This is a genomic window from Pectobacterium versatile (genome assembly GCF_003932035.1).
Classification (GTDB): Bacteria; Pseudomonadota; Gammaproteobacteria; order Enterobacterales; family Enterobacteriaceae; genus Pectobacterium; species Pectobacterium versatile.
The window spans coordinates 2,533,991-3,456,736 of record NZ_CP034276.1; the positions used below are offsets into that span (position 1 = coordinate 2,533,991).

A 922,746-nucleotide genomic window follows, 5' to 3' on the forward strand; every position below is an offset into this window, starting at 1 on the left:
GTCAATACGGACTTTATCCGTCATCATATCTCTCCTACAACCGTGTGCTCGCAGGCAACCACAGTTGAATAAATGAATTAAACATGTAACTGCTATAAGAAAAACGCGGCCAATATAGGGTTTTTCAGTCACCGACTCAATGATTTATTTCGTTTCGAAACTTTTATTTTTTTACATAAAAATCAAACAGTTGATTGGTTTTTTACGAATCATGATGCCATGGCTATTTTACATGCTTATTAAATAAGCAAAAAAAATCCGCCTACCGCAGAATTCTTGAACCGAAAAAGCGGCAATAAGAGGGGTAAACAGCACGTTTAGCTAGAGCGATCAAAGAGAAAACGACAAGTGAGAGAGGTATGATGATGCTTCACATATTGTTTTCAGTCTATATAAAGACTAAATTAAGACTGAATTCGATATCAGGAGGAAAGCATCATGAAGATCGAGACGATTAGCTATATAAAGAAAAACGCAGCCACGCTTGACCTCGTTGAACCCATTCTGGTGACTCAGAATGGCGTTCCTGCCTACGTTATTGAATCCTACGATCAACAGCAGGAACGGGAAAATGCCATTGCATTGCTGAAGCTTTTAACGTTGTCTGAAAAAGACAACGTTGAAGGAAAAGTGTTCAGCAGGGAGCAATTGCTGGATGGGCTGGAATTCTGAACTGACAATGTCATTAGGAAGGGACGCTAAATGGAAGAATCGAGAGTAACGATAGAATACACCTCGACGGTCAGAGTCTGTATCAGCGATATTGTCAGCCATCTCCGCCGTGTTGATGTAGAACCCGGCTCGGTGATCAATGAAATTCTGGACCAATTTGAGAGTAAAATCCGGCAGTTTCCTTTGAGCTGTCAGCTCAGCCCAGAACTGTTGAAAATTGGGTGCGGAAAATACAGGGAATATAATACTCCAGGAGGATATCGAGTCCTCTATTCAATCGAAAATAATCTGGTTACCGTCCATGCTCTTCTTGCTCACCGACAAGATATTCAGCAATTATTATTTAAGCGCTTGATTCAGGCGTGAATCAGCACCAGAGGAAGGGGCAGAGATTTTGAAGCCTCTGCCGTTTGTTAAATCGGATTCCAGCGATTTCTGAGGTAATTAACCGCGTCCTGGGTCTGTGGTTGATTGAGATAGTTCTCTCTGAACAGAATCGTCCCGTTAATTTGCGGCATAGACTCGTTCAAATCGAGCTGCTTTTTCAGCTCCGGCACGCCGCCATTTATCGTCCAGTCAGGTTCATTCTTTGACGGTTCACCCACTTTATACAGTGCAACGCCAATATAGAGGCGCGTGTTCGTCGGCTTCACCACATCAGCCCACCATTTTGCCAATACGTCATAGCGAGCCGCGTCGCGCGCGAAGGGCCAGTATATCTGTGGGGCAATGTAATCCAGCAACCCTTTCTGCACCCACAGGCGAGTATCGGCATAAGCTTCATCGTAAGCCGCCGCGCCTCGCGTGTCGGAGCCTGCTGCGTCGTGTGAGCGGTTACGCCATACGCCTGCTGGGCTGACGCCAAATTCAACCTCGGGTTTCAACTGCTTGATAGTGCGCGACACCTGCTCAATCAATAGCTGTGTATTGTGCCGCCGCCAGTCAGCCTTTGAGCCAAATCCCTGCCCCTGTTTTTTAAAGGTTTCACCATCGTTAAGCATTGAGCCGGATGACTCAGCATAGAAGTAATCATCGAACTGCACACCATCAATCGGGTAACGCGCCACGACTTCGGCCACGATACTGGTGATCCAGTTTCGCGCTTCTGGGATGCCTGGGTCGAGCACAAAGCGATCGCCTGCCGTGCGGATCCAGTCACGATGCAACACAAATACGCTAGCCGGATTTTGCGACAAGGTACGATTGAGCTCCGTCACTGTTGACGGCTTAGTGTTAACGGAGACGCGATAGGGATTAAACCAAGCATGGACTTTCATACCGCGTTTGTGCGCCTCATCCAGCATGAACTGGAGCGGATCGTAGCCAGGATTCTCACCAATATTGCCCGTTAACATATCTGACCAAGGCAATATTTTAGAGGGCCAAAGCGCGGTACCATCAGGCTTAACCTGGAAAAATACAGTATTGATACCGAGACTTTTCAATTTATCCAGCTTGCCTTTCAGTGCGTCCTGCTGCTGAGTTATGCGGCTAGCAGGGCTGCTGACATTGACGGATGCCACCGGCGGCCAATCCAAGCGGGAGACGGTCGCCAGCCAGACACCGCGCATGGGTTCCTTATTCTGCTGAGATTTCGCCGGAAGCGGCTGTTTAACCGGAGGAAGGGGGGTGACAAGCGAACTCGGTGGTTTAGACGCGCAACTGACAAGTAGAAGCGCAGCAGCAATGAGTACGACTGGCTTTTTCACGTTGGTTAGCTCTTATTTCTGCGGCTATTAGCCCAGGGATCAACAGCGCTATCATCTGGTTTTACGGGAGCTGAACCGTCCAGAGAATCAAGGTACAGTGCTTCAACTTCGGCACGCGCCCAGGGTGTCCGACGCAGAAACTTTAAACTGGATTTAACGCTTGGATCGCTTTTAAAGCAATTGATGTTAATCCGTTTACCCAACTCAACCCAGCCAAAACGGGCAACCAGCGCATTGACTTGCATTTCAAGCGTGACGCCATGCAAAGGATCTTTAGAAGTATGAGCTGTCATGTAACGTCCAGTAGTTTCAGGTTTTTGTGTTCAGGATTCGGCGTGTAGCAAGGGAAGGTTACAAGAAAGCGGGGCGAGCGGCAATGTTGTACAGCTATATGGGGAATTTCTTACGTAGCGATGTCCGCGAGTATTATCTTGCATAAAGATAGTGTGCGGAGCGAGTCCTGATGAAACCACGGTCTGGCTACTGTAAAAAACGATTAATGCAGTGGGCTAGGTGGATAATGGAGGTTACAAAGTCTGGTACGTAGCCGAACATCTAATTTAACATAATATACATTATGCGAACCAATGAAGACACAGGCAGGAACTGGCCGTTCCGTTGAACAAATTCCCCACATCCACAAAACACCTAGCTAACAAAAGAAAAACCAAGCTGTATTAATAAGCCCGTTATCTACCTCAAAGACAGCAACGCTTTCTATTGGCTCTGCTGAAAGCCCATGAATTAACTCATGGTCAAATACCTTATTGCCTAGCACGGTACGAGATACCAACTCCGCTCTCAGTTCTGGGTTGTTGAATCGGTTATTCACGTAGAACTCTCTCAGCGCCTCTTTTCCTACCATCGACGGTATTTCTGCCGGCATGCGGTACGCTTTGAAATCTGGTGCAAAGCATGACACGAATGCATCGATGTCATGTTCGTTATAGGCCTTAAACTGTGCCGCTACGGCCGATTCTGGTGACATCATTTCTCTCCACTATGTGTTTTCTACTATGCCTGAATAAATAAGTTGGGTGCCAATTATCAAGAAATCAGGAAGGCTCGCGGTACGATTTATCTGGGCCTCAGAGCGTTTTCCTCTACAATGTATTTTCTAGCCCGCTTATCAGGTCCATTCCCATGCCAAGACTGACTCAGAAAGACATGACAGAAAGTGAACAACGTCAGCTTAAGACGTTACTCGATCAGGCGAGAAAAAAACAGGACCGCCCGCTGACCAACTCTGAGAGTAATCATATTAAAGACGATTACATCGATAAGCTTATGAAGGAACGCGAAATCGTAGCAAAACAGGCCAAGGCCGAGAAGAAGAAAAATAAATTTAAACCTGATTCCTCAGCGAATTATGAATGGTCAGCCAGTACAAATCTACGAGGTCGCCGCTAGCGTTTACATCGCGGTTGCTCGTGTCCTTGGCTTGACACCATTACCGAAAAAGATGCCGAGCGGCCGCCGTTCGCACGCTCTGGCTTAACGCTTCCAGCGATGCAGAACGGATATTCCAACGGTGCCAGTACAGTAGAATATCGATAGGATTTCCGGCTTGAAATGGTACTAATTCGCCTTTTTCCGTATGCGATGATGCCATATGTTCTGGGATCATCCCCCACCCTAGCCCTCTGAAAATGGCACCGACAAAGGCCGCCGTTGAAGGAACGAATTGCTGTGGCGGTTCGATCGCGGTTGGAACCAGCGATGCTATAAATAAGGATTGTAATCTGTCCTTATTGTTAAATATCAGAAGCGGCGCTTTTTGCAAACTGTCCGCATTGATGCCATCCGCAAAGTACGTCTCGTGAAAAATCGGTGAGCAATACGCGCGGTAACGCATCGTTCCTAAATACTCTACGCCACAGCCCTGAATCGGTTCCGAGCTGGCGCTGACCGCTGCCATGACCCGACCTTCACGTAGCAAGGTTGCAGAATGTTCCTGATCCTCAACGAGAATGTCGAGCAAAATATTGGATTGATGACAGGCATCTTCCATCGCATCCAGAAACCATCCGTCTATTGAATCCGCATTCACAGCCACTGAAATACTCGGTCTGACAGGCATTTCAAGCGTGCTGAAAAGCTCGCTCTCCAACATATCTATCTGTTCTGCGTGCCGAAGTAACGCTTGCCCCGTCGGCGTTGCTCGACAGGGGTTACCCCTTATGATCAGTACCTGACCAAGCTGATCTTCTAACTGCTTGATACGCTGGCTGATGGCAGACGGCGTAACGTGGAGTTTACGAGCTGCAATTTCAAAACTGCCGCTACGGACAATCTCCATGAACGCTCTCAGACAGGGGTAATTCAGGTGCATGGTTATTTTTTCTTAATAATATCAGGATGATTTAATTTGCCTTAATTAAAGGCTCGATACAACTTTCGCGAAGTGGCGAGGTATCAGGGGGGATGTGGAGCAAAAATCACGGAAGGATTAAAGATGTCACCCAGCAACCTCATGGTCACCGGGTGACGCCGTCACTTTTTACTTTAACAGCGCACGGGGTGACACGTGCTGCTGTTCCAAACGAAAATGCTCTATCGCCTGCGCTAACGACATGGACTGATCTTCCAGCGAACTGGCAGCAGCTGACATCTGCTGTACCAGTGCGGAGTTTTGCTGCGTCACACCATCCATTTCATTAACGGCAATCGTGACCTGACTAATGCCCTTCGCCTGCTCATCCGATGCCGTGACAATCTCACCGATGATACTTTGTACCGAGCTGACGGCGTGTGTCATATCCTGCATGGTTTTACCGGCATCGTTCACCAGTTTAACGCCGCTTTCAACGCGCTGGCTGGATTCCTCAATCAGTGCGGCAATCTCTTTCACCGCACTGGCGCTGCGCTGGGCAAGACTACGAACTTCCGATGCCACGACAGCGAATCCTCTTCCCTGCTCACCCGCTCGTGCCGCTTCTACCGCGGCGTTCAGCGCCAGAATATTGGTCTGGAAAGCGATGCTGTTAATCATGGTGGTAATATCGCCAATCTTCTTCGCACTCTCATCAATCTGCGACATCGTCTGAACCACCTGACTGACCAGCGATTCACCGCGCTGAGCAATCTTCGTGGCATTCTCTGTCAGCGTCGTGGCCTGATGAGCATTGTTGGCATTGTGTTTCACCGTTGCGGTGATCTCTTCCATACTCGCTGCGGTTTGTTCCAACGCAGCAGCCTGCTGTTCCGTACGCGATGCAAGGTTGAGGTTGCCGCTGGCAATTTCCGCTGCGCCTTGTCGCACGGAATCACTGGCATCTTTGATCTGTCCGACCACCTGACGCAGCTGTGACTGCATCGTATTCAGTGCGAAGAACAGACTACTACGATCGTTGGGTTGCACGTCAATCACATTACTCAGTCGACCTTCCGCAACAGCCAGCGCGATGGTGGCTGCCTCACGTGGTTCACCACCCAGTGGCTTAAGCACTTTACGGCTGAATACCCAGCCCAGCAGCGCGCTCACCAGCAGGATACTGATCACCATCATGATGACGGCATTCATTAACTGACGTTCAGAAGCGGCCATCACTTGGCTCACTGGCGCAACAATCCCCAGATACCATTTCTCCGTGCTGTTGCCGATGGTGACTGGTTGCCAGGTAATCAACGCTTGTTCACCCAGAATGGCATCGTCGTGTTGTACCACTGCGGACGTGAAATTGTCCGTCGGCCCTTGCCAGGCTTTGCTTGTCTGAGATTTATCAGGATAAGAGATGACTTTACTCGCACTGGATAGCAGCATCGCGTAACCGCCACCTTCCCAAGGCTTAATCCGGTTAATTTTTTCCTGTAATGACGCAAGCGAAATGTCTGAAGTCACGACGCCCCACAGTTTACCCTGACTGACAATCGGTGCGGCGACTGACGTCAGCAGCGTTGGAACGCCATTGTAAGCATAAGAGTAGGGTTCGATGAGCGTATCTTTCTGGCTCTTTTGTGGCAACAGGTAGTAATCGCCCTGGCCGGGAGTCAGGAAGGACTGCAGAGGGTGCATCTTGTAGTTGCCTGCCTGATCGCGATCGACAAACCAGGCGTAGCGGCCTTTAGGTGCCTGGCCGGGCTGTTCGGCAAACTCGGCATCCCGACCGTCAAACACATTCTCTTCAAAGATGACTGAAATCGAGAGATATTCTGGGTTATCCCGCAGGGCATATTCCGTCATTTTATCGACCACGGCGCGGTCTTTAATGCCTGCTGCGGGCAACGCAACCAGCCCTTGTCCAAGGTTATGCGCCACATCCCGGGCGTAGTTGAGTTCCTGTTGAATTCTTAATGCTTCGCTTTGGGCTATTTGCTGTAAATAGCGTTCGGCCAGAGATTTTTGTTCACGACTAGACTGCCAGCTGAGCACACCAATAGTGACAGCGAAACCGAGTGCGATGGTTAATGCGCCAGTTAGCAGGACTTGAGCGCGGGTACTCATTGTTTTTTTTTGTATTAATTGTTTGGCCATTATGGCTCCCCTAGAGTTGATACTTAGCGTAATCAACATTCCGTTGCAATGAGCTCCTACTATTTGTTTATCGGCGTCTTTTTTTTGAACTTTAGCGGCGCAGAGGTGAGCAAGAAAGGAGTTGGGGGCCAGTGGTCGTTGGGGGGCGCTTGTCCTATTTCATTGGGTTAATGGCGATCTGATGAAGGGTTCGGTTCCAGACTTTTATGCATGTTAAAACCGGTTACCTGAAACCCTTGTTTTTCATATAACGTCTTAGCAACCGGATTATGTGCAGCCACTCTCAGCCCGATTTCGCCAATACCTAACGCGGTGAGCGCGATATCCAACGCAGCAAGCGAGGCCTTACCGAAACCACGGCCCCGCCACGCGGGCAGAAGGCAAAAATCAGAGACCCAGGCGGCGTTTTCTTTCAAAACGACCCACAAGTAGCCGATGATGCCGTCTGCGTTATCTGCGGAATGAATGCACCATAACTTATTAGCTGCGGTGTGAACGCCCTGCGGTAACGCAATATCGATCGATTGCGTGGCGATCGCCCTCGCCTTTTCTGCGTCATATCCCCGGGATTCCTGTAGATCCTGCGCATATTCAAGAATAAAAAACTGGCGATATTCGGGGTAATCCCCCTCAGCCATATCCGTTAAATTTACCATTGTGTTTATTTTTCCAAATCCGAGTGATGGTCAGCCTCGCTGACTGTGATGCATCACACCATTTATTATCAATGTAATCAATAGCGTGGAAGACACTACGCAGTTCCGGTGACACGAAACGGAACCGCACAGAAACGTCAGGATGGGGTTTCAGATGCCGTTTTGGCCGCACGTTCACGGGCGGAAGACGAACAGATAAAGGCAAGAATCACCATGACAAGCACCGGCAGCATGGCGATGCGTAACCCTGCAACCTCGCCAAGGAAGCCCAACGCAGGCGGGCCGACGAGAAAAGCAAAGTAGCCCAACGTTGCGGCAATCGTGACGCGAACGGCACTGTTTTCTCCGCTTCCTGCGGCGGAAATGGTGAGCGGGAAGCCCAGCGAGGCGCCAATACCCCAGAAAATAACCGCAGCGGCGGCCAGCAGTGGATCATTAGAGAAAATGACCAACGTCAGCCCAAGTGCGGCGGAAGCGGCGCTGAAACGGAGTACATTAACCTTGCCAAAGCGATCGACAAAATATCCTCCGGCAAAACGGCCCAGCGTCATACCAGCAGTGAATCCGACATAAACCAGCGTCCCCGACGTGTGACCAAAGTTGTGGCCATCGATCATCAATAACGGTAGCCAGTCGTTGGCAGAACCTTCTGCAAGCGCCATCGCAAGAATAACCACGCCGAGAATCAACAGGCGGCTGTCTTTGAGCTCGTTGAAGACCTGCGTCTTGTAGTCGCCCTTTTCTTCTTGCTCAGAACGGGCCAGATCGCTCAGCCACGGCATTTGGCGCATCAGCAACATTGCAGTGAGTATCGACAGTGTTACGGCCACCACAAAATGCAGCGTAGTATTGATACCAAACGCCGTCATCGCCATCCCAGTCAGCGCGCCGACCAGCGTTCCGAGACTAAAAAAACCGTGCAGCGTAGTCATCAGGCTTTTATTCAGGTGCTGTTCAAACGCCGCGCCTTCAATGTTGATAGCGATATCAACCAAGCCGACTCCCGCGCCGAAAATCAACAATCCCATAAAAGCGCTGGGCGTACTTTGAATCGAAAGCGACGCAGCAAGCATAAGTAGCCCAAGCAGAAGCAACAGGAATCCACCGGCCATGGTTTTACGAATGCCGAGAACGTTAATGACTTTTCCTGCACCCAATACGCCGAGCATGGAACCACATGAAAAACCAAATAGAATCATGCCCATCGTTTCCGTTGAGGCATTCAGAACGTCACGCATAACGGGGGTTCGAGTCACCCAAGTTGCCCACGTAAAACCGGGAATGAACATCAGCCCGAACAGGGAAAATTTATTGATAACGGGTTTTGTGATCATGGTTCTCGTCGTCTTTATTTAAACCAATTCGTACATATGTACGAATAACTATCGCACGAATATGCACCACTTTGCACCTGTTTCACTACGTTCTTTTTTAATGGGAGATGGCTGACACGATCGTGTCAGGCAGAATCAAGAGGTCAGTTTGATTACCGTATTGAGAATATCTTCTCGGCTGACGGCTTCATTATTGAGATAGTTATGAATCGTATATCCTTCAATCATCGCATCCAATGAGCACGCGGTTGCGATACTGAAATGGAGGTGAAGCGATGTTCTGCTGCGCGTCATCCACTCCTGCAATATCAGCCGATACTCTTCTTTCCGCGATGCCAGCGCGTACAGTTCAAAACTTAATGTAAGGTGACGCGGCGTTGCCCAGATGTCTCCACAGATCAGGTCAACTACCGCTTCGCGCGCGCTGTCGATATCCTTTGCCTGCTTGAGGCGAACACGGAATGCGTGTGAGATCCCATCGACCATATAGATGAACGCGCTGCTCAACAGCAATTCAATACTGCTGTAGCGATAGGTTAGCGTCCCCGGCGACAATCCAGCCTGCTGCGCTATTTTTCGGTAGGTTGCCCCTCTCACGCCGTGATCCAGTATGACTTCCAGCGCGGCCTCAAGAATTCTGCTTTGTGTATCTTTGCCATCATGCGTTGCATCGTGTGATGGTGACATCATCTTGTTTCCCCTTGGCTGGCAATCCTGACTGTCGTAACATTTATAATAAAAAAAGCCGCCAGTGAGTGCGATCCCACTGGCGGCTTATGGTAAACGAAAAGCGACTTAGCCTCTCAATTTACTGTGATATTCGCCTTTCAAAGTATTGATTTCAGCTAACACCGCTTTGGCTTCGCTCAGTTTACCGGCATCCGCCAGAGCCTGTGCGCTGTCCACTTTTTGCAAAATCTTATCTAGACCTTCCACATAGGCTTTTCTGTCTGGGCCATCGGCAGGCTGTTTGGCAAAATCAGGCGGCACCTGCGTTTTAGCATGCTCAACGTGCTCACGGAATGTGCTCAGCGCGGTTTTCAGCGCAGCGGCATCATCCGCTTTAGTGGCGGCGGTATAACTTTTCTGCATACCGCGCATATCTTCCGACGTGGTGGCATTTGCCAAAACAGGGGTCAGCAAACTACCAGCCAACAGCACAGAAAAACAGATCTTGGTCATTTTATTCATCTTGAACTCTCGCTTGTGTTCCACAGCACGACATACTCAGAGAATCTGACCACCACAAACCGGCCAGCCCAATATTGCTCTTGTTATATTGCGTCCTACGCCATAGCCCGCATCATGCAGCAATGACTATGCTAATTTTATGGTTATTATCGTAAAGATGTTAAATTATTTTTAATCGTTTCGTTGTTTTTAATTGTATAAATGTAAAAAAAGCTTACCAGCACGACGCCGGTAAGCCTTTTTATCAACATCAGTTTTATCGGTAAAGCGTGGAACAGCCTTAGTTCAGCGGCTTGTCCTTAATTCAACTGCTGTCCTTAATTCAACTGATAGGCCAGCGTAATCTCGGCCTTGAGCACTTTTGACACGGGGCAGCCCGCTTTCGCTTTTTGGATGATGCTATCGAACGTAGCTTCATCAATACCCGGCAGTTTCACCGTGCTGTGCAGCGCGATTTTGGTGATGGCGAACCCGCCATCGACTTTATCCAGCGCCACATCCGCCGTGGTATCGATCGACTCAGGTTTATGCCCTTCTTCGCCTAACATCAGCGAGAGCGCCATAGAGAAACAGGCCGCATGCGCTGCGCCAATGAGTTCTTCCGGATTCGTGCCGGGTTTGCCCTCAAAACGGGTATTGAAGCCGTAAGGTTGCTGTTGCAGTGCACCGCTTTCCGTTGAGACGGTGCCTTTTCCCTGTTTGATATCCCCTTCCCAATGCGCTTGTCCTTTCTTATGAATGGTCATGCTGTCTCCTCTTCATCGTTATATACCCGTCATACTTCAAGTTGAATGCGCGAAATAATGTTGTCACCCTTTAAACCGTAGAACACATTCTGAATAAATCCAAATCGATTATTCACGCATATAATTATTTCACTCTATAGAAATAAACCCAGTGATATATTCAATGCTTTACTATTTTAAGATAAAACCGATTTACCTATTTATACAAAACCCCTATTATCAATAGGCCAAAAAATGGATTTCCGTTTTGGTTTTTTATTTTACCACTCACCTATGTTATTAATCTTGAATCATATTGGATGTGAAACATGAATAAAATAACCTCATTAGCCTTGTCTGCATTATGCGTTATTCCTCTGATTAACACCGCCCACGCCCAGTGGGAACTGGACGACATCTGTTACGGCTACGCCACTGCGACGGGTTCTGGCTATCAGGGCGGTGCCCTTTTACTGGATCCGATCCCGCAGAACATGGAGATCACGGCGTTAAACCGAAACCAGCTGGATTATCGCGGCGTGAAGGCGTCGCTGGCTGGGGCCTACCTGAAAGTGAATGGACCAAAAGGCAGTACGGTGGTGTATGTCACCGACCTCTATCCTGAAGGTGGTGATTGTGCGCTGGATTTATCGTTTAACGCTTTTGAGAAAATAGGCGATCTGCGAGATGGGAAAATTAATATCGACTGGACGCTAATCGAAGCGCCGGTAAAGGGCAACGTTATTTATCGTATAAAGGAAGGTTCAAATCCTTATTGGGCTGCGGTGCAATTCAGGAACGTAAAATATCCCGTTATTGAAATGAAATATATGCGCAATAACCAATGGATTGCTGCACAGAAAACCGATTATAACCACTTTATTGTTGAGCACGTTGGAATGAACGATATTCCCATTGAATTTACCGACGTAAAAGGCAATGTTCTAAGTGATACACTGCCGCCGATGTCACAAAGCACCTCATCCGCTTACCTGATCACGGGTAACGTCCAGCTTTAATTCTCACTGCCTTGAGGGAGGCTGACATCGCTCAGCATCCCTCGTTTCTGTAAATCACGCCTGAAAGAGAAGGCATCATTTTTATCAGTGTTTTCATCATATTATCTGGACGTCATCTGCTGCACGTGCGTACACTTCTCATTTCCCACTTTTTCTATTGCTCAAATATTTGTTAGTTTTATCACTTCTTTAAGCGTTTGATTCGCCATCATTCGCACTACAGTATACCCTGTCGCAGATTACACTCTATTTTCTGCTTTAGGCATCATTACAAAAGGTCTCTTTTGCGTGGCAAAATTATTTTTACGTAGTGGAAGTTTGGATGATTTTCTGGCGCTGGGTGAGAACGGGCAGCCAGTTTACGCATCAGCACTTCAATTGCGCGAAACGTTACGTCTCAGAAAACAGCAGCAGATTGCCGATTGCCTGGCGATTCCCCAACCCAACGAGCATGGCGACCGCATTGACTGGTATTCGCCGGTTGACGGTAAAGTCACCTCCTGGATTGCCGCAAGCGAAGAAGAACGAGAAAAGGCGCTGGCGTTACTGGAAACTTATCAAGCTGCTGTTGCCGACATCAGCCAACGTGCGCAAAATGCAGAAAAAGCCGGGCAGAAACTTTTCGGTGTCCTGCTGGCAAAAGCGATACAGTTCCCTGGAGCGAACCACGTCTATCTGGTTGATGGTAAACCGGTCTTAACGTTCTGGGGCTTCGTCAATCTCGATAAGAAATCCCGTCTTGATGCATTGGACTGCCTGCGACCGCTCATCAAGGAAACGGAACCGCTTTTTGTTGCACCCACCCCCGCAGCAAGCGCCCCAACATTACCGCTGGTTGAACCCGTTCCCGAGCCAGAACCCGAACCACAGCCTGTCAGCGCATCCGAACCAACGCCTGCGCCTGTCGCCGCTGCGGCAGTGCCTGCTCGCTCGCCGTTCTTCCGCCTGTGGTGGCTATTACCTGCCGCCGCACTATTAGCGATTTTGTCACTGCAAATACGTGGCTGCGTGTCAGGACAAGACGACAAGCCAACATCCGATTTAGCCGCGACGGTCAAGCCAGAAAAACGTGCCCTGCCTTCTTCTACTCCGGCTGAATCTGCGCCACCGCAAGAAAGCACACCTGTTCCACCTGCCGCAGAAAAAGAAGTCGTGAAAGCCGCTGAGCCACCAATCGCTACGGTACCTGTAGCAGATGCGGCCAAACCGGAAGCGCCTGCGGTCACGGAACCGAAAGAACCTGCTGCACCGGCAGTTGAGCCCGTTGTGGAGCAAGTGCCAGCGATTCCTGCAGGCAAAGATGATTTAGTCATGCCAGCCGACGCGGTGAAAATTGGCTCCATCAAGTTCCTGAACGGCAACTGGCGCGTCATCGTTGATAGCAAAGCCCCGATTACTGGCAGACCGCCTAGCCTGCGTTACCAGATTCAAAATGGAAAAGGTACCGCGCGCATCACTCATGGTGACGGTGTCACGTGTCGCGCCAATATTGAGGCAGGATTAATGAGTTCCGGCAATCTGATCATCAACAGTCGTTCCGGTGCCCGCTGCTCTGATAATTCTCGTTTCCAAATGCCTGAACTGGTCTGTAAGCAAGGCGCGTCTGGCACCGCTGCGGAGTGTATTGGTCGTTATGACGAAGACACTGTTTTCCCGATGACGATAAAGCGCGAGAGTAAATAATCATGCTGGCGACGATTACCGATTATAAACAACGCATTACGTTGATTCAGGACAGCGGAATTCAGTTTCTGGATTTTGCTTTAAAGCCGCAATTTTCGGCTGAACAACCTAACCGCTATGTACGTAAAAGTGCTAACGGCCCCCTGCTGCACCTGCTGTACGATGAACAGTCGGATAAGTTCCTGCTGCCTTCTGCAACGGGTATGCCGCCTGAAGTCGTGAAGCCTGAGTTAAGCGTTTCGCTTGAGCAATCGCTGAAGCTGCTGGAGAACATCTGGCTGCCGTTACCCTTCTTCCGCTTTAATCCGCCGCGCACCTTCATGGGCGGGCCAGATAACTGGGCGCGGATGCAGATTCTTGCATTGGATAAGCCCGATCAGGACGGCAATACGCACCGCATTTGTCTGGCATTCGATACCAAAACCTACCCAGAAGGCCACGAATTCGAGTCGCTGGCACCTAATGCCAATGACATCAAAACTGGCGGGAACTTCGCACTGGCTTACCACAGCGATGAGCTGGGTGAATTCCTTGACGAAACCTGGGTCGACGGTTGGCTGCGCGAAGTTTTTGCCCAACAGGTCAAAAAACAGGAAAACCGTGACAGCCATGATGTGAAAGTGGCGCTCAGAGGCTTTGAGTATCAGGCACATTACCTGAATGTGTTGGATATGCTGGGTAACCAACTCGAAATACCAGAAATTCGCATCAATACCAGCACGTTGCAGGAACCCGCAGTCAACGTTGACCTGATTTTGGATGTCGGTAACTCGCACACCTGCGGCATTCTGGTTGAGGACCATGCGGACGAAAGCAACGGCCTGAAGCAGACCTATGAACTGCAGTTGCGCGATCTGAGTGAGCCACATTATCTGTACAACGAACTGTTTGAGAGCCGCGTTGAGTTCTCGCAGGCAAAATTCGGTAAAGACAACTTCTCCGTGGAAAGCGGTCGTGATGACGCGTTCATCTGGCCGTCAATCACCCGCGTCGGACGCGAAGCCAGCCACATGGCGCTGCTGCGTCAGGGAACGGAAGGATCGAGCGGTATTTCCAGCCCGCGCCGCTATCTGTGGGATGAAGAAAGCTATGCACCTGGCTGGCGTTTCAGCCAGACCGACGCCCATTCGCAGACTGAACCGTTAGCGACAGCCATGCCGTTGACCATCATGCTGAATGATGAAGGCCAGCCGCTCTATAACCAGCCGTTGGAAGAGCGCTTACCGGTGTTTTCACCGCATTACAGCCGCAGTTCGATCATGACATTCATGCTCTCCGAACTGCTGGCCCAAGCGCTGATGCAGATGAACAGCGCCGCTCAGCGGTTGAAGATGATCCACAGCAGCGCACCGCGCCAATTACGAAATATCATTCTGACGTTGCCTTCCGCGATGCCGAAACCCGAGCGTGAAATTTTCCGCCGCCGCATGCATGAAGCGATCGCGCTGGTCTGGAAAGCGATGGACTGGCACCCGATGGATGAGGATTTCACCACGCCAGCCGACAAGCAGCAGAGCCGAGTTCCGGTGCCTGACGTGCAAATCGAATGGGATGAAGCCACATGCGGACAGATGGTTTATCTGTATAACGAAGCGCAGGTGAACTTTGGTGGCCGTGCGGAAGATTTCTTCGCCAGCATGGCGCGCCCCGATAAAGAACTCGATGAAGGTGAACCCGCAGGTAAAACGCTGCGTATTGCCTCAATCGACATCGGCGGCGGCACCACCGACCTCGCCATTACGCAATATCTGCTCGATGACGGCGTCGGCAACAACGTTAAAATTATTCCGCGCCTGCTGTTCCGTGAAGGCTTTAAGGTCGCGGGCGACGATATCTTGCTGGATGTGATTCAGCTTTATATCCTCCCCGCGCTACAGACTGCGCTAAAAACCGCCGGAATGGCCAGCCCAGATGCGCTAATGGCGAAACTGTTTGGCAATGAAGGCCGTATGGACGCGCAGCTCACGCTGCGTCAACAGGTAACGTTGCAGGTCTTCATCCCGATTGGTCGCGCGATTCTGGAAGCCTATGAGCGCTTTGACCCGCTGGACACCAGCGCCGAGATCGAATCGACCTTCGGCGAATTGCTGGAACAGGCACCAACGGAAAAAGTGCTGGAATACATCAATACGGAAGTGCAGCGCGAGCTGCCAGTCAGCGACAAGGTCTTCGATATTTTGCAGGTGCCGCTGATTCTTAAACTGAGCAAGCTGCACGGCGAATTCCTGTCTAACAAGATGAACATCACGCAGAATCTGCGCCTGATGTCTGAAGTGGTGTCGCTGTATTCGTGCGATGTGCTGCTGCTGACGGGTCGCCCTTCGCGCTTCCCAGGGATTCAGGCGCTGTTCCGCCACCTGCAACCGCTGCCGATTAACCGGATGCTATCGCTGGATGGCTATCACACCAATGACTGGTATCCGTTTAACAAACGTGGGCGCATTGATAACCCGAAATCCACCGCTGCCGTCGGCGCGATGCTGTGCCTGCTGGCGCTCGATCTGCGCCTGCCGGGCTTTTACTTTAAGGTTGGTGATTTCCAACCTTATTCTACGGTGCGCTACCTCGGCATGATGGACAGCAGCAACGCGCTGACGCTGGATAACGTTTACTACAGCGATATCGATCTGGATGCGCCGGATTTCGAGCTTGATCCGAAACTCAGTTTCCAGGTGCGTGGTTCACTCTGCCTCGGCTTCCGCCAGTTGGACAACGAACGCTGGCCTGCGTCTTCGCTCTATATGCTCTCAATCGTCGATCAGGATTTAGCGCGTAAGGTCGTCGGCGACAGTAAGCTGCGCGTCCGGTTGGCCGTGACGAAAAGCGACGATCAAGACAGCCCCGAGCGCTTTGAGATTGCCGATGCTGTGCTGGAAGACGGCACGCGCGTTCCACCACATCATTTACGACTAAAATTGAACACATTATCCGCTAACGGCTCAGGTGCGACCCATTATTGGATCGATAGTGGGAGTGTATTTAAAAAATGAAACGATTAACGCCCAAACAGCTCTCTACCCGACTTCACGGCCAGCTACAGGACGTCACGCAAGGTGTTGAACAGGCCATCGACTGGGTTGACAGCACACGCCAGAACGCCCCGCGTCTGGATATCGAAGCTGACCGTCTGATCGTCAAACTGCGCCGTAATCACAATAAAGCACAGCACCTGTCCGACGTGGCGCAGAAAGACATTGCCATCGGCTTTTTTGGCCTGTCTCAGGCGGGAAAGTCCTACCTGATCACATCGCTGGCGGGCGGCGAAAACGGCAAGCTGGAAACATCGTTTGAGGGGCAACAGCTGGATTTTATCGATCATATTAATCCGTCCGACCGGGCAACCGCGCTCGTTACGCGGTTTAGCCGACAGTCGGGCGTGAAGAACAAATCGTTCCCCGTTCAGCTGCAACTGCTCAGCGAGTTGGATATCGGCAAGATCATGGCCAACGCGTTTTTAAACGATCTCAATCAAGAGACCACGTTTGAAGAGCTGGACGAGCGCCATATTGCCGAACACATTAAAACCCTGTTGATGCACCGTCAGCCAGAACCCGTTGAAGGGATGAACCGCGATGAAGTCGTCGAACTTTGGGACTATCTCGCGCGTCATGATGTCAAACGGCAAAAACAGCTGGAAGCCCACTTCTGGCCGGTTGCGATTGAATTAGCGCCTTATCTCACCGTTGACGATCGCGCCCAGCTCTTCTCCGTACTGTGGGGCGAGCTGAATTCGCTGACCACCGCCTATCGTCATTTCAGCCACACGCTGCAACATCTGGCCGGTACGCGCAAGCTGTTAGCACCGCTGCGGATACTGGTGGATGATGAGTTAAATCCGGCAGACGGTCTGATCGACGGTTCGGCGCTGGAACGCTTGCACAGTGCTGACGATCCCGGCGTGCTGGTGCGACCGGTTCAGAATGGCCGCGCGGGGAAAACGACGGAGCTTTCGCTGGCTGAGTTAACGATGCTGACGGCGGAGTTGCTTATCCCGCTGCATTTGCCGCCTAAAGAAGCGCTGTTCGAGCAGGTCGATGTGCTGGACTTCCCCGGTTTTGGTGAGATCCGCGAGACGCGGAACGAGCCACCAGCAAAACAGCAAAGCACACAGCATCCACTGGCACACACGCTATTGCGTGCGAAACGCGCCTATCTGCTGGAGCGCTATACCGATAATCAGGAAATGAACGTACTGATGGTATGCAGCGCCGCAGGCAATCGCGCCGACGTTAAAGTGGTTGGCAAAGCGCTGGATCACTGGGTTAAACAGACTCAAGGTGAAAATGCACAGGTTCGTAGCCACCGTAAACCGGGGCTGATTTGGGCGGTCACCCGCCACGATCGTCGTATTACGCACGGGCAAAACTATGATGCCGCGGTACAACGCTATGTGGGTAATCCGGGCGATGCATGGGGAACGATGCTGGCGATGGATAAACGCGGCGTAGCGCGGATGGCAACGTGGCTGGGCGCGGAAGTTCACCGGGATGTAAAACTGGGGCGCATCAGCGAACAGCTTAGCGAACTCCAACGTGAACTCAGCGATAACCTGCTGGGTAACTGGTATCTGCCCGTTGATGTTGACGATCCGGCAGAAAAACAGCGCATCGCAGAGACCTTGCTCAAATCGCTCCAGACCCGAACCGGTGTACACGGTGAACTGCTGGAACGGCTGCTGCCTTCGCGTGATGAGCTGCGCCGTCTGTATCTGCAGCAGAAAGGGGCAAGCTATGGCGGTTTCCACGCTGATGCCGAAGACCTCTCCGCCCCGTCCGCTCATAGCGATCCGTTTGGTGTCGGGATCGAAATCGATCTGTTTGCCGATGAACCGATCGCTATCGATCAACCTGCTCCGCCGATTTTGACGGTCGACCACAGCTATGAGGCGGACTACGCACACGGTGTTTATCGTTATTGGATTAACTATTTGCGTGGCCTGCCGGAAAATGCCCCGCTTCTCGATTTGCTGAACGTGCCGAAAGCGACGATCGAAATGCTGGTTGAAGAATTGATTACCGGCAGTATCCGCTTACGGATCGAAGAGGCGCTGGTCGATATGTTGGTCGACGGCGAGCAGTTGGGCATCAACCGCGAGAATAAGGCAGACCGTCAGGTTTCACGCGTGCTGACTATTCTCGGTGACTTCGTTGCCTGGCTCGGTTTCCAGCAGCTTGATGAATCCCTGCGCCCTGCCAGCCGTATCAATCGCGGTCATAAAATTTTCGCTAAACCCGAAAAACAGGCGGTCAGCTTTGGTGCTTCACAGCGCTTAACCAAGCTGTCGCTGACGCCGACCAACAATACGGCGTTTTATATCTATGACTGGCTGGTGGGTCTGAATGAGATGATTATTCAGAATGCGGGCTATTCCGCTGCACGAGAAGTCAGTGCGGAACAGCGTGAACAGCTAGGCACGATTCTGACGTTAATTAAGCCTGCTGAGAAATAATATTCAGTCTACCGCTGTCAATTCAGGAAACATGGCGTGACATTGTCACTACATTTTGCGCCATGTTTTCTTTTTTCTGCAATACCATCCCTCCGTATGTACTTCTCACCCTTACCCATTCCTCAAAATCTTATTTGACGAACGGTGGATTCAATCTATACCTAAGTTGATATCTTTCAATTAATAAGCGTTGATGTTCCTCTATCTGTTAGCCATTTCCACCACGTGGGAGTGGGTGACCTTAACAGGAGTGGTTATGACGATAGAAAAAGCGCGTGAGGAAGACGACATCTCGGTAGAGAATGATGAATATGAGCCTATTCTGCTGAAAATAAGGGCATTTTATCGAGAGCTGACAGCCGAGAGATTAACGGAGCTGAGTGATATCTATCATCAGGATATTCACTTCATCGACCCCGTTTCCAGCCATCATGGGTTGAGTGCTTTGCATCGCTACTTTTCTCATTCACTCGATAATCTGAGCTACTGTCAGTTCGAGATCGCCGATATCCATACCTTCCGCGGCGGTGCGACAATGTTCTGGACGATGCACTATGCGCATCCGTCGTTAAAGCGCAACGCGCCGCTGACATTAGCTGGCTGTAGCCACCTGCTCTTCGCCGACAACAAAGTTATCTATCACCGTGATTATTACGACATGGGCGCAATGCTTTATCAGCATGTTCCCCTGCTTGGCTCGCTCATCAGCCACCTGAAGTCGAGACTTCAGACATGAAACGCGTATTGATTACTGGGGCGAGTTCTGGAATCGGCCAGCAATTGGCGCTGGATTATGCCAGAGACGGCTGGGACGTCCTCGCCTGCGGGCGCGATGAACAACGGCTTAACGCATTAACTGCCGCCTTCCCAACCATTCGCACGATAGCATTTGATATGACGAATCTGGCAGATACACAGCAGGCGTTGGACGGCGTCACGGTCGATCTGGTGATTCTCAGTGCGGGAACCTGTGAGTATCTGGATAACGGCATCGTTGAAGCGGAAAAAGTCAGTCGGGTGCTGACAACCAACGTGATCGGCCCGGTGAATTGCCTGTCGGTGTTATTGCCACAGCTTGCCAACGGTAGCCATCTGGCGCTGGTTGGTTCGACCGCCAGCCTCGTTGCGCTGCCAAGAGCGGAAGCCTATGGCGCGTCAAAGGCAGCGCTGGCCTACTTCGCCCGCAGTCTGTCGCTGGATTTGCAGGCTCGCAATATCACCGTGTCCCTGATCTTACCCGGTTTTGTCGATACCCCGTTGACCGCACGTAATGACTTCCCGATGCCGATGCTAATTTCCGTATCACAAGCCTCAGCAACTATTCGCCGTGGTCTGGCAAAGAAAAAACGTGAGATCGCTTTTCCTCTGCGCTTTGCGCTGTTGCTCAACGCGATTTCAGTGCTCCCACAGTCATGGCAACGTCTGCTCGCCAGCCGGTTAGTAAGGTAAAACGTATGAAGATTGCCATTATTGGTAGCGGTATTGCTGGCTTAACCTGCGCGCTCAGATTATCCGATCGCTTTCAGGTGTCGGTGTTTGAGGCGAACGATTATCTGGGTGGTCACACGGCAACGATTGATGTCGTTCAGGATGGCGTCCCCTACGCCATCGATACGGGATTTATTGTCTACAACGAGCGGACCTATCCCCATTTTATTGCGCTGCTGGATGAGCTGGGGTTAACCGGTCAGCCGACAGAAATGAGCTTTTCGGTTAGCAATCCAGTTTCGGGTCTGGAATATAACGGCCATACGTTAAATACGCTATTCGCCCAGCGCGGCAACCTGATCCGCCCCAGTTTCTATCGTTTCGTTGCGGAGATTGTGCGCTTTAACCGCGTCTGCAAACGGTATCTTGCCAACGACGATTATCAGAGGCTGACGCTAAGCCATTTGTTGCAGCAGGAAAAATTCTCGCCGTTCTTTGCCCAGCACTATCTTTTGCCGATGGGCGCAGCAATCTGGTCGTCGTCGCTTGAGGATATGCGGCATTTTCCGCTGTCGCTTTTCCTGACCTTCTTCAACCATCACGGGTTACTGGATTTGGTCAATCGCCCGCAATGGATGGTGGTTCCCGGTGGTTCACGGGAGTACGTGCGGCGAATCGCAGAACGCATCCACGATCGGGCGACGATCCACATCCAGACGCCCGTCAGTCAGGTAACACGCGATGATGCAGGTGCTACGGTGCATACCACCGGGCAGACGTATCGGTTCGATCAGGTGATTTTCGCCTGCCACTCCGATCAGGCACTGGCGCTGCTGGAAACGAGTACGCCCGATGAGCAGCGTATCCTCGGCGGCATACGCTATCAGCCTAACCGCGTGGTTTTGCATACCGACACCCGACTTCTTCCCCATAATCAGCGAGCGTGGGCAAGCTGGAATTACCGTCTGCCGGTCGATCAGGCGTTTAGCCGCGTGCGGGCCTCCGTGACCTATAACATGAACATCCTGCAAGGTATTCGTTCATCCACCACCTTCTGTGTCTCGCTAAACCCCCAGCAGGATATTGACCCGAATAAAATACTGCACCACGCAATTTATCATCACCCCGTGTTTACTCAACAGACGACAGAGTACCAGCAGCAGCGTGAACGTATTAATGGGCACAACCGCAGTTGGTTTTGTGGTGCCTATTGGTACAACGGTTTTCATGAAGATGGTGTCAAAAGCGCGCTGGATGTCGTCAACCTCCTCCATCAGAGTGTGCAAGATGAATAGCGCCTTGTATGTTGGCAAGGTTCGCCACCGACGCTTCATGCCCGTCACACATCGTTTCGATTATGCGTTATTCATGACGTTAATCGATTTAGATGAGATCCCCGCCTTGCCGCATGTGGGGATTGCGCTGGAGCGCTTTTCCCCTGCGTCATTTTGTCGCGGCGATTACCTCGGTGGCGGCGACATCAAAACCAAAGCGCAGGATCGGATTGCGGAACTGACTGGGGAACGCCTCACGGGGAAGGTCTTGCTGCTGTGTCAGCTACGCTATCTGGGCTGTTATTTCAATCCGGTCAATTTCTATTATTTGTACGATGAGCATAACGAACTACGCTGGTTATTGGCAGAAGTGCGTAATACCCCCTGGAACGAACGTCATACCTATGCTGTCGTCCCCGATGGTTCTACGCCTGTTTCCAAAGCGTTTCATGTGTCGCCTTTTAACCCGATGGATATGGTGTATCACTGGCGACTCACGCCGCCCGACGCGCGTCTGAGGATCCAAATCGAGAATCACAGACAAGGACGCGAGTTTGATGCGACGCTGGTGCTGCATCGTCAGCCACTTACTCGCGCCACCCTGCGTGCTCAGCTTTGGTCTCTGCCGTTAATGACGATGAAAACCGCCTGCACCATATATTGGCAGGCTTTGAAACTGTGGATTAAACGCTCGCCCGTTTATCCTCATCCGCAGTCTGGAAAGAAGGACACCCCATGAGTTCAACGGAAACACAGTTGGTGCGTCACCCGAGCAATACCGCTCGCTATAATCGGGCCAGAAAAGTGGTGTTTCTTCTGCTTAGTCGAATAGGCGGCGGAGGGTTGCGCCTTCGCGAACCAGAAGGCAATGAAACGTTATTCGGGGATCAACACGCGACGCTGCAAGGTGAAATCACGATACATAACCACCGCGTTTATCGCCGTGTCTTGCTGGGGGGAAGTATCGCTGCCGGCGAAAGCTATATCGATGGTGATTGGAGCTCAACCAACCTCACGCTCGTTCTCCAGCTTTTGGCGCAAAATCAGGCGCTAATCGATACGCTTGAAACGCGTTTTGGCTGGTTGACGGGGCCATTTCACCGGTTTATCCACTGGTGCCGCCGTAACCGCCCACAGCAGGCGCAGAAAAATATCGCCGCTCACTACGATCTGGGCAACCATTTTTATCGCAGCTTTCTCGATAGCGAGATGCTCTACTCTAGTGCCTGGTATCAGCAACCCGAAATGACGTTGGAAGACGCACAGCGCGCCAAGTTGCGCCGTCTCTGCAAACAGTTGGCGCTCTGTGAAACGGATCATTTACTGGAAATTGGCACCGGCTGGGGGGGATTAGCCGAACTGGCCGCGCGTGAATATGGCTGTCACGTCACCACGACCACGTTGTCACAACAGCAGTATGACTACGCGGTTGAGCGCATTCAGCAAGCAGGCCTGAGCCATAAAGTGACCGTGCTGTTACAGGATTACCGCGCGTTGACCGGTCAGTATGACAAGCTGGTGTCGGTCGAAATGATCGAAGCCGTCGGAAAAGCCTATTTACCCACCTTCTTCAAACGCTGCCAGCAATTGCTGCGTCCACAAGGCCGCATGGTGCTTCAGGCGATCACGATTGCCGACCAGCGTTACAGCCACTACTGCCGCAATGTCGATTTTATCCAACGCTACATTTTTCCCGGCGGTTTTCTGCCCTCAATTACCGCGATGACGACCACCATGACGCGGCATACCGATTTTATCACCCGCGATCTGTTTGATATCGGTCAGGACTATGCCCGCACCCTCAGCGAATGGCGGCAGCGCTTTTATCAGCAGTGGCATATGCTGAATGCTCAGGGTTTTGATGAACCTTTCCAGCGCCTGTGGGTGTTTTACCTTTGCTATTGTGAAGCGGGTTTTCGCGCACGCACCATCAGCACGGTACAGCTCACCGCAGAAAGGCCATGAGCAAAAAGCATCGCAACTGAACCTTTACACTCAACCCCTAAGAGGCAAAAGACAATGAAACTGAAGGCACTTATCCTGACAGGCGTGTTCTTTTCCTGTTCCACCTTCGCGGCAAGCACCACGGTGACGCTGAATGAAGCGCTGCCAACGGGCACAGGTGGAAGTATCGGTGAGGTATCCATTACGGAAACGCCGTACGGCCTGCTTTTCACGTCGAGTCTGAAAGGACTGAAAGCGGGTATTCACGGGTTCCACGTGCATGAAAATGCCAGCTGTGAACCCGCAGAACAAGACGGCAAACCAGTTCCTGCCTTGGCGGCGGGAGGCCACCTCGATCCGAAAAAAACCGGTAAACACCTTGGCCCTTATAACGATCAGGGGCATTTGGGCGACCTGCCCGGTCTGGTCGTGAATGCGGACGGCACGTCAACTTATCCACTGTTGGCTCCACGGATAAAATCGCTGTCTGAGGTAAAAAATCATGCGTTGATGGTTCACGTCGACGGGGATAACTATGCTGACACACCAGCAAAACTGGGCGGTGGCGGAGCCAGGATGGCGTGCGGTGTGATTAAGTAAGGCGTAACGTTCGAGACGTGCGATGCCATATCGTTTGCGACATGGCATCGCACATTAATAATTAACAACTGTGGTTAGCGGATAGCACGCTTTAATATACGGTTAGCGCTGTTCAGGAAATCATCGGCAACCTTATTCACTTCTCCGTTACCGTAATCCAGTTTTTGCAGACTGCTCGTCCACAGTTGAACCAGTTCCTGATTTTCCATAAACGGTGAAACAGGCACCTTAGACGCAGGTTGCTCCGCGGCCGCCCGATAGGCATTCGCTAACAGATTACCGGGGTTAATCACGCCGATATCTTCCAGCAATTTTTGCGCTTTCGGGTTAGCAGGCATCCCATTTTGCAATCCTAATGCCTTCACGCCCTCCGGGTTACTCAGCATGAAACTCATCAGCATCGCCGCTTCCTTAGGATGCTTGCTGTTCTTGCTGATGGCAAACAGCGAAGACGGTTTGGTGGTCAGCCCAGAATCTTTAGCATTGGGCATGGTGAGGAACGGCCCCGTTTCCAACACGGCATCCTTTGGCATATTGCTGGAGTAGGTATAGATAGCAGAATCCCATAAATACATCCCAGCTAATTCGCCGTTAATCCAAGGGCGAATTTCATAGACGTTAGTGCGGCCGAACGAGGAGAAATAGCGCTGATCGGGTATCACATGGGAATCAACCAGCTTTTTATAAAAACCGAAGAGTTCCCGTACTTGATCGCGGCTATAGGCAATGCTCTGCTTCTTCTCATCGATCATATCAATGCCATATTTTTGTGCTAGGTAACTACGGCCGAGCGTCAGAATATCCAGCACATCGCTTGAACCTTGAGCAACGCCAAGCGGGTAATAATTGTCGCCCAGTTTTTGTTTAAACACCGGGCCGGCGGCAAACAGCTCATCCCAGGTTTGCGGATAGGCGACACCTGCTTTATCCCAGGTGGTTTTGTTGTAAATCATGCTACGGGACGTCATAGAAATCGGGAGACCTTGCAGCTTCCCTTTTACGTCCGCCGTTTTCAGGGCATTAGGCGAAAAATCTCCCAGCCCCAGAATGTCTTTTTGCTTATTCAAATCATAAAAGCCGTCGCCGTTGCGGGAAAACTGCGGCAGCCAGTTCCAGTCGATACGAATGACATCAGGCTCTTGTCCCCCAGCCATCTGCGTTGACAAGCGGGAAAGGTAGCCGTCCCAGCCAGCATATTCGGCTTTGACGGTAATCGTCGGGTTGGCTTTTTGGAACGCGTTAATAGCAGCGAGTGTCGCCTCATGCCGCTGGTTGCCACCCCACCAGGAGATCCGGATCTCGGCGGCATCAGCAGAGTGAGAGAATGCCGCGCCCACGGGAAGCGCAGCACAGAGCAGGAGTAGGTGAGATAATTTGTTCCGTGTTTTCGCCATAATAGAACCCTTATAATAGTATTCGGTGGTTTCCACCTGCTGCCCTTTTAGGGGCAAACAGGTACTACGGATGCGGAAGCGTTTGCTGCCTGAAATGGCAGGTACTCTGATTAATTCCCTCTTTTCAGGTTAACGGCCAGTTCGCTTATTTTCACTGGCAGTTCGGTGCGTAATGATCGATTGGCAGCGATGCCAGTTAAAATAGACATTGCCCCATCACGATAATCTGCTGCGCGATGTAATGGATCGGGTTCCGGTGTACCAAACAGATCGTTTAACATGACCTGATCGCCGCCGCCGTGTCCGCCCGCTTTAAATTCAACCGGTACGACATAAGGCTCGTCGAACATCGGATAGATCTTTATTTCACATTCATTCAGCGCACCTTCATCCTCTTTTTGTCCGCCTCCGTTTACATAAGATTTTTCTACCAGTTTCATTTCTAACCGGCCCTTGCTGCCATTAAACACCACGTTCAGCCCTTCCCAGGGCAAATAGGCATTTAATGAGTACGTCATGATGGCTTTGCTCTTATAGCGCACCATCACACCCAACACATCTTCAATATTAATCCCGTCATCGAACACGCTTTTATCACGGTAATAGCCATCTTCATGTTCGGCATCTAAATATAAGGCGGTCAGCTGTTCGCTTTTATTCATATGCAGTGCAAACGGATCGTTTTCTGCCGCCTCGCTATTATGTGACCGGGAATAAAATTCTGTGACACCGCGCGCTTCCGCATTCGCTTTACCGTAAAAACGTAAATCGCCCTGCGCATAGACCGTTTCCGGTTCGCTATTCAGCCAGAAATTCACCAGATCAAAATGGTGTGTGGATTTGTGTACCAACAGCCCGCCGCTATTGCGTTTGTCACGGTGCCAGCGACGGAAATAATCCGCCCCGTGCTCGGTATTCAGCAGCCACTCAAAGTGAACAGAATAGACTTCACCAATCACGCCAGCGGCAATTAATTCACGGACTTTGCTGTGATGCGGTGCGTAGCGGTAATTAAAGGTCACGCGTAATTTACGGCCGGTACGATTAATTGCATCAATAATCGCCTGACATTTTTCTTCATCAATCGTCATCGGCTTTTCACTGATGACATCACAGCCTAATTCCATTGCCCGGATAATATAGTGATGATGCGTCCGATCCAGAGACGTCACAATAACCACATCCGGCTTGGTTTCCGCGATCATCTGCTCGAACTGTTCGGCGCGGTACGTCGGCACATTATCGTGTCCATATTTATGGACAATCTGGTTGGCGTAATTCATTCGCGTCTGGTTTGTATCGCAAAAAGCCACAAACTGCCCCTGATCCTGATAATCCCTGGCGATCGACTCCAGATAAAGGCCCGCGCGGCCTCCCGTTCCCACTACGGCATATTTTTTTTTCATTCTGCGCATTTCCTCCAAATAACGTAGGACACATAGCTATTCGTACATAAAAACAGGACGCTAAAACGTTCACCGGATTGACTGGCACATATCGATTAAGCGGCTGGTAGAGTGATTTGGACTATGACAAGCCATACCCACACGCTTATGCCTTTGCCATAAAAAAATAGAACATCCCAACATCGTTCACCTTCATATTATTGCCATGCGATGGTGTTATCTGGCAGTAGGATGAAGATTGGCATGCTCCAGTTCTCATAAATACAAATCAATCGTTTATCATATTAATGATTGATTTTATTGATAATGTTAGACGAGTCAAATCTTCATACCTCACGTTGGGTGTGCATTGCCTCTCTTAAGGGTTCGTACGTCGATGGGATTCGTTCTAACGTGGTACCGATCGTCACATTCAAACTTTATTTTCAATCCGTCTGAGGATGCCGGATAATCGGCACGTCACTCATGAGAGAAGCAAGAAAGCGATAAGCGCGTAAGGAATCACTATGCAGACTTTTTTTCAGGACACTATGGCAACTCCGCTCGGGGAGTTATTGATTATTGCGGATGAAAATAATCATTTGCGTGCCGTCGAGTGGCGCGAGTATGAAGACGATTTATTTCGCTCACTCAATCGCAGTTATCGAAATGATCCCTTTTCGTTACAATCGCGTCATAATCCCGGTGGTCTGACAGACGGCCTGCAACGCTATTTTGATGGTGAATTAGCGATTATTGATACGCTGCCCGTCGCTTCCGTAGGGACCGAATTTCAACAGCAGGTCTGGCGGGAATTACGTCGAATCCCCTGCGGAGAAATTACCACATACGGCGAACTTGCAACGCTACTGGGGCGCACTGGCGCAGCGCGTGCGGTCGGTATGGCAAACGGCTCCAACCCTGTCAGCATCGTGGTTCCCTGCCATCGTGTCATCGGTACTGGCGGTGCGCTGACGGGCTATGCGGGTGGCATTCACCGTAAGCAGTGGCTGCTCGCTCACGAAGGTTATTTACCTAAACAGCTCTTTACTTCAACAGAATAGTTTACCGTTATAATTTTTGCGCTTCGCGACACACGAAATTGCCCTCCGAATTGCTGATCATCGTGAGCGATTCGGATTAATCAACGTGTTAACCGTTCAGTAACGTAATGGACGAAAATATTATCTCCGCACAGGTCTTATATATCGAAATATTTCCCAGAAAAATCGAAAAATTATAGTTAGTTCACTATTTATTGGTCTATTCCGGTGATTACCGGTCTTATCAGAGCCGATAAAAGCTGTTAAAATTGACCAATATCAATTATTGCCTGAGCAAAGCCTATGATCCCGGAAAAGCGAATTATCCGACGCATCCAGTCTGGCGGTTGTGCAATCCACTGTCAGGATTGCAGTATCAGTCAGCTATGCATCCCTTTCACCCTGAATGAACACGAGCTCGATCAGCTCGACAACATCATTGAAAGGAAGAAGCCTATCCAGAAGGGGCAGGCGCTGTTTAAGGCTGGCGATGAACTGAGATCGCTCTACGCCATCCGCTCCGGGACGATAAAAAGCTATACCATCACGGAACAAGGCGACGAGCAGATCACTGGTTTTCATCTGGCGGGTGACTTGGTGGGCTTTGATGCTATCGGTACGGCTCAACATCCGAGCTTTGCGCAGGCGCTGGAAACGTCAATGGTCTGCGAAATTCCTTTCGAGACGCTGGACGATCTCTCCGGGAAAATGCCTAACCTGCGTCAGCAGATGATGCGCCTGATGAGCGGTGAAATCCGTGGCGATCAGGACATGATTCTGCTGCTGTCGAAGAAGAACGCTGAAGAGCGTCTGGCAGCGTTTGTCTACAACCTTTCCCGTCGTTTCGCTCAGCGTGGCTTCTCGCCGCGTGAGTTCCGTCTGACCATGACGCGCGGTGATATCGGCAACTATCTGGGGCTAACCGTTGAAACCATCAGCCGTCTACTGGGGCGTTTCCAGAAAAGCGGTACGCTGGCGGTAAAAGGAAAATACATCACGATCGAGAATATTGATGCGCTTTCCGAATTAGCCGGTTCCTCGCGAAAATAATCTTTCCAGCCTAACCATTTGACGTTGCCGCTTTTTTTACTGTGGCAACGTCAATTTTATCCTCTCTTTTCCGCCCCATCCGTGATATTTCCTATTTTGTTATTCTGCGGCTTATCTCTGTTGTCCAAAACGATTCCATTGCGGTACTCTTGAATGACAGGCTGTGGAGTAACAGCTGTTTGGAGGAGCTATGGCAAAGTATCAGAACTTACTGGTAGCTATTGACCCAAATCAGGATGACCAACCAGCGCTGCGTCGGGCGGTTTACCTGGTTCAGCGACTTGGCGGCCGTATCAAGGCATTTCTGCCGATTTATGATTTCTCTTATGAAATGACAACCCTGCTTTCTCCCGATGAGCGGGTGGAAATGCGTCAGGGCGTTATTCAACAACGGACCGAGTGGATTGCGGAACAGTGCAAATACTACCTTGACGCTGGCGTTTCGATAGAAATCAAAGTGGTGTGGCACAATAAGCCTTTTGAAGCCATTATTCGGGAAGTCATTTCCGGACAACATGACCTGTTGTTGAAAATGGCACATCAGCACGATCGGCTGGAAGCGGTTATCTTTACGCCAACCGACTGGCAGCTACTGCGCAAATGCCCCTGCCCCGTGTGGATGGTGAAAGATCAGCCTTGGCCAGTCGAAGGCCGTGCGCTGGTTGCTGTCAATCTGGCTAGCGAAGACCCTTATCACGACCCACTCAATATCAAACTGGTATCGGAAACGCTGGAGCTGGCGCAGCAGGTTGATCAGACCGAGGTTCATCTGGTCGGAGCCTACCCCGTTACCCCCATCAATATCGCCATTGAACTGCCTGATTTCGATCCCAGCGTCTACAACGATGCGATTCGAGGCCAGCACCTTATCGCCATGAAATCCTTACGGCAGAAGTTCAGTCTGGATGAACGCGTGACGCACGTAGAAAAAGGGTTGCCGGAAGAAGTGATTCCCGATCTGGCGGAGCATTTGCAGGCGGGCGTCGTGGTGTTAGGCTCGCTGGGTAGAACCGGCCTTTCCGCTGCCTTTATCGGCAATACCGTCGAGCATGTGATCGATCACTTGAAGTGCGATTTACTTGCGATCAAACCCGATGATTTCGTGTCACCGATTACGTTAGAAGAGAGCGGTAACAGCTGATTGCTCGTTTCATCTCGCTCAGCACCAAATAATGCCAGCCTCAACGCTGGCATTATTTTTTGGCGATGCCACGTATCGCTATATTTGAGATGTAAAAAAGGGGCGAAATCGCCCCTTTCGTTTTCTACTTCCAGTCACGCTTACAGTGCTTTCAGAATCGCCTCAACGCTGTCTTTGGCATCGCCAAACAGCATCTGCGTGTTCTCTTTAAAGAACAACGGGTTCTGTACGCCAGCGTAACCGGTATTCATGGAACGCTTGAACACGATGACATTCTGCGCTTTCCACACTTCCAGCACTGGCATACCAGCGATTGGGCTGTGTGGATCTTCTTGCGCCGCTGGGTTAACGGTGTCATTCGCGCCAATGACCAGTACAGTATCGGTATCGGTGAAATCGTCATTAATTTCATCCATTTCCAACACGATGTCGTAAGGGACTTTTGCTTCAGCCAACAGCACGTTCATATGACCTGGTAGACGCCCTGCGACTGGGTGAATACCAAAGCGAACGTTGATGCCACGCGCACGCAGTTTTGCGGTGATGTCATGCACAGGGTACTGCGCCTGCGCGACGGCCATACCGTATCCCGGTGTGATGATGACTGAAGTTGAGTTCTTGAGTAAATCAGCCACGTCTTCCGCTGAAGCCTCACGGTATTCACCCACCTCTTCACTCTCACTAGAGGAAACGCCATCTGTACCAAAACCACCGGCAATCACGCTGATAAAGGAACGGTTCATCGCTTTACACATGATGTAAGACAGAATCGCACCAGAAGAACCCACCAGAGCACCGGTCACGATCAGCAGGTCATTGCTCAGCATGAAGCCCGCTGCCGCTGCCGCCCAACCAGAGTAGGAGTTCAGCATAGAAACGACGACTGGCATGTCCGCACCGCCAATCGATGCAACCAGGTGCCAGCCAAATACCAGTGCAATCGCTGTCATCAGAATCAGCGCCAGTACCTGCAACGCTACGCTGCCCGTATTGACGAAAACCAGCAACAGCAGGAAGGACACAACCAGCGCCGCCAGATTCATTTTATGGCGATGAGGCAGCATCAATGGCTTGGAGGAGATATTGCCACGCAGTTTACCGAACGCGATGACCGAGCCCGTGAAGGTCACAGCACCGATGAAGATACCCAGGAAGACTTCCGTTAAATGGATGTTAACCATCACCGGATCGGTAATTTCACCGTGGTCGAGGAAGCTATTAAAGCCAACTAATACCGCAGCCAAGCCCACAAAGCTGTGAAGAATCGCGACCAGTTCTGGCATTTCGGTCATTTCAACCTTACGCGCCAGATAAATACCGATTGATCCACCGATCGCCATCGCGACGATAATCCAACCCACGTTGCCAGAATCCGGTCCCAGAATCGTCGCGATCAGCGCAAGCGCCATACCGCTGATACCAAAGATGTTTCCTTGTTGCGACGTTTCGTGCTTGGACAACCCAGCCAAACTGAAAATAAAGAGAATTGCGGCAACAATGTATGCAGCAGTTACTAATCCACCAGACATGTGTTACCCCTTAGTTTTTACGGAACATTTTCAGCATGCGCTGAGTCACGGTGAAACCACCGAAAATATTGATGCTGGCGATCAATACGGCAATGAACGAGAAGAACGACACCCATCCGCCGTGGCCGATCTGCAACAATGCTCCGACAACGATAATGCCTGATATTGCGTTAGTGACTGACATTAATGGCGTGTGCAATGCGTGGCTGACATTCCAGACAACGTAATAGCCCACCACGCAGGACAGCGCAAAAACGGTAAAGTGAGACAAGAACTCTTTAGGCGCGACATCGGCCAGCCAGCCAAACAGCAGGATAGCGATTACGAGGAACGCATATTTCTTCCATGGCGACGTCGGTTTGGCAGCTTCCTTCACCACCGCAGCGGCAGGTTTTGCCTGCTGTGGCTGTGCAGAAACCTGAATCGGCGGTGCTGGCCAGGTAATTTCACCTTCTTTAATGACGGTCACACCGCGAATCACGGTATCGTCAAAATCGACGTCGATTTCGCCATTTTTCTCTTTGCAGAGTAATTTCAGCAGGTTAACTAGGTTCGTGCCGTAAAGCTGTGAAGATTGTGTCGGCAGACGGCTAGGCAAATCGGTGTAACCGATAATTTTGACGCCGTTTTCCGTCACGGTGACGCGATCGGCTACGGTCAGTTCGCAGTTCCCGCCCGTTTGCGCCGCTAAATCGACAATCACGCTGCCGGGCTTCATGCTCAGCACCATTTCTTTGGTGATCAGACGTGGCGCCGGTTTTCCAGGGATCAGGGCTGTAGTGACGATAATGTCGACTTCTTTTGCCTGAGCGGCAAACAGTTCCATTTCCGCTTTGATAAAGGCTTCGGACATGACTTTAGCATAGCCGTCGCCGCTACCCGCTTCTTCTTCAAAGTCGAGTTCGAGGAACTCAGCCCCCATGCTCTTAACCTGCTCTTTTACTTCAGGGCGGGTATCAAAAGCACGAACGATAGCGCCTAAACTACCTGCGGCACCGATCGCGGCCAAACCGGCCACGCCTGCACCGATAATCATAACCTTGGCAGGCGGAACCTTACCTGCAGCGGTAATCTGTCCGGTAAAGAAGCGGCCAAATTCGTGTGCGGCTTCAACGATGGCACGGTAACCCGCGATGTTGGCCATCGAGCTGAGCGCATCAAGTGACTGCGCGCGCGAAATACGCGGGACGGAATCCATCGCCATCACCGTCACCTGACGGGCAGCCAGCTTCGCCAGCAGCTCTGGGTTCTGCGCTGGCCAGATAAAGCTGACAACCGTACTGCCCGCGCGGGTCAGTTCGATTTCATCATCCTGCGGCGCATTCACCTTCAGGACGATATCGGCTTGCCAGACTTCCGAACTGTCAACAATCGACGCACCGACTTCTTCGAATGCCGCATCATCAAAACTTGCCAGTTTTCCCGCTTCACGTTCTATCGAGACCGTAAAACCCAGTTTCAGCAGCTGTTCAACCGTTTTCGGCGTCGCTGCTACACGGGCTTCATTGGCCAACCGCTCTCTTGGTACACCAATACGCATGCTGATACCCTTTTCGCTTATTTTTAACGAAGGTTATTATTCTCACCCTATTCTGTTATACGAATTCGCCGAGACCTACTGCACCCTGTAACCCCACATTCACGCGGTAGGAAGAGGGTCTTATCATCTTCTTACCACACGTTTTTTGAGGCGTCTCACTGTAGGCGAATTCATTTATAACGTACTGAAAATGTGATCGATGATCCATAAATAAAATGAATTTCACAGAAAAGCCGAGTTATCACAGGTTCTGTCAGCCTTTCTTGGTCGAAAATCATGGTCTTCTCTGCCTTTTGTAGCATTATTACAGAAGTATTTTTCTGGGATGTTTCACAAAAACGATGTGTTACAAGGTTGTTAATGCGATAATTTGTATAAATATCCCTTATGATGTCAAAACAATCATTAACCGTTATTATTAGCACTTTTCTTGTTCCAAGCCGAAGTATCACGGCTTTTTAGCCCGCTGAAAATGCTAAAGCACAAGAATTTATTCCGTGCGATAATCAGCCCTATTCCGTTACAGGTTGATTGCTATACCTTAAATAATTCGAGTGGCAGGAAGGCGAAAGGATTTTTTATGAAGCTGAAGACTACTGTTATTGCATCCACATTGTTGTTATCACTCTCGGCATTTTCAGCGCAGGCTGCACAGGAACTTACGCCTGAGCAGGCAGAATCCCTGCAACCCTTTGAACGAATTACGTTTAAAGGACGTTTTAACGCGATCAATGAAGCGGTAGCCGCAGCCTCAAAACGCGCCGACAAGCTGGGTGCAGAGTCGTTTTATGTACAAGCGATGGATGACGCTAATTCGAGCGGCAACTGGAATGTTACGGTCGACCTGTATCGCAAAGATGCACCAAAAGCGAATCAAGACACCCAATTCCGCACATTCTACGGCGTGAAAGAGCTGCCGAAAGATGTGGCTTACGGGCTGGAACCGTATGACACGGTAACCGTTGGTGGATTTTTCCGTAGTCAGCCGGACGTAAATGACGCCATTGCGAAAGCAGCAAAAGAGAAAAATGCCGATTCGTTCTACATCGTCCGTCAGGTCGATGTGAACTCGAATAGTGCCAACCAGAAAGTCACTGCATACATTTATAAAGCCGATGCGCCGAAGCGCCAGACCCAGAGCACGGACGTGATTCCAGCGGATTCTGATGCAGGCCGCGCCGCGTTGGCTGCAGGTGGTGCAGAAGCTGCTAAAGTGGAAATCCCAGGTGTCGCCAACTCCGGCAGCCCTAGCCGCAACGTAGGTAATTTCTTCGAAACACAATCGTCAAAAGGTGGGCGTTACACGGTAACATTATCTGATGGCACCCAAATTCAGGAACTGAACAACGCCACGGCAGCGCAGATGGTGCCTTTCGATTCGGTTAAATTCCGCGGCAACTACACCAACATGACACAGGTGTCCGAAGCCGTTGCTAAACGCGCGGGCGAGAAAGGTGCCAAGTACTACCACATCACCAGACAGTGGGAAGGTAAAGGCAACAACCTCACGATCAGCGCCGATCTTTATAAATAACAGTCATCATGCTGTCTGTGTCGTAGAAAACGCCGAACGTTATAAACACAAAAACCCGCGATATCGCGGGTTTTTTTATGACGAGCTTCCTGCCCGCCACTCTGCTGGTCGTCGCAAGCGACGTTGAAAAACGTTCCCTACGTTTTTTACGTCAGCAAGTAATCTACTGTGAGTATGGTTACTTGCTGGTATCCAGTTCTGGGAAGTTTTTCACCAGATCGTCAATCGCTTTGATCTGTTGCAGGAACGGTTCCAGCTTATCCAGCGGCAGCGCAGACGGGCCATCACACTTCGCATTCGCAGGATCCGGATGAGCTTCAATGAATAGCCCCGCCAGACCGACGGCCATACCGGCACGCGCCAGTTCAGTGACCTGTCCACGACGGCCACCAGACGCCGCACCAAACGGGTCGCGGCACTGCAACGCATGCGTCACGTCAAAAATCACTGGCGCACCGTTGGACGCGTGCTTCATGACATTGAAACCCAGCATATCGACAACCAGATTGTCGTAACCGAAGTTGCTACCGCGATCGCACAGAATCACCTGATCGTTGCCACCTTCGATAAATTTATCGACGATGTTACCCATTTGCCCCGGGCTGACGAACTGCGGTTTTTTCACGTTGATTACCGCACCGGTTTTCGCCATCGCTTCCACAAGATCGGTTTGGCGTGCCAAAAACGCAGGAAGCTGGATCACATCAACCACATCGGCAACAGGCTGTGCCTGATGCGATTCATGCACGTCAGTGATAATTTTTACGCCAAAGGTCTGTTTCAGTTCCTGGAAGATTTTCATCCCTTCTTCCAGACCGGGACCGCGGTAAGAGTGAATCGAGGAGCGGTTAGCCTTATCGAATGACGCCTTGAACACGTAAGGAATGCCCAACTTCTGCGTGACCGTGACGTAATGCTCACAAATGCGCATCGCCAGATCGCGTGATTCAAGAACATTCATGCCGCCAAACAGCACAAAAGGCAGATCGTTGGCGACTGGGATATCCCCTATCTTGACCACTTTATTCGTCATACTTTTACCTTCATGTCGGGAAATAAATTAACGTAGCATTACTGCAAAACGGTTTCTTAATGTAAGACCGTTTTTTTTAATGCAAGACAATCTGTTTCTGCTCTATCGAGTGAATCTGCACTTTTATCATTTCACTCACCGGATCTTCCGGGCACTGTTCAACGAAATAGTTGAGATCGGACAGCGCAATATGGTCGCAATCCAGTTGAGCATAAATCAGGCCGCGATCGCGGATTTCATAGGGATCATCCGGGTCAAACTGCAGCACCGCTTCGCTGGCTCTCAGCGCCAGCTCCATCTGTTTCTCTTCCATCAGGGCGACTTTCAGCGTGTCGAGCATCTTACGCACGATCAGGACATTCTCGGCTTCATCCAGATCTTCATCCAGCAGGCGAGTTGACGGGCCAATATTACCTTTAAGCCACACTTCCAGCACATGCTCGCTCAGCGTATCGCCATTTAGCGGATTGATCAGCCACATCTCTTCATCAAGCCAGTCAGCGCGCAGAATCAACTGCGTCGGGAAAATCACCGGCATCAGCGGCAGACCGAGTTCATTGGCGATATGCAGAAAGATGATACCCAGCGACACGGGCAGGCCCTGACGAGATTCAAGCACCTGATCCAGCCACAGCGCATCAGAGAGGCGATAAACGCCGCCCGCACCACCGAATCCCCAGGTGTGATAAAACAGCTCAATCAGTTTTTCAAGCTGAAGATCTTGCTCAAGACCGTCAGGAATAGCGGCTCGGGCGCTCTCAACCAGCTGTTGCAGATTTTGCCGCACATCCTGAGCGGGAAAGTCGCGGCGAATCGCCTGTGAAACCAACACGACACCGTCACTTAGCAGTGACTGGTTGAATTCAAAATCAGCAATAGCACTCATAATTATTCCATCAGCAACGGTGACTGCGTCAGTGCCAACAGCACGACCACACCAAAGCATATTAAAGCAGATACAAACGCCAGCCAGCGAACGTTCTGACTACGGGGGCGTTTCCCCAAGGCGATAGCGCCAAGAAGGATATAAATGATAACGCCAAACAGTTTTTCCGTCAGCCAGCTTTGCTCGGGAGTAAACGGATACGTATGGCTGAGAACGATTAAACCAATACCGCTGATTAATAACAAGGTGTCGTTAATATGCGGCAGGATTTTCACCCAGCGCTGTTGCAGCATAGCGGATTGCTGGCACAGCCAAAAAAAACGAATCACAAACAGGGAAATACTGATACCAACCGTTGCCAGATGCAGATATATCGTGGCTGGGTAAAGAGTTATCACGTCCATTGCTCCTAATAAATTGGGGTATCCAACCAGCGTCCTAACGACACGCGGTCATTGCCACCATAGTCCTGACAGGTTTCTATTTGTGTAAATCCTCGGGCCTGCAATAGCTGACGCACCGCGTCAGCCTGCTGCCAGCCATGTTCCAGCAGCAGCCAGGCACCGTCGTCTAAATAATGCGGAGCGGATTCAATAATCGTGCGTAAATCCGCCAGTCCGTTGTCGGCGGCAATCAGTGCGCTGGCAGGTTCAAAACGGACATCTCCCTGCGACAGATGCACATCATCCGCATCGATATACGGTGGGTTACTGGCGATAAGCGCAAAGCGCGTGTGATCAAGCGGTGAATACCAACTTCCTGACAGGAAACTCGCGTTGTCGAGCCCCAATTGCTGGGCATTTTTTGTCGCTAACGTAACGGCATCCGGTTGAACATCAACGCCAGTCACCCGACAATCACGCCGTTCGCTCGCCAGCGCCAGCGCGATCGCGCCGGTTCCGGTGCCCAGATCCAGCACGGCACACGGCGTTTGAGGCAAGCGTAGCAAGGCTTGTTCGACCAGACATTCGGTATCAGGTCGAGGAATCAGCGTGGCGGGCGAAACAGCCAGCGACAGTGACCAGAACTCGCGCACGCCGATCAAATAAGCGATGGGTTCTCCCTGTTCACGACGCGCCAGCAGTTCAGTTAATTGCTGCTGTTCAGGCGCGTTCAGCTCAATTTCACCAAACGCCAGCAGGAACGTGCGGGACTTACCAGTCACAAAGCCCAGCAAAATCTCCGCATCTCGCTTCGGGCTTTCTCCCGCCACGAGCTGTGCCGTGGCCGAGATTAACCAATCCTGATACGTCATTATTCCTGCTCGGACAACGCAGCAAGCTGATCGGCCTGGTATTCCTGCACGACTGGTTGAATCAGCGTGTCCAGTTTCCCTTCCATGACTTCATCCAGCCGGTAAAGTGTCAGGTTAATGCGGTGATCGGTCACCCTTCCCTGCGGGAAATTGTAAGTACGAATACGGTCAGAGCGATCGCCGCTGCCGAGCAGGTTACGGCGGGTTGACGCTTCTTCCAACTGACGTTTCTGCACTTCTGCGGCACGAATACGCGCCCCCAACACCGATAGCGCTTTGGCTTTGTTTTTGTGCTGTGAACGCTCATCCTGACACTCCACGACAATACCGGTTGGCAAGTGGGTAATACGGATGGCGGAATCGGTGGTGTTAACGTGCTGACCGCCCGCGCCAGAAGAGCGGAAGGTATCAATGCGCAAATCCGCTGGGTTGATGTCCGGCATCTCCGCTTCCGGCACTTCCGCCATAACGGCGACCGTACAGGCCGAGGTATGAATGCGCCCTTGAGATTCAGTCGCAGGAACACGCTGAACGCGATGGCCACCGGATTCAAACTTGAGCTGGCCGTAAACACCATCACCAGAGATTTTGGCGATAACTTCTTTATAGCCGCCATGTTCACCATCGCTGGCGCTCACCACCTCAACACGCCAACGGCGTGCTTCAGCATAACGGCTATACATACGGAACAGATCGCCGGCAAAGATTGCCGCTTCGTCACCGCCGGTTCCGGCGCGTACTTCCAGAAAACAGCCGCGCTCATCGTCGGGATCTTTCGGCAACAACAACACCTGAAGCTGCTGCTCCAGTGCTTCAATCGTCGCTTTGCTTTCCTTCAGCTCTTCCTGTGCCATATCGCGCATTTCAGGATCGTCCAGCATCATTTCTGCGGTTTGCTGATCCTCTTGCGCCTGCTGCCATTGCTGGAAACAGCGGGTAATATCAGTGAGCTGCGCATATTCTCGCGACAACGCGCGAAAGCGATCCATATCAGCGATGACGCTGGGCTCACCGAGTAACGCCTGGACTTCTTCATGGCGTTCTTGTAACGCTTCCAGTTTAGCAACAATAGAAGGCTTCATGCGGGCGGTTAAATCCTGTAATAGAGATGAATGCTAGTCCAGCCCAAGGCTGTCACGTAAAATTTGTAACCGGTGTTGGTCGCCGTCACGAGCGGCTTGCTGAAGGGATTTGGTCGGCGCGTGAATCAGACGGTTGGTTAAACGGTGTGTCAGTTCCTGAATCACCGCTTCAACGTCATTGCCTTGTTGAATGGCAGCCAGCGCCTTGGCCGTCATTTCCGCACGCAATTCATCGGCCTGAGCACGATAATCACGAATGGTCTCCACCGCGGACTGCGCACGCAGCCACGCCATGAAGTCGGAGCTTTCCTGCTGCACGATAGATTCAGCCTGTACCGCCGCCGCTTTGCGCTGCGCGAGGTTATGTTGAATGATCGCATGCAGATCGTCCACGCTGTAGAGATAAACGTTAGGTAATTTGCCAACTTCCGGCTCAATATCACGCGGTACCGCAATATCTACCATCAGCATTGGCTGATTCCGTCTCGCTTTCAGCGTCCGTTCCATCATCCCTTTTCCGATAATCGGCAGTGTACTTGCCGTTGAACTGATCACGATATCAGCATGGACGAGCTGTTCGTCCAGCTCTGCCAGCGTGATGACTTCTGCACCGACTTCCGTTGCCAGCGCCTGCGCGCGTTCACGGGTGCGGTTCGCGATCACCATTTTCTGCACTTTGTGTTCGCGAAGATAGCGAGCGACCAGTTCAATGGTTTCTCCGGCACCAACCAGCAGCACCGTGACATCTGACAGTGATTCAAAAATCTGCCGCGCCAGCGTACAGGCGGCAAATGCCACCGACACCGCACTGGCACCGATATCCGTTTCTGTACGAACCCGCTTGGCAACGGTAAAAGATTTCTGAAACAGCCGCTCCAGCTCGCTGGACAAGGAATGACCACGCTGTGATTCGGCAAACGCCTTCTTCACCTGCCCCAAAATCTGCGGTTCGCCTAACACCAAAGAATCCAGACCGCTGGCAACGCGCATCAAATGGCTAACGGCGGCATTATCCTGATGCCAGTACAGGCTGCCGTTGACTTCTTCCGGGCGCAATTGATGATATTCACACAGCCAGCGAATCAGTTGCTCACGCTGGTTTTCCTGTTCGTCAACGCTAAGGTAGAGTTCCGTACGATTGCAGGTAGACAGCACAACGCCGCCCTGCACCAGCGGTTGCTGTAGCAGACTGTCGAGGGCCACGCCGAGTTTATCTGGTGAGAACACAACGCGTTCACGCAGAGAAACCGGTGCGGTTTTGTGATTAATACCAAGCGCAAGCAGGGTCATTAGGCTGTTTCTGAGTAATACCGGTCTTAGTATGGATTTCGTTTGAATCGCATTCTACTTGATGCAGGAGAGCAAGAAAAGCGACAGCACGCGATACACCTCGTCTGAGGTATACACTTTTTGACAAAAAACAATAAACGCCATTAACGAATAACAATCATTGACGCTGAGCAGTAAGCCCGTTAGCGTGACGTATTTCACGGACTTTGTTCATTTACAGGATACGACCGACATGCCAACCAAAACCGTCCGATGCCTGCGTTTACTGCCTTTAGCCAGCATATTGCTCGCTGCCTGTAGCGTTAATCAACCGACTCAAACGGGTAAAAGTGCCACCTCGCCAGAGTGGCAACAGCACCAGCAAAAGGTCCAGCAGCTCAGCCAATATCAGACGCGCGGCGCTTTTGCCTATATCTCCGATAGTAAAAGAGTATCAGCCAATTTCTTCTGGCAGGACACACCGCCGCAGCGTTATCGGCTGCTGTTGACCAACCCGCTCGGCAGCACCGAATTAGAACTGCGAGCCCAACCTGACGGCGTGCAAATCACCGACAATCAGGGCAAGCGTTACGTGGGTAAGGATGCCGAATACATGATTCAGCAACTGACTGGCATGGCGATCCCACTGAACAATCTGCGCCAGTGGATTCTCGGCATCCCAGGCGACGCGACCGAATTCACGCTGGATGAACGCTACCTGCTGAAAACCATCACCTATCGCCAAGGCAATCAAAACTGGAATGTCAGCTATCAGAGCTACAACACTGAGCTGACACCTCCGCTGCCAACCAGTCTGGAGCTGGTACAGGGTGAACAGCGTATTAAGCTGAAGATGAATAACTGGATGGTTAAATAAGCGATGCAACCGACGGTTATCGAGACATGGCCTGCCCCCGCCAAACTGAACCTGTTTCTTTACATTACCGGTCAGAGAGAGGACGGGTATCACCTGCTGCAAACGCTATTCCAGTTTCTGGATTATGGTGACACTCTGACGATTCGGCCGCGTGATGACGACCAGATTAACCTGCTTACTCCTGTCGACGGGGTAGAGAACGAGCAAAACCTGATCGTCCGCGCCGCACGCTTATTACAGCAACACTGCGAACGCCATGCACTTCGCCCTGCCCAGTTCGGCGCAGACATCAGTATCGATAAGTGCCTGCCAATGGGTGGCGGGCTGGGCGGCGGATCATCCAATGCAGCTACCGTTTTGGTCGCTCTCAACCATTTGTGGCAAAGCGGGCTGAACGTTGATACGTTGGCCGAACTGGGCCTGCAATTAGGTGCGGATGTACCCGTCTTTGTTCGTGGGCATGCCGCCTTTGCCGAGGGTATCGGCGAACAGTTAACACCTGCAAATCCGCCAGAGAAATGGTATCTGGTCGCCCACCCTGGTGTTAGTATCGCCACGCCGTTGATTTTTGGCGATCCTGAGTTGATGCGGAATTCGCCAATTCGTGATTTAGAAACTTTATTAAACCAGACCTTCGTCAATGATTGTGAAGCTATCGCAAGAAAACGTTTTCGTGAGGTTGAACAGCTACTTTCATGGCTGCTAGAATATGCCCCGGCGCGCCTGACTGGAACGGGGGCTTGTGTGTTTGCAGAGTTTGACACCGAGTTCGCAGCCCGTCAGGTGCTTGACCAGGCCCCGGAATGGTTAAACGGTTTCGTCGCAAGAGGTGTTAATATCTCTCCGCTACAACGTACGCTTTCTGGGCAACGTTAGGTTTTGCCACACACCGGCTGCCACGCGGCCAGTCTGTAGCAAACTTAATTCATACACCCGTATGCATGTTGTACCTGTTGTTTTTCCTTGCTTGGCAGGTGCAATATTTCTCTGGACGCAAGCCTGAGGTTCTTCTCGTGCCTGATATGAAGCTTTTTGCTGGTAACGCCATCCCGGAACTAGCACAACGTATTGCCAACCGTTTGTACACTAGCCTTGGCGACGCCGCTGTCGGTCGTTTTAGCGATGGCGAAGTCAGCGTGCAAATCAATGAAAATGTACGCGGTGGTGATATTTTCATCATCCAGTCCACCTGTGCACCCACCAATGACAACCTGATGGAACTGGTTGTGATGGTCGATGCTCTGCGTCGCGCTTCCGCGGGACGTATTACCGCCGTTATCCCCTACTTCGGCTATGCCCGTCAGGATCGTCGCGTGCGTTCCGCACGTGTGCCAATCACCGCGAAAGTCGTTGCTGACTTCCTGTCCAGCGTGGGTGTTGACCGTGTTCTGACTGTTGATCTGCACGCTGAGCAGATTCAGGGTTTCTTCGATGTCCCGGTAGATAACGTATTCGGTAGCCCGATCCTGCTGGAAGATATGTTGCAACAGAATCTGGAAAACCCGATCGTGGTTTCTCCTGATATCGGTGGCGTTGTGCGTGCTCGCGCAATCGCTAAACTGCTGAACGATACCGACATGGCGATCATTGACAAGCGCCGTCCGCGTGCCAACGTTTCTCAGGTGATGCACATCATCGGTGACGTCGCTGGCCGTGACTGTGTGCTGGTTGACGATATGATCGACACCGGTGGCACGCTGTGCAAAGCGGCGGAAGCGCTGAAGGAACGTGGGGCTAAACGTGTATTCGCGTATGCCACACACCCGATCTTCTCAGGCAATGCTTACGAGAACATCAAGAACTCTGTAATTGATGAAGTGATTGTCTGCGATACCATTCCGCTGGCGGAAAACATTCGTTCACTGCCGAATGTTCGTACGCTGACGCTGTCCGGGATGTTGGCCGAAGCGATTCGTCGTATCAGCAACGAAGAATCCATTTCTGCGATGTTTGAACATTAATCGCCGCTGATCGGATAACCGATCACAAACGATAATGATGGAGCCACCTGTAACAAGGTGGCTTTCTTATTTCTATACACGTCATACTTCACGTTGCATGTGCGTTGGCTTCGTTCACTCACCCGAATCACTTACTTGAGTAAGCTCATCGGGATGAAATGAGAGACATCCTGTCTCTCACCGAAGGCCAGCCTTTGGCTGGTCAAATTCGTTCCCGACGAATTTGTCCTTCCCTTGCCGCCTGCCTGAAACTCGAATTATTTAGTGTATACCACTATAAAAAACAAAAAACCGCCATAGCGAGGCTACAGCGGCTCTATTGTTCAATGTACATAACGCCTATGACTTCATTAACGGTTATGGATGACGCTGGCGGCGGCAACGCTTATCAAAGTGCTTAACCCACCAATAACGGTCTGCAACTTCTTCACGCCCGCTAATACGCGCCCCCGCCAACCAAAATATTGCGCCAGAAAAAATACTGACCAGATCAATGTAAGTCATATATTCAGGAACATTCAGTTTCGGGAACTGGCTGGCGATAGAAAAACCGATGCCGCCAATCATCATGATCATCCCGATACCCATCAATACATTACCTAGTACTGTCACGTTCTTGCGTTTCATCTGCCACCTCCAGATTAATTCTGTGGATGAATCGGAGTGCCATTACTGTTTACTGTCTTATTATTGATGTAATTATAGACAATAATATACTTAGATGATTGCGGGAGGGATCACAGATAAGGGGAATGATTAATATTTTTTTACGTTTAAACAAACAAATAGACAAAAATCCGAATAATCACACCACTAAATAAATAACAATGTTTTCACATTCCAACACCGATATACCCTAAATAATTCGAGTTGCAGGAAGGCGGCAACGCAGTGAATCCCCAGGAGCTTACTCAAGTAAGTGACTGGGGTGAGCGAGGAAAGCCAACGCACGTGCAGCTTGAAGTATGACGTGTATATTTGGCTATACCTCATGCGGTGTGTAAACTAGCGTTCTCATTATCACACTACCCTGCGTAAGTTTAAGCACGTAATCTGGAATATACCGTGAGCAGCATTAAATTAATTGTCGGCCTGGCTAATCCTGGCGCGGAATATGCCGCCACTCGTCATAATGCGGGTGCCTGGTTTGTCGATCGTCTGGCGGACGCTTACCGTCAGCCGCTGAAAGAAGAAAGCAAATTTTTTGGTTACACCTCTCGCCTGAATCTGGCTGGGCAAGATGTACGCCTGCTGGTTCCCACCACGTTCATGAACCTGAGCGGCAAAGCCGTCGCGGCAATGGCCACTTTCTACCGAATCCAACCTGATGAAATTCTGGTTGCGCATGATGAACTGGATTTATTACCGGGAATTGCCAAACTTAAGTTGGGCGGCGGACACGGCGGCCATAACGGTCTGAAAGACATCATCAGTAAATTGGGCAACAACCCGAACTTCCATCGTTTACGCATTGGTATCGGTCATCCGGGTGATAAAAGCAAAGTGACCGGTTTTGTGCTGGGCAAACCGCCGACGAGCGAGCAGACGCTGATCGACGATGCCATTGACGAAGCCGTACGCTGCACAGAAATCCTGATGAAAGAAGACATGATCAAAGCGATGAACCGCTTGCATGCCTTCAAAGCGGCATAATCTGGTCAGAATGCGGATGGCAGATCGAGATAAATCGCCATTCCGTGTATAATCGGCCGAAATATTTCCATTCTGACAGGCAAGAGATAGTAATTGCCTGATTAATAAGTTATTTAAGGTGATATAAACATGGGATTCAAATGCGGTATCGTTGGGCTGCCTAACGTCGGTAAATCCACTCTGTTCAATGCGTTGACCAAAGCCGGCATCGAAGCGGCCAACTTCCCGTTTTGTACCATCGAGCCGAACACTGGCGTAGTGCCGATGCCCGATCCACGTCTGGACAAGCTGGCTGAGATCGTTAAGCCGCAGCGTATCCTTCCTACCACCATGGAATTTGTTGATATCGCCGGTCTGGTAAAAGGCGCGTCCAAAGGTGAAGGTTTGGGTAACCAGTTCCTGACCAACATTCGTGAAACGGAAGCCATCGGCCACGTTGTACGCTGCTTCGAAAACGACAACATTATCCACGTAAACAACAAAGTTGATCCAGCTGATGACATCGAAGTCATCAACACTGAATTAGCACTGTCTGACCTCGACACCTGCGAACGCGCCATTCATCGCGTGCAGAAGAGAGCGAAAGGCGGCGATAAAGATGCTAAAGCTGAGCTGGCCGCGCTGGAGAAATGTTTACCTCAGTTGGAAAACGCTGGCATGCTGCGCTCGCTGGATTTAAGCGATGAAGACAAAGCAGCTATCCGCTACCTGAGCTTCCTGACGCTGAAACCAACGATGTACATCGCCAACGTCAACGAAGACGGTTTCGAAAACAATCCATACCTCGATAAAGTGCGCGAAATCGCAGCCGCTGAAGGGTCTGTCGTTGTGGCCGTCTGCGCCGCCGTTGAATCCGATATTGCGGAACTGGATGATGCAGATCGTGAAGAATTCATGGCTGAGTTAGGATTAGAAGAGCCGGGCCTGAACCGCGTAATCCGCGCGGGCTATGAACTGCTGGATCTGCAAACCTACTTCACCGCTGGCGTGAAAGAAGTTCGTGCCTGGACGATCCCTGTCGGCGCCACCGCACCACAGGCCGCCGGTAAGATCCACACCGACTTCGAAAAAGGCTTCATCCGCGCACAGACTATCGCCTATGACGATTTCATCACCTACAAAGGTGAACAAGGCGCGAAAGAAGCCGGAAAAATGCGTTCAGAAGGCAAGGAATACATCGTAAAAGATGGCGACGTGATGAACTTCCTGTTCAACGTCTAAATCATTTCTGTTGTCTCATGGGATCTCATAGCATCGCATGAAGACTAACAAACCCTTTAAAATCCACGCAACTGCGTGGATTTTTGTTTTCCTGACGTCTCATTTAATCTCGCTACAGCGCAACTAAAAATGAGTACATAGGTGGGTACAATAACGGTATAAGAATCGTTATGCTCACTGGTACGCAATGGCGCACAGCAAAACTCAAAGAAAAGTGATCTCTTCCCTTTGTTCAGTACCGGCGTAAAGTAGAGTTTTCGGCCTCTCTTCTCCGTCAAAAAGAGGTCATCCGGCATGAAAAAGAGACGTTATACCGAAGAGCAGATTGCGTTTGCCCTGAAGCAGGCTGAAACCGGCATACGGGTGGAGGAGGTCTGCAGAAAGATGGGGATTTCTGAAGCCACCTTTTACATCTATAGACTACCTCCGTTTTGCAAGTATTGAATCTAGTTTTGGGTTGGCGTCCGTTACATCTGGCTGCGCGATAATATGAATACGATGGCACTTAGGTTAGCCAAAGTGGAATCGCTATCTAATGCGATTAAATAAGAAAGCTATTCATCACCATCTAAATAGCTTTCGTTATCTCATGCAATCTCTCAAATACTAAAAAATAATAAGATACAATATCTTTAATTTTCCCCTTAAAGAATGAATACCGTTTTTTACCCTAACACTGGCGTACGTGTTTCTTTTGGTAGTTCCGGTTTCAATCGTTCTGGCGCAATTTGGCAAACCATACCTGCGATAAGCCCCATCATTGACTCTTTATGAAATGGCTCCCATTGCCCTATTTCATCCACTATTGCTATTACATCACCAAGTGCATAAGGCTGCGAAAAATAGACACGTTCGAATACCGCTCTTTCAAGAGAGTCGCAATTGATGACGTTAATAGCACGGGAACTCGCGACATAAATATCGGGGTTTTTACCGATCTTTTTACTTTCAGTATAATTATTGATCGTATATAGCCGACGAAGACGGTTATTACCCTGATAGGATGAGACATTACGCAAGTCCGCAAAGGTCAGAACTTGCTCATCGCTCATAATTTTTATCACTCCTGCTGGAGGGTTACTTACATTTTCTTTCTTCAGTTGGCTGTGGCTGGTGCAGCCAGCCAGCAAAGCTAATACTGCAAATAGCCCAAAAGACTTAATCATTTTTCGTTCCCTATCAAGTCAGGGCGAAGAGGCAGTAAAATCTCATCAGTCACACTACCTTGTACCGAGCAGAGTAATTGTGCTTTACCCCCGCTGTCACTTAACAAGGCAAGTTTTTCCACACTTCCTTTCGCTGGAGCAATACCGCTTGCAGCACCAGAGTTAAGTTTCCACATCTGGTCTCCGGGGCGTTTTATCATAGGATTAGCGAAATACTCATCTCCCGCTTTTTGCCAATTTACTTTGGATAAAGCAGCAGCAACCTCTGCGGCTGAACCATCAATAATCAAGCCCCAGAAGTAGTATTTTCCCATTTCATCTAAATCATTCTGACGCATGAAATAGCCAGAAAACACTAAGTTGTCAGATTTTACTGGCTGGGAAAACCAGATAATGTCTCCTCCATTTTTGGGAGGGACAAACCAGGCATGGTGTTTATTATCAGTCTTCAGAAGGGCAGAACCGATGAATGTTTTCTGCTGGACATAAAGTTCGCTGAAGAAACGGTTATCACAATGCAATAAACTTTCCTGGAGAGATTCTGCCTGTACTGACCCCATCACACTTAATGTCAGAAAGGTGAGAGGAAAAACCACACGTCTCATAAAACATCCTTATCATTTAAATAAAATCATAACGCTAAATCAATTTCTACGTTATTTTAAATACCAGAACATGCAAGTATATTGACGGAGATCGTGAAAAACGAGCATATAATGACATCACCATCTTTGTAGCAAAATGCTAAAAATTTACTATGGTCTATACCGCACAGTTTCTCGATACTGAAATTTATCCTGAAAGCACCATTCTCAGGATTGATATCAATCCGTTTCCTCATGGTGCCAAGCAGCGACAGAGCGTACTCATCTGCAAGCATGACGAACCCATCATCATTCTCTGTATTTACGTTGAGATTGATGATAACGGTTATCTACTCGAGCAGTGCTTTCGCGATCTTCTTCTTAACGAAAATAAGATTGCATTATTGTATGGTCAGCATGTTCACCTATTCGACACCGTATCGCATGAAGTAAAAAGCATACATTTACACGATTATGTCGGTCATCTTTATCCAGTCCCAGACATCACCTCTGGCGTGCTCGGCAGCACCTTTCTTGTCACAACGTTTTTATACACATTTCTCATTAACGTAGACTCTGGAATCATCTGGCAATCAAAGCAATGTGCTATCGATGTCGTGATTATTAATGAGATTCAGAATAATGTGATTTATGGTTCGGGTGAATGGGACCCACCAGGTGGATGGGAACCATTCTGCCTATCACTCAGCACGGGTCATTTCATTAAGACCACCGAATGGTGAAACCCCACACTATGTCCGCTGCGCGGTACTCGCACCTGCTGGCTGCTCACGCAGCACGCGAACGCTGGCATTGACCGCCGAAGGTGAAAAATTCCTTGAGCGCTGTCGCCGTATTCTGAGCGAGGTCGAAGCTGCTGAACTCGAAATGACGCAGGCCAGCGAGACGCCACACGGTAAATTGCGCGTCAGCCTGCCCAGACACAGCAGCCTGTTCGAGCCTGTCATCGCAGATTTTATGCGGCGCTATCCGGCGGTAGAACTGGATCTGGATTTCTCCGACCGTCTGGTGGATGTCATTGGTGATAGTTTTGATGCCGCTGTACGCACCGGAACCCTGGCGGATTCAGGACTCAAGCGCCGTCAGTTGGGCACGTTCCGCCGCGTGCTGGTCGGTGCGCCAGAATATTTTAAGGAACACGGGCAGCCACAGCATCCGATAGATCTTCAGACGCATATCTGCCTACATTACCGCTTTCCCAGCTCCGGCCGCCTCGAACCGTGGCCGCTCCCGCTAACAGCAGAGGAAAATACCTACGACCTTCCACTCTCGCTAGTCTGCAACAGCATAGAAATGCGCATCCATCTGGCCCGACAGGCCCAAGGCATTGCCTGCCTGCCAGATTTCAGCGTGGCGAAATACCTGCGTGATGGCCGATTGCAGACCATCCTTGATGACTTCACTCAAAATAGCAGCCCAATGTGGATTCTCTGGCCGGCCAGTCGCGACCTGTCTCCCAAACTCCGGGCATTCATTGACTGCCTGAGTGAGAAAACGTTTGGTTAATAGCGCTCCGTGGCGGAGGAATGCGAGCTTTACTCTCGTTTCGCCCCGCTACCACCACTGACTAAACGTCTGCTGCGGATTATCAACCTGAACGCGTTCGCCAATGCGGGGTGTCATCAGTCGCCAGTCTTGGTTTTCGCTGGCTTGCGCAATACGTTCCAACGGATCGTTCCAGCGGTGGTGCGCTAGCTTAAATTTGCTGTTATGGCTCGGCAATACCGCTTTAGCCTGCAAATCACTGGCCGCCTGCGCGCTCTCTTCCGGCGTCATATGCACGTGTGGCCAGTCCCGATCGTATTGCCCGCATTCCAGTATCGCGATATCGAACCCGCCCAGACGCTCAGCGATCTCCTTGTAATGCGCGCCATAGCCGCTGTCCCCGCCGAGATACAGACGATACTGTGGCGTGATCAGCGCAAATGAGCCCCACAGCGTTTGGTTATGTTTGAGGAGCCGGCCAGAAAAATGCTGTGTCGGAAGCACATGGATGTCGACCCCGTTCTCTTTCAGGCAACTGAACCAGCCGCCTTCCGTAATGTCTTTCTGCGGGAAACCCCATTTTACAAAATAGGAACCTACGCCCGTTGGCGTGACGATGCGGCGGATTTTCCCGCGTAGCGCGTTCAGCGTGGGGTAATCCAGATGATCCCAGTGATCGTGGGTGATCAGCAGATAGTCGATTTCGGGAACATCGTCCGGTGAATACACATTGCTGCCCTTGAAAGCGACGTTGGTGCGCGGCACTGGCGAAGCGTTGTCGCTAAACACCGGATCCAGCAGGAACGTTTTCCCTTCCAGTTGAATAAAATAGCTGGAGTGTCCCATCCAGATGATGACGTTATCCGTTTTACTCAACTGATGCAGATTGGTTTTTTCCGACGGCAGCCGGGTATCTGGTAACGCGCCAGCGTCTTTCTCGAAAAGAAAGCGGTACAGCAGCGCGAATCGGTTCTGGCTATCGACCGTCGGGCGAGCCACTGGGTTATGAAACGCGCCATCGCGAAAGAGTGGGTTTTCCGGCTGGGGCTTGACCTCTGGTGATACATACTGCGGCTGTTTTAACCAGCCGTAAACGGCGACTACAATCACAGCCAAAACGAGTAACAAAAGCATAGCGTTTATCCGGTGTCGTTTCGTGATGAATATATTTCGTAATGAATGTCGTTTCGCCATGCCCGATTTCAGGCATCGGCCCTTTGGCACCGGCAGTTATGCACGAACGCTAAGAATCTGGCAAGGGAGAACCGGGGGATTTTTGGTGCAAAAAAAGCGAAGGTGTTCGCCTTCGCTCAGAAATGTTGATGAGAAACAGTGGTGGTCTGTCACCGCTGACGCCCATTCTGGTGCGTTAGTACGGATTACTTTTTAAGCGCCAGCATCGTTTTTCCCATCCCAACAACAAACTCATTTTGTTGCCCGATGACCTTATTCAGCGCGGCTTCATCCTGAATATTTTCGACCGTGTTGATCGCCTGTACTTCCAGCACGCGCCCTTTAATCAGCGTCGAGCACAGCGAATGCAGAACCTTATTATTCAGAATCGTTTGTAAGCAGCGAAAAGGCGTCGCATCATCAATATTTCCCGCACGCTGGTCAGGTTTGATGCGCTGGCGCAGCATCTCTTTTTCGGTACTGGCGATCACCGCATCCAGATCGCTGGGCTTGGAAGCAATCGGGACATTGCCATCTCTATCTGGCGGCAGCATGAACAATGAAACCAGCGCCTTATTGCCTGTCGCAGGGTCAACATACTCGGTCTGCACCATGTGGTTTGCCGCATCGACCACTTTTTCTCGCTGAATCATGTTCAACAGCTGCGCAGGTAATGCATCGGTAAGATCCTGCGTGGTATAGCCGACGAACAAATCTGGATCTTTTGTCTCTGCGACACCGTACAACGGCAGTACCAGTAAAAGACCCGCAATCCCTTTCTTTATCACACTGATTTTCATTATATTCCTCGACTCTTCATTGTGTGCATTCCCCTATCTCACCACTCGCTATTCTTATCACGCTGACGTCGATAGCCTCAGGCCTTTTTACCACGTTTACACGCGACAGTGCATTCTACAACGACAGGAAAGAATAGCATTTTTTATACAAAAACTTGTTGTCGGAGAATTCCTTCGCTAGAATCGCGCCGTTTACTCACCCCCAATGTGTCATGTGGAGCCCTAAAGTGCCCTTTACGTCAGCCCCCCTCTAACCGCCGACGACTGCATTAAGCAGCCTCGATTCGGCGCAGTCTGCGCCAGCGTTGGCTGCGGTACGAGTTCCCTGTTTTCTCCGCTATTGTGCGGAGCAGAAAACGAACCTCCCGCTTCCTCCCCCGCGACTCTGACCTCTGGAATGCCAGTGGACAGTCTATAGACTCGCGCCAGAACACGTTCGTCGGCCCTCTTTTTTTCATAGATGGGCCTGGCTGCGCCAATAACGCAGCAGGCGAAAAACATGTATTTACATTCAATACCGTTATTAAAATATCCGCGTACCCCTCATCTGGAAGGTTCGCGTTTACAGCCCGGCGATGATGCGTCGGATCAAATTGCACTGAAAGCGCTGGCAGGCCGTTACGTCGTGATCGAAGAAAAGATCGACGGCGCGAACAGCGGCGTGTCCTTCAATGAAACGGCGGAACTCCTGCTCCAGTCACGTGGCCACTATCTGGCTGGCGGTTCGCGGGAACGGCAGTTCAACCAGTTCAAGCTCTGGGCCACCGCGCACGAAATGCGTTTTCTTGAGCTGCTGGAAGACCGTTTCGTGATGTACGGCGAATGGGCGTACAGCAAGCATTCCGTGTTTTATGACAGGTTGCCGCACTATTTTCACGAATTTGATCTTTACGATCGTCGTGACGGCATTTTTTTATCGACGGCGCGCCGACACGCGATGCTGGCCGGTTCGCCCGTGCTGTCCGTTCCGGTACTTTACGCCGGGGAAATGCCAACGAATCCGGCATTGCTGTGGAAGCTGGTGTTCCGTTCGCTGGCAAAAAGCCAGAACTGGAAGACTGCGTTTGAATCTACCGTACAGCGTGAAGGTTTACCGCTCGCGTTGTGCTGGCAGCAAACCGATAAATCGGATCGTTCGGAAGGCCTGTATCTGAAGGTTGAAGATGATGAACAGGTACTGGCACGTTACAAGCTGGTACGCCATGACTTTATCCAGACCATTTTGGACAGTGGATCGCATCATTCCCGACGCCCTATTTTGCCGAACCAACTGGCTGAAGGCGTTGATCTGTACGCGCCTTGTCCACAAGTATCCTGGGAAATGCTGGGGCTGAATACGCTGCGTTCTTTGGACGCGCTCGCCGCCGCCATGCCCGATAAGCAAGGAGTATGATTATCATGGATTGGAATACCATCAGGGGATTGGTCCCCGTCTCTGGCACACAGCCAGATTTTGCTGATTGTCTGGATTCGTTCCCGGTGCTTCAACGCGCCAAAGAGACGCCGCAGGAGCCGCGCTATCACGGCGAAGGCGATGTCTGGACACACACCATCATGGTTGTCGAGTCGCTATTGCAGCTTCCCGATTACCAGAACGCTACGCGTGAGCAACAGGAAATCTTGTTTTTTGCTGCGTTGCTGCATGACGTTGCAAAGTACCGCACGACGGTAATTGACCCGGTAACGGGTCAGATTGGTCAACCGGGGCATTCGCGCAAAGGCGCTATCGACGCACGGGTGCTGCTGTGGGATGCCGGCGTTCCGTTTGCGATTCGGGAAGCGATTTGCCGCTTAATTTCGGTGCATCAGGTGCCGTTTTATTGCCTTGAGGATGAGCGACGTCGGGTGTCGCCGATCTTTACGATTCGCGAACTGTCATGGCAGTTGAGCATTCCGCTGCTGGCAACGCTGGCGGAAGCCGATATGCGTGGGCGTATCTGTCAGGATCAAGCGCGCGTGCTCGACAGTATTGAGCTGTTTCGCGAGCTGGCACGGGAGGAAGGCTGTTACGGTCAGCCGAGATCGTTTGTCGATGCCCACACGCGCCTGAATTATTTTCGCGGAGCCGATGTTCATCCAGACTACCCACTGTTTCAGGAACCGGGTTCAAAGGTCACCGTGATGTGCGGTTTGCCGGCTTCGGGAAAAGACACCTGGGTGCGAACACATCGGCCCAATTTACCCGTGGTGTCTTTCGACGATGCGCGAACAGAGTTGGGGCTGAAACACGGTGAAAATGAAGGGAAAGCGGTGCACTGGGCGACCGATAAAGCGCGTTCACTGCTGCGAACGCACGAACCGTTCGTGTGGAATGCCACGCATCTCAGCCAGCAAATGCGCACCCGCACGTTGGATCTGTGCTACGCCTACGGCGCAGAAGTGGAGATCGTTTATCTGGAGCGTCCGCGTCAGGAATTGCTGCGCCGCAACGGGAAACGGGACACCACATTGAGCAACAAAACGCTGCAAGGTATGCTGACGAAATGGGAACTTCCTTCGCCGACAGAAGCACATGATGTTCGCTATGAAAGCTAACGCCGCCGTAGCGCACTTCAACGTGGAAGCGCGGTAAACGGGATCTCGTACTCTGTGAGACCGTTTCTTCCTGCATCAACATACTGTTTTTCATAGATCGGTTTATCGTCCTCGAAACGTACGGGGACGATAAATCCCCCTGCCGCCTGAGCAATCAGGCCTTTTCTAGATTCCCCACACGTTATGACGCGAACCAGGGCTCTATCGGGTCCGGATAATCTAGCCACAGCGCCAGACCTTCTGCCATTTCTTTGTCCGTCAGCAATGCGGCTTCCAGACGGGTTCGCAGCGCGTATTCATCCATATCGATACCGATAAACACCAGTTCTTGCCGCGCATCACCCACGCCATCCACCCATATGGAACGAATGTAATCTAGCGATTCACTATCTGTCGGCCATCTTTCTTTTGGCGCACTGACCCACCATGAACCAGCCAGCCCCTGACGCGCCACGCCGCCTGCCTGAGACCACGATCCGGCATATTCCGGACGGCTTGCCAACCAAAAATAGCCTTTGGATCTGACAACCCCGGCGAGCGAATTTTCCATGACCTGCGCGAAGCGGGCAGGATGAAACGGCCGACGCGCGCGGAAAACAAAACTGGCGATGCCATATTCCTCCGTTTCAGGCGTATGCTCGCCGCGTAGCTCTTTCAACCATCCGGGGGCCTGCGCCGCTTTGTCGAAATCAAACAATCCCGTATCGAGCACCTCGTTCAACGGCACAACGCCAAACTGTGCATGAAGTATTTTTGCGCCCGGATTCAGTGAACGAATAATCGCAACCAACTTCTGCTGTTGCGTCGCATCAATAAGGTCCGTCTTGTTGAGGATAATGACATCGCAGAATTCGATCTGGTCGATCAACAAATCCACCACGCTGCGCTCGTCCCCCTCTCCTAACGATTCTCCGCGTGAATGGATACTGTCCACCGACGTGTAATCGTTTAAGAAATTATAGCCGTCGACAACGGTCACCATCGTATCCAGCCGAGCGACTTCAGAGAGGCTTTCCCCATCGTCACCCGCAAACGTGAATGTCTCCGCGACCGGAAGCGGTTCCGCGATACCGGTTGATTCAATGACTAACTGATCAAAACGCCCTTCTTTCGCCAGCCGATTAACCTCGATCAGGAGATCTTCACGCAGCGTGCAACAGATACAGCCGTTACTCATCTCCACCAATTTTTCGTCCGTCCGTGAAAGCTCAGCGCCGCCCTCCCTCACCAGTGCAGCATCAATATTCACTTCTGACATGTCATTGACGATCACCGCGACGCGTCGGCCAGCGCGATTATTCAGAATATGGTTAAGTAACGTGGTCTTTCCCGCACCGAGAAAGCCGGATAGTACGGTCACAGGTAGTCTTGCATCTGCTTTCTGTCGAGCTACAACGTCAGCCATATTTCACACTCTCTAATGATTTGCATTTTTACTTTTCTGCTTTGGAATGATTCATCACCACGAATGTTTAGCTTTTAAACCTTCATCGCGATAAGCTCCCTACGCATCACATGATATGTTATAACATAACAATTCATGCATGAAAAATCATTGAGGGTTTGGTTTGGTCTAATACAGCGCGCCCCAGCGCGGAAGTGTGGTAAACGGGATCTCGTATTCTGTGATACCGTTTTTTTCTGCACCAAAATACTGTTTCTCATAGACCAATTTATCGTCCTCGAAACGTACGGGGACGATAAATCCCCCCGCCGCCTGAGAAACCTGACATTGCCGTTCTTCGAGCACATCAATACAGAGTAAAGCCGTTTGCGGGCCGTCGCGTTCCGCCGTAGAGAGCCACTCTTGCACTGCAAGATAACGCGAATCCGGCGACCACAGCATGTCCTTGCCAAAAACGCGCCCTTCCAGTTCTTTTCCGTCGATGGAGAGCGAAAAATAAAGAGGGCCGAACCGGATTTCACCGGCACAAATCAACATCGCGCTATGTTGTCGATCGAATGAGGGCAATTTGTGCAGCATACGAAAGGGTTCCGAATCAGTCTGACGTTATCTCAATCAGATTACCATCAGGGTCGCTGACGATCGCTTCATAAAATCCGTCCCCTGTCATTCGAGGCTGGGCAACCAAAATGCCGCGTTCTGCCGCTTTGCTGGCTAATGCCTCGACATCCGCTTTGCTCCCGACCGAAATCGCGACGTGTGCCCAGCCGCAAACTTCTTTATTAGTTAAGGCTTCTGCCAGCACCGGCAGCGTCATCAGCTCAATAGATGCGCCTTCACTCAGTTGAACGAAATGCGATTCAAAACCGGGGCGATTCCGGCTCACATACTTTTCTCCCACCTGAGCGGAGAAGAATTCCTGCCAAAATGCTGCCTGCGTGGCCAGATCGGCCGTCCATAACGCCACGTGTGCCACTTTCATCATGATTCCTTCTCAGCAGTTGTCTTTTGCTGGTGATACAAACCAACGGTTATGACCGCGTTCCGTTCAGAATGGCTAACACCTGTTGGTGCAGAGCCGGGTTACCGGTCGCGACTACCGTGCCGCCCGCTTCCGCTCGCTGCCCGTTGAGATCGGTAATGATGCCGCCCGCCTGCTCAATAATCGGAATCAGCGCAACAATGTCGTAGGGCTGCAATGCAAATTCCACGCAGATATCAATCTGGCCTGCTGCCAGCATCGCCATCGCGTAACACTCGCCGCCGTAGCGTGTCATGAGCGTGCTTTCAGCTAGATCTGCGAAGCGAACCGCGGGGTGCATAGCCAGCGCTTCCGGGGCGGTAGTGTGAAGAATTGCCTGTTCGAGCGACACGCCTTTGCGCGTGCTTAAGCGCTTTTCTCCCTGCCGATCGCTACGCCAGGCCTGTGAACCATCGGCCCAGAAACGCTCTCCGGTAAACGGCTGGCTCATCATCCCCATCACGGCGCGTTCATGGTGCAGCAGGCCGATAAGCGTTCCCCACACGGGTAAGCCACATAAGAAAGGCCGGGTTCCATCAACCGGATCCAAGACCCAACGCACCGGACCTTCCCCGCTCAGGCCAAATTCTTCGCCCATAATCGCGTGATCGGGGTAATGGCGCGTGATGTGCTCACTGATGACCCGCTCAGCCTCTCGGTCGGCTGCCGTGACCGGATCAAAACGAAAACCCTCTTTCGGCTTCGTCTCAATTTGGTTTGCGGTAAGGGCACGAAAACGCGGTAACGTTTCCTGACTGGCCCGCGTGGCGAGTTCATGAAAAAAGGCAATATCGGGAAGCGACTGACTCATGGTGTTTTACCTTCCTATCGCGTTGGCATGATGACATCGTTGGGCATTGACGATGATAAGCTGCGATGCTCACTATAGCTCGATTGTGCGTTATTATGCGTTATTTACTCGCTCGATTATGCATGAAGCAGTAGACCACCACAATTCACATTCTTCGCATTGTTGGAAAAAAATAGCCCCCAAACGTCTCCGTCAGGGGGCTATCGTAGGAATCGCTGAGCAACCTTATTGCCTTTAGCTCAGGTCAGATCCGTTGCTGGCGATAACCTTCTTATACCAGTAGAACGATTTCTTTTTCTTTCTGGCTAACGTCCCTTCGCCACGGTCGTCGCGATCGACGTAGATGAAACCATAGCGTTTGCTCATTTCACCGGTAGAAGCAGCGACCAGATCGATGCAGCCCCATGAGGTGTAGCCAATGACGGGAATACCGTCACCAATCGCATCCGCCATCGCGCTGATGTGTTCGCGCAGGTAGCTGATGCGATAGTCATCATCAATCTCGCCCTGTGCGTTAATCTCATCCTTCGCACCCAGCCCGTTTTCTACCAAAAACAGCGGCTTCTGGTAGCGGTCATACATCATGTTCATGGTGATGCGCAGACCCAGCGGATCGATTCCCCAGCCCCATTCGCTTGCCTTGATATGCGGGTTCTTTAACGATTTCACGATGTTCGCCGCGCTGCTATTCTGCTCGTTCATATCCGCCGAGGCGCAGCGAGAGGCGTAATAGCTGAAGGACACAAAATCCACCGTGTTCTTGAGAATCTCATCATCGCCCGGCTCTGACGCAATCGTGATGCCCTTCTCTTTAAACAAACGGCCGGTATACGCCGGGTAGGTGCCGCGTGCCTGCACATCGATAAAGAACAGGTTCTCTCGATCTTTATTCAGCGCCGCCCAGACATCTTCCGGTTTGCACGACCACGGATAGAAATTGCCGCCAGCCAGCATGCAGCCGACCTGATTCTCCGGGTTAACCTCATGCGCAATCTTCGTCGCCAGCGCGCTCGCCACCAGTTCATGGTGCGCAGCCTGGTATTTCACCTGCTCCTGATTTTCCCCGTCGGCAAACACCAGTCCCGCGCCGGAAAACGGACTATGCAGCAAGATATTGATTTCATTGAACGTCAGCCAGTATTTCACCAGCCCGTCAAAGGCTTCAAAACAGGTTCGGGCATAGCGGGCGAAGAACTCCACCATTTTCCGGTTACGCCATGAGCCATACTCGGTGACCAAATGCATCGGTACATCGAAATGGCACAGTGTCACCAGCGGCTCAATGTTGTACTTCTTGCACTCGGCAAACACATCGCGATAAAAGGCGATGCCGTCCGCGTTGGGCGTCAGCTCATCGCCGTTCGGATAGAGCCGGCTCCAGGCGATAGAGGTACGGAACACCGTGAACCCCATTTCCGCCATCAGCGCGATATCTTCCTTATAGCGATGGTAGAAATCGATCGCCTGATGGCTGGGATAGAACTCATCCTCACGCAACGCAAAGCGCGGTTCTTGCCCCAGTTTAACCGGCAGACGATTCACGCCGTGGGGAATCATATCCACCGTCGTCAGCCCTTTACCGCCTTCGAGGTACGCACCTTCTGCCTGATTGGCCGCAATCGCGCCCCCCCATAAGAACCCATTGGGAAATGTTGATGCAGACATACGCTATTCTCCTTCGTACTCATTAGTGCTTCATTTAATTCGTGTTCGCTGCGTGCTGCGGCGCGGAAACCTTGTCGCTCTGCACGCGTTTCTCTTCCGGTTGTTCTTCTACCGGGATGTCTTCAAAGCCCAGCAGCAAGGTGACGAAGAAGGAAATCACGACGGACAGAATCATGACGCCGAATACCCAAGCAATGCTCATCGGATTGGTCGGATCGAAGAACTGCACGCTGGTAAACAGCCCCGGCGAGGCCATTGAATGGCTTGCCAGCCCGCCAATACCGGCAACGGCACCACAGATAAAACCGGTAATTAAACAGGCGATCAGCGGACGCTTCAGACGCAAAGCCACACCGTACAGCGCAGGTTCAGAGATCCCAGCAACAATGGCCGATGCCGCCGCCGCCAGCGCCGTCTGGCGCAGTTCCGGGTTTTTGGTACGCCAGGCGACCGCCAGTGAAGAGCCACCCAGCGACAGGTTTGCACCGATTTCAGACGGCATCACCATGCCTTCTTTGCCCGTCTCGGCGATGGTTTGAATGATAGTCGGAGTAAACACACGGTGCATACCGGTCATCACCAGCAGCGGCCAGATCGCGCCCATGATGGCAACGGACAGCCAGCCCAGATAATCATGCACGGTGTACACCACCGCAGAAATGCCGCTACCGATCCAGATCCCAATCGGGCCGATCAGCATGATGGCAATCGGGGAAGCAATCAGCACGATTAACATCGGCTTCAGGAAGTTTTTGGTCACCGCTGGCGTAATGCGGTCTACCCATTTTTCAATGTAAGACAGAATCCAGGTCATACACAGCGCGGGAATGACGGTGTAGGTATACTTCACCGCCGTGACGGTCAACCCCATAAACACCACCTGCTGACCCTGCGCCGCTTTTGCCATCAGATCGATAAACGTCGGATGCACCAGCACCCCAGCGATAGCAATCGCCAGCGACATGTTGGTTTTGAATTTTACCGCAGCAGACGCCGCCACCATGATCGGCAGGAAGAAGAACGCGCCGTCGCCAATCACGTTCAGAATCGTTATCGTCGATGCGCCCTTCTCAAACAACCCGGTCATATCGAGGATCATGGCAAGCAATTTCACCATCGAGCCGCCGATAATTGCCGGAATGAGCGGTGACATCGTGCCAATCAGCGCATCCAGAATCCCCGCGCCGATGCGTCGCAGCGTAATTTTATTGTTCACTGGTACGGCTTTTTCAGCCTCCGCGCCTTCCGGCAGCAGTTTCACCACTTCGGCGTAGGCCTGAGAAACGGTGTTGCCGATGATGACCTGACACTGGTTATCATTTTTCACGACACCCAACACGCCGCTTATGGCCTTCAATTCGGCCACATTCGCGGCATCATTATCTTTCAGCACAAAGCGCAGACGGGTCATACAGTGCGTCACGGCAGCGATGTTATCAGCACCACCGATGGCATCGACGATCGAACGGGATACAGCCGCATAATTCTTTGACATGGATAAACAATCTCTCGTAATCGCGCACGCTACACCCAATTCAACACACCGCTCAACGCGTCCAAAACGGGAATGTCACTTGATGCGCACACATTTATTATTCAATTTCATACAGTTATGAAAGTATTCATGCCGGTATCCCTGCTCCATGCAACGTGATGAAACGCCGATGGGTAACCGGTTCCACATGATAGTGTTTATATGTGAATGTAATTTCAATAGATGAATTGTTAATATTTTGCTTATGTGACCACGATCGCCATAGAAATGTGATCCTTCTCTCGATCGCACCCGCACTCATCCCCTTGCGGCCAACACACAGGCAACTTGACGTATGACGGATATAAAGTGTGTAAAATGATGGGAGTATTCAACGTCTCAGGATGTCTCATGTCGACAATGCAGGAAGTGGCGAAGAAAGCAGGCGTATCAAAAGCGACGGTGTCGCGCGTGCTATCGGGCAAAGGCTATACCAGTGAAGAAACCAAAACGCTGGTCTATCAGGCCATTGAGGAGACGGGATATCGGCCCAATTTACTGGCGCGGAATCTGGCGACCAGCAAATCAGCCTGTATTGGTTTGGTGGTGACCAACACGCTCTATAACGGCAGCTATTTTAACGAACTGCTGTCACAGGCCGCCAAGAAACTGGAAGATAACGGGCGTCAGTTGATTCTGGTCGACGGCAAACACAGCGCCGATGAAGAAAGAGCCGCGATTCAATTCCTGCTGGGATTGCGCTGTGATGCGATCATCATCTATCCCCGTTTTCTCAACGTGGATGAAATGGACGACATCATCGAGAAGCACAAGCAGCCGATCATGGTGGTCAACCGTAAACTGCGTAAACACCAGAGCCACTGCATCTGCTGCGATCACAAAGGTTCCAGCTATAACGCCACGCAGCATCTGATCGCGCGCGGCCATAGAGATATCGCTTTTATCACCGGTTCGCTGGATTCGCCGACGGCTATCGAACGCCTTTCCGGCTATAAAGATGCCCTGACGGCGGCCAATATTGCGGTACGGGACGAGCTGATTGTGAGAGGTAAATGGACACCGCGCAGCGGCTCGCTCGCCATTAACGCCCTGCGCGATAACCGGGTATCGTTCAGCGCCGTTCTCGCCAGCAATGACGATATGGCGATTGGCGCAATAAAAGCGCTGGATGAGGCTGGCGTTGCCGTCCCGCACGACGTTTCTGTCGTCGGGTTCGACGATATTCCCACCGCCCCGTTTTTGAAACCATCGCTCTCCAGCGTCAAAGATCCTGTGAGCGATATGATCAACGAAGTGATTAACCGCCTGATCGCGATGCTGGACGGCGGCTATTTCTCGAAAGAAAATCTGTTCTTGTCGGAATTGCAGGTCAGAGATTCCATTCAGAACGGGCCGTACGGTAATCAGCCCGTTTGAATCCGCTACGGGGTCATTTCAGACCCCGCTTTAACGGCTTATTTTTTCCCGTTCTTTACGGCAACAGACTTAGAATTGCCATTGTACGCCCACGCTGTAACGCGTTTGATCGCCATCCCGATGACCGAAACGGCTACCGACTTCGGAATATAGATTGAGATTTTTTGCTGCAAGCCACTGTACGCCGACCTTCGCCTGACCAAAATTCTTATCCTGTTCCCCTACCGCAACGCGACGGTTTGCACCATCGACGCGATCTTTCACCGTAAAGCTGGGATCAAGCCCATCAGCCAATTCACGCACCCACGCCACTGTGGCATAAGGTTGCAGCGACATTTTATTGCTGAATTCCATATTGCCACGCACGCGCCAGCCCAGAGTGGCTTCCAGAGAATCAATATCCTGTTTTTCATACCGTACGCCAGTCCGCAGGTTGCCTTTATCATCAAACGCATTGATGCGATAACGTGCGTAATCCAGCCCAACAACCGGACCAGTACTCAAGTCACCCAGCGGGAAATCATAGCCGCCGGTGACGCGAGCACCGATGAACTGCGCTTCGGTGTTACCATCCAGCGTGTTGTCCAACAGAACCGAGCCACCCGCAGATTGCAGATAAACCGAACGGCGTGACGCAATCGCCGCCCGACCCGCAGTCACTTCGCTGCCTAGCCAGGCTGGCCCGCCCTGATTCAGCAAACCGTAGACGCCAGCTTGCCAGGTATCGCTTTCAATATGTCCATTCCGTTCAAGTTTATCTTTACTACGCAGCAGGCTCAGACTGCCACCAACAGTGACACCGTCACGTAATTGATAATCCACCAGTGCATAAGCCATCGCTTGACGAGAGCGCTGCTGCGGTGCGCGGTCAAAACCGTTTGACGGCATCACATCGCCCTCAACCCCAATCGCGGTATCCAACGTGCCCGCGCGGCGAGGGGTATTTTGCAGCAGCAACCAGCGCTGATTATGCAAATCGCTTAGTGACTGGCGTTGACGCTTCAGGCTCTCTTCCATCGCCTGCTGCATCGCGGCAGCAGAATACGCCGAATGCAGCAAATCGGTATTGGAGATCTCCAGCAGCAGCCGTGTCACTAGCCGTGAAACATCGCTCAGGCGCTGATCGATACGTTCCTGACCCAGCACACTGGTCAGAAAGGCCTCGTTATCAACTGTAGGGTTATGCCATGTCGCCCCTCCCGGCACCGCGGGGTTCGTGGTTTGCTCATAACCATCCTGATCGCCAATATCCCAGTTGGTCGCCTCCATATAGAGCACAGGAATATCAAACGCTTCATTAAAGCTATCGCCGTCGCTACAGCAGCCGGTTCCTGCCGGATAACTCGCATTCAGCCCTGGATTGGTGAACAGTTCGATACCCAGTTCGTTCGCAATACGCAGCGTCTGTTGACGCAGGCTGGCTAACTCAGGATTCGCCACGCTGTTATCGCCGGCGTGGGCGTAGAGTTTGTCACCGGTAATCATGCTGTCCATGTTAATCATGGCCTTAAGGCCACCCGCGGTTCCCTGAGCGATCAATTCATTAACCATCGCGCGCGAACCGCGCAGCCCTTCTTCTTCCGCACCAAAGGCTGCAAAGACCAGCGTTTTTTCCGTCTGAATACCGCTAAAATTACGTGCCACTTCCGTCAGGATTGCGGCACCAGACGCGTTGTCGTCTAAACCTTGCAACGTTGGCCGCCCGAAGAAGGTATCAAAGTGCGCGCCGGTAATAATGTACTCACTGCTCAGTCCAGTATTATAAGCCAGTACGTTTTGTGACGAACGCGTCGTACCACCTGCCGTCCAGGAAAAGTCCTGCCTGACCGTGGTATAGCCAAACGCCATACGCTGCGTCATCCAGTCCGCCGCGCCGATAAAATTTGCCGTACCGCGATAGCGTCCCGGATAATCATTAATAAGCGTATCCACTGTCTCTTTCGCATAATCACCGTAATCATAAGCCCAGGTCGGTACACATAAACACGCCATCCCTACCGCCACTGCCACTTGCTTAAACATGCACACCACTCCCTTTTCTCATTATTAACATTGGCTATTCTCGCCATTTATCATTCTTAACAACGACGCCAGAGGAACCTTATCCAGGTCATGTCTTTGTTAAAGAAAGAAAAATAGCAGCAATATTCATTCCAATGCTATGGAGCAGAAGAAAATGTGATGAAGTGTGTCAATAAACAACAAGATGAAAATAATTATTCTTGATTGTGTAATACTGATTAATCATAGGGTTAAGCATGAATGACATCGGTGACGAGCAAGTGACTAACAGGGAAGGAAAAAGGATGGAAATGCAGAGAATTTGAGGAGGATATGTTGATGAAGAGACTTTAATGAAAATAAAAAAGGCAACACACGCACCGAAAACGATCGTTTACAGTACGTGATTGCCCATTTTTATCCGCTTGATACCGTCTTAAACGTAAACATTAAGCTGGTTATTTTCCGTTGGGCGATTAACTCCATCGGCTATCGGTGGCTTAAAGACCGACGCGCTATTGTCGTACGTCGTCCGGGTTCGAGTAGACGCGTCCTGATTAGGGTAACCAGACAGCTGAGACGAGCGGGAAATGCCCTGAACATGATCAGGTTTGTCAGGCATGGTGCTATATGACACTGGATAAACTAGGTTGAGACCAATCATTTTTCTTCCCCCTATTCATCTTCTCTGCCAGTAAAACTTATCTTGCTTATTACTGAGTATAGAACAGTCAAGCGGGGGGAATATGTAAGGTTTTGTCTGAAAAAAACCGCTAACGCGGCCCTCATGAGAGAAAAGGTAAGATTCAAAATCAGCAATGTATTTTTTGATTTTATATCAAAGCGTTATTTGTTTTTCTCCCACGCACGCAGCCGCCCAGCGGCATTTTTATAAGGCGAGGCAGTGTTAAACTGAATCATCCGACCACGCGTCCACTTACCGTACCAACATTCACCATAGAGTTGCGCATTGGTATAGCGCTCCACCAGCGCGATAAGCGCCCGTTTATTTGCGGTAAGCAGCGCGACCATTTCAGACCAATCGGTAATATGAGCGAAGTCCTGATAGAATTTTTGCGCCAGTAAACCAAGCTGATTCCACTGGTAGCCCGTCTCGGGGAAATCAATGGGGTTACCCTGCTCTTCCTGCTGATGCCATTTCAGCACCAGATTGCCCCAGCCCAGCAAATACGCCACCAGATTGGCCGCGCTCATCTGCGTTCCCTGCGCATGCCCTGCCATTTCTGGCAAAAATGCGCGTTCGGCAGGAACGGCCTCGATTTTCTTCATTAACAGCGCAAACTGACTGTTGATTGCCTTGATCAAGGCTTCCTTGCTTTCTGGCACCGCCATCATCTCCCCCCGACTATTCTGCTATCCCCGTCATACTTCAAGTTGCATGTGCGTTGTTCAAAACGCTAATGTTTTGTCCTGAAATTCGAATTATTTAGGGTATATATACAGAATCAGGTTACCGATCAAACGGCGCCACCGCCTTGTCATCGCTCACGTTTTCAGCGCTGTGCTAGCAGCCGAATCGACGCTTCACGCTCGCGGGGTAACGTTACAGGCGTATGGATGATGAACTCATCCACGCCAAAGCGCTGATGGTAGCTATCCAAACGCTGATGAATATGTTCCGGCGTGCCGTAAAGCACATGACGCGGCTCCTGTACGATACGGAAATCCGTCGCACCCGCTTGCCGAACGAAGTTATCAGCCTGTTCCTGACTGCCTACCGTCAGCGGCGGCTTGTTCTCAATATAAACTTTATAATTATGCTGCGTGCTGGCCAGTGCCTCTGCATCCTCATGACGTTCGGCGGCAATCACCGACAGTGACAGCAGCGTCTGAGCGCTGGCGGGCTTCAACTCCCGATAGCTCAGGAGAGACTCCGTCAGCAGCGTTTCACTGGCGTTAATGAACCCGGCGAACACAAAATTCCAACCCAGTGAGGCAGCTAACCGCGCACTTTCCTGACTGGCACCCAGCAGAAAGCGCTGTGGCGTCTGTTCAGGTAATGGCGTCGCGTTCAGGCGTTCGGCTGTCTCGTCATGACTATCGAGAAAGCGGTTTAGCTGATGTAGCTTCTCCGTAAAGGCAACCCGCTGCGTCTCACCGATTTCCTGCTGTAGCGCCCGCGTCGCCAGCGGCAGCCCACCCGGTGCTTTGCCGATCCCCAAATCCACACGCCCACCCGCCAGTGCGCTGATCACATGGAAATTCTCCGCAACTTTATACGGACTGTAGTGCTGCAACATCACGCCGCCGGAGCCAATACGCAGCGTTGTGGTGTGCGCCAATAGCCAGGTGATCAAGACCTCGGGAGATGATCCCGCCAATTCATCGGAATTATGATGCTCGGAAACCCAAAAGCGATGATAGCCAAGCGCTTCCGCCACTTTCGCCAGCGACACGGTTTGCGCCAACGCCTGCGCCGCACTCATTCCTTCGGCGATGGGGCTTTGATCTAATAAACTGAGTTTATATCCCACGATGTTTCCTTATTTTCAGCGACTATCCGTTAGCGTGCTAGCGCTATTCACAGCAATAAATAGTCATAACAAAAACAACAGCCATAGCAAAAAATAGAATAAGAAGAATGTTGCATAAAGGTGTAAAAAATAAATATTAATAACAGATTTTGTTAGCTGAAATATTCATAATAAATGAATACAAAAAAGCGCCATCATAAAAAGACATGAAATATAACCAGATGGTATTTATCCATTGCGTTGCTATCGGCTACCTTTAGCATGTTTAAGTTTTGTTAAGGAGGTGTATTGATATGGCTGAATCTATCCCCTGTTGTGATACGTCATTTGAGCAACAGTTAATTAACTGGCGACGGCACTTGCATCAGTACCCGGAATTGTCCAATCAGGAACACCAAACCACCGCGCACATTACCCGCTGGCTACAAGAGAAAGACATCCGCCTGTTGCCCCTTGCGTTAACCACAGGCGTCGTTGCCGAAATCGGTCACGGCAGCGGCCCGACGATTGCGCTGCGGGCCGATATTGATGCGCTGCCGATTGAAGAGTTAGTCGATGTGCCGTTTCGCTCTCAGCACGCGGGCGTCATGCATGCCTGTGGCCACGATTTCCACACCGCCGTGATGCTGGGTGCTGCCTGTTTGTTGAAAAAACGCGAATCTGTCTTACCGGGTAAAGTCAGGCTGTTTTTCCAACCTGCAGAAGAGGTCTCGACTGGCGCCAAACAGTTCATCCGCGCCGGCGCGCTCGCCGATGTCGCGGCCGTTTTCGGCCTGCACAACGCGCCTGAACTCCCCGCTGGCACCTTCGCTACACGCAGCGGCCCGTTTTATGCCAACGTGGATCGCTTCGCCATTCACATTACCGGCAAAGGCGCACACGCGGCCAAACCCGAACAGGGCATCGACAGCATCGTCACCGCCTGCAATATCGTCAATGCGCTGCAAACGCTGCCCAGCCGTAGCTTCAGCTCGCTGGAGTCGTTGGTCATCAGCGTCACGCGTATTCAGGGCGGCAACACCTGGAACGTCCTGCCGCAAACGGTAGAGTTGGAAGGGACAGTTCGTACCTACAATGCCGCGATTCGCGCGGAGATACCGGAACGAATAGAGCAGTTGATTGGCGGCATCGCCCTTGCGCTGGGTGCAAAAGCGGAACTGAAATGGTATCCCGGCCCGCCTGCGGTTGTGAACACCAGTGAATGGGCCGATTTCAGCAAGCAAATTGCCAGAGACGCGGGCTATCAGGTAGAAAACGCCGAGCTGCAAATGAGCGGTGAGGACTTTGCGCTTTATCTTCAGGACGTGCCAGGCACGTTCGTCAGCATTGGTTCAGACAGCGAATTTGGTTTGCACCATCCTCAATTCAACCCAGATGAAAGCGCGATTGCGCCCGCTTCTCGCTATTTCGCACAGTTAGCGGAAGCGGCACTGCATCGCCTGAGCACCACGAAAGCCACCTCACCACAGGCCGTACTGTCTTCATCGTAAAAACACAATCACCTCCGCACGATCAATTCGGCGGAGGTGTATTGATTACATTAATCCGATATTAGGAGAGACACGGGGATGAGGTTCCCGCAGGGACGCCTCACCCCGTGGTTGCTCCGGGTATCTCGATCGTCAAACGATCGGGATTAGGTGAGAAAGCGGTATGGGTTAACCGCGAACAGCATGATAACGACGGGAAAAATACACCAGACCATCCGTGCCTTCGCCCTGCTTAATCGCTAATACCCGGCAAATAAAGATATCGTGCGTCGCCGCGCTCACCACCTCTTCAACCTGACAGTCAAACGCTACCAGCGCGTCCCGCAACACCGGTGAACCCGTGTGTAACACGTCCCACTCCGCTGCTGCAAACCGTTCTTCGGTAGACGACGGGCTCCCAAACAGCGACGACAGCGCTTCATGATGGGCCGCCAGCGTATTGATGCACAAATGCGTATTCGCCTGAAACGTGGGATACACCGACGAACCGCGATTTAGACACACCAGCAGCGTACCCGGCGAATCACTGACGCTGGACACGGCGGACGCCGTAAAACCAGCCTTACCTGCTGGGCCATCCGTCGTAACGACATTGACCGCCGCGCTCAGCCTTGCCATCGCATCACGAAACGCCTGCCGGTCAACCGTGGCAACCGCCGCAGAGAGAATCGCGTCATTCGCGGTGACGTGTCGTTCAGCTATCAAATCAGACATTAAATACTTCCTTTAGATACGGCGAGAAACATGGTTATTAACATCATACTAACAAAACAAGCCATATCATAATCTGAAATTTTTGAATTTCATTATCCATTTTTGTTGTTTTACATCACGCCTCGCCTCATCAATAGTGAAAACACACTATTAACGTCTTATTAACCTTTCATTGAATACGTGAATGCCTATTGATGGCTTGTTTATTGGCTGACGGTTTATTGATGGACTGTTTTCACTTTCATGGAAGTTCGTTTAATTAACAATAAGTACGCTCAATTAATAATAAGCACATTCAATTAATAAAAAGGTTTCTGACAATGAGTAAAAAACAAACATCTGCAAATCGACAATTAAGACTGGGTTTAATATTACAGGGCGCAGCGGGAAATATGTCCGCGTGGCGGCATAAAAACGTCGTACCCGACGCCAGCATTAATTTTGGCTTTGTTTTAGATGCGGTAAAAAAAGCCGAACAAGGGAAATTTGATTTTGTCTTCGTGGCAGACGGCCTGTATATCAATGAAAAATCTATCCCCCACTTTCTCAATCGCTTTGAACCGCTGACACTGTTGTCCGCGCTGGCTACCGTCACCACACATATTGGTCTGGTTGGCACACTCTCGACGTCGTATTCCGAACCGTTTACCACCGCCCGGCAGTTCGCCAGCCTCGACCATCTCAGCAACGGCCGCGCAGGCTGGAACGTTGTGACATCGCCGCTGGAAGGATCGGCGAAAAACTTTTCCCGTCAACAGCACCCGGAACACGCGTTGCGCTACCGTATTGCCGATGAGTTCCTTCAGGTGGCGAAAGGCCTGTGGGATTCCTGGGAAGACGATGCCTTTATTCGTGACAAAGCCAGCGGACAATTCTTCGATCCTGAGAAGCTGCACACGCTGAATCATCAGGGAGAATTCTTCTCGGTACAGGGGCCGCTAAATATTGGCCGATCCGCGCAAGGCCGCCCGATTGTGTTTCAGGCTGGTGCGTCTGAAGACGGGCAAAAATTGGCCGCCAAACACGCCGATGCCATCTTCACCCATCAACACACGCTGGAAGACTCACAGCGCTATTACCGCGAAGTGAAACAGAAGCTGGAAGAAAATGGTCGCCGGGCCGATCAATTGCACGTTTTTCAGGGCGTCAGCGTGATTGTCGGCAACGACGCGGAAGACGTAGAGCGTCAGTATCAGGAAACCGCGCAGTTGGTGACGATTGAGGACGCTCTCAATTATCTGGGACGCTATTTTGAGCACTATGACTTCTCACAACACCCGCTGGATGAGCCCTTCCCCGATATCGGCGATCTAGGGAAAAACAGTTTCCGCAGCACCACCGATGAAATCAAACGCAACGCGCAGGAAAAAGGCTTAACGCTACGGCAGGTCGCGCTAGAGGCGGCATCACCGCGTCCCGTCTTCAGCGGCACGCCTGAGCAGGTGGCGGATGGTTTACAGCTCTGGTTTGAAAACGGTGCAGCCGACGGTTTCATCATTCAGGGCGGCACGCCGGAGACGCTCAACCACTTTGTCGATCGCGTCGTTCCGCTGCTACAACAGCGCGGCCTGTTCCGTCAGGAATACCCCGGCTACACGCTGCGGGAAAATCTGGCGCTGGATTATCCGGTGAATCAATTTACGCGCTAGTTCGCGCAACAGGAGATTCACTGTGAAACGTTCCCCTTTTATCACGGTAACCCGCGTGGCGGCACTATTGAGTGCCACGCTGGTGGCAAACGTGCAGGCGCAAGACGCGGGATTCGTGAGCCGTATCGATCTGAAGGCCAACCAAACGCCTATTCGTACTGATAAAAATGCTGAGGCCATCGCGCAGATCCCGGCTCATTTCAAATTCGTCACGCCGGGTAAGCTGACGATTGCCGTTTCAGCGCTCAGCTCACCGCCGCTGTCGCTGCTGGCTGACGATAACAAAACGCTTATCGGCAGCGATGCCGATATTGCGCGACTGGTAGCCGACGGCCTCGGGCTGGAGCTAAAGCTGGTGCCCGCTTCCTGGGAAGACTGGCCGCTGGGCATCACGGCAGGGAAATACGACGCCGCCATTTTTAATATCGCGGTGACGAAACTGCGCAAAGAAAAGTTCGACTTCGCCACGTATCGCATTGATACGCTCGGTTTCTACGTGAAATCGACCAGCAAGATTACGTCAATTAACAAGCCAGAAGACGTCGCGGGTCTGAAAGTGATTGTCGGCTCCGGCACTAATCAGGAAAACATTCTGCTGGGCTGGGGTCGGCAAAACCGCGCCAGTGGTCTACCTCCCGTACAGCCCGTTTACGTCACCGACGATGCCGCCGCCAACCTGAGCATCCAGTCCGGGCGCGTCGATACGTTTTTCGGCCCCCATTCCATCGGGGCTTATAAAGCGGCGCTGACGAGCAAGACACGCATGGTAGGCAAAGGCCCGACGGTCGCTTACGTCGCAGTCACCACGCAGAAAGGCAACGGTCTGGCGCAGCCAATCAGCACCGCCATCAATGGCGCGATCCACAACGGCAGTTACGCACAGGTTCTGGATCGCTGGGGTGAAGACGATGAAAAAATCACGCAATCCGTGGTGAACCCGCCGGGTATCGGCGATTAAGTAAACGCGACACATTCACAAAAGTGACAGCGTCACGAAAACCATTATAAATAGTCACCTGCAAGGGAAAAAAAATGCAAAAAGAGATCGCATATTCATCCAACTCACATCGCATGCGCCCATCGCTGCTGACAAGGCTACTGACGGGATCGCTGCTGCTCGGGACGCTGTCTGTCACGACCGGCGCACAGGCAGCCATCGACCTGAAAGCCAACCAACAGCCGATCCATGCACCGAAAAATGCGGAGGCGATTGCGCAGATTCCGGCCGATTTTACATTCGTCACGCCGGGTAAACTCACCGTCGCGATTGCCGCGTTGGGGTCGTCACCGCCGCTGGCGTTTCTGGCCGACGACAACAAAACCGTGGTGGGCAGCGAGCCGGATATCGCCCGACTGGTAGCCGACAGTCTCGGGCTGGAACTGAATATCGTTCCAACCTCATGGGAAGACTGGCCGCTCGGCGTGGCCTCCGGTAAGTATGATGCCGCCATCATCAACATTACCGTCACCAAAGCGCGCAAGGAAAAGTTCGATTTCGCCACCTACCGCATCGACTCGCTCGGCTTCTACGTGAAATCCACCAGTAAGATTCAGTCCATTAAAGAAGCGAAGGACATCGCCGGGCTGAAGATTATTGTTGGTTCCGGCACCAATCAGGAAGCGGTGCTGCTGGCGTGGGATAAACAGAATCGCGCCAACGGCCTGCCCGCCTTTCAGCCGGTTTATGTCACGGATGATGCGGCTGCCAACCTGAGCCTTCAATCCGGCCGTTCCGATGCCTATTTCGGTCCCAACGTGATCGGTGCCTACAAAGCAGAGCTGACGGGCAAAGTTAAGCATGTCGGTACGGTCAACGGCGGTTACCCCAACGTCGCCCATATCGCGGTCACCACGCGCAAAGGCAGCGGGCTGGTACAGCCGATTAACACCGCGCTGAACGGCGTAATTAAAAGCGGCGAATACGACAAAGTGCTGAACCGCTGGGGCGAAAGTATCGAACGTATCGACCGTTCAGAAATCAATCCGCCAGGGCTGGGCGATTAATACCGCCCGATGGCTATCGGGACGCCATGATCGACACGTCATGGTTACCGATAGCCCGTATACGCTAATGAATCAGGAGTACCTCATGTCCGACGACATTTTCATTGTTACCCAGCCCGAGGATCCCATCGTGGCTCCCATTATCGACGGCCTGTTCGCGGAATATGAACAGCGCTATGGCGGCTTTTTTGGTGAGCGGGAAAGCGATCCACCGGGCATCTACCAGCAGCCGCACGGTATTTTTATTGCACTGCTGCGTCAGGGCGTACCGATTGCCACCGGTGCGTTTAAACGCTACGACAGCACCACTGCCGAAATTAAGCGGGTATGGACGGATAACTCGCTGCGCCGTCAGGGGCTCGCGGGGAAAGTGATGCAAGAGCTGGAACAACACGCCCAGCGATTAGGCTACCAGCATTTTTTCCTGACGACCGGTTTCCGCCAGCCTGAAGCGGTGAGTTTATATCTGAGCCACGGGTATACCCCTCAGTTCGATATCACCGTCGATCCAGTGACCTACAGCATTCCACCTTACGACGGGCGTTTACCGTTTAAGAAAGCCCTGTTCGCCACGGCGACGCCACAGGTTGCACGGCAAACGGAAGTCGAGCTTATCACCCGCCATTTGAATGTGTGTTGACCCTTGCGCACGGTAATAGCCCTATGCACTAACAACAAAACGCTATTTTTCAGCATCACATTCAACGGGTATCGATCATGACGCAATCTCTACACACGTCTTCTCAACAACCACCGCTGAGCCAGACACAGGAACCGCCGTTGAACATTGTTCCCGCGCGTTACCCTTTTCGCTTTGCCGGCGCGCTGTTTTCGCTATTTATTTTTGCCGGAATTATTCAGTCAATCGCGCTGAACCCGCGTTGGGAGTGGTCGGTCTTTGCCGAGTGGTTTTTTAATCCGGTGATCCTTGCCGGACTGGGACAAACGCTGCTGTTGACCGCGCTGGGTACGTTGTTCAGTATTTTTTTCGGCACCGCGCTAGCGCTGGCCCGGCTTTCGCCGTCTTATTTGCTCTCCACCCTGTCGTGGCTGTATATCTGGCTGTTCCGATCGCTGCCGCTGATTCTGGTGCTGATCATTCTGTACAATTTCTCGTATCTCTATGACGAGCTGGCGCTGGGGATTCCCTTCACCTCAATCGTCTTCCTGAACTATCCGACGATTGATCTTCTGGATCAATTTTCCGTTGCCGTACTTGGCCTGACGCTGGTGCAATCCGCGTATACGGCGGAGATTATTCGCGGCGGTATTCTTGGCGTGGACGCGGGTCAGTTTGAAGCCTCTGCGGCACTCGGCCTGCCCGGCGGTCGCCGTACGGTACGCATCATTCTGCCGCAGGCGCTGCGTTCGATTCTGCCTACCGGTTTTAACGAGATCATCAGCCTCGCTAAAGGTACCTCAATTGTCTATGTGCTGGCGCTGCCAGAGCTGTTTTATACCGTTCAGGTTATCTACAACCGTACGCAGCAGGTTATTCCGCTGCTGATGGTCGCCACCATCTGGTATCTACTGATCACCACGGTGCTATCCGTCATCCAATACTACGTGGAACGCTATGTGTCCCGCGGTGCGGTGCGTGAAATGCCGCTAACACCGCGCCAGAGACTCGTCCGTTTCCTGACGCGCAAGCGCGCACGTTAACCCCCCAGATTCTGGAGATTCACCATGTCTGAAGCTATCGATTATTTTGCTCATGCCCGCACCACCGCCCAGCCACAGGCAGAAAATGCCCTTGGGCTGATCGAAATCCGTAATGTAGCGAAATATTTCGGCCAGCATAAAGCGCTGGAGGATATCAATCTGACGCTGGCTCCCGGCTCCGTCACCGTGATCCTTGGCCCGTCCGGCTCAGGGAAATCCACGCTGCTGCGCACCATTAACCATCTTGAACGCGTAGACGAAGGATTTATCCGCATCGACGGCGATTACATCGGCTACCGTCGCAAAGGGAATACGCTCTATGAGTTAAAAGAAAAGGACGTGCTACGTCAACGCATCAACGTCGGCTATGTATTCCAGAATTTTAATCTGTTCCCCCACCTTTCCGTGTTGGAAAACATCATTGAAGCCCCGCTGGCGCATAAGCTGTATTCGCGTCAGGAAGCGGAAGATATTGCCTTTACTCTGCTGGAAAGCGTCGGCCTGCGCCATAAAGCACAGTCTTATCCCCGTCACCTTTCTGGCGGCCAGCAACAGCGCGTCGCCATCGCTCGCGCGCTGGCACTTAAGCCGAAAGTGATGCTGTTTGATGAACCGACGTCCGCGCTCGATCCCGAACTGGTTGGGGAAGTGTTGGATGTCATCAAATCACTCGCCCAATCTGGTGTGACGCTGGTTGTCGTCACACATGAAATCGGCTTTGCGCGCGAAGTCGCTGACCGCGTCGTATTTATGGTAGACGGAAAAATTGTCGAAAGCGGCGATTCCTGGCAGGTGCTGAACCATCCTCGCCACCCGCGAACGATCAACTTTTTGAATAAGGTGCTGTGAGAAAACGCATAGAGCCAGATGACCCCTTCTGGCTCTATTTCACGCGTTGACCCAATTTATCAGTGATTTTTTCACCATCTTCTTTGGTGAATTCGCCTCGCTGCGGATCGGGGAGAATATCCAGCACCTGCTCTGATGGACGACATAGTCGGGTTCCCAACGGAGTAACGACAATCGGACGGTTTATCAGGATCGGATATTGCAACATGAAATCAATGAGCTGTTCGTCAGTAAATCTTTCTTCAGCAAGCCCCAGTTGTGTGTAAGGTTCTACGTTCTTGCGCAGCAAGGTACGAACCGTCATTCCCATGTCGCCAATCAGTGTGACCAATTCATCACGCGAAGGCGGCGTATCAAGATAGTAAATAATCGTGGGTTCTGCGCCGCTATTACGGATCATCTCCAGCGTATTACGCGAAGTGCCGCAGTCGGGGTTGTGGTAAATCGTTATTTTGCTCATATCAATATCTCATTACAACGTGATGGATAGCCGCAGCGCCAGCGCAACCAGCGTGACAAGCAGCACAGGCAGTGTCATGACAATTCCGATACGGAAATAGTATCCCCAACCGATCGTCATGTTTTTCTGTGATAACACATGTAACCAAAGCAGTGTCGCCAGGCTGCCAATAGGCGTAATTTTGGGTCCTAAATCGCAACCAATGACGTTGGCATAAATCATTGCGTCTTTAACAACACCAGATGCGGTGCTGCCGTCGATAGATAAGGCACCAATCAACACGGTGGGCATATTGTTCATGATTGAGGAAAGCAGCGCGGCCATAAAGCCAGTGCCAAGTGTGGCAGTCCACAATCCTTTCTCCGCAAACAGATTCAGAATACTGGAAAGATATTCCGTTAACCCCGCGTTGCGCAGGCCATAGACCACTAAATACATACCGAGTGAGAAAATTACGATCTGCCATGGCGCACCACGCAGTACCTTACCCGTATTGATGGCATGACCTTTTTTTGCCACTGCGAGCAGAATAGTTGCGCCCACGGCCGCAATAGCACTGACGGGAATCCCCAAAGGTTCGAGGACGAAAAATCCGGTAAGCAGAAGCACCAAAACAATCCAACCCGCTCTGAACGTTGCCAGATCCTTAATGGCACTTGCCGGTACTTTTAACCGAGATACGTCGTAGGTTGCAGGGATATCCTTGCGAAAAAACAGGTGTAACATAATCAACGTCGCGATAATCGCTGCAATATCGACGGGAACCATAACCGATGCATATTCAGCAAACCCAAGGTTGAAAAAATCGGCAGACACAATGTTAACCAGATTAGAAACAATCAGCGGCAGGCTAGCCGTATCAGCAATAAATCCGGCAGCCATAACAAACGCCAACGTCGTACCTTTACTGAAGCCCAAAGCCAACAGCATCGCAATCACAATCGGCGTGAGGATCAGCGCGGCGCCGTCGTTGGCAAACAACGCAGAAACGGCAGCGCCCAGTAAGACAATCCAGGTAAACAGCAGACGCCCGCGCCCGTTTCCCCATCGCGATACGTGCAGTGCCGCCCATTCAAAAAATCCCGACTCATCAAGCAGCAGGCTGATGATAATCACCGCAATAAACGTCGCCGTCGCGTTCCAGACAATATTCCAAACAACCGGAATATCGCTGAGGTGAATAACCCCGCAGAACAGCGCGAATACGGCCCCGATGCTGGCACTCCATCCGATACTGAGACCTCTGGGTTGCCAAATCACCAGGATCAAGGTCAGTAAAAATATGATTCCTGCCAATAACATTTCAAACCTCATCATATATGGAAAAAAGAATATACCCCTTCCTATTTCAGCATGAAGAAGAAGCAGATTTAGCCAGACACCGACGCACGTCATCACGCAGGCATTGCCATGCGGTATGAATCGTTTCTGCAGCCCAGGCAGGCATGTGTGGAGACAATCGATAATGAATCCATTTTCCTTCACGGCGGTCTAGAACCAAACCTGACTCACGTAATATCGCCATATGGCGGGAAATTTTAGGCTGAGATTCCGTAGTCGCAGTACAGATATCACAGACGCACAATTCTCCCGCTTCTCTAAGCAGCAAGATGATGGATAGCCGAGTATCATCGGAAAGGATTTTGAAAAGTTGGACGGGCTGTAACATTTTTGGTCCCAACGCACTCAAGATACACATATGATAATTCATATGTGTTAGCTTTGAAATCACCCAATGAAAAATACAGTAAGGCAAAGCAGAAATGACACTATGATTTGCGTCGTTACACGGTTATTCCGGCGGTAGTGGCGCAGTAGACGGACTGCTGTAAACCTGAACCATCACGCTTTTATCGGTATCAAACGTCGCAACCGTCACGACGTCCTTAGTGCCCGCCGCTCGCCAGCATTCAGCCTCAACATCGCAATGATCCTGTTTCTCATAACCCATCGATGTCAGGTAAGTATGAACCTTGCTGGTATCGTCAGTGCCATAAAAATTTACCGTCCATACTTTAGCTTCCGGGCCCGTTACGTTTGAAAAATTGAAGTCATAGCGATCGGTAATACGCGGCATTGCTTTTAGAAAGTCGGGGGTATAGAACGCATATTCCCTTTTGTCCTGCTCGGTATAATGTGCACTTCCAGCAAAATTCATTTTGATGTAGGGCCATAGAGAACCGACCGCAGCAGCAATAACGGTGATGCCAAACACAGCAAAAATTTTCAGCGATGTACTCATCCTTAAGTTCCCTTTCCTTTTTAGCTGAAGATAAACAATGAACTATCTTCTTAAAGCTATATCTTACACAGCTAGCTTGAGCGGCCCGAAACTTTTGTCCTGGCGGCGTAGGGTTAAAGTAATCACATTCAAATCGCGACCAGCCCCCGCACACCGTCCTGTTCCATCGTTTCTCCTCGTCCACGCTGGATGATTTCTCCACGGGACATCACCAGATAGCTGTCGGCCAGCTCGGCGGCGAAGTCGTAAAATTGCTCGACCAGCAGAATCGCCATATCGCCACGCTGTGCCAGTTGGCGAATCACCGCGCCGATCTCTTTAATCACCGACGGCTGTATGCCTTCGGTTGGCTCATCCAGAATCAGCAACTGTGGTTTACAGGCCAGCGCACGACCAATCGCCAATTGCTGCTGTTGCCCGCCGGACAAATCGCCGCCGCGCCGCTGTTTCATCTCATCCAGCACGGGGAAAAGCTGGTAGATCTCATCCGGCACCTGCCGCGCCTGTTTGCCCGGAAAGCGCGACAGTCCCATCAACAGGTTTTCTTCCACCGTCAACCGAGGAAATATTTCCCGCCCCTGTGGCACGTAGGCAATGCCAGACTGCACGCGCTGATAGGGTTTGCGCGAGTTAATCGCTTCCCCCTGCCAGCGAATCGTGCCGGACTTCGCGGGAATCAACCCCATCAGGCATTTCAGCAGCGTAGTTTTCCCCACGCCGTTGCGCCCTAGCAGACAGGTAATCTCGCCGGGTTTGACCTCAAACGACAGGCCGCGCAAGATGTGGCTGCCGCCATAATATTGATTCAGTTCTGCAATCTCTAACATGTTAGCGCCCCAGATAAACGTCAATCACCTGTTCATTTGCCTGTACTTCGCGTAGCGATCCTTCCGCCAGCACCTGCCCCTGATGTAGCACGGTGACGCGGTCGGCGATGCTCTCGACAAAGCCCATGTCGTGCTCCACGACCATCAGCGAGTGTTTGCCAGCCAGACTGCGGAACAGCTCGGCGGTATAGGCCGTTTCTGCGTCCGTCATCCCGGCGGCGGGTTCATCGAGCAGCAGCAGATGCGGCTCCTGTACCAGTAACATGCCGATTTCCAGAAACTGCTTTTGCCCATGTGATAACAGCCCCGCGGGCCGTTGCCGTTCGTGGCCTAGCCGCAGCAGCGCCAACGTGTCGTCAATCCGGTCACGCTGCTCGCTGTTCAGTCTGGCACGCAGGCTTGCCCACACTGATTTGTCAGTTTTCAGCGCGATTTCAAGGTTTTCAAACACCGTCAGCGCTTCAAACACCGTTGGCTTCTGGAATTTCCGGCCGATTCCCGCGCGGGCGATATCTACCGGCGATAGCGTCGTCAGGTCGGTATACTGATCGTAAAACGCTTTGCCGCTATCCGGTCGCGTTTTACCGGTGATGACATCCATCAGCGTGGTTTTTCCCGCGCCGTTTGGGCCGATGATGCAACGCAGTTCCCCGACACCAATCTGCAACGAGAGATCGGTGAGCGCGCGGAAACCGTCAAAGCTCACGTTAATCTTGTCGAGTTGCAGCACCGGATCGGTCTGATGCCTATGGCGATCCGACGGATGCGGCTGCGCGAACTTTGGCTCCATCAATACGGGCTGAGTCGCGACAGTTTGTGCAGGCGCGGGAACCGATGGCACAGATAGAGGCTCAGTCATGTTTCTTCCTCGTCAGCAATCCAATCACGCCACGCGGCAAAAACAGCGTGACGAGAATAAACATCAGCCCCAAAAAGAACAGCCAGTATTCGGGAAAAGCCACGGTAAACCAGCTTTTCGCCCCGTTGACGATACCTGCGCCGAGTAGCGGTCCGATCAGCGTCCCGCGCCCACCCAGCGCCACCCAAATGGCGGCTTCGATGGAGTTGGTCGGCGACATTTCACCCGGATTGATGATGCCGATCTGCGGCACATAGAGTGCGCCCGCCAGCCCGCACAGCACAGCGGAAAGTGTCCAGACAAACAGCTTGAAGCCTTTCGGGTCGTAACCGCAGAACATCAGACGGTTTTCCGCATCGCGCACCGCCGTCAGCACGCGCCCAAATTTACTGCGCGCCAGCGCAAATCCCACGAGCAGGCTGGCGATCAACAACAGCACGGTGGCGACAAACAGCCCAATGCGTGTACCGGTGGCCGTAATAGGGAAACCCAGCAGCGTCGTAAAGCCGGTAAACCCGTTATTGCCGCCAAAGCCGGTTTCGTTACGGAAGAACAGCAGCATCCCAGCGTAGGTCAGTGCCTGCGTCATGATCGAGAAATACACGCCTTTGATTTTGGAGCGGAACGCAAACCAGCCGAACACAAACGCCAGCACGCCCGGTACCAGCACAATCAGGCACAGCGCCCAGACGAAATACTGGGTTCCCGCCCAGAACCACGGTAGTTCCGTCCACGACAGAAATGACATAAATGCAGGCATTCCCTCACCCGCCGCCTGCCGCATCAGGTACATGCCCATCGCGTAACCGCCCAGCGCGAAAAACAGGCCGTGACCGAGCGACAGCAGCCCGGCATAGCCCCACACCAGATCCAACGCAACGGCGACAATCGCATAGCACAGGATTTTGCCGATCAGCGTCAGCGTATAAGTGGAGATCGCCAGCGGATCCTCTGCGGGCAACAGCGCGAGAAACGGCAGGATCAGCAAGGCCAGAAACGCGATAGAACCCAGGCCAAGCATGAGTCGCGGTGCGCGCTGCGTCAGGGTTATCGTCATGGGTTGCGTAATAGATTGCGTCATCAGTCAATCACCCGTCCTTTGAATGCAAACAGCCCCTGTGGCCGTTTCTGAATAAACAGCACGATCAGTACCAGAATGACGATTTTACCCAGCACCGCACCAATCTGCGGTTCCAGCACTTTGTTGAGAATGCCAAGGCTGAAGGCGGCGACCACCGTCCCTGCAAGCTGCCCGACGCCGCCCAGTACGACGACAAGGAATGAATCGATGATGTAGCCCTGTCCCAGCTCCGGCCCGACATTGCCCAGTTGCGACAGCGCTACGCCGCCCAAACCAGCGATGCCGGAGCCCAGCCCGAAGGCCAGCATATCAACGCGGCCTGTCGGCACGCCGCAACAGTCCGCCATCGCCCGGTTTTGCGTCACTGCCCGCACATTCATGCCAAGGCGGGTTTTATTGAGGAGTAACCAGGTGAGCAGCAGCACGCCGAGGACGAACACAATCACCGCGATGCGGTTATACGGCAGCACCAGATTTGGCAGCAGGCGCAGCCCGCCAGACAGCCATGCGGGATTGGCGACTTCCAGATTTTGGGTACCGAACAGCATACGCACCAGTTGGATCAGCATCAGGCTGATACCCCAGGTCGCCAGCAGCGTTTCCAGCGGGCGGCCGTAAAGATGACGAATCACCGTGCGTTCCAGCACCATACCGACGCCAGCGGTGATAAAGAAGGCAACAGGCAGCGCCAGCAGCGGATAATACGCCAGCCAGCTCGGCGCAAACTGCTGGCACAGCGACTGCACCAACCAGGTTGCGTACGCGCCCAGCATCAACATTTCGCCGTGCGCCATGTTGATAACGCCAAGTAGCCCATAGGTGATCGCCAGACCCAGCGCCGCCAGCAACAGGATTGACCCGAGCGACAGCCCGGTAAACGCCTGCCCCAGCAGATCGCCGACGATCAAACTTTGCTTAATCTGATCCAGACTCTCCTGCGCCGCCGCTCGCACGCCGGTATCCGGCTCGTTCTGTACCTGCGTCAACGGCTGTAAGCGCGCCTGCATCTGCGGGTCGCCGGTCTGCCCTAAGCGTTTGACCGCCTCAAGGCGCACCAGCGGATTGTGATCGCTTAATTGCCGGGTCGCAATAGCGGTATTCAGCGCATCGTGTACCTGCGCATCTTTCTCTACGTTAAGTCGCTGTACCAACAGCGGCAGCTGTTCCGTACTGCTGTCGCTCTGTAGCTGCCGTACCGCATTCAGGCGCGTTGCGGCGTCATCGCTGACAAGCTGATGCGCGGCCAGCGCGGTGGCAACCAGACTGCGCAGGCGGTTATTCATAAACAGTTTTTTGGTCGCACCAACCGGTTCCGCGTTCCCGTCCAGCGGCGTTAATGTGCCCTGCACATCCCTAAACGGCTGCTGGTTCCGATCAAGCACAACCGACTCGTCGCGCAGCGCCTGTAACAGCGGCAAGCGTGCGGGTTCTGGCGCGGCGGCCCATTGTTGCAGCAGTTCAGCCTGCTGCGTGCGGCTGGCGGTGGCGAAATCGGCCGCAGGCCCGGCCTGTGCCAGCAGCGGAAACATCAGACACAGCGACAGCACAAACGTAGATAATCGATGACTCATCATCGCAATGTCCGCCATATAAGAGAGATAATATCTATTCGGCACCATTTATTTTGCCTTATATATCCAGCAGTCTCACAGCCACGTTTTTATGCTGGCACAGTGAGTATTTCGTGCGCTATAACGCCGCCATTCATATGCAATACCGTATGCGCGCCCGACGCAGGGCGCTCAATCGCCGCAGCCCTGCGAACCCAGGCTTCCGGCTAAATTATGCCGCTGCGCGGTGCCATCGGTATTATGACCGCTAATCGAGCCGCCAGTGACGCGATTACTCGCCCCATAAATGGGACTCGCCCTTCGGGCCAGCATACGTGCTGTTCAAAAACGTCTCTGACGTTTTTGTCCTACGCGGCACTGACTTTCGCGGCATCCATGCCGCTCACTCGGCGGTCATACCTACCGATGCATAATTTTTTACGCCGGATAACAAAACGATTAAGGCCTGAAACTCAAATTTACTGCGCTGCTTTTATTGGATGATCGGGCTTCTTATCGTTACCGGCGATGTACGGGCTCCACGGCTGGGCTCGAACCGGCTGATCGGTTTGCCAGACCACGTTGAACTGACCGTTTTCCTCGATTTCGCCAATCATCACCGGTTTGTGCAGATGGTGATTGGTGCTGTCCATCGTCAGCGTAAAGCCATCCGGTGCGGTAAAGGTTTGGCCGGCCATCGCAGCGCGCACTTTATCCACGTCCGTAGTGCCCGCTTTCTCTACCGCCTGCGCCCACATATGAATGCCGACATAGGTCGCTTCCATCGGATCGTTAGTCACCACCGTGCCCGCGTTCGGCAGGTTTTTCGCTTTGGCATAGGCTCTGTAGGCTTCCACGAAGTCGGCATTGGTGGGGTTATCTACCGACTCAAAGTAGTTCCACGCGGCTAAATGGCCGACCAGCGGCTTGGTGTCGATCCCGCGCAGTTCCTCTTCACCGACCGAGAACGCGACAACCGGCACATCGGTCGCTTTGATTCCCTGATTTGCCAGCTCTTTATAGAACGGTACGTTGGAATCGCCGTTGATGGTGGAAACCACCGCCGTCTTACCGCCCGTCGAGAATTTCTTGATGTTGGAAACGATGGTCTGGTAATCGCTGTGGCCAAACGGCGTATAGACTTCCTCGATATCTTTGTCCTGCACGCCTTTCGAATGCAGGAACGCGCGCAGGATCTTGTTGGTAGTACGCGGATACACATAGTCAGTACCCAGCAAGAAGAAACGCTTCGCCGCCCCGCCGTCTTCACTTATCAGGTATTCCACAGCTGGGATCGCCTGCTGATTCGGTGCCGCGCCGGTGTAGAACACGTTCGGCGACATCTCTTCACCTTCATACTGCACCGGGTAGAACAACAGCCCGTTTAACTCTTCAAACACCGGCAGAACCGATTTACGCGATACCGATGTCCAGCACCCAAACACCACCGCCGCTTTGTCCTGCGTCAGCAGTTGACGCGCCTTCTCGGCAAATAGCGGCCAGTTCGAGGCCGGATCGACCACCACCGGCTCCAGTTTTTTACCCAACACGCCGCCTTTGGCGTTGATTTCATCAATCGTCATCAGCGCCACATCCTTCAGCGGCGTTTCTGAAATCGCCATCGTGCCGGACAGCGAATGCATAATGCCGACTTTGATGGTTTCTGCTGCCTGCACGCTCCAGGACAACCCCATACCAACCACTGTCGCAGAAAGCGCAAAAACTTTTAGCAATGAACGTCTTTTCATTTATTAGCCCTTAAGTCGTGTTGAGTGAGAATGGAATCGTGTGATGCATCAGGTGAAACACGTTCAGTAGAAACAGATGTCGTTGAAATAGATTGGGTAGAAATAGATTGAGGCCGCGCCTGCTGTAGCATGTGTAAGGTGATCTTCCTGACTTCGGCCTTACTGACGGCAATGTGGTCGGTCAGAATGCGCTGCGCCTCCTCGGTGTGCTGTTGCAATATCGCCAGCAAAATGCGGGCATGTTCTTTATAGGTCGCGTCAATACGATCTTCGCGGGTGAAATCGAGGCGGCGAATAATGCGGATTTTCTCCGTCAGTTCGCTATGAACCCGTGCCATTTCGCTGTTGCCTGCCGCCATCACCAGCCCACGGTGAAACCCTTCGTCGTAGCGGGAGACGATCTTGCCGTCGTCCAGACGCGGTTCTTCAATCCAGAAGCGTTTTAGGTCCGCCAATAGCTCGGCGCAGCGCCCCGGCGGCATCCCGCACAGCCGCCGAATAGCTTCGCGCTCCAGCACGATGCGGAAGTCATACAGTTCCTCGAAATATTCAAAATCAAACGGACGAACCTGCCAGCCGCTGCGGAAATAAACTTCGACATAGCCTTCCCGCTCCAGCCAGAACAGCGCCTGACGCACTGGCGTACGGCTGACCGACATCCGTTCGGCAATTTCATTTTCACTAAAGCGGTCGCCCGGCATCAGGCGAAAGTCGAAAATGTCGTTTTTCAGCGTTTGATACACCCGCTCCGCCAGCGCTTCCGGGCGATCTTTGCTGCTCTTTTGTGTGCCTGCTCGCATCGTTTTCTCCGCCTCGCCGTTTATTCAGCCAGCCCTTTTATTCCAATATCTATTCCAACCACAGCAAGGCATCACCGGGGCTGACCGGTCGCCCCGGCTGGCAGCCGATGCGTTTCACCCGACCAGACTGCGGCGCGCTAATCGTCAGCTCCATCTTCATGGCTTCGACGATAATCAGTGGCTGTCCGGTTTCGATGACATCCCCCACGTTCACCAGCACTTTCCAGATGTTGCCGTTCATATCTGCACTGACCTGAAACGCGTCTTCGTCGTTCTCCACGGGGGCAATTGAAACCTCCTCCTGCGGCGTGCTGTCATCTTCCTGCTGCCACAGCGCCACTTCCGTTTCAAACGCCGAGGCCTGACGCTGGCGGAACGCGGTAATATCGTCGGCCTGCTCCGTCAGAAAACGCGAGTGCTCAGCAAAATCAAACTCGGTTTCGTCGATGCGGATCGCCGCGCGTCCTTCGCGGAAGTCATCGCGCAGCGCCGTGAGTTCGGCTTCGCTGACCGGATAAAACCGCACCTGATCGAAGAAGCGCAGCAACCACGGTTCACCCGCGATGAACTGATCGTTTTTGAGGAATTTGTTCCAGATAGGCAGCGTGCGCCCCACCAGTTGATAGCCACCCGGCGAATCCATGCCATAGATGCACATGTACATCCCGCCGATACCGACCGTGCCTTCGGCGGTGAAAGTACGCGCCGGATTGTATTTGGAACTCAGCAGACGGTGGCGCGGATCGATCGGTACCGCACAGGGGGCACCGAGATAAACGTCACCTAATCCCAGAATCAGATAGCTGGCATCGAAAATAATGTCGCGCACGTCATCACGGCGTGGTAACCCGTTAATGCGCTGAATGAAATCGACGTTATTCGGCAGCCAGGGCGCGCTGGCACGCACGGTTTCGCGGTAGCGTTCCACCGCGCCGAGCGTGGCGGTGTCTTCAAACGCCATCGGTAAATAGACGATGCGCGATGGCACTTTCATTTGGCTTACGTCGCCAAGCTGACGTTCCAGATGCAACAGCACGTCCAACAGCGCCCGCTGGCGGATAATCCGGCTGTCGTAGCGCACCTGTAGCGAACGCACGCCGGGCGACAGTTCTTCTATTCCCACCGTCTCAGCAGCGCGGATCGCCACCATCAGCAGATGAATACGCAGCCGCAACGCCAGATCCAGCACGTTATCGCCGTATTCGATCAGAATGTAGTTATCTCCCGCCTGACGATACACGGCGGCTGGCGTGGTCGCAGTTGCCGGTACCGCATCCAGCACCGTGGCGGAGCCAAATTCTGTTGTCGCCAGCGAGGGGACGTCAAATGCAGGCGTATGCGCCGTACCCAGCGTAGAAACGCTGTCAGACTGCGCCTTTTCCAGCGCCAGCGCTTCATCCGCGCTGATCGGGTGGAAACGAATACGATCACCCGGCTTAACCTGACCGACTTTCCACAGTTCCGCTTTGGCAATGGTGACCGGACAGACAAACCCGCCCAGACTCGGCCCGTCCCGCGTGAGGATCACCGGAAAGTCACCGGTAAAATTCACTGCGCCGATGGCGTATTCACAGTCGTGAACGTTGGAAGGATGGAGACCCGCCTCACCGCCGTTCGCCCGCGTCCAGCTTGGCTTTGGCCCCACCAGACGCACGCCGAGTCGGTTCGAGTTGTAATGCACCTGCCATTCCGCCGCGAAAAATTCATCAATCGCCGCGTGGGTAAAGAAATCCGGCGTACCGTGCGGGCCGTAGAGCACGCCAATGCGCCATTCGTTGCCATACTGCGGAATCAGCGCGGCGTCCACGGCCTGTGGTACGCTCACGGGCGCGGGTGTGGTGCAGGCTGGTAAGTCGGGTTGAGAAATAGCCAGCATATCCGCCACGCGCAGCGTTCGTCCGGCGTGGCCGCCAAATTCCCCGAGCGCGAAGGTCGAACGACTGCCGAGATACTGCGGCACATCGATACCGTTACGCACCGCCAGATAGGTACGACAGCCGGACTGCGCACGCCCCACCGTCAGCGTTTGTCCGGCCTTTACCGTCAGCGGCTGCCAGTATGGCACCGTTTCGCCATCCAGCGTCGCCGGACAATCTGCTCCCGTCAGCGCAATCACCGCTTCATGATGAAAACGCAGCGTCGGGCCTTGCAGCGTAAACTCCAGCCCTGCCGCGGATTCATCGTTGCCGACGATACGGTTTGCCAGACGGAACGCGAAATCGTCCATCGGGCCAGATGGCGGCACGCCGATATCCCAATAGCCGAGGCGTCCGGGATAGTCCTGCACGCTGCTCCAGGTACCGGGTTGAATCACCTCAATCACCGACGCGGACGGCGTAAAGCTGTCGAGCATCCGCGTCCAGACCGTCCCGTTGCGGAACGCATCGGTAGCAATAATCTGACGCAGGTAATCGAGGTTAGTGGCAATACCGTGCAAACGCGTGGCATTCAGCGCCTGCTGCATCTTCTCCAGCGCCAGGTCACGGGTTTCTGCATGGACAATCAGTTTGGCGACCATCGGATCGTAATACGCCGACACCTCGGTGCCAGTGCTCACCCAACCATCAACCCGCACGCCATCAGGAAACGCCACTTCGGTCAGCACGCCGGGGCTAGGCTGGAAGTTTTTCAGCGGATCTTCCGCATAAATGCGCACCTCAATCGCGGCACCACGCGGTGCCTGCGTCAATTGTGTCCAGTCCAGCGGTTCATCCGCCGCAACGCGCAGCATACATTCGACCAAATCCAGTCCGGTGACACACTCCGTCACCGGGTGTTCAACCTGCAAACGGGTATTCACTTCGAGGAAAAAGAACGCATCGCGCTCGGCATCGTAGATATATTCCACCGTTCCCGCGCTGCGGTAGCTGACCAGTTCGCCCAGCTTCACCGCGGAGGCCAGCAACGCCGCGCGCGTGGCGTCTGGCAAATGCGGTGCGGGTGTTTCTTCCACGACCTTCTGGTTGCGCCGCTGCAATGAGCAGTCGCGTTCGCCCAGCGCGACCACGCGACCTTTACCATCGCCAAAAATCTGTACTTCGACGTGACGCGCCCGATCGATACAGCGTTCGATGAAAACACCTGCATCGCTGAAGAACTGTTCGCCCAAACGACGCACGCTCTCCCACGCCGCGCGTAACGCCACCGCATCTGCACAGCGCGTCAGGCCAATGCCGCCACCTCCGGCAGTGCTTTTGAGCATTATCGGATAGCCAATGTCTTCGGCGGCGGCCAGCGCGTCCTCCAACGAGGCCAGCAGCGGCGTTCCCGGCGTCATCGGTACACCGGCGGCAGCGGCTAATTCACGGGCGCGGTGTTTCAGGCCAAACTCACCAATTTGCTGCGCGGTTGGCCCGACAAACGCGATGCCCGCCTTTTCACAGGCGGCGGCAAACGGCAGGCTCTCTGACAGAAAACCGTAGCCCGGCCAGATCGCCTCAGCCCCCGTTTGCTGCGCGGCGGCAAGCACTTTATCGATACACAGATAGCTGTCGCTGGCCTTCTCGCCGCCAATCGGTACGGCGATGTCTGCATCCTTCACATGCTGCGCGTTTTTATCCGCATCGGAATAAATCGCCACACTGGTTATTCCCAACCGCTTCAGCGTGCGTATGGCACGACAGGCAATTTCGCCGCGGTTAGCGATCAGCACGGTCTTAAACATGGGATGCCTCCTGACGGGCAAGCCAGTGACGCCAGCCGCCGAACTCGGTGATATCTACGGCGTCGCTCAGCGCAGCCGGTTCGCAGATAAAGCCTTTCACCTGCCGTCCGTCGAGTAACGTCAGCGTGCCGATGCCCAACGGCGCAGGAATTTCTGCGACAAACTCACCAAAGCGCGCCAGCGGGATGTCCCACAGTTCGACGATAATCGCTGCGCCGTCAGTGCTTTTCGCTAAACCGGGCTTGGCCGGTTGCGTATTCGCCAGTGCATAAAGGCGATAATTTTCCGCCGTGCGCGTCTCTTCCACCCGCACCGCATCGCGGCGGGTCAGTTGATGGTTCAGCGGCATGCCCGTCAGGTGCGCGCCGACAACGGCAAGACGGACGTGTAATACCGAAGGAGGCAAGGTGGCCTGTCCCGCAGGCAGCGTTTTTCCCGTTGCACCCAGCGTGAGCGCCAACTGAGCCTGCCAGCGCAGACCAAAACTCGCTAATGCACGGTCGTGCCAGGCAGGCGCAATCAGCGTGATACCCGCTGGTAAACCATCGGTACGGAAAGGTGCCGGCAGCGCCAGCGCCGAAAGATCGGCCAGATTGGTAAAGTTGGTGTAGGTACCTAACTGAGAGTTGTAGCGCACCGGTTCCTGCTTCATCGCCTCACGCGTGTGGATCGTCGGCGAGGTCGGCACGACTAACGCATCGAACGACGCCAGCGTCTGCTGAATCTGTCGCGCCAGTTCGGCACGCAGGTACTCCGCTTTAAAGGCCTCTACCGCGCTGAAACGCTCGCCGCTCGCCACAATGCCGTGCACTACCGGATCCATGTTTTCTGGCTGCTGTAGCATGTCGCCCACCGCAACCGTGCGTTCTGCCACCCAGGGGCCTTGATAAAGCTGATCGGCTAATTGCGTGAAAATGCTGAAATCGATGGGATGCAGCGTCGCGCCCGTCGCTTCTAATTCGACCAGCGCCTGCTGCCATGCCGCCTGTGCGACAGCGTCAGCAAAAAAGGTCGGATCGCTGGGGATAGCAAAGCGCGGCTTCGCTGGCAGCGCAGCCGGTGACCGCCCCGGATGACAGCGCGAGTAGGCATCCGTCTCATCGTACCCGCCAGCCAGTTCGGCGACGGTAAACGCATCCTCGACGGTCAGTGCAAACACGGAAATCGTGTCATTCAGGCGACAGGCCGGTACGACACCGCTTGCCGATAGCCACCCTTTCGTCGGCTTCAGGCCGACAATATTGTTAAACCCAGCGGGAACGCGCCCCGACCCGGCAGTATCCGTTCCCAGCGAAAAAGCAACCAGCCCGCGCGCCAGCACTGAAGCCGAGCCCGAACTGGAACCCCCGCTGATGTATTCACCATTAAAGGTATTCGGCACCGCACCAAACGGCGAGCGCGTGCCGACCAAACCGGTCGCAAACTGATCGAGGTTGGTTTTGCCTACGACAATCGCCCCCGCCGCTTTCAGTTTGGCAACGGCAGTCGCATCCTTATCAGCCAGATAGGTAAAGGCCGGACACGCCGCGCTCGTCGGTAAGCCCGCGACATCAATATTGTCTTTGACGGCAAAGGGAACGCCGAACAGCGGTAGTGCGTCTGGGTTTTCACGATACTGAGGCAATAACGCCGCGATCTGCGCCTGAAGGTGCTCAGGTGTCGCCAGCGCGATCCAGGCCGGATCGTCCGGCGACAAACTGGCGAGCAGCGCGCCTAGCGTCTCGCCCACGCGATCGGCCTGCTGTTGGTAATGCTGTTTCCATTCCTGAAGCGTGAGTCCTGTCATTATTGGCATGATGTGAATCCCATCTGGTATACAAGATTGAATTCACTAAAGCGAAAACCATGCCAGCTTTTACCCTGTTGATTTTTATGTAATTAAATAGGAAAGAATGATTGCCATGCACAAAAAAGGAACAACCGTGCGCCATCGCAGAGCACGGTTGCAAAAAAGAGTGGGTCATTGATATACGGATAATACTACTCTCAGGCGATCTTTTTCGCGGCCTGCTGCGCCAAAATTGACAGTTCTGTCGCCTTGAAGATATGCGCTTGCGACATCGCGGTTTCGGTGCGCTCACGGCAATCACGAAGAAAATCTGGGAAAAAGGGGCGTTCGACGCTGCCTGCGGGGGTGAAGCGCTGTTCGCCCTTGCCATTCACCAGATAAACGACGTTGCTTTCTCCGCGCGTTAGATCGACATATTTCCTGATTTCGATATAGCCTTCCGTCCCTAGTATCGTCAAACGACCGTCGCCCCAGACGCTCAAGCCATCCGGCGTAAACCAGTCACAGCGGAAATAGCCGGTTGCCCCATTGTCGCCCAGCAGCATAGCGTCGCCAAAATCCTCAAACTCTGGCTGGTGCGGATGGTGATAATTCGCCGTTTGGCTGGTCACCACTCGCGCGTTGGTATTGCCGGTAAAATAGAGAAACTGTTCAATCTGGTGGATACCGATATCGCAGAGGATCCCACCGTACTGACGCTTCTGATAAAACCAGTCAGGCCGCGCGCCGCGTTCACGGTGTGGGCCAACGCCGATTGTCTGAATCACTCGCCCGATTTCGCCCCGTTGCACCAGTTCACCAGCAAACAGCGCGCTATCCACATTGATTCGTTCATTAAAGTACACGGCAAACTTGCGGCCGGTTTCCGCTACACGACGCTGGACGGCATCCAACTGCTCCAACGTGGTTAGCGGCGGTTTGGCGGTGAAGAAATCTTTGCCAGCATCCAACGTGCGCAGCGCCAGTTCAGCTCGATCGCTGGGAATGACCGCACAGGCAATAAGATCGATAGACGCGTCGGCAATCAGCTGTTCCGCAGAGTCAGCAAAAGGAACGGAGGGGAAAAGCGAGATGAATTTTTCCCGATGATTAAGATCGGACTCGAACACGCCGACCAGTTCCGCGCCCGCATCAACCAACTGCCGACACATGTCATAAATGTGGTTGTGCGCTAATCCAATCGCTGCAAATCGCCTCTTTTTCATCTTCACTTCCGCCGATATCGTCATGCCGAACGATTACAATAAGGCGGAAACCGAGCGGACTAAAGACAAAAGCCGCGTAACGCGTTAGAATTTTTCCTGTTTTTTTAACATATCCACATTTTCCGCAACGCAACTAAAGATAACCATGAAAAGAAAACGTATCCTTATCCCCCTCATCATTCTGATCCTGTTTGTGCTCTATCTGAATCGCGATGCGTTGAATCCGTTTGCGCCGGACTGTAAAAATCTTCCGGCGAATCAACCCAAACCGGAAGAGTGTAAAAAACCGGTGAAAGAAGTCGCACCAGGTTTTGAAATCTAACGTTTTGAAATTTAAAGTTTTGAAATTTAAGCTGGCGCATTAGCGCGGTTTGGGAATATTGAACTGTTCCAGCGCGGGATTAACCGTTTTGGCAAAATCTTCCCGCCGGTGTTTGAGTTTGCTTTTGGCGTTGAAGAAATTCACCAGTTCCGCAATCCCCATACCGATGCTGAGCGCCCCGCTCACCGCCCAACCCACCGGCCCTGCGGCAGCGCCAACGGCAGAGGCGGCAGCCGCCCCGGCAGCCTCACCCGCGATGGCACCGACCACCTTCCCGGCAATCGCTGCGCCAGCTTTGCCAGCCAGACCAATGGCCGTTTTGCTCCCTGCTGCTTTGGTTAAATCCTCTGCGTGCAGCGACGATTTGGCAAAACTCATCACGCTGCGTCCGGCCTCTTTCACCGCCTGCGCATCGCTTTTTGCTCCGGCCCCCGCGTGTGTTACAGCCGAAGGCGAGGCATCCAGCCCAACAGATCGTGGGGTGGTCGGTGACGCTGCGGAGAAACGTTGGCTCATCGCCGCCTGTGCCAGCAGCGGATCAGACCGTAAAATGGTGTTTATCTCGCGCGGTACTGCCTGCTCAAAATGCTGAATCACATCCCCGTCTTGCTGTAGCGCTTCAATACGTTGATTCAGCACCTTTTCGGTTTCTTCGGTATTGCGGTATTCGCGCCCTGCCATCACCTGTTCCAGTGTCTGTTGCAGCTTGACCAGCGTCGCCGACTTTTGCGCCCCGCTGTACTGCTGCGGTTGGGTAAAAACCGCCTCATTCAGCTTGCTGATATCCGTTTTCGTCGCCAACCCCAGTGCCGCCGCGTTGTGCAGCGTATCCGCCGCTTCCTGACTGTCCGCTGGAGCCTGTTCACGAATCCAACTTTTCATGTCCTTCATCATCAGTTTGCCATCATGTGGGACTCGCGCCAGTTTCTCTCCTTTGACGTCCGCATGTTCCAGAATCCCGAATAGCCCAGGATGCGACCACAGTTGAGCCGCCGCTTTTAGCTGAGGCGACAGCGTCGGGTTATCGGTCATGATCGCGTGCAGATCGGTCAACGTGCTGGTGCGATCATTCTTCTGCGGCGGGGAATGCGTATAGGATTTTTGAGGATCGGCGGCATTAAGCAGCGGCTCGTTAGCCAGCAACAGCGCGGAAGATTGTACTAACCGCAGCGATTGCGCATCGGCTGCCGGATTTTTCTCCCTATATTCCTTCACGGCGTGGCTGGCATCGCTGGCGCGTCGCTCCATATTTTTAATAAAGGATTTGGTATCCCGATTAGAGATATGTCCGTCGGCTCTGCCACCGTCTTTTGCGGTATCCATCGCCGTGTAGATCGCGGGATTTTCACGCAGGTAGACGAGCGCTTTTTCCGCGTTCTCCCCGCCATCCTGTAGCATTTTCGCCGCCGCCAGCGGCCGGTTCAGTTCCTTTGCCGCCTTCTCGCGTTCATTTTCTGGTAGATCGCTTAATAGCGGCGACCACTTTTCCAATGCTCCGGCATTACTGTGCGCCGAGCTATCGATCGCCTGAAGATCGACGGGCGGTTTGGGTTCCGCAATGAGTGAACGGTCTGCAACGTTCGGCACCGCGGGCAAAACACGAGTGGGTGCCGTCGTAGTGCGCTCAGTGGAAACCGGCGGCACGTTCGGCGACGCCTCGCCAAAATCGATTGAACGCGAGCCTGACCGCATCGCTGGCGATACGCCCTGCTGTCCACCCGGCCGACTCGCCTCGGTATTATGCTGTGCAGCCGAAGACGCGGCACTTCCCCAACGGCTTCCGCCCTCAATACGATTGATCATTCACGTCCCCATTCTGCTGTTGTCAGGCTTAACAAACGGATCTCCCGCATCATCCGAACACAGAAAGGCCTGCAAATTTGCCGATCGCGGTATGGCGGGTATGGAGATGAGTGGCGTAAAAATACGATAAGTTCCTGACAATATTCAGGGGCGTTTGATGGCTATTGGCGGCTTATTCATTTTTATGGAAATCGCTTTCCACAGAATATGCTCGGCATGATGGCGGGAATAAGTCAGATAACAGGTTAACGGTTTTTCAATTACATATCATTATCATCACTAACGTTCAAGAGATATCTCCTACGGCCTGACAACCCTGAGCTCCGCCACACCTACTCCTGACTCTTACAATAATCAGACGAAATGATTACAAAAAATTTCAAAGAGTAACCAAATGTGTGATCAGCATAAATGAAACAGTGTTTTCTTTTCACCATAATGCCACTCACCCTAATTATCAAGTCTACTGATAATTAGATTAACCAGTAAACGGTGGGAATTATCAACATTCACTCAACAGCATAAGCCATTTCGCTGATTGAAATACTCATAAGCCACGTCATATATAAGGAGTCATCGATGCATTGATAGCAAGCTGATTTACCAGGGAGAAAGCCCTGCCTGACATTATAAATGGCGTCATCATCATTCCTGGTGATTCTATTTTTACGCCCAAAAAATGACATCCACTGTCTGGTTTTAAAGATAGAGACTGCGCTCGTCAATAATATTATTTATTCATCAAAAAAGAGAAAGATAGAATGAAAGTATACACACGTAACCTACTCATCGTTTGTGCCGGATTCACGCCTTTCCTCACCCAGGCAGAAACCGACGGCAAAACCACTTTCCAATATGAACATAATTGGAAGACAGAAGACCGCCGCCACTCAGACTCCATTAAGCTCATTCATAAGAAAACCAACGGCTGGTCGTACGAAGTCAAATTCAGTACGTCAGCAGGCGGGAACAGCAACTACGACGTTGCCTATGATGACATGCAGGGCGGCTCTGGCGGCATGGTGGTTGGGAAGGACTTCAAGCTAAGCAAGGCCGCAACCTTAACGCCTAGCTTTGAATTCTCCATCGGCAATGCCACCATGATGTATCAACCGGGGCTGAAATATAACTACCGCATTAACAGCGACTGGTCCACTTATGGCCGCTACCGCTATGAATATAAAAAGCCCTCTCGCAGCTCACGCTATTCAACCATTTCCACGTCTGACAAATATGGTTACGCAGGGGAATCTTATTTATCAAAATCCGACACCGGTCGTCATCGTCTGGATGCAGGGGTAACGTATTCTGGCTTGGATAATATTAACCTGACTTACGTCTTTAACTACTACATCGGTGATAACACCACAAAATCGTATAAATATAGCAAGGGTGAATTCACGGAAAGAGAATACGCGGTTTACGATAATGGGAAAACGGATTATGAACATCAGTTCAAAGTTCAATATAAGTTAAACAAACAGCTAACTCCTTACATTGAGTATGATGATATTAGCCAATCCAGCACATCATCAAGCCGTCAGGGGAAAATCAAAGTTGGTTTCAACTACGTTTTCTAAGAAAAACAGAATTTTATAAAAGAAATACGCCGTATTTCCTACCGTGTTGGTGAAAAAATGAATTCATGAATGAATTTTGTCTATCAGCGCACAGTTTTCATAATTAACGATCAATATTAATGGTGCCCATAATGAAAAAACGCTACCTTGTGGCCGGTATTCTCTTTGCCCAAATTTATGCTATTTCCGCGTCAGCCTCTGATACCAAACTCAGCTATGAACATAGCTGGGGAACCATGAATCGCTATCACGGTGATGAAATTGGTATGCGGCATTTTATGGATAATGGCCTGTACGTTGGCGTTGAGTTGAATTTTTATAATAAGAATAAAGATCTGACCATCGATGATGTCGTCTCGAATTCTTATGCTTTTTATACCGGCTATGCCTACAGCTTAACGCCTGAATTAACCCTGACGCCTAATCTGGAAGCGCGCTTCTATTCCGGCGGTACCAGCGGTGAAGGCACGGTAGGCGACATCGGCGCTAGCCAGAGTTCCGGCGCCCGCTATACGCCAGGTTTGAAACTGACCTGGGCGGTTACTGATAAGACGGATCTTCATGCGCAGTATCGCTACGACCTCAGAAAAATCACCCGCAGTAAACGTACCAGCACGGATGATGACACTCACCGTCACCGCTATGAAGCGGGCGTTGCCTACAAAGGTTTCGACAATTTCACGCTGGCGTACACCGCTTACTACTATCACGCGGATTACGTGCTGCAAAACAACAAAAAACATGACTATCAACAGGATTTCGACGTGGCTTACACCATCAACGACAACTGGACAGCCCACGTTGGCGTTGAAGATGTCGCCAGCGGGCGCGATGTGAAATCGCGTGAAGGGAAAGGAAAGGTCGGCTTCACCTATACGTTCTAACAACGACTTACCTTTCTAAAACAGCTTACTGCTGCACCATATTTCTCGGGGATCCTGTTCATCAATCGAGATCCCTTTATTACAAGCATGAATCATCACAGGTAAATAAAATGAAAAGATTTGCGCTGTCGCTCCTTGCGGGTCTGGTCGCTTTACAGGCCAGCGCCGCGACGCCTGACCGCCTCACCATCGTCAATCAGTATGTGGATAACGTGCTGACAAAAGCCGGTGACCACTATCACGGTCAGTCGCCTACGCCATTACTTGCTGATGGTGTCGATCCTCGCACGGGCAAACAGATGGAGTGGATCTTCCCCGATGGTCGCCACGCCGTGTTATCCAACTTTTCCGCACAGCAGAACCTGATGCGCGTGCTGGTCGGGCTCAGTAACCTGAGCGGCAACCCCAGCTATAAGCAACGTGCCGAAGCGATTGTGAAATACCATTTTCAACATTATCAGGATGAGAGCGGTCTGCTGATTTGGGGCGGCCACCGTTTTGTGGATCTAAAAACGCTGCAACCGGAAGGCCCCAGCGAAAAAGAGATGGTGCATGAGCTGAAAAATGCCTATCCCTACTACGATTTGATGTTCAGCGTCGATAAAGACGCAACCGCACGCTTTATTCGCGGTTTCTGGAATGCGCACGTTTATGACTGGAAGATTATGGAAACCAGTCGTCACGGTAAATACGGGCAAAAAATAGGTGCGCTCTGGCAAAGTCCGTTTGAGCAACAACCGCCCTTCTTCGCCACCAAAGGCCTCAGCTTCCTGAATGCGGGGAACGATCTGATATATTCCGCATCGATGCTGTACAAATACAATAAAGAAGACGGCGCGCTGGTCTGGGCAAAACGTCTGGCACAGCAGTACGTTTTACCGCGCGACAAAGCAACCGGGCTCGGCGTGTATCAGTTTACGCAGGCGCTGAAGCGCGATGAAACTACCGACGATGCCGATACGCATTCCAAATACGGCGATCGCGCCCAGCGTCAGTTTGGCCCAGAGTTCGGCCCCACTGCGCTGGAAGGCAATATGATGCTGAAAGGACGCACCAGTACGATCTATTCCGAAAATGCGCTCATGCAGCTCCAGTTGGGTAAAGATTTAGGTGCGGAAGGCAAAGAACTTCTGGCGTGGACAACCGATGGCCTGAAAGCCTTTGCCAAATATGCCTATAACGAGTCGGATAACACATTCCGCCCGATGCTGGCTAACGGCAAAGATCTCTCCAACTACGTTCTGCCGCGTGACGGTTACTACGGCAAAAAAGGCACCGTGATCAAGCCTTATCCTGCGGACAATTCATTCCTGCTTTCCTATGCTCGCGCCTATACCGTGTTACCGGACGCCGAGCTGTGGCGTGTCGCACGCGGCATCGCTCGCGCACAGGGGTTGGGTGAGTTAGGTTCAGCACCGGGTAAAGACGTTAAAGTGGATCTCGCCACTAAGAACAACGATCCTTACGCTCTGTTCGCGCTGCTGGATCTGTATCAGGCGAGTAAAGTGAAAGACTATCTGTCGCTGGCGGAAAAAGTGGGCGATAACATTATCAGCACGCGTTATCAAAACGGCTTCTTTATGGCCGAGCCCAACAGACAATATGCCGATGTCGATACCATCGAGCCTTATGCCCTGTTAGCGTTGGAAGCTGCGGTGCGCAATCAGCCACAGTCCGTTGCACCGTTCCTGAATGGTGCGGGCTTCACCGAAGGTGGCTACCGTATGGAAGATGGCTCAACACGTGTGTCCACTCGCGATAACGAGATCTTCCTGTTGAACGTTGGCGAAACGTTGAAACCCAACAACAAGAAGTAAGCATTAATTCTCAACACGCCAATGGTGGTTCGCTGCCATTGGCAACTTACTCATAAAATTGGACACGGTAACTACCTTGAAAGTTATCGATACCAGGTATCCCCGTCGAATTTTCAGCTCTCTATTACTATTTTTGGTTGCCTACAATTCAAATTATTTAGGGTATATATTTATCACAGCTTAAAATAGGCTTGTTTGACTAAATTTCCTGGGTGCCAACAAGCTGTTTTACGACGATTACCACCATCATTTAATGATGTCGCATAAAAATATTCAGCATACCGTCTATTTTTTATAATAAACATATCACCCACTCTAGATATATACCACATGCATGCATCATCAATTTCATTCTGAACTCCAGGTATCCAACTGCATACAGATCTTCTATTATCTGTAACATAATAACTTGCGTACATAAACTCTTTATAGAATGTATTGAATAAATAAACACCTTCATCTGCCTGTATGACTTTCCACCTTCCCTGTGAGACTTGCTGTCCTACTGTTTCCCAACCAACAATCTTTCTCATATTATTAGCATTATTTTTTACAACATCATCAAGTAATGATGAGGCGTAAATATAATTATTATATTCCGTGTTATATATATCAATCAAGTTTGCATTGTTAATGATTGTATGATCGTTAAATTTAACTATCGCATGAACAATATATTTACAGTTATCGGGAAAATCCATCGGAATTATTCCCAAGTAAGGAGTGTCATTAATAGTAAGTTCCGAGTTTATACCAACACCATCCATTAAATACGTATATATTGATTCATTTATATAGTTAGATAACTTGAAATTTGTTTCAAAAATGTCACTGGTTGGATTTATACTCAAGAAAGTAACGAATGTAACTGTAGTCCCTCCGGTTTTTAGTACCACCGCCAATGAGGATCTCCGGCCAGTTTTTGCCGCGCATAGATAACAGGTGGCATATCACCCAGTGAGCTATGCGGGCGTTCTTCGTTATATTCTGTGCGCCAGTCCTCTGTGAGTTCACGCACTTCAGACAAGGTTCTGAACAGATACATATCGAGTATTTCTGTTCGTAGCGTTTTGTTAAATCGCTCGATAAATCCGTTCTGCATCGGCTTTCCGGGCTGAATAAAATCGAGTTTCACACCGTGGCGTTCTGCCCATTCGGCTAAGACTGCGGCGGTGAGCTCTGGCCCATTATCACTTCGTATAAAAGCCGGGTAGCCTCGTTCTGCGCTTAATCGTTCCAGAATTCGCACAACACGATGAGCCGGTATATTCAAATCAACATCGATGGCCAGCGCTTCCCGATTAAAGTCATCAACGACGTTAAATAACCTGAATCGCCGCCCGTCGCTCAAGGCATCACTCATAAAATCAACTGACCAACAGTGGTTCATTTTATGCGGTATAACTAACGGCTGTGGATGCCTGTTAGGTAAACGTTTTTTCCCTTTGCGCCGAAAGTTGAGTTTCAACAATCGATAGATCCGGTAAACCCGCTTTGCATTCCACAGTAACCCTGCCTGTCGTAACTTATTGAACATAAGTCCAAAACCATAGGCCGGATACTGATGCGCCAGTTTTTGTAGCGCCTCGACTACAGGCAGATCCCGCGCCGTATTCGGGCAATAATGCAACAGACTTCGACTGATACCGATAATCCGGCACCCGCGTCGTTCGCTGGCCTGATGTTCCGTCATAACATAATGCACCAGTTCACGCTTCTCAGGCACCGTTAAAGTTTTTTTGAAACAACATCCTTAAGAATTTCATGATCTAAGCTCAGGGATGCGTACATTTGCTTTAACCGGCGATTTTCCTCTTCCAACTCTTTCATCCGTTTGATATCAGAGGACTCCATGCCGCCGTATTTAGATTTCCAGTTGTAATAGCTGGCTTCCGACACACCGTTTTCACGGCACACATCCTTCACATGCCGACCACCTTCAACTTCTTTCAAAACCCGCAGGATCTGAGTTTCAGTGAAACGCGCTTTCTTCATGATGAGCCTCCATTGGTTGTATTTTAACCAGAGAACTCCATTAAGCGGTAAGACTAAATTTAGGGGGGACTACACTATCTTCATCTGGTCCCATTGAAGTCCATCTAATCCATTAACTCGAGAAACGATTACCATTTTCTTTCTAACATCGACTAATTTGGGTGTTCTACTCTGTTGCCATATATATTGCTCATACCCTCTAATATTAGAATTAAAGCAATCTCTGAATTCAGAGTCGGTAACTCCACGATAGCTGTTATATTCTTTCTGTATAGATAACAGTATTGTTTCCAATGGATGTTTCTCTAAAAAAATCTTACAAATTGATAGTACATCAGTCAATTTTATGTTTAAATCATATTCTCCATGATACATCCAAATTATACAATCGCTACTGTTCTTGATGCTACAACGAAGATCTAAAAATCGAATACCATTATTAAGTTGGTCTTCTATGCTCCAATTCTGGGTTCTCACCCATCCTTTTTTTACAGCGTTAGTATATGTGTATGTACAACTGTCGTGAGTTCCTGGTATCGACATCTTATTTAATGATGTATTATCTGGAATACTAGACATCCAATCTGTTAGACCCAGATTAAATCCTCCTAAAAATTTCCAATTTGCATTGTTTTCAGGTTTTGTCGGGAAATAGCGATAACCAACTGATGGATTCCCTGAACTCAAAAACTGAAAATAGTACCTATATTCCGGATAATAATAGATATCGCCAAAAAAACCTGCCTCATTCCACATTTTGGGATTTTGATATGAACCTCTTGGATAAATTCCTATGGCACTACATTGAATATTTTGTTTTTCATTATTATTCATTTTTTACCTTTTTATATTATTCTTGAACTCATTAAACGTCTGAAATTACATCTATTTATTGGAGAAGAAACTAATTGGTAAGGTTTTGTGTGCATCACTATTTAAAAAATTTAAACGGTAAGACTAAACCCTAAGAGAACTAAAAACCGCCCAACTTCTGCTATGTTCCTTACCATGCTTGTCAAAGCAGATAGAAAATCAGCTATCCAGTTGATCAATAAAAGATATTATCTCTACAAGATCGGCGTCATCATTATTTATATCATCTTTCATGTTTTCTATTTTTGCATTGAGCGGGGTAAGTATTTGGTTAATATCAATGATATTAACCACGGTTCCATCCAAAGTCTTTTCCGTAAAATTCAATCGATTTATCAAATAACCATCACAAAGCCATTCCTCATAAGAATCCGGCCCCATACAAGCCATAATATATACACTAGGATCCATAATAAATGGTGATGAAGAAGGTGCTGACTTAACACAGCCTTCATATTTTTTCGTAAGCAAGTCATATTCATAATTAAGTTTATTAAGTTCTGATTTTATATCTGAAACCCCATGGGTGAGCTCCACTCTAATATCTTTAAGCTTACTATCACATAAATTTATAATGGGGATTTGTTCTTGACAAAACGTCAGAACATAAGATAACAAATTATTATAAACATCCTTTGATCTGTTTTTTTTGTACTCCGAAATTAAATTATTTGAATTGTTTATGAAGTAGATTAATTTGTTAGGCAATGCATTAAGCAAAGGAAATTGATTGATATTATAATCTAAAATCACCATATATGTACCAATATCAGAAAACATTATCTTCAACGAGTATTCTTTCCATTGCTCACAATACTCTTTTAGGCTATTTATTGTATTTCCTGGCATAACTCCCCCATTAATAAATGGATAGTATTAAGTAAGCACCAACATACACGGTGCTTACTTATTAAAATATTATTATGCGGCAGATGCTTTCGTTGCTTGTTCTAACTGGTCAGAAACAGAGGTTGTTTTATCTGTTGTCGGTTGAACTTGCATATACTGGCTTTTAAGAAGCTTAGCAGATTCTTCTATCGGTTGATTCGCCGATTTATAAGCAATAAGATGTTCTGTGAAACTCTCATCACTATCAGCATCGTTAAGATTTTTGTTTAGAATTTCAAGATTTGATGCCAAATCAGTCCATTGCTTTGAGATGTCAACCAGCGCTGTGGCCGCATCATTTGCGTGCTGAACTAAGCTTAGTAGTTGACCATTTACCGCTGTGGCTTGGGAGCTTTCTTGCTTCAAGCTATAGATTTCAGCTAGAAGTGTATTTTTTTGTTTATAGCAGTCAACCAGCGAAATAGTTGATGCTGCCTCCCCTGCAATGCTAGTCCCCACCACTCCCACACCTACCACAATAGCTGCGGTTGCCGCCCCTCCCGTAAATACCTCTGTCGCTGCACCAACACAAATCAAGACTGCACCACCAAGGATGCCGATTGCACTCAGAACTGATCCAGCAGTTAATTCATTAATTCTTTTATCAAGATCGGCGACCTGATTATTCAAATCGGTTATTTCACCTTTGTCTCCCGTAACAGCCGCTTGTACCTTATCGTTAGCACCAGAAAAATCACCAGACGATTTGGTAATATTTTCTCTGAAATCATCACATTGCTTTTTATAGTCTTCAGACTGATTCTGATATACTCCGCATTTTTTATGGATGCTATTTATAGATTCTACAACATCCTCTCTAGCAATAGAGTTGGGATAGAGTTTAATCGTCTCATCCGTGCGGTTAAAAACATCTAAAAGATTGTTCAAAGTGACTAAACATTGATTTTGGACGTTATTTATATAATCATTCGCATGATTGATGGCATCAGCTAAACTATCATTTAGATCTTTCTGTAAACTTTTTAAATGAGGATCAGCACTAAAATCAAATTTAGGCTGCTCGGTTAAGGCTAAACAATAACCGTTTACAATTAGAGCACTACTGACTTGATTATTACTATCGTTAATCTGCTGATCTGCTCTTTGACGCATATCAACGTATTGTAAAACGTGTTGAGTTTTCATATATTTATCCTTTTGTTTAATTTAGTTATTACTTATGTACATTTGATCACTGACATATTTTGCATAAACACTTAAATCAGCCCATAATTTAGATAATGCATTAGAATCACTCTCACTCATATTTAACAAACTATCTTTTAGATCACTATACTTAGAGTAAACATCCAACCACGCTTTTTCTGTATCCTCAGCCTTTGGATGAATCTCTTTATAATAATTATTAAAATCATTTGACTGTAACTCAATCGTTGTTGCCATAGCTATGGCTGCATTTTCCTTTGCAAGGGTTTGGTATAATCTGTCTAATTCAACAATATTTTCATTTATATCATCAAATATCTTTTTAACCTCGACCTCATCAGATCCAATATCTGCAATTATTTTTATATCGTCTGTCGGATCTTTTTTTAGCCCGTTCTCCCCTCTGGAAAGATTACGTTTTTCCACGCTATTATCTTTCATTTTTTTATTTGCCTGAAGTGGCATAACGGCATCTTTCAAATATTTAACGACTATCTTACTAATGTTTTTTCCAATGTCTTTATTTATTTCTAGTATTTTGTCAAGATCTTCTGACATTTTTTCCTGACACTTTTTAATCTCCGCCCTTGTTTTTTCTATTCCGTCAGAACCTTGTAATTCAGATATTCTATTTTGAATGTTATTAGAAAAAAAATTCGTAATATCACTATAATCATTATTAAATTCAGCTGTAACGGTGACAGAGTTCTCGTAGATATCATTGATTTTCTTTATAATAGATGATGCTAATTTAGCGTCATCAGCGATACACTGAAAACCGATTGATATATAATTACTGTTAATTCTAATTAACTGAAGAAAACTTGAAACTTTAGAATAAGAAATATTATTAAAATCATGAGCATAATTTTTAAATGAACTCTGCGTAAATATCAGAGAATTTTTTAAATTCAGATCAGTTACGTAAAGATCCACATTCTCTTGCTCTTCAATCAACAAAGATTGCTTGGTGTTCTTTATTGTCTTACTCATTAACGAAAAAATCGCATTTTTAACCGACTCAAAATCTAAGTCAATAAGATTATTATCTTCACTCATTTCATTCACCATAAACATGATTAAGCATTACCAGAAGGATAAATGCATTAATAATTTCACTGCTATTTATTTATTTTGATTTAATTCTTTTGATAATGGATATTTGAAAGTTCGATATATCTCCTTTAGCCATGAGCTAACCATGAATCAAACCCAGCCCCATATCAGCCACTTTTATTTTACGGAAAAATAAAAACCAACATCCCTAGAGACATTAGTTTCGATTAAATGAGAATGCTTCTGGATATTACCAAACATGGTGAATTAATCAATAGAGCAATAAGACATTTGCTAAATTTTAGGTACAATTATAATGAGGCTGCTAAGTGAAGTGATTTATTAACCGTAAATAGCTTTGAATACTCTGCGGATAATCAAATAAATTAAATGGCCTGTAGCAGTTAATAACTTCATCCTTAACTGTAGTTTCTCGAAAAATCAATAGGTGCTGGCTTCAATCTGCTTGAGAATGGTGATGGTCTGGCACCAGTAAAGCAGGATCTTTTCATAAAGAATCTCCTGTATTCAGATTACGAGAAAGTTCCACTTATAAACACTCTGCTTTTTCGGGGGGATTCCCTCCCCAGCTTTACCATTCACAGAACGAGAGCACCATAACAAAGTGTGATGTTATGCTTATACATAGTGCAATGCTGACCACTATTAATGTGATCAGCATAGGTTAAAGGTTCTCAAGTGCTAGTTAACCAGAGGCACCTCTGGGTTCACACCAAGCCAGCCCGGCGTGGGTTCGCCTTTCGCTTCACCGACATACAGGCTCATCTGTGCGCGGAAGCGCTCGACCGCACCGCGATCGTACATGAAATCAGCAAATGCCTGCGGACGAGTGTTACGGTATTCCCAGATATGTTTGTAACCTACTGGCGGCTCAACGTCGGTGCGCACCGACCACATACGCGAGACCTGAGTCTGCGTTTGCGGATCCAGCACCCAGCTCAGGTACAGCTTGGCACTTTCCGGGTGTTTCGCCTGTTTGAAGATGGCGGCACGTTGCGCCCAGGAGACAAAAGGATCGGACTTCGGCAGCACAAAGCGGGTCACAGCATCGGCTGCTGGCACAAGTGCACCGGAACTGGTAAAGGTCGCGCTGTATTTTCCTGTCGCGATTTCAGCGCCGGGCACGTTGGTGCCGCGCACATAGACGGGATCCTGCTCCTGCAATTTTTTCACAAAATCCCAGCCGTATTTATCCACGACCAGCTTGTACCAGAACAGTACCGCATCGTCGTCGTTCGGATAAGCCAGAATCAAATTGCCTCTCAGGTTGGGACGAAGGTAGTCATTAACTTCACGCGGCCAGGATTTTTCATCCAGAAGCTGGGTATTGACCAAATTACTGAATGCGATGACATAGGCACCGGTCCAGGCACCATCTGCATCACGAAATTCCGGATAAATTTTGTCCCAGCCACGCGCTTTGTAGTTCAGTAGCACACCTTCTTTTTTCCAGCGTGGGAAATTCTGCACCGTTTGCAGTTGCACCACATCAGGAATCAGGGTGCCAGTCGCCAGTTGGTTATCAATACGGGCGTCATGGTATTTGCTGTAATCGACAATCACATTCAGTTTCATGCCGGGAAAACGTGTCTCAAACGCCCGCTTGAAACCAGCCTGCTGTGACTGCACGTCGCCACCAGCATAAACGGTAACCGTACCGCCTTCTCTCAACGCACTCTGATAGATTTGATCCAGCGAGCGCGTCTCAATTTCAACGCCCGCCTGACTTTGCCCGACGCTGAGCCCGGCCATCATGGCCAGCATCAGCACTGTTTTCTTCAGGTACTTCCCAGTGTATTGCATTGTGATTTCCTTCACTTAATGAATAAAACCCGTACCGACAAACGACAGATAGCAGCCGTTAAAACGGCAACGGTCTAACCAGCGGATCGCAAGCCAGCGACACGCAGGATCGGATCGACGAGGTGGAATCGTCAAAAATAAATCAGAATAGAAAGCGCATAGTCCTTCATTAATATATCTCCCGCCCGAGGATAATCTCCCCGATTCCATTAGGACATTTAGCCTTGAGTTTACAGGATTAAATAAAAACACATACGAAGAAAAAGCGAACAATATAGTTAAAAATATTGAATGGATAAAATGAGATTACGCTTTCATGCGGGATAGATGCAATATCAAAAAAAGATAGGATGAGATTATTTATCTTATGAAATGATTTCAATTTTAATGATATTAATTAATACCATACCAAAATGATAATATTAATATTGCAATTTATTTTTACACAGAGGGAAGAGCTGAACCGGAGAATGCATTTTCTGGAATCACGTCAAGATAATCTGGGAGCAGACCATATCCATCCAAAAACACCCGATGCTGCACAATAATTGCGAACGCTTGCTGCAACGGCGCTTTTATTTGTTCCGCACTGGCAATCCACTGTTGGTTATACTGTAAAAATTCCGCCGCTTTTTCCAATTCCTCTAACGACCATTGATCGACAGGATCGTAAGTCAATTCAAGCTCGGCGATATAGGCTCGAAACTCAGATAAATAACGCTGAAACAGATCAAGATCAGCCACCATGGCACAGGCAGTCCGATTAAAAAAAGCGTTAAATGCCTGTTGAACCAATCCCCTATTCATATCGTACGCATCCTTAACCTACTGATTTTTCATAACGTATTCTATATCAAACTATTGCATGTCCGGCACCGAATACACCGCAAATATCCTGCAAGGCCCCGGCTCACAGCCGTGAAAGACGCCACTTTCCAAATGTTTTTTCGCTTCATCAAAAGACGCCAGCAGGCAATGTTCATTGACCTCCAGATCCTGCGCCATATGGTTGCAGGATAAGTAGGAACACTCTGGCGATTGCTCCAAATGAAAAGAGACAATATCAAAACCCTGCAACTCTTTTTGCCGTGGTATCTTCACGTCGGTATCAAAAGAGGCTTCCGGCTCGAACAGGTTCCATTCTGCTGTATCTTCATCATACTGATATTCGTATGCCTCGTAATAAAACATCGTGGTATCGGCCAGATCAATTCCTTCTTCTTTCGCCAGAGAATAAATTACCTCCGGCGAATCAAAAAGCCAGTAGCCGTTATGATACCAAAAATGAATATATTCACAAAAGGCATCAGAGACACAGCAACTGACCGAGTAAATGTCTTTTACCTGCTCGGCGTTAAGCCAGTCAGGTTTTAGTGCGACTCTTTTAGCTAAATATCCTACGGGGATTATGGATTTTTCTCCTTCGTGTTTTTTGGTGAGCGTTATTGTTTGATCCCTTTGTTATAAAATTTCATTTTGGATAGGAGGCCGCAACCTTATATTCATCACATATAAATCCTTCATTGGCTTCATTATGCGGTGTTCTATCCGTGGAAAAATATCTTAACCTTGGCTATTTTTATTTCAACACGTAATTCTTGAGGAATTTTTTAGAAAAATATCATTTGAGAAAAACAGTTCCATCCATCTGAAATATCCTTTACTGAGTTATCTTCAGCAAGAGATAATTCAATGTTCGTTGCGCGTTGGCCGAGCGACATTTACCGCCGGAGTGCCTTACCCGAACAAGGCAAGCGTCGCGCCACGGACGGCGCCGAGTTTGCCCTTCACCGTCCTGCGGCCTCACAGAGAACTGGCTAACTTTTGTGGCCGTCTGGCATCCCAGAGAACAGATTGTCGATGTCACGCGCACCGTGCAGAACACGCTCGATCCTCACTTCAACATCCGTCGTGCCGTATAGGATAAGATAACGACCATAGGCACAACTTCGGATGGATTGTCCCAACTCCGGACGCTCACGGTAGAGCCAGGGATTGTCGCCTATTACACAACACTGCCGATACAGCTCTTCAGTAAAGCTCAGCGCCCGTACTGGGTTATCTTCCGCGATATAATCGCCTATCGCTTCGATATCCTGCTCTGCCAGCGGTGATACGGTCAGTTTCATTCCTCGTTATCACCTTCTGCCATGCGTCGGTATTTCTGCGACAGACGCCCGAACACCACTTCGGCATCCTTGCCCTTTCCGCTGTTCACGCCCAACTCGACCGCCGTCCGTAATGCATCAAGCTTTACCTGTTGCTCTCGCTCCTCCAGTGCCCGCAACCCTGCACGGATGACCTCGCTGACATTGTTGTAACGACCACTTTCGATTTGTTCACGGATAAATTGCTCGAAGTAAGGACTTAACGCGATGCTGGTTGCCATCATTTCCTCCAACCACACAGGATAGTATCTATTATTATCTGTTAGTATTTCCTTCCTCTCCCGTTCCGTCAACTCCTTCTTTCTGATGTGCGCCATCGCGTTGGCTGCGATATCCGACGCCGTGATTTTGCTTTCATCCTTCGGTATCGTGACATCTTTCACCAGTTGTGCCAGATACGGCGATGCACCGCTGGCAATCGCTTTCTGGATATCTCCACCCGCCAGTGCCTGAATCGCCGCCGTCGCTGCCTGTGCCGCTCGCTGGAAGTCACTGCCCGTGCCGTATTTCTGCATCTCGGCTTTGTAGGTCGGCGATTCTGTCAGCGCCTTTTTATAGTCCTCCCACATCGCGACCGAATCACCGTCCTGCGGACGTTTGACTTTGGCGTCGCCCTTGGCTTCTGCGGCTTTCTGCGCTTTCAGCTCGCCTTCCGTGCGCACGATATCCATCACCTGCGCGCCGATTTCACCAATCAGCTGCGCCTGTTTCAGGCGTTTTTGCTCTTTCTCTTTGTTAAAGATCGGGCTGAGCGCGTTGTTCGCGTGTTCAACGTCACGGCTCAGCGTGGTGATATCCTGCACCTGTTTCGCCGTATCCCGCAACAACAAGGTGCCATCGCTCACCGCCGCATAGGTGGTGGCTTGAAAAACTCGGTTTTAATACCGGACAGCCCGTTATCGTCACCGTTGAGCGCGGGCGACTGGTGATTGAGACTGAGCTAAGGTTCTGACCGGTAAAAACAAAAATCCCGGCCTGTTTTAGCCGGGGCCGTTATGTGAATAGAAGAATGGCAAATTAATTGCCATTTTCTTCAATACCATTCAAGAGCTTTACTAAAGTTTCTATGGCTTTCAACTGCTCCTCATCAGGGCCTAACAATAAATTGAGCCTTTGGTCATCGAGTACAAGGTCATATATATCAATGCTTATCCAACCTTTTGACCAAAAATCAACAGTTCCAACTTTATTGTGCCCCTCGAATTCAACTCGTTCTAGATCGCCAAAATCACCATCAAGAAAAGAAGTGTATTGAAAGCTATATCCCACTAAAATTGGCTCTATTTTTTTCTTAAAAAAGTTAATATCCATAATTTAAATAACCATCTATTTTTATCTATAATTGAAATATTTTTCACATCAGGCAATTGTGTGCCTCCTTGCTTATTCAGCATAAATTGCTGTGACTTACTTGCATCTGGACCGATTAATTTAAACCAACCGTCTTTCCCACCTTGCAACAAGCTTTTAGTAGAAACATCAAATTCAGCATAAACTGACCCTGTTGGTGCAGTACCTTTAAAGTCCGAGGCTCCATTAATGGAAATGAATGTTTGTCCCCCACCACCTTGAATAACTTTGCCACTATTTTGCATTTGAGCTAGTTCATCAGGGGACATCCATCTACCTACCCTCGTCACATTTATCCCATCAATAACTCTGCTTTCACCGACTTTTAATGAAGTAGCAGCATTACTCGTAGTGACCCCTTGAGAATTGGTTGTCGGGTTGGTCGGCTCCACCGTCTGCCCAGGCTTCGTCAAACTACCCGTACCTAACGCCCCATACACAGCATTAGTCAGGCCATCTGCGGCTGTCTTCGCCAGCGCTGACTCCGGCCAGCCACATTTACCTGCGCATTGTTCGATGATATCAGCATACCAGTTCGCACTGTTTTCATAGCTACGTCCCGCCAGTGCATCCTGTACACCAAGTTGAGCGTAAGCTTTTCCATCAGTTTCTATCTGGCTGCGCATTGCTGCAACACAGGCGCTATCACCTGCTTCCCAGCAAGACTTCAGCTTCTGGATATTTTCTGCCGACTCCTTTGCCATGTCCTTGCGCACGCCCTGCTCGCAGGATGGCTCACCGCTACACACTTTCAGTTTTTCAGCAAACTCAACCGGCCTCCCTTTGTTTAGGAAGTTATTCTCCACCGCATTACGCCCAGACTGCGCGCCGCTGGCGGCAGACGCAGTGCTGTTGCCTGCCAGACCGGATACCAGCCCAGAGGCCAGCGTGGAAAGCGCGCTGACTGACTGCTTTTCCTCTTCCGTCAGGTCGTTTGCCGTCTTGCCGGGGTATTGATCGGCCATGATGGCGCGGGCGATCAGTTCACCGCTGTAGGCACCAATCGCCCCCGCAGCCGCATCCTGACCCGACAGCTGGGCGACCACAGCCCCCACCACGGCGTGCGCCATCGCGTTGGCTGCGATATCCGACGCCGTGATTTTGCTTTCATCCTTCGGTATCGTGACATCTTTCACCAACTGTGCCAGATACGGCGATGCACCACTGGCAATCGCTTTCTGGATGTCCCCACCCGCCAGTGCCTGAATCGCCGCCGTCGCTGCCTGTGCCGCACGTTGGAAATCACTGCCCGTGCCGTATTTCTGCATCTCGGCTTTGTAGGTCGACGATTCCGTCAGCGCTTTTTTATAGTCCTCCCACATCGCGACCGAATCACCGTCTTGCGGACGGTTGACTTTGGCGTCGCCCTTGGCTTCTGCGGCTTTCTGCGCTTTCAGCTCGCCTTCCGTACGTACGATATCCATCACCTGCGCGCCGATCTCACCAATCAGCTGCGCCTGTTTCAGGCGTTTTTGCTCTTTCTCTTTGTTAAAGATCGGGCTGAGCGCGTTGTTCGCGTGTTCAACGTCACGGCTCAGCGTAGTGATATCCTGCACCTGTTTCGCCGTATCCCGCAACAACAAGGTGCCTTCGTCACGCCGACCGCAACGATATGACGCGCTATTACAGCCGCAGCCCCAGCCTGCACCTTCAGGGCAACTGGCTGGAGGCGGCAGGATTTGCGACCGATACACCGGTTATCGTTACCGTTGAACACGGCCAACTGGTGATACGGCCTGCGGCTGAGTGACAGGCAAAAAAATCCCGGCCTGTTTTAAGAGCCGGGAACGTTATTTTTACATCTGTAGTTTCCAAAAATTCATACCACTAATAAGCCAGTATTGCTCTTTGTCTGGCACTAACAAGCCAAAATCACTATTCGCCTGGGCGCTCCAATCAGATGGTACAGACGTCTCATGACTTCGATCCCAATCAGTATGGCGATATATTTTTTTGTCAAAATTGATGTAAAACTTAGGTAGCCGCATTCTCCAACTATCCCACTCAACTGACACAGGCTCTGTTAATGTGGACAAAAAACGCTCAATGTAATCATAAAAACTTACAAGGCGTTCATTATCTCTGCCTAATATAAAGAATGACCTCATCCAGTCCACTGTATAAACAGCAACATCATTTCTGGTTATGTAATCTTTAAAAGTATCCTTAGATAACACAGGAACTCCATTCCTGAATGAGCTAACTGCCTCGTCATAGAGAGACTCTTTCATCCATCCTTTAGCTATATATTCCTTATACTCAGACCTAACATCAATACAGTAATTATCTTTATTATCAACAATATAGTAATGAATACTATCTACAACAAAGATAGCAATATCTTTATCACCATTAAAAATGGCATCGAGTAAATTCTGATAGTCATTTTCCGAATTCATTCAGAAATTCCTCTTTCGTTAATACGCGAGCTTTCGATGAGTTTTGTTCTATCAATCTATCCCTGTAGTGGTCAACAAAAACTGGCCACGGCTTTAGAGTTTTTCCAGAACAATCTTTCTGATTCATTCGGCGTCAAACCACCATTATATTGATGAGGTCTGAGCTGGCTGTAATATCCTGTGATGTAATTCGTTATTGCCGTGCTGGCTTGGCTAAAATTCGCGTAGCCATTATCCGGTACCCACTCTGTTTTCAGGCTTCTGAAGAACCGTTCCATTGGGCTGTTATCCCAGCAATTTCCCCGGCGACTCAGACTTTGCTTTATCTGATATCTCCACAGTAACTGCCTGAAATTCCTGCTGGTATAGTGACTGCCTTGATCCGAGTGATACAGTAAATTAGCCGGTTTTCCCCGTGCTTCCCAGGCCATCGACAGGGCTTTACCTGTCAGTGCTGAATCAGGGAAAAATGACATCGCCCAGCCAACCGGTTTACGGGAAAACAAATCGAGTACTACAGCCAGATAAGCCCAGCGTTTTCCCGTCCAGATATAAGTCACATCACCGCACCAGGCCTGATTAGGCTCGGTAACAGCAAACTGGCGATCCAGATAATTAGGGATCTCAATGTGTTCCTTAGACGCCTTCTTATAACGATGGCCAGGTTGGGTTGCTGACAGCTGATAATATTGAGCGCTTTCATCAGCTTTGTTGCCCGCCAGCGGCTCAGTTTTATACCTTTAGTGGTGACCATCGCGGCAATGCTTCGCGCTCCTGCTGAGCCGTTACTTTCGCGATAAACTTCACGCACAAGGCTCAGTAATGCCACTCTCGTGGCGTCAGGCTTCCTGGGCTGCCGCCAGTATTTATAACTGCTGCGATGAACCCCAAACACGTTGCACACAACGGCAACAGGAAACCGCGCCCTGAGTTTCTCAACTAATGAGAATTGTTCAGGGAGTCTGACATCAAGAGCGCGGTAGCCTTTTTTAAGGTTCATCGCGCTTAAGCGTGAACCAATAGAAAACGGCGGTAAAAGTGGTTAGTTTTGTATTCGCCAAAACACTAACCGACCACTCAACCGCCGTCTGCCATGAATGCTAACCTCTCTTCCCTTTTCTGGGAAGGCTTTACCGTTGACTCCTTTTCCCATTCCTCATCTGATGCGCTGCTTATTACGCTTCGCCCAGAACCCAGTTTTACACCCCAGTGCCGCCGGTGTGGCCGAAGAGACTGTGCCGTTCATGATGTCTCTGTACGTCAGGTTCGTGAGCGGGATTTGCTGCACTGGCGCGTCACGCTTCTGGTTCCTGTTCGTCGTCTTCGCTGCGCCTGCTGCGGTGTTGCCACCGAACGTATCTCCTGGTTGCCTGAGAGGCAGCGTTACACCTCTACATTATCAGTCTGGGTTGAGTCTCTTAGCCGTCTACTCCCCGTGAAGCACGTAGCACAGCTGACTGGCCTGCACTGGCACACCATCAAGAATATCGACCTCCGCCGTTTGCGTCGGGAATTGCAGGAGCCAGAGCGACATACACTTCGTCGCCTGATAATGGATGAGTTCGCCCTGTTTAAAGGTCATCGCTATGCCACTGTGGTCGTGGACGCTGATACGCAGCAGGTGCTGTGGGTCGGGGAAGGTCGCAGCCGCGCGGCCTTCCGCCCGTTCTTCACCTGGCTGGGACCGGAAGGCTGCGCGGCTATCGAGTCTGTCGCAATGGACATGAACACGGCGCTGGACCTTGAAGTCAGGGAGCAATGCCCACAGGCGGAAGTGGTCTATGACTTGTTCCACGTGGTGGCGAAGTTCGGTCGCGAGGTCATCGACAGGGTGCGGGTTGACCAGGCGAATCAGCTACGTGACAACGCGAAAGCCCGGAAGGTTATCAAGCGCAGTCGCTGGCTGTTGCTGCGTAACGCTGAAAATCTGCCAGCAGGTCATGATGTAAAGCTAGCAGAGTTGCTGGAGGCAAACCAGCCGCTGAACACCGTGTACGTGATGAAAACTGCGCTGAAAGAGCTGTGGTATGCGCCGGATAAGGAGGTCGCCCGGCATCGCTGGGATGAATGGTACAGGCAGTCTCAGGAGAGCGATATAAAAGCGCTGCAGCAGTTTGCAGATAAGCTCAAGGGCTACGTGAGCGGGATAATCGCCAGTGCTGAACATCGTCTGAATACGAGTGTGCTGGAGGGGATGAATAACAAAATCAAGGTACTAAAGCGAATGGCTTATGGATACCGGGATAACGACTACTTCTTCCTGAAAATTAAAGCAGCGTTCCCCGGTAAAGCGCGATGAACCTTTTTTAATATATCCCTTTCCATTTCAACGCGTTGAAGTCTTTTCTTTAGCTCACGTATTTCAATCTGCTCAGGTGTCATGGGTGAAGCAGTGGGTGATTTTCCCGCTCGCTCTTCTTTCAGTTGTCGAACCCATTTGTCCATCGTGGATTTGCCGACATTCATTGCCGTAGCAGCGGCGGCAACGGTGTAGTGCTGATCGAGTACAAGCTGGGCAGCTTCGAGGCGAAACTCGGGGCTAAAATTACGTCTGTTACGTCCGGTCATAATGTCACCTGTTTTGACTGTGAGGTGATGATATCACCTCTATTCAGGTGGCCAAATTCAGTGTGCCACTACATGAGAACTTATAGGTTAACGTTTCTGTGAACTTGCCTGCCTGATATGAAGAGTTTTTTAATGAATTGCCACTAAGAAACATATTTCCATTGGTTGATATTGAAGAGGCATCGTTTATCAATAAACCAACAGTAGAGAAAAGATCTTTTCCCGAATATATCGTTGCAATATCGCCATTCGCTCTTACATTAACGTCTTGGGAAGAGACTACTATTTTTTGTACTTTGTATTCATCCAGAGGGACATACCATACATCGTAATAGCCATATATGGACGTAGCGTCGAACTCATAATAGACACCATATTCATAGCCCTGTGCATCGAAATAGCTAAGTGGGATATTTACATTTTGCCCTTTAGCCCAATCCGGCACCGATTCCGCAGTAGATTCACTTTCCGTCACCACCAACCCTTCACGCTGATTGGTCAGCGTGCCGGTATTAATCGTGATATCGCCGGATTGCGTTTCGATGGTGCCGGAGCTGTTGAGCAGCGAGGTGCTGGCGTTGCCCTGCGCATCGCGCTGCACCCACAGGTTATTGCCTGCCAGAATGGTGCCGAACACGTTGGTCAGGGAATCCGACAGCAAGCGCATATTGCCGCCCGCATACAGCATGCTGCTGTTATGCAACACGCTCCCCGCCTGAATCAGCAGGTCACCGGTGGTGCCAATCAGCCCTTTGTTATTCAGCGTATTGTCGCTCACCAGTGCCAGATTACCGCCGGTCTGAACGCTACCTGCTTCTGCCTGTACAATGTCTTTTGCGCTGATCCGCGAGTCTCCACCGCCTGCCAGAATGCGGCCCTGATTGGTCAGCGTGCCAGTGCTGGTCAACTGGACGGATTGACCCTGTAACGTCCCGCGCTGGTCGAGATCGCCCGCCACGTTTAGCGCCAGCTGTTGCCCGGCGGCCATGGTTTGCGTGAAGGTCAGCGGCCCGGTGAGTTCAGCGCTCAGGTTGCCCAGCGCCACCAGTTGCCCGTCCTGTTGCAGTTCCTGGGTTTTCAGGCGCAGATCCTGCGCGCTGTAGAGCTTCGCGCCCTGACGGTTGATGAGACGCTGCGTCTGCAGCGCCAGCTGTGTCAGCCCCAGCAGCGTGCCGTGGTTATCCAGTTCATCGGCGATAATCTCCAGTTCACCGGCCTGCACCAGCCCGTGATTCACCCACCGCGGGAGGGACAGCGTCAGTTTGTCCTGCGCCATCAGGCTGCCCTGCTGGGTCAACTGCGCGGTGTTGAGCACCAGTCCACGCCCCTGCAGCCAGCCGAGGTTGTCCACCACGGGCGCATTGAGCGTGGTGGTGCCGTCGGATAACAGCTGCCCCGCCTGCTGGTTGACAATCTTCTCTTTTCCATCCAGTTGCAGCGCGGCGGTGCCCTGTACCGTGCCGCCGTTGGTGATGGTGCTCCCCGTCAGCGTGGTGGTCACGGCTTTGATGTCGCCCTGATTATTCAACGTGGCCGCCTGCACGCTCAGCGTGCCGTCGCTGCTTAAACGCGCCTGCGGCGCATGGCTGAACTGGCTGGTGACGGTGGTGTTAATCGCACGGTCGCCGCGCAGGGTGCCGTGGTTAGTGAGTGCCTCCGCATCCAGCGTCAGCGTGCGGCCCTGCACCTGACCGCGGTTAGTAATATCGTGCGCCGTCAGGCTCAGCTCACCGCCGCTAACCAGTTGGCTGCCCTGCGCGCCCTGATAGGCACCGGTCAGCTGCAGCGTCCCACGTTGGACGCCCAGCAGATTGCCCTGCTGATCGAGGTCACGGGCGGTCAGGTGCAGGTCATCCGATTGCCACAGCCCCTGATTGCTCAGTACGCCGGTCGTGAGTTGGCCCACGCCACCGCTGAGCAATCGCCCCGTGGCCAGGTTATCGACGCGGTCGGTGAGATTCAGCGTAAAGCCACCCACGTCCGTCAGCGTGCCGCCGTTCTCCAGCGCCGTGCCGATCAACGTCACCGCGCCCTGCGAGAACAACTCGCCCTGATTTTTCAGCACGTCGCCATTGAGCGACAAACTGTTCAGCCCCGCCACGGTGCCGCTATTGCTGAACATGTCGCCGTTCAGCGTCAGCGTACCCGCCTGCCATAAACCGGCGTTATCTGCCTGTTTAGCCTGGAGCGTGGCCACGCCTTTGCTGAGCAGTTGGCTGCTTTTATTGCCGACATAGCGCAGCACGTCGAGCAGGCGCAGCGCGTCGGTGCCCTGAATGCGACCCTGATTATCCATCTCGCGGGCACGCAGTTGCAGATCGTTAGCCTGTAGCGTACCGGCATTGTTCAGCGTGCCGCTATCGAGACGGCCCGCGCCGTTGGTCAGCAGTTCCGCCCCGGCACGGTTAATCAGTTCATCCCGGTTTGTGACCGTCAGGCCGTTGCTGCCCAGCACGCGCCCGCCGTTATCCAACGTGCCGGTGGTCAGGCTCAGCGTGCCCGCGACTACCTCACCGCGCTGCGTCAGGCGGTCGGCCGTGATAACGGCGTCGCCGTCGCTCAGCAAACGAGACAGGGCGCTTCCCTGATAGGTGTTCAGTAAATCAAGACGCAGACCGTCCTGACCGATCAACGACCCGCCGTTTGTCAGGTTGTTCGCCGTCAGGGTCAGCGTGTTGCCCTGCCAGAATCCGTCGTTAGTGACATCACCAGCCTGCGCCTGCAGGGCACCGTTGGTCAGCAGTTGACCGGTGCCGCCGACCGTCAGGCCGTCACGCAGTTCCAGTGTGATGCTGCGCTCACCGATAACCGTGCCGGTGTTGTCGAACGCACCGCCGTTCAGCGCCAGCGTCCGGCTCTCCCAGCGCCCGCTATTGCGCAGCTGATTGCCACGTAACGTCAGGGTGTCGGCGGTATGCAGCAGGCCCGCGCCCTGATAGTCGCCGTCAAGCGTCAACGCCCCGTCAGCAATCACGTTGCCCGCATTGTTTATCGCGCCACTGTCGAGCGTCAGCTTACCGACGCCGGACACGGTGCCCTGATTGTCGAGCAGGCTGGCGCTCAGCCAGCTGTCGCCGCCGGAGAGCAGCGTGCCCTGATTGGTTAACCGGCTGGCGGGGTTGGCGCGGTCCAGCGTGATGGCTAACCCGTGGTCCCCCTGCATCCGCCCGCGGTTGGTCAGTTGCTGCGCGTCAAACGTCAGGCGGTCTGCCTGCGCATCGCCGTCGTTTGTCACGCCCGCAGCGCGTAAAACAGCCATCCCCTGCGACAGGAGTTTCCCATTCTGCTGATTAGTCAGGTCGTGGGTGGTCGTCAGCGACAGGGCGTTGAGACCAAAAATCTGTCCACGGTTGGTCAGATCGTTGGCCTGCAGCGTGATATCGCTCGCCTGCCACTGCCCGTGATTGTCCACCTGACCCGCCGTCAGCGTGCTGGTCCCCTGACTCAGCCATTTGCCCTGATTGCGTGCCGTCCCCGCAATCGCCAGCGTCAGTGCATCCACGCCCAGCATCTTGCCCTGATTGTTCAGCGTCCCGGCGTCGACCGTCAGCGTGCGCGCTTCCAGCGTGCCCAGTTGGTCGATATGGTTCGCTACCACGCCCAGCGTGGTGCTGCCGCTGATCAGTCCGCGGTTATCCAGTGTGTTGCGCGCATTCAGTTGCAGATCGTCCGAGCCCAGCATCTGACCGTGGTTGAGCACGTCCTCAGCGGTGATGCCTGTCCGCTGGCTGGTGAGTTCACCGGTGTTGGTTAGGGTGCCGTCCAGCGTCAGTTGCAAACTACGCGTGCCGTTCAGCTGTCCGCCGTTGGTCACATCGCGGGCGGCAAGGGTCAGCGCCTGGCTGTTCAGCGCGCCCTGATTATCAAGCTGATTGCCGAGATCCAGCGTCAGCCCGTTCACGCCCGTCAGGGTGCCCTGATTGAATACATCTCTGGACTTGAGCGTCAGCGCGTTACTGCCGATGTCACGCGTATTATTCAGCGCCCCATTCAGATGTAGATTCAGGCTGTCGACGCCGGTGAGCGTGCCGTAGTTGGTCAGGTCGCTGGCGGTCAGCGTCACCGCCGCCCCGTACAGCATGCCGCGGTTGGTGAGGCTGTTGCCGGTTGTCAGTTCAAGGCGGTCGAGGCCGTTGATTTTCCCGCGGTTGTCCAGTCTGTCGGCCTGCGCAGTCAGTTGATAGCTGCTCAGCGTGCCCTGATTGGTTAACGCGTCATCCAGCGTCAGTTGAAGACCGTCAACGCCGGTGAGGGTGCCTTCGTTGGTCAGCGTACGGGCAGCAACAGTGGCGAGCTTGCTCCACAGCGTCCCCTGATTGGTGACGTCTCCATTCGCCAGCGTCATCTTCAGTGATTTGTCGCCCTGAATGTGCCCGCGGTTGTTCAGGTTTTGCGCGTCCAGCGTCAGGCTGTCCGCCTGCCACTCGCCCTCGTTGCTTGCCTCGGCCGCGTTCAGCACCGCCAGGCCCTGAGTGAGCAGCGTGCCAGTTTGCGTATTGCTCAGCGTATTTTTCGCCGTCAGCGTCAGCGCCGACAGTCCCAGCAGTTGGCCGGCATTCCCGACGTCATCCGCCGTCAGCGTCAGCGTGTTGCCCTGCCAGAATCCGTCGTTCGTGACCGTGTCTGCCTGCGCCTGCAGGGCACCGTTGGTCAGCAACTGACCGGTACCGCCGACTGTCAGGCCATCGCGCAGCTCTAGCGTGATGCCACGCTCACCGATAACCGTGCCGGTGTTGTTGAACGCACCACCGTCCAGCGCCAGCGCCCGGCTTTCCCAGCGCCCGCTATTGCGCAACTGGTTACCGCGCAGCATCAGCGTATCGGCAGTATGCAGCAGGCCCGTGCCCTGATAGTCGCCATCAAGCGACAGCGCCCCGTCAGCAATCACGCTGCCCGCATTGTTTATCGCACCACTGTCGAGCGTCAGCTTACCCACGCCGGACACGGTACCCTGATTGTCGAGCTGGCTGGCGCTCAGCCAGCTGTCGCCGCCGGAGAGCAGCGTGCCCTGATTGGTTAACCGGCTGGCGGGGTTGGCGCGGTCCAGCACGATGGCTAACCCGTTGTCACCCTGAATGCGCCCGCGGTTGGTCAGTTGCTGGGCTTCAAACGTCAGGCGGTCCGCCTGCGCGTTGCCGTCGTTTGCCACCGTCGCCGCGCGTAAAACAGCAATACCCTGCGACAGGAGTGTCCCATTCTGCTGATTAGTCAGGCCGTTGGCGGCGGTCAATGACAACGCATTGAGACCAAAAATCTGCCCACGGTTGGTCAGGTCAGCCGCCTGCAGCGTGATGTCGCCCGCCTGCCACTGCCCGTGATTCTCAACCTGATCTGCCGTCAGCGTGCTGCTGCCCTGACTCAGCCATTTACCCTGATTGCGTGCCGTTCCCGCAATTGCCAACGTCAGTGCATCCACGCCCAGCATTTTGCCCTGATTATCCAGCGTCTGCGCGTCCACCTTCAGCTTACGGGCTTCCAGCGTGCCCTGCTGGTCGATATGGTTCGCCACCACGCCCAGCGTGGTGCTGCCGCTGATAAGCCCGCGGTTATCCAGTTTATTACGCACATTCAGTTGCAGATCGTCCGAGCCCAGCATCTGACCGTGGTTGAGCACGTCCGCCGCGGTGATGCCTGCTCGTTGGCTGGTGAGATCACCGGTGTTGGTCAGGGTGCCGTCCAGCGTCAGCTGCAGGTCGCGTGCGCCGTTCAGTTGACCGTCGTTGGTCACATCGCGGGCGGTAATGGTCAGCGCCTGGCTGTTCAGCGCGCCCTGATTATCAAGATGATTGCCGAGATCCAGCTTCAGCCCGTTCACGCCCGTCAGGGTGCCGTGGTTAACGACGTCATTGGCCTTGAGCGTCAGCGCAGTACTGCTGATGTCACGCGTGTTATTCAGCGTCCCATTCAGATGTAGATTCAGGCTGTCGACGCCGGTGAGCGTGCCGTGGTTGGTCAGGTCGCTGGCGTTCAGCGTCACCGCCGCCCCGTACAGCGTGCCGCGGTTGGTGAGGCTATTGCCGGTTGTCAGTTCAAGACGGTCGAGGCCGTTGATTTTCCCACTGTTGTCCAGTCTGTCGGCCTGCGCAGTCAGTTGATGGCTGTTCAGCGTGCCCTGATTGGTTAACGCGTCATCCAGCGTCAGTTGCAGCCCGGTCGCGCCAGTGAGGGTGCCGTCGTTAGTCAGCGTACGGGCAGCAACAGTGGCGAGCTTGCTCCACAGCGTGCCCTTATTGTGCAATTCACCGTTTGCCAGCGTCATCTTCAGTGATTTGTCGCCCTGAATATGGCCGACGTTGGTCAGTTGCTGTGCGTCCAGCGTCAGGCTGTCCGCCTGCCACTCGCCCTCGTTGCTCGCCTCGGCCGCGTTCAGCACCGCCAGGCCCTGCGTGAGCAGCGTGCCGGTTTGCGTATTGCTCAGCGTATTTTTCGCCGTCAGCGACAGCGCCGACAGTCCCAGCAGTTGGCTGGCATTCTCGACGTCATCCGCCATCAGCGTCAGCGTCTTCGCCTGCCATTGCCCACGGTTTTCCAGTCGGTTGGCGGTCAGCGTGCTGTCGCCCTGGCTCAGCCATTTTCCGCTGTTACGCGCCGTGGTGTGAATGGCCAGCGTCAGCGCATCCGCGCCCAGCATCGTGCCCTGATTGTCCAGCGCGTTCGCCTGCACATGTAGTTGGCGGCTTTCGAGCGAACCTAATTGTTCGACCTGATCCGCCTCAAGCTGCACCCGCTGGCTGCCGCTCATCAGGCCGCGATTGTGTACCGTTTCCAGCAGCGTCAGATGCAGCGCGTCACCAGAAACCTCACCCTGATTGAACAGGTCAGTCGCCGACAGCCCCAGCGTCGCCCCATAAAGCTGGCCCTGATTGGTCAGACGGTCAGCAACGGTCAGTTGCAGTGCATCAATGCCGGCAATCTCGCCGCCGTTAAACAGGGTATCGGCCGTAATCGCTGTCCGCTGCCCCAGCAGCGTGCCCTGATTCTCCAGCGCGTGCCCTTGCAGCTGGATAGCGTTCGCCTGCCACCGCCCGCGGTTGGTGAGCGTGGTGCCGGACCAGTCCAGCAACCCGTCCGTCTGCAGCGACCCGCTGCCCTGATAATTTCCCGCCAGTGACAGCGAGGTGACGGCCAGCACGGTTCCGGCATTCTCCACCGTCTCGCCGATAAGGGTTGCCGCGCCGTTACTGGCGAGTGAGCCCTGATGGGTTATCTGCGTCGCGCGCAGCTGCGTGTCGCCTCCAGATACCAGCGTGCCGCGGTTGTCCAGCACACCGTCTGTTGCTCCGCCACGCTGGCGTGAGGATGACGCGTTGAGTTGCTGAACATCTGCCGCCAGCGACAGCGCCATCGGCAGGAGTGCGTGCTGGCGCACAGCGCGCACAGGCGCGACCGTGATGTCGATATCACCTTCGGCCTGCACCCGTCCCACGTTGGTGAAACTGGCCGCCTGCAGCATCAGGTTATCTGCCCGCCACTCGCCGTGGTTCTCTGCCCGAGCGGCCTGTAACACCGCCGCGCCCTGCGTAAACAGTGTCCCGTTTTGTTGATTGTTAAACCCGTTTTGCGCGGTTATGAACAGCGCGTCAATTCCCAGCAGTTGCCCGGCGTTGGTGACCTCATCCGCGTCAAGCAAGAGGGACCCGGCCTGCACCAGACCGCTATTGTCCACCTGCTGTGCAGTTACCACGCTGGCTTTTTGTGTCAGCAGGCTACCGTCATTGGACAGGTTACCGGCAATCGACAACGTCAGCGCGTCCACACCCAGCATCTTGCCCTGATTGACCAGTGATGCGGCATCCAGCGTGACGGCTTTCCCTTCCAGCGTGCCTTTCTCGCGCTGGTTGACGTCGCCAGCCGTCACCGCCAGCGTGTTGCTGGCGCTGATTATCCCTGCGTTATCCAATAACCCCGCCACATCCAGTTGCAAATGCTTGATGCCCTGCAACTCGCCACGGTTGTTCACGTCCACCGCCGCAACAGACAGGCTATCGCTGCGCAACGCACCGGTATTGTAAAGGTTGTCGCCGAGCGACAGCGTTAGCGTATCGACACCGGTGATGTCGCCGTGGTTAAACAGGTGCTCCACGGACATCGCGACCGTATTGCCCAGCACCGTCCCCTGATTGGTCAACGTCAGGCCTCGCAGGGACAGCGCCCGGCTTTCCCAGTGCCCGTGATTCACCAGCGTGTCGCCGTGCAGCGTCAGCGTACCCGCCGTATTCAGCAGGCCGCGGCCCTGATAGTCGCCGCGCAGCGACAGCCCTGTTGCCGCCACCAGACGGCCGTCGTTAATCAGCGACGCGCCAGTCAGTTCAGTGCGCCCCAGGCTGGACAGCGTGCCCTGGTTATCCATCAGGCGCGCGAACAACGTGGCGTCCCCGCCTGTCGTCACGGTGCCACGGTTAACGACTGTGCCCTTGCCGTCAGTGGTGGGCAGCGTCAGAGATAAGGAGGCATCCCCCTGGATCTGACCGTCATTGGTCAGATTCTCTGCCGCCAGCGTCAGAGCTTTCGCCTGCCATTCGCCGGCATTAACGACCCCTTTCGCCGCTAACGTCGCCGCGCCCTGAGACAGCAGTTTACCCGCTTGCCGGTTGGTGAGCCCGTGGGTCGCCGTCAGCGCCAGCGAGGACACACCAAAGATTTTCCCCGCGTTATCCAGTTCATTCACCTGCAGCGCGACATTTTTCGCCTGCAAGGTCCCCTGATTATCAACCCGGTGTGCCGACGTGGTGCTGTCGCCCTCACTCAGCAACTCCCCCTGATTCGACAGGTTGCCGGTTATCGCCAGCGTCAGCGCATCGGTGCCGTGAAGCGTGCCCTGATTGGTAAGACGTGCCGCTTCCGCACGAAGCTGGTTGCCCTGCAGCGTACCGGCGTTATCCAGACTGCCAGTTAAGAAGAGCGACAGGTTATTGATACCGCTCATCGTGCCGCGGTTGTTGAGTGACTCACCGTCTGCCGTCAGGGTTAACGCCTGCAACGATCCCCGGTTCTCGGCCTTCGTGGCCTGAAGGCGCAGCGCCTCCCCGCTGAGCCAGTCGCCACTATTGGTAAAGGTATCAGAGACAGTCAGGTTCACCGCGCCAAGCGCCTGTGCCTGCCCGCTGCTGGTGAGGGTCGTCGCCTGAATAGCCAGAGCATGGCCCTGTAACACCCCGGCATGGCTGGCAGCCTCGCTGTTAATCGTCCAGTTTCCGGTGGCCAGCAGGCTGCCGCGGTTGTCCAGTTGCGTAGCGGTAATCTGTCCGTCGCCGGTAATACTGGTTTTGCCCGCATTAAGCCAGCGCGCGGCATTGAGCAGGAACTGCTGCGCCTGAATCGCACCATCGGTCTCCACCTGTACCGCATTTATCGTCAGGTCGGTGCCCGCCAGCAGCGTGCCGCGAGCGGATTGCGTCAGCGAACGCGTGGCATCAAGCTGCAGCGCGTGGTCGGCCTGCAGCGTGCCCTGATTGGCGAGCGTGCCAGTATGCAGCTGTAAGGCGGGGGCAGTAAGCGTACCGTCATTGCTGAGACGGTCGGCGGTAACCTGCAGGGTTTGACCGGACTGCATCAGGCCGCGGTTATCCAGCGTGCCGCCCAATGTCAGCGCCAGCTTTTCACCCGCGCTGAGCGTACCGCGGTTCACCAGACTGCCACCGTGCAGCGACAGCATCTGTTGGGCGTTGATAACACCGTGGTTTTCGGTCGTCTGGCTGGTCAGGTCGAGTGTGTTTGCCGTGACGTCGCCCTGACTGGTGAACCGGGTGGCCTGCGCAGTCAGCGTCGCAGCCTTCAATGTGCCACCGTTGGTGAGGTGGTCGGCCAGCAAAAACAGCTGATTATCCGTCAGGATGTTGCCCTGATTGTTCAGCACCGTTTGCAGTTCAAGTTTCACGTCATTCCGGGCGCTGAGTAATCCGCTGTTGTCCAGACGCTGCGCGTTAACCGTCAACCGTTCTGCCGCCGCCAGCGTGCCGCTGTTCGTCAATACGTTGCCGCTGAACGTCAGGCCCTGCAGCGCGGCAATATCGCCGCGGTTGTCCAGCGTATCCAGCGTCAGCGTGAGGCTCTTCCCTGCCAGCGTGCCGCGTTGCACCAGACGTCCGCCGTCAATGACCAGCGCATTACCGGCGGTCAGGCTCCCCTGCCAGTCGCCCTGCTGCGTCACGCGCACCGTGGCATTGTTCTTCGCCTGAAATTGCGCGCTGCCAGTGCCGTTAAGGGTAGTCGCCTCCAGCCGCACCTCTTCAGCGCCCGCGCTGCCTGCCAGCGACACGGTGTCCCCGCGCATCTCAAGCACCGACTCCGCCTTGAGGCCGCTTTGCGCATCCTGCTGCAGCGATTGCCCTGCATCGATCGTCATTTTTCCCGCGGCAAGCTGGGCAGCCGCAAGCGTGACGCCGTCACTGTTTATCGATAATTGGTTCGCTGACTTGACCTTGCCCTGCGCATCGACGCCGGCACTGATGACGCTGTTTTGCGCTTTGAGTCCTCCACCCGATGCCAATTCGATATTTTGTCCAGCACGCAGCGTCGCGTCCTGCAGCGTGATGTCCTGTCTGGCTTTCAGCGTCAGGGCCTCGCCCGCCTGCTGTTTGCCCCGCAGCGCCAGCGTGTCCGCTTCGGCCTGAATAGCGCCCTGCGCTACCGCATCGCCGAGGCTGAGTTTACCGTTCGCCGACAGCGTGATATCGCCGCTGCGCGCGCTCAGATTGCCGACGTTAACGCCCACGCCTTTCTCACTGGACACCAGCGTGATGCGGTTGGTGTACATGCCACCCAGTGCGCCCGTATCCAGCGCGACTTTCACATTACTGCCAGCCACACCGCTGTCCGCCGCCTGTGCCGTCACCTTGCCCGTCGCATCAACCTGATTGGCCCCTAGCACAATCCGGGTATCGTTGGCATTCAGCCCGGCATCAATCTGCGCGGTGCGGGCTATCAGGCTGAGGTAATCACTCTTGCTCGCGTCCAGACCCTGCCCGGTCAGCGTGATATCGCCGCGCTTCACGTCGATATGTTGCAGGTTCCCCTGCGCGTCCAGTTGCGGTTTTCCGGTGGTCAGCATCACCTGCGGGGTATTGATAAAGCCGCAGCCGTCGCAGGTAATGCCGTTCGGGTTGGCAACAATCACGCTGGCCTGCTTGCCACCGACTTCCAGGTAGCCCGCCAGTGTACTGCGGTTGGTGGAGACCACTTCGTTGATAATGGCGTCGGCGGCTTTGCCTTTCAGATTGGGGTTGTTCTGGATCAGCCCGCCGAGCTGGGTCGGATTGAGCTGTTCCGTGCCGTTATTCAGGATCAGGCCGGGTTTGTCGACGTTAAAATCGCGGTACTGGTTGTGGGAGATCCCCGCGCTGTTTGGCGTGGCAATATTAATGACCGGTACGCCGTTGCCAGCCTGATCCAGCGCGGTATTGCCCGTCGCAACCTGCACGCCCGCGGCCATCGCCGGCAGCAGCGGCTGAAACGCAATCAGGTTGATCAGCGTATACGCCAGCAGGCGCTGTGTGGTTTTTACTGGTTTCATCCCTGATCCCCGGCCTTAATGACTAATGATGAACAACAAAAAGTTAAAAACTAAAAAGAAAGCCCAACGCGGTAATACGCCACGGCGCTATCCGGTTTTAGCCAATCGGGGTGTGCCAACGGCCAGCCAAGCGTGATTTGTTGTGATAGATATTGATTCGCGACACCCACGCCTACCGCGGCTCCCCAGAGCGTACCCGCCGATTCACTGTCCGCCTGATGCGAGAAGAGGTGCCCGCCGTCGACCGCTGCCGTCAGGGTGACGCTGCCCAGCTGCGGCAACTGCGCCGCCCGCCAGTTGACTTCGTTGCGCCAGTAGCCACCGCGATTGCCTGAGAGATACTGCTCTTTGAAACCACGCACGGAGGTTTCCCCGCCCAGCGTTACCTGTTCGCTGCCATACAGGCGCTGCGGTGAATACTGACCGTAGACGTTGGTGAGGTAATGAAGGTTGTCAGCAATCGGGTAGTAATAACTGGCCGCCAACGTCACCTTGTTAAATTCGGCGCGCAGCGCATCATCAGATTTCCCTTCATCGCTTTCCGCGCCGAACCAGCGCGTTCCTCTGCTGTAAGCCGGGTTGAACGTCGCCAGCCCGCCCCACAGTTTCTGGCTGTGGTTGATGCCGATAATCGCGCTGCTGAGTTTACGGCTGCTGGATTGCAGCAGGACATCGTTGAGGTAATTCTGTCCGATACGGTGCGACAGGCCCGCCGAGAGGCTGGTTTTCATGTCGCCGTTGCGAAACACCACGCGTGACAGCGTGGCGCGGTGCGTCTGGCTGTCGCCGGTTGAATGCCAGACAAAATCCCGGTTGATGAAATCGTTGCGATAACGGCTTTGGGAGTAGTCGTAGCTGAGCGTCCAGTAACCATAGGGCAGCGACACGCCGGCCTGTAAGCTCTCGACATTACGGCTATCGCGAAACTCGCTGCTGTGCCCGCCGTTGACAAACCACTGGTCGGCCAGCCCCAGCACGTTATCCGCCCACAGGCCGCCACTGAGCTGGCGTTCTCCGGTACTTTTCTGTCCGCTATTATCAAAACCGATATTTGCCGTCAGCGGAATTTGCTTTTTACTGGTAAGGTTCACGATGGAATAGCCAGGCTGGCTGCCGGGCTGAATTCGATGCTTACCTGCTGCGTCGGCATGCGGTTGAGCTGTTCCATGCCCTGCTCAATATCCCGAAGATTGAGAATGTCACCTTCCAACCCCGGAAAAACCTGTTTTAATGCCCACGTTGATTGATTATTAATATTAATAGATTCGAGACGGCCTTCCAGAATATCGATCTGCAATACACCGCCAGAAAGATCTTGCTCAGCAATAAAGGCTCGGCTAGTGATATACCCCCGCTCGATATACCAATTACTGACATCATGAATCAGCTGATTTATATCGTTAACATTAAGACAACGATTAATATAATCTTTATTTAACTTATTTTTATCTTTTTCACGCAGCAAGGAGCTATTGTGATAATTAATATCCTTAATGAAAAAGCAGTGTCCGGCATCGCTTCCGCTAGTTGGATTTATCGTCGTTTGAGGTTGATTTAACTGCAATAATTCATCACGCTGTTGCCGAGACTGATCAATTACCTCGGCCTGCCGCTGCTGAATGTCATTTCTGTCTGCCGGATTAAGCGGCGCGGAAAATACGGTATAAGAAAATAGCGCAGGCATGATAACGATCAGCCTGAAAAAACCACGCATGGCTTCATCCCTGATGATAATAATTTTTTCGGCATAGTAGAACCGTTAATTACCAAGCTCAATATGTCAGGTAATATATAATTTTATGACAATCGGTTTGCGTTAAGTCGCGATAAAATACTTCCTTAACCAATAATTTTAGATTGGTTACACCTCGTCATACGATACTGCGTATTTCATGACCTTTTCTTGTCGATTCTTCACCCGTGCGATATCTCCCCCCCATAGCGTCGTTGATGCATCATATTGTATATTAACGCCTCATCGCCGCGGGTCGTTGCGGTATCAACCCACATCTCTATCTCATTACGTTGCGCAGCGCTTCTCTCTGGGGGAACAGTGAATTATCCAATTGGTCAGATCAATCACAGCTATCTGGGCTCCAGCGTTTATACCATGCTGCGTGAGGCGTTAATTACCGGCCAACTCAAACCGGACGATCGGCTGAGAATACGGGAGCTTGCCGCACAGGTTGGTACCAGCGTCACGCCAGTACGAGATGCGATCCTGCAACTGGCGAAAGAACAGGCGCTGGTGCTCAAGACGCCACGCGATATTCGCGTTCCTCAATTGACCGAGGCCCAGTTTATTGAGATCCGCACATTGCGGCTGGCGCTGGAAGGCACGGGAGCCGAGCAGGCTGCTGCATACATTACGCCGAAGATGCTGGAGCAGATTGAAGAGAATATTCGCCAGAATCGTCTGGCGATTGACGCGAAAAATCTACGCGAAGCGCTGCGGTTAAATAGCGAATTTCACCTGTTTCTGGCGCAGGCGGCGCGTATGCCGCTATTGACGCAGTTTATCGGCAGCCTGTGGATGCGCACCGGCCCGCTAATTGCACAGGCCTATGCGCATTTTTCCGTGCAGATGGCGATCGAACATCACGAAGAGGTCTTCGCGGCGCTAAAGCAGCGTGATGCCAGCGCCGCTCGACAGGCTATCCAATCCGATATTCTGGACGGCAGCGAAACGATGCTGGCTTTTATTGCCATCGACCAATAGCGTGCCGTGGCTCAATCACGTTACGCCGCGATGAACCGTGGTAATAAGCCGCGAATCAACAGTCGGGTCTCTTTGGCCTGACTGATAAAGGCAGGCAGCAACGCAGTAAAACTCGGCTCGTCCAGCGATTCTGCGGTGTGCTGAGTGCACAAACGCAGCGTCGCGTTCTCATCCAGCGCCAGCCAGCAGCCTTTCATCGCCGCCATTTCAAAGTTAAGCATCAGCATGAACTGATACACCGCCGTGCTAACCTCCCCCTGAAATCGCATCACATCGCTGTGTAATAGCAGCACGCCGCTGCTGGCGGGGACTTCCAACACCACCGCCTCCTGACCGTCAGGTTCGCGTAGCGAGCAGATGCCGTCCTGCAAGCCCAATTGAGTACGGCTGAGCGCACCGTAATGGCGTAATAGCCGAGTAATATGCTGTTGTGTGGGTGTCATCCTGTTCTCCTTTAATCACCGCATGTTATTTACGATTAACCGTTAAGCTGTAGGCCTTCCTGCTGGAGCTGCTGCAACGCGTTAGCGGTAGCAGAATTGGCTTTGGCAATCTCGCCGCTCAGTTTGTAACTTTGCGGCACGGTTTGATCCTGTCCGTAGCTAAAGCTGACGTTGCCGAGCAGTTTATTCATACTGACGCCCGCGCTGCTTGACGCGTTGATGATGACCGCCGGGGTATTGAACCCTTCGCTCTTCTTCACCGCCTTCGAGACTTCAATACTGGCAAGTCGCAAATTATTGCCGTCTTTAAACAGCGCGATGACGTCATCCTTACCGTGCGTCTTGTTCTGAATGCCCTTCTCGATCTTTTCCCGCACATCGTCTTTCAGTTCCAGCGAGACCGTCACCGAGGCTCTGTCGTTATCCTGCAAGCGGCCCACAATGTCCTTCAGCGCCGGATTGTCGGCGATCAATTGATTAATGCGGTCGGCATTGCTTGGCGGCAACGAAGAGAACAAGTGGTTACCGATCACCTGAAACAGCCCGTTTTCCGTCAGTTTGCTGAGATTGGTATAGGACGTCGTGTGTTTGACGCTATCCAATGTAGCGCCGTCACGCTGTGCAACATCCTGCCGCACGTTAAGCTTTTTCAAGCTCATCAATCCCTGATGTTGATCGTCGGTTTTTGCCGTTTTATCCGCAAAATGTTCATTCAGGATGGCGAGCTGATCGTCCGGCTCTGCCATCTTTTTCACACCGTCAATTAAGAGCTGGCTGGCTGGGTCGTTAAAGGCAGAGTTCAGCGTTTTAGTCAGCGCGTCGATATCCTTTTTCTCCAGCGGCTCGGCTTTCTTCATACCCAAACTAATCGATTGGTTAGTACGCGAGTCAGCCGCCACATTTACTCCAATGCTGGCCGAGGTGAAGAACGGGACAGTGCCATCAGGCGTGGTTCTGGCGGCTCCGGCGCTGAGCGTCGCGTTTGCCCCCATTGCAGCCTGATTCATGAAGCGCAAACGGTTGTCGGATTCCGTATAGGTGGTGGATTTCTCGCCTTGCGCGACGCTGGAGGAACTGGTGGCAGACAGCACATTGGCACTCGCCGTCACGCCAACCGATCCGCGTAACGTGGCGCTGGTTGGGGCCGCGCCTTTTTCCGTCAGATTGATGCCGCCGCGCAGTTCCAGCGCCGCATTGCCATCCAGATTGAAGCTGACCGTTTTACCCGCCTTCACGCTGTGCTGTTCCCCTTTATCCAACAGGGCAAGCGGGTTGATGGTGCCGCTCGACAGGCCGTCAATAAATCCGGGTAGTTCTTCTTCACTAAGGGTAAAGTTCAGGGCGTTTTGTTGTGCGACTTGCAGGCTGGCGGATACGCCGAAGGAGGCACGGACATCCGGTGCAAAACTGTGTTTACTGTTAATATTTTGTGTCATCTGCGCCGAAGTTTTTCCTGTCAGATACTCGCTGACGTCATATCCGCCGGAATAGCTCACTTTCCCGGTAATGCCGCCCGAACGCTCGAAAGCGACATTGATGCCGTTTTCACCGCGAGAAAAACTCAGGTTGTAATTTCGTTCGCCGCTGACGCCGCCACCCGGCACCGGCGGGAAAGGCAACGGTGTGCCGCTGACCACAAACGACATGGATGCCCCGCCGCCATAGGTTCGGTTAAAGGCAATGCTTTCGTTGCTATCCAGCGACAGCACGGTCGACTTCATTTTATCGATCATGTCCGTCTGGCTGGCCGCCTGCATCACGGTTTTTGAGGTGACGCTGACGGCGTTCTCTTCTTTCCTGAACGCTTTCATAAAGGTTTTAACCGAATCGTAATCCGCCTCCAGCGACTTATGATTGGTGAACCCCATGTCGGTCATCTTCTTCACTGGGTTTTCGCCGTAATCTCCCTGCCGCATCGCGTTAAGTTCCTTCATCATCGATGCCAGCGCCGCCTCACCCGGCGACGTGCCGGATAGCGCACCGATTCGATCCGTCAGCTTATGCAAGTCCCCCAGCGCCAGGGTATCCAGCACCAACCGCGTTTTCGCCAGTGACAGTGCATCGCTGGTATCCCGCTGCTGCCCAAACGCTTCGCTGTTCGGCTTTTGGGCTATTGGCGTTTTACTGTCTACAAAGGTTTTTAGCAGCGTCGCAGCGGTACTCGTTTTCGATGACGGATGGCTTTCCATCGCCGCCAGCAACACCGGAGCCAGATCTTTTTCTCTGCTATGCAGGCTGGCAGGCTTGCCTTCCGTGTTCATCACGCCGTTATCATTCACCACGCCCTGCTGTCTGCCGATAAGCAGCGCCGCCTTGGACGAACTGCTTTCCAGTTCGGTATGGAACTGCTTTAACAGGTTCACCAGCGGTTTCCCTTTATCCCCCAGATCCAGCTTGTCGATCTTCGTCGCCAGATCTGTCACCGTTCCCTGTGGTTGACTGGTCGTCGTGTCCAGCTTTTTCAGTAATTCAGTCTGCATGTCGTACACCGGTTTCAGGCCTTCACGCCCGTTGAGCTGGTGCTGAACATGGTCGGCAAAGGTTTTTATCGGTCGCGGCATATCCAACGTGAACGAGACAATGTGGGCCCTGACCAGATCGGACAGCTTACTTTTAACCTGCTGCGACTCTTCACCCGTTTTACCCAAAACCTGAACATCGGCTTTAACCGTTACCCCGGTTAACGGTATTTTCATTCCCTTTGTCGCCACATCCAGTCGGCCAAACACCGTTTCTGCGTCACGAGGCTCTGCGGGTAACGGCGCCTCCCCTTTTGGCACGGTCGTTTTCCACGCGTTCCCTTGCTGGGTGTGTAATTCATGGTCGTCATGCGCAATCTGCAAATGATGCTGTGCGTCCGTGCCCAACGAACTCACTTTGCCTTCTACCGGCGTCTTCACCGGCTGCCATTGTGCACTGTCGTGATTCGCCGCATTTTGCCAGTCGGTTTTCGGCAGTTGGAAAAGCTGCCCGTCTTTATTCAGGGCAAAGAGCGTCTGCTGGTGATCCAGCGTGATGTCCTGTATCTCACCGGACAAGCCATTTTTAGGCAACGCCAGCGGTGGCGCGGCGATCTTATCCGTTCCCGGCTTGATTTGGTGGAAATGCAGATCGCCCTGTTTATCGACGGCAATAAATTTATTACGGTTGATCACCGCCATCGCCGAGACGCCATCGTCCTTGTCGATGCCAGGGAGCGCGGTGCCCGCCGACGGCGTCATACGCACCTGTGGCAACGCAAACACAGTATTGTCGCCGTGCGCAAACGTATCGGATTTCTGGTTGATGGACAGCGGCTTGATTTCACCGTCTTTTAGCGTGTAAGCCTGATTGTCCAGCCCGCGCTTGAGCTGGCTGGCTTCAACGCTGGATGCCTCCCAGTTTTTGGTATTGCCGTTGTAAAAATGGACTTTGCCTTCCTGTAGCCCGATCTGCCCCAGTCGTCCCAGATCTAAGGTGTCTTTCGCCTCGGGCGCTGCCGTGGTCAGCCCCAGCTTATTATCCACCACCAGACTGTCGCTCAGGTTCCACCCCGGCGTTGGCGACAGCCCATTTTGCCCCAGCGGGGCGACGTGCTTTTGTCCCTGACGATCGGTGGCAAGCGCCTGCGTCTGGCCATGTTCATCATGGGCAAATCCGGTAATACGATGGTCGTCGCCCAGCACTGCATTCAGTTCCGGCGTGCTGGCTGAGGTTAATGTGGCGTGCGGTTCACCCGCCTTTGGCAGCGGTGCGTGGTAAAGTTTGCCGTCATTATCGGCAATCAGCAGATGTTCAGCGGTTAAGCTCACCGCTTTCGCAAACACGGGCTCGCCATTTTCCAGCTTAAGAGCCACCGGCTGCGGCGTGGCATCCAACTTGCTCATCAGATGCAACTGCGTAAGGTGATCCTGCTCGGTCAGCACGGCAGATTGCCCGTTCTGATTGGCAGAAAACGCCGTAATTTTATCGCTGAAGGTTGATGACGCCGTCCCCGACGACAAATTGCTCAACGTGTGGTCGTCTTTGACGGCATACAGCTGACCATCCCCCTGCCGGGATAACTGGCTGTGAGCGACATCGCTGCTTTGCTGCCAGACGCCAAACTCGGTATTCAATGCAAAGAGCTTGCCGTCATGAAGACGCAGTTGCTCACCCGCGCCTGACGCAGAAGCGGGCTGTCGGTGGACACCGGTCAGCAGCTCGTGGTTCATACGACCGGATAGCGGCACACTCGTAGATTCGCCAGCGGTTGTTTTCAGAGCAATACGCTCCGGCGTGGACTCCAGCTGTACGTTACCCGCACTCAGTTTGCCCGCTGGCATCGCGCTACGGCCGCTGCTGTGAAGCGCAATATGCTGATTGTCATCGCTTTGAATAACGAACAGCCGCCCTGATTTGTCGGCTAGCGCGTGCTGCTGCGCATCCTGATTTTCATGGTGGGCCACGAACGGCTGGCTATTCTTCCCGATAGTCTGTTGTAGCAGCGTGGTTAAGGCTTCCGGCAAGCCTTTGCCGAACTGAAGTTTACCGTGGCTGTCCAGCGTGATATCGGATTTCGCGGCGGGTGTAGAGGTCGTACTACCGCTTATTTTGATCTCAGCAGCTTCGGTAGAGGCAAAACGCGGCAGGCTCTGGATCGGCCCACCCGATGCCAGTGAATCACGCGACGCGCGCGGTACACTCTGACTCGCGCCTTCCGATGAAAAGAGCTCGCGCAAGGTGGTCGAACGCGAGTCCTGGCTCTTCACTGAACTGCCATTTCCCTGCTCCAGCTCGGGCGGTTTGTTTTTATCATGCAAACCTTGCTGAATCAGGGACTGCGCACCTTTCTGGCTCGCGCTGGTGCTAGTGCCCTGCGATAACGATGTTTTCGCTAACGTGGCAGGTGCAATTTCCGACGTGGATAGACCGGGCTGAACATGCTGGATTTTCTGCATAACAGGTTCCAAGGATGATGAAGTGATCGTGTCGGTTAAGTGGTCATGTTCTCCTTTCAGTTCCCGACATCTTTCGCTTCCCCGATCGGGAACCACATCACACCTTCCCTCACTTAATACGCAACAGACGTAAGCCTGTTAATGACTCATCACTATTCACTTCACTTTCAAGGAAATGTTATGGCTGATATGACGATTACGCTCAGCATACAACCCGGCGCAGGACTGTCATCGACAGGTCTTAATTCCCCGCTTTCGGGCAGCAACAGCGGGGCTTCACCGCGTTCTGCGCAGCAGGATAGCCAACTTATGGAAGCGCTGGGCACATTGCTTAGCGCGCTCTTGCCTAATGCACAGGGCAATACGCCATCCTCAACCGATGGCGGCCCGTTGGGTCAGGCCGGCGCGGGCAACGGTGGCAGCTCGGCGTTAGGGCAAAACGGCAGCCCTGCCGATATACTGATGAAACTGCTAGAAACGCTGATTCAGGGCAAAAATGGTCAGGAAGCGGGGAATCCACTCTCTTCCGGTTCGTCGGGTGCAGCAGGCGGCAACGGCGGTGCCTCACCGCTGGCGGGTTCATCCGGCACGGGTGGCGCAGGCGGTACACAAAATCCAGAAGATCTGAGCCGTTCCCTACTGCAAGATTCGGCAGGCAGCGCATTAGATAATGCGATTAGCCCAACGGCAGACGGCGGTGGTCAACTGAGCGGTAACGATCTGCTAAAAGCGCTGCTGGAATTGATCGGCAATCTGATGGATTCACAGAAAGGTGAATTCGGTCAGCCGCAAGAAAAAGGACAATCACAAGGCGGTGGATCGCCGTCAGTGGGCGCGCCGCAGGCTTCATCCGGCGGTGGCTCGCCTGCCGCACCGTCTGCTCCCTCTGCTGGCGGCGGTGGTTCACCTGCTGCACCATCAGCGCCGTCTTCACCCGTTGGTGGTAGCGGCGGCGGCGCGTCTGCTCCACTAACAGCCGCCCCAACTGGCGTTGATGGCGGCTCGGCGACATCCCCCGCGACGTCAACAGCAGGTGCTGGCCCGGTTGCATTCCCAAAGGCCAGCGGTGATGCCACCGTGGTAAATGACACCATCAAAGTCGGCCCCGGCGAAGTCTTTGACGGCGGTGGTAAAACCTTTACCGCAGGCAGCAAGTTAGGCGACGGCGGCCAGGCTGAAGGCCAGAAGCCGCTATTTGAGCTGGCTCCAGGCGCAACGCTGAAAAACGTGGTGTTTGGTGACAATGCGGCAGATGGCGTACACGTGCGCGGCGATGCCAAAATTGATAACGTGCATTGGACCAACGTGGGTGAAGATGCGCTGACGGTGAAATCCAATACTGGTAAGCCTGCCAACGTTGAAATCACCAACAGTAGCGCTCAGGGCGCTTCCGATAAGATTTTCCAGTTGAACGCGGATGCCAACCTGACCATCGATAATTTCAAAGCGAAAGATTTCGGTACGTTTGTTCGCACCAACGGCGGACAACAAGGTAACTGGAACTTGAATCTGAGCAACATTGACGCAGAAAACGGCAAGTTCTCGTTCGTGAAAAGCGACAGTGAAGGGCTGAACGTCAAAGGCAGCAATATCAACCTGACGAACGTCAATAATCACTACAAAGTGCCGGATTCCGCCAACTTACAGGTGAAGTAAGATGCCAACCACGATGACCTCTCCCGCACCGACACGCTGGGCGGATATCGCCAGACAAGGCGGATACATTACGCCGACGCAACGTGAATCGTTCACGCAGGCGATCCATTTAGTGAGAACACAGTTGAACACGGTACTCAGCCAGTCAGGATCGCTGCGACGGGGTGAGTTCGAGTTCGATGCCTTTGTGGACTCGCTGGAGCAGGATTTCCTGCATCAGGCCGACATCCATACGAAGAACGGGCTACATAGCGACGTGGCACAGACCTCGTTCTGGGTCGCCCGCCTGATCGCCGATCGTTTTATTGCGGTGCGTCAACTGTAATACGTGCGCCATACCGCACCGGGGAAAAGCCAGCCTGGGAAACCTGTGCTGGCTTTTTGTGGCTCGATTAGCTAGACATCAGGCGTCAGTAAACCCTCACCCAATGGTGACGGTTCCTCCCCCAATCAACACACCACCGCAACTCACACCATCCCCCGTTCGCGCCGCGGGTTTACCGTCAACGAGTACGCTGGATGAACCGCTGCTAATGCTCCGGTCATGGCCGTGAGGAGCCAGCGGATCGCCTTGTCGGGCCAACGGCATACCATCAACCTTAACCGTTGATGAACCCGCCGCGACGGGCGTCGGCAGATGGTTACCGTGCCCGGTGTCGCTATCGCCTAATTTAACTGCGTTTCCCATTTTTAGTCCCTTCTTAATCCGTTGAGCACACACCGAGAGATAAATCACGTTATTTAATCGGCTGCTGGTCCGTTTTAGGCTGGTTGGCACGATAGGCATCCATGATCGGTGCCCAGTCCATGCCTAATGGGATAGGGTGCTGTTTAAACAGTTCGCCGTATTTTTTGTCGAAATCATCAATGCCGTATTGTCTGGCTACGGGTACCTTTTTATCATACCAATCATCGGTGACCTCTTCGGCAATGCCACGGGTAAGCAAGAGATCTGGACTAACGCCAAGCCCGCGTCCCATCAAGACCACCTCATAATAACCGCCGGGTGCCAAGCCAAAATAGAGCCGATTTCGTTGATCAAGACGTTCACCAATCTGATAACGCTGTTGCATCTGCTGCGCCAAATCGGCCGGTAAATCAACCTTGATGCGGTAGCGTTTGCGATCATAGGAGGACACCATCTCTATAATCGCCCTGTCGGGAACAGGCATGCCGTCTACCGGTAAGCCGCCACCTCCCGCCCAGTAATAGCGCTTTTGCGTAATCCTTTTTACACTAACGCCAGGTCCTACGCCTCCTCCTGGATAGCCGCCGATAAACGTCCCACCACGATAAAACTCAACGTTGGTCGTCCACGTTTCATCAATATTGCTGCCCGTACCATAACGCCAGCTAACCGGAGTTTTGAAATTCGGGGTTGAGCAGGCGGCCAGCGAAATGCATAACCCCAACGCCATAATAAACGCTCTTAACATCATGCCTCCACATTGCCGATGATATGCCGTCGTTCCTTGCTGACGGTGGTTTCTTGTTTGTGGGTTCCCGCCGGACTGGATATGCCCTGATTGCCAGAAGGCAACGCAACAGGCCCTCGTCCAGTCTGTTGCGTTAGTGACATCGTGTTAGTTAATCGGCTGTTGATCGGTTTTAGGCTGCTTAGCGCGGTAGGCATCCATAATCGGTGCCCAGTCCATACCTAAGGGGATAGGGTGTTGTTTAAATAGCTCGCCGTATTCTTTGTCAAAGTTTTGAAGCGTCACTGTGTATTGACTCACGCCGATTGGAAATTTTTTATCATACCAATTGTCGGTCACTTCTTCGGCAATGCCACGGGCAAGCAAGAGGTCTGGTTTGACAAGCAACTTATCGCCTTTCAATAGCACCTCATAATAACCGCCGGGGGCTAAGCCAAAATAGAGCCAGCTACGTTGGTCTATGCGCTCACCAATTTGGTAACGCTGCCGCATCTTTTGGGTCAAATCGGCAGGCAAATCAACCTTAATGCGGTAGCGTTTGCGGTCATAGAAGGACACCATCTCTATCGAAGCCTTATCAGGGATGGGAACACCATCGGTAGGTAATCCCCCGCCGCCCGCCCAATAGTATTTTCTATCAATGATATATTTGTACGGCGCACCGGCGTTACATCCCCCTCCGGGATAGCTGAATACAATTTCACCTTTATGGTAAAAGGTGGCTTTTGTTGTACAAAAACTGTCAATATTGCTGCCTGAACCATAAGACCAGTTAATGATTTTTTTGGGGTTCGGTGTTGAGCAGGCAACCAACGAAACACACAGCCCTGCTGCCATAATAAACGCTCTTAACATCATGCCTCCAGATTGCCGATGATATGCCGCCGTTCCTTGCTCACGGTGGTTTCCTGTTTATGGATTCCCGCCGGACTGGATATGCCCTGATTGCTGGCACTGCGGTGCACATAGTCACGGCGCAGCGCCCGATACACAGCTGCCGGAAGCTGCTGGCTCAGATTTTTTATCACGCCCTGCTCGGTGGCCGCCAACGCCCAGTTCTCATCCAGTTTGGTCAGATTCACCGCTGGCAATTTGATGGCTCCAGACTCAAGACTCAGTGTACTTACTGTAGGATCCCAGTCCTTAAACGGCACGCCAACAGCGCGTCCCGCTTCCACCATCATATGTAATGGAATGCGGGAATACTCGCCTTCGACCACCCGACTCATCACCACTTCCACATAAACCGCCTTTTTAGGCCATGCATCATCCTTACCGCGCCGCCGGATAAATGAATAGGGGATCAGGCTAATTGCCCCTACGGGTGGTGTGGTGGCACGCGCTAAATGTGGGTGAAGCCGATCAACCCAGCCTTGCGCGATCTTTTCCTCGGCATAGGCGCGTGCCTGACGATAGGCTCGGCTTTCCGTATCCAGCGTCGTCGGCGCTTCCTCGCTCATAAAGCGTTCCAGCTCAAGGCATTCCGTCAGTGCCGGGTCGCTGTTCGGGTTAGGCAGACTCCAGCGGCTATAGTACCCGCCACCAATATCCGAGTGTGCACCCGGCAGCGCCAGTTCAGTAAAGTGCGGGGGGATGCTGGTGCCAATCGCCGTAGGAGTGATGCGCGTTAACGGGAAGTACTTTCGCACCTCATCCAACGCCGTCAGATGCACCACCCGTTCGGCACAGTCATCCTGCAAACGGATATTGAGGCTGGGATGGTACGATGAGGCCACCGTATCAAAAATCCCGACAAAGGTGGTACGCACATAGTCCCGGTTTGCCCAGTCAAATCCCGCCTTCAGGCGGATGGTGGGGGTATTGGCCACCGCCTGCACCAGCGGATGATCGGCCTTTTGGTCGATGACGTTAACAAAATGGCGTGCCGCCGCCGCTCCGCGGCTGAAGCCAAAGACATCGAACACAATCCGGTGAATACATTCAATATTGGATAACGAATCTTCCAAGTCGCGTATAACCGCAGCAACAATCCCTTGTTCACAGGCCTGATTCACCTTGCCCACGATAGAGGTATTTTCACCACCAAAATCGAGATCCAGCCCCTTCGTCAACATATCGTCCGTTTGGTATTCCATGCCATCTTTGCCCGCAACCGGATCGCGGGTGCCGATACCGCTGATATAGCTATGAGCACTGAATGTCTTTGCCCCAAAAAGATATTGATCGTACAGTTTTCCTACGTTTGTAATATCGTTAGCCGCACTGTCACTCACCGGAAGCCGTCCCATCTGGCAGCCGCGTAGCTCTTTCTCCCGTTGTGCCGGATCGGAACAGGTTTCTGCCAGCCATTGCTCCACTTTTTTAAGACCGGATTCAGCGTTATAAGTGTTATTCCCCGTACCATCGAAGAACACACCAATACGCAATACGTTGATCTGGTAGCCTTTTACTTCGATGACGTAGGAATGTTTAGTAAATAAGCGAACGTTTCCGGATTTTCCTTCCTGATGCGCTTCTGGCAACGGTTGTTCAGGCGCGGTAAGGCACAGGTCACCCGTGGTCGCCTTAATATGTTCACGTGGCGTGTCATCATGTCCGACTTTTTCTGCCACATAGCTAGGCACGGCACTTTGCCCTTCCTTCAAGGCCTCATGCGATTGCGCCGCCTTGAGCCAAGGTTGCGTCTCCAGTTTGACCGCTATCGGGCCAACGGCAAAACCGCGCACCAGCGTCGGCCCGTCGTTAAGCTTCACCGTTTCGGCCTTGCCGGTATCGTCGGTTAGTGTCGCTTTTAGCCCCTTAAACGAACGGTTGTGTTCATCACGAACATCAATCTCTATCCAGCCATCGTAATGTTCGCAGGGGATGCAATAAGGATCGGCTGCCATCAATTAACTCCTATTAACGCATTATGCTGCACCATCCAGTGGTTAACCTGAGCGAATTCTGCTTCAGTCAGCATAAGCGGCGCTCGAATACTCTCCAGAGGAAGCCCGACCTGCAAGGTCAAGGCTCCCGCCACCACGCCATCAAGCACGTCACCCTGAATTCCCTCCGCATTGGCTTGCCTGAGAACTAGCAAAATAGTGCCTGCCGGGTCGGGATGACGCTCCATCATGCTCGTCATGACCTGCCACAGACGCCGACGAAGAATATAGGCGTGACGTTCGTCGTCATACAGCGCTGCCAGATGATGCGAACGAATATGAAACCAGGGCGTTTCTAACGAGGGATGAAACGGGGTATCAGGGTTACGCGTAAACCCACTGCCGTTGATCCAGAGTCCAGTGCAAGGCCCCAGAATGGCAGTCTGCTCTTCCTGGCTCATGGCACAGAACATCGGCAGGAAGATACGAGGTTCAGAGAAACGGAAACAGACAACCTCCCCTTCACGGATAACCTGTATCAGGCTTTGCCAGTGGCGGCGAACCATGTCAGTTGGCTGTTCACTGACCAGATAAAAACCGTGCAACTCGGGAGAATCCGCCACAAACTCGAGAGAAGGATTAAGTAGTAGCCAAGGGCCTAGTGCGGCTTGATCACTAAACGGCGTACCAGCAAAGAGCGGAAAAGCTTCTCCCTCGCTGAGTTCATAGAAACGCGCCACCGCCGAGTAATCCGCCGCCCCATCGACGATCGCAAAGAGTGTCCCTCCATGCTCTGCTCGCCAGGTATTCAGGCTCATGCTTTACCTCCCTTTGCGAGCGGGCAAGGCTTAACAAGCGGAGACATTGATTCCATGCTTTTATGAATAGCAGGGGCGGGTAACGTTGCTGGTGGTGCCGGAGGCACTGCAACACTACCCGGCAGGATGGGTATCTGCCCTGCCCAGCCAGAACCATTGCCAGCACTGCCGCCGGAGTTAATATTAATAGCCGCCCCGACCACACTCACGCCGCTGGGATCGATCTTGATGAAGCTTCCCCCAACTTTCAGCGTCAACTCTGCGCCAGCTTCAAGCACTATCTTGACCCCAGCTTTCACATGCACTTCCTCACCAGCCTCAACCAGCAGTGCCTGCCCCAGTTTCTGGTGCATTGAGGCATCAACGGTCAGCGAGTGCTCCCCTTTAATGTGGTCACGTTTCTCATTCTCAACCGTCAGGTGATCGTTGGCTTTGATGCGGGTCACTCGCTCATTATCAATATCCGTATGCGCGTCGTGTTTGATGTGCCAGACGACGTCATTTTCAACAAGCGCGTTGAGATCTTTCTGCCCGTGAATATAAATCTCCTCCTGCCCGGCTTGATCTTCAAAGCGCAGCTCGTTGAATCCTTCTCCCTGATGCGTTTCCGTGCGTAGTACGGTGCGTGTCTTGTGGGCAGGCAGATCGTAAGGAGGGCGGTTAGTCGCATGAAAGGTTCTGCCCGTCACAATCGGCTGATCCGGATCGCCCTCAAGGAAGCTGACGATCACTTCATGGCCGATACGTGGGATCGCGATCATGCCGTACTGGCCGCCTGCCCAGCCTTGGCTGACACGCACCCAGCAGGAACTCTGGTCGTTACTCGCGCCGTAGCGGTCCCACGGGAATTGCAGTTTTACCCGACCGTACTGGTCGCAGTAAATCTCTTCACCTGCTGGGCCAACCACCGTCGCAATTTGCGGGCCGTCCACCATCGGATTGTACGGCATAGCAGCACGCCACGTCGTCGTGCCTTTCACCACGGCAAAACTGTTGCTCATGGTCGTCGGTTCGCCGCCGCTTTCCTCTTCCAGCGCCTGCGGCTGTTGCCCGACGTGCGTCACGCTCACCGTCTGCCACACCGCATTCAGCGTCGTATTTGGATGCTCCGTCAGCGTGAAGGTGTTGCCCGGCATCAGCCCCGCGCAGTTAGATTCCCCTTCGCTCGTCACCGCTCCTGAGCGCAGCGCATCCAGCCGGTAACCGCTGAACGCCTTGCCGCTCGGGTCTTGCTTATAGCGCCCCGGATAGTCGTAGTGCTGGTAACTTTCGCGCTGGTGTTCTAGTTCGCCGCTCGTTTTCTTGTGCGACAACCCATAAGCCGGCGTCTTGAAGCTGTAATCCTTCAGCTCCACGTCCGATGTGCTTACCCGCTCCGCGTAGTGGAAGCGCCGGACGTATTCGCCCTCGCTTAGCCCTTGTGTCGCCAGATTGAAGAACAGCTCGGGGCCTTTGGTCAGTGCACCCGCATCGTCGGCAAACACCACCCGGTGTTTGCCCTCTTCGTATTCGTGGAAGAAGTACATTCCCTCCTCGGCAGCCAGACGGGTGATAAAGGCTAAATCGCTTTCCCGATACTGCACACAATATTCGCGCACTGCGTGCTCGTTACGCAGCGCAAAGGCGTAGTCGGTAATGCCCGCTTCTTCCAGCAGTACACCGATAATCGCCTCCGGCTTTTGGGCCTGAAAGATGCGGGCGTTGGTACGCAACCCTAGCCGCCACAGGGCTGGACGGACTTCCGCCTGATAGCGTGTGCGCCGGAATCCGGTGTCGCCCTGCGTGAAGCCGCTGATAATCCCGCTGACCCGACGCTTTAGCTCACCCTCATACCAAATCATCAGCTCGCACGGTTGGTCCAGCACCGCGCCAAAATCGACATCCGGCAACGCGCTCGCCAGACTCAGCGACAGACTGAAAGGCCGGTTCAGCCATTCATCCAGCCTGAAATCCACCACCGCGAAAGTGCCTGCTTCCAGGGCACCAACCTTTACGGTGAACTGTAATCCTGTACTGTTTGCCATCGGCTTTCTCCTTATTGTTATTCTTATCCTGCTGCCATAGCTACTGCATGCGCCGATGCGTTTCGCCGCTACCCTGATGAAAAGCAAAATGCTTAAACTGTGGTCTGAGTCTGCTCACACCACAGTTCAGATTGATAAAGCATCACATTGATAAGACAAGACGTTATAAAGACGCCCTATTGGCTAAAAACACCACGCTAGAGAAAAATGTAGAAAATTCAGGGCGAGTAGAGATTCGGTGTGTTCATCACACAGTAGGAGGCAAGAAAGTCGCGGGTATTAAGCGATAGGCAGAATAATGAGAACGTTCCCTGTAACATCCTTAATGCGAGTCCTGTTGATAAAAATGGCGCATAAAGGATAGCAAGCGAAGTGAAAACTCAATAGTGCGAAGAAAGGGCTGAAAACAGGCCAATCAATTGATTAATAGTGAAATAGTTTTTCTGCAATTAATAACAAGAGAGCAAGACTTCCGCCCTGCTCTCCTCAATCTTCCGTTTAGCTGGAGAGCTTCTTCAACCCCATATTGACGATACGGTCGCCAATCATCGCCGCATCAATGCCCAGAGACGCACCGCCGTTGCCGCGAGCGCTCAGGTTAGTGTTGCCGGTATCACCCGCCACCGCGCTCTTGATCATGCCAACCGCCTTCATGAATTTATCCATGCTGCCCTTGGTCATACCGTCGTCATCCGGCTTGCTCAGCGCTTTAGCCCAGGATTTGTCATCTTGCTTCGCTGTCTGCCAGTTATCTTTTTGGTATTCCGGCTTGCCGAAGACTTCAGGATATTGATCCATAAACTGACCAATCTCTTTCGCCATTCCGCGATCTTCTTTATCGACGAAATAACGCGTTGGGCTGTCATTGTGTGTGCTGATGTTGTTCAGTTCCTGCAAACCGGCTTTTTGCCCAACACTCATCCCCAGCGTGCTGCCCAGTTGATTAAACGCACCCGCGCCGCTCAAGCCTTGCAGACCGTTATTGCCCAATTGCAGCGGTGACGTTTGCCCTTTCGTCTGGCTCAGGCCGTTGCCCAAAATAGCAGACAGTGCATCGTTAACGCCTTGGGTATAGGCAGAAATTTCCGGCGACGACGGCTGTTTGTTGCCGAAAAGCCCACCCTGCTGCTGTGACATGCCGCCGCCCAGCAGATCTTCCAGCGCGCTAAACAGCAGGCTGCCCATCATGGCCGATGGATTCATGGCATTCATACCGGCACCCAGCGCGCCGCCCAAGCCACCGCCGAGCGCACTTCCCAACCCGCTGCCAAGGCTGCTGCCGAGACCGCCCCCCAGACCACCGCCCAGTAAACCGCCACCGAGTCCGCCCAGACTGCTACCCAAACCGCCAAGGCCACCGCTCATGCCGCCGCCCATCATGCTGCCCATGAACATCATGGTCGTCATGATATCGGACAGCTGTTCTGCGATGTTGCTACGCTGGCCACCAAACGCAGACTGCGACGGCGATCCGCCATTTTGTGAAGACTGAGATGGAAATAAACCGCCGTTACCGCCCGCTTTGATCGTGATTTGCAGAGAAGCTCCGCCACCAAGAGAATTAAGCATAATGTTTCCTCAATGAGTAAATGGGTTATGAAAGCGCCAATGATGTGCGGTCAGCCCGCGTGATTGTGACACTCCCCCATTAAGTGATTTTCTTGCCTGCTCAGTTCCCATCGTACGCACGAAAACGCATGACTTTTTCACGGTTCAGCGCGGCGACAGACCGGCCAAACGCCACAGTTCGTCGATTGCCGCAACTGAATCAGTCAATGTGGATAATGCCCGATGTAACCGCAGATGTTGCTGTTCATCCAGGCTCAGGCTAATGGCAAACAGCACGTCAGCCTCCAGAAAGCGGCGTTGTAAAATTTGCCGCAGCATACCGGGGTAATGTCGAGCGGGAGCCAGCGTTAAGGTAAGCGTCGCCTGCCGCTCTGGCACTGCCGTAAACCACAGCGTGACGCCCGGTTGTACCGTCCAACAAGCGGCCGGCGCCGTTTCCAGCGCCGTGAGAAAGTCATGCTGATTGTCGAATTCCACCGCGGGCTCACTCATCCACGCTGACCCTGCTGTAATCCGCCGGGCCACTACGCAAATCGGGCTGCCACCAGATGATTAATTGCCGCGTTTCAGGTTGCGGGCGACAGGTCACCGAGGCGCAGTTGGCGACCTGCCGCGGGGCATTGCAAGCGCTCAGCAGGAGTACTATCAGCGCGACGGACAGTGCTTTATGATTCATGACAACTTCCTGTTTTAATTGAGATCGCTACCGAGATATCAGCAGGTTACGTCGGGCTGGCTGGGGCGTCAGCGCGGGCTGCAAAGCCAGGAAAACCTCGCTGGATTCTCCCGGTGCCAGTGTGGTTTTCGGCCACACGGCCACCGCTAACGTGCGGCTACTGGCACAGGCGGCTTCATCAAAACGCTGCGGCTGTGTGCCGCCGTTACGCACGACGCCAACGCTCAGACGCACCTGACCGTTGCCGTACCACTGATAGCGCGAACTGTCGTAGATCAGGCCCGACTGCGAGCGGCACACCTCTCCCAATCGCGCACCTTTGCTGTCGGCCTGAAACCCGGCGGGAAGCTGGCGGCTGGCAAGATCGCGAAACGCGCCTTCAATCAGGCTGTAGAGATCCGTTTTACCGTTGCGTTGCGCGACGCGGTTCATCGCACCGTTCAACTGCTGGCGATTGGCGGAGGAAACATAGCGCGTGGGATCGGTTTGATCGCCGACCAGATGCGGCGTCAGAATAAACAGGCGCTCACGGCGCGAGACTTCATGACGCGTCGAGGTAAACAGTTGTCCCAGCAGCGGGATATCTCCGAGGATCGGAATGCGACGATCGCGGTCACCGCTTTCTTCAACGTGAAAACCGCCCAACACCAGCGCACGGTTCTCACCAATCAGCGCCTGCGTGCTGACGGTACCGCGTTTCACACCGGAGGCCTCACCTTCACGCCCCGTCTCCACCTGACCGTCTTCGATGTCAATAACCAGTTGGATGCTGCGCTGCGCGCCTTCGCCGATCACACGCGGCGTCACTTGCAGGCTAGTCCCCGCCGTCACGGGCTGAATGTCCGCGACACGCTCGCCCGTGGCCGTGATAAATGCCGTCCGGCTGAAATCGACAATCGCGGGCTGATTTTCCAGCGTCAGCACGGAAGGATTCGCAACAATGGAAGCCGTTCCTTCCCCCTCCAGCGCCTGAATGTCGGCGAAGAAGCGTTTGAAATCGCTGACAAACAGGGTACTCCGCCCCATCATCATCGTGCTACCCGCGCTCACATTGCCGAGCTGTGCCTGCCAGTTCGCTTCCAGCCGCGACATGGCGGTCCGGTCCACATCCAGAATAATGGCATCAATGTTGACCAGATTTTGCGGTACGTCGATATGCTCGACGAGCTGCTGATACTCCGCCCGGCGTTTTTCATCATCCCGAATCAACAGCGCGTTATTACGCACATCGGCGGAAATCTTGCCGCTCAGCGTCACACGGCCTGATGCCTCACCGTTGCGACCTGGGTTGTTACGCGTTGCCAGCCGGGTCATCAGCGAACGCGTACTGTCCCGCATCGCTTCCATGCCGTTATCCGGCTGCACGGGCATCGGGCCGGATGCGCCCGCTGGTGCGGCACGCTGACCATCCATCAACTCATTGAGAATGGTCGCGACGCCGGGAATCGTGACTTTTTGATCGCGATATTGCAGCGTCCGGTCAGATACCGAGGCATAGCGCAACGGAAAAATCATCACCTTGCGCCGTTCATCCTGCTTTTCCCGCTGCTGGCTAAAATTACGGATCAGATCGATATACGCCTGCGGGCCGGTGACCAGCACCACGCCCTCTTCTGGCAATTCCCCCCAGCCGAAGCGCGCATCGAGCAGCCCGATACCGCTGAGCGCCTGTTTGATATCGGGCGCGGCGTCCGGGGAAATTTCCAGCCGCACCGACGCCTGTTCATCCTGCGGACTGACATAGAGCGCATTGTTATACACAAACCACTGAAAGCGATGCTCCAGCGCCAGCCTGTCGAGAAACAGCGCGGGGTTATCCGCCCGAATTTTCGCCGTAACCTCATTGTCCGCAATATTACCCAGTACCAAATCCACACCGTGGCTGTTGGCAAAACCCGTCAAAATCGCAGACAGTGGCGTTTGCTCGGCAGAATAGGCATACGCGCCCTTATTCCAGTCGGGTGGCGTGGCGGCGTGCGCCAGCGAAATGATCCCGTTCACTGGGATAATCCCCATCAGCACCACCGCCCAGCAAAACCAGCGATAGACCGCCAGCAACGTGCTATACGATCGATGACGTATCAATCCCTTACGCATGTCGTTCTCCTTGCAAAAAAGCGAGCGTGTTCAGATTCAGTGGCGCGGAAACGGGTGCTTTCGCACGCGGCGTGAGCAGGCTCAGCCAGACATCCCGTTGATTCAGTAAGGTTTCCAGGCTGCGGCACAGCTGCATGACGTCATCGGCATCGGGCCGCATCCAGAGCCAGAACTGTTCATCCTGTGGGGAAAGCGACAGTATGGCGGTGTCATCCTGAAACTGGGCGTGGGCGGCGTCAGCCAGCTGTAATGCGCGCGCCAGCATCGGCTCATCGGGTGTGGCACGCTGCGGAATGGCCGCGCTGCACGCCACGCCCGAAGATTGTCGCACCATCGTCACCGCGCCACCGTCAATGTCCAACTTTAGCGTCGGCGTCCCGCCGTTTAGCCAACGCTCCAGCATCGCGGCCAACTCAGTTGAAGTCATTGATGATGGCCTTTGCCAAGCCGTGTTTAACGCTCAACAGTTGCCCGACTGCCCAACTGGCATTGGAATAATCCATACTGGCTTCAAAAAAGGCGTAACTGTCCGCCTGACTGGCTCCGCCTTCGGCAACATTCAGTGCAATATCATCCAGTTGCTGCTGCGAATCGACCAGGTGCGCGTCAAGGCGACGCTGAATGGGGTTAAGGGACATAGCACGCTCTCCTATAAGGTATTTTCCTCACAAACGGTTTGGGTCGTTGACTTGACGTTTTGGCCGTTACCTAAACGTCATGTCATTGACTCAATAGTGAGTGGTTAACCTAAGCGGGCAGTTCCCAGTGGCGGGCAGTGATTTCACATCGCGGCGGGATATTCAGGAGGAATCAGTTGCGCCGTCGCCTGTCGCCAGCTCAGCGACATCACGCCATGCGCCGTAATCAGCTTCATGGCATCGCTATCCAGCGCCTCATCGCTGGCGAGACGCCACTCCAGATGCGCATATGCATCCAGCCAGTGCTGCACGTCGGCAAGCTGGGCGGGATGGCAGTACAGCGTTCCCCGGCTTTCTCCCTGCTGTTGCTTCAGCAGTTGCCGCAATAAAGCGTGATGACGCGACGGTGCGGGCGTTTTGTCCAGCAAATGCGCCAACGCATCGCGCAGCAGCTGTCCGGCTTGCGTAATCATGATTTTTTCCAGATCCATCCGCTCTTGCTGAACACCCTGTAATAGCGCATTCGCCTGCTGCCAGAATCCCGCTTCTGCGTGTTCTACCGCCTGCTCACAGAGCGTTCGGGCACGGTCGTGCGCTTGCGCCACAATCGTCTCGGCCTGCGCATTAGCCTCTTCCCAGAGTGTCCGACTGCGCCGATGCGCTGCGATGCGCTCCGCCGGAATAATCACCGTTTCATCCCGACTCGCGCCGGGTAATGTCACAAACGTCTTCGTTGTCAGCATTAGTCATCCTTACTGTGCAAGGTGAAATCGATTCTAGGTCGGTGCCGATGCCTTCCAGATCAGGGCATCGCACAGCGCATTCAGCCGTGCGGCGGGCAATGACATCGTCGGGGTATCGCAATGATGTTCCCAGTCACGGGGCCAATCGCGAGGAAAAAGCAGCCGCAGACGCGGCCAGCACGTTTCACCATAGCGAATGCGCAGCAGCGCCAACGCATCCTGATAGCCCGCAGCGGAGGGCGCCGACGATGATGAAACAGAAAAGGTGATTGATGACGGTAGCCATAAGCCCGGCCGCAGCGCCTTTGCCAGCCGCTCGCACCATATGCCCTCCGCGTCCGAGCGATCTGGATTACGCACGGGCTGACACACCCGAGCCATCAGCCGCAGTACCGTTTCCCGCTGCGCCGTATCCAGCGCGCTCATTTGTATCAGTGAGGCAAGCGGATCCGGCGGCAGCACTGGCGGCAGAGAAAAATGGCGATGAAGTTGCGCGGCGTTCACATGCAGCCAGTCGCGCCGCGACGGCGAATCAGGCAACCTCACATTCCCGCCCCACCAACTGGGATCGGCCTGTAACAGGCAGTCTTCTGCCCACCAGATCAGCCAGGCAAACGGTGTGATGTCACCCGATTCGCGCCCCAGCTTTTGCGCTTGTGTGGTCATGGTGACGACGACGCCCCCGCTTTTTTCTGCTGCCACTGCCGCAGGTAAGGCGTGCCAACGCGCCAGCCTAATAGCCCAGCCAGTAGCAAACCGAACAACCCCGCACTCCACTGCCAGCGCCGCATCTCATCCGGCGTGAGCGTAAACGGCCCCAGCGTGACGACGGGGATCGTGTCCTGATACGGTTCCGCCGGAACAAAGACGATCGCCAGTTCTTTATCATCCTTGCCAGACAGGCCGGGGATGCTGCTGGCGACCATACGACGGATACGTTGCTCCATCCCATCAGGCTCCAGTTCAGCACGATATTTGATAAACACCGCCGCCGAGGCTGGCTGAACCGGCTCGCCGGGGGCAATACGTTCGGGCAGCACCACGTGCACCCGCGCCACCAGCACGCCGTCGATCTGCGCCAGCGTCGCCTCCACTTCCTGCGACAAGGCGTAGATATAGCGGGCGCGCTCTTCCAGCGGCGTCGAGATCACACCGCTTTTCTGAAAAACCTCGCCCAGATTGGTACGCGACTGCTTCGGTAAACCCGCCGCATTAAGAATATTGACGGCACGTTCCATGTTTTTCGCATCGATCACCAGCGTGACGCCGGTTTTGTCCATCCGTTTCTCCGCGCCGATCTGATAGCGGCCAAGCATCGAAATCGCTTCGTTGGCATCGTTCTCCGACAGCCCGCGATTCAGCTCAATCGGCTCGCCACAGCCAGCCACTAGCCCGATCAGCAGAAGAAACACTCGCTTATCGATTTTCATAGGCCGCTACTGTAAGTTGGTGAGTTTTTCCAGACTTTGTACACTTTTCGCCACCAGTTTGGCGCTCAGCAGACTTTCCAGATAGAACGACGATAGCGTTCGGGTCGCATCCAGCACATCCTTTGGATTATTGGAGCGCATCGACTGGCTTACATCGCGTTCGGCAGATTTAAAAACGCCGTTCAATCCCTGAGATTTTTCCGCCAGTGCGCCCAGCCACTGGCTGTTGCCGCTTTCTGCCGTCATCGGTGCCGACGACAGCGCCGCGCTAAACCAGGACACATCCTGATTGGTGGCAGAAGAGGAAAAAGACGTACCGTTGTCCGCCAGCGGAGCATCCCCCGGCTGGGGCAGCGTAGTAGCGTGGTTGATTTTCATGGTGTGAATTCCATCGCGGACGGGATAAAAATAAAGCCGGAGCAAGGCTCCGGCTCGTTGCATCACGATCAGAACTGGATGGCTTTCGCCGCTTTCTGCCCGGAGTTCAGTGATTTGGACGCGGAATCCATCTGACCATCCAGAATGGAGTTTTCCGTATCCAGCGCAATTTTCTGTGCCTGAGCGCCCGCAGCACGGGTCAAAGAACCGGCCATCGCGGTATCCAGAGTCTGAGAAGCCGCCTGAGATGCAACCTGAGAAAGTCCTAAAGCCATGATATATCTCCAAATATAATGAATGTTTACGGTGGTGAACTGTCATGCTGTACATACAGTCATCTTGTTCATTCATTAAGTGGGAGAGCGGGTCAGTGAGTTCCAACTAAAAGGAAATTCTTTCTGTAATGTCATTCGAGAGGAAGAACTAGCCTAGTTTTATCTGTGTTTCCGACCGTTAGTCATGATGGATTTTCTTTTAGAATAATAGAAAGCGTTATTACCTTACCGAAAGGCCGTACGTTGTTTCTGATTTTCAGAAACGTTTTTATGCTGTGCAACTGGCAAGGATGCGATACCTGAACCCATGCCGTACTATTCCCGTCACGCTGCCAAATGGTCGCTATGCTCACCTTAACTACCAACACCGGATTGTGGCTCAGACTTGTTTTGATTTCATTTGGCAGCGCATTGCTGGCTCTGTTTATTGGGCAAGGGATTCTAGCCAGGCTGGAGCAAACACAACTGCTGAACTACAGCCAGGAAGTGCTCAAGCAGGGAACCGACGTCGCTCATGAAGGTCGGGAAACGATTAACCGAGTGCTGACGCTGGGTAACACCCCGTGCTCCAGTGCCGATCTGAAAGAATTGCGCCTGATCTCTTTTTATTCTGTTTATCTGCGGGATATTGGGCGTATCAAAGACAACTATCTTATCTGTTCAGCAGGCTGGGGAATCCTTAACCCACCGATTTATCTGCTGCCACCGAACCTGACGACCCCCGATGGCGTACAGCTGTGGACAGCAATGAAAGATGTGATTGACCCGCGAATTACCGCAGATATGGCAAGCCTCAACGGTGTGGTCACCATCACCGCCGCCGCCGCATTCCGCCGTTTTATTCAGCCGCCCGCCGACTACAGCGCCATGTTGACAACGCATAATCTGGATCACGTCTATCAAACGTTTGGCAACATCGATCTCCCTGTATTCAAGAAGACGCAACATCAGGATAATTCATGGCTGGCCATGGGAAAACGGCAGACGTTTTTCTGCGCATCGAATGTGAATATCTGTGTACTGGCTCAGTTGGATTCCGCAGGAATCCTATATCGTCCGTGGTATATCATCGCCTTGCTGTTTTTTGTCGGTGCGTTAGTCGGTGCCAGTTTTACCCTGTCCTATCAGCTCTACTACGATCGGCACCATGCTTTACCCTCACAGCTAAAACGCGCGATTAAACACCAGCGGTTTCAGGTGCATTATCAGCCGCTGATCAGCCTGCCACAGCGCGCGATTATTGGCGTAGAGGCACTGGCGCGTTGGAAAAACGAGCGCGGCAACAACGTCTCGCCAGAATTTTTCATCAGCCTTGCTGAAAAAATGGGCTACTCAGACGAACTCACCCGCATCATTACCCGTCAGGCGCTGCACGACATGCGGCCGTACCTCACGCAGGAGACGCCGTTTCTTCTCAGCATTAACCTGTCCGTTTCCGACATTGTTTCGCCTGATTATCATCGCTTCCTACAGCAGATGTGTGACGAGTTAGCCATCGATAAAACGCGCGTCATGCTGGAACTCACCGAACGGTCGAGCACATCCCATAAGACGCTGGCAGACGGCCTTGAGGCCTTACGACATTCGGGCTATAAGGTCGCGCTTGATGATTTCGGCACGGGATACTCTAACCTCGACTATCTAAGCAACTTACCGTTCGATATGATCAAGATCGACAAAATTTTTGTCGGTGCCATCGGCACAGATTCGGTTAATGCCGCGATGGCCGATCTGCTATTTACCCTGATCAAAAAGCTGGACGTCTCGGTGATCTTCGAAGGAGTAGAAACACGCGAGCAAGCCGCCTACATCCTGCAACAGTGCCCGTCGGCGATTATTCAAGGATGGTATTTCAGCAAAGCGGTGGCATTGCACGATCTACCGGATATCCATCACTATCCGTGCCCGCCGATAGAAGCGGTGTAGAGAGAAACGGTGTAACCCGAAGGCAGGCCTCTCCCCAAAACAGGCCTGCCATCTTCGGCCCTCATGCCTGACAGGCTTCCCCGCCCCCTGCGCACATTTCTCGCGCCGTCACGTTCAGCACTTTCAGGCGGTGATAGAGCGTCCGCTTGGGGATCCCCAGCTCCACAATCACATCGTCAATGCAGTGGTCGTGACGGCGCAGTGCATCCTGAATCAGAAATTTTTCAATCCTCTTTAAGCGGTCTTTCAGTTGCAAAGGACGCGGGTGCAGCAGTGGCTGAATTTCAGCCAAAGGCGACAACCCCAGCGCCCAGCGATCCGCCGCTGCTTTCAGCTCGCGGATATTGCCCGGCCAACTGTGGGTCAGCAGCTGTTCGTAAATTTCCGCCGTCATCGGCGGCAGCGTCATTTTCAGGCGTACCGCCGCTTCCTGACTAAAACGCTGAAACAGCGGCAGAATAAGATCGCTGCGGGAACGCAGCGTCGGCAGTTGAATCTTTACCGTATCCAGACGGAAATAGAGATCGCGGCGAAACAGCCCTTTTTCCACCAGTTGCAGCAACGGCGTTTGCGTCGCCACAATTACGCGCATATCCACGGGCGTGAACTGGGTGCTTCCCAGCCGCTTTACGCCACGGCTTTCCAACACGCGCAGCATCTTGGCTTGCAGCGTCATGGGCATACTGTCGATCTCATCCAGAAACAGAATCCCCTTATCTGCACTTTCCAGATAGCCGGCGCGGGAACGGTTTGCGCCGGTATAAGCCCCCGACACCACGCCAAACAATTCACTTTCGGCCAGATTTTCCGGCACGGCGGCGCAGTTCACCGCCACCAGCGGGCCGCTGCATCGAGAAAGTTGATGGATACGATTTGCCAATGTGTCTTTGCCCGTACCGGTTTCACCTTCCAGCACGATATCGACATTGAGGGGAGCAATAACATTGATGATAGGCAAGAGCGATGAGTGAATATCATCTGCCGTGTGTGTGGAATGTCCCGACAATGACGGGAAATAGTCTACTGATGGTGGTGCTTTTTCTAATGGTGAAGGCTCTGATAACGAATGCTCTAATGAAGAATCGTGCTGTCTGTCCTGACGGTAATAATAACTCATTAACTACTCCTGAAGCCCAGACGGGCTAACTGACTGCCTTCCATAACGTGGCGCCCTACCATGCATTTGCCGCGTTTCTCCGCATAACACAGGCCAATACCTCTCCAGTAGAACGATGATAAGCATTACCGCCATTGAATAATGAAACCATCAGGCATCGCTGAACATCAGGTAGGAATTCCAGAGGAATTTGTAGGGAAATACCTACAAAAAACGACCAACATAAGCAAAAACAGTCCGTTACCTTCCTAAACAATTAGCAGGAAAACGAAAGGATGTCGTAAGGAAAGCGTAAGCTTCAGCAAAAGGGATTCGCCGACTGTTGAATCCCTTTTATCTGTTGTTTTCGCACAGCGTATTCCCGCGATTAGGGAATGAGCTTCTTGCTAACGACGTATTTCACGATTTCCACATTGGTACTGAACTGCATTTTTTCCATCAGACGTGCCTTGTGGGTGCTGACCGTTTTGTTGCTGATGGCCAACTCATTGGCAATGGCGTTGATGCCCATCCCCTGCGCAAACATAATCATGATTTGGTGCTCTCTGGCCGTCAGTACATCGTGCTCGGCTCTGCCGCCCTCCGCGTAGTTGGAAAACACCAACTGCTCGGCAATCGTATGATCGATATAGCGAGCGCCCTGCGCCACGCGCCGGATCGCTGCTAGCAGCGCTTCCGGGTCTTTATCTTTGGTGATGTAACCTCTGGCACCACTCTTCAGCGCATGCTGCGCAATTTGCGCTTCGCTGTACATGCTGAGCACCAGAATCGGCAGACGCGGATATTGCGCCACCACGCGTGAAATCAGCGCTTCACCGCTGATACCGGGCATCGACATATCCAGCAGCAGCAAATCGGGCGTCACGCTGCGCAGCTGCGCCAGCACCTGTGCGCCATTTCCCGCTTCGGCGACGACGCTCAACGAATCATCCAGCGCAAAGATCTGCTTGAGTCCTTCCCGCATGATGACGTGATCGTCTGCGATCATTAAACGTATTGGTTTGCACATCGCTCATCCCTTCCTTTTGTTATTCTTATCCCGCGGTTAGCGGGTATAGCCATGTTTAGGAAACGTTAGCTGCACCAACGTGCCTTTTCCGGGCGCACTTTCAATAACCACTTCACCTCCCAGCATCCGTCCACGCTCTTTCATGCTCATGAGTCCGAAGGCATTTTTATTTTTAGCGCGAGAATCAAAACCTTTACCATTGTCCTTGGTGCACAGCACCACGCAGTCCGGCTGGTTATCCAGCGTAATGATTACCTGTGTGGCGGCGGCGTAACGCGCCACGTTAGTCAACGACTCCTGCACGACGCGAAAGGCCGCCGTGGTGCTTTCGTCATTAAGCGCCAGCGGTTCTCCCAACGTTCGCAGCAGACAGGTTGCGCTGTAATGCCGGTTAAATTCGTCGCACAGCCATTCCAGCGCAGGCGTCAGCCCCATATTCAATACATTCGGCCTGAGCCGAGTCGAAACGTTACGCACCACCTGGATCGTTTGGTCCGCCAACTGCATCAGCTTTTGCAAATGCGCCTGCATCTCTGGATTTTCCTTGGCAAAACACATCCGCATGAGCGACAGGCTTATGCGGATCGTGGTCAGGTGCTGCCCCAGCTCATCGTGAATTTCCTGAGCGATATGCTTACGCTCTTCTTCGCGTGAAATCTCACGCTGGCGCGCCAGCAATCGCAATTGCATATGCGAATCGGCCAGTTTTTTCTCCGCATAGCGAATCGCCGTAATGTCCCGTCCGACGGTCAGAATGGAAACCAGCGCGCCGTGCTGATCGAATTCGGGCACACAGCGAATATGGTGAATATGATGATGACGCTGCTCACCTCTCCCCAGCTCTTCCATGACTTCGCCTTCCGCACTGCTGCGGGTATCGACAACCAGCCGCACCAGCTGTTCCATGCGAATCGCACAGCCCACACCGGGCATCAGTTCCGTAATCATACGACCCCGAAGTTGCTCTATGGTGAAATCCAGATGTTTCAGACTGGCGGGGTTGGCGTACAGGCAGTTCAGGTTGGGATCGAAGCGGATAATCAAATCCGGTGTGTTCTCAACCAGCGCGCGAAATTCCTGTTCTCGCGCGTAAGCCAACTGTTCAATATGTCTACGTTCCCTGATATCTCTGACTACACACATGTTGTAGCTACGTCCTCTGTGTTGGAAATGCGTGAGATTAACTTCGACCGGAATAGTTATGCCATTGCGAGTAAGGTGCTTGGTTTCAAACGTGGTGCCGACGCCCGATGCGTATTCCTGAAACCAGTCGGGCGAGCTATGCTCAGCGACCCAGTCGGGATCGATATCGGCAACGCTCAAATGCATGAATTCCGTAATGCTGTAGCCCAGTGTCTGGCTGGCTGCTTCATTGGCGTAACAAAAACGCTGATCTTCATTGACGATATAAATCGCGTCCTTGATGCGGCCAAATGCAAAATCCACCAGTTCAAGCTCGGGGGCTTTGGTTTTCTCATCGGAACGAAAAGGTTGGGTGAACATCATTGCCATCTCCTTATTTGAATTAAGACTGTTGTGCAGCCACCCGCCGTGCAGGTAGCGCAATACGGCGTCTCAACATTCCAGAAGATGGACAGGGAACCCTGCAACGGCATCAATGCGACCTGATATCACGGCGTGCGACCACGAACTGAACGGCAACCGCCATCATTAAATAAAGCGGTCACCACCTCAGTCAGTGAAAAACGGCGGGTGCAGGTGCGTCCTTTCGCCCCGTGAAATGCCGTCAGGATTCTACGGCCTGACGGATCACACTTCGGGCACGAGACAGCCGTGACCGCACCGTACCGATCGGAATCTCCAACTGCAGCGCGAGATCCTGATAGCTGGCATCGGTATCCAGCAATTGCATCAGCATCTGACGGGTATCTTCAGGCAGTGAGACGATGGCATCCATCGCGCGTTTCAATGCCCGCTGGCTTTCGGTGATAGCGCCAGGATCGAGATCTATCGCGATATGTTCCAGCATCTCATCGCCCATTTCCTGAGCGCGCTGGCGTGCCTGCTTGAAATAATTGCGAACCAGGTTGAGGGCAATACCGAATACCCACGTCTCCGGCCGCGATGCTCCCGCAAATTTATCCTGATGTTTGAGCACTTCCAGATAGGTCATTTGCTGTAAATCCTCAACGTCGTCACGGTTGCTGACGCGCTTGCGGATAAAGTTATGCAATTTCTTTCCGTGTTGACGAAACACCTGTTCCCAATCGACAGATAACGCTGGGTAAAGCGAAGGGGTCTGTTCGATGTGTTTCAGGGTAGACATTTCCATTTGCTGACTCTCCGTTGTTGTGCCCCATTGGCAAAAACGGAAGAGCAAGCCTTGTGCCAGCCCGGAATAATTTTTATCACACTGATTTTTAATCAGTTATTTTTCACTTTGCTTTTTATCACGCCACTTGTTGCCAACGCCAACAGCGTGAAATTGCAAGTTATTGCAATCAGTAAAACGACATTTACGCCAATCCGCCATCAAATTCGGCCTGCTCCGATGACTTCACATCGGGGAACCCATTCTTTTCTGCGTCCACACAGCAATACATTCATACCGCTGCACGTTCACACCACGACACGTAGCCGATTTATTCAGGATGACATCATGATCAAAATGCCGACTGTCCTTCCCTCCAGCAGCGCCCTGCCGCGCCCAGTCGTCGTGGATGACGATCCTGTGCCACAGGCTGCGGTGCAGCAGACGAGTTCTCACCCTGCCTCCCCCGGTTCGCCGTTATCCACCTCGATGGAAGAAGTGGCGATGGCATTTGGCGAGCAAGCTGAGCGAAGAAGCAAATCGCTGAATCGGCGCCACATCGCCCAGCAGCCGGACGCACGCGCGACCGCCAATGTCGAACGGATTGAGAAACTGACAGAACTGTTCAGGATGCTGGAAAATCCGTCGCAAAGTACGCTCGATCAGCAGTTGAGCCGCCTGCGCGATCTGCTGATGCAGCAAGGTTCGCCGTCGCTTGAAGCGGTGTTGGAAGCCGCAGGCAACGATCCGGCGCGCGGCGATATCCTGCTGCGCCACATCCAGCAGCAGTCTCCCCAACAGCCCGAGCTAACGGCGGCGGTAGAAAGTGCGCTACAGCAGTTGCATCAGGAGAGAGGGCCGGAAGTCCGGGCCGGCCTGAATACGGCAACGGCGATTGCGCTGTTCAGCACCCAGCCGGAACAAAAACAGGCGATGCGTGAGCTGTATTACCAAAAAATCGTGCATCAGCAGTCGGCCAGCGCACTGCTGGATTCCCTGCTGGAACGCTTTGACGCCGCGACCTTTTCCATTGGGCTGCGCACGTTGCAGCGGGCGCTGGCGGCGGATATTGCCTCGCTGACGCCGTCGATTCCGAAAGCCGTACTCAGCAAAATGCTGAGCAATCTCAACGATTCCCGCCACCTGAGCCATACACTGTCATCCAGCCAGACGCTGCTCACTCGGCTAGCGAACAAAGTGCCCGCCTTTACGCTCGGTGCCGTGGAGCTAACCCGCCGCCTGATTGGCCTGAGCGCCAACGGTGCCTATGCCCGCGACCTGCATAATCTCGGGCGGGAAGTGGCCGGCACCCAAGTGCAACATCAGGCGATGTTTTTCAGCGCCCTGCTGCCGCTCGTCAGCGACCTGCCGCATCCGCTGTGGCGAGACAGTAAAAACCGGCAAACGGCGATCCAACTGATACGCGGCATGATTGGCGATATCGCTCAATATGAAAAACAGCAGGCCAAAAGCACTCAGCATGATGAACTGACGCAGCGTGATACCGCATCGCGGCACAAACAGAATACGCGCGACTCGGATAAGGAGCAGCCATGAATCTGTTGATTATCTGGCTGAACCGCATTGCGCTGAGCGCGATGCAGCGTTCGGAGGTCGTTGGCGCGGTCATCGTGATGTCCATCGTCTTCATGATGATCATCCCGCTGCCCACAGGACTGATCGATGTGCTGATCGCGCTCAATATCTGCGTCTCTTCCCTGCTGATCGTGCTGGCGATGTATCTGCCCAAGCCGCTGGCTTTCTCGACGTTTCCGGCCGTGCTGCTGCTGACCACCATGTTCCGGCTGGCGATCTCCATTTCCACCACGCGCCAGATTTTGCTCCAGCAGGACGGCGGCCATATTGTCGAAGCCTTCGGTAACTACGTGGTGGGCGGGAATCTGGCGGTCGGTCTGGTAATTTTCCTGATTCTGACGGTGGTGAACTTTCTGGTGATCACCAAAGGCTCCGAGCGCGTGGCCGAAGTGGCGGCACGCTTCACGCTTGATGCGATGCCCGGTAAACAGATGTCCATCGACAGCGATCTGCGTGCCGGATTAATCGAAGCCCATCAGGCACGGCAGCGGCGGGAAAATCTGGCGAAAGAAAGCCAGCTATTCGGGGCAATGGACGGCGCGATGAAGTTCGTTAAAGGCGATGCCATTGCGTCGCTGGTGATCGTGTTCATCAACATGATCGGCGGCTTCGCCATCGGCGTGTTGCAGCACAACATGGCCGCGTCCGATGCGATGCACGTCTACTCGGTCTTGACCATCGGCGACGGCCTGATCGCCCAGATTCCGGCCCTGCTGATCTCGCTGACCGCTGGGATGATCATCACCCGCGTCTCAGCCGACGGGCAAAAAGTGGATGCCAATATTGGTCGTGAAATTGCCGAACAGCTCACCAGCCAGCCCAAAGCGTGGATCATCTCCTCCCTCGGCATGTTTGGCTTTGCGCTGCTGCCGGGGATGCCGACGCTGGTGTTTGTCACCATCAGTCTGGCCTCACTCGGCAGCGGTCTGTTCCAGCTCTGGCGCATCAAACAACAGGGCCAGCTCGATGCCAACCAGTTGGAAGCGGACAATATGCCCGCTGAACAGAACGGCTATCAGGATCTGCGGCGCTTCAACCCCACGCGCGCCTATTTGCTGCTGTTTCATCCGGTCTGGCAAGGGCAGCCAACGGCAACGGCGCTGGTCCAGAATATCCGCCGTCTGCGTAACAAGCTGGTCTATCGTTTTGGCTTTACGCTGCCGTCCTTTGATATCGAATTCAGCGATCGGCTAGCGGAAGATGAATTTCAGTTTTGCGTCTATGAGATTCCCTACGTTAAAGCCACGTTTGTCACCGACCGGCTGGCCGTTGCCAGCGGTGCCGTCGAACCGACGGATGCCGCCCTCGCCACGCCCGGCCCCACGCTACGGGATGAAAGTCAGTGGCTCTGGCTGCCTCTGGCACATATCACGCAGCAGCCCGACGACGTGCCGCGCTGGACGGCGGGTGAGCTGATTCTGGCGCGCATGGAACAGGCCATTCACCGCACCGGTTCACAGTTTATTGGTTTGCAGGAAACCAAATCCATTCTGGCCTGGCTGGAGAGCGAACAGCCTGAATTGGCGCAAGAGCTTCAGCGCATCATGCCGCTCTCGCGTTTTGCCAGCGTGCTGCAACGGCTGGCTTCCGAACGCGTACCCCTGCGGTCGGTGCGCCCCATCGCCGAGGCGCTGATTGAAGTCGGTCAGCACGAACGGGACACGCTGGCGCTGACCGACTACGTGCGTCTGGCACTCAAATCGCAAATCTGCCACCAGTACAGCGACGAAAACAACCTTGCCGTCTGGCTGCTAACGCCGGAAAGCGAAGAGCTGCTGCGTGATGCGCTGCGCCAGACGCAGAACGAAACTTTCTTCGCCCTGACGCAGGACTACGCCTCCACGCTACTCGGCCAGCTGCGGCAGGCGTTTCCGCCGTTTTCGTCGCATCGCAGTCTGGTACTGGTGGCGCAGGATTTACGCAGCCCGCTGCGCACGCTGTTGCAGGACGAATTTCACCACGTTCCGGTGCTGTCCTTCACCGAACTGGAATCCACCCTGTCGATCAACGTCATTGGACGTCTCGATCTGTACGACTCCCCCGATCCCTTTAGCGCATAGGAAACATCATGTTTGAATTACGCGTGCTGACTGGTTTACATCGCGGTGCGGCGCTGCCGCTCTGCGGAAACGCCTGGCGCATCGGTGCAGCCGATGACGCCGATCTCGTGCTTTACGATCCCGGCATTGCGCCGTATCACAGCCAGTTGGAGAAGACCGCTGACGGCTGGGCGCTCAGCGCACAGGATGGCGCGTTGTGTAATGCGGAAGGCCATACCGTCGAGCAAATTGACGCTCTGCCACCCGGCACGCCGTTTGCGCTGGGGCAGATTTGGCTCTGCATTGTCGCGGCCGATACCCCTTGGCCTGACGATAACGAAGCCCCTCCGACTGCGGAAGAACACGTTCCCCCGGCGGATATGCCTATCGACGAACCACCAGTTCATACCATAGCGCCGCTTCCTACACCAGCACCCGTGACACGCCTGCCGCTGTGGGCTAAAGCCAGCTATCTGCTGCTTGGCGCGTTGCTGCTGGTGATGGTCGGCAGTTGGCAGCTACAGGAAAGCGTCGCGATGCCCGCCGCTCCGTCGCCGCAGGATACCCGTAAGCCGCTCGGCACGTTGCCACAGTTGGAAAGCACGCTGCGCATTATGTTGCAGGAGCGGGAACTGAGCACGGCCGTGAAAGTAGCGGCGTATCAAGATCGCCTCACGCTCACCGGGCAAGTCACGCCGGACGATCAAAAAAAGCTGGAACGGATGCTCGCTCAACTCCACCAACGTTATAGAACCGCGCTGTCCGTGGATAACCGCACGCAGTTGAAAACGGAGCAACTGCCGTTTCAGATCGTTCAGGTGACCAGCGGGTCGCGCGCCAACGTCGTCACGGCGGACGGTCAGCGCTTTTTCATCGGCGATGAGGTAGACAACCTGCGTCTGGTGAGAATTGATGAGCACCAGATTGAATTCAGCGGCAGACAACAGATAACGGTGAACTGGTAATGCAGACGCAACCTTCTTCTTTTCCACTGCTCGACCAGTGGGTCGCACAGCAGCGCCAGCATCTGGCGAACTACGCGCCCGTGGAGAAAAAAGGCCGCGTCATGGCCGTCAGCGGCATCTTGCTGGAGTGCAGCCTGCCGCAGGCGCGTATTGGCGATCTGTGCTGGGTAGCCCGTCAGGACGACAGCCAGATGATGGCCGAAGTCGTAGGGTTCAGCCCGGACAACACCTTTCTCTCCGCGCTCGGTGCACTGGACGGCATCGCTCAGGGTGCCGCCGTGACGCCGCTGTATCAGCCGCACTGCATTCAGGTGTCGGATCGTTTGCTGGGCAGCGTGCTGGACGGGTTTGGGCGGGCATTGGAAGACGGCGGCGAGAGCGCATTTGTCGAGCCGGGCCATGCCACGGGACGCACGCAGCCGGTGCTGGGCGATGCCCCGCCGCCGACCTCCCGCCCCCGCATCAGCCAGCCGCTCCCTACCGGATTACGCGCCGTCGATGGCCTGCTGACCATCGGTCAAGGGCAGCGCGTCGGCATTTTCGCCGGTGCAGGCTGTGGTAAAACCACGCTGCTGGCCGAACTGGCGCGTAATACGCCGTGCGACGCCATCGTTTTCGGGCTGATTGGCGAACGTGGCCGCGAACTACGCGAGTTTCTCGATCACGAACTGGACGATGAACTGCGCAGCCGCACCGTGCTGGTGTGTTCCACCTCCGACCGCAGCAGCATGGAACGCGCCCGCGCGGCGTTCACCGCCACCGCCATCGCTGAGGCTTACCGTGCCGAAGGCCGTCAGGTGCTGCTGATTATTGACTCCCTGACGCGTTTCGCCCGCGCCCAGCGTGAAATCGGTCTGGCGCTCGGGGAACCGCAGGGGCGCGGCGGGCTGCCGCCGTCGGTTTATACGCTGCTGCCGCGTCTGGTCGAACGCGCCGGACAAACGGAAGACGGTGCCATCACGGCACTCTATTCCGTGCTGATCGAGCAGGACTCCATGAACGATCCGGTCGCCGACGAAGTGCGTTCGCTGATCGACGGGCACATCGTGCTCGCCCGACGGCTGGCGGAACAGGGGCACTATCCCGCTATCGACGTGTTAGCCAGCCTGAGCCGCACCATGAGTAACGTCGTGGATACCGAACACACCCACAACGCGGGCGGTGTACGGCGTCTGATGGCGGCGTACAAGCAGGTTGAAATGCTGATCCGTCTCGGCGAATACCAACCCGGCCATGACGAACTGACCGATTCTGCCGTCAACGCCCAGGCAGAAATCACGCAGTTCCTGCGTCAGTCGATGCGTGAACCGATGCCGTATGGCGTGATTCAACAACAGCTCGCCGGAGTCAGCCGCTATGCCCCATAACACCGAACGCGATGCGGAGTTACAGACCGTGTTGAACCTGTTGATGCCGATACGCCGCCAGCGCTTAAGCCGCAGCGAACGTCAGCAGCGGCAGGAAGAACAGCAGTTGATCCGAATTGCGGAGCAGCAACGCCATCATCAGCAGCAGGTCGAGGTGCTGCGACAAGCCAGCCAGACGCAGCGCGACCAGTTTGCCCAAGAAACCCAGGGGCAATGCCAAACGCTGGAAAACTTAAAAACGCGCCTTGCCGCCGAACAGCGCTTACTCGGCGAGATAGCGACAGAAATGCAGCAGGCGCAGGCCACACAGCAGCAACACCACGACCAGCAGCGTCAGGTTGATCACGCCCGAGATGCCACTCGCCAATGCCAGAAAGCAGTGGAGAAGCTGGAATATCTGCTTACGTTACCTCAGGAGCACGTATGAATAACCGACAGATTGCGTCCCCCGAATCCAAGGCGACGCAGAACGCGCAGGCCACGCTGCACGGCAAATCCTCACGCGCAGACGATTCATCGCACGATCTACACCATAAGGATTTCTGGGAGGCCTTCACATTTTCAGACGGCTTTGAGGACGCGTTTTATCAGGAAGCGCCTTTCGCCTTAGCGCCAGGCGGCCCCATCAATGCCCCACCGCTGTTGCAGAGTGAGGCACCGGACAGCCCACAAAATGTGACACCGTCACAGTGGCAGCCGCTGCAATGTGAGCTGATTGAAGCGATGGACAACATCTGCGCCCCGCCGTTTGCTTTTAGCCTGCAACTGCCGCAGTTGGGCGACATCGATGCGCGGTTAGCCACGCTGGTGCCGCGCGGCTGGGATATTTCCCTGCGTTTCAGCCGGGAAAGCTACCACCAGCTAAAAGATCGGCGTGAAGCCTGCCGTCATTTGCTCTCCAGCGCGCTGGACTGCCCGATAAATCTGCGTTTTGACGCCAGAGAGTATGAGCGATGAATCCGAATCTACAGCACATCAGACCGCTGACGCTGCCGACCCTGTGCGCCCAGCACGCCCGCGTCCGATCGACGTTGGCTGCCGGATTATCGCTGCCATTTACCCGCGACGGACGGGCTGGCCGCCTGCACCTTCAACTGGCGAATGCACGCGAGCAGGAAGAGGACTCGTTCACCACACAGGCAAGCCGTTGGCAGAGCGATATCGGCAATTTCTCACTGACCGATCCGTTTCCTGTACTCAGCCTGCTGTCGGACTGCCCGCTGCTGCCTCTCACAGAAGACAATGACGCGGCACAGGAATGGTACTGGACGCTCTACAACCAGTCGCTTAACCCCGTGCTGCGGACGCTGATCGGGGAAATCTATCCGCTGGGCCTTTCTCAGAAAGAACAGGATTCAACAGAGCAGAATCACAATGCTGCCCGGCTCAGTGTGAGCTGGAACGGCATGACCGTGCGCAGCCGGATGCAGGCCGCTGACGCCGTCTGGCTGGCGCTATTTTCCCGCGCCGACTGGCACCACCAACGCCGTGCGCTACCCGCTGGAATGACTATCGCTATCCCGCTCACGCTGGCTGATGCCGTGCTGCCGCTGTCCGCGTTACGCCGTTTGCGTACGGGCGATCTTATTCTGCCCAACCGCCCGTGGTTTACCCCTTCCGGCGAGGGAACGCTGTCATCCGGCACGCTGCGCCTGCGCGGCACGCTACAGCTCACGGCGCTCGCGCCCTACACCTTTACCGTTACTGACATGGAGACTGTCTCAATGCCCGCTACCGATACGATGCTAGCCGTTCCCCACTCAGATGCGTCAGCGCTTGAGCACACGCCAACGAGTGACAACGTCACCGAAAACTTACCGCCGCTGCCGGTCACCTTACACATTCGCTGTGGCAGCCTGACGATGACGCTGACGGAATTGCAGCATCTTGCCAGCGGTAGCGTGCTGACGCTGCGCGACGTGGTGCCGGGGCAAGCCTGGCTGTATCACGGCGATATCGCCCTGGCGAGCGGCGATCTGGTCGATGTGGAAGGCCGACTGGGGCTACAGATTACCCAATGCTTTTCCGCACCCGCGCACGAACTGCCGATAGCGGATGAAGAGTACGCCGCCGAACCGGAGCTGGCGCCATGACCTCCGGCGCGTTCGATCCGTTGATGTTTGCGCTCTTTCTGGGTGCGCTCTCCCTGATTCCACTGATGATGATTGTCTGCACCTGCTTTCTGAAGATTGCGATTGTGCTGCTGATTACCCGCAACGCCATCGGGGTGCAACAAGTACCTCCCAACATGGCGCTGTACGGTATCGCGCTCGCGGCAACGTTGTTTGTGATGGCACCGGTGTTTCAGGACATCAGCAAGCGCGTGCAGGAAAAGCCGCTGGATATGACCGACATCACATCGCTTCAGGCCAGCGTGACCTACGGGCTGGAGCCGCTGCAAACCTTTATGTCACGCAACGTTGACCCAGATATCCTCACCCACCTGCATGAAAACAGCCTGCAAATGTGGCCTGCATCGCTATCCGAAAAGGTGAATACGCAGAATCTGCTGTTGGTGATCCCGGCTTTCGTGCTGTCGGAGCTACAGGCCGGGTTCAAAATCGGCTTCCTGATCTATATCCCGTTTATCGTCATCGACCTCATTGTCTCAAACGTGCTGCTGGCGCTGGGGATGCAGATGGTCGCGCCGATGACGCTCTCGCTGCCGTTAAAGCTGCTGCTGTTCGTGCTGGTCAACGGCTGGACGCGACTGCTGGACGGCTTGTTCTACAGCTACCTGTGAGGCCACGATGGAAATAATCACGCTTTTCCGTCAGGCCATGGTGATGGTCGTGCTGCTCTCTGCGCCGCCGCTGTTGGTTGCGGTGATCGTCGGCGTGCTGATTTCGCTGCTACAAGCAGTGATGCAGTTGCAGGATCAGACGCTGCCCTTTGCCGTCAAACTGATTTCCGTCGGGCTGGCGCTGGCGCTCTGCGGACGCTGGATTGGCGTAGAACTGATGCAGTTGGCTATCACCGCATTCAACATGATTGCGCACACCGGGGTATAAATCCGCATGATCGCCACCATTCAGCACGTTTACGATTTTATCATCGCCATTACGCTCGGTATCGCCCGGCTGTATCCCTGCTTTATTCTGGTGCCGGTTTTTTCACTCAACGTGCTGAAAGGCATGACACGTAACGCCGTGGTGATTTCCCTGACGCTGCTGCCCGCCCCCATCGTGCAGCAGCAGCTTCTGCTGACGCCGCTGTCCTGGCCGATGCTGCCCGGCCTGTTGCTGAAAGAGATCCTTGTCGGGCTTCTCATTGCGTTGATTTTGGCTATGCCATTCTGGCTGTTTGAATCCGTCGGTGCCCTGTTCGATAACCAGCGCGGTGCGCTCATGGGCGGCCAGCTCAACCCTGCGCTGGGCTCGGACGCCACGCCGCTCGGCCATCTGCTGAAACAGACGCTGATTCTGCTGTTGATTATCGGTATCGGCCTGAAAGGGCTCACGCAGCTGATTTGGGACAGCTACCAGATCTGGCCGGTCCTGTCCTGGCTGCCCGCGCCGGGCGAACAAGGGTTTGAGGTTTATCTCAGCCTGCTGGCCGACACTTTCACTCATCTGGTGGTGTACGCTGGGCCGCTGGTCGCGCTGCTGTTGCTGTTGGAATTCAGCATTGCGTTACTCAGCCTGTATAGCCCGCAGCTTCAGGTTTTCGTCCTCGCTATTCCAGCCAAGTGTCTGGTCGGGATGGCCTTTTTCATCATCTACCTGCCTATATTGCAATATTTAGGCGACCACAGACTTCAGGGGCTACCGGATCTCAAACACCTGCTCCCGCTGATTTTTACGGCATCGAACAGCGAATAAGGCGGAGCTGATGAGCGAGAAAACGGAAGAACCCACAGAGAAAAAACTCGAAGACGCGCGCCGTAAAGGGGAAGTCGGGCAAAGTCAGGATGTGCCCAAGCTGCTGATCTGCGTCGGCCTGCTGGAATGCGTATTGGCGCTGGCAGACAGCACGATGGGGAAACTGCAAACGCTGGTACAACTGCCGCTGCAACGGCTGGATGCCCCGTTTGCGCAGGTGGCGAAAGAGGTGTTCCACGATGCTGCTGTGCTGGCCGGTACGCTCTGCCTGTTAGCCGCCGCCATTGCCGTGCTGCTGCGCGTGGTCGGCGGCTGGCTCCAGTATGGTCCGCTGTTTGCGCCCGAAGCGCTGAAGCTCGATCTCAACCGTCTGAACCCCATCAACCAGTTCAAGCAGATGTTTTCGATGCGCAAGCTGGTGGAAATGTTGACCAATATCCTGAAGGCGGTGGTGATTGGTACGGTCTTTTATAAAGTGGTGGTACCGGAGCTGGAAGCGCTGGTTGAATTGTCCTATGGCGATCTACACGGCTTCTGGCAAGGGGTTAAAGCGCTGCTCACGCGCATTGCCCGCACCACGCTGACGGCGTTGCTCGTGCTGTCCGCACTGGATTTCGGCCTGCAAAAGTATTTCTTTCTCAAGCAGCAGCGGATGAGCCACGAGGATTTACGCAACGAACACAAGGATTCCGAAGGCGATCCGCATATGAAAGGTCACCGCAAATCGCTGGCACACGAATTGATGAACGAGCCTGCCGCCCCGCGTCCCAAAGCCAACATAGAAGACGCTGATATGCTGCTGGTCAACCCAACGCACTATGCGGTGGGGCTCTACTATCGCCCTGGTAAAACGCCGTTACCGCGTATTTTGTTTAAGGGGGAAAACCAAGCCGCACGCGATCTCATCGCGCAGGCGCAAAAAGCGGACATTCCGGTGATTCGTTTCATCTGGCTGACCCGTACACTGTATCGCACCACGCCGGAAGGCCATTACATTCCGCGCGAAACACTTCAGGCCGTCGCACAAGTGTATCGCGTCCTGCGACAGCTCGAAGACGAGCAAAAGCGCGACATTATTGAGATGGAGTGAGGGTAAAACAAAGACGTAAAATCGCTCGCGGAAAGATCGAGATACCCGGAGCGACCACGGGGCGAGGCATCCCTGCGGGAACCTCATCCCCGTGTTTCTCCTAATCAGCAACAGCAATGAACCGTATCAAACCGTATCGGTAGCGATCTGGCTCAGATAATACGCTTCTCCCTGACGCAGCTCCGCTATCATGAAATCAAGGAAAGCCTGCTGCTGCGGCGCATGCGCTTTACCTGCCAGCGTTTGAATCTGAAGCGAGCGCTGGTCAAGCTGCTTAATATTCAGCGGTTTCAGGCGCATTGGTTGCTGTAAACACTTGTACATCACGGAATAGAAACTACAGGCGGTGACCGCCCTCGGCGTGCTCATTGCATAGTAATACAGCGTGGTGAAATTGTTGCAGCACAGCGTCGGTTCCAGAAAGGTACCATTCATGCGGCATGAGAGGTCGAACAGCTGCCGCAACGTGGTAGAGGATTCCGGCAAGGCCAGCGGGAAAGGATGCAGATCCGCCAGTTGGATAGACTGCTGCGCCAGCGGGTGATCGTCAGACATCAGCAGCAGCAGCGGTGCAGGCAGCGCCAGTTCCACATTCACGCCCTGTTCGGGCGCCAGCGCAAACTGGAGCGCGATATCCACTTCGCCATTGCGGATCATCTGGGACACCTGCATCGCCGACTCGACTTTCAACGCAAAGGTGGTATCTGGATCATGTTGGCGGAAACGCGCAAATAGCGTCGGCAGCAGATCAAACGCCATCCCTTCCGTACAGCCGATGCGCAGCAGCGCCCGACGGCTGGCTTTCAGCCCCTGAATCTCCGCCACGGCGGCATCCATGTCCATCATGCTCTTGCGCACATGATTTTCCAAAATCCGCCCTGCATCATTCAGAACCATGCCGCGCGCATGACGTTCAAACAGCGGCACGCCAATGCGTTCTTCCAGCCGCTGGATTTGGCGGCTGATCGCAGAAACGGCCACAAACAGGTGCTGACTGGCGGCGCTGAGCGAACCGGTGGTGGCAACCACTAGAAAATAACGAATCTCGGAGCTGTGCATGGCGGCGTTCCTTTCAGACATCACGGGGGGATTCGCAGGTTTATATTAAAAGCAAAGCTTAATTGCAATTTTTATTATTGTTGCAAAGCTCGTTTTTTCTTTAAATATCGGTAACTTCGGCACATTATCCAGCAAGGAAAGGCATGACCAACGCAGACCTTATTCGTATCGCCTGTGAACGTTTCGATCGCGGAGAATTTAAACGAACGCTGGCCCGGCGTATTGCCTACGCTAGCGAGAGCCAAAAAGCCGGTAACCATCCCGCGCTGAACCGCTATCTGACTGACGAGATCCAGCCCGCGTTGCAGGCGATGGGATTCAGCGTAAGGCTGATTGCTTCGTCGGATGAACGCCATCCCCCTTTTTTGCTGGCCGAACGTATTGAAGATCCCAACCTGCCGACCGTGCTGTCTTACGGCCACGGCGACGTGGTTTTCGGTGATGAAGAAAACTGGCGCGATGGGCTAAAACCGTGGGAGTTGGTGGAAGAAGGTGACCACTGGTACGGGCGCGGCAGTGCCGATAACAAAGGTCAGCACAGCATCAACCTGATGGCGCTGGAGCAGGTGTTTCAGGCTCGCGGACAGCGTTTAGGCTTCAACTGCAAACTGCTGTTCGAGATGGGGGAAGAAATTGGCTCACCGGGGCTGGCCGAGCTGTGCCAGCAGCACAAGCAGGCGCTGGCGGCCGATATCTTTATCGCCTCCGACGGCCCGCGTCTCAGCGCAGAGCGTCCGACGCTGTTCCTCGGCTCTCGCGGCTGCATCAATTTCCGTTTGCGCATCCAGGCGCGCGATCAGGCATACCACTCTGGCAACTGGGGCGGCCTGCTGAGCAATCCGGGCACCCAGATGGCGAACGCCGTGGCGAGTCTGGTGGATGGGCAAGGACGGATGAAGATCGATGCCCTGCTGCCACCGCCGTTAACGCCCGCGCTGCGGGAGATCCTCAGCACCATCGACCCCGCAGGCAGCGAGGGCGATCCGGCGATTGATGAAAACTGGGGTGAAGACGGTCTCACACCTGCCGAACGGCTATTTGGCTGGAACACGCTGGAAGTGCTGTCGTTCATTACCGGCAACCCACACAAACCGGTGAACGCGATCCCCGCCGACGCGACGGCGATTTGCCAACTGCGTTTTGTGGTCGGCACCGACTGGCAGCATCTGGCGCAACATGTGCGTCAACACCTCGACCAGCACGGCTTTAAACAGGTGGAGGTTGAGGTACTTAATACGTCTCCGGCGACGCGTTTTAACCCAGAAGATCCGCTGGTAAACTGGACGCTGGCACTGATGCAGCAAATCAGCGGTAAACAGCCCGCGCTGTTACCGAATTTGGGCGGATCGCTGCCTAATGACGTTTTCGCTGACATCCTCGGCCTGCCGACGCTGTGGATCCCCCACTCCTATCCGGCATGCGGCCAGCACGCGGTCAACGAACACCTGCTGAAATCCGTCGCCCGAGAAGGGTTAGCGATCATGACTGGCTTGTTCTGGGAACTGGGGGAGCAAGGAGATGCGTTACTAGACGAACACAGAGGGTATGCACATCAGAAGTGATGTTTAGTGCTTATCTTCTCTGTCTTTCACTGGCATTAAAAATTAGGCTGAGGTGGAGATGACCGCCGAGTGAGCGGCATGGACGCCGCGAAAGCCAGTGCCGCGTCGGACAAAAACGCCAACGACGTTTTTGAACAGCACTTGTGCTGGCCCGAAGGGCGAGCCCCATTAATGGGGCGAGTAATCGCGTCACTGGCGGCTCGGAATACGGTCATGGACACCGAAGGAACCGCGTAAGCGGCATAATTTCAGCCATTAGCTTGGGTTCATAGGGCAAGCGGCGTTTGAGCTGCCCTATGTCGGGCGGGATACAGTGTTATAAACTAGCACTCATACCAATACGCACGAAACGTTCCCTTTACTTACATAGATTAAGGGCTTAGTTACAAACAAAACCGTAATTACTTCTTCATCCATTCCGGCTTCTGGAACGCGTGGAACATGGAGTTTTTGTCCTCAAAGAACGCGGCGAATTCTGGGGATTGAACGGCCACTTTCAGATCCTGAGCGAACGGTTTATCGGCATCTTCCGCACGTACAACGATCATGTTTTTCAGATCTTCCGGCAGCACATCCAGTTGAATGGCGTCAGACAGGTTCAGGCCAGCGGAAATCGCGAAGTTGGCGTTAATCAGCGAACCGGTTACGCCGCCCAGCGCGCGCGGTAACTGTGCGGCTTCCAGCGGTTTAAAGACCAGCCCTTTCGGGTTTTCTGTGATGTCACGCAGCGAGGCTTTGGTCGGCGTAATGTCTGGATTGATCTTGATCAGGCCGTATTTTTGCAGGAAATCCAGTGAACGCGCCAGGTTTGATGGATCGTTTGGCAGCGTCACGATATCGCCCGCTTTCAACTCATCCAACGAGCGTACTTTGTTGGAGTAAAAGCCCATGCTGGCCGTCGGCACGGTGATCACTTCCGCCAGTTTCAGTCCTTTATCCGCGCTGAAACGATCAAGATAGCGGCGATTTTGGAACAGGTTGGCATCGATACTGTTGTTCGACAGCGCCAGATTCGGCTGGATGTAGTCGCTGAATTCACGCACTTTTACGTCGTAGCCTTTTTTCACCATTTCCGGCTTGATCGCTTTCGTGACCATATCGCCATACGGCCCCGGCGAGACGCCGATGATGATTTCTTTGCCTGGATCTGCTGCGTAAGCCTGAGAGATGCCCAACACCAGCATGAGTGGAATGAGTTTTTTCAATCGCATCGTCGCGTTCCTGTCTGTCCGATTTAGTCAGTATTAGCCGTTTTGCTAACGGCATTCTCGTTATGTTAGGCGTCTGTAGCCACGGTTAAGATCGAGATACCGGGAGCGACCACGGTGCGAGGCATCCCTGCGGGAACCTCATCACCGTGTTTCTCCCTAAATCCCTACCCTTACGCGCGGTGCAACATCGCTCATTATTTTTCTCTATTTTGATAACGTTATTCCCTGGTGTTGGATAACGTTTTACTGCTCACACTTATACCCGTCATACTTCAAGTTGCATGTGCGTTGGCTACGTTCACTCACCCGAATCACTTACCAATGTAAGCTCATCGGGATTCCTTCTCTTGCCGCCTTCATGAAACTCGAATTATTTAGGGTATATGATTTAAAATTTCTGATTAAAGAATCAGTTAAAACAAAAAGGTTTCCTGTCCGTAGCAATATTTTTCGTACAGTTCAGGGTTAATATCGAAGCCGATTCCCGGTTTATTTGGCACCGCAACACAGCTGTCTTTGTCTAATTCGACAAACGGCAGCATGAAGTCTTCATGCCAGTAGCGGGAAGATGGCGGAATATCGTGCGCGTAGATAAAGTTCGGCAGCGTAGACACCGCAATGTTGTGCGCTTTACCGACCGCCGTATCCAGCATACCGCCGCACCACACCGGAATATTGTGGGCCTGGCAGTAATCATGAATCAGTTTGGTTTCAGTAATACCGCCCACGCGCGCGACTTTAATATTGATGATTTTGGCGCTGCCCAGCTCTATCGCTTTACGCGCATCTTCTACCGACGCAATACTTTCATCCAGACAGATCGGCGTATTCACCGCTGCCTGAAGTTTGCGGTGGTCGATAATATCGTCATGCGCTAGCGGTTGTTCGATCATCAACAGATTGAATTTATCGATGCGCTTAAAGAAATCGATATCGTCCAGCGTATAGGCGGAATTAGCATCCACCATCAGCGTGATATCACCAAACGTCTGACGCAGTGCCGCAATATAGTCGTAATCTTTTCCCGGCTTGATCTTTATTTTGATGCGCTTGTAGCCTTCGTTCAGGAAATTATCGACCACGCTGACTAATTGATCCGGCGTATCCTGAATACCAATACTCACACCCGCTTCGACGTTATTCCGCACGCCGCCCAGTAATTGATGTAGCGGTACGCCTTTTATCTTCGCGTAAGCATCCCAAATACCGCCTTCGATTGCCGCTTTAGCGCAGTTATTACGCTTTACCGGGGCGAAAATATCGCGCACCTGTGAAGGATGCTCAATATCCCCAACCTGCTTAATCATCGGGATCAGGAAGTCACGCATAATGTGCCAGGCGGTGACGTTGGTCTCTTCGTTATAAAACGGCAGCGAAATGGCCGAGCAATCGCCGTAACCAATCTGCCCGTCAGCGTGCACTTCCGCGATGGAGAAGTGTTTCTCCGTCTGCGTCGCAAAGCTGGTGGTAAACGGCGTTTTCAGCGCCATTTTCATTTTTCTTAATACAATTTTATCTATTTTCATGACATCTCTCTGCTGCCCTGAATACCTTATCCTGCCGTGGTTTAGCGGCGTTCGCGCTTATTCGCCCGACGCGATAGCATATCACCCAGCGTTTGTACGACCTGTACCAGCACCACCAACGCAATCACGGTCACCACCATCACTTCGGTTTCATAGCGGTAATAGCCGAAGCGGATCGCCAGATCGCCGACACCGCCGCCGCCAACAATTCCGGCCATCGCCGAGTAGCCAATCAGGCTGACCAGCGTAATCGTCAGGCCGCGTAGCAATCCTGCCAACGCTTCCGGTAACAGCACGGTCGCAATGATACGCGTTGGGCTAGCGCCAAAAGCTTCAGCCGCTTCCACAATGCCCGGATCGACTTCACGCAGCGCGGAATCCACCAGACGCGCATAAAACGCAATCGCCGCAACCGACATCGGCACCGCCGCTGCAACCGGCCCTATCGTGTTCCCCAGCAGTAGCTGCGTTAATGGCAACAGCAGCACCAGCAGGATCACAAACGGGATCGAGCGGATGATATTCACCAGAATGGTTGAGATCAGATAGATAAAACGGTTCTGCCAGAATAAATGACGATCGGTCACATAAATCGCGATACCTAACGGCAGGCCGAATACCACCGCACAGAGCGTTGAAATACATACCATCGTGAAGGTTTCACCGAAGGCGAAAATTAATTCACCGAATAACTCAGTCATTGATGACCTCCACCCCAAAGGTATTCTGTCGAATATAAGCAATAGCTGCGGCTACGTTATCCGCCGCCGGATCGTCACGGTATGAAATCTGAGCGATAATATGCCCCAGCGCGCGATCGTTAATGTATTCAATATTGCCGTGCAGAATATTGACCGATACCTGAAACTGCTGCGCCACGTCGGATAATATCGGTTGTTCTACCGAATCATCGGCGAAGAGTATTTTCAGCAAGACGCCTTTATTATTCTGCTTAAAGCGTTCAGGTAATTCGACCGGACTGGTATGGCTAACCAGCTGTTTGGTGTAGGCGTGCTGCGGTGCAGAGAAGATCGTAAAGACGTCACCCTCTTCCACAATATTTCCGCCCGTCATCACCGCCATACGCTGACAAATACTTTTAATCACGCTCATTTCATGGGAAATAAGCACGATCGTGATACCTAACCGGACATTGATGCTTTTCAATAGCGCCAGAATAGATGCCGACGTTTCTAAATCTAGCGCAGAGGTCGGTTCATCACACAGCAGCACTTCGGGATGGTTGGCAATGGCGCGGGCGATACCCACACGCTGTTTCTGCCCACCGCTCAACTGCGCTGGATAGGAGGTTCCTTTATCCTGCAACCCGACCAGCACCAAGATTTCCGGCACGCGCGTTGCAATCTCTTCCTTACTCTTTCCCGCCGCACGCAGGCTGAACGCCACGTTGTCATACACATTGCGGGTATGCATCAGATTAAAATGCTGGAATATCATCCCGATACGCTGCCGATGCTGACGCAGTTCACGGCCGGACGCATCGCTAATCAGCGTATCACCCAGAAATACACGCCCTTCGGTGGGGCGCTGCAATAAATTAATCGTCCGCAGCAGCGTACTCTTTCCCGCGCCGCTGGTGCCGACAATCCCAAAAACTTCACCCTGTTGAATGGTCAGGTTGACGTTGTTTACCGCCCTGGACTGTGCTGCTTTACCGGCGGGAAAATCAACGCTCACGTTTTCTAACCGAATCATTACCTGACTCACTCCTGCTGTTACAGACTATTTATCAGCATACGCAAACGTATACCTGTTTGATGTTGGGAAACCATTGTTCGTGGTAAAACTGTTCGTAGGTAAAACATGTTCGTGGGTAAAATCATTTCGCATTAGTGGACGTTGAACCTATCCCACAGGACTGTTTCACTTGCCATTTTGAACAGGGATAGGCTCGCCATCGCCTTTTTGCGTTGAGGAATAACCGGGCTATTGATGTCTGCCATTTTTGTTATAATTAGATTAATTACTTATAAATCAATAAAATATTAAAAAATAATCGTCTGTTTAAAGTAGAGAGAAATGAGCTTTGCGTCAATGATAAAAAAAGCAAATCACCTTTCCATTTTTTAGAAACTTTTTTATGTCTTTTTCTTCTATATAAGCAACAAAATAAGCAACAAACGCCCTCGGTTATCGCATGAAGCTCACCACGTCACCAAACATAACAAATCATGATAATGCGTTGATAAGCATCTCAAAATATATCCTGAAACATGACCGTCACAATCAGCACCTAGCCTGATCCCGCACCGACAAGCATTTATCCTCCCAATTAAGGATGCCACTATGCGTTATCGCTCTATGCTGTTCCCGGCGACGGCAACCAACGTGTTACCCGCGCTCAAACTGCTGCCTGTTTTCAGTCTTTTCCTGTTGCCGTTTTCTGGGTTTGCCGCAGCGCCTGAACCGGATAGCGCCAGTCTCCGCAACATTATCGATTCCACTACGCAGGCCAGTAGCAGCCCTCGCGTTGTTGAACTGGAACAATCCATTCAGGCTGCGCTGCGCAAGGCAATCCAAGGCGATGCACCGAAACTGACCCGCTCGCAGCTAGAGCAGGCGAAACAGACGTCGCTGATGGCAGATACCGAGTGGTTAAACGCCAGCGGTTATGACTTTGCGGTGAAGGCCAACCAGCAGGCTGGCATTGCTTTGCTGGATTCCTTCTCACATCTTTCTACCGATGTGTTGCAGCAAAATATGGCTATCGTGACGCGCATTAATCGCGAAGCGACCAAGGGGCAACGCGAACAGGCACTGGTAGATGCCGAGAGTCAGGGATATCTCTACTATCTGGCCGATGCACTGGGCCCAAAGCTCGGTCATGCGTTTATCAGCGCTTATAATCGCGGTGAACTGCGCAAAGCAGCAGCCTTAATCAAGGCTTCTGAAGTCAGTACGTCCGCCGCTAAACAGCATTTCGACTACCCTCGACCTTTCCTACAGCCGAATAACACCATTCATCTGGTGCCGGATACCGCCGTGATTGGCGATAACAAGCCCTACACCGCTTCCGGCGGCGCATTTCCTAGCGGGCATACCAACACGGGTTACACCGATGCGCTGCTGTTAGCGGAAATGATCCCCGAGCGCTTCGTCCCGCTGATCAATCGCGGCGCGCGCTATGGCTATTCGCGCATCGTGCTGGGCGTGCATTATCCATTAGACGTGATCGGTTCGCGGATGATCGCCGAACGCAATGTGGCGCACTACCTCAACGATCCACAGTATCGTCGGCTGTTTGAACAGGCGAAGACGGCGTTGCGCAGCGCATTAGAGAAAGCCTGTGGCACGACGTTGAGCGCCTGTGCTCAGAATGCGCCACAGGACGATCCCTACGCCGCACCGGAGATGAAGACGTTTTATCGCTACACGATGACGTACGGTCTGCCAGCCCAACCTGGCGCGGCGTCTCCGGTTAGCGTTCCCGAAGGTGCAGAAGTTCTGCTCGACCCCGTGCTTCCGCATCTCTCCGTTACCGAGCGCAGAAGCCTGATGGTGAAAACCGCGCTGGCCGACGGCTACCCGCTCTCCGGCGCACCGGGCGATAAAGGCCCACAGAATTTCTGGCAGCGCCTCAATCTGCATGACGCCGTGCAGTTAGCTCAGCACCGCTAACCTTTCTCCTCTTCCCCACGCAGGAAAACGCGGGGAAGAGGACGATTACAAAAAAAATGACATGTAATAACGGAAATAAATTACCTCCGTTATTATCCTCGTTATTTTGTTTCATTTTTTTTAAAAAATCACCAGCTCTGGTTTTTTAAAAATTATCCTTATGGCGTTATCTTAAATATTATCGTCCTCAGTTAGCTGTAACGGTAACTTTCCGGTCAGGATAATATTTTAATGATTACCCATCCAACCAGCATAGAATGCCGAACGCTTTGTAAACCAATGTAAATCGATGCTATTGCAAGTCCCCTGATACCACTTTTAAATTTTAGTTTATCTCAACATAAACATTCTCTTTATTCCGTCGATATAAGAATACCGCTCCTTATCCGGGAGTAATTAGAGGTATTTATGAGTATTAAATTTAAATTAATTTCGGTTATGTTGTTAATGGCATTATTGCTGTTGGTTGTCTCCCTTATCGGGCTGTTTGGCATGAACAACACCAACCAATCGATGAAAACCCTGTATCAGGATCGGCTGATAGCACTGGGGTATCTGGACAACATCACTAGACAGGTGAACACCGTGATGTTTGAAATCGCCAGCGTTGATCTCTCACAGCCGAACAATGTCAAGACCGGGTTGGAGCACATCGCAGAAGCACAAAAAATTTATGATGTGCAATAGGATTTATACAGCAAGACGTATTTAACGGGCGACGAGAAGTTATTAGAAGAACAGTTTGCAGTGTTATACAAGCAGTACAACGATAAAGTCGTTACCCCCGCCATTAATGCAATACAGAAAAATGATAAAAATGCATTAGAATATATTATTAATCATACCTTAAAAAGCGAATACGCACCGCTGCAAAAGACGGCTGACCAGTTGATTAAATTACAATCTGATGTAGGTCAGGAACTCTATTTGGAATCACAAAGTAGTTTCAGTAATATATTACTTTCCGTAGTGATTACCCTTCTGGCGGGGATCGTTATCGTTGCCTTATCCGGCTGGCGATTGATTATATCGATTGCCGTACCGATAAAAAATGCCGTGGATTTAGCCAGAAAAGTGGCAGATGGCGATTTGACGCATCGCATCGAAATTACGTCGAACGATGAAATGGGACAGTTGCAAACCGCACTGCGGGAAATGGTGCTGAACCTGACCGATATCGTCGAGCGTGTACACGGTAACGCCGACATTATTGCGACCGCATCCAGCCAGATCAGCAATGGCAATATCGATCTCTCCTCTCGTACCGAGCAGCAGGCCAGTTCACTGGAAGAGACGGCGGCATCAATGGAACAGATGACGTCCTCGGTCAAACAGAATGCCACCCATGCCGCTCACGCCAGCCAGTTGGCAACCACCGCCTCACAGCGCGCAGTTGACGGCGGCAAGATGATGGGCGATGTGACATCAGCAATGCAGCAAATGGTGTCATCCGCAGAGAAAATCACCAATATCATCGGCGTGATCGACGGCATCGCGTTCCAGACCAACATCCTCGCGCTGAACGCCGCCGTGGAAGCCGCTCGAGCGGGCGAACAGGGCCGAGGCTTTGCGGTGGTCGCGGGAGAAGTACGCACGCTGGCACAGCGCAGTGCCAACGCGGCGAAAGAGATCAAAGAACTGATCGGGACGTCCGTCGAACAGGCAAACCATGGACACCATGCCGTCATCGATGCGGGCAGCACAATTCAAAGCGTGGTGGAAGACATCAAACGCGTGGCCTCGATCGTGACCGAAATTTCTACCGCCAGCAATGAACAAAGTCTGGGCATCGGGCAGATTAATACCGCGATTTCACAGATGGAAACGGTCACGCAGCAAAACGCCGCGTTGGTAAACGAAGCCGCCGCAGCAGCCAGTTCGCTGTCCGAACGTGCGGGTGAACTCAGCCATGCCGTCGCGGCGTTCCGTATCTAATCCCCTCGCCTTTTTCACGGCACCTGCACGCGATTGATTATTCCCACGTGCGGGTGTCGATGACCTTTAACACGTCGCTCAATGTGGTTAAAAACACATCGGCGTGCTCTTCCTGAAACACCAGCGGCGGGCGGATTTTCAGCACGTTCGCTGCTGGCCCCGTTGCGCTGATCAGCACACCGCGCTGACGCATGGCATTCACCACCTGCGACGCCGATTCACTTGCCGGCGCTTTACTTTCACGATCGCTGACCAGCTCTACGCCAATAAACAAACCGTAAGCCCGAATATCACCAATCAGCGGGAAATCCTGCGCCAGTTGCTGTACCCCTTGCCGCAGATAATCACCAACCCGCTGGGCATTCTGCTGCAACTGCTCTTCGCGAATCACCCGCAGCACCGCGTGCGCCGCCTGACAGGACACCGGATTGCCGCCGAACGTATTGAAATAGCGGACATCTCGCCCAAATGCATCGAACAGCGCGGAACGTCCAACCAATCCGGCGATAGGATGCCCGTTGCCCATCGGTTTCCCTAAACTCACCAGATCCGGGACGATGCCGTGGCGCGCAAAGCCCCATAGCGATTCCCCCGTGCGTCCAAAACCCGGCTGTACTTCATCCGCAATAAACAGCCCGCCCGCCTGACGGATCAGCGCCGCCGCCTGCGCCATTTCGCCTTCCGGCACGCTGAACACGCCATCGCTGGAAAAAATCGTATCCACTAGCAGCGCGGCAGGACGAATCCCCTCCTGCTGCATCTGCGCCAACGCTTCACGAATGCTGGTAAGAAATGCGCCGGGCTGACGATAGGTATCCGGTGCGTCAATCAGCTTCACGTGATTGCCACGCGCAACACCTTCCCCCAGCGACGGCGACAGCTCTGCCAGCGCGCTGGTCACGCCATGATACGCCCAGCGTGTCACCAACATGCCCGTTCCTCCTGTAGCATGTCGGGCAATGCGCAATGCCAGATCGTTGGCTTCACTGCCGGTACAGGTCAGCATTACGTTATTCAACTCAGCAGGAAACTCACTCAGCAGATCTTCTGCAAAATCGACAATTGCATGATGCAGATACCGCGTATGGGTATTGAGCTGTGCACTCTGTCGCGCCATCGCTTCCACCACCGCGGGATGGCAATGCCCAACCGAAGCCACATTGTTATAGACGTCCAGATAGCGCTTTCCCTGATGATCGAACAGCCACACGCCTTCGCCGCGCGCGACGTGCAGTGGTTCGTTATAAAACAGGCGGTAGCCGCTACCCAATACCCGCTGACGGCGTGCCAGCAAATCTTCTGTCATCGTCATTTCAGGCGTGATTTCTCTCTGATTCATCGTACGTTCTCCGGGCAAACCTGCTGTAGGCGAGTCACAAACTGCGCATGAGAATAGGTCGCGATGCGCTGCAAACTGTGCCAACAACGCGGCACATTGCGCAGCAGATACTCTCGATTATCGGGGTAGCGCGATGCACGCCACTGCGCAATGGTCAGGGTGAGCGCCATGCGGGTCGCTATCAAATCGGGCAGCAGTGCGATCTCCGCCGATGTCAGCGGCCTGTGCTGGTGATACGCGGCAATAAACGGCACAACCTGTTCCAGCAGATCCGCCCCATCGCCAATTTGATACGCCAGCGCCGTTGCCACTTCGCAGATTAATGGGGCAAAGACGGCGTCGCCAAAATCGATAATGCCAGTGACCCGCGTCGGCGACGTGCCATCGACCAGCACATTATGCGGATTCAGATCGTTATGAATGACCTGACGACGTAGCGTCGTCAATTCGGGCGCGACGTGGCTGTCATAGCGGTCAAAAACACGCTGAAGATGCTGGTACTGCTGCGGTTCAGGAACGAAATCGAGATAAGGACGCACCTGTTCCGCGCGGCTGATATCCCAGAGCAGCGAACGGTTCGCCGCCGGATGCGTAAAGCCGTGAAGTGCATTGTCCAACTGCGCCAGCGAGCCTCCCAACTGCGGCATCAGTGCCGTTGAAGGCGAGGTCAGATATTGCGGCATACCCGCCAGATAGCTCACCAGACGCACGCGCAGCAGTACGCCATCAATCTCAACGCTCGTTTCCGCCAGACCCGCCGTTGTCGGCCTGATACGCGGGACGGGCAATTCGGGTGCCCGCAGAGCAAGGTGCAACAGCAACGCGGTCTGAAAGTCGCTGACCTCGGCAGGTTCCGCTGCATTGATGACTTTCAGCATGTAGCGTTCATCTGGCGTGACCATCAGACAGAAATTTACATCTCGCTCGCCCTGAAGCAGCGCAATCTGCCCAGTCAATCCATATTCTTGCTGCGCGATAGCCAAGGCCTGCTGGCAGGAAACCTGCGGGACGGCCTGCGTCATTAACTCATCGCCGTGCGGTGAAGCCTCAACAAAAACGGGCTGATTAGACGCCAGACGTGGGAATGAAGGAAAAAGTGCGCTGAGTCGTCCGTCAGACATGCTGTCCTCCGTTTATGTGAATTTCTGCGCCGTTGACATAAGAGGCACCGGAAGTGCAGAGAAAATAGATCAGGCTGGCGACTTCTTCGGGTTTGCCTAAACGCTGCATCGGCACCTGCCGTTCAATGATGTCGCCCGTACCGGGTGACAGAATCGAGGTTTCAATTTCCCCCGGCGCAATCGCATTTACGCGCACGCCGTGTGGGCCGAAATCAAACGCCATTTCCCGCGTCAGCGCAGACAATGCCGCCTTTGACGTGGCGTAAGCCACGCCGGCAAAGGGGTGAACGCGCGATCCGGCAATCGAGGTCACATTGATCACACAGCCTTGTGAGGCCTTGAGTTCATCGAACAAGCCGTTCGCCAGCAGCGCACAGGAAAACAGATTGACGTTGAAGACCCGCAGCCAGGTCGCATAGTCCGTATCGCGGACGCCCAAGCGCTGCCCATCAGCGCCTTTTGGCGAAATGCCCGCGTTATCGACCAACGCATCCAGCCGCCCGCCCAGCTTTTCCTTAATCAGCGGTAACGTCTGTTGCAGGCTGTCGATATCTTCCAAATCAAGATGAATGTGATTAAGCAACTTTTCCGCCCACGGGCACTCTTCCGCCCAGTTCTGGCGCGACGCGGTAAAAATCCGCCATCCTGCCGCATGAAAATGCTTCACGGTGGCATGCCCGATTCCCCGGCTGGCACCGGTCAGCAGTAGTGTTTTTTGCGCTGTCATACCGAACCTCCTGAGTCCTTTTGTACAAAATTCATCAAATTGGTGTTTGATGCATCATGATTTGAGTTTTAAAAAAAGCTGAAAAAATATCCAGCGAAATTTAGTCTTTTCTCTTAACGAAGCGCACTCTTAAACACATTTTTATGCCGAATCAGAGAGCGTTTCGTGCGCTACAGTACTGTTATTTCATGCTACCTCGTAGCACGTGCCCGACGCAGGGCGGCTCACTCGCCGTCGCCCTGCGAACCCTGGCTTTTCGGCGCTAATTATGTCGCTGCGCGATGCCTTCGTCGGTATCAGGCTTAACGGACCGCTTGCGACACGTTCCCTACGTGGCGCAAGCTTTCGCAGCATCCATGCCGCTCATCCTAAGCCTGCTATCTCCTAAGCATAATTTCTTACGCCGGATAACAACCGAGCCGCTTACACTGGTTGTTTTTTGATGATGTTTGCCAGATTAGTTCCCACTCCGTAACCGCTCCGAACGGCGGCGTAAAATCTCCATCACGATTAGCAGGATAAGCGCAGCACCCACCATCATGGTGGCGGCGGCGGCTATCGTCGGGTCGAGGTTTTCACGGATGCCAGCAAACATCTGTAGCGGCAGCGTGCGCTGGCGCGGGCTGGCAAGAAACAGCGTGACGATCACCTCATCAAACGAGGTCGCAAAAGCAAACAGCGCACCGGAGAACACGCCGGGGGCAATCAGCGGGAACGTGACCTTGCGAAAAGCCAGCAGCGGCGAAGCGCCCAGGCTGGCGGCGGCGCGCGTCAGGTTGTGATCGTAGTTCTTCAATACCGCCGTGACCGTAATCACCACGAACGGCACACCGAGCATCGCATGGGCCAATACCAGCCCCAGATAGCTATTCAGCAGCGACAGTTTGGCGAAGAAAAAAAACATCCCTACCGCGACAATCACCACCGGCGCAATCATCGGTGAAATCAGCACCGCCATCACCAGTGACTTACCGCGAAATTCACCGCGCACCAGCCCGACTGAGGCCAGCACACCAAGCACCGTCGCCAGCAACGTGGCAAGCGGCGCAATCAGCAGGCTGTTGCCCAACGCACCCAGCCACTCGCTGGAGTTGAAAAATTCGCGATACCAGCGCAGGGAAAATCCCGTCAACGGATAGCTCAGAAACGAACCGGCATTGAATGAGAGCGGAACAATCACCAGCACGGGCACGATTAAAAACAACAGCATCGCCGCCCCGTAGAAATTAAAGAACGTGTTCCACAGACGGATAACCACTTCACCCTGCTGTCTCATTTGTTATCTCCCCAATATAAGGTGTGCTTAGTGCGCCGCGGCTTCCGCATTGGTGCGCGTTACACGGATGTACACGACATACAGCAGCGTCACGATGATCAGCAACTGCGTCCCCAGCGCTGCCGCCATTCCCCAGTTCATGGTGGTATTGGTGAAGAACGCGACAAAATAACTCAGCATCTGGTCACTCGGCCCGCCCAGCAGCGCAGGCGTAATGTAGTAGCCAATCGCCATCATAAAGACCAGCAGCGCTCCCGCCGTCACGCCCGCGTACGTTTGCGGCACGTAAACCCGCCAGAAGGCGATAAACGGATGCGCACCCAGCGAAATCGCCGCGCGTACGTAGTTTGGGGAAATACCTTTCATCACCGCGTACAGCGGCAGAATGAAGAACGGCAGCAAAATGTGAGTCATTGAGATGTAGACACCGATGCGGTTGAACACCAGCACCAGCGGCTCGTCGATAATGCCGATGTGCATCAGCGAACGGTTGATCAAGCCACCGGACTGCAACAGCACAATCCAGCTTGCCGTCCGCACGATCAGCGATGTCCAGAACGGCAACAGCACCAGAATCAGCAACAGGTTTGCGCGGTTAGAAGGCTGTTTCGCCAGCCAATAGGCCAGCGGATATCCCAGCCCAACGCACAGCAGCGTCACCACACCCGCCATCAGCAGCGTACGCAGCAGCACATCGACATACAGCGCCTGATCGGCAGGCTGCGGGACAATCTGCTGCGTGGTGGCATCGACTTTGTGGTCAAACACCGCCAGCAGGTAATAGCTGGTAAAAGGCCGCGCCGCGCGATCGAACGTTTGCCAGGTCGCCAACTCACCCCACATCGGCTGTTCACGTATCAGTTGGTCACGAATATCGCTGCTGCCCTCAGCGGGCAGCTTACGCAATGTGCGGGTAATCAGCGTGCGATATTCCGACCCTTCATACCCCAATCGTTTGGTGATCGTGCTTAACTTACCGCTGCTGCGAGCATCGCGCAGATCGCCGACTAACGCCCGAAAGACCGCCTCATCCGGCACATCGTTGCCCGACCAGAGCCGCATCGCGGCAATGGTCTGTGGCATATTGTCGCGCAATTCCGGGTTGGAGACGCTTTTCCCCAAAATCGAGGTGATCGGGAAGAGAAAACTCACCACGATAAACAGAAACAGCGGCGCAATCAGCAGCAGAGAGCGTTTTTTATAGGCTTTCTGCGCCACCGACAATTGCTGTTTCAGTGTCGAATAATCCTCGTTTCCGCCAGATGGTGCAGCGGTTACGATATCGCTCTGGGACATAGGCTCTTTCTCCATCATCACGTACGGTCACTCACTGCGGCTTTACTGCGCGGCCCAGGCGTTAAAACGTTGTTCCAGCTCTTCACCATGATCGATCCAAAACTCAGTATCGACTTGCAAGGCCTGTGCCAGATTATCCGGTGCGGTCGGCAGATTGGCCGCAACGGCCGGTGCCAGCAGGCTGGTGGTTTTGACGTGCGTTGGGCCATACGGAATATTCTCGGCGAACACCTTCTGGTTTTCCGGCTGGTTGGCAAACGCGATAAACTGCTCCGCCAGTGCCTTGTGCTTGGAGCCTTTTACGATCGCCCAACTGTCCAGATCGTAAATGCTATCGGCCCAGACAATCTTGAAGTCATGCCCTTCTTTCTGTGCCGCCGCGACGCGGCCGTTATAGGCAGACGTCATCACCACATCGCCCGACACCAGCCATTGCAGCGGCTGTGCGCCGGATTCCCACCACTGGATATTCGATTTGATCTGATTCAGTTTCTTGAAAGCGCGCTCGACACCTTCTGGCGTCGCCAACACCGTGTAGAGATCCTCACGCTTCACGCCATCGGCCAGCAGCGCGATTTCCAACGTAAATTTGGCACTTTTACGCAGCGCACGTTTGCCGGGGTAATCTTTCACATTCCAGAAGTCTGCCCAGCTTTTCGGTGCCTGTTTCAGCTTCTGTGCGTTATAGGTCAGCACGGTAGACCACAGGAAGATCCCCGCACCGCACTCGGTCACCGCGCCTTTAACAAACTGAGATTGATCGCCCAGTTTTGACCAGTCCAGCGGTTCAAACAGTCCTTCACTACAGCCGCGCATCAGTTCAGGGCCTTCGACTTCCACGACGTCCCAACCTACCTGTCCGGTTTCCACCATCGCCCGGATACGCGCCATTTCACCGTTATACTCACCGGCTTCCACCGTGCCTTTTCCCGCCGCGGCGAACGGTTTGTAAAATGCCTTATCCTGCGCATCTTTGTTCAACCCGCCGAATGAAATCACCGTGACGGATTCCGCCTGCGCCTGACAGGCCATCGTCACCAGAAAAGCCGTCGCCGCTATTTTCTTCAGTACCGGACGGTTGCAGAGGCCTTTCGCTTTGGATGTGTTGGTAAGTTTGGACATGGCGTTGAATAGGGTCATAGTTTTGCTCCTGGAGTGTTAGCCAACGTATAAGGTCAAATACGAACCACAATTTTGCAGACTGCCATTTTGATGCATCATGTATCATGATAATCATGCAAAAAAATATGAGCATAAATTGTGCCAATTCAAAAATTTTATTGATGTTTTACTGCCGCGGCGGCGGGAACGGTGATAAGAAGCATCAGGGATACACGACCTCACTCTCCACCTGATGCCATTTCACCATTTTTGCCATGTTGTGGTGCAAGCCAGCATTGCCTTGCACCACCAAGACACATTGCGCGTCTGGTGTGCGCGTGCAGATAGGGGCTATCGACACGCGTTTCTTACCGACGATCTATCGTGAAAGATCGACGCAGAGATATTTCATTTCCAGATAGTCTTCAATACCGAAACGTGACCCTTCACGCCCCAGCCCAGACTGCTTCACCCCGCCAAACGGCGCGACTTCATTCGAGATCAACCCGGTATTAATGCCGACCATGCCGTAGTCCAGCGCTTCCGGCACCGTCCACTGACGCACGGCATCACGCGTGTAGACATAGGCCGCCAGCCCAAATTCGGTATCGTTCGCCATCGCTATCGCCTCGGCCTCATCACTAAAGCGGAACAGCGGTGCCACAGGTCCGAACGTCTCTTCGCGGGCGAAACGCATTTCGCGCGTCACCCCGCCGACGATGGTTGGCGTGAAGAACGTGCCGCCCAGTTCGTGGCGTTTACCGCCCAGCAGCAGCGTTGCGCCGTGCGATAACGCATCAGCAATGTGCTGCTCAACCTTTTTCACCGCATCGGCATCAATCAGCGGCCCCTGCGTCACGCCCGGCTGCGTACCGTCGCCGACGTTCAACTTGCGCACTTCCTCAACCAGCCGTTCGACCAGCGTTGGGTAAATACCGTTCTGCACGTAGATCCGGTTGGCACAAACGCAGGTCTGCCCGCTGTTGCGGAACTTGGAGGCCAGAATGCCTTTCACCGCCTGATCCACATCGGCATCATCGAACACGATAAACGGCGCGTTGCCGCCCAACTCCAGCGACAGCTTTTTCACCGTTGGCGCACTCTGCGCCATCAGGATGCGGCCCACTTCCGTCGAGCCGGTAAAACTCAGCTTACGCACCACCGGGCTATCACACAGCACTTTACCGACCGACTGCGCATCACCGACGATGACCTGCAATACGCCGCGCGGAATACCAGCCTGCTGCGCCAGTTCCGCCAGCGCCAGCGCGGTAAACGGCGTTTGCTCGGCGGGTTTAACGATCATCGTGCAGCCTGCCGCCAGCGCGGGCCCGACCTTACGTGTAATCATCGCCGCCGGGAAATTCCACGGCGTAATCGCGGCACATACGCCAATGGGCTGCTTAATAACCAGCAGACGCTGCTGCCCCTGCGGGGATTGCAGCACGCTGCCTTCAATGCGCTTAGCTTCTTCCGCAAACCAGTCGATAAAGCTGGTCGCGTAGGCGATTTCACCCCGTGCTTCCGCAAGCGGTTTTCCCTGCTCCGCCGTCAGCAGCGCAGCCAGATCTTCCTGATTCTCCATAATCAGGCGCGCCCACGCCTGCAATAGCGCGGCACGTTCTTTTCCCGTCTTCTTACGCCATTCAACTAACGCCAACTCTGCGGCGACAATCGCCTGCTCAGTTTGTGACACCGTCACCAGTGGCACCGACCCCAGCACCTCGCCCGTCGCCGGATTGGTGACATCCAGACGTTCACCGTTTTGGCTGTCTTGCCACTCGCCGTCAATCAGGCAGTGTTGACGGAATAAGGTTTGTTGTTTCAATGAAATGGATGATTTCAGTTGCATAGCTTCTCTTCTATCGTGTTAATACGCGCGTCAGGATGCTCATGGCCTTGCTGAACTGATCGTCAGGCACCGTTAACGGGTACAGGAAACGGATCACGTTGCCATGTACGCCACAGGTCAGCAGCAGCAGACCGGCTTCCAACGCGCTTTTCTGAAATTGACGGGTAATTTCTGCTGACGGTTTACCCGTATTCGGATCGTTAAATTCTGCCGCCACCATCGACCCCTGTGCACGAATCGCCACCAGTGCCGGACACTGCGCTTTGATTTTCTCCAGCGTTTCCACCAGTGCAGCCCCCAGACGCTGTGCTCGTTGGCACAATTTTTCCTCTTCAATTACGTCCAATACCGCCAGCGCCGAAGCAACCGACAATGGGTTACCTGCATAGGTGCCGCCCAATCCGCCCGGCGAGGGAGCGTCCATGACGTCAGCGCGACCAACGACACCGGAGATCGGGAAGCCGCCGCCTAGGCTTTTCGCCATGGTGATCAGATCCGCTTTTTCCGCGTAATATTCCATCGCAAACAGCTTGCCGGTACGGGCAAAGCCGGTCTGCACTTCGTCAGCAATCAGCAGGATGCCATGCTCGTCACACAGTTTACGCAGCCCGCTGATAAAGGCCGGCGGCGCGACGTGGAAACCGCCTTCGCCCTGTACCGGCTCCAGCAGAATGGCGGCAACCTGATCGGCGGCGATATCGGTATGCATCAGACGTTCAACGCTTTCCAACGCCTGTTCAACGGTGATGCCTTGCTTCTCATTCGGATAAAGCGCATGAAAAATAGAGCCGGGGAACGGGCCGAACCCTGTGGAATACGGTGCCACTTTGCCCGTCAGCGTCATAGTCAGCAACGTGCGGCCGTGAAACGCCGCGTTGAAGGCGATCACGCCGGGGCGTTTGGTGTATGCACGAGCGATTTTCACCGCGTTTTCTACCGCTTCAGCACCGGTGGTAAAGAACGTGGTCTTTGCCGCACCGTCAATGGGTGCCAGCGCATTGATGCGCTCTGCCAACGTGACATAACTGCCGTAAGGCACAATCTGGTAAGCCGTGTGGGTAAAGCGATCTAACTGCTCGCGCACCGCCGCGACAATCTTCGGGTGGCGGTGGCCGGTGTTCAGTACCGCAATCCCGGCTGCAAAATCGATAAATTCCCGTCCTTCAACATCCCACAGGGTGCTGTTTTCCGCACGCTCGGCATAGAAATCACACATGACACCCACACCACGCGGTGTGGCGGCCAGACGGCGTTGATTCAGTTCGCTATTCTTCATGGTCTGCTCCGGTATCCCAAACACATCTGCTAGTCGTTAAGCGATGCTGTAGTTGAATAATGATCTAGTTGAACAATGATCTAGTTGAACGATGCTTTCGTTGAACGATGACAGGTTGTCGAAAGATGATGATGTCATTTAGACGCGAGATGGTTCTATAATCCAGTGCCAGTTTTGAATATTTGAAGGATCCACTTTTGCGCTCACTTCTGACCGACTTATTGCTTCAGCGTTTAGCGAACCAGCAAGACGGCGCGCTGAACAAGCGTTTGTACGACTGCATTCGGCTAGCGATTCTTGATGGCGCGATTGCCGCTGGCGAGCGCCTGCCGTCGTCGCGCGATCTGGCGCAGCAGCTGTCGCTGTCGCGCAATACCGTGCTGACGGCTTACGAACAGCTACTGGCAGAAGGCTATATTGAAGCACGCAAAGGAAGCGGGACTTTCGTCACGGAACAGTTACCCGATGGCAATATGCAGCCGGTGAACAGCGACAACGCCGGGGAGATACGTGAGCCTAAGCATGAGCTTTCGCGTCGCGGTATGCATCTGCTGGGTTATGCCGGTGCTTCCGTCCGGCAATGGGGAGCGTTTATGCCCGGCATTCCCGATATCGCCAGCTTCCCTCATGATTTATGGCGGCGTATTCAAACGCGCCTGACAAAGCGTGTTCGCCCCGAACAGCTCTCCTATTCGCCGATTGGCGGTTGCCCCGAACTCCAGTTGGCACTGGTAGATTACCTGCGCGTCGCCCGTTCTGTGGAGTGTACGCCGGAGCAGATTCTGATTACCGAAGGCACCCATCAGGCGATGGATTTGCTAGCTAAAATGCTGTGTAACCCTGGCGATTTGGCGTGGATTGAAGATCCCTGCTATTGGGGCATTCGTAATGTTTTGACGATTAACGGCCTGCGCATTGCTCCCGTCGATGTCGATGAGCAAGGGCTGGCACCGCCAGAAACGCTCTCACCTGACGTCGCCCCGCGCTTGATTTGCGTGACACCGTCACATCAATATCCGCTGGGTGCGGTGATGAGCCTGGCACGCCGTCAACGGTTGCTGGCACTGGCGCAGGAGCACGGCTGCTGGGTGGTGGAGGATGACTACGACAGTGAATTTCGCTTTTCCGGCAGCCCGATCCCCGCGCTGCAAGGGCTACAGACGCAATCACCGGTGATCTACATCGGTACATTCAGCAAAACGCTCTACCCTGGCCTGCGCGTGAGTTACATGGTGCTACCGCCGCTGCTGGCGCAGTCGCTGAAGACGGCACATTCCGAACTCTATCGCGGCGGACACTGGCTCACGCAGGCGACGCTCGCGCAGTTTATCCGCGAAGGCCACTACGCCGCGCATATCCGCCGCATGCGCCTGCTATATGCCAAGCGTCGCGCGCTATTGACGTCCCTGATCGAACAACATCTGGGCGCAGATTACGTCGGGGACAACAGCAACGCCGGGCTGCATATGCTGCTCAGCCTGCCTTCCCACATCGATGATGTCGTGCTGAGCGCCGCGATTTTGCGCCGTGGCGTGATGGTCAAACCGCTTTCCAGTTACTACCTGCAACCGACACAGCAGCGCGGTTTATTACTGGGCTACGCCAGCGTGGAAGAGAGCCAAATGACGCAGGCTTTTTCCGTGATTGTGGCCTGTATTCAGGCGCTACATACACGTCATTCCGGTGCCTGACAGCCCCCCGTTTTTATACGCGCCCATTCGCACCGTTACGGTGCCATCTTCCATCAATACGCCCCATTACGGCGCACCCGTTGTGGTAAACAATGGCGTGATGGCGCATTGCAGCGCGGTATTTTCTGCTCGCTAAGCATCCGGCATGGTTTATGCATTCTTATGAATAACAGTGACTGCCGGAGAGTGAAAAATGAGAAATTATGTCAGCTTCAGGAATGTTCAGAAGACCTATGATGGCGACCGCCTGATCGTTAAAAACCTCAATCTGGATATCCGTGAAGGTGAATTTCTGACCCTGCTTGGGCCATCCGGCTCGGGAAAAACTACCAGTTTGATGATGCTCGCCGGGTTTGAAACCCCGACGCAGGGGGAAATTATGCTGCGCGACGCCCCGCTGCACCATCTCCCACCGCACCAGCGCGACATCGGTATGGTGTTTCAGAACTACGCCCTGTTTCCACACATGACCGTGGCGGAGAATCTGGCGTTTCCACTCTCCATCCGTCGCCTGAACCGTGCCGATATCAAAGAGAAAGTGGATCGGGTACTGGATCGCGTGAAGCTCACCAGCCTGGCCGATCGCTACCCTGCCCAGATGTCCGGCGGCCAGCAGCAGCGTGTAGCGCTGGCTCGCGCACTGGTTTTCGAGCCAAAGCTGGTGCTGATGGATGAACCTTTGGGCGCGTTGGATAAGCAACTACGCGAGCATATGCAGTTGGAAATCAAAGAGCTGCATCAGTCGCTGGAACTAACCGTGGTGTACGTCACCCATGACCAGAGCGAAGCGATGACCATGTCCAACCGTGTCGCGGTGTTTAACGATGGCGTGATTCAGCAGATGGACAGCCCCAGCGATATCTACGAAAAACCGGAGAATGCGTTTGTGGCGCAGTTTATCGGCGAAAACAATACGTTACTCGCCACACGCACCGAGGCCGAAGGCGCATTCTATCGGGCAACACTGGACGATGGCACCTCGCTGCGCGCGCTGAAAGTCCGCCCAAGCTCACCGGGTCGAAAAATCACGCTCTGCATCCGCCCCGAACGCATTCACGTCAACGCGGCTCACATCGATGACGGCATGCAGCACGTCAAAGCCCGCATTCAACAGTTCATCTATCTGGGCGATCACGTCAGGATGATGACGGAAGTGGCAGGTCAGCCGCAGTTTATGGTGAAACTCCCCGCCAGCGAGATTCAGCCGCACTGGAAAGCGGGTACCGAAGTCAATCTGTCATGGCAACCGGAGCACCTGCGCGCACTGGATAGCATCATTACGCATTAATAGTGCTCTGGCAGCATCAAGAGATGTGAAAAGCCGAACAGAAAAAATAAATACGTTGCCCTGAATAAGGGCAACAGATACTGAATTAATATAGTGGGAACAGAGAAAATAATTAGCGCCATAGGGTATAATTTTTATTTAGGTAATTAATGCGTGACCACTCACAACTCAAAAACATCCTGTTTATTAATGACAGAATATCGCTGGAATTTTTTCCTGATATCTATTTACACTCAATGCAGTTGCTCGTGCTAACCCTTCCTATTTTAAGTTTCAGCCACGTTATTCAATAATAACGATTTATTCTGTAACTTGAATTAATAAGGGCACATTCTAATGGACAGAGATCTCATATAAGGGAATACGTATGGATACGCCGCACTTCTTTGATCTGTCTGGAAAAACGGCCCTCATCACCGGAGGATCGCGTGGATTAGGGCTACAAATTGCTGAAGCACTCGGCGCACAAGGGGCTCACATAATCCTCTCAGCGCGCCACGCCGATGAATTGCAGACAGCACAGTCACACCTCTCCTCATTGGGTATTCGTGCCGAATGGATTGCCGCCGACAATGCGCAGGATCGCGATATTGAGCACCTCGCAGAGGAAGCCATCGCCAAGACGGGCCAGATAGATATTCTCGTCAATAATGCCGGTACAGCATTCGGTTCCCCAGCGGAAGACCATGCGATTGCTGACTGGGATCGCGTCATGAACCTGAACATCCGCAGCCTGTTTTTATTAACGCAGAAAATCGGCAAAGGCAGCATGATCCCCCGCCGCTATGGGAAAGTTATCAACGTGGCGTCGCTTGCTGGCTTACAGGGCAATCTGCCCGGCTGGCTGGAAGGCATCGCGTACAGCACCAGCAAAGGTGCCGTGGTGAACTTTACCCGTGCATTGGCGGGTGAATGGGGTGAATTTAATATCACCGTCAATGCGCTCGCCCCCGGTTTCTTCCCTTCCGCCATGACACAGAATTTGCTAAATCGCCTTGGTGTTGATGCACTGGCGCAAAAATCCCCGCTGCGGCGTATTGGGGATGATCAAGACTTAAAAGGTGCGGCGATCCTATTTGCTTCTGATGCCAGTAAATATATTACGGGTCAAATACTCTCCATTGACGGAGGCATGAGCGCCATATAATACCTCTCACATCATTATTAGCTATTTAATCATTCCAAATTAACGAGGCTCATGGAGGAGGCGCGTAATACAGCCAATAGGCATGCAACTTGAAGTATGACGGATATAAATTCATGTGCGTTTTCAGTCGAGCTAATTACAGGAGTAATAGCGATGAAAAGTTGCTTTGATGGATGGTCACCACAAGTCATTGATAGTGAAGATAAGAAGGCAGTCATTGCGCATATCGAAAAATATCGCTTTGCCGTCGTTACCCGCGAATGGAAATACGATGATTCCGATTTCCAAAAAATGTCAGCGCTTTATTCATTGGGTGATATTTATCAGTCAGCCTTTAACCGTCAGGAACACAAAGAGGGCGTATCCACATCCGGGGTGAATCAGATTGGCGGGCTCTCACACGGCACGCATATGGTTTTCAACAGTACCTCACACCTTTCTCTTCATACCGATGGCTCTTATATCCCGATTGGAAGCATAAAAACATCGATCCTCCTTTGTAAACAACATGCAAGCCAAGGGGGTGGAACCGTACTGTTTGATAGCGTATCCGCGTTTCAGAAACTCCGGGCTGAGCACCCTGACTTAGCGAATATTCTGCTTGAAGAACAGATTTTCAGACGCCGTTCAACTGGGACACAATCCGGGACACAGTACGCCCATATCGGTCCAGTTTTTCGTCCCGATCGGGACGGCGGATATATTGGCGGGTTTACGCTGGATGTGACCGCCGACTGGGACTATTCACGCAATATCAATCCGCGCGTTGTCGAGGCTGTCGAGTACATGTCGCAGTTGGCCGCTGAAGGTAGCCGCTATCACCTGACATTCCCTCTCTATCGCGGACAGGCCTTGATCATGCGTAACGATAAAATCTCCCACGGACGCCACTCCTATACGGACGATCCCGCCTCCCCAAGAACCCTGCTGCGAGGCATGTTCACCCGCGCACCTACCCTGATCGCATAATCAAGGAGAGATCATGACCGATCGTTCAATGACGGAATCTGCGTTAGCGGCGCGTTGGGATGGCTGGCTGACGTGCCCGCAAGAGCATCTTCAAGCCCGGATGCGGGATGAGTTAGCCGAGCTACCGATAAGCGAGAAAACGCGGGCAGCAATGCTGACCTTCGTTCATGAATACCGTCTCAACGGCGTCAACTGGAGCGTTCAGGGAATACGCGGAGACGAAGTTCAGGCGCAGCTACAGGATCTTCAACATGACGCGCCGCCTTATTTTGCGTGGTTCTGCGAAAAAATTGCCCTTGCTGAAAAATACAAATGGGTAGGCGGCAGCGTGGATGCGGACGTGCTGGCGGCACAAACCCGCTATCAGAAATTTGCCATCATCTCTACGCCCAGAGCGGGTACCCACCTGCTCCGCACGCTGTTAGGTTCCCATCCGAATATTGAAATGCACGGTGAAGCCTTCAACCGGTTTGGCCAACATTTACTGCCCTATTCCGTTAAAGACACCGCTATCGAAACGATCCTGCATCGCCACCTGTTCAGACCCTATTTTGAATATGTCGAAGCGGTCGGTTTCGTGCTGTTTCGGGATCTTGATACTAACTGGGGCGATGCGCCGATCTGGCCTGCCTTGCTGGCAATTCCCGACCTGAAACTGATCCTGCTGGAAAGAAGAAGCCGGCTACAGCAATTCGTGTCGTTGAAGAAAAGCCTGCGCGACCGCATCTGGTACGTCGGCCAGCATGATAGTCGCCCGATTTCTCACGAAAAAATGGCCGTGTCGATCGATGAGCTAACGGCGTTCATCGATAGCAATCTGGAAAATCAGGCCGCGTTTTATCAGGCTTTTCAGCACCATGACACCCTCACCCTTGACTACGAAGAAGTGATGTCAGCACCCGATATGGCTTCCAGCACGGTGCTGTCTTTCCTGGGGATTTCCGATTCCAGGCTCTGTGCCGGTACAGGAAAAAAAGAGACCCGAACGCTTGATTCGATCGTGAGTAACGTTGACGACATCAGAACCGCGCTGACAGGGACACAATATGAATCCTACCTCTAACCCATACTGGCCACCTTATACGGCTCTTGCTGAAAAAGACGAACGCCCGATTATTCACCGTGGCGAAGGTGTTTATCTTTATGATGAACGCGGGCAGCGCTACTTTGACGGGATGTCGGGCTGTTATAACCATTGCCTGGGGCATTCTCACCCTGAATTCATTGCCGCTCTGCAACAGCAATTATCCACGCTGATTCATGCCTGCAATATCTATTCAAACACCCAACTCCCCGGCGAACTGGCCGAAAAACTCGCCGCTAAGCTACTCGGTACAGGCCTTCGCAAAACGTTCATCGTCGGGAGCGGCAGCGAAGGTGTTGAAAGCGCACTCAAAATGGCCTGGCAATATCAGGTCAACCGTTCCCGTCCAGCACGAACGAAAATCGTGGCGATTAACGGCGCGTACCACGGCTGTACGCTCGGCGCGATGATGGCGACAAGACGCCCTTTTATCAACGAGGGTATTTTACCGTCTCTGCTCGACAGCAATACGATCACGATGCCCCCACCTGAACACCTCAGCGATATTCGCAGCTGGGAAACGCTGCTGGAGGAGCAGGAAGCGACCATCGCCGCCGTCATTATTGAACCGATCATGGCAATGGAAGGCACCCGATTGCTGCCTGAAGGCTTCCTGCAACAGCTTTCGCAGTTAACAAAAAAACACGACATTCCGCTGATCTGTGACGAGGTTTACTGCGGCGTTGGCCGTGCGGGGACGTTCTGTAAATCGGTATCACAAGGTGCACAGCCTGACATTGTCATTTTCAGCAAGTGTCTGGGCGGTGGCGTTCCCATTACCGCCGTGGTTGCCACGGAGGCAATTACCGACAGCTTCAAAAGGCAAATGCCGCCGTTTTTCCGCCACGGCCACACGCAATCCGGCAACCTGCTGGGCTGCCGCGCGGCGCTGTTTGTCATGGATTATCTGGATGCGCATCACCTCTACGATGAGGTCACGGCAAAAGGAAGGACGATCCTCCAGCTTGCCAAACAGCATTTCCCTCAAACCGAGGGGCTGATCAGCCTGCAAGGTAAAGGACTGATGCTATCGATGACGTTTGAGTCCCTCGAACAGTGTGGCCGTGCGCAGGCGGCGATACGCCAACATGGCGTCATCGTTGGCGCAGCGGGCCCGTACTTAAAACTGGCACCCGCTTTCACGATTTCAGCCAACGAAACAGAGGAACTGATTCAACGTATGACTACCGCACTGGGAAGCCTCTGATAGGCGTTAACCGCCACTATCCGTCAGGTGTGATTAATAACAGGGAGTGAAAAGATGTCCGACTATTTTGATCTTGAACGCATCATCCACGGCAAACGGCATGAAACCCCTTTCCAGTGGGGAGAACTAACCCAGATATGGCGCAACAGTACCGTCGCCTCAACGCTTGCTCACGAGTTCCCGACCGACGGGTTTAACTATCGTGAACGTAACGGCGGCTACTTTTATCGTCGTACCCTTATTCCTTTAGCCTCCGGCAAGGTGAGCGACACCACGACGCTGTCCGACGCCTGGCAGGGAATGTGCAACGACTTGGTTTCTGACGACTTTACTGCTGCCCTGTCCGCCTTCTGCGGTGCCGACCTTTCCGAATTCAAAATGGAAGCGGTGGCCTTTCGCGGCGGCCGGGACACGCACTACCTTCCCCATGTCGACGCATCCCTGAAACGCGGATTCCGCCTGATTATCTATTTTAACGCCGAATGGGAAGAAAGTTGGGGTGGTGCCTTTCAGATCCTCAATCCAGAGAATCATGCTGACGTCTGCCATTCCGTTCTTCCGATTATGGGCAACGCCAGCGTCATCATCCGCAACGGGTTTTATGAAACCTGGCATGCAGTCATGCCGCTAACCGGCGTTTCCGTCAAAACACGTAATGCGCTGAACATCACGTATTACGAACCCGGCACGACGAGTACGGCGCAGTGAAGAAGCTTATTTTTCTCTACGGGCCGCCTGCGGTGGGGAAACTCACTATCAGTCGCCTGCTGGCAGAGAAAATGGGGGCAACGCTATTTCATAATCATCTGACGTATGATTTAGCGATGGCGGTGCTCCCGCCGGATAGTGCATTTAGCACGCTCCGGCGCTTCGCCTGTCAGCTAAGGCTCTATGCCATCACGCTGCTTTTTGCAGAGGATGAGCGCGATTTGATCACGACTTTCTGCTATGAGGGAAGCAAAGACGACGGGTACATTGAGGCGATAAAGACACTGTGCGCGGAACATGGCGTGACGCCATTTTTCGTTCAACTCTGTAGCGACGAAGCGCACCTCTTAAATCGCGTAGAAAACGCTGACCGACATCAGTTCGGTAAGGTGAATACGCAGGAGAAACTCAAAGAAATTCTGAGGAATTACGACTACGCCGACACGATCGATGCAACCCATCATCGTTCACTGCACACCTCTGCGCTGGCGCCTCACGAAGCCGCAGAACAGTTACTCGACTGGTTTTATTCATCTTCATATTGACGCAACAGAAGGTCCGTTGCCCCTGAACAGGGGCAACGGATACAAAATTAATCCCGAATCTTGCGGTATACCCACAGCACGACAATCGCGCCGACAACCGCCACTACAAAACTGCCGAAATTAAAGCCATCGACCCGGCCGAACCCAAAGAAAACGCTGATATAGCCGCCCACAACCGCACCGACAATCCCGAGCAACACCGTCAGGATAAAGCCACCGCCGTCTTTACCGGGCATAATCCACTTAGCCAAAATCCCCGCAATTAAGCCAAAAATAATCCAGGACAGAATACCCATACCTACTCCTCGCGTTTTCGTTTCACCACACCCGCTCTCTCGCCACTCATCGGCAAAGCGGGCCGTTAAGCAAGTATAGGTTAGGATTGGGGAAATGGTGGGTGGGCGCTTCATGATGTAACACTGCGCATCACTCACTGAAGAATACAAAAATTCGCTCGTCGATACTCAAGGTCACAGTGTTTAGGGGAAAATAACTTCGATAGCGATCTCAACTTCATTAATAAAAAACCAATTAACCATAAAATATCTTATTTTCAATATATTAAATGGATTCATCCGATTAGGATAAATTATTGAATCGATCTCAACATCGGAGAGGGAAATGCCGGATGCACTATATATTTTAGATGCTGGCGTAAGAGCACTAGCATCTACAAATGAGATATTGGGCCTTGCAGACAAGGATTTTCGTGTTGCACAATTGACTGCTATAGATTTGGAGTGGTGTATTGCCCATACACGAAATACTATTAATATCCATCAGCTCCCTTGGGATCAAAACGGTGGAATATTAGAAAGCCCGAATGCTTTTAACTTCAGTTTTAAACTTCTGGTTACAGAAGACAGGCCAGCAGCCGCTTGCATGTGCAGCTTTTGTCCGCGAACTGAATGGGAAGAAGATGGAGAGCACTTTGAGGAAGGTCCAACGCTAAATGTTGAAATGTTACAAAATTTCCATCTGCGTGATTCAGAACTGGATGGGAATACCCTAAAGTATGCACTCTACGCCATACTATTTTTCATAATAGAGACACAGTGCACCGGAGTCCGCTTAATCGAACCGATTAATGATAGTGTTGCTAACTATTATATTACACAAGGTTTTGAGGATATAACGGGAGGTAGCAAAACGATACTGTGGCGCTCTTCAGAAAATCTTCTTCAATGGCTTCGTGAAGACATTCAGGTAGTAAACGACGGCGTTGAAGGTGAGTATTTTTTAGGCGATAATGAGCTCAATGAGAACGAATCTAATGGAGGTGAAAATGGCAACTAACAGAAAAAAAACCTATGCTCCGTCTCTAATCGCAAATAGTCATGATATTGATTTTAATGAAGATAAAATTGGATCAATGCATATGGGAAGTATAAAATATACACAGGAAGAACTTGCTCGCATAACACCACACGGGAAATGCATTACTGCTACTAAAGAAGAGGTTTTTTCTATCGTCTTAGCCTCCGCTAAAAGAACTAAGCGCCAGAAAGATCCTATAATTGAGGCAATTGGGTCAGTTTATAAACCCGCTAAATAACTTCTAATGGTCGTATACATTTCTTGATTTACGACCATTTTACTTAAAAAATTCAGCCACCATCACATCAGTAACTTGGCGTCTCAAAACAATCTGGCATTAAACGCTGCCCTTTACTTACTCCTTCGCATACAAATACACCGACGCCCGCGATACGCCGAGGTGCTGCGCAATGGTTTCCATCGATTTTTTGACTTCCAGCAGGCCGTTGTCTTTCAGTTCCTGAAGCAGGATTTTTCTGTCCTGCGCTTTTAGCGCTCGTGGCGTGGTAGCAAGCCGGGCGGCGAAGTGATCGATGTGCTGTCTGATGGCTGCTGCGCCGTTTGGTTCTAGATGCTCCGTTACGGAGTCCGACGCGAGCTGGGTGAACTGCGCCAGCGCATTTTGCATGCCTCGAAAGAGCGTCATGTCGACGTTCAGGCACAGCGCGGCGACGTATTCACCTTCCGCATTTTTGATGCCGACCGAGGTGCTTTTTACCGGACGCCCATCAGCAAACTGGTTGGCGTAGTTCGCTAAAATATTGGGAAATTCGGGCGAAGCGATTCGGGCAAGGCCCAGTTCTGTCGCAGGCGCGCCAATCTCCCTGCCGGAGAGGTTATTGTGAATCGAAAGTATCGCGTGTTCCGGGTTTTTCAGATCGTGCACGACCACTTCACAGAATGGCGCGAACGTTTCGCTTAACCCTTTGGCTATCGCATCTAACTGCGTCAGCAGTAGACCTTCTCCAGATGCAGACATATTCCTCTCCATTCCTCTACCCATGCTCGCGCAAGCGCGTTTTCTGGCGCTGAGTGTACTGTAAATACACCTGATTTAGTACATACGCGGTGCCGTCAGTGGTCTCGCCTTGCTCCGTGACACGTACTCGTTCCGCCTTTTTTCAGCAGCATACGACGCACCTCACGTCGACCGAGAAGCTAAAGATAAATCAAATTAGACAATTTATCTAATTTTATATATTTTGTTTATTAGGCATTCGACAGCATCGGGCCAATGGCCACGATATTCATAATCACTAACATCGGATTATCCAGATATGAGCGACTTACGCCTCCCAACCTACGACGATGTGGTAGCCGCAGCGGAACGTATTGATGGCTATGCCAATAAAACGCCCGTGATGACATCGCGCACGGTCAATGACGCATTCGGTGCAGAGTTTTTCTTTAAGTGTGAAAACTTGCAACGCATGGGCGCATTCAAGTTTCGCGGTGCGATGAACGCACTGTTACAGTTCTCGGACGAGCAGAAAGCCGCTGGCGTGGTCACCTTTTCTTCCGGCAACCATGCGCAGGCGATTGCGCTGGCCGCCAAATTACTCGGCATTCCCGCAACGATTGTCATGCCACACGATGCCCCGGCGGCAAAGGTCGCAGCCACGCGCGGTTACGGCGGGAACGTGGTGGAATACAACCGATATACCGAAGATCGTGAGCAGATCGGCAACGATCTGGCGAAAAAGTATGGCCTGACGCTCATTCCCCCTTACGACCACCCGCACGTTATTGCTGGGCAAGGCACCGCCGCGAAAGAGTTGCAGGAAGAAACCGGTGAACTGGACGCCCTATTCGTCTGTCTGGGCGGCGGCGGATTGCTGTCAGGCTGTGCGCTTGCCACCCGTCAGCTATCCCCACAGTGCAAAATTTATGGCGTCGAACCCCTCGCAGGCAACGACGGACAACAATCTTTCCGCAGCGGCAACATTGTGCATATCGATACACCCAAAACCATCGCCGATGGCGCACAAACTCAGCATTTAGGTAACTATACCTTCCCTCTGATTCGTCAGAATGTCGACGATATCCTGACCGTGACGGATGACGACCTGATTGACACGATGCGGTTTTACGCCGAACGCATGAAGATCGTCGTGGAGCCGACGGGATGCCTCAGCTTTGCGGCGGCACGCAATCTCAGGGAATCGCTACGCGGTAAACGCATCGGCATTATTATCAGCGGCGGGAACGTCGATATCACCCGCTACGGCGCATTTCTGACTGGCAATGCCTAAGGAAAAAACGATGATCTTTATTTCTGAAGCGGAATCAGCGGAACTCATCAACCATGAGCTGGCTTATGACGCTGTGCGTGAAGCCCTGCTCGCCGCCAGCGAACCGGAAGCACGCAGTTTTCCGGTGGTACACGGGCAAGGCTCCGATCCGGTCAATACCTTCAGTATCAAGGCCTCAGCAACCGGTGAACTCGCGGGGCTAAAAGTCGGTTCGTTCTGGCCGGGAAACCCCGCTAATGGGCTGCCTCGCCATAATTCCCTCATTCTGCTGTTCGATCAGCAAATCGGCAAAATCGCCGTTGCGATTGAGGCCGGAAAGGTGAATGCTTTTCGTACCGCCGCCGCCAACGCCGTTGCAGCCGATTTACTGGCAAGACCCGATGCCTCGGTGCTGACCGTATTCGGGACCGGCCATCAGGCCCGCTATGAGTGCGCCGCGCTAGCAAGAATACGGCCAATTCGTACCGTGCTGATTGTCGGGCGCGATAGCAGCAAATCCGCAGACATGGCGCGAGATCTCCAGGCTGCCGGGTTGAATGCGCAAATCAGCGATGCAGAAAGCGCGTGCCGCGCAGCGGATATCATCGTGACCGCAACGCCCTCACGCGCGCCGCTGTTTAACGCCGAATGGGTTAACGCCGGAACGCACGTTGTCAGCATGGGATCGGATGCCGTCGGCAAGCAGGAATTGCCGCCCGAGCTGTTTACCGCAGGCCGCCTGTTTTGCGATCTGCCTTCCCAGTCCCGAATGATTGGTGACTTCCAGCACGCGCCATCCCATGTGACGCTGACCGCCATTGGCGATGTGATTAGCGCAAGCGCCGCAGGACGACAAACACCGAACGACATCACCATTTTTGACAGCTCCGGCTTGTCCATTCAGGACTTATATATTGGCCAGCGTATTCTTGCCGCCTGGCAACAGGCTAAACGAAATGAAGGTGCACAATGAACAAGAGTGAATGGTTTAACGCGCTGGAAACGCCCTTTTTGCTAATTGATGAGTTCCGCTTTCAACGCAATATCGACAGGCTTTATCAGCGTACAGAAAAATTAGGCAGCCAGATTCGACCGCACCTCAAAACGCTACGCTCGATTGAAGCCGGTCGCTATCTACTTAAAGACGCTGCATCACCCGCGACAGTTTCGACGCTGGCAGAAGCAGAGGCCTTTGCCAACGCGGGTTACACCAACCTGCTCTACGCCGTGGGGATCGCCCCGCACAAGTTGCCGCGCATCGCCAACTTAATCCGTAAAGGCGTGAATGTTCATATTCTGCTGGATAGCGCAGAACAGGCGCACGCAGTGACCGATTTCGCACTCACCAATAGCGTGGCGTTTTCGGTGTTTATTGAGATCGACTGTGACGGGCATCGCGGCGGCATCCCGCCGGAAAGTGACGCGTTGCTTGACTTGGCAAAGCAGATCGACGGCAACGGCGCGACGCTTACCGGCCTGCTGGCACACGCGGGAGAATCCTACGCCTGCCGCACGGACGAGGCGATCAGAGCCGCCGCACGTGCCGAGTGCAAAGCCATCAATACTGCCGGACAGCGTGTACGAGCGCTGGGAATTGCCTGCCCCGTGCTCAGCGTCGGTGCTACGCCGACAGCGCACTTTGCCGAGGATTTAACGGGTGTTACCGAAGTCAGAGCGGGCGTGTTCACCACGTTCGATCTGGTGATGAAAAATGTTGGGGTTTGTTCGCTGGATGATATCGCGCTGTCGGTCGTTAGCACCGTGATTGGGCATAACCGCGAAAAAGGCTGGGTGTTCATTGATGCTGGCTGGATGGCGCTCTCCCGCGATCGCGGCACGGCATCTCAGGCAAAAGATTACGGTTACGGGCTGGTTTGCGACCTGAACGGCCGCCCTTACGACGATCTCTGCGTAACAATCACCAATCAGGAACACGGCATTATCGCACTACCCGCCGACAGCGGTCTTTCTGTGGATAATTTCCCCGTCGGCACCCGACTGCGGATATTGCCTAACCACGCCTGTGCGACGGCTGCAATGCATCAGCACTATCAGGTACTGAAATCACACACGCATGAGCAAGGAACCTGGCAGCGTATTACTGGCTGGTGATGATTTGCTGAACATCACCGATCATACCGCCCGATCTGAATGCGTCGGGCGGTCGTTTTCGTACTACTCGCGGTTATCTTTCCGCATCGACAACCCGTTCGGCTCAGCCTAACGTCGGCTCGCAGTTCACTGGGAAATTCACCGAGTGAGCGATGTAGCAGGCATCGTGCGCCAGTTCGTGCAATTCGGCATATTGCTCGGCGGTAGGCTGCTTCTCACCGCTGAATGTCACCTGCGGACGCAGCGTAACGTCCAGCATCGCCATTTTTCCCGCCGCGTTCACCCCCATCGTCCCCACCGCGTGGTCCTGATAGTCATCCACGCAGAAGCGTTTCTTGGCCGCAATGGAAAGAAACCACAGCATATGGCAGCTGGACAGCGAGGCTACCAGCGCTTCTTCGGGATCGACCGCATCCTCCAGCGAAAAAGGCAGCGGAACGACATGAGGTGACGACGAGGCACGCAGCGTAATCCCACCGTCAAACTGCCACTGATGCAGTCGACTGTAGCGGTTATCAATAAAATCTTGCCCATCGCGTTGCCAGCAGATTGAAGCACGGTATTCAGACATGGCCCAGTTCCAAGTGTTGTGACAGATTAAGTGTTGTGACAGATTCAGCGTTATGAAAAATTCAGGTGTTGTCCGACGACTTAACGCTTCTCTTTCGGCGCAGCACGCCCAACGTGACTCTCCAGCCCTCTCAATAGCGCAGCAAGGTTAGCATCAAGAGAAGCCAGAACCTCGGCAGGCAGCACCGATAACACCTGACGCTCATTCTCAATGTGTGCTTCAACGGCGCGGTTAATCAGTTCAAGCCCCGTGCCGGTGAGTTGCACGAGCATGCTGCGCGCATCCTGTTCGTTCTGCACGCGTTCAATAAAGCCGCGGGTTTCAAGGCGTTTGAGTCGATGAGTCATGGTGCCTGATGTCACCATCAGCGCGGAGAACAGCTCCGTCGGGCTAAGGCAATGCGGCGCACCTGCACGCCGCAGCGTAGCCAGCATATCAAATTCCCAACTGCTCAGTTCAAATCTGGAGAAACAGGCTTCCAGTCGCAGTTCGATGAACGCGGCACATCGTCTGAGGCGTCCAATCGGTCCCATGGGGCTGGCATCCAGATCGGGCCGTTCGCGCCGCCACTGTTCAAGGATGGCATCTACCGCATCATATTCGCGTTCGCTGGTTTGATTTTTCATTTATCTTGACTTCAAGGTAATTAATCAACACTATCATAATATCTTGAATTGAAGGTAAAGTCATGAACACTACATCCTCACCACACTATTGGCGTGACGTCATACTCACGGCGCTGGCTCCCGCGATTTGGGGATCTACCTACATTGTGACATCAGAAATTCTGCCACCGGATCGTCCCTTTACGGCGGCGCTTATCCGCGTGCTGCCTGCGGGTCTACTGCTGCTCTTATTCACTCGCCGCTTCCCCGCCCGGCGAGACTGGTGGCGCGTGCTTGTGCTCGGCGCTTTGAATATCGGCGTTTTTCAGGCACTGCTGTTTGTCGCCGCTTATCGCTTGCCTGGTGGGCTGGCGGCGGTACTTGGTGCGATCCAACCGCTGCTGGTGATGGTGTTGGTCTGGGCCGTGGATCATCGCGCGCCCAGACTGGCTACGCTGTGGTCGGCGATAATCGGTGTGGTCGGCATGGCTATTTTACTGCTGTCGCCGCAGACGACATTTGAGCCCGTGGGCGTTGCGGCCGCACTGCTGGGCGCGGTCTGTATGGCGACGGGAGTCTGGTTAACACGTCGCTGGCAACTTGATTTACCCGTGCTGCCACTGACCGGCTGGCAACTCTTCCTCGGCGGATTGATGCTGGCACCCGTTGCGTGGGTAGTCGATGCGCCTCTGCCTGCGTTAACGCTGTCGCAATACGCCGCCTATATCTATCTCTGCTTGGCTGGTGCTGTGATCTCTTATGGGCTGTGGTTTCGTGGCATAACCCGTCTGCCGACAATTGCCGTTGCCTCATTGGGATTATTGAGTCCGTTAACTGCCGTCGTGCTGGGTTGGGTGTTACTTTCACAGTCGATGGCCGGTACGGCGTTTCTGGGTTTGGCAATCGTCTTAGCCAGCGTCTTCGCCGTGCAATGGACGACGGTACGAAGCAAGTAATCGACTGAGCAGCCGATGACGATCGTTGTTGGTGGGGAAAGATGAAAAGGAAGGCATTAAAATGGCGGCGTTATGATAACGCCGCCATTTTTATCATACTTAGCGACGGTTACGTACTAACTGGTAGCGACGCGTCAGGTACTCGACCGGTGCGCTCCAGATGTGAACCAGACGGCAGAACGGGAACAGAACGAACAGCGTCAGACCCAACACGATGTGCAGCTTGAAGATCAGCGCGACACCCGCCAGATGCTCAGATGCTCCACCCTGGAAGAACGCCACGCTCTGCGCCCAACCGACCAGTTTTAGCATTTCACTGCCGTCCATATGCTGTGCAGAGAACGGGATGGTCAGCAGACCCAAACCCGCCTGAATCACCAGCAGAGACAGAATGAGAATGTCGCCAACGCTGGACGTGGCACGAATGCGTGGGTTGGTCAGACGGCGTTTTAACAGCAGCACGCCTCCGACAAACGTCAGCAAACCTGCCGCACCACCGCCGAACATCGCCATTTTCTGTTTTACATCCATTGGCAGGAAGGCTTCGTACATCCAGTGCGGCGTCAGCATACCGAGGAAGTGCCCAGCAAATACGCCCAGAATCCCCAGATGGAACAGGTTAGACGCCAGACGCATCCCTTTCTTATCCAGCATTTGGCTCGAACCTGCGCGCCAACTGTACTGGCCGTAGTCATAACGCAACCAACTGCCAATCAGGAAAATCGCCATCGCCAAGTAGGGATAGATATCAAAAAAGAACACATTAAAATAGTTCGTGATTGCACTCATTAGCGTTGCCCTCCCGCCGATGTCGCGTCAAGATTCAGATATTGCGGCACCACCGCGCCAGCGAAGCGGCGTTGGTGTTGCGTTTGTTGGGCCGATGCGCAGCCTTCTTCGCCGAGGAACTTAACCTGTTCCTCTTCCCACACGGCATCCAGCGCCTGCGGCGTGTCGTCACGCGCTTCGTCAGCCACCTGATGTGTGACATCGTCACTTTTCAGTTCACTACCGGACAACGCCAACAACAGATCGAACAGCACGGCATAGCTGCTGTCACGCTGCTGCAAACGCGCGCCAATCAACGCCAGAATCGGCGCGATGTCGAGTAAACCCGCGCGACTCTGCGCGGGCTCCAGACGAGAAAGGTACTCAAGATACAGCGGCAGGTAGTCCGGCAGCTCACGGCAATCCAGTGCCAGACCAGCGTCCTGATACTGCTGCATGAGATCGACCATCGCCTGACCACGATCGCGAGACTCACCGTGAACGTGTTCGAACAACAGCAGCGAGGTCGCCCGACCGCGGTCAAACAGGCCGCTATACTCCGCCTGTTTGTCCAACAGATCCTGCGCACACAGCGTGTTGATGAACTGCATGAGCTGATGACCCTCACGCAACGGTAAAGCATCAGCCTGCTCTACCGCTTCGATCAGCTCAGCTCTGTTTTCCCACAGCTCGCTATCGGGATAGTCCAGCAGGCGGGCAATAATCCGCAGGCTAATCATGGTTCGTCTCCCGCATGATTTTGCTGTTCATGTCCCGCGTTTTACTGCTGACATCAATGGCATCAATACGCTTGCTGTTGAACAGGTTGAATTTAGTATCGCTGCCGTGGCAACCATCGCCAAAGCTGAAACCGCAGCCTTTGCTTTCAGGGAAGGCTTCACGCGCCAGTTCACGATGGCTTGATGGAATCACGAAACGGTCTTCGTAGTTAGCAATCGCCAGATAGCGGTACATTTCCTGCGCCTGCGCTTCAGTCAGCCCAACCTGCTCCAGCGCGCTGGTGTCGATTTTGCCTTCTACGGTTTCTGCTCGTTTGTAGTGGCGCATCGCCAGCATACGTTTCAGCGCCAGCAATACGGGCTCGGTATCGCCTGCGGTCAGCAGGTTCGCCAGATATTGCACTGGGATACGCAGGCTTTCGACGTCCGGCAATACGCCAGTGTGCGCCAATTGACCCGCATCCGCGGCAGACTGAATCGGTGACAACGGCGGCACGTACCACACCATCGGCAGCGTGCGGTATTCTGGGTGCAGCGGCAGCGCCAACTTCCAGTCCATCGCCATTTTGTACACCGGTGACTGCTGTGCCGCTTCAATGACGCTGTTTGGAATGCCATCTTTCAGGGCTTGTTCAATGACTTTCGGGTCGTGCGGGTCAAGGAACACATCCAGTTGGCTCTGGTACAGATCTTTCTCGTTTTCCACAGAGGCCGCTTGCTCGATGCGGTCTGCATCATAGAGCAACACGCCCAGATAGCGGATACGCCCAACGCAGGTTTCTGAACAGAGCGTTGGTTGACCGCTTTCGATACGCGGGTAGCAGAAAATACATTTTTCTGATTTGCCGCTCTTCCAGTTGAAGTAGATTTTCTTGTACGGACAACCGGTCAAGCACATACGCCAGCCGCGACACTTGTCCTGATCGATCAGGACGATACCGTCTTCGCCACGTTTGTAGATCGCGCCGCTCGGACAGGTCGCCACACACGCTGGGTTCAGGCAATGTTCGCACAGACGCGGTAGATACATCATGAACGTGTTTTCGAACTGGCCGTACATCTCTTTCTGCACATCATTGAAATGGACAGGATCGAAGTTCTTATCCTTGGAGCGTTTGCTGAATTCGCCGCCCAGATCGTCTTCCCAGTTCGGGCCGTTCTCGATTTTCTTCATCCGCTGACCGGTAATCAGCGAGCGCGGACGGGCGACAGGCTGATGCTTGCCTTCCGGCGCTTTACGCAGGTTCTGATAGTCGTAGTCGAACGGCTCATAGTAGTCGTCGATTTCCGGTACATCTGGGTTAGCGAAGATTTTGGACAACACGCTGATGCGGTTACCCATACGCGGTTCGAGCTTACCGCTGATTTTACGGATCCAGCCGCCCTTCCATTTTTCCTGATCTTCCCAGGCATGGGGATAACCCACGCCCGGTTTGGTTTCGACGTTGTTGAACCAGGCGTATTCCATCCCTTCACGGCTGGTCCAGACGTTTTTACAGCTAACGGAGCAGGTGTGACAGCCGATGCATTTGTCCAGATTCAGCACCATGCCCACTTGTGAACGAATTTTCATCAGGCTTTCTCCTGCTGTACCGCTTTCTGTACATAGTCCTGACCTTCATCATCCAGCCAGTCGATGCGTTTCATTTTACGAACCACGACGAACTCATCACGGTTTGACCCGACGGTGCCGTAGTAGTTAAAGCCATAAGCCAATTGGGCATAGCCGCCGATCATATGGGTCGGTTTCGGCGTGATACGGGTTACCGAGTTGTGAATACCGCCGCGCTGCTGGGTAATTTCCGATCCCGGCAGGTTAATAATGCGTTCCTGCGCGTGGTACATCATGGTCATTCCCGCTGGCACACGCTGGCTGACAACCGCACGCGCCGTCAGCGCACCGTTGGCGTTGAACGCTTCTATCCAGTCGTTATCCTCAATACCCAAATCTCTTGCATCGTCTTCGCTCAGCCAGATAATCGGGCCACCGCGACCCAACGTCAGCATCAACAGGTTGTCGCTGTACGTGGAGTGAATGCCCCATTTTTGGTGCGGCGTCAGGAAGTTCAACGCTTTTTCTGGGTTGCCGTTAGGTTTCTGATTCATCACCGGTGCAGCAGCACGGGTATCGACCGGCGGACGGTATACCAGCAGGCTTTCACCGAAGGCACGCATCCATTCATGGTCTTGATACAGCTGTTGGCGACCGGACAGCGTACGCCACGGAATCAGCTCGTGAACGTTGGTATAACAGGCGTTATAGGAAACGTGTTCGTCTTCCAAACCAGACCAGGTCGGGCTGGAGATGATCTTGCGCGGCTGCGCCTGAATGTCGCGGAAGCGAATTTTCTCGTCTTCTTTATTCAGTGCCAGATGCGCGTGGTCACGACCGGTGAATTTGCTCAGCGCTTCCCACGCTTTCACAGCCACCTGACCATTGGTTTCTGGGGCCAGAGACAGAATCACTTCTGCCGCATCGATCGCCGTTTCAATCTTCGGACGACCCGCCGCCGCACCTTCAGTCTTGGTGTAGTTCAGCTTTTTGAGGAAATCGACTTCGGTCTGCGTGTTCCAGCCGATGCCTTTACCACCGTTACCCAGCTTGTCCATCAACGGACCAAGCGAGGTGAAACGCTCGTACAGGTTCGGGTAATCGCGCTCCACCACCATCAGGTGTGGTGCGGTTTTGCCCGGAATCAGATCGCATTCGCCTTTTTTCCAGTCATCCACGCCGAACGGCTGCGCCATTTCTGCTGGGGAATCGTGTTGGATTGGCAAGGTAACCAGATCAGTTTCCTGACCAAGGTGTCCCTGACAGACGCGGGAGAAGGTTTTCGCGATGCCTTTGTAGATTTCCCAGTCGCTTTTGGAATCCCACGCCGGATCGACAGCCGCAGATAGCGGGTGAATAAACGGATGCATATCCGAAGTATTCATATCGTCTTTTTCGTACCAAGTTGCCGTTGGCAGGACGATGTCGGAATACAGACAGGTACTGGACATACGGAAATCAAGCGTCACCACCAGATCCAGTTTGCCTTCAACGCCTTGATCGCGCCATTCCACTTCTTCCGGCTTCACGCTGCCCGCCGTGCCCAGATCTTGCCCTTGAATACCGTGCTCCGTACCCAGCAGGTACTTCAGCATGTATTCGTGACCTTTACCGGAGGAACCCAGCAGGTTAGAACGCCAGATGAACAGGTTGCGCGGGTAGTTTTGCGGACTATCCGGCTGTTCAGCGGCAAATTTGATTTCGCCTGATTTCAACGCGGCAACGGTATATTCCTGCGGCGTGACACCGGCGGCACGCGCTTTTTCTGCGATATCCAGCGGGTTAACGTTCAACTGCGGTGCAGATGGCAGCCAGCCCATACGTTCGGCACGCACGTTGAAGTCAATCATGCTGCCAGTAAAGCGGGATTTATCCGCCAGCGGTGACAGCAATTCCTGCGGCGCGACAGTTTCATAACGCCACTGGCTGGAATGGTTATAGAAGAACGACGTACTGTTCATGTGACGAGGCGGACGCTGCCAGTCCAGACCAAACGCCAGCGGCGTCCAACCGGTTTGCGGACGCAGTTTTTCTTGTCCGACGTAGTGCGCCCAACCGCCACCGCTCTGACCGACACAGCCGCAGAAGACCAGCATGTTGATGATGCCGCGGTAGTTCATGTCCATGTGATACCAGTGGTTGATACCGGCACCGACGATGATCATGGAACGACCGTGCGTTTTATCGGCGTTATCCGCGAATTCACGCGCAATGCGGATGATGTTCTGACGAGAAACGCCAGTAATTTTCTCAGCCCAGGCTGGGCTGTACGCTTTCACATCGTCGTAATCGCGCGCGCAGTTGTCGTCGCCCAGACCACGATCCAGGCCGTAGTTCGCCATTGTCAGGTCATACACGCAGGCAACCAGCGCTTCGCTACCGTCAACCAGCGTCAAACGCTTAACCGGCAGTTTGTGCAGCAGGATTTCTTCTAGCGCAACGTTGTTGAAATGTTCGCTGACCGCGCCGCCAAAATACGGGAAGCCGACATCAACCACATCGTCGTGCGACCCCAGCAGGCTCAAGCGCAGCTTCACTTCTTCGCCGCTCACGCCGTCACGCTGTTCCAGGTTCCATTTGCCCTGATCGCCCCAACGGTAGCCGATCGACCCTTGCGGTGCCGTCAGGTTGCCGCTTTCATCGTCAATCGCAATGGTTTTCCACTGCGGATTGTTGTCTTGGCCGAGGTTGTCCACCAGATCGGAAGCACGCAGCATACGACCCGCCGCGTAGTAGCCATCTTCACGCGGTTCCAGCAGCACCAGCATCGGTAAGTCCGTGTATTGACGAACGTACTCGCTGAAATACTGGCTCGGTTTGTCGAGGTGGAACTCTTTCAGAATAACGTGGCCCATTGCCAGCGCCATCGCGCTGTCGGTACCTTGTTTCGGGTTCAGCCAGTGGTCGCACAGCTTGGCGATTTCAGCGTAGTCCGGCGTGACCGCAACGGTTTTGGTACCTTTGTAGCGAACTTCCGTAAAGAAGTGGGCATCCGGCGTACGGGTTTGCGGAACGTTAGAGCCCCAGGCAATAATGTAAGAGGAGTTATACCAGTCTGCCGATTCCGGTACGTCAGTCTGCTCACCCCAGGTCATTGGTGACGCAGGTGGTAAGTCACAGTACCAGTCATAGAAGCTCAGGCACACGCCGCCGAGCAGAGAAAGGTAACGCGCACCGGCTGCGTAGGACACCATCGACATTGCAGGAATCGGTGAGAAACCGATAACGCGGTCTGGGCCATAGGTTTTGGCGGTGTAAACGTTAGAGGCAGCGATCAGCTCGTTAACTTCGTTCCAGTCAGAACGAACGAAACCACCACGGCCACGAATTTGTTTGTAGTATTTGGTTTTTTCGGGGTCATTGACGATGGACGCCCAGGCATCAACCGGATCGCTGTGCGTCAGTTTCGCTTCACGCCATAGCTTCATCAGGCGCTTACGCATCATCGGGTATTTCAGGCGGTTAGCGCTGTAGAGATACCAGGAGTAGCTGGCACCGCGCGGGCAACCGCGAGGTTCATGGTTAGGCAGGTCCGGGCGGGTACGCGGGTAGTCAGTCTGCTGCGTTTCCCACGTCACCAGACCATTTTTCACATAAATCTTCCAGCTACATGAACCGGTACAGTTTACCCCGTGGGTAGAACGTACGATTTTGTCATGCTGCCAGCGACTGCGATAGCCGTCTTCCCAGTCACGATTGGTATTGAGGGTCTGGCCATGACCATCAGAAAACGGTTCGGCCAGTTGTTTGAAGTAACGTAACCGGTCAAGGAATTTGCTCATCCGGACTCTCCTGCTGCGAAGCCTGCTGGCCCCTGTCGTTATGAAATGCTCGTAGCAGACATCTGTTTTTGCTTACGACACATCGCTCAAGTTGGCGCTAGGGTATCCAGCAACCGCGTTGCCAAACTTGATAACGATCAAGAGTGTCACCCTGTGAAAAATGGAGTACACCGCCAACTACCACCAAAGAACTATTATGAAAAAATTACGTAATTAAATGATTTTAAAAGATAAAAATAAAACCATTCGTTTTGTGCTTATACTGAATTCATACACACGACTATTTAGAGGTAGTAGTCGAAAGGCGACGGGAAATTGTGCGCAAAAGAGAGATTACCTATTAGTTCTCTGTCCTTATTTTTCTGGCGTAAAAATTATGCTGAGGAGAGATCGGACTTAGGATGAGCCGCAGGGATGCGGCGAAAGCTTGCGCCACGTCGGGAACGTGTCGCAAGCGATCCGCAAAGTCCGATACCGACGAAGGCACCGCGTCAGCGGCATAATTTCCGCCGAAAGCCTGGGGTCACGGGGCGAGCGGCGTGTGAGCCGTCCCGTGTCGGGCGCGTGCTACGGAGTAGCATGAACATGACGGTATTACCGCGCACGAAACCGTCTCTTAGCCAGCATAAATAAAAATGTGGCTAAGAGACACCCAACAAAGGGAGGAACGAGGAGGCTCAACGCTTAGCGTTGCTTTCTGGCATAGAACAGCCAGGTCACCAATACGCACACTACGTAGCACACCACAAACACCTTCATCGCACCGGTAGGTGAACCCGTTAACTCAAGCGACATCCCAAAGGCTTGAGGAATGAAGAAACCGCCGATAGCGCCAATGGCCGAAATAAAGCCCAGAGCCGCTGCAGTATCTGTGGCTGCTGCACGCTGTGCGTCAGAATCATTGCCGCCTTCCGATTTAACGCGATCTGCCGTTAATTTACGGAAAATCACGGCGATCATCTGGAACGTGGATCCACTACCCAAACCGGCCGTCAGGAACAGCATCATGAAGATGCCAAAGAACATCCCGAATGAACCCGCAGAGTTCGCACTCGGCAGAGACAGGAACAACAACACCGAGAAAATCGACATCAGGATGAAGTTAATCAGCGTAACTTTTACACCGCCAAAGCGGTCAGACAGCATTCCGCCAACCGGACGCGCCAACGCCCCCAGCAGCGGCCCAAAGAACGCATAGTACAGAATCACGATGTCTGGGAACTGCGTTCTGGACAGCATGCCGAAGCCTGCTGAAAAACCGATAAATGAGCCAAATGTGGACAGATACAGGAAGCTGAGTACCCACAGGTGCATTTGCTTCAAAACCGGCAACTGCTTGCGTATCGACGCATTGGCCGTCGACAGATCGTTCATACCAAACCAGGCAGCGGTTGCAGCAATAACCAAAAATGGTACCCACATCCAGGCGGCATGATGCAGCCAAATCTGGTTGCCGTCAGGTTGCACAACGCCATTGCCGGAGAATCCCAGAATCGGCAGGAAAATCACCACTGGCACCAGCAACTGCATCACGCTCACGCCGAGGTTGCCCAGTCCACCGTTAATACCTAACGCACTGCCCTGACGTGATTTTGGGAAGAAGAAGCTGATGTTCGCCATGCTGGACGCGAAATTAGCGCCCGCGAAGCCACACATCAGAGAAATTGTGACGAAAACTCTGTAAGGCGTCTGCGGATTTTGTACGGCAAACCCGAGCCAGATACACGGGATAACCAGAATAATGGTACTTAACGTCGTCCAACGGCGACCGCCAACCATGGGGATAACGAAGGAGTAAGGGACGCGCAACAGCGCGCCGGAGACGGAAGGCAGCGCAGTAAGCAAAAATAACTGGTCTGTGGTAAAACTAAATCCGACCTTGTTTAGGTTAACGGCTACGGTACTGAAAATCATCCAGACACAAAACGACAACAGCAGGCATGGTACAGAGATCCAAAGATTACGCTGTGCTATCCGTTGTCCGCCAGATTGCCAGAATTTTGTATCTTCAGGATTCCATTCCCTTATCAGCGTGCTTTGCGATACTTTTTCGGGTGATGAAGGCTGCGTCATAAAAACCTCGATAAATAAAAACGCGGTAGAATTAAGGCGCAACATTAGGGATTACACCGCAGGTAAAGTTGATGCAAATCAACACGCTGTCAGGTAAAAAAATCGTGTAAAAATAACCACACTCCTTAATGAGTAATAAAAATAGAAAAATAAGCAACGATAATTCAAGCTGTTATATCTCTATTTTTTCTTACTGTCATATCCCCTTTCAAGGCATGGATATTCGGTGGTACTCACTAGTGGGTATGGGGTTATCATGTAGGATCGGGAAAAATGCCAAAAGGGTTATCCTTCTCGGTACTGGTTTTCTACTCCTCCAGCAGAGGTCGCTTTATTATGTTGAAACGTTTCCTGCTGCCGCTGTCGCTCGTCAATCAGGTTGCCTTATTGATGCTGCTACTCGGTTTGCTGGGTATTGCAGGTATGTCGGTCTCCAGTTGGATGTCTCAAAGCACCCAAGGGAACGCGCACGCCATTAATAAAGCGGGTTCGCTGCGTATGCAGAGTTACCGCCTGCTCTCGATGGTGCCGCTCTCTGCCGAGAATGAAATTTACCTGCGAGAACTGGAAGAAGACGAAATCAGCAGTGACCTACAGCAGGCAGTACGTCGGGAAGGGCTGAGTGAGCAATTCACTGCACTGCGCGTTTTCTGGTTGGAGAGCCTGCAACCACATCTAAGGCAGGCAACGAATTCTGCTGATGCCTCGGCGGATGTCGCCCGCTTTGTGAAACAGCTGGACGATCTGGTTTCCGCCATCGATCATAAAACCGAACAGCGGTTGAGGATGGTCACGCTGGTACAGCGCATCTTCATCGGCATCATGTTTATTCTGCTGGTCACCACGTTCTTTTACCTGCGTCGCCGCCTGTTGAGACCGTGGCGACGTCTGGTCTCGATGGGACAAGCTATTGGGCAAGGTGATTTCACCCAGCGCGTCGCCATCAACGGCCAAGATGAAATGAGTACGCTGGGACAGGTGCTGAACGGCATGTCGGACGAACTTTCCGCCATGTACCACAGTCTGGAACAACGCGTCGCCGAGAAAACAGCCGACCTGCAACAAAAAAACGATCTGCTTTCTTTCCTCTATCGCGCCAGTAGACGCCTGCATACCGGTGCACCGCTGTGCAGCCGACTGATGCCGATCCTGAACGAACTGCCGTCGTTGACCCCGCTGCGCAATATTCAACTGCGGCTGTATGAAGATAACAATCAGGAACAGTTTCACCAGTTTAGCGATTGCAGCCAGTCGCAGCCGGATCACTGCCCGGATAACAGCTGTCAGAGTTGCGGTATGCAGGTAAAGCGGGAAGAACTGCCAGGTGAGCCTCACTGCTGGGATCTGCATGACAAGCACGGACAATACGGCGTCGTGTTAGCCACGCTGCCGGGCAATACTGTACTAAGCCGCGATCAAAATCAGTTACTGAATACGTTGTTGGAACAGTTGACCAGCACGCTGGCGCTGGAGCGTCAATCCAACCATCAACAGCAGTTGATGCTCATGGAAGAACGCGCCACGATTGCCCGCGAGCTGCACGATTCTATCGCCCAGTCCCTCTCCTGCTTGAAAATTCAGGTGAGCTGCCTGCAAATGCAGGGCGGCGATTTGCCACCCGCATCGCAGCAGCTGTTGACAGAAATGCGGGAAGAGTTGAATACCGCCTATCGCCAACTGCGTGAGCTGCTGACGACGTTCCGGCTGAAGCTGTCGGAATCTGGTTTACTTGCCGCGCTGCGAGCGTCGGTCGATGAATTCGGCAAGCGACTGGGTTATCCCATCGAATTACATTACCGCCTGCCGCCGCAGTCGGTCTCCGCTCATCAAGGCATTCACGTCCTGCAAATTGTGCGTGAAGCGCTGAGCAATATTTATAAACACGCGCAGGCCACACAGGTCGATATTACGCTGCAACTGCGTCAGGGTTACATTGAACTCAGCGTAGCCGACAACGGCATCGGTATTCCTGATGATGCTAGCCGCGCCAACCACTATGGACTTATTATCATGCGCGACCGTGCACGGGGTTTGCACGGCGAATGCATTGTTCGACGCCGGCCGTCGGGGGGTACTGAAGTCAATGTCAACTTCCTCTCCGAATACCGTCACCGGCTGCCATTAACAGGAGAAACTCATGATTAACGAAGATGCCGCCACCCTACTGCTGATTGACGACCATCCCATGTTGCGGAATGGTGTTAAGCAACTCATCAGCATGGACCCAGAATTACAGGTGGCCGGTGAAGCCAGTCACGGCGAACAGGGTGTCGAGCTAGCGGAACAGCTGGACCCAGATTTGATTCTGCTCGATTTGAACATGCCTGGCATGAATGGCTTGGAAACCTTGAATCGTCTGCGGGAAAAATCGCTGTCTGGCCGTATTGTCGTCTTTAGCGTATCCAACCATGAAGACGATGTGGTCAATGCCTTGAAAAATGGTGCCGATGGTTACCTGCTGAAAGATATGGAGCCGGAAGATTTACTGGCCGCGCTGCATCAGGCTGCGTCAGGGAAAATGGTGCTGAGTGAAACATTGACGCCAATTCTGGCCGCCAGCCTGCGCGAAAGCCGCCACAGCAGTGACCGAGACATTCAACTGCTCACGCCGCGCGAACGCGATATTCTGAAGCTGCTAGCCCAGGGATTGTCCAATAAAGTGATCGCCCGCAAGCTCACAATTACCGAAAGTACCGTTAAGGTTCACGTCAAACACCTGCTGAAAAAAATGAAGTTAAAATCACGGGTTGAAGCGGCTGTCTGGGTATTACAAGAAAAAGTGATTTAATCACATTGTCACAAGATACCGCGATTGTCAGCGGTACGGATAAGGCGCTCTGGCGCCCTTCCGTCCGAGCTTATCCTCGCGTGAGCGAGGATGCCGCCGTAGTTAATGAAAACAGCGTTGATGAAAATAATTGTTGGAAATACCACCAACGTCCCGCCCAATCTAAACGGTTGCTAAACGGCACCGGCATTTATAGCCATTATCCTAATTAATGTGACGTTGCTCTCGTCTAAACTAGTTAGTAATCGCATTTTTCAGCTTTTACACCGAGTTTAACGTTGAGGAACAACATGAAAAAGGTCAGTAAGGAGCGGTTTATCGGCCTGGAATGGTTACGATTTTTGCTAGGCTGCTATGTGATGATTTATCACACAGTCCACGTTTATCCCCAGCGTGAGCGCATTCCTTTCTTAAGCGAACTCACCAGCATGGGATTCTTCGCGACCAGCACGTTCTTTGTCCTGTCTGGCTTTTTGCTAGCGCATGTTTACATCAAGGACGGACGTCTGCGTGAACCTGTTCGCCAGTTCTGGGCCAAACGTTTCTTTAATCTTTATCCCATCCATATCATTGCCCTGCTGTCTTCGATTGCCGTTGTCACGCTGATGCAGTGGCTGGCCGTGCCACCGGAAGGACAAGTCGCCAGCGCGCGTTTCGTCATTTATGACACCAACGATCCCGCAGCCGATCCCGAAACGCTGCGCCATTACATGACGAATGCGCAGTTGGCGTTCAACGGGTTATTGCAGGTACTGATGTTGCAGGCATGGAATCCTTACTTCCTGACCTTCAATGCCCCGTTATGGTCGCTTTCCACGCTGTTCTTTTTCTATCTGGCGTTCCCGCTGTTGGCACCGCGTCTGTTGAACAGCCGCCATCCGTGGCTGTGGATGGGGATCGTCTGCCTGCTGTATCTGCTGCCACCGATTTGGGTAATTTGGCAACAGCAGTTCGGTATGCCGTACACCGGGCTGTTGCAGCGTGGGCCAATCTTCCGCCTGCCGGAATTCCTGGCTGGGATATTAGGCTATGCGCTGTTCCGCCATTATCGTCAAAAAGATCGCTTACCGTTGACCAAAGGCCAGCGCTACGCACTCGCCCTCTTTATTGGTGTGAATTTCCTTGTCGCCACCTGGCTGTTCACAAAAGGCGAAGCCTATTGGTACTTCTTGCTGCACAACGGCTTGCTTCTGCCGGCTCAGGTCGGTCTAGTCTGTCTCAGTGCGCTGGCACGTGAGCCTAACAGTGAATGGCTGCGGCATTGGTCTCCCCGCTTGGGCGCAGCCTCGCTGTCTATCTTTGCGCTACACGTTCCGCTCTTTAATCTGTTCCGTACGCTGGAACAGTTGGTGCGCGGTAATCCGATGGCCTGCTTCAGCGATTGGGACCAGTGCATTACCGCAGCAGGTCAGGTGCAGCTGTCCATGACGGGCTATATCATTTTCCTGCTCAGCACCGTGACGCTCTGTGTTCTCTTCCAGGAACGGATCGTGTTCCGCGTAAGGACGTTCCTGACCTCACGTTTCCTGAGCAATAACAGCGCATCCCGCACGCAGCGCACCGCATAGCGTCATCTATCGTTACACGCTCTCTGGCCTGAAACAGGCTGGGCCAGAGAGCCCCATCCCCCACACGACTCATCCCCTTTCCACCAGCCGAAAATGTGACAGCCATCGCGTTATAGCTGTTAATCATCAATAGCCACTTTTATAACTATTTACATTCTAATCAATTTTCGTTTTCGGGTAGAGCATCACTACGATTCCTGTTAATGTTTGCCGTTCCGGACTAAACCGGTTCGTTATCATCGGCTGTACGTCTTTGACGGACATCTCAATACCTGTCACCACTGTTTACTTGGCAATAATGACACTATCCAAACACGCACTCTCTTCCCTCAGCTTGGTTATCGCCCTCTCTGCTGGCATTACACAGAGCCGCGCTGACACCATTTGGCTGACCAATGGCGACCAGCTCACAGGGAAAATCACGCTGCTTGACGGCGGAAAACTCTTTATCAACACCGACTATGCAGGCTCTATTTCTGTTGCCTGGGACAAGGTGAAAACCTTTGAATCCGACCATGGTCTGGTGATTCAAGGCGAACGCTACGAAAAAGGCGTACTGTATCCGACGATCAAAGCTGGCGAAAACCGCGCCATCGTCGCGAACCCGTCGCTGGCTAACGAAGCCGCTGGCCCGCAAACATTGCCGCTTTCCGAAATCACGTCCATCGTCGCGCAGAAGCCGCTGGTGACCGATTTAGCCTGGAAAGGCAACATTGACGCCGGCATGTCGCATAAGAAAAGCTCGACAGAAACCGACAACTACGATGTGACGCTGAACACCAAAGCGCGTCACGATACGTGGCGACACAACCTTGATGCCAGCTACCATTTGGCAAAAGAGGATAAAGTCGAGAGCACCAAGAATGCGGCTGGCGAATATGCACTGGATAAGTTCGTGGATGAGAACTGGTTCTGGCAGGGTCGTTATCAGTACAAACGCGACTGGATTGAAAGCATTAAAATCAACCGCTCTTTCGGTCTCGGTCCCGGTTATCAGTTCTGGGATAACGATTTAGGCGCGTTCTCACTGACGTCGCTGGTCAACTCCCAAACCTTCGTCTACCGCGATCAGGGCGATGATGACTTCTACTCCGGTGCGATTAAGTGGGCGTACAACCGCTACCTGTTCAGCAAATCGGTTGAAGCCTTCACCAACGGTGAATTGGGTCGTTCATTTGATGGCACTGCGCCAATCTATCTGAAAGCGGATGCGGGCCTGCGCTTCAAGCTGACCGACTGGTCTTCTATGAGCATGAAAGTGTCACGTACTCGTATCGAAAGTAATCAGGGGAATGTTGACGACACGCTGTACACCATGGGTGTTGGCGTCGGCTGGTAAGTCAGTTGCTTCACATTGTCTCAAGGTGAACGGCGATCTCGTCGTTCACCTCAATACTTCCACTCATCGCGGTTTCGTTATTAACCGTTCCCTGCTGCCGCAGAACACGACTGTTGCAGGATTCTCACCCGCTGTGCCAATTCACTCACGCTTTCATCTTCCGTTCCGTGATTCTTCAGCTCTTGCTCGAGTGCAAACAGATATTGCGCATTGGTGCCGAGCGGACCGCTCGCGCACGCAATCAGCGGTGCAACGCTCTGAATGCAGGTATCATTTTCGTTGAGGGGATGCTCCGGTTCGGAGACAAACACCAGCGCCGTCAGCGGTGCGCCGTTCTTGCGATGCAGTTCGCACCAGAGCGGACGATAACAGCCCGTCAGCATTTCACGCTTCCACAGCAGCTCCAAATCTTCACGCAATGAGGTTTCCGGCAGTCGGAAAGCCAACCCCGTCGTTTGCCCGCCGGGTTTCAGCGCCAGCATCCGCCCTGGCTGCGTTAGCGTGCCGCGGCCGATGGTGAGGCGCAGGCAAAAGGCACGCTGCCACCCTGCCAACGTAGCAAGGCAGGTTTCTTCGGCGTCAAAAACCGGGTTCCACATGAGTGAACCATAGCCAAATACCCAGACAGGACAGCTATTTGGCCGGAGCGCCAGCGTCCTGTCCAACGAGTCAGCCCGCTGTTGCGGGGTGAGCAATAAGGTTTCTTCAATACAACCAAAAGACGTTCTACAATCTGCTTTCTGCAAAAAATCGCGTGTTAACACTACTTACTACCCCCAACCTTACTCTTTTGCTGCTCGTCAGATCGGCTCTCGCCCTGCGTGTAAAAACCTAACTGCTTCATCTGCTTAATTTTACAACACTATCTATATTGAGGTTATTCATTTATGGCTTTGCGATCAAGTTTGATACTAGTCACAAAAACTGAAAAAGTTCGTGATAATGTTTCAGTCACACAAGATTCAGCTTTTGTACCCTAAATAATTCGAGTTTCATGAAGGCGGCAAGAGAAGGCATCCCGATGAGCTTACATAAGTAAGTGATTCGGGTGCGTGACAAACCTGCCTTTGGCAGGTTTGAACGCTGCTTGCAGCGGCCCCAACGGGGCGAGGCACACGCCAGTGTGCTGAGTAGCGCAGCCAACGCACATGCAACTTGAAGTATGACGGGTATATCAACTAATCGGCAACTCACCGCTAGACTTGACGTATTCCTGATACAAACCTCATTTTTGTGACGTCAGGAACCTGACGAAAGCCGTATGCTTGACGTGAAAGCTCTCGACTTCAATAAAAAGTATCCACTACGACAAGAATAATAACGGGCAGACATCAAATGATAATAATTATCATCTCGTGTTATTATCATCCTTAATTTGGAATCGACTATCCACGGAGACACTGAATGGCAACGCCGCGTCAGCCTGTTTTAGTTCAGGTTAAACACATCCACGATATTTCCCCTCATTTACGCTGCATTACGTTCCATCACGACGCGCTGCGCGATTATCCGACCGAGCGATACGGTGCACACATCAAACTCTTTTTGCCTCAGGCTAGGCAGCAAAAACCGGCTCTGCCTACGATTGGCGAACGCGGCCCGATCTGGCCAGAGGGCGAAGCCCGCCCCATCGTTCGCACCTATAGCGTCCGTGCGGTGCGCCCGGAGGATGCGGAGCTGGATATGGTTTTCGCGCTGCATGAGCACGCCGGCCCTGCCGTCACCTTTGCCCGTCAGGCCAAGCTCGGCGACTGGGTCGGCATTTCGCAACCCGGTGGCCCGCTCCCGATGCTGCCGCCAGCCGCCGCTTATTATCTGGCTGCTGACCCATCATCGTTCCCCGCACTCATGGCACTGCTGGAGAACCTGCCTGATGACGCAACGGGGCATGCGGTAATCCGTGTCGACAGCGAGGCGGATAAACTTGATATCGCTAAACCAGCACAGCTTCAGTTGCACTGGATTGTCGGCGGAACGGACGCGACCGATGTATTGTTGCAGCAGTTTCAGGCACTTCCGTCGGCTGAAAATGCGTTTTACTGGTTAGCCGGTGAGGATCGCATCGTGGTTCAGCTTCGCCGCCACGTGCGTCGCGAACGCGGGTGTGAGCGAAATCAGATGTATGCTGTGCCTTATTGGCGAGAAGGGTTAAATGAAGAGGATTATCATCATAAACGTCACGATATCATGGACAATCCTGACGCATAACCACAAAAAAAACATTTGATATTATCATGATAGGGAGAAGACACGCAGATTCTCCCTTTTCATTTAAATTTCATCTCAAAGCGTAAAAATCCGTAAAAAAAACCGCACCAGCATGACAATCTGTTATCATATTGTTCGTTTTATTACGTTATAACTACTTTTTAGTAACATTTTGCTGTTTATTGTTGTTCTACGTCTTTAATAAATGGTTTACGCCCTGAATAAAGGGGTTCACGACCTCAATAAATTGCTTTATGCCCTAAATAGTTCGAGTTACCAGTAGGCTGGCTTGAAATATGACGGGGATATTTTGCCGTATCATTCCTCTGGATAAGGAGAACTCCCGCAATGAAGTCTCATGCTGAGGTGGTCAAAACTCGCCATCACGAATACTCACTCATTTTTCCTGTTATTGCGCTGGCCGTGCTCTACATGTGGGGCAGCTCACAAGATTTTGTCGCCATTCTCGGCATCAACGCCATCGCGCTAGCCGGGATACTGTTCAGCGCCTTCAGCGTAGTACGTCACGCCGACGTGCTCGCACACCGTCTGGGTGAACCCTACGGTTCATTGATCCTCAGCCTGTCCGTCGTCATTCTTGAAGTCAGCCTGATTTCTGCGCTGATGGCAACCGGTGACGCTGGCCCGGACCTGATGCGTGACACCCTCTATTCCATTATCGTGATTGTCACTGGTGGTTTGGTCGGTTTCGCCCTCTTACTCGGCGGCCGTAAATTCGCCACACAGTACGTCAACCTCAGCGGCATCAAGCAGTACCTGATGGCGATCTTCCCATTGGCCGTAATTGTGCTGGTTTTCCCCAGCGCCTTGCCCGGTGGTAATTTCAGCGTAGCGCAATCGCTGATTATTGCCGCTATTTCTGCGGCGATGTATGGCGTATTCCTGTTGATTCAAACGCGTACGCACCAAAGCCTGTTTGTCTATGAGCATGAAGACGAAGGGGACGGTGACGATCCGCACCATGGTAAACCGTCCGCGCACAGTTCACTGTGGCACACCGCCTGGCTGCTGGTTCACCTGATTGCTGTTATCGCGGTCACCAAGACGAACTCCATGCCGCTGGAAACGCTGCTGACCGAAATGAACGCGCCGACGCAGTTTACGGGCTTCCTGGTCGCGCTGTTAATCCTCTCTCCTGAAGGGCTGGGAGCGATTCGCGCCGTTCTGAAAAATCAGGTACAGCGTGCTATGAACCTGTTTTTCGGTTCCGTGCTGGCAACCATTTCACTGACGGTCCCTACCGTTACGATCATCGCTATGTTGACCGGCCGCACGCTGAATTTCGGTTTGGATATGCCACACATTGTGGTAATGCTGTCGGTACTGGTGCTGTGCCACATTACGTTCTCTACCGGTAGGACCAATGTGTTGAGCGGTAGCGCGCATCTGGCGCTCTTTGCCGCCTATCTGATCACCATCACGCTGTAAAATTCCCCTGCCGACGCGGTTTTCATCGCGTCGGCCTCACCAAAACTCACTTCTCTTGATGTATATCTGGATCTTCTGAGCGCGTCCGGCGTATCGTAAGGCTGTCGTCGACGGACCGGCAGGCCCGCCATATTGATTTACTTCCTTACTTTGGTTTCTGCTTAGATGAAAACGCACGGAATTAACGGCGTCAGGCCGTTCAGCGCGCTGATCGATGCGTGCTGGCGCGAAAAATATACGCTGCAACGTTTTACCCATGACATTATCGCTGGCGTGACCGTCGGCATCATCGCCATACCACTGGCGATGGCTCTGGCCATTGCCAGCGGCGTTCCTCCGCAGTACGGACTGTATACGTCAGCCATTGCCGGGATTGTCATCGCCGTCAGCGGCGGCTCACGCTACAGCGTCTCAGGCCCGACGGCCGCCTTCGTCGTCATTTTGTATCCGGTGTCGCAACAGTTCGGGCTATCCGGTCTGCTGGTTGCCACCTTGCTGTCCGGCGTCTTTCTGCTGCTGATGGGGCTCTGCCGCTTTGGCCGCCTGATTGAATATATTCCGCTTTCCGTGACGCTGGGGTTCACCTCCGGGATCGCTATCACCATCGGTACCATGCAAATCAAGGATTTCTTCGGCTTGCAGATGGCGGTAGTCCCCGAGCATTACGTCGAAAAAGTGGCAGCGCTGGCGCAATCGCTACCTACCCTGCATCTTGCTGATACGCTGATTGGCGCAACGACGCTTTTAGTTCTCATCGTCTGGCCCAGACTCGGTATTCGCTTGCCCGGTCACTTGCCTGCGCTGCTGGCAGGCGTCGCGGTGATGGGAATCATGTCGCTGCTTGGTGAAAATGTGGCCACCATTGGTTCCCGGTTCAGCTATATGCTGGCCGACGGTTCGCAGGGGCAAGGGATTCCGCCTATCCTGCCGCAGCTCATTCTGCCGTGGGATATTCCGTCGCCGGATGGGAAGACGATGACGCTGGATTGGCAAAGCATTTCCGCTCTGCTGCCTGCGGCGTTCTCGATGGCGATGCTGGGGGCGATTGAGTCGCTGCTGTGCGCCGTCGTGCTGGACGGGATGACGGGCAAAAAACACAATTCTAATGCAGAGCTGATGGGTCAGGGCTTCGGTAACATCATTGCACCGTTCTTTGGCGGCATTACCGCGACCGCTGCGATTGCCCGCTCCGCCGCCAACGTGCGCGCAGGAGCAAACTCGCCGATCTCCGCGGTGATCCATGCGCTGCTGGTGTTACTGGCGTTGCTGATACTGGCGCCGTGGCTGTCTTATCTGCCGCTGGCAGCAATGGCGTCGCTGTTGCTGATCGTCGCCTGGAATATGAGTGAAGCGCACAAAGTGGTGGATTTGCTACGCCACGGGCCGAAAGACGACATTATCGTGATGCTGCTCTGTATGTCGCTGACCGTGCTGTTCGATATGGTGATCGCGATTACCGTCGGCATCGTGCTGGCATCCCTGCTCTTCATGCGTCGCATCGCACAGATGACCCGCCTGAGCGAGCTACCGGACACCAAAATCCCGGATCATCTGGTGCTGCGCATTAACGGCCCGCTGTTTTTCGCCGCGGCGGAGCGCATCTTCAACGAACTGACCGTACGCAGCGAAGGCTACCAAAATATCATCTTACAGTGGGATGCCGTGCCGGTGCTGGATGCTGGCGGGCTCAATGCGTTCCTGCGTTTTAGCGAAACGCTGCCCGAGGGCAAACAGCTCATCATCACCGACATTCCCTTCCAGCCGCTAAAAACGCTGGCGAGGGCGAAGGTTCATCCTATTGAAGGGCGGCTCAGCTTCTACGGTTCATTAGCGCAGGCCATTGAGGCGACGACTGTGCGCTCTGCGTAGCGGAAACAGAATAAAAATAGTGTGCAGGCCACGCCGTGCTAATGCTGCACGGCTGGCATGTTGAATCGGACGGACAAGCGTTCGTCCCGCAGCGTTAAATCCAGCGCGTCGTCACATTCGTTGCTAATGGCGTTCAGTTGCTCGTTCGTCAGCGAATAAGGCAGTTGGATATCAAATGCGGCCAGACCTTGCTGACGTGCCAGCGTAATCAGCCTGATGATGTTGGTTTCGTCACTCACCTGCGTAGAAAGCACCTGTAGCGCCAGTCCCTTCAGCCGCTCTTTCGGTGCACTCTGCCGAGACGGCGCCATCTTGGTTACCATGCCAAAAATCGGCATCACGCCGTACATTGCATCCACGAAACGCCAACGTTTCTTGCACAGTGCCGCTAAATAATCCGTGTAGTCCAGACAGAGTGGCTCGCTGGAACTTGTAGACTCAGGGGACTTTTCCATATTCCCTTTTCTCCTCTTCGCCAGTGGTTTGCCGCGCACTACCCTGACGGGTATAAAACCGTAAACTACATAGTGGTTAATTCAGGTATATTGTCACGCTTCGCCCCCTTTTGACTAGCGTGTTGAGGAGACCTAATTGTGACAACTTTTTCTTCTGCTCCCGTGTTAATTACCGGCGGCGCACGGCGTATTGGGCTGGCGCTGGCGCGTTCGTTTCTGGCCAAGTCGATTCCGGTCATCATCAGCTATCGCACACCTTATCCTGAGTTGGAAACGCTACAGCAAGATGGCGCCGTTTGTCTGACCGCCGATTTTTCCACCACGGAAAATATCTATGCGTTTGCGGAACAAATCCAGTCGCTCACGCCGCAGCTGCGCGCCATTATTCACAATGCCAGCCGCTGGGAGCCCGAAAACCCCACCACACCGCCAGAAAAAACGCTGGCCGATATGCTGCAAATTCATGTCTATACGCCCTACTTACTCAACCAACTGCTGGAGCCCTGCCTGCGTGGGCAAGGCATCGCTGGTGCAGATATCATTCATCTGACGGATTACGTGGTAGAAAAAGGCAGCGATAAACACATTGCCTATGCCGCCAGCAAAGCGGCACTGGATAACATGACGCGGTCGTTTGCCCGCAAACTGGCACCCGAGGTGAAAGTCAACGCGATCGCCCCCAGTCTAATCCTGTTTAATGAAAAGGATGACGAATCCTATCGTCAGCAGGCGCTGGAAAAGTCATTGATGAAAATTGCCCCCGGTGAAGAAGAAATTGTCCAGTTGGTGGATTACCTGCTCAGCAGCCGTTACGTCACCGGGAAAACGCTAGGCGTTGATGGTGGACGGACTTTGCGTTAATTCCCTGAGTATCAATGTGAGGATAAACCAATCACCACCAGCGAAGTTCGCCAGCAGCTTACTGCTCATTTGACGCGCCTGTGGCGCTATGGACTGGTGCTGTCGCGCAGCCATGAGGTGGCCGAAGAGCTCGTCCAGTCCACCTGTGTTCGCGCGCTTGAAAAAAGCGGGCAATTTACCCCGGGCACTCGAATCGACAAATGGCTGTTCTCCATTCTCCACTCGATATGGATTTCCGAACTGCGCGCACGCCGCGTGCGTCTGGGCCAAGGTTTTGTCGAAAGCGAAGCCCTATTGGCGCCAGATACCCGAGAGCGGAATGATGATTGTCGGCATTACCAGAAAATAATGCAGCGCGTTAGCGCCTTGCCAGAAGCGCAGCGCAATACCGTATTTTTAGTTTATGTCGAAGGATTTACCTATCAGGAAGCAGCAGACACGCTATCAGTACCCATCGGCACCATTATGAGCCGGCTGGCCACAGCACGAAGTACGCTGGCAAAATCAGTTGATGCTCTGCCCGCGGCAAAGGAGAAACGGTCTTGAAACCCATGCGTTTTACGCCCCCCTACGGTGATGAAGCCATCGTTGCCTGGTTGGATGGTGAGATGGATGACGACGATGCGCAACAATTCGCGACACAGTTGGAAAAAGACGAACAACTTGCCGAGCGCACCGCCGAGCTGATGAAAAGCCAACTCGATTTTGAAGAGGCCTTCGCGCCATTACTCAACAAAGCACCTCAGGCGAAGATGCAGGCCCGGCTTGAGGAACTGCTGACGACGCATCCGGCATCCGTAGAACCGCCATCGCATGCCGGTGTCAGCCGCCGCTCGCTCATTGCAGCCTCACTCAGTTTCTTGGTGATAGGATCGGGGCTAGGCTACCTCACGCGTCCTGTTTCGGTTGTTCGCAACGACAGTGAGAAAATTCGCGATCTTGAAGCGCAGTACATGTCACTGTACAGCACCGAAACCTTGCTTGATGCGGACAGTTCCTTACCCACCTTACAACGCGGGCTGTCTCGCGCCGCTCAAGACATTGGGTTGCCACTCAATGAACAGCAGCTGACGCTTCAAGGCGCGGAGCTGAAAATAGTGCGTATGCTGCGCTACGACAGCACCGCCATTGCACAGATTGCCTGGATGCATGCCAAGTATGGCCCTATGGCGTTGTGCATTTCTCCCGATCGTGGGGCAACCGCCTCAGCACTTAACAATGAGCAGCGCCATAATATGCATGTCGTTTGGTGGCACAATCGTGGCTATCAGTTCGTATTAATTGGCCGTAATCCTGCGCCGCAACTGACTGAAAGCGCGCTCAGGTTACAGACGGCGCTGGCATAGCCTGTTCACTGCCCTCCACACACGGACACTCCGCGTGTGGAGGGCAAATATTTATACTGCGCGCCGAGCTTTCGCCTGAATTTCAATATTAATCGCTACGCGATCGTCCACCACCCCGGTAAAGCGATCCATATTAAAGGCCGAGCGAGAAATCGCCGTGGTGGCATGGAGAGACAACGCTTCTTCGCCAGATACGCTTCCGCCATGTTCTTCCAGCGTAGCGTCCAGAATGACCGGACGTTGAACGTTTTTTACCGACAGTGAACCAAAAACCCGAAAGTGACCATGTCCCAACGCCACCACCCTACTGCTGGTGAACGTAATATCGGGATAGTGCTCAGCATCAAAAAACAGGCTGCTTTTTAACTGGTAGGTCAGCAGGCCATTGGAAGCATGCAGCGTCGTAATGGGGATTTTCACATCAATACGGTCATCCATTTCCTTTTCAGCATCCAGTGTGATGTTGCCCGTCACGCCGTCGAGAGAAGCTTGTGAAAGGTGACCAAATGCTTGCCATGAAAGCGCAATGGCGGTTTTATCCGTGGCAATGGTGTAGTTGAGAGGCATAGCGTGCAACAGTGGGCTGATGAGCAGCCCGGCGGCCAAAACGGGAACGATGCGCGTCATAACAGGATTCTCCTAAAAGTAGACAATGTGTAAACGCATCAACGAACGAATCTATTCGGCCAATTTTCATTATTTTTATCAATGTGGAAGAAATTTGTCAGACGGTGGGCATCCCTTTCACCTCTGGCATTCTCCCCCCGAGGAAAAACCCAGTGCTGATGGTAAGCGGGCATGCCGCTACCTCCCGCCAAACGCGACGAGAGGACGAATACTATTTCGTCTCTTTTTTCTTCACTCGCGCCTTACGCTGGTAAGCTTTATTACTGGCGACATACGTCAGGTAGGCTACGCGCGTCAGCCCGCCAGTACGCTGGGCGAAGGCATCGTAGGTCGTATCGGGTGGAAAGCCAAACTCAGCCAATGCCCGTTCCCACGCTTCACGATGTGCCGGTTTGTGCAACGTTTTATCGTAGTCAGGGAAACCTTTATCAGCGAAGGATTCGGCTGACACGCTGCTATAAGCCCCATTGTTCATATAGTTACGCCCAGCTTTAAAAACTGTATCTTGACTGGCTTTCACGATCGAACTGGGTCCCCAAGACAAACGGTAGTCGCTTCTCTTTGTGCTGATGTTGGGGCCATAGCCAACAGGAAACAGAATGTCTTCTTCCGACAACACTTTCGAGCCCACATACTCGTAATTACCGCGCAGGAAAGCATTATCCATGACAATCCAGCATTTTTCAGACAAAGGAGATGCCACAATCTCCGACAGAGAGGGATTACGCTCGGTTGTGCGAAGCAGATAAGGTCGAACAAACAGCGGCATCGTCATCACATCATTCCAGATGCTGTGTTCCGCAAACAGCTCGTCCTTTTGCATCTGACGCAGGTTACCAATCACCAGAACATAGCCATCGGTATGCAAATCTATTTCGACCCGAAAGATATCGCCCGGAACCGTTTTATGCTGCTGGTTTTTCGCACTCATCAAGCGTTCCAGCTTGTGCGCATAATCCGCTGGCAATCGCTCGCGATAAGATCGCAACCAGTCGACAATCTCTTCTTTAGTGGTCAAATGACGGCATTCCGGCAACGGTAGTCCGATTGAGTTGCGGTAATTGCTGGCGTTGATATAACCGTAGCTTCCCGAGTTCAGCGTTCTGACGCCCGCAGAAAACACAATGCCATCGGCCATCACGCTGGAAACGCTGGTGTACGTCAGCTTCTTTTCTTTACCGCGCGCGGTTCTCGGCAGAATAACGTCACGTTCGCGCGTGTGAATAATGACATCTTCTTCCTGATAGTTTAACTCGGTGGCGGTAATGCGCTTACGGACCGTATCGCCATCGAAGCAGATAAAATAGCCGTCACGCACGGTGATAATATCCCATTCCGACGACAACGGTTCTAGCCCGAAATAAGGGCGTAAGGCTTCCTGCATCCAGCTGTTTATTTGGTCAATCGGTTTCATCTTAAGCGCGGTTCCCAGTGGAATAATTAATTATTATGTCGTGACTGCTCTCGGTAAACGCCGAGAATCAGGCGCAATATCGCCTAAAAAGCACGCCTCGCAGCTTATCTAATTTGAGCAAATAAACAAACACTTAACACCCATTTACGCTTCACTTCTCGTTTATCGCCTATCATCAGGCTATGCTAGCAACAGTGAGTTGGGGATGACGTAGAGACCATGCATAAAATTGTTTTTATAGAAGATGATACCGAGGTGGGGAAATTGATCGCCGCCTACCTTGGCAAGCATGACATTGATGTTCAGGTTGAGGCTCGGGGCGATCAGGCATTGGCCTTTATTGAACAGCAGCAGCCCGACCTTGTGCTGTTGGACATCATGCTGCCCGGTAAAGACGGTATGACCATCTGTCGGGAGTTGCGGCCACAGTACACAGGCCCGATTGTGCTGCTGACCTCGCTGGACAGCGATATGAATCATATTCTGGCGCTAGAAATGGGTGCCGATGATTACATTCTGAAAACCACGCCGCCCGCCGTGTTGCTCGCCCGCCTGCGCCTGCATTTGCGGCAATACGCTACTGCGCCCCAGGCCGTGACCGAAAACGCGGCGCCCGCCGCGTTGCAGGTGCATAAATCCCTGCACTTCGGCCTGCTCTGTATCGATCCGGTCAACCGGGAAGTGACATTAGGGCAAGAGCACATCGTGTTATCCACCGCGGATTTCGATCTGCTCTGGCAGTTGGCGACCCATGCGGGTCACATTATGGATCGGGATGCACTGCTGAAAAATCTGCGCGGCGTGACCTACGACGGCATGGATCGCAGCATTGACGTCGCGATTTCCCGTCTGCGTAAGAAACTGTACGACAACCCGCTGGAGCCGTTCCGTATTAAAACGGTGCGCAACAAAGGGTATCTGTTTGCCCCCAATACCTGGGAGAGCGTCACGCTATGAGAAAGCTGTTCGTCCAGTTTTTTCTATTGCTGTTCGCCTGCTTTGTCGTCATGACACTTCTGGTCGGGCTGGTCTATAAAGTCACGGCCGAACGTGCCGGACGTCAGTCCATGGATGACCTGATGAAAAGCTCGCTGTATCTCATTCGTAATGAGTTGCGCGCAATTCCGCCCCGCGACTGGCATAAAACCATCAGCCAGCTTGATTTAAACCTGTCATTCAAACTGCACATCGAACCGGTGAGCAAATATGCGCTGAGCCCCAAGAACCGGCAGCGTCTGAATCAGGGGGAAATTATCGCGCTGGATGATGAATACACGTTTATCCAACGCATTCCCCGCAGCCACTATGTTCTTGCCGTTGGCCCTATTCCTTATTTGTTCTTCCTGCACGAAATGCGGCTGCTGGATTTACTGCTGGTGATGCTCATCGGGCTGTCGCTGGCGTTGCCGGTTTTCCTCTGGATGCGCCCACACTGGCAGGCCATGCTAAAACTGGAAAATGCCGCACAACGCCTGGGAGATGGTCATCTGGAGGAGCGCATTCACTTCGATAGCACTTCAAGCCTGTACCGGCTTGGCATCGCCTTTAACCTCATGGCAGATAACCTGAACCAGCTCATCAACAGTAAAAAGCAGCTGATTGACAACATTGCGCACGAACTGCGTACGCCGCTGGTCAGGCTGCGCTATCGGCTGGCGATGAGCGACAACCTGACAGAAGACGAGCAACAGGCGTTAAACCGGGATATTGGTCAACTCGAAGCGCTGATTGACGAGCTGCTGACGTATGCCAGACTCGACCGTCCACAGGTGATGTTGCATCTTGCCGATATTGATATTCCGTCGTGGCTACAGGCAAAAGTTGACGATTTCCGCCTGATCCACCCTGACAAACACATCTCGCTGGACATGCCTCATTCAGCCCAGATTGGGGCGCTCGATTTACGCCTGATGGAGCGGGTACTGAATAACCTGATCGGCAATGGGTTGCGTTTCTGCCACAGCAGATTGCATGTCAGCCTGACGTCCGACGCTGGGCATATCGCCTGTCTGCAAGTCGAAGATGACGGCCCCGGTATTCCACCCGAAAGCCGGGAAAGCGTGTTTGAACCGTTTGTCCGTCTGGAAGCGGGTATCGAGAACAGCAGCGGCGGATGTGGGCTGGGGCTGGCGATTGTTCATGCTATCGCCCGGGCTTACGATGGCAGCATTACCGTGGATGATAGCCCGCTCGGCGGTGCCCGTTTCCGTTTTTGCTGGCCAGTAAAAACCGCGACAGCACAGACCGCAATCGCCATTCAGCACTAGCACCGAGACGGCGGTAACCCCGCCGTTTATCCCTGTCTTTCCCACTTTTTCTGGCTTGTACATTAGGTTACACGCCGAAACCAATCACTCACTGAAGCCGCCCTCTGTTTCTCCTATTCTCTCTCTACCGGCCCAACTGAGGGCTACGAAACGTGAATGAGATAACGAGGAAATGATGATGAATAAAGTATTAGTTATGATCGCAGGTGCGGCACTGGGTCTGTCCTCTGTAGCGTTTGCCGCGGATACCGTAACCAGCGCACCAGCTCAGCCTACGGCGACCACTTCTGCGCCGGCTAAAGCCGTTCACCATAAAAAATCGGTGAAGAAAGCCAAACCCGCTCCTGCTCAGAAAGCGCAGGCTGCCAAGAAACACGTGAAGAAAGCTAAACCCGCTCCTGCTCAGAAAGCACAGGCTGCCAAGAAACACGTGAAGAAAGCGAAAACAGTAAAACCAGCTGCTACCACGCCAGCGGCGTAATCGGTAATCACCCTCTCCTTCCCCCACTGGGAAGGAGTTATCTGGGGTAAGCCCCATCACTAAAGGGCTTACCACGATAGGGCAACCATCAAACACCCGGTTTACCGGGTGTTTATTTCATAGGGGGACAGGAGAATGATGCGGCGTTACTCATTTGAAATTATGTTATCTCTTGTTCTACTCTGTGGCGTTATCACCCTGAGTTTTTTTCTCTAGTCACAGGGCCTGCATCACGCAGTGATTAATCGCAGCGCTATTAATCACGAGAGGGTTACATGTCAAAACATTGAACGTCAAAAATGTAGACCGCTAGCCAAATAAAGATTGTGGAGTAGTAAAGTTTTATCACTCAGCGCCGTTTATATCATTACACTCCGGGCAATACCGAGAACTGTATAATGAAAAGAACCCTGCAAATATCTGCCCTATTGCTGAGCACGCTGGCTGCAACATCGTATACCTTCGCCTCTTCCTCTTCGTCGACCGGTATCATTCGCTTTTCGGGTGCCATCGTCGAACCCGTCTGTGATGTGGCAACACGGTCAAATAATGTGACCGTCAGTTGTGAACGACAAGGTGAAATACAAACGCTACACATAAAAAACAGCTCGCAACACGCTGTTTTGCCGCAAGGCATCGGTTCTGTGAGTTCGAAAGCGTTAAGTCCAGATGCGCGTGTCGTGATCGTCAGCTACGAATAAAACGGGTGTCATTCGCTGTACTGTTGATGTGAAAACGCGACGCCACTTCAGATCGTGGCGTCGCGTTTTGAGCATAGGGGTATTATGATGAAATAAGCGCAGTGATGTTATCCGGCGCCTTTACACTCGATAACATTTTAATTTTCAGTCCCTCACCAACAAATACATCTATAGTTAATTCAACGCGCTATATTTAGCGCCTCAAGATGACTTCTCTCATAAGGTTTATTCACTGCATGCGCATATCAGCCTGGTTGTTATGTTCATTATCATTTATCGCCCCGCTCAGTTGGGCGGAATCCTCACCGACAGACACCGCCGAGCAGAAGCAGCAACAAATCTTATTTTTCAACCATGACGATCGGGATATCGTTCCCGACACATCGGTCTGGCCGTGGCAAGCGATTGGGCAGTTGGAAACCGCCAGCGGCAACCTCTGTACCGCAACATTGATTTCCCCGCATCTGGCGCTGACAGCCGGGCACTGCGTGGTCACACCACCGAAAGGTGAGATAGATAAACCCGTCGCGCTGCGCTTTCTGGCGACAGAAAATGGCTGGCGTTATGAAACAACAGAAATTGAAGCGCTGGCGAATAAAACGCTCGCCAAAAAATTGAAAGCCGACGGCGAGGGGTGGATCGTTCCGCCTTCAGCAGCACCGCTGGATTATGCCCTGATTCGGCTAAAGCAAACGCCACCTGACATTCGCCCACTCCCACTCTGGCAAGGCAGCCGTCAGGAGTTGATGCAGGCCTTGAAGGATAATGGCCAGCGCGTCACGCAAGCGGGTTACCCGGAAGATCATCAGGAAACGCTTTATCGCCATCAAAACTGTTTGATCACCGGCTGGGTTCATACTGCCGTTATGGCGCACCAGTGCGACACGCTGCCTGGCGATAGCGGCTCCCCGCTGATGCTGAATTCAGCAGCAGGCTGGGTACTCATGGGCATCCAAAGTTCCGCGCCCGATGCCAGTGAACGCGATAGAGCCGATAATCGCGCCGTTTCCGTTACCGCCATTCGTCAGCAGTTAGAAACGTTGGCAAAACTAAGCTCACCAAAATCGGGTTCACCAAAACTCAGCTCACCCAAATAACGCTAACGCCCCGCAGCAACCCACTGTCAGGCGGAAATCATTATTCAGAATACCGCCTGACATCATCGTTTTCCGCCAATTTCATGGTATAAAAAGATATCTGTTCTATTCTTATCAGAGGGATAGGTTAATCATCCATATTGTCACCCCACAATGGGTATAACAATTATCAGGGTGCTATTTTTATCTTATGGAAGCGACCATTTTTTATAATTAAATCCCCCCCTTTATTTGCAGAGTGCTTTCTCAGCCAGACCGCTTACCTCTACTTGTAACTTACGGGGAAATATCATAAATCCATACAGCACACTGAAAACCGAAAACATGATTTAAGACAAAAAAACGTCTGAACCTTAACGTAAAGATAAAGGCGATATAATAAGTTACCTCAATTTTTAGCCTCTATGTTATTGTGTCGCCGTTAAATTAAATTGATGTTGTCGCGATTATTATTGCGGAAAGGAAGAGTCTACATGTTAAAACATTTGAGCCATGACGAAAAAAAACGCATGCAGACTCTCGACGAATTACAGAAAACCGATACATCTCAAGACGATATTCTTCACAAACTCACGAAACTGGCCTGCCAACTCCTTGAAACTCCGACGGCTCTCGTGACGCTAACCGGCTCCAAATCTCTGCATGTTAAAGCGAAAACCCATTTTCCTTTGGATGATATGGATAAAATCGGTTCCTTCGATCATTTTACCGTACAAACGGGTCAATCCTTTATCTGCCCCGATGCCACTCAGGACGACCGCTTTAAAGACGGCCCTTACGTAACAGGCGAACCTTTTATCCGTTTTTATGCGGGTGTGCCGCTGAAAACCAAAGACGGCTATTCCATTGGGACGTTCAGCGTCATCGATTACCTCCCACGCAGTTTCAGCAAGGTCCAACTACGACTACTGCATGATTTAGCGACAATTGCGATGGTGTTAATGGAATACCGCAACGCAATTGGGCTGATTGATGCCGTCACGCTGTTGCCTAATCGCCAACGTCTGATTGACGACATTAGCCACATTACCGACATTCACGAGCCCTACCTGCTTATTCTGATTGATACCATCGACATTTCTTACGCCTATGAAATGGGGTGTGCGCTGGGTATGCCGACCGTAGAAGGCCTGCTGAAAGATATCGGGGTCTTTTTACGTCTTAGCTTAAATTCATCAGACAATTTGTACTCTGCCGCCGTAGGCCGTTTCGCCCTGCTGGTGAAGGCCGATAGGAAAGAGCAAGTTCTGGCGGAACTCGACGCCTGTGCTGAGCGGATTCATGAAAGTATCACCAGCCATATACCGCTCAAGCTGGAGTTCTTCGTTGGCTACACCGAATTCCAGATTCCGGCCAAAGAGCCGCAGCAAATCTTGCGTGAATCAATGAGTGCACTGCGCACCGCCATCACCAAAAATATTCGCCAGTTTGCCTACGACCCAGAGGCCGATAAAGCGCAGCAAATCGCCTTTACCTTGCTCAATGAGCTGGCCGATGTGCTACAGAACAAGAAGCAGGGCCTCTATTTGGTTTATCAGCCGAAATTAAACATCAAGAGCAACACTGTCATTGGTGCAGAAGCGCTAATTCGCTGGCGCCACCCTGAGTTAGGTGAGATTTATCCCGACCAGTTTATTCCGCTCGCGGAAGGTACAACGCTGATGCGCCCGTTAACGGACTGGGTCACCCGAGAAGCGGCATGTCAGGTGAAGCAGTGGCGTCAGAAGGGGTTAACGTTCCCCGTGTCGATTAACGTTTCCGCCAGAAATTTTTCCGAGAATGACTTTATCCCACGTCTCATCACCATTCTGGAGAACCACGGCCTCACTCCCCAGGACATTGACATTGAGTGTGTCGAAACGCAGAAAATCATTGAAAGCACAGAAACGCTCGCTACAATCCAAACGCTGCAACAGCTCGGATTTACTATCGCGCTTGATGATTTCGGTACGGGATATAGCAACTTAAGCTATTTGCGCAATATTCCCTCTACGGTGATCAAGCTGGATAAATCGCTGATTAAAGATATAAAAACTGACCACAAAAGCCGCGTCATTGTGCAATCCATTATCAGCATGCTGCACAAACTGAATTACATTGTGCTGGCGGAAGGGGTGGAAAATAAGGAAACACTCGACTATCTGGCTCATTTTGGGTGTGATGAAGTACAAGGCTACTATTTTTCCCGACCGATCCCGCCCGATGCGTTTACCGCTTGGCTAACGGCTCGCTCGTCACAAACGTCTGCATAATCTACCCCGTCAGGCTAGCTATTCAATCAACGGTACGGAGAACGCATATGACTCTTCTTACTCAGCAGGATGCGCTCGCCATCAGGCATGCCATGGCGCTGCTGGAAGCCCCCTCTTTTACCATACAGGCAGCGAATCTGGTTGGAAAACCGATTGAATGGAGCCTGTCGAAGCTACCCGCTCTGGTGAAAAACAAAATACAGGATGTCGTTCATTCCGCGCTCTACAAAGCGGTAGACGCCGCACTCTATACGTTGGACGATGATCCTGCTCGCGTAGCATCACCCAAGACACATAAGCTGGCCGTCGCCGCTTCCGGTGCAGTTAGCGGTTTTTTTGGCGCGGCGGGTCTGCTGGTTGAACTGCCTATCAGCACCACCATCATGATGCGTTCCGTGGCGGATATTGCCCGCAGCGAAGGTTTCTCCCTCAGTGATTTTTCCGTCAAAGCCGCCTGTGTAGAAGTTTTTGCGCTCGGAGGGACACAAGAAAGCGACGACGCTGCCGATTCTGCTTATTACACGTCACGCGCCGTTCTGGCCGATATCACCCGACATGCCAGCCGCGAATTAATCGGCATTGCCAGCAAAAAAAGCGCGGGGAAAGCGTCTGCCAGAATGAGCACCTCACAGGCAGGAAAAACGCTGGCAAAATTGATTGATGCGGTCGCCACCAGGCTGGGCGTAACCATGACGGAAAAAATGGCCGCGCAGATTGTCCCTGTGATCGGTGCCGCCAGCGGTGCGGCCATTAATACGCTGTTTATTCACCACTACCAAAACATGGCGAAAGGTCATTTCATCATAAAACGTCTTGAACAGCAGTATGGTGAAGAAGCCATCAGGTCGGCTTACCTTGAGATCAAAAAGCAGCCCTTGCCGACCTGATGTGATACCGAGAAAATTACCCTTCTACCTGCTCCATCGCCTGCAATACGCGCTTATCCGAGATCGGAAAAGGCGTCCCTAGCTGCTGAGCAAAGTAGCTGACACGTAGTTCTTCAAGCATCCAGCGCACCGCTTTCACATCGTCGTCATCACGTCGCTCCGCAGGCAGTTTATTCCACCACTGTTGCCACGCTTGTTGAACGTGCTCCACTTTCAGCATCTGCGCCCGGTCACGGTGAACATCCTGCGCCAGTTTCTCCAGACGCCGTTCTATCGCTTGCAGATAACGCAGCACGTCCGGCAGGCGCTGCCAGCCGTTTGCGGTCACAAAACCACGGAACACCAGACCGGTCATCTGGCTCTTGATATCACTTAACGCCAGCGCCATCGCCATATCTACACGCCCTTTCAGACGCTTGTTAATGGTGAAGACCGCCGTCAGGATTTGCTCAACCTGTTTGGCGATATCAACCACCGTATCGTTCAGTTCCGCACGCACTTTTTCATGCAACTGCTGGAAGGCCTCTTCCTGCCAGACCGGACCACCGGATGATTCAATCAGCTTATCCACCGCGCAAGCGATGCAGTCATCGATGAGATCCAACACCTTTCCGTACGGGTTGAAATAGAGGCCGAGTTTCGCCTTGTTAGGCAGCTTTTCATGCAGATATTTGATCGGCGACGGAATGTTTAGCAGTAACAGACGGCGCAGCCCTTGCCGCATGACCTGCTGCTGCTGGTGCGGCGTGTCGAACAGGCGAATCGCCACGCTATCCTTTTCATCCACCAACGCCGGATAGGCTTTAACCGAGTAGCCGCCCCGCTTCTGCTCATAGCAATCCGGCAGCGAACCGAAGCTCCAGACGTGCAGACCGCACTGCTCCAGCCCGTAATCCACTACGGATGACAGCGTTTGCTGCACTTTATCCTTGAGTTGCTCTTTCAGCGCATTCAGATCTTTACCTTCCCGCTGCGTCCGATTCTTCTCATCGATAACGCGGAACGTGATTTTCAGATGATCGGGCACCTGATCCCACTGCCACGCCTCACGCGGCACCGTGACGCCCGTCATCAGCCGTAGTTCACGTTCCAGCGCATCCAATAGCCCCTTCTCTAATGGCGTGGTACGGGCCAGAAACGCTTCGGCATAGTTCGGCGCGGGTACAAAATTACGACGTAATGGCTTAGGTAACGATTTAATCAGCGCGATCGTCAGTTCGCGGCGCACGCCGGGAATCTGCCACTCGAAACCCTCTTCACGCACCTGATTGAGAATAGGCAGCGGAATATGTACCGTGACGCCATCCGCATCCGCCCCCGGTTCAAACTGATAGGACAAGCGTAATTTCAGGCTGCCCTGATGCCAGAAGTTCGGGTAGTCCAGCGCGCTCACCTTCTCCGCGCCGTCTTTAATCAACATGCTCTTTTCAAAATTAAGCAGGTCGGCGTTATCCCGGCTGGCCGCTTTCCACCATGTATCAAAATGACGTGACGACACCACATCGTGCGGCAAGCGCTGGTCATAGAAAGCAAACAGCGTCTCGTCATCCACCAAAATGTCGCGGCGGCGCGATTTATGCTCGAGATCTTCCACTTCCGCCAACAGTTTGAGGTTGGCACGGAAAAAGGCGTGATGCGTTTGCCAGTCACCTTCCACCAGCGCATGGCGGATGAACATCTCACGCGCCAGCGTCGGATCGATTTGGCTGTAGTTCACCTTGCGCGCCGCGACAATCGGCAGCCCGAAGAGCGTCACCTTCTCCTGTGCCATCACCGTGCCCTGCGCTTTCTCCCAGTGAGGATCGCTGTAGCTCCGCTTAATCAGGTGCTGAGCCAGCGGTTCGATCCATTCGGGTTCAATACGCGCGGCAATGCGTCCCCACAGGCGGCTGGTTTCCACCAGTTCAGCGACCATCGTCCACTTAGGCGGCTTTTTGAATAGCCCGGAACCAGGGAAAATCGCAAACCGTGCGTTACGCGCGCCGCTGAACTCCTGTTTTTCAATATCTTTCTGCCCGACATGCGACAACAAGCCAGTGAGCAACGCACAGTGAATACTCAGGTAATCGGCCGGTTCACTGTTGACCGGCAGCCCCAATTCTTTCACCACCTGACGCAGCTGCGTGTAGATATCCTGCCATTCACGCACGCGCAGATAGTTAAGGAAATCCGTGCGGCACTGGCGGCGGAACTGGCTGGAAGACAGCGCCTTTTGCTGATCGCGCAGATAATCCCACAGATTGACGAAAGCCAGAAAATCGGAGTCTTTATCGGCAAAACGACGGTGCTTCTCATCCGATGCCTGCTTCTTATCCATCGGCCTTTCGCGTGGATCCTGAATCGACAGCGCAGCGGTGATGATCATCACTTCACGCACACAGCCAGTTTTACGCGCTTCCAGCACCATTCGCGCTAAACGCGGATCGATCGGCAATTGCGCCAGCTGTTGCCCCTGCGGCGTCAGGCGATAATGCCCGTTCTCGGCCAGATTAATCGCGCCTAACTCTTCCAGCAACCGCACGCCGTCCTGAATATTGCGCTTATCCGGTGCTTCGACAAACGGGAACGCAGCGATATCGCCTAGCCCCAACGACGTCATTTGCAGAATAACGGAAGCCAGATTGGTGCGAAGAATTTCGGGATCGGTAAATTCAGGCCGTGACAGGAAATCCTGTTCGGAATAGAGACGAATACACACCCCGGCAGCGACACGGCCGCAGCGTCCTTTACGCTGATTCGCCGACGCCTGCGAGACAGGTTCAATCGGCAGACGCTGTACCTTGGTGCGGAAACTGTAGCGACTGATGCGCGCGGTACCGGGGTCGATCACATAGCGAATCCCCGGCACAGTTAGCGAAGTTTCCGCCACGTTGGTCGCCAGCACAATGCGGCGGCCGTGATGTGACTGAAAGACGCGGTTCTGTTCCTGATTCGACAGGCGCGCGTACAGCGGGAGGATTTCGGTATGCGGCAAATCCAGACGGGTCAACGCCTCTGCCGTATCGCGAATTTCACGTTCACCGCTCATGAAGACCAGAATATCCCCCGGCCCTTCGCGCGTCAGTTCATCGACCGCATCAAAAATCGCCTGTAGCTGATCGCGCTCGCTGTCATCCGCATCTTCCACCACGGGACGATAGCGCACGTCCACCGGATACGTCCGGCCGGACACTTCAATGATCGGCGCGTTATTAAAATGGCGAGAGAAACGCTGGGGATCGATGGTAGCCGATGTAATAATCACTTTTAAATCAGGGCGTTTTGGCAACAGCTGGCACAAATAGCCCATGATAAAATCGATATTCAGGCTGCGCTCATGCGCTTCATCGATGATCAGCGTGTCGTACTGCATCAACAGGCGATCCTGCTGAATTTCAGCCAGCAGAATACCGTCGGTCATCAGTTTGACCAGCGTATTGTCACTCACCTGATCGTTAAAACGGACTTTATAACCGACACTGCCACCCAGCGGTGTTTCCAGTTCGGCAGCAATGCGGTCAGCAACGGTTCTGGCTGCCAGACGACGCGGCTGCGTGTGGCCGATCAGGCCGTGCACGCCACGCCCCAGTTCGAGACAGATTTTCGGCAGCTGCGTGGTCTTACCCGATCCCGTTTCACCTGCGACGATAATCACCTGATGATGACGCAGCGCCTCCAGTATCTCGTCTTTTTTCTGGCTAACAGGAAGCTGTTCAGGATAGTGAATCGCCGGACAGCTTGCCCGTCGGTTCTCGACTTTCTGGCGCGCGGCGGCGATTTCCCCCTCAATTTCCTGAGCGATCGCCGCCTGAGCCTGCGGGCTACTGACCTTCGCCGCGCCCTGTAAACGGCGGCGCAGACGTTGCCGATCGCGAAGCATTAGCTCACTTAACTGCGTAGATAATGCACTGAGAGGTGATTTCACGTTGCTCTTCCTTAATCGTTTTCTCTAATTCTTGTCTCTGCCGGGGCGATGCTCGCCGCCGAATCTGGCTCAATGGAGCCTAACCTGATTTTAAGGTACTGAATTTTTAAGCCGTGGATAGTAGCACATTGTCATAGACGGCTCTAATCGCCCCTGCCCGGTCTTAGTCAAACATCGTCTTATTCAATAAAATCGAATAAAGACCTCGAATATTTGCACTTTTCTCTTTCTAGATCACCGCATAAGATGTGACGCATCAAGGGGCGTTATGTTGTCGCCCACTTCAATCACTAAAGGAATTGGCAATGAGCAAAGTATTGGTTCTGAAATCAAGCATTCTGGCAGGTTATTCTCAGTCAAACCAACTGGCCGATCACTTCACCGCCGAGTGGCAGTCTGCACATCCAAACGACAGTATCACCGTCCGCGACCTGGCCGCTCAACCGATTCCGGTTCTTGATGGCGAATTAGTTGGCGCGCTGCGTCCTTCCGATGCCGCCCTGACTCCTCGTCAACAGGAAGCCCTGAAACTGTCCGACGAACTGATCGCCGAACTGCAAGCACATGACGTTATCGTAATCGCTGCACCAATGTATAACTTCAACATTCCGACTCAGTTGAAGAACTACTTCGACCTGGTGGCTCGCGCGGGTGTAACGTTCCGCTACACCGAACAAGGTCCAGAAGGGCTGGTGAAAGGTAAACGCGCTATCGTATTAACCAGCCGTGGTGGCATCCATAAAGGCACACCAACCGACCTGCTGGAACCGTACCTGCGCGTCTTCCTGGGCTTCCTCGGTCTGACTGACCTTGAGTTCGTGTTCGCAGAAGGCTATGGCTACGGCCCAGATGTGGCACAGAAAGCCACCGAAACGGCAAAAACTCAGCTGTCTCAGTTGGTCACCGCATAAAGATTCATCATTACCGACCTTGCCATTGGTTTACTTGGCTTGACTATTGCGCGCCCTCTGGCGCGCTTTTCTTTATCTCATCGCCAGCCGCATTGTCCGATCTTTCCAGCAGTTGCGTCGCTTCTTTATCCGCTTTGATGTGAATCTCATGCTCGATCTTCACGTTCATATTGATGGTAATCGGCTCTTTGGGCGCAGCCACTTCAATACGCGGCACGCATCCCGTCAGGAAAGCGACCATGCAACATGCCGCCAGCAATGTCTCGCACTTGTTCATTGTTCTACCTTGAGTTTATTCATTTGCCTGCTGCTCCAGCGTATCCCGCAAGTTATCGCCAAAACGCAAGCTGCGCCATAGCTGGAAGATATTCTCCTGATGGCGATAGTTAAGAATAACCTGTCGTTTCGCACTGAGCTGTGGGTTTTTCCCCTGCACCCGCGACGTTAATGTCAATTCGCCCTGATTAGTCAGGTCAAGCGTGGCATAGGAACGCCCAATTTCCAGATAGCGCAGCCAGCCAATCGCCGCCCCGCCTGCCAGATTTTTACTCGCTAACTCATCGGCCAGTTGGTTATCCAGCCGCAGCGTCAGGGAACCGTCATTGGTAATTCGTCCGTCTTCAATCAGCATGGTCGGGTGATTAAAATTCAGCGGAAGCGTGCCGCTCACGCGCCCGGACAGGGCAAACTGTTTTTGCTTTAACACGGTTATCAGTTCGCTGAGATCCACACTCTTAACGGTGAACAGCGCCGGTTCCCGCTGCGGCCAGCGCAATGTGGACAGGCCAATATGCCCATCCAAGACGTCCATGTCGGCCTGAGACATAACCAGCGGCTGTCGCTCACTGTACGGGTAAAAGCCCTGGAGATCGACGCGGATATTGCTCATCCGAAACAGGTTATCCAGCACGTCAATTCGCAGCGCAACGGGCTGCTTGACGCCCAGTTGCCAGCGCTGATCTTTCAAACGGTAAGGCAGGACAAAGTTAACGCCGCTAACTTCACCATCCTGTAGCCACAGTCCGCCATTTTTCACGACCCAATGTCCGCCCGCGCTGAATCCTTCTTTACGTGCGGCGGAAAATGCGGCCTGTGCGTAAAACTGTCCGGCGCGAATGTTCATTTTCAACAGCGGGGAAAGCAGAGGCTGAAACACCTTAAGTGGCTGTGTCGGCCACCACGCGCCACCACGCAGTCGTTCACCATCCCAGCGGCCACGCAGCCTGACCGGCCCGATATCCTCAGCCTGTAGCTGCCCCTGTAACTGGAAATCATCCGGGCTACGCCCCTGCATCGCCAGCGTTAGCAACGAAGGCGGCAAGTAGCCCCCGTTGCTGAAGTGTGCCCGTTCGGAGGCCAGTTGCAGCGCGCCTTGAAAATGTTCACCGGAACGGGCGCGCTGCCAACGGATCGGCTCAGTAATGGTCAGTCGGGGCTGGTGCACCGTCACAATGCCGTAGCCCAACTGATCCAAACCGCTCGACAGTTGGCTGACTTCAATCAGGGTATCCTGCCACTGGCCTCGGCCAGCTACGTCCCACTGACCTTTCAGCGGCGGTAGCTGGCCATTGCCCCAATAACGCCATTGCCACTGCCCTTGATCCGGCCAGAAATCCTGGGCCTGACCGTCAAGGTGCAGGCTAAAGCGCCCCCAGTATGCTTCCCGCGCCTTCACAATCGCCTGTAGTCGCCCATTCACGCCCGTTGCACTGACTCGGACACCCGCCAGCGGCCAGCGTGCTTCTTCAAGATAAATTTGCGGCGCAGGCCTTCCCCAGGCACGCAGCAGCGCCCCCGGTAAAAGAGAGAATTCGGGATTGAGAATCGAGCCCTGCAACACCCCTGGCAACGTTGCCGTCAAGGAGAGTGCGGGTAAGTTTGCCTGCCCGGTAAGCTGAAAGCGCAATTCGCTATTGAGCAGGCCGATGTTGCCCGGCCCCAGCACCAGCACGGCGTTCGCCTTGCCATTATGCCCTTGCGTCAGCATGTTCAACCGCGCGTTAATCGTGGTGGCATCCAACCCTTGTCGCCAATGTTGTAATGTCATTGCCACCTGCCCGGAGAGTGGCTGATCGGCATAAGGCCAGCGCCAGACACCATTAGTGACCTGAATCACCTCATCCGTAAGTTGCCACGGCAGCGATATCAGCGGCGTCTCGTCATTCGCCGCCTTCAGTACCAGCTCACCAACTTGATGATGCCAGTCCAGCAGGAGCGAAAGCGGATCGGGTGTCTGCCCTGAATCCAGTTTTCCGGTGAGCCGCCCCTGCACTGGTGCAGCATCCAACGTATCGGCCAGTTCCATCTCACCACTGACTTGCAGGCGCGCGAACCCCGCTGGCGTTGCGAGCATGCTTTCATGCAGGGTCAGACGCTTATCGTTCAGCGCTGCCTTAAACGCCAGTTGATCGCCCTGATAATCCAGCGTTTGTTGCCGTTTGCCGTCGCTGCTGAGTCGCACCTGCCCGGCATAATCCTGCCAGGGCTGTAGCGTAAACGTCTTCACCTGAATATCGGCAGCAGGCAATCGCTGTTGCCATTGCGCTAACTGCGCCGCTGGTTCGGTGCTGCTGCTTGCTGGCACATATTGCAGACAGTCGCTGTTTAACGTCACGGCATCAATATCGACATGCCATCGCCAGCTATGCCAACGCAGCGTCATATCCCGTACGTCAACTAGCGTGCACTCCCCGGCCATAAGACGGAACCCCGCGCTATGCAGCCCGCCGCCCTGCCAGCCAGGCGTCCCATCCACGGTCAAAGACATCTCCGTCGGGAGCCAGATGTTAGCAAGGCGTGGTAGCCACTGCGGCAGTGCTCGCCAGGAAAGAAACAGCAATGCGGCGAGCAGGAAAGCGACTGAAAGTGCTCGTTTTTTAATCATTAGCGCGAGTTAAGCATCCTGTTCAATAGCGGTAAAATTCGTCCGGTATAACTCTGCCGATTATTCATTCACAAATCGCTCTTTTTGTTAACAAACAAACCCATCCAGCTCACATTTACCACTATTGTGCGTACGTACTCATTACCCTTTCGTGGTAAAATGTTTAATTGAGGTTATATTTTGTAATGAATCACGTTATCTCATCATGAACAAAGCGTTTACGGGTGAATATCAGGATTATCTCCTTCTGCCCGACCGCCTTAAAAAAAGCAATGAGCAAACCTGAACCATTACCGCTATCCGCTGATTCATTGCCGTGGGTATGCCTCATGTTAAATCAGTATTCGGACACAGCATATCAAGGACTGCTTTATGCGTAACAACACCCCTGTAACCGACCGCCAGCTCCCTCTTTCTGAAAAAACCAGACTCATGTCGGTCACCACGCCAGAAAGCCATATTACCTACGCAAACAAAGATTTTATTGATGTCAGCGGCTATACCACTGATGAGCTGATGGGGCAGCCCCATAATCTTATCCGACACCCGGATATGCCACCAGCCGCCTTCGCGGATATGTGGAAAACGCTGCGTGCAGGCAATATCTGGACGGGGATTGTGAAAAATCGGTGCAAAAATGGCGACCATTACTGGGTAAAATCCAGCACCACGCCACTGAGAAAAGGCGGTGAAATTGCCGGTTATATGTCTGTGCGAACCGCCGCCTCACCCGAAGAGATTCGTCAGGCCGAGGGGCTCTATGCCAGTGCAAATGAAGGTAAACTGAAATATCGCACCTTCCATCATGGTCTGCTTATTTATACTGGGCCATTGCGCATCCTGAGTCTTTTTAAAACCATGCCATTACGCTGGCGCATCCGCAGCTATTTTCTACTCTTTAGCCTGATTCCGCTCATCGCCGCCTATTCTTTGCTGGCGGGAACGGCATTGGCCTCCGTACTCTTTCCTCTGCTCATCGCCTGTTGTTTTGTCAGTGGCGAGCTTCTGGTGCACCATGTTGCCCGTCCTATTGAGCAAATCCTGGCTCAGGCCATGCGTTCCGCTGCCGGACAGGCGGACAACCTGACGCAGCTTAATCGCGTGGATGAAATTGGCATGTTAATGCGCGCGGTAAATCAGTCCGGTATGAATTTCCGCACCTTCGTGGACGATGTGAACACCAATCTGAGCGAGCTGAAAAACGCCTGTAATGAAATCGCGCAAGGCAACCATACCTTGGCGCAGTGCTGCGAGGAAACGGAAGAGAGCCTGCAACAAACTGCGGCGTCCGTCGAACAGCTTACTGCAACAATAAAAAGTAATGCGGAAGCCTCGCTTCAGGCCTCACTCTATACGCAGGATGTGAATCAGGCGGTGAACTCTGGCGAACAGGCTGTCAGCCAGGTTTCCGATACGATGGAGACGATCACCCGTTCCAGCGAACGGATTACGGATATCGTCAGCGTAATGGATAATCTCGCGTTCCAGACCAATATTCTGGCCGTGAACGCCGCCGTCGAAGCCGCACATGCCGGAGAACAGGGTAAGAGCTTTGCGGTGGTCGCCAGTGAAGTGCGTTCGTTGGCACAGCGTAGCGCCTCTTCTTCCAGCGATATTTCGACCATCATTGACGAAACGCTGAATAGCATTCGTACCGGTGAACAGCAGGTTTCACACACGCATAAATCCATGAGCAATATTCTGCTGCAGGTTCAGCACGTTACCAATTTGATGAATGAGATCAGCCTCGCAACGCAGGAACAATCTCAAGGGCTGGAGCAAATTAATGAAGCGGTAAACCGCATCGATGAGCTCACACATCAGAATACCGCGCTGGCGAGTCAGTCACATTCGGCCACCGATCACCTGCAACAGCAGATCTCGAGTATGGTACAAGCAGCTTCTGTCTTTAGCCTTTCCCGCTAGTTAATCTCATCTTCACGGACGCTCATATCAGGGCGTCCGTCGCCTTATCCCCTCGCCATTTTTCCCGTACTTCAACCTGCATTGCCCACCGTGCAAATTCGCAGAGTCATAATATACTTAGCAAATGAATGCTTTTGGTCACTGGCGCAGGCTCTTGCAGCGAGTCGGGCTAGGCAACGACTTTCCTGAAGAAAAAATAACGGTTTCCTAAAGAAAAAATAACGGGCGGAACTAGTAAGAATATATAAGTCTACTCGCTAAGTATTTCGTGAAGATTGCCGTTAATTAAATAGCATTAATCGCTTTTCAGTTAGCTAATGGATCTAAAAACATTATGTTTATGCTTGCTTATACTAAAAGGATCAATAAATGCGTAAGAATTTTCCAGTCAGTGATATTCAGTATTTATTAGATGAAAAAGCAAAGCTAATGTCGGTTACCACTACCGATAGCCATATCACTTATGCCAATGACGATTTTATTGATGCCAGTGGTTACGACTTTGAGGAAATCCTCCACCAACCTCACAATATCGTGCGCCACCCGGACATGCCCCCGCAGGCGTTTGCCGACATGTGGGCAACGCTGAAGGCAGGTAAAATCTGGACGGCCGTCGTCAAGAACCGCCGCAAGAGTGGCGACTACTATTGGGTAAAAGCCAGTACGACACCGCTGATGAAGGAAGGGAAAATCACAGGATATATGTCGGTGAGAACCCGCGTTTCACAGGAAGAGATTCGGCAAGCAGAAGCGCTTTACCACCAAATGAACGAGAATAAATTAAAAAACCGCCGACTCTTTCAGGGACTATTGATTTATAAAGGGCCGCTAAAACTTCTTAGCTTATTTACCGTCATCCCCATACGGTGGCGGATAAGAAGCTACGTTTTCCTTTTCATGCTATTTGCGCTTCTTTTCTTATTGGCGACCCTTCCACTCACCACACCGCTATTAACTTTTGTTCTGGCACTACTCGCTGGCGCGACAATAACCAGTGAATTATTAGTTCAACATCTGGCAAAACCACTGGAAAAGATTCTACGCCAGGCTATTAATTCCGCATCCGGGCAGGCGGACAACTCGTTTCAACTTAATCGCGTGGATGAAGTTGGCATGTTATTACGCGCCGTCAACCAATCCGGCATGAATTTCCGCACGTTTGTCGATGATGTTAACGGCAAGCTGGCTGAACTACGCAACGCCTGCGGCGAGATTGCTTCTGGGAATTACACACTCAGCCAGCGCTGTGAAGATACCGCGCAAAGCTTACAATCCACCGCGTCATCAATGGAAGAACTGACGGCGACAATCCAAAGTAATGCGTCTGCCACGCAGTTAGCAACGCGTTGTGCGAATGATGCCAATCAGGCTGTCAATGCAGGAGAGAAAGCGGTCAATCAGGTAACCGATACCATGGCGACCATGACCCGTTCCAGCAAAGAGATCACCGACATCATTAGCGTGCTGGATAATCTGGCGTTCCAGACCAACATTCTGGCGCTTAATGCGGCAGTAGAGGCCGCTCACGCCGGAGAACAGGGCAAGAGTTTCGCCGTGGTCGCGGGAGAAGTCCGTATTCTGGCGCAGCGTAGCGCCGCTGCCGCAAAAGACATCGCAGCGATTATCGATGCCACAATCGCGAACATTCACACCAGCGATAAATTGGTCAACCATACCAGTCAGTCAATGAACAACATTCTGGCTCAGGTACAGCAGGTCTCGCAGCTTGTGAATCAAATCAGCCTGGCGACACAAGAGCAATCGCAAGGGCTGGGGCAGATTAATTCTGCGGTGAACAACATTGATGAATTGACGCGCCAGAACACCATTTTGGCTACGCACTCCAGTTCTGCCATTAACAGTCTGGAACAGCAGATCTCCACGATGTCCGAAGCCGTGTCAGTTTTCAGTACGTCTCGCTAAATCCGCTATTACCGTCTCTCAATTTCAAACCGTTACTGTCAGTCAGGTAACGGTTTGTCACCGCCCGATTTTCTGATAGCTTAATCTAAGGATTTTTCGGAGAAACTATCAATGAAACTGGCAATTTACAGCACTAAGCAGTATGACCGTAAATATCTGGAACAGGTCAATCAGCAGTTTGGCTATGAGCTGGAGTTTTTTGATTTCATGCTGACATCGCGCACCGCGAAAACAGCCACGGGCTGTCAGGCCGTCTGCATCTTTGTAAACGATGACGGTGGACGCGAAGTGTTGACCGAACTGGCAGCGTTGGGCATTAAAACGCTCGCGCTGCGCTGTGCAGGCTTTAACAATGTCGATTTGGAAGCCGCTAAAGAACTGGGTATCAGCGTAGTACGCGTTCCCGCGTATTCCCCTGAGGCCGTCGCCGAACACGCCGTCGGCCTGATGCTGACGCTTAACCGCCGCATTCACCGCGCCTATCAGCGTACTCGCGACGCGAACTTCTCTCTGGAAGGGTTGATTGGCTTCAATATGCACAACCGGACGGCGGGCATTATTGGCACCGGAAAAATCGGCATCGCCACGATGCGCATTCTGAAAGGCTTCGGGATGCGGCTGCTGGCCTTCGATCCCTACCCGAACCCACAGGCCTTGGAATTAGGGGCGGAGTATGTCGATCTAAAAACGCTGTACGCCAACGCGGACGTCATCTCCCTGCACTGTCCACTGACGCCAGAGAATCATCACCTGCTGAATCAGGCGGCCTTTGCGCAAATGAAAAACGGCGTCATGATCGTCAATACCAGCCGTGGTGGCCTGATCGACTCGCAGGCCGCTATCGACGCGTTGAAGCAACAGAAAATTGGCGCACTGGGCATGGATGTTTATGAAAACGAGCGCGATCTCTTCTTCGCCGATAAATCCAACGATGTGATTCAGGACGACATCTTCCGCCGCTTATCCGCGTGCCACAACGTACTGTTCACTGGGCATCAGGCGTTCCTGACGGAAGAAGCACTAATCAGCATTTCCCAAACCACGCTACAAAACCTCAAAGACATCAGCCAGAACGCGTCTTGTGTAAATCTGGTTACATCTTGACCTTCTATACCCTAAATAATTCGAGTTTCAGGCAGGCGGCAAGGGAAGGCATCCCGATGAGCTTACTCAGGTAAGTGATTCGGGTGACAAATCTGCCGGGAGCAGATTTGAACGCTGCTTGCAGCGGCCCTTTAGGGCGAGGCCCACGACGGGCCGAGTATTTGAACGCAGCCAACGCACATGCAACTTGAAGTATGACGGGTATGTTGCGGCAGTGCAGACTGCCGCGACACTCACCCTGCCGGGCAACTTCCATTCATCAGCGATTGCTCGCTACAGCGCTTACCATTGGCTAACTGACAGGCCCCCACGTTCGCACCATCAAGCTGTCTAGAGATCGCCATCGTTCCGCCAATCAGCGTACAGTTGACGTCAACTGGCGAACTGCTTTTCAGCAACACGACGGCGTTCTTATCATCGTTTTGCGTGGCGTCTTGCTGGGCAGCGGCAGTGTTCTCACTATGATTACTGCATCCCGCCAGCAGGAGCGCGGCGGCAGTACATAGCCATGGCAATAATTTCATGTTGTAGCCTCGGGTCGGGGAGTGAAGGTTCTGACACCACGTTTGGCATCAACACCTATCAAATAGACTTTTCAGACAAGGACTATATCTACCACGCCGCACTTCGGCAACACATCTCCAGGGTAAAAGAGACGTCAATCACCTAGAATCCTCGTCATAGAAAGACGATAAGGTCATCGCTTGTAATCAGAAAAGATGTCGTGAACGCCTCATTTATTCGTGTTCAATGATCTTCTATACGCTGATATTTAGAGTGCGTAATAACTAAAAAATAATGCGGTATTTTTATTGAGGAAATGCAGACAACACCATTAATTTCAATAAAAATAATTTTAAATAAAATGATTTATATTCAACTTACAGCATCTCTTTGTTTTTAATATTAATTACCACACCAAAATCCAATACTTTCCTTTATTTATTTTTTTGATATTTTTTCCTTTTATTTATATAAACAAAGCATCACGTTATCATTGATAAACAAAAACAAATACCATAGTCTTAATTCACTGCTCTCTGAAAGGCTAATAGAGCATCACAGCGATTATATTATCAATCAAATTAAATGAGGTGACATAATGTCAGATCAACTTCTTGGTGGATGGACCGCTTTCCGTGATTTGAATGATGCAGATAAAGAGATTTTTAAATCCACCGTACATTTGCTGGGTGTGACCTACACACCTTTGTTTGTCGCAACACAGGTGGTGTCTGGTACGAACTACTCCTTTCTGACGAAAGGTACGGTAACGTCCCCTGAAGCACCGCTGAAAATTGTCAAAATCCATATTTATAAACCGCTAAGCGGCGATGCGCATATTACTAAAATTGAAGATGTTCTCCCGTAATAATATATAAGCAAAGAGATGACACCACGGATAAATTATTTCTCTAGCCGTGGTGTCATCTTATAATTCAGTCGTTTTATAGAATAACTTTTACCTTCCTGGTTACCCAGACCTTCCTGTTTTACTCGAATATCCACTCGAAGACGTTTTGACGCCGTTTCTTTAGATATATATTGATGGATCATTTATCAAAAAAATCTATATGCTCAGAAAACCAGTAACGCAAAGACTATAATAAACCCATTAAAGATCGCCGAGATTCCCACTATTACACAAACAGCAGCTAAAATACGCAGAAGAAATATCTTAACCTCTCCTGATAGTTTCCGCACCAGACGCCAGAATCCCATGCCAATATTAGCGACATAAATGCCATAAAAAATCATAGCGGCTATCGCAAGGTATCCCATACTAACACTGCCGTCTGTAATATATGGGGCTAAAAGATAATCGATAACAGCCAGAAGCAACGCAATAGCAAGATGCCCAAATGTACCTTCTACGCCGCAGTCTCCACGCGCAATCTTCGCCAGCCAGTGGTGACTTTTGATATTTTCTGAACGAACAAAAATCATAACTCTTCCTTAAGTTCATAACGCCATCAACCAATCTAAACGATGCTTATACACCGAAATATCTCTTATTTTCAACAATAAAGAACACATAGAGTCAACATGAAGCGCGCGGCGAGCCATAACTTCACAGCATGAAACCATCGGTGCCGAACACGAAGTTATGACACCGCTGTAAAACGATCTGGCATTCGTCGCCGTAATCCGTACCATACACGCAATGATCGTGCAGACCGTGTTGGCGTCTGCGCTGAACCGTTTTCCATCCGCAATGCCTTTTGCAACGAGCACAGATAAAAATGTCAGAAAATCAACAAATTAATCAGAAACAGCAATACAACTTGAACAAATTGCAAAAGCGCCTGCGTCGTAACGTTGGCGAAGCTATCGCTGATTTCAATATGATCGAAGAAGGCGACCGCATTATGGTGTGCCTGTCTGGCGGGAAAGATAGCTTCACCATGCTGGAAATTTTGCGCAATCTGCAACAGAGCGCGCCGATTAACTTTTCTCTGGTCGCGGTGAATCTGGATCAGAAGCAGCCTGGATTCCCTGAGCACGTTCTTCCGCAGTACCTTGATAGCATCGACGTGGAATACAAGATCGTCGAAGAAAATACCTACGGGATTGTGAAAGACAAGATTCCAGAAGGGAAAACCACCTGCTCGCTGTGTTCACGCCTGCGCCGCGGGATTTTGTATCGTACCGCGACGGAGCTCGGCGCAACGAAAATCGCCCTCGGTCACCACCGTGACGATATTCTGCAAACGCTGTTCCTGAACATGTTCTATGGCGGAAAGCTGAAAGGCATGCCGCCGAAGCTGATGAGCGACGACGGTAAACATATCGTCATCCGCCCTCTTGCTTACTGCCGTGAGAAAGATATCGAACGCTTTGCTGAAGCCCGTCAATATCCGATTATTCCGTGCAACCTGTGCGGGTCGCAGCCAAACCTGCAACGTCAGGTGATTAAAGACATGCTGCGCGACTGGGACAAACGCTATCCTGGCCGTATTGAGACCATGTTTAGCGCCATGCAGAACGTTGTGCCATCTCATCTTGCAGATCATGCGCTGTTCGATTTTAAAAGCATTCGTCACGGTAGCGACGTGGTGGATGGTGGCGATTTGGCTTTTGACCGTGAAGAACTGCCGTTGCAGCCCGTTGGTTGGCAGCCGGAAGAAGATGACGACGCGCCATCCGTGACTCGTCTTGACGTGCTGGAAATAAAATAAGCGCGACATTCCCGTGAGGGAATGGCATTACCATAACGAATAGAGACACGGTGGCAAGAAGCAGCGGCTGCTGTTTCACCACCGTGTTTTTTATTGCCGTTTTCTGCCGCGTAGAGTACCGCTATCGATCTTGCGGTGGTTCAGTGACGGGTTCGTGTTCCGGCCCTGTCGGCGGCGGATCAGGAATGGGCGGTGGATCGGGAAGCGGACGAGGTGTCGGGTCGTTCGGTATAATGGGTATCGGTTCAACCGGAACCGTGTCGGCTTGCAGATAATCCGTGGCGTCTTGAGTGAGCATATTTTCCTCCTCGGTGTTGGATACTGTTAAGGCAAATCCAGCTACTGAAGCAGTACAGACATGCGTTACGGCTGACCAAACAGCGCCAGCGCTTCCCTTTAAGCGTAGTAAGCTAATGAATAAAATGCCAAAGGCATTTTACAACATCGCTTGCGACGGCCCGGAGGGTGTGGCGCGATAGCCCACCATAATAAAATGCCAAAGGCATTTGGCAACGTCGCTTGAGGAATAGCGGAAAAGGCCAGGATCGAGGGGCAAAAAAAAGCCGACAAAACTGTCGGCATGGTGTGAATCAATTGTGCTATGCAGTAATTCAAAAAAGGAAGTAAGACAATATGGAGCGCAACGCCCATCGCTTGACGTTGCATTCACCTGCGGGAATGATAGTGCCGCACAACAGGGTAAAAAATGTTGATATTGCTCAATTTACGCGTGGTTTTTTAGCTGTTCACGACAGTTTGTGATTATCTGCGCACCCGTTCGGCACGAGTCGTTATAGCCATTTACTGCGTTTTAACCACCATGCAACGCCGCCCACCAATATCACCAACATCAGGCAGAACGTGAAAAAACCAAACGGCGCATCGCCGCCGGGAATTCCCCCTAAGTTGACGCCAAATAAGCCAGTTAAGAACGTCGTCGGCAGGAAAACCATCGCCAAAAGCGACATCGTATAGGTACGGCGGTTCATCGCTTCGGTCATCAAGGCGGTGATTTCATCCGAAAGTACCGTGGTACGCGCAATACTGGCATCCAGATCTTCCAGCCCGCGCCCTAATCGATCGGCGATTTCCTGCATTCTGCGACGATCGTCATCCTGCATCCAGGGCAGTTTCTCGCCGGAAATACGCGAGAACACATCGCGCTGTGGCGTCATATAGCGGCGTAACACGATAAGCTGTTTGCGGATCAGCGCCAGCTCACCGCGCGGTGGAATTTTTTGCTCCAGCAAATCCTCTTCCAGATCGATGATTTTCTCATGCAAATCATCAATAAACTCGCTGGTATGATCGGTCAACGATTCCGCAATGGAGACCAACCAGCTTCCGCTGTCCGTCGGGCCATTGCCTTCCTTCAGGTCGGTAAGAATTTCGTCGATAGCCAGAATCTTACGACGTCGGGTAGAAATGATCAGCTTGTCGGTAATGAACACCCGAACGGCCACCAGTTGATCTGGCCGCGCATTGGCATTCAGGTTAATGCTGCGCAGCGTGATCAGCGTACCTTCCCCCAAACGCGTGACTCTGGGGCGAGCGCTCTCCCCCGCCAACGCATTGCGTACGCTATCCGGCACCAGCGTCGTTTTATTCAGCCAACGCACGCTGGCGGGCAATGTAGAATCCAGGTGTAGCCAGCAGGGTTTTTCGCTGTTAACCACATCCTGCTCACCAATCGGGGTCACGCCCCCCTTCCCATCCAACTGATACGCATGAACCGCACCGCTGTGTTGCAACTCTTTTCCTGCAAAGGATTCCACGTCTTGCCTCCAACGGTTTTTACTATCAGCGCTTTTGCTATCAGTTTTGCACGCTACCAGCCGGAGTGACCATCACGATCGCTCCGGCTTTATCGCCACATCATTCGATGTATTAATACGGTACTTAATGTTTTTCGATGTAAAGCATGTGGCTGTACGCCACGTCTTCAGGGTTAGTAATGGGATAGCCCTTCACCCACGGCTTGATCAAGCGTCCGTTGGTATATTGATAGATCGGTGCAATCGGTGCTTCATCCATCAAGATCTGCTCAGCCCGGTTGTAGTCCGCATTCAGCGCCTGCGGGTTAGTCTGATTGCCTGCTTCATCCAGGACGCGATCGTAATTCGCATTTTTAAAGCGTGCGATATTTCCGCTGTGATGTGAGGCCAGCAGCGAGAGGAATGTCGACGGTTCGTTGTAATCACCGACCCAAGACGCCCGCACGACGTCAAAATTACCGCTATTGCGGCTGTCGATGTAGGTTTGCCACTCTTGGTTAGACAGGCGCACATCTACACCCAGCGTTTTCTTCCACATGGAGGCTACAGCAATCGCGATCTTCTGGTGACTTTCCGACGTGTTGTACAACAGCGATAATTTCAACGGATTATTTGGGCCATAACCTGCGGCTGCCATCAGCGCTTTTGCCTGCGCATCCAGCTCATCCTGAGAATATTGCTGCAACAGGCTTTCCGTCGGTTTGAAGCCCGCGGTGACATCCGGCGTAAAGTGCCAAGCCGGTTTTTCCCCCGTGCCTAATACTTTTTCCGCAATCACTTTACGATCGATGGCGTAAGACAGCGCTTTTCGCACTCGTACGTCATTGGTCGGCGCACGCTGCGTGTTAAACGCGTAGTAGTAGGTGCCAAGCTGATCCGGCGTATAAACCTGACCGGGCAAGTCTTTCAGCAGCTTCTGGTACAGGTTTTTAGGAAATGACTCGGTGATATCGATATCCCCGGACAGATAGCGTTTTGTCGCGTTCGATTCCTGATTGATGGGAACAAAGGTTACCTTCGTCAGGCGCGTGTTAGCGTTATCCCAATAATATTGATTCTGCGTGAGCACCAGCTTCTCATTCACAACGCGATGATCCAGCTTAAACGCGCCATTCCCGACCAGATTTCCCAGCTTCGTCCAGTCGTTTCCGAATTTTTCTACCGTAGCCTGATGTACCGGAAACAGGCTGAAATTCGCCGTCAGACTGACAAAATAAGGTACAGGCTTACTCAGTTGCACTTTCAGCGTGTGATCATTGACGACCGTCACGCCAAGCTGATCAACGGGCAGCTTGCCCGCAAGAATCTGCTCGGCGTTCTGAATCCCCGCAAGTCGGGCAAACCAGGCGAATGACGAGCTGTTTTCAGGTGTGACCAGACGACGCCAGCTGTAGACAAAATCCTTTGCCGTAACGGGTTCACCGTTAGACCAACGGGCATTATCTCGCAGGGTAAAGATAAACGTGCGGTTATCTGTCGTCTGCCAGCGTAGCGCTACGCCAGGAACAATGTTTCCCTTGGCATCCTGATTGACCAGCCCTTCAAATAGATCGCGCGCCACCTGTGCTTCCGGCAGCCCTACCGCTTTTATCGGATCGAGAGAAGCCGGTTCATCTTTAATGTGGCGGACGATTTCTTGCTTTTCAGCCAGAATCGTTCCCGCCGGAACCTGCGCCGCGACAGCATTGCCCGTCATGGCCGCCATCAACGCGGCATAAAATGCAGAATATCCATAGTGCATGATGATTTGACCTGAAAGCGTAATGAATTGATTGAAGAATATAATAGTCAGAAATCAGCGCTATCATCCAGCGATACCCCGCAATTTGTCAGCCTGCATCGCCGTTTGCGTCTCCGGGCCGATTTTTTTATGATGAAACGCATAGGCAATCACAGGGCGGTATCATGGAAAACACAATCATTCCTCTTCAGGCGCGCCAGCAACGAGGTAATTTGCCGTCGCTGGGCGAACCGTATGGGAAATCGCTGCTGGGCGCACCGCTGCTGTATTTCCCCGCCGAATTATCCCCTTCAGAGAGCGGGCTGATTATTGCCGGAACACACGGTGATGAGACTGCGGCAGTGGTAGCGCTTTCCTGCGCGCTGCGTACCCTCTTTTCAGGCCAGCGTCGCCACCATGTGATTCTTGCGGTGAACCCGGATGGCTGTCAATTGGGGCTGCGTGCCAACGCTAACGGCGTCGATCTCAATCGCAATTTTCCGGCCAGTAACTGGCAGCCGGGGAAGACGGTCTACCGCTGGAATAGCGCCGCAGATGAACGTGATGTCGAGCTATCTACCGGTGAAACCGCGGGTTCAGAGCCGGAAACAAAAGCCCTTTGCACGCTGATTGAGAAACTTAATCCTCACTGGGTTGTCTCTTTTCATGAGCCACTCGCCTGCATTGAGGATCCACATCGTTCCGAACTGGGTCGATGGTTGGCGCAACAGTGCGAGCTGCCGTTAGTATCGAGTATCGGTTACGACACACCTGGCTCTTTCGGAAGTTGGTGCGCCGATCGTTCGCTTCATTGCATTACCGCTGAGCTTCCGCCAATCTCGGCAGATGCCGCCAGCGAATGCTACCTGAAAGCGATGGTGGCATTGCTAAGCCAGCAATTTTAATCGTAATTTTTATACCAATGTTGCTAATGTTGCCCTAAACTGAGCAGCGTGTTAATCACCTGTAATTAAGGACGCAAACATGTCACAGAACGTACATTTTCAAGGCAATCCTGTGCCAGTAGCAGGGTCATTCCCAGCCAAAGGAAGCAAAGCCCCAGCATTTACTCTGGTGGCTAAAGATCTGTCCGATACCCCGCTGAGCAACTATGCTGGCAAGCGCAAAATCCTGAATATTTTCCCAAGCATCGATACCGGTGTTTGTGCCGCGTCCGTGCGCAAATTCAACCAACTGGGTTCTGAACTGGATAACACCGTTGTTCTGTGTATCTCTTCCGATCTGCCGTTCGCGCAGTCCCGTTTTTGCGGTGCGGAAGGTCTGAACAACGTCGTTGTGCTGTCTACCCTGCGTGGCGGTGAGTTCAAAGAGAGCTATGGCGTTGCTATCGCCGATGGCGCGCTGAAAGGTCTGACCGCTCGCGCGGTTGTCGTACTAGATGAAAACGACAACGTGCTGCACAGCGAACTGGTGAACGAAATCACCACTGAACCAGACTACGACGCAGCACTGGCTGTTCTGAAATAAGCCATACTGGCATTACGTGAAAAACGGCTGCGCAAGCAGCCGTTTTGTTATTTTGGTTAGAGTCGATGGGAATTAGCAATCCATTGATAACGAACTGGCCGCTCGTGTTTGCTAATAACACCTTCATCAACAGCCCGCTGTAACCAAACGGTAAGCTGCGATTTGTGTAACACAGTGAGGCGGATGAGCTCATCCAAACTTACCGCGTCTACCGCCAGCCGACTAAGCTCCCGCAAAAACAGTGCATAAAAATCAACGGGTTCATCCTTCATAACATTGATTTCGGTTTCTTCTGCTGTAGCAACACTCTCCTCGATCGTCGAAGCGATATTTTCCGCGCATGCCTTTTGCGAGTCAGACTGATCCGACGGTGCTGTTTGTATTTCCTCGCGTAAAAACAGGCTACCTTGCCCCGCTAGGGCAACGGACGTCGATACGGGATTAACCTGCTCGAGTAATCCGGCAATACTTAAAGATCGCCAGTCCATATCACACCAGCGACCTCCGGCAACCACCAGATCTGCGTTACCCGCAGACTCTTCGTCTGTTTGCTTTACCCACAGCGGTACCCAGCCTTTCTTTAGGTTTTCCTGCGCGCCGCTGAACGTCCCCCCATTCTTACCTGAGTGAACGACTAAGGCACTTTCAGCAAGGCAATAAATGTATTTATTCCGCGCCATCGCATTGCCTGTACTGAAACCCGCTTCAGGATGGAAAGGAGACACCAGCACCGCCAGCCCTTCCATCAATCCTTTACGCCATTTTGTACTCGTACTCGCCTTAAGCAAGCTATCAGCCATCACGCCGATGACAACGCCCCCTTGACTCATGGCACCCAGCATCGCTGTTTCATCCACGCCTCTGGCCCCGCCAGAAACGATGGCAATATTTTCAGTGGCGGCCTGTATACCGACCTGATTTGCAAACGATAAATCCATGGCATTAGCATTACGCGAACCGACTACCGCCAGCCCTCTGGTATTTAATAGCGCACGGTTGCCACAGCCAAATAATACGGGGGGAGAATCACTTTTCAGCTGCTGTTTTAAGCGTTTCGGATAATCATAATCCGAACGCGTAACGACCCATAATCCCGCCCTTTGCCACTTTTCAATTGCCAGAGCCAGACTATGTCCTCGGCTCAGCAGTTGAACAATTCGGGCAATACTCACACGTGAATCATGCCAACCGCTGAGCAGAGTCGCAGGGGCCGGCACAAGGAGATCCGCAGGGCTCAGTGATTTTTCTTTCAACCACAATGCAAAGCGCCCCCACTCCGTATTGGTGAGTGGCTTGAGATCGCCAGCACTTGCCTTGCTGAAATAGCAGGTAAGAAGCAGTGTCGCTTGTGCAGTGGGGGATAAATTCATGCATTACTCACCGAAGCAGACGCGAGCGCGGCCGGATAAACATAGCCACTGCCCGCTTGTTGTAATAAGGCAGCAATCACCGCCAACGTCCAGCCAGAATCAACAATATCATCAATCAGCAACACTGCACCTTCTGGTATCGAGGAGATGACGGCAAACGCACCGTCCAGATTACGGCACTGATGGAAGCGGTTTTGTTGACCTTTCTGTGGCTGATTGTCACGTACTTTATGAATAGCATCCACAAACGATAGGTTCAACCGTGCTGCCAGACGCCGAGCAAAATCAGGCACCAATGTAGGATGATTACGTGAAGGGACACAGCAAACCCATTCAGGTGCGGGTTCGGGCTGCCAGCGTTGTTGAATCATCTCCGCCATCGCTGCAACCAATTCGTCACTAAAATGGCCCGCATATTTACTGTCTGCCACCCTCCTTCCCCATCCTGCATCCCCCCAGCGGGACAAGACACGCCCTTCTTGAGCACGTAAGTTCTGCGCCAGATTTCCGCGAAAACCATATTCAGTAAAAGCATTAGCGGCGACTTGTATATTTGGCCGAATAATAGTTTCAGTCTGTTTGAGAAACGTTCCTGCCCGATGAATAAGCTCAGCATTAGGCAAAATAGCGACCACCGGACGTCCAAGGCAGGAAGTACACTTACCACACGGCTCCGTATGTCGGTCATCCAGTGCGTGACGCAAAAACGTCATCTTGCAGCTGGTCTCCGCCAGATACGCTTGCATCTCCTGCCATTCCCGTTCGCGTTGTCCGGTCAGATGTGCAATACGAGCACGATCCATCGCATACGGAACGGGCGTTCTACGCCACTTCCGGTCAACGTTTATCACTGGCGCGGGGCTATCGACGCTGAGAAACTTCAAGACTTTCTCAATCTGCCCATGACGAAGATTGGTTTGTTCTTCAATGCCTCGCAATGTCAGGCCATCCGCATTGGCAAGCGCCTGCAAAATTTCAGTCACCTGCGTCTCCGCAGGAAAAGCCGATCTCCTGAAAAATTCGTGAATCTCTCTATCTTCAACGCCAGACATCAGGATACCAACAGCATAATCGATACCGCGTCCAGCACGGCCCACCTGCTGGTAATACGCGACTATCGATCCCGGCATCTGGTAATGAATCACAAAGCCCAGATCGGGTTTGTCATAACCCATCCCCAATGCGGTCGTTGCCACTAACACTTTAATTTGGTTATTCAGCAGCAATGACTCAAGGTGTTGTCGATAACTGTCTGAATCAGCCGTCCCAGGTGACGCGACAAGATCGTCATGTGTTACACCGCTGTAATAAGGTCGCGCAACGATGCCTGAGCGATTCAACCAGCGAGAAACCATCTCCGCATCACGCTGCGTTAGCACATAAACAATCCCCGTACCCGGCAAGGTTGGAATAGCTTGTGCCAGCCAAGCCAGACGCGATGATTGGTCAGGCAATCTCATCGTCTGTAACCACAAGCTTTCACGAATGAGTGAGCCACGCTGAATGTGGATATTGCCTAGTTGTGCCTGAATATCCTCAATCACGCGATTATTGGCCGTAGCCGTCGTACCCAGAACGGGAATATTCGCAGGCAGTTGACGCAAAATATTCACAATACGCCGATAGTCTGGGCGAAAATCATGCCCCCAATCTGAAATACAGTGTGCTTCGTCAATCACCATTAGGGCAATACGATCGGCAATGGGCTGCAATACCGTTTCAACAAATGAATCATTCGCCAGACGCTCAGGTGAAATCAATAAACAATCAACCTGATTGCTGATGATTCGTTGCGTCACGCTATTCCAATCATCTTTATTGGTCGAGTTCAGCGTTTCTGCCACAATCCCTAATCGTCCAGCAGAATCTATCTGGTTGCGCATCAACGCCAGCAAGGGCGAAACAATGATAGTTGGCCCCATACCTCGGTCACGGAAAATTTTCGTACTGATAAAATAAACCGAACTCTTTCCCCAGCCAGTACGCTGTACTACCAGTAATTTCTGCTGGCGGTTAACCAACGCGTCAATCGCTTCCCACTGCCCGTCACGAAACTGTGCGGCGGGGTCAGCCAATGCCGTCTGTAGCAGTTGCCGAGCCTGTTCTTGATCCATAATCACTCCTTTGATTAACCAAGCCGCTGCGCATATACCAAGCGCCGCGATTACTCCTCGTCATCCCCCGCGGGTTTGCGTTGGCTGAGTCCATATTCCCGGAGCTTGTTGGCTATCGCCGTGTGCGATACTCCTAAGCGTTTCGCCAGTTTGCGTGTGCTTGGATAAGATTGATAAAGGCGGGTCAGCACGGAGCGCTCGAAGCGTTTGTTGATGTCGTCCAGCGAGCCATCAAGCAGGGTTTCATCTTGCGGCACATCAATCGAAAACGCTGGGAGATCGATATCCTGCATATGCAGTTCGTTACCTTCCAACTGCGTCAGTGCCCGATAAATAGTGTTTCTCAACTGCCGAACGTTACCCGGCCAGCCGTACTGCGGCAGGAAATGTTCCACATCTGCGGCCAATTTGGGACGTGAAATCCCCTGTTCGTCGGCAAAACGCGCCACGAAAAGCTCGACCAGCGGCATAATATCCGCCGGACGCTCGCGCAGCGGCGGTAACATCAGCGAGAGCACATTGAGACGATAATAAAGATCCTCCCGGAACTCACCGCGCTGCACCAGCTCCAATAAATTTTTCTTGGTCGCGCAAATCACCCGCACGTCAACATGGACTTCGTGATCTTCACCGACGCGGCGGAATGTTCCGTCATTCAGAAAACGCAGCAATTTGGTCTGCATCTGTGCCGACATTTCACCAACTTCATCCAGCAGAACCGACCCACCGTTCGCCTGTTCGAAGAAGCCTTTCTTGCCTTCCTGCGCATTGAGATACGCGCCGGGCGCATGGCCGAACAGCTCGCTCTCCATCACATCATCGGGTAACGCCGCGCAGTTCAGTGCCAGAAAAGGATTCTTGCCGCGTGGTCCGCGCAAGTGGCAGGCACGCGCCAGCATATCTTTGCCCGTCCCCGTGTCGCCCACGATCAGCAGCGGGGCATCCAGCATTGCTAATTTGCGAGCCTGCTCAACCACCTGACGCATTTTCGGGCTAACGGCAACGATGTGATCGAATTCATTTTCATCGTTCACGGCGAGATTCTGCAACTGTCGGCCCATGCGAGCAGCCGATTTCAGCATCACCAATGCGCCCGCCGTTGCCACTTTACCGGCATCATCTTCCAGACGGACTGGCGTCATTTCCAGCAAGAAATCCTGACCACGAAGCACCACACGCTCCGCCACGACGGCGCTACTCTTCTCCAGCCAACTGGCGAAATTGAAGCCGGGGATCATGCTGCCAATCGTCAGTTCGCTGATGGTCTCTGCCGACTGTTCAAACAGCGCCAGCGCGGCGGGGTTAAACAGCTCCAACTTTCCTTTCATATCCAGCGAGAATACGGGTTCAGGCATCGATTCCAGCAGTGCATTCAACGCCCGATGTTCGCGCTCTGACGGCATAAAGGCCACGGTACGCACATCGCTAACGCTTTCAATACGGCGGATTTCCGTCATCAGCAGACGGAAATCATCAAAATCGAGGGTGGCAAAATTGAGGTATATACGACCAATAGACGCAATTTCAATGCCGCGTAAATCAATATTGCGTGACGCAAGTAGATCTAACAGTTCACGGACCATACCAATGCGGTCTTCACAAATCACTTCCAGATGCATCAACGGCTACCTTCTTCAAGAGACACGACATGGCTATTGCTACTGATAATACCCTTTCGTTTGCACCGGATGAAGTAAGGTGGCAGCAAAAGTTGACACATCTGTACGTTTTTTCCACGTCAACAACGAAACGGGGCTAAGACAGCGGCGTCGTTGCCATCGCCACAATGGTTCGAATGCCTTCCAGATAGTTACCGAGGCGTAAATTCTCATCAAAACTATGCTGATTATTATCGGCATTCACCAGAGGAACGATGACGTAAGGCACTTTCAATACGCTGACCGCGCCGCTCATCGGCAGCGTCCCGCCCATCATACGGTTCTTCTCCGGTGCGATGCCGCGCGGTGCGGTTGTCGTCGCGACGGCCCAGTGACCCAACGGGGAGTCGATCTCCGTTCTCGCCGCATAGGCACTGCTCGGATAGGCCGTCAGGCTCAGGGAAATCAGGTGCGGATACTGTTCGCGTTCGGCCTGTGTTGGTGCCTCACCAGCAATGATATGAAAGCCTTTGCTGGCGATATACTGGCGTAACAACGCATACATATCATCCGGCGGCGTTTCCGGCACGGTGCGAATATTCACGCTGGCCGTTGCGGTTGACGGAATGGCGTTCGACGCTTTTTTGCCCGTATCGCCCGCTTTAATACCGAGAATATCCAGCGAAGGATATTGCACCGCTTCTGCCGCATTGCTGGCGACATTATCTAGCCGCGCAACACCAAAGCGTTTCTCCAACGCGCCAGCGGGAGGTGCGGTCTCCGCCACCTGTTTTTTATCGCTATCGCTAAGTGTGACTCGGTCATAGTAACCGGGGATGGTGACCTTACCATCCGCATCTTTCATGCTGGCCAACAGCGTAGCCAAGTTTTGCACCGGATTGGGAATGACATTGCCATAGCCGCCACTGTGCGCCGCCGCGTTCGCACCGAAAACGGTCATATCGATCTGGATTGAGCCACGATTGCCAAAGTTAATGCCAGGGCGGTTGTTAGACGGCATCGCACCATCATAAATCACCATACCGTCGCTTTTCAGCAGCGCCAGATGGTCGGCCATGACCGTCGTCAGCCCGGGCGAACCTTTTTCCTCTTCAGAATCCAGCAGCACTTTGATGTTGACCGCAGGTTCAACGCCCTTATCTTTCATCGCGTCCATGGCGGCGAGAAACATAACAATCGGCCCTTTATCATCAGCCGAGGCACGGGCAAAGAGGCGCCATTCTGGATTGATATCCCCTGCCAGAAGACGTGATTCAGGCAGCGTTTGCCATTTGCCCGCCGCGTCTTTTTCTTTCAGCACGGGCTGCCACGGCGGCGTTTGCCATTCGGTCGGATTTACAGGCTGGCCGTCAAAATGCATGTAGAACAAAATGGTTTTACGATCGGCTTTTGGCGTACCCAACTCAGCATAAACCAGCGGTTTATCACCATTCGTCAGCTGCTGCGTGGTGAAGCCACGCTTCTGAAAAGCCTTTTCCAGCCAGTCGGCATTACGCTGGATATCCGCAGGCACGGCAGCATCATTTGGCAGCGTGAGTAATTCGAGATATTCAGGGAAGCTGTTTTGCGCGTAACGTTCCGCATCGGTGGGTGCCAGTACCAGCTGTGCGCTGGCAGGTAAGCAGAGAATGGCTGCCGACAGCGACATCGCCGCCAGCGTCAATTTTTTACCGGGAATCATAAAAACGTCCTGTTATACAGAAATGAGGAGTGTTAATCCTACACACGATTCTGTAACAACGGTACTGCTAGCCAGAGTAGCATACGGCTTGTACTGCCTTTCCCCGTTAAGCAACGATAACACGACGATGGCACACTATCTGCACCATCGTCTTCACCCCTAACGTCCTTTTTGCAGTGTTTCTTTTACCTGCCCAATCAGTTCGCGGCGGAAATCACCGAGGCGCGGTTTGTCATCGAGCCACGGTAACGGGCGACATAATTCCATCGCTTTGATACCCAAGCGCGCGGTCAGCAGGCCTGCGCCAATACCCTGTGCAGCACGGGTTGATAGCCGCGCTGCAAGATCCTGCGACATCCAGTCCATGCCAATTTCCCGCACCAGCTCCGATGCGCCAGCAAACGCGATATTAACCAGCACCAAGCGGAACAGGCGAATGCGGCTGAAATAGCCGAGTTCGATGCCGTACAGCGCGGCAATACGATTAATCAGGCGCAGGTTGCGCCAGGCAATAAAGGCCATATCCACCAGCGCCAGCGGACTGACGGCAATCATTAAGGTAGATTCTGCCGCCGAGCGACTGATTTCACGCCGCGCCTGCGTGTCCAGTACGGGCTGAACCAGACGTGCATAAAGCTCCAGCACTTCGCGGTCATTGTGAGTTTCGTGGAGTGAAGCCTGCCAACGCTGTATCGCCGGATGGCCGCTATCCAGCCCCGCCTGTCGCGCCAGCTTTTCACAGAATTCACGCCCGCGCCCCACGCCGTGGCTATGTAACAGATCGCGGGCCACATCACGCTCTTCCGCACGTTCTCTCAAGCGATAGAGGCGTCGCCACTCAACAGCCAGCGAACCGACGCCCGCCGCCACAATCAGGCTGCCTGCGGTAATGCCGCCCAGCGCAATCCAATCCTGCTGTACCCAGGCGTTATGCAGCGACTGCACGCCCTGCGCCAGCGCGCTGACGCCAAACAGCCCGATCCCCGCCATCACCATACGCCGCCACAGGCTACGCTTCGGCCTCAGCGCCGCGCTGATCGCCTCTTCTGCTGCGCCTTCTTCTGGTACTTCTTCTTCGCGGCTGATAGGAGAAAACGGCGTGCCGCTCTGCTCGTCAAATGCCAACCCGGCACGCAACTGCGGCTGTGGCTCTTGCGGTGAGACGTCATCGAACGTGACGCGGGGTTTCAGTGGCTCGTTCATCGCAATTTATCCTTTAACAGAAAGTCCATGACCGTATCCAACCGGATATGCGGCAACGGCGTGTCTACCGTCATTTCTCGCGGACGAAATTGATCGAAATGGAAGCCCTGCGTTTGCCAGAATGCGGCACCCGGTAAACGCGCGGGCACCTCACCGGGGTAGACCGTCAATGGCTGACCGTCGCTGAGTCGATGTCCTTTCAGCGCCGGAATTTTCTGGCCCTGATGATCGACTACCCCGCTCTGCGTTGACTGGATCGACGCAATGCCTTCACAGCGCATATCGATGCCTTCAAACGCGGCGTTCTGCCACGCCTCTTGCACCAGTTGCTGAAGCAACGACACCAGATTGGCGTGCTGATCAGCGGTAATGTGATCCGCTTTACTCGCCGCAAACATCAGCTTGTCGATGCAAGGCGAGAACAAACGCCGGAACAGCGTACGCTTCCCGTAATGAAAACTTTGCATCAGTTGGGTCAGCGCCAGCCGCATATCGTTAAACGCATGAATGCCGCTATTGAGCGGTTGCAGGCAATCGACCAGAACAATCTGCCGGTCGAAGCGCACAAAGTGATCCTTATAAAATCCTTTGACGACCGACTGACAGTAATAATCAAAACGCTTACGCAGCATGCCGATGTTGGTTTTCTCATCCGCCTGCGCCAGCTTGGCTTCACCGATATTATTCACCTGCGGCCAAGGGAAGAATTGCAGCACCGGCGCGCCCGCCAGATCGCCCGGCAGCACAAATCGACCCGGCTGAATAAAGTGCAGCCCTTCCTGTTTGCAACGGTGCAGATAGTCGGTGTAGGCCTGTGCCACCTCGGCAAGCAGGTTTTCATCGGCCGGGGCCAACGGATCGATTTTCTCGCACAGCGCCAGCCAGGGTTTCGCCCATTCAATGCGTCCCCCTTGCAGCAAGCCGCTCATCTGCTGTGACCAACCCAAATAGGTTTGCTCCAGCAGCGGCAGATCCAGCAACCACTCGCCGGGGTAATCGACAATTTCCAGATAGAGCGTCGACGTGTCTTTAAAGTGACGCAGCAGCGAATCCTTGGAGCGATAGCGCAGCGCCAGACGAATCTCACTCACGCCACGCGTCGGCGTCGGCCAAGCCGGCGGCGAGCCATACAGCGCCGCCATGCCTTCATCATAGGCAAAACGTGGCACGCCCAGATCGCGCTGGGGCACGCGTTTCACACCCAGCAAGCGCTCTTCGCGCACGGGGGAAAACATCGGCAGATGTGCACCACTGTGCGTATTCAATAATTGATTGACGAACGCGGTGATAAACGCGGTTTTGCCACTGCGGCTCAACCCAGTGACGGCAATCCGCAGGTGGCGATCCACGCCGCGATTGACCAGAGAGTTAATTTCGTTCTGTAGTCGACTCATCGAATGAACCATCACTCCTTTGGTTGAGAGATATACTGTTGAGGACTCTATGTCGTTGAAAAATTTATGTCGTTGAAAACTGTATGTCGTTGAAAAACATATCTCATTGAGAAATATATCGTATCAATATAATAAAATCAGACAAACACCTCACTCACGCCGACATAAATTCAACCGCGCTCACCTATCTCATACCGTATTTTTACCGCCAAAATGTAAAGAAACGATAATTTTAAGACAACTCTTAGCAAGCAATAGGACAACTCTTAGCAAACAAATTGTTAACGTATATAACCTGAAATTGTACCAAGTAACCAATTGTTTCTGGAAACGAATGGTGTCCCAATAACAATTAATAATTCAGGTTAATTAATTATGCTACGGAATGCGTCGTTCACTGACGGGTATCAACCTGCGCGTCTCAGCCAGCTTGCGCTATTTATTTTATTGACCACCTCAGCAAGCAGCTGGGCGGCAGATAATAATCTGACGCCTCTTGCCGCACCGGACCGGGTGGATGAACAGCTAAATATCAACCAGCAGGATCGCCAGCGTGCGATGCAGCAGCAATTAGCACCACAAACTCCCGATGTGCGTTTGCAGGCTCCCTCTTCATTCTTTACTAAGCTGCAATTTCCTCAGGAACAACAGTGTTTTAAGCTGTATCACATTATCCTGACCGGCAAAGAAGATTTCCCCTCCTGGCTACGTATCCCGCTGCAACAGCTGGCCGATCAGGGTAAAGGTCAGTGCCTGGGCGCACAGGGTGTCAACCTGCTGATGAGCGCACTGCAAAACCGTCTGATCGACCATGGCTACGTCACCGCGCGCGTGATGGCACCACCGCAAAACCTGAAAACCGGCACCCTGCATATCACCCTGATTCCAGGCAAAACGCGCCAGATCACATTGACCAAAGAGAGAGATCGCTACGTGAGCCTCTGGAGCGCCCTGCCAGCGCGTGAAGGCGAACTGCTGGATCTGCGTGATATCGAGCAGGGGCTGGAAAACCTGCAGCGCGTGCCAACCGTACAGGCAGAAATGGCGATTGTTCCAGGCGAACAGCCAGGCGAAAGCGACATTAACGTGACCTGGAAACAGGAAAAAATGTGGCGTCTCGGCGCGACGCTCGATGACTCCGGCACAGAAACCACCGGTCGTTATCAAGGCGGCCTGACACTGTATATCGATAATCCCTTCGCGCTCAGCGATCTGTTCTACATTTCCGGCAACCATGACCTGGAATCCGGCAGCGAAAAAGGCAGCAAGAACTACATGCTGCACTACTCTGTGCCGTTCGGTTACTGGATGGCGGGCGTCACCGCCAGCGGCTACGACTACAACCAGAATGTGGCGGGCGCGTATGAAGATTACAACTACAGCGGCAACAGCAAAAACCTTAACTTCCAGCTGAGCCGGGTGCTGTACCGCAGCGGCAGTCAGAAAACCTCGATGAGCTATGAAATTTTGACGCGCGAATCACAGAACTTTGTCAACGATACCGAAGTGGATGTGCAGCGGCGTAAAACCAGCGCCTGGCGTCTGGGCCTGCAGCACCGCCACTACTTTGGTGCCACCACGCTTGATGCCGCAGTGAGCTACCAGCGCGGCACTCGCTGGTTCGGCGCTATTCCGGCGCAGGAAGAGTATTTCGATGAAGGCACCGCGCTGGCGAAAATTATCCAGCTCAATGCCCAATTGGATATGCCGTTTACAATAGGAAATCAGACCTTCCGCTACAACGTGCAGTATCTGCGCCAGATCAACCACACCAAACTAACGCCTCAAGATCAACTGTCGATTGGTAACCGTTGGACCGTGCGCGGCTTCGACGGTGAACGCACTCTGACGGCCGACCGCGGCTGGTTCGTGCGCAACGATCTGGCCTGGCGCACGCCGCTGCCTAATCAGGAACTGTATCTCGGCGCTGACTACGGCGAAGTTGACGGCACGCGTGATTACCTCGCCGGAAAACATCTGGCGGGCGGCATCCTTGGCCTGCGCGGCAACGCCTTTAACACCGGCTACGACCTGTTTGTCGGTGTGCCGTTCTCCAAACCGGAAGGTTTCCACACCAGCCCAGTCACCCTCGGTTTCAACCTCAGCTGGCAGTACTAAGGAGGCGCGTGATGAAGATTCCTGTTAATGGCTATCAGTTAACCGCCCCGCTGCTCGGCGGTCAGTTCAGCGAAGCGGAAGCGCTTGGCGCGGCGGTCTGGCTGTGGATGCATTCGGAACAGCACCGCGATATTCCGCTCAGTGTGCTGCCGACGTTGCTGTTGCCCGCCATCAAACATCAGCAGTTTGTTATCGCCAGCCGCGATGATAAGCCCATGTTTTTCCTTAGCTGGGCGTGGATGGATGAAGAAGCGGAACAGCGCTACCTCACCGGCCCCGGCATTCTGGTGCAGCCGCAGGACTGGACCAGCGGCAACCGCCTGTGGTTCCGCGACTGGGTCGCGCCATTCGGCGACCAGCAGGCGTTTCGCCGCATCGTCGGCGGCACGCTGTTTCCCCACTTATGTGGCCGTGCGCTGTACCACAAAGGGGCGGAACGCGGACAACGGGTACTGCAGTTCCGTGGCGATGATGTCACACAACAACAATTCAGACTCTGGCAGCAGAACACGCCGCTGGTTGCTTAACATCACTTTTAGCAGGGATAACTTTTCGTGAATAAGAACCTCTATCGCATCATTTTCAACAAGGCTCGCGGCCTGTTAATGGTGGTTTCCGAAATCAACCGTGGCCAGGGTAAAAACGGCGCAAACGGCGTCGGCCATACGCTGAGCCAGCTGATTGGCCGCATGAAGCCTACCGCCTTCCTGACCATGACCGCACTCGGTCTGGTCACGCTCGCGCCACAGGCGCTGGCAGCAGGGATTGTTGCCGACAAGAGCGCCCCAGGCGGCCAGCAGCCGAATGTCATGCAGAGCGCCAACGGCACGCCGCAGGTCAATATCCAGACGCCGAGCGCGGGTGGTGTTTCGCACAACAAGTACACCCAGTTTGACGTCGATAACAAAGGTGCCATCCTCAATAACTCGCATAAGCAAGTACAAACCCAGATGGGCGGCTGGGTGGCGGGTAACCCATGGCTGGCGAAAGGCGAAGCCAAAATCATTCTTAACGAGGTCAACTCGCGCGACCCAAGCAAGCTGAATGGCTACGTCGAAGTCGCAGGCCGTAAGGCGCAGGTGGTCATTGCCAACCCGGCGGGCATCAGTTGCGACGGCTGTGGCTTCATTAACGCCAACCGCGCCACCCTGACCACCGGCACGCCGCAAATCACCAACGGTGAACTGCGCGGTTACCGCGTGGGCAATGGCGAGATCGTGGTTGAAGGCGCTGGCATGGACAGCAGCCAGCAAGACTACACCGATCTGATTGCCCGCACCGTGAAAGTTAATGCCGGTATCTGGGCGAAAGATGTGACCGTCACCACCGGTAAAAACGAAGTGGCCGCCGATAACAATAAGGTTGTCGATAACAATAAGCTTGTCGATAACGACAGCGCCACCGCCAGCAGTGCAACGGAGAGCGACAGCAGTGACGTCAAGCCGACACTGGCGATCGACGTAGCCCAACTGGGCGGGATGTATGCCGGTAAAATCCGTCTGGTGGCGACCGAGCAAGGGGTCGGCGTCAGCAACAAAGGTACGCTCGGCACGCAGGCGGGCGATATCACCATTAACGCTAATGGTGATATCGTCAACAGCGGCACAGTCAATGCCGGACAGGATCTGCTGCTGGGCGGTAAAAAAGTCGATAACAGCGGCACGCTGTTTGCCCAGCGCGACCACAGCACCACCGCCAGCGATGAGGTGACCAACAGCGGCCTGATCGCCGCCAAAGGCAACACCAGCGTGCGCGGTGCCACCATCCGCAACAGCAAAGGCGCGGCCATTGCCGCCGGGATGAAAACCGATGGCACGCTGGCCGACAGCGGCAATCTGACACTCGCCAGCGACGGTAAGCTGACCAGCCAGGGTCAGGCGCTGGCCGGTGGCGATCTGAACGCCAGCGCTAACCAGATTGATCTCAGCGGCAGCGATACCGCCGCGCATCACGCCACACTGACCAGCAGCAGCGATATCATCACCGACGACGCGCAGTTGCTGGCAAGTGGCGATTTGAAACTCTCCGCTGCCGGTAAACTCAGCAACGATCGCGGCGTGATTAACGCCAATGCGCTTCAGGTCAGTACGCCAGTTATCAGCAACCGTGGCGGCCAGTTACTGCAAAGCGGCGACCGCGATCTGCAACTCAGCAGCGACAGTATTAATAACCAGAGTGGCCGCATCGCGGCCAATGCCAAAAAATTCAGCGTGCAGAGCGCCAGCCTGAATAACCAGAGCGGCACCATCATGGCGGCCGGTTCCGGCTCGCTGGATGTTGCGGCCAGCAGTGAACTGAATAACCAGAACGGTACGCTTGCCGCCGCCAGCGATCTGGCCATCGCCACGCCGGTGCTGCACAACAATCTGGGGCAGATCTCCGCCAATAAACAGCTGACGCTCGATCAGCAAAGCACCAGCGCCCTCTCCCGCGCCGCAGCCACCAGCAGCGATCTGCGTATCAGCAATGAAGGGGGTCGTCTGGTGGCAGGTCAGCAGTTGATCTTCCGCGGTCGCGAGATTAATGGCAGCGGTGAAATTCTGTCGCTTGGTGATATGGATCTCAGCTTCGCGGACGGCTTCAGTAACAACAATAAAACGCTAGCAAATGGCGATCTGACTCTGAATGTAAACAATAGTCTGATCAATACCGCGCTGCTTGGCGCAGGCGGTAAGCTGAATGTGCAGGCCAGCAACATCGACAACCAAGTCACAGGCGAACTGAGCGCGCAGCAGACCACGCTGAACGCCAGCGATACGCTGAGCAACCGTGGCCTGATCGACGGCGTGCTGACCCGCATCAATGCCAGCACCGTCAACAATATCGGTACTGGTCGTATTTATGGTGACAGCTTGGCGATCAACGCCGCGACACTGAATAACCTGGCGGAAAATAACAGCAGCGCCACCATTGCGGCGCGTCAGCGTCTCAATCTGGGCGTCGGCACGCTGAATAACCATACTCACTCCCTGATCTACAGTGGTGGCGATCTGGCCATCGGTGGCAACCTCGATGAAAACGGTGTGGCCAGCGGCAAAGCGGGCAGCCTTAACAACCACAGTGCCACAATAGAGTCTGTCGGCAATATGGCGCTCAGCTTCACCGCACTGAACAATATCAACGACAATTTTGTCACCCGCTTCGTACAGCTGTCACAGAAGCAGAAAAATGAGTATATGGTGGTCGACCTGAATAATGGCGTTCACTATAGCCCTGACGACTACAACATCAGTTTCTACAAAAATGAAGTGCGTCATATCTGTATTGAAGGTGTGGTGTGTGGTCGTGACCACTATTATCAGTACAGCTACACCGAAACGGTGCGCGAAGAACAGATCGCACAGAGCGATCCAGCAAAAATTATCGCTGGCGGTCAGATTTCGCTCTCCGGCGATAAGCTGCTGAACGACAAGAGCCAGATTATTGCGGGCGGCACTCTGCTGACGGCGGTGAAGGAACTGGTGAACACCGAAGTCACCGGTCAGAAACTGACGGAAAAAGTCGGACAGATGATCGAATGGGATCGTATCCACCGTAAAGGCAGTGACGACCAGAAAGCCAGAGCGTCTGCCTATACCCCGCCAACGGAAATTCAGTCCATCAGCCTCAGCCCGAGCGTGATGAAGGAGAATACTCAGGCGACCAGCAGCGCGCCATCGCTGGCGGATTATGCCGCACAGCGCGTGGAAATGGCCGGACAGAACACCGATGTGATTCGTTCCATGACGCCGGACGCTTCCCTGCCAACCGGCAGCCTGTTCACTACCCTGCCGGACGCCACCAGCAGCTATCTGATCGAAACCGATCCACGTTTCACCAACCAGAGAACCTGGCTGAGTTCCGACTATATGCTGAGACAGTTGCAAGCCGATCCGTCGATTACGCAAAAACGTCTCGGCGATGGCTTCTACGAGCAGCGTCTGGTGCGTGAGCAGATTGTTGAGTTGGTCGGTCAGCGTTATCTGGCCGATTACACCAGCGATGAAGATCAATACAAAGGCCTGATGGAAGCGGGCGTCAGCTTCGCGAAAAAATTCAGCCTGGTGCCGGGCGTGGCGCTCACCGCCGAGCAGATGAAACAGATCACTCAGGATATGGTGTGGCTGGTGGCGCAGGATGTGAAGATGCCGGACGGCACCACCCAGAATGTGCTGGTACCGCAGGTGTATGCGCAGGTGCAGCAAGGCGATATGGACGGCAGCGGTGCGCTGCTGGCGGGTAAAAATATCAGCATTGGCGTCAGCGGCGGCATGCTGAACAGCGGTCGCATCAGCGCCACCCAACTGGTCAGCGTTTCCGGCGACGATATCGTCAATGTGGGCGGCATCATCGCTGGTAAATCCGTGTCGCTGCAGGCGACCAACGACATCACCAATACCGGTGGCACGATACGTGCGACCGATACCCTGCTGGCGCAGGCCGGACGTGATATCACCGTCGCCAGCGAGACCAACCACGCTGAAAGCCAGAACGGCAGCAACCGCTTCAGCCGTGACAATATCGATCGCGTGGCGGGCATGTATGTGCAGGGTGACGACGGTAAACTGCTGCTACAGGCAGGCCGTGATGTCAATCTGCAGGCCGCGCAGGTGGTCAGTTCCGGTGAAAACAGCCAGACGCAGATCGCCGCTACCCGCGATATCAACATGACCACCATTACCATCGGCAGCAGCGACAAGGTGGTATGGGATAAAGATAACCACGTCACGCAGAGGCTGACTCAGGTTCAGGGCAGTGACGTCACCAGCGACGGCAATATCACGCTGAATGCCGGCAATAATATTAACGCTCAGGCGGCGAAACTGAATGCCGATCGGCAGCTTGCGCTGACGGCCACCAATGATATCAACCTCGGCAGCGCCAGCAGTCAGGAATATCTGGATATGAACTCCAAGGTGAAAGGTTCCGGCTTCCTGTCGAAACGCACCACTACCACCCGCGCTGGCTACGATGCCACGCTGGCGAACGGCAGCAGCCTCGGCGGGGAAAATATCTCCGTCACAGCGGGTAACAATCTGAATATCACCGGCAGCGATGTGGCGGCGGATCGGGATCTGGTATTGCGTGCCGGGAATGACCTCAATGTCACGGCGGCTGAAGAGAGCCGCGACAGCTGGTCGATGAAGAAAACCACCAAGTCAGGCCTAATGAGCAGCGGCGGCATTGGCTTCTTTGTCGGCTCGATCAAAGAGAGTTCGACCTCCGATACCGCGGCGCTGACCCACAATAACAGCACGCTGGGCAGCGTCGATGGCGATACCAGCCTGGTGGCGGGCAATAATATTGCCGTGCAGGGTTCTGACGTGATCGCTGGTAACGACATCAATATGGTGGCGAACAATATCACCATTGATGCCGCGAATAACCAGAGCACCACCGACACCACTTACGAGCGCAAACAGACGGGTCTGACGTTGGCGCTGTCCGGCGCGATTGGCAGCGCGATCAATACCGCTTACACCAGCGCGAAAGCCGCCGATGAGCAGCAGGATGGCCGTATGGCATCGCTGCAGAAGCTGAAATCCGGTCTGGCAGGCGTACAGGCCGCTCAGGCGACGGTACTGGCGGCGCAGAACACCACCGACCAGAACGCCATTGGTGTCAGCCTGTCGCTGAGTACCTCGAAGTCGAAGAGCGAGAGCCACAGCGAAGCGGTCAACGCCTCCGGCAGCACCGTGCAGGCGGGCAACAATATCAACCTGGTGGCGACCGGTTCAGAGAATGGCACCGATGGCGATCTGACCATCGGCGGCAGCCAACTGAAAGCGGGCAACGATGTGCTGCTGTCGGCAAACCGCGATATCAACCTGCTGTCAGCACAGAATACCCAGTTGCAGACCGGCAAGAACAGCAGCAGCGGCGGCGGCGTGGGCATCAGCATAGGTGCGGGCCAGGGTGGCGCGGGGATCAGCGTGTTTGCCAACGCCAGTAAAGGTTCCGGTAACGAGAATGGCGATGGCCTGACCCATACTGAAACCACCGTCGACGCCGGTAATAAGCTGACGGTCAACAGCGGGCGTGACACCACCCTGCGCGGCGCACAGCTGAGTGCCGATCAGGTAGTCGCCAATGTCGGCCGTAATCTGACGTTGCAGAGTGAGCAGGACGTTAACAACTACGACTCGAAGCAGAAGAACAGCTCAGCAGGCGCCAGCTTTACCTTTGGCAGCATGACAGGCAGCGTCAGCGCCAACGTGGCGAAGGACAAAATCCACAGCACCTATAACAGTGTGCAGGAACAAACCGGCATCTTCGCGGGTGACGGCGGCTTCGATATCAACGTCGGTAACCATACGCAGTTGGACGGCGCCGTGATTGGCAGCACCGCCAGCGAAGATAAAAACCGTCTCAGTACTGGCACGCTGGGCTTCAGCAATATCGACAACAGTGCAGAGTTTGAAGTATCGCACAGCAGCGTTGGTATCAGCACTGGCGGGCTGGGCGCGCAGGATCTGCTGAAAAATGCCGTACAGAATCTGGCGGCTAATGGTCTGGGAGCGGGTGGCAGCGATGGGAATGCCTCCGGCACCACCTATGCCGCCGTTTCGCCGGGATCGCTGATTATCCGAGATCAGGCGAACCAGCAGCAGGATGTCAGCGAACTAAGCCGCGATGTCGAGCACGCCAACCAGAGCATCAGCCCGATCTTCGATAAGGCAAAGGAGCAGCAGCGCCTAAGCCAGCTTCGTTTGATTGGTGACGTTGTGAATCAGGGCGTGGATATCACCCTCAGCCAGGGCCAGATTATGGCGAACAACGCGGGAATGAAAGCGGCTGGTGAGTGGGATGAGACCAAGGAGACGCGTCAGGAGTACTGGGCTCGTGTACAAAATACCGCCGCGTATAAGGACATCAACGATCAATATAAAACGGGTGGTGAGCTTAATAAAGGCATTCGTGCCGCAGCGGCAGCCATCACTGCACTAGCGGGTGGTGATCCACTGAAAGCACTGGCACAGGGTGCTGCACCTTATCTGTCCAGCACAGTGCGCGATTTGACTCTGCAGAATAGCGACAATCCAACTGCCGCGCAGATCGCGGCAAATGCCATCGGTCACGCTATCGTTGGCGGCGTAGTGGCTGAGCTTTCCGGTTCCAACGCCACTTCAGGGGCAGTGGGTGCAGCAGGCGGTGAGCTGGCCGCACGAGCGATCGTCAACTATCTCTATCCAAACAGAACGGTTGAGTCACTGACTGATGATGAACGGGCGAAAATCAGTAATCTGGCGTCTCTGGCTGCCACCATGGCGGCAGGCCTGGCGAGCGATTCTTCGGCAGGCGCGGTGGCAGGACATGACGCGGGTAAAAATGCCGTTGATTATAACCTGCTATCAAATAAGTACGGCGTTGAGAAACTGAGTAAAGAAGGCCGCGCGCTGTATGAAAAACTAAAAGCCGCCGGCATCGGGGGCATGGATGAACTACAGGAACGCTTTACCGCCTGTGGTTCTAATGGTAAATGCCAGACCGAGATCCGCAATGAGTACCGTAAACGGGAAAAAGAAGCGGGTGAAAAGCTGGTCGCGATGTATCAATCTGGGGCAATAACGGCTGATGAGTTCGGCTATCTCGTAACCGATTATGCCAGAACGATGATGCGTGGTGCGCAACAGGGCCAGCTAAATTCTGATTACTCTGGATTCATCGGTGACATCTATACACAGACAGGCATTGACTGGACACCGATGGGCGTCGCTGGCAATCCTTATGTCGCCGCCATTAAGGGCAGTGAACAACTTACCGAATGGAAAGCACAGGGACTGAGCGATGAGAAAATCCGTGAGCTGGCGCGGAAAAACGATATCATTACCTCAGCGATGACGCCTGTTGATATCAATGGGATCCTCAGCTTATACGATAATGGTGCATCGGCGCAGGAAGTTGTAAAATTTGCTGCTGGCATGGCGTTCAATAAAGTCATACAAAAAACGCAGTCAGGCAACAAAGGGACGTCGGGTACCATTGGTACTCCTGTGACGACAGCTAAAAATCCGCTAAGTCCCGTTCAGCAACGTGATGTTCATGGCAATGAAATTGTTTATCGGACGATGTCACCTGAGCAATTCAGGCAGTTTGAAAGAACAGGTGTGATGCCAGCGACCACTGAAACATCAGTTTCTCCAGTGCTATCATACTCTTCTAAGTACGATGGTATAACAGTGAAAATCACTGTTAAGTCAGGCACTTTCTCCGAACTGGAAAAAATTGGTATTGCCGCAAACAGTGCTGCAGCTAAAGAATTGCCCAATATGTCCACCCAAACGGGTAAATGGATGGAAACCAATACTCGCTTCAAGGTTGAAGGAGGACAGATGACGACACAACTTGGACAAGGCAAAGGAATGGAGATTTTTAATAAAAACATCGTCCATTTTGAACAGGTTAAATAACAGGAAAGCATTATGCTGTTAAATCTTGAAAACTCGAAACACCCTATGAAAATTGTCTATCTTCTTTCAGAAGAACTCAGAGGGGACCCTGATCAAGTGGCTTTAACGCAGGCTCTGACTCTCGATCCATCAAGACCAGCCATGGGCCTGAAGGGAGCCAATGGTCTTTTTGGCTCATCCGAGTGGTGGAGTAGCATTGAACAGGGAAAAATGCGTTTACTGCACAGATCTGGCACGATCACAAGAACCTATGTGGCAGGGCAAGATCCCTCTCCGGTAGATAATTGTTTCAGTTTGCTGCTGGATGATGGTTCTGTCATTGAAGAAAGCATTTATAGCCATATCGATGATGAAGATAAAAAGCTATTCCGCCCGGGAGCCAGGGTGGATATCGTTTATGCACTTGATGAACTTAAGAGAACATCAGCCAATGGCGATAAATGCTATTCTGATATAGTGCTGGAAATAGCGATTTCTTTACAACCAATTAAATGATAACGAAATACGCTAATTAAAATAATGACGCCTTTATAATATCGCACTCCCCACCTCTGGTGGGGAGTTGTTAGTCTTAAAAACTGAGCGCAGCGTTACTGTAAAATACTCATTACTTTTCAAACCCCTTAGGAATGAAACAAGTGAAAAAGTTACTGCGAAATAATCTGGCAATGATAACACTCCTCTCTTCAGGCTGTTCGATTATGCCAAACAACTCTTTTTTCATTCCGCCCCATGAAACCAATAACTCCCCGTGGGTACGTATCGTAGACAACACAGAACAGACGAGTATTTACCAGACGTTAAACGGCAAACGCACTGGCGGTCTTATTCGTTCCAGTGAATGGGTATTACAAAACACCCAGGATCGCGGAATGCCAAAAGTATCCGGAGAGAAATACGATATTGACTACTACGAAACACCATTAGTGCCTGGTGTTGAAACAGCGATTATCAACGTTTATGTTGAAAGCAAATACTCATGCCTTATTACCACTCACTTTGTTCCGGAAAAAGGCAAAAAATATCAGTTCCAGTTGGAGACTGATGCGCTGCATTATCAATGTCGTGCGATTGCCAGCGAAATCGTGCAGGACAGCAATGGCCAGTGGCAGCGCATACCACTGCAAAACGTGCGCTACAGCACGAAAGAAGGAAATGGCTGGCATCCGATGCACAGTGGGATCGGATCATAGAGATTGCAGCGAAAAAACAGCGCGACATTATCCACTCTCGACTCAAGTCGTACGGTGGATAATGTCAGCGAAAGAGTATAACCGATGACAAATTACAGGTGGCGAAAGCGGTTCTGAACGCCATACGTATCCGAGGTGACATAGCGTTCAATGTTGCGCAGGCGCTGTTCGCTGGCCTGCAAGGTCGCATCCGCTTCATTCAGCAGTTGGCTGGGTGTGCGAGCCGCTTTTTCATCCTCAAACCCCATTCCCGCCGGAGCCGGGTCGAGCATAAAGGTCAGAATGATGTAGGCCACCATGGTGAAAAAGAACAGGCCGAAAAATATCGACAGCACCGCAATCAGCCGCACGAGTTTCACTGGCACGTCAAAGTAACGTGCTAAACCAGCGCAAACCCCTTTCAGCATGCCTTCTTCCGGTATGCGGTATAACGTTTTACCTGACCACGTATTTTTCATTACGACTTTCTCCAGTCCGGGTGTTCTGCATCCAGAATGTCTTCCAGCGCTCTGATACGCTCACGCATACGGGTGGATTCTTCCGTTAAACGTGTGAGACGTTGCATATCGTTTTGTCCCAGTTGAGCACTGTTTTTACGCTGACTGTAATGTAGCCAAAGCCATATCGGTGCCACAAACAACATGAAAATGGTCAGCGGAATGGCAAGAAACAACGCACTCATTGTGTCTCCTTAGTTATTATTCACACGTCGGTGGCTGCCGTTTTCTAACGACAGCCCATCCGATAGCGTTTACGCGCTTATGACTCTTTACTCTGCTGGCTTAACTTTAGCCTTAAGTGCCGCCAACTGCGCGCTGATTTCATCGTCCGCTTTCAGTTCAGCAAACTGCTGATCCAGCGATTTTTGTTTCCCTAACCCGTGGCTTTCAGCTTCCGCTTCCATTGTATCGATGCGGCGTTCAAACTGATCGAAACGTGCCATAGCTTCATCCAGCTTACCGCTATCCAACTGGCGACGCACATCACGCGATGATGCCGCCGCCTGATGGCGCAGTGTCAGCGCCTGCTGGCGAGCACGGGTTTCGCTCAATTTGTTTTCCAGCTCGCCGATTTCACGCTTCATGCGCTCCAGCGTTTCATCCACGCTTTCGGCTTCATGCTGCAACACCGCGATCAGGTCGGTCAGCTTCTGCTTTTCAATCAGCGCCGCACGGGCCAGATCGTCTTTATCTTTACGCAGCGCCAGCTCGGCTTTTTCCTGCCACTGCTCCTGCTGACCGTGCGCTTGTTCAATACGACGGGCAATCTGTTTCTTTTCTGCCAACGCCCGCGCCGAGGTTGAACGCACTTCAACCAGCGTATCTTCCATTTCCTGAATCATCAGCCGCACCAATTTCTGCGGATCTTCAGCTTTATCCAGCAAAGAATTGATGTTGGCGTTCACGATGTCGGCAAAACGAGAAAAAATACCCATAATTACATCCTCTTCATGATTTCCAGCGTCTGATTACGCCTGATTTATCACCGTGACCAGCTGAGCCAGTCGCGATCTCACTATAGGTATATCAATAAGTATGCCAACTTTTAATTCTATTTAACTAACTGAAAATTAAAGAATAGATAATTTTGACTATTTTCCCTTTTCCGCTAGATTAGTCAAATACACTAACAGTTAGTAAAAATAACACGGTGAAACATCATGCTTCAGGAAAAAGAGAATTTGCTGGGTGAAGCCAACAGCTTTCTGGAGGTACTGGAACAGGTGTCGCAGTTGGCACAGTTGAATAAACCCGTACTGGTGATTGGTGAACGCGGTACCGGTAAAGAGCTGATCGCCAGCCGTCTGCATTATCTTTCCCCACGTTGGCAAGGGCCGTTCGTTTCCCTCAACTGTGCGGCGCTCAACGAGAATCTGCTCGACTCCGAGCTATTTGGTCATGAGGCGGGGGCTTTTACCGGGGCGCAGAAACGCCATCTGGGACGCTTCGAACGCGCTGACGGCGGAACGCTGTTTTTGGATGAACTGGCTACTGCGCCGATGCTGGTGCAGGAAAAATTACTGCGAGTGATCGAATATGGCATGCTGGAGCGTGTCGGTGGCCGAGATCAGCTACAGGTTGATGTGCGTCTGGTGTGCGCGACTAACGACGATCTGCCTGCGCTTGCCGCCAGCGGTAAATTCCGCGCGGACCTGCTCGACCGTTTGGCCTTTGACGTTGTCCAGCTCCCGCCGCTGCGGGAACGCCAGCAGGACATCATGTTGCTGGCAGATAACTTTGCGATTCAGATGTGCCGCGAATTGCATCTGCCGCTCTTTCCCGGTTTTACGCCAGCCGCACGCGAGACGCTGCTGAATTACGACTGGCCGGGCAATATTCGTGAGCTGAAAAACGTGGTTGAACGTTCGGTGTACCGCCACGGCGACAGCGATCGGCCCCTTGATGCCATCATTTTGAATCCTTTCCGCCGCACTCCCGCCGTTCAGGAAACACCGCCGCGTGCGGCAACCGGCCAGCCGGATTTACCGCTGGAGATGAAACCGTGGCTGCTGGAACAGGAGAAAAGCTTGATCGATCGGGCATTGAATCAGGCAAAATTTAACCAGCGTAAGGCTGCTGAACTGCTGGGATTAACCTATCACCAACTGCGTGGATTGCTAAAGAAACACGATATTGTGGTGAATGAGTAAGAGGCGGGAAAGAAAATGCGGGCGAATTAACGCCCGCAGAGGAAATGGATTAATAGGTTAACAGGCTCGATTACGGCTCCGTTCCCCATACCAGCGTGCCTTTATCGTGCACGGTGATCTTATCCCAGTTAGCGTAGCTCGTGACGTTAGCGCCGTATGAATAGTCGTTGGTTTCATTCACATTGCTCCAGTCACCGGCGTGGATACGCACCTGCACTTCACCCGTTTCCGCGCCCGGCTGAAGGGAACCGGCTCCGCTGCTGAAGGTCACCAGAACATAGCGGTTGGCTTTGTCGGTGCTGGCGGCTGGCGTCCCTGTGCTGGTCACGATGTTGTTAGGGCCGACGTTCGCCCAGTCAACAAAGAGGTTCGCGCCGGGTTTGCCATCATCATGGAAGTAGTAACGCACTTGCAGATCGCTCAGTTTGATCGGCGTACTGCCGGTATTTTTGATGTTGACGGCCATACGAATCGCATCATCGGACGGGTTGTTATCCACATTACGATATTGCAGCACGACGTCACCCGTTGTTCCGTTACCCGGGTTAGTCGGCTCCGTTGGCGTGGTCGGGGTAGTCGGCGTATCGCCACCGCCCAGATTCGCACCTGCACGAATCTGCTCTCTGACAAATTTGCCTGACGTCGACAGATTCTGCTCCGTCCAGCCACCTGATTTGCTCGCCCCCGGAGCCAACGCGGCGGACGCCTCTGACTTATCGGTAAGCGACCAGTTCACCCAGCTTACGCCACGGTTATTCAGGAAATCGATCCAGGTCTGCGATTCTGGCAGGAACGGTCCACCGTTGCCGGATGCATCGCTGGTGCCCCACTCGCTGACGAAAATCGCCGCGCCACGGCTTTGCGCATAGTCAATACGATCGCGCAGGAATTGCCCGTGCGTGCCCGCATAGAAATGCAGCGCGTAAAGGGTATTAGGATCGGGGAGCTGATTATCCGCCGCATCATGGATATCCTGACTCCAGGTGCCCGTACCAACGATAATAAGGTTATCGGGATCTTTGCTACGGATGGTGTCAGTCACTTCCAGCGCATAAGGCCGAATCTGTCCGTTCCAGGTCACGCCACCGTTTGGCTCATTGGCGATTTCATAAATCACGTTCGGTGAGCTGCCATACAGCCCAGCCATTTCGGCAAAGAAGGTTTTTGCCTGTGCTTTATAAATATTAGGATCGTTATCCGACAAGATATGCCAGTCGATGATGATGTAAACGCCGAGACTTTGCGCCGCCGCAACGGCCTCTTTTACCTTATTGGCGAGGGAAGGATTCGAAATATAACCATCCGCCGCCGTGTACATGGCGACGCGGAATACATTAATCCCCCAGTCATCACGCAGCCACTTCATCGAGTCTTTGTTGACATAGTCGCCAAACCACTGCAAACCGTGCGAACTGACCCCTCTCAGTTGCACCCTTTTCCCCTGTTCATCCACCAGTCGCCCGTTTTCGATGGACAGCTGACCATGCGTTTCTACTGGCGTGGCGGATAATGCTGAAAAACTGAGTGACATCCCCAGCACTGTTGTTACCACACCTAACGTCAATTTCCTGACGATTTGATTCCTTCTCATCCACATATTCCTTATCTCCATTGTGAACCCATGATCTTGGGTATAGGCATGATAAGGGAGATTTATGTTCCCGCAAACAATTTAGGACATATCCCAACCATATTGATTTTATTAATTATTTACAGAGAAATAGAAAGCAAGATAAGTATCTGGCGAGGTCATTTTTCAGGCAAAAAAAAGCCAGCACGTCGGCTGGCTAAAATAATACTGGAAGCAATGTGAGCAATGTCGTGCTCTCCTTCAGTGCCTGCGAGAAGCCACTGCCGAAGTGCGAAAGTGATGATAATAGTTATCAGTATCATCTGTAAAGCACTTTGTTGAGAATTTTTCTCATTACCATACTGACTATGGGGTTCCTGCCAGCCTCATTGCTGCTGATAGCAGACCTAGTGTCCGATCGGGTTAAACAGCCTATGACTGTAAAAATCGGGGATCGCCTCAATCAGACGTAGCTGGCTTAACGCGGGATGTAGCGGATTAATCAGCGCATTACGCATGCTGCCAAACGGCTTAACCGTGCTGGTCGGTACCCAAATCACCAGCGATTGCCCTGCGTTCAGGCAGCGCGATCCCAGTGCCTGCACATCCGGCATAAATGGATAGCGGTGCCAGTCTTCAGGCAACATGTCCAATGTAATGGATTCTTGCGGGACATCGTCCGGCAGTTCGTACACGCCCAAACGATAGCTGGCGGGCAGCAACTGCGGCGAAGGGAGATAATTGCCCATTTCCAGCATCGCGACAGCGGGCGTTTCACTGAAATATAACACTGGCGTGTTGGGCTGATTGAAACGCGCACCGTGCTGGAAACTTACGCCCGTTTGTCCTGAAAATGCCTCCAGCCAGACCGCTTTGGTGATGCGGTAAAGCCTCATATAAATTCGCCGTATTCAATACGATTCAGCGCGTTATCAACCAACTGACGCCCTTTGTGCGTATCCAGCATTTCCGCCGGCGTTTTTCCGCCAAAGGCCGGAATACCGCTCTCCATCCACAACTGCGCTTTCGCTTCATCTTCAAACGTCGTCATGGCTTTCAGCCACAGGCGGAACGTCTCCAGCGCGGCCTCCCCCTGCTCCAGCGTTAAATGCTTACGGCGAAACAAACGGGAGATATTAGACGGATCAACGGACAGTGCCGAGCCAATCAGCTTACGGCTTAGCCCGCTGGCATCCGCCCCGCGTTTCAGCATCGCGCCGGAGATCCCGCTGCGCACCACATTAACGAACATCAACGGGTCATGGAAAACGCCATCAGGCAACTCGGCTTCACGAGCAAAGTTTTCAACTTTAAGACTGATTTCTGCATTCATGGTTATCTCCTCGTCATTATGACTTAACTATAGCATTCATTATGACGCTTTCCATTATTCATCTGGTGGCTCAAACGGTTGGAAAGTCGCCAGACGCGCATAACAAGAGTGGGGAGGATGCCAAGAGTGCGATACACTCTGTATATAACCGTCTTGACTGAAAAATCCCGTATGTTCGGAAAAACCTGTTTCGCACTGGCACTCACCTGGCTGGCTTTGCCTGCACTGGCTGCACCACCGTCCGTGCCAACGCCGCCTGCTCCGCTGGAAAATATTCGCCAGAGCGGTTTTGTCTATTGCGTCAATGATGTCCTGAACACGTTTAACCCGCAAATGGCGCGCAGCGGTGTCACCATTGATACGCTGGCGGCGCAGCTTTACGATCGCCTGCTGGATGTCGATCCTTATACCTATCGTCTGATGCCAGAACTGGCTCAGCGTTGGGAAGTCTTGGACAACGGTTCGACATACCGTTTCTACCTGCGCCGCGATGTGCCGTTTCAGCACACCGCCTGGTTCAGCCCAACCCGCAATATGAACGCTGACGACGTGATATTCAGCTTCCAGCGCATGCTGGACGAAAAACACCCGTATCATGATGTCAACGGCGGCGAATATCCCTACTTCGACAGCCTGCAATTCGCCGATTCGGTGCAAAGCATCCGCAAGCTGGGCGAATACAGCATTGAGATCCGGCTCAACAGCCCGGACGCCTCTTTCCTCTGGCATCTGGCCACGCACTACGCGCCGATTCTGTCCGCAGAATACGCGCAACGTCTGACGAAAGAAGACAAGAAAGAGCTGCTGGATCGCGAACCGGTCGGCACCGGCCCTTATCTGCTCAATGAATACCGCAACGGGCAATATATCCGGCTGACGCGCAACAGTGATTATTGGCGTGGCCTGCCACGCATGCGGCAGGTAGTTGTCGATCTCGGTTCCGGCGGTACGGGTCGCTTATCCAAACTGCTGACAGGCGAATGTGATGTCCTCGCGTATCCGGCGGCGAGCCAGTTAACGATCCTGCGTAACGATCCGCGCCTGCGTCTTTCGCTACGCCCCGGCATGAACGTCGCCTATCTGGCCTTCAACGTGCGTAAACCGCCGTTGGACGACCGGCGCGTGCGGGAAGCCATCGCACTAGCGATCAATAACGACAGGCTGATGCAGTCGATCTATTACGGCACGGCGGAAACGGCGGCGTCTATTTTGCCCCGCGCGTCGTGGGCGTACGACAACGAATCGCAGATTACGGAATATAACCCGCAAAAAGCGCGACAAATTTTGCAGGAACTGGGGCTGACTAACCTAAACCTGCGCCTGTGGGTACCCAGCGCGTCACAGTCCTACAACCCCAGTCCGCTGAAAACGGCAGAGCTGATACAGGCCGATCTGGCGCAAATTGGCGTCACAGTGACCATCGTTCCGGTGGAAGGCCGTTTTCAGGAAGCCCGTCTGATGGAACTCAGCCACGATTTAACGCTGGCGGGATGGGCAACGGACAGTAACGACCCGGACAGCTTTTTCCGACCGCTGTTAAGCTGCGCGGCTATTCGCTCCCAGAGCAACTACGCGCACTGGTGCGATCCTACTTTTGATGAAGTGCTGCAAAACGCGCTCTCGTCACAGCAGCTTTCTAAGCGGATTGACTATTATCAGCAGGCACAGCGCATTCTGGCGGAACAGTTACCTGTTCTGCCGCTGGCGTCGTCATTACGGCTGCTGGCCTACCGCTATGACATGAAAGGGCTGGTATTGAGTCCCTTCGGCAATGCCTCGTTCGCGGGCGTCTTCCGCGAGGACCAACAGGCGCAGCAGAAGCCTTCTGCACCGGAAACCGTGGAGGAAGCACAGCCGTGATTATCTTTACCTTGCGACGTCTGGTGTTACTGATTGTGACCTTGTCACTGCTGACGCTGGTTGGCTTTAGCCTCAGTTATTACACGCCTAACGCCCCGCTCAACGGCGCAGCGCTGTTTGATGCCTATCACTTTTACCTCACCAGCCTGCTTCAGGGGGATTTCGGTCGCTCCAGTATTAACGGACAGGCCATCAGCGAATTGCTGAAAGAAGTGTTCCCGGCCACGATCGAGCTTTGTCTGCTGGCCTTTGCGCTCTCGCTGCTGGTCGGTATTCCGCTGGGTATTACCGCCGGCGTAATGCAGAATCGCGGCGCGGACATTGTAATTAGCACGTTGGCGCTCATCGGCTTTTCCCTACCGGTGTTCTGGCTGGCGCTACTGTTGACGCTTTTCTTCTCGCTGCACCTCGGTTGGCTGCCGGTTTCAGGCCGCTTCGATCTGCTCTATCAAGTGAAAACCGTCACCGGATTTGCGCTGATTGACGCTTGGCTGTCAGATTCGCCACATCGCGGTGAAATGATCGTCAGCGCCATCCGCCACCTGATTCTGCCGATTACCGTGCTGGCCGTCGGGCCGACGACTGAAGTGATTCGCCTGATGCGCGTCAGCACTACGGAAATTATCAGCAAAAACTACATTAAAGCGGCAGCCACCCGCGGACTGTCGCGCTTTACGATCATTCGTCGCCACCTGATTCATAACGCGCTGCCGCCGATCATTCCCAAATTGGGATTACAATTTTCCACCATGCTGACGCTGACGATGATTACCGAAGTGGTCTTTAACTGGCCGGGTATCGGTCGCTGGCTGGTGAATGCCATTCGTCAGCAGGATTTTGCTGCAATTTCTGCGGGCGTGATGGTGGTCGGTGCAATGGTCATCACGGTTAACATCCTGTCCGATATTTGGGGTGCCATGGCAAATCCGTTGAAACACAAGGAATGGTATGCCCTACGATAACGTTTATAGCGAAAAGCGGCTGCCTAGCCGACTAGGCGATACCTGGCGGGCATTCAACCAGGATATGCTGGCTATGATCGGGCTATACGGCTTTCTGATCCTGATCGGTCTGTGCCTGTTCGGCAAATTTCTCGTACCTTATGAAGTTGACCAGCAATTCTTGGGCTATCAGTTGCTGCCCCCTTCCTGGTCTCACTACGGTGAAGTCTCGTTCTTTCTCGGCACCGACGATTTAGGTCGCGACCAGCTAAGCCGCCTGCTGAGCGGTGCAGCACCGACCGTCGGCGCCTCGCTCATCGTCACCTACGCGGCAGCGCTATGCGGCATCGTGTTGGGCGTTTTTGCGGGCGTCACACGCGGGCTGCGCTCTGCGATGCTCAACCATATTCTGGATACGCTGCTGTCTATTCCGTCGCTGCTGCTGGCGATTGTAGTCATCGCCTTTATCGGCCCTAAGCTCGAACACGCGATGCTCGCCGTCTGGCTGGCGCTGTTGCCGCGTATGGTGCGCACCATCTACAACGCTGTGCACGATGAAATGGACAAAGAGTACGTGATCGCTGCCCGCCTCGACGGCGCTTCCACGCTTTATCTGGTCTGGTACGTCGTGCTGCCAAACATCGCTGCATTGCTGGTCTCCGAATTTACCCGCGCGTTGTCGATCGCCATTCTGGATATCGCCGCACTGGGTTTTCTCGATTTGGGCGCGCAGTTACCGACAACCGAATGGGGTGCCCTGCTTGGCAACTCGCTGGAGCTGGTTTATGCCGCACCGTGGACCGTGATGCTGCCCGGCGCGGCTATCGCACTGAGCGTGTTAATCGTCAACCTGCTGGGCGACGGCATCCGCCGCGCGCTCGTCGCGGAAACGGAATAAGAGGCGACGACTCCCTATGCCATTACTTGATATCCGTAACCTGACGATTGAATTTCTGACTGCAGACGGCGCGGTAAAAGCCGTCGACCGCGTCAGTATGACGCTGAGCGAAGGCGAAATTCGCGGGTTGGTAGGCGAATCCGGCTCCGGTAAAAGCCTGATAGCTAAAGCCATCTGTGGGATCACCAAAGAAAACTGGCGCGTGACCGCCGATCGCTTCCGCTTTGATGATATCGACCTGCTGCAACTGTCGTCACGCGAGCGACGTAAGCTGGTCGGCCATAACGTCTCCATGATTTTCCAGGAGCCGCAATCCTGTCTCGATCCGTCCGAAAGTGTCGGTAAGCAACTGGTGCAGGCGATTCCCGGCTGGACGTATAAAGGCCGCTGGTGGCAGCGATTTAACTGGCGCAAGCGCCGCGCGATCGAACTGCTGCACCGCGTCGGGATTAAAGATCACAAAGACATTATGGGCAGCTATCCCTATGAGCTGAGCGACGGCGAGTGTCAGAAAGTGATGATTGCCATCGCGCTAGCGAACCAGCCGCGCCTGCTGATTGCCGATGAACCAACCAACGCGATGGAATCGACCACGCAGGCGCAGATTTTCCGCCTGCTGTCGCGCCTGAACCAGAACAATAACACCACGATTCTGCTGATCAGCCATGACCTGCAAACCATGAGCAAATGGGCCGATCGGATTAACGTGCTCTATTGCGGTCAAACGGTGGAAAGCGCCACCAGTGAAGATTTGATCGCCGCGCCGCATCATCCTTATACGCAGGCGCTGATTCGCGCAATGCCCGATTTCGGCCGCTCGCTGCCGCACAAAAGCCGGTTAAACACCTTGAACGGTGCGATTCCCTCGCTGGAACACCTGCCGATTGGCTGCCGGCTCGGCCCACGTTGCCCTTATTCACAAAAACAGTGTATGCAAACGCCGCCGCTGCTCTCCGTTAAGAACCACTTATATGCCTGCCACTTTCCGCTCAACATGGAGGAACCGTGATGGTTGAGATGCTGCTTGAAGCCCGCAACCTGACCAAGACATTCCGCTATCGGACCGGGCTGTTCCGTCGTCAGCATGTTGAGGCGGTAAAATCCGTCAGCTTTACGCTGCGTGAGCGGCAAACGCTCGCCATCATCGGCGAGAACGGTTCAGGAAAATCGACGCTGGCTAAAATGCTGTCAGGCATGATTGCCCCGACGTCCGGCGAGCTGGTTATCGATGACCATCCGCTGCACTACGGCGATTACCGCTACCGCAGCCAGCGCATCCGCATGATCTTTCAGGATGCGAGCAATGCGCTCAATCCGCGTCAGCGCATCGGGCAACTGCTGGATGTCCCGCTGCGACTGAATACCGATCTCAGCGCAGAAGCGCGTGAAAGAGCGATTAATCAGGCGCTGCATCAGGTTGGGCTACGTCCCGATCACGCCTATTACTATCCGCATGCGCTCGCGCCGGGGCAAAAACAGCGTGTCGGTCTGGCACGTGCATTAATCCTGCAACCGAAAGTGATTGTCGCCGATGAGGCGCTGGCGTCACTGGATATGTCTATGCGGTCACAGATTATTAATCTGATGCTGGAGTTACAGGAAAAGCACGGTATCTCTTATATTTACGTGACACAGCATCTGGGCATGATGAAACACATCAGCGACCAGATTCTGGTGATGCAGGCAGGCGAAGTGGTCGAACGCGGCAGTACCGCCGATGTGTTGTCCGCCCCGCTACATGACCTGACGAAACGTTTGATTGCCAGCCACTTCGGCGAAGCGCTCAGCGCCGACGCCTGGCGACGCGACGGCGCACAACGTTAATCTCCGCGCACCACGGCAGCATCCCCGCGACGGCCACAGGACTGTGGAAAAAGGGGGATACTGCTCGGAGTACCCCTACCGTCCCCAACATGGTAGAATCGCGCGGTTTATTCATCTCGGTCGTCACTTGCCGCGTACGTTTACGGGCACAGAAGTGGCGATCGCAGCAACAATGATCACAAGGATTACTGCTATGGGTTTTCTTACCGGTAAGCGCATTCTGGTAACAGGTGTTGCCAGCAACCGTTCTATTGCCTACGGTATTGCACAAGCAATGCAGCGCGAAGGTGCCGAACTGGCCTTCACGTATCAGAACGACAAATTGAAAGCACGCGTTGAAGGCTTTGCCAGCGAACTGGGTTCCAGCATCGTTCTGCCGTGTGATGTCGCTGAAGATGCCAGCATCGAAGCACTGTTTACCGAACTGGCTAACGTATGGCCGAACTTTGATGGCTTCGTGCACTCCATTGCTTACGCACCGGGCGACCAACTGGACGGTGACTACGTTGATGCCGTTACCCGTGAAGGTTTCAGCATTTCTCACGATATCAGCTCTTACAGCTTCGTCGCGATGGCGAAAGCCTGCCGTAAGATGCTGAACCCGAACTCTGCGCTGGTTACCCTGTCCTACCTGGGTGCTGAGCGTGCTATCCCTAACTACAACGTGATGGGCCTGGCAAAAGCGTCTCTGGAAGCGAACGTACGTTACATGGCGAATGCCATGGGTGCTCAGGGCGTGCGCGTCAACGCCATCTCTGCGGGCCCGATTCGTACACTGGCTGCCTCCGGCATCAAAGACTTCAAGAAAATGCTGTCGCATTGCGAAGCCGTTACGCCAATCCGCCGTGTCGTTACCATTGAAGATGTGGGCAACTCTGCCGCGTTCCTGTGTTCCGATCTGGCTGCCGGTATCTCCGGTGAAGTTCTGCACGTTGACGGCGGTTTCAGCATCGCCGCAATGAACGAGCTGGAACTGAAGTAAGTCATCAAAAGTAGCCTATCATTGATAGGCTGCTTTCTTTTTTTCGGGGTTTAATTAGGTTATTAATTAAAAAAACAAGTTATATTAAATATAAAATCATTCCAGTTAAAATAATAATAAAAAATAAAATAACTCGGTTAATAATGGAATTCTCTTATTAGATAAACATATAAGATACTCTAATTTCATTCTTGTAAAAACAAAACAACATAATTACTATCAATGGCTGAGTAAGTTAAGACTTGCTCTAAAAAATCATCACTTGCTATGCAGCTTTTTACATATTCCATTTATTATTAAAAATAAGGATATTTCATGAGTAACATCAATCAACTCAACTCGAGCAATAACGTTATTAACGTTATTAACGTTATTAACGTTATTGTCATTATTGATACAGACCGTATTATCAATGACCCCTCAATCAAATCTGTTAGTAAAGATCAAGCCCACCCGACGCCGATTGGCCACCAATACTCTTACATGGTTGCACCAAATCAATCAGCCATATCAGGAGAGGGAACGGGCGACCTCAATATTAGAGCAAACCGTGATGATGTTATTCGCTGGACAGGTATTTCAGAATCTGCCAACTCCGACTCAAGCGTTTTAATTTATGGGCTACCTCGATATGCAGGTGATACCGTTTTTACCCAAGTTGAATTCGTTAATAGCAGCCGTTTAGAAGCAGAACCTGCACCAACGAATAACACCTCACCGTTCCCTGTTACGTTCACCGAACAAAAACATTGGTACACTCAGGCAACTATAACTAAATTAGGAACAGAGCAGTATCAGGTACAGTTCGCGTTGTACCATAGACCACACGGCGGAAATCAAGAACTTTATGGTTACTTCCAGTGGGACCCGACAATTACAGTCAAAGAGTAATTATATAATTAGTTAGATAATACATTCATTGATTAACTACATTCGAAATATACCAACACGCACGTCGTTAATCGCCCCCTCAATTTCCACCCTCTGGAGACTGACTTTTATTAGTCATAATTCGCGTTTACATAACTCTTCCAACATGAACCAAATAACTACCATCCAGCAATTCGAACACATAATGCCGCTGAGAAGAAAAAATAATCTCTCGGTTTTTCGTCACAAAGATGGCTTCAATGTCCGGTTGATCTTGTAGAAACTCAATACCCGCGTTCACGCCCATACCATAGAGCAGCGTGGTGTAGATATCGCCGTCGAGAGAGTCATTCGAGATAACCGTCACGCTGTGCAATTCATTATCCAGCGGATATCCCGTCCGAGGATCGAGAATATGATGATAGATATGGTCATCCACGGTAAAAAAGCGTTCATAGACGCCAGATGTCACCACGGATTTGTTCTTCACCTTAATAATGCCCAGCAGGCTATCACGATCCGCGAAAGGCTTCTGTAACCCGACGCTCCATAGCCCTTGCTCATCCGTCAACGCGCTGCCGATAGCCAGCACGTTCCCCCCCAGATTGATCAATGCATCCTGAATTGCATGTTGATGCAAAACGTCTCGAACGATATCGGCAATATAACCTTTCGCAATCGCGCCCAGATCGATCTCCATTCCGGCGCTTTCTAGCATCACAGCGTGATCCTGCTCTCTGAGAATAATGCGCTCGGGGTGCGTTAATGCCAGCGCCCGCTGTATCGATTCCTGATCAGGCACCGTACTGCCGCTAAAACCGATTTTCCATAGCTTGACGACAGGGCCAATCGCCACGTTAAAACCGCTATTTTCAATCAGGCTCACCGCTCTGGCGCGCTTAATCAGCTCAAAGACAACCGGGCTGACCGACACATAATCGTTCCCCGCCGCGTGGTTGATGCTCATGACTTCCGACTGCACCCGATTAACGGTTAGCTGGTCTTCGAGCTGCTTGATGCGTTGAAAAACCTGCCTGACGGCGGTTTCATCATGGACGAACAGTTTGAGCAGGATGGGGCTGCCCATCAGATGAACGGAGTAGACATAAGCGTTATCGACAGAAGGCATACGGTGACTCCTATGATCGAATGGCGGTACAGAGAGGAAACGACCAGACAATGGCGAGCGCCCTTTCAGACGCCCGCCATCGGCCTTACCCTTTTATCACGTTCTCTTCTATCACTTACTCTTCTACCAGCATGGGTTGATTTTCAGCCGTTTTCACCACAGCTTTCGCGAACTTTGCCTTGCGCGCCTTTGTCGGGAATGCGCCAGAATGACGCGGTGCTCGCGCATAGGTCGCTGCCTGAATCCCCGCCTGAATACCGAAGATAATAATATCCGCGACAGCGTTGCCACCAATGCGGTTCGCCCCGTGAATACCGCCGACCACTTCCCCTGCGGCATAAGCCCCGGAGATCGTCTCTTTATGGCGATTCAGCACTTCCGCTTTTTCGTTAATGGTCACCCCGCCCATCGTATGATGCACGCCCGGCGCCACCTTAATCGCGTAGTAAGGTGCCTGATTCAGCGGATCGCGCATCCCCGTGGTTCGGCCAAAGTCTTCATCGTTTTTGTCGGCAATAAAGGCATTGTAACGTTCGAGCGAGGCGTGCAGCGCCGCTTGTGGCATGTCGAGCGTGTCGGCCAGTTCAGCGATGCTGTCCGCGCTGACGGTCAGCCCTTGTGCGACATACTCTTCAACTGCCCGATTGCGATTTCTTACCTGCTCATCGAACAGGATGTACGCATACTCTTCCGGCAGGTTGACGATGGCAGACGAGACGTTATCCCGCGTCTCCATTTCGTTAAAGAAGCGTTCCCCGCGCTGCGATACCAGAATGGCTCCGCCGCCGCGAATAGATTCGGAGATCAGATAAGAGGTGGTCTGCTCAACCGTCGGATGGGTTTGAATTTCCCCCATGTCCACCGTATTCGCGCCAATCTGTTCCAGCAGGCGAATACCTCCGCCCGTTGCGCCCTTGTGGTTGGTGGTGACAAAGCCTTTCAGGTCTGGGCGGTATGACTCCACCATCGCCTGATTGGCACTAAAACCGCCTGTGGCAACAATCACCGCTTTTGTCGCAATCAGGCTCTCTTCGTGCTCATCATTAACGACTCTAACAGCGGTCACTTTGCCCTTCTCTTGCACAATTTCGGTCACCGACGTTTCCAGCAGCACCTCAATATTGTATTTATTGAGGTTCTTAATCAGCCCGCTGACCAAATAGCCGCCCACCGCTGCGCCATTGGCAGGGCGATGCGTTCTGTCAACGCTCATGCCGCCCGTCGTGGTGATATCGCCCAGTTCGATGTCGTGCTGCGCCAGCCAGTTAATCGCGTCAGACGCGTGATCGACAAAATACTGCACCAGCGCCGGGTTATTTTTCTGCTTTCCGCTTTTCAGGGTTTCGTTATAGAACAGCGTGTGGCTATCTTCGATGCCCCTGTTTTGTTGGAAGACGGTTCCCGCCGCGTTCATACCGGCAGAGGCTTTGATGGTGTTGCCGCCAATGACTGGCATCTTTTCAATGACGATAACGCGCGCACCCTCTTCGCTGGCCTGAATAGCCGCCGCCAGCCCCGCGCCGCCGCTACCAATCACCACCACGTCCGCCTCGCGGCGCGCATCCGGGTTACCACCATCGGCGATAATAGCGTCTTTGCTCGATTTCACCATCGCCTTGGTGACGGCCTTTTTAATCGCCTCACTCTGCGCCGTTGCGCCCGTTACGGCGTCGACGTGTGGGCTATTGGTATCCAGAATACGTTCGCGGATAATCTCAAAACTGATTTTCAGTGAATCATCAATATCGCTATTATCCAACGCAATGTCGGCGACCCGATTCTGCTCAAAATGAACATGAATTCGCAGTTCGCCACCTTCATCCTGAACGCGTTCCTGATAAACCCCGGATTTAAATTTCTTACCCGTTAAATTCACGTCCCGAATCATGGCTTCAACTAATGAAAAACGCCACAGCGGTTCAGGAATCGTTAATGTTTCGCGTTTATCGCTGGCAATATAAAGCTCAAGTTTTTCCTGCTCGGCAATGCGATCCGTCCAGTCTGGATAAGCAATACAGGCTCTGCCAACGGCAATCAGGTCATAACCATTCTCTAACGCCGCGTCTGCATCTGCCTGGTTGACAATATCCCCCACGCCAATTACCGGAATCGCGGCTAATGTCGCAGAACGACGGGCAACATATTTTTTAATCAGCGGCGTCGGATCGTTTGTTTCGACAATCGATGAACGCAGAATATTTCCCATAGAGAAGTGGACATAATCCAGCCCGCGTGCCGCTAATTTTTCCAGCAGATAGAGCGAATCATCAAAATGAATGCCGGGTTCTTCGATCTCTTCTGGCGAGAAACGATAGCCGATGATAAACGAAGGAGCGGCGTATTTATCCGCGACCTCGTGGGTGATATCCAACACTGCCAGCGGGAAGGCGGCACGTTTGTCACGGCTGCCACCCCATTTATCTGAGCGCTGATTAGAGTGGGGAGAATAGAATTGCTGAATCAGGTAGGTATTCGCGCCGTGAATTTCCACACCATCGAAACCCGCCTGAATGGCGCGATGGACGGCATCGCCAAACTTGCCGATCATGTCGTCAACCTCATCGCCCGACAGGGCAACAGGAACGATGGCTCCCGCACGCGGCGCGGCAATCGCGCTCGGGGCAACCGGCGTCGCACCACCGATAAAACGGGGTTCGACCATACGGCCGCCGTGATAAATTTGCAGGATCGCCGTCGACCCTTTTTCTTTAATCGCCGTCGCTATTTTGGTCAGTCCGGCAATTTTGTCGTCGTTGTCTATCCCTATCGCGCCGGGAAAGGCCAACCCTTTGTCATCAATAAAACAGCATTCCACAATCACGGTGCCGATGCTGCCTGCTCTGGCCTGGTAATATTCCACCAGCTCTTTGGTCACGCTCCCATCGTAAAAACCGCTACAGGTGGTCATAGGTGCCATCAGTACCCGGTTTTTCAGCATCGCGCCGTTGGGGAGAGTAAAAGCAGCAAATAAATCATGGTGACTATTCTTCATAATGAATACTCCACTTAAAATAAAATCTTGTTCGAAAAGGCCATGTTTTTCTTTTAATCATTAATTCTTCTGGCTGATAATTTGCGAACTTATTACTTACCAAGTATCTATTTTTTTTGATGTTATAAAATGTTTTCTTAGTATTTAAACTATTTTGTAGATCCGCTTTTATTAGGGGTATTGGCACAACTCTTTTTTATATTTAATATTCCATTCACTTCATTAACATTTTCTTATCCTTAAAATAACCAATCGGATATTGTTTATATTCTGCATAACAAAAAAACGCCCCGGTAAACAAATAAGACCGGGGCATCAGACCGTTGACAAACCTATTTTCTGAACGAGAACGGGAGTAACGGAATAGAAGAGTAAAGCGTTTGCGCCATGGATGGCGCAATCCGAGCGTACATGGATGTATTTACAGCGTCTTTACGATCTATCCGTTACCCCCGCCCTGCGGACTTCGTCAGCAACCTCACGCCCCAGTAAACAATAAAACCGGGGCGCAACAGGAAGAAATAGGATGACTATTGGTGTTGATAAGTCGTCGTGCGGACACCGTTAATGTACAGCTGGCGCTGCTCGCCCGCCGGCAGGCGCAGCGTCGCGTGCCGCCAGGCGGGCTGATATCGCCCTTCCGATGTGAACGTCACGTCAATGCGCTGGCTATCCGCACGGATTTCCCAGCGTAGCCACAGCGCGTTTCCTTCACGCCATTGCCACGTCTCGCCATCGTCCTCAAACAGCAGCCCGCAATCCGTACCGCCTGCGACAGGCGGAAAAAGCAGGAATTCACGCTGGTCATCTTCATGCGGGCTGACGTGCGCCGTTCGCCCCGACAACGGAATCATCGCACCGGCTCTGACCAACAGCGGGAGACGTTCCAACGGCGAATCCAGCACGATAGTCTGCCCACCGCTGAACCATTGGCCGGAATGAAAATCGTACCAGCCCGATGTATTCGCTGGCAGGTACACCGTACGCTGGCGCTGCCCCTGCTCGACTACGCTGGCGACCAGAATGTCTCGCCCCAGCATGAAATCGTCGGTTTCTTCTAGCGTCGCGCTGTCCTGCTCGTGGTCGAGGAACGTCGGGCGCAGCATCGGTTCATCGTCCGCGCTGGCCTGCCACAGCAAAGTATAAAAGTACGGCAACAGGCGATAGCGCAGTTCGATGGCGCTGCGAATCGCAGGCGTTACCGCGGGATACATCCACGGTTCGTTTACCGTCTGGTCGTCATTCCAGGAGTGAATGGTGAAACGCGGGTGCATCACACCGTTTTGAACCCAGCGCACAAAAAGTTCGGCGTCCGGCTTGTCGCCCGAAAACCCGCCGACGTCGTGTCCGACATTAAACAGGCCGGACAGGCTCATCCCGACTCCCATCCGGGTGTTGTAGCGTAGCGTCTGCCAGTTGGTGCGGTTATCGCCGCTCCAGGTCTGCACATAGCGCTGCATTCCCGCACAGCCGGAACGAGAGATCAGATAAGGGCGCAGCGTCGGGGCAAAGCGCTGCTGTGCCTCCAGCGAGGCGCGCATCATCAACAGCGGCATCAGCGGGCGAATGTGTTTGATCGCCATCGTTTCGCCGAATCCGTGACAGCGGGCTTCACCATCCCAAACTTCATACTCGTTATTGTCATTCCACGTCGAATCAATCCCTTTCTCCAGCAACTGCCGGGTGACGTTCTCCTGCCACCATGCCACCGTTGCCGGATTGGTGAAATCAAGGTGCGAACCTTCATCGTCCCAAAAGCTGGAACGCTCTGGGACATCGGATTCAGAATCACGGATAAACAGCCCTTGCGCCGACACCTCGTCGTATTTCGGGTGATCTTGCAGTAAACAGGGTTTGATATTGGCCGCCAGTTTGAGGCCCGCCTCGTGGAAAGCCTGCGACATCACTTCCGGTTGGGGGACTTTGTCGTTATTCCAGTTAAACACATAGCGCTTATTGTTGATCGACGTGTAGCCCGACGAGAGTTGGAACGAATCACACGGGATATGATGTTCCCGGCACAGCGCGATAAATTTCATCAGTTGCTGCTGCGCATCCGGTGCATCGGTGTAATGCATGGTGGAACCGCTGTAGCCCAAGCTCCATTTTGGCCCAAAGAGCGTTTTCCCCGTCAGACGCACGAACGCTTTCGTCACATCCAACACGCGCGGCCCGATGAACAGGTAATAGTCGAGATCGCCCGCCTCCGCCTGATAGCGCCGATAAGCCAGATGATAGTTATCGATCTCATTGCCGAGATCGAGCCAGGTCGTGCTCAGGTTATCGTAAAACAGGCCGAAGCTGACATCGTCGCGTCGGGTAATGGTAAACGGAACATGCTTATACAGCGGATCGGTGCTCGCCGCGTTGTAGCCCATCGCGTCCAGATTGCGGAACTCAAACCGACGTCCGGTGCGTTCAAGATCGCCCGCTTTTTCACCCAGCCCGTAATAGCGCTCCGTCGGGAAACGGCGCTGATAGTGCGCCACGCCGTCACCGTGTGGATTGAGAAGATAGGCACTGGTGGGTCGATCGGCGGCAAACGGCTGCCATTCTCCCTGTTCATCGCAATATTCCCACGCCAGCCACAGCGGCTGATGAATCGTAATTCGCATCCGTGCGGTGCTGATACGCAGCGCATTATCCAGCTGTTCCAGTGAGAATTCTGGCAGGCTGAAACCTTCGCTACTTTCACGGCTGCGCCCCTGCCAAGGGACATCCTGCTGCGGCGCGATGCTCCAGGTGCGGTTCAGCTTCAGCTCGTCATTCTGTTTAACCAGCACGCGGGCCAACATCGGTTCCAGCACGTACAGGCGAAACACATGTTTGTCGTCCACCAACAGTTCAACATGGTCGGCGCTCTGGTGACGGAACACCCAATTTTTCAACGTTTTCATACAGCGTCCTTTTCAGGAAAAAATAAATGAGCCGTTATGCCTGCGACCACGTTTTCCCACGACGTTCAGCAATAAATGCGATCAGGAAGATGGCACCGATCAGATCGAAGAATCCCATCGCGACAAACAGCGGGTTGAACCCGATTTTGTCGGCGGTGACACCAATCAACAGCGAGAACAGGAAGCTGGCAATCCAGGCAAATGAGCCACGCATCCCGTTCACGGTTGCCATCTGGCCTTTATCGAACGATTCCACCACCAGTGCGCTCAACATGCAGGAAATCACCTGATGGCCAAACCCACCGATGGAAATCAGCAAAATCGCCACCCACGGATCTTTGCTGATAGCAACCAGCGCCAGCGACAGCATCAGAAACGCGCCCGTGACCGAACTCGCCACAATCGAGTTGACGCGCGAACAGCCGAACCAGCGGGTATAAAGTCGGGTGAGATAGCCACTGGCGATACTGCCGAGATCGGCAGCAAGAAACGGCAGCCACGCGAACATCGCAATTTGCTTCAGATCCATACCGCGTTCATTCGCCAGATAGAGCGGTACCCAAAAACTGAGCACGGCCCACGCGGGCTCCGCCATAAATGCTGGAATCGCGATACCGTAAAAGCGTTTGTTTTTTGAGACAGTTTTCAGTGCGGTGAAGAAAGGCAGTTTGACTGGCGGTGCCTCATTGTCCTGACGGATGAAATCCAGTTCCTCGCGGCTTAAATTGGGGTGGTCTTCGGGGTTGTGATAAAACAGCCACCACAGAATCACCCACAGCAGCGCCAGCCCACCGCTGAACATAAACGCGCCCTGCCAACCCAGATAAGCATGCGCCACAACGATAATCGGCGGTGCCAGCATCGCGCCGATAGAGAAACCAACACCAGCCCAGCCTGCCGCAATCGGACGTTCCTTTTTAGGGAACCACTCGCCCAGCGTTTTGGCATTCGCCGGTGTCGCTGCCGCTTCGGACGCACCCATAAAGAAACGCAAGATCGCCAGATGCAACCAGCTTCCCGCGCCCGCGTGGAAGATGCACATCAGCGCCCAGATCACTGCGCAGATCATAAAGCCAATTTTCAGACCGATAACATCGATCAGCCAGCCGCAAATCGGCTGAAAAATGGTATACGCCAGTTGGAATGCACCGACAATCCAGGAGTATTGCTCGGTGGTGATGCCCATACTGGTTTTCAGTTCTGGTGCCAGAATGCCCAGCGAATTACGGGTGATGTAATTCACGGTAACGCCGAGCAGGAACAGGCTCAGCACCCACCAGCGTAAATTTCTGAATGTCCGTTTACCTTTGGTAGCGATGGAGGACGAATTGATGTCGAGACTCATGGTGACTCCTTTACAGGAAAGTAGGGTTACATTGGTCTGATATCTCGACGGCATTTTTGTATTTATAGCCTATCGAATAATCAAACCATTTTCATATCATTGTATTTATTGAGTTAAATCCTTTTTTATTCCATCTAATCACTGAAATTGGTTTACCAAAATGAGAGTAGAACAATTGAAAATCGTGAAACACTCACTTTTTTGAAAACATTTTCATGCTATGGTCAAAATCAAGACAAAAAATGGTCTATAGCGCCTGAAAATAGGTAATAGATAGCAATGAAAACTTTGTCATTTTCGAAGGTGAACGGGATCACAAAATGAAAGGAAACCTGAAAATACGCGAAATTGCGCAGCGGACGGGCTACTCGATCAGTACGGTCTCACGCGTGCTGTCTGGTCAGTCCAATACCAGCGAGCAGGCAAAAACGGACATTCTCAACTGCGCCCGCCAGTGCGGCGTACTGGCCGATCTCGCCAACGGCCGCCTGCTCTTGAATGGACTCACTATTTTCGCCCCGCCGCGCGCGTTTGATATTCGGTCCGACATCTTCTATCACAAGGTGGTACAGAGCATCATTGATGCCCTGAAGCCACACGATGTGCGAGTGCGCTACTGCGGGCTGGAGGAAAATGACAGCGATGCGGCGCTATTTTTAGACAAAATGCGCGATTCGGCTACGGAGGCGGCGCTGCTGATCGGCATCGACGATCCCTATATTCACGCGCTGGCGGCGGACAGCGGTAAGCCCTGCATATTGATTAACTGCATTGACCGCAAGATGCGCTTACCGGGTGTGGCACCCGCACATCGCTTGATAGGCGAGTTCTCCGCCCACTATCTCTTTGAGCAAGGGCACCATAACGTGTTGACTCTGCTGTGCCTGCGTCGCTACACGATGGAGTTACGTCTGGACGGGATTCGGGATGCCTATCAGCACCATAATCTGCCGTTTTCCCCCGAGGACAACTTGCTGGCATTAGATAATTTCAGCACGACGGACGCCGAACAGACGATGACGGCCTTTTTAGCCCGCTGTCCGCAGGATAAGCGACCTACAGCGATTTTGGCAGGTGGTGATTTCATCGCGGTTGGGGTGGTCAATGCTTTGACCAAAGCAGGATTGCGCGTGCCGCAAGATGTCTCGGTGATGAGCATGGATGGATTCAATCTCTCAGCCATTCACGACGTCCCGCTCACATCGGTACATGTGCCGCGTGAGGCGCTGGGCGAAGAGGCGATAAGGCTGCTGCAATATCGTCTAATCCGCCCCGAAGCCCCGGTTGGCAACCTGCTACTAAACGGTACACTGGTGGTTCACCAGTCCGTCAGGCGACTGCGCGCCAGTAAATCGGTTGTACCGGTACAGGACGAAAGCCTTTACGACTGAGCTTGCAACCACTGCTGTGCCGTATCAAAGAAGTTCTGCGCCAGCGGCGTTGCTCGGCCAGCCTGTGCAACAACGACGGCAGCGCGGCGGCGCATTGGCGGAAACAGCAGCGGTCGCAATTTTAACGCGGGCGTCATGTCTGGGATCAGGCTGCCGTGAGGCACAATGCCGCACCCAAGCCCGACATAGGTGCTTTGGATCAGTTGCAGGACGGAAGCGCTTTCCACCTTAACCCACGGCGAAACCCCCATTTCGCGGAAATGGCTATCGAGATAGCGACGGAAATAGCGGCTGGCCTCCGCCAGACAGAGCGGAACCTCAGAAAGCGCATCGAGAGGCAGCGGCGTCTCTCCCACCAGCTGTGGGAAATAGTGCGGATGGAACAAGAGATCAACGCCCTGCTCCTTCAGCGGCGACGCCTGAAAGTGCAGTTCCTGTAGCGTAGAGAATTCAAAAAAGCCAATGCCGACATCCACCGAATGCGCATTTAACGCTTCCAGCAGTTGATCCGCACTGAACAGCGAGATCTGAAAATCCAGCTGCGGGTAAACCTTGTTCACCGCCGCCAGCAGGCTCGACAGCGCGATACTGCTTTGCGGCACTGCGCCGATGCGCAATACGCCGCTCACGCCACGTTTCAGCGACGCGACTTCAAGCTTTAGCCCCTGATAAACCGAGACGATTTCCCGCGCCCAGGCCAGCACGCGCTCACCTTCGGCGGTAAAGCCTTCAAAATTATTACCCCGATTGATTAACGCCAGATCCAGCTCTCGCTCCAGATTTTTCAACCGCATGGAGAGCGTGGGCTGACTGACAAAACTGGCTTCCGCTGCCCGACCAAAATGGCGCTCTTTCTCCAGATTGCACAGGTATTGCAGTTGCTTAATATCCATCGTCAGACTCTGTAGTAGGTAAGCAACAAGTATACCCTAAATAATTCGAGTTTCAGGAAGGCGGCAAGTGAGGGAATCCCGGTGAGCTTACTCAAGTAAGTGATTCGGGTGAGTGAGCGCAGCTAACGCACATGCAACTTGAAGTATGACGGGTATCCCATCGATAAATCGCCTCTATCCCACCATAGCCGCATTTGATTAGACGCGATCGCTGGTGGCACCTAAACTTCCCTTAAGAGCAAATATTTAAAATTTTGTTCACATAAAAAAAACAAAACCCTAAATAATTCGAGTTTCAGGCCGGCGGCAACGCAGCGAGTCCCCAGGAGCTTACTCAAGTAAGTGACTGGGGTGAGCGAGGCTGCCAACACACCTGCAACTTGAAGTATGACGGGTTTATTCACCTGCGGAACGTATATGAAATTCAAACCATCCATCAAGCCATACCGCAATGCGGCTGGCGGCTGGGGCTCGTTGGAAGCCACCACGCGTTTTGTTCTCGACAGCAAGCAAGCGCTGAAAAATATCCGAAACTTGTTGCGGGTCAATAAATCGAAAGGATTTGACTGCCCCGGCTGTGCCTGGGGTGATGACAACAGCAGCACGTTCAGCTTCTGTGAAAACGGCGCGAAAGCGGTCAGTTGGGAGGCAACGCGTAAAGCAGTCGATCTGGATTTTTTTGCCGCTCACAGCGTTACGACGCTGCGTCAGCAGAGCAACTATTTCCTTGAGTATCAGGGCCGCTTAACCCACCCGATGCGCTACGACCGTGCCAGCGATCGCTATGTCCCTATCAGTTGGGACGCGGCGTTTGCGCTGATCGCTCACCATATCGGTAACATGGCACACCCTAATCAGGTGGAACTTTATACGTCTGGACGTGCCAGCAATGAAGCCTCTTATCTGTATCAGCTTTTTGGTCGCATGCTGGGCACCAACAATTTCCCTGACTGCTCGAACATGTGCCATGAAGCTAGCGGAATCGGTCTGAAACAGAGTATCGGCGTGGGTAAAGGCACGATCCGGCTGGATGATTTCGAACACGCTGACGCAATTTTCGTCTTCGGGCAGAACCCCGGCACTAATCACCCGCGTATGCTGCATAGCCTTCGTCATGCCGCCGATCGCGGCGCGCACGTCGTCTCGTTTAATACGCTACGCGAGCGTGGTCTGGAACGTTTTGCCAATCCGCAGAACCCGCTGGAGCTGCTCACGCCGCTGTCTGGCACCATTAGCGAAACCTACCTGCAACCCAATCTGGGTGGCGATATGGCTGCCGTGCGCGGGATGGTAAAAGCCCTGCTGGAAACGCATCGCCAACGCCTGTCTGCCGGGGAAGCCGGTTTATTCGATCAGGATTTCCTGTCCACGCATACCCAGCAGATGGACGACTACCTTACTGTGGTTGATGCCACAAGCTGGCAGAAAATTGAACAGCAGTCCGGCCTGAGCGAAGCACAATTGCGCTATGTCGCGGCGATTTATCAGCAGTCGCCGCGTGTAATTTGCACCTGGGCGATGGGGATTACCCAGCACAAACACTCTGTCGCCACCGTGCGGGAAATCGTGAACCTGCAACTGCTATTCGGGCAGTTGGGAAAACCGGGCGCGGGGCTATGTCCAGTACGCGGTCATAGTAATGTGCAGGGCAACCGTACCATGGGGATCGACGAGAAACCGACGGCCGCGTTTCTCGATCGTCTGGCGGCACATTATGACTTCACGCCGCCTTACACAGCAGGCCACAACACGGTAGAAGCGCTGGAAGCGATGCTGCGCGACGAGATAAAAGTGCTGATCGCGCTGGGCGGTAACCTCGCCGCCGCTGCACCCGATTCGGCCCGTACTGAAGAAGCGCTCAGCCGCTGCGATCTGACCGTACACATCAGCACCAAGCTCAACCGCAGCCATCTGGTGACGGGCAAGGTCGATGCATTGATTCTGCCGACGCTCGGCCGTACCGATCTCGATATGCAGGCCAGCGGTGCGCAGTTTATTACCGTCGAAGACTCCTTCAGCATGGTGCACGCGTCACAGGGCGTCGGTCAGCCGCTTTCGCCATTGCAGCGCTCGGAAACAGCGATTGTTGCAGGGATTGCCAATGCGGTACTCGGTCATGAAAAGCTCGACTGGTTGGCGCTGGCGGACGATTACTCACGTATCCGCGACCATATCGCCGCCACCCTTCCCGGATTTACGGATTTCAATGCCAACTGCGACCTGCCGGGCGGATTCTATCTCGGTAACGCTGCCGCTGAACTGCACTTCAATACCCTCAACGGGAAAGCGCAATTCAGCCATGCCGCACTGCCCGACACGCTGTTTCCGCAGCTACAAGGCAGCGACGTGCCTTTTACGCTGCAAACCCTGCGTTCACACGACCAGTACAACACCACGATTTATGGTCTGGATGACCGCTATCGCGGCGTGTATGGTCAGCGGGAAGTGCTATTCATGCACCCGGATGATATCAGTGCGTTAGGGCTGGAAGACGGCGATAGGGTCGATATCGAAACGCTGTGGAACGACGGCATTACCCGTATCGTCAACGGTTTCAAGCTGGTGAGCTACGCGATTCCGCGCGGTAATCTGGCCGCCTATTATCCCGAAACCAACCCGCTGGTGCCGCTGTCCAGCTTCGGGGATGAAACGCACACGCCGACCTCTAAATCTGTACCGGTTAGCGTTCGTCGTAGTACGCGAGCGGAGTCTCTGCTGCGTATCGCCTAAGCATCGGTCCTCTAGGCTATTTTATTTGCCATTTTGAACCTGGGCAGTGCTCAAAATCCTCACGTACTACGTGTACGCTCCGGTTTTTCCGCGCTGTCCGTGTCCAAACTGGCTGCATCAATAACGCCTAGTGGAATAGGCTCCATTTCATAATTCGTGCCGTGAAATCAGTCGCGTGCACGGCAGGTAGATACATTCGAATCAGCGTTGACTTTACTCGGATTTATCCGCACTTCTGCTACCGATCTGCGCCTACGCCACCCCCGATTATTCTTGCCGCCAGCACCCGATTCGAGTAAAACTGTGAACTGCTAATTGGGCTACTCACAACCGTATTTCTGGACGCTATGTTTCAAGATAATCCGCTGCTTGCACAGCTAAAACAGCAACTTCACTCTCAGACACCGCGTGTTGAAGGTGTCGTCAAAGGTACCGATAAAGGATTCGGCTTCCTTGAAGCTGACGGACAAAAAAGCTATTTCATTCCCCCTCCGCACATGAAAAAAGTGATGCACGGTGACCGGATTACCGCCACCCTGCATACGGAAAAAGAGCGGGAAATTGTCGAGCCAGAAACGCTGATCGAACCCTTCCTTACCCGATTTGTTGGGCGCATCCATAAAAAAGACGATCGTTTATCCATTACGCCTGACCATCCGCTGCTGAAAGATGCCATCCCTTGCCGCGCCGCACGCGATGTCACACACGATTTTCAGGAAGGCGATTGGGCCGTAGCCGAAATGCGCCGTCACCCGTTGAAGGGCGACCGTGGATTTCATGCTGAACTGACGCAGTACATCACCACGGGCGATGACCCGCTGGTGCCGTGGTGGGTGACATTGTCACGCCATAATCTGGAGCGCTCAGCCCCAGAGGTTGAAACGACTGAGCGCCATGACGGCGAACTCGTCCGTGAAGATCTCACCGCACTGAGCTTTGTCACTATCGACAGCGCGAGCACTGAAGATATGGACGATGCGTTGTACGTGCAGGACAACGGTGATAGTTCACTGCAATTAACCATCGCGATTGCCGATCCGACCGCGTATGTCGCTGCGGGTAGCGAGTTGGACAACATTGCACGCCAGCGCGCCTTCACCAACTATCTTCCTGGCTTCAACATCCCGATGCTGCCGCGCCCGCTGTCGGACGATATCTGTTCCCTGCGTCCGGACGAGCGTCGCCCTGTTCTTGCCTGCCGCGTGACGATTGCCGCCGACGGTGCGTTGGGTGACGACATTCACTTCTTTGCCGCTTGGATCGAGTCCAAAGCCAAATTAGCCTATGACAACGTCTCTGACTGGCTGGAAAATCAAGGCGAATGGCAGCCGCAAAACGACGCGATTGCCGAACAAATTCGTTTGCTGCACCGCCTCTGTCTGGCACGCAGCGACTGGCGCACCACCCATGCGCTGGTATTTAAAGATCGCCCAGATTACCGCTTCCTGCTGGGTGAAAAAGGCGACGTGTTGGATATCGTGGTTGAACATCGCCGTATCGCCAACCGTATCGTTGAAGAATCCATGATTGCGGCCAACGTCTGTGCGGCCATTGTGCTGCGCGATAAACTGGGCTTCGGCATCTATAACGTGCATAACGGCTTCGATCCTGCCTCGATTGAACAAGCTGTTGCCGTATTGGATACCCACGGTGTTCAAGCTGACGCGCAAGCGCTGTTGACGCTGGAGGGCTTCTGCACGCTGCGCCGCGAGCTGGATGCCCAGCCGACACAGTTCCTGGACAGCCGCATTCGTCGCTTCCAATCGTTCGCGGAAGTGAGCACCACGCCGGGGCCGCACTTTGGTCTGGGGCTGGAAGCCTACGCCACCTGGACATCGCCGATCCGTAAATACGGCGACATGGTGAACCACCGTTTGTTGAAAGCGGTTATCACCGGACAGGCAGCGGAAAAACCGCAGGACGACGTCACGGTCCAGTTGGCAGAACGCCGCCGCCTTAATCGTATGGCTGAGCGCGACGTCGGCGACTGGCTGTACGCCCGCTACCTCAAAGATAAAGCCGGTACGGATAGTCGCTTCAATGCGGAAATCATTGACGTCACACGCGGTGGCCTGCGCGTTCGCCTGCTGGATAACGGCGCAGTGGCATTTATCCCGTCCTCCTTTATCCACGCCGTACGCGATGAGCTGGTGTGCAGTCAGGAAATGGGCACCCTCTCAGTGAAAGGCGATGTGGTTTATCGTCAGGGGGATACGCTGGACGTCGTCATTGCTGAAGTTCGTCTGGAAACCCGCAGCATCGTGGCAAAACCTGCCGCCTAAGTACCATGCCGCCGAGTCATCTCGGCGGACGTGCAACCCTCATCACAGGAGTGTTCCCGATGAAGAAAATGACAATCGGTACATCCGCGATACAGGCTTCCAACATTGCGTTGGGCTGTATGCGAATGGCGAAGAAAAGCACGAGTGAAGCGGCTGACATCCTCAATGCCTCCGTCGAGGCAGGCATCGATTTCTTCGATCACGCTGATATCTATGGCTCAGGTTTGTCGGAAGAGATTTTCGCCGCCGGTTTACAGAAAACCGCTATCCGCCGGGAATCAATTTTTCTGCAATCCAAATGTGGCATTCGTCAGGGCTTTTTTGACTTCTCGAAGGCGCACATCATCGCGTCCGTCGAAGGTAGTTTGCAGCGTTTAAAAACGGACTATCTTGATACGCTTCTGCTGCACCGCCCGGACACGCTGTTTGAACCCGATGAAGTCGCCGCCGCCTTTGATGAGCTGGAAAGCAGTGGAAAAGTGCGTCATTTCGGCGTCAGTAATCAGAACCCGTTGCAAATTGAGCTGCTGAAGCAATCCGTACGCCAGCCGCTGATCGCCAATCAGTTGCAGTTCAGCATTATGCACACGGGCATGATTGATGCCGGATTTAACGTGAATATGACGAATCCGGCATCGGTGAATCACGATGGCGCGATTCTGGAATACAGCCGTCTGAATACGATGACGATTCAGGCCTGGTCGCCTTTCCAGTACGGCTTTTTTGATGGCGTATTCCTCGATAACGAGAAATTCCCCAAATTGAACGCGACCCTTGATCGCCTCGCTGAGCAACATCGCGTCACCAATACTGCGATCGCCACCGCGTGGATCTTGCGTCACCCTGCTGCGATGCAGGTGATTATTGGCACCATGAGCCCAGAACGTATCCGTGACATCGCGGCGGCGTCTACCCTGTCGCTCAACCGCGAAGAATGGTACGAAATTTACCGCGCCGCTGGGAACGTTCTGCCTTAAGACGCGTGTTGCACAGCCCCTTCGTCTCTGGCAACAGGGACGCGTTACAAACTAGGGTCAGGGCCACGTTCAACGAAGGTCGACAGAACGATATAACTACGCGTGCTGTCGACACCTTCAATCTCTTGTAGCTTACCCAACAGTTCCTCTAGCCCTTCGGTATCTCGGGTGCGCACCTTGAGCATGACGCAGCTATCGCCAGCAACGGTATGAAACTCCTCAATTTCCGGTAAATCGCTCAATATCAATAAACGCTTGGTACTCAAGACACTCTTTGTGTTTACCAAAACAAAGGTCAATAAGGTTCGACCGACCTTACAGCCATCAATCTTTGCAATGGTGGCTTTGATGACCCCGTCCTTTTTTAGCCGCTTGACTCGCTCATGCACGGACGGCGCGGAAAGATGCAGCGCTTCTCCTAAATCGGCATAGCTCCGACTGCTGTCGGCTGAAAGAAGGGCTAATATTTTTCGGTCCACCTCATCCAGTTTTGCCGGGATATGCTTTTCTTGCCTAAGCGCATTCGTTTTTTCTGTTTCATTAGCCATTTTATTTCCTCACCCTAATATCATTAGGCATAATTTAGCACATGCAAAAATTGTCAGACATAGGGGATATCATGCCTATTGCTTTATGGGCTCTGGTTATTGGTGCCTTTGGGATTGGAACAACGGAATTCATCATCGCAGGTCTCTTGCCTGCCATAGCAACGGATTACGGGGTGACGATCCCCGTGGCGGCGTATATGGCAACCAGCTACGCGCTTGGGGTTTTTGTGGGGGCGCCGGTACTCATTATTTTGGGTTCCCGGTTACCCAAAAAAACCATGCTGGTTTTTCTTGCCGGGATCTTTGTTCTGGGGAATCTGGTCACCGCCCTCGCGCCGTCCATCGGTATCGCTATCGTCGGGCGAGTGATCACGTCTCTGACGCACGGGGCATTCTTCGGGATTGGCTCTGTACTCGCCGCTGAAATGGTGCCCAAAGAGAAGCGCGTCAGTGCTATCGCGTTTATGTTCTCCGGCCTTACGGTGGCTAACCTTATTGGCGTGCCAGTGGGAACCTGGATTAGCCATCAATTTTCCTGGCAAGCGACGTTTTACGCCATCACGGTTATTGGTGTAGCCACGGCGATCGGCGTACTGGTGCTTATCCCTTCCACCGCCAAACCCAAAGCCCAACATATCGGGCATGAGTTTGCCGCATTCGGAAACTCAAAAGTATTGCTGTCCATGGGCATCACCATCCTTGGGCCCGCCGCCTTCTTTACCTCAATTACGTATATCGCGCCCATGATGACGGAAGTGGCGCACTTTTCAGAGGGATCGATTACCTGGCTTTTGATGGTATTTGGTTTGGGCTTGTTCGTTGGGAATTGGCTGGGCGGCCGTTTCGCTGACAGAGCGTTAATGCCCATGTTGTATATCACGCTGTTTGGACAGGCTGCCATTTTGTTTATCTTCCACTTGACGGCCAGCAGCCAGATTGCCTCGGTATTGTGCATCTTCCTTATGGCAGCGTTTGGATTTGCGACCGTCTCTCCTATTCAAAAACTGGTGATGGACAAAGCAAGGGCCGCCGGTGCGCCAACGCTGGCTTCAGCGGTCAATATTGGTCTCTTTAATCTTGGTAATGCCCTCGGTGCCTGGGTGGGCGGGAGCGTTATCGCCAGTGGATTCGGTTTCACTGCACCAAACTGGGCTGGCGGGATCCTGTCGCTCAGTGCGCTGATTCTTGCCATCGCGGTTGGTGTGGTCGATAAACGCAGCAGTCATCTGACTGAATCTCTGGAATGCCATTGATGAAATAGGCGTAGCATGCAGAAGTGCGCGGGTTATGTCACCGCGCATTTTTAACGATGATTATCTGCATCGCCTCTCTCCATCACATGCTGAAACCGATCGTTTATCAGGCAGATCCGTCTGGTTTTTATTGCACCTATTTTTACCGCGTTAGCGCGTTAACCCTTGTTTACTCTTTAAGTTTCTTTACAGAAATTCACGTTCGCTCACATTTTCTCATCCATTCCCTTCTCTTCGCCATTAAACCCACTATTGTTAAATTGCATTAACACCTGCGCTATATACCTCAAATAATTCGAGTTGCAGGAAGGCGGCAACCGCATGAATCCCCAGGAGCTTACACAAGTAAGTGACTGGGGTGAGTAAGGGAAGCCAACGCACATGCAGCTTGAAGTATTACGGTATGCCTTTTCTGAATAACGAAGGAGCCGTTGTTATGAGTAACGTAAAGAGCATTGTGATCTGGCTGCTAGTCGGCCTGGCGGGCGCCTTTTCGTTCGCCACGCTGGCGCTAAGCCGCGGTGAACACGTCAATGCCGTGTGGTTGGTTATCGCTGCGGTATCGTGTTACAGCATCGCCTACCGGTTTTACAGCCTGTTTATCGCCAAAAAAGTGTTTGAGCTCGACGATCGCCGACTGACACCGGCGGAGCGTCATAACGACGGTCTGGATTACGTTCCCACCAATAAATGGGTACTGTTCGGCCACCACTTCGCCGCCATCGCGGGGGCCGGGCCGCTGGTCGGGCCGATTCTCGCCGCACAGATGGGCTTCCTACCCGGTACGATCTGGATTTTGGTCGGCGTGATGCTGGCGGGTGCCGTGCAGGATTTTCTGGTGCTGTTTATCTCAACCCGCCGAGACGGTCGTTCTCTGGGTGAGATGGCAAAACAGGAGCTTGGTACATTCGCGGGTATTATCACGATGCTCGGTGCACTGGGCGTGATGATCATCATTCTCTCGGCGCTGGCGCTGGTCGTCGTTAAGGCGCTGGCAGAAAGTCCGTGGGGATTGTTCACGATTGCCGCCACTATCCCTATCGCGCTCTTCATGGGCGTTTACATGCGCTTTTTACGTCCGGGCAAAATCGCTGAAGTGTCCATCATCGGCTTTGTGCTGATGATGCTGGCGATTGTCTACGGCGGCAACATCGCGGTACACCCTTACTGGGGGCCGTTCTTCACGCTGAAAGGGACGTCACTCACCTGGGTACTGGTGATTTACGGCTTCGTGGCATCCGTTCTGCCCGTCTGGCTGCTGCTGGCACCGCGTGATTATCTCTCTACGTTCCTGAAAATAGGGGTTATTGTCGGGCTGGCCTTCGGTATTGTATTCGCGATGCCGGAAATGAAAATGCCTGCCGTTTCTCGTTTTATTGACGGCAGCGGCCCGGTCTTCTCCGGTACGCTATTCCCCTTCCTGTTTATCACCATCGCCTGCGGCGCGATTTCCGGCTTCCACGCTCTGGTTTCCAGCGGCACCACGCCGAAGTTGATTGAACGAGAAAGTCATATCCGCTTCATCGGCTATGGTGCCATGCTGATGGAATCCTTCGTGGCGATTATGGCGCTGATTTGTGCCTCGGTTATCGAACCGGGTATCTACTTCGCCATGAACTCACCCGCCGCCTTGATCGGCACCACGGTTGAGAGCGCCTCATTAGCCATCAATAACTGGGGATTTGTTATTACCCCGCAGGAATTGAGTGCCATTGCCAATGACGTTGGCGAAGCCTCTATTCTTTCCCGCGCCGGTGGCGCACCGACCTTCGCGGTGGGTATGGCCTACATCATCACGGAAATTTTTAACAGCCGGGCGATGATGGCATTCTGGTATCACTTCGCGATTCTGTTTGAAGCGCTGTTCATTCTGACCGCCGTTGACGCCGGGACGCGCGCCTGTCGCTTCATGGTGCAGGATCTGGTCGGTATTGCGATTCCCAGATTAGCGAACAGCCGTTCCTGGCTGGGGAATCTGGCCGGTACGACCGTTGCCGTTTCCGGCTGGGGCTTCTTCGTCTATCAGGGCGTGATCGATCCGCTGGGCGGGATCAATACACTCTGGCCGCTGTTCGGTATCGGTAACCAGATGCTGGCCTCGATGGCGTTGATTCTCGGCACCGTGGTGTTGTTTAAGATGAAGAAGCAGCGCTATGCGTGGGTGACTATCGTGCCTACCGTCTGGCTGTTTATTACGTCGATGACGGCGGGTTGGCAGAAAATCTTCCATGAAAAACCGAGCATCGGCTTTCTGGCTCAGGCGAAACGCTTCGCGGCGGGTATTGAACAGAACACGCTGATTGCACCGGCCAAGTCGATTAAAGACATGGAAACCATTGTCTTCAGTAACCAGATCAACGCCGCGCTGTGTGGGTTCTTCATGCTGGTGGCGGTAACAATGCTGGTTTCCGCATTCTTCGTCATTCGTCGTGCGATGAATAGCGATGTCCCAACGGCAAAAGAGAGCCCGATTGTCTTACGAGACGGCGCTCAACCTTAAGCATCATCGACACATCTTCTCTAATCCCTCTCTCGCGGAGGGATTTTTTATGACCGCTACCCTTACGGATTTAGCACGGAGCTTGTGCCGTTCAGGAGCGAGGTCATCAAACCGCACAAATAACAATAGCGCCGCAAATGCGGCGCTATATGGCTTAAAGGTCATGAGGAAGGAATCGCTGCGGTTTATTGTCCGTAATACGCGTTCTTGCCGTGCTTGCGTAAGTAGTGTTTATCCAACAGCGTTTGCTGCATCTCACCCAACTGAGGCGTTAACTGGCGTGAGAAAATCCCCATGTAGGCAAGCTCTTCCAGAACAACGGCGTTGTGCACCGCGTTGTCTGCATCTTTCCCCCACGCAAAGGGGCCGTGCGAGTTAACCAATACGGCAGGGACATCCACCGGAGAAATGCCACGCTGGCGGAAGGTTTCGACGATTACCCTTCCCGTTTCCCACTCATAGCGACCGTTGATTTCCTCGTCCGTCATCAGACGTGTGCAGGGAATCGGGCCATAAAAATAGTCCGCGTGCGTTGTTCCCCAAGCGGGGATATCTTTACCGGCTTGCGCCCAGATCGTGGCATGACGGGAATGGGTATGCACAATACCGCCGATATCGGCAAATTCCAGATACAGCACGCGGTGGGTATCGGTATCTGACGACGGTTTCTTCGCCCCCTCCACCACCTTGCCACTTTCCAGCTCAACGACAACCATGTCCTCCAGCGTCATGGCAGAATACTCCACGCCGGAAGGTTTGATCACCATCAGGCCGCGCTGTCGGTCCACCGCGCTGACATTTCCCCAGGTAAACGTCACCAGATTGTGCTGCGGCAAGGCCAGATTGGCTTCCAACACCTGTTTTTTTAGCGTTTCTAACATAGTCAGCCTCCATCGGCGCGATAACACCATTCTCGCGGCCTGACGGGTTCGTCGCTATGGGCTAAATCGCTAAAGACCTAGCGGTGTTCTGCTATGGGAAAAAGAAAGAGACACTCCACAGAATTGATTAAAAAACAGCCAAATTTATCAATTATTGCTATCGTTAACATAACGCAGGGGAATTAAGAGTTTTTACCTGTTGCCGTTTTTCCCGATGATTATACTTGTCATCAAGCGGTAAAAGGCTCGGTTTCTTTATTTAATACCGTAAAAAGCACGTTGTTCGATATTTCCTCACAAGAAACGTGAGACCAAGAGCAGAAAGGGGAAAAAGATGAAATTAAACAAACGTTTTGCAACAGCCGCTCTGGCAATTACGCTTGCTGTAACGCTTGCAGGCTGTTCAAACATGTCCAAACGTGACCGTAATACCGCGATTGGTGCCGGTGCGGGTGCAGTAGGTGGGGCTATCTTAACGGATGGCGGAACATTAGGAACACTGGGCGGTGCAGCTATCGGCGGGCTGATTGGCCGTCAGGTCGATAAATAACGAATTTGTGGGCAGCAGGTTCACGGGAGTAAACCTGCTGCTTTTATACTTGTCATAGTTCAAGCCGCATGTGCTTTAGCCGCCAGCCAACTTAACCTTCATTCCTTTCGCTTCCAGCAGCTGTTTTAGCAGGTCGCGCTTATCTCCCTGGATTTCGATCACGCCGTCTTTCACTGAACCGCCACAGCCACATTTTTTCTTTAATTCAGCCGCCAGCTTATCCAGCGCAGCATCATCAAGATCGAGACCGCTAATCAGGCATACGCCTTTTCCTTTGCGCCCGCTGGTCTGACGCTGGATGCGCACAATGCCGTCGCCTTTTGGCCGAGCTGCTTGTTCTTCTTCCGGCTTAATACGCCCGGTTTCCGTGGAGTAAACCAACTGGCTATTTTCGTCACGACGCATGTTCATGATGCCGCACCGTTTAACAATGAAGCGCGAATCTCACGCAGCGTCTGTGCGGGGTCCGCTGATTGGGTGATCGGACGCCCAATCACCATATAATCCACACCCGCCTGCTGTGCCTGAACCGGTGTCATAATACGGCGCTGATCGCCGACGTCGCTGCCAGCGGGACGAATTCCCGGCGTGACCAGCTTAAATGCCTGCCCGCATACCTGCTTCAACCGCTGCGCTTCATGTGCGGAACATACCACGCCATCCAGCCCGCTGTTATGCGTTAGCACGGCCAGCTTTTCTGCCTGCTCTGCCGGGCTAAGCGTAATGCCAAGCCCGCGCAGGTCATCTTCGTCCATGCTGGTTAACACGGTTACGGCAATTAGCAGCGGCGCATCCTTACCAAACGGCACCAGCGCTTCTTTCGCCGCGGTCATCATGCGTGAACCACCGCTGGCGTGGACATTCACCATCCACACGCCAAGATCGGCCGCGGCCGCAACGGCGTGAGCGACAGTGTTTGGAATATCGTGGAATTTCAGATCGAGAAACACATCAAAGCCGCGCTGTTGTAGCGTCTGCACGAACTGTGGGCCGAATAAGGTAAACATCTCTTTACCTACCTTCAAACGGCAATCCTGCGGATCGATACGGTCAACAAACGACAGAGCGGCCTGCTGATTGGCATAGTCCAGTGCGACCACAATCGGGGATGATACCGTTTGATTCTTTTGCTGTAGATTCTCGTTTTTCATTCGTCACCCAGTCTCTTGCGAAGCCAAAATTCCCGCCGCATTCTACATGCCCCGCCCCTGAAATCCCAGCCGCCTGAAGACCAATGGCGTTAAAGAAGCCTGCTGAAACGGAAATCACATACAATCATTAGTATGTTGTAACTAAAGTGCATTAAAAAATACCCACTCGATATCGTGAGAGGTTATTGCCCGTCTAATCCACGGATTGGCTTTACGCTAGCCCAGGTGCGGCAGGAAGGACATTGCCAATAGAGTGATTGTGACGTGAAGCCACATTTGCGGCAGCTGTAGCGGGGTTTCGTGCGAATCTGTTCGCCCACCATGTCGCGCAATCCCTGAAGATTTTCTTTTGTTCGTCCGTCTTCCGCTTCATGCAGGTGAAAATCCATCAGGCGATGGAACACGCGCATCGTGGGGTGGCGTTGAAGCTGGCGGTTAATATAAGCCTGTGCAACTTCCGCCCCCTCTTCTCTTTCGAGGATGTCGGCCAGCATCAATTCGGCCGTCGCACCGGTATTTTCTTCTACGCAGCGTCTGAGGAAATTCGCCCAATCCAAAGGTTTATCTAAATGCTGATAGCACTCTTGCAGCATCGGCAGCGTTTCGCTAACCAGCTCTTTATCCTGATCGAGAACCTGTCGCAAGGCCTCCACGGCACGCGAATAATCCTGTTGCGCCATGTAGATGCGCCCCATCATGATAGACGCACGGGCGCACTGACTGTCCGCCGTCGCCCCTTTTTTCAGGAGCGTTAGCGCCTTATCCAGATCGTCGCTGCCCATCGCCAACAGCGCCAATTCACAGTAAAAATGCGCGATGTCCACGCGAAGTGGGTCTTTTCCCATCTTGACCAGCTTTTCCGCCACATCGATTGCTGTCGGCCAATCGCTGGTCGCCTGATAGATCTGTAAAAGTTGCTGCAAGGCGCTGCGCCGAAAATCCTCTTCATCCACCAACTGGTTGAAACTTTCTTCAGCGCGGTCATACAGCCCAGCGGCCATGTAGTCACGGCCCAGCTGTTGCACCGCCAGCAGGCGCTGTTCAAAGGTTAACGATGCGCTTTCGGTCAAAGCCTGATGGATGCGAATCGCACGGTCAACTTCGCCGCGCGAACGGAACAGGTTACCGAGCGTGAGGTGGGCTTCAAAGGTGTTGCTGTCATCCTTGAGCATGTCGAGGAACAGCTCAACCGCCTTATCCTGCTGATTGGACAACAGGAAGTTAACCCCGGTGACATACTCACGGGACAGGCGGTTGGATTCCTGCTCTTTGTCCTGCTGCGCACTTCTGCGCCCCATGTACCAACCGTACGCGGCGGCCACGGGCAGCAACAGAAACAGCAGTTCTAACATAGAGAGAATTCCTTAGTGGGTGACCGTCTGCACTGGCGCCACGTTCTCCTCGGTGGAGGTAGAAAGCTGTTGTTCCAGACGCTTGATTTTACGTTGTGCACGGCCAAGCGCAATGCGCTGACGCAGATAAAACAGACCACAGATAACCCAGCCAAGAGCAAAACCCAAGGCAAACAGCGTGGCGAGCAGTGTGGAGATACGATACTCCCCCTGTGCCAGCAGGTAGTTAAATGTCACAACCTGATCGTTGTGCGCACCCAGTGTGACAGAAATGATGAATATCGCCAGCACGAGTAAAAAAATCAGCAAATATTTCACATTGTCCTTCCTGTGATATCCATTAACCGGATGAATTATGCCAAATTTTGGCGAAAAACCCCATTAAATTACCATGTCCGGCGCAGACAGGGAAATCAAGAACCGCACTCCACTGCCGTCTGCGCTTGTTATTTATTCTGTGCTGAATAAAAATGACAGCAGCAAGCTAGCAAGGGGAAAAGTCATGTCAAAGCAAGACGAACAGCGATTATTGGTCAAGATCGCTACGCTCTATTATAGCGAAGGGATGAAACAAGCAGAAATTGCCGCCTCACTCCATTTATCACAGTCTTTTGTCTCCCGCGCTATCACGCGCTGTGTTAAAGAAGGTGTGGTCAAAATCAGCGTAATTCAACCCCCGAACATGTTCATGGGGCTGGAAGCGGCGATTCAGAAGCGTTACAGCATCGATCAGGCTATCGTGGTGGATGTCGCCGATAACGCCACGCTGGCGCAAATCAAGCAGGCGATTGGTTCTGCTGCCGCACACTATGTCCAAACCAGTATCCGCCCTGACGATCTGGTCGGCATTTCCTCCTGGAGCAGCACGCTGCGGGCGATGGTGGACAGCCTGCATCCGCAAAGCGTCAAGGCGCAGGGCGTCATCCAATTGTTAGGTGGCGTTGGGCCGAACGGCAACGTGCAGGCGACGATCCTGACGCAAACCTTAGCCAATCAGCTCAGTTGCCCCGCTTATCTTTTGCCCGCGCAGAGCATCGAACGGTCGGTGGAAGATCGCGCCCGTTTGGTGACCAGCGATGAGGTTTCCAGCGTGGTTGATAAGTTCAGCGAGGTGAGTCTGGCGCTTGTCGGTATTGGCGTGCTGGAACCGTCGCAGTTGCTGAAAAACTCCGGCAACTATTATCACGAAGCGATGCTGCAACAGCTGGCCGAACGCGGTGCCGTCGGGGATTTATGCCTGCATTACTACAACGCGGAAGGTGAACCGGTGCTACAGGACGATGAAGATCCGGTGATTGGTATGGCGTTGCCACAGCTGCGTCAGTGTCCACGCGTGGTAGCGTTGGCGGGTGGTATCGAGAAAAGTGCAGCTATTCGAGGCGCGCTAACGGGGCACTACGTTGATGTGTTGATTACCGATCGATTAACCGCCGAGACGCTGATCTAATTCGTTTATCACTAGCGGTTAGCGGTAATGTCAGACGCAGAATGATTCCCCTGCTCTGCGCCTGACGAACGGTGGTGGGATTACTCGCTAACGTTAATGGATGACAGCAGCGCATCCTGCACAATCCGCTGCGCCTGTAACGGGTTTTGTGCTTCCTGTGCCGCCTGAAGCGCCGGGATATCCAGCTTGTCCAACGCGCGATAGATGTGTTTCAGGAAGCGGATAGACAGCTGTGCCGCCTCAACATGGTTCTCACGGAACGGGAACTGATCGAGCTGCCAGACACCCTGCCAGTTGTTGATTTTCAGCACATAGAAGAATTCGAAGATCTCGGTCATATGCACGGTGCCGACCACCAAGTCGTCATCCCAGCCGCGCAGGTTATCGTTCACATCCATGCCGAACAGCCGGCCGCGATCGATAATCAACTGGGCAGAATCGGCCGGTGATTCGCCGCCATACAGCGCATGCCCGAAGTCCAGCAGCACGCCCACGTTATCCAGCCCGATATCTTCAATACCCAGCAGCGTTCGCGCAGCAGAATCCCAGGTCATTTTCACGCGCGGTTCACGCGGCTTGTACTCGATAGCGAATTTCACATCAGGGTTAGCGCCAGCCAGATCGCGCATACCATCAACCGCCAGCTTCCACAGGTTTTTATGGCTGACCTGGAATGGATAATCCCAGCCATCCTGACCCGGCCAAACCTTGACGTAATTCGCGCCCAGTTCACGCACAATGCCCGCAGATTCGTGCATTAATTCAAACGCCGCCGCTCGGGCCGCCGGATCGGGGTTGGTAAACGCACCACGCGACCATTTTTGCAGATAAATTTCCGGCGTGATGCCAATCGCCTTCAGTCCCGCATCTTTCAGCGCATCTTTCACTTCACTGAGCGTCACGCCCGGCGTAAAGGGATAAGGCAAGTCGACATAAGAAAGTTCGCCGACCTCTTTCGCCGCTTTGATCTGATCGATCGTGCTCAATGCCGGGCCGTAGCCGTCTACAGCGTAGCGGTCGATATAATTCGCAAAATGCCACAAACCGGCACCAAATTCAGGGTAGTTATACGTTGCCATAAAAGTCACCTCATTGATTCGTAATAGTGTTGAGCTGCTTATCTTTCGTATCGGATAGGTTCTTACTGCTAACATTTCTTACTGCTAAAAATGTCTTACGGTTAAAAATGGTTATGACTCGGGCCGCAGACGCGCACGTGCTACCGCCGTGCGCCACTGTTGATAGCTTTCCAAAATCCCGTAATTTGTCGTCGACGGCTCGATGATCTCGACTTCTCTGGGCAGCGCGGCGATCTGTTCGCGGTGTTCCCACCACCCCAGCATTTTTCCGCCCAGATAAGCCGCTCCCAGCGCCGACACTTCCGCGTTATGGTTGCGAATCAATGGGCGCTGCAAGAGGTCGGCCTGAAATTGCATCAGCCAGCGGTTTTGTGTCGCGCCGCCGTCAACACGCAGCGCGGGTAACGCAGCTTGCGATGCCTGCTCCATCGCGAAAAAAACGTCGGCAATCTGGTACGCGATGGCTTCCAGCCCGGCACGGGCGATGATGGCGGGCGTGGTGGCATCGCATAATCCACACAGCAGGCCACGCGCTTGCACATCCCAATAGGGCGCGCCCAGCCCGGATAACGCTGGAACAAAGAAAACGCCCTGATTAGACTCAGCGCTGAGCGCCAGTTCGGTGAGTTGTGTAACGGAAGGAATGCCCAGCATCTGACCAATCCAGGCAAATCCCGAACCAGTGTGGGTAATGTTGCCTTCCAGTGCGTAGCGTACTTCACCATCGTGCCAGGCGATCGTGGTGCTAAGCCCTGCGGCCTGTTGATGCGGCGTGTTGATGGTCGTCATTAGCGACGAACCGGTGCCGTATGTCGCCTTGATTTCACCGCTTTGGGTGATGCCCTGACCGTACAGCGCCGCATGAGAATCACCAATCAACGCCACAATCGGTACACCAGCGGCAAGCCCCTTGATGCCCGTCACGCCGGTGTGACCATGTAACGCCGAGGACGGCGTAACGGCAGGCAAGCACACACTGGGAATACCGAACAGCGCCAGCAGATCCTCATCCCAGCAGCCGCGGTGGATATTAAACAGTTGCGTTCTCGCCGCGTTGGAATAGTCGGTGGAATACGCTCGTCCGCCGCTAAATTGCCAGTTAAGCCAACAATCCACCGTTCCGATGCACAACTCCCCTTGCATCGCGCGAGCGGCACCGTCCGGCAATTCCGCCAGCATGGCATGAAGTTTGGCGGCGGGAAAAAGCGGATCAACCTGTAGCCCGGTGCGGGATTCAATCAGGCGCGCCTCCGCACTGCCCTGCAAGGCCTGACAGAATTTCTCCGCGCGCCGATCTTGCCAGCTGACCAACGGCGTCAACGGCTTTCCAGTTCGCCTGTCCCAAATCAGCACCGACTCACGCTGATTGCTGATCGCAACGCCCACCACCTGAGCCCGGTGTAATGACGACAGGCAGGTTTCTGCCGCCTGACAAACCGCACGCCAGATCGCCATCGCGTCCTGCTCGGCTCTGCCAGGCTGCGGGTGCGTCACCTGCAAAGCGACCGCCGCTTTAGCCAGAATGTGCCCCCGCTCATCGACGGCAATCGCTTTAGCGTTCGTCGTCCCTTCATCGATTGCCAAAATAACCGGCGTAAACATCATCAGCCTCCCGGGCAAAGACGCAGTGCCGCGTTGACAATGCCCGTCGCGTCCAGCCCGTGATGCGCCCGCATCGCGCTCCGATCGGCGGCAATCGCGTATTGGCCGTCGGGAATACCTAACCGTACGAGAGGAATTCCGCTGCCCGCTTCTGCCAGCACTTCCGCTACCAGACTGCCTGCACCGCCGTTGACGTTATGTTCTTCTACTGTGATAACGCGAGGTGTTTCACTCAGAATTTCAAGCAATTGCTGAGTATTACACGGGCGGATAGAGGAAAGATTAACCACCGTAGCGGCAAGTCCTTTTTCTGCTAATAATTCAGCCGCCGTCACAATTTCATGCACGGTCGACCCCAGCCCGACCAGCGTGATATCGCGCCCCTTGCGCAGCACATCGATCTGCCCCGGCACAAAGCGATACTGCTCATCGTGCAAGGCAGGCAGCGGTTTCCCATCGAGGCGGATATAGACTGGCCCCTGATGTTCAAACGCATAGTCGATAATCTGGCGGCACTCTTCCGGGCTAGACGGCGCATAGATCTCAATATTGCCAAACCCTCTCAACACCGCGATGTCGTCAATACTGTGGTGCGTGCTGGCAAGCGGACCGTAGCTACAGCCCGCATTCAGCCCAAACAGCTTGACGTTGCTGTTGTTGTAACAGACGTCGACTTTGAGCTGTTCATTCGCACGGGAGATCAAAAACGGTGCCGCGTTACAGGTCACCGCAATCTTGCCGCCGATGGACAGCCCTACCGCCGTCCCCACCATGGTTTGTTCTGCGATCCCCACGTTGACGATGCGGTCAGGGAAACGCTGTATGAAAGGCGAAATCTTCGCCGTTGAGCTTGAATCCGCCAACACCGGGACTAAATCAATCCCCTGTTCGACGGCCTTAATGAACTGCTCAACCATGACGGTTGCCAGATGCTCTGCGTTACTCATCTTTTAATTCCTCCAGCGCCAGTGCAATTTCCTCGCCTTTCGGCACCCGATGGTGCCATTCAGCCCGTCCCTGAATGAACGACACGCCCGCGCCTTTCTCCGTATTCGCAATCACCACGTTCGGCTTGCCGTTGCGCGGCAGATTCTCCAGCGTTTCGACCACTGAACGCATGTCATTGCCCGCGCATTCCGTGACCTCTAAACCAAAAGCCTGCCACTTCTCCGCCAGCGGATCGGTGTTCATGATGGAACTCGTCGGCCCTGCCAGTTGCAGCTTGTTCTTGTCGTTGATGATGATCAGGTTATCCAGTTGGTAATGCGCCGCCGCTAGCGCCGCTTCCCAGTTGCTGCCTTCCGCCAGTTCACCATCGCCCGTCAGAACGAACACCCGACGCGGGTTGTTATCGCGCTTCGCCGCCAGCGCAATACCGACGGCAACCGGCAGCCCGTGCCCTAGCGCACCGGTGTTCAGTTCAATCCCCGGCGTCTTGTGCTTGACCGGATGCCCTGGCAAATGCGAATCGGGGTGCTGATAAGTTGCCAGCCACGATTCCGGGAAATAGCCCGCCTCAGCCAAACAGCAGTAATAGCCGCCAACCGCATGGCCTTTTGACTGGATGTAAATGTCCCGCTGCGGATCCTGAAGGCTCTCCGGTGCACAGTTCAGAATGCGAAAATACAGTGCAGTCAGAATTTCCACCTGTGACAAATCGGCACCCGTGTGCCCACCAGCCGGGCTATTGGCATTCAGATGAATAATGCGGCGACGAATGGCGCGGGCTTTGTGCGTCAGCGCCTCCACCGACAATGCGTACGGATTCATACTTCACCTCGCTTGAATTTTTACTCAAAAACGAATATTTATTCACATTAAATCAAAAAAAATTGCGTTCAAATCGGGCCTCGGTATGCCTACCGACATCAATCCCGCCGCGACTCAACGCCCCGTGCTAGTTACGCTTAATTAACCACGCGACTGCGTACCTTCATTAACTATGTCCCTTCCGCCGCGGCCTTTTGTGACACAATTGCGGCCTTGTGCTGCATCCGGTTTTGCATCTGGTCGATAATCACAGCCACAATGATGACGATACCTTTAATCACCATCTGCCAGAATTCACTCACGCCCATCATCACCAGTCCGTCGGCAAGAATCCCGATGACAAACGCACCAATCAGCGTGCCCAGAATCGTGCCGCGCCCGCCTGCCAATGACGTTCCGCCAAGTACCACGGCAGCGATCGCGTTCATTTCAAAGGCGGTGCCGGTTGCCGGATGGCTGGCGACCAGTTGAGAGGACACCACGATGCCCGCGATAGCCGCACAGAAGCCGGAAATGGTGTAGACCCAGACTTTGACCTGACGCACTTTGACGCCGGAAAGCTCAGCGGCACGTTCGTTGTCACCAATCGCATAGACATGGCGACCAAACGGCAGGCGGCGCGCCACGTAGGCAATCGCCACGGCCAGCACCAGCATCAGCCAGATAGCCAGCGGTAATCCCAGGATCGTAGCGGAGCCAATCAGCTCAAAACCGGTATTGCCCAACTGCGGGTTACCGCCCAAGCCGGGGAACGTCTCCCCGCCAGAAATCAGCATCGATGCCCCTCGCACGATGTACATCGTTCCGAGCGTGCAGATAAAAGGCGCAACGTTATACCGCGTGATGATCCAGCCGTTGATGGCCCCGATGAGCGCGCCAATCAGCAGCACGACAGGCACGATGACCCACACGCTGGGGAAAATCGCGATGCCGAACATGGGCAGCACAATCCCCTGGGTGATCATGTAACCCGCCACCATGCCACACAGCCCCAGCGTGGCGCCGATTGACAGATCAATCCCCGCGGTGATGATGACAAAGGTGATCCCCAGCGCCAGAAACGCATTGATGGCAATGTGCTTCACCATGATGATCAGGCTACCCGTCGCCAAAAACCCGGGCACCGTGAAGGCGAAGAACCCCAAAATCAGGAACAGTGCGATAAACGTGCGCAGCCTGAGAATCAACAGCAGGATGCTCTCTCGTGAGCGTACAAACTTACCCGGTGATAGCGCGCCTGACGCTGCCGGAAGGTGAGTCGTTTTCATGTCAGAACCCTTGTGCACTTGCCGAAACCAATGCCGACTCGCTGGCCGCTTGACGCGAAATATTCGCCGTCAGTTTGCCATTCGACATCACCAAAATGCGGTCCGATACCGCCATAATTTCTTTCAGATCCGAGGTGGAAAACAGCACGCCGATGCCCTGTTCGGACAGCCCAACCATCATTTCAAACACATCAGCCTTGGCACCGACATCAATGCCCCGTGTTGGCTCGTCCAGCAACAGCACTTTAGGGCTGGTGAGCAACGAGCGGCCAATCACCACTTTTTGCTGGTTGCCACCGCTGAGCGCCTGAATTTCGACGTCGGGCGAAGACACTTTGATCGCCAACTGCCCAATCGTGCTGGCAACCACTTCCTGCTCCTGGCGCTGGAAGATCGCCATGCCGTATTTCAGCCGCCGCCACAGGCTGGCGATGGTGAGATTGGAGGCCACCGACGAGAGCGGAAAGATGCCGGTTTTTTTGCGATCTTCCGGCACCAGACTCATGCCCATACGAATGCGCTGCGCGGTAGCAAGGCGCGGATTCACCGGTTTGCTATCGAGATAAATCTTGCCCAGATAATCATTCTGAATACCCAGCAGACACTCGAAGAGTTCGGTGCGTCCCGCGCCCATCAGCCCGTAAATGCCGACGATTTCCCCTTCACGCACCATCAGCGACACATCATTAACCACCTGATGCCCGGCATCGTTGAGACAGGTAAGGTGCTCCGCTTCCAATATCGGCGCACCGAACGTTCTGCCCGGATGCAGGAAGCTGGTGACAGGGTCACCGCCGAGCATTTCCCGCACGATCCACGGCACGTCGATATCGCTGACCGCAGCTTCCGCCTGAAAACGCCCGTCGCGCAGGATGGTGATGTAGTCACCAATCGCCATCAGCTCTTCCAGCCGGTGCGAAATGTAGATGATGGAAACATTCTGGCGAGTCAGCTCGCGGATCACGCGAAACAGAATCTCCACTTCGGTTTTGCTTAGCGCGGAGGTCGGTTCGTCCAGAATCAGAATGTCAGCCTGATCCGCCAGCGCTTTGGCAATTTCCACCAGCTGTTGCTGGCCGACTTTCAGGCTGGCGACTTCGGTGCGCGGCGAAATATCCTGATCGAGACGCGCCATCAATTCCGCCGCAATACGCTCCTGCGCCAAATAATCGATAGGCGCAACGCCCTTTTGCAGTTCCCGTCCCAGGAAGATGTTCTCCGCCACGCTCAGGTTCTCGGACAGGTTAAGTTCCTGATGCACCATGCCGATGCCTTTCGCTGCCGCATCGCGGGTATCTGCTATACGTACGGCTTCGCCATTGAGCAAAATCTGGCCGGACGTCGGCTGCTGCACACCAGCCAGAATCTTCATCAGCGTCGATTTACCCGCCCCGTTTTCACCAATGATCACGTTGACCTTGCCGCGATAAACGTTGTAATCAACGTTATCCAGCGCTTTGGTGCCGGGAAACAGCATGGTGATGCCGCGGGTCGCCATGACGATATCGGGTCGGTTCACCGCGTCTGGCTGTAGCGAGACGTCTGGTTTTTCCATCATTTCGCCCCTCCGCTACTCGTGTCGGTCAGGTTTAACGTCATCGGTACCGCCTCGCTGATTCCCTGTTTGGTCACCACCAGTGCCGCCAGTACGTTAACGGGCTTACCCTGCACGCCCGCATCCAGCTCCGGCAGCGACGCGAGGGCTTTGTTATTCAACGCGCGAGCCAGTTGGGCAAACTGAACCTGATTTTTAAAGTCATCAAAGCGAATAAACCCAGCGGCATCGCGGATAGCATTGCCTTTGACGATGGGCCCTAATTGAAGCGTGACGGCGTCACCTTGCACATCAAGCATCAATTTTCCTTCGCGACTTGCCCGGTCAATTCCGCTGACCGTGCCCTGAAGCTGTGCGTAGACGGCTTTACGCGCTGAATCCTCCAGTGCTGCCTGCGTTTGCTTCACTTCATCCCAGGACAGCGCCTGCTGCTGCGCTGTTGGGAGCAGTTTTGACTGCCACAGCGCTGTCGCGATGTTCTCTGGCGTCATGGTGCTATAGCCCGGCACAGAAGCTGGGTCGACCGGAATGATCGGCTTACCGTTTTCATCCAGATCGACCACCGTACAGGCCGACAGCAGCAAGGCGCAGAGCCCCACCCAGCAGGCGCGATATCGTTCATCAAACAGCATAACGACTCCTCTATCAGCAGGAGCAGGCGCTCCCGCTGCCTCGATTACGGTTTCAACGCAAAGGTGTTGAGTTTGGTCGCGTTAGATTCGTCGATCAGAATGCAGTCCATCAGCTGTTTTTCTTCATGCTGTGCCTTGCCGTTCTTCAGGTAGTAATCCGCCTGTTCAACTGCCATCTGCGCCTGTTGCCAGCCGGGTTGCAGCACCGTGGCCTTTATATTGCTTTTATTGATGATGGAATCGCGCACGTAGTCGCTGCCGTCAAAACCCACCACAATCACGTCATGACGCCCCGCCGCTTTCAGCGCCGCTTCGGCCCCCAGCGCCATGGTGTCGTTGCCGGAAATTACGCCAGTGATATCAGGGTTTGCCTGCAAGATGGCTTCCATACGGGTAAAGGCTTCCGTCTGGCTCCAGTTCGCCGTTTGTCTGGCGACCCGCTTCATGTCGCTATATTGGTCGATCACATCGTGGTAGCCCTGCGAGCGGACGTGCGCATTGGTGTCTGACTCGCGGCCAATCAGCTCGACGTACTTGCCTTTCTGCCCCATCAGCTCGACGAATTTCTCCGCACCGAGCTGCGCGCCCTGATAGTTATTGGAAACGATCTGCGCCACGGCCACGCCGGTTTCATTGATTTCCCGGTCGATCAGGAAAGCGGGAATACCGGCGGCTTTCGCCTTTTTCAACGGGCCAATGGTGGCATCGGCTCCAGCATTATCCAGAATGATGGCTTTCGCCTTGCGGGCAATGGCGGTTTCAATCAGCTGATTTTGTTTGCTGACGTCATCGTCATGCGACGCCACCAGCGTGGTGTAACCCAGTTCGATGGCTTTGGTTCTGGCGCCTTCGGCTTCCGCTTTAAAAAATGGGTTGTCGTGTGAAGGGGTAATAATGGCGATCAACCCGTTATCTGCGGCGAACGCACCGGCAGAAAAGGAAAACATGATAGCCAGCAGGGAGGATTTCAGACGGTAAGGTTTCATTGTTATTCTCCTGTTTGAATATATATTCAATATTGAATTAACATTCAAATAAAGTTTTACAACCAACCGAAAAATTGTCCAACAACAAAAACAGGAATAGCGAAGCAGCTCACAAATTGTTTACATTTTGCGCGAGGCGATAGCGGTGATAATCGGGAAGAAACAGAGACGAGAGAAATTTTTAACGCTGCGTCAGCAACGGCCCGCAGGGTGACGGACAAGGAGGTCCGACATAAAAAATGCGGATGACGAATGCCATCCGCAGGGTACGTGCTACAGGGGATTATCTATGGAATACGATCGACAACAGGAACAACAACTCAAGGGCTACGAGGATTTATTTTCGGCGGCATCCTCCTCCGCCTGTTCTTTGATTTCTTCATACTGGAGCGAGAGCGGGCCGCACCAGCGCTGTGCCAACCAACTGGCCACCACCACCAGCAGCCAGCTAATTAACGTCGCCACCACCAAATCCTGCGGCCAATGCATGCCGAGTACCAGACGGCTACCCATCACGCCGCTGGCCCAGAGCATCAGGATCACCACCGTTTTATAATGCCGACGCGCCCACAACAGCCCGACGCCCAGCAGCGCCCAGGTTGCGGCAAACATGGTATGCCCAGAGGGGAAAGCAAAGCCGGTTTCAAACTGCCAGTGGCTGCGCAGCCATTGTGGAATCTGCGTTTGGTCCTGCAATTGCGTTTTCACCAGTTCCGAACGCTCCTTGCGCGGCAGCGAGTAGAAATAGCTGTCGTCCACCTGATGATTTTTCTCCAGCCAAACGACATAGGGCCGTGATTCCTGCACCCACTCTTTAATCGCCGATTTGATGCCCTGCCCAATCAACACCGTAATCGCCATGATGACCAACAGACCGAGCGCGGGCTTCAGGCGGAAACGCAGACACCAGAGAAACCAGAGACCTAGCACGATGCTGGTCAGAATGCCCCACGGCGATGTCACCGTTTCTGTAATCCAGAAGAGTACGCGTAACCAGAGCCCGTCATACTCCGGTTGCCACTGCCAACCGCTCATCCAGATAATCATTGGCATAATCAGTAATAACGCTGCGCCGATGGTTGTTCGTTTGGCTATTTCGTACATAATTTCTTCCCATAATTCAGTATGATGCTTTGCAACAAAACTTTCACAATTCTATCAGAAAATCCGACACGGACTGTCAGTATGGCGTAAAATAGCACTCAGTTCTGTCAACGAACCTGAAACCAGACGGCAGTCAGGCCACGTTGTAATTCAATTTTTATGACGTTCTTAAACAGGCTTTTTTGCTGGTCAAGCACGATAGGCAGCAGTAGGATTCGCCTCAGCATTCTTGTTTTTTGAACATGGTTTTTTGGACACAGCTTTTTTGGATACAGATTTTTTGGAGAAAAGTATGCAGCTAAAACGGGTGGCGGAAGCCAAGTTACCCACTCCGTGGGGCGATTTTCTGATGGTGGGTTTTGAAGAGATCGCCACGGGTCACGATCACCTTGCATTGGTCTATGGTGATATTTCCGGTTCAGTTCCCGTACTTGCTCGCGTGCATTCCGAGTGCCTGACAGGGGATGCCTTGTTTAGCCTGCGCTGTGACTGTGGTTTCCAGCTTGAGGCTGCATTAGGCCACATCGCCGAAGAAGGTCGCGGCGTGCTGTTATACCATCGTCAGGAAGGCCGTAATATCGGGCTGCTCAATAAAATCCGCGCGTATGCTTTGCAGGATCTGGGGGCTGATACGGTAGAAGCTAACCATCAGCTTGGGTTCGCCGCCGACGAGCGCGATTTCACGCTGTGCGCTGACATGTTCAAGCTGCTCGACGTTGATGAAGTTCGCCTGCTGACCAATAACCCGCAGAAAGTGAAAATACTCAACGAAGCAGGCATCAATATCGTTGAGCGCGTGCCATTAATCGTCGGGCGCAACCCGAAGAATGAGAACTATCTGGCGACCAAAGCCGCCAAAATGGGGCACCTGCTGGATATGAAATAACGATCCCGTTTCGCGTCAGGATCCTTTCTTTCAATGCTGACAGCCGGTTTTTAACCGGCTGTTTTATTGGGATCAGTGCTTGAGGATATACATGTCTTGCGTGTAATAATCACCACGCACATTGGGAGAAAAACCGCCAATATAGGTCTTAACCATCTGTGGCTGAACATAGTAGTAGATGGGCAGTAATGGAACCGTGTTATCTAAAATATCCGAGGCCTGTTGATAAATCGCCTCTTTCTCCTGCTTATCCTTCACCGTCAGCGCTTTTTTCAACAACGCATCATATTGTGCATTACTGAATTTACCGTTGTTGTTGCTGTCATTCGTTTCCAGAGTATTCAAGAACGTACTGGCTTCGTTGTAATCCCCCGTCCAGGACTGTCTGACCACCTCGAAGTTACCGGTACGTACGGTATCCAGCATCGTTTTCCATTCCTGATTTTGCAGCGTCACTTCCAACCCAAGATTCTTCTTCCACATTGAACTGGCGGCAATCGCTACGCGTAAATGCGACTCGGAGGTGTTGTAAAGCAGGTTGAATTTCAGCGGATGTTTTTCATCAAACCCAGCCTCTTTCAACAGTTTCTTCGCTTCCTCATTACGCTGTTGCTGTGTCCAGTTTGCCCACTCAGGCTCCTTGCGCTGAAAGCCGCTTACATTTTTGGGAATCAAACTGTAAGCAGGCGTCTGCCCCATACCGAGTACGTTGTTTGCGATGATATTTTTATCCAAACTGAGATCCAGTGCGCGACGGACGCGTGGATCGTCAAAAGGGGCTTTTTTCATATTGAAGCGATAGAAATAGGTAGCCAGCAGCGGCGAGACTTTCACCTCCAGTGGATACTCTTTTTGCAATGATGCGAATTGAATCGGAGACAAGATGCCCGTGACATCTATTTCGCCGGATTTATAGCGATTCAACTCCGCCGCCTGCGAGCTGATTGGTAAATACGTCACTTTATTAATCACGGTATGCGCGTTATCCCAATACTGGCTATTGCGCTTGCCGACGATGCGTTCGTTAACCACCCATTCGCTCAGCGTATAAGGGCCGCTGCTGACAAAATTCCCGACCTGCGTCCAGTTATCAGGGTGTTTTTCGAGAACCGCTTTCGGCAAAGGGACCAGAATATGGTAAGCCGACATTTCCAGGAAATACGACAGCGGGTGTTCCAGCGTGACTTCAATCGTGTGACTATCCAAGGCTTTCACACCCAGCGAATCCGGCGCTTTCTTGCCCGCCAGAATATCCGCCGCGTTCTTCACATACATACTGGCAACGTAGGTGCCGTAAGGCGACAGCGTTTTAGGGTCGCTAAGGCGTCTCCAGCTGTAAACCACATCGTCAGCAGTAATCGGTGAACCATCGGACCATTTGGCATCAGGCCGCAGGTGGAATGTCCACACCGTATTGTCTTTATTATCCCAGCGCTCGGCCAATCGCGGCTGAATGGTGCCGTCATCGCCCACACGGACCAGATTATCGAAGAAGTCATTGATAATGTGGCCTTCGACATCGCTTTCCACCTTATGCGGGTCCAATGAGGCAGGTTCTGACCCATTGCCTCGCACCAGCTCTTGCTTTTCCGCCAGCGCCGTCCCAGCAGGGACCTGTGCCGCAAAAGCCGATGTCATCGCCCCTGTTGTACACAGCGTGAGTAGCAGCAGCGAATGTTTAAAGCGTTTTTTGATCAACTCATTCATATAACCTCCTGTTATATCTCTGTCATCCTTCAAGCTACATTGGCAAGAGTGCCTCGCTCGTCTCGTCTGGGGCTTGCTCATGGAAAGTCCACGCGGCACCGAGTAAAGACGACGGCGTGTTGTCTTGCAACCTGAACGATGAGGACATGGCTGGGCAATAATTTTTACTTATTCCCCATGTAGTTAGCATCACTACAACATAACCATAATTCGCCTGAGGATACGAGAGTTTAATGTGGGAAAACGTGCGCTGGTGCATCAGGGTTAATGTATCTTTCTTAGCCGTCTGGAATGAACGTTACACTGCTGGGATTAACGCTTCATTTTTAACCGTCAATAGTCCAAGCTATAAGCCTACGTAGCGATAACAAATGGAGATTGTTATGGATAATCAAAAAGAAGGGAGCTTGCGATTGCTTACGTCTGGTGAAATCAGGCTGGCTAAATCTATTTTTGGTGATTCAATCCACTACCACAAAGTTTGGATTCATCACGGCAGTTACCTTCCTTATCAAAAAACCATGCAGTTCTTTCCCTGGAATTAACGATGACATTTACTGCAAAATTGTCTGCGTTTCTGCTTATAGTGACGAGTTTTCTTCTTGTCGGTTGCCCCGGTTCGGGTGATCGCTTGAAGCCAGACGAATTGACATCAGTCAGACAAGTGGGAAGCGATCTCTGCTTTTTAGTTAGCGATGCTCAGGATTACCAACCCACTCTTATTGCGATTAGCACAAGAGCCGCTCAGCCACAGGAATGGACGCTGTATGAAAATCCCAGCGTAGTCGTTACACAGGGCGAACTGTGCATTCCTCCTTCTTTTTACCGCTTTTTAGACGACAGCACATACGTCGTCAGGTATATCCTGCAATCGAAAAAATACGGTGATTTACGAAGAAGCGTCGTGTCTGCGATAGCGTTTACCAACGGCAGTGTCCGAAGCGTACCGCTTAGAAAGGATGAAGCCGCTTATTATTGATGTACCCGCTATATTTCGAATTGAGTGAATCCACCGAGAGCAGGCTTTCTGCCCTCGGTGGCGAGACATAAAATTACAGCATATTGCGGATAACGTAGTGCAGAATGCCGTCGTTCTGGTAGTAGGTCAGTTCGTTGCGGGTGTCGATGCGGCAGCGGGTCTTGATCGTCTGCGTATTGCCATCAGCATCAGTGATATTCACCTCGACCGTTGCCCCCGGCGTCAGCTGATTTAATCCCGTAATCGAAATCTGCTCGTCACCAGTTAATTGCAGCGTTTTACGCGTCACACCATCGGGAAATTCCAGCGGCAGAATCCCCATCCCGATCAGGTTAGAACGGTGAATACGTTCGAACGATTCAGCAATCACCACGCGAACACCCAGCAAGCGCGGGCCTTTTGCTGCCCAGTCACGGCTGGAGCCGGAGCCGTATTCTTTCCCGGCAAACAGCGCCAGCGGGACATTGTCGTCCTTATAGCGCATCGCCGCGTCATAGATCGTCATCTCATTCTGCGACGGGATATGACGGGTATAGCCACCCTCTTTACCCGGCACCATTTCATTACGGATACGGATGTTGGCAAACGTCCCACGCATCATCACTTCGTGATTACCGCGCCGTGAACCGTAAGAGTTGAACTCCGCCGTTTCGACGCCGCGCTCCAGCAAATATTTTCCTGCCGGGCTATCGCGCTTGATGTTGCCTGCTGGTGAGATATGGTCAGTTGTCACCGAATCGCCCAGCATCGCCAGAATGCGCGCGTTGTGGATATCCTGAACTGGCTCAGGTTCTTTCCCCATATCCAGGAAGAAAGGCGTCTGGCGGATATAGGTCGATTCTTCCGGCCATTGATAGGTAGGATTGTCGTCGACCTCAATATCTTGCCACTCCTGCGTGCCTTCAAACACGGCGGCATACTGTTTGTGGAACATTCCCGCGCTGACGTTCAATACCGCATCCGCCACCGCTTTAGTCGACGGCCAGATATCTTTCAGGTAGACGGCTTTCCCATCACGATCTTCACCCAGCGGTTCTTGCGTCAGATCGACGTTCATATTCCCTGCCAACGCGTACGCGACCACCAGCGGCGGTGACGCCAGCCAGTTCGTCTTCACCAGCGGATGAATACGGCCTTCAAAGTTGCGGTTGCCTGACAGCACGGCCCCGACTGTCAGATCGCCTTCTTTTATCGCCGCTTCAATCGCATCCGGCAGCGGGCCGGAGTTACCGATACAGGTAGTACAGCCGTAGCCCACCAGATTGAATCCCAGTTCGTCGAGGAACGGCGTCAATCCCGCTTTATCATAGTAATCGGTTACGACCCGCGAGCCCGGTGCCAGCGAGGTCTTAACCCACGGCTTGGTTTTCAGACCGCGCTCAACGGCATTTTTTGCCAGCAGCCCGGCCGTCATCAGCACGCTCGGGTTGGAGGTATTGGTGCAGGAAGTAATCGCGGCGATCACGACGGCCCCCTGCTGTAAACGATGCGTCTCGCCTTCCAGCGTGAATTCTTCATAGTCAGAACGGTTCTTCACCGTGCTGACTTCCAGCTCCCGGCTGGCTTTAAAGGCTTCTGGCACGCCCGCTAAAGGCACACGATCCTGTGGGCGTTTCGGCCCTGCCAGACTGGTTTCCACCGTCGCCAAATCCAGCGCAAGCTGGCTGGTAAATACCGGTTCATCACCCGCATTACGCCACAGCCCCTGCTGCTTACTGTAGGCTTCCACCAGCGCAATTTGTTCTTCCGCACGGTTGGTCAAGCGCATGTAATCCAGCGTAATTTGGTCGATAGGGAAGAAGCCACAGGTCGCACCATATTCCGGTGCCATATTGGCGATGGTCGCGCGATCCGCCAGCGGCAACGAATCCAGCCCATCACCGTAAAATTCCACAAATTTGCCGACCACGCCGTGTTTACGCAGCATCTGCGTGACCGTCAGGACCAGATCGGTTGCCGTGATCCCTTCGCGCATCTTGCCGCTTAGCTTGACGCCGACCACATCAGGGATCAGCATCGAAACAGGCTGCCCCAGCATCGCTGCCTCAGCCTCTATCCCGCCGACGCCCCAGCCGAGCACGCCTAAACCGTTAATCATCGTGGTATGCGAATCGGTTCCTACCAGCGTATCAGGATAAGCAAACTGCTTGTCGCCCTGCTTTTCGTACCAGATGGCCTTGGCGAGATACTCCAGATTCACCTGATGGCAAATCCCGGTTCCCGGCGGCACGACGCTGAAGTAGCTAAAAGCATTTTGTCCCCAGCGCAAAAACTCATAACGCTCACGGTTACGCGCCATTTCGAGCTGCGTGTTATTTGTGAGCGCCTGACGATCGCCGAAGTGGTCAACCGTCACCGAGTGGTCGATAACCAGATCGACCGGCGACAGCGGGTTAACCTTATTCACATCGCCGCCCAGTCGTTTCACCGCCGCTCGCATTGCCGCCAGATCGACCACGGCAGGCACGCCGGTAAAGTCCTGCATCAACACACGCGCGGGACGATAGGCAATTTCCCGGTCAACGTGACCCGTTTTCAGCCAGTCCACGACCGCCTGAAGATCGTCCTGCTCTACCGTGTCGCCGTCCTGATGACGCAATAAATTCTCCAACAGCACCTTGAGCGATTTCGGTAATTTATCGATGTTGCCAAGCGTTTTCGCCGCCTTCGGCAGGCTGTAATAATGGTAAATCTGCTTCTGTACCGTCAGTGTGTCCAGACAAGTGTCGCGAAGGTGTGATGACATGCTTCCTCCCAAATGAACTTGTTTTTCGGGTATGTTCGTTATTCTGCATCGGGCGATTAATCAATAACCAGCCTGAGCTTACGGTCTTATTTAAAGATAACACAAACAAAAAATAACGTTTTTGCAACAAGACGATATGAACGCAGCGATAGCCGTTAGCTATTGAAAAGAGGCAAGTCAGAATAAACGCGAGTGGAATGGAAAACAGTCACGGTAACGTATGGCAGAGAGCGAGGAGAGGAAAGAAAAACGGCCCGAAGGCCGTCTGTCTCAGTGCATTAACCTGACGTTAATTTAGACATTTCCAGTTGCCATCACGGGTGCTTCTTCGTCGGCATGGTCTTGCTCTTCCAGGTCATGGTTTCGTTCCAGTTTGGCAACAACCGCGGTCGCCATACCGTTACCAATCACATTGGTCGCCGTGCGGCCCATGTCCAGGAACTGATCGATACCAATAATCAGCAAAATGCCCGCTTCGGGTAAGCTGAACATCGGCAAGGTGGCGGCTACCACCACGACCGCGGCACGCGCCACGCCAGCCATACCTTTACTGGTGATCATCAGCGTCAGCAGAATTAAGGTCTGCTGCGTCAGGCTAAGGTGAATATTGTAAGCCTGTGCGATAAAGAGAATGGCAAAAGCCTGATAGATCATGGAGCCGACAAGGTTAAAGGAATACCCCAACGGGAGTACAAAGCTGGTGATTTTTTTGGGAACGCCAAATTCGCTCAGCGCTTCCATCGTTTTCGGGTAAGCCGCTTCGCTACTGGCGGTGGCAAATGCCAGCATACTGGGTTCGCGCAGCAGTTTGATCAGGCCCCAGGTTGCTTTCTTACCGAGGAACATCGCCCCAGCACCGAACATGAGCCCCCATAGCAGCGCCAGCCCAAGGTAAAACTCGCCAATGACCTTGCCAAAGTCGAGGAGCAGCCCTAGGCCTTCGGTCGTAATAGAAGACGCCAGCGAGGAAAATACCGCCAGAGGCGCTAACCGCATGACATAGTCTGTCACCCGGAACATCACTTTCGCCAGTTCCTCTATCATCGATTCCATCGTGACAGCATGTTTATTCTGGCCTTTCACAAAAGCCAGCGCGGAACCGAAGAACATGGAGAACACCAAGATCTGTAATATTTCATTATTCGCCATCGCTTCGACAATGCTGCGTGGGAATATATGAGCAATGAAGCTTTTCAGTGTAAATCCACCGGTACTTACACCCGTCTCTACCGCTATTGGCGTACTTGGAATAGCGAGATTCATTCCAACGCCTGGCTCGAAGATGTTTGCTAACATCATGCCAATAAAAAGGGAAACCACAGAAGAACAAATAAACCATACCATCGCCTTCAGCCCTATTCGGCCGACGGAAGAAGAGTTCCCCATGCTAGCAAGACCAGAGACCAGCGTTGCAAATACCAATGGTGCAATAATCATTTTTATCAGGCGAAGAAAAACATCGGTCACTAAATTAAAGTAGGATACGACCTCTTTGGCTTCCTGCGCCGTTAATAAAGCATGACAGGCCCCGCCGACAATAATCCCGAGAAGAATAGCCAAGGCTATAAAAAACAATAACCTGTTCTTTTTCATAGTAACCTCATGATAATAAATAGAATCAGACAATACACATTATTAGCAAACATGAGCCACCTAACACACTGGCATGGCTTATCCGATTTTTGTCAGCGTATTATCTGTGTCTTGATGTGATGATAATAATTACTCGGGAAGCGTATTGATTTTTCCATCACTGATAGAAAAAATGTCGACGAGACGTAACGTATAGTTGGAAATATCGCTATTCATTAATATTGCGCACGCTCTACGGAAACCTTTTGACATAACTACTCCTCCTTTATTACATGCAATAAATAAAGGGGTAGTATAATCAACTTCACTTTGAAATAGTTCCCCTTCATACCTTTTCCTATTTTTTATTTTAAATATCCATTAGACGCTAACCATGGGGGAATAACTTAAATCGACGGTATCATGAAAAATACGAAATCAGTCACTAATGAAATTTTTCTTATCAAGAGATTTAGTAATGATTAATTAACCGCTATAAATCATGCGTCGAAAAACATCTCCCACGCGGCTGATTTCACCGTATTGGCTTCAAAAATTAACAGCATCATTTTATTTGACGCTTCCACCCTGACCTCTCCTCTTTCCCATCTGCCTATCGCGTTCTTGCCAACCCAGAAGTCGCCTTCATAACCCATAGCGCAGCTGTTTTCGCCCCAGTCAAAAGCGGCATGTGTCACACGCGATACGGCTTTATCGATCGTCTTCGTTAAAATCAGCAAGATCGCCCCAGAATGACGTATGAAAATTTGGTTTTACGCCGCAAAAATCGCCAAAATTTCACGCGAAAATCATACATAAGGAGTATTTTGCAAGAGGCCTCACACTCTCCCGTTACGTTTTGTTGTAAAAAAACGACATGTCGTTATTCAACAATCATCAGCGCATGTGTTGGTGGAAAAATAATAATAGGAAGGGGTTTCCATGAAACTGTTTTACAAAGCTGAAAGCAGTTCTCTTTTTACACACATTGTTTTGATTGAATCCAAGCTGGAATTCAAGCTGGAGAAGGTCAATCTGAGCACGAAAAAGACAGAGCGTGGAACCGACTATACGTTCATCAACCCGAAAGGGATGGTGCCAGCGTTAGAGCTGGATGATGGGTCTGTCCTGACTGAAGGCGTCGCTATCGCTGAGTACATTGCCGATCTGGTTCCGCACTGTAACCTTATCGCCCCTACCGGCAGTATGGCGCGCTACCATACGCTCGAATGGCTGAATTACATCTCTGCTGAGCTGCACAAAACGTTTACGCCGCTCTTCCGTCCTGGTACGCCGGAAACGTATAAAGAGCTGCTGATGGAGTATTTGCAGGTCAAATTCCGTTATATCAATCTGGTGTTAAGTGAACAGAACTATCTGGTCGCCAACCGCTTCAGTATCGCCGATGCGTATTTGTTTACCGTGATGCGCTGGGCGCAGTCGCTAAAACTGGATATGTTCCGCTACCCTGCGCTGGCGGCTTACCTCGACCACATTGCCGAGCGCCCTTCCGTCGTTACCGCGCTTAAGGTTGAAAGGTTGAAAGGTTAACATGCAATAACGCCCCGAATTTCGGGGCGTTATACGTTTTACGACAGGCGAATCGCCTGGAAGTGATGACGCGGATTGGCAATCCCATCCTGAGCTGCAACCAACTGTAGCTCATATTCATTCATCTCTTTCGTCACCAGCATGACTTCATAGACCGCCGCCGTGGTGTGCTCCAAGGCTTTATCCAACGCCACGCCCTTCAGCAAGTTCACCAGCAGTAATCCACTGGTCAAATCGCCCACACCGACAGGTTGACGTTCAAACTCTACCAGCGGGCGGCTGATGTGCCAGGCATCCGTCGGCGTCACCAGCAGCATTTCAAAGCTGTCTTCACGCGTGGCCGCTCGGCTAAGGTGCTTCACCAGAACGATTTTTGGCCCTTTTTCACACAGGGCACGCGCAGTCTCCACGGCTTCTGCCACGTTATGCACGGTACGACCACCCAGCAGTTCCAGTTCAGGCAGATTCGGCGCGATAATGTCGGCCGCTAGCAGCGACTGCTGGCAGTGGAAATCAGACACACCGGGCGCGACGATACAGCCTTTCTCCGGCGTACCCATCACGGGATCGCAGAAGTACAGCGCATCAGGGTTGGCCGCTTTCACCTGACGAACAATACCCAGAATATGTTCCCCTTGCTCGGCGGAACCGATATAGCCGCTCAATACCGCATTACAGGTCTTCAGTTTGTCGATGTTCGCAATTCCCTGCACCACGTCGGTCAGGTGGCTGGCTGGCATCACACACCCCGTCCAGTGACCGTATTGGGTATGGTTCGAAAACTGCACCGTATTCAACGGCCAAACGTTTGCGCCCATCCGACGCATCGGAAACTCTGCCGCACTGTTACCAGCATGACCAAAAACGACATGTGACTGGATGGAAAGTATGTTTTTCATTAGATATGACTCAAATCCTTGCCAGCGCCTGTGCGCCTCAACTTACAAGAAGAAAGGGAGCTCGCGCTCCCTTATCGGTGATGCTTATGCTTTCCAGCAGATCAGGCAGTAGTGCTTTTTGCCGCGACGCAGCAAGGTGTAGCGATCAAACAGACGGTCAGAATCGCTGAAGGTGTATTCAGGATCGGCCTGTTTTTCGCCGTTAATGGTTACCGCATTCGAAGCGATCATCGTACGGGCCTGACCGCGTGACGGTACTAGCTCAGCACTGACCAGCGCCTGTTGTAAATCAGCACCGTTTTCCAGTTCGATAATCGGCATACCATCCTGCGCCAGCTGCGCAAAATCGTCCTGCGTCATATCCTGCAATGCGCCAGAGAACAGGCTTTGTGTAATACGACGAGCCGCTTCCAGACCCGCTTCACCGTGAACCATACGGGTCACTTCTTCCGCCAGCACATACTGCGCGCGTGGAGCTTTGCCGCTGTTTTTGTCTTCTTCTTCCAACGCATCGATGTCTTCGAGGCTCATGAACGTGAAGAATTTCAGGAAGCGGTACACATCGGCATCTGCCGTGTTGATCCAGAATTGGTAGAATTTGTAAGGACTGGTCTTGCTGGCATCTAACCAGATTGCGCCGCCTTCCGTTTTACCGAACTTCGTCCCATCAGATTTGGTGATCAGCGGCACGGTCAAACCGTAAACCTGTTTCTGGTTCATGCGGCGCGTCAAGTCGATACCAGACGTGATGTTGCCCCACTGGTCAGAACCACCGATTTGCAGCTCGACATCATGCTGCTTATTCAGCGAGGCGAAGTCGTATCCCTGCAATAGGTTGTAAGAAAACTCGGTGAACGAAATACCGACGTCATCGCGGTTTAAACGCTGTTTGACGGCTTCTTTGCTAATCATCTGATTAACGGAGAAGTGTTTGCCGATATCACGCAGGAAATCCAGCACGTTCATATTGCCGAACCAATCGTAGTTATTGGCGGCGATCGCGCTGTTTTTGCCGCAGTCAAAATCCAGGAATGGAGAAACCTGACGACGAATTTTCTCTACCCACTCACCCACGGTTTCAGCCGTGTTCAGCTTACGCTCGGTGGCTTTAAAGCTTGGGTCACCGATCAGCCCCGTGGCACCGCCAACCAGCGCAACCGGCTTGTGGCCAGACAGTTGGAAACGTTTCAGGCAGAGCAGCGGCACCAGATGCCCCAAATGCAAGCTATCAGCGGTGGGATCAAAACCGCAATACAGTGCAATTGGCCCTTGCGCCAGCCGCTCTGCTAACGCTTCCTCATCCGTCACCTGGGCAATCAAGCCCCGCTCTTGCAATTGTTTAATCAGGTTACTACTCGCCATCGATAACTCCATTTTTATAAAAATAGGCCGTTACGTTCCCATTGGGTTTACGCACAATGCCGTGAGAGATGCGCAGCATACCTGTCTGCTGTCGCATGATAATTTCGCTGCTGCATGACGTTACGCAACCGACTATGAACGCCATATCGCCGCGCAATGCCCAGTCAACGCGAAACCTCATAGGATAAAGTGCTGATGATAGGAGCGCCAGCGTTTAACACGGATATTTCGCGATTAAGGCGCTAAACGATCGATCTGCCAGCCCTCGTCCTGCCGCTGGTAGAAAAATCGGTCATGCAAGCGGTGTTCGCCGCCCTGCCAAAACTCAACAGAATCGATAACGACGCGGAAGCCACCCCAGAAGCTGGGCAAAGGTACCTCACCATTCTGGAATTTTTGCTTCAATTCCAAAAATTTGCTTTCCAGCACGCCACGCGCTGAAATCCGGCTGGACTGCTTTGATACCCACGCGCCAATCTGGCTGTCTTTCGGGCGGCTGTGAAAATATTTCAGCACCTCAAGCGCTGGCAGCTTCTCTACGCGTCCCAGCACGATTACCTGCCGCTCCAGCATATGCCAAGGGAACAGCAGGCTGATGCGTGGATTGTTTTCCAGATGATGGGCTTTGCGGCTGCCCATATTGGTATAAAACACCATGCCTTTCTCATCATAGTGTTTCAGCAGAACGATACGCTGGTAAGGCTGCCCGTGCTCATCAACGGTCGCGACGGACATCGCGGTAGGATCGGCCAGTTTTGCGTCGCAGGCCTGCTTCAGCCAGCGTTCAAATAAATCCAGCGGGTTCGCGGGAAGATCGCTACGGCGAAGCCCGCCACGCGTGTATTCACGGCGGATGTCAGCAATATCGGCGGGTTGAATAAGAGGAGAACCGTCAGAAGGGGAGCGTTCCTGAGTCATAATATCCTGCTGTCGCAATGTCGGGCCAGAAGCGGGCGAAAATCCCATTTTGCTCCCGTACCCGAAAAATCGCAATCAGCAGCGACACCACTAGCATGCGGCATCAGTTACATCGGAGCCAACACACAGTCGTCTATGATAACTCGTTCACCCCGTTGGATAAATGCATGATCGCCTTTGCTCCAGAATGTGTAGGTGTCATTGCTGTACCTGACGCCAGAAGCGGATACCACTTGAGGGAGTGTGAGACGTTCACCGTCCAGCAGGAAACTCACCTGCGAAGTCGCTTCACCGCCCTGCTGTAGCGTCACGGTTAGCGGCATGGTGCCGCACTGATAATGCAGCGTTTCCACCGTCTGTTTATGGCCAAAATAGCTGCATCCGCTCAGCAGAATCAGCGCTGTCCCCGTCAGCAATCGTTTCATTTTTTCTCCTGTCATTCTTGTCGATGGCGGCAACTGGCGCTGCCGCTCATTTAAGTTTAACAAGAGGATAACCATGAACCTCTCGGCAAAATCTGATTAATCCGCGTTGACCAGATAAATCGCGCCTAACACCGTTTCCTGACTCGCCCCCGTGACGGACGGCAGATTGCCCGGCAGCCCTGATAGCGTGCGAGAAGCCAGCCAGGCAAACGCCAGCGCTTCCATATCATCGCCACTCACGCCGCATTCATCCGTCGTGCTGACTTCGATACCCGGCAGCAGCGCCGAGAGACGCGCCATGATGAGCGGATTACGTGCGCCACCGCCACAAACCAGTAAGCGTTCGCATCCACCGACCAACAGCGCCTGTTCAGCAATGCTCATAGCCGTTAACTCAACCAGCGTCGCTTGAACATCCTGCGGCGCTATCGGCGGCAGGCCAGCCAGCATTCTTTCCAGCCAGCCCAGATTGAAATACTCACGTCCGGTACTTTTGGGCGCTCGCAACGCAAAATAAGGATCGGTCAACATTCGGCGTAGCAATAGCGGATTTATCTGACCGCTCATCGCCCACACGGCGTCTTTATCATACGGTTGCGCGCAGTGCCGCCAGATCCAAGCATCCAACAACATATTCCCGGGCCCCGTGTCGTAACCGCGCACGGGCGCACCCGGCACCAGCAGCGATAGATTGGCGATGCCACCGATGTTGAGCACGATACGTCGTTCGACAGGATGCAATAGCAACGCATGGTGGAACGATGGCACCAGCGGGGCGCCCTGCCCGCCATAAGCCAAATCGCGGCGGCGAAAATCCCCTACGGTCGTGATGCCAGTCAAGGCAGCAACGCGGTTATTATCGCCGATCTGCAACGTACAAGGCGCATCGCCCGTGGGCTCATGCCAGACCGTCTGCCCGTGGCAGCCAATCGCGGTAATATCCTGAGCCCTCAATTCCGTCTCTTTAAGCAACGTCAGCACAGCTTCGGCAAACAAGATGCCCAGACGTGTATCCAACTGCCCCAGCGCCGACAGCGTCACCGCCTGCCCCTGACACATCCCCAGGATGGCCATTTTGATATCCTGCGGTATCGGGTGACAGTAGCTGGCCTGCTGAGCAACCGTATGTTCGTCAATCGCGGCTAGCACAACATCCACACCATCAAGGCTGGTGCCGGACATTACGCCAATATATCTGCCTGATCTCATTATATAGCCTTTGCCCCTGTGGGATAAAAAGAGAACACCGATAACAACCGTTACGTCGAGAATAAAAGTAGCACGTTAACACGCTGAATTATTAAATTTTTTACGTTTTTGCCACACGGGTTAGGTTTTAACCAAATAGGGATTTTTGATAATATTTGCTACAAAAAAAGCCCTTTCTCGTACTATTTACTGCTCTGTTTATACGCAATTTAAGCGCACTATTATATTCTGAAAAAAAGAGTAAAAAGAGTGGCATACTACACTGAGCCAGACCATAATTTATTGGTATAACACTGCGTCGGCCGAGGCTGAGCCAGCCCGACATATTCGCAATTAAGGAGTTTGTATTATGATGAAGCGTTTACTTGTGGTTACCCTTGCTGGTATCACGCTGGCTGGTTGTGCTAATACCAGTACGCTTTCAGGTGATGTTTACAGCGCCTCCGAAGCTAAGCAGGTACAAACCGTGACCTACGGTACGATTGTTTCTATGCGTCCGGTTCAAATTCAGGCGGGAGAAGATTCTAACGTGATCGGCGCGCTGGGCGGTGCTGTTCTGGGTGGTTTCCTGGGCAACACTATCGGCGGCGGTTCCGGTCGTAGTCTAGCGACAGCAGCTGGCGCAGTAGCCGGTGGTGTAGCGGGACAAAGCGCCACGGGTGCGCTGAACCGCACACAGGGCGTAGAATTGGAAATTCGCCGTGATGATGGCAGTACCATTATGGTGGTACAGAAACAAGGCGATACGAAATTCAGCGCAGGTCAACGCGTTGCCATGGCCAGCAATGGCCGCAGTATTACCGTTTCCCCACGCTAATGCTGTGTGACGATCGCCATTCTCCGCGGCGATCGTCACAACGAATAATCAACTCCCGGAATAAATAACCAATAATCAGTACTGGTGATATTACCGGGATTTAATTCTCCCTCTGCGTAACCCAAATTTAGCTACGCTTGATTTTCATGTAATGCCAATATATTTTTCTCAAGACGCGAAACCAGCAGCGCTAATTCATCAACCTGCTCCGGCGTAATTCCAAATAATACTTCACTACGTGTATGGCTAATTACACCATTGACTGCCTGTATGATTGGTTCTGCTGATTCGGTCAGCATAATACGTTTTGCCCGACGATCGTGCGCACAAACGTGGCGAGTGATTAACCCTTTTTCCTCAAGCTGATCCAGTGTTCGGACTAATGAGGGTTGCTCAATACCTATCGCTTTGGCAAGTTGAATCTGCGACTGCCCAGGGGGTAGATGGTATATGTTATGCAACGTGACCCAATGCGTCTGAGTCAGTTCAAGTGGTTTTAATCGATGATCGACCAGCGCACGCCATACGCGCACCAGACGGGCTAAATCAGATCCTAATGGCAATTCCATCACCTCTCCTTATTGTTAGCACGCTAAGTTATATCCCTGGATTGCAATCAACTCTGATTTATAAGAATAAAAAATGACTTTATTGTTGTAAAAATAGCTCCATCATGGAATGGATTCTATCAAATAAAAGTCTTTTAAAAATGATCTCAGGCTTATTTTATTCAATCGAACGCTCCTGCGTTGCTTAAACAAAATTTCACGTAAATAGATCATCTAAGACAAGATAACTTAAAACAACGATGGCTGACGGGACTCTGCCGGTGTATCGGATTTCTCTGAACGCTGTGAGCGTTTCATTCTCTGCCGACACAAACGCAGCACATCCTGTTTCTGCGCATCACTCATTTGGCCCCAACTAAAGCGCTCATTACGACTGCGAAAGCAACCGCGACAATATCCGCCTTCATCCGCCTGACAAATACCACGACATGGATTAGGGACAACAAAGAGTTCAAGTTGCTCTGGCACAACACCTCCTGCGACAACTCTATTTATTGAAGCCCTGTTCTTTACCGCTGGCAAGCCCAAACGGACAGTCACAATGAAAATAATTAGGTAACCATTGTAATAACTGACGATTTTTTTTACACATCAGGCAGTCTAAAAGTGACCCAACGCGCTATTTACCCCTCCTGATAGTACGTTTTAACACAAACCTCACCGTAGTGTCGCATTTTTAGCATCATCCCAACAGCTTGGACTCGGTAGAGCCACAACGCTATACTTTCCTCTTTGTTGCACTTTTTAACGAGGACACTATGCGCTTACTTCACACCATGCTGCGTGTTGGCGATTTACAACGTTCTATCGATTTCTATACCCAAATCCTAGGTATGCGCGTGCTGCGCACCAGCGAGAATACCGAATACAAATACACGTTGGCTTTCGTCGGTTATACCGAAGAGAGCGAAGGTGCGGTTATCGAACTGACCTACAACTGGGGCGTCGACAGCTATGATCTGGGCAACGCCTATGGTCATATCGCATTGGGCGTTGACGATGTTGCCGCAACCTGTGAGCGAATCCGCAAAGCGGGTGGCAATGTAACGCGCGAAGCGGGCCCGGTTAAAGGCGGCACAACCGTGATCGCGTTCATCGAAGATCCAGACGGTTATAAAATCGAATTGATCGAGAACGCCCACGCCGGCAACGGCATCGGTCACTAATTCTCCCGCATTCTACAGGTGCTGCATCGGCACCTGTTCTTCCCCTTCTTCTGCTACCTCCGCTGTTTGAAACCACAACGGCATGCTGCATCTCCAGTCAAAATTTGCAATAATGCGCGCTGCGTTTTGCTAACAATTAAGAGAAAAATGGCTGATAAAAGTGATCTGAACGCCCTGAGCGGCCGTTTTCGTGGGTTTTACCCGGTAGTGATTGATGTTGAAACCGCCGGATTTAATGCGAAAACCGATGCCTTGCTGGAAGTTGCGGCGGTAACATTAAAAATGGATCAAGACGGTTGGTTACAGCCAGATGAAACGCTACATTTTCATGTCGAACCATTTGAGGGTGCGATTCTGGAACCCGCCGCACTGGCGTTTAACGGCATTGACCCTACCAATCCGCTGCGTGGCGCAGTGAGCGAATATGACGCGCTGCATGAAATTTTCAAAGTCGTGCGTAAAGGGATCAAAGATCAGGGCTGCAACCGCGCGATTATCGTGGCGCATAATGCCACATTCGATCATAGCTTTATGGCCGCAGCAGCGGAGCGCTGTAGCCTGAAACGTAATCCGTTCCATCCTTTCGCCACTTTCGATACCGCAGCACTTAGCGGGCTGGTGTTAGGCCAAACGGTTCTTGCTAAAGCCTGTATTACCGCAGGAATAGCGTTTGACTCCAGTCAGGCGCACTCCGCGCTGTATGACACCAACCAGACCGCATTGCTGTTCTGTGAGTTGGTGAACCGCTGGAAACGTCTGGGCGGATGGCCGATTGCACTGGAAGAAAATTCGCTGGAAGACGCCTCAGCCGAAGACTGAAAAGATTGAGATCAAAAAAACGGGTGCCATAAAAGCACCCGTTTGAAGGATTCACGCACGCATCGTAACAACATTTGACATCGTCATTACGCCAGACAAAAGCATTACTCTTGATCGGCCTGCTGCGCTTTGTATTTGTCTGCCGTTTCTTTGATCAGCGGTTGCAGTTCACCACGCTGAAACATTTCCATCACGATATCACAACCGCCAATCAGCTCACCGTCAACCCACAGCTGCGGGAATGTCGGCCAGTTCGCGTATTTCGGCAGTTCAGCACGAATGTCTGGGTTCTGCAAAATATCAACATACGCAAAACGTTCGCCACAGGCAGACAACGCCTGAACAGTCTGTGCGGAAAAGCCGCAGCTTGGCAATTTCGGGGAGCCTTTCATGTACAGCAGAATCGGGTTTTCAGCAATTTGGCGCTGAATTTTTTCAATTGTCGGTGTCGTCATCTTCTTGCTTCCTTAATTCTATAGGATGGCTAACGTCCAAAACGCTAGCCATGAGCCGCCGTCAGAGGTGCTACGACAGCGACATTGACTCAGTGATATTGTACCGATGCCACTAGCCACAAAAAAACGCCATTTTTTGTAGGGTTATTTTTCCCGAAGGTATTCATCATTGATGAAATCAACGCCAGAAAACGCTGATAAATCAATCGAAAAAATAACTATTAACGTTTTTTCACTATTCTGTATGAATAAAGCGACCGTGCCCACTTTTTTATGACGCCGTTTTCAGGAATACTGTGAGGATTGAGCGAGTTAAGGATTATGTTCGGTCACTGTTATTATGCGCTTATTTATTACTCTTTTTATATTATTTTTCAGCAACCTATCCCTGAACGTGGTTCAGGCTGCGCCGCATACCCCGCATTCTGCGCCGAAGAAAAGCGCCGTGGCAGAAACGAATAAGAAAAGCCGCCAAACAAAGGGTAATGCTAAATCCCCGACGCCGATCAAAAGCAAAAAACCAGAACCTACCGCAGTCAGCAATAAAACCAAATCCCGTACCGCGAGCAAAGTGACAGAAAAAAAACCGTCACGAACGCAAAGCAGCACGCCCGCGCTAGTGAAAAAAAATCTTAAAAAGCTGAAGCCTGAAGAAGAGAAACAAACAACCGCCCAAGCCAGAGTCAAAACAGGACTGAAGAAGACCGCACTCAAGGGGAAAGCGGATAAGAATCCAGCACCGACAGAAAAAGGAATGGCGCTAAGCGCCGCGCATAAAAAACGCTATCAACATGCCAAAACAACCGCAATGAATAAGTTGATGAGTCAGATAGGTAAGCCTTATCACTGGGGCGGTTCCTCTCCCTTTACCGGATTCGACTGTAGCGGACTGGTTTATTACGCCTACAAAGATGTCGTTAAGATCCAAATTCCACGCACCGCAAACGAAATGTATCACCTGCGTGATGCCGCTCCGATTAAAAAGAGTGAGCTGGAAAGTGGCGATCTGGTCTTCTTCCGCATCAATAATCGTGGCGCAGCCGATCACGTCGGGGTTTATCTGGGTGAAGGGAAATTTATTCAGTCGCCGCGGACAGGGTCAGATATTCGTATCAGCAAGTTGAGTGAAGATTATTGGCAGGAGCACTACGTTGGCGCGCGTCGCGTGGTCACACCGCAGACGATTCGTTAAGAGTGATAATAGATTACATACGTCGAACAGAAACGATTCAGACACGTTTTATGTAACATCAACGTGTCTGAATACCTAACCCGCACAAAATCATCGTTCGGTTAGTTCAGCACCGCTGTAAAACTAAACACGATGATCACAGCCAACGAACCAATGGTTGTCAGCAAAGACATCTTCAGATCTGTATCCATAAAATACTCCTTAATTAGCGAACAAATTTTATCTGAAAGCTTCGTCTAAAAAGCCCCCCCCTTCACAGCCAAATCCGCGTTTAGGTAGTTAAAGCTACAAATAATAGGGTTATTACGATTCTTTCATAATTCTAGCGAAAAATCTCGGACGAATGCATCACTAATAGTATAAATTAGCCCTTTCACTTTCATGATAAATCGGACACAATCCGCTGTTTATGAAAGCGCTGCGTATCAGTCGAAAAACGTCAACCCAGATCCCTTCGGTATAACATTCGGCATTCTCCTTCTGAAATCCTGTTTTTTAGCTTAGAAGAAGAACATTAAACGTAGGCAAACGATTAACAATATACTTACGTCTGTAACAGGTAAGTTCAGGAGTCATTTTTAGATGGCAACGATTAAAGATGTGGCAAAACGTGCTGGCGTTTCCACCACAACCGTATCGCACGTGATCAATAAAACACGTTTCGTCGCCGAAGAGACTAAGGCAGCCGTCAGGGCAGCAATCAAAGAATTGCACTATTCACCCAGCGCCGTCGCCCGCAGCCTCAAAGTTAATCACACTAAATCTATCGGCTTGCTGGCTACTTCCAGCGAAGCCCCCTATTTCGCCGAGATCATTGAAGCCGTTGAAAACAGCTGCTATGCCAAAGGCTACACGCTGGTGCTATGTAATTCGCATAACGACATCGGCAAGCAACGCGCCTATCTTTCCATGCTGGCGCAAAAACGCGTCGACGGCCTGTTGGTGATGTGCGCCGAATACCCACCCGAGTTATTAGGCATGCTGGAAGATTATCGCAGCATTCCGATGGTCGTGATGGACTGGGGACAGATGCACAGCGATTTTACCGATACGATTATCGATAACGCCTTTGAAGGTGGTTATATGGCAGGTCGCTACCTGATTGAACGCGGCCATCGCGATATCGGCGCCATCCCCGGTACTCAAGAACGCAACACCGGCAGCGGACGCTACCTCGGTTTTTTGAAAGCGCTGAAGGAAGCCGACATCACCGTACGCGACGAATGGGTGGTTCGGGGCGATTTCGAACCGGAATCCGGCTACAAAGCCATGCATCAAATTCTCGCACAGAAACAGCGACCTACAGCCGTATTCTGCGGTGGCGATATTATGGCGATGGGGGCTATCTGTGCGGCTGATGAACTGGGTCTGCGCGTACCGCAGGACATTTCGGTGATCGGTTATGACAACGTGCGCCACGCACGCTTCTTTACGCCTGCGCTGACCACCATCCACCAGCCAAAGGAGCGTCTGGGCCAGTCCGCGTTCTCTATGCTTCTGGATCGCATTACCAGTAAACGAGAAGATGCGCACGTCATTGAAGTACACCCGACGCTGATTGAACGTCGCTCGGTGGCAGACGGCCCCTACCTCGACTATCGCCGCTAGCCGCCGCTATTCTGTACAGACGATTTTCTTATTCCTGCCTGCTTCCTCTCTCTGCTTCAGCCAATTCTCTTGTAGGCTGGCTGAAGCCGTTATAATTCTATACCCTAAATAATTCGAGTTGCATGAAGGCGGCAAGCGAGGGAATCCCGATGAGCTTACTCAAGTAAGTGATTCGGGTGAGTGAACGTAGCCAACGTACATGCGGCTTGAAGTATGACGGGTATAATACCGTGTTTCATTTTCTCTGGTGACAGCCGATACCTCGGCTGTGATAAGTGTTGTCCAGGTGTGTTTTACGATACTTTTACATGTGAAAAGTTAAGGAGACATGATGGGTTTGCCTTATACAGAAGAATGGGATGATGAGACCGCACCCTGGTTCCACATCGTACAGGACATGTTAGCCACCGCGGATATCACCATCAACGGCACTCGCCCTTTTGACATCCGCGTGATCAACCCCAACTTCTTTAAGCGTATCCTGCGTGAGGGATCCCTAGGGCTGGGAGAAAGCTACATGGACGAATGGTGGGACTGTGAACGGCTGGATATGTTTTCCCATCGCGTTCTGCGCGCAGGGCTGGATACTCAACTGCCCCGCCGCCTGCACGACCTGACGCGTGTCGCCCTCTCCCGCATCACGAATTTGCAATCCCGCCGACGCGCTCAGGTTGTCGGTAAAGCGCATTACGATTTAGGTAATGATCTCTTTACCCTGATGCTAGATCCTTACATGCAATACTCCTGCGCTTATTGGAAACAGGCACAGACGCTGGAACAGGCGCAGGAAGATAAACTCACCATGATCTGCGAAAAGCTCCAGCTCAAATCAGGAATGACGCTGCTGGATATCGGCTGTGGTTGGGGCGGACTTGCCGAGTTCGCGGCACGCCACTACGGCGTTTCAGTTTACGGCGTCACTATTTCCAGAGAGCAGCAAATGCTGGCACAGCAGCGCTGTCAGGATCTGAACGTCACCATTGAATTACAGGATTACCGCGATCTCGATCGGCAATTTGATCGCGTGGTGTCAGTTGGCATGTTTGAACATGTCGGGCCGCGCAACTATGACAATTATTTCCGCGTCGTACGGCGTAATCTAAAACCCGATGGACTGTTTCTGCTACATACCATCGGGGCTAATAAGACCAACCCGCATATCGATCCCTGGATTCATAAATACATCTTCCCCAATGGCTGCATTCCTTCCATACAGCATATTGCGCAGGCGAGTGAGCCTTACCTGGTGATGGAAGACTGGCATAATTTCGGGTCTGATTACGATCGTACATTAATGGCCTGGCACGCTCGCTTTCAGCAGAACTCGCCACCGCTTTCCACACGCTATACGGCCCGCTTCCGCCGGATGTTCAGCTACTATCTTAACTTTTGTGCAGGGGCCTTCAGAGCAAGAAAACTTCAGCTCTGGCAGGTCGTGTTCAGCACGGATGGGATCGACGGTGGATTGCGCGTTGCGCGCTGACAGAAAAGAGAAAGCCGGACGGTAGAAACGCCGTCCGATTTACTAGAATCTGCAACGTAGGAATTACTCTTCCTTGCCGAGTTCGCTCGCCTGCTTGCTGGCTAACACTCGCTCGACGGTATCCACCACGGCCTGTGTCTGCGGATCGATTTCGATATTGATGCGATTCCCCAGACGTTTCTGGCCCAGCGTGGTGCGGTTCAGCGTTTCTGGAATTAAATGCACGCAGAAGCGCCCGCGAGTGACTTCCCCCACCGTTAGGCTGATGCCATCAATCCCAACAAAGCCTTTATGCAGCACGTATTTCATCAGCGCTTCGTCTGCCAGACGGAACCAAATCTGATGGTTATTTTCTGAAACCTGAATCTTGACCACTTCCGCCGTACACATGATGTGCCCCGACATAACATGTCCACCGATCTCATCACCGAATTTCGCGGCTCGCTCAATATTGACGACATCGCCTTCATGAATATCGCCCAGATTCGTTAATCGCAGCGTTTCCTTCATGAGATCAAAACTGACACGATCGCCGTCAATGGCGGTTACCGTCAGGCAGCAGCCATTGTGCGCCACCGATGCACCGGGCACGAGCCCAGGAAGCAGCTCGGGTGGGAGTTGGACAATGTGCGTGCGAAAGTTGGATTTTTCTTCAATCGACACCACCGGCGCGGTGCCCTGAACAATACCGGTAAACATGCGGTTTGCCTCTTAAAAACAAAGAAATGACTCTGTGCAGTGTGCCCGATATTTCGCGGAAAACCAAACCGGAATGCCGTATACCGCATAGCTATCGAAACCGTAGCGTAACAAAAAGAATATATTCTCTTCCATGCTGGTTTACTTTCGTTAAGTCGTTACAATAATGCTCGCTTTACCCCGATCTGTTTTTCATATCTGAGTCATTTATCCTGCTATTACGTTAGTCATTCAAGGAAGGTATCCGTGCAACAGTATCTGACAGAAGCGCGTAAATTATCGGCGCTTGCTGTTCCTGTCATTATTGCGCAAGTGTCCCAAACGTCGATGGGTGTGGTTGACACCATCATGGCCGGTGCTTATAGCGCCACCGATATGGCCGCTGTCGCGGTGGGAACCTCAATCTGGCTCCCCGCTATTCTTTTTGGTCATGGCCTGCTACTGGCGTTAACGCCCGTTGTCGCACAGCTCAACGGTTCCGGCCGTCGCGATCGTATTTCTCATCAGGTGCGACAGTCCTTTTTCCTCGCTGCCATCATTTCGGTGCTGACGATGCTGGTGCTGTATCAGGGGGAATACGCGATTAACCTGATGAGCGACGGTTCGCCTGAACTGGCTGCGAAAGCCATCGGCTATCTGCACGCGTTGCTGTGGGGCGTGCCCGGCTATCTGTTCTATCAGGTTTTGCGCTGCCAGTGTGAAGGGCTGTCCAAAACCTACCCCGGCATGATGATTGGATTCATCGGGCTGTTAATCAACATCCCGATTAACTACATATTCATCCACGGTAAATTTGGTATGCCCGAACTGGGCGGCGTAGGTTGCGGCGTCGCCACCGCGTCGGTTTACTGGATCATGATGCTGCTGATGATGCGCTATACCCGACGTGCCTCCTGGCTACGCGATATCCGCTTGCACCGTCCCGCATTCCGGCCGGATTTTACCGTGCTGAAGCGCCTGTTTGGCCTCGGTTTACCCATCGCGCTAGCCCTGCTTTTTGAAGTCACGCTGTTTGCCGTGGTTGCCCTATTGGTGCTACCGCTGGGTGTTGTCGATGTCGCAGGTCACCAAATTGCCCTGAACTTCAGTTCGCTGATGTTCGTCCTTCCGCTCTCTGTGGGCGTCGCTACCACCATTCGCGTCGGACATCGATTAGGGGAAGGTTCGGTTGAGAACGCCCGCATTGCCGCGCACACTGGCATCATGGCCGGCATAGCGTTAGCCTGCTGCACGGCAATCTTCACCACGCTGCTGCGTGAACCCATTGCCCTGCTCTACAATCAGGATCCGCTGGTTGTAGCGATGGCTTCTCAGCTCATGCTGTTGGCTGCCGTTTATCAAATTTCTGATGCCGTTCAGGTCATCGGCACCGGCGTATTGCGTGGCTATAAAGATACCCGTTCAATTTTCTATATTACTTTTGTCGCGTATTGGGTATTGGGATTACCGAGCGGTTACCTGCTAGCGTTGACGGATACCATCGTGCCGCGCATGGGGCCTGCGGGCTTCTGGTGTGGTTTCATCATTGGCCTGACGGCGGCGGCGGTGATGATGGTGACGCGGATTCGTTTCCTTCAACGTCAACCCGCCGCACGAATTTTAGCGCGGGCCGCCCGCTAGATAACGTTTCATCCAGTTTTATACCCTAAATAATTCGAGTTGCGTGACAAAACGTTAGCGTTTTGAACAACGCAAAGCGTTGGCCCTTTAGGGCAAGGCCCATTTATGAGCCTTGTAACGCGGCAACCGAACGAATCCCCAGGAGCTTACTCAAGTAAGTGACTGGGGTGAGTAAGGGCAGCCAACGCACAAGCAGCTTGAAGAATTACGGGTAACGTCGAAAAAAACGACGAAATGGATACAACCCCAGCAATCAAACTGGCAAGAGCACAAAATTGCATTTTTCCTCTTGCCAGTTTTCCCCTTGCTCGCTACTATTCGCCTCGCTGTCAGACAGGCAGCACGGTATCTCAATGCGTTCATAGCTCAGTTGGTTAGAGCACCACCTTGACATGGTGGGGGTCGTTGGTTCGAGTCCAATTGAACGCACCATTCCTTGTTTTACCCTTCGAATTCATTCTTCTTTGTTGTCCTTTATACCCGATTAGTACTGCCATTATCAGGGTAGCTAGCATCCTATATCAGCCAATTAGCGCCGCGTCTGTATTAACAGGCCAGAGGCTATTTATTCCTCCAGCCTGCATTTTCAGAATCGTTGATTCGCCAATCACCTCATTGTTGAGTCTATACAACAGGGCACTGTTATTCCGTCTGCGACTCGATCACCACCACGCACTGCCCTGCGCGCACAGATGCGCCGGGCTGGCAGCGGATCTCCCGCACCGTGCCGCGCTGTGGCGACACAATCGGGATTTCCATTTTCATCGATTCGAGAATCATCAACGTTTCTCCCTCGGCTACCGTTTTACCGACTTCCGTCGTCACCTGCCAGAGATTGCCGGAAATCGGGCTTTCAACGCCGACCTGTCCCGGCAGGATCGGTGCTTCACTCGCCTCTTCAATCACCACATCCACGCTATCCGTTACCGATTGGCCCGCAATACGCCAGCGCTCACGCTCTGCCTCAAACGCAGCCCGCTGACGCACGCGGAATGCTTCAATTTCTTCCGCTTCCCGCGACAGGAAATCCTGATAGGCGTTTAACGCCAATTCGCTCTGTTCGATCCGTAGCGGGTAGCGCCCTAACGGGAAATCCCGTCGAATGGATAACAATTCGTCGGCCGATACCGGATAGAAGCGAATTTGGTCAAAGAAGCGCAGCAGCCACGGTTTGCCGTCAAATGCGCCAACACCGCGATAGCGATCCCACATTTGCAACGTGCGTCCGACAAACTGGTAGCCGCCCGGCCCTTCCATGCCGTAAACGCACAGGTACGCGCCGCCGATGCCCACTGAGTTTTCCGCCGTCCAGGTACGCGCCGGATTATATTTGGTGGTGACTAAACGGTGGCGCGGATCCAGCGGCGTTGCCACCGGTGCGCCGAGGTAAACGTCGCCCAACCCCATCACCAGATAGCTGGCGTCAAAGACGGTACGGTAAACTTCATCGAGATTATCCAGTTCGTTAATACGGCGGATAAACTCAAGGTTGCTCGGGCACCAGGGCGCATCGCTGCGTACCGTGGTCATGTACTTTTGAATCGCTAGTTGGCAAGCGGGATCGTCCCAGGACAGCGGCAGATAAACCACTCGTGAGGGCACCGTCAGATTCTGCTGGGTGCAAACATCCTGCCATAGCCTGGAGAGCACATCCAACAAATGCTGTAACGAAAGCACTTCAGGGCGATAGTGCACCTGCAACGAACGAATGCCCGGCGTCACATCAATAATGCCATCGAGCGTCTGTTGCTCCAGCTCCAGCGCCAGCATCAGCGCATGGACGCGGAAACGTAGCGCGACATCCAGCTCCGCCGCGCCCACCTCCAGCAGCAAATGGGTATCACCGGACAGCCGCGCAACCAGCCTTTTATCCGCCTCACCGCTATCCAACACCACCGGAGAAATCAGAGCGGCAGGCGACCAGTCGACAGCGATCGGGGCAAGCTGCTCCACCTCCGCATGACGAGCCTGCGCCAGTGCGCGCGCCGTCCGGAGATCGACAGGAATAAAGCGAACACGGTCGCCCGCAGTAAGCTGCCCCAGCACCCACAGGTCAGCTTCGATTATCGTCACCGGACAGACGAATCCACCGAGACTCGGGCCATCTGGCCCCAGAATAACTGGCATATCACCGGTGAAATCCACCGCACCGATGGCATACGGGTTGTCGTGAATATTCGAAGGGTGCAGTCCGGCTTCTCCACCGCTATCACGAACCCACTCCGGTTTTGGCCCAATCAGGCGCACGCCCGTGCGGCTGGAGTTAAAATGCACTTCCCACTCGGTGGTGAGGAACGTTTCCATATAGGCAGGTGTGAAATAATCCGGTGCCGCATGCGGGCCGTAAATCACACGCAGTTCACGCACCGTAGACAACGTGGTGCGCAACGCGTCCGGCAGGCTGTCTCCAATACGTCGGTCAGCCAGCGGCGCAAGGTGCAAGACATCCCCCGCCCGCAGCGCTCTGCCCGCATGGCCGCCAAACTGCCCCAGCGTGAAGGTGCTTTTACTGCCGAGATAATCCGGCACATCGAACCCGCCACGCAGGCAAAGATAACTACGTACCCCCTGCGTATTCGCCGCACCTAACCGCAGCGTGGTACCTGCCAGTATCGCAAATACGCTATCCATCGGTACAGATTGACCGTCCAGTTCGATAGCCATAGCCGCACCGGTAACCGCCGCCACGGCGTCCGTATTAAAACGCAGTGTCGGCCCGTTCATCGTGATCTCCAACGCGGCCATTCCCGCCGGATTCCCCACCAGACGGTTGCCTAAACGCAGCGCGCGATCGTCCATCGGCCCCGACGGCGGCACGCCGACCGCCCAGTAGCCGAGACGGCCGGGATAATCTTGTACGGTGGTCTGCGTGCCAGCACTCACCACTTCGCAGGTTGTCGCGTTGTAGACCAACGTATCTAGACAGCGCGTCCACGGCTGGCCGCTGGCAAACGGCTCTGCCGCCAAAATCTGACGCAAATAGTCACGGTTGTGTTCAACACCGTAGAGTCGCGTGTCCGCCAGCGCCCGATCCAATCCGACTATCGCCTGTTCGCGGGTTGGCGCGCAGGCGATGATCTTAGCCAGCATCGGGTCGAAAAACGGTGGGATCTCGCATCCGGCCGTCACCCACGTATCGATGCGCAGGCTCTGTCCCTCTGACGCGGGAAATGCAACTTCCGTCAGTAATCCCGGTGACGGCTGGAACTGTTTACCCGGATCTTCAGCATACAGACGCGCCTGAATCGCATGACCCTGAGGGTTCAGTCCGGCTGCCAGCTCATGCAGCGGTGGCAGATCGCCTGCCGCCAGTTCGATCATCCAGCGCACCAGATCCACGCCCCAGACCTGTTCCGTTACGCCGTGCTCGACCTGTAGGCGTGTATTGACTTCAAGAAAGTAAAAACGGTCCGTCGCGCTGTCATACACGAATTCCACCGTTCCGGCACTGCGGTAATTCACCGCCTGTGCCAGACTGATTGCGGCAGAACAAAGTGCCTCGGCAACGTCATCTGGCAGATTGGGCGCGGGCGTTTCTTCAATCACTTTCTGGTTACGGCGCTGTACCGAGCAGTCCCGAACCCCCAGCGCCAACACGTCGCCCTGCCCATCGCCAAAAATCTGTACCTCCAGATGCCGGGCGCGTTCGATATACTTTTCGATGAAAACGCCTGCGTCGCTGAAATTGTTCTGTCCCAAACGCTTTACCGTTTCAAACGCGTCAGACAGTTCTGTGGTGCTATAGCAGACGCGCATCCCGATTCCACCGCCACCCGCCGTGCTTTTAAGCATGACCGGATAGCCGATCGCTTCCGCCGCCCGAAGGGCTGCATCAATATTTTCCAGCAACTCGGTGCCTTCCAGCAGCGGCACGTTGTGCTGCTTCGCCAACGCGCGCGCCGTATGTTTTAAGCCGAATACCCGTAGCTGCTGCGGCGTCGGCCCGACAAAGGCAATCTGTGCCGCTTCGCAGGCTTCGGCAAACGCCGCATTCTCGGACAGAAAACCATAGCCGGGATGAATCGCTTGTGCGCCGCTGCGCTGCGCCGCAGAGAGAATTTTTTCTACATCCAGATAGGTATGAGCCGCCGCGCCCTCTCCCAGACTAAGGGCTTCATCGGCGTCCTGAATATGCAGGCTACTGATATCGGCATCAGAATAAACCGCGACGCCACGGACGTTCATCTCTCGCAACGAACGCAGAATACGGCACGCAATCGCGCCACGGTTGGCAATCAGAAGTTTGTCGAACATACGCTAGACCCATGCAAGGGCGGGCCGTCCCGCCAAAATGCGATCCGCATGATGGTCGTCCATCGCGGTAAATGTCATAGGGTGCAGAGACCTGCTACCACGCTAGAATCACGGGGTTTTATCAGACGGAGAGCGGCTCGACGGCGGCATAAAATAGCGATTTGCCCTTGCCTCCAGCGCGCTCACCAGCCACGCTTTCACCCGCTGCCAGCGCGTACGTTTTTCATCGCCTCGATCTGGCATCAATTCCATATCAGCACCTCCGCGGGCGTCGGGTTCCAGCCGTTGCACGGGTTATTCAGCTGCGGACAGTTGGAAATCAGCACAATGACATCCGCTTCGGCGCGCAGCTCCACGTATTTCCCCGGCGCGGAAATACCGTCCTCAAAGGTCAGCCCACCTTCTGCCGTCACCGGCACGTTCATGAAGAAGTTGATGTTCGCGCCGATGTCCTTTTTGTTCAGGCGACTATCGTGCAGGCAGGCGCAGAGAAAGTTGTCGCGGCAGCTATGCATGTAGCGCCGGTCGAGCGCATAGCGCACGGTGTTGCTTTCCTGTGCACAGGCTCCGCCCAGCGTGTCATGGCGACCGCAGGTGTCGGCGACAATCGTCAGCAGCGGATTGCCAAGATTGGAGTACAGCACGCTGCCCGTCGTCAGGTAGACGCTATTCTGGCGGCGCAGCGTACGCTGTGGATCGTAGCGTTCACGCGGATCATCGACGCGATAAAACAGCGTATCCACCGCCTGATTGCCTTCCAGATCCAGCAGCCGTAGCGTCTGTCCCTTCTTGACCTCAAACAGATAGGGTTCTCCGGCAGGAATCACATGGCGGAATACCGCGTCCTCGGCCGTTTTATTGCTGGCAATTAACGTCATATCCGGCCTCCTTACAGGCAAAAGCGTTCGGTATTGTGAAACGCGCGTGCATTTTCCTCACGGAACGCACGGCAGTGTGCGGCAACATCCTCGCCTTCCGCCCGACTCCAGGTGAGCGCAATCGGCCGCGGCGCATACGTCGGGTTGGGATCCATCGGGTGTTGCAAGGCAGTCAGCACCACCAGCGTATCCATCGGCGCATACAGCTCGATGTAGTTCCCCGCCTGAGAATGATTAGTGTGAAAATGGAATTGCCCTTGCACATCCACGGTGACTTTGCTGAACAGGTTGATCGTCATCAGCAGATCTTGCAGATTGAGATTCCATTTCCCCATCTCAACCAGCAGGTTATCCATGCCATTACGGAAAAAACCGTTGCGCAATTCCTGATAACGCCCCTGCCCGTATTTCTCCTGCACTTCCTGCGCATTGAGCACACCGCCAAAGCTGTCGTGCCAGCCGCAGGTGTCGGTAATGATTGCCGCCAGCACGCGTCCCATATCGGAATAGAGGCAGTGCCCAGCCGTTAATTTAGCGGTATGTTGCCCTTTCAGGGTGTCCGGCAGGTTCAGGCGCTCGCTGGTCTGGTGCGCGTTAAACAGCAGCAGGCCAACGTTGCCGCCGCCTTCCAGATCTTCGATACGCAGAATCTGTCCACGTTTTAGAATGAAGGAGGTATGGCCTCCGCCCGGCACTATTTCTTCATCAAATGTTGTTCGGCCTGTCGATGTCTGTATCGCTGTCATAACCGAAAGCTCCTTAAATAGGGGATGTCGCCACGCTGGCTACAGGAGGCACTAGCGTCAGCGCACGCTGGCGCGTAGCGAGACGCTCCTGATTTAGCGGGATGTCATAGGTAATACGTGCGCCATAGGCTTCCGGCGCATGGGGATCGACGCGCACTTTGTCGAACACCAGCAAACGCGTGCCGAGATGGAAACCTTCCGGCAAATCGTGGGTGACCATAAAGACCGTTAAGCGGGTTTCTCGCCACAGCTCCAGCAGCAGCGTGTGCATATCGCCGCGAATACCTGGGTCCAGCGCCCCAAAGGGTTCATCGAGCAGCAGGATGCGCGGCTGGACAATAAACGCCTGCGCAATCGCAAGCCGTTGCTGCATGCCGCCAGAAAGCTGGTTGGGGTATTTGTGCATGGCGTGCCCCAGCCCGACGCGCTCCAGCATCCGCGCGGCACGGTCTCGCGCCGCCTGCTTACGCGCCCCAAACAGCCTGCCGAGCCAAGGGGAACGCGGGATCTCCAGCCCAATCACCACGTTTTCCAGCACGGTTAAATGTGGGAAAACCGAATAGCGCTGAAACACCACGCCGCGGCTGGCATCCGGTTCAGCGGGCAGCCGCTTCCCTTCGAGCCGCACGTCACCACGGCTGGGCGTTTCTTGCCCCAGCAGCAGGCGCAGAAAGGTGGATTTACCGCAGCCGGATGCCCCAACCATCGTGCAAAACTCCCCTTCCTCAACGTTCAGGTTGAGCCGTTCCAGCACGACGTGGTCGCCGTATTCCTGCCAGATGTTATCGATCTCGATAAAACTCATGCTTTGCTTTCCTCTGACCACGGGAACCAGCGGCGATGCAGCCACCGCAGCGCCATATCCATGAGCCATGCCAGCAGCGTGATCCACACGACGTAAGGCAGAATCACGTCCATCGCCAGATAGCGGCGTACCAGAAAGATGCGGTAACCGAGCCCTGCCGTTGCCGAAATCGCTTCGGCAGAAATCAGAAACAGCCACGCCGCGCCCAGCAGCAGCCGCAGTGAAATCAACAGCCGCGACAGCAGCTGCGGTAGGATGACGCGCAGCACCACGACCCAACTGTTCGCCCCCAGCGTCTGCGCTTTAATCAACGTTTCCTGCGGTATGTTGCGAGCGCGCTGTTCGAGGTCGCGCGCCAGCATCGGTGTAACTCCAATCACGATCAGCATCACTTTCGAGAGTTCATCCAGCCCGAAAACGATGAAGAGAATGGGTAAAATCGCCAGCGGCGGGATCATCGACAGTACGGTCATCAGCGGCGAGAGCGATGCGCGAAACAGCGGGAAAGCCCCGGCCGCAATCCCGAACAGCAGGCTCAACAGGCTGGCGATCCCCAGCCCCAGCGCGAGACGCACCAGACTGGCCTGCGTATCCAGCCAGAACAGGTAATCGCCGCTGCGTTTGTCCTCGGTCAATGCCATGCGCTGAATAGCCTCGGCCATTTGCCCGAGGCTCGGCAGAAGTTTGTCATTGGGGTTAGCCTCCAGCCGCAATGCCGACCCGATGAGGTACAGCACCAGCAGCACGACAAACGGCAGCAGAACCAGCAACAGCCGTCCGCCCCTGCTGGGGTAGCGATTGATCAAGCGCACGATAGTCTCTCCAGTTTGCGGATCAGAGTTTGTTCTCTGCGGCCAGACGCACGAAGGTGTCGTCAAAGCGCAGTTTCACATTGGCGCTGTCACCCTGCGTGACCTGACCGGGGAACGTCATACCGATAAAATCTGCGCTCTGTGCACCGGTGCCGAGCAGCCCTTTGTCGAAAGAGAAATCCGCCACTCGCTTCATGGTGTTAGGGAGATCCGGGCTGGTCAGAAACGCCAGATTGTCCTGTGGGGAATAAAACAGATGGGTGGTTTTTAACTGCGCCTGATAGCCCGCTAAATCGGTGCCGGAGGCGGCAGCCATTGACTCCAGCGCGGGTTTATCGCCTGCCTTCATCAGCGTCATCATTTCAAACCAGGCACCGGCCAGCGCTTTGCCCAACGCCGGATTGTCCTGTAACGTTTGCGTATTCACGACCATCATGTCGATCAGTTCACCGGGGATCTGACCAGACTGAAAGACTTCCGTGGTGTCCGGCTGGCTTTTGATTGCAGAAAGCTGGGGGTTCCAGGCGACGGCTGCCTGCACGCTGCGGGTGGCGAAGGCGGCGACAATATCGGCATCCGACGTGTTGACGACCGTGACATCCCGCTCACGCAATCCGGCCGTTTCCAGACCGCGTACCAGCAGGTAATGCGAGACAGAGAGTTCAGGCAGGTTAACCTTCATCCCGCGCAAGTCGCTCAGCGTTTTCCCTTTGCCTTTGAGCACGATGCCATCGTTGCCTGCGGAGAAACTGCCGAGCAACAGCGCCGTGGTATCTACACCGCCCGCGGCCGGAATCGTCAGCGCATCCATGTTGGTCATCGTGCAACCATCAAATTGCCCAGCGGTGTATTGATTAATCGATTCGACGTAGTCGTTAAGCTGCGTGACCTTAATCTTGATGCCGTACTTGTCGGCCCATTTATCGATAATGCCCTGCGTGCCGATGAAGTCCCACGGCATCCATCCGGCATAGATCGTCCAGCACACGTTGAATTGCGTTTTAGGCGCAGCCTGAGAAGGGAAGCTCAGCAACGCTGAGAGACTGAGGACGCAAACGCCCAGTAAACGAGATAGGTTCATGCCAGACCTCCGGTTGAGTAGGAAAAAAGCGGGAACAGCGCGACACCATGGGTGTTGCTGTCTCCCGGGCTTTTGTCCCGCCGTGTAACCTCAACTGGAGGTCGCCAGCTCTCGGACCAGACATCCATATGGTATGGATCGGAACCCTAGCCAGCTATTCAGGTTGTTCAGCGCCATGCGTGGTGCTGTCCCGAATAGAGAAAAGCAAGATACGTGCCAGCACCGAAAGTGCCAGTACGGCTGTCATTTATAGGAGAATTATGCGGGGAAGCACGCCGCTATCGCGCTATCTCGGTGCAGTAGCACAGCAAGTGCGCTTCACGGCAGTGCAGAGCGCATTGCCGGATGCAGAACTTAGTGTGCAGAACGGCTCGCCGCCATTTTTTCCAACAGCACACTAAACGTGGCTTGTTCGTCAGGGGATAGCGCCTGAAGCATCTGCGCCTCAATCTGCTTTTCCTGATGCAGAAAAACCTGTGTAAACGCGACACCCTTATCGGACAAACTGAGCCACACGCTGCGGCCGTCATCCGGGTTATCGATCTTGCGGACATAATCACGTTTGACCAGCTCCGCGACCATGCGGGTGATCTGAGCCTTATCCCGACAGACCCTTTTCGCCAGCGACTGAGGCGTAATGCGCCCTTCCATCGCGATGATCTTACATAAGCGGACATGCACCACATCCAGACTGATGTCATGCGCCTTCATCTGTTCCTGCATCTGTGCCTTATAGCTTTCTAATAAGGCAAAAAGGGGGTTCATCATGTTTTATTGACTCAGTCAACCAATGATCATATAGTTGATTTTATCAACTATCCATCACAAGTTCAATTTACCGAGGCCACAATGGGAAACGTCTATCAGATTACGGTGGAAGAAAAGGCTGAGCCGCAGCGCACGCTGTCGTTTGAATACTCAATTCACGATGATTTGTTCAAGATTCTGGAAAAAGTCGATGGCAAAATGGACATGACACCGGAACAGACTCAGGCCTTTATTGTGGGGTTGAAGCTGTTTAGTGAAGTGATGATGCAGAATAGAAAGCACCCGCTGTTTAAGGAATTTGCTGCCCCGTTCAGAGAATTTATGCTTAACCTCAAGAAGCAGTAATCCACACAGGGTCACGCAGCAAAAATGATGCTCCCCGCGCCGTGAAAACACCGGCGTGGGGAGCGTGACGTCTTACTCTGCCAGATCGAAGCGATCTGCATTCATCACTTTCACCCAGGCAGCAACAAAGTCATTCACAAACTTCTCTTTGCTGTCGTCCTGTGCGTAAACCTCAGCGTAGGCGCGCAGAATGGAATTGGAGCCAAAGACCAAATCCAGACGCGTCGCGGTCCATTTGACTTCACCCGTTTTACGATCGCGGATTTCATACAGGTCTTTACGGTACGGTTTCCACGTGTATTTCATATCGGTCAGGTTGACGAAGAAATCATTCGTCAGTGCCCCTTCACGATTCGTAAATACGCCGTGTTTGGTGCCGCCGTAGTTGGTCCCCAGTACACGCAGGCCGCCAACCAACACCGTCATCTCTTTCGCCGTCAGCCCCATCAGTTGGGTACGATCGAGCATCAGCTCTTCCACGCTCACGGCGTAGTCTTTCTTCAGCCAGTTACGGTAGCCATCGTGGATAGGTTCAAGGACGTCAAAAGACTCTGCATCGGTCAGGGCATCGGTGGTGTCGCCACGTCCCGGTGCAAAAGGCACGGTCACATGTACGCCAGCCGCTTTTGCTGCTTTCTCAATCCCCACATTGCCCGCCAGCACAATGGTATCGGCCACGCTGGCCCCCGTTGCAGCGGCAATACTTTCCAGAACGACTAACACACGCGCCAGACGTTCAGGTTCGTTCCCTACCCAGTCTTTCTGCGGGGCAAGGCGAATACGCGCACCGTTGGCCCCCCCGCGCATATCGGAACCACGGAACGTACGGGCGCTATCCCAGGCGGTTGAGACCAGTTCACTGATGGAAAGGCTACTTTCTGCAATGCGTGCTTTGACCACATCAACATCATAGTCGGTACGGCCAGCCGGAACCGGATCCTGCCACAGCAAATCTTCCTGCGGCACATCTGGGCCAACATAGCGTGCTTTTGGCCCCATATCGCGGTGTGTCAGTTTGAACCACGCACGGGCAAACACTTCAGAGAAATAGGCCTGATCCTGATAGAAACGCTCGGAAATCTTGCGATATTCCGGGTCAATTTTCAGCGCCATATCGGCATCGGTCATCATTGGGTTGTAGCGGATAGACGGGTCTTCAACATCAACCGGCTTGTCTTCTTCTTTAATGCTGACGGGTTCCCACTGCGATGCACCGGCTGGGCTCTTTCTCAGTTCCCATTCGTGATTCAACAGCATATGGAAGAAGCCGTTATCCCACTGCGTCGGATGCGTGGTCCAGGCACCTTCCAGCCCGCTGGTGACGGTATAGCGCCCTTTACCCGATCCCGTTGGGTTATGCCAGCCGAGACCTTGCTCTTCCACATCCGCACTTTCTGGTGCCGCACCCAGCAGGCTGGCATCGCCATTGCCGTGAGTTTTACCCACCGTGTGCCCACCCGCCGTCAGCGCAACGGTTTCTTCATCATTCATCGCCATACGGGAGAACGTTACGCGCATATCTTGTGCGGTACGCAGCGGATCGGGATTGCCATCAACGCCTTCTGGGTTAACGTAAATCAGCCCCATTTGTACGGCCGCCAGCGGATTTTCCAGCGAGGTGCGATCGTCGCTGCCATAACGTCCTGTGCTCTTCGCCAGCCACTCTTTTTCCGAGCCCCAGTAGGTATCTTTTTCCGGGTGCCAGATGTCTTCACGACCAAAGGCGAAGCCGAATGTTTTCAGCCCCATGGATTCATACGCGATATTGCCCGCCAGAATAATCAGGTCTGCCCAGCTGAGCTTATTGCCGTATTTTCTTTTGATTGGCCACAGTAAACGGCGCGCTTTATCGAGACTGACGTTATCCGGCCAGGAGTTAAGCGGTGCGAAGCGCTGGTTACCGGTTCCGCCGCCGCCGCGACCGTCGGTGGTACGGTAGGAGCCCGCCGAGTGCCAGGCCATACGAATCATCAGGCCGCCATAGTGACCCCAGTCCGCTGGCCACCACTCCTGGCTATCGGTCATCAGTGCGTGCAGATCTTTTTTGAGGGCATCGACATCAAGAGTTTTGAGGGCGTCGCGGTAGCTGAAATCGCTGCCTAACGGATTGGTCTTGGTATCATGCTGATGAAGAATGTCGAGATTGAGGGCATTTGGCCACCAGTCGGTGTTTGATGAGCCAGTAGAAGTATTTCCGCCGTGCATAACCGGACACTTGCCGGCTGGTTTCGTTTTATTCTCGTCCATCGTTATCTCCCAGTATGTTGCATTGCCTTAATCGCTGCGCAAGAAGGTGGGGTCGTTCTCCGATAGCCTTGCCTTATGGCAGCGGATCACGTCACCGATTCCTTCTTCTTGATGCAAGACAGTGCCAGAGTCTCCCTATAATTTATAATTGTATATGCTAACTTCTGCGATAGCTTAACCTGATGAAAGCGGCTCAATCGCACATTTTTCCTATCTGCATCAATAATCTCGCCGATAGAACAGCTTGCGATAATGAGCCTGCTTGTCATGGGTAGTGCTAATCGTTTAAGGATCGAGATACCGGGGGAGACCACGGTGTGAGGCATCCCTGCGGGAGCCTCATCATCGTGTTTCCCCCTAAATCCATGCTTAAGTGACCAGTATTAACTTGTAATAGAGGCGTTTTCAGGGAACTCGCGGGTATTTCGCTCCACCCAAAAACTACAGCGACGGCGAACGGAGTATGAACTGAGTAATTTCGGCTCGTTTCCCTAAGCGGATCGGAAAACCGTTCCACAGACCCGCGCCATTGCTCACGTACAGATGCATGCCATCCACGTCATAGCTGCCGGACACATAGCCTTCATTCGCCAGTTGCGTCACCCAATGCATACCCAGCACTTGGCCGCCATGCGTATGGCCAGAGAGCTGTAAATCCGCTCCGGCACGAGCATTCTCTTTCGCCCCCGTTGGCCGATGGCTAAGCAGAACGACGGCAGTATCCGGCGAAATCCCGCTAAGCGCAGCAGCGGTATCTGGCAGCAGCTGTTGAAAATCAGCAGCGGTACGATCGGTGATCCCTGCCAGCACAAACGCGGCATTATCGCGACCAATCGACACATTTTCATTGAGCAACATGCGTAAGCCCAGCGCATTCAGTCGCTGTACCCACTGCGTATATTCCACGTAATATTCATGGTTGCCCACGATGGCAAATACGCCGTGTGGCGCGGTCAGGTTACGCAGCGGTTCCATGTCATCGTGACGAGCACTGACGGTGCCGTCGGCCAGATCGCCAGTAATCACTGTCAGATCGGGCTTAAGCGCGTTGGTTTTTGCCACCACCGCCTCCATCCAGGGGCGCTGTAACAGGCGGCTGGCATGTAAATCCGTTAGCTGCACCAGTCGGAAACCATCCAGTGCGGGCGGCAGTTGCTTCAGCTCGACTTCAACCGTGCGTACTTCCGGAACACGCACCGCTTCCCAAACGCCAATCGCCGCCAGCCCCATCGCCACAACAGCCATTCCACCACGCAGCGCCATATTGTTCAGCAGAACCTGTCCAACCGAACGGGATAGCAGACGCCCTACGATGCCGAGCAGATCGACGGCCAACAGCAGGAACGCAGATATCAGCAGCGCGCCAAACGCCCATCCCAAAAACATCAGGACAAACGCGGGCACTTCCGGTGACGCCATCGTGCCAAAAAAGGTGCACGTAATCAGATGATGCTGCGAAGCTAGCAGCACTAACACTGCCAGCATGCGCTTTACGGGCACACCGACACGCAAGCGCCAGACCAGACGCCAGATAACATAGAGGGCGATGAGCCCGGTAATGACATGAAACACGGATGTTTTTCTCTCTTTATCGGTGATGTCGGTATATTGACGCGTAAATTTTACACCATGACGCACACATTGCAGATCAACGCGGTAGAGGTGTTGTGTTGCCACAAGGTGCAGATTAACATGGCGCAATTCCATGCTGTACACATCATTGACCAGAATGAAGCCTGCTCGCTGGTGGCAGGTTGTGCATCATTTTGATTAACCAAGGACATTTATGTTCGATTACACCGACTTTCCCGAGCAACGGCAATCCAAAATCAGGCAGATCCTCAGCGAGGAAGGCAAAGTCGTCTGCGCCCAGCTCTCACGTGAATTGAACGTATCCGAGCACACCATACGGCGTGATCTGAAGGAACTGTCGCAATCTGGTGCCTGCAAGCGCGTCTACGGCGGTGCGGTCAGTATGCCGCCAGAGGTGATTGATTTTGCCAGCCGAGCCACTATCGATGCCGCCCAGAAAGATCGTATTGCTCAGGCCGTCATCCCGCTGATAAAGCCCAGCAGCTGCGTCTTCTTTGACACCGGCACCACCAATCTGGCGGTGGCGAAGCAGATCCCGGCGGGCCTGAAGTTTACCGCCGTGTGTAATTCGCCCATCATCGCGGCAGAGCTGATGCTGTATCCGGATGTAGAAGTGATTTTTCTTGGCGGAAGGATTCAAAAAGAGGTCGGCGGCGCGATTGGTATCGATACGCTCAGGCAGTTAGAGAAGATGTATTTCGATCAATGCTTGTTAGGAGGCTGTGCCTTTGATGCCAATGAAGGCCTGACCGTTTTTGAATATGACGATGCCGAATTCAAAAAATGTCTAGTGACCCGCAGCAGCGAAGTGATCGTTGCTCTGACCGCCAATAAGATCTCCGCACTAACGCGCTATCGTGTGGCGACATGTGATGAAATCACCACGCTAGTAACCGATGATGAAATCTCTCCTGCCTGCCAGAGCGTATTGAGCGAAAAAAATCTGGATGTGATTATTGCCCGATAAGGCGACGGTAGCCCCAGCGGCTGCCGATTCACTTCATGAAAGCAGCAGCTTTATCGTTTTCAATACCCCATCGTCGTCATTGCTGCGGGCAATAAAATTCGCCACAGCTTTGGTTTCCTCAAACGCATTGCGCATCGCAAAGCTGTAAGCCGCACGGCTCATTAGCTCAATATCATTGTAACCATCGCCGAACACCATCGTTTCATCGGAGGTAATCGCCAATTTATCCTGAAGGATTTCTACGGTGTGTCCTTTGTGAACGCCAACGTTGGCAATATCGATCCAAGCCGCTTCGGAAACCACGATATAGACATAGTCGTGAAACGCATCGAGGTACTTCGCCGTCTCGTGACAGTGCCCTTCTGGGTCATAAACCGTGATTTTCACAAAGTCATCGGTCACGGCAGCAAAACTGGATATCAGCGTCACGTTGGTGTACGACTTTTTCACCTTTTCCAGTAAGGCAGGGCTGATCGTTTCCTTCACCATCGCACCATGTGGGGTACAGCCGATGACCACATGCTGATCGTCTACGCTTTCCAGCACACCAATCAGGCTCAAGGCAAGACGGTTTTTGATGAGCGATTGGTAAACGTAATTTCCCTGATGCTTGATGCGCGTCGCGCTGTCGCCCAGAATCCAGATATCTTTCGCTGCATCGCCAAAAAGCGCTTCGACCCGCTCGCACTGCTTGCCTGTGCAGACAGCAAACCGCACATCCTTCTCTTTCATTAGTGCATAAACGTCGGCAAACAAGGCTCTGTTGTAATCGCCATCGCTGTGAAGAAACGTGCCGTCCAGATCGGTAATTACCAACTTGATCATTCCACTCCCCTTTCAGATTGTATGTACACAGATAGCCGCGAGTCAGGCCGCAACCTGCCTGAACAAAGAGATATCACTTTTGTGCGGTGTGTTAGATGATTGACGTAATGATTAATTTTCAATGCTCGATCTAGCTCGGTAAAGTAGTGAACACACTAAAATGAGCATACCACGGACAATTATAATCACTTTTCGTCAGATTTATTGAGGTATTACGCGGAAATAAGCATAGCACTTATTGATAACACGCAACAAGAAGCAAAATCAATCAATAATGAGCAGTGAAGAAAAAGAGAGAAAAGCAGTAGCAGAGTCGCGGTAAAGATGGCTCTGCCACACGCCAGAGGTTCACATAAAGATGTGTCTGACGTTCAGACGCAATGCGTTATTCAAAAACTATACCCTAAATAATTCGAGTTGCGTGAAGGCGGCAACCGCGCGAATCCCCAGGAGCTTACTCAGGTAAGTGACTGGGGTGAGTAAGGGCAGCCAACGCACAAGCAGCTTGAAGTATGACGGGTATATACGTTATGAAGATAGCTTCATCATGACCAAGCCGCTGACGATCAACAGCGCAGCAATAATCCTCGTCGCATTTGCAGGTTCATTCAGGAAGACCAATCCCACCACAAACGCCCCCACCGCACCAATTCCCGTCCAGATGGTGTAAGCCGTGCCCAGAGGGAGAGATTTCATCGCCATGGATAACAGCGCAAAGCTGATAATCATGGCAACAATCGTGACAGCCGATGCGCCTATTTTCGTGAAGCCATCAGACAGTTTCATGCTGTAAGACCAGACAATTTCAAATAGACCGGCGAGCGCTAATAGAAACCAGGCCATACCCAGTTCTCCTTAAACAGTGAATGTGGGTCGTCCCGTGAATCCTTTTCGCGTCAGAGGTCGTCCCCTGCCAGGATGATATGCCGCGATACGATAACGTTGCGCTATCAGGGAGTAAAGCCAGTACGTTCTTTGCGTCCCTGCGGTGTTCTCTTCACTTCAGAAAGAGAAGTGTTAGAACCATTATGCGGTTCGCAACACTTAAATATCCAACCGAGATCATGTTATTCACATTTCATTAAACCCCACCGTTGACAACGCTACGGCTAAGCCATATTCATATGTACGGACAAGCAAAAATGTCCGTACATATGAATATATAACATTGGCTACAAAACACGACTTCTGACGCAGGTTGTCTTGTTAGAAATCAAAAAAATCTTGTTAGTTCATGTCGTTAGAGACATTCACTGCATGATAGCGAGTTTTGCTGGTTCAGCCTTTATCCGTACAGTTTAACCTACAAGAGATCAACACTATGTCGACAAAAACACCTGTCTGGAAAGGTCTGACATTTCAGGTTCTGGCGGCGATGGCACTGGGTATCGCCCTCGGTTTTGCCGCGCCGGAATTGGCAGCAAAGTTTAAAATACTCGGTGACATCTTTCTGAAACTCATCAAGACCGCCGTCGCGCCACTCATCTTTTTCACGGTGGTACATGGCATCGCATCCGCTGGGGATATTAAGAAAGTGGGAAAAATCGGCGTGCGCGCGCTGATCTATTTTGAACTGGTTTCTACATTCGCCCTCGCTCTCGGCCTCGGCTGGGCAAATCTCATTGATATCGGTTCAGGCATTCACGCCGGGAATATCAGCCAAACGGCCACCGCCGCCGTTGACTCTGCGATAGCAAAAGGCCACATGCCTACAACCACAATGGATTTTATCTACGGCATTTTCCCCGATAACTTCATTGGAGCCTTCGCTGGCGGGCAGCTCTTACAAGTGCTGGTGATCTCACTGATTTTTGGTTTCGCTTTACTTGCACTTCCCCATGAAAAACGCAGCGTGATTGAAAATGGCATGAACCGCATATCGGAATGCTTCTTCGAGTTCATCAATTTAATCATGAAATTAGCCCCGATTGGTGCATTCGGTTCCGTCGCATATGCCGTGGGAAGCAACGGCAGTAGCGTGCTGCTATCTCTGCTGAATCTAGTGTTAATGTTTTATGCCGCTGTCGCATTTTTCATCATCGTTATCCTGGGTAGCATCTGTCGATTTGCAGGCTTCAGCCTCACCCGCTTTCTTAAATACATCCGCGATGAAATCGTGATTGTGCTGGGCACGGCCTCGTCCGAAAGCGCGCTACCTCGGCTGTTGCAGAAATTAGAGCGTTTCGGTTGTTCACGGCAGAGCGTAGGGCTGATTCTCCCAACAGGCTATGCATTTAATCTCGACGGAACGAGTATTTACATGTCGATGTGTACGCTGTTTATCGCCAATGCCTATGGCGTCGACCTGAGTTGGCAACAGCAAATGGGCATCCTGCTCATCATGCTGGTGACCTCAAAAGGAGCCGCGGCCGTCTCTGGCGGCAGCTTCGTGGTATTCGCCGCAACGGTGGCAACGGTGGGTAACCTGCCGATAGAAGGACTGGCGTTAATTTTCGGGGTCTATCGCTTTATGTCTATGGCGATCGCGTTATACAACACAATCGGAAACAGCGTGGCCACTATCGTGGTAGCAAAATGGTGTGGGGAATATTCACCTCAGCCAGACAATACGCAAGAAAGCACGCACCTTGCTCAGGAAACCCGCCCTGCGAGCTAATATCCAGCCAGCAGCAGGCAGAAACTGAGGATTACAGACATCAGCTATGACGATCCAGCGGCGTCCTGGCTGAATAATTAACCTCAAGACACGAATTCGGCTAAACATTCAACACTTGAAAGAGGATGATAAACAAAGCACTTGCCACCAACGTCAGAGCCGTCCATAATAGCGCCCATTCCAAACGCTGGAATGAAGAAAAGCATTCTAATCAAAACGTTACTGATTAAGATGTTATCTCCTGTACGACCGTAGCTCAGTTGGTTAGAGCACCACCTTGACATGGTGGGGGTCGGTGGTTCGAGTCCACTCGGTCGTACCAATTCATGTTCTGCAATTTTAACCTGCGCCCGTAGGTTAATGAATGTGAATTGAAATTTCTCTCTTACTCGTATCCTGTTAAATTCATCAAAACCCATTCGAATTTAGTGTACTTACCCCTATTTTAAGCTCGAACTCAGCTCTGAATCCTAATCAGGAATGACAATGCTGCGACCGATACATGGGCGAGTATGCCAAGCGTGGCTGCACACATTTCCCGGCAATCGGACACGTATCGCCCTGCCCCGTCCAGCCAGTAAGAGCTTAAGACCATCGGCAAACAGGGTCTTGACCTCATCAGACTGCTGGGCACATCCACACACACGCAGCCACTTCCACGCTCACGATACCGGGTGGAGGCTTTTTTGGCCGATGTGCATACGATTGGCCTGTGCCTTGGCCCCTCATTTCAAACACCTTTTTTGTCTTATAACAATAGTTACATGCCAACACATATTAATGTCATTCATAATCAAAAATCTTGACGAAATAGATGATGACCATCATTATAAAAACCAGATTATTTTCTATAAGAGATGATAAATCATGGCTGGCTGCTTAGTTTTGTCGAAAGAGCATCTTGAAAACATCGAGAACGATTGTCCCATAGCAGCACTCGGTTCAGAAATGCCACGTCAAGCGCCCGAAGTGCGGCACGCTGCCACCTGCCAATTTACACAATCCCGACGCCGTCACGATTAGCACTTTCAAGACGCATACATCACGATGGCAAACATTAACCACTTGTCGGGTTATATCGATCCAAAGCTGCAAAAAAATTGCAATTTCTTCGCCGATTCGCACCAGCCAGTGTACTGGGGTCAGGGATCCGCAAGGAGCTGCAACTTGATGTGAAGAAGTCTTCGTAAATCAATGCATGCCAGTCATGCCGGCTGGTTTGAGCCCAGACAGGCTATATTTCCCTTGCTGGGTAGATGCACGACATAACCCAACGAATGTGAATTGGAGAAAAAAATGACGTTCAAAGCACTGCTTGCTACCAAAACTGGCGATATAGCCTCAACCCATCTCGTCAACTTCAAAGATGAAGATCTCATGCCTGGCGATGTTATCGTCTCCGTTGAGTATTCTACAGTAAATTACAAGGATGCCTTGGCCGTCACTGGCCGCAGCACCATCATCCGTCATTACCCGCTCATTCCTGGCATCGATTTCGCCGGTATTGTCGAGCGCTCAAGCTATCCGGGCATTACCGTTGGCGACCGTGTGCTGGTCAATGGTTGGGGATTGAGCCAAACCCACCACGGCGGCTTTGCACAGAAAGCACAAGTGCCCGGCGACTGGTTGATCAAGATCCCTGACGTATTTTCGACCAAAGATGCCATGGCCATCGGTACTGCTGGTTATACCGCAGCGCTATCCGTGCTGGCACTGGAACACGGCGGTCTGACGCCCGATCGCGGCGACATTCTGGTGACGGGTGCCAATGGCGGCGCAGGCTCGATAGCCATCGCGCTGCTCTCCGATCTGGGCTACCGCGTGGTCGCTTCCACCGGGCGTCCTGAGGAAGCGGATTACCTGCACAGCCTTGGCGCCGCCGAAATCATTGATCGCAGCACGCTATCTGAGCCTGATACACCAATCGGCAAAGAACGCTGGGCTGGCGTCATCGATTCAGTCGGCAGCCATACTCTGGCCAATGCTTTAGCACAAACCCAGTATCGTGGGGTAGTCACTGCCTTCGGTCTGGCTCAGGGTACAGATTTGCCTGCGTCCGTATTCCCCTTCATTCTGCGTAACGTCACCCTTGCAGGTATTGATTCGGTCAACGCGCCCCAGTCCGCGCGTTTGCAGGCGTGGGCGCATCTTGCCCGCAATTTGAATCTGGACAAACTGGCGCATACCACGCAGGTGATCGGTCTGGCCGATGTGCCCGTCATCGCCGAACGCGTACTGGAAGGCAAGGTGCGTGGGCGCACCGTTGTGGACGTGAACGCATGAGTATTCACACCGCCTCTCGCAGCTTCCGCTATCTGTCCATCCTATCGGCGCTGCTGTTCTTTGCGCTGGCTGCGATCTGGTTATTCACTCCCGCAACGCTACTCGCCAACTGGGGCGTCGCCTTCGGTGGCGGTGTCGAAGGTCTGATCGGCCGCCGTGCTGCACCGCTATATGCCGGTATCGGGGTCATGCTTTTTGCCCTGAGAAATGCGCCACCTTCCGCCGGGCGAACGGCCGCAGTCGCGGGCTTCATCACGGCCTGCCTGCTGCTGGCGTTGCTGGGTGCTGTGGAGTGGGCCGCAGGACGGGTTAATGCGGGCATCATGTCGGCAATTGTGGTCGAAATCGTTCTGCCGCTGGCCTTTGTGCTTGCCATTCGTGCGGAACGGAAAGGCCCGTCGCGCCGCTAGGCGGGCTGCAACATAGAGGGATGCACCGTCGGCGTTATCCCTACTTCAAGCGTTATTCCTCCCTCAACAGGCAAAGGACTACATCATCATGAAGGCATTTTTCATCAATCGCTACAAGGACACGGGCCAGGTTGGTCAACTGCCCGATCCCGAGGTCGGGCACAATGACGTATTGGTGCAAGTGCACGCCGCCAGCATCAACCTGCTGGACGCCAAGATCCGTAAAGGCGAATTCAAACTTATCCTACCGTATCGCCTCCCACTGGTGCTGGGCAATGATCTGGCCGGTGTGGTCGTGCGCGTCGGTCGTAATGTCCGTCAGTTCAAGGCAGGCGACAACGTTTATGCGCGCCCCCGGAGGATCGTATCGGCAGCTTTGCCGAGCTGATTGCAGTGAAAGAGGACGCGCTGGCACTCAAGCCGACTAATCTCGATATGGAACAAGCGGCTTCCATCCCGCTGGTTGCTCTGACAGCCTGGCAGGTGCTGGTCGAGACCGCACAGTTGAAGCAAGGTCAAAAGGTGCTGATTCATGCAGGTTCGGGCGGTGTAGGCACTATCGCCATCCAGCTTGCTAAGCACCTTGGTGCGTTTGTCGCGACCACCACCAGCACCAGCAATGTCGAATGGGTGAGAAATCTGGGTGCCGACGTTGTGATCGACTACAAAACACAGGCGTTCGAAAACGTGCTGAAGGATTACGATGTCGTCCTCAACAGTCTGGGCAACGACATACTCGAAAAATCACTTCAGGTACTCAAGCCCGGCGGTCGGCTTATTTCTATCTCTGGACCACCGACTCCCGCCTTCGCCGAGCAGCAAGGGTTATCCTGGTTCCTGAAGCAGGTAATGCGCCTGTTGAGCCGACGTATCCGCAAAAAATCCGACAAACACGGCGTGCGCTATGACTTCGTTTTTATGCGCGCAAACGGCAACCAGCTACGGGAAATCACTGCGCTGATTGAATCCGGTGCAATCAAACCCGTCATCGATCGTACTTTCCCACTGGCATCGACCGCAGAGGCACTGGCTTATGCCGAGCAGGGAAGATCGAAAGGCAAAGTCACCATCAGTATTCGATAGCTCGCTGGTGCTGAATAGAGGAAGACGTTTCACTCAGTACGCATTCAGGGGAACACGACAATAAGGCTAACATGACGATGCCTCATACCCTGTTCCCCTTGATCTTTACTCGATCCCTACCCAATTAATGCTTACGGACTCAGGGAGATTTAATCACGCAGAAGCAAAGCAGAAATTGACACGGTGGCACCAAAACCGGCCATCAGCAGCCACGCCAGACTGTATTGATCGGCATAGAGCGACGTTCCCGCTACCGCAACAAAGACGGAAACCCCGACCGCTGCGCCGATTTGGCGAGCCGTATTAATCATGCCAGTGCCTGTCGCATACTGTTTCTCAGGCAGCGCAGCAGTACCGCCCGCCAGAAACCCCGTTTGCCCAATACCGGCACCTGCGCCAGTCAGGAGTAATCCCGGCAGGTAGGCCACCAGATAGTCTGGTTCTGAGCCTAACATGGCATACCACCAAATCCCGGCGATCAGGAAAAGGAAACCAGCCAGCACGGTCAGCCGCTTGGGCGGAATATTCGTTTTGCCCGCCAACAGGGATGCCAGTACGGCAGTGCCTGGGCTGATACCAATGCCCGCACCGGCCATCATCGGTTCCCATTGCCACACTTGTGTCAGGTAAAGCGTGCCTCCCAGCAGCATGATCGCAAAGCCCATGTAAAAACAGGCCATCCCGAACGTCGCGAACGTGAAGGCGGGAGCCTGAAAAACGCGCAGATCCAGCGCGGGTGACAACACCGTTAGGCAGCGCCACACAAACAGCGCCAAAAATACTATCGCCGCACCGAACGCCAGCCAGAGGCTGATATGTTTCACACCCCATTCCGGCGCGTACGAAATGCCCGCGACAAGGCAACCAATTCCTGCGATAAAAAATACAGAACCCACGATATCGGGAAATACCCCACCCGTGGTCGGGCTTTCAATCAAATACCGGCTAAGCCACAGCGCCACCATAACCACGGGCAGGTTAACCAGAAAAATCAGACGCCAGTCGATCTCGACAAGCCCTCCACCCAACGTAGGTCCCAGCGCGGCAGCAACCGAACCCGTTGCAGCCCAAATGCCGACCATCTGTTTGTGTCGCGTTTTGGGATAGGCGGCAAGGAGTAAGCCAAGGCTAGTCGGGATCAGCAAGGCGGCACCCACTCCTTTTAATCCTCGCGCGAAAATCAAAGAGACAATATTAGGCGAAAAAGCGCAGGCAGCGCTGGCCACCGCGAAAATCAACAGCCCTGCGATAAAGACCCGTTTGCGCCCGTAGAGGTCAGCTAATCGGCCACTGGGTACCAGAAAAGCCGCAAACGCGATGGAATAGGCAGTCAGCACCCACGACATAACCTGATTGGTCGCGCCGGGAAAGCTGTCCCGTATTGCCGGGAAAGCCAGATTGACAACAAACAGGTCAAGCGACGACAGCACGCTGCCCGCCCCTACGGCAACCATGACCCACGGTGAAACGCGGGCGGATGGCTCTTCAGTTATGAATGTCTTCGTTGGCTGGGGCATATCCTCTCCAGACGATGGTATTTCTGGAAGAGGAGTGTGATAAATACGTCAGGACGTGTATTGGACATCTGATAAATACGCCGCAGTGTACTGCGCTGGCGTGATGCCAAATGTGCCCTTGAAGCGCCGAATGAGATGGCTCTGATCGGACAGGCCAACGGAGGCCGCGACATCGGCAGCGCAATGGCCGGATCGCAGGAGCTGTTTCGCGGCATCCAAACGTACGCCATTAAGATAGGCGTGGAGAGGAAGGCCATAAGCCGCGCTAAACAATTGATTCAGTCGAACCCGGCTAAGCGCAGCCGCTTCCGCCAACACAGACGTGGTCAACGGCTCAGAAAAGCAGGCGTGGATCAGTTCGCGTACACGTTCGATACGGGGTTCATTACGCACAGGTTGAGGTTTGACAGGGGTCGTTGAGTAACGCTGAAATAATGGATTCAGCGCGTCAATCATGCTGATTTCTCGCGCCAGCGGATCCTGCTCACTAAAAAGCACGCGATGGAGTTTCTTCAATAAGAAGACAATATCTGCATCCATAATTAACGGGCGTGTAAAGCGTGTGGGGGAAGAGACGGAAACGTCATGCGCCTGAGCGAGATCGTTAATCATCCAGGGATCGATATACACCATACTGTAGATGTAACCCTGATCATCACAGGGCTTCCCGTCATGCATTTCTCCGGGATTAATGATCATTGCACTGCCCGGAGGAGCAATGAACCCGCCCTTTTCCAGCGCAACTTTTGGCGCACCAGCATCGATCGTCCCCAACACAAAATAGTCGTGGGAATGGCGTTCGTACTGATGTTTATTGAAGTAGGCGTGCAGTCCCTGTATTCCAAGTGAAGGAACGGCAACAAATTTCATCCATTCACGCTGCTGGGATTGCATACTCACCGCCCCTGTCTGATCTGAAAATCACTCGCCCTTGGGTGTCAGATTGCTCCCTGTGACCATGATTATGGCGAGTTCGCCGCCGCAAATCATCCAGAAATTATCAGGCTTCTACCTGACTAAATGATAACGAATGTCCCACTGTATCGCGCTAAAAAGTGAGAAATTTCAACACGCCCGCATGTAACATCCCAATAACCTCCAGATAACTTACAACGCACGCTGTCTTCCCTTCACGCGCCTTCATCCGTTTTTATTCTGGCGGACGATCCGCCTAAATGATAAATTAACTCGCTGATTTTAGTCAGTTAAAAACTGTTAGCAGACGGATTCTGCCTCGCAACAAAGATAAAAATAATCACATCAGGAATGTAAATGAAACCATTCATTAAAGTTACAATGCCTTTACTTGCGCTTTCCGCCGCATTTTCGTCTCATGCCGCAGAGACCATCTCGCCAACGGCCGTATCCGATCTTTATATTAAGACTCTGGTCAACCATGACGATCAGGCTATTCGTCAGCTAAATGATTACCTTCGCCCCGACCGTCTGCGTTCAGGCCGAAGTGCCGACTATGCAAACGCGGCTGAACTGAAAGAAGCCGATAAAGCCTTTCCTGGTGAAATAGCCGAAATGGCGCAGGCCTTGTTTCCAGAACCGCTTAGAGAAGGACTCAGATCGCCTCTGGAAAGCTTGATGACGACCGTGCAGCAGGCCAGACAAAAATCCGAATGCAAATCCCTGTCAGCTGGCGAGCCAGAAAAGGACAGTAACGGCATACTAACCACTCAGGTAACATTTGAGTGCGTTCTGGTGAAAACGAATGAAACCTGGGCGGAAGGTGTGCAGCGGCTGGCAAAAAGCAATTGCAGCGCCTCACAGTGCAGCAGTGAACTGAAAAAACTACAGGATGCTTACTCAGCGCCCGTCAGTTTTACCTATCAGGGAACCTTTTCACTGAGCAAAGTGCCTCAAGATAAAGACAAGGCATGGCGCAATGATTTCGCCAGGGAGACGTTTGACGAAATGCTAAGCCAGTTCTGAGCCTGAGACCTCCAGCCCCTTTGGGGTAGAGGTTACATCGTTTAAGACACGTAAATCGTTTTTTTCGGCGGGCGACAATCCGCCGTTAACGAGCAGCGGCCTTACTGGCCGCGAGTCTCCAGATACAGCACCGTGGCGGCAACTCGGGAGCGCACATTTAGCTTGCGCAGCATGTTGCGGATATGCACCTTTACCGTCTCTTCTGAGATATACAGCACGCCAGCAATTTGTTTGTTGGACAACCCTGAAGCCACTTCCTGAAGTACATCCAATTCGCGCTCCGTCAATACGGTAAAAGGCGACGGCGTGTCCTGTATAGCAATTCGGTGGCGCAACACGTCGCGCACCTGCTCGCTGAAGGCATCACCGTTGCGAATGGCCTCCAATAAGTGTTCTGGGGCGCTGTCTTTAAGCAGATAGCCATCGGCCCCCGCATCCATCAGCGTATAAATATCGCTGGGTGCATCAGAAACCGTCAGCACAATAACGCGAGCGCAGATCCCATCACGCCGCAGCGCGTGAAGCGTATCCAACCCGCTTAATCCTTTCATGTTGAGATCGAGCAAGATGATATCAGGAGAATCCCGATTCGCGAGGCTTAACGCCTCCATGCCGTTGCTGGCTTCCCCAATCACGTCAAAGATGGCGTCAGTTGCCAGTAACTGACGGATTCCCCGGCGCATAAGCGGATGATCGTCAACGATCAGCACGCGATAAGATGGTTTTTCTGACATGCCCAGCCCCAATGTAATATGGATCTTATTATTTTTTATTTATGATTTATCCCTGTCATCTTTCAAGTTACGTGTATGCCGCTCGAATTATTCAGGGTAGAGATTGTTCGTGTTGTCGCGTTCACGCGCGGTCGTCGGCGTCGAAAAACAGACGCTAACCTGCGTCCCCCCTTCAGGGTGGAGGCCAATAGATAACTTTCCTCCTAACCGTTCGGCGCGCTCCTGCATAATATTTAAACCATAATGTCCTGCGGGTTCCTCCTGATTGATAATGCCGCAGCCGTCATCACGAATATCAACACAGTAACGCCCATCTGGCTGCGTACGACAGTTGACGGTAATCGTCGTCGCCTGCGCGTGTTTAATGGCATTCAGCACCGCTTCACGGATGATTTGCAGCAAGTGAACCTGCTGTGATGCATCCAGCGCCTGCGTAGGAATACGGCAATCGATCTCAATCGTCGCTGGCGTCTGCGCTCTTAGCGGCTCAATCATCTCCTGCATCGCCGCTGGCAAATCGGCCTGTTGCAGCGTCAGCCGGAAGGTTCCCAGCAGTTCCCTCAGTTGGCGATAAGCATCGCTTAACGCCTGTTCAAAATCTGTGATGATCTGCCGAGCCTGCGCATTTTCTTCCGATACTGCACGTTTTAATAACGCCATCTGGATATTCAGATAAGACAGCACCTGAGCCAGTGAGTCATGCAATTCACGCGCGATGGTGGCGCGCTCTTCCATCAGTAACAGCTGCTGGTAGTGCTTCTGCGCCTGATTGAAATAGAGCCCGCGACCCAGCATATTAGCGACACTTTCCATCAACTGCGCCGACGGCTGCTGCGCTGATGCCTGCCACCGCAGCTGTCCAAACTCGACCTCTTGCAAACGGATCGGCAATGCCCGCCACGCGATCTGCTCATCCGGCTGGCCTTCACACAACCGCCAGTTCTCCCCTACCCGCATTTCCAGACAAACGACCGTTTCATAGCGGTGAACAATTTGCAGAATCTGCTGAAAGCAATGCCTGTCGATCGTGCTGACGTTCATCGCCTGAGAGCAGTTGTACAGCACCTTCAGCATGCGGTTCACTTCCTGCAAGCGCAGCGTTTTCTGCCTAACCTTATCTTCCAGAGAGCGATAGAGTTTTTGCAGTTCGTCAGTCATGCTACTGAAGGTTTGCGCCAGTAATCCCAATTCGTTAGGCAGATTGACGTCCAGCCGCGAATGGGTAAAACGCCCTTTCTCGATGGACGAACAGGCCGCCATCAGCTTATTTAACGGCACGACCACCTGACGACGAATGCGGCGCAGCGTAAAGAAGATCAGTATATAGATAGTGATCGAGCCAATTATTGATGTCACAACGACTATCATCATCTTGCGTTCGGAATAGTGCTGCAACGCCAGCACAAAGAGATCGATCTGCGTGACATAGCGAACAATATTGTCCTGATACCACACCCGATCCCCCGCATTCAGGCGCTCATCCATCGTTTTCCAACTCTGTAACAGCGCCGCATAACGATCGCGCACATCGCGCGGTACATACCAGCGATCCAACAGGTGAAAAACCGGGGAATCCAGCGTTTGCGCATAGAGGCGGCGATGCGGTTCTAACGCGGCACGATCGCCCTGTAGGTCATACCCCATGCGATAGCTTTGCATACGCATCGATCCAGCAACGTTGATCGCTTCCGCATCGCGTAAACCGCTGGCTAACGTCAACAGCGCAATACCCGTCGTCAGAAATGAAAGCAACGCGATATAAAAAAACGCGCGCGCCAGACTGGTAGAAACAGGACGTTTGACCATCACAACGAATAATCCTCTTTGGCGTCATACCTACTCTAAATAAGTAGATCAGCATTTCAGCGTACTATCACGATCCCCACTTACTCCCGCAAGCCGATAAGGCGCGAATCCCACATAAGCTTGATCCGGCACCACCATTTACCTCTAAAGAGTGATTATCGCATACAGCCTAAGAGGAATAGTGTAACCCCTACAAAAACAGCGTGTTTTCTATTGGATATTTCATTGAGTGCCAGAGCGACAAACTGCCATGACTAACCTCTCCCGACGTTCCTTACTGACTGGTGGCCTACAGCGGGCAGACAACGCGTTGCGTCCGCCGTGGAGCGGTGTGGAAAGTCATTTCCTGAGCCAGTGCACTCGCTGCAACGTCTGCGTTGATGCCTGCGGCGCGGGGATTATCCAGCGTGGTTCAGGCGGTTTTCCCACTGTCGATTTCCAACGTGGTGAATGCACATTCTGCTACGACTGTGCTCGCGCGTGTCCAGAAGCGCTGTTCGCGGAGAGTCACACCTCGCCGTGGGAATACCACCTGATGATCCAGGATGCCTGTTTATCACTGCATCAGGTGGAATGCCGCAGCTGTCAGGATGCATGTGAAACAGGCGCGATACGATTTCGCCCCACCATTGGGCGCGTTGCTGCACCGTCAATCGACGACGACGCCTGTACCACCTGCGGCGCCTGCATTTCCGGCTGCCCTGTCGGCGCCATATCGATGAAAAAAATCACAGCGGGATATCACACCGCGCCAGCGCGTCTGCCGACGCAACAGGAAAACCGATGAGCACAGTCTGGCATGTTTGCAGTGTAGTAGTTCACGTCAACACGGCGCAGATGGCAGCCGTTGGCGAGGCGTTAGCGACGCAGCCCAATCTAGAAGTGGGTGCCAGCGATAGCGATACCGGAAAAATGGTCGTGGTATTGGAGTCAGATTCAGAAGACACGCTGTTAAAACAAATAGCGTCAATACGCGAGCTTACAGGCGTACTGGCGGTTTCGCTGGTTTATCACCAGCTTGATGAACAGCCTTTTGATGAACAATCTTTTGCTTTCGATGAACAACCTCTTGATCAACAAGCTCAGGGTGAGGAAATACTATGAAACTCAGTCGACGACACTTTATGAAGGCGAACGCGGTCGCAGCGGCAGCCGCGGTCGCAGGCATCACCATACCCACCGCGGTTCGTGCCGTGACCGAACAGTCGGATGCTATCCACTGGGATAAAGCCCCTTGCCGCTTCTGTGGCGTAGGGTGCGGTGTGTTGGTGGGGACGCAAAACGGCCGCATCGTCGCCAGTCAGGGCGATCCTGAAGCGCCGGTTAACCGTGGATTAAACTGCATCAAGGGCTATTTCCTGCCAAAAATCATGTATGGACAGGATCGCTTGACCCAACCGTTGCTGCGCATGCGTGACGGCAAATTCGATAAAGAAGGCGAATTTACTCCGATTTCCTGGGATCAGGCATTTGACATCATGGCGGAGAAATTCAAAACCGCGCTGAAGGAGAAAGGCCCCAACGCGATAGGCATGTTTGGCTCTGGGCAATCAACCATTTGGGAAGGCTATGCGGCCGCCAAATTGTTCAAAGCGGGCTTCCGCTCCAACAATATTGACCCCAACGCGCGCCACTGTATGGCATCGGCGGTTGTCGGCTTTATGCGTACCTTCGGTATGGATGAACCGATGGGCTGCTACGACGATATCGAGCAGACCGATGCGTTTGTCCTGTGGGGCTCTAACATGGCGGAGATGCACCCGATTCTCTGGTCGCGCATTACTGACCGCCGCCTGTCGAACAGCAATGTGACGGTCGCCGTGCTGTCCACCTACCAGCACCGCAGTTTTGAGCTGGCGGATAACGGCATGGTGTTTACGCCGCAAACCGATCTGGCCATTCTCAACTACATCGCCAACTACATTATCCAAAACAATGCGGTGAATGAGGCTTTCTTTACCCGCCACGTCAACCTGCGCCGAGGCGTGACCGATATCGGTTATGGCCTACGTCCGACACATCCGTTGGAGAAAGCGGCGAAAAATCCGGGTTCCGATGCATCTGAGCCGATGAGTTTTGAAGAGTACAAAGCCTTTGTCGCCGACTACACGCTGGAAAAAACGGTCGCGCTCAGCGGCGTTCCCGCCGATCAGTTAGAAGCGCTGGCAAAACTCTATGCCGATCCGAAGAAGAAAGTGATCTCCTACTGGACGATGGGCTTTAACCAGCACACGCGTGGCGTCTGGGCGAACAATTTGGTTTATAACATCCACCTGCTGACGGGCAAGATCTCTCAGCCGGGCTGCGGGCCGTTCTCGTTAACCGGGCAACCTTCTGCCTGCGGCACCGCGCGTGAAGTCGGCACCTTCGCCCACCGCCTGCCAGCAGACATGGTGGTGACTAACGAGAAACACCGCGCGATGGCGGAAAAGCTGTGGCAGTTACCGACAGGCACGATTCCTGAAAAAATCGGCTTACACGCCGTCGCACAGGATCGGGCGCTGAAGGACGGCACGCTGAATGCCTATTGGGTAATGTGTAACAACAACATGCAGGCCGGCCCGAACATCAATCAGGAGCGTATGCCGGGCTGGCGCGATCCGCGTAACTTCATCGTCGTTTCCGATCCCTACCCGACGATCAGCGCCTTGTCCGCTGACCTGATTTTGCCTACCGCAATGTGGGTGGAAAAAGAAGGTGCCTACGGCAATGCCGAGCGCCGGACGCAGTTCTGGCGTCAGCAGGTTAAAGCGCCGGGCGAGTCAAAATCGGATCTGTGGCAGGTGGTGAGCTTTGCCAAGCGCTTCGCCATCGAGGAAGTGTGGCCGGAAGAACTTCTGGCGCAGAAACCGGCCTACCGCGGCAAGACCCTCTACGACGTGCTGTTTGCTAACGATGTCACCACGCGCTTCCCGCTCAGCGAATTAGCGGAAAACCAGTTGAACGATGAATCTCGTGACTTCGGTTTTTACCTGCAAAAAGGCCTGTTTGAAGAATACGCCGCGTTTGGCCGTGGGCACGGTCACGACCTAGCGCCGTTCGATACCTACCACAAGGTTCGCGGGCTGCGCTGGCCGGTCGTTGACGGCAAAGAAACGCAGTGGCGTTACAGCGAAGGGCACGATCCTTACGTCAAAGCGGGAGAAGCCTACCGTTTCTACGGCAAACCGGATGGCAAGGCGGTTATTTTTGCGCTCCCGTACGAGCCTGCCGCAGAAGCGCCGGACGACGAATACGATCTTTGGCTTTCCACCGGCCGCGTATTGGAGCACTGGCACACCGGCAGCATGACGCGTCGCGTACCGGAACTGCACCGCGCCTTCCCCGAGGCCGTGCTGTTTATGCACCCGCAGGATGCCAAAGCGCGCGATCTACGTCGCGGCGAGAAAGTCCGCATTATCTCGCGCCGTGGTGAAGTCGTCTCGATTGTTGAGACACGCGGTCGCAATAAGCCACCGCGTGGGCTGGTCTATATGCCGTTCTTCGATGCCGCACAGATGACCAACGTCCTGACGCTGGATGCGACCGATCCGCTGTCGAAAGAAGCGGACTTTAAGAAGTGTGCCGTCAAGCTGGCTAAGGTGTAACGCGCATGGCACGCCCGGAGCATTCATCACCCGCTCGCCGTCGCTTTCTGCGTGACGCCGTCCGCGCCGTAGCTGGCTTATCAGTAGCGGTGACGGTTCTCGGCATCCAGCAGCGACGCGCTCAGGCAGACGTACTCCGGCTACGGCCACCGGGTGCGCTGTCTGAGGCGGCGTTTTCCGGTGCCTGCATACGCTGTGGCCAATGTGTTCAGGCCTGTCCGTACGACACACTGAAGCTGGCAACGCTGGTCTCCGGCTCCGCAGCCGGTAGCCCTTACTTTGTTGCACGCGATATCCCGTGTGAGATGTGTGAGGACATTCCCTGCGTGGTCGCCTGCCCCAGCGGTGCATTACAGCCGTTAGACGCTATCGATGATGCCCGCATGGGATTAGCGGTGCTGCTCGATCAGGAAAACTGCCTGAACTATCAGGGGTTACGCTGCGATGTCTGCTATCGCGTCTGCCCCCTCATCGATAGCGCCATCACGCTGGAACCAGAGCGCAATGCCAGAACCGGAAAACATGCCCGTTTTCTGCCGACGGTGCATAGCGATGTCTGTACCGGCTGTGGCAAATGTGAAAAAGCCTGTGTGCTGGAACAGCCAGCGATAAAGGTCTTGCCGCGCGCGCTGGCAAAAGGCGAACTCGGACACCACTACCGTTTCAGTTGGCTGGAGGCACGCGATGGCAAATCGTAAGCAAGACGCCGGACGAGAAGCCCGGGCGAAAAAAGGCTGGTGGCGTAGCCACCGCTGGCTGGTATTGCGTCGGCTGACACAGTTTCTGGTGCTGCTCATGTTCCTCAGTGGCCCGCTGTTAGGCTTCTGGATCCTGCGTGGTAACTACAGTGCCAGCCGCTTGCTCGACACCGTGCCGCTCAGCGATCCGCTGATGGTGCTGCAAAGTTTGGCTAGCGGTCATCTGCCTGCCGCCCTCGCGCTGGTCGGTGCGCTGATTATCGCGCTGAGCTATGCACTGGCGGGCAAGCGCGTGTTCTGTAGCTGGGTCTGCCCCGTGAATCCGCTCACCGATTTAGCCGCCTGGCTGCGTCGCCGTTTCGGCATCACCGCCTCGGCAACGCTCCCTCGCAATCTGCGCTATCTGCTGCTGATTATGATCGTGGCAGGGAGTGCGCTGACGGGCGGGCTACTGTGGGAATGGGTCAACCCGGTTTCACTGATGGGTCGCGGGCTGATTTTCGGGTTTGGTGCAGGTATCTGGCTGCTGCTGGCGCTATTTCTGTTTGATTTATTGGTCGTGGAACACGGCTGGTGCGGACACCTTTGTCCAACGGGCGCGCTGTATGGCGCGCTTGGCAGCAAAGGCGCACTGGTTGTGGATGCCACCGAGCGTGAACGCTGTACGCGCTGTATGGACTGCTTTCATGTCTGTCCAGAGCCACAGGTACTTCGCGCGCCCTTGCTCGATAAACACAGTCCGGTACAGGTCACTGACCGAGACTGCATAACATGCGGACGCTGTATTGATGTCTGCGCTGAAGACGTTTTTAAAATAACCCTTAGATGGAAATCGGGAGCAAAGTCATGAAAAGCCTGAGAATGGGATGGTTTCGCTGGATCACCGCCCTGGCGATAATGGGCAGTACGATAGCAACTGCACAGGTCGATTTGAGCCAATCGCCAGAAGTCGCCGCGACACAGCCGGGAAATAGCCGGATGCCGAAGCAGCAGGAGCGTATGGCGCTCAACTATGTCAACCAGCCACCGATGATCCCGCATAGCGTGGATGGCTATCAGGTCACCCCGACCTTTAACCGTTGCCTACAGTGTCACGGCGTGGAGAGCTATCGTTCCACCAGCGCCCCCCGCGTCAGCCCAACCCATTTTGTCGACAGAGACGGCAAAGTGCTGAGCAATGTCGCACCTGCACGCCATTTCTGCCTGCAATGCCACGTGCCGCAAGCGGACAGTTCGCCGATTACCGGTAACACGTTCGCCCCTTCTAAAGGCTTTGGACAGTGAGGTTTGCTATGAAACAACCAGGAAAAGTGGGACGGTTGTTGCGCCAGCTGTGGCAATGGTGGCGTCGCCCAAGTCGGCTGGCTCTGGGAACGTTGCTCATTATCGGCTTTGCGGGCGGTATTTTCTTTCTGGCGACATCCCAGAAAGGCATGGAAATGAGCAACAGCGAGGCGTTCTGCATCAGCTGTCATGAAATGCGCAATACCGTCTATCAGGAATATATGGAAACCGCGCACTACAGCAACCGCAGCGGCGTACGCGCCACCTGCCCGGACTGCCACGTTCCGCATGAGTTTGTGCCGAAAATGGTGCGTAAGATTCAGGCCAGTAAAGAGCTGTACGGCAAAATAATGGGCACGATTGATACGCCACAAAAGTTTGAAGCACACCGACTGACGATGGCGCAGAGCGAATGGCGGCGCATGAAAAATAACAATTCTCAGGAATGCCGCAACTGCCACAACGTTGACTATATGGACTTCTCAGGGCAAAAAACGGCTGCGGCAGAAAAACACAGCGAAGCAATAAAACTCGGTCAAACCTGTATCGATTGCCACAAAGGCATCGCCCACAAATTACCGGACATGCACGGCGTCAAAAGCGGGTTATAACCCGCCCCTCTTCGTCACACTCGGGACGGCGTATGCCGTCCTCAACACAAGCGGAAGCATCCGCCCTTCCCTAGTCTGATTATCGTATTTTTGTGAATACCGTGAGAGTTTCGTGCGCAATAAGTAGTGAGATCTTCTGCAACTCGCGTCGCACGCGCCCGACGCGGGGCGGTTAAAGCCGCTCTCAGTACAGACGGAAACATCCGCCCCAAAATAACAATGAACGAAGTTCAGTCTTTTGATTTTATGGGATTGGTTCGCGTAAAAAAATCGCGCAGAGGTGTACATGACCGCCGGATGAGCGGCATGGACGCCGCGAAAGCCTGCGCCGCGTCGGGAGCGCGTCGCAGGCGGTCCGAACAGCGGGCATAAACACCGACGGCACCGCGAAGCGGCGCGATTTAACGCGAAAAGCCAGGGGTCACGGGGCGACGGCAACTGAGCCGCCCCGTGTCGGGCGCGTGCTGCAACGGTTGCAGAAAAAACCGTGGGTAATGCGCACGAAACCTTCACCGTAACAACAGAAACAACAGAAACAACAAAAGGGCGATATATCGCCCTTCTGCTATTGATGATGAAGATAAAAAGAGGACTTACTTGCCGGTGGTTGCCTGCACCGACAGCGATGCTTTCGCCTGCCCGACGCTGCGTTCAATGACCGCTCGGCGCGTGTCGTTTTGCGGTAACAGCTGCAACATGGCTTCCCAGGCGTTAATCGCGTCCTGATAGCGCTGGGCTTCATAGGCATTGAAAGCCAGCAGGCTCAATACACGCACATTGGTCGAACCAGAATTCATCAGTTCACGCAGCATGTCTCCACCGCGTTGGCTATCACGCGGGTCGGTAGATCGCGACAGCAGATCGGCATAGTCCAGCGCCAGATCCGTATTCTTCGGATCGAGTTGGAACGCTTTAGCAAACGCCTGCACGGACATGTCATAGTTATTCAGCAAGCCCGCAATACGCCCCAGCATCCACCAGTCTTGTGGATTGTCTGGCTGCGTTTCCAACTGGCTACGCAATCCCAGACCGAGACGTGCGACGTCTTCAATGGTCAGTGGTTCGGCGTCAGGATCCAGCGCTCGCTTCATCAGGTCCGGCGTTAACGCCACAACCTGCTGCAATTCCTGCACCCGATTAACCGCTGAAGTCTTCCAAAACACACCGAGGCTGACAATGACCAGCAACAGCACGCCCGGCAGCAAAACCCAGCTGTTCAGCGGACGCTGTTGTGCCTTCGCACCGCCGGGAATGTCCTGCAATAGCGTATGCTGGAGTTCCTCAACCAGTTGAGCACGTTCCTGCTCATTGGCGACATCCACAGTAAGCTCACGCAGACGATCGCGATACAGCGCCTGATTGATCGCATCGCGATCGTATTCGCCTCGTGACGACCACGGCGCAAGAAGCAGCGCGGAAAGCGCAATCAGTGATAGTACAATGGTTGCGATCAGTAGCATCATTCGGATTTCCCCTCACGTTCCAACAGCGTCTGCAAGCGCTTCTTATCCTGTTCGCTCATCGGTTCTTTGGCGCTTCTGATGCGGCGGGCACGCCGAATAATCACCCATGATCCCACAGCCAGAAACAGCGCGGGCAGGAGCCACAGCAGAACCGTAAAAGGCGTGATCGGCGGTTCATACGTCACAAAATAGCCGTAACGATCCACCATATAATCGACAACCTGCTCTTTCGTTTGCCCCTGCTGCATCAGCTCGTACACTTTCTGCCGCATATCCGAAGCAATCATCGAATTGGAATCGGCAATGCTGTTGTTCTGGCATTTCGGGCAGCGCAACTGCATCGTCAACTCACGAAACTGTTGCTCCTGCGTGTCATTGTCAAAACGCAATACCTCGGAGGACGCCAGCACGCTGAACGACAGCAGCAATGCACCAAGGAAACTCAGCACTCTCATGCGCCGCCCTCCTTACTGTATTTGTCCCACAGCGGTTGCAGCGTTTCTTGCCACACCTGCATATTGAGATCGCCCGCATGGCGATAGCGAATGATACCTTTCCCGTCGATCAAGAACGTTTCCGGCGCACCGTACACGCCCAAATCCAGCCCCAGCATGCCGTCGCCATCAAACAGGCTCATCGCATAGGGATTACCCAACGTCTTCAGCCATTCAATCGCTTTAGGGCGTTCATCTTTATAATTCATGCCTACGACGCGAATTCCCTGCGCCGCCAGCGTATTGAGGAACTGGTGCTCTGCGCGGCACGTCGGGCACCAGGTCGCCCAGACGTTCAGCAGCAGCGGCTTACCATCGCTCAGCTCAGATTGGTTATAAATCTTTCCCGGCTGATCCAACGATTCAAGACGAAACGCGGGAATCGGTTTGTCGATCAGGGCTGACTCCAACCGCATCGGATCGTCGCCATCGCTGTTGCGCACCAACTGCCACAGCAAGGCAACGGCCAGCAGTAAAAACAGGGCGAGCGGAATTAACAAAATCTTTCGGCTCATGATGCTGTCTCCCGAACCGCGCGACGCAGGCGATAACGAGGATCGAACATGCACAGGATGCCCCCTAACGCCATCAGCCCCCCGCCGTACCAAATCCAGCGGATAAAGGGTTTGTAATACAGCCGCACCGCCCAGCTACCGTCATCCAGCTTTTCACCCAAAGCCGCATAGAGATCGCGCGTCACACCCGCATCAATGGCGGCTTCCGTCATGATCGCGCCACTGGTGTTGTAGAAGCGTTTTTCCGCCTTCAAGATCGCTTCCGGTTTGCCGTTGTGCGTCACCTCAATCGTCCCTTTCGCGCTTTGCCAATTCGGCCCCACGACATCACGCACGCCTTGAAACGTAAAACGGTAATCGTGGATCGCGATGCTGTCGCCAGCCCGCATCCGCACATCCCGCTCAACGCTATAATTCTGGCTGAAGGCGATCCCTACCACCGTCACCGCCAGCCCAATATGACCGCACACCATGCCCCACTGACTCAGTGAGAGCGTGGTCAAACCGCGCAGCAGACCATGACGACGGGTGGAACTGGTATGCAGCTCGTACACCGTTAAGAAGAACACCCACAGCGCCATCGATAGGCCGACCACCGTCATGGCAACAACGGAATCCTGGAACAGCCACGGCAGCAGCAGCGACAGCGCGGCGGTCACGACCAACGCAATCAGCAGTAGCTTGCGCAGCTTTTGCGGCTCGTCGCGCCGCCAGCGAACCAGCGGCCCCACGCCCAGCAGTAAGGCAAACGGTGCCATTAGCAGGGTAAACATGGTGTTAAAGAACGGCGCACCGATCGAAATGCTGCCTAAACCCAACTGCTTATGCACCAGCGGCAGCAGCGTTCCTAGCAGCACGACGAGCGTGGCCGCCATCAGGATCAGGTTATTGCCGAGCAGGAAAGTCTCACGCGACCAGAGCGAATTCGTTACCCGCGCCCGTACCCGGTTACCTTTGATGGCAAACAGCAGCAAAGAACCGCCGATAACAATGACCAGAAACGCGAGAATAAACATGCCGCGCGCCGGATCGGAGGCAAACGCATGCACCGACACCAATACACCGGAACGCACCAGAAACGTTCCCAGCAGGCAGAGCGAGAACGCGCCGATGGCCAGCAACACCGTCCAGGCCTTGAAACTGCCGCGTTTTTCGGTGACTGACAGCGAATGCAGCAGCGCCGTGCCCACCAGCCACGGCATCAATGACGCATTCTCCACCGGATCCCAGAACCACCAGCCGCCCCAGCCGAGTTCGTAATACGCCCAGCCCGAACCGAGCACGATACCTAGCGTCAGGAACGACCAGGCCGCCTGCGTCCACGGTCGGGACCAGCGTGCCCACGCGCTGTCCAGTCGTTCAGCCAGCAGCGAGGCGACCGCAAACGCAAACGCCACGGAAAACCCGACATAGCCCATGTAAAGTAGCGGAGGGTGGAAGATTAACCCGATATCCTGCAACAGCGGGTTGAGATCGCGTCCGTCAATCGGATAGTCCGGTAGCGTGCGCGTAAAGGGATTCGACGTCAGGATGATGAACAGCAAGAAGCCGACATTAATCATCCCCATCACGGCCAGCACGCGGGCGACCGCATCCAGCGACATCCCCCGGCTGAATACCGCCACGGCGAAGGTCCAGCCGCTCATCAGCAGCACCCAGAGCAGCAGCGATCCTTCATGTGCGCCCCACGCGGCTGCCACGCGATACCACACTGGCAGCGCGCGGTTTGAGTTATTGGCTACGTAGAGGACGGTGAAATCATTAATCACCAGTGCATGCACCAACACGAGGAAAGACGCCAAAATGCATGCAAACAGCGCCCAGGCAAGAGGACGCGCCAAGGCCATCAGACGAGTATCCTGACGCGATGCGCCCCACAGCGGATACACGCTGAGCAACAGCGCAACGCCTAGCGCCAGACAGAGCAGATAATTGCCCACTTCAGGCATCATAACCGTTTACCCTCTGTGGCCGCCGCTGGCGCATGACCATGCTGCCCTTCCATCGCCGCTTTGATTTCCGGTGGCGTGTAGTTTTCATCATGTCGGGCAAGCACTTCTTTCGCCATAATATGATCGTCGGTATCCAGAATGCCCTGTGCCACCACCCCTTGCCCCTCGCGGAACAGGTCCGGCAGCATCCCGTTATAGGTCACATCCACTGAACCCTGCGCATCATAAACGGTGAAGCGGACTTCCAGACTTTGGCTGTCGCGGCGCACGCTGCCCGGCATCACCATGCCACCGACGCGTAAACGCTGCCCAATCGCCGGTTTTTCCTGCGTTTCGTTCTTACCGTAAAGAATTTCACTGGGCGTATAAAAGAGATCGATATTTGAGCTCAATGCATAGAGCGTTAGCGCTATCGTCACTACCGCACCGCAGACCACAGCCACGATGGCATAGAGACGGGTTTTACGCGGTGTACTCATTGCACCACCTCCATCGTTTCCGACTGGCGGGCCGTACTCTTACGCTGCTCGCGCGCCTGCTGGCGGCGGATATCACTCAGCAATGTGCGGCGACTCAAGAGGGTATGACCGACCAATGCGCTCAGCGGTAACAGCGTTAGCACCACTGCCAGCCACACGTAAAAGGCATAGCCGCCCATCGCAAAGAAATCTTGCCAACTTGTGAAAGCGATGTTCATCGTGCTATTCCTCCTTTATTAAGCAGCGCAGCCACCCAAGGCGCGCGGCGCTGCTGCACCAGTATCAAGTTACGCAAACGCATGAGTGACAACGTCACGAATAAGCTCATAAATCCTAACATCATGATTCGCAGCGGGAGACGCATGGCGGGATCGATCGTTTTCTGCATTTTTGTCGATCCCTGATGCAGAGTATTCCACCACTCGACCGAGAAATGGATGATGGGTAAATTCACCACGCCAACCAGCACCAGAATGGCCGCCGCACGACCGGCAAGACGGCGATCGTCAAAGGCGTTGTAGAGCGCGATGATACCCACGTACAGAAACAGCAGAACGAGTTCCGACGTCAGACGCGCATCCCACACCCACCAGGTCCCCCACATCGGTTTGCCCCAGGTGGCGCCTGTCGTCAGCGCAATAAAGGTAAACACCGCACCGACCGGTGCCATCGCCGCTACGGCAAGCTCCGCCGTTTTTGACTGCCGAATCATCCCGATAAGCGCACATATCGCCATCACCGCATAGACGCCCATCGACCACACGGCCGCTGGCACGTGCAGGTACATGATGCGATACCCTTGCCCTTGCTGATAATCCGCAGGCGCAAACCCAAATCCCAGCAGACAACCGCCAATCAGCAACGCGGCGCTGATCAAGGCAACCCAGGGGATAAGCCTGCCGCAAAGGCCATAAAGGCGATCCGGCTGCGTAAGCTGATAGTTTTTTTTCAACATAATCGTGTGCTCACTTTGCGTAAAACTCATCCCAACGGGACGATGAAGGCGATCCTGAGATCGGAAAATTATTGTATGCTCACCCGCAACGCCGCCGCCGTGGCAAACGGGCTCAGGGTGGCGCTGCCCGCCAGAAAGGCACCGAGGATGGCCAGATACCCACCGACCGGCAGTTGCATCATCGCGGCCTCGACCGCCGCCGTCGCAAAAATCAACAGCGGTATGGTGAGCGGCAAAACCAGCAGGCTTAACAACACGCCGCTGCGGCGCAGCCCGACCGTTAATCCCGCGCCAATAGCACCCAGAAAACTGAGCGTTGGTGTGCAGAGCAACAGCGTTAACGCCATCACCCACCAGCCGTGGCTGTCCAACCCAAACAACAGTGCCGCCAGCGGAGAAAGCAGTAACAGCGGCAGCCCGCTGACCATCCAGTGCACCACCACTTTCGCCAACACCACTAACGGCAGCGGCAAAGGCAACAGCGTCAACTGTTCCAGGGAACCGTCCTGATAGTCATCGCGGAAAAGGCGATCCATCCCCAGCAGCGAAGCGAGCAGCGCCGCCACCCACACCACGCCGGGTGCCACACGCATCAATAGCTGCGGCTCTGGTCCAATAGCCAGAGGAAATAAGATGATGACGATCAGGAAGAACCACAGAGGGTTAAGAATTTCCGCGTTATTGCGCAACGCGACGCGCAGTTCTCGAGCAATCAGCCGCCGCATTATGGGGTTCCCTCACTCGGCGTAAGCTGGATACAGCGAATATCCTGAGCGAACGGACGCAGCGGCTGATGGGTGGTTAAAATGATGATGCCGCCACGCGCAATATGGTGTTCCATACGCTGTGTCAGCATTTCGACGCCCGCCACATCAAGCGCGGTCAGCGGCTCATCCAGAATCCACAGCGGGACGTCGGTGAGCCACAAACGCGCCAGCGCGACACGACGCTGTTGTCCCGCCGAAAGACGCGCCACGGGCACATCTTCATAGCCAGCCAGCCCGACGGCGGCCAACGCTTGCCAGAGTGCATCCTGATCCTGTTGCGGATAGAAAAAGCGCAGGTTCTCTTCACCCGTCAGGACGCTTTTTATGCCCGGCTGATGGCCTAACCACAGAAGCTGCTGATTAAACTGCTCGCGCATACGGTTGATGCGTTGCCCTTGCCAGCAGATTTCCCCCGATTCAGGCGTCGCCAGACCGCTTAAAATGCGCAACAGCGATGTTTTGCCCACCCCGTTGGCACCGGCAATCTGCACCATTTCTCCCGCGCTGGCCGTAAACGACAACGCGCTGAACAGCACATGCTCATCGCGTATGCAAACCACATCGCGCGCTTCTAACATCGGGGTGTACTCCTACTTTCTTAGTGGCTATAGAATAACATGGTGCCCTTACTCCCCCTCTTGGGGGCCGTAACCCTAAAGAGTTAATCTTTTTTATTGAGATCAATAAAATCGGCGATTCCGGTTATTCCTGTCATCGAGTCGTATCGAAAACCACGCCGACACGCTTAAACCGGAAATCTATTGGGCATATTTTTATGCAGCCGCCGAAACCGTTTCGTGCGCCACAAGACCTTCATTTCATGCTCCCGCTTAGCACGCGCCCGACGCAGGGCGGCTCAATCGCCGTCGCCCTGCGAACCCTGGCTTCCGGCTAAATTATGCCGCTACGCGGTACCATCGGTGTTCATGAGCACAACCCGAGCCACCAGTGACGCGTTCCAGACGCGGCACTGGCTTTCGCGGCGTCCATGCCGCTCACTCGGTGCTCACGCCCACCGCTGCATAATTTCTACGCCGCATGACAGTAAAACCCGTAATAAGCTGTAGCCGTACAGAATGAGAAACAGCTAAAGCAAAACGTATCACGCACTATTTCTGGCTATTATTCAGCAGCGTTGCCGTGTTGATCGCCTCAATCAACTGGACGCGATTAACCCGCGGGCTGTACGTGTCCAGTAAGCGCTGCCAAATCGTAATCGCGCGTGCATAATCGGCCTTCAAGAACGCATCGGATGCCAGCAGCATCAGCGCCGTCACTTCATTGGCATCCAGCGCCAGCGCTTTATCAACCATCTCTTGCATCGGCGGTGTGACGGCCTGACCGGCCTGGTAATACAGCACCGTTGCCAGTGCCGAATACAGCTCAGCACTGTCACCCTTCAGCGCAATCGCCTGCCGATAAGCGCGTAACGCGTTGTCATACGCGTTACGGTAAAGATAATATTCACCCAGCTCAGCCCAGAGGACGCTGTTGCCCGGCGTTTTACGAATGTTGTCCTGCAAGGCAGTAAGCTGTTTTTCCTGCTGTTGCGCGTCGCTAAAATCGTGTAGCGGATCGGCAAGTCGCTGGCGTTCTGTCTGAACCAGCGCAGCACGCGGGCTTAGCATGTAGAACGTCGCACTGCCCAATAAGATAACGATGACCGCAGCCACAACGGCAATGGCGGGCATTGGGCGCTGCGCAGAAGAAGAGGATGAGGCTAACGGCAGATCGTGGGACAGCTCTCGACCCAGCATCTTTGCCTCATGCTCGGACAGATGCTTTCCTGCCTGTTCACACTGAAAATGCCAGATGCGCTCCGCTAAACGCTGTAGCTTGCCATCCCCCTCCGACTGACGCAGGGGCAGTAGCGGCCATAGTAGCCCGGCCGCCAGAACGACAATCGCGACGGCGACGAACACCATACTCAATAGGTTCAGGTCCAACAGGCTCACGCTTAACAGGCTCATGGGCGCGCCCCTCGATTCTGCCGCCGCATCACCCGCCACGCGATAACCACAATCGCTAACAGCAAAAGCAGCGGCGTGAGCCAAAGGATGCCGGTTTGCATTTTCATTGGCGGGTTGTACTGAACAAAGTCGCCATAGCGTTGATTCATAAACGCCATAATTTCTGACCTGTCCTTGCCCTGCTCCACCATAGAAAAGACCTCATGACGCATACTCACCGCCACGGGCGAATTCGATTCCAGCAGACTCTGGTTCTGGCATTGTGGGCAGCGTAATTCGCCAGCAATCGCCATCGCAGCCTGACGCTGCGCCTGACTAGAAAACGCCCAGGTATCGACCACCTGAGCCTGTACAGAAAAAGCCAGCAGCATGAAAAGGAGCGCAATGTATTTACTCATAGGCCCTTCTCCCCCTGAACCACCCCAGCAGCGCGCCCGCGACCATCAGTAGGCCGCCGCCCCACACCCAGCGAACACCGGTTTGCACATAGAAACGCATGGCATAGCGGTTTTCGCCGGTTTTCTCTCCCATCACGGCATACCATTCTCTGATTGGCCCCCAGGCAATGCCCGGCTCAACCATCTGCTGTTTACGTGCGTTGTAATAACGACGTTCCGGCATGATGCGGGCGATCGGTGAGTCGCCACGATAAATCGCAATCACGGCCTGCTCGGCGGTGTAATTCTGCGCCGCCACTAACTCCAACTGTAAAAATCGGAAATGGTAGTCGCCCAGCGTGACCTGTTCTCCCTGACCCACATTGGCACTGATTTCCTGCTTGCTGCCCGCAGAGAACACAATCCCCAGGGCAAAGAGCGCCACGCCCGTATGCGCGAGCAGGGCAGGAAGCTGCTGACGTATCGCCGACAGCGGCTGTAACCACTGCGCGGCCATGACCCAGCCGATCAGACCTGCAGCCAGTGCGACGGCGTACCCATGCGGCCATAAGACCAGCGCGGTGATGACACCGACAGCCAGCGTCACTTCGAAACGCCGGACAGGCCATCGCGCACTGCGTTTCCAGTAGCCTCCCGCCGCTACCCCGATGAGCAACAGCATCAGGCCACCGAAGGGCAAGAGCACCTGGTTAAAATAGGGCGCGCCCACGGAGATTTTTCCCCAACCCGCCAGCCCATAGATCATTGGGTAAAGCGTGCCAAGTAATACCACCAGCGCGACGGCACTGAATAACAGCAGCACCAGCAGTATCGCCATTTCCCGCGACCAGCCAGAGAAGCGGGCCGCAGAATGGACAAGCTGAGCCCGCCAGCCATAAACCGCCAACGCCGCCATACTCAAGCAGGCGAACAGAATAAATAGAGGCACCGCACGGTCATGTTCGAGAGCGAATGCATGAACCGACACCAGTATCCCGGAGCGCACAATCAGCGTGCCCAACAGGCATAAAATGAACGTCAGCAACGCCAATATCAGCGACCAATGGCGGAAGATGCCGCGCATGCGGGTGACAGACAGGCTGTGCAGTAATGCGCTGGCTGTGAGCCACGGGAGCAGCGAGGCGTTCTCTACCGGATCCCAGAACCACCATCCCCCCCAGCCCAGTTCGTTATAGGCCCACCACGATCCGAGGATGATTCCTAGCGTCAACAGGCTCCAGGCGGGCAGCGTCCAGCGCCAGCAAATCCAGGCGGCTGGCGCAGTAAACTCACCGTGAATCAGCGCGGCTAACGCCAGCGCCGCACTCACAGTTAACCCGCCATAGCCCAGATAGAGCAACGGCGGATGAAGAATAAGGCCAATGTGTTGCAGCATGGGGTTGAGATCTCTCCCCGCCACCGCAGGCGGGAAGAGACGCACAAAAGGATCGGAGAAAAAGACAATGAACACCAGCAACGCAGTCGCGATCACGGCCAGCATCGCCAGCGTCAGCGGAAACAGATCGCTCTCCGCCTTACGATAGCGACAGGCGAACACGGCACTCCAGCCGGTTAAACATAACAGCCACAGCAGCAGCGATCCTTCATGCCCGCCCCAGACCGCCGCAATTTTTAGCCCCAGCGGTAAATCACGATGGCTATGCTGGGCGACGTAATTAACAGAAAAATCATCCTGTACCACGCTCAGCGTCAGCGCAATAAACGCGAACAACACAAGACCAAACAGTACCAACGTCCAGCACCGCGCCAGTCGGTAAGTACCCGACCAGCGCAGGGAGTAGCCTGAAAATGTCAGCAACGCCGTCGCCACACCGACGCAAACCGCCAGCGACAGCGCGACATACCCAAATTCTGGCAATAACAACATCAACAGGCCTCTTGCTGGGAATTAGACAACGGTTAACTGCCCCGCATAGAGGATAAAAAAGCGCAGTAGCAATACGCCCACCAGACTCATGCCGCAGACCGCCAGCACGCCATAAGGTGAATGCTGTCGGTTAGCCCATGACTTGAGCAGCAAGGGAAGGATTAATCCAATCCCTACCACGCCCAGCCAGAACCACACGGCCCAGAACCCACCACCCACGGCGGCCACCAACGCACGCTGCTTCCCATCGTCCCCTAAAGCAAGGCCGATAAAGAACGCAAACAGCAAGAAGATTTCTAGCCACACGACCGGCGTTTCGACACGGTGTACAAAGTGCGCTTCTTCGCTATGCGGATTGCGGCGATAGCGGCAGGCCATGGCGATCAGCGCTACTGCGGCACCGGAGGACACACCCGAAAACAGGAATAGCGCCGGTAAGATCGGGTTATTCAGCAGCGGATAGGTCTTCAGCGCGGAGAGTAAAAACCCGGTATAAGCCCCTAACATCACCGCCAGCAGTAACATCACGATATCCAGTGATTTCTGCATCGGTGCCAGCCAGCCGAGCACCTTGGGAAGCATGACCAGCTTCGGCAACCAGCGCTGTTGCAGCACGATAACCTGCTCGCTGAAAATGTTGACCAACCAGACCGCCAGCGCCGCCATATAGACCTGAAACAGCATGACCCCAACCGACATCACCGAGGTAAAGCTGTAATGGAACATGAGCTTCCAGAACGTCCAGGGGCGCGTCAGGTGGAAAACCAGAATCAGCAATCCCAGAATGATGGTGCACGGTGCAAGAATCAGCGTGGTGCGCATTAGCGTACTGTCGGCGGTTGCCTGTTCGGGGTGGTAGCGTCGCAGTAAGACCGACAGCGTCACCAGCCCCGCAGAAATGCCCACCAGGAACAGGTAAATCGCAATCGGCCAGTCCCAGACTAACGAAGCAAAATGGAATGCGCTTGAAGACACGGGCGTCATTGATGAACCTCCCCGTATTTAAACGGTACGCGATAAACCTTAGGACGAGTGCCGAGCGCGATTTTGTAGCGATACGTCGGCTGTTGACGAAGCAGGCGGGAAATCTCGCTGTCAGGATCGTCAAGGTTGCCGAACGTCAGCGCGTTCGTCGGACAAGACAACACACAGGCGGGCAGTTTTCCGGCTTTCAGGTTGGTCTTGCGGCAAAAATCGCACTTGTCCGCCGTTTTCGTCTTCGGATGAATAAAGCGCACCTGATAAGGACAGGCAGCAATACAGTATTGGCACCCTACGCACAGATCGGGATTCACATCCACAATGCCGTTTGTCGCATCACGATACGACGCCCCGGTCGGACACACGTCAACACAAGGCGCATGATCACAGTGCTGACAGGAGTGACGGAAAAAGCGGTATTTCACGTCTGGGAAGGTCCCAATCGGTTCGCTGCGAATGATCGTTAAGCGTGATACGCCTTCCGGCACCTGATTGACTTCCCGGCAAGCATCCATGCACGCCGTACAGCCGATACAGAGCGATTCATCGTGGATCATGCCATAGCGGACGCCGTTGATATTCAGCGTCTGTGCGACGACCTGCCCCGCCGTACTGGTGATGGCAATGAGCCCCCCCATACGGGCAAGAAATTGACGGCGAGAGCAACTCATGGCTGCCTCTTATTACCCAGATGAACTGAGGCTGGGTTGAAGTCTGGGTTATTGCGCTGATCGCTATGGCAATCCACGCACAGTTTGATGCGGCTCTTGTCGTTCAGCGTCTGCATACTATCCTGCGTGGGGTGCAACTGGTGGCAGCTAGCGCAGGCCACTTTCGCGACATGAACATCGTGTGGCCAAAACGATTTCTGCAACTGTTCCGGCGTATGACATGACATACAGACGCTGTTTTGTTCTTCCACCTTATACATCGGGAAGTTAAAGCGCATGACATCTCTAACGCCTTCGCGGTGCATCGGCGATGGCTTGCCGTGGCAGTTTGTGCAGGTCAGCTGTTTCTGGTTATGCGGGTTGACGGCGGAGGCATGTTTGCCCTGCATGCCATCCTCTTCCGGTTTATGGCACTGTAGACACGCCTCATCGGGATTGCGCTGTGGCATGACTTCCCAGCGCTCTCCTTTTTCCGCCTGAGGTGCGGGCTGCGTCAGCCCTGGCAATGCCCAAAGCATGCCTGATACCAGCACCCCGGCAGTCAATAACGAACGTAATACGCTCATATCCACTCCACTTTATGATCGCCCGCGTCCACGGGCGATGAGGGGTTATTAGTTCAGTCGCCCAGCTTTGCGCGCTTGCTCATCCCACTGCGGCACTACCGTATTCAGGAAATCCTGTTTTTCGGCTTTGATTTGCTGCATGTTGAGCCCAATCGCCTGCTGCGCTTTCTCTTTTGTCGAGATATCCGGCAGCTTGACTTCCCCTGTCACCCCTTTTTGTGCCAACAGACGCACCAGTTTGGTTCTCGCCTCGGCGGATTTACTCAGCGAGGTGCCGAGCATCCGTAAGCCTTCATCCGGCGCATGCATGTGGATACCGTGAGAGGCAACCGCCAGATCCCAGCGCCATTGCGCATGGCGAATATCCATCAGAATCGGCTGCATTTCTGCTTCGGTCGCACCGGCATCCCAGGCCGCTTTGGCCTCAAAGTGCGCGTGAACCAATTGCTCTTCTGCTTTCAGTTTTAAGTCCTGAATGGCCGTTTTGCGTTCAGCAACCACCTTCTGCATCGCCGCTTTATCCTGCGTGTGGCAATTGGTGCAGGTTTCGCCGTAATTGTCGAAAGGGTTGCCGATCTTGTGATCGGTATACAATTTACCGTCCGCGTTTTTCACTTTCGGCATATGGCAGTCGATACAGGTCACGTTGTTTTTACCGTGAATACCAATGCTCCAGGTTTCATATTCTGGATGTTGGGCTTTCAGCATCGGCGCGCGGGAAAGGGTATTGGTCCAGTCGGAGAAGGAAATGGCGTCATAGTATTTTTCCATGTCTTCGACTTTCGTGCCGTTATCCCATGGGAATTTCACCGCTTTGTCTTTACCGGAAAAATAATACTCAACGTGGCATTGTCCACAGACCATCGATTGCTGCCCAAACCGACTGGTTTGATCAAACGGTTTGCCAATGGCTTCCATTGCACGCTCTGCGTAAGGACGGGACAGCGTCAGCGCCGGTTTGCCCTGAGCGAAATCTGGAGACGCAGTATCATGGCAGTCCGCACAGCCGAGATCGTTAGTAATCTCCGGCCCGCCTCGCGCCCACTTGCCTTTGAAGTAGCCGTCCTCGCCTTCCTTCTGGATCAAGCGGGCGACATCCGGGCTTTTACAGCTCCAGCACGCCATCGGCAGAGGGCCATCTTCTGCCGTCTTTGGTGCACCGGTACGCAGCGTTTCACGCACGTCCGTTATGGCGTAGGCATGGCCGCGCGGCTTGTTATAGTCTCTGGAGAAGGGATAACCCGCCCAGAGGACCACCATCATGGGGTCTTCTGCCAACGCATCATGACGTTCAGACTGCTCAGTGGTCGCTTTCCACGAGTTGAACTGATCGGGGTGTTGATTGGTGAATACGGAGTTTCTTGCTTCTATCGGGGCGGGTGGTGGTGACACCGGAGCATCAGCGGAATAGGCTGGCATCATTAGAAAGAGACTGGCTACCATGCCCCACAGATAGGAGATTGACGTGCTTATCCTGACCATGCGTTTGTGTCCAAATTAAGCCGCCTACTGGCGGTCATTTTAGTTATCCATTTGACAGAAACCACAACAACTGTCGTGACATTACTCGCACTATGAATAACAAAAAGATGCATTCAAAATATTGTTTTTGATCAAAGGTAAAGAAAAGTAATGAATCGTATCGAAAGTTATATGAGGATTGTCTCAGTCACAGCGGGTGGACATAGCAGGATATGGCGAGGGGATTAAACGCTGAGGGCTTAAAAATTAATCACTTAAAAAGCGGACGCTTAAGCATCAAGGTAGGTGGCGCAAATACTGAGATGAAGTGTCCATTTCGGCAGTTCATCCCCGTGTATTTGCTGATAAAACGCGGCGTTTTGCCTGACAGAAAAAGTTCAGAAGCTCAATAAGTGGGGCTTAAGTGAAAAATAGTGCCCCAGAGTATGTCCTTCCGAGATTTTTATTTCCCTTGGCCATAGGCCAACGCTAGCTTGGCGTAGAAATCTTCCAGCGTGAAGCGGGCATCAACGGCGTTATACACTCGAATCTGGCGCGCATTCTCTTGAGGTGCATAGGTCAGGTCGTCGTTTAGCTGCGGTGCATTGACCAACGTGTAGTGGTATTCATGGTCATCCAGCAGCAGAGAAACCGAGGGGTTATCACCCAATACCCAGACTTCGCTTTTCGGCCAGGGAACGTCCTTGATGGTTTCGGAAATCGCACGGTTAAACTCGATCAGCTGTTGCCACAGATACTCCCCAACTTTCCCCTGCGGCTTAACGCGTACGGCGAGCTCAGACAGTGAGACGCGCACGGACATATAGACATTATGCGGCACCTGCCACAACGGCACCTGAGATTTAAATACGCTGTTCGCCGCGACCGGATCGTTGAACATATTGTATTCCCAGCCGCCTTTCGGATAAGGCATTCCGCCAATCCACACCACCGTCATTTTACTGGCGATCGTCGGTTCAGCCTGTAGCGCGGCGGCAATATCCGTAATCGGCCCCATGACTAACACAAACAAAGGATGCGAATCGTCTTTTAACGCTTCCTTGATCAGCATTTGCGCCCCTTCACTCAACGCAGGCGCGCCACCGTCGGCTTTCAGCGCCTGCGTCGCACCGCGATAAACGGGAATGTCCGTTTTCCCCATAACCTTCATCAGGCGTTGAAGCTCATGGTAGCTTTCCATCATGCTATTTTCGCCATCACGTTTCATCAACGGCGCAGTACGGGAGTAATGGGCGGCAATCAGCCCTTTTACCTGCATCGTTGGCGTCAGCACCGCATGGGCAACGGCAAAATCATCGTCAGCCTCGTTTTTCGCATCGGCACTGATAATGACGCGGATCTGTTTATGATCGGCTACATCAAAAGGTGAAGTTTGAGCCTGCGCAGTGAACGCACTGAGGAACGGCAATGCCACGATCAGCATGGCAAACCGGGAAAAGTACCTGTGAATAGACATGATTATCCTTAACGGTGCTTGGCAATCGTTGATATGACAGCCCGACGATTCAAGCTGCCATCAGAGAAGCAGGCATGCCACGACGCAGCCCGCAGCATGAAGACGCTATTTAAAAAGCTTCTGAACAAACTCGCTGTAGGCCGGTCGCCAGACATCCATTTCATGGCCGAGATTCGGATAATGGCGGTAGTCAAACCGGATATTTTTCTGCTCCAGTACGGTTTTCAGGCCAGCAATATCCTTACCGGTGATGTTGTCGGTTTCACCAATCACCACCGTGAAGTTCTTCAGTTGCTGATTGATCTGCTCCGGTCGCTCAAGCTGTGCAGCAACGGCCGTGTTCGGCACCGTTTCGGTGGTCACGCCGCTGAACGTTGCCAGCCAGCCGAAGTGATCCAGGTGGCTCATGCCGGATACCAGTGCCTGATAGCCGCCCTGAGACAGACCGGCCAACGCTCTGCCGTTTGCATCCTGACGGACGTTAAAGCGTTTGCCGATCTCGGGGATAATGTCATGGATGAGTTCCCTGTCCGCCGCTAACGCATTGCGCGGATAGAACACCTTACGGCGCTCCTGCGGCGGATAGTCTTCCGGAATAATGCCGGGAGCGTCCGTTTCCGTATCAGGAATGACGATCAACATCGGCTCAATCTTTTTCTCCGCCAGCAGGTTATCCATCATCTGCGGTATCCGCCCCTGCACCACGGCCGATGCGCCCGTGTCGCCAAAGCCATGATAGAAGTACAACACCGGCAGCGGTTTTGACGATTCGCTATAGCCCGGCGGCGTCCAGACATAGACCTGACGCTCTGATTTCAATGCTTTCGAGTGATAGGTCAGCGTTCTTAGCTCACCATGTGGTACCTGACGCACATCCAGAATGCTCCCCGGCACCAGAATCAGACTGGTATTCACCTGACGCTGTGGTTTAGTCAACGCCGTGCCGGTATCAATGGTGCGAAAACCATCCACGCTGAAAAAATATTCATACAGGTTCGGTGCCAGCGCTGACGTTTTGAACGACCATACGCCAGATTCATCTTTCGTCATCGCATGGGACACGATGCTATCGGGCGTCGAACCGGTAAAAACACTGACCTGCTTCGCCGTTGGCGCAAACAGGCGGAAAGTGATACTGCTATCGGCATTCACCGCCGTGACATACTGGCTCACGGGGACGGTTGCCGCGGGCATAACCGGAAAATCGGCAGGTAGCGCGAATACATGCATGGAGGCGCAGGCAAACAGACTTGTTGCCAGTATCGACACTGTTCGATTCTTTAAATTTATCAGCATATTGTTGTTCCATCTTAAAGAATGGCAGGCATTGCAGCCTGCCATATTTGCAGTAATACGTTGTTACCACCACACCTCAGCTTGAACACCAACGATAAACTGAGATTTATTTTTATCATCCGAGAATTTGTAGCCCGAAATCTCATTATCCAGAATATTTAAGTAAGTACCGTAGAAACGAATTTCCGGTCTGGAGTTCAGGATGCTGGTATCAACTTTCAGCGCATGATAAAGCGTGGTTTTATAACCAGACTCGCGGAAATTCACACCGGCTTGATTGGTATTTTTCTGCGTAAACCAGCCTAGCTCCACGCCAGTTTGGTTATAGTTATCCCAAATATAAGCGGGACGAATAACGGTACGGATACTTTCGAAATCGCTGTGCGCACCCGTTTCATAGCTATAAATATCATTACCCCAGGAGTACACCAACGCATTAGCCATGATGACGTTGTCATGCAAATACATTTCACCTTGTGAAATTACGCGAAACGCATTACCGCCCGTGTGATCGCCATAATAGTTTTCACCCTGTCCAATTGACGGATTACCGTCATTGTAACGGGCAAACCCACTGGCGATAGAGTTATTCGCTGACTGCAACGTAAATTCGTTAAATCCACCGCGTGCATCCAGCTTCTGTTTGACGATTGCCGTCGCCAGATAGCTGTCCTTCATTTTGAAGTATTCATTATTGCTTTCGTTATGTTTCTGGCTATCGTTCTTATTTGCCATCACATATTTACCAATCAACGTTAGCGCACCGTCTTCCCACAATGGTAGGTTTTTATACCGAACCTCCATCGTGTTGGTATTCATTTTGGTTTTATCCGCGTTTCTACCAATATTCGGGTTTTCGTATTCTCGGGCATAAACATTAACGTCTTCACGCGTCAAAGCGAGATCTAATTTACCCGGTCCCGCATTCATATTCTCTATACCAACCCCAGCACCGGCATAAACACGATCGCTTTTCCAGTCCAGCATTTGAATTTCATACACAGGGAGGACATGTTTCCCAACCCAAAAATCCGCTTCTGGTGCAAAAGGCAGGAAGCCGTTGGTTGTCAGGTACAAATCGGAAAACTGAAGGACGTTCTCATTACCCGTATTATCACCAAACCAGCCCGCGCTGTATTGCTGTCCAACGTTTCCGTCGAGTTTAACCACGGCGTGTGCCGTCTTGCCGTCTTTGTTATAAACGCGCTGGGTGAGAAGAAGATCGAACCAACCAGAATGTTCATTACCAAAACGACCTAAAGAACCAATGGCATAGGACTCCGGTGAACCATTCGTCCCGGTTGCCCAACCGGAACGTAAATAACCGGTATAGGAGAAACCGATGTCATCTTTAACGTATTTGCTAATTTCATCCAACGTTAGCGGTTTTTGCTGTGTATTTGCAGCCGTGACAACATCAACCGAGCTTGCCGCAGAGGCGGCTACCGTATGGTTAGCCGGAGAACTGTCAACGGATGCAACAGCCCGTGTTTTATCTTTCGCCGTTGAGTTTACGGCAACTTGGGTTTTATTCTCTGCGATCGTCTTATATTCGCGCAGCTCTTTTTTGGTTGACTGCAATTCGGCTTTATTTGCCGCCAGTTCTTTCTCCAATAGTTCCAGTCTTTCCTCTACGGTCAATTTCGCGGCCATAGCACCATTAGACAAAAACACTGACGACATCAGTAATACCATCATCTTTACAGGGAATTTTTTACGCATGATTATTATCCGAGTAGGGTACATTTTTAAATTGAAAACAACATGCCTTCGACGCTAGCCGAAAACTCGTCTATTTATAAAAGTTTGTAAAACCCAAATGACCGTTTATATGATTTAATGGCTAGTCAACACCCTCCCGTTTCATTTTATTCTCCTGCCATCTTTCCCATGGGTAGTAAAAAAATAGAGTTCGCATTCATTCCAGAATTTGTTTTTCTGAGAATGAATGCGTAAATAACGTAGCGATACGCTGATTTATTTCAACGTTTCTCCGTTAGAGGAAATAACGTCTTTATACCAGTAGAAACTTTTCTTACGTCGGCGTTCTAACGTACCGTTCCCTTCATCATCACGGTCAACATAAATGAAGCCGTAGCGTTTCGACATTTCGGCTTTTGACGCACTAACCAGATCGATCGGGCCCCAGCAGGTGTAACCCATAACCTCAACGCCATCTTCAAGAGCTTCACCCACTTGATACAGGTGATCGTTCAGGTATTTGATGCGATAGTCATCGTTAATGCTGCCATCGCTCTCAAGTTTGTCTTTAGCACCTAAGCCGTTTTCCACAATGAACAGCGGCTTTTGGTAGCGGTCATACAGATAGTTCAGCAAATAGCGCAGCCCTTCTGGGTCGATCTGCCAGCCCCACTCGGAGCTTTCCAGATGCGGGTTAGGCACCATATTCAAAATATTGCCGCGGGCTTTCAGGTTCACTTCTTCATCAGTCGTCACACAGCCCGTCATGTAATAGCTGAAAGAAATGAAATCGATGGTTTCTTTCAGCGACTGACGATCGTCTTCCGTTACTGTCAGCGTAATACCGTGCTGTGCAAAGAAGCGCTTCATGTACGCCGGGTAGTATCCTCGGGTTTGTACATCACCGAAGAACAGCCAGTCGCGGTTCTGCTGCATAGTTTCCAACACATCGCCCGGCTTACAGGTCAGCGGATACATCATCGCGCCCAGCAGCATGTTGCCGATTTTGGCATCAGGGATAAGTTCATGGCAGACTTTTACCGCTTTGGCGCTCGCAACCAACTGATGGTGAATCGCCTGATAAACCGCCTGTTTATCGCTTTCAGTGGGTAGTCCGACTCCCGTAAACGGTGCATGCAGCGCACAGTTAATTTCGTTGAACGTCAGCCAGTATTTCACTTTGTCTTTATAGCGCTGGAATACCGTGCGGGCGTAGCGTTCGAAGAACGTAATCGTTTCACGGCTTCCCCAGCCGCCGTAATTTTTCACCAGACCGTATGGCATTTCATAGTGGGACAGCGTCACCAACGGCTGAATGCCATACTTTGCCATTTCATCAAACAGGCTATCGTAAAATGCCAGTCCTGCCTCATTCGGCTGGGCTTCATCGCCCTGCGGGAAAATGCGCGTCCAGGCAATCGAGATTCTCAGGCATTTGAAGCCCATTTCAGCAAAGAGCGCGATATCTTCGGGATAGCGGTGATAAAAATCGATCGCCGTGTCTTTAATGCCGCTGTCGCCCGGCGTACGCGTGACGATCTCGCCAAAAATACCCTGTGGCTGTAAATCGGACGTTGATAGCCCTTTACCGTCCGTTAAATACGCACCTTCAACCTGATTGGCTGCGATCGCGCCGCCCCACAAGAATTCTTTCGGAAACTGATGGCTCATCTTTTCTCCTCCCAATTGGGTCATAAATTTCAATGTCAGCGGATTAACGTCAACAACGCGCCCTGTTCCTGCACGGTGTTTCCGGCGGTAGGCAGAACATCAACGTAATCTTCGCTATTGGTGATAATGACGGGCGTTGTCGTGTCATAGCCGGCTTTCTCAATCGCCTGATAATCAAACTCCACCAGAAGATCGCCCTGCTTCACGACATCGCCGGTCTTAATGTGTGCAGTGAAATACTGGCCATCTAATTTCACCGTATCGATACCAACGTGAATGAGCACCTCGGCACCGTCTTCAGACTCCAGTCCGATGGCATGATTGGTCTTGAACAGCGAGGCAACCGTCCCATTCACCGGTGAAACTACGCGTCCGGCCTGCGGTTTAATCGCGATGCCTTTTCCCATTAATCCACTGGCGAACGTTTCATCACCGACCTGCTCAAGTGGCAGCACCGTTCCCTCAATCGGGCTGTTTATTTCTTGCTTACGCGTTGCATCGTTCTGGTTCTGCGTGGCTTGCGGTACCGCTGTAGCCGCGTTTACTGCTGGCGCATTCTCTTGCGGCGGAATCCCAAATGCCCAGGTCGCTACCGCAGCGAAGGTGAATGCGATGGCCGTACCAATAATGGCAGCCCAGACCGAGTTATCGACGCCTGTCGGTGGGATAACCTGCGTAAAGGTGAAGATGCTCGGGAAGCCGAAGGAATAAATGGTGGTATGGAAATAACCCAGAACACCGGCTCCAATTGCACCGCCTAAACAGCCAAAGATGAAAGGACGCTTCAGCGGCAATGTGACGCCATATACCGCAGGTTCTGTAATACCAAAGATGGCTGCCGAGAACGCCGAACCAGAAATCCCTTTCAGCTTCATATCACGAGTACGCAGCAACACGCCCAGCACCGCCCCAGCCTGCCCTAACACCGCAGGCGTCAGCAGCGGCAGCAGTGTATCGTGCCCCAAGACGCTGAGGTTGTTGATCATCAGCGGCGTTAAGCCCCAGTGCAGACCAAAAATCACGAACACCTGCCACAACGCGCCCATCAGTGCGCCCGCAATTGTGGAGTTCAGCCCGTAGATCAGCTGGTAGCCGCCAGCCAGCATATGCCCAAGCCAAGTTGCCGCAGGCCCAATCAGCAGGAACGTAACGGGGACTGTGATACAGAGGCACAGTAGCGGCGTGAAGAAATTGCGGATGTTGATATGCAATATGGCATTCAGTGGCTTTTCCAGACGTGAAGAGAGCCAGGCCGAGAAAATAATCGGAATAACAGAAGACGCATAATTAATAAAGGTGATCGGAATACCGAGGAAATAAAGTTGCTGATAATTCGCATTCTGCATCGCGCCAAATTCAGCAATCATGGATGGGTGCACCAGCGTGGCACCAATCACCATCGTAACAAATGGATTTCCACCAAATTTCTTCCCTGCGGTATAACCTAACACCACAGGGAAGAAAAAGAATAATGCATCGCTTGCTGCAAACAGAACTTTATAGGTTCCGCTGGTTTCAACCATCCAGCCGCACACTAAACTCAGGGCTAAAAATCCTTTTAAAATACCAGAAGCAACCATGACGCCAATTAATGGCGTAAATATGCCAGATATAATATCAATGAAGCGAGAAAGAAGATTACCTTTCTTCTCATCACCGTCTTCATGACTTGAGGAGTCAGCCTGATCGCTTAATCCAGAAACATCCAGTAAACTGCGATAGACATCACTGACATGATTGCCTACAACGACCTGAAATTGTCCGCCGCTTTCAACCACCATGATCACGCCTGAATTACTTTTCAGCGCAGCGGCATCCGCTTTTTTGTTGTCTTTTAATTTAAAACGTAATCGGGTGGCGCAGTGTATTACGCTAATGATGTTGCCACGTCCGCCGACACCATCGAGTATCTCACTTGCTAATGCTTTGTATTCCATCGTCTATCCTTAATACTAAACAGACTTAAATATCAATAATTTAAGATCGCCAGTTCTGTTTGAGACAAAAAAAAACCTAAATCGCTTTTCCCAATAAACATTGAGAAAACGATTTAGGTTTTGCCTGCCCGTCTAGACTAGCCTGACAGTAACAATCCTGCTTGTTTGTCGGCACAGTAGTCGTGCTGACAATAAAACCAACTTCATCTGATAATTTGCTTTTCACATACTCTATGCTTTCACTTTCGTCGAATGCAAGGACATTTATCTTGCCACACCGTTATTTTGTGACGAAAAGCAAACTAACAGAAATTATTCTCCATCACCGGGCTCTATTTTATCCTGACCTTCTGTCCGCACACGCTCAATATGAATAGTTAAGAACATCAACTCTTCTTTCGTTAACGTGTAATGATACTTTTGAACAATATGAACCTGTATTTTTTCTGCGCAACGATAAGACAATTGATATCTTTCCTTCACGACATCATGTAATGATTCATCATCACTAAATACCGTACTTTTTCCTATTAGCCGTTGCGCGAAAAATTTCAAATGCGTCACAAAACGATGATAGCTTAACGCCTGCTCGTTATAATCTAGACTCAGCTGATATTTTACAATATTCAGTATTTCCTGCATGATTTTGGTAATCTGCAAGACTTCCGGCATTTCGCTGTCAAGCTGCGCATTCACCAAATGCAGCGCAATAAACCCTGCCTCATCTTCCGGTAATCGCACGGCAAGACGCTGCTCAATAATATCCAGCGCTTCCAGGCCAACAGCGAATTCCTTTGGATACAGCCGTTTTATTTCCCATAACAGCACATTGCGGATGTCCACCCCTTGTTTGTGGCGCTCTATCGCAAAATGGCAGTGATCCGTTAAGGAGATGTAGACGCTGTTTTGCAGTTTCCCGGGCAAACGCTCTTTTGCCAGCAGAATGATTTTGTCTGCTGTCGTGATGACATCCATCGGAATCTCTGACAGCAGTTCCTGCAAGCGCGATGTCAGCTCGCCGGATTTCATCACAAACACACGCTCAATCAGCGTTTCGTCCAGCAGATCGCCAGAGTGCTTTTTGAAGCCCAGCCCGCGTCCCATCACAACCGACTCATTATTGTTTTCGTCGATTACGGTGACGACATTATTGTTGAGTATTTTGGCAATCTTCATTTTTCAAACCCTGGAAACAAAAAAACCAGACACCCGTAACAAGAACGAGCATCTGGTTTTGCCTGCTTACGCAGTAACAATCCGCAATGGCAGGTAAACTACCACCTGCATTCAGCTTCTCAAGAAGCATGACACAAAAATGTGATACGGATCGACAGAAAAACATGCCGATTACACGTGTTTTCCTTATTTATTGTCGGCCGTTACAAGAATCAACCGCTTGCCGTCGTTCGCCGTCATACCGTATTTATACCGTGGGTTTCTTAGGCAGTTGCGCAACAAAGTTAGGTAAAAACACCAAATCGCTCAGTTTTTTGCGTAAACACGACAAAATATTCAATTTCATCCCTTTTACCACCTTGTTTCTCGTCGCTTAATAACTATAATACGAAACGTCGTTTCAATTGAATGGTTTCAGCTAAACAACGTGCCACTATCAATAACATTATTATCAACGGCATCGCCAACGCGAATCCCGCTCTCATGCGACGAGCGGCTGCGCACTTCATCACCCATTCACGACGACCATCTATACTTACCTCCTATACTGTTTCCTCATACATTCTTTCCAGCGGCTTGTCTCGCCTCGCCACTGGTTCACTCGTTTTTTTATCCATCACAACTTGTAGAAACTATCGTATGAAAAAGACAAAAATTGTTTGTACCATCGGGCCGAAAACTGAGTCGGAAGAAATGCTTGGCAACCTGCTGTCTGCTGGCATGAATGTTATGCGCCTGAATTTCTCTCACGGGGATTACGCAGAACACGGTCAACGCATCAAGAACCTGCGTGCCGTTATGGAAAAAACCGGTAAGCAAGCCGCCATCCTGCTTGACACCAAAGGCCCTGAAATTCGTACCATGAAGCTGGAAAACGGCGCTGACGTAACGCTGACCGCAGGTCAAACGTTCACGTTCACCACCGATCAAAGCATCGTGGGTAACAAAGATCGCGTTGCAGTAACCTACGCTGGATTTACTGAAGACCTTAGCGTCGGTAACACTGTTCTGGTTGATGACGGCTTGATCGGTATGCAGGTTACCGCAGTCAACGGTAACGACGTCGTTTGTAAAGTGCTGAACAATGGCGATCTGGGCGAGAATAAAGGCGTTAACCTGCCTGGCGTTTCCATCCAACTGCCTGCGCTGGCCGAAAAAGACAAACGCGACCTGATTTTCGGTTGCGAACAAGGCGTCGATTTCGTTGCCGCATCTTTTATCCGTAAACGTTCTGACGTTGAAGAGATCCGCGCTCACCTGAAAGCACACGGTGGCGAGCACATCCAGATCATCTCCAAGATCGAAAACCAGGAAGGTCTGAATAATTTCGACGAAATCCTGGAAGCGTCCGACGGCATCATGGTTGCTCGTGGCGATCTGGGCGTTGAAATCCCAGTTGAAGAAGTCATCTTCGCGCAGAAGATGATGATTGAAAAATGTAACCTGGCACGCAAAGTGGTTATCACCGCAACGCAAATGCTGGATTCCATGATCAAAAACCCACGCCCTACCCGTGCTGAAGCTGGTGACGTGGCAAACGCCATCATCGACGGCACCGATGCCGTTATGCTGTCTGGCGAAAGTGCGAAAGGTAAATACCCACTGGAATCCGTTACCATCATGGCGACGATCTGTCAGCGTACCGATTCCGTGATGAAAAGCCGTCTGGATACCATCAAAACGCCTGGCATACTGCGTATCACCGAGGCTGTCTGCCGTGGTGCGGTAGAAACTGCAGAGAAACTGGATGCGCCACTGATTGTGGTTGCGACCAGCGGCGGCAAGTCTGCCAAATCTATCCGTAAATACTTCCCGAATGCCCGTATTCTGGCGCTGACAACTAACGAAGTCACTGCACGTCAGCTTCTGCTGAGCAAAGGCATTGATACGCTGCTGGTGAAGGAAATTGCCTCTACTGATGATTTCTACCGCATCGGTAAAGAAGCCGCACTGAACACAGGTTATGCGCAAGCTGGCGATGTTGTCGTTATGGTGTCTGGTGCACTGGTTTCGAGCGGCACAACCAACACCGCTTCCGTACACCGTCTCTGATCCCAACCATCAGATCGGTAAAAAGCGCCTTAATGGCGCTTTTTTTATATTCTGAAACGACTTTATACAGTGCGATAACCTAATTAATGCGTCTGTGTAACACGTCATTTAATAGTCTAAAGCCTCAGAGTTATCCGATAAAAATAGCACTGTTTTCCTTACTTTTTTAATGAATATGTAAAACTCGCTGTTTCTTTGAGCGAACGATCAAAATTAAGCATGTTCTCATCAAAAATTTATTCTCATTAGAAAAAAGTTTGTGTAATACTTGTAACGCTACATGGAGATTAACTCAATCTAGAGGGTATTAATAATGAATCGTACTAAACTGGTACTGGGCGCGGTAATCCTGGGTTCTACTCTGCTTGCTGGTTGTTCAAGCAATGCTAAAATTGATCAGCTGTCTTCTGACGTTCAGACTCTGAACGCTAAAGTTGACCAACTGAGCAACGACGTGAACGCAATCCGCTCTGACGTACAAGCTGCTAAAGATGACGCAGCTCGTGCTAACCAGCGTCTGGACAACCAAGTTCGTACTTACAAAAAGTAATCGAACTGGTTAAGTCGTGAAAATGGCGCACAATGTGCGCCATTTTTTTTGCCTGCGTTTTACCCTTTCCGCGTTTCCTTTCAATCCTTTTTTCGCTTTATCAGGCTTCTTCATCCTTCTGCCCTATCCCTGAGCCAGCACAGATGCGCCTAAACGCATCTGGCCGATTTATTTCATGATTACCGCGCGGTGGTACTGATAGCCGTGATCGGCGCAACCTGATGCGTTTTAGGCGCTTCTGGAGCCGGTTCTACAGGCGGCTGGTAGGTATTGATGTCTTGCCCTACGCTAACCACGATTGGCATGCCAGAACGACGTACAATCGCATCAGCAACGGCTTTACTGTCCGTCTCCGCGTCCTTAACAAACTTCTGCGTCTTCGCCGTCAGCGAAATCGGCATGGTTTGTGGATCGTCCTTATCGGTCTTCGACAGAGGCTGATGCACTTCAACGTAGCGTTTGCCGTCTGGCTCAACGGAAGTTTTAATCGCATCGTTAACAATCTGCACCCGCGTACCGACTGGTACGTTGTCGAACAACGCCTTGATGTCATCCGGACGCAGACGAATACAGCCAGAGCTTACGCGCATGCCGATACCGAAGTCCGCGTTCGTACCGTGCAGCAGATAAACCCCGCCGTGCGCTGACAGACGCAACGCGTGTAACCCCATCGGGTTATCTGGGCCAGCCGGAACGACAGCAGGCAGTTTAATGCCCTGCTCTTCGAGATAATGCTTACGGATGTTCGCCGTTGGCGTCCAGGTCGGGTTTTCACGCTTCTCGCTTACGCTGGTCGTCATCAGTGGCGTATTGCGCCCCAACTGACCGATGCCTATCGGGTAAACAATGACGGTATTTTTCCCTTTCGGGTAGTAGTAGAGCCGCAGCTCCGCCAGATTGACCACAATACCTTCACGCGGGGTATCCGGCAGCAGCATTTGCGTTGGGATTGTGATCGTGGAACCCGCTGTCGGCAGGTAAGGATCCACGCCTGGATTCGCTTCCATCATGCCCAACAGACCAATCTTGAAATCCGCAGCGATAGCCTCCAGCGGACGACCATCATTGGGGACCGTATAAGCGATATTCTCGCCGATAAGGCGGCTATTAGGTGGCGGTAGCGGGTATTCCGTCGCTTTAGCGGCGGTGCTGGCCAGATATGCCGCGAAGGCCATACCAAGTAAAGTTAACGCGCGTTTCATATTAGGTTCCCTACATCACAGCTATACCCGTCATACTTCAAGCTGCTTGTGCGTTGGCAATACTCGGCTCATTTCTGAGCCTCGCCCTGAAGGGCCGCCGCAAGCGGCGTTCAAATCGGCTTAGCCGATTTGTCCTTACTCACCCCAGTCACTTACTTGTGTAAACTCCTGGGGATTCGTGCGGTTGCCGCCTTCACGCAACTCGAATTATTTTGGGTATAATATATTAATTATCAACAACATCCGGTTCTGTACCCAGAATGCAGTATCCGGCTGGCTATACCCTGTTTACCCCCGTCATACCTCAAGTTGCCTGTGCGTTCGCCCTGCTGCAACCTGAATTTTTCAGGAGATATCTGGTGTCAATGCGGCTATTTTTGCCCCTTTCCACCGAGCGTGGGTATATATTAGCATTGTTGTAACAAAAGAATATTTTATTTAAAAATCAAAGCATTGATATTCAATTCTTTACAAAGCAGAGTCAGCATAAAATTTAATGGAAAATAAATATACGGGACGAATTCTGAAATATCAGCGAGTTAATAAATCGACCAAAAAACAATAACGTGTCGCTGGTAAAAATCAGTAAGTTAAAAAACAAAAAAGCGCTGGACGTTTTTTCCGTCACAGCGCTTTTTTATACTTCAGGAAAGCAGAAAACAGGGAAGAAAATTAAAGCAGTGCGGCAGCATGCGCACGAATCGCGCGCAGCATCGCCTCAAGCCCCTGAGAGCGGGATGGCGTCAGGTGTTGATTCAACGCCAGCGATTCGAAGAATGGCCGCACATCTAGCTCAACAATCTCCTGCGCAGTCAGCCCCTGATACAGGCTGAAAACCACCGCAATCAGCCCTTTCACGATGGCGGCATCACTGTCGCCGTGCAGGGTGATAATGCCCTGTTCATCAGGCTGTGTCACAATCCAAACCTGACTTTGACACCCCGAAATCAGGTTATCTGGATTACGCCATTCGTCAGGCAGAGGGTCAAGACGCTCCCCTAGCTCGATGACATAAAGATATTTTTCTTCCCAGTCATTACAGCGCGCAAAGTTGCGCGCCAGTTTCTGCGGTTCTGGCAGACTCGCCATGTTTTCCTCCCCGAACAGATCCGCGCGTGGCGCTTAACTGCCCAGCAATCGATGGATACGTTGCAATCCGGCAACCAGCCGGTCAATTTCTTCGCGTGTAGTATAAACGGCCAGCGAGGCGCGGCACATACTAGGAACACCATAGTGTTCCATCAGCGGCATCGCGCAATGGTGGCCGGTGCGAATCGCAATACCGTACCGATCGAGGAAACTTCCAACATCATAGGCGTGGTGCTGCCCAAGATTAAATGCAATCACACCGTGGCGCTCAGCAGGACCGTAAAGCGTAAGATCGGGCACCTGCGTTAACGCTTCCAGCGCATACTGCATCAGCGAGGATTCATAACGTTGAATGTCTTCACGCCCCAGCGCCGTTACGTAGTCCAACGCGGCACCTAAGCCTATGATACCGCCCGTGTTGGGCGATCCCGCTTCAAAGCGCCACGGTGAATCAGCATAGGTGGTGCCCGTACGCAGACTCACCTGACGAATCATCGCCCCGCCGCCTTCCCACGGTGGCATAGCTTGGAGCAGGTCACGTTTGCCGTATAGCACGCCAATACCCGAAGGGCCGTAGATTTTATGTCCTGAAAAGACAAAGAAATCACAGTCCAGATCCTGCACATCGACAGGCTGATGCATAATAGACTGCGCGCCATCGATCAACACAACCGCGCCCGCCGCTTTTGCCTGCGCAATCATGGCTTTCACTGGGTTCAGCGTGCCCAATACGTTAGAGATCTGCGTCACTGCCAGCAGACGAGTACGTTCGTCCAGCAAGCCAGGAAGTTGCGCAACATCCAGCGTACCATCTTCAGCCAGCGGTAATACACGAACCTCAACGCCACGCGCTTCCGCCAGCATCTGCCAGGGAACGATATTCGCGTGGTGTTCCATCTCAGTGATGATCAGGTTGTCGCCCGGCTGGATGAAAGTGCGGCCATAGCTGTTAGCCACCAGATTGATGGCCTCCGTTGTCCCGCGTACAAAGACAATCTCTTCTGCTGAAGCGGCATTGATAAAGGATGCCACCTTTTCGCGCACCGCTTCCATCGTGCTGGTCGCCTGTGCGCTCAGCGTGTGAATGCCACGATGCACCGCAGCATATTCATGGCGATAGAATTCGGCTTCACGATCGATTACCGCACGCGGTTTTTGCGCACTCGCGGCGCTATCAAGATAGGCTAACGGCTGGCCGTTAACCTCACTTGCCAGCAACGGAAAATCGGCGCGAACCCGCTCAATAGGATAACTCATCATACCGCCTTGCCGGCATTCGCCAGCGCGTTTGGCAAACGCTGCGCGATACGTTCCAGAACCACATCTCGCAGAGACTCGTTTTCAATCGCTTCTGTGACTTCCGCCGCAAAGGCGAAGATGATCATCTGTTGCGCATCCTGCCGCGTAATACCGCGGGAACGCAGATAGAACAGCTGTTCTTCGTCCATACGCCCAATAGTGGCGCCGTGACTGCATTTCACGTCATCTGCGTAGATTTCCAACTGCGGCTTGGTATCGACTTCCGCCAGTCGGCCCAGCAGCAAGTTGTTGTTGGTCATCTGCCCGTCAGTTTTCAGCGCATGCGGCGCAACTTTGATCATGCCGTTAAACACCGCTCTGGCGCGATCGTTGACGATAACCTTATGCAGCTGGCGACTTTCGCCATAACCCTGATTGTGCTCCAGATACGTTCGCGTATCACACACTTCACTACCGACAGGCAGAATCAGGCTATTCATGGACAGATTAGTGCCTTCGCCGTTCAACTGGGCGCTGGTGTTATGACGCGTCAGCCCCGCCCCCAGCAAGAAGCTGTGGCTACGAACCCGAGCGTCACGCGCCAGAACCAGATCGTTATGCGCGAAGTGGTAGCCCGCCGCCGCTTCAAACGCCAGCTTATAATGGCTAACCTGACTATTTTCTGCCGCATTCACCGTCAGGCGCGCACCAGTAAAGTGGGCATGTTCATCCAGACTGACGTAGTGCTCGATAATTTCCGCGCTCGCGCCACGTTCAACGTTCAGATGATGACGATGGTGAACCGTGTTCAACGCCGCCGCCTGACAGCTGCTGATGTGCAACAGGTAAAGCGGTTTTTCCGCCTGCTGTCCGGCAGCCAGACGAATCAACGTACTGGTGCTAGCCAGACTTTCGGTCAGGTGCAGGAACACCTCGGACTGGATGGCCGCAGGCAGCGCGCCACGCGCACGCGACGTCTGTACATCAACCTGATAAGGGCCCCAGTCGCTGTCGCTAAGTTCGGCATTGAATACACCATCGACAAACACCAGACGCCAGCTATCCACGGCTAATGCCACGGCATCTACCGCTGCACGATCGAGAAACGGTGCCTGCGGTGCGACAAATTCGTTGCTCAGCAAGCCATCCAGCGGCGTGTATTTCCAGTGCTCATGCTTACGGTGTGGTAAACCAAGGCGCACTACGTCCTGCCAGTGTTGGTTTGCCTCTTCAGAACGGCGCGACGCATCACGCTCAAACAGGCCATGCCATTGTTGCAGCGCCTGCTCTTGCTTCTGGGCGATGCTGGTTTTACCCGTCGCGTTGTCGCTCGTCACCTTATTGCTCGTCGGTAAGCCAGCCATAGCCTTGCTCCTCCAACTGTTTCACCAGCGAGAAATCACCGGATTTCACAATACGTCCCTGATACAGAACGTGGACGTGATCCGGTTTGATGTAATCAAGAATACGCTGGTAGTGCGTTACGATGATGAACGAGCGTTTGCCGTCGCGCAGGGAGTTCACGCCGTTAGAGACGATTTTCAGTGCATCGATATCCAGCCCGGAGTCGGTTTCATCCAGAATGCACAGATCCGGCTCCAGCGCCGCCATCTGCAGAATATCGTTACGCTTCTTCTCACCGCCGGAGAAGCCCACGTTGACCGAACGGGTCAACAAATCTTCCGGCATATTCAACAACTTGATCTTTTCTTCGATAAAGTCGGCGAAGTCAAAGCGATCCAGCGGTTCTTGCTCGCGGTATTTACGCACCGCGTTAACGGAGGTTTGCAGGAAGAACTGGTTGCTGACGCCGGGGATTTCGACAGGGTACTGAAACGCCATAAAGACGCCTTCGCCCGCGCGATCTTCTGGAGACAATTCCAGCAGATCCTTCCCTTTGAAGCTGACAGAACCGTCGGTCACTTCATATTCTTCACGTCCAGCCAGCGTTGCGGAGAGCGTACTCTTTCCTGAGCCATTCGGGCCCATAATCGCGTGGACTTCACCCGGCTTAATGGTGAGATTAAGCCCTTTGATGATCTCTTTACCTTCTACGCTGACTTTTAAATTTTCGATGCTTAACATGCTTATTCCTTCCAACGCCCAATGTGGCGAGCGCTTAATGAATTCCGGGACCGATGATTCTCATTATTCGTCTGTGAAAATCCCGGTAACCGCCGAATTAACCGACGCTGTGTTCCAGGCTAATCGCCAGTAACTTTTGTGCTTCTACCGCAAATTCCAACGGCAATTCAGAGAAGACGTCCTTACAGAATCCGTTCACGATCATCGAGATGGCGTCATCTTCGCTGATACCGCGTTGTAGACAGTAGAACAGCTGGTCTTCACCAATTTTCGAGGTCGTCGCTTCGTGCTCCAACTGCGCGGTATTGTTGCGCACTTCCACGTAGGGGAAGGTATGTGCGCCGCACTCGCTGCCGATCAGCATAGAGTCACACTGGGTGAAGTTACGGGCGTTGGTCGCGCTCGGCATGATCTTCACCAGACCACGGTAGGTGTTCTCACTGCGTCCGGCGGAAATCCCTTTGGAGATGATGGTCGAACGGGTGTTTTTACCGATGTGAATCATCTTGGTGCCGGTATCGGCCTGCTGACGACCATTGGTCAAGGCAACAGAGAAGAATTCGCCGACGGAGTAGTCACCGCGCAGAATAACGCTCGGGTATTTCCAGGTGATCGCTGAGCCGGTTTCTGACTGCGTCCATGACATTTTTGAATGCTCACCAGCACACAGCGCGCGCTTGGTCACGAAGTTCAGAATCCCGCCTTCTGCGTCATCTTTACCAGAGAACCAGTTCTGCACCGTGGAGTATTTCACTTCGGCATTCTTGTTGATGATGACTTCCACCACGGCGGCGTGCAGCTGGTAGGTGTCACGAACCGGCGCGGAGCAGCCTTCAATGTAGCTAACATAACTGTCGTCATCGGCGATCAGGATCGTACGCTCGAACTGACCGGTTTTCGCCGCGTTGATGCGGAAATACGTCGACAGTTCCATCGGGCAGCGCACGCCTTTCGGGATGTACACAAACGTGCCGTCAGAGGCAACTGCCGAGTTCAGCGCCGCAAAAAAGTTGTCGTTCGCCGGTACGACCGTACCGAGATACTGACGCACCAGTTCGGGATGCTCCTGAATCGCCTCGCTGAATGAGCAGAAGATAATGCCTTTTTCAGCCAGCTCATGCCGATACGTGGTCGCAACAGATACGGAGTCGAAAATCGCATCGACAGCCACTTTCTTGCCTTCACGGACAGGAACACCCAGCTGATTAAACGCATTCTCTACCTCGCTGGTCAGGTAATTATTCACGTCCGTAATCCCGGATTGCTGCTTGGCGCCGGGCTCAGAGCCGCAGCTGTCATCGCAGTTACCGCAGGAAGGCGCGGAATAATAGCTATAGTCCTGATAGTCGAGTTTTTCGTAATGGGCTTTCAACCAATGCGGCTCTTCCATCTCCAGCCACGCTTTGTAGGCGTTGAGACGGAATTCCAACATCCACTCAGGTTCATTACGCTTCGCCGAGATCGCCCGTACGACATCTTCGTTGATGCCATGCGCCAGCTCATCGGTTTCCAACTGCGTGAAAAAACCTTCTTTATAGCGTCCATCACCCATCCAGATCTGGACATCATCAGGTACATCTACCGTGCTACGAGCCATAATTTTTCATCACTTAAATGCCAAAGCTTTCGCCACATCCACAAGCATGCTGCGCTCTGGGATTATTAAACTTGAATATCTGATTCAGCCCTTCACGGACGAAATCAAGTTCTGTGCCGTCAATGAAAGGCATCGCTTTCAGTGGGACATACAGTTTTGCGCCATCACGTTCGAAGACCAGATCGTCGGTCTCAAACTCCTGTACCAGATCCAGCACGTAGCCAAACCCTGCACAGCCTGATTGTTTAACGCCGAGCCGCAGTCCTTGCACGGCTTCATCCTGCTTCATCAGATTCTTAATCTGCTTCACGGCGCTCTCGGTCAGCGTCAGTCCTTGCCAGACATTTTCATCCAGTGAAAACGTCCCTACATTTTCCGCTTGCATATGGAATACCTCATTGCGTGTGGTACCAGTTTTAGGCTGGTTTCCCCTAATGTTAGTGATAATGAAACTAGCTTCAACCTCTTGTTTCGCAGGGCTATTCGTAACATTTCGGTTTTTAGCGAGCCAATAGCGCTATTTTACACGTCTCCGACGCGCCAAACAACGCGGCGAAAAATCGACTAACCAATTGATAATAAATGAATTAATATCATCACCCCTGCCCCTTTCGGGAAGGTAAAAATTATCATCTCATTATCATTATTATAACATTTATCGGCGATACCTATTTGTAAAACAGGGAAGGTATATGAAGATTTATGTGATTTCCGATCGGACTTTTGACGTTAAAGCACATTTTGCCCATTGATCATGGCCTTTTTTATCAATATGATAATGATTATCATTTCATATTCGGGATCGATAACCATGCTTTCCGTGAATGCCTGGCTGCACCATCAAATTGACGAATATAAATTTCAGATTCGCGATGCCACCGTTGATTTCTATATGGCGGAAGCTCGCCTGAACCGTCCAAGAAGCAATATTGACCATTTACGTCGCTATCATAACGCCTGCATGGACATGGTTGAACTCTGTCTGAGAAATGGCGATGACGACAGCTATCTGCATGCGCTGGTTAAGCTGCACAATCGGTTGATTAAAGAGATTAATAATGAAGGGCGTTGCCACCTCTTTCGAGTGCAAAGCTACTACTTTGCCCGTAACACGCTGAAATCAATTTGCCATCAGCTAAGCATGCAAGGCTCATGGGATAAAGCCACCGAGTTTCAGACAGACTTTGTTAAGCGTGTGCCGTTTCTCCCCTGAAGAGCAACTGAACCAGACACGTTAGCCGTCTGGTTCAGTGCCTCTGCTTACGGTGTAATGACCGACGTCGTCAGACGTGAAATGCAACACAAGCGATTCTGATTATCAAAAATCTCAATCTGCCACACCTGACTACGGCGGCCGACGTGAAGCGCCCGGCACACGCCCCGCACTTCCCCTTCGCGCACGGCTCGCAGATGGTTGGCATTAATTTCCAGCCCCACAACCTGCTGTTCACCTTCAGAACACAAATAGCCCGCGACGGAACCCAGCGATTCCGCCAACACGACGGACGCGCCGCCGTGCAATAAGCCAAATGGCTGGCGCGTGCGAGAATCTACCGGCATCACCGCTTCCAGAACATCCTCAGTAAGGCAGGTATAACGAATGCCAACATGACCCACCATACACGTTTGGCTCGGTTCATTAAGCTGCTCAAGCGTAACCTGTCGTTTCCATAGCATCAGATAATCTCCAGCAAGGCCTGTAGCGGATGGCGCAATGCGCGCCCTTCCATCCGTTTCACCTGACTGCGGCACGAATAGCCGGTAGTCAGGCAGCGTTTCTGCGGTAACTTCTGCAACACCTGCTGCCAGGACAGCGCATAGATTCCCTGCGAGTTAGCGAGGTTCTTGGTTTCATGCCCGTAGGTTCCCGCCATGCCGCAGCATCCGACGCTGACATTCTCCAGTTTGGCACCAAAGCGCGAGAAAATGTCTGACCACTGTTTCGTACTTATCGGCAGCGCCGTGGTTTCCGTACAGTGGCCCAGCAGATACCAGGATTCGCCAGTGGCAGACTGCGGCGTACTGTCTGCCAAAGCCGTCACCAGCCATTCATGCACCAGTTGCACCTGAAAATCGCCACGTTTCTCACCCAGAATTTCACGGTATTCGTCGCGATAACACAGCACCAGCGCGGGATCGACGCCCACCATTGGCATCCCCAGTTTGGCTACGCGGTTCAGGAAATCTGCCGTCTTCGAGGCCGTTTTGGCAAAACGCTGCAAGAAGCCTTTAATGTGCTGCGCTTTTCCGTTCGGCGAGAACGGCAACAGCACCGGTTTCAGCTTCAGTTTTTCGATCAGGTGGACGAAATCAGCCACCACTTGCGCATCGTAATAACTGGTAAACGGATCCTGCACGATTAACACATACTGTTGGCGCGCCGCTTCCGGCAACTGTTCCAGCTGTTCCAGCGTGGTGTTGACGCCGCTATGTCCGGCAAACTGCTGACGCAGCGACGGCGATGACAGCAAGGGCAAATCGACCATACCAATCTGGCTGCGGCTCAGGTTATTCAGCAGCGGCATTTTCAGGAAGAAGTTAAACGTCTTCGGGCTGCGCGCCATCAGCGGCGCATAGCTTTCGACACCGGCCACCAAATAGTCACGAACCGGACGCAGATAGCGCGTGTGGTAAAGTTGCAGGAAGCGAGAGCGGAAACCGGGCACGTCAATTTTGATAGGGCACTGCGTTGAGCAGGCTTTACACGCTAGACAGCCCGACATCGCGTCTTTGACTTCGTGCGAGAAATCGTAATCCCCTTGCTTCGCCTGCCAGGTATTGCGGGTCTTCTGGATAAACGCGCGCAGGCTCAGCTTCTGCTGCGGCAAAGCGTTCTCCAGCGCGACCGGATCGACGCCCTGTTCCGCCAGCAGGCGTAACCATTCACGAACCAGCGTCGCACGACCTTTCGGTGAATGAATGCGGTTGCCGCTGATTTTCATCGACGGGCACATTGGGCTACGGGCATCAAAGTTAAAGCACAACCCATTGCCGTTACATTCCATCGCACCACGAAACGCCGTACGCACCGTCAGCGGGATCGTGCGATCAAACGTGCCGCGCTTGACCGCATCGACTTTCATCATCGGCGCATCCACGTCCAGCGGCGCACAAATTTTCCCAGGATTAAGCCGGTTATCGGGGTCAAACGCCGCTTTGATACGGCGCAGTTCGGCATACAGCTCCGGCCCAAAGAATTCAGGGCTGTATTCGGCGCGGAAGCCTTTGCCGTGCTCACCCCACAGCAGACCGCCATATTTGGCCGTCAGCGCGACAATCTGGTCGGAAAGCTGTTTCATCAGCATTTCCTGTTGCGGGTCGCACATGTCCAGTGCGGGACGGACGTGCAACACCCCTGCGTCCACATGGCCGAACATGCCGTACGTCAGGTTATGGCTGTCCAGCAGCGCGCGGAACTCTTCAATGTAATCAGCCAGATGTTGTGGCGGCACACAGGTATCTTCCGCAAACGGGATCGGTTTAGCCTGCCCTTTACTGTTGCCCAGCAGCCCGACAGCTTTTTTCCGCATCGCGTAAATACGTTCGATGCCAGCCAGATCGTTACAAGTTTGGTAGCCAATCACCCCGCCTTCTCCGGTAGCCAGCAGCGTATCCAGTCGCTGACAGAGCGCGTCGACCTGCCCGTTAATCAGCGCTTCATCATCCCCCGCGAACTCCACGATATTCAGGCCGAGCATTTCCTGATTAGGCACATCGGTAATCAGTTCACTGACGGAGTGCCAAACGATATCTTCGCGGGCAAGGTTTAAGACTTTGGAATCCACGGTTTCAACGGATAAGGCTTTCGCTTCCACCATGAACGGCGCATTGCGCAACGCTGAGTTGAAGGAGTCGTATTTGATATTCACCAAACGACGGCTCTTCGGCAGCGGCGTGATATCGAGCTTCGCTTCGGTGATAAACGCCAGCGTGCCTTCAGCCCCAGTCAGAATACGCGTCAGGTCAAAGGTACGGAGATCGTCGCTGAACACATGGCGCAGGTCATAACCTGTCAGAAAACGATTCAGCTTAGGGAACTTGTCGATAATCAACGCACGCTGTTCGCGGCAGCGGTGCAGCACCGTATGGTAAATGCGGCCGATGGCGGAATCTTCTAACGCCAGTTTCTCTGCCAGTTCGACCGACATCGCCTGCGTATCCAGCATCTCGCCGCCCAGCAGGATCGCACGCAGCCCCAGCACATGGTCTGAGGTTTTACCGTACACCAGCGAACCTTGCCCTGATGCATCGGTATTGATCATGCCACCCAGCGTCGCCCGGTTACTGGTCGACAGTTCAGGTGCGAAAAAATAGCCGTAAGGCTTCAAATACTGGTTAAGCTGATCTTTAATCACGCCAGCTTCGACGCGCACCCAGCCTTTCTCAGGATTGATCTCCAGAATGCGGTTCATATAACGCGACATATCGACCACGATGCCGCGGTTCAGCGCCTGCCCGTTCGTTCCTGTCCCGCCACCGCGTGGCGTAAAGGTCAACCCGGAAAAACGCGTATCACCCGCCAGCCGTGAGAGGATCGCCACATCGGCGGTTGAGCGGGGGAAAACCACCGCATCCGGCAAAAGTTGGTAGATACTGTTATCCGTTGCCATCGTCAGACGATCGGCATAATTAGTCGCCGTATCGCCTGTGAATCCATTTTTCTTCAATGCTTCCAGAAAATTAAGCACCGGCTGGACCAGCCCGGGAGATTGCGTGATCTGTGGGATCATTATTTTTTGACCCTGTCCGTACATGATGTGTTTGCCAATATGTCGTGAAATGCCTGTGAAGAGTCTGCTATAGCCGCTCTGTCATCGGGGACATCACGTTTTATCACATTTCGCAATCGTGTGCGCTCCCGGATCGGCAAAAACATACAGCGTGTTGGCGAACCGTCGTTTCACCAACAAAATGTTCAACAGGCTGTCAAAACACCCGGAAATATCTCATGATGACGTTGTGATTAAATCAGTTCACCCAAACCACCTCACCTTCAGCCTTTTCTTTTGCTATTGAGGAACCATTCGTTGAGCAAATATTCTCAACCACCACGATTTGACCTGGCCAGAATCCTGTTCAGTCTGGTGTTTATTACCATCATGATTATTGCCTGTTTTTGGGTGGTGCAGCCTTTTATTCTGGGATTCGCCTGGGCATGTATGGTGGTCATTGCCACCTGGCCGATGCTGATTAAATTTCAGGCGCTATTATGGGGGCGGCGTTCTCTGGCAGTGCTGGTGATGACGTTGCTGCTTATCCTGCTATTTATTGTCCCGATTGCCGTTCTTGTCAGCAGCGTGGTGGATAACAGCTCGGCGCTAATGAGCTGGGGAGCCAGACAGGAAAACTTTTCGCCACCGACGCTGGAGTGGCTGACGTCCATTCCTTTAGTGGGAGAGAAATTATTTAACAGCTGGCAGGCGCTGTTGCAAAGCGGTGGCAGCGGTCTGTTCGCCAAAGTGCAACCCTATTTTGGTAAAACGGCGACCTGGCTGGTGGCACAGGCTGCGCATGTCGGGCGTTTTCTGATGCACTGCTCCCTGATGCTGATCTTCAGCGCCCTGCTTTATTACAAGGGCGAAGCCGTTGCGAAGGCCGTGCGACATTTCGCTATCCGGCTGGGACAGGAGCGCGGCGATGCCGCCGTGATTCTGGCAGCACAGTCAATTCGTGCCGTCGCACTGGGCGTGGTGGTAACGGCTATCGTGCAATCGGTGCTAGGCGGAATCGGTCTGGGGCTATCTGGGATTCCCTACACCACACTATTAACCGTTCTGATGTTTCTATGTTGTCTGGCGCAGTTGGGGCCACTTCCGGTATTGATTCCTGCGATTATCTGGCTGTATTGGACGGGCGATACCACTTGGGGCACCATCCTGCTGGTATGGAGCTGTTTCGTTGGCACCATCGATAACATTATCCGTCCGGTATTAATCAGAATGGGAGCCGATCTTCCTATGCTGCTGATTCTTTCTGGCGTGATTGGCGGGTTGTTGGCGTTTGGCATGATTGGGATATTTATTGGTCCGGTCGTCCTCGCTGTTTCCTACCGTCTGCTGTTTGCCTGGATGCGTGAAATCCCCGAACCGCAAAACATCCTCTCCGTTAATACGTCTAACACACCGAATAAAGAGTAAGACTGGTAATCACCGTTTTATCTTCCCGTGGGCGGTACGCCGCCCACGCATTCCCTTTCCCAGCATCGCTGCTTCGGCTCTATTTTCCGGTTCTCTTTTTTCGACACTATCATTCCCTTACTTTTTCAATAGGTAAAAGTAACTAATGATTAACCCTCTATTCCTAGGGATTAGTCCTAAAAATTTTGATATCATTTCTCTAATGCATCAATATTATTGACAATATAAAAACTCTGAGAGACCAACTCTTAAAAGATAATTAACTATTAGGATGATTCTTAATGACGAAATAGGCCATAATCCATAGGATAAATACCGGAGCTAGTATTAACCTACTGTTTGTCAATGAGGTTTCCTCCTCGTCAGAGTTAGTAACGAATTGCTGTGTGTAGTCTTTGCCCATCCCCTGAGATGGGCCTTTTTTTTCCTTTCATTTGTCTTCCATTCAATTACGCCTCATCCCTTTTTTGTTACTCTCCTGTCTGCCTACTCTCAGTTCAGTTTTTCAGGAGTTTTTCATGATGCCTCTCGCCGCGAAGAGATTGCTACTCTGTGGCTTATTCACCCTTCTGACAGCCTGCGATAATCCAACGCCGACGACACAGCGCCCTTTGTTGACCATTGAAGGCAAGACCATGGGGACGTTTTATAGCGTAAAAATTAGCGGCGACGTCACCGAAGACAAAACACAGTTGCAACGGGAAATCGATGCCCTGCTGGAGCAGGCCAATAACGACATTTCCACCTACCGTGACGATTCGGTGCTGTCGCGTTTTAATCAGTACCGGGGAACGGAACCACAGCCCATCAGCCATGGCATGGCGGATATCATTCTGGCCGCGCTGCGTATCGGTAACGCGACGCACGGCGCGATGGATATCACCGTCGGCCCGTTGGTTAATCTCTGGGGATTTGGCCCGCAGAAGCAGCCTACGCGGATTCCCAGCCAACAGCAGATTGATTTAGCGCGGCAAAATGTCGGGCTGCGCCACCTGAAACTGATCGGTGACGAAAAAGGCGAGTGGATTCAGAAAGACCTTCCGGATTTGTATGTCGATCTCTCCACGCTGGGCGAAGGCTACGGCGCAGACGTTCTCGCGCAGCTAATGACGCGTAAAGGGATCACCAATTATCTGGTTTCCGTCGGTGGTGCGATTTCCAGCCGTGGGGTGAACGCCGAGGGTACGCCGTGGCGTGTGGCGATTCAGAAGCCAACCGACCAGGAAAATGCAGCGCAGGCGGCGGTGAATTTGCAGGGTTATGCGATCAGCACCTCCGGCAGCTATCGGAATTATTTTGAGGAAGACAGCAAACGCTATTCTCACGTTATCGATCCCGAGACGGGCAGACCGATTACTCATCAGTTGGTTTCTGCAACCGTGATTGCGCCAACCGCGCTGGAAGCCGATGGCTGGGATACGGGTTTAATGGTGTTGGGAACGGAGAAAGCGTTGAAGCTGGCGGAACAGCAGGGGTTGGCGGTTTATCTGATTACCAAAACGGATAAGGGCTTTAGCGCAGTGATGACGCCACAGTTCAAATCCTTCCTGATTGCGGCACCGTAAGAAACACCAAGGCCAACGGCAGCCCCATCGTGATAAGAGCGAGATACACGGGGCGACCACGGAGTGAGGTATCCCTGCGGGAACCTCATCTCCGTGTTTCCCCTAAAATCTGACATCGCCGGCTACCATGACGCCCGCTAACTGCCGAGCATCATGGCGTACGGATTATTTGTGCTCAGCCAGATTCAGCCAGGTTTGCACCACGGTGTCTGGGTTGAGCGACAGGCTATCGATGCCCTGCTCCATCAGCCAGATCGCGAAATCTTCGTGATCTGACGGGCCCTGACCGCAAATACCGACGTATTTACCCTGTTTCTTGGCAGCTTTAATCGCCATCGACAGCAACGCCTTCACCGCATCGTTACGTTCATCAAACAGCGACGATACCACGCCGGAGTCACGATCCAGACCCAGCGCCAGCTGCGTCATGTCGTTTGAACCGATGGAGAAGCCATCAAAGTGTTGCAGGAATTCATCGGCCAACAGCGCGTTGGACGGAATTTCGCACATCATGATGATTTTCAGACCGTCTTCGCCACGGCGCAGGCCTTGATTCGCCAGTTCGGCAATCACCGCTTCCGCTTGGGCCACGGTACGCACGAACGGGATCATGATCTCGACGTTCTTCAGGCCCATCACGTTACGCACGCGTTTGACCGCTTCACATTCCAGCGCAAAACAGGCTTTGAAGTCCGGCGATACGTAGCGGCCTGCACCGCGGAAACCCAGCATCGGGTTTTCTTCTTCCGGCTCATAGCGCTCGCCGCCGACCAGATTGGCGTATTCGTTCGATTTAAAATCGGACAAACGGACGATGACGCGCTTCGGCGAGAATGCCGCTGCCAGCGTCGCAATCCCTTCCACCAGACGACCTACGTAGAATTCCACCGGATCGTCGTAGCCCTGCATCAGCGTTTTGATCTCGCGTTGCAGCTCAGGGGCTTGCTGGTCAAATTCCAGCAGCGCACGCGGGTGCACGCCAATCATGCGGTTGATGATGAATTCCAGACGCGCCAGACCGACGCCATCGTTTGGCAGACAGGCGAAATCAAATGCGCGGTCAGGGTTACCTACGTTCATCATGATTTTCAGCGGCAATGCGGGCATTTCATCAATCTGTGAACTCTTCACGGAGAAGTCCAGCAGATCCTGATACACATAACCGGTGTCGCCTTCCGCACAGGACACCGTCACTTTCTGCCCTTTGCGCAAACGCTCGGTCGCATCGCCACAGCCCACGACGGCCGGGATGCCCAGTTCGCGTGCGATAATCGCCGCGTGGCAGGTACGTCCGCCGCGATTGGTAACAATCGCCGCCGCCTTCTTCATGATCGGTTCCCAGTCTGGGTCGGTCATGTCGGTCACCAGCACATCTCCCGCGTTGATCAGGTGCATCTCGCTGATGTCCTGAATCACTTTTACTTCGCCCGCACCGATACGGTGGCCGATCGCACGACCTTCCACCAGCACCGTGCCGCTGGCAGGCAGGTGATAACGCTCCATGACCTGGCCGTTGGAACGTACGGTCTCAGGGCGTGCCTGCACGATATAGAGTTTGCCTGTGTGGCCATCTTTCGCCCACTCGATGTCCATCGGGCGGCCGTAGTGTTTCTCAATCAGCAGTGCCTGACGCGCCAGCGCCTGCACTTCGTCATCCGTCAGACTGAAACGTGTCGTTTGTTCTGTCGGCACATCTTCAATCCGTACCTGCTTGCCATGTTCCTGGCTCGCGGCATACACCATACGGATTTTTTTCGATCCCATGTTACGGCGCACAATCGCCGGTTTGTTGTTCTGCAAGGTCGGTTTGTGAACATAGAACTCATCCGGGTTCACCGCACCCTGCACCACCATTTCACCCAAACCGTAAGCCGAGGTGATGAACACCACCTGATCAAAACCAGATTCGGTATCGATGGTGAACATCACGCCTGCGGAGGCCAGATCGGAACGCACCATACGCTGCACACCCGCCGACAGCGCCACGCCACGGTGGTCATACCCCTGATGTACACGATAGGAGATCGCACGATCGTTAAACAGCGACGCAAACACGTGCTTCACCGCCACCATCACCGCGTCAATGCCCTGCACGTTCAGGAAGGTTTCCTGTTGGCCGGCAAAGGACGCATCCGGCATATCTTCTGCCGTGGCGGAAGAACGCACGGCAAACGAGGCGTCTTTCTCACCATCGGCCAGTTGCTGATAGGCGTCACTGATTGCCTTTTCCAGCTCCGGCTGGAATGGCGTATCAATAATCCACTGGCGAATCTGCGTACCGGCGCTCGCCAGTTGACTCAGATCGTCAATGTCGGTGCGATCGAGCAGCTCATAAATGCGCTGGTTGATCCCGCTTTGATTAAGAAAATCATTAAACGCCTGCGCCGTTGTCGCAAAACCGTTGGGAACGGCTACGCCCAATCCTGAAAGGTTGGTGATCATTTCACCCAGAGAGGCATTCTTGCCCCCCACCCTTTCAACGTCGTGCATACCGAGCTGGTTATACCAAAGGACATTACGCAAATCAGGGCCGTTATTGGACATCGAAAATAATCCTTTCTGCATACAATTAGGGTATGAAAGAGTTCGGTTGAGAATCGCCTCAACGCAATCAGGTTAGCATAGCGTTTTGATGAACATGGACAGGTGAATCGATCAACCTATGAAAAAAAACTGATTTCACGGCGAATGATTGCTTAACACGGTAAAAATCCAATATCGTAGAAGATTAGCATTCTTTATCATGAAGATAATGAAATGGCGTTTTAATAAAAGTATTCTTGAAACGCAATTTTTGACGAGGTTAACGTGTTCGAGCTGTCGGAAATATCACAAGGGGGTTATGTGGAAAGGAACGTATTTTATGTCTCGGACGGTACAGCCATTACGGCAGAAGTACTGGGTCATGCGGTGTTATCCCAGTTCCCCGTGAACACGGTTAGCTATACCTTACCTTTCGTGGAAAGTGAAGCTCGCGCCAAAGCCGTGTGTGAGCAAATCAATACGCTATATCAGCAAACCGGTGTGCGCCCGCTGGTGTTTTACTCCATCGTCACGCCGACCGTGCGTAACATTATTACCAGCAGCGAAGGGTTTTGCCAGGACATCGTGCAGGCGCTGGTTGCCCCCTTGCAGGAAGAATTGAACACGCCGCCTACGCCGATTGCCAACCGCACTCACGGTTTGACGGCCAATAACCTAAGCAAATACGACGCCCGTATTGCCGCCATCGATTATACGCTGGCGCACGATGACGGTATTTCGCTGCGCAACCTCGATCAGGCACAGGTTATTTTGCTGGGTGTGTCACGCTGCGGTAAAACGCCGACCAGCCTGTATCTGGCGATGCAGTTCGGCATTCGCGCTGCCAATTATCCTTTTATTGCCGATGATATGGATAACCTGCGCCTGCCTGATGCGTTAAAACCTTTCCAGCACAAGCTATTCGGGCTCACTATTGATGCCGAACGGCTGGCGGCCATTCGGGAAGAGCGTCGGGGAAACAGTCGCTACGCTTCGTTGCGCCAGTGCCGCATGGAACTCAGTGAAGTTGAAGCACTATTTCGCAAGCATCAGATTAAATATCTCAATACCACCAATTACTCTGTTGAGGAAATTTCCGCCAAAATCATCGACATTCTCGGCATGAGTCGGAGAATGTACTAGTACATGATAGATTTTTTATCCTGATGCGGTTGTAATGTGCGCCATTTCGTTTATTGTGTGCACCATCACTTCCCGGCATTTCGCCGCTGCGAAGCAACCTTTTAGTCGGAAACATAGCCTGAAAACGCTGTCTGAAAACACTGTCATGTCCATGCATTTCGGTGACGACAGGTTTTCGGCTTGACCGTATTCAGAGATAAAACATGCTGCAAACAGATGAACTGCGGAGCGCGCGCATCGAGAGTCTGGTTACGCCTCAAACGCTACTCGCCAGACTCCCGATTACCCCTGCCGTTGCCGAAAATGTCACCTCGTCACGCAAGAAAATCGAAGCCATTCTAACCGGCCAAGATCCCCGTTTACTCGTCGTGGTTGGCCCGTGTTCCATCCATGACACCGATAGCGCGTTAGATTATGCACGCCGTCTGGCTGCACTACGCACGCAGTATCAGGATCGACTGGAAGTCGTCATGCGCACCTATTTTGAAAAACCGCGCACGGTGGTGGGCTGGAAGGGACTCATTTCCGATCCCGCGCTCAATGGAACCTTCCAGGTGAATGAAGGGCTGGAAATTGCACGCCGCCTGCTGCTGGACGTCAACCAGCTTGGCTTGCCGACCGCGACGGAATTCCTCGATATGGTCACTGGCCAATATATATCCGACCTGATTAGCTGGGGCGCGATTGGCGCGAGAACTACCGAAAGCCAGATCCACCGGGAAATGGCCTCGGCGCTGTCCTGCCCTGTTGGCTTCAAGAACGGGACAGACGGTAATACGCGCATCGCCGTCGATGCCATTCGTGCCGCTCGCGCCCAGCACATGTTCCTCTCGCCGGATAAGCAGGGCTTCATGTCAGTCTACAAAACGCAGGGTAACCCGTTTGGCCACATTATTATGCGTGGCGGGAAAAAACCGAACTACCACGCGGAAGATATCGCCGCCGCCTGCGATCATCTGCGTGAATTCTCGTTGCCCGAACATCTGGTGATCGATTTTAGTCATGCCAACTGTCAGAAACAGCATCGCCGTCAGCTCGACGTTGCCGATGACATCTGCCAGCAAATTCGCGCGGGTTCACGCGCCATTGCGGGCATCATGGCGGAAAGTTTCTTAATCGAAGGCAACCAGCCGGCGATCAATCCTCTGGCATTGACGTATGGGCAATCCATTACCGATCCGTGCCTGAGCTGGCAGGATACCGAAACACTGCTGGCACGTCTGGCAGACGCCGTCGACAGTCGTTTTTAATCCGATATACGCTGGCACACTCACCTTCCCCGGTAGTGTGTCAGCCGTTTTCCTGCTTTCCCGCCGCTCATCTCGCTATCTCGCAGCACGTAAATACCTCTTACGATTCCTCTTATTCCACTTATTAAGAAAACTTCACTTGAGGTTGCGTTTTTGTTACATGAAAATGATTCTCATTCATTGCTATAATCAACACGACAACGATTAAGGGAACGAGATGCAGACGTCCATTTACCAACAATACCTCCAGGCTAAAGTAGAACATCCGCGCAAATACGCCCGCGATCTGGCTGCACAACTCGGCATCAGCGAAGCGGAATTGACGCACGCCCGCGTCGGACACGATGCACAGCGTCTACAGGGTGATGCCAAAGTTTGGCTCAGTGCACTGGAGCAGGTTGGTAATACCAAGTCGATCACGCGCAACGAATACGCCGTGCATGAGCACACCGGTTACTATCAAAACCAGACGCTTGATGGGCACGCAGGTCTTATCCTCAACCCGCGCGAGTTGGATCTGCGTTTGTTCCTTTCTCAATGGGCTTCCGCCTTTGCGCTGCGTGAAAATACCGCACGCGGTGAGCGCCAGAGCATTCAATTTTTCGATCATCAAGGTGATGCCATTCTGAAGGTCTACACGACCGACACCACGGACATGGACGCCTGGCAGTTATTTGTTGAGAAATTTACCAGCAGCGAAAACCCTGCCTTGGCACTTCGTCCAGCGAACAGCGCAGCAGCCGAGCAGGTCACTGCCCATAATCCTCAGCTTGAAGCGGACTGGCGTGCTATGACGGATGTGCATGATTTCTTCATTCTGCTCAAGCGCTATAACCTGACGCGTCAGCAGGCGTTTAACTCGGTCGCTGACGATCTGGCCTACCGCGTAGAAAACGATGCGCTGTCACAGATTCTGTTTGCCGCGCGTGAAGATCAGAACGAGATCATGGTATTCGTCGGTAATCGTGGCTGTGTGCAAATCTTCACCGGTACGCTTGAGCGTGTAGAGCGTATGGAGCAGCATGCGGAATGGATTAACATCTTTAATAAAGATTTCACCCTGCATCTGATTGAAGGCGCGATCGCTGAAAGTTGGATCACGCGTAAACCGACAGCCGACGGTATTGTGACCAGCCTCGAACTCTATGCCGCAGACGGCTCTCAAATTGCACAACTCTTTGGGCAACGTACCGAAGGCACGCCGGAACAACAGCAGTGGCGCGACCAGATCGATGCCCTGAAACCGCATAAGGATCTCGCCGCATGAAAAACTGGCTATTCCCCCTGCTATTGACACTCCCGCTGGGGGTGTCTGCTGCTGAACGTATCGTTTCTATCGGCGGCGACGTCACGGAAATCATCTATGCGCTGGGCGCAGAGAAAGATCTGGTTGCGCGCGACAGCACAAGTCTGCATCCGGAAGCGGTGAAGAAACTGCCTGACGTAGGCTACATGCGCCAGCTCAACACCGAAGGTATTCTGGCAATGAAACCGTCTCTGGTTCTCGCCAGCGATCTGTCTCAGCCATCACTCATCCTGCAGCAGGTGGCGGACAGCGGCACAAAAGTGGTTCATATAACCGCCGAGCCATCGCTGGATGCGGTGCCGAAGAAAATCGGGGCCATCGCTCAGACGCTAGGAAAGGACGCAGAAGGTAAAAAACTAACGGAAACTTATCAGCAACAGTTGGCGGCAGTAAAAACGTCACCGCTGCCGGTTAATGTGCTGTTCATTCTCAGCCACGGCGGCATGACCGCGCTGGCTGCGGGCAAAAATAGCCCGCCAGACACCATTATCCGCAGCGCCGGATTAAAAAATGCCATGCAAAACGTTGAGCGCTACCAGCCATTGTCGCAGGAAGGTGTGATCGCCAGTGCGCCGGATCTGATTCTGATCTCCAGTCAAGGATTGAAAACGTTGGGTGGTGAAGCACAGGTCTGGAAGTTACCCGGCCTGGAACTGACACCTGCGGGTAAGAACAAACGCCTGTTAGTGGTCGATGACATGGCAATGCTCGGCTTCACGCTCGATACCCCGACGCTCATGGCGACGCTGCGTCAAACAGCTGAAGCGATAAAATGACGTCACGGTTTCACCCGCGCACGTGGTTGATCGCACTGCTGTTATTGATGGTGGCGCTGATGGTGGGTGCCGCCAACATGGGTGCGCTCCCCCTATCACTCAAGATGTTATGGCAAACGCCGCTTGACGATCCGATCTGGCATATCTGGCTGAATATCCGCGTACCTCGCGTGCTGCTGGCGATCCTCGTCGGTGGCGCGCTGGCCTGTTCCGGCGCGATTATGCAGGGGTTATTTCGTAATCCGCTGGCCGATCCTGGTCTACTTGGGATCAGCAGCGGTGCCGCGCTCTGCGTCGCGCTGACTATCGTGCTGCCGCTCGGCCTTCCCCCTCTGCTGGCGCTTTACGGCCCGATGTTCGCCGCTTTCGCGGGTAGTCTGGCGATTACAGCGATCATTTTCATCCTCAGCCGCTCCGAACAGGGTGGATTAACCCGACTATTGCTGGCAGGTATTGCGCTCAATGCGCTGTGTCTTGCCCTCATCGGCGTTTTGACCTACATCAGTACCGATCAGCAACTGCGCCAGTTCTCACTGTGGGGAATGGGGAGCCTCGGACAAGCACAATGGCCAATGCTGCTCGTTGCCAGCACGCTGGTCATCCCCGCCACGATCGCCACCTTATACTACGCACACCGTCTGAACGTTTTGCAATTAGGGGACGAAGAGGCGCATTACCTTGGCGTTAATGTGAAACGCACCAAGTACACGCTGCTGCTGCTGAGTTCGCTGTTAGTTGGCGTGGCGGTGGCGGTCAGCGGCGTGATCGGGTTTATCGGGCTTATCATCCCACACCTGATGCGCATGCATCTGGGGGCCGACCATCGCTGGCTCATCCCCGGCTCTATCCTCGGCGGTGCCTGTCTGCTGTTGTTTGCGGATACACTGGCACGCACGCTGCTTTCTCCAGCAGAAATGCCTGTTGGTTTGTTAAGTAGCCTGATTGGCGGGCCGTATTTCTTATGGCTGATCGTTCAGCATAAAGGGCGAGGCAATGACTGACTCAGCGCTCGATCGGACGTTAGTCGCACGTCATCTACGCTTTCAGACCAACGGGCGTTATCTGACAGATGACGTTTCTCTGGCGCTACATCCTGGGGAAATCGTCGCGATTATCGGCCCTAACGGTGCGGGGAAATCCACCCTGCTCCGTTTACTGACCGGTTATTTGACGCCAGATGAAGGCGAGTGCCTGTTAGCCGGACAGCCTTTTTCGCACTGGCAGCCCGGCGCGCTCGCAAAAACGCGTGCGGTGATGCGTCAACATAGCAGCATGGCGTTTGCGTTTAGCGTGCGGGATGTCGTTGCGATGGGGCGATCCCCTCATGGGCGCTACCCAAAAAATGATGATGTTATTCAGCAGGTCATGGCGCAAACAGGCTGTCTGGAACTGGCTACGCGCGACTATCGTCAGCTTTCCGGCGGGGAGCAACAGCGGGTGCAACTGGCTCGCGTGCTGGCGCAGCTGTGGCATCCAGAGCCGACGCCGGGTTGGTTATTTCTCGATGAACCGACTTCGGCGCTGGATCTGTACCACCAGCAGCACCTCTTACGGCTGCTCAAGCAGCTTACACGCGAACAGCCGTTATCCGTATGCTGCGTCCTGCACGACCTGAATCTGGCCGCGCTGTATGCCGATCGCATTCTGCTGCTGCACGAAGGAAAGCTGGTCGCACAAGGCACGCCTGCGCAAGTGCTACAGGCAGAGACGTTGACCCACTGGTATCGCGCCGATCTCAGCGTCGGTTCACACCCTGACTACACCATCCCGCAGGTTTATCTGCGGCAATAGCCAAGTCCCCCTGCTCCGGTTCAACTGGAGCAGGAAATCTCCAGATGCTTACCCCACTCTGGCGGTAACGCCGCTAAATCGTTCTTCTCCGGCTGTTCATCAAACGGTTGGCACAGCGCCTGATGCAGACGCGCCAGCACACTGATGTCGTCGCTTTCCGCCCGTTCAATCGCCATTTGTGCCAGATAATTACGCAGAATATATTTCGGGTTCGTCGCATTCATCAGCCGACGGCGTTCCTCATCGCTCTGCTCTTCCTGCATCAGCCTCTGGCGATAGGTCGCAAACCAGCTATCGAACGCAGCCCTGTCAATGAATTCATCACGGAGCGGCGAGCGTGATGCCTGCTTCTCGCTGTCTGCCAGCAGACGGAACGTGCGGGTGTAATCGCTGCCTTCCTGCTGCATCAAACGCAACAGCCCGACCAGCACGTCATTATCTTCAGAACTTGCGGTAAATAAGCCCAGCTTAGCGCGCATCAGCGTACCATAGTGCTGCATCAACGCCGGTTCGTAGCGGGCAAGCGCACGCTCCAGCGTTTCAGTGTCCATCAGTCCCGACAGCGCCTGCGCCAGCCGATGCAAATTCCACAGCCCCACGGCAGGCTGATTGTCAAACGCGTAGCGCCCGCGATGGTCGGAGTGATTGCAAATGAAACCGGGCTGATAGGCATCTAAAAAGCCATAAGGGCCGTAGTCGATGGTCAGCCCTAAAATCGACATGTTGTCCGTATTCATTACGCCGTGCGCAAAACCGACGGCCTGCCAATGTGTAATCAGACGGGCAGTACGCTCTACCACATCACCGAACCACAGCTCATAACGCCGCTCGTCGTTTTCCCACTGCGGCCAGTGGCGAGCGATCACATACTCCACCAGCTGACGCACCTTTTCTGGCTCACGGCGATAGTAGAAGTGCTCAAAATGACCGAAGCGCACATGGCTCTCTGCCACGCGCAGCAGCATTGCACCCTTTTCTTCCTGCTCACGCTGGACCGGATGTGTACTGGTGACAATCGTCAGCGCCCGCGTGGTGGGAATTCCCAGATGGTGCATCGCTTCCGAGGCCAGAAATTCGCGTATTGCTGAGCGCAGCACCGCACGACCGTCGCCCATGCGCGAATACGGCGTCAGCCCCGCACCTTTCAGATGCCAGTCCATACTGCGGCCATTTGCCAGCTGTTGTTCCCCTAACAGAATGCCGCGCCCGTCACCCAACTGACCGGCCCACGCGCCAAACTGATGGCCGCTATAAACCTGCGCCAGCGGTGCCATTCCCGGCAGCAAACGCTCGCCGCTCCAGACGGCATCCTGTTCTGGCGTAAACCAGTCGGAAGACAACCCGAGCTCCGCGGCCAATCCCTCGCTGTGATAAAGCAGACGAGCGCCATGCAGCGGCGTCGGCTGTAGCGCGGTATAGAACCCCGGCAGTTGGTCAAAATAGTGATTTTTGAATAACGGTGTCTGCTGCATCCTGTCTCCCTAATACCACTCTATTCAGGTGAAGAGAGCCACGCGCTCACCACACAACAATTAACGGGTAGATAGAAAGTGTAGAGGGATGGCAATGAAATTAACACGGAGGAAACGCAGGGGTATTATTTTCACGATCGGTATTCAGGAAGCCCCTTCGCCCCCCAAGACGGTTGGCGCGATTGAGTCAGCCAATAAGTGCCGTGCGTTGCTCAAGCTTGTCAAAATGTACGGCAGGCCACATCTGTCCCTGAACGGCATCAATGTTCAGCAGTCTCATTTTATTCAGGTGCGCCATCGTATCGATCTCCTTGGCGACAACACTGATACCTGCATAGCTGTTTTTAATCGTCCGCAGTAACGGCTCCATCATCAGCGTATTGGCCGGGCGTGATAAAAGCTGCCCGATAAACTGACGATCCAATTTCACGCCACGAACGAGCCCATCGTGCAAAGGTTTAAGCGTTGTTTTTCCAGAACCAAAATTATCCAGCCATAAAGGAACGGATTGGCTTAGATTCAGCAGCGCGGCATTTTCTTTGCCCTGCGATAGCTGGGGGAAAAGCTCATTAATCTCCAACAAAACAAAATCGAGGTGTTTGATTTCGCCGCGTAGCACGTCGGATTTAATTAACATTTCGGTTATTTGATGCCCTACCTTCAGCACTAGCTGAATGTGGTTATCAATAAACCATGCGGATTTATCTTTGATAAAAAGCAGCTGTTCACAAACAAAATCATATTGTTGTCGTGGGCTTAACTGCATGAGGAGAATATCGGCAGGCATACTCAACTTGCCTGAAAGCCCATTAAAATGGCTGATCATTTCGACTGCCAACAGCGTTCCATCCAACCTGAATATCGGCCAAAAAACGTAGTCACTGGTGTAGTCAACAGCAAGATGGATGCGCATGATCCCGTACTGCATAGAGTCTATAATAATCACATTAAGTTATTATTATAGACTACGCTATAGCGCTTATCGCACAACGCACGAAAAGCGCTTTTCTGCTATGCAACGGAGTCATTAAGCGTCCGACTTCACGATCTAGCGCAAACTTTGCTCCAGCCACTCAGCCAGTTCCTGCAATTCGTTTTGCTGTTCGGGGAAAGCGGTAATCAGCGCCTGACACGCCGCCGCCAACGCTTCTGGACGATACGCCGTTCCCTGTAATGCGGAAGCTAACGCTTCTAACGGCGCGGGATTCAGACTATCGGTATAAATCTGGGCACGGACGATCACGCCGCGCTCCACATCGAAATGTAATTCAACGCCGCCCCAGATAAAGCGGTTATCCAGTAAATGCGAGAAATCCGGCGCCTGACCGAAGTTCCATTCCCAGCTACTTTGGCGCGCAAACTGCTCGCTGAATCCGGGTAGATTCGGGTGGGCAGATGGTGAGATAATTTCCGGCTCGCACTGTTCGCCAAAATAATCAAAGAAAGACTGCGTCACCGCCTGACAAATCACCTGATGATCGACAGAAGGCAGTAATTCCATCAGATTGGCAACGCGGGAACGCACGGACGTAATCCCTTTTGCCTGTAGTTTCTTAACATCCGGATTCAAATAATCGGCTAAGCGGCTGAGATCTGCGTTCAGCAGCAGCGTACCGTGATGGAACCCGCGATCTTTGGTTTCGCGGTAGGCAGAACCGGACACCTTGCGCACGCCGTCCGCAGTTTCCACCACCAGATCGTTACGCCCCGAGGCGCTGGCCTTTAACCCAAGCGAACTGAGTGCATCCAGAACAATCTGCGTTGAGACGCTTTTATCGTATTCTGGTTTGCCCGCCATGAAGGTAAAGCAGGTATTACCGAGATCATGGAAGACCGCCCCACCGCCGCTGCTGCGCCGCGCCAGCTTGATCCCATCCTCTTCCATCCGCCGCGTATTGCACTCTTTCCACGGATTCTGGGCACGACCAATGACGACGGTTTCCGCATTGCGCCATAAAAACAGTACCCGCTGCGTGGTAGGCATCTGACGAAAGATGCACTCCTCAACGGCCAGATTAAACCAGGGATCGTAAGAATCAGAGATCAATAAACGCAGAGAGGACATGAGTGGATAGCTCCATGCTGTCAACAAAACAAAATAAGGAAGGAATCAGATGCGGCGGGCTTGCCAGTACGCCCGTTTCCAGTACACGTTATCCAGCGACGAACGGATGACGCCCTGACTGGTGGAGGCATGAATAAACTGGTCGTCTTTGTCATAAATGCCGACGTGCAGCCCACTGCTGCCGCTGCCCGTTTTGAAAAAGACCAAATCGCCCGGTAACAAGTTATCGCGGTCAACGCGCTCGCCCAGTTCAGTTTGTTCTTCCGTGGTGCGCGGCAGTTGCATACCAAACCTATCGCGAAATGTCAGGTAAACAAAGCCAGAACAATCGACGCCGTTACGATCCAGCCCACCATAGCGATAAGGCGTTCTGTACCATTGCCCGAGTTGATCGTTTAGCTGCACCATCACCATGATCGAATCGCTCAGACGCGCATTCGGCGGCGGATTATTATGTCGACTACTGCTACAGCCGACCAAAATCAGGCTGGCGAGGATCAAAGCATGTCGTAAACGTATCATCGCGATTACCATAAAACCGCCGAGGCCATAGTCCTCTAGCGTTTGAAAATGCTAGGTATTGATTAATTTAGCGTTTAATCGGGGCCTCTGGCAAGTAAAGGCGATTTTTCCTATTTTCTAACGACGCCATCTCTTCGCGACAGCAGTCAGGCGCTGCGCGTGATAATCCAATTTCTGCCATCCACCACGTGCCGCTGAAACGCGACCCCGAACACAGGAGACAGCACGTCCGGCAGCATGACATCCGCCGTTTCGCCCTGCGCCACCAGAGTCCCTGCCGACAGCAGCCACACGCGATCCGCATGGTGGGCGCTGTGGTTAAGATCGTGTGCGCAAACCACGACAGCAATCCCCAAACGACAGAGTTCACTCAGTAACGCATCCAGTGCCACCTGCTGCGCCACATCCAGACTGTTAGTTGGTTCATCCAGCAGCAGCAAACGCGCATGCGGATTGATCGTCGGCCAAATCTGCAACAGCGCCGCCACCAGCCGAACGCGCTGCCACTCGCCTCCCGACAGCTGCGTGAGCGGGCGCGCCAGTTTGTCGATTAACATCAGGCGTTCTGCCAGAAAATGCACCACCTTTTCGACCGCATCTTCCTGAGCCAGCGGCGGTTGATGCCGTTGCCAATACTGGAATACTGGCATCAGCGCCAGCGGCGGTTGCTGCTGTGCAAGATAGGCGCGCCGCACGGCCAAATCTGCCGCCGTATACTGCGACATCGGCGTACCGACCAGATAAACATCACCTTCCCCCGCCAGCAAGCCAGCCGCTCTTGCCAGCAGGGTACTCTTTCCTGCGCCGTTCGGGCCGATGATGTGCAGCAACTCACCACGATGACACTCCGCATTCGTCGGCGACAAACGCGGTAAGGCGCTAGCCTGCAGCAGCTGTAATACTGGGGAAGTCTGCTGCGTCAATTATTTTGCCAACGCCTCTTCGATCGCTTTCACGATGGTGTCATGGTCAGGTGCCATATCCGGCGCAAAGCGATCAATAACCTGCCCTTCGCGATCCACCAGGAATTTTTCGAAATTCCACAGAATGTCTTCTGGATTCTTGGGTTTACGGCCTTTATTGACTAAACGCGCAAAAAAGTCACTTTTCCAGGTTCCATTGGCTTCTGGTTGCTGACGAATCAATAACTGGTACAGCGGGTGACGGTTCTCGCCATTCACTTCAATTTTGCTGAACATCGGGAACTGAACGCCAAACGTCCCACGGCAGAATTCCTGAATTTCTTCTTCCGAGCCCGGTTCCTGCCCTGCAAATTCATTGGAGGGGAATCCCAGCACGACCAGACCTTTGTCGCGATAGGTTTCGTAGAGTTTTTCCAATGCGTCATATTGTTTAGTCAGGCCGCATTGAGAGGCGACGTTGACAACTAAAGCCACCTGCCCTTTAAACGCTTCAAACGTTGTTGCTTTCCCGTCGATGGTGGTCAGCGGAATAGTATAGATTTCAGTGCTCATCGTTTTGCTCCCTTCAGTGATAAACAAGAGTGGATAGAACAAGACATCTCGCTACAGTCGATTGCGTAATAGTAGCCAGATAAACCACGGCGATCCCAGCGTAGCGGTAACCACGCCTATCGGCAACTCGGCTGAACTTAGCGCAACGCGCGCGACCGTATCCGCCAGCAGCAGCACGCCGCCGCCAGCCAATGCACATCCGGTCAATAAATAACGCTGATCGGTCAGTCCGCACAACCGTAACATGTGTGGGATCACCAGACCAATAAACGCGATGATACCAGCCAGCGCCACGCTCAGGCCAACCTGTACACCCATCACCAACACGAGAGTGGTGCGCCAGCGATAGACAGGGATACCTAACTGGCGCGCCTGAATCTCACCCAGCGTCAGCCCATTTAACACCGCCCCCTGACGACTCAACCACAGCAACAGCGGCAAGAGTGTCAACATCAACCAGCCGTGTCGCCAATCAATGCCGCTGAAGCCGCCCATCATCCAATACATCAGTTGGCGTAAATCGAGGCTGGTACTGAAATAGACGGCCCAGGTCATCACCGCGCTACAGATAATCCCGAGCGCAATGCCGATGAGTAATAAACGGGTATTGGAGATATGCCGACGGGCAAAATGGAGTAACAGAAAGGTAATCAGCAGCGCGCCAGCAATCGCGCTCAGGCTTAACATCCAGACGGGCAACAATCCCTGCCCCAGCAGTACCGTCAGCACTAAGGCCACGCCTGCGCCGTTCGCCACGCCCAGCAGCCCCGGCTCCGCCAGCGGATTATCAAAGACAGCCTGCATCACGGTGCCCGACATCGCCAGACTGGCCCCCACTAGCATCACGGCCAGCGTTCTGGGCAAACGCAGTTGCCAGACAAAGAGTTGCTGAGCCTCATCCAGCCAGGCCGTCGGCCAAATCCAGCGCTCCCCGGCGCACAGGCTTACGACCAGCGTGAGTGCGAGAAACGCCAACAGCAGTGCCAGACTCCGACGATCGCGTCTGCACTGCTGTTGTTTTAGCTGGCTGTAGTGGGGTAACGGCATAGCGTGCTTTAGCGGGATATCACCCGGCGGTAATTAAGTATTGTCATGTATGTTAAACGATTTCGCTTACCTTACACGCATTTTCCTTATTACCGCAGCACGGTCAAAACGCCGTAGTGCCGCATACCGCCCTTATTTGGTACTGCATACCGCAATATAGTTAAGCTGGTTCCGATTGCGGCGGAAGGTATGAAACATGTTGAAGAACATGCCGCGGTTTTCTTTCTTCAGCGCATTTTTTACGATGCGCGCCGCACCCGCTAGCCCTTCATCATAAATCAGCCCCTGTGGCGTCAGCAGTGTCATTGCGCCGTTATCGTAGCTGACCTTGCTAAAACCACTCTCCTGAAACAGCGTCACCCAGCGCTCGCGCAGCATCGGCTGGGCATGCACGTTGATCGCTTTATGCATCTGTTCCACCGCCTGCAACGCCCCGGTATCCTTCTCGGAAAGCAGCATGATATCGTGCGTAATCAGGCGGCCACCGGGTTTCAGCACGCGATAATATTCGGCAATAATGCGGCTCTTGGCCTTATCGGCATACATCGTCAGCATGGCTTCATTAATCACTACGTCAAAGTGATTATCGGGGAACGGCAGTTCCAGCGCATTTGCCTGCATAATCGTGACCTGCGAGGCTAAACCGTTCGCTGCCACATTTTCCTGCGCCTTCTGTAGCGCGACTTTATCCATATCCGCGCCGATAACCTGACAGCCAAATCGACGCGCAATCTCCATCGCAGTGGTGCCCATATTGCAGGCGACTTCCAATACTACGCTGTCCTGTCGGAACCCGGCCTGACTGAGCAGCCACTCGGTTGCTTTTCTGCCGCCGGGGCGAAGACGTTTTTTCCCCAGTCGGGCTAAAAATTTATGTCCAGCTTCATGATCGCTCATACTGTCACTCCTTCATTCGGTGTTATCGCAACAACTGTTTAGAGCCTAACGGGGTGGCTTTTAGTTGGTTTTCAGCGTCTTCAACATGGTCAGCAACATACGTGACGACTGCTGCGCATCAACGGCATGCGGGATATTGGCTGGCATACGCACCAGCGTGCCGGGCTGCGCGACGACGGGTTCGCCACCGATCGTCAGCAATAATTCACCTTCAAGTACCATAACCAGTGCATCATAAGGCGCACTGTGTTCACTCAACCCCTGCCCCTGATCGAAGGCAAACAGCGTGACATTGCCGCCGTCGGTACGGGCCAACACGCGACTGGCGATACCGTGTTCGGTTGGGGTTATCAATTCATGGAGAACCAGCGCCTGTGCCGCCGGAAGGGTATTTTCTTTCATGGAAACTCTCCGCTATTCTCGATTCAGCGCGCCGTGATTTTGCTTGCCGAATTCATGCAAGTGATTATTATTTTCATTTACTAGCTTGATGGTAATACCAGCCTCTGGGAGGGCAAATGACATTTGTCAAAAAAGCGCTATCGCCCGATGAATACGGCGAAGTGCTGTTTCAGCATGATTGGATGCGCGGTGAACCCAGCGACGTGGTGTGTGAGCTACTGGCAAAAAGCGAGCGTCTGTTTTTCCGGCAGGATGACATTTTGTTTCGCGAAGGCGACAAAATGCAGCACTGTTTGCTGGTTGAAACAGGAAAATTGCAGGCCTTTCGCCATACCTATGGCGGCGATGAGAAGATTTTCGGGCAGTTTGAACGCGGAGAATTTGTCGCTATTGCCGCTGTATTTATGGATCACGGTCGCTTCCCAATGAATATTCGCGCGCAGAGCGATGGCCATACGCTGATGATCCCACGGCAGGATATTCACCAGTTTTGCTTGCAGCGCCCAGAGCTGGCACTGCGTTTGCTCAACTATCTGGGCAAGAAACTCTACTCGACCATCAACCAAATCGACTGGCTGACCTCCAGCTCCGCGCCACAGCGTCTGGCAGATTATCTGCTGCGGCAGCACCACATTCAGCAAACTCAGCATCTGACATTACCAGTGAGCCGAGGCCAGCTCGCGACGTCATTAGGAATGCGCAGTGAAACGCTAAGCAGGCTAATGTCAGACTGGAAGCGGCAAGGCCACATTACCTATCGGGGTCATCAAGTGGAATTGTGCGATCTGAATTATCTAAAAGAACTGGCTGCTGAAGCCCGGCGGACATTCTGATCGTTCTAAGCCTTTGTCGATTCACGCATGGCAAGCGGATAGAACAATTTTGGATATACTTTTTGACAATTGTCATTCCCGCATCATCGGATTATCAACTACGCTTAGCTGACATTGATGAGAGTGATTTACATATGTTAATAATTCTCATTAACACATTTGTCTTTCATAAGACATCGTGAGGGTAACGCTATGCTGGGCTTTTTCCGACGAACCTTATCATTTCATGGAGCACGGCCACCGCATCCGCAGGCGGACTCGCCGACAGAAACCGTTTCGCATACTCACTGTAGCGAGAGTGAATATTGTTTCTTTAACCACGCCGCGATGTTGCCATTCGATCAGCTTGACGAATGTTGCTGCGGCAACGATCGGCAAGAGAAAACGCCATCCTCACACGATTCATGACGCTTTCTCTTTTTGCGGACGCTTAAAACTTTTTGTGGGCGCTTAAAACTTAATGCTTTGACCACGCGTCAGCCAGGCCGCGACAAACTCGGGCACCACGGTGCTAGCGGGGCCGTACATTTTTTCATCAAACTGGCTTTCTACCTGACTCGGCTCCAGATTCAGTTCCAGCGTGTAGGCACCGTGCGAATGAGCCTCATGGACAAAACCGGCGGCAGGATAGACATGCCCCGACGTGCCAATCGCAATAAAGTAATCGGCCTGCGACAGCGCATGGTAAATCTTGTCCATGTGCAGCGGCATTTCACCAAACCACACCACATGTGGGCGTAGCGGCGCGGGAAATTGACAACAGTGGCAGCGTTCACCGACAGCAAGATCGTCCGTCCACTCAAAAATCTGTCCACTTTGGCTACAGCGGATTTTCAGTAGCTCGCCGTGCATATGAATGACGCGCTTGCTGCCAGCACGTTCATGCAGGTTATCGATGTTTTGCGTAATCAGCAGGAAATTGTCTTCCAACATCGCTTCCAGATTCGCCAACGCCAGATGTGCGGCGTTGGGCACAATTTCCGGCTGCTGTAGCTGACGACGACGGGCGTTATAAAATTCCTGCACCAGCTCGGGGTTACGCTGAAAGCCTTCGGGCGTCGCAACATCCTCAACGCGGTGCTCTTCCCACAGGCCATCGGCCGCACGAAAGGTACGGATACCCGACTCTGCTGAAATACCTGCGCCCGTCAGTACCACCACGCGCGGTTTTTTCACTTCGCTTGCTGCCAGATAATCACGATGGAAAATACGCGCACGAAGACGCTGTTGCCGCATCCGCTTTCCCTTATGAAATCGCCCTAATCGTTGACGCGTATACATACTTTCTCCAGCTAGTTATCCATTAAGTGTAGCAACGCCGCACCACGTACGCCGCCCGCATCGCCATGACGCGCTTTCTCTATACGTGGCAGTTTCGCAATCGGTAAAAGTCGTGAAGGAAGGCGCGTCGGCAGAATTTGATAAATTTCATCAAAATTCGACAGGCCGCCGCCCAACACCAGCAGGTGTGGATCGAACAGGGTCAGCAGATTGCCCAAACAGGCCGCCAACAAATCCATAAAGCGATCGACAAACTCCTGCGCTTTTTCCTCTCCGCCACGATAGTGCCGGATAATCGTCACGGCAGGCAGCGCTTCACCATACAGATGTTCGTACAGCCATTCAAAACCACGGCCGGAAATATAATTCTCGATACAGCCGGATTGACCGCAGCCGCACTTCACGCGGGGAATATCCACGCCGATGATATCCAGCGCGTCGGACGGCAGGCGGAGATGGCCGAACTCTCCCGCGATGCCGTTGCGCCCGTCGACCGGACGTCCGTTAATCACCAGACCACCGCCCAGCCCCGTGCCTAAAATCATGCCCAACACGACAGGATAGGAGCGAAACTCCGCATCCCAGGCTTCCGACAGCACAAAGCAATTAGCGTCGTTACTGATGCGAATATCTCGCTGCAAACGCTGCGACAAATCCGTACGCAGCGGTTTTCCCATCGTCGCAGGCAGGTTAGCGGTGAATAGCGCACCGTCGTTACCTGTCTCCATGCCCGGTACGCCGAGACCGACCTTCCCCTGCACGCCGACCTGAGCATCGGCTTCATGCACCAGATTGACCAGCGTCGAGAGTAGGTCATCATAATTATTACGCGGCGTCGGCACTCGTTTTTGCCACACCTTGTTCAACTCCGCGTCGAACACGCCCAGCTCAATTTTCGTGCCGCCCATGTCAAAACCGTAGTACATGACTGCTCCTTAGGGTGTGATCGCTTTCCCACACGATAGGGACTATCCCCGTCATCTCTCAAGCCGCATGTGCGTTGGCTTGGCTTACTGTCCGCTCAACACGCGGGCAGGGTCAATCCGGCTGGCGCGCCGCGCCGGATACCAGCTGGCAATCAAACTCAGCACCAGCGACGTGCCTAATACGATAAAGACGTCCATCAGATGCAATTCTGACGGCAGGAAATCGATAAAATAGATGTCGCCGGACAGCAGTTTATGGCCGATGAGTGCTTCAATACCGCGAATGATCGGCGTCAATTGCAAGGCCGCAACCACGCCGACCACGGCGCCGATCACGCTGCCCAGCAGCCCGGCCAATAGCCCGTACCACACAAAGATAGCCCGAATCAGCCCATCTGACGCGCCCAGCGTACGCAAAACCGCGATATCGCTGCTTTTGTCTTTCACCGCCATCACCAGCGTTGAAACAATATTAAAACAGGCCACACCAATCACCAGGATCATCGCCAGATACATGATGGTTCTCACCATCTGAATGTCTCTGTACATATAACCATAGGTGCCAATCCAGCTGCGAATAGTGACATAGGCATTCGTGACTTCGCCCGCATCGCGCACCAGTTTATTGGCAGAAAACACGTCATTGGCTTTGATGGCGATCCCCGTTACGCTTTGCCCCATGTCCAGATATTGCTGGGCATCCGCCAACGGAATCAGCGCTAAGCCGTGATCGAGCTGGCCGCTCAGCTGTAAAATACCGCTCACGTGCAACCGGATGCGTTTCGGCTGCATCAGCTTCATTTCCGGGTCGCTGTTCGGGATCATCACCGTGACCCAGTCACCTTCAGCCACATTCAGCGCTTTCGCCACGCCTTGCCCAATGATGACCTGCTGTTCACCCGCGCGGAACCGCTGCCAGGCGTCATTAAGCACATAGTTGGGCAGCGCGCTAAGACGTTTCTCCTGCTGCGGATCGACGCCTTTTACCTGAACCGCCTGAAGTTTGGCACCGTTCTCCAGCAGCCCGGTGAAATTGATATAAGGTGCCGCGGCCGCAACGCCAGGCACCTGTTCTATTTTCGGAAGAATATCCTGCCAGCCGTCGAAAGGTTGATTGACCGGTGCGATCTCACCATGCGGCACGACGGCGAGGATGCGGTTATTCAGTTCACGTTCAAAACCATTCATCGCGCTCAGGCCAAGAATCAACACCGCTACGCCGAGGGCAATCCCGAGCGTCGAAATGACCGAAATCAGCGAAACCATGCCGCCACGCCGACGACCGCGGCTAAAGCGCAGGCCAATCAGCAACGAGAGCGGAGGAAATCTCATTGCCGCGCTCCCATCAGGGTCAATTCCTGCTGCAACTGACCGTCGCGCATTTCCAGTTGGCGGTTCAGTCGGCTAGCCAGTTGCAGGTCATGCGTCACCACCAGAAAGGCAGTGCCCTGACGGACATTCAGCTCTCCCAGCAGTTCAAAAATAGTGTCTGTCGTACGCTGATCGAGGTTCCCCGTTGGCTCATCCGCCAATACCAGCGACGGGCTGTTCACCAGCGCTCTGGCAATCGCGACACGTTGCCGCTCACCGCCGGACAGTTCAGACGAACGGTGGTGGCTGCGCGCCTCCAGCCCGACAGCCGCCAGCATTTCGCGTGCTTTATCCCGCGCCTGTGACGTCGGCACTTTACCAATCAGCAACGGCATCGCTACGTTTTCCAACGCGGTGAAATCCGGCAGCAGATGATGGAACTGATAAATAAAGCCCAGCTCGCGATTGCGTAAATCCGCTTTTGCCGCCGCTGAGAACGTATTCAACGGCTGTCCTTTAAAGATAACCTCACCTGACGTCGGCGTATCCAACCCGCCCAGAACATGCAGCAGCGTACTTTTCCCCGAACCGGAACTCCCGACGATTGCCATCATCTCGCCGCTGCTCATTTCAAATGAGACATCGCGTAACACGTCGGTAGACAGCTTGCCGTCCTGATAGCGCTTGGACAGGTTAGTACACTGCAATAACGGTAAATCACTCATAACGTAAAGCCTCAGCGGGTTGAACGGCGGCAGCGCGCCATGACGGGTAAAGTGTCGATAAGAGGGCAATCACCATCGCGGAAATGGCGATCGTCACGACCTGCACAGGGTCGATCGCCACCGGCAACGCGGCACCATCCAGCAATACGCCCAATATTGGCATCAGCGTATTCAGTTGGCTGGCCAATAACGTCCCCAGCAATGCCCCTAACAACGCGCCGATAACGCCAGCGCTGCCCCCCTGCACCATAAACACCGCCATAATTTGACGTTGAGTCAACCCCTGCGTTTGCAGAATGGCGACTTCTCCCTGTTTTTCCATCACCAGTAAACCCAGCGAGGTAATAATATTGAACGCGGCCACGGCAACGATTAGGCTGAGCAACAGCCCCATCATATTTTTCTCCATACGTACTGCCTGAAATAGCTCACCTTTACGCTCGCGCCAGTCTTTCCAGACCGTGCCTTCCGGCAGCGTTTGCGTGCTCAGCGTATCAACCGACAGCGGCTTTTCCAGCCACAAACGCCAACCGGTAATGTGGTTCGTTGGATAGCGCATCAGCCGTGAAGCATCCTGCTGATTCACCAACAGTTGGTAGCTGTCCACTTCGCTGTTAGCAGCAAAGATTCCGGCAACGGTGAAAATACGCTGACTGGGGATACGCCCCATCGGCGTCAGCTGGCTGGCGCTCGTTACCATCATGCGAACGTGATCGCCAGCGTTAACGCCCAGCTGTGCCGCCAGTTTATCGCCCAAAATGGCCTGATATTGACCGGATTGCAGCTTCTGCTGTTTGACGTTAACCAGATAGCGTGACAGCGGCTCGTGTTCGTCAGGATCAATGCCTAACATCACGCCCACGGCAACGCTGCGGGCGCTTTGTAGCACCACATCACCCGTCGTCAGCGGCGCAACGCGCGTTACGCCTTCCAGCGAGTCTAAGGAGGAAGCAGGAATCAATGCCGGGTTCAGTGAACCTTGCGGCGTAGAGATGACCGCCTGAGGCATCACGCCCAGAATATTGCCTTCCAGTTCGCGCTCGAAACCATTCATCACGGAAAGCACGGTGACCAGCGCCATCACGCCCAGCGTGATGCCAATAGCGGATAACCAGGAGACAAACCGGCCGAAGCGGTCTGATGCACGCCCACGCATGTAGCGCAGGCCAATAAATAAAGCGACAGGTTGATACATGAAATCCGTCTGGATAAGGTTGCCAAAGCAAAGTGATCAAGGATAATAAAGGGTAGTACTGCTTTATGGAACCCTAACACCCTCACTCTACGGCTTTTTCTTATTCCCAGCCGGATGCAGGGAGGCGAGACCCGATAATCAGATGATGCCTGAAAATTACCGTTATTCGCTGCCGCCCAAAGCGGGTGAGCAGCGCCTGCTGGGCCAGTTAACCGGCGCTGCCTGCGCCGTTGAATGTGCAGAAATCATTGAACGCCACGCCGGGCTGGTGGTGCTTATCGCACCTGATATGCAAAACGCTCTGCGATTGCGTGATGAAATTCAGCAATTTACCGACCAGCACGTCACTACGCTACCTGACTGGGAAACGCTGCCCTACGATAGTTTTTCTCCGCATCAGGAAATTATTTCGACCCGCCTCTCCACGCTCTATCAATTACCTAACATGACGCGCGGCGTTCTGATTCTGCCGGTCAACACGCTGATGCAGCGCGTTTGTCCGCACAGTTTCCTACACGGTTATGCGTTGGTGTTGAAAAAAGGCCAGCGCCTCTCGCGTGATAAGCTGCGTTCGCAGTTGGAGCAGGCGGGCTACCGCAGCGTCGATCAGGTCATGGAACACGGTGAATATGCCACGCGCGGCGCGCTGCTGGATCTGTTCCCGATGGGGAGCGAAGAGCCCTACCGTATCGATTTCTTTGATGACGAGATCGACAGCCTGCGCCTGTTCGATGTGGATACACAGCGCACGCTGAATGAAGTGCCGCACATTAATCTGCTGCCCGCTCACGAGTTCCCAACCGATAAAACCGCCATCGAACTTTTCCGCAGCCAGTGGCGCGAACAGTTTGAAGTACGACGCGATGCCGAGCACATTTATCAGCAGGTTAGCAAAGGCGTCTGGCCCGCTGGGATTGAATACTGGCAGCCGTTATTCTTCAGTGAACCGCTGCCGTCGCTGTTCAGCTACTTCCCGAACAACACGCTGCTCGTTAACACCGGTAATCTCGAACAGAGCGCCGAGCGTTTCTGGCAGGATATTCAGCAGCGTTTTGAAAGCCGTCGTGTCGATCCTATGCGACCGCTGTTGCCATCAGATTCACTCTGGCTGCGTGTCGACGGTCTGTTCACCGAGCTGAAAGCGTGGCCGCGCGTACAGTTAAAAACCGATACGCTGCCGGAAAAAGCCGCCAACGTTAATTTGGCCTATCTGCCGCTGCCGGAGCTGGCGATTCAGCACCAGCAGAAATCCCCGCTGGATGTGCTACGCCGTTTTATCGAACAGTTCGACGGTCAGGTCATTTTTTCCGTCGAGAGCGAAGGCCGACGCGAAACGCTGCAAGAGCTGCTGGCACGAATCAAACTGAACCCGACGCTCATCAACACGCTGGAGCAGGCTCAGGAGCGTGGCACTTACCTGATCATCGGTGCCAGCGAACACGGTTTTATCGACACGCTGCGCCAGCGCGCATTGATCTGCGAAAGCGATCTGCTGGGTGAACGCGTCAGTCGCCGCCGTCAGGATAGCCGCCGCACGATTAATACCGATACGCTGATCCGCAATTTGGCGGAACTGCGGCCCGGGCAGCCCGTCGTCCATCTCGAACACGGCGTTGGTCGCTATGCCGGGCTGACTACGTTAGAAGCTGGCGGCATCAAGGCCGAATACCTGATTTTGACCTATGCAGGTGAAGACAAGCTGTACGTTCCGGTTTCCTCGCTGCATTTGATCAGCCGCTATGCAGGCGGTGCCGATGAGAATGCCCCGCTGCATAAACTGGGTGGCGATGCCTGGTCACGCGCGCGGCAAAAAGCGGCGGAAAGGGTGCGCGATGTCGCCGCCGAACTGCTGGACATTTATGCCCAGCGTGCGGCGAAAAGCGGCTTTGCCTTTAAGCATGACAAAACACAGTATCAGCTTTTCTGCGAAAGTTTCCCCTTCGAGACCACGCCCGATCAGGCGCAGGCCATCAACGCCGTGCTAAGCGACATGTGCCAACCGCTGGCGATGGATCGTTTGGTGTGTGGCGATGTCGGCTTTGGGAAAACCGAAGTGGCGATGCGCGCCGCGTTCTTGGCCGTTGAAAACCATAAGCAGGTTGCCGTTCTGGTGCCGACAACCCTGTTGGCACAGCAGCATTTTGACAACTTCCGCGATCGCTTTGCCAACTGGCCGGTGAAGATTGAAATGATCTCCCGCTTCCGCAGCGCGCGTGAACAAACTCAGGTGCTGAAGGAAACGCAGGAAGGCAAAGTCGATATTCTGATTGGCACCCATAAGCTGTTGCAGAGCGACGTGCACTGGCGTGATTTAGGGCTGCTAATTGTGGACGAAGAGCACCGCTTCGGCGTGCGTCACAAAGAGCGCATCAAAGCGATGCGGGCAGATGTCGATATCCTGACGCTGACCGCTACGCCGATTCCGCGTACGCTCAACATGGCCATGAGTGGAATGCGCGATCTGTCGATCATCGCCACGCCGCCCGCCCGCCGTTTAGCGGTGAAAACGTTCGTGCGCGAATATGACAGTCTGGTGGTACGCGAAGCAATTCTGCGTGAGATTCTGCGCGGCGGGCAGGTGTACTACCTCTATAACGACGTCGAAAATATCGAGAAAGCCACCCAGCGACTAGCAGAACTGGTGCCAGAAGCGCGCATCGCGATCGGTCACGGTCAGATGCGCGAACGCGAGCTGGAACGGGTCATGAGCGACTTCCACCACCAGCGTTTTAACGTGCTGGTATGTACCACGATCATCGAAACGGGGATCGATATACCGAGCGCCAACACCATCATCATCGAGCGTGCCGATCACTTCGGCTTGGCCCAGTTGCACCAGTTGCGCGGTCGCGTCGGGCGTTCCCACCATCAGGCTTACGCCTACCTGCTGACGCCGAATCCTAAAGCGATGAGCACCGATGCGCAGAAGCGTCTGGAAGCGATTGCCTCATTGGAAGACCTCGGCGCTGGTTTTGCGTTGGCAACGCACGATCTGGAAATCCGTGGTGCAGGTGAACTGCTCGGGGACGATCAGAGCGGACAAATGACCAGCGTCGGTTTCTCACTGTATATGGAACTGCTGGAAAGCGCCGTCGATGCCTTAAAAGCGGGTCGGGAGCCGTCGCTGGAAGATCTGATCAACAGCCAGACCGACGTCGAACTACGTTTACCTGCCCTGCTGCCCGACGATTTCATCCCCGACGTCAATACGCGCCTGTCGTTATACAAACGTATCGCCAGCGCGAAAAGCACCGCTGAACTGGATGAGTTGAAGGTCGAACTGATCGATCGCTTCGGCCTCCTTCCCGATGCAAGCCGCTATTTGTTGCAGATTGCCGCCCTGCGTCAACAGGCACAGGCACTGGGTATTCGCCGTATTGAAGGGAACGAGAAAGGCGGTTTTATCGAATTCAGCGAGCAAAACCGCGTCGATCCCTCCCACCTTATCGGCCTGTTACAGCGCGATCCGGGCACCTACCGCCTTGATGGTCCAACCCGCCTGAAATTCATGAAAGATTTGAGCGACCGTCCGCAGCGCATCGAGTTTATCGGTTCGCTGCTGGGGAACATGGCTCAGCATACGCTGGCAGCGTAACTCACTTTCACCACACTAAACGGGAACCTTCGGGTTCCCGTTACCTACCAGCCGCCCCCGTGCTGTAGCACCGGCTACCCTGTTGCAAGCCACGCCACGTCAGAATTCACCGCATTTCCTTTTGATCTCATTGACTCTGGCGGGAGATACCGGTCGCCATACGCATGAAGCGGTCAAAGAGGCGGTCTGACAGTAGACGACGTATGCAGATCATCGGTTTTGCACCAAAGCCGACGGCATAGCGTGTTTTGGGCCGATGGGCACTCACCGCCTGAGCGATAGTGTCAGCGATCACCTGCGGGGAAGACTGGCGTTTCCGACTACTTTCACCCACCATTGAATCAGCCATCGCCTCTGCCTGTTTTACATAGGCTCCGAGCCCTGATACATCAAGCAGTTTCGCGGCGGCAATGTCTGCCCACTCGGTTTTAATACCGCCGGGTTCAATGACGACGACATCAATGCCGAAAGGCTCCACTTCCAGACGCAGGCAGTCGCTGATCGCTTCCAGGGCAAACTTAGTTCCGTGATACCAGGCACCGAGCGGGGTATAAATTTTCCCGCCCATCGAGGTGATATTTATCACCGTGCCAGAGCGTTGTGCCCGCATATGCGGCAGAACCAACTGCGTTAACCGAACTGCACCGAAGACGTTCACATCAAACTGGGCGCGGCCTTCTTCTGGAGATACCTCTTCCACGGCACCGTAGGAGCCATAGCCAGCATTGTTCACCACAACGTCGATGCGTCCACATTCAGCAATGATGGTATCCACCACCGTCTGTACCGAGACACTGTCTGTCACATCTAGCGGCAGTACCCGGATATCCGCCTCTGCCAGTTTCTGCATCCTCTCTATCCGGCGTGCAGCAGCATAAATAGTATGGCCAGAGGCCTTTAAACGCAGAGCGGTCGCTTCACCAATCCCCGAGGAGGCGCCAGTCACCAGAATAACTTTTGATTTCATATATCGGGCCCTTATTGCTGACATAATGCGGTGGCGCACGCCATGCGTTCATCACCGTCCTTGTCATGCACTTTAGGCGATAAGGTCGGCCGTTGGGGTAGCGTATTGCGCCATGTCACTTGCCTTATGCGCCAGCAGTAAGTCCCCGATATTCAGGTATGGCGATGTTGTGACGTAAGGAGGCTAATCAGTGTAACCGCGTCGTATTGCGAATACTGTCCGGCGTCTGGCCTGTCCACTCATGAAACGCTCGGTAAAAGGAATTCGGATCGTCGAATCCGAGGAGAAAAGCGATTTCACCTGCGGGCATTGATGTGCTTTCCAGATAATGTCGCGCCAGTTTTTCACGCGTGCTGTTCAGCAGCGAGCGAAAGCTTTCGCCTTCTTCTTCAAGGCGGCGCTGGAGAGTTCGCCTGCTCATCGCCAGTCGACTAGCGACGACATCCACCCCCGCCGTATTGCTGGGCAGCAATTCCAATAGCAGCGCACGGACACGCTCAGCGATACTTGCCTTTTCATCAAGTTCACTCAGGCGGCGGCGAAGTTCAGGCTCGAAAATTTTCCACATTCCGTCACTAGCCGTCAGGAAAGGACGCAAACTATCAGTCGATGAGAACGTGATTAACGGCTGTGGACCATGCAAAATGTCACACCCAAAAAAATGGGTGTAATGGCGGGAATACGGCTGCGCAGGGAGCACAGGAAGAACGACACTGCGTGCTTTTACTGATTCACGTGTACCCAGCTCTGCTAAACGAATAAAAAAGGCGAGTTCGGCAATCTGCAATGAGAGCGGCACCTCGCTCTGTGCATATAGCCAGGAAGGTACGAGCGTCATATCGCCTTCCTGATCCACCCAGATATCCAGACTCATCGGTGCCATCAACTGCTTATACTTTGCCAACCTCTGGGCCGCCTGCATCAGGCTGGTACTGCATAAGGCCGCAAAGAGAGGAGGATCAAAAAAGTCAGCGGAAACTTTTTTCACGATATCCAGAGGAAATAAAGGCGATCCGACCTCATCTTCAAGCCCCTGCCAAAAGCGAAAATATTCTGCCGTAGATAGCCCCACCGCACTTCTCGACAGTAAATCATCCGGCAGACCAGCCCTGCGCATTACATTAACAGGTCGCACACCCAGATCCTTAAACAGGATCTTCCAGCCTGCATTGAGGAAAAATATCTCGCTACGTGTCATCTTCGCTTCTTAGACCATCAGGTGATGGAATCTTCGGTGGATAAACAGGTTGTCATTCTAGGGTAAAGTAAGGGCAGAAAACTTGCTATATACGCCAGGATGGTAGCAATTCATGCCATATGAACGTGCCCTACCGCTGACCAATACATCCGCCTTTACAAGCACTGCCGTAACGCAGTAAAGTCGCCACCCTTTTTATGGCCCGCCATTCTTGGCGGCCTCCCTTCCGGGCCGTCGCGGGTGTGACGTTAAAAATTTTTCCCGGAAATTTTTTATGGCATGGGCCTCACTATGTTTATCGGTTTTGACTACGGTACAGCCAACTGTTCAGTGGCGATTATGGATGCAGGTACCCCACGGCTCCTGTCGCTGGAAAATGGCTCGCCTTATCTTTCTTCCCTGCTGTGCGCGCCCGTGCGTGAAGCGGTTAGCGAGTGGTTATGGCGACACCATCAGGTCAATGCTGAGGGTGAGAACGCGCTGCTGCTGAAGCGCGCCATCAGCTACAACCGCGAGGAAGATATTCGCGTGCAGCCTGATAGCGTGAAATTCGGACGTGATGCGTTACGCCATTATATGGATGATCCGGAAGAGACGTGGTTCGTTAAATCGCCGAAGTCCTTCCTCGGTGCCGTCGGGCTGAAAGCCCAGCAGATTGCGCTGTTTGAAGATTTGGTCTGCTCCATGATGCTGCATATCCGCACGCAGGCAGAAAGCCAGCTTGACCAGCCTATTCGTCAGGCCGTCATCGGCCGTCCGATTAACTTTCAGAGTATCGGCGGCGAAGAAGCCAACCAGCAGGCGCAAGGAATTTTAGATCGTGCAGCCCACCGTGCCGGATTTGAAGACGTCGTCTTTCAGTTTGAACCCGTGGCCGCCGGGCTGGATTTCGAATCTACGCTGACGAAAGAAACGCGTGTGCTGGTTGTGGATATCGGCGGCGGAACCACCGACTGTTCCATGCTGCTTATGGGCCCAGAGTGGCACAAACAACACGAACGCTCGCAAAGTCTGTTAGGACACAGCGGCTGCCGCGTTGGCGGTAACGATCTGGACATCATGCTCGCGTTCAAACAGTTGATGCCACTGCTTGGCATGAATAGCGAGACGGAAAAAGGCATCGCTCTGCCGATCATGACCTGGTGGAATGCGGTCGCGATTAACGATATTCCGGCGCAAAAAGAGTTTCATAGCACCGCCAGCCGCGCGTTAATCAACGAAATGATCCGCGATGCCCGTCAGCCCGAGCTGGTAAAAAGACTGCTGACCGTCTGGCAACAGCGCCTGAGCTACCGTCTGATTCAACTGGCGGAAGAGAGCAAGATTGCGCTTTCCAACCAGTCGGAAACGGCAGCCGATTTGCACTTTATCGAATCGGGTCTGGCAACGCGCATTCATGCTGATGAACTCAACGCCGCCATCGATAATCCGCTCATGCGTATTCAGCAGCAGGTGACGCTGGCGCTAGAAACCAGTCAGACTCGGCCGGAGGTGATCTACCTGACCGGCGGTAGCGCCCGTTCTCCCCTGCTGCGTCAGGCCATTCAGCAGTTGCTTCCTGATATTCCTATCGCCAGCGGCAACGATTTTGGCTCCGTTACCGCCGGACTGGCGCGCTGGGCGGAGATTATTTTCCGTCGTTAAGCCAAAGACGGGACGCCAACCACGCGTCTCGTCAGGCTATTCTTTTGATCGCTACCGTGGCTTGATTAACAGCCCACGTAGCAGCAATTCCAGTGCGGCAACGCCTTGTGCCAGCCGCGCATTACCCTCCTCTCCCTCTGCAATCCAGAACGCCGCTTCGGCCAGACTACCGTAGATTAACGATGCCAGCGCCTGTGGATCGACATCCGCTACCACGCCCTGTCGGATAAGGTTATCGATCAGCCGCTGCATCGACTCAACGCAATGGCGCTGCGAATCCGGCGACGCGCCGCCCAAAACTGCCCGGGCATCGCGCAGCACAATACGCTGAATCTCCGGCTCCCGAGCCATTTCCAGATAGGCGCGGCAGCGACACCGGAAGCCTTCCCAGGCATCTTCTGCGGTATCGGAGATGACTTGCAGTCGTTCATCCATCTCGGCATCGATCTGTTCCACCACGGCTGCCAATAATCCCTTCTTGTCCCCGAAGTGGTGATAAAGCGCCCCACGGGTCAGGCTCGCCTGCGCGGTGAGATCGTCCATTGAGGTGTCAGCATAGCCGCGTTCGCTAAAGACCTTACGAGCGGTCACCAGCAGCGTAGCGCGGGTTTCTTCCATTTCAGCACGGGTACGACGAACCATCGACACATCCTTACATACACATCGTATGATTATTTACATTCACTCCGTATGAATATATGCTTTTATTCATACGCTCTGTATGTATTGTCGCTGTGCCACAGCGCGGTGGCAAGTGGATTCACTTTGGAGAATGAGATGGTCAATCCTTATCGAGAACTTTTCACCGCACCCGGCACCAAGGGTTTTGCACTGGCTGGCCTGCTGGCGCGCATTCCACTGCCAATGACGGGCATTGGCATGATCACGATGCTGTCGCAACTGCGCGGCAGCTATGCGCTGGCGGGTGCCGTATCCGCCACCTTTGTGCTGACCTACGCGCTGCTATCGCCGCAGACCTCCCGTCTGGTCGATCGCCACGGCCAAGGCCGCGTGCTACCGATTGCAACCACCGTCAGCGTGATCGGCATGCTGCTTCTGCTCGTCAGCACCTGGTGGCAAGCACCTGACTGGAGCTTATTCATCAGTGCCTTGCTGGCGGGGTTCATGCCCAGCATGTCAGCAATGGTAAGAGCACGCTGGACAGCAATCTATCGCGGCCAGCCTCGCTTGCAGACGGCTTACTCGCTGGAGACGGTGCTCGATGAAGTCACTTTTATCGCCGGACCACCGCTGGCTGTCGGGCTGTCCGTCGCGGTGTTTCCTCAGGCTGGCCCGCTGGCAGCGGCGCTCTTGCTGATTATTGGCGTGTTTGCTCTGGTGACACAGCGCGGCACCGAACCGCCAGTAGAAGCGCAGGATGTCAGCATGGATCGTTCAGGGTCAGTGATCAAGCAGGCGAACGTGCGTTTGCTGGCGCTGTTGATGGTCGCGATGGGCGTCATCGTGGGCACCGTGGATATCGTCAGCGTGGCCTTCGCCGAACAGCATGGTCAGCCTGCTGCGGCCAGTCTGGTGCTGTCAGCTTATGCGGTCGGTTCCTGTCTGGCCGGGTTGGTGTTCGGCGCTCTCAAGCTGCGAACCGCATTGCACCAGTTGCTGTTGCTGGGCGGCTTGGCAACGGCAGCAACCACGTTGCCTCTACTACTAGTTGGCAGCATTCCCGCACTGGCTGCGGCCGTGCTGATCGCCGGGCTGTTCTTCGCCCCCACCATGATCGTGGCAATGTCACTGGTCGAACGTCTGGTGCCCGAACACCGCCTGACCGAAGGCATGACCTGGCTGCTGGCAGGGTTGAATGTTGGCGTGGCGCTGGGTGCAGCGGTATCAGGCCACGTTGTCGATGATGACGGTGCTCGAGCCGGATTCGCCGTGGCACTGGGCGCTGGCGTACTGGTGCTGCTGGTCGCGCTGTGGGGATACCAGCGTTTTCGGGCACATGCCTCTTCTCTTCCCCATGTCGCTTGACGGTTAAACCGCTTGTTCCCCCTATTAAGGACTGAACCATGAATACGTCTTCCTCTATCCCTATAGGTGCAGTTGCACAGCATCTCTGGCTGGCCGTCGTCGCCGTCGGTCTTGCGACCTTCTCTGTCGTCACGACGGAAATGCTTCCGGTCGGCTTGCTAACGCCGATTGCCGATACGTTACAGACTTCTACCGGAACCGCTGGCCTGATGATTTCACTGCCTGCACTGTTAGCCGCGTTATTCGCCCCACTCGTGGTCATCGCATCCGGTGGTATGGATAGACGCAGGATTCTATGCGGACTGCTAACGCTGCTGGTTATCGCCAACATTGCCTCTGCACTGGCACCGGACATCGGTTGGATGCTGGCGGCACGCGTGCTGGTTGGTTTCTGCATGGGCGGTATCTGGGCAATTGCCGGTGGTCTGGCGGCCCGACTCGTTCCCGAACATGCCATCGGCCTGGCGACATCTATCATCTTTGGCGGTGTCGCGGCGGCATCGGTGCTGGGTGTGCCGTTCGGCGCACTGATCGGCGATCTCGCCGGGTGGCGCTGGGCCTTCGGCTGCATGGCCGTCTTTAGCGGGCTGGTGCTAGTGCTTCATCTCGCGGTTATTCCTGCACTGCCCGTCGCCCATTCCGTCACCTTACGCCAGTTCGGCGAGCAGTTGATCAACCGTAAACTGCAAGTCGGGTTAATCCTGACGCTGTTGCTGGTAGCCGGACACTTCGTGGCTTTTACCTTCGTGCGACCGCTGCTGCTATCGGTGTCAAGGTTCGATGCGCGATGGATCGGCGCATTGCTGTTCGCCTATGGTCTGACAGGCATCATCGGCAATTTTCTGGCGGGCATCATCGCAGCGCGGCGCACGGCGTTAACCTTGATGGCAATCGCGTTGGGACTGTTGTTGACCCCAATCCTGTTCCTGACCGTCGGTGGTTCACATTTCGGCGGCAGTATAGCGCTGCTCGTCTGGGGATTAGCCTACGGCGGCGTGTCCGTCGGTTTGATGACGTGGATGATGAAGGCCGTGCCACGCGCAGTGGAGATGGCCTCTGCGCTGTATGTTGGCGTTTTTAATGTTGGCATCGCGCTTGGGTCATGGGTAGGCGGTCAGATAGTCGATAGCTCTGGCCTGATTACGACGCTTTGGCTGGCAGGTGGATTCGCTGTGGTCGCCTTGCTGCTATCCTTCAGCATGAAGCTAACCGAAAGCAGGAAGAGCGTAGAATGAAAAAACCGCGAGCACCTTCTTCAGGTGTCTCGCGGTTTTTAGAGATGGTGTCAGCGCAAAACCGTAGACGTTGGAGTCAATTAACTCTGTTGGTTCAGAATTAATTGCCCGTTTCGATCTACTGGAATTTGTGTACCAGGATCGCGATCCATGCGGATTTTACCCTGCTGGTCGCCGATTTTATAGGTGACATCATAACCCAGAACTTTTTGTGATTTGTCGTACACGGTCTGACAGCGCTGTTGCTGCGTCGTGTACGTATCATTTTCCTGCATGCCGCTTTGTACGCGGTTACCTGCATAACCACCGGCCAACGCGCCCGCTACCGTTGCAATATCTTTACCACGTCCGCCACCAATCTGGTGCCCCAACACGCCACCGGCCACGGCACCCAGTACCGAGCCAGCAATCTGGTTTTCATCCTGTACCGGACGACGGTGAGTCACATTGACATTACGGCACTCTTGACGAGGCGTTTTGACCGTTTCTTTAATGGGTGTTGCTGTTAGCACCTGTGCAAACTGAGGTTTAGAGGAAAAAACTTCCATACTCGCCACCGCTGCCACACCCAATGCCGCAGCCACACCAATACCTACACCCGCTAACATGGATTTGTTCACAGGATACCTCCCGAATCTATTCTCACGCATTCCCCACCTGCAATCCTGCCGTAAATTTTGTTTTACGCCAGCTCGCGTTTAACGCGATGAATCCGATGGTTCCTTCTGAATATCAGCATTCAGAATTTTCGACGTGCGTGCTACGCCATCTGTAAACAGTGGAAAGTCTGCACAATGTTTCACACTCTCGCAATAAGACTAATTAACCAAAAGTGTCAGATTCGTAACATAAAACCGTCATTTGAGAATTATCTTAACTGGAATTGCTAATAGGACGATATTTTATACTGCCACATCAGCAAAGTAGCCAATAACGCTACGGCTCAGAAACAGAGAAGTGAGTAGATTGACGGAAAGAGAGGGTTACTGAGTAAGTATAAGATGGTCGCTGACAGAAAAGAATACGGGCATGACATTGCGTTCACGCCCGTATCAGAAAGCGGTCAGTTGCGATGGATTAGTGCAGTTTCAGACGCGGGCGAATCACCCGGTTGATCCCACCGACCAACATCATCAAGCCAGTTTTGACATAGCCATGCAAAGCAACCTGGTGCATGCGATAGAGAGAGATATACACGAAACGCGCAATCCGACCTTCTACCATGACGGAGCCCCGCATCAGGTTCCCCATCAGGCTGCCAACCGTACTGAATTTAGACAGCGAAACCAGCGAACCGTGATCTTTATAGACGTAAGGTTTCAGCGCTTGTCCGTTCAGCAACGCGATAATATTGCTGTGGCAGCGTGATGCCATCTGATGAGCTGCCTGCGCACGCGGTGGCACAAACCCGCCGCCTTCCTGCGGACAGGAGGCACAATCGCCAATGGCGAAAATGTTGGGATCGCGCGTCGTCTGCAACGTCGGCTCAACCACCAGTTGGTTAATCCGGTTCGTTTCCAGACCTGCAATCTCTTTCATCGCATCCGGTGCTTTGATGCCCGCTGCCCAAACCATCAGGTCGGCTTCGATAAATTCTCCGTCCTTGGTATTCAGACCGCCACTTTCTGCGCTGGTCACCATGGTTTTCGTCAGCACACGGACGCCAATGTTGTTCAACTCTTGATGTGCGGCTGCTGAAATACGCGGCGGCAGCGCAGGCAGAATACGTTCGCCCGCTTCCACCAGTGTCACGTTCAGCGTTTGATTATCCAGCCCGTCAAAGCCGTAGCTGTGCAGCTGTTTCACCGCGTTATGCAATTCCGCAGACAGTTCGACCCCTGTCGCACCGCCGCCCACAATCGCGATATTCACGCGCTCTTTTTCTTCCTGATTTGCTGTGAATTTCAGGAACAGATTCAGCATTTCATTATGGAAACGGCGGGCTTGTTTCGGATTATCCAGGAAAATACAGTGATCTTTCACGCCCGGCGTGCCGAAGTCATTGGAGGCACTACCTAATGCCACCACCAAAATGTCATACGGGATACTGCGCGCCGCAACCAGTACGTCGCCTTGTTCATCACACACTTCGGCCAGTTGAATCTGCTGCTGTTCACGATCGATGTCCGTCAGCATGCCCAGTTGAAACTGGAAATTGTGATTGCGAGCGTGCGCCAGATAGCTCAGCGCATCCATATCGTCGTCCAGCGAGCCGGTTGCCACTTCATGCAGCAGCGGTTTCCACAGGTGACTGTGGTTGCGATCCACCAGCGTGATCTCCGCTTTTTTCTTGCGTCCTAACTTGTGGCCCAAACTCGTTGCGAGTTCAAGTCCGCCAGCTCCCCCGCCGACAATGACAATTTTTTTGGTTGGTGATGTCAAAATGACCCCCTAAAATGTGAACCAATCGTTAATAAAGAGTAAAAAATAATATCCTTATATAACATAGGGTTCGCGTAAGTTAAGCCTGATATCTGCTGCAAGAATAGCACGCTAGGTTATTTGGTCATACCAAAATTGATATATATCAATTTATTTTGCTGCGCAGGTTTTTAGCGAGAAAATTCCATCTTTATTTCAGTGAATTAGCGAAAGTCGGTAGGAAGAGAAAATGCTGAATCGTGCGCAAATGCGCCGTTGGATGAATTAAGAAAAGTAAATAAATTGCGTCATGCCTCCTGATCCCCTATCAAACAAGGGCATCAGAAGGAACGACAGCAGCCATTAACAGGTCATCGCTAATGCAGGGTTAACCGAGCGTTTTGAAAGCTTTTATTCGCTGTAAATGGGGGGAGATGCTTTTGAATTTATGCGTCTGAATATCGTCCCAAACGATCTCGTAATACGTTCCCAACGTCTGCGCGCTACGCTGGCTGTCGAGCATTTCATCCTGACGAGAGAGCATCACCATACAGCGATCGCGGTTCTTTTCACGAAAGTTCGCCACGCACTTCGTGGCAATATCCAGATACTCTTCCGGGCGATCGATTTTCCCGCTCATGTTTTCCTGCGGGAAAAGGTTAGGATTAACGATGACTTGTCGTATATCACACAGGAAGCCGACACGTTCGGCCCAGAATCCCCCCAATCCCACGCCACAGATCAGCGGACGATCGTCATCAGACTGCTGAATCGTCTTATCCACCTGCTTGAGCAGATGTTGCATATCATGACGCGGATGCAACGTACTGTAGCTAATCAGCCGAACATCTTCATCAATAAACTGAAGCTGTAGGACCTTTTCATGGTTGCCGGGGCTGGTCGAGTCAAAACCGTGTAAATAGATAATCATCTTTCATCCTCACCGCAGACTAAGTTGCCTATTTCTCGCCATTTTTATGCGCCTGCCAGCGCTCGCTGAGCAATGTGAGCGCCTGATTCGCCTGCTTCCAGCGTGGCGAATCCAGCAGTTCCCGACGAGAAAACGAACCCTGATGATATAAGCGCGTCAGTTGTTCCGCTTTGACCGGGGACAGGTTATCCAGCACGCTGACCGCCCCTTCACGATGGTTACAGACCAGAATCATGTCACATCCTGCCTGCAACGCCGCCTGAGCCCGCTCGGGATAGCTGCCCATCACGGCGGCACCTTCCATCGAGAGATCGTCAGAGAAAATGATGCCATCAAAACCCAGCTCTTCACGCAGCACCGTTTTGAGCCAATAGGACGAACCACTGGCAGGACGCGGATCGGCCTCTGTGTAAATCACGTGGGCAGGCATGATCGCATCCAACTGCTGGCGCTGGATCAGTTCTTTAAAAATCAGCATGTCGTGTGCGCGAATCTCCGCAAGCGGACGCGGATCGCGCGGCGTTTCTTTATGTGAGTCGGCGCTGACCGCACCGTGGCCGGGGAAGTGCTTACCCGTGACCTTCATGCCTGCGCTGTGCATGCCGCGGATAAAGCTCTGCGCCACCGCCAACGCTGTCTCCGGATTGGCATGAAATGAACGCTCACCAATCGCCGCGCTCTGGTGGCCGATATCCAGCACTGGCGCAAAGCTAATATCGATATCCATCGCGATCATTTCTGCCGCCATCAGCCAACCGCCTTCTTCCGCCAAACGCAGGGCTTCTGACTCGCTATTTAATGCCGCAAACGCCTGCGCGGCAGGCAAACGAGTAAATCCGTCACGAAAACGCTGAACGCGCCCACCTTCTTGATCCACGGACACCACAAGGCGCTCGCGCGACGCCGCGCGGATTTGACGCACCAGTTCGCGCAACTGCGCCGCGTCATGAAAATTACGGGTAAACAGAATCACGCCACCAACCAGCGGATGTTCCAGCACTTCACGATCTTCTGCATCCAGCTCATAGCTGGCAACGTCTAACATTACCGGACCCACAAAAACCTCATTCTTTAGAGTGTACTGCTTAATGAAATGATCTTTACCACAAAAGCCACACCGTCAGCCTGGCTATAGCCTGTAGCCCAGCTGTAACCGATGATATAGCGCGGGAATGTCCGCTAAAAATTCGGGGTTCTTCGTTTGCTGCCAGCGAACCTCAAACCACATCAATACCAGATAATCGACCCAGGGGAACCACTGCATCATCTGTTGCTGGAGGCGGCTCACGGAAAACCCTCGCTGATGTCGCTGGTAGCTCTGTAGAAAATGCGTTTGCGCCAGGCTTTCCATCTGGCTGGCTCGCACAATAAACGCCAGTTCAAAGGCAATATCGCCATCTGAGGCATATTCCCAGTCAATCAGCATCGTTCCTTGTGGAGTAATCAGCAGGTTTTCAGCATGCACATCAAGATGGAGAGGAGCCAGCGCCAAAGGCGTGGGTAGCGCCGCACGCTGAAAATAATGATGGGCACGCAACAACGCGGGCGAACGGCGGCGCGGATCCATCAACTGCCAGTGTTGAGCAAATAGCGTTTTGAGATCGAGAGGATGGCCGCTACGCGGCTGGCGATGAAGCTGAGACAACATTCGCGCCACTTCGCCATTAGCCAGCATCATCAGGAACTCATCAGAGGTGGCAATGCGCCCCGGCACCCATTCGACAATGAGCCAGCCATCACGCCACAACAGCGGCCGTGGCGCGAGACCTATCGCCGACATCTGCCGCAGCAGAGCGAACTCGCGCTGGCGATCGACGCCCATTTTCCGCTCGGTTGGCGATTGCCGACGCGCAAGCCATTCGATACCCGGGCCACGGATACGCCAGCTTTTACTACTCAAGCCACCAACCAGCTCAAAGCGAATATCCGCCATCTCCACGGCCGGGAAATATTTCAGGATCGTCGCAATCAGCTGCTGGTGGATGCCTGCCTGCTTAATGCTGAACGGCGCCATTGCCTGACCACACAATTTCACCGGTCTGCACCAGCATCAGTTGCATGTCGAGCTGCGGCGATTTCACATCACCACTGACATCGCTGTACAGCACATACTGCGCGCTGACATAGCGCGCCAGACCAATCGCCTTGCTGCGCGATCCTAAGCTGTCATCAACCGACAGACCCAACGTTTGTTTTGCAGCGGCCAGTTGCTCACGCGGCACCAGCGTAAACGCCTTACCGGAAGATAACGCGCTGTACAACGCGCCCGTCGCTTTCGCGATCGGCAGTGAGCCGTTGGTATTGTTTTTCACACTATCCACCAGCAGGATGCTGCCCGGCGTGACGCCATCGGCTTTCAGCATTTGCGCCACCAGCGGATTAATACTGGCTTCCCAGTTCAACGTCTGGATTTTTGGCGGTTGTGGTACGGATTCCCCTGGCGGCGGCGTTGGCGTGGTCGGCACTTGAGGCTCAACGGGCTCAATCGTCGCAGGTGGTTCGGTCGGTTCCGGCGGACGGCTGGGGCAGCCTGTCAGGACCAATACCGCCAGTATCACCCCTAGATACTTTTTCATATTTTCTCTCTCTGCACAGCATTACAAAAACAGATGAAGACGGACCTGACGCGCATTAGGACTGCTGCGCGTTGAAAAAACCGTCATTTCCGTCTGTGGCGGGATTTCAATGGACTGCACCTCTTCAAAAGGCAGCACATCCAGCCCGTTTTCGTCATACCAATAGAAACGGTAATGCACGGTCACCGCCTGTGAGGCGTCGTTGCTGACGACGGAAGACGCACGCAGTCGGCCATTTTCTGAATCCAGCGACGGGTTCCCCGCGGTAATCCCGGCCGATAACACAGGTGCATCCAATACCAGCGTTTGCCGCTCATTGATGGTCAGCACTTTTGGCGCACTACAACCCGCCAGCAGCCCAGCCATCAAACACGCGGACAGAAAAAGCATCGGGTTACGCATGATGTTCTCGCATGATGATTTTCTCGCACGACAGTCTACCCATGACTATCGAACTTAGTTCTATAAGATCTAGTTCTATAAGATCTAGTTCTATAAGATCTAGTTCTATAAGATCTAGTTCTATAAGATCTAGTTCTATAAGATCTAGTTCTATAAGATCTAGTTCTATAAGATCTAGTTCTGTAAGATCTAGTTCTGTAAGATCTAGTTCTGTAAGATCTAGTTCTATAGGATCTAGTTCGCCAGCAAAGGCCCTAATGCGCGGCCACCCAGCAGATGCATGTGGATGTGATAAACCTCCTGCCCGCCGTGTCGGTTGCAGTTAATGATCAGGCGATAGCCATCTTTTGCAATCCCTTCCTGCTGCGCAATTTTACCCGCGACCGTCACCATACGCCCCAGCGCTGCTTCATGCTCGGGGGCCGTGTCGTTAACAGTAGGGATCAGTACGTTCGGGATAATCAGGATATGGGTTGGTGTGCGAGGCGCGATGTCACGAAAGGCGGTGACCAGTTCATCCTGATACACGATATCGGCAGGAATTTCCCGGCGGATAATTTTACTAAAGATGGTTTCTTCAGCCATGATTGATTTCCTTGTTAAAGCTGGCGTTGAACGACGTCATGTAGGCAGTATGAGTGACATATTCCATTTCTTTCAACCTTCTTCGTCTATTTCTGGTGCGGGTGGTCAAAATACGACTCCCAGTAAAAACCAGAAATACGCCTGCCTTCTCCCGAAAACAGTGACGCTATCGCCGCTGCGGTAAGGATTTCGCACCGTCCATCGAAAATTTGTGCACGCGCCGTCCTATCAACTGAATGACCGTTGCGTTCTTACCAGCATCAGCAACAGGATGCAGACCAGCAGAGCCGCGATCAGGTTGTAGAGCATTCCCGCCACAAAGGCTGCAACGTATTGGCTCGCTTGTGCCACCGCACCATCGCCTGTAGCCAGCGCAGCACCAAACAGGATACCCACCACAGCCACACCCAGCGCAGCCCCAACCTGCTGAACCGTCGAGATCACGCCTGATGCCATACCAGCCTGAACCTCATCAACAAAGCCCAGTACCAGATTCAACAGCGGCGTCATGATGAAGCCTTGACCCGCCCCGACCACCACCAGCACAGGGATCAGCCGAACGGCCACCAGATCCACCCCTGCTATCTGCACCTGCATAATCAACAGGCCGATCGAGACAGCGTAAACCAACGCCCCCGCGACGATGGCAGGCGTGCCCCAGCGGGCAACCAGACGTGGTGCAGCCAGCGATGCCAGAACGAAGCCCACACTGCACGGCGCGAAAATACTGCCCGCGAGGAAAGGATCAAGCCCCAGCCCTGTTTGCACCAGTAGAGCAAAACACAGGAAAAATGAGCTGGATGTGGAATACACTAACAACACCAGCAACACGCCCAGTAGGAAGCGGCGCTGTGCGAGCAGGCGCATATCCACCAGTGGAAGATTCCCCGCCAGCTGTCGCCGTTCCTGCTGGCGATGAAAAACCGTCAACAAGAGAGTGGCTGTCGCCAACATCCACAGGCTCCATGCGGGCCAGCCTTGCCCCGGGCCTTCGATCAGCGGCACCAAGAGCAGCGTCAGCCCAACGCTGACCAACGCCACACCCGCCCAATCTAGCGAAGGGCGCTGCGGTGTGCGGGACTCAGGAATAAATCGCGCAGATGCGATAGCCAGCAGGCCAATGGGAACATTGATAAGAAAAATACTCCGCCAGCCCAGCCCGAACAGATTGGCATGCACCAGCCATCCCCCCAGTACCTGACCCGCGATAGCGGCGAGCCCCAGCGTCATACCCAGCAAACCGAAGGCACGGCGGCTATCGTCACCGTCGAAATTGACGCGGATAGAGGCATAAACCTGTGGAAACAGTAAAGCGGCCGCAAGCCCCTGCAAGATACGCGCACCAATCAGAAACCCCGCGCTGAGTGCTAAGCCACACAGCGCAGAGGCAAGCGTAAATCCGGCCATGCCCACCACAAACAGGCGACGTCGGCCAAATACATCCCCCAGTCGCCCCCCCGTAATCAGCAATACGCCGAAGGCCAGTTCGTAACCCGCCACGATAAAGCCGATCTGTGCGAAGCTAGCACCCAGATCCGCCTGCATGCTGGGAATAGCGACATTGACCACGAACAGATCGAAGATCGTGACAAAACCGGCCATCAACAGCACAGACAGGCCGAGCCACGGCGGACTATTGACAGCCGGCGTAGGCAGTGCCGACGCGCGATAATTTGAGTTCATCCTGTGTATCCTTGCATATCGAGAAGTTGCGTATCGAGAGTTTGCGTATCGAAAGTGATGACACCGTCATTCTCAAATCCTTTTTAAACAATTACAATTTAACTACTTATGCTATTACTAAAAGCAATGCGGTAAAACGATGCGAACATTGGAAAGAACTCGCCATGATCTGGCCGCCTTTTTGCGCGCGCGGCGTGAACGGGTGTCCCCCGCCGACGTGGGCTTGCCCAGCGGAGTAAGACGGCGCACGCCGGGATTACGACGTGAGGAAGTGGCTGCGTTGGCTGGCGTGGGTCTGACGTGGTACACCTGGCTCGAACAGGGACGTGATATCGGTGTATCGGCCGCATTTCTGGACAGCCTGGCACGGGTACTCAAACTCGATGCCGCTGAACGTCGCCACCTGTTCCTGCTGGCGCATGAGCGACCACCTGCCGAACCGGGTAAGACGTGGTGCGTGGTGCCACCGCTGGTACGGCGTCTGATGCACGATCTGGCTCCGCATCCTGCCTATGTACTCAACCTGCGCTGGGACGTGCTGGCCTTCAATGAACCAGCAAACCAGCTTTTCGGCTTCGATGCACATCCTCCAGAAAGACGTAATCTGCTTTGGCTGCTGTTCACCGATCCGTTGCTGCATGAGCGATTCATCGGCTGGGAGCAACAGGCTCCACAGATGCTGTCGAGTTTTCGCCGCGATTTCGCACGCGCGACGCAGGAAGCGGATATTCATGAACTGGTGGAGGAGTTGGAGCAGGTGTCACCGGACTTCAAAACGTGGTGGCGACAGCATGAGGTACAGGCTCCGTGCAGCGGCGTGCGGCAACTGATGATCGACGGCAAGGCTGAAACCTTCGAGCATACGTCGCTGATCATCGATGAAGATCGCCATCTGCGTCTGGTGGTTTACGCCCGGCAATCTCAGGGAAAGGAATGAGGTCGCGCTGACCATAAAAAAAGGGGCTTTCGCCCCTTTTTACCACTCCCCAACAACACATCAGTGGTTACGGATGTAGTCGTCCATATCGGTTTTCAGGTTGTCGGATTTGGTACCGAAAATTGCCTGAACACCGGAACCAGCCACAACAACACCTGCTGCACCCAGTTTTTTCAGGCCAGCCTGATCAACTTTAGCCACATCGCCTACGCTAACGCGCAGACGGGTGATGCATGCATCCAGGTTAGTGATGTTTTCTTTACCACCAAACGCGCTAACCAGTGCGGCAGCCATTTCAGTGCTGTCCTGTGAGGTTTGCTCAGACGCGCTATCTTCACGCCCCGGCGTTTTCAGATTCAGTTTAGTAATCAGAACGCGGAAGATGGTGTAGTAAATCAGCGCATAGCACAGACCCACAATCGGGAACAGCCACAGGTTGCTACCGTTGCCGCTCAGTACCACGAAGTCGATCAGACCGTGAGAGAAGCTTGTACCATCACGCATACCCAACAGGATACAGATTGGGAACGCCAGACCCGCCAGAATCGCATGGATCACATACAGGATCGGCGCGACAAACATGAAGGAGAACTCAATTGGCTCAGTGATACCCGTCAGGAACGAGGTCAGCGCCGCAGAGATCATGATGCCGCCCACTTTCGCACGGTTTTCTGGCTTAGCTGAATGCCAGATAGCAATAGCCGCAGCTGGCAAACCGTACATTTTAAACAGGAAACCGCCGGACAGTTTACCCGCAGTCGGGTCACCTGCAATGTAACGAGGGATATCGCCGTGGAAAACCTGACCCGCCGCATTGGTGAACTCACCAACCTGCATTTGGAAAGGTACGTTCCAGATATGGTGCAGACCAAACGGTACCAGAGAACGTTCAACGACCCCATAGATACCGAATGCCAGCATCGGGTTCTCATTCGCTGCCCAGTGAGAGAATACCTGGATCGCGCTACCAACTGGTGGCCAGATGAAGGACAACAGCGTACCTACAATGATTGCCGTCAGGCCGGAAATAATCGGCACAAAACGTTTACCGGCAAAGAAGCCCAGATACTCAGGCAGCTGAATGCGGTAGAAACGGTTAAACATATACGCGGCAATCGCACCGGCAATGATCCCGCCCAGAACACCGGTATCTGCCAGATGCTTCGCCGTGATCTCGGCAGCCGGTAGATTAAGAACCAGCGGCGCAATCGCAGCCATGGTTTTAACCATGATGCCATAAGCCACCACCGCCGCCAGTGCGGAAACACCGTCGTTATTAGTGAAGCCCAGGGCAACACCAATAGCAAAAATCAACGGCATGTTGGCAAACACCGAGTCACCGGCCTGTGCCATGACGCTGGAGACAATTTCAGGCAACCAGCTAAAATTGGCCGAACCGACACCCAGCAGGATACCTGCGATAGGGAGTACGGATACGGGCAGCATTAGCGACTTACCTACTTTTTGCAGGTTTGCGAATGCATTCTTGAACATAATTGAGTGTGCTCCTGAGTAATAGTGCTTTTACTTCTGATACTTCATATAAGCAAAGACGGGGAGGATGGCCTTTGCGAGTTGGGGTGTCTTAGCCCCCTTTAATTTTTACGCAGAGTAAAATAAATAGCGTCCACAATGTTTGATTGCTATCACGTTTCCACAAGCCAACAGGCTGAGATCGAACAGATATTGCACTTTTCTGTGATATATCGCTAAAAAACACGTCCCCCTGAAGAGGAAAAACCTAATCAAGGGGATTATGAAGCGCTATTAATTACACGGATAAAAAAAACTCGGCTATTTTCAGCCACTATTGCGCGGCGGTCAACCGAGCCTGATCGATGTGAAACAGGCGGGAGAAGTTTTCTGTCGTGGCGGCAGCGAGGGTTTCCAACGATGTGCCTTTCAGTACAGCGAGATATTCTGCCACATCGCGTACATACGCAGGCTGGTTTTCCTGGCCCCGGAACGGAACCGGCGCGAGCCAAGGGGAATCCGTCTCAATCAGCATCCGATCCAGTGGCACGTAGCGCGCGACGTCACGCAATTCTTCTGCATTACGGAACGTGACAATCCCAGAAAATGAGATATAGAACCCCATGTCCAGCAGCGCTTTTGCCGTGATCAAATCTTCCGTAAAGCAGTGCAGAACACCGCTACATTTCTCCGCCTGCTCGTCACGCAGAATTGCCAACGTATCTTCACGGGCAGCACGCGTATGCACGATGACCGGCTTGTTCAGGTCATTGCCAATACGAATGTGTTCGCGAAACGATTCTTGCTGCTGGGCTTTCGTCTCCTGCTGATAGAAATAGTCCAGACCCGTCTCCCCCATCGCCACCACACGGCTGACGCTGGCTAGCTCACGCAGCTCGGCATAATCATAAGGGGCTTCCTGATTGAGCGGATGAACGCCGCAGGAAAAAGCCACGTTATCGCGCTCGCCGATTAACTCCACCATGGCACGATAGCCAGGCAGCGTTGTCGCCACCGCCAGAAGGAAGCCGACATCGCGACGTTTCGCTTTCTCCAGCACGTCGGAGACATCTTTATGCAATGACGCATAATCCAAACCGTCAAGATGACAGTGGGAATCCACTAACAACATGATATTTACTCGATAGTAATTAAACAGAAAAAGGGTGGCTGTCGCGCTTAACCGATGAAGCAAGCGTGCGCTCTCCATCAAGCAGACGTTCCGTCAGCAGCAGTTCACGATTTACCCCCGTGACGGTCAGCAATTTTTGCCGACAAGCCAGCCACTGTTGTAGCTCATACTGCAAATGTGCGGAAGGTTCACGCGCCAGACGCTCAACCAGTTCGATCTGATCCTGATTCACCCAATGCTCACTTGCCCCCTGCTGCCATTTCATGGCATCCAGCAGTAGCGCAGCCAACCAATGAATACGAACATCAGCATCGTCATGATTTAGCTGTGGTATCAACGAGAGCTGATCTCGCGAAGCCAGAGCGGCAGAGAACGCCTGACACAGCGCGCTACGTTGCTTCCAACGCTCTGGCTGCAATAATGCCTCAGCAGCTAGCGGCGCGCCCGATTGTAATCTTAATGCCGTGCGCAATGCCTTGCTGTCATGGCGATGGCGAGCATTCAGCCACAGCACGCTCTGCGTCTCGCTAGGGACATCCAGATAGTGATACAGGCAACGGCTGCGTAACGTTGCCAACAACCGAGCGGGTTCACGGCAGCCAAATAAAAAGAAGGTATTCTGCGGTGGTTCTTCCAGCGTTTTCAGCAGTGCGTTCGCAGCGGCTTCAGTCAGTTGCTCAGCAGAAGCCAGCCAAATCACTTTTGCTCCGCCTTGTCGGGAGTGCTGATACACTTTTTCCACGACGTCACGCACCGGATCGACGCCCAGACTTTGCTTGCCTTTCTCCGGGCTCAGCACATGCCAATCTGGGTGCGTTCCTGCGGTCATCAGGTTACAAGAGTGACACTGGCCGCAGCTTTTCATTCCATCAGGCCGCTGGCAGATCAGCCAGCGACTCAGCGCATAAATCAGCGATTCATCGCCCATTCCCGGCAGCGCATGCAGCAACAGCGCATGATGCCCCCTGCCCGCTTGGTATTGGCCGATAAGCTGCCGATAGGATGCATTCAGCCACGGATACCAATCCATCAGCCCTGCCCCTGCACAACAGGCTGCAACCCTTGTTGCTGCAACCATTGCTGTAACGTCGCCTGAATATCCGCACTAACGGCATCAATAGGCTGTGAGGCATCGATCGTCAGGATGCTGTCATCCTCCGCGGCCAGTTCCTGATAGCGGGAACGAGTGCGATCAAAGAAAGCCAGCGACTCCTGCTCAATCCGATCTAGCTCGCCTCTCTGACGCGCGCGTTGCAAGCCAATGGCTGGCGGCAAATCAAGATAGAGCGTCAGGTCAGGACGAAAATCACCGAGCACAGTATCGCGCAGTGAGCGCAGCAGTTGCTGGTCGATCCCGCGTCCACCGCCCTGATAAGCCTGTGAAGAAAGATCGTGCCGATCGCCGATGACCCAGTTTCCATTCGCCAATGCAGGTTTAATGACATTATCCACCAGTTGAACCCTGGCCGCGTATAACATCAGGACTTCCGCTTTGTCAGTGACCTTCTCATCGGCCATACCTTGCTTGATGAGTTCTCGCAGCTTCTCCGCCAGCGGCGTGCCACCGGGCTCTCGTGTGAACACAACATCTTTCACACCATGTGAGCGCAGCGTTTCCACGACGATATTGCGTGCGGTGGTCTTCCCTGCACCTTCCAATCCTTCAATGACGATAAATTTACTGTTCATCCCGTTCCTTTAACGCTGAGCGGTATACCCTCACAGCACGATTATGGTCTGCAAGGTTAGTGGTAAAACTGTGTCCGCCTTTTCCATCCGCCACAAAATACAGGTATGACGTTTTGGCTGGGTGCGCAGCCGCATCCAATGAGGCTTTCCCCGGCATCGCGATTGGCGTAGGCGGTAAGCCGGAGATGACATACGTATTGTAAGGCGTCGGCGTGTCTAATGCTTTACGGGTTATCACGCCTTTATAGTCATCACCCATGCCATAAATCACCGTGGGGTCGGTCTGCAAGCGCATACCAAGCCGTAAGCGATTGACAAAAACGGAAGCAACCTGAGTACGTTCTTCATTGATCGCCGTTTCTTTTTCAATGATTGACGCCATCGTCAGCAATTCATCTGGTGTCTTATACGGTAATCCTTCTTCTCGCCCTTTCCATACCTCATCCACCGTTTTTTTCATGCGCTGATGCGCACGCTGCAACAAAGCGCTATCGCTCGTACCGGCCGTGTATGAGTAGGTATCAGGATAAAACCAGCCTTCTGGGTTCGTCTTATCGTTGATTTCCAACTGGGTGGCGACGTCCTGTTCGGTTTTATCGGCCAGTGAATGCTTGATGTAAGGCGCTTGTTGCAGCGTGACGAGCCACTCTTTCAAGCGTGAGCCTTCGACAAAACGGATGGTGAATTGCGCTTCTTTTCCGCTGGACAACAACGCCAGCATCTCGCGCACGGTCATGCCCGAAGTAAATCGATACGTACCCGCTTTGAATTTTGCCAACTCAGGTTCAAAACGCAGCAGCCACGGAAAAAATGTGTCATCAGTAATGATTTTCTGATCGAGAAGCAGCGTTTCCAGCCCTTCCCTTCCCGTACCGGCAGGAAGCGTAAAGATAGCTTCTTTTTCGATAGCCAATGGAGAATCCGCAAAACGCTGCATTTTCTGCCACGCAACCAGTAATATCAGCACAACAGCAGCGATAATCAGCAAACCAATTTTCTTTTTCTTCATAAATCAACCATCTACTAGCAGTCAGGACTTAGGAATTGATAGAGCTCTCGGGAGTGATAACGCCAGATGTGCGCCTGATTTACAGGGACGATCGGCATTAATGCATTACAAACCAGCACTTCGTCCGCATCAGACAGTGCGGTCAAGGGTTCGCTGACGATCTGTAGCTCGAAATCAGAATCTGCCAGCAAAGCAATAATATGCTGCCGGGCAACGCCATCCACACCTGACTCGGATAAATCTGGCGTATAAACCCGATGTCCTTTACGCCAGAATAAATTCGCGGCACAGCATTCCACTAGCGCACCAGAGGTGTCAAGCACGAGGGTCTCATCGGCTAAGGTCTGGTCAAGATGCGCACGAATCAGCACTTGTTCGAGCCGATTCAGATGCTTTATTCCCGCCAACAGCGGATTTTTAGCTAGCGCCACCGGGCTGAGATTCAGGCTAATACCCTGCTCACGCCAGCCGGCATAGTGCGCAGGATAGCTTACCGGCATGACGACTCGGGTTGGCTGCGCACAGCCTTGGGCACTATAACCACGTCCGCCGACACCCCGCGTTAGCATCACTTTCACTACACCGTCCGCCCGCCCCAGCGCAGCCTGCTTCATTTCAGCGATCAAATTTTCCCAATCAAGCGTCGGAAATAACAAGCGCGTAGCAGCCTGTTGCAGACGCGCGACGTGTCGATCAAGCCAGACAATCTCGCCCTCGCATACTCTGGCTGTCGTAAAACAGCCGTCACCATACTGTGTACCCCGATCGAGTACCGAAAGCTGTTTCTGTAACTGACCATTAATCCACAGCATATAAGCTCCGCATCATTCATCGTCGTCAGCTTGCCAGCAAAGCGGCGTTGCAGACAAGCAGGTGTGTCTGATTTTATGCAGGCAAAAAAAAACCCGGAGACCGGGTTTTTTTAAAACGCTATCGCAATCAAACTTTACGGAAGATCAGAGAACCGTTGGTTCCACCGAAGCCGAAAGAGTTGCAGAGCACGTATTCCAGGTTGCTGACCTGACGCGCCTCATGAGGTACGAAATCCAGATCGCAGCCTTCATCTGGATTGTCCAGATTGAGCGTTGGCGGAACAGACTGATCGCGCAGAGCAAGAATACTGAAAATAGACTCTACCGCACCTGCCGCACCGAGCAGGTGACCCGTCATGGATTTTGTCGAGCTCACCAGCACACGGCTAGCGTCTGCACCAAATACGGATTTCACTGCCTGCGTTTCAGCTTTATCACCCGCAGGTGTAGAGGTGCCATGCGCGTTGATATAACCGATCTGGCTCGTTGCCAGACCCGCGTCACGCAGCGCGTTTTCCATCGCAAGCGCAGCCCCAGAACCGTTCTCCGGCGGAGACGTCATATGATACGCGTCGCTGCTCATGCCAAATCCAACAATTTCTGCATAGATTTTCGCACCGCGTTTTTTCGCGTGTTCATACTCTTCCAGCACCATGAGGCCAGCACCGTCACCCAGTACAAAGCCATCACGGTCTTTATCCCACGGACGGCTTGCCGCCTGAGGATTGTCATTGCGCGTAGACAACGCACGAGCGGCACCGAATCCACCGACGCCCAATGGCGTACTGGCTTTTTCTGCACCACCGGCCAACATCACATCCGCATCGTTGTAAGCAATAATGCGAGCGGCCTGACCAATATTGTGCACGCCAGACGTACAGGCCGTAGCGATAGAGATGCTCGGGCCACGCAGTCCGTACATGATGGTAAGATGCCCAGCCACCATATTGACGATGGTTGACGGCACGAAGAACGGGCTGATTTTACGCGGGCCACCGTTCACCAGCGCAGTGTGGTTCTCTTCAATAAGACCCAGACCGCCGATGCCGGAACCAATAGCCGCACCGATACGCGGGGCGTTCTCTTCCGTTACTTCCAAACCGGAATCCTGCATGGCCTGAACGCCAGCAGCAACACCGTATTGAATAAAGGCATCCATTTTGCGAGCTTCTTTACGCGAAATGAATTCCTCAGAATTAAAATCCTTTACTAAGCCAGCAAAACGCGTTGCGTAGGCACTAGTATCGAAATGGTCGATCAGGCTGATACCACTCTGACCGGCAAGAAGAGCACTCCAGGTAGACTCAACTGTATTGCCGACAGGAGATAACATGCCCAGTCCGGTCACAACTACTCGACGCTTAGACACGCTTATCCTCCAGGGAGGGAAAAAAAAGACACTGCGGGACAAAAAAACTTAGGCGGTCGAATGACCGCCTAGATATGTTCGCTTACTGCTGGTTAGCCTGAATGAAATCAATGGCTGCCTGAACAGTCGTGATTTTTTCAGCTTCTTCGTCTGGAATCTCAGTATCAAATTCTTCTTCCAGAGCCATTACCAGCTCAACAGTGTCAAGAGAATCAGCGCCGAGGTCGTCAACGAAAGAAGCATTGTTTACGACTTCTTCCTGCTTAACACCAAGCTGTTCAACGATGATTTTCTTAACGCGTTCTTCGATAGTGCTCATACTCTTAAATTTCCTATCAAAACTCGCTTTCGCGATGGTTTTCGTAGTGTATAAAATGTTTGAAAAGATGCAACAAAATCTCGGCCAGTTGAACCACGATTTTGTGCTATTTTGCGGTTATCACCGCAAATAATGCAAATAGTTTTCGAGCTTTTTAGATCATATACATGCCGCCATTGACATGCAATGTTTCGCCAGTAATGTAAGCAGCTTCATCAGAGGCTAAAAATACAACAGCACTGGCGATTTCTTTAGCATCACCGAGTCGGTTAGCTGGAACCGACGTCAAAATGCCTGCTCGCTGTTCTTCTGTCAATGCCTGAGTCATATCTGTTTCGATAAAACCAGGCGCGACGACGTTGACCGTAATACCACGAGAAGCCACTTCACGCGCGAGGGATTTACTGAAGCCAATCAGTCCCGCCTTCGCTGCCGCGTAGTTAGCTTGTCCTGCATTGCCCATCGTTCCCACAACGGAACCGATGGTAATGATCCGGCCAAAACGTTTCTTCATCATGGCACGCATCACTGCTTTAGACATGCGGAATACCGACGTTAAATTGGTATCCAGAATATCGTGCCATTCATCATCTTTCATACGCATCAGCAGGTTATCACGGGTGATACCCGCGTTATTGATAAGAATATCAATTTCCCCGAATTCTGCGCGAATTTCTGCTAATACACTTTCTACTGATGCTGCATCAGCAACATTCAGCATATAACCTTTACCGTTCTCACCCAGCCAGCCGCTAATTGCTTCAGCACCTTTTTCGCTGGTTGCGGTACCAATGACTTTTGCCCCGCGGGCAACCAACGTCTCGGCGATGGCACGCCCAATACCACGGCTTGCACCGGTAACCAGTGCAATTTTCCCCTCAAAACTCATTGTCTTCTCCGTTCTTATTTCTCAATCGCCGCTGATAGAGAAGCAGGATCGTTCACCGCAGCTGCTGTCAGGGTATCGACGATTCGTTTGGTTAAGCCAGTCAATACTTTACCCGGCCCGACTTCTAGCAGCGACTCAATGCCCTGAGAAGCCATAAATTCAACACAGTCAGTCCAGCGCACTGGGCAATGAAGCTGGCGCACCAACGCATCGCGAATGGCTTCCGGCGTGGTTTCGATGCGAGCATCAACATTATTCACAACGGGGATGACCGGAGAATTAAACGTCACGGATTCCAGCGCGACAGAGAGTTTCTTCGCTGCTGGCTCCATCAGCGCACAGTGTGACGGCACGCTGACAGGCAGCGGCAGCGCACGCTTCGCACCCGCCGCTTTACACGCAGCACCAGCACGCTCAACGGCGTCTTTATTGCCCGCGATCACCACCTGACCCGGTGAGTTGAAGTTTACCGGAGACACCACCTGCCCCTGCGCGGATTCTTCACACGCTTTAGCAATGGCATCGTTATCAAGCCCGATAATGGCATACATCGCACCCGTGCCTTCCGGCACCGCTTCCTGCATCAGTTTGCCACGCAATTCAACCAGACGAACAGCCTGTTGGAAATCCAGAACACCAGCACAAACCAGTGCCGAATACTCACCAAGGCTATGACCAGACATCAGGGCAGGTGTTTTTCCGCCCTGCTGCTGCCAAGCGCGCCAGATAGCAACAGAAGCGGTCAGTAACGCAGGCTGCGTCTGCCAGGTTTTATTCAACTCTTCAGCCGGCCCTTGCTGGGTAAGCTGCCACAAATCATAACCTAACGCTTCAGAAGCCTGAGCAAACGTTTCAGTGACGATCGGGTATTCTGCAGCAAGTTCGGCCAACATCCCTACCGTCTGCGATCCCTGACCTGGGAACACCATTGCAAATTGCGTCATATCACAATCCTGTTTAATTAAAAACGAACCAGCGCGGAACCCCAGGTAAAGCCGCCACCGAAAGCTTCAAGCAGCACCAGTTGCCCTGGTTTAATTCGCCCATCGCGCACCGCTTCATCAAGCGCTGAAGGCACAGAGGCTGCGGAGGTATTACCATGACGATCCAGCGTCACAACCACCTTGTCCATCCCCATACCCAGCTTTTTCGCCGTGGCGCTGATGATGCGCAGGTTAGCCTGATGAGGCACCAGCCAGTCTAATTCACTTTTATCCAGTTGAGCCGCTTGCAGCGTTTCTTCAACGATATGTGCCAGTTCAGTCACTGCCACTTTAAAGACTTCATTACCCGCCATCGTCAGGTAAGCAGGCGTATCCGTATAATTACGATCCTGATGTGGCAACGTCAGCAGCTCGCCATAACGGCCATCGGCATGCAGATGGGTAGAAAGAATACCCGGTTGCTCTGACGGCGTTAACAGGACGGCACCCGCACCATCACCGAACAGAATCAGCGTGCCGCGATCTTCAGGATCCAATGTACGAGACAACGTATCAGAACCGATCACCAGTGCGTATTTCACCGCACCACTTTTAACGTATTGATCGGCAACGCTCAGCGCGTAGGTAAAACCTGCACACGCAGCGGCCAGATCAAAGGCGATCGTGTCTTTGATCCCTAGCAGTTGCTGAACCTGACAGGCTGAGCTAGGGAAAGCATGGCTTGATGATGTTGTAGCAACAATCAGAAGACCGACTTCAGAAGGATCGACATTCGCCATTTCCAGTGCTTTTTGCGCGGCACAGTATCCCATGGTCGCCACGTTTTCATCCGGCGCAGCAATACGGCGCTCACGGATTCCAGTACGTGTGACGATCCATTCGTCCGTCGTTTCCACCATCTTTTCTAAATCAGCGTTCGTCCTGATTTCTTCAGGCAGGTAGCTGCCCGTTCCGATTATTTTTGTATACATGTACGCTTAATCACTCTTGGGTAATACCGCTTCTAGACGGGCGGCAATCCGCTCAGGAAGCTGCCTCCGTACCGTCTGCATTGCCTGTTCAATAGCAACCGCAAACGCTCTCTGGTTTGCTGCACCATGGCTTTTGATTACAGTTCCCCGTAACCCTAGCAGGCATGCGCCATTATATTGATCGGGATTCAAATGACCGAAACGCTTTGATAAGCGTTTTTGTAGCAAACGTCCTAGCCATTTCAACCACCAGGATCGCTTTTGTTTTTGCCCTGGGCCTGAAGCTGGAGATTTCAGCAGTGACAGGAACATCCTTACCACGCCTTCCACCGTTTTCAGTGTGACATTACCCACAAAGCCGTCACAGACCATCACATCCGTTTTTCCAGTCAGCAGATCGTTGCCTTCCAGATAACCGATATAATTTATTGATGGTGCCTTTTTTAACTGTGCCGCTGCTTCACGGATAGTGCTCAGCCCTTTGCTTTCTTCTTCACCGATATTCAACAACGCGACCCGAGGATTTGTCAGTCCCAGCACTTCTTCTGCCATCACTGAGCCCATCACGGCAAACTGAACCAGCATCGTGCTGTCACAGTCAACATTCGCTCCCAGATCCAACACGACTGTTTTTCCGTGTTGCTGGTGAGGTAATACTGACACCAACGCGGGGCGCTCAATTCCGTCCAGTGGCTTAATCAGGAGCTTTGCCAGCCCCATAAGCGCACCCGTGTTGCCTGCACTTACACAGGCCTGTGCCCTGCCGTCTTTAATCAACTCAAGCGCTATGCGCATTGAGGTACCACGGCTCGCACGAATAGCCTGCGACGGCCTCGCATCACTAGCAATAACCGACTCCGCCGGAACAACTTCTAAGCGGGAAAGTAAATCAGAATCGACTTTGGCAAGTAATGGAGTAATCGCAGCAGGATCGCCGACTAATAACAAATTGAGAGCTGGATTAGAAGCCAGTGCCTGCAATGCAGCAGGCACTGTTACGCAGGGACCAAAATCCCCGCCCATCGCATCTAACGCCAGAGTTAGGCGTGTCAAGGTATTGCCTTGCAAATAATTCGCAAGAATTACTTAGCAATGACCTTGCGACCGCGGTAGTAACCATCCGCAGTGATGTGGTGACGCAGGTGAGTTTCGCCAGAAACTTTATCTACGGATACAGAAGCGGTAGTCAACGCATCATGTGAACGACGCATACCACGTTTGGAACGGCTAGGTTTGTTTTGTTGTACGGCCATGGACCTTACTCCTTATTGCTTATGCTTTAAACTGGCTAATACGGCAAATGGATTCGGTTTTTCCGCCTCTGCAGGCAGTTGACCAAATACCATATCCGCTTCGGACACTTCACAGTGTTCAGAATCATGCACCGGGGCGATAGGCAACATCAGAATAATTTCATCTTCAATCATTGCCAGCAGATCGACTTCGCCAAAACCATCGACGCCGATCGGCTCATACGCTTCCGGTAACGCTTCGGCCTGCTCATCATTGACGACCGGGCTGAAACAGAATGTCGCATGGACTTGATGTTCAAACGGCTTTCCGCAACGCTGACACATCAGAGTGACAGTAACGTCAGCGTTACCGTCAATCACCGCCAGACGCTGATTATCGATATTGAAAGATAAAGAGGCCTGAACATCACTATCCACACTCACCACTGATTCGGCAACACGCTCTACTTGTTCAGCTGAATAGATACCAACGTAATCTAAACGCTTCTGAGCAGTGCGGACCGCATCAAGGGTTAAGGGTAATTTTACCTTTTGCATAGGGCGCGCATATTAACGTCGTAACGACATAGAGTCAAAGAAAAAGGCAGTGATGCACCACCTTTCACCAATATTCGCTTCCAGAGCGGCGCACAGTTTAAAATGCCTTTCATCATTACGCTACGGTTTATCAAAAAATTATGCAGCAGATTGTCCTCGCCTCAACGTCACCTTATCGCCGAGCCTTGTTGGAAAAGCTGGCAATCCCCTTTGTTTGCGCATCGCCAGACATCGATGAAACCCCTCGCCCCGGCGAAAACGCTGTCGATCTCGTGATCCGCCTTGCTGAAAGCAAAGCGCGAGTGCTGGCCGCTCACTACCCCAATCATCTGATTATTGGTTCCGATCAGGTCTGCGTCCTTGGGAACGCGATAACAGGAAAACCGCATAATAAGGGTAACGCAACACGCCAGTTACAGCAGGCCAGCGGAAAGTGTGTTTCCTTCTTTACGGGTTTAGCGCTATTCAATAGCGCAACCCAGGAAATACAGAGCCTCGCAGAGCCATTTGACGTGCATTTTCGTACGCTAACGGAAGCGGAAATTGACGGTTATCTGGAGAAAGAGCAGCCGTGGAACTGCGCGGGCAGTTTTAAAAGCGAAGGATTGGGCATTACCCTCTTTGAACGGCTATCTGGGCGGGATCCTAATACGCTCATTGGGTTGCCACTAATCGCGTTAACGCAGATGCTACAAAAGGAAGGCGTGAATCCACTGACGATATAAAATAAACTGGGATAGCCGATAAGCGCTATCCCGACAAATAAAGTCATGTAGGTATGCGAGGTTATGCTTTTGTCTTGCGCAGCGCTTGCAGACAGCGACGCAATCCACTATCCAATGGTGCTTCGACTCTCAGCGTCTCACCTGTGTTCGGATGTTCAAAACGCAGCGCTTGTGCATGAAGGAATAGACGTTTTAGGCCTGTACCTACCAGTTGCTGATCGAATTCGCGATCGCCGTAACGGTCATCGAATGCTATCGGATGTCCGGCATACTGCGCGTGCACACGAATTTGGTGCGTACGCCCAGTAACAGGGCTAGCCCGCACCAGCGTCGCGTGTTCAAAACGCTCTTCTATTTTAAAGCGCGTTTCTGACGGTTTACCGTCGCTGTTTACCCGTACTATGCGTTCACCGCTTTGCAGGATATTTTTCAACAGTGGAGCCTGAACAACCTTGCAGTGGGACTGCCACTGGCCACGAACCAGCGCCAGATAGTCTTTTTGCATGCCTTTCAGCCGCAACTGTTCGTGCAGAGAACGTAAGGCAGAACGTTTTTTTGCAACCAGCAAAACGCCAGAGGTATCGCGATCGAGGCGGTGTACTAATTCCAGAAAACGCGCTTCAGGACGTAAAGCACGCAGCCCTTCAATCACGCCAAAACTTAAGCCACTGCCGCCATGAACGGCTGTACCCGAAGGCTTATTTAGCACCAACAGGTAGTCATCTTCATAAATAATGCACTCGGCCAACGCCGCCACTTTACCAAGACTGGCAGAAACAGGGGTTTCATCGCGTTCTGCCTGTCGAACAGGCGGAATACGAATGACATCACCATCGAGCAATTTATACTCAGGTTTGACCCGTTTCTTATTTATCCTTACCTCACCTTTTCGCAAGATACGGTAAACCATGCTTTTAGGCACACCCTTTAAGTGGGTATGCAAAAAATTATCGATGCGCTGCCCCGCTTCATCTGCGGAGATCGTCACAAATTGTACTGAAGGATTATCTGTTTTCATGATGCGCGATTCTAAATAGAGCAACCCGATAGCGCCACTTCTTTTTCTGTGCTTAACTGTGTGTCTGACTTATGAAGATATTGTTGCACTGTCGAGTAAGTGGGCGGGTGAGTTGTGCTATAGCATCAAACCCTGTCCGTTTTGGTGATAACAACAGAACTATCTTTATACAGACAGGCAAAGTCACCTTGCTATAACGGTATCAGCAGTGGAATAATGCTTTTGCGTTTCCCACGCGGATTTCCGATAGAACAAGGGGAAATTGCGAACTTATTAAGTTTGCCTGATGACGCACACACGCAGCAATGGCGTAAGACGTAATGTGAAATCAAGCAGTTAGCGGGCTGCGGATTGCAGCTTGGCCGGCAAATGGAATCAGATCTGGCGACATAATTCAGAAGCTGTTCCCTCAGTAAATGCGCTGTTTTCCATCAGGAAACACAGGCTACCGAAACATGCGTCTCTATGCAGGCGACAACCGGGAGGTTGACGTCCCTGCGATAAGCCACGAGACCATCGGTTCACTCCGGTCATGCGGTTCTTTTGTCCGCAGCTCTATCAATAATGCAAGTAAAAATAACGAGTAAGTTGAAGATGAAAAGAATGTTAATTAACGCAACTCAGCAAGAAGAGTTGCGTGTTGCCTTGGTTGATGGTCAACGGCTGTATGATTTGGATATCGAAAGTCCAGGTCATGAGCAGAAGAAAGCAAATATCTACAAAGGTAAAATCACTCGCATCGAACCCAGTCTTGAAGCGGCTTTTGTTGATTACGGCGCTGAAAGACACGGTTTCCTCCCTCTTAAAGAAATCGCTCGCGAATACTTCCCTAACAACTATTCTTCCCATGGTCGTCCTAACATCAAAGACGTGTTACGTGAAGGTCAGGAAGTCATTGTTCAGGTAGACAAAGAAGAGCGTGGCAACAAAGGCGCGGCACTGACCACCTTTATCAGCCTGGCAGGCAGCTATCTGGTCTTAATGCCGAATAACCCTCGTGCAGGCGGTATTTCACGCCGTATCGAAGGTGACGATCGTACCGAGCTCAAAGAAGCGTTGGGATCGTTGCAACTGCCCGATGGCATGGGGCTTATTGTTCGTACCGCTGGTGTGGGCAAATCCGCTGAAGCGCTGCAATGGGATCTGGCTTTCCGTCTGAAACACTGGGACGCGATCAAAAAAGCCGCTGAAGGCCGCTCTGCGCCGTTCCTGATCCATCAGGAAAGTAATGTGATCGTCCGCGCTTTCCGTGACTATCTGCGCCCGGACATTGGCGAAATCCTGATCGACAACCCAAAAATTCTCGATCTGGCGAAAGAACATATTTCTGCGCTGGGTCGCCCCGATTTCAGTAGCAAAATCAAATTGTACAGTGGCGAAATTCCGCTTTTCAGCCACTATCAAATCGAATCGCAGATCGAATCGGCTTTCCAGCGTGAAGTTCGCCTGCCGTCCGGTGGCTCTATCGTTATCGATACGACCGAAGCGCTGACAGCAATCGATATCAACTCCGCCCGTGCAACGCGCGGTGGTGATATTGAAGAAACGGCGTTCAATACCAACCTTGAAGCCGCGGACGAAATTGCCCGCCAGTTGCGCTTGCGTGACCTCGGTGGCCTGATCGTTATCGACTTCATCGATATGACACCAGTTCGTCACCAGCGTGAAGTTGAAAACCGCCTTCGCGACTCTGTACGTCAGGATCGTGCGCGTATTCAGATCGGCCGGATTTCCCGCTTTGGCTTGCTGGAAATGTCGCGTCAGCGTCTGAGCCCTTCGCTGGGCGAATCCAGCCACCACGTCTGCCCACGCTGTAGCGGCACAGGCACAATTCGTGACAATGAATCACTTTCACTGTCTATTCTTCGTTTGATCGAAGAAGAAGCGCTGAAAGAAAATACCAAAGAAGTCCACGCGATTGTTCCAGTTCAGATTGCGTCTTATCTGCTGAACGAGAAGCGTGATGCCGTTAACGCCATTGAGAAACGTCAAGGCGGCGTGCGCGCGATCATCGTGCCACACGACGGTATGCAGACACCGCACTACTCCGTTGTTCGCGTCCGTAAAGGCGAAGAAAAACCGACGCTCAGCTATTTGCTGCCTCAGCGTTTGGAAACGGAAACGCAGCAGTTGCAAGACGAACAAACGATCGAGCGTAAACAGCCTGAACAACCAGCTTTAGCAACGTTTAGCATGGCTGAAATGCCAGAGGAAACCACGCCTCCAGTGGCCAAAGCGGCGCCTGCTGTAGCAAAAGCCACAGAGGATGCTCAACCGGGCCTCTTTAGCCGTTTCCTCAGTGCCTTGAAAGGCGTATTCGCTTCTGAACCTGTTGAAAAAACAGTGGATGCTGCTGACGATAAGAAAGCAGAAGAAGAGAAATCTACTGAGGGTCAGCGTTCTGAACGTCGGAACTCACGCCGTCAGGGTAACAATCGCCGCGATCGTGGCTCACGTGACAATCGTGACAATCGTGACAATCGTGACAATCGTGACAATCGTGAACAGCGTGATGACCCGCGCCGTAATAAGCGACAAAACGAGGAAGCCGTTACTGACACACGCGCTGCGGAAAATGCGGAGAAATCCAGTTCTGAAGAACAGCCGCGTCGTGAACCACGTGCCGAGCGTCAGCGTCGTCGTCAGGATGAGCGCCGACAGGCTCCGGCTGAGGCAAAAGCACAGCCAGTCATTGATGATTCTGATGACAATGCAGCCGAGCAGGATACACCAACTCAGGTTATGCCACGCCGTCAACGCCGTCAGTTGACGCAGAAGGTACGTGTCCAGTCTGAAACTCAGCAGGATACCCTCTCTGATAACACTGCGCCTGTTGCTGAAGCATCCGAGCAGACTCAATCTTACGTCAAGCCAAACGATGCTGCGGTAGACAATAACGAGGTCGATAACGAGCAAAACGATGCAAATCGTGCCAATGCTGAGAATGGCGGTATGCCGCGTCGTTCACGTCGTTCGCCGCGTCACCTGCGCGTCAGCGGCCAGCGCCGTCGCCGCTATCGTGATGAGCGTTACCCGTCTCAGTCGCCAATGCAGTTGGAATTTGCTGCCGCATCACCGGAAATGGCATCAGGAAAAGTGTGGGTTAGCTATCCTCTTGCACAGCCGCAGCAGGCTGAAAGCCAGCATCAGCAGGACGAGAACGTTGCAGCAATTGAAACACCGCTGTTACCAGCCGTAGTCGAAACCGCCGTGACTGCACAAGCAGACACAGTGGAATCCAACGCGGTTGAAAACGTTGCGATTACTGAAGCAGTGGTTCAGGAAGAAGTCGCTGTAACCGCAACAGCACAGTCTGCCGATGTTATTCAGGATGGCAATGTAGCGGATGTCGAGGTGAGTACCGCTGGCGAAGAAACCGCCATCGAGCCAGTTACCGAGAACACCGCTATCGATGATGCTATCGCTGCAGTTGCCGTGAATGCCGTTGAGGAAGCACAAGCTGCTGATACTGTCGCGACTCAGGTCGCTGAAGATGTGCAAACCGTTGACGCTAATTCAATCGAGAAAGCCGATCTGGCAGAGCCAGTTTCTACCCCTGAGGTTCCCGCAGTACAGGAAATCAGCCCGCCGCAAAGCGTTCAGGATGAGCCTGTAACTACGACCAGCGAACAGCAGGTTGTGGAAGAGCCGGTATTGAGCGAAACAAAAGCAGCAGCGGTTGTTGATCAGCCTCGCTATAAGCTCCATGCGACAGCGCCAATGACTAAAGCGCCAGCACCGGCATACCATGCTGAGCCTGCTCGACACAGTGATTGGGTACGTCCAGACTATCCGTTCTCAGGAAAAGGTTCGGCAGGCGGTCATGCTGCAGTTAACCAATCAACTGCGCCAGCAACCAAGCCTACGCCGGTCAGCGAGTAATCCTGTTTTTTATAGACAAACACCCGCCAATTGGCGGGTGTTTTTTTATTCAGGAACTGTCGTTAGCCTAAAAAATTCAACGTCTTAATATCTACACTGTCTGTTTTACCATCCAGTTCCACCAAGAAGCGTTTAAAGTGCTCACTCTGCCCATGTGATGCCACTGCATCTTGATTCTTCCAACGCTCGAAGAACACAAACAAACCGGGTTTATCCACAACTTCATGCAGATCATACTGCACATTGCCTGCTTCCTGTCGGCTTGGCGATACCAAACGTTTTAGCGTCGCAGTAACATCTGCAATGAACTCTGCTTTTGCCTGAATAGTGGCCACAATACGAATTTCCATATACATCCCTTATTTATCAATGAAAAGATAATGCTATCAAATGCCAATCCACGGTTAATTTCAAGCATTCATCAACAAACGGATGCATTCAAATAGCTTTACGCTTATCCTTATCCCCCGCCGTATCAGTCCCAAAACCAACCGAAAGACGATGTTTTTCTACTGACCGCCGGAGCGCAATTCCATGACCGCACAGCCCACTATTCTTAAAATCCGTCGCCCTGACGATTGGCACATTCACCTGCGTGACGATCAGATGCTGGAAACCGTTCTCCCCTATACCAGCCGTTTCTTCGGCCGTGCGATTGTTATGCCTAACCTGACGCCGCCAATTACCAGCGTAGCCAGCGCTATCGCGTATCGTCAACGTATTTTGGCCGCAGTCCCACAGGGTGATGATTTTCATCCGCTGATGACGTGCTACCTGACCGATGCGCTTGATGCCAACGAAATCGTGAGTGGCTTTGAGCAAGGCGTCTTTACTGCAGCCAAACTCTATCCAGCCAATGCGACAACGAACTCTAGCCATGGGGTCACCAGCGTCGCCAATATTTCTGGCATTCTAGAAAAAATGCAGAAAATTGGCATGCCGTTACTCATCCACGGTGAAGTTACCGACTCTGCCGTTGATATTTTCGATCGGGAAGCGCGCTTCATCGAAACCGTGCTGGAACCATTACGCAAACAGTTCCCTGAGTTGAAGGTCGTCCTTGAGCACATTACGACGAAAGAAGCCGCGCAGTATGTTGTTGAAGGTAACGATTATCTCGCCGCAACCATTACACCGCAGCATCTGATGTTTAACCGCAATCATATGCTGGTTGGTGGCGTTCGCCCCCACCTATATTGCCTGCCCATCTTAAAACGCAATACGCATCAGCAGGCGCTACGTGAAGCGGTCGCTGGCGGCTGTGACCGGCTTTTCCTCGGCACTGACTCCGCGCCCCATGCAAAACACAGAAAAGAGTCCAGCTGCGGCTGTGCCGGTGTGTTCAATGCTCAGGCGGCATTAAGTACCTACGCCACCGTTTTTGAAGAAATGAACGCGCTGGATAAACTCGAAGCATTCTGCTCCCTGAACGGCCCACGTTTTTATGGCCTACCGGTAAACGACAGCTGGATTGAGCTTCATCGTGAAACCGTCACGTTCCCCGAAGAAATCGCTCTCGGCGACGAATCGCTAATCCCCTTCCTGGCTGGCCAAAGCCTCAACTGGTCAGTCCGTTAATCGACAAGCCCATCCGCATTATGCCGATGGGCTAAATTTTATTGCGTGTCTTGTTCTCCACTCACAATAACTGTATAAATAAACAGTTTAAAATTTGGAGGTCAGCATGCGCGTAGAAATCACTCTTGCAAAGACAACGCCTTTACCCGCCGGTGCAGTCGACGCACTCAGGCATGAGCTGGAAAAGCGTATTCACAAAATTTATCCCGACACCCCCATTCAAGTTCGTTATGCATCCGCAAATAACCTGACAGTCATGGGGGCAGGCAAAGAGGACAAAGATCGTATCTCTGAAATCTTGCAGGAAACGTGGGAAAGCGCCGACGACTGGTTTACCGCAGAGTAATCTAAAGCTTGAAAAATAACGAAGATATAGGCTGTAATGGCAGTTTAAAGCGGCAATTCGCCATGTGCTATGACCGAGGGTATCTGTTATGACGGTAGAAAAACCAGAAGAGGCAATGACATTCGGGGAACTGCTGGAGCTGATTGGCGAGCAACAACGCAAGATAGACGCTCTGGAACTTGCCTTTTCATCCCTGGCATTCTGCCTTGATGAAAAAGCAAACAAACTGATGATTCACAATCTGGCACTCGAATCTCAAAATGAGAACCGGGATCCTGCAATGAAGAAATACCTTGCTCGACTTGCTGCCGCATTGGAGAAAAATGCAGGATTTGGTGTGGAATAATGCTCTTTCGCCGCTGTTAACAACACCTTCGGGATGAAAATCTGTTCATCCCGATATTTCATCTAACGCATCTCCTATCCCTTAGCCATACCTGTCTGTGTAATCTTTTTTACGAAAAATTGAAAATATTTCCCATAAATTAAATAAGCAGCAGTATACTGATAATGTTCATTTAAAAATAATGAGCCACCAGAAGCCTCGTTAGTCACTCATGTTAGTAACTAGTCAATAAGGGGTATTTATGGATAGAGAAAATGAAGTTATTCAGACACATCCTCTTGTAGGTTGGGACATCAGCACCGTTGACAGTTATGACGCCATGATGATCCGTTTGCACTACTTATCCACCTCGGACCAAGCACCAGATGAAGCACATGTAGACCGGACGCTTTGGCTAACGACCGATGTTGCAAGGCAACTGATACACATACTTGAAGCCGGTATTGCAAAAATCGAATCTACAGACTGTGACGCCAGTGATTATCGAAAACATTAGTAATTGATAACGTTATTAATATTATATTCAATACCCATTGATTTTCCTAAAATAACAACACCGCCAATAGGCGGTGTTGTTATTTTAGGGCTATTCTCATTTCTTTTTATATCCATCAATCAATTAAGTCGAACCTATCTGTTCTTATACCCCCACCGGCTCTTATACTAATAATCACCTGCTACATAATTATTCAACTAATAGAGCCCATTTCCAGTGCCATTAATTTATTTCACTGTCGTCTTCATTCATCCTTCGCCTGAAAACAGGCATTAGAAATATCTATTTCCAGTAAATAACTTCAATAACCAAACTGAATAAATTATGAATTTAAATTCAAAAAAATTGCTCATGTTTATGATAATGTTGCAATTTGAAAGTTTATATTGATTTTATGTTTCTTCCTGTTAAATTTCGCCGGATTGACTACGTTACCGATCTGATAAGGAGCTATCACCATGCTTTGGCGTAATACCTCTTCTCGTTATGGCCATATCAGCATTCTTTTGCACTGGATTGCAGCGTTAACCGTTTATGGCATGTTCGCTTTAGGGCTGTGGATGGTCACATTAGGGTACTACAATATTTGGTATCACCGTGCCCCAGAGATTCACAAAGCCATTGGCGTGCTGTTCTTTGCCATCTTAATCTTTCGCGTAGTGTGGCGTTTTATCTCCCCACCGCCTCCGCCGTTGAAAAGCTACTCCACATTAACCCGCGTCAGCGCGACGCTGGCTCATATTGCGCTTTATGTCATTCTTTTCGCCATTCTCATTAGTGGATATCTCATTTCCACTGCCGAAGGGCATTCCATCTCAGTTTTTGGCTGGTTTTCTATTCCGGCCATTGTCAGCGGCTTGACGGATCAGGCCGATATAGCAGGCGACGTGCATCTTTATCTTGCATGGGCGGTGGTTGCCTTATCAGCACTGCACGGTTTAGCCGCATTAAAACACCACTTTATCGATGGTGATAACACGTTGAAACGGATGTTGGGTCGCAACGTTCCTTAACTTTCTGGATTTATGGAGAAATACCAATGCTGAAGAAAACACTACTGAGCCTGACCGCAGTATCCATGCTTGCCTCTGCCGGTTCTGCACTGGCGGCAGAGTACAAGTTCGATAAAGAAGGCCAGCACGCGTTTATTGAATTCCGCATTAAACACCTCGGTTATAGCTGGCTTTACGGCAGCTTTAACGATTTCGATGGCGCTTTTACCTTTGATGAAAAAAACCCATCAGCGGATAAAGTGAATGTCACTATCAACACCAACAGCGTTGACACTAACCACGCTGAACGTGACAAGCACCTTCGCAGTGCCGAATTTTTAAACGTTACCAAGCATCCACAGGCAACGTTTACATCCACTGAAGTGAAGAAAGACGGTGAAGAGTACGATATTACCGGCAACCTGACCTTAAATGGCGTCACCAAGCCCGTTAAGCTGGATGCCAAACTCATTGGTCAGGGTGATGACCCGTGGGGTAACTATCGTGCAGGGTTTCAAGCCGAAGGTACTATCAAGCTGAAAGACTTCAACATCACGACCGATTTGGGTCCAGCTTCACAGGATGTAGAACTGATTATTGCCGTTGAAGGCGTTCGCCAGAAATAAGGCGGCACCACGCATCAACAGTACACAGCCCTTTCCATTGGAAAGGGCTTTTTATTGCACGATGAGCCGTTAGCTATTCAGCCTTATCTTTCGCTACCGGTGCAGGAATGTGCAACGTTGACTGTAACAATCCTTTGGATTTATTGAAGATTTTCATCCCATTTTCACGCCCGCTGCGTATCGCTCTTTGCTCTTCGAGCGGCAACTTCGTTTCATCCTGACACTGCGTGCTACAGCAACCTTCGTATTTTGCGGCACAGCTCGGACATTGGATAAACAGAAGATGGCACCCTTCATTACGGCAGTTAGTGTGGCTATCACACGACGCTCCGCACTGATGGCAATGCGCGATAACATCATCAGAGATACGCTCTCCCATCCGTTCATCAAACACGAAATTCTTGCCGATAAACTTCAGCGGTAAACCCTGAGCTTTAGCCTGACGCGTATATTCGATAATACCGCCCTCGACGTGATACACGTTCTTAAAGCCATGATGCAGCATGTAGGCGCTGGCCTTCTCGCAACGAATACCGCCCGTGCAGTACATGACAATATTTTTATCACGCGCCTCATCCAGCATTTCCACAGCCATCGGTAACTGCTCACGAAACGTATCCGACGGCACTTCCAGTGCATTCTCGAAATGCCCGACTTCATATTCGTAATGATTGCGCATATCGACAAACACGGTATCAGGATCGTCAGCCATCGCATTAACCTGATCGGCTTTCAGGTATTGCCCAACATTCGCTGGGTTAAAGGTAGGATCGTCAATGCCATCGGCAACAATCCGTTCGCGTACTTTCATACGCAATACCCAGAACGATTTCCCGTCATCTTCCAGAGCGATATTTAAGCGAATCTGATCGAGTGCCGGATGCGCACTGAACAATGCAGCTTTAAAGGTATCGAACTGATTATTGGGCACGCTGATTTGGGCATTAATCCCTTCAGTGGCAATATAAATGCGCCCGAAGACCTTATATTGCTCAAGCTGAATATACAGACAATCACGAAAGGCTTTTGGATCGTCAATCGTAAAATATTTATAGAAGGAAACTGTGGTACGCGGCTCGGTTTCCGCAAGCATACGCGCCTTCAGTTCCTCATTAGAAATTCGGTTATGTAACACTGGCATGGTGTACGTTCCTGTCTTCATTGAGGTTAGCATGTGACGTTCAATATCAAGCTATCGCTCGATACATCGAATCGCCCGGCATCATACCTGATAGCGCTGAAGCTGTCAGGGCATGAAATGAATAGCGCAACGAGAAAGAGTGATCTACCGTAAACCAATGACCTCTGGGATTCATTTTCGCTTTCATGAAGTATCATCATCGAAGGATCTGTCATTATGAGTCAGCTTTTCTCCCCCGTATCACTTGGTAAACTCGAACTGTCCAACCGAATTATCATTGCCCCCATGTGCCAGTATTCGGCTGAGGACGGCAAGGCGACAGCCTGGCATACGATGCATTTAGGTAACCTGTCACATTCTGGCGCTGGGTTGCTCATTATCGAAGCTACCGCGGTTTCGCCAGAAGGTCGGATCTCCCCACACGACCTTGGTTTGTGGGATGACGCAACCGAACAAGCCCTTGCCAACGTAATTCAGTCTGTCAAAACCTATTCTGATATTCCCCTCGGCATCCAGTTGGGGCACGCAGGTCGCAAAGCCTCAACGGGCGTTCCGTGGAGCGGACGGGCATTTCTGCGCCCGGAACAGGGTGGTTGGCAGACTATCGCGCCATCGGCTGTTCCTTACAACGCCAGTGATGCGACACCACAGGCCATGTCAGAACCGCAAATCCGTGCGCTAATTGACGCGTTCGTTGAATCGGCTAAACGTGCAGACCGTCTCGGCTTTGATCTGATAGAGATTCACGCTGCTCACGGCTATTTACTGCACCAGTTCCTTTCGCCGCTGACAAATCAGCGCACGGATGGCTATGGCGGTTCGCTTCAAAATCGAATGCATCTGGTCATTGAAATTTACCGCGCGATACGCGACGTTTTCCCTGAACATAAAGCCGTTGGTGTGCGCATTTCTGCGACAGATGGTGTGGAAGGCGGCTGGGATCTGGAACAGTCCGTACAGCTCAGTAAAGCACTGCACGAATTGGGCTGCGACTTCATCCATGTTTCCAGCGGCGGGCTATCACCGTTGCAACAGATTCATCCGGCACCTAATTATCAGGTGCCGTATGCGCAGCGAATTAAGCAAGAGGTTGGCATTACGACCATCGCCGTGGGATTGATCACCGAACCGGAACAGGCTGAAGCGATCGTTGCAACCGGTGAGGCAGATGCTATCGGGCTGGCTCGCGCGATACTCTTCGATCCTCGCTGGCCGTGGCATGCGGCCGCCAGACTCGGCGCACAGGTCTACGCCCCTGCACAGTACTGGCGTAGTGAACCACGCTACGCCAGAGGCATTTTCAAACAGTAACGCTAAACATGGTGTGTCAGGCGATTCTTTCAGGGTCGCCTCTTCCCCATTTCACCACGCTCTATGCCACCAAAAGTCAAAAACCATTCTCTGGAGATGGTACGATTACTGCCGCTTTCTGTATAAAAATCAGTCAATAAGACGGCAATAGTTTGTTTTATTGGCAAAGCACCGCAATAATCTATCTTGCAGTTAATCATTAACTCGATTCTTTTTAACGGTTCGCGTGCTGACCAGCACCAAAATATTGATACTGAGGCCATGACACAAATCCCTTCTTTTAATCGTTCATTGCTACATCCGCGCTACTGGCTCACCTGGTTGGGCATCGGTATCCTTTACCTGATCGTTTTGCTGCCCTACCCCGTTATTTATCGTATCGGTACCGCGCTCGGCTATCTGGCTATGCGCCTGCTGCCAAAGCGCGTCAAGATTGCCGCTCGCAACCTTGAACTGTGCTTCCCCGACATGCCACAGGCCGAGCGTGATGAGTTAGTCAGGCAGAATTTCGAATCGGTCGGCATGGGCGTAGTTGAAACGGGTATGGCCTGGTTTTGGCCGAATTGGCGTCTCGAACGCTGGTTTACGGTAACAGGCCTTGAGCACATACGCCCTGAGAACGAACGGGAGCAAGGTGTATTGCTGATCGGACTGCATTTTTTAACGCTGGAGCTCGGTGCACGCGTTTTTGGTATGCACAATCCAGGAATCGGCGTGTATCGTCCGAATGATAACAAGCTGATTGACTGGTTACAGACGTGGGGAAGGCTGCGCTCCAATAAATCCATGCTGGACAGAAAAGATCTTAAGGGCATGATACGCGCCCTCAAACAGGGGGACATCATCTGGTATGCCCCAGATCACGATTATGGCCCGCGCAGTAGCGTATTCGCCCCGTTGTTTGCCGTAGACACCGCAGCAACCACCCGCGGGAGCTATATGCTGATAAAAACGGCGCATCCGGCAATCGTCCCATTTGTGCCACGCCGACTGCCTGAAGGAAAAGGTTATGAATTACTGATTCAGCCTGCTGAACAGGGTGCACCTGTAGAGAATGAAACCGTGACCGCAGCCTGGATGAATAAGGTTGTTGAAAAGAATATTCTGTTCGCCCCAGATCAATACATGTGGCTACATCGCCGTTTCAAAACCCGCCCAGAAGGTGAACCGTCCCTTTATTAACTAATGCACCCCTGTAGCTTCAGGAATTGCGACACCTTATGACAGACGAAAAAAAGCAACAGCGATGGATTGCCGTTGCTTTATCTTTCACACCACTAATTTTCTACACTACAAGCAGTTAGCTTTTGATATGAAGTGCGGGAAGTTTTTGGTAAGACTCAACCCACGCAGTATACGCTTCCGGTTTTTGCCACACATGGTAGTGCAAGCGCGAGATCGTAACGGGATCGCTAAGCAATGCAAGACGCTGATTATTGCTCACCTCTTCTGGCTTACGACTCAAGGCATCACGTACATTCTGCTCACGTACGTCTTCAATTGCCTGGCTAAAGCGATGACGCGCCGTTGCCATTGCACTGGCAAGGGCGTTAACTGACGGATCAAAGACAGCCTGCATAAACCCGTTATCGAGTCTACGTTGGTGGTTCAATCGGCAATATTCATCCGTAGCGACCAGTTCGCGCGGCGGATTAAACTCTTCCGGTATCATCAACAACTTCGCACGCTTACAGCTCAGTCCCAAGACCGCACGGCTCGAATAAACCGACACGAATGGCGACAGAATCAGTGAGAAGACAATCGGTGACAGCCACCACAAGAAGCGCAGATCCAACCATGCCATGCCAATCGCCCAGACCAGTCCGAGAATCAGCTGGGAACCGTGGCGCACAAATGCTTCGCTCCACGGCGTCGCATCATCGTCACGCTGTGGAGAATTCCACTGCACCGACCAGCCGAGAAACGCACTGACTACAAACACCGTATGGAACAGCATACGAACCGGTGCCAGCAGAACCGAGAACAGCATTTCCAGCAGCAGAGAAAGGAATACTCGGACAGCACCGCCGTACTCTTTTGCCCCTTTCGCCCACACCAGAATCACGCTCAACAGTTTTGGCAAGAACAGCAAGACTAATGTCGTTGAAAAGAGTGCGATAGCCAGTTCTGGCCGCCACTGTGGCCAGACGGGGAACAGCTGTCGAGGCTGCAAGAAGTACTGTGGTTCCATCAGCGTATGCACAACCTGTAAGGCTGTAGAGAGCACCAAGAACATAAACCACAGCGGTGCAGACAGATAAGACATCACACCAGTAAGGAACACGGCACGGTGAACCGGATGCATGCCTTTAACCAGGAACAACCGGAAATTCATCAGGTTACCATGGCACCAGCGGCGGTCACGTTTCAGTTCATCCAACAGGTTAGGTGGCAGCTCTTCATAGCTTCCCGGCAGGTCGTATGCGATCCACACGCCCCATCCTGCACGACGCATCAGCGCAGCTTCAACGAAGTCGTGAGACAGAATCGCACCAGCGAACGAACCTTCACCCGGCAGCGGTGCCAAGGCACAGTGCTCGATGAACGGTTTAACGCGGATAATCGCGTTATGCCCCCAGTAATGCGACTCACCCAGTTGCCAAAAATGCAGGCCAGCGGTGAACAACGGGCCGTAAACACGCGTTGCAAACTGCTGGCAACGTGCGTACAGCGTATCCATGCCAGAGGCTTTCGGCGAGGACTGGATGATACCAGCGTTCGGGTTCGCTTCCATCAGTCTGACCAGAGACGTCAGACATTCACCGCTCATCACGCTATCGGCATCCAGAATCACCATATAGCTATACTGGTTACCCCAGCGGCGGCAGAAATCATCGATATTTCCGCTCTTACGTTTGACGCGACGACGGCGACGGCGATAGAAGATACGCCCTGCTCCACCAACATCACGGCACAGTTCCATCCAGGCTTTTTGCTCTGCTACGCAGATATCGGGATCGTTACTGTCGCTCAGGACGTAAATATCAAAATGCTCAAGGTTGCCCGTCGCTTCAACTGATTCATACGTGGCACGTAATCCCGCAAACACGCGTTCTACGTCTTCGTTACAAATCGGCATGATTAACGCCGTGCGATGCTCAGGATTCAGCGCCTCGTTACCCACCGTCGTGGAAGAGATGCTGTATTTGTCTCGACCAATCAGCAGTTGCAGGAACCCCATCAGTGCGGTCCAGAACCCGGCCGACACCCAACAGAACAGCACCGCAAACAGAACGAGTATGCCGCTTTGCAACACATAAGGCAGCAGTTGCATCACCGAACGCGTCCAAGGTTGACCCGCCATTTCAAACGGATCGATCAGCGCCCACCCCTGATAAGGCAGGATGGTTTTCATGTACCAGGTTGCGATCGCCGTCTGGAACAGCGTCAACGCCAGCAGAATATAGCGGCGGATTGTCCCCACCAGACGCCAGCGGTTTTCGGAAATTTTCTCTTCCGGGCTGTAATGAGGACGAGGCGGTACAGTACGGCCCAGCAGACTTTCCCACCAGCGAATCAGTGGGTTCGTCCGCCAAACATCAGGGAACATAGAGGCACGGGTAATGACGGGCATCGCTTTTAATGCCGTCCGCCCTTCTCTGTCTGTTCCTAGCTGCTTACCGTTGTCCAGACCATCAACCCAGGCCATTTCAAGACGAGCCTGCACGGAATGCAACGCTGCATCCTCTTCAGACTGAACATTGACCTGGCTACCTTCAGGCTGGTTACCTTCAGACAAGGCCTGATGCAAAACGGCCTGATCGTTCCAGGCCGCTTGCGGTAATTTTTCGCGAAGAACCTCTGCCTGCGGAGCAGGCAGAGGTAGTTTCTCAATGTAATCGAGAGAAGAAGTTGACTTATTCATTAGCAGGCAGCTGATTGCTCCAGGTTTCAGTCAATGTCGTCTCGCCATTAACCAACGCAGCTCTCATTTCAGTCGGCTGTTTCGCATCCTTCACACGCAAACGCAGCGTCAGACGCCAGCCATGAGTTACCGGGTTATAGCGAACATTATTTTCTACAATCTCGCCGTTATCGCCAATGCTGACCTGAGAGGCTACCGGAGCGTTCTCATCCAACTCTTTTAAATTCGGTCCAATAAAGTCCACAATGTAAGCGATCGTGCCGTCAGGCTGGCGGATCAGGTTAGATTGTTTAACATCACCGGCAGAACGGCGAGTCTGTTGAACATAGGCAATGTTCGGGGAGTGCAGTTGATCTTCGTCGCGCGTAAAGTGCAGACGATATTTAATATCCAGCGGTTTGCCCGTTTCAGGCAACACATCCGGCGTCCAGAAGGCAACGATGTTGTCGTTGGTTTCATCCGCGGTAGGGATTTCAACCAGTTCAACTTTCCCTTTGCCCCACTCGCCTTTCGGCTCAATCCAGCCGCTTGGACGCAGATCGTAACGGTCGTCAAGATCTTCGTAGGCAGCGAAATCACGGCCACGCTGCAGCAGACCAAATCCTTTCGGGTTCTCTACCGCATACGTGCTCACGGACAGGTGCTTCGGATTATTCAACGGACGCCAAATCCATTCACCATTACCGGCATGGATTGACAGACCGTTAGAGTCGTTCAGCGCTGGACGATAGTTCAGCGTTGGTGACGGCTGATTCGGCCCAAACAGATACATACTGGTCAGCGGAGCGATACCCAGCTTGCCCACTTTATCACGCAGGAAGACTTTAGCCTGAACATCTACGACGCTGTCACGACCAGGATAAACGGTAAAACGGTAAGCCCCTGCGGCACGCGGAGAATCCAGCAGCGCATAAATCACCAGGTGTTTATCATTCGCTTTTGGACGTTCAATCCAGAATTCACGAAAACGCGGGAACTCTTCACCAGAAGGCAACGCGGTATCGATAGCCAGACCACGGGCGGACAAGCCATAAATCTGGCCTTTACCTACCACACGGAAATAGCTGGCACCCAACATGCTGACAATTTCATCGTTCTTATCTGCTTTATTGATCGGATAGAGAACTTTAAAACCAGCAAAGCCGAGATTTTTAACCGTTTCAGGATCGTGATTAACGGAACCAAAATCAAAATACTCAGGAGAGTATTTAATCTCATCAACCGTTGTCGCCGTCACTTCATTAATTTTTACCGGCGTATCGAAATACATGCCCTGATGGTAAAACTGGAGCTTGAAAGGCGTCTGTACATTATTCCAGTATGATTTATCGTTATTGAAACGAATCTGCTGGTAGTCCGCAAATTTCATATCACGAAATTGCGCAGGAAGATTACTTTTCGGCGCTTCAAAACCCTTTTGTGCCAGCTTTTCAGCTTGCTGTGCCACATCATCAATAGAAAATGCCCAAGCAGGCACTGCGCTTACAGACAGCATAATGGCGGCGGACAGCCAGCGAAGGCTAGCAACCCGCTGTTTAAACCCAAATTTATTATCCAGCACAGCTCCCCCTGTTGGTGTGCTTCAATCAACTAAAATCCATATTAATGGATAAGTTAGCTTTCCTACAACTTGATAAAGATATTGTTCATCATAATAGGTCAGCGTTTAAACAACGAGAACGCTAAAGCATGATAAACCGGGTTGTAAAAATGGAAAACAGCCACGGACTATAGCGAATATCGACCTGCGCGTGCGTAGGATTATTCCGTTTACGCCCGTACAATCTCCTGACGTGTCATTGATAGGAATCGGAACGAATAGCGACAGCGCTTCATATGTCACTTGCAGTATGCCGGGTATAAACATTTGTGTAACAATGCAGGGACAAGTAAAGTACACTCCTCGGCTGAACCCGGTATTGTTGAATTAAGACTGCTATGCTTTTGTCCGCGCTACGACGGCGAAGTTTCCCAGCCTGGGTCGGCATCTTCGCTATTTTGACCATCTTCATTGCCCCAGTGATTTCACAAACACTGGTGCTTCATGGGGCCCATCCTCATGAAGAGGGTACAAGCACGCTTGGTTCTACTACACATAGTGCTACGGCACATACGACCAGCGCGCATGATACAACCGCGTCCACCCGCGACAGTATAACCGAACCGCATCATAATCATACCGGACATGAGATGTCTGGGCATCACGCGACGCAATCACACCATTCTCCCTCATCACCGTCCATGATGATGGATCATGCTGCTTGCGGTTACTGCGTACTCTTTTCGTATACGCCAGCGCTGTTCGCAACAGGATCTCTCAATCCCATACTGACGGCGTCTTTATCGGAAGCGCTGGTTATTCACTTTATCTCCCGCACTGTCCTTCCTGAACGTTATGCTTCTCCTGTAGTCCGCGCCCCGCCTTTCTGAATCACGCATCATCATGCTTATGTGCATTTACAACGCATCACGCTATACCCTTTCAGGTGTGGCGTTTGATCATTTTTTTGCTAAGTGATTTCAGAGGGTTCTATGTCACACCCTAATCAGGCATCAGCCACTGCTGCCGCCTCTGGCGCGCGCCCAGCCGCAGAAACTGCGTCGGATAAACACGCGATGGATAACGTATCGCCACGTGCCGCAATCGTTGCCCTGTTCATCCGGCTTCATTTTTATATCGGTATTTTTGTCGGTCCTTTTATTTTTGTCGCTGCCCTGACAGGGACGCTGTATGTCCTGACACCGCAGATTGAAAATCGGCTGTATTCACACCAGCTTTTCACAGAAAGTCAGGGGACGACGCACTCTCTGGCTGAGCAAATCCATGCTGCACAGGCGGGGCTCACTCACCATCAGGATGCAAAATTACTGGCGATACGCCCTGCGCCTGCCGCCGGAGAAACCACCCGCGTCATGTTTGCTTTGCCGGAATTGGGGCCATCAGAAAGTCGCGCCGTTTTCATCGATCCCGTTTCGCTGGAAAATCGCGGCAGTGAGATTGTTTACGGTACCAGCGGCATTCTGCCCTTCCGTACCTGGCTTGATTACCTGCACCGCGGGCTGCTGTTAGGCGATGTCGGGCGTAATTACAGCGAACTGGCAGCATCCTGGCTATGGGTCGCAGCACTGGGCGGCATTGTTATTTGGTGGTCAACCCGACATCTGTCGTCAGCGACCAAACGACGGAAATTAAAAAATAGCCAGACAACAACAGCAAAGACGCAGCGTTTACGCCACTGGCACGCCACGATGGGGCTGACTCTTGTGCTTGGGTTGCTCTTTTTCTCTGTCACGGGGTTAACCTGGTCGCAATGGGCGGGAAGCAACATTTCTATCGCGCGTACGGCGTTAGGGTGGCAGACCCCATCGGTGAACACACAGTTGCCCGCACCGATGTCTCATCACGACATGATGCACGGTCACGATATGGCGATGACTACGGATGAGCACGCTGAACACCATGCGTCGATGCCAATGGGGGATGTTGACGCCTCTTCACCCGAGCTATTTGATGAGGTGTTGGCTACCGCACGTCATGCTGGGATTGATGCCAATAAAATCGAAATCCGCCCTGCCACCAAGCCGCACCGTGCCTGGACCGTCACTGAGATCGATCGTTCCTGGCCAACGCAGGTTGATGCCGTGTCGGTTAACCCAGATACGCTGGAGATTGTAGACAAAACCGATTTCAACACCTTCCCGCTTGCCGCCAAGCTCACCCGCTGGGGAGTGGATGCCCACATGGGTGTGTTATTCGGTTTACCAAACCAACTCATCCTCGCGGCGTTTGGTCTTGGGCTCTGTACGATGATTGTATGGGGTTACAGGATGTGGTGGATACGTCGTCCAAAATCTCACCATGACGCGAATCCAGTCAACACGCTGACGGCAGCATGGTTAATGGTTCCTGTCTTTCAGCGCGTGTTGATTGCGCTTATTACGCTACTACTGGCAGTGAGCTTGCCCGTCATGGGGATCAGCCTGCTCATCTTCCTGCTGATTGACGTTGTTCGGTGGTATATGAATAATCCTAAGCAAACTATCGCTAAAAGCTGATTTCTTCACTTCCATTCCGCTCGACACGCCAATAAAAAGACCGCCATTGTGCTACACAATTTGTGCAACATAATGGCGGTCAATCAACAATACAGGTTAACGACAAGACGTTAGAACGTCGTCCAATCCGCCAATTCACCTTTAGCAGACGTTTTTTCTGTACGGGCACTTTTAGGTGCAGCCAGTGCAGGCGCATCTGCTTTTCTACTTAACGCCGCGCTTTTATACGATGCGCCAAGATTGAACACGCTGACCGTACGCGCGAGGCTATTTGCCTGATCCTGTAAAGAGAGTGCAGCGGCGGCAGATTCTTCAACCAATGCGGCGTTTTGCTGAGTTGTGGTATCAATCTGCCCAACGGCTAAGTTGATCTGATTGATTCCATCGCTTTGCTCACGGCTGGCCTGCGCAATTTCGCTGATGATTCCCGTTACGCCCTGCACGTTCATCACCAATGAGTTCATCGTAACGCCAGTTTCTTCTACCAGCCCCATGCCATCCTGTACTTTCTTGAACGAATCATCGATAAGCTCTTTGATTTCTTTTGCCGCCGTAGCGCTGCGCTGAGCCAACGCGCGGACCTCGCTGGCGACAACGGCGAACCCTCTACCCTGTTCACCTGCTCGTGCCGCTTCAACAGCCGCATTCAGCGCCAGAATATTGGTTTGGAATGCAATGCCATCAATCACGCCAATAATTTCCGCCATACGCTGTGACGAATCGCGGATACCGCGCATTTCCTGCGTTACCGTTTCCATCATGGCACCGCTTTTTTTCACCGTTTCAGAAGCGCTGGCCGCAAGGTCTGTTGCCTGCGTCGTATTATCAGCGGTATTTCTTATTGTCGACGTCAATTGTTCCATCGATGACGCGGTTTCTTCCAGCGAGCTTGCCTGTTCTTCCGTTCGGGCAGACAAATCCTGATTCCCCGCAGCAATTTGCGATGCCGCGCTAGAGATCGTTTCTGCGCCATCGCGCACCTGGCTGACAATCTGCCTTAGGCTACTGTTCATATTATTCAAGGCAGATAACAGTTGACCGGTTTCATCTTTACGATCGGTATAAATTTCAGAGGTCAGATCGCCTTTCGCGACATTTTCGGCCACACCCAGCGCTTCTTGTATAGGCTGAGTGACGCTGCGGGTGATCAGTGAAGCAATAATCAATCCAGCCAGTGCACTGATGATAATGATCGTAGCGAGAACCATCAGCGCATTTTTATAGCTGTCACCCACCGCTTGCGCTGAGGATGACATTTTATCATCCTGTATATCGATGAACTCGCTGACTTTGCTGGTGTATTTCGCTTGAGTAACACGCGTTACATTGAAGTACTCTTCGGCAGCGGCGTCGGTGTTCCCTGCTGAGACCAGTGATGAGAGTTTATTCGCTGAACCAAGGAAATCGCGTCGGATATCGCTAATATCACGCAGTACCGCAACAGATTTATCGTCATTAACAGACTGGTTCAGATACTCCATGAGTTCAGATATTTTCCCTGAACGCTCTTTGTTCAGCGCCAGCTGTTTATTGATTTCGCTTTCTGATTTGAGTAATAACAACAGCTGCTGATTATTGAGGTAACCGTTCAGCTCATCAATGAGCTTGTTACTTTTGACGGTGAGCGGATAGTTTTGCGAAACAATCTCATCCATTTTTTCGTGAAAATCACTTAATTTTGAAATTGCAACGCTGCCAATTACCAAAAGCATTAAGACCAGAAAGGAAAACCCCGCCCCTAATCGATATCCTATACGCCAGTTGGATAAACTCATTAACATCTCCTTAATTAATTTTCTCTATCTGTATAAAAATATATAATTGAAAAATTAATATTTATTCAATAAATACAGATAGCTCCAATACTCTTTTTCATAACAAAAAATACACATCTCTGGACAGATTATTTATATGCCCTGGTGAGAAACATAAACAATATGTTGATAGGCATGGTCCATCAAACCACATCCATCACGGCGCGGTCGAACTGGTCTAGCCAGATACGGCGCTGGGTGCAAGACATCTGCACATACTGGCAGTGGAAAAAACGTCATCCTTTACACCTCATCTTTTACCGCACGTTCTCGTACCATGACTGGCTTCTTACATTCCCATGTTCCCTAAAGCCCAAGAACATTACCGTCACTAAAATTAGTGGTTAAATAGCAGCGACAAGGGTGAATAAAAACCAGAACACCTCTTCCTTACGCCGAAGGGGGTATCGGCCTTTTGTAGATAATCTTTATATTTTCTAACTTATGACATTAATATCTATTAAATCGATCATTTTTTTAAAATCTATCTATTTATAAGATATATAGACTTTAGAAAAATGAATATTGTATTTAGGATATAACAATAAAATCAAAAATAAATAATAACAATTTGTTATACATTTAAATAAATACTGTTTGAATTTATATTCAACCGCATGCAGGGAATGGCGATATATGAAAAATGAGGAAAATGGCGTGGGATAACGTGCTTTTCGGTGATATCCACGTGCTATACGAACATCAGGGGGAGCAAAAAAGACTCACCCAGACACCTTTTTATCAAGGTGTCTGGGTGATTTAATTTTGTTCTCTATTCTTTAAATCAATCAGAGATCAGAATCACATTCCAGCATTACTTTTTCTTGGAAGTCGCTTTAGATTTACCTTTCAGTAATTCCCTGAGTTTCTTGAGTTCTTTCTGCGTCAATGGCGCTTCTGCACCCACTTCCTCCGTACCTTGACTATCCACCGCTTCAGAAGACAGTTCAGAGGCCTGGTGGCTTTCATCAAAGCTTCTCAGTAACCGGGCACTGACTTCTGCACTGATAGATACTTCGTTTTCCAAGGCAGCCGCTTTGATTTTTTCTTTCAGCTCTGGGGAAATTTTCAGGGACAGGCTAGATATCTCACTCATTTTATTACCTTTCTCATGGGGTAAAATAGTAAGCTATGACAGCCAGCCTACAATGTCCATACTGAAATAAAAATTTAATATTTCTGTCACATAAATAGTTTAATTAATTTCTTAGCAAAGAGATTATTATTTCGCTATTTTTATTTTTCTGTCGAATGCTATGTATTTCCATTTTTCATTCTCCAGTCATCAATCATTTTTCTGGTCACGTCGTCTTTGTAACAAATTGGCGAATCGCCTCCTGCCCGACTCCATGCGCTACGCTTACCGCACTTGCTACCATTACGCGCTGAATTATAAGGACAAGGGCAATTACCAGAATAAGAAGAAATTGATTCCTGAATAATCTTTTCTTTGATCTGTTCATCAGAAATCCGAGAATTTTTCGCCATACTAGGTGTAGAAACAGAAAGCAGGGCAACAGCACACACCATCGCAACAGCCAGTGTTGTTTTCATACCGAAGGTCTCATTTTAACCAGAGGATAGTAACTGTAGTACAAAATACACACCGCAGAGCGATGCCTCACGACTACCCATTATGGGTTAAAAAATTGATCATAAAATATTAACAACATAAAATGCAGGCGCTTCGAGGATAAAAGGAAACAAACGTGCCACATCACTCCCTCTGGGAACTCATCAAACTTACCTACACGATCGGCTTTGTCGTTTCCCTGATCGTGACATTCTTGTTAAGTAAAGACAAATCCCTGTTCATCCGATTTTTTGCGTCATTAATAGTCGGACTAACCTGGCCGATGAGTTTTCCTGTTGTCCTGTTGTTCTCCATTTTTTGAAACGGCGTTTATCTTCCGCACAACGCGCATAATGACTCAATGCCGCAACGCCAATGCTCGCCTTTTAGAGGGAATATCCCACAATGCATAACATTCTGATCAGCGCCTGCCTGTCCGGCTTCCCTGTTCGCTATAACGGTACTGAAAAGAAATCTGTCGGCGAGTACCTTGCCCAATGGCGACAACAGGAAAGGCTGATTACGTTTTGCCCGGAACTCGCTGCGGGTTTCTCAACGCCCAGACCTTCAGCGGAGATTATTCCGGCCTCGGGTGGCAATTCGGTCATCAAGGCTGGTGCCAAAGTTGTCGAAGCAACCGGTGGTGATGTAACCGAGCGTTATATCCTGGGCGCCTGGCTAACACTGCAAATGGCACAACAGCATAACTGCCGCTTCGCTCTCCTTACAGAAGGAAGCCCATCCTGCGGCAGTCGCATCATATACAGCGGACGATTTGATGGTTCACAAACGGCAGGCAGCGGCGTCACCGCAGAATTGCTGCGCCACCACGGTATCGACGTGTTTTCCGATCGCGAGATCGAGCAGTTGATTGAACGGGTTGAGTATTGCGATAACCATGCTGACGCATAGTGTCGCTGCTGTCCCATAACCAAACGCGACAGCAGCGTTATGCAAAAACTAACGGATAACTAGCACTGACATTTTCGCATGGCGAACAATGGCGGCAGCATTTGAGCCAAGCAGATAGGTTTTCACATTCGGTCGCCGTGAACCGATGACAATTAAATCTGCATTAATCTCCTCCGCCAGCGCTAACACTTCGTCTCTGGCCGATCCGAAGCTGACGCTGCATGACAAACGCGATGCAGGAAGGTCGATCGTTTTCATCAGTGATTTCAGCTTGTCATTCGCTTTCACCACCGCCTCATTCTCAAACTCTTTTATGCCAAAAGAATAAGCAGATAAAAATGCTGACGCATCTGGGAGGGAATGAAAGAGGTGAATTGCGGCACCCGACATTTTAGCCAACCTGACGGCATGCGCAAGCGCGTGCGTGGTGAGTTCATCTTCTTCTATATCTACTGGTACCAGGATGCTCGTGTACATAATCACCTCTCCCCGTCGTGGATAACTGATTATCTGTCAGTCTGTAAGAAGCGTAGTCTGCTCCTCGTCAGCAGAATATGATCCCGTTCACTTTTACGCATGTTGCCTGCAAGTTTTAACCTGATACCGATCGCCATGAAGCAACGATGTGCTCCGTGGTTTCTACCGTAATCGTGTTGCCCGGAATAATAAAATTCCGCCACACGTCGTTGTAATGCGTGATGAGCTGTTCAGCTTTCAGTTCGCCGCGATTGGCCGTCGTGTGGGCATCAGCTGCAATCGTCAACGCATAGCCGCGGCTGGCTGCATTTTTAATGGTTGCATCAACGCAATAATCCGTCGCACATCCGCAAATCGTAAGGTGGTTAACGCCCAACTCAGCCAGCACATCGGCTAACGACGTGCGGTAAAATGCATCACACGCCGTTTTGGTGATCGACAAACTGCCCTCAGGCTGGTGCAACTCAGGTAATAACTGCCATCCCTCGCTGCCAGACAGCATGCCGTCTTCCTCATGCTGAATAAAGATCGTCCGATCTGCTGCATCTGAAAGCTGGTTTATCAATGCGACCGTCTGCGCTTGCCGCGCTCTTGGCGTTGCAAAAACCGCATTTTGCATATCAATCACTATCAAAACCTGCATCTTTTTTCCTTATTTCGACGCTTAACATCGGCACGTATTATCATCACGGAGGCAACGGCCTATCATCATACCAACCCGTCAGTTCTGGCTAGATCATATCCACTATACCATGAGGATAAAACCTGATTTCCCCTGAACGCAGCAAATCAATATCAAACCAGCGGGTAATGATCGGAACACCGTTTGTCTCTATACCATGAATGGTATCTTGTTGATAAAGCGACTCATCCTGAAAACGAGCCTCATAAACAAAGACAATCTCATGGCCCGGTTTGCCATTGTAGGAGAAAATATTCTCTGAAACGCCCAACAGCGAAAAGTCCTTGGTCGCTGCACTGATTTCCTCCTGAACTTCCCTCTCCGCCGCGGCCTGCGACAGTTCGCCAAAATCGATGCCACCCCCGAGCGGCAACACATAGTGCTCATCTTTTATTGGGTCATGCCCTTCTGCTAACAGAATCTTGCCATTATTGCGGAAAAGACAAACTGCTTTTGCTCTGATCTTTTGCATGCCAACGCTCCAAGTAAACTACAGCACTCTTTTGATAAAAATACATTTTTGGGTAAACGGACATTTTTTGACAAAAAGACATTTATTGATAAACAGCCTGTATCGCAGAAAAATGTCATCTTCTTGTACAGATCAAAATCTTATAGGATGTAATCAAAATGCATTAATAGTCTTTATGTTCAGTTAATGTTTTTCCCTGCCTCCTTTCCTCTCGTTATGTTTAACTTATTGAAGTCATGTATCTCGCATAATTATTTCAGACATAATATTGGCAGGGAACAATCAATTCATATTTATCCGCCTGACCATTGATCGCCATCATCCTTTCACGTTTGGCAGCATCGTTGAGTAACGCTGTGTTTATTTATCTTATCGACTGGTTTTATGCGTATGATCGACTAAAGTTAAGTAACCATTTCTTCATGTCTGGCGGATAACGCGTTCGTGCTGTCTGACAAGGCGTGCATTGACCACGTCAGAAAGCGCTAAAGGGAGGAAAAGCAATGCATTCAGAAGTGCCCCAAAACGAGCTCCTGATATCTGATGTCTTCAGCCTTGACTCTCAGATCAGCGATATGGAAATGCTTGGCAACATTGTGGAAGAGATCATTCAATCTGGCCATTCCGTCAGTAACAAAGCCATCATCGCTAAATTAGTCCACAAGATTGAAACAGAAGCCAATGCCGTTTTTCAGGAAAAATATCGCACATTGCTAGATCTAGTTGTTTATAAAACTCAGGATGACTTCCTGATTTAATCTGTAGTCAATACATCAATCTATCGTTTTTCAGTAACGTTTATACTTTCTAATCTGGGCATTTTATTTAATGTACGCACAGCTGACTATTAATATATGACTGCTAAATAACATCGGTATTTATATTGTTATTATTCTGGAGCAATAACTATCGATTTATTAATAATAAGTAACGCGGCGCTTATTTATTTTTTACCAATCGTTAGCATTCATTTCTGAATGAATAGTTGATGAGAGAATCCGCCTCGTGTCTTCGCTACACATTACAACATGCTCAGCGCGGACGTTGTTACGGACAATCGGCACATCAGCACCACAAGATAAAAAACGATTCTGGGATTTGATAGCAGAAACGAAAACGGGCTAGCCTAAGCTAACCCGTTGAATTTTTTTGGCGGAGGAGTAGAGATTCGAACTCTAGAACACTTTCGCGTCGCCGGTTTTCAAGACCGGTGCCTTCAACCACTCGGCCACTCCTCCGCAATGACGCGAACTATAAACAGTGTGTGAAATCTTGTAAAGCATCACAGCGCTCGATTGCCTGAAAAATAACCTAACGCAACGCAATTGTACGTAAAAACGCCACATGACAGATAAAATAGTGCAATTTATCTCGGGCACCACAAGACTTGCAGAACAAAATACGAGCGCTGGCACACAGAATGAAAAAACTTCAGCGTAAAGAAGGGTAAACCACCTTTAATAACGCCCTGCAACTATTTACTCTTTGACATTGGATAATAGCACCCTGAAGAGAGAGTCGCTGACTATGGATCGTATTGTTGTTTCCTCTACCCGTGAAAGCTCGCTACTCAGCACCCATAAAGTGCTGCGTAATACTTATTTCCTGCTGTCGCTGACACTGGGTTTTTCCGCCGTTACCGCAACGGCAAGTACCGTACTTAACCTGCCCGCACCTGGCTTAATTCTGATGCTGGTTGGGTTTTATGGTCTGATGTTCCTGACGCACAAGCTGGCTAACAGCCCTGCCGGTATTCTGGCGGCGTTCGCACTGACCGGATTCATGGGTTATACGCTGGGCCCGATTTTAAGCTCGCTGATTTCTTCCGGCGCAGGCGACATTGTCATGTTAGCGCTGGGCGGTACAGCTGTGGTGTTCTTCTGCTGTTCAGCTTATGTCTTAACAACACGTAAGGATATGTCCTTCCTGTCTGGCATGATGATGGCAGGATTCGTCGTTCTGGTTGTTGCCGTTATCGCCAATCTGTTCTTGCAGATTCCGGCCCTGCATTTGGCAATCAGTGCCCTGTTTATTCTGTTCTCTGCGGGTGCCATTCTGTGGGAAACCAGTAACATCATTCACGGTGGCGAAACCAACTACATCCGGGCAACAGTTAGCCTGTACGTCGCGATATACAATATCTTCGTTAGCCTGTTGAGCATTCTGGGCATCATGCGTAACGACTAAGTCTCGTCTATTGCCGCACCGAGAAAGCCCCATCTGGGCTGACGGCTCCCCATAAATAAAGACAGGCATAGAAGGTTGTGATCTACTTAGTGTTCCACCAAAAAGTAAGGTCACTCCTCTATGCCTGCTTCACAAGTTTGCCATAAATTTTTCAGTCAGTCCCTCAACTCACTTCATCAGTACCGTAAAAACGCCCTGCTCGATATGACCGTTGCCCTGACTCGTGGTGCTTCGCTCTCCCTTACCAGTATTGGCAGATACCTGCCTGGCTCGGCACGTGTTAAGCACAAGATTAAGCGTGTTGACCGGCATCTCAACAGCGATCTGATGTTCAGCGATATTCCCACCGTCTACCGGCAGCTTGTATCCCGCCTCACGCGCGGCCTTTCATTATGTGTTATTGCTGTGGACTGGAGCGGCTATCCATCATCGGAACTCAGCGTTTTACGGGCAAGTTTATTATGCGATGGCAGAGCTATCCCGCTGATGAGTAAAGTCGTTTCCTCTCAATACCAGAATAACTCTACCGTCCAGAACGACTTTCTCGATCAGATGGCTGCCGCCATCGGCAAAGATAAACAGGTCATTGTCGTGACCGATGCAGGCTTTCGTAGCAACTGGTTTCACCACATTCGCTCTCTGGGTTGGCATTTTGTCGGACGTGTCAGAGGTAGCCTCTATTTTCAGATAATCGGGGATGAAGGATGGCAGATGGCGCGGGATATCACGTCAGTTGCTAAGCCATGCTATCTGGGATTTGGGCGACTGGCGCGCAGCGCCTGCCGTGACTGCCTCGGGCATTTCTATACGGTTCATAAGCGGGCAACGGGCAGGAAAGGCAGCCAGCGCTTCCCTAAAACGGACAGGATGTACCGTAAAAATGCGCGCGAACCGTGGCTGCTTTTTACCAGCCTGATGGGATATAAACCCCGTGAGATAGTCAAAATTTACAGTCGCCGTATGCAGATAGAGCAGAACTTCAGAGATGAGAAAAGTGAACGTTATGGTCTGGGGCTGCGGGCAAGTAAAAGCCGGGGAGAAAAGCGACTATCCGTGCTTTGCCTGGTCGCAACGCTCTACAGCATCATCATGTGGCTGACGGGATACTACCTTGAAAGTAAGGGGATAAATCGATGGTTTCAGGCGAACAGTGAGAAATCACGAAGGGTATTGTCGTATCTGACGTTGAGTGAAAATGTCATCCGGCAGTCACCGGGACTCCTGTCGGGAATGAACCCCGACAGGGTTTATGCAGACATAGTGAGAGCCTATCGAAACATCATCATGGTGTATTGATGATGTTTCTGGGGATCCCTCAGCCCATCTGGGGCTTTTTTTAGGTTCATCGCGCTTAAGCGTGAACCAATAGAAAACGGCGGTAAAAGTGGTTAGTTTTGTATTCGCCAAAACACTAACCGACCACTCAACCGCCGTCTGCCATGAATGCTAACCTCTCTTCCCTTTTCTGGGAAGGCTTTACCGTTGACTCCTTTTCCCATTCCTCATCTGATGCGCTGCTTATTACGCTTCGCCCAGAACCCAGTTTTACACCCCAGTGCCGCCGGTGTGGCCGAAGAGACTGTGCCGTTCATGATGTCTCTGTACGTCAGGTTCGTGAGCGGGATTTGCTGCACTGGCGCGTCACGCTTCTGGTTCCTGTTCGTCGTCTTCGCTGCGCCTGCTGCGGTGTTGCCACCGAACGTATCTCCTGGTTGCCTGAGAGGCAGCGTTACACCTCTACATTATCAGTCTGGGTTGAGTCTCTTAGCCGTCTACTCCCCGTGAAGCACGTAGCACAGCTGACTGGCCTGCACTGGCACACCATCAAGAATATCGACCTCCGCCGTTTGCGTCGGGAATTGCAGGAGCCAGAGCGACATACACTTCGTCGCCTGATAATGGATGAGTTCGCCCTGTTTAAAGGTCATCGCTATGCCACTGTGGTCGTGGACGCTGATACGCAGCAGGTGCTGTGGGTCGGGGAAGGTCGCAGCCGCGCGGCCTTCCGCCCGTTCTTCACCTGGCTGGGACCGGAAGGCTGCGCGGCTATCGAGTCTGTCGCAATGGACATGAACACGGCGCTGGACCTTGAAGTCAGGGAGCAATGCCCACAGGCGGAAGTGGTCTATGACTTGTTCCACGTGGTGGCGAAGTTCGGTCGCGAGGTCATCGACAGGGTGCGGGTTGACCAGGCGAATCAGCTACGTGACAACGCGAAAGCCCGGAAGGTTATCAAGCGCAGTCGCTGGCTGTTGCTGCGTAACGCTGAAAATCTGCCAGCAGGTCATGATGTAAAGCTAGCAGAGTTGCTGGAGGCAAACCAGCCGCTGAACACCGTGTACGTGATGAAAACTGCGCTGAAAGAGCTGTGGTATGCGCCGGATAAGGAGGTCGCCCGGCATCGCTGGGATGAATGGTACAGGCAGTCTCAGGAGAGCGATATAAAAGCGCTGCAGCAGTTTGCAGATAAGCTCAAGGGCTACGTGAGCGGGATAATCGCCAGTGCTGAACATCGTCTGAATACGAGTGTGCTGGAGGGGATGAATAACAAAATCAAGGTACTAAAGCGAATGGCTTATGGATACCGGGATAACGACTACTTCTTCCTGAAAATTAAAGCAGCGTTCCCCGGTAAAGCGCGATGAACCTTTTTTTACTCCAGTGCAGACAGCAAAATTTGTTAAACTGCGGGCTGAGATATCGCAGTCGGAGAGAAGATGTTGGAGTTTGAAGGGCGAACAATCGCAACTGACGCGCAGGGTTACCTGATGGACAGCACCGTATGGAGTGAAGCATTGGCTCACGTGTTAGCGGAACAGGAAGGCATCGTGTTGACCGAACCACATTGGGAAGTCGTCCGGTTTGTGCGGAATTTTTATCAGGAATTCAATACGTCCCCCGCGATACGTATGTTGGTTAAGGCGATGGCGCAAAAATATGGTGAGGAGAAAGGAAATAGCCGCTACCTGTATAAACTGTTTCCAAAAGGGCCAGCCAAGCAGGCAACTAAAATCGCCGGCTTACCCAAACCGGTGAAATGCATCTAGCGTCACCCAGATTCAATAGCGGATCGTAAAACTTTCATAGTCCGTCTTGCCATGTGGCTCAATAAGCACCTTATCAACTCTGGCGCTTCGTGGGCCCCCTTGTTTCAACCACTCAATCAACGCGTCTACCGCATGAGCTTCACCGCTTGCGACCACCTCCACACTGCCATCATCACAATTGCGTGCATACCCATTGAGCCCAAGACGCATAGCCTGATGCTGCGTGCTGTAACGAAATCCAACGCCCTGAACCACACCATAGACATAGGCGACAGTCGCTATCTTTGTCATCTTCTCCCCCTTTTCAAGTCTAGCGATCAAACAACATTTCATTAGCAGGGCTGTATCTTCTAAAAATTTACACCATACTGTTAATAATGTGTTCAGCCAGCGATTCATCAACGAATACATTACTTGAAAAAACGCTGTACGCTAAAAGGCGTTATCGGATGCGGTTGTCTTTCCTCCACGCTATCCGCAACGAGTAGAAAGTGTAATCTATTTCCAGGGGGGTGATATGATCATCTGTAAATTTGGTATCGGACAACAGATTCGTCATAGACAGCTGGGGTTTCCAGGGGTCGTTATCGATATCGATCCCGAATACTCATTAGACACGCCCACCTGGGAAGAAATTAGCGGCAATGATACGCCGCGCGCCGAACCGTGGTATCACGTTGTGATGGAAGATGACGAAGGCCAGCCGATTCATACTTATCTGGCAGAAGCACAGTTGATGAAGGAAGAGCTTTCTGAGCATGAGCACCCTTCGCTAAACGAATTAGCCGAGGTCATTCAACGCCGTGCGCCACAGCTGCGCCATTAGTTTTTCACGACAAGCAATACTGACGATCAAAGGCAAATATTGGCGATGTTGTGGTATTCAGCATCGCCTACTATCTGCAACTTATTTTTCCAACCCCAGCCGCGGGATTTCAATTTTCGGACAGCGATCCATTACGACTTTCAGCCCAGCATCGTGAGCCAAAATTGCCGCTTGCTCATTAATAACCCCAATCTGTAGCCACAAAACGGTAGCGCCGATGGCGATGGCCTCTTTGGCTATGTCATAAGCTGCCTCCGGCTGGCGAAAGACATCGACCATATCAACCGGTTTAGGAATGTCCGCTAAGTTGGCATACCCTTTTTGACCTAAAAGTGTCTGGCCGGCCAGTTTGGGACTAACGGGGATAACCTCGTAACCCTGTTTAAGCAAATACGCCATCACACCATAACTCGGGCGGGACGGATTATCGCTGGCCCCTACTAACGCAATAGTTTTTACCGTTTTCAGTACAGACTCAATATCTCTGTCATTCATGCTATTCAACCTCTCTTGCGTGATTTATTACAGTGTATCTCACATCCTACGAATAGCAGGAAATGGCTTAAAACCACCGCCATCTGTGCCTTATAGCGCGAAAAATGCCATAACACCCTGTTTCAAATTGAAACCTTTGACACATTCAGACAATTCCTCAACAATACTCGGATTACGTGCCATCTGGGAAAATTATGAAATTCGGCTTCATCACTGTCTGCCTTTTTATTGCAGGTTTAAGTACCTCAGCAATTGCGGCAACAACGTTGAAATTAGATCAGAAGATCGATCTCCTTATAGTTGACGGGCAGAGGATGTCAGGCTCGTTGCTGAAAGGTGCCGATAGCCTCGAGCTGAGCAGTGGGCAACACCAGATTCTGTTCAAGGTAGTCGATACTGTCGACCACCAAACCGGTGCGCCAGCAACCTATTTTCCTTCAACATTCATTGCGACCTTTAATACAGAAAAAGTGGCATCGGTATCATTTAAGCTGCCGCCGCTGCAAACCCTTCAGGATCGCAAGAACTTTACCGCCCAGCCTGGATATCAATTGCTTGATGAAAAAAATCAGGCAATCCCTGTTCGTACCGATGCAATTGTGATCGCAGACAGTGAGCTACTCGATATAGAGCGAAAAATGTCCGAGTACAACGCAGCAGCGAAAGGCGCTTCGGTCGCAGGCTTTGCTGCCGCACTGAATGAATCCGTAAGCTGGTGATTTTATACGCAGTCACCATAGATTTTTGATACCCGTTCGCCTTTTCCTGCTTTTATCGCTTTGCACTGAAACTGCGTTTCCGTAATCTGTCTGTACCCTAGCGTCAGCTTTACTACACCAGATTGAAGGACGTAACCATGGAGTTCACCACCCGTACCATCCCCGCGCAAAAACATATTGCGCTGGTAGCACACGACCACTGTAAACAATCTTTACTGGATTGGGTTGGTACGAACAAACAACAGCTCACAGAGCACACGCTTTATGCTACCGGAACTACCGGTAACCTGATTCAATTGAACACGGGTCTGCCCGTAAAAAGCATGCTAAGTGGACCGATGGGGGGTGACCAGCAGGTTGGCGCACTCATTTCTGAAGGGAAAATCGATTTAATGATCTTCTTTTGGGATCCGCTTAACGCCGTGCCACATGATCCCGATGTGAAGGCGCTGCTGCGGCTGGCTACGGTTTGGAACATTCCTGTTGCCACCAACCGGGCAACGGCTGATTTCCTGATTAACTCAGCGCTATTTAAAGAACCGGTTCAAATCGCCATTCCTGATTATCAGCGCTACCTGCAAGACCGTCTGAAATAATATCAGCACATCACAATGGACCAGCGGCGCACTACATGTACTACACCGTCGACGCTGGTCTCTTCTGTTCTACATCTCTTTTTTGTTATCCCGGCTTACGCTGCGTCGGTACACCTAAACGATGAAGATGTTGAATAAACACCGATGGATTCGCCACATCTTGTAGCAACCAAACGCGATGCTTCGCCCTCGTCAACGCCACATACAGTAAACGTCGCTCTTCCGCATCGGGGAAATCCTCCGGTTCAGGTAACAGCACCGCCTCAATTACGGACTCTCTTGCCGGAGCCGGGAAACCGTCTTTCCCTTCATGCATACCCACGATAATCACATATTCCGCCTGCTGCCCTTTACTGGCGTGCACCGTCATGAAATCAATCTGCAAATTCGGCCATTTGGTCGCAGCCTTCTCTAAAATCGCCGGGCGTAAATGGTGATAACGCGCCAGCACGAGAATGCGTTCATCAGCTTTCACAAAGCCGCTCAGTTTATCCAGAAGTGGCTCAAGCTGATCCTGAGGCAGGATGGCCACCGCTTTTTTATCTCCCTTGCTCAGGCTATTAAGCGGTTTCTTCAACTGATACGGGTTTTGCTGTATGAACGTATTCGCAATTTCACCAATGCGTTCATTAAAACGGTAGGTGGTATCCAGCGCACACTGCTCGCCAACGCCGAAATGCTGTTCAAATGCTGTCGTCAACGCCAGCTCAGCACCGCTAAAACGGTAAATTGCCTGCCAGTCATCCCCTACAGCAAAAAGACAGGTACGGCTATTTTGTCGACGCAATGCTGCTAACAGTGTTGCACGCTGTGGCGAAATATCTTGAAATTCGTCCACCAGAATGTGCTTCCAGGGGCTCACAAAGCGCCCTTTATCCAGCAAGTTCACAGCCTGATGGATAAGACCGGAGAAATCGACGGCATTTTCGTCCTTAAGCGCTTTTTTCCAGGCTTTCAACAACGGCGCCATCAGGCGAACTCGTTGCTGAAACGCTGTCCGAATGGATTCTGGCGCCTGCTCAACCATTTCGCTCTGGCTGCCGCCGTGCATACGTATCAATCCTAACCAGCGCTCCAGTCGCCCGGCCAACCGCCCCGCCAGCTTCGGGTCGTTCCAGAAATCACCTTCTGGCACCTCCCATTCCAGCTCTTCCGTTAACCAACGTCGCCACCCGTTAGCCTGCGTTTTTTTCTCGGCACACTGCTGCTGCCAGTGAGAAATCAGCAGTTCGCGCCGCTGTTTCGCATCACTTTCCAGTTGGCTTATCATCGGAGCCTTGCGGCTAGCCTGCTGAATAATGTGCAATGCCAGCGCATGGAACGTCTTAGCCTGAATCTCATCCGTGTTGAGCCGCTCCTGGATGCGCTCGTTCATCTCTTCTGCCGCTTTACGCCCAAATGCCAGCAGTAAAATCTGATCGGGTGTGGCTTCTTGACGATGCATTAACCATGCTGCTCGGGCCACCAGCACGGAGGTTTTTCCGCTGCCAGCCCCGGCCAATACCAACACGCCCTCTTCGCCATTGATCACCGCTTTACTCTGCGACACATTTAATGGCGAACTCTCCACCGTTTCAAAGAAAGGCTGTTCTGCCGCCAGCGTGCGATCCATCCATGCCTGATTCACCGCAGTGCGCGTCTCATCGCCCTGCTCAAGCCAGCGCAAGCAATGCTGGTAGTGATCACGACAGTTATCAAAGGTTTCAAGACGAGACACAGGAAGAGGCAAAGCCCCCAGCGAATCGCGAATGGCATTTTGCAACGTTGCCAGAGCCTGACGGCTAAACCATTTGTCTTGCTGCGTCAGTGTTTGAATGCTGTCCGTTTGGCGCTGCAAAACTTCAGCGCTGATCAGACTCATCTCCTCGCTCCAGTCGAGCCAGGATTTAAGAAGATGGCGGTAAAAAGCCTGCGTTTCCTGCCACTCTGTTCCGTGCAAGCGCACCACTTTTCCGGCTGGCAATTCAAATTCCAGCTCTCCCCACACCAGCCCTCTTTTACAGTGAATACTCAGCAACTGATTAAAAGGGATCAGGTATTGATGTTTATCGCCACTCACTTCGACACCGGCATTCAGTAACCGCACCCGGTTGTAAGGATGCTGGGCCAGATGTTTACCTAACGAGGTAGATTTCAGTTCCATGATGTTCGCGCCATGACTATGTGAGAGGTTATTCGTCCATTTTTATCGTTTAGCTGTTCCCTAGTTTACCCGTTATCGGACTTCACGCTCTAGCCTTAAAAACAGGTTAGGATATCCTGATGCTTAATGTGATAATTCTTTTACCATCAGCGAGTTTGGGACGTTATCTGGTTACCTTACAAGTACAGGAGAGACTATGCGTACTGTGTTGAATATCCTTAATTTCGTATTAGGTGGTTTTTTCACCACGTTAGCCTGGCTTCTGGCGACAGTCGTCAGCGTGCTGCTGATTTTTACCTTACCGCTAACGCGTTCATGTTGGGAAATCACCAAACTGTCGCTCTTGCCTTATGGCAATGAAGCTATCCATGTTGATGAGCTACGCCCAGATGAAAAGAGCGCGATTCTCAGTGCAGGTGGATCGCTGCTGAATATCTTCTGGTTCATATTCTTTGGCTGGTGGCTTTGCCTGTCGCACATCATTACCGGTATCGCACAGTGTATTACGATCATTGGTATTCCTGTCGGCCTCGCCAATTTTAAAATTGCCGCCATCGCGCTGTGGCCTGTAGGGCGTCGCGTGGTTTCCGTCGAACTGGCGCAGGCTGCGCGGGAAAACAATGCCCGCCGCCACTTTCGCTAACGGCATATAAGGATATTACGTTGCTCACCTTCACCCCGGGAATTCGCCGCTATGTGTATAACAGCAGTTGGCTGTATACCATCCGTATCCTCATTGCACTGAGTGGTGCGGCGGCCGTTCCCTGGTGGCTGGGGCAGCCAACATCAACAATTCCCGTCACGCTTGGCGTCGTCGCGGCCGCCCTCACCGACCTTGACGATCGCCTCACTGGACGTCTGCGTAATTTGTTCATTACGCTGGCCTGCTTTTTTGTCGCTTCCGTTTCGATCGAATTGCTTTTCCCCCATCCCTGGCTGTTTGGCCTTGGTCTGGCGGTATCGACCTGCGGCTTTATTCTGCTCGGTGCATTAGGGCAGCGCTATGCAACCATCGCATTCGGCGCGCTGCTGATCGCGATTTACACCATGCTGGGCATATCCCTTTACGACAACTGGTATCAGCAGCCCATCATGCTGCTGATCGGGGCCTCCTGGTACAACCTGCTGACGCTATTCGGCCATCTGATATTCCCCATCCGCCCGTTGCAGGATAACCTCGCGCAGTGTTATCAGCAGTTGGCTCGCTATCTGGATGCCAAAGCCAACCTCTTCGATCCCGATATTGAAGAAGAAACCGACAAGCCCCTCATTGACGTCGCGATGGCAAACAGCCAACTGGTTGCGACACTCAACCAGACCAAGTCATCGCTGCTAACACGTCTGCGTGGCGATCGCGGCCAGCGCGGAACGCGTCAAACGCTGCACTACTATTTTGTCGCGCAGGATATTCACGAACGGGCCAGCTCATCGCATGTTTACTATCCGCAATTGCGTGAGAAACTGCGCTATAGCGACGTCCTATTTCGCTTTCAGCGTCTGCTGAGTAGGCAGGCCAAAGCCTGTCAGCAGTTGTCGCAATCCATTCTGCTGCACCAAAAATATCAGCATGACGGCCGCATTGAGCGGGCTTTTGTGCATCTTGAATCCGCTATTGCACGTATCGCTGCCAACAACATGGCAGACGCCGCACAAATCAAAGCGCTCACCTATCTCTTGAATAATCTGCGCGCCATTGATGCCCAGTTGGCGACGATCGAATCTGAACAGGCTATTGAGAAAGAAAACAACCCGGAAAACACGCTGGCAGATGACAAAATCACGGGGTGGAGCGACATCCGCTTGCGCATTAGCCGCCACCTGACACCGCAGTCAGCACTGTTTCGGCATGCCATCCGTATGTCCGTGTTGCTCTGTAGCGGCTATGCATTGATTCAGGTCACGGGCTTGCAACACGGTTATTGGATTCTACTCACCAGCCTGTTTGTTTGTCAGCCCAACTATAACGCCACTCGGCGGCGGCTGACGTTGAGAATTATCGGGACATTGACCGGTATTTTACTCGGTCTGCCCATCCTGTACTTCGTTCCTTCGCTGGAAGGACAACTGACGTTGATCGTTATCAGTGGCGTACTGTTTTTCGCCTTTCGCAACGTGCAGTACGCCCACGCGACCATGTTTATTACGCTGCTTGTCCTGCTCTGTTTCAACCTGTTGGGTGAAGGCTTTGACGTTGCGGTGCCACGTATTATTGATACCCTACTCGGGTGTGCCATTGCATGGGCTGCTGTCAGTTTTATTTGGCCGGACTGGCGTTTTCGCGGTCTGCCAACCGTCATCAATAAGACATTGGACGCCAACTGCCGTTATCTTGATGCGATCATGGTTCAATATTATCAGGGGAAAGATAATAGCTTGCCTTATCGCATTGCTCGTCGCGATGCGCATAACTGCGATGCAGAGCTGGCATCCGTCGTGTCGAATATGTCCTCAGAGCCCCATGCGACCAGAAGTAAGCTGGACAACGCATTCCGCTTCATGTGCCTGAATCATACGTTACTAAGCTATATTTCGACGCTCGGCGCACATCGCGGGAAAATTACCTCAACGGAAACGCTGCAATTGCTGGATGATGCCGTCTGTCATGTTGATGATGCGCTACACTGCAGCGAAGAGGAAAGTTTACGTATCAATCAGGGATTGAAAACCATTACCGCCAGCCTTCAATCCCTTTCACCCGAGTCAGACAGTAAAGAATCATTAATTATTCAGCAAATCGGCCTGCTGATCGGTCTCTTACCTGAACTCGTACAGCTAAAAAATGACATGATGACACAGTAAAAATATGACGTATCTCTTAGTGCTTTGGCCCTTTGGAGACGGTATTGTTTTTATACCATTCCAACAGTTCATTGCGGATACCGCGAGGGAGTGCCGCCTGATGTGTACCACAAATTGCACCAGCAAGCGCCAATAGCACATTCACACTCAGATTAGCCCGAACCTTCCGCAACTTGAGATAGCTGTTTTTTGCACCGTAATGCTGTAACTCATCGACATTCTTGATCCCCGCTTTCCACAGCAGCCGTTCGATATCATGGTTAAGATTCGGGAGATCCTTTAACCGCCCGTTGGCACTTCTGACTGCTTGATCATACTGCGCGCCTCCCAGCGCCAGATGGGCGAAATACAGTAGCTGCTCAGATTCTTGCCATAATGCCTCATCGACAAGAAAGTAATTCAACGGAACAGGCATGCCGCGCTTGGTATAAATCAGATTAGGCATATCACGCTGTTGAAAATATTTTTCATCCTTCTTACTGGCGCGCAGATAAAGTTCCCCTTCCGACACCAGTCCAAAAATCGTTTTATTTGCTGCGATGCTGTAGCCACCAAATTGGGAACGTGAAGTAATGTCCCCCCAAAGATGAAAAAGACTGCTGAGATTGCAAAATCCTTTTTTTGCATAATTGCTTCATTGCCGTAATCCTTAGTATTGAAATGATCTCTTCCTGAACAATTAAAATATTCGTAGCAGGAACAAATAATTAACCACAGCTCCGAGGTGGCTTCAAACAGTAAATGTGTTTACTGTCTCTTGCATAAGAAATATGCGAAGCGCTTTCAAAAAATCAGGTTGATTTTCACGCACACAGCATATACTGTATGTTCATACAGTAATACTATGGGTAGAACTCATTATGCGTACACAATCAATCCGCTCTCACAACATCGAGCCATCATCGTTTTCTGCAAATCAACACTCTGCGGAGCCCTCGGTTGCCACAGGTGGAATTATCAGCGAAATCGTGTACAACGCCGATCAGCCCATAGTCACACACCTGTTATTACCGCTCTTACAGCAGCTAGGCACGCAGTCTCGGTGGCTGTTATGGCTTTCGCCTCAGCAAAAATTGAGCCGCCCTTGGGTACAGCAATCTGGGCTCCCGCTGGATAAAATGGTGCAACTCCACCACATCAATCCGCTGTTTACGGTTGATGCCATGGAAAGAGCCTTGCTGACAGGGAATTACAGCGCTGTTTTATGCTGGTTACCGCACGAATTGACGGAAGAAGAGAAGGTTCGGTTGCGGCACGCCGCACAGGCAGGAAATACGTATGGCTTTATTATGCGGCCAGAAAGTGCTGGCGGTGACGCCTATAGACTGTTTCCTAGCCTTAAAATTCATTCGACATTGTATCATTAAGTAAATTAAGAATTTTCTCAGCCCCTTCAGGTTATATGTCTTATCAATCGCCGCAGAGCGGTATTCTGCGGGCTTTTTGGGTGTATTTAATACAGCTAAAAGGCGTAAGATCTGTCAAAAGCATCTACTATTTGTTAGCAAGTATGTATGAATCGTGCGATTTTCTTATGACGTAAATCACATCATACTTGTAACTTTCTCACTACGTTGTAGACTTTAACTCGCTGGAGTTGCTCTTTTATAACGTCAGTTGACTGACAGTGAGTCATAAATAAGGGCAAAGTCTCCGACCAAAGGATTTTAACCAAAGGTTTATTAGCCCTCCGGGTTAATTGCCGATTTGGATGATAATGAGGCGTAAAATGAAAAAAACAGCTATCGCAGTTGCAGTGGCACTGGCTAGCTTCGCGACCGTCGCGCAAGCAGCTCCTAAAGACAATACCTGGTACACCGGTGGTAAACTGGGTGTGTCTCAATTCCACGATACTGGTTTCTACGGAAATGGTTACACTGGTGTCAACAACAACCCAATCAAAAGCAAGTTAGGCGCTGGTGCATTTGTTGGTTATCAAGCCAACCCGTACCTGGGCTTTGAAATGGGCTACGATTGGTTGGGCCGCATGAAGTATGCAGGTTCTACTGCTAACCCAGCAGACAGTGCGAGCTTAAAGGCACAGGGCATCCAACTGGCCGCTAAACTGAGCTACCCAGTTCTGCCTGATCTGGACGTTTATACTCGTCTGGGTGGTATGGTATGGCGCGCTGACAGCCATGCAGCTACGTCAGTAAACACTGGTACAAGAGCTGACATCAACAACGACGACACTGGCGTTTCCCCGCTGGCTGCAATCGGTGTTGAATACGCTATCGACAAAAACTGGGCTACTCGTGTTGACTACCAGTGGGTAAGCAACATTGGTGACGCTGGTACCGTTGGTGCGCGTCCAGACAACATGCTGATGAGCGTTGGCCTGTCTTACCGCTTCGGCCAAGATGACCGCGTAGCGCCAGTTGTTGCTCCGGCTCCAACTCCAGCTCCAGCTCCAGTTGTTGAAACCAAGCGTTTCACGCTGAAATCTGACGTCCTGTTCAACTTCAACAAAGCAACGCTGAAAGCAGAAGGCCAGCAATCACTGGATCAACTGTACACCCAGCTGAGCTCTCTGGATCCGAAAGACGGTTCCGTTGTTGTTCTGGGCTTCACTGACCGTTTAGGTTCAGAGCAATACAACCAAGCCCTGTCTGAAAAACGTGCACAGAGCGTAGTTGATTACCTGGTTTCTAAAGGTATCCCTGCGAACAAAGTCTCTGCTCGTGGTCTGGGTAAATCTCAACCAGTTACGGGTTCTACCTGTGACAACGTTAAACCTCGTGCTGCGCTGATCGACTGCCTGGCACCAGATCGTCGCGTAGAGATCGAAGTTAAAGGCATCAAAGACGTTGTAACTCAGCCTCAGGCTTAAGTTATTAACGAAAAAAACCTCGCTCCGGCGAGGTTTTTTTATGCCGGACATCCTTGTCCGTCACCCTGTGGGCCGTTGCTACGCAACGTTGAAAAACGCTCCCTGCGTTTTTTTATGCGTGTTTGTCAGCGCAATAATGAAAAAAACGATCACGTCTCGTCTTTATTCAGAATGGCTTTAAGATCCTGTTTAAGCAGCGACATCTGGCTGGCATATTTTTCTTTGTGCTCAGCGTCTTCGATTAACTGCACAATCGTTTCTGATAAAGTCACGTCGCGTCTCTGAGCGAGAGCCGCAAGGCGCTGCCAGACCAGGTATTCCAAATCGATCGATTTCTTGCGTGTATGCTGGTGCTCTGCGTTGAAATGGCGTTTGCGCCGTGCGCGAATCGTTTGCTTCATCCGGTTTTCTAAGGTGGGATTCATACATTGCGCAATCCACTCCAGTACTTTCACCGGCTGGTTTTCCATTTTAAGCAATGCCTGTACGGCATCATCCGCAGCGCTTTGCTCGAGAAAACACGTAATCTCTTCTCCCTCCCGATGCTTCTTCACCAGGTATTTCCATTTCCACCCGCACTCAAGATTTTCTAGTTGTTGATATTTCATATTAAATTCTTCAGTGACCGCGTAACGTGACTTTCAGCATAACAGTTTTCCCTGATTTTGACCGCTTTCTGGCAGTTTTCTGACAGCTTTTAAGACGGTTAGCCAAACGTGGGCTGAGCTTCACCGTATGAAAGATGACGGAGAGATGACTCTCCTTATGTGAAGTCTAGATTATTCTTGTATAATCACGCTTTTCCTTCAGACGATTACATTGATACTTTGACCAGTAACCGACTCTCATGGCAGCATTTACTGCCCAATAATACGCCTTATCAAACGCTATTCACTCAGGCAGCTCAACTTGCTCCTGCTGAATTCTCCGCTATTCAGTCACGTCTGGCAGACAGCCTGACGCTCTTTTGCCACCCTCGCTCACCTTCGCGCTTTATGCTGTTGAAAGCGCAGGAGAATGATGAATATATGGCATTGATCGCCCGTGCGCTGAGCGCCATCAGGCCAGACTCCGGGGCGATACATGGCAGTAAATATATCATTGAGGGTCGTCATATCCGGGTCGAATCCGCCACACAGCCTGCGGATAACTTTGCCGCACAGCAATCCTGTGGCTATCAGGAATGGATTGAACCTGAACAGCTCTTCGGCTGCGTGCGCAGTTTTCACGATGAAATCACGCTGCATCCAGGGCTGATTCACCAGATTAATGGCGGTACGTTGATCCTGTCGGCCAGAGCACTGCTGGCTCAGCCTTTGATGTGGCTGCGCCTGAAACAGATTATGGCTGAAGGCATCTATCGTTGGCTGTCGCCAGACGAGCGCAAGCCACTTCCTGTTGATGTGCCACCGATGCCGCTTGATATTCGCCTGATTATTCTCGGTGACCGCGAAAGTCTGGCAGACATTCATGATATGGAGCCGGAATTAGTCGAACACGCGATTTACGGTGAGTTCGAAGCGCAATTGCAGTTGATTGAAACTGACGACATGGCGCGCTGGTGTACCTACATCAATGCACTGTGCAGCGAAAATCAACTGCCGCTGCTGGACACAGATGCCTGGCCTGCATTGGTCAATATTGCAGTGCGCTACAGCGGCGATCAAGGCAATTTGCCATTATGCCCACGTTGGCTAATCGGCCAGTTGAAATATGCATCGCTATACGCCAGAGATGGTCAGATCACGGAGCAGGCGCTGGTTGACGCCATTGCCGCTCGCCAATGGCGTGAAGGCTACCTGCGTGAACGCATGCAGGATGAAATCGAATTAGGCCAAATCCTGATCGAAACGGAAGGCGAAGTCATCGGCCAGATTAATGGACTTTCCGTATTGGAATTCCCAGGCTACCCGGTTGCCTTTGGCGAGCCGACACGTATCAGTTGCGTGGTTCACGCTGGCGACGGTGAATTCACCGATGTCGAGCGCAAAGCCGAACTGGCTGGCAATTTACACGCCAAGGGTATGATGATCATGCAGGCGTTCCTGATTACGGAACTGGAGCTTGATCAACAGCTTCCCTTCTCAGCGTCCATGGTCTTCGAACAATCGTACAGCGAAGTTGACGGTGACAGTGCCTCACTGGCAGAGCTATGTGCGCTGATTAGCGCCCTCTCCTTGCGGCCGATCAATCAGCAGTTCGCCGTGACTGGTTCCGTCGATCAATTTGGCCATGTGCAACCTATTGGCGGCGTGAATGAGAAAATCGAAGGTTTCTTTGAGGTCTGCCAGCGTCGTGGATTGACGGGAACGCAGGGCGTGATTTTACCTGCGGCTAATTTACGCCATCTGTGTTTACAGGAAGATGTCATTGAAGCGGTACGCGAAGGGAAATTCCATTTATTCCCGGTAGAAACTGCGCCGGAAGCGGTGTCATTATTGACCAACTTCGCTTATGACGATGAACAGCAACCAAACCTGTTGTCCGCCATTCGTGAGCGAATTGGACAGATTTCACCGCAGGAGCGTAGACGTTTCCCTTGGTTTTTCCGTTAAACCAACTGGTTTAACCAGACGCAACAGACTTGCCCAGCGTACAGGTGTACGCTAACCTGCGTGCTTCATTAAAACAAGGCTTACAGAGACCATGGTAGATAAACGCGAATCCTATACAAAAGAAGACCTCCTTGCCTCCAGTCGTGGTGAACTGTTCGGCCCGCAAGGCCCTCAGTTACCTGCCCCTAACATGCTAATGATGGACCGCGTCGTTAAAATGACGGAAGACGGCGGTAAGTATGGCAAAGGCTATGTGGAAGCCGAATTGGATATCACGCCTGACCTGTGGTTCTTCGGTTGCCATTTCATCGGCGATCCGGTGATGCCAGGCTGCCTCGGTCTGGATGCGATGTGGCAATTAGTCGGATTTTATCTGGGCTGGCTGGGCGGCGAAGGCAAAGGCCGCGCGCTCGGCGTGGGTGAAGTTAAATTCACCGGACAAGTGCTGCCGACAGCGAAAAAAGTGACTTATCGCATTCACTTCAAACGCGTGATCAATCGCCGTTTGGTGATGGGTATTGCTGATGGTGAAGTGTGGGTTGACGGTCACCAAATCTATACCGCTGACGAACTGAAAGTGGGTCTGTTCAAAGACACCAGCGCTTTCTAAGTATCAGATAGCACTGCGGGCGAAAACCTTTTCGCCCGCGTTATCCGTTTATTTATCCAATATTATCTCACCACAGCTTAAATCACTCGCCCTATCATGATGGACTTTTCAGTTCATTGGTGATCGACTGCCGTACATCTTGCGGTATCTTCAATTCAGTCGCTAGCGCATCCAGATAGCTTTTCTCCATGAAGTGATCGACATCAATGACCGCGCAGCTCAAGAAGTAGACCTCAAGCGCCTCTTCCTCATTCTTCACATCTTTCGCCAGCAAAATCGGGTCAAGCGGTTGTTCTATGGCTTCCTGTACCCAGCGGTGTGCTTCACTGCCCAGTTGCAGTTGCTGGATATTTTCATCAATACGCTGTTTCTCGGTTGCATCAATATGGCCGTCACTCTTGGCAGCAAAAACCAGAGCCTGAATCAAACGCCGGGCGCGAATATTGTCGCCAGAGGACTGGTTGCCAAACTGTGGATCGTCCTGATGCGTGTCGCGAACGCGTTTTTTGTACTGGTTCCACAACACCACGCCCGCCGCTGCACTACCGCCAATGATCAACGCATTTTTACCCAATGAACCCATGATTTTCCGCGTGGATTTATTCGATAACAACACACCCGCCAAACCGCCCAGCGCAGCAGGCTTCAGCATGTCACCCAAATTGCCATTTTTGCCCCCTTGATGCTGATTCCCCAGCTTGCTACCGGAGCCTAATAAGCCCTGAATCTGTTGCAGCCAATTATTCATTTTCATTCCTCAAGGAAAAGTGACATCACTGATGGCGATGTCACTCATAGTAATGGTGCGGAAGGCGTTTGTTTGTCAGATTGTGTATAGCAATGAAAAGTATGGACCGCACTGTCTCTACGGTCCATCTGGGCGATCCATCTTGCTATGCAGGAAACGTCACGACGCTGACTTCAGCGGTGCTTTTCTCACTGGGGTATTTCCGGAAACATAGTAGCGAGCCTTGCTACGCGGCAGCGGCTGGCGCCGGCGGATTCGGTCGGCAATTTTCTCGGCAATCATGATGGTTGTCGCATTCAGGTTACCGGTAATAATTTGCGGCATGATGGAAGCATCCACCACGCGTAGCCCTTCCATACCGTGAACCCGGCCTTGCCCATCAACCACCGCCATCTCATCCTCACCCATCTTACAGGAGCAGGAGGGATGGAATGCCGTCTCGGCGTGATTGCGGATAAACTCGTCCAGTTCCTCATCAGTCTGAACCTCCAGCCCAGGGCTGATCTCTCGTCCACGGTATTTATCCAGCGCAGGCTGCGCCATGATTTCACGCGTAATGCGGATCGCGTCGCGAAATTCCTGCCAATCTTGGTCCGTAGACATATAGTTGAACAAGATGCTCGGGTGCTCGCGGGCGTCTTTGGATCGCACCTGTACACGCCCCCGACTAAGTGAACGCATGGAGCCAACGTGCGCCTGAAATCCGTGCTCTTTCACCGCATTACTGCCGTTGTAATTAATCGCGACGGGCAGGAAGTGGTACTGAATATTCGGCCAGGCGAACTCATCCCGACTACGAATAAAGCCACCCGCTTCGAACTGGTTACTAGCCCCAACACCAGTGCCGTTGAACAACCATTCCGCGCCGATTTTTGGCTGATTAAACCACTGCAACGCCGGATACAGCGATACTGGCTCTTTACAGGCATACTGCAAATACATTTCCAGATGGTCCTGCAAGTTCTCACCGACGCCGGGCAAATCGTGCACCACGGCAATATCAAGACGCTGAAGCAAGTTTTTCGGCCCCACGCCGGAACGTTGCAGGATTTGCGGCGAAGCAATAGCGCCGGCACACAGCAGCACCTCACGGCGTGCCTTCGCCGTCTGCGCACTTTCCCCTTTAAAGTAAGCCACGCCAACGGCACGTTTTCCGTCGAAGAGAATCTTGTCGGTTAAGGCATGCGTCACAATGGTCAGATTCTTACGGCTTTTCGCCTGATCCAAATAACCTCTCGCGGTACTGGCGCGACGCCCTTTCGGCGTGACGGTTCTGTCCATCGGACCAAAGCCTTCCTGCTGATAGCCGTTAAGATCGTCTGTTCGCGGATAACCCGCCTGCACACCCGCTTCAACCATCGCGTGAAACAGTTCGTTGTTTCCCATCTTCGGCGTTGTCACCGAAACAGGACCGCTTGCGCCATGATAGTCATTCGATCCCACATCCCGCGTTTCCGCTTTGCGGAAATACGGCAGGCAGTCAAGGTAACTCCAGTCTTCCAGACCCGGCATGGTCGCCCAGTTATCAAAATCCATCGCATTGCCACGGATGTAGCACATGCCGTTAATCAGCGATGAACCACCCAGCCCTTTGCCGCGGCCACATTCCATGCGTCGATTATTCATGTGAGGTTCTGGGTCGGTTTCATAAGCCCAGTTATAGCGCTTCCCCTGCAATGGGAAAGCCAATGCCGCAGGCATTTGCGTGCGAAAATCCAGCCGATAGTCCGGGCCGCCCGCCTCAAGCAGTAGCACGCTTACGTCGCTTTCTTCTGTTAACCGCGTTGCCAGCACATTGCCGGCGGAACCGGCTCCGATAATGATGTAATCATATTCCATTAGGCTTTCTCCCCTTCGTTTAAAATACCGAGCGGAATTCACCCAGTTCAACCTGTACAGATTTAATTTGCGTATAGTATTCCAATGTTGTTATGCCGTTTTCACGTCCGACACCCGAATGTTTGTAGCCGCCCACAGGCATTTCAGCCGGAGACTCACCCCAGGTGTTGATCCAGCAAATTCCTGCCTCAAGCTGATGAATCACCCGATGTGCCCGATTCAGATCGCGGGTCACGATGCCAGCCGCCAGTCCATACTCGCTCTCATTGGCGCGGCAGATAACCTCATCCTCATTCTGATACGTCAGAATACTCATGACCGGGCCAAAGATTTCCTCGCGCACAATCTTCATGTCGTCCCGGCAGTCCGTGAACACCGTCGGGGCAACGAATGCACCTTGCGCATACTTATCGTCAGTCATCGGTTCGCCGCCCACCAGCACGCGGGCACCTTCACGCTTACCGCTTTCGATATAGCGCAGTACGGATTCTCTGTGCGGGAAGCTGACCAGCGGACCAAAATTCACCTGCTCGTCTGTCGGGTCACCGATACGGATGCGCTGAACGCGCGCCAGAATTTTTTCCTCAAACTGTGCCTGCAATGCCTGCGGGATAAAGACACGTGTACCGTTAGTACACACCTGACCGGCGCTGAAGAAATTCGCCATCATGGCGATATCCGCTGCTTTATCCAGATCGGCATCATCAAAAATGATCAGCGGCGATTTTCCGCCTAGCTCCATCGTGACATCTTTCAGCGTCGAGCCTGCGGCATTGGCCATTACCGTTTTCCCGCTGGCGATCCCCCCGGTGAAAGAAATTTTGGCAATGCCCGGATGTGTGGTCAGCGCCTGACCAACGGATTTCCCCGACCCCGTCAGCACGTTGAATACGCCAGCCGGTAACCCAGCCTCGGTATAGATTTCCGCCAGCTTCAGCGCGGTGAGCGACGTGACTTCGCTGGGTTTGAAGATCATCGCATTGCCTGCCGCCAGCGCAGGGGCCGATTTCCACAATGCGATCTGAATAGGATAATTCCAAGCACCGATACCCGCGACCACGCCAAGCGGTTCACGACGGGTATAGACGAATGAGGTACCGCGCAGGGGGATCTGCTGCCCTTCCAGCATAGGAATCAGCCCCGCGTAGTACTCCAAAACATCCGCGCCGGTCACGATATCGACAGTGCGTGTTTCCGAGAGTGGCTTGCCAGTATCGTGCGTTTCGAGTAACGCGAGTTCATCGTTGCGCTCACGCAGGATATCCACGGCGCGGCGTAAAATGCGTGAACGTTCCATCGCCGTCATCGCCGCCCATACTTTCTGCCCTGTGGTTGCGGCATTGACTGCACGGTCAACATCCGCGGCAGTGGCCGACTGAATGTGGGCAATGATCTCGCCATTGGCGGGGTTCACCGCATCAAACGTCTCGTCACCCGTGCTATCGACATAAGTGCCGTTGATATAAAGCTGTTGTAAACCGTAGTGAGGCATAAACTCTCCTGTCTGATGGCTGCCCAAACACAGGTTCCAGGCAGTGAAGGCAAAATGATAAAGAAGGATTACGCGCGGGCGAGCTGCTGCTCAATATAGGCGTAGGTAATGCCCAGCGCTTCTTCGCGGTTGAAGGCGTCATGGCTTAGCGCACCACGCAGCCATAGTCCATCGATCAGACCTGCCAGCCCTTTTGCCGCAATACGCGCGTTGTCCTTCGACAAGCAGCGGCTGAATTCGACACACAGGTTGGAGTAAAGCCGCCGATCGTTAACCTGCTGTAGCCGATGGAGCATGGGGGAATGCAGGCTACTGGCCCAGAACGCCAGCCAGGTTTTCATCGCTGCGCTATTCGTCTGGCTATCATCAAAATTCCCCTGAACAATCGCCCGCAAACGTGCGCGAGGCGTATTTTCTGCCAGGTTCAGCAGCCTTGATCTCACCGCCAGCCCCAGATGACTAATCAGATAGCGCATCGTCGCTTCCAGTAAGCCATTTTTATCGCGGAAGTAATGACTGATGATCCCATTCGACACTCCCGCACGTCGGGCAATCTGTACGATTGAGGCATCATGCATCCCCACATCGTTAATCGCGGCCAGCGTCGCTTCAATGAGTTGCTGCCGTCTGATGGGCTGCATTCCGACTTTAGGCACCGCATTTCCCCTTCATTTTCTTCCCTTCATTTTTGCGTGATGAATCACGGTAAAAGACACTGGCTCATGATCCGATTTGTCTCATTAAACTTTTTTTTGATTGAACGTTCAATAAAAAATGAATATCTTTTATTGCTGAAAGGTTAAAAATCTGTATCAATTATCATGAAAATCGGTGTGAGTTCAGACGATAACTCCACCTTAAAAAGAATAATTTCTTTTTTGTTCTGATGATAATCTTCAACGGAAAGCGTACTCAGCGGATGTCCTGCGCCGTGTCTTTGGTATGATATGCGCTAAGCGCGCTTCGTGGAGAGAGGAGTCGGAGTACCTATTCACGCAACGCAAGGGATAACCATGCCAGCCTCAGAAACCATCACTCAACGGGATCGCCTGAATCCTGTCGTGTTCTACACATCAGCGGGATTAATCCTGACCTTCTCGCTGATGACCATGTTGTTTAACAAAGAAGCCAATGACTGGATTACCCACGCACTTAACTGGGTTTCCGCCACATTTGGTTGGTACTACCTGCTAGCCGCCACGCTCTACATCGTTTTCGTCATCTTCATCGCGTCGTCTCGATTTGGCTCTATCAAGCTCGGGCCAGAACAGTCGAAGCCTGAATTTAGTCTGATGAGCTGGGCGGCAATGCTGTTTGCAGCGGGGATTGGTATCGATTTAATGTTCTTTTCCGTTGCGGAGCCGATCACGCAATATATGATGCCACCGGAAGGACAAGGCCAGACGATAGAAGCGGCACGGCAGGCCATGGTCTGGACGCTGTTTCACTACGGGTTAACCGGCTGGTCAATGTACGCGCTGATGGGCATTGCTCTGGGCTATTTCAGCTACCGGTATAACTTGCCGCTGACGATTCGCTCTGCCCTGTACCCTATCTTTGGTAAACGTATTAATGGCCCGATTGGCCACAGCGTTGATATCGCGGCCGTACTCGGAACCATCTTCGGTATCGCGACTACGCTGGGCATCGGCGTCGTTCAGTTGAACTACGGGCTGAAAGTCCTGTTCCAGATCCCAGAGAATCTCACCGTTCAGGCCTCGCTCATCCTGCTTTCCGTAATCATGGCGACGGTCTCCGTGACGTCCGGTGTCAATCGCGGTATTCGCTTCCTCTCCGAGCTTAACGTCCTGCTCGCACTGGGCTTGATTCTTTTTCTGCTCTTCTGGGGCGATACCGAATTTCTGCTAAACGCGTTAGTGCTCAACGTGGGGGATTACATCAATCGCTTTACCGGCATGACACTTAACAGCTTTGCCTTTGATCGTCCGACAGAATGGATGAATAGCTGGACGCTGTTCTTCTGGGCATGGTGGGTCGCATGGGCACCGTTTGTCGGACTGTTTCTGGCACGTATCTCACGCGGCAGAACGATTCGACAGTTCGTCGTCGGCACGCTGATCATTCCGTTTGTCTTTACGCTACTGTGGCTCTCCATTTTTGGCAACAGCGCGCTTTATCAGGTGCTCCACGGTAATCTGGATTTTGCCAATGAAGTCATGCAGCACCCGGAGCGCGGATTCTACAGCCTGCTGGCGCAGTACCCTGGCTTCAGCCTAAGCGCCTCTGTCGCGACGATTACCGGCTTACTGTTTTATGTCACCTCTGCCGATTCCGGCTCGCTGGTACTGGGCAACTTCACCTCTCGCCTTGGCGACATCAACAATGATGCGCCAAACTGGCTGCGAATTTTCTGGTCAGTCGCCATTGGCCTGCTAACGTTGGGGATGCTGATGACAAACGGTGTTTCCGCATTACAGAACACCACCGTTATTATGGGATTACCGTTTAGCTTTGTGATGTTCTTTATTATGGCGGGATTGTATAAATCACTGCGGGTTGAGGATTATCGTAAAGCCAGCTCCTTACAAACATCGGCACCGATGCCAATCTCCGGCGACGACCGCCTGAACTGGAAGCAACGCCTCTCACGCGTCATGAATTTCCCCGGCACAACGCATACGCAAAAAATGCTGGATAACGTCTGTAAAGCCGCCATGGATGATGTCGCGCGTGAACTGCGCCTGCGAGGTGCCAGCGTTGAAGTCAACGACTTGCCACCTGTCGAAGATGAACGCCTGAACCATCTCGAACTGTTGGTTGATTTGGGTGATGAACAGAACTTTCTTTACCAAATTTGGCCACAGCGCTATAGCGTCCCGGCGTTTACCTACCGCGCCCGCTCGGGTAAATCAGATTATTACCGCCTTGAAACCTTCCTGCTGGAAGGAAGCCAGGGGAATGATCTGATGGATTACAGCAAAGAACAGGTGATTAACGACATTTTGGATCAGTACGAACGACACCTGAATTTTCTTCATCTTAATCGAGAGGCACCGGGCAATACGCTGACCTTCCCTGACGCATAATCCCCTACGCTATGGCGCTGAAATACAGCGCCATTTTTCAATATGTTATGCATTTACCCCCCTTTTTCTTTCATCCTCTTTTTCCTGAATCTATGTGCTGTGCCGCATTCTTTGCTTCGACGATTTGCGCTTTATTTTTGAAACGGTATACTGCTCACATCAATTTGAAATACAGTTTTAAAAAATGTATTTGTCCGTCACAGAAAAGGAACGAACATGAAAATTGCACTGATTAACGAGAACAGCCAAGCTGCCAAAAACGCCATCATCGCCGAGTCTCTGACCAAAGCGGTTGCACCGTTGGGCCACACTGTACACAACTACGGCCAATACGCCGTTGAAGATGCAGCGCAGCTGACCTACATCCAGAACGGTATTTTGGCAGCTATCCTGCTGAACTCCGGCGCGGCTGATTTCGTTGTGACCGGTTGCGGTACTGGCCAGGGCGCAATGCTGGCTTGTAACTCTTTCCCAGGCGTAATCTGCGGTCTGGTTGTTGACCCATCTGATGCTTACCTGTTCTCTCAGATCAACAACGGTAACGCCGTATCTGTTCCTTACGCTAAAGGCTTCGGCTGGGGCGCTGAACTGAACCTGGAAAACCTGTTTACCCAGCTGTTCAAAGAAGAAGGCGGCCGTGGCTATCCGAGCGATCGCGTTGTTCCTCAACAACGTAACAAGAAAATCCTGGATGCCGTAAAAGCAGTGACCTACAACGATCTGATCACCATCCTGAAAGGCCTCGATCAGGATCTGGTTAAAGGCGCGATTGCTGGTCCTAAATTCCAAGAATACTTCTTCGCTAACAGCAAAGACGAAGCACTGACCAGTTACATCAAAACGCTGCTGGCGTAATCGTCCGATAGCTGACAAAAAACCACAGGCCATCATGGTCTGTGGTTTTTTTATGCCAATGATCAACTCGTTTTGCCTACATTTTAACGACACGGTTACGCAGACTATCCTTTACCGTTCAATGCTTAGCCATACGCACCGTTCGCGCTAAATACTGCTTGACCGAAGCTAGGCGACTCCCTATAGTAGCGCCCCGTTGCCCCTTGTAGGCAACCCCCGGTGAGGTGTCCGAGAGGCTGAAGGAGCACGCCTGGAAAGTGTGTATACGTGAAAACGTATCAAGGGTTCGAATCCCTTCCTCACCGCCATATAAAAGAAAACGCCGCTGATGCAAATCAGCGGCGTTTTTTATGCTGATGGCACAGAAACGTCCATTTCCATGCCACACAGACATCAGCCATAGGCATGGAGCGTACGCTGGCACAGCGCCGAACGCACACAGTCCTCTTTACCGAAAGAGACGACGCCAATCATGTCATCCTCAACAAAACGCTCCAGTGCATCGCGCAGGCCGGATTTAACTCCAGATGGCAAATCACACTGCGTCACATCACCATTGACGATAACCGTGACATTTTCGCCTAAACGCGTCAGGAACATTTTCATTTGGTTCACTGTTACGTTTTGCGCCTCATCCAGAATCACAACCGCATTTTCAAACGTCCGTCCGCGCATATACGCAAAAGGCGCAATTTCGACTTTGGCGATTTCCGGCCGCAAACAGTACTGCATGAAAGAGGCTCCCAGTCGACGCAAAAGTATGTCGTAAACCGGGCGGAAATAAGGCGCAAATTTCTCCGCAATATCTCCAGGTAAAAAGCCAAGATCTTCGTCAGCCTGTAATACTGGCCGCGTAACGATAATACGCTCAACCTCTTTATGGATTAGTGCCTCTGCCGCTTTCGCAGCGCTCAGATACGTTTTACCGCAGCCAGCTTCACCTGTGGCAAAAATCAACTGTTTATTTTCTATCGCAGACAAGTAATGTTCCTGGGCAGTTGTACGGGCTTGAATAACGGAATTATCACGATTTTCACGCGCCATTCCGATTGCTTCAATCCCGCCCATCTGTACTAGAGAAGTGACCGATTCTTCCTCACGCTGGCGATGACTACGCGAGTCACGACGAATAACGCGTTTAGCTTCACGACGAGCTTTGATCACTGCTTTTTGTCTTCCCATAGTGGCACCTTACAGTTTGTTTCACTTACCGCACTGTTCTACAGCGCGTGACGTTTAACTCACTAACGAGGTTAGGCTTCCTTATTAAGCCAATAGCGGACAGAGAATACGCATGATTCATCCACGAACTGAGTGAAAAACGGGCCGAGCATTCATGGATAGAAAAAGAAAATAAACGGAGAGTTTGGGTAAAAAGAGAATGGCGCAGTGTTGAAAATAAGTGGGAGGAAAATCCCTCGCATCGGCGAGTCAGCGGCTTAGAATCTTGGCATCGACTACAAAGTCCAGAAAAGGACATTACCATTCGCGTTCCTCACTGTGACAACGACTATTCCACTGAATAATGATTGATCGCATCGTAGAACTACTGCTAACCATTGCCTAAAAATTAGTGCCGAATGATTTCAGTAGTATGACAGTGCAATAATTTGCCTCTGCAATGCAAGCATTTTTTACACTGTCATAACATTTACGTATAGTCAGTATCCCATGATTTGGCAATGTCAGCCTGAGAACGACGCATGATGCACGTCAGAAATGCCGCTGCCAGTCCAGATATTGGTCGTATTTTCGTAAAGCGCTGCGGTATATATTTTGCTCAATGCCGGGAAGGTAGTCACATACGCGCTGCTGCACTCCATCACGGTGCCGGGAAAAGGTTTCTGCTGGATAATTATTGGCGGCCAGCAGCTCATCCAAGCGCCGCAAGCGAATGACATATTCGCGCATCGTGCTATGCCGGACTTCAGTCTGCTCAATCAGATACTGTGTGAAAGCTTTAATATCGAAATAGCTAGCAGTGGTATTGCATAATATTTCGCTACAAAAGCGGCAAAGTGGGATTAATTCCTGTTGCAGACCGGACCATATGTCATCATCGATAAGCCTGTCGATGCTGCCGATCGATTTTTTATTAATAAGCTGATTGCGAAATACCAGTGAAACGCGGTCGAGCTCTTTATCACACTGTGAACAGTTGGTTTGTCTGTGTTTGAAGTCTTTCAGATAACGGCTTAGGAGCTGTTTCTTCCGAATTGATGGGTGCATGAATCCATTCCATGACAATATATAGCTTCAATGTAAAGCGATAGCATCATTCATTACGCCAGAGAATCTGGTGTGCTAAAAACAGGTGACATTAATCATCTAAATACTGATGTAAGGCGCGCATCAATATTCAAACATTGTCATGGCCTGCTGCTTCAGTGACTGAAGATATACTTTGATAACAGTATTCCTACGCAGCGCAATTAAACATCGTTCATTAATTTCACGCGCAGGCGCTTTATCGCCTGGCTATGCAACTGACTGACTCTCGACTCTCCGACTTCAAGAACGGCACCGATCTCTTTCAGGTTCAACTCTTCCTGATAGTAAAGCGTCAACACCAACTTCTCACGCTCTGGCAGGCTTTCAATCGCATCCATTACACGATGGCGCAAATTGCCTTCCATCAGTTGATGCAATGGGTTCGCATCTTCATTGCCTTCCAGTAACGCCTCTGCGCTGTCACCATGTTCTTCACGCCATTCATCGTAAGAGAAAAGCTGGCTGTTATTCGTATCCAGCAATATCTGACGATAATCTTCAAGCGTGATATTCAGGGTCTGCGCAACTTCCTGCTCCGTTGGAGTACGACCGAGCTGCTGTTCAGCCTGTTGCATTGCTTGTGCCACTTCCCGCGCATTACGCCGTACACTGCGTGGAGCCCAATCACGACTGCGTAATTCATCCAGCATCGAACCGCGAATTCGTTGGACAGCATAGGTGGTAAACGCCGTACCTTGTAACGAATCATAACGTTCAACTGCGCTTAACAAGCCGATACCACCAGCCTGTAGCAGATCGTCAAGTTCAACACTCGCGGGGAGACGAACCTGTAAACGCAAGGCTTCATGGCGCACTAGTGGTACATAGCGCTTCCAAAGGGAATTTTTATCCATTGTGCCTTCGGCGGTATACAAATCGCTCACAGTGACAAATACCTACGATGATAATGTTATCGACACTATTATGCTTTTAGGTAGGGTAGCCAATCGCCTGAATAGGGAGGTAAAAGGAGGGTTATTTGGGATACTGCCTGAGGGACTGCTCCCAAATTAGGTGAAAAACGTCGTATATTTCGTAAAATTAGCTGGGTATCGTTCTTTAATTGCGAATTAGCTACCCAAAGCATAAGTTACAGATTGGTAAGAGGATCTTATTAATCTGAAGCTTCCTGCTCCGACAATATGGTTGAGTACTTTTACGTCTTGTTCCGGCGACGTTTCCGTTGATAACGTACGGTGATAAAATGCAGAGTAGGCGACTAACCCCTCCCCCCAGGTGATGGTTCGGGTAGGTGCAACAATCGCGCTACAAAATGATTTATGATGTGTAAATAATTTTTCTGCCCCTTTCCCTACAGAGCAACTTGAAAAACAAAGGCAAACTCCCTTTAAATATGGCCATGCCAAGGTGTCAAAATCTGCCCATGATATTTCAGTGCCGTCAGTCAAAACAAACCCCTCATCCTCTCCATGCGCACTGATATGTACATATTTTATATGTTCTTTTTGTGCCAACTTCAGAGCCTTAACAAATAGCTCCTGATTGACCACCTCAATATATTTAGCATGAACACCCTGGAGCCTTAAAATTTGCTTTAACGTTTCACCTTCATAGCGGTCATCATAAATATCCTGTGCGCTACGTGATTCAATGATCAAAACCTCTTGTTTTTTCATAAGATAGATCCATTCTTATTTTAATAATGCCAACACCGTTTGTGGAATTTGATTAGCCTGCGCCAATACCGATATCGATGCCTGCTGCAGTATCTGTTGCTTGGTCATAACAGAAATTTCTTGTGCAAAATCCGTGTCTTCTATCCGTGAGCGTGATGCTGTCAGATTCATGCTGGTCTGTGTGTTATTTTGCACAACAGACTGTAAGCGATTTTCCAATGCCCCCAATTCTCCGCGCTTGGCATCCACTCTGGCGATAGCTTGGTCGATGACAGTTAAGGGATCGGACGGATTACGTAAACGCTGTGCGACATCGGCTTCGCGCAAGGTCAATATGGTCTGATTATTTTCGACATTAGTTGAGACGGAATAGGAAAGTGGATAGTATAAAACAACTTCTGCAGCGCCATTTACAGTTTGCAGCATATATTGTCCATTTTGATTACGTACTACTTTGGCTGTTTTATACGCATCTTCTCCACCGACAAACTCATCGAGATGAAAAACATAGTTTCCATCTTCATCTGCACGCATGACATCTGAATACGATCTACCCGCCAGATCGACATAATTAACCTGAACATTATTATTTTCAGGGTCAAGGTGTGCCACCGATGAACCACCCACATACGGCTGATCGCTGACTGAAATAATCTGGCTACGATCAGAGGTCACAGTAATTGAATTTTGAGTGCCCCCAGTCTTAATAGTCACATCAGCACGGTAGTAGGCATATTGCCCTGCACTAACCTGCTCTTCCACATAGTAATAATTTCCCAATCGAACCAACGCCATATTGGCATTGTTGGTTTCATCTGAACCATCCAGTGCCAGGCTATAATCAGCGCTCGCTTTGGATACAGAAGGTGCGTACCGCAACACATCAGAAATACTGCTCGTCATGTCATTTTTTGCTATTCTCGTGGTCGACTTAGCCTGAGCAGTGATCTTATTTTGATCGCCATGAACCGTTACTTCCGCTTCATAATAATACATACCATTATTGGTTTGATGCTGGATCCAATATTTTCCTCCAGAACTAACAACCCCTGCTTGATTCAAAAACAAGGTATTACCATTACTATCCAGATAGCGGGTACTAGAAATTGACTCACTTGCCGTATTAGCGACCACACCACTGCTGACGCCTAATCGGACATCATTCAAGCGGGTATCGGTATCATGGGCGGCACTGATCGACACATTCATCAACCTTCCACCTGTACCATCCAGTTGGACCAGATTGCTACCGCGCGAGGAACGCACCAGATTAGGATTATTGTCCGGCGGTATATAAGCAACTGTCGTGTATGTCGTATCATCTAAATTGATCTGGCTCGATACACCACTTAGCGAGGATACTGGCGTCACTTTCCCTGGGGTGCCCTGCACCGTCATATCCAGCAATCCCATTTCCTGCACGCTGAACCCTGGTGGGCCGAGATCGATATCCATTGTTTCATGGTCATAAACACCAACCTGTAGCGCTTTAGTGCCGCCACTACCATTCAGTAATGGAGTACCATTAAAAGAAGCCCATAGATTCAGGCGATCGATCTCTTTCAGGTTCAGATTAATTTCGGCCTGAATACTGTCACCCACATCACCCTCATTCGTACCGTTCAGCCCTTGAACCGTCAGTTCTCGAATACGTTGCAGACGGCTATTTATTTCATCAAGCACACCTTCTGCGGTCCGCAGCATCGACATTCCATCATTGGAATTACGCGCAGCTTGATTTAGTCCTCGGATATTGGCGGTGAAACGGTTGGCAATCGCTTGCCCAGCAGCATCATCTTTAGCGCTGTTGATACGGTAGCCGGAAGAAAGACGCTCTATTGCTGAGCTCAGTGAGGAGGAAGATTTATTGCTGTTCTTTTGAGCGTTGAGCGAAGGAAGATTGGTGCTGACCACTGCCATGATACGTCCTTGCATAAAATTTCACTTAAAATCTTTTGCAGTTATCGGCATCCAAAGTCAAAACTTTAGAAAAAATCGTTACGAAACAAAAAAATGATATAGGATTTGTTATCACATTGTTATTAATCACAACCAAAGATATCTCGCGTATAAACTTTATCTTGCACATCATTTAATTCACCAGACATTCGATTCGCCAGAATGACATCCGCGCATTGCTTAAACTCGACTAAATCATGAATAACAGGAGAATGGAAAAACGCTTCTTCCTGCATTGCAGGCTCATAAACGACAACATGTATACCCTTAGCTTTTATTCTTTTCATGACACCTTGAATAGCAGATGACCTAAAGTTATCTGACTCTGCTTTCATGACAAGTCGGTAAATTCCAACGATTTTAGGATTCATTTTTATGATCGAATCAGCAATGAAATCTTTACGAGTATGATTAGCACTCACAATAGCCTGAATAATATTATTGGGCACACTGACATAATTAGCTAATAATTGCTTAGTATCTTTAGGAAGACAATACCCCCCATAACCAAATGAGGGGTTATTGTAATGATTGCCAATACGAGGATCTAATCCAACTCCCTCGATAATTTGTTTGCTGTTTAATCCTAATGATTGAGCATAAGTATCTAATTCATTAAAATAGGCGATGCGCATTGCCAAATAAGTATTTGAAAAAAGCTTAATGGCTTCTGCCTCTGTAGACTCTGTAAACAACACAGAAATATCTTTTTCTATTGCTCCTTGCAATAGCAGATTTGCGAATTTTTCAGCACGTAAGGAACGTTCACCAACGATAATACGTGACGGGTGTAAATTATCATACAACGCTTTCCCTTCTCGCAAAAATTCCGGTGAAAAAATAATATTTTTTGTATTAAATTTTTCTCTGGCCTGCTGTGTATAACCAACAGGAACTGTCGATTTAATCACAATGACCGCGAGCGGATTTAAAAGTAACACCTGGTGTATCACTTCTTCAACGGAATGCGTGTTAAATCGATTAGTCTCAGGATCATAGTCTGTTGGCGTAGCGACTATAACAAAATCAGCACCCTTATATGCATCTCTTGCATCCAACGTTGCTGTAAAACTTAATGCTTTGTGTTGAAGAAAATCCTCAATATCACTATCAACAATAGGTGATTTTTTATCATTCAACATCGCGACTCTGTCAGCAACAATGTCAACCGCAACGACTTCGTTATGTTGTGCCAGAAGCATCGCATTTGATAATCCGACATATCCTGTTCCTGCGATAGCTATTTTCATGATGACCTTAATCTATATAAAAATTAACACCTAATTTTAGATCAAGGTACCTTATCAAGGTACCTTGATTAAAATTCACTGGGCAATATACTTATATTTTTCTAGAACTTCATTAAGTGATGATATATTAATATCATTTTTAATTTTAAAAGCCCCGGCGCTTTCTGCCATTTTTAATTTTTCTAAAAATTCCAAAACAATATGATAATCAGGTCTATTCCAGAAATCATGAATAAAAATCACCGAGTCTGCTATATTCTTCTTTTTCTCTAATATATGTTTTATTGCATTAAGGGTACAGGCAACACGAAAACGGCCATCAACGAGAATAAGATTAAACGTGCGGTCATGTTTCAAAATCGTTTCACTATAGTGTGGGAATTTTTCCCGATGAATATCATCAACAGGATACCCCCATGCTTTTGTCGGTCCAATATCAACGTATTCAACTTTACACAATGGGCCAACTTCTTTTTTTAGTGTTTCCACCCATACTTTATCACTTTCTACACCAAATACTTCTACGTTATTTCTAGCTGCAAGCTTTGTCGATCCTCCACTACCGAACTCAAAATAGCACGTTGCTTGTTTAAGATAATATTCAAACAATTGAGTTTCTTTTTCTGACATTCTAGGCATATCAGGAATAGTCATCTTCGGCAACGCTGAAGATGACCTGCCAGCATTTTTTTCGGTTATATTGCGATCATCAAGATAGCTTTTAGCCCTTTCTTTAGAATCGACCTGTAGTACTGAATAGGCAAACTCCTGCATCCGATAAGCGGTATGCAGAATAAATGCCAGTTTTTCACGCTGTTCTACTGTCAGTGCGTGCACACGAACATTATCTGGAAGATAAACTGCAACAGCAGAAATCATTTTTGATGACGGTAGCATTTTTTGGTCATCAATCACGGTAGGTTTAGCATATTCAATATCTTCTAACGAATGGAAAGAAAACCCGTATTGTGTCAAAAGAGAAGTAATATCGCTAAACAGCAATTGTTCTTGGTGAGTCTGAGAAAAAGTGATTTTTACTTGAACAACAAGGCAGTCAGAGAGAATACGCTTACCATGGATAATAGCTTTGCGAATATCATAACGATTATCCAAAATCAGCCAATCCAGATGGTCCAACCCATGAATATGATCAAGTTCTGAGGTTTGGGCAATTACCTCAGCAAGCACTCTACTTCCTCCCTCAGCGGATAAAGGAGCCAAGTCACTGCTGTATTCCGGTTCAAGACACATGTAAACAGGAGAAGATTCTCCATCGCCCAAGCCATGTAATTTTATATGTTGTATGCCTTTTTTACGCAACGGTAAATGACGTTCCTCTACTTCACCGAGCATATCCATAATAATAAAATGGAAAGCATCGGTAGCTGTTAAATTAATAAAATTTTTGTTCGTTGCCAGACTACCGCCGTGATCCATGGCGATTATTTTCCCCGACAATTGGAAACTAAAGCTATCTTGCTGCTTAGTATCAACCATATTTTCAACAATAGGATGTACCAATGTAATTGGTTGACTATCATCATGAAAATAAGGCATTGAGTCATTACTCAATGTCAATGCTTCTGGTTTCTTTCCTTCACAATATCTTTGCCATACCGCACGCATAGCATCAGAGAAATTTTTCGCAAAACGTTTACCATCACAAACAGGAGAAGCCAGCAATATATCGCGTAGATGTTGACGAATAACACTTAAACTATCTACATCGTTCGCCATCCCTACAGCGATATTAATATAGTTTTCCCAGTCATTAGCCACCAGTTCCGGCATACCTGCGTTGACCAGATGAGAAGCAGAATGGCGGCCAGCAAACGTAGGCCCCGGTAATGTAACCACTGGTACGCCCATAGCCATCGCTTCACATGTCGTTAATCCGCCGGAATATGGCCATGGATCGAGTGCGATATCAACATCATTATAGCTCGCCAGAAGTTCTCTATGTGGCGAAGAAGATTCTATTCTTATACGTTCCCGAGAAATCCCATGTATTTCTAAAACAGAATAAATTCGTTCACATAACTTCTCACTAGTATATTGAAAGCTTTTCAAAAATAAACGTGAATTGGGTACTGCATTTAATATTTTAGACCATTCAATAAGCAACACATCATTTACTTTAGTTGCATTATTAAAACAACCAAACACAATATACCCGTTTTTACCTACTGGTGATTTATTTACTGGAGGTAAATAGTGCGGAGGGTCATAGCAGATGTAATCATCAGGTAAACGAATTAACTTTTCAGTATAAAGATAATCAACACCAAGAGGAGTTTCAATATGGTCACTAAGTAAATAGTCGATTTCTTCAACACCCGTACTACTAATTAGTCCTCCGACCCATTTTATCTGTATAGGCGCTGGTTTCATCATCATAGTACGCATACGGCTATTGGAGTTATAGCCACACAAATCAAACAAAATATCTATTTCATCATGAATGATAATATTAGCTAAGTCTTTACCCGATAATTCGGCCACCATTCTCCATTGTGAGCAAATATTTTCTATTTTATTAGTAACCAAATCCTCTTCGCTATTTGTACTATAGGCATAAAATTCAATTTGCTCTTCCGGTATATGTGCAAGACCAAGTGTGATCATGTTTCCAACAGGATGCACCCTAAAACCATCCGATATCATGCCTATTCTAATTTTTCTATCAGAGGTAATATTTCTATTTCGGGGTTGAAATAGCTTACTAACAGGTCTAAATTTTGATTGCCATGCTTTACATAGCTCCAGTATTTGCTCTACCGTTTTTTCAGGAGAATAATGTGCATTGACAATTCTATTAAAAAATGAGGCTGGTTTATCTGTTGAAACCTCTTCCCCTCGTTTAAAAAAATCATCGGCTTCAATTAAAAAGCCAGTGTTCATTTTAAGCAACCCCAGATTACACCAGTGAGCATAGTTATCGGGTTCTGCTTGCAATAAGCGCCTCAAAACATTCTCTGCATCGTCATATTTATTAGCGCTCTGAAAAACCCTTGATTGTAAAGAGAGAAAATCGGATCTATTTGGTGTGAGCTTGAGCGCATATTCTAGTACATCTAGGGCTACTAAATTATCTTTATTGATATAGAGGAGTTCTGCTTTTACATATAACGCATCAGCATTGTCAGGCTGAATATCAAGAGATTTATTTATGTATTTTAAAGATTCAGCGTAGTTACCTAACTCTTTTTGCGCACGACTAGCGATCAAAAACAAGAGGTGATCACTTGAATCTTCAACTAAAAAATCGGAAATAATTTCAAAAGCCTTCTCAGGTTCAGAAGACAGTAAATGAACCGCTTGCTTCATGCTGTGAAGCTTTTGAGATTTTTTCCCATCGTACTGATTACGTCTTGCAGGTGTTTTTTTCATGGTTAGCACTTAATATTGTGGTTAGTTATCAGTGAGCAATACAATTGCTGTCAGCAGAAACAACACCTCTGTGAGAATGCAGCAATATCCAGAACTATAAATACAACAATGGCGGATTTTTAAATCCGCCATTAGAGCTATAAAACGCTTTCAGTAAAACTGATTGATTAACGCAGCAGTGACAGCACAGTCTGCGGAACCTGGTTAGCCTGAGACAATACAGAAGTACCAGCCTGTTGCAGAATCTGGTTTTTGCTCATGTTGGACACTTCAGTTGCGACATCAGCATCTTCAATACGACTACGCGCTGAGGTCAGGTTATTTACCGTGCTGTTCAGGTTAGTAATTGTAGATTCAAAACGGTTTTGAATCGCACCCAAACCACTACGTTGAGAGTCGACAGTTGCAATAGCTTTATCAATTTGTTCTAACAAACCAGCATCTACTGTAGCTTTAGCAGAGACAGCAGCACCGGTAGTAGTTGCAGCCACAGCAGCACTATAACTAGCCAGAATACCAACAGACGCAGCACCTGTTGATGCTTCAGTGATACCAGTCAAACGGGCATTTCCGGTAAACAGTGTTGTGGTATCAGTCTGCTTCAGTGAGATATCAATTTTCTCACCATCATTCGCACCGACCTGGATACCCAGAGTTTGATTAGAGTCAAGAACTTTGATGCCGTTGAATTGAGTCTGGTTAGATACACGGTTGATTTCTTTCAGACGGTCAACGACTTCGTTGTTGATAGAAACTAAATCATCACCAGAGTTAGACCCGTTATTCGCTTGAACGGTCAGTTCACGGATACGCTGCAGGTTGTTGTTGATTTCGTTCAATGCGCCTTCAGTGGTTTGCGCAATAGAGATACCGTCGTTAGCGTTACGTGAAGCCTGAGTCAGGCCTTTGATGTTAGCGGTAAAACGGTTAGCAATTGCCTGACCCGCAGCATCATCTTTAGCGCTGTTGATACGGAAGCCAGAAGACAAACGCTCGATAGCCGTACCCAGAGCAGACTGAGATTTGTTCAGGTTGTTTTGAGCCGTCAGAGACAGGCTGTTAGTATTGATGACTGCCATAATTGTATTCCTTATTATGCATTAAAGTCGATTTCGGGTCGGTTTAGAGTTCGGGCTATTGCCCACGGCTTTTATCACCGTCCTAACCTGTATCGGCGCGCTTGAACGAAGCTTTAATTATTTTTAGAAATTTATTTGCTGAGATGAAATATTGTGGTGAGTCGTGGATAAAACCATATCCGCATAGGCAATACATTAGCGCAATAATGCTAAACTTTCTTCTATAGCCGCCGATAAGCAGTTTATGACATCTGAAACCCATTAAAGGAATTATTATGGCTAGCATCAGCTTTACAGGCTCCACCAGTGGTTTTACTGATATCCTGAACCAGTTGACTTCGTTTGAGCAGACACGCATCACACCTGTCAATAATCAACAAAAAATCTACAAAAACCGTGACACAGCTTTTGACACGCTGAAAACGGCACTCACGAAGCTAGATGCCGCGAATGAAGCGCTGACTAAAGCGAACGAAATCAACAAAACTGCCATTAGTAGCGAAAACAAAGCTTTTAGCGCAACGTCTTCCGGCAAAGCAGTGGCTGGCATCTATAACGTAGAAGTGCAGAATCTTGCTACCGCACATTCCGTCATCTCCGCCAAAGAAACCAACAATAAAACTGCATTAGGTGATGGCGCAAGCACACGAACACTAACAATTAAGCAAGATGGGCAAGATAAACCACTAGAAATTAAATTGACACAAGAACAAACCTCGTTGGAAGGCATTCGTGATGCCATCAATAAAGCAAATGGTGATGTGGGTGCAAGTATCATCAAAGCTGATGACAATAGCTACTACCTCTCTATTACATCTAAAAGCACGGGTACTGATTCGCAGATGACGATCAGCGTCAGTGGTGACGACGGATTAAACCAAAAGCTAGCATATACAGCTGGAGGAGCCAGCAATGGCATGAAACAACAGACCGCCGCTGAGAATGCCATTATCCAGTTGAACAGTATTCAGGTTGTCCGCCAGAGTAATACGATTGATGATGCCATAGAAGGCGTAACGTTAAATTTAAAATCGAAAACTGCGCTTGATACTCCCGAAGCATTAACGCTCACTGGAGACAATGCGCCAATGCAGAAGGCGATTCAGGAATGGGCGGATGCTTATAATTCCCTGCAAACCACTATTGGCAACCTGACGAAGTTTACACCGACCGACCCCAATTCTGATGCACCAGATTCAAGCAATGGTGTTTTGCTCGGTAACAGCACGGTACGCAGCATTCAGACTAAATTGAAGATGCAAATCTCCAGTGCGCAAAGTGGAATGGATATCAGTACATTGAATGAAATGGGGATTAAACAAAACCCCACTGATGGAAAATTGGAAGTTGATAGCAGTAAGTTGCAGAAATCATTACAAGAAAGAAATGGCTCTGTGACAGAGTTTTTCGTCGGCGACGGTAAAACAACAGGCTTTGCGACACAAATCAATACTTATCTGGATTCTGTACTAAAAGTAACCTCTGGTGATGATAAAGGTTCGATTCAAATTGCCAAAGAGAGTATCGCTGCAACACAAAAATCGTTAACAAAGACCGAAGAACGAACCAAGCTAAGTATTGACGCGAATATTGCCCGTTACAAGGCTCAGTTTACTCAGTTAGATAAATTAGTATCGCAAATGAACGGCACCAGTGATTATCTGACATCGCAGTTGGCCGCACTTAATAAGTAATAATGAAGGACAGTAACATGTATAACAAAACTGGCAGCCAGGCCTATGCGCAAGTCGGTTTGGAAAGTGCGGTAATGAGCGCCAGTCCGCATCAGCTTATCGTGATGCTGTTCGATGGTGCGCGTAGCGCAATGGTACGGGCGCGTATTCTCCTCCAGCAGGGTGATATTCAGGGCAAAGGAATGGCTTTATCCAAAGCCATTGATATCATTACCAATGGCCTGAAAGTAGGGCTAGATATGGAAAAAGGTGGGGAGTTGGTTGAAAACCTATCTGCACTCTATGACTATATGACACAACGGTTGATGATCGCTAACCTTCACAATGATGTGAAGGTTATAGAGGAAGTGGAAGTCTTACTGGAAAACATTGCTGACGCTTGGCGTCAAATTGGTCCCAACTATCAGCCGTCGCAGGAAAAATAATCATGGGCAATCTCCATCAACTCCTAAAAGATTACCAACAACTTCAAACCCTCAGCCGAAGAATTCTTGGATTGGCATCCAATAAACAATGGGACGAATTAGTTGCACAGGAGATTGCTTATATTCAAGCAGTGGAAAAATTAAGTCAAACAGCAATTCCTGATAATATCGATAGTATAATGAAGTTACATTTTCGGAAAATACTTAACGAAATCGTTGAAAATGAATCACAAATTAAAGAGCTTTTACGCAAACGCATGGATGAGCTTAGTTCGTTAATGAAAGACTCTGTCACTCAAAAAAATATTAACAGCACTTACGGCGAATTCGCTGGACATCGATTTTTACCAGGAGATGTAGGGAATCCATAATTTTACCAATAATCGGCTACATATAGGCATTGTCATATAGATCTACAAATAGATAACACAGCAGAAAAAATTTTGCGCGCCTCAGTGCTAACCAACTGAAATAGCGCGCAATAGCTTTGTTCATTACAACTCAATGTTATGAGATAACATCAAACAGACATATTCATCACTTCCTGATACGCAGATACCAGCTTATTACGCACCTGAATGCCCATCTGCATTGAAATGGATGATTTCTGTAAATCCACCATCACATCATTCAATGCTACGCCTGGCACACCCAAGGTAAATTTTTCAGCCTGCGTACGAGCCGTCTGCTGCGTGTCGCTGATCTTATCGATCGCGGCTTTCAACTCACTGGCAAAACCAGGTTCTACCGATGGTCTGGCTATTGGCATATCAGCAGCTTGCAGAGCTTTGACCTGCATTTGCTGTAAAACGCCATCAATACCTTGAACTGACATAACACCTCACTACATCATACAGAGTAGACTACTTATGCATTTTCTATGACAGCATTACCCTATCACACAGCTTTTCAGATAAATCGCACAATTAGCGCGAAAAATGCCACCTTATCGACCCATCGATTTTTCTTTTACGGAAAATAATGACATGCCGATAAATGTAGGCGAAATGTTTTATTGATTGCGCAATCAGGGAGTTCTGTTTTGTCACGTCACAACGTTAAGTATATCGTTCAACAACCAAGCAGAGATAGAGTATGAACGCCTCATTAACCGGCTCCGCTACCGGTAAAAATAGCTTTGGCGAAATACTCAACCGGTTACGCGCCAATCCGAAAATTCCGCTATTGATCGCAGCCGCTGCGACCATTGCGATCGTCGTTGCGTTGACGCTATGGGCCAAAGGTCCAGACTATAGAGTGCTTTATAGTAATATAAATGACCGTGACGGCGGTGCGATTGTCAGCGAATTAACAAAGCTGAATATACCCTATCGTTTTGCGGAAAATGGCGGCGCGATCATGATTCCCGCTGCCAATGTCTATGAGACCCGACTTCGACTGGCTCAACTGGGACTGCCAAAAGGCGGCGCAGTTGGCTTTGAATTGCTCGATCAGGAAAAGTTTGGCATCAGCCAATTCAGCGAGCAGATTAATTACCAGCGTGCGCTGGAAGGTGAACTGTCCAGAACGATAGAAACGCTCGGCCCCGTTCAGAAAGCACGAGTCCACCTTGCCATACCGAAACCTTCACTGTTCGTGCGTGAGCAAAAAGCGCCCTCTTCTTCTGTCACCCTGACATTACAGCCGGGTCGTGCATTAGACGAAGGACAAATCAATTCCATCGTTTATATGGTTTCCAGCAGTGTTGCTGGCTTGCCACCAGATAATGTTACAGTCGTCGATCAGACAGGACGCCTGTTAACCCAGGCAGGCGGCAGCAGCCGCGATCTGAATGCTGCGCAACTGAAGTACAGCAACGAAGTCGAGGCGATGTACCAACGCCGCATAGAGTCAATTATCGCACCGATGGTTGGCATGGGTAACGTACATGCCCAGGTCACCGCGCAAATCGATTTCTCTGCTCGCGAACAAACTGACGAACAGTATCAACCCAACCAACCGCCAGATAAAGCGGCTGTTCGCTCTCAGCAAACCAGCCAGAGTGAGCAAAAAGGAGGCCCGAACGTCGGTGGCGTTCCAGGTGCATTAACCAATCAGCCCGCACCGGCGCCTACAGCCCCTATCGCGACACCGCCCAATAATGCCAATGCGAACAATCAGGCTGGCCAGCAGAACCAAAACAATGCGGCAGGTGCGCAAGCTAATGCGGCAAATGCAAATACTGTTATTCAGACATCAAATGTTCGTAACGATGCAACAACCAACTATGAAGTCGACAAGACGATCTTACATACCAAACACAGTTCAGGTGGTGTGAAGCGCTTGTCTGCGGCCGTTATTGTTAACTACCAGCCTCCTGGTGAGGACGGCAAACCAGTTGCACTGACGGAAGAACAGATCAAACAGATTGAAACAGTAGCACGCGAAGCAATGGGCTTCTCCACTGAACGTGGCGATACATTAAATGTCGTGAATACGCCATTTATGGATAGCACTGACGGTTCTGGCGAACTCCCCTTCTGGCAAAAACAGGCATTTTTCGATCTCCTGATGGAAGCTGGCCGTTGGCTGCTGGTTCTGATCGTTGCTTGGATTCTGTGGCGTAAACTGGTTCGTCCACAATTGCAGAGAAAAGCACAGCAACAAGAAGCGGCGCTGGCGGCGGCGGCCCTGTCTCAAGGTACAGACAGCGATGTTATGGTCAACTTGAGTAGCTCGGAAGTTGAACAGCAGCGGAAATCGCAGCAACGCGTCAATGCAGAAATGCAAAGTAACCGCATACGTGAAATGGCAGAGAACGATCCACGCGTTGTCGCTCTGGTAATCCGTCAATGGATGAGTACTGAACTATGACCCTCACAGGAACAGAAAAAAGCGCCATCTTATTGATGACCATCGGTGAAGACCGCGCAGCGGAAGTGTTTACTCATCTTTCAACTAAAGAAGTACAACATCTCAGTTCTGCAATGGCGAACCTGAGACAGGTATCACAACAGCAGTTGCTCGAAATCCTGAGGGAGTTTGAGGCTGACTCAGAGCAATATGCCGCTCTCAGTGTGAATGCCAGCGATTACCTCCGCTCAGTGCTTATCAAAGCCCTTGGTGAAGAACGAGCGTCTAGCCTGCTGGAAGATATTCTGGAGAGCCGCGACTCTACGAGTGGAATGGAAACACTCAACTTTATGGAGCCGCAGATTGCCGCAGACCTTATTCGCGACGAACACCCGCAGATTATCGCAACAATCTTGGTGCACCTGAAGCGTGCTCAGGCTGCCGATATCTTAGCCCTGTTTGACGAACGTCTTCGTCATGACGTTATGCTACGTATCGCGACCTTCGGCGGCGTTCAGCCTTCCGCACTGGCAGAATTGACAGACGTTCTGAATGGCTTGCTGGATGGTCAGAATCTCAAACGCAGCAAAATGGGTGGTGTTCGTACTGCGGCTGAGATTATCAACCTGATGAAAACCCAGCAGGAAGAAGCGGTTATCGATGCAGTACGCGAATTCGATGGCGAACTGGCACAGAAAATCATCGACGAAATGTTCCTGTTCGAAAATCTGGTGGACGTGGACGACCGCAGTATCCAGCGCCTTCTGCAAGAAGTCGAGTCCGAGTCTCTGCTGTTGGCATTGAAAGGTGCCGAAGAGCCTTTACGCGAGAAATTCCTGCGCAATATGTCTCAGCGTGCTGCAGAAATTCTTCGCGACGACCTTTCAACTCGCGGCCCAGTGCGTATGTCGCAGGTCGAAAACGAACAGAAAGCCATTCTGCTTATCGTCCGTCGACTGGCAGACAGCGGCGAGATGATTATCGGTGGCGGCGAGGATGCTTATGTCTAACGCCCCCAAAAACCTAGCCTGGCAGCCTTGGCAGCCCAACGATCTGGCTGAACCTGTTTCAAGATCCGTTCCGGCATATCAGGTAAATAATGAACCTGAAGTGCCTGAAATGGAGCGTTTCAATGAAGAGAACGCTCCTCCTACCTTAGAGGATGAGCTAGCGTCTCTGCGTGAAAGTACGCTGCAACAGGCGCGAGAAGCGGGTTTTGCGCAAGGCCATCAACAAGGTTATGACGTAGGTTATCAGGAGGGGTTAGCCAAAGGCCAACAGCAGGGCTTACAAAACGCCTTGCAGCAGCAGCAGCCGATCATCGAACAAATGCAGCACATGGTCACCGAATTCCAACAGACGCTGGATACACTCGACAGTGTGATCCCTGCTCGTTTGATGCAGTTGGCGTTGACCGCAGCCAAGCAGATTCTGGGGCAACCTCCGGTATGCGACGGTAATGCGCTGCTCGGTCAGATACAACATCTGCTCCAGCAAGAACCTATTTTTTCAGGTAAGACGCAACTGCGCGTTCACCCTTCAGATCTGGAACGTGTTGAACAGTATTTAGGCCCGACTCTCAGCCTACATGGTTGGAGATTACTTGCTGATAGCCAACTCCATCCTGGTGGTTGCAAAGTCAGTGCGGAAGAAGGCGATCTAGATGCCAGCCTGGCAACACGCTGGCATGAACTTTGCCGCTTAGCCGCACCAGGAGAACTATGATGACTTCACGCCTCGGACGCTGGCTCTCTTCTCTCGATTCATTTGAGAAGCGTATTGACGAGACACCATCGGTGCGTCGTTACGGCCGCTTAACCCGGGCGACAGGTTTGGTGTTGGAAGCAACTGGGTTACACATGCCCCTAGGCGCCACCTGCCTCATTGAACGGCAGAATGGTTCTCAGGTTGAAGAAATCGAAAGCGAAGTGGTCGGTTTCAACGGGCAAAAACTCTTCCTCATGCCGCTGGAAGAAGTCGAAGGTATTACCCCTGGAGCACGTGTCTACGCCCGTGTCGGCCAAGATAGCAGTAGCCAGGGGAAGCAATTGCCATTAGGTCCTGAATTACTGGGTCGAGTACTGGATGGTAGCGCGAAACCGCTGGATGGTTTACCCGCACCGGATACAGGCTATCGCGCAGCGCTGATTACGCCACCGGTCAACCCATTACAAAGAACGGCTATCGACAGTGTTCTGGACGTAGGTGTCCGAGCCATAAACGCATTGCTTACCGTGGGTCGGGGGCAGCGAATGGGTCTGTTTGCGGGTTCCGGGGTAGGTAAAAGTGTGCTGTTGGGTATGATGGCGCGCTATACTCAGGCTGACGTCATCGTTGTTGGCCTTATCGGTGAACGTGGCCGAGAAGTGAAAGACTTTATCGAGAATATCCTGGGCACGGAAGGACGAGCGCGTTCCGTCGTTATTGCCGCACCGGCTGATGTTTCTCCATTATTAAGAATGCAGGGTGCCGCGTATGCCACGCGTATTGCTGAAGATTTTCGCGATCGCGGGCATCACGTTCTGCTCATCATGGATTCGCTCACGCGTTATGCCATGGCACAGCGTGAAATTGCTTTAGCGATTGGCGAACCGCCAGCAACCAAGGGTTATCCCCCTTCTGTCTTCGCTAAATTACCTGCGCTAGTAGAGCGCGCAGGGAATGGTATTCATGGAGGTGGTTCAGTCACCGCCTTCTATACTGTTCTAACAGAAGGTGACGATCAGCAGGATCCTATCGCTGACTCCGCTCGCGCCATCCTTGACGGGCATATCGTATTGTCACGTCAATTAGCTGAGTCTGGCCATTATCCGGCAATTGATATTGAAGCATCGATTAGTCGTGCGATGACAGCGCTGATCGATGAAGGTCATTATGCTTCTGTCAGGCAGTTTAAACAGTTACTATCCAGCTACCAACGTAACCGTGATTTAGTCAGTGTTGGTGCCTACGCCGCAGGCAGCGACCCTATGCTTGATAAAGCAATTCGGCTTTACCCGCACCTGGAAGCCTTCTTGCAGCAGGGTATGTTTGAACAAAGTAACTATGAAGAGTCCTGCCAGGCGTTGCACACTATTTTCCCTCGTAACGAGTAGGAGAGCAGATGAAAACCCAGTCACCGCTGGTTACACTACGCGAACTGGCGCAGAAGGACGTTGAGAAAGCAGCAGGCCAGTTGGGTCAAGTGCGTCAGGCACATCAACAGGCCGAGCAGCAGCTCAATATGCTGTTAAACTATCAGGATGACTATCGTCAAAAATTGAACTCGACGATGTCCTCTGGTATGGCAAATAATAGCTGGCAAAATTATCAGCAGTTCATCCGAACGTTGGACGGTGCAATTGAGCAACACAGGCAACAGCTCTCGCAGTGGACATCACGTTTAGATTTAGCAATGAAGACCTGGCAAGAAAAACAGCAACGCTTGAACGCATTTGAAAAACTGCAGGATCGCGAACTGACAAGACAGCTTGCTAAAGAGAACAAAATAGAACAAAAACAAATGGATGAATTTGCCCAACGGGCCTCACAGAGGAAAGCAGAATCATGAATCTGTCCGCGTTACCTATAGCTACCACTGCCAGTGATACAAGCGGTTCTTCCGCTTCGTTACTGACACAGGGTGAGCTGCCAAAAGATTTTGTTGATCTGTTGAGCAAACGCATATCACAAGTAGCCGATACTTCGGGTAAAAAAACGCTCGATAAAGTAGACGAAGAAGCCCTGCTAAGCGCGTTAGGGAAAGATAATGCTTCGCTGAGCCGTGACGATTTAAATGCCCTGCTTTCTTCCTTCAGTTCTCTCACTGGAGCAACGATTACAGCGGGTAAGCAAAATCCAGAAATTGTAGGGCAGGCGAAATTTAAGAATCTGGACAAAAAAGAGAGTGACAGCACGGCAAATGACGCTATCGCCATGCAGGCACTGCTTGCTATGTTGCAGACAACGCCGCTTCCTACACAACCTGCCGCTGATAGTATTGCAGCAACTGCCGTAAATGCAGGGGTAATGATTCCAGGGCTTATTGACGCTAAACGCCAGAATGAGGCGTCCGCATCGTTATTAAACAATACGGGTGAAAGTGCTAAAGGCACGCTGGCAAAATTACTCGACTCTTCAGTGATGCCAGATAAAGATGCTGGCATATCACGCGATCTGCATCATGCAGCCAAGCAAACCTCATCTGCAACCACCGAATCTGCGGATGAGTCTGCAAAGTTTGCGCTAACGACGCCAAACTCCCTTGCAGGCGATCGCAATGTGTCTGAATCAGTCTCTGCGTTAGGCAATGGCGCGTCTCAAACAACGCCGCCTGTCGCACAGGCTATGCATATTCAGCCGGCATCAGTGGGAACGACCACCCCAGCCCCTCAGGCAGCTAGCGCACAACTGAATGCACCATTTGGTTCACCGCAATGGCAAGATGCATTGGGCCAGCAAATCATTATGTTCAGCCGTAATGGTCAACAGACCGTAGAGTTACGTTTGAACCCACAGGAATTGGGTGCCCTGCACATCAGTCTAAAAATTGATGATAATCAGGCTCAAATTCATCTGGCTTCAGCAAGCGGTCAGGTTCGTTCAGCGCTGGAAGCTGCGCTGCCGCACCTGCGTAATGCGATGGCAGAGAGCGGAATTAACCTTGGCCAGAGCAGCGTAGGTAGTGATTCCTCTGCCTGGCAGCAGCAAATGGCGGGTAATAACAACGATGGCAACAACCGTGGCCCGTCTTACCAACAACAATTTGGCCATTCATCAGACAGCACAAGTGAATTATTAGACGTACCAGAACAGTTAAGATCAATGGCATCATCGGTCAACGGCGTTGATATCTTTGCCTGAAAGTGAAGTAAACGAATAAGTTAGCACGATTTTCCCTGCCTATTCTCTGTATTGAACATTGCAATAGGCAGGATAATCATCGACATTACGCATTTATTTATTGTTGGTTTCATCCAGCAATAAATATCGATAAGTAACGGGAACTATCTTTGGCTATGTCTGATATGCAAGTTCGACCAGGACGTAAACGGTCTATTTGGCTAATACTACTGATTATCGTTGCTCTCGCTGCAACTGGTGCTACGGGCGCCGCTTGGTGGCTATTAAGTCAGAAAAATGCGGCAACGGCTGAGCAGGAAGCACCGCCACCGCCAGAGCCTGTTTTCATGCCACTGGATACCTTTACCGTTAATCTCGTCAATGCAGATAATGACCCTGATCGCGTGTTATATGTTGGATTCACGCTGCGGTTACCCGATGAAGCCACGCGTACACGGTTTACGAATTATCTACCAGAAGTTCGCAGCAGACTATTATTACTGCTTTCTCGTCAGGACGCGATTGCGCTTGCCAATGAGCAAGGTAAACAAAAGCTGATAGAGCAAATTAAGCAAGTGCTAAGCCCACCATTAGTTCCTGGTCAACCTAACCAGGTCGTTACTGATGTTCTGTTCACGGCCTTTATACTGCGGTAACCATTATGGGCGATAGTATTCTTTCACAAGCAGAAATTGATGCATTATTAAACGGCGACAGCGGTGATAGTGACGCTGAAGCAAATGCGGCATCAAAAACGGATGGCGGCGTTAAGCCCTATGATCCGAATACTCAGCGACGCGTTATCCGCGAGCGTTTACAGGCGTTAGAGATCATTAATGAACGTTTTGCTCGCCAGTTCAGAATGTCATTATTTAACCTGTTGCGCCGTAGCCCTGATATCACCGTGGGTGGAATTAAGATCCAGCCTTATCATGAGTTTGCCAGGAACCTTCCGGTACCGACAAACCTGAACCTTATCCACTTAAAACCGCTACGCGGTACTGCATTGTTTGTGTTTTCTCCGAGCCTGGTGTTTATAGCTGTAGATAACCTTTTTGGCGGTGACGGGCGTTTTCCGACGAAAGTAGAAGGCCGCGAATTCACCCACACAGAGCAAAGAGTAATCAAACGTATGTTACGCCTGGCTCTGGAAGCCTATGGCGAAGCCTGGAATGCGATTTACAAACTTGACATCGAATACGTGCGTTCAGAAATGCAGGTCAAGTTTACCAACATCACGACGTCACCTAATGATATCGTCGTGACGACACCGTTTCATGTTGAAATCGGTTCGCTGACAGGTGAATTTAACATCTGTATTCCTTTTTCAATGATCGAGCCGTTGCGCGAATTGCTCGCCAACCCACCATTGGAAAACTCACGCCAGGAAGATCAGAGCTGGCGGGACACCTTAGCCAAGCAGGTACAACATTCTGAATTGGAATTAGTTGCAAGCTTTGTTGATATTCCGCTGCGCCTCTCCAAGATTCTGAAGCTACAGCCCGGCGATGTCTTACCGATCGACAAACCTGATAAAATAGTCGCTCATGTTGACGGCGTGCCCGTGCTGACCAGCCAATATGGCACATTGAACGGGCAATATGCCCTGCGTGTTGAACATTTGATTAACCCTATATTGAATTCTCTGGATAACGAGGAACAGCCCCATGAGTGACACCAAGAAGCCGTCCGACGACAAGGAATCAGTGGACGATCTGTGGGCTGATGCATTTAACGAGCAGCAGGCTGCAGAAAAACCGGCCCCGACAACGGAAGGTATTTTTAAGGCGCTAGAGGGTCATGATCCGTTGGGTGCTCTGCAGGATATCGACCTGATATTGGACATCCCTGTCAAACTCACCGTTGAGCTTGGCCGGACCAAAATGACAATAAAAGAATTACTGCGCCTGACTCAGGGCTCTGTTGTTGCACTTGATGGCTTAGCCGGTGAACCGTTAGATATCCTGATTAATGGCTATCTCATCGCCCAAGGCGAGGTGGTTGTGGTATCTGACAAGTACGGTGTCCGTATTACAGATATCATGACACCATCCGAACGTATGCGCCGCCTGAGTCGTTAATGGCAATAGCCTCGATATCCTCTCCGGCCCCAGTAGCAAGTCAACAGTCAACACTTGCTACTGAGCCACCACTTACCGGCAGCATGTTACTGACACAGGTTGGTAGCGTGCTCGCTGGTATTTTATTATTTATTCTGCTGATTGCCTGGCTGGCTCGCAAACTCGGCTTTGCTCCCCAAGCCAAGCAAAACAAGTTGCTAAAAGTGGTATCAAGTTGCCCTGTCGGGCAGCGTGAACGTGTCGTCATTGTAGAGGTTGATAATACCTGGCTGGTGTTAGGTGTTACGGCTCAGCAAATCACGCCACTGCATACACTGCCGGCACAACCAACCAACGACAGTTCCTCCACTGGCGATACCAAGCCGGTAGATTTCAATCAACTGTTAAAGAAAGTTTTAAAGCGTCCGGAAAAATCGGAATGAGTGCCTTGCCTAATTATTTTCGTATCACCGCCCTGCTTCGCACACTGCGCTATGGTTTAGCCATCGGTTTATTATTCATGGCACCATCCGTATGGGCACAGCTTCCTGGAATTGTGACGCAGCCGCTACCTAACGGTGGGCAGAGCTGGACGCTATCAGTACAAACGCTGGTTTTCCTCACGTCATTAACGTTTCTTCCTGCCGCACTGCTAATGATGACCAGCTTCACCCGCATCATCATTGTACTGAGTTTGTTACGTAATGCGCTGGGTACACCAACCGCACCACCGAACCAGGTATTGCTCGGGTTGACGCTTTTCCTGACATTTTTCATCATGTCGCCAGTATTAAACCGCGTTTATGACGAAGCCTATCTTCCCTTCAGTCAGGATCAAATCAGCATGGAAGTCGCCATAGAACGTGGCGCGGAACCTGTGCGTGAGTTCATGCTGCGGCAGACCCGGGAAACCGATCTGGCGTTATTTACCCGGCTGGCAGAAATTCCAGAGATTCAGGGACCTGAAGCAGTACCTATGCGTGTACTTCTCCCCGCATTTGTGACAAGTGAGCTAAAAACCGCTTTCCAAATTGGTTTCACCGTGTTCATTCCTTTCCTTATCATCGACCTTGTTGTTGCCAGTGTATTGATGGCGCTGGGTATGATGATGGTTCCTCCGGCAACAATTTCGTTGCCTTTTAAACTCATGCTTTTCGTATTAGTCGATGGCTGGCAGCTGCTACTCGGTTCATTAGCCCAAAGTTTTTATAGTTAGACGGATAGAGGAATGCGACTATGACACCAGAATCGGTGATGGCGCTTGGCTATGAAGCAATGAAAGTAGCATTGGCGTTGGCGGCGCCTCCGTTGATGGCAGCACTACTCAGCGGGTTGCTTATTAGTCTCTTGCAGGCTGCCACTCAGATAAACGAAATGACACTGTCGTTTATCCCTAAAATCCTAACAGTCTTCTTCACCTTAGTGATCGCTGGGCCCTGGATGTTAAACCTCATGCTGGACTATATGCGTACGCTATTCGGCCAGTTACCTAATATTATTGGGTAAGCATGCTGACATTTAACAGTTGGGATATGGTGAATTGGGTCAGCCAGTTTTTCTGGCCTTTTGTCAGAATTCTTGCCCTGATCAGCACCGCACCGGTCTTTAACGAAAGAGCAATTGGCAATCGGGTAAAAATCGGTTTGGGAGTAATGATTACCCTGCTTGTTGCGCCCTATTTACCGTTAAATACCACGCCTATTTTTTCCGTCATGGGCGTATGGCTGTTAATACAGCAAATTCTCATCGGTGTTACTCTCGGCCTGTCAATGCAGTTAGCATTTGCCGCTATTCGCCATGCTGGCGAACTCATTGGCTTACAAATGGGGCTCGCTTTTGCGACCTTCTTTGATCCCACTGGTGGCCCGAACATGCCAATAATTGCCCGCTTCATGAATATTCTCGCGATATTATTGTTCTTAACCTTTGATGGGCACCTCTGGCTGATTTCGTTATTAGCAGATAGTTTCTATACTCTGCCCGTCAGTGTTAATCCGATTAACAGTCATGCCTTTCTTGCTCTTGCGCGCGCTGGCGGGTTAATCTTTATTAATGGGCTGATGTTGGCATTGCCCATCATAACGCTATTACTGACCATCAACCTAGCATTAGGCATGCTTAACCGTATGGCCCCCCAACTCTCGATATTTGTCGTTGGCTTCCCGATTACTCTCACGGTGGGAATCATGACGTTAGGTTTATTACTTCCTCTTATCCCACCCTTTGCAGAGCATTTATTCAGCGAAGTATTCGATTTACTCGCTGACATTCTCACTCAACTATCAAGTTCTTAGCCGTTCCCTATATCAATCCGTAGTGGTCGAAGTGAGGCCAATACGGACACCAGGCGCATATATTTATTCCCCCAACATCCTTACAGTTTGCTACTGTAGCTCGTCCTATGGCTATACGACGCTGTGATTTTTTCAAAATCGCGCCAGGAAAGTGCGTCAGATAGCGATGCACTAAAACAGCCCATGCACTAATATAATAGGCGTTATATAAAAGAGAATGTCAGAGGGAATTGAGGATGTTGGGGGGATAAAAAATGGCATGTCATCCATTCAATATAATAAAAGGAGTGACACGCCTAAAAAATACGCCCGGTTTAAGCGTATTCAAACCGTAAAGTAGAATAGAAAAACTATTACTACTATCTCATCTGGAATAACGACATGCCTTGCATATTCTGAAAAGCCGTATAAGAAGCCTGTAGAGAAGACTGCTGCATGATGTAGGATGAAATCGCCTCATACCAGTCTGTATCCTGCAACTGTGATAATGTCGCTTTATTTGTCACATCGCGATCTTTACCAATTGCATCAAGATTATCAATCTCATTGAGCTGAATCCCTAACTCTGCACGAACAGCGGAAACATTATTTAAAGTATTGTTTAAACCGCGATTGGCCGTATCCATTGCAGCAGCAACACCGGCTTTGGTTGCATCATCAGCCCCATCAAGCGGGGTTTCAAGCGCCTTAATTGCAATGTCCAGCGTTTTAAATAAATCTTTTTGAACGGTGGTGCCATCAGGTTCTTTCTTCGCGTCTCCTGTTGCCTCAAGGAAAACGGCAGAACCGACATGGCTGACATTCATATCTCTAGCAGCATCGACACGCTGTGAAATCGCTTTATCTCCGCCGACATAGTTAACGCCTGTAGCTCCCTCAACAAAAGGCGTTTTGTCTGTTTCATAACCGGCAAAAATATAATTGCCATTGCCATCGGTGCTATTCGCCAGATTCAATAATTCAGCCTTCATACCGCGCAACGCTGTCGCATGTGATTTGCGATCATCATCACTCTTAATACCGCCGCCGCTAATCACCTCAGTTAAGGCAGAGGTAATAGTGATGACACTTTTATCTAAGATAGAATCTTCCAATGACATGCTTTGCTTAGCAAACGTACGTGCTAGCGTATATTGGCTGTTTTCCGACTGAGCCTGGCCAAGCATAATAACATTCGCTGCTGCAATCGGATCATCTGATGGGTTTACGACACGTTTACCCGTTGCTAACTGCTCACCCGTTTTTTGCCACGTTGCCTGACCATTAATAATGCCTTGCATATTTTGCTGATATATCATGCTGGTGCTTAAGCGCATGGTATTAATTCCTCTTTATTAAATGGTCAAACTAGCTACGGGCCGCTAAAAGCGCATCGAATATGGATTGGGCTGTTTTGATGACCTGAGCATTGGCCATATAGTATTGCTGATAACGCATCAGATCGCCGTATTCTTCATCCAGGTTTACACCGGATACGGACTGCTGTTCTGCTGTGAGTTGCTTAACAACGTTTTGCTGAGATGTATTATTTATCTTCAGCGTGTTGGTCTGGTTACCAATCGCACCAACCAAGCTGGCGTATGCACCGGAAACACTCGCTTTGCGACCTACTATTTTTTCATTCTGCAGAGCAAGCAATGCTTTAGCATTGGTGTTATCACTCACACCACCGAAAGGAATAGAATTACCCGTTGCATCAAAAGCAGATGCTGCTGCAATTTTATTCGGATCAGAAATAGCTACTGACATATCAATAATAGCGTCATTGACCGGCTTAAGCAGGAAGCTATCATTCGTTGCAGGTGTCCCTGTAATGCTCATTTTGATGCCATCAAAATTCAGACTGCTCTCGGGCGGAGCCCCTGCGGTTGTTACTGCGGCGGTAAATTTTGAATTATCAGATAAACGGGTCACTTGCCAATTAGCGCCATCATATTTAATCGAATAATTGGTTGCCTGTACGTCTTTGGTATCGGTATAAGATGGTGTTAGTACCGCATTACCACTGTTTTTACTGTCATTCAGGGCAACCGCTTTACCAAAAGAGAAGAAATCACCGCCTTTAACGCCATCACGGTCATAACCTTTTTGATGTTGAACATTAAATGCATCAGCAAATGACAGCGCTAACTGCCCTAGCTGATTGCGTGCCCCATCCAGCGTCTCTGAACGAAAGGAGAGCAATCCCCCTAATGAACCGCCCGTTAACGTACTCTCATTCAACGTGACAACATCGTTTGTCTGATCTTTATATCCGATGGTAAGGCGAGTCGGATCGATGCTGGAACCTATTGCGGCTAACTGATTGCTTGTGCCTGCCTGAACGAGGTTGGTACCATTCTTTAACGCAACGTTATAAACCGTTCCATCTTGAATAACGACATCAACGCCCACTAACTTATTAAGTTGATCGACTAATACATCGCGCTGATCGAGCAAATCATTAGGCATCGTGCCGCTATTTGCGCCCATTAGTTTCGTGATTTCGTTGTTTAACGATGCGATCTGATCGGTATACGTATTAATTTGGCCAACAGTACTTTGAATCTGCGTATTCAGCCCACTGTCCATGTCACGCAGATATTTATCCGTGACCTTGAATTGGTTTACCAGCCCTTCAGCTTTGCCCAATACAGTTTGACGAGTCGACGAATCACCTGCGTTACTGGTGAGATTTTGCAGGTTAGAAAAGAAGCCCTGTATGGTTGATGACAGGCTAGTCGTACTACTGGCCAGCAGATTATCAATCTTGGAAATCTGCTCGTAATAAGCGGTAACTGAACTGCTTGTCGTTTGCGCAGAACGTAGCTGGTTGGTAATAAATTGATTATATTGACGGTCAATGCTAACAACATTAACACCGTTACCCATATATCCAGCGGATGTGCTGCTGCTAATTGCTTGTTCAATTATGGTATTTTGCCGGCTATACCCAGTAACAGCTTGATTACTAATGTTGTTACTGACTGTACTAAGAGCGGCCTGTGCACCTTTTAAGCCACTCATCGCCGTATTAATTAAATTGGACATAGGGTGTTGTTCCTTTTACACAGGCTTTTCCGCCCTGCGCGATTAACCAAATGCTGAAAGCAGCAAATACGCCACATAAGTTAAATACTTTATCGGTCAGGGCGCGTAAATCTTGAATAAAAAAATCAAAATAGCCGGCTCAAATCATGAGTGTAAGCTTTTGCCACTTTCTCACCTGAATGCTTCATTTGCTGGATCATATTAACCAGTTTCTGAGCATATTGCGGATCCGTTGCATAACCCGCTTTTTGCAATGCATGTGCCGCTTGCTCAGCCGTTCCGGCACTCATCACAGCAGAGTAGCGTGGGTTATTGGTCAACAATTTCACATAATCGCCAATAGCTTCAATATAGGAATCGTAAACTCTGAAGCTGGCTTTTACCTTTTTAGCCACACCTTGCTCATATTCTGTCGTAGTTATCTCAGTGGTTGGTCCATTCCAACTGCCGCCGGCCTTAATGCCGAATAAATTGTGGCTTGGGCGCCCATCTTCGGTAGGGATTTCACGCTGTCCCCAGCCAGATTCAAGCGCAGCCTGAGCGATGATCAGGTGATGAGGGATACCGCTATGCTGGCTGGCAATCTGAGCGGGTAAGGAAATCTGAGACACAAAATTACTATCGGATAGCGGCAACGCTGAACCCGTAGTGGGCAATTTGGGCAGCGCTTTACGTACCATCTGTTCCACAGCCGCCATTGGCATGCTTTTAAGCACATCACCATCAAATGTTAATGGAACAGAGGGAACAGCGGCTTTAGCCGCCGTAGCATCTGGTGATTGCCGAGTCAATTGCTCAACCATGACATCCGCAAGCCCAAGCCCCTTGCCTTTAGTTGAGATCTCTTGAGCAATTTGCTGGTCATACATTGAGGTATACAGACGCGTCTGATCGCTGTTGAAAAGCCCGTCCTGCGGAATCGCAGAACGCATGCTTTTCATCATCAATTGTACAAACACGCCTTCCATTTGTTGCGCAACCGCGCGGATGCCCTCTTTGCTTTGAGGATTACCTGAAACTTCACGCTTCAGCGTATTCAGGGACTGCGCATCATAGGCCGCGTTATTCAGCGTCTGCATATCACTCATCAGATAATTTCCAGTTTGGCACGCAAGCAGCCAGCACTTTGCATCGCCTGCAGAATAGACATCAGCTCCATCGGCGTCGCGCCTAAGGAATTCAATGCACGCACGACATTGTTGAGGTTGGCGCTGGAATTAACACGTTGTAAAGCACCGCCGGCTTGCTGAACCGAGATCTCTGTTTGCGGAGTCACAACCGTCTGCCCCCCCCCAAATGGGGTATTAGGTTGGCTAACGTTGGCCTGCTGATTGATCGTCACGGAGAGGTTACCCTGGGCGATAGCACAGCTATCCAGCGTGACATCGCGGTTCATTACGACAGATCCGGTACGAGAATTAATAATTACCTTGGCATCCTGAATACCGACGTTGACTTCAATATTTTGGACATCGGCCAAAAAACGAACCTGAGAACTATTGCCATGCGGGGCAAGTACCTGAATGGTACGAGAATCCAGCGGCGTCGCTGTACCACCATATCCAGAACGATTGATTGCATCGCTGACTTTCTGCGCCATTGAGAAGTCGTCATTCTTCAGCTGCAGTACTATCGTATTTGACGTGCCAAACGTACTCGGTAACTCCCGCTCAATAACCGCACCGTTACTGATTCGTCCGCCTGCAAGTTGGTTAACCTGAACACTGCTCCCACCAGCGGAGGCACCAGCACCACCAACCAAAACGTTCCCCTGCGCCAGTGCATAAACCTGGTTGTCTACCCCTTTCAATGGGGTCATCAGCAGCGTTCCGCCTCGCAAGCTCTTTGCGTTACCGAGCGAAGACACAACAACATCAATATTTTGGCCTGATCTGCCAAAAGGCGGGAGTTCCGCCGTTACCATCACCGCAGCCACATTCTTCAACTGCATGTTGGTTCCAGCAGGAACGGTAATCCCTAACTGAGAAAGCATGTTAGTTAAGCTTTGCGTGGTAAACGGCGTCTGCATAGTCTGATCGCCAGAACCATCTAGGCCAACCACTAAACCGTAACCAATTAAGGCATTACCGCGTACGCCCTGGATATTCACCAGATCGCGAATTCTCTCTGCCGACGCAGGGACAATATTCAGCGTCAGTAACGTCAGCAGTACAGTGAAAAATGATGCAATCCGCATGGCAGGCCTCTTAAGCTTAGAACGGAGAAACATTGAGGAAGAACCGCTGTAACCAGCCCATGTTTTGCGCTTCGTTAATATAACCGTTACCGACATATTCAATCCGCGCATCCGCAACCTGCGTTGATGGCACCGAGTTATTACCGCTGATGGTTCTCGGATTTACTACGCCAGAGAAACGGATAAACTCTGTTCCCTGATTGATGGCAATTTGTTTTTCGCCAACGACTTGCAGGTTGCCATTAGCAAGGACTTGACCCACGGTGACCGTAATCGTACCGCTGAAGGTGTTGTTTGCATTCGCACCACCTTGCCCAGTAAATTCGTTTGTTCCAGTTGCATTCAGGGAGGCTCGGTTATTACCCAACGGCCCTTCAAGATAGCGCGGTACCGCAGTCAGGCCAAACGTGGATGAACCATCGCGACTTGCATTGGCAGACGAACTTTTACTCGCGCTCACATTTTCCTGCAGCACGATCGTCAATGTGTCGCCAATATTTCGTGGGCGACGATCCTCAAACATCGGCTGATAACCATAATTCATCGGCTGTACAGTTTGAAAAATAGAACCATTTGGCCCCGCTAATACGGGCGATCCAGGCTGAGCAGTCGTAGGCCCAGTGACAACTTTATCATGCGGAATATAGGCGCAACCGTTAAGTGCTAACATCGCGATCAATGCCAACAGACGGTGTCGGCGGAGTGGTTTGATAACCGACTTTGCATTCATTATCACTGCGGATATCGCCTTAAATTAATCTATTTCACCTATTCACGCGGTAAATCAAAACCATACTACCCACTCATCGGGTGCTTATGGCCATCATTACCTCGTTAACTGTCTATATTGCTACTATCAGGCAACCAGAGCACCCGCTCTCGCGCCTGAAATTAGTAGGCTACCTACCATTACAGCTGGGTCAATTTCTGCAACATTTGGTCAGAAGAAGAAATAGCTTTACTGTTGATTTCGTAAGCACGCTGAGTCTGAATCATCGATACCAATTCCTCTGCCACATTGACGTTGGAGGTTTCGACATATTTCTGATACAGCAGACCCGCGCCATTCAACCCTGGGTTTGTTTCATTCGGCGCGCCAGAGCTCGCGGTTTCGAGATACAAGTTTTCGCCCATGCTCTCAAGGCCGCTATCGTTAATAAAGGTTGTCAGTGTCAACTGGCCAATCTGGTTTGTTGCCGCCTGCCCCTGCAATTTAACGCTGACAATACCGTCACGGCCTATATTCAGTTCCGTCGCATTCGCTGGAACGGTAATCGCTGGCTGAACCTGATAACCACTGGACGTCACTAACTGGCCGTTACCATCAAGCTGGAAGGCGCCGTCACGCGTGTAAGCCGTTGTCCCATCAGGCAGCTGAACCTGAAAGAATCCCTGACCTTTGATCGCAACGTCTTTAGAGTTACCCGTTTCGGAAAAGGTCCCTTGAGTATGAATACGCTCTGTTGAGACCGGACGAACACCGGTACCCAGCTGCAAGCCGGACGGTAGCATGGTTTGCTCTGAAGATTGAGCCCCAGGCTGACGAACTGTTTGATACATCAAGTCTTCAAATACCGCACGCTGACGCTTGAAACCATTGGTGCTGACGTTTGCCAAGTTATTGGAAATAACGTCCATATTGGTTTGCTGAGCATTCAAGCCGGTTTTTGCAATCCACAAAGAACGGATCATTTATTCACTCCTGTGCGCACTCGGCGCTTAACCCATTGCTAATATCTGATTAGCGCGTTGTGCATTATCGTCGACGCTGCTAATGATTTTCATCTGCATTTCAAAGCGACGAGCATTGGCAATCATATCGACCATCGTATCGACCGTGTTCACATTACTGCCCTCGATCACACCTGGCATAATACGCACGGTAGGATCGTTTTGCAGAACATTACCACGTTGTTGCTGAGCCTGCTGCGTCAAGCGGAATAATCCGTCATCAGACCGCTCAACTTCTTGTCCGGTAGCCTTAACAAGCTTCAAGCGCCCCAACTGGGCAATCGTATTCGGTGGATCCCCAGCGTTAAGAGCAGAAATTGTACCATCAGCAGAAATGCTGATCTGAGCCTGCGGAGGAATGTCAATCGGTCCACCGTCGCCCATCACAACACGCCCCTGGATAGTCAACTGCCCATCAGCGCTGATCTCCATATTACCATTACGGGTGTACGCTTCACCGCCGTCAGCCGTTTGCACTGCCAGCCAACTCTCTTTCGGTAAAGCGACATCCATTGCACGGCCAGTATAATTCATCACGCCTTCAGTCATATCAGCGCCAGGCGTTGAAGCGACAACCAGCGTTCGGGTGGGCAGTGTCAGCCCATTTACCGGTACAGCACGCAGTGCGGAAAGCTGTGCCCGAAAACCCGGCGTTGAGGCGTTAGCCAAGTTGTTCGCAGTAATTGCCTGCTTTTCCAATGACTGACTCGCGCCACCCATTGCCGTATAAATCGCGTGATCCATGCAATGTCCCCGTTAGGATAATTAACGCAGGCTAACCAGCGTTTGCAGAATGGAATCCTGCGTTTTGATAGTTTGCGCGTTTGACTGGTAGTTACGCTGCGCAACAATCATGCTGACCAGTTCTTTACTCAGGTCAACGTTTGAACTTTCGGTAGATTTTCCGATCAGTTTACCCAGACTTCCGGTACCAGCCAGACCAACGACAGCCTGACCAGAGCTCGCAGTTTCAGACCAGGCGTTATCCCCTTCAGGCGATAAACCTTCTGGGTTGGCAAAGCTAGCCAGTAGGATCTGACCCAGCGCCTGCTTCTGACCGTTGCTGTAGCTACCTTCGATCGTGCCATCATCATTGATAGCAAAACCAGTCAATGATCCTGGAGCGAAACCATTCTGAGTTGGGCTCTTATAGCTGTATTCAGTGTTTTGCTGCACGCTACCAGTCAAATCGAGACTGAATTTGTTCGTTGCTGCACCATTGGTGCCTACGAGATTGAGTGTGAATGATGGAACTGGTGTCGTAGTCGGTACCGTTGCTGGAGGAACAGGCGGTGTCGTTACAGCATGAGATAACAACGCGCCATTCGCACCAAAATTCAGCGTCCCAGCATTTTGATACGAAGCTGGGGTGACAGGAGTGATGGAGTCATCCTTAGCATACGTCTGCCATGTATTGTTTGCCGTTTTAACAAAATACAGGGTGAAGTTATGCACATTACCTTGGCTATCGTAGGTTGTTAGTGCAGTTTTGCTGTTGTAGGTGCCTTCCGCACCAGGATTTGTAGCCCAAGCGTTTGTCGGAATTGGGTCTGAAGATTTCAGGTTAGCCTTAATTGATGCGATTGTCGTTGCGCTCGCCAACATGTCCCCATCAGGAACCGTCAACGGTACTGGATCGGCACCCGTTTGCACCGTTGGCGGCGTACCGGCGACCGGATAGCCCGTCAGTTGCATACCTTGCGCGTTGACGATATTACGACCGTTCAGCATGAACTGACCATTACGGCTGTAATAAGTCGAACCGTTGGTGTCTTGCAGACGGTAAAAACCACCGCCGCTAATCGCAACATCCAGGTCTCGTGAGGACGACGTCACAGTACCGTTACCAAAATCCTGCAATACCGATGCGACCTTCACACCCATACCGACTTTAGAACCCGCAAACATATCAGCGAATGTGACGGTCCCGGATTTAAAACCCACTGTCGCTGAGTTAGCGATGTTATTACCGATAACATCCAGGTTATTAGATGCCGCGTTTAAACCACTGACCGCCTGAGAAAAACCCATGTCGCTCTCCAGAGAATTGATTAAGTCATATTCCAGATAGTGAATTTCACTGGAATAACATGAAATTTACACCGTTACAGAATCTGCCGGACATCGTCCATGGTGGCTCTGCCGCGTAGTCCTAAATCCAGTAATGCACCGCCATCAGCGCGAATAACACTATTTACCACCGCATAACTCAATGGTTGAACAACCTGCTGCGCGCCGCCAGTACTGGCAGCAACAGTGAAGGTATAAGCCCCATCAGGCGCAACCGTGCCATCAGAAAGTTTACTATCCCAGTTGAATGAGTGAACGCCAGCAGAAAGCGTACCCAGTTCGATCGTACGAACAGCTTTACCTGTCGCATCATTAACGGTGACGGTAACAACCTCTGCGGCTTTTTCCAGTTCCACGCCAAAGGGGGTACTGGTTTCTTTACCAACAAGAATGTCTTTTCCAGGGATCATGACACTGTGGCCAATCAGCGTTGTTGCCTGCATGGATTGGTTGTTATTAATCTGACCAGAGATAGAACCCAATGTGGTATTCAACTTCTCAATACCGCTGACCGTATTAAGCTGAGCAAGTTGGCTTACCAACTGATCGTTGCTCATCGGATTCGTCGGGTCCTGATTCTTCAGCTGTGCAACAAGAAGTGTCAGAAACTGATTCTGTAGGTCAGCACCGCTGTTTTTCTCTACCGGTGTAGATATCGAAGTATTCGATGTGCTCTGTGTTCTCGTTGCCGAGGACGTATCATTCGTTGTTATAGACATTATCTCGTCTCCCGATTATTGCCCGATCGTTAACGTCTTCAGCATCATCGATTTTGTCGTATTCAAGACTTCGACGTTTGCCTGATAACTGCGCGATGCAGAAATGGTGTTTACCATCTCAGCCACTGGGTCAACATTCGGCATGCGAACGTATCCCTGCCCATCAGCCAGCGGATTACCCGGTTCGTAAACCAGACGAGCAGGTGATGGATCTTCAATAACATTGGAAACGCGTACGCCACCCGTAGACTGCCCCGGAGCGGCATTCACTTCGAATACAACCTGCTTGGCGCGATAAGGCTCGCCATCAGGGCCCGTCACACTGTCTGCGTTAGCCAGGTTACTGGCGCTCACATTCAGACGCTGAGATTGCGCAGAAAGCGCTGAGCCTGAAATTTCGAATATATTTAATAACGACATGAATCTTTACCTTCCTATCGCGCTACGATCACGAACCTGACTGCAGGACTGACATCATGCCTTTAATCTGTCCGCCCAGAACGGTCAGGCTGGATTGATATTTCAGGCTATTATCGGCAAAATTAGTGCGTTCGCGGTCCATATCAACCGTATTGCCATCCAACGCAGGCTGATCGGGTACGCGATAAAGCAAATCAAGTTCCGGCGGCTGAAAATTCTGTGCCGGTATATGCCGTACAGACGTGGTTTTCAGCGCGATACCCGTACCGTTCACCCGCCCTTGCTCCATCGTTTTACTGAGCTGGCTGGCAAAATCGATATCCCTGGCCTGATAGCCTGGCGTATCCGCATTAGCAATATTCGCGGCCAAGATTTCCTGCCGCTGGGCACGCAAGTTCAACGCTTCCTGCTGAAACCGCAACGAGGCGTCTAATTTATCAAGCATGCTCCCTCCGCAAGTTAGAATTTGGAGTGAGTAGGATAATTCTCATGGTGGCTATGCCATCGAACGAATAGACACCAAATGCAGCGCTATTTATTGCCTTAACCTCACGCTGACATCGTTACACTTAATGCCCGATATAATCTGAATCAGGAGAGCCGAACAGGAATGAAAACAATACATTATTACCTCTATCTGGCGGCGTCCTGTTTTTTCATCCTGTGTGCCCCTGTCAATGCGAACGACCTTCCTGCACAGATCAACCAATTTTTCGCCTCACGCTTTCAGGGAAGCACGAATACCGTAAACGTTGTGGTAAAATCGCCAGAATCGCAATGGCCACAGTGCGAAGCGCCCCAAATCACGCTGCCCGGGAATACGAAAATGTGGGGTAATGTGAGCCTGTCCATACGCTGCGGGCAACAGCGTCGCTTCATTCAAACCGAAGTTCAGGTAACAGGGAATTATGTCACCAGTGCTCGGCTTATAAATCGTGGAACCACGTTGACGGAAAAAGACATTCGTTTGACAAAAGGCCGGCTCGATTTATTACCGTTGCGCCCTATACTGACGTTACCTGGCGCACAGGGCGCAGTCCTTTTGCGCGATCTCACACCTGGCCAGGTTATTACCGCCTCCATGATCAGACGAGCCTGGGTCGTAAAGGCAGGTCAGTCAGTGCAAATTATCGCCCAAGGGGAAGGCTTCACAATTAATGGCGAAGGAAAGGCCATGAACAACGCGGCAGCCGGACAAGCGGTCAGAGTCAGAACGGCAAATGGACAAATAGTCAGCGGAATCACAAACGAAGATGGGATTATTCTGATCTCACAGTAATTAATTAAAGATTTGCTCACGTTTGCCGATGATAGTTACAGAGTCATTACTGACGACGTTTTAAAATTGAACACCAATGTGATGTGTATTTTGTAACACATTGATGATTAACCACTTATCCTCAAATTAGAGGGATGTATTATGAGTATTGATCGCACCCAGTCACTGAAGCCGGTCAGTCAAGTTCAGCAACGCGAATCTGGTGATGTCGCTAAAACCAAACGTAAACAGGCTGAGGCTCAGTCTGAAGTTAGCGCAACACAGGTAAAACTGAGCGATGCGCAGGCAAAATTGATGCAGCCGGGTACGCAGGACATAGACATGAACCGCGTTGAAACCTTGAAGCAAGCAATTCGTGATGGCTCACTTAAAATTGATGCCGGAAAAATCGCGGATGCGTTGCTTAAAGAGACGCAGGATTTTTTAGCAGGTAATTAATATTTATGGAAAATCTGCAATCGATTTTGGATCAACTGCTGAGCAACCTACGTGAGCTCGATGTTGTTATGTCCGAAGAGCAAACACTGCTTTGCGCTGGTCACATTAACAGCATTGCGTTGCAACAGGTAACAGAGAAGAAAACCTCTCTGCTGGCGACAATGCAGCATTTGGAAGCGCGGCGCCATGAAACTGAATCGACTCTTAAGCTGCAAGCACCTTATGACGGTATTGAAAAGCTGTCGGCTTACTGGCAGCAAGTGCAAGAGTTAACCAGACGTTTGAACGATCAGAATCAGCACAATGGCCTTCTGCTTAGCCGACATATTGCCTACACGAATGAAGCCATCAATATATTGAAACCTCGCCATGGCCAGGGACTGTATGGTCCGGATGGTCAGTCGAAAGGCGTGACAGTTGGTGGTAGAAAAATTACATTCTAAAAGTCTCTGCATTTCTGGCAGAGACTTTTCATCCTTTAAAACAGCCACTTATTTAAATTACTGTTTAAAAGCTTACTTGTAATTTACCGCAATATCGATCGTACGCACGCTGAAAGAATGATTAATACGTCCACTCCCTTCAATGTAGTATACAAAACGAAACTCATTGTTAGCCGCTAATCCGTCAAATGCTCGAGTTTGCCCGTCACCACTTCCGTCTAAATCAACACAGCGCTGTGGCGATTGTGAACACAGTTTCACAACAAGCCCCACAGGTATCGCTGAATCAATAACGTGCCGCCAATATATTGTCGTAATCGTTTCATCTGGATTAACAGCAATGTTAGGAACAAAAGCTGACGTCGTAACCATTTCGCCACGATGATCAAGTTTGATTCCTGGCATACTTCCGTTCCAACTACCTGGCGTCGCGGTGGCACAGAACGGGAGTGCCAACATGGCTACTGCCAGAGCGCGCATCATCTTCCTCACTTCTGAGCTTCCCCAATAACTGATGTCATGCGAATCTGGCGATGATCGCTGATTTCTAAATTAGACAGTACAGCCATGTTTGGCAGACTACGATGCAGGAATCGGGCAAGTAAAGCGCGTAAAGCATGGTTCACAAGCAGCACAGGCGGAGCACCCAACATTTCCTGTCGCTGTAGCGCTTGTTTCGCCTGTTCAAGCAGACGATCGGCAAGTCCCGGTTCGAGGCCACCGCCGCCTTGGAGTGCCTGTAACAGAAGGCGCTCCAACGATCCTTCCAAGCCGATAACCTGAAGTTCGCTGTCTCCTGGGAACCACTGCTGGGTAATCGCACGTCCCAGAGCAACCCTAACTACCGTGGTGAGTTCATAAGGGTCTGGCTGCACTGGCGCATGTTCAGCCAATGTCTCCATGATGGTACGCATATCTCTAATCGAAACTCTCTCACTAAGTAGATTTTGCAAAACCTTATGCAAGGTTGTTAACGTCACTACGCCCGGAATGAAATCTTCTGTCAGCTTTGGCATTTCCTGCGCAACGCGGTCCATCAGTTGCTGAGCTTCCTGTCGTCCAAACAGTTCACTGGCATGTAATGCAATTAAGTGGTTCAGGTGCGTTGCTACTACGGTACTTGCCTCTACGACCGTGAATCCCTGAGCTTGAGCCTGATCTTTCAAGGCATTATCAATCCAGACCGCTGGCAGCCCAAACGCAGGATCCTGCGTGATATCGCCAGATAAAGATCCAACCGCATTGCCCGGATTGATCGCCATCCAACGACCAGGATGAGCCTCACCGCTACCCACCTCGACACCTTTCATCAGTATGCGATAGCTGGCAGGCTGAAGTTCCAAATTATCTCGGATATGAACCACCGGCGGTAAGTATCCCATTTCTTGGGCAAACTTCTTCCTGATACTACGAATCCTGCCCAGTAACTCGCCATCTTGCTGTGCGTCAACCATTGGGATCAATCGATAGCCAACTTCCATACCCAGCGGGTCTTCAAGCTGTACATCAGACCAACTGGCTTCAATAATCTGATGTTTCTCCATTGATGCTGGTATAGGCTGCATAACAGGTTCTTTTTGCTGTTCACCACGTATCCACCAGGCAAGCCCTAACAAAGATGCGGTAAATAACAGAAAGACAAAGTTGGGCATTCCAGGAACAAGCCCAATAAGCCCAATAACCGCCGCACTCAGCACCATCACTCGTGGGTTATTGAATAGCTGGGTGACCATCTGCTGGCCAACGTCCTGATCGGTACTCACGCGAGTAACAATTACACCCGCTGCAGTAGAGATAATCAGAGCAGGGATCTGGGCAACCAAGCCATCACCGATGGTAAGCAGCGTATAGCTTTCAGCTGCCTGCCCTACTGGCATGTTGTGCTGTACAACACCGACGATCAATCCACCAACAATGTTGATGACCATGATAATCAGTCCCGCGACAGCGTCACCGCGTACGAACTTACTGGCACCGTCCATTGAGCCGTAGAAATCTGACTCCTGAGTGACTTCAGCACGGCGCTTTTTCGCTTCTTCTTCACCAATGATCCCAGCATTAAGATCGGCATCGATCGCCATCTGTTTACCTGGCATACCATCCAACACAAAGCGAGCACCAACTTCAGCGATACGTCCGGCACCTTTGGTGATAACCATGAAGTTGATTAAGACAAGAATGATAAAGACCACAATACCAATGGCGAAATTTCCACCTACCAGAAAGTGTCCGAATGCTTCAACGACCTTCCCTGCTGCTGCAGTCCCCGTGTGCCCTTCAAGCAAAATAATACGGGTTGATGCAACGTTGAGTGACAAGCGCAGTAAGGTAGAAAACAGAAGGATCGTAGGGAACGCAGCAAACTCGAGCGTTCGCTGCGTAAACATCGCAACCAGCAATACCATGATTGATAGCGCGATGTTAAAGGTAAATAGCAGATCCAGAATGAATGGCGGCAGCGGCAATACCATCATGGAAAGTATCAGCAGGATCAGTATTGGTCCGGCTAATATTTGCCATTGGGCACCCTTCATATTACTCGGTAAACGAAGCAAAGAGGCCAAATTAGCCATCAGTAGTATTCTCTTTAGCAAAATCCAGCGCATCTGGCACTGGTAGATGTTTCGGTTTTCTAGGAATTAATCCACCTTCTCGCTTCCAGCGTTTCAGTTGATAAACCCAGGCTAAGACTTCTGCAACGGCAGCATACAGCGCGGCCGGGATGTGCTGTCCGACCTCTGAATGACGAAATAGTGCTCGCGCCAACGGTGGTGCTTCTAAAATAGGAACACGGTGTTCTGTCCCCAATTCACGAATACGTAAAGCGACCTCGCCAGCCCCTTTAGCCAACACCTTCGGCGCATTCATTTTTTTCTCATCATAACGTAATGCTACCGCATAATGCGTCGGGTTAGTGACTATAACATCAGCTTTAGGCACATCAGCCATCATCCTACGTTGGGCCATTGCCCTTTGTTGCTGACGAATACGGCCTTTAACATGAGGATCGCCTTCACTCTGTTTATGCTCATCACGAATTTCCTGTTTCGTCATCCGTAATTTTTTGATGTGACTCCACACTTGCCAAAACACATCAAAAGCGACCATGGGAATAAGGCCCATAATGATGAGGAAACCACACATTACGGTTAATTCCAGCGCATCACCTAACGCCGCAATCGGCGCTTCGGATACAAGATGCAATATTTTTGGCCAGTTATGAATCAAGAACAAGGTACTAATGATCCCGACCATGACTGATTTCAATATCGCTTTGAAAAGCTCAGCCAATGATTGGGAAGAAAATAACCGTTTCAGCCCAGAAATAGGATCTAATTTTTTGAAGTCAACTTTTAATGACTTAGTACTAAATAATACCCCACCCAGCAGCATCGGCGCAGACAGTGCAACCAATACGGCCCCGAGCATAATCGGTACCAACGCAGATGCTGCCTGTCGCAATAATGAACCAACGTGGCGTAGCATTTGGGTATCATCGCCAATCGTTGCGTAATCAAAATTTAACGACTGTGAGACAATTCTAGCTAATCGGCCAGCCATGACATCCCCCCCTATCCATAAAATAGCCAATCCTGCGACCATCATCAGAACAGAAGTCAGCTCTCGAGATCGCGGGATTTGCCCTTCTTCTCGTGCCTTTTCCTCTTTTTGGGGAGTGGGGGCTTCTGTTTTTTCTAGATCGCTATCTTCAGCCACGATGTGTTCCTGTTACGACTTTCAGGATAGGAATTTGCTGCCTAGCATGACAAATACGAGAAAGTTTTATGGCTGGAACAAAGAGAAAAACCGACGCTTCTTTAACGAATAGTAAGGATACACAGGCGGGAAAAATCGAGTTTAGCTATTTATGGCCATAAATACTGGCCATAAATAATCGGGCGATGGTGTTCATAATTCTTTCAAAAAAGGGAATAGTTCCCTTTTTTGAAGCAAGATTCATTAGAACCCAAGGCTATCCAGAAGGTCATCAACCTGATCCTGATTGGCGACGATACCTGCTGCACCTTTATCCAACTGAGGTCCGTTCAGCAGACCATCATTTGCACGCTTAGGCGCGTCTGGTTTTTCTGGGATATTTTCCAGCAATACCATCAGCAGTTGTTTTTCAATCTCCTGGACAACATCCATCATACGCTTGATTACCTGACCAGTAAGGTCCTGGAAATCCTGCGCCATCATAATTTCCAACAGTTGGGCGTTGGTAAACGAGGTATGCTGTGGTACATCTTCAAGATAGCTACGCGTATCCGTCACTAATTCGCGCGCATCAGCCAGCTCGATTGGATTTTCAAACCATTCATCCCAACGAGTTTTCAGAGATTTGGCATCAGCTTCTAGTTGGTTTTGACGTGGCTGTGCAGCTTCTACGCAGTTAAGAGCACGCTCTGCCGCTTGCGCAGTCATCTGGACAACATAGTCAAGACGATCGCGGGCATCAGGAATAGCCTCTGCTGCTTCTGCTATCGCATTATCCAGACCCAGCTCTTTCAAGCTGTCACGCAGCATACGAGTCAATTGGCCGATACGCGAAATGATCTCGGTTGCTGAAGCTGTGTCGTTCACGGACGGCATATGTGGCGTCATAAGATCCCCTTACATACCCAATTTTTCGAAAATCTTACTCAGTTTTTCTTCAAGGGTAGCTGCAGTAAATGGTTTAACTACATAGCCGCTAGCACCTGCTTGTGCCGCAGCGATAATGTTCTCTTTCTTCGCTTCTGCCGTTACCATCAGCACGGGAAGGCTGGAAAGCGCGCCGTCAGCACGAATAGTCTGTAATAGCTCCAGTCCATCCATGTTGGGCATATTCCAGTCAGAAATGACGAAATCAAAAGCACTGGAACGAAGCTTGTTCAGTGCATCTGCACCATCTTCTGCCTCTTCTACGTTATTAAAGCCCAGTTCCTTCAGCAGGTTACGGACAATTCGGCGCATTGTCGAAAAATCATCCACTACCAAAAATCTGAGTTCTTTATCGGCCATACCTACTCCTAAAATATTTATTGCTCACCGAGAGCTGCTTATATACGTAATGCCTGTCCGGCAGAGATTTGTGCCAACATACGCTGGCTCACCTGGTGCAAATCCACCACTTCATCGACGCCACCCATCGCAATCGCTTCGCGTGGCATCCCGAAAACCACACAACTTGCTTCATTCTGGGCCAGAGTATAAGCACCAGCCTGATGGAGTTCCAACATGCCGGCCGCCCCATCATTCCCCATTCCAGTAAGGATTACCCCTACAGCATTTCGCCCGGCGTATTGCGCAACCGAACGGAATAACACATCAACTGATGGACGATGCCGATTGACGGGGGGCCCATCATTTAAACGTACTTGATAGTTTGCCCCACTACGCGCCAGTTCAAGATGGCGTGCTCCTGGAGCAATGTAGGCATGACCAGGAAGAACACGTTCACCATCCTCTGCTTCTTTCACCGTAATCTGACATAGCTTGTTCAAACGCTCGGCAAAAGACTTCGTAAAGCCCGGTGGCATATGCTGTGTGATCAGTAATGCAGGACTTGTCGGCGGCAGGGGCTGTAATACATGTCGTATCGCTTCCGTTCCCCCTGTCGATGCACCAATCGCGATCAATTTCTCACTACTGAGCAACGGCATATGCTGAATAATTCTTGTCGGTTCTGCCGCTGCACTACGTTGCGGAAGTCGCGCCTTCGCTGCCATGCGAATTTTTTCCGCAATCAGTTCGCTGTATGCCAGCATTCCCTCACGGATACCTAACTGCGGTTTGGTGACAAAATCAATCGCACCAAGCTCCAGCGCGCGAAGCGTAATCTCTGAGCCTTTTCCTGTCAGGGACGACACCATGACAACAGGCATCGGGCGCAAGCGCATAAGTTTTTCAAGAAAATCCAGCCCATCCATGCGAGGCATTTCAACATCCAGCGTTAATACCTGGGGATTGAATTTTTTAATCAAATCACGAGCAACTAATGGATCTGGCGCAGTTGCAACAACTTCCATATCAGGATGGCTATTGATTATTTCAGTCATGATCTGGCGCATTAGGGCAGAATCATCAACACATAATACTCTTATCTTGCTCATTATCTTTCCTTAGCCAGCCCATATACAGTTTGCCCACGCAAATAGAATTCACGACTAATCTGGCTGAAATTCTCTGAATGCCCAGCAAATAACAATCCGCCCGGTTTAAGCATCGGGACGAATCGACGAAGAATACGCTCTTGAGTTTCTTTATCGAAGTAAATCATTATATTACGACAAAAAATAGCATCGAATGGTGCAGGAACGGACCAATCGGGTGCAAGCAGATTTAGTTGTTGGAAATGCACCATTGATGCAAGTTCAGGACGTACACGAACTAAACCACTATGTGGTCCAGTGCCGCGCAAAAAAAACCGCTGTAGTTGTTGTGGAGAAAGAGAGCGCAATTCTTCTTGCCGATAGATGCCAGCCGTTGCTTTTTCTAACACCTGAGTATCAATATCACTGGCCCATACCTGACACCCACTCGCCTTATTACCTAAAACCTCAGCAAGTGTCATTGCCAACGAATAAGGTTCTTCCCCTGTAGAAGCCGCCGTACTCCAGATGGTGTAGCCATTTGGACGTTTTCTGACATGCTCGGCCAATATAGGAAAATGGTGGGCTTCGCGGAAAAATGCCGTCAGGTTAGTGGTTAATGCATTAACAAAGGCTTGCCACTCGGCGCTGTTAAGATCTGATTCCAGTAATGCTAAATATTGGCCGAAATCATTGATTCCGAGCAAACGGAGACGTCTAACTAAACGGTTATAAACCATTTCACGTTTGTGATCGGCAAGAACAATGCCGGCACGCTGGTATATTAATTGACTGATTCGACGGAAATGGGTATCCGACAACGGCAACCTGTCAACCATCTGCGTCAGGATAGAAGCAGATTCAGGGCGATTTTGCGACGGTGTACTTTTCATATCAAATCGCTCGAATAGTGTTTTTTGCTATGGTTTTTTTCAATCTGAACTTTCCTTTACAGCTAACGCAGGTTTTTATTGTCATTCGTCAATTACTCATCGCATTACGATTAAAACTGACACTGTATTGGTAATACACACTGCAAGTTCTGCAAACTGAACCGGTCAGCATGTTCGTTCTACCAAAGCCACATGCTGTCGGGTGGCGTTGTCCCTCTCATCACAGCTGCGCTACCTGCTTTATTCTTTGGCTTTAATACCAAAGCCAACCTCACCCCATCATATCCATAACATAAGTTACAGATTGAACAATATCATGAATTACCCTGCTTCAAAGCACCAAGTGCTGTATCACTTACAACCCCCAAGTGTGCACTGATCGATTACTCGCATGTTCATTTTTTAAATTATGGCGAGTAAACAATCACCCAGCTACCTACATGTAAGCGGCTGGGGATTAGCTCAGTAACAATATCCCTACAGCTTGGGTTATTTATAGCCTATACGACGATTCTGATCAGAACGTTTCCCAATTATCATTTGGTGAACCTTCTTTCGCTTTCTTACCACCATTCGCTGATGAAGCCAACAATGCAGGTTTTTGACCCGCTGTCGCCCGTGTCGTCCTTCTAAACGAACCGGTATCTTCAGACAGACGGAATACAGCAACCGCCTGATTCAGTACTTTCACTTGTTCTTCCAAAGCAACCGCTGCGGTCGCAGACTCTTCAACCAAGGAAGCGTTTTGCTGCGTCACGCGATCCATCTCAGTAACAGCCTGACCAACCTGATCGATACCTTTGCTTTGCTCATCAGAAGCGGAGGCGATTTCACCCATAATATCCGTTACACGAGTGACAGCACTGACGATTTCTCCCATCGTCTCGCCCGCACTTTCAACCAGTACAGAACCTTCATCAACTCGGCTGACAGAATCTTCAATCAAACTTTTAATTTCTTTCGCAGCCTGAGCACTACGCTGTGCCAAATTACGAACTTCACCTGCAACAACCGCAAACCCACGACCTTGTTCCCCTGCTCTGGCGGCTTCAACCGCTGCATTCAGCGCAAGAATGTTGGTCTGAAAAGCAATGCCATCAATCACACTAGTAATATCGGCAATTTTTTGCGAACTTCCAGCAATATTGTGCATGGTTTTGACGACATTATCGACAACCTTGCCACCCTTCTGCGCCGTCTCTGAGGCACTCAGTGCCAACTGGCTGGCCTGACGAGCATTTTCCGCATTCTGTTTAACTGTTGCGGTCAACTGTTCCATGCTTGCTGCCGTTTCTTCTAATGAAGCAGCCTGTTGCTCAGTACGCGACGAAAGATCGTTATTACCCGCGCTAATTTCTGTAGCACCCGTATAAATGGCATCAGCACCTTGTCGAACTGCACTAACTGTTGAAACAAACTCACTTTGCATATGGCGAATACTGTCAGCCAGAATTCCCATTTCATTGCTACTGTGAAAATGAGTCGTTTTTGTCAGATCGCCTTTCGCAATATGACGAATGTGTTCAACAATATTATTTAGCGGCCTTATTAATAGCTGTTGAATACCAATCCAAGAAATCAGCGCTAACGCAAAAACCAGCACGATGATGAAACCGAGTATCCAAAGCGCGGAGTCGTAAGCTTCATCATTTTTAGCTATGCCAGCCTGATAAAGTTTATCGCTTTCAGCTTTATAAGCGTAATACGCTTTTTCAAAGTTATCCTGAAAACGCTGTGTCGGTTGCTCAATAAATTTTTTAAATTCCCCTGCATTCAGAAACTGAATTAACTCAGTTAATGCAGCATTCAGAGCCACATAATTCTCTTTTACTCCCCGAGCGACGCTCTCATCCTGACGCGCATCCTGCGGCACTTTCTCATAACGGGAGAAAAAATCGTTTGCAACAGACAGTTGTTTTTGAGCCGAACCCAAAAGCTCTTTCCCGCCCGCACCGGCTCCCGTACCGTTTGCATCAAGAGCAAAACGCGTACCTGCACGGTTAAGTGTATTACGGGTCTGTAATAAATATGACCACGCAGAATCCAGTTCGGAACGCTTCTGGTTAATCACCTGCGTTGAGCTGAAGATATCCTTATCATTTTTTAATGCACTAAAGAATAAACCACCAGAAATAAGCTGAAGAGCTCCAAACAACACCAGTACAAGCATCAAACCTGTGACAACTTTTATACGGTTAAACATATAACGCCTTTTGAGTAGACCAACCACCGATGATATCGGCACTATTCTGGATATCTTTACGAATTTCTGAACTGACAAGGATACAGCTAAGGAAGGTTTTCGGGGCTACTTTCGTAGCCCCTGAAGGCCAATGGATTAGACTTTCAATACGCTATCAACCAGCGCCATTTCTTCGCTGCTCAACAGTTTTTCGATATCAACCAAAATCAGCATTCTCTCGCCCAAAGAGCCTAAACCAGTCAGGTACTCTGTTGACAGCGTTACAGCAAATTCCGGTGCAGGACGAATTTGGTCTGTAGTCAATGACAACACATCAGACACGCCATCTACGACAATCCCGACAACACGCTGGCCAAGGTTCAGAACAATAACAACCGTGTTGTCATCGTATTCAACATCCTGCTTGGCAAATTTAATGCGCAAGTCAACGATCGGTACAATGACACCGCGTAGGTTGGTTACACCTTTAATGAAGGAAGGTGTGTTGGCAATACGCGTTACCTGGTCATAACCGCGAATTTCTTGTACTTTTAAAATATCAACGCCGTACTCTTCGTCACCCAGCGTAAAAATCAGGAATTCCTGTCCTACTGTTTCGCCAGTTAATTTCGTGACGCTTGCAAGTCCAGTCATGTTTTCCACCCTTTATTAACAATCTGTTTTATTAAGCAGCAGTTTCAACCGCACGCTTTTCACGATTAAGCGCTTGTAACGCTGAAACATCCACAATCAGCGCAACGCTGCCATCACCAAGGATGGTAGCGGCTGAAACGCCTGGTACCTTGCGATAATTACTTTCCAGGTTTTTAACGACGACCTGATGTTGGCCAATCAACTGATCGACCAACAAGGCATAACGTCGACCCGCACTTTGCAGGATAACGACAATACCTTGAGTAGCATCCGTCTTAGCGCCATCCACATCAAAGATATGGAACAGTTCAACGAGAGGTAAATATTCACCACGAACCTGCAATACTCGCTCTCCGCCAGCTAACGGGTACAGGTCTTCCGACTGCGGCTGCAAGGATTCCATCACGGCGTTGAGCGGTAGAATAAAGACTTCTTTGTTAACTTTAACGGACATGCCATCGAGGATAGCGAGTGTTAATGGCAACAGGATTCTGATCGTCGTGCCTTTTCCAGCCTGGAAGTGAATTTCAACATGACCACCCATTTCCTGGATATTCCGCTTCACCACATCCATGCCGACGCCACGGCCAGAGACGTCCGTGACTTTCTCAGCGGTTGAGAAGCCTGGAGCAAAGATCAGCATGCCCACTTCTTCATCAGACATCGAGTCACTTACTGCTAGCCCTTGAGACAAGGCTTTAGCCAGAATTCTCTCGCGGTTGAGCCCGGCGCCATCGTCGATAACTTCAATACAGATGTTACCACCCTGATGTTCCGCAGAAAGCGTCAAGTTACCTACAGCAGCTTTACCTGCAGCAACGCGTTTATCTGGAGATTCGATACCGTGGTCGAGGCTGTTACGCACTAAGTGTGTCAGAGGATCGATAATACGCTCGATCAAACTCTTATCCAGCTCAGTCGAGCTCCCCATCAGCGTTAGTTCGACCTGCTTATCCAATTTCGCAGCCAAGTCACGAACCAATCGAGGGAAACGACTAAATACATATTCCATCGGCATCATACGGATGGACATAACCGATTCTTGCAGATCGCGGGCATTGCGTTCCAACTGCCCCATACTATTGAGCAGGTCGCCGTGCGCCACAGGATCGAGTTCGCTTGAGCGTTGTGCCAGCATAGATTGCGTAATCACTAATTCACCGACGAGGTTGATAAGTTGGTCAACCTTCTCAACCGCTACACGAATACTGGTATCACCGGTTTTTGCTTTATTTTTTCCATTTTCCGGTGCAGCTTGCGGTTTTGCAGCAACTGGTGCAGACGGCGCAACTGGAGCAGCGGCAACGACGGGTGCTTCAACAACAGTCAATGTTTCTACGACTTCAGCGACGGCAGATTGGCTGGCTACGGCAGACTTGAAGCTGATTTGCTCAGGCTCAAGAACAAAACACAGTACCGCACTAATATCGTCTTCGCTTTCAGACGTGACTAATGTCACTTCTACGCTAGTGTCAGTCTGGTGCGGATCTTTAACCGTCCCCAGATTACCAAGCTCTTCCAGCATCTGAGGTATTTCCTGAGACTTCAGGCCGGTTAATGCGATACGCATTTCACCTTTACCATTAGATGCTGGGCTAGTAGCAGAGTGCTGTGTTGCAGCCGACGCATCAGATTGGGCTGCATCACCATCGGCTTTAGACTCCAGAGCAAGCTGGCGCAAGGCCTGACAGATATACTCAAAGCTTTCAGCATTGGGTTCCTGTGCGGTTTTATAAGCGTCCAACTGATCCTGCATAATGTCTTTTGTTTCCAGAAACAGGTTGATGATATCAGTGCTAAGACGCATTTCGCCACGTCTTGCCCCATCGAGTAAGTTTTCTAACAGGTGCGTAGTTTCCTGCAATGCTTTAAAACCGAATGTGCCAGCACCTCCTTTTATGGAGTGCGCTGCACGGAAAATCGCATTCAATTGCTCGGTGTCGGGTTCTGACGGATCCAACAACAATAAGTGTTGTTCCATATCTGCCAGTAATTCATCTGCTTCATCAAAGAACGTTTGATAGAAAGCACTCATGTCCATGCTCACGTGGTCACCTCTGCTGTGAATCGCGGCTTATTGAGAAGGCGTCGCCTGGCTATCGGGCGCAGCAGGCAACGCGGTGGTTGGCTGTTGACGCTCTGGAGCAGGAACTCCATTAGTTGGTTGTGGCGATGCCCCACCACTTCCACTCGTATTGTTGTTATCACTATTTTCGGCAGCCGGAGTGGTAGGTTTAGGCTTATCCAACTCCATATTTTGTAAATTTTCCACCTTGTCTATATTTACAGCAGAGCTTTCTGCATTTTCTTCTTCAATATCCTTTTGAGCTTGTCTGCTCAATACCAGTAAACTGATACGTCGGTTAATCGCATCACTTCCACCTGCCGCCTGTTTGAGGCTCATTGTCGCAGCCATGCCCACAACGCGCAAAACTTTTCCATCAGACAAGCCCCCAAAAATAAGCTCTCGACGTGATGCATTCGCACGATCAGCGGACAATTCCCAGTTACTATAACCACGCTCCCCTGTCGTATACTGAACATCATCGGTATGGCCGGAGATACTCAGCTTATTGGGGAAATCGTTCATGATAGGCGCTATCGCACGCAGGATATCTCGCATATAGGGCTCAACCTGCGCGCTCCCGGTTTTAAACATGGGGCGATTTTGACTATCAATGATTTGGATACGTAACCCTTCCTCAATCATTTCAATTAACAGATGTGGGCGGAGTGCGCGTAAGCGAGGATCGGCTTCAATTAACTGATCAAGGCGTTCACGCAATCTATTGAGTCGAACCTGATCCAGCTTCTTTTCTACGTTGTCTGTCTTGATGGCCTTTTTCACTTCACCATCTTGCTGGGTGGGATCATTCCCCCCCCCCGGAATCGGGCTGGAACTGTCGCTTGATTTAGAGCCAGAAGTTAATGCAACTTTTAGCGGGGTACGAAAATACTCTGCGATTTGGGCCAACTGCATTGGCGTAGAAATTGCGATAAGCCACATTACAAGAAACAATGCCATCATTGCTGTCATAAAGTCAGCGTAGGCAATCTTCCAGGAGCCACCATGGTGGCCCCCATGTCCAGACTTACGCTTTTTGCGAATAATGGGATGCTGATGTTTCATGCGTTACTGTCCGACGCTTGCTGAGTCGGCGATTTCACACGACGAATGTGTTCTTCCAATTCGGTAAAGGAAGGACGCTCCGTTGAGTACAGCGTTTTACGACCGAATTCAACGGCAATTTGTGGAGCGTAGCCATTAAGGCTCGACAATAATGTGATTTTAATGCACTGCAGTACTTTGATTTTTTCTGCATTTTTCTGACGCAGTAAGGCGGCTAATGGGGAGACAAAGCCGTAAGCAAGTAGAATCCCCAGGAAGGTACCCACCATGGCGTGAGCGATCATCATACCCAACTCAGCAGCAGGCCGGTCAACATAGGCCAGTGAGTGAACAACCCCCATAACAGCCGCGACGATACCAAATGCAGGAAGACCGTCACCCATCATCGTCAAGCTGGATGCGGGTACTTCGCTTTCATGTTCAATTGTCTCGATCTCTTCATCCATCAGCGTTTCAATCTCAAACGCATTCATGTTACCGCTAACCATCAAACGCAAATAATCGGTAATAAATTCGACAACGGTATTGTCAGAAAGAATATTCGGATAGCTCGAGAAGATTTCACTTTCCCGAGGATTATCAATATCAAATTCCAGGGAAAGCATGCCTTGCTGGCGGGATTTGGCCATCACTCGAAAGAGCAAGGCCATGAGATCCATATACAATGCTTTGTTGTACTTGGAACTTTTGACCAAGAGAGGTAGCGCACGTAGTGTGGCTTTTATCGCCTTTCCATTGTTACCAACGATGAAAGCACCTACCGCCGCACCACCGATAATCAGCAGCTCCGAAGGTTGGTAAAGCGCACCCAAGGCCCCACCGACCATGAGATAACCGCCGAGTATCGAGGCCACAATTACGATATAACCCAATATAACCAGCACAAGAAATCCTTATAATAAAAAAGGTGGGCGGAAAGAGAGGTAAAACTGCGGAGCCGTAGCCAGGACGTTCTAGAGGAAGAAATCTATCACCGCTTTCACAACCAACAGTGATAGATTCACAAATCGCTACAGGCTCAGACTGCGTGTTTTACCTGTTCATCCAGCAGTTGAGGTATTATATCGGCAAGATTTTGCGAAAGTTTACGCCTTTTTACCGCTCTGGAAGGGGGTTGGCACAAACTACAAACAAAACTGTTTTTAGGTTGATGAGCGTGAGTAATGAACATCCCTTTACAGCAATTGCATGACGATAGTTGCAGCATACCGCTGTCAACAAACCGGACTAATGTCCAAGCACGCGTCAATGCCAACAGTGGAGAATCGCTCTGCCGCGCACACTGTTCCAAGTAAAGTCGATAAGATTTAATAACCGCTTCAACACCGCTGCACTGCCCATTCTTGATTAAAAAGCTGTACGCGTTGTAGAACATTGATGAATGAATATTCTGTTCCCAGGTCATAAACCAATCCGTTGAAAAAGGTAGCATTCCCTTTGGCGGCGGACTTCCTCTAAGTTCTTTGTACAGTTTAATCAAACGTCCGCGACTTAACTGAGTTTCACTTTCCAGCATCTGTAAACGAGCACCGAGCGAAATGAGCTCCATCGCCAATTGGATGTCTTTCGCCTCCTGAACAATACTTTTCTCCGCCATTACTTATGCCCTTTTCTTAGGCAGGTTTTCTTCTTTCGAAGTTAACTGTTGTAATAAGTTACTCGACAACAGAATCCCCGTATGAATTTGCTGTAAATCATCCACACGCGATTCCTGAGTCAAGACTTTGATTGTATTGTGATCGTTGAAGCAAAAATGGCATATCAGCTGGTTAGTTTCTGCCAATTTCACCATCTGCGGTAAAGTCAGTTGCATCAAGATATCTGCCATCTCGTCATTGATTCCAAGACGAAACATTGCAGAAGCTTTTTCATCATTAATTAAGCGTTGCGCCAGTAACAAATAAGACAGATTAATGTCATAAATGTGTTTGAGTAATTCAGAGGTACCCATATTTCCCATCCCGACAGGCTATGTTTAAAACATAAGTTAGGTGATAGACCATATCGCCCAGTTCGAAAATCACTCTCCATTGATGGCATAAAAAACTATCGGTGCCAGATACTGCGAGTTACTACTTTATCATTTCTTATTCGGGCAATCGTTACTTGCCAACTTTACGCATCACGCTGCGAATCCGTTCATCCGTTGCTTTTTCGTTCCACCCTGAAGACTTGCTCCAACCAAAGCATAGGATTAATCCTAAAACAGCGCAACTGTACCGCCTAATCCATAGCACACACAACGCGACTGAAGAATAATTTTGGCCATTATGTGATACAGATCACATAAATGAAAGCATTATGAGCTAAACCCTGTCTGGTCAGATCACTTTTATGCCTATTTTTCCGCCAAAATCGTGCACTAAACGTTACAAAAAAGAGCATTGAAAATAATAAAAAAGAAACAATTTGCTTGCTATATAAATGATAGATATACAAAAAATCTCTTGCGCCCAGAACACACTCCGTTATGTAAGTTTATACCTTTCACGAAAAACTTACACTTTTTACCCAAAAAACTCTTAACCGCATGTTATGAAGCAACATTTATCTATCCCTATCAGAACACAAACCCATGGCAACAAAACGATCGAACTAATAGCAAAAGGTAGGTAAAGAGTTAGTTCATTGATATTAAATAAATTAGTGATTTTCTGGTATTGAGTGCAGGCACTGCAGCATGAAGTGGTTCGCGGCTTCAACAAGCTCAAACATCACGCTACAAACAGTGCCTTCAGGACGATAGATGAGTTGGATCACAGAGGCGTTTTCCGATCGCTTTTCACAATTCGGTTAACCAGCCAAATACCTGAACATACCAGGACAAGTGCAAACAAATATTTCCACTCCAGAATGCTTTCATTAAGAAACAGTGCTGACAACAGTGTACCAGAGACGGGGATAAGGAAATTAAATGGCGCGACCATACCGACCCGATTATATTTCAGCAATTGGCTCCATAATGAAAAAGCAACTGAAGAAAGCAAAATAAGGTAGCCTAGCATCAGTACCGCTTTCCAATCAGGTATGATGAGTGTCCCGCCGGTACAGTATCCTGATATGGTTAAAATAATCCCGCCAATAGCCAGTTGATAACCGGTCATCACGGTTGGATCCATCGTTTGTGATATCCGCTTACCATATATAGTAGAGGCAGACAAAATAAAGGCGGCAATAACAACGAACCCATCACCTAACAACGTAAAACCAACGTTCATTCCGTTACTGTTGATATTAACAACCATCACACCAGCGAAACCTAATATACAACCAGCTAGCTTGTTGATATTTAATTTATCATTTTGGTATAAATAATGAGCAAGCAGTACGCTGAAAAAAGTACTGGTTGCATTCATGATCGAACCTTTAACGCCAGTGGTATAGGCCAGACCGATATAGAAAAAAACATATTGCAACGATGTCTGAAATATTCCCAGTGTGGTTAACTGAACTAACTGCCCACGCTGAAAGCGCCCGATAGACCGCCCGCTTAACACAGCAAGTACCAAAAGCAACAGCCCAGCAAACGCGAACCGGTAGCCTGCAAAAACGAGTTTTCCAGGAATATCATTATCTGCAATGTGAAACAGCTCATAGCCATTTTTAATTGCCGGATAAGCACTTCCCCAGAGCAAACAGCATAATGTGGCGATAAAAAAAACAACTTTTTTATCAGAAAAAAAATGCGTGCGCTTTTCCAAGAAAAATTCCTCCGAAGATAGACTCGCCATAATAGCGTTGAACCTCAGACAAATAAAGTTAGGAGGCAGACTCTCTTTATTTTTTATTATCAATCTGTATGATTTCGCATCACGTATTTCTCTTTTCTTTTTAAAGAGTTAAAAACGTGATCGGGATCGCATCGAATTTGATTAAGGTTTCTCAATATGTGCCGATTATCTTTTAGATTGGTTGTTTAGATAATGAATTGTCATTAATGTAGACACTAAAACCTAAACGCCAATGCCGCAGCGGGTGGCATGGTAAATCATAAATTCCTGAGAATGAGCGAATGGATATGAAAATAACGTCAAGGTCTGAGCAGCACGCCGAGGCCGGCATGCTGAGCAATTTACGGCTAGTTCCCTTATTCATCATTATTCTGGGTGGTATCATGCTGTTATTTGCAGCATCTATCGGCACATCCAGCTATTTTCTACAAAGCAGCAATCAGTCATTAGACGACGTCACACAAGAAATCGATACCCGAATGGGGATCTCAAACAGTTCCAACCACCTTCGCACCGCACGTCTGCTGCTAATTCAGGCCGCAGCAGCTGCCCGTATTGGTGATTCGCAGGTCTTCAACGACAACCTGAAACAGGCTGAGCAGCGTCTGGAACAATCAAAAAAAGCCTTCACTGTTTATGAACAGCGCCCAGTTAAAACACCTCAAGATATGGCGTTGGACGGCGATCTGCGTAAGTCCTATGACGCGTACGTCAACCAAGGTCTTATGCTGATGCTCACCGCAGCAAAACAAGGCTTGTTTGAAGAGGTTATCACTCTCGAATCCGAAGAAACTCGGGTTTTAGATTTGGCCTATAACAAATTTTTGCTAGAGGCTGTCGCTTACCGCACACAAAGAGCGAAAGATTTAAACGAAACCGCGCATAAAAATGCACTGCTTGGATATTCGTTAATGGGCGGCAGCTTTGCACTGGCCACCATTTTAACGCTTCTGACGTTCTTCCTGCTGCGCGGGATCCTCATCAAACCAATAAACCAATTGGTCATGAGAATTCAGCGCATTGCGCAGGGTGATTTGACTCAAATGTCGGACCGTTATGGCAAGAATGAAATTGGCACACTAGCCAGCAACGTTCAACAAATGCAGTCTTCTCTGGTCACTACCGTCACTACCGTACGGGAAAGCGCAGACTCTATTTACCAAGGTTCGACGGAGATTTCATCCGGTAACACCGACCTTTCCTCGCGAACCGAACAGCAGGCCGCAGCGCTTGAACAAACCGCGGCAAGCATGGAGCAATTAACTGCAACGGTGAAGCAAAACTCAGAAAATGCGCACCATGCCAGCCAGCTCGCGGCAAATGCCTCAGGAAAGGCCAAGCAAGGCGGTGAAATCGTTGCAAACGTTGTGAACACGATGAACAGTATTTCAGGTAGCTCAAAGAAAATATCTGAGATTACCAGCGTTATTAACAGCATTGCTTTCCAAACGAATATTCTCGCACTCAATGCGGCGGTTGAAGCAGCTAGAGCGGGAGAGCAAGGTCGCGGTTTCGCCGTCGTAGCAAGTGAAGTTCGCAGCCTCGCACAGCGCAGTGCACAAGCCGCAAAAGAGATAGAAACGCTGATTTCTGAATCGGTAAATCTGGTCAGCAGTGGTTCTGTTCTGGTTGATAACGCGGGTCAAACCATGAAAGAGATCGTCGATGCCGTCACTAACGTCACCGACATCATGGGTGAGATTGCATCTGCTTCTGACGAACAAAGTCGAGGGATTACTCAGGTCGGTCAGGCGATATCTGAAATGGACAGCGTGACACAGCAGAATGCATCGCTCGTTCAGGAAGCCAGCGCTGCGGCGGCATCGCTGGAAGAGCAAGCAGCGTTACTTACCCGTGCAGTTGCGACATTTAAATTATCCAGCCATTTGTCAGCCCCTACCCGGCCGAACGCTCTGGCCGCCAAGGGACGTTCATCGCTCGCCCTTCCCCGCCAAGCCAATACGGAAAACGGTAACTGGGAAACGTTCTAATACTGGATACCAACGTCACTGCGAGCATTGTTCATTCGGACAATGCTCGCATATTGGCATCATCTCATTTACTCTTTTTCTGGCAATATCTTTGGTTCAACAAACGTCCCGTCTTTGCTATCCACCTCATTGAAAAACCAGATGCCAGCTGGGTAATCTTTTAATGCAACTAAATACATTATCCCTTCCTGAAACGTATCTACAGCCAGAATCGTCCCTTCACGGCGCGTCTTCCCGTCGGTTTTAACCGTAACCAGATCATTAACTTTCATAAATTTATCTCAAAATAGCTTCTAACATCAAAAAAACAGCATTATCATTTACAACTACGGTAGGAATAGTACCTATATGAAATGATTAATTTTATTTGTTTTTAACAACGCCACGTTGACCCTCTCTGTCATTCAATATCGATTATTCAGGCAAAAATTGATCGTTTCTATCCTAGTACATCCGACATATTCACAAAAGAGATTAAAAGTTGAACGAACAATTGAACGTTAATGAACAGAGAGACAACGGTGAGTCGGACTACAATCAAGTCATAACATCAGAATGGACAAAACTGATAGCCACAACCTCACAAAAATCTTTTAATCTACTGCGTACCCTCGCTGCTCAGAAAGCATCGGACTTTGCTGACGAGTTCTACACCTACATGCTCAAAGATCAAGAAGCCTCGCTTTTTCTTTCCAGCCAGCAAGTCCACGATCGACTCCATGGTTCTATGAGCAAATGGATTGTAGACATTTTAACGAATACCGGAGACCGTCTAGCTGACCTGATTAACCATCAAAAGAAAATTGGTCAGATTCATGCGCGTATTGGTATTCCCGTCGATCTGGTTGAGCGCGGCGCTCGACGTTTAAAATGGCACCTTTACGAAGACATCGCAAAGGTGGCAGAGGATAAAGCGCTATGCTTTGATGCCATGCGCTTCGCTTCTATTTCCATGGATATCGCCATAGAGATAATGAGCAAGACCTATTCGCAATCGCACGATCTGGCTGCTAAAAATGAAGAGTCCTATCGGCTATTTTCTATTCTGGAAAATGCCAGTATGGAGAGAGAGCGCCATAATGCCTCGCTGCTAAATTGGGAAAATGCCTTTATTTTTAGTGTTGCCACCGGTACGCCGCTTTCCAGCATTCAGGACCTGAGTGATTCGGAGTTTGGCCTGTGGTTTAACCATAAAGGGAAATCCAGTTTCAGTAATATTCAGGGAATACGCACGATCGCCTCAATCATAACTGAAACGGATGACTACATTCGCAGCCATAGCACTACCGCACTACTGACACAGCAGGATTACGCCCCGCTACTTAAAACGGTCAGAAGCAAGATTTATAAAATAAATATGCTGCTGGGATCGCTATTTGACGAAGTCCAAAAGCTGGAAAGCGGTAAGGATACGTTGACTCTTCTGTTAAACCGTCGCTTCCTGCCAACCATTCTTCGACATGAAATATCGCTGGCAATGCACTCAAGCACCTCGCTCAGCATCGCGATGATTGATATTGACCACTTTAAATCCGTCAATGACACCTATGGTCATGCCGCTGGCGATAGCATCCTGAAAAGGATTGCGGAAATTCTGTATGAGAGCACACGAAACAGCGACTATGTGTTCCGTTATGGCGGAGAAGAATTCATGATCGTGCTCATTGAGACGCCTAAGGTTGCCGCTTACACCATCATCGAGCGACTAAGAAAGAAAATCCAGGATCACCCAATTCATCTTCAAAATGGTGGAAGCGTCACGATGACCATCAGTGCAGGTATCGCCGTGTATAGCGGCCATCCAGATTATGAATGTCTGATAAAGGCAGCGGACGATGCGCTCTATCAAGCCAAAGCCAACGGCAGAAACAGGATTGAATACGCGCCGGAATAACTATTCCATCTTATTGCAAACCTGCGTTTCAGCTCACATCTGAAAAGAATAGCGCTCTATTCATCATCGCAGGTTTACACCATATTCCTTACCAAACAGATGAATTTCCCTCCATTGAACAAATTCACAGCATGAAAACGATAAACCAACGATTTTACTAACCAACTCGCTAGAAATTTGATACATATTCAATAAATAAGCATGATCGTCGACAATGCGTCATGCAGTAAATCTTTTATACTTTGATCTTATTTTACCCTGGGGAGGAATGAGCATTGCAGCGACAGCAGGTTTCATCGTCACGAATTGATTCAATTGGGTATGACCCAAAGACGCACACGCTTGAGATAGCGTTTCATAACAAAGATATCTATCAGTATGTCAGTGTGCCTGAATCTATCTATAAAAAGTTTATTTCTGACGCTGTCGTCTCTAAGGGCCGTTTCTTTGATGGCGTGATAAAAGACAAATTCCTATGCCGAAAAAACAAGTAGGTAAAAATCTAGCGACAACCGTTCCGCTACTCTTCGCCGTCTCTTAACGGCGAGTAAAAGAGTGGCTTTACACCGCATCAATTTGCCATTCCATCCACCAGCCCTGCCTTCCAAAATCGCAACTCATCATGTGAATTAAATATAAATGGCGTCATGTAGCGATGTCGGTTAATCACGCGCATCGTTCCTTATACTACAAGAACACTTGCAGGTGGTGTTCCCCTTTCTCTAGCACAATTCCGACCTGTTTCTTCTCTGCATTGAATGGCATATCCCTGCCATCCAGTATTACCTTTGATATCCCCTGGCACTGATGGCGATCGTTCACGACCTGGATACAATAGCGGCTCTCACCCACGGCCACCTGAGCCTCAAAGCCTGGCCAATCATCGGGAATACAAGGTGACAGTATCAACTCGCTTCCTTCACGACGGATCCCTAATATCCCTTCAATACCCGCTCGATACATCCACCCTGCCGAGCCGGTATACCACGTCCAGCCTCCCCGTCCCGAATGCGGCGCCACCGAATAAACGTCTGCGGCGATAACATAAGGCTCAACACGGTAGCGGGCGATTTGTTGCGGTGTCGAGCCATGATTAATCGGATTAAGTAAAGTAAACAGATCCCTTGCCTTATTCCCCTGTCCCAATTTGGCAAACGCTAATACCGACCACATCGCAGCATGCGTGTATTGACCGCCATTTTCACGTAACCCCGGTGGATAACCTTTGATATAACCCGGGTCGTGCTCAGCACGATCAAACGGCGGCGTAAATAGCAGCGCTAGCCCCTCGTCCTGCCGAATCAGATGCTGTTCCAGCGAGGCCATGGCCGTCGCCGCTCTTTCTGCATCAGCAGCGCCAGAAAGCACTGCCCATGATTGGGCAATAGAATCAATGGCACATTCATCATTGCTGTGACTGCCCAGCCATGTCCCGTCATCAAATGTTGCCCGACGATACCAGGCACCATCCCAGGCCGAACGCTCAATAGCTTCCCTGACAGATTCGGCATGATCGCGCCAGCGGGCCGCACGAGTGGCATCATATCGTTCAGCCAACGGTGCGAAGCGTGCGATGGTATAAATCAACAGCCATCCAAGCCACACGCTCTCACCTTTACCCTTCTCACCAACGCGGTTCATACCATCGTTCCAGTCACCGCCGCCGATAAGGGGCAAGCCGTTTTGTCCGGTCAACTGTAAACATTGATCCAGACCGCGCGCGCAGTGTTCAAATAGCGTCGCCGTGTCAGCCGAAGGCATTGGCTGGAAAAATGCGTCATGCTCCCCTTCAGCGACAGGTGGCCCCTCCAGAAAACCAATTTGTTCAGTCAGCACATCATAATCCTGACTAACCTGAATATAGTTCGCCGTGGCAAACGCCAGCCAAACACGATCGTCAGAAATTCGTGTTCTCACCCCAGCTCCCGAATGCGGTAGCCACCAGTGCTGTACATCACCCTCAGCAAATTGCCGCCCCGCGGCACGTAATAGATGCTGACGCGTTTCCTCCGGACGAGAAAAGGTTAAGGCCATGCCATCCTGTAACTGATCACGGAAACCATATGCGCCGCTAGCCTGATAAAAACCACAACGCGCCTGAATACGAGAAGACAGAGTTTGATAAAGCAGCCATCCGTTAAGCATGATATCCATGGCGCTATCGGGTGTTTTCACGCGGATCGCCCCAGTTACCGATTCCCAATGCGCTTCTACGTCATGTAAAACCGCATCCAGATCGATCTGCCGGTATTTCTCCACCAGCTTTCTGACTAGCTCAACAGACGCCGCTTGCCCGATAAACCAGACAACCTCAACCTCCTCGCCGGGCGCAATCGTCACCGCCGTCTGCAACGAACAACATGGGTCAAACCCCGCAGCAGTATTCCCCGACAATGGGCTCTGGTTTACCAACGCTAAAGGCGCGCGCATATGCCCGTTACGCCCGAGAAACTCCGTTCTGTCTGCCGTCAGCGACTGCTGGCTACCCGCCAGATCGGAAAAGCCAAACCGTCCGGGAAAACTACCAGACCACGGATTCCGTACCAACACCGCGCCCGTTTGTGAATCCACATGGCTTAACAAGTAAGGCGCGCTGGCGCTACGTGATGTACCCAGCACCCATTCTGCATAAGCAGTAATCGTCAGTTGCCGCGTATACATAGAAGTATTACGCAATCGCAAACGCGAGATCTTTATCGCATCGTTCAAAGGGACATACTGCAACAACATCGACTCGATATCATTGGCGGCATGGGTAAAACGGCTATAGCCAAAACCGTGACGGGCAACATAGCATCCGCCGTCATTAATCGGCCATGCCGTAGGGGTCCACAGCACACCACTCGTCTCATCGCGGAGGTAAAGCGCCTCGCCGCCGGGATCAATCACCGCATCATTGCCCCAGGGCGTTAATTGATTTTCACGGCTATTTTCTGCCCAACTGTAGCCACTTCCCTGCGCCGAAACCTGAAAACCAAACGTTGGATTGGCAATCACATTAATCCACGGCGCGGGCGTAGTGTGTTCAGCATCCAGCACCGTGACATATTCCCTGCCTTGCCGATCAAAACCGCCAATTCCATTAAAGAATGCCAACCCTTCAGGACGGGAAGTGTTATCAGGCTGGGATTTTGGTGGGATGAGACTTACCGATCTGATGCCTTTATCAGGATGCGGAATGAGTGCCAACTGATGGGAAATCGGCCCACGACGCGCAACCAGCGAGACACGGGCGATTGATAGCAATAGCGCTCTTGCTTCTACTGACATTAAATCAGCACGTAGCGCAAAGACCTCTCCTCGTGTTGATTCACCGCCAAGGCGGGCTCTTGACTGACTGCTACGAATGGCCGTTTCAATCGCTATCTGCAAATCCTGGATATAGGATGAGGAACGTTCGTTAACGATCACCAGATCGACATTCAGTAACTTCATTCGCCAGTATTCATGGGCCCTTAATAGCTGATGTACCTGCGCTATATCGTCAATGTCATCAATACGCAACAACACAATCGGCAGGTCACCAGAAATAGACAGTGGCCACAGATCGGATTGTTTACCTGCGCCCTTCACAATCGATTCAGACGGCGCACGAAAACGGGGATCGGCATAAATAATTGGCGCAGCCAGACGCTGAAAATCTGCCGCTTCCTCAGATTTCACGCCGAGATGGCGCAACTGCACCTGAGCCTGCGTCCAGGCAAACGTTTTATCCCGCTCATAGGCGCTGCGATCGTGGTGCTTATCAATAACATCGATTAACGCTTCGCGTGAAGCCGCCACCACGGTCCAAAATGCCACTCTCACCGTTTTACCAGCAGGAATTTTTACCTGTTGACGGAGTGAGAAAATAGGATCCAGTACCGTACCGGTGGTATTTGACAAGACCTGATGACCCAGAATGGCATCGGCTGTCATCACTGACTTACCTTTGCCAATAAAACGCGCCCGGTCTGATTCATACTGCATCTTGCTGCCGATAGCCCCTTCCAGCACGACAAAATGCGCGGCCCAGACGGGGGGTTCATCCGGCGTCCGTGGGCGTCGGGTCGCAATCAGAGCAGAGAAGGCGTCCAGATAGTCTGTTTGTACGAACATGCGGGAAAATGCAGTATGTGCAGTATCAGCACTGGGCGGAGCCAACACCATTTCCGCGTAGGATGTCAGTTCGATATCGCGCTGCCGGCGTCCACTGTTTGTCAATGTGACACGGCGTACTTCCCCATCGCTCTCCCCCGATACCAACACATCAAGCGTAGTGGTCAGAGAACGTTCATGACGGATAAACGACGCGTGATCTTCACCAAAAATCACCTCATAACGATGCCTTGGTTCACTCAGCGCATTACCGATCATACCGGGAGAAACAGGGACATGGCCCACTGACTCACTTAGCTGACGTTGTTCGCCGGCGGACCAGATTCTGTTGCTGCGCATATCACGTAACAACACAAAACTTCCCCAGTTATCCTGAGTCGTGTCTTCACGCCAGCGGGTAATCGCTAATTCACGCCAGTGGCTATAGCCGGAGCCCGTCGTAGTCAGCATCACCGCATAGCGACCATTAGAGAGCAGATGAGTCATCGGTGCCCCCGTCGGCGATGCGGAGAATCGCCGCAACATGGCAGCCTCATTGCGGCTTTCGCTTCCACTGGCCTTCACCTCTTCAACCTGAGGCTCGGCGAGTGCCACCTGCGTCGGCAAACTTTCCTGTAACAGTAACTCACAGGATTGAATCATTGGTTCGCGATGGAAACGGCTGCGCATACTCCCGTCATGCAGGGTATTGGCGATCGCGATCAGCGTCATCCCCTGATGGTGCGACATAAAGCTATAAACGATAGCCACTTTTTTGTTATCCGGCAGACGAGACGGCGTGAAATCAAGCGCCTCATAGAAACCATAGCGGCCCGATGCCCCCATATCAGCCAAACGCGCATAGTTTCGGCAGGCAGCAAGCGGGTCCACCATGGTTGCCAAGCCAGTCGCATAAGGCGCGACAACCAGATTGTCTGCCAGCCCACGCTTTAAACCTAAGCCAGGCACGCCAAAATTTGAATACTGATAGGTAAAATCTATATCTCGTGCATTATAGGCCGATTCGGAAATCCCCCATGGCACGGATAACGCTCTACCATAAACCTGCTGTTGTGCCACAACCGACCGTGTGGTTTGTTCTAATAAACTCCCCACAGGAGCACGCATGACCAGCGATGGCATTAAATATTCAAACATCGATCCCGACCATGACATCAGTGCCGACCCGTGAGCAGTGCGCACAGCCGAACGCCCCAGACGGAACCAGTGACGCGTACTAACATCCCCTTTGGCAATGGCAAACAGACTGGCTAATCTGGCCTCTGAAGCCAACAAGTCGTAACAGCTCACATCCAGTTGGTTTTCAGACATCAAATAGCCAATTGATAGCAATTTGCGTTCGGGATCGACAAGGAAGGCAAAATCCATCTCTATCGCCATCTTACGGGCGCGTTCGGCCACTACACGCAGGCTTTCCATCAGAGATTCGGATGCTGTCGTAGAACCGTGCAGCTCACGCTCATGGGCGGTCAACATCGATGTCGTTGCACTAATCCAGAAGATGGACTCCGCTACCTCATCTTCATTGGCCGGCGTTAACCGCGTTTGCGTCCGCTGTAGTAGTTGCTCCAACTGCACTATCATTTCCGGTAACAGGCGATCCGATGGCAAATGGCTATTTCGCAAACTGTCGATTTTATCTAACGACCGGAGCAGGACGGATTCATTCTTCGTTGCTTGATTAACCAGCAGTGATGTACGGATCAGTTGCAGGTGGTCAGCCAAGGATTCCCGATAATCCGACAACACATTTTCTTCCCGCCAGAGTTCACAGGCATTTGCCAGAACAATCAAATTCCCTGCCAAATTGCCACTATCCACCGAGGACACATAAGCCGGTTGCAGCGTTTGTAGATCCCGCGTGTCATACCAGTTAAAAAAATGACCGCGAAAACGTGATAATCGATCCATGGTGCTCAGTGTCGCATTGAGCCGTTCAACCACCTCAGTCAGGCCAATCCAACCAAAATCGCGCGCGGCTACGGTAGACAGTAAATACAGACCGATATTGGTTGGGGAAGTCCGGTGAGCCACAACCGGTTTCGGTTGCTCCTGGAAATTATCCGGCGGCAAATTGTTTTCACCTTCAGTAACAAAGGTTTCAAAAAAGCGCCAGGTACGTCGAGCGGTCAATCGCAGCGCCTGTTTATCTGCCTCACTAATGTTTTCCTGACGCGATATTGAGCGCTCCCGACTTACTTGCAGTGCAAGAACTGGCGCCACCAGCCACACGATGCCAAGCGATAGCCAAAGTGGCCAATTCTGCGGACTCATTAACCACCCGCCTCCCACCACCGCCACACCGAGTAACACCCCGCCCAGCATTTGACGATAAAAGCCCCCCAGCGTCAGGCGGGGACGGCGACCCGACTGCGCTGCCGTCGTCCATTCAAGTAAATGCTGGCGGGTAATCGTTAACCGTATCAACGTGCGAATGAGTGCATCAAGCGCCTGCCAGCTATGATCGGCAAGAAAGACAAAAGAGAGCACGACCTGCATGAAAGCTAGCTTAAGATCGCGCAATAAATGCCGGATAGGCTGGCTTTGACTCAGCGACTGTTGTCGGGTTATGCCACGCAAACCGCGTGCGATAACATCCCACAACGCGGGCAGGCAGGAGGGAAACGCCAAGACCAGCAGGACGATAGCGATGCCCTTCCATGCCATATCAGGCGGTAGCGCCGCACATCCAATCAGCATCAATAGAAGGCTTGGAGCGAGCAACGATCGGCGCAAGTTATCAATCATTTTCCAGCGCCCCACCGCGGGTAAATGCACCGTCGTACCTGACGCCGACGGTATCCGCCCCAGAATCCATGGCAGCAACTGCCAGTCACCGCGCGTCCAGCGATGTTGTCGTTTGACGATAACATCATAACGTGAGGGAAAGGTTTCGATTAATTCAACATCAGAAGCCAGCCCCGCACGGGCATAAATACCCTCAAAGAGATCGTGGCTGAGTAGGCTGTTTTCAGGAATACGGTCTTTGAGCGCGCGTTCAAACGCATCAACATCATAGATACCTTTACCGGTATAGGACCCTTCGCCAAACAAATCCTGATACACATCAGAGATCGCCGCTTCATAAGGGTTAATTCCCCCCGGTGCCGAGAAAATCCGCTGATATAAGGAAGTTTCATGCCCAGCAGGCAGAGATGGCGTAATGCGAGGTTGTAAGATGGCATATCCCGCCACAATATGTTCCCCGTGGCGATCCCAGCGCGGTTGGTTGAGAGGATGAGCCATTTTACCAATCAGTTTTAAGGCCGTATCCCGCGGCAAACGCGTATCCGCATCCAACGTGATCACATAGCGAACATCAGCAGGAACATGAATGTGATGACCGTCTACCGAAATAAAGTGGGTATCCGTCGCGCCGCGTAATAACCGGTTAAGCTCATGCAATTTGCCCCGTTTACGCTCCCAACCCATCCACACATTTTCCGAGGGATTAAAGACCCGGCGACGATGCAATAATAAAAATCGATCGCCCGCAGGTCCTTTCCCATAACGCACATTGAGCTGTTGTATGGCGAGTAATGCCTGCGTCAACATGGGTTGATCGCCCGCAAGGTGTTCCGTTTCAGCGTCTACACCATCCGTCAACAATGCAAAGGTGATATCACCCTGCCCACCGGATAAGTAGTGAACCTCAAGCTGTTCTACCTGCTGTAGTAGATCTTGTACGCTGGACAACAGCGTTGGCACCACGACTAATGTCCGGCAATGGCTGGGCACACCTTGCAACAACTCCAGCCCAGCCAACGGTGCTGCGCCAAATAGCCAGGTGACCAGGCGATTAACCCAGGAGGTCGCGACGTCAGTGCAGGGAATGATACAGATCAGTCCCATCACCACGAGCCAGACATTCGACACCGCAGGAGAAGACAACACCATGCCGATACCCGCCAGTAAAAGCACAGTAAAAAACGCGATAGCACCAACATAACCGCGCATGCCACCACTCAGGGTAAAGCGATTGAATCGCAGTAGAGACGTGGGCTGAAAACCAATCGCCTCTTCAAGCTGTGGCCTTCCCTCCGCAATCAGATAGTAACCCGGTTCACGCTTACGTTCGGTAAGCTCGTCAGAATGTGAAGAAGCGGGCACCTGTTGTGCCAGTAAAAGCGCTTGTTCTGTAATATCCAGTTCAGAGCTGGGTGCCTGACGCGCGAGTTGTTCAATCGCGCTGCGGTATAAATTTCGAGTAGGGAAATCCATGGTCGCAAAGTCACTGTTCGACCGCAGACGTGCATCAACAAGACTCACGCTTTCGAAAAACTCAGCCCAATCGATATCCGAAATTAATCGCATACTGGTAATGACATTGCGCACAGTGACATTAGAAATGCCCAGACGCTGCTGAGCGTGTTGCACGACTTCTTCTGTTGAACTTCCCTGCTGTTTTAGCCGTTGTTCAAGCCACCCTAATGCAGGCGTTGTCTTTGGATCCTGATCGCGTAGTCGCTTGACCAACTGTGCCGCAAACGTCTCCGACAGGGGGGCATCGTTATCAGAAGAAAGAATATAAGCGGAGAGATAGCTATTTGTTATTTCATCGCCTCGAACGGCACCAGCCTCACCGGATTGCAAAAGGTCATTGGCAACCCGCTCAGCATCTGCGCGGGCCTTGCGCCCGACAGTCATCTGGTCAGCCAGACGCCGCAGATTTTCTATCAACACAATGCGCAAGGTGATAGCCACAGCCCATAGCTCACCGATCGTCAAAGGCTGAACATCCTGATAGGCCATAATGAAACGACGTAAAGCGATGGGGTCAACATGGCTGTCAGTATGGGCAATAAAGGCCCACACCAGCCCAAATACTCGTGGATAACCGGCAAAGGGGCCTTGTGACAGTTTGGGTAGTTGGCGATAGTAACGAGGCGGCAAATCTTCACGAATTTCACGAATTTGCGCGGCGACCAGATGGTAGTTATCTAGCAACCATTCAGCCGCAGGTACGACACTGCCCCCTTTATCCAGCTCTTGGGCACTGGCTCGGTAAGAGGCCAGTAATACTTTCGCATTATCATTCAAACGCTGGTGTAACGAGATCACATCAGGTGGCGATAAGGTCACAGGCTGCGCGCTGGCTAACGTGCGGCCATGTTGCTCTAAGCGATCCATGCCGAATAGATCCCCTCTGACGGGAAGAGTATCATTCCAGGGCGACGCAACATCTTGGCGGGGGAAGGAAAAGTGGCGGGAAAATATTTTCATAATCGCCTTTTGGTCTAGATGCAAAATACGCACTGACCACCTTAAAGGTAACGTTCAGAAAGCCAGGCAAACCTTATTGATCAGGATTACCGACACTTGATACAGGAACTGAATAAAAAATACGGGTCAATTACCCAAACGGTGAGAGAAAGTGGAGTCAAGAAAAGAGAGGCAAGGAAGTAAGTATAGTCGATAAACGCCAATCCATTAGGCGCGGTCAAAAAACAAAAAAAAACGTACAACGAAATAATTCAAAGATAATAAATTAAATATACAAAGAGGGTTCACCCTGGGGCCGAGTTTTAAAACGTCGATGCAACCAGAGATACTGCTCAGGGGCCCTCATGATTTCATGTTCTATCATTTTATTCAGATAATGAGCAGCTAACAGACTGTCCTCATAAGGATATTCTTCTAAGATCGGAGAAATAATAAGTTGATACCCTTTCCTATCATCCTTACGAATCACGACAGCCGTCACCAATTCAGAACGGGTCAGTTTGGCAATAATAAACGTCCCATTGCTGGTAGCTGCACGTTCTACACCCAGAAAAGGCACAAATACACTGCCTTTTACGCCATAATCCTGATCGGGTGCAAACCAAACACTGCCGCCTTGCTTCAAAGTATGCACCATGGAAATGAGTTTTTTCCGGTCAACCAATACATTTCCCGATCTCGAGCGCCCCCATTTTTGCACCAGTTCTAACACGTTATTGTTATGAGGACGATACATCACAGTCATCGGTTTACAATGGCCTAAAATACGAAAGTGCAACTCCAGCGTCATAAAATGTACGCCAACCACAATAACACCGCGTTGCTTACTTTCAGCCTCTTGCAAATGTGTAATACCAACAATATCAATCCATTTTTTTATTCGCCAATCGGGCCAAAACCATGCCATCCCAGTCTCCAGCAGTGCGATGCCGAGCGAGGAGAAATTATCAATTAGCTTATTCTCAAGCTGCTGAGATGATATGTCAGGGAAACAGAGCATCAAATTACGCCTGGCAATCGCTACTCGTCTTTTTAAAAAATGCATTGATTGACGCCCTAACCATCCTCCAAATACCACCAATGCAGGATAAGGCAGTTGAACCAGTAGAAAGAGTACTCCTAGACCAAACCATAATAACCAGTATCTAGGATGCGCATAGCTTAAAAAAGACCGACAACGATTAAACATACCTTGATCTCTACTCACTTGTGCGTGGTTAGCATTCAGCTTAAGTTACTACCATTCAGAGATGAACATAGCGAAAAAAATCCATTTAATTATTGTAATTTCTCATACTCAACAGACAATATTTCATAAATCTTACTAAAACGTTGTTGAATAATAAGTGGTTGACCTTCTCTTGCAGCAAGTACGCCAGATAGAATCACACAAGTCTGTGTAAATAAAAACACTTTAAGCTCTTCTTCAGTCAATTGGAATGTTCCTCCATTAGAGGCAATTAAGCCTACTCGATAATTTTTTGAAAACGGAAGATAAATAACATCCTCTACTCTCCCCTCGGCAAAAAATACAATCCACACTTAGGACACATGACCGTAACATTTTCACGAAATCTATTTCTTTTCTGCTCAGTGATATGCTTGCATACGGGACAACTCACTTTCACCGTTGTGCGATTAAACATCTGGAGAAAATCAAAGGTAGCCATACATTGTACCAAATAGGTGTATGAATATGCAGTGTACGCCCTAAAATCATAAATAGCACGATATCATCGTTATTAGCCTAAAATATCCAATATTAAACCTCAACACCCTGTTATTTAACAACAAACACCAAAAAATGAATTAACTAAATTAGGAGATTTAAAAAACAAGCACTATCGTGAACGCAACCGCTCAACCTCTCCTTATAGACCAGATTAAAAAACAACTCAGAATTAGATAGAAACACCTCACCGATTCAAAAAAAAAAAAAATTAACATTAATTTTGGCTATAAAATAAAAAAAACACCAGCATTAATCTGATGATTAAAACGACAAAAAGAGGGCTAAAAATAATTACTTTCATGTAACTAATTTATCAAAAATTAATATAGACATGTCAATATCTCAAATAAAAAACGTTATATCCCTTATACTTCAAGCTGCTTGTGCGTTGGCAAAGTTCAGCCTCCCAAATAACTGACTTGAATAACCGTTACACACTCAGGGGCGCTTCAATACTGTGCAGACTATCACTCACTTTATTTTCATGCAGTTACATGGACGAGAAACCTCATGCCACCTACTCGAAAAATTCTTTGCTGCAAGCCAGAGAATACAATATCAATACAGGGGCGCAGACAACTTATCAGGGTATGACTACCACCTACAGTGTTATGGACGAGTTAGTTAGGGCTGCATCGAAAGCGCGGATTTTATAACCAGGCATCGTTAAGTGCAGAAATATTTCCCTGCCATTACGATGGGTCTCCCCATGGTCAGGGCCGGAGCATACTTTGTTAATGACATTTAACATTCGCAAAAATCATTAACTCCCGATAGTCATCATCCAATAGTGCACGTTGCACTTTGCTTTTCATACTCCGGTTTTGTGTGCTCTCCATCTTTGCCAGATTGAGCGCCATCTTTCTGACTAATGACAAGACTTTTGTACCATTCTCATCGTGAATACGGCAAGCATCTTCTTTATAAACAACATCTAATACCCAGTGCAGACTGTTCTCTATGCCCCAGTGATGACGGACCGATGTCGCCATAAACTCTGCATCAATATCGTAAGATGACAGATAAAATGCCGTATCCAGCGTATTCGATTTTTTGTCTTTACGGTGTCTTTCAACCGCGACCAGTGTTTTTATTGAAGGCCATTTCTCCTGTAACTCCGGGCTCAACTCTGCCGGTATTTGAAAAGTAATACGGCGCTCCATTCGGCCATGCCCTTTATCCTGCATTTCATATTGTGCTAACGCGGTATTATCGTTAAACGCCTCATGGAATTGCGCTTTCACTGCATTAAACAATGTCGGCTGATTTCCTTTGACTTGTACAAGGTAATGACCTTTTCTCGCCACAATGCTTTCAAGCGTTTCTTTTTGTGCATGTAACGCATCAAGCGTTATCAGTGCATCCTTGATGTTAAGCATGCAAACAAGATTCTGTACTGTTTTGATTTCTTTTCCTTTTCCCTCGGCCATATCCTGATAAAGCGCAATGCCATTATTCAGGTCATAAGCATTAACAGAGTGAAAATCGTTACGACTCCACAGAGAGGCACTTTTCAGCGTCTTTCCATCAATCGCAATGAGTGGCTTGCTTGATTTGGCGCGAATGTCATTAATCCAGCTAAAAATACAGAACTGAAAGCTGTCGGGATCGACGGCTTTCATTATTCTGGCAATAGTATGACGCCGTGGTATGCCATTGGAAAATAATCGAAATTTTCTTAACCAGTCGAGGCGTAGTTCACCAAACTGTTGAATTTCAGCCCACCCATTTTGTCCACTGGCGACCGCAGCGAGAACAAGAAATAGGACATCAACAAGATGATGTTGTTGATTAATAGGAGAACGAGTTTCCTCTACCAGAGAGAGGTGGTCAAAAAGTGTCATATCAAGACCTCAAAAAGTTATTCTACTTTGAGATCAGTCTATTAGAGAATAGTTCAATTTTTTAACAAAGTGTGATCCGGCCCTGTCCCCATGGTGACGGCAATAAAAATCCACCAGCGTATACAGTGGCTTCATTAAGTTTAAGCTAATTATTTCTTAAACACGATTAAATGCAGTTAGCATTATGTTTTCTTTTGACACACCTAAATTTTTAGCTACATCTACGACATACTCCTGAGCAACTTGCTTCGCAGGTTTGTCACTTGATGTAGAAAAAACCCCCAACCACTTGTTCTTGAAACGTTTTTCTCAAGCTCAAATGCTACAAACCAATCTTGTATAATGATTCCTCTCGCATTAATGGAAAAACGTAATATACCTGCGGATTTTCTCAATAAAGCATTATCACAGGCACTCAATGAATGCTCATTTAGATATCACCGTTTTATAATTTTTATGGCATGACGCATCACAGGTAGAAATGAAATTAAAAATGATAATAACAATATAAAATAATTAGAACACTCAACATGTGCGACTGTTACATAATCCATTAGCAGGGTCATAAGGAGAAGATGCTGAATCCCTGAAAATAAAGCCAACAAAATAAAAAACGCAAAAACACTAATTAAAAAAAATCCGGCGAATTGTTTGCATGTCATCTTGTGATGACGAGAAAAAGCATTTTTGAAATTTCTGAAATAAGTACGCATAGTCATACCAACGAGTCGTTCTAGCTAGTAATCTACCTTAGCACTACTATCCATCACCTCGCTATCACACCCTGTGCCTGTAACGTCGGGTATTACAGCTCGCTAAGGCCGCATGAATATAACGGTGGGTTACCCCCAAACGAATCGGAAAACCGATACTGGAAAAACTCTAAAGCGGTGGCCAGTTTTAGTTGACCACTACAAAGTGAGCCGAGATAGATACATTACGCATGACGAGTATCAAGCACTCTACTCTGTAGCCCCGGACGTGGTAAAAATTGCCATGGAGTTGGCTTATCTCTGCTGTGCGCGACAGAACGACATTCTTGAAATGAAAAAAGGCCAAATATTGAGTGATGGCATTTTGATTAAGCAGAGCAAAACGGCTGTGGCACAGATTAAAGCATGGAGCCAACTGTAGTCCCCCCTAAATTTAGTCTTACCGCTTAATGGAGTTCTCTGGTTAAAATACAACCAATGGAGGCTCATCATGAAGAAAGCGCGTTTCACTGAAACTCAGATCCTGCGGGTTTTGAAAGAAGTTGAAGGTGGTCGGCATGTGAAGGATGTGTGCCGTGAAAACGGTGTGTCGGAAGCCAGCTATTACAACTGGAAATCTAAATACGGCGGCATGGAGTCCTCTGATATCAAACGGATGAAAGAGTTGGAAGAGGAAAATCGCCGGTTAAAGCAAATGTACGCATCCCTGAGCTTAGATCATGAAATTCTTAAGGATGTTGTTTCAAAAAAACTTTAACGGTGCCTGAGAAGCGTGAACTGGTGCATTATGTTATGACGGAACATCAGGCCAGCGAACGACGCGGGTGCCGGATTATCGGTATCAGTCGAAGTCTGTTGCATTATTGCCCGAATACGGCGCGGGATCTGCCTGTAGTCGAGGCGCTACAAAAACTGGCGCATCAGTATCCGGCCTATGGTTTTGGACTTATGTTCAATAAGTTACGACAGGCAGGGTTACTGTGGAATGCAAAGCGGGTTTACCGGATCTATCGATTGTTGAAACTCAACTTTCGGCGCAAAGGGAAAAAACGTTTACCTAACAGGCATCCACAGCCGTTAGTTATACCGCATAAAATGAACCACTGTTGGTCAGTTGATTTTATGAGTGATGCCTTGAGCGACGGGCGGCGATTCAGGTTATTTAACGTCGTTGATGACTTTAATCGGGAAGCGCTGGCCATCGATGTTGATTTGAATATACCGGCTCATCGTGTTGTGCGAATTCTGGAACGATTAAGCGCAGAACGAGGCTACCCGGCTTTTATACGAAGTGATAATGGGCCAGAGCTCACCGCCGCAGTCTTAGCCGAATGGGCAGAACGCCACGGTGTGAAACTCGATTTTATTCAGCCCGGAAAGCCGATGCAGAACGGATTTATCGAGCGATTTAACAAAACGCTACGAACAGAAATACTCGATATGTATCTGTTCAGAACCTTGTCTGAAGTGCGTGAACTCACAGAGGACTGGCGCACAGAATATAACGAAGAACGCCCGCATAGCTCACTGGGTGATATGCCACCTGTTATCTATGCGCGGCAAAAACTGGCCGGAGATCCTCATTGGCGGTGGTACTAAAAACCGGAGGGACTACACAACGACTAGAGTCTGCGATAGAACTCGCTAAAGTTTTACCTCTAAATGATGGGGTGAGCAGCTTATACATTATTCACCAGCCAACTGGGGGTAAATATACCCGTGATGGCTTTAATAGCCGCTGGCGTAAAGCCAAATTGGAGGCAAAAGAACAATTTCCTGAACTGAGTTTTGATTTCACGTTTCACGATCTAAAAGCAAAAGGAATTTCTGATCTGAAAGGGAATCTCTACGAGAAGCAAGCCATATCAGGACACAAAAATGTTGAACAAACAGCGCGGTATGATCGGAAAATTGCAATCGTTCCTGTCGTTGGGGGCCAATAGCGAAGGCAAAATATTATGAAAGGATATTATGAAATGGACTTTCAGGCACAAAAAAACCACCTTTCGGTGGTTGAATTTTATTTTATAACTTATTGTTTTTATTAAAGTTAAATTAATGGTGCCGGGGCGGGACTTGAAAAACATGAAACAAGCATTGAATTTAAAGGTTTTACCTTTAAACATAACGAGCATGTACCCACATTTGTACCCACAACCTACATTGCTTCATTCCCTACCCTGCCGTTCACTACGATTCCTAGCAGTGACGCCAGTTGTTGAACTGCAACAGCATATTACAAAGACTGGCTATTGTCAGCCTATCTACCGACCCAGTTTTCTACGCGCAATCCTGGCACACGCTCAAACTCACGCACATTGTTCGTTACCAGAATCAAACCTGCGGACCGCGCATGACCCGCTAACATGGCATCATACGGGCCGATGGGGGTTCCTTGTCTTGCCAGTTCCGCACGAATTTGCCCCGTATGTACGGCAGCGTCAAAGCCATAAGTTTGCACTTCCAGACGCGCAGAAAACCCTTCAATCACGGCAAGATTCTTTTCTGGATTTACCGATTTCTCCGCACCATAGATCAGTTCCATCAGCGTGATAGAACTGATAGCAAACTGCCCGTAATGGCGGTAAAAAGCGTCCCTGACTTCCTGCGGTTTGTTCTTGATGGTGTAAATACAAATATTGGTATCGAGCAGATATTTAAGCATCAGAAATCTTCCCTGATCTGATCATCGGGCTGCTCTCTGGTGATCATAAAGTCAGGCGTAACGCCATCCTCTTCGAACCAACTGTCCCAGCTTTCGCCTGCCGGAGTAATGATTCGTGTGCGACCAATCGCGACGATATCAACCTGCTTAACATCATCCGGCAGTGCAACGGCTTTAGGGAGTCGTACCGCCTGACTGCGATTGCTTTTAAATACTGTAGTTTTTTCCATGGCAGTCTCCTAGGAGAAATTTTGTTCTATCGATAGCATAGAATATTGATGGGATATGTCAATGGGATATACCTGCGTAGCATGATTGTTTAATCACCTCGCCGCCAACATCCCCGGATAATGTTTGGCAATAATGTCGTTCATCTGATCGATCAGGTCAGAACGTTTAAAGGTGAGATGCCCGGTGCCTTTCTGAAAGTAACGCACACTAAAGAACTCATCCTCGTATTCCTGCTGATGGGGATTATCGCGAATATGGTCCATCAGCCGGATGGTGACATCGCCTCGGTTGTCGGGGATCGGTTTGCCATCCAGCAGATACAGCATACGTTCCAGATCGGCCAGTTGATCTCTTCGCCAGCCCCAATTCAGACCAAAGCCCCAACGGTTATATGTCACCAAATTATTGATAATGACTTTCTTACCGAAATAACAAGGGTGATTGGTTTTGTAATCCCATGATAACCCTTTAAACACGTTGAGCACCCCACGCTCGAATACCTCTTGCTTGCTCTGGTGAAGTTGCTCAAACGTGCTGAGGATATTGGCTTCGCTGATGGCAGGTAGCTCGCCCTCATCCAGATTCTTGTGCCACTGGCTACGGGCTTCAGCATCCATCAGCGATAACATACCGGATTTCAGCATCAGGTCACGCCAGATATTGCGATCCAGCGTGCGGGTGATGGTAGGTATCGATTTATCAGGCATTTCTGTCAGCCAGCAATCGTAGCGGTGCCCTTGCTTTAACGCCCAGTCTTCAGCGGTGCCGCCACCTATAGACACAGTTAATGTTGAGATTGCCTGTAACTGTTTGATGAGTTGCTCTATCTGCTGTAAAGCAGCATCACGTCCGGTAACGATGCGTTCAATGTTGGTCGAGCAAATCAGCTCGGTGTGTTCGGTCAAAACCTCGGGTTCAATTTGCATAGTTTGCGGTCCATACATAAAAAGCAAATGCGCCAGCCGGTCAGGGCTGGCGCATTATGCATCGGGGAAGAGGATAAATAGATTTGGCCTGGTATTACTGGAAAGCGGCTCGCAGTCTTTATGCTTTGAGCAAGCCGGTAGCGCGTCTGGCACGGAGAACATCAACAGCAGTGAGAAATAGCGATTGCTCCTGCCAGTTAAAACCGTTGCGATCGATACGTACCAGTTCGTATTTTTCCACCAGAAAATTCACGGCATTGACCAACGTGATGCCAACATCGATATGCTCCTGAATTACGTTTTCCTCACAGAACGGTGTGTCGTTCAGCGTCAGGCCGTAGTGCTTTTCCATAAGGTAGGTCAGCAGTTGCTGCCAGGCGGCTATAGGTGACGGACAGGGGTTATCCTCCCGTGACGGGATTGCAGGTGTTGTTTGCATGGGAATACTCTCTACAGGTTAAGTCGATAAAATCAGGAAAATGCTCAGGATGGGAGAGAAGCTGCGGGTTATTGTGTTGCCGCTGAAGAGGGATAAATAGCAATATACACGTAGCCAAAACTGCCTAGCGTATCGGCTTCACAGGTCCATTCGTTGCAATGCAGTACGATGCAGCCTTGCTGACAGGGATTCAGTTCTCCCGTTCGTAGTTTCTGCTCCAACTGCTTAATCAGCTCAGGGAAGACGTGTTCCAGACTACGGGCTTCTGCCTGGCTAAAAGTACCGATAAAGCCGGCCCGGTCTGCCAGATAGTGCAGACGGTTACCTTCCTGAACCAGCCTGGCTCCGAATCGCGGCGTGACGGCACATTTTAATCCCCATTCTGGGGTATCCGATGATGGCATAATGGTTTCCTTATAAAAGCGCTGTAGTAAATGCGGTCATCACAGCCAGCCGCGTTCAGCGAATGACACTACCTCAGCGCCGCCGACGACCAGATGATCGAGTACTTTGACGTCGAGCTGTGAGAGTGAATCCTTTAGCTTATCGGTGATATGACGGTCAGCCTGGCTGGGCTCGGCCCAGCCGGATGGGTGGTTATGTGCCAGTATCACGGCAGCGGCATTATGGCGCAGTGCCGATTTAAGAATTTCACGCGGATGCACTTCGGTGCTGTTGATACCGCCCAGAGCGATAATTTCCTTTTCTATTAGGCGATGCTGGTTATCCAGATACAGCACCATAAAGACTTCACGCTCCAGGCTACTGAGCTCCAGCAGTAACCAGCGTTTGGTGTCCTCCGAGGTTTTGAACTGTCGCGCATTTTTACGCACACGTTTTTCCAGCAGGCACAGCGCCATCTGGATGATGCGCTGTTCTTTGGACGCAACGCAGCCTGCCAATGAATTACATGACATGGTAATTCCTTAAATGTTAGGATTGATATGAAGAAAAGAGAGAAAAGCCGACTCAGATTTATTCCCCCACAAACATAAGCGGGATGACATATTTCTATCTATCAAAAAAGAAAATGCTCGCTTATATAAGCGAGCACTAAAAAGTCAGGCTGTCATTGCTGCGTTGGTGGAGTTTGTTTTGATGGTTCTTCCGATAATGAAGAAGAGCCATAAATGATTTTATGTTTTGCCAATGCATCCGGCATAGCATTGATACAGTATGTAATGTAATACACGTTAAAAACAATGGTATAAAACACATTCATTTTCAGATCAAATCTGAATTCCATCAACGCATAATGTCGTAACGCTGTCCGTGCCTTAAAAGCCCATACAACATAGAGTACTGCGCAAGCTAATGAGAGTATCCCACTCAGTGCCAGCAAAGTGTCGCTGGTTGGATCGTATCCATAAATATCCGTCGACACCATTGACGCCAGTTGACGCGATATTCCGAAACATATCGCAATCCAAATAACAAATAGCTCATTGGAAAATGGATATTTGGTTATCTCACTAATTATGTTTTGCTTTTTGAAAAGCCACACGATAGGCCACACACCGCACGTAACCAGGGTCAATAAAACAAAGTTGAGCGTTTTAGTATCAAGACGCTGTTTAAGTTCGGAAATATCAGACATGTTAATTCCTAATAATTAATGGAGACTCGGTAATAAAATCATGAGAAGAGAATAAAATTAGTCATTGCTCGGTGTACATCCTGTCTTGCTATATTCTGGCAAGACGTTTTTAGCACCATTTAAGGTAAAAGCCGCGGGCTTCACTCCACTGCCAGACACAATAACGCGTTTTCCAGTGCGGAATTTATCCCACATCCAGGCAAAATTATTTGCGCCTACTCGACTCGATGTTTCACTTACACTGAATGCGTCATCATCATCGATTTTTACTTTTATGATTTCATTGGTATCTGTACTAACAGAGTGACCATTAACATCCGTAAAGATGAGCACTTCTGGGCGATAACCTGAATCTTCACAAGCCAGGTATAACCGCGATTTTCCTTTACCCAAAATGCTATACTCGGAAACACCTTGCCCCCATCCGCTCACCCATTCATTCTGGTTACCAAAGGCCTGAACGAGACTGGGTATTAATGATGCCGTCAGCAGTACAGTAATCAGTAACTTATTTTTCACTCTATCAATCCTTTTTATTTGAATCAGAAACCGGCCCATCCGCCTACCGTGTTGATGATGAAAAGCAGGCAAGCCATAAAAATCACCAGCGTGATATACCAGCGCATAAAACGTCCGAAGAGTTTTAACAGTGTTTTCATATTATTTTTCCCTGCAAATCAGGTAATAAAGCAATCCTGCCAGTAGTGGGTCGATGACCAGCCCGAGAATAAACCAGCCCCAGAATGAGCGACCGTTACTGGATGCCACGCATCCCAACACGATTGCCAGTCCAACCCAAAGCAGTAACAACGGCATCATTGCCCTCCAGACGCATACGCGCTACATGAACATGTAATTGATTCGTAAAAGTAAAAAAATCTCAGAATAGAATGTCGATTTTATAGCGGGGAGAAATAGCGGTATAACAAATCAATTCGATCGGTTCGATCGACAAAATCGATTGGTGACGATAAAGAAACCTGATGGGAAGCAGCAAAAACGTTAGTCGAAGAAGAAAGACCACACGGCATTTGCCACTCTGGCAACTGAATGGGTGACGCCATGCAGCACCTGTTTTGCCACCTGAGGCAACGGCGCGTGGTCAATGACCCAATCCACCGCACTGATTACCGTGTCGGAAAACCCAGCCTGGGCCTGCTCTATCGCGCTGTCGGTTTGGTGCTCGGCACGTAAATGAGGAATGACCGGACTACGAGCCTGCTTTGGGAGAAGGGTTATCATAGCCTCCACCATCTTTCCCAGTTGATAATGGCCTTTAACGGAAAGCGGTAAAATGTTCTCTGCCACGATACCGAGTTGTTGTCCGATAGCCGCCTGCTTTTGTGCTATATGTTCCCATTGCCTAGATGACGGCTGCGCAGAGGCCCAGCGCCATTCCTCGCTCGGTTCAATTTTGTCGACCTGATTGAGCAGCCAGAGTATCGGCGGATGCCCACCATTCACGGAACCGAACACATCACGGTAAAACTGCTCTTCGGCAGAATAGGCGCGGTCATCAGCCTTCAATACCCACAGCACCATATCCAGCTCCGGCAACAGGGATTGATACAGTGCGCGATATTCCTCATCCCGCTGCTGGCTCTCACCGACGCCCGGTAAATCAACCAGCGTGAGATAATGACGCCCAAAACGCAGACGAATACGCTGTGGTTCACGGGTACAGGCTGCGACAGCATTCACCGCACAGACCTCGCTGCGAAACAGCGCATTGCATAGGCTGGATTTTCCTACGCCGGTTTTGCCCATAATGCCAATCACCGGTTCATAGGTGACCAACCGGGTCAACTCCTGCATAAGGGCATGACGTAACGAACGGGGATAACGCCGCAGATGGCGGCGGATCAGGGAATAACCTGACGATTTTTTCATATCAGCCTCAGAATGAAAAAGGCCATCCGGGATGGATGGCCTGATGAATTGAAATAGGTGGTAATCCAATGAGGTGATATATAACTGAGATTTTTTTAGTTTTTCTGATTCAGTTCTACCCATGCTTTTTCTATCAGAAATTCGATCACATCAGCCCTGTTACGGTTAAAACGCTTCTCAAGTTTTACCAGCGTTTTTTTAGAACTTTCAGAAATACGAATATTTACTGGTGCTTTGGTGGCAACTTTCTTACGATGCTTCATATTTGCATAGCGTTTGCGCAACGTATTTAGAAAAAGCGTCTTTGTATCTCTGCGCTCATTCCATAAGTAGTAAATAAAAGGGATGGCACGAAACTTAATGTTCCGGCTAATTTCCGAGGAGCCAAAATCACTTAATAAATAATTATTTTTATTTAATTGTTCCCATACCCATTCGGTATGAACAGATTCTGCTTCAGAAAACCAGGAGAACTCATCTTTGATACTGCTCCTTATACGAGAGTATTCCTTCCGGATTTCATCGAGGATATCCTGTAGATCGCCAAGATATAATGGAAGAATATCCAAAATATATAACCCAGCGATCAAACATTGTTCGGCAGTATCTGGGGTACGAAGAGGGAGTTCGTCACGAATGATTTTATGTTTATTTCTATCTCGACGATAAAGACGTCGAGAATAGCGAGTAATTTCATCTAAAAGGGTATTTTGACAGGTGAATTTTCTGAAAATGAATAGCCAAAAATAAACACAGGCATTTTTATCATGTGCAATCCATGTTACCGAAGATTCATCAATGAAACGATTTTTGTATCGTTCCTGATACCTGATAACCCTCCGAACAATATCCATATCGCCATCGTTATCTCTTAACATCCGATCAATGCTGTTATTAATAACACTATTGCATCGGAGAAGGTCCCTCTTGCCCCCCAATGCAAATTGTCGAGCCTCATCCAAAAGATCCAGGCGCCAGAGAAGATAAACCCCCTCCCTGATGGACTTAACTTCAATATGCATACTCATCTCCTACCCTCCATTGCTGGTGTCTTCATTTTTTAATGAAACTACTACAAACATCATCAAAAAACCATGATTCATGAAGCTAAAATCAGGCTATCTAAAAGCATGAAAAAGGCATCTTTTCTTACGAATTACTGATGCGTATAGTCGTGTTTTTCAGGTTATTCATGCGTGATTCATAACAGATATCATACAATTTTATTTTAAGTAAAAAACATAAAATCAAATAGTTATAGATTTACAATGAACTTATTGAATGTGATAATTTAGTACTGTTTGATTGATTTATGGAAGAATGGATATGAACCGGCCTCATGACATGAGGGTGATTCGTCGCTGATGTGATTCATTAAGGAATAAAGTATTATTTAATAAATTCAATTTAATAAATTCAGTCATCACTGTTAGATAAATAATAACACTTTTCGCTTAGTTACTAGTCGAATTATTAAAAATATCCAAAATCGGATGTGTTAATATAAAAACAACCCATCAGTCATACTCCGTTTATCGTTAAAAATTAACGCACTGAATAATTATCATGAGATAAACCTACCGGAATAGACATCATGAAAAAACGTCAGTGTAAAAGCATCAATCCAAACTATCAGCATGACATGCATCTGAACCAAAAACTTAGAGCACATCAGGAGATGTTGTTCCTGCGTTACTCAAAGTTACTGATGTTGCGCGTAGACTTCGCGTACATTAAAACGAGTTACGAATTTAAGCACTCAGATAAAAATACCATTGTAGGGGACATGGTTAAGTTACTCCAACAAAGCTTGAATATAAAAGGACTTGTAGGGTACGTGTGGGTACTGGAATATACCGAATTTCATGGCTTTCATATCCATGCAGCATTTTACCTTAACGGTCAGAAACACCGTAAGACATGGAATACGTTTCTTTCTGTAGCTGAACTCTGGGATGATATTACCGATGATGCGGGTTATACGCATTGGTGTAACCCCCGGAAATATTATGACGTACAGGGTGAGCGCGTTACCTCCTGGGACAACAATACTGGTCGAGACGACATGCTATATATTCTGAGTTATCTCAGTAAAAAGGTTCAGAAGACAGACAGAATTATTTTTCAGTGCAGCGATATTCCTTCCCAATGTAAAAGTGGAGGACGCAACAGAAACAAACGCCGCTCTCATTTGTAAAAAATTACTCCGCTGGTGAATCATTTGAAGGAGTTCACCAATTTTATTTTTCCGGCTCCTTCTCCATTCACCAGAGGAGAAAAAACGATGAGCACCACAACCGATTACCGCCTTCTTAGAGACCAGTTCGTGGATATGTCATTTATCACGCAGTTGACCGGATTAACCGACAAATGGTTTTACAAACTGATTCAACTGGGTGAGTTTCCGAGGCCGATTAAGCTGGGCCGCAGTTCCCGATGGCTGCAAAGTGAAGTCGAAATCTGGTTACAGCAACGTATCGACCAATCTCGCCAGTAGCCACACTTTCTCAACCCTACTTATTTTCCTGCTAACAGCGATAGAACAATCTCTACGCACGCACTCCTTGTCGCCAGAAATGGAACCAATTTATGCGCTTTCTAAAATGCTATCTGGCTAATAACGCCAAAAATCGTTTTGTTAGTTCGACCGAGGCTAGCCGCCTGCCTCAAGGTCACTGGACGTGTACATCCTGTGGCTGCACGTTAATCCTGCATAAAGGTTCTCAACATGAAAGGGCCTGGTTTGAGCATGACCTGCTCAATATAAGTTCAAAAAAACTGATGGCATGTCCCTATCGAGACCCCGAAGAGAAAGAAGAGGAAAGGATTAAAAAATTACGGGAGCAGGTCTTTGCCAGTTACGTTCTCCCTAAACCGAAAAGCTGGTATTGCGTACTGTGCAAAAAAGACTATACCGGTAAGAAACTCTGCCCAACATGTAAAGACGGTATCTACAGTGTTGTCGCCAGGAAGAAGGGACATGAATCCGAGGAAGAAGATCATCAGGAATAGATAATCCAGACGCGTTATCTCTCCCATCATTTCAGACCGAAACAGCGCCGTATCCCCTCCTCCTTATTTCATTTTCCCTGGATAACAGGCTGTCATCCGACTTCTCCGGAGAACATCGGCTGTCTGTTATTCCGCATATTGGAGACATTTTCCAAATGACACGTAACACGACGCTATCTACATTGCTGGATAAGTACCAGAGTCATCTTGATGACAGTACAACGTACGCCATCCGTCAGGGTATCAGTACGAGAAAAATTCATGCCTTCCATCAGTTGAGTCTGACGACAGTGTCTCTGCCTGGCCAGCGTAAAGCGCATCTGATTATTCCCGCGAGACTAATGCAGCAATCAGATGTATCACGTATTGAAGCTGGTAGCAGAGCTATTCTGCCAGTGAAGGCTGTTCGCTATCTTCGCCGATACCCTATGCTGAACGGTATTCTGATCAGCGAATGTGACCGACTACATCTGGATGAATTGGGTTACACCCTTCAAAGACTATTTGATCGGGAAAACGATACTGGGGTTCAGGAAACGTTAACGCTACTGTGCTGGTCTGAGCTACTTGACGGCCTGTCTTATCGTGAATGGGCATCATTGGCAGATAAAACCGACAGACAGGTTCAGGTGTGGATTAACACCCGCCTGCGCACTCGGCCAACACGCCGGGCTGTGATTGACGAATACGTTTTCTTCGCCTGCTTTGGTTACTGGAGAGATTATTACCCTGCTTGATATTGATGAATTTATGAGATTCTCAGTGCCATTCATCGACAACACCTTTCAAGTAGACGGTTATCTCACACCTCTAACGAAAACTTTCAGAACAAATGCGCATTCTGCGCAACTTCTTGCTCAAATTTGACTTAGGGAAAATTTGGATTAAGTGATTATTTAGTAAAAACAATTAGATAAAAATTGGCATACGGATTGCTATACGGGACGTGAAGTTACTCATCACGTTCAACAACAAGGAGCAAGACTATGCCAACTCCATGCTATATCAGCATCGAAGGTAAAACGCAGGGCAATATCACCGCAGGTGCTTTCACGTCCGATTCTGTCGGCAACATCTATGTGGAAGGCCACGAAGATGAAATGCTGGTACAGGAATTCAAGCACGTGGTCACCGTACCGACCGACCCACAGTCTGGTCAGCCGTCTGGTCAGCGTGTCCACAAACCGTTCAAATTCACCGTCGCGCTGAACAAAGCGGTTCCGCTGATGTACAACGCCCTGGCGTCTGGCGAAATGCTGCCGAGCGTAACGCTGAAGTGGTATCGCACGTCTGTAGAAGGTAAGCAGGAGCACTTCTTCTCTACCGTGCTGACCGATGCCACCATCGTAGATATCGACTGCAAAATGCCACACTGCCAGGACCCGTCCAAACTGGACTACACCCAGTTAATCGAAGTGTCGCTGGCTTACCGCAAAATCGACTGGGAACACACCGTTGCCGGTACCTCTGGCTCTGATGACTGGCGTGCACCTGTCGAAGCGTAATTCTGTTGTATTCAACCTGGGCTTGTCCCGGGTTTTCTGCGTGTACTGCCCTGAGGTCTGATTCTCCCAGACCTGAGTGCAGACAACACGGTTTTCATCACGGGAAACGAGGGAATAAACGTGGCAAACAGTACAGGATTACAGTTCACGGTAAAGGTCGGTGCATTGCCTGCCTCAACCTTTGCCGTGGTGGATTTTCAGCTCAGCGAGGCACTTAACCAGCCGTTTGCCCTGTCGCTGAATCTGGCGAGTGCCTTGCCGGATATCGATTTTAGCGCTGTGCTCGACCAGCCCTGTGAGCTGCTGGTGTGGTATGAAGGCGAACTCCAGAGGCGCGTGAGCGGCATTATCAGTGCCTTCGCGCAGGGCGACACCGGTTTTCGCCGAACCCGCTATCAGGCAGAGGTTCGCCCGGCACTGTGGCGATTGGGGCTGCGTACCAATGCCCGTATCTTTCAGGCGCAAAAGCCGGAGGTCATTATCGGTACGTTGCTGGAAGAGTCTGGTATTACCGATTATGCCTTTGCGCTGCGTCACGAGCACGCCCCGCGCGAATACTGCGTACAGTACCGTGAAAGTGATTTGGCGTTTGTCACCCGTCTGGCAGCGGAAGAAGGGATGTACTTCTTCCATGAGTTTGAAGAAGGCAAGCACCGCGTCGTCTTTGCCGATGATGCCGGAGCGCTTAGCAAAGGCCCGGAGCTGTTCTTCAACCTCGCCACGCAGGGGCTGAGTGAAGGCGAGTATGTCAGACGTTTCCGCTACGCCGAAGCCGTCAGCACCGCCGAAGTCGCGCTCAAGGATTACAGCTTCAAAACCCCGGCGTATGGCCTGCTGCACAGCAAGATGAGTGGCGAGCTGGCGCACCAGCGCGAAAGTTATCAGCACTATGATTACCCCGGGCGCTTTAAACAAGACCCGAGCGGCAAGGCCTTTACCGGCTACCGACTGGATGCGTTAAGGGCGGGTGCCATGACTGGCTCCGGCGAATCCAATGCCGCGATGTTGATGCCGGGCAGCAGCTTTACCCTCACCGAACACCCCAATCCGGCACTCAACAGCGGCTGGCAACTGGTTGCCATCACCCACAGCGGGCAGCAACCGCAGGCGCTGGAAGAAGAAAGCGGCGGCGAACCGACTACCTACAGCAACAGCTTCGAGGTCATCAGCGCCAAAAGCACCTGGCGTGCCGACCTGCCGTACAAACCGATGGTCGATGGCCCGCAAATCGCCACCGTGGTTGGCCCCGCAGGTGAGGAAATCTACTGTGACGAATATGGCAGAATAAAACTGCAATTCCCTTGGGACCGTTACGGCTCCAGTAATGATCAGAGCTCCTGCTGGGTACGCGTTAGCCAGGGCTGGGCCGGTGGTCAGTACGGCCTGATAGCCATCCCGCGTATCGGCCATGAGGTTATTGTCAGCTTCCTCGAAGGCGACCCTGACCAGCCTATCGTGACGGGCAGAACTTTTCATGCCACCAATCCGTCACCGTACCCATTACCTGCAAACAAAACGCGTACTTCAATCCGCACCTCAACGCACAAGGGCTCAGGTTTCAATGAGCTGCGCTTTGAAGACCAGGCCGGTCAGGAAGAGGTGTTTATCCATGCCCAGAAAGACATGAACACCGTGGTGCTGAATAACCGTAGCACTACCGTGACCGCTGACCACACTGAAAGCGTCGGGGGCAATCAGGCGGTATCGGTAGTGAAAGACCAGTCCACTGAAATCCAGGGGCAGCAGAGTATCGCCGTGACCAAAAACCGCAACACGGTCGTGGATGACAACGACAGCCTTCAGGTGAAAAACAACATTGCCATCCAGTCGCAGAAGGGGGACATCCTGATAGCCACGGACAAGGGGTTTATTGGTATCGGCGCGGACGGGGTCATCAACATCAAGGGTACCCACATTGTCATCAACGGCCAGCAAATCGACCTGAACTGAATAACAAGAACAACAAGGACACGTGAACATGTACCAGATGAACGAAGGCACGCTGGCTATTCCTGCGCAGTGGCGCGATGAATCCCTGCACGTTTTTGTCTTGCCGGATGAAACCACTAACCTGGTAGTTAACCGCACCCCGACCGAATCCGGTCAGACGCCAGATGGGGTGTATCAGAAAACGCTGGAGCAGTTTTCTACCCATCTCAATGGTTATAAGGAAGTGCAATCCTGGGATCTGACACTGTCGGGCGCGCCAGCCCCGGCGCTGGAATACACCTGGCAGTCACCGGAGGGCCAGATGCATCAGGTGGTGGTGATGCAGGTACGTGGCGACCTGCTGCTGACGTTCACCATTACCGCCGCTGACGTGCTGAGTGATGATCGTAAAAAAGCATTATTGGCGGTGATCGAGACCTTCAACGCTGCTGAGCCTGCCACATCGGAGGGGATGGAGAGCGGCGATGCGTGATGACATTCTGGCCCGTATTGCGCGTGTCGGCGCTATGCACGCGGGCAATCGGCCCACGCTGCCATCGGACTTACCGACACCTGGTAGCGGCTCGCCGCCGACCTCGCCGGGCAAGCCTATCAAACACAGCAGCTTTCTGGGGGCGCTGCTCGGTGCCGTTGCCGGGGCGCTGGTTGCTGCCGCGGTCGCGGCGGTGGCCGTTGCCCTGGTGGGCGTCACCGGTGGACTGGCGATTGCCGTGGTCGGTGGGCTGGCGGTGTTGGGGGCAGGAAGCCTGATATCGGCGGTCAGTGGGCGCGTATCCGCCATGGTGGACAGTGCCTCACCGCCTGCGGGGAAAGTGGATAGCGGCTCACCGAATGTGTCGGTGGAAGGGAGTCCGGTTTCCCGTGCTGAAGTTGATGTCGTTCTCTGCACCAAACACAACGGTCCGCAACTGATTGCGCAGGGCAGCGAAACCGTCTTTGTGAACGGTCATCCGGCGGCGCGGATTGGTGATAAAACCGTGTGTGGTGCCACCATCAAGGATGGGGCATCGACGGTGTTCTTTGGCTCCGGTCAGGCTACTGTACTGGAGATACAGGACGAGTTCAGCGGCTGGCAGAAAGCGCTGCTGATTGCGGTAGAATTTCTGGTGCCGCCGACCCGTGGCCTGTTTCGCGGGTTGGGGAAGTTATTCTTTCGCGGCCCTAAGGCCGTGATGAAAGGACTGGGCGCCGGGGCACTCTGGGCGGGTAAGCGTCTCAGGCAAAAGACACGCTGTGCCACTCGTGCATTTAAGGCGAACAAGGGCCGGGCGCGGGTGACACAAGCGGCCAAAGCCTTCAAGAAAGACCCGGTGTATATCGCCAGCGGTGAGGTGATTGAAAACCGCACCGATATCGAACTGGGGCAGACTATCCCGCTGGTGTTTGAACGCACTTACCGTACCGCCTCTTCACATGCCGGATTAGTAGGCCATGGCTGGCAGGATAGCTGGAGTGAGGTTGCTACCGTCAGTCAGGATGAGGGCGACACCCATGTCACTATCACTCTGGCACAGGGCTATGACATTGATTTCACCTTCGGGCTCGGTTCCACTGTGGTGTACTGCGCCGAATACCCCGAATTCAAGCTGCTGCGGCGGCATAACGGTTTTCATCTCTGGCACCGCGACAGCCAGACCTGGCGTGCCTTTACCGCCAAACAGGATGACCAGTTGCTGTTGTCAACCATCACCGACAATCACCAGAACCGAATCGACTTTCTCCGCGACCCCAAAGGCTACCTGCGCAAGATACAGCACAGCGACGGCATCGAGCTGCTGCTGGTGTGGCAGGGTGAATTCCTGCGTCAGGTGCAGCGCATCGATGGCGGTCAGAAAACCGTGCTGGCCGAATACCGGCAGGATGAACAAGGCCGACTGGCTGAGGCGGATGCAGCCCATGCTTATCACCTGTTCTACGAGTATGACAGCCATCATCGTCTGACTCGCTGGCACGACAACGACAAAACCTGGGCGCGTTATGAGTATGACCATCAGGGCAGATGCGTCTACACCACTTGTGCCGACGGCTACCTGACGGCGAAGTTTGAGTATCTGGCCGACCGGGTGGTGATGACCGACGGGCTAGGCCAACGCAGTGAATATGGCTTCAATGACCTGCACCTGATGGCGTGGGAGACATCCCCGCTCGGCCATATCACCCGCTATGAGTATGACGATGTGGGTAACCTGCTGCGGGAAATCTCCCCGGCGGGCCGGGTGGTGGAATTTGCCTATCTGGATGATACCGGGCTGGTCAGCACCTTCACCGACGGCAGCGGCCACCAATGGCAGTACGCCTACGACGACCATGAGCGGCTTATCGGTATTACTGACCCACTCGGGCGCAACTGGGCATGGCAGTACGACAGCAAGGGCAACCCGCAGAGCCTGACCGGACCGGACAACAGCGAAGTGCACTTTGCCTGGAATCGCTACGGCCTGCTGACTGAAGTCAGCGATCATAACGGTCAGGTACAGGCCAGCCTGTTTTACGACCACCGTCAACGCCTGTTGGGCGCCACGGATGCGGAGTCCCGTACCCAGCAACTACGTTATGACCAGCAGGACAGACTGACCACCTGGACGCGCCCGGATGGCTCAACCTATCGGCTGGGTTATCGCCGTGCAAGCTGGAAGCTACCGGAGCAACTACTGCGTCCGGACGACAAGCAGGAGCAGCGCCAGTACGATAAACACAACAACCTGCTGAACTATACCGACGGTAACGGTGCGGTGTGGCGACAAACCTACGGCGCGTTTGATTTATTAACGTCACGTACTGACGCAGCAGGTCGCACCTGGCAGTACGAGTACGACAAGGAAAGCCAGCAGTTGGTGTGCGTCACGGCACCGGACGGTAACCAGTGGCAGTGGTGGCTGGATGCCGATGCGCGGGTTATCCGCGAACGGGACATGGCGGGTACGGAGACCCACTACGGCTATGACGAAGACGGTCACTGCATCACCGTTCGTAACGGCGAAGGGGAAACCCGTCACTTCCTGCACGATGGGCGTGGATTACTGATAAAAGAAACGGCACCAGACGATATGCTGCACTACTGCTACGATGCGGCAGGCAGGCTTATCGACGTGACGTCTGCTACCAGCCATATCCAGTTGGAATATGACCTCCGTGATCGAGTAGTGCGAGAGTGGCTGAACGGCACACTTATCACCCGACTGTTTGACGATACTGTACGCACGGTGACTCGGACACTGACATGGGAAGGTGAAGAAGACAGCGCGGCGCTCACCAGTACCTTCCATCACCGTGCAACGGGTGAACTGCGCCAGGTCATGTTACCGGACGGTGCGGAGCTGACGCTGGTTCATGATGCCGCTGGTCGTGAATCTATCCGCCAGAGCAATAGTGGCTTTACTCAGCACCGTGAATACGATGCTATGGGCTGGCTGACGCGGGAAATGAGCGGCCAGACAGTGGACGGTCACCTGCAACCAGTGCAGACCCGCGAATACCTCTACGACGGCACAGGCAACCTGACCGGTACCCGACGCAACCGCGAGGCGGCAGGCTATCGACTCGATGCCAGCGGGCGCGTGCTGTCAGTACTGAGCGGCGGCGCAGGACGTACCGTCAACACAGAAGAGCAATACTGCTACACCCGTAGCGGGCTGCCGCAGGACGCGACAAGGCTGACCGAATGGCAGGCCGGACGCCTGACCCAACAGGACAACACTCACTACCAGTACGACAAGGCCGGAAGGCTGATACGCAAACAGGTGGTGCAGCCGGGCTATCGACCACAGGTGTGGCACTACCGCTGGGACAGCCGCAACCAGCTCAGGGTGGTGGACACGCCGACAGGAGAGCGCTGGTCCTACCGTTACGACCCGTTCGGACGACGCATTGGCAAGCGCTGTGAGCAAACGCAGGACGAACTCCGCTACCTGTGGGATGGCGACCAGATTGCCGAAGTGCGCCACCATCGTGACGACCAGCTTATCAGCCGTCGCCACTGGGTGCATAACGGCTGGGAACTGCTGGTTCAGCAACGCCAAAATACAGACGGTAGCTGGGAGACGGGCTTTGTCACCAGCGGCCATAACGGCGAACCGCAGGCCATATTTAACCAGCAAGGTGAGCTGCGCTGGCAGGCTCCACGCACCAATTTATGGGGCCAGCGCTATACAGATAATACTGAAAATCTCGATCCGGAACTGGCCTTTGCCGGTCAATACCGTGACGCGGAAAGTGGCTTGTGCTATAACAGATTTCGGTATTATGAACCAAGTGGTGGTGGTTATATCTCGCCAGACCCTATAGGAATAGCGGGCGGCGAGAATAACTACGGTTACGTCCAGAATCCGACCTGTTGGGTTGATCCGTTTGGGTTGGCATCTTGCCGTCTTACTTATATGGGAAGAACACCTGGTAAAAAGACTAAAACAGGGCGAGCTGTTATTGAGCGAATGCGTGGAGAAGGTCGCATTCGTGGTTCAGGTGATAGGATGCAATTTAAAAGCTCAACTGATAGTAAGTGGTATCGTATTCAGGATGCTGATATGGCTCATTTAACTGATGCTGTTAAATATTGGAATCAAAAGGGTGGGTACTATGGGGCGAAATCTAAAGAGGTTAGAGCCTTTATGCGAGACCCCAAAAACTATGAGTTAGAGTATTTTGGACATAACCGTTCTCAGGGTGCAAGCCTACCTGATAGATATAGAAATCCAAGTGATTTTATTGGGCCTGCGGAAATCTCGCAATACTTTCTATGATTAAATAGGTGCGTAATGAAGATTCTTTCTGATGTAAGTCAAGAGTTAGAGGAATTAATAGTATCGGTAGTCGAAAAAGGTAATCATCTTCATGATGAAAAATCTTATGGACAGGCATTAGAAGAATATAATGAAGCTTGGAAATTACTCCCTGAACCAAAGCTAGATTGGGAAATTGCCAGTTGGATTTCTGCGTGTATATATAGTGCATATTTCGATATGGAGGATTTTCATGAGGCTAAAAAGTGGGCAGAGATTGCGTTGCAAACCAGAGGGTCGGATATAGATACAGCTCCGTTAATTGATCTTGGGATGGTTTGCTATGAGTTAGAAGAATATGATATGGCTTATAAACATTTTCATGATGCGTATAGCTACGGAAAGAAAAGAGCTTTTCAGGACCGACCTAAAAAATATCTTGATTTTTATTTGAATAAAATGTCGAAGAATTGAAGTTTCTGTAAAATTCAAATGGCATAGAATTTCTTATTCCGTAAATATCGTGATTACTAAATGAAAAATGGCAGATTTGTTTTTTGACCAGTCAAATTTTTTTAGTAAATCTGTCTTTTTTAATACGCAGGCAGGTGGCTCAACCGAGCTACCGCCCACAGGTATGGGTACCATTGGGACAGGCTAGAGGCTAATCCCCGTATCAATCACCAATCTCCCCCACTCAACCAGCACGGCGGTCGGTATCCCGGCCATAAATCCCGACTCTTTTAGCAGGCAGCCGTTAAGAATGATGAATGGTACGCCTATTCGGTCTAAAGATTACTGGGCAGACCACCAACCCGTTTAATTTTCATGCCGTTACGTGAACACTGATTCAGAGCGCTTTTGATCGGTAACGCCGATCGATACGATCGCATCGATCTATCAAAACGATTATCTTTTGATCGTCAGCGTCGATAAGCTATTGCCGAGAATAACCATAACGTAATGTTTTATCTGTTTTTATTCCCATTATCGGGAAGGGCTGACTATTGCCTTTTGTCCGGTAAATCAATAATCAGCAGATAAAAGGCATCCCGTTATTTCTGCCAAATCAGGACTGGTGCGCAATGACCCCGATTACCTCTCTTCATTTAACGATACGGAATCAACAGGATAAATCGGCCACCCGGTTGAGCCAGGCGATTGAACGGCTTTCATCGGGTCTGCGCATCAATGGTGCGAAGGATGATGCCGCTGGTCAGGCGATTGCCAACCGGATGACCGCTGATCTGAATGCCAACAACGTCATCACCAACGGAATGAAAGACGGCCTCAGCCTGATGCAAACGGCCGAGAGCGGGCTTAATGCCATCAATAATCTGCTACAACGTGGCAGGCAACTCGCGGTGCAGGCGGCAAACGGCACGTTGTCAGATACCGATCAGGCCAGCCTGAACGGCGAATATCAACAAATCAGGGAAGAGATCGACCGCATCGCTTCGTCGACACAGATCTTTGGCCGCTATCCGCTGGCTCCTGCTGAACCGGGCCCTCAGCCTGCTAAATTGGGAGAAACCTTACCACTGGCTGAAAAGTTTCCCGTCCCCAATATCAATCATCAATTTCCCTCCGGGGTAATTTCGCTGGCTTACATTCCTGCTGGCGCAAAAAATATCACTATCACCATCGACTCATTAAGCGCCGATGATGATATCCAGCTATTCGCGCGAGATGGCAGGCATCTGGCCGGTACACCCGCAGAAGGCACAGACGCCGATATCGTCTGGTCAGCAAACGGTGTGACAGACGAAAGCACCATGAATATCGCCGTGATTACGCAAGATAACGGCTTTTTACCTGGAGCCACCTACTCGGCAGATTCGCTACGGCAAGCCGGGGAATACAATATCAACACAGGGGCACAGACCACTTATCAGGGTATGACCATCACCTACAGCGGTGATGGCGACCGTTTTGAAGATGCCAACACCGGGGGATTTAACGATGGGAATGTGGGGGCAGCAAACCGACTGGAAAAAATTCACATTGATGAGGTGACAGAAGATCTGATTGTCATTGTGGTTGGCAGCGGCGTATTTAATAGCAGTGCAAGCTGGGATGAACTTCCCACACCGACAGAGCCTGCCCCGCCACTACCGCCTTCAGTACCAACCAGCAAAGAAACGACGTTTGTCGTCGGGGCGAGTTTCGGTGATCAATTGCAAACGGTCACTATCAACCCAACGCCAGCAGACAGCCAGTCGCTGGGGCTTTCCTCTGTCACGCTGGGTACACCTGAACAGGCCAGAGCGGCATTAGCCACATTCGATAACGCACTGAAAACTATGGACGGTTACCGCAGTGAATATGGCAGCCAGATGAACCGTTTTGAATCCGTCACTGCCGTACTGTCACAGGAGAAGGTTGCCATCGCTACCGCCCGCTCACGCATATTGGATGCGGATTATGCCATTGAGGTTTCCGTGATGACAAAATCCCAGATCCTACAACAAGCTTCTATGGCTGTATTGTCACAAGCCAATCAGCAGTCGGGAAACGTATTAAAGCTGTTACAGGGATGATGCGCCACCATAAACATCACGTTGCTATTTTTCTATCGAATCGCGATCGCCATGAGCATTGAAATATTCAGCCGCTGCCCTTTCACCACGGCGGCGTTTACCTGTCTGGGAAATAGGGATAACGGTAATGTGCCAATCACTGTTGTTGATATTGAACACGGTATCGACACAACACTATTGACTCACATCATTACCGCCGAACACCGGACATTCATCATTATTCTGAACAACCGCAAACATGCACCGATGATGGTGGCTAAAAAGGTATTACTGTTATCAAAGCACGCACCGATGAGCACGATTAAAAAAGTGATCTCTGCCCTATCATCATTCAGGGAAATAAAAGGCAAGACGATATCGTTATCACCGAATGAGAAAATATTCTTCGGCTATTGGCTGGACGGAATGGCAATAAAAACCATCGCAAAGAAGATGGTTATAACCCATAAAACCGCCAACAATATGAAAAACAATATCTACAGAAAATATGGCATAAAGGACCTGCTCACCTTTTTACTCATCGCCAGAATCTCACATATGCAAAGTATCACTCACGCCGAGCATCACAGGGTTATCTACGTTGATAAGGTGGCGTGAGGTAACATTCTGAGAGCAACTGGAGACTTGAATCCCACTGATTTTGCGAGCATTATTGCAATATATTCCCTTTCAGCCCGTGTTGCGTATGCCATCTGCTCAGGAACTTCAAACAGCAATTTCCAATATGTCTATATGGCGTAAAGGCGATCAACGTGCGCCTCATAAGCCATTGTTGCTGCTTTATGTTCTATCGGCCTATCAACAAGGACACCCGCGCCTGTTTCACTATGGCGACGAAATCCGTCCGCAGCTCTTGGCACTTTTGAACAGCTTTGGGCCACAGCGGCGTGCTCATTACCCTGAAATGCCTTTCTGGCGGCTGAAGGGAGATGGCTTTTGGCAGTTGCAGAACGACGAACATTGTTCACCGCAGAAAGGAAGTAAAGAGCCGCCAAATCGTGAGCTGATTCAGCACGGTGTCATGGGGGGATTTGATGAAGTCAGCTATCAACTATTATGCAAACAACCTCAACTTATCGATAAACTGGCTCAGCAGATTTTAAGCGAGCATTTTCCTGAAAGTGTTCAGGAAGTGATTGCCAACCGTCTGGAACTATCGCTAGACGATGTACGCAAGTATCGCGATCCTCATTTCCGTCAAACGGTACTACGTGCATATCAATACCGCTGTGCGGTCTGCGGTTATGATTTACGACACGATACAACGCCTGTCGGCCTGGAAGCCGCACACATCAAATGGAAGCAATACGGTGGCCCTTGCACCGTGACCAACGGATTAGCCTTGTGCTCAGTACATCATTCTGCGTTTGATATTGGTGTTATCGGTATTGATGACAGTATGAAGTTGATGGTTTCTGAAGGAGTGAACGGCAGCAAGATCGTCGAAAGGCTATTCTGGGATTTTGAGGGAAAGCCGCTGTTTCTGCCTAAAAAGCGGGAGTATTACCCACTTGATAGGTTTATTGAGTGGCATCGTGGGCAGGTTTTTAAAGGTCTCTGAGTTGCTTACTATCAGGAAAATAATACCGAGAGATTAAAAATTGCTTGGCTGCAAACCAGTTGAGAGCATTCAAAATGCTATGCCACGGTAAAAAGATTACAACGTAATAACGTTATCCAGTCGCCAGTCAAAATAGATAGCTAACTGCGACAATGTTAAATTCCAGTTCTGGATAGGCATTGTCCACTTCACCTGCTCATTCGCCAATTCCAGATAAAGCCGCTTTAATATGCTATTCTCGTAGGGAAGGTACCTTTGATTTTCGTCAATTTGCAAAATTCCTAGTGAACCGACTCAATGGTGTTAGTCGTGTGAATAGCCTTGCGAATAGGCGCAACTGCCACTATTTGAATTCAGAGATAGGGATAATCTTGTCGGTGGCGTCGCTAATCGTAGCGGTTACGATACTGAAATCGTGTAAATTTTAGACATCCTGACTGATGCTGGCGTAATTCATTCTTTGCGTGAACAGACTGATAATTTTCTGCTTAATCTCCTCTGACTGCGTAGCCTAGAACCACTTAACCAGTTGAGACTCAAAATTGCCGTTACAGTCATGCTGCGTAGCAGGTTCGACTGCCTATTGTGGCTTTGGTAATCTTCTTGTCGGAACCATTTTTACGGTTCGCGTCCACATCCTGAACCAGCTATGAGTCGAGTTCGGTGGCCAGAACTGATTCTGGTTAACTATTTCATTAATAATATTAATATGCCATTTTTTCCGGCCAATGCTTGGCTGGACTGGTGAGTTTTATCGAAATCGAAAGGCTAGGACCTGTGTCATTCATTTTTCTGAACAGATGACTGGAATGACACAGAACCTTAATTCTCTAAAATGATGATCCTGAATTAGAATTCACGTTGCTCCAAACTGTTATATATAGTTTTAATTTCACCTTTTAAGTTTTTGCCACGATATACCATTGATGTATCGTATCGCTTAAACTTCTCATCCCTGGCCGCACTGAACCAGTTAAACGACCCTATGCACAACAGCCCTTCGTCACCAATCACAATTTTACTGTGAACACGATTGACAAGCTTCATCACGATGCCCATCTCATTGAGTTTTTCCATAGCATCATTTAAGCGCCGCTGTTTCTCTTTACGCTTTTCATAATCGGCATCCTCGGTATTAAAACTTTTGTCCGTTACCACAATAATGTCGATACCACGAGCGCGTGCCTGGGCCATCGATGCAAGAAAACCGGTTTGTTCCAACTTTTGCCAAGTTAGCCAAGGAGAAACAATGGTAATACTCTTACCGATAGCGTCAAAAGTCTGGTTCAGAAACGCATCATGCTGCTCAACACCATGCAAGGTAGAGATCTGCGTTTGCGCTGTACTAAGATCCTGGCGTTCTTTGTACTCAAACTGCAAGGCATTGCTGGTGGACGCAAACAGGTATTTTGCCAGCAACCCTCTCGGCGAAGAGCCTGGCTGGATCTCAAATAGGTCCATATCACCAAAAACCAGGAAACTATCTTTAGCACGAGAAACTGCGACGTTCAGCACGCTGCTGTCGCTGTCGATAAATCCACCATCTTCATGCTTCGAATAGACCGGAGAGAAAAGTACAATTGCCCTTTCCGCCCCCTGCAATGAATGAACAGTACCCACTGTCAGCGAATGTTCATCACCATTACAATTAATATCCAGCTTACGTAATGACGATTTAATCGTGCTGACCTGCGCCGAAAATGGCGTCACAACTCCGACTAATTGATGTAAGGGCTTATCGTAATAGCGCTCAATTTCTTCTTTGTGATCCGCAAGCCATGCTGCTATCGTCTCAGCTTCAAAGGTGTTATAACGACTTCCACCGTTGGCCTGCATACCTTTACCATCAATATGCAAATAGCCCATTGACGGAAATATCGTCCCTTTTTCTTCCCCTCGTTTGGGTTGCAACTTACCGTGGTAGCAGAGGATATTACAGAAATCAATGATGTTATCGAAGCAACGACGGTGTTCGTACAGGTACATTCCCCGCGCCAGGTGCGAATCGTACTGGTAGCGCGAGTTAAACTGTGCAACCTTCATGGCACTGCCAGATGCAGCACTTTTTCCTGAGTCACACATCAGTACATAAGCTTCAGCGAGTTCCTCTTGCGTACTACCTCCAGGAAGGAGGTTCTCCTCAACCATATTGCCAATATCAATTCCTGGCAGGCTGTTCCAGATAGGCGCAATCTGTTCTGTATCGCCAATCACTAATGCTTTTTTTGCCAGTGCGAAGGATGCTGCTGCAACCTCAGGTAGCACCTGCCCCGCTTCATCGACGATCAGCAAATCGGCGAAGTTATATAAATAGCTATCATCGAACTTCTTCCCACCGACATGTTCCCTGATGAGCATATGATGAGGGAGCATAAAGCAGGTCATCACTACACAAGGGGTGAGCTTCATTCTACGCAGCCAGCGGGCTTTAATTGCTTTCGCCCCTCTGAGACCTTTTTCTTTTTGAAGATTATCGATGGCCGCCATATCCATCAGCCACCGACCTTCCCAGTAATGCGTCGCCAGCAAAAACGCAGGGAAACGGATCTGTGTATCGGCAAGCTCATCGGCCTCTCTCAGACTCAGCTCCGCCTCACCTACGTTCCCCAGCGAATGGGTAATCTCCCGCCATCGTATGGATGCTTCGCTTTCACATCGGGAAATGCCCTCAGCAAGATCAATTTGCTGCTGGAACTCAGCCTGCTCTTTAAGCGCTTGTGCAATCAGGCCATCGATAAAGGCATCAATTCCATCAGGCAGAGAGTCCTGGAATGCTGTCATTCTTGCGCCAAACGTAGCCTCCAAAAACAGCTTCATTTGATAGTGACGCTTAGTACGAACAGCGGGGAGCCAGGAGAATAGTGCAAACATGATCGACTCACCGGCTCGATATTGCTGCCACTGTTTTTTGCCCTGCGTTAATAGGGATATTTCATTTGTGCTATTGAGCAGTAACGTTCTTTTATCCTGAATATACTGGTTAAGATCGTCGCTGATGGCACGCCGCTCCTGACGGATTGCTGTTAGCCTGTCCCACGCAGGCTCGATTTGCTCAAGCTCTGTAAAGAGTTCAACTAAGCGCTTATGCAAGAGATCCAAAACGTGTTCAGGGGAACGACATTCCTCAATCGGAAAAGCCGCCCTTGCCTTTTCAAGGAAGAAGAACTGTGCATCTTCTATATATTCAAGGGATTCAACACGGTTAAAAAAGTCTTCCGTCTGGTATTTTTTTACTGCCTCGGCCCTTCGGCCCGAAGAAGGGAAGTAAGCACCAAAGCTTTTCACATCAGGTAGCCAACGCCCCGCCATGGGCCCGGTGCCAGTAGCAAAATCTTTACCGAAGGCCTCGATAATGTTGGTAACGGCCTGATTGTTGGTTGATGTCGCAATCACCACTGGCGGCTCGGTTTTGTTAAGCGCCGCCCTCGCCCACTCGGTAGCAATGATTGAGAGAACCAGAGTCGTTTTCCCGGTTCCCGGAGGACCGTTTACGGCAAGAATATCGCCCGGCTGCTGAGTGAGATAATGGCTAAGAGCATCGCGCTGTGCGACAGCCAGGGGGAATTTATCGCCAGAATGCCCCAGATGCTCACTGAACATGACATTACTGGCAAGGAGCGGCTCAATAGGAGGCTTCTCTTTTGATGCAAAGCGCGCCAGTAATGGAACCTCTTTTTTGCACGACAGCAGATGATCGTACATAGGCAAGATATGAATGCTTGCACCACCAAGCTGTTTGGCTTTAATAACATAGCCATATCTAGCCGGTTCATATTGCTCTGGTGAATCTAGCCATTTCCCGGCCACACTTTTTAAAAGTGCATTTGTCTCTTTAAGGTATTTCTGCCACAACTGCTTATAGCGAGCATGGCGCTCCGCCCGTTGTTCGTCTGTTTCCTCATGCTGTTCACCTTCATCAGCAGGACCAAAAGTGACTGAATCATTGGTGGTTTTGTATTTGTCATATTCCTCCATTTCACCAATAGAAAAGGTACCTTTGGGGAGCGGTTCAAGCAGATCACGGGGGATGGTGGCAGGAGATGTGGGGAACAAAAAGCCTTCACGGTTCAATAGTGCAGAAGTAACAAGAGGCGTAACTATACCTGGTGCGCCCGCCGTGCGTTCCTTGTCATGCTTTAACTGGCGGATCCATACCTGCGGCCGTAACAGCACCTCGACGGTCTTAATCTGATCGTCTTCGCCATCGAAAAATAATGGCACGATCTCTTCACTCAACCTTCCCTGATCGATATTCATCCATTGAGTGAATGACTCTTCATCTTTACGCTCAAATGCCCCTTTTCCAGACTCAGCATCAGCTAAGGTATTACGCCAGTATGAAGTGAATCCCTGAGTGTTACTGTCCATTCCCCATCCTGTGACTTAATGAAATTATTGATTTCGCTGATATAAAATTCTCCATGATTAAACATTGTCCACGATGCGAGTGCGATCGCAAGAATTTGTTTGTGCTGGGAGGAACATAAAATTGTCCATTGCCCTGAAGCTGTTAAAACAACCGAGGCAGAAGCCATTTATTATGGTGATACAACATGAATATCAAGCTGTCCGCTAACACCATCTTTCCATACTAGGCTGTGTCCCTTAATTGCATAACTTCTTGTAAAAGAGCCGGATGCAGCCCAGTTTCACCATCGACAGATAATTTCTCGCCGTTTTATCGTAACGAGTAGCGATGCGACGGTATTCTTTCAAGCGGCCAAAACACCGCTCAACAACGTTGCGATTTCGGTAGGCATCACGGTCGAGTTGTGAACGCCCATCCGATGCCATTTTTCATTAGATTTTCGGGGGATAACCACTTTTATCCCTTTTCGTTTCAGCTCATTGCGAAGTGCATGTCCCGAGTAAGCCTTATCAGCCAGCACCGCATGACCACGACGTTTCATACTGCCGTTCTGACGCTGAACACCAATACCATCCAGCAGGCGTAATGCGAACTGGCTTTCGTGAGCCTGTCCGGGACTCAGTACAATGTTTAACGGCAGACCGCCTGCGTCTGTCGCCAGATGGATTTTGGTGCCAAAACCACCGCGAGAGCGACCCAGCCCATTATCTGCGGTGATATCGATATGTTTTTTTGAGCGCCGGCAGCACATTTCAGCGCGCGGATATTGCTGCTATCCAGCGCCGTGGCAGACCAGTCAACAAGGCCGTTTGCATCAAGTAACGAAAGTAACCTGTTGAAAATAATGTTAATAACACCCGATTTTGACCACCGGTTAAAGCGATTATAAAGCGTTTTCCACGAACCATATCGCTCAGGTAAATCGCGCCAGGGTGCGCCAGAACACAACACCCAGAACATACCGTTAATGATTTTACGATGCTCAGCCCATGGGCGTCCGGCCCGTGGGGATGTGGGTTCAGCAGGCAGCAAGGGCTGGATGATGCTCCATGCTTCATCGGGAAGATCGTATCGGGCCATAGTTCAATGTGTTGTGGGAACAAGTAGTTACTATAGCTCAGGTGATTAAGGGACACAGCCTAGGTTAGGACTGGACTAAGGAGCGTACTTGGTTAAACTGGGGCGACTCGAAACTATCTTTGGCTGCTTGTACGTTTGTGTGAACATACCAGCAGTCATGCAGGCCAAGTTAAGCTCTTCATTTAGATATAAAATGAGCAGTGATTAGGAAGAAAAATGGATCACAGTGTACACAACAAGCTTATCTCTTTTATTTGGAACATTGCCGATGATTGCTTACGCGATGTGTACGTTCGTGGTAAATACCGCGATGTGATTTTACCTATGCCAAAAGGCAAAAGCGCAACGGCCTGAACGCTGGTCTGGCAGAACACGAAACTGGCGTCAGGTAGGCAAGGTAATGCTGAATCCAGAACGGGAAAAACAGGCAGCCTAAATCAACCGGGGGTGCCAACTACCTTGACACTTACCGAATACCCCCAAATCAGCAAAAGCTGGCGTGCGCACTGGGAAAATCTCAACACGTTCTTTGGCTACCCGCCGGATATCCGCAAGGCTATCTACACCACCAATGCCATCGAGTCGCTGAACAGTGTGATTAGGCAGGCGATAAAGAAACGTAAGGCGTTCCCGACAGATGATTCGGTACGTAAAGTGATTTATCTGGCGATACAGTCGGCCTCGAAAAAATGGAGTATGCCGATCCAGAACTGGCGGCTGGCAATGAGCCGTTTTATTATCGAGTTCGGTGACCGCCTGAGCGATCACCTTTAATACGGTGGCAATTACACAGAATTATGGACAGGCTCGAAATACGTTACAGCATTTCAATTAAACGCCCCAAACATTGACTGTTTTTGCATCAAAAATTTTCACTTTCGCGTGGAATTTTGATTGTATTGAACGAATATGTTCCTCATCATTATCAGAATAAACCCCAATATAAACACTCCATAATTTTGGTGGGATTTTATTTTGAGCATGAGTGGCTTTGTTGATCGCTTCAATGATATGCTCATCATATTCACCAAAGTTAAAACCAAAAGTAATCAAAGAGCCATCTAATGATGATAATTTATCAAAACAATGTGATAGATATCTATTGTGCCTAATATGACTAAGTTTTTCATCTCCATTCCCGGCCGTTACAAAGATTGGATAACTTCCTCTATCAAGTCTTTTTTTAATCTTCTCTAATAGAAAATTACTTTGATCATATTGTTCCTTCTCAATATCAACCCCAGAGTCAAAAATATGTAAAGCACCATGTAAATAATGAACATTCTGGTTCTCTATATTTGGCCCCCAAACAAGATCAGAATACTCTGGCGTTTCTCCACGAAGCACCTCATCAAGATTTTCAATCTCTCGACCAAAGCCATCGATAGCATTTTCGACATGATTTCGCATAAGAGCCCAATATAATAACATATCATAATTCGTAGAGAAAATATGCCCACCGCTTTTAATAAATAAATTTAAGAATTCAGCACAAGCAATTATCTTTTTCTCTGGAATTTTATATACATGCTCGGGATGAAGTTGGTGTATCGAGTTTAGCAAGCCGTCTTTCAATTTTTTGCTTGCTAAAATAATATCACCCTGCAACTTATCATCAGAGCCAAAAGCCTTTAATAAGGCTAATGTTGTGTCTAATTGCTGCATTACTAATTCAAAATTTTTAGTTTTTATCACATCAAAAAGTTTATTTATTAATTCATCATCTCTTGACGTCAAAAAATTGTAGAGGGCATTATATGAAAAGATCTTATTATCATAGGCCATACTAAAACCATTCCCCATAAGTAGGGAATATGGCCGGGACTGCTTATGTAAATACGTAATCACTTCATCAAAACTCATCATTTCCATTTAACTCCTAATTTCTTAAAAATATTTATACTTAGATGTATTCATTACGAACCAGAACACTAAGACTAAAGAGATAATGAGAAAATATCTGTAAATTTCATCACAGTTATAGGGATAAACCACTTTCAATGATTAATACATGTTTGATAAAACTAAATAATAAAATACGCACAACTAAAAATGCCGAGATAAATCGTCAAAACTATCTCAGCATTTATAATGCTACTTTTTAGCGAAGTCAAATGGACTCACCATTTTCTCCCGATTCGCATCCAGAAAATCCGCCCACCACTGCAACATCAGTTTACGTTCGTCCAGATGCTCCGCTTTATGAATGTACGCAGCGCGAACACCGTTACGTTCCTGGTGACTCATCTGCCGCTCTACCGCATCTCTAGACCACAACCCTGACTCAATTAACGAACTACAGGCCATGGTGCGAAAGCCGTGACCGCACACTTCCGTTTTAGTGTTGTAGCACATAGTTTGCAGCGCTTTGTTTACCGTTCCCTCACTGATAGGTTTTCGTGATGAGTGATCGCCAATGAAAACCAGCTCACAATGCCCGCTCACCTCCCTGATCTTTTTAAGGATATCCAGTGCCTGACGGCTTAGGGGCACAAGGTGTGGCGTGTGCATTTTTGAACCGCGTTCGGAGAATTTCACTCCTGGGATTGGTTCACGTTCTGGGGGAATCGTCCACAAAGCACGCTCGAAGTCGATTTCCGGCCAGCGGGCAAAACGGAGTTCGCTGGAACGAATGAAAATCAGTAGGGAGAGGTTAATAACCCACTTGGTAAATTCACGACCTTTGTAACCGTCAATCCGGCCAAGAAGTTCAGGCAAGCGTTCAAGCTCTAATGCCGGGCGATGTTCAACTTTGCCTGGCATAATTGCCCCTGCCATATCTTGCGCCGGGTTATAGTCAATCAGGCCGTTTTGTACGGCATAGGTCATAATGGCAGTCACGCGTTGTTTTAGGCGTTTAGCCACTTCTAAGCGTCCAGAGCGTTCGACGCTTTTAATCGGTGTCAGCAAGTCGCGTGTTTTCAGATCTGAGATGTGTTTGCTACCGATAGCGGGGAAAATATTGTCGCTGAGACTTTTCAGGATACGTTCAGCATGGGATTCCGACCACTTCTTATTATCAGTATGCCAAGCGCGAGCCACAGCCTCGAAGGTTTGCTCATCATCTTGTTGTTGCGTTTTGACTGCTTTTTTATGCTCGTTGGGATCAACGCCAGCAGCAATAAGTTTTCGTGCCTCATCGCGTTTCTGACGCGCTTCAGAAAGGGAAACCTCCGGGTAAACACCTAGCGCCAGCGTCTTTTCTTTGCCATCCGAACGATAGCGTAAGCGCCAATATTTGGACCCGTTGGTATGAACCAGAAGAAACATACCGTTTCCATCGGTAAGTTTATAAGGCTTCTCTTCCGGTTTTGCTGAACGTACCTTGATGTCCGTGAGTGCCATAATGCTTTTCCTTCAATAAATGCGTTATTGAGGGTACAAGGATTTACCATACTGAAGTATACCCGCAATTGTACCCGCACAAGCAAGTTGATGTCAGTTGAATTGTATTGACGTAGGAAGAGTATGGAATGAAGGGAAAGCCAGTAAAATCGTGGGTTTTAGGCAAAAAAATAGACGTCGGTTGACGTCTATTGATTTATCAATGGTGCCCGGGGCGGGACTTGAACCCGCACAGCGCGAACGCCGAGGGATTTTAAATCCCTTGTGTCTACCGATTTCACCACCCGGGCTTAAATATTGGAGGCGCGTTCCGGAGTCGAACCGGACTAGACGGATTTGCAATCCGCTACATAACCGCTTTGTTAACGCGCCAAAATATTCAGGTCTTAGTGACCAACATCCGCAACTGCCGATGTTTTAAATTGGAGCGGGAAACGAGACTCGAACTCGCGACCCCGACCTTGGCAAGGTCGTGCTCTACCAACTGAGCTATTCCCGCAACACAGAACTCGCTGATTCTCTTAACTTCTTACAAACCAGCGTTGCTGTTGATGCGGTGCATTCTACTGACATGACGCAGTGAGTCAATAAAATTATCAAGCAACCGCGTTCGTTTGCTGGTTTTTACGGCGCTTCGATCAAGGTTCAAGCAGATCGTGTCGAGCTGCGTTCAAATATTGAAACATGGACCAGAAAGTCAGCACAGCCGCGATGTACAACGCCACAACACCAACGCCTTCAACAATGCGTTCCGGGCGCCATAGCAAAGCAAAAAGCGCCATCATCTGGGCCGTGGTTTTAACCTTCCCTATCCACGACACGGCAACGCTACTTCTCTTGCCAATTTCAGCCATCCACTCTCGCAATGCCGAAATAATGATTTCTCGCGCGATCATTGTCGCTGCAGGCAGCGTAATCCACCAAGAATGATAGTATTCCGCAACCAGCACCAGCGCGACAGCCACCATCACTTTATCCGCAACAGGATCGAGGAAGGCACCAAAACGCGTGGTCTGTTTCCAGCGGCGGGCAAGGAAACCATCAAACCAATCCGTCACGGCAGCAAACACGAAAATCAACGCGCAGAGCAGTGGTGCCCAGACGAATGGAAGATAAAACGCCAGCACGAAAAACGGAATAAGAGCAACACGAAACAGGGTAAGCAACGTCGGTATATTAAATTGCATAGCGCTTAGGTAACTATCTGGCTGGAGTGGATACTAAGAGTATGTTGCAACATTGTCCCTAGTGTTTCAATGCATGGAAGATTTTTTCTGCCAATGCATGCGAAATTCCTGGAACATTTGCAATCTCCTCAATACTGGCATTCATCAAAGGTTGCAGCCCTCCCATGTATTTCAGCAGGGTTTGACGACGTTTAGGGCCGACACCTTCGATAAGCTCCAGCGTACTGGTATTTCTTACTTTTGCTCTCTTCTTACGATGCCCGCCAATTGCATGATCATGCGAATCATCGCGAATATGCTGGATAACGTGCAATGCGGGAGAATCAGGCGGTAGTGCCATACCCTCGCCCGTCGACTCAAAAAACAGCGTTTCCAGTCCGGCTTTACGATCGCTGCCTTTCGCGACACCAAGTAACAGCGGCTTGTTTTTATCCCATGATACTTGCAACGAGTCAAACACGGCTTGAGCCTGACCGAGCTGCCCTTTCCCGCCATCGATAACAATGACATCCGGTATTTTGCTGTCATCCAGCGCTTTACCATACCGACGTCGGAGGACTTGCGCCATGGCGGCATAATCATCGCCTGGCGTAATGCCACTGATATTATAGCGGCGATATTCCGAACGTAACGGGCCGTTGGCATCAAATACTACGCAGGATGCCACAGTCTGTTCCCCCATAGTATGACTGATGTCAAAACACTCCATTCGGTGGATTTCTGGCAACTGCAAGACGTTAGCTAACGCAGCCAAGCGCTGGTGAATGGTGGACTGTTGAGACAGTTTTGTGACCAGCGCCGTGGCAGCATTTGTCCGCGCTAATTTTAAATAGCGAGCACGATCGCCACGGGGTTTGGTTTGAATCTGTACTTTTCTTCCCGCGACCGTTGTCAGAGATTCCGTCAGCAAATCTTTATCGGGCAGAGTGAAATCAAGCAGAATTTCTGTAGGAAGCGTTCGGCCTAAGCTTCCTTGCAAATAGAATTGCCCGACAAACGTCTGCACGACTTCCCCCAATTCCGTACCGCCAGGTACTTTGGGGAAATAGCTGCGGCTGCCAAGCACTTTCCCCTGTCGGATGAACAGGACATAAACGCAGGCCATGCCAGCATCAAAAGCAACACTGATAACATCCAGATCGTCACCGTCACCGGAAACAAATTGTTTTTCCGTCACCCGCCGGACCGCCTGGATCTGATCGCGAATCCGGGCTGCATCTTCAAAATGCAGATCGCGACTAGCCGCTTCCATCCGGGAAATGAGTTGATTCAATACTTGCTGATCTTTGCCAGACAAAAACAGGCGAACATAGTCAACCTGCTGTTGATAATCCTCTTCGCTCACCAAACCGCTAACGCAAGGCCCGAGGCAGCGGCCAATTTGATATTGCAGGCAGGGGCGAGAGCGATTGCGATAGACGCTATTTTCACACTGGCGCACCGGAAACAGTTTTTGCAGCAATATTAGGGTTTCACGTACGGCATTGCCGTTAGGAAACGGGCCGAAATATTCGCCTTTTGCATGCTTAGCGCCGCGGTGAACAGCCAGACGTGGATGAGCATCACCGCTCAGGAAAATCATGGGATAGGATTTATCGTCGCGCAACAAGACGTTATAACGCGGCTGATAAAGCTTGATGTAGTTGTGTTCCAGCAGTAAAGCTTCAGTTTCTGTGTGCGTGATCGTGACATCAATATGCTTGATGCTTTTGACTAATGCCTCGGTTTTACGGCTGGCGACATGACTGCGGAAATAACTGGCAAGTCGTTTTTTTAAGTCTTTTGCCTTACCGACGTAGATGACCGTATTACTGGCGTCATACATCCGGTAGACACCGGGCTGGCTCGTTACCGTTTTTAAAAATGCCGACGCATCGAAACTCTCACTCACTACTTAACAATGTCTCCGCGGTAAAAAGCCCATGCTTGATAGCCAGATGGGTCAGCTCTACGTCGCCGTTGATATTCAGCTTGCTGAACATACGGTAGCGATAGCTGTTCACTGTTTTAGGGCTAAGATTGAGCTGATCTGAAATTTCAGTCACTTTCTGTCCCTTCGTTATCATTAGCATAATCTGTAATTCGCGTTCAGACAAACACTCAAGCGGCGCATCCGTCTGCGGCTCCAACTGACTTAATGCCATCTGTTGAGCAATATCAGAAGCAATATACCGTTTCCCTGCATGTACTGCGCGAATGGCGGAGATCACTTCCTGAGGGGCAGCAGCTTTACTCACATATCCCGCGGCACCGGCCTGCATCACTTTAGCGGGCAACGGATTCTCAGTATAAATAGTGAGCATGATGACTTTTATATCTGGCGTAAAACGCAGGATCTTGCGCGTTGCTTCAAGCCCACCGATGCCCGGCATGCTCATGTCCATCAGGACAACGTCCACATCATTGCTTCGGCACCACTTAACTGCATCTTCACCGCAGCATGCCTCACCAACCACTTTCAGACCTTTGATATCGTCAAGAATGCGTCGTATCCCTGCCCGCACCAGTTCATGGTCATCAACAAGAAAAACGCTAATCAAAGAATAATTCTCCAAAAAAGGGAGTAACACTTACATAAAAAATTGCTTGCAGGTGATACTACGTTGGTTTCAAAAAATAATGAACACAGATTTATATGAATATCTATTTTAAAATATGCCGAGAAGGAATAAAGCGCATTCCCGATCATAACAATATATCGTTAACCTGATGGTGAATGTTGATCACACTCTTAACATTTCAAATACGCCACGCAGTATAAACACTCCGCTGGCACAAAATGTATAAAAAACAATGCAAATCAAATGGCATGCAATTGGCTTTACATCTTGAATGTCAATAAAAAGTCACTATTGTAATCAGGATAGTGATTGGAAATTTTATCATCGTCAGCCACTGTATTATACAAATAATATATTCAGTGAAAAACGTCCATAGTGAACATCATATGTATTAAACGAAACACATCTATAGCCTTTACCACAAAAAAACATCTAAAATATAGACGCTATTTTAATAAGTTAAATGCATAAAAAACAGTCACTAAAATGGCTTTATCCGCGAATAATATCAATCCACAATATGCTTTATGTTATACTCCCGTCCATCTGGTTCTGTCTGTAGCGTCAGCGGTAACGCCCGCAGCAGGCGAAGGAAAACATCTTTTTCTTGTTGAGGAGAAAACATGAGCAACGCAGATTTTTCTACTGCCGCATCCGCTGAAACGCTGGCCCATGAGGTTACCTGCCTGAAGGCTATGGTTACGCTATTATTAAAAGCAATCGGCCAGGCGGATGCCGGTAAAGTTATCATCAATATGGAAAGATATATTGCCCAATTGGAAGATGCCGAGCAAGCCGCTGTCTTTGATAACACGATTAAGCAAATCAAAACCAGCTACCGTAAATAGCACTATTTGCTACACCGCCATCTTAATAATTTGATCTGGCGGTGTAGCGATATTTAGCATTGCCTTCCTGATTTAAAAAATAGAGACGCCCGTCTATTTATTTCCAATACTGATGAGTTTCAAAAGCAGTGCCTCTTCTTTCTTTTTATATTGCGTTAATTCCATCACCAACGCTTTATCCAAGAACTGTTTTCTGGAAAGTGCTTTCCTTTCATCAACCAGTTCCCTCAGCTCGGTGAAGCATTCATTTATTTTGTACTCTTTTGAACTTTCCGTACAAATTATCTCATGGATTGCCTGGCTCAGTTCAGACAATGAGATAACCGATTTTGGATCCTGGTGACTTTTTTCTATGACAGCCAGTAATTTTTCGAATCCCATATGAACCTCCGAAATCAAGCAGAAACTTGCTTATGGCTAACCAGGAAACTCCAGCTACCTCTTAACGCTGCCCCCAGTGGATATGAACACAGCCTTGTGTAAACAACTCGTAACATCATAAACGATCTGTCAACGATTCCCTCTGTTAAGCATAGCACTTTCTCGCAACTCTTCAGAAGGCATGAGGCACATTCTCACCAGGCAGAGTGATAGCTTTCAGCGATATCATCACCCCTTTTATATCTTCATCTGGCGTTAAAGCATTATATGAATAAAATATTTCCGAAACAGTCACATCTATTAAGCAAGGGAAATTGTGATAAAAATGAGATGAATAAAAAAGAGGGTATAGATTAACGCAGAATAATACGGTTAACGTTAAGAGTGGATATAATTAAAAAAATTAACTAAAGAAAAAAAACAATAACAAATTGAAATAAAATCCATAAGCTATTGAAATTGTTGGTGGGTCGTGCAGGGTTCGAACCTGCGACCAATTGATTAAGAGTCAACTGCTCTACCAACTGAGCTAACGACCCAACGGTGAGGATTATTCTCCTCCCAGGCGTGCCTGTCAAACACTTCATATTAATTTTTTATGTGTGATAATAGAATTGTTAGCAATTGGTAATTTTGCTAATCTGTTCAGCCTATTTATCTCTGCCTCTCACCAATTTATATCCTCTTCATTTTAGGGTAAAAAACATACAGCATCACGTTACATCATTATCTGCCCTCTTTATGCTTGGCTATCTCAGACATCCGCTGTAATAAGTCAGGGCCGGAGCATACTTTGTTAATGACATTTAACATTCGCAAAAATCATTAACTCCCGATAGTCATCATCCAATAGTGCACGTTGCACTTTGCTTTTCATACTCCGGTTTTGTGTGCTCTCCATCTTTGCCAGATTGAGCGCCATCTTTCTGACTAATGACAAGACTTTTGTACCATTCTCATCGTGAATACGGCAAGCATCTTCTTTATAAACAACATCTAATACCCAGTGCAGACTGTTCTCTATGCCCCAGTGATGACGGACCGATGTCGCCATAAACTCTGCATCAATATCGTAAGATGACAGATAAAATGCCGTATCCAGCGTATTCGATTTTTTGTCTTTACGGTGTCTTTCAACCGCGACCAGTGTTTTTATTGAAGGCCATTTCTCCTGTAACTCCGGGCTCAACTCTGCCGGTATTTGAAAAGTAATACGGCGCTCCATTCGGCCATGCCCTTTATCCTGCATTTCATATTGTGCTAACGCGGTATTATCGTTAAACGCCTCATGGAATTGCGCTTTCACTGCATTAAACAATGTCGGCTGATTTCCTTTGACTTGTACAAGGTAATGACCTTTTCTCGCCACAATGCTTTCAAGCGTTTCTTTTTGTGCATGTAACGCATCAAGCGTTATCAGTGCATCCTTGATGTTAAGCATGCAAACAAGATTCTGTACTGTTTTGATTTCTTTTCCTTTTCCCTCGGCCATATCCTGATAAAGCGCAATGCCATTATTCAGGTCATAAGCATTAACAGAGTGAAAATCGTTACGACTCCACAGAGAGGCACTTTTCAGCGTCTTTCCATCAATCGCAATGAGTGGCTTGCTTGATTTGGCGCGAATGTCATTAATCCAGCTAAAAATACAGAACTGAAAGCTGTCGGGATCGACGGCTTTCATTATTCTGGCAATAGTATGACGCCGTGGTATGCCATTGGAAAATAATCGAAATTTTCTTAACCAGTCGAGGCGTAGTTCACCAAACTGTTGAATTTCAGCCCACCCATTTTGTCCACTGGCGACCGCAGCGAGAACAAGAAATAGGACATCAACAAGATGATGTTGTTGATTAATAGGAGAACGAGTTTCCTCTACCAGAGAGAGGTGGTCAAAAAGTGTCATATCAAGACCTCAAAAAGTTATTCTACTTTGAGATCAGTCTATTAGAGAATAGTTCAATTTTTTAACAAAGTGTGATCCGGCCCTGTGTAATAAGTACTGCGGTTGCGCTATCTTATTCGTTTCGATTTTCGCAAATGAGAGCCGCCAAAGAGCTCAAAAAAACATCACAGACAGAAACAGGAAAGTGTACTTACATGGTCGAACAATCAAAAGAAGCCGCAGACCTTGCCCCCGAACAAGGAGAGGGACTGCAACGGAATCTGACTAATCGTCATATTCAGCTCATCGCCATCGGCGGAGCGATCGGTACTGGGTTATTCATGGGCTCGGGCAAAACAATCAGCATGGCTGGTCCTTCGATCATCTTCGTTTATATGATCATTGGCTTTATGCTGTTTTTTGTCATGCGTGCAATGGGAGAACTATTACTCTCCAACCTCAACTATAAATCATTCAGCGATTTCGCTGCTGATCTACTTGGGCCATGGGCGGGTTTCTTTACCGGCTGGACTTACTGGTTCTGCTGGGTCGTAACCGGGATCGCCGATGTCGTAGCCATTAGTGCCTACTCGCAGTTCTGGTTCCCTGATTTATCGCAGTGGGTCTCTTCCCTGCTTTGCGTTCTACTATTACTGACGCTAAATCTGGCAACCGTGAAGCTGTTTGGCGAAATGGAATTCTGGTTCGCGATGATCAAAATTGTCGCTATCGTTGCGTTAATCGTGGTCGGTGTCGCGCTGGTGATGAGCAATTCTCTTCCCCATCAGGAAACGTCGCCTCCTTTACCAACCTCTGGAATGACGGTGGCATGTTCCCTAAAGGGATAAGCGGGTTCTTTGCCGGATTCCAGATCGCCGTATTCGCATTCGTCGGCATAGAACTGGTGGGTACAACGGCTGCTGAAACTAAAAATCCGAAAGTCGTACTGCCCCGCGCCATTAACGCCATTCCAATTCGCATCATCATGTTTTATGTTTTTGCGTTAATCATGATTATGTCCGTCACACCGTGGGGTGCAATTACTGCGGATCGCAGTCCTTTCGTGGAAATGTTTGTACTGGTTGGCCTACCTGCGGCGGCCAGCATGATCAACTTTGTCGTCCTGACGTCTGCGGCATCCTCAGCTAATAGCGGCGTATTTTCCACCAGCCGCATGCTCTTTGGTCTGGCGAAACAAGGCGATGCACCGAAAAGTTTCGGTATGCTCTCTAAACGCGCGGTTCCTTCGACTGGGTTGATGTTTTCCTGCATTTGTCTGCTATCGGGTGTGGTGTTGATCTACCTGATTCCGAACGTGATGATAGTCTTTACGCTGGTGACCACCGTCTCCGCAATTTTATTCATGTTCATCTGGAGCATCATCCTGTGCTCTTACCTGACATACCGTAAAAAACGCCCTCAGCTACATGCCGAGTCATCCTATAAAATGCCGTTAGGTATTTTTATGTGCTGGATATGCTTAGCCTTTTTCGCTTTTGTTATTGTACTGTTAACATTACAGCCAGATACACGGCAGGCGCTTATTGTCACGCCGCTGTGGTTTATTGTTCTGGCTATTGCTTATCAGTTTATTCGTCGGAAAAAGCAGGCTGTTGATGTGAAGTAGAAGTAAAAAATATAAACGCAAGAAAGGCGCGGACAACGTCGGTGCCTTCAATTTTTTTCAGCAAAATCACGCATAGCACAAGTATTCTCTATTATTGGATATAAACAATTCTCAATTGTATATAAGAAAATTAATATGCGAACAATTAATGTCGTCACCATTGATATATAAGAAAGTTATTCCCGTAATGGGACGGTTGTGATTCGATTGATATTTTTTGCTAATAGTTCGAGAGCTAAGTAATTATGTTCATCCTTCCGCTGTGAAGCATCAGCAACTACACCTTCTATCTTTCTATTTAACTCATTGATTTTACTGTCATCAAGTGTTGAAACAATAGCAGAAATCAGCATCTCTAACGATTCAATCTTCGCGTTAAGCGCTTTTTCTCCAACTTCTTTTTCTGCCAGCTTTATTAAAAGATGAGAGAGAATATTATTCATTTGAACTCCTTAATCAAAAAAATAACCGTCATACACCCATAGGCAACACCTGTTCTTGGTGCACAGGATTAGAGAAAACATAACGAAGATTAATGTAACACTGTGAATGGCCTGACCGCTAGTGTCTATTACCATTTTAAGGAAATCATATTCACACGGCAGCAATAAAATGAAGTTGCAGATAAATAAACCAAATAAATAAAAAAACTAAAAACCCATTTTATTTTTAAGAGTGAAAATCCTTGTTTTGAGGAAGATCGATAATGCTATGAATGTGATGGTCTTCACAAAAAAATAAGAAAGAACACCATTTTGATAGAACATCTGACAACAAAGTCTAATGAGTAGCCAGCCATCGGGAAATGGCTGGCTCTATGGCTAACGCTTACGCACTCATTGATTGCCGTGCGCCACTCACCGCATCTTTTGCCTGTTCGCACTGTGACAATATCGTCTGTGCATGAGAATAAAGAATTTTCCCCGCTTCGGTGGGCGTAACACCACGCCGACTCCGTACCAACAGCTGTTTTTCGAGTTCACTCTCCAGCGTCGCGACCTGCTGGCTCAGCGCCGGTTGTGCAATATGCAACAACTCAGCAGCCTGTGTCAGGCTACCGATATCAACGATTTTCACAAAATACTTGAGCCGTCTAAGATTCATGTCTGCCTCCTGAGTAGTTACCCTAAAGAGGTAGCAAAAAGCGCGCCATATTATGTCCCTATGTCTAAGAAAAAGTGATACCTCATTGATAAGCCACAGGTAAAATAAGGAAAAGCAATGATTCTGCTAACCAAAACACCTGATTTTGTCTAGGAATCCCGTCATCAAACCAATGCCAACCTGCACCATATTAAAGCAACCCCTGCTATTTTAGAGTGCAAATCTACCCGTTAATCAGCGCATTTCATTGCTTTCCAGTGCTCAACTTGAGCAATAATTTCAATATGTTGGTTATTAGTTCGGCAATCAAACGCACTAGGCGATAACAGCCTTTGACAACCCGAAACGCTCCCGCTATTATCCATCGCACTTAACCGATTCCTCTGTAGTTCAGTCGGTAGAACGGCGGACTGTTAATCCGTATGTCACTGGTTCGAGTCCAGTCAGAGGAGCCAAATTTAGAAAATCCCGCTTAAGGAAACTTAAGCGGGATTTTTGTTTTTATCATTTTATTCAATGCCTTCACGTGAAAAGTATTTCCGATGCACATTCCGTTTCCCCTCTGCATCGGGAGAATTTGGTGGTCAGATTTGGGGTCAAGTTGGTTCGATGACGGAGTGACCCCCAAATGTCTCTTAACGACTCAAAAATCCGCAACTTAAAACCATCCGTAAAAACCTTCAAAATTTCCGATTCTCACGGTCTGTACCTTTTAGTTAACCCAGGCGGTTCACGTCTCTGGTATCTCAAATATCGTATCAATAGAAAAGAATCCCGCCTCAGCTTAGGTGCCTACCCTGATGTATCTCTAGCCGACGCTCGTCAACAGCGTGACGGTATTCGAAAATTACTGGCGCAGAATATCAACCCAGCACAACAGCGCTCCGCTGAACGAACCACTGCCTCACCAGAAAAAACCTTCAAGACCGTGGCATTGAGCTGGCATAAAAGTAACAGAACTTGGTCAGAGAACCATGCCGCCCGTCTGCTTGCCAGCATGAACAATCACATCTTTCCAATAATTGGACACCTGCCTATCACAGAGCTGAAAACTCGTCATTTCATCGACCTGCTGAAAGGTATTGAGAAAAAAGGTTTGCTGGAAGTGGCGGCACGTACCCGACAGCATATGTGCAACATCATGCGTCATGCCGTGCATCAGGAGTTGATAGAGCACAACCCGGCGGCAAATCTGGACGGTATAATCGCCCCGCCCGTTAAACACCACTACCCTGCCCTTCCGCTGGAGAAACTACCGGAACTGTTGACTCGCATTGAGGACTACAAGCAAGGGCGAGAATTAACCCGTTTGGCAGTATCACTTACTCTGCACCTTTTCATTCGTTCCAGCGAATTGCGCTTTGCCCGTTGGTCTGAGATCGATTTCAGAAACAAAATCTGGACCATTCCTGCCACCCGCGAGGCTATCCCCGGTGTGCGTTATTCCGGGCGTGGTGCCAAAATGTGCACGCCGCATATCGTTCCCCTCTCCCGTCAGTCCATCACTATTCTGAAACAGATACGGGAAATCTCTGGGCATCAGGAACTCATATTTCCCGGTGATCATAATCCGTATAAACCCATGTGCGAAAACACGGTCAACAAAGCGCTGCGCTTGATGGGTATGACACGAAAGATGAAATTTGCGGTCACGGATTCCGGGCAATGGCCTGTAGTGCGCTGATGGAGTCTGGACTGTGGGCACAGGATGCGGTTGAACGGCAGATGAGCCATCAAGAACGCAATAGCGTTCGAGCGGCTTACATCCATAAAGCAGAGTATCTCGATGCCCGTAAAGCGATGATGCAATGGTGGTCAAATTATCTGGATACGTGCAGGGAAGCCTATGTGCCACCGTATATCTGGGGAGTAAGGGGATAACAACATCGCGGGAAATGCTCTGCGTCTGGTGAATCTGGGGCAAAAAAACTAGCTGTGACCTGCTCCCCGTTGATTAATACACCACGATGTTAGTAATGTCTTCATAAGCCACATGAGGACATCCCCATGAAGAAGCGTTTTTCCGACGAACAGATCATCAGTATCCTCCGCGAGGCTGAAGCCGGGGTTTCTGCCCGTGAGCTCTGCCGTAAGCACGCCATTTCCGACGCCACCTTTTACACCTGGCGTAAGAAGTATGGCGGTATGGAGGTGCCCGAGGTTAAGCGCCTGAAGTCGCTTGAGGAAGAGAACGCCAGGCTCAAGAAGCTGCTTGCCGAAGCCATGCTGGATAAGGAGGCGCTTCAGGTGGCTCTGGGGCGAAAGTACTGACGACAGACCAGAAGCGGGAAGCCGTGATGTTGATGTGTGATGCGACCGGTCTGTCGCAACGTCGTGCCTGCAGGCTTACAGGTTTGTCCCTGTCGACCTGCCGTTATGATGCTCAGCGTCCGGCTGCTGATGCACATTTATCAGGGCGTATTACTGAGCTGGCGCTTGAACGCAGACGTTTTGGTTATCGGCGTATCTGGCAGTTGCTGAGTAGGGAGGGCCTTCACGTCAATCACAAGCGGGTATACCGTATTTACCACCTTAATGGACTGAGCGTAAAACGCAGACGACGCCGTAAAGGGCTGGCGACCGAACGGTTTCCGCTTCTTCGCCCGGATGCGCCGAACCTTACATGGTCGATGGATTTCGTTATGGACGCACTGGTCAACGGTCGCAGGATCAAGTGCCTGACCTGTGTGGATGATTTCACGAAGGAGTGTCTGACGATCACCGCTGCTTTCGGTATTTCAGGCGTTCAGGTCACGCGTATTCTGGACAGCATCGCGTTGTTTCGGGGCTATCCGGCGACAATAAGAACCGATCAGGGCCCGGAATTTACCTGCCGCGCGCTCGATCAATGGGCCTTTGAGCATGGTGTGGAACTACGGCTTATCCAGCCAGGTAAGCCAACGCAGAACGGATTTATTGAGAGTTTTAACGGACGCTTTCGCGATGAGTGTCTGAACGAACACTGGTTCAGCGATATCGTTCACGCCAGGAAAACCATTAACGACTGGAGGCAGGATTATAACGAGTGTCGTCCACATTCGGCACTGAATTATCTGACGCCATCAGAGTTTGCAGCACGGTGGCGAAATGGAAAATGTGAAGGTAAACAAACCGACATTACTAACTGACGGTTGTATCTAATCCTGGGGGCAGGTCAGCTGTTCTACGGCTCCGATCTCGGAGGTGAGAGAGGAGCGATGTTGTACAGACTGATAGGCAGTTGTCGACTGGACGGGTATAGATTCGGGGCACTACCTGCGCCATGTGCTGAATGACATCGCCGACTGGCTGGTGAGTTGTGACAAGGAACTGCTGGCATGGCGGGTAAAGCTATCTACGGAATAACCCTTTCAACACGGCTGTACACTTATAAATAATCAAGTTAAGCGTGGAAAAAATTCCACTTCAGTGTAATTGCTAATTTTCAGGCTGGAATGCTTGGTCGTATGGCTAAGTATTATATTAACAGGCTCTATCGCCGTCAGCCCATCGCTTGATATCACTTATATTTGGCGACCTGATGCCTGTACTCAAGATATTCTTAGTTGTATACAGACTAATCTTAGCTTTGTCGCCACCATGGTTTTCTATCTCAATTAGCGTGTTGTTGATAAACAATCCCTCTGAAAGAAGCTTTTGATTGATCTCACCTATTTTTCGATCACTGTCGAACTCGCTTAATACAATGACCGGATTTCCTGAATATGACTGATATTCCAGACACTGCCTTGCCATGTGCCTTAGGGTTCGATAAGTATCGGAGGACCCCGTCTTGCTAATGAAACTGCCGTCTAAAGATGATTTGCTGTTTTTTAAATCGCTTACGGTTATGGCACATCCGCTAAGTGATATAGAAAATAATATTGTAGCTAGGGACAAATATTTCAATTTATGCTCCATTATTCTGGTAAATGTCCTACTCAGGTTAGGATCAAAATTGCGTTTTCTTTCAGACGGAATTGTGATTTGGGAAGTCAACAATAACCATGAGCCCGCCTTCTGCAGACGTACTTAGAAAAACACTGCTATTGTGTTGCTGCGCAACCGCTTTGACTATTGCAAGCCCCAACCCACTCCCGCTTTGTATCTGATTGGGATCACGAAAAAATCTGTCGAACACCCGCTCCCTCAATTCAACCCTGATTCCGGGCCCTGCATCTGAGATACGCAATTGAGTGGATTTATCTAATGATCGTACCTCTACCTCAACCCGCCCGCCGTCAGGACTGTACTTCACAGCATTTTCAATTAAGTTGTCGATCAGCGACATCAGGCGTTCCCTGACACCTGTAATCCAGACTTCATCATGAGAGTAGAACTCAAGCTCAATTCTGCTCTCAGCAGCTAGCGGTGCCAACTCAGCCATTCGCTCTTGTATGAGCGTCGTCAACGGCACAGGCTCCATAACAGTGTCAATGCGTGCTTCACTGTGCATCAGCACCAGCAACTGATTGACGAGACGAGCAGCACGGCTATTGCTACGAATAATACCTGCAAGCAATTCCTGTTGACTAAAGTTGCTTACATCGGACTGCAAAGCCTCAACATTGACTCGCATTGCAGCCAGCGGAGTACGCAACTCGTGAGCGGCATCTGCAATGAAAGTCCGTTCCCTTTCAGTGCTTTCTCTTACCCTAGCAAGGAATATATTAATCGCGTCCACTATTTGGCGAAGCTCCTTATGCTTTGGAACTGCTTTTAAGGGAGAAATATCTTCTGGTGTTCGTAAGGAAACTTCATTTGCCACCTTGTTCCAAGGACGCATTGCTATGCGGATTGACAGCCACGCAGGAAACAAAAGAAAGGGAATGCATACCAGCAGTGGTAATATGTAATATCCGCGCGAGTTCAGGTATATGAAGAAGTTCCAGCCTCCAGCAGGAGTCAGCAATGTCACCTCTGTGTCGGAGCTACTAGACTTCAGAGTACGGCTAGTCCAAGTGCGACCATTACTCTGAATATTTTGAATCATCCCATAATCGGTGTTTGTCACGCCTACTGGAGCGCCATCAGATGAATAAATTATCTCTTTATTCTTCCGAACGATTAGGCTGATTGACATTTTTGGGTCTTCACCTCCGCCATAGCCTTCCCGCAATGCCTTGCTGAATTTTTCCAGCACATCGGTTAGATCGTGCGGGCGATCCCCCATACGATCCACCACTGTCAGAATGGTTTCATAGGTTTTGCTGCCTGATAGCATTGGAGGGCTACGTAAGTTATCCCATAAAATGTAGGTCAGAAAAATACACCAAATCAGCGTGAGTAATAGCATCTGGGCGATCATAATTCGCCGTACGAGCGTTGGGATTCTCAGATAATGCCAAAAATTACGCATCAACCTCCCCCCTTCTGAATGGGTACGGTATCAATGACAAACCCCACACCTCTCACCGTTCGCACATAGCCGTCACCGATTTTGCGACGCAAATTTCCCATATGTACATCGAGCGCATTACTCATATTTTCTTTTGCACCGAAGATTCTTTCTTCCAGAAAACTACGAGTCATAACACGGTCAGCACGCAACATTAACGTTTCAAGCAGCGCGTATTCACTTGCCGTCAAATCAACATGCCTTTCGCTCACGGTCACGCGACGAGTCGGCACATGGAGAGATAGCTCTCGGATCTCTATCACCTCATTCTGAAAACCATAACTGCGCCGCACAAGTGCTCTCACCCTGGCCAATAACTCAGCGAGAACAAAAGGTTTGACGAGATAGTCGTCTGCACCAGCATCCAGCCCAGTCAAGCGATCTTGCAGGGTGCCCCGAGCAGTCAGGATGATGACGGGGATCCCCTTGAACTGCTGACGCAGACGCGCCATCAGGCTCATGCCATCACCGTCGGGCAGGCCGAGGTCGAGCAATACAAGCTCTGGCACGCATACATCGAGTTGATGCAGAGCATCCACTTTACGGCGAACCCATATGACATCTAATCCCTGGTCTGTGAGGGCAATACGTACGCCATTGCCGAGATCGATGTCGTCTTCAATTAGGAGAATTTTCACAATAGTTACTTTATCAACAGTGAATGAAGAACGTCTGAAGAAAAAAACGGTATCAGTAAATCTATCAGGTTTGCAGAACGGGGACTTACTTCAGTATTTCTTCATTTTTGGCTCATGAGAACTTCAGGGTCAGCATTCAAACTGAGCAATCTGGCGTTTAAAACCACTTGTATCGTAGTCAGTTGAACCCACAAGGATTTCCTTAATGAGAAAGATCGAACTGAGTCGTAAGTTCCTCCATTCACTCTCGGGGCATACCCTGGGAAAATTGTTGTCAGGATTTGTCCTGGCGTTACTGGCAACCCCAATATTGGCGGCAGAACAGAAACAGGGCAACGAGTTGACCCTAGGAGGAGGAGTAGATGTTGCGCCACGTTATTCTGGTTCGGATGAAAACCGAGTCACGACGGCCCTAGTGATTGATTATTCTATGGTAAATGGTTTCTTCGTCAGCTCCACGCGTGGTATCGGTTACGGTAACAACATCGGCAAATTTGATTACAGCGCTGCGCTGAGTTATCGCGCAGGCCGAAAGGATCGTGACGTGGACAGCGACTCGCTCAGCTACGGCAGCGACTACCTGCGCGGTATGGGTGATGTTAAAGGCTCAGCTATTGGTATGCTTGGCCTAGGATACGAGGTAACCGACTGGCTTAATTTGCAATTGCAGGCTGAGGTGCCGATTTCTCAGCGAAGCAATGGTGAGGCCCTGCATTTCAGCATTGTCAGCCCGCTTTATACGTCATCGAAAAACTCTGTGACGCTGGCGCTGACCAGTAGTTGGGGAACCAGTAAGTACATGCAGACTTACTACGGAGTAAGTGCATCACAGTCGGCCGCATCGGGGTTTACTCGATATGATGCCAAGTCTGGAATTTATGCCTACTCACTGAATATGGACTGGACGCACAAGCTTAATCAAGACTGGGGCGTAGTTGCCGCAGCAGGTTTTACGCAGTTGGCTGGTGATGCACGAAATAGTCCAATTGTTCAACGAAAAACATCGCCCACTGGCAGCCTGAAGGTGACATATAGCTTCTGATCGTTGTTCGACGTGTGCTTCGCTGTAGCTTGTGGCTAGGCACTGTCAATAAATACAAATATTCGCCCCGCCCCAGTTCAGATGATGGGGCGCTACTCAACTCACCACATCGCCTCAATTATGCCATGTCACTCAGCGCTATGTTATTAACTATGCTTAATTGGAGGAGCAACAAATGAATTTAAAACTGACTGGGGAATCGGCTCTAGTAACTCGAGTCCAAACCAGAATTAGTTTTAGCATTTGCGAAAAACTAATCGCGAACTTTGAGTGCTGGATTAGTTTAATCTGGTATTTGTTCTTTTTTCCTACAGCCAGACATGGTCCGGAAACGCCGTCTGAGGTGCTTATCATTCAATAAAATTCAGACATCATAACGTTGTATGCTCACGCACCCTGAAAAAAACTCACTGAACAATTTCGTGATTTTTTGAAAACCCCAATAAAAACGATGGAGTTTATCATATCAAAAAACAAACATTTCCAAGTACAAACTCTAGTTATCCTGACTGGATGACTATAAGCGAAGCAGTTGAAATGACAAATACAAAAGGGCTAGGAATTAAAAAAAATGACATTTACAGACATGCATTACATGGTAGCATTCGTCTTTCCATTTACTTTCAATCACCAATAACATTACGGAAAATACTAAGATCAGACAACAAAGTAAAGCTTATAAAATCAGAACATTCATTAATTTATCGCTTATTTTTTTGATAAAAAATCTTCATCAACGAGTACAGATTTATTATTAGCGCTAGCGGTACATATATAACACCAACACAGAGGATTCTTGACACCCCATTAATTGGATATGAACATATTCATATACAGAAATTACTTGCCTATTCTCTTAAAATCCCTCTACCGATAACAGGAGCCATTGAATTTAATCATGGTATCACAGTAAGTTTACAGGGAGAAATATTTCAACTATTCGAAAGGGTAACATGGAAACAAAGAATAAAAAGACAAATTATGCAACTACCTAAAAGTATTGCACAAGATGTACATAAAGAAATATTTTCTCAGAGAATAAACGATTACTTGGAAAAAGAGTATTTTCCTACTCATGTTCTATCTCGTGATGCCTGTTTTGTCATTAGAAATGCTGAACTTGATAAATTAATTAACATCGTGACCAAGAAAAAAATGGACCCATTATCTTCAACACGAATATCGACACCGCTATCTCGGCTTTTCTAGCTTGCCTGTAAAAACAATGAGTCTATCAGACCATTGATCAGGCAACCTTATAAGCTTCTGTCCATATTTGAACTGTGGGCATCAGCCGAAGGCATGACCGACCGATTCAGCGGCGACACCTTAAAAACAGCGCTTGAACGGGGTTCACCTACGTCCATTTAGGTCCCCAATTAAAATGATGTTACACGCTCCAATCTGAAAACCCGTATTAAGGATCGTGGTGTCCGTAATACGGGCTCTTCTACTTTCACTCCTTCCTTCACTGTGTTTTTTTGTCATCTCCGGGCATATCCCATTTCTGCACTGAAGGTATTTATGACATCTCATCAGTTATTACGTCTGAAACAAGTTGAAGTAAAAACCGGTCTGAAACGCTCACAAATCTACCTGTACATGAAAGAAGGCTCCTTTCCCTCTTCAATAAAGATTGGACCAGCCAGTGTCGCCTGGCTGGAATCTGAAATTGACGAATGGATTAACTCCAAATTAGCTAACCGCTTAACGCGCTGAATGGAGATAACGCATCATGTTTCCCTCACTGAACTATGTGGTGTTAACAAACATTCTTGTCGCGCTAAAAGAAGGCAATTTTCGCTATTGTGAAACTTTAGGATTCACATTTGACGAATTAAATACCCTCAATCTCTTATCACTCGACGAACTGTTTATCGTCAACCGAACATCAGCGCAGTTTATGTCGATCACTGTTCGTCACGACGCTCTAAATCAGATTCTGGCGTTGTCTCGCCAAGAGGCTCAACGCCAGCAACAGATTAATCGGGCCATCAGATTGGGAGGGTCTATTGCACTCTTGAATCACTTTTTTTGGCCTCACCTCGAATGAAGTCTGCGCTCGCCGCCAGTTGCTGGGTATCACCGTCCCTTATGGTCGAAAACCTATCCCAGATGACGGAGTGGCCCCCAAACATCTCTTCTTAGCGACTGTCTATTCACAACACGAAAATCCGCAACGTAAAACCATCCGCCCCCCTTAAAACTGCCCGACTCAACAACCTATGCCTTTAATTTAAACCACAGCTCAATAGACCTTCTGTTGCCGTTGAGGCAACCATGAATACCTGATATTCATCGGGCAGTTTTGAATGAAAGTACCTCATCAAACACCAGCCAAGGTTAACAAAAATGCGACACCACTCTATAGCTAGCTTTACCAGAGTAACCGTCATTGCTGCATTGTTTGGTATCACCTTTTCTTCCATCGCCGCACCACCGAATGTTTCACTACAACATGTTTCACTACAACATCAGCAATTCGAAGGCCTGATCAGAGAGCCGCTTTCGTTGCAGGTCACACTGGATAATGGTAAGCCCGCCATACTCGATGCATTTGTCACCCGACCAATCAGCCAGACAACACTCCCTGTGGTGATAATCACGAATGGCACCGTGGGTACTGCCGAATTTGATCGCTGGGAAATGAACCCAAACCGTGCATCGTCAACGGCACTTGCCTTTGCACGCCACGGTTATGCTGCGGTCACCGTTCTGCGGGAGGGGTACGGTTACTCAAGCGGTGGTGCCGAATATTTAGGCGGCTCCTGTAAGCAGCCCCTGCATAAGCTGGCTGGTGAAAAAGACACAAGAGATCTATTGGCCGCGCTTGAGGCTATAAGACGCCAGCCCTGGGCCTCTCCGGATAAAGCGGTTCTGGCAGGTATGTCAGCAGGCGGTTTTGCTGTTCTGGCAACCAGCGCAGTTAACCCGCCCGGCGTTCAGGCTATTATCAATTTTGACGGAGGAAGGGGGTCGATCGACGGTAAATCACTTTGTGACAGAGCTGGTCTGATTCACGCATTCACAACTTATGGCGTAACAGCGCGCATCCCTTCACTGTGGCTCTATTCCCGCAATGATCAATCTTTCACGCCAGAAATGGGCAGAGCATTTTATGAGGCCTATCGCAGCGGTGGCGGTAAAGCCGAATTTATCGAAATGCCTGCTTTTGGAAAAAATGGACACGTCTTTATGGATACCGCCCCAGAAGATTTCTGGTGGAAACGCGTGGCTGGCTTCCTTGCACAGCAACACTTGCCATACGAGGAAGTCGTCACCTTACCAGTAACGCATCTTGCTTCCCCCGCAAACCTGAATAACAGCGCAGGCAAAAAGGCGTTCAGAAAATACGAGACGGCGCGACTTTATGAGAAAGCATTTGCGACAGGCAAGGACGGAGCATGGGGGACGGCATACTGGGCGCGAACTGGCCGTGAAGCAGCGGATGCAGCCATTAAGAGCTGTGAAAAATTCCAGCCTAAAGGGGCAGCCAACTGCACTGTCTACGCCATCAATGATGAGGTTGTTGCAAAGTAGATCGGCCATGGCATCGGAAACCCCTTCGGGGGTTTCCGTACCGGTTTAATCAAGCCCGTGCTTTTATAGCATTACGCCTTTGAACGTGTATTCGATCCCGCCAGCGAACTACAGCGAAACAATACCAGTGCAATCAGGCAAGTCACTGCTTGTATAGCGCCCAGCGTGGTGACGGCAGGAAACGGCAGTACCGAGCCCAGCCAGGTTGTTAGCGCCGCCATTCCCATCGTCAAAAAACCAAGCAGCGCAGATGCCAAGCCCGCTTCTTTCCCGAAGGGGCCCATGGTAATCGCCGTTCCCAGTGGATTGGCCAAGCCCATTCCCCAGAGGAAGACGACCATCGACAAGGTATACCCGCTCAGGCTTGGCGCTTCCGGCCCAAGTAGTAGCAAGCCCCCACCGGCTAACGCGGTAGCGAGCCCCGCCGACGCAATCCTTCTCGGGCCATAACGGCGAGCCAGTCGCGGCGCGGCCATGCCAGCACCAAAGACAACGAACACGGTGGAGGCAAAATAGAGCCCAGCCTGCAGTGAGGATAGACCGATCCCACTCATCAGAATCGCAGGTGCAGCGCCAAAAGAGGCAAACAAGCCGCTCATCAACAGACTCACCGACAGTGCTGGAAGGATAAACTTCCCATCCACAATCAGCTTGCCGTACGCCACGATGACGCTCGAAATGGAGTACGGTGCGCGACGCTCTGCGGGATGTGTTTCTCCCAGCCCGTGAGCATAGAAGACCGCGATGACAAAAGCGGCAAGTCCCACCAGTATAAAGATCGCTCGCCACCCCAATGTGGTAGTCAATACGCTTCCCACCAGCGGCGAGAATCCAGGAGCCGCTGCCGTCGCGATCATCGTCAGAGATAGCGCACTCGCCAGCGTTTCACCGTCAAATAAATCACGTGCAATCGCGCGCGCTAACACAGCAGCAGCACATATCCCCAGCGCCTGAATGACTCTTCCCACAATCAGCGTTTCAAGTGAGCCAGCAAGGCCGCCGACTACCGTGCCAACGATGAATATTGCCAGCCCTCCCAGAACGAGGTTCTTACGCCCGTAGCGATCCGACAACGGGCCGACAACCAATTGAGCCAGCGCGAAAGTAATGAAAAAACTGGAAAGCGTCAGACCAAGTTCACGCGCCGACGCCCCAAGCTGCTCTCCGATATCGGGAAATGCCGGAAGAATGATGTTTGTAGACAATATGCTAATAGCCGAAAGACCAGCCAATAGCGCGACAATTTTTCCGCTTAGTCGCGGGCCTTCGGAATAATGGGTTTTCGCCATAATCTCAGTACTCATGGTGGCCTCAACGCCAACGAGTGGCGTGGGAATACGCTCCACGCCCGCAGGCTGGATGGCTCTCGCCACAATGTGTGATGTGTGGCGAGTGCTTTTATATGGATTACGGTTTATACCGATACGGGTTTATCGACATGCGTCTGAGTATCGGGGCGTATTTTGAACCAGATTGCATACATCGCTGGCAGGAAGACCAGCGTCATGATGGTTCCCCCTAACGTCCCGCCAATCAGCGTGTACGCCAGTGTGCCCCAGAAGACGGAATGAGTAAGCGGAATAAATGCCAGAATCGCCGCCATCGCCGTCAGCAACACGGGCCGGGCGCGCTGCACCGTTGCTTCCACCACGGCATGGAACGGATCGAGTCCTTCCTTCTCGTTATGGTGGATTTGTCCGATCAGTATCAACGTGTTACGCATCAGGATGCCCGATAGCGCGATCAGTCCGACAAGCGCGTTGATGCCAAACGGCTGGTTGAAGAGTAGCAGCGTTGGCACCACGCCAATCAGCCCCAGCGGTGCGGTGAGGAAGACCATGACCATCGCCGACATTGAACGCACCTGTAGGATGATGATCAACAGCGTGATGGCAATCATGATAGGGAACAGCGGTGCCATTGCTTTGGTCGCTTTTGCCGATTCTTCGATCGAGCCAGTCTGCTCAATACGGTATCCGGCAGGCAACGTATCAATAATGGGCTGCAATGATTTTACAATGGTCGCGGACACATCCGGTGGTTGCAGCGTTTCGGCGATGTCACCACGAACGGTAATCGTCGGTGTGCGGTCCCGACGCCGAAGCACAGGATCTTCCATTCGTACCTCGACCTCACCGATCTGCGACAGAGGAATGCGTTGGCCAGCCGCTCCAACTAACGTAAAGCCTTCTATTTTTGCGGGATCGCGGCGAATCTCCCCTGCGGCGCGCCCCACCACCTGCACAGAACGAATATCTTCACGCACAGACGTAATCGGGGTGCCAGAGAGCAGGAACTGAAGTTGCTGAGCCACCGCGCTTGATGTCAGCCCCACCGACTGCAACCGATCCTGATCCAACGTGAAATGCAGCGTCGGCACACGCGGTCCCCAGTCGGTATTGACCGTCCTCATCATCGGGCTGGCCTGCATCACCGCTTTCACTTTATCGGCAATCTCACGTAATGTGGCAGGATCCGGCCCCATGACGCGGTAGGCAACCGGAAAAGGTGAATACGGGCCAAACACCAGTTGCGTCACACGGACACGCGCTTCGGGCGCTAGCCCGCCAGCCGCCGCTTCACGCAGCCGAAACTTGAGTGCCTCACGCGCTTCCTGACTGTCCGTCAGCACGACAACCTTCGCAAACGACGGATCGGGTAACTCAGGGGCCATCGCCAAATAAAAACGCGGTGAGCCCTGCCCGATATAGGACGTAACGATTTTTGCTTCGTCCTGTTGTTTCAGCCAGTCTTCGATCTTCGCCGTCGTGATACTGGTCTGCTCAATGGACGTGCCATAAGGCATCTGCACCTCCACCAGCACTTCAGGACGATCGGACGTTGGGAAGAATTGTTTCTTGACCATACCCATCCCGAGAATAGCCACAACAAATAAGACGATAACGGTGCTGGCAACCATCCATTTCCGCGCGATAACACGCGTCAGTAAACGGCGAAATTGGTTGTAATGGCGAGTGTCGTAGATGGCGGCATGTCCCCCCTCCACGGTTTTGATTTCCGGCAGCATCTTCACGCCTAAGTAAGGCGTAAAGACCACCGCAACCACCCAAGAGGCTATCAGCGCAATGCCAACGATCCAGAACATGTTGCTGGTGTACTCACCGGCGGTAGACTGCGCGAAACCGTTAGGCATGAACCCCACGGCGGTTACCAGCGTACCGGCCAGCATCGGGGCAGCCGTATGGCTCCAGGCATAGGCGGAGGCTTTGATGCGACCATAGCCCTCCTCCATTTTCACCACCATCATCTCGATGGCAATAATGGCGTCATCCACCAATAGTCCCAGCGCCAGAATCAGCGATCCTAACGTGATGCGATCGAAGTTCTTACCGGACGCTTCCATCACGACGAAAACAATCGCCAGCGTCAGTGGCACTGCTGCTGCGACAACAACCCCCACACGCCAGCCCATGCTGACGAAACACACCGCCATCACCACAAGCAATGCGACGAAGAACTTGATCATGAATTCATCAACGGACGAGCTAATGTTCACCGATTGATCGGTAACCTTCGACAGCGTCATCCCCAGCGGCATGCCTTCATTGATCCTGGTGGTCTCCGCATCCAGCGCTTTCCCCAACGTTAAACCGTTCCACCCTTCACGCATCACCACGCCCAGCAACAGCGCTGGCTCGCCTTGATTACGGACCAAAAAGGTCGAGGGATCTTCATAGCCACGGCTCACCGTCGCTACATCCGACAGTTTCAGTGTTCTGCTCTGTGCGATAATCGGCGTGTCACGAATTTTCTCCAGCGTGTCGAAGGCACCGTCCAAGCGAAGAAAGACCTGCGGGCCGTCTGTTTCAATCGAACCGGCAGGCGTCAGTACGTTTTGGTTGTTCAGCGCAGAGAAAATGTCCTGAGGAGAAATCCCCAGCGTCGCCAGTCGGTCATGCGAAAACGACACAAAGATCCGTTCAGACTGCTCCCCGATAATATTGACCTTCTTCACGCCCGGCACATGCAACAGACGCTGACGCAACGATTCGGCATCACGAACCAACACACGCTGAGGCTCGCCCTTCGCCTTCAGCGCAAAGAGCGCAAACGTCACATCCGAGAACTCATCGTTGACCATCGGCCCAATAACGCCCGCTGGCAGGTTTTTGGCTTCATCGCCGAGCTTTTTGCGCGCCTGATAGAATTCCGCCTGTACCTGTGAAGGAGGCGTACTATCGAGCAGCGACAGCATGGTGAAGGAGAGCCCCGGACGCGTGTAGGTTTCTGAACGGTCGTACCACTTCAGTTCCTGCATACGCTTTTCTAACGGTTCGGCCACCTGATCCTGCATTTCCTGAGCGGTCGCCCCCGGCCATGCAGAGATAATGGTCATCTGTTTGACAGTGAACGGTGGATCTTCTGCCCGTCCCAGTTCGAAGAACGAGAGAATGCCGGCCACGGTAATCAGGATAATAAGGAAGAGTGTGATGGCGCGCTCGCGCACCGCGAGCGCCGAAAGGTTGAACCGTAGCTCACTCATGGTCGGTTCCCCACCGTGTCGGCAGCACGCGATTCTGCCATGCGGATCTCTTCGCCTTCATGCAGCAGGTGTGCGCCCAACGCCACAATCTGTTCACCGGGCTGTAGGCCGCCAGTGACTCTTGCCGTGTCATCACCCAACCCAAGCACGTTGACAGGGTGCCACGACACCTTGATAGGCTCACCGGAAATACTCCACACGCCCGGCCCTTTCCCCGCATCATAAAGCGCGGCGATAGGCACCTGAAGAACCGGCTCAGATAACTTATCTTCTGCAATATTGAGTGTGACGGTGGAACCGAGCGGCGCGTTCGCCAGCGCGCCTTCAAGGACATAGCGTGCTTCAAACGTACGAGTCTGAGGGTCGGCAGCGTCGGACAGCAGTCGCAGTTTCGCGGGAATGGCGGGCTTACCAGAACCGTATCGCATCGCCATGGCTTCGCTTCCAACCACGGGGCGTAGCGTCTCAGGCAGATGTACGATGGCCTCCCGTTGCCCCGCACGCGCCAGCCGGATAACAGGCTGCCCGGCACTGACCACCTGCCCCGGTTCAGCCAGCGTGTCGACCACCACCCCATCGGCGTCGGCCATCAAAACGGCATACCCCGTCGCATTGCGTGCCACATCGGCCTGAGCCTGCGCGGCGCTCAGTTCCGCTTTCGCCGTCTCGGCAGCCGCCTTGATCTGATCGTACGCTGACGCGGAGATAGCACCTGCGGCAACCAGACCTCGATAGCGTGCTTCATCATCGGTAGCCTGTCTGGCACGAGCCCGCGCAGCGGCAACCGTCTGCTGTTGGGCTTGTGCCTGTAAGCTGAGATCGATGGGGTCCAAACGCATCAAAGGCTGACCGCGTTTGACGCTTTCGCCGGTATCAACCAGACGTTCAAGTATTTTGCCTTGCACCCGAAAACCAAGGTCGCTTTGAATGCGGGCGACAACGACGCCAGTAAACGAGCGCGACGTTTCGGCGGCACTCACCACGGTAGCCGTTCTCACTAAAGGAGGCTGATTGCGTGGATCGTCAACGTTGGTAGCGTCGCCACACGCCACCAGGGCGAGAGGCAACAGGCAAACAGCAAGAGTGGCGGATTTGAGCCGAAGCATGGGTTCCCTTCTTAAATGAGCAGGACAGAAACCGCATTCTCCGACTGGTGACCAAAATTGTCAATGGTCACTTTTTTTAATATACCAGACTTTTTAAGGTGACAGGCTACGCAATATTAACGACGACAGTAACACCGCAGCGGACACTGCCGTATCCAGGTTATATTGCAGTTGAGCGGGGACGATATAAGGGCGCATAACCAGATAGATTGCATCCGCCGTCTCATCCAGTGGCGTCTTACGTTCGAACTCCCCGGACTGCCGTCCCTCCAGAAGAATTTGCTGAATAAGCTGACGTAGTTTTTCTTCATGTGCCTCTGCCGAAGGCCACCGATCTCGGCTGGCTACAGCAGCAATATCGTATAACTTACGATCGTGAAAAAATAAGTCACTGCCCGCTTCTGTCAAGGCTCTGAACAGGCGTCTCAGTTTTTCTGACGCCGTTGGCGCATCAGCAATTGCTGAATTGACAATATCCATAATCATCGCCAGCCGGCTGGCACAGATCACCTCGCCTATCGCCTGCTTAGAATCAAAAAATTTGTAGATATATGCCTTAGAAAAACCAATCGCTTTGGCTAAATCGGACACGGTTGTTTTTTCATATCCAAAGTGTCCGAAGTGCTCTTTGGCCGCTTCCACAACCTGATCTCGAACGCTATGGTCCGACGGCCCGCGTGGGGGATGTGTATTCATATGTTTAGTCATTTTTCAAGCTTAGCTCACCGAGCCCTGATTGACAACGAGTGACCAAATGGTAATGTGGTCACAATTTTTTGACTCAAGGAATTACTATGTTATCCCTTCGTACCCTTTCCCTGGTGGTGGCCACGAGCTTAATGGCAGGTTGCGCCGTTGGGCCGGATTATCACCGCCCGGATGCGCCGCTATCGGCGCGTTATCAGGCGCAATCCGCCGCAGAACGATCTGTATCAAAGCAGCCTGTCTCAAAACAATCCGTCACAAAACAATCCGTCACAACATCAGGGAACGCGACCCAGGCTGCCGATGTGGCGGTCTGGTGGGAAAGTTTCAATGATCCCTTACTGAGCCAGTTAGTTTCAAGCGCGCTCGCACAGAATCTTGATTTAGCCCAGGCGTCCGCACGGATGAGTCAGGCCCAAGCCGGGCTTGGCGCAGCAACAGCGGCTCTTCTGCCATCGGGAAACATCAGCGGGCAAGGCGCCCGCGCCTATCAGTCGGTTGAAACGTCACAGGGCCAGCTGCTTAACGCGGTTCCTGGCTATAGTCGCTACGGCAATGCCTATGAAGCCGACCTTAACGCCAGTTGGGAGCTTGATGTATTCGGTGGTCTGAGACGCAGCCGTCAGGCGGCACTGGCTGATTATCAGGCTTCCGAGGCAGGCGTCGCGGCCACACGTCTGGCCGTCGCCGCTCAGACTGCCGATATCTATATCACCCTGCGCGGCTTACAAACGCGTCTGGCGATCGCCACTAGACAGGTCAATACGCAGCAAGAACTGCTGGATAAAGTACAGCTACTGCACAGCAAAGGACTCGCCGCAGAATATCAAATCCGCCAGACCGAAGGCACGCTTTCACAGGTTCAGGCCACCGTGCCGGTTCTCCAAACAGGGCTTGATGCCGCGATGAATGCATTAGACGTTATGCTCGGCACGCCTCCCGGCACCCATCGAGCCCAGCTGTCCACCTCACAGGCCATTCCACAGCCTCCGACGCTCATAGCAACAGGGACACCCGCCGATCTGCTGCGCCGCAGACCCGATATTATCGTGGCCGAACGCCATCTCGCGGCGTCCAACGCACGCATCGGGGTAGCCATCAGCGAGTACTATCCTAAATTCTCGCTCAGCGCCTTACTCGGCAGCGCAACGTCGGTGTCGAGCGGCAATCTGTTCTCCAACGGTGCCAGCCAATCAGCGGGCGTATTGGGACTACGCTGGCGACTCTTCGATTTTGGCCGCATTAACGCCCAGATCGATCAGGCTAAGGGACAGGAAGCCGAAGCGCTGGCGGCTTACCGCCTGTCAGTACTCCGTGCGACCGAAGATGTTGAGAACGCCTTCTCGGCCTTGGTCAATCGCGAAACGCAGGCCACAACGTTAACCGCTGGTGAGACATCGTTAGCCCGCGCGCGACAGTCGTCTTTCATCGCCTACCAGAAAGGGACAAGCAGCCTGATTGACGTCCTTCACGCCGATGAAACCCTGCTACAAACCTCCGATGCCCGGGCTCAGGCGCAAACCGAATCGGCGCGCGCAGCCGTCGCCACCTTCAAGGCTCTCGGCGGCGGTTGGCAGCCACCAGAAGTCATAGCAAAAGCGCCATAAGGTACCAATGAACCTGAGTGCAAACGCTGTCAGCAGCAATACGCCGTTACGAAAACAGAAATAATGCTACGGATGAGTGTGGTTAGTGACACTTATGTCAATGGTTGTCTGTATATTCTGACGTGTTGCTGCACTATTACTCTAAGAGAGGTTGCACGATTTCATGGTGGCGCCCGACAGCGATGATCCGGTAGTGACGTTACGGGCCTGCTTTCGATACGTCTCTATACCCTACATCATTCGAATTGCAGTGTGATGGGTATCTCTCTTATGGAACAGTCAAATGGTCAATAACAGAACGCAGGCATCATCCATGCTGTTGATGTCTAGAGTCATGGTGTTGATGCTTGGTACCGGGGTGTTGAGTTCATGCGCCCAAACGCCTCATGAATGCAAGGATATTAACGGGTTGCTGAAATCGCACGGCGTCACTGACACGCCCGCGGGTCTCCCCGTGCCCGACAAAAGTGTAGGGCAATGGAAAGCGGAACTGCGCCAGGCGGCGCTTTCTCAGGGAATCACGGCGGATACCTTTGATAAGGCGTTGGCTGGCCTGACGCTGGACAACGACGTGGTGGCAGCCACACAAAAACAGCCTGAGCTGGTCACCCCTGTGTGGACCTATCTTGAACAGCGGGCCACGCCGGAAAATATTGCGCAGGGGAAAACGCTGCTTAAGCAATACGCGGACGTCGTAACGCGCATCAATCAGCGCTATCAGGTGGATCCGCCATTGCTGTTCGCCTTTCTCTCCATTGAAAGTCATTATGGTGCCAATACTGGCAACAAAGCGGTCATCCGCTCGCTAGCCACGCTGGATTACTACAATTATCGGCGGGCGTTTAACCGGCAGAATCTGATTGCGGCATTACGTATGATTCAAAACGGCGATGCACAGCCAGATCAGATAAAAGGATCCTGGGCCGGGGCGATGGGAATGCCTCAGTTTATACCAACCTCTTACTTGCACTACGCCGTAGATTTTGATGGCGATCGCCACCCTGATATCTGGACCTCTTTCCCCGACACGTTGGCGTCGGTGGCAAATTATATGCAGCAGGCCAAATGGAAAGCGGGCGTCCCGTGGGGGGTTGAAGTGAATCTGCCCAGCGGTTTTGATTATTCCCTTTCTGGTATGGATAGCCAGAAAACCGTCGCTGACTGGCAGGCACTCGGGGTAAAAACTGCGGTACCGAGAGATCTGGCATCGCTGTCTTCTGAGAAAGCCTCAATATTGCTGCCGGTCGGGAAGAATGGCCCAGCGTTTCTGGTGACGGATAATTTCCGCGCCATTCTGCGGTATAACAATGACGTTTCCTATGCGCTTACTGTCGGCTTGCTGTCGGATAATTACCAGCACGATACGCCGGTACGCAAACCCTGGCCGCGTCAGGAAACGCCGTTAACGCGCAAAGAACGCGAGGCGCTGCAAATTCTGCTACAGGAAAAGCACCTCTATCAGGGCGCTATCGACGGCAACATTGGCCGCGGCACCACGCAGGCGGTCCGCACCTACCAGCAGCAGGAAGGGTTACCGCCGGATGGCTACCCCGACCATGCCTTGCTTAACAGGTTACGCTGCCAGTAAACACCGTGAAGACAGGTAGAATTTATGGAACATCTGTTCGGAACAGACAGGTGTTCCCTCCTCCCCTTCCTTTCCCCATCATGGTCGGTACTTCATAAAAGGACCGAAACATGGACAAATTATTTACCTCCTTCACCGTCGGCGGTACGGCACTCACTAACCGTATTGCGATGGCACCGATGACCCGTTCTCGCGCACGCCAAGGCGACACCGCTGATGAACTGACTGCGACGTATTACCAGCAGCGCGCATCTGCCGGGCTGATTATTACCGAGGGCGCTCAGATCTCCGTTCAGGGTCAGGGCTATCTTTTTACGCCGGGCATTTATAACGACGAGCAGGTGAAAGGCTGGGAAAAAACGACGCGGGCCGTTCACGAGCGCCATGGCAAAATCTTCATTCAGCTCTGGCACGTCGGCCGTATTTCTCATACCAGTTTACAGAATGATAGCAATGCGCCGGTCAGTTCTGTTGCGGTCAGAGCACAGCATTCAACCTGCTACGCCTGGGATGAAAAAGGTCAGCCCGGCCCCGTACCGGTCACGACCCCGCGCGCGCTAACAGCGGCTGAGATCGCCTCCGTGGTACAGGATTACGTCACCGCCGCAGAGAATGCCATCCGCGCAGGGTTTGACGGGGTTGAAATCCATGCGGCGAATGGTTATTTGCTGGAACAGTTCATCAATGGCGGGCTGAATACCCGTGATGATGAATACGGCGGTGCGCCTATTGAGAACCGTCTGCGCTTCGTACTGGAAGTCACGGATGCGGTATCGCGCGCTATCGGCTCGGAAAAAACAGGGATCCGGTTGGCCCCCTTCGGACGCCTCTTCGACATGCACGCCTTTGAGGGAGAGGAAGACACCTGGCTACAGCTGGCAGCCAAACTTGGTGAACGCGCGCTCGCGTATGTCCATCTCAGCGATCAGAAAACGCTCGGCCAACAGGCTATTCCTGATGGATTCGTCGAGAAATTCCGGGCAGCCTATGATGGCACGCTGGTTATCGCAGGCGGGTTCGATAAACAGAGTGCCGAAGCCTATCTGCAAGAAGGAAAGGCAGACCTGATTGCGTTTGGTCGGCCATATATTGCCAACCCTGACCTTGCCGAGCGCATGGCAAACGACTGGCCGTTAAATGACGTCAACCGCGCAACCATGTATGGCGGCACGGAGGAAGGGTATACCGATTACCCGTTCTATTCAGACCTAGCCGACGACAAAAAGTAATCAATCCAACTGGCCGTCTTCTGCCGCCTTAATCAGCGTATCCACCACGTGACGTATCTTGGGCAGCAGTTGGCGGCTTTTAGGCCACAGTGCGCTGATCGGCATTTCACCGCCAGCGTGGCGGGCAAGCACCTCTTTCAGCTCGCCACGCTCAAGGTATTGACCGACCAGCCAGCGTGGCAGTTGAGACAAGCCACATCCGGCAAGCGTAGCGGCCAGCATCGCGTCACCGTCAGCAAATTCATGCGTGGGCGGTGGCGTATAACGCGTTATCTGCCCATTATCTTCCTTCAGCAGCCAGGAAATCGGCTGATTCCGGCGAAACCCGACCACACAGCGGTGTTGGCTCAGTTCATCCACCGACACCGGCTCACCATGCTCAAGCAGATAGTCTGGGGAAGCACAGATGACCAGTTTCTGGGTTGTCAGCCGTCTTGCCACCAAACCACTGCTGTCGGCCAGTTCACCGATGCGGATGACAAGATCAATTCCGTCTTCAATCGGGTCCACAAACCGTTCGCTAAAGGTCACGGTTAACGCCAATTCAGGGTAGCTGCGGGTAATGTTCAGCAGAACGGGGAGAATGCGCTGCCTGCCGAAGGCCGCGGGCAAATCCACCCTGAGCCGCCCCGCAGGCTGACAAATGTGAGACGTCAGCTCGGCTTCTGCCTGCTCAAGAATATCCATAGCGCTCTGACAGCTGATCAGAAAGCGTTCGCCATCCGGCGTGAGGCTGAGGCGACGCGTCGATCGCTGAAACAGCTTTAGCCCGAGTCGCTCCTCAAGACGGCCGACGCTCTTCCCCACCGCAGACTTCGTCAGGCCCAGCCGTTCGGCCGCAGCGGTAAAGCTGCCTAGCTGTGCCGTGGTAACAAAGGCGTTGATACCGCCCAGATGATCGGTTGTACGCATACTCAATTGTCCATTAAACGTATCAGGTTCAGCCTGCATGCTTGATTTGAAAAATAACGTCCTGCGAACGTCGCGGGATCCAGACTGCATTTCACATCACGATACCGTTTACATCCTGTCACCATTGTTGAATTTATGTCTACATAGAGGCGAATGAAAGCCGGTTTATCATGAAATAAAAAACAATCATAGTGATTCGCTCATTTACCGCGAGGCCTCAAAGCGAAAAACCATGAGGCAACGGCAACGATGAAAGGCTCGACAGCCTCAGTTATCGCGGGAATAACCCAGAAGGCATCGACACCGGAGAACGTTATGGCAGCAGTAGCAGGTTTTAAACACGTGGGTTTTATTACCCGTAAGCAGGGTCAGAGCTTTGAAGAGTTTGTGAAACACTGGAATGAAGTCCATACCGAAATCGCCCTGCGCCTGCCCGGCTTAAAGGGATACGTTCTGAACCCTATCGATCGGGAAAAATACCCGGACTCACCGGTGGATGGCTTTTCAGAGTTGTGGTTTGATTCCATCGACGATGCGATTGCAGCTTTCAACTCGCCAACGGGTAAAGAGGCTTTTGCGGATGTTCCCAATTTTGCCGACCACGTTGCCGTCACGTATATCACGGAAATGAGAAAGCGCTGAGAGACTTCAGGTTTCGCTCTGAGAACGTGGATGTCAGAACCCAAGGCTACACCGGGAAACCCACCAGAGTGAGCTGCCCCCTGAATTCGATACCGCTTATCGCTAGCCGCGTATTTCGTTCTCGGGGATCGGCTCATATCAAGCATCATCAGTTGCCACGCTAAAATAAAACGCGCTATCATCGCCGCGGCTATTCACTTTTACATCTTTTGATTTTCATCTTCGCTGAATTTTTTCAGCGCGAATTTCTCTGTCTGTTCTCAACGTCGCACGCGATACCGAGCCAGACATCATGATGTGAAAGGCCTTTTCTATGTGTACACCTCAAATTCGTAATTTCTGCATTATTGCCCATGTCGATCATGGCAAATCCACCCTCGCCGACCGCTTTATCGAACTGACCGCAACCGTCGCCCAACGTGACATGCGTGAGCTGCTGCTGGATTCGATGGAGATAGAACGGGAACGCGGCATCACCATCAAATTGCAAACCGTGCGCATGCGCTATCAGGATGAGAAGGGTCAGCCGTATCAGTTCAATCTGGTGGATACACCGGGGCACGTCGATTTTTCTGCGGAAGTCTCCCGCAGTCTCGCCGCCTGCGACGGCGCGATTCTGCTGATTGACGCCACGCAGGGCGTTCAGGCCCAGACGATCGCCAATCTCAATCTCGCCCGACAGCAGGGGCTAACCATCCTGCCCGTCCTGAATAAAATCGACAGCCCGCAGGCTAACGTGCCGCAGGTGATGCAGCAGTTGGCGGATATTCCTTCGCTGGATATCAGCACCGTGCTGGCTGTCTCTGCCAAAACCGGCGAGGGCGTGACCGAGGTACTAAACGCGATTGCCCACCATTTCCCCGCACCGCAAGGGCTCGCCGATGCCCCGCTGCGCGCCCTGGTTTTTGATTCACATTACGATCCCTATCAGGGTGCCATCATGCATGTGCGCGTGGTGGATGGCAGTATTCGGGCGGGTTCAACGTTGCATTTCATGTCCTCAGGAACACGTTTTGAGGTCACCGAAACCGGTGCTTTTTTCCCCCATCGGCAACCTTGTACCGCGTTGGAAAACGGTGAGGTCGGTTATCTTGCTGCTGGGCTGAAGGACGCCGCGGCGATCCGAGTAGGCGATACGCTGACGTTAGCCGATCGCCCCGCGACAGAGCCGGTTGCTCGCTATCAGGACATGAAGCCGATGGTATTTTCTGGCCTCTATCCCGATGCGGACGACGATCTGAAAGGCTTGCGTAACGCCATGAATAAGCTGTCGCTTAACGATGCGGCGTTGCACAAGGTTCCCGACGTTTCCGCTTCGCTGGGTGCAGGTTTTCGCTGTGGTTTTCTTGGGATGTTACATATGGATATTGTTCGTGAACGGCTCAAGCGTGAATACGGCATCTCCGTGATTGCCACCGCACCCAGCGTGGAATACCGCGTCACGCTGCACAACGGCCACTGCCTGACCATTGATAATCCGGCACATTTCCCCGGAGAGGACGTGCTGGACTTCGTCGAAGAACCCTATGTTATCTGCACCATTAACACACCGGATGCCTACGTTGGCGCGTTGATGGAGTACTGCGCCTCGCGTCGTGGGGAGTTTATCGACATGCACTATCTCGATAACGGTAGCGTGACATTACACTGGGATCTGCCGCTCAACGAGATGATCTTCGGCTTTTTTGATGCGCTGAAATCGCTCACACAAGGCTACGCCACGCTGGATTATGAGCCAGGTCGCTACCGCCGTTCCGATTTAGTGCGCTGCGACATCTATCTCGATAGCCAGTTGATCGATGCCTTTTCCTTCATTATTGCCCGTCATAAGGCATGGGCACGGGCAACCGAGATCGTGAAAGCGTTGAAATACGTGATTCCGCGCAAACTGTACCCCGTTCCTGCTCAGGCAAAAGTCGGTCATCGCGTTATCGCACGCGAAGACATCCCTCCGCTGCGCAAAAGCGCATTGGCACAGGGTTTTCAGGGTAGCCTGTCGCAGAAACAGCGACTGATCCGTAAACAGCGGGAAAATAAAAAGCATAACGTTGGGTTCTCAAAACGAGACATTCCCCGCGAGGCATTTATGGCCATTCTGGCGATTGATGCCTAGTGATTATTGATGTCTAGCGATTAACAGAAAAAGCACAACGGTGGGCGGATAGAACGACGCGCTATCCGCCCCTTTCTTTCCCTACTGGCTTTTCTTTGCCTGCCGATGACGGACAGTATCTTTTATACTGCCGATAATTTATCCTCTCCCGCCTTTCGTTATTGACCAATAATTAAGAAAAAATCAGAGCCTGCACTTATGATTTCATCACCCGACGCAACGCCGACGCCAGTGACATCTGCTACGTCAACGCTTGCTGTATTACGCTCGCCCTCGCTGCTGATGCGCGAAGTTTTGGCGGGCACCATCACCGCGCTGGCGCTTATCCCAGAGGTGATTTCATTTTCCATCATCGCGGGGGTTGATCCCAAAGTCAGCCTGTTCGCCTCCATCGTGTTGTGTTTTACCATGTCCTTTCTCGGCGGTAGACCGGCGATGGTGACCGCCGCGGCGGGTGCCGTGGCGCTGGTGATCGGCCCGCTGGTACACGCGCACGGCGTAGCCTATATTCTGCCTGCGGTAATCATGGCGGGGATCATCCAGATTCTATTTGGGCTGGCTGGCTTGGCGAGGATGATGCGCTATATCCCGCGCTCGGTGATGATCGGTTTCGTGAACGCGCTGGGCATCCTGATTTTTGCCGCGCAGGTGCCACATGTTTATGGGCAATCCTCGCTCGTCTGGCTGCTATTTGCGCTAACGGTGGCGATCGTTTTGCTGCTGCCCTATGTGGTGAAAAGCATTCCCGCACCGCTGGTTGCCATTGTGACGGTGACCGCGATTGCCATGTTTACCGGCATCACGGTGCCTAACGTCGGCGATGCGGGCCCTATGCAACCCGGATTGCCGAGTTTCACCCAGTGGCTGGTGCCGTTCAATTTTGAAACGCTGCACATCATCTGGCCGACCGCGCTCAGTATTGCCTTCGTCGGGCTGATGGAATCGCTGTTAACCGCCAAACTGGTCGACGACATCACGGATACCCCGTCCAGCAAGCGCCGTGAATGCTGGGGACTCGGCGTTTCCAATATTTTCGCTGGGTTCTATGGTGGGATTGCCGGATGCGCGATGATCGGGCAGACCGTGGTCAACGTGGAGTTGGGTAAAGCGCGCACACGCATTTCCACCCTCGCCGCCGCACTGGTGCTGTTGCTGCTGGTGACCGGGCTGAGCGAAATCATGGCGAAGATTCCGATGGTGGTGCTGGCAGGCATTATGATGATCGTCGCACTGAAAACCATGAACTGGCATAGCCTGCACCCAACGACGCTGAAGCGTATGCCGCTATCGGAAACGCTGGTGGTTATCGTGACGGTTGTCGCGACCGTCTCGACGGGGAATCTGGCTATCGGCGTGGCGGGCGGCGTGATCTTTGCCATCCTGCTGTTTGCTCGCCGCGTGGCGCACGTCATTCACGCGGAGCGTCAGGTGAGCGAAGATGGGCAGTCGGTACATTACATGGTGCGCGGGCCGCTCTTCTTCGGCAGCAGCAACGATCTCTTCGAGCACTTTCTTTATGCGCAAGACCCGCAAGACGTCACCATCGACCTGACACACGCCCAAATCTGGGATGCTTCCAGCGTGGCAGCGCTCGACGCGATCGAAACCCGCTATCATCGCTACGATGCGAAGGTCACTATCATCGGGCTGGATACCCACAGCACCAGAATCCACCAGCGCCTGTCAGGGCATCTCTGATCGGGCGCAGGCGACGCGGTGTTCCGCATTGATCCAATATTCTTGCGTTGGATGTATGCGGCATCGCGCCGGCGTGCCGGGTGTCGGTTCGTCAAACTGACACCCGCTCTCTTGTCCTTGTTTCGTGTCCACCTGAACAGCCCGCTTTAACCGTGGATGCGCGGGCGGAATCGAAGCCAACAGGAAACGCGTATACGGATGACGCGCCTGTGAAAACAGCGTCGCCGCAGGCGCTTCTTCAACAATGCGCCCGCGATACATCACGCCAATACGGTCGGCAATATGGTGTACCACGCTCAGATCGTGCGCGATAAACAAATACGCCAGCCCCTGCTCCCGCTGTAATGCCAAAAGCAGATTCAGAATTTGCGACTGGATAGAGACATCCAGCGCCGAAACTGGCTCATCGCACACGATCAGTTTCGGTTCCAGCACCAGTGCGCGGGCAATCCCGATACGCTGACGCTGCCCGCCGGAAAACTCGTGCGGAAAGCGTCCGGCATCCGCAGCGGTGAACCCGACGCGCGTCAGCATCTTGATCACCTGCGCCTTGCGCCATTCGCTATCGCGTATGCCGTGGATAATCAGCGGTTCTTCTATGCTGTACCCGACGCTACGCTTGGGATCGAGCGAGGAAAGCGGGTCCTGAAAGATCATCTGCATGTCGCGCCGCAGTAGTCGCAACTGCTCTGCGTTCTGCTGCCGGAGATCGTGGCCAGCAAAGTGCAGCTCCCCGGCATTCGCGGGCGTCAGGCCTAAAATACTGCGCCCCGTGGTGCTTTTGCCGCTGCCCGATTCCCCAACCAGCGCATAAGTTTCACCGGGGAAAATATGGAAACTGACATCATCGAGCGCCACCAGCGTTTTTTTGCGCCATCCCTGCCCGACCCGAAAGGTTTTACGCAGGTTTTTCACCCGTAATAACGGCTCAGTCATACGGCGCTCCCGAGGCTATCTGCCTTCCAGCAGCGTACGCGATGGCCCGAACCATCAGCCACGGAAAGCACGGGGGGAGACTGGTGACAGCGTTCATCCGCCAGCGGGCAGCGCGGAGCAAAACCACAGCCGGTGGGCGGATGAGACAACGGCGGAACACTGCCAGTTATTTCCGGCAGCTCGCTTTTACGCGGCGCATCGAGGTTAGGCACCGCCCGCAGCAGCGCCTGCGTGTAAGGATGGCGTGCATTATTAAACAGCGTGAACACATCCGCCTGCTCCACCACTTCTCCCAGATACATCACGATCACGCGCTGACACATCTGCGCCACCACCGACAGATCGTGCGTAATCAGTACGATACCCATGTCGGTTTCGGCTTTTAACCTATCCAACAGCGAAAGAATCTGCGCCTGAATGGTGACATCGAGCGCCGTTGTCGGTTCATCGGCAATCAGCAATCCCGGCCCGCAGGCAATGGCGATAGCAATCATCACTCGCTGGCGCATCCCGCCAGATAGCCGATGCGGATAGCTCACGGCACAGGCGGCCGGATCGGGCATCCCAACCTGGGTTAGCAGTTCATGTACCCGCGCTTTTCGCGCCTGACGCGAGAGCGTGGTGTGCTGCCGCAGGCTTTCATCGATCTGTTCACCCACGGTATAGACCGGATTAAGGCTGGAGAGCGGATCCTGAAAAATCATAGCTAATGCATTACCCCGCAGGCGTCGCCGTTCCTCATCCGACAGCGACAGCAGCGGCTGACCGTTCAGGCTGGCCTCACCGCCGACCCGGCTAGCGCGCGCAGGCAATAATCCCATCAGCGCATCGGCGGTAACGCTTTTGCCACAGCCAGATTCACCGATGATGCCCAGCGTCTCACGCGGGTTCACTTCAAAAGAGACCCCACGGACAGGGTGCAAGAGGCCAGACGGCGCGGCAAACGTGACTCTCAGGTCTTTGACAGACAGTAGCGGCGTTTCACTCATCATATTCACTTTGGTGTCGTGACCGCTTTCAGCAGACGGGAAACCCGACGTGAGAGCGGCTTAAGCGTAGGGTCGGAGATATCGCGCAGGCCGTCTCCAATCATATTCAGAGACAGGATCAAGAGCACAATGGCCATACCGGGGAAAAAGGTCATCCACCAAGAGGTAAAAATCACCTTTTTCCCCTCCAGCAATAAATTACCAAGGCTGGGCGTCGGTGCAGGGATCCCCGAACCTAAAAAGCTCAGCGCCGCCTCGGTGAGAATCGCGACCGAGAAGATCCACGACACTTGAACGATCAGCGGCGATACCACGTTGGGCAAAATGTGCAACCAGATGATCCGGCGACTCTTTGCTCCTTGCGCACGCAGCGCCTCGATGTAATTTTTCTCCTTGATCACCAGCGCCGCCGCCCGCATCACGCGCGCCACCGACGGCACATAGACCAGCGACAGCGCCAGTACGACATTGGCGGGATTCGGGCCAAGAATACCGACGATGGAAATGGCCAGCAGCAGAGAAGGAAAGGCAAACAGCCCGTCACAAATCCGCATGATGACCATATCCAGCGGGCGATACCAGACACATAGCAGGCCGATTAGCGTGCCAATCGCGCCCGAAATCAGCGCGACCGCGCCCCCAACGGACAACGAGATCTGGACCGCAATCGCAACCCGCACAAACACATCCCGGCCAAAATTATCGGTGCCAAACCAGTGCTGCCACGTCGGTGCGGACAACCGCTCCAGAGGATTTAAGGCATAGGGATCGTAAGGACTGAGAAACGCGCCCCCCACCGCGACAATGACGATAACCAGCAGGATTGCGATGCCCGTTGTCAGGAGTTGATTGGCAAACAGCGCTTTCATGTCACTCCTTCTCCCCTGACAGGGAGAGACGCGGGTCAACGGCATGCCCCAGAATATCCACCGCCAGATTAATCAGCACATAGCTGACGGTAATCAGCAGCACCGCTCCCTGAATCACCGAGAAATCGCGGCGTTCGATGGAATCCACCACCAGCGAGCCGACACCGGGAATGCCGAACACGCTTTCAATCACAATCGTTCCCGTCACCAGCGAACCGAAAGATTCACCGCAGATGGTGAAAATAGGCAGGAGCGCATTTTTCAGGCCGTGGCGCAGTAGAACCCGGTATTCCGCTACCCCTTTGGCACGCGCCGTTTTAATGTAGTTTTCGCTCAACACATCGAGCATGACCGCGCGCGTCATGCGGGCAATCAGCGCCGCGATGCGCAGCCCCAATGCCAACGCCGGAAGCGTCATATACCACAGATTGACCAGCACATCGCCGCGCGTCGAGCTGTATCCCACAACCGGAAACCAGCGTAACTGCACGGCAAAAAAGAAAATCAGAAATAGCCCAAGTAAAAAGCCGGGAATCGACATCCCCACCGCCGCCAGCCCCATAATCAGGCGATCCAGAAACCGTCCCTGTTGCGATGCGCTAAGCACGCCAGCCGCCAGCCCAAGCAGTAGCGCCAACCCTTGCGCATAGAGCGCTAATGCCAGCGTAGGTTGCAGGTGCTGCAAGAAAAGCGACATGACACTGGCATTCATGAAGAGCGAATGGCCGAGATCGCCACGCAGCACTGCACCAAACCACACGACAAACTGAGTCAGCAGGGGCTTATCCAGCCCCATTTGTTGACGCAGCGCGGCGACATCCCCCGGACTGGCATCATTGCCCAGAATCACCAGCACCGGATCGCCCGGTGCCAGATGTACCAGACAAAACACTACGATGGAAACCACCAGCAGCACGGGTATCAGCGCCAGCAGCCGATGGAAAATAAACCATCCCATTCGCTTCTCCGCTTACGGTGTTGTGATGCTGACGTTCCACAGGACGGGGCCGATTAAATCCCGATAGCCGTGAACATGATGCTTGATCGCAACCGCATCAGGCGTGGTACGCCCCAGCACAATCACCGGCAGATAGGTCCAGGTTTGCACGTGAAGTTTATCCACCAATCCTCTTGCCGCCTGTAGCGACGGAGCCTGCTTGATATCATCCAGCAGCGCATCAATTTCCGAGCTGTTACTCAGGCCGGGGAATTTGGCGCGGGAATCTAGGAAAGGATACTGATGCAACACCTGACGCATGGAGAATTCCAGCGCACACAGGTCGAAGTTTTTAGGATCCTGACGCCGCTGTAACACCGTGGCCCAGTCATAGACATCAAGACGAGATTTCACGCCAATCTGTTTGAGCACCTGCTGTGCAACAATCGCCAGATTGTACAATTCGGCGTATTCCTTGGTGGCGATGATCACCACTTCTTCACCGTTATAGCCGGACTCTTTTACCAGCTTTCTGGCCTCGTCCAGCTTGTGCTGATTCCAGTAAGGTTTACCGGCTTCACTGTGCCAGTCCACCTGCTCAGGAAAACCTAACGACGAATCTTCCCTGAAAAAGCGTGGATCGCTGTAACCCGCCAGCAGCACCTGATGGACATCGAGCGCCAGATTGAATGCCTGACGCAGTTTCACATCGGCAAACGGTCCGCGATTCTTGTTGAACAGGTAGGTGATGAGCGATCCCCCCGCTTCGGGACGATACAGCTTCACATCGCGGGCGCTATTCAGCGCGTCAATGTTGTCTTTTGGCAAATCAAAAACGACGTCATATTCACCGGTCAATGCCCCTGCCAGCCGGGTAGACTCATCCGTGATGTAGCGGAACCAGATATCTTTCACCTCGGCCTTTTTCTGGCCCGACAGACCATTCGCCGGTTCGCTACGCGAGACATAACCGTCATAGCGCGTCAGATGCAGATAATCCCCCTGTTTGAATTCCGCTAGTTTGTAAGGACCAGTGCCAATCAGTTCACTCACCGGTTTTTTGCTGGTATTGGCTTCGTCGATCAGGCGCTTAGGCATAATCGAAGGCAGGTTCTTCAAATCGGCCAGCACGTTCAAGGTAATCAGGGACGGCGTCTGTACCGTCAGCTCTACGGTGCGATCGTCAATCCGGCTAAACTGCGCTCCCGGCAGATTGGCTTTCCCCTGCGTAGAGACGGCCAGCCAGCGGTTCATCGATGCCACCACATCGTCTGCCGTCAGCGGCTGACCATCATGAAAGCGGATGCCATCGCGCAGTACAAAGGTGTAAACCTTGCGGTCATCACTCAGCGAATAGCGTTCAACCAGTTCCGGCACCGGTTCAAACCGATCGTTAATCGTAAAAAGTTGTTCAAAAATGTGGCGTACCACGTCCGTGGTCGCACTGTTGGTTGTCAGGTAAGGATCGAGCGTACCCGGTCGTTTACCATAAGCGATATTCAGCGTTGCATCGCGATTGACGGTCTCCGCCAGCGCGATTCCCCAGGGTAAACTGGCCGCGAGCAAGAGTGCAGCGGCAGGAAAGTTAAACCATTTCATTGATGGGAAACTCCACTATTTTTATGATATTCAGCCTGTTCAGACGCCGCATCAGGCGGCGTCGGTAACCGAGCGACGGCCAGCAAACTCGTCTTTGGCATCCTGCAACGCGCGGGGATCCGTCAACAGTCGTAGACCCGTTCGAGCCAGCACCTGTGCGCCCGTCAGCAGCGCGGCATAACCAAGTGGGGAATTTGCCGCTTCACGGAATGGCACAGTGTGGCCGATCAGATCGTCAGGGCCGATTTTAATCGTGGGGTGCGCCGTCGGCACCGCATGGCTGATATCTCCGGCATCCGTCGAACCGATGCCCTCTTTCGCTTTTTGATCGACCACCTCCCCTGCGGCAGTGAATTCCTCCAGCAGGATCGCATTCAACGAGTGGTTGATCAGGAAATCACGCGGGCCAACCTGATGTTCAATTTTCACCGTGGTGCCCGTTGCCAGCGCGACGCCATCCGCAATCGCGCGAATACGCGGCTCTAACGCCACCACCTCTTCACGCGTTTTGGCACGAATGTAATAGTGGGCGGAGGCGTATTCTGGAATCACATTCGGCGCCTGCCCGCCGTTGGTAATAATGCCGTGAACCCGAACGCCGTCCGGCAGTTGCTGGCGCAGCACGCTGATCCCGTTGTAAAGCAGCACCAGCGCATCCAGCGCGTTCACGCCTTTATGCGGCGAGCTTCCTGCATGCGAGGGTTTACCGTAAAAATGAAAATAGAGGTGATTGTTTGCCAGAGACGGCCCAGTGAGCCGCGTTTTCCCTGACGGATGAACCATCAGGGCGACATCGACCCGATCAAGGAAGCCATGTTCAACAAAACGTGCCTTCACGTTGCCATTAATTCCGCCTTTCCCGCGCAGGCCGCCTTCTTCGGCTGGCGTCCCCAACACCACCACCTTGCCGCCGGTCTGATCGATAACCTCTGCCAGCGCAATCGCGGCCGCCAGACTGGTTACCCCAATGATGTTGTGGCCGCAGGCGTGACCGATATCGATTAGCGCATCGTATTCAGCGAGGTAAGCAATGGTCGGCCCCGGTTTGCCGCTGTCTTTTTCCGCATAAAAGGCCGTCTCATGTCCGGCAACGTTCAGCGTTACCGTGAAGTGATGCTTCTTTAATAACTCCGTTAATAGCCCGCTGGCGTAATATTCATTATTTCCCGTTTCGGGATGCGCATGAATATCCTGGGAAATCGCAATATATTCTTCGCGATGCTGTTCAATACTGCTACTGATACGCTGCTGTAATGCGAGAGTTCCCATCTTGCTCACCTTTTTATGTGCTATGAATATATCGCGCGATAAATATGTCTGCCTCACCGCCGCTTACGGAATACATCGCATCGTGTTGCCCCTTCATCCCTAAAAACCCGACAACATCAGTGAATCCCTTTATTTAGCGATAAAAATACCCGCCCGCCGATAACGGCAGGAAATAACAATCAATACTGTGTTTTTTACGATGACTACTCGCCACGTCGCCACGCCAGACGATGCTCAAACGACGTTAAAATAATAAGGGTGCTTCTAATTACTTATTTCACCATCACTATAACGGCAACCTGTCATTTCTTTTATAGAGATTCAGGATAAGGATATCTGATAAACGGTATTGCACCCGTTATTGGTCTTGCAGCGAAAAATGAATCATTCCTATACAGCGGGCAGGAATAACAATCGCTATATATTTTCTGTGGATATGCATGAAAGGAATCATGCTAAAGCGTGGCGGGCAGATGTTTTATGTTATTTGGTCACTTAATGGAGGAAAGTATGTCCGCAGCCCTTACCCCACAAGAAAGCGCCCTGTTACCCAAAATCGAGCACTGGATTGCCGCACAGCGTGACTCGCTGATTGATGAGCTGGCGACGTGGATTGCCATTCCCAGCGTGAGCCGCGCCGATCTCGCTCAGCCGGGCGCGCCATTTGGCCCCGAGTGCGCCCGCGTATTAGACACCGCGTTGACGTTGGCGGAACAGGCGGGGTTCCGTACCGAGCGCCATGCGGGCTACGCGGGTTCGGTGGTTTACGGCGAGCACAACGAGGATATCGGCCTGATTAGCCACCTTGATGTTGTGCCCGCGGGTGAACACTGGACGTACCCGCCGTTTGCGCTGACGCGTCGCGGTGATTTTCTGCTCGGACGTGGCGTAGCTGACAACAAAGGCCCCGCGATCCTCGATCTCTATTTGCTCAAGTTGATCCGCGCGATGGATATTCCCCTGCATCACAATCTGCGCATCGTTTATGGGCTGGCGGAAGAGACCGACATGGCCGATCTCGCCTGGTTTGCCCAACACGGGCCGGTGCCGCGTATTTCTCTGGTCACCGACGGGAAGTTTCCGGTGAACTATGCGCAGAAAGGGCAAATCGCGTTCCGCCTGCACATTGCCGACGCGGGCGTGCTGGCGAATCTGACCGCTGGCAACGCGGCCAATAGTATCCCTGCCACCGCGCAGATCACGCTCGCCAATGCGCCCCGCGATCTCAGCGTCGATAGGCTGCGTGGTCTGGGTGCCGGACGCATCACGCTGCTCCCCGCCGAACAGGGAATCACGCTACAGGCGCAGGGCATTGCCGGCCATGCGGCCTTCCCTGACGGCACGCTCAGCGCCGCCGTGGTACTGCTGGACGCATTACGCGAGCTGGAGCTGCTGCCAGAACGGGAACGCACGCTAGCCGCGCAGTTACAGCAGATTTTCGCTTCTCCCTATGGCGAGCCTATTGGGCTGGCACAGGAGGATGCGCCGTCGGGCAGGCTGACGCTGAACGCAGGTCTCTGGCAGTCGACCACTCCCGGCTCACTGACTCTCCTTGCCGACATTCGCTATCCGGTGACACGGGAAGGAAACGCGATCATCGCGGCATTACGCGATCAACTTGCCACAGTGGCAACCAACATCTCGCTGGTAGACGGCTGGCGTGACGTGCCACCGTTTTATCTGCCGGAAGAGAACAGCTCGCGGCAGGTCTTGCAGCAGAGCTGGCACGATGTGACAGGTCGTGCAGACCCTGCCTATTCAATGGGAGGCGTAACGCATTCCAAAGTGCTGCCGCGTGCGATTACGTTCGGCCCCGGCTACCTGCGTACCGAGGCCAATAGCCCAGACTTCCTACCCACAGGCCACGGCTTACCGCACGGCGCAGACGAAGTGATCCATCTGCCCTCGCTGCTGGCGGCACTGCCAGTCTATGTGATTGCGCTGATACGGCTGGATGCAGCGCTGTATGCGCAGAATCAGGAGAATCCTTCCCATGTCGGTTGACGCCCACGCCACCACGTTTGTCTTGATACACGGTGCCTGGCACGGCGGCTGGTGCTGGTCGCGAGTGACCGAGCGGCTTACCGCCGCAGGCTTTGCCTCTTCGGCATTGACGCTCACCGGGCTGGCAGAACGCCGTGACGAGCTATCGCGCGGTATTAACCTGTCCACCCACATTCACGATATTACCGACACGATCCGCCAACAGGGCTGGCGCGATGTGACGTTGGTCGGCCACAGCTACGGCGGCTTTCCCGCTACGGCCGCCGCGTATCAACTGCCTGACACCGTCAGCCACCTGATTCTGCTGGATGCGTTTTTACCCGCACCGGGCGAAAAGCTGCTGGATCACGCGCCCGATCTCATCGCCGCCTACCAGACACAGGCGGCGCGCGACCCCACATGGCACATTCCCCCGCTTCCGTCACTGCTGTTTGGCGTGAACGAAGCCGACCGCGAGTGGGTCGATTCCCGCCTGACACCGCAGCCGGTAAACACCTACTTTGAACCCGTCGCACTGGCACCCGCACCACCGACGCTGAAGAAGACCTACATCCGCTGCACGCGCGCGGCGGGCAACTATCTCACCCCCTCAGTACAACGCGCTCAGACCGATCCAACCTGGCGATTTCTGACGCTCGACAGCGACCACGATGCGATGATCGACGCACCGGATACGCTAACCACGCTGCTGACGTCAGCGTTGACAACCCGCACGCCTCTGTGATTAGACTCAATGCTAAGCAGGCTAACTTAAGGAAAGGATTGATGAAAATTACCGACGTGCGCGTGATTCTCGCGAACCGCTATATGTTTGTTGAGGTCACCACTGACGAGGGACTGACGGGCATTGGCGAATCCGGTGCCTGGGGCTTTCTCGATGCCTCTAAAGGGGCCGTTGAGGCATTGCGCACGTACCTGATTGGGCAAGATCCGCTGCGCATTGAGCATCACTGGCAGTATATGTATCGCTGCTGGCATTTCCGTGGTGCCGCGATCATGGGTGCCATCAGCGCCATCGATATCGCCCTGTGGGACATCGCGGGCAAGTATTACGACACGCCGGTTTATAACCTGCTGGGCGGCCGCTGCCGCGACAAGGCGCGCATTTATGCCCACGCGGGAGGACGAACCACGGAAGAGACCATCGCCAATCTGAAAAAAGCCAAAGCCGACGGCTTTACCGCAATTGGTCATCTCACACCGTTTCTGGATGAGTCGCGCGATACGCCTTATTTCACCACCCACGCCAAAGAGATCGGCGAAGCTATCGAGCGCATCGGCCTCTATCGGGAAGCGGTCGGTAACGATGTCGACCTGTGTATTGAAGTCCATCGCCGCCTGAAGCCCGCCGATGCCGTGGTGTTCGCCCGCGGCATTGAGCCGTTTTATCCCTATTTTATTGAAGACCCGATCGGCGCAGACAACTTCGATTCGATGGCGGAAGTGGCCGACAAAATCAATATTCCTATCGCCACCGGTGAACGCCTGAATAACCCGCAGGAGTTCGCGATGCTGATTCGCCGCAACGCCGTCGCCTATGTACGTCCTGACGTCTGCATGTGCGGCGGGATTACCGGTGCGAAAAAAGTGGCCGCATTGGCAGAAGCTAATGATCTGATGGTGGTGCCGCATAACCCGCTTAGTCCGGTGTCTACCGCCGCCTGTTTGCAGATCGCCGTCAGCATCCCGAATTTTGCGCTGCTGGAGTATCCGGGAGATGACCAACCGGCGCTGTCGGAAAAATTTGGCGCGACGGGCGTCGAGAACGGCGTGCGGAAAAAAGATGTAGTGAAGAACACGTTCAAATGCGTGGATGGCTTTATGGAAATACCGACGCAGTCCGGGATCGGCATTGAGCTGGCGGACGATCTGGAGAACCGCTTCCCCTATCGCCGTCGCGGCCTGAAAACCCGACTGCACGTCGACGGTTCCGTCGTCGATCAATAGCGGCGTATCGGCAGGTCGTGGCGACCACGCATCGCGCCACGACCTGTCGCGTTTTTCTCAGAGCGTCGTAGGATTGACGACTTTCCGCCCTTCCCACTGCATCAACAGGCTTAGCGCGGCAGGCAGTGCCAGCAGGGTCAGCAGCGTCGCCACCATCAACCCGCCGATAATCGCGTACGCCATCGGCCCCCAAAACACCTGATGTGCAATCGGGATCATGCCGAGGATCGCCGCCAGCGCCGTTAATACTATCGGGCGTGAACGATGGTGGGCGGCATTCACAATCGCCTCTGTTGCAGGCTGTCCATTTTTCACGTTCAGATCGACCTCGCCAATCAGAATGACCGCATTACGAATAATCATTCCCGCCAGTGCAATCGCTCCTAGCAGCGCCACAAACCCCATCGGCGTCCCAGTCGGCAGCATGGCGGCAACAATACCGATCAGGCCGAACGGTGCGGTCAGGAAGGCCAGTACCATGCGGGAAATACGCTGGAGCTGAATCATCAACAGCACCAGCATCACCAACAGCGTTACTGGCAACACCGCATATACGGAGCCATTGCCTTTATCAGACTCCGCCGCCACGCCGCCTTCCGTGATGTGATACCCCGCTGGCAACGCGGCGCGATAGCGTTCAATTTCAGGTGCTAGTTTTTCAGACAGAGCAGGTGCCCGCACGCCGGGTGCGACATCCATTTGCACCGTAATGAACGGTTCACGCTGACGTCGCCAGATAATCGGATCGTCAACGCCGTACGCCACGGTAGCAATCTGTCCCAGCGGGACGGAACGCCCATCTGCAATCGGGATTTGCAGATTCGCGATCGTAGCAACATCTCGTCGCTCCTGCGGCGTACCGCGAACGACCACATCCACCAGCCGATTGTCATCACGTACAGAGGTCAGCGTTGAACCTGAGAATATCGCCGCCAGCATACTAGCCACATCCTGCGAACTGATGCCAACTGCACGCGCTTCGGTCTGATTCAGCACCACGTTCACCGAACGTTCCGGCTCCCCCGCCGTCAGGTTGACCTCGCGCACATCGGTCTGGCTTCCCACCAGACTGGCAAGCCCTTGGGCGATATCTCGGACGCGATGAATATCCGGTCCCGCGACGCGATATTTAAGCGGCCAGCCCACTGGCGGCCCCAATTCCAATGCGGACACGCGCGCCACAATGTTGCTGAAATCGCGCTCAAGTACCTGATTCAGTTTTGCTGCCAGCGCGTCTCGCGCCTCCAGACTTTTTGCCACCACCACCAGTTGCGCGATATTTTCGTGACTCAGCAACACATCCATCGGGAGATAAAAGCGCACCGCCCCCGACCCAACATAGGTAGAGAAATGGTCAACGTCCGGGTCATCTTTCAGAATGGCTTCCAGTCGTTTTGCCTGCGCTTCCGTCGCCGTCTGTGAGGCGTTCGCGGGCAGCGTCAGGCTGACCAGCAACTCCGGCCTATCCGACGCGGGAAAAAACTCGCCCTCTAGTCGGGTAGCGCCAAACAGGGCAACAGCCAGCAAGAGCACTGCGATGAGTAACGTCATTCCCCGCTTTGCCAACGCCCGTTGCAACCACTGGCGATAAATGCGGCCAACTCGTCCCGGTTCGTTATGCTGGTGACGAAACGTTTTTGGCAACAGCCAGACACCGAGCAGCGGTGAAAAGAGAATCGCCACGATCCAGGAACTGAGCAAGGCGATCAGTACCACGACAAAGAGTGAAAAGCAGTATTCGCCCGCGCTTGATGAGGCAAACCCGACGGGAATAAACCCGGCAATCATCACCAGCGTCCCCGTCAGCATGGGGAAGGCTGTGCTTTCATACGCCCAGGCCGCCGCCCGTTTGCGATCCCAGCCCTCTTCCAGCCGCGACACCATCGCTTCCACCGTAATCATGGCGTCATCCACCAGCAGCCCCAGCGAAATAATCAGCGCCCCGAGTGAGATACGCTGTAAGCCAATACCGGTTATCTCCATACCAATAAAGGTCATCGCCAGCACAATCGGGATGGACGCAGCAACGACCAATCCGGCACGGCTGCCAAGAGAGACGAACGAGACCGCCAACACGATGGCAACGGCTTCCAGCAGCACTCTGATAAAACCGCCGACCGCCCCTTTCACCACTTCCGATTGATCGGCCACGCGCGTCATGTCAATCCCATGCGGCAACTGCGTCGCAATCACGTTCATTTTATCGCGAATGGCCTGACCGAAATTGAGCATGTTGCCGGTGGGTGCCATAGAGATTGCCAGCCCAATCGCTTTCTCGCCATTCACCCGAAACGTCGGCGACGGCGGCTCCGCCGTTTCACGGCTAATGGTGGCGATATCGGTCAGCGGAACAAATTTCCCACCGATGCGTAACGTAATCTGGCGCAGGCTCTGCTCGGAGGTAAACGCCCCGCTGACGCGCACGGCGACCTTCTCATCATCGGTGCGAATAATGCCGGCGGGCGTGACCGCATTCTGCGCCTTGAGTGAATCAATCACCTGTTGCGGATCTAACCCCAGCCCAGCCAGCCGTCGGGAGGAGAACGTCACCACAATCTGCTCTTCCTCCACGCCGAGCATGTCGACCTTACCAACATCCGGCACGCTCAGTAACGCAGAGCGAATATCGTCAACCTTGTCGCGCAGTTCCCGTGGTGAAAAACCGTCGGCGGTGAAGCCGTAGATGGTGCCAAACGTATCATCAAACTCGTCATTCACGGCCGGTGGGCTGACACCATCAGGCAACGAACTGGCGATATCGGTCATTTTCTTACGCACCGTATACCAGATATTCGGCACGGCGGAAGGCGGCGTATCATCACGCAGGTTAACGAAAACCACCGATTCCCCGGCGCGGGTATAGCTCTCGACATAATCGAGATACGGCGTTTCCTGTAATTTTTTCTCCAGCTTATCGGTGACGAAATTCACGGTATCGTTCACCGTGGCTCCCGGCCAGGCCGCAGACACCACGGCAGATTTGATGGTAAATGCCGGATCTTCGTTACGGGGCAAGCGTTGATAGCTCATCACGCCTGCCGCCATAATCACCAGCATCATAAACGCGACAAACTGCTGGTGCGCCAGCGCCCAGGCGGACAGATTAAAGCGTGCGGCCGATTGCGGTTCTTGTGCCATTAGCGACGCCCCTCTTCATCCAGCCGAATTTTTTCATCCGGTCGCATCTTACTGACGCCTGCGGTCACCACGCGGTCGCCTTGTTTCAGCCCCTCGGCGACGAAAATCGCCGTGTCGCTGTAGCGCGCGATGGTCACCGGCTGCAAACGCACGGTCTGAGTTTCCACGTTCACGACATAAACCGCAGGTTTGTCCCCCTGACGCGTGAGCGCAGACGCGGGAAGTTCAATGACAGCCGTGTCGGACTGCTGTATCGCACCGTTCACGCTGGCACCCAAGACCATCGCCGCCGGTGGCGAGGTTAAGGTGACTCTCACCCTGAAGGTTCGCGTAACGGGATCGGCCTGCGGACTGATATCGCGTACGCGCCCCTCTGCCTGAACGCTCGGTTCAGACAGCAGTGAAACGCGGATAACGCGCGAAGGCAGCGACGGATTGACCAGACGCTCCGGCACATCAAACACCGCATCGCGCCCGTCAAGCGAAGCCAGCCGGACCACCTCCTGCCCGGCGCTCACCACCTGACCGGGGTTCACGCTAACCGTCGTGATCACGCCATCCTGTGCTGCCGTAAGTTGCGTGTAGCTGAGGCGCTCCTGCGCACCTTTGACGATAGCCTGTGCACTTTCACGTCGGGAAACAGCGGCATCCCAGTTTGCCTGTGCTTCATCAAGCTGTACCCGCGCAATTGCCCCACCCGGTGCCAGCGCCTTCATACGGGAGAAATTGCTTTTCGCCAACCGTTCTGCCGAGGCTGCGCTGGCTAAATCCGCCTGTGCGCTGCGCAACTGGTTTTCGCTGTCGCGCGCGTCGAGCGTCGCAATCACATCGCCGCGCTTCACGGATGCACCGACATCCACCAGACGATTAAGCACGCGTCCATCCAGACGGAAACCCAGTACCGTTTCTTCGTGCGGACGAATCTCTCCCGTCAACGACACAGGTTCACGATTCATCGCCGGCATGACGAGCTGCGTTTTCACCGGCCTGACAGGCGGAGGCACGGGCGCATCATCAGCGCTGTCGCAGCCGCTCAGGAACACGGCTGACAGCAGACAGAAGGCAAAACGGCTAACCATCATTACAACCTCTCAGCAAATGGCATCAGAACGAATACAGAACGGCCAACGTGGCGCCAGTATCATTGCGTCGTTCCACAACCTGACTATCCGCCACCTTGTCGGTGAGCCAGGTTGACGTCACCGCCACGTTAGTTGACCACGCGGGGCTAAATTGATGCGTCCAGTTCGCCCCTAGCGCATAGCCATAGACGCCTTTGTCGGCACGATAGGCGGCCAAGCCAGAACGGCGGCTCTGCTGCGGCGTCACGCCGTAATAGGTTTGGTTAAAGCGTGCATCCCCTATCAGCATGTCCGCCGACAGTGCCAGCACGTCATCCTTTGCTGCTGATTGCCACACGGTACTCTTTGCCCCGACGCGATACTGATTACCACGCGCGCGCTCACTCAGTGCAAATTCGCCACTCGCCTCCAGCGCCAGCCAGGGTGCAAACTGATATCCCGCCGTGACGGTGGTAATCACCGATCCTTTAATTTTCCCCATGCCTTTCAGGTGGTTCGAACCCGCACGCCAACTACTTTTTTTGTCATCCCTTCCCATGTCATATCCCACCGCGTTATCGAAATAAAAACCGGAAGGAGACTGGTATTGCCAGCCGATGCCGTGCGAAGAATCCGCATAAAGTGCGCCACGCTGCACGGTCAGGGTAGGCATCAAACGGGTCTGACGGTCTTTGCTCCCCGAGTAACGTGGTGCATTCTGTCCAACAGCCCCCACGGTAACGTCCGTATGGTCGCCCCAAAATGACGCAGGTACATCTTCCGCCGCCTCAGCAAATGCCGCGCTGGACAGCGCGACGGTAGACAGACAGGTGGATAAAATCATTTTTGTTATGTTCACACAGCACCTCTTTTTATGCGGTAATCGTGCATCCGCCATCTTTTCCCGGATTGTCAGCACACATTTTTCAGTACACTTTTTAGTACAACAGTTATTGGCTTTTCAGCACCGTGGCGGATTATGCTGATGCATAGTCAAGAAACGCTGTGTGGTTTTTTAAGATTTCATCAAGAGGTTCGCGATGGCGGAAAAACGGGTATTGATTATTGAAGACGACATGGATGCAGCCAGCGTGCTAGAAGCCTATCTCCGGCGCGATGGCTATCAGGTGTCTATTGCGTCTGATGGACAACGAGGCCTGCACATGGCGCTGACCAGTAAACCCGATTTGATTCTGCTGGATGTGATGTTGCCGAAGATGAACGGTTCCGAGGTGCTGTCCGCCCTGCGACAGCGCAGCAATATCCCAGTGATTATGGTCTCAGCCATCGGTGACGACCCGGAAAGAATTGGCGCACTGCGTTACGGCGCGGATGATTATGTCGTCAAACCTTATAACCCGCAGGAGGTGATGGCGCGGGTGCAGGCCGTGTTGCGACGAACCGGTTACGCCATCCGGGAAGATGCCAACCTGACATTCGAAAATCTCTCGGTTGATCCGACCTCCGTGACGGCCAGCATTGCCGTCTCGCCATCAGAATCCGTCGTTCTCGACCTGACGCCGACCGAATTCAATATTCTGGTGACGCTGCTCAAAGCGCCGAACCGCGCCTTCACCCGGGGAGAATTACTCGAAGCCTGTCTGCCAGAAAGCGATGCGCTGGAACGCGTGGTGGATACGCACGTTCACAACCTGAGAAAAAAACTCAATCAGTACAACATCATCAATGTGCTCGTCACCGTCCGCTCCGTCGGCTATCGATTCCGGTGAGTATGATGAAAAAGTCGATCTTTCTGTCAGAAAACATGTCGCTGTGGCGCTGGCTGTGTTTCCGCATCATTTCTCTGCTGCTCGTCGCCGTGATCACCATCGCAGGCCTGATGTGGCTGCGCTTCGCCATCTACAACATCTATACCGAACAGCAAATGCCGGACGCGGTACGCACGGAATTTCAGCAATTCACTGCACAGAAAGATTACAGAAATCCTCGCTATCAAGAGATTATCAACCAGTATTACGGCCCGGATATGTTCGTTCCGAATATTGCCAGCAGTGACTGGCTGATACTGGCCATCATGGTGCTTATCGCCTTGCCCACCATGGTGGTTGTGGTGCTGTGGCGAGCGCGCCCGCTATCACAGCAATTTTCCAATATCGCCAACGCCGCGCGCGACGTCGCACAGGGAAAGTTCGATACCCGCACGCGGCGCGTCGAGCAGGCGCCGATGGAACTCATCACGTTGGCGGACGACTTTAATAACATGACGGCACAGCTGGAACGCTATGAGCGGGAACTGCGCGAATCCAGCGCGGCGTTAGCCCATGAACTGCGTACGCCGTTAAATGCGGCAATGGGCCGCGTTCAGGGCATGATGGATGACGTCTTCCCGCAGGATAAATCACAGTTGGCAATGGTCATTAAACAGCTCGAGCAGCTTAATCACGTGATTCAGGATCTACACTTCCTGTCACTGGCCAGAGCCGGACAGCTGCCACTGGTGCACACGCCTTTCTACTTCGACGAGCTCATTACGGAGCGGCTGACCTGGTATCGGCCTCAGTTAGAACAAGCCGGGTTTCAGACGCATGTTGATATCGAACAGAGCGACTTTTGCCTTGCCGACCGCGAACGATTGGGACAGGTGTTCTCTATCCTGATTGAAAATGCCTTAAGCTACGCCAGCGACGGCCGCTATCTGGCGATTGAAGTGCGCGAAATAGCGGGACGAGAAAGCGCACCGTGCTGGCAGATTACCGTCACCGATCGCGGCCCGGGGATTGAGCCAGAATCGCTGCCCCTGCTTTTCGACCGCTTCTGGCGTGCCGAGCATTCACGCGGAAGGCACTCCGGCGGCAGCGGGCTGGGACTCTCCATCGCGTCGGCCATTATCACCGCACATGGCGGCACGATTAAGGCTGAATCTCATGCGAAAAGTCATGCAGAACGAGGGGCGAACGGTGGACTGGTTATCATCATGACCCTGCCGCGTACGGCATGACAGAACAGCGCGCCGTCGGCAATTGCTAATAACTAAAAAGCATAGCGAAATTATTGCTATGCCCTGCCACAGAGGGAAAACACGATAAATCGTGGCAATACTCATCGGCTACATGGCGAGACAAACAGAACAACCCCAGACGCCACGCGTTACAGCGGGGGCTGACCGCGTGCCAACGTGATTTCCCTCTCAATGAATCGTTATATTTATCTGGAATGAGATAAGGCGAAAAGAACTAATTTCGCTATAAGTATTTCGCTACTCTGCATGAGCGAAATATATCGCCTCGATTAAAACTCAACCATCAGGGTAATTATAATGAAACGTTCTCTTCACCAGGTATTCATGGCGATAACGCTGATTAGCGCCTCCTTCTTTAGTCAGGCTGCGGAAACGCAAACCTCAACCTGGCAGCACATCAAACAGACCGGTGAATTACGCATCGGCGTGGCACAGGGTGAGCCGTGGTATTTTAAAAATCCCTCGACCGGAGAATGGGACGGTATCGGCTATAACATCGGCAAAGAGCTGGCAAACGATCTGGGGGTAAAACTGGTGACAGTGGAAACCACGTGGGGCAATGCCATCGCCGCCTTACAAACCGGCCAGATCGATACCATGCTGGTGCTCGACCCGACGGAAGAGCGGAAAAAAGCGGTCGATTTTCCTGAACAGCCTTTCTTTTGGTATGCGCAAGGCGTGCTGATTCGTGATGGTATCGCTGTGACCAACTGGGACGACCTCAATCGGGAAGATGTTAAGATCGGCGTGACGCTGGGTTCCAGCCCAGACCTGATTCTGACCAAACGTCTGCCCAAGGCACAGCTGGTGCGTTTCCCGAATATGGATGAAGGCGTAGCGGCGTTTTATGCCGGCCGCGTCGATGCCCTGTCTTACTTCCATCCGGCGCTGGCACTGCAACAGGCTAAAGTCGGCAAAGGCAATTTGATTCTGCCGAAACCAATTATCGAGGTCAGCACCAGCGGAGCCATCCGTAAAGAAACCGACCAGACCTTCCATAACTTCCTGAATGACGAATTTGCCAAGCTGTATAAATCCGGCAAGACGCAGCACTACTATGAACAAGCCCTCAAATTGCGCGGCGTGGACGTCAGCAAAGTGCCATCGGTCATTAAAGAAGACTGGAAATAATTGGCATCGGGTAACAGAACGGTCCTGAACGGATTCAGGACACACTTATTAGCGGAGTCAGCAGCGCGGCGACATCCTGACATTGCTCAAGGTCGGATAACGCCGCCGTTGCCTCCGCAACATGTGTTGGGGCAAGTCGGGACGATAGATTCTCCGCAAATTTCGCCATGATGCGGCTTTCCGCTAACGGATGTTCCGCACACCCCAGCGGAAACGCAATGCGCTCACCGTTCACCATCTTTCCCTGCGTGACAACATCAACCTGCAACACCGGGCGACGTTCCTGCGCCATCAGTTGGTCAAGCTCGGGAGACACCTCAACGTGAACCTTATCGGCCAGCGCCTGAAGCACCGGGTTGGCTAAGGTCTTATCTGCACTCCAGCGATGGCGCGGAATACGGTGGGCAAGACACGCCAGCGCAAACGGCAGGCTGAACTGTGCATCCGTTTCATTTTGCGGTCGCGTGTCCATAAAATCAGCGGCCAGCCTCTGGCTCCCTTTTACCCGAATAACGTCGATGTCCTGCGGTGATAACGCCTGCTCGTCCTGTAGACGCTCGAAGGATTCCAGCGCGGTATGTATCCAACGACAGGCCGGATACGCTTTGAAACTGGCGTGCTGAAGCGCCCATTGTTCTCCCAGGCCGGTAATCAATGCCGCTTCATCAAAGCGGTCAGATCCCATCATGCGCCAGAATCCCTGTTCGCCGGACAGCACATCTCTTGGGCCGATAATCCCGCCACGATGCAGCTCGACGGCACGGACGCCCGATTCTGCGGCAGGTGCGTTGTAATCCTTGAAAGACACCAGCGGCCGCTGCTGCCAGTTGTATTTGTGCAAGCTGGGCAACGGCGTCAATGACGCAGCCAGACCGATGGCGTTCTCTACTCCTTCGGCATCACACCCCGTCAGTAATCCGTAGGCCACCGCCGCCCCGATGGATTCATGCTGGCACACGCCATAGACCTGCTGAAAACGCGCCGGACTCGGTTGCTGAGACTGAATGATCCGGCCATTGATTTCATACGCCGCAGCCAGCGCACAGATCAGCATTTTGCCGTCGATCGGACGCGTTCCTAATGCCGCCAGCGCGGCGGCAACCAGCGTGGCACCGGGGTGCCCCATACCGCGTCCAGCAACTTCATAACCGTCGTCATAATCCAGCGCATTGATCGCCGCTGCATTCAAAAAGGCCGCACCGATGGCGGCTAGCGGCGCTCCACCATCCACTATTGGGCTGTTCCCTGCGGCATAGTGCAGGCGGGTGACGCGCGCGCAGTCCCGCACCACCTGACTATGTGCGCCTGCAATGCCGCAGCCCAGGTTGTCGATAAAATGCAGCACGATTTTTCGTCTTAACGCCGCGGGAATGTCCTGAATCGTCAACCGATGAGCAAAGGTCGCCAGACGCAGCGTCAGAGGTAATACGGCAGAGTGAGTCATCGAAAAATCGTCATTTGTTATACATAAAAGGAATATTAGCACCACGTTTTATTATTTATTTATCATTTTTTCGACCTGCTAAGATGCATAGGTTCTAACAAAATAAGAAACGTATTTCCTAATTCACCCTAAATAATTCGAGTTTCAGGCAGGCGGCAAGCGAAGGTGTCCCGATGAGCTTACTCAAGTAAGTGATTCGGGTGACTGAACGTAGCCAACGCACATGCAACTTGAAGTATGACGGGTATACGCACTTTTCAGGGGCGCTATATTTATGTCGTATCAGTGGGATTTTTCCGCCATCTGGCCTTACCACCAGCTGCTGCTGGAGGGGCTATGGGGAACGATAAAGATCGGTGCGACCAGCATCCTGATCGGTATGGTGGCAGGCATGGTTCTCGCCGCGATGAAAATGTCGCCTCGGCGGCTGTTGCGCCTGCCCGCCGCAATGTTGATTGGTTTTTATCGTAATACGCCCGCACTGGTGCATTTTTTCTGGATTTACTATGCCCTGCCCGTCATTACGCCGTTAACGTTTTCGCCTTTCACCGCCGCCGTGATCGCGCTGTCCGCACAGTCCGGTGCCTTTTATGCCGAAGTTTACCGTGGCGCGATCTCCTCTATTCACACGGGGCAATGGGAAGGGGCCAAAGCGCTGGGCATGTCGAAATCAACGGCACTGCGTCGGGTTATTCTCCCACAGGCGTTACGCCGGATGATCCCGCCCTTTATTGAGCGCTCGTTTGAACTCATCAAATCCACGTCGCTGGCGTCATCACTGGCCTACAGCGAACTGCTTTATCAGGCGATGCAGATCAACAGCCAAACCTACCGACCGCTGGAAGTCTACAGTCTGGTGGCAGTGATGTATTTCACCCTGCTGCTGCTGATTAGCCTGTTCAGTCAACATATTGAGAAACGGCTGTCACTGGCAGACCGTCGACTCGCGTAAGGAACAGCATGCATTATCAATGGGATTTCTCGCTGGTCTGGCACAACATTCCCGTGCTGCTGAAAGGCCTTGGCGTCACGCTCGAACTCTGGCTGCTGGCCGGCGTGCTGGGAACCGCACTGGGTCTGGTTCTCGGTCTGTTTCGCGTGTTTGGCAAGCGCTGGCTGTCATTGCCTGCCAGATGCTTTGTCGAAATCTTCCGTAATACGCCAGTGCTGATCCAACTGATCTGGTTCTATTACGCCTTTCCGGTTCTGGTTGGTTTGCAGTTCAGTACGTTCGGCGCCGCCGCACTGGCACTGACGCTCTATAGCGCGGCGTACTGTACGGAGATTTTCCGTGCCGGACTGCAATCCATCGACCACGGGCAGTGGGAAGGCGCGAAAGCGCTAGGGATGCGTCACTCGGTCATTTTACGGCGTGTGGTTCTGCCTCAGGTACTGCGCAACATGCTGCCCGCCTTAACCAACCGGATGATCGAGCTGGCTAAAGTCACCTCGCTGGCCTCGATACTGGCCGTCAACGAACTGATGTACCAAGGGCGACTACTGAGCAGCACCTATTATCGTCCGCTGGAAATTCTGACGGTGGTGGCGCTGCTCTATTTCGTTTTGATCTGGCCGGGGAGCTACCTTGCCGCACGACTTGAACGTCGTTTCCGTTCCACCCCCTAGCCTGACAGCGACACAGGATTGCTATGAGTGAAGATAAAGTTCTGCGTGAAGATATAGACCTGAATGAGGATGTCGTTCTGCGCATTCGCGGACTCCAGAAGCGCTTCGGTGCCGTTGAGGTATTGAAAGGTATCGATCTGGATGTGCGACGCGGTGAAAAAATTGCCATCATCGGCGGCAGCGGCTCGGGGAAAAGTACGCTGCTGCGCTGCCTGAATTTCATGGAGATCCCCAGCGTTGGCACCATCGAACTGGATGGTGTGGTTCTGGGGAAAACGGATGCCAAAGGCCAGCGTGATTACCCGGAAAAGCAGCTTTGCGCCGTGCGGGAACGCGTAGGGATGGTGTTTCAGCAATTCAATCTGTTTCCCCACCTGACCGTGCTGGAGAATGTGCGTGAAGCACTGCTGTCGGTAAAGAAAATGCCACGGCATGAAGCGGATATCATCGCCAAAGCACAGTTGGAAAAAGTCGGGCTTGGCAATAAGCAAGAGGCTCGCCCCGCCAGCCTGTCCGGCGGGCAGCAGCAGCGCGTGGCGATTGCCCGTGCGTTGGCGATGTCGCCGGAGATTATGCTGTTCGATGAACCCACATCATCACTGGATCCAGAACTGGTGGGCGAAGTGTTGCACACAATCCGCGCGCTCGCGGAGGAAGGTCGCACGCTGCTGCTGGTCACGCATGAACTGGGATTTGCCTATCACTTCGCCGACCGCGTCATCTTTATCGAGAATGGCGTGATCCATGAAATGGGCAGCGCCGAACAGGTGCTCAAAAACCCGCAGCAACCTCGTACGCAAGCCTTCCTTGCTCGCTTTGCCGAGCGCTCCTTTTAGCTCATCATTCACATTCAGGAACAGCACGATGCAACCCACATTATCCAGCCAGAGCAGTCAGGCCTATTTGCAAGATCCACGTAACAACGACGTACAGGTGTATGTAAATGGGGAATTTGTTCATCGCGATAACGCAGTGGTGTCGATCTTTGATTCCGGCTACGTGTGCGGTGACGGCGTATGGGAAGGATTGCGTTTGGTTAACGGCCGCCTGATTGCGCTGGAGGCGCATCTCGATCGCCTGTTTGAGGGTGCCGCCACGATCCAGTTAGATATCGGCCATAGCCGTGAAGCGCTGACCGATATTCTCTACAAGACATTAGCCGTCAATGGCATGACAGATGGCGCACATATCCGCCTGATGATTACCCGTGGGAAAAAGCATACGCCGAATCAGGATCCCCGTTTCATCATCGGCGGCGCAACCATCGTGTGCGTGGCGGAGTACAAGGTCGTCGATACCGCAGCGAAAAAGCGCGGACTGACGCTGTTTACCTCTACCTACCGCACCAGCACGCCAGACGTCTTCGATCTGCGGCTGAATTCACACAGTCGCCTCAATCTTATTCAGGCACTGCTACAGGCGTTGCAAGCCGGTGCCGATGAGGCGCTGATGCTGGATCCGCACGGTTTTGTCGCCAGTTGCAACTCCACCAACTTTTTTATCGTCCGCCGCGGTGAACTGTGGACATCATCAGGACGTTACTGCTTCAACGGCATTACCCGCCAGACCCTTATCAACCTTGCAGAGGCCAACGGGCTCAAGGTCAAGGCTCAGGATTTTACGCTGGCAGAAGCTCTCACCGCCGATGAGGCCTTCGTCACCGGCACGCTGGCGGGCATCACCCCGGTAAAAGCGCTGGATGGCCGCCCGTTTAACCCCGAACACCGCCCAGTTACCGAACAACTCAGCCGCTGGTATGAGGCGTATTTACATGCGCAGTGATTGAGGTGCATCGTCGTGAAACAACGCATTTCCCAGAAGCCCCCAGAACCTCACTATACCGGTGTTCTGCCAGCTGAATACCTTTGACGTAAACGTGAGTGACCACCGCGGCGATTTAATATCGCTAAGTTCAACAACGAATTGATTCAACGAAATATTAACCGTTAGAAACATTTCATGTAACCTAAGCGCCACTTTTTCAAAAGAGCAGGTCAGGGAATGAAAGCCGTAAAGTTACTGTTTGGCATCCTACTACTGAATATGGTCATAGGGGTCAGCACGGCTATCGCCGCCCCGGACGACACCCCACACCCTTTTTACGCGGGTAAAACGCTGGCGCATCCGATTATTTCGGGCGCACGCGACAGCAGCGCCCTTCTGGTTTTCATTCAGGAAAACCAGGTGGTCAAAGGCTATTATTGCTTCTGTAGCGAAGAGGATCACAGTGTCGATCATCTTCCCCACCTGCTCGGTACCTTCCCCGATTCCACCATCGAATCCGTATTTTATGCAGACGTGGACCAATCTGGGCAAATCACGCTGGTGTTGAGTAAAAGCCACGGCAAGTTCGCCCTGCGCAGTTGGCGTTATATTGAAGACGGCAGCTATATTCCGGTGCTAAGTTTACAGCCGGTTCTGGACACGCTGGTTCGCGAGAATAAGGATCTCAATTCAACGCTGGTGAAACGCGCCCTCGGCAAGCTTCCACCTTATGACTACAGCGCGCAGTACCCTAAGTTCGATAATCACGATTTCGATAACATCGACTTTACTCAGGGCAACGTTGTCGGCTGGTATCTTGACGATGGCACACCTTCTCATGCTGCGAAACAGCCAGCAGACAACGTCTACGCTTATAAAAAAACCTTTGCGGAAAAAGACGGTTTATTTCTCACCGTAACTTTCCGTCGCGTGGAAGACAGCGCAACCCCCGGATTTCGCGCGACAGCCATCAGTTGGCAAGCTGACCCGGCTAAATTCAGCGGCAGCGAGAATGGGCCTTATGTCTATTACTCGGCGCAATATGGCTTAGTAAAAGGGTTTTTCCTACATGGCGTTCCTGACGGAAAATGGACCACCGTCGGCGAGAACTTCGGCAGTTCAGGTAGCTATATAGCGGGACAACAGCAAGGCCAGTGGACCATCAGCGATGGACAAGAAACGGCAACGGGGTTGATGAAAGACGATGAACGTCAAGGCCGCTGGGAGGTCACCGACGGCATGGATGGCAATACACCAGAGCTGGGTGGCTTCGATACTTACCTCAATGGCCAGCGTCATGGCCCAAGCGAGCGCCGTCTGGCGGGTGTGCTGCGCTCGAAAGGCGATTATGTTGATGACCAGCCTGAAGGCATGTGGATCACCGAAAACGGCGAGGGTCCGTTTGTGAAAGGCGTGGCTAATGGTATGTGGAAACTAAAGACGGCTGACGGCGAGATCCAGCAGGTTGAACTGATCGCTGGCGTAAAGCAGGGAGAACTCCGCTGGAGTGATGAGAAAGGCCGTCTGACGCAAACCATTAATTATAAAGATAATCTTCCCCACGGTTTGTACCAGAAGTTCAACGCTACCGGAAAAATGGTTTATCAGGCTGACTATGTCATGGGCAAACTGGAGGGCCGTGAAATCGAATATTATGACGATGGCACCACTGTGCGCGCCGATCGCGGCTACCGCAATGGCGAACTCGACGGCCTGAATATCTATAATTTCCCCGACGGAAAACCGAAGTCCATATCAACCCTTGACCACGGTTATGAAGTCGGACTGATGCAGGAATTTACCGCCACTGGCGTCAAAATTACCGAGCGCAATTACTGCCCTCTGTCGATAAGCGGTCGCGGCTACTGCGGTAAACAGCAAACCTTCAACCCTGACGGCACGCCCCTCACCGAAGCCGATTATCTGTTCAACCGCCAGCAAACCAATAATACCTGGTATGCGAACGGTCAGCGTCAGGATGAAACGCGTATCGGCACCGATGACAGCTACACCCAAATCAGCTATTACCCTAACGGCCAGATGCAATGCATTAGTCGCGCGCAGGGTTTCAAACCGTTGGTGGTCGATGGCAAAGAGTACAAAGATTATCAGGGCGCGCTGCGCCAAGGCGAAAGTGCCTGTTATTACCCCGATGGCAAAGTCAAAAGCAGCGGAGTCTGGAAAGACGGCAGGCTTACAACAAGCTGTGAAACACGTTTCGATGAAAACGGAAAACAGACCGCCCCCGGCCCTAAAGGCTGCGTGATTCCGAAATGGGAGTATGAACGCTGATATCCCACACAGGAGAAACGCTCAGTAATCGATGATTCTGCACGGGTGCGGGTGATTCATATCCTTTCGAAAGTGGCACAGCATTGAGTGAGGTTACATGAAGGCAAGTGCTTTCCATGACTCACTCACTGGGATAACGATAAGTCCCAACGTCTGCTCGGGGAGATTGAGTCGCCGGAGTTTATAGGTCGTTCAGCGGCATTATTCAGCGACGCCTCAGATTTAAGATCTCGTTTGGGATTATCTGCTTCTGCCTGCAACAACCCCATCGGCAGTTATGAGCGAGGAGCAGACGTTATACAATCCGTACACACTAAGATCTTAAGAGGTGGATGGAACCACTAGTTTGGGTACACACAGCCAAATTTCTCATTTTATTTGGATCAGAAAATCCTTTTGACAAATACCACGTAACCCATGAAATGATAATATCGGCAACGTATTTTGCATGATGTAATATCCCTCAGCCGTCAGAAACATACGACGATGATGTCTGAAACCAGGCGTTCTCGTGAGAATGTGAGTACCGAATGTTGTGCTTTCTAATCTTTCAAAACTTAATGTAAACTACCAACTAATTGGTAGTTATTTTTTTCCTGAGGATTCACTGAATGGCTAAAACTGCACTTGCCCTGAAAGTATCTCTGGCCATGTTAGCTTTCGCGGCAAACTCTGTTCTTTGTCGTCTGGCACTCAAAGGGGGACATATTGATCCCTTTTCCTTCAGCAGCTTACGCTTGCTCAGCGGTGCGCTGGTCCTGCTGCCATTCCTGTTTCTTCACACCAAAAGCTCCCTATCCGTATGGCGTCCGTTAAGCGGGTTCTATCTGATGGTCTATGCGGTTTTCTTTTCAGTCGCCTACATCCATCTTGATACGGGTGCCGGGGCGCTGTTACTTTTTGGTGCAGTACAGCTTGCGATGGTGATATACGGATTATTTAAGGGAGAGTCACTGTCAGTATTGCGAGCAAGCGGTCTTATGCTCGCATTAGCGGGCATTGCCATACTTTTGTTACCTGGAGCTAAAGCGCCCCCCATTTTTAGTGCGGTTCTGATGATCGTGGCCGGGTTAGCCTGGGCTGCATATTCGATAACGGGGAGGAAGACACAAAACGCGGGTGCAGCCACGGCAGCAAACTTTGTTATGGCCGTTCCAATGGCGCTCATTCTTTCAGTACTGTCTATAAAAGAGGGTCACTACGATGCCGCGGGCATTAGTCTGTCATTGCTATCAGGAGCAGTCGCATCAGCCGGAGCCTACGTGCTGTGGTACACCCTCTTACCCTCCCTCGCCTCGATTACGGCAAGCACAATCCAGCTCAGCGTCCCTTGCCTGACCATGCTGGGAGGGGTCGTATTTCTCGGTGAATCGTTGACTTCCAGAATGGTATTTTCAGCCCTCGCCGTACTGGTTGGGATAGTGATGGTGACTCAGGAAAAGAAACCGACAGTCTGACCCTCAACGGTTGGCGGAAGTAGCGGTCTGGCGGATATTGTGATTTTCCGATGCGATAGTCAGGCGCGGGGGATCCAGCGTCAGGTCTGCAAAAAAATGCCGCCCGGTAAGGGGCGGCTCATTTGAACGTGCTTTGATTAGCGTCTGACGGCCATGATGCCGGCATCGACGTCCCAGATAGCCCCGGTGACCCATGATGCTTTATCAGACAGCAGGAACAGCATGGTATTGGCTACATCTTCCGCTGTCCCGACGCGCCCCAACGGATGGAAGTCGTTCAGAGACTTCATCGCATCGGCGATGTCGGCTTTATCCATGAACCCTTCATAAATTGGCGTATGCACGATTCCCGGTGACACGGCATTCACACGAATCCCGGCACTGGCCAGCTCTATCGCCAGATTACGCGTCAGGGCATGCAGACTCGCTTTTGCCATGGAATAGGCAGAAGACGGTGAGTCACCCAGCGCAGCCTGTGCGCCAATCGACCCGACGTTGACAATAGATCCTTCCAGCTTCGCCGCCAGCATGTTCTTTACGACGTCCTGCGTTATGAAGAACGTGGCGCGGTTAAGCGAAAGATACATGTCGTAATCGGCAAAGCTGTGCTCGGTGAAATCTTTGGGAATGAAAATCCCGGCAGCATTGACCATCAGGCTGATATCGCGGTGGTTGGTGTTGATTTCCTGACGAATGGTTTCCATGCCCTCTTCGGTCATCAGGTTTGCCGCAATAACCGCAACCGGGCCCAGTGGCCTCAGCTCTTTTTGCACGGCTTCCGCTTTGTCTTTTTTATTGCCGGTCAGAACAACACTACCGCCTGCTTCGAGCACCATGCGCGCGACAGCCAGTCCCATGCCACTGGTGCCGCCGACGACGAGTAGTTTTTTACCTTTAAAAAATTCACTCATTTTCATACTCCTCGATTTACAGGTAAGAAGTTGACGGCACGGTCAGTGCCGACGGTTGACGGGCTAAATGCTGCAGCCTTCGGTTCCGCAGGTCTGACCCGCAGTGGCTGAAAACTTAGTTTGCTGCTCATCCCATACCTGACGCAGGGCGTTCAAAAAGTTATCTGCGCTCTGAGCACCGCTGATAGCGTATTTTTCGTTCATCACAAAGACCGGGACACCGCTGACGCCGATGGAGCGTGCATGAGCTTCATCTCCGGCAACGGAAGCACGGAAATCGTCGTTTTCAAGAGCGGCTTCAGCGTCGATTTTTGCCATGCCCGCTTCAACGGCCAGTGCAACCAGTTCATTACGGTCGAAGAGAGAGCGACCCTCGGTGATACTGCCGCGGTAAAAGCGTTCTTCGACGGCATCCGCTATTCCAGCTTTACGCGCGGCAGTCAGAAGGGTGTGCGCATCTTCGGTATCACCAAACATCATGGTGTCGAAGTTGTAGGTGAGGCCTTCAGATTTACCGGCGGTCTCCACCTGATTCATCATCAGTTCTGCCGAATGCTGGCTACCCAGCTTTTTCACGATGGCCTCTCTGAAAGGCATTGTTGGGGTACCGCTAGCCAGACGGTAGCTGTGATGACGGATCACCACCTGATCGCGAAACTCAAAACTGTTCAGCCCCTGTTCAAATCGTTTTTTAGCAATCCAGCACCACGGGCAGACTAAATCTGACCAGATATCAATGGTGAGAGTAGGTTTAAGCGTTTTCATGATGACTCCTCAAGGATTGTGGGACAGACGCGTTAACTTCCCGAAGAACGGCGCCTGCACTGGATTTATTCAGCCTGCCAGACCGGATAATCGGTATAGCCTTTTTCCGGAGAACCACTGACGCCGTAGTACGTGGTACGGTCACTTTCTGCCAGCGGCCAGCCGTTTTGCATTCTTTCGACCAGATCAGGGTTGGCGATGTAAGGGACGCCAAACGCCACTAAATCCAGCTCATCGGCTTCAAGTGCCTGTTCGGCGATATCGCGAGTGAAACCACCTGCAGCGATAATGGTGCCTTTAAAAGAGTTGCGGAAACGGCGGCGGAATCCTTCCGGCAGCGGGGCTTTGGTGTACACCGGCTGATAGTAAAGGTGCACATAGGCAAGTTCGCGCTGACCGAGAGCGTCAGTGATGGCTTCCCAGGTTTCCTCTTCCCCATCATACGGCGCGAGGTCATAAATACGGCCGAAGGGAGAAAGGCGCACGGCAACGTGGCTGTTACCCACCGCGTCAGCCACGGCATCAATAGTTTCCAGCAGGAAGCGCTGACGGTTTTCCACGGAGCCGCCGTATTCATCGGTGCGGGTGTTTAATTCGCTGCTGAGGAACTGGTCAAAGATGAACCCGTTCGCCGCCATGATTTCCACGCCGTCAAAACCGGCTTCCATCGCCAGACGCGCGGAATGTACAAAGTCGGCGGTGATGCGTTTCACTTCATGGGTTTCCAGTGCGCGTGGCTGGCTTGGCACAACCGGGCCCGGCTCGCCGGATTCGGTCAGCGCAAAAACAGTAGTATTGACCGCCTGAACGGTGCCCGCTGAAACCGGTGCAATGTGGCCCGGCTGAAGAGTGGTGTGAGACATACGGCCGACGTGCCAGAGTTGGGCGAAAATACGGCCACCTTTGGCATGAACCGCTTTCGTCACCTTACGCCAGCCCTGAACGTGTGCGTCATTGTAAATGCCCGGAGTATAAAGATAGCCACGGCCTTCTTCTGAAACAGGCATACCTTCGGTGATGAGCAGACCAGCGGAAGCACGCTGTGCATAATACAAAGCCACGACCTCGTCCGGTACGTCATTCATGGTGCGGGTGCGCGTCATCGGCGCCATGATCACACGATTTTTTAATGTCATGCCAGACAGGTTGTAGGGGGTGAACAGCTTACTCATCGTGTACCTCACAAAGACAAAAATGGTTTATCCCCACAGGGGAATGACAACGTCCGGCAGACTCACCGACTGAACATCGTCGGATTGCAGTTGCGTAAACATCTGATGGCTGGCACTATACCAACCATCTAGTAGGTAGGTCAACGAAAACCATTACGATATTTGTTTAACGCAACGGCCACCTGCGTAAACGCCCGCGAACTCATTGAGGTCATCAACATGCGTAACTTAACGTCTTATAACGAAGATAATTTCCGGCAGATAGAACAGTACGAGGGGATATCAGTCGTGCGTTTTTCTGCTCCGTGGTGTCCGCCCTGCCAGGCAAGCGAAGAGATGTTCAGTCTGTTTGTAGAACGGCTCGATGATGATATCCAGACAGGAAAGGTCAATGTCGATCAGGCGCCGGTATTGACGACCAAATATGAAATATGGGGTCTACCGTCGGTACTGATATTTCATGAAGGACAACTGGTAAAACGCATACCGGGTGTGAAATCGCCTGCGGTATATGCGCAGGCAATTGCGGACATTAAAAAAGGGCAATAATGCCCTTTTAAAGAGGAAATATTTAACGCTTAACCGCGAGCCTGGCTTACTGCATCCAGGGTACGTGCTGAATAAATGACAGCCGCGCCCGCATTAAGGTTGATCGCAACGCCCAGTGCTTCGGCGATTTCCGCATCCGTTGCGCCGGCTTTCACGGCAGCGTCAGCGTGGAAGGCAATACAGCCGTCACAGCGCGTGGTAACTGCGCACGCCAGTGCAATAAGTTCGCGAACTTTAGCACCCAGAAGATCTGTTTTGTTGCCTGCATTTCCCAGAGCAACCACGCCTTTCATGGTATCCGGGGTTAGCTTGCCGAGTTCACCCAAGCGTTGCATTAAATCTGTGCGGTAATTGTTCCAGTCTAACATTTTGTCAATCTCCGGATTAACGGGTATTAAGGAGCAGCTTTATGTATTTGAGGCTGCTACTAAAAACTTCTGGCCTCGCCGTAGCACGGGCCACGACGCTTGCACCTTCGCAAAGGTTAATGATCATCAAAGCCAGGTCAGAGGGTTCACCTTGCGGCGCAATCTCACCGGCAGCAATTCCACGTGAAACAACGCTCATCAGCCACTCAATCTGCATATCGAAATAGCGCGACGTCTGGTCAGTGATGTTGCTGGGCAGATTGGCTGTCTCAGCGGACAATGCACAGCACAGCGGTAACAGTGATGCGCGATGACTCTGTGCAAAAAGGTCAACATAAGCAGCGATTCTTTGCGCTGCGGTTTTTTCTGCGGCCTCAATCTGTTCAAACACGCGTTGAGTATCCGCCAATGCCTGAATCACCACTTCTTCGCCCAGAATATCTTTGGTCGGAAAGTGGTGATGAATGCTGGCCTTGGTAATACCGACGATTTTAGACAAATCAGCATAACTGAATGCCGAATAGCCTTTTTCGCGCATCAGATGTTCGGCCTCACTGAGCAGCCTTTCCCGCGTCATGGTTGTCATAATTGCTCCATATAATCTACTAGTTGGTAGATTATATTCCTGCATTTTTGGGGTAGCAAGGTGTATCACTGACTAACTATTGTTCTGTCCTGATGGTAACGGCCATCCTGTTTTTCGTGATGGCATCGTTACGTCTTTTACATCAGATCATTTATTCACACTAAGCGTGTAATCATTTCTACAGGGTTAGCCAGCGTGTCATGGATAGGTGAAGTATTTTTCATTTCGCTGACCAGCGCTTCTAACTCCTCGCGACTTGCAGTCTTGCTCGTCAGGTGAACATCAACGCGAATGGATTTAGCACCTTTACGCACAGTGCTGTTGAGACCGAGGAAGCCATTGAGGTTGATATCGAAATTCAGATCCAACTCAATGCCGTCAAGGTCGATGCCTTTTTCAGCGGCCATCATAGTCAGGGTGGCTGTATAACAACCCGCCAGCGCCTGCATAATGTATTCGGTCGGGCTCATCCCGGTATCGGTACCCAGTAAACCTGCAGGTTCATCCCCGATATTGGAGAATTTACCCACACGGCTGTCATCAACAATACCGTTCTGAATAGTGGCGCCGGTTTCCGTGCGAACGGTTAACCCACCGTTGGAACGGGCTTTCATCTGGAAAGTCAGATTACCCAGGCCAGGCTGAGTGCGTACGGCTTCACGGGTCATGTGGATAGCATTTGCGGCTGCAGAAGGTTTAACGGTAATAGACATAATGGCTCCAGGGATTTCTTAAGGAAAGAGTGTAGTTATCGTTAGCGATAACCAATCAACTAGTAGGTAGGTTAGCGGCGTAAGCTAGACTTGTCCACTGTTTTATGAAAAAGAGTGCAGACAGCCACGACAAACACTTTATTGCACGTTGATTATGTTATTGAGCAGCCTTAACCACAAATAGCTCAATATTGTTGTACATAAATAGAAAACTCAGAAAACCCAACCCTGTTTGACTGGTTATCACGTCGATTTCAACCGACCAACTCCAGTTTATCAGCACCTCAGTTGTGCTTACTATGTCCGTTATTGGCTGTGAGTTCAACGGGTCGATGCAACGCTATCCTTAATCAAGGGGGACGTTGCCATGAAACGAAGAACTCGGATTAACTACACACCAGAACAAAAGGCGATTATCTGGGACAGATATAAGCAAGGTGATTCCCTGCATGATATCGCCAGAATGTTCGACAGATTTCATTCTTCTATCATGCCCACAATCCACCAGACAGGTGGCTACCGTCCTCCCGTACGAAAGCGGCACCGATTAGCGCTTTCGCTTGATGAAAGGGAGGAGATATCCAGAGGACTGGTAGCAAAACTCAGTATCAGGGACATCGCTGCCAAATTATCAAGAGCACCCTCAACGATTAGCCGCGAGGTCAGGAGGCACGGAGGTGCCAAACAATACCGTGCAGCAAAAGCCGATACTGCTGCGTGGGAAAATTCTCTGAGACCAAAACCTTGCAAGCTAATTGAAAGCCCCGCATTGTGTAAAATCATTGCAGAGAAGATGCATCAGGACTGGTCGCCGGAACAGATCGCCGGTTGGCTGAAGCGCTGTTATCCGGATAATCAGGAAATGCATGTGTCACACGAAACGATTTATAAAACGCTTTTTATACAAACCCGAGGGGCATTAAAAAAAGAGCTACAGCAATGCCTCAGAAGTGGAAGAGCGGTTCGTAGATCCAGAACGTCATCGCTAAAAGGAAAAGGGTTAGGATCAATCCCGGATGCGATACCAATAAGCGAAAGGCCACCTGAAGTTGCAGACAGAGCCATACCAGGTCACTGGGAAGGTGACCTGATCCAGGGCTCGAAAAACTCCTATATTGTCACCCTCGTAGAACGCCATTCCCGCTTTGTTATGCTGGCCAAAATCAGAGACAACAAGACTATAACGGTTATATCTGCACTCATCAGACAAGCCAGGGAATTACCTGTTGAACTTTATAAAACATTAACATGGGATCGTGGCGCGGAAATGACCAGCCACACTCGATTTACTGTAGCGACAGACATTCAGATTTATTTCTGTGATCCTCAATCTCCCTGGCAACGTGGCTCAAATGAAAATACGAACAGATTGCTCAGACAATATTTTCCAAAAGGAACTGACTTATCGGTTCACAGCCAGCAAAGACTTAATAGTGTTGCCACACAGCTCAACGAAAGGCCGAGAAAAACGCTAGACTATGAATCACCCGCAGAGCGGTTCAATAAGTGTGTTGCATCCATCGGTTGAACTCACAGCACGAAGCTGCCTGTCACCCATCAGACAGTTATGAGTGAGGAACAGACCTTGCAGTGGTATGTTAGACAACATGGAACCTATTTAATCTGAAACTTCAAAATGAAGTCACTTCCAGTGAAAATCAACCATTGCCTGACCTGTGGCCAGCCAATGAGCAAAACACCAGACACGCTAAATCTTGATTGTGGCGGCGATTGTTTAAGTTGTATGGCCTGGCATGGCGATCCAGACGCAATTGAGGTGGTTGAAAGACTTACTGGCGAGAAAGTTAACGTCCGCAAAATTCATATCGTTCCTGAAAGGGTTAAGGGCACTCAGCGCGAAAAGCAGAAGTGAGAACGGAAAAATGCATTCCTGGTATCAGCGAAGCTGAATGTTTCAGAATAGAACGTGGGGACTGAGTCAATTCAAGCAGGGTGAAATTTTTATTAATGAGAATCAAAACCTGAACAATGTTGTTGCAGAGGAGCAATACGGGCAGTATGGATGCTACCTGAAACAATAATAAATAAGGGATTTTAATGTTCCGAAAATCGACTCTGGTGACTTTACCTCTGCTGATGGCATCGGTATTCCTGCTGACAGGATGCCCCGCAGCACCGGATATAACACAATGGCAGCGTCCTGATACGAATATCGACGGCGTACGCGTCGCGATGGGTAAATGCGGTGTGCAACTCCCCGGCCCCGATATCCCCAAAACGGATAATGAGTCCGTTCTGTATTACCACTGCATGGAGAATATGGGGTTTACCCGTAAAGACGGATTCAAAATTTGCAGCGTTCGTGTTTACCATGATACACCAGCCTGCCGCAACCAAGAGCAGGGGCACCCCTTGAGTCAGAGCCAGCTAGAAGCACTGCCTTTTGTCGCAGACAGAGGGTTTCATCCGATTAAGTCTGATTCCGGCGTGAGCATGTTTTCCTTAATTACTTGGCGTAAAGTGGGGTCCTCTCTGCATTTTTCTCATGAAGTTGAAAACGACAAACAGGCACTGGCAGTGATGTATCAATGCGGTTATCCGCAACCTTTGGGCTCGACGCCTTACGTGCCGACGCTGCGCAAAGCCGCTAATGTTCAGCAATGCATGCTGGATAAAGGTTTCGAACCGAAAAACAAACTCAATCTAGTATGTCGCAATTATCCGCAAGTCACGGGCTGCCCAAAAACATAACGCATCCCCTGAACTTATCCCGAAGAAGTTGTATAGACACTGTCGGTATCTCCGCCAATGATTATGATGGTCTCTCAAGAGCGAGGATCGGACATAATTGATCTGCCCCAATCCAGATGAGGGTTTCTCTTAGGTTCCCAAACGCATGTGATGCCGCAAACCTTTTCTATAGTAGACATAAGCACCGAAAGAACCGCGCTATCGGTATAATCCCCGCCAAAATTCTGGGTTCTTAGGCCGCTGGCAACTAAGCGCCCTACGTCGGGCGTGGCATCAGTGCTACAGAAAAATGCCGCTGTTTATCACGCACGACACCCTATCTCTTCCTTGAAATGCGTTTTACTGCCACAACACGATTTGTTAAACCTTTCGTTGGCAGTCTATACGCCCGCACCGCTACGCCTCTGCACATCCTTACGGCCAACCAGAATATTATATTACTTAAATGCATATTCTTTGGTGATTTACTTCGTTCAGTTTCGATTTGCAGCAGATCTACTATGTGGCATCCACCATTTTCAACAGAGTGAAATGCTATGAAAAGTGCCAACGCCGTTCTCGACCTGATCGGTCATACGCCGCTGCTGGAGCTCACCCAGTTTGATACCGGCCCCTGCCGACTGTTCGTCAAACTGGAAAACCAGAACCCCGGCGGCTCGATTAAGGACCGTGTGGCGCTGTCCATGATCGAAAACGCAGAGCGTCAGGGCTGGCTAAAGCTGGGTGGCACCATCGTTGAAGCCACCGCTGGCAATACCGGACTCGGTCTGGCGCTGGTCGCCGCACTGAAGGGCTATCACCTGATTCTGGTGGTGCCGGACAAGATGAGCCGCGAGAAAATCTTTCATCTACGTGCGCTCGGTGCCGAAGTGCGGCTAACCCGCTCTGATGTCGCCAAAGGCCACCCTGATTACTATCAGGATTATGCCCGTCGTCTGGCAGAGGAAACACCTGATGCGTACTACATCGATCAGTTTAATAATCCGGCCAATCTGGAAGCGCACTACCGCACGACGGGCCCTGAACTGTGGCAGCAGATGGAAGAACAGATTGACGCTGTCGCCGTCGGTGTGGGTTCCGGCGGCACGCTGGGCGGGTTAACCCGCTACTTCGCCGAGGTGTCGCCGCAGACTGCCTTTGTGCTGGCCGACCCCGCAGGTTCGATTCTGACGGACTATCTACAGCGCGGTGAATATGGTGAGGCAGGAAGCTGGCTGGTGGAAGGGATTGGCGAAGATTTCGTGCCGGCACTAGCCGATTTCACTCAGGTTACCCACGCTTACGCGATTGATGACGCCGAGTCCTTCCACACCGCTCGGGAACTGCTGCGTAAGGAAGGCGTGCTGGCTGGCTCCTCCAGCGGCACGTTACTGGCCGCCGCCCTGCGCTACTGTCGGGCACAAACCGAGCCTAAGCGGGTCGTCACCTTCGTTTGCGACAGCGGCAATAAATACCTGTCCAAGATGTTTAACGATTACTGGATGATTGAGAAAGGACTTATCACGCGCCCGTCACACGGCGACCTGCGCGATCTCATCACCTATCGCCACGATGAAGGTGCCACGGTTTCGGTGTCACCTGACGACACGCTCAGCGTAGTACATGCCCGTATGCGGCTCTACGACATCTCCCAACTCCCCGTATTAGACAACGACCGCGTCGTCGGCGTGATCGATGAATGGGATCTGCTCAACAGTCTCAAAAACGATACCCAGCATTTTTCACTGACGGCGCGCGAGGCGATGTCCGATCAGGTCAAGACGCTGCCAAAAGAGGCGTCGCCTGACGATCTGCTGGCAATTTTTGACCGGGGATTTGTCGCCGTGATTCTCGACGGCGATCGTTTTCTCGGTTTGATCACGCGTACAGATGTCCTGAACCACTGGCGGCAGACGCTTCGCTGATACGTTGCTCACGCTTCTCTTTTCTTATCACTTAGGATGTGAACCATGCCTCAATTCGATACCCAAACCGTTCACGCGGGCTATATCCCGGACAGCACTGGCGCGGTTATGCCCGCGATTTATGCAACCTCCACATTTGCTCAGCCCGCACCCGGTGAGCATACTGGCTACGAATATTCACGCAGCGGCAACCCGACGCGTGCGGTGCTGGAGGCGGCGATTGCCGAACTGGAAGGTGGGACGCGAGGATTTGCGTTTGCCTCCGGTCTGGCCGCCAGCTCTACGTTGTTGGAACTGCTCGATCAGGGTAGCCATATTGTGGCCGTGGACGATCTCTACGGCGGCACCTGGCGTCTGTTAGAAAATGTCCGCAAACGCACAGCCGGATTACAGGTGACCTACGTTGACCCCGCCGACCTCACCGCGCTGGAACACGCCATTACGCCGCAGACAAAAATGATCTGGGTTGAAACGCCAACCAACCCACTGCTGAAACTGGCCGATCTGGCAGCCATCGCCACGCTCGCTAAAAAGCATCAGATCATCAGCGTGGCGGATAACACGTTTGCTTCACCGGCGATTCAGCGCCCGCTGGATGTGGGGTTTGATATCGTGGTGCACTCCGCAACCAAATACCTCAACGGCCATTCAGATGTGATTGCCGGGCTGGCGGTGGTCGGCAAGAACAGTGAACTGGCGTCACAGCTGGCCTATCTGCAAAATGCGATTGGCGGCGTGCTCGACCCATTCAGCAGCTTCCTGACGCTGCGCGGCATCCGCACGCTGGCGCTGCGAATTGAACGTCACAATCAAAGCGCCCTTCAACTCGCACACTGGCTGGAACTCCAGCCGCAGGTGGAGCAGGTTTACTATCCGGGGCTACCGAGTCACCCGCAGCACGGCTTGGCACAGCAGCAGATGCGCGGCTTTGGCGGCATGATCTCTGTGAGGTTGAAAGGCGATGAGGACTATGCGCGTAACGTCATTAAGCGCACGCGATTATTTACGCTGGCAGAGAGTCTGGGTGACGTGGAAAGCCTGATTAGCCAGCCCTACTCCATGACCCACGCTTCCGTGCCGTTGGAAAAAAGACGACAAAAAGGCATCACGCCACAGCTGCTGCGTTTATCCGTGGGGATTGAAAATGTGCAGGACCTGATTGATGACCTGTATCAGGCACTGAATGTGAACGCAGTGAGTTAACTGCACACAACCTAGCTGATGCAGAACACATTCCAGTGCAAGAAAGCGACAAGGTTTCGTGCGTGATAAGCAGCAGAGTTTTTCTGTGGCATTGATGCCACGCCCGACTTAGGGCGCCCAATCGCCGGCGCCCTAAGAACCCAGGCTTTTGGCGGAAATTATGCCGCTAACGCGGTTCCTTCGGCGACCATGCCCGCCTTTCGAGCCGTCAGTGACGCGTTCCTGACGCGGCACTGACTTTCGCGACGTCCTGTCGCTCACTCGGCGTTCATGTTCACCTCAGCATAATTTTTTACGCCATGCGGAGAAATACCATGAACAATACGATTTGGCTTAAGTTTGTCAGTGGTCTTAACTAACAAACACCGCCAGTCATCGTTAGCAGGGATTAATAACGCTCCAGCCAGTGGGCGTAAGGCGCTGGCAACGTCCACGAGGCGCGTTCGATGCCCAGTTCGCGGGCGGCCTGATAGCTCCAGTGTGGGTTCGCCAAATGCGCTTTACCCACCATCACCAGATCCAACTGACCCGATGCGACAGCCTGTTCAGCCAGCTCCGGCGTGCCGAAGCCCCAGGCGGAAGAGACTGGAAGATCGGCCTGCTCGCGTACCTGTTTAGCAATCGGCCCCATAAAGGCAGGTGCCCACGGCACATTCGCTGCCGGCGTAGAAAAGCCAATGCTGACGCTCAGCATATCCAGTCCTGCGGCTTTAAAGCGGCGCGTCAGTTCAATGGATTCCTGCAAGGTTTCTTCATCACGGCCGTCAAATTCAATCACGCCGAAACGGGCGGTCAGCGGCAGGTGTTGTGGCCACACATCACGAACGGCAGCCAGCGTTTCCAGCAGAAAACGGCTGCGGTTGTCAAAACTGCCGCCGTACTGATCGTTACGCTTATTGGAATGAGCGGAGAAGAAGCTCTGTGCCAGATAGCCGTGAGCAAAGTGCAGCTCCAGCCATTCAAACCCAGCTTCCAGCGCGCGGCGAGCCGCAGCGACAAAGTCATCACGAACGCGGGCGATATCTTCCAGCGTCATTTCCTGCGGTTGTTTGGACAGGTTCGCGCCGAAAGCTTCTGCGGAAGGGGCAATGGTCTGCCAACCGCGTGAATCGCCCGCGGGGATATGATCGTCACCTTCCCAGGGAATATTGGCGCTGGCTTTACGCCCGGCGTGGGCAATCTGAATTCCCGGCACGGAGCCTGCATCCTTAATAGATTTAGCAACCTTGGCAAACGCCTGCGCCTGCTCATCGTTCCAGATACCCGTGCAGTGCGGTGTGATGCGACCTTCAGGTGCAACAGCCGTCGCTTCCACGATAACCAACCCAGCACCACCGCGCGCCAGTGAGGCATAATGCACCTGATGCCACTCGTTGATCAGGCCATCATTCGCGGAATAGGTACACATCGGTGGAACAGCAATACGGTTACGTAACGTAATGTCTTTCAGCTTAAAGGGTTGAAACAGTGCGGACATAATTTCCTACCTTGTCTGGTTACTTCGATATTTCGATATTATTCGAATAATAGATTTTAGACAACCCTGACGCTATAATTCACCCATGAGACCTTTTAAGCACCCTACCCCCGATGAGTTTACCCTTGAGCGCGTCCTGTACGCCTTGAGCGATCCCCTGCGCATGGAAATCGTCCGCTGTCTGGCCGTGCAAGGAGAAGCCACATGCAGCGAGCTTGACGGGGGTCGCCCGAAATCCAGCGTGTCGCACCATTTTCGCGTCTTGCGTGACTCGGGCCTGCTGCATACCACCAACATCGGCACTACGCACATCAACCGACTACGCCGCAGCGACATGCAACAGCGCTTTCCCGGCCTGCTCGACGCCATTCTGTCTCAACCCGCCGAGTAACTTTTCGCATCAATGGCGGCCTTTCCGCCATTGCACCGCCTCCGTGATTCCAACCTCTCCGCTATTCCAGCATTGATGCTTTGCTTTGCATTTCTATGAATATAGCGACCGCCATTTTTCCATTACTCTGATGCTGATACAGGTTTTATGAGGCAGCGTGGATGGACTACTACATTGGCATTGATATCGGGACCTCAAAGGTCAAATCGGTACTATTCGATGCCGAGTTCAATGAACTGCTGATTGCGTCAGCCAACACCGTCACCTACTCTCCGCTGCCCGGCTACGCTGAGCAAGATATGTCTCATGTGTGGGACGGTGTGCTCTCTACCCTGAAAACGCTGGCTGCTTCACCGCTGCTACAACAGGGTCGCGTGCGCGCCATCGGGCTGGCCGGACAAGGTGAAGGCGTCTGGTTGAGCGATCGCCACGGGCAACCCATTCGGCAGGCCATTCTCTGGAGCGATACCCGCACAGCGGAACAGGTTCATCAGCTTAAACAGCGCCCGAATCTGGAAGCGACGCTCTTTCCGGAAACCGGTTCTCCCCTGCTCCCTTGTAACAGCGCGCAGCAGTTACGCTGGCTGACACAGCATCAACCGGATGCGCTGAACGACGCCGATTACTTCTTTTTTGCCAAAGACTGGGTTCGTTTTCGACTGACGGGACAGGCGAATCTGGAACTGACGGACGCCGGTACGTCGCTGCTGGATCTGCATAGCGAGACGCTGTCAAAAACCGTGCTGGATAAGCTCGACTTACAGGCGATTAGGCCGCTTTTTCCGCCGTTGCTTTATCCCGATGACATCGCCGGAACGCTGAGCGACGCCGTCGCCGCACAGACGGGGTTGCCCACGGGAATTCCCGTCTGTGCAGGCGCACTGGATGTGTCTGCCGCGGCACTGGGCATCGGCGCTATTCACGACGGTGACATTTTCACTATTCTCGGCACCACCTGCTGCACCGGCATTGTGTGCCGTGGCTTAACGCAGGTGAGCCTGCAAACCCGGTTTGTTGCACACGCCTGGCCGGGCCACTATCTCAACCTGTTCGCTATGCAGTCCGGCACGCCGAATATCGACTGGGCGTTGAGCACATTGGCTGACGAGGCCGATTTTCAGACGATCAACGCCCGTATTTCTCGCGTGCCACCCGGCAGCGGCGGCGTCTTCTATCAGCCTTACCTTAATGGTGAACGCGCACCGTTTTACAGCACATCGGCACGGGCGGGATTTTTTGGTATCGAACAATCCACGACCAACGCGCATTTACTGCGCGCGGTCTTTGAGGGGCTCGCCTACGCGATTACCGATTCGCTCAGCGGCTACCCTGCCCACAGCGATCTCTACATCGCTGGTGGCGGTGCGGCCTCAGCGATTTGGCTGCAAATCATCGCGGACTGCACCGGACGGCGGGTGATCGCCAGTTCGGTCAAAGAGCTCAGCGCATGCGGTGCCGCTCGCCTTGCTGCCCTGTCCGTCGGAGAAAGCGCCAACGTGGTTCCCGCCGCCAACGCGCAGGCGTCGACGTTTCTCCCCGACGCCGACGCCCATAGGCAGTATCAGACACTGTTTCCGGTTTTTCGCCAACTGCGCGACCAGCTACAGCCGCTCTGGCAGGCACGGGCTCAGGCGCTTAGAGCATTAGACCATCACAGCGCAACACACTCGCACACGGTTCCTACCTCACAGGAAAGTATTGCTTCATGAAAATCATATTTACCGCAGAATATGGCGGCAGCCTTGATGCCTTTCAGGCGCTGGGGGAGTTGGTGGTAGACGGCTGGGCTATCGGTCAGCCCAAACTGAGCGAAGCGGCGCTGATTCATCTGGCGGAGAACGCCGACGTTATCGTCACCAGCTATGACGATATTACCGCCCGCGTCATTGAGGCTTGCCCTCACCTGCGGCTCATCGCCTGTACCCGCGCCAACCCAGTAAACATCGATATCGAGGCCGCACGCCGTCGGGGAATTCCGGTCCTTTACACGCCCGGACGCAATGCCGATGCCGCAGCAGAATTAACGCTGGCGCTGATGCTGAATGCCACACGCCACATCCCTCAGGCCCATAGTGCGCTCAAACGCGGAGAGTTCACGCGCGAAACCCACAGCGCGACACAGACGCAGGCCGGATTACGTCAGGATGTGGTGTGGGACGTAGACAAGCACAGCCCGTATGAAGTGTTCAAAGGCGGCGAACTGCGTAATAAGACGCTCGGCATCATCGGCTATGGCAGTATCGGTCATCGAGTCGGGAAACTGGCGCGCGCCTTCGGTATGCAACTGCTAATTGCGGATCCGTATGTTGCCGCCGAAGAGATCGACGAACCGGGCATTCGCAAAACCACGCTGGACGAGCTTTTTTCTCAGTCCGATTTCGTCAGCCTGCACCTGAACAGCACGCCGCAAACCAAAGGGCTGGTCAACCTCGACAGGCTCAGAACCATGCGCCCCAATGCCTATCTGATCAACACCTCGCGTGCCGCCGTCGTTGTCGAAGCCGATCTGATCACGGCACTACGCGAAAAGTGGCTGGCAGGTGCCGCACTTGACGTTTATGACAGCGAACCGCTCTGGCGTCATCACCCGTTTATTACCGAATTTGATAACGTAGTACTCACGCCGCACATTGCCGGTGCAACACGCGAAACGCTGGTGAAACACACCGCGATGATCGCCGCCGACCTACAGCGATTCATTCGCGGCGAACCGCTGCTTTACGAATGGAAATAGACTCAACACTGATCTTTACTCTAAATAATTCGAGTTGCAGGACAAAACGTTAGCGTTTTGAACAACGCAAGGCGTTGACCCATAGGGCGAGGCTCATTTATGCGCCTCGTAACGCGGCAAGAGAAGGAGTCCCGATGAGCTTACTCAAGTAAGTGATTCGGGTGACTGAATGCAGCCAACGCACATGCAGCTTGAAGTATGACGAGTATAATAGGTGGGGGTTTCTGCCATAAACCGCAACGTCTGTTCCCAGTCAATCACGCCCGCATCGGAGCCCAGCCCGGTAGCCACCAGCCCAGAAACTGCCGAACCGAGCTGGCAAGCCTGTTCAAGATCCCAGCCTTTCGCCAGACCGGCAATAAAGCCGCCGCAGTAGCTGTCACCGCAGCCCGTGGTATCCGATACCGCCACGCGGTAGGCGGGAATGCGCAGCGTGACATCCTCGCTGAACACGTAAGACCCTGCCGCGCCCGCTTTGAAAATGCAGGTGCCAACGCCACGATCGAGAAAGAAAGCCGCAATCTCTGCCGGTTGCGTCAGGCCGGAGATAAACGCAGCCTCTTCCAGCGACGGCATAAAGTAGTCTACATCCGGCAGCAACGGTGTCAGCAACGACAGCGTCTCTGCATTCGGTGCAATCAGGTCGAAACTGGTCGTCAACCCTTTGGATTTGGCGTGACGAAGCAGACGCGCGCTCTGCCCCTGATCCATTTTCGCCAGCAGCCCTGTACCGCCGTGGTGTAAGAAACGCGCATTGCACACGGCGTCAAAATCCCGCTCGTCGATGAACAGGTGATCTGATGCCCCGCGATAGTGTAGCGCCGGACGCTCACCATCTGGGCGAATGGTCAGAATCGTCGCCGAGGTCGATGCCGCCGTCGTTCTCTGAACCAGAGAGCAGTCGATGCCCAGCTTGTGATAGGCTGCCAGAATAAAATCCGCTTTTTCATCCTCACCGAGACAGGCCGCCGTCGCCGTGCGGATACCTAGCTTGGCGGCGTTCATCGCCGCACCGCTGGCCGTCCCAGCAGGGTTAAGGCGAATTTCATCAATAAAGTGGACGCCGCCGCCTTCAGGCAAACCGGTCACCGGCCGACCCGCGACATCCAGAATGGTTAATCCAACAAAAACCGCATCAAATTGACTCACGCTCTCTCCTTGTTCATATTCTGCTTCTTCACATTCTGTTTTTTTATTCATGTTTGAACATTTATTGCCGCTGACGCAGCCGCCCTTGCAGGAAAGAGAGCGCCAGCGCCAGCACTAAAATCACGCCGCTCAGCGCATCTTTTACGATGAAGTTCAGCCCCATCAGGTTCAAACCGTTGGCGATCATACCGAGAAAAAGCACGCCGATTAGCGTCCCCGCCACGTTGGGTCGCCCCTGCGCATGAAACGCGGTGCCGATAAAAACGGCGGCAATCGCGTCCATCAGGTAAGCCTGTCCGGCCAGCGGCGTAAATTGACGCAGATTGGCGGATAACACCACACCGCCGATGGCGCACGTCACCGACGTGACAATCAGCAGCCAGAACATCGTGCGCCGCACATTAACACCCGCAATCAGCGCCGCTGGCGCATTCAACCCCATCGCATGGATACGTTTACCCGCAATCGTCCGTTCAAATAACAGGTAGTAGGCAAACCACAGCACCGCGACAATCACGATCGGCACCGGAATACCCCACAGGTCACCCACAGCCAGCTCGTGGTACTGCGGTGCCATCCGACGATAAGCGATCGGCCCGCCGCCCTCGGTGTAAATGCGCTCAATACTGCTGCCGATAAACCAGGTTCCTAGCGTTGCCAAGAATGGCTTAATTCGACAATGAATAATCAGCACCGCATTAACCACCCCCACCAGCGCACCACCCGCCAACGCGGCCAATACCGCAGCCTGCCACGGCAGACCATAGACTTTGAGTGCCACCAGCGCGAAGGCGGCGCCAAAATCCAGCGCAACGCCCACCGACAGATCGATCCCACCGGCCGTCACCACTAGCGTCATAGCCAGCGCCACAATCAACAGCACCGCGCTACCTTGCAGCAGGTTTCCCCAGTTGCCTAACGTCAAAAATATCGGATTTTGCAGCGAGAAAAACACCAGAAACGCCAGCAGAATGACCAGAAAACCATAGCGGATAAAGAACGACAGCCCCAGTCTGCCGCCCGGCAACGCAGGCTGCGCCGCCAAAGAAGAACTTTTCACGCGTGACTCCTTTGCCTGCGTAGCGAGGCGGCGGCGAGCACCACCAGAATCAGTACGCCCTTAATTGCGCCGACCCAGAAGATATCGACTCGCAGCAGCGCCAGACCGTTCGACAGCGCGTTCACCAGCAGCGTGCCCAGCAAGGCCCCCCAGATGGTGACCACCCAACGGCGAGAGAACGCCGCGCCAAGAAACGTCGCCAGTACCATCTCTAGCAACAGCGGTTCTGCCGTGCCGGGCGAACTGCCGGATCCTTGCGCCACCAGCGTCAGCGAGGCCAGTGCCGCCGCCAATGCACCTAACAGATACGAACCGATAACCAATGGCGTGTGGGATATGCCCGACAGTTGCGCCGCTTCGCGGTTTCCTCCGGCGGCCTGCAAATGCTGACCCCAGCGGCTATGGTGAACGATAAACTGAAACAAGAGGAAAACCAGCAGCATAAACCAGACCGCCAGCGGCAAACCTAGCAGAGTGCTATCGCGAAACGCCACAATTACCGGATCGCTCACGCTGATGCGTCGCTGCTGGGTCAGCAAATTGGTGAGCCCGATAACGGCTACGGAACAGGCTAATGTCGCCAACAGCGGCGGTAGCCGAATCGCCACCACCAGCGCCGCATTCACCGCGCCCGCCAGTAACGCGGCCCCCGCCACGCACACAATCAACCACGAATAGCTGATATCCGCGTTAGTCAAACCGTCGCTGATTATCGCTACGGCAAGTACCGCAATCGCAGGCAGCGAGAGATCGATACCGCCAGAGACCACCTCGTCACCGCCGCCCGTAATCACGCAGACGAGCCCGAAGCATAAGATCGCCAGCGGCGCGCTTTGTCGCAAAATAATGGTGATATTTTGCCAACTGAGAAAATAAGGTGCACTCAGGCAGAGAAAAAGCAGCAGCACCGCAAACAGCAGTAAGGGAATATGATTGAAAAGTCGGGCTAAATGCGGCGTAGAGCGGATGAATTGTAGGGCGCGAGTCATACCGCCTCCTGCGTGCGGCCGCTGCTGGTCAAGGCCAGCAGGCTATCCAGCGAGAGGTGTTCCGTCGGCACATCGGCGATGAGTTCACCGCGCCACATCACCAGAATGCGATCGCAAAGCCCCAGGAGTTCGCCGTCATCGCTGGAAGAGACAATAACGGCCCGCCCTTCTGCCGCGAGCTGCCGGGTAAGCTGATAAATTTCGGCTTTCGCGCCAATATCGACGCCCAGCGTCGGTTCATCAAGAATAAACAGCCGGGTATCGGTCTTTAGCCAGCGCGCCAGTATCACCTTCTGCTGGTTACCGCCGCTTAAATTGCGCACAGGAACGCTGACATCGCACGGCCGGATATCCAGCGTCTGCGCCAGATGATTCGCCTGTGCTACCGCTTGCTTACGCCGCAGCCAACCGCGCCAGGCTACCGCAGGTAAAGAAGCCAGATTGATATTGTCCGCCACCGATAGCGGTAAAATCAGCCCGTCATGACGACGATCGCGCGGCACCAGCGCCATTTTCTGTGCGATGGCCTGTACCGGAGAACGTGGTCGCAGCGTCCGATCATTGATCGTAATATGTCCCTCACGGGCAGGCGAAATACCATAGAGCGCATCAATCAGCGCCTCACGCCCCGAGCCTAACAGTCCTGCAATGCCGACGATTTCTCCCGCAGCAACCTGAAAACTTATCGGCTGAAAATGTTGTCGATCCGTGAGCTGTTCAACCTGTAGCAAAGGCGTCTCACTTTTCTCTGTCTTTCGTTTTCCGTCAAACAGGCTGACAATCTCTCGTCCCACCATCAGACGAATCATTCCATCGATATCCTTCGTCTCAGGATCGTCCAGCGTCGTCACGCCCTTACCATTGCGTAACACGGTGACGCGATCGCAGATATCCGCAATTTCATTGAGATAGTGGGAAACATAGATAATGGCGATGCCGCGCTGTTTCAGCGTCTGGAGTGTATGCAGTAGTTGCGCGGCTTCACGCGCTTCCAGCGGCGCGGTCGGTTCATCAAACACCACAAGCCGCGCCTTGCCATCAATCAGTGCCCGCGCAATCTGTACCAGTTTACGTTGCGCCAAACTTAAATCCCGAATCAGCTGGTTGGCATCTATCGATAAATTGAACGTGTGTTGAAAAAACTGTTCGGTTTCACGCCGCATCGCCCGACGATCAACGCCTCGCCAGCGGCTCACAATTTCCTGCCCGAGAAACACCGATTCCGCCACGGTAAAATGGGGAATCAGATGCAGTTCCTGATGGATAAAACGAATGCCGTGCGCGTGAATAACCGCTGGCGTCACGGCGGTCAGCCGCTGTCCATCGATAGCGATCTCGCCACTGTCCGCAGCATAGACCCCAGCCAGCACTTTGATTAAGGTCGATTTCCCCGCGCCGTTTTCCCCAATCAGGCCGAGAATTTCTCCCGGCCGAACCGTTAGTGATACGTTGTCCAGCGCGGGAATCCCCGCGAACTGCTTGCTGATGTGCGTCATTGCCAGACCGCCGCCGGACGGCGACGGGGCTGCGTGATATCCCACCATAGCGTTATTTCAGTTCGCCATAGCCAAGCTGTTTATAGACCGCTTTGGCTTCTGCCTCCCCTTTGACGGGCAACACTGGCACAAACGTCTGCGGCAGCAGCGTGGTGCCAGCGAAATAGCGGGCGACGTTTTTCGCTGATGTGGTGCCAATCAGACGCGGCTGCTGCGCAACGTTGGCAACAAACGGGCTGCCTTTCTCCGCCATAATTTCCAGCGTTTCTGGCCCGGCATCAATCGCCGTGACCTTCACATCCTTGTCACGCCCGGTTTCTTCCAATGCTTGTACCACGCCGATGGCCGGCTGATCCCAGCAGGCAACATGGATCGCATCCAGCGTGCCTTTAGGATGCTGGCTCAGCAGCTCAAGAGTTTTCTTACGCGCATCTTCCGGCGAGTTGGAATACTGCTCAGCCAGCTCAGGCTGAATGATTTTGATCCCCGGATAATCTTGCAGGACGTATTTCCACAAATCATAGCGGATACCACAGATGCGCAGCGCGTTGGAGAACGCGTTGAACACCGCAATATTGCCTTTTCCGCCCAGCGCATCTGCCGTATAGCGCCCGATCGTCGAACCGATCGCGTAGTTATCCGACGTCGTGTTATTAATGGAGTAAGACGAAACGTGATCGACGGTAAAAACCGGAATTTTCGCGTCACGCAGCGCTTTAAATTTCGGTTCTACCGCACTGTCGCCAAGAATACTGATCACCGCATCCACCTTACGCGCCAGCAGGATATCGTGGTTATTGGCATGAACCTGATTATCACGCCCGCCATCTACGCCCACGACCTGTCCACCGAGTTTCTCAATTTCTTCGGTCGCCCCTTTGTAGGCTTCACGATCCCAAAAATGCTGTGTCCCCACGACGGCGACACCAATGGTTTTTCCCTTCAATGACAGTGTCTCATCAGCCGCCTGAACAGAGGTCATAACCCCCGTAGCCAGCACGCACGCAGCAAGACGAGAAAAGCGAGTCTTCATCATTTTTATCCCGGTTTTTATAAAATTATTAGCAGTGAAAGAGATTAGCAACGGGAAAAGTTAAATCGAAATAACAAAAATGATAATGGCTAGTGATTAAATAGAAATAGCATTGATACACAGATGTAATGATTTTTACCTATTGAATTTTAAGGAATAAGTTATAAAAAAAGCATCTTGTTTTTTATCCCTATAAAGTTAATGGTTAAGGTTCTTCTATACCTAAGGGAAAGCAGACATGACAACGCTATCGATTTACCACCGTCCGCAGATCACACAGCCCGTCCAGCAGTTCACCACGTTTAATGACATCGCTTCCCTGCTCGCCAGCGCCGGGATCCAGTTAGAACATTGGCAGACCGAAGCACCTCCGCTCGACGCCAGCAGCGAAACCATTTTGACGCAGTACCGTGCCGATATTGAACGTCTCAAACAGCAGGAAGGCTACACCTCTGCCGACGTGATCAGCCTGACGCCAGATCATGCCGAGAGACTGGCGCTGCGGGAAAAGTTTCTTCAGGAACACACCCATAGTGAAGATGAAGTGCGCTTCTTCGTACGCGGTAGCGGAAGCTTCTTTGTGCCGATTGGCGAGCAGGTTTTCCAGCTTACCTGTGAGGCCGGCGATCTCTTACGCGTTCCCGCCAACACGCCGCACTGGTTTGACTGCGGCGAATTCCCTGATTTTGTCGCGATCCGTATTTTTACCAATCCAGAAGGCTGGGTTGGGCACTTTACCGGACGGGAAACGTTTCACTAATTCCACGATCGTTTCTGCATTTCTCCGCCGTTCCCTTTATACTGTGCGTTTTGTACGAAGACGAACGGCGAGACCCCCTCCGTAATGATGAACAACGATGTCCTGCGCAGCGTGCGCTATATGCTGAATTTCAATAATGACCACCTGCTGAAGATCCTGGCGCTGGTGGAGATGACCGTCCCCCCCCAGCAGTTGGCGAGCTACGTCAAAAAAGAGGGAGAGGAAGGCTATCAGCCTTGCCCGGACATCGTGATGAGTTATTTCCTGAATGGGCTGATTCTGCAAAAACGCGGTCAAGATGAAAACCAGCCTGCGCCGCAGTTTGAACGCAAGATGACCAACAATATTATTCTGAAAAAGCTGCGTGTCGCGTTTTCACTAAAAACGGATGATATTCAGGCGATCCTGCAGGCACAAAATTTTCGCATTTCAGTACCGGAAGTCACCGCGATGATGCGCGCACCTGATCATAAAAACTATCGCACCTGCGGCGATCAGGTGATCCGCTACTTCCTGAAAGGGCTAACTGCGCGAGTCCGTAAAGGCTAAAAGCAACGCGTTAGCGAAAGGACGTGAGCGCTGCCTGACTGACCTTCCTCGTAAGGGCATCAGCAACGCTCAGTTTTTAGTGCGGTATTGTTTAGCTCAGTATCAATGCTGTGTGTCATGCAGGATAGCCGTGACCAACTGCTCCAGCTCTTCTTCCTCAAGCTGAGTGACCTGCTGCACGCTGTTCTTATCCATTCCCGTTAGCAATAAATTACGGGCAATTTGTCTGGCACTGTTTTTCATCCCTTGTTCAATGCCCTGCTCCAATCCTTGCTGAATACCGCGTTGGATGCCTTCCTCGAATCCCATTTTTTTCAATTGTTCTGCAATCGTCATAATGTCCTCCTGACCGGTTGATAGCGGTGCAGCCAGTGCGTCAATGAAATCTGCGGGTTTGGATGTGTTTCCCGCTTGTGCAATATAAAATAACAGCGCCCGACGCTGCGTCAGCGGCACCGACCAGCGTTCAAATAGTAACCCAATCTCCCGCGCCAACTCCAGCATATCACGGGTACGAATATGCTTCTGTACCAGTTCCAGTAACGCCATCCGTCGGTGCGTGCGGATTTCATCGTCTGGCATGACAGTTAAATCCACCAACGGGAAAGGCTGTTCATACAGCGCTTTTGCCAGTACAGGATCGGCGAAACTGTCCAGCCAGCGGAGGCTGTAAGGATAAGGACGCGCTCTGCCATGATAAAACAGCAGCGGCACCACTAGCGGTAAGCGATCGTGTCCCTGATCCAGATGCTGCTGCATGGCAGCCAGACAATAGCGCAGCAGCCGGAAAGCCATCTGCTTTTCCGGGCGGCTTTGGTGTTCAATCACACAGTAAATATACCCTTTGCCTGCGGTGGTACGTAGCGAGTACAGCACGTCCGATATCCGCGCGCGCAGCTTTTCATCAATAAACGACGCGGATTCCAATTGCAGCGTGCTGAAATCACACCGTGCACGGATTTCATCCGGCAGATGGATAGTCAGAAAATCCCGTGCGACCGCGATATCGCTGAGAAACTGTTTGAAGATCGCATCATGCGATGGCATCTCGTCCCCTTCCCTGTAGACCATGACTAAAAATTCAGTAGGGAGGGTAACGGGGATGCGATAACAAAACAGAAGACAGCGGAGAAAGTGGAAAGCGCCTCGAAGAAAAACACGTTCTTTCACGTTAAAAAGTACTTCACATTCAAAATGAGGCGCTAATCGTCAAAAAGAATCTGTTGCCGTCAGGCGGCTTCATGTTTTTCCATCATCAAACGTGCAGGGGCTGCATCAACATGCAGCGCCGGATGACGACAGAAGCGAACGACGTCACCGACCACCAGCAGGCTCGGCGACTGTGGCTGATAGCGAGCAAGCAGTGCTGGTAAGGTTTCCAGCGTTGCCGTTAATAATCGCTGATCCGGCTGGGTGCCGCGTTCAATAATCGCGACAGGCGTCTGCGCGGACAGACCGTGTTCGATCAGGCGCTGGCACAGTCGACTGCTGTGGCTCAGCCCCATATAGAACACCAGCGTTTGCTGGCTGTCCGCCAGTGTCGGCCAGTCCAATTGCGGTTCACCATCGCGCGAATGGCCGGTCACGAAGCGTACCGACTGCGCACAGGCCCGGTGCGTCAGCGGTAACCCCACTGCTGCCGCACAGCCTGTCGCGGCAGTAATACCGGGCACCACATGACAGACAATCCCGGCCTGCTGGGCATAATCCATCTCTTCGCCGCCGCGACCAAAAATAAAGGGGTCGCCGCCCTTGAGACGAATCACCCGTTGCCCAGCCTGCGCCAGTTCAACCAACAGCTGATTGATTTTCTCCTGCGACAAACGGTGGCAGCCGCGCGTTTTTCCGACATCGATACACAGCGCCTGCTCCGGCACCAAATCCATAATCTCCGCCGACACCAGCCGATCGTAGACCACCACATCCGCCTGCTGGATTGCCCGCAACGCCTTCAGCGTCAGCAGTTCTACATCGCCCGGCCCCGCGCCTACCAGCCAGATTTCACCGCCGAGTACAGGCTGACGCCGCTGGCCCTTCGCCAATATTGATTGTGTTGTCATCATGTCACACCTCATTACGCCGTGGCGCTCAACCTGCTTTTTTCAATTCATTGACCGTTATCGGCACATGCTGACTCAATAACGCCTTCAGTTCGGGGATACAGGAACCGCAGTTGGTGCCGCATTTCAGCGTACCGCCTAACGCTGCCACGCTGTGACACCCCTTACGAATCGCACCGACGATGATCGCTTCGCCAACGCTATAACAACTGCAAATCGTAGCTCCCTGCTTCACCTGTCCTTGTGGAGCCTGACCTGCCAGCAGTGCATGGCGCTCGTGCGGTAGTTGCGGTGGAGTAGCAAACGCCTGACGCACCGCATCGCTGTCGATACGCAGCGCCTGCGCACTCACATAGCAGGCCAACACCACCCGGCCATCGCGCCAGCCAATCAGGTGAAATACGCCATTGCCCTGCGCAACCTGACACTGCATATTTTCCAACCCGTAATGTTCAGTCAGCCATGCCTGCCAGTCGTCTACCGGCACACGGTCGGCAAACAGATACTGCGTCACGCCTTCATGAGGCACTTTGCTCCAGTAGGTAGCGGGCGGCGGCAGAACGTCATGCTCTGCGGGTAAGGTTAATGGCGCAGTCGGCGGCTCGTCGGCAAAAAACAGCGTTGCCTGCCAGGCGGTATGCCAGGGTTGGATACGCACCCGGCTGTGTTTGCTTTCCGGCTGCCCGGAATACGGATCGGTAATCGGCGCAACTAAACTGTCAGCCCGCGCCTGAGCGCTGAACTGCTGATTCCAGTGCATCGGTACAAACACGCTGCCGCGCGCCTGTCCGGCATCGAGTCGTGCCCGCACCAGCATCCAGCCGTGTACCGACGACAGACGCACCAGATCGCCCGCCTGAATATCATGCGTCTGCGCATCCTGTGGATGCAGCTCGCAGTAGGGCTCGCTGATATGACGCATCAGCCGAGCCGCTTTGCCAGTCCGCGTCATGGTGTGCCACTGATCGCGAATACGCCCAGTGTTCAGTATCAGCGGATACGCCGCGCTCCACGGACTTTGCGGCAGCGACGGTGTTACCGCCACCAGACGCGCTTTACCATCGGCATGCCAGAATCGGCCATCGTCACCCAGTCGAGCGCGCCCCTGTGGATATGTCGCATTCACCGGCCACTGTATCGGCTCCAACTGCTGCCACTGCTGATTGCTGAGCGTCGCCAGCCCGCTGATATCAAACGCGCGGCTGCCATTATTCTCAAACCCAGACAGCGCCGCATGTTCACGAAAGATTTCCGCCGGATGCTGATAAGCAAATGCCTCGGCAAATCCCATACGCTGCGCCACCTGACTCAGTATCCACCAGTTGGCTTTGGCTTCCCCCGGCGCGGGCAGAAAGGCTCGCTGACGAGACACCCGGCGTTCGGAATTGGTCACCGTGCCGTCCTTTTCTCCCCAACCCAACGCGGGCAGTAAGATATCGGCGGTTTCTGCGGTATCGGTGTGACGCATCACCTCGGAGACGATCACCAGCGGGCAGCGTTCCAGCGCTTGTTTCACCCGGTCGGCATCCGGCATCGACACCACCGGATTAGTGCCCATGATCCACACCGCTTTAATATCGCCGCGTTCAACCGCGCGAAACAGTTCCACCGCATTCAGACCGGGCTGCGTCGCCACATTATCGCTCTGCCAGAAGCGCCCTACGCGCTCGATGTCCTGTGGCGTAAAACCCATGTGGCTGGCAAGCTGATTAGCTAACCCGCCGACTTCCCGTCCACCCATCGCATTTGGCTGTCCGGTTATCGAAAAGGGGCCGGAACCCGACACGCCGATTTTACCGCTCAGCAGATGCGCATTAATGATGGCATTGCATTTATCACTGCCCGAAGACGATTGGTTGACGCCCTGCGAATAGAGCGTGACCACTTTATCGCTGGTGCTGAACAGGTGATAGAAACACTCGATATCGGCTTCATCTAGCCGACAGAACTCCGCCACCTGCGCCACCGACCACGCCTGCGCTGACTGTAATGCTTCTTCCACACCGGAAAAGCGCTCGGCCAGTTCGGCGATATCGATGCGTGAATCCTGCGCAATCCAATGCAGCAGGCCGTTGAACAGCCCGGCATCGCTGCCGGGTTGCAGCGGTAAATGCAGATCGGCAATATCGCAGGTTGCGGTACGTCGTGGATCGATCACCACCACCTGCATCTGTGGCCGCTGCTGTTTCGCCTGCACCAGTCGCTGATACACCACCGGATGTGCCCAGGCGGTATTAGAACCGACCAGCACAACCACATCCGCCAGCTCGATATCTTCATAATTACAGGGAACGGCATCCGCCCCTAGTCCGCGCTTATAGCCAATCACCGCTGACGCCATACACAGCCGCGAATTGGTATCCATATTGGCGACGCCAATGAAGCCTTTCATCAGCTTGTTGGCGACGTAGTAATCTTCCGTCAACAGCTGGCCTGAACCATAAAACGCGACCGACTGCGGGCCGTGTTGCTGCATGGTCGCCAGCAGCCGTTCAGCCACCGTATCGAGCGCCTGATCCCAGCTAACGCGACGCCCTTCCACCAGCGGCCACAGCAGGCGGCCTTTCAAATCCAGCGTTTCTCCCAGCGCGGAGCCTTTGACGCACAGCCGACCTAAATTCGCCGGATGTGCGGGATCCCCGCTGATCTTTACCGCACCTTGCCCATCGTGTTCTGCCAGCACGCCACAGCCGACGCCACAATACGGGCAGGTTGTCCGACAGACGCGCGCGTTCATGATGCTTTCGCCATAGCTGTCTCTGCCAGCGAGACGCTTTCAGGCACGGCCAGCGGTTGACGGCATACCCAGATTTCATCATCTTCCACGCGCACCGGCCAGGCACGCACGTACAGCGCGCTGTCATCCGGGCTGACGCCGTCTCGCAGTTTGAAGCGTTTTTTGTACAGCGGAGAAATCACGACTGGCTCACCCGCCACGTCACCCAATAGCCCACGCGACAGCACGTTCGCCCCGCTGCCCGGCTCATGGTTTTCTAACGCGTACACCTGCTGCTCGCTACCCGGCAGGTGGAACAGCGCGATCTGCTGCTGTCCGAGGCGCGCCGCCATGCCAGCATGACGCGGAATATCGCCCAGCGTCGCCACCTGTACCCACTCCGCTTCATGCGCGGCGGGTTTTAGCACAGCGGGTTCTGCCGATACCGCTTTCTCATGATCCTGTGCCGGACGGATCTGCCCACGCTCAGGCACCATCACCACCGCTTCATCCGGGCTATCGCTGTTCAGGAAGCCGCGGAACAGCGCCAGACGTTCCGGGCTTTCCAGCGTGGTTTGCCATTCGCACTGGTAGGCATCCACCACGCGCTGCATCTCTTTATCTAACTCTTCGCCGATATTCAGGCTGTCCTCCAGAATCACCTGACGCAGATAGTCGATACCGCCCTCCAGATTATCCATCCAGGTGCTAGTGCGCTGGAGGCGATCGCCGGTGCGGATATAGAACATTAATACCCGATCGATGGTGCGCAGCAGGGTTTCCGTATCCAGATCGCTGGCGAAGAGATCCGCATGACGCGGTTTCATGCCGCCATTGCCGCACACGTACAGATTCCAGCCTTTGTCCGTGGCAATCACGCCGATGTCTTTGCTTTGTGCCTCCGCACATTCGCGAGTACAGCCAGAAACGGCCATTTTGACTTTATGCGGCGAGCGCAGCCCCTTGTAACGGTGCTCCAGTTGGATCGCCAGCCCGGTGGAATCCTGCACGCCGTAGCGGCACCAGGTCGAGCCCACGCAGGACTTCACGGTACGCAGCGATTTACCGTAGGCATGGCCGGTTTCAAATCCAGCATCGATCAGCTCACGCCAGATCTCTGGAAGCTGTTCTAAGCGAGCACCGAATAAATCCACCCGCTGGCCGCCGGTGATCTTGGTGTACAGGTTATAGCGCTGCGCGACCTGCCCGATAGCGATCAGGCCTTCTGGCGTGATCTCCCCCGCCGGAACGCGCGGCACGACGGAATACGTGCCGTCTTTTTGGATATTGGCAAAGAAACGATCGTTGGTATCCTGCAACGGCAGGTGCTGCGGTTGCAGCAGATAGTCATTCCAGCAGGAGGCCAGCATAGAACCCACCAGTGGCTTACACACTTCGCAGCCCAAACCGTGGCCGTAACGCTCAAGGAGGCTGTCGAACGAGCGGATCTCATGCACGCGAATCAGGTGGTACAGCTCCTGACGTGAATAGGCGAAGTGCTCACAGATATCCTTCTTCACTTCGACGCCCAGTTGCGTCAGTTCGTACTCCATCACCTGTTTAAGCAACGGCACACAGCCACCGCAACCCGTCCCCGCTTTGGTGCAGGTTTTCAGGGCGCCCAATTCACCGCAGCCGCCTGCCACCGCCGCCGAGATATCGCTTTTGCTGACGTTATGACAGGAGCAAATCTGTGCGCTGGCGGGTAATGCCGCCACGCCCAGCCCTTTCGGCGCATCACCGGAACGCGCGGGCAAGATCAATCCTTCCGGCTGTTTAGGCAACGGCATATCGTTGAGCATCATTTGCAACAACGTGCTGTAATCACTGCTGTCGCCGATCAATACGGCACCCAGTAAACGCTTGCCGTCGGCAGACACGACGATTTTCTTGTAGACCTCGTTCGGGCCGTCCGTCCACTGGTAGCTTTGGCTTCCCGCCGTGCGCCCATGCGCATCGCCAATCGAAGCCACTTCCACGCCCAGCAATTTCAGTTTGGTGCTCATGTCCGCGCCGGTAAATGGCGTATCGCGCTGCGCCAGCGTATCCGCCACGCTGCGTGCCATTTGGTAGCCCGGTGCCACCAGCCCGAAAATCTGCCCTTTCCACAGCGCACACTCGCCGATGGCGAAAATCGCATCATCGGAAGTCTGGCAGCGGTCATCAATCACGATGCCGCCGCGCGGCCCTTTCTCTAAATCGCAGCTATCGGCCAATTTATCGCGCGGGCGAATCCCGGCGGAAAACAGCACCAGATCGGTTTCCAACACGCTGCCGTCAGCAAAGCAGAGGCGATGCAACGCCTGCTCGCCGTCGGTGATTTCACGCGTTTCTTTGCTGAGATGAATCTGTACGCCCAGCGCTTCAATCTTGCGGCGCAGCATGGTAGCACCGCCGTCATCCAGCTGTACCGCCATCAGACGCGGAGCAAACTCCACCACATGCGTGTCCAGCCCCAGTTGACGTAAGGCGTTTGCGGCTTCCAGACCCAGCAAACCGCCGCCAATCACCACGCCAGACTTGCCCTTTTTCGCCTGTGCTGCAATCGCATCCAGATCGTCCAGCGTGCGATACACCAGACAGCCGGGGCGCGTATTGCCGGGAATCGGCGGAACAAAGGCATAAGACCCCGTCGCCAGCACCAGTTTGTCGTAGGCGGTTTCTCTGCCCTGCGCATCACACACGCACTGACGTTCACGATCGATAGCCACGATCTCGCTGGCACTGCGCAGCTCAATGCCGCTCTCGGCAAAAAAGCCGTCTTTTACCAGCGACAGCGAAGCGGCACTGCGGCCGGAGAAATATTCGGAGAGGTGAACGCGGTCATAGGCTTCATGGCGTTCTTCGCCGAATACGACGATGTGGTAATGCTGATGCAGGTCGCGTTCAACTAGCTGTTCAAGAAAATAGTGGCCGACCATACCGTGGCCGACGACCACCAAAATAGGTTTGCTCATGACAGGAATCCTTACAGCTTCAGGCTGTGGGTCAGAATCAGGGGAAGAAAGGCCGAAAAGCAGCGAGGCAGGCGGAATCATCTCGCCTTCGGTGGTGCTATCCATCGTGGCCAGCAGGCGCTGGCTGTCGTCAGTGTCGCCATACAGCAGAACACCGCTCAGCCGACCGTCGCGAACGAGCAGACGACGATAGTGCTGCGTCTGCGGATCAAAAAGGGTGTACACCTCATCATCTGGTGTAACGTTAATATCGCCGCCGCTGACCACGCCAATACCGGTGACCTTCAGTCGCGTTGCCGCCTGCTCACGCTGGTAGTCTTTCGGTGTGTGTCCGGCAAGGCGCTGCGCCACCAGCGTGGCATGGGCAATACATGGGGCAACCAGCCCAAATATTTCGCCATTGAGTTCACAGCATTCGCCGATCGCGCTGATATACGGGTCGGCGGTTTGCAGTTGTCCATCCACCAGCACGCCACGGTTGCAGGGCAAGCCGCATTCGCGCGCCAGTTGGCTAGCAGGAATCACTCCCGCCGTCACCACCACCAGACCTGCCGGAATCGTGCGGCCATCTGCCAGCGCGACCGCCGTCACCCCGCGTTCATCGCCATGCAGCGCCACCACCTGCACATCCGTCTCGCAGGCAATGCCGCGTTCGCGCAGGCTGTCGCACAGCAGGTCACTCGCCGTGGCGTCCAGTTGACGCTCCATGAGAACCGGAACGCGATGCAGCAACGTGACGTCGGCACCACGCAGTTGCAGCGCCGCGGCGGCTTCAATGCCGAGCAAACCGCCGCCAATCACCACCGCAGGAACGGACTGGCCAATCGTCGCCAACATCAGCTCGACATCATCCAGCGTGCGGAAGCCGCACACGCCCGCCAGATCGATACCGGGCATAGGCGGCATAAACGGCGTGGAGCCGGTCGCCAACACCAGATGATCGTAATGCAACTGCCGTTGCGTCGTTGTCACCTCACGCTGCTGGCGATCGATATGGGTTACCCGCTCACCCAGCAGATAATTGACCGGCAGCGCCGCATCGTCGTCGAGAGTCGCTGGCGTCAGCAGCGTATCCGTAAACGCTTTTTCGCCGCTCAATACCGGCGACAGCAGGATACGGTTATAGCTGGCACGCGGTTCATCACCAATCACGGTGATTCGATAGCGCGTTGCGGCCAGTTGGCGCAGCACATCGACGAATCGCGCACTCGCCATCCCGTTACCAATCACAATCAGATGCGGTTTCATCATCGTTCCGGCCTCGCTGTCAGGCTGCTTTAGGCTGTTTTTCATATAAGAAATGCAGCACCTGCTGACGGTAATGGTGGTAGCGTGGATCGTCGGCCAGTACGACGCGTGAACGCGGACGTTCCAGCTCAACTTTCATGATTTCACCGACCGTCGCCGCGGGGCCGTTGGTCATCATCAGCACGCGATCCGACAGCAGCACTGCTTCGTCGACATCGTGGGTAATCAGCACAATCGTGGTTTGCAACCGCTGCTGAATCTCCATCACCGCATCCTGAAGATGTGCGCGGGTCAGCGCATCCAGCGCGCCGAACGGTTCATCCATCAGCAGGACTTTCGGCTTCATGGCCAGCGCGCGGGCGATACCCACACGCTGCTTCATCCCGCCGGAGATCTCATTCGGTCGCTTGTTCAGCGCGTGCTCCATATGCACCAGTTCGAGATTGTGGGTAATCCATTCGTGCATTTCGCGCTTGTTCATCTGGCCACGAAACACCTGGCGTACCGCCAGCGCCACGTTTTCGTAGGTGGTCAGCCACGGCAGCAGCGAGTGGTTCTGAAAGACCACACCGCGCTCCGGCCCCGGGCCGTCGATTTCACGGTTGTCACACAGCAGGCCGCCGCTGCTCGGCAGCGTCAGGCCAGCAATCAGGTTCAATAACGTAGATTTACCGCAGCCGGAATGGCCGATCAGGCTGATCGTCTCACCGGTGTGAATATCAAAACTCACCTGATCCAGCGCCAGAAACTCACCGCTGGCGGTATTGAAACGCTGGCTCACCTGCTGCACTTGAATAATGGGTGTTGTACGCATCGTCGGCTCCTTAGCGGTTGTCATAGCTGAAACGGTTAGCAATCCACACTAGTCCCTGCTCAAGCAGCAGACCGATAACGCCAATCACCACGATGGCGATGATGATGTTTTCCACATTCAGGTTGTTCCACTCATTCCAAATCCAGAAGCCGATACCGACGCCGCCGGTCAGCATTTCCGCCGCCACAATGACCAGCCAGGCGACACCAATCGACAGACGCACACCGGTTAATACGTTAGGCAGCACCGCAGGCAGCAGAATCTTGCGCATGATGGTGAATTCGGAGAGCTTCAACACCCGCGCCACGTTCAGGTAATCCTGTGGGATGCGGCGCACGCCTTCGGCGGTATTGAGGATCATCGGCCAAATGGAGCAGATAAAAATGGTCCAACTGGATGCCGGTTCGGCACGTTGGAACAGCAGCAAGCCGATAGGCAGCCAGGCCAGTGGACTGACCGGACGCAGCAGCGAAATGATCGGGTTGAGCATGTTGGCCAGAAACGTAAAACGACCAATCAGGAAACCAGCAGGAATGCCGACCAGTGCCGCCAGTCCGAAGCCAATGCCAACACGTTGCAGTGAGGCCAATACGTTCCAGCCGATGCCCTGATCGTTCGGCCCTGCGATGTAAAACGGATCGGCAAAGAGGCTGAGCGCCGCAAGCCAGGTCGTCCACGGCGTCGGGAAGTTTTCGCTGTTGAGCGCGGCAATCTGCCAGACCGCAACCAGCAGCCCCAGCCCCAGTACCGCAGGGAAAAGTTGTTGAAACAGCTTGCGCAGCAGCGGGCGGTAGGCGAAAACCGGTGTCGCCGGTGCTTTTGCAGGCGTTGCGGGTTTAGTTGGCAGCGGCGTAATGTCGGCGCTGTGTACGGTTTCCGGGGCGTTATCCGCGGTAATTGGAATGACCTGGGCCTGGTTTTTCATCATCAACCTCACTTATTTCTTCACGCTAAAACTGTTGGCATAACCCGCTGGATCGCTACCATCCCAGCGACGGCCATCGATGAGCACGCTGCTGCGCATGTCGCTACCGGGCAATGGCACATTCCCCACGGCATCGGCCGCCTGCTTATAGATATCAATACGGTTAACCTGCTTCGCGACAGCCAGATAATCCGGCTCTTCGGTGAGCAAGCCCCAGCGTTTGTGCTGGGTGAGGAACCACATGCCGTCGGACAGGTACGGATAGTTCACGGAGCCGTCGTGGTAGAAACGCATCGCGTGTTCGTCTTTCCAGCTTTTCCCCAGCCCGTTCTCGTACTGGCCCAGCATACGTCCGACGATAGTTTCTTCTTTGGCATTGATGTACGCGCGTCCGGCAACCACGCCAGCTGTTTCGCGGCGGTTGTCATCCGAGGCATCAATCCAGCGCGAGGCATCGAGAATCGCGGCGGTCAGCGCACGGGCGCTATTTGGGTTGGCGTTTACCCAGTCAGCACGGGTGCCCAGCACTTTTTCCGGATGATCTGGCCAAATATCTTGCGAGGTGGCGGCGGTAAAGCCGATGTTTTCACTGATGGCACGCTGGTTCCACGGCTCGCCGACGCAATAGCCAACCATGTTGCCAATCTTCATGTTCATCACCATCTGCGGCGGCGGCACCACCACGGTGCGCACGTCGTTCAGCGGATGAATACCGGCGGAGGCCAGCCAGTAATAGAGCCACATGGCGTGCGTACCGGTTGGGAAGGTTTGCGCGAAGGTGTAAGTGCCCGCAGGACTAGCGGCAACATACTTTTGCAGCGCGGCGAGATCCGTGACGTTGGCTGCACGCAGCTGGTTCGCCAGCGTGATGCCTTGTCCATTCTGGTTGAGCGTCATCAGTGCCGCCATGTTGCTCTGTGATCCAGACAGCCCCATTTGCAGACCGTACAGCTGACCATACAGAATGTGGGCGGCGTCCAGTTCACCCGATACCAGCTTGTCGCGCACCGCGGCCCAACTGGCTTCTTTGCTGGGAACAATGGTGATGCCATATTTCTTATCGAAGCCTTTCACTGCCGCCATCACGACCGAGGCGCAGTCCGTCAACGGGATAAACCCAACCCGAATTTCCTTTTTCTCCGGTGCGTCGGAACCGGCAGCCCAGGCGCTATTCATCAACCCCGGCAGCATCAGGCTGCCTCCCAGTGCAGCACTCCCCAACAGAAACTGGCGGCGAGAGACGGTCATGCTTTTGGTTTTGGAATCACTCATCAACGACACCCTTGCGCAAAACACCTTTTCAGGCGGTAAAAACAAAAACGGCGTCCACAAGCCCATGCAGAATCTGCACGCTTATGGACGCCGTTGTCCGATTAACACCTTCCGCACCGCCGTTGGCCCGAAACGCATTATGAATGTTTGGTTGTTGCTAATGAGTTAAAGCAAGGTTTGTGCCAGCTATCACACTTTTGAGCGTTCCACTTCGCAGGAGCCGTCTCTTAGTCACATTTCTATACAGACTCAGAGACAGTTTCGTGCGCCATACCATCACCATGATATGCAATACCGTACACGCGCCCGACGCAGGGCGCTCAAGCGCCGCAGCCCTGCGAACCCTGGCTTCTGGCTAAATTATGCCGCTACGCGGTGCCATCGGTGGACATGACCGCTAATCGAGCCGCCAGTGACGCGTTCCCGACGCGGCACTGACTTTCGCGGCATCCATGCCGCTCACTCGGCGGTCATGTCCGCCGCTGCATAATTTTTACGCCATGCGAAAGTAAGACATTAATAAATAGTGATATTTTATGATTTATGACCACGACAGAAAGAGGGTAATAGTGGTTTGTCTTTTCTGTCGCGTAAATTACGCTGAGGACAAATCAGTCTCCAGGATGAGCAGCATGGACGCTGCGAAAGTGGCTGCCGCGTCGGGAACGCGTCAGCCACGGTCCGTCAGGCGACTGATTTTCCGAAGGAACCGCGCAGCGGCGTAATTTCCCGCGAAAAAGCCTCGGGTCACGGGGCGGCGGCGACTGAGCGCCCCGTGTCGTGCGTGTGCTACGACGTAGCATAGAAATGACGATATTTTTACGCACGAAACCACTTCATACTGCCATTGACTCTGAGATTTCCTCCTCACGGGACGATGCCTTGCACCGCCAACTGGCAGAACACGCACAGTTCATGTGCATATACCTCTTAAGGGGTATCACCAAATACATCGGCCACCGCGAGCATCGCCGTCGCGATGTCAATCAGCTTTTTGTTCTGGCTCATCGCCATGCGGCGCAGGGTTTTGTAGGCCTCTTCTTCGCTTAATCCACGGTGCTGCATCAGCAAGCCCTTCGCACGATCGATCTGTTTTCTTTCATTCAACGTGGCTCGCAGCGCAGCCAATTCATGATCCTGCGCCTGTAAGCGACGCGACTGTTGCTGCACCAGCGACAGCAGCGATCGCCCCAACTGTGGGCTGACACCATCGCTATGTAACCAGCCGGGCTGCGCACTTTGTCCTTCTACATCATGGCCAGCGATAAATATCGAATAACCGGGATCGTCATGCTCCTGCTGCGCCATCAGCGCGTCGAGATCCGCTCGCTGATCGCTGCATGCCTTCTCCGCTGACGCAATACGGGTACGGCAGCGCTGCATCAGCGTCTGCTCCAGTTCATCCTCCATCTGTTTCATTTCATCAATGCGCCGCGTGGCAATCGAAAACCAGTGCAGGCTATCGGCTTCCGGCAGCTTTTCTATCGGGCTGCGGGTGCAGACAATGCGGCGCAGGCGCTCAAACTCGCTGTCTACCGTGATAGCACGCCAGCGCTGCTGGTTTTCTTCATCGCTAAAACTCAGAAAGGTATCGAAACAGCGATCCTGCCGTTCAATCAAATCCAGCAACTTTTGCCGCGTTTCCTCATCGACGCTGCCTGCCGCATAGGCCGCCGCGCCGATAGCTCGCTCCTGCCCCGCCAGTTCTTTCCCCTGCATAAAGCTGAACATGGCAATCAACGCGCGGGAAATCCCCGGATCGGCCGCCGTGTCTGAGACCTCAAAAACCAGCGCCAGCAGGTTGCGGACAATGTCGTTGAAAAACGTCATCGCCTGCGGCTGAGGCAGCAAACGCTGGCGAATCTGCTGGCGCAGCGCGGGCAGCAGGCTCAGCGCATAAACCACGCTGGCAACACGGCTGAATAAACGGCTCGCCTGCGGTAATTCCGCCGTCATTTTTTCCAATCCGGCCAGATGTGTCATCAAGTGCGTCTGTGCCACCTGCGCGTCTTTCTCACGTAGCGCCAGTTCGTCGGCGAACAGTCGACCATCGGAGCAAAGAAACAGGTTGGCCGTTCCCCGTTCACGCTGCAATAGATGGACGAGTTGGCTGATTTTGCCCACCAGCTCACCGCTTTGCAGCAGGTAACGCAGGCTGTTCAGCTCACACTGGCGCGAGGCAAGTAAAAATCGAATTGTCGTTGAAGGCTCCGCCACCATTGCTGTCTCTCCTGAAAAAACCACAGTCAGGAATATGCAATTAGCGCGCCATTTGCATCAGCTCACATTTGGCGGGAAGCAAGGACATGTTGTCCGCACGATGGCTGCCGATTTCGTACACGTTTCACTTCAATTTTTAAACTCCGTTACTAAACCAGCCCCATCGCAAAAGGTACTCTCATCATCGTTACTAAAACTGTTTTATAGCCATCGGCATGATGCTGACATCGGCGTGGAAACAGAAAGAATCGCTGTAAAAGCCGCATCGTAGCGACGTCACAACCATAGGAACGCATAAGCATGGCGAATTTATCTGAACAAGAAAGCTGGATTGATGGAATTTATCAGCTTGAGACATCGGATCCCGTTGTCGCAGGCCCAGGGGGTATCTCTAACCGTCAGGCTGAGCAATTAGCCAGCCGCACGGCTTACCTGAAAAAAATGCAGGAAACCACGGGTGAGAGTTTGCAGGTACATCTCGCTGCCAGCGACCCGCATTCGCAATATGCCCCAAAAAATAGCCCGGCGCTGACGGGAACACCCACCGCGCCAACGACAGCGCAAACGGCAAACAACACGCAAATTGCCACCACAGCATTTGTGAAATCGGCCCTTGCCGCACTGGTCAATGGCTCTCCGGCAGCACTGGATACGCTGCAAGAGCTGGCGAACGCGTTGGGCAACGATCCGCACTTCAGTACCACCGTGGTGAATGCCATTGCTGATGTGAAAACTGACGTAGCCAATAAGCTGAATGCCCATGCTTCCATCCTCGATGCGCATCCTCAGTATGCCCCGAAAGCCAGCCCTGCATTCACGGGCACGCCAACCGCGCCAACGGCTGCATCCAGTTCTAATGACACACAACTGGCGACAACGGCCTTTGTGAAAGCCGCCGTAGCAGCATTGGTTAATGGTTCTCCTGCGGCGCTCGATACGCTGCAAGAGTTAGCTAACGCGCTGGGTAATGACCCGAACTTCAGCACAACGGTGTTGAATACGCTGGCGGGGAAACTGGCAAAAGACCAGAACGGCGCGGATATTTTAGATAAAGAACGGTTTCGGCAGAATGTAGGATTGGTGAAGCAAATATCTGTTGATGATACAACACTCAGGGCGCTAATGATTAACGGCGCTCATGGTCTGGGCGCAAATGCACGACCTCGTGCTAACGGGTCAACGGGTGGTGCTGCTGGTTGTGGGTTTTTCTCATATAGCGCAGGTCAGGCTGACAATCCGTTTCCGGGGACGGGTGCGTCTGGCATTCACGTTCAAGAGGCCGCTACGTATGGGTGGGATCTATTAGGCAGAGACAGTGTCAGTCTGTCGTTTAAATTTCGTCAATTTACATATGACTCAGTGAGTGACTGGGTTGATGTGTACCACTCAGGGAATCTAACTCCTTCGGCTATTGGTGCGCTATCGCTGTCTGATATTGCCGGTATCCCGCTCCCGTTCCCTACCGCCGTCGCTCCAAGCGGCTGGTTGAAATGCAACGGCCAGACATTCGATAAAATTCTGTATCCGGTTTTAGCGTCACGCTACCCGTCCGGTGTATTGCCAGATTTGCGTGGCGAATTTGTTCGCGGCTGGGACGATGATCGCAGTGTTGATGCTGGACGGGCGTTGATGTCGTCACAGAGCGATGCAATTAGAAACATTACAGGTAGCGGCGCTATGACAACTGGGGCATACCCCGGAGTATTTTCAGGTGCATTTACACACAGTGCCATTGACGTGACACAAATCACAGCAAACACATTCACATCACAAAATGGTTTTGCATTCGACGCATCCCGCGTAGTCCCGACAGCATCAGAAAACCGTCCCCGCAATATCGCCTTTAACTACATCGTGAGAGCAGCATAATGAGCAACTATTCAACACAAATTAAAAACGCAGAACTGAACGAACACGGATTAGCCATCAACACGGGGTGGATTACCGTTTATCACGTTAATCCGACTACGCGGGAATATCAGAGCGCCAGCTATGAATATGTTATGCAAGGTGTTGGCCTGCCCGCCGACAGCTACGCGGACGAACCGCAATTGCCGCCTGTCGGCCAAGCCTTGCGCCGTAGTGCAGACGGTAAGGCATGGGAACCGGTGCCAGACTATCGCGGCCAGACGGTTTACAGTACGGAAACACGACAAGCGCAGACGGTGACGCAGTTCGGCGAACTGCCGGAAAATATGACATTTCTGGCTCCAGCAACCGAGTTTGATCAGTGGAATGGGGCGGCCTGGGTGACAAACTTAGAAGCGCAACAGCTTGCCGCAACCAAAAGCCTACAGCAGGAACTGACAGCACGGCGCGCGACAGCAAATACCCGAATTGCCGAGCTGAACTACGCAGTGGATTTGGCTATTGCCACGGATGAAGAGCAAGAGCGGCTAACCCAATGGAAAATTTATCTGGTGACGTTGAACCGCATTGATCTCACCGCTGCATCCGTCGTGTGGCCAGAAGCCCCTTCCGTGTAATCGGTGTAACCCGCATCCAATTACCTCAATAATGGTGTGCCGTATTTAACGTACGGCACACGCGCATCATTTCCGCATCATTAGTAATGGGCACTCTGATAATTCCCCATTATTTTCATCGCCAAATGTAAAATTAAATAAAAAATGAAACTGTTATATTTATACATCTCAAATCTGTACTATTTTAATTAAATTAAATCCCCAACACCAATAAATACACAGAATAAAAATCCAGCAATTAAAATAAAATGAAATTAAACACCAAGAGACAATTTGAAATTAAAATATAAAACCAAAATAATGACATTAAAGATAAAAAAACCGAATCAACAAACTGTACTATTTATCCTTCAGTTTTTGCACGCTATAATCCCCGCACATTTTATTCACTATTCATTCTTATCTCACTTCAATCAGTGACGTTAATTTCTGACGGATGCAAATATCGTCGGCGGTAATTTATTCGCATTTTATTCATCACTATTTATTCCGGCAAGCATCGGAATAACAGCATTTTCCTGCCTGAAGCTAGGAGCCTAACATGTTTGATGTCGTTGAGCTGTCGCGGCTGCAATTTGCCCTGACTGCCATGTATCACTTTCTTTTCGTCCCGCTGACGCTGGGGTTGTCTTTCCTGCTGGCCATTATGAACACGACTTATGTGTTGACCGGCAAGCAAATCTATAAGGATATGACCAAATTCTGGGGCAAGCTGTTCGCCATCAACTTTGCGCTGGGCGTGGCAACCGGTCTGACGCTGGAATTCCAGTTCGGCACCAACTGGTCTTACTATTCTCACTACGTGGGCGATATTTTTGGTGCGCCGCTGGCAATGGAAGGACTCATGGCGTTCTTCCTCGAATCTACACTCATCGGCCTGTTCTTTTTCGGCTGGGATCGTCTGACCAAAGTCCAGCATATGCTGGTGACCTGGTTCGTCGCGCTAGGCTCCAACTTTTCCGCCCTGTGGATTCTGGTCGCCAACGGCTGGATGCAAAACCCGATTGCCGCCGAATTCAATTACGAAACTATGCGCATGGAAATGCTGAGCTTCGCCGAACTGGTGCTGAACCCGGTCGCGCAGGTGAAGTTTGTGCACACCGTAGCCGCGGGCTACACCGCTGGCGCGATGTTTGTACTCGGGATCAGCTCTTACTACCTGTTGAGAGGCCGCGATATCGCCTTTGCCAAACGCTCGTTCGCGATTGCCGCCAGTTTCGGTCTGGCCTCGGTGCTATCCGTGATCGTACTAGGCGATGAATCCGGCTATGTGATGGGAGACGTACAAAAAACCAAGCTGGCCGCGATCGAAGCCGAATGGGAAACGCAGCCTGCACCTGCCTCTTTCACGCTGTTCGCCATCCCCAATCAGGAAACGATGCAGAATGATTACGCGATCCACGTTCCCTACCTGCTGGGGCTCATCGCTACCCGTTCGCTCGACAAACCCGTCGTCGGCATTAAAGACCTGATGACACAGCATGAGATACGCATTCGTAACGGCATGACGGCCTATGGCCTCCTGGAGGAACTGCGCTCAGGTAACACCGACCCCGCCGTTCGCGCACAATTTGAAGCCGCCAAGCGCGATCTTGGTTACGGCCTGCTGCTTAAGCGCTATACCGATGACGTCGCCAACGCCAGCGAAAACCAGATTCAGCAGGCAACCAAAGATTCGATTCCTCGCGTCGCGCCGCTGTATATCGCTTTTCGCCTGATGGTGGGCTGCGGCGTGCTGATGCTCGGCATTTTTGCTCTGTCGTTCTGGAGCGTCATACGCGGCCGCATGGGGCAGCGCAAATGGCTGCACCGCGTGGCGCTGTACGGCATCCCCCTGCCCTGGATCGCGATTGAATCCGGCTGGTTCGTCGCCGAGTACGGCCGCCAGCCGTGGGCAGTCGGTGAAGTTCTGCCTACCGCCATCGCTAATTCGTCTCTGGAAGCACACGACATCCTGCTGTCGATGGGGCTGATTTGCGGACTGTACACGCTGTTTCTGATCGCAGAAATGTATCTGATGTTCAAATTTGCCCGACTGGGGCCAAGCAGCCTGAAAACCGGCCGCTACCACTTTGAACAGCCGACGACACAATCCCTCGCGACACCTGCAAAACCTTAACGGGAGCCATAATAATGCTGGATTATGAAACATTACGTCTGATTTGGTGGGGATTGATTGGCCTGTTGTTCATCGGCTTCGCCATCACTGACGGCTTTGACATGGGCGTGGGCATTCTGCTGCGCCTGCTGGGCAAGACCGATACCGAACGGCGGGTGATGATTAACGTGATCGCCCCGCACTGGGACGGCAATCAGGTCTGGCTGATCACCGCGGCGGGCGCACTGTTCGCCGCCTGGCCGATGGTTTATGCTGCCGCGTTTTCCGGTTTCTATTTCGCCATGATTCTGGTGCTGGCCGCTCTGTTCTTCCGGCCGGTTGGCTTTGATTATCGCTCCAAACTGGAAGATCGCCGCTGGCGCAACATGTGGGACTGGGGCATTTTCATCGGCAGCGTCGTCCCTACGCTGGTGTTCGGCATCGCATTAGGCAACTTGTTACAGGGCGTACCGCTGAGCGTCGATAAGTATTTGCGCCTCACCTACCACGGCGGGTTCTTTGGCCTGTTGAACCCGTTCGGGCTGCTGGCAGGCGTCGTAAGTGTCGCGATGATCGTCGCACACGGCGCGATTTACCTGCAAATGCGCACCACAGATGCACTTCAGCGTCGCGCGCAAAAAACCGTCCTAATAGCCAGCACTCTGATGAGCCTCACCTTCTTACTGGCTGGCCTGTGGGTCGTTACCGGAATCGACGGCTACCTGATTACCTCCACGCTGGATAAAGCGGCTCCGTCTAATCCACTGAATAAAGACGTGGTCCAGCAGGCCGGTGCCTGGTTAACCAACTTTACTGCGAATCCCGCGCTGTGGGCGATCCCCGCATTGGGTGTGGTTCTGCCGTGGTTCACCTGTCTCTTCTCGCGCGTGAACCGCTGCGGCTGGGGTTTTCTGACCTCGTCATTGACGATTGTCTGCGTGATTTTGACGGCAGGGATTACGCTGTTCCCGTTCGTGATGCCTTCCAGCTTCGATCCCAACGTCAGCCTGACCATCTGGGATGCGACGTCCAGCCAGCTTACGCTTCAGGTGATGACCATTCTGGCCTGCATTTTTGTCCCCACCATCCTGCTTTATACCAGTTGGTGTTACTACAAGATGTTCGGTCGGGTCGATGCGCGTTACATCGAAGAAAATAAGCACTCCGTTTACTAACGATTTGAGGAGAAATAAAATGTGGTATTTCGCCTGGATACTGGGCACGCTGCTGGCCTGCGCGTTCGCGCTGGTCACCGCGCTGGCCGTTGAGAACCATGAAGCGGGCAAAGACGCCCCTTGAGAGAACGAAGCGCCGCCATCGGGCGCTTCATCATTTCGTACTGAGACAGTCATCAGGGCAGACGAAACTCGCCAAGGGCGCTAGAATGCAGACGCTGCGCCCAATCGGATGCCCTCTTTTAACCTGAAATCAGACGACGACATGACAACACCCAGACAGGACAAAACGCCGTGGTGGAGTCAGGGGAAAACCCCGGACTACCGTTTTTCATTAGCGAATGAGCGCACCTTTCTAGCGTGGATTCGCACCGCGCTGGCGTTTCTTGCAGGTGCGGTGGGTATCGACCAATTTACCGTTCATCTCGATCCGCTGGTGCGTCAGGGGCTGGCTCTGCTGCTGGTCGTCTGCGCAGCATTGCTCGGCGGTCTGGCCTATCGTCGCTGGGTCAGCAATGAGAAAGCCATGCGTCAGGAAAGTGATATACCGTATACGCCAATGCTGCTGATCGTGACGCTGTTTATCACCCTCATTGCCATCGCGCTTGCCGCCATGATCCTGTTCGGGTAGCACATGGAGACAACACGCGATCCGGGGTTACAACCGCAGCGAACCGGCATGGCCTGGACACGCACCCTGTTTGTGATGTTGATAAATAGCCTGCTGTGTTTTCGTTTGAGCATGGTAGATGACAGCCGCGCCGTTTTTGCCTGCGCCATCCTGCTTTTGTGCGTCTCTGCTCTGATGTCGGTTCTGGCGATTCTGCGCTACCGCTTTAACGCCTCTTGCCAACCGGTGTTATCACGCGTCAGCCACGGGCTGATCGTCCTTACGTCATCGTCAATCGCGATAACTGCGCTGGTCTTGCTGCTGCACTTCAGCGGCGTGTGGCAAGGATAGGTTTTTTGCAAGAAAGGCGGTGAAGCCCGAACGTGCTTCACCGATTAGACTGGCTATTCGATCGAACTTTCCGGGAACAGGAAGGGATTGATGCTACTGCGAGAAAAACCTTCTTCCTCCATTTTCACATCCAGCACCAGCGATGCCAAATCGTCAGCGACGGCTTCTACACGGTGATCTTTTTCCTGATACAACAGTTTCAGATACGTGCCACAGTGACCACAGCTTTCCGCTTTGATAGCGGAATTCTCGCTATCCAGCGACCAATAGTTCAGCTCGCTCGATTCTTCACAGTTGCTGCATTTCACCCGTACCATGTGCCATTCGCTCTCGCACAGATTGCAGTGCAGATAACGCAGCCCGCTGGAGGTACCTAACTGCACCACGCCCGATACAGGAATACTGCCGCACACGGGGCAGAACTGGCGATGTTCGCCGGGTACTGCACGCGCTTTACCGGGCAGTTGGCTTGCCATCTGCGCCCAAAACAGCGACAGCGCCGCCCAGATGAACGGGGCTTTATCATTGCTCTCGGCACGAAACTCGTGTTGCAGCAGTGCTGTCGCCTGTTCTTCCAGCTCCTGCTCTGAGGCTTTTTCCAGATTCTCCAGCGTGGATAACACCTGTCCGCTAGCATCCGGTTTTAATTCTTCGATCAACGCACGCAGCAGCGTGTGCCAGTGCGCATCACGCGGGAACACCGCGATATCGAGCGGTGGACGTTCACCGGACTGTTTCAGCACATCACTCAGGTCAAGCTTCAACGGATGATCGTGCAGTACCTTCTGCTGGGCTTCCACCACGCCTGCGGCGAAGGTGAGATAATCCCCCAACGGGTGCTCTTCAGCTAACTGACGCAGACGCTCTGCGCGGCTGCTGTACAGGCTTTTCAGATTAGCAAAAAGCAGCGGAGGGATGTTCCCTTCCGGCATCGATTTTTCGTTCTGTTCTAACTGTTCCTGAGGAACAATGCGAATACTCATCAGGGTGGTTTTTCCTGTTATTTACGTTGTCTATCCGATAGGTTTCGGGGTGCAGGAAGGCCGCCAGCGCGGTCCGGGTATAATAGCTAATGCCAATCGCTTAAAGATCGAGATACACGGGGCGACCACAGGGGTGAGGCCTTCCTGCGGGAACCTCCCCCTGTGTTTCCCCTAAAAACGAGCTTAAATAATCAGCATTCGGGTATCGCTCAGCTTTAGCCGGGATTATACGCATCGTGCCTATCGACTTCCTGATTTCCGGCAAGGTTATGGCTGTTTTTCGCCATCAATGCTGCCACCTTCCGCCATGACGGAAACAGTAGCAGAAAAGCGGCAAGCATCTCCACACCTCTAAAGGGGTGATCGAGTCAGGCACTCGCCTATCTGCGCCCGAATCAGCGATGCTAAGACGATCACGCTTTGTTCACAGCGATCGTCCCATTCGTAGGACGCGTTAAAGCGGAAATAGCGATCGTATTTGTCGCCGGTCGTGAACATTTTCCCCGGCGCAATGCTGACACCCCGCTCCAGCGCACGACGGTATAGCTCCGTGCTGCTGACACCTTCAGGCAACTCCAGCCAGAGAAAATAACCGCCTTGCGAATGATTAATGCGGACTTCACCGGGAAAGTGTCGGCGTAGCGACTGTAATGCCGCATGTTTGCGCTGCTCCAGCGCTCGCCGCAGGCGGCGCAGGTGGCTGTCATAGCTGCTGGTCGCCAGATAATCCGCAATCGCCAGCTGCATCGGTGCGCTGGTTGATAATGTACTCATCAGTTGTAAACGTTGAATGCTGCCCGCATGGCTCCCTGCCGCCACCCAGCCAATACGGAACCCTGCCACCAGATTTTTAGAAAACGAGGAACAGTGCAGAATCGTGCCTTTTTTATCCAACGCTTTTGCGGGTAGCGGACGTTGCAGGCCCGTGTAAAGCTCACTGTAGACGTCATCTTCTACCAGCCCGACACCATGTTTCTCCAGCATCGCCACCAGCCGCTGTTTCTTCTCCCAGGACAGCGTGCAGCCAAGCGGGTTATGAAAATTGGTCATCAACCAACAGGCTTTGATCGGGTAATCATTCAGCGCCTGCTGCAACGCCTCAAGATCGATGCCCTGCTGCGGATCGGTCGCTATCGCAATCGCTTTGAGCTTAAGGCGTTCGATCGCCTGTAGCGCACCGTAAAAAGCCGGAGATTCGATCACCACGTAATCGCCCGGCTCCGTCAGTACCTGAAGACTGAGATTGAGGGACTCCATCGCCCCCGCCGTAATCACAATCTCATCGGGCGAGACGGCAATGCCCTGCAACGCATAGCGCTGGGCGATGTTCTTCCTCAGGCTCTCATTACCCGGCGGCAAATTATCCAGCGCGCTCTGTGGCTGCATATGACGCGCCACCGAGGCCAGCGAGCGCGTCAGTTGACGCTGTGGAAAGAGCTGCGGATCGGGAAACGCCGATCCGAACGGCATCACCGCCGGATCTTTGCTGGCCTGGAGCACATCAAAAATGAACGCATTGACGTCCACGTCTTCGGTCAACTGAACGCGCTCCTGCCCCACGGGCGAATGCAGGCTGTCTGCCGGTAATGCGGATAGCTGCGGTGCTGCGTAATACCCCGACTGCGGACGCGACACAATCAGCCCCTGACTTTCCAGCAGCTGATACGCGTGCAGCACGGTCATCAGGCTCATGCCTGAGTGCAGCGATTTTTCCCGCAGCGAGGGCAGTTTGTCGCCCGGCTGCCAGATCCCTTCCTGAAGCTGCTCACGGATTTGGTGAGCAAGCTGTTCAAACTTTGCCATAGCGCTACGGTTTCGGTGGATGAGTCTGTCATGATTTTTGGCTCGATCATCACCAATGAGTGACGATCGAGAAGGACGCTTTATCGACAATAATGCGTTGTTCGAGGGCTATTTCGCCGCGTAGCGTTGTACAAAATCCAGCAGGATCTTGCGCGCCCAAACGGGTTCCTGTGGAATATCCATCATCCGATCGACATCCCAGCCACCCTGTCGCAGGGTCGTTTCATTATGACGCAGGCACGTCAGCATGATGTCCGCGCTGAATTCCGGGTGGAATTGTACGGTCAATACTTTATCGCTGTAGCGGATAATCTGGCAGCCATCCATCTCTGAACTCGCCAGCACCTGCGCGCCCGCAGGCGGTTCCAGCACGGATTGCTGATGCGTCAGATAAGCGCCAAACTGCTGCGGATAATCACGCAGTAAGATGTCGTGCGCAGCGGCTTCATGGGTTGTCACAACCTGAACGCCGACTTCCTTGCCGTTCGGGTTATCCCCGACTTTGCCGCCCAGCGCATCGGCCAGCAGTTGATGCCCGTAGCACACGCCCAACAAAGGGACATCTGCGTAATACGCTTCACGCAGCCAGCCAGCGGTGTATTCACTCCAGTCCAGCCGATCCGTGACCATCGACCACGAGCCGGAAATCACCACCGCTGCCAGCGTATCAAACGGCGGTAACGGCTCCCCAAGATCGGGACGAACCACCTGCACCGGCTGCGTCTTACCCTGCACCGCATCGGTAAACCACTTTCCCTGCTGCCCCACCTGAGACGCGATGCCTTCCGGCGGTTGGCCCAACTGAATCACCAGCAATACCTTTTCGCTCATCGTCCTGTTCTGCCCGTATTTGAAAAACCATCAACCTGAAAAACCACAAGAATGCGGCGCTCGCTGCTTCTAACGAACGTAGCATTATGACTATATGAAAACCAGTATTCCGGCGAAAACCAACCACCATGAAAATCTGCGCATAGAAAAAGCCATGCGCATTATTTGGTCATCGCGGAATGGGCGGTTTGAGGGCAGAAAGAGCCTGCTAACGGGAAGGCTGTTGGTGGTAGGCCAGCGAGAAGACGTCGTAGAAATCAACGTCACCTTTCGTGCGTCGAATTTTCTCTATCCCCGCCTTCACGGCTGACGGCACCTGCTCGTTGTGTAACAACTTATCCTGCGTGTCCTGCGACACGTGGCGGACAGTAAACCACTCGCCGTTATAGCAAACGCGGAGATCCAAGGTATCAATGTCTTCAAAGCGATAGGTCGGGTTGATATCCACTGAGAGGGCCAGCGTCATCACCAGCAGGAAAACGGTAAAGCCTATCAGGTAGGGCAAACCAAAATAAGGGGCATAAAAAAGGATGATCGCGACCGGCACGTAGCTCACCAGCATCGCGGCAAACAGATAGGGGTGAGACTGCATGAATTTGCGGCTAAAACGTATTTTATTGTCGCGTTTTTCTTCCCGATTAATACGTTCGATCTCTTCGGTCAGAAGGCGTTTTACTTCATCCATTGTCATCACCATCGTGCTTGAGGAATACAACACTGCTTGCATCGATTAGAACATAGCCACATGAGAGATAACAGATACAGTTTTCGACAGATTGACTATAACAGTTTGACTGATGCCGGGATGAATTCTCCCGGCAACATTGACGACAAAATAGCGAGGGTTACGGAATGGCGGGCATTGTGAGATCGGGATCGATCAGATTGTAGATGTGATTGCCAAACACGGGTTGCTGCAACAGCTGATCAACCGCCAACGCGACATCCCAGCGTGACACCAATCCCAACGTAGCAGTACCCTGCGTCAGTTTTGCATTGTGTGTCGCGACCACGTCCAGCAGGCCGCCGGGACGAACGATACAGTGATCCAACGTACTGCTTTGCAACCAGCTTTCTGCCAGCGATTTCTCACGTACCGCGAAGCCAAACGCAGCTCTGGCGCGTGGCGACAACAGCGGCCAGCTATCGCCGCAGCCCAGTGACGTCACCAGCAGCATACGCTTGATGCCAGCCTGCTCTGCGCCATCGATCACCGTGCGATGACCCTGATAATTTACCGTGCCGCCGCCCATTGTTGATACCACAATGGCAGAAGGCCCCGCCACGCGGCAGGCTTCCGCTACCGTTTCCGGGTCGCAGGCATCGCCTTCCACTACCGTCATTCCCTGCTCACGCCAGTGTTTGGCCTGTTCAGGATTACGCAAGACGAGTACGACCGCCTGCTCGCACTCAATGGCGCGCTGTAATAAGCAGGCGCCGACCCCATTGCCTGCGCCGAAAAGTAACCACGTCATACCTGCTCCGGTTGTAATTCACTCGCCAGCGCGCGGAACGCCTCAACCTGAGCGCTCAGCAGCTGACGGTGGCTGTCTCGTCCAAGGAAAATTTTAAACATCGCTGCACCGCTGGCATTAAAGAACACCACGGACGCGGTGTCCATCCCCATGAACTTACGCTCAATAAATGCAATGTGCTGACAGCTCGTTGCACGGATATGCCCGCTCAGGCCATTTTTGCCGCGCAGGTTAAAGTAACCGTGACGGTGCGTACCGGTTGGCAGCTCGCTCTTGAATTCCAGAATCGCGTCTGCCGTGTGGCTGATGAGCGTCACTTCACCCCAGGTCGCAATCGTGTCCCAGACCTGATCGAAACGATCGCCCGTTGCCAGCGTACGCTGAGCCGCAGGCAAGGCCTCAACGACAGCAAACAGCGAGGTATTATACTTTCCGGCAATCTCTTCCAGTGTGCCATCAGGGTTGGTTGCCAGTAATTCATTCAGTGTCATGGTCATCGTTGCGTCTCCGGTTAGTGCGCATGCTCTTCGGCATTAAGCTGGGGGATAATTTGTTGTAATGCCTGCATCAGGTTATTCGCCCAGAAGCGGCCATCATTGGTCAGGCGCAGGCAGGTGGAATCGTCGCAGGTCAGCCCGGCCTGATGCCACTGGCTGAGTAACGGCTGAAGTTCACGGGCATGTCGAGTCAGTTGAGGCAGCTTGATACGACCGACCTCAATACCCGCCTGAAGCTGATGCTGCCACGGCCCGGTAGGACTGGCTGGTGTCATCATCATGATCGGTTTTTGCCCCTGATCGATCTGCTGGTAGTAGCGCTCCAGGCTGCGTTCCATCATGTAGGCTTGCCCGTTTATATTGCCGCCCGCACCGCTTCCCATTGCCAGACAGTCCGCGCCCTGTTTAATCAGCAGATTGTACAAGTTGCGTTCACGCGTAGTGCGCGCCCAGTGACTGTTGCTAAGCTGGTGCCAGCCAGCATCGGCCAGAAATGCCGCGCCAGTCCGGTAAAAATCACGACGGGCCACCACATCAGGCAGCGCGACACGCTGGTTTTCGGCCGCTTTCGCCAGCGGCGTGGTCGGTAACAGATTAAGCGCATACAGATCGACGCCGTCTAACGGTAAATCACTGACAATCGCCAGATCTTCGCGCCAGATTTCCGGCGTTTGTTCCGGCAGGCCGAACATCAGATCGCACACTACGGCGGCTCTGTCTCGCTCGCACAGGCGCTCAAGGAAGCGAATTGACTGCTGCTTATCTGACGTACGCGCCATACGCTGACGAATGCGAGTATCGAACGTCTGAATCCCAATGGAGAAGCGGTTCGCTCCCGCATCCAGACAGGCATCGATTCGCTCATCGTCAAAATCCATCGCCCGCCCTTCCACCGTGATTTCACAGTCCGGTGCCAGCGGCAGAGAGGTACGGATCGCGCGAATGATCTGTGACAGCTCATCGGCCGCCAGCGCCGTTGGCGTACCACCGCCAAAATACACCGCATGAATCGGCGCAGACTGATGCAGCGGGCTGTCCGCTTCCATCGCCAATTCCTGCAACAAATAGCGGGTATAGGTCGCCGTGCTGTCATCACGCAGTTTGTTTTGATAAAAACCGCAGAACGTGCAGTGCGTGGCGCAGAAAGGAATGTGCAGATAGAGCAGACGCTTACGCGCAGGCACGGTCTGCTGCTTCAGCGTCTGCCAACTGGCCGGAATCTGTTCTGGTGAAAGCGGCACATGGTTGCGCCAAGGCATTGCCATACGTCGGGCGCCAAAAGGCTGCTCACCGGGCTCGGCATAATACGGCGTCAAATCGATGTTCATTAACGGCCCCCAAATAATCAATAAAATAAATTAAATGATAATTATTTTTATTTGGCAACGTGACGGAGGCGTAAATAAACAGGCGGAATGTGAGTGCGACAAAATGACGCAGTGGATTAACAAATCGTTTTCTTTTGTGCAAACTGAAAATCATGCCGAAAAAACGTATCGCTATTTTATTTCAGAGGGTTACGATGTATCCCTCTTTGTTTTTTTAACAAGTACGAAAAAAAAACAGCGTTTATTAAAGTTCGTTAATTTGAGAGATTAATAGGCAAAATTTTTCGGCAAGCGGCACGACAACGTTATCCGAGCGATTAAACGGTTAGAGGTTGATTGTCCTCCTGAATTCAACCACCTCAATTTTGAGGAGGTTGAATATATTGATAAAAAAGGAGAAATGCGCCGTATGTACAGCATGACAAAAGACGGCTTCATGCTGGTAGTTATGGGATTCACGGGTAAAGCAGCCATGCAAAGCAAAATAACCTACATTCAGGCTTTCAACTGGATGGCTGGACAGTTACAGAACCGCCAACTAATGGGCGAAGAGGCAATGCACCAATTAGCGACAGAGGATACCAGATCGAAGCTGAAAGGCACTATCGGCAGCTGATTGATGAATGAGCGGAAGAAAAAAATACCACTATTGCGACTGGAAGAAGGTAGATGTAGAAAAGCTACCAAGAACATGGAAAAGGTTGAGAAGTGATTAAGTTACGCTATCGATTGATTGCCTTCCTGAAATCCTGATATTTGATCAGTTGTGTTGCTATGTCTCTGTGCTAACCTGTGAGAAAATGTTACCAATGGGGATAGGGATGAAGAAGATAGCGATTGCGACTTTGTTAGTTTTGCTTTCAGGTTGCGATAGAAAATCCGAAGCGCCATTTGGTGTTGAGTGGAATGATAGATCTAGAAGCGTGTCCTCATTGGGGCTTCCGACATTCAATAAAATACCATTAAGAGGTGATTGGGTAATTCTATATGTAACAACACCGCCGAAAGAATCTTTTAATATAGAAGGTGCATATAACTTTTTATATAAAAACGATAGACTTAAGAGAATAACCTTTAATACATACGATCTTACTGGCCTCGACAGTATTGATAAAAGTAAGCACATTTATAATGAGCTGAAGAAAATACTCACTGAAAGATACGGAACGCCAAAAGAAGTTAACGAACATGTATACAATGACGATTTTTCCTTTTTCCCTTGCGTAACAAACACCAACTGTGGCAAGTGGGAGTCGGTTTTTTCGCACGAGAATTATACTGGAAAACTATATATAGGAATGGGTGAGAGCAAAAGCGGATATTCTGACAGGCGCGTTTCAGGTCGAGTTCATGTTGAGTTCAGTCTTAACGGAGATAGCTTATCGCCTTGACGCTACAGCTACAAATTAGCCTGCATCCCCCCTCATCCAACCCGCTTCGGCGGGTTTCTTGCTTCCCATTGCCCACTGTTCCGTCTACGATTAACTAATATTTACCAATGGGGATAGCGATGAAGAAGATAGCGATTGCAGCGTTATTGCTGGCTTCTGGTGGGGTGAGTGCTAAAAATTATGTGATTACCATTCCAACAGACTCTAAAGCGCAGTACACAATTCTCGAAAAGGGTTCGCAAGGTGGAATGAAAACCATCGTTACAAAACGCGTAGGGCCATCGGGAACCTCTTATTCTAAACGCATTTACGATTGCAAGAATTCCACGGTTAAATACCTTGGAGATGGTGAAACACTCGAACAAATGAAGGCATCATCGCCAGACCCGCGTATGAGTGGGATAGTCTATGAATCAATAGCATATTACTTAGGCGTCGAGGCGTGTAAATAATGATGGATGATATAAACGCACTGGCTGAATAGGTGGCTCTAAGGCATACTTGTGCCGCCTGAAGCATGAAACAGATTCCGATATTGTCACCGTTAACGGAGTATCAAAACACGTCCCCCTTGAACAATTAACCCTCGGGCTGCTGGCGTGGTTCACTACAATTCGAAGACATTGCCAGATAGTGAACCGCTGAAAGATCCGCTTTCCCAAACAACTGTTTAGGAAAGCGGCTAATGGATTACTGAATACCCTGACTACGCAGGTAATCTTCATAGTTGCCGGTGAAATCGATCACTTTATTTGGCGTAATTTCCAGAATACGGGTCGCCAATGAGCTGACAAATTCACGGTCATGAGAGACGAACAGCAGCGTCCCTTCATACATTTCCAGCGCCATATTCAGCGATTCAATGGATTCCATATCAAGGTGGTTGGTTGGTTCATCCATCACCAGAATATTCGGACGCTGCATCATCAGCTTACCGAACAGCATGCGGCCTTTTTCACCACCGGATAACACCTTCACTTTCTTCTTGATATCATCCTGGCTGAACAGCAAACGACCGAGAATGCTACGCACGGCTTGCTCGTCGTCTTTTTCCTGTTTCCACTGGCTCATCCAGTCAAAAACGGTCAGCGTCTCATCGAATTCGTATTCGTGATCCTGCGCGTAGTAGCCAATTTTTGAGTTTTCAGACCATTTTACCGTACCGCTATCCGGCTCGAAATCACCGACCAGCGTTTTCAGCAATGTCGATTTACCGATACCGTTGGCACCCAGAATTGCGACTTTCTCACCCACTTCGATCATCAGACCCAGCTTGCTAAACAGCGGGCCATTATCAAAACCTTTGCTCAACGCTTCAACTTCCAGCGCATTACGGAACAATTTCTTATCCTGATCAAAACGGATAAACGGGTTTTGACGGCTGGACGCTTTCACTTCATCTAGCTGGATTTTATCAATCTGACGTGCGCGTGATGTCGCCTGCTTGGATTTAGAGGCGTTGGCGCTAAAGCGGCTGACGAACGATTGCAGTTCGGAAATCTGCGCTTTCTTTTTGGCGTTATCGGACAACAAACGCTCACGAGCCTGCGTCGCTGCCGTCATGTATTCATCATAGTTGCCGGGATAAATACGCAGCTCGCCGTAGTCCAGATCCGCCATGTGCGTACAAACCATGTTCAGGAAGTGACGGTCATGCGAGATGATGATCATGGTGCTGTTACGCTCGTTCAGCACCTGCTCCAGCCAGCGGATCGTATCGATATCCAGGTTGTTGGTCGGTTCGTCAAGCAGCAGGATATCAGGATCGGCAAACAGCGCCTGCGCCAACAGGACACGCAGTTTCCAACCGGGAGCAATTTCACTCATCAAGCCATAATGCTGCTCAACGGGAATCCCCACGCCCAGCAACAGTTCGCCTGCGCGTGACTCTGCGCTGTAGCCATCCATCTCACCGTATTGCACTTCCAGATCGGCAACTTTATAGCCGTCGGCTTCGCTCATTTCAGCCAATGAATAGATACGGTCGCGCTCTTCTTTTACCGCCCACAGCTCGCCGTGGCCCATGATAACGGTATCCAGCACGCTGTATTTTTCAAAAGCGAACTGATCCTGACGCAATTTCCCCAGACGTTCATTAGGATCGAGGAAGACGTTACCGCCGCTCGACGCCAGGTCGCCGCCGAGAATCTTCATGAATGTGGATTTGCCGCAACCATTCGCGCCAATCAAACCGTAACGGTTGCCGCCGCCAAATTTAACGGAAATGTTTTCAAACAACGGCTTGCTGCCGAACTGCATGGTGATATTGTTGGTACTTAACACAGCACTTATACTCGAGTCGGAATGTGATTTGGCGCGCATTATGCCACAAGCGCGCGATAGGATCGCGGTTAGTTTTGAGTAATATTTAAGCGATAGCGCATACAGGAGAGAAATGCGATGCCTATACTACGTCGTTTCAAACAGGTCGACGTTTTCACCCAGCAGCCTTTCAAGGGCAATCCGCTTGCCGTCATTATGGAGGCAAAGGGGTTAACCGATGCGCAAATGCAGGAGATCGCTCGCTGGACAAACCTGTCAGAAACCACGTTTGTCCTGCCAGCCACCGACCCTTTAGCGGATTACCACGTCCGCATTTTTACGCCAGAATCGGAGCTGCCCTTTGCCGGACACCCTACGCTAGGCACCGCACATGCCCTGCTGGAAGAAGGATTGCGTCCTAAATCTCCGGGCCAGTTGGTACAACAATGCGGCATTGGTCTCGTGCCAATCAACATCGGTGAGGATGCGAGCCTCGCTTTTCACGCACCTCAGGCCACCATCGTTCCATTTGACGATGAACACCTGCCACTGCTGGAAAAAACGCTGGGCATTACTGGTTTTGATCGTGCCGCTATCGATACCCGCTACCCGCCCACCGCGGTACACATGGGCATTCGCTGGCTCGTGATTCGCGTAGACAGCGCTAACACCTGCCTGAACATGACACCGGATGCAGAAGCACTCTCAGCCGTACAAAATCTCAGCCAGACCAACGGCATCGCTGTCTATGGCCCGCACGATGGCGCAACGCCTGCCGATTATGAAGTTCGCGCGTTCTACATCGAACGCGGTCATATCAAGGAAGATCCGGTTACCGGCAGCGCCAATGCCTGTCTGGCTGCACTGCTTCGCCAGCAGCACTCGACGAATAACGTCACCGCACCACTTAGCTACCTTGCGCGACAGGGCACTATGCTACAGCGCGATGGCCAGATTACCGTCACTTACCTGAACGATGAGCCGTGGATCGGCGGACACAGCGTCACGATCGTTGACGGTACGTTGCAGGGATAAGGAGGGATTTTATGGCAACGCCATTTGCCGATACGTCATTTACAGATGCACTGTATGCATTGCGTCATCAGCCCCATCTGTGCCTAACGATTCAGGAAGAAAGCGATGCCGATGCGCTCTTTACCCTGATTCAGCAGGAAAAAGCGCGTCTGCGGCGTACTTTACCCTGGCCGGATTCTGTTAAGACCGTCGATGACACGCGTGAAACCATTCGCGCCAACAGAAAGACATTCTTCGATAAAACGGCCGCTGTGTACGTTATCCGCTGGGACGACGCGCTGGCTGGCATCGTCTCCTTCAACACGATTCAGGATAAAGAAGGCGTCATCGGCTATTGGATCGCCGAAGCATTTGAAGGCAAAGGCATCGTTTCTCAGGCCGTCAGCACGCTGATAACAGCCTATACCGATGCGAGCCTCGTTGAGCGCTGCGTCATCAGAGCCTCAACCGCCAACACGCGTAGCAACACTGTCGCTCAACGACTTGGCTTCCGCTTTCACCACACGGAGAAAGACGCCGAGCAGATTGGCGAGCAGTGGTTCGATCACAATATTTATCGCTATCCTGCCTGATATTACCCCGTATACCTTCCATCGCCTGATGCGCTGACCTCCCGGCTGCGCATCAGATTCTTTCTCTTCACGATGCATGACCTTTGCCATATCGTTATATTTTTGTGACTAACATCACAAAAATGTTGAAATTCAATTTCATCTTCGCTACCATTAAAAACGTGATGAACATCACACTTAATTAACCCATTAGAGGAGCCTGATAATGAAAACGATGCGCAAAATCAGCAAATTCTTTAAAAGAATGGGAGATGTTTATGTCAGTTACTGTGAACGTATTGGGTCAATCATCAGCCCGTTCTGATTGTGATATGAACAATCTCTGAAGCCGCCTCCTACAGGCGGCTTTTGTTTTCTCATCCTCTCTCACATCCTGTTCATCCCCTTTCCTTTTTGTCTACCCACACGTCGCCGATTTGTGCAGCACACCGCATGCCTGAACATTCTCTTTTAAAAACAGCTCAATGCGTTTTCCTTTCACGGCAAAACCACCGTTAACAGACTATGCTTTTCTCTGGCTGTACTTGCTTCGCGTCCCCGACGTCTGCGCAAAAAGATAAAAAGGACATGACTATGAGTAAAGTTAAGCAACAGGATATTGACCGTCTGATCGAACTGGTCGGCGGGCGTGAGAACATCGCGGCGGTCACGCACTGCATTACTCGTCTCCGCTTCGTCTTGCACGACTCATCCAAAGCCCATCCCAAGAACATTGAAGAGCTGCGTATTGTTAAAGGGTGTTTTACCAACGCCGGACAATTTCAGGTCGTGATCGGCACCAACGTGGATGAGTATTACAAAGCGCTGCTCGCCACCACGGGAAAAGGCGAGATTAATAAAGAAGAAGCCAAAGTCGCCGCTCGCCAGAACATGAGTTGGTTTGAACGCAGCATTTCACATTTTGCAGAGATCTTTTTTCCGCTGCTTCCCGCACTCATCAGCGGGGGCTTGATCCTCGGCGCACGTAACGTAATTGGCGATATTCCGATGCGCGACGGGCAAACGCTGGTACAGCTCTACCCGACCTGGCAAACCATCTACGATTTCCTCTGGCTGCTGGGCGAAGCTATCTTCTTCTATCTTCCCGTTGCGGTCTGCTGGTCAACCGTACGCAAAATGGGCGGCACGCCCATCCTCGGCATCGTGCTCGGTATCACGCTGGTATCGCCACAGTTAATGAACGCCTATCTTATCGGCCAACAAACGCCTGAAGTGTGGAATTTCGGCTGGTTCACGATCGAGAAGATAGGCTATCAGGCACAGGTCATTCCGTCCGTCTTGGCCGGGATGGCGCTGGCCCTGATCGAAACGCGGCTGAAAAAAATCGTGCCGGATTACCTCTATCTGGTGGTCGTGCCCGTAACCTCGCTCATTCTGGCCGTTTTCCTGGCACACACGTTGATTGGTCCCTTTGGTCGTATGATTGGCGATGGCGTCGCCTGGGCCGTTAAGGCGGTAATGACAGGCAGCTTCGCTCCCATTGGCGCCGCACTGTTTGGGTTCCTGTATGCGCCGCTGGTCATCACGGGCGTGCACCAAACAACGTTAGCGATTGATATGCAGATGATTCAAAGCATGGGCGGCACCCCCGTCTGGCCGCTCATCGCACTGTCCAACATTGCACAGGCGGCTGCCGTCGTCGGGGTGATTCTCGTCAGCCGGAAAACCAACGAACGCGAAATTTCTGTCCCTGCGGCGATTTCCGCCTTTCTTGGCGTGACCGAACCCGCCATGTACGGTATCAACCTGAAATACCGCTTTCCGATGCTGTGCGCCATGATCGGCTCCGCTGCGGCTGCACTCATCTGCGGGCTGTACGGCGTAACGGCAAATGGCATCGGCGTAGGTGGGCTACCGGGTATTCTCTCCATCAAGCCACAGTTTTGGGGAATCTTCGCCCTTGCCACGCTGGTTGCCACCGTCATTCCGATTGTATTGACATCGCTGGTCTATAAACGCAAAACCCGCAATGGCACACTCGATCCTACATAGCGGTGGCATATAATTATTGTCTCAACTCAGGCTGTGCTTGCACGGCCCACTGTAATAAAGGAGCGACCTCATGACCATGAACGCCTCGCTTCCCTGGTGGCAAAACGGCGTAATTTATCAAATCTACCCGAAGAGCTTTCAGGACAGTACCGGCAATGGCATTGGCGACATCGCTGGCATCACCGCCCGGCTCGATTACCTGCAACAGCTGGGCGTCGATGCGATCTGGCTAACACCGGTTTACCTCTCTCCTCAGGTTGACAACGGCTATGACGTCGCCGACTACTGCGCCATCGACCCAGCCTATGGCACGATGGCCGATATGGAAACGTTGATCGCGGAAGCGCATCAGCGCCGTATCCGTGTCGTGATGGACATGGTGTTCAACCACACCTCTACGCAACACCACTGGTTCCAGAACGCACAGGATCGCCGTAGTCCGTACCGTCATTTTTATATCTGGCGTGATGGTAATGACGGAGCGCTACCTAATAATTGGCGTTCAAAATTTGGCGGCTCGGCCTGGCAGTGGCACGAAGAAAGCAAACAGTACTATCTGCATCTTTTCGCCACTGAACAGGCCGACCTGAATTGGGAACATCCGCGCGTACGGGATGAATTAAAGCAGGTCTGTGCATTTTGGGCGGATAAAGGTGTGGACGGACTGCGGCTGGATGTCATCAATCTGGTTTCCAAGCAGCAGGATTTCCCGTCTGATGCTCAGGGCGATGGACGCCGTTTCTATACCGATGGCCCCCTGATTCATGATTACCTACAGGAGTTCAGCCGGGATGTTTTTCAACCCCGTGGCTTGATGACCGTCGGTGAGATGTCATCAACCTCGCTGGAGCACTGCCGCCGCTACGCCGCGCTGGACGGCAATGAACTCTCCATGACGTTCAATTTCCATCATCTGAAAGTCGATTATCCAAATGGGGAGAAATGGACGCTGGCGGCACCTGATTTTATCCAGCTCAAGCAGATATTTAATCACTGGCAGCAGGGGATGCATAACCATGCCTGGAATGCGCTGTTCTGGTGTAATCACGATCAGCCACGCATCGTATCGCGCTTTGGTGACGAAGGCGAATTCCGTGTGCAATCCGCCAAGATGCTGGCGATGGTGCTTCACGGTATGCAGGGCACGCCCTATATCTATCAGGGTGAAGAACTGGGCATGACCAATCCCGGCTATACGCAGATTGCGCAATACCGCGATATTGAAAGCCTGAATCAGTGTGCTGAACAGCGCGAACGGGGTCAGCCGGACGAACAGATCTTAGCAATCCTCGCCCGCAAATCACGCGATAACGGCCGCACGCCGATGCAGTGGGATGACAGCCATCATGCTGGGTTTACGACCGGCGCGCCCTGGATAACCCCATGCCAGAATGTCGACCACATCAACGCGGCACAGGCGCTGGCGGATAAAGACTCCGTTTTCTATACCTACCAGCAGCTTATTGCTATGCGTAAAGCGCTTCCGCTGCTGACGTATGGAGACTATCAGGATTTGTTACCCGATCACCCTAACGTCTGGTGCTATCAGCGTCTCTGGGAGGGACAGCGGCTTTTGGTTCTGGCAAATCTCAGCAAACAGACTCAGCGCTGGCAGCCTCCGATTGATACCCATGACCGCCGCTGGAGACTGTTATTCAGTAATTACTCTGATGCACAGCCTCAGCCCGCCATACTGGCGCTACGCCCGTTTGAAGCTATCTATTGGGTACAAGGAATGCCAGAGAAAGAGGATAAGATTCAGGGCTAGAGGATATCGTGAGATGTAGCGGGTAACCCCGCTACATTGTCAGGTGTTTCACACAATCCATTCGGATGACATGATTTACTCGGAAATCCGCCCTATCCTGCTCATCGTTACTGAGCGATAGAGCGATTTTGACTCAGTCCAGTGTAGAAGGAACTAGCGCTTAGCCAGCAGCAATCCCAACACCAGACCGACTGTGGCACCAATACCGATACCGTGCCAGGGTTTGTCATGCACATAAACATCGGCTTTGTCGGCCACCTGCTTGGCGCGCGCATAATAACTGTCAGTCACACCAATGCGGGCTTTGACTTCCAGCAGCGCTTTTTCCGCGCCCTTCTTCAAATCAAGATAGGCTTGGTCTGCCTGATCGCCTGTATAGCGCAATACCTCGTCCAGCGTTTCAGACAGAAGTTTTAAATCATCATCGACACGAATATCTTCAGGCTGTTTTTTTGTCGCTGCCATAAAGTGCTCCCTTCTGTTATGAAAAGTCATTAGTTATAAATCGTTGCCTTCTTAACTATAGACAAGTTTGTGCGACTTCTACGGCTGCAACAGACCAGATCATTCCTAAAACGTATTTTGCTTCCATAAAAAAACGCTGGCAGAGTTTTTCAACGTCGCTTGCGACGGCCCGAAGGGTGGCGAGCAGGAAGCTCGCCATAAAAAACGCCGTTGATTCTCATCAACGGCGTTTCATTACTCAAGCAGACTCTCGTCAGTGGTTACATCATTGGCTGCGCCAATTGCACCAGAGAGATAAGCGGCTGCGGATACAAACCAAAGAACAGTACGGCGATGGAGGAGATCAGCACGACCACACCACCCGCAGTTAAAGCCCAGTTGTTTGGCGTATCACGCTGCAACACCTGCGGCGCATTCAGGAACAAACTCACCATCACGCGCAGATAGTAGTACAGACCAATGGCACTACCCAGCACGACCGCACCAGTCAGCCACCACAGTTCAGCATTAACACCGACCGCCAGCACATAGAATTTGCCGAAGAAGCCCAGCGTCATCGGGATGCCCGCCAGCGACAGCATCATCACAGTCATCACCGCAGACAGGATCGGTTTATGCCAGAACAAACCACGGTAAGAGAACAGTGAATCGGCATCCGGGCCACGGTACGGGCTAGACATCAGGCTAACCACACCGAACGCGCCCAGGCTGCTGAACAGGTAACCCACCAGATAAACACCGACGGTTTCCAGCGCCAGTTGATGGCTCTGAACCGCGATCAGGGCAACCAGCAAATAGCCCAAGTGCGCGATGGAAGAGTAACCGAGCAGACGTTTGATGTTGGTTTGCGATACCGCCATCACGTTACCGAACAGGATCGACGCAAACGCGATGACACCCAGCACGATTCTGACGGACTCGCTGTCAGCCATTGGCGCGTACAGGAACAAACGCATGACTGCGCCGAAAACGGCAATTTTACCGGCCGTCGCCAGAAACGTAGACACAGGCGCAGGTGCACCCTGATACACATCAGGCGTCCACAGCTGGAACGGAACCAGAGACAGCTTGAAGCCAAGACCGACAATCATCATCCCCAGACCTGCCAGCAACAGCGGCTCATGGATTTGGTGATCGCTCAGGCTCTTACCAAGGCTGGCAAAGCTCATATCGCCTGATTCAGCATAAATCAGCGCCATACCAAACAGCAGGAAGGAAGACGCAGCCGCAGACAGCAGCATGTATTTAATACTGGCTTCCAGCGAACGTTTCAGGCGGAAGGCATAGCCGACCAGACCAAACAGCGGGAGAGAAAGCAGTTCAATCCCGATGAACAGCGAAGCCAGATGGTTGGCGCTCGACAGCAGAATCCCACCCAACGCGGCAATGAGAACCAGCAGGTAGAACTCATCACGATTGTCTGGGTAGCCTTGCAGCCACGGATAGGCAAACGTGCTGGTAGCCAGACTGGCAAGCAGAACCAGTCCGGTATAGAACATCGAGAAGCCATCAACACGCAGCAGCGGCGTCACGTCCGTTGGGCCAACCTGACCAACAAAGTACAGTGACAGCAACGCAATATTCAGGCCGATAACCGTCATGGTTGCGTTGACAAAATGGTTGCGTCGCCACGCAATGCACAGCATCACAACCACTACCGTCAATCCGACGATCAACAGCGGCGATAGCGCAATTAGTTGTTGAAGAGTTATTGTCATGGCGAATTACGGCCTTGTTGTTGAAATAATTGAATCTGGAGCAGACGACATAAACCACTGCTGGATATTTGACATCGCGGCACTGGAGGTATCCAGAATCGGTTGCGGGTAAACCCCTAACAACACCAGTAATACCACCAGCAGCATCACGATAGACAATTCGCGGAGCGACATACTCTTCAATGGTTCATCAGATTTAGGCGTACCGTAATAAGCACGCTGAATCATGATCAGTGAGTAGACTGACGCGAATACCAGACCGAAGGTTGAGATCACCGTAATCACTGGCACAACCTGATAGCTGCCGAACAGAATCATGAATTCGCCGACAAAGTTACCTGTGCCCGGCATCCCCAAGGTTGCCACAGCAAAGAACAGAGACAGCGCAGGCAGGAACTTCAAGCGCGACCACAGGCCACCCATTTCACGCATGTCACGGGTATGCAGACGTTCGTACAGTTGACCACACAGAATGAACAGACCCGCAGCGGACAAGCCGTGCGCAATCATCTGAATTACCGCGCCCTGATAAGCCAGTTGATTACCGGAATAGATGGCAATCATCACGAAGCCCATGTGGGACACAGAGGTGTAAGCAATCAGGCGTTTGATATCCGTCTGTTTGAACGCCAACCAGGCACCGTAGAAGATACCAATCACACCCAGCCACATGGCAATCGGTGCAAAGGCATGGGAGGCATTCGGGAACAGCGGCAGACTGAAACGCAGCAGGCCATATGCCGCTGTTTTCAACAGGATCCCTGCAAGGTCAACAGAACCCGCCGTTGGCGCCTGGCTGTGTGCATCCGGCAGCCAGCCGTGCAACGGCACGACAGGCATTTTTACCGCAAACGCGATGAAGAAACCCAGCATCAGCAGATATTCAACACCGTATGACATCGGCGTCTTCAGCAGGTCTTCATAGTTGAACGTCCAAACGCCAGTGGCATTGTGATGCACAAAGACCAGCGCCAGAATCGCGATCAACATGATCAGTCCGCTTGACTGGGTATAGATGAAGAACTTGGTTGCCGCCGTAATTCTGGTTTTACCGTCGGAGCCTTTATGCCCCCACAGCGCAATCAGGAAGTACATTGGTACCAGCATCATTTCCCAGAAAAAGAAGAACAGGAACATGTCGATGGCAAGGAACACGCCGATAACGCCGCCCAGAATCCACAGCAGGTTCAGGTGGAAGAAGCCCTGATAGCGCTGAATTTCATTCCAGGAACAGAGGATTGCCAACACGCCCAGCAACCCAGTCAGCACCACCATCAGCAGTGACAGGCCGTCCAGCGCAAGATGGATGCCGATGCCGAAGCGCGGGATCCATGGCACATAAAACTCAGATTGCCATTGTGGTACGCCTGTTGGTGCGGTCAGCGAATAACCGCCTTGCAACCACAGTTGCAGAGACAGTGCGAGTGTCAGCCCCATTGCAATCAACGCTATCCAGCGCGGTACTTTCGTACCAAAACGCTCTAACTGCCAGCACAGCAGACCGCCGATAAAGGGGAGAAGAATTAGCCAAGGTAGTAGCATGGCGTTTTGTGTCCCTAAATTAAAGAAATCTGAAAACTTGCCGTGGCGGGCATCCCTATCAGCGGAATGCCCTACCTTTTATACGTTACCGGATACTGCCTTAGACCAGCAGTAACAAGGCCAGCACCAGCACGGCACCAAAGCCCATTGAAGCAACGTACCAGCGCAATTGACCATTCGCACTGAGCGCCAGCCCACGGTTACCCCAACGGGTAATTGTAGCCGGAAGCGTCATCAATGCATTTAACGGATCACGCTGCAACAGCTTCGCGATAGCCAGATACGGTTTAACAAAGACATGGTCGTACAACCAGTCGAAGCCCCACGCGTGGAACCACCAGGTCGAGAAGAAACGACCTGGAGCACTCTTCGCGATGCTATTCACCGCCTGACGTTTACCCAGCCACAGCACAGCGGCAAGCAGAATACCGGCAATCGCCACCACGCCAGAGGTAATTTCCAGCGTCATCAACTGACCGTGTTCAAGCTCAGTCGTCGCCGGCAATACACCGTGCAACGGCGGAACAATCATCGCACCAATAAAGGTGGACAGAATCATCAGCACAACCAGCGGTAAGTGGTGAGAAATGCCTTTTCCTGCATGCGCTTTGGTTTTCTCTTCACCGTGGAACACGATGAAAATCATACGGAACGTATACAGCGAGGTCATGAAAGCACCGGCCAAGCCAGCCACCATCAGATTGACGTGACCATTTGCCCATGCGCCAGCCAGAATCTCGTCTTTACTGAAGAAGCCTGCGGTAACCAGCGGCAGTGCAGCCAGCGCCGCGCCCCCGACCAGGAAGCAGACATAAACCAGCGGAATCGTTTTACGCAGGCCGCCCATCTTGAAGATGTTCTGCTCGTGGTGGCAGGCCAGAATCACCGAACCAGAAGAGAGGAACAGCAGCGCTTTAAAGAACGCGTGCGTCATCAGGTGGAAAATCGCGGCATCCCATGCCTGGACTCCCAGCGCCAGAAACATGTAACCAATCTGGCTCATGGTGGAGTAGGCCAAGACGCGCTTGATGTCGGTTTGTACCAGAGCGGCAAAACCCGCCAGCACCAGCGTGACTGCACCCACAATCCCTACCAGATGCAGAACATCCGGGGCCATCAGGAACAGGCCGTTGGTACGCGCAATCAGGTAAACACCCGCGGTAACCATCGTGGCGGCATGGATCAGTGCAGATACTGGTGTCGGACCAGCCATTGCATCTGCCAGCCAGGTTTGCAGCGGCAGCTGTGCCGATTTACCGACCGCACCACCCAGCAACATCAGCGTAGCCCAGGTGATTTCCGGTGAGCCTTCAGCCAGTTTCTGCGGTGCCAACACCATCAGCTCGCGGAAGTTAAGCGTACCCAGCTCTTTGTAAAGGATGAACAGCGCAAAGGCGAGGAAGACGTCACCCACACGCGTAACGATGAAAGCTTTCATCGCCGCCGCGCCGTTCTTCGGATTGGTGTAGTAGAAACCAATCAGCAGGTAACTGCACAGCCCTACCCCTTCCCAACCGAGGTACATCAACAACAGGTTATCTGCCAGTACCAGAACGACCATACTCGCGATGAACAGGTTGGTGTAGGCGAAGAAGCGGGAATATCCCTCTTCCCCACGCATGTACCAGGAGGCAAACAGGTGGATAAAGAAGCCGACACCCGTTACAACGGACAGCATCGTCACCGAAAGGCCATCAAGCGTCAGCGTGACGCTGATGTCGAAGTTGCCGACGGCCATCCATGTCCACAGATGTTGATTAAAGAAGGTCACGCCGCCGTGCTGTTGACCCATGAAATCAGCCACAACCCAAGCGGTAACCAACGCTGCCAGACCAATCGAGCCAACACCGACGGTCGCGGACGTATTTTCAGACCAGCGACCGCGGGAAAATGCCAGCAACAGAAAGCCGAGCAGCGGGAAGAGTATTGTTAAATAGAGTAAGTTCATCCGCGCATCTCACTGACTGTATCAATATTCAGGGTCTGACGACGACGATACATTTGCAGTAACAGAGCCAGACCAATACTGGCCTCAGCCGCTGCCAGCGTAATCGCCAGAATGTACATCACCTGACCATCCGGCTGCTGCCAGTAACTGCCTGCGACGACAAAGGCCAGCGCGGCAGCGTTGATCATAATTTCAAGACTGATCAACATAAACAGCAGGTTACGACGAATCAACAGACCAGTCAGTCCCAGAACAAACAGGATAGCGGCTAAAATTAACCCATGTTGTAACGGAATCATGCGCGTTCCCCCGTTATTTTCTTCTCAACGTCCTGGTTCGCGCCTTCTTTATTGACAACGTCACCACGTTTATCTTCACGACCAATGTGGAAAGCGACAACCAATCCCGCCAGCAGCAGCATTGATGCCAATTCAACGGCCAGAACATAAGGCCCAAACAGGCTGATACCCACGGCTTTCGCCTCAACAGGCGTACCCGTGATGCCCTGATCTTTCAGGCTAAGAATGGCATTGACGACAATCACCAGTAACGCCAGTGAAAGAATGCTAGGACCGATCCAGACGCTGGGTTTCAGCCAATTCCGCTCTTGTTCTTCTACGGAATTACCGAGGTTGAGCATCATGACCACGAACACAAACAGCACCATGATGGCACCCGCATACACGATGATGCTCAGCGCGCCGGCAAAATTAGCCCCCAGCGAGAAAAATACGCCCGCAATCGCCATGAGCGAGGTGACCATATACAACAATGCATGCACAGGATTGGTATGCGTAATGACGCGCAGTGTCGCCAGTATCGCAATCAAGCCTGTGGTATAAAAAGCGAATTCCATGCTAGCTCCTTAGGGCAACAGGCCTTTGACATCAATGGGTTTGGCTTCGTTTTCAGCTTCGCCTTTGTCTTTCCCATCGATTGCCATACCAGCCATCCGGTAGAAATTATATTCCGGATATTTACCCGGCCCCGATATCAGCAGATCTTCTTTCTCGTACACCAGATCCTGACGTTTGTAGTCGCCCATCTCGAAATCCGGCGTCAGCTGGATCGCGGTTGTCGGGCAGGCTTCTTCACAGAAGCCACAGAAAATGCAGCGCGAGAAGTTGACGCGGAAGAACTCTGGATACCAGCGACCATCTTTGGTTTCCGCTTTCTGCAATGAGATACAGCCGACCGGACAGGCCACCGCACACAGGTTGCAGGCAACGCAACGCTCTTCACCATCTGGATCGCGCGTCAGCACGATACGACCACGGTAGCGCGGCGGTGGATTCACAGGCTCTTCTGGATACATTCTGGTTTCGCGCTTCTTAAAAGCATTCGATCCCACCATACAGATACTGCGTATCTGGGTGCCGAAACCAACCACTAACTCTTTCAATGTCATGGTTTATTCACCCCTTCTTAAGCGTTGTACAAAATGACGGCCGCTGTCGCCAGCAGATTCAAAAGCGTTATCGGCAGACAGACTTTCCAACCGAAAGACATCACCTGGTCATAACGCGGACGGGGTAACGAAGCACGAATCAGGATGAACATCATCATGAAAAAGCCTGTTTTCAGCGCAAACCAGACAAACGGAGGCAGGATTGGACCATGCCAGCCACCGAAGAATAAGGTCACCATCAGCGCGGAAACAGTCACGATCCCGATATATTCCCCCACAAAGAACAGACCGAATTTCATACCGGAGTATTCAATGTGGTAACCATCTGCCAGTTCCTGTTCAGCTTCAGGCTGGTCAAACGGGTGACGGTGACACACCGCCACGCCTGCGATGGCAAACGTAATAAAGCCGAAGAACTGCGGAATAACGTTCCACAGGTGTTCTTGAGAATCGACGATGTCGCGCATGTTGAACGAGCCCGCTTGCGCGACAACCCCCATCAGCGACAGGCCGATGAACACTTCGTAGCTTACGGTCTGAGCAGAAGCACGTACCGCACCCAGCAGCGAGTATTTGTTGTTACTCGCCCAACCGGCAAACAGCACGGCGTAAACGGCCAAACCCGCCATCATCAGGAAGAACAGGATACCGATGTTCAGATCGGCGACACCCCAGGTTGGCGTGATCGGCACAATCGCAAAGGCAATCAGCATTGACGTAAACGCGATCATCGGTGCCAGTGTGAAGATCACCTTATCGGTGAAATTCGGCACCCAGTCTTCTTTGAAGAACATTTTGATCATGTCAGCGACAAGCTGCAATGAACCGCCCCAACCTACCCGGTTCGGTCCATAACGTCCCTGGAAGAGGCCGAGCAGTCGACGTTCACCCATACTCATGAATGCGCCACAGGTCACCACAACCAGCAGAATCACGATCGCTTTTCCGACGGAGATCAGAATCTCGATTAATTCCGGTGTTAACCAACTCATTGTGCGGCCTCCCGCAGATTTTCAACGGTTGCACCCGCCAGCACCGGCGCAATGCCCGGTAAGCCCAGCGGTAAACCAACCTGTCCCTGACTCAATGCCGCACTTAAGCGCAGTGGCAGACGTAGCGTTTGTCCTGCACATGTCAACTCCAGCAACGTACCAGCGTTCACGCCCAGCGTTGCCGCATCAGCCGGGTTCACCATCACATAAGGCTCAGGCATACGCTGCTGAATCACATCAGAACGCTGTGACATTTCATCACTGCCAAACAGGTGATAATACGGCGCAACGCGCCATTGACCTGCTTGTGGGACGAAGGCCGCAGGAATGTTGTCGAAATACGCCAGTGAACCTTCGCCAGCTTCGATCATACGCACACCTGGATCGCCATGACGCAAATGTCCACCCACTTCGTCCTGGAATTTGTTCCAGGCTTGCGGTGAGTTCCAACCTGGCGCCCAGGCAAACGGAATCTGCTGACGATTGGCTGTCGGGCTGTTGTTCCCTTCCATTGAGAAGGCAAACATGGTGTCTTTATCGACGGGCTGACGCGGTTCATGCACGCTGATATTGGCACGCATCGCCGTACGACCGCTGGAGCGAATCGGTGAACGCGACAGTTTCTGACCACGAATACGGAACGACGCGTCCGGTGCGGCATCTTTGATTGCAGCCAACTGCGGCAGAGCAGCAACACAGGCATCAATCACGTTATCCAACTGCGTCCAGTCAACCTGACGGCTGTTATAGGTGATATACAGCGAGTGCAGCCAGCGCCAGCTTTCCAACATCACAATCTTGTCGTTGTAGTACGTTGGGTCATAAACCTGGAAGAAGCGCTGAGCGCGGCCTTCCTGATTCACCAACGTACCGTCGCTTTCAGCAAAGCTGGCGGCAGACAGAATGATGCTGGCCTTATCCATGATACGAGTACGCTGATGGTCAACCACAATCAGGTTCTCAACTTTTTCCAGCGCCGCGTCAACGCGAGCGATTGGGGCATGGCGGTAGAGATCGTTCTCCAGAACCACCACACTGTCAGCGTCGCCGTTTTCCAACTGCGCCAGCGCGTCATCCAACGAACCGCCACCCATGATTGACAACCCGATGCTGTTAGCAGCAGGTGCAACAAAGGTAATACCGACGTCAGAACCGCGATTCTTCAGCGCTTTGGCAACGTTTGCCGCAGCGGAGATCACTTCCTCGCTACCTGAATTGGTGCCGGAGATGATGAGTGGTTTTTTCGCACCGGCCAGCGCCTGTACGATGATATCGACTTTCTGATCGAGGCCCGCAGCCAGATCGGTAACTGCCGGTGCGCTGCTATCCAGACCGTGTGCAATAGCGAAACCAAGACGTGCCTGATCGGCAACTGGCGCACGGTAGTTCCATGCAGCGATGTCGTCCAGACGGGTGTTGTCGACGTTGGTGACAAACAGCGGGTGCTTGGCATGCTGACCAATGTTCATGATCGCCGCAATCTGCCAGTCAGCCACTTTCTGCGCTGCCGCCATTTCACGGGCTTTGCCTTTAACGGCCTGACGAACGGCCAGTGCGATACGTGCACCGGTCTGCGTCAAGTCTTCACCCAGAATCAGAACCGCATCGTAGCCTTCGATCTCACGCAGCGCTGGTGTTCTCACACCGCTTTCGCGCAGCACTTTCAGGATCAGTTGCAGACGATTTTGTTCTTCCTGCGCGATACCGGTGTAGAAGTTTTCTGCACCCACCAGCTCACGCAAGGCGAAGTTGCTTTCAACGCTGGCACGCGGTGAACCGATACCGATCGTTTTCTTCGCCTGACGCAGCACATCCGCCGCACCTTGCAATGCCTGATCGGCATTCAGCGCGATCCAGTCATTACCACGACGTTGCAACGGCTGATTCGGACGATCTTTCTGGTTGACATAGCCGTAACCAAAACGGCCGCGGTCACACAGGAAATAGTGGTTTACGCTACCGTTGAAACGGTTTTCGATACGACGCAGTTCGCCGTAGCGTTCACCGGGGCTGGTATTACAGCCGATGCTGCACTGTTGGCAGACGCTCGGTGCAAACTGCATATCCCATTTACGGTTGTAGCGCTCAGAGTGCGTTTTATCGGTGAAGACACCGGTCGGACACACTTCAACCAGGTTACCGGAGAACTCGCTTTCCAGCGTGCCATCTTCCGGACGACCGAAGTAGACGTTGTCATGTGCACCGTAAACGCCGAGATCTTTACCATCCGCATAATCTTTGTAGTAACGCACGCAGCGATAGCACGCGATACAGCGGTTCATCTCATGAGAAATGAACGGCCCGAGATCCTGATTGCGGTGGGTACGCTTGGTAAAGCGATAGCGACGGAAGTTCTGCCCCGTCATAACCGTCATATCCTGCAAATGACAGTTACCGCCTTCCTCGCACACCGGACAATCGTGCGGGTGGTTGGTCATCAGAAACTCAACTATCGTCTTACGGAATAGTTTCGCTTCTTCATCTTCAATCGCGATGAACGTTCCTTCGGTTGCTGGTGTCATACAAGACATCACCAGACGACCGCGGGTGTCTTCCGCGTTTTGGTACTGTTTTACCGCACAGAGGCGGCAGGATCCGACGCTCCCGAGCGCGGGGTGCCAGCAAAAGTAAGGAATATCAAGTCCCAGAGTCAGGCAAGCTTCCAGAAGGTTGTCTGCTCCGTTTACTTCATACTCTTTGCCGTCTACATGAATAGTAGCCATAGTCAGCATGCTTCCATAATGGCCCGTGTTACCACGAGCGCTAATCAAAAATTCTGTATACCCTCATCTTTCAAGTCGCAAATGCGTTGGCTACCTGCGCCTTGAAATCTATTGGGTTTATGAGGGTGGCTTATTTGCGCCACCCTGCGGATACATTCACTGCATCTCGCACGTGTTGAGCGATAGCTTACCAGCGCTCTTTCAACAGGTTAGGCTGGATACCGCCAATCGCCTTGAGGTTGCCTAAATACTGTTTAGAGATACCCGCTTCGAATTCTTCCCGGAAATACTTGATGGCACTTTGCAGCGGCTCGACCGCACCCGGCGCATGCGCACAGAAGGTGTTGCCAGGCCCGAGGAAACGGCAAAGCTGCTCCAGCGTTTCGATATCGCCAGGCTGGCCTTCGCCCTTCTCCAGCGCACGCAGAATCTTCACGCTCCACGGCAGACCATCGCGGCACGGCGTACACCAGCCACAGGATTCACGGGAGAAGAATTCTTCGAGATTGCGCGTCAGCGAGACCATATTGATTTCGTGATCGACGGCCATCGCCAGCGCGGTACCCATACGGCTACCTGCTTTCGCAATGTGCTCAAAATCCATCGGCAGATCGAGATGGCTTTCCGTCAGGAAATCCGTACCTGCACCACCCGGTTGCCAGGCTTTCAGCTTCAGACCATCGCGCATACCGCCCGCGTAGTCTTCCAGAATTTCACGCGCAGTCGTACCGAACGGCAGCTCCCACAGACCCGGATTCTTGACGCGGCCGGAGAAGCCCATCAGTTTCGTGCCTGCATCTTTACTTTTACCCGCAGACAACCCCTGATACCACGCTGCGCCGTGCTCGATAATAGCTGGCACGTTACACAGCGTTTCCACGTTGTTGACGCAGGTCGGTTTGCCCCAAACACCCGCAGACGCCGGGAATGGCGGCTTGGAACGTGGGTTGGCACGACGGCCTTCCAGTGAGTTAATCAATGCGGTTTCTTCACCGCAGATGTAACGCCCAGCGCCCGTATGCACGAACAGTTCGAAATCGAACCCGCTACCCAGAATATTTTTGCCCAACAGGCCAGCCGCTTTCGCTTCTTCGATTGCCCGACGTAGGTGAACAGCCGCTTCGATGTATTCACCGCGCAGGAAGATGTAGCCACGGTAGGCTTTCAGCGCAAAGGCGCTGATCAGCATACCTTCAACCAGCAGATGAGGCTCTTGCTCCATCAGCAGGCGGTCTTTATAAGTGCCAGGCTCCATTTCATCCGCGTTACACAGTAGGTAGCGGATGTTCATGCTTTCGTCTTTCGGCATCAGGCTCCACTTCAAGCCTGTCGAAAAGCCCGCGCCGCCACGCCCTTTCAGGCCAGCGTCTTTAACCAGTGAGACCACTTCATCCTGCGCCATGCCGGTTAACGCTTTTTGCGCGGCGACATAGCCGTTTTTGCTGCGATATTCATCCAGCCATACTGGCTGTTTGTCTGCACGTAAACGCCAGGTCAGAGGATGCTGCTCAGCAGTCAGAACAATGTCTTTACTCATTGATACTGCTCCAATAACGATTCAATTCCTTCCGGCGTCACATGGCTGTGGGTATCGTCGTCAATCATCATTGACGGCCCCTTATCACAGTTCCCCAGGCAGCAGGTCGGCAACAGCGTGAAACGTCCATCGAACGTTGTCTGTCCCGGTTTGATGCTGAGCTTACGCTCAAGCGCGGCCTGAACGCCCTGATAGCCATTAATGTGGCACACGACGCTGTCGCAATAGCGAATAATGTGGCGTCCAACAGGCTGGCGATAAATCTGGCTGTAGAACGTTGCCACGCCTTCCACGTCACTGGCGGGGATACCCAGCAGATCGGCAATCGCGTGGATAGCGCCATCCGGCACCCAGCCACGTTCTTTTTGCACAATTTTCAGTGCTTCGATTGACGCCGCGCGTGCATCTTCGTAGTGATGTTTTTCGTGCTCAATGGCGTCACGTTCGGCGTCACTCAATACAAAAGCATTGTCTTTTGTCAGCGAATCGGCAGCAGGTTGTCCCAGTGCGTCAATATGATCGTGATTGTTGTGATCATGCATAATTAGCGGTCCACATCTGACATTACGAAATCAATACTGCCGAGGTAAACGATCAGGTCGGATACCAGACATCCGCGAATTACAGAAGGAATCTGTTGCAGATGCGCATAGCTCGGCGTGCGAATACGGGTACGGTAGCTCATCGTGCCGCCGTCACTGGTCAGGTAATAGCTGTTAATACCCTTCGTTGCCTCAACCATCTGGAATGATTCATTGGCAGGCATAACCGGTCCCCAGGAAACCTGAAGGAAGTGGTTAATCAGCGTATCGATATGCTGCAACGTGCGCTCTTTTGGCGGCGGCGTCGTCAGCGGGTGATCCGCTTTGAACGGGCCTTCCGGCATGTTCTTGAGGCACTGATCCAGAATACGTAAGCTCTGACGCAGCTCTTCAACTTTCAGCATAACGCGGCTATAGCAATCGCTGATGCCGTCGCCTACTGGCACTTCAAAGTCAAAGTTTTCATAGCCGGAATACGGACGCCATTTACGCACGTCAAAACCGATACCTGTAGCACGCAGACCTGCACCCGTTACGCCCCATTCCAATGCTTCTTTCGCATTGTAGGCAGCAACGCCCTGAGTACGGCCTTTCAGAATGGTGTTCTGCAATGCAGATTTGACATAGGTGTCCAAACGAGCCGGCATCCAGTCAAGGAATTCACGCAGCAGACGTTCCCAGCCGCGTGGCAGATCGTGCGCCACACCGCCAATACGGAACCACGCTGGGTGCATACGGAAACCGGTAATCGCTTCAACCAAATCGTAAATTTTCTGGCGGTCAGTAAACGCAAAGAACACCGGTGTCATCGCACCGACGTCCTGAATATAGGTACTGATATACAGCAGATGGCTATTAATACGGAACAGCTCAGACAACATTACGCGAATCGTCTTGACGCGATCCGGCACCTCAATGCCTGCCAGTTTTTCCACGGCCAGTACGTACGGCATTTCGTTAACGCAGCCGCCGAGGTATTCAATACGGTCGGTATAAGGAATGTAGCTGTGCCAAGACTGGCGCTCGCCCATTTTCTCCGCACCGCGATGGTGGTAACCCACATCAGGCACGCAGTCGACGATTTCTTCGCCATCCAATTGCAGGATAATACGGAATGCACCGTGTGAAGAGGGGTGGTTCGGACCGAGGTTGAGGAACATGAAGTCCTCATTTTCAGTACCGCGCTTCATACCCCACTCTTCCGGTTTGAACGTCAGCGATTCCATTTCCAGATCTTCTTTCTGCTTGGTCAGCTCGAAAGGATCGAATTCGGTCGCACGCGCCGGATAATCTTTACGCAACGGATGCCCTTCCCACGTCTGCGGCATCATGATGCGCGTCAGGTGCGGGTGACCATCAAAGGTCATACCGAACATCTCCCAAGTTTCCCGCTCATACCAGTTGGCATTCGGGAACAGCTTGGTCACGGTCGGCAAATGCATATCATTTTCAGCCAACGCGACTTTCAGCATGATGTCGCGGTTACGCTCGATGGAAATGAGGTGATAAAAGACGGAGTAGTCGGCGGCAGGTAAACCCTCACGATGGGTGCGCAGGCGCTCATCCATACCGTGCAGGTCAAACAGCATGACATAAGGCTTCGGCTGTTTTTTCAGGAATGCGACAACATCCAGTAATTGCTCACGTTTGACCCACACAACAGGGATACCTGTGCGGGTTGCCTGTACAGTAAATGCATCTGGTCCAAAACGGTTACACAGTTCGCCAACGACCGGATCGTTAAGATGATCGCGGGTTTGCCAGCCTGGCTGAGCGAGATCGTGTGTCGTTAAATCTGTCATAAATATGTCACCACATTAAATGTGCTATTTCTGTAGCTGATAATGACCGCACACTATTATCGGGGTATTACACGGCCACCGGGTTTATCATCTACAGGTCAAATCTCATCAGGCGAACGCAGGTTGGTCACAGCGATTCGCTCGCCGCGTTTGCGCTCACGCTCAGATTGCATGTTGGCGCGGTAAACGCCCTGTTCACCCACCACCCATGACAGAGGGCGGCGTTCTTTACCGATGGATTCTTTCAGCAGCAACAGCGCTTGCATGTAGGCTTCAGGACGCGGCGGGCAGCCCGGAATATACACATCAACAGGCAGGAATTTATCTACGCCCTGAACGACGGAATAAATATCGTACATACCGCCGGAGTTAGCACATGCACCCATGGAGATAACCCATTTAGGCTCAAGCATTTGCTCATACAGACGCTGAATAACAGGGGCCATCTTGGTAAAGCAGGTTCCCGCTACCACCATGAAGTCGGCCTGACGTGGCGATGCACGCAGAACCTCAGCGCCAAAACGCGCAACGTCATGAACAGCAGTAAATGACGTCACCATTTCTACGTAGCAACAGGACAAGCCAAAGTTATACGGCCACAGGGAGTTCTGACGACCCCAGTTCACCGTATCGTGTAATGCATGTTCCAGTTTGCCCATGTAGACACTGCGGTGAACATGTTGCTCCAGAGGGTCGGAAACGATCTCCTGACGTTGCAGGGGATAACGGTCATTCTCACCGTCCGGCTCTATGCGGGTGAGCGTATAGTCCATCTTAAAATGCCTCGCTGTTACTGCGGATGATTGTTGGTAGTGTTGATGATATCTGATTTAACGACTTGTCTCTTGGAACGTACCGGGGTCCAGTCAAGTGCCCCAACGCGAACCAGGTAAATCAAACCAGCCAACAGCACCAAAATGAAAATGGTTGCTTCAATGAAGCCAATCCAGCCGCTTTCTTTGATAGACACAGCCCAAGCGTAGAGATAGAGGGCTTCAACGTCGAAGATAACGAAGAACATAGCGACAAGATAAAATTTAGCAGACAGGCGTAACCGCGCTGAACCTACGGAGTCGATACCGGATTCATAAGGTACGTTTTTGGCCCTGCCTTTTGCTCTTCCCCCCAGCAAGAATCCACCGGTCAGCATGAAGACGCAAAGGCCTACGGCAATGATAAGGAATAGCCCAAATGCCCAATGATGGGCGAGGATTTCAGTAGTTGTTGACATTCTCTTTGCTTACTCATCAAAAGTGGCGGGTAACATCTCTGCTCTATTATCGGCAGTTAATGCGCCACATCGATTAAAAGGAAGGATTAATAACCACAAAAAAGCACGGAAACGTATCAGGTAAGCCTTGCTTGGTATGGTTGAGCCCCTAAATTTGTAACCTTTTTTTCAACCTTACTAAAAATAACAGTACATTACTTTACATGCACGCTGTTTTGTTAACATTTTGTGTTCTCACCCGCAGCTAAATCGAGTCAGTACTTTTGTCAGTTAACCAATATGCAGCGACACAGGAAGCAAGTTCACCGCGTCACTATACCATTTTCACAGAAAATGCCTGTTCCCCCATGTGGTTATTAGGGGTATTTTTTGATCCAGCACACATTTTTACCAATTTAGTTAGTAAAAAAATCAAGATGATGCTGGACAAGGTTTGACGCTATTTTCCATAACATTATTTTAAAAAAAAAGAACCGGCGTTTTATAAAATGAAAGAGATCATTAATCTCGCCACGCCTAGCCTATTGATGTGAAATGGAAAACGCAAAGTGGGATCGGCGTGAAAAAATCAGGCCAAGAAGGCGCTGCCGATGTGGGTTTAACAGGTTAGTCATAAATCATCATCATTCGGGGTGCATCCCTACCCTCCCCGAATGATACTTAACTACCCATTACGATTAGATCGCGTCCTTCAGTGACGGATCGGAAGACAGTTTTCCATTCGCGCTGTTTGCTAACATGCTGACAGGCGTAATGTGAGAGGGCTTCCCTGATTCAATCACATTGAAAATTGCCGTCGCCAGTTCGTTCTCCTGGTTAGGGTTCTGGCAGAGGAAATAACGTGTTTCAGGCAATCTCGGCAACCCTTCCTCCTCACCCAATACCCGCAGTTCCGGGCTCATCATTTCTACTGAACGTACGGTAATACCCATGCCAGCCTTCACCGCAGCCCGCACCGCGGACAGCGTTGAAGCCACATAAGCAATTCTCCAGGGGATCCCTGCAGCCGTCAGCTGCTGCGTAGCCAGCGTACGGAAAGGGCTCGGTTCATCCAGAACAACCAGAGGCACGGGTTCTTGCGCTCGGAACTGATAATCCGCGGCGCAGTACCATAGCGTCGGAGAACTACGCAATAACACATGAGGAAACACCACACCGTTCATTGTGGTAATGACCAGATCTATTTTTCCCTCATTCAGCATCTCCATCATTTCAGCGCTACGCTTTACGCTGACATTGACGGAGAGTTTAGGAAATACAGATGTCACTCGGTGTAAAATATAAGGAAGGATAGTGTCTGCAGTATCGTCAGACGCCCCAATGGTCAGCGTACCCTGAATATCGCTGTACATTAATGAAATACAGGCTTCATCATTGAATTGTAATATTTTTCTGGCATAACCCAGAAACTGAATACCATGTTCAGTCAGCAACTTATTACGCCCGTGCCGAGCAAAAAGCTCCTTTCCGATGAGTTGCTCCAGCCGCTGCATCTGCTGGCTGACAGCCGATTGAGTTCGATTAACTGCGGCCGCCGCAGCTGCAAACGTATTTAAATCTGCAACGGCAACAAACGTCCTCAGTAAATCAAGATCGAGATTAAGTACTGGTCGATTTGCACTGGTCATACGATTTTTCACTTATCTATTTTAATTTTAACAAAATATTCCTGGTGTTTTATTACATGTACAGGTAATGACCGATACATTTAAAGACACTATCGCAGACGCACGATAAGGGCAAAAAAATACTTATATTTCGTTACCACTATCGCCTTTCCATTGGTAAGACATCATGTAATTAAATGGCTCACCAGCCTTAATCCTTAATTCAATAACAACGGCACCTTCCCTTTATTTCACCTTGCGAAATAAATACGCTCCACACTTAAATAAACGAGATCTCCCTGTCACCCTATTTTGGCGCTAAAAAAGTGCGGCATGAACAGTCGTCCGCACCCCTACCATATCGCACCATCCAACGAGTACACAACCATATAGTGCAGATGCGCAATCATTTGCAGCGAAAGCGATAATCATTCTTCAAAAGGTACTACAGGAGGAGTACATTAAGCAGGTTATGCTATTCCGTCTGGGAATATGCGCTCTCTGCAAAAAGGTTCGTACTATTTATGTCTCCGATTGAAAAATCCAAGAAGCTGGAGAACGTATGCTATGACATCCGTGGCCCAGTCTTAAAGGAAGCCAAGCGGCTTGAAGAAGAAGGTAATAAAGTCCTTAAACTGAATATTGGCAACCCAGCCCCTTTCGGCTTCGAGGCACCGGACGAAATTCTGGTCGATGTCATCCGTAATCTGCCAACGGCACAGGGCTACTGTGATTCCAAAGGCCTCTATTCCGCCCGTAAGGCCATCGTTCAGCACTATCAGGCGCGGGATATGCGCGATATGACGGTCGAAGACGTCTATATCGGTAACGGTGTTTCCGAACTCATCGTGCAATCCATGCAGGCGCTGCTTAATCCGGGTGATGAAATGCTGGTCCCTGCGCCGGATTACCCACTTTGGACCGCAGCGGTTTCCCTGTCTAACGGCAATGCCGTTCACTATCTCTGCGATGAATCCTCCGATTGGTTCCCCGATCTGGATGATATCCGTAAAAAGATCACGTCCAATACTCGCGGTATTGTGATCATCAACCCGAACAACCCAACGGGTGCGGTCTACAGCAAAGAGCTACTGCTGGATATCGTGGCGATTGCACGCGAACATAACCTGATCATTTTCGCCGACGAAATTTACGACAAAATTCTGTATGACGACGCGCAACATCATTCTATTGCCGCTCTCGCGCCGGATCTGCTGACAGTCACGTTCAACGGACTTTCCAAGACCTACCGCGTAGCGGGTTTCCGTCAAGGCTGGATGGTACTGAACGGCCCGAAAAAGCACGCCAAAGGGTACATTGAAGGGCTGGAAATGCTGGCTTCCATGCGTTTGTGTGCCAACGTGCCAATGCAGCATGCGATTCAAACCGCGCTAGGTGGCTATCAGAGCATCAGCGAATTTATTCAGCCCGGTGGACGCCTGTACGAGCAGCGCAACCGTTCCTGGGAACTGATCAATCAGATCCCAGGCGTGTCGTGCGTAAAACCACGCGGCGCGCTGTATATGTTCCCACGCATTGATGCTAAGCGCTTTAATATCCACGACGACCAAAAACTGGTGCTGGATCTCCTGTTGCAGGAGAAAGTGTTACTGGTTCAGGGAACTGCGTTTAACTGGCCTTACCCAGACCACGTACGCATTGTCACGCTGCCGCGTATTGATGAACTGGACATGGCAATCCACAAGTTAGGTCGTTTTCTGGGTCACTATCACCAATAGCCCAGCAGTCATCGCGCCTATCCTCGCCGGGCAATCACCGCTCGGCGAATACCTCACCTCCGTTTGCATAATCTCTGGCAAGTGCCCACAATAGATGCCCACGATATTGCTATTTCACCGCGCTGTTGTCTGAGAGATCGCCATGAATCAGAGCCACTTTTTCGCCCACTTATCTCGTCTAAAACTCATCAGCCGTTGGCCGCTCATGCGCAACGTGCGCACGGAAAACGTCTCCGAGCACAGTCTTCAGGTCGCCTTCGTCGCTCACGCGCTGGCGGTAATCAAAAACCGCAAATTCGAGGGTAGCCTGAATGCAGAACGCATTGCACTATTGGCGATGTATCATGATGCCAGCGAGGTGCTGACCGGTGACATGCCGACGCCCATCAAGTACTACAACGCGCAGATCGCACATGAGTACAAGAAGATAGAGAAGATTGCACAACAGAAACTGATTGAGATGTTGCCGGAAGAGTTACAGCAGGATTATCGCATGCTGCTGGATGATAACTACACCAGCGAAGAAGAACGCCTCATCGTTAAACAGGCAGACGCCCTGTGCGCCTACCTGAAATGTCTGGAAGAATTATCGGCAGGCAATGCGGAATTCACGCTTGCCAAAGCACGACTGGAAAAAACATTGCAGCTGCGCCACAGCCCGGAAATGGACTATTTCATGACGGTGTTCGTGCCCAGCTTTAGCCTGTCGCTTGACGAAATCAGTCAGGACTCGCCGCTATAACGTTTGCCGTTATACGCGAGCAACGAGAACAACAGCGGAAACCGTCAGAACGGATACAGCCACGGCACCATCACTACGCTGACCAACATCACCAGCACGGTAAAGGGGACGCCAATGCGTACAAAGTCCCCGAATTTATAACCGCCTGGCCCCAGTACCAACGTATTCACTGGTGACGACACGGGTGTCATAAATGCGGCAGAGGCCGCCACGGCGATGATCATCGCAAAAGGATAAGGCGACACACCCATCTGCTTCGCTGCGGCAATCGCAATGGGTGCCATCAGCACCGCCGTTGCCGTGTTGGAAATAAACAGGCCGATCACGGCACACAGTACGAACAAGCACACCAGCATCACATGCGGCCCGGCGTTCCCGGCAACGTCCATCAACCCTTTAACAATTAGTGCGACCCCCCCCGTTTGCTGCAACGCCAGCGCAAACGGCATCATCCCGACGATAAGAATAATACTCGGCCAGTGAATGGCTCGATAAGCACTTTCCATGTCGATGCAGCGGAATTTCCCCATCAGCAAACACGCGATCAATGCGGCGACCGCATTCGGTATTTCATCCGTCAGCATCATCGCTACCATCAGCGCCAAGCAAAACAGCGCGTGTGGAGCCTGACTCACCGCGGGCGCAACGTCATCCACTTCGGCAGGGAGATTAAGTAAAAGGAAGTCGTTTTTCTGCGTGTGCAGTTGTCGAATCATGCGCCAGTCACCCATCACCAGCAGAATATCACCGAGCTGGAGCGGTTCATCGGCGAGGATGCCTTCCATCGCTTCACCTGCCCGGCGAATCCCTACGACGCTCAGGCCATAGCGGCTTCGAAACCCGACGTCGTACAGTGTTTTACCCAACAGCTCAGAGTCAGGAATCAAAGAGACTTCCGCCATTCCGACATCACGCGCCTGCTCGGAGAAATACTCACCGCGCAGCACCATCGGTTCAAGCCGCTGTGCAGTGCAAAATTCGCGTAAGTCCACCTCAGACGCCGACATGTCGATCAGTAAGACATCATTCAGGCGAAGTTCGGTATTGCCCGCCACGCTGATCATCACACGGCGAAACTTACGCCAGCGCTCAATCCCAACCACGTTCGCCCCAAAGCGCTGACGCAGGCGTAAATCATCAAGACGGTGGCCGATAAAAGGCGATCCTGGGCGAATCGCCAACCGACGCGCCCTACCCGTCAGCCGGTAATCACGAATCAGATCGCGAAACGTTCTTCTCTTCCACATCTCTTTTGCAGTTGCCGTCTCGGCATCGCCAAGCCAGTAACGCGCCACCATCATATACGCCACGCCCAGCAGCAAGACCACTATCCCTATCGGCGTTACGCTGAAAAACCCAAAGCCCGCGACACCTTCGCGCATCAGCTCACTGCTCACCACCATATTCGGCGGCGTTGCTACCAGCGTCATCATGCCGCTAATCAATCCGGCAAAACTCAGCGGCATCATCAGCCTTCCGGGGGAAATTTTCATCCGTGCAGAGACACTCAGCACCACGGGAATAAAAATTGCCACAACGCCAGTGGAGCTCATGAAAGCCCCCAGCAGCGCAACAGTGACCATCAGTAAGATCAACATCTTCATCTCACTGCTGCCCGCCACACGAACCAGCCAATCACCGACCTGATAAGCCACGCCGGTACGAACCAACCCCTCACCAATCACAAACAGGGCAGCAATCAATATCACGTTAGGATCGCTGAACCCCACCAACGCTTCAGATAGCGTCAGTGTACCGCTCAGTACAAACGCAATAATGACCAACAGCGCGACGACGTCCATACGTAATTTATTGGTGGTAAACAACACAATGGCGATCAGCAACAGGGATAAAACCCAGAGAAGTTCGCTATTCAAAACGGTTCCCCTGACAGAAAAATGCATATTGAGAGGTGGTGGTTCAGCATGCCATAAAAAAACCTCGCGGATGCGAGGTCTGATCATATTTAGTCACAGTTTTGTCATTATGTTACAGACGACCTACTGACGCAGAAGTACCTTCGCGCCGTTCGGTAATTGTTCTATTTCTATCTGCTCCAACGAATCAAGAATCAGATCGACCTGATCCAGTTTCGGCGTATCCGCAGGAGCCTTCACCGCAATCACCTTGCAGCCAGCCGCCAGACCCGAGAGTACGCCCGCGGGCGCATCTTCCACGACGACACACTCTTCCGGTTTTAACCCTAGCTGCTGTGCGCCAAGGAGATAAGCATCAGGAGCAGGTTTGCCTTTGGCAACCTGCTCCGCGGTAATAAAGGCACGAGGAGCAGGCAGTTCTCCACGATGATGACGTGCGCTGGCAATCGGCACCGTACCGGATGTCACAATCGCCCAGGGGATATCCAGTGCATCCAAACGTTCCAACAGCGCCTTCGCCCCTGGCATGGCAACAATGCCCTGCGTATCAGACGCTTCAGTTTTCTCCAGCGCATCAAACTCTTGTTGAATCGTTTCTTCGCTTTGCCCTTGAAGAAAGTGACGCAGGGATGTGATTGCCTGCTTGCCATGAATAAAATCCAGCACTTCCTGTGGTTCAATATCGTGATCCTTTGCCCAGTTAATCCACGCACGTTCTACAGCAGGCAGTGAATCAACCAGCGTACCATCGAGGTCGAACAGAAAACCTTTACACTCCACAGAAAGCCCCTTTTTCCATTAATCAGGCGTTGATGATCTGTGCGATCTCAACCGCACTCAAGTGATACTGGCGTGGGCAGGATTGCCAGACAGCCAGCATTCTGTTGTATTTGTCCCACATTTTTGTCTGAGCGTTAAACCCATGCGTGCCCGCGTCAAAATGGGGGTAGCGACCTTCGACATGTACCATAAAGCGTACAAAGCCGAGGTAGCGCGCTTCCGTTGCGGCATCAAAGCCCAAAAAGGTCAGGCGGCGTTCATCCAAATCCTGCTTATCTTTCAGATTGGTCCACGACACCTGCAAGGCATGATGCATTTCCATGATGTTAATAATGGTGCGGCAAACCTCTTCGGTCAGCTCACCAAACTCACGGTCCAGTTCGCGCATCTGCAAACCATAACCCCGCTCGATAATCGTTTGTAACCGGCGATAGCGCTCGGCGTTGTCGGGATCGAGCATCGTCATCATTTTATATTGATTTGAAAGGATCAATCTCTGGGCATTTGTCATTTCCATGTTGCTCTCCTGAACCCTTTTTGGGGTAAGCCAATATCGCTAAATAGGTATTGGCCTCAGAATCGCATACTGAATCGTGTCACGGTAGCGGTAGCCACCGCTTCTTTGATTTGAAACAGGGGAAAGAACAAAATAGCCATCAACCCGCACACAGCCTGACGCCGATCACAAATCATCCAGGAAGGTTTTATCAAGCTGGTTAAACGCGCGCTTCAGCACATCCGCCAACGTTTGGTAAGTTGGCGCTTCTTCCAGGGGGGCTAATGCCTGTCCTGACTCTAATAGTTTATGGCGAATTTCATGGAACCACTGTACCAGCGTCGGCGGTAAAGGCGTCACAGAACGGCGACCCAGCCACCAGAGCCCCTGCAACGGCAGGCTACAGGCAAACAGTGCGGTGGCGATGGCCGGACCGAGCTGACCACCGAGCGCAATCTGCCACGTTAAGGTAAACACCGCCAGCGGCGGCATGATGCGGATACCGAACCGCGTCGCTCGCGCCACACGGTTTTCAGGAAATACCGGAGCCAGCCGCTTTTCTGCTGGCCACGTTTTCATGTAATGCTGCCCACGTTGGAGTAGCTGTAGCCAACTGATTCTACTGTCTGGTTTCGTCGCCATAGCCACACCTCAACTTTACAGATAAAAAATAAAACTTTTGCACAAATCAACAACTCAAGTTGATAAGGTTAAAATATATTTTGTGTTTAGCCTACGCTATCGGTATCCTAGATCGGCCTTTTGGCCGCTGTATACCTAAAGTAGTATGACTACACGCAAGGAGTATAATTCCCTTCGCGACATAAGCGCAGCCAACGGCCATAACGCGGTTATCCATCGCTTTAAAAGCTGCGGTTTACATCAGGTCGATGTCACGTTGTTATAGAGATTAGTTATATCGATTAATTGTGTATCGATTATCCGATATAACCTACATCGATAGTATCGACCCTATTTCATCATCGTGTCTGGTGTATCACACCAAGGTATGATGTTAATCATAAATGCCAGCGGCGGCATGCGATACGCTATGCCCTGTATGACATTTTTTTAACCATGTATAACAAGTAGGTACTTCCATGTCGAGTAAGTTAGTACTGGTTCTTAACTGCGGTAGTTCATCCCTGAAATTCGCTATCATCGATGCGATTAACGGAGAAGAGTACCTGTCTGGTTTAGCCGAGTGTTTCAACCTGCCTGAAGCCCGCATCAAATGGAAAATGGACGGCGGTAAACAAGACGCCGAACTGGGTGCCGGTGCAGCTCACAGCGAAGCGCTGAACTTCATCGTCAATACCATTCTGTCTCAGAAACCGGAGCTGTCAGCTCAACTGGTTGCTATTGGTCACCGTATCGTTCACGGCGGTGAGAAGTTCACCCAATCCGCGATCATCACTGATGATGTTCTTCAGGGTATCAAAGATTCCGTACCTTTTGCACCTCTGCACAACCCGGCGCACCTGATCGGCATCGACGAAGCACTGAAATCTTTCCCACACCTGGCTGATAAAAACGTCGCTGTTTTCGACACCGCGTTCCACCAGACCATGCCGGAAGAATCCTACCTTTATGCACTGCCGTACAAACTGTACAAAGAAAACCACATCCGTCGTTATGGCGCACACGGTACTAGCCACTACTTTGTTTCTCGTGAAGCCGCCAAAGTGCTGAACAAACCAGTAGAAGAGCTGAACGTCATCACTTGCCATCTGGGCAACGGTGGTTCCGTTACTGCAATCCGTAACGGCGAATGCGTTGACACCTCGATGGGTCTGACGCCGCTGGAAGGTCTGGTGATGGGTACACGTAGTGGCGATATCGATCCGGCGATCATTTTCCACCTTCATGACTCAATGGGCATGAGTGTTGATGCTATCAACAAAATGCTGACCAAAGAATCTGGTCTGCTGGGTCTGACCGAAGTGACCAGCGACTGCCGCTACGTTGAAGATAACTACGAGACGAAAGCAGACGCTAAACGTGCAATGGATGTTTATTGCCACCGTCTGGCTAAGTACATTGGTTCCTACGCGGCACTGATGGAAGGTCGTCTGGATGCGGTGATCTTCACTGGTGGTATCGGTGAAAACGCGGCAATGGTTCGTGAGCTGTCACTGAAAAAACTGGGTCTGCTGGGCTTCGACGTCGATCACGAACGCAACCTGGCTGCACGCTTCGGTAAAGGTGGCAACATCGCTAAAGATGGCACCCGCGCGGCGCTGGTTATCCCGACCAATGAAGAGTTGGTCATCGCCGAAGACGCTTACCGTCTGACTGCGTAAAACACGTAACTCCCAACACCGTCAGCCAAGGCTGACGGTGTTGTTTTTGACTAACGAGCAACCGTAAAGAGGTTCGGCCGTGTCCCGTATAATCATGTTGATCCCAACTGGCACCAGCGTTGGTCTGACAAGCGTCAGCCTGGGTGTCATCCGCTCCATGGAACAGAAAGGCGTCCGCCTGAGCGTGTTCAAACCTATTGCCCAGCCGCGCAGTGGCGACAATACGCCAGATCAAACGACTACCATTATTCGTGCTAATTCCGCCATCAGCGCCGCCGAGCCGCTGGCGATGAGCCGCGTTGAAGCCCTGCTGAGCTCCAACCAGCAAGACGTGCTGATGGAAGAAATCATCGCGCGCTACCACGAAAACACCAAAGACGCTGAAGTTGTTCTGGTTGAAGGTCTGGTTCCTACCCGTAAGCACCAGTTTGCTAACGCGTTGAACTATGAAATCGCCAAAACGCTGAACGCAGAAATCGTCTTCGTACTGGCGCTGGGTAACGATTCCCCGGCACAGCTGAAAGACCGTATCGAACTGGCGCGTTCCAGCTTCGGCGGCAGCAAAAACAAAAACATCACTGGCGTGATCATCAACAAACTGAATGCGCCAGTAGACGACCAGGGCCGTACTCGCCCTGACCTGTCTGAAATCTTTGATGACTCCACCAAAGCCAGCGTTGCCAACATCGATCCGAAGCAGCTGTTCGCTAACAGCCCGCTGCCGGTTCTGGGCTGCATCCCGTGGAGCTTTGACCTGATTGCTACGCGCGCCATAGATATGGCGAAGCACCTGAATGCTCGTATCGTCAACGAAGGTGACATTCAGACGCGTCGCGTTAAGTCTGTAACCTTCTGCGCACGCAGCATCCCTCATATGCTGGAGCATTTCCGTCCTGGCTCACTGCTGGTGACCTCCGCTGACCGTCCTGATGTTCTGGTTGCCGCTTGTCTGGCTGCCATGAATGGCGTGGAAATCGGTGCCCTGCTGCTGACTGGCGGCTACGAAATGGATCCGAGCATTGCCAAGCTGTGCGAACGTGCCTTCCAGACTGGCCTGCCAGTATTTATGGTCGACACCAACACCTGGCAGACCTCACTCAGCCTGCAAAGCTTCAACCTTGAAGTACCGGCTGATGACCGTCAACGTGTTGAGAAAGTGCAGGAATATGTTGCACGCCACATCGACACCCAGTGGATCGATTCACTGAGCGCAGCATCTGAGCGTTCACGTCGTCTGTCTCCGCCAGCGTTCCGCTATCAGCTTACTGAGCTGGCGCGTAAAGCAGGCAAACGTATCGTTCTGCCAGAAGGTGATGAACCACGTACCGTTAAAGCAGCGTCTATATGTGCTGAACGCGGTATTGCTCACTGTGTGCTGATCGGTAACCCAGAAGAGATTCAACGTGTTGCTGCCGCTCAGGGCGTAGAACTGGGCAAAGGCATCGAAATCGTCGATCCGATTGTCGTGCGTGAGCGCTATGTTGCGCGTCTGGTTGAGCTGCGTAAGAGCAAGGGCATGACCGAAGTGGTTGCGCGCGAACAGCTCGAAGACAACGTGGTTCTGGGTACGCTGATGCTGGAACAGGGCGAAGTTGACGGTCTGGTTTCTGGTGCCGTTCATACCACCGCTAACACCATCCGTCCACCGTTGCAGCTGATCAAAACAGCACCGGGCAGCTCGCTGGTGTCTTCTGTGTTCTTCATGCTGCTGCCTGAGCAGGTTCTGGTTTACGGCGACTGCGCCATCAACCCAGACCCAACTGCAGAGCAATTGGCTGAAATCGCTATTCAGTCTGCTGATTCCGCTACCGCATTCGGTATCGACCCACGCGTTGCAATGATCTCTTACTCTACCGGTAACTCCGGCGCGGGTAGCGATGTTGAGAAAGTGCGTGAAGCGACTCGTCTGGCGCAGGAAAAACGCCCTGATCTGGTCATCGATGGTCCGTTGCAGTACGACGCTGCTATCATGGCTGACGTTGCACAGTCCAAAGCGCCGAACTCGCCAGTTGCGGGTAAAGCTACCGTGTTCATCTTCCCTGACCTGAACACCGGTAACACCACGTACAAAGCGGTACAGCGTTCTGCCGACCTGATCTCCATCGGGCCAATGCTGCAAGGCATGCGCAAACCGGTTAACGACCTGTCTCGTGGCGCACTGGTAGACGACATCGTTTACACCGTTGCCCTGACCGCCATTCAGGCTACACAGCTCTAATCGGTATCCTAAATAATTCGAGTTGCTTGCAGGCGGCAACTGCACGAATCCCCAGGAGCTTACTCAAGTAAGTGACTGGGGTGAGTAAAGGAAGCCAACGCACAATCAGCTTGAAGTATGACGGATATATTCAGATTAATTCTGTTATCTTCTATGCCAGCCTCAGCGCTGGCATTTTTTATTGATCTCCGCATAAAAAACCACACCGAGCAGGCTCAAGAATAACCATAAACAGGGTCTATGGATGACTGTAATACGATTATTAGATCAACACTTTCAGCAGCAGTTGGAAAAAGGGATCACGCCTTCATCGCCAACAGGGTTAACCCGTTTTTTGATTGAATTTCTCTATTTCGGCGTCAAAGAAGCCCGCGCTTGTATCTTCGTTGGCCTATTCTTTCTTGCTGTTTTCAGCGTGCCGAAAGCCGGCTGGTTCGCTATCCCGCGCTATGATTTGCTGTTGATATTTGCCATTGTGATTCAGGGATGGATGATCGCCAGCAAGCTGGAAACCTGGGATGAGTTAAAAGCCGTTACGCTGTTTCACCTCGTAGGTTTTGCGCTTGAGGTGTTTAAAACCTCATCAGGTATTCGTTCCTGGTCTTACCCTGATTTCGCCTACACCAAGGTACTGGGTGTGCCGCTGTTTGCCGGATTCATGTACGCCTCTGTCGGTAGCTATATCATTCAGTCCTGGCGGTTATTCGATCTTAAAATTCGCCATCACCCGCCCTACTGGCTGGCAACGCTGGTCGCGCTACTCATTTATGCCAATTTCTTCACCCACCACTACATCGGCGACTATCGCTGGTACATTGCCGCATTGGCTGTCGGGCTCTATGCACGTACCACCGTCATTTTCACGCCTTACGATCGGGAACGACGAATGCCGCTATCATTGGCCTTTATTCTGATCGGCTTTTTTATCTGGCTGGCTGAAAATATCAGTACGCTTTTCAGCGTTTGGAGCTATCCAGAACAGCTCGGAGCCTGGTCGATGGTTCACGTAGGGAAATGGAGCTCGTGGGCTTTGCTGGTGATCATGACGTTCACCATCGTGATTTACCTGAAGGACATCAAGAAGAGTATTCATGTTCCCGAGTGATAACCCGCAGTTTATCACTCGGAAAAATAGACGCCGCAGCGGAGAAAAAGCAGCGGCGAGACAGGGAAGAAATTATTTCTGTGAATCAGCGTCTGATGGAGTAACGACGTTGCTGTCGTTTTCATCATGAGCATTTTCATCATGGATATTTTTATTATTAACAGCAGGTGTTGCAGCGGCTTCGACTGCCTCGTTCAGCTTACGTGAAATCGGCTTGCCATAATCCTGATCGCTATAGCGCGTCAGCCACAGCGACAGAGCTTTCAGCGAGTCCGGCGTAAATTCATCGCAGCGTGCGGTGATTTCTTGCGGCGTCAGCCAGCTAACCTCATCAACCTCTTCTTCCTGTAGCGCAAACGGCCCGTGGGTGACGCAGCTAAACAGCCCGCCCCATACCCGGCAATTCTCGCCTTCGTAATAGAACAAGCCGTGCTCTGCGAACGGCACGCCTGCAATGCCAAGCTCTTCTTCGGCTTCACGGCGTGCGGATTCCAGCATCTGCTCACCGCTTTGCACTACGCCGCCAGCGGTCGCGTCCAGCCAGCCTGGATAGAAATCTTTGATTTTCGTCCGGCGCTGCACCAGAATTTTACCCATTCCATCATGCACAACAATGTAAGTAGCACGATGGCGAAGACTCTGAGCACGCATCTGCTGACGACTTGACTGAGCAATTACCTCGTTGTTTTCATTGACGATATCAACCCACTCTGTGCCTGCTGCCTGACTTTGTTCCGCCATCCTCTGAAACCCTTTAGTATTGGCACGTTGCTACGCGCGTCTGTTTTAAATGATCGAACTTTGCTGTGAATATTCCCTGCTGCCTTGCTGTTATTCAAGGTCAAAAACAGGGTATACGCTAAATTAGTGCCTAATCGCGACCTGTGCAATAGGTTCGCCGCCGTGTAACGGCAGAACCCGCAGTTCGTCTTGTTCAAGTAAACCGTAGCTCGCGGGGTATCCCCCTTTCGGCAAGCTCACTGAGCCGGGATTGAAAAAATAATATTCCCCGCGTTGTTCAGCAACGGGGATATGAGTATGACCATATACCAGCACATCCCCCGCGTGTAGCGGTGGCATATTATCTGGATGATAAAGATGACCGTGCGTCAGGAAAAGGCGATTCTGCGGCAATAGCACATGTTGCCAGGGTGCCGTTATCGGAAAGGTCAGCAGCATCTGATCAACCTCGCTGTCGCAATTTCCCCGTACGGCAATGATACGTGACGCATAAGCGTTTAGTCGTGTAGCCACTTCCGCAGGCTGATACGCCTCCGGCAGCGGGTTGCGTGGGCCATGATTGAGAAAATCGCCCAACAAGATAAGCCAGTCGGCCTGACTCTGCTCAAAGACTTCCAGCACGCGCTCCGTCGCACTGAGGGAACCGTGTATGTCGGACGCAAACATCAACTTCATCGTTATCTCCACAACGTTTATATCAACAATGCTACACCCACAACACCCGCATCCTTCATCGGACGTAGTCTACCAAAGTTGGCAGCACGCTTCCGGTAAAGATCGTATAACGAGGTGCGCCATCGTTTATTTTTCACTCGTAGAAGTGGTAGGGTAAGGGCCCGTTCCTCAATACGCTATTCTGACAGCGCATCGCTCTCTGAAGCGATCAACTGCCATACAGTCCATGATGTTTTTCTGAATTAAAACGGAGACTTGATTCATGATTGACCTGTATTACGCACCAACCCCTAACGGGCACAAGATCACCCTGTTTCTGGAAGAAGCTAATCTCCCCTACCAGCTCCACCGCGTGAATATCAGCAAAGGCGAACAGTTCAAACCGGAATTTTTGGCTATCTCGCCTAACAACAAAATCCCCGCGATTGTCGATACGCAGCCCGCGGAAGGTGACACGCCAATTAGCCTGTTTGAATCTGGCGCGATTCTGCTCTATCTGGCGGAAAAGCACGGCGTGCTATTGAGCACGTCATTACGTGAGCGTACGGCCACACTACAGTGGCTGTTCTGGCAGGTCGCCGGTTTCGGGCCAATGCTGGGGCAGAATCATCATTTTAACCACTATGCCCCTCAGCCAGTGCCTTACGCCATTGAACGCTATCAGCAGGAGACGCAGCGCCTGTATCGCGTGCTGGATAAACATCTGCAAGACAGCCCTTGGCTAGCAGGAGAAAATTACAGCATTGCCGATATCGCGACCTACCCGTGGGTCGTTTCTTATGCTCGCCAGCGCGTCGACCTTGATGATTACCCAGCGGTGAAGGCGTGGTATACGCGTATCAGTGAGCGCCCGGCAACGCAACGGGCTTACCAGCTCGCCGAGCAATAAAATTCTGGCATCATCTCATTCGGCCTTTGGGTATCTTCTGCTATGGTAATCAACATATTGTCGTTAACGATACCTGACGCTGCGCTTTAGTCGCAGTAACAGAAGCAACCGAGGGCCGAGCAATGCCACATCATCCTTCTGACGCCATTATTCGTATAAAAAATCTGCGGCTGCGCACCTTCATCGGTATCAAAGATGAGGAAATCGCGAATAAGCAGGATGTGATCATCAACGTTGTGATTCACTACCCAGCAGAACAAGCACGCAACAGCGAAAATATTGCCGATGCGCTGAACTACCGCACCATCACCAAAAACATTATTCGCCACGTAGAAGATAACCGCTTCGCTTTGCTGGAAAAATTAACGCAGGATGTGCTCAACATCGCCAGCGAGCACGAATGGATAACCTATGCTGAAGTAGAAGTAGATAAACCGTTTGCCTTGCGATACGCCGATTCGGTTTCCATGACCCTGCGTTATCACAAGGCATAAAGATAAGGGGAAGCGATGCAACTACTCATAACAGGCGGAACCGGCCTTATTGGCCGCCATCTTATCCAACGATTACAGCTGCTTTCCCATGACATCACGGTACTGACACGCGATCCTGAGCGCGCTCGAGGCGTTCTCGGCAATCAGGTGGAATATTGGTCCACGCTGAGTAATGTCACCTCACTGAACGACTTTGACGGCGTCATCAATTTGGCGGGCGAACCTATCGCCGACAAACGGTGGACGCCACAGCAAAAACAGCGTCTGGCAAAGAGCCGCTGGAACATCACCGAACAGCTTGCCACGCGGATAAAGGCCAGCAGTGAGCCGCCAGCGGTTTTTATCTCAGGATCCGCTGTCGGGTATTATGGCGATCAGGGAGAAGCGCTGGTCACCGAAGATGAATCCCCAGTCGATGAATTTACACATCATCTGTGCGCCCGCTGGGAAGCCCTGGCACAGTCCGCCGAAAGTGATAAAACCCGCGTCTGCCTGCTACGCACCGGCATTGTTCTGTCAGCACAGGGGGGCGCGCTGGCAAAAATGCTGCCAATTTTCCGCCTCGGACTTGGCGGGCCGATGGGTTCCGGCAAGCAATATATGCCGTGGATTCATATTGATGACATGGTGAACGGCATTATTTATCTGCTGAACCAGCCGATACTGAGCGGCCCTTTCAATATGGTTGCGCCCTATCCGGTTCATAATGAACAATTTTCTGCCATGCTGGCACACGTATTGGATCGTCCCGGTTTCTTACGGGCTCCCGCTTTTGTGCTCAAACTACTGATGGGAGAAGCGTCGACGCTGGTACTGGGTGGACAGCGCGCCATTCCGCAGCGGTTAGAAGCCGCAGGCTTTACTTTCCGTTTCATTGAGCTGGAAGAAGCCCTGCAGGACGTCATCAAAAAACCGAGCTGATAACTATCCATCTCAGGTTGCTGGTAGCCTTTTCGCAGAACGAGAACGATGATAATGGGATAGAAGAGTAAAGCGTCCGCGCCAAGGATGGCGCGGCTCGAGCGTACACGGATGTATTCACAGCGTCTTTACGATCTACCCATTATCATCGCTCAATGCACATCATCAGCCCCAAAACCTACTTCAACGCACCGGACAAAAACTGCTGCAGACGTGCACTTTTAGGGCTACCGAACAGTTGATCTGGTGGTCCTTCTTCTTCAATTACGCCCTGATGCAGGAAGATAACGTGGCTGGAAACATGACGGGCAAACTCCATTTCATGGGTCACCACCACCATCGTTTTCCCTTCTTCCGCAAGCTGCTGCATGATGCGCAACACCTCGCCGACCAGTTCGGGATCCAGCGCTGACGTAGGTTCATCAAACAACAAAACTTCCGGCTCCATCGCCAACGCCCGTGCAATAGAAACGCGCTGCTGCTGACCACCGGAGAGATCCGACGGGTATTTCTGTTGGGCCACATCCGTGATCCCGACCTTGTTCAGGTAGAACACCGCCCGCTCACGCGCTTCCGCTTTACTGAGTCCTAATACCTGAATTGGCGCTTCCATCACGTTCTCTAGCGCCGTCATGAAGCTCCACAGGTTGAAGTGCTGAAACACCATCGTCAGACGCGTCCGCAGCATCTGAAGCTGCTTTTTATCAAAAACCTTCAGCTGTCCGTCAGTATCACGCACCATGCGAATTTCCTGATCGCTGACGTAAATCGCCCCTTCACAGGGTTTTTCCAGAAAATTAATACAGCGCAGTAAGGTACTTTTCCCCGAACCGGACGACCCGATAATCGAAATAACGTCACCCGCTTTCGCCTGTAATGAGATCCCTTTCAACACCTCATGCTGGCCATAACGTTTACGCAGTTCCGTCACCATCAGTTTGTTATTCGACATACTCTTTTTTCCTGCGTTTAATGGGATGAACGGGTATAAAGATGACGTAACCAGTGCCGTTCCGCCTTTCTGAACAGCCCAATTAACACAAACGAGATCGCCAGATAGATGACCGCCGCAATACCAAAGGCATAAAACGGCTGGTAGGTTGCCGCATTGATATCACGGGCAATCTTCAAAATATCCGGCACCGTTACGGTAAAGGCCAGCGCCGTTGAATGCAGCATCAGAATCACTTCGTTACTGTAGGCGGGCAACGCAATACGCAGCGCACCTGGCAAAATAATGCAGCGATACTGCTTAAAGCGGGAAAAGCCGTATGCTCTGGCCGCTTCAATTTCCCCATGAGGTACCGCGCGGATTGCTCCCGCAAAAATCTCTGTCGTGTACGCACAGGTATTCAGCGCCAGCGCCAAAATGGCACAGTTTAACCCGCTGCGAAAAAAGGCATTCAGCATGTCGGTGCCACGCACAATCTCCAGGCTATACACGCCAGAATAGAACACCAGAAGCTGCACGTAGAGCGGCGTACCGCGGAATACATAGGTGAATAGCCAAACCGGAAAGCTGAACCGGCGTCGCGGCGACACCCGGGCAATCGCCAGCGGCAGTGCCATCAGCCCGCCGATAACTACCGAGGAAATGAGCAGCCAGAGCGTCATCGCCAATCCAGTCAGTCGGTAACCATCGCTCCACAAGAGCGGCTGCCAATATTGTTGCAGGATCTCACTCATAATTTATTTTTTTGACTCCCTGCGAATAGTGCCTTTCCAGCCACCACAACACGCCGTTAGAAATGGTGGTAAAAATCAGGTACATCGCCCCGGCAACCAGCGCAAAATAAAACGGTTCGTGTGTGCCCTTGCCGGCCAGTTGCGTCGCCTTAATCACATCATTCAGGCCAAGCAATGACACCAGCGCCGTCGCTTTCAGGATCACCTGCCAGTTATTGCCGATGCCCGGTAGCGCAAAGCGCATCATGGAAGGAAACAGAATACGGCGGAACACCTTCATGGGAGAGAAACCGAACGCGACGGCAGCTTCGATTTGCCCGCGCGGCACGGCAAGGTAGGCACCACGAAAGGTTTCCGTGAAATATGCGCCGTAAATAAAGCCCAGTGTAATAATCCCGGCAGTCAACGGATCGATGTCAATCTGATCCAAGCCGATCGATTCCGTCACGCCGTTTAAGACAATTTGCAGACCATAGAAAATCAGCAACATCAGTACCAGATCGGGAATGCCACGAATCAGCGTGGTATAGCAGGAAAAACACCCCGCCAGCAGACGGTTGGAAGACAGCTTCGCCGACGCACCAATCAGGCCGATAGCCAGCGCCAGCAGTAACGAACTCGCGGCCAGCTCCAGCGTCATGATGGCACCATCCAGAATTAGCTGGGAATAGCCATAGAGCATCAATGATATCCGTTGAAATAGCGGTTAATGGCACGCTGCGTCATCAGTCAGGAATACGGCACGAGAGGAACGATCCCGTGCCGCATGCCCTACGATCCCGCTACACATGTGATAAAGAAATGAGAGTCACGGTGGCGACATTAGCCGCCGTAGACGTCAAAATCGAAGTATTTTTTCGCAAAGGTATCGTAGGTACCGTCTTTACGCATTTCTTCAAAGGCTTTATCCAGCGCGGCCTTCAGCTCAGTATCCGCTTTACGCAGACCCATGCCGGTCCCCACACCGAAGAATTTGTCATCTTTTACCGCCGGGCCAGCAAATTCATAGTCTTTACCCGCATCAAGCTTCAGGAAACCTTCACTTGCGGCGACTTCATCCTGAAAGGCTGCATCAATACGGCCTGCGGCCAGATCGGCATAAATCAGATCCTGATTTTGGTAAGCGACAACGTCAACGCCTTTCGGCTGCCAGTTAGCATTGGCAAAGGCTTCCTGTGTTGATGCCTGCAATACGCCAACACGTTTGCCGCCCAGAGAAGCTAACGTAGGTTCAATGCTCGCCCCTTTCTTCGCAATCAGGCGTGAATTGGCTGCATACAGCTTCTCCGTGAAGGCAATTTCCTGCTGGCGTTTTTCGGTGATGGACAGAGAAGAGATGATGGCATCGATTTTTTTAGCTTTAAGGGACGGAATTAACGCATCAAAGTCGCTTTCGACAAATGTACAGTTAGCCTGAATACGCTTGCACAGCTCTTTCGCCAGATCGATATCAAACCCAACCAGTTCACCGCTGGCGTTTTTGGATTCAAAGGGAGCATAGGTAGGATCGGTACCAATTTTAATATTCTTAGGAATCTCCGCCATCGCGCTACCCGCAGCCAGAATGAGTGCCAACGGCAAGACTTTGATCAGTTTCTTCATATTGCTACCCTTATCATGAGTGATTGATGTCATGTGTCGTCAATGTCGGAATTATTTAGAGTGTATTGCTTTAAAAATGAACGATATGAGTGCTATTTGTTTTCTACGCCGACTATTACCGTTTTTGTAGCAGTTTTCATGCCACAATGAACGTAGGGATGTCGTAAAAAACTCATGAGCGAAGCGCACAGAAAATAATAGTTAACCGTTTGATTCTGCAATATTTTAAGAGAATTTTTTTGGCGCATAATAATAAGAATAGATAACATTGCCATGAATACCAAAACTCAATCGCACCATTTCAGTGCCTTTGTGCACAAAATTAGTGCAATGTGATAAAAAAGCACAAAAAAAGGGCAGTAAAAGTTTACCACCCCGAGAGAAAAAAATAGCGTACCTGAATCTCTACCCTGCTACGACGCACCTTGCCAGCGGATAAAGAGATCTTTTGGCAGGTCGATGTCAAACTGGTCCAGAATACGATTCACCGTCTGCTCGACAATATCCTGCACACTTTCTGGGCGATGATAAAACGCAGGCACAGGCGGCATGATCACCGCACCCAGCTCAACGGCGGTGGTCATCAGCCGCAAATGCCCTAAGTGCAGCGGCGTTTCACGTACCCCCAGCACCAGAGGACGACGCTCCTTCAACACCACATCAGCCGCACGGGTCAATAGGTTGTCACTGTAGCTGTGCACAATGCCGGACAGGGTTTTTATCGAACAGGGTAGAATCACCATCCCCGCCGTTTTAAACGACCCCGAAGAGATGCTGGCAGCAATATCACGCGTGTCATGTACCACATCGGCCAGCGCCTGTACGTCACGCAGGCTAAAATCCGTTTCTAACGCCAGCGTCTGCCGGGCGGCCTGACTCATGATCAGATGCGTTTCGATACCTTCCAGCGTCTGTAAAACCTGTAGCAGCCGGATGCCGTAAATGACGCCGCTGGCACCGGAAATTCCTACAATGAGTCGCTTCATTCATACTGCCTCTGGCTGGCCGCGTAAGCAGAAACGCGGAAAAATCATCTGCGCAAACTTTGCCGTATTGATTAGCGATAAGCAAGGATAAGCGCCGAAAGCCTGTTTTCTTTATACAACTGTTTTCCAGATACAAAAAAGGGGGAAGACACTTTCGCGCCCTCCCCCTTCAATACAGCCTTAATGTGCGACTAGCCGTTAACCTTCGTTGTGCAATTCCAGATCTTCGACTTCATTCTGGCTACGCAGCGCTTTGGCATCGTCATTGCGCAAGACTTCCAGATAATCCAGATAGCCTTGATCGACATCCTTCGTCACGTAAATCCCGTTAAACACTGAACATTCAAACTGAGCGATATCCGGGTTATCTTCACGCGCAGCTTCAATCAGATCGTCGAGATCCTGGAATATCAGCTCATCAGCACCAATAATCTTACAGATTTCATCCACTTCGCGACCGTGGGCAATCAGTTCATTGACGCTCGGCATATCGATGCCGTACACGTTAGGGAAACGAATTTCCGGTGCCGCCGAGGCCAGATAAACACGCTTGGCTCCTGCTTCACGCGCCATCTCCACAATCTGCTCCGACGTTGTACCACGCACGATGGAGTCATCCACCAGCAGCACGTTCTTGTCACGGAACTCAGCACGGTTGGCGTTCAGCTTACGGCGTACCGATTTCTTACGCGCCTGCTGTCCCGGCATGATAAACGTACGGCCAACATAGCGGTTTTTCACAAATCCCTGACGATACGGCTTGTTGATGATGCGCGCGATTTCCAGCGCGATATCACAAGAGGTTTCAGGAATCGGGATCACGACATCAATATCGAGATCTTCCCACTGGCGCGCAATTTTTTCACCGAGCTTCTGGCCCATGCGAACGCGTGCGCTGTAGACCGAGATTTTATCGATGAAAGAGTCCGGGCGAGCGAAGTAGACATATTCGAACAGGCACGGGTTGCTCTTTGGATTCTCTGCGCACTGGCGGGTAAACAGCTGCCCTTTTTCCGTAATGTAGATCGCTTCTCCCGGCGCCACATCGCGTAAAAATTCAAAGCCCAGCGTATCCAGCGCGACGCTTTCTGACGCCACCATATACTCGCTGCGGCCATCTTCCAGATCGCGCTTACCGATAACCAGAGGACGAATCCCGTTTGGATCGCGGAAAGCCACCATACCGTGACCAATAATCATGCCAACACAGGCATAAGCACCGCGAATTTGCTGGTGCGTTGCGGCAACGGCCGCAAAAATATTATCGGCTTCCAGCGGGTAGTGTTGGAAACGGTCCAGCTCTCTGGCGAAAATATTCAGCAGAATTTCAGAATCAGACGTGGTGTTAACGTGACGGCGCTCCTGCTCGAACAGCTTTTTACGCAGTTCGTGGGCGTTAGTCAGGTTACCGTTGTGAGCCAGCGTGATGCCGAACGGAGAGTTAACATAGAAAGGCTGTGCTTCCGAGGCGCTGGAACTGCCAGCGGTCGGATAACGCACATGGCCAAGCCCCATGTTGCCCTGTAAGCGTTGCATGTGCCGCGCTTCAAACACATCTTTCACCAGGCCATTGGCCTTACGCAGGCGAAAACAATTAAAGGCATCGATGGTCACAATACCCGCAGCATCCTGCCCACGGTGTTGCAACACCGTTAACGCGTCATAAATCGACTGGTTGACCGGTGTAAAACCGGCGATACCGACAATACCGCACATGGTGTCTTTTCCTCATCAGCGCTACCGCAGCGGTAAATGCTGCGGCAAGAAACTTGACGTGCTTTGCAGGTAGTCAAAAAACCACCTGATAATATAACTGAACTGCGGGATTAACTGGGATTGCTTCCAGTCATCACTTTGTGAAAAACCGGTGAACGTATCCAGAAAGAATAGCAGTGCGGAAACGATCAGCACTCCGCGCAGCGCACCAAAACAGATGCCCAGAACGCGATCGGTGCCGGATAATCCGGTACGTTCAACCAGTGAACTAATCACATAGTTGACGATAGCTCCCACAATCAACGTTGCAATAAACAGAATGGCAATCGCAATGCCGTTACGCACCAGCTCATCATCAAAACGGGTGAAGTAGACCGCGAGGTAAGCGTAGTAATGGCTGGCGACAAAAAAAGCACATCCCCAGGTTACTAACGACAGCGCTTCGCGAACAAACCCCCGGATCAGGCTAACCAGAGCCGAAAATCCAATGATGCCAATAATGACGTAATCAACCCAAACCATGAACTATCCTAATAATGAACGATGCTACCGATAAGCCGCTACGTCATCCTGTTCGCGGCGCATTCTAACAGAAAAAGAAAACGTTTGCGTAGCGTATTTCCGCCGATTTCATCGATAGATAATCAGGCGAAAAAACCGACAAGACGTCATGCCTGATTCTATTAACTATCGGCATCTCAAAACTCACAGCAGGCATCTTAAAACAGATGCGGGGCGACGTATCACCGGTGTGAACCTCATCCCCGCGGCCTGCTTTTGCTTATTTACGTGATCGACTGCTTTACGTGGCCGACTGCGAACCATCCATCACGTAATCATCACGCTCGACGACCTTAACGAACGGAATGTGCTCGCACCTGCCCGCTTAGCCCACTGAGCTGTTTCAACTCGCCCAGTGAAGACTCCAGCTTCTGCTTCGAGGCATCCGGCCCCACGTAAATACGGGTGATTTCACCCGAAACCGGCGTTGATGGCACGGTATACGCGCGGTAGCCGGAGAGACGAAGCTTAGCGACAATCTCGTTCACCTTATCCGCGTTTTTCAGCGCACCAAGCTGCACAATATAGGCCTGTCCGACAGGCGCTTGCTGCGTCGGCTGCGTTTCAGGCTTCACTTCCGGTTTGGGTTCCGGTTTAGGCTCTGGCTTCGGTTTCACCTCTGGTTTCACTTCTGGCTTCACCTCAGGTTTTGGCTGAGGCTTCGGCGTCACTGGCGCGGGCGTCTGAACCGGCGGACGTTCAACCACCACTGGCGGTGCCGTCATGGCTGGCGTATTCGTGCCAGAATGGGACGATGGCGGCGCCTGCGTCGTGGTTTCAGGTGCTGTCGTTGTGGATGGTGTAGACGATCTCGCTTCGGCTTCCGCGCTGTTTTGCATCGCCGCTTCCGCCCCTTCCGGTGGCTGACTCGGCAACGACGGATTCAGCGCAGGCAGCGCTTCCATCTCATTGCTGTCACCCGGTTTGGGGATCAGCGGAATCGATGCAAACTCGTCTTCGTAGTGCTTTTTCTTGCCGTCCAGCAGGCCGGGTAAGACGATCACGCCCAGCGCGACCAGAATAACCGTACCGACCAGCCGATTCTGAAATTTACTCGCCATTCGCCTTCTCCTCATCCAGCGCTTCCATCACATGCGCTACCGTATGAAAAGATCCACACACAATGACGATATCCTGCGCCGTCGCCTCGGACATCGCCTGCTGCCAGGCGGTAACGACATCGGGGAACGATTGGCTGCGCGTCAGGTGCTCAGCAATCTGCTGCGCCGTTGCGCCACGCGGCCCTTCCAGCGGTGCGCAATACCACTCATCCACTACGGGTGTTAAGTGGGCCAGCGTACCGGCGATGTCTTTATCCGACAGCATGCCAACGACAGCCCGCACTTTTCCGCTTTTCGGCAGCCCGGCCAAACGGTTTGCCAAATACGCCGCCGCATGAGGGTTGTGCGCAACATCAAGAATCAATCGCGGTGACGCCTGCACGGTCTGGAAACGACCGGGTAATGCCGCGTGCTGCAAGCCTTGTCGAATTGCCTCTTCACTCACGTTGAGTGAAGAATAGTGCAATGCAGCCAGAGCCGTGGCGGCATTGGCTAACGGTACGCTGGGTAACGGCAACCGTGACAGCTCGCGCTGCTTATCCTGCCAGCTCCACGTCTCGCGCTGCATTGAATATTCCCAATCGCGACCACGGCGGCGCAGTTGCGCGCCTTTCTCAGCGGCAACGTCGGCAATCGTTCCTGGCATATCCGGTTCGCCGACAACGGCTGGTCTACCCTGCCGGAATATCCCGGCTTTCTCGCGACCAATGCTTTCCCGATCGTTACCTAACCAATCGGTATGGTCGATCGCGATACTGGTTACCACGGATACATCCGCATCCACAATATTGGTGGCATCCAACCGCCCGCCTAGCCCTACTTCCAGAATAACGACATCCAGATTCGCCTGCTTAAAGAGTTGCAGCGCCGACAGCGTACCGAATTCAAAATAGGTGAGCGATACCGCCCCTCTTCCCGCTTCGATATCCGCAAACGCCTGAGTATGCAGAGCTTCAGGCAATTCTTTGCCCTGAATACGCACTCGCTCGGTATAGCGAACAAGATGGGGAGAACTGTACACCCCCACCCGCAGCCCGGCGGCTAACAGAATGGACTCCAGCGTACAGCAGGTCGTTCCTTTGCCGTTTGTCCCCGCGACGGTGAAGATCGTGGCGGCAGGCTGGAGCAGTTGAAGATGTTCGGCAACCTGCTTAACGCGATCCAGGCCTAAATCAATGGCCTGAGCGTGCAGGTGCTCAAGATAATGAAGCCACGTGACCAAAGGTGACGTGGCTTGAGGTATTTGAAGAGTATCCATGAGTCCCGTTCACTAGCTTACGGTTCATTGCGGGCAGAGCGTGCGTATTGCTACTCGGTCGAGAACGACGTGGTCGAGTACCACACGTCCTGCCCATCATGTCAATTATGCGTCATCCTGTGATGATTCAGACGGCGCATTGCTGCGGATTTCCACATCATCGTTGCCCGGTTCTGGATGGTTCGTCAGTTTGGCAAGAATAGTGGCCAGCTTGTAGCGCATTTCCGGACGACGAACGATCATATCGATCGCCCCTTTCTCAATCAGGAATTCGCTGCGCTGGAAACCCGGCGGCAGTTTTTCACGCACGGTTTGTTCGATAACACGTGGGCCAGCAAAACCGATCAGCGCTTTCGGCTCGGCAATGTTCAGGTCGCCCAGCATCGCCAGACTCGCGGAAACACCGCCCATAGTTGGGTCGGTCAGTACTGAAATGTAAGGCAAGCCACGATCGCGCATTTTGGCCAATGCAGCACTGGTTTTCGCCATTTGCATCAGCGACATCAGCGCTTCCTGCATACGCGCACCGCCACTGGCGGAGAAGCACACCAGCGGACAACCATCTTCCAACGACTGCTCAACGGCACGCACAAAGCGCGCGCCCACAACAGACGCCATTGAACCGCCCATGAAAGCAAACTCAAATGACGCGACGACAATCGGCATGCCGTAAAGCGTACCTTTCATCACAACCAGCGCGTCTTTCTCATCGGACTGTTTCTGTGCAGAAACCAGACGATCTTTATATTTTTTGGAATCCCGGAATTTCAGGATATCCTTCGGTTCCAGTTCGCTTCCCAGTTCGACAGTGTTTTCTTTATCCAGAAAAGCCTGTAGACGGGCACGCGCGGAAAGGCGCATATGGTGATCGCACTTCGGGCAGACACCCAGATTGCGCTCCAACTCGGCACGATAAAGAACCTGGCCGCAGCTATCACATTTTGTCCAGACCCCTTCAGGGATGTTCGCTTTACGGGTCGGTGTGATATTGCTTTTGTTAAGAATTCGTTCAATCCAGCTCATTGATAACCTTTCTGCTTGAACCTGGCAAATGCCAGTCCGCTGTTCATGTTATTCCCTGACAACATTGCCAATGAAAAAATGCCTGAGACGCACGACAATCGCGGTACAAAGGCATCGGCATCAAGGGTGTTCCCAAGAACAGACCATAAATGCTGCCCATTAAACCATAACGTTCCGGTACTGTGGATAAAAAACTGGTCAAACCGGATGTTAAAATACTTCACTTATTTCACATTGCCGCGCGAAGCCGCTCTACGATGACGGGCAATCTCAATAATGCCCGGCAGGATAGAGAGAAAAATAATCGCGACAATCAGTAATTTCAGATTTTCCTGCACCACCGGCAAATCGCCAAACAGGTAGCCCGCATAGGTGAATGACAACACCCACAGCAGCGCACCAATGACATTATAGGCTGCAAAATGCCGATAGCTCATGTGCCCCATCCCGGCGACAAACGGCGCAAATGTTCTCACAATCGGGACAAAGCGCGCCAGAATTATCGTCTTGCCACCGTGGCGCGCGTAAAACGCATGCGTTTTATCCAGATAGCTGCGGCGGAAAATCTTTGAGTTCGGGTTGCTAAACAGCTTCTCGCCGAACAGTCGTCCAATAGTGTAGTTCACCGCATCGCCCGTAATCGCGGCAACGATCATCAGGAACACCATCGTGTGCACATTCAGATCGTTCGACGGCAGCGCCGCCAGCGCCCCTGCGACAAACAGCAGCGAATCTCCCGGCAGAAACGGCGTCACCACCAGTCCAGTCTCACAGAACAGAATCAGGAACAAAATGGCATAAACCCAGACACCATATTGCGCCACCAGTTCCGCCAGGTGAACGTCAATGTGCAGAATAAAATCAATAATAAACTGTATAAACTCCATCACAACTTCTTCTCCCCAAAGTGTCTATCGAACGCACGCGGTCGATATACGCAAAGCAGCTGCACTATCCGTGTTGCCTTGCGTATAGCACGCTGAATAGCCTCGTCTTTAATACGCATCGCACGCTGCCTTTTGGCCTACAGCCATCTGGTAGCGTGCAACAGGTAAAAGGCGCACTCGTTACAACAAAAACGTCAATCGGCTAAAAAGAGCGGCCCCATCGTAGGCTGCGGCAAAGCAAAACGCGCGGGATAGTCTACCGCTACCAAATACAGCCCTTCGGCTCTGGCCGTTGCGCCAGCCAGCGTACGATCTTTGGCCGCCAGCAGCTCTGCAATCCACGACTCGGGGCGATTGCCACAGCCGACGTCCATCAGGCTACCCACGATATTACGCACCATATGATGAACGAACGCATTGGCCTTAATATCTACCACGATATAGTCACCGTGACGTGTAACCTTTAAATGATTTACATAGCGCCACGGCGTGCGCGACTGGCACTGCACCGCCCGAAAAGAGGTGAAATCATTCTCCCCCAACAGGCATTGCCCGGCACGCTCCATGCGTTCCACGTCTAACGGGTGATAAAAGTGCGTCATACCACGCGAAAGCACCGCTGGACGATAGCGGTGATTGTAGATGACATAGCGGTAGCGACGTGCCGTCGCGCTGAAACGTGCATGGAAATCCTCATCCACCGTTTTCACCCAGCGCACCGCGATATCTGGCGGTAAATTTGCATTCACGCCCATCGTCCATGCGGCATCTTTTCGGATCGCATGCGTGGTGAAATGCACAACCTGCCCGGTGCCGTGAACGCCAGCATCGGTCCGCCCGGCGCAAAACACCTCTATCGGTTCATCCGCGACTTTGCTCAGCGCCTTTTCAAGACAGGCCTGCACGCTAGCGACATCAATCTGACGCTGCCAGCCATAATAGAGGCTACCGTCGTACTCAATGCCGAGCGCGATTTTCAGCGGGGCGCGTTCGTTTTCCGCAGCGGCATCGGCCTGAGTAGCCTCTGCCTGAGTGGTTTCCGACATTACCCGAGATACTCCCGCACCAGACATTCTGCCGTTTCCACCGCCATCAGCGCGCCGCCAAAGCGAGCGTTATCGGCGACCGACCAGAATTGCAGTAGCTCAGGAATACCGTAATCATTACGCAGACAGCCGACGCTCAGTTGCCCATTGCCGGACGCATCGCCAACCTGCGTCGGGTAATCCTGCTCATCGCTTACCTCAATATTCCCAGCATTGAGCAGTTCGTCACGCGCTTCTTCCGCAGACAGCGGACGCAGTGATTCAAGATGAACAACCTGCGCGTGCCCATAGAACACAGGGGATTGAATGCAGGTCACTGAAATCGGCAATCCGTCATCCTGCAAGACTTTACGCACCTGATCGACCAGAACGCGCTCTTCACGCACGCTGCCCGCATCATCAGGCAATAAAGGCAACAGATTGAATGCCAGCTGCTTCGGGAAAATTCCGACCTCAGGTGGAACACCATTCAGCAGACGGGCACTTTGTCCGGCCAGATCGTCTATCGCTGCTTTACCGAGTGCAGAAACCGACAGCATATTGACGACATGCAGACGCGAGAGCCCAGCCGCATCGGTCAACGGCTTAATCACCGTCAGCAGTTGGCTGGTCAGGCTGTCGGCCACCGCGACAATATTGCGGTTACGATAATCTGCCAGCGTATGTGTATTCACGCCGGGTACGACCAGCGGGACATCCGGCTCCAGCGCAAACAGACCGCTGCTGTCGATAACCAGACACCCCGCGTCCCCTGCGTCTTCCGCATAGCGGGCGCTGGCATCCTGACCGGCGACAAAAAATGCCAGCTGCGCCTGTGACCAGTCAAAATTGGCCACATCGGTGACCAGACAGGATTTGCCGTTAAAACGTATGGTTTCACCCGCGCTACGTTCACTGGCCAGTGGATACAGTTCACCCACTGGGAATTCGCGTTCCTGCAATAATTCCAGTAACGCCGTGCCTACTGCGCCCGTTGCGCCCAGCAGAGCAATATTCCAGCCGTCAGACATTTGGTTCTCTCCCAAATTTTGAATGAAACACAAATCATGAATGGAACCGACAGACGATAGTGACGCCGTCTGTCAGTTTATGAATAAAAAAGTGTGATACTCGCGCAACACCGTCGTCAGAGGAACACCGTTAACGTGCATCCCGCACTGACGCTGTGAATCCCAGCGCGTTCAGGCAATCTGCGCTGTCAGCATCGGCGCAGATAACATGGAGTGACGACCATTCGCGTCGTTCCTGATAATGTTTACGCAGGCGATCGAATTCGCCTTCCTGATGCGCTACGTGGCGCAACAACGCATCGTCCCGGCGCACATCATACACCAGATGCACCAGACGTTTTAGCAGCGCCTCATCCAGTGGTGCGGTCAATGTCACTTCAGCATACTCTGGCGCAGGCAAAAGCGACGAAAGCGCCACCTGCTGGGGGGTTCCGATAAACTCGCTCCACGCCTCAAACACCTGCGTGGTGCCGCGCGCTTTTCCTTCCAAGGTATAACCAGCAATATGCGCTGTGCCGATGTCTACCCGCGCCAGCAAGTCGGTCGATAACGCAGGTTCCGGCTCCCATACGTCAAGAATGACGCTGAGTTTTTTACCCTGTTGCAGCGCCTCAAGCAGTGCAGCATTATCTACCACTGGGCCACGACAGGCGTTAATCAGAATACGTCCGTCCGCAAACGCGTTCAGTACGGCGGCATCAACCAGATGGTGAGTACGGTACGGGCCATCGAGATACAGCGGCGTATGCAGCGTCAGAATGTCGGCATCACGTACCAACGTGTCGAGCGGCAGGAAATCACCCGCCTCACCGCGATCGGCACGCGGCGGATCGCACAGCAGCGTTTTCACGCCCCAGGCTTTCAAACGCGCATCCAGACGTCTGCCAACATTACCCACGCCGACAATCCCTACGGTTTTATCACGCAGTTGAAAGCCATCACGCTCGGCCAGCATCAGCAAAGAAGAAAAGACGTACTCCACTACCGCGATGGCGTTACAGCCGGGAGCAGCAGAAAACGCGATCCCGTTGGCGTTAAGCCAGGTGTCATCGACATGGTCGGTGCCTGCCGTCGCGCTGCCGACAAATTTTACCGCCGAACCAGACAGCAGATCCGCGTTCACCTTCGTGACCGAACGCACCATCAACGCATCCGCGTCTGCCAGCAGGTCGCGCGGCAAAGGACGTCCCGGCACGGCCTGCACTTCACCCAGACGGCTAAATAGCTCGCGGGCATACGGCATATTCTCATCAACCAGAATCTTCATTGTCTTCTCCGACATCGGTAGCCAGCCAAAAAAAGCGGGGAGATATTTTGCCACCGAATGGTGCAGAAACCCAAGGCAATTACAACGCGATATCTTTCCATCATCAGTTCACACCCATGAAGATCTTACAAGATGGTCTCTATAGAAAGCCGACGTCATACATGGTTGATAGTCGTCACATGGCTCTGTTATGTTGTTTGCCATTGCCGCACTTGCCCCATTTTTATCGACCAGACTGGCAATTGGTGCGTTTTCCGTCTGGTCTGTTATGAGAAACCCAACGTTGAACGCCCTATTTCCTACCATTGCCGTCCTGATCTGGTCAATTAACGTCATCGTCAACAAGCTTTCCGCGAGCGTTATTGACCCGGCTGCTATCTCGTTTTATCGCTGGCTTCTTGCGTTCCTCGTCATGACGCCGTTCATGCTGCCAACGCTTCGCCATCATGCAGTGGCCATTCGTCAACACGCCTGGAAACTGCTCGTGCTGGGTCTGCTTGGCATGGTGCTGTATCAAAGTCTGGCCTATTACGCGGCACACACGATCAGCGCCGTGATGATGGGAATCATGGGGTCATTAGTCCCGCTACTCACCGTCCTGCTCAGCATTCCTCTGCTGCGTCTGGCCCCCACACTGGGCGTCGTGCTCGGTAGCCTGCTGTCGCTGGTCGGGATTGTCTGGCTGATCGGTGAGGGACACCCAGAACAGATTCTGGCGCAGGGCATCGGCCCCGGTGAATTCATGATGTTTTGTGCGTCGTTGTCCTATGCGCTCTATGGCGTACTGACCAAACGCTGGAGCATCCCGTTGCCCAACTGGGTGTCGCTCTATGTGCAAATTGCCTTTGGCGTCGTCGTACTGATTCCAAACTTCCTGCTGACGGACAATGTACAGCTCAATGCCGACAATCTGCCGCTGGTGATTTTCGCTGGCATCATGGCTTCAATCATTGCACCTTTTCTGTGGATTCAGGGGGTTATGCGTCTGGGAGCCAGCAAAGCCTCCATCTTTATGAATCTGACGCCGATCTTTACGGCGATGATCGCGATTGGCTTTTTACACGAGCCTTTGCACCATTATCATCTGGTCGGTGGGGGCATCACACTACTCGGCGTTATCCTCGCCCAGCGTTTGCGCATTCCATTAGCGCGTAGCTCATAAGCCCCCATGAGATTAGTGCCGTTTTAGGCGTCGCATGACTATCGGCCGTCACGGGAGATTGCTATGATTCATCTCAATCATGACGGCAGTGAGGATAACCGATATGCAACCTGTAAGTGGCCCAGGTGCCCCGCTGCCCGGCGAACGCTCGGTTACGCCGACCACCACATCGTCAACCTCTACATCATCAGCTAACGCCGCAGGTTCCGCCAACGGCGATCGACCGCTGACGCTGGCGCAGCGCACGACGCTGGAAAATCTGGTGCTTAAAGTTGCCGCGCTGACCACGTCAAAGGCAGCGGAAGTCTGGACGACGGTAAAACAGGGATTAGGGCTGGCAGAAAATAATGAACTGCTGTCCCGCCACTACCAGCCTGCTGAGCAGATACTCCAGACACGCTTAACGCAGGCGCAAGATAGCGGTGGACGTCAACAGCTGCTTCAGCGTCTGACGGATATGTTGTCTCAGGGAAATAACCGTCAGGCGGTCAGCAATTTCATCCAGCAACAGTTCGGTAGCACCACGCTAAGCGCGCTGAATAAAACGCAGCTACAGCAGGTTGTTACGCTGCTGCAAAACGGACAAATCCCGCAATCAACGGCATCAACCACCGCGTCGCAAACCACTCAGGCTGCCAACTCACCCGATCGTCCGCTTTCTCCTGCGGAACAGCGCGGCTTGAATCAGTTAGTCACCCGATTAGCGACCATGACAGGGGAACAGCCTGCAAGAGTGCTGAACAATCTGATGATGATGCAGAATCTTAGCCCGGGCGACGCTATCCCGTTAAAACATCTGCCGCTGATTACACAGTTCCTGCAAGCACAGGTTGAGCTGCAACAGACGCAAACGCTGCTGCGCGCCACCTCACCAGCGCCACAGGGAACACCGACCAATGCAGGCACAGCGGGTGCATCCCCAGAACCGCTGGCAACCAACACCACCAATACGGCTAACGCGAATCCGTCATCCACAGCGAATCTATCATCACAGCCGCTATCGGCGCAGAACGCGCTGCTTTCCCCGAATCTCGCCCCGTTGCAGGCTTTGCTACAACAGCCTATGACCGCGCAGGAACAGCATTTATTGATGGATTACACGCAGAATCGCTTCAATATTGGATTACAAACTCCACTGACGCCGATGCAGGTTAGCGATCTGCTGACGTTCCTGTTTACGCAGCGCATTCAGCGCTCACAGGAAACGGACTGGACCACGACCTCACAGTTGCTGCATCCGCTGTTTAACCCGCTGATTGCGTCACTGCCGCTTAGTTGGCAATCCCTGTTCCATAAGCCGATGTTCCTGGTGATTGTCAGCACCTGCGTGGCTGCCTTTCTGCTTTGGGTATTGATCTAAGCGCTAATACCGTTAAGGCCAGACTTATCGCTCATGCCCATAGCTGACTGACCATCATCAACTAAACCAGCGCCAACAAAAAACCCCGCAGCGTGCGCCAGCGGGGTTTTATTTATTTCAATAAGAACGTTTCAATGAGAACGTTTGAATGATAAACCGATTATTTATCGAGTTTTCTCATTACCAGCGTCGCATTCGTACCACCAAAACCGAAGCTGTTAGACATCACTGTGGTCAGTTCACGTTCCGTCGGTTCAGTCACGATGTTCAAGCCAGCAGCCTGCTCGTCCAGATTTTCTACGTTGATGCTAGGTGCAACAAAGCCGTGTTCCAGCATCAGCAGTGAGTAAATGGCTTCCTGAACGCCAGCCGCGCCCAGAGAGTGACCGGTCATCGCTTTGGTCGCGGAAATAGCTGGCGAGTTGTCGCCAAACACTTCACGAATCGCCCCCAGCTCCTTCACATCGCCAACCGGCGTAGAGGTACCGTGAGAGTTCAGGTAATCGATCGGCGTATCCACACCGTTCATCGCCATCTTCATGCAGCGAACCGCACCTTCACCCGATGGAGCAACCATATCCGCGCCGTCAGACGTCGCGCCGTAGCCGACCACTTCCGCGTAGATGTGCGCGCCACGCGCCAGTGCGTGTTCCAATTCTTCTACGACGACCATACCGCCACCGCCTGCAATCACGAAACCATCACGGCCAGCGTCATAGGTACGGGACGCTTTTTCTGGTGTTTCATTGTATTTGGTCGACAGTGCGCCCATCGCATCAAATTCACAGGCCAGTTCCCAGCACAGTTCTTCGGCACCGCCAGCGAACACGATGTCCTGTTTGCCCATCTGGATTTGCTCAACCGCATTACCGATGCAGTGTGCGGAGGTCGCACAGGCAGAGCTGATGGAGTAGTTCACACCGTGAATTTTGAATGGCGTTGCCAGACAGGCGGATACCGCAGAACCCATGGATTTGGTTACAACGTAAGGGCCAACGGCTTTCAGGCCACGTGGGCTACGCATGGCATCAGCACCAAACACCTGATAGCGTGCAGAACCGCCGGAACCCGCAATCAGGCCAACGCGTGGGTTATTCTGATAAACCTCATCAGACAGCCCGGAATCTTGAATCGCCTGCTCCATGGATAAGTAGGCATAGATCGATGCATCACTCATAAAACGCACAACTTTGCGATCGATGAGGCCAGTGGTGTCCAGTTTGACATTCCCCCAGACGTGACTACGCATGCCGGAATCTTTCAGCTCTTGAGAGAAAGTAATGCCCGAGCGGCCTTCTCGCAATGATGCCAGAACTTCCTGCTGGTTATTACCGATGCTTGATACGATCCCCAGGCCAGTAATCACTGCACGTTTCATGTAATACCTCTTCTTCCACTTATAGAGTTTGGGATTTCGCTTCGCACTTTAGCGTACAGTTGTAAGCTGAACAAGTCCGATCAGCCAAACTATCGCGAAATCATTGCTAAATTTGCGCCACAATATTCAGCCCGATAGAATCTCATCATCACTTGAATAATGAGCTTTTTGTCGTGACCAACCTCCCCATCCAACACGCGTCGTTAAGTTGGAACGCTCAGGGTACACCTGTATCGCAACAGTTTGATGACGTCTATTTTTCGAATCAGGATGGGTTGGCAGAAACCCGTTATGTGTTTTTAAAGGGCAATCAGTTTCCTGAGCGTTTCACCACGCACCCGCGCGCCGCCTGCGTGATAGCAGAAACCGGCTTTGGAACGGGCCTGAATTTTCTGACGCTGTGGCAAGCATTTGCCGACTTTCGTCAACAGCAGCCACAGGCGACCTTGCGCCACCTGCATTTCATTAGTTTCGAGAAATTCCCCCTGCGTCGGCATGATTTGGCTGCCGCACACGCACAGTGGCCGGAGCTGGCCGCATTTGCAGATGAATTGCGAGAGCAATGGCCGCTAGCGCTACCGGGCTGCCATCGTCTGATTCTGGCGCAAGGTACTATCACGCTCGATTTATGGTTCGGTGACGTTAACGTCTTACTACCTGAGCTGGATGATACGCAGAACCATCAGGTCGACGCCTGGTTTCTGGACGGCTTCGCGCCTTCCAAAAACCCAGACATGTGGACGGATAATCTATTTCAGGCAATGGCACGTTTGTGCCGTAAAGAAGGCACGTTCGCCACCTTTACCGCCGCAGGCTTTGTGCGTCGCGGTCTGCAACAGGCGGGGTTTCAGGTCAGTAAAATTAAAGGATTCGGGCAGAAACGCGAAATGCTGAGCGGCATCCTTCCCGAGGCGCTTTCCGTCACGTCGCCGACGCCGTGGTATTCGCGCCCAGCCGCCAGCACGACTGACGATATTGCGATTATCGGCGGTGGTATTGCCAGCGTGCTCACTGCACTGGCGCTGCAACGGCGCGGTGCAAACATCACGCTCTACTGTGCGGAAGCACAGCCTGCCACGGACGCATCCGGCAATCGTCAGGGGGCGCTTTATCCTCTGCTGAATAATCGGCACGATGCAGTATCCCGCTTTTTCTCCCTCGCCTTTGACTTTGCCCATCGTAACTATACTGAACTGGCACAGCAGGGGCTGGAGTTTGAGCATCAGTGGTGCGGCGTCAGCCAGCTCGCCTGGGATGAAAAAAGTGCGCGTAAAATCGAACAGATTCTGCAAGGGGAGTGGCCGGAAGAGCTGGTCGTCAGCGTGGATGCGCAGCAACTGGAAAATCAGAGCGGCCTGAATCCCGGCGTAAACGGCATCACTTATCCTGACGGCGGCTGGCTGTGCCCGGCAGAGCTGACGGCTTCTGCACTGAAGCTGGCAGAGCAAAACGGTCTGTCGGTACAGATGAATACTGCCATTTCCACACTGGAAAAAACGGACGACGGCTGGGCGCTCACCCTGAGCACAGGCCAGCAGGTAAACCATGCGGTCGTGGTGCTGGCAAATGGTCATCACATTACCGACTGGCCACAAACCCGCCATTTACCCGCCTACGCCGTACGCGGGCAAGTAAGCCATATTCCGACCAATCCGGTGTTGGGGAAGCTCAAACAGGTCTTGTGCTACGACGGCTATCTGACGCCAGTGAGTCCGCAACATCAAACGCACTGCATCGGAGCGAGCTATTTACGGGGGGAAACACACTGTGATTATCGGGAAGACGAGCAGCAAGAAAATCGCCAGCGCCTGCTGAATTGTTTGCCCGACGCAGACTGGGCGAAAACGGTCGATATTAGCGATGCGCAGGCGCGTCAGGGCGTCCGCTGCGCACTGCGCGACCATCTACCGCTGCTTGGCGCCGTGCCGAACTATGAACAAACGCTGACAGACTATGAAGATCGACTGCATCCTCAACACCGTGCTGACACGGTGCCAAGCGCACCCTATTGGCAGGATCTGTTTATCATCGGTGCGTTAGGCTCACGCGGCCTGTGCTCCGCCCCACTCGCGGCGGAAATTCTGGCCTCGCAGATGTATGGCGAACCGCTACCGCTGGATCGCGATACGCTCGCCGCACTCAACCCGAATCGTTTCTGGATAAGGAAACTGCTGAAAGGTAAACCTGTAACGAAGGATTAATAAACTATCTCCTCACAGACAAACGGCCTCTTGTGCACAAATGCCACGACTTATAATGGTTTTTGCCAGAATACGGCTTAAAAAATTATGCAGAGGTGAGCTTGACCGCCGAGTGAGCGGCAGGACGCCGCGAAAGCCAGTGCCGCGTCGGGAACGCGTCACTGGCGGCTCGACTAGCGGTCAGGAACACCGATGGAACCGCGCAGCGGCATAATTTAGCCGGAAGCCTGGGTTCGCAGGGCGGCGGCGACTGAGCGCCCTGCGTCGGGCGCGTATACGGTATCGCATATGAATAGCGGCGGTGTAACGCACGAAACCGTCTCTGAGTCGGCATAGGAATGTAACTAAGAGACAGTAGGTAGGGAGCGGCCATAACAAGTTCAGCTAAACTCGCGCTGATTAATTCAAGCTAGTGCGTACTATTCTGCGCCTGTTGGAACAAACGTTCCCACATCCCGTTAACCAGCACCTGATCCGGCGGTGACAGTTCGCCGTTTTTGATGGCGTTATTAATGCTGTCGCTAACGCGCACATGCAGTGCTTCAAGCGTCTGTTCACCGTTCTCTTCCGCTTCAGCCACCGACACCGTCAGATGACCACGCAAATAGCCGCCAGCAAACAGTTCGTCATCGCTGGCATGCTCTACCATGTCATCAATCAGCGCCAGAATGCGCGTTTCAAATTCTGCGATCATTTCTTATCCTCAAATTTTTGCGATTCCCGTGCATCACAGATCGGCTGGATACGGGAAGCTCGCCGCCGTCAGCGGTGGCGTATTGTAAAACGATTGTAATGCACGAATAAAGCTGGCAGGACGCGCGGGAATCCCCTCTTCCAGATACTGCATCACTTGCGCATGCACGCGCCGCTGGAAATCAATACGGTCCGGCTCGCAGTCGCCGTTCAGGTTGTCGCAGCTGACGTTAAACGGAAAGCCTGCGGCTACACAGAACAGCCAGTCGAAGGCCTGCGGTTTGATTTCCACCACTTCAAACTGGCTTTGCGTCGAGGCATCGCGACCATCCGGGCAGTACCAGTAGCCGAAATCGACCTGCAAACGCCGCTGAGCACCAGCAATGCACCAGTGAGAAATTTCGTGTAGCGCGCTGGCATAAAAACCGTGGGCAAACACAATCCGGTGATACGGAATGTCATCATCCGCTGGCAGATAAATCGGCTCATCATCGCCTTTTACCAGACGGGTATTGTATTCGTCGCCAAAACAATTATTAAAAATATCAATCAGTTGTTGATAATGGTGCGTCGTAGTCATGTTATCTGTTGTTATCATCATTTGTTGTTATAAAAACTGTCCCAGCCAAACGGCAATCTCGTGCCCGTGGCTGTCATAAATCAGCTTGCCACTCATGATGGCGGAAACCAGCACCAGCATAGGACGAATCAGCTTTTGCCCTTTCGTCATCACCATTTTGGCCCCAAGCCGCGCGCCGAGGATCTGCCCGATCAGCATGACGCCGCCGACCACCCAGACCACTTTTCCGCTGAGCATAAAAAACAACAGCCCACCGAAGTTAGAGGTAAAGTTTAGGATCTTGGCATGCGCCGTCGCTTTGGCCAGATTGAAACCATACAGAGTGACAAAGGCCAGCGCGTAAAATGAACCGGCACCGGGGCCGAAAAAGCCGTCATAAAAGCCGACGCAGCCGCCTGCCACAATCGCAAACGGCAGCGGCGACAGCCGACGCTGCCGATCTTCATCGCCGATTTTTGGCGTTAATAAAAAGTAGAGACCGATGCCAATAATCAGCACTGGCAGCAGTTGGCGCAGAAAATCAGCATTGATCTGTTGGATCAGCCAGGCACCAAAGGTTGAGCCGGCAAACGTCAGCGCAATCGCCAGTTTCTGTTCGCCCAGATTCACCGCACGGCGACGGATGAAATACAGGCTGGCGGAAAAGGATCCGCCAACAGCTTGAAGTTTATTCGTTGCCAGCGCCTGCGCCGGGGATAACCCCGCCGCCAGCAAGGCTGGGATCGTCAATAAGCCGCCCCCGCCCGCAATTGAATCAATAAACCCTGCCAACGCCCCGACAAAAAACAGCACGGCCAGCATTTCTGGCCCAAGCACTAACCAGTCCATAATTATTTTTTATCTCGCGACATAGTTAATTGTTATCTCGCGGCAAAATGTCTGTCGAGCAGTGCCTGACAAGATGGAGGCAACGGCGGCGGCGTGGTTTTTTCTGGGGCTTCGGTACTCGGCTGCTTTGGCTGGAACCAGCTGGTTAACTCGGCACCGCATCCGTCACCAACGGGTGGTTCGCTCTGATCCTGACACTCAAGGCTGTCCGCTGGGCAACGCAGGCGAACATGCATATGCGCGCGATGCGCAAACCAGGGGCGAACTTTACGCAGCCAGTCACGATCGTGACCTGCTTCAACACACAGCTGTTTTTTAATCGCCGGATTGACGAAGATGCGCGTCACGTCGCTATCCAGCGCAGCGGTTTTGATCAGGTTGGTAATTTCCGGTCGCCAGACACGTGGGTTAACGTTAAGTCCGCTGGCGTTAACCAAATCGATAGGCTGCGGTTTCAGCAACTGCTGATCGCTCCAGCGCTGTCTGGGCAATTGCAGCCAGATGTCGACATCCAACCCGGATTGGTGACTGGCGTGGCCGCTGCTGAAGCGTCCACCGACCGGCATCCCCATATCCCCCACCAGCACATTACCAGAGGTCGTGCGCTTAACCTCGTTGCTCAGGCGGTGAATAAACGCCAGAAGATCGGGGTGACCGAAATAGCGGCGCTGATCGACGCGCATCACCTGATAATCCAGCGACTGCAATGGCAGCGGCTGGGCACCGATGATACAGCCATTAGAAAAACTACCAATTGACTGCGGCGTACCCGCAACCGGATGCGTTATCTCCTGCCAGGGCGTTTTCGCCCATGCGACGTTCGACAGCAGCGGCGCGCTCAGTGCCAGCGCAAGAACCCCGATTAACCCTTGTTTCATTATTTTTTACCAGCGAGGAACCAGACTGTTCACATCCCCACACTGTGCACGTTGGCGCAGCAGGTGATCCATTAACACAATCGCCATCATGGCTTCGGCAATCGGCACCGCGCGAATACCCACACACGGATCGTGACGCCCGCGCGTGACCATTTCAGTCGCTTCGCCTTGACGGTTGATCGTTTTGCCCGGCACCATAATGCTGGAGGTCGGCTTCAACGCCAGATGCGCAACAATATTCTGGCCGCTGCTGATCCCGCCTAAAATGCCGCCAGCGTGATTGCTTTGGAAACCGTCTGGCGTGATTTCGTCTCGGTTTTCGCTGCCACGTTTGGTGACAACCGCAAAGCCATCGCCAATTTCGACGCCTTTTACGGCGTTGATGCTCATCAATGCGTGAGCCAAATCGGCATCCAGACGATCAAAGACCGGTTCGCCTAATCCGACAGGTACCGATTCCGCCACGACGCTGACCTTCGCGCCAATGGAATCGCCCTCTTTTTTCAGCGCCCGCATCAGTTCATCCAAGGCTTCCAGCTTGTCGATATCTGGGCAGAAGAACGGGTTTTGCTCAACCTGTTCCCAATCTTTCAGCTCGCAGGTGACATCGCCAATCTGCGACAGATAGCCACGTATCTTCACACCATGTTGCTGTTGCAGATACTTTTTCGCAATCGCCCCTGCGGCAACGCGCATTGCGGTTTCACGCGCGGAGGAGCGACCACCACCACGGTAATCGCGCTGGCCGTATTTTTGCTCATAGGTGTAATCGGCGTGGCCGGGGCGAAAGACATCTTTAATCGCACCGTAATCCTGAGAACGCTGGTCGGTGTTTTCAATCAACAGGCCAATACTGGTTCCTGTTGTCACGCCCTCAAAAACGCCGGACAGAATCTTGACCTGATCGGGTTCTCGGCGCTGCGTCGTATAGCGGGATGTTCCCGGACGGCGACGATCCAAATCGTGTTGCAGATCCGCTTCCGTTAGCGGGATCCCCGGCGGCACGCCGTCAACAATACATCCCAGGGCAATACCGTGGGATTCACCAAATGTAGTGACGCGGAAAAATTGCCCAATACTGTTGCCTGCCATCACAACTCCTTCGCATGTGTTCTGTTTCTGCCTTACCGTCCGGCCAGATGCACCAACGGTAAGACCAATGAATATCGTTACGACCGTTTAATCACGGTAAGCGCTGAAATGCGCTTTACAATCAACCAGTTGTGATTTAGTTAGCATAAACACGCCGTCACCACCGTTATCAAATTCCAGCCAGGTGAACGGGATGTCTGGGTATTGATCGATCAGGTGCACCATGCTGTTGCCCACTTCGCAAATCAGCACGCCTTCGTCGCTAAGATAGTCTGGCGCACAAGCCAGAATACGGCGAACCAGATCCAGGCCGTCGTTGCCCGCCGCCAGCCCCAGCTCAGGCTCGAAACGGAACTCCTGCGGCAGATCGAACATATCTTCTTCATCCACATACGGTGGATTGGTCACGATTAGATCATAGCGAATCGCCGGTAAATCGCGGAACAGGTCAGAGCGAATCGGCGTCACGCGGTATTCCAAGCCGTGCTGCTGAATATTTTGCTCGGTTACCGCCAGCGCATCGCTGGAGATATCGACCGCATCGACTTCCGCTTCCGGGAACGCCTGAGCGCAGGCAATCGCAATACAGCCGCTGCCCGTGCACAGATCCAGAATATGGTTTGGCGTTTTTGGCAGTTGCTCATCAAAATAATTATTGATCAGCTCACCGATGGGAGAGCGCGGCACCAGCACGCGTTCGTCCACGTAGAATTCCAGACCGCAGAACCAAGCCTTGTTGGTCAGATAGGCGACCGGGATACGCTCATTGACGCGGCGGATCACACGTTCAACAATGCGCTGCCGTTCGCTGGTGATCAAACGGGACGTGTACATATCTTCAGGAATATCGAGCGGCAGATACAGGCTAGGCAAGACGAGCTGTATGGCTTCATCCCAGGGATTATCCGTCCCGTGACCGTAATAGACGTTGGCTGCGTTAAACCGGCTGACAGCCCAGCGCAACATATCCTGAATGGTATGAAGTTCACTGACGGCCTCATCGACGAAAATTTTGTCCAAGGGTGTCCTCCGCAGACAGTTCTGAATGGCAAATTGGCGCTTAGTTTGCCATGAAGCCCGCGACAAATCAGCAGATATAACCGACTGAACGCGCTCCGATACAGACTTTTATTTAGCGACAGCGGGGAGACAAGGTAAACTGATCGAATGTTGGCGCAAGATGAATGAAACATGAGTAATAAATATTCGCTGAATGACGACGAATTGCAGCTTTTTCGCGCGTCCATCACTGGCACAAAAAAATTGCGCCAGGATACCTATACCCACAGACCGCTGCGCAAAAAACCAGGCGAATTGCCCGCCAAACGGGTATTGCAGGAGCAGGTTGATGCCAGTTTTTATTTTTCGGATGAATTTCAGCCACAGCTGGATGCAGAAGGCCCAACGCGCTATGTCCGCCCGGGTGCCAGCCATTATGAATTGAAGAAGCTTCGACGAGGAGATTATTCACCGGAGCTGTTTCTGGATTTGCACGGCCTGACACAGCTTCAGGCGAAGCAGGAGCTGGGCGCGCTGCTGGCGGCCTGTCGGCGGGAGCACGTTTACTGCGCCTGCGTGATGCACGGGCACGGCAAACATATCCTTAAGCAACAAACGCCGCTCTGGCTGGCACAGCACCCTGACGTGCTGGCTTTTCATCAGGCCCCGAAAGAATTTGGTGGGAGTGCCGCGCTGCTGGTGTTGGTGGCGTTGGAAGCCCCTTCGCTTGAATAAACTCACCCTTATTCAAAAAAACAATGAGGCATGTAAGTTCATTACACGCCTCATACCGTATGAATTCAGGAAATTGGGGTTAACCGTATCAGGATTTTGCGTTCAGTTGGGCCGGGCTGACTTGCCAGTGCAGAACGCCATGACAGGATTCCACGTCCACTTTCACGCAGGCAATAGCAGAGGTAGCGAACATCGGCGCGGTTTCATTCTGGCATAATTCGGCAACCAGATAGCCCACCAGCGGCAGATGCGAAATAACCAGAACCGCACCCACGCCTTCTCTCGCCAGCGTTTGCAGGTAATAGCTGACAAGCTGAGCATCACCACCGGGCGTCAGCTCATTCAGGCAATCCGCTTCTTCCGGCAGCTGCAGCGCGTTTTTCACTACCTCGAGCGTTTGCTGGGCACGCAAGTAGGGGCTCACCAGAACGCGCTCAATATCGATATTTTGCTCATTCAACCAACACGCCATCTGGCGGGATTCATCACGACCAGCGTCGCTCAACGGCCGGACGGCATCACTCGCTGCATCAAGTACCGCATCACCATGACGCATTATCAACACTTGCATATTACACCGCTATGTTAATGAAATATATGATATATCCTCATACTTAATGCTGTATGAGCATTGGCTTTCCTGCCATTTTGGCATACTTGTAAGGTAAGCCATGTAGGGTATAACTATCGTATTGCTGTAGGTTACCTGAGTTTCTCGTTATGTAAACTCACCTGAGGCCAGGTTTAGGTAGAAAAACGCATTATCCCCGCTTCCCACCCACGGGTTTCAGCCCAAAATGCGGCAGAATACTGTTATAACATTAACTATTCTCAAGACGCGTTTTTAGCGGATCCATCGCCAACGAGTCAATAACCGTAATGTATCAGCAGAGTCGTCAGGCTCACCTCGACCTCACCGTTCATCATTAATCACATGATAAATAAAAATTTTATAAATATACGGTAGGATTTACCCGCTCAAAATACATAACCATAACTTTATAATGGTCATTATGAACACTTACAATAAAATCAAAAAATAGGATACAGAATTCAATAAAGAACAAAAAATCAGCATAAAACACTAATAAAATCAAAAATGTCGATTTCTTGCACTTTTTTAACGCATATCAATTTTTGTGACATTGTTAAAAAACCACTCTGGTTCTATCTTTATCTTAAATAGCACTTTTTTTACTATTCATTTTTTATAAACAAGGTAATTACACAGAATATAACGCCATATAATAAAAATAGATTGCTCTTCTATTTATGGACGAATGTGCAACTCAGGATAAATCCCGAAGAATTTCTCTGTTATTTATATGTCCGAAATTATTCACACCACGGAAGATAAAATAAGTAATACGTTTTCTTGATAGCGTGACCTTAACCATACGGAACGTACTGAAAGTAATAGCGATATCTATTTCAGTAGTGCGACATTTTTGTGTCAGTGGCTTAGACGATCAGGAAAAGTAATACATGCTCTTCGTTTTCCCGATCGGTTAATCCATGCCATATAAATATCCGTACTGATTAAAACGACTCGTTATGATTACTTTTATAATAGTCATTCGTGACGAGCAGTTTTCACGGAAATCAATGCGCTTTCGTGAAGACATTTTCGATGAAAATAAGTTAGAGGAATATAAAGGAATCGTTATGAATTCTAAACGAATAACATTACCTATTCTGGCTACACTTTTCACCACATTCGGCTTTTCCCACACCGCAAGCAGCGTGACGATTAGCGGCCAGATCCCCGTATCCTTAACGATTACTGCCGCCTGTACTATCAATAACGGAAGCGCGGGCCAAAGCGGCACATGGGGTACGATTAATTTTGGTTCCCATTCCGATTTGACCGCTAATATTGATAGCCAGTCCGCCAGCGCGGGAGGCAACGGGATTACGGTCACGTGCTCTGTTGGCACCCCTGCCACGCTGAACATCGGCGCCGGGCTGAACGACAGCGGCGCTCTGCGCAGACTCGCACCGGGAACGGGCACGTATAACGTCCCTTATCGTTTATACAGCGACAGCAACCGTAGTGCCGAGCTTACGGCTACGGGGAGCACGGGTATTGCCATTGTCGCAACGGGCAACCCGCAATTGGTTCCGGTCTATGCCCGTATTCTGCCATCAGACCAAACTGTTCTGTCACCCGTTGCGGGTTCTTACACCGACACCGTCGCAGCAACTATCGTATGGTAATTTTTTACAGGCCGACATGCTCGTATGTCGGCCTTTTTAGGGTCATTGATCCACAAGAAAAGGAGCCGTTATGTCACCACATCTCATACGCGATGTTGCGTTTACCGACTACGCCACGTCGCTCCTTTTGACTTCAGACGTTTCTCGTGTCGCCGTTCAATTTACGTAACCGCTGGTATTGCGATGCGTTTTTCATCGGTTCTGATTTTGTTATTTCTGCTGTCGGGCACCATTGTCCCCACGGTAGCGATGGCGCTCACCGTGAGCAGCACATTCGATGTCACGGCAACGATACAAAAAGGCTGTGTTTTTGGCACCAGCACGGCAAGCAGCCAGCCCAACATGGGCACGCTGAATTTTGGGACGCGCAGCGCCACGGCGACCAACGTGGATATCGCCAGCACCAGCGGCGGTGGGTCGATTATCGCGACCTGTACGCCAGGCATCAGCGCCGTTATTGAACTGAGCTACGGCACTAATGGCGGTGACAGCACACAACGTTATCTGAAAAATGCAGCAGGAACGCGCCTGTTGGCTTATCAGCTCTACCGCGATGCGGCACGCACACAGGTGTGGGGAACAGGAGGTCTGGCACTCAACATAGCCTCTTTTCCGGCCACAACCCAGACCTACACCGTTTATGCCCGCTATTTTGGCGGCACGCCTCTTCCTCCCGCAGGGGTTTATACCGATAACGTGACCGTCAGCCTGACTTATTAAAAACAAAACAGGGTGAACACAGGATGAAAAGGAAAATGACGTTTTTTATTCGGGCAATGGTCTTTTTATTAAGCGGTTTCGCCTCGTCTTGCTTTGCCGCCAGCTCTATTCTTGTTTGGCCGATCTATCAGGTTATTGAGTCCGATGAGAGCAGCTCGGCGCTGTGGCTGGAAAACAAGGGAAATGCACCCGTCGGCTTGCAAATCCGCATCATGTCGTGGAAGCAGATAGATTTTCAGGATCGTTATGCTGAACAAAGTAACGTGATTGCCACACCGCCGTTCATGACGCTGGAACCGGGTAAGCGCAATATGGTGCGCCTGATTCGCGTCAACCCCGCACCTGCCAATACCGAGCAGGCTTATCGCATCATCGTTGATGAAATTGCCGCTCCCAACCAGCAAAACGCACCACAGATGGGTCTGCAATTCCAGATGCGCTACCTGCTGCCGTTGTTCCTTGATGGTGCAGGCGTCTGGACACATACTCGCCCGGGTAAACGACGTGCCAACGCAGAGCCAACGCTGCCCGTGCTCAGTTGGCGAGTCAGTGCGGTTGGGGGGAAAAACTATCTTTATGTCCGTAATCGTGGCGTGGTCCATGCTCGTCTAAGTAACGTCTATTGGTCAGCCGACCAAAGCGGGAAAGGAAGCCGGGTAAAGGTAACCGACGGCTTTTTAGGCTATGTGCTACCGGGGCAAGAGATGCGCTGGTCGTTGCCTGCGGGCGTATCTACACCGGGTGCGGCGATGCAGCTCTTCACCAACCTGATCGATATCACCGATCCCATTTTGATTAAACGCGAATGATGGCTCGGTTAACGGCAGAAGCGTGTCTATTGGCCATGAAGCTATGGTGAAACCAGGTATGAAGTGCAAAATAGTTGCCTTCCCCCTGCTCATGTACGCTCCATTTGCGCTGTTTTATTCTGCGACGATTCTCGCGGAAGACTATACCGATCTTCCTGCGCCCCCCAGCGCCATGCCCTCGCTCAGCGAATCCATTTATTATTTAACGCTTTCCGTTAACGGACAGAGCGATAACACGGTTGTTCCTGTCACGTATCGTGCCGGGAGCTATTATGTAGATGCGGCAACGCTGCGTTCGAATCACATCCGCTTACCGGAGCAAAGTACGGGGCTGGTTAATGTTAGTGCTCTGCCAGAGGTGACTGCCGATTACGATCAGGCCATACAGCAACTAAAGCTCACTGTTCCCACGCTCTGGCTACCAGAACAGTCCATTGAAGGCGGAGGGCAAGACATGGCACGTATCCCCGCCCGCAGCAGCCCTGGATTGTTGTTCAACTATAACCTTTATTACACCTCATCACGCGGCAATGCAGATTCACTCAACAGCTGGATGGAACAGCGCGTTTTCAGTCCCTATGGAACCTTATCCAACTCGGGGATCTACTATTTCACATCGAGCGGCAATACCGCGCAGCAAGGTGACTATCAGCGTTTCGACACCTATTGGCGCTATAACGATAACGAACGCATGCTCACCTATCAGGTTGGCGATCTGATCAGCAACTCCCTGACGTGGAGCAACTCAGTGCGCATGGGCGGCCTGCGCATCGCTCGCAATTTCGCCCTCCGCCCAGATATCGTGACCTATCCGATGTTGCAATATACCGGTACGGCTGCCGTACCCAGCACGTTGGATCTGTTTATCAACGGCTATAAAGCTAACAGCACCAGCCTGAATGCTGGCCCCTTCACCCTCACGAATACGCCTTACCTTAACGGCGCAGGGGAAGCGACCGTCATCACCACGGATGCGCAGGGGCGGCAAGTTTCCACCACGATCCCCTTTTACGTCTCCAACTCGTTGCTAAGGGAGGGATTAAGTGATTTCGATCTGTCCGTTGGCGTTTTGCGTCAGGACTATGGCGTAAAGAATAACGCCTATACTGACGATCCTGCCGTTAGCGGCATCTATCGCTACGGATTGACCAATAAACTGACGGTATCGGCGCATGGTGAAGCGGTACAGGATCTCTATTTGCTCGGCGCAGGGGCGGATTTTACCATCGGCCGCTGGGGCACGCTGAGTTCGTCCTACAGTCAGAGCGAAAAAGAAGCCACCGGACACCAGTACACTACGGGCTACTCCTACTACACCTCCGCATTTGGCCTGAGTTTTCAACACGCTAAACGCAGTGAAGCCTACCGCGATTTAACCGCCGTACTCACGGAAGGTCGCCTCAGCCGGGAAAGCTATCAGGCAACGCTCAGCAGCCAACTCTTCGGTGAAGGCAACGGCTCATTCGGCGTGGGGTATTTCGATATCCGTACGTACGATTCAACCCGTACCCGCCTGCTGAATTTCTCTTTCAGCCGTCAGGTCTGGCAAGACAGCTCTATTTACCTCGCCTTTAACAAAGAACTGGGAGAAAACGGCTACAGTGCCCAGATCCAGTTCGTAATGCCTTTTGGTACAAACGGCAGCATTAATGCCGGCGTTCAGCGCGACAGCAATGGCGATTATTCACCGCGTGTCGGAGTGAACCGTACCGTGCCGATAGAAGGTGGATTAGGCTGGAACGCCGCGTATGGCGCAGGAAAAACCCCTTATCACCAAGGCTCGCTGAACTGGCGCGGCCCCTATGCCATGCTTGCCGGTGGCACTTATGGCAATGAAGGAAACACCACGCAATGGGGGGAACTGAGCGGCTCACTGATCTACATGAACAGCGGGCTTTTCGCCAGTAACCGTATCAACGACGCTTTTATTGTGGTCGATACCGAGGGATACCCTGACGTCCCGGTAAAATATGAAAACCAATTGGTGGGTAAAACCAACAAACGCGGCCATTTACTCGTACCGTGGGTCGTGTCTAACTACCTCGCGAAAGTGGAAATCGATACGTTACAACTGCCAGCTAACGTCGCCACCCCACAGGTGGAATCGCGCGTGTCGGTCAAAGAAGGCAGCGGCACTGTCGTTACGTTCCCCGTTCATGCCGTGCGATCCGCCAACATTAAGCTGCGCAATACGGATGGAAACCCGCTCACCATCGGCACCTGGATAACAGACGACGTCAGCGGCGACACCACCATCAGCGGCTACGATGGTCTGGTCTATTTCACCAATCTGGGAACGGCTAACCGCCTACGTTTTAAACAAGAGGACGGGCGGCTTTGCCGGGTGGAATTTTCACTGCCGGAATCACAGACCATGATGGCGACCATCGGCCCGCTTACCTGCCAGACTGACTCAAAAGGATAAAACGATGCTGACTCCGATACCGAAAATCCAGCACTTCTCCCCCGCTAACCGGCAAGCGGTCCGTTGGCTACGTTTGGCTTTCCTGCTGATGGCGCTGTATTACGCGCCGGTTAGCTACGCCGCCTGTACAACGCCACCGAGTTCCACCACGCTGGGGCCTTATGCCTCTTCCGTTGTCGGTGTTAACGGTACTCCCCAGATCGTGACATCGGGCAGTGGATTCCGCTGTACGGGAAGCCTGTTGAGTTTAGCCAGTACCAATACAATTCAAATCACAATACTGGATGACAGTAACCCCAGCGGTACCGCCATGCGGATGCGCAGAGGGACGAGCACAGACTACGTTCCCTATAGTCTGTGTATCGATTCTGGTTGCGGTACGCTTTATGAAATCGGTTCAACCTATACCTGGTCTCGGACGACATTTCTGGGAATCTTAGGTCTGTTCAATTCAGCGGATGGCTCCATACCGATCTATATCCGCACCAGTATTGGCAACAACGTTTCCGCCGGAACCTATACCGATACGGTGACCATCAAATGGGATTATCGACTTTGTTCGCTGGGGGCGTTAGGTCTCTGCGTTTACGAAGAGGGCACCACAACCTCAACCCTCAATATCACCATGAACATCACCAATGATTGCCAGATCACCAGTGCGCCGAATGTCAGTTTTGGTATTGCGGCGTTTCCCGCCGATTTCGCGGCGGTCAACAGTAGCCTCGGCGTTCGCTGTACGCTGCTGGGAGCCTATACCGTCAAGCTGGTCAGCACTCACCCCGATGATGCCAACTGGCGCAGAATGACGGCCACCGTCGGCGGCACGCCTTACTATTTGCAATACCAGCTCTATCGCACCGGGAATATCGCCTGGACCGAGACCAACGATTACAGCGGAACGGGGACGGGGATTACGCAGAGTATCCCGTACACCGCCCGCATTAACGCCAGTCAGGCCAGCAAGCCAGAGGGCGCGTATAAAGATACCGTCACGATTAACGTCACGATCAACTAGCGCTCTGGTCTTCATCGGTTGGCGGATAAAACGTCCGTCGACCTTCCCGCATCGCGAGCAGACGTTCACAGGGTGCGAACCGATCGCCATACTGTTGTTGCAGCACCAGTAGCGTTTTCACGACCGTTTCCACCCCCAGACGATCCATATAGTGGAACGGCCCGCCGAGGAAAGGTGGGAAGCCAATGCCAAATACCGCGCCGATATCACCGTCGCGGGCGCACTGGATCACCCCTTCATCCAGACAACGCGCGGCCTCATTCAACATCATCATCACGGCACGCTGGCTGATGAGCGCGGGATCGATATGGGCCTTTGCCGTAACGTCCAGCAGCGGATAAACCGAGCAGTCTACCTCCCTGCCCGCGTGCCAGAAACGGCGCGTTTTATTGTATCGATAGAACCCTTTTCCATTCTTACGCCCTTTACGCCCATCTTTCAGGATCGCATCAAACGCGGGTGGAGAGGAAAAGCGGTTGCCCAGTTCTTCACTCAGCACCGGCACAATTTTGGTCGCCACATCAATACCGACCTCATCAAGCAGCGCAAGCGGACCGACGGGGAAGCCAAAACGCACCAGCGCATAGTCAATCGATTCGATCGGTTCCCCTTCCAGCAGGCAATAAGCGGCTTCGTTGATATAAGGCGCTAATATGCGGTTCACATAAAAACCGGCGCTGTCGCCTACGACGATCGCGGTTTTTCCCTGCTTTCTCGCCAGAGCCACCGTCGTTGCGACCGTCTCTGCGCTGGTGTGAGCGTGAGGGATAACTTCAACCAGCGGCATTTTGTCCACCGGGCTAAAGTAGTGCAGACCCACAACCTGTTGCGGACGGCGTGCGCCCTCTGCAATCTGGTGGATCGGCAGCGAGGAAGTATTCGATGCAAAGATCGTGTGCGGCGCAGCGTGCTCTTCAATCTCCGCTACCATTTGCCGCTTCAGCGCCAGATCTTCAAAAACGGCCTCAATGACGATATCCGCATGTTCAAAACCGCGATAGTCCGTACTGCCGGAAATCAACGTCATCAACCGCTGGCGCTCCGTCGGCTTCATCCGCTTACTCTGGACGCGTTTGGTCAGCAGTTGCCAGTTGTATTTCAGCGCATGGTTAATGCCCTGTTCATTGATGTCTTTAATGCGCACCGGCACCTGCCCGCGCGTCGCCGTGACGCTGGCGATCCCGCCGCCCATCAGCCCGCCGCCGAGAATACCGACGCGATGGATCGGCTTCGCTTCAGAAGCCGCACCGGCGGTTTTCTTTAATGCATTGGAGGCAAAGAACAGATGGCGCAGCGCAGCCGATTCCGGCGTCATCACCAGTTTGCCAAACGCTCGCGCCTCGTGCCGATACCCTTCCTCACGGCCTTTTTCTATACCCCGACGCACCACCTGAATGATTTTTTCCGTGGCCGGATAGTTGCCGTGTGTTTTCGCACGCGTTTTGCGTTTCACTATTTTGAACAGCACATGGCGAATGCCCGGACTGCTCAGCAGACGCGAACGCCAGCCCAGCGGCACCGCTTTGCGTTTTCCTTTTTTGAGAATCTCGACCGCCGTCTCCAGCAGGATATCGTGCGGGACGGCCTCATCAACCAGCCCCTGTCGTAATGCCTGACTCGCACGGAGGTGGCGACCAGTCAGAATAAGATCCAGCGCGCTATCCAAACCAATTAAGCGTGGCAAACGCTGCGTTCCGCCCGAACCGGGAAGAAGGCCAAGCTGCACTTCGGGTAGCCCCAGCACCGTTTTTTCATCCAGCGAGCAGACGCGATAGTCGCAGGCCAATGCCAGCTCCAGCCCACCGCCCAGACAGGCACCGTGGATCGCGGCCACCACGGGGAACGGCAGCGCGGCAACCTGATCAAACGTTTCCTGCCCTTGTTTCGCCAGGTTTTCTGCCTGTTCGGCGCTGCTGCACTGGTTCAACATGGTGATATCCGCACCGGCGATAAACGAATCAGGCTTGGCGGAAATAAAAATCAGCCCTCTGAGCGTCGCATGCTGCCGCGCCTGCTCGAAGACCGAGAGAATTTGTTCTGCAAATTCGCTCTTTAGCGTGTTCACCTTCTCACCGGGGACATCAATGCAAATAACACCGATGTTGTCCGGCCGAATGGTAAGAGAAAAGGCTGACGGGCTTTCCGTTACAGGCGCTGTTTTTTCCATTGCAGACGATGTTGTTTCCATTACAGACGGTGTTGTCACGGAAAAAGGCTGTTGATCGTTCATGGCGTCACCTCCAGTACCATTGCCGCACCCAGCCCACCAGCCGCGCAGGCGGTGGTTAATCCCAACCCACCGCCGCGACGACGCAGTTCATTCAGCGTTTGGGTAATCATCCTCGCCCCGGTGGCAGCAAAGGGGTGTCCATAGGCAATGGATCCCCCCAACACATTGAACTTGTCGCGATCCACCTCGCCTAGTGCAGCGTTTCTACCCAGTTGATTCCGGGCGAACTCATCGCTGGCAAACAGTTTGAGATTTGCCAACGTTTGGGCGGCAAAGGCTTCGTGCATATCAATGAGCGTCAGATCGCCCAGCGTCACGCCGGCCCTTGCCAACGCCAGCGGGGAGGCGTAAGCCGGCCCCAGCAACATATCACGCTGCACGCCGATGGCGCTGAATGCATAGCTGCGCAGGTAGCCCAGCGGCGTGAGCCCCAGACTTTTGGCCTTAGACTCACTCATCATCAACACCGCCGCCGCACCATCCGTCAGCGGCGTACTGTTCGCCGCCGTGACCGTACCGTGTCGGCGATCGAACGCCGGGCGTAAGCGGGAATATTGATCCAGTGCGGAATCATGGCGCACATTGTTATCTTCGCTCAGCGCCTTGTCATAAGGTGGGACGTAAGCCGTCATGACTTCATCGCGCAGCACGCCGGATTCCCAAGCCTGAGCCGCCAGCTTGTGTGAGCGGTGCGCCAGTTCATCCTGCTCTTCACGCGTGATGCCGTAGGTTTTTGCCATTTGTTCGGCGGTATCGCCCATGCGCAATCCGGTAGAATACTCCGCCACGGCGGGCGCAACCGGTAGCAGGTCTTTCGGGCGCAGGCCGCTTAACAGTTTCAATTTCTGGCTCAGTGTCCGAGCCTTGTTCATATCCACCAGCGTTCTGGCCAACGCTTTGCTGACGCCAATCGGCAGCACGGAAGAGGAATCCGCTCCGCCAGCAATGCCAACTTCCACCGTACCCGCCATAATGCTTTCCGCCACGTTGGCGACCGCCTGAAAGCTGGTAGCGCAGGCGCGCGACACGCTGTAGGCATCGGTATGCACACTCATGCCTGTGCCGAGCACGATCTCTCTGGCAATATTCGGCGCTTCAGGCATTTGCACCACCTGTCCGAACACCAATAGCTCGATCAATTCAGGATCGATCCCAGTGCGAACCAGTAATTCGCTGGTGACGAGCTTTCCTAATTCGATGGCAGGTACACCATGATAGGCCGTTGCCTGCCGGGCAAATGGGGTGCGTAATCCGCTCACGATCGCAATGCGATCGCCACGACGGGTTATCAGAGGTAATACCTCGCTCATAAACGCTCCTGTTAACCGAAAATATTCCCGTTAACCAAAAATAAAGTATGCGTACAACAGGTCAGACCTGATTTCATTGTTAACCAGATAGTTACATTACGCAAAGCTGCGCAACACAAAAGTGTGAAGAGCATGCGGTTGTCAGCCAGCAGGGCACTCGGGATTGCCGCTGAAACGGTGATTTCAGCAGCAACCGTTATCTATTGCTGTCAGGCAGGGGAATGGGTACGGAGAAAATCGGCTTTCACGTTTTCCAGCAGAGAAGGATCGGTCAATAGACGGTAGCCCGAGAGCGCCAGCGCCTGTGCTGCCACCAGCAACGCACGGTCACCCTGTGGGGAAACGGCAGCTTCACGAAACTCAGGCGTATGGCCAATAAGATCGTCAGGACCAATTTTAATGTAGCAATGGCTAACGGGGATGACGTGGCTGGCATTACCGGCATCCGTCGAGCCGAGACCACGACGCGGCTGATCAGAAAGCCCTTCACCCAGCGCCACCAGTTCCTCTCCAACGATAGTGTCCAATGGTCGGTTGATAATCAAATCCTTAACGGGATTCTGGAATCGTTCAACGTTCAGCGTACTACCCGTCGCCAGCGCAGCCCCTTCCGCCACCGCCCGTACTCTTTCACTCACGGCCTGCGCCCGTTGCCAGGTTGAAGCGCGAATATAAAACCGTGCAGCCGCATACTCAGGAATAATATTCGGCGCTTCTCCGCCGTGGGTAATAATGCCATGAATACGCGTATCACCCGGTAACTGCTGTCGTAGCGCGTTGATGCCGGTAAAGAGTTGAATCACCGCATCCAGCGCGTTAATCCCCTCCTCTGGCGAGGCCGACGCGTGGGCCGCTCGACCGGTAAAATGGAAATCCAGCGGATCGACCGCCAGACTAGCGGAAGTCAGCTGTGTTTTACCTGAACCGTGGATCATGAACGCAGCATCAATGCCATCAAACACGCCAGCATCAGCAAAGCTTCCTTTGGCGCTGCCGTTGGCACCGCCCTCTTCTGCCGGTGTGCCAAATACCCATACCTCTCCGCCGGTTTGATCCACAACGTGGGACAGCGCAATGGCCGCCGCCACGCTGCTGGTACCAATCAGGTTATGGCCGCAGGCATGCCCCAACCCCGGCAGCGCATCATATTCGGCCAGATAGCCAATCCGTGGCCCGCTGTTTGCCTGTCCTTTACGCGCGACGAAGCCCGTTTCATGCCCGGCGATATCCCGCGTTACGGTAAAACCAGCGTCACGCAATAGATCGGTAAGGGTTTCAGCAGCAAAATACTCCTGATTGCCCAGCTCCGGCCGGGCATGAATCTGGTGGCTGACCTGTAGATATCGCTGCGCGGCCTGTTCAACATGGGACCGAATGATGCCGCGATGATGGGGGGTTAATTCACTCATTTTGCGCCTCCTGACGTCATCGTTGCGCTAGCTGCCAGCTCAAGCTGGCATGGTTAAGCAACCTGGCTTCAGCAAATTGGATTTAAGCGAAAGGCTCACTGTTTTCTCAAATCGTCTTCCAGCTGTTTGAGCTTGTCCTGCAAATCTTTGGCTGGCAGATCCACCACAACCGCAACGCCTTTCGTATCCTCTTTCACCGCAGCGATCACATCAGGTTGGTGATACAACGCCACAATCCGCTGATAGACCGGGTTGTCTTTGTCCTTTTCACGGGCGGCAAACACGTTCACGTAAGGCAACGCAGACGGTGCGGTAGGATCGTCCTGAAACAGGATTTTATCGGCAGGTAAACCAGCATCGACCGCCACGCCCTGATTGACCACCGAAGCGGCCACATCCGCCAGCACGCGCGGCGTCTGCTGTGCGACTACCGGCAGAATTTTCAGTTTGCGCGGGTTTTCGATAATATCGTCAGGCGTCGCGTGCAAGCCCGCGCCGTCCTTTAACTTCAATAAGCCAGAGGATTGCAGCACATTGAGCGCACGTCCCTGATTGGAAGGATCGTTTGGCAAGGCAATCTGCGCCCCCTGCGGGATATCCGCCAGAGCACGATACTTCTCCGAATACAGCGCCATCGGCACAATTTGTGTCGCGCCGATCGGCACAATCGTCAGTTGGTTGTTCACGTTGAATTGGCTGAGAAAAGCCAGATGTTGAAACGCATTAAGATCGACATCGCCGCTGGCCAACGCTTTATTCGGCAATGCATAATCCGAAAAGCTGATGAGTTTGATGTTGATGTTTTCCGCTTTCGCTTTTTGCGCCAGTACCTTCCAATACGCGTCTTCGCTTCCGGCCACGCCGATTGTCACGTCCACCGGTTTTTGTGCTGCACCCGCTTGCAAGGAGAGCGTCAAAAGCGCCCCCAATACCATCTTTTGCCATTTCATCGTTCGCTCCTTAAATGAATACCGTTTTGAATATCGCGCACCTGACACGCCGCGCTAGCGCCGCATGATGCGACGAGAGAAATAGTTGCCCGCATGCTGTGCCAATTGAACCAACACAATCAGAATGACCACTGTGACCACCATGACGGAGGTGTTAAACCGGTTGTAGCCGTAGGTCATCGCCAGATTCCCCAATCCGCCGCCGCCAACCATTCCGGCAACGGCAGAGAAATCGACCAGCGCCACGGTAATAAATGTCAGCCCCATAATCAGCGGGCCCAGCGCTTCCCGAATCAGCACGCCGGTAATGATTTGCAAAGGCGTGGCTCCCAATGCGCGGGCGGCTTCAATCATGCCGGGATCGACCGACATCAGGTTATTTTCCACCACCCTCGCAATCGCACAGGCGGCAACCAGAATCATGGGGAAAATGGCGGCGGCAATACCGATGGTGGTGCCTACAACCATGCGCGTCATCGGACTGACCGCGACCAGAAAGATGATGAAGGGAACGGGGCGCACGATGTTGATCAGCAGATTCAGCAACACAAACAGCACGCGATTCTCAAACAAGCCACCTGCGCGACTCAGAAACAGCAGCAGGCCCAGACCAATACCCAGCACGCTGGCGAACAACAGCGTCACCAGCACCATTGCCAGCGTTTCACCTGTGGCAACCAGCAGCGTCTGCCAGAATGTCGTCCAATCAACCTTCATCGCTCACCTCCCTGACTTCTACCGTTTGCGCCAGCGTTTCCAGCACGGCAGCAATGCTGTCCGGCGGGCCAATAAATTCCACAATAAGGCTACCGAACAGTGCACCCTGCAACTCGCTGATGTTGCCGTAAATAATGTTGTAATCGATAAGCGGGTGCAGGCGTGCCGTCTGTGACAGCAGCGGCACGCTGGTTGAACCATCATGAAAAATGAGCTGGTATAACGCGCCAGAATGACGTGATTGCAGCGTTTGTAATAACCGGGGAGGAAGACGATCGTTAAAAATAGAACGCACAAAGTTGCGCGTGGTTTTATGCTCGGGGCGAGTGAAGATATCGACCACGCGGCCCTGTTCGATGACGCGGCCTTGCTCCATAACGGCGACACGGTGGCAAATGCGACGGATCACATTCATCTCATGCGTAATCAACAAGATGGTGATGTTATATTGCCGATTGATACTCTCCAGCAGTTGAAGAATATCCTCCGTGGTTTCAGGATCCAGCGCCGAGGTCGCCTCGTCACAAATCAGGATATCCGGTGAACTGACTAGCGCTCTGGCAATGCCAACGCGCTGCTTTTGTCCCCCGGAAAGCTGTTCGGGATAGTGATCCTTCTTATCTTCCAGACCGACAAAGCGCAGCACTTCATCAACACGTTGCTGTATCTGCTGACGATCCATTCGAGCCAAACGCAGCGGCCAGGCAACATTTCCCGCCACCGTTCGCGACTGAAATAAATTGAACGTTTGAAAGACCATGCCGATGCGCCGCCGGAGTTGGCGCAGCGCTTCTGCAGAAAGCGCGGTAATATCCTGCTGGTTAACCGTCACTTTTCCTTCCGTTGGCTGTTCCAGCAAATTAACCAGACGCAACAGCGTGCTTTTCCCCGCCCCGCTGAACCCGATGATGCCGAATATCTCCCCTTTATCGATATCCAGCGTGACATCTTTCACCGCATAAAGCGTTTTACCCTGTGTCGTAAACGATTTACTAACGTGCTCAAAACTGATCAAAACAGGACTCTACTTGATGTAAAAAATAATACTGAAATTAAATAGAATCACAGAGTTATCTACCAGAAACAAAAAATGCTATCCAATTGCGATTGTTAGCTAAAGACGTGGCAGAAGGGGAAAGAAAGGATGAATTTCAGCGCCACACGTTATCGTGTTGGACAACATCAATTCAGCATGCAAGGGAGAAGAGAGAAACAGCAGGGAGAAGCAAAAAAGGTCTGGCAGACTAGGCGATAAGGCCATGCCTGCCAGAGGAATACTTAACGCAGGCCGAGCTGGAAAATCATCGTTTCGGCCTGGCAGCTGAATGTGAAATCAATATCCAGTTTCACGCCGCCGTCTACATCTTCCAGCGTGCTGGTGATTTCGCAAGGGTCAGACTCTACCGCACGCGCTTTTTCCGTCAGCGCGGCCAGTGCCGCTTCCGCCTCAGAACGACCGCCGAAAACATTGCTGTAAGACGCCGTGCAATCCGTGTTATCCATGATTGTGCCGACATCGACACAGCAGCAGGCTGCGGTTTCTTCAGCACTGCATTTGTTGATTACGTTCGTCATGCTACTTTCCTCTTAAAACGCGGGAGATTATGATCCAGTTCAAATATTTTTATCTTCCTTACATTTTACTCCCTCATCCCGAAGCAGTACCAGCACTTCATGCTGACCAGTAATTTTAGTGATATCAATCACATTACGGTGTTATGCGGCCGTAAAATCGAGTCATATCTCTTCACACAAATTAACCAAAACGTTAAGCAGATCTAAATTTCGCATCATTCTGGAAATATTTCGAATACACAAACGCAACATTATTGTATTCCCAACTTATACTTTGGCAACTGGTCTGATTTGTCAGGCTGAGTGCGCCCCCTACAATGCGCGTCCCTTGTTACCTCGTGTAACAACGTTAAATAACAAGCATATAAAGAGGTTTTGGTCATGAACCAGAAAAACCTGTTCAAACAATCCACAATTGCTGTTGCGGTGGCCCTGTTTTCAGCAAATGTGTCCGCAGCTGGTTTCCAGCTAAATGAATACTCATCATCTGGTCTGGGACGCGCGTTTTCTGGTGAAGGTGCCGTAGCCGATAATGCGACCTCAGGTAGCCGTAACCCAGCGACCATGACCATGTTTGACCGCCCGTCATTCTCCGGTGGCGTCACCTATATCAACCCAGATATCGATGTTCAGGGGAAAAACTCCCTGACTGGGCAAGATACCAGCGCCAAAAATATCGCGCCACACGCCTGGGTACCGAACCTGCATTTCATCATGCCGCTGAATGAACAGTGGGCGGTTGGTGCTTCCGCCACCACTAACTATGGTCTGGCAACTAAATTTAATGATAACTATGCAGCAGGTTCTATCGGCGGAGAAACCGACCTGTTGACGTCAAACCTGAACCTGAGCGCCGCGTATCGCCTGAACCAACATTTCAGTTTTGGTTTAGGGGTTAACGCCGTTTATGCCGATGCCAAATTTATTCGGCGCGCTGGTGAACTGGCTAATGTCCCTGCCGGTGTGGGTGGCGCTCAGGGTGCCGTTGCTGGTCCGTCTTCAGAGATGGCTCGTCTGGAAGGCAAAGAATGGGGCTACGGTTGGAATGCCGGCATCCTGTACGAAATCGATGAAAACAACCGCGTCGGCCTGACCTATCGTTCCAAAGTCGATATCGATTTCAATGGCGATTACAGTAACCAACGGTCCGCTGGACCTGGTGCCCTCAATGGCGCAACAGTACCAGGTCAATTAACACTCAATCTGCCAGAAATGTGGGAAGCGTCTGCCTACCACCGTGTAGCGCCGAAATGGGCGGTTCACTACAGCCTGACCTACACCAGTTGGAGCCATTTCCAGGAGCTGAAAGCGACAGGTAACAGTGGTAACACGCTGTTCCAGAAAGAGGAAGGCTTCCGTGATGCCTACCGTATCGCACTCGGTACCACCTACTATTATGACGATAACTGGACGTTCCGTAGCGGTATCGCGTTTGATGACAGCCCAGTACCTGCCGACAAACGTTCGATCTCTATCCCCGATCAGGACCGTTTCTGGTTAAGCGCGGGCACGACCTATGCCTTCAATAAAGATGCGTCTGTTGATGTTGGCGTGTCTTATATGCATGGTAAGCAAGTTGATATCAGCGAACCTATCTCTGATAGAGCAGGTTCTCCAAGTTACAACTTCAGCTCTAAAGGTAAAGCCTGGCTGTACGGTGTGAACTTTAACTACGCGTTCTAATGACATCAGCCATAACGTGACAAAGCAGGTAAGGCAACTTACCTGCTTTTTTATTGCCTTAATGTAACAAGACATTTGTCTCTTTCTTACTCGCGTAGTGATTAGCGAGTGATGAACACCACACGCAAATCGTCATGCTGGATCAATCGTTCAACAGACGACCGCCGTCCACAACAATCTCACTGCCGATGGTCCATCGGGACTCATCTGAAGCCAGGTACAACACCGCCTTAGCCACCTCCTCCGCCGTGCCGAAACGGCCTGAAGGAATGCTTTTGACGATCTCCTCATTGACTTGTTTGCGATAGCTATCGGGAATGCCAAGTTTGTCATACAGCGGAGTATCGATTGGCCCAGGGCTAACCGCGTTAATGCGAATACCGCGTGCCATCAGTTCGCTCGATAGCGTCTTTGACAAGCTAAGGAAAGCCGCTTTGGTCGCAGAATAAACCGAGGAACGAGCCGATCCTACGTGCGCATTAATCGACGTATTGAGCACGACCGAAGCAGGGTTGGCGAACACGGGCAGCAGCGACTGGATCAGGAAGTACGGCCCCTTGACGTTGATGTCGAAGGAGCGATCAAACATGTCCTCCGTCCATTCCTCAATCGGTTGCCAAACGGAAACACCAGCGTTGAGAAAGACGACATCAACCTTTCCGTAATGGGCTTCCACGGCCTGTGCCAGTTCCTTTTGTGCACTCACGCTGGCCGAATCGGCGCGCAGCACCAACACCTCACGACCAAGCTCGTTTTTTGCCGCTGCAATAGAGTCGGGATTCACCCCGGTAACGATGACACGAGCCCCTTCGGCAAGAAACTGCTTTGCGGTTTCCAGCCCAATACCGGTGGTGCCGCCAGTGATAAGGGTACGTTTATTGTGTAAGCGAGACATAAGGAACTCCTGATAATCATAGCGGGATGCAGCAATGTGCTGCCTGAGACAGCGCTAATCATACGTATATGTAGAAACAATGATAAGATTCTGCTTTTGCATATATTTCATTCCAAATTCGCATGAATCTAGGAGTCTTCACGTGGATCGCTTTCTGCTCATGACCTGCTTTAAACGGACTGTCGAAACCGGCAGTTTCTCTGCGGCAGCACGCGACCTGAATATGGGACAACCCAACGTCAGTCGATACGTTGCCGCCTTAGAAGAGCATCTGGGCGCAAGATTACTTCAGCGGACGACGCGCCAACTTGTACTGACGCCCGAAGGTGAGCGGTACTATGCGGATGTAAGCCGAATTCTCGATGCGGTTGCAGAATCCGAATCGTCCTTGAGCAATGAAGCTGAACCCACGGGACTCCTGCGAGTGGCCTGCCCAACGGCAATGGCTCATGCCTTCCTTATGCCACACATACCCGCTTTTCTGGCCCGCTACCCCGGCTTATCGCTGGATTTGCAGCTTAGCGATCGTTTCGTGGATCTGGTGGAAGAAGGGACAGAGTTGGCGATCCGAATAGGTCATCCTAACGACAGTGCACTACGCGCACGCCGGATTGGTCTTTTTACACGTGTGTATGTAGCCTCTGTAGACTATCTGAACCGCCGCGGCACACCGCAAACGCCGGAAGATCTGCGCGATCATGACTGTATTCTGTACTCGCTGTTAAACACGGGTAATACATGGCATTTTCGAGATACCGAAATCAACGTTTCAGGGCGATTCCGAGTCAATTCACCCCAGGCCGTACAGGAAGCCGTCATCGCCGGTCTTGGTATCGCCAGCGGACCAAAGTGGTTATACGAGGATGGATTAAAGAGCGGCAAACTGCGTCAGGTGCTGTGCGATGACGAAGCGCCGCCAGTACCAATCCAGTTTCTCTATGTCGCCAATCGCCTGCTACCGAAGCGAGCCATTGTATTCATGGACTTCATTGCAGAAGCGTTTTCCAGGATCCCTGGGCTCAACACCGGCTATCACTACCGCTAGTTCGCATTAGGCTTGAAGGCACAAAAAAGGCCGCTTTCGCGGCCTTACATCGTGACTTCCAGCTAACCCCGATTACTCAGGCTTAACTTCAATATAGTCCAGGTCCAGCGTGCTGCTGGTATAGCTGCGGATTTTATTGGTCATTTCAATATTACCGTCCAGCTTCTGACCATAAGATGGAATGATCTCTTTCAGCTTGCCCTGCCATTCTGGCGTCGCAACTTTATCTTTAAACACTTTTTCCAGCAGGCTCAGCATAATCGGCGCGGCGGTAGATGCGCCCGGAGAGGCACCCAGCAGCGCGGCAATCGAACCATCTTGTGAACTGACAATCTCCGTACCCAGCTTCAGCACGCCGCCTTTGTCATCATCTTTCTTGATAACCTGAACGCGCTGGCCAGCAATCGTCAGTCTCCAGTCTTCTTTCTTCGCGTTCGGGAAGTATTCCTGCAACGAAGCGAAACGATCGTCGTCATCCATCATGACCTGACCAACCAGATACTTCACCAGATCGAAGTTATCCAGACCGACGTGCGTCATCGGCATCACGTTGGAGAAAGTCACGGAACCGATCAGATCCCACAGCGAACCATTTTTCAGGAACTTGCTGGAGAAAGTGGCAAACGGCCCGAACAGCAGGACTGGCTTACCGTCAAAAATACGGGTATCCAGATGAGGAACAGACATCGGAGGCGCACCGACGGAAGCTTTACCGTAAACCTTTGCCATGTGGCGCTTCACGATTTCCGGGTTTTCTGTCACCAGGAATTCACCACCAACTGGGAAGCCACCGTACAGGTCGGCCTCAGGAATGCCGGATTTCTGCAACAGCTGCAGCGCCGCCCCACCCGCACCGATAAAGACAAATTTCGCCTTAATCACGCTTTCTTTCTCGCCGTTCTTCAGATCGGCGTAAGTCACGCTCCAGGTGTTATCCGCATTACGTTTGATATCACGCACTTCTGAATTCAGGTGCAGCGCAAAGTTGGGCTTGGTTTTCATCGCGCCAACCAGCTGGCGCGTGATTTCACCGTAGTTCACGTCGGTACCGATAGGCATACGGGTCGCCGCAATCTTCTGAGCCGGATCGCGACCTTCCATCACCAACGGTGCCCACTCTTTGATCGTATTGGGATCGTCAGAGAACTCCATGCCACGGTACAGTGTGCTGTGCTGCATCGCATCATAACGATGCTTCAGGAAGGCTGTGTTCTCGTCACCCCAGACAAAGCTGATGTGCGGCACACTGTTAATGAAGGAGTGCGGATTATTCAGCACGCCGTTTTTTACCTGATAGGACCAAAACTGGCGTGAGACTTCAAAGGCTTCGGTAATTTCCAGCGCTTTGCTGATATTGATTGGGCCGTCGGGATTATCCGGCGTGTAGTTGAGTTCCATGAAAGCAGAGTGGCCCGTACCGGCATTATTCCAGCCGTTAGAACTCTCTTCCGCCACGTTATCCATCCGCTCAACCATATCGATAGACCAGTCTGGTTGCAGCTCCTGTAAATACACGCCGAGCGTAGAGCTCATAATGCCCCCGCCGATCAGTACTACATCCGTTGTCTTCTCTGTCGTTTTAGCATCTTCAGCCATCACCAGTGGGGCGCTAACCACCACGCTGAGGCAGAAGAACATAGCAAGTAGTTTTTTCATGCTTATATCTCTATTTTTATAAGTGCAGGTAAATAGAATTCCAGGCATTCATTAACACACGACCACGCCATCATCCGTAAAAGGCATCATTCTTATGACCTTTTTGTTAATAACCTTGCTAACAAAAAAATCAGCGTGCAGACACATTTCAACCATGATGGACATCGGTACGGGTTAACGACGTAGCATTATTGTTATCTGGAGGGAGGAAATAAATTTTAGTAAGTAAATAAATGGACAACAATGCCATAACTTTTAAGAAACAAACCACAGAATCATCATGGTAAAAGTAAGTTTAGCAGTGTTTTATAAAAGCAAAAGGCACCCGAAGGTGCCTGTGAAATGAGCGATGTGACGCAACACTATTTCGCTGAATCGATCTCGTCGAGCGAGTCTTCAATCGCTGCCGCATTCGGGTTCTTCTGCGGGGTGAGTTTTCCATCACTGGCAAGGAAATCATGCCGCTGGAAGTAGGCTTCACGCACCATCAGGTAAGGATCGGAAGAGTTACTCAGCAGCGCGTCGGAATCCAACAGTTGTGCTCGCGTTTCTATCCCTTCGATAGCCCATTTACCCGCGGACATCCAGAACGTCAGATAGCTCAGCATCGGATACAACGTATCCACTACGCCACCGCCGTCTTCACGAGGTGTCACGCTACCGTAGCCAGGTACCACGACATAAGGCCCGTAGCCCACGTCATAATGGCCTAATGTGCTACCAAAGCGGCGAGACTCTTCTTTCGCCAGTTTAGGGTTCGCCATTGAGGCCACGTCAATCAGGCCGCCCATCCCGAGCAAGGTATTCAGGAAGAAGCGGTTAAAGTGAATCATCGCTTTATACGGCTTACCTTCAACGAAGTAGTTCACCATCGTTGCAGGTTCTTCCAGGTTGCTGAAGAAGTTCCCCAGTCCGTTACGCGCGGGCGTCGGCACATAATCGCGCCAGGCCACAGCCGCAGGACGCACCAGATAAGGATCCAGAACGTCATAGTTAAAGCTGAACATGGTACGGTTAAAGCCTTCAAGCGGATCAGAACGTCCTTCTTGAGCTCGATCCCCGGAACTGGCGCAGCCGATCAGTAACACGCTGGCAAACACCACCCCACTCAGGCGGTAATTCATATCTGTTCTCCCTGATTTATAGTGTGCTATACCCGCGACCGAAAATGGGTATTCCCAGTATCAGCTCCAGCCTCGCAGGCTGAGCGACAAGGACGGGATATCGGCCAACAGTGTAACATTTTATCGCTCCATCGCTACGTTGGCTTACGCATTACTGCATTTTCAGAGGTTTGCCATTTTCTTATGGGGACAACACGCGGCATCGTTGCGACACGCGCTCCAGCGTGGGCGACAGTACGGTATTCCCTTGTTCCCCTCACAGCATAGCACCGCCAGCCTAAACCAGTGAGTCGCGCCGCGCCATCCCATGTTGTAAAAACTAACTACGCTTATCATCGGGGCTATCGGTGATAGCGCCTCAGCGTCAGTACCGTTAGCCAGACACCAACCGGCCCACTCGTCGAGAGAATCACTATGAATCCACCTTCAGAATCCAGACAAATCCGGCAAGAGAAAGAAAGGGACGTGGCGGTAGAGAGTGAGGAAAGCACGCAGGGAAAAGCGATCGATGTAGACGAAGATCACTTGCCTTCCCCCGCTGCTGCGATCCATGAAGAGATTCGTCAGGAAGGGCAAAAGGAGCTGGAACGCGATGCAATGGCCTTACTGTGGTCGGCGATTGCGGCAGGGATCTCCATGGGAACCTCATTCATGGCGGTCGGTATGCTCCACATCCCTCTCGCTGGCGTACCCGGCGGCTTTCTGCTGGAGTGCTTCGGTTACACCATCGGCTTTGTGATTGTCATCATGGCGCGCCAGCAGCTGTTCACCGAAAACACGGTCACAGCTGTGCTTCCTATCATGCATAAGCCCACGCGCAGCAATTTCTATCTACTCGGTCGGTTATGGTTTGTCGTGCTGGCTGGCAACCTGATCGGCACAGCCTTGGCCGCCCTCGCCTTTACCTACATGCCCGTTTTTGATGGCGAAACGCGGGAGGCCTTGGTCGACATCGCCATGAAAGTCATGAAACACTCACCAACGGAGATGTTCGCCAATGCCGTCGTCTCTGGCTGGATTATTGCTACTATGGTTTGGATGCTGCCGCGCGCCCACTCCGCCAAGCTGTGGATTATCATCATCATGACCTGGATGATTGCTTTCAGTAACCTCACCCACATCGTGGCCGGTGCCTCAGAGATTTTCTATCTGGTTTTCATTGGTCACATTCCCTGGCAGGCCTTCATCTGGCCGTTTGCTCTGCCCACGCTGGCGGGGAATATCATCGGCGGCACCTTTATTTTCGCACTCATCAGCCATGCTCAAATCCGCAATGACATGAGCAGTTCATCTCACGGAAAACGCCAAAAGGTGCAAGGGAATAAGGGAGAAGAACCTCGGCAGAAACGCTGATTGCCGACACTTTGAGCAAACGCGCCGTTAAGTGCTTATTCTCAGAGCAAAAATGCGTATAATAGCTGGGCTTCACGTCTCCATAGTTAAATGGATATAACGAGCCCCTCCTAAGGGCTAGTTGCAGGTTCGATTCCTGCTGGGGACACCATTCATACCTCTCGAAGCGCTTAGAAAATCCATTTTTTCCTTATAAAATCATAAAATTAAGTCATTCACACCGTTAGCTACAAACGACGATGTCGTACTAACATCTGCGTGTCGAGGTTTATATGGAATGGCGCAATATCACGCTGCGTTTGGCTACGCCGCAAGACGAAGCGTTCCTGTTTAAGCTTCGTCGCGCAACGATGGATGAACATCTTCACAGGGCTGGCGTTATTGCTGATGATTCGGCGCACTGGCAGCGAGTCAAATATCATTATCACGATGCCTATATTGTGCTGATGGGATCTGAACGTATTGGGTTATTCAAACGACACAAAGGTGCCAACGAGTGGACCATTATACAAATTCAGATTTTGCCAGCCTATCAAGGACAAGGCATCGCGGCGTGGCTATTAAACACATTTTTACAGCAGGCAGACGAAGCCAACGTCCCCGTGACGCTAAGTGTTTTGAACGGCAATAGAGCAATAATGCTCTACCAACGCGTAGGTTTTAAGGTCGTTGATAGTGCTGATGGTGCAGTAAAGATGAAACGCAACAGACAAGATCGTCTGTAGAACATCAACAACAATGTAAATGACAAAGAATATATACGCACAACCATGAATAACCTTATAATATCAAAAGATTTTATTCATTATTTGTAAGGAATGCATGTTTATTATGAAACGGAGTTATATAACAAGTGTCATTTTGTCTTTTCTTTTTCTCCCTCTATCAAACGGGGCATGTGCGCAAGATTTTCCCGCCTTTGTTACGGATTTCACCAATGTGTTGCAAAAAAGTAAATTATCACAAAAAGACTATAACCAATTTATTGAACTCACTAATTCCTATTTTATTCCCGCTAGCTATGGTGTAAATATAGCGAAAAAAGATAAAATAAGTTATAAAAACAACGAAATAATGCCAAAACTGGAATCTGACGCCAGCTTTATCTTCAATGGCTCAAATGGAAAAGTGGCTTTTATTTCATTTCTGCAAGAAATAAAAAACCTACCGTCGTCAGAAAAGTATTTTGAAAAATCCTACACGGATGCAGGATCGGTCTTCGTCATGAATTACTATACGCTGTCATCAGGCATCATTAATATCCAGATGGACATCGTGTCTCCTCCTGGCCTCAAAGAAATTGTCATCAATATACTTAACGAAAGGGAATCTGAACTTAGACAAGAAGCAGGCGAAGGAGCTTATATTTACCAATTCAAAAAAATAAATGAGACCTATAAGATGGTCAGTGTCAACGCCTATTCATCTTCAGATAAACGACTCTGCATGTCCTGCTAACGTGATTTCAATGGAATTGAAAATGATAAAAATCATAATAAAATCTCTATTATTGATAATAATTTCATCACACTATGTTAATGCAAATAATCTTGTGTGTCGTAGTCCTCTTGTCATTCAGTCGTTAATCAAAGAAGATCAAGATAAAGCACAGCCCATCAGCGACCGTGTATCTTTAGAGACAATTAAAAAAATTGAATTTGAATATGACATCATTATCACAAAACTTAAAACAAAAAATAACCTAAGTTGCTTTGGTAAAGCAAAAATAAAAATCCCATCCGATGTGTTAAATTTTTTAAAATACTATCCTATTCTGGAAAGTGGAGATCCTAAAGCAAAAAAAATTTACCGTTCCAATCTTTACCTACACAAAAAAGGCGATGAATACATCGCATTAGACCGTGTTTATTATAATGTTCATATTGCTGATAATCAGCAAGAAACCAATATTATGTATCCACACGATGAGTCAGTCTCACGCACACTTTATGGCCTGGCCTGGTTACAAGAAAATGCGGCAAGGCTGGAAGAACAATCACCACGTTTTAAATATATTAAAGCCATTGTCGAATTCAGAGAGGCTGATAGTGCGCTAAATGCTTACTGGAGTAGCCTCCCCGATTATATTAAAGGGCAACTAAAAGAGGATGCACGGCAGTGGATAAAAAACAAAAATAAAAAATGCGGTGCAATAGAAACTATCGCGAATAACAACCGCTCACTGGAAGATAAAGCAACAATTTATACCTGCCAACAGCAGATGACGAGAGAAAGGCTGATGCAGCTTGGATTGACTGAAAACAAGGATAAAAAATGAAACAGCTCCTCTATGTCATGATTGGAATTATCCTTACTTGCACATCAGCGTATGCGAAGGAAGACTTTCAATGCAGCGATCCCAAAGCGGTTGAAGTCGTTAAAAAAACGTTTGCCGACCGTGCAAAATCCATGTTCTATAAATCCCCTTCTCAATCTGTTGATACTGTGAGCGTGATATATTCTAAATTATCAACTCAGCCACGCTGGGGAAAATCATTCTCGTGCAGTCTGCGGATTGAAATTCCCGTAAGCCAGGAGATCATCGACATCATTCTTAATGAAGACGATCTTCTGTACACAAAAGATGAAATGGATAAAATTAGCAATAACATTTTTACTAAAACAGGTGAAGGCAAAGATAATAGACTTAACGATAACAATATCGTCATCCCATATTTTCCCTACGACCTCAGCGTTCTTGATAACGGCAAAGAAATAAAAGTAGAGAAAAAAACCTATGACGCTCTATCCAGCGCGATTTATGCTGTAGCCTGGCTGAGTGAAAACGCCGAAAAAATCACAAAAACTGCACAAGAGAAAACGCTTGAAAATGAAAAGGAACAATATCTTCTCTTTTTCACCGACGTATATGGCATAGTGGAAGACGCACCTAAAGACATAAAGAGTAAATTCCACGCCTCTCAAGAAACATGGGTTAAAGAAAGAAATAAAAAATGCGGCAATGTCGAATTATTCGAGGCGAATAATCTTTCAATTAAAGAGCAGATTCATGCTTATCGCTGCCATAATGCAACGATGAGTGAACAAATATCCAGTTTAGATCACAACGAGGGGTGATAGTCACACCGATATTGCTTCAGGCTATTGCCTAATATTTTAGCAATGGCCTGAATATAAGCCTCTCGTTCAGTTTACCCGACTTGGCCCAGCCAAATCGTCAGTGAATCAGCTATCACCTGGCTGTACAGGGCGCTCAAGATAGGTAGACAGCACAATGTGCGAACGTGTTGAGCTCACGCTCGGCACCGCGTAAAGCTGAAACAGGCACTTTTCCAGCAACTACGCATCTTCTGTGCAGATCCTGAGGATACCTATTTGGCCGTCTTTATCGGAAATACGCTTTTGGGCGCACTCTACCCACATAGGGTTATACAACCGTGCTATACGCAGCGGTAAGTTTCGTGGTGATTTCCATTCTGTTCACAGTACAAATTCGGACAACCAGCAAGCGCTGAATGGCATGAATACATTTCCCTCTCTTATCCAGCAGGATTTTTTGTAGCGGCGCACTGAATGTGTGCCGCCTGACAAGATCGGAGCGGCCCCATCACGACTTCCCGCGATACCAATATCACGTGAATTGACACTCAACCGCCCATTTTGATAAGCATGCTATTCGCTCCACGCTCAATATCCGAATCGACACTGGGAAATGTCTCAATGGTATACCAATGCTATGAGCACCCAGAAGAACAGCGAAAATGCGGTCATAGTTTATTTGAGAAACGTACATCGAGTAATGCCAAGCAGTAACTGCATGATAGAATAGCCAAACTAGCACCTAGGGTTGTTCCAAAAGCCGACACCTCATCGGTTGGTGCCAGTTAAAAAATAGAGGGGAAAGGTAATGGGGAACACCTTTGTCAAAGTTGAACAATTTACGGAAATGGCTCAGTCTCGACGAGTCAGCGAAATACCTCGAAAGAAAAATTAATGAGCAAGTGGCCATAACAGATATTTTACGATTTGCTCTGGATGGGCATCTGATTTTATCAGTAAACCTACAGTCACCCAAGATCGCCAAAAAGGTTGAAATCAAAAGAGTAAAAATGGCTGAAACAGCGACGAATGTGGAAGTGTATGTGCGTGAAAATTGGGGAGTGTATATCGGTGAATCCTTCTCCCCAGATCGTGAAATAGACTTTGCTATCGCAACAAGCAATGAGATAACAAGCCTGAGTGGGGTCCAAGACACGCCACTGTTAGGTATTGAACGCTTATTTGCTGAAGAACAATACTGTAAGAGCCTTGGGCTCCCCAAGCCATCAAGAAAGCAAGATATCATTCGAGGTGTAACCATCTCTGCTGGCCCATCGGGTCTTTACCAACTCCAGCATTTTATCGACGTTGAGGATGAGATCGAGGAGCTTTACCGAGCCGCAGAAGCCGCCGGAGATGCCAATCATCCCGCTTTCAATAGCATTATCGAAATATTCCAAAATCTCAGCACGATTACCATGTGGGATGCCGATGCCCACATGAGATACATACCTGCGCCATCTGTGCCAGATGATGTCTATTTTGTTGCCAGAACAGCCAACTTGGATAAATTAGTTGAGGTGCTCAATGCAACTCCAGTGACAAACACACCAAAACAATCAAAGAAAACTGAGAATGCTCAAGCCAAGTTTATTAAAAATCTCCTCACTGTGATGTATGGCGCAGATGTCGCTGAACATCCAAGAAAACATATCGATGGAAAGATGGCACAAATTAGAACCGATTTGGAGGCAAAAAGCCTTTACTGTCCTAGCGGAGTCACCATCGAAAACTGGCTGTCAGACATAGAATAAATCGTAATATTGCACTTTCTCTTTGTAAGATTACCCCACCAGCGACTCAGCATTGACACAATTCTCCTGTAGACCACAACCCCCTACAGGAGAGAGTAAATGACTCACCCCTCTATACCTCGTTCCCCTCAACTAACTACCCCTATCGAGAGCGTCAGCGATATCCATGCTGAAGTCCGTGAATCGCAGGAACAGGAGACAGACAAGTGAAGGAAGGGATCGACGTAAAGCTGACCATGCTCCGTGGAATTATTGACCTAATGACCAGTTGCGACGATTCAACTGAACTTGACACCCTCCGCAATGTTGCCTTAACGGCACTTGTGATCGTGGATGACATCAGTGATGAATATTGCCGTGAACAGCTCGACGAGAAGCGTACAAAAGCGAATAACGTCACAGTATAAATATGCCCATACTTCCGGAATAAAAGTGCGCACCTTATACTTCCCTGAACGAGCTATACACGCCACGTTCAATGATATAAATGGTCGTGTAATTAGGTGAGCATAATTTTAAGGACAGATTGCTACTGATTAGTAGCAAAATAAATATAAAAAATCCAGATATTGAAAAACGCGTAGCAGGAAAATAAACCTAATAATGAGAGGTATAAAAAATTATACCTCCCTTACCGTCATAACTATTTCGACGCCGTTAAGCTGGCCGCCGTGAATTCTGGATAACCAGCCGGTCGGCCATTATTCAGGTTAGTCAGGAAATTACTGTCTTTAAGCGGAATCGAAGCGGAACCATAGTCGAATGCATTTAATCGGTTACGCAGTTCTTCGTTACTGATACCGTCACCCGACATCGCATACCAGCTGACAATATCCGGCGTCACAAAGTTGCCGTAAGGGTTTTCTGCCTGTTCATTCGTTTTGGCAAACCGGAAAGCGTGCGTTAAAGCACCGTCTTTGTGGTACACGAATTTTAGGCGGCCGCCCTGCTTATCGATATTTGCTGCGGCTTCCGTCGTCAGTTTACCGTGCGCACTGAAGCTGCCGTGCGTTACTGCGCCGTTTTTAGTCCAGATGGCAACATGTTCCCAGTCATGTCGATGACCCGTATTCAAACCACCCACTACCTGATCTTTTAAGAAATAGAGCGCATAGAAGCTACCACAATAGCGAGAGCCACCGGAATCAACACAGGCATATCGGTGCAATGTATTTGACGAGTCTAAAAAATTACCCCATCGGCACCCGCCAGTCAGGCTTCCTGTCGGCTTCAAGCCACCGTTTTGTACCCCGCCTCGGCTAACCCCGGCACTGGGCAAACAGCCGTCACTGTCGAAATCAAATACCGGCGCAATCGCAAGCGCATTAATGCCTGACGGTAGCGCTTGATCCAACTTAGAGAAATTATCCGCATGCGCAGAAAAAGCGACACATAATATGGATGTCGCCATGATCGTTTTCTTTCCTGAAAGCATTTTCACTCCTTTAGCAGAAAATAGCCCTTTTGTGGACTCGTACCCTTGCAGTTACAATGAAAACAAAACGTAATATTGATAAAAAATGAAGGCAGGAATATTTTTAACAAGAAAGGCATGGAAATAAAAATCATTTATTTCCAACAATGAACACAAACATATTTAGCCTGCAAAATAATGCAGAGAATTTATCTATGAAAAACAGCTAAAGATCCTAACCCGTTATACCCTAAATAATTCGAGTTTCAGGCAGGCGGCAAGAGAAGGAATCCCGATGAGCTTACTCAGGTAAGTGATTCGGGTGACTGACAAATCTGCCAGAGGCAGGTTTGAACGCTGCTTGCAGCGGCCCCAACGGGGCGAGGTCCACGAAAGTGGGCCGAGTAGCGCAGCCAACGCACATCCAACGTGAAGTATGACGGGTATAGAATCTTTACTCACTAACTACACCATAACGCTGGCTTGCCGCATCAAAACGGTATTCCAGCAGAATATCGCCTCCGCCGTGGGAATAGCAGTTCAGCAGGATGCTGCGATTATCTCCGCCATTTTCAATATTCATATAAACGGGAGTCATGAAGAAGCCAAACTGGCATTGCTGAAAATCAGGCTGAAGAAGCTGATCGACATTGCCGCTCTTCTTGTTAATCGCCTTGATTCCCTCAACGACCATACCTGCATCACTGTTTTGATACACGCCGACAAAACTGTGAGTCGCCGTTTGTCCCCAGAAAGGAATATCAACCTGCCCTTGGACCTTAGCGGGCTGTTCGCTATCGTCAAAGGATGCCACGCGCCGTAGGCTAACATCATAATGCGCCTTTCCGTTTGACCACTCGCCGCGCAGTTCTTCCCCGACCTCGGTCAATTTAAACGGACAGTGCGTCATATCGATGCCGGACTTAACGCCCTGCACGATATATTTATCGTAGTCCTGAGGAGTATGGATTTCGCAGATTTCAAGCGACGTTTCCGAGAGCCGCCCATACAGAGGGATCGGCGCTCTGTATTTATCGTAAAAGTAGCTCCCAAGCAGATTTTTATCTTGGTCAATACTGTATTTCTGCAATGAAAAATGCACCGGATAAGGCCCAATGTGACCTTCGTAATTGCTCACGACATACCAGCCGGCTTGCGCACCCCATGTTGCCGTCCACAGTCCACAGGCTATTAAGGTTGATACCGCTGCTCTCATACATTCACCTTGTCTACCCGTCATACTTCAAGCTGCTTAGATGTTGGTTTATCTGCAACTCGCGTTGTGTTTTTAGTGTGTCAATCATGAAGCCGAAGCGTTCAAAAACGGCTTAACGTATCGGGCTAATCATGGTGGCAGCAGGGGCAGATTTCTACCTCAGACACCGTCATGGCTGTAGTGCCTTCGCAATCCCATTCAACACGTACGGCCTGCGTTTCTCGCCCTGAGTGGTGCAAATATTTCTCGACTGGGCTTTCCGTCATCCCGGTAATCACCTCCGTGGCGATGAGCTCATCACCAACAAAAACGCGGGCAGTTGCCTGTGAGGCTTCACGCACTTCGCCGGCTTGCCGATACAAATAATTAACCGTCAGTTTAATACTAGGCATAGCACTTCTTCACAGGGAAAAAACAAGAAAACAGTGTATCGCGTTCCCCCGCGCTTGTAGAGCAGATATGGGGAAAGGGTTATCACTGCATCACACTAATACTATGATAGCGTTATATTTTTTAAAAATGGGGATGTTTGGTCACATAAGCTCGCAAAATTGGTAATCAAAAAGTTAAATCTTATGCCTTTTGGATATTAATGAAGCAGAAAAAAAAGCCGATACCTTTTGCGATAGGGTGTTTTTTAATGCAATTGCATTTTGCATAAATAGTGTTTGGCATAAATACTGTTTTACATTAACCGTGTTCTCACTGAACCATTTCGTTAGCGTCATAGTGTTGAATAATAGGAAATTATTCCCAGCAGATTGATCTGTCTTCCAAGGAAGATAATTATCCTGCTTGTGTTGATAGCCTGAACCTCAACGATTGCGGCATTAGTGCATGTGGTTTTAACACACTGAAGTAACTCACTGGTAAAAACCATTACCAGCATTAAATAGATATAAGAAGGAGTTATACTGTGGTGATTCCAGATATTCAACTCGTGAATGCAACTACCCCGGCAACCATGCCTGCTATTGGCGCGGCCGCCAACCCGACTGTCGTTGCAGCCATCAGTCCGGGGAATAAAGCAGACACATCAACAAACTCAGATTCTCAAAATATGCCGGGCTCGAACGAGAGCACCAAAGTCACGCTGTCTTCCCAAAAGAAACGTGCAGCCGCAGAGAACGATACCCCACCGCCTGAACAGATCAAAGCACAGCAGAAAGCCGCAGCGGAATACTCTCTGGCGACGACAGGTATTCCTCTGTACAACGGCAAGCTCATTTCCGTGATTAAGTACCCGGATGGAAATTCTGAAATGTTTGATGCCTTTACCGGGCAACGTATCACGCAAGAAGACCTGGCATTCATAAGCGCACTTCATGGTTCAGATGGAGAACAGGTATTGCATTTCGAGAGTAAAACATCCTACAGCAATTTATCTGCGGCCGAAGTTTATCAGCAGATACAGGAAATGCTGCATGGTTCAGGCGATCAAGAAGAGCTGGCTTAATAAAAAATAGATGCCAAGACAACTCTATTCATTGCCCTGGCATTAAAGAAAGATATAACGCTATCTTAATACTGTAAGATTATTATTTGATGGAAACTGGCCGATTAACGATTAGCAACGAGTGCTTCCGAAAACTCAGCTAATCTTGTCAGTCCATATTCCCAGGGACCAAATCCCGCTTCTGCATTAATATGCCCCGCCTCACCGACATCAACCAGTTCGCTGTTCCACGCATGCGCCCAATATTGGGCGCGAGTGAAACTCATCAGCGGATCGTTATGACTGGCAAATGTCAGCGTCGGAACCGACAGCGGTACAGCCTGAATGCGATCGTCAATCTCAAAGCGCATAGGCTCAGCAGGAGCTACCAGCATCACACCAGCAATTCCCTCCTGACCCTGCTGCACCACATGACAGGAAGCCAGTGCGCCAAAGCTGTGGCCGATCAGAATTACGGGCTGTGTACAGACGCTAAGCTCACGACGGATCGCCAACACCCAGCGATCCAGATCGGCCTGATACCATTCCCGCTGACGTATACGATGCCAGTGAGGGAAACGCCGTTCCCAATGGCTTTGCCAGTGTTCATCATCGCTGTCGCGCAATCCCGGCACTAGCACCATCGTTAGCTGCTGGCTCACTTCCGTTAGCCGCCGATCGATTTCTGTTGTCTGCATCCGCCCTTAACACTCCTGTCAGTTACCCGAGCCCCTTCTGTCTGGTATATCAGCCACCGGTTACTTTAACAATCTGGCCTTGCAGCTTTTTCCTTTGATTTTGCCTTTCTGGAGCTGCTGCAACGCACGTTTGGCGCTGGCTTTACGGATTGCCACATAGGCATGCATCGGAAACATATCAATTTTCCCCACTTCCGCTGCCGTTAATCCTGCATCGCCGGTTAACGCACCGAGGATATCGCCGGGACGGATTTTGGCTTTTCTTCCACCATCAATGCACAGCGTCATCATCTCAGGTTCGAGCGCAACCTCGCCACTGCGGCTAATCTCATCCGACGGTGTCCATTTAATGCGCATACCGAGATAATCTTCAATCAGATTAGCGCGGTTCATTTCCTGTGGTGTACACAGACTCACCGCCAGACCCTTCGTACCCGCGCGGCCCGTTCTGCCAATGCGGTGAACGTGAACTTCAGGGTCGAAAGCCAGCTCAAAATTCACCACCAGCTCCAGCTCTTTGATATCGAGGCCGCGAGCCGCAACGTCGGTTGCCACCAGCACACGGCAACTACGGTTAGCAAAACGCACCAGAACCTGATCGCGATCGCGCTGCTCCAGATCGCCATGCAGCGCGGATACGCTAATCCCACGCATGTCCAGCGCGTCAAATACGCTCTGGCAATCACGCTTCGTGTTACAGAACACCACGCAGGACGCAGGCTGATAATGGCCCAAAATGGCAATCAACAGCGGCAGGCGCTGATCTTTCGTTGTCTCATAGAAACGTTGTTCAATAGCCGACTCTTCTACACCGTCCGCAACCTCGAAACGTTGCGGCTGACGCTGAACGCGTGCGCTGATCTGTTCGATCTCTTCCGGATAGGTAGCGGAAAATAACAGGGTTTGACGATCGGACGGCGTATAGGAAATCACATCATCAATCGCATCAGTAAAGCCCATATCCAGCATGCGATCCGCTTCGTCCAGCACCAGCACTTTCAGGCTATCCAGAGACAGCGACTGCTTGCGTAAATGGTCCTGAATACGTCCCGGCGTCCCGACGACAATATGCGGGGCGTGAACCAGCGAATCGAGCTGCTGACCCATCGGCTGACCGCCGCACAGTGTCAGAATTTTAATGTTTTGTGCAAAACGAGCCAGACGACGCAGCTCTTTGCTGACCTGATCGGCCAGCTCACGCGTTGGGCACAGCACCAGCGCCTGCGTGGTAAAGTCGCTCACGACAATGCGATCCAGCAGCCCAATGCCAAATGCCGCCGTTTTGCCGCTACCGGTTTTCGCCTTGGCCCGCACGTCTGCGCCGCTCAGAACGGCTGGCAACGTTGCCGCCTGGACTGGCGTCATGTCGGTATAGCCCAGTTCATTAAGATTAGATAACTGCTCTGCTGGCAGCGCGAGGGAAGAAAAAGAGGTTGTACTCACAGTGATTACTCTACCAAGGACGAGATAACGAAAGGTGACGCCGTGCTAAAAAGCGGCGCAGATATGCCGCAATCATAGCAGAGTTCGTCATCATTGACCGATTTACCTCCCGTTCTGCGACTAAAACAGCGAGGCAAATCCTTTGCTCACCAGAAAGCCTTGTCCTTCAGGTGATAAAAGGTAGTTTGCCAGCAGCCGCGCTTCACGCCGGGCAGGCTTCATAACAGCCAGCATGTACTCGGCATCAATACGATAGGGATCGGGTAAATGAACCACATGCAGATCCGGTTGATTGAGCAGTAACGGCAGATAGCTGGCGTAGCCAACGTGCATATCGCTCTGCCCGGTCCGAATCAGGTAACTTCCCGCCGTCATACCTGCTGGGATGGCATGGTCAAGCGCTCCACCCACCAGCGGTTTCGCTTTGTCGCGCAGTTGATTTCCCCATCCCCGATGCAGACGTTCGATGCGATCAAAGAGTTGAAATGCATAATCCCCACCGGGATCGCTGCCGGGCGTTGAGGTTGACAGCACAAAACGCGGGTCACGCAGCGCCATCAGCCAGAATTGCGTGGTCAGTTCCGGTACATTACGCATCACTATACAAAGGTGGTTGCGCGTAAATACGGTGGTTTCCTCCGCCAGTCCCAGCGCTTTCAAGCGTAAAGGGTGCGCGCAATTCGCCGAGGCGAAAATATCCACCGCATCGCCGTGCATCATTTTTTCACTCAGCAGCCCCGCCGGGCCGAAAGTCGGCGTCACGTCCACCGCATAACGTTCGCTGAACGTCGCCAGCAGCGGAGCGAATGCAAGGCGCAGGCTGCCAGCCGCATACAGGCGAAGGGGATCGGTCATAGTGGCTCCGTCATGGTCAATATCGGTATCAGCGCATAATACGGCTGCGGCGCGATGTCCACGCAGACCTGCCGCATCGGAATGCCGTATAACCGCGACAGGTTATCCTCCGTCACAACCTCATCACAGCGGCCATAAAGATAGTGCTGATTATCCATCAGCAGCAGTGCTCGATCGGCAATGGCCAGCGCGTGAGAGGGATCGTGCGTGGTCAGAAGAATGCTCAAGCGCTGCGTTTTAGCCAGATGCTTCAATAACCGCAGTACCTGCGCCTGATTTTGCACATCAAGCGCTGCCGTCGGTTCGTCCAGAATCAACACCTGACACTCCGAGGCCAACGCACGCGCGATGAGCACGAGCTGTCGTTGCCCACCGGACAACGCACTAAATTCACATTCAGCAAGGGATGCGATTCCCAGCATGGTCAGTGCATTCTGAGCCACGGTGATGTCATGCGCAGAAGGCATGGCAAACAGCCGGACACTCGCCGCACGCCCCATCAACACCATATCCAGAACGCTATAAGAAAACGGCGGCGTAAATATCTGCGGCACAAAACCAATGTGCCCATCGCGCTGGATCGTCCCGGAAAGCGGCGATAAATGCCCCATCAGCGTATTCAGCAGCGTCGTTTTCCCTCTGCCGTTCGCGCCCAGAATCGCCGTAATTTCCCCTTCCTGACAGCGCAAATTCAGCGGTGAAAAAAAGCCCTGTCCCCGCGGGTAGCCGTACACCAGTTCTTCTGTCGATAACCTGATGATAGACATGCTAGCGTCCTCTTCCCTGTCGCTGTGTTTTATACAACAGCACGGCAAAAAGCGGTGCGCCAAGTAGCGCGGTCAGAATGCCCAGCGGAATCTCCGCCTCAGTGAGATTGCGCGCCAGATCGTCCACCAGCACCATAAATCCCCCACCCAGCCACAGCGATACCGGTAGCAGGCGACGATGATCGGCCCCCACTAGCATGCGTGCGACATGAGGAATCACCAGCCCAATCCAGCCAATACTGCCGCTGACCGCCACCTGAGCGGCGACTATCGCAGCACACAAGCTCAAAATCAGCCAGCGCAAGGGCTGTACAGCGACACCCAGCGCACGCACGTCCTGCTCACCCATCGACAACACGTTGATGTGCCAACGCAGCCGCAGCAGTAGTCCGCCTGCAAGGCCTAGCGGCACCGCCATGGTCATCAGCGAGTTCCAGTGTGCGGTGGCAAAGCTGCCCAACAGCCAGAAAACGATACTCGGCAACTTCTCTTCGGTATCCGCCAGATATTGCATCAGGCTGACCAACGCACCGAAGAAGCCACTGAGGATGACGCCCGCCAGAATCAGGATCAGCACGTTCTGTTTACCAAATGCGGCAGCCATCATGAAAATCAGCAAGAGCGCCAGCATGCCGAACGTAAACGCAGACAGCAGCAAAAGCAGCGGCGTCCAGCTTAATAGAATCGCCAACGTGCCGCCGAAGGCCGCGCCAGCAGAAACACCGATGATATGCGGATCGACCAGCGGGTTACGGAAAACGCCTTGCAGCGTAGCCCCGCTCAGCGCCAGCGCCGCGCCCGCACACCAGGCTAATAACACGCGGGGTAAGCGCACACTCCACACCACTTGCCGTTCAATATCGCCAAGCAAGGGGGCTTTTCCGAACAGCAGATCGTTGCCAGACAGCGGCTCGACAAGGATCTGGATGATGCACCACGGGGATAAGCTAAAACGCCCTATCCCCAGTGAGCACACGGCAATTAACAGCGTGGACACCACCACCGTCAGCAGCGTGATCCGGTAGGTGCGATAACTCATTGTGCCGCAGAGGTATCCGCACGATAGTCCATACGGTAAAAGCGTTGGTAATACGCATCGGCCGTTTTTTGCATATCGATATCGGCGAAGCGTTCAGGATATAGCTTTTTCGCCATCCACAGTTCACCAATCGCTAACGCTTCCGGCATCGGGTAACCCCAGGCTTTCGCGTATTCCGGCATCAGATACACGCGGTGCTGTTTCACCGCATCAATCGCCTGCCAGGCCGGATCGTTGACGATCTGTGTCACAACATCCGGGTAGCGATCCTGCACGAAAATCACCTGTGGGTTCCAGGCCAGCACATTTTCAATCGATACTTGTTTAAAGCCTTTTATCGAAGCGGCCGCCACATTCAGCGCCCCTGCATGCGACATCATCAGGCCGGTATATTTTCCTGAACCGTAGGTTGTCAGGTCTGGGTTAGCCATATACACGCGGATTCGCTTTTCTTCTGGGATAGACTCCAGACGCGCACTCACGTTTTGCCGCTGTGTAAACGTATAGTCGATCAGCGCTTCCGCCTGTTTTTGACGCTCAACGACGTCACCAATCAGCCGAATTCCTGCCTTAAGCCCTTCGTTATACGCCGTGTTTTCATCACTCATCGTAGGATTGATTTTGTCGGCTTCTCCCGGCTGATCCTGACGCAGCGAGATCGCCACGACCGGAATGCCTGTCCGCTCAATCTGCGCAATCATTTCCGGCGGCGCATAGTTAGCGACAAAAACCACCTGCGGCGACAGCTTTAGCAGGCTTTCAATATTGACCTGCGTGAGATCGCCCGGCATTGGCAAATCCACCAGACGCGGAGCCAGCCGCACATAATGCTCGCCCAGCTGTTTCTTCCAACTGGAAAGCACCCCCACGACGCTCTCTTGTGCATCCAATTGCACCAGCAGATTTAAGGTTTGATGCTGCAACACCACCACGCGATTAACGTGGTCGGGAATCGTTACATTGCGCCCGAGTTGGTCGGTCACCTGACGCGCCGCCCAGGCATTGGAAAACACTAAAAACAGCCCGGCAATCCACAGCGTGTAGCCAAATTTCTTTATCATGTTGGTATCCTGATTTTCGCTATATATAAAATGATACAGCGTTAGCGACAAAGAAAATACTGATCTCGCTCATAATAATATTTGGATACCGATTTTGGGGTAGATAAGCGTGGGTAGTGCTTTTACCTAAATAACAGACGGTTTATTACGAGAGAAAATCAAAAAATCACCAGCTCAACCGGATATTTATTCTGCGAACGATTAGTCAGATAAACTGAATTATTACGTTAAAAAAATCATATTTATTCTCAGTATTAATCACGTAGAGTGATTCTATTACTGAATCTGTAGCACTTTGCTGTACAGGGCGAATGTACTAAATTTTTGCCTGAATATAAGGATAAATACCCTATGAAGAAAATCGGCTTTTTATCATTCGGCCACTGGTCACCGTCACAGCAGTCTGGCACACGTTCAGCGGCTGACGCATTACTGCAATCTATCGACCTTGCCGTTGCCGCCGAAGAGCTGGGTGCTGACGGCGCTTATTTCAGAGTGCACCACTTTGCCCGCCAGTTGGGGTCACCTTTCCCGCTGCTAGCCGCGATTGGGGCAAAAACCAAAAGCATTGAGATTGGCACCGGCGTCATCGACATGCGCTACGAAAATCCGCTGTACATGGCTGAAAACGCCGGCGCCGCCGATCTGATCGCTGGCGGACGCTTGCAGCTCGGCATCAGCCGTGGCTCGCCGGAACAGGTGATCGATGGCTGGCGCTACTTTGGCTACCAGCCGACAGAAGGGGAATCGGAAGCAGACATGGCACGGCGTCATACCGAAGTGCTGTTGGATGTGCTGCGTGGCGAAGGCTTTGCAAAACCAAATCCACAACCTATGTTCCCAAACCCACCGGGCCTTTTACGTCTGGAGCCCTACTCTGATGGGTTACGTGAACGAATCTGGTGGGGTGCCGGATCGAATGCCACGGCAGTATGGGCAGCGAAGCTAGGCATGAACCTGCAAAGCTCCACGTTAAAAGATGATGAAACGGGCGAACCTTTTCATATCCAACAGGCACAGCAAATTCGTGCCTATCGTGCCGCTTGGGCTGAGGCGGGTCATACGCGCGCACCACGCGTCTCCGTCAGCCGTAGTATTTTTGCATTGATGGATCACCGCGATCGCGCCTATTTCGGCGGAAGCAGTAACGATAGTGACAAGGTAGGTTTTCTGGATGAAAACACGCGCGCGATTTTCGGCCGCAGCTATGCCGCCGAGCCGGACGCGCTCATCGAACAGTTAAAACAGGATGAAGCGATTGCTGAAGCGGATACGCTATTACTAACGGTGCCGAACCAGCTGGGCGTGGATTACAATGCGCATGTGATCGAATCAATCCTGAAACATGTCGCGCCCGCGATGGGGTGGCGGGATTAGGCCTACGGCCTAAAAATGAAAGCCTATCCAGCAGGCGCAAAACCGACGATAACAGCGTCAATAATCGGGGAGATTGAGGGGCTATTTTTACTCGTATCTCCCCGTTTTTTTTAGCCTCTGAAACGGCTCAACGCTTTTTAATGCTATTTTGAAAATATAGTTTCTGGACCCCTTGAATTCCCCCCCTCACTGGGCGTAGATTTAGCGCCGATCCCGTCATAACTGGTGTGACTCTGGTGATGACAACGGGAAAGATTACCCTTCGGTGACATCACCGGCAGCGTAATTATTTCCTTCCATAATAAAACGCACAATCGGGATCGTTGCTGGCGTGGTTTCTGCTGGAGAATAAATCGGTGAAGTATTTTTTTATGGGTATCTCATTCTGTTTAGTCGTTTGGGTGAGTACCTTTATGCTGATGGTAGAATAACCTGTCATTTGCCCGGCAAAGATTTATTCATTGAAGGGCACACACAGATAAAGATAAAAAAGGCTGATGGTATTTATACCCTCAGCCTATTTTTATGCCTGCCGATCTATGTTCAGCCGACGATTCATATTGCCTTTGTCATTCTCTACAGATTGAATCCGTTCATTATCACACCAAACACGCCACCCATTGCCAGCCAGGGGCCAAAAGCTAACGGTTTAGCCGTATCCTCTTTACGCAACCCGCGCCAGACGAGAGTAACGACCAGACCGCTCAACGCTGCCACCAAAACCAGATTCGGCAATGCCTGCCAGCCCAGCCAGGCACCCAGCGCAGCCAGCAACTTAAAATCACCGTACCCCAGCGCTTCTTTGCCCGTGGCGTATTTGAATGCCCAATAAAGTAGCCACAGAGATAAATAACCAGCCATCGCGCCGACTACGGCATCGTTCAATGAAACAAATGTCCCCGACAGATTAAACAGCAACCCCATCCACAGAAGCGACAGCGTAAGCACATCCGGCAGCAGCAGCGTTTTTATATCAATAACGGTCAGCACCAACAGGAAGGACAACAGGATCAACGCCCCCCACAGCGCCATACCGGGCAACCAGAGCAAACCTGCCGCCAGAAAAGCCAGCATGGTGATGACTTCCACTAACGGATATTGCGCAGAGACCGATTGATGACAGCAGCGGGAGCGGCCGCGCAGCCACAGCCAGCTGAATAGCGGGATATTATCTTTGACCGCAATAGCCTGTTGGCAGTGCGGGCAAGACGAAGGCGGCCACCACAGGTTGTAGCGCGTATCACGATCGGAATCGGCCACGCCCGTTTCAAGCTCGATGTCCTGCCGCCAGCGACGCTCCAGCATAATCGGCAAGCGGTAAATCACCACGTTCAGAAAACTGCCAACAATCAATCCCAACACGCCCAGCGATCCAAACCACCACGCCGGAAACAGCTGTGCGAATTCCCTTAAATCGTCCACGTTAGTCCCTGATTGTTGATAAAGAAACGGTATGAATGAGCGGTTTATTTTTGCGCTCGACTACGCGGCACCGACAGCGCTGACCGCTATTACAGCAAGCGCCCCTGAAAATTCAGCGTTCTGGCACCCTGTTCATCGGCTTTACCGGTGGTTGCCAGCAGTTTTTTCATCGTCGCGGGTAAATCATTTCCGCTGCTAAGCTGCCCCGTAAAACGATATTCGCCTTTCGGGGTGACGCTGCCTTTGCCAGACAATTGCAGATGTGAGGAGGTCTGCCGCAGGCTCGCTTCTAGCGCGCCTTGCTGGCAGCTTAACGTGGCCTGAGGCGTAGCGAGTACCAGTCCACCCAGCGGCGTTTTCACCCGTGCACCCGGCCAGGTTACGTTGGCATCCAGCGATTGGCAGCCCGAACGATCTACCGTCGCCTCTTGTAGATTGAGCTGTACGTTTCCTTCGGCGCCGATTGGCACAATAAAACGCATATGGCTGAATAAATAGCCCGCCGGTACAGAAAGCTGCCATTGATAAAACTGCGGCTGCTGCCAACCGCGAATGATCCCACGGCCTGCAATGCCTTCTGGGTTTTTAAACGCAATTTCCAGCGCGGGCATAAAATCCGAGAACGTGATGTTCCAGTGCACATCGTCCAGCATTAACGTGCGCCAGCTAAACCGTTGCAGGCTCCCCTGCCATAACGTTCCGGCGGCCTCTGCGACCACCATTCCTGCGGGCAGCGGCACAGCCGTAAGCAGACGGGCAGGCGCATAGCACGCAAGGAACAGCCCATAGGCCAGAACCAGAGCGATACCTGCGCCGATACCGGACTTAAGCTTCATCCGCCCGTTCCAGCATCAGTCTGGTGACATCCACCATTCCGGGGCTTTGCTCGACGGCGTTAACATCCAGTGACATCACTTTCACGCCGTTTTTCTGTTCCAATTCGCCAAGCCAACGCAGCAGACTATTAAAATCACTTTGCCCCAGCGTCACCGATGCCTGGCTGCCCTGTGGCTGCAAACGCACAACGTTTAGTCCGTAACGCTTGGTACTTTGTGAAATCAAAATCGGCAGACTGACGTCTCGCTGACTATTGTCCCCCGGCGCCTGATTTCCCTGCGGAATCAATGAAGCTTGCTTCTGCATCCAGTTGACGGTCTGCTGCTCGCGGGAAATGGTGCGCTCCCACAGATCTTCCCGCTCCTGCCACGGCTGGAGGATAGCGTAATACACCACACAGAGCAGAAGCACCGCCGCACACACCACCATAAGCTGGCGCTCACGCGGGCTCATCGCCTGCCAGCGTTGCCGTAATTCATTCATTGCTGGCTCCTTAATGTTAAGCGGCCTTCAACCCGATCGTTTTCCTGCCGCATCTCTCCCGCTTGTACCTGATAATAAGCGGCAGCCTGCTGCTGAAACTGCTCAAGTTCCTGATATGACGTGCCCTGCAACGCCAGCCGGAACTCGCCCGCCGCGCCGTCGTAAGACAGCGACTGAATTTTGATCGCGCTATTCTGTGTCATGAGCTGCTGTAAGGGGTTCAATTGATCCAGCAGCGCTTTCCCTGCGCCTCCGGCTGCCGTACGTTGCAGGTGCTGCTGCATCTGCGCGCGCGGGTTAACGACATTCGTCTCGGAAGGGAAAATTTGCCGATAGGTGCGCACGCTTTCCTGCCGCCAATGCTCAGACTGTTGATAAAGCTGGTAGTGCGCCCAGCCAGCATCCGCCACAACCAGCAAGAGGTAACAGGCAAACGCGATCCCGACGCCACGCCACGGCAGCAGAGTGTTTTGCCAGGCTTTCTCCGGTGCATAATCGCCTTGTCGCAGATCGACCGAGGCAGGTAAGTGCGCCGTTGCCGCCAGCGTGAAGAGATCCGTTTCCGGCTGCGCCTTCCATTCGCCCTCTTCCTGCCATTCGTACTGCGACAGCTCACCACTGACCGATGCAGCGCTGTAGCTGTATATCGCAGGCAGCGGCATAGAGGCTTTCAGCAGATCACCGCACCAGGAGGACTCCGCCGCCATGGCATGGCCCGTAGGCTGACGAAATAGCCACATGTCATCATGCTGCAACGCACTCCAGCCATCCTGATGTTTCGGCAATACGCGAGCGTCAGGCAATAACGTATCGACGCTGAGGCCCAGCGCATCACACTGTGCCAGCCAACGTTGCATCCGGTTTTTTTCCACCACGGCAACCGTGCCGTCATCGCCATGAATTTCCAGCACAGCAAAATGCAGCTTTTCAATTTCCGTCGCCAGTTGGTCTTCCAGCATAAACGGCACGACTTGCGTCAACTGACGCCGGGCCTGTCGGGGCAGCGTCAGGGTATAAAACGTCACGTCAGTGGCCGGAACCAGAACGCGGGTAAACGTCACGGACGGATAGGCTGCCAGCACCTGACGAACCTGCTCTACGCTACCGCGCCCCTGACTCAGTAAACTTTCCCCATTGGATGAACGCACCTGCCATTCGATCTCTCCCTGCTCTTCTACTGGAAGACGAACAATGAGGCACGGATGCCGAGCGATCGTTCCTCGATTTAATGGGGTTTTTGCGGCTTTTCGCTTCCATTTTCCCGCTATTTTCATGGATTCACCGTCCTATATCCTCCATATTGCCGCTGCACAACCTCTATCTTTTGTCCACTCAGATGAAGCAAGCTACGTTGATGGAAATCGCTGTCGCCGACACGCACCTGGAGTTTTACAAAGAACCATTCACTTTTTACTGCCAGCACTCGCTGCGCGGTATTTTTACTATTCGGGGGCAATAACCCGGTTTGTTGCAGCACCTCAAGACTTGCCCACCCCATACGTGGCCGCTGCTGCACCAGTGCTTTTGCCTGCGACATCGTCATTTCGTTCAGGAACACGGCGGATAACAGCGGGGCATCAAATTCGGTTAGCGTGTTGATATTAATGGACATCGCATCCACCGGCAGCGCACAGACATAAGGCAATAGCCGACGATAGAGATCGCTGTCCATGCCATACACTGCACGTAATTCGCTAATTTCACTCATTCTCTGATTAGCGGTACGATAAGGCACTGGCAGCGTGGCATAGACGTCGTCTTCCGCACCGTTCGCCGACGGATAGTTATCTGCATCAATCCAGTCACGCACCGCCGCAGTAATTTTTTCTGCACGATCCGTTTCCTCGCCCAGATTTTTCAATAGCAAACGGAAAACCTGCGCCGGGTAAGGCGTCTTCACCAGCGTACTTTCGTTATCCACGCCTTGATTGATCGCATTCACATTAAAACAGGTACGCGCATCGCTAATCTGGCCAGTGATCTCCCCACCATCCACAGGGAAACGATGCCCCGGCTGCGACCAGTTCTGTCCGGCAAACGTACGCCCCGGCATACCCCGCGCATCGCGCTGTAATATCTGCCCGCTTAGCGTTTCCGCCCCTAATGCGTACCACTTCGCCTGCTGGCGGCTCAAGTGACTTTCGGTGCGCAAAAACGCTTTGCCTGTGCGCTCCGTAATCACCGCGGCAATCGTCACCATTAATGCCAGAATCAGGAGCACCACCAGCAGCGCCGCGCCGCGCTGACGCGACCTCATTTAACCGGTCCGGTGGTAATCAAAAATATACGCGACATTTCTCCGTAATCCCTTAAGGTCAGCACCACTTCAATCCCTTGTGGCAATTGCGTACTGTTGTCCCAGCGATCGCGCCAGGTTTTATTGCTGAAAAAGCGCAGGCGGAAACCATCGACCTGCGTGAGAAGCGGTTTTACGCCGGGATCGAGCCCTTCAATGGGGTCGGGAGTCACGTGCGTTAACCGTTCCAGAGTGTGTTCCCGCAGCCGATAGGCCACAGGCTGAAGTTCAGAGCGCGGCAGAATACCAAACGGGTTCTGCCAGCCATTGCGCATAAAGCTGACGCCCCAGTCATCACTTTTTAACTGATCGCGACCGGCGTAAAACATCGAGGTACTTCCTCTGCTGCCGCGTGCGATCATCTGGGAGAAATCGTTGTCCATTTGTGAAAATGCGCGCTGTATTTCGGCCAGACGATCGGCCTTGCGTTGTGAAATTTCATCATTACGCATCACGCCGTTCAGCACCTGAAACGCACTGAGGCTCAGTGCCGCAAAAATAGCGATCGCCAGAATCATTTCCAGCAGAGTAAACCCCTGCTGGCTTTTCTGTCGCGCGGGCTCTCGCCCCCTTCTTATTTGGCTACACATCCTTGTTTTACTAAACATTATTGCTTCACCACATAGGTGCGCAGGGAAGCATCGGCGGCAAAGGCATCTTTATTACGTCGCACTTCCACATCCAGCGCTTTGGTCTGAGGATCGCCAGTCTCTACGCCCTGCCAGCGCCAATGCCAGCGCTGACCGGCGAACTGCGTTTCTCCTTTCACCCACGACGCTTCCGGCCAGCGCTGTTCCAGCCGCAGTTGAACCTGCTGGTTTTCCGACACCCAGCCTGCAAATGTCTTCTCTTCCAGTCGGCTCAGGCTGCTTGCCTGTCTGGCTGTCGTTTGCAAAACGGCAATGCCTGCCAGCGCAAAAACACTCAGCGCGACCAGCACCTCCACCAGCGTCATCCCTTTCTGTCGTCTCATCGTTTCTTGCCCTGACTCATCGACGTCACAAACCGTCCGTTACTATCCACCTGGAGCCAATTCGAGAGCGCTTTGTTTTCAGATTTAACGAGCAGACGGAAAGGCGTGATTTCGCCACCGGGCAAAATCAGGATATCGGGATCGTCACCACTCTGCGTTTTATCCACTTTTTTCCCATCGGCTTGCAGTAACTCAAGTCGTAATGCCTCGGGCAGCGATGTCGATGCGCTCACCCGATGCGGTTGCCACGGCTGCCACTTGTAGCCCTGCCAGCGATCGCCGCTTGGGATCGGCGTCCCTTCCGATGCAGCGGGTCGCTGGAGTTGATAAAACTGCCAGCGATCGGGATGGATACGAACACCCAACATGTATTCATTAACCTGACTGCTTTCAGCGGCAAACTCCAGCTGCGCCTGAAAACGAGCCAACTGCCAGGCGCTGTCATTCTGGCGCTCGGGAGGAAACGCCATGACGACCATGCTAGCCGCGATGCCCGCCAGTAACACGACTAGCATCATTTCCAGCAGGGTGAACCCCTGCTGCTTCCTCGTTGACCGCTTCATTGCGCTTTTGCCGTCCTTTTCCCGCCGCCATCGATAGCCACTACCCACAACAATCTGCAACAAAGACCGACGTCTTTATTTTTTATCAAGATTCCAGTTGCCGATATCATCTTCCGTTCCCGGCATGCCATCTGGCCCCAGAGAGAAGATATCCAGTTTGCCGTGCTGGCCGGGGTTCAGCAGTTGATAGTCCGTGCCCCACGGATCCTGCGGCAGGCGGCGAATATAGCCATCGGCTGGGTAGTTACGCGGTTCCGGCTGTACCGTCGGCTTCGTCACCAGCGCCTTAAGCCCCTGCTCTGTGGACGGATAGCGGTTGTTATCCAGCTTGTACATGTCGAGTGCGCTTTCCAGAGACACAATGTCGCTGACGGCTTTTTGTCGATCCGCCTTTTCCTTATTCCCCATCAGATTGGGCACCACCAGACTCGCCAGTACGCCGAGAATGACGATGACCACCATAATTTCCAACAGGGTAAAACCACGCTGACGATAACCGCTCTGACCATAACCACGCTGAGACTGTTGCATCCTTACTTTTCCTCATTCAATTGTTGGTTCTCTTACGAACTCATTAACGTATTCAGTTGCAGAATCGGTTGTAAAATCGCGAGTACGATAAACAACACCACCGCCGCCATGCTGACCACCAGCAGAGGCTCAAATAGCCCCAGCGCCAGCGTCATCTGCGAACTGAATTCCCGATCCTGATTATCCGCCGCCCGCTCCAGCATGCTGTCCAACTCGCCGCTGCGTTCACCGCTGGCGATCATATGACGCATCATTGGGGGGAAGAGCGCCGTCTGTTCCAGCGCTTTGTGCAGGCTGACGCCCTCTCGTACCGCATCCGTCGCCAGAGAGAGCCGATAGCGGGCATAGTCATTGCTCATGACATCGCCGCTAATGCGCATTGCCTGTAACAGCGGCACCGCACTGGCGTTAAGAATACTGAGCGTCCGCGCGTAACGAGCCGTATTCAAGCCACGCGCTATGCGGCCGATCAGCGGTAAATGCAGCAGGCGTCGATGAAAACTGACGCGCCGCTTTTCCTGTCGCAGCATCACACGAAACGCCATAAAACCAGCCAGCAATGCCAGCAGCATCCACGGCCCAAACGTGCGCACGGCATCACTCATTCCCATCAACACGCGGGTTGAAAGCGGCAGCGCTTGCTTCATATGAATAAATTGCTCGACGACTTTCGGCACCACGACAGACAGCAAAATGCTGACCACGGCAATCGCGACCACGGTTAATACGCACGGGTAAATCATCGCCTGCTGAATGCGGCTGCGCATCTGCTGGCGCTGCTCGGTGTAGTCCGCTAATCGGTTCAACACGGCATCAAGGTGACCGGACGTCTCGCCTGCGGCAACCATCGCGCAGTACAGCCGTTCAAAGCTGCCGGGGAAGCATTTCATCGCATCGGCCAGCGAGTGACCTTCCATGACCTTGCTGCGCACCGCCGCCATCAACTGGCTCAGCTGTGGCTTTTCGCTCTGTTTCGCCACCGCATCCAGCGCCTCTTCCAGCGGCAACGACGCCGCCACCAGCGTAGCCAACTGGCGAGTCAATAGCGCCAAATCTGAGGTGCTGAGCCGAATTTTGCGGCGTAGGGAGAATCCTGTAGAACTGGATTTCTGCTGATCGCCTCGGTTTTCATCAACCGACAGCGGCACCAGCCCGCGCTCCCGCAATAGCTGACGCGCCTGTCTGGCAGAGTCGGCCTCCTGAGCGCCACGGCATTTTTTTCCCTGCGCATCCAGCGCCTGATAGTGGTACTGTGCCATATCATTCCTCTTTGGTTACGCGGATCACTTCTTCCCAGGTCGTGAGCCCCGCCAGTACCTTATCCAGCCCATCCTGACGGATGGTGGTTCGACTTCCCCCCAGAATCTGCGCAATCGCCATTTCACCGTCACTGCGGTGGATCGCGGCGCGGACGTCGTCATTAATCAGCACCAGCTCATGAATGCCGATACGTCCCCGGTAGCCGGTAAAGCTACACTGCGGACAGCCAACGGGGTTATGCAGCAGCGTACCGGGCGCGATCCCCATCTGTTCAGCCTGAACCGGATCGACCGGCTGCGGCTGGCTACAGTCAGAACACAGCGTCCTGACCAGACGCTGCGCGAGTACGCCCAGCAGAGAAGTTGACAGCAGGAAAGGCTCGACACCCATATCCTGCAAACGAGACAGAGCGCCCAGCGCACTATTGGTATGCAGTGTGGATAACACAAGGTGACCGGTCAGCGAGGCCTGCACGGCAATCTGTGCCGTTTCACCATCACGAATTTCCCCCACCAGCACAACGTCCGGGTCCTGACGCAGAATGGCACGCAGCCCGCGGGCAAACGTCATATCCACCTTGGTGTTGACCTGCGTTTGCCCGATGCCTTCCAGCTCATACTCGATGGGATCTTCCACCGTCATGATGTTACGTTCCGAGGCATTCAGGCGGCTGAGCGCAGCGTAAAGTGTGGTACTTTTCCCCGAACCTGTTGGACCAGTGACCAGAATAATGCCATGGGGACGATGGATCAGGCTGTCCAGCAGTTGCCGATTGCGTTCCGACATTCCCAGCAGTTCAAGATCGAGCTTAACGCTGTTTTTATCTAACAATCGCAGCACGACGCGCTCACCGTAGTTCGACGGCAGCGTGGAGACACGGACATCAATCGCCCGTCCCCCCACCCGCAGCGCCATACGTCCATCCTGCGGGACACGCTTTTCGGCAATATCCAGCTTTGCCATCACCTTGATACGCGACACCAGCAGAGAAGCCAGCTTACGCTGTGGACGCAAAATCTCACGCAATACGCCGTCAACGCGGAAGCGGATCAGCAAATAGCGCTCATACGTTTCGATATGAATATCCGACGCTTTATTCTTAATCGCTTCGGTCAACATGGCGTTGATGAGGCGGATAATCGGCGCATCGTCGTCGGCATCAAGCAGATCGTCGCTGTCTGGCAGTTCTTCCACCAGCGTATAGAAGTCCATCTCATTACCGATGTCCTCCATCATACGGCGCGCTTCTTCCGAGTCGCGCTGATAGCTAATGACTAATTGCCGCTCAAATTCTTCATCCGTAACGCGCTCAATCTTGAGCGAACAGCCCGCAATCCGACGCGCTTCCAGCAAAGCGGCTGGCGGCGTTTGCGCGACGCAAATCGTCTGCAGGCTCGCGTCATTTTCCCTCTGCAACAGCAGAATTTGCTGCGATCGGGCATAGGCAAAAGGCAGTATGGGGCGTAATTCTATAATCTGGGAGGCAACGTCACTCATTTCCCGCCCGCCGGATAGAACGCCACAATCGAAGACTGAACCTGACGGAACGTATAAGCATTCCCACCTTCCGGCAGACGCAGCAAATCGTTATCCAGAAGCCCTCCCTCACCATTAGTCACGTTTCGCTGTTTATTTTCTTCAGCACTGAACGAGTGATACTTACTGGCGGAGGCGCTCTGGTATTGGCTGCGATCGCGAATAATGGAAGGACGGATAAACAGCATCAGGTTACGCTTTTTCGTTTCTGTGCTGTTGGAACGGAACAAATACCCCAGCACGGGAATATCGCCCAACAGGGGCACTTTACTTGCAGACTCATTGGTACTTTTATCCAGCAAGCCACCCACCACCACGGTTTCGCCGCTGCTGACCAGCACCGCGTTATTAACGGTACGCGTATTGAATGTTGCCCCTAGGTTGGAGCTGCTGCTGGAGGCAGAATCTGCCACGCTGGAGACTTCCTGTTCGATTTCCAGCAGAACAGAGTCACCTTCGTTAATTTGGGGCTTCACTTTCAGTTTGATACCAACCGTTTTACGTTCCACCGTTTGGAAAACGTTGTCGCCGGATGTCGTCTGCGAACCCGCCAATACGGGCACTTCCTGACCGACGTTAAACGTCGCTTCCATATTGTCCAGCGTCACAATACTGGGCGTTGCCAGAATATCGTTCTTGCTGTTGCTGGACAACGCGGTCAGCAGCATGCTCCAGTTGCCCTGATAGAAACCGGCAGCAATCCCGTTGAAACCGCCAAGTGCTGTTGTCGCTGCTGCGCTAACCGTCCCATCACGTCGAAACTGGTCCGCCCCTGCCACCATGGTCGTGATTGGTAATCCCGTATTCGTGAATTGCGTTACGCCGGCATTTCTATTGGCCCACTGCACGCCCAGGTTCATCCCATCACCATCTTGTATTTCCGCGATAATCGCTTCAACCAAGACCTGCGGACGGCGAATATCCAGCTGTGCAATCACCTGTTCCAGATCGCGCATGATGTCCGGTGCGGCATTCACAATCAGGGAGTTGGTTTGCTCGTGTGCCTTAATCGAAATGTCTTTACGCAGCGCGGGCAACGCATTTTGCTGATCGGTTTGGATACTGTCGCCAACACCAGTGAGTACTTCGACCAGATCGGCAGCCTTGGCGTATTTGAGGTAGATAACTTTGGTGTTGCCCTGTACCGCCTGCTGGCGATCGAGCTGCTTGACCATATCAATCACGCGCTGGCGTGAATTCGGCTCGCCGCGCACCAGCACCGAGTTGGTTCGCTCGTCCGCCACCACGTTGGCAGTCAACATGCCGGGCAAGGCGGATTTTTCATCCATCTTGTTCAGCTCATTCACCATCTTCACCACTTCCGTTGAGGAAGCGTAAGACAGCGGTATGCTGGTCACATTCCGATCGCCCGTCTGATCAACTCGTTCGACAATCGTCATCAGCCGTTGGATCACCCCCGCGCGGCCGGTCATCAGCAGCACGTTCGACGGTTCGTAATGCACCACACTCCCGGCACCAGCGTTGTCATTCAACTGGCGCAGCAGCGGTGCCAAATCACGGGCGGCAACGTTGCTGACGGGCACGACGCGCGTCACCACTTCATCGCCAATGCCCGGCCGTTCATCAGTGGCCAGCGGCATAGACGTCGATTTCGCATCCTTCGAGCGAATAATTTTCAGGACGTTGTTATCCATCGGAATCACGGTGAATCCATAGACATCCAGCACGCTCAGGAAGAACTGGTAATACTGTTCTTCATTCATCATGTCATAGCTGCGTACGGTAATTGTTCCACTGACCGACGGATCGATAATGACTGTCTTATTCAGATTCTTACTGACGGTATTAATAAACTCCTGAATATCCGTGCCTTTAAAACTGGCGGAGAATTCGGCGCTCCACGCCAATGATGACGCCATTAGCAAAACGCTCCCGCTGAGCAATAACATGCCCTTGCGGCGTAAATGACCAAGCCACTGGTTTTTATTCTTCGAAAAAACCTGACGCTTAAAAAATCCCTGTCCCTTGCTAAACAAATTAGTGGTCTCCATCCAGTGCCAGATATATATCCTGCTGTTGACCATCACGTTCGACGGTCAAATTAAATTTGCTCATCCCGGCTAGCTGCGCCATCGCCTGCTGTGCCTGATCCGCATCGCGTAAATCCATGCCGTTTAATGACACGGCGAGATCGTTATCCTGCAAGCCTGCTCGGTAGAAAAGATCGGGATTTTTGCCGGGGTTTAGCTGATATCCTTTCAGTACTTCTTCTTCCGTGACGGGAGAAATGGTCAGGTAGTCCTGCGCCGAGAAGGGATCTTTTTGTATCTCGTCTTTCACCTGGCTAAATGCGCCAGACGACGACGGTGCGTCAGCTGCTGCTTCTTCCTGATACAAATGCAGCGCCTCGTAACGCCCCTGATACTGGAGCACGACACGATCGGCAGAGATAGTCACAATTTTGGCTTCATAGCCCGGAATGGCATCGCCGACGTTGCGACTGTATTGCTGACTATCTTTAGCGATAATGGCAATCGAACGCTTGGCGTCTCCACTCGCCAACACCCCAGTCAGGCTGATATTTAACGAAGTTAGCGGAATATCGCCGGATAATGCGGCGTTGTTAACCGCAGACGCATCGGCATCGGGGGCATGGCCGAATAAGGTAAAATCACCCGGCGTAGCGGGTTTTTCTTTCGCCTGGGCAGGCGCGACCGACACGCCAGCAATGCGTGAGTCTTCAGGTAGGATAAAGCGCCAGGTCAATACGGCCAACTGCTGACAAATCAGCAGCAAAATCAGCCCCAACGCGATACGTCGGATCAGTGGAGCTGGCAGTGACCGAAAAGTGGCAACCAACGAATTAAAAGACGGATCTTTGAAAGCTTGCAATCGTGCCATAGGTAATCATCCATAATACTCCCCACGCCGATTAGCGTGGGGAAAATGCCTTATTCCGTTGCGGCTTCCCGGGTGATGGTCTCATCACCGCTGGTCGTCAGCGCGGCATCATTATTTACACGGTCTTCGAGCCTGATATTGTCAATATGTCCGAAATTCCAGGCTCCCGGTACATTCTCAAAAATGACATTTTTAAATTCACTGTTCTTCAGGAACGTAATGTCCGTCGCTTTTACATTTTTGAATTTTACATTCTCAAAATGCAAGCCTTGGTGATAGGCATCACGTCCAAAAGAGAACTTATACGCATCAGCCATTTCAGCCACAGTCATCCCATCGACCATGATGCTGTTTTTCTTCGCTGTACCATCAACCGTGACGTTGGAAACAGTCACATCACGGAACTGTGCAGGCTCAGCGGCGGGCTGGGTATCGTTCACGTCCGCTTTATATTTAATCGTAAACACAAACGGCTCGTTGACAATATCACGCATCGCGTTATTACGGAATACCACGTCACGCGAGCCACCACCATAATAGGGTCGACTCTTCATGCGCAGGCCAACATCCGTCTTATTCATTACGTTATCTTCAGCAACAATTTTTTCAATCCAGGCACCGGTATGGCTACCCGTGACCACCGCGCCATGCCCACGGCGGAAGTAGTTATTGAAGATCCAGGCACCGCTCTGCGCTTTTTGCCCCAGTGTCACCACCTCGGCACCGTATCCCGCAGCAAAGTTTACGCTGTCATCACCCGTATCAAAAAAGTTATTAAATACCATGACGTTCTGGCTATTGCCGAATTCAATGCCATCCGCATTATTGGCATCATACGTCGTGTGTACCAGCGCATTCATTGCCACATTTTCGGATTCAAGCACCATCACACCGTGGAAAGCCGGGTTCAGAATCGTCAACCCTTCCAGGTACATGTTGCTCACGCCGCGCAACGTCATCAGGCTGGAGCGTCGGTTTTTGTACGCCTCATCCAGTAGCATTCCTTCAGCAACGGCTTTTGCCGTTTGGTCTTTTGCCAGAATACCGTCACTGCCAACATTGGCCGCTTTACTTGCACGATAGAGCGGTAACTCGTTCTTTAACTCATCAATTTCAGTAATGTTTGTATCGCTGGCTTTAATGCCACGCGTCCAGCCGTTGCCATCAATCGTGCCCTGCCCGACGATACGAATATTTTTAAAGGTGCCTGCATGGCTGCTGCCCTGATCGTCCGCTTCCAGTACGTTAATCAGCGAAGGTGGGCGCTTCGGCAACTTAGGTGAGCTGTAAGGGTAGAGATAGTAGCCGCGGGCGAGCGGGTAATCGTCACCGTTTGCCGATCCCAGTAATATGGCACCTTTCGCGACTTCAAACGTCATATCGCTATGCAGGAACAGCGCCCCCGTTTTAAACGTTCCACCGTCAACCACAACTTTACACCCTTTCGGATACGCAGTTGGCGTACAGTCATCAATCGCCTTCTGAATCGCCACCGTGTCGTTGGTTACGCCATCCCCTTTCGCACCATAGTTGGTCACATTCAGTGAAGCTGGCGTCGCCGTCGTTTTCTGCACGACGGTTTCACTATCAACGGATTCTTTGCCGTCGTCATAAAGCGCACGCACCGTGAAGCGGTATTCCGTTTCCGATGACAGATTAGCGACCTTGAAATTATGGAAGCTGACGCGGACATGCCAGTTATCGGTATCGATTGAATTGTAGAAGTTATCGATATATGGCTTGGCCGGCGAATGGGTGTTCTGGTTATCAATGGTTCCGCCCAGTAAGGTTCCATTCATGTAGACGCGGTAATCCTTAATGCCAGCGGCAGGTTTGGTCGGTTTTTCCCAGGCTAGTACCACGCTGCTGTCATCATAAGCCAACGTCGGCACTTTAAGATTTTGTGGCGCGGCGGAACGATCAACACCGACATCCGGCGTTGAGTCGCTATCGCTGCATCCGGCAATCAGGCCGCTCAGGACTAATGTCGCGCAGAGCGTAAGACGGGTACGAGGTAAAAAGTCAGTCATAGCATTTCCTGTATTTTTACTATTATTTTTCCCGATGTATTTCGCCCTGCGGCAGGATCGTTGCCACAGAGCGAAACCTATCGGCAGAGGGTTTACAGATAAAAATAATGAGTTGAAACAGACGTTCTACGGCAGAGAAATATCCAATTTCCCCGCGCCGGCATTTTCCAGAACATATTTCTCAACGGCAGCGATGGATTTCCCTGCGCTATACACATAAGGCGGACTCCATTCCAGCTCATTGGTGCAGGTTTCCAGCGCCCATGCTGGTACGGCTTTCCCAGAATTTGTAGCGGCGGCCTTCTCGGCTTCTTGCAATGTGCTGCATTTGTCTACTGCGATTTGATTCAAATTGCTTGCCGGATTGCCATTGAACCAGGAGCCGTTGTCTTTAAATTTGCTTCCTTTGTAGGCACCGATAATCAGCTTTTCATCCGCCCCGCCGCCCTGGAAATTAAACACGTTACTTTCGGAAAGAATGGATGAATCGAAGCCCATCCCAATGGCATACAGAATGGGGTAATTCGTATCCGTTGCCCCGCGATGGTAGTTATTCAGCAAATGCACCTGACCAAAGCGCACACGCGGTGAACGCTGCACGCTGTTGTCCCATAAATTGCCTTCAAAAGTGATTCGGTATTCCCCTTTATCACCATCGCCGGAGCCAATTAATACCGTTTTGTCATGTTGGGCGAAGATGTTGTAGGAAATCGTCAAGTAGTCGGCTCCATCTTCTATATCCAGCAAGCCGTCGTGGCGTTGGATATGCTTGCCAAATAACACCGGTTCTAAATGATCTGGATAGTCACCGTCCGTAAACGTACAGTGGTCGATCCAGACATTTTTACTGGCATTAATCGATACGGAATCATAACGCGCATTCCAGTTGCCTTTATCACCATCGCCTGCATCCCAAGCTGGAGCAAAGTCACGCGGTGCCTGAAACGTAATATTACGGATAATGATGTTGCTGTTATCCGTTTTACCGAACGTATTGCTCAGGGTATTGAGGGATAAATAGCCTTCCACCAGTTTTGCTTCACTACCCACGCCTAAAATCGTGGTATTTGGCGGTACCTGAAATTGAATCTGCGCCTTCTGGTTGTTGGCATACTGCGAACGTTGACCATTCTGCTTTTTCAACAGATTAAGCTGTGTGCTGGCTGCCGCTGCGTCGCTTCCACCGGCATCTGCCGTCGCTTTCAACTGCGCCATATAATTCTGATCGAACGCTTTGACGTATAAATCAAAATCAAACGTTGTTTTATTCGGTTTAGTTTTATAATCCTCAGCATTGGCATAGCGTCCATTGCCTAAGTCATCACCACGGATAGTGCCTTGCCAGTAGATAATTTTTGGTTCTAACTTTGCCTTCAATTCCGCATCGGCATCACCGACGATATAACGGGGGCTGCGGATATTATTTAATGCATCTTTTAATTCCTGACGGCTGGTGACGACATAAATGCTATTTTCATGCGCACCCTCGCCCCCCGTCGTCGCATAAAATTTACCATCCGTATTATGATATTGCGCAGCCCAACCAAACGGTGCCGTTTTCACTTGCAAATCTGGCGGAGCCGCTTCTGCCACGGGCTTCTGACTATTATCACACCCAGAAAGCACGATCCCGGAAAGGGCAATAGCTACCGCACAGGAGCGTAAACGACCAGTCCCAATAACCGTTCTAAGCATTTTATCCCTCAGTATTTTTTAATTATTAAAATAGAAAAATAAATCCGCACAAAACCCTGCGATGTTAATCGCATACTTTAAAAGTACTTTTATTCTTAATGTCGTGGCAGATTGGCACGTCCCTTATTGATAAAAAAGCAGCACACTATCTGTAGTAAAAAACCACATGATAATACTGCCCACTAACACTCGGGACTGTTAATTAAATGATGATGGCACCACCCCACGCTGATTGATTATCGAACACAAAAAGAAACGTCATACCTACAATGGTAAAACATGGTTTCATTAAAGCAAATTCACACGTTTTTTTTGCGACCCGCATCAAGATTCCATCTGTGATTATTATGACTGTAATAGTTTTTAATCAAATTGGAGGAACTGTCACATAACCGAGAGATTCAGTTTTCTGGCTCTTTCTATTTTTTGCAAAATAAGGCAGACGGCACCATCCTACTCGCCCGACTTTGGTTTATGATGTGATGCTACACGACCTAAGTACCCCCTAAACACTAAAGGATGAGCGCGTGGATAACGCACCGGACGCAACGACACACTCACAGCCAGCGCTGCTTGCCAGATACCCAATGCCCGGTTATCTGATGATTATTTATGCTCTGCTTTTTATCGCACTCGGCTGGTTCAGCCATCAGCGCTGGGGGAGCCCCGCTTCTCCGACAACCACTTTAGCGGCTCAAGCAGCCACCTTGCCTGCGGCAGAGGAGCAAACACCAGCGACTCCTGCGGTGACACCTCATCAAGAAGCCCCCCATACCCATACGCCAGCCTCCTCAGAGAAGAGGACCACGCTGCCGCTACCCGCCATCAGCAATGGTGAGATTCCGCCGCTGGCCTACAGCGCGCATGTTTATACATCGGATGAAGCCAAGCGCAGCATCACGCTCAACGGTCTGCAATTCCGTGAAGGGGATTCACCAATAGAAGGGCTGACCATAGAGCAGATCCAGCAGGATATGACCATTTTCAGCGTAGAAGGCGAGGTGTTTATTCTGGAAGCGCTGGAAGATTGGCCGGGCGGAAAATTCAACGAGAATGAACGTTCCGCCGACGATGAAAGTGGAAACGCTACGCCTTAGCCTCGGCTGCGAATGGCATCAATAAACGGCGTCAGCGTACGGTTAAATTCCGAACACTGCGCCTCTTTTGGCGTACTGTCTTTCAATAACCCTTGGTACAGGCTTTCACTGCGCTGCGGTAAAGCCTGATAGCTCGCGACATTCCAGCCTCGCTGTTTTGCTACAGCCAACGCGACATTAGCAACCGTCGCATCATCGGGCAGATCGCTGCGGTTACACTTCGATTTGAGATAGCGGGTAGCCGCCACCAGCGACGCCAGTTGATTCATTTGATCGTTAGGAGAAACCGTTACCGCAGAAGACTGACCTGCCACCGTTCCTTTTTGGGCAGACGTTCCTGTTTGTTGGCACCCGGCCAGCGTGACGCAAAGCAGCGTTAACGCAGAAATTTTAGACAGTGATAATGACATGACAAACTCATCCTGATTGAGATTAACGGTAGGCATTCTAGCAAATGATAAGCCGCTGTCACGGCATGTTTATGTGCTCCCGGTCAGACAACCGGGAGCGGTGGACATCAGGCAGCCGTGCCCTTGCCGGGTAAGGATTTGGTGGTCGGTAAGAGACCGTCAGCACGGAACATGGCCTTAATACCGCGCACCGCTTGCCGAATACGATCCTGATTCTCAATTAAGGCGAACCGCACATGGGTATCGCCATAATCGCCAAAGCCAATACCGGGGGAGACGCAAACCTTCGCTTCCGACAGCAGTCGCTTGGCAAACTCCAGCGACCCCAGATGCGCATAGGCTTCAGGAATTTTCGCCCAGACGTACATTGACGCTTTTGGCTCATCAACCATCCAGCCTGCCTCGTGCAGACCACGCACCAAAACGTTACGGCGCTGGCGATACTGCTCGGCGATGTCCCGTACACATTGCTGATCGCCTTCCAATGCAGCAATCGCCGCCACCTGCAACGGCGTAAACGTGCCGTAATCGTGGTAGCTCTTAATTCGCGCCAGCGCGTTGACCAGCTCCGGGTTGCCGACCATAAAGCCGATACGCCAGCCCGCCATGTTGTAGCTTTTTGACAACGTGAAGAACTCTACCGCGATGTCCTTCGCGCCGGGAACCTGCATGATCGACGGCGCTTTCCAACCGTCATACACAATATCGGCATAAGCCAGATCGTGGATCACCAACACGCCGTACTGTTTCGCCAACGCCACAACGCGTTCAAAGAAATCCAGCTCGACACACTGTGCTGTCGGGTTCGACGGAAAACCGAGAATCATCATTTTCGGTTTAGGAATACTCTCGCGGATAGCGCGCTCTAATTCATTGAAGAAATCGACACCGTCTACCAGCGGCACAGAACGCACCTGCGCCCCAGCAATCACCGCACCATAAATGTGAATCGGGTAACTGGGGTTAGGCACCAGCACCGTATCGCCATGATCCAACGTTGCCAGCATCAGGTGCGCCAGCCCCTCTTTGGAGCCAATCGTGACGATAGCTTCGCTTTCAGGATCGATATCAACCTCATAGCGATCGGCGTACCAGCGGGAGATAGCACGACGTAAGCGCGGAATGCCTCGGGATGTCGAATACCCGTGAGTATCTTCGCGTTGTGCAACCGTACAGAGTTTTTCCACGATATGAGGAGGTGTTGGGCCGTCAGGGTTACCCATGCTGAAATCAATAATATCTTCGCCGCGACGACGCGCAGCCATTTTTAATTCAGCAGTAATATTAAATACATACGGGGGAAGACGATCGATGCGCGTAAAACGGCGCGGAGAAGTAGAATCAGCCATAACATCCTCGAATTAACGTGAGCGCCCGGACCGTCCGAGCGACGCAGTGCCTGCAAAGGCACTCTACTCAACATCATTCAAATCGCAGTAAACCCGTTTTCGTTAACTACAGCTTTCGTTAACTACAAGGGTACAGGCGACCTGAAGTGTGATGAGCTGATTCAAGCTATCTCAGATAATTCGCTCTGTCGATACCGCGCTCATAAATTTTTCCAGCCCGGAATTAAGCCTCATCAATTTCTGGCTAAAATCGCGAAAAATGAAGAATACGCACCGGAAGAAGCATTACACTTGATGACCCGCTCAGGCCTTGCAAATAAGGCATTTATGCCAGTGAGGCACAGGATAGTTAATCCGAGAGTAAGCTTATGACTGAGATGCGATATTTCACCGAGAGTTGGCCAATAGAAGGCGCCTTTACCATTTCACGCGGCAGCAAGCGTCAGGCGGATGTCGTTGTGGTAGCGCTCCAGTCCGGCAACGTGACAGGCTACGGCGAATGCGTTCCTTATTCACGCTACGGCGAGTCCCTCGACAGCGTAATGGAACAAATTGCCTCACTGCACAACGACGTCCATAACGGTTTAGATCGGGAGACACTGCAAACCATCCTGCCTGCTGGCGCGGCACGCAATGCGCTCGATTGCGCATTCTGGGATTTGGAATGCAAACAACATCAGCAGCGCATTTGGCAGCGTTTGGATCTTCCTTCGCCTACGGCGTTGGAAACGGCCTATACGCTATCGCTGGATACGCCAGACCACATGCGCCACGCCGCAATACATCATGCCACTCGCCCTCTTCTCAAACTAAAACTGGCAGACGCAGACGATCTGGCCAGAGTTGCTGCCGTGCGCGAAGGTGCGCCATTGGCACGTCTGATTGTGGACGCCAATGAAGGATGGGACGCCGAACGCTATCTGACGCTGATTCCTGAACTCGCCGCGCTTGGCGTAACGATGATCGAGCAACCTTTCCCGGCAGGCAAAGACGATGTGCTGACAGACTTGCCCCGTCCGATTCCTGTCTGTGCCGATGAGTCCTGCCATGACAGTCAGTCGCTGGCCGCTCTGGTCGGCCGTTATGACATGATCAATATCAAGCTGGATAAAACCGGCGGACTAACTGAAGCCCTGCGTCTGCGAAAATACGCACAGGCACAAGGTTTAAAAATTATGGTCGGCTGCATGGTGAGTACATCGCTTTCGATGGCACCCGCCTTTGTCGTGGCGCAAGGTGCCGCAGTGGTCGATTTGGATGGCCCGCTGCTCTTGCAGCGCGATCGCACTAACGGGCTGCACTATAACGGTAGCGAAATATTACCGCCCAACGCATTATTGTGGGGATAACGCGCGTTAACCTGCATTGAGCAACTATTAAGGAGTGTTGTGATGCAACGTCTTGTTTATGTTGATGGACAGTATTTAGAAGAAAATGAAGCAAAAATTTCTGTATTTGACCGTGGTTTCCTGTTTGCCGACGCCGTCTATGAAGTGACGGCGGTCATTGATGGCAAGCTGGCTGATTTCCCCGACCATATCACTCGCCTGCAACGCTCCTGCAGCGAGCTGTCGCTCACGTTGCCTGTTACACCTGAGGCACTCAAAGATATTCACGATGAGCTGATCAATAAAAACGATCTGAAAGAAGGCGCGATCTATTTACAGCTTAGCCGCGGCAATGCGGGCGATCGTGACTTCTATTTCCCTTCTGCCGACGTCAAATCCACGCTGGTTTTATTCACTCAGGCACGTTCGCTGGTCGGTAACCCGAAAGCCACAACGGGCCTGCACGTTGTCACCACCGAGGATATTCGCTGGCAGCGTCGGGACATCAAAACCGTCAGCCTGCTCGCCGCCAGCCTGGCAAAAGAGTATGCCCATGCCAATCAGGCCGACGATGCTTTCTTTGTTGAAGAAGGTTTCATTACCGAAGGCAGCTCCTGCAACTGCTATATCGTCCTGCATGACAACACGGTTGTGACCCGCCCATTGAGCAACGCTATTCTGCACGGCATTACGCGTCAGTCGTTGCTAAAGCTGGCAGAAAAGGATGGCATTGCGCTGGAGGAACGCTTTTTTACGCCGGAAGAGGCGTATCACGCCAAAGAGATTTTTGTCAGTTCAGCCACCATGCTTGTTCTGCCCGTCGTGATGCTGGATGGAAAAACAATCGGTGACGGCAAGCCTGGAAAAATTACTCAGCGGTTGCGTGAAATTTATCTCGATATGATCAAACAGCAGGGAGAATAGCCGCGCCCCACACCCTGTAAGCACGGCTTCGATGTTCATCCGTTACCCGTTCACTGCCGGATAACGGATAGCTGAGCACATTATTTATCCTCACCCGAAATGCTATCAGGCAGCGCAAGACCTGAGTTTTCCAGCACCATCTTCTGCGGTACGGCCAGCGGAATATTTGAGGCCCGTAGCCGCTTGATAATCTCAAACAGCAGGTCGCTCTTCGCTTCCGATACCATTCTCGGGCTGCTGACATAGCCCGTGACGCTCAGTACCATGCCCGTTGGGTTTAACTGACTGAACTTCACTGACGGTGCGGGTGTTTCCAGAATCGCCTCATGGCTGATGTAAGCATCCAGCAAAAGCGTCCGAACTTCTTCAGGGTCGATATCCAACGGGAACGTCAGCGCCAGCGTGGCAACCCCAAACGGGTTCCCCATCGTAATATTGCGCACATTCTGCGAAATAAATTGGGAGTTCGGCACGATCACCGTCGAACGATCGCCCAGCTGAATTTCCGTTGCACGCACATTAATCCGTCGGATATCCCCTTCAACCCCGCTGATACTGACCGAGTCACCTACTTTCACCGGGCGCTCCGTCAACAAAATCAGGCCAGAGATAAAGTTCTTCACTATCTCTTGTAAGCCAAAACCGATACCCACCGACAATGCGCTGACAATCCATGCCAGCTTGTTCCATTCAATCCCTAATGTCGCCAACGTCAGCAGGATAATCAGGATGTAGCCGATATTGCTGAACAGCGTCACCAGCGACGCCCGGATCCCGCGTTCTAACGTCGTTTTAGGAAGGAATTCATCTTCCAGCCAGCGTTTTGATGAGCGTAAAACATAAACCCCCACCACCAGAAAGAGAATAGCATTGACCAGATGCGCCGGCACGATGCTCAGCGTTTCCAGCCCTTTTCCGCCCCAGATTTCAACGGCTTTTTGCACGAGTTCCAGAGGGGTCGTCGTACCAAACGTTCCGTTAAGTAAGGCGACGGCTGCCATTAAAATTAACAGGACTTTACCACCGGCCGACAGAATCAATGTGGCCTGAGCCAAATGCCGATCGTCCAGATTAAGCGAATTTTTCATTCGCTTGCCGCAGGCATTGTTGGGAGAAAAGAGGCTTTCGCAGATATCGGTAATAAACGTTGAGAACAAATACAGGCAGGAGAACACCATGCCGATCCACACCAGTTCGAACGCCAGGAAGCGAGCCAGTGAGATATAACCGATGACCAGCGACACCAAAATAGCAAACGCCGTCGCCAATACGGCAAGATGAATAATGCCAGATAATGTCGAACGCGCTTCCGGTTGTTCCCCCGAGTACACCATCTGCCGACGGATCTGATCGCTTTTCAGGGTGATCGTCCCCGCAGTAAAGGCCAGGAACAGTGCAGATAAGCCATTCACCATAATAGTTGCCGCGACCGATGTCCCTACCGTCGCCGTGACTTGTTCAATAAAACCGAAAATCAGAATAATGCCAGCGGCAACCACAGGAAACGGCTTCATCGCTTTTGCGACAGGGTTAGCAATCGCGGGCAAGCGCCATGAAGGGCGCTGATTCGAAAGGAATGCGCGCCCCAACCCAGCGATCATCGAACAGAAAATTGCTTGTCGCACCAGCGCATCAAGGAACGACACGACGCGTTCTGAAGCCTCACCGTGGCGCGTAAACGTAAAGTCGATCAGATTTACCGCAATACCGATCGTGACCACAGTTGAAATAACCGACGCCGTGGCTAAAAAACTCCGCCGCAGACGCCCTTCTGGCAGCCAGTTAATTCCCGCCCAGGCCAGACATTTCTCCAGATACCGACGCCCCGCCGAACTCATGGCCATGGCGATCAAAATCAGAAGTGCGGAACCGTAACGCCAGTCTGGCTCCCAGGCCACCGTAAAGGCGTCACTTAATTGCTCCTGAAAGATGCTCAGGCGGCGTACATCCTCGGCCTGCGGAGCCACAAGCGGTGCCCAGAAGCGCCCCCCCAGAATGCTACCGGAATTCAATGCCAGTTGCGTTTTCAGCGCACTACGGCGCAGAGTCACTATTTGCGCGGCCAAATTAGCCGCCCCAGTGCGTAAAGCCTGAATCTGCTCGATCTGCGCATCCATTTTTGCTTTTTGCGCATTCAGACTGTTTCGCTTACGCGTCACTTCGCTGGTTTCATTAATGCTGGATCCGGACTCTGGCGCTGGCCCTAAGACATCCAACTGGGCCTGAATTTGAGCCCGCTGCGGCGCCACAGCATTAGCAAGCTCGTTGGCGCTATTCACCAGTTCCTGCGTTGTGTCATTCAACGCGCCAAATTTGCTGTCGTTATTGGTGCCTGAAACCTGCTGTTTGATGTTATCTAACTGTTTTTGCAGCTTGATCAACTCGGCATCAACATTAATTTTTACGGGCGCATCGGTCTGCGCGGGCTGTGGGTCAGGATCAGAATCCGCACTCGCCGCCGATGCATATCCAACAGGCAGCAGCAACATCGCCAGCAGACAAACGCGCAAAAATGCGGATGAAAGAATGTTCATAAATCAAAAGGTTCCAAAGTTCGACAAAATAGCGGATCCACAAATGACTGAGCGATAAGCCCAGCACGTGAAAGTAGCCCACACTCATCCAAAACCCAACGAATGCGGGCATAGTGTACCAATAGCGCAGGATGCAGAATACGCCCGATCATAACTTGAAAAGAATTACTGGAAGCATCCAGCAGATAAAACTGAAATGCTCATTGCTATGTGTAGTTAATGTGGACGAGGCTCGCAATTGTGCAAAAAAGTCACACCAGAGAAAGCGACAGTCACAAAAGTTGTACAGGGATTCACCGTATAGCGTAAATCCAGCGCCAACCCGTTGACTCACTGGGACGTGTGGGTATAATCCAGCCCACTGTTGTGACAAGCAACAGCCATTTCTTTTTTGAAATGCGCCCTTAGCTCAGTTGGATAGAGCAACGGCCTTCTAAGCCGTAGGTCACAGGTTCGAGCCCTGTAGGGCGTACCATTTCGAAGTAAACGGACGTCAATCGACGTCTTTTTTTATGCCTGAAATTCAGTGGATTAGCGAAAAAGTCTCGGTTTTCACTCTACCGACATCTACATACATCAAGTAGGACTCGTTGGTAACAGCACGTTCAATGAGCTCTTATACCAACAGCCACCGTATGCCGACATCGTCGCGATTGGCCGTACACGTATTATCACGGCAGGTGAAAGCTGGGACAGTTGGTTTGAAGGGAACGGGGTAACGTCTGATTTCATGAGCACGAGGGAGAAACCTGATGAACAGATCAGGGAAGATTTCCGATGATTAAATATCTACTCAATATCTGCATTTTTCACTCAGCCCGACAGAGGAAAACCAGCTCAGTGCAATCCCACTGAGCCGGCAATGTTTATGCTATTGAACTCGCCAGTCACTGAAGTAATGACCGATCGCGGAAGGTTGGTCGAGAGGAGCGGTGGCTGCTATATAGCCATCTGGCCGAACTAACAGGTATTGATCGGAATAGGGGCTACTTCCCGTCTCAACGTGCAGAACATGGACGATATCAGGCAGTGATGCAGGTACAGTTGCCGTGCCAATGATGAGCAGACTGTAATAACGATAATTTAGCTGTGAGTAAATTCTGCCTGTCTGACCAGATTGAGAATCCCTCCACATGAAATCATGCAGCCTTTCGCCAACACGCCCGTCTGTTCCATAGCGAACGCCCATACCCGTGATGTAACCCGCCCGTTTTTCGACAATCTTGACGTAATCATCAGCATGGGTACCGGTATCTGAGGTTTTGGTTGAACGCACGAGTTCCGCTGACGTTTTTACGACTTCCAGCGCGACCGCTTTTCGCTCTGTTTCGTAAGTCTGTAATAGCGTTTGGGGCGCATAATGATGAGTAATCATCGCCATTTTCCAGATGAGGTTAAATGCATCAGCCAATCCCGTATTTAACCCTTGCCCACCATTCACCGAGTGAATGTGACTCGCATCGCCAGCGATAAATAGCTTATTTTCAAGGCCATAGTGTTCTGCGACAGACTCTTTAACCGAGAATTGTGAGTACCATTCAATCGATTTAAAACTCAAGTAATGTGGTTGCAGAGCATGATTAATTTTATCTATAGCCTGCTGTTGCGTGAAGTCCTCACTGTCCATCTGGATATAGAAACGATCAATTTTACCTTCACGTGGTATCCAGGCGACATCGGCTGTTTCTGCCTGGAAAACAATAATTTCCGGTACTTTTGGAAAATCAGTTTCTATTTCACCATCAATCACTGCCCAGGTAATTTGTGGCCGAGTGATCTCAAACGGGATAGCAAAGTGTTGGCGCACAAACGACCGGGAGCCATCTGCACCAATCACGTACCGGGAGCGAACGATCTCGCCGCTGGAGAGCGTGGTGAGGCAGCCGTCGCCCTCCAGCGCAATATCTTGCACAGAGGTATTGCGGCGCACGCCATGATTTAGCTCGGTGAGCTTATTATCGAGTGCCTGTTCTACATAAGCCTGACCAATCATTAAAAAATGCTTGTGAAAACAGCCTTGTAAAGCCTCCCACCAGGTAGACTGGCGTGAGATAAATTTACCTTTTGACCAGACTGAGCTGGTATTGCAGGGTTTGCCTAAGGAGTAAAGCTCATCGAATAGACCGATAATTTCAAACAGCTGCAAGCTGCGCGCGTTTAACGCATCAGCGCGGCCTACCGTGAGCGGCCCTTCTGATTTATCGATAATGACGGTGCTTAAACCTGACAACTGAGCAAGATAGGCACAGGCTAGACCAACAGGCCCCGCACCGATAATCATGAGATCAACATGTTGTGGTTTCATGACGGCTGTACCAAATGTGGGTTATTCAGTGGTTGTTTAGCATGAATATGCACACGACGTAGATGGCGGCCACTTTGGCTCGAATAAGATTCACGGCCGTGTAATAACGAGTAGTTATCTGTAATCGCAATATCGCCGCTTTGCCACTGATGAGCATAATAAACCCGTGGATCATATAAGGCGTCTTGCAAGCTGCTGAGTAATTGTTCTTGCTCTTCAGGTTCAATGCCTGAGAAGTGATAAGTCGATGGGTTCAAAAATTCTTTATCGCCAGCAATCGGTGGCTCACAAAAACGAATGACGGGATAAGTGCGGTAAGGGTGTTGTTCTATAATAGGAGCCAGCGCGGTACTGCTGTATAGCTCGACTGCACGCTGATATTGACCTGTTGCACGTTGCCACAATGCTTTGGTTTCGGGTGATGCCAAGCGTAACGCCGCAGTGGTACTCGAAAACGTGGTGCGACCTCCCTGCTCTTCACCAATGGCTGATACGCATTGAAAAACTTGTAGTTCCGGCACGGTTTTCAGGTACATGCCGTCCCAATGCAGGGGGACATAGTTGTTAGCAAAAATATGGTCGGTAGCATCGGGTTGTTCAACCAGTTCCAACACGGCTCCAAACGGCCATTGCATAATGTCACCAATGGCTTCGCAGTATGTTGTTAAATTTTCTGCACTCGTGAAGCTATCAAAGCCCCGTAATATCACTAACTGTTGGTTTTCTACCAATGTACGCAGCCAGGTAGGCGATAACTCACCAATATGTACGCCTGACTGTTTAGGCTCAATACGAACACCAAAATGACAGGTTTCACCTTGAGAGTTGATTAAAGGCTGATAATCAAATCGATCTTCTAAAGTGAATGAGTCCATTTTACTTCTCCGTGTATTATCCATTGTTGAAAGATCTTTCAGATAATATCGGCAACAAATATTCAACACCACGGATACAATTATAATAATTAGGATGATTTGAATATAGAATCACTCCTCCCTATTTTTCACCAATAGATAATAGACCTTAATAAAAACCCATAAAAAACCCCGGATAAACGCATCCAGGGTCTTTGAATCGTGCAAAACCGTCGCCGTTTCAGGCTTAGCCGCGGTTTTCTTCAATGTAGCGGGCCAGATCCGCCGGGGTCTTCAGAACGGTGGCGACTTCGGTTGGTGGTATCACACAGCCGTAAACGTCCTGCACTTCCAGCACCAGATCGACCGCCAGAATAGAGTCGAGAATATCGGACTCAATCAGCTCATCGTTAAAACCCACTTTGCGGGATAAGATCTTTTCAAACAGCGCGAGTATTTCTTGTTCCATCATTTTTCCTGAGTAATTAGATCGTGCGGGCATGGGTATCCAGCAGCTTACGGTCGATTTTGCCGTTAGGATTAAGCGGCAACGCATCTTTGATAATAATTTGGGAAGGCACCATGTAGGGTGGAATCACCTTCGAGAGCGACGTTTTAATCGCTTCTGGCGCTAAATTCGTCACGCAGAACGCGGCGATACGTAAAACGCCACCACCCGATTTCATCAGCGGCAAAACAACCGCTTCGCTGATGTCGGATATCGCCAGCAGACGATTTTCAATTTCGTTGATTTCAATGCGGTAGCCATTCAATTTGATCTGGCTGTCATTGCGGCCCTGACAGTACAGTAGCCCGTCTTCGTAACCCAAGTCACCGGTTCTGTAGCCGCGGAACGCTTCGCTCTCCCGATGCAGCAGTTTTTCCGCATTCTCTTTCGCGAGCCCGAGGTAGCCACGCATCACGTTTTTGCCCCAAATGATCAGCTCCCCCTCAGACGTAATTTCCATTCTGGAGTCCGGCATCATCGCGCCGACTGGCAGCAGGTCATTTTCACTGTGCAGGATTTCATCGGTGATTTCTATGACGGTGGTCGCGATAGTGGCTTCCGTTGGGCCATAGGAGTTGAGAATTTTGGCATGCGGGAAGCGACGGCGTAACTGTTTTACCAGCGCTTTGTTCAGCACTTCGCCAATGAACACGAAGACGTTGAGCTCAGGTAAATATTCACTGTTGAACTGGGGAGACAGCAGCCTCTGGTAGGCGAAAGAGGGCGTTGAAACCCAGACGGAAACGCCGTTGTCTTTCAGGCGGTCGAGCCAGTTTTCTGTCGCGATATCCTCTTTCGCATTCAGAACGATGTGCCCTCCAGTTGCCAGATTCGCCAGCAGCGGGATCAGAGAGAGATCGAAGCTGAACACCGCATGGTTCATCAGCACGGGCACGTCAGGCAGCGCAAAGTCCTCGCGCACCCATTTCATGAAATGCCACAGGCTTTCACGCCCGATCTGCACCCCTTTGGGTTTTCCAGTGCTGCCGGAGGTAAACATGATATAGGCGAGATCCTGCTCGGCCAACGCCTGCCCCGCTTCACCGGTAGCAATGAACTGTCTGGTCGCCACATCGTAATAATAAGGGGCGCTCGCCAGATGACAAATCTCGTTGAGCCGCTCCTGCGGATAGATGCAATCCACCGGGATATACGGAATGTTGTGCAGCAGGCAGCTATAGATTGCCACGGCAAACTCGGCCTGCTGATGTCCGTACAACACAACCGGCGAGCCAGCAGGCTGCCGACAATGCTGATAGCGATCCGACCAGTTGGTAACGGCGACAGAGAGTTGTTGCCAGGTCATCGCGTCATCGCTTCCGCTAATCGCCAACTGATCTGGGTTCGCGGGGTCGAGTAATGCCGCCCGGAGGAAATCTTGCAGTTCCTGAAGCTCTGAGTGAAGGTTCATAGAGGAGACATTCCGCTAAAGATGTAGAGGGAGGCCGCAGCGCTTGCCAGCGTCAGAATGCGACCGATGAACACAATAACCGGATGATGTAGACAACTGCTCAGCGCTGGACTGCGTTTGGCTGACCACTGCAGCATGTTGTGAGCAACGGAAATGGCGCCAAACAGCGCGCCGCTAATGACATAGTGTCGTTCGAGCCCGTTCCATGCCCCCATACAAAACAGGGTGCAGAAGATGCCAATATTCTGCGCCAGCGTTTTGTTCTGTCGGAAAAAGTCGAGCTTCATCAGATTCATATAGATTGGCATAAAGACCACATCCCTCAGCCATTCAGACAGGCTGATGTGGAAGCGTCGCCAGAAATCCTGCGGGTTTTTAGCCAGAATAGGCATATTGAAGTTTGCTGGGATATTCAGGCCAAATAAGCGCCCTGCCCCAATAGCCATATTGCTGTAACCGGCAAAATCAAAATAAAGGTAGGCGCTGTAGGCCAGTGACATCACGACACCCACGCTTAATGTAAACGGGCGCTGGCTCCACGACTCAATCACCAGATTATTGATCAGCATGGCGAATAGGAACTTCTGGATAATACCGGTAAAAATTTGCTCCATCGCCACTAAAAACTGCTCACGGGTAATGATGAAGACCGGTTTATTGATGTCATTCACCCATGTCCGCCAGCGATACATCGGGCCAGCCAGAATAATAAAAGGCATAAAGAGGTAGCAGAAGTAATGCAGGACGTTATGACCATCTTTTTTGCTGCGATAAAGCAGCACATCAATGGCGCGGAAGGTCATAAAGGACAGGCCGATCATGCCCCAGTGGTTGTTGAGGTGTAATTTCACCAAAAACAGCGGCAGCAGCGTCAGGCTGACCGCTTGCCAGGTTTTTAACCAACCTTTCTCTTTTAAGGTGACGAGAACATAAAAGCTCAGGAACACGGCCACGGGAACAATATAATCCCCCTGGAAAATATATCCCCAGCCAAATACCGCCAATACGGAAAAGGCGGATAAATACGTCAGCCGATAACTGAATACGCGATTAACCAGCGCAAACAATAATGCTGATGAAAACAGAAGGAAAAAAAACATTCCGGAGCTGTACATCATTCATCCTTCAGAATTTTTGATATTCAAAATGCACTTTTAAACTCATGCTTTCATCAACAGAGGTCCACGCGACAATGGTGACTGCCAGAAAGAGATAAAGGAAAAAAAGGCGAATGGCAGTTTTCATCATTTAAAACTCTCCGCAATAAATTGATCCATCGCGACCCATGCCGGTTCAGTTGGATGCAGGCGATCCCAATTCCAGCCGTTCTGATAAGGTTGCGCATACATATCAAAATAACGAACCTGATTTTCTTCCAGCATCGACCTGATCTGGCTGTCGACCGGCTGGAATTTCTGGGAGTTATTAATCGCCCACGGATTAATCGGATCGACAATGACCACAAACTGGGCGTTGCTCGCTTTCAGCAGTTGGATCGTCGCCCGTAATGCTTCCATCTGTGCAGGCACAATTGGCGCGTTATCCCACTCTTCCGGCGTTTGATCGTCTGCAAACACAGCTTTATCCATCCACAATGTCTCTGCACTTTGCTGACGAGACTGGTTCAGCACATGAGCCTGCGCCAACTCGCGATTCCAGTCTGGAGTCATGTTGGACGTTGGCTGCTGAGGCCACCGTTGTGCAGGCTGAGGGACAATATGTAGCATCGCCAGCCAGTCGTTTTTTATCAGCTCGCAGAAATTAGCAAATTGATAACTCACTTCCTGCCAGATAATTTGCGGATCCCAGCCATAGACTTTCATTTGGCCGAAGGTTAAATGGCTTATCTCTTCTTTATCGATATGTTGTAGATAATTGACTAAAAAGGGACGCGCCTGCTCATCCTTCATCAGCGGATTAAAAACAGGTGCAGGGAAATTGTTGGCAAAAATGGCCGGGGGAATACCGTCTGAATAAAAACTATCGGGTGCCAGCAGTAAAACAACCTTACTGTTAGCATTAAGCTCGTTTTTAAAGCGCGAGAGCAGTAAAAAATGTGTGACGCTATCGACATAGCTATCGCCATAGGCCACGACCGGACGATGTAGCTGGTTATTAAAGTAATTATATACCGCGTAATGTTCGTCCTCAGAGGTCGAGACCTCAGAAGCCCCGAGAAAGAAAATCGCATTCCCCTGTAACGCATGGGAAATGGTGGCGATCTTTTCTTTTTGTTCCTTTGTCGTCCCTTCCATTGTGTTAATCAGTGGCTGGAACGTTAGCGCCGGATCAATGCTCGCCACTAGCGGGGGAACGCTAAGAAACAGGATGGCAAGGGTCGCCATCAGGATATGTAAGCAGAGAGTATTTTTGATTTTCATTATAAAGTAAGGCTACATAATATTTATTGTTTAAAATTTGTGAATTTTTATCTTCACTGTAAATCGATCCCTGTATTTTTGGATTATATACTAGGCTTATCTGCGATGATGAGCGTTGCTGTGTAACGGTATGTACAGTGTTTATGTCCGTCACAGAATAAGGCTGACGGGCCCCACGAGATCGAGGCAGGAGAAGGGTTCTATGCCATGCATTCACCCTTACGCGGCCTGAATATGCGGGAGAAAGTCCAGTGGTTGCAACCCAACCCAAGCGCTTGAGTCTGGGTTTATCGACAACCGACAAAAAAGTTAGAAGGCGGATGTATGAAAAACTATCAGGCCACTCTCCATCAGCTATTGATCGTCTCGATAACCCTGTTTGCTGTCGCCTGTTCGTCCGGTGCAAAAAAATCCCCTAACGATGAAACGTCGGAGTGTATGAAATACCGCACGATGATGACAGCCCCCTTGCCGCCAGCAGAAATGGTGAAGCTAAAAAATCACTGTGAGCAGTCAAGGCATTAACGTAACAGGACATTCTTATCGGAGTTCAGTGAATACTCACTGTATTGTCATAGCGTCGATAATTAAAAAATCATGCTAATAAGCAAAACAAATAAATAGCGGTCATTATTGAAAAAAAACCGCTATTTAGTTCAATTCTCTACGCGTTCTAAATCGCCATAAAATGAATACGGATAGCCATTTTCCAGCCACTCAGCATCGTCAACAACGCAGATACCGTCTTCTCTATAAATATCTGACGCCATAATTTTTATTGCGAAACTATTAGTTTTATATTCCGCACGATAATTGTTATAGGTAATTTTACCTCTGCCGAAATAGTCCCCAAATTCCTCCCGCCATAATAGCTCGATCTCTGCATTAAACGGGCCGCTCTCCATTTTCCCTTTCAGGCTGGCGATAATCTTTTTCTTCTCAATAAACGTCCATCGCACGGCATCCAGCGTCCAGGCATCATCACTCACGCTAAACTCACCGGAAAAAACCTCTAAAAGCGCGTCACTATTGTCAAAACACATTTTATTTCCTTGAGTATTCAAAATTTATTGGGGCATCGATTATCTCAACCGTTTTTTAATCTCCTGACTCACCGCCCACTATCCCAACCACTAACGCGGGTAGCGCAGCGCCTCCACGAACAGTGAAAAGGCGGTGGTATGCTGTTTGCGGCTGGGATAATACAGGTAGTAGCCTGGGAATGGCGGGCACCATTCCGTCAGCACCCGAATCAGGCGTCCGCTGGCAATGTCATCTCGCACCGAATCTTCCGGCACATAGGCCAGACCGAGCCCGATGAGTGCCGCGTCGATCCGCTGGCGCAGGCTATTCATGGTCAGTTGTCCCTCAACACGCACCTTGATTTCCCGACCGTTTTTTTCAAACTCCCATGCATAAATGCCACCCATCGTCGGTAGACGCATGTTAATACAGCGGTGCTGCTGTAAATCCTGTGGCGTCGCGGGGGCAGGATTGCGTGCTAAATAGTTCGGGGAACCGACCACCGCCATGCTCATTTCCGGTGCGATACGCACGGCAATCATGTCTTTCGCCACCTGTTCACCCAGGCGAATACCCGCATCAAAGCGGCCGAGAACGATATCGGCTAAGGCGTTATCCATCGTAATTTCGACGTTAATATCGGGGTAATTCGCCAAAAATGGCTTTAATACCGGCCATAATACCGAATCAACCGCATGCTCCCCCGCCGTGATACGAATGTTCCCCGCAGGCCGCTCGCGCATGTCGCCCAGAGCAATCAACTCGCTCTCAATATCCGCGAAGTGCGGGCCGAGGCTATGTGCCAGCTTCTCTCCCGCTTCCGTCGGCGCGACGCTGCGCGTGGTTCGGGTCAGCAACCGCACGCCAAGTCGTTCTTCAAGGCCGCGAATCGAATGGCTTAGCGCCGACTGGGAAAGCCCGAGCTTCGCCGCCGCTTTGGTAAAACTACGTTCTCTTGCCACTACAAGGAACGAAATGAGGTCATTAAAATTTTCTTTTAACATCAGCGTGTCCGAAGAGTGGTGCATGAATGATGTCCATGTGAAATGGTCAATCGCTAATTAAGCTACGCTGAAAATCAGCAGCGGGACATAGCGCCCGCATTACGCGGCGCAATTAATGAATATAATTCATAGCCGCTTGCTGGTTTTGCCCTCTGGTGCTCTCTCATAAATCGCAGTAATGTTTTTCAACATCGCTTGCGACAGCCCGCAGGGTGACGGACAAGGATGTCCGTCATAAAAAGTGAAATGGCTTGCTGCCCCTGCCGTGATGTTATCCATGTTAGCCCCGGCTGCGATTGCCGGAAGAGAGGAAAATTTGAAAATTACTCGCAGTGGTTCACACCCGTCCCAGCCTGGCTCGGAAAGCTATTTTTCCGGCAACGTTCGTATTGATGCGCCCTTTCAGGGCACCGCCCCCGCTCGGGTTGGCGGCGCGACGGTCACCTTTGAACCCGGCGCACGCACCGCATGGCATACCCATCCGCTCGGCCAGACGCTGATCGTCACGCAGGGTCGGGGCTGGCTTCAGGAATGGGATGGCGACATTCAGGAGATCAATCAGGGTGATATCGTCTGGATACCCGAAGGCGTAAAACACTGGCACGGCGCGACGGCACAAACCGCGATGACGCACATTGCCATTGCCGAGTCACTTAACGGCAGCCCAGTCGACTGGCTGGAAAAAGTCAGCGACGAGCAATACGGAAACGGGAAGTAGCATCATAAGGAAAAATCGGCGAAGGGTAGAAACAGCAAAGCCACTCAGCGTGAAAGCTGAATGGCTTTTTCCCTTTGCTCAGCGATGCGGCTAGCGCATGTGGAGATTGACGCCAGAGACCTCTTTTCTGAGTTCAATAATCTCTTCAGCCAGCTCACGGCACAGCATCGCATTCATCAGGTGATCCTGTGCGTGTACCACGATAAGTTCGATATTGGCTTTTTCCTTACTCTGGTTGCCAATAAATCCAGTCTGGATCAATTGCGCTCGGTTCAGCGCCACCGCCGCCATTTTTAATAATTCATCGACGTGATCCCACTCCCCTCGACGAGCGGATCTCAGTGCTTCCATTGCGCAGGAACGTGTTTCGCCAGATTTAACGATAAGCTCAATCATCCGCGTTTCTACATCCATTTTTCCATCCCCCGAATATCAGTTGCTGTGTCACCTTTTTGTCGGTCAATTAACCCCAAATTGCAGACAAGCGCACGTGACACCGAAGCAAGTACGGTGCATTTGTTGTATCGCTACTCACAGCCTGCACAGTAAATATAGATGATAAATCAGGATTTGTTTCTGTAAATCATGACGTTATATCTCATTTCCGATGAAATTAATTTCACAGAAGCGTCAGCCTGTTTTTTAGGCGATAGATTTATACACATTCACACTGCGACACGCGTTGAAATAAAGTGATGACTGAAATATCACATTCACCGGAACCTTAATTTAACCTTAAGAAAGCGAAATAATAATAACTATCATTATTATTACCGATATGTAGAATTCTTTTCCGACTGCCACTACATCCCGTCCTGTGTCGCCAAATAGCATGGCTATCGTGAGCGGCGTGGGGAACGCATGTAGGCCAGCCATACGCAAACACGACAGGTATTGATAAGGGTAAATAATATGAAGCTTGGTTTTGGATTACTGAGTTCTGCCGTTTTATTCGCTTCCGGTTTGGCGCTTAGCGCATCGGCAACTGCAGCAGAAAACGATGAAGGGATTGTGATTTACAATGCCCAACATGAAAACCTCGTGAAATCCTGGGTTGATGGTTTTACCAAAGAAACCGGCATCAAGGTGACACTGCGCAATGGCAGCGACACCGAATTGGGCAACCAACTGGTGCAGGAAGGGAAATCGTCCCCTGCCGATGTTTTCCTGACTGAAAACTCACCGTCGATGGTGCTGGTCGATAACGCCGATCTCTTTGCTCCGCTGGATAACGCGACCCTCGCTCAGGTGCCGTCTGACTATCGTCCGTCTCACGGCCGCTGGATCGGGATTGCCGCACGCTCCACCGTTTTTGTCTATAACCCGACCAAATTTACCGACGCTCAACTACCGAAATCCTTAGCCGATCTGGCGAAGCCAGAATGGAAAGGCCGCTGGGCGGCGTCCCCATCCGGTGCAGATTTTCAAGCCATCGTCAGCGCCTATCTGGAGCTGAAGGGCGAGAAAGCCACGCAAGAATGGCTGAAAGGCATGAAAGAGAACTTCACCGCCTACAAAGGCAACAGCACGGTGATGAAAGCCGTGAACGCAGGCCAGATTGATAGCTGCGTGATCTATCACTATTACCGTTTTGTCGATCAGGCGAAAACCGGCGAAAACAGTAACAACACGAAGCTGTACTACTTTAAGCATAAAGATCCGGGCGCGTTCGTCAGCATTTCAGGCGGCGGCGTACTGGCATCCAGCAAACATGCGAAAGACGCACAGGCCTTTATTCAGTGGATTACGGGCAAATCCGGTCAGGAGATATTGCGTACCAACGATGCGTTTGAATATGCCGTTGGCGTCAACGCGGCCTCAAATGACAAACTGGTTCCGCTGAAAGATTTGGATGCACCAAAAGTCGATGCCGCCAAGCTCAACAGCAAAAAAGTCGTGGATCTGATGACGCAGGCTGGCTTGCTGTAACGCATCGATCGTAACGCGTGGATTGTAATACAGAGGCTGTAACGACAGCCCCTTTCGTCAGGGCGTTCGCGTCCTGACGAATCTTCACCCGAATGCCCGCTCAGCGCGGCTTCATCGTCTTAAAATACCGTCTTGACGAGGCAGCTACAGGCCGTATGACAAACGTTAGCTATAGCGAAACCACCACATTCACCGCCCCCTCACCGCCATTACGCAAGCCCGCCGCGCTGCTTACTATCGTCGCCCTGACGCTATCCCTGTTGGGATTTGTTCCGCTGGGCTTTGTGATTGGCGTCAGCATTGATACCGGCTGGGAAACGGCGCGCGCCCTGCTTTTTCGCCCACGCGTCGGTGAACTCCTGACAAATACGGTGCTGCTGGTGGTTCTGACGCTGCCGATTTGTACGGTGCTGGGCGTGCTGCTGGCCTGGCTGACAGAGCGTACGACCCTGCCTGCCCGACGCCTGTGGTCACTGCTGCTCACCGCGCCGCTGGCGATCCCCGCATTTGTCCAGAGCTATGCCTGGATCAGCGCGGCGCCCGGTCTGTATGGCCTGCCGGCTGGCGTGTTTTTATCCGTCGTTGCCTATTTACCGTTTCTGTATTTACCCTGCGCCGCAACGCTGCGACGCCTTAACCCGGCGCTGGAAGATGTCGCGGCTACGCTGGGCGTCCCTCCTATTACCGTGTTTTTCCGCGTGGTGCTGCCGCAGCTAAAACTGGCTATCGGCGGCGGACTGCTGCTGATTGCGCTGCATCTGCTGGCGGAGTATGGCCTGTTTGCCATGATCCGCTTCGATACCTTTACTACCGCGATTTTCGATCAGTTTCAGTCAACGTTTAATGGCCCCGCGGCCAACATGCTGGCTGGCGTGTTGGCATTGCTGTGTCTGTTTCTGCTGTGTGCGGATGCCCGCGTACGCGGCGTTACGCGCTATGCCCATGTCGGATCTGGCGCGCCGCAGGTTGTCACACCGGTACGCCTGTCGCCGTTTCTGCTGTTACTGGCTCTGCTGTTACTGACAGCGCTGGTCGTGCTGACACTCGGCGTACCTTTTATTACGCTGTTTCGCTGGCTGTGGTTTGGCGGCTGGGAGGTGTGGCAGCGCCGTGAACTGCTTGATGCCTTTCGCCAAACTATGACGCTGGCGCTGAGCGGAGCCGCCCTGACAACGCTCGCGGCGATCCCGATGGCCTGGCTGACAATCCGCCACCCCAGTCGCCTGTTTCGGTTTTTGGAAGGGTGTAATTACATCACCAGCTCTCTGCCGGGTATCGTCGTTGCGCTGGCGTTGGTGACCACCACCATTCACCTCATCAGGCCGCTCTATCAGACCGAATTCACCGTGTTGCTGGCTTATCTGCTGATGTTTATGCCACGGGCGCTGGTTAATCTACGCGCGGGTATCGCACAGGCACCGGTGGAACTGGAGCAGGTTGCAGCCAGCCTAGGGCGTTCGCCGTTGCAGACGTTAATGACCGTGACCATTCGGCTGGCGGCACCCGGCGTTGCAACCGGGGCAACGCTCGTCTTTCTGGCGATCATTAACGAACTGACCGCCACGCTGCTGCTGGCCCCCAACGGCACCCGCACGCTGGCGACAGGCTTTTGGGCGCTCACCAGTGAGATCGATTATCCCGCAGCGGCACCCTACGCACTTATTCTGGTCCTACTGTCGCTGCCGTGGACCTGGTTTCTCTACACGCAATCACAAAAAATGGCGGGGCTGTAATCATGTTGGAACTTCATCGCGTCAGTAAAAGCTTTAACGGGCGCACCGTGCTGTCTGACATTCATCTGACGCTAGAAAACAGCCGCCGCACGGCGATTGTCGGTCCGTCCGGTTCGGGGAAGACCACACTGCTGCGCCTGATTGCCGGGTTTGAAAAACCGGATACCGGCGTCATCATGCTAAACGGGCAGACGCTCTGCGATAACGGGCTGTCCGTTCCTGCCCATCAGCGCGGAATCGGCTACGTACCGCAGGACGGCGCGCTGTTCCCGCATCTCTGCATCGCGGACAATATCGCCTTTGGGCTAAAAGGTACGAAAGCGGAACAACAAAAGCGTGTGGATGAGCTGATGGCGCTGGTTTCCCTTCCGGCGCATTTGCGGAAGCACTCGCCGCATGAGATTTCCGGCGGTCAGCAGCAGCGTGTCGCACTGGCTCGCGCGCTGGCGCAGCGCCCTGCATTGATGCTGCTGGATGAACCGTTTTCCGCGCTGGATACCGGCCTGCGTGCCGCCACCCGTAAAGCGGTGATGGACGTCTTGCAGCAGGCTAACGTGGCATCGATTCTGGTGACCCACGATCAGGGAGAGGCGCTGTCCTTTGCCGATCGGGTTGTTGTCATGCGCGACGGTCAGCTGTCGCAATCCGGCTCGCCGTGGACGCTTTACCACCAGCCCAACAGTGAGGACATCGCGACCTTTCTCGGCGAAACGCTGATTCTCGACGCACAGATTGACGGCGATCAGGCTGACTGCCTGCTTGGACGCATCACGGTGGATCGCCCAACGACAAGCGGGAAGGCAAGAATCATGCTCAGACCGGAGCAGATTGTGATTCAGGATGCAGGGGTTGATAACGTTGAAGTCAATAGCGCAGCGACGATTCGCGCGACCATCCGTAAAGTTGATTTTTCCGGCTTCGTTTCCACGCTGACGCTGCACGTTCACCACGCAGATGCCAGTATCATTGAACTGAAAACCGTCAGCCACGCCGCTTTTGCCGTCGGCCAGCAGGTCAGCCTGAGCGTGAACGGTGCGGCACACGTTTTCAGTCAATAATCACCTTCGCAGGCGGCTTAGCGCGCCGCCTGCGCGTTACGACTCACCAGCCAGACACCCAGCAGAATAATCAAGACGCCGAGAGTTTTACGCAGGCTCATCGGTTCATTCAGCCACGGCAGGAAAACCGCCGCCAGATAAACCACCGCGTAGCTTAAGCTAATCAGCGGATAGGCGCGGCTTAACGGCAAATAGCGTAGCACCATAAACCAGCACACCATCGACAGCCCGTAGCAAATCACCCCGACCAGCACCGCAACCGCAGGCCAGCCCGCAACCAACGCGCTGAGCGACGGCCAGTGCGCGAAGGAAATGCTCGGCAGCGCCAACATACCGCTTTTCATTAACACCTGCGCGGTGCTGGCTAGCACAATGCTGATAATCGCCCAGATATAGCCTCTTTTCGCCATCATCCCCCCTGCATCAGATAGATACCGATGACAATCAGCGCAATGCCCCACCAGTGGTGCCTATCCACACGCTCGCCAAACCCGTAGTGCGCCAGCAGCGTGACCAGTACAAAATTGATGCTCAGCAGCGGATACGCCACACCGAGCGGGAGATGCTGCAACACCACAAGCCACAGCAGCAGCCCGATGCCAAGCAGCAAGGCCGCCAACATCAGCCATCCCAGCGTCACGCGCTGGCGTCGATGTGTCGGCAAACACCGCCAGCACTCCGCCGCCTGTTTCTGGCACAGTTGTCCCAGACTAGTGAGCAGGCAGACGATACCTACCAAGAGATAACTCATGGCGCTATCTGCTTATAAAACAGCAGCACGTAGCGGTGCGATTTTCTCAACTGATTGGGCGCAGGCAGATTGCGATACTCGTCATCGCTGTCCCGGTCGATCTTCAGCATCAGCGCGACATTTCCGCTACGCCGTTTCTCGGCAAGCCAGGTTGGAAAAGCGCCCTCATCCACAAAGCGGTCAGCGGAATCGGCATAGTTCAGCCCATAGTTCAGCTCGCCCCGCGCCTTAAATAAGGTGATATCACTGCGCTTCAACTCCCACGCCAGTCCGGCGGCCAGCCCCACCTCATCGCTAAGCACATAGCGGCTGTCTTGCAGCAACGGCTGATGGCTACGAATAAAGGTTTGGGGGTTCTTTGAATCCACCACGCTCGCCGGAATACTCCCGCCAACGAGCAGCGCCAGAAATAACGGACAGCCCGCGACCAGATAGCCCCACGCCCGTTGCTTTTTCAGGCTGACAGCGGCAAAAGCCACCCAGCCGATAAAACAGATAATCCCCGAGACGATGGTCAGTCCTTCTCCCGGCTGATAGAAATGCGGCATGATGATGTCGAGGCCAAGCGCCGCAACAGCGAGCGCCAGCACGCTGCCGAAGGCAATATTGAGCCAGCTATTGATGCGCAATACTCGTTCGCGTATTGCGGGTGCCAGCCCGGAAATCCACGCCGCCATCAGCAGCGCCAGCGGTGCAAAGCACGGTAGAATATAAGTCAGCAGCTTACCTTTAGCGATGCTGAAAAACAGCAGCGGCATCACCATCCAGCACAGCAGGAGGAACCGCTCTGGGTTCGCCTTCCGTTCCGTCCAGCCGCTACGCAACGCACCCGGCAGCAGCGCCAGCCAGGGGAACGTCCCGAGAATCAGAACAGGCAGGTAATACCAGAACGGCGCTCTATGCTGCGCATCGTCTTCGGCAAAACGCTGAATATGTTCAATCCAAAAGAAGTAATGCCAGTAATCGGCTTCTCGCGCATGCACCGCCAGCGCCCACGGCGCACTCAGCAATACCGCAACGACAATCGCCAGCGGCCCAAACAGCAACAGTTCCTTAATCCGCTTTTGCGCCAGCGCCACCGGCAGCACGCTGATCACTGGTAAAGCCAGCGCCAGAAAGCCTTTGGTCATAAATCCCATGCCGCAGGCCAGTCCCATCAGCCCCCACGCCGCGAGCCGCTCACGCGTCAGCGTGGCACGCTGAATCAGCGCGTGGCTGAACAGCGCCGCCGTCATCCAGAGCGTCACCATCGGATCGAGAACGCTGTAAGTACCTATGCCGTATACAAGGAGTGAGGTGAGATAGATCGTCGCCGCCAACAGCGCGGTACGCTGGTTTTTCCACAGCAGCATCGCCAGCCAGAACACCAGCAGCGCGCTCAACCCGGTAGAAAATACCGAGGCAAAACGCACGGAAAAATTGGTATGACCTAATAACCACTGACTGATGTTATTCAGCCAGTAGCCCGCAACGGGTTTCTCAAAGTAGCGAATACCCAGCAAATGCGGCACGATCCAATCGCCACGCTGAAGCATCTCGCGGCTGATTTCAGCATAGCGCGTTTCGTCCGGCGACCACAGCCAGCGACCGTTAAGCGGCAACAGGTAGAGCAAAGCAAATAGCACCAATATCATGGTACTTTTCAGCTTTATCATGCCTTTTTCCATGCTATCTCCTGCTTTATTTATTCTTCCGTTTGCACACCAAGCCACCCTTCCCGCCCGGGAAACGGCGCGCGTTCAATCCGCCCGACGGGCAACGTGGCTCGGTCATCAGGCAGCAATGAGGAAAGCGGACAAAATTTGATGTGCTGCTGACGGGCCCGAAGCAGCAACTGGCGGAACAGCGCCAGCTTCGCGCCACCTTCAACCTCCGCATGGATGGTGTAGACCGGCACGCCGCGATCTTGCTGGATCGCCTCAAGAATGAAGTCGTTAAATTCGCCGTCACTCACGCGCTCGCCGATGACTTCATCGTAGGTCGGCAATGTGACTGGGATCTGCACGGTACCCAAATCACCATTTTTCAGGCGTGGTCGGAAAGGTCGAGTGCCGCGGCAGTCGCTGTTATAGTCCAGATTCCAGTGCTGCTTCATCTCTACAACACGCGGATCGGCTCGCCAGCCCGCCACAGCGGAACAGCGCACCGGCGATGGCAGAATCGATGTCAGCGCGTCCATTCCTTCACGGAACTGCGCGGCTAATTGCGCATCCGACCAGCGGGCGACATTCGCCTGCCAGCCGTGATGATCCCAGGCATGTAACCCGACTTCATGGCCTGCGTCGTGTGTCTGGCGGATTAACGAGCCAAACCGTGCGCCGATATGACGCCCCGGCCACGCCGTACCGGCCAGCAAGATATCCCAGCCGTAGAGCGAGGCCGCGTTGGAACGCAGCATCTTCCATAAAAAGCGTGGACGCAGCAGACGCCACAGGTGACGCCCCATGTTGTCCGGCCCGACGCTAAAAAAGACACTCGCCTGAATATCGAACTCCGCCAGCACATCCAGCAGCGCAGGCACGCCGTCCCGCGTACCGCGCCAGGTATCGACATCTATCCGCAAGCCAACACGCGTCATCCCTGTGCATCCGTGGCGTTGTCTGATTGCAGGGGGTCAACGGTACGCAGGAAATAGTCCAGCGTTTCCGCGACGGTTTGCTCCATCTTCACCGTTGGTTCCCATGCCAGCAGGCGTTTAGCGTTGCGAATGCTTGGCGTGCGGTGCGCCACATCCTGATAGCCCTTGCCGTAATAGCTGCTGCTTTCCACGTCAATAAATCCGGCGAACGGCGGGAAGCGATCGCGCAGCGGGTGCGCATTAAAGCTGGTCAGCAGCATTTCGCCCAGTTCGCGGATACTGGCTTCATTATGCGGATTGCCGATGTTGATGATCTGCCCGTCACACTGGCCGTTACGGTTTTCAATAATACGGAACAGCGCCTCAATACCGTCGTGAATGTCGGTAAAGCAGCGTTTCTGCGCCCCGCCATCCACCAGCTTGATTGGCGATCCTTCCACCAAATTAAGAATCAATTGAGTAATGGCGCGGGAGCTACCGATACGTGCCGCATCCAGCGTATCCAGACGCGGCCCCATCCAGTTAAACGGACGGAACAGCGTGAAACGCAGGCCGTTCTTCGCGCCGTAGGCCCAGATCACCCGATCCAGCAACTGCTTGGACACGGAATAAATCCAGCGCTGCTTGTTGATCGGCCCGACAATCAGGCGCGAGGTGTCTTCATCAAACTCTTTGTCATCACACATGCCGTACACTTCTGAGGTGGACGGGAAAACGATGCGTTTGTTGTAGCGCACGCAGTCGCGCACGATTTTCAGGTTCTCTTCAAAGTCCAATTCAAACACGCGCAGCGGATTACGGGTGTATTCAATCGGCGTGGCAATCGCCACCAGCGGCAGAATGACATCGCATTTCTTGATGTGGTATTCGATCCATTCGTTATGGATGCTGATATCGCCTTCCACAAAATGGAAACGCGGATCGCCAAGAAAACAGGCGATGGCATCCGAGCTGATATCCAGCCCGTAGATCTCATAGCGATCGTCGCGCAGCAGGCGTTCGGTCAGGTGGTTACCGATAAAACCGTTCACGCCGAGGATCAGGACGCGCGTGCGGCGTCGCTGCACACGGCTGGCGAGGTTACCCAGTCGCGCCTGCGGCACCATGCCCATTTCCGCCGCCAGTCGGCTACCCGACATATACAGCCCAGTCTCACTCTGTCCGCTGACGATCTCAAGTGCATCTTCACCACAGGCCACCACCAGCGGCGACGTCGAGATAATCGCGCCTGGCTCACCACCGATCTTGTCCTTTACAACACGAGCGCGCCAAATCGTCACGTTGCGCTCACCGAGAAACGTAAACGCGCCCGGATACGGCTCCGTCACCGCGCGGATCAGGTTGTTAATCTCACGGGCGCTTTTGTGCCAGTCGATCAGCCCATCTGCCGCCGTGCGACGTCCGAAATAGCTGGCCCGGCTTTCATCCTGCGGCGTCAGCGTAATCTCACGCGAGCGGATCAGCGGTAATTGCTGCGCCAGCAAAGCGGCAGCGGCGGTACGGCACTTTCCATGCAGCGTCAGCGCAGTATCTTCCTCGTCAATCGCCACCACGGACTGGGCAACGATATCACCCGCATCAGCGCGAGAAACCATCTTGTGCAGCGTCACGCCCGTCTGCGTTTCACCGTTCACCAGTACCCAATTCACCGGCGCACGTCCCCGGTAGCGCGGCAGCAGTGAGCCGTGCAGATTGAATGCGCCAAACGCTGGCAACTGGAGAATGTCATCGCTTAATAACGTGCGGTAATAGAAGGAAAAAATAACATCCGGTGCCAGCTCCCGAATGCGGTTCACCCAGAGCGGATGGTTAATGTCTTCCGGTGCAAACACCGGCACGTCCATCTCGGCGGCCGCTTTCGCCACCGACCCATAGAAGTGGTTCTCGCCCGGCGCATCGCTGTGTGTGAACACGGCTTGAATCTCATAGCCCGCAAGCTTTAACGCCTCAAGACCGACGCAGCCAATATCATGGTAGGCAAATACGATCGCTTTCATTCTTCTTCATCCCGTAAGCTGGTGGTCAGTGGCGTTGCCGCACTCACTGTTTTTTGCACAAAATAGCGTGGTCGGGCACGGACATCGGTATAGATACGGCCGATGTATTCCCCCAAGAGCCCCATCCCGACAAACTGCGCGCCGATAAACATGAACAGCACGGCAAACAGCGTGAACACGCCCTCTGCCGCCCATTCCGCACCGAAGAACAGACGCAGGCCGATCAACAGCAGCGCCAGCAGGAATCCCGACAGCGCAACGACGCTGCCGATCAGGCTGAGTATGCGCAGCGGCGTCGTCGTCAGACAGGTCAGCAGGTCGTACATCAGGTTAATCAGCTTCAAAAAGCTGTATTTGGACGTGCCAAATTCGCGCTCGGCGTGCAGCACATCGATCTCGATGGTTTTCCGGGCGAAGGTATTGGCAAGGATAGGAATAAAGGTGCTGCGTTCGTGGCAGCGCAGCATCGCGCTGACAATGTGACGACGATACGCGCGCAGCATACAGCCGTAATCCACCATTGATTTCCCAGTTGAACGCCGGATCATCATGTTGATGGTTTTCGAGGCCAGTTTGCGAAACAGCGAATCCTTCCGGTTTGCCCGCACGGTGCCGACCACGTCATACCCTTGCGCAGCGTACTCCACCAGCCGTGGGATTTCCTCGGGCGGGTTCTGTAAATCGGCATCCAGCGTGATCACCACATCGCCTACCGCCTGCTGGAATCCGGCCATAATGGCCGAATGCTGACCATAGTTGCGATTCAACAGCACGGCAATAATGTGCTTTTCCGGGTCACTCGCCGCTTCGGTCAGCAGATCCGCCGAACGATCGCTGCTGCCGTCATCAACCAGAATGATTTCCCAGGGTTTACCGATCTGCCGACAGGCTGCCAGCGTGCGTTCGAGCAGTACCGGCAGGCTCTCTTCTTCGTTATAAACAGGAATCACAATAGAAACATTTTTGATGTCATCAATCACGAACAGACTCCAAAATCGAGGTTAGCGCCGCGACGACGCGATCGACATCGCTGTCCTGCATATCGGGGAACAGCGGCAGCGTCATCAGCGATGCCGAATTCCATTCCGTTGCCGGCAGGTGCAAGTGGGGATAGCGCTCACGGTAGTATTTCTGCGTATGCACCGCTCTGAAATGCAGCCCAGTACCAATGCCGTGAGCCTGCAATGCCGCCATCAAATCATCGCGCGATATGCCACTCTGTGTTTCATCCACGCGCACCATAAACAGATGCCAGGCGTGCAGATGGGGATAGTCAGGAACGGCCAGCGGTAGGAGTGGCAACGAGCGCAGTTGGGTGAGATAGCGCGCGGCAAGCTGCTGACGGCGGGCGTTGATCGCTGGGAGTTTATCCAGTTGAACCAGCGCAATCGCTGCATTGATATCCGCCAGATTGTATTTAAACCCCGGCGTCACCACTTCGGCCTGCGGTTTGCGCCCTTGTAACTGCCTGTCGAACGCATCCACGCCCAGCCCATGAAACTTCAGGCTGCGTAGTCGTTCGGCGAGTGCTTCGTCGTCCGTCACCACCATGCCGCCTTCCGCACAAGTGATGTTTTTAATGGCATGAAACGAGAAAATGGCGGTTCCACGTGCGCCGATCCACGCATCGCGATACTGCGTACCCACGGCGTGTGCGGCATCCTCAACCAGCGGGATGCCGTAGCGTTCACTGAGCGCACGCAGCGCATCCAGATCGGCAGGCGCACCGGCATAATGCACGGGAATAATCGCTTTGGTCTTCGGTGTGATAGCCGCCTCGATATCCTGCGGTCGCACCATCAGCGTATGCCGATCCACGTCTACCATCACTGGTTCCGCGCCCAAGAGCGTGATGATGTTGACGGTTGAAACCCAAGTTTGGGATGGCGTAATCACCTCGTCGCCGGGGCCAACACCGAGCGCCATCAGCGTAACGTGCATACCGCCCGTCGCCGAACTGACCGCTATCGCCTGTCGACACCCTATTCGCTGGCAAAACGCCTGCTCTAATTGCTGACATTTCGGCCCCGTGGTTATCCAGCCGGATCGTAATACTTCAGCCACGGCAGCAATTTCCTCTTCGCCCATGTTCGGGCGGGAAAAAGGCAAAAATTCCGTCATAACGTATTCCCAAAATAAATAATGGCGAGAAATCATCATTCAGCAGTCTAAATAATGAAGCCTTAAGCCAACCTTAATTTATTGCGACAATCATAAAACTACAGATAAACGGCACGACATGACAAAACAGCAAAAAGACATAATTAATTACAATGCAAAAATGAACTTTTCGCGAATAACCAAATGACAAGATGTCGTTTTATTGATTTACAGCAAGAAATCAATCTTCGCCAAATAAGTCTCGCGTATAGACTTTCCCCATCACATCTTTTAATTCATCGGCATAACGATTGGTAATAATAATGTCACACTGTTGTTTGAAACTGTCGAGTTGATGAATGATAGGAAAATCTAAAAAATCATCTCCATCAATCCCCGGTTCATAAATTACCACCTTGATTCCTTTCGCTTTTATCCTTTTCATGATGCCCTGAATGGAGGAGAAGCGAAAATTATCCGATCCTGCTTTCATGATGAGACGGTGGACGCCGACGGTTTTCGGATGGCGGCGAATAATCGTGTCGGCAATGAAGTCTTTTCGCGTATGGTTAGCGTCCACGATAGCCTTGATCAGGTTATTCGGCACGGTACGATAATTGGCCAAAAGCTGCCGGGTATCCTTTGGTAAACAGTAGCCGCCATAGCCGAAAGAAGGATTGTTGTAGTAATCGCCAATACGCGGATCGAGACACACCCCTTCAATAATCTGCCGGGTATTCAGCCCCAGCGATTCGGCATAGCTGTCCAACTCGTTAAAGTAGGCCACGCGCATCGCCAGGAAGGTATTCGCAAACAATTTTATCGCTTCAGCCTCGGTCGGGTCGGTAAACAGCACGCGAATATCTTTTTTTAATGCGCACTCCATCAATAGGTTAGCGAAGAACCTTGCCCTTTCTGACCGTTCACCCACCACAATCCGTGACGGATAAAGATTGTCATACAACGCCTTACCTTCACGCAAAAACTCAGGCGAAAAAATGATGTTATCCGTATCCAACTGCTGGCTGATTTTCTCGGTGAAGCCAACGGGCACCGTCGATTTAATCACCATAATGGCCTGCGGATTAATCGCCAGAACATCACGAATAACCGCCTCTACCGACGACGTGTTGAAATAGTTGGTTTGTGGATCGTAATCTGTCGGCGTCGCGATAATCACGAACTGCGCGTTGGTATACGCTTCATGCTTGTCCAGCGTCGCGGAAAAATTCAGCGTTTCATGTTGTAAAAAACGCTCAATCTCGGCATCATTAATCGGCGATTTTCGTTGATTCAGCAACGCCACTTTTTCAGCCACAATATCCAACGCCACAACCTGATGCTGTTGCGCTAATAATAATCCATTCGATAAACCGACATATCCCGTTCCGCTAATCGCTATTTTCATGAAGGGCTCTTTATTTCATTACTGGCTAACAACCTATTTCGCCGCAGTATCTTTCTTATTTTTTCATCTGAATAGAGGCGTAACATGTCAATTTATTTCTTGTTTCGCTCCCACGTTCAGAAACCATCATTCACAAAGACATCTTTTCTTTATCAGTTGAAACGTCAGAAACGCAACATCATTATCATTAGCAATTCCAGTTAAACGCCAATTAAACATAGCGCATTTAATAATAAATAAAGATCTTCTTACACCTTGTGACTTTTTTAAATCATTAGCGTGAAAACAAATTTTCATGACGTTATGTAACACAACGTCATTTATCTTAGATGATTTTAATGAATAAACACGATAATACCGGTTTATTTTCGAGTTTTTATCAACGCTACATGGAGATACTGTGTAGAGACGTTACTTTATTATCAAAGCGGCTTAGTACTCGATAAAACCGACAAAAAAATCATAAGCCTGTCTCATCAATTGCCAGCGCAACTGTCAGAAACGTCTACACTTATCATCAGTCATTTCTTTGGCTAAGGATGGGAAGGACAATGAAGGTCAGCACAAGTGACAAGGCCAGCCACTATCAAATGCCGCTCCAAAAATTGATGATCGTTTTTATGTTATTCATCATCACCGCAGTAGTGGCGCTGAACGGATGGGCAGTCTTCAATTCTCACCAACAGCTTATCGATTCAACCGAGCGAAACGCCAAAAACCTGTCTCTGTCGCTGGCACGCCATGCCGAAGATACTTTTTTACAAGTCGACATTCTGCTACAGGATTTACAAGAGCGTATCGAACAGGACGGCCAATCGCCTGCACAGTTAAGCCGGCTGAGTGATATTTTGAAAAACCGTAAAGCCGCGCTGCCGCAACTGCACGGCATCTTTGTCTATGATGAAAAAGGCGACTGGGTGATCAATTCCGGCGTCGTCAGCCCAGTGCGGAATAACTATTCCGACAGAGAATACTTCAAATACCATCAAAGCAACATCGGCACCAATATCTATATCAGCAGCGTGATTAAAAGCCGTTCTACCGGAGATCTGGTCATCCCCGTCTCCATACGTCTCAATAAGCCAGACGGCAGTTTTAACGGTGTATTGCTCACCACCCTCTCACTGGACTATTTTAAGCAGTATTATGGCTACTACTCCATGGGGAACATGGATGTGCTCGCCATTTTGCTTTCCGATGGCAGAATCCTATACGCCCGCCCTTACGATGATTCCTATATCAACCGTAGCGTATCTAGCAGCCCGATATTTTCAGAATATCTGAAGCAGTCCGAAAGCGGCACCGCAACCGTCACTTCCACGCTCGATAATATCAAGCGGGTTTATGGTTACACAAAATTAAAACGTTACCCCATCGTTATCGGCGCAGGTTATGATCTCGATCAGGCTCTTTCTCCATGGAAAACGGACAGCTTCATCTACGGTATTATCACGTTGGCAATGGTACTGACCAGCAGCCTGCTCGGCCTGATCGTGCTGAGACAGATTCGTATGAATTTGAAAAATCAGATCGATTTGACCATCGTGCGTGATGAACTCACGTCAGTTAACCATACCCTGAAAACGCTTGCCTTGTTCGATGGCCTGACGAACCTACCTAACCGTCGTCAATTCGATACCTTCCTGGAACAAACTCTGCTGCAAGCTGTGGAAACACAGCGCAGTATCGCGCTCATCATGATCGATATCGATGCCTTTAAAAAGTACAACGACCACTATGGCCATGTGGCAGGCGATGAGTGTCTGCGCAAAGTCGGGAATATTCTGAGTAATATGCCAAAGCGCAAAGAAGATTTAGTCGCCCGCTATGGCGGTGAGGAGTTCGCGATCATCATCACCGAGACCGATAAACAAAGCGCCGCCGCGCTGGCTCAGCGCGCGCTGGATTTAGTACGTGAAGAAAAGATCCCGCATGAAACCACACTATTCCCAGAAAAAATCGTCACCATTAGCGCCGGTGTTTATGTGTTCTGCGCCGATACCCCACCGCCAGCGGCGTCGTCCGTTATCGATATTGCCGATGCTGCACTGTATCGCGCCAAACATGGCGGTAAAAACCGTATTGAGGTGAGTGAATAGCGGCAGCAATTGGAATTAATGTTGATGCAATACCTGACAGCGCACGCAGCTTCTGACAAAATAGCGGCCATCTCCCCCTATTTCAAATTGATGGGTCTTTTCTCAGATGGCAGCAAAGATTATTGATGGTAAAACGATTGCGCAGCAGGTCAAAGACGAAGTTGCCGCACGAGTCACGCAGCGTTTGGCAGAAGGAAAACGCGCACCGGGCCTAGCTGTTGTGCTGGTCGGCGAGAATCCGGCGTCACAGATTTATGTCGCCAGCAAACGCAAAGTGTGTGAAGAAGTCGGCTTTATTTCCCGCTCTTATGATTTGCCCATCACCACAACGGAATCTGAGCTGTTGGCACTTATCGACCAGCTCAACGCCGACCAGACGATTGACGGTATTTTGGTTCAGCTTCCGCTGCCGGAAGGCATCGATAATACCAAGGTAATTGAACGCATCGCGCCAAGTAAAGATGTGGATGGCTTCCATCCTTACAACGTGGGTCGTTTGTGCCAGCGCGCCCCCATGCTGCGAGCCTGTACGCCACGCGGCATCATCACGCTGTTGGAGCGTTACAATATCGACACCTTCGGGCTGAATGCCGTTGTCGTCGGCGCGTCCAATATCGTTGGCCGTCCGATGAGTCTGGAACTGCTGCTGGCTGGTTGCACCACGACCGTCACGCACCGCTTCACCAAAAATCTGCGCCACCATATTGAAAACGCCGATCTGCTGGTAGTCGCGGTCGGTAAACCGGGCTTCATCCCCGGCGAATGGATTAAACCGGGCGCGATTGTGCTGGACGTGGGTATTAACCGTCTGGAAAGCGGTAAAGTGGTCGGCGATGTGGAATTTGAAACGGCGCAGGAAAGAGCGTCTTACATCAGCCCCGTACCGGGCGGCGTCGGCCCAATGACCGTTGCCACACTGATTCAAAACACGCTACAGGCGTGCGAAGAGTATCATGACCACGCCGAATAATTGGCGATAAGGTCAAACACCGATAAGCAGGAATTTATGGCAACCTTTAATCTTGAAAAGCATCCGCACGTTGAACTGTGCGATCTCTTGAAACTGCTGGGCTGGAGTGAAAGTGGCGCAGCAGCCAAACTGTCTATCGCCGCTGGCGACGTGACCGTTGACGGCCAGACGGAAACACGCAAGCGCTGCAAAATCGTTGCTGGGCAAACCGTTCAGTTCAACGGCGAAACGGTAAAAGTCGCCGAGTAACCTTTACGGCATCGACCACAGCGAAAAAAAAGCCCGCAATGTTATTCTTGCGGGCTTTTTATTTACTGAAAGCGTGTTACAGGAAGAAAGCGTTACTTACGGCGCCAGATCGTTCCCTGCGGGCCATCCTCCAGCACGATCCCCATTTCATTCAAACGATCGCGAGCCTGATCCGCCAGCGCCCAGTCTTTCGCCGCACGCGCATCTTTACGCTGCTGGATTAACGCTTCGATTTCTTTCACTTCCTCGTCATCCACCTGCGCGCCATTTTGCAGGAACTGTTCAGGATCCTGCTCCAACAGACCAAGCACGCCGGACAGTTTACGCAGTGCCGATGCCAGTTGGTTCGCCGCCTGCACGTCTTCCGTTTTCAGGCGATTAACTTCACGCGCCATATCAAACAGCACCGAGTAGGCTTCCGGCGTGTTGAAATCGTCGTCCATCGCTTCGCGGAAACGGGCTTCAAACTCGTCACCGCCGTGCGCCGCAACGCTAGCATCCATTCCACGCAACGCGATATACAAACGTTCCAATGCCGATCGCGCCTGTTTCAGGTTGTCTTCGCTGTAGTTCAACTGGCTACGGTAGTGGCCTGACATCAGGAAGTAACGCACGGTTTCTGGGTCGTAATATGCCAGCACGTCGCGTACGGTGAAGAAGTTATTTAGCGACTTTGACATCTTTTCGCGGTCAACCATCACCATGCCGGAGTGCATCCAGTAATTCACATACGAGCCGTCGTGTGCACAGCTGGACTGCGCGATCTCGTTTTCGTGGTGCGGGAACATCAAATCGGAGCCGCCGCCGTGAATATCAAAATGCGTGCCCAGCTGTTTGCAGTTCATGGCAGAACATTCGATATGCCAGCCAGGGCGCCCTTCTCCCCACGGAGAGGACCAGTGTGGTTCACCCGGCTTGGACATTTTCCACAGCACGAAATCCATCGGGTTACGCTTCACTTCGGTAATTTCAACGCGCGCGCCAGCCTGCAACTGATCCAGATCCTGACGAGACAGCACGCCGTAACCCGGCGCGGTATCAACGGAGAACATCACGTCACCATTACTCGCAACATAGGCGTGGCGACGGGCGATCAGCGCTTCCACCATTTCGATGATGTCGGCAATATGGTGTGTCGCACGCGGTTCGGCATCCGGGCGCAGAATATTCAACGCATCAAAATCGGCGTGCATCTCTGCGATCATACGGGTCGTCAGTTGGTCGCTGGTTTCCCCATTTTCGATCGCACGTTTAATAATTTTGTCGTCAATATCGGTGACATTACGCACATATTTCAGTGAATATCCCAGATACCGCAAATACCGCGCCACCACATCAAACGCCACGAAAGTACGCCCGTGACCGATATGACACAGGTCATAAACGGTGATGCCACACACATACATTCCCACCTGACCGGCGTGGATGGGTTTAAATTCCTCTTTTTGGCGACTCAGCGTATTAAAAATCTTTAGCATCAGGGCGTTCCAGTGTTTTTATAAAAAATGGTTTTCACAAAAAAATGGTTTTCACAAAGCATAGCGTTCACACGATAGGTCAACCACCGTCGCAGGTAGCGTCAGTAACATCAATGCATTCAGGGTTTACACCCCAACGGCGTATTGAAACCTGAACCCTATTGTATTGCAAGGTTAAGAAGAGGGAATAAGCGAGAAAGGATAAAAATGAAATGGCCCAGATTTCCGGGCCATTTAATACAATCGACGTTGCTGACGAAAAAACGTTCAGCTAACAAAAAACAATTAGCGCCAACGCGGATTCGACATCACAGAATATTTTCCGCTACCAAGCAGGGCAATCGCGATACCCGCGAAGAAGAACACCGCCGTACCTTCAACACCCCAAGCGCCGGTTTTGGCCAGCGTAACGAAACCACCAGCGTTAACCAGTAACGTCGCTACCACCATCGTGAAGGAGAAAATCAGCGCAGAAGGACGTGTGAAAATGCCGAGAATCATCAGGATCGGAGTGATGACTTCTCCGACATAGACACCGTAGCCAACAAAAGCAGGGAGCCCTGCGGAGGTCAGCATGCCTTCAATGGCACCGATTCCACCGTGTACCTTATGCCAGCCATGAAACAGCATCAAAACGCTGAAAGATACGCGCAAAAACAGTTTGCCAAAATCCGGTTTGTCTAATAAACGATTAACACTATCCAGAATACCCAGCATAGTTCACCTATCTCTTTAGAGTTATTTATGAAGAATAAGAATTACTCTCAGATTAATCTGAGCCACAAAAAAAGAACACGTTGATTACGCAAAACATTGATCTGGGGCAACAAAAATCTCATTCAAATTAATTAACTATTATTTGAAATTTTGATCAATTTATTTGTTTTTAAAAGTCCCTATTGCCTGATTAACACCTTATTGCGCACTATTATTAAGCACACATATTATGTGACGACTACCAAAATCAGAGTAGTAAACCTTTTTATACGATTTTCTCATCTATCCAACCGCCAACAACGGTGCGGTAAGCGCGAAGTACTGACTCAATCGACCAGTTATGCTATAACAGCGCTCTTGTTGTTCACCGTCTTTTGTGAACTGCACTCTTAATCACTAAGGCTATCTAGGGTTCATTATTATGATTACGCTTCATACCAACCACGGCGATATCGTCATTAACACGTTTGCAGACAAAGCGCCGGTTACCGTAGAAAACTTCCTGAACTACTGTCGCAGCGGTTTTTATGACAACACGATTTTTCACCGCGTGATTAATGGTTTTATGATTCAGGGCGGCGGCTTCGCTCCCGGCATGGATCAGAAAGAAACCAATGCGACAATCAAAAATGAAGCCAACAACGGCCTGAAAAATACCCGTGGCACGCTGGCGATGGCACGTACCAACGATCCGCACTCTGCAACTGCCCAGTTCTTTATCAACCTCGTTGATAACGATTTCCTGAACTTCCGTTCAGAGCGTGCCGATGGTTGGGGCTACTGCGTATTCGCTGAAGTCACCGAAGGCATGGACGTTGTTGATAAAATCAAAGGCGTTGCTACCGGCCGCAGCGGCATGCATCAGGACGTACCGAAAGAAGACGTGGTGATTACCCACGTAACGATCAGCGAATAATTCGACCTGCATGGCAACGCTGTTCATTGCCGATCTGCATTTAAGTGTTCATGAACCGGCGATTACCGCCGGTTTTCTGCGTTTTTTACGCCATGACGCGATCCATGCCGATGCGCTGTACATACTTGGCGACCTGTTCGACGCCTGGATAGGTGACGACGATCCTCAGCCGCTGCATGCGACTGTCGCCACGGAACTGTATGCCTTACATCAGCGCGGCATTCCCTGCTATTTCGTGCACGGTAACCGTGATTTCCTGATCGGTAAGCGTTTCGCCAAGCAAAGCGGAATGACGCTGCTGCCGACAGAAACGGTGCTCGATCTCTACGGCCAAAAGATTCTCATTCTGCATGGCGATACGTTGTGCACTGACGATCGGCATTACCAACAATTCCGCCGTCGGGTACACAACCCATTTATTCAGCGACTCTTCCTGCTATTACCGTTGTCACTACGTATGAAAATTGCGGCGAAGATGCGGGCAACCAGCCAGCACGAAAACCAAAAAAAGTCGCAGCAGATTATGGATGTCAATCACGACGCCGTACTTGCACGCTTACGGCATTATCAGGTGGAGACGATGATCCACGGCCACACGCACCGTCCAGCCATTCATCAGGTCGATCTCGGTGAATCGTCTGGTCGTCGCGCCGTTCTCGGGGCCTGGCATGAAGAAGGGTCGATGATTAAGGTCACGCCACAAAATATCGAACTGATTTCCTTCCCATTTTAATGCGTTTCTTGACATTGACTTAACGGTCTCTCGCCTTATCCCCCCTGCATTTCCGCATACGCAACCGTTTTCCTCGCCATAATGGCGTGATATGCTCTACGCCCTCAACGCCAGACCCTCCCTGTCTGGCCGACGCGAACGCGTCACGAACACGTACAATCACAGGAGCGTTACAGGCATGTCATCCAACGTTGCCCCGGCTAAAATTGCCATCGTCATGGGTTCAAAGAGTGACTGGGCCACCATGCAGTTTGCTGCGGAAATCCTCACCACGCTGAACATTCCTTTTCATACCGAAGTCGTTTCCGCACACCGGACGCCAGACAAGCTATTCAGCTTCGCTGAGCAAGCGGCACAGAACGGTTTTGATGTGATTATCGCGGGCGCAGGCGGCGCAGCACACCTGCCGGGTATGCTGGCAGCGAAAACGCTGGTTCCCGTGCTTGGCGTGCCGGTACAAAGCTCAACGCTGAGCGGGGTAGACAGCCTGTATTCCATCGTCCAAATGCCGCGTGGTATTCCGGTCGGCACGTTGGCGATTGGCAAAGCGGGCGCGGCGAATGCGGCTCTGCTGGCCGCACAAATTCTTGCCCTGCACGACAAGGGCATCTCTGCCCGACTGGCAGACTGGCGTCAGGCGCAAACCGATGATGTGCTCTCTCATCCCGATCCGCGGGAGGAGGCATGAAACCGGTCTGCGTATTAGGCAATGGTCAGTTGGGCAGAATGCTGCGTCAGGCTGGTGAACCGCTAGGCATTGCAGTTTACCCAGTGGGACTGGATGCAGAGCCGGAATCGGTTCCGTTTCATAACAGTGTCATTACCGCCGAAATCGAACGCTGGCCGGAAACGGCTCTCACCCGTGAGTTGGCCGAGCACACGGCGTTTGCAAACCGCGATATCTTCCCGCGTCTGGCCGATCGCCTGACGCAAAAGCAGCTGCTGGACTCGCTGAATCTGGCAACTGCTCCTTGGCAGTTGCTGGCTAGTGCCGATGAATGGCCACACGTCTTTGCCTCATTAGGTGAACTCGCTATCGTTAAACGTCGCGTCGGTGGTTACGACGGCCGCGGGCAGTGGCGCTTGCGCGATGGCGAACAGCAAACGCTGCCCGCTGACTGCTACGGCGAATGCATCGTTGAGCAAGGCATTAATTTTTCTGGCGAAGTCTCGCTGGTGGGTGCCCGCAATACGCACGGCAAATGTGTGTTCTACCCGCTCACTCATAATCTGCATCAGGATGGTATTCTGCGCACCAGCGTGGCTTTCCCTCAGCCCGATCCGCAGTTGCAGCAGCAGGCCGAACAGATGCTGTCCGCAATAATGAATGCGCTGGGTTATGTGGGTGTGATGGCGATGGAATGCTTTATTGTTGGCGACCACCTGCTCATTAACGAGCTGGCTCCGCGCGTACACAATAGCGGACACTGGACGCAAAATGGCGCGTCGATCAGCCAGTTTGAGCTGCACCTGCGCGCCATTCTGGATCTGCCGCTGCCAGTACCGGTTGTCGAAACACCGTCGGTGATGGTCAACCTGATCGGCACTGACGTGAATATCGACTGGTTGGCGCTGCCGCTGGTACACCTGCACTGGTATGAGAAAGACGTTCGTCCTGGTCGCAAAGTTGGACACCTCAATCTACCGTCGTCGGATACCGCACAGTTGCAACGCACGCTGCAATCGCTGGCACCTCTCTTACCAGAGGAATACCACAGCGGTCTGGCGTGGGCAGAAGAAAAGCTCACCGCCTGACAGATCGGTGACCATTATCCGGCAGGTTGCAATCTGCCGGATAACTCTCGTCTGAGGTGATGCAACAGCAGGAACTGCGCCATCGATACGTCCGAAAAAGAGAAAAACCATCATTACGCGTGACATCAGCAAAATTGCGTTTATTATTTCATCTGCCCTTTATTTTATTTATTGTTCATTTTTCATCACTCAGCAATTAAATAAAGCATCAATAACGAGCCGTTAAAAATATTTAAAATAAAGTATCAAGATTGATATTTTAATTTGCGCGGAAATTTATTAAAATATTTCCCGTCAATTCATTTCTGTGATCGCCTCAATATTATTCGCTGACCACCACGATATAGAATGCCGCCACAAAACAGTATTGACCTACTGACATAATTAGCAACATGTCTCGTTCGTTTTTTAAACTCCGTAACGGCAACTTGCCGATACTGTAATTTTTATAATCCACATCATGTGGCAATACCCTTGTAACGGGGTATTAATATGTCCACCGAGGAGAAATCAGTATATGAGCACCATTCAAGATAGTAGCCAGGTGTTAGAACAGGCTTCAGGATGGCGTAAAAGCGACACCGTCTGGATGCTGGGCCTCTATGGCACGGCCATCGGCGCTGGCGTGTTATTCTTACCTATCAATGCCGGTATTGGTGGATTAATTCCGTTAATTATCATGGCACTGATTGCTTTCCCGATGACATATTATTCTCACCGTGCATTATGCCGCTTTGTATTATCCGGCAAGAAAGGTGGCGAAGATATTACCGAAGTCGTTGAAGAACATTTCGGCGTTGGTGCAGGTAAATTAATCACTTTGCTTTATTTTTTCGCTATTTATCCGATCCTATTAGTTTATAGCGTCGCCATCACCAATACGGTAGATAGCTTTATTACTCACCAATTGCACTTGCCTTCTCCGCCACGTGCCCTGCTGTCATTAATATTGATCCTCGGATTAATGTTTATTGTACGTTTCGGTGAAGCGATGATCGTTAAGGCCATGAGTATTCTGGTTTACCCGTTTGTTGCCGTGCTGATGTTGCTGGCGCTTTATTTAATTCCGAACTGGAACACCTCTGTTTTTGAAAACATTTCTTTGAGTTCCAGCGTCACCGGCAACGGTCTGTTGGCAACACTATGGCTGGCTATTCCAGTGATGGTTTTCTCCTTCAACCACTCGCCAATCATCTCCTCTTTCGCCGTTGCCAAACGTAAAGAATATGGCGATGACGCCGAGCAAAAATGCTCACGTATTCTGTCTTACAGCCACATCATGATGGTGCTGACCGTGATGTTCTTCGTCTTCAGCTGCGTACTGAGCCTTTCTCCAGTTGAGCTGATGGAAGCGAAGACACAGAACATTTCTATTCTGTCCTATCTGGCGAACCACTTTAACAACCCGGTAATCGGCTATCTGGCTCCCGTTATTGCCACCATCGCGATCTCTAAATCGTTCCTGGGTCACTATCTGGGTGCAGGCGAAGGTTTTAACGGCATGATCGTGAAATCCCTGCGCAGCAGAGGCAAAACCATCTCCAACACCAAATTGAACCGCATCACTGCGCTGTTCATGCTGATCACCACCTGGATTGTCGCGACGCTGAACCCAAGCATTCTGGGCATGATCGAAACGTTGGGCGGCCCAATTATCGCGTGCCTGCTGTTCCTGATGCCGATGTACGCCATCCAGAAAGTTCCAGCGATGAAGAAATACAGCGGCCACATCAGCAACGTCTTTGTCACCCTGATGGGACTGATCGCTATTTCCGCCATCGTTTACAGCCTGCGCGATCTGCTGTAAGCCCCCCACCCTAATTTAACGCCGGCACGTTGTTTTCTAGTCATACCCTAAATAATTCGAGTTGCAGATAGGCGGTAACCACACGACAAATCGGTCTTAGACCGATTTGAACAGTGCTAGCACTGACCCGAAGGGTGAACCTCATAAATGAGGTTCATCAATCCCCAGGAGCTTACTCAAGTAAGTGACTAGGGTGAGTGAGGGAAACCAACGCACATGCAGCTTGAAGTATGACGGGTATCCGGCGTTTTTTTTCAAGGAAATCGCTATGGTCAGCGTATTTGATATCTTCAAAATCGGTATCGGCCCGTCCAGTTCTCATACCGTCGGCCCGATGAAAGCGGGTAAAATGTTCACCGACGATCTGGTGAACCGCGCGCTTATCTCATCGGTGACACGTATTGTCGTTGATATTTACGGCTCACTTTCCCTGACGGGGAAAGGGCACCACACCGATATCGCTATCATTATGGGGCTCGCGGGTAATCTGCCGGATAGCGTAAATATCGATAGTATTCCGGCGTTTATTCAACAGGTGAAAGACACTCAGCGCCTGCCGATGCTCAACGGTCAGTATGAGGTCAGCTTCCCGCTGGAATCCTCCCTGCGTTTCCAGCCGGAAAACCTGCCGCTGCATGAAAACGGCATGACCATTCGCGCCTATAACCAGCAAGAGTTGGTCTATAGCAAAACGTATTACTCCATCGGAGGCGGATTCGTCGTCGATCAGGAAAACTTCGGCAAACCCAATCTGGCAGAGGAAAGCGCGCCCTATCCGTTCTTTTCTGCCCAGAAGTTACTGCAACACTGTCACGATCACTGCCTGTCTTTATCCGCCATCGTCCTGAAAAACGAGATTGCGATGCATGGTCGGGAAGCGCTTGAGAATTATTTTGCCGACGTATGGAAAACCATGCAGGACTGCATGCATCGCGGCATGAATACGGAAGGCGTGCTGCCCGGCCCATTACGCGTTCCCCGTCGGGCATCAGCGCTGCATCGCCTGCTGTTCATCAACGATCGCTTTTCTAACGACCCGATGGATGCGATGGACTGGGTGAACATGTTCGCGATGGCCGTGTCGGAAGAAAATGCAGCTGGTGGACGCGTCGTCACCGCACCAACTAACGGCGCGTGCGGCATTATTCCCGCCGTGCTGGCCTATTACGATCGCTACGTTCAACCCGTCACCCCAGAATCTTACCTACGCTACTTCCTGGCATCCGGCGCTATCGGTATGCTCTACAAAATGAACGCCTCTATTTCCGGTGCGGAAGTGGGCTGTCAGGGGGAAGTCGGCGTTGCTTGTTCGATGGCGGCAGCCGGTCTGGCTGAGCTACTCGGCGCTAGCCCTGAACAGGTATGCATCGCGGCAGAAATCGGGATGGAGCATAATCTGGGGCTGACATGCGACCCGGTAGCGGGTCAGGTTCAGGTGCCGTGCATTGAACGCAACGCCATTGCCTCCGTGAAGGCGATCAACGCCGCCAGAATGGCAATGCGCCGCACCAGCGAGCCACGCGTATCGCTGGATAAGGTCGTTGAAACCATGTATGAAACAGGCAAAGACATGAACGCCAAGTACCGTGAAACGTCTCGCGGCGGTTTAGCAATTAAAGTCGTGCTGTGCGAATGATATCCCAGGGGATCATGGTGGGAGATAAACTGGCCTTGTCGCGTTAAATGCCTGACAGATTAACGCGATAATCAGAGGATCATGCGTAAGGGTTAATGCATTTGCATTAACCCTTTATTTTTTTATCGCTTTCAGGCAATGACCAGACAATATTGTTTTCAGCCGCCGCGATATACCAGTCCACAGTGCTGTTAGCTGGTTTTTTGATATTTTCATGCTTGGTGAGCGCTTTGGCAGGAAACGTGGCGGCTTTCTTTCTGATACGCAGCGGCGTCTGTTTTTTCTCACCGCTAATCTGTGCATGGAAGGATTCCACTTCGGCATCGAAAAGCACGCCTTCAATCTGATGCAGACGATTTAATCCACGCAGAATAGAGAGCAGGCTACTGAGCGTAATAGATTCGCCCATTTCTGCACGCTTGATCGTCGCAATCCCCAGCCCTGCCCGTTCGGCGAGATCGACCTGCGATAGACGTTGCTGAATTCTGGAGTCTTTTATTCTCCGGCACAGTTCGGTAATAATTTCGCCTTCGTTCATGGTACTGAATTTCATCTTACCCGCCACTTGCCAGAGTCAAAAAATTTGCGCGCATTTTATCATCAATTTTTCAAATGGCACGGACAATTGATGAACGGTATCCATAATTTTTTTATGGTCGATACACACTGACAAGGAGACCACTGTATCTCACTATCAGTACTGATTACTTTTAGTTCAAAACATTACTTAATTGAATAATTAAAACCATTAACAAATCACTAAAAAAATTAACCATTTGATTTATATGATTAAAATAAAAATATAAATTTTCTAGTACGAATAATAAATAAAAATACATAAATTAATGTAAACTTTATTCCATATTCGTACGATTGCACCGTACGCTGATTCTCTACTATTGAACCTCAATCCCATAGGAAAGGAACTTCCGTAATGAGCATCACGAGCCTTAATAGTATCAACTACTCAGTCCCCTCGGTGAACCGTAAGGAATCTGCGGAAAATGCGTTTTCACTCAGTGACAACACATCAAAGCCAAACCTCCATTCAGTTTCCACTACGACTAATCCCCCTTCAACGATTCAGTCAAGCAAGCGTTATGATTTTTCCAATATGACGCCACAGGAAGCGATTGATGCGACAAAAGAGCTCACCGCCTCCGGCGATATGTCATTTGAAGAAAGTCTGGAAATCGGTATGGCGGCACTGCTCATTTTGCATCCTCCTGTTGACGATGTCTCCTCCACCGACCCCAATCGGAAAATCAATTTTATACAAATGCTAAAAAATGGAATAAGCGGTTCGCTATCACGCGGCGAGCACTTACATGCAGAACAGCAAAAATCAGTATTAGATAAACTAGCACAACTTAGTTACACGCCGATTAGCGTGAAGGCATAATGAAAAGCAGGTTCTCTTTTAAGAGAACCTGCTGAGAATGCGGTGTTATCGAATA

General features: G+C 52.0%; 801 protein-coding genes, 11 tRNA genes, 1 other RNA gene, 22 pseudogenes and 1 riboswitch (1 of these 836 running past the window's edge). Of the genes and pseudogenes, 339 read left to right on the forward strand and 496 right to left on the reverse strand.

What is annotated here, in order from left to right; genetic code table 11:
• Nucleotides 1-27, reverse strand: partial view of a diaminobutyrate--2-oxoglutarate transaminase gene (locus EIP93_RS11490; RefSeq protein ID WP_103940322.1) — the beginning only. 1,359 nt of this gene lie to the left of the window's left edge; only the first 27 of its 1,386 coding nucleotides appear in the window; the start codon lies at nt 25-27; its stop codon lies beyond the left edge, outside the window.
• 411 nt (nt 28-438) lie between these two features.
• Between EIP93_RS11490 and EIP93_RS11495 the strand changes: the two genes are divergently transcribed.
• Both EIP93_RS11495 and EIP93_RS11500 read left to right on the forward strand, forming a co-directional pair.
• Nucleotides 439-672, forward strand: a complete 234-nt coding sequence (locus tag EIP93_RS11495; protein WP_125232721.1) for a type II toxin-antitoxin system Phd/YefM family antitoxin — start codon at nt 439-441, stop codon at nt 670-672.
• A gap of 30 nt (nt 673-702) precedes the next feature.
• Nucleotides 703-1,038 (forward strand): type II toxin-antitoxin system RelE/ParE family toxin, encoded by a 336-nt coding sequence (locus tag EIP93_RS11500; protein ID WP_119158662.1) that lies wholly within the window; start codon nt 703-705, stop codon nt 1,036-1,038.
• A 47-nt stretch (nt 1,039-1,085) separates the two neighbouring features.
• Here the strand turns inward: EIP93_RS11500 and EIP93_RS11505 are convergent, their stop codons facing one another.
• The 3 genes from EIP93_RS11505 to EIP93_RS11515 form a co-directional block, all read right to left on the reverse strand.
• Nucleotides 1,086-2,381, reverse strand: a complete 1,296-nt coding sequence (locus tag EIP93_RS11505; RefSeq protein WP_125232722.1) for a glycoside hydrolase family 10-like protein — start codon at nt 2,379-2,381, stop codon at nt 1,086-1,088.
• A gap of 5 nt (nt 2,382-2,386) precedes the next feature.
• Nucleotides 2,387-2,674, reverse strand: a complete 288-nt coding sequence (locus EIP93_RS11510) for a VF530 family protein (RefSeq protein ID WP_010275074.1) — start codon at nt 2,672-2,674, stop codon at nt 2,387-2,389.
• Nucleotides 2,675-3,033: 359 nt separating this feature from the next.
• On the reverse strand, nt 3,034-3,369 hold the full coding sequence (locus tag EIP93_RS11515; protein WP_039537527.1) for a nuclear transport factor 2 family protein: 336 nt from the start codon (nt 3,367-3,369) through the stop codon (nt 3,034-3,036).
• Between the two features lie 155 nt (nt 3,370-3,524).
• Here EIP93_RS11515 and EIP93_RS11520 point away from each other — a divergent pair, with 155 nt between their 5' ends.
• Nucleotides 3,525-3,791 (forward strand): YjbD family protein, encoded by a 267-nt coding sequence (locus EIP93_RS11520; RefSeq protein WP_125232723.1) that lies wholly within the window; start codon nt 3,525-3,527, stop codon nt 3,789-3,791.
• Nucleotides 3,792-3,831: 40 nt separating this feature from the next.
• Here the strand turns inward: EIP93_RS11520 and EIP93_RS11525 are convergent, their stop codons facing one another.
• The 7 genes from EIP93_RS11525 to EIP93_RS11555 all read right to left on the reverse strand — a co-directional run bounded on the left by EIP93_RS11525 (nt 3,832) and on the right by EIP93_RS11555 (nt 10,782).
• Nucleotides 3,832-4,713 carry an HTH-type transcriptional regulator ArgP gene (locus tag EIP93_RS11525; RefSeq protein WP_125232724.1) on the reverse strand — a complete coding sequence of 294 codons (882 nt, stop codon included), beginning with the start codon at nt 4,711-4,713 and terminating at the stop codon, nt 3,832-3,834.
• A 168-nt stretch (nt 4,714-4,881) separates the two neighbouring features.
• On the reverse strand, nt 4,882-6,855 hold the full coding sequence (locus tag EIP93_RS11530) for a methyl-accepting chemotaxis protein (RefSeq protein WP_125232725.1): 1,974 nt from the start codon (nt 6,853-6,855) through the stop codon (nt 4,882-4,884).
• Between the two features lie 167 nt (nt 6,856-7,022).
• Nucleotides 7,023-7,511 (reverse strand): GNAT family N-acetyltransferase, encoded by a 489-nt coding sequence (locus tag EIP93_RS11535; protein WP_103972082.1) that lies wholly within the window; start codon nt 7,509-7,511, stop codon nt 7,023-7,025.
• Between the two features lie 137 nt (nt 7,512-7,648).
• Nucleotides 7,649-8,845: an MFS transporter gene (locus EIP93_RS11540; RefSeq protein ID WP_107332881.1), complete on the reverse strand. Its 1,197-nt coding sequence runs from the start codon at nt 8,843-8,845 to the stop codon at nt 7,649-7,651.
• Between the two features lie 135 nt (nt 8,846-8,980).
• Nucleotides 8,981-9,535 (reverse strand): TetR/AcrR family transcriptional regulator, encoded by a 555-nt coding sequence (locus EIP93_RS11545; protein ID WP_103860673.1) that lies wholly within the window; start codon nt 9,533-9,535, stop codon nt 8,981-8,983.
• A gap of 105 nt (nt 9,536-9,640) precedes the next feature.
• On the reverse strand, nt 9,641-10,027 hold the full coding sequence (locus EIP93_RS11550; protein ID WP_226376081.1) for a cytochrome b562: 387 nt from the start codon (nt 10,025-10,027) through the stop codon (nt 9,641-9,643).
• 326 nt (nt 10,028-10,353) lie between these two features.
• Entirely contained in the window at nt 10,354-10,782 is a 429-nt protein-coding gene (locus tag EIP93_RS11555; protein WP_010295994.1) for an OsmC family protein, read from the reverse strand.
• Between the two features lie 308 nt (nt 10,783-11,090).
• On the opposite strand from EIP93_RS11555, the gene EIP93_RS11560 reads away from it, so the two are divergent.
• The 10 genes from EIP93_RS11560 (at nt 11,091) to sodC (ending at nt 24,158) form a co-directional block, all read left to right on the forward strand.
• Entirely contained in the window at nt 11,091-11,780 is a 690-nt protein-coding gene (locus EIP93_RS11560; protein WP_103860671.1) for an expansin EXLX1 family cellulose-binding protein, read from the forward strand.
• Between the two features lie 288 nt (nt 11,781-12,068).
• On the forward strand, nt 12,069-13,463 hold the full coding sequence (locus EIP93_RS11565) for an SrfA family protein (protein WP_107332880.1): 1,395 nt from the start codon (nt 12,069-12,071) through the stop codon (nt 13,461-13,463).
• 2 nt (nt 13,464-13,465) lie between these two features.
• Nucleotides 13,466-16,453, forward strand: a complete 2,988-nt coding sequence (locus EIP93_RS11570) for a virulence factor SrfB (RefSeq protein WP_103940308.1) — start codon at nt 13,466-13,468, stop codon at nt 16,451-16,453.
• Nucleotides 16,450-18,912: a putative virulence factor gene (locus tag EIP93_RS11575; RefSeq protein WP_109225202.1), complete on the forward strand. Its 2,463-nt coding sequence runs from the start codon at nt 16,450-16,452 to the stop codon at nt 18,910-18,912. Before EIP93_RS11570 ends, EIP93_RS11575 begins: the two co-directional genes overlap by 4 nt.
• Nucleotides 18,913-19,168: 256 nt before the next feature.
• A complete protein-coding gene (locus tag EIP93_RS11580; protein ID WP_044204443.1) occupies nt 19,169-19,648 on the forward strand; it encodes a nuclear transport factor 2 family protein in 480 nt (159 codons plus the stop codon).
• Complete coding sequence (locus tag EIP93_RS11585) at nt 19,645-20,361, forward strand: SDR family NAD(P)-dependent oxidoreductase (protein ID WP_105879616.1); 717 nt, start codon at nt 19,645-19,647, stop codon at nt 20,359-20,361. Before EIP93_RS11580 ends, EIP93_RS11585 begins: the two co-directional genes overlap by 4 nt.
• 5 nt (nt 20,362-20,366) lie before the next feature.
• A complete protein-coding gene (locus EIP93_RS11590; RefSeq protein WP_125232726.1) occupies nt 20,367-21,635 on the forward strand; it encodes an NAD(P)/FAD-dependent oxidoreductase in 1,269 nt (422 codons plus the stop codon).
• Nucleotides 21,628-22,353 (forward strand): DUF1365 domain-containing protein, encoded by a 726-nt coding sequence (locus EIP93_RS11595; RefSeq protein WP_119158678.1) that lies wholly within the window; start codon nt 21,628-21,630, stop codon nt 22,351-22,353. Before EIP93_RS11590 ends, EIP93_RS11595 begins: the two co-directional genes overlap by 8 nt.
• The gene (locus EIP93_RS11600; RefSeq protein WP_125232727.1) at nt 22,350-23,579 is read left to right on the forward strand and encodes an SAM-dependent methyltransferase; all 1,230 of its coding nucleotides are present in this window, start codon (nt 22,350-22,352) and stop codon (nt 23,577-23,579) included. The genes EIP93_RS11595 and EIP93_RS11600 overlap by 4 nt, the downstream gene beginning before the upstream one ends.
• A gap of 54 nt (nt 23,580-23,633) precedes the next feature.
• A complete protein-coding gene (gene sodC, locus EIP93_RS11605; RefSeq protein WP_103940303.1) occupies nt 23,634-24,158 on the forward strand; it encodes a superoxide dismutase family protein in 525 nt (174 codons plus the stop codon).
• Between the two features lie 74 nt (nt 24,159-24,232).
• Here the strand turns inward: sodC and EIP93_RS11610 are convergent, their stop codons facing one another.
• On the reverse strand, nt 24,233-25,552 hold the full coding sequence (locus EIP93_RS11610) for an ABC transporter substrate-binding protein (protein ID WP_103972071.1): 1,320 nt from the start codon (nt 25,550-25,552) through the stop codon (nt 24,233-24,235).
• A 110-nt stretch (nt 25,553-25,662) separates the two neighbouring features.
• Nucleotides 25,663-26,958, reverse strand: coding sequence for a Gfo/Idh/MocA family oxidoreductase (locus EIP93_RS11615; RefSeq protein ID WP_116362119.1), 1,296 nt, complete (start codon nt 26,956-26,958; stop codon nt 25,663-25,665).
• 506 nt (nt 26,959-27,464) lie between these two features.
• Between EIP93_RS11615 and ogt the strand changes: the two genes are divergently transcribed.
• The 3 genes from ogt (at nt 27,465) to uspE (ending at nt 30,171) form a co-directional block, all read left to right on the forward strand.
• The gene (gene ogt, locus EIP93_RS11620; protein ID WP_125232728.1) at nt 27,465-28,001 is read left to right on the forward strand and encodes a methylated-DNA--[protein]-cysteine S-methyltransferase; all 537 of its coding nucleotides are present in this window, start codon (nt 27,465-27,467) and stop codon (nt 27,999-28,001) included.
• A 282-nt stretch (nt 28,002-28,283) separates the two neighbouring features.
• The gene (gene fnr / locus EIP93_RS11625) at nt 28,284-29,030 is read left to right on the forward strand and encodes a fumarate/nitrate reduction transcriptional regulator Fnr (RefSeq protein ID WP_005968491.1); all 747 of its coding nucleotides are present in this window, start codon (nt 28,284-28,286) and stop codon (nt 29,028-29,030) included.
• A gap of 190 nt (nt 29,031-29,220) precedes the next feature.
• Complete coding sequence (uspE, locus tag EIP93_RS11630; protein WP_103940299.1) at nt 29,221-30,171, forward strand: universal stress protein UspE; 951 nt, start codon at nt 29,221-29,223, stop codon at nt 30,169-30,171.
• A gap of 140 nt (nt 30,172-30,311) precedes the next feature.
• On the opposite strand, the gene pntB is transcribed toward uspE, so the two are convergent.
• Nucleotides 30,312-31,700 (reverse strand): Re/Si-specific NAD(P)(+) transhydrogenase subunit beta, encoded by a 1,389-nt coding sequence (gene pntB, locus EIP93_RS11635; RefSeq protein ID WP_103860658.1) that lies wholly within the window; start codon nt 31,698-31,700, stop codon nt 30,312-30,314.
• Nucleotides 31,701-31,710: 10 nt separating this feature from the next.
• Nucleotides 31,711-33,240 carry a Re/Si-specific NAD(P)(+) transhydrogenase subunit alpha gene (pntA, locus tag EIP93_RS11640; RefSeq protein ID WP_107332874.1) on the reverse strand — a complete coding sequence of 510 codons (1,530 nt, stop codon included), beginning with the start codon at nt 33,238-33,240 and terminating at the stop codon, nt 31,711-31,713.
• Nucleotides 33,241-33,820: 580 nt separating this feature from the next.
• Between pntA and ydgH the strand changes: the two genes are divergently transcribed.
• Nucleotides 33,821-34,774 carry a DUF1471 family protein YdgH gene (gene ydgH, locus EIP93_RS11645; protein ID WP_040033295.1) on the forward strand — a complete coding sequence of 318 codons (954 nt, stop codon included), beginning with the start codon at nt 33,821-33,823 and terminating at the stop codon, nt 34,772-34,774.
• Nucleotides 34,775-34,952: 178 nt separating this feature from the next.
• On the opposite strand, the gene kdsA is transcribed toward ydgH, so the two are convergent.
• The 6 genes from kdsA to hemA form a co-directional block, all read right to left on the reverse strand.
• Complete coding sequence (kdsA, locus tag EIP93_RS11650) at nt 34,953-35,807, reverse strand: 3-deoxy-8-phosphooctulonate synthase (RefSeq protein WP_039480687.1); 855 nt, start codon at nt 35,805-35,807, stop codon at nt 34,953-34,955.
• Between the two features lie 76 nt (nt 35,808-35,883).
• Complete coding sequence (gene sirB1 / locus EIP93_RS11655) at nt 35,884-36,693, reverse strand: invasion regulator SirB1 (RefSeq protein ID WP_010304662.1); 810 nt, start codon at nt 36,691-36,693, stop codon at nt 35,884-35,886.
• Between the two features lie 2 nt (nt 36,694-36,695).
• Nucleotides 36,696-37,097: a SirB2 family protein gene (locus EIP93_RS11660; protein WP_103860656.1), complete on the reverse strand. Its 402-nt coding sequence runs from the start codon at nt 37,095-37,097 to the stop codon at nt 36,696-36,698.
• A 5-nt stretch (nt 37,098-37,102) separates the two neighbouring features.
• The gene (prmC, locus tag EIP93_RS11665; protein ID WP_103860655.1) at nt 37,103-37,948 is read right to left on the reverse strand and encodes a peptide chain release factor N(5)-glutamine methyltransferase; all 846 of its coding nucleotides are present in this window, start codon (nt 37,946-37,948) and stop codon (nt 37,103-37,105) included.
• A complete protein-coding gene (prfA, locus tag EIP93_RS11670; protein WP_039489407.1) occupies nt 37,948-39,030 on the reverse strand; it encodes a peptide chain release factor 1 in 1,083 nt (360 codons plus the stop codon). The genes prmC and prfA overlap by 1 nt, the downstream gene beginning before the upstream one ends.
• A 33-nt stretch (nt 39,031-39,063) precedes the next feature.
• Nucleotides 39,064-40,320 (reverse strand): glutamyl-tRNA reductase, encoded by a 1,257-nt coding sequence (gene hemA / locus EIP93_RS11675; RefSeq protein WP_010274925.1) that lies wholly within the window; start codon nt 40,318-40,320, stop codon nt 39,064-39,066.
• A 232-nt stretch (nt 40,321-40,552) separates the two neighbouring features.
• Between hemA and lolB the strand changes: the two genes are divergently transcribed.
• The 3 genes from lolB (at nt 40,553) to prs (ending at nt 43,137) form a co-directional block, all read left to right on the forward strand.
• On the forward strand, nt 40,553-41,176 hold the full coding sequence (gene lolB, locus EIP93_RS11680; RefSeq protein ID WP_039473203.1) for a lipoprotein insertase outer membrane protein LolB: 624 nt from the start codon (nt 40,553-40,555) through the stop codon (nt 41,174-41,176).
• Between the two features lie 3 nt (nt 41,177-41,179).
• Nucleotides 41,180-42,052: a 4-(cytidine 5'-diphospho)-2-C-methyl-D-erythritol kinase gene (gene ispE, locus EIP93_RS11685; protein ID WP_125232729.1), complete on the forward strand. Its 873-nt coding sequence runs from the start codon at nt 41,180-41,182 to the stop codon at nt 42,050-42,052.
• Between the two features lie 137 nt (nt 42,053-42,189).
• A complete protein-coding gene (gene prs, locus EIP93_RS11690) occupies nt 42,190-43,137 on the forward strand; it encodes a ribose-phosphate diphosphokinase (RefSeq protein WP_010274915.1) in 948 nt (315 codons plus the stop codon).
• Nucleotides 43,138-43,494: 357 nt separating this feature from the next.
• Here prs and ychH read toward each other — a convergent pair whose 3' ends face one another.
• Nucleotides 43,495-43,764, reverse strand: coding sequence for a stress-induced protein YchH (gene ychH, locus EIP93_RS11700; RefSeq protein ID WP_029368994.1), 270 nt, complete (start codon nt 43,762-43,764; stop codon nt 43,495-43,497).
• 438 nt (nt 43,765-44,202) lie between these two features.
• Between ychH and pth the strand changes: the two genes are divergently transcribed.
• The 3 genes and pseudogenes from pth to EIP93_RS11715 all read left to right on the forward strand — a co-directional run.
• The gene (gene pth / locus EIP93_RS11705) at nt 44,203-44,790 is read left to right on the forward strand and encodes an aminoacyl-tRNA hydrolase (protein ID WP_010274897.1); all 588 of its coding nucleotides are present in this window, start codon (nt 44,203-44,205) and stop codon (nt 44,788-44,790) included.
• Between the two features lie 129 nt (nt 44,791-44,919).
• On the forward strand, nt 44,920-46,011 hold the full coding sequence (ychF, locus tag EIP93_RS11710) for a redox-regulated ATPase YchF (RefSeq protein WP_039489396.1): 1,092 nt from the start codon (nt 44,920-44,922) through the stop codon (nt 46,009-46,011).
• 294 nt (nt 46,012-46,305) lie between these two features.
• Nucleotides 46,306-46,431: pseudogene (locus tag EIP93_RS11715) on the forward strand (transposase); the annotation flags it as partial.
• 245 nt (nt 46,432-46,676) lie between these two features.
• On the opposite strand, the gene EIP93_RS11720 reads toward EIP93_RS11715, so the two are convergent.
• Entirely contained in the window at nt 46,677-47,177 is a 501-nt protein-coding gene (locus EIP93_RS11720; RefSeq protein ID WP_103940291.1) for a surface-adhesin E family protein, read from the reverse strand.
• Nucleotides 47,174-47,782 (reverse strand): hypothetical protein, encoded by a 609-nt coding sequence (locus EIP93_RS11725; protein WP_125232730.1) that lies wholly within the window; start codon nt 47,780-47,782, stop codon nt 47,174-47,176. Before EIP93_RS11725 ends, EIP93_RS11720 begins: the two co-directional genes overlap by 4 nt.
• Before the next feature lie 152 nt (nt 47,783-47,934).
• On the opposite strand from EIP93_RS11725, the gene EIP93_RS11730 reads away from it, so the two are divergent.
• Nucleotides 47,935-48,504, forward strand: coding sequence for a hypothetical protein (locus EIP93_RS11730; RefSeq protein WP_125232731.1), 570 nt, complete (start codon nt 47,935-47,937; stop codon nt 48,502-48,504).
• Entirely contained in the window at nt 48,440-49,288 is an 849-nt protein-coding gene (locus EIP93_RS11735) for a LysR family transcriptional regulator (protein ID WP_241229552.1), read from the forward strand. Before EIP93_RS11730 ends, EIP93_RS11735 begins: the two co-directional genes overlap by 65 nt.
• A gap of 48 nt (nt 49,289-49,336) precedes the next feature.
• Here EIP93_RS11735 and EIP93_RS11740 read toward each other — a convergent pair whose 3' ends face one another.
• A complete protein-coding gene (locus EIP93_RS11740; protein WP_103183288.1) occupies nt 49,337-50,401 on the reverse strand; it encodes an MBL fold metallo-hydrolase in 1,065 nt (354 codons plus the stop codon).
• Between the two features lie 245 nt (nt 50,402-50,646).
• Nucleotides 50,647-51,240, reverse strand: a complete 594-nt coding sequence (locus EIP93_RS11745; RefSeq protein WP_125232732.1) for a hypothetical protein — start codon at nt 51,238-51,240, stop codon at nt 50,647-50,649.
• Nucleotides 51,241-51,739: 499 nt separating this feature from the next.
• On the opposite strand from EIP93_RS11745, the gene EIP93_RS11750 reads away from it, so the two are divergent.
• Nucleotides 51,740-52,633, forward strand: a complete 894-nt coding sequence (locus EIP93_RS11750) for an RNA ligase family protein (protein WP_103940698.1) — start codon at nt 51,740-51,742, stop codon at nt 52,631-52,633.
• Nucleotides 52,630-53,775 carry an AAA family ATPase gene (locus EIP93_RS11755; RefSeq protein WP_125232733.1) on the forward strand — a complete coding sequence of 382 codons (1,146 nt, stop codon included), beginning with the start codon at nt 52,630-52,632 and terminating at the stop codon, nt 53,773-53,775. The genes EIP93_RS11750 and EIP93_RS11755 overlap by 4 nt, the downstream gene beginning before the upstream one ends.
• Before the next feature lie 181 nt (nt 53,776-53,956).
• Here EIP93_RS11755 and zigA read toward each other — a convergent pair whose 3' ends face one another.
• From zigA to ascF, 6 genes are all read right to left on the reverse strand, one after another.
• Nucleotides 53,957-55,180 (reverse strand): zinc metallochaperone GTPase ZigA, encoded by a 1,224-nt coding sequence (gene zigA / locus EIP93_RS11765; protein WP_125232735.1) that lies wholly within the window; start codon nt 55,178-55,180, stop codon nt 53,957-53,959.
• A gap of 168 nt (nt 55,181-55,348) precedes the next feature.
• Entirely contained in the window at nt 55,349-55,759 is a 411-nt protein-coding gene (locus EIP93_RS11770; RefSeq protein ID WP_125232736.1) for a hypothetical protein, read from the reverse strand.
• Between the two features lie 16 nt (nt 55,760-55,775).
• A complete protein-coding gene (locus EIP93_RS11775) occupies nt 55,776-56,162 on the reverse strand; it encodes a VOC family protein (RefSeq protein WP_125233337.1) in 387 nt (128 codons plus the stop codon).
• Between the two features lie 49 nt (nt 56,163-56,211).
• Complete coding sequence (gene hisN / locus EIP93_RS11780; protein WP_125232737.1) at nt 56,212-57,012, reverse strand: histidinol-phosphatase; 801 nt, start codon at nt 57,010-57,012, stop codon at nt 56,212-56,214.
• A 234-nt stretch (nt 57,013-57,246) separates the two neighbouring features.
• A complete protein-coding gene (locus EIP93_RS11785) occupies nt 57,247-58,677 on the reverse strand; it encodes a 6-phospho-beta-glucosidase (protein ID WP_103183281.1) in 1,431 nt (476 codons plus the stop codon).
• A gap of 34 nt (nt 58,678-58,711) precedes the next feature.
• Nucleotides 58,712-60,172 carry a PTS cellobiose/arbutin/salicin transporter subunit IIBC gene (ascF, locus tag EIP93_RS11790; RefSeq protein ID WP_103183280.1) on the reverse strand — a complete coding sequence of 487 codons (1,461 nt, stop codon included), beginning with the start codon at nt 60,170-60,172 and terminating at the stop codon, nt 58,712-58,714.
• A gap of 390 nt (nt 60,173-60,562) precedes the next feature.
• Between ascF and EIP93_RS11795 the strand changes: the two genes are divergently transcribed.
• A complete protein-coding gene (locus EIP93_RS11795) occupies nt 60,563-61,588 on the forward strand; it encodes a LacI family DNA-binding transcriptional regulator (RefSeq protein WP_102116495.1) in 1,026 nt (341 codons plus the stop codon).
• A 69-nt stretch (nt 61,589-61,657) separates the two neighbouring features.
• Here EIP93_RS11795 and EIP93_RS11800 read toward each other — a convergent pair whose 3' ends face one another.
• The 3 genes from EIP93_RS11800 to EIP93_RS11815 form a co-directional block, all read right to left on the reverse strand.
• A complete protein-coding gene (locus EIP93_RS11800; RefSeq protein WP_125232738.1) occupies nt 61,658-63,610 on the reverse strand; it encodes an autotransporter domain-containing protein in 1,953 nt (650 codons plus the stop codon).
• An 825-nt stretch (nt 63,611-64,435) separates the two neighbouring features.
• Nucleotides 64,436-64,942, reverse strand: coding sequence for a ClbS/DfsB family four-helix bundle protein (locus EIP93_RS11810; protein WP_116237950.1), 507 nt, complete (start codon nt 64,940-64,942; stop codon nt 64,436-64,438).
• A gap of 161 nt (nt 64,943-65,103) precedes the next feature.
• A complete protein-coding gene (locus tag EIP93_RS11815; protein ID WP_125232739.1) occupies nt 65,104-66,084 on the reverse strand; it encodes an LLM class flavin-dependent oxidoreductase in 981 nt (326 codons plus the stop codon).
• A 293-nt stretch (nt 66,085-66,377) separates the two neighbouring features.
• Between EIP93_RS11815 and EIP93_RS11820 the strand changes: the two genes are divergently transcribed.
• On the forward strand, nt 66,378-67,574 hold the full coding sequence (locus EIP93_RS11820) for a M20 peptidase aminoacylase family protein (protein ID WP_125232740.1): 1,197 nt from the start codon (nt 66,378-66,380) through the stop codon (nt 67,572-67,574).
• 168 nt (nt 67,575-67,742) lie between these two features.
• Here the strand turns inward: EIP93_RS11820 and EIP93_RS11825 are convergent, their stop codons facing one another.
• A complete protein-coding gene (locus EIP93_RS11825; RefSeq protein ID WP_010295620.1) occupies nt 67,743-68,288 on the reverse strand; it encodes a flavin reductase in 546 nt (181 codons plus the stop codon).
• 320 nt (nt 68,289-68,608) lie between these two features.
• Between EIP93_RS11825 and EIP93_RS11830 the strand changes: the two genes are divergently transcribed.
• The 6 genes from EIP93_RS11830 to EIP93_RS11855 all read left to right on the forward strand — a co-directional run bounded on the left by EIP93_RS11830 (nt 68,609) and on the right by EIP93_RS11855 (nt 74,452).
• Nucleotides 68,609-69,937, forward strand: coding sequence for an LLM class flavin-dependent oxidoreductase (locus EIP93_RS11830; RefSeq protein WP_103860636.1), 1,329 nt, complete (start codon nt 68,609-68,611; stop codon nt 69,935-69,937).
• Between the two features lie 22 nt (nt 69,938-69,959).
• Complete coding sequence (locus EIP93_RS11835) at nt 69,960-70,895, forward strand: transporter substrate-binding domain-containing protein (RefSeq protein WP_125232741.1); 936 nt, start codon at nt 69,960-69,962, stop codon at nt 70,893-70,895.
• 74 nt (nt 70,896-70,969) lie between these two features.
• On the forward strand, nt 70,970-71,941 hold the full coding sequence (locus EIP93_RS11840; protein WP_125232742.1) for an ABC transporter substrate-binding protein: 972 nt from the start codon (nt 70,970-70,972) through the stop codon (nt 71,939-71,941).
• 85 nt (nt 71,942-72,026) lie between these two features.
• Complete coding sequence (locus tag EIP93_RS11845) at nt 72,027-72,581, forward strand: GNAT family N-acetyltransferase (RefSeq protein WP_125232743.1); 555 nt, start codon at nt 72,027-72,029, stop codon at nt 72,579-72,581.
• 77 nt (nt 72,582-72,658) lie between these two features.
• Nucleotides 72,659-73,603 (forward strand): amino acid ABC transporter permease, encoded by a 945-nt coding sequence (locus EIP93_RS11850; protein ID WP_102116485.1) that lies wholly within the window; start codon nt 72,659-72,661, stop codon nt 73,601-73,603.
• A 24-nt stretch (nt 73,604-73,627) separates the two neighbouring features.
• Complete coding sequence (locus EIP93_RS11855) at nt 73,628-74,452, forward strand: amino acid ABC transporter ATP-binding protein (RefSeq protein WP_102116484.1); 825 nt, start codon at nt 73,628-73,630, stop codon at nt 74,450-74,452.
• 34 nt (nt 74,453-74,486) lie between these two features.
• Here the strand turns inward: EIP93_RS11855 and arsC are convergent, their stop codons facing one another.
• From arsC to EIP93_RS11920, 13 genes are all read right to left on the reverse strand, one after another.
• The gene (gene arsC / locus EIP93_RS11860) at nt 74,487-74,912 is read right to left on the reverse strand and encodes a glutaredoxin-dependent arsenate reductase (RefSeq protein WP_116166905.1); all 426 of its coding nucleotides are present in this window, start codon (nt 74,910-74,912) and stop codon (nt 74,487-74,489) included.
• A gap of 12 nt (nt 74,913-74,924) precedes the next feature.
• Entirely contained in the window at nt 74,925-76,214 is a 1,290-nt protein-coding gene (locus EIP93_RS11865) for an arsenic transporter (protein ID WP_116162936.1), read from the reverse strand.
• Nucleotides 76,215-76,260: 46 nt separating this feature from the next.
• Nucleotides 76,261-76,581 carry a metalloregulator ArsR/SmtB family transcription factor gene (locus EIP93_RS11870; RefSeq protein ID WP_109225761.1) on the reverse strand — a complete coding sequence of 107 codons (321 nt, stop codon included), beginning with the start codon at nt 76,579-76,581 and terminating at the stop codon, nt 76,261-76,263.
• A gap of 123 nt (nt 76,582-76,704) precedes the next feature.
• Nucleotides 76,705-77,154, reverse strand: a complete 450-nt coding sequence (locus EIP93_RS11875) for a hypothetical protein (RefSeq protein WP_103940248.1) — start codon at nt 77,152-77,154, stop codon at nt 76,705-76,707.
• 128 nt (nt 77,155-77,282) lie between these two features.
• Complete coding sequence (gene urtE, locus EIP93_RS11880; protein WP_010295596.1) at nt 77,283-77,981, reverse strand: urea ABC transporter ATP-binding subunit UrtE; 699 nt, start codon at nt 77,979-77,981, stop codon at nt 77,283-77,285.
• Nucleotide 77,982: 1 nt separating this feature from the next.
• Nucleotides 77,983-78,771: an urea ABC transporter ATP-binding protein UrtD gene (urtD, locus tag EIP93_RS11885; RefSeq protein WP_174447486.1), complete on the reverse strand. Its 789-nt coding sequence runs from the start codon at nt 78,769-78,771 to the stop codon at nt 77,983-77,985.
• Between the two features lie 61 nt (nt 78,772-78,832).
• A complete protein-coding gene (gene urtC, locus EIP93_RS11890) occupies nt 78,833-79,909 on the reverse strand; it encodes an urea ABC transporter permease subunit UrtC (RefSeq protein ID WP_125233338.1) in 1,077 nt (358 codons plus the stop codon).
• Nucleotides 79,910-79,920: 11 nt separating this feature from the next.
• Nucleotides 79,921-81,510: an urea ABC transporter permease subunit UrtB gene (gene urtB / locus EIP93_RS11895; protein WP_125233339.1), complete on the reverse strand. Its 1,590-nt coding sequence runs from the start codon at nt 81,508-81,510 to the stop codon at nt 79,921-79,923.
• 440 nt (nt 81,511-81,950) lie between these two features.
• On the reverse strand, nt 81,951-83,219 hold the full coding sequence (gene urtA, locus EIP93_RS11900; protein ID WP_125232744.1) for an urea ABC transporter substrate-binding protein: 1,269 nt from the start codon (nt 83,217-83,219) through the stop codon (nt 81,951-81,953).
• Complete coding sequence (locus EIP93_RS11905; protein ID WP_116362104.1) at nt 83,216-84,019, reverse strand: GntR family transcriptional regulator; 804 nt, start codon at nt 84,017-84,019, stop codon at nt 83,216-83,218. Before EIP93_RS11905 ends, urtA begins: the two co-directional genes overlap by 4 nt.
• A 49-nt stretch (nt 84,020-84,068) precedes the next feature.
• Nucleotides 84,069-87,683 (reverse strand): urea carboxylase, encoded by a 3,615-nt coding sequence (gene uca / locus EIP93_RS11910; RefSeq protein ID WP_125232745.1) that lies wholly within the window; start codon nt 87,681-87,683, stop codon nt 84,069-84,071.
• Complete coding sequence (atzF, locus tag EIP93_RS11915) at nt 87,676-89,478, reverse strand: allophanate hydrolase (RefSeq protein WP_125232746.1); 1,803 nt, start codon at nt 89,476-89,478, stop codon at nt 87,676-87,678. The genes uca (EIP93_RS11910) and atzF overlap by 8 nt, the downstream gene beginning before the upstream one ends.
• A 191-nt stretch (nt 89,479-89,669) precedes the next feature.
• The gene (locus EIP93_RS11920; protein ID WP_125232747.1) at nt 89,670-90,677 is read right to left on the reverse strand and encodes a Gfo/Idh/MocA family protein; all 1,008 of its coding nucleotides are present in this window, start codon (nt 90,675-90,677) and stop codon (nt 89,670-89,672) included.
• 145 nt (nt 90,678-90,822) lie between these two features.
• Here EIP93_RS11920 and EIP93_RS22755 point away from each other — a divergent pair, with 145 nt between their 5' ends.
• The gene (locus tag EIP93_RS22755) at nt 90,823-90,999 is read left to right on the forward strand and encodes a hypothetical protein (protein WP_010285665.1); all 177 of its coding nucleotides are present in this window, start codon (nt 90,823-90,825) and stop codon (nt 90,997-90,999) included.
• 39 nt (nt 91,000-91,038) lie between these two features.
• Here the strand turns inward: EIP93_RS22755 and EIP93_RS11925 are convergent, their stop codons facing one another.
• Nucleotides 91,039-92,802, reverse strand: a complete 1,764-nt coding sequence (locus tag EIP93_RS11925; RefSeq protein WP_125232748.1) for a type III effector HrpK domain-containing protein — start codon at nt 92,800-92,802, stop codon at nt 91,039-91,041.
• Nucleotides 92,803-93,563: 761 nt separating this feature from the next.
• On the opposite strand from EIP93_RS11925, the gene EIP93_RS11930 reads away from it, so the two are divergent.
• The 3 genes from EIP93_RS11930 to EIP93_RS11940 all read left to right on the forward strand — a co-directional run bounded on the left by EIP93_RS11930 (nt 93,564) and on the right by EIP93_RS11940 (nt 97,083).
• Entirely contained in the window at nt 93,564-94,382 is an 819-nt protein-coding gene (locus tag EIP93_RS11930; RefSeq protein WP_103860620.1) for an oligogalacturonate-specific porin KdgM family protein, read from the forward strand.
• 131 nt (nt 94,383-94,513) lie between these two features.
• On the forward strand, nt 94,514-95,266 hold the full coding sequence (locus EIP93_RS11935; protein ID WP_010295566.1) for an oligogalacturonate-specific porin KdgM family protein: 753 nt from the start codon (nt 94,514-94,516) through the stop codon (nt 95,264-95,266).
• Between the two features lie 110 nt (nt 95,267-95,376).
• On the forward strand, nt 95,377-97,083 hold the full coding sequence (locus EIP93_RS11940) for a pectate lyase (RefSeq protein WP_103860619.1): 1,707 nt from the start codon (nt 95,377-95,379) through the stop codon (nt 97,081-97,083).
• A 173-nt stretch (nt 97,084-97,256) separates the two neighbouring features.
• Here the strand turns inward: EIP93_RS11940 and EIP93_RS11945 are convergent, their stop codons facing one another.
• The 11 genes from EIP93_RS11945 to EIP93_RS22910 form a co-directional block, all read right to left on the reverse strand.
• Nucleotides 97,257-97,985 (reverse strand): RICIN domain-containing protein, encoded by a 729-nt coding sequence (locus EIP93_RS11945; RefSeq protein WP_125232749.1) that lies wholly within the window; start codon nt 97,983-97,985, stop codon nt 97,257-97,259.
• Nucleotides 97,970-99,078 (reverse strand): IS3-like element ISEca11 family transposase gene (locus EIP93_RS11950; protein ID WP_103164902.1). Its coding sequence is split into 2 segments (ribosomal slippage): nt 97,970-98,826 and nt 98,826-99,078, totalling 1,110 coding nucleotides; the frame shifts between segments, so codons are not numbered across the junction. Before EIP93_RS11950 ends, EIP93_RS11945 begins: the two co-directional genes overlap by 16 nt.
• A 69-nt stretch (nt 99,079-99,147) precedes the next feature.
• Complete coding sequence (locus EIP93_RS11955) at nt 99,148-99,912, reverse strand: phosphatidylinositol-specific phospholipase C domain-containing protein (protein ID WP_125232750.1); 765 nt, start codon at nt 99,910-99,912, stop codon at nt 99,148-99,150.
• 198 nt (nt 99,913-100,110) lie between these two features.
• A complete protein-coding gene (locus tag EIP93_RS11960; protein WP_125232751.1) occupies nt 100,111-100,800 on the reverse strand; it encodes a hypothetical protein in 690 nt (229 codons plus the stop codon).
• 72 nt (nt 100,801-100,872) lie between these two features.
• Entirely contained in the window at nt 100,873-101,985 is a 1,113-nt protein-coding gene (locus EIP93_RS11965; RefSeq protein ID WP_125232752.1) for an HBL/NHE enterotoxin family protein, read from the reverse strand.
• Between the two features lie 21 nt (nt 101,986-102,006).
• Nucleotides 102,007-103,065: a hypothetical protein gene (locus tag EIP93_RS11970; protein ID WP_125232753.1), complete on the reverse strand. Its 1,059-nt coding sequence runs from the start codon at nt 103,063-103,065 to the stop codon at nt 102,007-102,009.
• Between the two features lie 699 nt (nt 103,066-103,764).
• Nucleotides 103,765-104,886 (reverse strand): ABC transporter substrate-binding protein, encoded by a 1,122-nt coding sequence (locus tag EIP93_RS11975; protein WP_010295561.1) that lies wholly within the window; start codon nt 104,884-104,886, stop codon nt 103,765-103,767.
• A gap of 441 nt (nt 104,887-105,327) precedes the next feature.
• On the reverse strand, nt 105,328-105,693 hold the full coding sequence (locus EIP93_RS11980) for a hypothetical protein (RefSeq protein WP_103972181.1): 366 nt from the start codon (nt 105,691-105,693) through the stop codon (nt 105,328-105,330).
• A gap of 51 nt (nt 105,694-105,744) precedes the next feature.
• Nucleotides 105,745-106,077: a hypothetical protein gene (locus EIP93_RS22905; RefSeq protein WP_228925346.1), complete on the reverse strand. Its 333-nt coding sequence runs from the start codon at nt 106,075-106,077 to the stop codon at nt 105,745-105,747.
• Nucleotides 106,078-106,703: 626 nt separating this feature from the next.
• Nucleotides 106,704-107,015, reverse strand: coding sequence for a type II toxin-antitoxin system RelE/ParE family toxin (locus EIP93_RS11990; RefSeq protein WP_109225724.1), 312 nt, complete (start codon nt 107,013-107,015; stop codon nt 106,704-106,706).
• Nucleotides 107,012-107,899 carry a type II toxin-antitoxin system ParD family antitoxin gene (locus EIP93_RS22910; protein ID WP_241229553.1) on the reverse strand — a complete coding sequence of 296 codons (888 nt, stop codon included), beginning with the start codon at nt 107,897-107,899 and terminating at the stop codon, nt 107,012-107,014. Before EIP93_RS22910 ends, EIP93_RS11990 begins: the two co-directional genes overlap by 4 nt.
• Nucleotides 107,900-107,946: 47 nt before the next feature.
• Here EIP93_RS22910 and EIP93_RS22915 point away from each other — a divergent pair.
• Nucleotides 107,947-108,006: pseudogene (locus EIP93_RS22915) on the forward strand (hypothetical protein); the annotation flags it as partial.
• 65 nt (nt 108,007-108,071) lie between these two features.
• Here EIP93_RS22915 and EIP93_RS12010 read toward each other — a convergent pair.
• On the reverse strand, nt 108,072-108,365 hold the full coding sequence (locus EIP93_RS12010; protein ID WP_125232755.1) for a hypothetical protein: 294 nt from the start codon (nt 108,363-108,365) through the stop codon (nt 108,072-108,074).
• Complete coding sequence (locus EIP93_RS12015; RefSeq protein ID WP_206428402.1) at nt 108,335-109,987, reverse strand: VENN motif pre-toxin domain-containing protein; 1,653 nt, start codon at nt 109,985-109,987, stop codon at nt 108,335-108,337. The genes EIP93_RS12010 and EIP93_RS12015 overlap by 31 nt, the downstream gene beginning before the upstream one ends.
• A gap of 29 nt (nt 109,988-110,016) precedes the next feature.
• On the opposite strand from EIP93_RS12015, the gene EIP93_RS12020 reads away from it, so the two are divergent.
• A complete protein-coding gene (locus EIP93_RS12020; RefSeq protein ID WP_044209657.1) occupies nt 110,017-110,154 on the forward strand; it encodes a SymE family type I addiction module toxin in 138 nt (45 codons plus the stop codon).
• 46 nt (nt 110,155-110,200) lie between these two features.
• Here the strand turns inward: EIP93_RS12020 and EIP93_RS12025 are convergent, their stop codons facing one another.
• Nucleotides 110,201-110,803, reverse strand: coding sequence for a hypothetical protein (locus tag EIP93_RS12025; RefSeq protein ID WP_044209654.1), 603 nt, complete (start codon nt 110,801-110,803; stop codon nt 110,201-110,203).
• A 71-nt stretch (nt 110,804-110,874) separates the two neighbouring features.
• Nucleotides 110,875-111,797: pseudogene (locus tag EIP93_RS12030) on the reverse strand (IS3 family transposase); the annotation flags it as partial.
• A 99-nt stretch (nt 111,798-111,896) separates the two neighbouring features.
• On the opposite strand from EIP93_RS12030, the gene EIP93_RS12035 reads away from it, so the two are divergent.
• Nucleotides 111,897-113,102 carry an ISL3 family transposase gene (locus EIP93_RS12035; RefSeq protein ID WP_102119601.1) on the forward strand — a complete coding sequence of 402 codons (1,206 nt, stop codon included), beginning with the start codon at nt 111,897-111,899 and terminating at the stop codon, nt 113,100-113,102.
• Here EIP93_RS12035 and EIP93_RS12040 read toward each other — a convergent pair.
• The 3 genes and pseudogenes from EIP93_RS12040 to EIP93_RS12050 all read right to left on the reverse strand — a co-directional run.
• Nucleotides 113,090-113,371, reverse strand: a pseudogene (locus EIP93_RS12040) (transposase); the annotation flags it as partial. The gene EIP93_RS12035 and the pseudogene EIP93_RS12040 sit on opposite strands and share 13 nt — an antisense overlap.
• A gap of 43 nt (nt 113,372-113,414) precedes the next feature.
• On the reverse strand, nt 113,415-124,883 hold the full coding sequence (locus tag EIP93_RS12045) for a two-partner secretion domain-containing protein (protein WP_241229554.1): 11,469 nt from the start codon (nt 124,881-124,883) through the stop codon (nt 113,415-113,417).
• Nucleotides 124,884-124,933: 50 nt separating this feature from the next.
• Nucleotides 124,934-126,597: pseudogene (locus EIP93_RS12050) on the reverse strand (ShlB/FhaC/HecB family hemolysin secretion/activation protein).
• A 339-nt stretch (nt 126,598-126,936) separates the two neighbouring features.
• Here EIP93_RS12050 and EIP93_RS12055 point away from each other — a divergent pair.
• The gene (locus tag EIP93_RS12055; RefSeq protein WP_103860611.1) at nt 126,937-127,602 is read left to right on the forward strand and encodes a GntR family transcriptional regulator; all 666 of its coding nucleotides are present in this window, start codon (nt 126,937-126,939) and stop codon (nt 127,600-127,602) included.
• Between the two features lie 20 nt (nt 127,603-127,622).
• Here EIP93_RS12055 and EIP93_RS12060 read toward each other — a convergent pair whose 3' ends face one another.
• Entirely contained in the window at nt 127,623-128,045 is a 423-nt protein-coding gene (locus EIP93_RS12060; RefSeq protein WP_103860610.1) for a type III secretion system chaperone, read from the reverse strand.
• Nucleotides 128,046-128,080: 35 nt separating this feature from the next.
• Nucleotides 128,081-132,964, reverse strand: coding sequence for an AvrE-family type 3 secretion system effector (locus EIP93_RS12065; RefSeq protein ID WP_125232757.1), 4,884 nt, complete (start codon nt 132,962-132,964; stop codon nt 128,081-128,083).
• A gap of 180 nt (nt 132,965-133,144) precedes the next feature.
• Between EIP93_RS12065 and EIP93_RS12070 the strand changes: the two genes are divergently transcribed.
• Entirely contained in the window at nt 133,145-134,620 is a 1,476-nt protein-coding gene (locus EIP93_RS12070; protein ID WP_109225715.1) for a pectate lyase, read from the forward strand.
• Nucleotide 134,621: 1 nt separating this feature from the next.
• A complete protein-coding gene (locus tag EIP93_RS12075; RefSeq protein ID WP_116362638.1) occupies nt 134,622-134,945 on the forward strand; it encodes a DNA-binding protein in 324 nt (107 codons plus the stop codon).
• A 96-nt stretch (nt 134,946-135,041) separates the two neighbouring features.
• Here EIP93_RS12075 and EIP93_RS12080 read toward each other — a convergent pair whose 3' ends face one another.
• From EIP93_RS12080 to EIP93_RS12160, 17 genes are all read right to left on the reverse strand, one after another.
• Nucleotides 135,042-135,308, reverse strand: a complete 267-nt coding sequence (locus tag EIP93_RS12080) for a type VI secretion system PAAR protein (RefSeq protein ID WP_103860606.1) — start codon at nt 135,306-135,308, stop codon at nt 135,042-135,044.
• Nucleotides 135,309-135,357: 49 nt separating this feature from the next.
• Nucleotides 135,358-136,059 (reverse strand): DUF2931 family protein, encoded by a 702-nt coding sequence (locus EIP93_RS12085; RefSeq protein ID WP_223878617.1) that lies wholly within the window; start codon nt 136,057-136,059, stop codon nt 135,358-135,360.
• A gap of 144 nt (nt 136,060-136,203) precedes the next feature.
• A complete protein-coding gene (locus EIP93_RS12090) occupies nt 136,204-136,893 on the reverse strand; it encodes a DUF2931 family protein (protein WP_226310364.1) in 690 nt (229 codons plus the stop codon).
• Nucleotides 136,894-136,910: 17 nt separating this feature from the next.
• The gene (locus EIP93_RS12095) at nt 136,911-138,905 is read right to left on the reverse strand and encodes a T6SS phospholipase effector Tle1-like catalytic domain-containing protein (protein ID WP_125232758.1); all 1,995 of its coding nucleotides are present in this window, start codon (nt 138,903-138,905) and stop codon (nt 136,911-136,913) included.
• Nucleotides 138,905-139,702: a DUF4123 domain-containing protein gene (locus EIP93_RS12100; RefSeq protein ID WP_103860604.1), complete on the reverse strand. Its 798-nt coding sequence runs from the start codon at nt 139,700-139,702 to the stop codon at nt 138,905-138,907. Before EIP93_RS12100 ends, EIP93_RS12095 begins: the two co-directional genes overlap by 1 nt.
• The gene (locus EIP93_RS12105) at nt 139,699-141,726 is read right to left on the reverse strand and encodes a type VI secretion system Vgr family protein (RefSeq protein WP_125232759.1); all 2,028 of its coding nucleotides are present in this window, start codon (nt 141,724-141,726) and stop codon (nt 139,699-139,701) included. The genes EIP93_RS12100 and EIP93_RS12105 overlap by 4 nt, the downstream gene beginning before the upstream one ends.
• 498 nt (nt 141,727-142,224) lie before the next feature.
• A complete protein-coding gene (locus tag EIP93_RS12110) occupies nt 142,225-143,295 on the reverse strand; it encodes a type III secretion protein HrpN (protein WP_107332831.1) in 1,071 nt (356 codons plus the stop codon).
• 144 nt (nt 143,296-143,439) lie between these two features.
• A complete protein-coding gene (locus tag EIP93_RS12115) occupies nt 143,440-143,787 on the reverse strand; it encodes a type III secretion protein (protein WP_109225709.1) in 348 nt (115 codons plus the stop codon).
• Nucleotides 143,780-143,971, reverse strand: a complete 192-nt coding sequence (gene hrpT, locus EIP93_RS12120; protein ID WP_044207430.1) for an HrpT family type III secretion system protein — start codon at nt 143,969-143,971, stop codon at nt 143,780-143,782. Before hrpT ends, EIP93_RS12115 begins: the two co-directional genes overlap by 8 nt.
• Before the next feature lie 27 nt (nt 143,972-143,998).
• Nucleotides 143,999-146,068 carry a type III secretion system outer membrane ring subunit SctC gene (gene sctC / locus EIP93_RS12125; RefSeq protein ID WP_125232760.1) on the reverse strand — a complete coding sequence of 690 codons (2,070 nt, stop codon included), beginning with the start codon at nt 146,066-146,068 and terminating at the stop codon, nt 143,999-144,001.
• Nucleotides 146,061-146,495 (reverse strand): type III secretion system chaperone, encoded by a 435-nt coding sequence (locus EIP93_RS12130; protein ID WP_125232761.1) that lies wholly within the window; start codon nt 146,493-146,495, stop codon nt 146,061-146,063. Before EIP93_RS12130 ends, sctC begins: the two co-directional genes overlap by 8 nt.
• Entirely contained in the window at nt 146,482-146,706 is a 225-nt protein-coding gene (locus tag EIP93_RS12135; RefSeq protein WP_009112566.1) for a type III secretion protein HrpF, read from the reverse strand. Before EIP93_RS12135 ends, EIP93_RS12130 begins: the two co-directional genes overlap by 14 nt.
• Before the next feature lie 143 nt (nt 146,707-146,849).
• Nucleotides 146,850-147,449 carry a type III secretion system stator protein SctL gene (gene sctL / locus EIP93_RS12140; protein ID WP_125232762.1) on the reverse strand — a complete coding sequence of 200 codons (600 nt, stop codon included), beginning with the start codon at nt 147,447-147,449 and terminating at the stop codon, nt 146,850-146,852.
• A 33-nt stretch (nt 147,450-147,482) separates the two neighbouring features.
• Nucleotides 147,483-148,115, reverse strand: coding sequence for a type III secretion protein (locus EIP93_RS12145; RefSeq protein ID WP_125232763.1), 633 nt, complete (start codon nt 148,113-148,115; stop codon nt 147,483-147,485).
• A complete protein-coding gene (gene sctJ / locus EIP93_RS12150; protein ID WP_103860595.1) occupies nt 148,112-148,879 on the reverse strand; it encodes a type III secretion system inner membrane ring lipoprotein SctJ in 768 nt (255 codons plus the stop codon). Before sctJ ends, EIP93_RS12145 begins: the two co-directional genes overlap by 4 nt.
• A gap of 6 nt (nt 148,880-148,885) precedes the next feature.
• Nucleotides 148,886-149,257, reverse strand: a complete 372-nt coding sequence (locus tag EIP93_RS12155) for an EscI/YscI/HrpB family type III secretion system inner rod protein (RefSeq protein ID WP_095994672.1) — start codon at nt 149,255-149,257, stop codon at nt 148,886-148,888.
• Between the two features lie 68 nt (nt 149,258-149,325).
• Entirely contained in the window at nt 149,326-149,532 is a 207-nt protein-coding gene (locus EIP93_RS12160; RefSeq protein WP_009112561.1) for a type III secretion system major pilin HrpA, read from the reverse strand.
• Between the two features lie 345 nt (nt 149,533-149,877).
• Here EIP93_RS12160 and EIP93_RS12165 point away from each other — a divergent pair, with 345 nt between their 5' ends.
• Complete coding sequence (locus tag EIP93_RS12165; RefSeq protein ID WP_095701917.1) at nt 149,878-151,458, forward strand: EAL domain-containing protein; 1,581 nt, start codon at nt 149,878-149,880, stop codon at nt 151,456-151,458.
• Between the two features lie 61 nt (nt 151,459-151,519).
• Here the strand turns inward: EIP93_RS12165 and EIP93_RS12170 are convergent, their stop codons facing one another.
• The 4 genes from EIP93_RS12170 to EIP93_RS12185 all read right to left on the reverse strand — a co-directional run bounded on the left by EIP93_RS12170 (nt 151,520) and on the right by EIP93_RS12185 (nt 155,877).
• Nucleotides 151,520-152,575 carry a sigma 54-interacting transcriptional regulator gene (locus EIP93_RS12170; RefSeq protein ID WP_116362647.1) on the reverse strand — a complete coding sequence of 352 codons (1,056 nt, stop codon included), beginning with the start codon at nt 152,573-152,575 and terminating at the stop codon, nt 151,520-151,522.
• Between the two features lie 367 nt (nt 152,576-152,942).
• The gene (locus tag EIP93_RS12175; protein ID WP_095699592.1) at nt 152,943-153,584 is read right to left on the reverse strand and encodes a response regulator transcription factor; all 642 of its coding nucleotides are present in this window, start codon (nt 153,582-153,584) and stop codon (nt 152,943-152,945) included.
• Between the two features lie 36 nt (nt 153,585-153,620).
• Entirely contained in the window at nt 153,621-155,090 is a 1,470-nt protein-coding gene (locus tag EIP93_RS12180; protein ID WP_119880363.1) for a PAS domain-containing sensor histidine kinase, read from the reverse strand.
• 241 nt (nt 155,091-155,331) lie between these two features.
• Nucleotides 155,332-155,877 (reverse strand): RNA polymerase sigma factor, encoded by a 546-nt coding sequence (locus tag EIP93_RS12185; protein WP_010302190.1) that lies wholly within the window; start codon nt 155,875-155,877, stop codon nt 155,332-155,334.
• A 327-nt stretch (nt 155,878-156,204) separates the two neighbouring features.
• On the opposite strand from EIP93_RS12185, the gene sctW reads away from it, so the two are divergent.
• From sctW to sctU, 11 genes are read left to right on the forward strand one after another with little or no spacing between them, the layout of a single operon-like run.
• Nucleotides 156,205-157,413 carry a type III secretion system gatekeeper subunit SctW gene (gene sctW / locus EIP93_RS12190; protein ID WP_125232764.1) on the forward strand — a complete coding sequence of 403 codons (1,209 nt, stop codon included), beginning with the start codon at nt 156,205-156,207 and terminating at the stop codon, nt 157,411-157,413.
• Complete coding sequence (sctV, locus tag EIP93_RS12195) at nt 157,410-159,512, forward strand: type III secretion system export apparatus subunit SctV (RefSeq protein ID WP_125232765.1); 2,103 nt, start codon at nt 157,410-157,412, stop codon at nt 159,510-159,512. Before sctW ends, sctV begins: the two co-directional genes overlap by 4 nt.
• 8 nt (nt 159,513-159,520) lie before the next feature.
• Nucleotides 159,521-160,456 (forward strand): FHA domain-containing protein, encoded by a 936-nt coding sequence (locus EIP93_RS12200; RefSeq protein WP_107332825.1) that lies wholly within the window; start codon nt 159,521-159,523, stop codon nt 160,454-160,456.
• On the forward strand, nt 160,456-161,823 hold the full coding sequence (gene sctN, locus EIP93_RS12205; protein WP_125232766.1) for a type III secretion system ATPase SctN: 1,368 nt from the start codon (nt 160,456-160,458) through the stop codon (nt 161,821-161,823). The genes EIP93_RS12200 and sctN overlap by 1 nt, the downstream gene beginning before the upstream one ends.
• Entirely contained in the window at nt 161,813-162,250 is a 438-nt protein-coding gene (locus tag EIP93_RS12210; RefSeq protein ID WP_125232767.1) for a type III secretion protein, read from the forward strand. Before sctN ends, EIP93_RS12210 begins: the two co-directional genes overlap by 11 nt.
• The gene (locus EIP93_RS12215) at nt 162,247-162,780 is read left to right on the forward strand and encodes a type III secretion system HrpP C-terminal domain-containing protein (RefSeq protein WP_125232768.1); all 534 of its coding nucleotides are present in this window, start codon (nt 162,247-162,249) and stop codon (nt 162,778-162,780) included. The genes EIP93_RS12210 and EIP93_RS12215 overlap by 4 nt, the downstream gene beginning before the upstream one ends.
• Nucleotides 162,777-163,916, forward strand: coding sequence for a type III secretion system cytoplasmic ring protein SctQ (gene sctQ / locus EIP93_RS12220; RefSeq protein WP_125232769.1), 1,140 nt, complete (start codon nt 162,777-162,779; stop codon nt 163,914-163,916). The genes EIP93_RS12215 and sctQ overlap by 4 nt, the downstream gene beginning before the upstream one ends.
• A complete protein-coding gene (sctR, locus tag EIP93_RS12225) occupies nt 163,913-164,566 on the forward strand; it encodes a type III secretion system export apparatus subunit SctR (protein ID WP_010681683.1) in 654 nt (217 codons plus the stop codon). The genes sctQ and sctR overlap by 4 nt, the downstream gene beginning before the upstream one ends.
• Before the next feature lie 7 nt (nt 164,567-164,573).
• On the forward strand, nt 164,574-164,834 hold the full coding sequence (gene sctS, locus EIP93_RS12230; RefSeq protein ID WP_010302163.1) for a type III secretion system export apparatus subunit SctS: 261 nt from the start codon (nt 164,574-164,576) through the stop codon (nt 164,832-164,834).
• Between the two features lie 6 nt (nt 164,835-164,840).
• Nucleotides 164,841-165,644 (forward strand): type III secretion system export apparatus subunit SctT, encoded by an 804-nt coding sequence (gene sctT, locus EIP93_RS12235; protein ID WP_103162430.1) that lies wholly within the window; start codon nt 164,841-164,843, stop codon nt 165,642-165,644.
• Nucleotides 165,645-165,654: 10 nt separating this feature from the next.
• Complete coding sequence (gene sctU / locus EIP93_RS12240; RefSeq protein WP_039471862.1) at nt 165,655-166,734, forward strand: type III secretion system export apparatus subunit SctU; 1,080 nt, start codon at nt 165,655-165,657, stop codon at nt 166,732-166,734.
• Nucleotides 166,735-166,860: 126 nt separating this feature from the next.
• On the opposite strand, the gene EIP93_RS12245 is transcribed toward sctU, so the two are convergent.
• Nucleotides 166,861-167,793, reverse strand: a complete 933-nt coding sequence (locus tag EIP93_RS12245) for a LysR family transcriptional regulator (RefSeq protein WP_125232770.1) — start codon at nt 167,791-167,793, stop codon at nt 166,861-166,863.
• A gap of 143 nt (nt 167,794-167,936) precedes the next feature.
• Here EIP93_RS12245 and EIP93_RS12250 point away from each other — a divergent pair, with 143 nt between their 5' ends.
• Nucleotides 167,937-169,355, forward strand: a complete 1,419-nt coding sequence (locus tag EIP93_RS12250) for a M20 family metallopeptidase (protein ID WP_125232771.1) — start codon at nt 167,937-167,939, stop codon at nt 169,353-169,355.
• Between the two features lie 401 nt (nt 169,356-169,756).
• On the opposite strand, the gene EIP93_RS12255 is transcribed toward EIP93_RS12250, so the two are convergent.
• The 4 genes from EIP93_RS12255 to EIP93_RS12270 all read right to left on the reverse strand — a co-directional run bounded on the left by EIP93_RS12255 (nt 169,757) and on the right by EIP93_RS12270 (nt 173,808).
• On the reverse strand, nt 169,757-170,566 hold the full coding sequence (locus tag EIP93_RS12255; RefSeq protein WP_125232772.1) for a MetQ/NlpA family ABC transporter substrate-binding protein: 810 nt from the start codon (nt 170,564-170,566) through the stop codon (nt 169,757-169,759).
• A 413-nt stretch (nt 170,567-170,979) separates the two neighbouring features.
• Nucleotides 170,980-172,092, reverse strand: coding sequence for an o-succinylbenzoate synthase (menC, locus tag EIP93_RS12260; RefSeq protein WP_125232773.1), 1,113 nt, complete (start codon nt 172,090-172,092; stop codon nt 170,980-170,982).
• 41 nt (nt 172,093-172,133) lie between these two features.
• Nucleotides 172,134-172,793, reverse strand: a complete 660-nt coding sequence (locus tag EIP93_RS12265; RefSeq protein ID WP_039531918.1) for a methionine ABC transporter permease — start codon at nt 172,791-172,793, stop codon at nt 172,134-172,136.
• Nucleotides 172,786-173,808, reverse strand: a complete 1,023-nt coding sequence (locus EIP93_RS12270; RefSeq protein ID WP_125232774.1) for a methionine ABC transporter ATP-binding protein — start codon at nt 173,806-173,808, stop codon at nt 172,786-172,788. Before EIP93_RS12270 ends, EIP93_RS12265 begins: the two co-directional genes overlap by 8 nt.
• 591 nt (nt 173,809-174,399) lie before the next feature.
• Here EIP93_RS12270 and EIP93_RS12275 point away from each other — a divergent pair.
• The 3 genes from EIP93_RS12275 (at nt 174,400) to EIP93_RS23085 (ending at nt 177,666) form a co-directional block, all read left to right on the forward strand.
• Entirely contained in the window at nt 174,400-175,731 is a 1,332-nt protein-coding gene (locus EIP93_RS12275; protein WP_125232775.1) for an acid phosphatase, read from the forward strand.
• A gap of 408 nt (nt 175,732-176,139) precedes the next feature.
• Nucleotides 176,140-176,418 carry an MCP four helix bundle domain-containing protein gene (locus EIP93_RS23015; protein WP_326489409.1) on the forward strand — a complete coding sequence of 93 codons (279 nt, stop codon included), beginning with the start codon at nt 176,140-176,142 and terminating at the stop codon, nt 176,416-176,418.
• 387 nt (nt 176,419-176,805) lie between these two features.
• On the forward strand, nt 176,806-177,666 hold the full coding sequence (locus EIP93_RS23085) for a methyl-accepting chemotaxis protein (RefSeq protein WP_441841810.1): 861 nt from the start codon (nt 176,806-176,808) through the stop codon (nt 177,664-177,666).
• A gap of 37 nt (nt 177,667-177,703) precedes the next feature.
• On the opposite strand, the gene EIP93_RS12285 is transcribed toward EIP93_RS23085, so the two are convergent.
• The 8 genes from EIP93_RS12285 to EIP93_RS12320 all read right to left on the reverse strand — a co-directional run bounded on the left by EIP93_RS12285 (nt 177,704) and on the right by EIP93_RS12320 (nt 187,654).
• Nucleotides 177,704-179,005, reverse strand: a complete 1,302-nt coding sequence (locus tag EIP93_RS12285; RefSeq protein ID WP_125232776.1) for an aspartate aminotransferase family protein — start codon at nt 179,003-179,005, stop codon at nt 177,704-177,706.
• Nucleotides 179,002-180,126 (reverse strand): phosphotransferase, encoded by a 1,125-nt coding sequence (locus EIP93_RS12290; RefSeq protein WP_103940205.1) that lies wholly within the window; start codon nt 180,124-180,126, stop codon nt 179,002-179,004. The genes EIP93_RS12285 and EIP93_RS12290 overlap by 4 nt, the downstream gene beginning before the upstream one ends.
• Complete coding sequence (locus EIP93_RS12295; protein ID WP_039537747.1) at nt 180,119-180,853, reverse strand: SDR family NAD(P)-dependent oxidoreductase; 735 nt, start codon at nt 180,851-180,853, stop codon at nt 180,119-180,121. Before EIP93_RS12295 ends, EIP93_RS12290 begins: the two co-directional genes overlap by 8 nt.
• A gap of 457 nt (nt 180,854-181,310) precedes the next feature.
• Nucleotides 181,311-182,129 (reverse strand): ABC transporter permease, encoded by an 819-nt coding sequence (locus tag EIP93_RS12300; RefSeq protein ID WP_039544793.1) that lies wholly within the window; start codon nt 182,127-182,129, stop codon nt 181,311-181,313.
• Between the two features lie 27 nt (nt 182,130-182,156).
• On the reverse strand, nt 182,157-183,425 hold the full coding sequence (locus EIP93_RS12305) for an ABC transporter permease (protein WP_103860578.1): 1,269 nt from the start codon (nt 183,423-183,425) through the stop codon (nt 182,157-182,159).
• 42 nt (nt 183,426-183,467) lie between these two features.
• Entirely contained in the window at nt 183,468-184,547 is a 1,080-nt protein-coding gene (locus tag EIP93_RS12310; protein WP_105879749.1) for an ABC transporter substrate-binding protein, read from the reverse strand.
• 358 nt (nt 184,548-184,905) lie between these two features.
• Complete coding sequence (locus EIP93_RS12315) at nt 184,906-186,378, reverse strand: NAD-dependent succinate-semialdehyde dehydrogenase (RefSeq protein WP_125232777.1); 1,473 nt, start codon at nt 186,376-186,378, stop codon at nt 184,906-184,908.
• Between the two features lie 10 nt (nt 186,379-186,388).
• Nucleotides 186,389-187,654 carry a 4-aminobutyrate--2-oxoglutarate transaminase gene (locus EIP93_RS12320; RefSeq protein ID WP_039489301.1) on the reverse strand — a complete coding sequence of 422 codons (1,266 nt, stop codon included), beginning with the start codon at nt 187,652-187,654 and terminating at the stop codon, nt 186,389-186,391.
• Between the two features lie 197 nt (nt 187,655-187,851).
• On the opposite strand from EIP93_RS12320, the gene pdxR reads away from it, so the two are divergent.
• The 8 genes from pdxR to EIP93_RS12360 all read left to right on the forward strand — a co-directional run bounded on the left by pdxR (nt 187,852) and on the right by EIP93_RS12360 (nt 196,293).
• Nucleotides 187,852-189,345 carry a MocR-like pyridoxine biosynthesis transcription factor PdxR gene (gene pdxR, locus EIP93_RS12325; RefSeq protein ID WP_105879659.1) on the forward strand — a complete coding sequence of 498 codons (1,494 nt, stop codon included), beginning with the start codon at nt 187,852-187,854 and terminating at the stop codon, nt 189,343-189,345.
• Between the two features lie 193 nt (nt 189,346-189,538).
• Entirely contained in the window at nt 189,539-190,633 is a 1,095-nt protein-coding gene (locus EIP93_RS12330) for an ABC transporter ATP-binding protein (protein WP_103970767.1), read from the forward strand.
• A 367-nt stretch (nt 190,634-191,000) separates the two neighbouring features.
• Entirely contained in the window at nt 191,001-191,780 is a 780-nt protein-coding gene (locus EIP93_RS12335) for an SDR family oxidoreductase (protein WP_103970768.1), read from the forward strand.
• Between the two features lie 153 nt (nt 191,781-191,933).
• Nucleotides 191,934-192,749 (forward strand): TauD/TfdA family dioxygenase, encoded by an 816-nt coding sequence (locus EIP93_RS12340; protein ID WP_103860573.1) that lies wholly within the window; start codon nt 191,934-191,936, stop codon nt 192,747-192,749.
• A gap of 13 nt (nt 192,750-192,762) precedes the next feature.
• Nucleotides 192,763-193,812, forward strand: a complete 1,050-nt coding sequence (locus EIP93_RS12345; protein WP_105879660.1) for a sulfotransferase family protein — start codon at nt 192,763-192,765, stop codon at nt 193,810-193,812.
• Nucleotides 193,796-195,040: an aminotransferase family protein gene (locus EIP93_RS12350; RefSeq protein ID WP_105879661.1), complete on the forward strand. Its 1,245-nt coding sequence runs from the start codon at nt 193,796-193,798 to the stop codon at nt 195,038-195,040. Before EIP93_RS12345 ends, EIP93_RS12350 begins: the two co-directional genes overlap by 17 nt.
• Nucleotides 195,041-195,094: 54 nt before the next feature.
• A complete protein-coding gene (locus tag EIP93_RS12355) occupies nt 195,095-195,748 on the forward strand; it encodes a 2OG-Fe(II) oxygenase (protein ID WP_103940189.1) in 654 nt (217 codons plus the stop codon).
• Entirely contained in the window at nt 195,745-196,293 is a 549-nt protein-coding gene (locus EIP93_RS12360; protein ID WP_125232778.1) for an AAA family ATPase, read from the forward strand. Before EIP93_RS12355 ends, EIP93_RS12360 begins: the two co-directional genes overlap by 4 nt.
• 47 nt (nt 196,294-196,340) lie before the next feature.
• On the opposite strand, the gene EIP93_RS12365 is transcribed toward EIP93_RS12360, so the two are convergent.
• Complete coding sequence (locus tag EIP93_RS12365; protein ID WP_010300843.1) at nt 196,341-196,589, reverse strand: GlsB/YeaQ/YmgE family stress response membrane protein; 249 nt, start codon at nt 196,587-196,589, stop codon at nt 196,341-196,343.
• 325 nt (nt 196,590-196,914) lie between these two features.
• Here EIP93_RS12365 and EIP93_RS12370 point away from each other — a divergent pair, with 325 nt between their 5' ends.
• Entirely contained in the window at nt 196,915-197,589 is a 675-nt protein-coding gene (locus EIP93_RS12370) for a hypothetical protein (protein WP_180790108.1), read from the forward strand.
• Nucleotides 197,579-197,848 carry a hypothetical protein gene (locus EIP93_RS12375; RefSeq protein ID WP_224651806.1) on the forward strand — a complete coding sequence of 90 codons (270 nt, stop codon included), beginning with the start codon at nt 197,579-197,581 and terminating at the stop codon, nt 197,846-197,848. Before EIP93_RS12370 ends, EIP93_RS12375 begins: the two co-directional genes overlap by 11 nt.
• 117 nt (nt 197,849-197,965) lie before the next feature.
• Here the strand turns inward: EIP93_RS12375 and EIP93_RS12380 are convergent, their stop codons facing one another.
• Nucleotides 197,966-198,589, reverse strand: a complete 624-nt coding sequence (locus EIP93_RS12380) for a helix-turn-helix transcriptional regulator (RefSeq protein WP_125232779.1) — start codon at nt 198,587-198,589, stop codon at nt 197,966-197,968.
• 298 nt (nt 198,590-198,887) lie between these two features.
• Between EIP93_RS12380 and EIP93_RS12385 the strand changes: the two genes are divergently transcribed.
• The 3 genes from EIP93_RS12385 to EIP93_RS12395 are packed head-to-tail and all read left to right on the forward strand — an operon-like array spanning nt 198,888 to nt 201,953.
• A complete protein-coding gene (locus EIP93_RS12385) occupies nt 198,888-199,862 on the forward strand; it encodes a threo-3-hydroxy-L-aspartate ammonia-lyase (protein ID WP_125232780.1) in 975 nt (324 codons plus the stop codon).
• Nucleotides 199,863-199,872: 10 nt separating this feature from the next.
• Nucleotides 199,873-200,814: an ornithine cyclodeaminase family protein gene (locus EIP93_RS12390; RefSeq protein ID WP_125232781.1), complete on the forward strand. Its 942-nt coding sequence runs from the start codon at nt 199,873-199,875 to the stop codon at nt 200,812-200,814.
• Nucleotides 200,811-201,953 carry a DSD1 family PLP-dependent enzyme gene (locus EIP93_RS12395; protein WP_125232782.1) on the forward strand — a complete coding sequence of 381 codons (1,143 nt, stop codon included), beginning with the start codon at nt 200,811-200,813 and terminating at the stop codon, nt 201,951-201,953. The genes EIP93_RS12390 and EIP93_RS12395 overlap by 4 nt, the downstream gene beginning before the upstream one ends.
• Before the next feature lie 103 nt (nt 201,954-202,056).
• On the opposite strand, the gene EIP93_RS12400 is transcribed toward EIP93_RS12395, so the two are convergent.
• A complete protein-coding gene (locus tag EIP93_RS12400) occupies nt 202,057-202,524 on the reverse strand; it encodes an OsmC family protein (RefSeq protein ID WP_103860565.1) in 468 nt (155 codons plus the stop codon).
• Between the two features lie 80 nt (nt 202,525-202,604).
• Nucleotides 202,605-203,150, reverse strand: a complete 546-nt coding sequence (locus tag EIP93_RS12405; RefSeq protein ID WP_103970775.1) for a MarR family winged helix-turn-helix transcriptional regulator — start codon at nt 203,148-203,150, stop codon at nt 202,605-202,607.
• A 62-nt stretch (nt 203,151-203,212) separates the two neighbouring features.
• Here EIP93_RS12405 and EIP93_RS12410 point away from each other — a divergent pair, with 62 nt between their 5' ends.
• Nucleotides 203,213-204,085 carry an EamA family transporter gene (locus EIP93_RS12410; RefSeq protein WP_103970776.1) on the forward strand — a complete coding sequence of 291 codons (873 nt, stop codon included), beginning with the start codon at nt 203,213-203,215 and terminating at the stop codon, nt 204,083-204,085.
• 99 nt (nt 204,086-204,184) lie between these two features.
• Here the strand turns inward: EIP93_RS12410 and narI are convergent, their stop codons facing one another.
• From narI to EIP93_RS12435, 5 genes are all read right to left on the reverse strand, one after another.
• The gene (narI, locus tag EIP93_RS12415; RefSeq protein ID WP_010276906.1) at nt 204,185-204,874 is read right to left on the reverse strand and encodes a respiratory nitrate reductase subunit gamma; all 690 of its coding nucleotides are present in this window, start codon (nt 204,872-204,874) and stop codon (nt 204,185-204,187) included.
• Nucleotides 204,874-205,593, reverse strand: coding sequence for a nitrate reductase molybdenum cofactor assembly chaperone (narJ, locus tag EIP93_RS12420; protein ID WP_116186351.1), 720 nt, complete (start codon nt 205,591-205,593; stop codon nt 204,874-204,876). Before narJ ends, narI begins: the two co-directional genes overlap by 1 nt.
• Nucleotides 205,586-207,166 carry a nitrate reductase subunit beta gene (gene narH, locus EIP93_RS12425; RefSeq protein ID WP_103860562.1) on the reverse strand — a complete coding sequence of 527 codons (1,581 nt, stop codon included), beginning with the start codon at nt 207,164-207,166 and terminating at the stop codon, nt 205,586-205,588. The genes narJ and narH overlap by 8 nt, the downstream gene beginning before the upstream one ends.
• On the reverse strand, nt 207,166-210,927 hold the full coding sequence (locus EIP93_RS12430; protein WP_125232783.1) for a nitrate reductase subunit alpha: 3,762 nt from the start codon (nt 210,925-210,927) through the stop codon (nt 207,166-207,168). The genes narH and EIP93_RS12430 overlap by 1 nt, the downstream gene beginning before the upstream one ends.
• A gap of 684 nt (nt 210,928-211,611) precedes the next feature.
• Nucleotides 211,612-213,000 (reverse strand): NarK family nitrate/nitrite MFS transporter, encoded by a 1,389-nt coding sequence (locus EIP93_RS12435; RefSeq protein ID WP_125232784.1) that lies wholly within the window; start codon nt 212,998-213,000, stop codon nt 211,612-211,614.
• A 336-nt stretch (nt 213,001-213,336) separates the two neighbouring features.
• Between EIP93_RS12435 and narX the strand changes: the two genes are divergently transcribed.
• From narX to EIP93_RS12455, 4 genes are all read left to right on the forward strand, one after another.
• On the forward strand, nt 213,337-215,145 hold the full coding sequence (gene narX / locus EIP93_RS12440) for a nitrate/nitrite two-component system sensor histidine kinase NarX (RefSeq protein ID WP_206428397.1): 1,809 nt from the start codon (nt 213,337-213,339) through the stop codon (nt 215,143-215,145).
• Complete coding sequence (gene narL, locus EIP93_RS12445; RefSeq protein ID WP_011093590.1) at nt 215,138-215,788, forward strand: two-component system response regulator NarL; 651 nt, start codon at nt 215,138-215,140, stop codon at nt 215,786-215,788. The genes narX and narL overlap by 8 nt, the downstream gene beginning before the upstream one ends.
• Before the next feature lie 290 nt (nt 215,789-216,078).
• On the forward strand, nt 216,079-217,356 hold the full coding sequence (locus EIP93_RS12450) for an acyltransferase family protein (protein WP_119880054.1): 1,278 nt from the start codon (nt 216,079-216,081) through the stop codon (nt 217,354-217,356).
• Between the two features lie 298 nt (nt 217,357-217,654).
• Nucleotides 217,655-218,695, forward strand: coding sequence for a DUF481 domain-containing protein (locus tag EIP93_RS12455; RefSeq protein ID WP_039480786.1), 1,041 nt, complete (start codon nt 217,655-217,657; stop codon nt 218,693-218,695).
• A gap of 80 nt (nt 218,696-218,775) precedes the next feature.
• On the opposite strand, the gene EIP93_RS12460 is transcribed toward EIP93_RS12455, so the two are convergent.
• Entirely contained in the window at nt 218,776-219,459 is a 684-nt protein-coding gene (locus tag EIP93_RS12460; RefSeq protein WP_095699630.1) for a gamma-glutamylcyclotransferase, read from the reverse strand.
• A 640-nt stretch (nt 219,460-220,099) separates the two neighbouring features.
• On the opposite strand from EIP93_RS12460, the gene EIP93_RS12465 reads away from it, so the two are divergent.
• From EIP93_RS12465 to dauA, 3 genes are all read left to right on the forward strand, one after another.
• Nucleotides 220,100-220,903 (forward strand): siderophore-interacting protein, encoded by an 804-nt coding sequence (locus EIP93_RS12465; RefSeq protein ID WP_103970778.1) that lies wholly within the window; start codon nt 220,100-220,102, stop codon nt 220,901-220,903.
• Nucleotides 220,904-221,251: 348 nt separating this feature from the next.
• Complete coding sequence (gene chaA, locus EIP93_RS12470; protein WP_039359089.1) at nt 221,252-222,352, forward strand: sodium-potassium/proton antiporter ChaA; 1,101 nt, start codon at nt 221,252-221,254, stop codon at nt 222,350-222,352.
• A 165-nt stretch (nt 222,353-222,517) separates the two neighbouring features.
• Nucleotides 222,518-224,221, forward strand: coding sequence for a C4-dicarboxylic acid transporter DauA (gene dauA / locus EIP93_RS12475; protein WP_103970779.1), 1,704 nt, complete (start codon nt 222,518-222,520; stop codon nt 224,219-224,221).
• Between the two features lie 38 nt (nt 224,222-224,259).
• Here the strand turns inward: dauA and EIP93_RS12480 are convergent, their stop codons facing one another.
• Nucleotides 224,260-224,676 (reverse strand): hypothetical protein, encoded by a 417-nt coding sequence (locus EIP93_RS12480; protein ID WP_107332801.1) that lies wholly within the window; start codon nt 224,674-224,676, stop codon nt 224,260-224,262.
• Between the two features lie 138 nt (nt 224,677-224,814).
• Here EIP93_RS12480 and folM point away from each other — a divergent pair, with 138 nt between their 5' ends.
• The 3 genes from folM to EIP93_RS12495 all read left to right on the forward strand — a co-directional run bounded on the left by folM (nt 224,815) and on the right by EIP93_RS12495 (nt 226,883).
• Nucleotides 224,815-225,537 carry a dihydromonapterin reductase gene (gene folM, locus EIP93_RS12485; protein ID WP_107332800.1) on the forward strand — a complete coding sequence of 241 codons (723 nt, stop codon included), beginning with the start codon at nt 224,815-224,817 and terminating at the stop codon, nt 225,535-225,537.
• Nucleotides 225,538-225,606: 69 nt separating this feature from the next.
• Nucleotides 225,607-226,083 carry a sigma-70 family RNA polymerase sigma factor gene (locus tag EIP93_RS12490; protein ID WP_219606483.1) on the forward strand — a complete coding sequence of 159 codons (477 nt, stop codon included), beginning with the start codon at nt 225,607-225,609 and terminating at the stop codon, nt 226,081-226,083.
• Nucleotides 226,080-226,883, forward strand: a complete 804-nt coding sequence (locus EIP93_RS12495; protein ID WP_109225675.1) for an anti-sigma factor family protein — start codon at nt 226,080-226,082, stop codon at nt 226,881-226,883. Before EIP93_RS12490 ends, EIP93_RS12495 begins: the two co-directional genes overlap by 4 nt.
• A gap of 51 nt (nt 226,884-226,934) precedes the next feature.
• On the opposite strand, the gene EIP93_RS12500 is transcribed toward EIP93_RS12495, so the two are convergent.
• Nucleotides 226,935-227,510: a YceI family protein gene (locus EIP93_RS12500; RefSeq protein ID WP_103860550.1), complete on the reverse strand. Its 576-nt coding sequence runs from the start codon at nt 227,508-227,510 to the stop codon at nt 226,935-226,937.
• Nucleotides 227,511-227,721: 211 nt separating this feature from the next.
• Nucleotides 227,722-228,924, reverse strand: coding sequence for an immunity 26/phosphotriesterase HocA family protein (locus EIP93_RS12505; RefSeq protein WP_125232786.1), 1,203 nt, complete (start codon nt 228,922-228,924; stop codon nt 227,722-227,724).
• 219 nt (nt 228,925-229,143) lie between these two features.
• On the opposite strand from EIP93_RS12505, the gene rstA reads away from it, so the two are divergent.
• From rstA to EIP93_RS12540, 7 genes and pseudogenes are all read left to right on the forward strand, one after another.
• Complete coding sequence (gene rstA, locus EIP93_RS12510; protein ID WP_103860548.1) at nt 229,144-229,881, forward strand: two-component system response regulator RstA; 738 nt, start codon at nt 229,144-229,146, stop codon at nt 229,879-229,881.
• Nucleotides 229,878-231,191: a two-component system sensor histidine kinase RstB gene (gene rstB / locus EIP93_RS12515; RefSeq protein ID WP_125232787.1), complete on the forward strand. Its 1,314-nt coding sequence runs from the start codon at nt 229,878-229,880 to the stop codon at nt 231,189-231,191. Before rstA ends, rstB begins: the two co-directional genes overlap by 4 nt.
• A 178-nt stretch (nt 231,192-231,369) precedes the next feature.
• Nucleotides 231,370-231,669, forward strand: a pseudogene (gene asr / locus EIP93_RS12520) (acid resistance repetitive basic protein Asr); the annotation flags it as partial.
• Nucleotides 231,670-232,070: 401 nt separating this feature from the next.
• Nucleotides 232,071-232,373 carry a hypothetical protein gene (locus tag EIP93_RS12525; RefSeq protein ID WP_103860545.1) on the forward strand — a complete coding sequence of 101 codons (303 nt, stop codon included), beginning with the start codon at nt 232,071-232,073 and terminating at the stop codon, nt 232,371-232,373.
• A gap of 236 nt (nt 232,374-232,609) precedes the next feature.
• Nucleotides 232,610-233,470, forward strand: coding sequence for a trypsin-like serine peptidase (locus tag EIP93_RS12530; protein WP_109225671.1), 861 nt, complete (start codon nt 232,610-232,612; stop codon nt 233,468-233,470).
• Nucleotides 233,471-233,943: 473 nt separating this feature from the next.
• Entirely contained in the window at nt 233,944-235,722 is a 1,779-nt protein-coding gene (locus EIP93_RS12535; protein WP_103860543.1) for a sensor domain-containing phosphodiesterase, read from the forward strand.
• 47 nt (nt 235,723-235,769) lie between these two features.
• The gene (locus EIP93_RS12540; RefSeq protein ID WP_040031555.1) at nt 235,770-236,609 is read left to right on the forward strand and encodes an EcsC family protein; all 840 of its coding nucleotides are present in this window, start codon (nt 235,770-235,772) and stop codon (nt 236,607-236,609) included.
• A 16-nt stretch (nt 236,610-236,625) separates the two neighbouring features.
• Here EIP93_RS12540 and hrpA read toward each other — a convergent pair whose 3' ends face one another.
• Nucleotides 236,626-240,513: an ATP-dependent RNA helicase HrpA gene (gene hrpA, locus EIP93_RS12545; RefSeq protein ID WP_125232789.1), complete on the reverse strand. Its 3,888-nt coding sequence runs from the start codon at nt 240,511-240,513 to the stop codon at nt 236,626-236,628.
• Between the two features lie 305 nt (nt 240,514-240,818).
• Here hrpA and EIP93_RS12550 point away from each other — a divergent pair, with 305 nt between their 5' ends.
• The gene (locus tag EIP93_RS12550; protein WP_039505775.1) at nt 240,819-241,424 is read left to right on the forward strand and encodes an FMN-dependent NADH-azoreductase; all 606 of its coding nucleotides are present in this window, start codon (nt 240,819-240,821) and stop codon (nt 241,422-241,424) included.
• A 43-nt stretch (nt 241,425-241,467) separates the two neighbouring features.
• Here the strand turns inward: EIP93_RS12550 and EIP93_RS12555 are convergent, their stop codons facing one another.
• Both EIP93_RS12555 and EIP93_RS12560 read right to left on the reverse strand, forming a co-directional pair.
• Nucleotides 241,468-241,701 carry a YnbE family lipoprotein gene (locus EIP93_RS12555; RefSeq protein WP_103940151.1) on the reverse strand — a complete coding sequence of 78 codons (234 nt, stop codon included), beginning with the start codon at nt 241,699-241,701 and terminating at the stop codon, nt 241,468-241,470.
• A 15-nt stretch (nt 241,702-241,716) separates the two neighbouring features.
• Nucleotides 241,717-244,308: a YdbH family protein gene (locus tag EIP93_RS12560; RefSeq protein WP_103970790.1), complete on the reverse strand. Its 2,592-nt coding sequence runs from the start codon at nt 244,306-244,308 to the stop codon at nt 241,717-241,719.
• A 372-nt stretch (nt 244,309-244,680) separates the two neighbouring features.
• On the opposite strand from EIP93_RS12560, the gene EIP93_RS12565 reads away from it, so the two are divergent.
• The 3 genes from EIP93_RS12565 (at nt 244,681) to EIP93_RS12575 (ending at nt 249,261) form a co-directional block, all read left to right on the forward strand.
• Entirely contained in the window at nt 244,681-246,234 is a 1,554-nt protein-coding gene (locus EIP93_RS12565) for a methyl-accepting chemotaxis protein (protein WP_103860540.1), read from the forward strand.
• 369 nt (nt 246,235-246,603) lie between these two features.
• Nucleotides 246,604-248,157, forward strand: a complete 1,554-nt coding sequence (locus tag EIP93_RS12570) for a methyl-accepting chemotaxis protein (protein WP_103860539.1) — start codon at nt 246,604-246,606, stop codon at nt 248,155-248,157.
• A 111-nt stretch (nt 248,158-248,268) separates the two neighbouring features.
• Entirely contained in the window at nt 248,269-249,261 is a 993-nt protein-coding gene (locus EIP93_RS12575; protein ID WP_103970792.1) for a 2-hydroxyacid dehydrogenase, read from the forward strand.
• A gap of 233 nt (nt 249,262-249,494) precedes the next feature.
• Here the strand turns inward: EIP93_RS12575 and EIP93_RS12585 are convergent, their stop codons facing one another.
• Nucleotides 249,495-249,785 (reverse strand): putative hemolysin, encoded by a 291-nt coding sequence (locus EIP93_RS12585; RefSeq protein ID WP_103970794.1) that lies wholly within the window; start codon nt 249,783-249,785, stop codon nt 249,495-249,497.
• Between the two features lie 578 nt (nt 249,786-250,363).
• Between EIP93_RS12585 and EIP93_RS12590 the strand changes: the two genes are divergently transcribed.
• On the forward strand, nt 250,364-250,633 hold the full coding sequence (locus tag EIP93_RS12590; protein ID WP_103940145.1) for a hypothetical protein: 270 nt from the start codon (nt 250,364-250,366) through the stop codon (nt 250,631-250,633).
• A 206-nt stretch (nt 250,634-250,839) separates the two neighbouring features.
• On the opposite strand, the gene EIP93_RS12595 is transcribed toward EIP93_RS12590, so the two are convergent.
• Nucleotides 250,840-251,208 carry a hypothetical protein gene (locus tag EIP93_RS12595; protein WP_107332791.1) on the reverse strand — a complete coding sequence of 123 codons (369 nt, stop codon included), beginning with the start codon at nt 251,206-251,208 and terminating at the stop codon, nt 250,840-250,842.
• A 296-nt stretch (nt 251,209-251,504) separates the two neighbouring features.
• Here EIP93_RS12595 and ttcA point away from each other — a divergent pair, with 296 nt between their 5' ends.
• On the forward strand, nt 251,505-252,440 hold the full coding sequence (gene ttcA, locus EIP93_RS12600; RefSeq protein WP_116362801.1) for a tRNA 2-thiocytidine(32) synthetase TtcA: 936 nt from the start codon (nt 251,505-251,507) through the stop codon (nt 252,438-252,440).
• 121 nt (nt 252,441-252,561) lie between these two features.
• Here ttcA and EIP93_RS22760 read toward each other — a convergent pair whose 3' ends face one another.
• The 3 genes from EIP93_RS22760 to EIP93_RS12610 form a co-directional block, all read right to left on the reverse strand.
• Nucleotides 252,562-252,738: a hypothetical protein gene (locus tag EIP93_RS22760; RefSeq protein WP_162847964.1), complete on the reverse strand. Its 177-nt coding sequence runs from the start codon at nt 252,736-252,738 to the stop codon at nt 252,562-252,564.
• A 493-nt stretch (nt 252,739-253,231) separates the two neighbouring features.
• Complete coding sequence (gene zntB, locus EIP93_RS12605; protein ID WP_010295877.1) at nt 253,232-254,215, reverse strand: zinc transporter ZntB; 984 nt, start codon at nt 254,213-254,215, stop codon at nt 253,232-253,234.
• A gap of 124 nt (nt 254,216-254,339) precedes the next feature.
• Nucleotides 254,340-255,956 (reverse strand): peptide ABC transporter substrate-binding protein, encoded by a 1,617-nt coding sequence (locus EIP93_RS12610; protein ID WP_125232790.1) that lies wholly within the window; start codon nt 255,954-255,956, stop codon nt 254,340-254,342.
• Nucleotides 255,957-256,120: 164 nt separating this feature from the next.
• On the opposite strand from EIP93_RS12610, the gene mpaA reads away from it, so the two are divergent.
• Together mpaA and tpx are read left to right on the forward strand one after the other, a co-directional pair.
• On the forward strand, nt 256,121-256,840 hold the full coding sequence (gene mpaA / locus EIP93_RS12615; protein WP_125232791.1) for a murein tripeptide amidase MpaA: 720 nt from the start codon (nt 256,121-256,123) through the stop codon (nt 256,838-256,840).
• A 79-nt stretch (nt 256,841-256,919) separates the two neighbouring features.
• Entirely contained in the window at nt 256,920-257,423 is a 504-nt protein-coding gene (tpx, locus tag EIP93_RS12620; protein ID WP_010276796.1) for a thiol peroxidase, read from the forward strand.
• A 56-nt stretch (nt 257,424-257,479) separates the two neighbouring features.
• Here the strand turns inward: tpx and EIP93_RS12625 are convergent, their stop codons facing one another.
• The 6 genes from EIP93_RS12625 to EIP93_RS12650 form a co-directional block, all read right to left on the reverse strand.
• Nucleotides 257,480-258,793, reverse strand: a complete 1,314-nt coding sequence (locus EIP93_RS12625) for a DNA-processing protein DprA (RefSeq protein WP_119158716.1) — start codon at nt 258,791-258,793, stop codon at nt 257,480-257,482.
• Nucleotides 258,790-260,907 (reverse strand): RecQ family ATP-dependent DNA helicase, encoded by a 2,118-nt coding sequence (locus EIP93_RS12630; protein ID WP_125232792.1) that lies wholly within the window; start codon nt 260,905-260,907, stop codon nt 258,790-258,792. The genes EIP93_RS12625 and EIP93_RS12630 overlap by 4 nt, the downstream gene beginning before the upstream one ends.
• 50 nt (nt 260,908-260,957) lie before the next feature.
• Complete coding sequence (tyrR, locus tag EIP93_RS12635; protein ID WP_119158718.1) at nt 260,958-262,526, reverse strand: transcriptional regulator TyrR; 1,569 nt, start codon at nt 262,524-262,526, stop codon at nt 260,958-260,960.
• Between the two features lie 136 nt (nt 262,527-262,662).
• A complete protein-coding gene (locus EIP93_RS12640) occupies nt 262,663-264,207 on the reverse strand; it encodes a M20/M25/M40 family metallo-hydrolase (RefSeq protein ID WP_125232793.1) in 1,545 nt (514 codons plus the stop codon).
• Nucleotides 264,208-264,366: 159 nt separating this feature from the next.
• Complete coding sequence (locus EIP93_RS12645) at nt 264,367-265,410, reverse strand: YcjF family protein (protein WP_010276789.1); 1,044 nt, start codon at nt 265,408-265,410, stop codon at nt 264,367-264,369.
• Complete coding sequence (locus tag EIP93_RS12650; RefSeq protein WP_125232794.1) at nt 265,407-266,804, reverse strand: YcjX family GTP-binding protein; 1,398 nt, start codon at nt 266,802-266,804, stop codon at nt 265,407-265,409. Before EIP93_RS12650 ends, EIP93_RS12645 begins: the two co-directional genes overlap by 4 nt.
• A 375-nt stretch (nt 266,805-267,179) precedes the next feature.
• Between EIP93_RS12650 and EIP93_RS12655 the strand changes: the two genes are divergently transcribed.
• The 5 genes from EIP93_RS12655 to EIP93_RS12675 all read left to right on the forward strand — a co-directional run bounded on the left by EIP93_RS12655 (nt 267,180) and on the right by EIP93_RS12675 (nt 278,505).
• A complete protein-coding gene (locus EIP93_RS12655; RefSeq protein WP_125232795.1) occupies nt 267,180-268,922 on the forward strand; it encodes a ShlB/FhaC/HecB family hemolysin secretion/activation protein in 1,743 nt (580 codons plus the stop codon).
• 11 nt (nt 268,923-268,933) lie between these two features.
• A complete protein-coding gene (locus tag EIP93_RS12660) occupies nt 268,934-269,449 on the forward strand; it encodes a toxin-activating lysine-acyltransferase (RefSeq protein WP_010295854.1) in 516 nt (171 codons plus the stop codon).
• Between the two features lie 27 nt (nt 269,450-269,476).
• Complete coding sequence (locus tag EIP93_RS12665) at nt 269,477-277,312, forward strand: hemagglutinin repeat-containing protein (RefSeq protein WP_125232796.1); 7,836 nt, start codon at nt 269,477-269,479, stop codon at nt 277,310-277,312.
• A 12-nt stretch (nt 277,313-277,324) separates the two neighbouring features.
• On the forward strand, nt 277,325-277,807 hold the full coding sequence (locus tag EIP93_RS12670; RefSeq protein ID WP_039505800.1) for a hypothetical protein: 483 nt from the start codon (nt 277,325-277,327) through the stop codon (nt 277,805-277,807).
• A 143-nt stretch (nt 277,808-277,950) separates the two neighbouring features.
• Nucleotides 277,951-278,505 carry a hypothetical protein gene (locus tag EIP93_RS12675; protein WP_241229555.1) on the forward strand — a complete coding sequence of 185 codons (555 nt, stop codon included), beginning with the start codon at nt 277,951-277,953 and terminating at the stop codon, nt 278,503-278,505.
• Nucleotides 278,506-278,597: 92 nt separating this feature from the next.
• Here EIP93_RS12675 and pspC read toward each other — a convergent pair whose 3' ends face one another.
• From pspC to pspA, 3 genes are all read right to left on the reverse strand, one after another.
• The gene (gene pspC, locus EIP93_RS12680; RefSeq protein ID WP_107332764.1) at nt 278,598-278,963 is read right to left on the reverse strand and encodes an envelope stress response membrane protein PspC; all 366 of its coding nucleotides are present in this window, start codon (nt 278,961-278,963) and stop codon (nt 278,598-278,600) included.
• Entirely contained in the window at nt 278,963-279,187 is a 225-nt protein-coding gene (gene pspB, locus EIP93_RS12685; RefSeq protein ID WP_103860522.1) for an envelope stress response membrane protein PspB, read from the reverse strand. Before pspB ends, pspC begins: the two co-directional genes overlap by 1 nt.
• Nucleotides 279,188-279,274: 87 nt before the next feature.
• Nucleotides 279,275-279,940 carry a phage shock protein PspA gene (gene pspA / locus EIP93_RS12690; protein WP_010295838.1) on the reverse strand — a complete coding sequence of 222 codons (666 nt, stop codon included), beginning with the start codon at nt 279,938-279,940 and terminating at the stop codon, nt 279,275-279,277.
• A gap of 225 nt (nt 279,941-280,165) precedes the next feature.
• On the opposite strand from pspA, the gene pspF reads away from it, so the two are divergent.
• Nucleotides 280,166-281,155 (forward strand): phage shock protein operon transcriptional activator, encoded by a 990-nt coding sequence (gene pspF / locus EIP93_RS12695; RefSeq protein WP_039505804.1) that lies wholly within the window; start codon nt 280,166-280,168, stop codon nt 281,153-281,155.
• Between the two features lie 70 nt (nt 281,156-281,225).
• Here pspF and EIP93_RS12700 read toward each other — a convergent pair whose 3' ends face one another.
• The 3 genes from EIP93_RS12700 to parS all read right to left on the reverse strand — a co-directional run bounded on the left by EIP93_RS12700 (nt 281,226) and on the right by parS (nt 284,058).
• Nucleotides 281,226-282,752, reverse strand: coding sequence for a cellulase family glycosylhydrolase (locus tag EIP93_RS12700; protein WP_103860520.1), 1,527 nt, complete (start codon nt 282,750-282,752; stop codon nt 281,226-281,228).
• A gap of 380 nt (nt 282,753-283,132) precedes the next feature.
• On the reverse strand, nt 283,133-283,621 hold the full coding sequence (locus EIP93_RS12705) for an RES family NAD+ phosphorylase (protein WP_125232797.1): 489 nt from the start codon (nt 283,619-283,621) through the stop codon (nt 283,133-283,135).
• Nucleotides 283,618-284,058, reverse strand: coding sequence for a type II RES/Xre toxin-antitoxin system antitoxin (parS, locus tag EIP93_RS12710; RefSeq protein WP_040031583.1), 441 nt, complete (start codon nt 284,056-284,058; stop codon nt 283,618-283,620). Before parS ends, EIP93_RS12705 begins: the two co-directional genes overlap by 4 nt.
• 171 nt (nt 284,059-284,229) lie before the next feature.
• Between parS and sapA the strand changes: the two genes are divergently transcribed.
• The 7 genes from sapA (at nt 284,230) to EIP93_RS12745 (ending at nt 291,454) form a co-directional block, all read left to right on the forward strand.
• The gene (gene sapA / locus EIP93_RS12715) at nt 284,230-285,918 is read left to right on the forward strand and encodes an ABC transporter substrate-binding protein SapA (protein ID WP_010295827.1); all 1,689 of its coding nucleotides are present in this window, start codon (nt 284,230-284,232) and stop codon (nt 285,916-285,918) included.
• Nucleotides 285,915-286,880: a putrescine export ABC transporter permease SapB gene (sapB, locus tag EIP93_RS12720; protein ID WP_014915699.1), complete on the forward strand. Its 966-nt coding sequence runs from the start codon at nt 285,915-285,917 to the stop codon at nt 286,878-286,880. Before sapA ends, sapB begins: the two co-directional genes overlap by 4 nt.
• Nucleotides 286,867-287,757, forward strand: a complete 891-nt coding sequence (gene sapC / locus EIP93_RS12725) for a putrescine export ABC transporter permease SapC (protein ID WP_103860518.1) — start codon at nt 286,867-286,869, stop codon at nt 287,755-287,757. Before sapB ends, sapC begins: the two co-directional genes overlap by 14 nt.
• 16 nt (nt 287,758-287,773) lie before the next feature.
• Nucleotides 287,774-288,766 (forward strand): putrescine export ABC transporter ATP-binding protein SapD, encoded by a 993-nt coding sequence (sapD, locus tag EIP93_RS12730; protein ID WP_103970810.1) that lies wholly within the window; start codon nt 287,774-287,776, stop codon nt 288,764-288,766.
• Entirely contained in the window at nt 288,766-289,581 is an 816-nt protein-coding gene (gene sapF / locus EIP93_RS12735) for a putrescine export ABC transporter ATP-binding protein SapF (protein ID WP_010276730.1), read from the forward strand. Before sapD ends, sapF begins: the two co-directional genes overlap by 1 nt.
• Nucleotides 289,582-289,774: 193 nt before the next feature.
• Nucleotides 289,775-290,563: an enoyl-ACP reductase FabI gene (fabI, locus tag EIP93_RS12740; protein WP_010276729.1), complete on the forward strand. Its 789-nt coding sequence runs from the start codon at nt 289,775-289,777 to the stop codon at nt 290,561-290,563.
• Between the two features lie 315 nt (nt 290,564-290,878).
• Nucleotides 290,879-291,454 carry an inclusion body family protein gene (locus tag EIP93_RS12745; protein WP_125232798.1) on the forward strand — a complete coding sequence of 192 codons (576 nt, stop codon included), beginning with the start codon at nt 290,879-290,881 and terminating at the stop codon, nt 291,452-291,454.
• Nucleotides 291,455-291,581: 127 nt separating this feature from the next.
• Here the strand turns inward: EIP93_RS12745 and EIP93_RS12750 are convergent, their stop codons facing one another.
• The 4 genes from EIP93_RS12750 to EIP93_RS12765 form a co-directional block, all read right to left on the reverse strand.
• Nucleotides 291,582-292,562, reverse strand: a complete 981-nt coding sequence (locus tag EIP93_RS12750) for an FAD:protein FMN transferase (protein WP_125232799.1) — start codon at nt 292,560-292,562, stop codon at nt 291,582-291,584.
• Between the two features lie 115 nt (nt 292,563-292,677).
• A complete protein-coding gene (locus tag EIP93_RS12755) occupies nt 292,678-295,554 on the reverse strand; it encodes a flavocytochrome c (protein WP_125232800.1) in 2,877 nt (958 codons plus the stop codon).
• 530 nt (nt 295,555-296,084) lie between these two features.
• On the reverse strand, nt 296,085-298,451 hold the full coding sequence (locus EIP93_RS12760; RefSeq protein WP_125232801.1) for a glycoside hydrolase family 31 protein: 2,367 nt from the start codon (nt 298,449-298,451) through the stop codon (nt 296,085-296,087).
• Between the two features lie 34 nt (nt 298,452-298,485).
• On the reverse strand, nt 298,486-299,796 hold the full coding sequence (locus EIP93_RS12765; RefSeq protein ID WP_107332757.1) for an MFS transporter: 1,311 nt from the start codon (nt 299,794-299,796) through the stop codon (nt 298,486-298,488).
• A gap of 320 nt (nt 299,797-300,116) precedes the next feature.
• On the opposite strand from EIP93_RS12765, the gene EIP93_RS12770 reads away from it, so the two are divergent.
• Nucleotides 300,117-301,187, forward strand: a complete 1,071-nt coding sequence (locus EIP93_RS12770; protein WP_103940121.1) for a LacI family DNA-binding transcriptional regulator — start codon at nt 300,117-300,119, stop codon at nt 301,185-301,187.
• Here EIP93_RS12770 and EIP93_RS12775 read toward each other — a convergent pair.
• On the reverse strand, nt 301,178-302,080 hold the full coding sequence (locus EIP93_RS12775) for a LysR family transcriptional regulator (protein ID WP_103970816.1): 903 nt from the start codon (nt 302,078-302,080) through the stop codon (nt 301,178-301,180). The genes EIP93_RS12770 and EIP93_RS12775 overlap by 10 nt on opposite strands.
• A 417-nt stretch (nt 302,081-302,497) precedes the next feature.
• Between EIP93_RS12775 and EIP93_RS12780 the strand changes: the two genes are divergently transcribed.
• The 3 genes from EIP93_RS12780 to EIP93_RS12790 all read left to right on the forward strand — a co-directional run bounded on the left by EIP93_RS12780 (nt 302,498) and on the right by EIP93_RS12790 (nt 308,069).
• Nucleotides 302,498-304,810, forward strand: coding sequence for an FdhF/YdeP family oxidoreductase (locus EIP93_RS12780; RefSeq protein WP_116362423.1), 2,313 nt, complete (start codon nt 302,498-302,500; stop codon nt 304,808-304,810).
• 347 nt (nt 304,811-305,157) lie between these two features.
• The gene (locus EIP93_RS12785; protein WP_116362425.1) at nt 305,158-307,092 is read left to right on the forward strand and encodes an exoribonuclease II; all 1,935 of its coding nucleotides are present in this window, start codon (nt 305,158-305,160) and stop codon (nt 307,090-307,092) included.
• Nucleotides 307,093-307,151: 59 nt separating this feature from the next.
• Nucleotides 307,152-308,069, forward strand: coding sequence for an aldo/keto reductase (locus EIP93_RS12790; protein ID WP_107332752.1), 918 nt, complete (start codon nt 307,152-307,154; stop codon nt 308,067-308,069).
• Nucleotides 308,070-308,113: 44 nt separating this feature from the next.
• Here the strand turns inward: EIP93_RS12790 and EIP93_RS12795 are convergent, their stop codons facing one another.
• On the reverse strand, nt 308,114-308,617 hold the full coding sequence (locus tag EIP93_RS12795; protein ID WP_103860506.1) for an Lrp/AsnC family transcriptional regulator: 504 nt from the start codon (nt 308,615-308,617) through the stop codon (nt 308,114-308,116).
• Nucleotides 308,618-308,688: 71 nt separating this feature from the next.
• Here EIP93_RS12795 and EIP93_RS12800 point away from each other — a divergent pair, with 71 nt between their 5' ends.
• Nucleotides 308,689-309,870 (forward strand): MFS transporter, encoded by a 1,182-nt coding sequence (locus EIP93_RS12800; RefSeq protein WP_103970820.1) that lies wholly within the window; start codon nt 308,689-308,691, stop codon nt 309,868-309,870.
• A gap of 436 nt (nt 309,871-310,306) precedes the next feature.
• Nucleotides 310,307-312,370, forward strand: a complete 2,064-nt coding sequence (locus EIP93_RS12805; RefSeq protein ID WP_103860505.1) for a carbon starvation CstA family protein — start codon at nt 310,307-310,309, stop codon at nt 312,368-312,370.
• Between the two features lie 185 nt (nt 312,371-312,555).
• Here EIP93_RS12805 and araD read toward each other — a convergent pair whose 3' ends face one another.
• A complete protein-coding gene (gene araD / locus EIP93_RS12810) occupies nt 312,556-313,251 on the reverse strand; it encodes an L-ribulose-5-phosphate 4-epimerase (protein ID WP_125232802.1) in 696 nt (231 codons plus the stop codon).
• Between the two features lie 334 nt (nt 313,252-313,585).
• Between araD and osmB the strand changes: the two genes are divergently transcribed.
• Nucleotides 313,586-313,801, forward strand: coding sequence for an osmotically-inducible lipoprotein OsmB (osmB, locus tag EIP93_RS12815; RefSeq protein ID WP_010276685.1), 216 nt, complete (start codon nt 313,586-313,588; stop codon nt 313,799-313,801).
• Between the two features lie 75 nt (nt 313,802-313,876).
• Here osmB and yciH read toward each other — a convergent pair whose 3' ends face one another.
• The 4 genes from yciH to EIP93_RS12835 all read right to left on the reverse strand — a co-directional run bounded on the left by yciH (nt 313,877) and on the right by EIP93_RS12835 (nt 316,622).
• Nucleotides 313,877-314,212 (reverse strand): stress response translation initiation inhibitor YciH, encoded by a 336-nt coding sequence (gene yciH, locus EIP93_RS12820; RefSeq protein ID WP_107332750.1) that lies wholly within the window; start codon nt 314,210-314,212, stop codon nt 313,877-313,879.
• The gene (gene pyrF / locus EIP93_RS12825) at nt 314,209-314,952 is read right to left on the reverse strand and encodes an orotidine-5'-phosphate decarboxylase (RefSeq protein WP_107332749.1); all 744 of its coding nucleotides are present in this window, start codon (nt 314,950-314,952) and stop codon (nt 314,209-314,211) included. The genes yciH and pyrF overlap by 4 nt, the downstream gene beginning before the upstream one ends.
• A gap of 182 nt (nt 314,953-315,134) precedes the next feature.
• Nucleotides 315,135-316,304, reverse strand: coding sequence for a lipopolysaccharide assembly protein LapB (lapB, locus tag EIP93_RS12830; RefSeq protein WP_103860501.1), 1,170 nt, complete (start codon nt 316,302-316,304; stop codon nt 315,135-315,137).
• Between the two features lie 12 nt (nt 316,305-316,316).
• Nucleotides 316,317-316,622, reverse strand: coding sequence for a LapA family protein (locus tag EIP93_RS12835; protein ID WP_010276674.1), 306 nt, complete (start codon nt 316,620-316,622; stop codon nt 316,317-316,319).
• 184 nt (nt 316,623-316,806) lie between these two features.
• Here EIP93_RS12835 and EIP93_RS12840 point away from each other — a divergent pair, with 184 nt between their 5' ends.
• Nucleotides 316,807-317,751, forward strand: coding sequence for a sugar-binding transcriptional regulator (locus EIP93_RS12840; protein ID WP_103860500.1), 945 nt, complete (start codon nt 316,807-316,809; stop codon nt 317,749-317,751).
• A gap of 80 nt (nt 317,752-317,831) precedes the next feature.
• Here EIP93_RS12840 and EIP93_RS12845 read toward each other — a convergent pair whose 3' ends face one another.
• The 9 genes from EIP93_RS12845 to pgpB form a co-directional block, all read right to left on the reverse strand.
• A complete protein-coding gene (locus EIP93_RS12845; protein ID WP_103860499.1) occupies nt 317,832-318,830 on the reverse strand; it encodes a sugar phosphate isomerase/epimerase family protein in 999 nt (332 codons plus the stop codon).
• Nucleotides 318,831-318,941: 111 nt separating this feature from the next.
• A complete protein-coding gene (locus tag EIP93_RS12850; RefSeq protein ID WP_125233341.1) occupies nt 318,942-320,432 on the reverse strand; it encodes an FGGY-family carbohydrate kinase in 1,491 nt (496 codons plus the stop codon).
• Nucleotides 320,433-320,434: 2 nt separating this feature from the next.
• The gene (locus EIP93_RS12855; RefSeq protein WP_039471699.1) at nt 320,435-321,379 is read right to left on the reverse strand and encodes a transketolase family protein; all 945 of its coding nucleotides are present in this window, start codon (nt 321,377-321,379) and stop codon (nt 320,435-320,437) included.
• A complete protein-coding gene (locus EIP93_RS12860) occupies nt 321,372-322,202 on the reverse strand; it encodes a transketolase (RefSeq protein WP_125232803.1) in 831 nt (276 codons plus the stop codon). Before EIP93_RS12860 ends, EIP93_RS12855 begins: the two co-directional genes overlap by 8 nt.
• Before the next feature lie 170 nt (nt 322,203-322,372).
• Nucleotides 322,373-323,470, reverse strand: a complete 1,098-nt coding sequence (locus EIP93_RS12865; RefSeq protein WP_103970824.1) for an ABC transporter permease — start codon at nt 323,468-323,470, stop codon at nt 322,373-322,375.
• 1 nt (nt 323,471) lies between these two features.
• Nucleotides 323,472-325,025, reverse strand: coding sequence for a sugar ABC transporter ATP-binding protein (locus EIP93_RS12870; RefSeq protein WP_103861083.1), 1,554 nt, complete (start codon nt 325,023-325,025; stop codon nt 323,472-323,474).
• Nucleotides 325,025-325,657, reverse strand: a complete 633-nt coding sequence (locus tag EIP93_RS12875) for a DUF2291 family protein (protein WP_125232804.1) — start codon at nt 325,655-325,657, stop codon at nt 325,025-325,027. Before EIP93_RS12875 ends, EIP93_RS12870 begins: the two co-directional genes overlap by 1 nt.
• 44 nt (nt 325,658-325,701) lie before the next feature.
• Nucleotides 325,702-326,643, reverse strand: coding sequence for a D-ribose ABC transporter substrate-binding protein (locus tag EIP93_RS12880; RefSeq protein ID WP_039481035.1), 942 nt, complete (start codon nt 326,641-326,643; stop codon nt 325,702-325,704).
• A gap of 327 nt (nt 326,644-326,970) precedes the next feature.
• Nucleotides 326,971-327,747: a phosphatidylglycerophosphatase B gene (pgpB, locus tag EIP93_RS12885; RefSeq protein WP_103860494.1), complete on the reverse strand. Its 777-nt coding sequence runs from the start codon at nt 327,745-327,747 to the stop codon at nt 326,971-326,973.
• A 292-nt stretch (nt 327,748-328,039) separates the two neighbouring features.
• Here pgpB and ribA point away from each other — a divergent pair, with 292 nt between their 5' ends.
• Nucleotides 328,040-328,633: a GTP cyclohydrolase II gene (gene ribA, locus EIP93_RS12890; RefSeq protein WP_010302319.1), complete on the forward strand. Its 594-nt coding sequence runs from the start codon at nt 328,040-328,042 to the stop codon at nt 328,631-328,633.
• A 72-nt stretch (nt 328,634-328,705) separates the two neighbouring features.
• On the opposite strand, the gene EIP93_RS12895 is transcribed toward ribA, so the two are convergent.
• The gene (locus EIP93_RS12895; RefSeq protein ID WP_103970827.1) at nt 328,706-330,340 is read right to left on the reverse strand and encodes an ABC transporter substrate-binding protein; all 1,635 of its coding nucleotides are present in this window, start codon (nt 330,338-330,340) and stop codon (nt 328,706-328,708) included.
• Between the two features lie 383 nt (nt 330,341-330,723).
• Between EIP93_RS12895 and EIP93_RS12900 the strand changes: the two are divergent.
• Nucleotides 330,724-330,852 (forward strand): annotated as a pseudogene (locus EIP93_RS12900) (type IV secretion protein Rhs); the annotation flags it as partial.
• 35 nt (nt 330,853-330,887) lie between these two features.
• Nucleotides 330,888-331,319, forward strand: a complete 432-nt coding sequence (locus EIP93_RS12905; protein ID WP_103860491.1) for a putative T6SS immunity periplasmic lipoprotein — start codon at nt 330,888-330,890, stop codon at nt 331,317-331,319.
• A 73-nt stretch (nt 331,320-331,392) separates the two neighbouring features.
• Here the strand turns inward: EIP93_RS12905 and acnA are convergent, their stop codons facing one another.
• From acnA to EIP93_RS12920, 3 genes are all read right to left on the reverse strand, one after another.
• Entirely contained in the window at nt 331,393-334,065 is a 2,673-nt protein-coding gene (gene acnA / locus EIP93_RS12910; protein WP_125232805.1) for an aconitate hydratase AcnA, read from the reverse strand.
• 294 nt (nt 334,066-334,359) lie between these two features.
• Complete coding sequence (locus EIP93_RS12915) at nt 334,360-335,658, reverse strand: dicarboxylate/amino acid:cation symporter (RefSeq protein ID WP_105879734.1); 1,299 nt, start codon at nt 335,656-335,658, stop codon at nt 334,360-334,362.
• Nucleotides 335,659-336,137: 479 nt separating this feature from the next.
• Entirely contained in the window at nt 336,138-336,377 is a 240-nt protein-coding gene (locus EIP93_RS12920) for a hypothetical protein (RefSeq protein WP_103940089.1), read from the reverse strand.
• Between the two features lie 202 nt (nt 336,378-336,579).
• Here EIP93_RS12920 and gstA point away from each other — a divergent pair, with 202 nt between their 5' ends.
• Entirely contained in the window at nt 336,580-337,188 is a 609-nt protein-coding gene (gstA, locus tag EIP93_RS12925; protein WP_107332741.1) for a glutathione transferase GstA, read from the forward strand.
• 38 nt (nt 337,189-337,226) lie between these two features.
• On the opposite strand, the gene pdxY is transcribed toward gstA, so the two are convergent.
• From pdxY to anmK, 5 genes are all read right to left on the reverse strand, one after another.
• On the reverse strand, nt 337,227-338,087 hold the full coding sequence (gene pdxY / locus EIP93_RS12930; protein WP_044205042.1) for a pyridoxal kinase PdxY: 861 nt from the start codon (nt 338,085-338,087) through the stop codon (nt 337,227-337,229).
• Nucleotides 338,088-338,171: 84 nt separating this feature from the next.
• The gene (gene tyrS / locus EIP93_RS12935) at nt 338,172-339,449 is read right to left on the reverse strand and encodes a tyrosine--tRNA ligase (protein WP_010302304.1); all 1,278 of its coding nucleotides are present in this window, start codon (nt 339,447-339,449) and stop codon (nt 338,172-338,174) included.
• A 234-nt stretch (nt 339,450-339,683) separates the two neighbouring features.
• Nucleotides 339,684-340,367 (reverse strand): pyridoxamine 5'-phosphate oxidase, encoded by a 684-nt coding sequence (pdxH, locus tag EIP93_RS12940; protein WP_039471966.1) that lies wholly within the window; start codon nt 340,365-340,367, stop codon nt 339,684-339,686.
• 107 nt (nt 340,368-340,474) lie between these two features.
• Nucleotides 340,475-340,792, reverse strand: a complete 318-nt coding sequence (locus tag EIP93_RS12945; protein ID WP_125232806.1) for an MliC family protein — start codon at nt 340,790-340,792, stop codon at nt 340,475-340,477.
• Between the two features lie 96 nt (nt 340,793-340,888).
• Nucleotides 340,889-342,001 carry an anhydro-N-acetylmuramic acid kinase gene (anmK, locus tag EIP93_RS12950; protein ID WP_125232807.1) on the reverse strand — a complete coding sequence of 371 codons (1,113 nt, stop codon included), beginning with the start codon at nt 341,999-342,001 and terminating at the stop codon, nt 340,889-340,891.
• A gap of 349 nt (nt 342,002-342,350) precedes the next feature.
• On the opposite strand from anmK, the gene EIP93_RS12955 reads away from it, so the two are divergent.
• Nucleotides 342,351-342,818, forward strand: a complete 468-nt coding sequence (locus tag EIP93_RS12955; protein ID WP_005972534.1) for an outer membrane lipoprotein — start codon at nt 342,351-342,353, stop codon at nt 342,816-342,818.
• Nucleotides 342,819-342,949: 131 nt separating this feature from the next.
• Here EIP93_RS12955 and slyA read toward each other — a convergent pair whose 3' ends face one another.
• Together slyA and EIP93_RS12965 are read right to left on the reverse strand one after the other, a co-directional pair.
• On the reverse strand, nt 342,950-343,387 hold the full coding sequence (gene slyA / locus EIP93_RS12960; RefSeq protein ID WP_010276609.1) for a transcriptional regulator SlyA: 438 nt from the start codon (nt 343,385-343,387) through the stop codon (nt 342,950-342,952).
• Nucleotides 343,388-343,615: 228 nt separating this feature from the next.
• Nucleotides 343,616-343,855: a DUF1289 domain-containing protein gene (locus EIP93_RS12965; RefSeq protein WP_072012993.1), complete on the reverse strand. Its 240-nt coding sequence runs from the start codon at nt 343,853-343,855 to the stop codon at nt 343,616-343,618.
• A gap of 290 nt (nt 343,856-344,145) precedes the next feature.
• Here EIP93_RS12965 and gloA point away from each other — a divergent pair, with 290 nt between their 5' ends.
• The gene (gene gloA, locus EIP93_RS12970; RefSeq protein ID WP_010276601.1) at nt 344,146-344,553 is read left to right on the forward strand and encodes a lactoylglutathione lyase; all 408 of its coding nucleotides are present in this window, start codon (nt 344,146-344,148) and stop codon (nt 344,551-344,553) included.
• A gap of 147 nt (nt 344,554-344,700) precedes the next feature.
• Nucleotides 344,701-345,372, forward strand: coding sequence for a ribonuclease T (rnt, locus tag EIP93_RS12975; protein WP_039279581.1), 672 nt, complete (start codon nt 344,701-344,703; stop codon nt 345,370-345,372).
• 104 nt (nt 345,373-345,476) lie between these two features.
• On the opposite strand, the gene EIP93_RS12980 is transcribed toward rnt, so the two are convergent.
• Entirely contained in the window at nt 345,477-345,827 is a 351-nt protein-coding gene (locus EIP93_RS12980; protein ID WP_039359317.1) for a Grx4 family monothiol glutaredoxin, read from the reverse strand.
• Between the two features lie 340 nt (nt 345,828-346,167).
• Here EIP93_RS12980 and EIP93_RS12985 point away from each other — a divergent pair, with 340 nt between their 5' ends.
• Complete coding sequence (locus tag EIP93_RS12985; protein WP_095699709.1) at nt 346,168-347,019, forward strand: C40 family peptidase; 852 nt, start codon at nt 346,168-346,170, stop codon at nt 347,017-347,019.
• 101 nt (nt 347,020-347,120) lie between these two features.
• Here the strand turns inward: EIP93_RS12985 and cydH are convergent, their stop codons facing one another.
• Nucleotides 347,121-347,210 carry a cytochrome bd-I oxidase subunit CydH gene (gene cydH, locus EIP93_RS12990; protein ID WP_102116387.1) on the reverse strand — a complete coding sequence of 30 codons (90 nt, stop codon included), beginning with the start codon at nt 347,208-347,210 and terminating at the stop codon, nt 347,121-347,123.
• A gap of 391 nt (nt 347,211-347,601) precedes the next feature.
• On the opposite strand from cydH, the gene purR reads away from it, so the two are divergent.
• Both purR and cfa read left to right on the forward strand, forming a co-directional pair.
• Nucleotides 347,602-348,627, forward strand: coding sequence for an HTH-type transcriptional repressor PurR (gene purR / locus EIP93_RS12995; protein WP_095699711.1), 1,026 nt, complete (start codon nt 347,602-347,604; stop codon nt 348,625-348,627).
• Between the two features lie 331 nt (nt 348,628-348,958).
• Nucleotides 348,959-350,110 (forward strand): cyclopropane fatty acyl phospholipid synthase, encoded by a 1,152-nt coding sequence (gene cfa / locus EIP93_RS13000; RefSeq protein WP_107332739.1) that lies wholly within the window; start codon nt 348,959-348,961, stop codon nt 350,108-350,110.
• 63 nt (nt 350,111-350,173) lie between these two features.
• Here cfa and EIP93_RS13005 read toward each other — a convergent pair whose 3' ends face one another.
• Nucleotides 350,174-350,809, reverse strand: coding sequence for a riboflavin synthase (locus EIP93_RS13005; RefSeq protein WP_010276583.1), 636 nt, complete (start codon nt 350,807-350,809; stop codon nt 350,174-350,176).
• A 246-nt stretch (nt 350,810-351,055) separates the two neighbouring features.
• Between EIP93_RS13005 and EIP93_RS13010 the strand changes: the two genes are divergently transcribed.
• Both EIP93_RS13010 and EIP93_RS13015 read left to right on the forward strand, forming a co-directional pair.
• Entirely contained in the window at nt 351,056-352,429 is a 1,374-nt protein-coding gene (locus tag EIP93_RS13010; RefSeq protein WP_125232808.1) for an MATE family efflux transporter, read from the forward strand.
• Nucleotides 352,430-352,784: 355 nt separating this feature from the next.
• Nucleotides 352,785-352,861: transfer RNA gene (locus tag EIP93_RS13015), tRNA-Val, on the forward strand.
• 210 nt (nt 352,862-353,071) lie between these two features.
• Here the strand turns inward: EIP93_RS13015 and uca (EIP93_RS13020) are convergent.
• The 8 genes from uca (EIP93_RS13020) to EIP93_RS13050 form a co-directional block, all read right to left on the reverse strand.
• A complete protein-coding gene (uca, locus tag EIP93_RS13020; protein ID WP_125232809.1) occupies nt 353,072-356,683 on the reverse strand; it encodes an urea carboxylase in 3,612 nt (1,203 codons plus the stop codon).
• A 108-nt stretch (nt 356,684-356,791) separates the two neighbouring features.
• Nucleotides 356,792-356,935, reverse strand: a complete 144-nt coding sequence (locus EIP93_RS22765) for a hypothetical protein (RefSeq protein WP_164498012.1) — start codon at nt 356,933-356,935, stop codon at nt 356,792-356,794.
• On the reverse strand, nt 356,926-357,561 hold the full coding sequence (locus EIP93_RS13025) for an urea amidolyase associated protein UAAP2 (RefSeq protein WP_010304875.1): 636 nt from the start codon (nt 357,559-357,561) through the stop codon (nt 356,926-356,928). Before EIP93_RS13025 ends, EIP93_RS22765 begins: the two co-directional genes overlap by 10 nt.
• 11 nt (nt 357,562-357,572) lie before the next feature.
• The gene (locus EIP93_RS13030) at nt 357,573-358,307 is read right to left on the reverse strand and encodes an urea amidolyase associated protein UAAP1 (protein WP_125232810.1); all 735 of its coding nucleotides are present in this window, start codon (nt 358,305-358,307) and stop codon (nt 357,573-357,575) included.
• Between the two features lie 13 nt (nt 358,308-358,320).
• Nucleotides 358,321-359,112 carry an ABC transporter ATP-binding protein gene (locus EIP93_RS13035; protein ID WP_103860478.1) on the reverse strand — a complete coding sequence of 264 codons (792 nt, stop codon included), beginning with the start codon at nt 359,110-359,112 and terminating at the stop codon, nt 358,321-358,323.
• Complete coding sequence (locus EIP93_RS13040; RefSeq protein ID WP_039505867.1) at nt 359,109-359,924, reverse strand: ABC transporter permease; 816 nt, start codon at nt 359,922-359,924, stop codon at nt 359,109-359,111. The genes EIP93_RS13035 and EIP93_RS13040 overlap by 4 nt, the downstream gene beginning before the upstream one ends.
• Before the next feature lie 22 nt (nt 359,925-359,946).
• The gene (locus EIP93_RS13045) at nt 359,947-361,005 is read right to left on the reverse strand and encodes a putative urea ABC transporter substrate-binding protein (RefSeq protein WP_125232811.1); all 1,059 of its coding nucleotides are present in this window, start codon (nt 361,003-361,005) and stop codon (nt 359,947-359,949) included.
• Nucleotides 361,006-361,064: 59 nt separating this feature from the next.
• Nucleotides 361,065-361,166, reverse strand: a riboswitch (guanidine-I (ykkC/yxkD leader).
• A gap of 193 nt (nt 361,167-361,359) precedes the next feature.
• Nucleotides 361,360-361,773, reverse strand: a complete 414-nt coding sequence (locus EIP93_RS13050; protein WP_103940079.1) for a MarR family winged helix-turn-helix transcriptional regulator — start codon at nt 361,771-361,773, stop codon at nt 361,360-361,362.
• 81 nt (nt 361,774-361,854) lie between these two features.
• Between EIP93_RS13050 and EIP93_RS13055 the strand changes: the two genes are divergently transcribed.
• Nucleotides 361,855-362,118: a DUF3861 domain-containing protein gene (locus EIP93_RS13055; protein WP_010304862.1), complete on the forward strand. Its 264-nt coding sequence runs from the start codon at nt 361,855-361,857 to the stop codon at nt 362,116-362,118.
• A 72-nt stretch (nt 362,119-362,190) separates the two neighbouring features.
• Here EIP93_RS13055 and katG read toward each other — a convergent pair whose 3' ends face one another.
• Both katG and EIP93_RS13065 read right to left on the reverse strand, forming a co-directional pair.
• The gene (gene katG / locus EIP93_RS13060) at nt 362,191-364,365 is read right to left on the reverse strand and encodes a catalase/peroxidase HPI (protein WP_103940077.1); all 2,175 of its coding nucleotides are present in this window, start codon (nt 364,363-364,365) and stop codon (nt 362,191-362,193) included.
• 441 nt (nt 364,366-364,806) lie between these two features.
• Nucleotides 364,807-366,072 carry a metallophosphoesterase gene (locus EIP93_RS13065; RefSeq protein ID WP_125232812.1) on the reverse strand — a complete coding sequence of 422 codons (1,266 nt, stop codon included), beginning with the start codon at nt 366,070-366,072 and terminating at the stop codon, nt 364,807-364,809.
• Nucleotides 366,073-366,151: 79 nt separating this feature from the next.
• On the opposite strand from EIP93_RS13065, the gene EIP93_RS13070 reads away from it, so the two are divergent.
• Nucleotides 366,152-366,925, forward strand: a complete 774-nt coding sequence (locus EIP93_RS13070; protein WP_125232813.1) for a DeoR/GlpR family DNA-binding transcription regulator — start codon at nt 366,152-366,154, stop codon at nt 366,923-366,925.
• A gap of 33 nt (nt 366,926-366,958) precedes the next feature.
• Here EIP93_RS13070 and EIP93_RS13075 read toward each other — a convergent pair whose 3' ends face one another.
• Both EIP93_RS13075 and EIP93_RS13080 read right to left on the reverse strand, forming a co-directional pair.
• Complete coding sequence (locus tag EIP93_RS13075) at nt 366,959-367,750, reverse strand: HAD-IIB family hydrolase (RefSeq protein ID WP_125232814.1); 792 nt, start codon at nt 367,748-367,750, stop codon at nt 366,959-366,961.
• A 528-nt stretch (nt 367,751-368,278) separates the two neighbouring features.
• On the reverse strand, nt 368,279-368,593 hold the full coding sequence (locus EIP93_RS13080; RefSeq protein WP_109224667.1) for a DMT family transporter: 315 nt from the start codon (nt 368,591-368,593) through the stop codon (nt 368,279-368,281).
• 478 nt (nt 368,594-369,071) lie between these two features.
• Between EIP93_RS13080 and EIP93_RS13085 the strand changes: the two genes are divergently transcribed.
• From EIP93_RS13085 to EIP93_RS13115, 5 genes and pseudogenes are all read left to right on the forward strand, one after another.
• Nucleotides 369,072-370,367 carry a cation:dicarboxylate symporter family transporter gene (locus tag EIP93_RS13085; protein WP_125232815.1) on the forward strand — a complete coding sequence of 432 codons (1,296 nt, stop codon included), beginning with the start codon at nt 369,072-369,074 and terminating at the stop codon, nt 370,365-370,367.
• Between the two features lie 245 nt (nt 370,368-370,612).
• Nucleotides 370,613-370,689 (forward strand) — tRNA-Val (locus EIP93_RS13090).
• Between the two features lie 974 nt (nt 370,690-371,663).
• Entirely contained in the window at nt 371,664-372,650 is a 987-nt protein-coding gene (gene acuI / locus EIP93_RS13105; RefSeq protein WP_125232816.1) for an acrylyl-CoA reductase (NADPH), read from the forward strand.
• Nucleotides 372,647-373,060 carry a hypothetical protein gene (locus tag EIP93_RS13110; RefSeq protein WP_164498013.1) on the forward strand — a complete coding sequence of 138 codons (414 nt, stop codon included), beginning with the start codon at nt 372,647-372,649 and terminating at the stop codon, nt 373,058-373,060. The genes acuI and EIP93_RS13110 overlap by 4 nt, the downstream gene beginning before the upstream one ends.
• Before the next feature lie 88 nt (nt 373,061-373,148).
• Nucleotides 373,149-374,143 (forward strand): annotated as a pseudogene (locus EIP93_RS13115) (NADP-dependent oxidoreductase).
• 149 nt (nt 374,144-374,292) lie between these two features.
• Here EIP93_RS13115 and EIP93_RS13120 read toward each other — a convergent pair.
• Nucleotides 374,293-375,660 carry an MFS transporter gene (locus EIP93_RS13120; protein ID WP_125232817.1) on the reverse strand — a complete coding sequence of 456 codons (1,368 nt, stop codon included), beginning with the start codon at nt 375,658-375,660 and terminating at the stop codon, nt 374,293-374,295.
• Nucleotides 375,661-375,708: 48 nt separating this feature from the next.
• Nucleotides 375,709-376,554, reverse strand: coding sequence for an AraC family transcriptional regulator (locus tag EIP93_RS13125; protein WP_109224671.1), 846 nt, complete (start codon nt 376,552-376,554; stop codon nt 375,709-375,711).
• Nucleotides 376,555-376,932: 378 nt separating this feature from the next.
• Between EIP93_RS13125 and EIP93_RS13130 the strand changes: the two genes are divergently transcribed.
• On the forward strand, nt 376,933-377,601 hold the full coding sequence (locus EIP93_RS13130; RefSeq protein ID WP_103970845.1) for a hypothetical protein: 669 nt from the start codon (nt 376,933-376,935) through the stop codon (nt 377,599-377,601).
• Nucleotides 377,602-377,702: 101 nt separating this feature from the next.
• Here EIP93_RS13130 and narP read toward each other — a convergent pair whose 3' ends face one another.
• Together narP and narQ are read right to left on the reverse strand one after the other, a co-directional pair.
• A complete protein-coding gene (narP, locus tag EIP93_RS13135; RefSeq protein ID WP_044205064.1) occupies nt 377,703-378,335 on the reverse strand; it encodes a nitrate/nitrite response regulator protein NarP in 633 nt (210 codons plus the stop codon).
• Between the two features lie 87 nt (nt 378,336-378,422).
• Nucleotides 378,423-380,141, reverse strand: a complete 1,719-nt coding sequence (narQ, locus tag EIP93_RS13140) for a nitrate/nitrite two-component system sensor histidine kinase NarQ (protein ID WP_103970846.1) — start codon at nt 380,139-380,141, stop codon at nt 378,423-378,425.
• A gap of 250 nt (nt 380,142-380,391) precedes the next feature.
• Between narQ and napF the strand changes: the two genes are divergently transcribed.
• Genes napF through napC form a run of 7 tightly spaced genes read left to right on the forward strand, consistent with a single transcriptional unit; the run spans nt 380,392 to nt 386,321 of the window.
• Entirely contained in the window at nt 380,392-380,928 is a 537-nt protein-coding gene (gene napF, locus EIP93_RS13145) for a ferredoxin-type protein NapF (RefSeq protein ID WP_107332720.1), read from the forward strand.
• Entirely contained in the window at nt 380,925-381,245 is a 321-nt protein-coding gene (gene napD / locus EIP93_RS13150) for a chaperone NapD (RefSeq protein WP_039489143.1), read from the forward strand. Before napF ends, napD begins: the two co-directional genes overlap by 4 nt.
• Nucleotides 381,242-383,728, forward strand: coding sequence for a nitrate reductase catalytic subunit NapA (napA, locus tag EIP93_RS13155; protein WP_039537949.1), 2,487 nt, complete (start codon nt 381,242-381,244; stop codon nt 383,726-383,728). The genes napD and napA overlap by 4 nt, the downstream gene beginning before the upstream one ends.
• Before the next feature lie 5 nt (nt 383,729-383,733).
• On the forward strand, nt 383,734-384,426 hold the full coding sequence (gene napG, locus EIP93_RS13160) for a ferredoxin-type protein NapG (RefSeq protein ID WP_103970849.1): 693 nt from the start codon (nt 383,734-383,736) through the stop codon (nt 384,424-384,426).
• Nucleotides 384,413-385,276, forward strand: coding sequence for a quinol dehydrogenase ferredoxin subunit NapH (gene napH, locus EIP93_RS13165; protein ID WP_103970850.1), 864 nt, complete (start codon nt 384,413-384,415; stop codon nt 385,274-385,276). The genes napG and napH overlap by 14 nt, the downstream gene beginning before the upstream one ends.
• Nucleotides 385,273-385,710: a nitrate reductase cytochrome c-type subunit gene (gene napB, locus EIP93_RS13170; protein ID WP_103940053.1), complete on the forward strand. Its 438-nt coding sequence runs from the start codon at nt 385,273-385,275 to the stop codon at nt 385,708-385,710. Before napH ends, napB begins: the two co-directional genes overlap by 4 nt.
• 8 nt (nt 385,711-385,718) lie before the next feature.
• Nucleotides 385,719-386,321: a cytochrome c-type protein NapC gene (gene napC, locus EIP93_RS13175; protein ID WP_103860460.1), complete on the forward strand. Its 603-nt coding sequence runs from the start codon at nt 385,719-385,721 to the stop codon at nt 386,319-386,321.
• Between the two features lie 593 nt (nt 386,322-386,914).
• Here napC and ccmI read toward each other — a convergent pair.
• The 22 genes from ccmI to licT all read right to left on the reverse strand — a co-directional run bounded on the left by ccmI (nt 386,915) and on the right by licT (nt 410,118).
• Entirely contained in the window at nt 386,915-387,784 is an 870-nt protein-coding gene (ccmI, locus tag EIP93_RS13180; protein ID WP_107332718.1) for a c-type cytochrome biogenesis protein CcmI, read from the reverse strand.
• Nucleotides 387,781-388,239: a cytochrome c-type biogenesis protein gene (locus EIP93_RS13185; protein ID WP_107332717.1), complete on the reverse strand. Its 459-nt coding sequence runs from the start codon at nt 388,237-388,239 to the stop codon at nt 387,781-387,783. Before EIP93_RS13185 ends, ccmI begins: the two co-directional genes overlap by 4 nt.
• Nucleotides 388,236-388,793, reverse strand: coding sequence for a DsbE family thiol:disulfide interchange protein (locus EIP93_RS13190; RefSeq protein ID WP_107332716.1), 558 nt, complete (start codon nt 388,791-388,793; stop codon nt 388,236-388,238). The genes EIP93_RS13185 and EIP93_RS13190 overlap by 4 nt, the downstream gene beginning before the upstream one ends.
• Nucleotides 388,790-390,745 carry a heme lyase CcmF/NrfE family subunit gene (locus tag EIP93_RS13195; RefSeq protein WP_125232818.1) on the reverse strand — a complete coding sequence of 652 codons (1,956 nt, stop codon included), beginning with the start codon at nt 390,743-390,745 and terminating at the stop codon, nt 388,790-388,792. Before EIP93_RS13195 ends, EIP93_RS13190 begins: the two co-directional genes overlap by 4 nt.
• Entirely contained in the window at nt 390,742-391,224 is a 483-nt protein-coding gene (gene ccmE, locus EIP93_RS13200) for a cytochrome c maturation protein CcmE (protein ID WP_010305770.1), read from the reverse strand. Before ccmE ends, EIP93_RS13195 begins: the two co-directional genes overlap by 4 nt.
• Nucleotides 391,221-391,442 carry a heme exporter protein CcmD gene (gene ccmD / locus EIP93_RS13205; RefSeq protein WP_119158740.1) on the reverse strand — a complete coding sequence of 74 codons (222 nt, stop codon included), beginning with the start codon at nt 391,440-391,442 and terminating at the stop codon, nt 391,221-391,223. The genes ccmE and ccmD overlap by 4 nt, the downstream gene beginning before the upstream one ends.
• Nucleotides 391,439-392,179: a heme ABC transporter permease gene (locus tag EIP93_RS13210; protein WP_044205278.1), complete on the reverse strand. Its 741-nt coding sequence runs from the start codon at nt 392,177-392,179 to the stop codon at nt 391,439-391,441. Before EIP93_RS13210 ends, ccmD begins: the two co-directional genes overlap by 4 nt.
• Nucleotides 392,180-392,247: 68 nt before the next feature.
• Nucleotides 392,248-392,904, reverse strand: a complete 657-nt coding sequence (gene ccmB, locus EIP93_RS13215; protein ID WP_010305762.1) for a heme exporter protein CcmB — start codon at nt 392,902-392,904, stop codon at nt 392,248-392,250.
• Complete coding sequence (gene ccmA / locus EIP93_RS13220) at nt 392,904-393,524, reverse strand: cytochrome c biogenesis heme-transporting ATPase CcmA (RefSeq protein ID WP_103860455.1); 621 nt, start codon at nt 393,522-393,524, stop codon at nt 392,904-392,906. The genes ccmB and ccmA overlap by 1 nt, the downstream gene beginning before the upstream one ends.
• 531 nt (nt 393,525-394,055) lie before the next feature.
• A complete protein-coding gene (nrfG, locus tag EIP93_RS13230; protein WP_125232819.1) occupies nt 394,056-394,916 on the reverse strand; it encodes a heme lyase NrfEFG subunit NrfG in 861 nt (286 codons plus the stop codon).
• The gene (gene nrfF / locus EIP93_RS13235; protein WP_103860453.1) at nt 394,913-395,314 is read right to left on the reverse strand and encodes a heme lyase NrfEFG subunit NrfF; all 402 of its coding nucleotides are present in this window, start codon (nt 395,312-395,314) and stop codon (nt 394,913-394,915) included. The genes nrfG and nrfF overlap by 4 nt, the downstream gene beginning before the upstream one ends.
• Nucleotides 395,307-397,181, reverse strand: a complete 1,875-nt coding sequence (locus tag EIP93_RS13240; RefSeq protein WP_125232820.1) for a heme lyase CcmF/NrfE family subunit — start codon at nt 397,179-397,181, stop codon at nt 395,307-395,309. Before EIP93_RS13240 ends, nrfF begins: the two co-directional genes overlap by 8 nt.
• 21 nt (nt 397,182-397,202) lie before the next feature.
• Nucleotides 397,203-398,165 (reverse strand): cytochrome c nitrite reductase subunit NrfD, encoded by a 963-nt coding sequence (gene nrfD, locus EIP93_RS13245; RefSeq protein ID WP_039505904.1) that lies wholly within the window; start codon nt 398,163-398,165, stop codon nt 397,203-397,205.
• Nucleotides 398,162-398,833, reverse strand: a complete 672-nt coding sequence (gene nrfC, locus EIP93_RS13250; RefSeq protein ID WP_039532159.1) for a cytochrome c nitrite reductase Fe-S protein — start codon at nt 398,831-398,833, stop codon at nt 398,162-398,164. The genes nrfD and nrfC overlap by 4 nt, the downstream gene beginning before the upstream one ends.
• The gene (gene nrfB / locus EIP93_RS13255) at nt 398,830-399,399 is read right to left on the reverse strand and encodes a cytochrome c nitrite reductase pentaheme subunit (protein ID WP_010305738.1); all 570 of its coding nucleotides are present in this window, start codon (nt 399,397-399,399) and stop codon (nt 398,830-398,832) included. The genes nrfC and nrfB overlap by 4 nt, the downstream gene beginning before the upstream one ends.
• A gap of 48 nt (nt 399,400-399,447) precedes the next feature.
• Nucleotides 399,448-400,821 carry an ammonia-forming nitrite reductase cytochrome c552 subunit gene (gene nrfA / locus EIP93_RS13260; RefSeq protein WP_233963454.1) on the reverse strand — a complete coding sequence of 458 codons (1,374 nt, stop codon included), beginning with the start codon at nt 400,819-400,821 and terminating at the stop codon, nt 399,448-399,450.
• Nucleotides 400,822-401,323: 502 nt separating this feature from the next.
• Nucleotides 401,324-402,337: a nucleoside hydrolase gene (locus EIP93_RS13265; protein ID WP_103970859.1), complete on the reverse strand. Its 1,014-nt coding sequence runs from the start codon at nt 402,335-402,337 to the stop codon at nt 401,324-401,326.
• A gap of 105 nt (nt 402,338-402,442) precedes the next feature.
• On the reverse strand, nt 402,443-403,567 hold the full coding sequence (locus EIP93_RS13270) for an esterase (RefSeq protein WP_411909182.1): 1,125 nt from the start codon (nt 403,565-403,567) through the stop codon (nt 402,443-402,445).
• Between the two features lie 129 nt (nt 403,568-403,696).
• On the reverse strand, nt 403,697-405,355 hold the full coding sequence (locus EIP93_RS13275; RefSeq protein ID WP_116362452.1) for a carbohydrate porin: 1,659 nt from the start codon (nt 405,353-405,355) through the stop codon (nt 403,697-403,699).
• A 255-nt stretch (nt 405,356-405,610) separates the two neighbouring features.
• Nucleotides 405,611-407,005 (reverse strand): glycoside hydrolase family 1 protein, encoded by a 1,395-nt coding sequence (locus tag EIP93_RS13280; protein ID WP_125232822.1) that lies wholly within the window; start codon nt 407,003-407,005, stop codon nt 405,611-405,613.
• Between the two features lie 35 nt (nt 407,006-407,040).
• Complete coding sequence (gene bglF, locus EIP93_RS13285; protein WP_125232823.1) at nt 407,041-408,942, reverse strand: PTS beta-glucoside transporter subunit IIABC; 1,902 nt, start codon at nt 408,940-408,942, stop codon at nt 407,041-407,043.
• A gap of 312 nt (nt 408,943-409,254) precedes the next feature.
• Entirely contained in the window at nt 409,255-410,118 is an 864-nt protein-coding gene (gene licT / locus EIP93_RS13290; RefSeq protein WP_010309611.1) for a BglG family transcription antiterminator LicT, read from the reverse strand.
• A gap of 639 nt (nt 410,119-410,757) precedes the next feature.
• On the opposite strand from licT, the gene pykF reads away from it, so the two are divergent.
• Both pykF and EIP93_RS13305 read left to right on the forward strand, forming a co-directional pair.
• On the forward strand, nt 410,758-412,170 hold the full coding sequence (pykF, locus tag EIP93_RS13300) for a pyruvate kinase PykF (RefSeq protein WP_109224684.1): 1,413 nt from the start codon (nt 410,758-410,760) through the stop codon (nt 412,168-412,170).
• Nucleotides 412,171-412,483: 313 nt separating this feature from the next.
• Nucleotides 412,484-412,720: a major outer membrane lipoprotein gene (locus EIP93_RS13305; RefSeq protein WP_005970385.1), complete on the forward strand. Its 237-nt coding sequence runs from the start codon at nt 412,484-412,486 to the stop codon at nt 412,718-412,720.
• A 179-nt stretch (nt 412,721-412,899) separates the two neighbouring features.
• Here the strand turns inward: EIP93_RS13305 and EIP93_RS13310 are convergent, their stop codons facing one another.
• The 7 genes from EIP93_RS13310 to sufA all read right to left on the reverse strand — a co-directional run bounded on the left by EIP93_RS13310 (nt 412,900) and on the right by sufA (nt 420,317).
• A complete protein-coding gene (locus EIP93_RS13310; protein ID WP_107332708.1) occupies nt 412,900-413,922 on the reverse strand; it encodes a L,D-transpeptidase family protein in 1,023 nt (340 codons plus the stop codon).
• Nucleotides 413,923-414,594: 672 nt separating this feature from the next.
• The gene (gene sufE / locus EIP93_RS13315) at nt 414,595-415,011 is read right to left on the reverse strand and encodes a cysteine desulfuration protein SufE (RefSeq protein ID WP_103860441.1); all 417 of its coding nucleotides are present in this window, start codon (nt 415,009-415,011) and stop codon (nt 414,595-414,597) included.
• Between the two features lie 33 nt (nt 415,012-415,044).
• Entirely contained in the window at nt 415,045-416,268 is a 1,224-nt protein-coding gene (gene sufS, locus EIP93_RS13320; RefSeq protein ID WP_039489100.1) for a cysteine desulfurase SufS, read from the reverse strand.
• A complete protein-coding gene (gene sufD / locus EIP93_RS13325; RefSeq protein ID WP_125232824.1) occupies nt 416,268-417,614 on the reverse strand; it encodes a Fe-S cluster assembly protein SufD in 1,347 nt (448 codons plus the stop codon). The genes sufS and sufD overlap by 1 nt, the downstream gene beginning before the upstream one ends.
• Nucleotides 417,589-418,335 carry a Fe-S cluster assembly ATPase SufC gene (gene sufC / locus EIP93_RS13330; RefSeq protein ID WP_005970394.1) on the reverse strand — a complete coding sequence of 249 codons (747 nt, stop codon included), beginning with the start codon at nt 418,333-418,335 and terminating at the stop codon, nt 417,589-417,591. The genes sufD and sufC overlap by 26 nt, the downstream gene beginning before the upstream one ends.
• 97 nt (nt 418,336-418,432) lie before the next feature.
• The gene (gene sufB / locus EIP93_RS13335; protein ID WP_125232825.1) at nt 418,433-419,932 is read right to left on the reverse strand and encodes a Fe-S cluster assembly protein SufB; all 1,500 of its coding nucleotides are present in this window, start codon (nt 419,930-419,932) and stop codon (nt 418,433-418,435) included.
• A gap of 13 nt (nt 419,933-419,945) precedes the next feature.
• Entirely contained in the window at nt 419,946-420,317 is a 372-nt protein-coding gene (sufA, locus tag EIP93_RS13340; RefSeq protein WP_039489096.1) for a Fe-S cluster assembly scaffold SufA, read from the reverse strand.
• 426 nt (nt 420,318-420,743) lie between these two features.
• On the opposite strand from sufA, the gene EIP93_RS13345 reads away from it, so the two are divergent.
• Nucleotides 420,744-421,145, forward strand: coding sequence for a hypothetical protein (locus tag EIP93_RS13345; protein ID WP_039489095.1), 402 nt, complete (start codon nt 420,744-420,746; stop codon nt 421,143-421,145).
• 47 nt (nt 421,146-421,192) lie between these two features.
• Here EIP93_RS13345 and EIP93_RS13350 read toward each other — a convergent pair whose 3' ends face one another.
• Nucleotides 421,193-421,609 carry a hotdog fold thioesterase gene (locus EIP93_RS13350; RefSeq protein WP_039489094.1) on the reverse strand — a complete coding sequence of 139 codons (417 nt, stop codon included), beginning with the start codon at nt 421,607-421,609 and terminating at the stop codon, nt 421,193-421,195.
• Nucleotides 421,609-424,662, reverse strand: a complete 3,054-nt coding sequence (gene ydiJ / locus EIP93_RS13355) for a D-2-hydroxyglutarate dehydrogenase YdiJ (protein ID WP_125232826.1) — start codon at nt 424,660-424,662, stop codon at nt 421,609-421,611. Before ydiJ ends, EIP93_RS13350 begins: the two co-directional genes overlap by 1 nt.
• Before the next feature lie 297 nt (nt 424,663-424,959).
• On the opposite strand from ydiJ, the gene ydiK reads away from it, so the two are divergent.
• From ydiK to apbE, 3 genes are all read left to right on the forward strand, one after another.
• The gene (gene ydiK / locus EIP93_RS13360; protein WP_103860436.1) at nt 424,960-426,069 is read left to right on the forward strand and encodes an AI-2E family transporter YdiK; all 1,110 of its coding nucleotides are present in this window, start codon (nt 424,960-424,962) and stop codon (nt 426,067-426,069) included.
• A gap of 315 nt (nt 426,070-426,384) precedes the next feature.
• An RNA gene (rprA, locus tag EIP93_RS13365) (antisense sRNA RprA) lies at nt 426,385-426,496 on the forward strand.
• A 91-nt stretch (nt 426,497-426,587) separates the two neighbouring features.
• Nucleotides 426,588-427,634: an FAD:protein FMN transferase ApbE gene (apbE, locus tag EIP93_RS13370; protein WP_103860435.1), complete on the forward strand. Its 1,047-nt coding sequence runs from the start codon at nt 426,588-426,590 to the stop codon at nt 427,632-427,634.
• A gap of 165 nt (nt 427,635-427,799) precedes the next feature.
• Here the strand turns inward: apbE and ppsA are convergent, their stop codons facing one another.
• Nucleotides 427,800-430,178, reverse strand: coding sequence for a phosphoenolpyruvate synthase (ppsA, locus tag EIP93_RS13375; protein WP_103970868.1), 2,379 nt, complete (start codon nt 430,176-430,178; stop codon nt 427,800-427,802).
• 300 nt (nt 430,179-430,478) lie between these two features.
• Between ppsA and ppsR the strand changes: the two genes are divergently transcribed.
• From ppsR to EIP93_RS13405, 6 genes are all read left to right on the forward strand, one after another.
• Nucleotides 430,479-431,300, forward strand: coding sequence for a posphoenolpyruvate synthetase regulatory kinase/phosphorylase PpsR (ppsR, locus tag EIP93_RS13380; protein WP_039490055.1), 822 nt, complete (start codon nt 430,479-430,481; stop codon nt 431,298-431,300).
• A 203-nt stretch (nt 431,301-431,503) separates the two neighbouring features.
• Nucleotides 431,504-432,550 (forward strand): 3-deoxy-7-phosphoheptulonate synthase, encoded by a 1,047-nt coding sequence (locus EIP93_RS13385; RefSeq protein WP_103860433.1) that lies wholly within the window; start codon nt 431,504-431,506, stop codon nt 432,548-432,550.
• 217 nt (nt 432,551-432,767) lie between these two features.
• Nucleotides 432,768-433,817 (forward strand): hemin-degrading factor, encoded by a 1,050-nt coding sequence (locus tag EIP93_RS13390; RefSeq protein WP_103970869.1) that lies wholly within the window; start codon nt 432,768-432,770, stop codon nt 433,815-433,817.
• Nucleotides 433,814-434,632 carry a heme/hemin ABC transporter substrate-binding protein gene (locus tag EIP93_RS13395; RefSeq protein WP_125232827.1) on the forward strand — a complete coding sequence of 273 codons (819 nt, stop codon included), beginning with the start codon at nt 433,814-433,816 and terminating at the stop codon, nt 434,630-434,632. The genes EIP93_RS13390 and EIP93_RS13395 overlap by 4 nt, the downstream gene beginning before the upstream one ends.
• Nucleotides 434,629-435,633: a FecCD family ABC transporter permease gene (locus tag EIP93_RS13400; protein WP_039481224.1), complete on the forward strand. Its 1,005-nt coding sequence runs from the start codon at nt 434,629-434,631 to the stop codon at nt 435,631-435,633. Before EIP93_RS13395 ends, EIP93_RS13400 begins: the two co-directional genes overlap by 4 nt.
• Complete coding sequence (locus EIP93_RS13405; protein WP_125232828.1) at nt 435,626-436,423, forward strand: heme ABC transporter ATP-binding protein; 798 nt, start codon at nt 435,626-435,628, stop codon at nt 436,421-436,423. Before EIP93_RS13400 ends, EIP93_RS13405 begins: the two co-directional genes overlap by 8 nt.
• A 20-nt stretch (nt 436,424-436,443) precedes the next feature.
• Here the strand turns inward: EIP93_RS13405 and EIP93_RS13410 are convergent, their stop codons facing one another.
• The 9 genes from EIP93_RS13410 to EIP93_RS13450 all read right to left on the reverse strand — a co-directional run bounded on the left by EIP93_RS13410 (nt 436,444) and on the right by EIP93_RS13450 (nt 444,303).
• Entirely contained in the window at nt 436,444-437,895 is a 1,452-nt protein-coding gene (locus tag EIP93_RS13410; RefSeq protein WP_103940019.1) for a protein adenylyltransferase SelO, read from the reverse strand.
• 187 nt (nt 437,896-438,082) lie between these two features.
• Nucleotides 438,083-438,808, reverse strand: coding sequence for an EAL domain-containing protein (locus EIP93_RS13415; protein ID WP_125233344.1), 726 nt, complete (start codon nt 438,806-438,808; stop codon nt 438,083-438,085).
• Between the two features lie 135 nt (nt 438,809-438,943).
• Nucleotides 438,944-439,960, reverse strand: coding sequence for a lipoate--protein ligase (locus tag EIP93_RS13420; protein ID WP_125232829.1), 1,017 nt, complete (start codon nt 439,958-439,960; stop codon nt 438,944-438,946).
• Between the two features lie 45 nt (nt 439,961-440,005).
• Nucleotides 440,006-440,482 (reverse strand): NlpC/P60 family protein, encoded by a 477-nt coding sequence (locus tag EIP93_RS13425; protein WP_219600635.1) that lies wholly within the window; start codon nt 440,480-440,482, stop codon nt 440,006-440,008.
• A 146-nt stretch (nt 440,483-440,628) separates the two neighbouring features.
• A complete protein-coding gene (gene btuD, locus EIP93_RS13430) occupies nt 440,629-441,405 on the reverse strand; it encodes a vitamin B12 ABC transporter ATP-binding protein BtuD (RefSeq protein ID WP_107332704.1) in 777 nt (258 codons plus the stop codon).
• Nucleotides 441,406-441,957 (reverse strand): glutathione peroxidase, encoded by a 552-nt coding sequence (locus EIP93_RS13435; protein ID WP_010297746.1) that lies wholly within the window; start codon nt 441,955-441,957, stop codon nt 441,406-441,408. It lies immediately after the preceding gene.
• A gap of 51 nt (nt 441,958-442,008) precedes the next feature.
• Nucleotides 442,009-443,004 (reverse strand): vitamin B12 ABC transporter permease BtuC, encoded by a 996-nt coding sequence (gene btuC, locus EIP93_RS13440; protein WP_107332702.1) that lies wholly within the window; start codon nt 443,002-443,004, stop codon nt 442,009-442,011.
• A 132-nt stretch (nt 443,005-443,136) separates the two neighbouring features.
• Nucleotides 443,137-443,901: a class I SAM-dependent methyltransferase gene (locus tag EIP93_RS13445; RefSeq protein WP_103860426.1), complete on the reverse strand. Its 765-nt coding sequence runs from the start codon at nt 443,899-443,901 to the stop codon at nt 443,137-443,139.
• 60 nt (nt 443,902-443,961) lie between these two features.
• The gene (locus EIP93_RS13450) at nt 443,962-444,303 is read right to left on the reverse strand and encodes a cupin domain-containing protein (protein WP_039532204.1); all 342 of its coding nucleotides are present in this window, start codon (nt 444,301-444,303) and stop codon (nt 443,962-443,964) included.
• Nucleotides 444,304-444,419: 116 nt separating this feature from the next.
• Between EIP93_RS13450 and EIP93_RS13455 the strand changes: the two genes are divergently transcribed.
• Nucleotides 444,420-445,136, forward strand: a complete 717-nt coding sequence (locus EIP93_RS13455) for a Crp/Fnr family transcriptional regulator (protein ID WP_039471579.1) — start codon at nt 444,420-444,422, stop codon at nt 445,134-445,136.
• Nucleotides 445,137-445,586: 450 nt separating this feature from the next.
• Here EIP93_RS13455 and cobB read toward each other — a convergent pair whose 3' ends face one another.
• The 5 genes from cobB to lolC all read right to left on the reverse strand — a co-directional run bounded on the left by cobB (nt 445,587) and on the right by lolC (nt 450,574).
• Nucleotides 445,587-446,417, reverse strand: a complete 831-nt coding sequence (gene cobB, locus EIP93_RS13465; RefSeq protein ID WP_103940012.1) for a Sir2 family NAD+-dependent deacetylase — start codon at nt 446,415-446,417, stop codon at nt 445,587-445,589.
• 11 nt (nt 446,418-446,428) lie between these two features.
• Nucleotides 446,429-447,343: an N-acetylglucosamine kinase gene (gene nagK / locus EIP93_RS13470; RefSeq protein WP_103860424.1), complete on the reverse strand. Its 915-nt coding sequence runs from the start codon at nt 447,341-447,343 to the stop codon at nt 446,429-446,431.
• A gap of 84 nt (nt 447,344-447,427) precedes the next feature.
• Nucleotides 447,428-448,675, reverse strand: coding sequence for a lipoprotein-releasing ABC transporter permease subunit LolE (gene lolE, locus EIP93_RS13475; RefSeq protein ID WP_103940010.1), 1,248 nt, complete (start codon nt 448,673-448,675; stop codon nt 447,428-447,430).
• Nucleotides 448,672-449,379 carry a lipoprotein-releasing ABC transporter ATP-binding protein LolD gene (gene lolD, locus EIP93_RS13480; protein ID WP_039489063.1) on the reverse strand — a complete coding sequence of 236 codons (708 nt, stop codon included), beginning with the start codon at nt 449,377-449,379 and terminating at the stop codon, nt 448,672-448,674. The genes lolE and lolD overlap by 4 nt, the downstream gene beginning before the upstream one ends.
• Entirely contained in the window at nt 449,372-450,574 is a 1,203-nt protein-coding gene (gene lolC / locus EIP93_RS13485) for a lipoprotein-releasing ABC transporter permease subunit LolC (protein WP_103940008.1), read from the reverse strand. Before lolC ends, lolD begins: the two co-directional genes overlap by 8 nt.
• 142 nt (nt 450,575-450,716) lie before the next feature.
• On the opposite strand from lolC, the gene mfd reads away from it, so the two are divergent.
• Complete coding sequence (mfd, locus tag EIP93_RS13490) at nt 450,717-454,169, forward strand: transcription-repair coupling factor (RefSeq protein ID WP_206428379.1); 3,453 nt, start codon at nt 450,717-450,719, stop codon at nt 454,167-454,169.
• Nucleotides 454,170-454,296: 127 nt separating this feature from the next.
• Here mfd and EIP93_RS13495 read toward each other — a convergent pair whose 3' ends face one another.
• Both EIP93_RS13495 and EIP93_RS13500 read right to left on the reverse strand, forming a co-directional pair.
• The gene (locus tag EIP93_RS13495) at nt 454,297-455,136 is read right to left on the reverse strand and encodes an oxidoreductase (RefSeq protein WP_125232830.1); all 840 of its coding nucleotides are present in this window, start codon (nt 455,134-455,136) and stop codon (nt 454,297-454,299) included.
• 187 nt (nt 455,137-455,323) lie between these two features.
• Nucleotides 455,324-456,334 carry an AraC family transcriptional regulator gene (locus EIP93_RS13500; RefSeq protein WP_103860420.1) on the reverse strand — a complete coding sequence of 337 codons (1,011 nt, stop codon included), beginning with the start codon at nt 456,332-456,334 and terminating at the stop codon, nt 455,324-455,326.
• Between the two features lie 291 nt (nt 456,335-456,625).
• On the opposite strand from EIP93_RS13500, the gene yegD reads away from it, so the two are divergent.
• The gene (gene yegD, locus EIP93_RS13505; protein WP_103860419.1) at nt 456,626-457,978 is read left to right on the forward strand and encodes a molecular chaperone; all 1,353 of its coding nucleotides are present in this window, start codon (nt 456,626-456,628) and stop codon (nt 457,976-457,978) included.
• Nucleotides 457,979-458,029: 51 nt separating this feature from the next.
• On the opposite strand, the gene EIP93_RS13510 is transcribed toward yegD, so the two are convergent.
• Entirely contained in the window at nt 458,030-458,620 is a 591-nt protein-coding gene (locus EIP93_RS13510; RefSeq protein ID WP_116586779.1) for a TetR/AcrR family transcriptional regulator, read from the reverse strand.
• A gap of 135 nt (nt 458,621-458,755) precedes the next feature.
• Between EIP93_RS13510 and EIP93_RS13515 the strand changes: the two genes are divergently transcribed.
• The gene (locus EIP93_RS13515) at nt 458,756-459,964 is read left to right on the forward strand and encodes an MFS transporter (RefSeq protein WP_125232831.1); all 1,209 of its coding nucleotides are present in this window, start codon (nt 458,756-458,758) and stop codon (nt 459,962-459,964) included.
• Between the two features lie 38 nt (nt 459,965-460,002).
• Nucleotides 460,003-461,199: an MFS transporter gene (locus tag EIP93_RS13520; RefSeq protein ID WP_103860416.1), complete on the forward strand. Its 1,197-nt coding sequence runs from the start codon at nt 460,003-460,005 to the stop codon at nt 461,197-461,199.
• Between the two features lie 80 nt (nt 461,200-461,279).
• Here the strand turns inward: EIP93_RS13520 and EIP93_RS13525 are convergent, their stop codons facing one another.
• The 9 genes from EIP93_RS13525 to EIP93_RS13570 all read right to left on the reverse strand — a co-directional run bounded on the left by EIP93_RS13525 (nt 461,280) and on the right by EIP93_RS13570 (nt 469,737).
• Nucleotides 461,280-461,819 (reverse strand): glycine zipper 2TM domain-containing protein, encoded by a 540-nt coding sequence (locus EIP93_RS13525; RefSeq protein WP_103860415.1) that lies wholly within the window; start codon nt 461,817-461,819, stop codon nt 461,280-461,282.
• A 457-nt stretch (nt 461,820-462,276) separates the two neighbouring features.
• Entirely contained in the window at nt 462,277-463,581 is a 1,305-nt protein-coding gene (locus tag EIP93_RS13530; RefSeq protein ID WP_116362208.1) for an NAD(P)/FAD-dependent oxidoreductase, read from the reverse strand.
• A gap of 367 nt (nt 463,582-463,948) precedes the next feature.
• A complete protein-coding gene (gene ycfP, locus EIP93_RS13535) occupies nt 463,949-464,491 on the reverse strand; it encodes an alpha/beta hydrolase YcfP (RefSeq protein WP_010297273.1) in 543 nt (180 codons plus the stop codon).
• Nucleotides 464,492-464,519: 28 nt separating this feature from the next.
• Nucleotides 464,520-465,548 (reverse strand): beta-N-acetylhexosaminidase, encoded by a 1,029-nt coding sequence (gene nagZ / locus EIP93_RS13540; protein WP_103162771.1) that lies wholly within the window; start codon nt 465,546-465,548, stop codon nt 464,520-464,522.
• Between the two features lie 72 nt (nt 465,549-465,620).
• On the reverse strand, nt 465,621-466,505 hold the full coding sequence (thiK, locus tag EIP93_RS13545) for a thiamine kinase (protein WP_103860412.1): 885 nt from the start codon (nt 466,503-466,505) through the stop codon (nt 465,621-465,623).
• Entirely contained in the window at nt 466,486-467,067 is a 582-nt protein-coding gene (gene lpoB, locus EIP93_RS13550; RefSeq protein ID WP_039505965.1) for a penicillin-binding protein activator LpoB, read from the reverse strand. The genes thiK and lpoB overlap by 20 nt, the downstream gene beginning before the upstream one ends.
• A gap of 21 nt (nt 467,068-467,088) precedes the next feature.
• On the reverse strand, nt 467,089-467,469 hold the full coding sequence (locus EIP93_RS13555; RefSeq protein WP_039480334.1) for a YcfL family putative periplasmic lipoprotein: 381 nt from the start codon (nt 467,467-467,469) through the stop codon (nt 467,089-467,091).
• A 234-nt stretch (nt 467,470-467,703) separates the two neighbouring features.
• Nucleotides 467,704-468,054 (reverse strand): purine nucleoside phosphoramidase, encoded by a 351-nt coding sequence (hinT, locus tag EIP93_RS13565; protein ID WP_116362206.1) that lies wholly within the window; start codon nt 468,052-468,054, stop codon nt 467,704-467,706.
• Nucleotides 468,055-468,282: 228 nt separating this feature from the next.
• Nucleotides 468,283-469,737 (reverse strand): MFS transporter, encoded by a 1,455-nt coding sequence (locus EIP93_RS13570; protein ID WP_125232832.1) that lies wholly within the window; start codon nt 469,735-469,737, stop codon nt 468,283-468,285.
• A gap of 139 nt (nt 469,738-469,876) precedes the next feature.
• On the opposite strand from EIP93_RS13570, the gene EIP93_RS13575 reads away from it, so the two are divergent.
• Entirely contained in the window at nt 469,877-470,674 is a 798-nt protein-coding gene (locus EIP93_RS13575) for a helix-turn-helix transcriptional regulator (protein WP_125232833.1), read from the forward strand.
• 60 nt (nt 470,675-470,734) lie between these two features.
• On the opposite strand, the gene ptsG is transcribed toward EIP93_RS13575, so the two are convergent.
• From ptsG to yceD, 14 genes are all read right to left on the reverse strand, one after another.
• A complete protein-coding gene (ptsG, locus tag EIP93_RS13580; RefSeq protein WP_039480322.1) occupies nt 470,735-472,168 on the reverse strand; it encodes a PTS glucose transporter subunit IIBC in 1,434 nt (477 codons plus the stop codon).
• A gap of 313 nt (nt 472,169-472,481) precedes the next feature.
• Entirely contained in the window at nt 472,482-473,279 is a 798-nt protein-coding gene (locus tag EIP93_RS13585; protein WP_125232834.1) for a metal-dependent hydrolase, read from the reverse strand.
• 19 nt (nt 473,280-473,298) lie between these two features.
• Nucleotides 473,299-474,309, reverse strand: coding sequence for a DNA polymerase III subunit delta' (gene holB, locus EIP93_RS13590; RefSeq protein ID WP_125232835.1), 1,011 nt, complete (start codon nt 474,307-474,309; stop codon nt 473,299-473,301).
• A complete protein-coding gene (tmk, locus tag EIP93_RS13595) occupies nt 474,309-474,968 on the reverse strand; it encodes a dTMP kinase (protein ID WP_103183659.1) in 660 nt (219 codons plus the stop codon). The genes holB and tmk overlap by 1 nt, the downstream gene beginning before the upstream one ends.
• A complete protein-coding gene (mltG, locus tag EIP93_RS13600; RefSeq protein WP_116586773.1) occupies nt 474,958-475,977 on the reverse strand; it encodes an endolytic transglycosylase MltG in 1,020 nt (339 codons plus the stop codon). The genes tmk and mltG overlap by 11 nt, the downstream gene beginning before the upstream one ends.
• 14 nt (nt 475,978-475,991) lie before the next feature.
• Nucleotides 475,992-476,789, reverse strand: a complete 798-nt coding sequence (gene pabC, locus EIP93_RS13605; RefSeq protein ID WP_119158758.1) for an aminodeoxychorismate lyase — start codon at nt 476,787-476,789, stop codon at nt 475,992-475,994.
• 127 nt (nt 476,790-476,916) lie between these two features.
• Complete coding sequence (fabF, locus tag EIP93_RS13610) at nt 476,917-478,158, reverse strand: beta-ketoacyl-ACP synthase II (RefSeq protein WP_107332689.1); 1,242 nt, start codon at nt 478,156-478,158, stop codon at nt 476,917-476,919.
• An 82-nt stretch (nt 478,159-478,240) separates the two neighbouring features.
• Entirely contained in the window at nt 478,241-478,477 is a 237-nt protein-coding gene (gene acpP, locus EIP93_RS13615) for an acyl carrier protein (RefSeq protein WP_005970506.1), read from the reverse strand.
• 154 nt (nt 478,478-478,631) lie between these two features.
• Nucleotides 478,632-479,366 (reverse strand): 3-oxoacyl-ACP reductase FabG, encoded by a 735-nt coding sequence (gene fabG / locus EIP93_RS13620; RefSeq protein ID WP_010276180.1) that lies wholly within the window; start codon nt 479,364-479,366, stop codon nt 478,632-478,634.
• Between the two features lie 14 nt (nt 479,367-479,380).
• The gene (gene fabD / locus EIP93_RS13625) at nt 479,381-480,310 is read right to left on the reverse strand and encodes an ACP S-malonyltransferase (protein WP_103860404.1); all 930 of its coding nucleotides are present in this window, start codon (nt 480,308-480,310) and stop codon (nt 479,381-479,383) included.
• A 17-nt stretch (nt 480,311-480,327) separates the two neighbouring features.
• The gene (locus EIP93_RS13630) at nt 480,328-481,281 is read right to left on the reverse strand and encodes a beta-ketoacyl-ACP synthase III (protein ID WP_125232836.1); all 954 of its coding nucleotides are present in this window, start codon (nt 481,279-481,281) and stop codon (nt 480,328-480,330) included.
• A gap of 6 nt (nt 481,282-481,287) precedes the next feature.
• Nucleotides 481,288-482,334, reverse strand: a complete 1,047-nt coding sequence (plsX, locus tag EIP93_RS13635; protein ID WP_103860402.1) for a phosphate acyltransferase PlsX — start codon at nt 482,332-482,334, stop codon at nt 481,288-481,290.
• A gap of 29 nt (nt 482,335-482,363) precedes the next feature.
• Nucleotides 482,364-482,534 carry a 50S ribosomal protein L32 gene (gene rpmF / locus EIP93_RS13640; RefSeq protein ID WP_005970518.1) on the reverse strand — a complete coding sequence of 57 codons (171 nt, stop codon included), beginning with the start codon at nt 482,532-482,534 and terminating at the stop codon, nt 482,364-482,366.
• Nucleotides 482,535-482,546: 12 nt separating this feature from the next.
• The gene (gene yceD / locus EIP93_RS13645; RefSeq protein WP_095699871.1) at nt 482,547-483,071 is read right to left on the reverse strand and encodes a 23S rRNA accumulation protein YceD; all 525 of its coding nucleotides are present in this window, start codon (nt 483,069-483,071) and stop codon (nt 482,547-482,549) included.
• Between the two features lie 140 nt (nt 483,072-483,211).
• On the opposite strand from yceD, the gene EIP93_RS13650 reads away from it, so the two are divergent.
• Nucleotides 483,212-483,796 carry a Maf family protein gene (locus EIP93_RS13650; protein WP_103939985.1) on the forward strand — a complete coding sequence of 195 codons (585 nt, stop codon included), beginning with the start codon at nt 483,212-483,214 and terminating at the stop codon, nt 483,794-483,796.
• A 61-nt stretch (nt 483,797-483,857) separates the two neighbouring features.
• Here the strand turns inward: EIP93_RS13650 and rluC are convergent, their stop codons facing one another.
• The gene (rluC, locus tag EIP93_RS13655; RefSeq protein ID WP_039480293.1) at nt 483,858-484,814 is read right to left on the reverse strand and encodes a 23S rRNA pseudouridine(955/2504/2580) synthase RluC; all 957 of its coding nucleotides are present in this window, start codon (nt 484,812-484,814) and stop codon (nt 483,858-483,860) included.
• A gap of 594 nt (nt 484,815-485,408) precedes the next feature.
• Here rluC and rne point away from each other — a divergent pair.
• On the forward strand, nt 485,409-488,696 hold the full coding sequence (gene rne, locus EIP93_RS13665) for a ribonuclease E (RefSeq protein ID WP_125232837.1): 3,288 nt from the start codon (nt 485,409-485,411) through the stop codon (nt 488,694-488,696).
• Between the two features lie 62 nt (nt 488,697-488,758).
• On the opposite strand, the gene EIP93_RS13670 is transcribed toward rne, so the two are convergent.
• Nucleotides 488,759-489,046 (reverse strand): putative quinol monooxygenase, encoded by a 288-nt coding sequence (locus EIP93_RS13670; protein WP_103860399.1) that lies wholly within the window; start codon nt 489,044-489,046, stop codon nt 488,759-488,761.
• 184 nt (nt 489,047-489,230) lie between these two features.
• On the opposite strand from EIP93_RS13670, the gene pyrC reads away from it, so the two are divergent.
• The 6 genes from pyrC (at nt 489,231) to EIP93_RS13700 (ending at nt 493,080) form a co-directional block, all read left to right on the forward strand.
• A complete protein-coding gene (gene pyrC / locus EIP93_RS13675) occupies nt 489,231-490,274 on the forward strand; it encodes a dihydroorotase (RefSeq protein WP_109226108.1) in 1,044 nt (347 codons plus the stop codon).
• A gap of 106 nt (nt 490,275-490,380) precedes the next feature.
• Entirely contained in the window at nt 490,381-490,620 is a 240-nt protein-coding gene (gene dinI, locus EIP93_RS13680; protein WP_010297195.1) for a DNA damage-inducible protein I, read from the forward strand.
• Between the two features lie 88 nt (nt 490,621-490,708).
• Entirely contained in the window at nt 490,709-490,966 is a 258-nt protein-coding gene (locus tag EIP93_RS13685; protein WP_010297192.1) for a hypothetical protein, read from the forward strand.
• Between the two features lie 241 nt (nt 490,967-491,207).
• Complete coding sequence (gene bssS / locus EIP93_RS13690; protein WP_039489011.1) at nt 491,208-491,462, forward strand: biofilm formation regulator BssS; 255 nt, start codon at nt 491,208-491,210, stop codon at nt 491,460-491,462.
• 458 nt (nt 491,463-491,920) lie between these two features.
• Nucleotides 491,921-492,475: a cytochrome b gene (locus EIP93_RS13695; RefSeq protein WP_039471531.1), complete on the forward strand. Its 555-nt coding sequence runs from the start codon at nt 491,921-491,923 to the stop codon at nt 492,473-492,475.
• Nucleotides 492,476-492,504: 29 nt separating this feature from the next.
• Complete coding sequence (locus tag EIP93_RS13700) at nt 492,505-493,080, forward strand: YceI family protein (protein ID WP_105879755.1); 576 nt, start codon at nt 492,505-492,507, stop codon at nt 493,078-493,080.
• 73 nt (nt 493,081-493,153) lie between these two features.
• Here the strand turns inward: EIP93_RS13700 and trhO are convergent, their stop codons facing one another.
• Entirely contained in the window at nt 493,154-494,221 is a 1,068-nt protein-coding gene (gene trhO / locus EIP93_RS13705) for an oxygen-dependent tRNA uridine(34) hydroxylase TrhO (protein WP_125232838.1), read from the reverse strand.
• 216 nt (nt 494,222-494,437) lie between these two features.
• On the opposite strand from trhO, the gene EIP93_RS13710 reads away from it, so the two are divergent.
• Nucleotides 494,438-495,532 (forward strand): NADH:flavin oxidoreductase/NADH oxidase, encoded by a 1,095-nt coding sequence (locus EIP93_RS13710; protein ID WP_125232839.1) that lies wholly within the window; start codon nt 494,438-494,440, stop codon nt 495,530-495,532.
• Nucleotides 495,533-495,561: 29 nt separating this feature from the next.
• Here EIP93_RS13710 and EIP93_RS13715 read toward each other — a convergent pair whose 3' ends face one another.
• Complete coding sequence (locus tag EIP93_RS13715; protein WP_125232840.1) at nt 495,562-495,795, reverse strand: hypothetical protein; 234 nt, start codon at nt 495,793-495,795, stop codon at nt 495,562-495,564.
• Between EIP93_RS13715 and EIP93_RS13720 the strand changes: the two genes are divergently transcribed.
• On the forward strand, nt 495,794-496,714 hold the full coding sequence (locus tag EIP93_RS13720; protein WP_125232841.1) for a Kdo(2)-lipid IV(A) acyltransferase: 921 nt from the start codon (nt 495,794-495,796) through the stop codon (nt 496,712-496,714). The two genes, EIP93_RS13715 and EIP93_RS13720, sit on opposite strands and share 2 nt — an antisense overlap.
• 118 nt (nt 496,715-496,832) lie before the next feature.
• Here EIP93_RS13720 and mdoH read toward each other — a convergent pair whose 3' ends face one another.
• Both mdoH and EIP93_RS13730 read right to left on the reverse strand, forming a co-directional pair.
• Nucleotides 496,833-499,397, reverse strand: a complete 2,565-nt coding sequence (gene mdoH, locus EIP93_RS13725) for a glucans biosynthesis glucosyltransferase MdoH (protein WP_125232842.1) — start codon at nt 499,395-499,397, stop codon at nt 496,833-496,835.
• Nucleotides 499,390-500,892 (reverse strand): glucan biosynthesis protein G, encoded by a 1,503-nt coding sequence (locus EIP93_RS13730; RefSeq protein WP_103861075.1) that lies wholly within the window; start codon nt 500,890-500,892, stop codon nt 499,390-499,392. The genes mdoH and EIP93_RS13730 overlap by 8 nt, the downstream gene beginning before the upstream one ends.
• A 443-nt stretch (nt 500,893-501,335) precedes the next feature.
• On the opposite strand from EIP93_RS13730, the gene EIP93_RS13735 reads away from it, so the two are divergent.
• Entirely contained in the window at nt 501,336-501,827 is a 492-nt protein-coding gene (locus EIP93_RS13735) for a DUF2946 domain-containing protein (protein WP_103939977.1), read from the forward strand.
• A gap of 102 nt (nt 501,828-501,929) precedes the next feature.
• Nucleotides 501,930-503,453: a PepSY-associated TM helix domain-containing protein gene (locus EIP93_RS13740; protein WP_105879742.1), complete on the forward strand. Its 1,524-nt coding sequence runs from the start codon at nt 501,930-501,932 to the stop codon at nt 503,451-503,453.
• Nucleotides 503,454-503,563: 110 nt separating this feature from the next.
• On the opposite strand, the gene EIP93_RS13745 is transcribed toward EIP93_RS13740, so the two are convergent.
• From EIP93_RS13745 to EIP93_RS13755, 3 genes are all read right to left on the reverse strand, one after another.
• Nucleotides 503,564-505,228 (reverse strand): methyl-accepting chemotaxis protein, encoded by a 1,665-nt coding sequence (locus EIP93_RS13745; protein WP_116586767.1) that lies wholly within the window; start codon nt 505,226-505,228, stop codon nt 503,564-503,566.
• 853 nt (nt 505,229-506,081) lie between these two features.
• Nucleotides 506,082-506,363, reverse strand: a complete 282-nt coding sequence (locus EIP93_RS13750; RefSeq protein ID WP_103860390.1) for a hypothetical protein — start codon at nt 506,361-506,363, stop codon at nt 506,082-506,084.
• A gap of 158 nt (nt 506,364-506,521) precedes the next feature.
• Nucleotides 506,522-506,821 carry a hypothetical protein gene (locus EIP93_RS13755; protein WP_072036800.1) on the reverse strand — a complete coding sequence of 100 codons (300 nt, stop codon included), beginning with the start codon at nt 506,819-506,821 and terminating at the stop codon, nt 506,522-506,524.
• Between the two features lie 155 nt (nt 506,822-506,976).
• On the opposite strand from EIP93_RS13755, the gene EIP93_RS13760 reads away from it, so the two are divergent.
• On the forward strand, nt 506,977-507,162 hold the full coding sequence (locus tag EIP93_RS13760) for a GhoT/OrtT family toxin (protein ID WP_040031708.1): 186 nt from the start codon (nt 506,977-506,979) through the stop codon (nt 507,160-507,162).
• 83 nt (nt 507,163-507,245) lie between these two features.
• Complete coding sequence (locus tag EIP93_RS13765; RefSeq protein WP_103860389.1) at nt 507,246-507,752, forward strand: 2-thiouracil desulfurase family protein; 507 nt, start codon at nt 507,246-507,248, stop codon at nt 507,750-507,752.
• A gap of 48 nt (nt 507,753-507,800) precedes the next feature.
• On the opposite strand, the gene EIP93_RS13770 is transcribed toward EIP93_RS13765, so the two are convergent.
• The 3 genes from EIP93_RS13770 to EIP93_RS13780 all read right to left on the reverse strand — a co-directional run bounded on the left by EIP93_RS13770 (nt 507,801) and on the right by EIP93_RS13780 (nt 509,383).
• Nucleotides 507,801-508,229 carry a universal stress protein gene (locus tag EIP93_RS13770; protein ID WP_125232843.1) on the reverse strand — a complete coding sequence of 143 codons (429 nt, stop codon included), beginning with the start codon at nt 508,227-508,229 and terminating at the stop codon, nt 507,801-507,803.
• Nucleotides 508,230-508,344: 115 nt separating this feature from the next.
• Nucleotides 508,345-508,872: an isochorismatase family protein gene (locus EIP93_RS13775; RefSeq protein ID WP_125232844.1), complete on the reverse strand. Its 528-nt coding sequence runs from the start codon at nt 508,870-508,872 to the stop codon at nt 508,345-508,347.
• Nucleotides 508,873-508,960: 88 nt separating this feature from the next.
• On the reverse strand, nt 508,961-509,383 hold the full coding sequence (locus EIP93_RS13780) for an NUDIX hydrolase (RefSeq protein ID WP_105879746.1): 423 nt from the start codon (nt 509,381-509,383) through the stop codon (nt 508,961-508,963).
• Between the two features lie 503 nt (nt 509,384-509,886).
• Between EIP93_RS13780 and EIP93_RS13785 the strand changes: the two genes are divergently transcribed.
• Nucleotides 509,887-510,141 (forward strand): biofilm/acid-resistance regulator YmgB/AriR, encoded by a 255-nt coding sequence (locus EIP93_RS13785; RefSeq protein ID WP_103860385.1) that lies wholly within the window; start codon nt 509,887-509,889, stop codon nt 510,139-510,141.
• 392 nt (nt 510,142-510,533) lie between these two features.
• On the opposite strand, the gene EIP93_RS13790 is transcribed toward EIP93_RS13785, so the two are convergent.
• Nucleotides 510,534-510,621 (reverse strand) — tRNA-Ser (locus EIP93_RS13790).
• 289 nt (nt 510,622-510,910) lie between these two features.
• Between EIP93_RS13790 and yccA the strand changes: the two genes are divergently transcribed.
• The 4 genes from yccA to tusE all read left to right on the forward strand — a co-directional run bounded on the left by yccA (nt 510,911) and on the right by tusE (nt 514,617).
• On the forward strand, nt 510,911-511,570 hold the full coding sequence (yccA, locus tag EIP93_RS13795) for an FtsH protease modulator YccA (protein WP_103860384.1): 660 nt from the start codon (nt 510,911-510,913) through the stop codon (nt 511,568-511,570).
• Nucleotides 511,571-511,690: 120 nt separating this feature from the next.
• A complete protein-coding gene (locus EIP93_RS13800; protein WP_125232845.1) occupies nt 511,691-512,866 on the forward strand; it encodes an IS4 family transposase in 1,176 nt (391 codons plus the stop codon).
• Nucleotides 512,867-513,009: 143 nt separating this feature from the next.
• Entirely contained in the window at nt 513,010-514,215 is a 1,206-nt protein-coding gene (locus EIP93_RS13805; RefSeq protein WP_102119601.1) for an ISL3 family transposase, read from the forward strand.
• 72 nt (nt 514,216-514,287) lie between these two features.
• On the forward strand, nt 514,288-514,617 hold the full coding sequence (gene tusE, locus EIP93_RS13810) for a sulfurtransferase TusE (protein WP_103860382.1): 330 nt from the start codon (nt 514,288-514,290) through the stop codon (nt 514,615-514,617).
• Nucleotides 514,618-514,629: 12 nt separating this feature from the next.
• Here the strand turns inward: tusE and yccX are convergent, their stop codons facing one another.
• Complete coding sequence (gene yccX, locus EIP93_RS13815; protein WP_103860381.1) at nt 514,630-514,908, reverse strand: acylphosphatase; 279 nt, start codon at nt 514,906-514,908, stop codon at nt 514,630-514,632.
• Nucleotides 514,909-515,134: 226 nt separating this feature from the next.
• Between yccX and hspQ the strand changes: the two genes are divergently transcribed.
• Nucleotides 515,135-515,443, forward strand: a complete 309-nt coding sequence (gene hspQ / locus EIP93_RS13820) for a heat shock protein HspQ (protein WP_103860380.1) — start codon at nt 515,135-515,137, stop codon at nt 515,441-515,443.
• Nucleotides 515,444-515,524: 81 nt separating this feature from the next.
• Here the strand turns inward: hspQ and EIP93_RS13825 are convergent, their stop codons facing one another.
• The gene (locus EIP93_RS13825) at nt 515,525-515,938 is read right to left on the reverse strand and encodes a CoA-binding protein (RefSeq protein WP_107332680.1); all 414 of its coding nucleotides are present in this window, start codon (nt 515,936-515,938) and stop codon (nt 515,525-515,527) included.
• Between the two features lie 194 nt (nt 515,939-516,132).
• Between EIP93_RS13825 and EIP93_RS13830 the strand changes: the two genes are divergently transcribed.
• Nucleotides 516,133-516,657 carry a DUF2057 family protein gene (locus EIP93_RS13830; protein ID WP_125232846.1) on the forward strand — a complete coding sequence of 175 codons (525 nt, stop codon included), beginning with the start codon at nt 516,133-516,135 and terminating at the stop codon, nt 516,655-516,657.
• A gap of 137 nt (nt 516,658-516,794) precedes the next feature.
• Nucleotides 516,795-517,253 (forward strand): methylglyoxal synthase, encoded by a 459-nt coding sequence (locus EIP93_RS13835; RefSeq protein WP_010276040.1) that lies wholly within the window; start codon nt 516,795-516,797, stop codon nt 517,251-517,253.
• Between the two features lie 85 nt (nt 517,254-517,338).
• On the opposite strand, the gene helD is transcribed toward EIP93_RS13835, so the two are convergent.
• Nucleotides 517,339-519,396, reverse strand: coding sequence for a DNA helicase IV (gene helD / locus EIP93_RS13840; RefSeq protein WP_125232847.1), 2,058 nt, complete (start codon nt 519,394-519,396; stop codon nt 517,339-517,341).
• 196 nt (nt 519,397-519,592) lie between these two features.
• Between helD and EIP93_RS13845 the strand changes: the two genes are divergently transcribed.
• Nucleotides 519,593-520,039 (forward strand): YccF domain-containing protein, encoded by a 447-nt coding sequence (locus tag EIP93_RS13845; RefSeq protein WP_125232848.1) that lies wholly within the window; start codon nt 519,593-519,595, stop codon nt 520,037-520,039.
• Between the two features lie 20 nt (nt 520,040-520,059).
• A complete protein-coding gene (gene yccS, locus EIP93_RS13850) occupies nt 520,060-522,195 on the forward strand; it encodes a YccS family putative transporter (protein WP_125232849.1) in 2,136 nt (711 codons plus the stop codon).
• A 16-nt stretch (nt 522,196-522,211) separates the two neighbouring features.
• Here yccS and EIP93_RS13855 read toward each other — a convergent pair.
• Nucleotides 522,212-522,833, reverse strand: a pseudogene (locus tag EIP93_RS13855) (TfoX/Sxy family DNA transformation protein).
• Nucleotides 522,834-523,055: 222 nt separating this feature from the next.
• On the opposite strand from EIP93_RS13855, the gene sulA reads away from it, so the two are divergent.
• Entirely contained in the window at nt 523,056-523,562 is a 507-nt protein-coding gene (gene sulA, locus EIP93_RS13860; RefSeq protein ID WP_040031716.1) for an SOS-induced cell division inhibitor SulA, read from the forward strand.
• A gap of 362 nt (nt 523,563-523,924) precedes the next feature.
• Entirely contained in the window at nt 523,925-525,025 is a 1,101-nt protein-coding gene (gene ompA, locus EIP93_RS13865; protein WP_125232850.1) for a porin OmpA, read from the forward strand.
• Nucleotides 525,026-525,174: 149 nt separating this feature from the next.
• Here the strand turns inward: ompA and matP are convergent, their stop codons facing one another.
• The gene (gene matP, locus EIP93_RS13870; RefSeq protein ID WP_109226092.1) at nt 525,175-525,633 is read right to left on the reverse strand and encodes a macrodomain Ter protein MatP; all 459 of its coding nucleotides are present in this window, start codon (nt 525,631-525,633) and stop codon (nt 525,175-525,177) included.
• A gap of 177 nt (nt 525,634-525,810) precedes the next feature.
• Between matP and EIP93_RS13875 the strand changes: the two genes are divergently transcribed.
• A complete protein-coding gene (locus EIP93_RS13875) occupies nt 525,811-527,580 on the forward strand; it encodes an AAA family ATPase (RefSeq protein ID WP_125232851.1) in 1,770 nt (589 codons plus the stop codon).
• 91 nt (nt 527,581-527,671) lie between these two features.
• The gene (gene fabA / locus EIP93_RS13880; protein ID WP_039480199.1) at nt 527,672-528,190 is read left to right on the forward strand and encodes a bifunctional 3-hydroxydecanoyl-ACP dehydratase/trans-2-decenoyl-ACP isomerase; all 519 of its coding nucleotides are present in this window, start codon (nt 527,672-527,674) and stop codon (nt 528,188-528,190) included.
• 94 nt (nt 528,191-528,284) lie between these two features.
• Here the strand turns inward: fabA and EIP93_RS13885 are convergent, their stop codons facing one another.
• From EIP93_RS13885 to betI, 4 genes are all read right to left on the reverse strand, one after another.
• Nucleotides 528,285-528,938, reverse strand: coding sequence for a tellurite resistance TerB family protein (locus EIP93_RS13885; protein ID WP_125232852.1), 654 nt, complete (start codon nt 528,936-528,938; stop codon nt 528,285-528,287).
• A gap of 159 nt (nt 528,939-529,097) precedes the next feature.
• Nucleotides 529,098-530,777, reverse strand: a complete 1,680-nt coding sequence (betA, locus tag EIP93_RS13890; protein WP_125232853.1) for a choline dehydrogenase — start codon at nt 530,775-530,777, stop codon at nt 529,098-529,100.
• 19 nt (nt 530,778-530,796) lie between these two features.
• Nucleotides 530,797-532,269: a betaine-aldehyde dehydrogenase gene (betB, locus tag EIP93_RS13895; RefSeq protein WP_125232854.1), complete on the reverse strand. Its 1,473-nt coding sequence runs from the start codon at nt 532,267-532,269 to the stop codon at nt 530,797-530,799.
• A gap of 68 nt (nt 532,270-532,337) precedes the next feature.
• Entirely contained in the window at nt 532,338-532,925 is a 588-nt protein-coding gene (gene betI / locus EIP93_RS13900; RefSeq protein WP_039506015.1) for a transcriptional regulator BetI, read from the reverse strand.
• 357 nt (nt 532,926-533,282) lie between these two features.
• Here betI and EIP93_RS13905 point away from each other — a divergent pair, with 357 nt between their 5' ends.
• The 3 genes from EIP93_RS13905 to EIP93_RS13915 all read left to right on the forward strand — a co-directional run bounded on the left by EIP93_RS13905 (nt 533,283) and on the right by EIP93_RS13915 (nt 536,479).
• A complete protein-coding gene (locus EIP93_RS13905) occupies nt 533,283-535,316 on the forward strand; it encodes a choline transporter (protein WP_103860368.1) in 2,034 nt (677 codons plus the stop codon).
• A 216-nt stretch (nt 535,317-535,532) separates the two neighbouring features.
• Complete coding sequence (locus EIP93_RS13910) at nt 535,533-536,171, forward strand: RpiB/LacA/LacB family sugar-phosphate isomerase (RefSeq protein ID WP_010309836.1); 639 nt, start codon at nt 535,533-535,535, stop codon at nt 536,169-536,171.
• A 218-nt stretch (nt 536,172-536,389) separates the two neighbouring features.
• Nucleotides 536,390-536,479, forward strand: a tRNA-Ser gene (locus tag EIP93_RS13915).
• 85 nt (nt 536,480-536,564) lie between these two features.
• On the opposite strand, the gene phoH is transcribed toward EIP93_RS13915, so the two are convergent.
• The 8 genes from phoH to EIP93_RS13955 all read right to left on the reverse strand — a co-directional run bounded on the left by phoH (nt 536,565) and on the right by EIP93_RS13955 (nt 547,757).
• Complete coding sequence (gene phoH, locus EIP93_RS13920) at nt 536,565-537,353, reverse strand: phosphate starvation-inducible protein PhoH (RefSeq protein ID WP_103860367.1); 789 nt, start codon at nt 537,351-537,353, stop codon at nt 536,565-536,567.
• Between the two features lie 531 nt (nt 537,354-537,884).
• Nucleotides 537,885-538,400, reverse strand: coding sequence for a flagella biosynthesis regulatory protein FliZ (gene fliZ / locus EIP93_RS13925; RefSeq protein ID WP_010306119.1), 516 nt, complete (start codon nt 538,398-538,400; stop codon nt 537,885-537,887).
• Nucleotides 538,401-538,603: 203 nt separating this feature from the next.
• A complete protein-coding gene (locus tag EIP93_RS13930) occupies nt 538,604-539,326 on the reverse strand; it encodes an RNA polymerase sigma factor FliA (RefSeq protein WP_014915881.1) in 723 nt (240 codons plus the stop codon).
• Between the two features lie 186 nt (nt 539,327-539,512).
• Nucleotides 539,513-540,079, reverse strand: a complete 567-nt coding sequence (locus EIP93_RS13935) for a hypothetical protein (RefSeq protein ID WP_103971983.1) — start codon at nt 540,077-540,079, stop codon at nt 539,513-539,515.
• Between the two features lie 15 nt (nt 540,080-540,094).
• Nucleotides 540,095-541,999 carry a flagellin N-terminal helical domain-containing protein gene (locus EIP93_RS13940; RefSeq protein ID WP_241229556.1) on the reverse strand — a complete coding sequence of 635 codons (1,905 nt, stop codon included), beginning with the start codon at nt 541,997-541,999 and terminating at the stop codon, nt 540,095-540,097.
• A 122-nt stretch (nt 542,000-542,121) separates the two neighbouring features.
• Nucleotides 542,122-543,288, reverse strand: a complete 1,167-nt coding sequence (locus EIP93_RS13945; RefSeq protein WP_125232856.1) for a nucleotide sugar dehydrogenase — start codon at nt 543,286-543,288, stop codon at nt 542,122-542,124.
• 75 nt (nt 543,289-543,363) lie between these two features.
• The gene (locus EIP93_RS13950; protein WP_125232857.1) at nt 543,364-546,678 is read right to left on the reverse strand and encodes an O-linked N-acetylglucosamine transferase, SPINDLY family protein; all 3,315 of its coding nucleotides are present in this window, start codon (nt 546,676-546,678) and stop codon (nt 543,364-543,366) included.
• 167 nt (nt 546,679-546,845) lie between these two features.
• On the reverse strand, nt 546,846-547,757 hold the full coding sequence (locus EIP93_RS13955; protein WP_125232858.1) for a flagellin N-terminal helical domain-containing protein: 912 nt from the start codon (nt 547,755-547,757) through the stop codon (nt 546,846-546,848).
• Nucleotides 547,758-548,032: 275 nt separating this feature from the next.
• Between EIP93_RS13955 and fliD the strand changes: the two genes are divergently transcribed.
• Genes fliD through fliT form a run of 3 tightly spaced genes read left to right on the forward strand, consistent with a single transcriptional unit; the run spans nt 548,033 to nt 550,247 of the window.
• On the forward strand, nt 548,033-549,451 hold the full coding sequence (gene fliD / locus EIP93_RS13960) for a flagellar filament capping protein FliD (protein WP_125232859.1): 1,419 nt from the start codon (nt 548,033-548,035) through the stop codon (nt 549,449-549,451).
• A 17-nt stretch (nt 549,452-549,468) separates the two neighbouring features.
• Nucleotides 549,469-549,876 carry a flagellar export chaperone FliS gene (gene fliS / locus EIP93_RS13965; RefSeq protein WP_125232860.1) on the forward strand — a complete coding sequence of 136 codons (408 nt, stop codon included), beginning with the start codon at nt 549,469-549,471 and terminating at the stop codon, nt 549,874-549,876.
• 2 nt (nt 549,877-549,878) lie between these two features.
• A complete protein-coding gene (gene fliT, locus EIP93_RS13970; RefSeq protein ID WP_125232861.1) occupies nt 549,879-550,247 on the forward strand; it encodes a flagella biosynthesis regulatory protein FliT in 369 nt (122 codons plus the stop codon).
• Between the two features lie 149 nt (nt 550,248-550,396).
• On the opposite strand, the gene fliE is transcribed toward fliT, so the two are convergent.
• Entirely contained in the window at nt 550,397-550,711 is a 315-nt protein-coding gene (gene fliE / locus EIP93_RS13975) for a flagellar hook-basal body complex protein FliE (protein ID WP_103860358.1), read from the reverse strand.
• Between the two features lie 260 nt (nt 550,712-550,971).
• On the opposite strand from fliE, the gene fliF reads away from it, so the two are divergent.
• The 13 genes from fliF (at nt 550,972) to fliR (ending at nt 561,844) form a co-directional block, all read left to right on the forward strand.
• Nucleotides 550,972-552,690: a flagellar basal-body MS-ring/collar protein FliF gene (fliF, locus tag EIP93_RS13980; RefSeq protein ID WP_103971977.1), complete on the forward strand. Its 1,719-nt coding sequence runs from the start codon at nt 550,972-550,974 to the stop codon at nt 552,688-552,690.
• Nucleotides 552,687-553,679: a flagellar motor switch protein FliG gene (gene fliG / locus EIP93_RS13985; protein ID WP_039485692.1), complete on the forward strand. Its 993-nt coding sequence runs from the start codon at nt 552,687-552,689 to the stop codon at nt 553,677-553,679. Before fliF ends, fliG begins: the two co-directional genes overlap by 4 nt.
• Entirely contained in the window at nt 553,672-554,394 is a 723-nt protein-coding gene (fliH, locus tag EIP93_RS13990) for a flagellar assembly protein FliH (RefSeq protein ID WP_125232862.1), read from the forward strand. The genes fliG and fliH overlap by 8 nt, the downstream gene beginning before the upstream one ends.
• Nucleotides 554,394-555,764: a flagellar protein export ATPase FliI gene (gene fliI, locus EIP93_RS13995; protein WP_103971975.1), complete on the forward strand. Its 1,371-nt coding sequence runs from the start codon at nt 554,394-554,396 to the stop codon at nt 555,762-555,764. The genes fliH and fliI overlap by 1 nt, the downstream gene beginning before the upstream one ends.
• An 8-nt stretch (nt 555,765-555,772) precedes the next feature.
• Nucleotides 555,773-556,219 carry a flagellar export protein FliJ gene (gene fliJ / locus EIP93_RS14000; RefSeq protein WP_095699926.1) on the forward strand — a complete coding sequence of 149 codons (447 nt, stop codon included), beginning with the start codon at nt 555,773-555,775 and terminating at the stop codon, nt 556,217-556,219.
• Nucleotides 556,216-557,511, forward strand: a complete 1,296-nt coding sequence (locus tag EIP93_RS14005; RefSeq protein WP_125232863.1) for a flagellar hook-length control protein FliK — start codon at nt 556,216-556,218, stop codon at nt 557,509-557,511. Before fliJ ends, EIP93_RS14005 begins: the two co-directional genes overlap by 4 nt.
• A 155-nt stretch (nt 557,512-557,666) precedes the next feature.
• Nucleotides 557,667-558,146: a flagellar basal body-associated protein FliL gene (gene fliL, locus EIP93_RS14010; protein ID WP_103971973.1), complete on the forward strand. Its 480-nt coding sequence runs from the start codon at nt 557,667-557,669 to the stop codon at nt 558,144-558,146.
• A gap of 5 nt (nt 558,147-558,151) precedes the next feature.
• Nucleotides 558,152-559,165: a flagellar motor switch protein FliM gene (gene fliM, locus EIP93_RS14015; RefSeq protein WP_125232864.1), complete on the forward strand. Its 1,014-nt coding sequence runs from the start codon at nt 558,152-558,154 to the stop codon at nt 559,163-559,165.
• A complete protein-coding gene (gene fliN / locus EIP93_RS14020) occupies nt 559,158-559,571 on the forward strand; it encodes a flagellar motor switch protein FliN (RefSeq protein ID WP_102118447.1) in 414 nt (137 codons plus the stop codon). The genes fliM and fliN overlap by 8 nt, the downstream gene beginning before the upstream one ends.
• Nucleotides 559,571-559,993 carry a flagellar biosynthetic protein FliO gene (gene fliO, locus EIP93_RS14025; RefSeq protein WP_125232865.1) on the forward strand — a complete coding sequence of 141 codons (423 nt, stop codon included), beginning with the start codon at nt 559,571-559,573 and terminating at the stop codon, nt 559,991-559,993. Before fliN ends, fliO begins: the two co-directional genes overlap by 1 nt.
• A 77-nt stretch (nt 559,994-560,070) precedes the next feature.
• Nucleotides 560,071-560,766, forward strand: coding sequence for a flagellar type III secretion system pore protein FliP (gene fliP, locus EIP93_RS14030; protein WP_170310007.1), 696 nt, complete (start codon nt 560,071-560,073; stop codon nt 560,764-560,766).
• A gap of 20 nt (nt 560,767-560,786) precedes the next feature.
• Nucleotides 560,787-561,056: a flagellar biosynthesis protein FliQ gene (gene fliQ, locus EIP93_RS14035; RefSeq protein WP_010279609.1), complete on the forward strand. Its 270-nt coding sequence runs from the start codon at nt 560,787-560,789 to the stop codon at nt 561,054-561,056.
• A 2-nt stretch (nt 561,057-561,058) separates the two neighbouring features.
• Nucleotides 561,059-561,844: a flagellar biosynthetic protein FliR gene (gene fliR / locus EIP93_RS14040; RefSeq protein ID WP_125232866.1), complete on the forward strand. Its 786-nt coding sequence runs from the start codon at nt 561,059-561,061 to the stop codon at nt 561,842-561,844.
• 359 nt (nt 561,845-562,203) lie between these two features.
• Here the strand turns inward: fliR and flgL are convergent, their stop codons facing one another.
• The 11 genes from flgL to flgB form a co-directional block, all read right to left on the reverse strand.
• Nucleotides 562,204-563,160: a flagellar hook-associated protein FlgL gene (gene flgL, locus EIP93_RS14045; RefSeq protein ID WP_102118443.1), complete on the reverse strand. Its 957-nt coding sequence runs from the start codon at nt 563,158-563,160 to the stop codon at nt 562,204-562,206.
• 31 nt (nt 563,161-563,191) lie between these two features.
• On the reverse strand, nt 563,192-564,874 hold the full coding sequence (gene flgK, locus EIP93_RS14050; protein WP_103971967.1) for a flagellar hook-associated protein FlgK: 1,683 nt from the start codon (nt 564,872-564,874) through the stop codon (nt 563,192-563,194).
• Nucleotides 564,875-564,999: 125 nt separating this feature from the next.
• Entirely contained in the window at nt 565,000-565,962 is a 963-nt protein-coding gene (gene flgJ / locus EIP93_RS14055; RefSeq protein WP_125232867.1) for a flagellar assembly peptidoglycan hydrolase FlgJ, read from the reverse strand.
• The gene (locus EIP93_RS14060; RefSeq protein WP_039545079.1) at nt 565,962-567,071 is read right to left on the reverse strand and encodes a flagellar basal body P-ring protein FlgI; all 1,110 of its coding nucleotides are present in this window, start codon (nt 567,069-567,071) and stop codon (nt 565,962-565,964) included. Before EIP93_RS14060 ends, flgJ begins: the two co-directional genes overlap by 1 nt.
• 16 nt (nt 567,072-567,087) lie before the next feature.
• The gene (flgH, locus tag EIP93_RS14065) at nt 567,088-567,801 is read right to left on the reverse strand and encodes a flagellar basal body L-ring protein FlgH (protein ID WP_039545081.1); all 714 of its coding nucleotides are present in this window, start codon (nt 567,799-567,801) and stop codon (nt 567,088-567,090) included.
• A 179-nt stretch (nt 567,802-567,980) separates the two neighbouring features.
• Nucleotides 567,981-568,763, reverse strand: a complete 783-nt coding sequence (flgG, locus tag EIP93_RS14070; RefSeq protein ID WP_039359858.1) for a flagellar basal-body rod protein FlgG — start codon at nt 568,761-568,763, stop codon at nt 567,981-567,983.
• Between the two features lie 27 nt (nt 568,764-568,790).
• Entirely contained in the window at nt 568,791-569,546 is a 756-nt protein-coding gene (locus EIP93_RS14075; RefSeq protein WP_039485730.1) for a flagellar basal body rod protein FlgF, read from the reverse strand.
• 21 nt (nt 569,547-569,567) lie between these two features.
• Nucleotides 569,568-570,833: a flagellar hook protein FlgE gene (flgE, locus tag EIP93_RS14080; RefSeq protein ID WP_103971964.1), complete on the reverse strand. Its 1,266-nt coding sequence runs from the start codon at nt 570,831-570,833 to the stop codon at nt 569,568-569,570.
• A gap of 74 nt (nt 570,834-570,907) precedes the next feature.
• A complete protein-coding gene (gene flgD / locus EIP93_RS14085) occupies nt 570,908-571,591 on the reverse strand; it encodes a flagellar hook assembly protein FlgD (RefSeq protein WP_039485736.1) in 684 nt (227 codons plus the stop codon).
• 15 nt (nt 571,592-571,606) lie between these two features.
• Entirely contained in the window at nt 571,607-572,011 is a 405-nt protein-coding gene (gene flgC / locus EIP93_RS14090) for a flagellar basal body rod protein FlgC (protein WP_010279553.1), read from the reverse strand.
• A 28-nt stretch (nt 572,012-572,039) separates the two neighbouring features.
• The gene (gene flgB / locus EIP93_RS14095; RefSeq protein WP_010279550.1) at nt 572,040-572,456 is read right to left on the reverse strand and encodes a flagellar basal body rod protein FlgB; all 417 of its coding nucleotides are present in this window, start codon (nt 572,454-572,456) and stop codon (nt 572,040-572,042) included.
• A gap of 165 nt (nt 572,457-572,621) precedes the next feature.
• On the opposite strand from flgB, the gene flgA reads away from it, so the two are divergent.
• From flgA to EIP93_RS14110, 3 genes are all read left to right on the forward strand, one after another.
• Nucleotides 572,622-573,290, forward strand: a complete 669-nt coding sequence (flgA, locus tag EIP93_RS14100; protein ID WP_103941490.1) for a flagellar basal body P-ring formation chaperone FlgA — start codon at nt 572,622-572,624, stop codon at nt 573,288-573,290.
• 141 nt (nt 573,291-573,431) lie between these two features.
• The gene (gene flgM / locus EIP93_RS14105) at nt 573,432-573,728 is read left to right on the forward strand and encodes a flagellar biosynthesis anti-sigma factor FlgM (RefSeq protein WP_011093279.1); all 297 of its coding nucleotides are present in this window, start codon (nt 573,432-573,434) and stop codon (nt 573,726-573,728) included.
• A gap of 5 nt (nt 573,729-573,733) precedes the next feature.
• Nucleotides 573,734-574,171 (forward strand): flagella synthesis protein FlgN, encoded by a 438-nt coding sequence (locus EIP93_RS14110; protein ID WP_103860343.1) that lies wholly within the window; start codon nt 573,734-573,736, stop codon nt 574,169-574,171.
• 72 nt (nt 574,172-574,243) lie between these two features.
• On the opposite strand, the gene EIP93_RS14115 is transcribed toward EIP93_RS14110, so the two are convergent.
• The 15 genes from EIP93_RS14115 to EIP93_RS14185 all read right to left on the reverse strand — a co-directional run bounded on the left by EIP93_RS14115 (nt 574,244) and on the right by EIP93_RS14185 (nt 590,805).
• Nucleotides 574,244-574,654 (reverse strand): flagellar protein FlhE, encoded by a 411-nt coding sequence (locus tag EIP93_RS14115; protein WP_370685990.1) that lies wholly within the window; start codon nt 574,652-574,654, stop codon nt 574,244-574,246.
• Nucleotides 574,655-574,659: 5 nt separating this feature from the next.
• Nucleotides 574,660-576,744, reverse strand: coding sequence for a flagellar biosynthesis protein FlhA (flhA, locus tag EIP93_RS14120; protein WP_103860341.1), 2,085 nt, complete (start codon nt 576,742-576,744; stop codon nt 574,660-574,662).
• Nucleotides 576,737-577,888: a flagellar biosynthesis protein FlhB gene (gene flhB / locus EIP93_RS14125; protein WP_103971962.1), complete on the reverse strand. Its 1,152-nt coding sequence runs from the start codon at nt 577,886-577,888 to the stop codon at nt 576,737-576,739. Before flhB ends, flhA begins: the two co-directional genes overlap by 8 nt.
• 243 nt (nt 577,889-578,131) lie before the next feature.
• A complete protein-coding gene (cheZ, locus tag EIP93_RS14130; RefSeq protein ID WP_010279523.1) occupies nt 578,132-578,776 on the reverse strand; it encodes a protein phosphatase CheZ in 645 nt (214 codons plus the stop codon).
• A 9-nt stretch (nt 578,777-578,785) separates the two neighbouring features.
• A complete protein-coding gene (cheY, locus tag EIP93_RS14135) occupies nt 578,786-579,175 on the reverse strand; it encodes a chemotaxis response regulator CheY (RefSeq protein ID WP_095699942.1) in 390 nt (129 codons plus the stop codon).
• A 38-nt stretch (nt 579,176-579,213) separates the two neighbouring features.
• Nucleotides 579,214-580,266: a protein-glutamate methylesterase/protein-glutamine glutaminase gene (locus EIP93_RS14140; protein ID WP_095699943.1), complete on the reverse strand. Its 1,053-nt coding sequence runs from the start codon at nt 580,264-580,266 to the stop codon at nt 579,214-579,216.
• Complete coding sequence (gene cheR / locus EIP93_RS14145) at nt 580,266-581,138, reverse strand: protein-glutamate O-methyltransferase CheR (protein WP_039485757.1); 873 nt, start codon at nt 581,136-581,138, stop codon at nt 580,266-580,268. The genes EIP93_RS14140 and cheR overlap by 1 nt, the downstream gene beginning before the upstream one ends.
• Before the next feature lie 517 nt (nt 581,139-581,655).
• Nucleotides 581,656-583,341 (reverse strand): methyl-accepting chemotaxis protein, encoded by a 1,686-nt coding sequence (locus tag EIP93_RS14150; RefSeq protein WP_125232868.1) that lies wholly within the window; start codon nt 583,339-583,341, stop codon nt 581,656-581,658.
• 135 nt (nt 583,342-583,476) lie between these two features.
• Complete coding sequence (gene cheW / locus EIP93_RS14155) at nt 583,477-583,974, reverse strand: chemotaxis protein CheW (RefSeq protein WP_014915920.1); 498 nt, start codon at nt 583,972-583,974, stop codon at nt 583,477-583,479.
• 31 nt (nt 583,975-584,005) lie between these two features.
• Nucleotides 584,006-586,009: a chemotaxis protein CheA gene (gene cheA, locus EIP93_RS14160; protein WP_170309998.1), complete on the reverse strand. Its 2,004-nt coding sequence runs from the start codon at nt 586,007-586,009 to the stop codon at nt 584,006-584,008.
• A gap of 39 nt (nt 586,010-586,048) precedes the next feature.
• Complete coding sequence (gene motB, locus EIP93_RS14165) at nt 586,049-587,104, reverse strand: flagellar motor protein MotB (RefSeq protein ID WP_039485767.1); 1,056 nt, start codon at nt 587,102-587,104, stop codon at nt 586,049-586,051.
• Entirely contained in the window at nt 587,101-587,988 is an 888-nt protein-coding gene (gene motA / locus EIP93_RS14170) for a flagellar motor stator protein MotA (RefSeq protein ID WP_103860337.1), read from the reverse strand. The genes motB and motA overlap by 4 nt, the downstream gene beginning before the upstream one ends.
• A gap of 134 nt (nt 587,989-588,122) precedes the next feature.
• A complete protein-coding gene (flhC, locus tag EIP93_RS14175) occupies nt 588,123-588,701 on the reverse strand; it encodes a flagellar transcriptional regulator FlhC (protein ID WP_125232869.1) in 579 nt (192 codons plus the stop codon).
• Nucleotides 588,702-588,704: 3 nt separating this feature from the next.
• A complete protein-coding gene (flhD, locus tag EIP93_RS14180) occupies nt 588,705-589,055 on the reverse strand; it encodes a flagellar transcriptional regulator FlhD (RefSeq protein ID WP_125232870.1) in 351 nt (116 codons plus the stop codon).
• A gap of 805 nt (nt 589,056-589,860) precedes the next feature.
• Nucleotides 589,861-590,805, reverse strand: coding sequence for a DMT family transporter (locus tag EIP93_RS14185; RefSeq protein WP_105879394.1), 945 nt, complete (start codon nt 590,803-590,805; stop codon nt 589,861-589,863).
• 311 nt (nt 590,806-591,116) lie between these two features.
• Here EIP93_RS14185 and EIP93_RS14190 point away from each other — a divergent pair, with 311 nt between their 5' ends.
• Complete coding sequence (locus EIP93_RS14190) at nt 591,117-592,826, forward strand: methyl-accepting chemotaxis protein (RefSeq protein ID WP_125232871.1); 1,710 nt, start codon at nt 591,117-591,119, stop codon at nt 592,824-592,826.
• A 68-nt stretch (nt 592,827-592,894) separates the two neighbouring features.
• Here the strand turns inward: EIP93_RS14190 and dsrB are convergent, their stop codons facing one another.
• Nucleotides 592,895-593,098, reverse strand: coding sequence for a protein DsrB (gene dsrB, locus EIP93_RS14195; protein WP_010297377.1), 204 nt, complete (start codon nt 593,096-593,098; stop codon nt 592,895-592,897).
• A 209-nt stretch (nt 593,099-593,307) separates the two neighbouring features.
• Here dsrB and EIP93_RS14200 point away from each other — a divergent pair, with 209 nt between their 5' ends.
• Together EIP93_RS14200 and EIP93_RS14205 are read left to right on the forward strand one after the other, a co-directional pair.
• On the forward strand, nt 593,308-594,720 hold the full coding sequence (locus EIP93_RS14200) for a diguanylate cyclase (RefSeq protein ID WP_125232872.1): 1,413 nt from the start codon (nt 593,308-593,310) through the stop codon (nt 594,718-594,720).
• A gap of 275 nt (nt 594,721-594,995) precedes the next feature.
• A complete protein-coding gene (locus EIP93_RS14205) occupies nt 594,996-595,214 on the forward strand; it encodes a KTSC domain-containing protein (RefSeq protein ID WP_103860333.1) in 219 nt (72 codons plus the stop codon).
• Between the two features lie 193 nt (nt 595,215-595,407).
• Here EIP93_RS14205 and EIP93_RS14210 read toward each other — a convergent pair whose 3' ends face one another.
• From EIP93_RS14210 to EIP93_RS14220, 5 genes are all read right to left on the reverse strand, one after another.
• Nucleotides 595,408-604,041 (reverse strand): glycoside hydrolase family 94 protein, encoded by an 8,634-nt coding sequence (locus EIP93_RS14210; RefSeq protein WP_125232873.1) that lies wholly within the window; start codon nt 604,039-604,041, stop codon nt 595,408-595,410.
• 265 nt (nt 604,042-604,306) lie between these two features.
• Nucleotides 604,307-605,230: an LpxL/LpxP family Kdo(2)-lipid IV(A) lauroyl/palmitoleoyl acyltransferase gene (lpxL, locus tag EIP93_RS14215; RefSeq protein WP_125232874.1), complete on the reverse strand. Its 924-nt coding sequence runs from the start codon at nt 605,228-605,230 to the stop codon at nt 604,307-604,309.
• 89 nt (nt 605,231-605,319) lie between these two features.
• The gene (locus EIP93_RS22770; RefSeq protein WP_127031529.1) at nt 605,320-605,583 is read right to left on the reverse strand and encodes a hypothetical protein; all 264 of its coding nucleotides are present in this window, start codon (nt 605,581-605,583) and stop codon (nt 605,320-605,322) included.
• Nucleotides 605,550-605,711 (reverse strand): YnfU family zinc-binding protein, encoded by a 162-nt coding sequence (locus EIP93_RS22925; protein WP_214609776.1) that lies wholly within the window; start codon nt 605,709-605,711, stop codon nt 605,550-605,552. The genes EIP93_RS22770 and EIP93_RS22925 overlap by 34 nt, the downstream gene beginning before the upstream one ends.
• Before the next feature lie 796 nt (nt 605,712-606,507).
• Nucleotides 606,508-607,617, reverse strand: coding sequence for an ISAs1 family transposase (locus EIP93_RS14220; RefSeq protein ID WP_025919286.1), 1,110 nt, complete (start codon nt 607,615-607,617; stop codon nt 606,508-606,510).
• A 918-nt stretch (nt 607,618-608,535) separates the two neighbouring features.
• On the opposite strand from EIP93_RS14220, the pseudogene EIP93_RS14225 reads away from it, so the two are divergent.
• From EIP93_RS14225 to EIP93_RS14235, 3 genes and pseudogenes are all read left to right on the forward strand, one after another.
• A pseudogene (locus tag EIP93_RS14225) lies at nt 608,536-608,742 on the forward strand (site-specific integrase); the annotation flags it as partial.
• Between the two features lie 78 nt (nt 608,743-608,820).
• Nucleotides 608,821-609,929 (forward strand): IS3-like element ISEca11 family transposase gene (locus tag EIP93_RS14230; RefSeq protein WP_103164902.1). Its coding sequence is split into 2 segments (ribosomal slippage): nt 608,821-609,073 and nt 609,073-609,929, totalling 1,110 coding nucleotides; the frame shifts between segments, so codons are not numbered across the junction.
• Nucleotides 609,878-610,273 (forward strand): annotated as a pseudogene (locus EIP93_RS14235) (site-specific integrase); the annotation flags it as partial. The gene EIP93_RS14230 and the pseudogene EIP93_RS14235, both read left to right, overlap by 52 nt.
• A 317-nt stretch (nt 610,274-610,590) precedes the next feature.
• Here the strand turns inward: EIP93_RS14235 and vapC are convergent.
• The 11 genes from vapC to EIP93_RS14290 form a co-directional block, all read right to left on the reverse strand.
• Nucleotides 610,591-610,995, reverse strand: coding sequence for a type II toxin-antitoxin system tRNA(fMet)-specific endonuclease VapC (gene vapC, locus EIP93_RS14240; protein WP_103972302.1), 405 nt, complete (start codon nt 610,993-610,995; stop codon nt 610,591-610,593).
• Nucleotides 610,995-611,225, reverse strand: a complete 231-nt coding sequence (vapB, locus tag EIP93_RS14245) for a type II toxin-antitoxin system VapB family antitoxin (protein WP_012765080.1) — start codon at nt 611,223-611,225, stop codon at nt 610,995-610,997. Before vapB ends, vapC begins: the two co-directional genes overlap by 1 nt.
• Nucleotides 611,226-611,318: 93 nt before the next feature.
• Complete coding sequence (locus EIP93_RS14250) at nt 611,319-612,152, reverse strand: DUF4942 domain-containing protein (protein ID WP_125232875.1); 834 nt, start codon at nt 612,150-612,152, stop codon at nt 611,319-611,321.
• 118 nt (nt 612,153-612,270) lie between these two features.
• Nucleotides 612,271-612,591 carry a TA system toxin CbtA family protein gene (locus tag EIP93_RS14255; protein WP_125232876.1) on the reverse strand — a complete coding sequence of 107 codons (321 nt, stop codon included), beginning with the start codon at nt 612,589-612,591 and terminating at the stop codon, nt 612,271-612,273.
• A 68-nt stretch (nt 612,592-612,659) separates the two neighbouring features.
• Nucleotides 612,660-612,995 carry a type IV toxin-antitoxin system YeeU family antitoxin gene (locus tag EIP93_RS14260; protein WP_125232877.1) on the reverse strand — a complete coding sequence of 112 codons (336 nt, stop codon included), beginning with the start codon at nt 612,993-612,995 and terminating at the stop codon, nt 612,660-612,662.
• A 39-nt stretch (nt 612,996-613,034) separates the two neighbouring features.
• A complete protein-coding gene (radC, locus tag EIP93_RS14265; RefSeq protein ID WP_102118413.1) occupies nt 613,035-613,508 on the reverse strand; it encodes a RadC family protein in 474 nt (157 codons plus the stop codon).
• Nucleotides 613,509-613,660: 152 nt separating this feature from the next.
• Nucleotides 613,661-614,188 (reverse strand): DUF4234 domain-containing protein, encoded by a 528-nt coding sequence (locus EIP93_RS14270; RefSeq protein WP_102118412.1) that lies wholly within the window; start codon nt 614,186-614,188, stop codon nt 613,661-613,663.
• 57 nt (nt 614,189-614,245) lie between these two features.
• Entirely contained in the window at nt 614,246-614,707 is a 462-nt protein-coding gene (locus tag EIP93_RS14275; RefSeq protein ID WP_125232878.1) for a hypothetical protein, read from the reverse strand.
• A gap of 141 nt (nt 614,708-614,848) precedes the next feature.
• Nucleotides 614,849-615,007: a hypothetical protein gene (locus EIP93_RS22775; RefSeq protein ID WP_161569105.1), complete on the reverse strand. Its 159-nt coding sequence runs from the start codon at nt 615,005-615,007 to the stop codon at nt 614,849-614,851.
• A 183-nt stretch (nt 615,008-615,190) separates the two neighbouring features.
• Entirely contained in the window at nt 615,191-616,078 is an 888-nt protein-coding gene (locus EIP93_RS14285) for a GTPase family protein (protein ID WP_125232879.1), read from the reverse strand.
• 95 nt (nt 616,079-616,173) lie between these two features.
• Nucleotides 616,174-617,100 carry a hypothetical protein gene (locus tag EIP93_RS14290; RefSeq protein ID WP_240040888.1) on the reverse strand — a complete coding sequence of 309 codons (927 nt, stop codon included), beginning with the start codon at nt 617,098-617,100 and terminating at the stop codon, nt 616,174-616,176.
• Between the two features lie 572 nt (nt 617,101-617,672).
• On the opposite strand from EIP93_RS14290, the gene EIP93_RS14295 reads away from it, so the two are divergent.
• The 12 genes from EIP93_RS14295 (at nt 617,673) to EIP93_RS14350 (ending at nt 631,364) form a co-directional block, all read left to right on the forward strand.
• Nucleotides 617,673-618,275: a YagK/YfjJ domain-containing protein gene (locus EIP93_RS14295; RefSeq protein ID WP_125232881.1), complete on the forward strand. Its 603-nt coding sequence runs from the start codon at nt 617,673-617,675 to the stop codon at nt 618,273-618,275.
• Between the two features lie 87 nt (nt 618,276-618,362).
• Nucleotides 618,363-618,575 carry a helix-turn-helix transcriptional regulator gene (locus tag EIP93_RS14300; RefSeq protein ID WP_116166483.1) on the forward strand — a complete coding sequence of 71 codons (213 nt, stop codon included), beginning with the start codon at nt 618,363-618,365 and terminating at the stop codon, nt 618,573-618,575.
• 92 nt (nt 618,576-618,667) lie between these two features.
• The gene (locus tag EIP93_RS14305; RefSeq protein ID WP_125232882.1) at nt 618,668-619,090 is read left to right on the forward strand and encodes a putative zinc ribbon protein; all 423 of its coding nucleotides are present in this window, start codon (nt 618,668-618,670) and stop codon (nt 619,088-619,090) included.
• 155 nt (nt 619,091-619,245) lie between these two features.
• Nucleotides 619,246-619,827 (forward strand): hypothetical protein, encoded by a 582-nt coding sequence (locus EIP93_RS14310; RefSeq protein WP_125232883.1) that lies wholly within the window; start codon nt 619,246-619,248, stop codon nt 619,825-619,827.
• Between the two features lie 249 nt (nt 619,828-620,076).
• Nucleotides 620,077-620,595 (forward strand): Hcp family type VI secretion system effector, encoded by a 519-nt coding sequence (locus tag EIP93_RS14315; protein ID WP_039503589.1) that lies wholly within the window; start codon nt 620,077-620,079, stop codon nt 620,593-620,595.
• Nucleotides 620,596-620,715: 120 nt separating this feature from the next.
• Nucleotides 620,716-622,545, forward strand: coding sequence for a type VI secretion system Vgr family protein (locus EIP93_RS14320; RefSeq protein WP_125232884.1), 1,830 nt, complete (start codon nt 620,716-620,718; stop codon nt 622,543-622,545).
• Between the two features lie 28 nt (nt 622,546-622,573).
• Entirely contained in the window at nt 622,574-623,017 is a 444-nt protein-coding gene (locus EIP93_RS14325; RefSeq protein ID WP_125232885.1) for a DUF1795 domain-containing protein, read from the forward strand.
• Nucleotides 623,010-627,284 carry an RHS repeat-associated core domain-containing protein gene (locus tag EIP93_RS14330; protein ID WP_125232886.1) on the forward strand — a complete coding sequence of 1,425 codons (4,275 nt, stop codon included), beginning with the start codon at nt 623,010-623,012 and terminating at the stop codon, nt 627,282-627,284. The genes EIP93_RS14325 and EIP93_RS14330 overlap by 8 nt, the downstream gene beginning before the upstream one ends.
• Nucleotides 627,285-627,299: 15 nt before the next feature.
• Nucleotides 627,300-627,737 (forward strand): hypothetical protein, encoded by a 438-nt coding sequence (locus EIP93_RS14335; protein WP_039503597.1) that lies wholly within the window; start codon nt 627,300-627,302, stop codon nt 627,735-627,737.
• A gap of 611 nt (nt 627,738-628,348) precedes the next feature.
• Entirely contained in the window at nt 628,349-629,803 is a 1,455-nt protein-coding gene (locus EIP93_RS14340) for a flagellin N-terminal helical domain-containing protein (RefSeq protein WP_125232887.1), read from the forward strand.
• 51 nt (nt 629,804-629,854) lie between these two features.
• On the forward strand, nt 629,855-630,400 hold the full coding sequence (locus tag EIP93_RS14345) for a helix-turn-helix transcriptional regulator (protein ID WP_125232888.1): 546 nt from the start codon (nt 629,855-629,857) through the stop codon (nt 630,398-630,400).
• Nucleotides 630,401-630,488: 88 nt separating this feature from the next.
• Entirely contained in the window at nt 630,489-631,364 is an 876-nt protein-coding gene (locus EIP93_RS14350; protein WP_125233346.1) for a phosphorothioated DNA-binding restriction endonuclease, read from the forward strand.
• A 96-nt stretch (nt 631,365-631,460) separates the two neighbouring features.
• Here the strand turns inward: EIP93_RS14350 and EIP93_RS23090 are convergent.
• The 3 genes and pseudogenes from EIP93_RS23090 to EIP93_RS14365 all read right to left on the reverse strand — a co-directional run.
• Nucleotides 631,461-631,693, reverse strand: a pseudogene (locus tag EIP93_RS23090) (transposase); the annotation flags it as partial.
• Nucleotides 631,694-632,213: 520 nt separating this feature from the next.
• Nucleotides 632,214-635,732, reverse strand: a complete 3,519-nt coding sequence (locus EIP93_RS14360) for an AAA domain-containing protein (protein ID WP_125232889.1) — start codon at nt 635,730-635,732, stop codon at nt 632,214-632,216.
• A 237-nt stretch (nt 635,733-635,969) separates the two neighbouring features.
• A pseudogene (locus EIP93_RS14365) lies at nt 635,970-636,813 on the reverse strand (IS5 family transposase).
• Between the two features lie 216 nt (nt 636,814-637,029).
• Here EIP93_RS14365 and EIP93_RS14370 point away from each other — a divergent pair.
• Together EIP93_RS14370 and EIP93_RS14375 are read left to right on the forward strand one after the other, a co-directional pair.
• A complete protein-coding gene (locus EIP93_RS14370; RefSeq protein ID WP_125232890.1) occupies nt 637,030-637,167 on the forward strand; it encodes a type I restriction-modification system subunit M N-terminal domain-containing protein in 138 nt (45 codons plus the stop codon).
• 117 nt (nt 637,168-637,284) lie between these two features.
• Nucleotides 637,285-637,587: pseudogene (locus tag EIP93_RS14375) on the forward strand (transposase); the annotation flags it as partial.
• Nucleotides 637,588-637,644: 57 nt separating this feature from the next.
• On the opposite strand, the gene EIP93_RS14380 reads toward EIP93_RS14375, so the two are convergent.
• The 8 genes from EIP93_RS14380 to uvrY form a co-directional block, all read right to left on the reverse strand.
• Complete coding sequence (locus tag EIP93_RS14380) at nt 637,645-638,685, reverse strand: DUF4917 family protein (protein ID WP_125232891.1); 1,041 nt, start codon at nt 638,683-638,685, stop codon at nt 637,645-637,647.
• Nucleotides 638,686-638,907: 222 nt separating this feature from the next.
• Nucleotides 638,908-640,158 (reverse strand): tyrosine-type recombinase/integrase, encoded by a 1,251-nt coding sequence (locus EIP93_RS14385; protein ID WP_125232892.1) that lies wholly within the window; start codon nt 640,156-640,158, stop codon nt 638,908-638,910.
• Between the two features lie 203 nt (nt 640,159-640,361).
• A tRNA-Leu gene (locus EIP93_RS14390) sits at nt 640,362-640,448 on the reverse strand.
• An 8-nt stretch (nt 640,449-640,456) separates the two neighbouring features.
• Nucleotides 640,457-640,530 (reverse strand) — tRNA-Cys (locus tag EIP93_RS14395).
• A gap of 51 nt (nt 640,531-640,581) precedes the next feature.
• Nucleotides 640,582-640,657, reverse strand: a tRNA-Gly gene (locus tag EIP93_RS14400).
• A 139-nt stretch (nt 640,658-640,796) separates the two neighbouring features.
• Nucleotides 640,797-641,345, reverse strand: a complete 549-nt coding sequence (pgsA, locus tag EIP93_RS14405) for a CDP-diacylglycerol--glycerol-3-phosphate 3-phosphatidyltransferase (protein ID WP_010279374.1) — start codon at nt 641,343-641,345, stop codon at nt 640,797-640,799.
• Between the two features lie 58 nt (nt 641,346-641,403).
• Nucleotides 641,404-643,236, reverse strand: a complete 1,833-nt coding sequence (gene uvrC, locus EIP93_RS14410) for an excinuclease ABC subunit UvrC (RefSeq protein WP_103860321.1) — start codon at nt 643,234-643,236, stop codon at nt 641,404-641,406.
• Complete coding sequence (gene uvrY, locus EIP93_RS14415; protein WP_010279369.1) at nt 643,229-643,885, reverse strand: UvrY/SirA/GacA family response regulator transcription factor; 657 nt, start codon at nt 643,883-643,885, stop codon at nt 643,229-643,231. Before uvrY ends, uvrC begins: the two co-directional genes overlap by 8 nt.
• 644 nt (nt 643,886-644,529) lie before the next feature.
• Between uvrY and EIP93_RS14420 the strand changes: the two genes are divergently transcribed.
• Nucleotides 644,530-644,754 (forward strand): DUF2594 family protein, encoded by a 225-nt coding sequence (locus EIP93_RS14420; RefSeq protein WP_010279363.1) that lies wholly within the window; start codon nt 644,530-644,532, stop codon nt 644,752-644,754.
• 93 nt (nt 644,755-644,847) lie between these two features.
• Here EIP93_RS14420 and EIP93_RS14425 read toward each other — a convergent pair whose 3' ends face one another.
• From EIP93_RS14425 to EIP93_RS14435, 3 genes are all read right to left on the reverse strand, one after another.
• Complete coding sequence (locus tag EIP93_RS14425) at nt 644,848-645,135, reverse strand: basic helix-loop-helix domain-containing protein (protein WP_010308281.1); 288 nt, start codon at nt 645,133-645,135, stop codon at nt 644,848-644,850.
• 463 nt (nt 645,136-645,598) lie between these two features.
• Nucleotides 645,599-645,674, reverse strand: a tRNA-Lys gene (locus tag EIP93_RS14430).
• 257 nt (nt 645,675-645,931) lie between these two features.
• Nucleotides 645,932-647,041 (reverse strand): ISAs1 family transposase, encoded by a 1,110-nt coding sequence (locus EIP93_RS14435; RefSeq protein ID WP_025919286.1) that lies wholly within the window; start codon nt 647,039-647,041, stop codon nt 645,932-645,934.
• A gap of 194 nt (nt 647,042-647,235) precedes the next feature.
• Between EIP93_RS14435 and cycA the strand changes: the two are divergent.
• Nucleotides 647,236-648,647: pseudogene (gene cycA, locus EIP93_RS14440) on the forward strand (D-serine/D-alanine/glycine transporter).
• Nucleotides 648,648-648,823: 176 nt separating this feature from the next.
• Here cycA and iraP read toward each other — a convergent pair.
• Together iraP and EIP93_RS14450 are read right to left on the reverse strand one after the other, a co-directional pair.
• Entirely contained in the window at nt 648,824-649,090 is a 267-nt protein-coding gene (iraP, locus tag EIP93_RS14445) for an anti-adapter protein IraP (protein WP_010308275.1), read from the reverse strand.
• Between the two features lie 391 nt (nt 649,091-649,481).
• Nucleotides 649,482-649,751 (reverse strand): annotated as a pseudogene (locus EIP93_RS14450) (LysR family transcriptional regulator); the annotation flags it as partial.
• Between the two features lie 379 nt (nt 649,752-650,130).
• Between EIP93_RS14450 and EIP93_RS14455 the strand changes: the two are divergent.
• From EIP93_RS14455 to EIP93_RS22930, 4 genes and pseudogenes are all read left to right on the forward strand, one after another.
• Nucleotides 650,131-650,206 (forward strand) — tRNA-Asn (locus EIP93_RS14455).
• A 173-nt stretch (nt 650,207-650,379) separates the two neighbouring features.
• Nucleotides 650,380-651,632 (forward strand): annotated as a pseudogene (locus EIP93_RS14460) (tyrosine-type recombinase/integrase).
• A 126-nt stretch (nt 651,633-651,758) separates the two neighbouring features.
• A protein-coding gene (locus EIP93_RS14465; protein WP_125232893.1) for an IS3-like element ISRaq1 family transposase occupies nt 651,759-652,879 on the forward strand; the annotation gives its coding sequence in 2 pieces (ribosomal slippage) (nt 651,759-652,017 and nt 652,017-652,879; 1,122 coding nt in all).
• A gap of 30 nt (nt 652,880-652,909) precedes the next feature.
• Nucleotides 652,910-653,096: pseudogene (locus EIP93_RS22930) on the forward strand (IS66 family transposase); the annotation flags it as partial.
• A gap of 117 nt (nt 653,097-653,213) precedes the next feature.
• Here EIP93_RS22930 and EIP93_RS23030 read toward each other — a convergent pair.
• The 3 genes from EIP93_RS23030 to EIP93_RS14480 are packed head-to-tail and all read right to left on the reverse strand — an operon-like array spanning nt 653,214 to nt 655,766.
• Nucleotides 653,214-653,651: a hypothetical protein gene (locus tag EIP93_RS23030; protein ID WP_103971237.1), complete on the reverse strand. Its 438-nt coding sequence runs from the start codon at nt 653,649-653,651 to the stop codon at nt 653,214-653,216.
• A 49-nt stretch (nt 653,652-653,700) separates the two neighbouring features.
• Nucleotides 653,701-655,089, reverse strand: coding sequence for a sensor histidine kinase (locus tag EIP93_RS14475; protein WP_125232894.1), 1,389 nt, complete (start codon nt 655,087-655,089; stop codon nt 653,701-653,703).
• A complete protein-coding gene (locus EIP93_RS14480) occupies nt 655,089-655,766 on the reverse strand; it encodes a response regulator (RefSeq protein ID WP_103862084.1) in 678 nt (225 codons plus the stop codon). The genes EIP93_RS14475 and EIP93_RS14480 overlap by 1 nt, the downstream gene beginning before the upstream one ends.
• Nucleotides 655,767-655,971: 205 nt before the next feature.
• Here EIP93_RS14480 and EIP93_RS14490 point away from each other — a divergent pair, with 205 nt between their 5' ends.
• The 4 genes and pseudogenes from EIP93_RS14490 to EIP93_RS14510 all read left to right on the forward strand — a co-directional run bounded on the left by EIP93_RS14490 (nt 655,972) and on the right by EIP93_RS14510 (nt 660,348).
• On the forward strand, nt 655,972-656,808 hold the full coding sequence (locus tag EIP93_RS14490) for a MipA/OmpV family protein (RefSeq protein ID WP_125232895.1): 837 nt from the start codon (nt 655,972-655,974) through the stop codon (nt 656,806-656,808).
• 1,524 nt (nt 656,809-658,332) lie between these two features.
• The gene (locus EIP93_RS14500) at nt 658,333-658,527 is read left to right on the forward strand and encodes an AlpA family transcriptional regulator (protein WP_109225870.1); all 195 of its coding nucleotides are present in this window, start codon (nt 658,333-658,335) and stop codon (nt 658,525-658,527) included.
• Nucleotides 658,528-658,543: 16 nt separating this feature from the next.
• Nucleotides 658,544-658,928, forward strand: a pseudogene (locus tag EIP93_RS14505) (DUF2857 domain-containing protein); the annotation flags it as partial.
• 232 nt (nt 658,929-659,160) lie between these two features.
• On the forward strand, nt 659,161-660,348 hold the full coding sequence (locus EIP93_RS14510; RefSeq protein ID WP_125232896.1) for a CocE/NonD family hydrolase: 1,188 nt from the start codon (nt 659,161-659,163) through the stop codon (nt 660,346-660,348).
• A gap of 71 nt (nt 660,349-660,419) precedes the next feature.
• Here the strand turns inward: EIP93_RS14510 and EIP93_RS14515 are convergent, their stop codons facing one another.
• The 4 genes from EIP93_RS14515 to EIP93_RS14530 form a co-directional block, all read right to left on the reverse strand.
• Entirely contained in the window at nt 660,420-661,637 is a 1,218-nt protein-coding gene (locus EIP93_RS14515) for a multidrug effflux MFS transporter (protein ID WP_125233347.1), read from the reverse strand.
• 125 nt (nt 661,638-661,762) lie between these two features.
• Nucleotides 661,763-664,852, reverse strand: a complete 3,090-nt coding sequence (locus EIP93_RS14520; RefSeq protein WP_125232897.1) for an efflux RND transporter permease subunit — start codon at nt 664,850-664,852, stop codon at nt 661,763-661,765.
• On the reverse strand, nt 664,849-665,958 hold the full coding sequence (locus tag EIP93_RS14525) for an efflux RND transporter periplasmic adaptor subunit (protein WP_125232898.1): 1,110 nt from the start codon (nt 665,956-665,958) through the stop codon (nt 664,849-664,851). The genes EIP93_RS14520 and EIP93_RS14525 overlap by 4 nt, the downstream gene beginning before the upstream one ends.
• A 93-nt stretch (nt 665,959-666,051) precedes the next feature.
• The gene (locus EIP93_RS14530) at nt 666,052-666,666 is read right to left on the reverse strand and encodes a TetR/AcrR family transcriptional regulator (RefSeq protein WP_103941094.1); all 615 of its coding nucleotides are present in this window, start codon (nt 666,664-666,666) and stop codon (nt 666,052-666,054) included.
• 86 nt (nt 666,667-666,752) lie between these two features.
• Here EIP93_RS14530 and EIP93_RS14535 point away from each other — a divergent pair, with 86 nt between their 5' ends.
• The 3 genes from EIP93_RS14535 to EIP93_RS14545 all read left to right on the forward strand — a co-directional run bounded on the left by EIP93_RS14535 (nt 666,753) and on the right by EIP93_RS14545 (nt 671,087).
• Complete coding sequence (locus EIP93_RS14535; protein ID WP_125232899.1) at nt 666,753-668,270, forward strand: efflux transporter outer membrane subunit; 1,518 nt, start codon at nt 666,753-666,755, stop codon at nt 668,268-668,270.
• A gap of 283 nt (nt 668,271-668,553) precedes the next feature.
• A complete protein-coding gene (locus tag EIP93_RS14540; protein WP_125232900.1) occupies nt 668,554-669,858 on the forward strand; it encodes a lytic murein transglycosylase in 1,305 nt (434 codons plus the stop codon).
• 110 nt (nt 669,859-669,968) lie between these two features.
• The gene (locus EIP93_RS14545) at nt 669,969-671,087 is read left to right on the forward strand and encodes an alkene reductase (RefSeq protein WP_103862094.1); all 1,119 of its coding nucleotides are present in this window, start codon (nt 669,969-669,971) and stop codon (nt 671,085-671,087) included.
• Here the strand turns inward: EIP93_RS14545 and EIP93_RS14550 are convergent, their stop codons facing one another.
• Nucleotides 671,088-671,999: a LysR family transcriptional regulator gene (locus EIP93_RS14550; RefSeq protein ID WP_103862095.1), complete on the reverse strand. Its 912-nt coding sequence runs from the start codon at nt 671,997-671,999 to the stop codon at nt 671,088-671,090.
• Nucleotides 672,000-672,314: 315 nt separating this feature from the next.
• On the opposite strand from EIP93_RS14550, the gene EIP93_RS14555 reads away from it, so the two are divergent.
• The 3 genes from EIP93_RS14555 (at nt 672,315) to EIP93_RS14565 (ending at nt 676,452) form a co-directional block, all read left to right on the forward strand.
• On the forward strand, nt 672,315-672,641 hold the full coding sequence (locus EIP93_RS14555) for an EthD family reductase (RefSeq protein ID WP_103862096.1): 327 nt from the start codon (nt 672,315-672,317) through the stop codon (nt 672,639-672,641).
• 313 nt (nt 672,642-672,954) lie between these two features.
• Nucleotides 672,955-674,754 carry a translation elongation factor 4 gene (gene lepA, locus EIP93_RS14560; RefSeq protein ID WP_103941088.1) on the forward strand — a complete coding sequence of 600 codons (1,800 nt, stop codon included), beginning with the start codon at nt 672,955-672,957 and terminating at the stop codon, nt 674,752-674,754.
• 198 nt (nt 674,755-674,952) lie between these two features.
• Nucleotides 674,953-676,452 (forward strand): SulP family inorganic anion transporter, encoded by a 1,500-nt coding sequence (locus tag EIP93_RS14565; RefSeq protein WP_109226137.1) that lies wholly within the window; start codon nt 674,953-674,955, stop codon nt 676,450-676,452.
• Here EIP93_RS14565 and EIP93_RS14570 read toward each other — a convergent pair.
• The 6 genes from EIP93_RS14570 to EIP93_RS14595 are packed head-to-tail and all read right to left on the reverse strand — an operon-like array spanning nt 676,438 to nt 683,051.
• Nucleotides 676,438-677,388 carry an ABC transporter ATP-binding protein gene (locus tag EIP93_RS14570; protein WP_125232901.1) on the reverse strand — a complete coding sequence of 317 codons (951 nt, stop codon included), beginning with the start codon at nt 677,386-677,388 and terminating at the stop codon, nt 676,438-676,440. The two genes, EIP93_RS14565 and EIP93_RS14570, sit on opposite strands and share 15 nt — an antisense overlap.
• Entirely contained in the window at nt 677,385-678,380 is a 996-nt protein-coding gene (locus tag EIP93_RS14575) for an ABC transporter ATP-binding protein (RefSeq protein WP_125232902.1), read from the reverse strand. The genes EIP93_RS14570 and EIP93_RS14575 overlap by 4 nt, the downstream gene beginning before the upstream one ends.
• Before the next feature lie 2 nt (nt 678,381-678,382).
• Complete coding sequence (locus EIP93_RS14580) at nt 678,383-679,246, reverse strand: ABC transporter permease (protein WP_103971249.1); 864 nt, start codon at nt 679,244-679,246, stop codon at nt 678,383-678,385.
• Between the two features lies 1 nt (nt 679,247).
• Nucleotides 679,248-680,204, reverse strand: a complete 957-nt coding sequence (locus tag EIP93_RS14585) for an ABC transporter permease (RefSeq protein WP_103941079.1) — start codon at nt 680,202-680,204, stop codon at nt 679,248-679,250.
• A 12-nt stretch (nt 680,205-680,216) separates the two neighbouring features.
• Nucleotides 680,217-681,782 (reverse strand): ABC transporter substrate-binding protein, encoded by a 1,566-nt coding sequence (locus EIP93_RS14590; RefSeq protein ID WP_103941077.1) that lies wholly within the window; start codon nt 681,780-681,782, stop codon nt 680,217-680,219.
• A 51-nt stretch (nt 681,783-681,833) separates the two neighbouring features.
• Nucleotides 681,834-683,051, reverse strand: coding sequence for a M20 family metallopeptidase (locus tag EIP93_RS14595; protein WP_103941075.1), 1,218 nt, complete (start codon nt 683,049-683,051; stop codon nt 681,834-681,836).
• A gap of 510 nt (nt 683,052-683,561) precedes the next feature.
• Here EIP93_RS14595 and EIP93_RS14600 point away from each other — a divergent pair.
• The 3 genes from EIP93_RS14600 to EIP93_RS14610 are packed head-to-tail and all read left to right on the forward strand — an operon-like array spanning nt 683,562 to nt 687,002.
• Nucleotides 683,562-685,055: a Sapep family Mn(2+)-dependent dipeptidase gene (locus EIP93_RS14600; protein ID WP_125232903.1), complete on the forward strand. Its 1,494-nt coding sequence runs from the start codon at nt 683,562-683,564 to the stop codon at nt 685,053-685,055.
• Nucleotides 685,045-685,779, forward strand: coding sequence for an alpha/beta fold hydrolase (locus EIP93_RS14605; RefSeq protein WP_125232904.1), 735 nt, complete (start codon nt 685,045-685,047; stop codon nt 685,777-685,779). The genes EIP93_RS14600 and EIP93_RS14605 overlap by 11 nt, the downstream gene beginning before the upstream one ends.
• A 41-nt stretch (nt 685,780-685,820) precedes the next feature.
• Nucleotides 685,821-687,002: a mandelate racemase/muconate lactonizing enzyme family protein gene (locus tag EIP93_RS14610; protein ID WP_109226132.1), complete on the forward strand. Its 1,182-nt coding sequence runs from the start codon at nt 685,821-685,823 to the stop codon at nt 687,000-687,002.
• Between the two features lie 57 nt (nt 687,003-687,059).
• Here EIP93_RS14610 and EIP93_RS14615 read toward each other — a convergent pair whose 3' ends face one another.
• The 3 genes from EIP93_RS14615 to EIP93_RS14625 are packed head-to-tail and all read right to left on the reverse strand — an operon-like array spanning nt 687,060 to nt 692,060.
• Complete coding sequence (locus EIP93_RS14615; protein ID WP_125232905.1) at nt 687,060-690,140, reverse strand: efflux RND transporter permease subunit; 3,081 nt, start codon at nt 690,138-690,140, stop codon at nt 687,060-687,062.
• Nucleotides 690,140-691,222: an efflux RND transporter periplasmic adaptor subunit gene (locus tag EIP93_RS14620; protein WP_125232906.1), complete on the reverse strand. Its 1,083-nt coding sequence runs from the start codon at nt 691,220-691,222 to the stop codon at nt 690,140-690,142. Before EIP93_RS14620 ends, EIP93_RS14615 begins: the two co-directional genes overlap by 1 nt.
• Nucleotides 691,223-691,244: 22 nt before the next feature.
• Nucleotides 691,245-692,060: a MipA/OmpV family protein gene (locus EIP93_RS14625; RefSeq protein ID WP_051982089.1), complete on the reverse strand. Its 816-nt coding sequence runs from the start codon at nt 692,058-692,060 to the stop codon at nt 691,245-691,247.
• 181 nt (nt 692,061-692,241) lie between these two features.
• Here EIP93_RS14625 and EIP93_RS14630 point away from each other — a divergent pair, with 181 nt between their 5' ends.
• From EIP93_RS14630 to EIP93_RS14640, 3 genes are all read left to right on the forward strand, one after another.
• Complete coding sequence (locus EIP93_RS14630; protein WP_103971256.1) at nt 692,242-692,931, forward strand: response regulator; 690 nt, start codon at nt 692,242-692,244, stop codon at nt 692,929-692,931.
• Between the two features lie 5 nt (nt 692,932-692,936).
• Nucleotides 692,937-694,160: a sensor histidine kinase gene (locus EIP93_RS14635; protein ID WP_125233348.1), complete on the forward strand. Its 1,224-nt coding sequence runs from the start codon at nt 692,937-692,939 to the stop codon at nt 694,158-694,160.
• A 318-nt stretch (nt 694,161-694,478) separates the two neighbouring features.
• Nucleotides 694,479-695,312: a transporter substrate-binding domain-containing protein gene (locus tag EIP93_RS14640; protein ID WP_039471382.1), complete on the forward strand. Its 834-nt coding sequence runs from the start codon at nt 694,479-694,481 to the stop codon at nt 695,310-695,312.
• Nucleotides 695,313-695,346: 34 nt separating this feature from the next.
• On the opposite strand, the gene EIP93_RS14645 is transcribed toward EIP93_RS14640, so the two are convergent.
• Nucleotides 695,347-696,756 (reverse strand): MmgE/PrpD family protein, encoded by a 1,410-nt coding sequence (locus EIP93_RS14645; protein ID WP_125232907.1) that lies wholly within the window; start codon nt 696,754-696,756, stop codon nt 695,347-695,349.
• A 274-nt stretch (nt 696,757-697,030) separates the two neighbouring features.
• On the opposite strand from EIP93_RS14645, the gene EIP93_RS14650 reads away from it, so the two are divergent.
• The 6 genes from EIP93_RS14650 to EIP93_RS14675 all read left to right on the forward strand — a co-directional run bounded on the left by EIP93_RS14650 (nt 697,031) and on the right by EIP93_RS14675 (nt 703,895).
• Nucleotides 697,031-697,708: an amino acid ABC transporter permease gene (locus EIP93_RS14650; RefSeq protein ID WP_039360114.1), complete on the forward strand. Its 678-nt coding sequence runs from the start codon at nt 697,031-697,033 to the stop codon at nt 697,706-697,708.
• A gap of 8 nt (nt 697,709-697,716) precedes the next feature.
• Complete coding sequence (locus EIP93_RS14655; protein WP_010298963.1) at nt 697,717-698,382, forward strand: amino acid ABC transporter permease; 666 nt, start codon at nt 697,717-697,719, stop codon at nt 698,380-698,382.
• Between the two features lie 23 nt (nt 698,383-698,405).
• Nucleotides 698,406-699,218 carry an amino acid ABC transporter ATP-binding protein gene (locus EIP93_RS14660; protein ID WP_125232908.1) on the forward strand — a complete coding sequence of 271 codons (813 nt, stop codon included), beginning with the start codon at nt 698,406-698,408 and terminating at the stop codon, nt 699,216-699,218.
• 28 nt (nt 699,219-699,246) lie between these two features.
• The gene (locus EIP93_RS14665) at nt 699,247-700,164 is read left to right on the forward strand and encodes an aminotransferase class IV (RefSeq protein ID WP_125232909.1); all 918 of its coding nucleotides are present in this window, start codon (nt 699,247-699,249) and stop codon (nt 700,162-700,164) included.
• 219 nt (nt 700,165-700,383) lie between these two features.
• Nucleotides 700,384-702,438 carry a toxin-antitoxin system YwqK family antitoxin gene (locus EIP93_RS14670; RefSeq protein WP_125232910.1) on the forward strand — a complete coding sequence of 685 codons (2,055 nt, stop codon included), beginning with the start codon at nt 700,384-700,386 and terminating at the stop codon, nt 702,436-702,438.
• 611 nt (nt 702,439-703,049) lie between these two features.
• Nucleotides 703,050-703,895, forward strand: a complete 846-nt coding sequence (locus EIP93_RS14675) for a DMT family transporter (RefSeq protein WP_116362004.1) — start codon at nt 703,050-703,052, stop codon at nt 703,893-703,895.
• A 137-nt stretch (nt 703,896-704,032) separates the two neighbouring features.
• On the opposite strand, the gene EIP93_RS14680 is transcribed toward EIP93_RS14675, so the two are convergent.
• The 3 genes from EIP93_RS14680 to EIP93_RS14690 all read right to left on the reverse strand — a co-directional run bounded on the left by EIP93_RS14680 (nt 704,033) and on the right by EIP93_RS14690 (nt 706,743).
• Nucleotides 704,033-704,806, reverse strand: coding sequence for an SDR family NAD(P)-dependent oxidoreductase (locus tag EIP93_RS14680; RefSeq protein ID WP_125232911.1), 774 nt, complete (start codon nt 704,804-704,806; stop codon nt 704,033-704,035).
• A gap of 63 nt (nt 704,807-704,869) precedes the next feature.
• Nucleotides 704,870-705,571: a DsbA family oxidoreductase gene (locus EIP93_RS14685; protein WP_116362002.1), complete on the reverse strand. Its 702-nt coding sequence runs from the start codon at nt 705,569-705,571 to the stop codon at nt 704,870-704,872.
• A gap of 65 nt (nt 705,572-705,636) precedes the next feature.
• Nucleotides 705,637-706,743 (reverse strand): alkene reductase, encoded by a 1,107-nt coding sequence (locus EIP93_RS14690; RefSeq protein ID WP_116362001.1) that lies wholly within the window; start codon nt 706,741-706,743, stop codon nt 705,637-705,639.
• A gap of 219 nt (nt 706,744-706,962) precedes the next feature.
• Between EIP93_RS14690 and EIP93_RS14695 the strand changes: the two genes are divergently transcribed.
• The gene (locus tag EIP93_RS14695; protein WP_016246487.1) at nt 706,963-707,292 is read left to right on the forward strand and encodes a thioredoxin family protein; all 330 of its coding nucleotides are present in this window, start codon (nt 706,963-706,965) and stop codon (nt 707,290-707,292) included.
• Between the two features lie 29 nt (nt 707,293-707,321).
• On the opposite strand, the gene EIP93_RS14700 is transcribed toward EIP93_RS14695, so the two are convergent.
• The 3 genes from EIP93_RS14700 to EIP93_RS14710 form a co-directional block, all read right to left on the reverse strand.
• Entirely contained in the window at nt 707,322-707,660 is a 339-nt protein-coding gene (locus EIP93_RS14700) for a carboxymuconolactone decarboxylase family protein (RefSeq protein WP_016246488.1), read from the reverse strand.
• 16 nt (nt 707,661-707,676) lie between these two features.
• Nucleotides 707,677-708,246, reverse strand: coding sequence for a TetR/AcrR family transcriptional regulator (locus EIP93_RS14705; protein WP_116362000.1), 570 nt, complete (start codon nt 708,244-708,246; stop codon nt 707,677-707,679).
• Between the two features lie 155 nt (nt 708,247-708,401).
• The gene (locus EIP93_RS14710) at nt 708,402-708,959 is read right to left on the reverse strand and encodes an OsmC family protein (RefSeq protein WP_116361999.1); all 558 of its coding nucleotides are present in this window, start codon (nt 708,957-708,959) and stop codon (nt 708,402-708,404) included.
• A gap of 367 nt (nt 708,960-709,326) precedes the next feature.
• Between EIP93_RS14710 and EIP93_RS14715 the strand changes: the two genes are divergently transcribed.
• The 5 genes from EIP93_RS14715 to EIP93_RS14735 all read left to right on the forward strand — a co-directional run bounded on the left by EIP93_RS14715 (nt 709,327) and on the right by EIP93_RS14735 (nt 714,778).
• Entirely contained in the window at nt 709,327-710,487 is a 1,161-nt protein-coding gene (locus tag EIP93_RS14715) for an IS30 family transposase (RefSeq protein WP_103972504.1), read from the forward strand.
• 108 nt (nt 710,488-710,595) lie between these two features.
• The gene (locus EIP93_RS14720) at nt 710,596-710,832 is read left to right on the forward strand and encodes a hypothetical protein (RefSeq protein ID WP_103862132.1); all 237 of its coding nucleotides are present in this window, start codon (nt 710,596-710,598) and stop codon (nt 710,830-710,832) included.
• A 185-nt stretch (nt 710,833-711,017) separates the two neighbouring features.
• Complete coding sequence (locus tag EIP93_RS14725; RefSeq protein ID WP_103862133.1) at nt 711,018-711,671, forward strand: hypothetical protein; 654 nt, start codon at nt 711,018-711,020, stop codon at nt 711,669-711,671.
• Between the two features lie 536 nt (nt 711,672-712,207).
• Nucleotides 712,208-713,575 carry a pyridoxal-phosphate dependent enzyme gene (locus EIP93_RS14730; RefSeq protein WP_125232912.1) on the forward strand — a complete coding sequence of 456 codons (1,368 nt, stop codon included), beginning with the start codon at nt 712,208-712,210 and terminating at the stop codon, nt 713,573-713,575.
• A gap of 45 nt (nt 713,576-713,620) precedes the next feature.
• Entirely contained in the window at nt 713,621-714,778 is a 1,158-nt protein-coding gene (locus EIP93_RS14735) for a trans-sulfuration enzyme family protein (protein WP_125232913.1), read from the forward strand.
• A gap of 388 nt (nt 714,779-715,166) precedes the next feature.
• Here the strand turns inward: EIP93_RS14735 and EIP93_RS14740 are convergent, their stop codons facing one another.
• Nucleotides 715,167-716,255, reverse strand: coding sequence for an NADH:flavin oxidoreductase/NADH oxidase (locus EIP93_RS14740; protein ID WP_039506133.1), 1,089 nt, complete (start codon nt 716,253-716,255; stop codon nt 715,167-715,169).
• Between the two features lie 85 nt (nt 716,256-716,340).
• Between EIP93_RS14740 and EIP93_RS14745 the strand changes: the two genes are divergently transcribed.
• The 3 genes from EIP93_RS14745 (at nt 716,341) to EIP93_RS14755 (ending at nt 719,380) form a co-directional block, all read left to right on the forward strand.
• Nucleotides 716,341-716,646, forward strand: coding sequence for an ArsR/SmtB family transcription factor (locus tag EIP93_RS14745; RefSeq protein WP_029368079.1), 306 nt, complete (start codon nt 716,341-716,343; stop codon nt 716,644-716,646).
• 161 nt (nt 716,647-716,807) lie between these two features.
• Nucleotides 716,808-718,355 (forward strand): FGGY-family carbohydrate kinase, encoded by a 1,548-nt coding sequence (locus EIP93_RS14750; RefSeq protein ID WP_125232914.1) that lies wholly within the window; start codon nt 716,808-716,810, stop codon nt 718,353-718,355.
• Nucleotides 718,352-719,380, forward strand: a complete 1,029-nt coding sequence (locus EIP93_RS14755; RefSeq protein ID WP_125232915.1) for a 2-hydroxyacid dehydrogenase — start codon at nt 718,352-718,354, stop codon at nt 719,378-719,380. The genes EIP93_RS14750 and EIP93_RS14755 overlap by 4 nt, the downstream gene beginning before the upstream one ends.
• Before the next feature lie 225 nt (nt 719,381-719,605).
• Here EIP93_RS14755 and EIP93_RS14760 read toward each other — a convergent pair.
• The 5 genes and pseudogenes from EIP93_RS14760 to EIP93_RS14780 form a co-directional block, all read right to left on the reverse strand.
• Nucleotides 719,606-720,529, reverse strand: a pseudogene (locus tag EIP93_RS14760) (carbohydrate kinase family protein); the annotation flags it as partial.
• A 61-nt stretch (nt 720,530-720,590) separates the two neighbouring features.
• Nucleotides 720,591-721,589 carry an ABC transporter permease gene (locus EIP93_RS14765; RefSeq protein ID WP_107333139.1) on the reverse strand — a complete coding sequence of 333 codons (999 nt, stop codon included), beginning with the start codon at nt 721,587-721,589 and terminating at the stop codon, nt 720,591-720,593.
• Nucleotides 721,586-722,578: an ABC transporter permease gene (locus EIP93_RS14770; RefSeq protein WP_125232916.1), complete on the reverse strand. Its 993-nt coding sequence runs from the start codon at nt 722,576-722,578 to the stop codon at nt 721,586-721,588. Before EIP93_RS14770 ends, EIP93_RS14765 begins: the two co-directional genes overlap by 4 nt.
• The gene (locus tag EIP93_RS14775; protein WP_125232917.1) at nt 722,575-724,122 is read right to left on the reverse strand and encodes a sugar ABC transporter ATP-binding protein; all 1,548 of its coding nucleotides are present in this window, start codon (nt 724,120-724,122) and stop codon (nt 722,575-722,577) included. Before EIP93_RS14775 ends, EIP93_RS14770 begins: the two co-directional genes overlap by 4 nt.
• A gap of 4 nt (nt 724,123-724,126) precedes the next feature.
• Complete coding sequence (locus EIP93_RS14780; RefSeq protein ID WP_010295285.1) at nt 724,127-725,107, reverse strand: sugar ABC transporter substrate-binding protein; 981 nt, start codon at nt 725,105-725,107, stop codon at nt 724,127-724,129.
• A 238-nt stretch (nt 725,108-725,345) separates the two neighbouring features.
• Here EIP93_RS14780 and EIP93_RS14785 point away from each other — a divergent pair, with 238 nt between their 5' ends.
• Together EIP93_RS14785 and EIP93_RS14790 are read left to right on the forward strand one after the other, a co-directional pair.
• Nucleotides 725,346-725,867 (forward strand): 1,2-dihydroxy-3-keto-5-methylthiopentene dioxygenase, encoded by a 522-nt coding sequence (locus EIP93_RS14785; protein WP_102117754.1) that lies wholly within the window; start codon nt 725,346-725,348, stop codon nt 725,865-725,867.
• Between the two features lie 84 nt (nt 725,868-725,951).
• Nucleotides 725,952-726,416 carry a YehS family protein gene (locus EIP93_RS14790; protein ID WP_010295289.1) on the forward strand — a complete coding sequence of 155 codons (465 nt, stop codon included), beginning with the start codon at nt 725,952-725,954 and terminating at the stop codon, nt 726,414-726,416.
• A gap of 102 nt (nt 726,417-726,518) precedes the next feature.
• Here EIP93_RS14790 and EIP93_RS14795 read toward each other — a convergent pair whose 3' ends face one another.
• The 8 genes from EIP93_RS14795 to EIP93_RS14835 all read right to left on the reverse strand — a co-directional run bounded on the left by EIP93_RS14795 (nt 726,519) and on the right by EIP93_RS14835 (nt 740,628).
• Nucleotides 726,519-727,463 carry an Rpn family recombination-promoting nuclease/putative transposase gene (locus EIP93_RS14795; RefSeq protein ID WP_103941043.1) on the reverse strand — a complete coding sequence of 315 codons (945 nt, stop codon included), beginning with the start codon at nt 727,461-727,463 and terminating at the stop codon, nt 726,519-726,521.
• Between the two features lie 182 nt (nt 727,464-727,645).
• On the reverse strand, nt 727,646-728,479 hold the full coding sequence (cobA, locus tag EIP93_RS14800; protein ID WP_125232918.1) for a uroporphyrinogen-III C-methyltransferase: 834 nt from the start codon (nt 728,477-728,479) through the stop codon (nt 727,646-727,648).
• A gap of 25 nt (nt 728,480-728,504) precedes the next feature.
• Nucleotides 728,505-731,213 (reverse strand): nitrate reductase, encoded by a 2,709-nt coding sequence (locus EIP93_RS14805; protein ID WP_125232919.1) that lies wholly within the window; start codon nt 731,211-731,213, stop codon nt 728,505-728,507.
• On the reverse strand, nt 731,210-735,397 hold the full coding sequence (nirB, locus tag EIP93_RS14810; RefSeq protein ID WP_125233349.1) for a nitrite reductase large subunit NirB: 4,188 nt from the start codon (nt 735,395-735,397) through the stop codon (nt 731,210-731,212). The genes EIP93_RS14805 and nirB overlap by 4 nt, the downstream gene beginning before the upstream one ends.
• A gap of 19 nt (nt 735,398-735,416) precedes the next feature.
• On the reverse strand, nt 735,417-736,211 hold the full coding sequence (locus tag EIP93_RS14815; protein ID WP_010295297.1) for an ABC transporter ATP-binding protein: 795 nt from the start codon (nt 736,209-736,211) through the stop codon (nt 735,417-735,419).
• Nucleotides 736,212-736,221: 10 nt separating this feature from the next.
• A complete protein-coding gene (gene ntrB / locus EIP93_RS14820; protein ID WP_103862145.1) occupies nt 736,222-737,136 on the reverse strand; it encodes a nitrate ABC transporter permease in 915 nt (304 codons plus the stop codon).
• 12 nt (nt 737,137-737,148) lie between these two features.
• Nucleotides 737,149-738,408 (reverse strand): CmpA/NrtA family ABC transporter substrate-binding protein, encoded by a 1,260-nt coding sequence (locus EIP93_RS14825; RefSeq protein WP_095995008.1) that lies wholly within the window; start codon nt 738,406-738,408, stop codon nt 737,149-737,151.
• Between the two features lie 930 nt (nt 738,409-739,338).
• The gene (locus EIP93_RS14835) at nt 739,339-740,628 is read right to left on the reverse strand and encodes a nitrate regulatory protein (protein WP_109224792.1); all 1,290 of its coding nucleotides are present in this window, start codon (nt 740,626-740,628) and stop codon (nt 739,339-739,341) included.
• A gap of 300 nt (nt 740,629-740,928) precedes the next feature.
• Here EIP93_RS14835 and EIP93_RS14840 point away from each other — a divergent pair, with 300 nt between their 5' ends.
• The 7 genes from EIP93_RS14840 (at nt 740,929) to EIP93_RS14870 (ending at nt 747,348) form a co-directional block, all read left to right on the forward strand.
• Complete coding sequence (locus EIP93_RS14840; protein WP_125232920.1) at nt 740,929-742,497, forward strand: phage tail protein; 1,569 nt, start codon at nt 740,929-740,931, stop codon at nt 742,495-742,497.
• On the forward strand, nt 742,497-743,114 hold the full coding sequence (locus tag EIP93_RS14845; protein ID WP_125232921.1) for a tail fiber assembly protein: 618 nt from the start codon (nt 742,497-742,499) through the stop codon (nt 743,112-743,114). Before EIP93_RS14840 ends, EIP93_RS14845 begins: the two co-directional genes overlap by 1 nt.
• 541 nt (nt 743,115-743,655) lie before the next feature.
• Nucleotides 743,656-745,233 (forward strand): cytochrome ubiquinol oxidase subunit I, encoded by a 1,578-nt coding sequence (gene cydA, locus EIP93_RS14850; RefSeq protein WP_103941031.1) that lies wholly within the window; start codon nt 743,656-743,658, stop codon nt 745,231-745,233.
• A 14-nt stretch (nt 745,234-745,247) separates the two neighbouring features.
• On the forward strand, nt 745,248-746,387 hold the full coding sequence (gene cydB, locus EIP93_RS14855) for a cytochrome d ubiquinol oxidase subunit II (protein WP_103941029.1): 1,140 nt from the start codon (nt 745,248-745,250) through the stop codon (nt 746,385-746,387).
• A gap of 19 nt (nt 746,388-746,406) precedes the next feature.
• Nucleotides 746,407-746,511 carry a cytochrome bd-I oxidase subunit CydX gene (cydX, locus tag EIP93_RS14860; protein WP_010295317.1) on the forward strand — a complete coding sequence of 35 codons (105 nt, stop codon included), beginning with the start codon at nt 746,407-746,409 and terminating at the stop codon, nt 746,509-746,511.
• 141 nt (nt 746,512-746,652) lie between these two features.
• Complete coding sequence (locus EIP93_RS14865; protein WP_029367411.1) at nt 746,653-747,018, forward strand: YidH family protein; 366 nt, start codon at nt 746,653-746,655, stop codon at nt 747,016-747,018.
• 3 nt (nt 747,019-747,021) lie between these two features.
• The gene (locus tag EIP93_RS14870; protein WP_029367413.1) at nt 747,022-747,348 is read left to right on the forward strand and encodes a DUF202 domain-containing protein; all 327 of its coding nucleotides are present in this window, start codon (nt 747,022-747,024) and stop codon (nt 747,346-747,348) included.
• 53 nt (nt 747,349-747,401) lie between these two features.
• Here the strand turns inward: EIP93_RS14870 and fdhE are convergent, their stop codons facing one another.
• The 8 genes from fdhE to hutW all read right to left on the reverse strand — a co-directional run bounded on the left by fdhE (nt 747,402) and on the right by hutW (nt 754,265).
• Nucleotides 747,402-748,331 (reverse strand): formate dehydrogenase accessory protein FdhE, encoded by a 930-nt coding sequence (gene fdhE / locus EIP93_RS14875; RefSeq protein WP_095995016.1) that lies wholly within the window; start codon nt 748,329-748,331, stop codon nt 747,402-747,404.
• A 215-nt stretch (nt 748,332-748,546) separates the two neighbouring features.
• Entirely contained in the window at nt 748,547-748,672 is a 126-nt protein-coding gene (locus EIP93_RS22995) for a hypothetical protein (protein WP_256713076.1), read from the reverse strand.
• Nucleotides 748,673-748,682: 10 nt separating this feature from the next.
• Nucleotides 748,683-750,134, reverse strand: coding sequence for an aminotransferase-like domain-containing protein (locus EIP93_RS14880; RefSeq protein WP_125232922.1), 1,452 nt, complete (start codon nt 750,132-750,134; stop codon nt 748,683-748,685).
• Between the two features lie 108 nt (nt 750,135-750,242).
• A complete protein-coding gene (locus EIP93_RS14885; RefSeq protein WP_109224796.1) occupies nt 750,243-750,965 on the reverse strand; it encodes a glutamine amidotransferase in 723 nt (240 codons plus the stop codon).
• A gap of 208 nt (nt 750,966-751,173) precedes the next feature.
• Complete coding sequence (locus tag EIP93_RS14890) at nt 751,174-751,650, reverse strand: YlaC family protein (protein WP_010295331.1); 477 nt, start codon at nt 751,648-751,650, stop codon at nt 751,174-751,176.
• Nucleotides 751,651-751,810: 160 nt separating this feature from the next.
• On the reverse strand, nt 751,811-752,440 hold the full coding sequence (locus EIP93_RS14895) for an NAD(P)H-binding protein (RefSeq protein ID WP_039471327.1): 630 nt from the start codon (nt 752,438-752,440) through the stop codon (nt 751,811-751,813).
• Nucleotides 752,437-752,937: a heme utilization cystosolic carrier protein HutX gene (hutX, locus tag EIP93_RS14900; RefSeq protein ID WP_010295337.1), complete on the reverse strand. Its 501-nt coding sequence runs from the start codon at nt 752,935-752,937 to the stop codon at nt 752,437-752,439. The genes EIP93_RS14895 and hutX overlap by 4 nt, the downstream gene beginning before the upstream one ends.
• A gap of 14 nt (nt 752,938-752,951) precedes the next feature.
• Nucleotides 752,952-754,265, reverse strand: a complete 1,314-nt coding sequence (hutW, locus tag EIP93_RS14905; protein ID WP_107333149.1) for a heme anaerobic degradation radical SAM methyltransferase ChuW/HutW — start codon at nt 754,263-754,265, stop codon at nt 752,952-752,954.
• A gap of 286 nt (nt 754,266-754,551) precedes the next feature.
• On the opposite strand from hutW, the pseudogene EIP93_RS14910 reads away from it, so the two are divergent.
• The 3 genes and pseudogenes from EIP93_RS14910 to EIP93_RS14920 all read left to right on the forward strand — a co-directional run.
• Nucleotides 754,552-754,881, forward strand: a pseudogene (locus EIP93_RS14910) (Rha family transcriptional regulator); the annotation flags it as partial.
• Between the two features lie 205 nt (nt 754,882-755,086).
• Entirely contained in the window at nt 755,087-755,656 is a 570-nt protein-coding gene (locus EIP93_RS14915) for a hypothetical protein (protein ID WP_116162623.1), read from the forward strand.
• Nucleotides 755,657-755,775: 119 nt separating this feature from the next.
• Complete coding sequence (locus EIP93_RS14920) at nt 755,776-756,108, forward strand: hypothetical protein (protein ID WP_103862156.1); 333 nt, start codon at nt 755,776-755,778, stop codon at nt 756,106-756,108.
• A 238-nt stretch (nt 756,109-756,346) separates the two neighbouring features.
• Here the strand turns inward: EIP93_RS14920 and EIP93_RS14925 are convergent, their stop codons facing one another.
• Nucleotides 756,347-757,939 (reverse strand): ABC-F family ATPase, encoded by a 1,593-nt coding sequence (locus tag EIP93_RS14925; protein ID WP_072014383.1) that lies wholly within the window; start codon nt 757,937-757,939, stop codon nt 756,347-756,349.
• A 117-nt stretch (nt 757,940-758,056) separates the two neighbouring features.
• On the opposite strand from EIP93_RS14925, the gene EIP93_RS14930 reads away from it, so the two are divergent.
• The 4 genes from EIP93_RS14930 to treC all read left to right on the forward strand — a co-directional run bounded on the left by EIP93_RS14930 (nt 758,057) and on the right by treC (nt 763,285).
• Nucleotides 758,057-758,953 carry a PhzF family phenazine biosynthesis protein gene (locus EIP93_RS14930; RefSeq protein ID WP_119158439.1) on the forward strand — a complete coding sequence of 299 codons (897 nt, stop codon included), beginning with the start codon at nt 758,057-758,059 and terminating at the stop codon, nt 758,951-758,953.
• Between the two features lie 11 nt (nt 758,954-758,964).
• Complete coding sequence (locus tag EIP93_RS14935; RefSeq protein ID WP_039491533.1) at nt 758,965-759,525, forward strand: GNAT family N-acetyltransferase; 561 nt, start codon at nt 758,965-758,967, stop codon at nt 759,523-759,525.
• Between the two features lie 573 nt (nt 759,526-760,098).
• On the forward strand, nt 760,099-761,517 hold the full coding sequence (gene treB, locus EIP93_RS14940) for a PTS trehalose transporter subunit IIBC (RefSeq protein WP_119158437.1): 1,419 nt from the start codon (nt 760,099-760,101) through the stop codon (nt 761,515-761,517).
• A gap of 76 nt (nt 761,518-761,593) precedes the next feature.
• On the forward strand, nt 761,594-763,285 hold the full coding sequence (gene treC, locus EIP93_RS14945) for an alpha,alpha-phosphotrehalase (RefSeq protein ID WP_125233350.1): 1,692 nt from the start codon (nt 761,594-761,596) through the stop codon (nt 763,283-763,285).
• A gap of 153 nt (nt 763,286-763,438) precedes the next feature.
• On the opposite strand, the gene elaB is transcribed toward treC, so the two are convergent.
• From elaB to lrhA, 15 genes are all read right to left on the reverse strand, one after another.
• Complete coding sequence (gene elaB, locus EIP93_RS14950) at nt 763,439-763,750, reverse strand: stress response protein ElaB (protein WP_039484060.1); 312 nt, start codon at nt 763,748-763,750, stop codon at nt 763,439-763,441.
• A gap of 260 nt (nt 763,751-764,010) precedes the next feature.
• Nucleotides 764,011-765,468, reverse strand: coding sequence for an NADH-quinone oxidoreductase subunit NuoN (nuoN, locus tag EIP93_RS14955; protein ID WP_010295367.1), 1,458 nt, complete (start codon nt 765,466-765,468; stop codon nt 764,011-764,013).
• A gap of 6 nt (nt 765,469-765,474) precedes the next feature.
• Nucleotides 765,475-767,010: an NADH-quinone oxidoreductase subunit M gene (gene nuoM, locus EIP93_RS14960; RefSeq protein WP_039484058.1), complete on the reverse strand. Its 1,536-nt coding sequence runs from the start codon at nt 767,008-767,010 to the stop codon at nt 765,475-765,477.
• Nucleotides 767,011-767,110: 100 nt separating this feature from the next.
• Entirely contained in the window at nt 767,111-768,958 is a 1,848-nt protein-coding gene (gene nuoL / locus EIP93_RS14965) for an NADH-quinone oxidoreductase subunit L (protein WP_102117730.1), read from the reverse strand.
• Nucleotides 768,955-769,257, reverse strand: coding sequence for an NADH-quinone oxidoreductase subunit NuoK (gene nuoK / locus EIP93_RS14970; protein WP_005969835.1), 303 nt, complete (start codon nt 769,255-769,257; stop codon nt 768,955-768,957). Before nuoK ends, nuoL begins: the two co-directional genes overlap by 4 nt.
• Entirely contained in the window at nt 769,254-769,814 is a 561-nt protein-coding gene (nuoJ, locus tag EIP93_RS14975) for an NADH-quinone oxidoreductase subunit J (RefSeq protein ID WP_095700048.1), read from the reverse strand. Before nuoJ ends, nuoK begins: the two co-directional genes overlap by 4 nt.
• A 9-nt stretch (nt 769,815-769,823) precedes the next feature.
• A complete protein-coding gene (gene nuoI / locus EIP93_RS14980) occupies nt 769,824-770,366 on the reverse strand; it encodes an NADH-quinone oxidoreductase subunit NuoI (RefSeq protein WP_010278884.1) in 543 nt (180 codons plus the stop codon).
• Nucleotides 770,367-770,383: 17 nt separating this feature from the next.
• Nucleotides 770,384-771,358, reverse strand: a complete 975-nt coding sequence (gene nuoH / locus EIP93_RS14985; protein WP_010278889.1) for an NADH-quinone oxidoreductase subunit NuoH — start codon at nt 771,356-771,358, stop codon at nt 770,384-770,386.
• On the reverse strand, nt 771,355-774,081 hold the full coding sequence (nuoG, locus tag EIP93_RS14990) for an NADH-quinone oxidoreductase subunit NuoG (protein ID WP_103862161.1): 2,727 nt from the start codon (nt 774,079-774,081) through the stop codon (nt 771,355-771,357). Before nuoG ends, nuoH begins: the two co-directional genes overlap by 4 nt.
• Before the next feature lie 187 nt (nt 774,082-774,268).
• Nucleotides 774,269-775,618: an NADH-quinone oxidoreductase subunit NuoF gene (gene nuoF / locus EIP93_RS14995; protein WP_103862162.1), complete on the reverse strand. Its 1,350-nt coding sequence runs from the start codon at nt 775,616-775,618 to the stop codon at nt 774,269-774,271.
• Nucleotides 775,615-776,160: an NADH-quinone oxidoreductase subunit NuoE gene (gene nuoE, locus EIP93_RS15000; RefSeq protein ID WP_103862163.1), complete on the reverse strand. Its 546-nt coding sequence runs from the start codon at nt 776,158-776,160 to the stop codon at nt 775,615-775,617. The genes nuoF and nuoE overlap by 4 nt, the downstream gene beginning before the upstream one ends.
• A gap of 2 nt (nt 776,161-776,162) precedes the next feature.
• Nucleotides 776,163-777,962, reverse strand: coding sequence for an NADH-quinone oxidoreductase subunit C/D (nuoC, locus tag EIP93_RS15005; protein WP_039484051.1), 1,800 nt, complete (start codon nt 777,960-777,962; stop codon nt 776,163-776,165).
• 98 nt (nt 777,963-778,060) lie between these two features.
• Complete coding sequence (locus EIP93_RS15010) at nt 778,061-778,735, reverse strand: NuoB/complex I 20 kDa subunit family protein (protein ID WP_005969846.1); 675 nt, start codon at nt 778,733-778,735, stop codon at nt 778,061-778,063.
• Nucleotides 778,736-778,752: 17 nt separating this feature from the next.
• Nucleotides 778,753-779,193, reverse strand: coding sequence for an NADH-quinone oxidoreductase subunit A (locus EIP93_RS15015; RefSeq protein ID WP_010278904.1), 441 nt, complete (start codon nt 779,191-779,193; stop codon nt 778,753-778,755).
• Nucleotides 779,194-779,870: 677 nt separating this feature from the next.
• Nucleotides 779,871-780,821 (reverse strand): transcriptional regulator LrhA, encoded by a 951-nt coding sequence (gene lrhA / locus EIP93_RS15020; protein WP_095995412.1) that lies wholly within the window; start codon nt 780,819-780,821, stop codon nt 779,871-779,873.
• A gap of 503 nt (nt 780,822-781,324) precedes the next feature.
• Here lrhA and EIP93_RS15025 point away from each other — a divergent pair.
• Complete coding sequence (locus EIP93_RS15025) at nt 781,325-782,539, forward strand: pyridoxal phosphate-dependent aminotransferase (protein WP_039484049.1); 1,215 nt, start codon at nt 781,325-781,327, stop codon at nt 782,537-782,539.
• 142 nt (nt 782,540-782,681) lie between these two features.
• Nucleotides 782,682-783,281 carry a 5'-deoxynucleotidase gene (yfbR, locus tag EIP93_RS15030; protein ID WP_039484047.1) on the forward strand — a complete coding sequence of 200 codons (600 nt, stop codon included), beginning with the start codon at nt 782,682-782,684 and terminating at the stop codon, nt 783,279-783,281.
• 44 nt (nt 783,282-783,325) lie between these two features.
• On the opposite strand, the gene EIP93_RS15035 is transcribed toward yfbR, so the two are convergent.
• The 4 genes from EIP93_RS15035 to yfbV all read right to left on the reverse strand — a co-directional run bounded on the left by EIP93_RS15035 (nt 783,326) and on the right by yfbV (nt 787,076).
• The gene (locus EIP93_RS15035; RefSeq protein ID WP_125232923.1) at nt 783,326-785,158 is read right to left on the reverse strand and encodes an SLC13 family permease; all 1,833 of its coding nucleotides are present in this window, start codon (nt 785,156-785,158) and stop codon (nt 783,326-783,328) included.
• A 123-nt stretch (nt 785,159-785,281) separates the two neighbouring features.
• Nucleotides 785,282-785,938, reverse strand: a complete 657-nt coding sequence (locus EIP93_RS15040; RefSeq protein WP_010278919.1) for a sugar phosphatase — start codon at nt 785,936-785,938, stop codon at nt 785,282-785,284.
• Between the two features lie 22 nt (nt 785,939-785,960).
• Nucleotides 785,961-786,455: a YfbU family protein gene (locus EIP93_RS15045; RefSeq protein ID WP_014916031.1), complete on the reverse strand. Its 495-nt coding sequence runs from the start codon at nt 786,453-786,455 to the stop codon at nt 785,961-785,963.
• A 165-nt stretch (nt 786,456-786,620) separates the two neighbouring features.
• Nucleotides 786,621-787,076, reverse strand: coding sequence for a terminus macrodomain insulation protein YfbV (gene yfbV, locus EIP93_RS15050; RefSeq protein WP_107333159.1), 456 nt, complete (start codon nt 787,074-787,076; stop codon nt 786,621-786,623).
• 458 nt (nt 787,077-787,534) lie between these two features.
• On the opposite strand from yfbV, the gene ackA reads away from it, so the two are divergent.
• The 3 genes from ackA to EIP93_RS15065 all read left to right on the forward strand — a co-directional run bounded on the left by ackA (nt 787,535) and on the right by EIP93_RS15065 (nt 792,060).
• Nucleotides 787,535-788,737 carry an acetate kinase gene (ackA, locus tag EIP93_RS15055; protein WP_039491518.1) on the forward strand — a complete coding sequence of 401 codons (1,203 nt, stop codon included), beginning with the start codon at nt 787,535-787,537 and terminating at the stop codon, nt 788,735-788,737.
• A gap of 79 nt (nt 788,738-788,816) precedes the next feature.
• Nucleotides 788,817-790,955 (forward strand): phosphate acetyltransferase, encoded by a 2,139-nt coding sequence (gene pta / locus EIP93_RS15060; protein ID WP_029367433.1) that lies wholly within the window; start codon nt 788,817-788,819, stop codon nt 790,953-790,955.
• A gap of 244 nt (nt 790,956-791,199) precedes the next feature.
• Nucleotides 791,200-792,060 (forward strand): DUF817 domain-containing protein, encoded by an 861-nt coding sequence (locus tag EIP93_RS15065; RefSeq protein ID WP_039506189.1) that lies wholly within the window; start codon nt 791,200-791,202, stop codon nt 792,058-792,060.
• A 72-nt stretch (nt 792,061-792,132) separates the two neighbouring features.
• Here EIP93_RS15065 and yfcD read toward each other — a convergent pair whose 3' ends face one another.
• Both yfcD and yfcE read right to left on the reverse strand, forming a co-directional pair.
• Entirely contained in the window at nt 792,133-792,801 is a 669-nt protein-coding gene (gene yfcD, locus EIP93_RS15070; protein ID WP_107333160.1) for an NUDIX hydrolase YfcD, read from the reverse strand.
• 123 nt (nt 792,802-792,924) lie between these two features.
• Nucleotides 792,925-793,476, reverse strand: a complete 552-nt coding sequence (yfcE, locus tag EIP93_RS15075) for a phosphodiesterase (RefSeq protein WP_109224803.1) — start codon at nt 793,474-793,476, stop codon at nt 792,925-792,927.
• Between the two features lie 262 nt (nt 793,477-793,738).
• Between yfcE and yfcG the strand changes: the two genes are divergently transcribed.
• From yfcG to EIP93_RS15090, 3 genes are all read left to right on the forward strand, one after another.
• The gene (gene yfcG, locus EIP93_RS15080; RefSeq protein WP_010295413.1) at nt 793,739-794,365 is read left to right on the forward strand and encodes a GSH-dependent disulfide bond oxidoreductase; all 627 of its coding nucleotides are present in this window, start codon (nt 793,739-793,741) and stop codon (nt 794,363-794,365) included.
• 122 nt (nt 794,366-794,487) lie between these two features.
• Nucleotides 794,488-794,859 carry a dihydroneopterin triphosphate 2'-epimerase gene (folX, locus tag EIP93_RS15085; RefSeq protein WP_109224804.1) on the forward strand — a complete coding sequence of 124 codons (372 nt, stop codon included), beginning with the start codon at nt 794,488-794,490 and terminating at the stop codon, nt 794,857-794,859.
• Between the two features lie 15 nt (nt 794,860-794,874).
• Complete coding sequence (locus EIP93_RS15090; protein WP_125232924.1) at nt 794,875-795,780, forward strand: TIGR01777 family oxidoreductase; 906 nt, start codon at nt 794,875-794,877, stop codon at nt 795,778-795,780.
• A gap of 178 nt (nt 795,781-795,958) precedes the next feature.
• Here the strand turns inward: EIP93_RS15090 and hisP are convergent, their stop codons facing one another.
• The 14 genes from hisP to pdxB all read right to left on the reverse strand — a co-directional run bounded on the left by hisP (nt 795,959) and on the right by pdxB (nt 809,883).
• Entirely contained in the window at nt 795,959-796,732 is a 774-nt protein-coding gene (hisP, locus tag EIP93_RS15095; protein WP_103862171.1) for a histidine ABC transporter ATP-binding protein HisP, read from the reverse strand.
• Nucleotides 796,733-796,749: 17 nt separating this feature from the next.
• A complete protein-coding gene (locus tag EIP93_RS15100) occupies nt 796,750-797,466 on the reverse strand; it encodes an ABC transporter permease (RefSeq protein WP_010298523.1) in 717 nt (238 codons plus the stop codon).
• Nucleotides 797,459-798,148 carry a histidine ABC transporter permease HisQ gene (locus EIP93_RS15105; RefSeq protein WP_010298525.1) on the reverse strand — a complete coding sequence of 230 codons (690 nt, stop codon included), beginning with the start codon at nt 798,146-798,148 and terminating at the stop codon, nt 797,459-797,461. The genes EIP93_RS15100 and EIP93_RS15105 overlap by 8 nt, the downstream gene beginning before the upstream one ends.
• 140 nt (nt 798,149-798,288) lie before the next feature.
• Complete coding sequence (locus tag EIP93_RS15110; protein ID WP_039471300.1) at nt 798,289-799,068, reverse strand: lysine/arginine/ornithine ABC transporter substrate-binding protein; 780 nt, start codon at nt 799,066-799,068, stop codon at nt 798,289-798,291.
• 413 nt (nt 799,069-799,481) lie between these two features.
• Nucleotides 799,482-800,054 (reverse strand): UbiX family flavin prenyltransferase, encoded by a 573-nt coding sequence (locus EIP93_RS15115; RefSeq protein WP_125232925.1) that lies wholly within the window; start codon nt 800,052-800,054, stop codon nt 799,482-799,484.
• 198 nt (nt 800,055-800,252) lie between these two features.
• Nucleotides 800,253-801,770, reverse strand: coding sequence for an amidophosphoribosyltransferase (gene purF, locus EIP93_RS15120; protein WP_010285044.1), 1,518 nt, complete (start codon nt 801,768-801,770; stop codon nt 800,253-800,255).
• A gap of 21 nt (nt 801,771-801,791) precedes the next feature.
• Entirely contained in the window at nt 801,792-802,292 is a 501-nt protein-coding gene (gene cvpA, locus EIP93_RS15125) for a colicin V production protein (RefSeq protein ID WP_010298532.1), read from the reverse strand.
• 332 nt (nt 802,293-802,624) lie between these two features.
• Nucleotides 802,625-803,392 (reverse strand): cell division protein DedD, encoded by a 768-nt coding sequence (dedD, locus tag EIP93_RS15130; RefSeq protein WP_103862172.1) that lies wholly within the window; start codon nt 803,390-803,392, stop codon nt 802,625-802,627.
• Nucleotides 803,382-804,650 (reverse strand): bifunctional tetrahydrofolate synthase/dihydrofolate synthase, encoded by a 1,269-nt coding sequence (folC, locus tag EIP93_RS15135; RefSeq protein WP_125232926.1) that lies wholly within the window; start codon nt 804,648-804,650, stop codon nt 803,382-803,384. Before folC ends, dedD begins: the two co-directional genes overlap by 11 nt.
• A gap of 105 nt (nt 804,651-804,755) precedes the next feature.
• Entirely contained in the window at nt 804,756-805,673 is a 918-nt protein-coding gene (gene accD, locus EIP93_RS15140; RefSeq protein WP_103862174.1) for an acetyl-CoA carboxylase, carboxyltransferase subunit beta, read from the reverse strand.
• 224 nt (nt 805,674-805,897) lie between these two features.
• Nucleotides 805,898-806,560: a DedA family protein gene (locus EIP93_RS15150; protein ID WP_010285058.1), complete on the reverse strand. Its 663-nt coding sequence runs from the start codon at nt 806,558-806,560 to the stop codon at nt 805,898-805,900.
• 194 nt (nt 806,561-806,754) lie between these two features.
• Nucleotides 806,755-807,606, reverse strand: coding sequence for a tRNA pseudouridine(38-40) synthase TruA (gene truA, locus EIP93_RS15155; RefSeq protein WP_010285061.1), 852 nt, complete (start codon nt 807,604-807,606; stop codon nt 806,755-806,757).
• Nucleotides 807,606-808,616 carry an aspartate-semialdehyde dehydrogenase gene (locus EIP93_RS15160; RefSeq protein ID WP_125232927.1) on the reverse strand — a complete coding sequence of 337 codons (1,011 nt, stop codon included), beginning with the start codon at nt 808,614-808,616 and terminating at the stop codon, nt 807,606-807,608. The genes truA and EIP93_RS15160 overlap by 1 nt, the downstream gene beginning before the upstream one ends.
• 130 nt (nt 808,617-808,746) lie before the next feature.
• Complete coding sequence (gene pdxB / locus EIP93_RS15165; protein ID WP_010298543.1) at nt 808,747-809,883, reverse strand: 4-phosphoerythronate dehydrogenase PdxB; 1,137 nt, start codon at nt 809,881-809,883, stop codon at nt 808,747-808,749.
• 190 nt (nt 809,884-810,073) lie between these two features.
• Here pdxB and EIP93_RS15170 point away from each other — a divergent pair, with 190 nt between their 5' ends.
• Complete coding sequence (locus EIP93_RS15170; RefSeq protein WP_103940999.1) at nt 810,074-811,045, forward strand: DMT family transporter; 972 nt, start codon at nt 810,074-810,076, stop codon at nt 811,043-811,045.
• Nucleotides 811,046-811,148: 103 nt separating this feature from the next.
• Nucleotides 811,149-812,405 (forward strand): flagella biosynthesis regulator Flk, encoded by a 1,257-nt coding sequence (flk, locus tag EIP93_RS15175; protein WP_103971295.1) that lies wholly within the window; start codon nt 811,149-811,151, stop codon nt 812,403-812,405.
• Between the two features lie 160 nt (nt 812,406-812,565).
• Here flk and fabB read toward each other — a convergent pair whose 3' ends face one another.
• Entirely contained in the window at nt 812,566-813,783 is a 1,218-nt protein-coding gene (gene fabB / locus EIP93_RS15180) for a beta-ketoacyl-ACP synthase I (protein WP_039491500.1), read from the reverse strand.
• 173 nt (nt 813,784-813,956) lie between these two features.
• Here fabB and mnmC point away from each other — a divergent pair, with 173 nt between their 5' ends.
• Nucleotides 813,957-815,984 (forward strand): bifunctional tRNA (5-methylaminomethyl-2-thiouridine)(34)-methyltransferase MnmC2/FAD-dependent 5-carboxymethylaminomethyl-2-thiouridine(34) oxidoreductase MnmC1, encoded by a 2,028-nt coding sequence (gene mnmC / locus EIP93_RS15185; protein WP_125232928.1) that lies wholly within the window; start codon nt 813,957-813,959, stop codon nt 815,982-815,984.
• Nucleotides 815,985-816,393: 409 nt separating this feature from the next.
• Here mnmC and EIP93_RS15190 read toward each other — a convergent pair whose 3' ends face one another.
• The 6 genes from EIP93_RS15190 to prmB form a co-directional block, all read right to left on the reverse strand.
• The gene (locus EIP93_RS15190; RefSeq protein WP_010298554.1) at nt 816,394-816,678 is read right to left on the reverse strand and encodes a YfcL family protein; all 285 of its coding nucleotides are present in this window, start codon (nt 816,676-816,678) and stop codon (nt 816,394-816,396) included.
• Between the two features lie 33 nt (nt 816,679-816,711).
• On the reverse strand, nt 816,712-817,257 hold the full coding sequence (locus tag EIP93_RS15195; protein ID WP_103162551.1) for an elongation factor P hydroxylase: 546 nt from the start codon (nt 817,255-817,257) through the stop codon (nt 816,712-816,714).
• 27 nt (nt 817,258-817,284) lie between these two features.
• Complete coding sequence (locus EIP93_RS15200) at nt 817,285-818,085, reverse strand: sulfite exporter TauE/SafE family protein (RefSeq protein WP_103940995.1); 801 nt, start codon at nt 818,083-818,085, stop codon at nt 817,285-817,287.
• Nucleotides 818,086-818,117: 32 nt separating this feature from the next.
• On the reverse strand, nt 818,118-818,963 hold the full coding sequence (gene mepA / locus EIP93_RS15205) for a penicillin-insensitive murein endopeptidase (protein WP_103940993.1): 846 nt from the start codon (nt 818,961-818,963) through the stop codon (nt 818,118-818,120).
• 6 nt (nt 818,964-818,969) lie between these two features.
• Nucleotides 818,970-820,055, reverse strand: coding sequence for a chorismate synthase (aroC, locus tag EIP93_RS15210; RefSeq protein WP_103862181.1), 1,086 nt, complete (start codon nt 820,053-820,055; stop codon nt 818,970-818,972).
• A gap of 87 nt (nt 820,056-820,142) precedes the next feature.
• Entirely contained in the window at nt 820,143-821,075 is a 933-nt protein-coding gene (prmB, locus tag EIP93_RS15215; RefSeq protein WP_103971298.1) for a 50S ribosomal protein L3 N(5)-glutamine methyltransferase, read from the reverse strand.
• Between the two features lie 171 nt (nt 821,076-821,246).
• Between prmB and smrB the strand changes: the two genes are divergently transcribed.
• Complete coding sequence (gene smrB, locus EIP93_RS15220) at nt 821,247-821,789, forward strand: endonuclease SmrB (RefSeq protein WP_103971299.1); 543 nt, start codon at nt 821,247-821,249, stop codon at nt 821,787-821,789.
• Between the two features lie 88 nt (nt 821,790-821,877).
• On the opposite strand, the gene sixA is transcribed toward smrB, so the two are convergent.
• On the reverse strand, nt 821,878-822,360 hold the full coding sequence (gene sixA, locus EIP93_RS15225) for a phosphohistidine phosphatase SixA (protein WP_125232929.1): 483 nt from the start codon (nt 822,358-822,360) through the stop codon (nt 821,878-821,880).
• A gap of 1,094 nt (nt 822,361-823,454) precedes the next feature.
• Here sixA and EIP93_RS15230 point away from each other — a divergent pair.
• The 5 genes from EIP93_RS15230 to EIP93_RS15250 all read left to right on the forward strand — a co-directional run bounded on the left by EIP93_RS15230 (nt 823,455) and on the right by EIP93_RS15250 (nt 828,975).
• Nucleotides 823,455-824,006, forward strand: a complete 552-nt coding sequence (locus EIP93_RS15230) for a Csu type fimbrial protein (protein ID WP_103941415.1) — start codon at nt 823,455-823,457, stop codon at nt 824,004-824,006.
• Nucleotides 824,007-824,189: 183 nt separating this feature from the next.
• Entirely contained in the window at nt 824,190-824,726 is a 537-nt protein-coding gene (locus EIP93_RS15235; protein WP_103160757.1) for a Csu type fimbrial protein, read from the forward strand.
• Between the two features lie 35 nt (nt 824,727-824,761).
• Nucleotides 824,762-825,535: a fimbrial biogenesis chaperone gene (locus EIP93_RS15240; protein ID WP_103862185.1), complete on the forward strand. Its 774-nt coding sequence runs from the start codon at nt 824,762-824,764 to the stop codon at nt 825,533-825,535.
• A 58-nt stretch (nt 825,536-825,593) separates the two neighbouring features.
• Nucleotides 825,594-827,960: a fimbria/pilus outer membrane usher protein gene (locus EIP93_RS15245; RefSeq protein WP_125232930.1), complete on the forward strand. Its 2,367-nt coding sequence runs from the start codon at nt 825,594-825,596 to the stop codon at nt 827,958-827,960.
• Between the two features lie 4 nt (nt 827,961-827,964).
• A complete protein-coding gene (locus tag EIP93_RS15250; RefSeq protein ID WP_116586664.1) occupies nt 827,965-828,975 on the forward strand; it encodes a Csu type fimbrial protein in 1,011 nt (336 codons plus the stop codon).
• Here EIP93_RS15250 and fadJ read toward each other — a convergent pair.
• The 7 genes from fadJ to EIP93_RS15285 all read right to left on the reverse strand — a co-directional run bounded on the left by fadJ (nt 828,968) and on the right by EIP93_RS15285 (nt 837,166).
• The gene (gene fadJ / locus EIP93_RS15255) at nt 828,968-831,205 is read right to left on the reverse strand and encodes a fatty acid oxidation complex subunit alpha FadJ (protein ID WP_125232931.1); all 2,238 of its coding nucleotides are present in this window, start codon (nt 831,203-831,205) and stop codon (nt 828,968-828,970) included. The two genes, EIP93_RS15250 and fadJ, sit on opposite strands and share 8 nt — an antisense overlap.
• Nucleotides 831,202-832,515: an acetyl-CoA C-acyltransferase FadI gene (gene fadI / locus EIP93_RS15260; RefSeq protein WP_103940986.1), complete on the reverse strand. Its 1,314-nt coding sequence runs from the start codon at nt 832,513-832,515 to the stop codon at nt 831,202-831,204. The genes fadJ and fadI overlap by 4 nt, the downstream gene beginning before the upstream one ends.
• 209 nt (nt 832,516-832,724) lie before the next feature.
• Nucleotides 832,725-833,924, reverse strand: coding sequence for a M20 family metallopeptidase (locus EIP93_RS15265; protein ID WP_116361985.1), 1,200 nt, complete (start codon nt 833,922-833,924; stop codon nt 832,725-832,727).
• Nucleotides 833,925-834,019: 95 nt separating this feature from the next.
• The gene (locus EIP93_RS15270; protein WP_039491483.1) at nt 834,020-834,874 is read right to left on the reverse strand and encodes a MetQ/NlpA family ABC transporter substrate-binding protein; all 855 of its coding nucleotides are present in this window, start codon (nt 834,872-834,874) and stop codon (nt 834,020-834,022) included.
• Nucleotides 834,875-834,928: 54 nt separating this feature from the next.
• Complete coding sequence (locus EIP93_RS15275) at nt 834,929-835,591, reverse strand: methionine ABC transporter permease (protein ID WP_039491480.1); 663 nt, start codon at nt 835,589-835,591, stop codon at nt 834,929-834,931.
• Nucleotides 835,581-836,606: a methionine ABC transporter ATP-binding protein gene (locus EIP93_RS15280; protein ID WP_125232932.1), complete on the reverse strand. Its 1,026-nt coding sequence runs from the start codon at nt 836,604-836,606 to the stop codon at nt 835,581-835,583. Before EIP93_RS15280 ends, EIP93_RS15275 begins: the two co-directional genes overlap by 11 nt.
• Nucleotides 836,607-836,869: 263 nt before the next feature.
• On the reverse strand, nt 836,870-837,166 hold the full coding sequence (locus EIP93_RS15285) for a YfcZ/YiiS family protein (RefSeq protein ID WP_010298581.1): 297 nt from the start codon (nt 837,164-837,166) through the stop codon (nt 836,870-836,872).
• A 381-nt stretch (nt 837,167-837,547) separates the two neighbouring features.
• On the opposite strand from EIP93_RS15285, the gene fadL reads away from it, so the two are divergent.
• Complete coding sequence (gene fadL, locus EIP93_RS15290) at nt 837,548-838,849, forward strand: long-chain fatty acid transporter FadL (protein ID WP_040031441.1); 1,302 nt, start codon at nt 837,548-837,550, stop codon at nt 838,847-838,849.
• A 142-nt stretch (nt 838,850-838,991) separates the two neighbouring features.
• Here fadL and EIP93_RS15295 read toward each other — a convergent pair whose 3' ends face one another.
• Nucleotides 838,992-839,744 carry an SDR family oxidoreductase gene (locus tag EIP93_RS15295; protein ID WP_040031442.1) on the reverse strand — a complete coding sequence of 251 codons (753 nt, stop codon included), beginning with the start codon at nt 839,742-839,744 and terminating at the stop codon, nt 838,992-838,994.
• A gap of 142 nt (nt 839,745-839,886) precedes the next feature.
• On the opposite strand from EIP93_RS15295, the gene EIP93_RS15300 reads away from it, so the two are divergent.
• On the forward strand, nt 839,887-840,789 hold the full coding sequence (locus EIP93_RS15300) for a LysR family transcriptional regulator (protein ID WP_103862190.1): 903 nt from the start codon (nt 839,887-839,889) through the stop codon (nt 840,787-840,789).
• 72 nt (nt 840,790-840,861) lie between these two features.
• Here EIP93_RS15300 and mqo read toward each other — a convergent pair whose 3' ends face one another.
• A complete protein-coding gene (mqo, locus tag EIP93_RS15305; protein ID WP_103940982.1) occupies nt 840,862-842,445 on the reverse strand; it encodes a malate dehydrogenase (quinone) in 1,584 nt (527 codons plus the stop codon).
• A 362-nt stretch (nt 842,446-842,807) separates the two neighbouring features.
• Nucleotides 842,808-843,569, reverse strand: a complete 762-nt coding sequence (gene mlaA, locus EIP93_RS15310) for a phospholipid-binding lipoprotein MlaA (protein ID WP_039545316.1) — start codon at nt 843,567-843,569, stop codon at nt 842,808-842,810.
• 414 nt (nt 843,570-843,983) lie between these two features.
• Between mlaA and EIP93_RS15315 the strand changes: the two genes are divergently transcribed.
• The 8 genes from EIP93_RS15315 to EIP93_RS15360 all read left to right on the forward strand — a co-directional run bounded on the left by EIP93_RS15315 (nt 843,984) and on the right by EIP93_RS15360 (nt 850,143).
• On the forward strand, nt 843,984-844,922 hold the full coding sequence (locus EIP93_RS15315; protein WP_107333180.1) for a formate/nitrite transporter family protein: 939 nt from the start codon (nt 843,984-843,986) through the stop codon (nt 844,920-844,922).
• A gap of 76 nt (nt 844,923-844,998) precedes the next feature.
• Nucleotides 844,999-845,073 (forward strand) — tRNA-Arg (locus EIP93_RS15320).
• 121 nt (nt 845,074-845,194) lie between these two features.
• Complete coding sequence (locus tag EIP93_RS15325; RefSeq protein ID WP_103862217.1) at nt 845,195-845,647, forward strand: GNAT family N-acetyltransferase; 453 nt, start codon at nt 845,195-845,197, stop codon at nt 845,645-845,647.
• Nucleotides 845,648-845,753: 106 nt separating this feature from the next.
• Nucleotides 845,754-846,380 (forward strand): hypothetical protein, encoded by a 627-nt coding sequence (locus EIP93_RS15330; RefSeq protein WP_109224886.1) that lies wholly within the window; start codon nt 845,754-845,756, stop codon nt 846,378-846,380.
• Nucleotides 846,381-846,402: 22 nt separating this feature from the next.
• A complete protein-coding gene (locus EIP93_RS15335; protein ID WP_103940974.1) occupies nt 846,403-847,200 on the forward strand; it encodes a lysozyme inhibitor LprI family protein in 798 nt (265 codons plus the stop codon).
• Nucleotides 847,197-848,000, forward strand: a complete 804-nt coding sequence (locus tag EIP93_RS15340) for a hypothetical protein (protein WP_109224818.1) — start codon at nt 847,197-847,199, stop codon at nt 847,998-848,000. The genes EIP93_RS15335 and EIP93_RS15340 overlap by 4 nt, the downstream gene beginning before the upstream one ends.
• Nucleotides 848,001-848,803: 803 nt before the next feature.
• A complete protein-coding gene (locus tag EIP93_RS15355) occupies nt 848,804-849,736 on the forward strand; it encodes a hypothetical protein (protein WP_103862220.1) in 933 nt (310 codons plus the stop codon).
• A gap of 206 nt (nt 849,737-849,942) precedes the next feature.
• A complete protein-coding gene (locus tag EIP93_RS15360; RefSeq protein ID WP_119158417.1) occupies nt 849,943-850,143 on the forward strand; it encodes a hypothetical protein in 201 nt (66 codons plus the stop codon).
• Nucleotides 850,144-850,379: 236 nt separating this feature from the next.
• Here the strand turns inward: EIP93_RS15360 and EIP93_RS15365 are convergent, their stop codons facing one another.
• From EIP93_RS15365 to EIP93_RS15375, 3 genes are all read right to left on the reverse strand, one after another.
• Nucleotides 850,380-851,171, reverse strand: coding sequence for an NPP1 family protein (locus EIP93_RS15365; RefSeq protein WP_103862222.1), 792 nt, complete (start codon nt 851,169-851,171; stop codon nt 850,380-850,382).
• A 433-nt stretch (nt 851,172-851,604) separates the two neighbouring features.
• The gene (locus EIP93_RS15370) at nt 851,605-852,366 is read right to left on the reverse strand and encodes a hypothetical protein (protein WP_164498015.1); all 762 of its coding nucleotides are present in this window, start codon (nt 852,364-852,366) and stop codon (nt 851,605-851,607) included.
• A 125-nt stretch (nt 852,367-852,491) separates the two neighbouring features.
• Nucleotides 852,492-852,758: a hypothetical protein gene (locus EIP93_RS15375; RefSeq protein WP_103862223.1), complete on the reverse strand. Its 267-nt coding sequence runs from the start codon at nt 852,756-852,758 to the stop codon at nt 852,492-852,494.
• Nucleotides 852,759-853,282: 524 nt separating this feature from the next.
• Here EIP93_RS15375 and EIP93_RS15380 point away from each other — a divergent pair.
• Nucleotides 853,283-853,822, forward strand: a complete 540-nt coding sequence (locus tag EIP93_RS15380) for a hypothetical protein (protein ID WP_103862224.1) — start codon at nt 853,283-853,285, stop codon at nt 853,820-853,822.
• Nucleotides 853,823-853,926: 104 nt separating this feature from the next.
• On the opposite strand, the gene EIP93_RS15385 is transcribed toward EIP93_RS15380, so the two are convergent.
• The 6 genes from EIP93_RS15385 to EIP93_RS15410 all read right to left on the reverse strand — a co-directional run bounded on the left by EIP93_RS15385 (nt 853,927) and on the right by EIP93_RS15410 (nt 859,664).
• The gene (locus EIP93_RS15385) at nt 853,927-854,499 is read right to left on the reverse strand and encodes an alpha/beta hydrolase (protein WP_103862225.1); all 573 of its coding nucleotides are present in this window, start codon (nt 854,497-854,499) and stop codon (nt 853,927-853,929) included.
• 60 nt (nt 854,500-854,559) lie between these two features.
• The gene (dbpA, locus tag EIP93_RS15390) at nt 854,560-855,942 is read right to left on the reverse strand and encodes an ATP-dependent RNA helicase DbpA (RefSeq protein WP_103160341.1); all 1,383 of its coding nucleotides are present in this window, start codon (nt 855,940-855,942) and stop codon (nt 854,560-854,562) included.
• A gap of 120 nt (nt 855,943-856,062) precedes the next feature.
• Nucleotides 856,063-856,797: a molybdate ABC transporter substrate-binding protein gene (locus EIP93_RS15395; RefSeq protein WP_109224822.1), complete on the reverse strand. Its 735-nt coding sequence runs from the start codon at nt 856,795-856,797 to the stop codon at nt 856,063-856,065.
• Nucleotides 856,794-857,564 (reverse strand): ABC transporter ATP-binding protein, encoded by a 771-nt coding sequence (locus EIP93_RS15400; protein ID WP_125232933.1) that lies wholly within the window; start codon nt 857,562-857,564, stop codon nt 856,794-856,796. Before EIP93_RS15400 ends, EIP93_RS15395 begins: the two co-directional genes overlap by 4 nt.
• Nucleotide 857,565: 1 nt before the next feature.
• Complete coding sequence (locus EIP93_RS15405; RefSeq protein ID WP_125232934.1) at nt 857,566-858,603, reverse strand: FecCD family ABC transporter permease; 1,038 nt, start codon at nt 858,601-858,603, stop codon at nt 857,566-857,568.
• Nucleotides 858,600-859,664, reverse strand: coding sequence for an ABC transporter substrate-binding protein (locus tag EIP93_RS15410; RefSeq protein WP_125232935.1), 1,065 nt, complete (start codon nt 859,662-859,664; stop codon nt 858,600-858,602). The genes EIP93_RS15405 and EIP93_RS15410 overlap by 4 nt, the downstream gene beginning before the upstream one ends.
• A gap of 351 nt (nt 859,665-860,015) precedes the next feature.
• On the opposite strand from EIP93_RS15410, the gene EIP93_RS15415 reads away from it, so the two are divergent.
• The gene (locus EIP93_RS15415; RefSeq protein WP_103862229.1) at nt 860,016-861,041 is read left to right on the forward strand and encodes an LLM class flavin-dependent oxidoreductase; all 1,026 of its coding nucleotides are present in this window, start codon (nt 860,016-860,018) and stop codon (nt 861,039-861,041) included.
• Nucleotides 861,042-861,397: 356 nt separating this feature from the next.
• Nucleotides 861,398-861,472 carry a membrane protein YpdK gene (ypdK, locus tag EIP93_RS15420; protein ID WP_099606229.1) on the forward strand — a complete coding sequence of 25 codons (75 nt, stop codon included), beginning with the start codon at nt 861,398-861,400 and terminating at the stop codon, nt 861,470-861,472.
• Between the two features lie 145 nt (nt 861,473-861,617).
• Here ypdK and EIP93_RS15425 read toward each other — a convergent pair whose 3' ends face one another.
• The 15 genes from EIP93_RS15425 to EIP93_RS15495 all read right to left on the reverse strand — a co-directional run bounded on the left by EIP93_RS15425 (nt 861,618) and on the right by EIP93_RS15495 (nt 877,529).
• The gene (locus EIP93_RS15425; RefSeq protein WP_107333189.1) at nt 861,618-862,463 is read right to left on the reverse strand and encodes a prepilin peptidase; all 846 of its coding nucleotides are present in this window, start codon (nt 862,461-862,463) and stop codon (nt 861,618-861,620) included.
• 89 nt (nt 862,464-862,552) lie between these two features.
• On the reverse strand, nt 862,553-863,299 hold the full coding sequence (locus EIP93_RS15430; RefSeq protein WP_107333190.1) for a type II secretion system protein N: 747 nt from the start codon (nt 863,297-863,299) through the stop codon (nt 862,553-862,555).
• Complete coding sequence (gspM, locus tag EIP93_RS15435; protein ID WP_103862232.1) at nt 863,289-863,783, reverse strand: type II secretion system protein GspM; 495 nt, start codon at nt 863,781-863,783, stop codon at nt 863,289-863,291. Before gspM ends, EIP93_RS15430 begins: the two co-directional genes overlap by 11 nt.
• A complete protein-coding gene (gspL, locus tag EIP93_RS15440; protein WP_107333191.1) occupies nt 863,780-865,057 on the reverse strand; it encodes a type II secretion system protein GspL in 1,278 nt (425 codons plus the stop codon). The genes gspM and gspL overlap by 4 nt, the downstream gene beginning before the upstream one ends.
• Complete coding sequence (gspK, locus tag EIP93_RS15445; protein ID WP_010302966.1) at nt 865,054-866,040, reverse strand: type II secretion system minor pseudopilin GspK; 987 nt, start codon at nt 866,038-866,040, stop codon at nt 865,054-865,056. The genes gspL and gspK overlap by 4 nt, the downstream gene beginning before the upstream one ends.
• Entirely contained in the window at nt 866,037-866,687 is a 651-nt protein-coding gene (gene gspJ, locus EIP93_RS15450; RefSeq protein ID WP_103940956.1) for a type II secretion system minor pseudopilin GspJ, read from the reverse strand. Before gspJ ends, gspK begins: the two co-directional genes overlap by 4 nt.
• On the reverse strand, nt 866,687-867,052 hold the full coding sequence (gspI, locus tag EIP93_RS15455) for a type II secretion system minor pseudopilin GspI (protein WP_107333192.1): 366 nt from the start codon (nt 867,050-867,052) through the stop codon (nt 866,687-866,689). The genes gspJ and gspI overlap by 1 nt, the downstream gene beginning before the upstream one ends.
• The gene (gspH, locus tag EIP93_RS15460) at nt 867,049-867,615 is read right to left on the reverse strand and encodes a type II secretion system minor pseudopilin GspH (RefSeq protein ID WP_103940954.1); all 567 of its coding nucleotides are present in this window, start codon (nt 867,613-867,615) and stop codon (nt 867,049-867,051) included. The genes gspI and gspH overlap by 4 nt, the downstream gene beginning before the upstream one ends.
• A 75-nt stretch (nt 867,616-867,690) precedes the next feature.
• Nucleotides 867,691-868,146 (reverse strand): type II secretion system major pseudopilin GspG, encoded by a 456-nt coding sequence (gspG, locus tag EIP93_RS15465; protein ID WP_103862236.1) that lies wholly within the window; start codon nt 868,144-868,146, stop codon nt 867,691-867,693.
• A gap of 32 nt (nt 868,147-868,178) precedes the next feature.
• Complete coding sequence (gene gspF / locus EIP93_RS15470; RefSeq protein ID WP_103862237.1) at nt 868,179-869,405, reverse strand: type II secretion system inner membrane protein GspF; 1,227 nt, start codon at nt 869,403-869,405, stop codon at nt 868,179-868,181.
• Between the two features lies 1 nt (nt 869,406).
• On the reverse strand, nt 869,407-870,903 hold the full coding sequence (gene gspE, locus EIP93_RS15475) for a type II secretion system ATPase GspE (RefSeq protein WP_103862238.1): 1,497 nt from the start codon (nt 870,901-870,903) through the stop codon (nt 869,407-869,409).
• Entirely contained in the window at nt 870,900-872,852 is a 1,953-nt protein-coding gene (gspD, locus tag EIP93_RS15480; protein ID WP_161973596.1) for a type II secretion system secretin GspD, read from the reverse strand. Before gspD ends, gspE begins: the two co-directional genes overlap by 4 nt.
• Before the next feature lie 88 nt (nt 872,853-872,940).
• Complete coding sequence (gene gspC / locus EIP93_RS15485) at nt 872,941-873,804, reverse strand: type II secretion system protein GspC (protein ID WP_125232937.1); 864 nt, start codon at nt 873,802-873,804, stop codon at nt 872,941-872,943.
• 50 nt (nt 873,805-873,854) lie between these two features.
• Nucleotides 873,855-875,834, reverse strand: a complete 1,980-nt coding sequence (locus tag EIP93_RS15490) for a glycosyl hydrolase family 28 protein (protein WP_125232938.1) — start codon at nt 875,832-875,834, stop codon at nt 873,855-873,857.
• A 126-nt stretch (nt 875,835-875,960) separates the two neighbouring features.
• Nucleotides 875,961-877,529, reverse strand: a complete 1,569-nt coding sequence (locus EIP93_RS15495; RefSeq protein WP_125232939.1) for a pectate lyase family protein — start codon at nt 877,527-877,529, stop codon at nt 875,961-875,963.
• Nucleotides 877,530-878,056: 527 nt separating this feature from the next.
• Between EIP93_RS15495 and gspB the strand changes: the two genes are divergently transcribed.
• Nucleotides 878,057-878,626: a type II secretion system assembly factor GspB gene (gene gspB, locus EIP93_RS15500; RefSeq protein ID WP_103940944.1), complete on the forward strand. Its 570-nt coding sequence runs from the start codon at nt 878,057-878,059 to the stop codon at nt 878,624-878,626.
• On the opposite strand, the gene gspS is transcribed toward gspB, so the two are convergent.
• Complete coding sequence (gene gspS, locus EIP93_RS15505) at nt 878,623-879,036, reverse strand: type II secretion system pilot lipoprotein GspS (protein WP_103862244.1); 414 nt, start codon at nt 879,034-879,036, stop codon at nt 878,623-878,625. The two genes, gspB and gspS, sit on opposite strands and share 4 nt — an antisense overlap.
• 107 nt (nt 879,037-879,143) lie before the next feature.
• A complete protein-coding gene (gene alaC, locus EIP93_RS15510; protein WP_103862245.1) occupies nt 879,144-880,385 on the reverse strand; it encodes an alanine transaminase in 1,242 nt (413 codons plus the stop codon).
• A gap of 368 nt (nt 880,386-880,753) precedes the next feature.
• On the opposite strand from alaC, the gene dgcA reads away from it, so the two are divergent.
• Together dgcA and EIP93_RS15520 are read left to right on the forward strand one after the other, a co-directional pair.
• Nucleotides 880,754-881,734, forward strand: coding sequence for an N-acetyl-D-Glu racemase DgcA (gene dgcA / locus EIP93_RS15515; protein ID WP_125232940.1), 981 nt, complete (start codon nt 880,754-880,756; stop codon nt 881,732-881,734).
• Nucleotides 881,735-881,776: 42 nt separating this feature from the next.
• Nucleotides 881,777-882,637: a D-amino-acid transaminase gene (locus EIP93_RS15520; protein WP_103862247.1), complete on the forward strand. Its 861-nt coding sequence runs from the start codon at nt 881,777-881,779 to the stop codon at nt 882,635-882,637.
• Nucleotides 882,638-882,717: 80 nt separating this feature from the next.
• Here the strand turns inward: EIP93_RS15520 and EIP93_RS15525 are convergent, their stop codons facing one another.
• Nucleotides 882,718-885,171 carry a DUF3772 domain-containing protein gene (locus EIP93_RS15525; protein ID WP_125232941.1) on the reverse strand — a complete coding sequence of 818 codons (2,454 nt, stop codon included), beginning with the start codon at nt 885,169-885,171 and terminating at the stop codon, nt 882,718-882,720.
• A gap of 398 nt (nt 885,172-885,569) precedes the next feature.
• Between EIP93_RS15525 and EIP93_RS15530 the strand changes: the two genes are divergently transcribed.
• Together EIP93_RS15530 and EIP93_RS22940 are read left to right on the forward strand one after the other, a co-directional pair.
• Nucleotides 885,570-885,646, forward strand: a tRNA-Arg gene (locus EIP93_RS15530).
• Between the two features lie 165 nt (nt 885,647-885,811).
• Nucleotides 885,812-885,952, forward strand: a pseudogene (locus EIP93_RS22940) (AbrB/MazE/SpoVT family DNA-binding domain-containing protein); the annotation flags it as partial.
• Nucleotides 885,953-886,042: 90 nt separating this feature from the next.
• Here the strand turns inward: EIP93_RS22940 and EIP93_RS15540 are convergent.
• The 6 genes from EIP93_RS15540 to EIP93_RS15565 form a co-directional block, all read right to left on the reverse strand.
• Nucleotides 886,043-887,476 (reverse strand): FAD-binding protein, encoded by a 1,434-nt coding sequence (locus tag EIP93_RS15540; protein WP_125232942.1) that lies wholly within the window; start codon nt 887,474-887,476, stop codon nt 886,043-886,045.
• Entirely contained in the window at nt 887,473-888,351 is an 879-nt protein-coding gene (locus EIP93_RS15545; protein WP_116362693.1) for a TauD/TfdA family dioxygenase, read from the reverse strand. The genes EIP93_RS15540 and EIP93_RS15545 overlap by 4 nt, the downstream gene beginning before the upstream one ends.
• A gap of 226 nt (nt 888,352-888,577) precedes the next feature.
• Nucleotides 888,578-888,799 carry an acyl carrier protein gene (locus EIP93_RS15550; protein ID WP_010300175.1) on the reverse strand — a complete coding sequence of 74 codons (222 nt, stop codon included), beginning with the start codon at nt 888,797-888,799 and terminating at the stop codon, nt 888,578-888,580.
• Nucleotides 888,800-888,815: 16 nt separating this feature from the next.
• Nucleotides 888,816-890,249, reverse strand: a complete 1,434-nt coding sequence (locus tag EIP93_RS15555; RefSeq protein WP_125232943.1) for an AMP-binding protein — start codon at nt 890,247-890,249, stop codon at nt 888,816-888,818.
• Complete coding sequence (locus EIP93_RS15560; protein ID WP_103862446.1) at nt 890,246-891,364, reverse strand: membrane-bound O-acyltransferase family protein; 1,119 nt, start codon at nt 891,362-891,364, stop codon at nt 890,246-890,248. Before EIP93_RS15560 ends, EIP93_RS15555 begins: the two co-directional genes overlap by 4 nt.
• Nucleotides 891,365-891,493: 129 nt before the next feature.
• Nucleotides 891,494-892,630, reverse strand: coding sequence for a D-alanyl-lipoteichoic acid biosynthesis protein DltD (locus tag EIP93_RS15565; protein WP_125232944.1), 1,137 nt, complete (start codon nt 892,628-892,630; stop codon nt 891,494-891,496).
• 324 nt (nt 892,631-892,954) lie between these two features.
• Between EIP93_RS15565 and EIP93_RS15570 the strand changes: the two genes are divergently transcribed.
• Complete coding sequence (locus EIP93_RS15570; protein ID WP_103940934.1) at nt 892,955-893,155, forward strand: hypothetical protein; 201 nt, start codon at nt 892,955-892,957, stop codon at nt 893,153-893,155.
• Between the two features lie 131 nt (nt 893,156-893,286).
• Here EIP93_RS15570 and EIP93_RS15575 read toward each other — a convergent pair whose 3' ends face one another.
• Both EIP93_RS15575 and EIP93_RS15580 read right to left on the reverse strand, forming a co-directional pair.
• Nucleotides 893,287-893,673, reverse strand: a complete 387-nt coding sequence (locus EIP93_RS15575; RefSeq protein WP_109224836.1) for a hypothetical protein — start codon at nt 893,671-893,673, stop codon at nt 893,287-893,289.
• A gap of 90 nt (nt 893,674-893,763) precedes the next feature.
• The gene (locus tag EIP93_RS15580) at nt 893,764-894,657 is read right to left on the reverse strand and encodes a LysR family transcriptional regulator (protein WP_125233351.1); all 894 of its coding nucleotides are present in this window, start codon (nt 894,655-894,657) and stop codon (nt 893,764-893,766) included.
• A 277-nt stretch (nt 894,658-894,934) separates the two neighbouring features.
• On the opposite strand from EIP93_RS15580, the gene EIP93_RS15585 reads away from it, so the two are divergent.
• A complete protein-coding gene (locus EIP93_RS15585) occupies nt 894,935-895,375 on the forward strand; it encodes a (R)-mandelonitrile lyase (RefSeq protein ID WP_180745034.1) in 441 nt (146 codons plus the stop codon).
• Between the two features lie 90 nt (nt 895,376-895,465).
• On the opposite strand, the gene EIP93_RS15590 is transcribed toward EIP93_RS15585, so the two are convergent.
• Nucleotides 895,466-895,789, reverse strand: coding sequence for a PTS sugar transporter subunit IIA (locus EIP93_RS15590; RefSeq protein ID WP_010280285.1), 324 nt, complete (start codon nt 895,787-895,789; stop codon nt 895,466-895,468).
• A 498-nt stretch (nt 895,790-896,287) separates the two neighbouring features.
• On the opposite strand from EIP93_RS15590, the gene EIP93_RS15595 reads away from it, so the two are divergent.
• The 3 genes from EIP93_RS15595 to EIP93_RS15605 all read left to right on the forward strand — a co-directional run bounded on the left by EIP93_RS15595 (nt 896,288) and on the right by EIP93_RS15605 (nt 900,095).
• Nucleotides 896,288-897,304, forward strand: a complete 1,017-nt coding sequence (locus EIP93_RS15595; RefSeq protein ID WP_125232945.1) for an iron ABC transporter substrate-binding protein — start codon at nt 896,288-896,290, stop codon at nt 897,302-897,304.
• Between the two features lie 155 nt (nt 897,305-897,459).
• Nucleotides 897,460-899,037 (forward strand): ABC transporter permease, encoded by a 1,578-nt coding sequence (locus tag EIP93_RS15600; RefSeq protein WP_125232946.1) that lies wholly within the window; start codon nt 897,460-897,462, stop codon nt 899,035-899,037.
• 2 nt (nt 899,038-899,039) lie between these two features.
• Complete coding sequence (locus tag EIP93_RS15605) at nt 899,040-900,095, forward strand: ABC transporter ATP-binding protein (RefSeq protein WP_103940926.1); 1,056 nt, start codon at nt 899,040-899,042, stop codon at nt 900,093-900,095.
• Between the two features lie 17 nt (nt 900,096-900,112).
• Here EIP93_RS15605 and arnF read toward each other — a convergent pair whose 3' ends face one another.
• The 8 genes from arnF to EIP93_RS15645 form a co-directional block, all read right to left on the reverse strand.
• A complete protein-coding gene (gene arnF, locus EIP93_RS15610; RefSeq protein WP_103862455.1) occupies nt 900,113-900,505 on the reverse strand; it encodes a 4-amino-4-deoxy-L-arabinose-phosphoundecaprenol flippase subunit ArnF in 393 nt (130 codons plus the stop codon).
• On the reverse strand, nt 900,505-900,846 hold the full coding sequence (gene arnE, locus EIP93_RS15615) for a 4-amino-4-deoxy-L-arabinose-phosphoundecaprenol flippase subunit ArnE (protein ID WP_125232947.1): 342 nt from the start codon (nt 900,844-900,846) through the stop codon (nt 900,505-900,507). The genes arnF and arnE overlap by 1 nt, the downstream gene beginning before the upstream one ends.
• Nucleotides 900,843-902,513, reverse strand: coding sequence for a lipid IV(A) 4-amino-4-deoxy-L-arabinosyltransferase (gene arnT, locus EIP93_RS15620; RefSeq protein ID WP_125232948.1), 1,671 nt, complete (start codon nt 902,511-902,513; stop codon nt 900,843-900,845). The genes arnE and arnT overlap by 4 nt, the downstream gene beginning before the upstream one ends.
• Nucleotides 902,514-902,530: 17 nt before the next feature.
• Entirely contained in the window at nt 902,531-903,424 is an 894-nt protein-coding gene (gene arnD, locus EIP93_RS15625) for a 4-deoxy-4-formamido-L-arabinose-phosphoundecaprenol deformylase (protein WP_125232949.1), read from the reverse strand.
• Nucleotides 903,421-905,421: a bifunctional UDP-4-amino-4-deoxy-L-arabinose formyltransferase/UDP-glucuronic acid oxidase ArnA gene (gene arnA / locus EIP93_RS15630; protein WP_125232950.1), complete on the reverse strand. Its 2,001-nt coding sequence runs from the start codon at nt 905,419-905,421 to the stop codon at nt 903,421-903,423. The genes arnD and arnA overlap by 4 nt, the downstream gene beginning before the upstream one ends.
• Nucleotides 905,418-906,401, reverse strand: a complete 984-nt coding sequence (gene arnC, locus EIP93_RS15635) for an undecaprenyl-phosphate 4-deoxy-4-formamido-L-arabinose transferase (RefSeq protein WP_170310010.1) — start codon at nt 906,399-906,401, stop codon at nt 905,418-905,420. Before arnC ends, arnA begins: the two co-directional genes overlap by 4 nt.
• Entirely contained in the window at nt 906,394-907,542 is a 1,149-nt protein-coding gene (gene arnB / locus EIP93_RS15640; RefSeq protein WP_107333730.1) for a UDP-4-amino-4-deoxy-L-arabinose aminotransferase, read from the reverse strand. The genes arnC and arnB overlap by 8 nt, the downstream gene beginning before the upstream one ends.
• 220 nt (nt 907,543-907,762) lie before the next feature.
• Nucleotides 907,763-908,929, reverse strand: a complete 1,167-nt coding sequence (locus EIP93_RS15645; RefSeq protein ID WP_103971599.1) for a nucleotide sugar dehydrogenase — start codon at nt 908,927-908,929, stop codon at nt 907,763-907,765.
• A 551-nt stretch (nt 908,930-909,480) separates the two neighbouring features.
• On the opposite strand from EIP93_RS15645, the gene EIP93_RS15650 reads away from it, so the two are divergent.
• The 3 genes from EIP93_RS15650 to ybcJ all read left to right on the forward strand — a co-directional run bounded on the left by EIP93_RS15650 (nt 909,481) and on the right by ybcJ (nt 912,247).
• Nucleotides 909,481-911,028, forward strand: coding sequence for a sensor domain-containing diguanylate cyclase (locus EIP93_RS15650; RefSeq protein ID WP_125232951.1), 1,548 nt, complete (start codon nt 909,481-909,483; stop codon nt 911,026-911,028).
• 106 nt (nt 911,029-911,134) lie between these two features.
• Nucleotides 911,135-911,998 carry a bifunctional methylenetetrahydrofolate dehydrogenase/methenyltetrahydrofolate cyclohydrolase FolD gene (gene folD / locus EIP93_RS15655; RefSeq protein ID WP_010307420.1) on the forward strand — a complete coding sequence of 288 codons (864 nt, stop codon included), beginning with the start codon at nt 911,135-911,137 and terminating at the stop codon, nt 911,996-911,998.
• Nucleotides 911,999-912,034: 36 nt separating this feature from the next.
• Nucleotides 912,035-912,247 (forward strand): ribosome-associated protein YbcJ, encoded by a 213-nt coding sequence (gene ybcJ / locus EIP93_RS15660; protein ID WP_039486392.1) that lies wholly within the window; start codon nt 912,035-912,037, stop codon nt 912,245-912,247.
• 92 nt (nt 912,248-912,339) lie between these two features.
• Here the strand turns inward: ybcJ and cysS are convergent, their stop codons facing one another.
• Both cysS and EIP93_RS15670 read right to left on the reverse strand, forming a co-directional pair.
• Nucleotides 912,340-913,725: a cysteine--tRNA ligase gene (cysS, locus tag EIP93_RS15665; protein WP_039486394.1), complete on the reverse strand. Its 1,386-nt coding sequence runs from the start codon at nt 913,723-913,725 to the stop codon at nt 912,340-912,342.
• 285 nt (nt 913,726-914,010) lie between these two features.
• A complete protein-coding gene (locus tag EIP93_RS15670) occupies nt 914,011-914,442 on the reverse strand; it encodes a DoxX family protein (RefSeq protein ID WP_039486396.1) in 432 nt (143 codons plus the stop codon).
• 421 nt (nt 914,443-914,863) lie between these two features.
• Here EIP93_RS15670 and ppiB point away from each other — a divergent pair, with 421 nt between their 5' ends.
• From ppiB to EIP93_RS15700, 6 genes are all read left to right on the forward strand, one after another.
• The gene (gene ppiB / locus EIP93_RS15675) at nt 914,864-915,358 is read left to right on the forward strand and encodes a peptidylprolyl isomerase B (RefSeq protein ID WP_039492307.1); all 495 of its coding nucleotides are present in this window, start codon (nt 914,864-914,866) and stop codon (nt 915,356-915,358) included.
• A 10-nt stretch (nt 915,359-915,368) separates the two neighbouring features.
• Nucleotides 915,369-916,091: a UDP-2,3-diacylglucosamine diphosphatase gene (lpxH, locus tag EIP93_RS15680; RefSeq protein ID WP_109224845.1), complete on the forward strand. Its 723-nt coding sequence runs from the start codon at nt 915,369-915,371 to the stop codon at nt 916,089-916,091.
• 178 nt (nt 916,092-916,269) lie between these two features.
• Nucleotides 916,270-916,779 carry a 5-(carboxyamino)imidazole ribonucleotide mutase gene (purE, locus tag EIP93_RS15685; RefSeq protein WP_102118886.1) on the forward strand — a complete coding sequence of 170 codons (510 nt, stop codon included), beginning with the start codon at nt 916,270-916,272 and terminating at the stop codon, nt 916,777-916,779.
• Nucleotides 916,776-917,846: a 5-(carboxyamino)imidazole ribonucleotide synthase gene (purK, locus tag EIP93_RS15690; protein ID WP_044206698.1), complete on the forward strand. Its 1,071-nt coding sequence runs from the start codon at nt 916,776-916,778 to the stop codon at nt 917,844-917,846. Before purE ends, purK begins: the two co-directional genes overlap by 4 nt.
• 517 nt (nt 917,847-918,363) lie before the next feature.
• Nucleotides 918,364-919,653 (forward strand): HAAAP family serine/threonine permease, encoded by a 1,290-nt coding sequence (locus EIP93_RS15695; protein WP_095700166.1) that lies wholly within the window; start codon nt 918,364-918,366, stop codon nt 919,651-919,653.
• 268 nt (nt 919,654-919,921) lie between these two features.
• Nucleotides 919,922-921,289: an L-serine ammonia-lyase gene (locus EIP93_RS15700; protein ID WP_103940905.1), complete on the forward strand. Its 1,368-nt coding sequence runs from the start codon at nt 919,922-919,924 to the stop codon at nt 921,287-921,289.
• A gap of 106 nt (nt 921,290-921,395) precedes the next feature.
• On the opposite strand, the gene EIP93_RS15705 is transcribed toward EIP93_RS15700, so the two are convergent.
• Nucleotides 921,396-921,842, reverse strand: a complete 447-nt coding sequence (locus tag EIP93_RS15705) for a helix-turn-helix domain-containing protein (protein ID WP_103862468.1) — start codon at nt 921,840-921,842, stop codon at nt 921,396-921,398.
• 381 nt (nt 921,843-922,223) lie between these two features.
• Here EIP93_RS15705 and EIP93_RS15710 point away from each other — a divergent pair, with 381 nt between their 5' ends.
• The gene (locus EIP93_RS15710; protein ID WP_010300943.1) at nt 922,224-922,691 is read left to right on the forward strand and encodes a hypothetical protein; all 468 of its coding nucleotides are present in this window, start codon (nt 922,224-922,226) and stop codon (nt 922,689-922,691) included.
• Nucleotides 922,692-922,746: the final 55 nt, after the last annotated feature.

Excerpts from the sequence above, each read along its gene's own strand:
- EIP93_RS11495 (WP_125232721.1), top strand. The coding sequence starts at position 439 with ATGAAGATCGAGACGATTAGCTATATAAAGAAAAACGCAGCCACGCTT.
- EIP93_RS11500 (WP_119158662.1), top strand. The coding sequence starts at position 703 with ATGGAAGAATCGAGAGTAACGATAGAATACACCTCGACGGTCAGAGTC.
- EIP93_RS11510 (WP_010275074.1), bottom strand. The coding sequence starts at position 2,674 with ATGACAGCTCATACTTCTAAAGATCCTTTGCATGGCGTCACGCTTGAA.
- EIP93_RS11515 (WP_039537527.1), bottom strand. The coding sequence starts at position 3,369 with ATGTCACCAGAATCGGCCGTAGCGGCACAGTTTAAGGCCTATAACGAA.
- EIP93_RS11520 (WP_125232723.1), top strand. The coding sequence starts at position 3,525 with ATGCCAAGACTGACTCAGAAAGACATGACAGAAAGTGAACAACGTCAG.
- EIP93_RS11525 (WP_125232724.1), bottom strand. The coding sequence starts at position 4,713 with ATGCACCTGAATTACCCCTGTCTGAGAGCGTTCATGGAGATTGTCCGT.
- EIP93_RS11530 (WP_125232725.1), bottom strand. The coding sequence starts at position 6,855 with ATGGCCAAACAATTAATACAAAAAAAAACAATGAGTACCCGCGCTCAA.
- EIP93_RS11535 (WP_103972082.1), bottom strand. The coding sequence starts at position 7,511 with ATGGTAAATTTAACGGATATGGCTGAGGGGGATTACCCCGAATATCGC.
- EIP93_RS11540 (WP_107332881.1), bottom strand. The coding sequence starts at position 8,845 with ATGATCACAAAACCCGTTATCAATAAATTTTCCCTGTTCGGGCTGATG.
- EIP93_RS11545 (WP_103860673.1), bottom strand. The coding sequence starts at position 9,535 with ATGATGTCACCATCACACGATGCAACGCATGATGGCAAAGATACACAA.
- EIP93_RS11550 (WP_226376081.1), bottom strand. The coding sequence starts at position 10,027 with ATGACCAAGATCTGTTTTTCTGTGCTGTTGGCTGGTAGTTTGCTGACC.
- EIP93_RS11555 (WP_010295994.1), bottom strand. The coding sequence starts at position 10,782 with ATGACCATTCATAAGAAAGGACAAGCGCATTGGGAAGGGGATATCAAA.
- EIP93_RS11560 (WP_103860671.1), top strand. The coding sequence starts at position 11,091 with ATGAATAAAATAACCTCATTAGCCTTGTCTGCATTATGCGTTATTCCT.
- EIP93_RS11570 (WP_103940308.1), top strand. The coding sequence starts at position 13,466 with ATGCTGGCGACGATTACCGATTATAAACAACGCATTACGTTGATTCAG.
- EIP93_RS11575 (WP_109225202.1), top strand. The coding sequence starts at position 16,450 with ATGAAACGATTAACGCCCAAACAGCTCTCTACCCGACTTCACGGCCAG.
- EIP93_RS11580 (WP_044204443.1), top strand. The coding sequence starts at position 19,169 with ATGACGATAGAAAAAGCGCGTGAGGAAGACGACATCTCGGTAGAGAAT.
- EIP93_RS11585 (WP_105879616.1), top strand. The coding sequence starts at position 19,645 with ATGAAACGCGTATTGATTACTGGGGCGAGTTCTGGAATCGGCCAGCAA.
- EIP93_RS11590 (WP_125232726.1), top strand. The coding sequence starts at position 20,367 with ATGAAGATTGCCATTATTGGTAGCGGTATTGCTGGCTTAACCTGCGCG.
- EIP93_RS11595 (WP_119158678.1), top strand. The coding sequence starts at position 21,628 with ATGAATAGCGCCTTGTATGTTGGCAAGGTTCGCCACCGACGCTTCATG.
- EIP93_RS11600 (WP_125232727.1), top strand. The coding sequence starts at position 22,350 with ATGAGTTCAACGGAAACACAGTTGGTGCGTCACCCGAGCAATACCGCT.
- sodC (WP_103940303.1), top strand. The coding sequence starts at position 23,634 with ATGAAACTGAAGGCACTTATCCTGACAGGCGTGTTCTTTTCCTGTTCC.
- EIP93_RS11610 (WP_103972071.1), bottom strand. The coding sequence starts at position 25,552 with ATGGCGAAAACACGGAACAAATTATCTCACCTACTCCTGCTCTGTGCT.
- EIP93_RS11615 (WP_116362119.1), bottom strand. The coding sequence starts at position 26,958 with ATGAAAAAAAAATATGCCGTAGTGGGAACGGGAGGCCGCGCGGGCCTT.
- ogt (WP_125232728.1), top strand. The coding sequence starts at position 27,465 with ATGCAGACTTTTTTTCAGGACACTATGGCAACTCCGCTCGGGGAGTTA.
- fnr (WP_005968491.1), top strand. The coding sequence starts at position 28,284 with ATGATCCCGGAAAAGCGAATTATCCGACGCATCCAGTCTGGCGGTTGT.
- uspE (WP_103940299.1), top strand. The coding sequence starts at position 29,221 with ATGGCAAAGTATCAGAACTTACTGGTAGCTATTGACCCAAATCAGGAT.
- pntB (WP_103860658.1), bottom strand. The coding sequence starts at position 31,700 with ATGTCTGGTGGATTAGTAACTGCTGCATACATTGTTGCCGCAATTCTC.
- pntA (WP_107332874.1), bottom strand. The coding sequence starts at position 33,240 with ATGCGTATTGGTGTACCAAGAGAGCGGTTGGCCAATGAAGCCCGTGTA.
- ydgH (WP_040033295.1), top strand. The coding sequence starts at position 33,821 with ATGAAGCTGAAGACTACTGTTATTGCATCCACATTGTTGTTATCACTC.
- kdsA (WP_039480687.1), bottom strand. The coding sequence starts at position 35,807 with ATGACGAATAAAGTGGTCAAGATAGGGGATATCCCAGTCGCCAACGAT.
- sirB1 (WP_010304662.1), bottom strand. The coding sequence starts at position 36,693 with ATGAGTGCTATTGCTGATTTTGAATTCAACCAGTCACTGCTAAGTGAC.
- EIP93_RS11660 (WP_103860656.1), bottom strand. The coding sequence starts at position 37,097 with ATGGACGTGATAACTCTTTACCCAGCCACGATATATCTGCATCTGGCA.
- prmC (WP_103860655.1), bottom strand. The coding sequence starts at position 37,948 with ATGACGTATCAGGATTGGTTAATCTCGGCCACGGCACAGCTCGTGGCG.
- prfA (WP_039489407.1), bottom strand. The coding sequence starts at position 39,030 with ATGAAGCCTTCTATTGTTGCTAAACTGGAAGCGTTACAAGAACGCCAT.
- hemA (WP_010274925.1), bottom strand. The coding sequence starts at position 40,320 with ATGACCCTGCTTGCGCTTGGTATTAATCACAAAACCGCACCGGTTTCT.
- lolB (WP_039473203.1), top strand. The coding sequence starts at position 40,553 with ATGCCAACCAAAACCGTCCGATGCCTGCGTTTACTGCCTTTAGCCAGC.
- ispE (WP_125232729.1), top strand. The coding sequence starts at position 41,180 with ATGCAACCGACGGTTATCGAGACATGGCCTGCCCCCGCCAAACTGAAC.
- ychH (WP_029368994.1), bottom strand. The coding sequence starts at position 43,764 with ATGAAACGCAAGAACGTGACAGTACTAGGTAATGTATTGATGGGTATC.
- ychF (WP_039489396.1), top strand. The coding sequence starts at position 44,920 with ATGGGATTCAAATGCGGTATCGTTGGGCTGCCTAACGTCGGTAAATCC.
- EIP93_RS11720 (WP_103940291.1), bottom strand. The coding sequence starts at position 47,177 with ATGATTAAGTCTTTTGGGCTATTTGCAGTATTAGCTTTGCTGGCTGGC.
- EIP93_RS11725 (WP_125232730.1), bottom strand. The coding sequence starts at position 47,782 with ATGAGACGTGTGGTTTTTCCTCTCACCTTTCTGACATTAAGTGTGATG.
- EIP93_RS11730 (WP_125232731.1), top strand. The coding sequence starts at position 47,935 with ATGGTCTATACCGCACAGTTTCTCGATACTGAAATTTATCCTGAAAGC.
- EIP93_RS11740 (WP_103183288.1), bottom strand. The coding sequence starts at position 50,401 with ATGCTTTTGTTACTCGTTTTGGCTGTGATTGTAGTCGCCGTTTACGGC.
- EIP93_RS11745 (WP_125232732.1), bottom strand. The coding sequence starts at position 51,240 with ATGAAAATCAGTGTGATAAAGAAAGGGATTGCGGGTCTTTTACTGGTA.
- EIP93_RS11750 (WP_103940698.1), top strand. The coding sequence starts at position 51,740 with ATGTATTTACATTCAATACCGTTATTAAAATATCCGCGTACCCCTCAT.
- EIP93_RS11755 (WP_125232733.1), top strand. The coding sequence starts at position 52,630 with ATGATTATCATGGATTGGAATACCATCAGGGGATTGGTCCCCGTCTCT.
- zigA (WP_125232735.1), bottom strand. The coding sequence starts at position 55,180 with ATGGCTGACGTTGTAGCTCGACAGAAAGCAGATGCAAGACTACCTGTG.
- EIP93_RS11770 (WP_125232736.1), bottom strand. The coding sequence starts at position 55,759 with ATGCTGCACAAATTGCCCTCATTCGATCGACAACATAGCGCGATGTTG.
- EIP93_RS11775 (WP_125233337.1), bottom strand. The coding sequence starts at position 56,162 with ATGAAAGTGGCACACGTGGCGTTATGGACGGCCGATCTGGCCACGCAG.
- hisN (WP_125232737.1), bottom strand. The coding sequence starts at position 57,012 with ATGAGTCAGTCGCTTCCCGATATTGCCTTTTTTCATGAACTCGCCACG.
- EIP93_RS11785 (WP_103183281.1), bottom strand. The coding sequence starts at position 58,677 with ATGTCTGCATCAACATTTCCCAATGGGTTCTTATGGGGGGGCGCGATT.
- ascF (WP_103183280.1), bottom strand. The coding sequence starts at position 60,172 with ATGTCAAAGAATTATGCGGCTGTATCCCGTTCGATCGTCGATGCCATC.
- EIP93_RS11795 (WP_102116495.1), top strand. The coding sequence starts at position 60,563 with ATGTCGACAATGCAGGAAGTGGCGAAGAAAGCAGGCGTATCAAAAGCG.
- EIP93_RS11800 (WP_125232738.1), bottom strand. The coding sequence starts at position 63,610 with ATGTTTAAGCAAGTGGCAGTGGCGGTAGGGATGGCGTGTTTATGTGTA.
- EIP93_RS11810 (WP_116237950.1), bottom strand. The coding sequence starts at position 64,942 with ATGGCGGTGCCAGAAAGCAAGGAAGCCTTGATCAAGGCAATCAACAGT.
- EIP93_RS11820 (WP_125232740.1), top strand. The coding sequence starts at position 66,378 with ATGGCTGAATCTATCCCCTGTTGTGATACGTCATTTGAGCAACAGTTA.
- EIP93_RS11825 (WP_010295620.1), bottom strand. The coding sequence starts at position 68,288 with ATGTCTGATTTGATAGCTGAACGACACGTCACCGCGAATGACGCGATT.
- EIP93_RS11830 (WP_103860636.1), top strand. The coding sequence starts at position 68,609 with ATGAGTAAAAAACAAACATCTGCAAATCGACAATTAAGACTGGGTTTA.
- EIP93_RS11840 (WP_125232742.1), top strand. The coding sequence starts at position 70,970 with ATGCAAAAAGAGATCGCATATTCATCCAACTCACATCGCATGCGCCCA.
- EIP93_RS11845 (WP_125232743.1), top strand. The coding sequence starts at position 72,027 with ATGTCCGACGACATTTTCATTGTTACCCAGCCCGAGGATCCCATCGTG.
- EIP93_RS11850 (WP_102116485.1), top strand. The coding sequence starts at position 72,659 with ATGACGCAATCTCTACACACGTCTTCTCAACAACCACCGCTGAGCCAG.
- EIP93_RS11855 (WP_102116484.1), top strand. The coding sequence starts at position 73,628 with ATGTCTGAAGCTATCGATTATTTTGCTCATGCCCGCACCACCGCCCAG.
- arsC (WP_116166905.1), bottom strand. The coding sequence starts at position 74,912 with ATGAGCAAAATAACGATTTACCACAACCCCGACTGCGGCACTTCGCGT.
- EIP93_RS11865 (WP_116162936.1), bottom strand. The coding sequence starts at position 76,214 with ATGTTATTGGCAGGAATCATATTTTTACTGACCTTGATCCTGGTGATT.
- EIP93_RS11870 (WP_109225761.1), bottom strand. The coding sequence starts at position 76,581 with ATGTTACAGCCCGTCCAACTTTTCAAAATCCTTTCCGATGATACTCGG.
- EIP93_RS11875 (WP_103940248.1), bottom strand. The coding sequence starts at position 77,154 with ATGAGTACATCGCTGAAAATTTTTGCTGTGTTTGGCATCACCGTTATT.
- urtE (WP_010295596.1), bottom strand. The coding sequence starts at position 77,981 with ATGTTAGAGATTGCAGAACTGAATCAATATTATGGCGGCAGCCACATC.
- urtD (WP_174447486.1), bottom strand. The coding sequence starts at position 78,771 with ATGGAGCCAAAGTTCGCGCAGCCGCATCCGTCGGATCGCCATAGGCAT.
- urtB (WP_125233339.1), bottom strand. The coding sequence starts at position 81,510 with ATGGCGGACATTGCGATGATGAGTCATCGATTATCTACGTTTGTGCTG.
- urtA (WP_125232744.1), bottom strand. The coding sequence starts at position 83,219 with ATGAAAAGACGTTCATTGCTAAAAGTTTTTGCGCTTTCTGCGACAGTG.
- EIP93_RS11905 (WP_116362104.1), bottom strand. The coding sequence starts at position 84,019 with ATGCGAGCAGGCACACAAAAGAGCAGCAAAGATCGCCCGGAAGCGCTG.
- uca (WP_125232745.1), bottom strand. The coding sequence starts at position 87,683 with ATGTTTAAGACCGTGCTGATCGCTAACCGCGGCGAAATTGCCTGTCGT.
- atzF (WP_125232746.1), bottom strand. The coding sequence starts at position 89,478 with ATGCCAATAATGACAGGACTCACGCTTCAGGAATGGAAACAGCATTAC.
- EIP93_RS11920 (WP_125232747.1), bottom strand. The coding sequence starts at position 90,677 with ATGAAAAAGAGGCGATTTGCAGCGATTGGATTAGCGCACAACCACATT.
- EIP93_RS22755 (WP_010285665.1), top strand. The coding sequence starts at position 90,823 with ATGAAAAGAAAACGTATCCTTATCCCCCTCATCATTCTGATCCTGTTT.
- EIP93_RS11925 (WP_125232748.1), bottom strand. The coding sequence starts at position 92,802 with ATGATCAATCGTATTGAGGGCGGAAGCCGTTGGGGAAGTGCCGCGTCT.
- EIP93_RS11930 (WP_103860620.1), top strand. The coding sequence starts at position 93,564 with ATGAAAGTATACACACGTAACCTACTCATCGTTTGTGCCGGATTCACG.
- EIP93_RS11935 (WP_010295566.1), top strand. The coding sequence starts at position 94,514 with ATGAAAAAACGCTACCTTGTGGCCGGTATTCTCTTTGCCCAAATTTAT.
- EIP93_RS11940 (WP_103860619.1), top strand. The coding sequence starts at position 95,377 with ATGAAAAGATTTGCGCTGTCGCTCCTTGCGGGTCTGGTCGCTTTACAG.
- EIP93_RS11955 (WP_125232750.1), bottom strand. The coding sequence starts at position 99,912 with ATGAATAATAATGAAAAACAAAATATTCAATGTAGTGCCATAGGAATT.
- EIP93_RS11960 (WP_125232751.1), bottom strand. The coding sequence starts at position 100,800 with ATGCCAGGAAATACAATAAATAGCCTAAAAGAGTATTGTGAGCAATGG.
- EIP93_RS11965 (WP_125232752.1), bottom strand. The coding sequence starts at position 101,985 with ATGAAAACTCAACACGTTTTACAATACGTTGATATGCGTCAAAGAGCA.
- EIP93_RS11970 (WP_125232753.1), bottom strand. The coding sequence starts at position 103,065 with ATGAGTGAAGATAATAATCTTATTGACTTAGATTTTGAGTCGGTTAAA.
- EIP93_RS11975 (WP_010295561.1), bottom strand. The coding sequence starts at position 104,886 with ATGCAATACACTGGGAAGTACCTGAAGAAAACAGTGCTGATGCTGGCC.
- EIP93_RS11980 (WP_103972181.1), bottom strand. The coding sequence starts at position 105,693 with ATGAATAGGGGATTGGTTCAACAGGCATTTAACGCTTTTTTTAATCGG.
- EIP93_RS22905 (WP_228925346.1), bottom strand. The coding sequence starts at position 106,077 with ATGTTTTATTACGAGGCATACGAATATCAGTATGATGAAGATACAGCA.
- EIP93_RS11990 (WP_109225724.1), bottom strand. The coding sequence starts at position 107,015 with ATGAAACTGACCGTATCACCGCTGGCAGAGCAGGATATCGAAGCGATA.
- EIP93_RS12010 (WP_125232755.1), bottom strand. The coding sequence starts at position 108,365 with ATGGATATTAACTTTTTTAAGAAAAAAATAGAGCCAATTTTAGTGGGA.
- EIP93_RS12020 (WP_044209657.1), top strand. The coding sequence starts at position 110,017 with ATGACGCGCTATTACAGCCGCAGCCCCAGCCTGCACCTTCAGGGCAAC.
- EIP93_RS12025 (WP_044209654.1), bottom strand. The coding sequence starts at position 110,803 with ATGAATTCGGAAAATGACTATCAGAATTTACTCGATGCCATTTTTAAT.
- EIP93_RS12035 (WP_102119601.1), top strand. The coding sequence starts at position 111,897 with ATGAATGCTAACCTCTCTTCCCTTTTCTGGGAAGGCTTTACCGTTGAC.
- EIP93_RS12045 (WP_241229554.1), bottom strand. The coding sequence starts at position 124,883 with ATGAAACCAGTAAAAACCACACAGCGCCTGCTGGCGTATACGCTGATC.
- EIP93_RS12060 (WP_103860610.1), bottom strand. The coding sequence starts at position 128,045 with ATGACACCCACACAACAGCATATTACTCGGCTATTACGCCATTACGGT.
- EIP93_RS12065 (WP_125232757.1), bottom strand. The coding sequence starts at position 132,964 with ATGCAGAAAATCCAGCATGTTCAGCCCGGTCTATCCACGTCGGAAATT.
- EIP93_RS12070 (WP_109225715.1), top strand. The coding sequence starts at position 133,145 with ATGGCTGATATGACGATTACGCTCAGCATACAACCCGGCGCAGGACTG.
- EIP93_RS12075 (WP_116362638.1), top strand. The coding sequence starts at position 134,622 with ATGCCAACCACGATGACCTCTCCCGCACCGACACGCTGGGCGGATATC.
- EIP93_RS12080 (WP_103860606.1), bottom strand. The coding sequence starts at position 135,308 with ATGGGAAACGCAGTTAAATTAGGCGATAGCGACACCGGGCACGGTAAC.
- EIP93_RS12085 (WP_223878617.1), bottom strand. The coding sequence starts at position 136,059 with ATGATGTTAAGAGCGTTTATTATGGCGTTGGGGTTATGCATTTCGCTG.
- EIP93_RS12090 (WP_226310364.1), bottom strand. The coding sequence starts at position 136,893 with ATGGCAGCAGGGCTGTGTGTTTCGTTGGTTGCCTGCTCAACACCGAAC.
- EIP93_RS12095 (WP_125232758.1), bottom strand. The coding sequence starts at position 138,905 with ATGGCAGCCGATCCTTATTGCATCCCCTGCGAACATTACGATGGCTGG.
- EIP93_RS12100 (WP_103860604.1), bottom strand. The coding sequence starts at position 139,702 with ATGAGCCTGAATACCTGGCGAGCAGAGCATGGAGGGACACTCTTTGCG.
- EIP93_RS12105 (WP_125232759.1), bottom strand. The coding sequence starts at position 141,726 with ATGGCAAACAGTACAGGATTACAGTTCACCGTAAAGGTTGGTGCCCTG.
- EIP93_RS12110 (WP_107332831.1), bottom strand. The coding sequence starts at position 143,295 with ATGCTTAATTCTCTTGGTGGCGGAGCTTCTCTGCAAATCACGATCAAA.
- EIP93_RS12115 (WP_109225709.1), bottom strand. The coding sequence starts at position 143,787 with ATGAGTGAGCCCGCGGTGGAATTCGACAATCAGCATGACTTTCTCACG.
- hrpT (WP_044207430.1), bottom strand. The coding sequence starts at position 143,971 with ATGAATCATAAAGCACTGTCCGTCGCGCTGATAGTACTCCTGCTGAGC.
- sctC (WP_125232760.1), bottom strand. The coding sequence starts at position 146,068 with ATGCGTAAGGGATTGATACGTCATCGATCGTATAGCACGTTGCTGGCG.
- EIP93_RS12130 (WP_125232761.1), bottom strand. The coding sequence starts at position 146,495 with ATGACTTCAACTGAGTTGGCCGCGATGCTGGAGCGTTGGCTAAACGGC.
- EIP93_RS12135 (WP_009112566.1), bottom strand. The coding sequence starts at position 146,706 with ATGTCCCTTAACCCCATTCAGCGTCGCCTTGACGCGCACCTGGTCGAT.
- sctL (WP_125232762.1), bottom strand. The coding sequence starts at position 147,449 with ATGCTGACAACGAAGACGTTTGTGACATTACCCGGCGCGAGTCGGGAT.
- EIP93_RS12145 (WP_125232763.1), bottom strand. The coding sequence starts at position 148,115 with ATGACCACACAAGCGCAAAAGCTGGGGCGCGAATCGGGTGACATCACA.
- sctJ (WP_103860595.1), bottom strand. The coding sequence starts at position 148,879 with ATGAAAATCGATAAGCGAGTGTTTCTTCTGCTGATCGGGCTAGTGGCT.
- EIP93_RS12155 (WP_095994672.1), bottom strand. The coding sequence starts at position 149,257 with ATGAAAATCAACCACGCTACTACGCTGCCCCAGCCGGGGGATGCTCCG.
- EIP93_RS12160 (WP_009112561.1), bottom strand. The coding sequence starts at position 149,532 with ATGGCTTTAGGACTTTCTCAGGTTGCATCTCAGGCGGCTTCTCAGACT.
- EIP93_RS12165 (WP_095701917.1), top strand. The coding sequence starts at position 149,878 with ATGCTCACCTTAACTACCAACACCGGATTGTGGCTCAGACTTGTTTTG.
- EIP93_RS12170 (WP_116362647.1), bottom strand. The coding sequence starts at position 152,575 with ATGAGTTATTATTACCGTCAGGACAGACAGCACGATTCTTCATTAGAG.
- EIP93_RS12175 (WP_095699592.1), bottom strand. The coding sequence starts at position 153,584 with ATGTGCAAACCAATACGTTTAATGATCGCAGACGATCACGTCATCATG.
- EIP93_RS12180 (WP_119880363.1), bottom strand. The coding sequence starts at position 155,090 with ATGATGTTCACCCAACCTTTTCGTTCCGATGAGAAAACCAAAGCCCCC.
- EIP93_RS12185 (WP_010302190.1), bottom strand. The coding sequence starts at position 155,877 with ATGGAAATGTCTACCCTGAAACACATCGAACAGACCCCTTCGCTTTAC.
- sctW (WP_125232764.1), top strand. The coding sequence starts at position 156,205 with ATGATCAAAATGCCGACTGTCCTTCCCTCCAGCAGCGCCCTGCCGCGC.
- sctV (WP_125232765.1), top strand. The coding sequence starts at position 157,410 with ATGAATCTGTTGATTATCTGGCTGAACCGCATTGCGCTGAGCGCGATG.
- EIP93_RS12200 (WP_107332825.1), top strand. The coding sequence starts at position 159,521 with ATGTTTGAATTACGCGTGCTGACTGGTTTACATCGCGGTGCGGCGCTG.
- sctN (WP_125232766.1), top strand. The coding sequence starts at position 160,456 with ATGCAGACGCAACCTTCTTCTTTTCCACTGCTCGACCAGTGGGTCGCA.
- EIP93_RS12210 (WP_125232767.1), top strand. The coding sequence starts at position 161,813 with ATGCCCCATAACACCGAACGCGATGCGGAGTTACAGACCGTGTTGAAC.
- EIP93_RS12215 (WP_125232768.1), top strand. The coding sequence starts at position 162,247 with ATGAATAACCGACAGATTGCGTCCCCCGAATCCAAGGCGACGCAGAAC.
- sctQ (WP_125232769.1), top strand. The coding sequence starts at position 162,777 with ATGAATCCGAATCTACAGCACATCAGACCGCTGACGCTGCCGACCCTG.
- sctR (WP_010681683.1), top strand. The coding sequence starts at position 163,913 with ATGACCTCCGGCGCGTTCGATCCGTTGATGTTTGCGCTCTTTCTGGGT.
- sctS (WP_010302163.1), top strand. The coding sequence starts at position 164,574 with ATGGAAATAATCACGCTTTTCCGTCAGGCCATGGTGATGGTCGTGCTG.
- sctT (WP_103162430.1), top strand. The coding sequence starts at position 164,841 with ATGATCGCCACCATTCAGCACGTTTACGATTTTATCATCGCCATTACG.
- sctU (WP_039471862.1), top strand. The coding sequence starts at position 165,655 with ATGAGCGAGAAAACGGAAGAACCCACAGAGAAAAAACTCGAAGACGCG.
- EIP93_RS12245 (WP_125232770.1), bottom strand. The coding sequence starts at position 167,793 with ATGCACAGCTCCGAGATTCGTTATTTTCTAGTGGTTGCCACCACCGGT.
- EIP93_RS12250 (WP_125232771.1), top strand. The coding sequence starts at position 167,937 with ATGACCAACGCAGACCTTATTCGTATCGCCTGTGAACGTTTCGATCGC.
- EIP93_RS12255 (WP_125232772.1), bottom strand. The coding sequence starts at position 170,566 with ATGCGATTGAAAAAACTCATTCCACTCATGCTGGTGTTGGGCATCTCT.
- menC (WP_125232773.1), bottom strand. The coding sequence starts at position 172,092 with ATGAAAATAGATAAAATTGTATTAAGAAAAATGAAAATGGCGCTGAAA.
- EIP93_RS12265 (WP_039531918.1), bottom strand. The coding sequence starts at position 172,793 with ATGACTGAGTTATTCGGTGAATTAATTTTCGCCTTCGGTGAAACCTTC.
- EIP93_RS12270 (WP_125232774.1), bottom strand. The coding sequence starts at position 173,808 with ATGATTCGGTTAGAAAACGTGAGCGTTGATTTTCCCGCCGGTAAAGCA.
- EIP93_RS12275 (WP_125232775.1), top strand. The coding sequence starts at position 174,400 with ATGCGTTATCGCTCTATGCTGTTCCCGGCGACGGCAACCAACGTGTTA.
- EIP93_RS23015 (WP_326489409.1), top strand. The coding sequence starts at position 176,140 with ATGAGTATTAAATTTAAATTAATTTCGGTTATGTTGTTAATGGCATTA.
- EIP93_RS12285 (WP_125232776.1), bottom strand. The coding sequence starts at position 179,005 with ATGAATCAGAGAGAAATCACGCCTGAAATGACGATGACAGAAGATTTG.
- EIP93_RS12290 (WP_103940205.1), bottom strand. The coding sequence starts at position 180,126 with ATGTCTGACGGACGACTCAGCGCACTTTTTCCTTCATTCCCACGTCTG.
- EIP93_RS12295 (WP_039537747.1), bottom strand. The coding sequence starts at position 180,853 with ATGACAGCGCAAAAAACACTACTGCTGACCGGTGCCAGCCGGGGAATC.
- EIP93_RS12300 (WP_039544793.1), bottom strand. The coding sequence starts at position 182,129 with ATGAGACAGCAGGGTGAAGTGGTTATCCGTCTGTGGAACACGTTCTTT.
- EIP93_RS12305 (WP_103860578.1), bottom strand. The coding sequence starts at position 183,425 with ATGTCCCAGAGCGATATCGTAACCGCTGCACCATCTGGCGGAAACGAG.
- EIP93_RS12310 (WP_105879749.1), bottom strand. The coding sequence starts at position 184,547 with ATGTCCAAACTTACCAACACATCCAAAGCGAAAGGCCTCTGCAACCGT.
- EIP93_RS12315 (WP_125232777.1), bottom strand. The coding sequence starts at position 186,378 with ATGCAACTGAAATCATCCATTTCATTGAAACAACAAACCTTATTCCGT.
- EIP93_RS12320 (WP_039489301.1), bottom strand. The coding sequence starts at position 187,654 with ATGAAGAATAGCGAACTGAATCAACGCCGTCTGGCCGCCACACCGCGT.
- EIP93_RS12330 (WP_103970767.1), top strand. The coding sequence starts at position 189,539 with ATGAGAAATTATGTCAGCTTCAGGAATGTTCAGAAGACCTATGATGGC.
- EIP93_RS12335 (WP_103970768.1), top strand. The coding sequence starts at position 191,001 with ATGGATACGCCGCACTTCTTTGATCTGTCTGGAAAAACGGCCCTCATC.
- EIP93_RS12340 (WP_103860573.1), top strand. The coding sequence starts at position 191,934 with ATGAAAAGTTGCTTTGATGGATGGTCACCACAAGTCATTGATAGTGAA.
- EIP93_RS12345 (WP_105879660.1), top strand. The coding sequence starts at position 192,763 with ATGACCGATCGTTCAATGACGGAATCTGCGTTAGCGGCGCGTTGGGAT.
- EIP93_RS12350 (WP_105879661.1), top strand. The coding sequence starts at position 193,796 with ATGAATCCTACCTCTAACCCATACTGGCCACCTTATACGGCTCTTGCT.
- EIP93_RS12355 (WP_103940189.1), top strand. The coding sequence starts at position 195,095 with ATGTCCGACTATTTTGATCTTGAACGCATCATCCACGGCAAACGGCAT.
- EIP93_RS12365 (WP_010300843.1), bottom strand. The coding sequence starts at position 196,589 with ATGGGTATTCTGTCCTGGATTATTTTTGGCTTAATTGCGGGGATTTTG.
- EIP93_RS12370 (WP_180790108.1), top strand. The coding sequence starts at position 196,915 with ATGCCGGATGCACTATATATTTTAGATGCTGGCGTAAGAGCACTAGCA.
- EIP93_RS12375 (WP_224651806.1), top strand. The coding sequence starts at position 197,579 with ATGGCAACTAACAGAAAAAAAACCTATGCTCCGTCTCTAATCGCAAAT.
- EIP93_RS12380 (WP_125232779.1), bottom strand. The coding sequence starts at position 198,589 with ATGTCTGCATCTGGAGAAGGTCTACTGCTGACGCAGTTAGATGCGATA.
- EIP93_RS12385 (WP_125232780.1), top strand. The coding sequence starts at position 198,888 with ATGAGCGACTTACGCCTCCCAACCTACGACGATGTGGTAGCCGCAGCG.
- EIP93_RS12390 (WP_125232781.1), top strand. The coding sequence starts at position 199,873 with ATGATCTTTATTTCTGAAGCGGAATCAGCGGAACTCATCAACCATGAG.
- EIP93_RS12395 (WP_125232782.1), top strand. The coding sequence starts at position 200,811 with ATGAACAAGAGTGAATGGTTTAACGCGCTGGAAACGCCCTTTTTGCTA.
- EIP93_RS12400 (WP_103860565.1), bottom strand. The coding sequence starts at position 202,524 with ATGTCTGAATACCGTGCTTCAATCTGCTGGCAACGCGATGGGCAAGAT.
- EIP93_RS12405 (WP_103970775.1), bottom strand. The coding sequence starts at position 203,150 with ATGAAAAATCAAACCAGCGAACGCGAATATGATGCGGTAGATGCCATC.
- EIP93_RS12410 (WP_103970776.1), top strand. The coding sequence starts at position 203,213 with ATGAACACTACATCCTCACCACACTATTGGCGTGACGTCATACTCACG.
- narI (WP_010276906.1), bottom strand. The coding sequence starts at position 204,874 with ATGAGTGCAATCACGAACTATTTTAATGTGTTCTTTTTTGATATCTAT.
- narJ (WP_116186351.1), bottom strand. The coding sequence starts at position 205,593 with ATGATTAGCCTGCGGATTATTGCCCGCCTGCTGGACTATCCCGATAGC.
- narH (WP_103860562.1), bottom strand. The coding sequence starts at position 207,166 with ATGAAAATTCGTTCACAAGTGGGCATGGTGCTGAATCTGGACAAATGC.
- EIP93_RS12430 (WP_125232783.1), bottom strand. The coding sequence starts at position 210,927 with ATGAGCAAATTCCTTGACCGGTTACGTTACTTCAAACAACTGGCCGAA.
- EIP93_RS12435 (WP_125232784.1), bottom strand. The coding sequence starts at position 213,000 with ATGACGCAGCCTTCATCACCCGAAAAAGTATCGCAAAGCACGCTGATA.
- narX (WP_206428397.1), top strand. The coding sequence starts at position 213,337 with ATGTTGAAACGTTTCCTGCTGCCGCTGTCGCTCGTCAATCAGGTTGCC.
- narL (WP_011093590.1), top strand. The coding sequence starts at position 215,138 with ATGATTAACGAAGATGCCGCCACCCTACTGCTGATTGACGACCATCCC.
- EIP93_RS12450 (WP_119880054.1), top strand. The coding sequence starts at position 216,079 with ATGAAAAAGGTCAGTAAGGAGCGGTTTATCGGCCTGGAATGGTTACGA.
- EIP93_RS12455 (WP_039480786.1), top strand. The coding sequence starts at position 217,655 with ATGACACTATCCAAACACGCACTCTCTTCCCTCAGCTTGGTTATCGCC.
- EIP93_RS12465 (WP_103970778.1), top strand. The coding sequence starts at position 220,100 with ATGGCAACGCCGCGTCAGCCTGTTTTAGTTCAGGTTAAACACATCCAC.
- chaA (WP_039359089.1), top strand. The coding sequence starts at position 221,252 with ATGAAGTCTCATGCTGAGGTGGTCAAAACTCGCCATCACGAATACTCA.
- dauA (WP_103970779.1), top strand. The coding sequence starts at position 222,518 with ATGAAAACGCACGGAATTAACGGCGTCAGGCCGTTCAGCGCGCTGATC.
- EIP93_RS12480 (WP_107332801.1), bottom strand. The coding sequence starts at position 224,676 with ATGGAAAAGTCCCCTGAGTCTACAAGTTCCAGCGAGCCACTCTGTCTG.
- EIP93_RS12500 (WP_103860550.1), bottom strand. The coding sequence starts at position 227,510 with ATGACGCGCATCGTTCCCGTTTTGGCCGCCGGGCTGCTCATCAGCCCA.
- EIP93_RS12505 (WP_125232786.1), bottom strand. The coding sequence starts at position 228,924 with ATGAAACCGATTGACCAAATAAACAGCTGGATGCAGGAAGCCTTACGC.
- rstA (WP_103860548.1), top strand. The coding sequence starts at position 229,144 with ATGCATAAAATTGTTTTTATAGAAGATGATACCGAGGTGGGGAAATTG.
- rstB (WP_125232787.1), top strand. The coding sequence starts at position 229,878 with ATGAGAAAGCTGTTCGTCCAGTTTTTTCTATTGCTGTTCGCCTGCTTT.
- EIP93_RS12525 (WP_103860545.1), top strand. The coding sequence starts at position 232,071 with ATGAAAAGAACCCTGCAAATATCTGCCCTATTGCTGAGCACGCTGGCT.
- EIP93_RS12530 (WP_109225671.1), top strand. The coding sequence starts at position 232,610 with ATGCGCATATCAGCCTGGTTGTTATGTTCATTATCATTTATCGCCCCG.
- EIP93_RS12535 (WP_103860543.1), top strand. The coding sequence starts at position 233,944 with ATGTTAAAACATTTGAGCCATGACGAAAAAAAACGCATGCAGACTCTC.
- EIP93_RS12540 (WP_040031555.1), top strand. The coding sequence starts at position 235,770 with ATGACTCTTCTTACTCAGCAGGATGCGCTCGCCATCAGGCATGCCATG.
- EIP93_RS12550 (WP_039505775.1), top strand. The coding sequence starts at position 240,819 with ATGAGCAAAGTATTGGTTCTGAAATCAAGCATTCTGGCAGGTTATTCT.
- EIP93_RS12555 (WP_103940151.1), bottom strand. The coding sequence starts at position 241,701 with ATGAACAAGTGCGAGACATTGCTGGCGGCATGTTGCATGGTCGCTTTC.
- EIP93_RS12560 (WP_103970790.1), bottom strand. The coding sequence starts at position 244,308 with ATGATTAAAAAACGAGCACTTTCAGTCGCTTTCCTGCTCGCCGCATTG.
- EIP93_RS12565 (WP_103860540.1), top strand. The coding sequence starts at position 244,681 with ATGCGTAACAACACCCCTGTAACCGACCGCCAGCTCCCTCTTTCTGAA.
- EIP93_RS12570 (WP_103860539.1), top strand. The coding sequence starts at position 246,604 with ATGCGTAAGAATTTTCCAGTCAGTGATATTCAGTATTTATTAGATGAA.
- EIP93_RS12575 (WP_103970792.1), top strand. The coding sequence starts at position 248,269 with ATGAAACTGGCAATTTACAGCACTAAGCAGTATGACCGTAAATATCTG.
- EIP93_RS12585 (WP_103970794.1), bottom strand. The coding sequence starts at position 249,785 with ATGAAATTATTGCCATGGCTATGTACTGCCGCCGCGCTCCTGCTGGCG.
- EIP93_RS12590 (WP_103940145.1), top strand. The coding sequence starts at position 250,364 with ATGTCAGATCAACTTCTTGGTGGATGGACCGCTTTCCGTGATTTGAAT.
- EIP93_RS12595 (WP_107332791.1), bottom strand. The coding sequence starts at position 251,208 with ATGATTTTTGTTCGTTCAGAAAATATCAAAAGTCACCACTGGCTGGCG.
- ttcA (WP_116362801.1), top strand. The coding sequence starts at position 251,505 with ATGTCAGAAAATCAACAAATTAATCAGAAACAGCAATACAACTTGAAC.
- EIP93_RS22760 (WP_162847964.1), bottom strand. The coding sequence starts at position 252,738 with ATGCTCACTCAAGACGCCACGGATTATCTGCAAGCCGACACGGTTCCG.
- EIP93_RS12610 (WP_125232790.1), bottom strand. The coding sequence starts at position 255,956 with ATGCACTATGGATATTCTGCATTTTATGCCGCGTTGATGGCGGCCATG.
- mpaA (WP_125232791.1), top strand. The coding sequence starts at position 256,121 with ATGGAAAACACAATCATTCCTCTTCAGGCGCGCCAGCAACGAGGTAAT.
- tpx (WP_010276796.1), top strand. The coding sequence starts at position 256,920 with ATGTCACAGAACGTACATTTTCAAGGCAATCCTGTGCCAGTAGCAGGG.
- EIP93_RS12625 (WP_119158716.1), bottom strand. The coding sequence starts at position 258,793 with ATGAATTTATCCCCCACTGCACAAGCGACACTGCTTCTTACCTGCTAT.
- EIP93_RS12630 (WP_125232792.1), bottom strand. The coding sequence starts at position 260,907 with ATGGATCAAGAACAGGCTCGGCAACTGCTACAGACGGCATTGGCTGAC.
- tyrR (WP_119158718.1), bottom strand. The coding sequence starts at position 262,526 with ATGCATCTGGAAGTGATTTGTGAAGACCGCATTGGTATGGTCCGTGAA.
- EIP93_RS12640 (WP_125232793.1), bottom strand. The coding sequence starts at position 264,207 with ATGATTCCCGGTAAAAAATTGACGCTGGCGGCGATGTCGCTGTCGGCA.
- EIP93_RS12645 (WP_010276789.1), bottom strand. The coding sequence starts at position 265,410 with ATGAACGAGCCACTGAAACCCCGCGTCACGTTCGATGACGTCTCACCG.
- EIP93_RS12650 (WP_125232794.1), bottom strand. The coding sequence starts at position 266,804 with ATGAGTCGACTACAGAACGAAATTAACTCTCTGGTCAATCGCGGCGTG.
- EIP93_RS12655 (WP_125232795.1), top strand. The coding sequence starts at position 267,180 with ATGCTACGGAATGCGTCGTTCACTGACGGGTATCAACCTGCGCGTCTC.
- EIP93_RS12660 (WP_010295854.1), top strand. The coding sequence starts at position 268,934 with ATGAAGATTCCTGTTAATGGCTATCAGTTAACCGCCCCGCTGCTCGGC.
- EIP93_RS12670 (WP_039505800.1), top strand. The coding sequence starts at position 277,325 with ATGCTGTTAAATCTTGAAAACTCGAAACACCCTATGAAAATTGTCTAT.
- pspC (WP_107332764.1), bottom strand. The coding sequence starts at position 278,963 with ATGAAAAATACGTGGTCAGGTAAAACGTTATACCGCATACCGGAAGAA.
- pspB (WP_103860522.1), bottom strand. The coding sequence starts at position 279,187 with ATGAGTGCGTTGTTTCTTGCCATTCCGCTGACCATTTTCATGTTGTTT.
- pspA (WP_010295838.1), bottom strand. The coding sequence starts at position 279,940 with ATGGGTATTTTTTCTCGTTTTGCCGACATCGTGAACGCCAACATCAAT.
- pspF (WP_039505804.1), top strand. The coding sequence starts at position 280,166 with ATGCTTCAGGAAAAAGAGAATTTGCTGGGTGAAGCCAACAGCTTTCTG.
- EIP93_RS12700 (WP_103860520.1), bottom strand. The coding sequence starts at position 282,752 with ATGTGGATGAGAAGGAATCAAATCGTCAGGAAATTGACGTTAGGTGTG.
- EIP93_RS12705 (WP_125232797.1), bottom strand. The coding sequence starts at position 283,621 with ATGAGGCTTTACCGCATCACCAAAGCGGTCTGGCTGGAGGCATTTTCA.
- parS (WP_040031583.1), bottom strand. The coding sequence starts at position 284,058 with ATGAATGCAGAAATCAGTCTTAAAGTTGAAAACTTTGCTCGTGAAGCC.
- sapA (WP_010295827.1), top strand. The coding sequence starts at position 284,230 with ATGTTCGGAAAAACCTGTTTCGCACTGGCACTCACCTGGCTGGCTTTG.
- sapC (WP_103860518.1), top strand. The coding sequence starts at position 286,867 with ATGCCCTACGATAACGTTTATAGCGAAAAGCGGCTGCCTAGCCGACTA.
- sapD (WP_103970810.1), top strand. The coding sequence starts at position 287,774 with ATGCCATTACTTGATATCCGTAACCTGACGATTGAATTTCTGACTGCA.
- sapF (WP_010276730.1), top strand. The coding sequence starts at position 288,766 with ATGGTTGAGATGCTGCTTGAAGCCCGCAACCTGACCAAGACATTCCGC.
- fabI (WP_010276729.1), top strand. The coding sequence starts at position 289,775 with ATGGGTTTTCTTACCGGTAAGCGCATTCTGGTAACAGGTGTTGCCAGC.
- EIP93_RS12745 (WP_125232798.1), top strand. The coding sequence starts at position 290,879 with ATGAGTAACATCAATCAACTCAACTCGAGCAATAACGTTATTAACGTT.
- EIP93_RS12750 (WP_125232799.1), bottom strand. The coding sequence starts at position 292,562 with ATGCCTTCTGTCGATAACGCTTATGTCTACTCCGTTCATCTGATGGGC.
- EIP93_RS12755 (WP_125232800.1), bottom strand. The coding sequence starts at position 295,554 with ATGAAGAATAGTCACCATGATTTATTTGCTGCTTTTACTCTCCCCAAC.
- EIP93_RS12760 (WP_125232801.1), bottom strand. The coding sequence starts at position 298,451 with ATGAAAACGTTGAAAAATTGGGTGTTCCGTCACCAGAGCGCCGACCAT.
- EIP93_RS12765 (WP_107332757.1), bottom strand. The coding sequence starts at position 299,796 with ATGAGTCTCGACATCAATTCGTCCTCCATCGCTACCAAAGGTAAACGG.
- EIP93_RS12770 (WP_103940121.1), top strand. The coding sequence starts at position 300,117 with ATGAAAGGAAACCTGAAAATACGCGAAATTGCGCAGCGGACGGGCTAC.
- EIP93_RS12775 (WP_103970816.1), bottom strand. The coding sequence starts at position 302,080 with ATGGATATTAAGCAACTGCAATACCTGTGCAATCTGGAGAAAGAGCGC.
- EIP93_RS12780 (WP_116362423.1), top strand. The coding sequence starts at position 302,498 with ATGAAATTCAAACCATCCATCAAGCCATACCGCAATGCGGCTGGCGGC.
- EIP93_RS12785 (WP_116362425.1), top strand. The coding sequence starts at position 305,158 with ATGTTTCAAGATAATCCGCTGCTTGCACAGCTAAAACAGCAACTTCAC.
- EIP93_RS12790 (WP_107332752.1), top strand. The coding sequence starts at position 307,152 with ATGAAGAAAATGACAATCGGTACATCCGCGATACAGGCTTCCAACATT.
- EIP93_RS12795 (WP_103860506.1), bottom strand. The coding sequence starts at position 308,617 with ATGGCTAATGAAACAGAAAAAACGAATGCGCTTAGGCAAGAAAAGCAT.
- EIP93_RS12800 (WP_103970820.1), top strand. The coding sequence starts at position 308,689 with ATGCCTATTGCTTTATGGGCTCTGGTTATTGGTGCCTTTGGGATTGGA.
- EIP93_RS12805 (WP_103860505.1), top strand. The coding sequence starts at position 310,307 with ATGAGTAACGTAAAGAGCATTGTGATCTGGCTGCTAGTCGGCCTGGCG.
- araD (WP_125232802.1), bottom strand. The coding sequence starts at position 313,251 with ATGTTAGAAACGCTAAAAAAACAGGTGTTGGAAGCCAATCTGGCCTTG.
- osmB (WP_010276685.1), top strand. The coding sequence starts at position 313,586 with ATGAAATTAAACAAACGTTTTGCAACAGCCGCTCTGGCAATTACGCTT.
- yciH (WP_107332750.1), bottom strand. The coding sequence starts at position 314,212 with ATGAACATGCGTCGTGACGAAAATAGCCAGTTGGTTTACTCCACGGAA.
- pyrF (WP_107332749.1), bottom strand. The coding sequence starts at position 314,952 with ATGAAAAACGAGAATCTACAGCAAAAGAATCAAACGGTATCATCCCCG.
- lapB (WP_103860501.1), bottom strand. The coding sequence starts at position 316,304 with ATGTTAGAACTGCTGTTTCTGTTGCTGCCCGTGGCCGCCGCGTACGGT.
- EIP93_RS12840 (WP_103860500.1), top strand. The coding sequence starts at position 316,807 with ATGTCAAAGCAAGACGAACAGCGATTATTGGTCAAGATCGCTACGCTC.
- EIP93_RS12845 (WP_103860499.1), bottom strand. The coding sequence starts at position 318,830 with ATGGCAACGTATAACTACCCTGAATTTGGTGCCGGTTTGTGGCATTTT.
- EIP93_RS12850 (WP_125233341.1), bottom strand. The coding sequence starts at position 320,432 with ATGTTTACGCCGGTTATTTTGGCAATCGATGAAGGGACGACGAACGCT.
- EIP93_RS12855 (WP_039471699.1), bottom strand. The coding sequence starts at position 321,379 with ATGAGTAACGCAGAGCATCTGGCAACCGTCATGGTTGAGCAGTTCATT.
- EIP93_RS12860 (WP_125232803.1), bottom strand. The coding sequence starts at position 322,202 with ATGAATCCGTACGCATTGTCGGTGGAGGCGCTGACGCACAAAGCCCGC.
- EIP93_RS12865 (WP_103970824.1), bottom strand. The coding sequence starts at position 323,470 with ATGAAAACGACTCACCTTCCGGCAGCGTCAGGCGCGCTATCACCGGGT.
- EIP93_RS12870 (WP_103861083.1), bottom strand. The coding sequence starts at position 325,025 with ATGGAAAAACCAGACGTCTCGCTACAGCCAGACGCGGTGAACCGACCC.
- EIP93_RS12875 (WP_125232804.1), bottom strand. The coding sequence starts at position 325,657 with ATGCTGTTTGATGAACGATATCGCGCCTGCTGGGTGGGGCTCTGCGCC.
- EIP93_RS12880 (WP_039481035.1), bottom strand. The coding sequence starts at position 326,643 with ATGAAACCTTACCGTCTGAAATCCTCCCTGCTGGCTATCATGTTTTCC.
- pgpB (WP_103860494.1), bottom strand. The coding sequence starts at position 327,747 with ATGTACGAAATAGCCAAACGAACAACCATCGGCGCAGCGTTATTACTG.
- ribA (WP_010302319.1), top strand. The coding sequence starts at position 328,040 with ATGCAGCTAAAACGGGTGGCGGAAGCCAAGTTACCCACTCCGTGGGGC.
- EIP93_RS12895 (WP_103970827.1), bottom strand. The coding sequence starts at position 330,340 with ATGAATGAGTTGATCAAAAAACGCTTTAAACATTCGCTGCTGCTACTC.
- EIP93_RS12905 (WP_103860491.1), top strand. The coding sequence starts at position 330,888 with ATGACATTTACTGCAAAATTGTCTGCGTTTCTGCTTATAGTGACGAGT.
- acnA (WP_125232805.1), bottom strand. The coding sequence starts at position 334,065 with ATGTCATCACACCTTCGCGACACTTGTCTGGACACACTGACGGTACAG.
- EIP93_RS12915 (WP_105879734.1), bottom strand. The coding sequence starts at position 335,658 with ATGAAAAAGAACAGGTTATTGTTTTTTATAGCCTTGGCTATTCTTCTC.
- gstA (WP_107332741.1), top strand. The coding sequence starts at position 336,580 with ATGAAACTGTTTTACAAAGCTGAAAGCAGTTCTCTTTTTACACACATT.
- pdxY (WP_044205042.1), bottom strand. The coding sequence starts at position 338,087 with ATGAAAAACATACTTTCCATCCAGTCACATGTCGTTTTTGGTCATGCT.
- tyrS (WP_010302304.1), bottom strand. The coding sequence starts at position 339,449 with ATGGCGAGTAGTAACCTGATTAAACAATTGCAAGAGCGGGGCTTGATT.
- pdxH (WP_039471966.1), bottom strand. The coding sequence starts at position 340,367 with ATGACTCAGGAACGCTCCCCTTCTGACGGTTCTCCTCTTATTCAACCC.
- EIP93_RS12945 (WP_125232806.1), bottom strand. The coding sequence starts at position 340,792 with ATGAAACGATTGCTGACGGGGACAGCGCTGATTCTGCTGAGCGGATGC.
- anmK (WP_125232807.1), bottom strand. The coding sequence starts at position 342,001 with ATGAGATCAGGCAGATATATTGGCGTAATGTCCGGCACCAGCCTTGAT.
- EIP93_RS12955 (WP_005972534.1), top strand. The coding sequence starts at position 342,351 with ATGATGAAGCGTTTACTTGTGGTTACCCTTGCTGGTATCACGCTGGCT.
- slyA (WP_010276609.1), bottom strand. The coding sequence starts at position 343,387 with ATGGAATTGCCATTAGGATCTGATTTAGCCCGTCTGGTGCGCGTATGG.
- gloA (WP_010276601.1), top strand. The coding sequence starts at position 344,146 with ATGCGCTTACTTCACACCATGCTGCGTGTTGGCGATTTACAACGTTCT.
- rnt (WP_039279581.1), top strand. The coding sequence starts at position 344,701 with ATGGCTGATAAAAGTGATCTGAACGCCCTGAGCGGCCGTTTTCGTGGG.
- EIP93_RS12980 (WP_039359317.1), bottom strand. The coding sequence starts at position 345,827 with ATGACGACACCGACAATTGAAAAAATTCAGCGCCAAATTGCTGAAAAC.
- EIP93_RS12985 (WP_095699709.1), top strand. The coding sequence starts at position 346,168 with ATGCGCTTATTTATTACTCTTTTTATATTATTTTTCAGCAACCTATCC.
- cydH (WP_102116387.1), bottom strand. The coding sequence starts at position 347,210 with ATGGATACAGATCTGAAGATGTCTTTGCTGACAACCATTGGTTCGTTG.
- purR (WP_095699711.1), top strand. The coding sequence starts at position 347,602 with ATGGCAACGATTAAAGATGTGGCAAAACGTGCTGGCGTTTCCACCACA.
- cfa (WP_107332739.1), top strand. The coding sequence starts at position 348,959 with ATGGGTTTGCCTTATACAGAAGAATGGGATGATGAGACCGCACCCTGG.
- EIP93_RS13005 (WP_010276583.1), bottom strand. The coding sequence starts at position 350,809 with ATGTTTACCGGTATTGTTCAGGGCACCGCGCCGGTGGTGTCGATTGAA.
- uca (WP_125232809.1), bottom strand. The coding sequence starts at position 356,683 with ATGTTCGACAAACTTCTGATTGCCAACCGTGGCGCGATTGCGTGCCGT.
- EIP93_RS22765 (WP_164498012.1), bottom strand. The coding sequence starts at position 356,935 with ATGGAATTGATGCCAGATCGAGGCGATGAAAAACGTACGCGCTGGCAG.
- EIP93_RS13025 (WP_010304875.1), bottom strand. The coding sequence starts at position 357,561 with ATGACGTTAATTGCCAGCAATAAAACGGCCGAGGACGCGGTATTCCGC.
- EIP93_RS13030 (WP_125232810.1), bottom strand. The coding sequence starts at position 358,307 with ATGACAGCGATACAGACATCGACAGGCCGAACAACATTTGATGAAGAA.
- EIP93_RS13035 (WP_103860478.1), bottom strand. The coding sequence starts at position 359,112 with ATGAGTTTTATCGAGATCGATAACATCTGGCAGGAATACGGCGACCAC.
- EIP93_RS13045 (WP_125232811.1), bottom strand. The coding sequence starts at position 361,005 with ATGAACCTATCTCGTTTACTGGGCGTTTGCGTCCTCAGTCTCTCAGCG.
- EIP93_RS13050 (WP_103940079.1), bottom strand. The coding sequence starts at position 361,773 with ATGATGAACCCCCTTTTTGCCTTATTAGAAAGCTATAAGGCACAGATG.
- EIP93_RS13055 (WP_010304862.1), top strand. The coding sequence starts at position 361,855 with ATGGGAAACGTCTATCAGATTACGGTGGAAGAAAAGGCTGAGCCGCAG.
- katG (WP_103940077.1), bottom strand. The coding sequence starts at position 364,365 with ATGGACGAGAATAAAACGAAACCAGCCGGCAAGTGTCCGGTTATGCAC.
- EIP93_RS13065 (WP_125232812.1), bottom strand. The coding sequence starts at position 366,072 with ATGGAATTGCGCCATGTTAATCTGCACCTTGTGGCAACACAACACCTC.
- EIP93_RS13070 (WP_125232813.1), top strand. The coding sequence starts at position 366,152 with ATGTTCGATTACACCGACTTTCCCGAGCAACGGCAATCCAAAATCAGG.
- EIP93_RS13075 (WP_125232814.1), bottom strand. The coding sequence starts at position 367,750 with ATGATCAAGTTGGTAATTACCGATCTGGACGGCACGTTTCTTCACAGC.
- EIP93_RS13080 (WP_109224667.1), bottom strand. The coding sequence starts at position 368,593 with ATGGCCTGGTTTCTATTAGCGCTCGCCGGTCTATTTGAAATTGTCTGG.
- EIP93_RS13085 (WP_125232815.1), top strand. The coding sequence starts at position 369,072 with ATGTCGACAAAAACACCTGTCTGGAAAGGTCTGACATTTCAGGTTCTG.
- acuI (WP_125232816.1), top strand. The coding sequence starts at position 371,664 with ATGACGTTCAAAGCACTGCTTGCTACCAAAACTGGCGATATAGCCTCA.
- EIP93_RS13110 (WP_164498013.1), top strand. The coding sequence starts at position 372,647 with ATGAGTATTCACACCGCCTCTCGCAGCTTCCGCTATCTGTCCATCCTA.
- EIP93_RS13120 (WP_125232817.1), bottom strand. The coding sequence starts at position 375,660 with ATGCCCCAGCCAACGAAGACATTCATAACTGAAGAGCCATCCGCCCGC.
- EIP93_RS13125 (WP_109224671.1), bottom strand. The coding sequence starts at position 376,554 with ATGCAATCCCAGCAGCGTGAATGGATGAAATTTGTTGCCGTTCCTTCA.
- EIP93_RS13130 (WP_103970845.1), top strand. The coding sequence starts at position 376,933 with ATGAAACCATTCATTAAAGTTACAATGCCTTTACTTGCGCTTTCCGCC.
- narP (WP_044205064.1), bottom strand. The coding sequence starts at position 378,335 with ATGTCAGAAAAACCATCTTATCGCGTGCTGATCGTTGACGATCATCCG.
- narQ (WP_103970846.1), bottom strand. The coding sequence starts at position 380,141 with ATGGTCAAACGTCCTGTTTCTACCAGTCTGGCGCGCGCGTTTTTTTAT.
- napF (WP_107332720.1), top strand. The coding sequence starts at position 380,392 with ATGACTAACCTCTCCCGACGTTCCTTACTGACTGGTGGCCTACAGCGG.
- napD (WP_039489143.1), top strand. The coding sequence starts at position 380,925 with ATGAGCACAGTCTGGCATGTTTGCAGTGTAGTAGTTCACGTCAACACG.
- napA (WP_039537949.1), top strand. The coding sequence starts at position 381,242 with ATGAAACTCAGTCGACGACACTTTATGAAGGCGAACGCGGTCGCAGCG.
- napG (WP_103970849.1), top strand. The coding sequence starts at position 383,734 with ATGGCACGCCCGGAGCATTCATCACCCGCTCGCCGTCGCTTTCTGCGT.
- napH (WP_103970850.1), top strand. The coding sequence starts at position 384,413 with ATGGCAAATCGTAAGCAAGACGCCGGACGAGAAGCCCGGGCGAAAAAA.
- napB (WP_103940053.1), top strand. The coding sequence starts at position 385,273 with ATGAAAAGCCTGAGAATGGGATGGTTTCGCTGGATCACCGCCCTGGCG.
- napC (WP_103860460.1), top strand. The coding sequence starts at position 385,719 with ATGAAACAACCAGGAAAAGTGGGACGGTTGTTGCGCCAGCTGTGGCAA.
- ccmI (WP_107332718.1), bottom strand. The coding sequence starts at position 387,784 with ATGATGCTACTGATCGCAACCATTGTACTATCACTGATTGCGCTTTCC.
- EIP93_RS13185 (WP_107332717.1), bottom strand. The coding sequence starts at position 388,239 with ATGAGAGTGCTGAGTTTCCTTGGTGCATTGCTGCTGTCGTTCAGCGTG.
- EIP93_RS13190 (WP_107332716.1), bottom strand. The coding sequence starts at position 388,793 with ATGAGCCGAAAGATTTTGTTAATTCCGCTCGCCCTGTTTTTACTGCTG.
- EIP93_RS13195 (WP_125232818.1), bottom strand. The coding sequence starts at position 390,745 with ATGATGCCTGAAGTGGGCAATTATCTGCTCTGTCTGGCGCTAGGCGTT.
- ccmE (WP_010305770.1), bottom strand. The coding sequence starts at position 391,224 with ATGAGTACACCGCGTAAAACCCGTCTCTATGCCATCGTGGCTGTGGTC.
- ccmD (WP_119158740.1), bottom strand. The coding sequence starts at position 391,442 with ATGAACATCGCTTTCACAAGTTGGCAAGATTTCTTTGCGATGGGCGGC.
- EIP93_RS13210 (WP_044205278.1), bottom strand. The coding sequence starts at position 392,179 with ATGTTGAAAAAAAACTATCAGCTTACGCAGCCGGATCGCCTTTATGGC.
- ccmB (WP_010305762.1), bottom strand. The coding sequence starts at position 392,904 with ATGCGGCGGCTGATTGCTCGAGAACTGCGCGTCGCGTTGCGCAATAAC.
- ccmA (WP_103860455.1), bottom strand. The coding sequence starts at position 393,524 with ATGTTAGAAGCGCGCGATGTGGTTTGCATACGCGATGAGCATGTGCTG.
- nrfG (WP_125232819.1), bottom strand. The coding sequence starts at position 394,916 with ATGAGCCTGTTAAGCGTGAGCCTGTTGGACCTGAACCTATTGAGTATG.
- nrfF (WP_103860453.1), bottom strand. The coding sequence starts at position 395,314 with ATGAGTAAATACATTGCGCTCCTTTTCATGCTGCTGGCTTTTTCTGTA.
- EIP93_RS13240 (WP_125232820.1), bottom strand. The coding sequence starts at position 397,181 with ATGTTGTTATTGCCAGAATTTGGGTATGTCGCGCTGTCGCTGGCGGTT.
- nrfD (WP_039505904.1), bottom strand. The coding sequence starts at position 398,165 with ATGACGCCCGTGTCTTCAAGCGCATTCCATTTTGCTTCGTTAGTCTGG.
- nrfC (WP_039532159.1), bottom strand. The coding sequence starts at position 398,833 with ATGAGTTGCTCTCGCCGTCAATTTCTTGCCCGTATGGGGGGGCTCATT.
- nrfB (WP_010305738.1), bottom strand. The coding sequence starts at position 399,399 with ATGAGCGTATTACGTTCGTTATTGACTGCCGGGGTGCTGGTATCAGGC.
- nrfA (WP_233963454.1), bottom strand. The coding sequence starts at position 400,821 with ATGATGCCAGCCTATTCCGCTGATGCTCCGGTGTCACCACCACCCGCC.
- EIP93_RS13265 (WP_103970859.1), bottom strand. The coding sequence starts at position 402,337 with ATGTCTATTCACAGGTACTTTTCCCGGTTTGCCATGCTGATCGTGGCA.
- EIP93_RS13270 (WP_411909182.1), bottom strand. The coding sequence starts at position 403,567 with ATGCATGTATTCGCGCTACCTGCCGATTTTCCGGTTATGCCCGCGGCA.
- EIP93_RS13275 (WP_116362452.1), bottom strand. The coding sequence starts at position 405,355 with ATGCGTAAAAAATTCCCTGTAAAGATGATGGTATTACTGATGTCGTCA.
- EIP93_RS13280 (WP_125232822.1), bottom strand. The coding sequence starts at position 407,005 with ATGAGCCATCAGTTTCCGAAAGAATTCTTGTGGGGCGGCGCGATCGCA.
- bglF (WP_125232823.1), bottom strand. The coding sequence starts at position 408,942 with ATGGAATACAAAGCATTAGCAAGTGAGATACTCGATGGTGTCGGCGGA.
- licT (WP_010309611.1), bottom strand. The coding sequence starts at position 410,118 with ATGAAGATTGCCAAAATACTCAACAATAATGTCGTCACCGTAATCGAC.
- pykF (WP_109224684.1), top strand. The coding sequence starts at position 410,758 with ATGAAAAAGACAAAAATTGTTTGTACCATCGGGCCGAAAACTGAGTCG.
- EIP93_RS13305 (WP_005970385.1), top strand. The coding sequence starts at position 412,484 with ATGAATCGTACTAAACTGGTACTGGGCGCGGTAATCCTGGGTTCTACT.
- EIP93_RS13310 (WP_107332708.1), bottom strand. The coding sequence starts at position 413,922 with ATGAAACGCGCGTTAACTTTACTTGGTATGGCCTTCGCGGCATATCTG.
- sufE (WP_103860441.1), bottom strand. The coding sequence starts at position 415,011 with ATGGCGAGTCTGCCAGAACCGCAGAAACTGGCGCGCAACTTTGCGCGC.
- sufS (WP_039489100.1), bottom strand. The coding sequence starts at position 416,268 with ATGAGTTATCCTATTGAGCGGGTTCGCGCCGATTTTCCGTTGCTGGCA.
- sufD (WP_125232824.1), bottom strand. The coding sequence starts at position 417,614 with ATGGCTGGCTTACCGACGAGCAATAAGGTGACGAGCGACAACGCGACG.
- sufC (WP_005970394.1), bottom strand. The coding sequence starts at position 418,335 with ATGTTAAGCATCGAAAATTTAAAAGTCAGCGTAGAAGGTAAAGAGATC.
- sufB (WP_125232825.1), bottom strand. The coding sequence starts at position 419,932 with ATGGCTCGTAGCACGGTAGATGTACCTGATGATGTCCAGATCTGGATG.
- sufA (WP_039489096.1), bottom strand. The coding sequence starts at position 420,317 with ATGCAAGCGGAAAATGTAGGGACGTTTTCACTGGATGAAAATGTCTGG.
- EIP93_RS13345 (WP_039489095.1), top strand. The coding sequence starts at position 420,744 with ATGCTTTCCGTGAATGCCTGGCTGCACCATCAAATTGACGAATATAAA.
- EIP93_RS13350 (WP_039489094.1), bottom strand. The coding sequence starts at position 421,609 with ATGCTATGGAAACGACAGGTTACGCTTGAGCAGCTTAATGAACCGAGC.
- ydiJ (WP_125232826.1), bottom strand. The coding sequence starts at position 424,662 with ATGATCCCACAGATCACGCAATCTCCCGGGCTGGTCCAGCCGGTGCTT.
- apbE (WP_103860435.1), top strand. The coding sequence starts at position 426,588 with ATGATGCCTCTCGCCGCGAAGAGATTGCTACTCTGTGGCTTATTCACC.
- ppsA (WP_103970868.1), bottom strand. The coding sequence starts at position 430,178 with ATGTCCAATAACGGCCCTGATTTGCGTAATGTCCTTTGGTATAACCAG.
- EIP93_RS13385 (WP_103860433.1), top strand. The coding sequence starts at position 431,504 with ATGCTGCAAACAGATGAACTGCGGAGCGCGCGCATCGAGAGTCTGGTT.
- EIP93_RS13390 (WP_103970869.1), top strand. The coding sequence starts at position 432,768 with ATGCAGACGTCCATTTACCAACAATACCTCCAGGCTAAAGTAGAACAT.
- EIP93_RS13395 (WP_125232827.1), top strand. The coding sequence starts at position 433,814 with ATGAAAAACTGGCTATTCCCCCTGCTATTGACACTCCCGCTGGGGGTG.
- EIP93_RS13400 (WP_039481224.1), top strand. The coding sequence starts at position 434,629 with ATGACGTCACGGTTTCACCCGCGCACGTGGTTGATCGCACTGCTGTTA.
- EIP93_RS13405 (WP_125232828.1), top strand. The coding sequence starts at position 435,626 with ATGACTGACTCAGCGCTCGATCGGACGTTAGTCGCACGTCATCTACGC.
- EIP93_RS13410 (WP_103940019.1), bottom strand. The coding sequence starts at position 437,895 with ATGCAGCAGACACCGTTATTCAAAAATCACTATTTTGACCAACTGCCG.
- EIP93_RS13415 (WP_125233344.1), bottom strand. The coding sequence starts at position 438,808 with ATGCGCATCCATCTTGCTGTTGACTACACCAGTGACTACGTTTTTTGG.
- EIP93_RS13420 (WP_125232829.1), bottom strand. The coding sequence starts at position 439,960 with ATGTCCTCTCTGCGTTTATTGATCTCTGATTCTTACGATCCCTGGTTT.
- EIP93_RS13425 (WP_219600635.1), bottom strand. The coding sequence starts at position 440,482 with ATGATACGTTTACGACATGCTTTGATCCTCGCCAGCCTGATTTTGGTC.
- EIP93_RS13435 (WP_010297746.1), bottom strand. The coding sequence starts at position 441,957 with ATGAGCACTGAAATCTATACTATTCCGCTGACCACCATCGACGGGAAA.
- btuC (WP_107332702.1), bottom strand. The coding sequence starts at position 443,004 with ATGCCGTTACCCCACTACAGCCAGCTAAAACAACAGCAGTGCAGACGC.
- EIP93_RS13445 (WP_103860426.1), bottom strand. The coding sequence starts at position 443,901 with ATGAGCGATCATGAAGCTGGACATAAATTTTTAGCCCGACTGGGGAAA.
- EIP93_RS13450 (WP_039532204.1), bottom strand. The coding sequence starts at position 444,303 with ATGAAAGAAAATACCCTTCCGGCGGCACAGGCGCTGGTTCTCCATGAA.
- EIP93_RS13455 (WP_039471579.1), top strand. The coding sequence starts at position 444,420 with ATGACATTTGTCAAAAAAGCGCTATCGCCCGATGAATACGGCGAAGTG.
- cobB (WP_103940012.1), bottom strand. The coding sequence starts at position 446,417 with ATGTATACGCGTCAACGATTAGGGCGATTTCATAAGGGAAAGCGGATG.
- nagK (WP_103860424.1), bottom strand. The coding sequence starts at position 447,343 with ATGTACTACGGTTTTGACATGGGCGGCACGAAAATTGAGCTGGGCGTG.
- lolE (WP_103940010.1), bottom strand. The coding sequence starts at position 448,675 with ATGAGATTTCCTCCGCTCTCGTTGCTGATTGGCCTGCGCTTTAGCCGC.
- lolD (WP_039489063.1), bottom strand. The coding sequence starts at position 449,379 with ATGAGTGATTTACCGTTATTGCAGTGTACTAACCTGTCCAAGCGCTAT.
- lolC (WP_103940008.1), bottom strand. The coding sequence starts at position 450,574 with ATGTATCAACCTGTCGCTTTATTTATTGGCCTGCGCTACATGCGTGGG.
- mfd (WP_206428379.1), top strand. The coding sequence starts at position 450,717 with ATGATGCCTGAAAATTACCGTTATTCGCTGCCGCCCAAAGCGGGTGAG.
- EIP93_RS13495 (WP_125232830.1), bottom strand. The coding sequence starts at position 455,136 with ATGAAATCAAAAGTTATTCTGGTGACTGGCGCCTCCTCGGGGATTGGT.
- EIP93_RS13500 (WP_103860420.1), bottom strand. The coding sequence starts at position 456,334 with ATGACACGTAGCGAGATATTTTTCCTCAATGCAGGCTGGAAGATCCTG.
- yegD (WP_103860419.1), top strand. The coding sequence starts at position 456,626 with ATGTTTATCGGTTTTGACTACGGTACAGCCAACTGTTCAGTGGCGATT.
- EIP93_RS13510 (WP_116586779.1), bottom strand. The coding sequence starts at position 458,620 with ATGGTTCGTCGTACCCGTGCTGAAATGGAAGAAACCCGCGCTACGCTG.
- EIP93_RS13515 (WP_125232831.1), top strand. The coding sequence starts at position 458,756 with ATGGTCAATCCTTATCGAGAACTTTTCACCGCACCCGGCACCAAGGGT.
- EIP93_RS13520 (WP_103860416.1), top strand. The coding sequence starts at position 460,003 with ATGAATACGTCTTCCTCTATCCCTATAGGTGCAGTTGCACAGCATCTC.
- ycfP (WP_010297273.1), bottom strand. The coding sequence starts at position 464,491 with ATGATTATCTATTTACACGGTTTTGACTCGACCAGCCCCGGCAACCAT.
- thiK (WP_103860412.1), bottom strand. The coding sequence starts at position 466,505 with ATGGCGCCGTTCAGCATTAAGCAGGCAGGCATCCACCAGCAGCTGATT.
- lpoB (WP_039505965.1), bottom strand. The coding sequence starts at position 467,067 with ATGAAAAAGTATCTAGGGGTGATACTGGCGGTATTGGTCCTGACAGGC.
- EIP93_RS13555 (WP_039480334.1), bottom strand. The coding sequence starts at position 467,469 with ATGCGTAACCCGATGCTTTTTCTGTCCGCGTGTTTGATGGCTGGGCTG.
- hinT (WP_116362206.1), bottom strand. The coding sequence starts at position 468,054 with ATGGCTGAAGAAACCATCTTTAGTAAAATTATCCGCCGGGAAATTCCT.
- EIP93_RS13570 (WP_125232832.1), bottom strand. The coding sequence starts at position 469,737 with ATGAACTCAAATTATCGCGCGTCGGCACTGCCTACGCCGGCTGTCAAT.
- EIP93_RS13575 (WP_125232833.1), top strand. The coding sequence starts at position 469,877 with ATGCGAACATTGGAAAGAACTCGCCATGATCTGGCCGCCTTTTTGCGC.
- ptsG (WP_039480322.1), bottom strand. The coding sequence starts at position 472,168 with ATGTTCAAGAATGCATTCGCAAACCTGCAAAAAGTAGGTAAGTCGCTA.
- EIP93_RS13585 (WP_125232834.1), bottom strand. The coding sequence starts at position 473,279 with ATGTTGTTAGTGGATTCCCACTGTCATCTTGACGGTTTGGATTATGCG.
- holB (WP_125232835.1), bottom strand. The coding sequence starts at position 474,309 with ATGGATTGGTATCCGTGGCTGAATGCATCCTATCGGCAGCTTATCGGC.
- tmk (WP_103183659.1), bottom strand. The coding sequence starts at position 474,968 with ATGAACAGTAAATTTATCGTCATTGAAGGATTGGAAGGTGCAGGGAAG.
- mltG (WP_116586773.1), bottom strand. The coding sequence starts at position 475,977 with ATGAAGAAAAAGAAAATTGGTTTGCTGATTATCGCTGCTGTTGTGCTG.
- pabC (WP_119158758.1), bottom strand. The coding sequence starts at position 476,789 with ATGCTGTGGATTAATGGTCAGTTACAGAAACAGCTTTCGGTACTCGAT.
- acpP (WP_005970506.1), bottom strand. The coding sequence starts at position 478,477 with ATGAGCACTATCGAAGAACGCGTTAAGAAAATCATCGTTGAACAGCTT.
- fabG (WP_010276180.1), bottom strand. The coding sequence starts at position 479,366 with ATGAGTTTTGAGGGGAAAATTGCACTGGTTACCGGTGCAAGCCGTGGT.
- fabD (WP_103860404.1), bottom strand. The coding sequence starts at position 480,310 with ATGACGCAATTTGCAATGGTGTTCCCAGGTCAGGGATCGCAGACGGTA.
- EIP93_RS13630 (WP_125232836.1), bottom strand. The coding sequence starts at position 481,281 with ATGTATACAAAAATAATCGGAACGGGCAGCTACCTGCCTGAAGAAATC.
- rpmF (WP_005970518.1), bottom strand. The coding sequence starts at position 482,534 with ATGGCCGTACAACAAAACAAACCTAGCCGTTCCAAACGTGGTATGCGT.
- yceD (WP_095699871.1), bottom strand. The coding sequence starts at position 483,071 with ATGCAAAAGGTAAAATTACCCTTAACCCTTGATGCGGTCCGCACTGCT.
- EIP93_RS13650 (WP_103939985.1), top strand. The coding sequence starts at position 483,212 with ATGCAGCAGATTGTCCTCGCCTCAACGTCACCTTATCGCCGAGCCTTG.
- rluC (WP_039480293.1), bottom strand. The coding sequence starts at position 484,814 with ATGAAAACAGATAATCCTTCAGTACAATTTGTGACGATCTCCGCAGAT.
- rne (WP_125232837.1), top strand. The coding sequence starts at position 485,409 with ATGAAAAGAATGTTAATTAACGCAACTCAGCAAGAAGAGTTGCGTGTT.
- EIP93_RS13670 (WP_103860399.1), bottom strand. The coding sequence starts at position 489,046 with ATGGAAATTCGTATTGTGGCCACTATTCAGGCAAAAGCAGAGTTCATT.
- pyrC (WP_109226108.1), top strand. The coding sequence starts at position 489,231 with ATGACCGCACAGCCCACTATTCTTAAAATCCGTCGCCCTGACGATTGG.
- dinI (WP_010297195.1), top strand. The coding sequence starts at position 490,381 with ATGCGCGTAGAAATCACTCTTGCAAAGACAACGCCTTTACCCGCCGGT.
- EIP93_RS13685 (WP_010297192.1), top strand. The coding sequence starts at position 490,709 with ATGACGGTAGAAAAACCAGAAGAGGCAATGACATTCGGGGAACTGCTG.
- bssS (WP_039489011.1), top strand. The coding sequence starts at position 491,208 with ATGGATAGAGAAAATGAAGTTATTCAGACACATCCTCTTGTAGGTTGG.
- EIP93_RS13695 (WP_039471531.1), top strand. The coding sequence starts at position 491,921 with ATGCTTTGGCGTAATACCTCTTCTCGTTATGGCCATATCAGCATTCTT.
- trhO (WP_125232838.1), bottom strand. The coding sequence starts at position 494,221 with ATGCCAGTGTTACATAACCGAATTTCTAATGAGGAACTGAAGGCGCGT.
- EIP93_RS13710 (WP_125232839.1), top strand. The coding sequence starts at position 494,438 with ATGAGTCAGCTTTTCTCCCCCGTATCACTTGGTAAACTCGAACTGTCC.
- EIP93_RS13720 (WP_125232841.1), top strand. The coding sequence starts at position 495,794 with ATGACACAAATCCCTTCTTTTAATCGTTCATTGCTACATCCGCGCTAC.
- EIP93_RS13715 (WP_125232840.1), bottom strand. The coding sequence starts at position 495,795 with ATGGCCTCAGTATCAATATTTTGGTGCTGGTCAGCACGCGAACCGTTA.
- mdoH (WP_125232842.1), bottom strand. The coding sequence starts at position 499,397 with ATGAATAAGTCAACTTCTTCTCTCGATTACATTGAGAAACTACCTCTG.
- EIP93_RS13730 (WP_103861075.1), bottom strand. The coding sequence starts at position 500,892 with ATGCTGTCTGTAAGCGCAGTGCCTGCTTGGGCATTTTCTATTGATGAT.
- EIP93_RS13735 (WP_103939977.1), top strand. The coding sequence starts at position 501,336 with ATGCTTTTGTCCGCGCTACGACGGCGAAGTTTCCCAGCCTGGGTCGGC.
- EIP93_RS13740 (WP_105879742.1), top strand. The coding sequence starts at position 501,930 with ATGTCACACCCTAATCAGGCATCAGCCACTGCTGCCGCCTCTGGCGCG.
- EIP93_RS13745 (WP_116586767.1), bottom strand. The coding sequence starts at position 505,228 with ATGAGTTTATCCAACTGGCGTATAGGATATCGATTAGGGGCGGGGTTT.
- EIP93_RS13750 (WP_103860390.1), bottom strand. The coding sequence starts at position 506,363 with ATGAGTGAGATATCTAGCCTGTCCCTGAAAATTTCCCCAGAGCTGAAA.
- EIP93_RS13755 (WP_072036800.1), bottom strand. The coding sequence starts at position 506,821 with ATGAAAACAACACTGGCTGTTGCGATGGTGTGTGCTGTTGCCCTGCTT.
- EIP93_RS13765 (WP_103860389.1), top strand. The coding sequence starts at position 507,246 with ATGCATAACATTCTGATCAGCGCCTGCCTGTCCGGCTTCCCTGTTCGC.
- EIP93_RS13770 (WP_125232843.1), bottom strand. The coding sequence starts at position 508,229 with ATGTACACGAGCATCCTGGTACCAGTAGATATAGAAGAAGATGAACTC.
- EIP93_RS13775 (WP_125232844.1), bottom strand. The coding sequence starts at position 508,872 with ATGCAGGTTTTGATAGTGATTGATATGCAAAATGCGGTTTTTGCAACG.
- EIP93_RS13780 (WP_105879746.1), bottom strand. The coding sequence starts at position 509,383 with ATGCAAAAGATCAGAGCAAAAGCAGTTTGTCTTTTCCGCAATAATGGC.
- EIP93_RS13785 (WP_103860385.1), top strand. The coding sequence starts at position 509,887 with ATGCATTCAGAAGTGCCCCAAAACGAGCTCCTGATATCTGATGTCTTC.
- yccA (WP_103860384.1), top strand. The coding sequence starts at position 510,911 with ATGGATCGTATTGTTGTTTCCTCTACCCGTGAAAGCTCGCTACTCAGC.
- EIP93_RS13800 (WP_125232845.1), top strand. The coding sequence starts at position 511,691 with ATGCCTGCTTCACAAGTTTGCCATAAATTTTTCAGTCAGTCCCTCAAC.
- EIP93_RS13805 (WP_102119601.1), top strand. The coding sequence starts at position 513,010 with ATGAATGCTAACCTCTCTTCCCTTTTCTGGGAAGGCTTTACCGTTGAC.
- tusE (WP_103860382.1), top strand. The coding sequence starts at position 514,288 with ATGTTGGAGTTTGAAGGGCGAACAATCGCAACTGACGCGCAGGGTTAC.
- yccX (WP_103860381.1), bottom strand. The coding sequence starts at position 514,908 with ATGACAAAGATAGCGACTGTCGCCTATGTCTATGGTGTGGTTCAGGGC.
- hspQ (WP_103860380.1), top strand. The coding sequence starts at position 515,135 with ATGATCATCTGTAAATTTGGTATCGGACAACAGATTCGTCATAGACAG.
- EIP93_RS13825 (WP_107332680.1), bottom strand. The coding sequence starts at position 515,938 with ATGAATGACAGAGATATTGAGTCTGTACTGAAAACGGTAAAAACTATT.
- EIP93_RS13830 (WP_125232846.1), top strand. The coding sequence starts at position 516,133 with ATGAAATTCGGCTTCATCACTGTCTGCCTTTTTATTGCAGGTTTAAGT.
- EIP93_RS13835 (WP_010276040.1), top strand. The coding sequence starts at position 516,795 with ATGGAGTTCACCACCCGTACCATCCCCGCGCAAAAACATATTGCGCTG.
- helD (WP_125232847.1), bottom strand. The coding sequence starts at position 519,396 with ATGGAACTGAAATCTACCTCGTTAGGTAAACATCTGGCCCAGCATCCT.
- EIP93_RS13845 (WP_125232848.1), top strand. The coding sequence starts at position 519,593 with ATGCGTACTGTGTTGAATATCCTTAATTTCGTATTAGGTGGTTTTTTC.
- sulA (WP_040031716.1), top strand. The coding sequence starts at position 523,056 with ATGCGTACACAATCAATCCGCTCTCACAACATCGAGCCATCATCGTTT.
- ompA (WP_125232850.1), top strand. The coding sequence starts at position 523,925 with ATGAAAAAAACAGCTATCGCAGTTGCAGTGGCACTGGCTAGCTTCGCG.
- matP (WP_109226092.1), bottom strand. The coding sequence starts at position 525,633 with ATGAAATATCAACAACTAGAAAATCTTGAGTGCGGGTGGAAATGGAAA.
- fabA (WP_039480199.1), top strand. The coding sequence starts at position 527,672 with ATGGTAGATAAACGCGAATCCTATACAAAAGAAGACCTCCTTGCCTCC.
- EIP93_RS13885 (WP_125232852.1), bottom strand. The coding sequence starts at position 528,938 with ATGAATAATTGGCTGCAACAGATTCAGGGCTTATTAGGCTCCGGTAGC.
- betA (WP_125232853.1), bottom strand. The coding sequence starts at position 530,777 with ATGGAATATGATTACATCATTATCGGAGCCGGTTCCGCCGGCAATGTG.
- betB (WP_125232854.1), bottom strand. The coding sequence starts at position 532,269 with ATGCCTCACTACGGTTTACAACAGCTTTATATCAACGGCACTTATGTC.
- EIP93_RS13905 (WP_103860368.1), top strand. The coding sequence starts at position 533,283 with ATGCCAGCCTCAGAAACCATCACTCAACGGGATCGCCTGAATCCTGTC.
- EIP93_RS13910 (WP_010309836.1), top strand. The coding sequence starts at position 535,533 with ATGAAAATTGCACTGATTAACGAGAACAGCCAAGCTGCCAAAAACGCC.
- phoH (WP_103860367.1), bottom strand. The coding sequence starts at position 537,353 with ATGGGAAGACAAAAAGCAGTGATCAAAGCTCGTCGTGAAGCTAAACGC.
- fliZ (WP_010306119.1), bottom strand. The coding sequence starts at position 538,400 with ATGCACCCATCAATTCGGAAGAAACAGCTCCTAAGCCGTTATCTGAAA.
- EIP93_RS13935 (WP_103971983.1), bottom strand. The coding sequence starts at position 540,079 with ATGAAAAAACAAGAGGTTTTGATCATTGAATCACGTAGCGCACAGGAT.
- EIP93_RS13940 (WP_241229556.1), bottom strand. The coding sequence starts at position 541,999 with ATGGCAGTGGTCAGCACCAATCTTCCTTCGCTCAACGCTCAAAAGAAC.
- EIP93_RS13945 (WP_125232856.1), bottom strand. The coding sequence starts at position 543,288 with ATGAAAATAGCTATCGCAGGAACAGGATATGTCGGATTATCAAATGCG.
- EIP93_RS13950 (WP_125232857.1), bottom strand. The coding sequence starts at position 546,678 with ATGAAAAAAACACCTGCAAGACGTAATCAGTACGATGGGAAAAAATCT.
- EIP93_RS13955 (WP_125232858.1), bottom strand. The coding sequence starts at position 547,757 with ATGGCAGTCATCAATACTAACAGCCTGTCTCTGACGGCTCAAAACAAC.
- fliD (WP_125232859.1), top strand. The coding sequence starts at position 548,033 with ATGGCTAGCATCAGCTTTACAGGCTCCACCAGTGGTTTTACTGATATC.
- fliS (WP_125232860.1), top strand. The coding sequence starts at position 549,469 with ATGTATAACAAAACTGGCAGCCAGGCCTATGCGCAAGTCGGTTTGGAA.
- fliT (WP_125232861.1), top strand. The coding sequence starts at position 549,879 with ATGGGCAATCTCCATCAACTCCTAAAAGATTACCAACAACTTCAAACC.
- fliE (WP_103860358.1), bottom strand. The coding sequence starts at position 550,711 with ATGTCAGTTCAAGGTATTGATGGCGTTTTACAGCAAATGCAGGTCAAA.
- fliF (WP_103971977.1), top strand. The coding sequence starts at position 550,972 with ATGAACGCCTCATTAACCGGCTCCGCTACCGGTAAAAATAGCTTTGGC.
- fliG (WP_039485692.1), top strand. The coding sequence starts at position 552,687 with ATGACCCTCACAGGAACAGAAAAAAGCGCCATCTTATTGATGACCATC.
- fliH (WP_125232862.1), top strand. The coding sequence starts at position 553,672 with ATGTCTAACGCCCCCAAAAACCTAGCCTGGCAGCCTTGGCAGCCCAAC.
- fliI (WP_103971975.1), top strand. The coding sequence starts at position 554,394 with ATGACTTCACGCCTCGGACGCTGGCTCTCTTCTCTCGATTCATTTGAG.
- fliJ (WP_095699926.1), top strand. The coding sequence starts at position 555,773 with ATGAAAACCCAGTCACCGCTGGTTACACTACGCGAACTGGCGCAGAAG.
- EIP93_RS14005 (WP_125232863.1), top strand. The coding sequence starts at position 556,216 with ATGAATCTGTCCGCGTTACCTATAGCTACCACTGCCAGTGATACAAGC.
- fliL (WP_103971973.1), top strand. The coding sequence starts at position 557,667 with ATGTCTGATATGCAAGTTCGACCAGGACGTAAACGGTCTATTTGGCTA.
- fliM (WP_125232864.1), top strand. The coding sequence starts at position 558,152 with ATGGGCGATAGTATTCTTTCACAAGCAGAAATTGATGCATTATTAAAC.
- fliN (WP_102118447.1), top strand. The coding sequence starts at position 559,158 with ATGAGTGACACCAAGAAGCCGTCCGACGACAAGGAATCAGTGGACGAT.
- fliO (WP_125232865.1), top strand. The coding sequence starts at position 559,571 with ATGGCAATAGCCTCGATATCCTCTCCGGCCCCAGTAGCAAGTCAACAG.
- fliP (WP_170310007.1), top strand. The coding sequence starts at position 560,071 with ATGGCACCATCCGTATGGGCACAGCTTCCTGGAATTGTGACGCAGCCG.
- fliQ (WP_010279609.1), top strand. The coding sequence starts at position 560,787 with ATGACACCAGAATCGGTGATGGCGCTTGGCTATGAAGCAATGAAAGTA.
- fliR (WP_125232866.1), top strand. The coding sequence starts at position 561,059 with ATGCTGACATTTAACAGTTGGGATATGGTGAATTGGGTCAGCCAGTTT.
- flgL (WP_102118443.1), bottom strand. The coding sequence starts at position 563,160 with ATGCGCTTAAGCACCAGCATGATATATCAGCAAAATATGCAAGGCATT.
- flgK (WP_103971967.1), bottom strand. The coding sequence starts at position 564,874 with ATGTCCAATTTAATTAATACGGCGATGAGTGGCTTAAAAGGTGCACAG.
- flgJ (WP_125232867.1), bottom strand. The coding sequence starts at position 565,962 with ATGAGTGATATGCAGACGCTGAATAACGCGGCCTATGATGCGCAGTCC.
- EIP93_RS14060 (WP_039545079.1), bottom strand. The coding sequence starts at position 567,071 with ATGCGGATTGCATCATTTTTCACTGTACTGCTGACGTTACTGACGCTG.
- flgH (WP_039545081.1), bottom strand. The coding sequence starts at position 567,801 with ATGAATGCAAAGTCGGTTATCAAACCACTCCGCCGACACCGTCTGTTG.
- flgG (WP_039359858.1), bottom strand. The coding sequence starts at position 568,763 with ATGATCCGTTCTTTGTGGATTGCAAAAACCGGCTTGAATGCTCAGCAA.
- EIP93_RS14075 (WP_039485730.1), bottom strand. The coding sequence starts at position 569,546 with ATGGATCACGCGATTTATACGGCAATGGGTGGCGCGAGTCAGTCATTG.
- flgE (WP_103971964.1), bottom strand. The coding sequence starts at position 570,833 with ATGGGTTTTTCTCAGGCGGTCAGTGGTTTAAACGCGGCATCTAATAAC.
- flgD (WP_039485736.1), bottom strand. The coding sequence starts at position 571,591 with ATGTCTATAACAACGAATGATACGTCCTCGGCAACGAGAACACAGAGC.
- flgC (WP_010279553.1), bottom strand. The coding sequence starts at position 572,011 with ATGTCGTTATTAAATATATTCGAAATTTCAGGCTCAGCGCTTTCTGCG.
- flgB (WP_010279550.1), bottom strand. The coding sequence starts at position 572,456 with ATGCTTGATAAATTAGACGCCTCGTTGCGGTTTCAGCAGGAAGCGTTG.
- flgA (WP_103941490.1), top strand. The coding sequence starts at position 572,622 with ATGAAAACAATACATTATTACCTCTATCTGGCGGCGTCCTGTTTTTTC.
- flgM (WP_011093279.1), top strand. The coding sequence starts at position 573,432 with ATGAGTATTGATCGCACCCAGTCACTGAAGCCGGTCAGTCAAGTTCAG.
- EIP93_RS14110 (WP_103860343.1), top strand. The coding sequence starts at position 573,734 with ATGGAAAATCTGCAATCGATTTTGGATCAACTGCTGAGCAACCTACGT.
- EIP93_RS14115 (WP_370685990.1), bottom strand. The coding sequence starts at position 574,654 with ATGATGCGCGCTCTGGCAGTAGCCATGTTGGCACTCCCGTTCTGTGCC.
- flhA (WP_103860341.1), bottom strand. The coding sequence starts at position 576,744 with ATGGCTAATTTGGCCTCTTTGCTTCGTTTACCGAGTAATATGAAGGGT.
- cheZ (WP_010279523.1), bottom strand. The coding sequence starts at position 578,776 with ATGACGCCACATATGCCGTCCGTGAACGACACAGCTTCAGCAACCGAG.
- cheY (WP_095699942.1), bottom strand. The coding sequence starts at position 579,175 with ATGGCCGATAAAGAACTCAGATTTTTGGTAGTGGATGATTTTTCGACA.
- EIP93_RS14140 (WP_095699943.1), bottom strand. The coding sequence starts at position 580,266 with ATGAGCAAGATAAGAGTATTATGTGTTGATGATTCTGCCCTAATGCGC.
- cheR (WP_039485757.1), bottom strand. The coding sequence starts at position 581,138 with ATGAAAAGTACACCGTCGCAAAATCGCCCTGAATCTGCTTCTATCCTG.
- EIP93_RS14150 (WP_125232868.1), bottom strand. The coding sequence starts at position 583,341 with ATGTTTAACCGTATAAAAGTTGTCACAGGTTTGATGCTTGTACTGGTG.
- cheW (WP_014915920.1), bottom strand. The coding sequence starts at position 583,974 with ATGACTGGACTTGCAAGCGTCACGAAATTAACTGGCGAAACAGTAGGA.
- cheA (WP_170309998.1), bottom strand. The coding sequence starts at position 586,009 with ATGAGTGCTTTCTATCAAACGTTCTTTGATGAAGCAGATGAATTACTG.
- motB (WP_039485767.1), bottom strand. The coding sequence starts at position 587,104 with ATGAAACATCAGCATCCCATTATTCGCAAAAAGCGTAAGTCTGGACAT.
- flhC (WP_125232869.1), bottom strand. The coding sequence starts at position 588,701 with ATGGCGGAGAAAAGTATTGTTCAGGAGGCGAAAGACATCCAATTGGCG.
- flhD (WP_125232870.1), bottom strand. The coding sequence starts at position 589,055 with ATGGGTACCTCTGAATTACTCAAACACATTTATGACATTAATCTGTCT.
- EIP93_RS14190 (WP_125232871.1), top strand. The coding sequence starts at position 591,117 with ATGGATATGAAAATAACGTCAAGGTCTGAGCAGCACGCCGAGGCCGGC.
- dsrB (WP_010297377.1), bottom strand. The coding sequence starts at position 593,098 with ATGAAAGTTAATGATCTGGTTACGGTTAAAACCGACGGGAAGACGCGC.
- EIP93_RS14210 (WP_125232873.1), bottom strand. The coding sequence starts at position 604,041 with ATGAAAATATTTTCCCGCCACTTTTCCTTCCCCCGCCAAGATGTTGCG.
- lpxL (WP_125232874.1), bottom strand. The coding sequence starts at position 605,230 with ATGTTTAATCGTTGTCGGTCTTTTTTAAGCTATGCGCATCCTAGATAC.
- EIP93_RS22925 (WP_214609776.1), bottom strand. The coding sequence starts at position 605,711 with ATGGCTACCTTTGATTTTCTCCAGATGTTTAATCGCACAACGGTGAAA.
- EIP93_RS14220 (WP_025919286.1), bottom strand. The coding sequence starts at position 607,617 with ATGACACTTTTTGACCACCTCTCTCTGGTAGAGGAAACTCGTTCTCCT.
- vapC (WP_103972302.1), bottom strand. The coding sequence starts at position 610,995 with ATGCTTAAATATCTGCTCGATACCAATATTTGTATTTACACCATCAAG.
- vapB (WP_012765080.1), bottom strand. The coding sequence starts at position 611,225 with ATGGAAAAAACTACAGTATTTAAAAGCAATCGCAGTCAGGCGGTACGA.
- EIP93_RS14250 (WP_125232875.1), bottom strand. The coding sequence starts at position 612,152 with ATGCAAATTGAACCCGAGGTTTTGACCGAACACACCGAGCTGATTTGC.
- EIP93_RS14255 (WP_125232876.1), bottom strand. The coding sequence starts at position 612,591 with ATGCAAACAACACCTGCAATCCCGTCACGGGAGGATAACCCCTGTCCG.
- EIP93_RS14260 (WP_125232877.1), bottom strand. The coding sequence starts at position 612,995 with ATGCCATCATCGGATACCCCAGAATGGGGATTAAAATGTGCCGTCACG.
- radC (WP_102118413.1), bottom strand. The coding sequence starts at position 613,508 with ATGTCATGTAATTCATTGGCAGGCTGCGTTGCGTCCAAAGAACAGCGC.
- EIP93_RS14270 (WP_102118412.1), bottom strand. The coding sequence starts at position 614,188 with ATGTCTGATATTTCCGAACTTAAACAGCGTCTTGATACTAAAACGCTC.
- EIP93_RS22775 (WP_161569105.1), bottom strand. The coding sequence starts at position 615,007 with ATGATGCCGTTGTTACTGCTTTGGGTTGGACTGGCAATCGTGTTGGGA.
- EIP93_RS14285 (WP_125232879.1), bottom strand. The coding sequence starts at position 616,078 with ATGAAAAAATCGTCAGGTTATTCCCTGATCCGCCGCCATCTGCGGCGT.
- EIP93_RS14290 (WP_240040888.1), bottom strand. The coding sequence starts at position 617,100 with ATGCATATTGAAGTTAAGTCCATCAGGGAGGGGGTTTATCTTCTCTGG.
- EIP93_RS14295 (WP_125232881.1), top strand. The coding sequence starts at position 617,673 with ATGAAAAAACGTCAGTGTAAAAGCATCAATCCAAACTATCAGCATGAC.
- EIP93_RS14300 (WP_116166483.1), top strand. The coding sequence starts at position 618,363 with ATGAGCACCACAACCGATTACCGCCTTCTTAGAGACCAGTTCGTGGAT.
- EIP93_RS14305 (WP_125232882.1), top strand. The coding sequence starts at position 618,668 with ATGCGCTTTCTAAAATGCTATCTGGCTAATAACGCCAAAAATCGTTTT.
- EIP93_RS14310 (WP_125232883.1), top strand. The coding sequence starts at position 619,246 with ATGACACGTAACACGACGCTATCTACATTGCTGGATAAGTACCAGAGT.
- EIP93_RS14315 (WP_039503589.1), top strand. The coding sequence starts at position 620,077 with ATGCCAACTCCATGCTATATCAGCATCGAAGGTAAAACGCAGGGCAAT.
- EIP93_RS14325 (WP_125232885.1), top strand. The coding sequence starts at position 622,574 with ATGTACCAGATGAACGAAGGCACGCTGGCTATTCCTGCGCAGTGGCGC.
- EIP93_RS14330 (WP_125232886.1), top strand. The coding sequence starts at position 623,010 with ATGCGTGATGACATTCTGGCCCGTATTGCGCGTGTCGGCGCTATGCAC.
- EIP93_RS14335 (WP_039503597.1), top strand. The coding sequence starts at position 627,300 with ATGAAGATTCTTTCTGATGTAAGTCAAGAGTTAGAGGAATTAATAGTA.
- EIP93_RS14340 (WP_125232887.1), top strand. The coding sequence starts at position 628,349 with ATGACCCCGATTACCTCTCTTCATTTAACGATACGGAATCAACAGGAT.
- EIP93_RS14345 (WP_125232888.1), top strand. The coding sequence starts at position 629,855 with ATGAGCATTGAAATATTCAGCCGCTGCCCTTTCACCACGGCGGCGTTT.
- EIP93_RS14350 (WP_125233346.1), top strand. The coding sequence starts at position 630,489 with ATGCCATCTGCTCAGGAACTTCAAACAGCAATTTCCAATATGTCTATA.
- EIP93_RS14360 (WP_125232889.1), bottom strand. The coding sequence starts at position 635,732 with ATGGACAGTAACACTCAGGGATTCACTTCATACTGGCGTAATACCTTA.
- EIP93_RS14370 (WP_125232890.1), top strand. The coding sequence starts at position 637,030 with ATGGATCACAGTGTACACAACAAGCTTATCTCTTTTATTTGGAACATT.
- EIP93_RS14380 (WP_125232891.1), bottom strand. The coding sequence starts at position 638,685 with ATGGAAATGATGAGTTTTGATGAAGTGATTACGTATTTACATAAGCAG.
- EIP93_RS14385 (WP_125232892.1), bottom strand. The coding sequence starts at position 640,158 with ATGGCACTCACGGACATCAAGGTACGTTCAGCAAAACCGGAAGAGAAG.
- pgsA (WP_010279374.1), bottom strand. The coding sequence starts at position 641,345 with ATGCAATTTAATATACCGACGTTGCTTACCCTGTTTCGTGTTGCTCTT.
- EIP93_RS14420 (WP_010279363.1), top strand. The coding sequence starts at position 644,530 with ATGAGCAACGCAGATTTTTCTACTGCCGCATCCGCTGAAACGCTGGCC.
- EIP93_RS14425 (WP_010308281.1), bottom strand. The coding sequence starts at position 645,135 with ATGGGATTCGAAAAATTACTGGCTGTCATAGAAAAAAGTCACCAGGAT.
- EIP93_RS14435 (WP_025919286.1), bottom strand. The coding sequence starts at position 647,041 with ATGACACTTTTTGACCACCTCTCTCTGGTAGAGGAAACTCGTTCTCCT.
- iraP (WP_010308275.1), bottom strand. The coding sequence starts at position 649,090 with ATGAATAATATTCTCTCTCATCTTTTAATAAAGCTGGCAGAAAAAGAA.
- EIP93_RS23030 (WP_103971237.1), bottom strand. The coding sequence starts at position 653,651 with ATGGAGCATAAATTGAAATATTTGTCCCTAGCTACAATATTATTTTCT.
- EIP93_RS14475 (WP_125232894.1), bottom strand. The coding sequence starts at position 655,089 with ATGCGTAATTTTTGGCATTATCTGAGAATCCCAACGCTCGTACGGCGA.
- EIP93_RS14490 (WP_125232895.1), top strand. The coding sequence starts at position 655,972 with ATGAGAAAGATCGAACTGAGTCGTAAGTTCCTCCATTCACTCTCGGGG.
- EIP93_RS14500 (WP_109225870.1), top strand. The coding sequence starts at position 658,333 with ATGACATCTCATCAGTTATTACGTCTGAAACAAGTTGAAGTAAAAACC.
- EIP93_RS14510 (WP_125232896.1), top strand. The coding sequence starts at position 659,161 with ATGCGACACCACTCTATAGCTAGCTTTACCAGAGTAACCGTCATTGCT.
- EIP93_RS14515 (WP_125233347.1), bottom strand. The coding sequence starts at position 661,637 with ATGGCGAAAACCCATTATTCCGAAGGCCCGCGACTAAGCGGAAAAATT.
- EIP93_RS14520 (WP_125232897.1), bottom strand. The coding sequence starts at position 664,852 with ATGAGTGAGCTACGGTTCAACCTTTCGGCGCTCGCGGTGCGCGAGCGC.
- EIP93_RS14525 (WP_125232898.1), bottom strand. The coding sequence starts at position 665,958 with ATGCTTCGGCTCAAATCCGCCACTCTTGCTGTTTGCCTGTTGCCTCTC.
- EIP93_RS14530 (WP_103941094.1), bottom strand. The coding sequence starts at position 666,666 with ATGACTAAACATATGAATACACATCCCCCACGCGGGCCGTCGGACCAT.
- EIP93_RS14535 (WP_125232899.1), top strand. The coding sequence starts at position 666,753 with ATGTTATCCCTTCGTACCCTTTCCCTGGTGGTGGCCACGAGCTTAATG.
- EIP93_RS14540 (WP_125232900.1), top strand. The coding sequence starts at position 668,554 with ATGGTCAATAACAGAACGCAGGCATCATCCATGCTGTTGATGTCTAGA.
- EIP93_RS14545 (WP_103862094.1), top strand. The coding sequence starts at position 669,969 with ATGGACAAATTATTTACCTCCTTCACCGTCGGCGGTACGGCACTCACT.
- EIP93_RS14550 (WP_103862095.1), bottom strand. The coding sequence starts at position 671,999 with ATGCGTACAACCGATCATCTGGGCGGTATCAACGCCTTTGTTACCACG.
- EIP93_RS14555 (WP_103862096.1), top strand. The coding sequence starts at position 672,315 with ATGGCAGCAGTAGCAGGTTTTAAACACGTGGGTTTTATTACCCGTAAG.
- lepA (WP_103941088.1), top strand. The coding sequence starts at position 672,955 with ATGTGTACACCTCAAATTCGTAATTTCTGCATTATTGCCCATGTCGAT.
- EIP93_RS14565 (WP_109226137.1), top strand. The coding sequence starts at position 674,953 with ATGATTTCATCACCCGACGCAACGCCGACGCCAGTGACATCTGCTACG.
- EIP93_RS14570 (WP_125232901.1), bottom strand. The coding sequence starts at position 677,388 with ATGACTGAGCCGTTATTACGGGTGAAAAACCTGCGTAAAACCTTTCGG.
- EIP93_RS14575 (WP_125232902.1), bottom strand. The coding sequence starts at position 678,380 with ATGATGAGTGAAACGCCGCTACTGTCTGTCAAAGACCTGAGAGTCACG.
- EIP93_RS14580 (WP_103971249.1), bottom strand. The coding sequence starts at position 679,246 with ATGAAAGCGCTGTTTGCCAATCAACTCCTGACAACGGGCATCGCAATC.
- EIP93_RS14585 (WP_103941079.1), bottom strand. The coding sequence starts at position 680,204 with ATGGGATGGTTTATTTTCCATCGGCTGCTGGCGCTGATACCCGTGCTG.
- EIP93_RS14590 (WP_103941077.1), bottom strand. The coding sequence starts at position 681,782 with ATGAAATGGTTTAACTTTCCTGCCGCTGCACTCTTGCTCGCGGCCAGT.
- EIP93_RS14595 (WP_103941075.1), bottom strand. The coding sequence starts at position 683,051 with ATGGGAACTCTCGCATTACAGCAGCGTATCAGTAGCAGTATTGAACAG.
- EIP93_RS14600 (WP_125232903.1), top strand. The coding sequence starts at position 683,562 with ATGTCCGCAGCCCTTACCCCACAAGAAAGCGCCCTGTTACCCAAAATC.
- EIP93_RS14605 (WP_125232904.1), top strand. The coding sequence starts at position 685,045 with ATGTCGGTTGACGCCCACGCCACCACGTTTGTCTTGATACACGGTGCC.
- EIP93_RS14610 (WP_109226132.1), top strand. The coding sequence starts at position 685,821 with ATGAAAATTACCGACGTGCGCGTGATTCTCGCGAACCGCTATATGTTT.
- EIP93_RS14615 (WP_125232905.1), bottom strand. The coding sequence starts at position 690,140 with ATGGCACAAGAACCGCAATCGGCCGCACGCTTTAATCTGTCCGCCTGG.
- EIP93_RS14620 (WP_125232906.1), bottom strand. The coding sequence starts at position 691,222 with ATGATGGTTAGCCGTTTTGCCTTCTGTCTGCTGTCAGCCGTGTTCCTG.
- EIP93_RS14630 (WP_103971256.1), top strand. The coding sequence starts at position 692,242 with ATGGCGGAAAAACGGGTATTGATTATTGAAGACGACATGGATGCAGCC.
- EIP93_RS14635 (WP_125233348.1), top strand. The coding sequence starts at position 692,937 with ATGAAAAAGTCGATCTTTCTGTCAGAAAACATGTCGCTGTGGCGCTGG.
- EIP93_RS14640 (WP_039471382.1), top strand. The coding sequence starts at position 694,479 with ATGAAACGTTCTCTTCACCAGGTATTCATGGCGATAACGCTGATTAGC.
- EIP93_RS14645 (WP_125232907.1), bottom strand. The coding sequence starts at position 696,756 with ATGACTCACTCTGCCGTATTACCTCTGACGCTGCGTCTGGCGACCTTT.
- EIP93_RS14650 (WP_039360114.1), top strand. The coding sequence starts at position 697,031 with ATGTCGTATCAGTGGGATTTTTCCGCCATCTGGCCTTACCACCAGCTG.
- EIP93_RS14655 (WP_010298963.1), top strand. The coding sequence starts at position 697,717 with ATGCATTATCAATGGGATTTCTCGCTGGTCTGGCACAACATTCCCGTG.
- EIP93_RS14660 (WP_125232908.1), top strand. The coding sequence starts at position 698,406 with ATGAGTGAAGATAAAGTTCTGCGTGAAGATATAGACCTGAATGAGGAT.
- EIP93_RS14665 (WP_125232909.1), top strand. The coding sequence starts at position 699,247 with ATGCAACCCACATTATCCAGCCAGAGCAGTCAGGCCTATTTGCAAGAT.
- EIP93_RS14670 (WP_125232910.1), top strand. The coding sequence starts at position 700,384 with ATGAAAGCCGTAAAGTTACTGTTTGGCATCCTACTACTGAATATGGTC.
- EIP93_RS14675 (WP_116362004.1), top strand. The coding sequence starts at position 703,050 with ATGGCTAAAACTGCACTTGCCCTGAAAGTATCTCTGGCCATGTTAGCT.
- EIP93_RS14680 (WP_125232911.1), bottom strand. The coding sequence starts at position 704,806 with ATGAGTGAATTTTTTAAAGGTAAAAAACTACTCGTCGTCGGCGGCACC.
- EIP93_RS14685 (WP_116362002.1), bottom strand. The coding sequence starts at position 705,571 with ATGAAAACGCTTAAACCTACTCTCACCATTGATATCTGGTCAGATTTA.
- EIP93_RS14690 (WP_116362001.1), bottom strand. The coding sequence starts at position 706,743 with ATGAGTAAGCTGTTCACCCCCTACAACCTGTCTGGCATGACATTAAAA.
- EIP93_RS14695 (WP_016246487.1), top strand. The coding sequence starts at position 706,963 with ATGCGTAACTTAACGTCTTATAACGAAGATAATTTCCGGCAGATAGAA.
- EIP93_RS14700 (WP_016246488.1), bottom strand. The coding sequence starts at position 707,660 with ATGTTAGACTGGAACAATTACCGCACAGATTTAATGCAACGCTTGGGT.
- EIP93_RS14705 (WP_116362000.1), bottom strand. The coding sequence starts at position 708,246 with ATGACAACCATGACGCGGGAAAGGCTGCTCAGTGAGGCCGAACATCTG.
- EIP93_RS14710 (WP_116361999.1), bottom strand. The coding sequence starts at position 708,959 with ATGTCTATTACCGTTAAACCTTCTGCAGCCGCAAATGCTATCCACATG.
- EIP93_RS14715 (WP_103972504.1), top strand. The coding sequence starts at position 709,327 with ATGAAACGAAGAACTCGGATTAACTACACACCAGAACAAAAGGCGATT.
- EIP93_RS14720 (WP_103862132.1), top strand. The coding sequence starts at position 710,596 with ATGAAGTCACTTCCAGTGAAAATCAACCATTGCCTGACCTGTGGCCAG.
- EIP93_RS14725 (WP_103862133.1), top strand. The coding sequence starts at position 711,018 with ATGTTCCGAAAATCGACTCTGGTGACTTTACCTCTGCTGATGGCATCG.
- EIP93_RS14730 (WP_125232912.1), top strand. The coding sequence starts at position 712,208 with ATGAAAAGTGCCAACGCCGTTCTCGACCTGATCGGTCATACGCCGCTG.
- EIP93_RS14735 (WP_125232913.1), top strand. The coding sequence starts at position 713,621 with ATGCCTCAATTCGATACCCAAACCGTTCACGCGGGCTATATCCCGGAC.
- EIP93_RS14740 (WP_039506133.1), bottom strand. The coding sequence starts at position 716,255 with ATGTCCGCACTGTTTCAACCCTTTAAGCTGAAAGACATTACGTTACGT.
- EIP93_RS14745 (WP_029368079.1), top strand. The coding sequence starts at position 716,341 with ATGAGACCTTTTAAGCACCCTACCCCCGATGAGTTTACCCTTGAGCGC.
- EIP93_RS14750 (WP_125232914.1), top strand. The coding sequence starts at position 716,808 with ATGGACTACTACATTGGCATTGATATCGGGACCTCAAAGGTCAAATCG.
- EIP93_RS14755 (WP_125232915.1), top strand. The coding sequence starts at position 718,352 with ATGAAAATCATATTTACCGCAGAATATGGCGGCAGCCTTGATGCCTTT.
- EIP93_RS14770 (WP_125232916.1), bottom strand. The coding sequence starts at position 722,578 with ATGACTCGCGCCCTACAATTCATCCGCTCTACGCCGCATTTAGCCCGA.
- EIP93_RS14775 (WP_125232917.1), bottom strand. The coding sequence starts at position 724,122 with ATGGTGGGATATCACGCAGCCCCGTCGCCGTCCGGCGGCGGTCTGGCA.
- EIP93_RS14780 (WP_010295285.1), bottom strand. The coding sequence starts at position 725,107 with ATGAAGACTCGCTTTTCTCGTCTTGCTGCGTGCGTGCTGGCTACGGGG.
- EIP93_RS14785 (WP_102117754.1), top strand. The coding sequence starts at position 725,346 with ATGACAACGCTATCGATTTACCACCGTCCGCAGATCACACAGCCCGTC.
- EIP93_RS14790 (WP_010295289.1), top strand. The coding sequence starts at position 725,952 with ATGATGAACAACGATGTCCTGCGCAGCGTGCGCTATATGCTGAATTTC.
- EIP93_RS14795 (WP_103941043.1), bottom strand. The coding sequence starts at position 727,463 with ATGCCATCGCATGATGCGATCTTCAAACAGTTTCTCAGCGATATCGCG.
- cobA (WP_125232918.1), bottom strand. The coding sequence starts at position 728,479 with ATGATGACAACACAATCAATATTGGCGAAGGGCCAGCGGCGTCAGCCT.
- EIP93_RS14805 (WP_125232919.1), bottom strand. The coding sequence starts at position 731,213 with ATGAACGCGCGCGTCTGTCGGACAACCTGCCCGTATTGTGGCGTCGGC.
- nirB (WP_125233349.1), bottom strand. The coding sequence starts at position 735,397 with ATGAAACCGCATCTGATTGTGATTGGTAACGGGATGGCGAGTGCGCGA.
- EIP93_RS14815 (WP_010295297.1), bottom strand. The coding sequence starts at position 736,211 with ATGCGTACAACACCCATTATTCAAGTGCAGCAGGTGAGCCAGCGTTTC.
- ntrB (WP_103862145.1), bottom strand. The coding sequence starts at position 737,136 with ATGAAAAACCAGGCCCAGGTCATTCCAATTACCGCGGATAACGCCCCG.
- EIP93_RS14825 (WP_095995008.1), bottom strand. The coding sequence starts at position 738,408 with ATGAGTGATTCCAAAACCAAAAGCATGACCGTCTCTCGCCGCCAGTTT.
- EIP93_RS14835 (WP_109224792.1), bottom strand. The coding sequence starts at position 740,628 with ATGGTGGCGGAGCCTTCAACGACAATTCGATTTTTACTTGCCTCGCGC.
- EIP93_RS14840 (WP_125232920.1), top strand. The coding sequence starts at position 740,929 with ATGGCGAATTTATCTGAACAAGAAAGCTGGATTGATGGAATTTATCAG.
- EIP93_RS14845 (WP_125232921.1), top strand. The coding sequence starts at position 742,497 with ATGAGCAACTATTCAACACAAATTAAAAACGCAGAACTGAACGAACAC.
- cydA (WP_103941031.1), top strand. The coding sequence starts at position 743,656 with ATGTTTGATGTCGTTGAGCTGTCGCGGCTGCAATTTGCCCTGACTGCC.
- cydB (WP_103941029.1), top strand. The coding sequence starts at position 745,248 with ATGCTGGATTATGAAACATTACGTCTGATTTGGTGGGGATTGATTGGC.
- cydX (WP_010295317.1), top strand. The coding sequence starts at position 746,407 with ATGTGGTATTTCGCCTGGATACTGGGCACGCTGCTGGCCTGCGCGTTC.
- EIP93_RS14865 (WP_029367411.1), top strand. The coding sequence starts at position 746,653 with ATGACAACACCCAGACAGGACAAAACGCCGTGGTGGAGTCAGGGGAAA.
- EIP93_RS14870 (WP_029367413.1), top strand. The coding sequence starts at position 747,022 with ATGGAGACAACACGCGATCCGGGGTTACAACCGCAGCGAACCGGCATG.
- fdhE (WP_095995016.1), bottom strand. The coding sequence starts at position 748,331 with ATGAGTATTCGCATTGTTCCTCAGGAACAGTTAGAACAGAACGAAAAA.
- EIP93_RS22995 (WP_256713076.1), bottom strand. The coding sequence starts at position 748,672 with ATGCTTGCCGCTTTTCTGCTACTGTTTCCGTCATGGCGGAAGGTGGCA.
- EIP93_RS14880 (WP_125232922.1), bottom strand. The coding sequence starts at position 750,134 with ATGGCAAAGTTTGAACAGCTTGCTCACCAAATCCGTGAGCAGCTTCAG.
- EIP93_RS14885 (WP_109224796.1), bottom strand. The coding sequence starts at position 750,965 with ATGAGCGAAAAGGTATTGCTGGTGATTCAGTTGGGCCAACCGCCGGAA.
- EIP93_RS14890 (WP_010295331.1), bottom strand. The coding sequence starts at position 751,650 with ATGGATGAAGTAAAACGCCTTCTGACCGAAGAGATCGAACGTATTAAT.
- EIP93_RS14895 (WP_039471327.1), bottom strand. The coding sequence starts at position 752,440 with ATGACGTGGTTACTTTTCGGCGCAGGCAATGGGGTCGGCGCCTGCTTA.
- hutX (WP_010295337.1), bottom strand. The coding sequence starts at position 752,937 with ATGACCATGACACTGAATGAATTACTGGCAACCAACCCTGATGGCACA.
- hutW (WP_107333149.1), bottom strand. The coding sequence starts at position 754,265 with ATGAACATCGATTTGACGCCGTATTATGCCGAGCCCGGTGAGCAGCCT.
- EIP93_RS14915 (WP_116162623.1), top strand. The coding sequence starts at position 755,087 with ATGAAGAAGATAGCGATTGCGACTTTGTTAGTTTTGCTTTCAGGTTGC.
- EIP93_RS14920 (WP_103862156.1), top strand. The coding sequence starts at position 755,776 with ATGAAGAAGATAGCGATTGCAGCGTTATTGCTGGCTTCTGGTGGGGTG.
- EIP93_RS14930 (WP_119158439.1), top strand. The coding sequence starts at position 758,057 with ATGCCTATACTACGTCGTTTCAAACAGGTCGACGTTTTCACCCAGCAG.
- EIP93_RS14935 (WP_039491533.1), top strand. The coding sequence starts at position 758,965 with ATGGCAACGCCATTTGCCGATACGTCATTTACAGATGCACTGTATGCA.
- treB (WP_119158437.1), top strand. The coding sequence starts at position 760,099 with ATGAGTAAAGTTAAGCAACAGGATATTGACCGTCTGATCGAACTGGTC.
- treC (WP_125233350.1), top strand. The coding sequence starts at position 761,594 with ATGAACGCCTCGCTTCCCTGGTGGCAAAACGGCGTAATTTATCAAATC.
- elaB (WP_039484060.1), bottom strand. The coding sequence starts at position 763,750 with ATGGCAGCGACAAAAAAACAGCCTGAAGATATTCGTGTCGATGATGAT.
- nuoN (WP_010295367.1), bottom strand. The coding sequence starts at position 765,468 with ATGACAATAACTCTTCAACAACTAATTGCGCTATCGCCGCTGTTGATC.
- nuoM (WP_039484058.1), bottom strand. The coding sequence starts at position 767,010 with ATGCTACTACCTTGGCTAATTCTTCTCCCCTTTATCGGCGGTCTGCTG.
- nuoL (WP_102117730.1), bottom strand. The coding sequence starts at position 768,958 with ATGAACTTACTCTATTTAACAATACTCTTCCCGCTGCTCGGCTTTCTG.
- nuoK (WP_005969835.1), bottom strand. The coding sequence starts at position 769,257 with ATGATTCCGTTACAACATGGGTTAATTTTAGCCGCTATCCTGTTTGTT.
- nuoJ (WP_095700048.1), bottom strand. The coding sequence starts at position 769,814 with ATGGAATTCGCTTTTTATACCACAGGCTTGATTGCGATACTGGCGACA.
- nuoI (WP_010278884.1), bottom strand. The coding sequence starts at position 770,366 with ATGACATTGAAAGAGTTAGTGGTTGGTTTCGGCACCCAGATACGCAGT.
- nuoH (WP_010278889.1), bottom strand. The coding sequence starts at position 771,358 with ATGAGTTGGTTAACACCGGAATTAATCGAGATTCTGATCTCCGTCGGA.
- nuoG (WP_103862161.1), bottom strand. The coding sequence starts at position 774,081 with ATGGCTACTATTCATGTAGACGGCAAAGAGTATGAAGTAAACGGAGCA.
- nuoF (WP_103862162.1), bottom strand. The coding sequence starts at position 775,618 with ATGAGTAAAGACATTGTTCTGACTGCTGAGCAGCATCCTCTGACCTGG.
- nuoE (WP_103862163.1), bottom strand. The coding sequence starts at position 776,160 with ATGCATGATCACAACAATCACGATCATATTGACGCACTGGGACAACCT.
- nuoC (WP_039484051.1), bottom strand. The coding sequence starts at position 777,962 with ATGACAGATTTAACGACACACGATCTCGCTCAGCCAGGCTGGCAAACC.
- EIP93_RS15010 (WP_005969846.1), bottom strand. The coding sequence starts at position 778,735 with ATGGACTATACGCTCACCCGCATAGAGCCGGACGGTGAGAATGACCGT.
- EIP93_RS15015 (WP_010278904.1), bottom strand. The coding sequence starts at position 779,193 with ATGTCAACAACTACTGAAATCCTCGCCCATCATTGGGCATTTGGGCTA.
- lrhA (WP_095995412.1), bottom strand. The coding sequence starts at position 780,821 with ATGACCAGTGCAAATCGACCAGTACTTAATCTCGATCTTGATTTACTG.
- EIP93_RS15025 (WP_039484049.1), top strand. The coding sequence starts at position 781,325 with ATGTCTCCGATTGAAAAATCCAAGAAGCTGGAGAACGTATGCTATGAC.
- yfbR (WP_039484047.1), top strand. The coding sequence starts at position 782,682 with ATGAATCAGAGCCACTTTTTCGCCCACTTATCTCGTCTAAAACTCATC.
- EIP93_RS15045 (WP_014916031.1), bottom strand. The coding sequence starts at position 786,455 with ATGGAAATGACAAATGCCCAGAGATTGATCCTTTCAAATCAATATAAA.
- yfbV (WP_107333159.1), bottom strand. The coding sequence starts at position 787,076 with ATGGCGACGAAACCAGACAGTAGAATCAGTTGGCTACAGCTACTCCAA.
- ackA (WP_039491518.1), top strand. The coding sequence starts at position 787,535 with ATGTCGAGTAAGTTAGTACTGGTTCTTAACTGCGGTAGTTCATCCCTG.
- EIP93_RS15065 (WP_039506189.1), top strand. The coding sequence starts at position 791,200 with ATGACTGTAATACGATTATTAGATCAACACTTTCAGCAGCAGTTGGAA.
- yfcD (WP_107333160.1), bottom strand. The coding sequence starts at position 792,801 with ATGGCGGAACAAAGTCAGGCAGCAGGCACAGAGTGGGTTGATATCGTC.
- yfcE (WP_109224803.1), bottom strand. The coding sequence starts at position 793,476 with ATGAAGTTGATGTTTGCGTCCGACATACACGGTTCCCTCAGTGCGACG.
- yfcG (WP_010295413.1), top strand. The coding sequence starts at position 793,739 with ATGATTGACCTGTATTACGCACCAACCCCTAACGGGCACAAGATCACC.
- folX (WP_109224804.1), top strand. The coding sequence starts at position 794,488 with ATGCCACATCATCCTTCTGACGCCATTATTCGTATAAAAAATCTGCGG.
- EIP93_RS15090 (WP_125232924.1), top strand. The coding sequence starts at position 794,875 with ATGCAACTACTCATAACAGGCGGAACCGGCCTTATTGGCCGCCATCTT.
- hisP (WP_103862171.1), bottom strand. The coding sequence starts at position 796,732 with ATGTCGAATAACAAACTGATGGTGACGGAACTGCGTAAACGTTATGGC.
- EIP93_RS15100 (WP_010298523.1), bottom strand. The coding sequence starts at position 797,466 with ATGAGTGAGATCCTGCAACAATATTGGCAGCCGCTCTTGTGGAGCGAT.
- EIP93_RS15105 (WP_010298525.1), bottom strand. The coding sequence starts at position 798,148 with ATGCTCTATGGCTATTCCCAGCTAATTCTGGATGGTGCCATCATGACG.
- EIP93_RS15110 (WP_039471300.1), bottom strand. The coding sequence starts at position 799,068 with ATGAAGAAACTGATCAAAGTCTTGCCGTTGGCACTCATTCTGGCTGCG.
- EIP93_RS15115 (WP_125232925.1), bottom strand. The coding sequence starts at position 800,054 with ATGAAGCGACTCATTGTAGGAATTTCCGGTGCCAGCGGCGTCATTTAC.
- purF (WP_010285044.1), bottom strand. The coding sequence starts at position 801,770 with ATGTGCGGTATTGTCGGTATCGCCGGTTTTACACCGGTCAACCAGTCG.
- cvpA (WP_010298532.1), bottom strand. The coding sequence starts at position 802,292 with ATGGTTTGGGTTGATTACGTCATTATTGGCATCATTGGATTTTCGGCT.
- dedD (WP_103862172.1), bottom strand. The coding sequence starts at position 803,392 with ATGGCGAGTAAATTTCAGAATCGGCTGGTCGGTACGGTTATTCTGGTC.
- folC (WP_125232926.1), bottom strand. The coding sequence starts at position 804,650 with ATGGATACTCTTCAAATACCTCAAGCCACGTCACCTTTGGTCACGTGG.
- accD (WP_103862174.1), bottom strand. The coding sequence starts at position 805,673 with ATGAGCTGGATTGAACGAATTCTTAACAAAAGCAATATCACACCGACC.
- EIP93_RS15150 (WP_010285058.1), bottom strand. The coding sequence starts at position 806,560 with ATGGAGTTTATACAGTTTATTATTGATTTTATTCTGCACATTGACGTT.
- truA (WP_010285061.1), bottom strand. The coding sequence starts at position 807,606 with ATGTCGGAAACCACTCAGGCAGAGGCTACTCAGGCCGATGCCGCTGCG.
- EIP93_RS15160 (WP_125232927.1), bottom strand. The coding sequence starts at position 808,616 with ATGTCTGACGGCTGGAATATTGCTCTGCTGGGCGCAACGGGCGCAGTA.
- pdxB (WP_010298543.1), bottom strand. The coding sequence starts at position 809,883 with ATGAAGATTCTGGTTGATGAGAATATGCCGTATGCCCGCGAGCTATTT.
- EIP93_RS15170 (WP_103940999.1), top strand. The coding sequence starts at position 810,074 with ATGTTGTTTGCCATTGCCGCACTTGCCCCATTTTTATCGACCAGACTG.
- flk (WP_103971295.1), top strand. The coding sequence starts at position 811,149 with ATGCAACCTGTAAGTGGCCCAGGTGCCCCGCTGCCCGGCGAACGCTCG.
- fabB (WP_039491500.1), bottom strand. The coding sequence starts at position 813,783 with ATGAAACGTGCAGTGATTACTGGCCTGGGGATCGTATCAAGCATCGGT.
- EIP93_RS15190 (WP_010298554.1), bottom strand. The coding sequence starts at position 816,678 with ATGATCGCAGAATTTGAAACGCGCATTCTGGCGCTGATTGATGACATG.
- EIP93_RS15195 (WP_103162551.1), bottom strand. The coding sequence starts at position 817,257 with ATGACTACGACGCACCATTATCAACAACTGATTGATATTTTTAATAAT.
- EIP93_RS15200 (WP_103940995.1), bottom strand. The coding sequence starts at position 818,085 with ATGGACTGGTTAGTGCTTGGGCCAGAAATGCTGGCCGTGCTGTTTTTT.
- mepA (WP_103940993.1), bottom strand. The coding sequence starts at position 818,963 with ATGAAACAAGGGTTAATCGGGGTTCTTGCGCTGGCACTGAGCGCGCCG.
- aroC (WP_103862181.1), bottom strand. The coding sequence starts at position 820,055 with ATGGCAGGCAACAGTATTGGGCAATTTTTCCGCGTCACTACATTTGGT.
- smrB (WP_103971299.1), top strand. The coding sequence starts at position 821,247 with ATGAGTAATAAATATTCGCTGAATGACGACGAATTGCAGCTTTTTCGC.
- sixA (WP_125232929.1), bottom strand. The coding sequence starts at position 822,360 with ATGCAAGTGTTGATAATGCGTCATGGTGATGCGGTACTTGATGCAGCG.
- EIP93_RS15230 (WP_103941415.1), top strand. The coding sequence starts at position 823,455 with ATGAATTCTAAACGAATAACATTACCTATTCTGGCTACACTTTTCACC.
- EIP93_RS15235 (WP_103160757.1), top strand. The coding sequence starts at position 824,190 with ATGCGTTTTTCATCGGTTCTGATTTTGTTATTTCTGCTGTCGGGCACC.
- EIP93_RS15240 (WP_103862185.1), top strand. The coding sequence starts at position 824,762 with ATGACGTTTTTTATTCGGGCAATGGTCTTTTTATTAAGCGGTTTCGCC.
- EIP93_RS15245 (WP_125232930.1), top strand. The coding sequence starts at position 825,594 with ATGAAGTGCAAAATAGTTGCCTTCCCCCTGCTCATGTACGCTCCATTT.
- EIP93_RS15250 (WP_116586664.1), top strand. The coding sequence starts at position 827,965 with ATGCTGACTCCGATACCGAAAATCCAGCACTTCTCCCCCGCTAACCGG.
- fadJ (WP_125232931.1), bottom strand. The coding sequence starts at position 831,205 with ATGAACGATCAACAGCCTTTTTCCGTGACAACACCGTCTGTAATGGAA.
- fadI (WP_103940986.1), bottom strand. The coding sequence starts at position 832,515 with ATGAGCGAGGTATTACCTCTGATAACCCGTCGTGGCGATCGCATTGCG.
- EIP93_RS15265 (WP_116361985.1), bottom strand. The coding sequence starts at position 833,924 with ATGAGTGAATTAACCCCCCATCATCGCGGCATCATTCGGTCCCATGTT.
- EIP93_RS15270 (WP_039491483.1), bottom strand. The coding sequence starts at position 834,874 with ATGAAATGGCAAAAGATGGTATTGGGGGCGCTTTTGACGCTCTCCTTG.
- EIP93_RS15275 (WP_039491480.1), bottom strand. The coding sequence starts at position 835,591 with ATGAAGGTTGATTGGACGACATTCTGGCAGACGCTGCTGGTTGCCACA.
- EIP93_RS15285 (WP_010298581.1), bottom strand. The coding sequence starts at position 837,166 with ATGACGAACGTAATCAACAAATGCAGTGCTGAAGAAACCGCAGCCTGC.
- fadL (WP_040031441.1), top strand. The coding sequence starts at position 837,548 with ATGAACCAGAAAAACCTGTTCAAACAATCCACAATTGCTGTTGCGGTG.
- EIP93_RS15295 (WP_040031442.1), bottom strand. The coding sequence starts at position 839,744 with ATGTCTCGCTTACACAATAAACGTACCCTTATCACTGGCGGCACCACC.
- mqo (WP_103940982.1), bottom strand. The coding sequence starts at position 842,445 with ATGAAAAAACTACTTGCTATGTTCTTCTGCCTCAGCGTGGTGGTTAGC.
- mlaA (WP_039545316.1), bottom strand. The coding sequence starts at position 843,569 with ATGAATTACCGCCTGAGTGGGGTGGTGTTTGCCAGCGTGTTACTGATC.
- EIP93_RS15315 (WP_107333180.1), top strand. The coding sequence starts at position 843,984 with ATGAATCCACCTTCAGAATCCAGACAAATCCGGCAAGAGAAAGAAAGG.
- EIP93_RS15325 (WP_103862217.1), top strand. The coding sequence starts at position 845,195 with ATGGAATGGCGCAATATCACGCTGCGTTTGGCTACGCCGCAAGACGAA.
- EIP93_RS15330 (WP_109224886.1), top strand. The coding sequence starts at position 845,754 with ATGAAACGGAGTTATATAACAAGTGTCATTTTGTCTTTTCTTTTTCTC.
- EIP93_RS15335 (WP_103940974.1), top strand. The coding sequence starts at position 846,403 with ATGATAAAAATCATAATAAAATCTCTATTATTGATAATAATTTCATCA.
- EIP93_RS15340 (WP_109224818.1), top strand. The coding sequence starts at position 847,197 with ATGAAACAGCTCCTCTATGTCATGATTGGAATTATCCTTACTTGCACA.
- EIP93_RS15365 (WP_103862222.1), bottom strand. The coding sequence starts at position 851,171 with ATGCTTTCAGGAAAGAAAACGATCATGGCGACATCCATATTATGTGTC.
- EIP93_RS15370 (WP_164498015.1), bottom strand. The coding sequence starts at position 852,366 with ATGAGAGCAGCGGTATCAACCTTAATAGCCTGTGGACTGTGGACGGCA.
- EIP93_RS15375 (WP_103862223.1), bottom strand. The coding sequence starts at position 852,758 with ATGCCTAGTATTAAACTGACGGTTAATTATTTGTATCGGCAAGCCGGC.
- EIP93_RS15385 (WP_103862225.1), bottom strand. The coding sequence starts at position 854,499 with ATGCAGACAACAGAAATCGATCGGCGGCTAACGGAAGTGAGCCAGCAG.
- EIP93_RS15395 (WP_109224822.1), bottom strand. The coding sequence starts at position 856,797 with ATGACCGATCCCCTTCGCCTGTATGCGGCTGGCAGCCTGCGCCTTGCA.
- EIP93_RS15400 (WP_125232933.1), bottom strand. The coding sequence starts at position 857,564 with ATGTCTATCATCAGGTTATCGACAGAAGAACTGGTGTACGGCTACCCG.
- EIP93_RS15405 (WP_125232934.1), bottom strand. The coding sequence starts at position 858,603 with ATGAGTTATCGCACCTACCGGATCACGCTGCTGACGGTGGTGGTGTCC.
- EIP93_RS15410 (WP_125232935.1), bottom strand. The coding sequence starts at position 859,664 with ATGATAAAGAAATTTGGCTACACGCTGTGGATTGCCGGGCTGTTTTTA.
- EIP93_RS15415 (WP_103862229.1), top strand. The coding sequence starts at position 860,016 with ATGAAGAAAATCGGCTTTTTATCATTCGGCCACTGGTCACCGTCACAG.
- EIP93_RS15430 (WP_107333190.1), bottom strand. The coding sequence starts at position 863,299 with ATGAAGCTTAAGTCCGGTATCGGCGCAGGTATCGCTCTGGTTCTGGCC.
- gspM (WP_103862232.1), bottom strand. The coding sequence starts at position 863,783 with ATGAATGAATTACGGCAACGCTGGCAGGCGATGAGCCCGCGTGAGCGC.
- gspL (WP_107333191.1), bottom strand. The coding sequence starts at position 865,057 with ATGAAAATAGCGGGAAAATGGAAGCGAAAAGCCGCAAAAACCCCATTA.
- gspK (WP_010302966.1), bottom strand. The coding sequence starts at position 866,040 with ATGAGGTCGCGTCAGCGCGGCGCGGCGCTGCTGGTGGTGCTCCTGATT.
- gspJ (WP_103940956.1), bottom strand. The coding sequence starts at position 866,687 with ATGTTTAGTAAAACAAGGATGTGTAGCCAAATAAGAAGGGGGCGAGAG.
- gspI (WP_107333192.1), bottom strand. The coding sequence starts at position 867,052 with ATGAGACGACAGAAAGGGATGACGCTGGTGGAGGTGCTGGTCGCGCTG.
- gspH (WP_103940954.1), bottom strand. The coding sequence starts at position 867,615 with ATGAAGCGGTCAACGAGGAAGCAGCAGGGGTTCACCCTGCTGGAAATG.
- gspG (WP_103862236.1), bottom strand. The coding sequence starts at position 868,146 with ATGCAACAGTCTCAGCGTGGTTATGGTCAGAGCGGTTATCGTCAGCGT.
- gspF (WP_103862237.1), bottom strand. The coding sequence starts at position 869,405 with ATGGCACAGTACCACTATCAGGCGCTGGATGCGCAGGGAAAAAAATGC.
- gspE (WP_103862238.1), bottom strand. The coding sequence starts at position 870,903 with ATGAGTGACGTTGCCTCCCAGATTATAGAATTACGCCCCATACTGCCT.
- gspD (WP_161973596.1), bottom strand. The coding sequence starts at position 872,852 with ATGTTATTGCTCAGCGGGAGCGTTTTGCTAATGGCGTCATCATTGGCG.
- gspC (WP_125232937.1), bottom strand. The coding sequence starts at position 873,804 with ATGGCACGATTGCAAGCTTTCAAAGATCCGTCTTTTAATTCGTTGGTT.
- EIP93_RS15490 (WP_125232938.1), bottom strand. The coding sequence starts at position 875,834 with ATGACTGACTTTTTACCTCGTACCCGTCTTACGCTCTGCGCGACATTA.
- EIP93_RS15495 (WP_125232939.1), bottom strand. The coding sequence starts at position 877,529 with ATGCTTAGAACGGTTATTGGGACTGGTCGTTTACGCTCCTGTGCGGTA.
- gspS (WP_103862244.1), bottom strand. The coding sequence starts at position 879,036 with ATGTCATTATCACTGTCTAAAATTTCTGCGTTAACGCTGCTTTGCGTC.
- alaC (WP_103862245.1), bottom strand. The coding sequence starts at position 880,385 with ATGGCTGATTCTACTTCTCCGCGCCGTTTTACGCGCATCGATCGTCTT.
- dgcA (WP_125232940.1), top strand. The coding sequence starts at position 880,754 with ATGACTGAGATGCGATATTTCACCGAGAGTTGGCCAATAGAAGGCGCC.
- EIP93_RS15520 (WP_103862247.1), top strand. The coding sequence starts at position 881,777 with ATGCAACGTCTTGTTTATGTTGATGGACAGTATTTAGAAGAAAATGAA.
- EIP93_RS15525 (WP_125232941.1), bottom strand. The coding sequence starts at position 885,171 with ATGAACATTCTTTCATCCGCATTTTTGCGCGTTTGTCTGCTGGCGATG.
- EIP93_RS15540 (WP_125232942.1), bottom strand. The coding sequence starts at position 887,476 with ATGAAACCACAACATGTTGATCTCATGATTATCGGTGCGGGGCCTGTT.
- EIP93_RS15545 (WP_116362693.1), bottom strand. The coding sequence starts at position 888,351 with ATGGACTCATTCACTTTAGAAGATCGATTTGATTATCAGCCTTTAATC.
- EIP93_RS15550 (WP_010300175.1), bottom strand. The coding sequence starts at position 888,799 with ATGGAACAAGAAATACTCGCGCTGTTTGAAAAGATCTTATCCCGCAAA.
- EIP93_RS15555 (WP_125232943.1), bottom strand. The coding sequence starts at position 890,249 with ATGAACCTTCACTCAGAGCTTCAGGAACTGCAAGATTTCCTCCGGGCG.
- EIP93_RS15560 (WP_103862446.1), bottom strand. The coding sequence starts at position 891,364 with ATGTACAGCTCCGGAATGTTTTTTTTCCTTCTGTTTTCATCAGCATTA.
- EIP93_RS15565 (WP_125232944.1), bottom strand. The coding sequence starts at position 892,630 with ATGAAAATCAAAAATACTCTCTGCTTACATATCCTGATGGCGACCCTT.
- EIP93_RS15570 (WP_103940934.1), top strand. The coding sequence starts at position 892,955 with ATGAAAAACTATCAGGCCACTCTCCATCAGCTATTGATCGTCTCGATA.
- EIP93_RS15575 (WP_109224836.1), bottom strand. The coding sequence starts at position 893,673 with ATGTGTTTTGACAATAGTGACGCGCTTTTAGAGGTTTTTTCCGGTGAG.
- EIP93_RS15580 (WP_125233351.1), bottom strand. The coding sequence starts at position 894,657 with ATGTTAAAAGAAAATTTTAATGACCTCATTTCGTTCCTTGTAGTGGCA.
- EIP93_RS15585 (WP_180745034.1), top strand. The coding sequence starts at position 894,935 with ATGTTAGCCCCGGCTGCGATTGCCGGAAGAGAGGAAAATTTGAAAATT.
- EIP93_RS15590 (WP_010280285.1), bottom strand. The coding sequence starts at position 895,789 with ATGGATGTAGAAACGCGGATGATTGAGCTTATCGTTAAATCTGGCGAA.
- EIP93_RS15595 (WP_125232945.1), top strand. The coding sequence starts at position 896,288 with ATGAAGCTTGGTTTTGGATTACTGAGTTCTGCCGTTTTATTCGCTTCC.
- EIP93_RS15600 (WP_125232946.1), top strand. The coding sequence starts at position 897,460 with ATGACAAACGTTAGCTATAGCGAAACCACCACATTCACCGCCCCCTCA.
- EIP93_RS15605 (WP_103940926.1), top strand. The coding sequence starts at position 899,040 with ATGTTGGAACTTCATCGCGTCAGTAAAAGCTTTAACGGGCGCACCGTG.
- arnF (WP_103862455.1), bottom strand. The coding sequence starts at position 900,505 with ATGGCGAAAAGAGGCTATATCTGGGCGATTATCAGCATTGTGCTAGCC.
- arnE (WP_125232947.1), bottom strand. The coding sequence starts at position 900,846 with ATGAGTTATCTCTTGGTAGGTATCGTCTGCCTGCTCACTAGTCTGGGA.
- arnT (WP_125232948.1), bottom strand. The coding sequence starts at position 902,513 with ATGGAAAAAGGCATGATAAAGCTGAAAAGTACCATGATATTGGTGCTA.
- arnD (WP_125232949.1), bottom strand. The coding sequence starts at position 903,424 with ATGACGCGTGTTGGCTTGCGGATAGATGTCGATACCTGGCGCGGTACG.
- arnA (WP_125232950.1), bottom strand. The coding sequence starts at position 905,421 with ATGAAAGCGATCGTATTTGCCTACCATGATATTGGCTGCGTCGGTCTT.
- arnB (WP_107333730.1), bottom strand. The coding sequence starts at position 907,542 with ATGACGGAATTTTTGCCTTTTTCCCGCCCGAACATGGGCGAAGAGGAA.
- EIP93_RS15645 (WP_103971599.1), bottom strand. The coding sequence starts at position 908,929 with ATGAAAATAGCGATTAGCGGAACGGGATATGTCGGTTTATCGAATGGA.
- EIP93_RS15650 (WP_125232951.1), top strand. The coding sequence starts at position 909,481 with ATGAAGGTCAGCACAAGTGACAAGGCCAGCCACTATCAAATGCCGCTC.
- folD (WP_010307420.1), top strand. The coding sequence starts at position 911,135 with ATGGCAGCAAAGATTATTGATGGTAAAACGATTGCGCAGCAGGTCAAA.
- ybcJ (WP_039486392.1), top strand. The coding sequence starts at position 912,035 with ATGGCAACCTTTAATCTTGAAAAGCATCCGCACGTTGAACTGTGCGAT.
- cysS (WP_039486394.1), bottom strand. The coding sequence starts at position 913,725 with ATGCTAAAGATTTTTAATACGCTGAGTCGCCAAAAAGAGGAATTTAAA.
- EIP93_RS15670 (WP_039486396.1), bottom strand. The coding sequence starts at position 914,442 with ATGCTGGGTATTCTGGATAGTGTTAATCGTTTATTAGACAAACCGGAT.
- ppiB (WP_039492307.1), top strand. The coding sequence starts at position 914,864 with ATGATTACGCTTCATACCAACCACGGCGATATCGTCATTAACACGTTT.
- lpxH (WP_109224845.1), top strand. The coding sequence starts at position 915,369 with ATGGCAACGCTGTTCATTGCCGATCTGCATTTAAGTGTTCATGAACCG.
- purE (WP_102118886.1), top strand. The coding sequence starts at position 916,270 with ATGTCATCCAACGTTGCCCCGGCTAAAATTGCCATCGTCATGGGTTCA.
- purK (WP_044206698.1), top strand. The coding sequence starts at position 916,776 with ATGAAACCGGTCTGCGTATTAGGCAATGGTCAGTTGGGCAGAATGCTG.
- EIP93_RS15695 (WP_095700166.1), top strand. The coding sequence starts at position 918,364 with ATGAGCACCATTCAAGATAGTAGCCAGGTGTTAGAACAGGCTTCAGGA.
- EIP93_RS15700 (WP_103940905.1), top strand. The coding sequence starts at position 919,922 with ATGGTCAGCGTATTTGATATCTTCAAAATCGGTATCGGCCCGTCCAGT.
- EIP93_RS15705 (WP_103862468.1), bottom strand. The coding sequence starts at position 921,842 with ATGAAATTCAGTACCATGAACGAAGGCGAAATTATTACCGAACTGTGC.
- EIP93_RS15710 (WP_010300943.1), top strand. The coding sequence starts at position 922,224 with ATGAGCATCACGAGCCTTAATAGTATCAACTACTCAGTCCCCTCGGTG.